This window comes from Salinibacterium sp. AL4.1, from assembly GCF_059767305.1.
Map to the genome: position 1 here is coordinate 1 of NZ_JBSOQK010000002.1, position 665,243 is coordinate 665,243.

A 665,243-nucleotide genomic window follows, 5' to 3' on the forward strand; every position below is an offset into this window, starting at 1 on the left:
TCGAATAGGGGCCGGTCTCGGGCTGTGTTTTTGCCGGCGACTTCCCCGCTGTGCACCAAGATAGTTGGGTGCCCAGTTTCACCACCAGAGCCGCGCGACTCGACGACGCCGCCGAGCTCGCCGCCGTGCATACACAGTCATGGCAAGAGACCTATACCGGCTTGTTCCCGGCTCAAGCGTGGGGCGCCGAGTCGCGTACTCGCCGCGAGGCGATGTGGAACGTATTGCTCACCGACCACGACACCACCTCCGTCGTGGCTGAAGTTGACGGTGTCATCGTGGGCTTGGCGCACGCAGAACACAATCGCGACGAGCCGGACCTCCCCGCCGAAGAACTCAAGATGATTTATGTCTTGGCCAGTGCTCACGGCACTGGCGCCGGCCAAGCCCTGATCGACGCGGCGCTCGGCGGCGCCCCAGCTAGCGTGTGGGTACTCGAGCACAACCCTCGCGCGCGTGCCTTCTATGCCAAGAACCGCTTCATGCGCGACGGCATAGTGCGGGAGATGGACTTCAATCCGAACATCCGGGAACTTCGGCTTATTCGTCGCTAGAGATCCGGGGCGCGTGGCGACCTGGAGCCACGACACGTAACCCGTGGCTCAGCCATTCAGAGTAGACGCGCACACCCAATAATCATATTATTGGACAATCACAGGGTGTAGAGCTGCAGTCGCCGCTCCACCGCTGCTTCGACACAAGGGACGACGATGACTTGGATGGTGACCGGCGGTGCCGGCTATATCGGCGCACACGTGGTGCGCGCCCTGATCAGCGCGGGAATAGACACCGTAATCGTGGACGACCTTTCGAGCGGATTCCAGAAGTTCGTTCCCGAGGGCGTGCCCCTCGTGCGGGCGAGCATCCTCGACAAAGCCGCACTCGTGGATGCGATGAAGACACACCACGTCACGGGAGTCATCCACGTAGCGGGCTTCAAATACGCTGGCGTCTCCGTGAACCGCCCCCTTCACACCTACGCCCAGAACGTGACCGGAACCCTCGCACTGCTCGAGGCGATGGCCGGGTGCGACGTCGAACAGATCGTCTTCTCGTCGAGCGCCGCCGTGTTCGGAACCCCGGATGTCGACCAGGTCACCGAGGCGACCGTGAAGGCCCCTCTCTCCCCCTACGGAGAATCGAAGCTCATCGGTGAGTGGCTGCTGCGCGACCAGGAACTCGCCACCGGTCTTCGCCACACCTCGCTTCGCTACTTCAACGTTGTCGGTTCCGGAGATGCCGCGGTTTATGACACGAGCCCCCACAATCTGTTCCCGCTCGTATTCGAAGCGCTCGTTGCCGGAAACACGCCCCGGATCAACGGTAACGATTACCCCACGCCGGATGGCACCAACGTGCGCGACTACGTTCACGTCGCGGACATCGCTGCAGCCCACGTGGCCGCAGCACAACGTCTCGAAGCCCACGACAGCATCGAACCGGCCTACAACTTGGGAAGCGGAGACGGACTCTCCGTTGCCGAAATCATGACGGCCGTGGCATCCGTGACCGGCATCCCTTTCACCCCAGAAATTGCCGATCGCCGTGCCGGCGATCCGCCGCGCATCGTCGCGAACGGCGACCTGGCCGCCCGCGACCTGGACTGGAAGATGCGTCACACTGCCGAAGAGATGGTCCGCAGCGCCTGGGAAGCCCGCCTGCGCGCAGAAGAAGGAAGTGCGGAATGACCGCAAAAATCACTAAGCGCCCGACGACCTTGAATGACGGTCGCGAACTCATTTACTTCGATGATGCGGACACGACGCTCGGCGACGAGCGCTCGGTCGACAGCCGCACGCTCGACCCTCGCCCCGCCACGGCGACCATGCGCCAAGACATCCTCACCGGCGAATGGGTATCGATCGCGGCAGCGCGCCAGAACCGTGTGTTTTTGCCGCCCGCCGATCAAGATCCCCTCGCGCCGCAAACTGCGAGCAACCCTTCCGAAGTTCCCGCGGTTTATGACGTTGCCGTGTTCGAGAACCGCTCGCCCTCGTTTGGGCCCGCTCTTGCCGGGAGCGAGAACGCTCCCGCCGGCCTTGACGATCTAGCAGAGCTCGGACTGGGTCGCACACGCAGTTCCATCGGACGCTGCGAGGTCGTATGTTTCAGCCCCGATCATGAAGGATCATTCGGCACACAAACCGAAAGCCGCGCCCGGACAGTGATCGAAGCGTGGGCCGACCGCACCGGAGCGCTCTCCGCGCTCGACGGCGTGCAGCAGGTCTTCCCCTTTGAGAACCGAGGTGAAGCGATCGGCGTGACGCTGCTTCACCCTCACGGCCAGATCTACTCGTACCCCTACATTACTCCGAAAACTCAGCGGACCCTCGACTCCATCGAGCGCACGTCGCCCACGATGTTTCAGGACATTCTCGACTTCGAACGGGCGGGTGATCGTGTGGTCTTGAGCGGAGAACACTGGACCGCATTCGTGCCCTTCGCCGCGCGCTGGCCCATCGAAATTCACATGATGCCGCACCGTCATGTTCCCGACTTCGCGGCGACGTCTGAAGCCGAACGTGATGAACTCGCGAGTCTTTACTTGAAACTGCTGCGCGGAGTCGATGCCATTTACGACTCCCCCACGCCATATATCGCGGCCTGGCATCAAGCTCCCGTCAATCGAGCGCGCGATACCTTCCGCTTGCACCTTCAACTGACGTCGCCGCGACGTTCGGCAGACAAACTGAAGTACCTCGCCGGCTCAGAATCGGCAATGGGCGCTTGGATTGGCGATGTCACGCCCGAAGCCGCAGCCGCCACCATCCGAGAGGCCATCGAACGCGCATGAGCACCACCGAACACGACCTCATTACGAACTTCACTGAACTGACCGGCCACGCACCGGAAGGAATCTGGTCGGCGCCCGGCCGCGTGAATCTCATCGGGGAACACACCGACTACAACGAAGGCTTCGTGCTTCCGTTCGCGATCGACCGCCGCACCCGCGCCGCTGTCGGTCTGCGCACTGACGGAACTATTCGAGTGACGAGCAGCTTCGACCACACCTCGGTTCAGTTCGAGCTCGCCGCTCTCGATGCGGCCCGTGCTGCGGGTGAGATCACCGGCTGGAGCGCATACCCGCTCGGGGTCGCTTGGGCGCTCGGCCAGCACGGCGCTGACCTGAGCCGCGTAAGCGGCGTGGACATTCTTATCGACTCGACCGTTCCGGTCGGGGCAGGGTTGTCGTCATCCGCCGCCATCGAAAGTTCGGTTGCGCTGGCGCTCAACGACCTCTGGAGCCTCGGCTTTACGCGCGAGAAACTCGCCAAGGTCGGACAGCTTGCCGAAAATGAGGTCGTTGGTGCTCCCACCGGCATTATGGATCAATCGGCATCACTCCTCGGCGCCACCGATTCGGCGGTCTTTCTCGACTGCCGCTCGCTCGACGCCGAAGTAGTGCCACTTGGCCTGGCGAAAGCCGAGTTGAGCATCCTCGTCATGGACACGCGCGTATCGCACTCGCATGCCACCGGCGGCTACTCCGAACGTCGCGCCGCGTGCGAAGCGGGAGCTGCCGCAATGGGTGCTTCCTCGCTGCGCGACGTGAACGTCACCGACCTCGATCGCGCGAAAGAGTTGCTCGACGACGTTACCTATCGCCGGGTGCGCCACGTCGTCACCGAAAACCAGCGAGTGCTTGACACCGTTCGGGCTCTGAGCAACGAAGGCCCGCTCGCCATTGGGGCGCTGCTCGATGCCTCGCACGTCTCGATGCGCGATGACTTCGAAATCTCGATTCCCGAACTTGACCTCGCCGTGGAAACGGCACGCGACAACGGAGCCATCGGCGCCCGGATGACCGGCGGTGGCTTTGGCGGAGCAGCGATTGCCCTCGTGCCGCACGCTCTCGTTACGGCCGTGGAATCTGCGGTTCATGCAGCATTTGCCGCGGCTGGTTACACGGAACCCGTCACCTTCACGGTGACTCCGTCGCACGGTGCCGAGCGCACCAGCGGAACAGCCACGAAAAAGTAGCGGCCACAGAACGATTCGTGGAAAAGATCTTTCGCCAGCAGAGTTGCTCTGCTGGCGAAAGAACTCTCACAACGCGACAACGACCGGTGGTGGAGATGGGGGGAATTGAACCCCCGTCCACTGCTGTAATTCCATGCCTTCTACGGGTGTAGCTTGTGCAGACGTTCTACTCGGCTCTGACCTTTGCCACAAGCACCTAGGTCAACGAGCCCAGCCAGAGTGCAAGTCCCACGTAGCCCTCAGGCGTAACTACGCAGCAATCTCTCTAAATTGCGCCAGAATCCGAGTAGAGAGCATTCCCGGTCTGACGGACTTCTTTAGTGCGCTCGCTTAGGCAGCGAGGGCGAAGTCAGTGCGCTTTGAATTGGCACTTATAGTTTGCAGTCATCGTTAACGAGATAAGGCTGCATTCTCGACCCGCTTCTCACAGTTTTGCAGGCAATGTCGAAACCGATCATCCCCCTGTGTGGGTCGTTGTCGCGCTGTGGAGTTATCAATAGTGCTCACGAATGGGCAGCCCTCAATGATAGGTCACATTCCTGAGACAAACCAGCCCGTTGAGCAAGCACACAGCGAAGAGCGCGGGTGGAACCTGCCGCACCGCCTCAGCGCACGCTGCCAGCGAACGCACCGCCCACATGCAGTCGACGAGAAGTAGGTTGGGGTTATGAGTGAAACAACTACAGCTAACCCCGCAAAAGTGACGATGTACGGAGCAGACTGGTGCCGTGATTGCCGCCGCTCCGAAGCACTCCTCAACTCCCTCGACATCGAGTGGGAGAAGGTCGATGTCGAGAAGGACCCGACAGCTGCCGATCGCGCACACGCCATCAGCGGTCGCCTCAACATTCCCGTTGTTCATTTCACGGACGGAACCTTCCAGGTCGAGCCCAGCGATAACGACCTCAAGACGAAACTGGCAGAGCTCGGCGCTATCTAGCGATGCCTCTTGTCATCACCGTTCGAGGTGAGCACGAGTCGTGGCACGCTGCTGAACGCGGCATCGTGAACCTATCGGTAGCCATTGATGGCCCCGATCGGAGCGAAGTATTCGATGCTGCCATGCAGTCATCGGGCCGGGTTCATGCCCTCCTCACTCAGCTCGCCTCGAACGATGGTGCAATCACGCGGTGGTCGTCTGACACCGTTCGCGTGACATCACAACGGCCGTGGAACAACGCCGGGGAGCAACTCCCCCTGGTCTACTCCGCCGCCATCGGCTACATCGCTCGCTTTCGAGATTTCGACGCTCTGGCGCTATTCATTGAATACGTGAGCGCCGTCGACCACACGACCGTCACGCTTGTCGAATGGGAACTCACCGAGGAAGCCACTCGGGCGGCCCTCGCTGACGCCCGGCACCTTGCCGTGATCGATGCCTATACCAAGGCTCGCGAGTATGCCGAAAGCGTCGGGCTCTCTGAAGTCACCACAACAGCAATCGCCGATCCGGGAATGCTCGCTGACGTCGGCCCCGGTTCTCTCTCCGCCGGCAGCGGAACCCGGGCATCCCTGCGGATGACGGGCGCCCCCGGTGACGGAGGCCAGCTGGCACTTAAGCCGGAGAAGATCTCCGTCGCCGCAAGCGTCGAGGCTCGCTTTCACGCCAGCTAGGCGAGAACGCGTTGTCGCGAGACAGCGCGATAGACATGCAGCGAGCCAGCGAGAAAGACCAAGCTACTCGCCCATATTCTTGCGAGCCGCCATGGCACGATCGGACTCGCGCTTATCTTGGCGTTCACGCAGCGTCTGGCGCTTGTCGTACTCTCGCTTGCCCTTGGCAACAGCAAGCTCGACCTTGGCCCGGCCATCCAAGAAGTAGATGGATAGCGGCACGAGCGTGTAACCACCCTGCTTGATCTTGTTGTGGATCTTCAGAATCTGCTCTTTGTGCAGCAGCATTTTGCGCTTGCGACGTGGAGGATGGTTGGTCCACGATGCTTGAAAGAACTCCGGAATGTGCACGGCATCCAGCCAGGCTTCGGAGTGATCATCGATAAAGCCATAGCCATCGATGAGACTGGCGCGCCCTAGCCGAAGAGACTTGACCTCCGTGCCCGACAGCACAAGACCAGCCTCATAGGTGTCTTCGATGCTGTAATCGTGGCGGGCCTTGCGGTTGCTGGCAACAACCTTCCGCTCACTTTCCTTGGGCATGGTTCACTTCTCTCTCAAATACGGATGCCACGCGACTGCGGCGAGTGCCGACAGTGCAGCAGACCAGTTTAGCGCGAGACTGCCCCCGCGGCTACACCTAGAGGCAGCGACCTATACCTTCAAGTACCGGCTGATGGCGACGCCCGCCGAAATGGCAGCCAGCCCGGCGCCCACCGCGATGAGAATCGGCACGACGAGAAGCGCCTCTTCCATTCCCAACAAGCTCGTATTGAGCGGCAATGTTGAGGCCAAATAGCCGCGAACGAAGAACTGAACGATCGCCACGATCGCACCACCGGCGAGCACAGAACCGATCAATGATGCGAACACTCCCTCGAGAATGAACGGCGTTTGAATGAACCGGTTTGATGCCCCCACCAGCCTCATGATGCCGAGTTCTCGCCTTCGCGAGAAGGCACTGAGTCGAATTGTGGTCGCAATCAACAAGACCGCGGCGATGAGCATCAGCCCGGCGACCCCAATTGCGGTGTAGCTGGCGGCGTTCAGGATCGCGAAGATCGGCTCCAAATAGGCTCGTTGATCTTCAACGCTTTCGACTCCCGCAAGCCCCGACAGGCTCTCGATGAGAACATCGGACTGCTCCGGATCGACGAGGTTCACCCGAAAACTCTCGTTGAGAGACTCCGGCGTGATGATGCCTTCAAAGGTGGTGTCGGCAAACTGCTCTTTGAAGTTCTCGTACGCCTGCTCATGCGTCTCGAACTCGACCTCATTGATATACGGGGCGAGTGTCGGTGAATCGAGCTGTTGCTGCACTGCCGCGATTTGATCTTCCGTCGCCTCAGCCAGGGTGCAATTGCCGGTCGTGTCGATTTCAGTGCACATGTAGACCGCCACTTGCGCGCGGTCGTACCAGTAGCCCTTCATCTGCCCGATTTGCATCTGCAGAAGAATGGATGCACCCACGAACGTGAGTGAGATAAAGGTCACCAGAACGACGGAAACCACCATCGAGAGGTTGCGGCGCAGTCCGCTGCCGACCTCTCCTAAGATCAGTCCGAGCCTCATGCGTCGAGCCCCTCACCCTGCGAAGACGACTGCACGGTAGGACGCTGCGGCGGAGCCTGCGTGGTCGTGGCGGAAGCCGGCTTGCTTGCGGCGGGATGCGGAACTCGCCCCTGAGTAGGAACAGCCTGCGTTTGGTACCCGCCCTGCAGCTCGTCACGCACAATCTGGCCGCCGATGAGCTCGATAACGCGGCGCTTCATTTGGTCGACGATGCCAGCATCGTGGGTAGCCATCAAGACGGTAGTGCCGCCGAGGTTGATCCGCTCGAGGAGTGTCATGATTCCCGCAGCGGTCGCCGGGTCAAGGTTTCCGGTCGGCTCATCCGCGAGCATGATGGCGGGCTTGTTCACCACAGCACGAGCGATGGCCACACGCTGCTGCTCACCACCCGAAAGTTCATGAGGAAAACGATTCGACTTGCCAGCGAGGCCGACCATCTTGAGAGCATCCGGAACAGCTTCTTGGATGAAGCCCCGGCTCTTGCCGATGACCTGCAGCGTGAACGCCACATTGTCGAAGACCGTCTTGTTGGGCAGCAGACGGAAGTCTTGGAAGACCACGCCAAGGTTGCGACGGAAATAGGGCACCTTGCGGCTTGACAGCGTATTCAGGTGCTGACCGAGCACGTGAATGGAACCCTTCGTGGGGTTCTCCTCTTTGAGGATCAGCCGCAAAAAGCTCGACTTGCCCGAGCCGGATGCGCCAACCAAAAACACGAACTCGCCCTTGAGGATCTCAAGGTCAACAGAGTTCAGCGCCGGTCGTGTCGTGCCCGGATACGACTTCGAAACAGAATCAAAACGAATCATTTGGAGCCAGCCTAAAGAGCCGCACCTGAGAACTCGGCAGCGACGCACCGCAGGCACATACTCACAGGGTGGCCCAGTTCAGGGCACACCGGCAGCGAACGACTGACCAGCGGAGCCCTAGCTAGACCGAACGGTCGTGGTTATTCGATGACGCGTTTGCGCCACTTGATTCCTGCCGAGATGAAGCCGTCGAGATCGCCATCGAACACGTTTGAAGGATTGTTGACCTCGTACTCGGTGCGGAGGTCTTTCACCATTTGGTACGGCGCCAAAACGTAGCTGCGCATCTGGTCGCCCCAGCTCGCCGTGATTACTCCCGCGATTTCCTTTTTCGTGGCAGCCTCTTGCTCGCGCTGCAGGAGCAGCAAACGCGACTGAAGCACACGCATAGCGGCCGCACGGTTCTGAATCTGACTCTTCTCGTTCTGACAGCTCACCACGATTCCGGTCGGTAAGTGAGTGATGCGCACCGCGGAGTCCGTCGTGTTCACCGACTGGCCACCCGGACCGGAAGAACGGAAGACATCGACGCGGATGTCGTTCTCGGGAACTTCGACAACATCCGTCGTCTCAATCAGCGGAACAACCTCAACCGCAGCAAAGCTGGTCTGGCGCTTGCCCGCTGAGTTGAAGGGGCTCATGCGCACGAGGCGATGCGTGCCGGCTTCGACGCTGAGCGTTCCGAAAGCAAACGGAGCGTCGACCTCAAAGGTTGCCGACTTGATGCCCGCTTCTTCGGCATAGCTCGTGTCGAGCACGCGCGTCGGGTAAGAGTGCTGCTCGGCGTAGCGCAGGTACATGCGGAAGAGCATGTCGGCAAAGTCGGCGGCGTCGACGCCTCCGGCCCCTGCACGAATTGTGATGACGGCGGGCCGCTGGTCAAACTCGCCGTTCAAGAGAGTTTGTACCTCGAGGTCGCCGAGAGTCTTACGGATGCCAGCGAGCTCAGTGCGAGCATCCGCTGCAGCCTGCTCGTCATTTTCTTCATTCGCGAGCTCGACCATGATCTCGAGGTCGTCAAGACGGTTGGAAATGGAGTTGATTTTGGCGAGCTCGGCCTGACGATGGCTGAGGTCGCTCGTCACCTTCTGCGCCTTGTCGGTGTCATCCCACAGATCGGGGGCACCGGCTGCTTCGCTGAGGCGCGCGATCTCCGACTCGAGGCGGTCAGGGTCGACTACCTGGCTAATGTCCGCAAAAGTGGAACGCAGCGCCGCGATGTCGTCAGAAAAGTCCAGTTCATCCATGTCGCTCACCAGACTACCCGCGAAGGCTGACTGGCACGTGGTTCTGCACCAGCGAGCGATGCTCGGAGATGAACGCTCACGCCCTACGATTGAGGGCGATGAGCACAACAGAACAACCCTTTAGCTGGCGTTCGATCGGACTGCCCGTTCTTTTGCCGACGCTGCTGTTTTCCATCGGTGAGGGCGCGATTATTCCGCTGATTCCGATTGCCGCTGACAGCTTGGGAGCCACGCTGGCGATTGCTGGTCTAGTGGCGGCGGTGCTGACCATTGGCGAACTCTTCGGCAACATCCCGAGTGGATGGCTCATCTCCCGCATCGGCGAACGACCGGCCATGATTGGCGCGAGCGCGCTTTCGATCATCGGAGTCGTGATTGCGATTCTTGCGCCCAACCCTGTGGCACTCGGCTTTGGCGTGCTGCTGCTCGGCCTGGCCGCCGCCGTATTCGCCCTCGCGCGGCATGCTTTTTTGACCAGCTTTGTTCCAGTGGCCTACCGTGCCCGCGCGCTCTCGACGCTGGGCGGAACCTTCCGCCTCGGCGTCTTCATCGGACCGTTCATTTCGGCGGGCGTCATCCATCTCACCGGCACAGTTTTCGCCGCCTTCTGGATTCACGTGGTGGCCGCTATCGCCGCCGCCGCCGTGCTGCTCTTACTGCCCGACCCCGCGACGACCTTTGGCGCCGTGCACACCTCGCGAGTCAACAACCGTGTACCGCGGGATGGCGAGGCGCTTGTGGAGAAGGAATCACACGGTCTCTTCGCAACGGTTCGCCGTAACCGCGCTCTGCTTTCGCGCCTCGGCCTCGGTGCCGCTGTGATCGGCGCCATGCGCGCGAGCCGCCAAGTGATCTTGCCGCTCTGGGCCGTGAGCATCGGCCTGGCCGACACCAACACGGCGATCATCATCGGTATCGCCGGCGCCGTGGACTTCGCCCTCTTCTATACCGGTGGCCAAATCATGGATCGCTTCGGCCGCCTCTGGACAGCAGTGCCCTCACTCGTTGGCCTCGGGCTCGGCCACCTCGTACTCTCGGTCACCCACGACGTGAGCGCGAACACCGCGTGGTTCATTTTCGCCGCGATGTTCCTGTCGCTCGCGAACGGCCTTGGCAGTGGAATTCTGATGACGCTCGGCGCGGATCTCGCTCCCCCGGCCAACCCCGCTCCCTTCCTTGGTGCATGGCGCTTCACCGGTGGCGTTGGGCAGGCAGCCTCACCGCTGCTTATTGCGGGGATTACCGCAGTCGCGTCGATCTCGGTCGCGGCCGGAGCGATTGGAATTCTTGGCCTCGTCGGCGCCGGCATTATGCTGCGCTACGTGCCCCGCTACATCCAGAAACCTCAGCGGTAGCCGCCGTGACCGCTATCCCCACCAGCAACCTCATCGCGTTCGTGCTGGTGGCACTCCCGATCATTCTGATCCCCGGCCCGAGTGTACTTTTTCTCATCGGCCGATCGCTTTCGCTCGGCAAGATGGGCGGCATCATCAGTTCGCTCGGCAACGCTACGGGCGGCGTCGTGCTGGTTTTCGCTGTCGCCTTCGGCGTGGGAACCGTTATTGCTCAGTCGGTGGTCGCCTTCACGATCGTCAAATACCTAGGCGCCGCGTACCTGATCTATTTGGGCGTGCAGGCCATTCGACACCGTAACGACCACACCGCGACGGATGCCGCAGCTCCCCGAGTGCAATCACGCTGGCGAATCTTCAGCCAGGGTTTCGTCGTGGGCATCACGAACCCAAAAGCCACCGTGTTCTTCGTGGCGGTACTGCCGCAGTTCGTGAGCTTCGGAGCCGGCAATGTGCAGCTTCAACTGCTGGTACTGGGACTACTGTTCATGGCTATTGCTGTCGTGTCGGATACATCATGGGCAGTTGCCGCGGGGTTTGCGCGCGATTGGTTCGCACGCTCCCCTCAGCGAATCACCACCCTCAGCGCGATCGGCGGCATAGCCCTGATCGCGCTGGGAGTGGGTTCACTGTTCATTCCGCACGCTAGTGAATAGCGGCGATCGCATCCGAAATCTGCGTTGAGCCATCGGTGAACTCGATCGTCTGACCGATGGTGTTGTCAGCATCGATCACCTCAGCGAGCACGCGGGCAACGTTGTCACGACTCGTGTGCTCATCGGTGGCGTCGTCTCCGAGGCCGATCGCTCCCGAAGCGGGTTCGCTGGAGAGGGAACCCGGGCCGACGATTGTGTGATGCAACGGCCCCTTGCGGAGGTGGTCATCCGCTTCAGCTTTCGCCTGGGCATACGCGAAGAAATCGTTGTCTTCGGGAACACCATGGTCGAAACCGGCACCCTTGTACGAGACCATGACGTAACGCATGACACCGGCGTGGGCCGCAGCATCCATGGTTCGGATGGCCGCATCGCGGTCGACAGAGTAGGTACGTTCGGGGCTGCCCCCGCCAGCACCCGCGGAGAAAACAACCGCGTCATGGCCGGTGAAAATCTCGGACAGCTCTTCGGCACTCAACTGCTCGATGTCGGCGATGACCGGCATAGCTCCGGTGGCGCTGATGTCAGCTTCTTGTTCCGGTTTGCGGATGAGCGAATGCACAGCATGACCGCGTGAGGTGAGAAGCTCGGCCAAGCTCAGGGCAATCTTGCCGTGGCCTCCGACGATAGCGATACGTTTCATGGCTAACTCCTTTGCTTCGGTGGCGCACCCGCGTGGGATGCACGCTCAACGGTACGGAGCCAAGCTCACTGTTGGCTGGACAGAACTCGACCGTCACTCATGCGGTTTCCGTACGCCACCCTCACGCGACCCCTACGTTGGCCGAGTGCGCGCTGAGCGGAGTTACGAAAAGATTGACCGGGCGCTCGCCGTCACTTCAATGCGCACGCCCTCCGGAACGAGCAGCGATACGAAGGGAGGCCGCCAATACGCCGACAAGGAAACTGTCGCGCTTGAGGCGTCGAGACTCGTCGCCTGCTCCACACTGAGGCCTTCGAACTCGGCAGTGGGCGCCGCGGCCAAATACTCCCCCACCGCACTCGCTACCTTCGCTGGCTCGAGCTGCGGCCGGAAGCCCTGCGGTGTGCGCACCACGTCGTCGAGATCGTAGGATTCCGCGCCCACGAGAGCCGCGCCATCCGCGAGGCTGAACAGCCGTTTGCGTTCGAGATACAGCGACGTTGCCGCGACAACGAGAAAAATGAGAACGAGGGAAAGGAAACCGTAGAAGATCGTGAGTACGAGCGCCGATCCATCGTCGTCGCGCATCCTTGGCGAAGTATTCATTAGCGAGACCCCGCGAATTGAGACACCTGCTGAGTCGCGGCGGCGTCCAACGGAACCTGGAGCGGGAAGTTGCCGGTGAGCACGGGTGGGGCCAGCGGGAGATCCACCGCGATCGCGACCTGCACGGTGACGAAGCTCTTACGCGCGAGACAGTCACCGGGATCGGGCGCGCACGTGATCGTGACCGCAGCATCAGCGGCATCAACACCGTGATTGTCGAGGGCGAACTGCACCGCGCTCGATGCCGCCGCATTCGCTTGCTCTAGAGTCTGCGCCTGCACGAAGACTCGGGCAGCTTGCCGGGCGGCTCCCTCTGCCGCCAGAGCTCCCGCCTGAATCGAGGACATCGTGAGCACGAGATAGACGAGCGGCACCAGCATTACGAGGCCCACCGTGATGAACTCGAGCGATGCCGAGCCGCGCTCGCTAGCGAACCTGTTCGAGAGCTGCATGAGCTGACACCTCCAACCCGTTCTCGATACCGACCAAGCCGATGAGTGGCAACGGAGTGTTGACGGTGATAATGACGGCGGGCTGCCCGAGGTGAGTGGTCGTGGCGGCGCTGACATCCGACGCATAGCCGGGAGACAGCGCCGTAGAGATGAGGTCACGAGTGCGAGTCACGCCATCGGCCAACGACGTGTCGGCAAGGGAGGCATAACGCGCACCCTCTGCCGCGGCATCCAGAACCGTATTGCGGATGTGGAGGGCCAGCGCCAGCTGAATAACGCTGAGCGTCAATACGGTTAGCAGCGCTGAGACGAGCACGAACTCGACGACCGCCGAACCGGACTGATCAGCGTGCAGCCGGCGCACTCTCTGGCGCCACCGCTCTGGCATTAGAAGCCGGTGACGCGATCAATGGCCTGTTGGAAAACCGAGCTGAGTGCGGGGCCAGCGAGGCCCCAAATGATGATGACCAGACCTGCGGTCATCAGCGTGATCAGCACCCAGCCCGGCACGTCTCCTCGTTCTGAGGTGAGCGATCGGGTGCCTCGGGTAAGCCCGCTCTTCAGAAGCAATTGAGATGATTTCACTCTGCAATCATTGAGCGAAACACAAATGTGCGTGAAGACTTTCCACAACGAGAAAGCGAGCGGCCAGAATCTGCTCCGGCCGCTCGCCACCCACTATTCGGAAGAGGTGTCTCGCGGGAGTTTGGACCGCAGCTCCGATTGCAAAGCCTGAAGCCTCGCCACTTCGTCTTCGACGATCGCGTCTGCCTGGGCGATGTTGTCGGGCGATACCAAGCCGGTGTCAGCCAGAATCGCATCTTCGGTGACCTGCGAGATTCCGCCGCCCGACTTCGCGGCCTTCTTGCGAAGACGATCAAGCGCAGCGCGAAGCGGGTGCACAGTGTCTCGCAACAGTGGCTCTTCGACCTCGAGGCCGTAGAACGTTCCGATGTGATCCACGAACTGAGCCCGCTGAGCCCGCTCGTACGCTCGCCGCTCTCGGCTGAACGCCGTTACGGTCGCCGCACACATCATCAGCATCACCACGCTGAAGGGCAGCGCCGAGAGAATTGCTGCGGTCTGCAAGGTTTGAAGCCCACCCGTGACCAACAGTGCGATAGCCAAGAGCGACGCCAATAGAGCGAAGAAGACGCGGATGCGCTTGAGCGGTTCCGCAGAGCCACCGGTGGCGATCATCGACATCACGAGCGCGCCGGAATCGGCTGAGGTGACGAAGAAAATTCCGATCAGCAGGATGGCTCCGAATGTGAGAGCGGTGCCTGCCGGGAGACCGGCGAGCAGATCGAAGAGAGCGGAATCGGCATCCACCGATCCGTCGGCAGCAACGAGCCCACCCTGACCGTAGAGCTCACGGTAGATCGCGTTGCCGCCAAGAACACTGAACCAGAGGAACGTGAGCACGGTGGGAACGAGCATGACGCCGCCCACAAACTCGCGCACGGTGCGGCCCTTGGAGACACGCGCAATAAAGACACCGACGAACGGGGCCCACGACATCCACCAACCCCAGTAGAAGGTTGTCCACCCGGCCTGCCACTGTTCGCCAGCATCGCCCTGGTAGGCACTGACGTTGAAAGCGAGGCCGATGAAGTCTTGGAGATAGTTACCCATCGACTGCACGAACTCACGGAACAAGAATGCTGTCGGACCCACGATGAGAAGGAACACGAGGAGCACAGCGGCCAACAGAAGGTTGGTGGTCGACAACCACTTCATGCCGCGGCCGATGCCGGACACCAACGACAGAATCGTGAAGGCAACGATAACGACGATCACGGCGATCTGAGTCGTGAGATTTGACTCGGCGATCCCCGTCTTTTCGAGACCGGCGGAAATCTGAAGAACACCAAGACCGAGCGAAGTCGCAACTCCGAATACCGTACCGACGAGCGCGATGACGTCGATGAGGTTGCCCCAGCCACCGCGAACGCGCTTGCCGAGTAGCGGCTCCAGAGTCCAGCGGATCGAGATGGGGCGCCCGCGACGATGGATGGCGTAGGCGAGCGCGAGGCCAACAACGACGTAGATAGCCCAGGCGTGTACTCCCCAGTGCAGGAAGGTTTGACTCATCGCCTGCTGCGCAAGCTGGATCTCGGTGCCGCTCACCCCGGGGCGCGGGTTCGCGAAATGACTGAGGGGCTCGGCGACGCCGTAGAAGACGAGACCGATTCCCATGCCCGCGGCGAACAGGAAGGAGATCCAGGCGATCATCGAAAATTCGGGCTCGTCATCATCTTTGCCGAGTTTGATGTCGCCGTAGCGGCTGAAGCCCAGCCACAGCGCGAACGCAACGAAGAACGCCGCAATAAGCACGTAGTACCAGCTGAATGAGTTGATAACGCTGGACTGCAGTGTGTTAAACACTGCATTCGCGAGGTTCGGAGCAATGATCGAGAACGCCGTGATCGCAATGATGAGCCCCGCTGCGGGCCAGAAAACCCACGGTGCGAGCATGCGTGTAGCGGTTGGACGGTCCGGAACCTCGGGCTCTGCGGGGATGGTCGATTCTGCGGTCATGAGATCTCCGATCGCGTGGGGTCACTGCTCGATGGGCTACGAGCGTAGACATCGAGTTCTAGTAGCGTAATCGCAGTCTGCAATACATGGTTAGCGGGCGCAGCATTGGCCGCGCCCATCGCTTTACTGTTCGGAGCCGAAGCGGTACCCGAGTTGCCAGCGAGCTGAATCGATCGTGTCGAGGATGGCGACGGTTTCGTCAAGCGAGTGCACCGGCGACTCAGTGAAACCCTGCGCCACAAAACCGGCGAGCGCCGTGGCTTGGTAGCTGAGCCCGCGGTGGCCAACCACACCGGTCTCGTCTTTCCAGTGAATTGATTCTCCGTTGAAGCCGGGCTTCGAGAGGGTCAGCGAGGTGGGCGTGAAGAAGCCATTGCCCACCTGCAGCAGCGCCTCGGTGCCCGCGACGGATGCCGTGATCGGTGTGCGCGCGAGCAGCGTGGTGTTGAGCTGGGCCTGAGCCGCGCCCGCGTAGCTGAGAGTAAGAAGGGATTGGGCATCCACCCCACTCTCGATGAGCGAGCCGACATTGTGCACGGCAGAAGGCGCGCCCAGAATCTGTGACGCGAAGGCGATGGGATAGATGCCGAGGTCGAGCAGGGCTCCTCCCCCGCTCTCGAGCGAGCGAACTCGGTGCCCCTCAGGAATGTGCTGACCGTGGTCGGCGGTGACGAGGTGAATATCGCCCAAGGTTCCGTCGGCAACAAGTTGGTTGATGATTGAGGTTTGGGGCAGGTAGCGAGTCCACATCGCTTCCATCGCGAACACCCCGGCGGCCCGGGCTGCGGCCACAATCTCGCGCGCTTCGGCACCGGTCATGGCGAACGGTTTCTCCACCAGAATGTGCTTGCCCGCAGCGATCGACTGCAGCGCTAGATCGCGGTGAACGTGCTGCTGCGCGGCGATGTAAATCACGTCGACGTCGGGGTTGGCCAGCAGCTCGGCGTAGTCGCCGTAGGCCTTCTCGATACCCCAGGTGTTCGCAAAGTCTTGGGCACGATCAAGGCTGCGGGATGCCACGGCCACGAGCTGCTGCTCAGTGTGCGCGTGCACCGCCTCTGCGAATGTCGCGGCGATTCCACCGGGAGCCATGATGCCCCAGCGCAGCGCTGGAACGGAGTCTGCTGCAGGAATGATCGGGGCCGGGAAAGTGGTGGGGAACACAAGCATCCTTCTCGTCGGGGAGGGCTGCGGCGGCGCAGGCCTCGACCAGTCTAGGAGCCGCACCCACTGGTATCGCGTTGCCTGTGGAAAACCTGAGACATGATTCAGGTTTCACTGTACGGTGATTCCGACGGTCCGTCGCTTGACTGCGGCTGCCGTCAGCGTCGCGGTTTCGTCGCGGCGCGCAATGCGGCCGGGACATCCGCGCAATGACGCACGGAGCGAAGACCGCATTGCGACGTGCGGAGGTATTCCGAATGTCCACTGTTAAGCGCCGGCTCGCCATCCCGGCAGTACTCGCCTCTCTCGCCCTCGTTAGCGCCACGCTGGCGGGAGCCCCACTCGCGGCCCAAGCGATCACGTGTCCACCCGGCTTCGAGATGCTGCCGGGGTGCAGCAACTCGTCCGACCCCGGCGGCTCCGGCACCGTTCCGGGCACGTGGAGCACCGAAACAGTCGCCGGGATGAGCACCCGCATCTACACGCCATCCACTGCCGCCGAACTGCCGGCCGGACGCGCCCTCATGATCAGCCTCCACGGCTGCGCGCAGAAAGCGAGCGACTTTCAAGCGAACGCCAACTGGGTAGCGGCTGCCGAAGACTACGGAATGATCGTCGCGCTCCCCGATGCCCCGAACGGCGGCGTTGTGTTCGGCTGCTGGGATTACTACGACTCGAATCATTCGCGCAGCAACCCCGCACGGCATGACGACAATCTGCTGAACCTCGCCACAACGCTGAGCGCGCGCGTCTCTCTCGGGATCGATGCCGATCAGGTCTACATTTCTGGGCTGTCATCCGGCGGTGGAGAAACGATGGTGATGGGATGCCTCGCCCCCGACATCTTTGCGGGAATGGGCATCAACGCTGGCCCTACGGTGGGCACCACGTCTGGCCAAATCTCGAGCGTCGCCGTATCGAAGACACAGGGTACGACCACGTGCACCAGTTTCGGTAGCGCGAACTCTGCCGCCTTCTCGACCCAACTCACCTCGGTGATCTACGGCAGCAACGACTCCACCGTCTCCACTGGCTACAACACCCTGAATGGCCAGATCATGGCCGGCATCTACGGGGCCTCCAGCACGTCAACGTTTAGTTTGAGCGGCTTGGCAGGCAACAACACCGCCGGCTCGGGCACGCTCTATTCGGATGCCGCGGGGCCACGGGTGTCGGTGATTCAGAACTCGAACCTCGGCCACAACTGGCCGGCGGGCGCAGGCACGGGAGGAACGTATATCAACGCGAACAGCGTTGACTACCCGGCGTACGTGACGGGGTTCTTCTTTGACAACAACCGTCGCGTTGACCGGACCGGAACGCCAGGGCCGACGCCCACCCCCACGCCGACTCCCACTTCGACGCCAACGCCCACGCCAACGCCCACGCCGGATCCTGAACCTGTCACGTGCTTCACTGCGACCAATGCCCAGCATGCGGCGGCGGGGCGAGCCTTCGCCTACGGGGTCAATCCTTACAACCCGTATTACGCGAAGGGATCGCTGAGCTACCTCGGTCAGGGAGATGCGACGATTACGAGCCTCTCGCAGATCTCTGCAACGAGTTGGGTGAAGACGGCGAGCTGCAGCTAGCGGAATTTACCGCTCAACAAGTGAGGTTAGCGGTAGCCGGCGAGCACCGGCTACCGCTAACTCGCGACCGCAGTGGATTCAACATCTTCATCGCAGGAAGACAGGTGCGGGCCTCTTAGCGGCACACCTGCGTGACGCGACCTGAGTCGCGGTGTGCTCGACTCAGTAGCCCGCTTCGGTAACGCCGTATTCAGCTTGTGCTTGAGAAAACCCCTCATAGAGCAACTGGTCGATGAGTCCCTGACGCGAGAACGAAGAATAATCGAGGTACGACTCCGCTGTGACCGCTGCTTGATGGTTCCAGTCGGGGGCGATGTAGTCGACCGCGAATGTCGCGTCAGCGGTGCTGTACCCCTCATATTCGAGCTGGCCGATGAGACCGGAGCGTGAGAATCCCGTGTAGTCCAGATAAGACTCACCTGACCGCACCGCATTAGATTGCGAGGTAGTGAGCGTCGGCTCTTCAGGCTCAGCGACTGGTTCCGGCGTTTGCTCCGGCTCAGCTTCGGCCGTCGGCGTCGAAGTGGGCAAAACCGACGGTGTGGCAACGGGCTCCAACTCGTACTCAGAACTCAGCGAAGCAGGACTCGACGCGAGCCCTGCGATCAGCACGATAGTGGTGATGAATGAAGTCAGAGCAGCAATGCCACCAAGCGCAATAGCGATGATAGATAGGACCTTATTCTGCTTTTTGCGTAGGGCCAATATTGCGAGCACTATCGCTGCGGCGCCCAGAAGAAATCCCATGACCGGGACCCACCCGGAGAAAAAAGCAACAGCTCCGACTACGAGCCCTGCGATCGCAAGCCCAGCAGCGGGCTTCGGTGAAACCTGAGATGCCTGCGGCACGAATGGTGGCGGTGGTGGCGTCGAGTCGGGCATCGAAGTATTCGTCATGAAGTCAGTATGGTGGGGACCTCCTAGCACTGTCTCCCCCACGAACGGGGCTACCCCTCGATCGAATCAGTTGACGCCAGCGCTACCCAAGCGGCTCTGTGCAACAAAAGTTAGCGAACTGGCCCGGCACCCGGCATGCTTAAGCAGTGACCGACAACAGTGCGCCCGCGATCCTCTCGCTTGAGCGCCTGCGGGCGTCTCTCGCAGATGCCGGGCTGACCCTCGACCTCGACGGTGTTGTAACGCAGCGCGAAGCTGCCGCAGCCGCCGTTCGCCAGATTGACGACTACATCCGCCCCCGCTTGGCTGATCTCGATGCACCGCTGCTGGCGGTGGTGGGTGGTTCCACTGGCTCGGGCAAGTCGACAATCGTCAATGCGCTTGTGGGCGTTGCGACGACTCGGGCCGGCGTTATTCGCCCCACGACCCGGCAGCCGATTCTGGTGCACGCTCCCGTGGACGCGGGATGGTTCGCGAGCGACCGCATCCTTCCCGGGCTGGCGCGTGTGCGCGGCCGCATCAGCGCTCCCGGAACGCCCGCGTCGAGCGCGGGCGATACGCCTGAAGAATCACGCATCGGTGAACTCATGCTTCTTGAGCACGACAGCGTTCCTCGTTCGCTCGCGATCATTGATGCCCCAGATATTGACTCGGTCGCCGACGAAAACCGCGCCCTCGCCACCCAACTTCTCGCAGCTGCCGACCTGTGGTTGTTCGTCACGACAGCGAATCGCTACGCGGATGCGGTGCCGTGGCGCCTTCTCGAAAGCGCAGCCGCCCGCTCCATCACCGTGGGCATTGTGCTTAACCGGGTGCCACCCGGCGCTCTCGACGAGATCCTTCCCGACCTCCAGACCATGCTCGCGGAGCGCGGCCTCAGCGACGCTCCCGTCTTCTCCATCGAAGAACAGCGTCTTGACGACCTGGGCATGCTGCCCGCCAGCGCCGTCGAACAGCCGCGTGAGTGGCTCTCCGGCATCGCGGGCGACCGAGCCGAACGTTCCCGCATCGCAGCGCGCACTCTCAGCGGCGCCATCAGCGAACTCGACCGCCAAGTGGTCGTGATTGCGGATGCTCGGCAGGAGCAACTCGACTGGCTCGACGCCGCGCGCGCAGCCGCCGCTGCGCAGTACGACGCCGCGCTCGACGCGGTGGATGCCGCCACCCAGAACGGCGCTCTAATGCGCGGCGAAGTTCTTGCCCGCTGGCAAGACTTCGTCGGCACCTCCGACTTCTTCAGGAAAGTCGACTCGTGGTTTTCAGCGGCGCGCGACCGTGCGACGGCGTGGATCACCGGCAAACCCAACCCCGTGGTTGAAGTCGAAACCCAGATCGAAACCGGGCTGCAGACCGTAATCGTTGATCAGTCGGGGCGCGCTGCTGCGGCAGCGTGGGCCGGGCTGGAACGAAGCGTGGCCGGCAAGGCCATCGCTGAACGGCATCCAGAACTGGCCAGCGAAAGCCCAGAACTGCCTCAGGCCACGACCGCGATGATTCGCGAGTGGCAGGGCGCACTCATGCAGCTCATTCACGACAATGCGGGAGACAAGCGCATCCGGGCCCGCATTCTGTCGCTTGGTTTGAACGTTGTAACGGTGGCCCTGATGGTGGTCGTTTTTGCCTCGACCGGTGGCCTCACCGGCGGTGAGATTGCGATTGCCGGTGGCTCGGCGGTGCTCGGACAGAAACTGCTCGAGACGATCTTTGGTGAGGATGCCGTGCGTCAGCTGGCGAGTGAGGCGCGCGAAGATCTGCACGCGCGCGTTCGCGTTCTGTTTGACGCGGAGCTCGCGCGCTTGAGTGTCGCGTTGGAGCCGCTCCGATTCGGTGCCACGCCTGATTCACTGCGGCGCGAATCGCAGGCGCTACTCGCTGATGTCGCGCGTGCGGCGGGAGACAACTCGTGAGCGCCGCCAAGCCCAGCCTTGACGAGCGAATTGTCGCGCTGCGCACCGTCACTGATGCGGGCACCGGACGTATTCCCGCCGACGTACTCGACGATGCCCGGGCGCTACTGACGCAGACCAAAGCGCGGCGTTCCCGTTCCCCCGAGCACACGGTCGTTGGCGTCTTTGGCGCTACCGGGTCAGGCAAGTCGAGTCTCGTGAATGCCCTCGTGGGTGACGAGGTTGCGGTGGCGCACGTTCGCCGCCCGACTACCTCGCAGGCTCTCGCTGTGACGTGGGAGGCGGCCGGCGCGAGCGAACTACTCGACTGGCTTGAGGTTCGCGAACGGGTCGAGAGGTCGACGCCCTTTGATTCTCGCGCCAGCAAGCTCGTGCTCGTCGACCTGCCCGACGTTGATTCCGTTGAGGCCAGCAATCGTGCTGTTGCCGAGCGTCTTGCCGGGCAAGTGGATGCTCTGATCTGGGTCGTTGACCCGCAAAAGTATGCCGACGATGTGTTGCACGCGCAGTTCATCGCGCCGCACGCCAAGCACGCCGCCGTGACTCTGGTCGTGCTCAACCAGGTCGATCTGTTGAGCGCGGATGATCGTGCCGCGGTCGTGAAGTCGCTCCAGGCGATCGTTGAACGCGATGGCATTCCCCGCGCCCGAGTGCTGCCCGTGAGTGCCCGCACGGGCGACGGTATCGACGCGTTGCGCAAGGCGATTGGCGATCTTGCGGCGTCGAAGGCGGTGCGGGATGCGCGGCTCAGCGCTGACGTGCAGACCCTTGCCGCCCGCATCGACGATCCGGGTTCGCCTCAGAAGGTGAGCGCGAAGAGCGCCGCCCGGCTGCGCGATGAGGTCGGGACGGCTGCGGGCGTCGACATTGTGGCATCCGCTGTTGCTCGTTCGTATCGCAAGCGATCCGGACAGGCCACCGGCTGGCCGCTCGTGTCGTGGGTCGGTCGCTTGCGCGCTGACCCGCTCACTCGCTTGGGCCTCGGGCCGAAGCGTCGTGGCGATGACCCGGATGTGCACCGCACGAGCATGCCGCTCTTGAGCGCCGGCGCACAGGCTCGGATGTCGATGGCCGTTCGCACGTTCACCGACGACGCCGGTGCCGGAGTTTCGGCCCCATGGCGGGCTGCCGCGCGCACTACAGCGGAGCAGGCTCTCGACACCCTGCCGGCCACTCTCGATCTCGCCATCGCCCGCACGCCTTTGCCCGCGAAGGGTTCGTGGTGGTGGGTGCTCGTGGGCATCGTGCAGTGGATCGCCACGATCGCCGGATTGGGCGGAGCACTCTGGTTGGTGGGTACCGCGCTGCTACCGACGTTTGGACTGCCGGCGTTCCCGCTCCCCACTGTGGAGGAAGGTCCGCTCACCGGTTGGGCGATACCGACGCTGCTGCTGATTGCTGCAGTGCTGATCGGAATCCCGCTCGGCCTGATCTCGGCTGTTCTCAGCGCCCTGACTGCTGGCGGTCGCCGGCGTCGCACCCGCCGCCGCCTTCTCGCCGCGGTCGACGAGGTCGTGCAGCGGGATGTCGTGACTCCCGTCGCGACGGCGCTCGAGCAGGCGCGGGCGGTGTCAGCCGCGCTGCAGATTGCGCGGCGCTAGCGCGCAGCGAACTCTTTCGTTCCGATCGCCCCGAGCCGTAGAAAGATTGCCGTCAACGGCGCGAGGTAAGCACCACGAGTGAAACTAGCTGGCCGGTCCGCCGGGGAGCGTTTCACAGGCGTAGCCATCGTTGTCGTAATCTAACCGGGCGATGTCCCCGTACTTGGGGTAATACTTTTTGTACCAGGCCTGAGCGCTAGCGAACGTAGAAAAGTCACTACAGTTCTTCGAGTCGCCCGGATTCGATATCGTGGAAGGCTTCGGACAGACGGTGAGTTTGCCTACCGCGCTAGCGAGAACCGCGCTTCCTCCCAGCAACACTCGATGGTTCACACCCAGTGCGTTCACGTCATCCTTCACCGCGGACGAGACGCACGTCTTCGCAACGACGTACAGCGGTGAACCGGTCTTCCCGGCTAACGCTGCGCCGGCCAGGGCGTCTGCAAAGTCCGTTCCGACCGCAAAGTAGGCCGAGGAAGCTGAGGAGAAGGCATGACGATTAATCGCCGCTGAAGTGGAATACCGATCGGAGCCCGACAAGCGCTTGACCGTGAGTGTAGACCTTAGTGAGGATTCGATCCCGGAAGAAATGACGCCCGTTCCTCCAGCAATGTTTATTTTGGTTATGCCGAGGCTGCGAATCAGAGCGGTAGTCGCCTTATCGACGCTATTTTGCTTGCCATCGACCAGAATGACGGGAGCACCTATACTGCCCGCTGCGGCAGAGGCAGATAGCGCATCCGGGAAGTTTCGACCCGTCGCGAGGTAGGCAGTAGAAGTGTTGTCAAAGGCATCCGCGATAAGGAGGCGACTTGTTTCGTAGCGATCGCCACCACCAATCCGTTGAACGGAGGGCGCGAGCTTTTTCAACTCAGTGAGCACGCTGCCGGAAACGGCACCTGTGCCACCTGCCACCACGATCTTCTGTGGTTTGAGTCGTTTGATCTCTGCGGCGACAACTTTAGGAAGTGAGCTACGCGCGGTCGTCAAGAGAGGCCCGCCCTGAGCCGCCGCTGCGGGAGCCGCGGAAAGCGCATCAGCGTAGCCTGCTCCAGTGGCGATATAGACCACGGAGACACCAGCGGCAAACTGGCGCGAAATGGCAACCGCCGTGTCATACCGGTCACCGCCTGACAGCCGACTCACTGACGCTGAAGCCGCCTGAAATTTTACCGTCGAGTTCAAACTTTTAGTGAGACCACTGTTGTTCTCCGGCACCGGTGCCGCGGCACTAGCGGGTAGACCGCCGGTCAAAGAGAGCAGAAGAGCAGCAACAGCTGCAGTTGACACGAGCGCTTTCATAGCGTCCTCACGGTAAAAGTACAGATAAGTTACAACTTAGCCGTGAGGATGAGTTCGGCATGAGCCCCCGAACGGGGCAAGTTGACTGGCGTCTCCCGGGTCGCTAAAACCCCACCTGCAGCACGAAGATGCCGGGGAAGATCGCGAACGCGATGGTGATCGGCAGGATGAGGAACACGAGCGGGAAGAGCATGGCGACCTCCTTCTTGCCCGCGACCTCGAGCAGTTCGCGCTTGGACTCTTCGCGCGCATCTTGAGCTTGGGCTTGCAGCACCTCCGAGAGCGGGGTTCCGCGATCGAGCGCACCGAGAATCTGGTCGACGCAGCGGGTGAACGGGGCCAATTCCAGTTCGCGGGCGAGCACACCCAGCGTCTCGCCGAACGGCAGCCCCGTGTTGACCGCGGAGACGACGCGAGCGAGTTCGCGGGAAAGCTCCCCGCGACTCACCTGCGAGACGCGGCGTACGGCATCCAAGATTCCTTCGCCCGCAGAAAGGCTGAGCGCCAGGAACTCGAGCACGACCGGCAGCTCGGCAGTGAGACGACGGATGCGCGCGGCAGCGGCGCGCTGCAGCAGGTAATCGCGAGCGGTGATGCCCACAACGCCGCCGACAATGACGAGTACGGCCTGCGCGATCAGCGGGACCTGCTGCTGGTTGGCGACCGCGATATCAAAAACGACGCCGAGCATGGCACCGGCCAGAACTGCCAGCAGTTGTTGTGAACGATAAGCCTCAATGGTGAGTTCGGAGCCAGCCTGCCGAAGTCGGCGCGCGATGAGGTCTCCCCCACCAACCACTGACGCGAGGGTCTCGCGCAACCAGCGCACAGCGGGGACCAGCAACACCCCGAGCACGGGAAGCGGGCCGACTGAGCGCGGAGCAAGATGTTCCCGAGCACCCGATGAGACATCGATCACATACGGGGCAACGCGAGTAGCCAAGGTCGGGCGGCTGAGACGTGGGATGAGGCTGAGAATCGACCAGAGCCCAAGACCACCCGCAATGCCGGCGACGATCGCCAACGCGAGCGCATCACTCATGCAAACCACCTCGGCTGCTCGGGAAGGCGGCCGATGCCCGCCATGATGCGATACGCGACAACCGAGAGAACGAGCCCAGCAACGATGAGCGCGACGCCGCCCGCCGAGTTGTAAGCGAGAGCTGCTTCGGGGCGAGTCGTCAAGAGGAACAGCACGACCCACGGCGCGGCCAGTCCCAGCCGGGCGGCGTTCATTACCCAGCCCTGCCGAGCCTCTATCTCTGAGCGGATAGCTGCCTCTTGGCGCAGGTAGATGCTGAGGCTGCGAAGCACGTTGGTGAGTTCGCTTCCGCCGACTTCGCGAGACATCCGCAAGGTTTCAAGGATGCGGTCAGCAACGGGGTCGGCGAGCGCGACCTTCAATTCATCGACGGCAATAGCGAAGTTGCCCGTGGCCCGATACCGGGCAGCGAACGCAGCAAAAGCGCTCCTTGTGACGAGGGGCCCGGTGTGCGCGAGCGTCATGAGGCTATCGGGGAGGGCAAGCCCGGAGCGCACAGCAGACACGAGCTGGTCGACGACGTCGGGCCAGACAACCTGTGTTGCCTTGCGGCGAGCGCGAGCCCGCCAGCTGATCGCGAGCGCCGGTAGCACGAGTGCAGCGGCAGCAGCACAGATGACCACAGCGATCACCGAGGTGAGGACGAACGTGATGGCGGCGACGGCGATGCTGAAAACCAGAGACACGATCACGACAAGGGATGGGCTGGTCGTGGGGAGCCCCGCTTGCACAAGACGCTCCCGCAGGCGCAGCGACCACGCTGAGCGGCCGCGCACGCGACGCTCGCCCTGCGCCGGCCAGAGAAAGGGCGCGCTGATAAGGGTGACGCCCACCGCAAGGATGATGCCCAAAATCAGACTCATGCGACAGCCTTGAGCAAGTGCGAAACCGGGTCGATGCCCGCTGCGTGGAACTTGGCTAGTCGCGCAGGTACGGCGCCGGTGTGGAGGAGCGTGCCCTCCGACAGCCGGAAGAGAACACTGCTGTCGATAACGCCGTCACCAACCTCGCCGGTGAGCGACAGAATCTCGACCACGCGTCTCGTGCCGTTGGCGGTCAATTCGCAGTGGACGACGACATCCACAGAACTGGCGACGGTCGGCACAACAAAACTGGAGTCAATATTGCGACCGGCCAACAGCGGCAGGGTGCACAGCTTCACGAGCGCTTCGCGGGCGCTATTGGCGTGGATGCTCGACATGCCGGGCAAGCCAGAGTTGAGGGCGATGAGCAGGTCGAGCGACTCGGCATCGCGCACTTCGCCGACCACGAGGCGGTCGGGGCGCATCCGGAGTGCTTCCTTGATGAGGCGGCGGAGGCTGATCTCTCCGGTGCCCTCCAAGCTGGGCTGGCGGCACTGCATACCGACGTGGTCGTGACCAGCAACGCTGAGCTCAAATGTCTCTTCAACGGTGACGACGCGCTCGGTCGGTTTGCCCGCCGCGAGCAGGGCGTTCAGCATCGTGGTTTTGCCGCTCTGGGTCGCGCCCGACACCACAATATTTTGGCCCGAAAGTACGCACAGCCGCAGGTAGTCGGCGGCATGCTGAGGCAGGCTTCCCAGCTCGACCAAACGATCGAGATCGCGGATGCGCTGGCTGAACTTGCGCACGTTCACCGCCCAGTGGCGCCGCGTGACATCCGGAATCACGACGTGCAGTCGCGAACCATCCGGCAGGGACGCGTCAACAAACGGGGAACTTAGATCGACGCGACGACCCGAGGTTTGCAGCATCCGTTCGACAAGATCGCGAACCTGACCATCAGTGAGGCGGATGCCCGTGAATTCAGGCACCCCGTTGCGGGCGACGAACACATGCTCGGGCCCGTTGATCCAGAGCTCCTCAACGGTGTCGTCATCGAAGAACGGTTGGAGCGGGCCGTATCCGGTCAACGCGGCCACGACCTCGCGGGCGGCCTGGGCTTCATCCGTGAGAAGTGGCACTGAACCACCCAGCGCACGCTCGCTGTAGCGACGCACCTCGTCGCGCACATACCTCGACGCCAACTCGCTGTCGCGCGACAGGTCAACCCCGTCGCGGCGAACCCTCTGGCGAACCTGGTCAGCGATGGTCGTCAGAGCGTTAGACATGCTCATAGTGTGCGGAGTGGGCGCCCGGTGCCGCGATGGTTGTCCACAGCCGCTGCACTCGCTCGAGAGCGAATCGTCCCGCCAAAGCGCATTTCGCACGCTTTCACTGCTGATATGATGATTCCATCAATTCAGCAAGCGGGCGAAAACTCGTTGCTGCAACCGCACCGATCAGGAGCACAGCAATGGTCGTTCTCGATGAGCGCAGGCCGCTCTACGAAATCAAAGCGAACCTCTTCAAGGGGCTGGCGCATCCGTACCGCATTCGGGTGCTCGAGATTTTGTCGGCCGCGGAGGAAGCATCCGTCGCCGACATGCTTGCCGAGACCGGGCTCGAACCATCCCACCTCTCGCAACATCTTTCAGTGCTGCGCCGCTACGGCCTCGTCGTTTCTGACCGCCGCGCGAGCGTCGTCTACTACCGCCTCGCCATCCCCCAGATCGCCGAGCTGCTGCGCGTAGCGCGCGTGTTGCTCGGCGAAATTCTTACCGACGCCGACAGCCAACGTGAGCTTGTGAACAGTCTTCCTGCGATTCCGGATGCTCGATGAAACGCTCCTGGCGCACGCTGCTCCCCAGCTTCGGCGACTACCGCGAACTGCGCACCAGCTGGCGCGGAGACCTGCTCGCGGGCGTCACCGTCGGCATAGTCGCTCTCCCCCTCGCGCTCGCCTTTGGCGTGAGCTCCGGAGTCGGCGCTGAAGCCGGGCTCATCACCGCCATCGTCGCGGGCATCGTTGCGGCAGTCTTCGGCGGCTCCAACGTGCAGGTCTCCGGCCCCACCGGCGCGATGGTCGTGGTGCTCGCTCCCATCGCCGTCAGTCACGGCGTCGAGGCCGTCGCGATCGTCACCCTGCTCGCGGGCATCATCGTCGTCGTCGCGGGCGTACTGCGCCTCGGCCGCACCGTCAGCTACATCCCGTGGCCCGTGATCGAAGGGTTCACCGTCGGCATCGGCATCATCATCTTTCTGCAACAAGTGCCGTCAGCGCTCGGCACCGAAGGTACCGAGCACCCCACCAACTCCGTGCTCGCGGCGGGCGCCTTCATCGCTGCCGCCCAGTGGCCGGCTGCGCTACTCCCCCTCGGCGTCACTGCGGCTGTGATCGCGATCATGCTGCTGCTCACCCGCATTAGCGGTCGACTACCCGCCTCCTTCATCGCCATCGTCGTTGTCACGATTGCAGCTCAAGCCCTCAACTTGCCGCTGGCGACCATCGGCGAACTCCCCGCTTCCCTGCCCACGCCCGCCGTTCCCTCGTTTGACTTCGACCTCACCGCGCTCATCGGGCCCGCCTTCGCCGTCGCCGCCCTCGCCGCGATCGAATCTCTGCTTTCCGCCCGCGTCGCCGCCGGCATGGCAGTCACAGGGCCCTACAACGCCGACCGCGAACTCGTCGGCCAGGGATTGGCATCCGTCGCTTCCAGCTTCTTTGGTGGGATGCCGGCCACCGGCGCCATCGCCCGCACCGCCGTCAACGTACGGTCAGGCGGTCGCACCCGTGTCTCTGCGGTCGTGCATGCTCTCGCCCTGCTCACCGTCGTATACCTCGCAGCGCAGGTGGTCGCGGTCATCCCGCTGGCAGCGCTCTCGGGCGTTCTCATGGCGACCGCCGCCCGCATGGTCTCCCCTACCCTCATCAGAACCATGCTGCGTACCGGCAAGGCAGAAGCCGCCGTATTCGTGATCACCGGCATCATCACCGTAAGTTTCGACCTCATCATTGCCGTCGGCATCGGCATCGCCGTCGCCGCCTTTTTCGCCCTTCGCGCCCTCAGCAAAGCCAGTGGCGTTCACCGCGAAGAGCTCCCCGGCTCCCCCGAGCCCGGTGACGAACGCATCGCACTCTTCCGCATCGACGGATCCCTGTTCTTCGGAGCAGCCGAGCGCCTCATCGACCGCATCAACGAGCATCAGGGCATCGAAGTCGTGATCGTGCGGCTGTCGCAACTGCACCTCATCGACGCGACTGGCGCGCACACGCTCACCGAACTCATCACCGCCCTCGAACGCCGCGGCGTGACGGTGATCATCAAGGGCATCCGCCCCGAACACCGGGATGTGCTGCAGCGGCTCGGCGTGATTCATTCGCTGCGGCATCCGAACCACCTGTTCGAAGAGCTCGCGCCCGCGATCGAGCACGCCCGCTCACACATTCGGCGCGCAGAGCTGGCTCGCTAACTCAGCGTCTCGCTACGCCGCTCGCCAGTTCGCGCGCTAGCTCAGCGCCGGCGTCGTCTTGTTCTTGGCGACCTCAGAAACCCACAGCCCGCTGTCTTTCACGATGCGCTCTTGAGTGTCGTAGTCGACCCGCACGATGCCGAAGCGCTTTGAGTAGCCGTAGCCCCACTCGAAGTTGTCGAGCAACGACCACACGAGATACCCCTGCAGATTCACCCCGCGCTGCATCGCTCGGTGCGCGGCCGTGAAGTGCCGGTTGAGATAGTCGACCCGGTCGGCATCGTGCACCCGACCATCCGTCACCTCATCGTCAAATGCGGCGCCGTTCTCGGTAATCATCAACGGCAGGTCAGGAAACCGCTCGCCCAAATCGACCAACAGCTCTTCGAGACCATCGGGCGCGATGTTCCAGTTCATGGCCGTGTACGGGCCCGCCTGCGGCAAGAACTCGACATTGCGGCTGCCCGGCCACGCGGAACCGCCCATGTCTTTGTGACCGTCGTTCATCGCCCGCTCGCTCACGCCATCCCACATCTTCACCGTGACGGTGGAGTAGTAGTTGACTCCCAAGAAATCGAGTGGCTGATGGATGGTCGCCAGATCGCCTGCGTGAACGAACGACCAATCGGTGACCTCGCTCGTATCGGCAATGAAGTCGTCGTCGTAGCGACCGAGCAGCATCGGGCTCGTGAAGGCGCGATTCGCGAGCGCATCAATGCGACGCTTGGCCTCGGCATCCTCACCCCGGATCACGTGAAAGTTCAGTGTGGCCGACACCTCCGGCGAATTCGTCGCGGCGGCCCGGATGCGCGGCACGGCCATTCCGTGAGCCAGATTGAGGTGGTGCACGGCGGCCAGCGCGTCAGCATCACTCGTGCGACCGGGCGCGTGCGAGGCCGAACCGTAGCCCAAGTAGGCGGAGCACCAGGGCTCGTTGAGGGTCGTCCACGTGTGCACGCGATCGCCGAGCGCGGTAGCCGCGAGCTCGGCATATTCGGCGAACCACATGGCGGTATCGCGCTCAGGCCAGCCGCCCTCATCCTCAAGTTCTTGCGGCAGATCCCAGTGATACAGAGTGGCGATAGGGCGGATGCCGCGGCTCAACAACCCGTCGACAAGACGCGAGTAGAACGACACTCCCTCCGGGTTGATCGGGCCCTGCCCGCCCGGCTGAAAGCGCGGCCACGAGATGGAGAAACGGTAGGCGTCGAGCCCGAGCTCGGCCATGAGATCGAGGTCGGATTCGAGCCGGTAGTAATGGTCGTCGGCGACATCGCCGGTGTCACCATTCCAGGTCTTGCCCGGGGTATGACTGAAGGTATCCCAGATGGATTCGGTGCGCCCGCCATCACGCGCAGCGCCCTCCACTTGATAGGCCGCCGTCGCGGAGCCGACGATGAAGTTCGGCGGAAATACGAGACCAGAATCGCGGTAATCGGAGTTCATCTTGCAACCCTAAGACCGGGAGCTTCGATTTGACCGAAACTATCCCGAGGTTACGTCGAGAAACAACTAGAGCGCCGCGGGGTCTTCGAGGAGCGCAGCGAAAGCAAGCTCGGCCGCGCCGATCATGAGCAGGTCTGCACCGAGTTGAGCCGGCACAATCTGCACGCCCTCGAACGATGCTTCGAGCGACTGGCTGCGCACCCGCTCGACTAAAAAGTCGGGATCAAACGCGAAGATGGATGCCAAGAATCCACCCAGAACAACCACTTCAGGATTCAACACATTCACTGCGTTGCGCAGCGACGTGCCGAGGGAGAGCAACTGTCGGTGTACGAGCTCGCTCACCGCAGGATCCGTGGATTCGCGGAGCGCCGCATCCAGCGTCTCGGCATCAACGTTGGTGAGGCCGAGGGCCTGCAGCAGGTCGGCGCGGTTCACCTCGGTCTCGAGGCTGCCCTCTTCGCGCGTGCCTTTCTCGGCAGCACCGTTCTCGACGCGAACGTGGCCGAACTCCCCCGCATAGCCGGCACGACCGGTGAGGGGCCGCCCACCACTGATGATGCCGCCACCGATACCGCTGGCACCACCATTGAGGTAGATGAGGTCATCGATGTCGCGGCCAGCGCCATAGATGTGCTCGCCGAGCGCACCTACACTCGCGTCGTTGGCCGTGGAGACCGGATAACCGGTTGCGTCAGCAAGCAGTTCACTCACGGGTTCATCGCGCCAGTGAAGGTGAGGCGCCCAGCGCACGAGGCCGTCTTCGACGCGCACAAGACCGGGAGCAGCAACGCCGATTCCCACGATGCGTCCCGTCGTTTCGTACTCGCCCCGCAAGCTTTCGATGATCACGCTCGAGATCTTGACAAACTGCGAGACGGTCGGCGGCTCCTCCGTCTCATAACGGATGCGCTTCAAGAGCGAACCGTCGAGCCCCACGACCCCGACGGTGATGGCGTCGATCTCGGGGTTGACCGCAATGGCCACCGTGCGAGCATCCGCGTTCACCATCGGCGACGGGCGGCCTACCTGCCGAGTGGGATCTGGCTCACTCTCGTACGCTAGGCCCAACTCGGTGAGTTCGGCCACGAGCGCCGCAATCGTCGAGCGGTTGAGCCCCGTCTGAGCGGTCAACTGTGAGCGGCGCTGAGCCCCACGATGAAGCAGGGTCAGCACGCGCGACAGATTGTGCCGCCGCGTGCGATCGCCGCGACCACCCGTACTGCCCGCGCCCATCGGCGACGTCAGCGACGACGAGGGCGGGGTGTTCTGGTTCACGGGCGGTTCCACTCGGTTGGCAATAAAACGTTGATGCTAAGACTAGCGACGTCCGGCGCGACGCTTGCTCATGACATCGAATGCCACGGCGAGCAACAGCACGAGCCCCTTGATCGTTTGCTGCCAGGCGGCATCCACCGACAGGATCGACAAGCCCATGTTGAGCACACCCATGATGAGCGCACCGATCACGGCACCGATGACCGTACCGACACCACCAGTGACAGCCGCGCCACCAATGAAGACGGCAGCAATAGCATCCAGTTCAAAGCTCTGACCGGCGGATGCCACGGCACCACCAGCACGCGCCGTCGTGACGACCCCGGCGAGCCCCGCCAGCACGCCCATGTTCACGAAGACGAAGAAGTTGATCCACGAGGTCTTCACACCACTCATCTGCGCGGCGAAGAGGTTGCCACCGATCGCATAAACGTGACGACCGAAGACGGTCTGGTTTAGCACGAACGTGAAGAGCAGAATCAGCACGGCCAAGATGATCAGGATGATCGGGGTTCCGCGGTAGGCGGAGAGCTGGAAGGTAAGCGCCAGGATGGCAATCGCGGCGACGCCGTTCTTGATCCAGAACGACGCGCTGCGTTCCACAGGAAGGTCGAGCTTGCGCTGCTTGGCGCGAGTACGGATCTGCTGAGTGAGCAGCATTGCCACCGCTAAAACTCCCAAGACGATTGTGAGGATGTCGCGGCTGCCGCTACCTTCACCAATCGTGCCGAAAAGCTCGGGCAGCCACCCGCCACCGATCGCGTTGAACTCGCCGGGAAGAGCGTTGATCGTGCCGCCCGTGAGGAACACGAGCGTGAGACCGCGGAACAACAGCATGCCCGCGAGCGTGACGATGAAGGCCGGGATACCAACAAAGGCCACCCAGAACCCTTGCCACGCTCCGACCGCTGCACCGAGCAGAATCGAGATGATGACGGCGGCCCACCAGGGCAGTCCCCACTGGCTCATCGATATTGCGGCCACCGCGCCCACCATGGCCACGACGGAACCCACCGAGAGGTCAATGTGTCCCGCAATAATTACGATGACCATGCCCACGGCGAGAATCAGCACATAGGCGTTCTGCTGGATGAGGTTGTTGAGGTTTCCGGGCAGCAGGAGCCGGCCATCCGTCAACACTTGAAACAGGATGACGATGACGGCGAGCGCAGCGAGGATGCCGTACTGACGCAGATCGACCCGCATCTTGGGCAGTGTACGAGTGGGGGTGGTGGTGCTCATCGGGTTAGTCCTTTCCCGCGGTCATCAAGTGCATGAGTCGTTCTTGGGTAGCGTCGGCGCGATCAATCTCGCCGGTGATGGTGCCTTCGGAGATCGCATAGATGCGGTCGCAGAGTCCGAGAAGCTCCGGTAGCTCTGAGGAGATCACGACGACCGCTTTGCCCTGGCGGGCGAGGTCGTTGATGATTCCGTAGATTTCGTATTTGGCACCGACATCGATGCCGCGGGTGGGTTCGTCGAGAATCAGGATGTCGGGGCCCGAGAACATCCACTTGCTCAAGACAACCTTCTGCTGGTTGCCGCCCGAGAGGTTGCCCGAGAGCACCGATACGTTCGGGGTTTTGATGTTCATTTGGCCGCGGTAGCCCTCGGCGACCTTGTTCTCCGCGAAACGATCGACGATGCCGAAACGCGAGAGCTTCGAGAGCGCTGCCGCTGAAATGTTGACGGCGATGCTGCCGATCAGGTTGAGGCCGAAGTGCTTACGGTCTTCGGTGGCGTACGCAATACCGTGGCCAATCGCCTCGCTGACAGTCTTGACCGAGATTTCCTTGCCCGCTTTGAACGCGGTGCCGCTGATGTGGCTGCCATAGGAGCGACCGAAGATACTCATCGCGAGCTCGGTGCGCCCTGCGCCCATCAGTCCGGCGAAGCCGACGATCTCGCCTGCCCGCACCGAGAACGACGCGTTTTCGACAACCTTGCGGGTCGTATCCACCGGATGATGCACCGTCCAGTTTTCCACCCGGAACAGCTCATCGCCGATCTCGGGCGTGTGCGGCGGGAACATGCTGTCGAGGTCGCGACCGACCATCGCGCGAATGATGCGCGCTTCGGTGGCATCCGCTTCCTTCATTTCGAAGGTTTCGATGGTTTGGCCATCGCGGATGATCGTGACGGTATCGGCAATACGGCGAATCTCTTTGAGCTTGTGCGAAATGATGATGCACGTGATGCCCTGACCGCGAAGACTGCTGATGAGGTCGAGCAAGTGTGCCGAGTCTTCATCGTTGAGGGCCGCGGTTGGCTCATCCAGAATCAACAACTTCACTTGCTTAGAGAGGGCCTTGGCAATCTCTACAAGCTGTTGCTTACCGACACCGAGTTCGAGAACCGGCGTGCTGGGCAGTTCATCGAGACCGACGCGCGCGAGCAACATCGTTGCTTCGCGATTGGTCTTGGGCCAGTCGACAACACCGCGCGTAGCGATCTCGTTGCCGAGGAAGATGTTCTCTGCAATAGAGAGGTAGGGGCTCAACGCGAGCTCCTGGTGAATGATGACGATACCGTCAGCCTCGGAATCATTGATCGACCGGTACGCGGTCTCATGATTCTCAAAGGTGATGCTGCCGCCATAGCTGCCGACGGGATAGACCCCGCTCAGCACTTTCATGAGGGTTGATTTGCCGGCGCCGTTTTCGCCGCAAATGGCGTGCACGTGTCCGCGCTCGACCTCGAGGCTCACGCCATCGAGGGCGCGAACACCGCCGCTGAAGTCTTTTGTGATCTGGTTCATGCTGAGGATGGCAGTCATGAGTGTGCTCCGCTCGCAGTGACTTTCGGGGAACGGCTACTGTGCCGTCCCCCGATCGTCGAATCGTATTTCTGGGATCTAGCCGGGGCTAGAGCCCTACGTCTGAGGCCTTCAGGAATTCAGAGTCGATGAGCTTCGACTGCACGTCATCCTTCACAACAACCTCGGGCGCGATGAGGAACGCGGGAACAACCTTTTCACCGTTGTCGTACGTCTCGGTGTCATTGATCTCCGGCTCCTCGCCGTTCATGATCGCCTCGATGAAACCGAAGACGACGTTGCCCAACTCGCGGGTGTCCTTCCAGACCGTCATCGACTGTTCGCCAGCGAGGATGTTGACGACGCTAGCCTTGTCGGCATCCTGACCGGTCAAGAGCGGCCAGTCGGTGCCTGCGGTGTAGCCGGCGCTGCGAAGCGAAGCGGCAATACCCTGAGCGAGGCTGTCGTTGGGAGAAAGAACGACGTCGATCTTCTCGCCACCGGTGTAGAACGAACCCAGGCGGTTGTCGAGTTCGGACTGAGCCGAGTCAGACTTCCAGCCGAGGATTCCGATGCTTGCCCAGTCATCGTTGCTCGCCGGAGCCTTACCCGAGGGAACAACCAGCTGGCCGTTCTCTACATAAGGAAGCAAGACATCCCAGGCGCCAGAGAAGAAAAACTTGGCGTTGTTGTCGTCGGGGCTGCCGGCGAAAGGCTCAAGGTTGAACGGGCCGGCGCCATCGGCGAGTCCGAGCTGTTCTTCGATGAACTCGCCCTGAAGCTGGCCAACCTTGTAGTTGTCGAACGTCGCGTAGTAGTCGACGTCGGGGGTGCCGTTGATGAGACGGTCGTAAGCAATGACCGTGATGTCCTGTGCTTTCGCGTCGGCGAGCACGGGAGCAAGGAGCTCTCCATCGATTGCCGCGATGACGATAACGTCGACGCCGGAAGCGATCTGGTTCTGAATCTGGCTGATCTGAGTGTCGGCCTTGTCATCCGCGTACTGCAGGTCGGCCGAGTAGCCAGCGTCTTCGAGCTGAGCCTTGAGGCCTTCGCCATCGTTGATCCAGCGTTCAAGGCTGCGGGTAGGCATCGAGATACCGACGCTGCCGAGGCTGTCCCCTCCGCCTGCTGCTCCGCTGCTGCAGGCGGCGAGCCCGAGGGTCATCACGGTCGCTGCTGCGGCCGCAATTATCTTCTTCATTGACATCGTGTTGTCCCTTTCAAGTGTGATTGCCGGGCAACAAGCCGGCCACACGGGGGTTTGACCGGCCGAGGCGTGGCTGCGGTCCTCACGAGAGAGACGAAGAGCACGGGCCGGATTACCAGCGCCGTGGAGCGCTACTTCGTTGTATCGCGAGGGGCAGCGTTAGGCGCCCCGTTTTGTTGATAGAGCGAACTTATATTGCTTCATACGTTGAATGCAACAACTTTCGCAAAGTTTCGCCACATTGACGCCTCAAGTCCGTAAATACGGGGATTTCGTTGTGCAGGCGGAGATTGACGTCTCGGCGTTACCGAAGTATGTTGTTCTCAATAACTTATTGCCAATGCTGTCAACGGAGCGCCTCAATGCCTACACAACCCACCCCCGCCGACAAGTTCTCCTTCGGGCTCTGGACTATCGGCTACAACGGAGCCGACCCCTTCGGTGGCCCCACTCGCGCCCCCCTCGATGTCGTTCACGGCGTCGAAAAGCTCGCCGAACTGGGCGCCTACGGTCTCACCTTCCACGACGACGACCTCTTCGCTTTTGGGTCCACGGATGCCGAACGCCAGAAGCAGATCGACCGCCTGAAGCAAGCGCTGAGCGACACCGGCCTCGTTGTTCCGATGGTCACCACCAACCTGTTCAGTGCGCCCGTGTTTAAAGACGGCGGATTCACCTCGAATGACCGCGGTGTTCGCCGCTTCGCCATGCGGAAGGCAATGCGTCAGCTCGAACTCGGCGTAGAGCTGGGAGCCAAGACCTTCGTGATGTGGGGCGGCCGCGAGGGCGCAGAGTACGACTCCGCAAAAGACGTGCGCTCCGCCCTGGAGCGCTACCGCGAAGCTCTCAACCTGTTTGGTGACTATGTCACCGAAAAGGGCTACGACATCCGCTTCGCTATTGAACCCAAGCCCAACGAGCCCCGCGGCGACATCTTGCTGCCGACCGTTGGCCACGCCATTGCGTTCATCGAAACTCTTGAACGCCCCGAACTGTTCGGCGTGAACCCCGAAGTTGGCCACGAGCAGATGGCTGGCTTGAACTTCACTTCGGGAATCGCTCAGGCGCTGTACCAAGGCAAGCTGTTTCACATTGACCTCAACGGCCAGCGCGGAATCAAGTACGACCAGGACCTCGTCTTCGGTCACGGTGACCTGCACAACGCGTTCTCACTCGTCGACCTGCTCGAAAATGGTGGCCCCGACGGCGGCCAGAGCTACACGGGCCCGCGTCACTTCGATTACAAGCCGAGCCGCACCGAAGACGAGACCGGCGTCTGGGATTCCGCTGCCGCCAACATGCGCACCTACCTGCTGCTCAAGGAGCGCGCCGCGGCGTTCCGCGCCGACCCCGAAGTGCAAGAAGCTCTTGAAGCAGCGCGCGTCTTCGAACTGGCCGAGAACACTCTCGGCGAGAATGAAAGCTATGACGACCTGCTGGCAGACCGCGCTTCGTACGAAGACTTCGACTACGAGGCCTACTTCAACGGCAAGGGCTTCGGCTTTGTTCGCCTGCAGCAGCTCGCAACCGAGCACCTCATGGGCGCTCGCTAAATGACCCTCGTCGCGGGGATCGACTCCTCAACCCAGTCCTGCAAGATCGTGATCGTGGATGCCGCGACTGGTGCGCTCGTGCGCACCGGCCGCGCCTCCCATCCGGCCGGCACCGAGGTTGATCCGAACGCCTGGTGGGTGGCCCTTAGCGAGGCCATCACCGAAGCGGGTGGCTTGGATGACGTCTCCGCGATCTCGGTCGGCGGCCAACAGCACGGCATGGTCGTGTTGGATGCCGCCAGCCGGGTCATCCGCCCAGCCTTGCTGTGGAACGACACCCGCTCTGCGGCCGCGGCCGATGCCCTCAGCGCGGAGTTTCCCGACCTCGCGGAGCGCACTGGCTCGAAGCCGGTTGCATCGTTCACCTCAACGAAGCTGCGCTGGTTGCGCGATGCCGAGCCCGAGAACGCCGCGCTTATTGCCGCAGTGTGCTTGCCGCACGATTGGCTGACGTGGCGTTTGCGTGGGTTCGGCCCCGAGAATCCTGAACTGACGGAGCTCGTGACCGACCGTTCGGATGCGAGCGGCACCGGCTATTTCAACTCGGTAACCAATGAGTACGATCTCGAAGTTCTCGGCGCAGCCCTAGGCCGTGACGCCGCGGTGATCACACTCCCCCGCATCGTCGCGCCCGGCGAATCTGCGGGAACGGTTACCGACTCGCTCGCGGCGGCGACCGCCATTTCTGTGGCTTGTGGCGCTGGCGATAACGCCGGAGCGGCGCTGGGCCTCGGAGCCCGCGCTGGCGACGTCGTGGTGTCGATCGGCACGAGTGGCACCGTTTTCGCTGTCGCAACCACGCAGATCCCCGACGCTACGGGCACCGTCGCCGGCTTTGCGGATGCCAGCGGCAACTTTCTCCCGCTCGTTGCCACCATGAATGCGGCCCGCGTGCTCGACAGCACGGCCGCGCTCCTCGGCGTGGACCACACCGAACTTGGCGCCCTCGCGCTCGAGTCCGAGCCCGGGGCCCACGGCCTCGTTCTTCAGCCTTACTTCGAAGGCGAACGAACCCCCAACTTGCCGGATGCCACGGCCACCCTGTTCGGCATGACACTCGCCTCCACGACCCGGCCGTCACTTGCGCGCGCCGCCATCGAGGGACTGTTGTGCGGTCTCGCGGATGGCCTCGACGCTCTCGTGCGCCAGGGAGTCACCGCCGAGCGCATCCTCCTCATCGGTGGAGCGGCGCACAATCCGGCGGTCTCAACGATCGCGTCGCAGGTCTTCGGCGTGCCGGTTGTGGTTCCCGAGCCCGGAGAATACGTCGCCCTCGGTGCCGCAGCTCAGGCGGCGTGGGTGCTCGACGGCATACGCCCCGACTGGACTATCGCCACCGTCGCGGAGCCCGCATCCGACCACCGCCCCGTCATTCGCGAACAATACGCACGCTACGCGGTCTAGCCAGCATCGCTTTCGTGCGCGCTCAGCAACCCGCTGAGTAGCGTCGCGAGTTGGTCGCGCTCATCGCCACCGAGCGACTCCAGTAGCCGCTCTTCGTTCTCGACGTGGGCGGCGAGCGCGCCTTCGACTACTTCGGCGCCCTGAAGCGTGAGAGCAACGCGAATAGTGCGACGGTTCTCGGGGTCAGTTTCGCGCGAGATGAGTCCCTTGGTCACGAGGCGGTCGAGTCGATTGGTGATCGCGCCCGAGGTGACCATCGCGCTGTCGGTGAGCGCCCCAGCAGTGAGCCCGCGTGGGCCGGCATCCGTTCGCAGCAGAGTGGCGAGGATATCGAACTCCCCCGGTTGCAAACCGTGTGCTTCGAAGACATCGCTTTGCGCTCGCTCGAGCAGCCGCGTGAGGCGCGAGAGCCTGCCGAGCACGCCCATGGCGCTCACATCGAGCTCGGGGCGCACACTGGCCCACTGGGCAAGGATGCGGTCGACGCTGTCTGTCATGGTTTCTCGATCTTTCAACGTTGAACTATTTGACGGCTCCAGCATAACCCTCTAGATTGTTTAACGTTAAACTGTTGAACATTGAGGACTTCTAATGCACGTACGCGACACCCTCATCACCGCGATAGCACCCATCGCGTGGGGCACGACCTACATCGTCACAACCGAACTGCTGCCCGACGGGCATCCACTGTTCGCCTCCCTCGTGCGCGCCCTCCCGGCCGGCCTGATCGCCCTCTCTCTCACGCGACAACTCCCGCAGGGCGCCTGGTGGTGGAAGTCACTGGTGCTTGGCGTACTCAACATCGGGGCGTTCTTCCCGCTGCTCTTCATCGCCGCCTATCGACTGCCGGGCGGAGTTGCCGCCACTCTGGGCGCCGCCCAGCCCCTCATTGTTGCGCTATTGATCGTCGTCATCCTGCGCCAGAGCACCCCATGGCGGCTCGTCGCGTGGGGCCTCGTCGGAGCCCTCGGCGTGGCCCTCGTCGTGCTGCGAGCGAGTGCCCAGCTCGACACCATCGGCTTAATCGCCGGACTCGGCGGCACCGCATCCATGGCTCTCGGCGTGATCCTCTCCAAGCACTGGGGTAAGCCGCCGGAAGTTTCTGCGCTCAGTTACGCAGGCTGGCTCCTCACTGCGGGCGGGCTCTTCTTGCTGCCCATAACCCTGCTCGCCGAAGGCATTCCCGGCAGCATCACCGGCCCCGCGATTGCCGGCTATGTCTGGCTCGGAATCGTCGGCGGCATCGTGGCGTACACGCTCTGGTTCCGCGGCATTCGTATCGTGCCGATTGCATCTCTCGCCGTGCTTGGCCTGCTCTCACCGCTCACCGCGGCGCTGCTCGGCGCCCTGCTTTTAGGTGAGCGTTTCAGCCTGCTGCAACTGCTTGGATTTGCCCTCGCGCTCGCCGCCATAGTCGGGGCACAAATCGCTCCCCGAAATCGCTTCGTGGCGCCCGCCGGCCACCCCCGCGACGCTCGAGACCAGTAAACAATTGGTATAGAAAAACGCCCGAAACCCCCGAGAACACGGCACGTTTTGAGGGGACAGACAGAACGTTCTGGTCAGCATTTATGCGGACTATTTCGAACGACACCCAAACGGGGGTCTACTACCCCGCTTCGGGGGCTTGCATGCTTCAGTAAGCAAGAACCGAAAAACTAGCTCCTGGGGGGAGGATCAGATGTCAGAACACGTCATACTATTTGCCGGCCCGATGGGCGCTGGAAAGACGACTGCCATCCGCGCCCTCAGCGAGATCGAAGTCGTGAGCACCGAGGCCGCTAATAGCGACCAAGCAGCAGCGGCGAAAGCCACCACCACCGTCGCTCTCGACTACGGCGAGATCAGCGTCAACGAAGCTGAGAAGGTTCGCCTCTACGGCGTTCCTGGCCAGAAGCGTTTCGACTTCATGTGGAAGATCCTGGCCGAACGCGCCGAAGGCGTCATTCTGCTCGTCAATGCGGATGCCGAGAACCCGGTCGAGACCGCCATCGAGTACGTCAAAGAGTTCTTCGCTCTCTACGAGCGTGGCGGAATCGTCATCGGCCTCACCCGCGCCGATCTCGTGCCTAACGCCCTCATTGAGGAATACGCGAACGCGCTAGCCGACGAAATGCCCGACGTCATGATCCCCGTGTTCACAGTGGATGGCCGCTCTAATGCCGACATGACCGTGCTGCTGATGACTCTCGTTGCCAACGTCGAGCTCAAGCAAGCGATCGCGCCAACACTTTCTAGGAGGGCACGATGAGCATCGTCACCCACCTTGACCCCAAGTACGTCTCCCGAGGCGAACTCGCTCTCGGTGGACTCCGCAGTCTTGCCCCGTCTCTTCGCTATGCCTCGCTCCTCACGGAGGATGGATTCAGCGTCGTGAACGTAGAGGGAAAAGAATTCGATAGCAATCGTTTCGCGAGCATGGCCAGTTCGACCCAGGCTCTCGCCGATGCTGTCGCTCGAGAATTGCGACTCGGAGACAACGAGTTTGTGATCGTCGCGGCCGTACAGGGCCACGTCGTGCAGGTGCGAGTCGAAGATCACCCGCTGGTACTCGCAGCCCTGTTTACCGACAAAGCAACCATCGGCACGTCATTGACCGCCGCGCGGCGTACCGCGCGAAGGCTCACCACTTTGCTGATGGCGAAGTAAAACCAAACCCGACACCCGTTCACCCCGAATAACCAGAGCACGCACCACCCGAACAACCAGAGCACGCACCACCCGAACAACCCGCAGTAGGACCAGGAACTACGAACAGGTGTGATCGCCGCCTAACCCGCAGATCACATCCTGCCTCGAGGATTTTTACCCGAAAAAGCTTGACCGCAGTGCACCCTCGGCATTGCAGCAGAATTCACGCAGGAGGCGTGAAGATGACTACTTACACAACAAATATTCCCGCCGGCTGGTACCCCGACCCGCTTGGCCTCCCTCAGCTGCGCTGGTGGGACAACCACACCTGGACCGACGAGATCTCAGGCGCCCGCGCTCCGCTCGTGCACCAATTGGTCGACGTCGACTTTGCCGACCCCGCCGAAGTCGAGTTCGACGAAGAACCTCAACGCGTCGCAGCATCCGCGACAACCGCCCGCGAGACAGCTCCCGAGCTCAACCTCGCCAGCACCCTGCGTGAGCTTGAAGCACCTTTGGCAGAGACCGCCGTCGATTCCGCGAGCGCCGGAGACCCCACCGTGGGTTACCGCGATAGCGACGACGACACTGATCTCACGGCCATCACCTCGGAGTGGGCCCAGGTTGCTGAAGCCATCAAGATGGCCGCAAGCAGCGCTCAGCCGACGGTTCTTGCCATCACCTCGCCCAGCTTCCCAATGCTCGTTATCGACGTTTCGGAGCGCGCGTACTGGTGGAAGGCCGAACTGGTCGACTTCCCGATGTTCCCCACCGACATCAGCATCCGCACCCACGTTCGCGAAGAAGTCATCATGCCCACCGGCGCAGGCTTCGACCTGAACCCTCTGCTCTGGATGATCGGCACCACCGCCTACGCTCACGCTGCAGCTCCGTGGCTCACCGATGGCGCTCGCTACCGCCTGCGCCGCTGGCCGAACATGACGAGCCTCCCGCACGATGCTGACCAACTGCGGATGACATCCATCCTCAGCCACGCACCGTTATCGGCAAAGGAACTCTCCGCCATCGCCGAGACCGAGCAGGTCGCAGCGAACTCGCTGCTCGCCGCGCTCAGCCTCATGAACATCCTGCGGGTGCTCCCGGGCGCCACCAGCGACGAAATGGGCGCTCCGGCCCCCGCACCCGCCCCGCGCGGCTTCTTCGCTCGCTTGCGCGGCCGCCACACCAAGTAGTTCGCACCGTCGTTACGATTTGCAACCGAGCGGGCGGGTGAGTTACCCGACTCGCCCTCTCGGCTGAATAATCCTTGACTTCGGATGCTTCGCGCTTAGGCTGTGCGAATGATTGCGTTGCCGTCGACCTCCGCCCAGTTCGCACGCTGGGCCATCGCTGCTTTTCTGAGCTCTGCCCTCCTCGGAGCCAATCAATACCTTTTCGGCGGACTGAGCGTCTTCGACAACGGCCCGACAGACCTTCCCGCCGCCGTAGCGGCCGCAGACGCAGCAGTCGAAGTGCTTGCGCTTGTGCTCCTGCTGCTCGCAGCGGTGCTGGCGGGATTCTCGATCCGGGCTTGCTGGATGGCTCGCGCGGCGCACTCCCGGGACATGCCAGCAGGTGAGGCGACCAACAACCTGCACCAACTCAATCCTCCGAGCACCGCGCCGCTCTCACGGCGGACGCGGCTCCTCATGGGCGTCGGGTTTGTCGCCGCAATGTTCGCGGTCATCGCCATCGGCATCGTTAGTATTTACGTCTGGAGCCCTCTCAACAAGGCACCCGGGCTGACGCTCGATGAGATCTATGCTGCGATGGACGCGGCGGGCGAGCTACCTCTCGACGTGTTTGCGTGGGCGTGGGCTGTTTTCTGGCCGTTGGCAACGATCGCTTTCGCATTGCTTCTCGTCTCGCCGACCTTCGCCAACGTGATCACCGTGCGGGGCACGCTTGCGGTCGGGTTCGCAATGCTCAGCGTGGCCATTGGACTCCATTGGCTCGCCGGCTTTTCAATGGGCATGGGACTTGCCGACACCTTCTTCGTCAGCGGTGCGGATGCGGCAGGCCCCGGCATGCTTCTCAACATCGCCGGGCAACTCTTTGCGGTGGCCGCACTCTTCCTCGCTATTGCCCCGAAGCGCACAAACGCGGGCCGCCTGCCGGAGCAGACGACCCGCGTCGTAACGAACTAGCTAGCTTTCTTTCGCTGAGCCTCTTAGCTGTGAACCGCAGCAAGGGTGCGGCGGTCGTCGAGCAGCTGAGGCCAGAGCTTGCGGCGGTCGCGCACAACGAAGCCACGAGCGATGAAGCGGTCCTTGCCGTCAAAGCGGGGCTCGTACATCGAACGACCGTGCATGGCGCGCAGGTTGTCGAGCATAAGCAGATCGCCCGGCTGAAGCACGTGAGCATCGCGGTGCTCGATGTAGGTGTCGACGACCTTGGCGAGCAGTCGCTGAGCTTCTGCCGTGATGCCGTGCATGAGGTCCTGGTCAACCAGAATGTACGGGTCGTCTTCTGGCCCACGCAAGATCGGGAACGGCCCGCGTACGTCATCCGGGTTCGGAATGTACGGCTGGAACGACTCGTCGATCGTGGTGGCCCACAGCGGCTGGCGCAGCTTTGCAACCTCTTCGGGAGTCATGTTTGCCACCAGCTTGCGACCCGAGAAAGCGTAAGTCTTGGCGTTCTCGTCGCCGCGAAGGGCACCGAGGATGACATAGTCAGGCTTGAAGTCAGAGAAGCACTGCTCGGTGTGAGCTTCGAGCTCCACCTTCGAGCCCTGTGACTGCTGGGTTACAGCAAGCTTGGGGTTGGGGACCATGTCTTGGATGAGGTGGCCGTTGCCCTCTGCCTCGTAAGCAACCATGCTTCCAAGAAGGTGGGCAAGCATTCCCATTTCTTTCGCAAAAATGGTGCCAGCGCCGAGGCCGCTCTTGTTGTTCAGCGGGGTGTCTGTGAGGTCTTCATCGACGTACAGGCCACGCACGACCATGATGCCGGCGTCAGAGCCAACCTCAGCAAAATTCAGAACAGCGGCACGGACCTCTTCAGGCAGGCTGAAAGCCGCAGCGAGCGCCTGGCGACCGAAGTCATCCGGGTTCTCGTTGGGGTGCGCGGTAATGCGCTCAGCAGCGGTACGAATCTCGGCAGCCATAGCTGCGTCGACAGTGAAAAGGCTCGATTGGAGCTCGTGAACGGTAATGTCGCTCTCCTTGCTTCGTGCGCTGCGCAAGCTGTTGCTCTTGGTGGCCCTGGGAAGGCGCAGTCGCGGACGTTGTCTCCATAGGGAAGACACTTCATAAATTACACCCTCCGCCCCCTAAAACACGAGGATTGCGGGGTCGGCGGGGCCGTGCACAGCAAAAATGAAGCTACGTCATAGGTGATTCGCGGTTGCCCAATCTCGCGCTAAGATTGACCGGCCAGCGGGAGTGGTGAAATTGGTATACACGCAGGATTTAGGTTCCTGTGCTTTCGAGCGTGCGGGTTCAAGTCCCGCCTTCCGCACAACACACGACGTCTAGCGCCCTGCGGCTGCGTGGTCAGCTTCCTGCCGAGATCCGGGGGTATCCCCCACAGCGAAGCCCCCTCAGCACCCGTTACTCTGTGAGGTACATAGCTACTGTCGCCGACTACGCGCACCTAGCCGACGATTCTGGAGAACCTCTTGGTAGGCACAGCCCTCATACCGTGGCTCGATCCCCAAAACCTGATCAACGGTTTCGGGGCCTTCGCGCTGCTGGGCGTTGCCCTCATTGTGTTCTCCGAAACAGGTTTGTTGGTCGGCTTCTTTCTGCCCGGCGACACCCTCTTGCTCATCACTGGCGTTCTCACCTTTGCCGGCGTCATCGAGTTCGACATCTGGTGGGTCTGTTTGGCCATCAGCCTTGCGGCGTTCCTCGGCGGAGAAGTCGGCTATCTCATTGGCCACAAACTCGGGCCTAAGGTTTTTGAACGCAAAGAGACGGGGCTATTTAGCGTCGAGAACGTCAAACGCACTAACGCTTTCTTTGCCCGATTTGGGGGCTTTGCAGTAATTCTGGCTCGCTTCGTGCCGATTGTTCGCACGTTCGCCCCTGTCGCCGCCGGCGTCGGGCATATGGACTATCGCAAATACTCGCTCTACAACGCGATCGGTGCTCTCGTGTGGGGTTCCGGCCTCACTTTCGGGGGCTACCTCTTGGGCTACATCCCTTGGCTGAGCGACTTTATCGTCGAGTACATCGATCTGATTCTGCTGGCGGCAGTCACCCTCACCGTGATCCCCACCGCATTCCACTACTTCCGCTCGTCTCAGAAAGCGAAACAGGCGCGTGAAGCTGGCGAAGACGTCACTACAGATCACGACGAAGCTGAAGCACTCGCGCTCAAACGCAAAGACTTCGACCAGAACCTCGACGACTAACGACGAGGTCGGATGGTCGGCGCAGGTTACGGCTTCGGCGAACGCTTGCGAATAGCGGTAACGGCCTGCTGAGCTGCGCGACGCACCTCAATGTCTTCATCCTTGACGAGGGCCGAAATCACTTCAACGTCATCGAGAGATCCGACGGTACCGAGGGCGCGAGCCGCGGACGCACGAACACGAGCAGTGTCGTCCTCGAGGAGCGCCACAAGTTCGTCGTGAGCGTCGACGCGACGAGTAGCAACAACACGCGTTGCCATTTCGCGTACACGCCACGCTTGGTTAGTGAGAGCGGCACGTACGGCATCCGCAGCACTATCGTTCCAAGCGTGCAAGAGCGCACGCGTGCCCCACAGTTCGGGCCAGTACAGCACGGGAGCGCCATCGAGGATGCCCTGAGCATGCTCGCCACCGACGACGAGCAAGAACTCCTTGCCCTCATTGTTGCCCTCGATGAGGGAGACGGCGCGTTCGACTACGGTGTCTTCGCCGTGCCGCTCGCTGGCAGCCGCAATACGGGCTGCAATAGGGAGAGCAAGGTCAACGGCGTGGGGATCATCATGTTCAGACACGCCTCAACCCTACGTTGTTGTGTCGCTCCGCTCGACCGCTGGCCTTTTACTGCTTGTCGCCAAGCAGTTGCGTGCGCACCACCGGCATGATCGCCGCGAATGCTTGCGCTCGGTGGCTGAGAGCATCCTTCTGATCAGAAGTGAGATCTGCCGAGGTGCCGGGCTGGCCGTCGGGGCAGAAAATCGGGTCGTAACCGAAGCCTTCTGAGCCGCTGCGTTCGCGCGCCACAGTTCCCGGCCAGAGTGCGAGTTCCACGAACTCGTGCGGCTCGTCGCCGGGCACCACAAAGGCGGCAGCGCACGCGAACTGGGCGGCGCGGTCATCCACACCCTCCATGTTCGTCAGCAGCAACTCGAGGTTGTCGACGTCGTTGCGCGTTCCTGCATACCGAGCCGAGTGGATGCCGGGGGCGCCGCCCAGCGCATCAACGCAAATTCCGGAGTCGTCTGCCAGCGCGGGCAACCCCGTGTGGGCAGCTGCCGCCCGCGCTTTGATGAGCGCGTTGGCCTGGAAAGTGTCGCCGTCTTCGACCGGCTCGGGACCGTCGTAGGTAACGAGTTCGAGCCCGTCGAGAGCGGGGCCGAGAATACGGCGCAGCTCGGCGACTTTGTGAGCGTTATGGGTGGCGAGAACGATGCGCATTGGCTAGTTGCCTGCTGCAGCGGAGCCGGGGGCGCCCTCGGCGAGTGAGGCAACCTGGAGGGCGGTGAGGTCGGCAGCTCCCCCGACGGCGAGGTCGAGTAGCGAGTCGAGTTCGCGGCGGTCGAAGGGTGCGCCTTCGGCGGTGCCCTGAACCTCCACGAAGAGACCGCGGCCCGTGACGACAACATTCATGTCGGTCTCGGCACGAACGTCTTCGACATAGGCGAGGTCGAGCATGGGCTCACCATCGATGATTCCGACGCTCACGGCAGCCAACGAGTCGAAGAGAGCCTTCGAATTCTTGCCGATGAACTTCTTCTCACGACCCCACTCGATGGCATCGGCGAGAGCTACGTACGCGCCCGTGATCGCTGCCGTGCGGGTTCCGCCGTCGGCCTGAAGTACGTCACAGTCGATCACGATCGTGTTTTCGCCCAGAGCCTTCATGTCGACGACAGCGCGCAGGCTGCGACCGATAAGGCGCGAAATCTCGTGGGTGCGACCGCCGACCTTGCCCTTGACAGCTTCACGGTCCATGCGGCTGTTCGTGCTGCGGGGAAGCATCGAGTACTCGGCGGTGACCCAGCCTTTGCCCTTGCCTGCCATCCAGCGCGGAACGCCGTTCGTGAAGGATGCCGTGCACAGCACCTTGGTTTTACCGAACGAGATCAGTGCGGAGCCTTCAGCCTGGTCGCTCCATCCGCGCTCGATCGTGACCTTGCGCAGTTCGTTGTTTTCGCGGCCGTCGTGACGTGACATCTGTCTTCTCTCTCTCGGTGAAATCTGGGGTGTGGGGTGGGCGCGAAGGCCGAGTGCTCGCCACCGGGGCAGCGGAGCATCCGATTCGCTAATCGAAGGTGGGCAGGCTAATCACGCCAGTGTCAAAAGTTTCGACGCGCACAATGTTGGGACCCATGAATCGCGAGGCGAGGCGCGTGAAGCCGAGCTTGTCTGACCCGGTGGCCTCGAAGGTGTGGCGGGCAGGCTCAGTGGAATCGCGCAGCAGGTTGTGCGCCACGAGCGTGCTGTAGACGTCGTAGGCGGTTTCTTCGGCGCTCGAGACGAGGGTTACTTCGCGACCCATCACGTACTGAATGGCCGCGGAAATGTGGGGGTAGTGCGTGCACCCGAGCACGAGAGTGTCGATCTCGGCGGCCTTGAGCGGTGCAAGATATTCCTCCGCCACGGCGAGCACTTCTGGCCCGGTCGTGACTCCCGCTTCAACGAACTCGACAAAGCGAGGGCAGGCCTGGGTGAATAATTCGATGTCGGATGCCGCAGCAAAGGCATCTTCATAGGCACGCGACTTGACGGTGCCTGTGGTGCCGATCACTCCGACACGGCGATTGCGGGTCTGACGCACTGCCGCCCTCGTGGCGGGCTGGATCACTTCGACCACTTCGATGCCGTAGGCCTCCGTGTAGCGCTCCCGGGCGTCCCGCAGCATCGCTGCCGAGGCGGTATTGCACGCGATCACGAGCAGCTTCACGCCGTCATCAACCAAGCGATCCATGACCTCGAGGGCGTAGCGGCGAATATCCGCAATCGGCTTGGGGCCGTACGGTGAGTGAAGGGTGTCACCGACATAAACGATGGACTCGTGCGGCAACTGGTCGATGATGGCGCGGGCTACGGTGAGGCCGCCGACTCCGGAATCGAAAACGCCAATGGGTGCATCAGTCACGCCTTCAATCGTAGTGGTGGATGCCCGAAGACTCCCCGCCAACGGTGAGAGACTGTCGCGTACGCTGGTCGGGTGAGTACCGCTCTGCTAACAGACCAATACGAACTGACCATGCTCGACGCCGCTATCGGTAGTGGCCGCCACGAACGCCAGTGTGTGTTCGAAGTGTTCGCCCGCCGCCTGCCCGACAGCCGCCGTTACGGCATTGTGGCTGGCACTGGCCGCCTTCTCGAACTGATCGAAGAGTTCCGCTTCGGCGACGAAGAACTCAGCTTTCTGGCACGCAATTCGATCGTGAGCCCCACGACCATCGACTGGCTTGCCAACTACCGCTTCACCGGGGACATCAGCGGGTATCGCGAGGGCGAGGCCTACTTCCCCGGCTCCCCCGTGCTCACCGTCGAAGGCACCTTCGCCGAGGCAGTGCTGCTCGAAACTCTCGCACTCAGCGTGCTGAACTACGACTCGGCCGTGGCATCCGCTGCTGCGCGCATGGTGTCTGCCGCCGGCGCGCGGCCCATCGCCGAGATGGGATCGCGGCGCACGGGCGAACGGTCGGCCGTGGCATCCGCTCGCGCTGCGTACATCGCGGGCTTCAGCGCGACCAGCAACCTCGAAGCAGGGCGCAGTTGGGGCGTACCAACGATGGGCACTGCCGCCCACTCGTTCACGCTGTTGCACGACTCCGAAGAAGAAGCTTTTCGGGCCCAGGTGGATGCGCTCGGCCCCTCGACCACGCTGCTCGTCGACACCTACGATGTCGAGAACGCCGTCGAGCTCGCGGTGAAGGTGGCCGGCACCGGGCTTGGCGCTGTGCGGATCGACTCCGGCGACCTCGCCACTCAGGTTGCGTCGGTTCGCGCTCAGCTCGATTCGCTCGGCGCCACAAAAACTCGCATCACCGTCACGAACGATCTCGATGAGCACGCTATTGCTGCGTTGCGCGCTGCACCCGTTGACTCGTTCGGCGTCGGCACCTCGGTCGTCACCGGTTCGGGATACCCGGCCGCCGGCATGGTCTACAAGCTTGTTGCCCACCACAACGACGCGGGCGAATGGGTTTCGGTTGCTAAGAAGTCCACCGCCAAGGCGACCGTAGGCGGCCACAAGGCGGCGATTCGCACGATGGAAAACGGTGTTGCGACATCCGAACTGATCTATCAGACCGAGGATGCCCGGCCCGAGGTAGAGGGGCGCGAACTCATCGTGCCGCTCATGACGGCAGGAACGGCAGATGCTCAGTGGCTCGGTGATGGCGGAACGCTTGCTGCGCGTGATCACCGCGAGGATGCCATGGCCGAGCTGCCGCAGACTGCCTTCCGGCTTTCTCGCGGCGAGCCCGTGCTGCCCACGCTGTATCGCTAGGGTTTCATCTTTTCGTAGACCTCTTTGCAGGTCGGGCAGACGGGGAACTTCTCGGGGTCGCGACCGGGCGTCCACAGCTTGCCGCAGAGCGCACGGATTGGCTTGCCCGATAGCGCCGATTCCATGATCTTGTTCTTGGGGGCGTAGTGCGAGAAGCGCTCGTGGTCGCCCTCTTCAACCTGCTCTTGGTTGAGCAGTTCTTCGAGTTCGCGGTCGAGAGTGTCGGTTCCGCCGCCTGTGATATCGGTGTCAGCCATGGGCCAATTCTACTTCCGTCGCGGTGAGCCGGTGTCTGTGATTCTGCTGACACGGCTCAGTGGGGGTTGATCAGTTTTGTGAGGAGAGCGCCAGCAGCTCTGGGCCACGGCGCACCATGATGCGACCGCCCCAGTACACGCCGATCACGAGCACGAGCAGACCGAGCGGCACCCCGACGATGAACGCGGCCCAGTGTGGCTGCAGTTCGGTGAAGGGGTTGAAGAGCACCACGGCGAGCACGGGAAGCGCGAACAGGAGCGAGAGCGCGAAGGTGAAGGATTGCACGGTGGCCGCGTTCGAGACGAGGGCCTGGGGCTGGATGAAGGCACCGTGCCCGGGCAGCGGCGCTGCGTAGGGGAAGGCGGCGGAGCTGACACTCGAGATGCCAAGCCCAGCGAAGAGCACGCAGAGGCTGAGCCCGATCAAACCAGGAAGTGCTTCGTCGTTGCCGACGATGACGACCGTAATGATGCTTCCGACCACAGCGAGCGGGATGCCGACCAGGAGGTTGGGGACGATGCGCCCCCACCGGTCGTCAGCACCACGCGTGTGGGCCGAGACGTGAGTCCAGAGTGCCGTGTTGTCGTGGGCGACGTCGTTGTGTGCGCTCCAGCCGAGGAACAGACACATGACGGGCACGGGAATCCAAGCGATTACGTCGGCGCCGATGCCGCCGACGAGGAGCGCTGCCACCATTCCGATGGGGATGATGGGGATTGCAGAGAGAGCAACGAAGTAGCGTGCATCCCGAGCCCAGTAGCTGAGGCTGCGGGCGGCGATTGCGCCGAGGGGCGTTGCCGGCATGAGACGGAACCAGCCCAAGCCGGAACGGTACGTTTCGACGGCGCTGCGTTCGGGGCGAGCCAGAACGTAGCCCATGAGGAAGTACCAGCAAGCCGCGAGAATCGCGAGGAACCCGAGGGCGATCGCGAGCTTGGCGACGACGTCACCGCTGTCACCGGTTGCCGCCGCTGCTGGCGCGCTGAAGGCGACGCCGAGGGGTGTCCATTCCAGAACCGCGGCGACTCGTCGAATCACGGGCAGCACTTGCGATTGGTAGTCGGCGAGCGCCAGCATCACCGCGATCGGTAGCGAGGCCACCACGAGAGTGATCGCTACGATGCCGAAGCTTTCGCGCAGGCGGCGGGTGCTCAGGTAGCGGGCGGCGATGAGGCTCGCGAGGCGAGCTCCGACTACCGCCGTGGCGATCACGATGAGCCCGGAAAGCACCGAGACGAGGGCGGATGCCACGGTTCCCGACCAGGCGACGATTTGGGCGATGGTGAGGCCCACCAGCATGACGGTGGGGATGCTGATCGCGCCGACGAGCAGCAGCAGGGCTGCGAGCTTGATACGAGTCAGCGGCAGGTACGAGAAGCGGCGCGGGTCGAGCGGGTCATCCGCGTTCCAGCCGAGTGGCATCACTAGGAACCCGATAAGCACCGCTGAGCCGAAGACCACAAGGGTCGCTCCGGCTACTTCTACGGTGGTGCTGCGCAGGTTTGCTACGGCAGAAATGGCGATCAGGAAGAGTACGGCGCTGTAGATCAGCACCAGTCCCATGGCGGATGCTACGAGCGGCCCTCGGCGAAAAGCATTCGCGAGGAGGGTGAGTTTCAGTCGGAGAAACTGCTTAACCACTCGAGCCCTCCCCCGCTGGAATTCTTACCGGTCAGCTGTACGAAGCGGTCTTCGAGCGACATTCCGTTGCGCACTTCGTCGATGGTGCCGTCGGCAAGAAGCTTGCCTTCAACGATGACGGCGACGTGGCTGCAGACTCGTTGCACGAGTTCCATGCGGTGGCTCGAGAGCAGCACGGTGCCGCCGGCGTTGACGTACTGCTTGAGGATGCGCGTGACGGTTGCTGCCGAAACCGGGTCGACGGATTCGAACGGTTCATCGAGCACGAGCAGTCGCGGCGAGTGAATCATGGCGGCGGCGAGCGCAACCTTCTTGAGCATTCCCGACGAGTAGTCGCTGACGAGACGCCCCATGACGTCGTCGAGTCCGAAGGCCGTCGCGAGGTCGGCGGAACGCTTGCGCACCTCGGTCGAGTTGAGACCGCGCAGCACTCCCGAGTAGTAGAGCAGTTGCGAGCCGGTAAGGCGGTCGAAGATGCGCAGACGGTCGGGCAGTACACCGATGGAGCGCTTGGCTACCTCGGGCGATTCCCACACGTCGACACCATTGACGGTCGCGTTGCCCGAGTCGGGGCGCAGCAAACCGGTGATCATGGAGAGGGTCGTGGTCTTACCAGCGCCGTTGGGGCCAACAATTCCGTAGAACACTCCCGCGCGCACGCTGAGGCGAATGTCGTCGACAGCAACTGTGTCGCCGAAGTCCTTCGAGAGTCCATTCACCTGCAAGACAACGTCTTCGGATGTCGCTTCGAGTCCATGAGAAACGGTGGCGTCCACGGCAACCAGAGCTGCGCTCGCGTCATCCGTTTCGGAAGCTGCAACGTCATCGCTCTCGAGCTCGACCACAATCGTTGGAGCGTCAGAGCCGAGCACCTCGTCCTCGGGCGCAGCAGTCTCGGGCTTTGCCTCTACCGGCGCGGCCGTCGTTGACTCCGCGGCGTCCGTTTGGGTGGCGTCTTGTTCCGCGGCTGGCACCTCATCGGCTTCGTCGGGCTGGTCTGCCTCGTCGGCGCTGTCGGTTTCGTCAGCCTTGGATTCGGTTACATCAGCATCAGCCGTCTCAGCCGCAAGACGCTCAGCCTCAACGCGCTCTGCTTCTGCTTCTGCTTCTGCTTCTGCTTCAGCCTTTTCAGCTTCAGCTCGTTCCGCTTCAAACTTGTCAGTCTCGGCTTTGTCGGCGGCGGCCTTTTCGTCTGCGAGCTTCTGAGCGGCAGCCTTCTGGGCTGCAGCTTCGGCGGCCGGGGCCGCAAACTGCGAGGCGAGTGCGCGCAAGCGCGCCAGGCCGGCAAGTACAGCATCCGGCTTGCCTTCGGCGGCAGGCGCCTCGTCGGTGTCTTTCACGTCTGCCGCAGCATCCGCGGTGTCGTCGGCAGAACTTTCGGTGTCGTCTGCGTTATCGGCATCGACGCCGACCTTTGAGGCATCAGTGTCGGCATCAGGCGCATCGACGTGCGCGGTCTCGACCTCAGTCTCGGGCTCCCCGTCAGTGGTGATGTCGACGGCGGCGGTTCCTACGACTTCAACGTCGTCAGCAGCGCGGTCGGCGATGTCAGAGTCCACAGCGGGGGCAGTGGGCTTCGGCGACGTGGAGCGGGGGCTCGTGGGCTTCGGGGCGCTCGGTTTGGGAGCCTGCGGCTTCGGGGCCCCGGGCTTGGGCGCGGCAACGCCAGCAGCGGTAGCGGCACCCTCATTCGGCGACTCAACTACGACATCCACCGACTCGCTCGTGCTGGTATCGCTGCTGGTGAGGGCGCGCTCGGCATCCTCGGCTGCGGTAACAACGGTCTCCGGCTGCGCGCCAGCAGCCCGCGAGGCGGGCTTCTTGGCTGCGGCTGGCTTGGAGGTTCTGGAGTTCTTCGTGGCCGAAGTCTTTGCACCAGTGCTGGCAGCAGTCGATGACTTCGCCGCGGGGCGTTTTGCCGCCGCACTTGGCTTGGCCGCACTCGGCTTCGCGGTAGCGCTCTTCGCCGCTAGGGATGACGGCTTTGGAACCGTCGACGCTTCGGGAGCAGGCGTCACGTTGGTCGCGGCGGCGCTCGTCGAGCGGGCAGGCGCCTTTCGAGCTGCAGGCTTCTTGGCGGCAGGCTTACGAGTAGCAGAAGCTGAGGGCTTGGCGGCAGACGTTTTCGCTTGAGAACCACGGGCCGCTGCCGGCTTTCGGGTGCTGCTCGCGGGCTTCGTTACCGGCGTTTCAACAGTCTTCTTGCCCTCGTCGGGTGTCTGGGCATTTTCCACTGTCCAAACCTACCAAGCAGTTGCCGTGAGAATGAGCGTGTATCACAAATAGGCAACAACCCAGTTAAATCTATGGAGTTCTCGGGCAGCACCGTTAGCCTGACTATCGCACAAAGGTGTGTCGATTTTGCCAATCTCGGGTTAACAGCAGGTTAACCATGCGCTGTTCCCGAGCCCCAGAACATTGAGGAGACCACCATGACTACACAGGTAGTAATTTTAGCTGCCGGTATGGGCAGCCGTTTGGGCCGCTCGCTTCCGAAGCCCCTGACTGAGCTCAGCGATGGCCGCACCATCATGAAGCAGCAGTTCGACAACATCCACCACGCCTTCGGCAACAACGTCAAGGTCACGATCGTTGTCGGCTACAAGCTCGAGCACATCATCGAGGCATTCCCCGAGGCGTCGTTCGTTTACAACGAGCAGTACGACCAAACCAACACGTCGAAGAGCCTCATGCGTGCGCTTCAGGCGTCCACTCCTGGTGGAGTGCTCTGGATGAACGGCGACGTCGTCTTCGACCCCACCGCTCTCGAGCGCGCCGCAGCCATGGTTGCGCGCGATCAGTCATTCGTCAGCGTCAACACCGCGAAGGTATCTGACGAAGAGGTCAAGTACACGACCGACGCTGAGGGCTTCATCAAGGAGCTCTCCAAGACCGTCAAGGGCGGACTGGGCGAGGCCGTGGGAATCAACTACATCTCGCGCGACGCCAAGGCGACGCTGCTGCGCCACCTCAAGAAGGTCGGCGACCAGGACTACTTCGAACGCGGCATTGAGCTCGCCATCGAAGAAGACAACCTCCTCATCGAGCCCATCGACATCTCAGACCTCTACGCCATTGAGGTTGACTTCGCCGAAGACCTCGAGCGCGCCAACCTCTTCGTCTAAGCACGAAAGCTGCGCTGTAGCGCCGATCACTAATGCCCGTCCGCACCTCGTGCGCGGCGGGCATTAGTGCATTCAACGAGGAAAAATCCGCCCCAGATCGGTCACGTGCAGGCGATTCGCAAATTGCCACCTAATATAGGGGCGTGGCGAACACAGCATTGGAACGACCTTCGTGGTCCCCCCTTACCCGATACCGTCGCACTCTCTGGTTGCTCACTGTGCGCGACCTGCGCGTGCGTTATTCAACGTCCGCCCTGGGCTACGTGTGGTCGATCCTCGACCCTCTAGTTATGGCCGGCATCTATTGGTTTGTCTTCACGGAAATCTTTGAGCGCACGGTAGGCGAGAAGCCCTACATTGTGTTCTTGCTCTCCGCGATGTTGCCGTGGATGTGGTTCAACGGAGCCGTGGCAGACTCTACGCGCGCGTATCTGCGTGAGGCCAAACTGATCCGGTCGACTAACATCCCTCGCACCATCTGGGTTGCGCGTCTCGTGCTTTCCAAGGGCATCGAATTTCTTGCCAGCATCCCGGTGATTGCGTTCTTCGCCATCGTCAACGGTGCAGTACTGCATTGGGAAGCCGTGTACTTCCTGCTCGCCATCGCGATTCAGGCAATTCTAACGATGGGCGTTGGCCTAATCGTCGCCCCTCTCGTCGTGTTCTTCCGAGATCTTGAGCGGGCCACGAAGCTAGCGCTGAGATTCCTTTTTTACGCCTCTCCGATTATCTACGGCCTTCCTGATCTCGCTAAGTTGGGGCTCGAAGGAGTGGCGGCGTTCAATCCGCTCGCCGGAATCTTCTCTCTCTACCGAGCAGCGTTCTTCCCGGACCAACTTAATTGGTACGCCGTGCTAATCTCCGCGCTCATGAGCAGCATCATCATGGTCGTCGGAATCCTCGTCTTTGCGCGCACCGAACGCGCCGTGCTGAAGGAAATTTAATGAGTGACAAACACGTCATTCGGGTTGAAGATGCCGGCATCCGGTTTCGACTCCACCGACGTTCACGCCGCAACTTCAAGGATCTCTTTGCCGGTCGCAAACGCAGAGCTCGGTCAGACGAATTCTGGGCGCTACGAAATGTCAGCTTCAATGTAAAAGCGGGCGAAGCTATCGGCGTTGTTGGCCGCAACGGCCAAGGTAAGTCGACACTCTTGAAGCTGGTTGCGCAAGTCGTCCTTCCCGATGAAGGCAGCGTCTCGGTCGATGACGGGGTCGCGCCGCTCATCGAGATCACCGGCGGGTTCGTAGACGATCTCACTGTGCGCGAGAACGTCTATCTCACTGCCGGTCTGCACGGAATGACCAAACAAGAGATCAACGACCGCTTTGACGAGATCATCGACTTTGCCGAGATCGAACGTTTTCTCGACACCCCTTATAAGCACCTCTCGAGCGGCATGAAGGTACGTATCGCATTCGCGGTGATTTCACGCCTCGAGGAACCGATCCTTCTTGTCGATGAGGTACTCGCAGTAGGCGATAAAGCATTCCGAGAAAAGTGCTACCGCCGCATTGAAGACCTGCTCGACGGTGGGCGGACACTCTTCTTCGTCTCGCACAATGAACGCGACCTGCGTCGCTTCTGTACTCGAGGTCTATACCTCGACAAAGGTGAGTTGCTTATAGACGGCCCCATCGACGATGTGCTCGCGCAGTACAACGCCGACTACGGCATCAAGCGCAGAGAACGCTAGCGGACGACGTCACGGTTGGCCAACGGCTGGCCTACTCCCGGGGTGCCGTCAGACACCTCCGCTACGGTTTAACCCATGGCATCCAGTGATATGAGCACTTCACACCCGATGGTGGTGCGCGGCATCGACCGCGTGCTCACGGTGCAGCGTCCCGTTGTGTTGGCGCACATCCGTAGCATCCGTCGCAGCAAACCTCAGGCCACTCCGGATGAGATCATCGCCGTCCTTGAGCGTCGTTATTTGGCTGCGGTCACGACCGGTGGCGCCCTCGTGGGGGTGAGCGCTGCGATCCCCGCCGTGGGCACAGGGGCATCCCTCGCCCTTTCCGGCGTCGAAACTGCAGGCTTTCTTGAGGCGAGTGCTCTGTTTGCTCAGTCCGTCACCGAGGTACACGGCATTGTCGTTGACGACCCCGACCGCGCCCGCGCTCTCGTCATGACGATGGTGCTAGGTGGTGCCGGCAGCGATCTCGTGAAGCAGCTCGCCGCCCAAGCCACGGGCACCGGCGCCGCTCGCTCCGCGTTCTGGGGCGAGACTCTGGCCAAGAACTTGCCCAGCACGCTGGTGGGTCCCATCGCCGACCGCCTCAAGCGCACCTTCCTCAAGCGTTACGCTGCCGCGCAGGGCACCAACGTCGTTGGTCGTCTCATGCCGTTCGGTATCGGCGCGGTCATCGGTGGTGGCGGTAACAACATTCTCGGCCGTCAGATCATCCGCACTGCTCGACAAGGGTTCGGGCCTGCTCCCGCAACGCTGCCGTCGTGGCTCGAGCCGGTAATCGCGCTGCCCAAGGCAGCCAAGACACCTCGGGTACGAGGCGAACGTAAGCGCCTCCCCGCACTGCCCGCACTGCCCGCACTGCCGGGACTACCCCACCGACGCAAGAGCCGCGGCTGGGTTGAGCTCGAAACACTCGCCGATCTCGAACAGCACTTGGACTCCGATCAATTGACGGCAATCGAGGCCGGAGACGCTAGCGCAGCCGAGCCCACGCCCGAGCACGAGCACGAGCCGACGCTGGACTCGGCGTCGGAGACCGAAGCTCCCCGCTAAGCAGGGCGTTTCGTCTTAGACGGACTACTCTGCGTCGGGCGACTCGTCGTCGTCATCTTCGAACGGGTCGACCTCGGTGACGTGACGGTCGCCGATGTGAATCTGCGCGTGACGGTGCCAGAGCGCCACGAGCGACTCTACGGCCTCGTGGAAGCGAGCGGTAGCCGCGCCTGGCGTCGTGTCACCAAAGTGACGTTCTGCCCAATAACCCAAGCGTTCTCGTGCTTCGGTATCGACCTGCACTCGCTCGGCGATAGCGAGAATGTCGCCGGCCTGATCGGCGCGCAGCCATTCGCACGAACCGAGGTAGCCACCCTCGTCGATCTCCGCATGCTCCGAAATCGGGCGCGTAACGATGAGAGGTTTACCGGTGGCGAGACGGTCGTAAACCATTGCCGAAACGTCAGTGATCGCGACATCCGCTGCCACTAACTGCCAGCCCATTTCTTTGCCGTCGTCGTAAATGTGCTGCACCGAAGGATCGGACTCATTTGCCTCGGCAATCGCCGCAATGATGTCGATGTTGGCGCGCTTGTACTCGGCATTGACCACACCGCTGCGCGGATGCGGACGGTAAATAAGGCGGTGCTTGTCGCTGGCGAGAACGGCCTTGGCCAGAGCGACCCCGTGACTCTCGATCGAACCGTAGGCAGCCGCATCCCGGTCGCCCTCCCAGGTGGGCGCATAGAGCACGACCGTGCGGTCATCCGGAGTGTAAGGAAGGTCACCGGCGAAGTGATCGGCCTGGGGGCGCCCGATGGGGATCGCCTTTTTCTTGAGATCGAAATCCCAAAGCTTGTAGCTCAGTCGATCGAGCGCAGCATCCCCGGCCACGAAGCTGTAGTCGTAGGCCTTGAACTGGTTCGTTGTCATGTACATCTTGTCGCTCTCACCGTGGTTGATGAAAACGTGCCACATACGGCCGTAGCGGAACATCTGAAAGTTCTTGGCGTTCTGGTTGACGTAGAAAATGATCTTCAACGGCTGCTCAGCAACGAATTGCTCAAGCTCAGAAACGCGACGCAAGTAGATGGTGGGCACGGGAGCCTCATCCCAGAGGGCAAGCACCGAGCTGGGCGAACGCGCAATGATCGCCACCGGAAAGCGCTTCGACAGCTCGGCGAGGGGCGCGTACCACTGACGCATCTGGTAGAGGTTCACCTTGGTATCAGCGAAATAAACGGCAATGCTCACCGATCCGGGAACGGGCAGCGGATGCTCATCAATCAGCCCGGCAACGCGTCGCCGATTGCGGCGCGAGCGCAACATCGTGCGCACCACCTTGCGTGCGGTCTTGATGTCCTTCAGTAGAGCCATGGTCACAATCAAATCACTGGAAGTATGGTGCGCTAGCTCCCGCGCCACACCGTTATCGAGCCGATGCTGATCCTTGAGCAGGAGGCTGAGCAGCGCTTTCGATAGTACTAGCCCCACATTCGCGGCAGATTACTGGGGAAGAGCCCTTAAAACCGCATGTTACTAGGGGTTAAGCAGGTACTGTTGACACAATGACCGATTCTGATTCAACCGCACCGTCTGAACCCACCGAGACCGCGATCACTTTCTCCGACCTCGCTCTCAGCGATGCGGTATTGAAAGCGGTCCGCGACATTGGCTACGAGACGCCTTCGGCTATCCAAGCAGCCACTATTCCTACTCTTCTGGAAGGGCGCGACGTAGTCGGCCTGGCCCAGACCGGCACGGGAAAGACCGCAGCTTTCGCGCTGCCGATTCTCTCGCGCCTCGATGTATCCCAGAGCAAGCCTCAAGCGCTCGTGCTCTCCCCCACCCGCGAACTCGCGTTGCAGGTGTGTGAGGCATTCGAGAAGTACGCGACCCACATGCGTGGTGTGCACGTGCTCCCCGTCTATGGCGGACAAGCCTATGGCGTTCAGCTGTCGGCATTGCGCCGAGGCGTTCACGTTGTTGTCGGTACCCCCGGCCGCATCATGGACCACCTTGCCAAGGGCACCCTCGACCTCTCCGAGCTCAAGTACCTCGTTCTCGATGAGGCCGACGAAATGCTCAAGATGGGCTTCGCCGAAGACGTTGAGACGATCCTCGCCGACACCCCCGATGACAAGCAGGTCGCTCTCTTCTCTGCAACGATGCCGGCTCAGATTCGCCGCATCTCCAAGAAGTACCTCAACGACGCTGAAGAGATCACGGTCAAGGCCAAGACCACGACGTCGGCCAACACCACTCAGCGCTACCTGATCGTCTCCTACCCGCAAAAGGTGGATGCTCTCACCCGCATCCTCGAAGTGGAAAACTTCGAAGGCATGATCATCTTCGTTCGCACGAAGAGCGAAACCGAGAACCTCGCCGAGAAGCTGCGCGCCCGCGGTTACTCCGCCGCCGCGATCAGCGGTGACGTTGCTCAGGCCCAGCGCGAGCGCACTGTCAACCAGCTCAAGTCGGGCAAGCTCGACATCCTGGTAGCAACCGACGTTGCTGCTCGTGGACTCGACGTTGACCGCATCAGCCACGTGGTGAACTTCGACATCCCCGTTGACACCGAGTCGTACGTGCACCGCATTGGTCGCACGGGTCGCGCCGGTCGCAGCGGTTCGGCCATCAGCTTCGTCACTCCTCGCGAGCGTCGCCTGCTGACCGCCATCGAAAAGGCCACGCGCCAGCCGCTCACGCAAATGCAGCTCCCTTCGGTTGAAGACGTCAACTCCACGCGCCTCACGCGCTTCGACGACGCCATCACCGAAGCCCTCAACCAGCAGGCGCGCATCACTGCATTCCGCGAGATCATCGGTCACTACGTCGAACACCACGACGTACCCGAGATGGATGTTGCTGCCGCTCTTGCCGTCGTGGCTCAGGGCGAGACCCCCCTGCTGCTCTCGGCTGAAGAAGAGCGCGCCCAGCGTTTCGCTGAGCGTGACGAGCGCAAGGCACGCACCGATCGCCCCGAGCGTGGTGGCGACCGCGGAGATCGTGGCGACCGCCCCGAGCGCCGTCCGCGTTCCACCAAGCCCATGGCGGCGTACCGTATCGAAGTGGGCAAGCGCCAGCGCGTCGAGCCCCGCCAGATCGTTGGCGCACTCGCCAACGAGGGTGGTCTCAGCCGTGACGACTTCGGACACATTCAGATTCGTCCGGACTTCTCGCTCGTCGAGTTGCCTGCCGACATGTCTAAAGACGTTCTCGAGCGCCTGCGCGACACTCGCATCAGCGGCAAGCTGATTGAGATCGCACCGGACCGCAAGGCGAACGGCGGCGGCGCACGCTCCGGTGGAGGCCAGTACCCCAGCCGCGACCGCTCCTTCGAAGGTGGCGCTCGCGCTAACCGCGAACGTGAAGCATCACGCGGCTACAACAACCGTGACGGCGACCGCAGTGGCGGCGGTTACGCCGGTGGTCGCGAAGGCGGCGGCAGCTACGACGATCGCCCCAAGCGCAAGCCTCGCTCCTAGAGCATGAACTAACGAAAGCGCGGTACTTCACTTCGGTGAGGTGCCGCGCTTTTGCGTGGGCGGTGCGGTGCGTGGGCGTGGCGTTCGCGCGGGCGGTGCGGTGCGTGGGCGTGGCGTTCGCGTGGGCGGTGCGGCGCGCGGGGCGGCGGGCGCGGCGGGCGCGGCGGATGACGCATGCCGCGAGCGAAGCCGGTGTGGTGGTGGCTAGATCACGGGAGGGCGACCGGCCCGCGCCATCCGCCCCACTGTCGCCCAGCTGATGCTGCGACGTCCGCCGGGGTTTTCGCGCCAGCCGGCGAACCAGCCGCCCCACCAAGCACGCATGCCCACGGGGTTCTTTGCGGAACGCAGCACGTGGATGGCCGTCCAGCTGGCCACGTAGATGGGTACGAGTGGCACGGGCAGGTTGCGCTTAGCCAACCAGATGCGGTTGCGCGCGTTGAGGCGGTAGTAGTAGCTATGACGGGCGGGGTCGATGGCAGGATGATTCGCCACGAGATTTCCGGCGTACCAGGCCCTTTTGCCGGCGCCCCATACGCGCCAGGCGAGCTCTATGCCTTCGTGAGCATAGAAGTACGGGTCGCCCCAGCCGCCGATCTCGTCGAAGAGCGGGCGCGGCATCAGAACGGCACCCTCCCAGACGGAAAAAACGTCGCTGGGGTGCGCCGGATCGCCCTTGCGAATGCGCGGGATCCAGCGGCGCGGGTTCTCTTTGCCCTCAGCGTCTTCGACGCGCGGCTGCAGGAGCCCGATGCTGGAGTCAGCCTGCATGATCGCGATCGCATCGCTGAGAAACGTCGGTGACGGGATGCTGGCATCGTCGTCGAGGAAGAAGATCCAGTCCCCCTGCACATGCTCGACTCCGCGATTGCGGCCTGCCGGAATGCCCAGGTTGGATTCGAGGTGAAGCCCGCGGACGCCATCCGGGAGCCCGCTGGGCTGCCAGCCGTTGCCAACGACGATCACATCGAGTTCGACGCCTTGCTGTGCCTGCAGCGAGGCGAGACCGCGCGCCAGATCGTCGGGGCGCTTGCCCTGACTGAGCGAGACAACGCCAACGCGGTGGGTCATGAGCGAACGCGCTTGGAAGCCATGATGGCGACGAAATGCCCGCCGAGCGCGAGGAGTGCCAGCGGAAGCAGAATGAGCAGCACAGTGCGTTCTGCGGCCATTGCGGGCACGAAGATCGCGATGATGGCGGTGGCGAAGGCGATCATCGTGAGTTCGACCGAGTGATACAGGCGGTGGAACGGTACGAAGCGGGCGAAGCGGCGTAGCCTGGCGACGAGGCTGTGGCTTGGCTCGGCCTCGCCCTTGCGGTCGCTGAGCTTCTCGAGGCCAGCGTTAGCGCGAGCGACGTGGACCATGTCGTTGAGCGCTTTGTTGAGAACGATGATGAGCGCGAGCGCGAACCCGGCCGTTGTCCAAGCGAAGTCTGCCGGGAAGTCGAGGGGCCAGCCCGCGGCTCGGATGCCCAAGGCGATCGGGATGAGGGCTTCGGTGCTGTAGTGCCCCACTTTGTCGAGGAAGACGCCGGCGGGTGAGCGAGTGTTGCGCCAGCGCGCGACTTCGCCATCGCTGCAGTCAACGAGCATCTGCATTTGGCCGAGGATGAGCGCGAGCGCAGCGCCCGTGAAACCGGGGATGAGGAGTGCCGCGGCAGTGAGCCAGCCGGTGAGGATCATGAGCCCGGTGACACCGTTGGCGCTGATGGACGTCTTGAGGAGCATCCAGGTCAGGTACGGAGAGAGGTCGCGCAGGTACAGCGACGCCGTCCAGTGCTCGGCGTTTGCGCGGAGTCGAACCTCGGGAGGTTGCGTGACTTCGCGCAGCTGAGCGATGGAGGTGGGGCGCGCAGAGGGCTGCGAGGGTGTGTGGGGGGACACGGTGTTACCTTCCCGTTTGCGCAGTGATATTTTTCGTGAGCTTCAGGAATCCGAGAATGAACCCGCTGCCCCATCCGAAGTGGATGCACGGCAACACGATCAGATACCAAAGACCTGAGCGTAACCCCTCTTGTGCAGTAGCAACAGCGGTTGCTGCCACGACGAAGAGGCCATACACGGCGGGGGCCGCGTAGGCGATAGCGAGCCAGTTGATACCGGTGACACTACCGATAATGCCGAGGATGAGCCCGATGGCGGTTCCGAGCACTGCGAGTGGCGGCACGAAGTAGCGCAGCGAGTTAGCGGTGCCGAAGCGGCGCGCCAGTTCACCGCGCCAGATTCCCGTCGCGACGAACTGACGGATGAGCGTGCGCAGGTTCGAGCGCGGGCGATAAACAACTTCGAGTTCGGGGGTGAACCACACGGTGCCGCCGGTGGCACGAAGTCGTCGGTTGAGTTCCCAGTCTTGGCCGCGCTTGATGTCTTCGTCAAAGAGCCCAACCTCAACGAGTCGGTCGCGCTGAAAGACACCGAGGTAGGCGGTGTCGGCGGGGCCTTCGTCGCCGCCCGTGTGGTGTTGCGTGCCACCGAGACCCTCGGGTGATCCGTAGGCGTGGGCGACGGCGCGTTCAAAGGGCGTGCGACCTTGCGCTTTCATCACGCCACCGACGTTGTCAGCTGCGGTGCGTTCGAGGGTTTCAACGGCGATGCGCGTGTAATTGGTGGGCAACACGGAGTGGGCGTCTACTCGAACCACGATGGGGTGAGTGGAGGCGCGGATGGCAGCATTGAGCCCGCCGGGAGTGGAGCCAAGTTCGTTCGGGATGTGACGGATGCGCGGGTCGAGTCGCGCCATTTCATCGATGATGGCGTTAGTGCCGTCAACGCTTGGCCCGAGCGCGAGCACGATTTCGAAGGGTCCTTCGTAGTCCTGCGCTGTGAGGCTGTCGACGGCTGCCTCGATGTGTTCAACTTCGTTGAGTACGGGCATCACGTACGACACACCAGTGAGGGCTTGAGCCTTCTTTGCCATGGGTTCCAATACGTAGGACTGGGTTGTCCGATAGAGCTTATCGCGTTGCGTGCGATCAGCGGCGGATACACACGTATGCGGCGTACACGAGCTTTGGGGCCCGTGCACGCCGCATGCGTGGTTAGTTCGGTTACTGGAGTGAACCGAGGGTCACGTCGACGGTGTATCCCTTACCGTCCCGGACGTACGTCAAGGGAACGCTTTCACCGGCTGCATATGCTCGCACCTGGGCGGTGAGGTCGGTCTTGTTGGTAATGGGCAGTCCGTCGAAGCCGGTGACGATGTCGCCGATCTGGAGTCCGGCATCCGCTGCTGCTCCGCCGTCAGAGATGCCGACGATGCTCGCGCCGACTACTTCAGCGTCGCTCTGGGCGGGGTCGTCGGTGACGTCAGCGACGGATGCTCCGAGGAGGCCGTGCGTTGCCGTTCCGGTTTCGAGGATCTCGTTAGCGACACGGCTAGCCGTGTTGGACGGGATCGCGAAGCCAACACCGATGCTGCCTTCGTTACCGCCGGAGGATGCGATGGCCACGTTGATGCCGATGAGTTCTCCATCGGAGTTCAACAGTGCACCACCGGAGTTGCCGGGGTTGATAGCGGCGTCAGTTTGGATGACGGCGAGAGCAACGCTGGCTTGAGTGGCAGAGCTTTGGCCGTTACCTTGACCGTTTTCTCCGAACAGGTCGAAGTTCCACAGGTCGGGCGCTTCGCTGTCATCAGGCGCGTCGGGGCTGATTTCGGGATCTTCGGGGAGAGCCGAAGATGCGATCGTGATGCTGCGGTTGAGTGCGCTCACGATTCCGCTGGTGACAGTGCCGGAGAGGCCGAGGGGCGCGCCGATTGCCACAGTGCTGTCTCCCACGTTGAGTTCACTGGAGTCGGCGATGTTGATGAAGGGCATGTCGCTTGCGTCGTCGATGTTGATGACGGCGATGTCGGATATCGGGTCGAAGCCGACCACGGTTGCGGAGAGCAGGCGACCGTCGGCGGTGGTGACGGTGACCTTGGGGTCGGCGACTTCACCGTCGAGGGTAACGACGTGGGCGTTGGTGATGACGTTGCCGTCTGCGCTGATGATGACGCCTGAGCCGCTACCGCCGCTGCTCTGGCCGGTCACGTTAATGGTGACGATGGCAGGGGCTGCTTTGGCGACGACGGAGGTGACGAGGGTGGCGTTACCGGGGTCGTTGACGGTGATGGATGCGGGGCTCGCTGTTCCGCTCACTGCCGACGTCGCTTGGTTGCCGACAGCCCACAGCGCGACGCCGGCGCCGGAGGCTCCGCCCAGGAGGGCGACGATCGCGAAGCCGGCGACGAGACCGAGGGTGAGGCGAGGCTTTTTGGCTGGCGCTGCAGGTCCAGCGGGCGCTGCTGTTGCTGCGGCGCCGAAGGCTGCTCCGGGAGCACTGGGAGCTGCTGTGGCGTGATCGTGAGTCACCGCTTCGGCGTGCACCGTGGGGCTGGTTGCTTCGGCGGGGGCGACTGCTGCAGCGACGGGCGCTTCAGCCGGAGCTTGAGCCGAGGCTGGCGGGGTTTCTGGGGTGATGGCGCTGTCGGCGGTGGGCGGGGTCTCGACCGGGGCAGCGTCTGCTGCGTCGGTGGAGGAAACGTGTGGGGGCGCATTGTTGGCGCCGGCGGCATTTTCTGCCGTGTTTGCTGCGGTGGGTGCGGCAGCGGGTGTTTCGGGTGTGCTGGGTGCGGTGCTGTTGTCGGGTGTGTTGTTGGCGGTGGGTTCTTCGGGGACCTCGGTCATGGTGTGCTCCTTTCAGCGGTGCTAGCCTCCACCGCGAACCTGTGCATTCTATTTAGTTCGCCTGTGGGCTGGCTGCGCGCTTGACCAGAGGATTTGTGGAGATGGTGGCGGGACTCCCGGCTTTGTGCGGTTTTTGTGTTGGGCGGCGTTCAGGTTGGGTTCAGCAGCCGATGCCGGTGGGGTTTGCGTTGCAGTCTTGATCGACGAGCACGGTGGTGGCGTGGCCGGCTGTGGCGGTGAGTGGCGGGGCGACGATGGTGAGGGTTCCGACGACGTTTTGCCAACTGCTGCCGGCTACCCGGAACTCGGCGGCGTAGGTGACGGCGAGGGTGATGGTGTACTCGCCGGGCTGATCGTAGATGTGGCTGGTGGGCGTCGCATCGAATTCTGCGATCTTGTATTTAGCCCAGGTGGTTCCCGCGTTGCTGAGGTTTGCTGTGGTGCCGTCGCCGTAGTCCCAGTTGTAGCCAACGGGCGTGAACCGCACTTGGGCGGTGCCACCGAAGAGGGTGCCGTCAACAACATGGGTGGATGCGGTGGCATAGAAATTGGTGTCGAGGCCGACAACCATCCACTGGTTCGGCTGCATCGCTGCGGTCGGAGGCTGCGGGCGGAATGTGGCGATGTCTGAAATTGAGATGGGCCCCGCGGCGGCCACCTCAGCAGGCTCAGGCATCAAGCACGGAACACGCGGGATGATGCACCAGTTCTCGTCTTCGGTCTGTGCTTCGCCGCCGCCGAAGCCAACGCCGAAGACAGGGGAACCCCCGGACCCGACGTTGGAGCCGGGGTAACTGTTTGAAGACTCGAGCTTCACCTCCCCGTTCCCCACCTGCGCGTTTGCGGGTGGATCCGTGTAGGCGTCAAGTTCAGTCGCGCCCGCGAGGACCCCTAGCCCGATCGCTGCTGGCAACAGCGAACGCGCGAGTGTTCCTCGCTTGAACATCCCTGTCAGCATTCAGGATCCGGCCAGTTCTCACGGCTCGAAATTTTCAGGCTGTTCGAAAGCCGGTCAAAGTCGAAGGTCGCCTCCATACGACTGCGGTCAAGGCGGTCATCGGGTACCACCGAGACTCCAGCTGAGTCCAAGACATCGACTGCCGAGACATCGTGGCATACATAGATTGTGATGATTTCCTTGTCGCCGCCGGTTGCCGAATATCGCTGCAATTCGACCTGATCAAAGGTCGCGACACCGGTGCTGTAGCCACCTCGTTCTTCAAGGCTCTCCATTCCATCAAAGTTCTCTTGCGCGAAATCGCCCACAGCGATCTCGAAAATCCGCTCGGCGTCTTTCCCACCGTCACGAAGGATCTCGCCAGAAATCCGGGTGTACTCCGCATAGGCCGCTTCAGCCGCGGCGAGCGCCTCTTCGTCAGTCGCGTAGGGCGCAACGAAGGTTGCAGTGGGTTCGGGTGAGGTTATGGCATCGGAGGGCGTGCATCCGCTCAGTACAACTAAGAGGAGCACGCCAACCGAGGCGCGTACGAGGTTCGGTAGCCGCATACAACGACGCTAAACACCCGGCAGGGTTCAGGCCCTCAACTTTCCACAACCAGACGCGGCATCCGGCCCCGCAAGTAGTTAGGCTTGGCGCACGATGACAGTCACCGGATCTTGGGAACGCGCCGCCAATGGCGCCATGCTGCTCGGCGCCGATGGGCAGCTGAGCCAAACAATCTTTGCCGAAATGTCGGCCCTCGCCGTCACCAGCGGCGCTATTAACCTGGGTCAGGGTTTCCCCGATGAAGACGGCCCCATCGAAGTGCTGGATGCCGCCCGCAAGGCCATTAGCGACGGCACCAACCAGTACCCGCCCGGCAACGGGCTCCCTGTATTGCGCAACGCGATCGCCGAGCATCAGCAGCGGTTCTACGGCATCGACGTTGACCCCGACACCGAAGTGCTCGCAACCGCCGGAGCCACCGAAGCCCTCGCCGCCACGATCCTCGCCCTCACGAGCGAAGGCGATGAGGTCATCACCCTCGAGCCGTTCTACGACGCCTACGGGGCCATGATCAACTATGCGCGCGCTACCCATGTGACGGTGCCGCTGCGCTCCCCCGACTTTCAGCCCGACCATGACGACATCCGGGCCGCTTTCAGCGGGCGAACTCGCCTCATCATTCTTAACAGTCCGCACAACCCCACGGGAAGCGTGCTCGACCGGGCGACGCTCGAACTAGTCGTCGAACTCGCCCACAAACACGACGCGCTCATCGTGACCGACGAAGTGTACGAACACATCACCTTCGGCAACGAACACATTCCTGTCGCGAGCCTGCCCGGCGCATTCGAGCGAACGATCAGCATCTCCAGCGGCGGCAAGACGTTCAACACCACCGGGTGGAAGATTGGGTGGATTACCGCGCCCCAACCACTGCTCAAAGCCATCATGGCCGTGAAGCAGTACCTCACCTACGTCAACGGTGCACCGCTGCAAGTGGGCATTGCGACCGGACTCGGGCTGCCCGACAACTACTTCACCGACCTTGCTAGCGGCCTCGCCCGCAAACGCGACACCCTCGGCGCCGGGCTGCGCAGCGCAGGTTTCGACGTCACCACGCCTCAAGCCGGCTACTTCATCATTGCGGATGCCGCACCACTGGGTGTCACGGACGCTGCAGACTTCTGCCGCGTCCTCCCCGAGATCAGCGGAGTCGTCGGAATCCCCGTGACTGCATTCGTGCATCCGGCGAACCACGGCGACTACAACACGCTCATCCGCTTCGCCTACTGCAAGAAGCCCGACGTACTCGATCGTGCAGCGGCTCAGCTTTCTGGGATGAAGCTGCGCAACTAGCGAACGACGGTCAAGATTTCTGCACCATCGTCGGTGATGGCGATCGTGTGCTCGCTATGAGCCGTGAGGCAACCGGTCACACTGCGCAAAGTCCAGCCATCGGCATCCGTCACGAGTTCGTCAGTGTCGGCCATCACCCATGGCTCGAGCGCCAGCAGCATTCCTGCGCGAAGCGGGAAGCCCCGACCTGGCCGGCCATTGTTGGCAACGTGAGGATCCTGATGCATCGTGGAGCCGATGCCGTGACCGCCGAACTCCATGTTGATGGGGTACCCGGCCTCGCTCAGCACCGTACCGATAGCGTGGGAAATATCGCCAATGCGATTGCCCGGTCGTGCCGCTGCGATGCCTTCGACGAGCGCCCGCTGCGTGACATCGATCAGTGCGAGGCTCTCGGCGGGCTGTGACTCCCCCACCACAAAACTGATCGCCGAGTCTGCCGCGACGCCGTCGAGAATCACCGCAAGGTCAAGAGTGAGAAGGTCACCCTCTGCGAGCGCATAGTCGTGGGGCAGCCCATGAAGCACCGCGTCGTTCACCCCTGTGCAGATGTAGTGCCCGAACGGGCCGCGCCCGAACGACGGTGCGTAATCGACGTAGCACGAGGTGGCCCCCGCCTCCAAGATCATCGACTGAGCCCAACGGTCAATCTCGAGCAGGTTAGTGCCGACCTTCGCTCGACCCTTCAACGTCTGCAAAATGTGGGCGACCAGAGCCCCCGTCTCCCGCGCACGAAGCAGCTCTCCGGGGCTAAGAATTTCGATCATTGACGCCTCCACACCAGAATATTTCAGATAACTATACCGGCCATACTATCCCGGTATAGAATCGACGCATGGTCCGATTGCCGCTCTCCCCCTCTGAAGTCGACCGCGGAAAACGCCTCGGTATGGCGCTGCGGCGCGGGCGCGGCACACGGTCGATCCTCGACACCGCTCTTGCCGCGGGCATCTCGCCCGAAACACTGCGCAAAATCGAGACGGGGCGCATCGCGACCCCGGCATTCCCCACCATCGCGGCCGTCGCCGACGTTATTGGGCTTTCTCTCGATGAGGTCTGGGCCGAAGTTCGAGAACCGGAACAGCGGCGCTCGGCCTAACGCTCCTCGAGCGGATGAACTCCATAGCGACGCAACGATAGCGCCGGGTTGGTCGCCCGCACCTCGTCCAGGCGAGCGTGCTCGATGTGAGCGACAGCGACATCCGTGCGCTCCCCAATCGTCACAAGCTCAACACCCATCGGGTCGACGACCATGCTGTTGCCGACACCAATCGGTGGGGCGTGGTCGGCAGCGGCGACAAAGACGGTGTTCTCGATCGCCCGTGCCGTGAGCAACGTGCGCCAGTGGTACTCCTTGAGCGGACCACGCACCCACTCGGCGGGCACCACGATGAGGTTGGCCCCGGCATCCACCAACCGGCGTGACACCTCGGGAAAACGGATGTCGTAGCAGGTCTGCAAACCGACCGTGAAACCCTCCCAGGCGAAGGTCTGCGGCGCGCCAATCGACCCGGGAATGACCCAGTCGGATTCGCGCTGCCCGAACGCGTCGTAGAGATGTTGTTTGCTATAGGTCGCGACAATGGCGCCGGTGGGAGCAATCGCGACGAGGGTATTCCAGAAGCGGTTATCTTCCTCGCTCGACTGCAACATGCCCGCAGCGACATGAATCCGCAAGCGCTGCGCGAGCGAGGTCAGCGCCTGCACAAAGGGGCCGTCAAGCGGCTCGGCGGCGGCGACCCAGTCTTCGCCCATCGTGGCGGTGAAGTACGACGAGTACTCCGGAAAGATCACAAAACTCGCGCCACGCTCAACGGCTCGCTCAGCGAGCTCAGTGATCCGCGCGATGTTCTCATCGCGATCATGGCCAGGAACGAACTGGGCAACGGCGATGGTCGAAGCGGGAGTCATAAGCCCAGCCTACGACCCCGCTTCCTCACTGCCCAGAGACAACGGTGCGAATACGGCTACGCGCCGCCCTCCGCAATCTGCTTGCGGTACGGCAGCAGCGCGGCCTTCATGCCAATTCCGAGTACACCGACAAGACGGCCGTCGCGGTAGTAACCAACGGCAGCCTGGTCGGTGAGGTCTCCCTCAAGCACACGGATGTCGTCATCCGACACCAAGCCCAGCAGACCGTAAGCCTGCAGTTTGATCTCGAACTGATTCGACCAGAACGACGGCATCGGAGCGAAAGGCTTAGCCACCACATCGGCGAATGATCCGTCGTCGGCGAGGTGCGCTGCGAGCACGGCGCCCGCACGCTTGCCGGTGTCGGTCGGGATGTTCCAGTGCTCGATTCGACGGGCAACGTCATCGAACATGGGGTTCGGGAAGCGAGCGATATCGCCCACAACGTAAACGTCATCGAGAGCACGACCGTCAGTCGTGACAGCGCGCATCGCATTGTCGGCGAGCATTCCGTCAGAGACGTCGAGGTTCGTTCCTTCGAGCCACTCGATGTTGCAGTGCGAGCCGACCGACTCGATCACGACATCGGCCTCGATAACGCGGCCATCGCTCAGCTCAACAGACTCAACTGCCGTCTCGCCGTGGATAGCAGCAACGTTCACGCCGGAGAAAATCTCCACGCCCTCGTCGGTAAGACGACGGCGCATTTCCTTCGCCACGAGGTCGCCCAGCGGACGCATCATCGGCTCGGCGCTCGGCGTCACAATAGTGACTTCGCAGCCGAGTTTGCGAGCGGTGGCGCTCAGTTCGCAGCCCAAGAAGCCCGAGCCGACGACAACAACGCGCGCGCCCTCGGTGAGTTCGGCGCGCAGAGCCATCGCGTCATCCAGCGACCGGACAACGTGACGACCGGCGATCGGAGCAAAATCCAAGCGGCGAGCTCGCAGGCCCGTCGCGATAACCAGAGCACGCCACTCCTGCACAGACCCATCGTCGGTGGTGAGAGTGTGCGCATCGAGGTCGACCGCGGTTGCCCGCACTCCGAGCATCCACTCGACGTCGCCCATTTCGGCACGCGACGGAAACGCCACAGCCTCGTGGGTGACCTCGCTGGCCAACACCTCTTTAGAGAGGGGCGGACGGTTATAGGGCGCGTGAAGTTCTTCACCAACCACGCGGATAGCACCGGTGTAGCCCGAACGGCGAAGAGACTCCGCCGCGCGCAGCCCACCCATCGCCGCACCGACAATAACGACCGGTGCGGCGGGGTTAGCCTCAGCCACTATTCGACGATTCGAATGGCCTGCATCGGGCACACATCAACAGCGGCTTCAATGTTGTCGCGCTCCGAGTCGGGCGCTTCGGCCACGTACTCGAGCTTGTCGTCATCGTTGAGCTTGAAGTTGTCGGGAGCCTCAAACACGCACTGGCCATAGTGCTGGCACTGGTTCATGTCGACTTCGATTTTGATCATCGCTTTTCCTCAATCTTCGACGGGTAGAGATCCTTCGACGGGGTCCGAATTCCTCGGAACTCCCAGTCGCCACCCATTGCCGTCGACATTACCTCTTCGGACTCTGTGGGCTGTGCCCCCACGTCGGTGCGGATGGCAGTCGGGCCAGTAACGATACGGTTCGTCAGCTTGCCTAGGCCTTCAACCTCGACCTCAACAACGTCGCCAGGCTGAACTGGGCGAGAGAACGCGGGTGTTCCCGAGAACAGCATGTCGCCGGGACTCAGCGTGATCGTGCGTGCAATATCGGCGACCAGGTAGTTCATGTCCCACTCCATGTTGTCGGTGTTGTCGTCTTGCTTGACCTCACCGTTCACGATGGTGCGCAATTGCTTGCCGCGGAAGTCCCAGTCCGTCACGAGACCGGGGCCAACGGGCGCGAGCGTGTCGCTGCCCTTCACTCGAAGCATGGAACCGGCATCCGTGTCGCGGAAATCGTGCAGACCATAGTCGTTACCGATCGAGTAGCCGGCGATGTAGTCGCTGGCCTGGTCGGGCGACACGTTGCGGCAGGTACGGCCGATCACGATGACGATCTCACCCTCAAAGTTCAACCACTTGCAGCCCTCGGGGCGCACGACATCACCCTTGTGAGTGTTGAGGGCGGTGACCGGCTTCTGAAAGTAGGTCGGCGCTGCGGGCAGCTTGGTCATGAACTCTTCGGTGCGGCTGGCGTAGTTCAAGTGCACGGCAATGATCTTGCTCGGCTCGGTCGGTGGCAAGTGAATTGCCTCGTCAACTCCGACCTCGCGGCCATCGCCGGCGACGAGAACATCGCCGTGACGCGTAACCTGCGTCGGGTATCCATCAAGAAGTACTCTGCGGAACTCAGTCACGAGAAAGGACCACATCCTTAGCTTTCGGGAAGCCACCTTCGGGCTTCGGGAACCAGACGTGCACCTGACCGGTGCCGATCGAATTTTCATACTCGCTGTACATGACGCCGGGAGCGGTGCAGCTCTCTTCACCAATCGCACCCGCGGTCATGAGCCAGTGGCCGAACATGGCCTCGGGGCGCACCTTCTGGAACGCGGGCATGGTTTCTAGCACCTGAGCGTGGTCGCCAGCCTTGAACCAGTCGAGACGTTCGTAGTCTGCCTCGCGGGCGGCATCCGAGAAAATGTGGGCCGGATCGGCCATCTCGTGCTTGCGCAAATCGCGCAGCTTGAAGAACGTGTGCGACAAAGCACCCGATGCGAGCAGGATGACTCGACGATCGCTCTTGGCAATCGCTTCGCCGATAGCGCGCCCCGCCCGAAGGAAGTCCTCGTCAGTCGCGGTCTGGCAGATCGAGACACTAACCCACTTCTTGTCGGGAAGGCCCTTGCCGAGGTACTCCCACAGGTTGATCGTGGCGTACATGATCGGCAGGTACTCGTCGTCGATCGGAGTGATCCAGGTGCCGTTCTTTTCGGCCTGCTCCCCCATGAGCTTCGCGAGCTCGGGGTCACCGATGAAGTCGTACGGAACACCGCTCATGCCGCGCGGCAGCTCTTCTGACGTGAACTTGCCGTGACGACGCTCGTGCGCCGTGACGACAAACTCAACCGTGGTCGCCCAGTGGCTGTCGAGCACGACAACAGTGTCGTAGTCGTCGTTCTCGAAGTAGTCCTTGCGGAGTCGTTCGAGGCCTTCAACGAGCGTTGAGTCCTTACCCTCATTAAGCTCCATACGGATCTCTTTGGGCAACATGATTGTAGGTACGTGGGCGATCAGCCCAGCGCCAACTACTTCTCCCATGACTATTCCTTCCATCCATTCGGTGAAACCACCGTGTTCTTAACATCTGCATAGAAATCAAACGACCAGGTGCCGCCCTCACGGCCAACACCTGACTTCTTGGAACCACCGAAAGGTGCGCGCAAGTCGCGCACAAAGAAGCAGTTGACCCAGATCGTTCCGGCGACGAGCTGCTTGGCGATAACGTCGGCGTGCTCGCGGTTGCCCGAGACGAGAATGGCGGCGAGACCGAATTCGGTGCCGTTCGCCATGGCGACGAGTTCGTCATCCGTCGTGAAGGTCTGCATCGTCAGCACCGGCCCGAAGACCTCCTGCGTGACGATTTCGCTGTCGACCTCGGGGTTCTTGACGAGAGTCGGCGAGAAGTAGAGCCCGCCCAGCTCTGCGTTGGGCTCACCGCCGAAGACGATGTTGGCTCCGCCGTCTTTCGCGCGGTCTACAAACCCCTTGATGCGTTCGAAGTGCACGCGGTGAACCTGCGGCCCAATGTCAGTCTCGAGATCGCGAGGGTCACCCTGGCGCAGGCTCGCGACCTTGGCCTTGAACGCTTCGGCAAAGGCATCCGCAATGTTCTCGTGAACGAGGATGCGCGTGCCAGAGAGACAGACCTGACCAGCGTTGTCGTACTGCTCAACCGCCAGGGTCGCCGCCAACTCGAGGTCGGCGTCTTCCATAACGATGCAGGGGCTTTTGCCGCCGAGTTCGAAGCTGCAGGGGGTGAGATTGTCCGCTGCTGCACGAGCGATCGACTTAGCCGTCGGTACCGAACCGGTGAACGAAATACGGCTGAGGTCGGGGTGGGCAACGAGCGAAGCGCCCGCTTCTTTGCCGTAGCCCTGAACAACGTTGAAGACTCCGGCGGGAAGGCCCGCCTCAGCGGTGATGTCCGCGAAGAGGGATGCCGTGAGCGGCGTCCATTCGGCCGGCTTGAGTACAGCCGTGTCGCCCGCGGCGAGCGCCGGGGCGATCTTCCACGTCGCGAGCATGAGCGGCGCGTTCCACGGCGTGATGAGCGCGGCGACCCCCGAAGGGTCCCACGAGACGTGGTTGTTGTGGCCGCGAGTGTCGAAGTCCGGATGCCCGAGGTCGTTCACGAGATAGTCAGCGAAGAACCGGAAGTTGTGGGCCACGCGCGGCATCACACCGCGCAGGTGGCTGCGGAGGAGCGCACCGTTGTCCATCGTCTCAACGTTGGCGAGTTCAGAGACGCGCTCTTCAACGAGGTCGGCGATCTTGTGCATGATGGCTGCACGATCCTTCGGGCTGGTGGCAGCCCATCCGGGGAATGCTGCACGAGCGGCAGCAACAGCCATGTCGACTTCGCGCTGGCCGCCGCGGGAGATTTCTCCGAGGGGGCTGGCGTCGATCGGTGACGTGTTGGTGAACGTCTCGTCTGAGGCGACGCGTTCTCCATTGATGAAGTGCCGCGTATCGACGGTCACTCCGGCTACTTGAACGTTGGTCATAGTTGTCCCGTCTCGAATCGCTCGCCGTTAAGTCATTCGGATGCTAATGACTTACCTTAGCGAGTGATTCGACCCCAAACAAGCGTTGGAGACGACAGAACTCTAAAAAAAGCTGAATTACCTAGGGCTTGGGCTCAACGCCTGCCGTCATGAGGCGCAGCATGTCGGCAAGTTCCTCGCGGCGCTCCGGCGCGACCGGGCCCGTCACTGCCTGCTCTTGCAGGTTGAAGGCCGGGAACAACTCAGTCATGAGTTCGCGACCACGGTCGGTGAGCTTCACAACGACAAGACGCCCATCGGCATCGCTACGCTCGCGCGTCAACCAGCCGCGGCGCTCGAGCGTCGTGAGCACTCCCGTGAGAGTGGCCTTAGAGAATCCGCCCTCGAGTGCAATTTGGCGAGTTTCGATGGGCTCCCAGATCCATGTAACCCACAACACCACGAATGCCGTCCACGACAGGTTGTGCTCTGAGAGCACGGTGCGCTCGAAGTGGTTGCGCACGGCGTTCGCAGCACGAAATAGGTTCGACGCAACAGCCATCGCGGAGTAGTCGAGCGGCAGGCCGCCGACTCTCGCCTGCACCTGGCGTTCGGTTTCAGTCAGTGTGTGTGGTCCGGCCACGGAGGGTCCCCTCGCTCGCGTTTAGCTGCGGTTACTCTATCGAACCCCTGCCACCCAGAAAGATTTGACGCGAATACTCGCGGAAACTTGATCGGGTACCGTATTGTTTGTATCCAAACAACCCACGGAGGATTGAGTTGACTTCAATGGCGAACGTCACCCTGGCAGACCTAGATCTGTTCGAAAATGGCACACCCTGGAACGTGTTCGACAAGCTTCGGGCAGAGGCTCCGGTGCACTGGTCAGAGGAACCGGCACCCAACCACGGCTTTTGGTCGCTCACCCGGTACCACGACATCGTGTCCGTGCTCCGTGACACCGAAACCTTCTCCAGCGAGCGCGGTACGGTCAACCTCGAAGAGCTCGACGACGAACAAATTGAAGCCCGCAAGTCGATGCTCGAGACCGACGGTGTTCGTCACCGCGCGCTTCGCCGCCTCATGCAGGGCGAGTTCACTCCCCGCGCAGTCGCCGGCTACGAAACCTTCCTCCGCGGCCTCACCGCCAGCACCCTCGATGCCGCTTTCGCGAACCCTGAGTTCGAGTTCGTCGACCAAGTGGCCGCCGACTTCCCGATCCGTGTTCTCGCCAAAATGCTCGACGTGCCTGACACCGACATTTACAAGCTGATCGACTGGGGCAACCGGATGATCGGAAACGACGATCCGGAACACGCTGACGTACTCGCAAGCTCCGCCGCGAGTGAAGAGTTCCGTCTTCTGCCCTTCCGCTCTCCCGCTGCTCGAGAGGTCTTCGAGTACGGTAACGACCTCGCCAACCAGCGTCGCGGCAAAGACGGCAACGACCTCGTGTCTCGCCTCGTCAACCAGACCCCGATGGACGGCCAAGAGCTCAGCGAGCGCGACTTCAACAGCTACTTCTTGCTGCTCGTCGTTGCCGGCAACGAAACCACACGCCACACCATTACGCACTCCATGAACTACCTCATGGACAACCCCGACCAGATGGCACTTCTGCAAGAGAAGCCCGAGCTCATTCCATGGGCTGTTGAGGAGTTCCTGCGCATGGCCAGCCCGGTTTACCACTTCCGTCGCACTGCGACGAAGGACACCGAAATCAATGGTCAGGCCATCAAGGAAGGCCAAAAGGTTGTCACGTGGTTCGCCGCCGGAAACCGTGACCCCGAGATCTTCGAAGATCCTTACAAGATGGATGTCACCCGTAACCCGAACGAGCACATGGCATTCGGTCGCGGTGGCCCGCACATGTGTCTCGGAAACTCACTGGCGCGCCTTGAGATCCGTATTATGTTCGAGAACCTGTTGCCCCGAATCTCGGGAATGACGAAGCTCAGTGAACCTGACCGTCTGCGCAGCAACTTCGTCAACGGAATCAAACGACTCCCGGTACGCGTCGAATTAGCAAAGTAGGCACATGAGCGAGGTAGTTGCATGAGTGAGGTACGCCCACAAGGCAGACCCCACGCGGTATGGGGCGACGAGACTGAAGTAGTGCAGCTCGCCCTCGACTGGACCTCCAAAAGAATGGTCCGCGAAACCGATCCGTTCTCGACAGCACGGCCTGCGGCCGATCTGGCGGCAGCGGTTGGTCAAGCGATCCGCCCGGAGGGTATCGGCGGCGCAGAAGCGCTCCGGATTTTCGACGAGATTCTCGAGCCAGCAACGCGGGCTCAAGATGACCCGCTGAACCTCGCTTACATCGCCGCCGCGCCCACTCGGGCGGCCGTCGCCTTCGACCTCGTCACCAGTTCTGCCAACATTTTTGGTGGGCTCTGGGAGTCCGGTGCTGGCGCCGTCTTTGCCGAGAACCAAGCACTGCAGTGGATCATCGGCCTGCTCGATTGGCCTGAGACCGCTGGCGGCACATTCGTCTCCGGCGGCACCTCGGGCAACCTCTCGGCGCTCATGACAGCCCGCGAAACCGCCAAGACACGTCGGGGCGGTCGCCCTGCTGGCGGCTGGCAACTGGCGTACACCTCCAACGCTCACTCGTCGATCAACTCGGCCGCGAAAGCGCTCGACGTTGACCGGGTTGACGTGCCCATCGATGACCGCGGACACATGACCGGGGCAGCGCTGCGCACCGTTCTCGAACAGCACCCGAACGTGTTTGCGGTGGTCGCATCCGCCGGAACAACTAACGAGGGCCTCGTCGACGATCTGGCCGACATTGCCGACGTCTGCGAAGAGTTCGGTGTCTGGATGCACGTTGACGGCGCCTACGGTGGTGCGGGGCTCGCCGCCCCGAGTATCCGCCACGTCTTCGATGGCATCGAACGAGCGGACAGCTTCATCGTTGACCCGCACAAATGGCTCTTTGCCCCCTATGACTGCTGCGCGCTAATTTATCGTGAGCCCGAGCTTGCCCGGGCCGTGCATTCTCAGCACGCCAGCTATTTGGATGCCATCGACCGCAACGAGTGGAACCCCAGCGAGCTCGCTCTGCACCTCTCGCGGCGCGTGCGCGGGCTCCCGCTGTGGTTCAGCCTTGCGACCCACGGCACCGACAAGTATCGGGACGCGATCGAAGCCTCGGTGTCGACCGCTCGCGAAGTCGCCCGCGCAATCGACGCGACGGACTACCTTGAACTCGTGCGTGAGCCCGAGCTCTCAGTGCTGCTGTTTGTGCGTACCGGGTGGACGGCAGAACAATATTCCGCCTGGTCGAAGCAGGTAGCGCACGATGGCGTAATTCTCTGCGTGCCGACGAAATGGCGCGGCCAGACTGTGCTGCGGCTAGCATTCGTGAACCCTGACACCGAAGCATCCAAGGTGATGGCGGCGTTGGAGACCCTGCGCTAGGGCACACTGCGGTAGCTTTGCCCCACGGCGATGACGCCGACCGTGCACGAAGGGCGTGACGAGATGAACACCACTGTTTCTTTGACCGAGCTTGCCGCAATGGAACTGGCGAGCGCTCTCGCCTCGAACAACGGTCGAAGCGCCGTGACGGTATGTGGTGGGCGCGATGCCCAGCTCAGGCAGACAGTGATGGCTTTGCGGGCCGGTGAAGGCCTCTCGGAGCACTCAAGCCCCGGCGAAGCGACCCTTCAGGTTCTTACGGGCAGCATTACGCTGCGCACCACCGATGAGTCGTGGCACGGCACAGCCGGAGATCTCATGCCGATTCCCGCTGAAGTTCATGCGGTGGATGCGCTCGAAGACTGCGCTTTTCTGCTGACAGTGGTGAAAGCTCAATAGGCTGCACGCCTGCACGCCTGCACGGCTGCTCGCCTACTCGACTGCTCCTACTCGGCTGCACGCCGGCACGTAGCTCGCTAGCCGAGCTTGGCGACGCGGTCGAGGAAGGCATCCACGAGTGCCGCGGTCCGCTCGGCGGCACGGCCTTCTTCGTCACGGGTTTGAGCGATCATGATCGCCGGATTCTGCCCGCTCGCGATCACTTCATCGATGCCGCCCTGATCGAGCCAGCCCTCCAAAATGTCCGAGTTGAGTTCGGGATGAAACTGCACAGCCAAGCTGCGGCCGTAAGTGAATGCCTGCGGCGCTATCGGGTTGCGGGCGATTTCAACGGCGCCTTCGGGCATCGTCCACTGGTCATAGTGAAACTGAAACCAGGGTCCGTTCGAGACGAGCGAGGTGTCGTCGCTGTAAATCGTTTTCCAACCGATTTCTGATTGAGCGCCGCGGGCAACCGTGCCTCCGAGCGCTCGCGCGATGAGCTGGCCACCGAAACAGATGCCCAACACCGGGATGTCCGCCTCGATGGTGGAGCGCACCCACTCCAATTCTGGAGTCAGCCAGTTGCCAATGCAGCCGTCATCCCAGGCGCCCCACGGAGCTCCCATCGGGACGACGAGGTCGTAGCCCGAGACATCCGGAAATTCAAAATTAACGTTCGGGTTCTCAAAATTCTCTTCCGTGACAACCATGATCTCGTCGATTTCAAAGCCACGTTCCCGCAGGCGATCGCCCACTAGACCGCTGGCGGTGACGTGATCGTGTTGCACCAAGAGGGCTCTCATCTGTGTACCTTTCCGGTAAATTTCTCGCGATGAGTGGACAGCCACACCGCTATGTGGCTTAGTATCTCACTAATCGTTCAGTGCCGAACGATTTATTTTTCGGAGGAAGAATGACTCTCGACATAGCAGCACTCCAGACAGACCTGCAGGCAAAAGGGATTGATGTTCTGCGCCTGATCTTTCCGGATGTGCTGGGAATTACCCGCTCCAAAGATCTTCTCGTCAGCCAATTGCACCGCGCGAAGTCTCCCCTGTTTTGCCAGGGCGTCTGGGTAACCACCACCGGCGGTGGCGTACTCGACGGAAACGACATCATGTCGTCTGGACTGCCCGACCTTCTCACTCAGATCGACCCGAACACCCTCACGATGATGCCGTGGGAGCCCGGAGTTGCCCTCGTCATCGGCGACGCCTTCAACCCCGACCACAGCGTCAGCCAGATCGCACCCCGCTCGGTACTGCAGAAGGTCATCGCCGAATACGCCGCCCTCGGCCTCACCCCCACCGTGGGCCCCGAACTTGAGTTCTACATCGCCAACTACGACGAAGAGAACGGCTGGAGCCGCAGCCTCAGCCGCACCGGTCGCGTCTACACCACGGGTGAACACGTCGACCCCGGCGGAGAATTCTTGAACCTCATGCGCATGCTCGACGGCATGGACATCGGCGTCTTCGCTGGCAACCACGAATTCAGCCCCGCGCAGTACGAGATCAACCTCTGGCACAGCGAGGCACTGGATGCCGCCGACCGCACTTTCCTCTTCAAGACTGCGGTGCGCGACATCGTCGCTCGCACCGGCAAGCACGCCCTCTTCGTGGGCAAGCCCTGGGACGACGAGGGTGGCAGCGGATTCCACCTGCACTTCTCGGTCGTCGACAAAGATGGCAACAACATCATGTCGGATGGCGGCTCTGGGCTCTCAGAGATGGCCAGCCACATGATCGGCGGCATCCTCGAACACGCTGGCTCACTCGCGGCGCTCTCGAACCCCACCGTCAACGCCTACAAGCGCCTCGGCCCCGACACTCTGGCGCCGTACCGCGCCAACTGGGGCCACGACAATCGCAGCGCGATGCTGCGGGTTCCGCCCGAGCGCGGCGCGGGCACGCGACTGGAAGTTCGCCTCGGCGACCCGGCGGCGAACCCGTACCTGCTCATCGCCTCCACTCTGGCTGCCGGCCTCGATGGCATCAAGCGCAAGCTCACGGCCCCTGCAGCGGTCGCGGGTTGGGCTTACGAAGACGAGTCGGCACCGATCTTGCCGATGACCCTCGACACCGCCCTCGACGCTCTCGACGCCGACACGGTGATGCGCGAGACCATGGGCAGCACCGTCATCGACGTATTTACCGTGCTCAAGCGTGACGAAGTGATGCGCTACGAAGATGCCGTCTCAGATAAGGCAACTCGCGACGTGAGCCAGTGGGAGATCGACGAGTACTTCGCCGACTACTAAGCCGGTAACGGTCTACGACACAGAAAAGCCCCGCCGAACGAATCGGCGGGGCTTTTCTGTGTGCCGCTGTGAGCGGCAGTGTCGACTGCAGCAGCGAGCGGATGCCGGCTGCCGCAGTCGGGCGCTTAGATCGCCTGTGAGCGGTCTTCTACGAGTTCGCCACCGTTGAAGGTGACTCCGATCTCGCGGTAGTACCCGCCGAGAATCTCTTGCACGGGAAGGATCGAGTGCAACTCATCCCACTGCGAGTCACCGAGGTGGAGTTCAGCGTCGCCCTTCCAGGTCTCACCGATTTCGACATCCGTGCCGCCCATGGTGATGAGCTGGTCGAGCGACATGCCGCCGTCCTTGCTGATGGAGGGCATGAAGCGGCTGTGCAGCATCTTGTGGCCATTGACGAAGCCATTGCTTTCGGCGGGCTCGCGCAACGTGACCACGGCAGAAGCGAGGCGGTGGTCGTAGGCCGCGATGGAGGCACCGAACTGGCCGCCGTTCTCGAGCTTGGGAGTGGCCTTTCCCTTGTTGAAGACTCGCGTAACGGCAATGTTGCCGAGCTTCTTGGGGTAGCCCTGGAACCAACCGCGACCGATAGCGAAGTCTTTGTTGACCCAGATGGCGACGCAGCGGCTGTAGACGATGCCCTTGTGGGAGCAGCGCACCACCATGAACGCTTCGAGGTACTGGGCGCGCACGGGGTCGAGCAGTTCGAGGCCGCCTGTGCTGCAGGACTGCCAGTCGGCCCAGACAATGGCTACGGCGCCAGGTTGCTCGGGAGCGAGGTCAATATCGTCAGGAAGGATCGCACGTACGTTGGCTGGATCGGTCAAGTACTCGACAGTGAGTAGCGTTCCCGAGTAGTACCAGGGCATCTTCGGCACGAGCGAACTCGACCCTTGCGGAGTGAGTGGAGGAAGGAATCCATTGAGTTCGGTCATGCGCCAGAGTGTAGCCCAAAACGGTTCGTATCCGAATGAATTTCTCAAAACGCTTGACTAAGAGACCCTGTCTTCGCCATTGTTGAACGCAACTCGTTCGGATACGGACGAACTGATTTAGAACTCAACGAGGAGTTTCACTATGGCGCTTGACCAAAAATCCCAGGAAAGCCCCGATCGCACCCTGCGCAAAGGGCGACTCGGCGTAATCGGAATCGTCTTCTTTGTCGTGGCTGCAGCAGCGCCGCTTCTCGGAATGACCGGTGCCGTGCCCGTGGCGATCGTTCTCGGCAACGGCGCAGCCGCCCCCGGCGCTTACCTCTTCGCCGGTATCGTCTTGCTTCTGTTCAGCGTGGGCTACGCGGCGATGAGCCAGCGGGTCACCAATACCGGTGCCTTCTTTGCCTACATCGGGCGCGGACTCGGACGTAACGCGGGAATCGCTTCCTCGTTCGTTTCGGTTCTTGCCTACCTCACCATCCAACTCGCCATTTATGGCTTCTTCGGCGGCCTTATGGCCGTACAGGTTGGTCTTCTCCCCTGGTGGGCCTGGACTCTCCTCGCTTGGATCGCGGTCACCGCACTTTCGTTGCTGCGCGTCGATATCGGAGCCAAGGTGCTCGGTGTGCTGATGCTCTCCGAGCTCATCGTGCTTGTGATCGCCGCTGTCGCGATTCTCGCCGACGGTGGCCCCGAAGGCCTCAACTGGGGCGCTTCGTTCTCCCCTGACCTGATCCTCGCCGGTGGCCTTGCCGGTTCTGCTGGAATCGCCTTCGCGTTTGCGTTTGCGTCCTTCATCGGTTTCGAAGCAACCGCCATCTACGGCGAAGAAAGCATCAACCCCAAGCGCGCCGTACCGCGCGCCACCTACCTCGCTGTTGGCCTCATCACCGTGCTGTTCGCCTTCACCGCTTTCGCCCTTGTCACCGGCATGGGCGCCTCGAACGTGATCGACCAGACACTCGAACGCTCAGCCGGTCTCGAAGACCCGGCCGCGGTGCTCTTCACTCTCGCCAGCGAATACGTCGGACCGTGGCTTGCAACGCTCATGAGCATCCTCGTGCTCACGAGCATGTTCGCCGGGCTCCTCGCGTTCCAGAACGCCGCAAGTCGCTACCTCTTCGCCCTCGGCCGCGGTGGCGTGCTGGCGAGTTCGGTGGGAACCGTGAATGGTCGCGGAGCCCCCGGTCGCGCATCCATCATCGTGTCGATCATTAGCGGTGTGGTGATTGTGCTTTTCGCTGCATTCCAGCTCGATCCCATCGGCAACATGTTCTTCTGGTTCAGCGGCCTCGCCGTGGTGGCGATCGTGCTGATCGAAGCGCTCGTCTGTGTTGCGATCATCCGCTTCTTCCTGCAGAACAAGGGAACCGAGAACATCTTCGTCACCATGATTGCGCCGATTCTGGCCTTCATTGGTCTCGTTCTCGCCGAGTACCTGCTGATGTCACGCTTTGGCCTGCTCGCCGGTGACCTCACTCTCGCTGCTGGAGTCGACCCCACAGTGACCGCCTTCGGCCTCAACGCCTTCGGCTGGTTCCTCGTGCTGTCGCCGTTCATCGCGTTTGTGATCGGCTACGTCGTCTCGCTCGTTCGCAAGAGCCTCAACGAAGAACTGCTGCAAGACGTCATCTCCTAAAGTGCCAAGCGAAGGGCCCCAACACTGTCGTGGTGTTGGGGCCCTTCGTTGTTAAGAGATGTAAAGCAGGTACTTCGAGTGGATGCCGCGGCTAGGGCGTTGCGCCAGTAGCAACAGGGCGCTTCGGCTGGTTCGACCAGGCCGACCACGAGCCGGGGAAAAGTGCCGGAAGAAAACCGGCAACAGTGAGCGCAAGCGCATCGTGCGCAGCGGTCACGCCCGAACCGCAGTACACGCCGACGGCGCGATCGACGCTCACGCCGAGGTTTTCGTAGCGCTCCCGCAGCGTCTCGGCGTCTAAGAACTGGCCATCGTCGGTGAGGTTGCCTGAGGTCGGCGCGCTAATCGCCCCGGGAATGTGACCGGCGCGCGGATCGATCGGCTCGGTCTCGCCGCGGTAGCGCTCCCCCGCGCGCGCATCGAGCAGCACGCCGGTTTCGGCTAGAGCGGCAGCGTCATCCGCATTCAGAACGGGCTCGTTGCCGGCGCTGAGGGTTGCGGTGCCGGGAACAATTGCCGCCAGGTCGTCGGTGCCGGCGGAGAGTGGATGCCCGGCCGCCGTCCACGCGGAGAGCGCGCCGTCGAGCACCTGAACATTCTCGATACCCATGTAGCGCAGCAGCCACCAAGCGCGGCACGCGGCGAGGCTGTTCCAGTCGTCATAAACGACGACGGTGTCGCCATCGTTGATTCCCCAGCGGCGCACGGCGGCCTGAAACTCCTCGACCGTGGGGAGCGGATGACGCCCCTCATGAGGTTCACCGTGACGCGCGAGCTCGGTGTCGAGGTCAACGTAGACAGCCCCGCGGATGTGTCCGGCTTCGTAGAGCGGCAGGCCGGCGGGTCCGCCAAGGCTCCACCGCACGTCGAGAACGCGCACGGGAGCTCCGCCCAACTCGGCGGCGGTGAGCAGCGCGTCTAGTTCGTTCGCGGTGACGAGGGGGTGAGGCATCCGAGGCTCCGATCGTGGGGAACTTCAATGATGACATTCGCAGCCGCACAACGTCGCCGACGCCTAGCTGCGCCTACCTGCGCCAGTTCCTGGGGCCCGCGACAAGCCGGCGAAGACGATTCGTTTCAGCAGACGCGTCACCACTCAGTCGCGTAATCGCGCGTGCCGCTCCCGTTCCTTCTCGTTTTCCTTCCTGCTCTGCAGAAATCGGGCATACGCTGAAGGCATGCTCACCCCACCTGAAGCCGCGAAGATTCCCACGGAACGCCTCCAGCATGGCGACCACTACGTCGACAATTACGAGTGGATGCGCGACAAAGAGAGCCCCGAGACCCTCGCGCATCTCCATGCCGAGAATGCCTTCACCGCGGCGCGCACGAGTCACCTCAGTGTGTTGCAAGAGCAAATTTTCGAAGAGATCAAAGGCCGAACGCAGGAGACCGACCTAAGCGTTCCGGTTCGCCGCGGCCAGTGGTGGTACTTCAGCCGCACCGAAGAGGGAAAGCAGTATCCGATCCATTGCCGCGCACCGATTGCAGGTGACGATGACTGGACTCCCCCGACGATTGCCGAGCCTGTTGCTGCTGACACTGGCGCGGATGCTGCCGCGGTTCCCACGACTCTCCCCGGCGAGCAGATCCTTCTCGACGACAACGTCGAAGCTGAGGGTCACGACTTCTTCAGCCTGGGCTCATTCTCGCTGAGCGACGATGGCACGTTGCTGCTCTACGGCGTCGACATCGAGGGCGACGAGCGTTACACGTTGCGCGTGCGCCAGCTCGGTGAGGCTGCTGCGGCGAGCGCGGGTTCGGCGAATGCTTCCGACGCTGATCCTGTCACCCGCTTCAGCACCGCCGATGACCTTCCGGACGAGATTCCGGGCACCGCGGGCGGCGCGCTCTTGGATGCCACAGGCAAGTACGTCTTCTATACGACGGTGGATGATGCCTGGCGCCCCGATACCGTCTGGCGCTACGAGCTCGGCACTGCTGCGGCATCCGCGGTGCAGGTATTTCATGAGCCCGACGAAAGCTTCTGGGTGGGCGTTGGTCGCTCACGCAGTGGCAAGTATCTGGCGATCGAGGCCGGTTCACGCCTGACGAGTGAGACGCGACTGCTCGACACGAGCGATCCGACCGGCGAGTTCGAGGTTGTCTGGCCGCGCGAAGTGGGCGTCGAGTACGACGTTGAGCACGTGGTGGTGGGCACGCAAGACCGTCTGCTGATTGTGCACAACAAGGATGCGATCAATTTCGAGCTCGTGAGCGTCGCTGCGGCCGACCCTCTCGGCGAGCGCCGCGTGATCCTCCCCCACAACGAAGCCGTGCGCCTCGAGGGTGTAGATGCCTTCAAGGACTTCGTGGCGATCGAGTACCGCCGCGAGGGACTCACACGAGTGGCAGTTGCGATCGTTCCGAAGCATGGTGGGCGCTACGAAGACATTCCCCACGAGCTCAAGTTCGACGACGAACTCTTCACCGTGGGCCTCAGCTCCAACCCCGAATGGAATCAGCCGAGCATCCGTCTCAGCTACGGCAGTTTCGTGACCCCGACGATCGTCTACGACTACCTCGTGGATGACAACGAACTGGTCGTTCGTAAACAGCAGCCGGTGCTTGGTCACTTTGAGCCCGCGCTGTACACGCAGCGTCGGGAGTGGGCCACCGCGTCCGACGGCACGCGCGTGCCTATCTCGCTCGTCTACCGCAACGACCTTGTGGCACCTGGAACCCCGGCGCCGACGGTGCTCTACGGCTATGGCTCGTACGAGATCAGCATCGACCCGGGCTTCACCGTTGGCCGCCTGAGCCTGCTCGACCGCGGCATGGTGTTCGCTGTCGCGCACGTGCGCGGCGGTGGTGAGCTGGGCCGCACTTGGTACGAGGGCGGCAAGAAACTCCACAAGCGCAACACGTTCACCGACTTTGTCGCGTGCGCCCGTCACCTCATCGACATCGATGTTACGTCGAGTGATCGTCTCGTTGCCGAGGGCGGAAGCGCCGGCGGCCTGCTCATGGGTGCCGTCGCAAACCTGGCCCCACAACTGTTCTCGGGTATCCTCGCGGTCGTTCCGTTTGTTGACCCGCTCACGTCGATCCTCGACCCCTCGCTACCGCTGACGGTCATCGAGTGGGACGAGTGGGGCGACCCCCTCCACAACGAGGAGGTGTACCACTACATGAAGTCGTACTCCCCGCTCGAAAACGTTCACGACACCCACTACCCGCGCATTCTCGCGGTGACCTCGCTCAATGACACCCGGGTGCTCTACGTCGAGCCCGCCAAATGGGTTGCTCGCCTCCGCGAGGTGGGAGCGGATGCGCTGCTCAAGACCGAGATGGCGGCAGGCCACGGCGGCGTCTCCGGCCGCTACGACGCCTGGCGCGAGCGTGCTTTCAACTACGCGTGGATGGTGGATGCGACGCGCCCCTCAGCGCACTGATCGAGGGCGTGCATGCAGCGCCTCAGCGAGCGTTCGCAAGATTGTGTCTCGCAATCGCAAGCACGATTATCGCTGCCACAGGGATCACCGCGAGCAGCACCGGAGTACTGAGCCAACTGGTCGTCAACGCTAGGCTCAGCACGCCAGTGAGCAGCAGTGCATCCGCCTGCCACATCATGACGAGGGCGCCCGACAAGTCGCCCGCTGGAGTCGGAATCGGCGCGAGCAGTTCGAGAGGCATCTGACCCTTGGTGGCGTTCATGATGCGAATGGTCACAATGAACAGCGCAAACGCCAGCGCCACGACGACGCTCGCCGGTGACCCGCCGACGGCGAGAGCGGTGAGCGCTCCGGCGCCCACGAACACGAGCACACTCACCACCGGCAGCGCTGCGTGCAATGCGATCTCTCTCGCAACGCCAAAGCCATAGAGCGGCAGTGCCACAGCAGTGTCAGCGGAATGGTGAAAGCCGTCGCTCCAGACTCCAAGCGCAAGGAACGCGATGACACCGCCGAGGAGCGCCGGCGCCCACGCCACCGTTGCGGGAACAGCGCTGATGCTGGCAAGCAAGAACCCTGCAACGGTCAGGGACAACGCGGCCAGGATCGCACGTTCGGGAGTGCGCAGAGAGCCGACGACATCACGAACAAGCATCAGAATGGGCGTTGGTACGACTTGCACCGATCGCCACTGGCGCCCCAGCGTGGGCAACGCGCGGAATTGCTCAAATGCTCCCGCAAGGTCAGCGGATGCAGTGAACGTAGCGGCACTCGTCCAGCGCTGCGCTTGAGCGCTCAGCTCGGAACCACGGATGCCGTCCAAGAGTTTCGGCACCGCCAACGATGCTGCGAGCACCGCGCTCGCAAGCGCGGCGAGCATCGGCCACGGCGCAGGCCCGGAGCTCGGGTAGAGCAGCGCGAACCATCCCCACGGCGTCACGAGCAACCCGCCCGGAATGACCGCGGCAATGAGCGAGACCACTGCAAGCGCGGCAGCAATCCGTTGCGACGAGCGCGGCGGAAGACTTTGCCCGCCCAGCCACGCGATCCCGGCGAGAATGCCCACGAGCACCGTCGCCGCCACGAACACGGCTACGGACAGAGCTGACGCCGCTCCCGCCACCGCGAGCGCGGCGGAGAGAACAAGGGCAAGCGCAACGAGAACACCCACGAGTTGAGTTGTCGAGGCGAGAAACGGTCGCCGCAGCGTCTGACGACGAGGCAGATGATTGCTCGCGACGACGGCACTCCGAAACGGATCCACAAGCGCGGGGCCGCGAATGCGCCCGAGCACGACGAGTGCAGCAATTAGCAGCCCCATCGCGGCCGAAAGGACGGCGGGTGCGGCTGCGCTCCCCAAGAAGGCCACGATCTCGGGCGATGCGAGGCCGAGAATCGCCATTCGGATCACGGGCACGCCAACGATCAGCAGCACCATCAGCGCCACGTAAATCGTGTATTTGAGGTCGCTCTCGCTCTGGGCCTGCTGGTCGCGACGCAGTTGTCGCAAGCGCCGAAGAGTGGGGTCGGATGCCACTACGAACGCTTCAGAGCCACAGTGCGGTCGCTCACCGCAGCGATCAATTTCGCATTGTGCGAGGCGAATAGCAGTGTCGTGCCATTAGCAACAAGCCCCCTCAGGATGCTGGCTACTTGTGCTCGGCGTTCTTTGTCGAGTCGCTGTTCCGGCTCATCGAGCAAGAGCACGTCGAAGGGCCGCGCCACTGCGAGCGCCAACGAGAACATCTGTGTCTGCCCCGAGGAGAGCTCGTGGGCGAAACGTGTGCGCAAGCGAGTAAGGCCGAAATCGTCGAGCAGTGCGGTCGATCGCTCACGTGACGCTGCGACCTCCGCGCCCCACGAGACGCCGACCATCGTGAGTTGTTCGTCAAGCGTGAGGTCCCGGGCGAAAGAGGTGTGGCCGATATGACCAGCCACCATACGGCGAAAAGCCGGGCTTCGCTCATCCACTGGCAGCTCACCAACGTGCGCACTGCCCGCAGTCGGCGGCACCAGGCCAGCGAGAACCCGCAGCAGCGTTGTCTTACCAGCACCGTTCGCGCCAGTGATTGCGACCGCAGTTCCGGCGAGGATATCGAACGAGACAGGTTCGAGCAGAGCAACATCGTCGATGCTCACCGTGAGGGAATCCACACGAACCGCGGATGACCGCTCGAGCCCGAGCGCTGCATCCGCGTCATGAGAATTCCCCATGAAACCTATTCTAGGCAGACCACCACTCGTCGTACATCGAAACGGGTACCGTGCGCTTGTGGCGAGTGTTGAGGTACTTCTTCTCAATATCAGCAGCGGCCTCGGCGGGTACGTCGAGGCCCTCGAGGTAGTCGTCGATGTGATCGTAGGTGACACCGAGGTTGGCTTCGTCAGCTTGGCCCGGTGTGTGGTCGAGCAGGTCTGCCGTCGGCACCTTTTCGTACAGTCGCTCGGGAGCGTCGAGGTGGATGAGGAGCTGCTTGCCTTGACGCTTGGTGAGGCCGGTAAGGGGCAGCACGTCAGCGCCACCGTCGCCGAACTTGGTGAAGAAGCCCGTGACCGCTTCGGCCGCGTGGTCAGTGCCGACCACAAGGTAGCCGAGCTGCCCGGCGATGGCGTACTGCGCCACCATGCGCTCGCGTGCCTTCACGTTGCCCTTGTTGAAGTCTGTAATCGGCTCGCCCATCGCATCCGCGAACTCGGCGGCAATACCGTCGACGGCACGCTGGATGTTGAAGGTCACTTCGCGGTCGGCCTCAATGAAGTCGAGCGCCAGTTGCGCATCGTCTTCGTCGCGCTGAACCCCGTGCGGCAGTCGCACGGCCACGAACTGTGCTTCGACACCGTCCGCACGCAACTCAGTAACCGCGAGCTGGCAAATGCGGCCAGCTAGCGACGAATCTTGCCCACCGCTGATGCCCAACACGAACCCCTTGGCATGTGAGGCTTCCAGGTACTCCTTGAGAAACTCGATGCGCCGCCGAATTTGCCCAGCGGGGTCAATCGTGGGCTGAGTGTTCAACTCGGAGATGATGCGGGCCTGCAACGATGTCATGCATCAAACCTAACCCTGCCCGGTGTCATTAGGATTGTTCATTTCTGCCGCGCCGCAGACTCTCGGCGGGTTAGCCTGAAACTGTTACGCCCACGAAACACAGGAGCCCCGGATGATCGATCAACTACTTCGCCCCAAGATTGCGTTCTGGACCGGGCTCGGTCTTCTCATCGTCGGGTTCGTTCTGGGTAACTTCGTGATTCCCAACCTCTACTGGGCCGCGCAATCGATCGGCTTCCCGCTCGCCTCGCAATTCGCGAGCGGCCTTGCCGGCGGTGTTGAATTTCTCGCCCAGATCGCACGCCTTGTCGGCCCGGTGCTGATCGTCGGCGCCCTCGTCATGTTGAAGATTGAGCGCACTTCTGTGGGAACGCGCGAGAGCTAACTCAGCTCCTGCGCGATCTCCCACGGCAGTCCTGACGGATCAAGAAACACCGCAGTGCGGCGGCCCCACGGACGATCAACGGGGCCGTTGACGAGTTCGACGCCACGCTCGCGCACGGCAGCGCACGCGGCATCCGCATCGGGCACATTGACGGTGAGCATGACGGATGCTGCAGCTCCCGGCGGCGCGACGGCGGCCGGTCCGATCAGCTCAACAGCCTCACTGCGCGCGAGCACGTTCACCACCAGCGCGCCCACCTTAAACATGCACGAAACCTCGTCTTCGAAGATCACCGAGGCGGAGAACACGGCCGCATAGAAGTCTCGCGACAGCGCCACGTCATCCGAAAAAACTGTGATTGCTTCAACGTTGTTGAGTGCGTCGATCATGCCGTTCTCCCTAGATTCGCGCCGCCTGAACTCGGTCACCCTAACGGGGTCCTGAGCCACAGCGCCGATGGCGATAGCCTAGAGGGAGTTGGGCCGCACCCGAAGCGCCTCGACAGTCAAGGATTTACGCGTGAAAAACCCGATCAAGGCTGCCCTCGTTGCCGTCATTACCGCCTCCATGGTGGCGGTGATAGCGACCCCGGCGTCCGCAGCGACCTCTTCATACATCTCCGCTGAAGCCTCCGGCAACAACGTCGCCGGGCGCGCTGCCGCGTCCCTTCTTCGTGATGCCTGGGGCGCTGCGATCGTCGCCCGCGGTGAAATGGTTCCAGCACCGCTCGTGATCAACGGCACCCAAAACGCTGCACTCTCGGGAGTTATTGCCACGTCACCCGGCGGCACCACAGTATCGGTGCAACGCACGATGTACACCCCGGGAGCCACCACCACCTACGTTGGCGTGAGCGCCAATCCCGGACTCGCCCAGTGCACAGGCAGTGGCAACACGCTGCAGAGCAGCTCACCCCGGCCTTCGCTGCTGGACGGCAATAGCGGCTGCACTAATGGTGCGGGCTTCAGCTATGGCGCCTCGGGAGGCGCCGCCCCAGATTCAGAAACGCGCGACGCGTTCGAGTTCACATTCTCCACCGACGTTCTCGCGTTCGGCGGCTGGTTTGGAGACCTCGAGACACGAACCGATGGCTTAGGAGTGCCCGCTCTCGTGCGGCTCTACGACGCCGACGATATTCTGCTCTCTGAGGAAGAAGTCGTACCCAGTGGAGATCAGAGTCTTTGCGCCACAGACCCCGGCGGTTGCGGCAACCTCAGCACACGCTGGATCGGCTTCGTTGCCGACCTCGCCACCCCGGTATCCCGCATGGTGGTCATCGTTGGTGACGATCATGAAGGCGGCACAGCGGTCGCAGAAGGCATGAGCTTCATCGGTCCATCACTCATTGACGGCAGTGCTGAGCTCACCATCGACAAGACCGCGGCGGCGTTACCCACGAGCGCTACAAACGTGGGCGATCTGATCGACTACAGCTTTGTCGTGACCAATAGCGGAACCTTCGCGCAGAGCGACGTCACTGTCAATGACCTCGGCGCCCAGAGTCTGTCGTGCCCCGCGACGACCCTCGCCGCCAGCGCAACAATGACCTGTACCGCCGAGCATGCCGTCACTCAGGCCGACATCGACGCTGGCACGTACACCAACTCGGCCACCGCTTCAGGAAAAGCCTGGGGCGAGACGGCGACGTCTGAGGCTGACACTGCGACGACAACGATCAACCAGGCACCGGCGCTCAACGTCACTCAGGGTGTGAACACCACTACCTACACCGCGGTCGGCGATACCGCCACGTTCTCGATCGCCGCCACGAACACGGGAAACACCACGCTCAGCGCACTGACCGTGACGACCAGTCTCCCCACGCTTTCCCTCGACTGCTCGGGATTCCCGGCTGACCTTGCCCCGGGAGCAACGGGTACCTGCACTGCCACCTTGATAATCACGGATGCCGGAAGCGACTTCTCTACGACAGCAACCGTTGCAAACGAGCAGCTCACCGCCGCGTCGAATGCGGCTACCGTGCGCTTCGCAGCAACCGCCGCCTTCGCGGGAGAACTTCTGCCTGCCACTGGCTCCTCACCGGCAGCCACCGGCTCCGCAGCGACGCTCTTGCTCCTCGCGGGAGCAACCCTGCTCCTCGGCCGCCGCAGCGCGCTGCAACGAGCCGCGAGCGCCCCTACGGCTCGCTAGCTATTCGCTCGGGAGATCGGCGCCTGCAAGGTGGTCTAGTACCTTCCACAGCGCCCGCTGACCCGCGGCGTTGGTGAAGTGGCTCATTGTCATTGAGGTGACGGGGCCGATCATCTTCTTGGGCGGTGACGCAAAGAACTGGCCGCTGACGCCCTCCGGCATATCGATCACGGCAAGATAGCGCGCGGCCGCGGTGGGCACGCTGTGCCACGCACTCGGGATTAGCTTCATGATCGGCAGCATCACGCGGCGCATGATCGCCGGCATTTCTCGAGCCGCCTTCGTATCGGGGGTATTGCCGGGCGATACAACGTTCACGGCCATTCCGGCGGGAAGCTGAGTCGCGAGTTCCTTGGCCCACCACACGGCGAAGGTCTTGGCTGTCGCGTATTGCGTGCCGTTGGCAAACTTCACGGGCTTGTCAGCGCGCAAAACGGCCTCAATGGCACGTTCGAGATCGCCGTCGAAGGATGCCGCCGCCAGCGCGTCTACATCGATGTTCGAGAAGGTGGGAACATCCCCGCGCGCGGCTTCTGATCCGGCGATGATGATGCGTGCGTTGGCGCTCAGCAATTCAGCGCGCAGCAGGTGCGTGGTCACCGCGTGGTGCCCGGTGAGGGTCGCTGCCATGATCTGTTCGATGCCGTCCGCGGTGCGGCGCAACTCACTGGTCGCGGCGACTCCCGCGTTCAGGATGAGCGCGTCGATCGGGTTGCCTGCGGCGACGAGTGCCTGCGCGGCGTTATCGATGGAGGTTGAGTCATCAAGGTCGAGCGCGAGTGGCACAAATTGTGCCCCGGGCACGCGAGCCAGAAGGGCGTCCCGGGCTTCGTCCGCTTTCGCGAGCGTGCGGGCGGCAACGACGATGCGGCCATAGCCCGCCTCGGCGAGCTGAGCGGAGGCTTCCCAGCCGACTCCGGAGCTCGCACCGGTGACGAGAGCGGTTTTTGCGGCGTTGGCGTTCATCGATCGTCCTTTTGCATTGGTTTGAAACCAAACAGTACCATTGCATCCCCTTTTGGTACCACTGGGTTTCAAATGGGGAGGCTCGCGCGTATAGTGAAGGCATGAGCACCCATACCGGCACTACAGCGGGGCGCCCGCGCGCTTTCGATGCCGAAGCCGTGCTCGCGCAACTGACCGATCTGTTTTGGCAGCAGGGCTACCGCCACACCTCGCTCAGCGACATCGTTGAGGCGAGCGGCGTGCACAAGCCCAGCCTCTACCGCACCTTCGGCGACAAAGAGCAGCTCTTCGCGACCGTGCTGCGCCGCTACCTCGCCGAGCGCGAGCAGCACCTCTCCAGCATGCGCGCGATGGCCGGGCCCGGCATCGCCGGCATCCACACGTTCCTCGGTCTCTTCGAAGAGTTTGCGCTCTCTGAAACCGGCAGTCGAGGCTGCCTCGCTGTCACCGCGAGCGATGAACTGCGGGGCACCGCTCCCGGTTTTGAAGACTTCTCGCTCAAATACCGCGAGCTCATGACCTCTCAAATGACAGCTCTTGCTGCTCTCGCACTTCCCGAGGACGCCCCGGATGCTGCGCTCACGAGCCAGCGCGCCGAGCTGCTCTCCACGCTCATCCTCGGCCTTCAAGTCACGATTCGCTCGCAGGCCGACGCCGCCCAGCTGCGCTCCGTGTTCGCAGCGATTCACGCTCTCGTCGATACCTGGAATTAGCGAGGCTCCTGACCCAAGCGGCACAACGATCGCCACCGGCAACGGCAGGAACTGCATCCACTGGGGCAGCGGCCTCGCTGTTGACTACCCCGGTCCGACCACCGGATTAGTACGGGCGTGACAACAGGCAAAAGCCGTCAGCTTCACGAGGTCTACCATGGAGCACGACATCCTTCACGCCCAGAGCCCAAGCCAAATAGAGGAACCGCGATGACCATTCCACTCTCAGTGCCAACAATCAGCATTGACCGTGACCCCACAATTGTTGGGCGCGAATTTGACGAGGTTCTGCGCGAAGTTGGCTTCTTCCAAATAGTCGATCACGGTGTGTCAGAAAGTGTGGCCGACCGTTGTTGGGATGTATCGCGCAGTTTTTTCGATCTACCGCTGGAAGAGAAGTTGGGTTTGGAGCGCGAAACGGGAGGGCTCTATGGATACTTTCCGATGCTTACCGAATCGCTGGCACAATCTCGTGACGAAGCTGCTCCCGGAGACCTCAAAGAGTCGTTCAACATGGGCCCGGGTGTAGCAGCCGGCCACACCCCCATCGACTCCACAGAGGCAAGCCTGTTCTCTGAAAACCGTTGGCCAGCGGCATTGCCCGAATTCCAACCAGCCTGGGAATCCTACTTCGCTGCGATGACAACCCTTTCAAACCGCCTTATGGTGATGTTTGCACACGGCCTTGAACTGCCCGGCGACTACTTCGCCGACAAAATTGATCGCAATCCAAGTGCACTGCGTGCAATCAACTACCCAGAGCAAAATGCCCCCGCTGCCGACGGCCAACTTCGAGCGGGTGCCCACACCGACTACGGCACCCTGACTATCCTCCGGCAAGAGCTGGGCCGCGCCGGACTACAGGTGCGCGACGAAGCCTCCGAGTCTTGGGTAAATATCCCGCCAACTGCCGGCGCACTAGTGATCAACATTGGTGACGTGATGGCCCGGTGGACAAACGACCGATGGACATCCACCCTGCACCGCGTCATCAATACGGATGCTGGCTCGACGATCTCCCCCCGGCGCCAAAGCATGCCGTTCTTCCACAACGCCAACTACTCAGCGCTCATCGAATGCCTGCCCTCATGCCTCGCAGGCGGCGAAAAACCGAAATACGAACCGGTGCTCGCCGGGCCGCACCTTGCCGGCAAGACGCTTAAAGCAGTCGGCTAGCTAGCCTTAAATTTGGCGCGCGCTGGGAACACTTTCGGCCGAAGTCGCCACACCGACAGCATCCGCTTCCCCGGCCGCACAACGCACCGCCATCGGCTTGAACCGCATCAGTCTGGCCTCAGGCAGCGGGTTCACCGCCACAATGTCGTCAAGCGACGACAGTACCTTTGCCGGTGCCGACTGTTGAATTCAGTGCGGCTCCAGATGACTCGTGGCACATGTTTGAGCAGTCATCGCCCAAGCGCGATGCTGCCGAGCTGCGGAGCTGCGCCGCAGCAACGCACGGAGCGGTCAGCTCGGCCTCCCGCAGATTTCGGCCGATCCGCACGCTGCGAACAAGCTGAAGAGCGCTAAGCAGCGTGCGTTCGAGCTGGCTCATCCTGAGCGGTTCGACCAGTCGAGCGATTCCCAGAGCAAAACAAGGCACAGGCCTCCACGCGAACGCCGTTAACGCAAAAGTCCCGGTCTCTTTCGAGACCGGGACTTTTTACGTGGTTGCGGGGACAGGATTTGAACCTGCGACCTCTGGGTTATGAGCCCAGCGAGCTACCGAACTGCTCCACCCCGCGGCGTGCTTAAAGACTAACACAGGGTGAACGGCTCAAAAACCGAACTCAGCGGGCTCACAGTCTGCTGCGGCCCGCTGAGTCAGAATTTGCTATTCGGTTGCGGCGATTGCGCGCTCGATAGCGTCGACCATTGCCTGGTCAGCTTCTGCAGCAGCGACGAGGTCGTTGTCTGCATAGGCCGCGTTACGGTCGGCAAGCGCTGACTTGTAGTCGGCGAGTGCACTGTCGAGTGCCGCATTGTCGCTGGGAGCGACAACCGGTGCATCCGGGTCTACTGGTGCATCCGGGTCAACGGGAACATCCGGCGTTACCGGAACTTCTCCGTCGCCAGCTTCGGCGCCAGAGTCTCCACCAAACAGTGTGTCGAGTGCTTCGTCGAGAGTGTCTTCGAAGGCAATCTCGTCACCAAACGACACCAGCACCTTGCGCAGCAGTGGGTACTGAGTTCCGCTGGTCGACTGAACGTAGACCGGCTGCACGTAGAGCAGCCCACCGCCGACGGGGAGCGTCAGCAAGTTACCGAGCTTCACCTCGGTATCGCCCTGCTGGAGAAGTGCCAGCTGGTTGGCCACGATCGTGTCGGTATTGAAGCTGTTCTGCACCTGTCCGGGACCAGGAACAGTGTCCTGCTTCGGCAGCGTCAGCAACGTGAGCTTGCCATAATCAGGCCCCGCATCGGAGTTCGCCGTCAAATAACCGGTGAGAACACTTCGACTGGCGTCCGCTGTTCCCTTAGGAATGAAGGTCGAGTACAGAGTGAACGCGGGGTCTTCTGTTCCCGGGACCTGCATTGTGAGGTAGTACGGGGGCTGAAGCGAACCGGTTCCCGAAACCGGATCCTCCGGGCTCACCCACTGGTCATCACTTGAGTAGAACGAGCCAGCATCCGTCACGTGGAAGGATCCCAGAATCTCGCGCTGAACCTTGAACAGGTCGGCGGGGTAGCGCACGTGATCCAGCAGTTCGACGCTCATGTCGCTTTGCGGCAACAACGTGTTGGGGAAGATTTTGTCCCACGTTTGCAGAACAGGGTCTTCGTCATCCCACGCGTACAGTTTCACCGAACCGTCATAGGCATCAACGGTCGCCTTGACCGAGTTGCGGATGTAGTTGATGTCGTCGAGCGCAAATTGCGGCGCCGGCGTGTAGGAGTCAGCGATCGCGCTGGAGAGCTGCTCAACCTGCGAGTAAGGGTAGTTAGCGCCCGTGGTGTATCCATCGACGATCCACACAATTCGGTCGTCCACAATGGCCGGGTACACGTCACTATCGAGGGTGAGGTACGGAGCTACGTTCGCTACGCGCTCGAGAGGCTCGCGATCGTAAAGAATCTGCGACTCGTTAGTTACGTCTGAGGAGAGGAAGATCTGCTCGGATTGGAACTTCACTGCGTAGACAAGCTTCTTGAAGATGTTGTCGAGCACAGGCCCGCCGTCACCTTCAAAAGTCGTCGTGGCGTTCTGATCGCTATCTTCTCCACCCGACGGGTAGTCGAGTTCAATGTCCTCGGAGCCTTCCGGGGCACCGACGATCGAATATTCCGGAGAGTCCTCACCGAAGTAAACGCGAGGCTCGTAGTCGCCGAGATCTCCAGAGCTTGGGATGCCCGACTCGAGGAACACTGGCTGGCCATCGGCGGCACGCTGGTTTCCGAATGCTGCAACCACGCCATAGCCGTGGGTATAGACGACAGCATTGTTATACCAGGACTGGGCTTCGCCAAGACCGGACTGGTTGAGTTCACGAACGGCAATCACCGTATCTTGAATCTCGCCGTCAATCTCGTAGCGGTCGACGTCAAGGTAACTAGCGAACTGGTAGTACTGCTTGAACTGCTCGAGCTGGGCAAAGGCCTGTGGCGCAATGGCAGGGTCGAGGATACGGATATTCGCGGTGGTTGTTGCGTCTTCGCGAAGCGCACCGGACTCAGCGTCAGTTGAGGCACTGTAGGGAATCTCCTCAACATCGGCGATGCCATATGCGTCGCGAGTTGCCTCGATACTTCGATCAATATATTCAGCCTCGTAGGTACGCGCGTTGGGGTCCACCTGGAAGCGCTGAACGATCCATGGGTAGAGGTTTCCCACCACAAGGCCGCTGATAAGCAACAGGGCTGTACCGATCATCGGCAAACGCCAGCGGCCAATGATGGCCGTGACGATGAAGAGGATGGCAACGATGGCGGCAATGCCGGCGAGAATCGCCCGGCCAGGAATCGTTGCGTTGGCTTCGGTGTAGCTCGCACCGGTCTGCAGGAAGCCCTGGCTGGTGGAGTACAACGTTGTGTACTGGTCAAGCCAGATGCTCAGAGCCTGCAGAGCGAAGAAGAGCCCCGCAGTGATCGCGAGCTGAATACGAGCGGAACGCGAGATACGAACTTCGCGGCCGTGGACGCTCAAAGCGCCGTAGAGGTAGCTCGTCGCGAGTGCTCCGAGGAACGAGATGATCAGCACTGCCGAAGCAAAGCCGACAACAGCGTGGTACATCGGCAGCTCGTAGAAGTAGAACGAGATGTCCAAGCCGAACTGCGGATCGGTTTCGCCGAACGAGCTGCGGTTCAGCCACTGCAGGGCAACGGGCCAGGCGCTTGCCGACGAAACACCACCGAACACGCCGAGCAGAACCGGGATGCCGACCATAGCGAGCTTGCGCAGCGGTTCAACGACCTGCTGGTAGCCCTCCAATTGCGCATTGAGTTTCGCGTAGATCGGGCGGGCGCGGAATGCGACCAGCAGGCTGACGCCTACGGGAACCGCCATGGCGACAAAGCCAATGGCGAACATTACAGCGGTTGCAATCCACTGAGTGGTGAGAACCTCCAGATAGCCGGTCTGGCTAAACCAGAGAACATCGGCGTAGAGGCTCGAGAACATGAAGAAGGCGATCACGATAACGGCGAGAATTATCGCCGTAATCGTAAATGCAGACCTCGTCTTGCTCGTCGGGGCTTGTTGGGTTTGGCTCGACACAGTACTTCGCTCCTGAAATTGGGGGCCTAGCGGTATCTTAAAGGTCTTTCATGGGCGTAGGGCTGATGATCGCTCTCAGCGTGACTACCTCAGCGAGCGGTTACTGGTCGCTGCACGACGGCAGCCCGGCGCCACCGAGGCCACCGCGGATGCTCGCGAGCGCAACCAGCGCGTCGTTGAGATCGTCAATTGCGTACACCGTGAGCCCCTTAGGGATGTTTCCCACGACTTCGTCGCAGTTCTCGACCGGTGCAAAGAAGAAGTCGGCTCCTGCCGCACTTGCTCCGTACATCTTTTGTTGGATGCCGCCGATCGGGCCGACATCGCCCAGTGCGGTGATCGTTCCGGTGCCCGCAACTTCGTGTCCACCGTTGATGGCGCCGGGGGTGAGCTTGTCGATGATTCCGAGCGCGAACATCATGCCGGCACTGGGGCCGCCCACGTTTTCGAGCTGAATCTTGACATCGACCGGGAAGTTGTATTCGCTACCGACGATCACGCCGATGATGGCGATGGGATCGTCGCCCTCGCTCAGTTCAGGGGTGATCTCTACCGTGAGTTCTTCATCCTCGCGTTCGAAGACAACGTCGGCGGGAGTGCTCGTGCCATTGGCGGCAATGGTGTCGCGGAGCCCCGCAACGTCACCGAAGGTCTCGCCGTTGACGGTGCGGATGATGTCGCCCGCCTGCAGCACGCCATCCGAAGGACCACCATCGGAGGTCTCGGCGACGGTGAGGGTGGCATCGAATTCGTAGTCCAGGTTGGCGAGAGCGGCCGCGATTGCTTCCTGCTGCGACGTCTCCATCTGAACTTGACCGGCCTCGGTCGATTCTTCGACGGTGACGCCGACCGGGTACACGGCTTCAACCGGCACGATGGCGCGGCTGGGGTCGAAGTAGGCTGCGCCGATCTCGAACCAGCTCAAAGGCGACTCAGGGTTTCCGAGAACGTTGACCGTCAACATGTCGAGCGCGCCCTCGGTGGGATACGTCGTCTCCACTGGGATCTGGATGAGCGGCACAAGAGCGCCCTCGATCTCAACGTCGCCCAAGGTGTCGTAGACCGGGCCCGGCTGCTCGATGATGTACGGCGAAGGAACCAGAGTCGCCAATAATGTTCCAACGAGTGCGACGCTCAGAATCAGCCATCCCAGCCAGCCGCTTCGGGCGCGACGTGATGACGGTTCGGGTCGGTTATCAGTAAACAGGGCCACCTAGATCCTTACGGGGTGGGGAGCGGTGTTCGCCACAGGCGCACGGTGAGAGTCACTAGCCTAGGTCAAAACTCAGCCGCGCACGGCATCGAGCGGCTAGCGTTAATACATGGCTGACAATGCTGAGAACAATTCCGAAGACGAGTTCCGCGACATGATGCGGGACTTTCTCTCGGGTGATGGCGAAATCGATCCCGCGAAGCTGGCGGGTGCGGCAGGCTTGCCCAACGATCCAGCGATGATCCAGCAGCTACTGAGCCAACTGCAGAACGCCCTCGGCAAATCAGGCGACGGCGTCAACTGGGATATCGCCCTTGAGCAGGCCAAGAACTTGGCATCTCAGAGCACCGTCGTCTCTCTCCCCGCCGAGCGCAGCAAGCTCGAGCAGGCCATGCACGTCGCTGCCCTCTGGCTCAATGAGGTCACCGACATCTCCGAGCTCACGGTGGAACCCAAGCTGCTCAGTCGCAGCGAGTGGGTCACGATCACGATGCCCATTTGGACTCAGCTTGCGGAGCCCGTCGCCAACTCCATCGCAAACTCGCTCACCGACGTTCTCAAGCAGAACGCTCCCGAGGAGATGACCGACATGCTCTCCGGAGCGAGCAAGATGATGCGCAATATTGGCGGCACTCTCTTCGCCATGCAACTCGGTCAGGTCGTTGGCCAGCTGTCGAGCGAAGTCGTCTCCGGCGGTGACATCGGCATCCCCCTCTTCGACGAGCAGCAAGCCGTGCTCGTTCCGCAAACTGTCTTCGCCTTTGGTAACGGTCTCGACCTTCCCGACAGCGAGATTCACCTCTACCTGTCGGTGCGCGAGCTTGCGCACGCTCGGTTGTTCCGCCACGCAAAGTGGCTGCGCCTGCAGTTCATGACGTCGGTAACGGCGTATGCCCACGACATCCACATTGATTCGGATGCCATTGCCGAGCTCGCGAGCGACTTTGACCCCAACAATCCTGAAGAGCTGCGCGACGCCATGACCAACGGCTCGCTCATCCCGCCGAAGAGTGAAGAACAGCGTGAGGCTCTTGAGCGTCTCGAAACCGTTTTGGCGCTCGTGGAGGGGTGGGTGGATGTCGTGACCGCGGCCGCCACTTCTCGCCTGCCTGCCCGCGAGGCTATCGCCGAGACGGTGCGACGCCGCCGTGCCTCCGGTGGTCCGGCAGAGTCGGCTTTCGCGACGCTCGTTGGTCTCGAACTGCGCCCTCGCCGTCTGCGGGAAGCCGCAGCGATGTGGCAGCACGTGACGGATGAGCTTGGCGCGGAGCAGCGTGATTCGCTGTGGTCCCACCCCGACCTCACGCCCACGGCAGCCGACATCGATGACCCCGCTGCTCTCGTGGCGCGCTTGCGTGATGGTGGCAGCACCCCGGATGACATCGACCAGGCCATCAGCGACCTCTTGAGCGATGAATCAGGCGACCGCCCGCACGAGGGCGACAACTCTTAGAGAATCTTCTCCCGTCGTAGCCCGCGAGCGATCGGGGGTTCTTTGCTGACCGTTCACATTCATGCTGTGGAATCTTCACACTGACCAATCGGACAGTTGTGCACAATGGGCACATGATCCTGCGCGTAGACCCCCGACTACCGCTTGTGTGGCGGTCCCCCACCAGCGCCCAATTTGGCATCGACCCACCCGTTGTCGTGCTGCCCAACGTGACCGAAGCGCAGGAGAAAATTCTCTCGGCGCTGGTAGCCGGCATCAGCCGCAGTGGCCTCGAGATGCTGGCCAGCACTCACCCGCATGAGTGCAACGACCTCATCGATGCCCTATCGAAAGTTCTCGTTGCCACTCCCCCGCAACCGCCGAGTGCCCAAGTTGCCGTTCTGGGCTCTGGCGCCCTCGTCGATTCGATTGCCGAGATCCTTTCCGCGAGCGGAGTGACAGTCGAATCTGCAGCTACGCCTCACGGCCTCAGCCAGCCCGACCCTGACCTCGCGATTCTGGTGGGCCACTTTGTGATCCCGCCGTCGGTGCACTCGCACTGGTTGCGCCGCGACATCCCCCACCTGCCGGTTGTGATCTCAGACTCCGCTGCCGAAGTGGGGCCCGTCGTCACTCCCGGGATCACCGGATGCCTGCTCTGCATCGACATGCACCGCCGCGATGCCGACCCGTCGTGGCCCGCCATCGCGACTCAACTGATGGGGCGCACCTCGCTTGCCGAGACCCCGACGCTCGTGGCTGAGGCTGCGGCTGAAACAGGTCGCATGGCCCTGCACCGTCTCGGGCGCATCGGGTACACCGTCTTCGACCAGACCCCGGCCGATGCCACGTCATCCGTTCGCATCGATCACGCCACAGGCCGCCGCGACGAAAGCTTGCGCTTTCGGCATCCCGACTGCGGCTGCCAGCACGTCACGAACGTTACGAGCGCTGCGAACGTTACGAGCGCTGGGTCCGATCCCGAACGTCGTCGAGGAAGCGACTGGGGGCGCGACGCCCACCCCGGCCTGTTTGTGCACTAGCCGACCACGACATCCCGAGCGAACGACGAGCACGAGTGATGCCGACGTACAGCAGCCGTCGCTCTTCGTCGATTGCTTCCGGCGTGCGCGCGTAGCTGATCGGCAGCAATCCTTCGTTGAGCCCGATGAGGTGAACGCAGTCCCACTCGAGGCCCTTAGCCGAGTGCAAAGTCGCGAGGTTCACGGCTGAACGCAGCGGTTCGTTGTTGCTGCTCTGGCGGTCGACAAGGTCGGCCACGAACTCCCGCAGGGTCACTTCGGGTGCAGCATCCTCGGCCAAGCGCATGATCACATTGAGCGATTCCCAACGTTCGCGAACCGCACCGGCGGTCTCTGGCGGATCCTGCGACCAACCGATCGAACGCAGGATGTCGCTGACCGACTTGAAAAGAGGCTCGGTAGCCGTGCTGATCGACGCTCCGCGCAGCAGCATGATCGCTTCTTTGACTTCGCGCTGATCAAAGAAGCGCGTAGCTCCGCGCACCAAGAATGGAACCCCCGCGGCCGAGAGCGCCGCCTCGATCGGTTGAGACTGGGCGTTGATGCGGTACAGCACGGCGATCTCCTCCGGGCTCGTGCCCGCCGCAATCTGCGCGGAGATAGCTTCAGCGATCGCGGTCGCTTCGGCGTTGTCATCGTCATAGCCGGTGACCTGAGGGGTCGGCGAATGTTCCGTTGTAGCGGCCTGCAGGGTGAGCGCGCCTTTTTGATTCGTCATCAGTCGGTTCGCGGTGTGAACGATTTCGGGCGTGGAGCGGTAGTTGCGCTCGAGACGCAGCACGGCAGCGTTGTCGTGCTGCGAGGCGAAGCGCAGCAAGAACTCCGGGCTTGCTCCAGCAAAGGAATAAATGGTTTGGCTCACATCGCCCACAACGCAAAGGTCGTCGCGGTCACCGACCCACAGCCGCAGCAGTTCGTGCTGCAGGGGCGAAACGTCCTGGTACTCGTCGACAACGAAGAAGCGATACTGCTCGCGCACTTGCTGCGCAATGCGCGGCTCGGCTTCGATCATTCCGGCGGCAGCCAACAACACGTCTTCAAAGTCGATCTGGCGGCGGGCATCCTTGATCGCCTCATACGCCGTCTGCAGCTCGACGAGGCGGTCGATAGTGAGAGCGGCGGGAGGCGTACGACCGGCGTTGCCGTATTGCTCTACCGACATCCGCGAGGTCTTGCGCCACTCAATCTCGGCAGCAACATCGCGCAGCGTTGCGGTATCCAGCTTGAGCTTGAGCGAGTCGGCAGCGTGGGCAATCATGCGTGCTTTGCCCTCAAGCAAGCGCGGCATCGTTCCGCCGATCGTCTGAGGCCAGAATGCGTTCAGTTGTGACAGTGCCGAGGCGTGGAACGTTCGAGCCGCGACGCCATCGGCACCGAGGGAACGGAGCCGCCCGCGCAGCTCGCCAGCGGCCCGATTGGTGAAGGTGAGGGCCATAACTCGGCCGGGAGGGTACACACCTGTCGCTACGCCATACGCAATGCGATGCGTGATAGCTCGGGTCTTACCCGTGCCGGCACCGGCCAGCAGACACACCGGACCGAGCAGCGTTTCAGCGGCTTGGCGCTGGCCTTCATCAAGAGCGTCGAGTAATGCGTTGGCGTCAAGCGTCACGGTTGTTCGTCAATCGGTTGGCCGTACCAGTGCTCGATGATTGCGCGCGCGATCGACGAGTGCCCTGGCAGACGGATGTCGTTCAAGGAGTGCGCGAGTTCATCCCGGCTGAACCAGCGCAGGTCGAGAATTTCGGTGCCATCCGGGGCACCGGCCCCGGTGAACCCGGGAGCGACCGAGGCGGTGAATCCGAGCATGAGCGACGCCGGAAAAGGCCACGGCTGGCTACCCAGATAGACCGGGTCGACAACGGGCACACCCGATTCTTCGAAAATTTCGCGCTGCACGGCTGATTCCAAAGACTCCCCGGGTTCCACAAAACCGGCGAGCAGCGAGTAGCGGTTGGACTCCCACAGCGCGTTGGAACCGAGCAAAAGACGGTCGTCGTTGTCTGTGACACCGACAATGATCGCGGGGTCGGTGCGGGGATAGATTTCCAGCTTGGAGGCCACATCGCGGCGCACCCAGCCCGCCTTCTCTACGACAGTCGGCTCCCCCGTACGCGGCGAGAACAAGTGCGAAGAGTGCCAGTTCAAGATCGCGAGCGCCTCAGTGAAAAGCCCGGCATCGCGATCGCTCAGTTGGGTGGCGATGCTGCGCAGATTGCCCCAGTTTGCCTCGGCAAAGTGACCGGCATCCTCAAGCTCGACAGTCACGATGGGAGTGCCAAGGGGCTCGGGGCTCGTCTCAGATGTCGACCGCCCCAAGTAGACACTCGTGTGGCCGCGCTCGATCGCATCCGGGTGCAGCAAGGCCAGAGAACCATCGGCCGCCAGCAGCGCCGACCCATCAAAAATGGGCAGCACGCGCGTCGCCGAGTCACGCCACAAACGATCAAGAAGACGTGGATCTTCTCGAGCTAAGTGGTCACGATCAATCTCATATCGCGACAGTGGCAGTCGCGAAAGAAAAGATTGTGACATGTATCGACCCCGTCCCAAGTGCGTGGCGTACGGCAAATGCACGCCAGAGCGACCTACCCTGAGTGTTATGGCCAGATCACATCTCACTCTAGCCGCGCTGGCGACCTCCGCTGTCGAGGGACTCGAAGTCGCCGCAGCCGCCCCGTTCGGCACCGGTAACGGCAACGACTTTGACGCGGCGCTCATCACCGACCGCGCCGGTAAGCACTGGATTATTCGAGTGCCCCGAAACGCTGCGGCCGAGAATGTGCAATCCGCCGACCTCGTTGCGTTGCGCGCCCTCAGCGCCGGAGTACGCACCCGCCTCCCCTTCGCTGTCACGAGCTACGCCGGCCAGGTTGCCGTCGGTCAGACCCGCGGCATCGTCTACGAATTCGTTTATGGCAACAAAGTTTCCATGCGCTCCTACACGACCGGGCCCAACTCGCTTGCGGCTTCGATCGGTACCGCAATCGCCGCGATTCACGCTCTGCCGACGAGCTTTGTAGCGGATGCCGGACTCCCCGTTCAGACGGCCGGCGAAGCGCTGCGCTCCTGCATTTCCATTATTGACCGTGCTGCCGCCACCAAGCTCGTGCCTGCCGCGCTGCTGGAACGCTGGCGCGAAGCGACCGAAGACTCCAAGCTGTGGCAGTTTCAGCCAACCGTCGTGAACGGTTCGCTTGTTTCTGATTCCTTCTTGAGCGCCGACAACGCCGTTACCGGTGTACTCGGCTGGCAAGACATCAAGGTGGGAGACCCGGCCACAGACCTGCAGTGGCTGCTCGGACCGCGCGACGAGGCAATTATCGACACCGCCTTTGGTGCGTACGCGGATGCTCGGGGAGCTGGTGACCGCCAGCTCAAGCAGCGCGCCACGTTCTACGCCGAACTCTCAGTCGCGAAGTGGCTGTTGCACGGCACCGAAGTGCGCAGCACCGAAATCGTGGACGACGCCGGCGAGATGCTGACGACGCTTCTCGACGACATCCGTGATGACGTGATGAACCCCATCAGCGCCAACACCATGCCGACCATGGCGGTTGACGAAGTTGAAGCCATGCTGCGCAAGGACAACCGCGCGGTTTAGCGCTGTCGCGCTGCGGGGCGGGGCGGGGCGCTGCGGCGCGCCGCTGTCTCGCTGGACAGGGCGCGAATAGCTCCACGGGGCCCGACGACCTCGACGGCTCACGGCCGCCTTACTGTTGAGCCGAGCATCGCACCTTCGCTACTTTTCGGAGCGCCGTTTCGATGCCGACCGGCGGAGCAGTGACGAGCGCAGCGTGCGAAGCCGGTTGCGCTTGGGCGCTGGATGCTGCACGGATGCCGCCGCAGCGTCGGCATCCACGATTGTGATGGGCTCCGTAATCGCCCGCGACTGATGCTGGGGCACAATCGCGACCCAGCGACCGTTGCGGCGCGGAGCAACCTTCACGGTCAATCGACCGGAGCGCGCGAGAACGATCGCGATACCGATAGCGACCGCGGCGGGAACACCACCGGCGATCACGAAAGCGAGCTTGGCACCCCACAGCTCGGCGATCGTTCCCATGAGCGGGCCACCCACGGCTTGGCCGCCCAGGATGACGATGACCCAAAACGCCATGACACGACCGCGAATCACGAGGTTCGACGAGAGTTGCACCATGGTCTCGGCCGCGGTCATGAGCAGCAGACGGCTCAGCCCGATACCGATGAGCACGCCGAGGAACAGTCCGTAGACGGGCACGATGCCGGCGAGCATCATCATGAGGCCGTAGAGCACTGCGCCGAAGATGATCGTGCGCAGGCGGAGGCTGGCTCGGCGGGCCGAGGCGAGTGCTCCGAGAAGCGCACCGATGGCGGCGAGCGAGTTGTAGAGGCCATAACCACTAGCCCCGGTGTCGTAGACGGTGTTGGCCATCGCGGCGAGAAGCGTCGGCATCGGCATCCCGAAGACAGCGACGACGAAGACCATGATCATGGTCCAGAACAGCGTGGGCTTGGCCTTGATGTAACGGATAGCTTCGCGGATCTGCCCCTTGGCTTCGGGAGCCCGTGGGGCGATGAGCAGCTCGTTCTTGCGCATCGAGGCGAGGATGATGACACCGATCACCACGGCGACAGCGTTGATGCCGATGGCCCAGCCCGAACCGGCAGCCACGATAAGTGCACCGCTGAGCGCGGGGCCGAGGAAGGCGCCGGAGTGGAAAATCGATGCGTTGAGGCTGATCGCGTTGCGCAAGTGGCGCGGGCCGACCAGTTCGTTGACGAACACCGCGCGAGCCGGGTTGTCGAAGACTTGGATGATGCCCATGAGCAGCACGAGAAGGTAGACCAGCCACAGCTGGGCGACGCCCATGATCGTGACGATCGCCAGAGCGAGGCTGAGCAGGCCGATGATCGACTGCGCGACCATGAGGGTGGCGCGCTTGTCGAAGCGGTCAGCGATCACGCCCGCGTAGGCACCGAGCACAATCGTGGGCGTGAACTGAATAGCGATCGTTAAACCCACGAGGGCGACGTTGCCGGTGAGCTCAAGAACAAGCCAGTCCACAGCAATGCGCTGCACCCAGGCCGCGGTGTACGCGATGAACTGCGCAATCACGTAGAGGCGGTAATTGTGCAGTCGCAGCGAGCTAAAAGTGTCGCGCCAGAGGGGGCGCTGCATGACCGCCGAGATAGGAACTGTCGCCGGCGACGTCTCAGATGGCATACTCACGCCCTCAAGAGTATTGTCTCACCACTCATTCCGCGGCATAATCGAGCCTATAAATTCAATTACGTTTTGTAATGGAGAAGTGTGTTCGATCCCGTACTCCTCAAATCGTTCGTCGCTGTCGCTGAGAACCGCAGCTTCACGGATGCCGCTCGCGCGCTCGAGCTCAGCCAGCCGACGATCAGTCAGCATATTCGCAAGCTCGAAGCTGCCGCGGGGCGCATCCTCGTGATGCGCGATACCCGCGCCGTCTCTCTCACCGACAACGGCGAGGCAATGCTCGGCTTCGCCCGAGCGATCTTGGCCGCCGAAGATCAGGCAGTGAAGTACTTCACCGGTTCTGCCATGCGCGGTCGACTTCGTTTCGGTTCCGCCGACGACTTGGCCCTCACTCAGTTGCCGCGCATTCTGCGGGACTTTCGTCAGCTCTATCCACACATCAACCTCGAATTGACGGTGAGCCAGAGCGGCAATCTCGTGCGCCGCCTCCAGGCGGGCCAGCTCGATCTGATTTTTGTGAAACAGGATGCTGGGGCCGAGGGCGGGCGTCTCGTGCGCCGTGACCGGATGGTGTGGTTGGGCCACAAGAGCATGACGCTCGAGGTCGGCTCCCCTGTTCCACTGATCGCCTACCAAGCGCCCAGTCTGGGCCGCGCGTACGCGATGCGTGCGCTTGAAGCGGTGGGGCGAACGTGGCGCATTACCTGCAACGTCAAGGAAGTGAACGGTGCGCTTGCTGCCGTACGGGCCGGAATCGGCATTGCGGTGTTTCCGCAGTCGCTCATCCCCGCCGACCTTGCGCAAGTGCCGGCGTCGTTCGAACTGCCCGAGCTGGGCGACGTCGACTTCGTGCTCCTCGACAACCCGATGGCGGCTCGCGAACCCGTTGAGGCACTCAGCACGGCCATCCTGAGTCGACCAGTTCAGCGCCGGGTTTAGGGTGGTCGGCTCGCGCTAGCCGGGCGCCGGCTTTAGCCGCCGAAGCTTGGCGCGGTGCCGACCGATCCGGCCCACGCCTGCCGCAGTTCGCTCTCACTTGAGATGTGCGTTGGGCGGATGACGGTGTCGTCAGCAACGAAGTAGAACGCGGCATCGATCTTGTCGGGAGCGACGCCCTTCCACTGCGCGTAGGCGAGGCGATACAGCGCGAGCTGCAGTTGCTTCGCTTCGAGGTCAGCCTCATCGCGCGGCGCGCGGCCGGTCTTCCAGTCGACGATTTCGTAGCGGTCGCCATCGGCATACACGGCGTCAATCTTGCAGATGACGACGCGATCGCCAAAGGGAACGTGGATCTCGATTTCGACGTCGACCGGTTGCCGCGTGGCCCATGCTGAGCGCTCGAACGTTGCTTGCAACTCGGCGAGCTTCGCAGCCTCCGCAGCGCTGTCGTCGTCGGTGCCGTCGAGTTCGAGTGCGAAGGCGTCGAGCGTTTCGGTGGATGTCGAGGTACCGAACCGTGATTCGACCCATTCGTGAAATTGGGTTCCCAGTCGCGTTGCCCGGTAGGGCTTCTCGGGCATGGGGCGGCGAAGCGAGAGCGCGACGGCTTCGGGATCAGCGATGTAGTCCTTGAAACGCGACGCGGGGATGCGCTGCGGCAGTGGGGTGCGTCGGGCTTCGCTCGCAGCACGGGCGCGCTCGGCGAGTAGCAGGTCGATCTCGTGTGCCCAGAGTCCATCAGCGCCAGGGTCGGCGGTCGTGACGAGTTGCGCGGCAGCTTCGACCGTCGCTCGACGGTTGCCGAGCGGGTCGAAGGGCCAGAGTGGATCAACGACGTCGTTGAGCGTGGGGTTCTCGTCGTTCACGGGGTCGGTCGGCAGTTCGCCGATCAGTTCGTGTTCCTGAAGTTCTTGCAGGAAGGTGCTCGGGGCTTGCGGTTTGCTGCGGCTCGACCAGAACGATCCGGTAAGTAGCAGATTGTCGCGGGCGCGAGTGATCGCCACATAGCCGAGTCGTCGCTCTTCGGCTTGGTGGCGGTCGGCCAGTGCGGCTTTGAACTCTTTGAGGGAGCCGTCGAAGTCTGATTGGTACTGAGCGTTTTCCCACTCAAGTTCGGGCAGCTCGGCGGCGTCGCCGCGGAAGGCAAACGGCAACTTGCCGAACGAGACCCAGCCCTTGCCCTCTCTCGACGTCGCGGGTACTTCGCCATCGACGAGGCGCGGCACGGCCACGAGATCCCATTCCAAACCCTTAGACGCATGAATGGTGAGCAGTTGCACGGTGCCGGCTTCGGCATCGTCGCTGCGTGGCCCCATCATGTCTTGCTGGGCAGCACGCCGCAGCCACGACAAGAAGCTGCCGAGGTTCGCTTGGTCGTCGCTCGCCAGGAACCCGGCGAGTTCATCGTGGAAGGCATACAGGTTGGCCATGCCCTGCGCTTGAGGCCGGCTCGCGACGACCTCAATGTCGAGCAGCAACTCTTGTTCGAGCAACCGAACGAGGTCGCCGAGTTCGAGCCCGGCCCGCGAGCGGAAGAATGCCAATTGTTTGGCGGCATCTTTGAGCCGTGAGAGCCCCTCGGGGCTGAACTTCTCGAGCTGCGAGTGGGAGGCTGGGGCCTCTCCGACGAAGTCGAGAGCATCAACAATGGATGCCGAATCATCGACGGCAACAGAGTCCCGCATCCGCTGCTTCACGTCGTCACTCAACTCGTGTTGGGAGAGGGAGCGGCTCAGCAGCCAGCGAGACAGATCGGCCAAGGCTTGCAGATCGCGCGTACCGATCGACCAGCGGGCACCCGAAAGAAGGCGGATGAGTTCGGAGCCCGCACTCGGGTCGTGAATGACGGTGAGCGCGCTGACAAGGTCAACGATTTCGGGGGTCGACAGCAGGCCGCCAATTCCGAGCACGTGGTACGGAACGTCTTGGGCACCGAGCGCCGTGGCGAAGCGATCCATGTCGCTGCGGCGCCGGAACAGGATGGCGGCGGTCGGCGGTTCGGGGGCGGCGGCATCCGGGTCAGGGTTGTAGTGGTTCCACGCTGGCGGGGCGAGAGCGCGCGCGAACCACGTGGCGACGCCCGTCGCTTCTTCATCGATGTGTTCGTAGTAGTACGCGTCGACAGAGCCCGCGGGTGCGTTGGGGCGAGCACCGAGGGACTCCACCCGCACAGGCGAACGCGCGCTGAGCGGCTCGACGATCACGTTGGCAGCGTCGAGCACCGAGGTCGCATTGCGCCAGCTCGTGGAGAGAGCAAAGTACTGCGCATCCGCGTTCTCCGTAAAGTCGCGACTGAAGCGGGCGAGGTTGGCCGCACTCGCTCCACGCCAGCCATAGATCGACTGGTGCGGGTCGCCGACAGCCATCACGGAGTGGTTGCCGAAGAGGCGTGCCAGCAGCCTGGTTTGTACAACGCTCGTGTCTTGATACTCGTCGAGCAGCACGACGCGGTAGCGGTCTTGGTAATGGTCGACAACGTCTTGTGAGCGTTGAGCAACTTCAAGCGCGAGCGCCACCTGGTCACTGAATTCGAGCAGGCCCTGTGCGCGCTTCTGCTGGGCATACTGCACGGCCAGCTCGAGCAGGGGCGCGAGGGAGCCGATCTCGGCGACAGCATCGGTCACCGAGGCGTACGGTGTTTTCTTGCGCGCGGTGTCGGCGTACGGAAGTTCTGAGATCTGGGTGAAGCGCTGCGCGTAGGCGGCCACTTCATCCGCATTCGCCACGTTGTCGCTGAGGGCATGGCTGAGGTCGAGCACCGCTTCGGTGAGCGCGTTGATCGACTTTTCGAGGCCCACGAGCCGCTCATCCATGCTCGCCACCACAAGCTTGCGGGCAAGCTGCCATGACGAAGGATCGTTGAGCAGCGTCGACTCCGGCTCGCGCCCGATGAGCAACGCGTTCTCGCTGAAGAGCGCACTCGCAAAGGAGTTGTAGGTAGAGATCGTCGGCTGGTCGAATTCAATCGACGCCGTCTCGGGCGTTGCATCAAAACGCTCGGGATGCCGGTTCTGCACCTCGCGCAAGATTGCGACGCGCTCGCTCACTCGTTTACTCAGCGAGCCCGCTGCCTTGCGCGTGAAGGTGAGGCCCAAGATCTGGTCGGGGCTCACAAAGTTATTGGCGACGAGCCACACCACCCGGCTGGCCATGGTGTCGGTCTTGCCGCTGCCTGCACCCGCCACCACGAGGGCGGGCGACAGGGGCGCTTCGATCACGACTTGCTGCTGCGGTGTGGGCGCATGGATGCCCATGAGGCCGGCGAGGTCAACGGACGAGATCATCGGGCGCTCACCGCCGGCACGACGTGGATGCGGCAATTGCCAAAGCTCCACGGGTCGGTGCAGTGGCTGCTGACTCGAGCCACAAACACGCTGCCGGCCATTCCGCGGGCATTGTCGATCACGCGCTGTCGGAACAGTTCAAGCTGCTCGTCGTTCATCGGTTGCTGCTTGGGGTCGACGTAGTCGCGGGTTTTGGCCGAAGGTGAGAGCACAACGAGCTTGGCACCGCCGTTCTCAAGCCCCTCGGGCACCCCCTCGATCGCTCCCGACGCGAACGCTAGTTGGTAGGCCGCGAGCTGTGGATGATCGGCCACAGCCTTATCGGTCGATGGTTCGTTCTTGCCGGTCTTGAGGTCGACGATCACCGCGGTGGTGCCGCCGTACACCTCAACGCGGTCAATCTTTCCGCTCAGGAGAGCCTGATCGAGGGGCAGCTTGAACTGCATCTCGTTGCTGACGAGTTCTCCCCCCTCGGCCGCGAAGTCGCGCAGGTAGGTAGCGAGATGCTGCGTGAGTTTCTTGGCACGCAGCTTTTCGGCCTCCGACTGCCAGTTGGCTTCGAAGCTCATCTGGCTCCAGCGCTCTTCGACACCCTTGAAGAGAGCGTCGGCGCTAAAGTCGGTCGCTTTCTCCGCAACGTCGTGGATGAGCGTGCCAAGGTTCGAGGCGGTGTTCGACGTCGACCCGCCCAGCTGGTCAATGGCCCAGTGCAAGGGGCAGGTTTCGAAGGACTCCATGCGCGAGGGCGAGACGCGCACTTCGGCGTCCGGTTCGGTGAGGTCAACAAGGGGTTCGGTGGTGCTGGGAGTTCGCAGGCCGTACCACGAGCGCGGATCGGCCCCGGGAACGCCTTCAGCGGCGAGGCGGGCTAGAGAGGATGCCGCGGCATCCGGATTCGCGCCGCTCCTCAGTTCGCGGCGTAGCACTCCCACGAGGCCACGCAAACTGAGGGGCGGGCGCGACCGTACAGGTTCGTCCGGTTCGGGAATGAGGGTCAGGAACGGGGACGGCATGTTGTCGTCGCCAGCCACGGCGGTCACAATTACTTCGCTCGTCGCCCGCGACACCGCCTGCGCAAACATGCGCAGCTCGTCGTGCAACACTTCGCGGCGACGGTCGGTAACCGCAAGCTGCTCCCCCGCGAGCACTCGAGGAAGGTCGTGCGCGCCCAGTAGCGAGCCACGCACGCGAAGGTTGGGCCACACATTCTCTTGCAGCCCGGCGACGACCACGACATCGAACTCTTGACCGATGACGGATGCCGGGGTTCCGACGGTGACGGAATCCATGATCGAGCGAGCAGCGAGCGTGTCTTCGGCGACATCGGCCGAGAGCCATTCGTTGAGGAAGACGTTGGCGGGAGCATCCGGTCGACGTTCCACAAAACGCTTCGCTGACGAGAACAGGGCAACGACGGCATCGAGGTGGCGGTTGGCTTCTTCAGCCACGACACCGGCGCCGAGCGCTTGCTCAAACCAGCGATCGGCGAGCCCACTGCGCTGCCACGCGCCCCAGAGAAGTTCTTCGATCGTGTCACCCGCGGCACCGGCCGCTGCGGTTTCTCGCAGGTTCTTGGCCACTGCAGCCGCCTGGCGAGCAACGCGATTGTCGATCGTGACGAAGCCAGCAGGAGCCGCCATCGCTTGCGCGATCAACTCGTCGGCAGAGTCGAAAATCTCTGCGCCCAATGCCTCGTGCCGCAACGCTGCCTTGAGGCGGCGCAGCGAGACGGCATCGAAACCGCCCACTGAGCTGCACAGCAACTCGACGGCCGCCGCGGCATCCAGCGGACGACGTTCCAAGGCCAGTTCAAGCAGCACGATGAGGCCGTTCACGCTGAACTCGTCGCGCACCGCGCTGCGCGCGCTCGACACACTCGTGACAACTTCGAGCGTGCGCAGCTGACGGGCGAGCGAGGGAATCAATGACCCCGTGCGCACGATCACCGCCATGCGCGACCACGGCACCGACTCAAGCACGTGTTTCTCGCGCAAGTGCCGCGCGATGAACGCCACCTCTTCGGCCGGGGTCGACAGCTGAAAACTGTGGATGCTCGAGGCCGCCGTAGCGACCGCCGGCGACTTGCGCTGCTCAATGAGCCCGGCCACGCCGATGCGTTGCGTGAGCGCCGTGACGGTTTGGCGCAACTCGGCGCTGTGCCGATGAACCGACGACAAGAACAGCGACTCGCAGTTCTCGAGCGCCAACCGCGCTGCCCACTGCGAGAGCACTGCAGGCTGAGCGCCGCGGAATGACCCCGTCGTGAGGTCGGGGTCACCGAAGCCAATGATCGTGATGCCGCGAGACGCGAGCGCGCGCACGAGCGAAATCGTGGCTTCGGTGAGCTCGTGGGCGTCATCTACCACCACGAGCCGCAGGCGATCGATCGCGGCGTAGTGACCGCCCTCGATCAGCGCGGCGGCTTCGGCAAGCAACTCGCTCGCGTCGAAATGCCGGTCGCGATAGCTGCCCTTGACGGCGTCGTAGACCGAGATGAAGGCGGATGCCGCCACCCATTCCGGCCGTTCGGTGCGTTCGCCCAGCGCCGCCAACTGTTCGGGAGTGACCCCAAACTCGACACAGCGCATCATCAGATCTCGCAACTCGGTACGGAACCCTCGAAGGCGGCGAACCTCGGGATCGAGGTGCGCCGGCCAGGGCGCTCCCGTTCCGTCGGCGATCTCACCGGCGAGAAGGTCAGAAATAATCTGGTCTTGCTCGGCGCCGGTCAAGAGCGTGGGTGCGCCATCTCCGGCCACCGCCGCCGCTTCGCGAATAACTTCGAATGCCAAGGAATTTGCTGTGCGCGCCATCGGGCCAAGGGTGGGCGCATCGATGCGCGCAGCGAGACGATCACGCAGAGCCGTTGCGCTCTGACGAGTGGCCGAGAGCACCACGATCTGCTCGGGAGACCAGTCGCGCTCGTGAACACGCTCAGCAACGAGCTCCACCAGAGTGGCCGTTTTACCCGACCCTGCCGCACCGACCACCACTGCGCTCACGCCGTCAGCGAGATCGACAACTGCACGCTGTGAATCGTCGAGATTCAGCGGTACGGGAGCCGTGACATCCGCTGACTCTGGGGGCAAGGTGACCATGAATCAACGTTATCGGGATGCGCTGACAGTGAACGGGACATTCATCGCCCCGCGTTGTGTCGTAATCTGTGTTCGTGGACATAAGCATCGGTATCAATAACAGCCCCCGTGAGATCAACTTCGAGTCGGCACAGTCGGCCAGCGAGGTTGAGACCATCATTGCCGAGGCATTGAACTCGGATGCCAAGTACGTGAGCCTGCGCGACGCCAAAGGCAAGCTGTACATCGTTCCGACCGCGGCTGTTGCCTACGTCGAACTCGGCGAAGAAGAGTCGCGCCGCATCGGATTCGTGGCCTAACAGTGGAACTGCTGTTCGTCACCGTGATCGGGGCATCTCTCGCGACCATCGTGCGCTACCTGCTGCCCTCGCGCGGCATGTACGGCATGGCCCTGCTGCCCGCAGTCGGCGCCGCCGTTACTGCGTCCGTTTGGGTTGCCCTCGTGTGGGCCGGTTTGACCTTTGACGGCGGCTGGATTTGGGTTGCCAGCCTTCTCGCCGGCGTCGCTGCCGCGTTGGCCACGGCCATCATGCTTCCTCGCTACCGCGAAGCCGCCGATGTGCGAGCCTTCGAAGCCCTCACCCGCGGCTAACTAGGCCTTCGGTCGCTCAGCGGCCGAGCTCTAAGCTGTCCGGCGCTAACCCGCCAGGCGCTAGGCAGTCAGGCCGAGCGCATCCATTCGACGGGTGTGCGACGCAACGAGCTCGGTGAAGACCGGCTCAACCTGAGCTTCGGTGTTGCGCGTGTGGTCGGGAAAGACCAGCGCGGAACGTGCCAACAGCATCATGTCGCCCATGAGGCGGCGGCCCCACATTGCCAGTCGCGAGTCGAGACGAGGGTTTTCGTCGATAGCGGCCTGCAAGTATTCCGCCAACACCTTCTCGCCCGATTCGCCGCGGAAGATTTCGACAAGACGAGTGTGGGATTCCGTGGGAAGCCCCGCAGCAAGGCGTGCGTAGAAGTCGTCAAAGAATCCCGCGCTCAAGTAGGCCGAGATCAATGACTCGTACCAGTCGGCGCCGCGAGCGATGCGATCAAACTCGTCGACCTCATCCGTAAAGCTGTCCATGACTTCAGCGGGCGAACCGCCGGCCTTGGTGATCTCGTCAACCAACTTGCGGTGCTTCGCCATCGACAGCTCGGCAGCTTTGCCGATTGCCGTCTTGGCGGCCGTTGTTGGCGCCGTCGAGATCACTCGCGAGAGGTTCTCGAAGATCATGAGTTGCACATACGCTGCACGCCCGAGGAACGCGAGGATGTCGGGAGCGAACTCCGCTAGGGCTATTTTTTCGGTCGCGGAAACATCAGATCGTGACCGAAGGCGAGGTACTTCGATGCGACCTGGCTTGCGCGAAAACCACTTAACCACGCAGCCAGCTTAGAGCGTCTGGGTGCCCTACGTCTCTGCAACAACCCGCCTCGCCGCCGCAATTCACGGCCTCACCGTAGAGAAACCCGCTAAACTGCGGGCATCCCCCCGACTCAGGAGGGGGTCCGGCGCCCCAGGTCAAAAAGGGCGCATCGCACCTAGACGGGCTTCATACGTGACTTTCTCAGAACTCAATATCGATCAGGACATGGTCGATGCACTTGCAACCAAGGGCATCCTCGAACCGTTCCCGATCCAAACCCAAACAATTCCTATGGGCCTCGCAGGCCAGGACATCATCGGCCAGGCCAAGACAGGTACCGGTAAGACGCTCGGCTTCGGGCTCCCCGTACTGCAGTCGCTCGGCACCGATCCTGAGCCCGGCGTCAAGGCCCTCATCGTGGTACCGACTCGCGAGTTGTGTGTTCAGGTAGCCGAAGACCTCGTGCTTGCAGCATCCAACCGCTCCACCAAGATCGCCGCTATTTACGGTGGCAAGGCTTACGAGGGTCAGGTCGAACAGATTAAGGCCGGCGCTCAAGTAATCGTCGGCACGCCGGGTCGTTTGCTCGACCTGGCTAGCCAGCGCATGCTCTCGCTCAAGGACATCAAGGTGATGGTTCTGGATGAGGCAGACAAGATGCTCGACCTCGGCTTCCTTGCCGACATCGAGAAGCTGTTCGCTCAGACTCCTCCTACCCGTCACACGATGCTGTTCTCGGCAACGATGCCCGGCCCGATCGTGGCTCTCGCTCGTCGCTTCATGAACAAGCCGATCCACATCCGCGCCACTGACCCCGACGAGGGCCTGACGCAGAAGAACATCAAGCACGTCGTGTACCGCGCTCACAACCTCGACAAAGACGAAGTCATTGCGCGCATCCTGCAGGCTGAGGGTCGCGGCAAGACCGTCATCTTCACGCGCACCAAGCGTGCTGCCGCCAAGCTCGTAGAAGAGCTGAACGACCGTGGCTTCAACGCCGCCGCCGTGCACGGTGACCTCAACCAGGAGCAGCGCGAGCGCGCCATGGCCGCGTTCAAGGCGGGCAAGAAAGACATTCTCATCGCGACGGATGTTGCGGCACGAGGCATCGACGTCAACGACGTCACGCACGTGATCAACCACACCATCCCGGATGACCACGACACCTACCTGCACCGTGCGGGCCGTACCGGCCGCGCCGGCAAGACCGGTGTTGCAGTCACGTTCGTGGACTGGGCAGACATGCTCAAGTGGACGCACATCAACAAGGCGCTCGAAATGGGCATCCCCGAGCCCGTCGAAACCTACTCGTCGAGCCCGCACCTCTTCACCGACCTCGACATTCCTGAGGGAACCAAGGGCCGCCTGCCCGGCTCGCACGCTCCGGCAGTACGCGCCAGCGGTGCTGCTTCGGGTTCCGGATCGGGATCGGGCGGCGGCCGTGGATCGCAGCGTGGTGGCGACTCCTCGCGTCCGCCTCGCAACCGCACCCGTTCAGGGTCGGGTTCGGCATCCGGTTCAGGATCACGTTCGAGCGATGGCGGATCGGTAGCGAGCGCCCGCGCCGCTGACGACAGCACGCGCCCCGAAGGCGGCGGAACGCACGACGGCGGAGCACCCGCTCGTCGCAAGCGCACGCGTCGTCGTCGTGGTGGCAACGAGGGCGCACCGAGCACGCCTCCCACTGCCTAAGTAGCAACACACTTCACACGAAAGCCCCGCACACTGTGCGGGGCTTTCGCAGTTAAGGCGGAGGGCTCGTGCCGTTGGGCTAGGAGCGCAGCGAATCTGCCGCGGTGCGCAGGGCGGTCGCGGATTCGGTCAGCAGTCGCAGTTCTTTCTCGCTGAACGTGGTCTCCTTGATGGGAGTTGCCCCCGAGGCACTCACAATGCACGGCACCGAAAGAGCGACACCGCTGATGCCGTGAAAGTCGGAGAGCACGGGCGCTACCGGCATGATCGAGTGCTTGTCGCCGAGAATCGCTTCCACGATATGGGCCGTCGAGAGACCGATCGCGTAGTTCGTCGCGCCCTTGCCTTCGATCACCTTGTAGGCGGCGTCGCGCACGCTGATCGCGATCTCGTCGAGCTCTGTCTCTGTCATGCGCGGATGCCCGTCACGCTGCCATTCGAGAACCGGCACACCACCGATGGTCGCGCGCGACCACAGCGGGAACTCGGAGTCGCCGTGCTCGCCGATGATCGAAGCGTGAACGCTCGAGGGCGAAACTCCGGCACGCTCGGCCAGCTTCCAGCGCAGGCGTGAGGTATCGAGAACGGTGCCCGAGGCGAAGAGGCGCTCGGGCGGCAAACCCGACTGCTCCTGCGCGAGCGCGGTGAGCACGTCACACGGGTTCGTGACGATGACGTAAATGGCGTTCGGAGCGACCTCCATCAGCTGCGGGATCATCGAGCCGAGCATCCGCGCATTCACATCAGCAAGCTCCAGCCGCGTCTGGCCGGGGTTTTGCTTGGCTCCCGCCGTGATCACCACGACGTGCGATCCGGCCGCAACGGAGATGTCGCTGCCGCCGATGATCTGACTCGACCCCGTGAACTGTGTGCCGTGGGCGAGGTCGAGCACCTCGGCATCCACCTTCTTGGTCGCAATGTCGTACAGCGCGATCTGGCGGGCAGAGCCGCGAATCAGGGCAGCATAGGCGGCACTGGCGCCGACACTGCCGGCACCCACGATGGTCAGTTTGGAGTTCTCGACAACGCTCATGCGATTAGTGTGCCACGATGCCCGCTAGGAGGTCATCGCCGCGGCGAGCTGCACAATGATCCGTTCGAGAATGGGGCGCGAGGTCGCCAAGTTCATACGAATGTGGCCGGCGCCAACCTCGCCGTAACCCACGCCGCCATTAACCCGGATGCCCGCCTTCTCGGCCAGCATTTCCGCAAGCTCCGGCTCATCCGAGTAGGCACGCAAGTCGAGCCACGCCAAGTAGGTGCCCTGCATCGGAGCCATGCGGGCCTTGGGCAGGTGCTCGGCGAGCGCTGCCCGGGCGAACTCGATGTTGCCCTCGATGTACTCGCGCACTTCGAGCAGCCACGGCTCGCCGCGCAAGTAGGCGGCGGTGTTGAGCTTCATGCCGGGCGTGCTGGCACCGTGCGTGGCAAGCCAGCTCAGCGACTCCCACTGTGCGCGGTCGGCGTCGTTGCTGAGGATGATCTGCGCACACTTGAGCCCGGGCAGATTGAAAGCCTTTGACGTGCTGGTGGCGGTGATCGCGGCACGCGCACCGGCATCCGAGACACTCGCCAGGGGCACGTGCTTGTTGCCAAAGAGGGCGAGGGGCGAGTGAATCTCGTCGCTAAAAATGCGCGCACCGTGAGCGTCAGCCACGTCGGCGAGCGCCACAAGTTCGTCACGCGAGTAGACCTTGCCGGTGGGGTTGCCGGGGTTGGCGAGAATCAGCAGGTTGGCGCCGGCAGCGAAGTGGCGAGCGATGTCGTCGAGGTCGAGCGCGAAGCTGCCATCATCTCCACGCAACATCGGCGACTCGATTACGTCGCGGCCGAAGTCTTTCGGCACCGCCAAGAAGGGCATATAGGCGGGAGTCGGCACGATCACGGCGGCTCCGGGCTTGCTGAACTTCGTGATGGCCAATTCAAGCCCTTTGAGAACGTCGGGCAGCGGGTGCACGTCGGCGGCATCCAGCTCCCAGCCGTACTGCTCGCGGTGCCACTTCGCCGTTGCCGCGTTCACTTCGAGCGCGACCGACTCGTCGGGGTAGCCGAAGCCGAAGCGCTCAGCAATCGCGGCCCACTCCTCGAGCACGGCGGGCGCGGTGCCGTAATCCATTTCGGCAACGCCCGCGCACAGCAGGTCGCCTTCGGGTGCGGTCCACTTGTTGCTTCCGCGACTGCGCAGGAGTTCGGGGGTCAGGGCGTTCCACTGTTCGGCGTTGGTAGTCATGAGGTCTCCTCCTGGGCGGGGTTAGCGCCGGCAATAAAAGGTTGTGATCCGGTGGCGCGCGCGATGAGCTTCTCGAGCACTTCGGGAGCCGTGGTGTTTTCGGCGAGTCGGTTGGGCTTTCCTTCGCCGTGGTAGTCGCTTGAGCCGGTGATTTCGAGCCCGAACTTCTTGACGACCGTCATCAGCCAAGCTTTGCCCTCGTCGGTGTTGTCGCGGTGGTGAACCTCAAGCCCGAAAAGGCCGTGGTCCACCAGCTCGCGGATCACCGCGTCATCCATCGACCGATATTTTCCGTGAGCGGCCGGATGCGCGAGCACGGGCACTCCCCCGGCAGCGACGATCATTTTCACGCCTTCGAGCGGACTCGGAGCGTAGTACTTCTCGTAATACCCACCCTGCCAGTGCAGGATGCTCTCGAACGCAGCGCTGCGATTGGCGACGTGCCCTTTGCGCACGAGCGCGTCGGCAATGTGCGGGCGCCCCAGAGTCGTGCCGTCGGACGACTCAGCGAGCACGTCGTCCCACGTCAGGTCGTAGTCGAGGGCAATTTTTTCAACGATGCGTTCAGCCCGCCGCAGACGGCCATCGCGGATGCGCGCCGTCTCGGTGACAATCGTGCGGTCGAGCGGGTCGAAGAGGTACGCGAGAACGTGAACGCTCGCGGGGCCAAAGTTGGTGCTCAACTCCATGCCCGGAATGACATTGATGCCGGAGGCGGATGCCGCAGAAATGGCCTCCTGCCAGCCAGCGGTGGAGTCGTGGTCGGTGAGCGCTACCGTCGCGAGCCCCGCCCGGGCAGCAGAACGAATCAGCTGGGTGGGGGTTTCGGTACCGTCAGACACGGCACTGTGAGTGTGCAGGTCGATCGGGGTGTTGAGCATTATGCAAGCCTATTGCTCTAGGCTCAGGTCGCTATGATTCAACGCTTTCTTGCGGCGATCTTTATACTCGCCACCGCTGCCGCCCTTATCGTCGCGGCGTGGCCACAGCTGTTCTCTCTGGAACAGACGGCCGGCATTGCCCAGGTGGTGTCGCTGCGCGGCTTGAGCGCTGCCGCAGCCTTCGTTGCTGTGTTGGCGTTGACGCTCATCGCTCTCTTGTCTCCGCGGATGCACCGCTTCGCGGCATCCCTCGCAGTGATCGGTCTCGCGTTCAGCGCGCTCTCTCTCGTGGTGCTGTCGACGCGCGGTTTTGGTAGTCCCGGTTTCGAGACGAAAGCGGACGGCGATGTGACGGTGCTGTCGTGGAACACCCTCGGCGATGCTCCCGGTGCTGCCGCGATCGCCGATCTCGCGCTAGAGAACGATGCCGATGTTGTCGCGTTGCCGGAAACTACCCGCGAGATGGGCTTCGAAGTCGCGCAGTTGATGTCCGCCGCCGGTCGTCCCATGTGGGTGCACACGCTCGCCTACGATCAGGTCTCTAAGTCGCGTTCGACGACCGTCTTGATCAGTGTCGACCTCGGCGAATACGACGTCGATGTGCAGTCACGCACGACCTCCACTCTGCCCAGCCTCGTCGCGACCCCTCAAGATCCCACGATGCCCACGATCGTCGCCGTGCACGCGGTTGCTCCGGTGCAGGGCGAGATGGCCAATTGGCGAACCGACCTCGACTGGCTTGCCGAACAGTGTCGCGGCACCAACGTCATCCTCGCCGGCGACTTCAACTCGACCCTCGATCACTACGCGTCGCTTACCGACGGCGCTGACTTTGCTCTCGGTAGTTGCACGGATGCCGCCTCGGTCACCGACAACGCCGCAATCGGTACGTGGCCGACTCAGTTGCCCTCGCTGCTGGGCGCCCCCATCGACCACGTCATGAGCACGAGCGAGTGGACCACGACCGGGATGCGCGTCATCGAGTCTCACGATGGTTTCGGCAGCGACCACCGCCCGGTGCTCGCCACACTCTCCCCTGCTCAGTAAGCGCCCAGCCGCGCGCGCCACAACCGCGGACTTCTGCGAACAGTGAGGGTCACTCTCGATAGTGCGTTTTACCGCGCGAAGAGAGACACTAGAGGTATGGCAGATTCTTCGGCACCCAGCCCCCGCGCGACCTCTAACCGTTCCACGACACCCCAGTCTTCGGGCTTCTCTGACTTCATCTCTACGGGATGGGCTGAGCGGGTTGACGCTGAGGTCGTTCCCCGCGAGCAGGCCGCCTTCGCTGCTGCCCGCCGCGAGCGCCTCTCGCAGCTTCACCGGGGCCAGCGCCTGATCATTCCGGCCGGTGCCGCCAAGGTGCGCTCGAACGACACCGACTACCCGTTCCGCGCGCACTCCACGTTCGCGCACGTGACCGGGTGGGGTTCGGATGTTGTCGCCGGCAGTGTTCTCGTCATGGAGCCCACGGCTACCGGCCACGACGCCACCCTGTACTTCCGCCCGGCCGCTGGCCGCGACACGAGCGAGTTCTACGCGAACCCTGATGTCGGAGAATTCTGGACCGGCCCGCGCCCATCGCTCGCTAACGTCGCCACTGATCTCGGCGTTGCGACTCTGCCGCTGGCCGAGTTCGACGCTGTGCTCGACCGCGTGGATTCCACGACACTGATCGTGCGCGACGCTGACCGCGATGTCACCGACCAGGTCGATGGCCGCCGCTTGCTTGCCGCTGACTCCGAAGCGCTCGAGCACGATGGCGACGACGAGCTCAGCCGCGACCTGAGCGAGCTGCGACTCGTCAAGGACTCCTACGAGGTCACCGAGATGCGTGCCGCCGTTGACGCCACCCAGATGGGCTTCAACGATGTTGTCTCCGATCTGCCCAACATCATCGAGCACAGCCGCGGTGAGCGCCTCGTGGAGGGCACGTTCAACCGTCGCGCTCGCGCCGAGGGAAACACCGTCGGCTACGACACGATCGCTGCCTCCGGACCCCACGCGTGCGTGCTGCATTGGACTCGCAACGATGGCCCCGTGAAGCCGGGCGACCTCATCCTCATCGATGCCGGTATTGAGCTCGACAGCTACTACACCGCCGACATCACCCGCACCCTGCCCATTAGTGGCACGTTCACCGAGGTGCAGCGTCGCGTCTATAACGCCGTGCTCGAAGCGGCGGATGCTGCCTTCGCCATCGTGCGCCCCGGAATCAAGTTCCGCGACATCCACGCTGAAGCAATGCGCGTCATTGCCGAGAAGACCGCCGAGTGGGGTCTGCTGCCCGTGTCAGCCGAAGAGTCGTTGCAGGCCGACAAGCAGTTCCACCGCCGCTACATGGTGCACGGCACGAGCCACCACTTGGGCATCGACGTTCACGACTGCGCCGCCGCCCGCCGCGACATGTACCTCGACGGAATTCTTGAGCCCGGTATGGTCTTCACGATCGAGCCCGGCCTGTACTTCCAGCCTGACGACATCACCGTGCCCGAGGAATACCGCGGCATCGGCGTACGTATCGAAGACGACATTCTCGTCACCGAAGATGGTGCTGAGAACCTGTCGGTCAACATCCCGCGCACGGCGGATGCCGTAGAAGCGTGGATCGCCCGCTCGTAGGTGTGGAGGCGCGTTAGGCCTTAGGCGCTTCGCCGCCCTCGACCGGCGCTTCCGGTGCGTCCGGTGCGTCCGGCGTGGGCGTCGGCACGTGCGGGGCAGCGTGCACTCCGAGCATCCCGGCCGCTGACGTTCCGAGAACAGAGTGAGCTTTGGCCGTGAGGTTGGGCGAGATGATCACGTCGTAGCGCTCGGCCAACAACTGCGAGGTTGCGGCGTAGTCGCGGCGTTTGCGCATGATCGAGTAGTTCACAACGCCAAAGATCATGCCGATTCCGGCGCCGGCCACGATCGCCGAGAAGAAGATCGCTACCTGCTGCGTGGTGATCGGAGCAATGATCGTGGAGATCAGGCCGAAGAAGAGTCCGAGCCAGGCACCGGTGCTGGCGCCGGCGAGAGCGGCACGGCCGTAGCTTAACCGTGCGGTGACCACTTCGACTGTTGTGAGGTTGCGACCGACGATCGCGATGCCTTTGACATCGAACTCGGCCTTCGCCAACTTGTTGATGGCGTCTTGGGCATCGGTGTAGCTCTCGAAGCTTGCGAGCACGTCACCACGCGGCACACTCGACTGCAGAGGGGCACGGCGGGAGAATCCACTGAAATTACTCATCAGTTCATTGTCCCATGCAGGGGTAGGGTTTTAGTTGTGAGCACCTCAAGAGTATTCGTCGCCCGATTGGTGGGCTGCTCTGTCTTCGACCCCAATGGCGACCGCGTGGGTAAAGTGCGCGATGTGCTCGTCGTTGAGCGGGCCGACGCCAGCCCTCGTGTTGTCGGAATGATCGCTGAAGTCCCCGGTAAGCGGCATGTATTCCTGTCGATCGGCCGCGTTACGAGCATCGGCTCCGGGCAGATCATCACGACGGGTGTACTCAACCTGCGCCGCTTCGAGCAGCGCGGTGGTGAGGTCCGCGTGATGGCCGAGCTTCTGGGTCGTCGCGTCGATATGCGTGACGGTTCGGGCGAAGCTCAAATTGAAGACGTTTCGATCGAAGAAGTTGACCTTGGCGAGTGGGAGATCAGCCAACTGTTCGTGCGCCGCCCTAAGGCCACGGGAGCGCCACTCTTCGCTAAGGGCCCCACCGATTTCGCCAGCTGGGATGAGATCAAGCACAACCAGCACAAGGGCGAAGCGCAATCGGCAACTCAACTTGTCGCCAGCTTCTCCGATCTGCTCCCTGCCGACCTCGCCAACGCGATGCTCGAACTTCCCGAACAGCGCATGATGGAGGTCGCCGGAGAGCTCTCTGACGACCGCCTGGCCGACGTTCTCGAAGAGATGCCGGAGAACGAGCAGGTTGCGCTGCTCAACAAGCTCGACGATGACCGCGCTGCTGACGTGCTTGACGAGATGCAGCCGGATGACGCGGCCGACCTCATCGCCCACCTCTCCGACGAGCGCGGTGAGACCCTGCTCGACCTCATGGAGCCCGAAGAAGCCGAAGATGTGCGCTTCTTGCTCAGCTACGCCCCCGATACGGCGGGTGGACTCATGACCACCGAGCCGATCATTGTGTCGGCCGACGCCACCGTTGCTGAGGGTCTCGCCCTCATCCGTCGCCACGACCTCGCGCCCGCGCTGGGGGCCGCAATCTGTGTGACATTGCCGCCGTACGAACCGCCAACCGGGCGACTGCTCGGCATGGTTCATTTCCAACGAATGCTGCGCTACCCGCCCAATGAACGTCTCGGCGCCCTGATCGATCAGTCGCTTGAGCCGGTACGCTCGTCCACGACGGCAGCCGAAGTCTCGCGCATTCTGGCGAGTTACGACCTCGTTTCAGTACCGGTTGTTGATGACAACCATCGATTGCTCGGGGTGGTGACCATTGACGACGTGCTCGACCATCTTCTTCCCGACGACTGGCGAAGCACCACAGATGAATCGGCCAGCTTTGACGACACATCCACTAGACCGCTGACTATCGTTCAGCAGCAAGACATTCGCGCAGGGAGGTCAGCACGTGGCATTCGCTAAACGACGCACCCCACGGTCTCAGCGCAATGAGGCACGCCTCGACAGCCCGAAGGGGCTGCGTACCGGTTTCGGCATCTTCGAGAGCCGCGACCGCATGGGCCGCTACTCCGAAGCGTTCGCCCGCGGCATGGGAACCCCCTGGTTTCTTGTCGGGCTCTCCGCTTTCGTGGGGGTCTGGCTGATTTACAACACGAGCGCTCCCTTCGACGCGCAGTTTGACCCGCGCGCCACCAACTTCACCCTGTTGACCCTCATTCTTTCGCTGCAGGCCTCCTATGCTGCGCCGATGATCCTGCTGGCGCAGAACCGTCAAGATGACCGCGACCGCGTACAGATCGAGCAAGATCGTCAGCGTGCCGAGCGCAACCTCAACGACACTGAGTACTTGGCGCGCGAAGTGGTTGCGCTTCGCCTTGCGATGACCGATCTGGCGAGCAAAGACTTCATTCGTTCCGAACTGCGCTCGCTGCTCGAAGAACTCGAGAAAGACGACGAGACCAAAGACGCGGAGAAGCGTGAACGCTGAGCTCGAAGCCGCGGTTCTCACCTCCCTCGCTTCGGTGATTGACCCCGAGATTCGTCGTCCCGTCACAGAGCTCGACATGATCTCTGGGGTTACTGTCGACGACGCTGGTGCGGCATCCGTGGGCTTGACCTTGACGATTGTCGGATGCCCGGCCGCGACGTCCATCGAGCGTGACGTGCGTGAGGCTACCGAGCGTGTGGCCGGCATCACGGCGGTCACGGTCGAGGTGTCGGTGATGACGCGCGCGCAACGCGACGCTCTCACCGAGAAGCTGCGCCAGGGCAAGCCCAAGACGATGCAGTTCGGTCCCGATTCACTCACTCAGATTGTGGCTGTGACGAGCGGCAAGGGCGGGGTCGGCAAGTCGACTCTCACCGCGAACTTGGCTGTTTCGCTCGCTCAGAGCGGCCTGCGTGTCGGAGTGATTGACGCCGATGTATTCGGTTTCTCCATTCCCGGCTTGCTGGGCCTGCACGGCGCGAAGCCCACTCAAGTGGGCGAGATGATTTTGCCGCCGGTCGCCTACGACGTGAAGGTCATTTCGATTGGCATGTTCGTCGAAGACAACACGGCGGTCTCGTGGCGCGGGCCCATGCTGCACCGCACGATTCAGCAGTTCTTGACCGACATTTTCTTCGGCGACCTCGATGTGCTGCTGCTCGACCTTCCGCCGGGCACCGGCGATGTCGCTATTTCGCTCGGTCAGTTGCTGCCGCACTCCGATGTCGTAGTCGTCACGACCCCGCAGTCGGCTGCTGCTGACGTTGCGGAACGCAGCGGTCTTGTTGCGCGCCAAACCGGTCAGCGCGTGATCGGCGTCATCGAGAACATGGCGGGGCTCCCCCAGCCTGACGGCAGTGTGCTCGAACTCTTTGGTTCCGGTGGTGGGGCGGATGCCGCAGCCAAGCTCTCCACACCAGAGGAGCCCGTCTCGGTGCTCGCGTCGATTCCGCTCAGCATCGCCCTGCGCGAGGGTGGCGACGCCGGGGTTCCTGTCGTGATCGCGGCTCCCGCGGATCCGGCAGCGCAGGCCATCACGGCTCTCGCCGCGACTCTCCGCTCGCTCAAGCGCAGTGTGGCCGGCCGCAAGCTCGGGCTCAGCCCGCGCTAGCAGCGATCGTCCTTCGCCCAGAGTGTGCGCACCGTAGGCACCCGTTAACGCAAAAACACCACAGCAGAAATGCTGTGGTGTTGCGTAAACCGGCTGGCGGTTGGCTACGGCATGGTGTTGTAGCGACGGGTGGGCACGCGACGGTATCCGTCGGTTGCAACGGCACGCAGGGTTGCGGCGATACCGGTTGCAGCAAGTGCCGCGATGATGATTAGTTCGAAGTTCATGTCTATATTCTGACCCTCGGCAACCTTTTAGAACAAGATGATCTTTCTTATCTAACCTTGTAGGCTAACTACATGGAGATACGGCGCCTCGAACTGCTGCGCGAATTGGCTGACCGCGGCAGCATCACGGCTGTCGCCAAGGCCACGATGCGCACGCCATCCGCGGTCTCTCAGCAGCTCAAGATCTTGGAACGCGAGGCCGGCATCCCCCTCACCGAGCGGGTCGGCCGTGGCATCGTGTTGACCTCGGCCGGGCGCGCCCTCGCCCAGACCGCGGCCGATGTTGCGACGGCAATTGAGAAGGCCGAAGCACTCTGGAACGACTTTCGCGAGTCGCCCCGCGGTGAAGTCACGATGACGATCTTTCCCACGGGCGGTGAGATGTTGCTCCCGGGCCTTTTCCACTCGATCAATCGCCTCGCGGGCCTCAAGCTGCACTGCAACGACCAAGACTCCGTGCTTGAGGATGTTGCCAACCTCACCGCCGATTTCGACATTGTGGTCTCCGACTCTCCGCACGTGCTGCCCTCCTGGACCGAGCGCGGTCTCGCCGTCGTTCCCCTCATGCGCGAGTCGCTCGACGTCGCTTTGCCTGAGGATCATCCCCTTGGCCGCAAAGCCGCCCTCACTCCGGCTGACCTCATCGACGAGACGTGGATCGGCGTGCCGCCCGGGTTGCCGTTCGACCGCATCCTGCGCCGCATCGAAGCCGCCAACGGTGCCCCCGCCAACGTCGCCCAGCGCCTCACAGACAACAGCATCGTCGAAGCGGTGGTGGCGGCTGGCCACGGCATCGCGATCCTGCCGCGCTTCACGACGCGTGACCGTGAGAACGGCCTCATCACACGCCCCCTTAAGGGCGTGCCCTCGTCGCGCCTCATCTCGGCGCTGCTGCGCCCCGATCGCGCCGAACGCCCCTCGGTGCGCGCAGTCGTCAAAGCGCTCGTGGATGAAGCCCAGCGCTTCGAGCGAGAGCACACGGCGTAGGCGCCGCATCCGCCCGTCCACTCACCAGCACGTCGATCCAGTGCGTGCCGCCACCCCACGCATCCGGCTTAGAATCTCGACGTGAACTTTTCTCTTCGCCCGAGCACCGACGCCGACCTCGACTGGTTGCTCGAACTCCGGGCGATCGTGCTGCGCGACGACCTCGACCGCCACGGCCTCTTCGACCCCGTGCGCGTGCGCCAGTGGATGAGCAAGGCCTTCGTCGCGAGCAACACCCAGATCATCCAAGTTGACGGCGCGGATGTCGGCTCCATCACCGTGCGCCACGAACCCGATGCGCGCTGGATCGAGCACTTCTACCTGCCCGCCCGCCTGCACGGCCAAGGAATCGGCACGCAGGTGCTCTCCGACGCCCTCAGCCGGCCGGATGCACGCCCGTTCCGCCTCATGGTGTTGCAGGGCAGCCCGGCCATCCGCCTCTACGAACGCCACGGCTTCGTGCCCTACGACAGCGACGATCACGACGTGTGGATGACGCGGCCCGCCGTTCTCGGCTAGTCGCCCGCCCGCGTGCCCTGAGTAAGAATGAGTGGCTCCTCGGGATTGGTGTTATCGATCACTCGAGTCGCTCGCAGCCACGGTTGAGCACTCGCGAAATAGAGACGTTGCCCGCCGACGTAGCGTTTCATTGATGGATGCTCGGGGTCAGGATTACTCCCGTCTCGCACCGCCATGCGACGGGCTGTTTCTGAGAACGGAACATCGAGGAATATCGAGTAATCCCACTCCTCGACCAATTCGGCACGGTGGAGAAACATTCCCTCCACGAGCACGACGCAGTTCTCGGGCGCGTACTGGAGCGCTGGCCTGACCGCAGTGTCGCGCCGGTGATCGCTGGCGGCCGTTCGGTAGGCGCCGCTGCCGCCGGTGCCGAGCGGCTCCAGAACATCGCGCCGCAGGGCGTCATAGTCATAGCTGTCGAGCCAAAAACCCTCCGCGGAATCGCTGCCTCGACGGTGGCGAGCCTCGCGGAGGTTCAGGAAGTCATCGACATGGATGATGACCACGGGGTTGCCCGAGAGCGCCACGGCGAGCTCGCGGGCGAATGTTGTCTTTCCACTCCCATCGACACCGTCGATGGCGATGAGGCGACGCCCTCCCGCGAGCGCAAGGATGTCGTCCGCCAACGAACCCAGCACTCGGTCCCGAGCATCGGTCGCCCTCGCTTCGCTCACTACGCCTGCGGCTCGACCAAACGCGCCAGCAACTCGATGAGCAAGCGCTCTGTCAGGGGCGCGGGCATTGCCGAGATCAGGGCGAGTAGCGGTGCCATCCGTTCGGGCAGGCCCTGTTCACCCGCACCGATGCCAAGCGCGCCCAGAAGGCCCGCAGCGGTCGCGGAATCGAGCGGAGCGGCATCCGGATTCCCTAAGGCGGCAAGAGCCTCAGCGGGCAGCGTAGCGAGCAGAGCCTCGACGGCGATGGGAGCGACGCCGCGTACCTCGTCGGCTGCCGCCACGAGCGCTGCGCTGAGCTCATCGAGCACGTTGGCGGTCACCGGCGTGATGGTGAGATGGGTGGTTGCCGGCAGCACGCTGCCGTCGCTCTGCACGAGAGACGGCTGAAGCTGCAACAGGAAACCATGCTCGCGCACCTGGTCGGCCCAGTGATGCGCGTCGACGCGGCGCTCGGGCGCGACTGACTCATCCGTTGCGATTGCGAGTAGAGGGCCAACGGGGTTGCCGACAACACGCAAGCCCTCGATGCCATCGATGACATCGCGCAGAGCTTGCGTGGAGCGCGCACACGACTGCGAGAGCTCAGCGAGCCCGCGTGTTCCGAGCGCGTTGATGATCGCCCAAGCAGCGGCCAAAGGGCCCGCCGACTTCGAGCCCAGAATTGTCGGGTTCACAATCGGGTAGCCCGGCCACTGCGTCGTCGCGAAATACTGCGTGCGCTGACGGTCGCGACCGCGCTGCAAAATGACCGAGGCCCCCTTGGGCGAGTAGCCGAACTTGTGCAGGTCGGCGCTGATGCTCGTGACGCCCGGGACCTCGAAGTTCCAGGGCTCAACGCCCTCCCAGAACGGAAGAACCCAACCGCCAATGCAGGCGTCAACATGACAGGCAATTCCGTGCTCTGCAGCCGCAGCCGCGACCTCTACGACAGGGTCCATCGCGGCGTGCGCATAGCTCGGAGCCGACACCACCACGAGAGCGACATCGTCGCCCATCCGCGCGATGAGATCGCTCGCGGCGACATCACCGCCGGGGCCGACCGGCACGAGATCAAGCTCGAGCCCGAAGTAGTGCGCGGCTTTCTGGAACGCCGCATGAACAGTCACGGGAGCCAAGAGTCGAGGCGCGCCCGTGCGCGCCGACGAGCCAGAACCGCGCCACACGTCGCGCGCCGTTTTGACGGCCAGCAGGCAGCTTTCGGTACCGCCGGTCGTGACAGTGCCGACGACATCCTCATCGCCGCCCAGCAGGTCGCGAGCGAAGCCGAGCACTTCGCGTTCCATCACGGCAACCGAAGTGAATGTCGTGGGGTCAAGCCCATTCACGGGCTGCACGGCACGGATGGCACTGGCGGCGAGCTCGTCGAGTTCGGCAAGGCCGGAGTCGTAGACATACGAGAGCACTCGCCCACCGTGGGTGGGAGCATCCGCTTCGCGCAGTGCAGAGAGGCGTTCGAGAATATCGGCGGGCTGATGGTCGAATTTCATCGGGTCTCCTGATCGTTCGCAGTGGCGCTGGGGCCACTGGTCGGGTGCGGGGTGGTGGCGGATGTAGCGGCAGAGTCGATCTCGTCGCTGTCAGCCTCGTCAATGTGGTGGCGACGCAGCGGGTAGCGCCTGAAGCTCAACAGCGAGAGACCGATGATCACGGCGGGCACGATGCTGAAGCTGATGATGATTCCGGCGATAGCCGAATCGGGCTGGGCCACCGTCTGGTTGGCCACTGATTCGAGATAACCGGATGCCGCGAGCACGGTCGTGAGCACCGTGGCGCCGAGGGCCATTCCCGTGGTTTCGCCCGCGGTCCACACTCCACCGAAGGTGCCAGCCGAGGCAATCTTGTGGCGGCGCGAGTCGTGGGAGATCACGTCGGGCAGCATCGACATCGGCAGGGCTTGCATGCCGGCATAGCCCGCTCCGGCGAGCGCGACGGGAGCATAGATCCAGGCACCGGGTGCCCACAGTTGCGGAACGATAAGCAACGCACCCACCCCGTAGCAGGCCGAGGCCCAGACGAAGGCGCGCTCTTTGCCGATGCGGCGGGAGATCGCAGCCCACACGGGCGCGAAGAGCAGTGCTGGACCGATGAGCGACACGAAGAGGATCGCAACCCCGGTGCCGAGCACCCACGTCGCGACATACTGCGCGCCCGCGAGCATAACGCCCGTAGCGAGCCCCTGCAGCAGGAAGGTCAACAACAGCGCCCGGAAGGGTTGGCTGCGCTTGAGCGCAGCAATTCCGGAGCGGTAGGTCTGCGCAATCGACACGGTCGGAGCAACCGACACGAGGCCCCGGGGCGCTGAGAACGAAGAGATCACGAGCGAGACGCCCATGAGCGCGGCCGCAGAGAGTGCCATTACGAGATAGCCGAGCCGTTCATCCGCAAAGGCATCACGAATTTCGGGTGCTCCCGCACCAAACAGCAGAATCGCCACGGTGAGCACGACAACACGAACGGCCAAGAGGCGCGTGCGCTCGTCATAGCTGCGCGTCAGTTCGGCGGGCAGCGCGATGTACGGCACTTGGAACAGGCTGAACGCCGTCGCCGTGGCCACGAAGGCAATGAAGACCCAGATACCCGAGGCAAGGGGGCCAATTCCCGCGGGCACCGCAAAAGTCACGACGAACAAGATGGGCAGAAGGATGGCGCCGAGCAACATCACCGGGCGGCGCGTGCCACGGTGCGCCAGGCTGCGGTCGCTGCGAGCACCGATCACGGGATCGATGATCACGTCCCACACCTTGGCGGCGGTGACCAAAATTCCGGCAGCGAGGGCGGCAATGCCCAGGGTGTCGGTGAGGTAATAGACGAGCACGAGACCCGGCAGGGCACCAAAGCCTCCCGTGCCAAGAGAACCAATGGCGTAGGTGGCGATCGTGGATCGGGTCAGAGCTCGCGGCGCTGCGGTCGTCATCTTTGTGAGCCTAGTGCTTTGTACAGCCGAAATTGTGGTGCTCAGCCGTAGTGTTGAGACATGTCGCCTCACACAGTTGCCTCATTGATCGGGTCGCGTCGTCGCGACACTCTCGTTGCCCAGTTGCGGTGCACCACCTCCGACACCGCCACCGTGATTGCGCCGTTCAGCGGTCAACCCCTGCACGAGTTGCCCCAGAGTTCGGCCCGCGATGTTCGGGATGCCGCAGCATCCGCTCGCACCGCTCAGCGCGCCTGGCGCAACGCCGGCTTCGCCTACCGCCGCCGCGTTCTGCTGCGTGCCCACGACCTGCTGTTGGAGCGTCAAGACGAGTTGCTCGACCTGCTGCAGACGGAGTCAGGAAAGACTCGCGGGCAGGCCTTCGAGGAGATCTTTCAAGCAGCCTCGATCACCCGGTACTACGCCATCTCGGCCGAGCGCGTGTTGGCGACCAAGCGTCGCCGCGCGGGCATTCCGCTGCTCATGTCGACGCGGGTGAGCTACTCCCCCAAGCAACTCATCGGCGTCGTTACACCGTGGAACTACCCGATTGCTCTCGGGGCCATGGATATCGTTCCTGCGTTGGCCGCCGGCAGTGCCGTCATCCAGAAGATCGACAATCAGGGCGCGCTCTCGATGCTCGCCACCCGCGAGGCCTACATCGATGCTGGCGTGCCGGCCGCTGTCTGGCCGATTCTGGCCGGCCCCGGCGATCAAGTCGGCAACGCCGTAGTCGACAACAGCGATTACATCTGCTTTACCGGATCGACGCCGACCGGCACCAAGGTCGGCAAGCGTGCCGCCGGGCGACTCATCGGCGCCTCGCTCGAACTCGGAGGCAAGAACCCGCTGCTCGTTTTGGGCGATGCCGATCCCATCCAAGCCGCAGAGGATGCCGTCTACGCGTGCTTCGCCTCCATGGGCCAGCTGTGTGTATCGATCGAGCGTATTTACGTGCACAAGTCGATCGAGGCTGAATTCACTCGCGCTTTCGCTGAGCGTGTGAAAGCTCTTTCGCAGACATCCGCTCTCGACTACTCGGGTGATGTGGGTTCACTCACCTCGCAGGCTCAGCTTGAGCGCGTTCAAGCCCATGTGGAGGATGCCGTCACGAAGGGCGCAACCGTGGTCGCCGGCGGAATCCCCCGCCCCGATCTCGGCCCCTACTTTTACGCGCCCACCGTTCTCACGGGAGTCACCGCTGAAATGGAGTGCTTCGCCAACGAAACGTTCGGCCCCGTCGTGGCAATCACCTCCGTCGAGAGCGACACGGATGCCATCAACCGCGCCAACGACACGGAGTTCGGCCTCAACGCCTCGATCTTCAGCGGCTCCATCGCCCACGCTCGCCGTCTAGCCGACCGCTTGAATGCCGGCAGCGTCAACATCAACGAGGGCTACCGAGGCAGTTTCTCCAGCGTCGATGCGCCGATGGGCGGAATGAAGCACTCTGGTTTGGGACGACGCAATGGGCCCGAAGGCATCCTGCGCTTCGTGCAATCGCGCACGGTGTCGCAGTCGAACGGCATTCTGCAGCTGCCACGGTCCGGCGCTGAGTTCGCCGCGATGGCCGGTCTCATGGTCACGCTGTTGACCGTGTTGAAGGTGCTGCGCCGCCGCTAGGACTGGTCGCCGGGGCCCGCGGTGCCGCCAAGGTTTGCGGTGCCGCTAAGGTTTGCGGTGCCGCCGAGGTTTGCGGTGCCGCCGAGGTTCGCAGCGCCGCCGATCGCGAAGGCGCGCTAGGTAGCTTCGTTATCGAAGGGGGCGCGTTCGCCCGCCTTCAGTTCTGCTTTGAGCTGCGATTGCCGTTCGGCGAGCGCCGCCTGACGTTCGGCATACGCGGCAGACCGCGGAGGACGCACCTTCACGGGAGGCGTGTCGTCTTCGAGAAGGGCGTCGCGGATGATGCGACGCGGGTCGTACTGGCGCGGGTCAAGCTGCTTCCAGTCGATGTCGTCGAAGTCGGGGCCCATCTCTTCGCGCATGCGATCTTTGGCGCCGTTGGCCATGTCGCGCAGCGAGCGGACGAGGCGCGCAAGCTGCGATGCGTAGTAGGGCAGACGGTCGGGGCCCAGCAAAAAGACAGCGATGATCCCGATGATCAGCAGTTTGTCGAATGTGAGACCGAAGGACACCCGTTTAGCTTACCTGCGCCAGCGGCTACGGCGTCTACAGTTGTCACAGCGATAGGAGCAATGTGTCAGACAAGCAGTTGAGTTGGAAGTACGCCGAGGAGTTCGTTGTCGAACGCCCAGAGATCGCTGCGGCGCGCGTGCATTCCAGCGAGTTGGGAATCGAAGCGGTCAGCCCCGCTGTCGGCGCTCAGCTGGCCTTGCTCGCTGCGGCTACGGGCGCTAAGAGCATCATCGAGGTCGGCACCGGTGTCGGCATCAGTGGGCTCTGGATGCTCGCTGGCAGTCCCGGCGCGCTGCTCACCACGATCGACTCCGAGATTGACCACCAGCAGGTTGCTCGCGCGGTGTTCGCGGATGCCGGCATCCAGTCGAATCGCGTACGCCAGATCGGTGGCAAGGCTGCCGAAGTTCTGCCGCGCATGAACGAGTCGAGCTACGACCTCGTCTTTATCGATGCCGATCCTCAGTCGGTCATTGAATACGTCGAACACGGTCTGCGCCTCGTTCGCCCCGGTGGTGTGGTGGCGGTTGCTCACGCTCTGTGGCGCGACCGCGTTGCTGATCCCGCTCAGCGCGACTCCACGGTCAGCAATTTCCGCACGCTCTTGAAGGAGATCGCGCAGTCGGAGGCAGTGATCAGTTCGCTCATCCCCGTCGGCGACGGGCTTCTACAGCTCACCAAGCTCAGCGACTAACGCGCTCAGCGAACGCTCACCGAGCGTTCAGCGTTCTGTCCGTAGGGTGGATGAACCGCCATCCCTCGACGAACACGACTGAGCGCGCGCTGCTGAGGAGCTTGGGTCTCCGCACGCCGTGAGAACGGAGCATCCATGACTGGCAACGATCGTGACGGCTGGGTTCGCGTTCGAAGGGCCCGCGAGAATAACCTCGCCAACATCGATCTCGATGTGCCCCGGGATTGCATGGTCGCGTTCACTGGCATCTCCGGTTCGGGAAAGTCGTCGCTCGCTTTCGGCACCCTCTACGCCGAGGCTCAGCGCCGCTACTTCGAGTCGGTTGCACCCTACGCTCGCCGCTTGCTCAATCAGGTAGGTGCTCCGGATGTCACCGACATCACTGGTCTTCCACCCGCCGTTGCGCTTCAGCAGCGCCGCGGCGCGCCCAGTTCGCGGTCAAGCGTCGGCACGATCACGACGCTCTCGAACCTGCTGCGCATGTTGTATTCCCGTGCGGGCACATATCCCGCCGGTGTTCCTCACCTCTCCGCGGAAGCCTTCTCGCCTAACACGGCGACCGGGGCGTGCCCGCGCTGTCACGGTCTCGGCGTTGTTCACGATGTCACTGAAGACCTCCTTGTGCCCGACGCATCGCTCTCGATTCGCGATGGCGCAATCGCCGCATGGCCGGGAGCGTGGCAGGGCGCGAACCTCAAGAGCATCGTCAACGGGCTCGGCATCGACACCCGCGCGCCCTGGCACACCCTCAGTCGAAAAGATCGCGACTGGCTCCTTTACACCGAAGAGCAGCCCTCGGTCTTCATTCAGCCCGAAGAGGGCCGCGTCGACCACGGCTACAACGGCAAGTTCTGGAGCGCCCGCAAGCACATCATGAACGTGCTCTCACAGTCTCAGAGCGAGCGGATGCGCGAGCGCGCGCTTCGCTTTGTGCAGAGCATGACGTGCCCCGAGTGTGGCGGCAGCGGCCTGCAGGCGAACGCCCTCTCGGTGACCTTCGCGGGTCTCAGCGTCGCGGAGCTCAACGCCGTTCCACTGACCGATCTCGCCGATCGACTGCGCGAGGGCATGGCGCGCGCCGACTCCGAAAGCGAAGGGTCCGAAGGCAACGAGGTAGCCCACCGCATCGGCGACGATGTGATTGCGCGCGTTGACGTTCTTCTCGACCTCGGGCTCGGCTATCTCAGCCTCGGCCGCAACTCCACCACGCTCTCCCCCGGTGAAGCGCAACGCCTGCGCATCGCGACCCAACTGCGCTCCGGCCTCTTCGGGGTCGTCTACGTGCTCGACGAGCCCTCGGCGGGATTGCACCCGGCGGATGCCGCACCACTGTTGAAGGTTCTTGACCGGTTGACAGCATCCGGCAACTCTCTCTTCGTGGTGGAACACGACCTCGACGTCATTCGGCGCGCTGACTGGATCGTCGACATCGGTCCCGGAGCGGGCGAGGGCGGAGGGCAGCTCGTGTACTCCGGCCCCGTCGACGGCCTCAAGGATGTTCCCGAGTCGGTTACTGGCCGCTATCTCTTTCCGCAGGAGGCGCGACCGACGCGCGAGGTTCGTTCCCCGGAATCGTGGGTGCGGCTAAAGAAAGCCTCGCTGCACAATATCCGCGATCTCACGGTCGATTTCCCGCTCGGCGTCATGACCGCGGTCACGGGAGTTTCAGGCTCCGGCAAGTCGACCCTCGTCACCCACGTGCTCGCAGAAGCTGTGCGCGCTCAGCTCGGTGCTGCTCCGGATGACACTGCCGACGCCGCAGACGTGGATGGCCCGCGCCATGACCTCACGCTCGAAGACACCGCCGGCCTCGACTCCTTCGATCGTCTGGTGCTCGTCGATCAGCGCCCGATCGGCCGCACTCCGCGCTCGAACCTGGCTACCTACACCGGCATGTTCGACATCGTGCGCAAGCTCTTTGCCGCCACCGACGAGGCCCACAAACGCGGCTACTCGGCCAGTCGGTTCTCGTTCAACGTGGCCGGCGGACGCTGCGAAACCTGTCAAGGCGAGGGTTTCGTTTCGGTCGAGCTTCTGTTCCTGCCGGGCACGTATGCACCCTGCCACGCCTGCCACGGTGCGCGCTATAACGACGAAACACTCGAGGTCACCTACTTGGGCAAGACCATCGCCGACGTCTTGGGTATGACCGTCAATACCGCCGCCGAGTTCTTCGCCGAATCCACTTCGGCGTTGCGCAGCCTCGATACGCTGCGGGATGTCGGCCTCGGTTACTTGAGGCTCGGCCAGCCCGCAACAGAGTTGAGCGGCGGTGAAGCGCAGCGCATCAAACTCGCGACCGAACTGCAGCGCGCGCGTCGCGGCCATGCGCTGTACCTGCTCGATGAACCCACGGCGGGGCTGCATCCCTCGGACACCGAGCTTTTGCTCACCCAACTGCAGCGCCTCGTGGATGCCGGAAATACCGTTGTGCTTGTCGAACACGATTTGGCCACCATTGCCGCCAGCGACTGGGTCATCGACCTCGGCCCGAGCGGTGGAGACCAGGGCGGCACGATCGTAGCCACGGGCACTCCTCGCGACGTGGCTGCTGGCCCCGGCGCAACCGCAAAATACCTCAGCGAGTGGCTCGAGACCCGCACCGTTGGCTAGTCACGGCAATCGCACTGCCTCCGAAACGGCGGGTTAAACACAAGCACCGAACACGAGTGATCGTGTTCGGTGCTTTGTTTCGACAAGCCCCGCACAGAGGCGTGAGCTGCCGATAAAGGCTGAGAAGGCTCTAGGCGGAAGCGACTACACCCGCGAGAGCGTCGTGCAGTTCTTTTGCTTCGTCATCGTTTACAGATACGACGAGACGGCCGCCACCTTCGAGAGGCACACGGACGACGATGAGTCGACCCTCTTTGACAGCCTCCATTGGTCCGTCACCGGTCCTCGGCTTCATTGCTGCCATCGATAGTCCCCTTTCATCGGTACTGGTTTCTATTATCCAGCAAAAACCGTCGATACTGAAACTCTGTCGAATCATTCACCCGCTGTGCACCTCTTTAGGGCGGAGTCCAGTCGTACCCGTCAACCCACCATGCCAAGTGGATCCACGCCCACTGCCCGGCGATACACGCCGCGAGCAGGGCGGCGCGATACCACCGCGATTGCGGTAGCGCGAGCACTCCAGCGAGCGGAAATAGCGGCATGAGCAGGCGAAACGTGCTCGACTGGGGAAAGAACACCGCTAAGAGGTAGAGCGCGTAGCTCGCCACCCACAGACGCAGGTCGACGCCGAGCCGCCGCGCAGGTTTGGCGAGCAGGAACCCGAAGAAGGCAAGCACCCCCAGAATCAGGATTCCCGTCAGCAGCCACTGCGGCAACTGCCACCACCCGGCCCAAAAGGCTGCCCCTTGGAACCACGCCGCGAAGGGGATCAGCTCGCCGTACCCGACGTAACCGGCCCGCCACGCGAGCTCGGTGTCGGTGTAGGCGGTGAGCGATCCGGTGACGGCGGCCGCGATCAGCAGCCAGGCGAACCCCATGACAAGACTAAAGAGAGTCGCGGTGACGGCCGCCACTCTCTCGTGCATCGGGAACTCCTCACGCCGGCGAATCCACCAGCGATAGACAACGTGCAGTCCGAGCGCGAGAGCGAAGGCGAGCCCGCTTGGCCGGGTGACAGACATAATCGCGATCACCGGCAAGAGCATCCAATACTGACGCTTCATGAGCCAGAACAGCGCGAGTATCAGCAAGAACAGGTACATGGATTCGGCGTACGAGACCTGCAGGATGGCAGAGAGCGGCGCGAAACAGAAAATGGCCACCGCAAAGAGCGACGTGCCCGCGGGCAGCACGAGATGCATCACTCGGTAGAGCATGAGGGCGGCGCCGAGCGAGAAGGCGACTGAAACAAACACACTCGCAACCGCGAAGTCGAGAGTCGTCAGAGTCATCACGACGCGCACCAGAGCCGGATACGCCGGCATAAAGGCCCACGCGTTCTCGCCAACGTGGCCCGATTCTGTCATCGGTAGTTCGCTCGGATAGCCGGCGAGCGAGATGATGAAATACCAGTGGCCATCCCAGATCTTGGCGAACGAGAAGTAGTCGGGGTGCGGGCCCGTCCACGCGTTTTGGCCTTGAATCGAGGCGAACCACAGCAACAGCGACGTCGTCACGAGGCGCGACGCCACGAAGATGGCAATGACCGCAAGCCACCAGCGCTCCGGCGCGAGAATGGCCGCAGTCGCGCGGCGCACTCCCGAAACTAGCGAGCTGTCAGCCACGCCCTCAGCCCCTGCTCGCAGGCCACAATCTCACTCGTCGCAACACGCTCATCGTCGGCGTGAGCCCGCAGCGGGTTGCCCGGGCCGTAGTTCACGGCGGGCACTCCGAGCTCGGCGAAGCGAGCAACGTCGGTCCAGCCATACTTGGGGGCCGCGGTGCCGCCCACGGCATCGAGGAAGTTCTTGGCGAGCGGTGCATCAAGCCCAGGGCGTGCACCACCGGCGAGGTCGGTCACCTCAAAGTCGAAGCCAGCGAAGACCTCACGCAGATGCTGGATGGCCTGCTCAGTGCTGCGATCCGGAGCGAACCTAAAGTTCACGGTCACGGTCGCGGCATCCGGAATCACGTTGCCGGCAACTCCACCCGTGATGCCCACGGCGTTGAGGCCCTCGCGGTAAACGAGGCCATCGACCTCGTGCTGCTCGGGCTCGTACGCCGCCAGAATCGCCAACACGGGCGCTGCAGCGTGAATCGCGTTCTCGCCCATCCAGGCGCGCGCGGAGTGAGCACGCAGCCCCGCAAGCGAGATGTCGATGCGGGCGGTGCCGTTGCAGCCGCCCTCCACCGTGGCGTTCGACGGCTCACCAATGATGGCGAAGTCTCCCGCCATCAGGTCGGGGCGGTTGCGCGCGATGCGACCGAGGCCGTTGAGCTCAGCAGCAACCTCTTCGTGGTCGTAGAAAATCCAGGTCACGTCGACGGCGGGGTCGGTGAGTTCTGCCGCGAGCTTGAGCGCGATTGCTACGCCGCCCTTCATATCGACAGTGCCGCGGCCCACGAGGTGCTCTTCGCCGTCGATCACCTCGAGCGTCGTTGGCAGGTTGTTATTCACCGGGACCGTGTCGAGGTGCCCCGCGATCACGACGCGCTGCGCCTTGCCGCCGTTCGTGCGAGCGACGACGGCATCCGCATCCCGAATCACCTCAAGGTGGCTAAACGCGCTCAGAGCGGTTTCTACGGCATCCGCGATGCGCTTCTCATTGCCGGAGACCGACTCGATATCGCAGATCTGGCGGGTGAGATCGGGGCTCGAAGCCGTCAGATCAAGCACGGGAAGAGTGGGATCGGTCGCAGGCATGCACCCAGTGTAAGTAATCTGGATGCATGACTTCGCGCACAGCATGGGGATACGGACTCGCAACAATCGCCAGCGACGGAACAACACTTGACGTGTGGTTCCCCGCTCCGCACCTGGGATCAATCCCCGAGGGCACCGACCCGCACTACACACCCGCCGACCTCGAAGAGCACTTGGGGGCAGACGAACGCCGCCGCGTGCGCACCGAATTCGTGACCGTTGAGATCGATTTGGATGCCGCACCGCAGAACGTCGCCGACGCCTACCTGCGCCTGCACCTGCTCAGCCACTTGCTCGTGAAGCCCAACAGCATCAACCTCGACGGCCTCTTCGGCGCGCTGCCGATCGTCGTCTGGACCAACGCTGGCGCCGTGCACCCCGACGATTACCGCGAACTGCGCATCTCGCTCAAGCGTCACGGCATCATCGTGACCGGCATCGACAAATTCCCGCGGATGCTCGACTACGTCGTGCCCGAACGCGTCCGCATCGCCGACGCCTCGCGCGTTCGCCTCGGCGCGTACCTCTCCCCCGGAACCACCGTCATGCACGAGGGCTTCGTCAACTTCAACGCCGGCACGCTCGGCAGCTCGATGGTCGAGGGCCGCATCTCTCAGGGCGTGGTCGTGGGTGACGGCGCCGATATCGGTGGCGGAGCATCCATCATGGGAACGCTCAGCGGTGGTGGCACCGAACGTGTCTCCATCGGCGAGCGCGCGCTGCTCGGGGCCAACTCGGGAATCGGCATTGCGATCGGTGACGACACCGTTGTTGAAGCCGGGCTCTATGTCACGGCAGGAACCAAGGTCACCATCGTTGATGGTTCGGCTACCCCGCGCAGCGTCAAGGCTGTTGAGCTCAGTGGCGTGAACGGCCTGCTGTTCCGCCGCAACTCGGTCACGGGCGCTGTCGAGGTTCTGCCTCGCAGCGGCACCGGCGTCGAACTCAACGCGGCGCTGCACGCCTAAGGTCCACATCCATCGGGGGAAACGAAGGAAGTTCAGCATGAACACTTTCCCTGTCCCTCGCGCGGCACTGCGGCTGCGCCTCTATCGCGCCGCCGCAGTGTTCGCCGCAGCAACGCTCGCTCTCACGGCGTGCACCGGAGCCGATTCGGCGCTCTCCCCTGCTCCCGCGCTCTCGTCAGCGTCCCCGGTCAACGATGCCTCCCTCGTCTGGGGAATGGACGCCACCGCCCCTGACGCCACGTGGCAGAAGCCGGCGCTAGGCGAACTGCGCCCCGACCCGATCTACGGCACCGCAGTGCAACGGGTCACCTCCGCTGAGGGCACCCGCTTCGATCGCAACAGCTATAGCCGTCGCCAGGCCGAGAACGCCGACGGTTCGCTCTTCTTCACCTACCACGGCGACGCGGAATACCACCTCTATTCGACCAGTGACGAGGCCTTCGTCACCGCCCTCGACATTCACCCGGATGCCGAACCCCAGTGGCATCCGACCGATCCCCACCTTCTGCGCTATCTTGCCGGGCCCAATTCCTCCGAGGGCGATCTGAAGCTTTTCGAGCTCGACGTAAGGACGGGCAAGTCAGCTGTCATCGCCGACCTCACTACCGCGATCACTGCGGCATTCCCCGGCGCGGACTACATGAAGGACCGAAGCGAGGGATCTCCCAGCAGCGACGGCAACCGGTACGCGTGGATCGTTTATAGCGGTGATGAGGAGCCCCTGGGGATGGTCAGTTACGACCTCGCCTCCGACGCCGTACTGGGCACCAGCGCACTGCCCGCCGCTACCGACTGGGTGAGCGCGTCGCCCACGGGTAAATACGTGGTGGCCTCCGCGGAGTCGGGCACTTACGTCTACGACGCCGACCTCAGCAACCAACGCCTCCTGACCGAAGCGAGCGAGCACAGTGACATCGCGCTCTCTGCTGACGGCCGCGATGCCTATGTCTACATTGATTTCAACTCAACGAGCGAGACGGCAGGCTTTTTGACCTCGGTCGATATGGATACGTTGGAGCGCACGACGCTCTTCGACGCCTACGACGATGCCAACACCTCGATGCACATCTCTGGCAAAGGCTACGACAAGCCGGGGTGGGTAATCGTGTCCACCTACAACTGCAACGCTGAGGGCGCGTGGACGTGCGAAAAGGTGATGGCGATCGAGCTCGATGGCGGCCGCATCCTCAACCTCGCCCACACCTACAACTGCGGTGAGGACTATTGGACCGAAACCCACGCCGTCGTCAACCGCTCCTTCACCCACGTCTATTTCAACTCGGATGGCGGCTCTTGTGGCATGGACGCCGAGGTTTACCGCCTCGACGTTCCCGCCTTCGACTAGTCGGCACACGCACGGCACGCGAAACGGCCGGCTTCCCCGAAGGGATGCCGGCCGTTCGCCTTAACGATGGTGCGGTCTAGCGCTGAGGCCAGTCCCGAGGCGCAGGGCCCGTGTACAGCTGCTGCGGGCGACCGATTTTGGTCTTGGGGTCTTGGTTCATCTCGCGCCAGTTGGCGATCCAGCCCGGCAGGCGGCCGATAGCGAAGAGCACCGTAAACATGCGTGGCGGGAAGCCCATTGCCTTGTAGATGACGCCGGTGTAGAAGTCAACGTTGGGGTACAGCTTGCGCTCGATGAAATAGTCATCGGCCAAAGCGACCTCTTCGAGTTCACGAGCGATGTCGAGCAAGGGGTCGCTGATTCCGAGATCGGCAAGCACCTCATCCGCGCTCTCCTTCACCAGACGTGCACGAGGGTCGAAGCTCTTGTAGACGCGGTGGCCAAAGCCCATCAGGCGCACGCCGTCTTCTTTGCGCTTCACGCGGTCAACAAACTTCTGAACGCCCTCGCCCGACTCCTGGATCTCGCCCAGCATCTTGAGTACGGCTTCGTTAGCACCACCGTGAAGCGGGCCGTAGAGAGCGTTGATTCCGGCGGAGATCGAAGCGAAGATGTTCGCTTCGGTCGAGCCGACGAGACGCACCGTAGAGGTGGAGGCATTCTGCTCGTGGTCTTCGTGCAAGATGAGGAGGCGGTCGAGTGCCTTACTCAGCACGGGGTTGACCTGGTATTCCTCGGCCATGTTGCCGAAGTTAAGCTTCAAGAAGTTGTCGACGAAACTCATCGAGTTGTCGGGGTAAAGCAGGGCCTGGCCGAGCGACTTCTTGTGAGCGTACGCCGCAATAACCGGCAGCTTTGCCAGCAAGCGGATGGTCGAGATCTCGACCTGCTCGGGGTCGCGCACGTCGTGCGAGTCTTCGTAGTAAGTGGAGAGCGCCGACACTGCGCTCGAGAGCACGGACATCGGGTGCGCGCTGTGCGGGAGAGCGTCGAAGAAACGACGGAGGTCTTCGTGCAGCAGAGTGTGGCGACGAATCTTCTCGTCGAACTCTTCCAACTGCGACTTCGACGGCAGCTCACCGTAGATCAGCAACCAGGCAACCTCGAGGTACGTCGAGTTTGCCGCAACGTCTTCGATCGCATAGCCGCGATAGCGCAGGATGCCGCGGTCTCCATCGATATAGGTGATCTCACTGCGCGTGGAGGCAGTGTTCACAAATCCTTGATCAAGCGCCGTGTAGCCGGTCTGCTTCATAAAGGTGGAGATATCGATGCTGTTGTGACCATCGACCCCACGGATAATGGGAAATTCAGCAGCACCGCCCGGAAAGTGGAGGGTGGCCTTCTCTGGGTCTTGAGGGGCTTCATTCACCGCTACAGCCTACAAGGCTTGGATAGCCACTGTCACACCCACTAATCGAATGCCCTCACTTTTGGAGGTCAAACACAAGGCCTCGGCCCGTTAGTGCACTTAAGCGAGTAAATCGAGGCGGGCTACGGCATCCGCAATCGTTGCGTCGCTCGCCGTGAGCGCAATACGCACGTGGCGGGCCGGCGATTCACCGTAAAACGAGCCCGGAACGACGAGGATGCCGGCCTGAGCCAGATCACCAACCGTCTGCCAGGAGTCTTCGTTCTTTGTCGCCCAGAGATAGAGCCCGGCGACGCTGTCGTCTATGCGGAATCCCGCGCGCTCCAAAGCCGGAAGCAACTTCGCCCGGCGGGCGCGATACAGCTCGCGCTGTTCGGCGACGTGCGCGTCATCCTGCAGAGCTGTAGCCATCGCTGCTTGCACCGGGCCGGGAACAATGAGTCCGACATGCTTGCGCACAGCGAGAAGCTCGGAAATTAGTTGCGAGCATCCCGCCACAAACGCAGCGCGGTATCCGGCAAGGTTGGATTGCTTGCTGAGCGAATACACTGCGAGCACCGAAGAGCGATCGTCGCCGATCACCTCGGGGTCGAGAATTGAGGGCGTGGGGTCAACGCCGTTCCAGTTGAGTTCGGCGTAGCACTCGTCTGAAGCGATCACGGCACCCAGTTCGCGGGCGCGAGCCACAGCGGCACGCAACTGGTCAGTGTCGAGAACACGCCCATCGGGGTTGCCCGGGCTATTGAGCCACACGAGCGCAGTGTTGTCGGGCCACTCGGCAGGGTTGTCAGAAGCGACGGCCGTTGCGCCCACCAGGGCAGCGCCGATGGCGTAGGTGGGGTAGGCGACCGTGGGAAAAACCACCACGTCGCCTTCACCGAGGCCGAGCATCTGCGGCAGGAGCGCCACCAATTCCTTGGAGCCGACAGTCGGCAGAACGTGGTCGACGGTGAGCCCCGTAACGCCTCGACGGCGCTCAAACCACTCGACGATGGCCTCACGCAGCTGAACGGTGCCCGTGACTGTGGGGTAGGCGTGAGCATCCGTTGCCGTCGCGAGACTCTCGCGAATGATGGCAGGAGTCGGGTCTACCGGTGACCCTACAGAGAGGTCGACCATCCCATCGGGATGCGTACGCGCAATGGTGCCGAACGGCACAAGGGAATCCCACGGAAAGTCGGGGAGTGCCAGCGGCGTGCGCGTCATTAGTCGGAGGACCCGCCACCCTCGGGCAAAGCCGAGATGAGCGCGTGGTCCTTGTGAATCACACCAACCTTCGCGGCACCACCGGGTGATGTGTCGTCAAGGAGGTCGAAGAATTCGACGTTGGCCTTGTAGTAATCGGCCCACTTGTCGGGCAGATCGTCTTCGTAGTAGATGGCCTCAACAGGACACACCGGCTCGCACGCACCACAGTCAACGCACTCATCCGGGTGGATGTAGAGCATGCGGTCGCCCTCATAGATGCAGTCGACTGGGCATTCGTCTACACACGCGCGATCCTTCAGATCGACACAGGGCTGAGCGATGACATACGTCACGAGATATCCGCACCTTTCACGGGAGAGTTCAATTCAATGTTAGCGCGGCTCGCCGACGAAACCTGACGATTCACTCGCGGCCACCCCACAATGATGAGCACTACGAGCACGGGCGCGAAAGTCCAGACATATCCGGCCGTATTCGCCGGAATCAAGATCGTTCCTCCGGGCATTACATTGGCCAGCAGCGCGGACATCAAGAGAACACCGAGCGACGCGAAGCCGGCAGCGACGCGAGTGTCGTAGATGAGGCGCAAACCGAGAATCAACGCGGTCACGAGAGTGATCGACGCCACGATCCCCCACGGAATTCGTGCGTCACCAATCGAGAACGATGACTGGTGTACCGCCGTAAGCACAACGCCCACTAGCGCACCGAGCACGAGAGACAGGACCGCCAAGGCCACACGCTCGGCGCGGCTGCGTTCACCTATCACCAGCTCGCGACGACGCAAACGGCGCAAATACTCAACGGGCGTCGACACGCTCTCGCCCACCGGAATCTCATTGCGATAAATCTCGGTTGCCCGACGCTTGAATGCAAGCGCCGTGGCAGACGACACCGCAACGCCACGATCAACAGGAACAGCGGATGCCGTATAGAAGGGCACGCCAGCAAGTTCGGTAGCGAGGGCTGTGGCTTCGTGCACGAGCAGCGCCTCGGAGCCGCGCGCCGTGCCGCTGTGCTCTCTGGCGTAGCTGACGACGACATCCGGCTTCAGAGCGGTAATCGCCGCCGCAATGTCAGAGGCGAGATCGCGAGCGTTGAGTTTCGTGAACTGGCGCCCGTTGTCTTCGCGAAGAATGTGGTGGGCAGTTATGCCGAGAATATCGCGCACGACCTCGTCGACGGATTCGGGCGAGGCCGCCGCTGGCGATTCCTTGCTGTCGCTCACCGTGGTGGCATTCGCCGTGGTGGCATTCGCCGTGGAGGCGTCTGCTGCGTCAGCCGTGCCAGCCGCTCCAGACCCGACAGGGGCAAAATTGGTCTCGGCGGCCACCAGAGGAACATCGCCCGTTGCCGGGGTTGCCCCGATTGCGGCGGTGGCGTTGTTGCTGCAACTGAGCACGATGAGTTCAGTGCCGCGCTGAACGAGAGTGGCGATGGTGGCCCCGAATACGTAGGCCTCATCTTCTGGGCGCGCGGCGATAACCAGCACGCGTTGTGCACGATCCTTCACGACGGTACCTCCACCCTTGTTGTGCAGTAGACAGAATAAGCACAGGTAGTCCAATTACGGTTGCTTAGGTTAGGCTTACCAATCCACCGACAACCACGAGTGACAAGAGAGTTCAGTGCTCGCAAACTTCCTGATTGGCCTGCGCGAAGGCCTTGAGGCCGCGCTCGTTGTCGGCATCCTGATTGCCTACGTTCATAAAATTGATCGTCGCGACGTTCTGCCCCGCATCTGGCTCGGTGTCGGCATTGCCATTGCACTCTCCCTCGGCCTCGGCGCCAGTCTGACCTTTGGCGCCTACGGCCTCTCTTTTCAGGCGCAAGAGCTGATCGGCGGCATTCTCTCGATCATCGCAACGGCCTTTGTCACGTGGATGATCTTCTGGATGCTGCGCGCTGCCCGCGGCCTTGGTCGCGAACTGCGCAGCGAAGTCGACTCGCATCTCACCGGTGCTGGCTGGGGCCTCGTGCTCGTGGCGTTCCTCGCCGTGGGGCGCGAAGGAATCGAAACCGCCCTCTTTATCTGGGCCGCCGTTCAGGCCAGCGGTTCCACGACTCTCCCCCTTACCGGCGCAGCTCTTGGCATCGCGGCCGCGATCGTTCTTGGCTACCTCATCTATCGCGGTGTGGTCAGCATCAACCTCACTCGCTTCTTTACTTGGACCGGCGCCATTCTGATCATCGTGGCCGCTGGCGTGCTCTCGTACGGAGTTCACGATCTGCAAGAGGCCGGCGTGCTGCCGGGGCTTCACGCCCTCGCCTTCGACGTGAGCGCGGTCATCCCACCCGATAGCTGGTACGGAACGCTGCTCAAGGGTGTCTTCAATTTCTCCCCCGCCACCACGTGGTTCGAGGCGGGCGTTTGGTCGGCGTACGTCGGCATCGTTATGACGATCTTTATCCGCACTGTTCGTGGCAACGCGCGCGCAGATAAGTCCTTCGTTCCCGCTTCACCTCTCAGCACTCAAGGAGCCTAATGACCGCCCTTTCGACCCGCTTTGGCTATGCCGCAGTCGCTACCGTTGCAGCGCTCGCGCTCACCGGTTGCGTGCCCAACAACGTCGGCACCACCGCGGCCAGCAACACGATCACCGTCGACAGCAGCGCTACCGATTGCGCAGTGAGCTCGGCCGAAGCGCCCAGCGGTAACCTCGTTTTCTCGGTCACCAACTCGGGCGACCAAGTCACGGAGTTCTATTTGCTCGCGGATGACGGCCTGCGCATCGTCGGTGAGGTCGAGAACATCGGCCCCGGCATCAGTCGCGACCTCGTCGTTCTGGCGCAGCCCGGCGAATACTTCACGGTGTGCAAGCCCGGCATGGTCGGCAAAGGTATCGGTTCAACCCCGTTCACTGTTACCGACTCCGGCACCGATCTTTCTTTCAGCGGAGACATCGCCGCTCAGGTTGAAACGGCCAACGCCAACTACAAGAGCTATGTGAAAGACCAGATCGAGAACCTCGTGGTCGGCACCGAAGACTTCGCTGCCGCCTACATTGCGGGCGACGATGACGCTGCTCGTGCGCTTTACGCCCCCACTCGCGTCTTCTGGGAGCGCGTCGAAACTGTCGCCGAGTCGTTCGGTGACCTCGACCCCCGCATGGATCTGCGTGAAGCAGACCTCGAAGACGGCCAGGAGTGGACCGGCTGGCACGCCATCGAAAAAGACCTGTGGCCCGAGGATGCCGAAGCCGGCTTCGAGGCCTACGATCAGTCCAAGCGTGAAGCGCTTGCCTCGCAGCTCGTTGCCGACACCAACACGCTCTACGCCAACGTGCAGGAGCTCGAGTTCACTCTCGACCAGCAGACCAACGGCGCTATTGGCCTCCTCGATGAGGTCGCCAGCGGCAAGGTCACAGGAGAAGAAGAATTCTGGTCGCACACCGACCTCTGGGATTTCCAAGCCAACATCGATGGCGCGCGCGTTCTTTATGACGGTGTTCGCGACATCCTGCTGGAGAAGGATGCCGACCTCGCCGACACTCTCGATGAGGAATTCGAGCAACTGCAGGTCTTGCTCGACGCCCAGCGGGAAGGCGACGGATTCCGCCTTTACACTGAACTGTCCACGAGTGAGATTCGTGCGTTCTCCGATCAGGTGAATGCCCTCGCGGAACCACTCTCGCGACTAACCGCAGTTCTCGTTCTCTAATCGCAGTCGCAACCACGCACTAATTACCCCGAAAGCACCGCCATGCCACACGATGACACCAAGGGCCTCTCCCGCCGCGGCCTGCTCGGCCTCGCCGGAGCAGGAGTCGTGGGTGCCGGTCTCGGCGTCGGCGGTGCTTTCGCGGTCAGCGGCGGCGTCTCGGCATCCACTGGCAATGATGTGGCGTCGACCTACCCATTCTTTGGCGAACACCAGGCGGGCATCATCACGCCGGCACAGGATCGACTGCACTTCGCCGCGTTCGACGTCAATGACATCAGCCGCGACGAACTCATCGAGTTGCTGCGCGACTGGAGCTACGCTGCAGCACGGATGACGGCAGGCCAAGCCGCTGGGGAATACGGGCCCGCGGGTGGCCCCTATGACGCTCCGCCGGACGACACCGGCGAGGCGCTCGACCTTCCGCCGGGCGGACTCACCATCACATTTGGCTTCGGCCCCAGCCTGTTCGACGACCGTTTCGGCCTCGCCAGCAAGCGACCAACCGCCCTCATCGACCTCCCCAAGTTCCCCAGTGACGCTCTGCTGCCCGAACTCGTCGGCGGCGACCTCTGTATCCAAGCGTGCAGCGACGACCCTCAGGTCGCCGTTCACGCCATCCGCAACCTGTCCCGCATCGCCTTTGGGCGCGCAACGCTCCGCTGGTCCCAGCTCGGCTTTGGCCGCACGTCGTCCACGACGCAGGCGCAAACCACGCCGCGCAATCTTTTCGGTTTCAAAGACGGCACGGCCAACCTGCGTGCCGAAGACACCGACGGCGTCAACGAACACGTCTGGGCCGCCTCCGAAGACGGAACAGCGTGGATGACCGGCGGCTCGTACCTCGTGAGCCGCAAGATTCGCATGACGATCGAAACCTGGGACCGCACCTCACTGCGTGAGCAGGAGACAATCTTCGGCCGCACAAAGGGCGAGGGTGCTCCACTCAGCGGCGGCAGCGAGTTCACCGATCCCGACTTCGAGCAGACCGGTCGCGATGACGCTCCCCTGATCGACGACGCATCGCACGTGAAGCTCGCCCACCCCGACACTCATGGCGGCGCCCAGATTCTGCGTCGCGGGTACAACTTCGTCGATGGCAACGACGAACTCGGCCGGCTCAATGCCGGATTGTTCTTCATCAGCTTCCAGCGCGATCCAGAGACACAGTTTGTGCCCATTCAGCTCGCGCTCTCCCGCAACGACCTCATGAACGAGTACGTGCGCTACGTCGGTTCGGCGATTTTCGCTGTACCGCCCGGGGCATCATCCTCGAGCTTCATTGGCGCAGGGATGTTCGACCTCGCCTAAGTGACGGGGCTAGTTCGTGCGCCGGGGCTAGTTCGAGGCGCTCACTGGCGCGACCGTGTAGTTGGCGGTGTACCCGTCGTCGGTGCTCGCAACGATAACGGCGACATTCCACGCGTCGCTCGAGAAAATGACGGTACCTGCGCCGCTTGCTCCACTCGCTTGCACCTGTGACTCAAAGCCGGCATCCGCAAAGGCGGCCTCGATGGCGTCGAGCGGCGACTGCGCTCCCGTGAGGATCGTGATGTTATAGCCACGGCTATCGCCTTCACCTGCCGCGATACCGAACTGCACCTCACCGTCGTGCAGCGGCACGGCGCTAGGGAAGCCTTCGGGGATCTCAGTGCCACCCAAGCTCACGTTGCCGCCAGTGGCCTGCTCCACGATGCCGCCGATGGGGTTCTCCGCCGAGCAGCCGGCGAGCGCCGGCGTGGCCGCGAGAGCCAGAACGAGGGCTACGGATGCGCTGACACTGTGGCGTGCGCTCAACATGACAACTCCAGAAAACGAGGGTCTACGGCTGGACGGGTCGTTAACCAACAATGCAGCCACGGTCAGATGACCGTGGCTGCATCGTACTATCTGCAGCTTGCTGGCTCATGTGAGCCCGCTGCGAGACTAAGGGTTAGGCGTTCTGCTTCTTCAAGCGCGAGGTAAGACGTGCACGCGCGTTGCTGTCGAGCTCCACCTTGCGGATACGCACGAACTCAGGAGTAACCTCAACACACTCGTCTTCACGAGCGAATTCGAGGCACTCTTCCAAGGTGAGCTTGCGCGACGGAGTCATACGCTCGAACGAGTCCGAGGTCGACTGGCGCATGTTGGTGAGCTGCTTTTCCTTGGTGATGTTGACGTCCATGTCGTCAGCGCGCGAGTTCTCGCCGACAACCATGCCTTCGTACACCTCCTGCGTGGGCTCTACGAAGAACGACATGCGCTCCTGCAGGGCAACCATGGCGAACGGAGTCGCAACACCGGAACGGTCGGCAACGATAGAACCGTTGACGCGCGTAACGATCTCGCCAGCCCACGGCTCGTAACCGTGCGACACCGCGTTAGCGATACCGGCACCACGAGTGATGGTCATGAACTCGGTACGGAAACCGATGAGTCCACGCGACGGAACAACGAACTCCATGCGAACCCAGCCGGTGCCGTGGTTGCTCATGCCGTCCATGCGTCCCTTACGAGAAGCGAGAAGCTGAGTGATGGCGCCGAGGTATTCCTCAGGAGCATCGATCGTGAGGTGCTCGAAGGGCTCGTGAACCTTGCCGTCGATCTTCTTGATAACTACCTGCGGCTTGCCGACAGTCAGCTCAAAGCCTTCACGACGCATCTGCTCGACGAGGATGGCGAGAGCAAGCTCTCCACGACCCTGAACTTCCCATGCGTCGGGGCGTCCGATGTCAACGAGCTTGAGCGAAACGTTACCGACGAGCTCGCGGTCGAGACGGTCCTTGACCATACGCGCGGTGAGCTTGTGGCCCTTGACCTTGCCGATGATCGGCGAAGTGTTGGTTCCGATGGTCATCGAGATAGCCGGATCGTCAACCGTGATGGTCGGCAACGGGCGAACGTCGTTGGGGTCACAGAGAGTTTCACCGATGAAGATGTCTTCGAAGCCAGCAACGGCGACGATGTCACCGGGGCCTGCGCTTTCGGCCGGGTAACGGTCGAGAGCCTTCGTGATCATCAGCTCGGTCACGCGAACGTTAGCCTGCGTGCCATCGTGCTTGACCCAGGCAACGGTCTGGCCCTTCTTGATCGTGCCGTTGAAGACGCGAAGAAGAGCAAGGCGGCCGAGGAACGGCGAGGAGTCGAGGTTGGTGACCCACGCCTGAAGGGGGTGCTCATCGTCGTACGAGGGAGCAGGAACGTGCTTGAGGATGGCGTCGAACAGCGGCTCGAGGTCTTCGTTGTCGGGAAGCGAACCGTTTTCCGGCTTGTTCCAGCTAGCGGCACCGGCACGACCGGAGGCGTAGACAACGGGAACGTCAAGAATGGCGTCCAAGTCGAGGTCGGGAACATCGTCTGCCATGTCGCTGGCCAGACCGAGCAGGAGGTCCTGGCTCTCAGCAACGACCTCGTCGATGCGAGCGTCAGGACGGTCGGTCTTGTTGACGAGGAGGATTACGGGCAGCTTGGCTTCTAGAGCCTTACGGAGCACGAAGCGGGTCTGCGGAAGCGGGCCCTCGCTGGCGTCGACGAGCAATACAACGCCGTCAACCATGCTGAGTCCGCGCTCAACCTCGCCACCGAAGTCGGCGTGGCCAGGGGTGTCGATCACGTTGATGGTGATGGCCCCGTCAGTGGCGTACTTTCCGTTGTAAGACACCGCAGTGTTCTTCGCAAGGATCGTGATGCCCTTTTCACGCTCGAGCTCGTTCGAGTCCATCGCGCGCTCTTCGAGGTGCGCGTGCGCTTCGAAGGAGTTCGTCTGGCGAAGCATCGCGTCAACGAGAGTCGTCTTTCCGTGGTCAACGTGGGCAACGATTGCTACGTTGCGCAAGTCGCTGCGAGTGGCCATAGCCATAGCAATATTCCTTAATTCATTGGAGGCTGTGCGGACTTTCACCGCAGTCGCTGCACAGAAAGTCTCGGCAGCAGATCGGCGGCCGAATGCCACCGGGTTAAGATCTTGGGAGGGTGCAGAAGATCATTCAGAGTATCCTGCTCCACCAGTTTACCCTGTTTGGCAAGAAATATCGCAGCCGCCCGTTCAGGGGCCCGTTCTCACAGGCATGCAGGCCGTTTTAAGGCTTCCACTCCCACACGTTCCACCACACACCCGGGCTGAGCGACGAGAGCGACACGTTCTCCACTTCGTCTTGATCAAAAGCGATGGTGGTCGGATGCTGAAAGAGCGGCATTCCATACGCCGATGCCCAGAGTGCGGCATCCGCTTCTTTCAACAACTCGATCTGTTCGTCACTCTCCACCGTCACGGAACTCGCGTCAGCCAGCAGCGAATCGACCGTGGCGTCAGAGAAGTAGTTGAGATTGGCATAACCGTCAGTGCCGAACACAGCCGGTGCAACGCCCACGCCGGGCCGCGCGCTTTGCCAGCTAAACAGCGCGGCGTCATAGGCCTCGGGAGTGCCGAGAGTCTCTTGCCAGTCTTCGCTCGAGCAATCGCTGACGACAAAACCCGCTGATCCAGCGGACTCAGCAATGAGCGCGTACTCGGCCGCGCGCATGGCGTCATCGGCGTCGAACAGGATGCAGACGCTGGGTTTAGAGACGCCAGCCTCTGCCAGCAATTCTTTCGCTCCGGCGATGTCAGGATCGGCGTAGTCAGCGGAACCGTTCACCGAACGGGCACCGGTGTATCCCGGGTCGCCAGGGGCAAAGAGGAAGGAATCACGCGTACTGGCTCGAGGTTGCACGTCGACAAGAGCGGTGCGCACAATCTCGGCCCGTGGCACAGTCTTCAAAAACGCTTGGCGCACGAGAACATCGTCGAAAACGCCGCTCTTTGACTGAGCGACCTGCAGGTCGAGGTGTTCGAAGCTGTCGGTGAAGCCGTCCCGGATGGTGGCATCCATTGTGGCAAGCGCATCTCGAACATCGCCATCCATCGACGGGACCGCGATCTGCACAGCTCCCACGAGAAGGGCTTGGGCCTGAGCGAGCGGATCGCTCATAAAGCGCACGCGAATCTCCTGGAATGTTGCTTCCCGCATGCCGCTGTAGTTTTCGTTGGCGCGCAGCGTGACGTATTGATTCGCCACGAACTCGGAGATTACGTAGGGACCGCTCGAGACCACCAGGCTCTTGTTTGCTGGCATCCCGTCGAAGTTGAAGACCGTACTCCACGTTCGAGCGATTGCCGCGAGATCGACCTCGTTGTCCCCGCTGATAGCGGAGTACACGCGCTCCTTAGCGGTGATCGCATCGTCGCTGGCAAACGCCATCATTCCCACGACGTGGGCGGGCTTAGCGAACGAGCCAGGTCCAAAGAACGCCGTCTGCCAGTCTGCCGTCGGCTCATCGAAAACCAGCGTGAGCGACATCCGGTCGTCGCTCATCTGGGGAAGTTCTGTGACCAGTGAGATCCCCGTGTCTTCACCGGCAGTCGCATCAAAGACGACGCGCTGGTCGGAACGGTCGAGCGGGGCACCCGTCTCGGGATCGATCGTGCTCGCGGCATCCGCATCGTCAGCGTTGAGAGCACCGGATGTCGCCGCCCACTCGAGCAGCAAGTCCACGGCGTCGACAGCCGAACCATCCGACCAGCGCACACCGTCAGCCACGGTGTAGGTCACGGCTAGCGGGTCGTCAGACACTTTTTCGAAGCGCCCGAAGGACTCGTCGCGCACGAGTTCTGAATCGGAGTTGAAGTAGGTAAAGCCGGTGCCCGTGGCGTAGGCGATGCTCGTGTTTGTCTCGCCCGCACCGAACGCCGTAACGGGGTTACCCGAGGTGAACGGCTCGGTAACGGCAACCGTCAGTTCAGAACCCTCGATCGTTGGCGACGCCTGCGGAACACAACCGGCAAGCGCGATCGCGGTGACCGCGGCCATAGCCAGGGTCGCCATGATTCTTGTGGCGCTCACTGAACCTCCTGCACACGGACTCGCAGCGCACGGTGGCACGCTAGAAACGAGTCTAAGTCAGAAGGGCCGCTCCCCGAGGGGGAACGGCCCTTCTGACTCAATAAACTAGGCGCCGAGTTGGATGTTGGCGCCGGGAATAGCTTCGAGCAGTTCCCTCGTGTACGGGTTGCTCGAGTTCTCGAAGACCTCGTCTGTCGACGCGGCTTCCACAATGCGTCCACCCTGCATTACGCACACGTTGTCAGCGACAAGGCGCACAACCGCGAGGTCGTGGGTAATGAAGAGGTACGTCAGGTCAAGCTCGGTCTGAAGCTCCGTGAGCAAGTTGAGAACCTGCCCCTGCACGAGCACGTCGAGCGCAGAAACTGCTTCGTCGAGCACGAGAACTTCGGGCTTGAGCGCCAAAGCACGAGCGATTGCTACGCGCTGACGCTGACCGCCGGAGAGCTCACCGGGGTAACGGTGGCGTGCAGCCTGCGGAAGCGACACCTGATCGAGCAATTCGCTCACTCGGTTATAGCGCTCCTTCGAGGTGCCGAGCTTGTGAGCAAGCAGCGGTTCCGCGATCGTGTTGCCCACGCTGTACTGCGGGTCGAGCGAACCGTAAGGGTCCTGGAAGACGGGCTGAACCCGGCGACGGAACTCCAAGAGTTCCTGTCCCTTGATTCCAGCCAAGTTCTTGCCATCGAACTCGATGGTTCCGCTCGTGAGTGACTCCAGCTGCAGAATGAGCTTGGCCACCGTCGACTTGCCCGATCCGGACTCCCCCACCAGAGCGGTAGTGGTGCCCTTCTTCACGCCAAACGAGATGTCGTTGACGGCAAGGAGCTTGTCTTTACGGAAGCCCTGCTTGCGAATTTCGTAGACCTTGGTGATGTTACTCACCTTGATCAGGTCTTCGTCAGCGCCAGCTCCCCGGCTTTCCGCGCGAGCGATGAGCGCGTCATCGAGTGAGCCCTCACCGAAGATGCGCACGCTGTCATCCGACGGCGCCGATGACTTGATCGACTGAATACGACGCGAGGCAAGGCTCGGTGCCGCGGCGACAAGACGCTGAGTGTACGGATGCTGCGGGTTTTCGAGGATCGCACGAGACGGTCCCGACTCCACAACCTTGCCCTTGTACATCACAACGAGCTGTTCAGCACGTTCCGCGGCGAGGCCAAGGTCGTGAGTAATGAAGAGCACCGAGGTTCCGTAATCACGCGTGAGCGTCTGCAAGTGATCGAGGATCTGGCGTTGTACCGTAACGTCAAGGGCAGAGGTGGGCTCGTCGGCGATCAGGAGCTTCGGGCGAGCCGAGAGACCGATACCAATGAGCACGCGCTGGCGCATTCCGCCCGAGAACTGATGGGGGTACTGCTTGAGGCGCTCGCTCGCGTCGCTCAGGCCTGCCTCTTGCAGAACCTCAATGGTGCGCTGACGTGCTTCCTTGCCCTGAGCGATTCCGTTAGCCCTAATCGCCTCTTCAACCTGGAAGCCAATGCTCCACACCGGGTTGAGGTTCGACATTGGGTCTTGGGGAACATAACCGATCTGGCTACCGCGAACCTCAGCAAACTGAGAGTTCGAGAACGTGGTCAGGTCGTGACCTTCGAACTCGATCGATCCGCCCGAGACCTTGCCGGCACCCGGCAGGAGGCCAATTACTGCTTGCGCCGTAGTGGACTTACCCGATCCGGATTCCCCCACGATGGCGAGCGACTGCCCCTGGTACAGAGTCAGATCGACACCACGCACGGCGGGAACCAGACCTCGTTGAGTCTCGAAGCCAACCTCGAGGTTGCGGATCTTGAGTAGCGGCGTTTCCTCGTTCGAGGAGTCGGATGCCACGGGAACTGTTTCTGGATTGGTCATCGGCGTGCTCTCGCTTCCGGGTCAAGGGCATCGCGAACTACGTCGCCGAACATCAAGAACGCAAGAACCGTAATCGACAGCGCGGCCGAAGGCAGCAGCAGCGTCTGGGGGTTCGTGCGGATCGATACTCGAGCCTGGTTGATGTCATTTCCCCACGACATAACTGTCGGAGGAAGCCCGATTCCTAGGAATCCCAGCGTGGCTTCAGCCACGATGAAGATTCCGAGCGAGACCGTGGCGATAACGATTACCGGAGCGATCGCATTCGGGACGACGTGACGCACGAGGGTCTTGAAACGCGAGACGCCCAGTGCGGCCGAGGCCGTTACATAATCAGAGTTGCGCGCCGAAAGCACAGCACCACGCATGATGCGGGCGATCTGCGGCCAGGCAAACAGCGCCAAGATCAGCGAGACCGAGAGTGCGTCGCGAACGGGGATAACCGAGATAACGACGATAGCGCCGAGAACGGTGGGGATCGCAAAGAAGATGTCACCGATACGTGAGACAAACGCGTCGAGAATTCCTCCGTAGAAGCCTGCAAGAGCCCCAACGATTCCGCCGAACAGGGTCACCATGATCGTAGTCAGGAGGCCGATAGTTACCGACGCCTGAGTTCCGAAGATAATTCGCGAGTAGACGTCGCAACCTTGGCGAGTGAAGCCGAGCGGATGCCCAGCTTCAGGGCCGCCATCGCTGAACTTGAGGTAGCACTCTGTGGGGCTGTAGGTAGCGAAGAGACTCGGGAACATGGCAACAACCACGATCACGAAAATCAATACCGACGAGATCCAGAACATTGGACGACGACGCATAGCTTCCCACGCGTCAGTCCAGGTGCTGCGAGCCTTACCCGTCTCATCCACCTGGTCGACTTCAGCGACAGGGGTTTCAGCAAGCGAAGCGATGAAGTGTTCTTGGCCGGGCCGTTCCCGGCCAGTGTTGTTACTTGGCATAACGAATCCTTGGGTCGAGCGCGGCGTACAGAAGGTCGACGAGCAAGTTGGCGAGCACGAAGATGACGACCATCACCGCGACAAATGAGACGACCGTGGGGCCCTCTCCCAAAGTGATTGCTCGGTAGACCGTTCCGCCGACGCCGTTGATGTTAAAGATTCCCTCGGTCACGATGGCACCGACCATGAGCGAACCAATGTCGACACCGAGATAGGTAACGACAGGAACGAGCGAGTTTCGAAGCACGTGCACCGTGACCACTCGACGACGGGAAAGTCCCTTAGCAGTTGCTGTGCGCACGAAGTCAGCACCAAGGTTGTCTGCAACGCTGGCGCGAGTCAAACGCACGATGTATGCGAACGATACGGAAGCGAGCACGAGAGCCGGCATGATCAACTCATCCCACGGTGCTTCACCACTCACGGTGGTTCTCGCCCAGCCGAGCTGAATACCGAAGATGAACTGAAGAATAAATCCGACCACGAAGGTAGGAACCGAGATCAGCAGAAGGCTAATCACGAGAGCAGAGGCGTCGAAGATCTTGCCTTTGCGAAGACCGGCAATGAGTCCAACGACGATGCCGAAGACAGCTTCAAACGCGAGAGCCAGAATGGCGAGTCGAGCGGTGATGGGAAAGGCCTGAGCCATGACATCGGAAACCGCGCGGCCTGAGAAGGTCGTGCCGAAATCACCCTGGAATAGCCCACCGATGTACAGCAAATATTGAACGATGAATGGCTTGTCGAGGTTGTACTCAGCACGGACGAGTTCGATGACTCCGGGAGCTGGGGGTCGATCACCGTATAGAGCGGCAATCGGATCACCGGGAACCGCGAACACCATGAAATAAATCAGGAATGTCGCGCCGAAAAACACGGGGATCATCTGGAGGAAACGCTTGCCTGCGTACCAGAACATCAGATGGTTCCCTCGAAGGAACGGATAAGCATAAGAGTCACAATCACTGAATGAGGGTACTCAGTGTAATGCCCGGGGCCTAAAGCAAGCCCCGGGCACTACACATTGAGAGTGGAAACTGGGTAAAGCTACGAGCTAATTAGCCCTTTGTTACCTCGTTGTACAGCGGTACGGAGTCCCAACCGAATACAACGTTGTCAACGCTGTCTGAGTAGACACCGGTGACGTTCGAGTACCACAGCGGGATCGAGGGCAGGTCGGCCAGGAGGACTTCCTGAGCTTCCTGGTACTTCGCCGTTGCCTCTTCTACCGAAGTCGCGCTAGCGCCTTCAGCGAGGATGGATTCGAACTCGGGGCTCGAGTAACCTTCCTTGTTCGAGCCAGCGCCATCAACGTAGAGCGGGCCGAGGAAGTTGTACAGCGACGGGTAGTCAGCCTGCCATCCAGCACGCGTTCCACCGGTGAGCGCGTTAGCGTCACGGTCGTTGAGTGCGTCAGCAAACGTGGGGTATGCCTTGCCTACAGCTTCGATACCCAGCGTGTTGCTGATGCTGTTGGCTACAGCGTCAACCCAAGCTTGGTGTCCGCCATCAGCGTTGTATGCGAGGTCGAAGACGGTGTCTCCGTACGGCGCGATCGCGTCAGCTTCTGCCCAGAGCTTCTGAGCTTCTTCAGGGTAGAAGTCGAGAACTTCAGCACCCGCGAGGTTGTCCGAGTGACCAGCGATCACAGGCGATGTGAAGTCGGTAGCCGGCGTACGGGTGCCCTGAAAGATGACATCCGTGATTTCCGCGCGGTCGATTGACATCGAGATCGCTGCACGACGCAGTTCTCCCTCTTCGCCTGACCAGTGCTCAAGGTAGTAAGGAAGGTTGAACGCCTGGAAAATAGCTGCAGGCTGGTTCACCGAACGACCCGGGAAGTCCGCCTCGTAGGTTGCGAATGCCGAGTCCGGGACAGCGTCGAGGATATCGAGGTTGCCACCGAGAGCGTCAGCGTATGCAGCGTCCTGGCTCGTGTAGAAGATGATCGAAACGCCGCCGTTGACAGCCTTACGAACACCGTCGTAGTCAGGGTTCGCTACGAGGTCGATCTGTACGTCATGCGTCCAAGCGTCTTCGCCATCGAGCATGTACGGACCGTTACCGATCGGGTTCTCACCGAAAGCGTCCAGATCTTCCCAAGCGACCTCGGGCAGCGGCATGAATGCCGAGTAGCCGAGACGCAGCGGGAAGTCAGCCTCAGGGTTAATCAGGGCGACGGTGAACTCGGTGTCGCTAATGACCTCGAGGCCGGTGAGCTCTGAGTTCTCGTCGTAGCTGAAGCCCTCGATGTTGTCGAAGAAGTACGAGGAGCTCTGCGCGTTGTCGAGAAGAGCGCCGTACTGCCATGCCTTGACGAACGATTCTGATGTGACAGCTTCACCGTTGGTGAAGGTCCAGCCATCGTTCAGCGTGACGGTCCAGTTCTGGCCGTCCTCGGACTCGATGGACTGAGCAACTTCGTTTTCTACATCGCCGTCAGCGGTGTAAGAAACGAGGCCAGCGAAGATGGACGTGATTACCTTGCCGCCACCAGTTTCGGTGGTGTTGGTCGGAATGAGCGACTGCTGTGGCTCGCTACCGTTTGTGGTGATGATCGCGGCGCTGTCACCTTCGGCAGGCGCCTCGCTGGCCGAGCAACCCGCGAGCGCGAGTGCTGAGGCTGACAGCAGTGCGACTGCACTGATGCCTATGCGTGATCTCTTCAATGTTTCCTCCTGTGCAGAATTGCGCTAACGACACGGAATTTTTGACGCCGCGCCGCGCTTGATAGTTCACACCCTAAAACGGGGGGATACCCCAATCAAAACTGTAAAGCCAAACGTTACACAGCGGTAACGCTCGTGAAGATTATGTGCAGACTTTGCACATTACCCGCGCACATCGGGTGACTTTCACAGAAATAATGCGCAATCTCCTCGCGACTCGCACTCAGCGTGGTGAGTTAACATCGAGGCATGTCGCAATCGAGCTCGACTTTAAGCCCCTCAGACACTGTTCTCATCTTCGATGGTGACTGTGCTTTTTGCACGCTCTGGGTCAATCGCCTTGAGGCATTGCTCCCCACGTTTCCCGCCACAACTCCGTGGCAGTGGATCGATCTTGACGACTACGCACTCACTCAAGACGATGTCGATAAAGCGGCGTGGTTCGTGACTCCCACTCGACAATTTGCGGGCCACCTGGCCTTTTCGTTGATCTTGAGAAGCCAACCGAACTTCGGATGGCGCTTCCTCGGGCATCTGATTGCGACCGAGCCGTTCAACACCATCGCCGCACTCGGCTACCGCTTCGTTGCGCGATTCCGCCACCGCCTCCCCGGCGGCACTCCGGCATGCGCCATGCGCCCGACCGCGTGAGCTCAGCATCAGCGGTTCTACCCTCACGAGGCAGAATCTGGAGCGAAATTTCGATCGTTCTTGCGCTCTCGCTCGGAGCATCCGCCATTTATTCGATTGTGTCGATCACCAATCGACTTACTCGCACCGAGTCGCTTTCGCAGCAAACAGCGACCCTGAATTCCTCCCTGAGCACTCGGCCCAACTTTGACCTGATCTACCAAGTGCTCGGAATCACCTTCGATCTGGCCCCGGTCGTTCTCGTGGCATTTCTACTGTGGAACGCACAGAAGCCGCGGCTGTCTCGCTTAGGAATCGACTTCACTCGGCCCGCACGTGACGGGCTGAGCGGTCTCGCGCTCGCCCTGATCATTGGCATTCCCGGCATCGCCGTCTACCTCGGCGGCCGGGCACTCGGGCTCACCGTGAACGTGGTTCCCGCCGCTCTCGATCAGTACTGGTGGACGGTACCGGTGTTGTTACTTTCCGCGTTGCGTGCGGGCATCACCGAAGAAGTGATCGTGATCGGGTATCTCTACGCACGGCTCGGCGATCTCGGCTGGGGTCGCTGGCAGATCATCGTGTCAACCGCGATCCTCCGCGGCACCTATCACCTGTACCAGGGCATCGGTGCGTTTATCGGCAATGTCGCCATGGGGCTCCTCTTCGGCTGGCTCTACACCCGCTACCGTCGCGTGCTGCCCCTCGTGATCGCGCACACGATCATCGATGCCGCGATCTTTGTCGGTTATGGCTGGGCAGTGGGAGCGTTTCCTGCAGTGTTTGGCGTGAGCGGCGAGAGCAACTAGAACCGCGGAAACCGTGAGCCGGGAGTTTCTACACCCCCTACCTTCAGCCGTGCGCCAGGCGTAAAGTGTGTCGCATGGCTCTGGAAATCACAGTCGAAACGGTCGCATCGAAGCTCGTAGCCGGTGTGGACTTCTCCACCACGCTCGCACACCTGCCGCAGGACATGAGCGCCGCGATTGGCACCCTCCAACGCGAGACGGCGAAAGCAGCCATTAACATTTCAGGGCCCGTGATGGCTGTTTACACAGACGAGATGCATCATGATCGACCGTGGAACTGCGAGGTGTGTGTGGGTATCGCCGATGCTTTCACCGAGCACCCTGTTCTGCGGTCTCACGAACTGCCAGGCGGCACGGTAGCCACGCTCACCCACCACGGTGCTTACAGCGGGCTCAAGGGATCGTACGATGCTGTGTTTGAGTGGTTCTCAGCGAATGGACACACCTACGCTGGACCGCCCCGCGAGATTTACCTCAACAGCCCTGAAGAGGTTGCGCCAGACGAACTGCTCACCAGACTTGAATTTCCCGTCGTGCTCGCCAGCACGGAACGCCGCGCGGACTGACTCGCCCGCGCTCCCTCACCCTAAGGAAAGACGATGAAGTCCAATCCGTATCTCAGCTTCAGAGACAATGCGCGGGAAGCGCTTGGCTACTACCAATCAGTGTTTGGCGGCACCACCGCAATCAACACTTTTGCGGAGTTCAACGCCAGCGAAGATCCTGACGAACAGAACCTCGTGATGCACGGGCAGCTGGACTCCCCCGCTGGCATTACCCTCATGGTGTCAGACACCCCGAAGTCGATGGAGTACACGCCCGGCGGCTCGATGTCGATTTCTATCGGGGGCTATCTCAGCGAGAAAGCCGAAATGGAAGGCTTCTGGGAGAAGCTGTGCGACGGTGGCACCGCCATCATGCCACTCGAGACCGCCGAGTGGGGTGGTCTTTTCGGCATGGTTGTCGACCGCTACTCCGTGACCTGGATGGTCAGCATCAGCGACGACGACGAAACGCGGTAACACGGTTCTGCTCTACCAACCGCCGGCCTAAGTGCAGTTCGGACGGCAGGAACGCTGACTCAGAGCATCCACAAGCACCTTGCCCAGGTCTTCGGGAACGGTTGCCGAGTAAGCAGCCCCACCCGTTGACTGCGCGATTTCGGTCATTGACTCGAGGTCGGTGTCAGGACCGAACCCGATGAGGATGACAGGAACGGGCTGCGTCGGATCTTCGAGCGCCTTCAGGTTTTTCAAGAGTTCGTCGAGGCTAATGCCGTTGTCGTCTTCGTTATAGCCATCGGTGATCAGGAGCACCGAGTTGATCTTCGACGGGTCGTAGTCCTCCTTGACTCGCTGTACCGCGGCCAGAATCGTGTCGTAGAGGCCTGTGTAGCCATAAATCCGATCGGGCAATGACGCCACAACACCGTTGATCTGGGCAACGTGCGCCGGGTCAGAGAGAGGTGCGATGGGCGAAAGGTCTTCCCAGTCCTGAGTCCCCACGCGGTTTTGCGAGAAAGCCCAGACGCCGAGCTCGGCTTCGCCCGAGAACTTCGACAACGCCTCGCTCGCGGCGAGCTGGAACACATCGATACGGCGCAAGCCATTGTTGGCGGGCTCGAGCATCGATCCCGACACGTCAATCACGACGAGAAGGCGCGAACGAAGCGTGAGCACACTCCATGACCGCAGGATCTCAATCTGCACGGCGGCATCCGCCGTAGGCTTCGCTTCCGTCGCAGTCTCGGGAACGCCGGCGACGCGCAAGGCGCCACCGCCATCGGCATCGCGGAAACCTTCACCGGCGAGCAGCTCGCCCGACGAACGGGTGGCGGCGGCAAGAGCTGCCAGCACCGAACTCGGGGCATCGGCCGCGGTGTTCTCGCTTGCGGTTGCTGCTGCGGCACCAGTGCTGCTGGCGCCGGTCGCGTCAGCACCAGTCTCGCTGTCGCTGCCGCTGCCACCAACTTCGACGAACGGATAGGTCAGTTCGACGGTTCCATCAGAGGGGTAGATTGCAATCACTGGCGAGGACGGCGTTGACGTGTTGTAGGCGGCCACCTCGCGCTCGGTAGTAATCACAACAGTCGGAAGCGTTGCCTCCGAGGCGAGCGTGAAGGCCTCTTCTGTCGACTGCGGAATCGTGTTACCGATCGCGATCATTGCGCCAGCAAATTGACGCGGGTCTTCTGCCGACGACACCGACTGAATTTGAGCCAGACCGGCGAGGCTTGCCGTTGACGCTTCCGGGTCGGGCAACAGAGTCGACACTGTGCCGGAGAGCAGCGACGACCACGACAGCGGTTCGTCGCCGAGCTTGGAGACTTGCGACGCAGTGGTGGCAAGAACCACGGGAGTGCTGGCGACGTAATCAGTGATTTCTAGCTGCGGCGCGGTGCGGCCAAGCGAGGAGGCCATCGATTCCACGCGGTCGAGCCAGGCGGCGGAATCAGGAACCCAAGCATCGACATCTCCTGAGGCACCCGAGGCAAAGAGAGCGGCGGTATCGGCCGAGAGCAACGAGCGCACCTCGGTTTTGGTGCAGTTGCCGTCGGCCTCATCGAAGTCAGCAGCGACAGCGGCAAGGGTAGGAGCGATCGACGGGTCGGCGGCGATAACGACGGGGCGGATGTCGGAGCAGCCCCCGGCGAGTGGCGTAACCGCGTTCGTGATCCAACCAATGGCACCGAATTGGATACCGGCAAGGGCGAGCGATGCGATGGAAACGAGGGCAATCGGCACAAGCCACCAGCGCTTCTTCCACCGTTGCCAGAAGGACTTACGGTGTCGATGCCGTCGAGTCGTCACGAAGGTCTCCAGTCGGTGCAGTAGCGATTTGGGGTCGTCGGGTCGACCACTCGCCTTACACCAGACGCACATTACAACAACTGGCACAGCAATATCCAGCGATAATAGTGAAAAGTTGAGCAATCAAACAGAGAACTCAGTAGAACACTGGTGTCCCACATTCGGGGGACAGAGAAATGGCGCGTGCAGAGTCGAACTGGATCGACTCCGCACGCGCCATTTTCCGCCAGAAAGCTAGCGGGCTCGACTTCCTGCGTTACTGAGCAAAAGCTTCAATAGGCGGGCACGAGCAGACCAAGTTGCGGTCGCCATACGCGTTGTCGACGCGTCTAACCGGTGGCCAGTACTTGCCCGAAACGAGCGTCGATAACGGGTATACCGCTTGCTCGCGGGAGTACGCGTGATCCCAGTCGCCCGCGATCACCGAATGTGCCGTGTGCGGAGCATTGATGAGCGGGTTGTCGTCGGCAGGCCACGTTCCGGCGGCCACGGCATCCGCCTCTTTCTTGATGGCAATCATCGCGTCGATGAAGCGATCAAGCTCGGCGAGGTCTTCGCTCTCCGTGGGCTCAACCATGAGTGTGCCCGAGACCGGGAACGACATCGTCGGCGCGTGGAAACCGTAGTCAATGAGGCGCTTGGCGACATCATTGTTGTCGATGCCGGTCGCCTCCTTGAGCGGACGCAGATCGAGAATGCACTCGTGAGCAACCAGACCGTTGTCTCCCGCGTAGAGCACCGGGAAGTGCTCACGCAGTCGAACCGCGATGTAGTTGGCCGAGAGCACAGCGGCACCGGTTGCCGCCTTGAGGCCGGCCGAGCCCATCATGCGCACGTACGCCCACGTGATGGGCAGAATGCTCGGGCTACCGTACGGTGCAGCACTAACGGCTCCCCCGGCGTGAACATACGGACCGGCAGCACCGGTCTGCATGTCGAATGCGGGATGATGCTGGCTCTGAGCCATGGGATGCCCGGGCAAGAACTTAGCCAAGTGCGCTTTCGCAACAACCGGACCAACACCGGGGCCGCCACCACCGTGAGGGATGCAGAAGGTCTTGTGCAGGTTGAGGTGACTGACGTCGCCGCCAAAGTCACCGAACCGCGCGTAACCGAGCAGGGCGTTGAGGTTGGCGCCGTCAACGTAGACCTGACCGCCCGCATCGTGCACGGCCTGCGTGATTTCACGCACTTCGTGCTCGTAGACGCCGTGGGTCGAGGGGTAGGTGATCATCAGGGCCGCGATTTCGCTCGCGTGCTCGGCGATTTTGGCGCGCAAGTCATCGAGGTCAACGTTGCCAAGATCATCACAGGCAACCACAACAACGCGCATTCCGGCGAGCATGGCGCTGGCGGCGTTCGTGCCGTGTGCGCTCGACGGGATGAGGCAGATAGTGCGTTCCGGGTTGCCATTGGCGCGGTGGTAGCCGCGAATAGCGAGCAGCCCGGCAAGTTCACCCTGGCTGCCAGCGTTCGGCTGCAATGACGCGGTGTCGTACCCGGTAACTTCGGTGAGCCACGATTCGAGGTGCGAAATCATGACGAGGTAACCCGCAACGTCTTCGGCAGGCGCGAACGGGTGGATGCCCGCAAATTCCGGCCAGCTCACCGCTTCCATCTCGGTCGCAGCGTTCAACTTCATCGTGCACGAGCCCAGCGGAATCATGCCGCGGTCGAGCGCGTAGTCCTTGTCGGCGAGGTACTTGAGGTACCGCATCATGCTCGTCTCCGAGCGGTGCGTGTTGAAGACCGGGTGCGTGAGGTATTCACTCGTGCGGTTAAGCGCCTCCGGAATGCTGGAGTCGTCAAGCGGCGTCGTGTAGTCACCCTCAAGCCCAAAGGCCTCGGCGAGATCGTCTTCTTGCGCGGCGAGCATTCCGCCATAGGGCTGCGTCGATACTTCGTCGAAGCTCAAACGCACGGTGTCAGCATCCACTACATAGAGCAGGATGTCGCTCTCGAGCGCCTTAGCCGCAATCGCCTGAGCTTGGCCCTTTTTCGTTACCGACAGGGTGTCAAAGAAGGTCTCGTTCTCGACCGTAAAGCCGGCAGCGGTCAAGCGCGCAGCGAACTTGGCGGTGTCGTGGTGGATGCGCTGAGCGATGCGCTTGAGCCCCTGCGGTCCGTGATACACGGCGTACATGGAGGCCATGACAGCCAACAGCACCTGAGCAGTACATATGTTGGAGGTCGCCTTCTCGCGGCGGATGTGCTGCTCACGTGCCTGCAACGACAGACGATAGGCGGGGTTGCCAGCGGCATCCTGAGAGACCCCAACGAGACGACCAGGCAACTGGCGCTCGAGTCCCTTGCGCACCGACATGTAGCCGGCGTGCGGGCCGCCGAAGCCCATCGGCACGCCGAAGCGCTGCGTGGTGCCCACCGCAACGTCTGCGCCGAGCTCGCCCGGAGACTTGAGAATCGTGAGGGCGAGCAGGTCGGCGGCGACAACGGCGAGTCCGCCATGTGCCTTCACCGCAGCAATAACCTCGCTGGAATCCCACACGCGACCGGTTGCACCCGGGTACTGGATGAGCGCGCCGAAGCACTCCGGCAACTCAGGGTTCGCCCCCAACGTGGCCAGGTCGAGCTCGACAAGCTCAATCCCGAGAGCCTCCGCACGGTTCACCAGCAGAGCCTTGGTCTGCGGAAGAGTGTCGGCATCCACGATGAAGACGGGCGACTCGACGCGAGCTGCGCGGCGAGCAAGGAGCATGCCCTCAACGGCCGCGGTGCCCTCGTCGAGCATCGACGCGTTCGTGGTGGTCATACCCGCAAGGTCGGCCACCATCGTCTGGAAGTTGATGAGCGCCTCAAGGCGACCCTGCGAGATCTCCGGCTGGTACGGCGTGTACGCCGTGTACCAGCTCGGGTTCTCGAGCACGTTGCGCTTGATTACCGCCGGGGTGATCGTGTCGTAGTAGCCGAGACCGATCATGCTGCGGCGAACTTTGTTCGCGCCAGCGAGCGCGCGCAGTTCGGCGAGCGCTTCACGCTCAGACGCGGGAGCCGGGATGGACGAGTTCTCGACCGGAGTCTGGTGAATGGCCGGCGGAACCGCGGCATCCACGAGCGCTTCAAGGCTGTCGTAGCCCACCGCAGCGAGCATGCTGGCCTGGGCGGCGTCATCCGTACCGATGTGACGGTCGGCGAAGGTGCCGCTGATGAAAGGGTTGGGCATTATTCGCCTGTCAGTGCGGTGTACTCGTCGAGGCTGAGCATCGACGAGAGTTCGGAGAATTCGATCTTCACGAGCCAGCCTTCACCGAAGGGGTCGCTGTTGACGAGTTCGGGGCTGTCGGCAACGGCGTCGTTGGACTCAACGACGGTTCCGGCAACGGGAGCGAAGAGTTCGCCCACGGACTTGGTCGACTCGATCTCGCCGACAATCTTGCCCTCGGTGACGGTGTCGCCCACCTTGGGAAGGTCAACGAAGACGATGTCGCCGAGCTTGCCCGCGGCGAAATCGGTGATTCCCACGGTCGCGACGTTTCCGTCAACCAGCACCCACTCGTGCTCGGCGGTGTACTGCAGTTCGCTCTTCTCAGCCATGATCAGGCCTCTCTCTTGTAAAAGGGTAGGGAAACAACGGATGCAGCAATGCGACTGCCCCGCACATCGATGTGAAGCTCAGTGCCGACCTCGCTCACGTCGGGGTCGACGTACGCCATAGCGATCGGGTGGCCCAGGGTCGGCGAGAGCGCGCCCGAGGTAATGACGCCGACTTCTTTGTCACCGTGGAAGAGCAGGTAGTCGGCGCGACCGGCGCGACGGCCTTCAGCAGCAAGGCCGACGAGCAAGCGGGCGCCGGCATCCGGGCCTTCTTCGATTGCAGTGCGGCCCACGAAGTCGCCCTCTTTGCTGAGCGCGACGACGCGGCCAAGACCGGCCTGCACCGGGAAAGTCGTGAGGATGAGCTCGTGACCGTACAGGGGCATGCCCGCTTCGAGGCGAAGAGTGTCGCGGCAGGCGAGACCGGCGGGGACGAGACCGAGCGGGGAGCCGGCAACCGTGAGCGCAGCCCAGAGGGCGGCTGCGGCATCCACGTGAATGTACAGTTCGAAACCGTCTTCGCCGGTGTAGCCGGTGCGAGCGATGATGAGGTCGGTGCCGTTGAAGGTTGCTGCGGTTTCGCGGTAATACTTGAGTTCGTCGAGGGGCGTTGCGAAGTCGCTAAGCCCGGCAGTCGCTTCGAGGACGGCGCGGGAAACGGGACCCTGAACGGCGATGAGCGCGTAGTCGTCGCTCTCGTCGGTGACGGCAACGTCGAAGCCTTCGGCGCGTTCGGCGAGCGCCGTCGCTGCGGCGAAACGGTTACCGGCATTAGCCACAACCAAGAAGTGATCGTCGGCGAGGCGGTAGGTGACGAGGTCATCAATGATGCCGCCGGCCTCGTTGAGCAGCAGGCTGTACTTGGCCTGCGCGAGGGCGATACCCGAAAGCTTTCCCGCCAAAGCGAAGTCGAGATACGCGCCGGCGTCAGCGCCGCGAACGTGAATCTCGGCCATGTGCGAGATGTCGAAGATTCCAGCAGCGGTGCGCACGGCATGGTGCTCGGCGAGGTCGGAGCTGTACCGTACCGGCATCATCCAACCGGCAAAGTCGGTGAAAGCGGCACCCAGTTGTTCGTGGATGCTGTGCAGCGGCGAGTACCTCACCGAGGCAGGCGAAGAGTCAGCGGGTGACGCTAACGAGGGTGATTCATCGGACACGGAGTTCTCCTGGCGCGTGGGCTAGTGAATAGAACTCCCCCTCTGTGATGAGCCTGAGAGCTTCACACGCTAAACGCTAGCGAGCTTTCACCGTCGGCGGAACCTCAGGGTGATGCGAGGTTCTCTTTCCAGAGTGGCCAGTGCGGTGCGGTACGTGAACCTGAGAGATTGGCGGGGAGGCTTGCTCCTTCGGTGCCGGTCTCGCGCCTGCCAACTTCTGTTGACGAACGCGGGGTGACCGGCTCTCCCGCATCGTGTTGCGGCCCGATGTTCAGTTGTGAGCCCAGCATAGCAACGCGGGGCGGATGCGCGCGCTACAGCAGCGCCGAGCTCAGCAGCAAACTCGTCTCGCTGTTCACCACGCCCTCGACATTACGCATGCGGGCGAGCACGCGGTCGAAGTTGCTGAGGCTGTCGGTACGGATGTCTGCCACCAGATCCCAGGCGCCATTGGTGGTGTGGAGCTCGTGGATCTCCGGCAGGCCACGCAACTGGCTGATTACAGAGTCGGTCGATCGCCCTTCTACCTCGACAAAGGCAATCGCCCGGATAAAGGAAGGGTCGCGATCCTCTCTAATACGAATCGAGAAACCAAGCACTGTGCCGTTGCTCACGAGCCGATCAATACGGCTCGTAACGGTCGCGCGCGTGACGTTGAGGCGACGCGAGAGGCTCGCCACTGACTCGCGCGCATCGGCTCGAAGGGCGGCCAAGAGGCGACGATCGAGGTCATCTAAGTCAGACATATGCAAAGTGTATATTCGGGCCTCGCATTATGCCTAGTTATTGCCCGGAAATAGCGTTGACTGGGAGTTGTAGCTACATACTGCACATTCGTAACGTAGGAAGCACGATTACCGCAACGAAAGGAGTGACCATGGTTCACTACGTAGACGTCAACAACATGCGCCGCTGGATCGCCGACACCGGCATCGAGCCAATCATCATGGGCATCGTGGGCTACCTCGAACAGGACTACGCCAAGTGGCCGCAGTTCGACAAGTCACCTCGCGTTGCCGCCCACTCCCCCGAAGGCGTCATCGAATTGATGCCGACGAGCGATGGCGAAACGTACGCCTTTAAGTACGTCAACGGCCACCCTTCGAACCCCGCGCTGGGGTTCCAGACCGTCACCGCGCTTGGCATGCTTGCCCGCGTCGACAACGGCTACCCCACCTTCTTCTCAGAGATGACCTTGCTTACGGCGCTGCGCACCTCTGCGACCTCCGTCATGGCGGCGCGTGCCTTGGCTCGCCCCGACTCCAGCGTTCTCGCGCTCATCGGCACCGGTACACAGTCTGAATTCCAGGCTCTCGGCTTCCGCGCCGGCCTCGGCATCACGAGCCTGCGCGTGTGGGACACCGACCCTGCTGCGATGGACAAGTTCATCCGCAACGTTGAGCCGCTGGGTTTCGACATCGTGCGCGCCACCTCAGCAGCAGATGCTGTTGCCGGCGCTGACATCGTCACCACCTGCACCGCTGACAAGAAGAACGCGACGATTCTCACGGCCGACATGATCGAACCCGGTATGCACCTCAACGCCATTGGCGGCGACTGCCCGGGCAAGACAGAACTCGAAGAGGCCATCGTGCGCAACTCGACGGTGTTCGTGGAGTTCCCCGAACAGACTCGCATCGAAGGCGAAATTCAGCAGCTCGAAGCCGACTCCCCCATCACCGAACTGTGGGAAGTTCTCGCGGGCACGGCGGCAGGCCGCACCGCCAATGACGAGGTAACCCTCTTCGACTCGGTCGGCTTCGCGATCGAAGACTTCTCTGCCCTGCGGTACGTTTTCGACGCTGTCCGCGGCACCGAATACGCAACGGACCTCGATCTGATTGCAGACCCGGCTGACCCCAAGGACCTGTTCTCGCTCGTCTCGCGCGTTCCCGCGCTCACTGCGTAACCGTCAATGAGCGTTCAGGCGCCTTCGGCCGCAGTACTGATTCGCCCGCACCTGTTCACTCCGAACAGCCAGACCGCTGGTGACAACGCGTTCCAGTCCACCGACCCCACGCGAACACCGGATGAGATTGCTCGCGCTGCGTACGACGAGTCCACCCACGTGGCCGAGACTTTGCGTAACGTCGGCGTGAACATCCACGTGTTCGAGGACACGGAGAGCTCACGCCCCGACAGCGTGTTCCCGAATAACTGGTTCTCGACGCACAGTGGCGGCCGTGTTGCGGTGTACCCGATGTACGCGCCAAACCGTCGCACGGAGCGTCGCCCCGATGTGATCGAGATGCTGAAGCACGACTTTCGCGTGCAGGATGTCGTCGACTACTCCGGCTTGGAGCACGACGGCATCTACCTCGAGGGCACCGGTGCGATGGTCATTGACCACACCAACCGCGTTGCCTATGCGGCCGAGTCACACCGGGCAAACCCGCTCGCGCTTGAGCGATTCTGTGCATCGTTTGGCTACGAGCCGATGATGTTCGAAGCGCGCGATACCCAAGGGGTACCGATCTATCACACCAACGTCATGATGTGCATCGCCACCGATTTCGCGATGATCGGGCTCGACCTGATCTCCTCGGGCGACCGCCGGATGGAAATGGCTGAACGACTAACAGCACCAGGACGCACTCTCATCGACCTCACGGCTGATCAGATTGCGAACTTCGCTGGCAACGCTCTCGAACTCAAGGGTGCCAACGGACGCATTCTGGCCCTCTCAAGCCGAGCGCTTAAGAGCCTGACGCTCGCCCAGCGCTCGGTCATCGAGGCGAGTTGCGAGATTGTGCCGCTCGACATTCCGACCATCGAGTTGGCTGGTGGCTCTGTTCGCTGCATGGTGGCGGGCATCCACTTGGATCGTCGCTCACGCATGGCGGCTGATGTAGCCGCAGGCGTTCCTGCTGCCGATTCTGCCGAGACAGCTCCGGCAGCAGGCGCCTGACCAGTCTGCTCTATCGGCGGGTCCCGCCGCCGTCAGAGCAGACCGCAGCACCCTGAGTCGCCACCGGTGGCGACTCAGGGGCTGGGCGTATCGCTAACTGCAGTTCGGGCGGCAGTCGCGCTGGGACAACGCCTCGAGCATCACATTGCTGAGCTCGGTGGGGTTGTTTGCTTGGTAGGCCGTTCCACCGGTCGCTTGGGCGATCTTGCGCATCGCTTCTACGTCGGTGTCGGGGCCGATTCCGACGAGCACTACGGGTACGGGCTCGTCACGGTTCGCCTCGACCATGGCCGTGAGTTCTTCCAACAGCACCTCAAGAGAGATGCCGTTGTCATCTTCGTTACGGCCATCAGTGATGAGCATCACTGAGTTGACCTTGTCAGGGTTGTAGTCCTCGCGGACGTGAGTCACCGCGGCAAGCACCGTGTCGTTGAGGCCCGTGTAGCCATTGATGCGCGACGGGAGCGAGTCGATGATCGCTTGAAGGTTCTCGACATGCTCGGGGTCGTTCATCGAACGGATGCCGGCGACGTCTTCCCAGTCCTCGGTACCAACGCGCTCCTTTGAGAAAAGCCACATGCCGAGTTCGTCATCCTCAGAGAGCGTGCTGAACGCGTCTTCTGCCGAGTTCTGGAACATCTCAATACGACGCTGACCATCCCAGGCACGCTCAAGCATCGAACCGGAAACATCAACGACGGCGAGGATGCGCGAACGCAGGTTGAGAGCGTTCCAGTTGCGCAGAATGCCCACAAGTTCGTCGGTGTCTCCGACGCTCTGAGTCTCGACCGGAGCCGCGATAACACCGGAGGCAAGGATCTCTCCCTCGCCCGCATTGTCACGGAAGCCCTCGGCGTTAAGCACCTGCGAAGAGCCACGAATGAGGTCTGCAAACTCTTCGAGCAGCGCCAGGCGTGCGGTTTCGGCATCCGCCAGTTCGGCGCGCTCTTCTTCCGTCATTCGCGAGGCTTCGAGCTCGGAGACGGTGGAGTTGTCGACGACCACGAACGGGTACGTGAGTGCGACCGTTCCCTCGGCGGGGTAGAGCGCCACGAGCGGCTCATCGGGGTTCGAGGCGTTGTGCTCAACAATCTCGCGTTCCGTTGCCAACGCGACCATGCGGGAATCCGAAATCTGAAGCTCGGTGAACGCCGCTTTAGTGGAGTCGGGAATGGAACGGCCGAGGTTGGTGAGCACCTGGTCGAAATCTGAAGAGTCTCCTTCTGCAGACAGATCGTTGAGGGTCGCTAGCGCGATCATGCTCGATGCAGACGACTCAGGGTCGGGGAGCAAAGTGCGGTAGCGACCAGCAAGGATCGCACCCCAGCCGACCTCGGCCGCTTCGAACTCAGCGACTTTGACCGCGGGTGTTGCGAGCACGAGGGGGCTGGACGCGATTGAATCCCACTCTTGCGTTGCGGGAACTTCTCGGCCCAACGCGGTTGCCGTGCTTTCTACGCGGTTGAGCCAGACGGGCGAATCAGGGATCCATGCATCTGCGCCAGTCGACGTTCCAGAGGCGAGAAGAGCAGCAGTGTCAGCAGACTTCTGCGTGACGACTGTGACAGACAGACACTGCCCAACATGCTCAGAATTGAAAGCATTGGCGACCGTTTGCACGGTCGAAGAGATCGTAGGGTCGGTGACGACAGCGAGTTCGGTCGCATTCGGACAACCGAACGTTTGCGCGACAAAATCGTCGAGTTTGTTTTGAGCTGCGAGCGCTACGAGCGCTCCACCGCCCGCGAGAGACAGCGTCAAGAGGGTTGCTAGGACAGGGGTACTTGCGCGGATGAGCCAGGATTTGAGCGTTCTGGAACGGTGGCGAGGTCGGGACACGGGGACTCCATCGATCACGGGTGCACTCGGTTTCGGGGGAACCAAGAGTTGACCCCCTTTCGGGGGCATACACAATAGTGACACAATTTCGCATCAACGAAACGGTTGCGCACAGGTATTTCTCACTTGTGAGATCGAAATTTGCCGATGTCGCCAAAATAGCGCTCGCAATCCACCACGTACGCAATAATCTTCCGTCGCCTTGAGAGGCTCACGGAGTGTTTGTGGATGCCGCCAGCAGAGCGCGCGTCGCCTCCGACTCTAGAGTCGAATCTCGAGCGCCACGGATTGCGCCGCAGCACCTCGGACCTTTTGCGCGAGCCGAATAGCCGTGTACTTGGCACCGTACTTTTTCTTCAGAGCGGCATCCATGGCATCCAGCGTCGCTTTGTCGTCGCAGATGGCGGCAGTCGCGGGCACCGCAACGGCGCCGTCGGAAATATTGCCGCGCATGTCGCACGGCGTGACTTCGACGCGCGAAGTGTGACGCACGCGCTTCACCTTGCCCGACGAGGGCGCTGTAGTGACGAGCAAACGATCGCCGTCGGCCACGATCCACACCGGGGTCGACACCGGCTCCCCTGACTTGCGAAAGGTAGTGACGGAGACATAAGTCTCGGTGGCGAGCGTGGAAAAGTCGGCGGTGGGCATGCGCCCATTATCCCGTGGCGCTAGGCCTTGAAGTTGATGAGCTTGTGGGTGCCATCGCAGAATGGCTTGATCGCTGATACGCCGCACCGGCAGAGGGCCACGGTTTTGCGCGACTGCTCGATCGGTTCGCCATCAGCGGAGCGCAGGTCGATCTGCCCCCGCACAAGAAGAGGGCCATTGGTGCACGCCGTTACCTCGACATCATCGTGGTTCTCTGAGGTTGTCATCGGCCTGCCCCCACCTCAGCATCAGCTGGGCTCGCCGCGCCCTCGTCGCGGCCAGCCAGCGCCGCCTCGAAAGGAAACGGCTTACGCAGGGACGACTTCTCGGCCACCCACGATTCGAGGATGTGGTCGCCCACCCACTCGTCGATCAACAGGCACGCACGTGCTCCGAAGAAGATCTCGCTCAGCAGGGCTGGCTCGCTTTCGGCAAGCCCACCAGCGAGATCGCGGGCAGCAATTTGTTCGTGCACGGCATCCGCTTCAACATGCTCGTCGAAGTATTCGGTGACGTTCTCGTCGAAACCTAAGCGGCGAAAACCTCGCGCGTAGAGCCCATTGGGAATCGATGACGTCATCTCAAACGCAGCCAGGTGCCCCGCGATCGCACCGCGCAGTCGACGGTTCATTCCGAAGAGCGAGATCATGTTGAACGAGGCAAGCGTGATGGCTGGCGCAAAGTTGACGTAGGTGCCGTACCGAGAGTCCAGACCGATGCCGCGCATCGAGCGCGCAAACAGTTCGGAGTGCATCCGCTCCCGGCGACCATTGCCGTACTCGTCAGCTTGGATCTCGACGAGCGCCGCTTTAGCGCGTCCCGTCAGCCGCGGGATCGCCCACGAGTGTGGGTCTGCTTCCTTCAGGGTGTAGATGGAACGCTGCACCATGAACTCGATCGCTTGCTCGTGAGTGAGACTTTTCGCGACGTGGCGCGAGAGGCTTGGCCCGGCATCCGGATCAAGAGCAGTGAGAGCGAAAAGCGCTTGCGCGACATCTTCTGCCGCTGCGTTGGGAAGCTCAGTCGTCGGAACCAACTCGCGCAGCTGAGCCTCGAAAGCGCGCTCGAGATCGAGTCGAGAGGCAACAGTGTCGAGGTGCCACTCCCATTGGTCGCTGTTGTCAACGACGCGACCATACGAGAGACCGTAAAGAAGATAGAGGGCGAGTTGTACATCGTCATCGCGAACCAGGTCGCGCCCGCTCGCAACAGCGCTCACCACCGCGTCAGCGAGGCCGTCAATCGTAAGCGGCACGGCTTGGCTCGCGAAGGCAGCGAGCAGGAGTTCGCTGATGGGACCACGGGGCTCGATCTCTTCGTCGTGCCAGTTCTCGCACAGTCGTGAGCCGTCGCTGGACTTCGCAGTAACCATGGTGGTGTTTGCCTCGGTAACCGAGCCGTTGTGGGGCGTGGTCTCGAGGGCGGGAGAGTTCTCCGTGGGGTTCATCATGACCTCTCCGATCGTGACGAAGACTTCAGACAGGGCACCCGAATTGCCCCGCCAGCTTCGTTAGTGAACTTATGTTGCCAACCGGATCGAGCGCGGTCAACGCAATTGCCGTACTCTCAATTTTTTCTCAGTAAGCTCACTGACAACGCCCAAGAGCGGCCGCTACACGGGTCGGATGCTATGTTGTTGCTCGTCCCCACGGGAGTCCGAAAGCACGGGCTGAGAGGAAGCTGACGCCGCTTCGACCGTTGAACCTACCGGGTAATGCCGGCGAAGGAAGAACGACCTATGTCTCCATCTCGCCCCCTCCTTGCGGCGTCGAACTCCGCTGCCGCATCCAGGCCGCCACTCGGCACTCGACGTGCCGTGCGCGGCGGCATCTTCGGCAACTATGTCGACCAGTTCGACATTTTCTTGCCGGTCATCGCTCTGGCTCCGGCATCCGCTCAACTATTTGGCTCGGATAACCTCGTCGGCAACGCCGGGCTGATCTTCGTGGCCACACTGCTGGGGCGCCCGATCGGCGCTGCCATTTTCGGATCGATCTCTGATCGCATTGGGCGAACGGCAACCACCAAAGTTGCCCTGCTGGGCGTTGCCCTCACGACGCTGCTGATCGCGCTCGTCCCGGACCACACTGTGCTCGGAGGTGGAACTCTGGCCGCAATTCTGCTGCTGCGGTTTGTCGGCGGCATCTTCCTCGGCGGCGAATACACCTCCGCGATCCCGCTCGCTATGGAATGGTCACGGCCCGAACGGCGCGGCCTCGTCAGCGGTCTCATCATGTGGATGTCACCCTGGGCCAACGCGTCGATCGCGGGCATGGTCTTTGTGCTGCAGAGCGTGCTCGACGCCGCCGCCTATAACCAGTGGGGGTGGCGAACACTCTTCGTTCTGGGCTCGCTGCTCGCGTTCACAATGCTGTTCTACTACCGTGCGCGCGTCGAGGAATCGCCGCAGTGGCAACGACCGGCCCAACGCGCGAACCCGCTGAAAGAGATTCTCGTCGGCCGTCACCGCCGCGCCCTCTGGCAAGTGTTCATCATGATGAGCGGGCTGTGGCTGCTGACCAACATGGCGATTCCGGTGCTGGCCGGGCAGCTTGGCTCCGGCGCGGGGGCGTTGGGTGCGACCGGGACTCTGGATGGTCGAACCCTGTCATTCGCGATGATGATCGGCACCGCGGCATCCGCTCTCACTATGGCGGCGTGCGGTCATCTCTCGACGTTCACCGGACGGCGGCGGTTCTTTATGGGATTCGGGGTGCTGACGGCGGCTGCCGGGCCACTCGCCTTTGTCGCGGTCTTCGCGGCACCCGGCCTGGACCAGCTCGTGCTCGGAGTGGTCGTGCTGCAAGTCGTGACCGTCTCGGCCTACGGACCGGTTGGAGCGTACTTGGTTGAGCGTTTCCCCACCTCCGTGCGAGCGAGCGGGTACGGGGTCGGGTACAGCCTGTCGATCGTGATTCCGGCGCTCTACCCGTACTACCTGCCGTCGCTGCAGAGCGTGCTCGGGCAGCAGGGCGCGGTGGCCGCGTTGCTCGCGCTCGGCGGGGTGCTGATTGCCGTCGGGGCGTTCCTCGGGCCCGAGACGGCGCGGGTTGACCTCGACGCTGACAGTTCGGCGCTCACCTAGACGTTTGCCTCGTGCAGTGCGGAAATAAGCAAAGACCGCCCAGACCCCGGTCGCGCGACGAGTAGTACTCGCGCGACGGGCATCCGGACGATCCCGAGTTAGTTGCGGTTACTTGCTGCTCTCGGCAACCGGAGCGGGCTCGTTCATGGCGAGGAGCACAGCAAAGCCGGCCCAGAGCGTACTGATGCCCATTGCGGTGTCCTTACCGTTCCAGATCGACGACTGCCACATGGCGAACCACTCAGACCCGACGATGATGAAACCGACGAACCAGATGAGGAAACCGAGGCCGTAGGCGGCATAACCCCAAATTCGCGCCCTGTCGTACGCAGCAACGGATGCGTCGCGAAGGCGGAACAGCTTCACGCCGCCGATCATGCCGAGGGCCGCAAAGAGGCCTTCAGCGATGATGATGCCGATATAGGCGATGTGGTGAATTACCGGGTTTTCAATTGCCCGCCACATGAGCTCGTTGCCTTCGAAAGTGGTGTCCATTGAGAGCACGTGACGAACGAACTGGAAGTTGGAGTCGTAGTCCATCACGTTGCCCGCAAAAACGAACAGCCCGAAGGTGCCTGCTAAGAACAGAGTGAGAGACTGAAGAAGGCGAAGAGGGTGCTTCATTAAATTTAGTCTTTTCGTGTAAATACGAGGTCGATGCGAGGATCGACGTGGTGTTCGAACGAGATCGCCTGGACGAATTTCCAACCGTCCGCTGCGTGAGTGCGGATGATCTCCTGATAGTCCTCAGCTTGTGAGTGGCCCTCTCGGCGGCGGCTAGTAGGCACGCTGACAAATGTGTATTTACGCATAAATTACCTTCACAGTTCGCTCACGTTGGTTAGCGGATCTCGCCGTCACTCTAGCGGCAGCTATGCGAGGGAGAGGGCGACGCCGTCGAGGATGTCGTGCTCGCTGGTCGTGACCCACTCGAGCGGGTGACCGGCTTCAGCCGCGGCATCCGCCACTCGCTGAAGAACCGTGGCCCAGATGATGGCACCCGAGGCGATCACGTCGACGCGACCGGGGTGCATATACGGCAGCGCTTCGCGTTCGGCGCGGGGCATGAGGGTGAGCGCTTCGCACGATCGGAGCACCACTGCGAGAGGCAATCGGCTACCGCTGATCGCGACTGGGTCGTAGCTGGTGAGGCCGAGGGCGTGCGCGGTGATGGTGGTGACGGTGCCCGCGACTCCGATGACCTCGGTTGCCTGCGAGAGGTCGACAGTCGCGGTTGCGATGTCGAGCGCCGCGCCAACGTCGCTACGGATGGCGGCGAGCTCAGATTCGGAAGGCGGGTCGCTCATGATGTTGCGTTCGGCCAGTCGCACGCAGCCGACATCCATCGAATATGCCGCTTCGGGGATGTTGCCACCGATCACGAGTTCTGTGGAGCCACCGCCGAGGTCGACGACGAGGTGTTGGGGTTTTGGCGCGGTGTTTGTTGCGGGGTCGGCTGTGTCGTCGGGGTCGGGCGCCGGCAACGCCGTGAGCGCTCCGCGGAATGACAGCGCGGCTTCTTGTGTTCCGGGAATTACTTCGACCGGCACGCCAAGAATCGCGAGGACCGCGTCGGTGAACTCGGCACGGTTGGCGGCATCCCGCGTGGCGGAGGTGGCAACGAAGCGGATGCGCTCGGCGCCGTGCTCGCGGCACAGTTCGGCATAGCGACGCACGGCCTCGAGGGTGCGATCGAGAGCGCCCTGACTGAACTGGCCGGTGCGGTCGACGCCCTCCCCCAAGCGCACGACTTCGAGCGTGCGCACCACATCGGTGAGGCCGCCGTGCCCGTCGAAGTCGGCGATGAGCAAGCGGATCGAGTTGGTTCCGCAATCGATGGCGGCGACGCGAGTCATGGGTTCTCCTGAAGTGCGGTGGGCGGGGCTGGTGGGTGGAGAGCGCGCGCGAACTGGCGGGTGGGCGGCGCGGCTAGCGAACGACGACGAGGGCTTCGTTGCGCTTCAAGAACCCCGGCTTCCACGGCGGGTCATAGCGGGCGAAGTACACGGCACTTTGGGGCGCGACGCAGTCGCGGTTGAGAGCGGCGAGCAGAGCATCCGCATTCTGTTGGTACTTCGCTTCGTTGGAACCGCCGCTGAATCTGCGCGCTGCTACCCGCTGCTCGGGAACATCTGTAGTGCGCACGGTGGCGTCGCGCGGCGCGGGAACGCTCGTCGCACCAGCTGGCATGACGAAGCTCACGGTGTACTTCTTTGACTGCCCCGGTGCCTGAATAACCGGCGCTGTCATCGAAATGTTGGAGGCGCTGATGTAGCGGATGAGCGGACGAAAGCCCTGGTTGCCGGCCTCGAAGAACGACCCGTCCGCCTCGACCTGCGCCAGAATGTGCGCCGGATACAGCCGCACTTCGTAACCGTCATGCTCGGAAATCACGGTGTACGGCTGCTTTTCGGTCATGCCGTCACCCTACGCCTGTGCGCTTTGAGCGCGCCTGAAATTTCTCTGCGCCGCCGCTAGAACGAGAGCTTCTCAAATACCATCGTTGCCTGAATTCGGTCGCCACCGCCGAGGCCCTTACTGCCGGATGAGGCGGTGGTGATGGTGTGCAGGCGGTAGCCGAGCGACGCTTGGGCGTTTACGGCTCGCTCGAGTTCGGTAAGGTTGCCCGAACCGGTGCCCCACAGCTTCTCCTTCAGGATGACCTGCAGCACTACGTAGCTTGCGCCTGTAGCGGCTGGTCGAGGCTGTGCACCGGCAACAGCTTCTGCTTCGATTCGGTTGATGACGCCGCCAAGCCCGCCTTCTTGCGGCTGCGGGTCCTGGAACTTGTCTGTCCACAGTTGGCCATCCCACCAACGTTGCCGACCGGATCCATCGTCGTACCAACCTGCTTTTGCTTGCGCCACGGGTTCCTCATTCCGTCTCGACCTTGGGACGTCGCCATACTATGCCGCTGCCGGGTGCAGGCGAGGGAGGTTGAGAAACCTTCGTGTTGCTTAGGCCTTTTTGACGACGCTCGACTTGAGCTGCATCTGGCCGAAGCCATCGACCTTGCAGTCGATGTCGTGGTCGCCAACGCCGTCGACGAGGCGGATGTTGCGCACCTTCGTTCCGACCTTGATCGACGTGGGGCTGCCCTTGACCTTGAGGTCCTTGATGATGCTGACCGTGTCGCCATCCGCGAGCGGTGTGCCGAACGCGTCCTTAACGACGGCTGCGTTCTGCTCGGCTTCGGCGGCGGCATCCGCTTCACTCGGCGACCACTCGTGCGCGCACATCGGGCACACCAACAGCGAGCCCATTTCATAGGCGAGGTCGCTGGAGCAGTTCGGGCAGAGAGGCAGGGCGTCAGACATAAGGCACTTTCGGCTAGGGGAACGCGGTTCGGCATTCGACCAACTTGATCGGGCTAGGCGCTCGCGTTAGGTGTCGAGAGGCGTCCCACGAAAGACTATTACGTTATCCGAGACTGGAATTTTAACAGCGCCACGTTTCACGAAGCCGTTCAAGATAGCGGCAATCTCACGCATCTGTTCAGGCTTGGATTCTCGGAACACGCCAAAAATTCGATTCACAAGCTCGACAGCATTAGTCTGCTGGGCCGCCTTCGCGATATCTCTCACTGATTTCAGCCTCCGAGAAAAGGACACGTCCGCTAATAGAAACTGAAGCCCGTAGATAGCAATGACATACTCAAGATCCTCGCGACCGAGTAAAGATACTCCACCTGACGTAGATTCCATGCGCAAGAGCAAAAGTTCGGGCAGTGCATCCTCGAGCCCAGACTCCGAGAGCGATGATGCAAACATCGCGTACCGTTCGAGGGGTATTGCGAGCGCTAAGTCCTTTGATCCATGCCGGACGATTCGCACCTCCCCGACCTGAGTTGCGAGTGAAGCGGCAAGGCCTAAGGCGATAGTGCTCGCGGCTTCATCTCCGCTCGAGAACTCGAATTCCCATCGACCCGCCGCTCTCACGGCGGACATTACTGTCTCTCCACTTTGTTCCAACGAGAGCTTCGCTAACGTAAAAGAGTCGAAACCTGCATACTCGGCATCGGCCTCAGACATAGGGACATCAATACCGGCTTGCTCTAGTGCATTCCGAAGTGACCAACTCACTGCCGCCAGCGATTCCAAGAATGCGAAAACCGTATCCAGAATCTCCTCTGTGGGGACTGTTTCTCTGAAAGAAGCGAGCGAGAACTCGACGTTTGCGCCCGACACTATGTAACTCGACTTTCCGTGAGATGCAGCGTTTCGTAAATACGCTGCAGAACCTAGGAACCAGTCAGTCGTCAATTCAGAATTTAGTAGCGCCTTCGCCAGCTCGGTAGCGCTTAGAGTTCGCAACTTCTCATACGGCATCAGCTTCAATCCTGCAAGCTTGCAATACCAAGCGAATATCGGCGCGCCTCCATCCTCGAAAATCTCGCCGTATAGTGCGATGATGCGCTTCATCAACGAATTCGGGTTCGACTCGGCTTGCAAGACCGCTTCGAAAGCCCGTAAGGATTCCAACAAGTGCCTTTGAACGTTAGCGAGACCTTCAAGCGCGCCAGGAGATCGAGCCACCGACGTTAGGTTCACGTTGTCATGGCAAAAATTCGCGGTCTCCTTCAGTACACGAGCGAAACGCATAGTGTCGAAATGGGCGCCAGCAATCAACTTCAACGACAGAAAATCGGCGCCAAATGATAGAGAGACAGGAATACCTAGTCGTTGGGCCTCAGCCGCGCCTTTACTCCCGATTTCGAGTAGCGAGAGACCAGGGTGGGCTGAATATAGTGCATTTAGTGCGCGGTTTAGCTCGCTGGGTTCTGAGTAGTCTTCGTACGCCTCCGCCGCAGCACGCGCAGCTACATATTCCCCGACTAGAAGACCAGCATCATCTACTTGGCGCTGGGCGGCGCTCATCAAGCGTTGCGCCTCGAGGATCGTCGGCGCTGCGAGTGCACTTTCCCAAGCCGGCCAGAGTTTCCCGATGCGATCAAGGGTCGCAACCATTGCCTTGGTCATTGACCCATGCGGCCGCAAGACTCGGCTTCCTATAGCTCTTAACTCTAATTGTCGTCGATCAACGAGGACGCCTACTAAAACCTCCGCTGCTTCGTCGGACCCGTCCGTTCTCGCGAATAGCTTCACGCCACGCATCATTCGCTCCACAATTTCTACGATCTCATCCACGCTTGGGAGGGTATCGAGCCGTGGCTGCAGATCTGGAGCCCATATGGTGGCCGCTCTTGAGTTGATCTCGCGCAAAACGCTTCGGCGCCGGACTACGTTGCTATTCACTTCTCCGATTGGCCCGCGGTATCCACAATCAGGGCATGAAGTCGAAAGGATTCTCGTGCTTCCACACCGCTCGCAAGGCATTTGTTGAAATCGAAGTGCGCTCTTTTGCCTCACGAAACTCTTCCATCCCACGATAGTCAGTGATCAGTCGGGGCCATCGCTTTGCTGGTCGCATCCCACCCTTGAGACCCAAGTGTTTCGCTGCGTGCACAGAAAGCAACTGCCCTAGTTGCTGATAATACGCAGACAAGGACAAGGACAGGGAGTACAGGACAGTATCTAGAGCATGTAAGCCCACGCGTGACCATCTCACTTAAGGAACTGTTAGCAGCGCAGCGGAATAGGCCCAGCCCCTGCACTGTTGCACCCACCGACACAGCAGGTTCGCACTGCCCAGTATTCGAAAGGCCCTCTCCATGACCATGCTTGCCGACCGCCTCGCCGCGACCGACTCTCCCATCCTTGATGTGCTTGCCGAGCGGTGGAGCCCCCGCCACTTCGACGCCACCGCACCTCTTGATGAGGCGGCGCTGCAGAACGCTCTCGAAGCTGCTCGTTGGGCCCCCTCGGCCTACAACAGCCAGCCGTGGCGAGTAGTTATCGCCCGTCGTGGCACTGCTCAGCACGATGCGATTGTTTCTTCGCTCATCGAGTTCAACCAGACCTGGGCCCCCTCCGCATCCGCGCTGATTGTGTTCGTTGCTGAGCACCACAACTCAGAGGGCCGAGAGCAGGCTATGGCGTCGTACGACCTCGGCCAGGCCGTTGCCTACTTCACGATCCAGGCTCAGAGCCACGGACTGTTCAGCCACCAGATGTCAGGATTCGACCCGGATGCCGCGGCCGCAGCCCTCGAGATCGACCCCCGCTTCACCCCCACCACCGTCATGGCTGTGGGCACACTGGGCGACCCCGCCGAGATGACGGATGTCATCCGCGAGCGCGAAACCGCACCGCGCGCTCGTCGTGCCGCCGCCGAATCGGTGCTGGTTAACGCCTAGCGTGTGCTGTTCCGCGGCCACCGGAGTTCGGCGGCCGCGCGCTATTCGCGGCCGTCTTCGAGCGGGATAAGCATGGTGCGGAATTCGCCTTCTGCGGCGTGGATGTCCCAGATGCGTGATGCGACATCGTCGATGCCGTTGGGCAGCTGAAGCTTCGGGATACCGCCGGGGATGACCAGCTGACGAACGCGAATCCCCCCGCTTTCGAGCGCCTCGTGCAGCATCTCGCCGTACGCACTTTCGGCAGGGAAGGCGAGCGATGTTCCCGCGAAGCCGGCACGCGACTTCACCGAGGTGCCGCCGTTGATCAGGATGATGCTGCCGTGACCTGCCTCGCGCATCGCGGGCAGTACCGTGCGTACGGTGTGGATGAGGCCGAGGGCAGAGAACTGGAGCGCTTCTTGTGCCAGTTCGGGAGTCAGGTCGAGCACTGGCTTCAGGTACTCGCGCGAGGGAAGCGGGCTGTACTGCACGGCCGTGATCGGCCCGAGCTCGGTCGCGGCACTGCTGAGAGCAGCTTCCAGCTGGGCAGGCTCGCGCACGTCGGCGGCAAAACCACGGGCGGTCACGCCATCGGCCTCGAGCTCAGCGGCGAGAGCGTCGAGCTTCGACTGATCCCTAGAAATCAGGACGACAGCGAAGCCTTCGCGTCCGAACCTGCGGGCGACTGCCGCGCCGAGTCCTGGGCCTGCTCCGATGATGGCGATAACGGGCATGAGGTTCCTTCGGTTGAAGCGTTCGGCGGGCCGTGCTGTGTGAAAAGCCTAGTGGCGATTATTGAGAGCGATCCGAACCCGTTGACGGCTGCTTCGGGAATCGGAGGCTAACCACATTGGGTGGGATAAGTCGGCCTCGGCGCTTAGCGTTGGTAGCTGCGCCACTGCTCATCGACCGTGAATCCCATCGATCGAACTAAACCTAAACTTGCGTCGTTCGCACCCGCTCCACCCGCGGTGAAAGTTCGCACTCCGTCACTCACGAACGCGATGATTGAGGCAGCCGCTATCGCTGCCCCGACTCCGCTTCCGCGATAGTCAGCGAGCACTGACGCGAAGTCGTTGTCACCGACTCCGTCGTTGACCTTCCCCACCACCGCCCCGACCAACCGACCGTCATCCAGCGCACCGAAAACCCGCTTGCCGTGCAGCCACAGTCCTTCAAGTTCGGTCCTTACCGGTAGTTTCTGGTGCGTCGCTGGCGTGAACGGGTAGTCAGCGTTGTTGGCTAATTCCAACTCGAATACGGCATTCGCAAAACTGGCGTCGAGTTCCTGAATCGCGATCCCGGTCGCTCGCACCTTGGCCACTACTTGCTCGAGTCTTGTCAGGTCGGGTGACTCCGCGAAGCGCAGACGTGCGCCCCATGATCGACCTACGATGCGGTAGCCGTCTGCCTCAAGCGCAGAACACCTCGGGTCGTCCTCCCGAACGATAACGACATCATCCATAAGCGGAGTCTAGGCGCGAGCGCATTCGGGCTGGAGGCCGCTATCCGAAACGGCTCGTCGCCCCGTTCAGGCTCACACGACTTCTCGGTCAGAAGTCGGCACGCCTACACATGCCGCGTCGGATCCATCCGCTGGTGGAGGATGCGGATCACGTCCACGCTGTCGAATCCTTGGATATAGAAAATCAGGTGACTACCGATGCTGTAGCGACGGTAGCCCTCGCGAATGTCATCGCATGTGCGTCCGCGCTGAGGGTCAGCGGCAATTCGCTCGATCGCCGCCCTCACCTCGAATACATAGGTCTCCGCCTGAGTCGCGTCCCAGCGCTCCTGCGTGTAGTCCCAGATCGCGGACAGGTCTCGCTGGGCGGCCGGGGTGAGGCGATAGCCCGTCACTGCTTCTTCGAGGCAACGAAGGCGTCGAAGTCGAATTCCTGCGGCTCGCCACTGTCTTCACCCGCAACGAGCGCTGACCTCAACGCGGCCATCTGGGCCTCTTGGTCTTCCAGTAACCGGAGAGCGGCACGAACGACTTCGCTGGCGGAGCGGTACCGTCCGGTTTCGACCTCGCGGGACAGAAAGTCCGCGAAGTGGTCATCCAAGCTAATTGAAGTGTTCTGAGCCATGCGCTCAGAGTACCAAGGATTGGTAATTCTGCGCGATGCGATGCGATTGGTCGCCACGGAACGTCATTAGTTTCCGCAGCTATGATCGCGGGATGAGCACCACGTACCGTGTCGACGCGCCACTCGATCGCGACGCGATCATCGATTTGTACGCCGCAGTGCAGTGGACGGCCTACACCCGAGACCCCGAACGGCTCGTGGCCGCCATCGCCGCATCGCTAAGAGTCGTGACCGCTTGGGATGGCGTCCGGTTAGTCGGGCTCGCACGTGTCGTCGGCGACGGGCGGACGATTGTCTACCTGCAAGACATTCTGGTCGTGCCGGAGTACCACCGCAGCGGAATCGGTCGCGAGCTCTTCCTTCGAGTCTTCCAGCCATTTGAAGATGTGCGGCAAAAACTTCTTCTCACGGATGACGAGCCGGGACAGATCGCCTTCTACCGCGCGATGGGGTTTACCGAGGTGCGTGACCTTGAGCAGCGAACCTCGGTTTTCACGAAGTTCGCGTGACCCTGCAGCGACCGCGAGACCGCGGGATCAAAGGCTGAGACGCGGCTAGTTGTTGGAACGGACCGCCACTGCTACCAGCTCCGACTCAGTGCAACGACAATAGAATTGCCGGAGCCCAACGAAGGAGATATATGTGCCGCGTCCTCGCCTACCTCGGTCCTGAGACACCACTCGAGAACCTCCTCCTCAAGCCAGAGAACAGCCTGATCAACCAGGCACTCGACCCCGAACGGCACCCCGAGCTGCAGTTGGCCGGATGGGGATTCGGGATCTGGGGCGAGCACCTGCTGAAGCCCGAAGAACCCTTCATCTACCGCCGCCCCATGGCGGCCTTCTACGACGACAACGCCAGCCGGATGATCCCCAGCCTCCAGGCCAGCACGATGTTGGCGCATGTGCGAGCCGCGGCGTACGACTCGAAGGTCGTGATGGTCGACGAGAACTGCCACCCGTTCTCCTTCGAGGAGACCCCGTGGATCGTCGCCCAAAATGGCTACCTGCCCAACTGGCAGCTTCTGCAGCGCGAGCTTCTGCAGCACTGCGAGGATCGGTATCTCACACAGTTGCGCGGGAACACGGACACCGAGTTCATCTACGTGCTGCTCCTGTCGCTGCTCGAGGGTGACCGCAACGAGGACGTCCAACGAGCGATCGAGAAGCTCATTGAGCTGATCGCCCAGGCAATGAAGAGCCTCGACCTCGGCGCTCTGACCAAGCTGAAGATGGCCCTCGTGTCGGACGGCCGCATCATCGGTGTCAACGTCGGCCTCGGTCACCACGGTGAGACCAACCCCGCTGGTGACTGGAAGAAGCTGCGAAAGTCAGCCCCCGACAGCGACGACTTCGCTCTCTCGATGCTCCTCGAACCGATGTACCTGCTGATGGGGCGCAACTTCGAGGACGACGCAACGACCTACGACTTTGAGGAGTGCAGCGAGGATGACGCGACCGGTGTCGTATTCGCCTCCGAGCCCTTGACCGAGGGCGACGACTGGTCGCAGCTCAAGTTCGGCGAGATCGTCTTCCTCGAGAAAGACGGTGAGCGCATCACCAAAACTGTCAACACGCTGAAGGTCTGAGCGCGCTAGGGGTTCGTCTCACGAAGGTTCTGATCAGCCCGGTGTGCCGGAAGACGAACACACCTGCGCCCGGATCAGAAACCCTAGTTGTTGAAGCGGAACTCCACGACGTCGCCATCCTGCATGACGTATTCCTTGCCCTCAACGCGGGCCTTGCCCTTAGAGCGAGCCTCTGCGATGGAGCCCGTCTCGACGAGGTCGTCGAAGCCGATGACCTCGGCCTTGATGAAGCCCTTTTCGAAGTCAGTGTGGATGACGCCGGCAGCCTGAGGCGCCTTGGCACCCTTCGGGATCGTCCACGCGCGAGTCTCCTTTGGACCAGCCGTGAGGTAGGTCTGCAGGCCGAGAGTGTCGAAACCGATGCGGGCGAGCTGGTCGAGGCCGCTCTCGTCTTGACCGGTGCTCGCGAGAAGCTCTGCGGCATCCTCTTCGTCGAGGTCGATGAGTTCGGCCTCCAACTTAGCGTCGAGGAAGATCGCCTTCGCAGGGGCAACCAGAGCCGCCAATTCGGCGAGCTTGCCTGAGTCACCGAGCACCGCTTCATCCACGTTAAAAACGTAAATGAACGGCTTGGAGGTGAGCAGACCGAGTTCTTGGATCAGCTCCAGTTCAATCTTGGTCGCCTCAGAGAGGGGCTTGCCCTCGTTGAGGAACGCCTGCGCGGCGAGCGCGGCCTCGAGAACGGCGGGCTCAACACGCTTGGTTTTGAGTTCCTTCTCGTAGCGAGCGACAGCCTTTTCGAGGGTTTGCAAGTCGGCGAGGATCAGCTCGGTGTTGATGGTCTCCATGTCGGATGCCGCATCAACCTTGCCGTCGACGTGAATAACATCCGGGTCGCTAAAGCCGCGCACGACCTGAGCGATAGCGTCAGCCTCGCGGATGTTCGCCAAGAACTTGTTACCCAGGCCTTCGCCCTCGCTGGCGCCCTGCACAATGCCGGCGATGTCAACGAAGGAGACCGGAGCGGGCAAGATGCGCTCACTGCCGAAGATGCCGGCCAGCACCTTGAGGCGCGGGTCGGGCAGGTTAACGATGCCCACGTTCGGCTCGATGGTCGCGAACGGATAGTTCGCGGCGAGCACCGAGTTCTTGGTCAGAGCGTTGAAGAGGGTGGACTTGCCGACATTCGGGAGTCCAACGATTGCAATAGTGAGAGCCACGGGAGTCAATCCTACCGGCGATGGCGGCCCCGAGGAACGGGACCGCCATCGCGAAGGTAAAGCAGGCTAGTTGTTAGCCGTTGTTCTGCGGGAAGCCGAGGTTGATTCCACCGTGGCTGGGGTCGAGCCAGCGGCTGGTGACAGCCTTCTGACGAGTGAAGAAACGGATGGCGTCGGGGCCATACGCCTTCGTGTCACCAAACGCGGAGTCTTTCCAACCACCGAAGGAGAAGTACGCCACGGGAACGGGGATCGGAACGTTGATGCCGACCATGCCGACCTCAACTTCGCGCTGGAAGCGACGAGCCGCTCCCCCATCGTTAGTGAAGATCGCGGTGCCGTTTCCGTACTGCGAGGAGTTGATCAGTTCGAGACCCTCTTCGTAGGTGGCGACGCGAATGACGCTGAGCACCGGTCCGAAGATCTCGTGCTTGTAGACGTCGGAGTCGGTGGAGACGTTGTCGATCAACGTCGGGCCGAGCCAGAAGCCGTTAGCGTCGCCATCAATCTCGATGCCGCGACCGTCAACAACAACCTTCGCGCCGTCAGTCTCCGCAATCTCGATGTAGCTGGCGACCTTGTCGCGGTGCTGGGCCGTGATGAGCGGGCCCATGTCGCAGCCGCGAGTGCCGTCACCGGTACGCAGCGTCGCCATGCGCTCGCTGACCTTGGCGATGAGTTCGTCAGCAACAGGCTCGACGGCTACGACAACCGAGACGGCCATGCAACGCTCGCCAGCGGAACCGAAACCGGCGTTGACGGCAGAGTCGGCAACGAGGTCGAGGTCGGCATCCGGAAGCACCAGCATGTGGTTCTTGGCGCCACCGAGAGCCTGGACGCGCTTGCCGTGGTGGGCAGCGGTTTCGTAGATGTACTTAGCGATCGGGGTGGAACCAACGAAGGAGACGCTGGCAACATCCGGGTGCTCAAGAAGCGTGTCAACGGCGACCTTGTCACCGTGAACGACGTTGAAGACACCGTCGGGGAGGCCGGCCTCGGTGAAGAGTTCTGCCATCCAGAGCGATGCGGACGGGTCCTTCTCGCTGGGCTTCAACACCACGGTGTTACCCGCGGCGACAGCCATCGGGAAGAACCACATCGGCACCATGGCCGGGAAGTTGAACGGGCTGATGATCGAGACAACACCGAGTGGCTGCTGCAGCGAGTACACGTCAACGCCGGTCGAGACGTTCTCGCTGTACTCACCCTTGCTGAGCTGGGCGATGCCACAGGCGTAGTCGAGAACTTCGAGGCCACGAGCGATCTCGCCCGCAGCATCCGAAAGAACCTTGCCGTGCTCGGCGGTGATGATGGCAGCGAGCTCGTCCTTGCGAGCGTTGAAAAGCTCACGGAAGGCGAACATCACGGCGGTGCGCTTAGCAATCGATGTGGCGCCCCAGGCGGGGAACGCAGCCTTGGCTGCGGCAACACCAGTGTTGACGTCAGCGACGGATGCGAGAGGAACGGTGCGTGCGACGGCGCCGGTTGCGGGGTTGAAGACATCGCCACGGTTGGGCGAGTCGCCCTCGGTAGCGGCGCCGTTGATCCAGTGCGGAATCGTGGAGTACATGGGCCTACTTTCGTCGGAAGTATGCCCAGTCTGCGACCTTTACGATCTGCGATCAAGGCCTATTCGCGCACGGTCAATCTGCAAAAACGCACACTGCGTGCGGGGGTGCCGCAGACCGACTCAGCGCCGCATTATTCGAGCGGCAATAGCTCCGAACCCCGACGGGCGACTTCGCGATGTAAAGCGGCTCTGACCAGCTGAACAGCCTCAATATCCGCGGCTTCTTTGCGCACTGAGAGCGCGAATTCGAGGCGAAAACTAACCTCGTCGGGCAACACCGCCACGAGGCCCGGTTCCGGTTCAGCCATGAAGGCGTGCAGCAGGCCGATGCCGGCTCCCTGCCGGGTGGCCTCGAGCTGCGCAAACACACTCGTAGAACCGAAGCCCACACGCATGCCGCCGAGCACCGGGGCGAGGTCGAGCTCGCGAACGGTGAGCAGAGCATCCACATAGAAGACCAGCGGATGGGCGTCAAGGTCGGCCACCGAGCGGATCGGCGTATGCGAAGCCACGTACCCCGGCGACGCGTAGAGGCGCAGCGCGTACGCAGCGAGCGGTTCGGAGGCGAGACGAGAGGTAGCCGTCGTGCCGATCGTGATCGCCAAGTCGAAGCCAGCCCCGCGCAAGCTCAGCGGCCGAGTGGACGTGACCAGTTCAACTCTGATCGCGGGATGCTCCGCCTGCACCGCCGCGAGCGCTGCGGTCACAAAGGTGGCCCCGAAGCCGTCGGGCGCCACGATGCGCACGGTGCCGCGCACTTCGTCGGCTCCCCCACTGGTCGCCCCCACAACGTTTTCGACGATGTTCTCGAGGCCAGCGGCACGAGTGGCTACCTCTTTACCGATGGCGGTGAGTTCCCAGCCATCGGCGCCGCGGTCGAGCAGGCGCACGCCGAGCGCGGCCTCGAGGCGATCGATGCGGCGGCGCACAGTGGTGTGGTCGACGCCGAGCAACGTGGCGGCAGACACCATCCGGCCAGCCCGCGCCACGGCAATGAGGTAGCGCAGATCGTCGGTGCTCACATCGAGCGGATGCACGGAATCGCTGGCCATGTCCTTAACTGTAGGGGCGGTTGGGGATGAGCGCTGCGAGCGTGGCTCGCGCGCGTAGATCGTTCCCCTCGGTGCTGCGCGAGCAATCCGCTGAGCCCCGCTCGCGCTGTCCTCCCGACAATGTCGTTGCTGGCTGGCACACTGACGGCATGGATCCTGTCGTTGCTCTCGTCGTTGGCCTGCTTGTCGGGGCGGTTCTCGGTGTCGTCATCGGCCTGCTGATTGCACGTGTGCGCTCGACCGCCCCCACCGGCCAGGTGCCGCCCGAGGTTCTCGAAGCCCGGCACCAGGCCGCGATTGCGAACGTGACGGCGACCGAGCGGGAGCAGCAGTCGCGTCTTGCCGCCCAGCTTGCGTCTACCACTGCCCGAGCGGATGCCCTGAGCGAGCAGGTTGCGTCGCTGCAGCATCAGTACCGCGAGACCCTCGACCGCCAGCGCGACGAGGCTGCGGCTCTTGCCGAACGCGAGCGCCGCGAGTCGAAGGTGCTGCAGGCTCTCACGCCGGTGCAGGAGACGCTTCGCACGATGCAGAACAAGGTCACCGAGTTGGAGTCGCAGCGTAGCTTGCAGCACGGCGAACTGAGCCAGCAACTCAAGTCGGCCACAGAATCCGAAGAGCGTTTGCGCAGCACCGCAGAGTCGTTGGCTTCGGCACTGCGCAATAACTCCACCCGTGGCATCTGGGGCGAAACCCAGTTGCGCAACGTCGTGCAGGCTGCGGGCCTCATCGAGCGCGTCGACTTTGACGTGCAATCGAGCATCACCTCGGATGCTGGTGCCGGCCGCCCCGACATGGTCGTGCACCTCCCCGGCGGCAAGAACATTGCCGTCGATGCCAAGGTGCCGTTCGCCGCCTTCCTGGAGGCGAGCCAGATCTCCGTCACGGCAACGGGAGAAGAGGGTGCCCGCCGCGCGGCCCTCATCAAGCAACACGTCAAGGTCATGCGCGGCCACATCGACACCCTCGCGAGCAAGGCCTACTGGGCAGGGCTCGACGCCTCCCCCGAGCTCGTGATCGCGTTCATCCCCAGCGAATCGCTCGTGTCATCGGCGATGGAGGCTGACCCCTCGATCATGGATTACGCCTTCAACAAGCGCGTCGCTCTCGCCTCGCCCGTCACCCTGTGGTCAGTGCTCAAGACAGTCGCGTTCTCGTGGCAACAAGACGTACTCACCGACCAGGCCAAAACCCTGTTCGACCTCAGCAAGGAGCTTTACCAGCGCCTCGCGACGCTCGCCGAACACGCCGACAAACTGCGCCGTTCGATCGACACCACCGTGAACAGTTACAACCAGTTCGCCAACTCGCTCGAAAGCCGCGTTCTCGTCACGGCCCGCAAACTCAACGCGCTCGACGAGTCCAAAGTGATCGGCGACACCCAGCTGGTCGAGGGCGCGCCGAAACACATCACGGCCCCCGAACTAGAGCTTTAGTGGTCGAGCCACTTCTCCGCGAGGTGGTCGGCCGAGATGCGGCGGATCGTTCCCGAGTGGGAACGCAAGACGATCGACTCGGTGCGGATGATGGGGCCGTAACGACGCACACCCTTCACGAGTCCACCATCGGTAACGCCGGTCGCGACGAAGAACGTGTTGTCGCTGGCGACCATCTCATCGGCGGTGTAGACGTGATCGAACTTGAGGCCCGCATCCAGACCGCGCTGGCGCTCGTCGTCAGACTGCGGGTACAGGATCGTTTGGATCTCGCCGCCGAGAGCCTTGATGGCACAGGCCGTGGCGACGCCCTCGGGGCTGCCGCCGATGCCGACACACATATCGATCCGCGTGCCGTACAGCGCCGCGTTGATACCGCCGGCAACATCACCGTCGAGCATGAGGCGCGTTCCGGCACCCGCCTCGCGGATGTCTTCGATGAGCTGCGCGTGACGCGGACGGTCGAGCACCGCAACAACGATGTCTTCCGGGGCCTTGCCCTTGGCCTTCGCGAGCGCACGAATGTTCTCGCCAATGGGCTTGTGGATGTCGACGACGCCAACACCCTCAGCGCCGGTGACGATCTTGTCCATGTAGAACACGGTCGAAGCATCAAGCATCGTGCCACGGTCAGACACTGCAATCATCGAGATCGCATTCTGGCGACCAGCAGCCGTCAGTGACGTGCCATCAATCGGGTCAACGGCGATATCGCAGGCGGGGCCACGGCCCGTGCCCACGTGCTCACCGTTGAAGAGCATGGGGGCGTTGTCTTTCTCGCCCTCACCAATAACAACGAGACCGTCGAAGTCGACGGTGCCCAAGAACTTGCGCATGGCGTCAACCGCAGCACCATCGGCGGCAAGCTTGTCGCCCTTACCGATGAAGGGAACGGCACGAATGGCAGCCGCTTCGGTGGCCCGCACAAGCTCGAGAGCGAGGTTGCGATCGGGGTGGAGGAATAGCGTGCCGTTTTCTGTACTCACCTGAGAGCATCCTTCGTTGAGAGTTGGTCGACTGGGGACGCGCCGGTGGTGGACAGCGCGTCCCCAGTCTATCCGGATCGTGCTTCTGCGCGAATGAAACCAGAGCTCCTGCGCCAGTCTGAGGTCACCTGTTAGGCTTCCAACCGGCCTTCCGCGATGTGGCTACCCCTGTGGTTCGTCGCTGACTGAGCCCTTTCGTCCGGCATCGCCCCGAGGTAAAGGTCCGTAGCAATGACAAGACGACTCCGCATCATGATCGTGTCGTACGTCGACGACAACTTTGGCGACAATCTGATCCGCATCAGCTTCCAGGGCCTACTCGAAGTTGCCCTTGCAAATCACGGACTCGCCCCCGACGACTACGAAATTCAGCCGATGGCTCTCAAACAGGTCGACGAAGAACTGGTTGGCAATGCGGACGCAATCTTCTTCGCCGGCGGTGGACTCTTCGGCCTCTCCTATCTGAATTTCTTCGAACACGTGGATCAGATCACTGCAATCGCAGAGCGCGGCGATATCCCCGTGGTGTTCTCGTCCATGGGCGTGAACAACATGAGCGCGAAACCCGGCGAAGTAGACGCCATCTCGAAAGTCGTCAGACGAGGTTGCGTCAAGGCCGTCTCAGTGCGAGAAAATCTGGGCCTGTTCCAAGAGCTCGTCACGGATCTTCCGTTCGACGTTCAGCAGGTCGCCGACCCCGCGGTGTGGACGAAGTACGTGTACGGCATGACCGACGTGGTCCCCGACGGCACGCTGGGTATCAATGTTGTGCGCGGCGGTCTGTTCGCAGCGAACCAGCGCAAGTGGGGCGTCACAGCAGAGATGGATTACTTGGCAGGCTTGCGCGAACTTGCTCGGACTGCGGGCTTGGAGTCACAGCTTTATACCAACGGCAGTTTGGACGACAACAACACCCTGCGTTTCTTCGCACGCGAGCACTCAGTGCCGGCAGAACAGATCGTGCTGCCCCAGACAACCCGCGAAGTTGTGAATGCAATCGCTTCGCGTTCCGCTATTGCGTCGATTCGCATGCACTCCTCGATCATCGCGTACTCATTTGGCATCCCGACAGTCGCTCTGGAGTGGAACGACAAGCTTCCTCACTTCTATGAGGCAATCGGACATCCGGAGCGCGTGATCCCGTTCGGAAAGTGGTCCGCAGAAACCTCGTTCGAAACTCTTCGTAGTGCGGGCGTTGCTCCAGAGCGCGACCTCGGCTACCAGAAATACTTGATGTCGACGTACGCCTATATTCATTCAGCAGTCGGCGCGCACGTGCTCAAAAACCGCGCTGGGAACACGCCAGCCCATGATTTCTCCGCCGTCGCCGATGCGCTCGTAAAGCGGGCTCACCTCGTAGATGAAGACGATTTCGACCTTCGCGTGAAAATCGGCAAGGCGGAGCGTGCCTACTTCCGGCGGTTCATCACCATTCGAGACCAAAAAGAATCAATCGGCGCGCAGAAGAAGCAGATCGGTGCCTTGTCGAAAGAGGTCCGCGCGCTCAAGAAGCAAGTTCGCGAGCAAAAACACGAGTTTGATCTTCGTTTCAGCACCCGCTTGGCTCGGTTGGTGAAAAGGATGTATCGCACGGTGCTCAAGCGAGACCCCGCGTCATAACTTGCCCGGTCCGATTCGTAGAAAATCGTGGCGAGCCTAGGAGCTCTGTCGGTCGGCGTGGGTGACCCTTCCGATTGCACGCGGAAGACAATGGTTCTCCGATGACACGATGCAGTTCGCGCGCGCACAGATGTGATCGGTAGAATCGACGCGAGCCGGACCAGAGCGGTAGTCGGTACCGCATGAGGAGAGACAACAATGCCCGTCGCAACCCCAGACCAGTACGCAGAAATGCTCGACAAGGCGAAGAAGAATTCTTTCGCCTACCCCGCCATCAACGTTTCGTCGTCGTCCACCATCAACGGCGTGCTCCAGGGCCTCAGTGATGCTGGCTCTGACGGCATCATCCAGGTCACCACGGGCGGCGCAGACTACTTCGCTGGCCAGTCGGTCAAGGCACGCGCATCCGGAGCACTCGCTTTCGCTGCGTTCGTCACCGAAGCCGCCAAGAACTACCCCGTCACGGTTGCTCTGCACACCGACCACTGCCCCAAGAATGCTCTCGATGACTTCGTGTACCCGCTCATCGCGGCATCCGAAGCTGAGGTCAAGGCCGGTCGCAACCCCATCTTCCAGTCGCACATGTGGGATGGCTCGGCTGTTCCTCTCGCCGAGAACCTCGAGATCGCGCGCGAAATCCTCCCCCGCATGAAGGCCATCAACTCGATTCTCGAAGTTGAAATCGGCGTCGTCGGTGGAGAAGAAGACGGTGTGAGCCACGACATCAACGACAGCCTCTACACGACGCTGGATGATGTCATCGCTACCGTCGAAGCGCTCGGCCTCGGCGAGCAGGGCCGCTACATCGCCGCCCTCACCTTCGGCAACGTGCACGGCGTGTACAAGCCCGGCAATGTGAAGCTGCGCCCCGAACTGCTCGGTGAAATTCAGGCTGGCATCGCCGCGAAGTACGGCACCGACGCCAACCCCCTCGACCTCGTATTCCACGGTGGATCGGGATCGACCGATGAAGAAATCGCGACCGCCGTTGCTAACGGTGTCATCAAGATGAACATCGACACCGACACCCAGTACGCCTACAGCCGCTCCATCGCTGACAGCGTTCTGAAGAACTACGACGGCTTCCTCAAGGTTGACGGCGAAGTCGGAAACAAGAAGATCTACGACCCCCGCGCCTGGGGCAAGACAGCAGAGTCGGCTCTCGCCCTCCGCGTTGTTGAAGCCACCAAGCAGCTCGGTTCGGCTGGATTCTCCAGCAAGTAGTACTGCGCACAGATGGGGGTTGGCCTTCGGGCCGGCCCCCATCTGTCTTTAAGGTGACGACCCGCTGCTGCCGCCGTTGCGGCGATGCTCGGGGGCTGCGCTACTGCTGCTGAATGTTGTCGACGTAGGTCATGAAGCCGGGATCGCTGAGCACGGCAACGAAGATCGCAACGAGCATCGCGATCGTAGCGATCGTGGCGCCCACGAGCGGAATCCAGAACGCGATCCGCTTACGCTGCACTTGAATGAGCGCAAACACGATCGTGAGCACGAGGGCGACAACGCGCACAATGTTGGCGACCGCTCCTGCTTCGGCGGCAGCCTCATCCGCAGCAAAGCCGTCGAAGCCTTGAGCCGCGAGACCTTCGCGCAAAATCGGCCCGAGGTTGGCGATCGTTCCGAAGCTGTTTATGACATCCACTACTCCAAAGAGGAGCAGCGTGGCCGTGAGGAAGACATCCCACATGCGCTGTTTGCGCTCGGGCGGAGCCGTTGGCTCGGATGCCGGAATCACGTTCGGCACTGCGGTCTGCAGCGTGGGGGCTGGATGCTGTGCACCAGTGGTGGGCTCAGTGCCACCTTCGGGTGCAGCGGGTGGCAGCGGTGCGTATTCGCCATATTTCGGGCGAGGGCGGGGATCAGTCATTAACCCTGTTGCCAATCAAGTTTGCGATTGCGGCCACCGAGGCCACGCTCGTCGGGGTTGCCGTCAGCGTCGGTGCGCAGTTCTTTCGGCAGCGAGAACATGAGGTCTTCCTCGGCCGTGATCACGGTGGAGACATCGCCGTAGCCTGCCTCGGCGAGGTCGGCGAGAACTTCTTGAACGAGAACTTCGGGAACGGATGCTCCGCTAGTGACGCCGATCGTCGCGACGCCCTCAAGCCACTCCTGCTTGATTTCACTCGCGTAGTCGACGCGGTAGGCGGCCTTGGCGCCGTTCTCGAGCGCGACATCCACGAGGCGCACGGTGTTGGAGCTGTTGGCACTGCCGACCACGATCACGAGTTCTGCCTCTTCGGCAACCTTCTTGATAGCGACCTGGCGGTTCTGCGTGGCGTAACAAATGTCGTCACTCGGCGGGTCTTGAAGGGTGGGGAACCGTTCGCGCAGCAGGCGAACCGTTTCCATCGTTTCGTCGACGCTCAGCGTGGTCTGCGAGAGCCACACGAGGTTGTCGGTGTTCTCGACGACGATGTTGGGCACATCGGCGGGGCTATTGACGAGGATGGTGCGCTCGGGCGCGTGGCCCATCGTGCCTTCAACCTCTTCGTGGCCATCGTGGCCGATCAGCAAGATTTGGTAGTTGTCGCGGGCGAAGCGCGTTGCTTCGCGGTGCACCTTAGTGACAAGGGGGCAGGTCGCGTCGATCGCGTGCAGCTCGCGGTCGGCGGCTCCCTTGACGACAGCAGGCGAGACACCGTGGGCGGAGAAGACGACAGTTGATCCTTCGGGAACTTCTTCAACCTCATCCACAAAAATGGCACCCTGCGCTTCTAGCGTGGTGACGACGTGAATGTTGTGCACAATTTGCTTGCGCACATAGACGGGAGCACCGTAGTTGGCGAGCGCTTTCTCGACCGCAATGACGGCGCGATCAACGCCGGCGCAGTAGCCGCGGGGGGCTGCCAACACGACGCGCTTGGCGCCCGCGACCGGCAAATTCTTCAATTGCTCTCGGCGGGCGGGCATCGGGGGCATCGCTAGCGCTTGGGCGCTTCCGTTAGAAATGGTGCTCACAGAAAAGATTCTACCGAAGACTGCTGCACGGAAGCCGAACGGAGGGCAGTATCAGCGGCATCCTCTACCCTGTAATCATAAGCTTGAGGAGGCTAGGTGACGATCACAGAGGGCCCGCCCACCGTCGATACGCCGTGGCCGGTATCGGTTTTGTCGCAGAAGATTCGTGGCTGGATCGAACGACTCGGCACCGCGTGGGTCGAAGGCGAAATCACTCAGTGGGGTGGCTCGGGCGGCAACATCTACGGCAAGCTCAAAGACCTTGAAGTGGATGCCACCATCTCGTTCACCATTTGGTCGTCGGTGCGCGCCAAGCTGCCCAAAGATCTCAAGCAGGGCGATCGCGTTGTTGCCCTCGTCAAACCCAACTACTGGGTTAAGGGCGGCACTCTCACTATGCAGGTGCTCGAAATGCGCCATGTTGGCCTCGGCGACCTGCTCGAGAAGCTCGAACTGCTGCGCCAAAAACTACGTGCCGAGGGTCTCTTCGAGCACAAGAAGCCTCTCCCCTTCTTGCCCAACTGCATCGGGCTCGTTACCGCTAAAGACAGCGACGCCGAAAAAGACGTCATTCGTAACGCGCAGTTGCGCTGGCCCGCGGTAAAGTTCCGCACCGCGCACGCTGCCGTGCAGGGCGAGCGTGCTGTCACCGAGGTATCGCAGGGCATCCGCGAATTGGATGCCGACCCCGAGGTTGACGTCATCATCGTCGCCCGCGGCGGCGGCGATTTTCAGAACCTGCTCGTGTTCAGCGACGAAGCGCTAGTGCGTACGGCCGCGGCGTGCGTTACTCCGCTGGTGTCGGCGATCGGGCATGAGAACGATCGACCGTTGCTCGACGAGGTGGCTGACCTGCGGGCATCCACTCCCACTGATGCGGCGAAACGGGTCGTACCCGACGTTGCCGAAGAGCTGAGCCGCGTGCAGCAAGCGCGTGCCGGAATGCGATTGCGCATCACGCAACGCTTGGGCCACGAGGGTGACCGTCTGGAGTCGTTGCGCACGCGCCCGGTGCTGGCGAACCCGGTATCGCTCGTTGATGCGCACGCCGATGAACTCTCGCGCTACGTGTCGCGCAGCAATGAGCTCATGGAGCGGGCTATTGAGAAGGCACACTCGGGCGTCACCGAGCTCACTGGCCAGTTGCGCGCGCTCTCGCCGCAGCGCACTTTGCAGCGCGGCTACGCGATTGCCCAGCTGCCCGACGGCACCGCGGTGCGCTCCACCGCCGACGCCCCCGATGGCACTGAGCTACTGCTCACCGTTGCCGACGGCAAGATTTCCACCACCGTCTCCGGCCAGCCGGCAGATCACTAGAGAACAGTAGAATTACATCGTGGCTACCCCCAATGAAACCCCCGTCAGCGAGCTCAGCTATGAAGAGGCTCGGGATGAGCTCATCTCTGTAGTGAGCGAGCTTGAGCAGGGTTCGGCAACGCTCGAACAGTCGCTCTCGTTCTGGGAACGCGGCGAGGCTCTCGCTCAGCGCTGCGAAGAGTGGCTCGTGGGTGCCCGCGCTCGTCTTGATGCCGCTCGCACCGCTGGCCTGGGCAACGACGCCGATTCGGACGACAACCAGTAATGGCTAAGAGCACCGAACCGCGCGAAGTCGCTGGATTAGGCCGCCCCGAAACCCCCGAGGAGACCTTTGCCCGCAAGGCCGAAACCTCCCGCAAGCACCGCGCTAACCAAACGCTACTCAACCTTGTCGGTGCCACCCTCGCTTCGCTCGTTATCGTGCTGTTCTTGGTGCTCGTTGTCGTGCGCCCCAGCACCGAGACTCCCGTCACAGCCGACTACGAACAGATCGCCGCTGACGCGCAAACCAATGCCAGCGAACCGCTGCTCGCGCCCGCAACTCCCGACGAGTGGTACTCAAACTCGGCACGACTCGGCACCACGTCATCCGTTCAGACCTGGTACATCGGCTTCATCACGGCGGCCACTGACTCCGCTTCGGCTCAGTTCATTGCCCTCGAGCAGGGCATTGAAGCTAACCCGACGTGGCTCGGCATCGTGACGGATGGCGCGCTCGCCACCGACACCACCACCATCGGCGGCATCCAGTGGACCATTTACGACCGTCGCTCTTCCGCTGACACCGGAAACTACGCATACTCGATGTCGGCGGAGATTGCCGGCAGCACGGTCGTGCTTCACGGCACGGCAGCCGATGCAGAATTCGAACTACTCGCTGCAGCGATTGCTGCCGACTCGGAGGCGCAATGACGAATCCCACTAGAACCCCCGCCCAGGTCTGGCAAGAAATGTCGCGCGGCAATGATCGCTTCGTCGCTGGCGAGCCCGCGCACCCCCGTCAAGACGTCGAACGCCGCACCGAACTCGCCAACGCTCAAGCCCCGCATGCGGCACTGTTCGGCTGCAGCGACTCTCGTCTCGCCGCCGAGATCATCTTCGACAAGGGCCTCGGCGACCTCTTTGTCGTGCGCAACGCCGGCCAGGTCATCTCCAGCTCCGTGGTCGGTTCGCTCGAATATGCCGTGAGCGTGCTCAACGTGCCGCTCATTCTCGTACTGGGTCATGACGAGTGCGGTGCGGTTGCTGCTGCCATCGAATCGCAGACGGAAGACGCTCCGGCACTGCCCCCACACATCCAGTCGCTCATCTCCAAGATCGTGCCTGCCGTGCGCCGCGTCGCCGGGAGCGATGAGGGCAACGTCGAGGTCGCGAACATCAACGCCTACGACGTCGGGCGCATTCACTTGCGCGCTACCATCCTCGAACTGATGAACGCTTCTGAACTCATCAGCGACGCTGTGGCCGACGGTACGCTTGCCGTAGTGGGCGCGAACTACCGTTTGCTTGAGGGCCGGGCAGTCCCCGACCTCGTTATCGGAACGGTCTAACGCTTCCACCACGTTCACACACCACATCGCTCGCAAACAAAGGATTACAACGCTGTGACGAGTTCCACCGAATACCGCATCGAACACGACACCATGGGCGAGGTACGCGTGCCCAAGGATGCCCTCTACGGCGCTCAGACGCAGCGTGCTGTGGAGAACTTCCCCATCTCGGGCACTGGCCTCGAGCCGGCTCAGATCGTCGCTCTGGCTCGCGTTAAGCGCGCCGCCGCGATCGCCAACAGTGAACTCGGCAAGCTCGATTCTGGAATTGCGGATGCCATCGTGGGCGCCGCCGACCAGATCATCGACGGTCAGCACCACAGCCACTTCCCCGTCGACACCTACCAGACCGGTAGCGGCACCTCGTCGAACATGAACATGAACGAAGTTCTTGCGCGCTTGGCCACCGACTCGCTCGGCAGCGCCGTTCACCCCAACGACCACGTCAACGCGTCGCAGTCGTCGAACGATGTGTTCCCCACTTCGGTGCACTTGGCCGTCACGGGCGCCCTTATCGGCGACCTCATCCCCTCGCTTGAGCACCTCGCTGCAGCCCTCGACGTGAAGGCCGAACTGTGGAAGGGCGCTGTCAAGGCTGGCCGCACCCACCTCATGGATGCCACGCCCGTCACGCTCGGTCAAGAGTTCGCCGGTTACGCTCGCCAGATTCGTCTCGGCATCGCCCGCATTCAGTCGGCCATCCCCCGCGTTGCCGAGGTGCCCCTCGGCGGCACGGCCGTCGGCACCGGAATCAACACTCCGCTCGGCTTCCCGCAGCGCGTTATCGAAATCCTCGCCGAGAACTCCGGCCTGCCAATCACCGAGGCCGAAGATCACTTCGAGGCTCAGGGCGCTCGCGACTCCCTCGTTGAGGCGTCCGGTGCTCTTCGTGTGATCGCTGTCTCTGTCACCAAGATTTGCAACGACCTCCGCTGGATGGGCTCAGGCCCCAACACCGGTCTCGGCGAACTGCAGATTCCCGACCTTCAGCCCGGCTCGTCGATCATGCCCGGCAAGGTCAACCCCGTCATCCCCGAGGCCGTGCTCATGGTCTGTGCTCGCGTTATCGGCAACGATGCCACGATCGCCTGGGGCGGAGCATCCGGAGCCTTCGAACTGAACGTGGCGATCCCCGTCATGGGAACCTCGCTGCTCGAGTCGAGCCGCCTGCTCTCCAACTCGCTGCGCGCCCTCGCCGACAAGACCGTCGATGGTCTCGAGGCAAACCTCGAGCGTGCGCTGGCTCTCGCCGAGTCGTCGCCCTCGATCGTGACGCCGCTCAACAAGATCATCGGTTACGAAGCAGCCGCCAAGATTGCCAAGCACTCCGTCGCGCAATCGATGACCGTGCGTGAAGCCGTGATTGACCTCGGCTTCGTCGAGCGTGGTGAAGTCACCCTCGAACAGCTGGATGCCGCCCTCGACGTTCTGTCGATGACGACGCCTGGCTAACCTTCCGAATCCGCCATCGTGAGGGGCGTTCCGTCGAGAGCTTCGACGGAACGCTCTCCGATGGGCTCGTTGAGTCGCACCGGAATCAGAACTGACCCGGTCAAGTCCTCCCCGAGAGGGCAGGCAGCGACGTTGTCTGGCTTTGAGCCGTCGCTTGGCGTGGGCAGCCCGTATTGCACGGCCAGCTGCACAACGTCTTGCGTTTCCACGGCCACCACGCGACGCGGAATGCAGAGGAGCGGACCACGAACGTGAATGACGACATCCGCTCGGGTGATCGTCGAGTCATTTTCGGCCGGTTCACTGCCGATGTAGCCCGGAATTCCGGTCGTGCCCAAGCGTGAAAACGGCTCGAGATCGAGTAGGTACAGCGGCGGGTACGCATTGTCGTTGACCGGAAGGTAGCTTTCGATCGGCACTTCCAGCAGCGTGGCATCGAGTGACTTTGCCGTCTGGATCGAGCGATACACAAGCAGGGGCGCTGGCGACCCCCACATGCTCTCTACATCGCTCGGAGTACTTGGTTCTTGAGGTTCATCGACCTTGGTCGCGACCATGGCGATCACGATCATTGTCAGGGCCGAGCCCAGAGCAAGCGCGGCCAGAATTTGACGCAACGCGTACGCTGCACCACCCGGTTCGGCAGTGTGAGCGTTAGCAACCGACCAGGAAAAGAGGCTGCGCCACTGATTGCGGGGCGCGAAAATCGCCCACACGGCAGCAACCCCAAGGGGAACCGCAAGAAACCACCAAACCCAGCCCACGAGAAAACCTTACGTTGCCTGAGCGCACCGCGTTGACACTTTCGCGGCGCGCTCAGACTTTGAGAGCTAATTGTTAGGCGAGTTCGTTGCCCTCCAACAGGTCGGTGACGAGAGCTGCAATGGCCGATCGCTCCGACCGAGTGAGTGTGATGTGCCCAAACAGGGAGTGTCCCTTGAGAGTTTCGATGACGGAGGCAACCCCGTCATGACGACCCACTCGAAGGTTGTCGCGCTGGGCCACATCGTGGGTCAGAACGACTCGTGAGTTCTGCCCGATGCGACTGAGCACCGTCAACAACACGTTGCGTTCGAGCGATTGGGCCTCATCCACGATCACAAACGCATCGTGCAGCGAACGCCCACGAATGTGGGTGAGCGGCAAGACTTCGAGCAGGCCTCGCTCGAGCACCTCTTCGAGAACGTTCTCGGAGACGACCGAACCGAGAGTGTCAAACACGGCCTGAGCCCACGGGTTCATCTTCTCTGCAGCATCGCCCGGCAAATACCCCAACTCTTGGCCGCCCACGGCGTAGAGCGGGCGGAAGACCATGATCTTGCGGTGCTGTTGCTTCTCGAGAACCGCCTCGAGGCCGGCACACAGCGCGAGCGCCGATTTACCGGTACCCGCGCGCCCGCCGAGAGACACAATGCCCAGCTCCGGGTCGAGCAGCATCTCGATGGCGAGCCGCTGCTCAGCACTGCGACCGTGCAATCCGAAGATGTCGCGGTCTCCGCGCACGAGTGCCATCTTGCCCCGCGCAGTTACCTTGGCCAGCGCAGAGCCACGTTCTGAGTGCACCACGAGACCGGTATTAACCGGCAGCTCGGCGATCGCTCGCGTGTGCAACTCCTCTTTGTCGTAGAGCGTCGCAACCTGATCGCCACTGAGTTCGATCTCAGCTTGGCCCGTCCAGCCGGAGTCCACGGCCAGTTCAGCCCGGTACTCCTCGGCGGCGAGACCGATGGATGCTGCCTTCACTCGAAGCGGAAGATCCTTGGAGACGACAGTGACATCCAGCCCCTCATTGGCGAGGTTGAGCGCAACGGCAAGGATTCGCGAGTCGTTATCGCCGAGCTGCAGCCCGGAGGGCAGAACCGACATATTGGAGTGGTTGAGTTCAACGCGCAGGGTGCCGCCGTCATCCCCGACCGCAATCGGAAAGTCGAGGCGCTCATGCTTGACGCGCATCTCGTCGAGGCTGCGCAGCGCTTGCCTGGCGAAGTAGCCGATCTCCGGGTCGTTGCGTTTAGCTTCGAGTTCGGTAATCACCACCACGGGCAAAACAACATTGTGTTCGGCGAACCGCTTGATCGAGCTCGGGTCGGAGAGCAGAACTGACGTATCCAGAACGTAGGTACGTTCGGCTTGCCGCTGAGCTCGACCTCCCGCCTTCGACGTGGTGTTCGTGGTCTTGGGGGTTGCTAGGTCGGCCAACGTGCACTCCATCCCCGAGTGCGAGCACTCGGATCCAGTCTGCGAAGACGGCCAGTACTTTACGAAAACGAACTTACGTGGCCGTCTCGATCAGGCGCCATACCTGATGTCTTGAACGCTAAACCTGCGGTGCGTTCTGAGCGCAACGACACGCCACGAGACACCATTGCGTCACTTTCGCGACACTCTGGCGGTGAGCGGTGAGCGGCGCTTACGGCGCCGAAGCGGCGACTAAGCGCCGAAGCGACGATTACGGCGTGAGAAATCGCGCAGGGCGCGCAAGAAGTCGACCTCGCGCAGATCGGGCCCGAGGGCTTCCATGAAATACAGCTCGCTGTGGGCAGACTGCCACAGCATGAAGTCGCTAATTCGCTGTTCACCCGACGTACGGATGACCAGGTCGGGGTCAGGCTGACCCTTCGTGTAGAGGTGCTCGCCGATCAATTCCGGCGTGAGCAGTTCGGCAAGCGCGTCGAGGCTGTGCCCCTCATCGCTGTGGTTGCGCACGATTCGGCGCATGGCCTCGGCAATTTCGTGGCGCCCGCCGTAGCCAATCGCGAGATTGACGTGCAAGCCGGTGTTCGTGGCCGTGCGCTCGTGAGCCGCTGTGAGTTGGGCTTTGAGCTGATCCGGGAGTCCGGCATCCGAACCCACATGCTGAACGCGCCAGTCTCGAAAGTGCGAGAGGTCTTCGGCAAGGTCACCAATGATGGTGAAGAGCTCGGTGAGTTCCTCGGGCGAACGCCCCGTGAGGTTGTCGGTTGAAAGCAGGTAGAGGGTCGCCACCGAGATGTCGAGGTCGTCGCACCAGACGAGAAACTCGCGGTATTTAGCGGCACCGGCGCGGTGGCCGTGCGCTGCGGTTTCGAGATCTTTCAGCTTGGCCCAACGCCTGTTGCCATCAATAATCATGGCTACGTGGCGCGGCAATTGCTGGCCCTCTAGTTGGCGACGCAGTTTCTTTTGGTAGAGACCGTAGAGAAAACCGCGACCTAATGGAGACTGTCGCTTACTCACGGGACTACGTTAGACCACTGCGGCGCTCAGCAAGTCAAACTCACCCGAGCGTAAACTGAGAGCATGAACCAGAATGCTGCCGATTCAGCTGCCGCAGCGGCCGTCGAGCAGGAAGACGCCTCGCGTCTTCCCGAGATTCCGCTCGTCGATGATGTGATGCTGCGCAACCCTGCAGACCAGAAGCCGACGTGGCGTGGCTGGATTCATGCGGGCACGTTCCCGCTCGCTATTGCGCTAGGCGTCATCCTGATCGTGATGGCCGACGGCACCGCCGCCAAGGTGAGCTCAGCCGTGTTTGTGGCGTCGTCGCTCATGCTGTTCGGCATCTCTGCGCTGTATCACCGCTTCAACTGGAGCGAGAAGACGCGGATGCTGCTGAAGCGCTTTGATCACTCCAACATTTTCTTACTTATTGCCGGTTCCTACACGCCCATTACGGTGTTGGCACTACCGCCCGAGAAGGCAACCCTGTTGCTCTGGCTCGTGTGGAGCGGTGCCGCTCTCGGCATTGGCTTCCGCATTTTCTGGGTGGGTGCCCCGCGCTGGCTTTACGTACCGCTTTACGTACTACTGGGCTGGGCCGCGATGATGTTCGTCGTCGACTTCTTCCAAGCCAACTGGATCATGATGACGTTGATCTTGGCTGGTGGACTCTTCTACACCGTGGGTGCCGTGGTCTACGGCATGAAGCGCCCTAACCCCATCCCCGGGGTCTTTGGCTTCCACGAGATCTTTCACACGCTGACGCTACTGGCGTTCCTCTGCCACTGGGTCGGCATCTTTCTCGTCGCGACTAATCCGCCCGTTGTGTAGGTGTGTCGTCGTCGGGAGCGTCCGAGTTGAGATCAGCGTCGGCGTTCAGGTCGGGATCGGTGTCTACCGCAGTGCCCAATTCTGTGGCGCTTTCGGCAGCAGCGGCATCCTGCTCGGCACGGATCGTGTCTTGAGCAAGCTCGCGGTATCGCACCCGGCGAACGCGGCGATTCATGTCAACGACGATCAGCACCGTGACGATCGCGACGAACGCGGTCGCGATGAAGCCAACGACGCCCGGCGTCACCAAGTTCGGGTCGCCCTCGTACGCCGGGTACAGCGTCGGTTCCGGGCTCGGAGTAGCCGTCCAGAGAATCGCGCTGGTGGCGAGCGAAGTGAAAGAAATCAACTGTTGTCCTCTGGGGTGTTCACTCGATGATTTCATCACGCGAGTTTGCGAATAGCCTTGTAGTAACCAGAATACCGTCGCATGAAGGAGCCCCGCGTGCCCGAAGCATCCAGTAACCCCACTGGCACCGCTGACAGCGCCGCAACCGCCAGCGCCGCATCCACTGATTTGGATGCTCGTTACGGTCGCAGCCCCAAGGCCAAACGTAACAATCGCATCATCGTGATCGGCGCTGCGGTCGGTTTCGTCGTGGTCTTCACCGCGTGGCTCGTGTGGGGAGGGCTACTTGAAGCCCCCGCCCAGTTCGAAGCAAAAGATACCGGCTACGACATCATCGACGAGACCGCGGTCGAAGTTCGATGGCAGTTCAACGTGCCCGAAAACACGGATGCTCGCTGCGCCGTTCAGGCGCTCAACTCCACTTTTGCAATTATCGGCTGGAAGGTAGTGGATGTTCCGGCCAGCGATCAGCGTAACCGTGACTTGAGCACCACCGTTCGCACGACAGAACAAGCAGTGTCAGGCTTGATCTACCGGTGCTGGCTCACCTAGGCTGTAGCAAATCATCTCGAAACCGGTCGTCTTCGGCCGGTTTCTCTTTTGTGTAGGGAGAAACACAGTGGCTGCAGAAAACGACGTCACATGGTTGACCCAGGAGGCGTTCGATCGTCGCACCGCCGAACTGGAACAACTCACCGGCGAAGCGCGGTACGAAATTGCCAAGAAGATCGAAGCTGCGCGCGAAGAGGGCGACCTCAAGGAGAACGGTGGGTACCACGCTGCCAAGGAAGAGCAGGGCAAGATTGAGGCCCGCATCCGCGTTCTCACCCAGCTTCTGCGTCACGCCGTAGTCGGCGATGTGCAAGACGACGATGGTGTCGTTGAGCCCGGAATTCTGGTCACGGCCGAGATCATGGGCGAAGAAAGTGTCTTCTTGCTCGGCAGCCGCGAAATCGTTGCCGAAGATAGCGATCTCGATGTGTACAGCGAGAAGAGCCCGCTCGGTCTCGCCATCAACGGCCTTAAGGTCGGGCAGTCGAAGAAGTACACCGCTCCTAACGGCAAAGAAATTACCGTCAAGATTCTGAAGATCGCGACCTACTCCGGCTAACTATTCAGCCTGACTAGAAGTCGACCTGAGGGTCAAACCCTTCGTCCCTGAGCCGCGCGAGCACTGACTCCGCGTGCTCGGGGCCTCGGGTCTCAATGTGCAGTTCGAGCTGAACCTGGCTGAACTGCACTTTGTTGTTGTGCCTACTGTGCAGTACCTCGACGACGTTCGCGCTTGCCTCCGCCACGAGGGCCGAGATGCGGGCGAGCTGGCCGGGGCGGTCAGGCAGTGGGATGCGCAGACGCAGGTAGCGTTCGGATGCCGAAAGACCGTGACTGATGATGCGTTCCATCATCATGGGGTCGATGTTTCCTCCGCTCAGCAGCACAACGGTGTTGCCACTCGGGGCAATCGCGCCCGCGAGGATTGCCGCAACACCCACGGCACCAGCAGGCTCCACAACCTGCTTGGCGCGCTCGAGAAGAACGAGCACCGCGTAGGCGATCTGGTCGTCGGAGACGGTGATCACTTCATCCACGAGATCGCGGACCATGCCGAAGTTGAGAACGCCCGGGCGACTGACGGCAATACCGTCGGCAATCGTGGGCGTGGTGCGCACTTCGACGATTTCGCCCTTGTCGAGCGAAGGTCGATAGGCGGACGCGTTGGCCGCTTGCACGCCGATGACGCGCACGTTGCGGCCTTCGAGGCGGGCACGCTGCTTGATGGCACCAGCGACGCCCGACACAAGGCCACCACCGCCGATGGGCACGATGATCGTGTCGACCTGTGGCACCTGATCAAAGACTTCGAGCGCGAGAGTGCCTTGGCCCGCCACAACATCTTCGTGGTCGAAGGGGTGGATGAGTACTGCACCGGTTTCTTCGGCGAAGCGGGCGGCGGCGCGCAAAGGCTCGTCTACCGTATGACCGCGCAACACGACTTCGGCGCCGTAGTCACGTGTGGCCTGCAGCTTGGGCAGGGGTACGCCTACGGGCATGAAGATGGTCGACTTGATACCCAACTCGCGAGCGGCAAAAGCGACGCCCTGAGCGTGGTTTCCCGCCGAGGCCGCCACCACTCCCCGAGCCTTCTCTTCGTCGGTCAAACCCGCAAGACGGTTGTAGGCACCGCGCAACTTGAACGAGCCCGTGCGCTGAAGGTTTTCGCACTTCAAGAAGACGGGCGAGCCCAAAACCTCCGCGAGAAAACGAGACGTCTGCATGGGGGTGACGTCGGCAACTTCTGCGACCCGAACGCGTGCTGCTTCGTACTCAGCAAGCGTGGGGCCGGGCGTGCGGTTATTTACCATTTCCCAGTACATCCGTGATCGTGGGGCGGCCGTGGATTCGCCAATCGCCGCTGGCTATGTATTTGGTCATGACATTGACGACGGCCACGAGCGGCACTGCGAACAGTGCACCGGGGATGCCAGCGACAAATGATCCCGCAGCCACGGCGAATACGACGGCGAGCGGGTGAACCTTGACTGCTGTGCCCATCACGAGCGGCTGCAGGATGTGACCCTCGAGTTGCTGCACGAGCAAGACGATCCCGAGCATAATGACCGCGGGAATCGGCCCGAGGAAGACAAGGGCGATGAAGACGGCGAGCGCGCCTGTCACGAGCGCACCGATCACCGGGATGAACGAACCGAGGAACACCGCCACGGCGATCGGAATGACGAGCGGGAAGCCGCCATAGAAGAGCCCGAGGATCCACGCCCCGACGCCGATACCGATAGCGTCGACGGCGGCCACGAAGATCTGCACCTTGACGAAGGTCGTGAGTGTGAGCCATCCGGCTACCCCCGCACCGTCAACCGCGTTACGAGCCCGGCGTGGGAACAGTCGAACCGTCCATGACCAAATTCGCTTGCCGTCGATGAGGACAAAGATCGTGGCGAATACGCTCAGGAGCGCGCCCGTAAGAACGTGGCCGGCTGTTGACCCTACCGAGAGGATGCCGGAGACGAGTGCTTCGGAGTCACGCTGAATGACGTCGAAGATTTCGGTGAGGTAGCCGTCGAGGTCGGCGTCGCTGAGTTGTAGTGGCGAGTTGCGCAAGAATTCGCGCAGATTCTCGTAGGCCGCTGCGGACTGAATTTGCAGTGCCGGGAGCCCGGAACGCACTTGAGTGACGACGACGACGATGAGTCCGCTGACGACAGCGAGAAAGCCGGCGAGCACGACGGTGACGGCCGCCCAGCGCGGCCACTTCATCCGCACACAGAAGTTGACGACGGGCACGAGCAAGGCCGCGATCAGAATGGCAATCAGGAACGGAATGACAATGTACTTGAGAGTAATCACCAAGTAAATGAGAACGGCAACCATGCCCAATACGACAAGCATGCGCCATGAGTAGGCAGCAGCTATCGAAAGCCCGGCGGGAACCTCAGCGGCGTCTGTAGTGCTGGCGCGTGACTGGACCCGACTGTCTGTTTTAGTTCGTCGACCGAATACCACGTGCCTATCTTAGTTGTGCTGGAGTGAGCGCTTGATGCGCTAGGAATGGCACGGCAACTCGCCCTATTTCTTCGTCTTAGGCGGCAACGCGCTCACCGGCGCACCCTTGAGCCGCACTGTGACAGCTTCACCGGGCAGCGGATGCCGCTCCACTTCATGCTGGATCGCGACAACGGTGCCGTCGTCGAGTCGCACACGCGTGCGGCGCAGCGACCCCAAGAAACTCGACGAGATGACGGTGCCGGCGATGCCTTCGGCGGAGAGGGCGATGTCCTCCGGGCGAACGAGCGCAAGTACGGGGCCGTCAGGCATGGGGTCGCCGAGGAGGTTGAGGGTGCAGCCGTGAAGGTGAACTTGGCCGTCGACCAGTTCGGCGGGCATCCGGTTGCTGAGGCCAACGAAGTCGGCAACGAAAGCGTTGGTGGGCGTCGCGTAAAGCTCTTCAGGAGTGCCGATCTGTTCGATGCGACCGTCGCGCATGACGGCAACCCGGTCGGCGACGGCGAGCGCCTCTTCTTGGTCGTGCGTGACGAAGACGGTCGTGATGCCGAGCTCGGTTTGCAGGCGACGGATCTCTTCGCGCAGTTGCACGCGCACCTTGGCGTCGAGGGCACTGAGCGGCTCATCGAGCAGAAGTACGCGAGGGCGTGTGACGAGGGCGCGGGCGAGAGCTACGCGTTGCTGTTGACCGCCCGAGAGCTGGTGAGCGAAGCGTTCGCTGTGCTTTGTGAGGCCGACCATGTCCAAGGTTTCGAGAGCGCGTTCGCGACGACGAGCGGCAGCGACCTTGCGCATCTTGAGCCCGAACTCCACGTTCTCGAGCACCGTCATGTGCGGGAACAGCGAGTAGGCCTGAAAGACCATTCCGATGTCGCGCTTGTTCGTGGGAGTGTCGGCGACATCCACGCCATCGATCAGGATGCGACCGCTGTCGATGCTCTCGAGCCCCGAGATACTGCGCAGCGCGGTGGTCTTTCCGCAGCCCGAGGGCCCGAGGAGTGCAACGAGTTCGCCCGGCGCCACTTCGAGGTCGATGCTGTTGAGCGCAGTGTGCCCGGCGAAGGCTTTGACGACGGAGCTGAGCTGAACCGTGGCGCCCGTGGGCGGAGCGGCGCTGGCGGGGTCGGCGGTCGGGGTGGGGCCCGTCAGGGTGAACGTGGCGGTCATGATTTTCTCCTAGAGGGCGTTGCCGATCCGAGGCGGCCGATAATCAGCAGCAAGATAAAAGCGAGGGCAAGGGCCGCGAGCGCGAAGATCACAGCGACCCACGGGTCTGACTGAGACACCTGCAGCAGCGCGGTTTGCAGGTTACGGCGGTTGAGCAGGCTTGCAATGGTGAATTCGCCCAGCACGACCGCAATCGAGATGAAGGATGCCGCGAGCACTCCCCGGCGCAGGTTCGGCAGCAGAATCTTCCACAGCACGGTTATCCAACCAGCACCGAGCGTGCTCGCTGCTTCGCTCAGGGTCTTGACGGGGATCGCGTCGAGATTGCCTTGGATTGCGCGGTAGGCATACGGCAGCACCGTGATGCCGTAGGCAAAGGCGAGAGTCCAGGTGGAGCCGCCGAGCACTTGCACGACCACCGAGTAGACGGGGGCAAGACCGACGACGAGCACGATGGCCGGCACCGTGATGGGGATGATGCAGATGAATTCGAGGGTGCGCTTGAGTCTCGGGAACTGCATGTGCACAAGCACCATTGTGGGCAGCAGGAGCAGGAGCACGATGCCGACGGTCACGGCGGCGAGCACGAGCGAGTTCCCGATCGCCTGATAGAGCGCGCGGTACGTGCGGGCACTGTCTTCGCTGAAGAGGCCCGTCCAGTGACTCGTCGTGTAATCGCCCGCGAGACCGTTACGGAAGGTGAACTCGATCATCGCGATCACCGGGATCAGGAAGATCGCGCCGATAATGCCGAGAATGAGGCGGCGAGCCAAGGCGCTCGGTTCGGCCCCGATGCGCACGGCCTGGTTCGCGCTCACTTTTGCCACCGCGAGGTGCGGGACTGCAGCGCGGAGTACGCCCACATGACGACGATCATGACCACGATCATCCCGAGCGCAAGCGCCCCCGCCATGTTCTCGCGGCCCAGTACTGTTTCGCTGACGAGTGCTGCCCGAATCTGCAGGGGCACGATTTGCGAACCCTGACTGATGAGCGCGGCGGCCGTAGCGAACGACGAGAAGGCGTTGGCGAAGAGCAGCAGCAACGAACCGAGGAACGCCGGGGCGAGCACGGGAGCCGCGATGTGGCGCCAGTACGCGAAGCGAGTGCCGCCGAGCGTGGCACTGGCTTCTGCCCATTGCGGGCGTAGCGCGGTGAGGGCGGGCAAGAAGGTGATCACCATAAGGGGAACCTGAAAGTAGACGTAAGGAAGGATGAGGCCGGGCACCTGATAGAGCCACACGCCATTGGCGAAAATGTCGACGCCGAAGGTGTCCCGCAGAATGACGGTGACGAGCCCCTGCACTCCGATCGTCGCGATGAACGCGAAGGCGAGCATCACGCCACCGAACTGGGCAAGCACGCTGGCCGCCGACTCGATAATCGTGCGGAGCAGCCCACCGACCTTCGTGCCGAGCATGGCGTAGCAAATGAGAGCACCGACCACGGCACCGATCACGGCGGTGACGCCCGAGAGCCAGAACGAACTACCGAAGGTGGCAAGGATGGTCGGGGTGAACAACCCGGTGATGTTGTCGAACGTCAGCGAACCGTCATCGGAGAAGAAGCCCGTGACCACGGCAAGCACCGTAGGCAAGGCGAGAAAAATCAGAACGTAGGCCGCGAACGGCGTGAGCCCCGCATAGGCGAGGCGACGACGCCGGTTCGACGGCTTCTTGGCCGGGGCCACGCGAGGATGGTGCCGAGCGGTGAGCTCGACACCATCCTGAGCGGGCGCTGGCGCGGTGGCTAGCGACACGATGTATTAGCTAAGAGTGCGTGAGGGAATCAGCGTTAGCCGATTGCCACAGTCCACTTTTCAGCCAGAATTTCTGCGTTCTTCTCGGCCTGCTCCGGGGTGGGAGTGACGAGTTCACCCTCGAGAGCGCCGAGGGCGTCGAGTGCTGCGGTGTCGACGGTTCCGGCATCCTGCAGTGCCTGAATCGTCACGGGGTAGGCGCCACCGACGATGAAGAGGTTTTGTGCTTCGGGGCTGTAGAGGAATTCCTGCCAGAGTCGAGCAGCGGCCGGGTGCGGGGCATCCTTGTTGATGGCCTGGTTGTAGAAGCTCGTGTAGACGGCACCGGGAAGGGTTGTGACCTTCCAACCGTCTACCGTTGCTGCGGCAGCCAAGTTGTTGTAGCTCCAGTCGAAGGCAACCTTGGTCTCGCCGGCAGCAATAGTTGCTCCCGTGACGTTGACCGGGATGAAGTTGCCAGCGGCGTTGAGCTCGTTGAAGAACTCGATGCCAGGAGTGAAGTCATCGAGCGTTCCGCCCTGGTGAACCGTGGCGAGGCCGAGAGCTGCAAACGCGGCTCCAGCCTGCGTGGGGTCACCGTTCAGCGCAACAGCACCGCGGTAGTCGTCCTTGAGCAGGTCGTCGAGGCTCGTGGGCTCGGGAACCGAGTTGGAGTCATACCCAATCGACATGCTGCCGGTGTAGTCATTGACCCAGAGGCCGGTTGCTTCCTTGTTGCCCTCGGGAATCTCATCCCAGTTGGCGACCATGTACGGAGCGAAGTAGTCAAGGCTGTCGAGCGCAACAGCGGTGCCGAGGTCGAAGACGTCGGGAGCGGTGTCTTGGCCGCGAAGGTTGTCAGCAGCAGCGATTTCTTCGGCGCTGGAAACATCGGGGTCAGCCGAGTTGACGATGATGTCGTACTTCTCTTCAAAGAGAGCCTTGATTTCGCCGTAGTTTGCCCAGTTGTCGGGCAACGCGATGACGTTGAGTTCGCCCTCAGCCTGCGCGGCTGCGATAAGAGCGTCCATTCCGCCAAAGTCTTCGGCGGTGGTTGCGGTCGATGCGTCAACATCGCCCGCTGCGGTCTCAGTGGTGCTGCAGGCACTGAGTGAAATCGCCGATGCTGCAACGAGTGCAACGGCGGCGAGGGTGCGCTTAGTGAACAAGACTTCCTCCAACGACCGCCACGGCCGCCCGCGCTGTGAGCGGGCAGAGGGTACCGAAACGATCCGAGGATGACCGTACGCAGCAGGGTGCTTCGCTCGCTGTCATCCGGGTAAACGAACGATGAACGACACAAACACAATTGCTCGCTTGCTCTGCGCGCGACAATACAGAATGGATGTCGCCGCTGCTCGGTAGAGTCGAGCCGTGGCCGATTCCCTCTCTGCAGCGCAAGCACGCCGAGTGCTGCTCGCTGCCCAGGGCTTCGGGGGCGGGGTCGCGAGTGCGGCCAATCCCGCGGGAACGCGCCAGCTCAACCTGCTGTTCGACCGCATCCGGCTGTTGCAACTCGACTCGGTCAATGTATTCGAGCGCAGCCACTACCAGCCAGTGTTCGCCCGTCTGGGGCACTACGACAAAGCGGCGCTCGATGCCCTGACGTTCCGCAGGCCAACGCCGCGTAACCCCGGCCGCTACGTCGAATACTGGGCGCACGAAGCCGCCCTCATCCCCCTCGAATCGTGGCCGCTGTGGCGCTGGAAGATGGACTCGCTGCGCGAACGCGACGCCCAGCGCTACGAATGGGTGCGCGACAACCAGCCCATGCTGCAGTGGCTCCGCGAAGAACTTGCGACCACCGGCCCCGTCACGGCGCGCGCGATCGAGCACGACGCCAACCGCCGCACCGGACCGTGGTGGGGATGGTCCGACGTGAAGCAGGGACTCGAGATGCTGTTCCGCTGGGGCGAAGTCGTGAGCGCCGGCCGCACCCGCTTCGAACGCACCTACGCGCTGACCGAGCAGCTGATTCCGGCCGCGCTGCGTGAGCGCGAGGTGAGCCGCGCCGACGCGCATCGAGCTCTGGTCGCTGAGTCAGCACGGGCGCTGGGAGTCGGCACGGCATCCGACCTCGCCGACTACTTTCGACTCAAAGGTGCCGATGTGCGCCCGGCCATCGACGAACTCGTGGATGCCGGAGAGCTCGTTCCCGTGACCGTGCGCGGCTGGGATCAGCCCGCGTGGCTGCACCGGGACGCCCGCATCCCCCGCCGCATCGAGCACGTCGCCCTGCTTTCGCCCTTCGATCCCGTGGTGTGGGATCGCAAGCGCGCCGAGCGCATGTTCGGCTTCCGCTACCGCATCGAGATATACACCCCCGAGCCGCAGCGCCAGTTTGGCTACTACTCGCTACCTGTGCTCGTGGATGACGCGCTCGTCGGCCGCATCGACCTCAAGACCGATCGGCAAGCGGGTGTGCTGCGCGTGCAATCCGCCTGGCACGAAGAGGGGCTCGACGCCGCCCCCGGCGGCACTGGAGCCCTCGCCGAACGGATCGTGCCCACCCTGCGCGAAATCGCGCACTGGCAAGGCATGGGCGAGATCAGCGTGACCGGCCGCGGCACCCTCTCCCCCGCTATCGAGGCAGAGTTACAGCGCTAGCTAGAAACCGCCACCGATTTTGCTCAACCGCTCAACGCGAGACGCGATCGGCGGGTGGGTGCTGAACAGACGATCCATGATGCCCGGCTTCGTCGGGTCAGAGATCCACATGTGCGCCATCGTGGAGTTCTGCTTCACCATCGGGCGACCGTAGTCGCCCAGCTTCTGCAAAGCACTGGCCAGAGCATCCGGATGACGCGTCGTCAGCGCACCGGTTGCGTCGGCAAGATACTCACGCTGACGTGAAATCGACGCTTGCACCGCCGCTGCAACGAGCGGCGAGATGAGCAGTGCGGCCAGTCCAACCACGATCATGACCGGGTTGCTGTTCTGGTTGTTGCCGCGACCGCCAAAGAGCGTGAAGCGCAGTGCGATGTCCGAAATGAAACCAACAGCAACAACGAGACCGAATACGATCATCGAGACGCGGATGTCGTAGTTGCGCACGTGACCCAGCTCGTGGGCCATCACGCCCTCAAGCTCGGCATCGGTCATCAGGTCAAGCAGACCGGTCGTGGCCGCCACAATCGCGTGCTCGGGGTCACGACCCGTTGCGAACGCATTCGGTGCGGGGTCATGCACGATGTAGACCTTCGGCATCGGCATCCCCGTCGTAATCGACAGGTTTTCGACGATGCGATAAAGGCGCGGGTTATCGGCCTTCTGAATCTCGACCGCACCACTCAAAGCCACTGCTTGGCCGCTCGCCGCAAAGTACTGAATCAGTGTGAACGCACCGGCACCAATGATCGTGCCAATCGTGATCGTCATCGGATCGCCCCCCATCAGGAAGCTCAGCGCGAAGCCGAGAAACCCAATAAGGACGACGAACAGAATGATGATCAGAACAGTGTTGCGCTTGTTTTTCGCTATCGCGCGATACATCTAGACATCCTGGTCATGCCGTTAGAAAGAAGAAGAATTAGAACTGAACGCGAGGCGGCTCTGCGATGGACGCAGCATCCGCAACCTCGAAGAAGTCGCGCTCGGTGAAACCAAGGTTGCGCACGAACAGGGTGTTCGGGAAGACCTTGATCTTGGTGTTGAGCTCGCGCACACCACCGTTGTAGAAGCGACGGCTGGCCTGAATCTTGTCTTCAGTGTCAACAAGTTCGCCCTGAAGTTGAAGGAAGTTCTGACTAGCCTGCAGCTGCGGGTACGCCTCAGCGACCGCAAAAATGCTCTTGAGGGCAGACTGCATGTGGTTTTCTGCCTCAGCAGCATCCACGGGGCCCTGCGCGCTCAGCGTCTCAGCGCGAGCCTTCGTCACTGCCTCAAAGACGCCCTTTTCGTGAGCGGCGTAGCCCTTGACGGCCTCGATGAGGTTCGGCAGCAAGTCAGCACGACGCTTGAGCTGCACCGTGATGTCGCTCCACGCCTCGTCAACGCGAACATTGAGAGTCACTAGAGCGTTGTATGTGGTCCACAGGTAGATACCTACGATCACGACGAGCAGAACAATGACGCCAAGTACGATCAGGAATTCCATGCTTCAACTATAGAACGCGCTGCTGTGCCTCTACCGAGAAAACGAGCCGCTCGCGGCCCCCAACCACGGGTCGACAACCGCCGCGCAACACAGGCACGAGAGAGCGAATCGCTCACTGATTCAGTGCTTTTGTCCCCGTAACACTTGAGGTGACGAACTTGCCGATCACCGGCGCCGTGAGCAACGCGAGCCCCACGCGACGCTTCCACAACTGGAACGTGGTGTGCGGCAGAAAGCCGTTCGCGGCACGACGGCCAGCGGCCTGCTTGTCGGCGACTACCGGCATCCACTCTTCTTCGTACTCGGCGAAGGCGGCGCTGGGCTCGAGATCGCCCGAGAGCTTTTCGGCGAGCAGCACGCCGCCGGCGATCGCCAAGGATGCCCCCTGCCCGGCCAATAACGACGCCGCTTGGCAAGCGTCTCCGGCGAAGGCCACGCGACCGCGGCTCCACACCGGCAACTCGATCTGCGCAACCTGGTCGTAGTAAATCTTGGACGGCTCCGGGCACTTCGCCAGTGCTTCGGCCACGTCGTCGCCCATGCCCGCATAGGCCGCCTGAATGGCCTCGCGGGGGTTAGCAGGCAGCACGGTGTCATCGACGCGATGCGCGGCAAACAGAGCCACCTGACCATTGTGGAGGCCATACAGGCCGACCATGCGATCCAGTTCGTCGGTCGACACAAGAGCCTCTCCGAGCTTGGCGTGCAGCTTCGGCGAATCGAATGTGTAAGCGCACGTGTGCATACCGAGTTGACGATCGAACGCCGCCGAATCGCCAAAGATGCTGTGACGAACCGCCGAATGGATGCCGTCGGCCGCCACCACAATGTCGCCCGAAATGCGCGTGCCATCGGCCAGCACCGCCGTGACGTAATCCGTGCGATCTTCCACCGCGACGACAGCGCTGCTGAAGCGCACATCGACGGACGCAGGCAACGCCTCAAAGAGCGTCAATTCAAGATCTTGGCGCATGATACTCATGAGCTTGCCGCCCTCATTGGCCGCAACCACGCCGTAGTCGAGCGACTGACTGCGACCATTCGGCCGCACAAACCGCGCCTCGGTGATCGAATAGCTCAGCTCGCGCAAGCGCCCCAGAATGCCCATCTTCTCGGCGGCGTCATAGCCGGGCCCGAAGAAGTCGATCATGTAACCCTGCGTGCGACGTTCTGGCGCAGCCTCCAGCAGAGTGACCTCCCAGCCGCGCTCAGCCAACTGACCGGCGACCGTGAGCCCCGAAATTCCTGCTCCACACACAATGGCTTTAATAATCGTGCCCTCTCGCTACATGTATTGAGCCTGACTTCGGCCCCAGGCAGCTACTGCCCCAACACTCGGCGCAGATAATCGTTCGCGAACACGCGACCCGGATCGAGCCGGTCACGAATGCTCAAGAACTCATTGAAACCCGAATACGCGGCCGCGAGTGATTCGGCTGGCCGGTTATGCAACTTTCCCCAGTGAGGTCTGCCGTCGTGCGCCATCATGATCGCCTCGACTTCACGAAAATACTCGGTCGGGTCTTCGCGCCAATACCGGTGTACAGCGACATATCCGGTGGCCCGCCCCGACGCGGTAGAGAGCAGCAATGAGTCCGCAGCCGCCGAACGCACCTCGATCGGGAACGAAACTCTCCAGCGTTTGTCTGCAATCAGCTTCTGGATGGCGCGTACGGCATCCGGCACGGCCTCGATGGGGAGGGCATATTCCATTTCGCGAAAGCGTACGGTGCGATCGGTGACGAAAACCTTCGTAGAGATGTCGGTGAACTCACGATTGCCCGAGAGCTTCACGGCGAGCCGATTGACGGGCGGGATGATTAAGGGCGCGGTCTTGCCCGCGGCGCAGATCGCGCGAAAAACCCCGTTGGCCATGAACTCGTCATCGAACCAGCGCGAGAACGTTGTGAGCGGATGCCGCGGCGCATCGCTCGGCAGGCGCGTGTTGCTCTTGGTCAGGGCCGTGGTGGTGTGCGGCCACACGTAGAACTCGAAGTGGTCGGTTTCGGCACTGCGCTGCAGCCACTCGTCGAGCACGACGGCGGCCGGTTCGGGGCGCTCGACCGCGTGCAGCAGGAACGTCGGTACGCACTCGATCGTCACGTCAACGAGGATGCCGAGGGCACCCAGGCTGAGCGCTGCGGCCGACAACAGTTGCGGGTTTTCGGTCGCGTTCACCCGCAGCAGCTCGCCCGCCGCCGTCACGAGGGTGACGCCGCGTACTTGGGTGGCGATGCCACCGAAGCGCGCGCCGGTGCCGTGGGTGCCAGTCGAGATGGCGCCGGCAATTGTTTGGCGGTCGATGTCGCCCATGTTCGCGAGCGCGAGCCCGAGGGGTTCGAGTAGGGCGGGCAGTTCATAGAGGTTGGTGCCGGCGCCGAGCGTGACCAGCGGGCCGTCGACAGCAATAACTCCCGCTAGCGCGCCCACGTCGAGGTGCAGACCGTCGGTTGCCGCGATCGAGGTGAAGCTGTGGCCGGCACCCCAGGCCTTGACCGTCGCGCCTGTGTCGCGCGCGAAGTTCACCGCCGCGATAACCTCGTCAACGCTTTGCGGGCGAGCCGCGAATTCGGGGTGCGCACGCTCAGATCGGCCCCAGTTGCGCCACACGGCACCGGGGCGGAGAGATGCCGGGGCTGCGCTCGATGCGCGGTGCTCCGAGCGCGGCATCCACTCCGGAGTCGTCATAGGAAGGCTTTACCCTCGCCGCGGTAGGTGGGCACGGTATCGACGATGCGACCGTCAGCGACGACCGCGAACTCGTTGAGGTGCTCGGAGAGCTCGCCCGCCTTGGTGTGACGGAACCAGACGCGGTCGCCCACCTCAAGCTGCTCGGCGGCGGGGCCGGTGAGCGGTGACTGTACTTCGCCGGCGCCCTCGCGCGGCACATACTTGAGCCCTTCGGGCCACGTGGGCTGGGGCATCCGGTCGACGCCCGCTTCACCCGAGGCGATCCAACCGCCACCATGTACTGTCGCGATATCGAGCGAGTATTTGCGGTCGACGGCTAGCGCGAAGGCCGCCGCTGGGGCCGGGGTGAAGTGGCTGTAGTTGTCGAAAAGGTGCGGGCCGAACAGGCCGCTACCGGCGGCAATCTCGGTGACTGATGTGTCTTCGGCGGTGGATTCGAGAGACCCCGTTCCCCCGCCGTTCACAAATTCGAGTTCGGCGATTTCGCTCACCGAAGCGACGATGTGACCCCGACGCTCGCGAAGTTCTTTGGCGGAAGCGGTCTGCATGACATCGAGCAGACGACCAAACGCGGCCTTGTTCGGCGGGCGGTTGCCCACCCCCGCGATCTGCGCTTCGTACGCCATGATTCCGACGAGAGTGAATCCGGCGCGATCCAGCACCGTGCTGGCCAGGGTGCGCGCTTGCGCCGCCGACCGCACCGGAGAGCGATGCGCGCCCACGTGACCGAGCAGCGGGGAGTGGAAGGAGGCATCCACGTCGATGCAGACGCGGATGGTTTCGCGGTGCTGCGGCGAGAGCACCGAGTCGACGAAGTCGAGGTGTTCAACGGAGTCGATCATGAGCGTGACGCGTTGGGCGAGCGCCGGGCTCGTGCCGAGCGCTGCGATGGCCGCGCGATCGACGGAGGGGTAGCCGACGACGACATCGTGTATGGTTTCGGCTAGCCAGAGCGCCTCGGTGAGGGTGTACGCCAGAACGCCCCGGAACTCGTTGAGCTCAAGCACGGCATCCATGACTTCCCGAACACGAATCGACTTGCTCGCCACCCGAATCGGCACCCCGGATGCCCGGCGGATCATATCGGCGGCATTGTGCGAGAGCGCCTCAAGCGAGAGCACCCCGTAGGGAGCGTCGAGGGCGTGTGTGGCGTCGGAGAGCGTCTGCCAATAGTCCTCGGGCGTGTGCCAAGGCGTTGCGGGGGTGCTGAGCAGCTTCACGGGTTCCTTCGGGCCACGGCGGCGAGTGATCACGGTACGACGCGACCGGGTGAGGCATCGGCGCCGTCGTTGCTCAACTTTCCCAGAACGCGCGACGCAACACAACGGGCGCCCCCTACCGCTTGACCCTCGACGTTCGGTGGCGTTGAGTAGAGCCATGACTTTCGCAAACGTAGGCACCATCGGAGTGCAGCCCGGCCACCGCGATGAGGTTGTCGCAATTCTCACGCGTCGCAGCACCGACTTGGACAGCGCCGGATGCCTCAGCTACGAGGTCGGCGTGAGCGACGAGCATCCTGACACCGTGTTCGTCTCGGAGCTGTGGGAGTCGGCAGAAGCCCACCAGCTCTCGTTGCAACTGGCAAGCGTGCAGGCTGCGATCAAGGAAGCGATGCCCCTGTTGAGCGGCAAGATGGGCGGCCACCGCTTCGAGGTCGTCGGGTCGCCGCTGCGCGACTAAGAACTGCGGTTTGCGCGACGACGCTTTCCGGCGTTCCACCAGAACACCCAGGCAATGAGCCCAAAGTACGGGATTGCGAGCAGCACGACTGCCCACAGGAGCAGAAAGAACATGGACAGGGTCGTCTCGCGTGCGGTGACGATAATGGCCCAGACGCTCGCAGCGTAGGGCAGGATCAGCGTCGCAACGATGACGAGGTGCCAAACATTGAAGTTGTCGATCATCGTGTCCCCATCACCATAAATTGAGAATCTATCTGCTTGAGGTTACGCGATTCGACGTTCGGGGAACACCCACCGCACAAGGCCGAAGCCGATCGCGGCGCCGATGAGTTGCGCTGCGATGAAGCCGGGGGCCGAGCCCGGTGCGATTCCGGCGAACGTGTCGCTGAACATCCGACCGATGGTGATGGCGGGGTTAGCGAAGCTCGTGGAGCTCGTGAAGAAGTACGCGCCGCCGATGTACGCGCCGACGGCGATCGGCGCGAAGTTTGCGCGCCCGGTGCGCACGAGAGCGAAGATCACGACGATGAGTCCGGCGGTGGCGACGACCTCGCTGAGAAAGTGGCTTGGCGTGAGGCGCACAGTGGTGCTGAACGTGACGGCGGTCTGCGCAAACATGAGGTTGGCAAGGATCGCGCCGGCGACACATCCGACAATCTGGGTCGGGATGTAGAACGCCGTGTCGAGCCACGACCGCAGCCCGCTGAGCGAATCCACGATCGAGACGACGGGGTTGAAGTGCGCTCCGCTGACCGACATAAAGACGAGGATGAGCACGCCGAGCCCGAAGGCAGTCGCGAGCGCGTTCTCGAGAAGTTGCAGCCCGACGTCGCCCGGCGACAGTTGCTGCGCCGCGATGCCGGAGCCGATGACGACGGCGGAGAGCCCCGCACTACCCACGAATTCGGCGGTCAGGCGACGGGCGAGAGCGAAGGTGCGAGGCGTGGTCATGCGGAGATCATACCCAAACATTGATAACTGTCTATGAATCGCGCCTCGTCGTTTAGACTGCTTGCTATGTCAGCGATCGAGTCACCCGCCTCCGAACGCGCCGTGGCCGAACGCATCGCCCAGAGCATGCGCGCGATCGCCGACCCCACGCGAGTGCAGATCCTGCGTTTGTTGATGGATGCCCCCGAAGGTCGCCGCGGAGTCACCGACCTTGCTGCTCGCCTCGGCCTCACGCAACCCACCGTGAGCCACCACGTGCGCATCATGGCCGACGATGGAATCTTGCAGAGCGCTCAAGAGGGGCGCCAGGTCTGGTACTCCCTCGTTCCGTCACGACTGGCCGACGTCTTCGGCTTCGTGCAGCACTCCCCCGCGGATGCCGCCGCCGATATTGACCCCACAATTCTCGACCGCATCACCGACGATCTTGCCCTCCGCTTTGCCGGAGTATTTTCGCGTGAAACCGTCGCCGAGTACGTCGCCAGCAGCTATGACCTATTGCGAGCGGGTGCACCCAAGGATCGCCACTTGTCGTCACACACGTCTCGCTTCGCCGCCGATCGGCTCGGCGCTCTCCCCGAAGCGGATGCCGCAGCCACCACGGCACCGACCGACGTACTCTTCGTCTGCGTGCAGAATGCGGGCCGCTCGCAACTCGCCGCCGCCATCCTGCGATCCCTCGCGGGAGACCGCGTGCGCGTACTGACCGCGGGCTCGCAGCCGACCGAGTCGATCAACCCGAAGATCGTCGCCGCCCTCGACGAAATCGGCGTTTCCGTCGATGGCGAATACCCCAAGCCGTTGACCGACGAAGTCGTGCGCGGTGCGGATGTCGTCATCACGATGGGCTGCGGCGACGCCTGCCCGATTTACCCCGGCCGCCGCTACCTCGACTGGGAACTCCCCGATCCCGCCGCCATGGCAATGGATGGCGTGCGAGCAGTGCGCGATGACATCGACGCCCGCGTGCGAGAGCTGCTTCGCTCGCTGCCGCCGGTGAACGCTGAGTGAACTAGTCGCGCCGCGCTCCACAACCCTCGCGTAACGCATAGACATTCATCTATGCTTTACGCATGACCACCGAAACTACTGCCACCACCGAAGCCCGCAAGCCCGTCGTTCTGTTTGTCTGCATCCACAATGCTGGACGCTCCCAGATGGCCGCCGGCTACATGACGGCGCTCTCGAACGGTGCCGTCGAGGTTCGCTCGGGCGGCTCCGAGCCCGGCAACGAGATCAACCCCACCGCCATCGCCGCGATGGCAGAAGAGGGCATCGATATCTCTCAGGCAGTCCCCCAGCTCATGACCACCGACCAGGTGCAGGCATCGGATGTTGTCATCACGATGGGCTGCGGCGACGTCTGCCCCATCTTCCCCGGCAAGCGCTACGAAGACTGGGAGCTCGTCGACCCTCGCGGCAAGGGAATCGACGAGGTCCGCCCGATCCGCGACGACATCAAGGCGCGCATCCACAAGCTACTGACGGAAATTCTTCCCGCCTAACAGTGCCCCGACAGGGACTCGAACCCTGACTTGGATGATTTTAAGTCATCTGCCTCTGCCAATTGGGCTATCGGGGCACGCATGCTCCACGCTTGCGCGTGGAGCATGCAATCACACTACTTGGGGCGTGACGCGAACTCTTCGAATGCGCGGCGCGGTTCTACGCGAGCCTCGATCGAAATGGTGTCGCGACCCCAGAAGAAGTTCGTGATCCAGTTGCTGAAGACGCGAGCCTTGCGCTCGAACATCGGCATCGCCATGCCGTGGTAACCACGGTGCATGAACCAGGCCGGGAAGCCCTTGATCGCGATCTTGCCGGACTGGAAGACACCGTGGTACAGGCCGAGACCGGCAACCGCACCCTGGTTCTTGTGGAAGTAGTCCTTCGTCTCTTCGCCACGAAGCGAAGCCACAATGTTCTTGGCCATGAGCTTGGCCTGGCGAACAGCGTGCTGCGCGTTCGGAACGCAGAAGCCGCCAACGCCACCACCGGTGAGGTCAGGAACAGCACAGACGTCGCCAGCGCCCCAGGCACCCTCGACGACACCGTCATCGTTGATGACACGGAGGTCAGCCTGCACACGGATGCGTCCACGCTCTTCGATGGGAAGGTCAGTGCTGCGCACAACAGGGTTAGCCATAACGCCTGCGGTCCACACGATGGTGTCGGACTCGAAGCTTTCACCGGTCGACAACTCAACCACGCCATCCACAGCAGACTTGAGCTGGGTATCGAGGTGGATCTGGGCGCCACGGTCAGCGAGGTTCTTGATAACCCACTTGCTCGTCTCGAGCGAAACCTCGGGCATGATGCGACCCATGGCTTCGATGAGGTGGAAGTGCGTGTCTTCGAACTTGAGGTTCGGGTAGAGCGGCAGCAGCGACGAGGCCAGACTGCGCATTTCGCCGAAGGCTTCAATACCGGCGAAACCGCCACCGACAACAACGAACGTCAGAAGACGGTCGCGCTCGGGGCCAGCAGGCAAATTGGATGCCTTGTCGAAGTTGGTGAGAAGACGGTCACGAACGGCAACAGCCTCTTCGATCGTCTTCATGCCGATAGCTTCGTCAGCAACACCGGGGATGGGGAAGGTACGCGAAACGGCACCGGCGGTCACGACAACGAGGTCGTAATCCATCTCCCACGAGTCGCCCACCTCGGGCTGAATCGTCGCGGTCTTTGCCGCGTGGTTGATACCGGTGACCTTCGCCGTGACGACCTTGGTGGTCTTCAAGTGACGACGGTGAGGAACGACCGCGTGACGAGGCTCAATCGAGCCCGCAGCAACCTCGGGCAGGAAAGGCTGGTACGTCATGTAGGGAAGAGGGTCAACCATGGTGACCTCAGCTTCGCCGCGGCGTAGCCACTTTTCGAGCTTACGAGCAGTGTAAAAACCGGCGTAACCGCCGCCGACAATCAAGATTTTTGGCACGAGTTAGAGTCTCCTAAAAGGGAAGTTCGCCACCAAACTTACTCTCTCTCGCGCATACTCCTAAACCGACGCCATGCGAGAACGCCGGAACCGGCCAAAATGAGAAGAAAAATCCCGTAAATGGCGAGCGGAACGCCCACATTCCGAAGCATGCTCACTGTTGGCAGCAGCGTTCCGAGGGGGCTTACGGGGCCCGCGATGGTCGAGTTATCGCCCTCGGGCACCGGTTCAGGCGACGGGCTGAACGTCGGAACCGGGGCGGGAGTTGACTCCGCGCGACGGTAGATCGTGATCCACTCCGCGAGACTCCCCATGGGGTTTTCTTCGACCAAGGGCACGTTCGCGTTCACGGCATCCTCGGCGTCGATCAGCCCGAAACCGTAAATGGCGTCGGCGCCGGGAGCGCCCGTGTCATGCGCGGTCGCAACGATGCGGTTGATCACGTTGGCGGCATCCAGCTCCGGATGCGCGGCACGCACAAGCGCGACGATGCCAGCGACGATCGGCGTTGCGCCACTCGTACCGTTCCACAGCACGTGCGATCCGCCGGGAGCAACACCCACGAGGTCTTCGCTGGGAGCCGCGACACCAATCGTGATGCCCTGAGTAGAAGCGTTGAAGCTGGCGACGCCGTTGACATCCACACCGGCAACAGTGAGCACACCTGGCATCGTGGCGGGGGCACCAACCGAGGTCGTGCCACTCCCCCGGTTACCCGCGGCAGCAACGACAACCACGTCGTTATCCATGGCATAGAGGAAGGCACTATCCCAGCTGACGGGCCAGTCGAGCGTTTCTCGAGTGAGTGAAAGGTTGATGACGTCGGCACCCTGGTCGACGGCATAGCGCACAGCCTGAGCGATCTGGTCATCCGAGCTAATGGGGCCACCCGTGAAGCCGATGGAGATCGCCAAAATGTTGGCTTCGGGGGCGGCGCCGATTACACCATCGCCCGCTCCCGTTCCGCGACCGGCTGCAAGAGAAGCGACGAGCGTGCCGTGGGCAGGATTGTCATCACCAACGGGCGTCTGCCCGTTTGCTGACCCCTGGCCTGAGAAGTCTGTTCCGCCGGTGACCGCACCGACGAGTTCTTCCACCGTGCCATCGACACCGGTATCGATCACAGCAATCGTGACGCCAGCGCCCTTCGTGGTTTCCCACGCGGCTTCGATGCCGTACTCCTGAAGCCAATACTGCTGATCGCGCACCTCGTCGGCGTGCGCCGGGGTTGCCACCAGCACGGAAGCGAGGCTCGCCATCACGACGAGGCCAGCGGCCCGGCGCTTCACTGGCCGCTCTCCGCCGCCTTGCCCGCTGCGGCATCCTGTTCAGCGGCCTCCGAGTAATCGGGGCACTGGCACACAGTAGGGCTCCACGAGGCGCGCTCGAGAGCAATGTCGCCAATCGGGTTAACGCCGGGCCCCGCAGCGAGTGAGTGCCCTACGAGAGCGTGCAGGCACTTGACGCGCGTGGGCATGCCGCCGGCCGAAACACCAGCGAGCTCCGGAACCACCTCGATACCATCGCGGTCGGCAATGTACGCCTCATGAGCGGCCTGGTACTGCGCGCCGATCTCACCCTCGAGCATTGCGGCGAGTTCAGGCATCTGGCCTTCAGCCTCAAGCGTCGACACGGATGCCGTAGCCGCCGGGTGGCACAGGTAATAGATAGTGGGGAACGGCGTTCCATCGCTCAGACGCGGCTTGGTTGACACGACAGTTGGAGCACCGCACACGCAGCGCGCGGCGATTCCAATCACGTCGCGGGCGGGGCGCCCGAGTTGAAGCGACACAATGCGCACATCTTCATCGCTGACGGCGTCAAACGGTGGGGTGGTCATTGCTGAGGTCCTTCAATTACGGGGGCGATGAGCTCGTCGGGGGCGTCTTCTGTGAGACCAGCAGTGTAGATGGACGACACGAGAGTTTGCACCCAATCAATCTGGGTAGTTTGGATGCTCGTGCTGACCGGTACCCCATCGTTCGTGGTGACATCGGCAGCGTCACCCGTAACCAGATAGCTCACTTCGCCCGGGTACACGTAGTACAGGCGATCGCGGGCCTGGGACTCGATGTACGCACGGTCATCCCAGCGGGCAAGGTTCTCGTTGAGATCGTCGACCGACACTTGAGCTTCTTCAACTTGCGATTGCAATTGCGCAATCGTCTGCTGCTGCTCGATAAAAATGCGCAGGTTTGGCGCAAGAACGATGACGGCGAGTATGAGCAAACTAAGCATGAGCACGGTGAAGCCCGAGAAGCGGATCGTGCGCAGCCAGTGTTCGGGCGCGCTCTCCTCGGGCAGCGTCACCGCTACCTTTTTTGCTCGTACTCGCCTAGCCATGCGTTCGATGCTAGACGACGCTAGTGAGTGCTAGCCGTTGAACCGCGGGAAGGCGGAACGGCCAGCGTAAACTGCGGCATCCCCGAGCTCTTCTTCGATACGCAGCAGCTGGTTGTACTTCGCTACGCGCTCGGAGCGAGCCGGTGCACCGGTCTTGATCTGGCCGGTGTTGAGCGCTACCGCAAGGTCAGCAATCGTGGTGTCTTCGGTCTCACCGGAACGGTGGGACATGACGGCCGTGTAGCCGCTGCGCTGAGCCAGCGAAACAGCGTCGAGGGTCTCGGTGAGCGAACCGATCTGGTTGACCTTGACGAGGATCGAGTTCGCCGTTGCGAGCTCGATGCCCTTGGCGAGACGCTTGGGGTTGGTGACGAACAGGTCGTCTCCGACGATCTGAGTCTTCGAACCGATTTCGGCGGTGAGCTGAGCCCAGCCTTCCCAGTCATCTTCGTCGAGCGGGTCTTCGATCGAGACGAGGGGGTACGCAGCAACGAGCTCGGCGTAGTACGCGCTCATGTCACCAGCGGACTTAGAGACACCTTCGAACGTGTACGAACCGTCCTTGTAGAACTCGGTGGCAGCAACGTCAAGGCCAACGGCGATGTCCTTACCCGGCGTGAAGCCAGCCTTCTCGATTGCCTCCATGAGGAGGTCGAGTGCTGCACGGTTGCTGGAGAGGTCGGGGGCGAAGCCACCCTCGTCGCCGAGGCCCGTGCTGAGGCCCTTGCTCTTGAGCAGTCCCTTGAGCACGTGGTAGGTCTCAACGCCCCAACGGAGGCCTTCGCTGAAGGTCTCTGCGCCGTGCGGGAGGATCATGAACTCTTGGATGTCCACGTTGCTGTCGGCGTGCGATCCACCGTTGATGACGTTCATCATCGGCACGGGGAGCACGTGAGCGTTCGGTCCGCCGAGGTAGCGGAAGAGGGGCAGGTCTGCCGAGTCAGCAGCAGCCTTTGCCACGGCAAGCGACACACCGAGGATCGAGTTTGCGCCGAGGTTCTTCTTGTTCTCGGAACCGTCAACCGCGATGAGCTCAGCGTCAACGAGGCGCTGGTCGGAGGCGTCGAGGCCTTCGATTGCGGGGCCGAGGTCGTCGATAACCGCGTCAACGGCCTTCTGAACGCCCTTGCCGAGGTAACGGTCTTTGTCACCATCGCGAAGCTCGTAAGCCTCGAATGCACCGGTGGATGCTCCCGAAGGAACTGCGGCGCGGGAAACTACGCCGTCGTCGAGCAAAACCTCAACCTCGACCGTGGGGTTTCCCCGGGAATCAAGAATTTCGCGGGCGCCAACTGCTTCGATCAAAGCCACAGGGGGTCTCCTTAAAGAAAGTTTGTTTGGACTGGAAGTGGTGGATGTCCGTGGGAAAGCCTACTCCGCGCCAGCGACAGGCGCTGACTCGTTACGAGCGACCACCGGCTGCGGCGGTGCCGGGCGGAACTGCCCGGTGGCCAGCAGCACGATCACGAGAACCAGCGGAACGAGCCATCCGGTCCATCCCAGAATGCTGGCCTGAAGCGGGTCGAAGCTCTCGCCGACCATGATGAAAATCAAGGAGAAACCGGCAGCCGCGTTGAACGAACCATGGGCGAGCGCGGCCGGCCACACCGACGCTGAACGGATGCGCAACCACGAGAACACGCCGCCGACCACGATGGTCATGCCCACCATTGCCGTAAGAGCGAGCCAGCCGGGAGCGCCGGGATAGTTGTAGCCGAGCAGGATGAGCGGCGCGTGCCAGAGGCCCCACATCACGCCCGAAATGAGAATGGCGGGAACGATGCCGAGGGGCAGCAGCTTGGGGAGCAGCCAACCGCGCCAGCCGAGCTCTTCGCCCAGAGCGGGAACGGTGTTGATAAGCGCACCGATCGCCACGTTGAGGAACTGCGCAGCCACGAGCACCCCAATCGGAATGGGCAGCGGCGCTTGGCCGAGCGCCTCAAGCTGGCTGTCGAGCATCGCCTCGAAGCCGGAGAAATTCACGAAGTCGGCCGGATAGACGCCCACGAGCGCTCCGACGACGAGCGCCGCCAGAATAAGGGCGGGCGGAATGACGAGCGCCAAAGCCAGGTAGCGCACAAAGCGGCCAACGGGGCGCACCGAACCGAGCCCGAGCGCCGCACGGCGGGAGCGAGCATCTGGATGCTTCTCAACAAAGAAGACGACGATGAGTGCTGCGATCGCCGGCGTGAACATCATGGCCAAAGCGAACACGGTGAAGAACGGATTCGTGAGGCCGCCCGTGAACCACAGAGGAAGAGCGAACAACCACGCGAGCCCGAAGCTCAGGGCTGTAAAAATAAGAACCGGCTTTGCTCGGACGTTCACGCTTTCTCCCTCGAAAAGTGGGCGCTAGCTAACCACCCAGTGGCTTGAACTCAAGGCTATCAATGCTCACGTTTTCTGCACGGACCGTCGCGAAACTGGTGAAACCGGAATCCCGAAGCTGGTCGAGAAGCTGCGGCAGCTTCTTAGGCCGCGCCTCGAGCCGAACCCGCTTGCCGTCTTTGATCAGGGCGGCCTGCAAACGCACCAGAGTTGCCGCCTCAACACCGGCGTCATAGACGAGCGCAACTTGGTCGTCTTCTGTTGCCGCACCGAGGTCAACCAGATCAACCAAACGCTCGAAGCCGAGCGAGAAGCCAACAGCCGGAACATCACTGCCCAAGAAGCGACCGATCATTCCGTCGTAGCGACCGCCACCACCGAGTGAATAGCCGAGCGACGGATGCGCAACCTCAAAGATCGCGCCCGTGTAATAGCCCATCCCCCGCACCAACCACGGGTCGAACTCGATAAGCGATCCGGAATCGCCTCGGCCCGCTTCAACCGCGTAACCGATCGCCGCGAGTTCAAGGATGACCTCTTCGGTGACGCCAGCGGGCAGCGCGGCACGGATGGCATCCGCACTGAATTCGGGAGTCGTTTCGGGCGTCGGGCGCTGAAGAAATTCAGCGAGCGCCGCCACCGGAGCGTCCGGAAAAGCACGCTCGCGCAACTCAGCGATGACTCCATCGGCGCCGAGCTTGTCGAGCTTGTCGACGGTTATCAGCACGGCTTCATGCTCTTTGGCCGGGAAGCCGAGGATGCTGAGCGAACTCGTCAGCAAGCGACGGTCGTTCACGCGAATGGTGCAGCCCTGCACTCCGAGAGCATCAAGCGTCGCCGCCGTAGCGGTGATGAGTTCGATTTCAGCGCTCGGGCCGGCCTCGCCCATGATGTCAATGTCACACTGCACGAACTGGCGGTATCGGCCCTTCTGCGGGCGTTCGGCACGCCAGACGGGCGCCATCTGAATCGAGCGGAAAACCTTGGGCAGTTCAGCACGGTGGGTCGCATAGAAACGAGCAAGCGGAACCGTGAGGTCGAACCGCATCCCCAGGTCAGCAAGATCGAGAGCATCGGATGCCACCTGCAGTTTCTCTGGCGTGAGCCCGCGCTTCATCACCGCGAAGGCGAGCTTCTCGTTGTCGCCGCCCAAGCCGGCATGCAGGCGTGAGCTATCTTCCATCACGGGAGTTTCGATCTCGTCGAACCCGTGCGCGCGATAGCTGCCCCGGATCACGCCGAGTACGCGCTCGCGCTGAGCCTTTTCTGCCGGGAGGAAGTCCCGCATACCGCGGGGAGGATTAACCGTTGACGCCATGCTTCCTATTCTCTCGCACGCGACAGGGTTTCGCTGTTACCGGGCGGCCTCAACGATCAGTTGCTCGATCCGCTGACGGTGGTGCGTGACCGCCGCTTCAAAGACCGCAGCTGATGCTTCACGGTTCTGGTTGAGCACGAGATCGAATTGCACGCCATGAAACATGTTCACGAGCAGCCGCGCTTCGATCTGAGCTTGCTCCTCGGTAAGGCCAAACGAGACGAGGGCTGCGGCGCCCATGGCGATCCACTGCTTGAACAGCGGGCGAGTCACGCTGACCTCGTCGCGTTCAACGGCTTCGAGCAGCCCCGCTTCGAGCTCGAGACGTTGGCGATGCAGGTTCTCGGGCAGCTGCGTCCACTGCCATGACAGGTACAAGCTGTCGAAGTAATCGTCGAGGGTAGTGATGGGAAGCTTGGAGGCCTCATCGGTGCTCGCCCCACGCGCATTGGCGTGCACGACTTCGCAGATGAGCTCGGCGCGTGATCCGAAATGGTAGACGAGCGTGAAGGAACTAACGTCGAGCGCTTTCGCGAGTGAACGGAATGTGAGGCTAGACAGCGGTTTATCAGCAAGATAGGCAATAGTTTGCTGAATGAGAGCTGGCTTGCGCGTCGGGTCGGGTCTGCGGGCCATAGTTATTAACATAACGGTTGTTTGCTAATGAACGATTCAGCAGTTATGATTGATCCTTGTGCCGGAAACTCGTTACCGGCGCCACAACTACTTGAAACCCCCTCACCAGGGGCTTCTCCAACGCTGGATCGGTAGGCCGGGTAATCCCACCGATCCATCAACGCGCGATGCCATTCTGTAAACGATCGACGTGCGATCACATGTCTCGTTTACCGGCATTGCGCCGGTGCCCTCCTTATTCGGGTTAAGGGGGGCACCACCCACCCGGGTCTTCTCTCACGACCCGCTACCGCTCGACGCTAGAGCGACGCCTCGTGTTCCTTGATCTCATCGGTCAACTGCCGAAGCGCCGTGCGCAACGCCCGCTCTGAGTCCAAGCCATTAGCTTTCGCGGATGCCACAATCGCCAACAAGAGCGGGCCCAGTTCGTCTTCTTCCGTGACATTGATCGCCCCGGGAGCCGTGGCATCCAGCAGCCCCACTTTGTGGGCGCGACCCAGCAGCTTGTCCGCAAGAGCGAGTGCAGGCATCTTCGCAGGGATGCCGTCGGTGACGCTGGTGCGGTGAGGTTTCTCAGTTTTCTTGAGCTCATCCCAGGCGGCGATCACGTCATCCGCAGTATCAGCAGTGGTGTCGGCAAAGACGTGCGGGTGGCGACTAACCATTTTTGCCGTCATGTTTGCGGCAACATCTTCGAGCGTGAAGCGCCCGGCTTCGGTCGCAATGTCGGCGTGAAAGAGCACTTGATAGAGCACGTCGCCCAGCTCTTCGACCATGTCGGTCGAGTCACCGCTCTCAATCGCATCCACCAACTCGTAGGTCTCTTCCACCAGATGCTGCACGAGCGACTCGTGGGTCTGGTCACGATCCCAGGCGCAACCGCCCGGAGCCCGCAATCGCTCGAGGGTGGCAATCAGGGTGTCGAGTTCAGGATGGGGTGCAACAGGCTCGGTCATGAACCAATCCTCCCACTCCTAAAAGTAAGCCGAAGTCACGTCCAATAAAGCGGTATGTCGCGCTCTTCCCTACTCGCGGCATCGGTCACTATATGAACCGTGGACCCGAAGAATTTGTCTCCTGAGCGCGCCGACGGCATCCCGTCCCACACCCCGTTCATGCGACGCCTAGTCGCCGGACTCATCCACCTTCTTCGACCGCTGCTCAAGGTGAACCTTCTCGCTTTCCGCGTCGATGCGGCGAACACACTCTTTCCGCCCGACAAGCCTGAGGGCGAAGTAGTCGCTCCCGATCCAGCTCGACTGTTGTTTATCGGAGACGCAGCGGCATCCAGCTACGGCTTGCTCCATCATGGGCTTGGTGTCGTCTCGCAAACGTCGCGCTATGTGGCGCGTGAGTTGGCATCCGGATGCTCGTGGACCAGCATCGCGGACGTCGAGCTAACCATGGCGCGCGCCGCCAAGGAGCTCGAGAACGTGAACCACGACTTGGATGCTGTCATCATCGTGCTCGGACCGCCCGACGTGCTCTTCGGAACGACCGCGACCGAATGGACCACCAACCTCCACAACATCATTCACGCCGTGCGCCAAGGCCCCAACCCTCAATGCCCGGTAATTGTTGCCGCCGTGCCGCCGATGTACCGCTTTCGAGCAATGCCGCGCTTCATTCAGCGACTCCTCGCGTTGCAAATTACGAGGCTCAATCGGGCATCACTCGCCGTCGCCGACACCGTCCCCGGTGTGAGCTACGTTGCTTTCCCCTCCTTGGACATGTGCAACACCTTCATTCAAGACAGCCTCAATTGGAAGTCAATTCATTCGCTCTGGGGCAAGCAACTGGGGGCCGTGACGTCACAAACACTCGCCGCCCAGCGCAGTGCCCGCGACAGCATCTGAGGCGACCACAACTCGGTAACGTTACGCGGCTGAGCCTCCGCTGCTCGCGATACTGACGCGCGCGCATGCGAGAATCGGGGCGTGTCTGCTCCCCACAAACGTTCTCGCCTCGTCAGCGTCATCATCGTGCTCGCCCTCGTGGGCGGCGCCGCTATTGCCGCATACTCGAGTGCTACTTCGCCCGGATCAAACAGCGATGGCGCCACCCTGGTGGGCAGCGCGGAGGGCTCGGGTTCGGCATCCGAATCGTCGTCGACAGCCCCCGGCATTGATGTCGAAAACGAGACGGAAGGCACGAGCGGCAACGACATCCCTTCTGGCGCTTTCGCAGCGACCGTCACCTATGTGCACGATGGCGACACCCTCTACCTCGACAATGGGAGCGCCGAGGAACTGAAGGTACGTCTCATCGGACTCGACACCCCCGAACTCGCCAGTCAACAGCAGCCGGATGCCGAAGAATGCTACGGCGTTGAAGCCCGCGAACTACTCCGCGACTTTCTCCCCGAAGGCACCGACGTGTGGGCGCTCGAAGACCGCGAGCCCGAGGACAGCTACGGTCGCTCGTTGCTGTACGTCTACCTCCAGGACGGCACGCTCGTGAACCTAGCCATGGTCGAACTGGGCGCCGCCGAGGCCCTCAAAGTTGGGCTCAACGACCGCTTCTGGCCCGAGCTGCGCAACGCCGAAGACGACGCGTACGCGGCGAAACTCGGCATGTGGGGTTCCTGCTAACCTCCGAGTGCACCACTAGATTGGTCTGACCACAGACCGACGGGAAGAGTACTCGTGATTCGCATAGACGCAATCAACCTGCACGTGACAGCCATCCACACGCGAATTCCGTTTCGCTACGGAATCGCCGAAATGACCGCTGCGCCGCACGTCGTGGTGGAGCTACAAGTGAGTGACGGCGTCACCACCGCTCGGGGCTTCGCCTCCGAACACCTCCCACCCAAGTGGTTCACGAAAGACCCCGACTCGCTCTTCGTCGACGACGTCGAAGACCTCGTGGCAGGCATCCAGAATGCTGCTGCGCTCGCCCGCAACGCAGAAGCCGACACGGTGTTCGACCTCTGGTGGTCACTGGAACAACGCCATGCCGCCTGGGCGAAAGCCAACTCAGTGCCCGGCCTCGTCGCGGGTCTCGGAACAAGCCTCATCGAACGCGCTCTCATCGACGCAACCTGCCGCCTCTTGGGCACGCCGTTCGTGCGCGCCGTTCACAGCGAAACCTTCGGGATTGAGCTGGGGCGCATCCATCCGGAACTTGCAGGTCGCCCGCTGGCAGAGTTCACCGCTCAGGATGCCGCGCCCACGATGGCCATTCGCCACACGGTGGGTCTCTCCGATCCACTCACCGACGACGAGGTGCGTGACGACCCCAACGACGGACTCCCCGTGAGCCTCGCGGCAGTGCTCGCGCGCTACGGAGCAAAGTATTTGAAGATCAAAACAGCGGGAAACGCGAAGAACGACATCGGCCGCCTGAAGCGCATCGACGAGGTCTGCCGCGCCAGCGGATCATCGCCCCTGTGGACCATCGATGGCAATGAATCGATGACCACCGCTGCAGCATTGAAAGGGTGGCTGGATGCCCTCAGCGCCGACCCCGAAGTCGATACGCTGCTACACGAGAAGCTCATCGCGATTGAGCAGCCCATTCACCGCAGCCATGCACTTGATGAGTCGAGTCGCGCGGATCTGCACGCTGTCAGTCAACGTTTTTCGGTGATTATCGACGAGTCAGACGAGGCGATCGACACCGTGCGCGCCGCGATGGATCTAGGCTACGCCGGCGGAACATACAAGGGCTGCAAGGGCGTCATCCGCGGGCTGGCCAACGCCGCACTTGTTGCCGCACGTCGCGTCGATGACGGAAGCGCCGCGGCAACGATCCTGACCGCGGAAGATCTCTCAACCGTCGCCCCGCTCACAATCAATCAAGACCTTGTCGTCGCCGCAACCATGGGCCTCACCCACATCGAACGCAATGGCCACCACTACTGGGGAACGCCTGCTCCTCTCGCCAGCACCGTGAACGACCTGCTGGTGGATGCTCACCCCGATGCCTTCGTGCGCGACGGTGATGGCCCGGCCCGACTGCACGTTGTTGACGGCGCTGTCTCGTTGGCATCCATCATGGCGGCGCCATTCGGGACTGCATTCGAGCTCGACCTCAGCGGGCTCGAACCGCTGAGCATCGCGAGTGCCCGGAGGATCGCGCATGGCTAACCGTGAAGCAGAACGCGCACGCTTCACGGTGCTTCCACTGGCGAACGGGGCCGTCTACAACCTCGTGCTGCAGCAACTCTTGAGCTTCATCGAAGGCCTTGAACCTGGCGACCGGCTGCCCTCCGAACGAGCGCTCTCGGAGAAGTTCTCCGTGAGCCGAGTCTCGCTGCGCGAGGCGCTACGCTCCCTCGAAAGCATGGGACGCATCGATATTCGTCGCAATTCGGGCAGCTTCGTACGCGAACCGCTAGCGAACCCCATGACGGACTACATTCGCCGGGTCGTTCCCGGGGGCGAAGCATCGCTCAACCAATTGGTCTCGGTACGCGCGGCTCTCGAAGACCGCGTACTCCTGGTCCTTGGCGACGCCGAGCACGACTACTCTCACGTGCACGCGCACTTGCTCGAGGTGGAAGACGAGGTCGCTGAGGCCTCCCCCGCCGGCAGCCTCGATGTGCGCTTCGAAGCACTGCTCGCTCGCCTCACGAACAACCGTCTATTGATCGAATTCCAGCGAACTACCCACGAGTTGTGGATTGACACGTGGGGCGGCTGCGGCCGGGCACCCGGGGATCGTCGGGCATTGCTGGCCGAGCACTGGGGCATCCTCGACGCCCTCCGTGCCGGCGATACCGCTCTGGCCCGCGAGCGTATGGCGGCCCACGTTGACCGCACAGCGGTGTAGCGACTAACGCCGGCTTCTTCCCCGGCTCTTCACGTGGTCTACCCATTCTGCATTCGTTTCTGGAAACGATTGCGAATCCCCGATGTTCTGTGGTTTGATCGTGAACGACAAACGGAAGGTGACGATGAAGTCTTCGTCTGGAATCGATTCTGAGCAGGCTGCTTACGACGTGCTGCACGCCGGCACCGTGATCCCTGCCCACCTGCTCGCTCTCACCGCCCAGCGCACCCTCGATGAACGTCGGCAGCGAGCGCTCACCCGCTACTACCTTGATGCAGGCGTGGGCGGGCTGGCCGTTGGAGTCCACACGACGCAGTTCGCCATCCGGGAACGAGGCATGTTCGAGCGCGTTCTCGAACTTGCCGCCGAAGAGTCCCGCACCTGGACCACCCGCCCAATCGCACTCGTCGCGGGGCTCATCGGCGACACCGAGCAAGCCCGCGCCGAAGCGCAAACCGCACGCAGGCTCGGCTATCACGCCGGGCTGCTCAACTTGGCTGCGCTCAAATCGTGGAGCGAAGACCAACTACTCGCGCATTGCCGCGCCATCGCCGAAGAGATCCCCCTCATCGGCTTCGCCCTCTTGCCCGAGGTGGGTGGCTTTCACCTTTCGTTCGACTTTTGGCGCCAGTTCGCCGAGATCGAGAATGTCATCGCCATCAAGATGGCTCCGTTCAATCGCTACCGCACCCTCGACATCGTTCGCGCTGTCGTTGCGGCCCGAGCCGAAGACCGAGTAACCCTCTACACCGGCAACGACGACCACATCGTGCTCGACCTGCTCCAGCCCTTCGCCATCCCCCGCGACGGTGCCACCGTCACCGTGCGCATTCGCGGCGGCCTACTGGGGCACTGGAGTGTCTGGACGCACGCCGCAGTGCAGCAATTCGCCGACCTCACCCTCGAGCGGAGCGAGATACCGCACCATCTGCTCGCCCTCGACTCCGTCGTCACCGACTGCAACAGCGCCATTTACGACGCCGCCCACGACTTCGCCGGATGCATTCCCGGCTGCCACGAGATCCTGCGACGGCAGGGGCTGTTCGAGGGCACGTGGTGTCTCGACGAGAACGAAACGCTCTCGCCCGGCCAACTCACCGAGATCGAGCGCGTCTACGCCGAGCATCCGCGCATGAACGATGACTCGTTTGTGCGAGAGAACCTTGACCGCTGGTTGAGTAGCGATCCTGCCCAGCCCTTGACCACTACCGACTGAGGAGCATCACTATGACTGAACGCACCGTCGCGTCCACTCTCGATACCGCAGAACTGCCCAGCCATTTCGAGGATGCCGCCCACCTCGAAGAGTTCATGTCACTGCCGACACAAGCGACCATCGATGAACTCGCTACCCTCGACGGCGACATCGTCATTTTGGGTGTGGCCGGCAAAATGGGCATAACCCTTGCGCGCATGATCAAGCGCGCAGCGCCCACGAAGCGTGTGATTGGCGTCGCGCGCTTCAGCGAAGAGGGCTCTCAAGAACACCTCAACAGCTTCGGCGTCGAGACCATCGTCTGCGATCTTCTCGATCCGGATGCCGTGGCAGCACTCCCCCGAGTAGCGAACGTCATTTACATGGCCGGCCTCAAGTTCGACTTCCGCGGTCGCGAGGGCTTTCTGTGGGCAATGAATACCTACGTTCCCTCGCTCGTGGCCGAGCACTATCGTGAGTCGCGCATCGTCGCCCTCTCGACCATCCACGTCTACCCGTGGAGTGATTCCCGACGCGGCGGCGTTACCGAAGATAACCTGCCGCTTGCCCGCCCCGGCGAGTACGCGAACTCGGTAGTCGGCCGCGAGCGCATGTTCCAGTACTTCTCCGAGATCAACAACACCCCTGGTCGACTGGTGCGCTTCGTCTACGCGATCGATATGCGCTACGGCGTCTTCCAAGAGATCGCGGACTGGGTCTACAACGGCGTTCCGATTCCGCTAGAGACCGGCAACGTCAACGTGATGTGGCAGGGCGATGCAATCAACCACTTTGCGCGACTGCTCACGCGCTGCGAAACCCCCTCGACACCAATCAACATCGGTGGCCCCGAAACCGTCAGCGTGCGCTACCTGGCCGAGGCTTTTGGGCGCGAGTTCAACAAAGAGCCCGTCTTCGAGGGCAGCGAAAGCGAATCGAGCCTGACGGTGAACTGCGACCGAGCGGCGGCGGAACTGGGCAACCCCCTCATCCCGATCAGCGTGATGGTGCGCTGGGTCGCCCACTGGGTACGATCCGGCGGCGACACCTACGGCAAGCCGAGCAAATTCCAGGTGCGAACCGGCGTCTTCTAAATCACTCATGTCGACAACGATGGGCAACAGCATGCTTTCCGGAATCCGGGTTCTCAGTTTTACGCACTTTCTTCAGGGGCCCTCGGCCAGCCAAATACTCGCTGACCTCGGGGCCGACGTGATCAAGGTGGAGCCGCCCCGCGGCGCTTTCGAGCGCTCGTGGACCGGCCCTGGCCGCATGATCAATGGGGTGAGCCCGTTCTTCACGCTCGCCAATCGCAATGTGCGCAGCTTGGCTGTCGATCTGAAGAATCCGGATGCCCTTGAGCCCCTGGTTGAGCTCGTGCGTTCGAGCGACGTGCTCATCGAGAGTTTTCGGCCCGGAGCACTCGACCGCCTCGGACTCGGCTACGACGCCCTGAAAGAGATCAACCCGCGGCTGATCTACTGCTCACTCTCGGGTTATGGCTCCGACGGCCCTTACGTTGATCGCCCCGGCCAAGATGTCCTAGTGCAGGCCATCTCCGGTTTGGCCGCGGCTACCGGTCGCGCCGACGACGACCCCACTCCCGTCGGCGCCTGCGTTGTCGACCAGCATGCGGCCGTGATCGGAGCAATGGGCATTCTGGCGGCGCTTCACGGTCGCGAGCGCACCGGCGAAGGCACGCGCGTTGAAAGCAACTTGCTCAACGCTGCCCTCGATCTGCAGATTGAGCCGCTGAACTACGCCCTCAACGGCTGGGATGACTCGCGCTCGGCTGCGGGGGTCTCCTCCTCCTACTACAAGGCTCCGTACGGAGTCTTCGCGGCATCCGATGGTCACTTGTGTATCTCGTTGACCAGCCTCGACGCTCTTACTACCCTGCTCAACGATGACTGGTTTGCGGCTATCGGCGAGGAGAACTCCTTCGAGCATCGCGATGAGATCAACGAGCGTGTAGCCAGCTACATCGTTCAGCGCCCCCTTGCCGAGTGGTTCGAAGTCTTTGACGAACACAAGATCTGGTCTGCTCCCGTGCAGAACTACCAGCAGGTTATTGACGACCCGCAGGTGAACCACAACAACAGTTTCGACTCCTTCGAGCATGAGACCGCGGGCGAAATTCGGGTACTTCGTCACCCCGTCACCTACGGCGGCGAACGGCCGGGCATCCGCACGCCACCGCCCGAGCTCGGTGACCACACTGCGGAGGTGCTGGCCGAGGCTGGCTATTCGCCCGAAGACATTGAGAAACTGACGACGAGTAAGGCATTCCGATGACGGCCGACACCAAGGTGACCGACGCGCGCTCGAGGGCGACGTCGGGCGCGACCCCGCTCGAGGGCGAAGAGCTGATCAGGCTCGAACGCGCCGAGTCGATTCTTCTCGTGCGGCTCAACCGGCCGGCAAAGCGCAACAGCCTCAACCGCGCCATGATCGACTCGTTGATCGACGTGTTCACTGCGCTCGCCACTGGCGCCGACGGCACGGACACCATCGACGCGGTGGTGCTCGCCGGGGCACCCGGAGCATTCTGTGCCGGTGCCGACATTGCCGGTTACCACAACGCTGCTGCAGCGGACCTTGCGGAGTTCACTCAGCGGGCGCTCACGCTCGTGAATCTCGTGCGTTCCGCTCCCGTGCCTGTCATTGCGAGCGTCGACGGGATGGCGCTCGGTGGTGGCCTCGAACTTGCTCTCGCCGCAGACTTTATGGTCGCGAGCGAGCGCGCCACACTGGGCCTGCCCGAGACACGCATCGGGCTCATTCCCGGCTGGGGCGGCACCGCTAGCCTGACCGAAGCCATCGGCGTCAGGCGAGCCAAAGAGCTGATCTTCTCGGGTGCACCGCTGAGCGCCAAACAGGCAGAACAGTGGGGACTCGTGAACCACGTGACCCCGACCGGAGAAGCAGATGCCGCAGCGCTCGCTCTCGCTAGTCAAATATCCGCTCAGGCTCCGCTCGCGGTTCGCGCCGCCAAGCGCTCGGTGCATGCGGCGAGCACTGCAGCCATCGGTACGACAACAGAGACTCAGGAGTTATTGACGTTGTTTGCCACCGCCGATGGCATCGAAGGCGTCGCCGCTTTCGTCGATAAACGCCCGCCGCTTTTTCGCGGCCTCTAACGATTCACCCTTCAGCGCAGAAAGGTCAGCTCATGGCAAGCATCCCCGTCGAGACCGAGTTTGAACTGTGGCAGTTGCCTCAACGGCACGCGTTGTCGCATGCGCTCCCAGTGCTTGCCGAAGTAGATGTTGTTGTGGTCGGCGCGGGCCCAGCCGGCGTTGCTGCCGCCACCGTCGCCGCCGAGGCGGGCCTTTCGGTGATCATCGTCGAGGGTTACGGCTTCGCTGGCGGCTCCGCTGTCGCAGGGCTCTCGGCAACGATTTGCGGTCTCTATCTCGCCTCAGAAACAGAAGCTCCCCCGGTGCAGGTAGTTCACGGCTTTACCGAACGATTCCGCGCTGCGCTCGAGGCACGAGGTGGGGTGACGCCGCCGCAAAAGTATGGTCTGACGTACACCGTGGCTCACGACCCCCTGGTCTGGCGCGAGGTAGCCGACTCCCTGCTGTTCAACGCTGGGGTGCGCGTCCTGTTCCACACTCAGGTCACGGGCGTCGTTATGGATGCTGACCGCTACGCCGGAGTCGCCATACATTCCAAAGCGGGCATGAGTGCGATCCACGCGCGCCGAGTCATCGACGCCTCGGGAGATGCGGCGGTAGTCGCCCGCGGTGGTGGCCACTATTTCTTCGGAGATGAAGGCCGCATCCAGAACCCCACGATGTTCTTTCGACTGGGCGGAGTCGACACCGACGCTTTCTGGAAAGAGTGGGGCGGCGACACCATTAGCCCGAAGGCAATCACCGCCGCGATCGTGAGTCACCGTGAAGCCGGCGCCGACCTCCCGCGCGAGAAGATTTGGGTGTTCCGCTCGACGCGCCCAGGCGAACTTTTGGTCAACGCCACCCGACTTAGCGACAGCGATGGCCGGATGCTCAACGTCGTCGATCCGGAAGACTTCACGATCGCCGAGATGTTGGGTCGCAAGCAAGTGCGCGCCTACGCGCAGTTCTTTGCGGATGCGGTAGCCGGCTGCCACGACGCCTATGTCGTTGACACTGGTGTTGAGGCGGGAATTCGCCAAACACGCAGCATCGTTGGCGTTGAGACGCTGAGCAACGAGCACGTCGTGGAATGCCGCAAGAGCGAGCACGGAGTGGTGCGCTCCCCCTGGCCGATCGAGCTGCACAGCGGCAACCGTCCCAAGCTTCACTGGCTGCTCGACGACTATTACGAGGTGCCGTACAACACGCTCGTTCCCGCGGTTGGCGAGAACATCATCGTGGCTGGTCGCTGCTTGAGCGCCGAGCATGAAGCACTCGCGTCAGCACGGGTAACGGCACAGTGCTTCGAACTGGGCCATGCGGCCGCCGTTGCAACCGTGCTGTCGCTCGAGACTGACACCGACTATCGCGACCTTCAGGGATCTCAGATCCGTACTGTGATGGCAACCAATGGGAGCTCGATCTAGAGTTTCCCGCTCGACCACGGAGCCCTCGGCATCCCCGCTCGTCGACAACACAAGAAAAACCTCGTCGCGCGAGGGGTACCCACTCACGCGACGAGGATCGTGACCCGAAGGCCCTTGTTCTAGAGCGCCAGATCGGCGCTCACAGCATCGACGTCGACAATGCCGTCGTAGATGGCGAGACGGTGACGAAGCTCGAGCGAACCTGCTGCGGGAATGGTGAAGGCATTCTCGTAGGCCCCGGCCCAGCCGATCGCCGGAAAATCCTCGAAACGGTAGAGCCAGGCCTGGTCGCCGACAGGCTCAGTGTCAGCGAAGGCGAGCCCCAGCGTGACGCTATCGCCGGCACCAGTGGTCCCCGAGAGAATCATCGTGCGCGACCGTGCTCCGGATGCCGTAATCTCGCCCGAATCGCCCGTGAGCGTGCCGGGCACGAAACCCTCAGCCAGCCGCAAGAACAGCCCGCCGTAGCCGCCGTCAGCGCGACCGCGTTGGGCGGGAGTCGCCAAAGTGAGCTCTTCCGAAGTCGAGTTGCTGAGTTCCGCGGTGAGGTCGAGAACCCACCCGGCGCTCGAAGAGCCACTGGCGCTCACGGCAATCGTTCGGCTTTCGGTCAACAGCGGTTCACCGTTGTGGCCGATCCAGTCGAGTTGCTCCGTCCAGCCCACATCCGCGCCCTCGTTGGCGCGCTGCTCCCAGCGCTGGTGAGCGATGCGCCCTTGGTCCTCGACGATCTTGTAGCCCTCGTCGGGACCGAAGTACGTGCCACCGCCCCACAGGTTGTGGTCTCCCACACGGGGGAAGGCAAACTGGAGGCCCTGATGCCAGGGGTGATCTTCAGGAGCAAAATCGGTCACTTGCGCGCCACTCAGCGTGCGGAGCGGGTGAAAATGCGGCTTGGGCGTATTGACGGCGTCAATCTCGCCACCGAGGCGATACTCCGCAATCGCGACGTCGTTTGCCGTGACCGTGAGCCCGTCAGCGTGATCGGTGATCCGCATACTATTTCTTACCTTCCGCACGAGCCGGTCCGCCCGCATCGATTGCGTCATAGAACGGATCTCCGGCCACAATCTCGCCCCGCTGAACCAACGTTCCGGTCGCTGCAGACTTGTAGAGCGCCGTCAGGAACTCGATCGTTGCTCGAGCCTCGGCGACCATAAGTTCGGGCCGTTCGCCCTCGCGCCAGTGCGCCAAGATATTGGCGAGCTGCTCGCGATGAGCCTGCTTCTCCCCTTCGGGCTGAGCCCAGTCCTCGACAACCTTCGACTGACCTTCGCCATCGATCTGGCGAACAGTCCACTCATCCATCAACGGCATATACAGAGTCTCGAGATCCACAGTGGCCTTCTGTGCGGTGACTTGGATGCGGGTCTCCTGCTGGTGGCTCAGCACTTGCGAGAGCAACGTGGCCATTCCACCGCCGGCGAAGCGCACGACTGCGGTGCTGGCATCCTCGACTTCAATCGGACGGTCGAGCGTGTCGGCAAAACCGGCAACGCTTGACCAGTCACCCATCAACCAGAGCAACAGGTCGATGGCGTGGTGCGCTTGAGTTGTGGTGGCCCCGGCGAACTCGGTCGCAAACTTGCCCCGCCAGCTGGTCTCCCAGTATTCGGGGCCGCGGTACCACGACGTGTTCGCGTAGCCGGTGAGCACCGAACCCCACTCGCCGCTGCGCAGTTTGTCGCGAACCTGACGGGCACCCCCGGAATACCGGAACTGGGATACCGTCACGCAGGCCTGGCCAGTCTCGGCTTCCACCGCGGCAATGCGATCGACCGACGCGAGCGACCCCGTCATGGGCTTCTCACAAAAGACCCACGCCCCGGCCCGCATCACTTGAATCGCGAGCGGCTCGTGAGTGTGGGGTGGAGTAGCGAGAACAACAATGTCCGGATGCTGCTCCTCCATCATCACCGCAAGGTCACTGTAGAGCTTGTCGGTTGCGAAGCGCTCGCCAGCCTCCGTTCGGCGTACGTCGTCGAGATCGACGATGCCGACGAGTTCTGCTTGCTCAGGAAGAGCGGTGATCGCGGGCAAATGGGCTGCTGCCCCAATGCCCCCTGCGCCTACAACCGCTATGCGTGCTTTCTTCATAAAACTGGGCTATCCCTTCAAGCCTGTAGTGGCAATACCGCTCGTCAGGTACTTCTGACCTGCGAGGAAGAATCCGAACAATGGTCCAAGCGAGAGGACGGCCATGGCGAACATCGGCCCCCACGATGACTCCCCCGTTGAATCGAGGAAGGAGTTCAATCCGAGCGGCACCGTATAGAGCCGCGGGTCGCTGAGGTAGATCATCGGAGTGAAGAAGTCGTTCCACGTCCAGATGAACGTAAAGATGGCGGTGGTCGCGAGCGCCGGCACTGTCAGCGGAAGAATGATTCTCCAGTAGATCTGAAAAGGCCCCGCGCCATCCACTCTCGCCGCTTGGTCAAGCTCCACAGGAAGCCCCCGCATGAACTGCACCATGAGGAAGATGAAGAACGAATCCACCGCCAAGAACTTGGGGGCAACCAACGGCAGAAAGGTGTTGACCCAATCGAGCTGCGCGAACAGGATGTACTGCGGCACAATCACCACGTGATACGGCAACATAATGGTGGCGAGCATCGCCCCGAAGAGCACTCGTCGAAGTCGAAAGTCCAGCCGCGCGAAAGCATAGGCGGCCAGCGAGCAGGCGATGAGGTTTCCGATTACGGCGAGTGCCGCCACGATCGTGGAGTTCAAGAAATAGGTGCCAAACCCAATGCCCGCACCTTCCCATCCTCGTTCGTAGTTATCGGTCACTAGGGGATCCGGGATCAGCGACACTTCACTGAAAATCTGAGCCGTGTCTTTGAACGAGCTCCCGATCATCCAGAGCACGGGGTACAGCATGAGCATGCCGAACCCGATAATAAGGAAATGGGCAAGCGCCTTGCGCGTCTTACTCTTCTTCGCGCCGACGATTCCGGTCATGTTAGTCGTCATAATGCACCCAATACTTTGAAAGCCAGAAGTTGATTCCGGTGATCGCGGCGATCACGAGCAGTAGTGCCCACGCCATCGCACTGGCGTAGCCCATCTCTAGGCCGGTGAATCCGCGCTGATAGAGATAGAGGGTGTAGAACAGCGTCGAGTTTGCTGGACCACCCGTTCCCCCTGAGACCACGTAAGCGGGAGTGAACGCCTGCATCGCCCCGATGAGCTGCAAGATCATGTTGAAGAGAACGATTGGGGTCAACATCGGGAAAGTGATGTGCCGAAAGCGTCCCCAGGGGCCAACGCCATCGACCGCGGCGGCCTCATAGAGATAAACCGGGACTTGGCGAAGCGCGGCGAGAAAGATCACCATGGGCGATCCAAAAGTCCAGACGTTCAGGATGATGAGGGTTCCGAGCGCAGTATCGGGATGACCTATCCACGATTGCCCTTCGATGCCCACGAGCGCGAGCACTTGGTTGATAAGCCCCGTTTGCCCGAACATTTGACGCCACAGGATCGCGATAGCAACGCTGCCACCGATCAGCGACGGAATGTAGTAGATCGAACGGTAGATCGGCAAGCCCTTGATGCCTCGGTTGAGCGCGAGAGCAACAAGAAGCGCGAAGGCCAGTTGCAACGGCACCGAGACGAAGACGTAGATCGCCGTGACCCGCACGGACTCAAGGTACTTAGGGTCTGCAGTAAACATGCGCTCGTAGTTCTCGAAGCCTACCCATTCAGGCGGGCTGAGCAAGCTGTAGTCAGTGAATGACAGGTACAGCGAGACGAGCATGGGCCCAAAGGTGATGGCGACGAAGCCGATAAGCCACGGGGCGAGAAAAATGTAGGGCGCAGCGCGGTCGAGCATCATTCTGCGACGCAACGAGCGCGTACCCCCGGACCGGGGAGCCTTAGCGGCTCCCCGACCCGGACGCGACTCGGACCGTCCGCGCGCGTCAGCCGGAGCTGATGCGTCGTTAGAGGTCTGAGGCAGTGACATTGTGTACTAGCTCAGTTCCTGTTCGGCACGCTCGATGAAGCTGGCAACAGCATCCTCGATACTCATGCGATCGAACTGAACCTCTTGAGCGATTTCAGCGAACAGGGCGTTCACATTACCGGCGCCCGGCTGCGGCGGTACGGGCGGAGCCGCACCATCAACACGAACGCTGTCAATAACCGTCAGGCCCTTAGCAGTAACGTCGTCAACGCTTGCCGAAGCAGCGTCGCCGACAGCAGGGTTGGCGGGAACGCCGCGGTCGATGCCGAGAATCTCGTAAGCCTCGGGATCGTTGAGCAGGAAGTCGACCAGCATGGCTGCTTCCTCGGGGTGTTCGGTCTCCGCGCCGATGGCAATGTTCATTGCGGTACGCAGGTACGAACCAGCGGTGGGCGTTTCGCCAGGCATACGGTCAACAGCGATCTCAGCCTCAATGCTCGACTGAACGGCTTCCATCTGGTTAGCAAAGATGAAGCCAGAGGCTGCCTTGCTCGCGATGATGGCGTCGAACGGCGTCGGGTACTCCGAGGTCAGCGACCCCGGGGTCGCTGCACCAGAGTCACGCAGGTCGGCCCAGTACTTCCAGAAGTCCTCCAACGTCTCGGCCGAGAAGCCAAGTCCGTCGTCGGTGAGGTACGCCTCACCGTTCTGGTTGGCCCATACCTCGAAGACTTGGTAGCCGGTTGAGAGGTCGGTTACACCGAAGGTTCCGGAGTCCGTGCCATCGCTGACCTTCTTGGCTGCGGTTGCGAGGTCATCCCAGCTCCATCCCTCGGTGGGAATCGAGACGCCAGCTTGGTCGAACAACTCGGTGTTGAAGATGAAGGCTTGGGTGGTGAGCCCAAATTGGAGGGCAGACAGTTCGCCGTCGATCGTGCTCGTGTCGAGAAGACCCTGATCCCAGCCGTCAAGGTTCAGGCCCTGGCTAGTTGCCTCGTTGAGGTCGTAGAGCTGGCCGCGCGATGCGAACTCGCGCAGCACCTCTTCGTACAACTGGAAAACGTCGGGTGAGTTGTTGCCGGCAGCCTGAGTAAGCAGCTTGTCGATGTAGCCGTCGAAACCACCGAAGTCACGAACAACCGTGATCCCCGGGTTCTTTTCCTCGAACAGGTCGAGCGCCTCGTTGGTGAGTTCGTGACGTGAGTCCGTTCCCCACCAGGAGAAACGAATTTCAACTTCGCCCTGTTCAGTGTCGGATGCTGGCGCGCAGCCCACCATCGCAATGCTGACTGCAACAGCTGCAGCCGCGGCGAGTGCTGCTCGCCGGATTCGGTTCTGTACCACTGTGTTGTCCCATCTCTTCGTTGAGAATTGCTGAGCCGATTGACTGATCTGTGGACTGACCAATTCTGCAATCGGCGGCGAGCCGTCGGTGACCCGGCCCTGCACGAAGCGACCAGGTCGGCCGCGTTGCACTGTGGCGATACTAACCACCTAGAACCGATCCCGTCAACGATTCTGGAAAGGATTCCGGAAACTGCTCTGAGTGGTCTCTTTATGGCTAGACAACTGAGCGCGGGCAGCACGAAACGAGACGAACCGTTCTGTCTTTGCCCGCAATTAGGCCGACGGCGCGGCTACGCAACCGCCCGCACGATACTCAGTGGGGAGCAGAACTTCACGGGGGGATGCCCCTTGCAGACCTTCGAGCATGAGACCAGCCGCCTCTGCCCCCAGTTGCTGCCGATCCCGCCAGATCGTGTCGAGCGCTGGCGTCATGAACTCAGCGAGCGGAACTGGATCACACGTCACCAAGCTCAGGTCTGCTGGCGCACGCAAGCCGGCATCACGCAAAGCCGCCAGCACACCAATCAGAATCTGGTTGCTTCCCGCCACAATGGCCGTGGGCCGTTGCGCGTTCGCCACCAGGGCACGAGTTGCTTCCTCGCCGTGCTCGGAGGAGAAAGCTCCCGAGAGCACTTCGATCGTGACGTCGGGATGCGCCTGGGCCGCGGCACGCGCTGCGGCCGCTCGCTCCATCGCAGGCAGAACGTTCGGAATACCGTTGATCAACGCAATTCGTCGGTGGCCTAAGCCGATCAGCTTCTGAATCACTTCAGTCATTCCTGCACGGTGGTCGCTCAGCACTCGAGAGGCTCCCGCTGTTCCCAGATGCCGATCGATGAGAACCGTCGGCAGTCCCGAGTGCGCGATGGCGTCAACGATTGGGCCGCCGTCTTCTTCACCCACAGAAATCAGCAACCCGTCGACTCGACGCTTGATCAGCATCCGAAGCTGCTTCACTGCAATTTCTGGATCATTAAGCGAGTTCGCCACGAAGGTTGAATAGCCTTGAGCACGCAGCACCGTTTCGGCTCCATGAGAGATTTCGGCAAAGAGCTGGTTCGAAATGTCAGCCACGAGAACACCAATGGTTCGCGTGGCTCCCGTGCGCAGACTCTGCGCCAAGACGTCGGGTTCATAGCCGAGCTCCTCAACGGCGGCGAGTACTTTTTCGCGCATCCGGTCGCTCACATCCGGGTGGTCAGAAAGCACGCGCGAGACGGACGACATTGCCACCCCTGCGCGGTCGGCAACATCTTTCATGCCCGCAAGTTTGAACTCGCGATTTGGCTCCTGTGCCACAGTTTCTGCTCTCTTCTGCGCTTTCTCCAGCGCACCACCCGATTATCGGCTGAAGTGCGTGCCTGCATCGCTCCAGCCCTTGGGCAGACTATTGCGAATCGTCGCTCTGGTCAACGATTCTGGAATGGGTTCCAGATTTTGTGCATGTTCCCATGGCACGATTGGTGCATGCTCGACCCCGCCAACCCGCTCATGCTCGCCCTGCTGTGGGTGGTACTCGTCGGCGTGCTGACGGCATTAGCCCTCAGAACCTTTCGTCGCGACCAGCGCGAGTACCGCCGCTTCAAGCGTTTTCGCACCACTAAGCGCCGCCAGCTGATGCTGCGCCGGTGGCTGCTGATCTCATTCTCACTGTTTGGTGGCCTCGCTCTGGCAACGCTGCTGGCCAGTGGAGCATTCGCCGCTCCCCTGTTGACCGAGGTGCGGGCCTGGCCGTGGGTGTCGTGGCTACTCGGCGTGCTTGCCGCTCGCCCCACGGTGACCGCCGGAGTGCTCATAGGGCTCGCGATCGGATTCATCGCCGTCACTGCTCTTGCCATCATCTCCGTGCGCAAAGAGGGCGAAGAGGTGGTGAGCGTCGGCGACGTTCAAGCCATCCTCCCCCGCAACCGTCAAGAACTCGTGCTGGGCGGGCTGCTCTCGATCAACGCCGGAGTCGTCGAAGAGTTGCTGTTCAGGCTCGCGCTGCCAGCGCTGCTCTTCGCTACGACCGGCAACGCCGTGGTCGCTATCGTCGTGAGCCTGGTGTTGTTCGGCCTCATGCACTCATACCAAGGCCTGACCGGCATTATCGTCACGACCGTGCTCGGCGCCATTTTCATGGCCGTCTACGTTCTTACTGGCAGCATTCTTGTGACGATCATTGCCCACGCGCTGATCGATCTACGATCGCTCGTTCTCATTCCGATGGCAATCGGGGGCGTTCACCGCATCGACGGTCGCCGCAACCCGCTCGCGTTCACGCCGAAGCCGAAGCCTGTGAGTGTCGAACCGGATGCCGCCGCAGCCGCGCCAGAGGCGCCGGTTCCTGATGCCCCGGCGCCCGTCTCCGTGGAGGCCGCACCGGCGGAGGCTACCTCCGAAGATTCACGCCCCGGCTGACGCCACACCTGATCAGCTACTTCGTGGCGGTGGATGCTGAGCCAGCGTCCTTGCCCGCCTTCGATCGTTCAGCCGCTTTCGCCGCTGCCTTGTCGACCGCAAGTTTCTCGGCAGCTTCGGCCGCGAGCGCGACTTCTTTGAGCTCTTCGACGGTGTCCTGAGCACCGAACACCGACACGAGGATGTCTTTCGTCCACTCGATGAGGGCGCCATCATCGGCACCGGTCGGCAGCGGGATGATCGCGGTCGACGCCGCCGAGTGGTACTTGGAGCCCGGGTACATGCGCTGCAATCGCACTTGCTTGGAGTCGAGAAGATCAGCGGGCGCGATGCGCAGCTTGTCGCCCATCACGACCACTTCGCTCAGCTTCAAACGCTGAGACATCCGGCGCAGTCGTGACACCGCAATGAGGTGCTTCACTTCCTCGGGCGGCTCGCCGTAACGGTCAGTGAGCTCTTCGAGCACGCGATCGATGCTGTCCGCTGCCGCCGACGGCGAGCTCGCCGTCGAGAGCTTCTGGTACGCCTCGAGCCGCAGGCGCTCGCTCTCGACGTAGTCTTCGGGAATGCTCGCATCGACCGGCAGTTCGAGGCGCAGCTCGGTCTGACCTTCGGCAACATCGCCACGGAAAGTGGAGACGGCCTCGCCGATCATCCGCAAGTACAGGTCGAACCCCACCCCGGCAATGTGGCCAGACTGTTCGCCACCGAGCAGGTTTCCGGCACCACGAATCTCGAGATCCTTCATCGCGATCTGCATACCGGCGCCCAACTCGTTGTTGGCGGCGATGGTGTCGAGACGCTCGTGGGCGGTCTCGCTGAGCGGCTTCTCTTCGTCGTACAAGAAGTACGCGTAGGCGCGCTCACGGCCACGACCCACTCGACCGCGCAACTGGTGCAGTTGGCTGAGGCCGTACTTATCGGCACGGTCAATAATGAGCGTGTTGGCGTTCGGGATATCGAGCCCGGTTTCCACAATCGTCGTCGAGACGAGCACGTCAAACTTGCGATCCCAGAAGTCGACCATCACTTGCTCGAGGGCCGCTTCGGGCATCTGGCCGTGGGCGATCGCGATGCGAGCATCCGGAACCAGTTCGGCAATCTTCGCCGCCACACGGTTGATCGAGCTCACGCGATTGTGCACGTAAAAGACTTGGCCCTCGCGCAGCAGCTCGCGGCGGATTGCGGCGCCAACCTGACGCTCAGAGTATGGGCCGACGAAACTAAGAATCGGATGCCGGTCCTCGGGCGGAGTCGCCAGCGTCGACATTTCGCGGATGCCGGTGACGGCCATCTCGAGCGTGCGCGGAATCGGGGTTGCCGTCATCGCCAGGATGTCGACGTTGGTCTTGAGCTTCTTGAGAGCATCTTTGTGCTCAACGCCGAAGCGCTGCTCTTCGTCGATGATGACGAGCCCAAGGTCTTTGAACGCGACGCTCTTGGAAAGTAGACGGTGGGTGCCAATGACGACATCCACGGTGCCGTCGGCGAGGCCCGCTACCGTTTCGCGGGACTCCTTCTCGGTTTGGAAGCGGCTGAGCGCGCGCAAGTGCACGGGGAAGCCGGCGAAGCGGTCGGCGAAGGTCTCCATGTGCTGGCGCACCAACAGGGTCGTCGGCACGATCATCGCCACCTGCTTGCCATCTTGAACGGCTTTGAACGCGGCGCGAACGGCGACCTCGGTCTTGCCGTAACCGACGTCTCCGCTGAGCAGGCGGTCCATCGGAACCGGGCTCTGCATGTCGGCTTTGACTTCGTCGATCGTTGTCAGCTGGTCGGGAGTTTCGGCGTAGGCGAAGGCCTCTTCAAGCTCGCGCTGCCACGGGGTATCCGGCCCGAACGCATGGCCCTTGCTGGCCATGCGCGCGCTGTAAAGCTTGACGAGTTCGACCGCGATGTCGCGAACAGCTCGCCGTGCTTTGGTCTTAGCAGCCGACCAGTCGCTGCCGCCCATCTTGTTGAGCGAGGGAGCCTCACCGCCGACATAGCGCGACAGCAGATCGAGCTGATCGGTCGGTACGTACAGCTTGTCGCCGGGGTAACCGCGCTTGTTGGGCGCGTACTCCAGCACCAAGAATTCGCGCTGCGTCTTGACCGCGTTGCGACCGCCCGTGCTGACCTGCCGCGTGACGAGTTCGATGAACTTGCCGATGCCGTGGGTCTGGTGAACAACGTGATCGCCGCTCTTGAGCTGCAGCGGGTCAACGACATTCTTGCGGCGGGTGGCGAGCTTGCGGGCCGGGCGCGAGGCGTAGCCGACCGACCGGCCGAAGAATTCGCTCTCGCTCAGCACCGCCAGCTTGGCTTCGGGCATGGCGAAACCATGATCGACGGATGCGCGAAGCAAGTACGCGACGCCGGGTTCCGTGGTCTCGGGGAATGCGTCAACCGCGCGCCCGGAGAGCTCGCGCTCCCCCAGCAGATCGGCGGTGCGCTCCACGAGTCCGGCGCCTTCGGCCACGATCGCCACCGTCCAACCGTCGGCGAGTAAAGTGCCGACGTGATCGAGGGCTCCGTCAAGGGTTCCCGCGAACGAGGGCGTGGCGGTGGCATCGATACGCACGTATTCGGAGGCTTCTTCGGCGGCATCGATCAGGTTCGCGGCATCCGCCTCGCCCGAATCAAACGTGCTGAGGGTCCACCAGGGGCGATCCCCGGCGGACGCGCGAAGCTTGTTCAAAGTGACAAAGTCACCGGCATCCAAGTCGATGGGCGCTTCGGCGCCAGCAGTCGCGGCATTCCACGCCGCACTCAAGAATTCTTGATTGGTTTCGGCGAGGTTCACGGCGCGCGACGACACCTTCTCGGGCGAGAGAACCGCAATGGCGGCATCCGCGGGAAGGTAATGCGTCAGCGGCACGAGTTTGTCGACGAGAGCGGGCGCGAGAGACTCCATGCCATCGACGGGAATGCCCTCGGCGATCTTGGCGAGCATCATGGAGAGGCTCGGAAACTCGTGTTGCATTTCGCGGGCACGTTGGCGCACCGAATCGCTGAGCAGCAGCTCCCGGCTCGGTACCAGTTCGGCATAGTCAATGTCGCCATCAATTGACCGCTGGTCGGCGACCGAGAACTCGCGCATCTGCTCGAGCTCGTCGCCGAAGAATTCGAGACGAAGCGGATGCTCATGGTTGGGCGCAAAGACGTCGAGGATGCCACCGCGCACCGCGAATTCACCGCGTCGGGTCACCATGTCGACACGGGAATATGCCAGCGCCACGAGTCGCTCCGAGAGCGCGGAGAGGTCGTAGTTGCGACCGCCCTTGGTGAGCATGACCGGCTCGATTGTGATGAGGTTGTCGGCGATGGGCTGCAACGCTGCCCGCACGGATGCCACCAGCACAAACTGGCCAACCGGATTCGCTTGCCACTTGGCCAGGTCGCGCAGCGCCTGCATGCGCTTGCCGACTGTTTCGGCGCTGGGGCTCAAGCGTTCGTGCGGCAGAGTTTCCCACGCCGGGAACTCCACAATCTGGGCGTCGGGAAGGTAGCTCGCGAGCGAGCGGCGCAGAGATTCAGACTCGCGTCCGGTAGCGGTCACCGCGAGCATCGAGCGCGGTGCATCAGAAGCCGTGAGCAGGCCGCCGATAAGGGGCGCCCGCAACCCTTCGACGAGGGAGAAGTCGGCGCTACGCTGCGAATACCGCAGGGCGCTCTCTACGGTTTGGGCGCGCGAAAGTGCTGAGATAATTCCGTCGAGAGTCACCGGATTACTCTACTCGCGGCCACCGACGTTGCGATGAGAGTTCACCCACAGCGCAGCCGGATCACGCGGGTTGCGCAGCAACGCCGCAGTAGGCGCGGCGCAGCGCCCAGCGCACAACTAGCGCGGGCTGTGGAAACGCTGCTGGGCTGCTTCGAGACCCTCTTTGGCGACCATCGCTACGGCATCCGCAGCGTCACCCAGGAGGTTCGGCAGCACCTTGCGCTCATCGCCCGAGAAGTCTCGGAGAACGAAATCAGCGGCAGGCTGGCGGCCAGGAGGGCGACCAATACCGACGCGAACGCGGGTGAAGTCGGGAGAGCCGACGGCGGCAGCAATATCGCGGATGCCGTTGTGTCCTCCGTGACCGCCACCGGTCTTGAGCTTAACGGTGTCGAAGTCGATGTCGAGTTCATCGTGCACGACGATAAGACGCTCGACAGGAATCTTGTAGAACCGCATGAGCGCGGCGGTGGGCCCGCCCGACAGGTTCATGAAGGAATTGGGCTTAGCCAGAATCAGCTTGGGTCCATCCCCAAAGCTGCGACCTTCGGCCACGGCAGCGTTCGCTTTGTGGTTTTTGAAAGTGGCCGACAGTTCGTCGGCCAGGTGGGCCAGCACCATGTGGCCCACGTTGTGGCGATTACCGGCGTAGCCGGGCCCGGGGTTACCGAGCCCGACTACTAACCATTGGTCATCCACGATTTCTCGCTTGCGGAAGAATCTGATTATTCAGCAGACTCTTCAGCGGCCTCTGCTGCAACAGCAGCGGCTTCTTCTTCAGCAGCTTCGGCTTCGACCGAGGCACGCGGCATGCTGACGGCGACCACGAGCAGCTCGGGGTCGGAGAGCAGGTTCGAGCCCTCGATGAGCTCAACGTCGGCGGCGTAGATGTGAGCGCCTTCTTCGCGGCCCTCGATGTCAACGGTGAAGTACTCAGGAATGTGAGTTGCTTCAGCCTCAACCGAGATGGTCGGTGCGTCGAGGTTGGCAAGGGTGCCAGGAGCCGACTCGCCGGTGACGTGGATCGGCACGTCAACGATGACCTTTTCACCCTTGCGGATGACAACGAGGTCAATGTGCTCGATGATCTGGCGAACGGGGTCCTTCTGAACGTCCTTTACGAGGGCGAGCTGGCTCTTGCCGTTGATGTCGAGGTCCAAGATCTGGTTCGACTTACGCAGGATCAGAGCGATCTCGTGGCCCGGAAGAGCAACGTGGATGGGGTCGGTGCCGTGACCGTAGATGACGGCAGGAATCTTACCCAGGGCGCGGAGCTTACGAGCAGCACCCTTACCGAAGGATTCACGAGCATCTGTAACAACGTGGTTTACGCCTGGCTTAGCCATAGTTTTCTCCTGTGAGACCGAAGTCTATTGTGGGCTCAGCGCCTGCAACGAACGGAGTGCTCGTGGCGGGCTCAGTGCCCAGATCATTATCTGTAGTTCAACTCGAACGCCGACAAACCAGTGGTCTGCCGCGTGAGGAAAAGCCCTGTCAGGAAATAAGCCTGAGACTTGCCCGCCGCGTCGATAACGGAACCAGATGGTTCCCTCGCCGAAGTTCAACTGCTGAGTTTACACGGTTAATTGCTGCTGTCAGCCACGAATCCCGCGCGCTGGGGACCACTCAATGAGCGCTACAGAACCACTACTCTTGAAGCATGCCCGGAAGTCTCCACGCACGCGTGCTCAACGATCTAGGGCTCAGCATCGTTTCGGGCGACATCTCCCCTGAATCCACGATCCTCGCCGAGCAACTCGAAGAGCGTTATAGCGTCTCGCGTTCGGTCGTTCGTGAAGCCGTGCGTGTGCTGCAATCGCTCGGCATGGTGGCCTCCGTCAAGCGGGTCGGGATGCGCGTGCTGCCGATGTCGGAGTGGAGTCTCTACGACCCCCTCGTAATCCGGTGGCGCCTCGAGCAGGCCGAGAATGGGCGCCAGCTGCGCTCCCTCACTGAGCTGCGCAGCGCCATTGAACCGCAGGCCGCGAAACTCGCCGCCCTGCACTCCTCCGACGATGCAGCCGGCGAGCTACTGGCGTTGGCCGCGCGAATGCGGGCCGTGGGGCGCTCCGGCGACCTGGAGCTATTTCTTGAGCTCGACATCCGCTTTCATTCGCTGGTTCTTGCCGCGAGCGGCAACGAGATGTTCGCACGCCTCGACCGCGTGATCGCCGAAGTGCTGACGGGCCGCACCCACCGTGGGCTCATGCCGTCGACCCCGCACGAAGAAGCGCTGCAACTGCACGTGGATGTTGCGGATGCCATCCAGGGCAAGCGCCCGGCCGACGCGTTCGCCTCCATGGAGCGCATCATGAGCCGCACGATCGAAGAAGTCGAGCCCATCTGGGCTGGCGAACCGCGCATCTTCCTCGACTAGAAGCGCAGCACCCTAGAAGCGCAGCAGCACCTTGCCGCTGTTCTCCGAGTCCTTGGCAACGGCGAAGGCTTCGTGAGCATCGGATGCCGCGAACTCGTGCGTCACGATTGGCGCGACGACCAGGCTGCCGTCGGCGAGCGCCGCGATCACTTCGTCGATCTCGTCGTTGAAGCGGAATGATCCGACGAGTTCGAGCTCGCGGGTGATGGCGAGCGAGATGAGTGCGGGCTGCTGGCCGGAAGGCAAGAGCCCCACCATGACCACGCGGCCGCCACGAGTTGCGCCACGAACGGCAGACTCGAGACCGCGGTAGCTGCCCGACGATTCGAAGACGATGTCAGCGTCGACAGCGGCGATGGCATCCACGTCGGTGGCGTGAAGAGTGTCAGTTGCGCCGACCTGGCGGGCGATGGCGAGGGGCCCGGCGAACATGTCGACGGCCACAATCTCGCTGGCACCAGCGCGCTTGAGCACAGCGACGATGAGGGCGCCGATGGGGCCAGCACCAATCACGAGAGCCCGTTTTCCGCGAACGTCACCGGCACGCGAGACGGCGTGCCAGGCCACGCTGGCGGGTTCGACGAGCGCGGCATCGCGCAAAGTCAGCGAGCTGGGGAGTGCTCGCAGCATCCGACTGGGCAAAGTAACGAACTCGGCGAAGGCACCTTCGGTGTGCGGAAAGCGTGCCGCGCTGCCCAGGTAGGTGCAGCCGGGCGAAAGATTGGGGCGGTCTTCGGGCCAGCGAGGCTCTGTGCCGCCGGGGGTTGCGGGATGCACGGCGACGGCCGTTCCCGCGGCAGGTCCCGTGCCATCAGCGGCCTGCTGAATGACGGTGCCGACGACCTCATGGCCGAGGATCATGGGCGCCTTGAGAATCGACTCCCCCGCCGCACCGTGCGACCAGTAGTGCAGGTCAGACCCGCAGACCCCGCCGAACGCAATCTGGATCACGGCTTCGTCGGCGGCCGGAGCGGCCAACGGAATGCTCTCCACGCGCAAGTCATCTTGGGCGTGAATCGTGACCGCGAGAGTTTCGGCGGGGGCTGCACTTGTCATGACAATCTTTTCTGTAGAACGGTGCCGGCAGCGACGCTCGGCGGTAAAGCAGGAGGTTAGACGACGACCGTCATGCCGCCATCGATGAAGATGACCTGGCCGTTGACGTAGTCAGATCCACTTGAGGCCAGCCAGACTGCGGGGCCGCCCAGGTCGGCGGGAGTACCCCAGCGACCGGCAGGCGTGCGCCCGAGAATCCAGCTGTTAAAGGTGTCGTCGTCGACGAGCGCCTGCGTCATCTCGGTGTGGATGTAGCCGGGAGCGATTGCATTGATCTGCAGCCCGCCGTTGGCCCACTCCGCCGTCATGGCGCGAGTGAGGTTGCGGATGCCGCCCTTCGAGACCGTGTACGGCCCGATGGTCGGTCGCGCAAGGTCGGTCTGCACCGACGCGATGTTGATGATCTTGCCCTCGCCGCGCTCCAGCATGTGGCGCGCAACTTCGCGCCCGACGAGGAACGCGCTGGTGAGGTTGGTGGAGATGACCCGGTTCCAGTCCTCCACGTCGAGGTCGAGCATCGGTTCGCGATGCTGGATACCCGCGTTGTTCACGAGCACCCCGATCGCACCAATGGATGTCTCGATCTCGGCGATTGCGGTGGCGACAGCCGTGGCATCCGCAACGTCAAACGCACGAGCGTAGACGCGTTCTGCCCCAAATTCGGTGCTGAAGTCGGAGTGAGTAGCGGCGAGGCGCTCTTCATCGCGACCGTTCAGCACGATCGTTGCACCGGCTTCGGCGAGGGCTTGCGCAATGACGCGCCCGATTCCTCGGCTCGATCCGGTGATGAGGGCGATGCGCCCAGTGAGGTCAAACAGAGTGGATGCCACGGCTATCTCCTAGAACATTCCGGCGATGATGAAAATGACGAACGCAATCGCGAAGCCCATGACACCGATGAGTGCCTGGCCGACGGTCCACGTACGCAGGGTGGTCTGGGTATCCATTCCGAAGAAACGGCTGACCAACCAGAAGCCCGAGTCGTTGACGTGACCAGCAAACACGGAACCGGCGGCGAGCGCGAGCACGATGGCGGCGAGCTGAACCGGGTTGAGCGATGTGTCGGCGAGAACAACGGGCTGGATGAGGGCTGCCGCAGTGGTCAGAGCTACGGTGGCCGAACCTTGAGCAACACGGATGATGGCAGCGATAACGAAGCCGGCCACGATGAGCGGCATGCCGATCGACTCGAGGGAGGTCGCGATGCTGGCACCGATTCCGCTGGCGCGCAGCACGCCACCGAACATTCCACCGGCACCGGTGATGAGGATGATCGAGCTAACCGGGCCGAGCGCGCTGTCGACGATGGTCTCGATGAGCGTGCGCTCCTTGTTGCGCTTCCATCCCAGCAGCCACATGGCGAAGACCACGGTGATGAGCAGGGCGATGGGCGTTTCACCGAGCAGACGAAGTACCTGAACGACGGGGTTCTCTAGTTCGACGACGCCCGCGGTAGCGAGCGCATTGAGACCGGTGTTCATGAAGATCAGCACGAGAGGCAGCAGCAAGAGGAACAGAATCGTGCCGAGCTTGGGGTTCGACTTGAACTGAGCAGCCTTCTCGTCGTCCTGGCTGCCGAAGAGAATGTTGGGGATAGCAACGTCGAAGCGCTTACCGGTCCACGTACCGAACTTGTAGCCGACGACGTACCAGGTGGGCAGTGCCACGATGAGACCGAAGATAAGGACGAGCCCCACGTCGGCACCGAGCAGGCCGGTGGCGGCAACGGGGCCGGGGTGCGGCGGCACGAAGATGTGCATGACCGAGAAGGCCACAGCCGATGGGAACGCGTAGAAGAGCAGCGATCCACCGAGGCGACGAGCCACCGTGAAGATGATCGGCAGCATGACGACAAGACCAGCGTCGAAGAAGATGGGGAAACCCATCATGAGCGAGGCAACAGCAAGAGCGAGCGGCGCACGCTTCTCACCAAAGCGGCGGATCAGCGAGTCGGCGAGCACCTGTGCTCCACCACTCATTTCGAGCATCCGCCCGAGCATCGCACCCAAACCGACCAGCAGGGCAACGCTGGCAAGCGTGCCACCGAAGCCCGATGTGAGTGTCGGGATTATCTGGTTCGTCGGAATACCTGCAGCCACGGCGGTCACGAGGCTGACAATGATCAGGGAGAGGAACGCGTGAACGCGGCCCACGATGATCAGCAGCAGCAAGAGCGCAATCGCGCCTGCGGCCAGCAGGAGAAGGCCCCACGTGGGCAACTCCCACAGCAGTTGGAGGTCGGTCATCATTGTCCTAACTTCTTTTGTGCAGCTCAGTCGACGAAGGTGTCGGTGAGGTCTTTTTTGATGGACCGGACGATCTCGTCCGGAGTCTGGGTGAGGTCGACGAGCACACCGCGCTCGTCGACCTGGAGCGGTTCGAGAGTGTCGAACTGAGAATCGAGCAGGCTGTTGGGCATGTACTCGTGGTTGCGGTGCGACTGGCGTTCGGCGATGACTTCGCGTTCGCCACGCAAATGCACAAACACAGTGGTGGGCGCGTAGGCCGTGAGCATCCGGCGATAAGAACGCTTGAGGGATGAGCAGGCGACGATGATGGGGGTGCCGTCAGCGAGTTCGGCGCCGATGCGTTCGGCGATGATCTCCAGCCACGGGGCGCGGTCTTCGTCGTTGAGGGCGTGACCGGCCGCCATCTTTTCTTTGTTGGCACGAGGGTGAAGGTCGTCACCGTCGATGAACTGCATGCCCAGTTCGGTGCCGAGGGCTGCGCCAACGGTCGACTTACCTGATCCAGAGACACCCATCACGATGAGGGGTGGAAATTGTGAAGCCACGGTCTTCCTAACATTCGACGCATCGTTACGTCTGATATCAATCTGACCAGTGTGCCTTAAAGCAGACTTAATGCAAACTTGTTGAGCAAATATCTCCGAAGCTTGCTTTCGGATGCTCCGCTCATGCCCTAGCGCCGAGACCACCGCGGTGGGAGGATGAGGCAAGGGAAGGAATTGCTATGAGCGAGAACCTGAACGATCCGGTCGAAGAACTGACACCGGAGACCTGCTGGGAATTGCTGCGAACGGCCACCCTCGGCAGAATCGCGGTCAGCTTTCAAGGAGAGCCTGAGATCACCCCGGTGAACTTCATCGCCGTGAAGAATCGGCTCCTTCTGCGTACAGCGCAGGGCACCAAATTGCTCAAGCTCACGATCAACGATCGAGTGGCTTTCGAAACGGACTACGTTGGGCCGCACTCCGCCTGGAGCGTTGTCGCTAAAGGCACGGCGCGCATCATCGAATCTCAAGACGAGATTTACGAAGCCGACCAACTGCCACTCACGCCGCTGATCCCGACGCTCAAATACGTCTGGGTAGAAATCAAGCCGACAGACGTGACCGGGCGCCGGTTCACGCTCGGGCCAGAGCCCGAACGTTACTAGGTGCCAGCCGGTCGTTGCGCGCTGCTAGCCGCTCACGACTAGCGAATCTCGACTTTCTAGAGCGCGCCCTTGCCTGGTGAGCCCATGGGCAGCGCCGTCATGCGCAGCACCGAGACCTCGGCGGTCAGGTGGTCTTTGATCTCGCCCACGAGAGCGGCCACAGCGGGGCTCGACCCATGAGCGTCGAGCAGTGCTTCTGATTCCCACTTCTCGATCATCACAAAGGAGCCGTCGGCTGCCTCGTGCATCGCGTACAGCTCACACCCCGGCTCGTCATGCACGGCGGTCAACGCGGGCGCGAAGGCGGCAACGACCGCATCCCGGCTTTCGGGGCGGATGCGGAAAACGGCGGTAACAATCACAGGTTCAGTCATGCGCCTCACGCTACTCCTCGCTTCCTGAGCGCCCTCGGCGAAGCGAGACTGAATGGATGCCGCGAGCCCGTTGCGCGGTGTGCCCTAGGCTTGATGATTGGGCCAACCAGCCGCGCTGCATCGGCCCGCCACTTTGTCCCAGAGTCAAGGAGTGAACGATATGACCGCTGCTGAGCAAGCATCCGCAAACATTGGCGTAGTAGGGCTCGCAGTTATGGGCTCCAACCTCGCCCGCAACCTCGCGAGCCGTGAGGGCAACACCGTTGCCATCTACAACCGCTCCTACTCGAAGACCGAGACGCTGCTCACCGAGCACCCCGAAGCCAACTTCGTTCCGGCATCCACCTATGAAGAATTTGCGGCGTCGCTGTCGAAGCCACGCACCGCCATCATCATGGTGCAGGCCGGCAAGGGCACGGATGCCGTGATCGACGCTCTGACCGAAGCTTTCGAACCCGGCGACATCATCGTCGATGGCGGCAACGCGCTCTTCACCGACACCATTCGTCGCGAGAAGGCAGTACGCGAGACCGGCATCAACTTCGTTGGCGCTGGCATCTCCGGCGGCGAAGAGGGCGCGCTGCTCGGCCCGTCGATCATGCCCGGCGGTTCCGCTGAAGCGTGGGAGACCCTCGGCCCGATCCTCAAGTCGATCGCCGCTGTTGCTGAAGGCGAGCCCTGCGTGACCCACGTGGGCACCGACGGTGCAGGTCACTTCGTCAAGATGATTCACAACGGCATCGAATACGCCGACATGCAGCTCATCGCTGAGGCGTACGACCTCATCCGCCAGGGCACCGGCGCTACCCCCGCCGAAATCGCTGACATCTTCGCCGAGTGGAACAAGGGCGAGCTCGAGAGCTACCTCATCGAGATCACCGCCGAGGTTCTGCGCCAGGTCGACGCGAAGACTGACAAGCCCCTCGTGGACATCATTCTCGACCAGGCCGGATCCAAGGGAACCGGCGTGTGGACCGTGCAAACTGCGCTCAACCTCGGAGTCCCCGTGTCGGGCATCGCCGAAGCCGTGTTCGCTCGCGCCGTCTCGTCGAAGCCTGCTCAGCGTGCGGCATCCGCAGCACTGCCCGGCCCGAGCTCGGTACCCGCGGTCGAAGACAAGGCAGCCTTCATTGAGGATGTTCGCCAGGCTCTCTACGCTTCGAAGATCATCGCGTACAGCCAGGGCTTCGACGCGATCGTCGCCGGCGCTGAAGAGTACAACTGGGACATCAAGAAGGGCGAGATCGCGAAGATCTGGCGCGGTGGTTGCATCATCCGTGCGCGCTTCTTGAACCGCATCACTGAGGCCTACGCCGAGAACCCCGGTCTCGTGGCCCTGGTGACCGCTCCATACTTCACCGACGCGATGGCCGGCACGCAGGACTCATGGCGTCGTGTTGTGGGTGGCGCTGCCGCCGCCGGCATCCCGACCCCCGCGTTCTCGTCGTCGCTCGCATACTACGACAGCCTGCGCGCACCGCGCCTGCCTGCCGCCCTCGTTCAGGGACAGCGCGACTTCTTCGGCGCTCACACCTACAAGCGCGTCGACATGGATGGCACCTTCCACACTCTGTGGTCGGGCGATCGCAGCGAGATCGAAGCGACTGACTCGCACTAAGCACGTGCACTAATGGAGATGGCGGCGGACCTCGGTTCGCCGCCATTTCTGTCTGTGGGCGCCCGCGCGAGGCGATCCCCAGCGGTCAGTGACAGAATGGCATCACGATGAGCTTGTCTGACGAAAACCCCGAACTCGACGGCTATGTACCGCACGGGGAACGCCCCTTACGCTCACGCGCTTTTAAAGCCGTGATGCGAGTCGTTGTTGTTCTCGGCCTCATCGGCCTCGTGGTGCCCGGTATCGTTTCGGCGGCGGGCACGGCCAACAGCACAGCTCATCGCACCTGCGCCATTTACACCGAATACCTCGCGCCTCAAGCAGTGTCGTACGACGTGCGCTTCGAGCTCTCGGGCGACGGCGACCCCGGCTGGAAGTGTTACGCGATCTCGTTCAATGGTGGCGAAACGCTCTTGCGTTCGCTCGGGCTCATTCCCGGACCCGCCCTTCTTCCGACGAGCCCGGCAGACAACACCTAGTCTTTTTCGAGTAGCTGCTCGCGTACCTGGCGACGCAGAATCTTGCCGATGAGCGACCGCGGAAGCTCGTCAACCACCACCACACGCTTGGGCACCTTGTAGGCCGCGAGGTTGCGGCGCAGCGACTCGCGAGTGGCACTTTCGTCGAGGGATGCTCCCGGTGCGAGCACGACGGCGGCAACGACATCCTCGCCGCTGTGGTCGCTCGGTAGACCGACAACCGCAGCATCAGCGATGCCATGCTGCTGCCGGAGGGCCTCCTCGACCTCGCTCGGTGCCACGTTGAAACCACCCGTGATGATGAGCTCCTTGATGCGGTCAACCACGGTCACAAAACCGTTCGCGTCGACCGTGACGATGTCGCCCGTGCGGAACCAGTTTTTGCCAGAATCAGTCGCCTTCACAAAGACTTCAGCAGTCTCCTCTGGCTTATCCCAGTAGCCGGAGAACACCTGCGGACCACGAACGATGAGTTCGCCTTCCTCCCCCGCGGCTCGATCGACCGTGGGATTCTCAGGGTCTACTACCCGAATCTCGGTGCTCGGGAGAGGCAAACCGATGGTGCCGGGACGCCGCGTTGGCCCCACCGGATTGCAGATGAGAAGGGGGCTGGTTTCAGAGAGGCCATACCCCTCAACTAGGGTGCCACCCGTGCGCGCTTCCCACGGTTGCACGACGGAAGGGGACAACGGCATTGCCCCCGAAATCGCAATTTCGATACCTTTCAGCGACACCCCAGCGGCATCCGCTGCCGCCGTCAGCCGTTCGAAGATCGGCGGCACTGCAGGCAGGAAAGTCGCGGGTCGCTTCTTGATAACGGCCAGCACAAGGTCAGGATCGAACTTGGGGAAGAGCACAAGGCGTGCGCCCATGCTCATTGCAAAGGTGAGGCAGAGTGTGAGCCCATACGCGTGGAACATCGGCAGTACGGCGTAAACGACCGCGCTGCCCCGAGGAACGGCCGGCACCCATGCTCGCGCTTGAGCGGCATTCACAGAAAGGTTCAGGTGACTGAGCATTGCTCCCTTGGGGTGCCCCGTCGTGCCGCTCGTGTACTGGATGAGCGCCAAATCATTCGCGTCGGGGCGAACGATGCGTTCGTCGATACGCTCAGACTTGAGCAGGTCTTCCCACACAATCGTTCCGCGCACAGCGGTCGTGAGAGCAGCACGCGATTCCCGAGCCTTGGCGATGGGCAAGCGCAGCAGCGCACGCGTCTTCAGCGGCATTGCGCGCGTGACGTCGACGGAGATAATTGTTTCGGCCGCGGCATCCGCTGGCATCGCCTGAAGAGTGTCAACGACGTTGTTCCAGGCGATAACCACGCGGGCACCGTGGTCTTCGAACTGGTGGCGCAGCTCGCGCGGCGTGTAGAGCGGGTTGTGCTCGACCACGATGGCGCCAAGGCGCAGCACGGCATAGAACGCAACGATGTGCTGCGGGCAGTTCGGTAGCACGAGAGCAACGGTGTCGCCCTTTTGCACGCCCAGCAAACGCAGGCCTTCTGCCGCCCGCTCGATCTGCTCGCCGAGTTGCGCATACGTGGTCTCGTTACCGAAAAATTCGAGCGCGACAGCACGCGGATACTCCGCGACGGTCGCTGCCACGAGATCGTACAGCGACCCTTCGGGCAGCGGGATTTCGTGGGCAACGCCCTCGGCGTAGTGAGAGATCCATGGTTGATCGGACAACACAGTCATGGCTTAACTGTATGCCGCGTACCGCGCAGCCAACTACACCACGGGCACCAAAAAACCGCGAGAGATTTAGGCGGCACCGTCGAACATCGAGGTGACCGATCCGTCGTCGAATACTTCGTGGATGGCGCGAGCCAGCAGCGGAGCGATCGGCAAGATGGTCAGCGTCGGGAACCGCTTGTGTTCCGGCACGGGCAGGGTGTCGGTAACAACTACGGAGTCGATGAAGTCGCTCTGCAGAATCGTGGGAGCGGGGTCGGAGAAGATCGCGTGGGTTGCCGCAACAACGACCTTGAGGGCGCCAGCTTTCTTGAGCGCCTCTGCAGCCTTGACGATCGTTCCACCGGTGTCGATCATGTCGTCGACGAGCAGGCACACGCGGCCATCGACGTCACCCACGATGTCGTGAACGGTGACCTGGTTGGGAACCAGCGGGTCGCGACGCTTGTGAATAATGGCGAGCGGAGCGCCGAGCTTGTCGCTCCAGATGTCGGCGACGCGAACGCGGCCCATGTCGGGGCTGACCACGGTGAGAGTTTCGGGGTCAAGCTGCTTCTGGAAGTGCTCAAGAAGAACGGGCATGGCGAAGAGGTGGTCAACGGGGCCGTCGAAGAAGCCCTGAATCTGAGCAGCGTGCAGGTCGACGCTCATGATGCGGTCGGCGCCGGCAGCCTTGTACAGGTCAGCGATGAGACGGGCGCTGATCGGCTCGCGGCCACGGCCCTTCTTGTCTTGACGGGCGTAGGGGTAGAAGGGCGAGACAACGGTGATGCGCTTGGCGGAGGCACGCTTGAGGGCATCTACCATGATCAGTTGTTCCATGAGCCACTCGTTGATGGGCTCAGTGTGCGACTGGATGACGAAGGCGTCACAACCGCGAACGCTTTCGTCGTAGCGAGCGTAGATTTCACCGTTCGCGAAGGTACGCGCGTCAGTGGGAACGAGCTCGCTGCCCAGCTCCGTCGCGATGTCGATCGCGAGTTGCGGGTGTGCACGCCCGGAAACAAGCACGAGTCGCTTTTGACCGGAGATCTTGATGCTGGCCACGGGGGGACTCGCTCTCTGCCGCGGTTACGGCGTACTTCGGTCAGGCGTCGTTATCGTCGTTTGCTGCGGCAGCTGCTTGAGCCGCTGCAGTGCCCGCGCGATTGGTTTCAACCCAGCCACTGATATTGCGCTGTGGAGCGACGTTGATACCCAAGGAGCCTGCCGGTACATCTTTTCGGATGACCGAACCGGCTCCGGTGTACGCTCCGTCACCAATCCTAACCGGAGCGACGAAGACGTTGTGCGACCCCGTGCGTACGTGGGCGCCCACAACCGTTCGGTTTTTGTTCACACCGTCGTAGTTTGCCGTGATGGTGCCGGCACCTACATTGGACTGCTCGCCCACTTCGGTGTCGCCAATGTAGCTGAGGTGAGGCACCTTGCTGCCCTCACCAATGCTGGAGTTCTTGGTCTCGACGAACGTACCGATCTTGCCGTTGACGCCCAACTTTGTGTTGGGGCGAAGGTAGGCGAATGGGCCAACGGAGGCGTTGGCGCCGATCACGCTGAGCGTGGCATCGGTGCGCTTCACGACGGCATTCTCGCCAATTTCACAGTCAACCAGAGTGGTGTCTGGGCCGATGATGGCGCCGGACTGCACGAGCGTTGCGCCCTTCAGCTGGGTACCGGGGAGAATTTCAACGTCGGCGTGAAGGGTGACGTCGGCGTCGATCCACGTGGTGGCGGGGTCTTCGATGGTGACGCCCGCGCGCTGCCACTTCTGCACGATGAGCTCGTTCATGCGGCGAGCAGCTTCGGCCAGCTGAACGCGGTCGTTGACTCCGGCGACCATCCAGCCGGCGGTCACGGGCATCGCAGCAACCGTGGCACCGACTCCGCGAAGGAGGCCGACAACGTCGGTGATGTACTTCTCCGACTGAGCGTTGTCGGTCGTGATGCGCACGAGTTGCTCGCGCAGCGGGCCAACTTGGAACACGTAGGTGCCTGAGTTGATTTCGGTGATGGCGATCTCGTCGGCGCTGGCATCCTTTTGCTCAACGATGCGGTCAAGGCCGCCGCTAGCATCGCGAACGACGCGGCCGTAGCCGGTGGCGTCGTCGAGGATGGCTGAGAGCACGGTGGCCGCCGCTGACTGAGTGCGGTGCTGCGCGAGCAGCGATGCAAGAGTGGCCGAGTCGAGGAGCGGCACATCGCCGCTGACGACAACAACGTCGCCGTTGAAGTCGGCGGGCAGGGAGTCGACAGCGACCTCTACCGCGCGGCCGGTTCCGGGGGTGTCATCCTGGTCGACGATAAGAATGTCGGGCATGAGTTCGGTGAGCGTTGCCACCACTTCGTCACGCTGGTGACGCACAACCGCGATTACGTGGTCGGGGTTCAGCTCGCGCGCGGAAGCAACAACGTGCCCAATGAGCTCGCGGCCGGCAAGGCGGTGCAGCACCTTAGGCTTGGCAGACTTCATGCGAGTGCCTTGGCCTGCGGCGAGAACAATGACGGCGAGTTTGTGTTCGGTCATAGTTCTATTCTGCCCTGAATGAGCGGCACTCAGAACGCGCTCACCAAAGCAGCAAACGACACGGAGAGAGCGGGGAACTCCGAAGATTAATGATCGCCTTGATAATCGCAGCGTTCTGAGCACGATCCCCGAGCGGTTCTAAGAACTCAAATGAATGCAGCTTCCACCGTTCGCCTCGTCGAGATCGACTGAGGGTCGCCAAGCCGGACGCTCGCCCGATCAACGTTGCCTCATTCGATAGCCATCGCTGGTCGACAGTCGGCTGTCTCTGAGGCCATTCCACTGAGGTCGGGCACCCGCGAACGTGGGGTGGGCTGCATTTACACCAGCCGATAGAGTTGCGCCCGTGAGCACTGAACCCCGCCCGGCAGAATCTGCCCCACATAGACGCCCCTTCGCCGCCAAGTACGAATACCGTTGGTGGGGAATGGCTCTCGCTGTACTGGGTGGCTTGACCTTAATAGGCGGGTTCGGAGCAATCGTCCCCGCGATCGCAGGCACCTCAACCACGAACCCCGTAGGTTCGATAATAGTGGGAATGGGTCTTTCCGTCTGGTCGGTTTACCTGCTTCGCGGCCAAGGGACCAACCCCGCGATCGCTCAAAGGAAAGCCGCTGCGGCCGAGCGCGCTAAGGCAGCAAGCGAACGGCAGGCCGAGGTCGCTGCTGCGAGTATGAACGAAGCTACTTCAGCACTGATCAAAGCCGGTTCAGGCGGAGCCGCTGCGGTCGCTCTCCGGAACTTTTGGGAAACAGCAAAGAAAAACTACCCTACCGATGTGGCAGGAGCAGCAAATCACTATCTCTCACATGCTGGCCTTTCAGCTGCCTCGTTCGAGTCGCCAAGCATCGGCTCTGTGGATGCCGTGCAGGGCGGGCAAGTGGAGTTCTTCAGGGACTGGGTAATTTACGGCCAGACTGCCTACGACATCGACAGTTCGACGAGAGGGCAGGTCTTTGTGGACGGCTCAATCCAAGTAACCTCCGCAACTGTCACAGACAAAAAGGGACGCTCCAAGATCGTCAACACCCAGCACGACATGCGAACTGCCCAGCTACAACTCTCTGGTGCGGGATGGTCAGTCGGTATACCAATAAAGCCAGCCGCAGCCAACGAAGGCCGGAGGCTCGTGGACCAACTCGCGACCCACGTGGAGACGCTTAGACCGCAGAACGCTACAGCAGCAGACATTCGTGCAATGGTCGACACGATTCTCACCAATACAGGCCAGCCGGTCGCAGAGAAACTTAAGCAGATCTCCAACCTGCGCTTCGACCGATTGCTCACTGACGCGGAGTTCGAATCCGCCAAGAAACGCATTTTGGACATCTAACGATCGGATTACTCAAAGCGGCAATCGACGCAATCAGAGCGACCTCTCTGCCCAGCAGAAAGACTTCTGCATTGACCCGCACGGCCTCGCACCCTCCGCGGTACTGGTCTCAGCCGCTAAACAAAAAGCCGACGCCGATCATGGTGCGAATATAAGCGACTCGGGCAAAAGCATACGAGACTAAGTCAACCAATGGGGAAGCTGTCAGCCCAACCTTTGTGGCTAGTGCGGTTAGTCGTTCAAGTTGTCCTCGTAGGCAGCAGCCGCGGCTTCCATCTCCCACGACTCCACGAACGAATCTTCGGGAATCAGGTAGGGACGATCGATGGCTGTGCCATTCGAGCAGACGTAGTCGTCGTGCCAGTCGTCGTTGTAAGTCGGGTCCCAGATGCAGCGCCATCCGCCACTCGCTTCGCTTTCGACGGGTTGTTGATCTGCAGAGTTTTCGCCTTCAGTGTGAAGGGGCTCTTGAAGCGGTTGATTGTCATCGTGGATGTCGAAATAGGACGAGCATCCCGCGAGCGCCAGCACAGCCGCGACTAGGACAACAACAGAGCGGCGATACATCGGCGGCAAAGCCTCTCGGTTTTAAGCGGATAGCGAGTCAGGAATCATCCAGAGAGTACAGCGGCAGTCAGACGTCAACTAGCCCCCAACTCAGGGTTCAGCCGAAGTCGCACAACCCTCCACATGCAACCCTTCCGCAAGGGTTTCGACAATAAGAGCGCTTGGGTTTCCAGAATCTCTCACAGCTCCGCCTCTAGGATTCGAACCTAGACTGGACAGCTCCAAAGGCTGCCGTGCTGCCGTTACACCAAAGCGGACCGCACCCGAAGGCGCGCATCAATTCTGCCAGATCATTCGCCGTCTGTCGTGCACGTAGCCCGATTCGGAGCCTTAACACACGTTTCTTCGGGGTTCTGGGGTGCGTTTGTGGCACACATCCGGGGATCGAAGCTGAGATAATAACCGGATGCCCCAACGCGACGAAGTCGACCGAATTGTCGAAGCGTGGTCGCGCGAGCGCCCCGATCTCGACTTTGCGCCGTTGCATGTTCTCAGCCGTGTCGGCCGCCTTGCGAAGCACCTCGAACGTGCCCGTAAGGCCGCTTTTGCTGTCGCTGGCGTCGAACCGTGGGAGTTCGATGTGCTGTCTGCTCTGCGCAAGGCCGGCGCCCCGTACCAGTTGAGCCCGACGGCTCTCGTGCAGCAAACAATGGTTTCGAGCGGCACGATGACGAACCGCATCGACCGCATGGTGGCCCGCAAGCTGGTCGAGCGTCGCACCGACCCCAATGATGGTCGCGGCGTAATTGTGATCATGACGGCCAGTGGGCGCGAACGCGTCGATGAAGCCATCACTTCGCTCGTGCACGACGAGACAGCCCTGCTGGCGCGCATGTCTCCGCTGGAACAAGAACGATTGAGCTCGCTGCTCAGAAAGTTGAGCCTCGACGGTGAATAACCTGCAAGTCCCGACCGCTTTTCGCCGCAACTCCCCCGGGCTCGGTCTGGCACTTGCCGCTTTCGCTCTCGCTGTACTCATCAGTTTTCTGGTGCCGGCAATCCCGACGCTGACCGCGTGTGTGGTGCTGGGCATCCTATTCGCCGCCCTGCCGTGGCGCGGTTCGGTTCGTGCCGCGGTGAAGCCGGGGCTCGCGATTGCCGCTCGTCGTTTGCTGCGCATCGGTGTTGTCTTGCTCGGCTTCAAGCTGAGTCTCGTGAACATTGCCGAACTGGGCTGGCTCGTACTCGGCATGATCGTCGCCATCGTCGTCATCACATTCTTCTTCACCTGGGGCATCGGCCGGATGCTGCGCCTGCCCGGTCAGCAGTCCGTGTTGATTGCCGCCGGATTCTCAATCTGTGGCGCCTCGGCCATCGGCGCGATGGCGGGTGTCACGCGCGCGAAGGACTCCGACACCGCCACCCCGATCGCGCTAGTCACGCTGTGTGGCACTCTCGCCATTGCCTTACTCCCCGCGCTTCGCCCGCTCCTCGGTCTCGACACCGCTGAGTTCGGGATGTGGGTGGGGGCGAGCGTGCACGATGTCGGCCAGGTCGTCGCTACGGCTCAAATCGCGGGGGCAACTGCTCTTGCTGTTGCCGTTGTGGTGAAGCTCACCCGGGTCGCGATGCTCGCGCCTATGGTGGCGCTGGCGGGCGTGGTCGCCGCGCGGGCCGACCGCGTGCAGGCTGCTGCCGCGACTGCCGCTGGCGAGCCTGCTGCTGATCGCGGCGAGGTGAAGCGCCCCGCCATCCTGCCCCTGTTTGTCGTTGGTTTCTTGGCGGCGGTTCTCGTGCGTACCTTCGTTCCGCTCTCCGACGGCTTTCTTGAGGCAACAGCCTACGGCCAAGAACTCGTACTCGGCATGGCCCTCTTCGGGCTCGGAGCCTCGATCAGCATTGGCAACCTCGTTCGCACCGGTGGGCGCGCTCTCGTGGTCGCACTCATCTCGTGGGCCGTTATTGCTCTGCTCTCCTACGGCGCGGTGGAAATCGCCCGCGCCGCAGGAGTCGCTGCCCTGGGCTAGCGCCAGAGCCGTTAGCTGATGCCAGACCCCGCGGCTGACATCAGTAAAGGTGCTAAAGCCAGCGCCGGACCGGAGCCGAGAACCAGCGGGTTTCCGGCTTCGTACGTTGCACGAGCTTCTCGACAATTGTCGTGACCGACAGTCGTGACGCGCTGACCACGAAGACTGCGGTGACGATCGAGAGCGCCAGCATGATCGGGTACTCGTCAATCAGTTGGTCGGCGGCCCAGTAGGTGAGCAGCGTAAAGGCGCTCATCAAGGCTGCCGGAAGGGTGAACACTCCGACGATGAGGGCGATACCGAGGCCGACCTCAAGGGTGGGAATAGCCCAGCCGAAGAAGCCGGGGGCTCCCCCGAGGAAGGTGGTGGTGAATGCCTCGAAAAAGTCGGGCACGCGATTGTTGGAGACGGTGCTGTCTACAACGAGTCCGATGTCGGCCCCGTCGAATCCTGCCTTCAGCTTGAACAGACCTTCGTTAAGCCACAGGATGCCGAGGCCCACCCTCGCCGCTCCCGTGATGACGGAAGCGACAAGGGAAAGCGCACGGTTCATCATGAGAGGAGTGCGGATCCGAAGATTGCCTTGACCTTGTCGCAGTAGATGACGACGGTGTCGTAACCGGAGACATCCATGGCATCGAAGGTGAAGGTTTGGGTCTCTTCATCGAAGACAACAGAGTCGATCTGCATGCCGGCGGCAATGGCATCCTCATCGTCACCATTGGTGAGGTAGACGTGCAGGTCGGGGCCCTCGTCGGAGGAGTACCCGGAAAGCACGATTTCTGAGTCGCTGACCGTGACGGTACCGGCGACCGACTTGTCGCCCTGGCCAGCGAACTCACCCGTGCGCGTTACTTCGTCAACGGGAGCCACCGTCTCGGACTGCGACGACTCGGGGGCGGTGGATTCGCTGCTCGTGGTGTCGGTTGCTGCACCGCTGCAGGCACTGAGCATGAGCGAGAGAGCGAGGATTGCTGCGCCGGAGATAACTGATTTTCTCATGAGGGAGTTCCTAAGTTCGTGTGTTGTTGGAGGACGCCAACGAGTCAATGACGCGGTGACGGTTACGAACCTAAGCCGGGGGTTCAGCGAAAATGACGGATGTTTCAAGAGCGTAAGAATTGAAACCGGCATTCCCTCGGGCAGCCAATCTAGGCTGGGGCTATGGAAAATCAGCCGAGCGTCATGATCGTCGAAGACGACGCCACTGTGCTCTCGGTGGTCACCGAATACCTGCGCGGGCGGGGATATTCCGTTACGGGCATTAGCGACGGGATCCAAGCGCGCGATGCCCTGCGCGGCCCGCTACCCGACGTGCTCATTCTCGATCGAATGCTGCCCGGCGTCGGCGGCGACGAACTGTGCCGACAGGCGCGCGCGGCATCCCCGCAGCTACCGATCATCATGCTGACCGCTCTGGATGCCGTAGAAGAACGCATCGATGGTCTCGAACACGGCGCCGATGACTACATCGCCAAGCCATTCTCGTTGCGCGAATTGCAACTGCGAGTCGACGCGATGGTGCGCCGCACGCGCAGCTCGCATGTGTCATCCGAACCGTTTACGCTCGGTCAGTTTCGCGTTGACCCGGCGCACCGCACGATCTTCCTCGACGGCAACGAGATGACATTGACCACCCGCGAATACGAGCTCTTTCTCTTTCTGCTGCAAAACCCCGAACGCGTGCTGAGTCGCGACGACATTCTGCGTGAGGTGTGGGGGTGGAGCTTTGGCGAGGCCTCTACCGTCACCGTGCACGTGCGCCGACTGCGCGAAAAGATTGAACCCGAACCGCGCTACCCCCGCTTTCTCCTCACGGAGTGGGGCAAGGGATACCGCTTCACCGTGAAGGATGCCGCATGATCCTCAACTCGAGCGAGGTGCTGTTCATTCTCGCCACCGCCGCCGTCTGCACGACCGCCGTGATGCTGGTCGCGCTGCTCGTTTTGCGGTGGGGCCGTCGGCGTTCGATTGCGTTCCAGTTCACGGTCGTCGTGATTGCGGCGATCGTCTCGATCGCTGTGACTACCGTCGTCGCGACCGCGCAAATGTATCTCTCGGCCCACGACCTGCAGGTCGTACTGTGGGTCGTCGGCATCTCGACGGTGATGAGTCTCATCGCCGCCCTCGTGAGTGGGCGGGCGGTTCGCCGGGCCTTTGCCACGCTGCGCGAAAGCGTGGCGCAGGTCGGAGCAGGCGATGTTGTCGCCCCCAATTCCGACACGTGGAAAGAGGTCGCCGAAGTCTCGGTGCAGCTCTCCGAAGCCTCCGAACGCCTCGCCGCCGCGCGTGACGAAATTGCTCGCCTCGATGCTTCGCGCCGCCAGTTCTTCGCCTGGATCTCGCACGACCTCCGCACTCCCCTGACCGGCATCAGCGCCCTCGCCGAAGCCCTTGACGCTGGCGTAGTGGAAGACCCGAGCGACTACCTGCGCCAGATTCGCGCCCAGGTCGGCACCATGAATCGTCTCGTCGACGATCTCTTTGAGCTGTCGCTCATCCAAAGCGGCACCCTCACGCTGCGGCCCGAGAACGTGGAGCTGCTCGATATTGTGTCGGATGCCGTTGCCGACGTCAGCCAGCTGGCGGCGGCTCGCGGCATCCAGATCAGCCATGCCGGCGTGGAGGGGCGGATGCTCTGGGCCGACCCGCACGAGCTCACGCGCGTGGTCGTGAATCTGCTCACCAACAGCATCCGCTACGCGCCAGCGAACTCGCAGATTCTCGTGAGCGCCGACCAGCGCGATGAGTCAAGTCTGGTGCTGTCGGTGCTCGATCAAGGCAGCGGGGTCGCCAGCGAAGACCTCAGTCACATGTTCGAGATCGGTTGGCGCGCCACCGAAGCGCGCACTCCCGAGCAGGAGTCGAGTGGTTCGGCCGGCGCCGGACTCGGCCTCGCGATCGTGCGCGGCATCGTCGAAGCCCACGGCGGCGGTGTGAACGCCGAGCAGCTCCCCGAGGGGTTCCGACTCAACGTCGCGCTACCGACCGTCGCGGCCTAGCACGCTAGCTAGCGTTCTAAGAGAGCAGTTCGTCGAGTTCGAGCCAGCGGGTCTCGACGGTGTCGAGAGCCTCTTGCAGCGCCTGCTGTTCGCCAACGAGAGCACCCAAACCAGCGAAGTCTGACTGGTCGTGCGTGGCCATGCGCTGGTGAAGTTCAGCGATCTGCCCCTGCAGCTTGGCAATCTTGCGACCGGCAGCAGCGTGCTCCTTCTGCGAGTTGCGCAGCTCGGCACCACCCAGCTTGGGCTTGGCCTTCGCGGCCGTGGCATCCGGCGCACCAGCGGCAGCACCAGAAGCATTGCCCGAGGAGCCCTTGAGCTGCTGGTTACGAAGCTCGAGGTACTGGTCAACACCACGCGGCAGGTGACGGAAGTTGCCCTCCATCACGGCGTACTGCTGGTCAGTCACGCGCTCGAGCAAGTACCGGTCGTGGCTCACGACGAGCAGCGTGCCGGGGAACGTGTCGAGGAGGTCTTCGATCGCGGCCAACATGTCGGTGTCGAGGTCGTTAGTCGGCTCATCGAGAATCAGAACGTTCGGCTCCGAGAGCAAAATGAGCAGCAATTGCAGTCGACGCTTCTGCCCACCCGAGAGGTCTTTCACCGGGGTGGAGAGCTGCGTGCTCGTGAATCCAACGCGCTCCAACATCTGGGTCGGCGTCATCTCTTTGCCGCCCGTGACATAGGTGCTCTTGTGGCGGCCGATAACGGTGCTGACGCGCTCTTCCCACACGTCATCGAGCTCGGCGAGCTGCTGAGTGAGGGTCGCGACCTTGATGGTCTTGCCACGCTTGACGCGACCAGCCGTCGGCAGCAGGGTGCCCGAGACGAGCGAGAGCAGCGTCGACTTTCCGGCACCATTGACACCGAGGATGCCCGTGCGCTCGCCGGGAGCGATGCGCCACGTGACGTCCTTGAGTACGGTCTTTTCGCCCTGCGCTCCGGATGCCGGGTCAGTGACCTGGTAGGTGACGGTCACGTCTTCGAGGTCAACAACATCCTTGCCGAGGCGCTGCATCGCCATCGACGACAGCGACACGCTGTCGCGGGCGGGAGGTTCGTTTTCGATGAGCTCGTTGGCAGCATCGATGCGGAACTTCGGCTTCGTTGTGCGCGCGGGCGCACCGCGGCGCAACCAGGCCAACTCTTTGCGCATGAGGTTCTGGCGCTTCGCTTCGGAGGCAGCAGCCATGCGGTCACGCTCCACGCGCTGCAGAATGTAGGCCGCGTAGCCGCCTTCGAAGGGCTCAATCAGACGATCGTGAACCTCCCACGTGGCGGTACAGATCTCATCGAGGAACCACCGGTCGTGAGTGACGACCAGCAGCCCGCCGGCGTTAGTTCCCCAGCGGCGCTTGAGGTGGCCGGCAAGCCACGAAATGCCTTCGACGTCGAGGTGGTTAGTGGGCTCATCCAAGAAGATGACGTCCCAGTCGCCAATCAGCAGAGCCGCAAGAGCAACACGACGACGCTGGCCACCAGAGAGGTCGCCAATTTTGGCTTCCCACGGGATATCTGCTGCGAGGCCCGCAATAACGTCGCGAACCTTGGGGTCGCCCGCCCACACGTGCTCGTCGATATCGCCAATGACGGTCTCGTGCACCGTCTTGGTTCCATCGAGCTCGTCGGCCTGATCGAGCATTCCGAGGCGCACGCCATTGCGGCGCGTAACGCGACCCTCGTCGGGCTCGAGTCGGCCCGAAAGCATCCGCATAAGGGTAGTTTTGCCGTCACCGTTGCGACCGACGATGCCGATACGGTCGCCCTCGTCGAGGCCGATCGTGACATTATCAAAGATTACGCGGGTCGGAAATTCGAGATGAAGGGACTCAGCGCCAAGAAGGTGTGCCATTCGGGCAAGCCTAGCCGGGTTAGTCGCTAATAATTCGCGCGCCGTGAACCGGACCGGTCGCCCGCACCACGTTCATTTGCGCTGCGCTCAACGCGATCTGCAATTCGAGGGCCGAATCGAGGTCAGCGGTGAGGAAGGCAACCGTCGGGCCCGAGCCAGAAACGACACCCGCGAGGGCGCCGTTCTTCTCGCCGAGTTCGATCACGCCAGCAAGCGACGGTGCCATTTTGAGCGCGGGGGCCTGCAGGTCATTGTGGAGGCACTCGGCAAGCATGTGCGGGTCGCCGGCACGCAGTGCCTGCAGAACATCAGCGTCAACCGACGGGGCAACCTCGGCCGGGAAGATGTCTTGAGAGTACTGCTGGCGGTGCTCATCAAGCGCCGTGTACACCTCGGGAGTCGAGAGGCCCGCATCGGAGAGAGCGAGAACCCATTGAAACTGGCCTTTGGCAAGAGCAGGGCTGAGCTGGTCGCCACGGCCTGTTCCGATAGCGGTTCCGCCGGTGAGCGCGAAGGGCACGTCGGCACCCAATTCGCTGGCGAGGCCGAGCATTTCTTCGCGAGAGATGTTGGTGCCCCAGAGCGCATCGCAGGCCAAGAGAGTTGCTGCGGCATCCGCCGAGCCGCCGCCCATACCGCCCGTGACAGGAACGTGCTTGTCGATTTCGAGCCGAACACCGCCACGGTAGCCAGTGCGGCGAGCGAGAAGGCGAGCCGCCATGATGGCGATGTTGGAGCCGTCGGTGGGCACACGAGAAAGATCGACGGTGCCGGTAACCGACACCGAGAAGTCGTCGGCGTGAAAAGCGCGCACATCTTCACACAGTGAAACAGCCTGATAGGCAATGGCAACGTCGTGATATCCATCGTCGAGCAGCGAGCCGACTTTGAGGAAGACATTGATCTTGCCGGGGGCACGAGCGTGAACCATTGTGGAGGCTGCCGGGACGGTAGTCATGATCCAAACTTACCTTGTGGAACGTACCGGTCTGTGCGCAGGGTGGGGATAACGGGCCTCGACAAAAAATCGTGAAGCTCTCGTTACCCTGGTGAAACTACTTCGAAATATTGAGCCCGCGAACTGCCGCGTAGCGGGCCGTTACTGACTCCGCCCACTCGGCGCTCACATGAGCAGCGTTGGCCTTGAACCAGCTCAGAAATTCTGCGTGCTGCCACTTTCCGGCGCCCGCCATATCGAGAAACGCGAACCACTCATCGGGATGCCGCCCCGTTCCTTCCAGAACGTCGCGGTCACTGGGGGTGTTGTTCGTTGCTTCCGACATGAGGCCAACCTACCGTCGTTCGGCACCAAACGGAATGGCTGATCTGACGCAGCCTGCAGCGGGCGAAGGCATCTCGCTAGTTACGCAGCGCGCGCAATAGCAAGGAAATCGAGCACCGTGAGTTCCTCGCCGCGGGCGGTGGGGGCGATACCCGCCGCCACAAGCCGCTCGGAGGCGGCCGTTGAGCTGCCCAGCACGCTGGAGAGCGATTGACGCAACATTTTGCGACGCTGCTGGAAGGCGGCATCCACGAGAGCGAACGTTGCTTTACGCTCCTCAACGGTTCCGGGTTGTTCGCGACGCTCGAAGCGCACGAGCACCGAGTCGACGTTGGGAACAGGCCAGAAGACCTGACGGCTAACGAGACCGGCGGTGGAGAACTCTCCGTACCACGCAGCCTTGATGCTCGGCGAACCGTAAACCTTGCTGCCTGGGCCGGCGGCGACACGATTGCCCACTTCGGCCTGCACCATCACGAGACCGCGGTCGAGCGAATCGAAGTGCTCCAAGAAATGGAGCAGCACGGGAACCGACACGTTGTACGGCAGGTTCGCGACAAAGACGCGGGGCTCGTTGGGCAACTCGGTGACGCGCAAAGCGTCTTCGGTGATGACCGTGAGCTGAGCATCCGGCTGCATCTGGCTCACCGTAATGGGCAACTGGGCAGCCAGACGCTTGTCGATTTCGACGGCGACGACGGATGCCCCGGTCTCCAGAATGCCGAGCGTCAAGGAGCCAAGCCCTGGTCCAACCTCGACCACTGTTTCGCCCGAGACGACGTGCGCGGCCTTCACGATGCGGCGCACCGTGTTGGGATCAATGACAAAGTTTTGGCCCAGCTTCTTGGTGGGCTGGATGCCGAGCAGATCCGCGAGATCGCGGATCTCGGCGGGACCGAGCAGGGTGTTCATCGCGTGCCTACATTCTGTGCGCTCGAGACGGATGCAGCGGTCGTCTCGCCGCGTGCCGGCGCCGGTTCGATGCCCGTGGGGAGTTCGGTGTCCCACGAACCATAGACGGCCTCGGTGGTGGCCGCGAGTTGCGCCGAGAGTTCGAGCTCGCTGATTTCGAGGTGGGCTGCCATCGCGCGCACCGTGTGCGGCATCAGGTACGGCGCATTCGGACGGCCGCGCAGCGGATGCGGCGTGAGATAGGGAGCATCAGTCTCGATCATGATGCGATCGAGATCGATCACGGAAAGCGCTTCGCGCAGGTTCGCGGCATTCTTGAACGTCACTGTTCCGGCGAACGACAAGAACCAGCCGTTGTCGGCGGCGATGCGGGCCATTGCAGCATCACCCGAGAAGCAGTGGAAGACCGTGCGCTCGGGAGCACCGACGCGCAACAGCGTCTCGATGACCTCGTCATGAGCGTCGCGATCGTGAATCTGCAGCGCTAGGCCGTGCCGCTTGGCAATCGCAATGTGCTCTTCAAAAGAGCGGAATTGCGCGGGGCGACCCTCGTCATCCGTGCGGAAGAAGTCGAGACCCGTTTCGCCGATAGCGCGCACTCGCGGAAGCGCGGCGAGTTCGTCGATGGCGGCGAGCGCAGCATCCAACTCCCCCGCAGCAGCGAGCTCGGGAGCATCGTTTGGGTGGATTGCTACCGCAGCGAGAACACGCGGGTTGGTGGCGGCGAGTTCAGCCGACCAACGACTCGTGGCGACATCCGTGCCGACCTGCACGACACCGCGAACGCCGACCGAAGCGGCGCGGGCGAGGTGTTCGGTGAAGTCGAGTGCGCCGTCGGGCCCGCCGTCAGCGATCTCGAGGTGCGTGTGATTGTCGTAGACAACGCCCTCGAGAGGTTCGGGCAGCGGCGGATATTGCAGCTTCTCGGAGGCTTTCTCGTCGGCGCTGCGGTGACGCTGCCTGATGAACGGTTCGGTCACGCCGTGCCGCTCTCGGCATCCACTTCGATGCGCGGGAACAGCGACGATTCAAGAGCCGTGACGCGACCGGAGTGCGACCAGTTCTGAGCGTCGTCGATGCGCTGCTCGCGCAGTTCACCGACACCACCGATGGCGGTCCAGAGCTTTTCAGTTGCCTTAGGCAGCACCGGCGACAGCAAGATCGCGAGGGTGCCCAGTCCGTTGACGGTCGTGGCCAGCACGGTACCGAGGCGTTCGCGGTTGGCGGGGTCTTTCGACAGCGCCCAGGGCTCTTGCTCCGTGATGTACCCGTTGAGTTCATCCACGAGTTGCCACACTGACGAGAGTGCTTCGTTGATCGCGAACGTGTCGATGAGCGCGTTCGACTTCTCGGTGGCACGCTTCTGTGTCGCGATGATCGCTTCGTCGGATGCCGTGAGCTCACCGAGCGTCGGAATCTCACCATCGAAGTACTTATTCACCATCGCGATGACGCGCGAGGCAAGGTTGCCGAAGCCGTTAGCCAGCTCTGCTTGGTAGCGCGCGCTCAGGTCTTCCCAGCTGAAGGAGCCGTCTTGACCGAAAGTGATGGCGCTCATGAAGTAGTAGCGGAAGGCGTCGGAACCGAAGGTGTCGGTGATCTGGCTCGGAGCAATACCGGTGAGCTTCGACTTGGACATCTTTTCGCCACCCACGAGCAACCAGCCGTGGCCGAAGACAGCGCGAGGCACGGGCAGTCCGGCAGCCATGAGCATGGCGGGCCAGATCACCGCGTGGAAGCGGGCAATGTCTTTACCGACGAGCTGCACGGCAGGCCAGCGCTTGGCGAACTGTTCGTCGTCGACGCCGTAGCCGATGGCGCTGACGTAGTTGAGTAGGGCGTCGAACCAGACGTACACGACGTGGGTTTCATCCCAGGGAACCTTGACACCCCAGTCGAAGCTGGAACGCGAAATGGAGAGGTCGTCGAGACCCTGCTTGACGAACTGCACGATTTCGTTGCGCACGCTCGCGGGCTGCACGAAGTCGGGCTGGCTTTCGTAGAGGTCGAGCAGCTTCTGCCCGAAGTCGCTCATGCGGAAGAAGTAGTTCTTCTCCTTGAGAATCTCGACGGGGCGCGAGTGAATCGCGCACACGAGCTGGCCCTTGTACTCACCGTCGGGGGCGGTGACGAGGTCATCGAGCTGCTTGTACTCTTCGCAACCGACGCAGTAGTAGCCCTCGTATTCACCGGCGTAAATATGGCCGTCGTCGTAGAGGCGCTGCAAGAACGTGGCAACGGCTTTCTCGTGACGCTCATCGGTCGTGCGAATGAAGTCGTCGTTGGCGATGTCGATGGTCTCGAGCAGCGGCTGCCAGGAGTCGGCAACGAGGCGGTCGGCCCACTCTTGGGGTGTCGTGTTGTTGGCGACAGCGGTGCGCAGAATCTTCTGGCCGTGCTCGTCGGTGCCCGTGAGCAACCAGGCGTCTTCACCCCGCTGACGGTGCCAGCGCGCAAGAACGTCGGCGGCCACCTCCGTATACGCGTGCCCAATGTGGGGAACGTCGTTCACATAGAAGATGGGCGTCGCAATGTAGAAGGAGTCGCCGGCAGACATGCCTTCATTCTATTCGCCTGTGCCGATTGATTACGCCGGGGGTGCCCGCGTTCGCTGGGAGCACCGGATGCCGCACTCTCGAATGTGGGAGTTTGTGGCTTTTTCTGTATTTGCGTTGCATTGCCACAGGAAGCCGCGTAGTCTCACAGAAACGCAGTCGGGTGCGTTGACAATCAAAGGAGATTACGGATGTACGCAGAAGAGCGGCAACAGCACATAGAGGGACAACTTGCTGAAGCTGGCCGCGTCGCTGTAATCGACCTCGCTCGCACGTTCGACGTGTCGAGCGAAACGGTCCGTCGAGACCTCGATCAGCTTGAAGCACGAGGCGTATTGCGCCGCGTGCACGGGGGCGCGGTCTCGGCGGCTCGGATTAGTCGCGTTGAAGAAAGCGTCGCCGCCCGCACCGACCGCAACTCCGATGCTAAAGAGCGCATTGCGCTGGCAGCGATGGCTCTCATTCCGTCCACCTTCACGGGCGCGATCAGCATCGACTCGGGCACCACGACCAGCCGCCTGGCTCAGCACTTGCGCGACTGGCAGCCCGCGGCATCCGCCGGTTCGCTGACGGTCGTCACTAACTCGATCTCCATCGCGGCGATCGTGAGCGAGAACCCGCACATTGAGGTTCAGCTCATCGGCGGTCGCCTGCGCGGTATCACGGGGGCTGCGGTTGGTTCCGCCACGCTCACGCAACTCTCGGGCATCCGCCCCGACATTGCTTTCCTCGGTGCCAACGGCGTTCATGCCGACTTCGGCTTCAGCACGCCCGACCCTGACGAAGCGGCCGTGAAGAGCGCGCTCACTCGAGGTTCGCGTCGCGCCATCGCCCTGGTCGACGCCTCGAAGCTCGGCATCGAAACCCTCATGAGTTTCGCCTCACTCTCGGAGGTCGACACGATCATCACTGACCACTCTCCCGACGAGGACCTCACCCTTGCCCTTGAGCGCGCGGATGTCGAAACGGTGATCGCATGATCGTCACCGTCACCGCCAACCCCAGCCTCGATCGCACGATCGAGCTCGACTCCGCTCTCGACCGCGGCGAAGTTCAGCGTTCGATTGCCAGCAGTGAACAGCCCGGCGGCAAGGGCGTCAACGTGTCGCGAGCACTCATCGCGTCGGGACTCGACACGATTGCGGTGCTTCCCGGCGATACTTCTGACCCGATGCTCGTCGCCCTGCGCGCCGAGCACACTCCGACCGCTGGGCTGCCGATCGCGGGTCGCGTGCGCTCTAACGTGACGATCACCGAGCCCGATGGCACGACCACCAAGATCAACGAGCCCGGTCCGCAGCTCTCCGCCGACGACGATGCCGCACTGATTGATCTCGTGGTCTCGCACGCGCGCCGAGCCGAGTGGGTTGTTCTTGCCGGCTCGCTTCCTCCCGGGCTGAGCAGCGACTTCTACGTTCGCGTGGTTCACGCTATTCGCGCCGCCACCAACGGGCACGGACCGCGCATCGCCGTTGATTCTTCAGGTGCCCCGATGCAGGCCCTCATCGAATCAGGCATTGGCGTTGACCTCATCAAGCCCAACTCTGAAGAGCTCGCCGAAATGACCGGCCTGGCCGACACCTTTGAAGACGACCCGGATGCCGCCGCTGCCGCCGCTCTCAGCCTTGTCGCTCGCGGCTGCCGTGCCGTACTCGCCACTCTCGGATCACGCGGAGCGCTCCTCGTGACCGCCGACGAAACCTGGCGAGCCACCATGCCTCCCGTCGCGGCCAAAAGCACCGTCGGCGCCGGCGATGCCTCCCTCGCTGGGTACCTTCTCGCCGACCAACGCGGTGCTGCCCCCGAACGACGACTGGCCCAGGCCGTCGCCCACGGAGCAGCCGCCGCTGCCCTCCCCGGCAGCACGATGCCGAGCCCAGAAAATACCACCCCCGACGCCGCTGACGTGCACCTGCTCAGCCGCCCCACCGCACCATGAACCTCAGCACGCCAACTGCTGCCTACAAGGAGAAAGCAATGTCGCAACTCATCACCCCCGACCTCGTATTGTTGGATGCCGATCTCGGCACCGACCGCGAAAGTGTCATTCGCGCGCTGACGAATCTCGTCGCCGAACAGGGTCGGGCCACCGCTGCAGAATCACTTTTTGACGACGCCTGGGCTCGCGAACAACTCACCGACACGGGAGTTCCCGGCGGTATCGCGATTCCTCACTGCCGTTCCGAAGCCGTCACCGAAGCAACCCTCGTAATGGCACGCCTCGCGCCTGCCGTTGACTTTGGTGCCACGGATGCTCCCGCCGACCTCATTTTCTTGATTGCGGCCCCGGCCGGTGCCGACCAAGAACACCTCACGGTGCTCTCCGCTCTCGCCCGCTCGCTCGTGAACCCCGAATTCGTTGACAGCCTGCGCGCTGCGGCGACTCGCGAAGAAATCGTGGCCCTCGTGGAGCAGGCAACCGCTCCCGAAGAGAAGGCTGCGCCCGCCGCCGCGACTGCTTCTGCAACTTCTTCCCCGGATGCGAGTGCAGACGCGGACGCCGCCGCTCGCCCCGTGCTGATTGCCGTCACCGCGTGCCCCACCGGCATCGCCCACACGTACATGGCGGCCGATTCACTCGCCGCTGCCGCTGAGCGTGCTGGCGTAGAACTCCACGTCGAGACTCAGGGCTCGTCGGGGTCGACGCCGCTTGATCCTGCGGTGATTGCTGCGGCATCCGCTGTCATCTTTGCTGTCGATGTGGATGTTCGCGACAAGGCTCGCTTCGCCGGCAAGGCTGTTGTGCAGTCGCCCGTGAAGCGCGGCATTGACGCCCCCGATGCGATGATCGCGGAAGCCCTTGCCGCCGGCGGCGACCCCAACGCCCCGCGCGTTGCCGGGGGCGGAGCAGCCAGCGAAGCCACCAGCAGCACGAGCGACGAGCACTTCGGCCAGACCGTCAAGCGCGCTCTGCTCACCGGTGTGAGCTACATGATTCCGTTCGTAGCCGGTGGCGGTCTGTTGATCGCGCTCGGCTTCCTGCTCGGCGGCTACCTCATCACCGAAACCGCGGGAAGCATCATCGTGGAGAACAGTCTGTGGAACCTGCCTGAGGGCGGCATTGCTGCCTACCTCGGCGCCGCGGCCTTCCAGATCGGTGCCGCCTCGATGGGCTTCCTCGTTCCCGCTCTTGCCGGTTACATCGCCTATGCGATCGCTGACCGCCCCGGTATCGCTCCCGGTTTCACCGCCGGTGCGGTAGCTGGCCTCATGGGTGCCGGCTTCCTCGGCGGTATCGTCGGTGGTCTCCTCGCGGGTGTTGCCGCTCACTGGCTCGCTCAGCGCAAGACCGCCGCGTGGTTCCGTGGCCTCATGCCTGTTGTTGTGATTCCGCTGCTCGCGTCGATCTTCGCCTCCGGCCTCATGGTGCTGATTCTCGGCGGACCGATCGCTTCGCTTACCGTGGCTCTCAATGACTTCCTCAACGGCCTGAACGGGGCATCCGCCATCGTTCTCGGTCTCATCCTGGGAGCCATGATGGGCTTCGACCTCGGTGGTCCCGTCAACAAGGTTGCGTACTCGTTCGCCGTCGCCGGCCTCGGTGCGGGTGCGATCGACAATCAGGGACCGTGGATGATCATGGCCGCTGTCATGGCATCCGGAATGGTTGCTCCGCTCGCGATGGCTCTCGCCTCCACCGTTCTCGCTCGTCGCCTGTTCTCGCCCGTTGAGAAGGAAAACGGCAAGGCTGCATGGTTGCTCGGTGCTTCGTTTATCTCCGAGGGCGCCATCCCGTTCGCTGCTGCTGACCCGCTGCGCGTGATCCCCGCCAGCGCGATCGGTAGTGCGGTTACAGGTGCCATGATCATGGCGTTCGGTGTCACCTCGCAGGCACCTCACGGTGGTGTGTTCGTGTTCTTCGCGATCAACCCGTTCCCGATGTTCCTGGTCGCGATTGTCGCAGGAACCATCGTTGCGGCACTGATGGTGGTCGCCCTCAAGCGCTTCGTGCGCAAGAGCGAGCCCGTGGCATCCACCGCCGCTCAGGTACCGGTGGCCGCCTAAAGTCGTAGGCTGGGGTCCGGGCGCACTGCGACTCAGTCGCAGAGTGCCCGGTCTCGACACTGCGCAAGGAGCATCAATGAAGATCACCGACAACGTCTATATCGATGCGCCAGTGGAGAGAGTGTTCGAGACATTCTGCGATCTCGACAACGCCCCGACCAACGTCAGCGGCATCATCGCACTAGACGTGCTCGAGGGCCCCGCGCAGCTAGAGGTGGGCACCAAGTGGCGCGAGACCCGTGTTTTTGCTGGCAAGGAGGCCACCGAAACGATGTGGGTCACCGCGTACGAAGAGGATGTGTCGTACACCGTCGACGCCGAGTCACACGGCATGCACTACCAAAGCGTGTACCTCTTCATGCCGAGTCATGGCGGAACGCGCCTCGATTACCGCTTCACGATGACGCCCCTGAACTTCGGCGCACGTCTCATGAGCATCGTCGGCCTCGTGTTTTTGGGAGCGACCAAAAAGGCGCTCACGAAGGACCACCACGAGTTGAAAGTTGCCTGCGAGGCGCAGGCGTAGTCGCTCCGGACCCTAGGGCTACTTTTTCTTAGCCTGCAACGCCGCTTCGTACAGTTCACGCTTGCTCAGCCCGGTCTGCTCGGCCACTTCGGTTGCCGCTTCTTTCAAGCGAGCACCGTCGGCTACGAGCGAGAGCACGTAGGTGACCGCGGTTGGCAGGTCGGATGTCGCGGGGGCTGCACCTTCGACGACGAGACAGATCTCGCCCCGGGCTCCGTCTTTGAACTTCTCAGCGAGCTCAGCGGCGGTGCCGCGAGCGACCTCTTCGTACATCTTGGTGAGTTCGCGGCACACGACAGCGCGACGGCCATCGCCCAGGGCGGTGGCGAGGTCGGCGAGCGCCGCCGGCAGCCGATTGGGGCTCTCGAAGAACACCATCGTACGTTCTTCGCGAGCAAGCCCACGGAAGTACGCGACCCGTCCCTTGCGGGGCAAGAAACCTTCGAAGCTGAAGCGGTCGGTGGGCAAGCCCGACACCGCGAGGGCGGTGAGCACGGCACTCGGTCCGGGCAGAGCGGTAACGGTGACCCCGGCGGCGGCCGCCGCCGCAACGAGCGGGAATCCCGGGTCGCTGATGGCGGGCATTCCAGCATCGCTCAGGACCACGACGTCAGCGTCGCGCGCGAGCTCAACAATCTCTGTCGCCTTCTCCGACTCGTTGTGCTCGTGCAGCGGAATCAGTCGCGGGCGGTTCTCAATGCCCAAAGCCCGCATGAGATGGATGGTCGTTCTCGTGTCTTCGCTCGCGATCACCTCGGCGTTCGTCAGTGCCTCGATGAGACGCTGAGAAGCGTCGCCCAGATTGCCGATGGGAGTCGCCGCAAGAATGATCACTCCCCCATTCTCCCACCCGCTCTCGCTGTGTGCGGCGCGGGTACATTCCGACGAAATCTGACGTGCGCAAAGCACCCCTGCCGAGGTCGTAGTGTTGCACTATGTCGACTCCCCCGCCCTTGAGAGGAACCCCTCTCGGCGCCGCCATGCTCGTGGTCTTTGGGCTGATCTTTCAAGACGTGGGTGCCTCGGTCGCCGTGTTGCTGTTTCCCGAGGTGGGGCCTGCCGGAATGGTCTCCCTGCGGCTGGTTTTCTCGGCGGCAATCTTGCTCGCCATAGCCCGCCCCAACCTGCGGGCTATCTCGAAGCGCGCGTGGATCATGGCCGTCATTTTTGGTATTTCGCTCGGCGGCATGAACCTGCTGTTCTACGAAGCCCTCTCGCGCGTTGACCTTGGCGCGACCGTCACGATCGAGGTGCTTGGTCCGCTCGTTCTTTCCGTCATTGTGGCTCGTCGTGCCAGCGCCTGGCTCTGGGCAGTGCTCGCCTTCGCCGGCGTTGCCCTGCTGAGCCTCGGCAGCATCGGAGCTCTTGACCCCGTCGGTGTCGCCTTCGCGCTAGCCGCCGCCGTCTCGTGGGCAGGCTACATTCTGGCGTCACGCAAGACTGGGCAAGTCTTTGCTGGATTGGATGGCCTCGCCATCGCCATGGCGATCGGCGCGATCATCAGCCTTCCCTTCGGCATCATCCAAGCGGGTAGCACTCTGCTCGAGCCGTCAATTCTGGTGCGCGGCCTCGCGGTGGCTATTTGCTCTTCGGCAATCCCTTACGCCCTCGAACTCATTGCGTTGCGACGCATCTCCGCTGCCGCTTTCTCGGTGCTCATGGCACTGGCTCCGGCCATTGCGACGGGTGCGGGATTCTTCGTGCTCGGCCAGAGCATCACGCTCATCCAGGGCGTCGGAATAGTGCTCGTGATCGCAGCCTCTATTGGGGCGGTGCGGGCGGCATCCCGCGTCCCCGGAGCACCCGGAGCGGGGCCGAACGCACTACTGCCCGAAGAGACTCCGCTGTAGAGCGAAGCTTCTCCGGGCAGGCACGCTGGGCGTGCGATTGCTAGCAAGCAGCCGCTAGCGAGCGGTCGGTGCCGCCTCCGAGGAAGTGCTCGCGTCATCCGGTTCAACGGCGTGGATGGGGTGGCTGCGCTCGAGCGCGGCTCCCTCGACATCCACGCTCGGCAGGATGCGGTCGAGCCAGCGAGGCAACCACCACACCGACTTGCCGAACAGGTGCATCAGGGCGGGGACGAACATCATCCGCACGACGAAGGCGTCGAAGAGCACGCCGATGGCGAGGCCGAAGCCGAGCGGGCGAACGATCGCCAAGTGCGAGAAGACGAAGCCTCCGAAGACGGCGATCATGATGATGGCGGCGGCGGTGACGACGGCACGACCACTGCGCAGCCCGCTCACGACGGCAGCCCTGGCGGGCACCCCGTGAATGTACGCTTCGCGCATCCCCGAGACGAGGAAGAGCTGGTAGTCCATCGCGAGGCCGAACAGCACGCCCATGATGATGATCGGGGCGAAGTTCAGCAACGGGCCCGGATCAGTGACGCCGAAGAGCGCGCCCAACCAACCCCACTGGTACACGGCAACCATCGCGCCGAAGGCCGCCAGCAGCGACAGCACGTAGCCCGCGGTCGCGATAACCGGCACGAGAAGCGAGCGGAACACCAGAATCAGGATGATCAGCGACAGGCCGACGACGACCGCGAGGTACAGCGGCAGCACGTTAGCGAGGTTCTCGGAGATGTCGATGTTTCCGCTGGCCGAGCCAGCAACTCCGAGCTCGATGTCTCCCGCTAGCGGAGAGCTATCGCGCAACTCGTGAACGAGCTCGCCCGTCGACACGCTCGTGGGCCCTTCCACAGGAACGAGCTGGAACGCGAAGTAATCCCGATCAGCAGAGACGCCGATGGGTGCGACAGCTTCGACGTCATCGAAGGCGAGTAGCTGGTCAACGAGATCGGCTTGGGTTTCGAGCTCGTCGTCTTCGGAGACGCCAGTGGGGAGCGTCGCCGTGACAAGGAGGGTGCCATTTTGGCCCGCCCCGAACTCTTCGGCGATCGTCGTATAGGTGCGGTATTGCGTGGAATCTGCGGGTTCTGACGAGCCGTCGGGAAGCCCCAACCGCATCGACAGCGCCGGAATCGCGACGATTAGCAGCCCGAGCGTTGCCACAATGAGCATGACAACCGCGCGGCTGGTGCGCATCGCGCGGGCCGGAGGAAGTACGTGCGACTCGTGACCAATGTTGGCGCGGGCCTTGCGAGAAAGCACGCGCTTGCCGAGCAGCGCCAACAGGGCCGGAGTGAGGCTCACAGCGATCAGCACCGAGATGAGAACGCAGACAGCGCCGACCGTACCCATGACGCCGAGGAACGGGATGCCGCTCACATTGAGTGCGAGCAGCGCGACGAGAACCGTCGACCCGGCGAACAGCACCGCGTTACCCGAGGTTCCGTTGGCGAGACCGATCGACTCGTGGAGTTCCATGCCCGCCGCGAGTTGGCGACGGTGACGCTGCACGATGAAGAGCGTGTAGTCGATACCGACAGCGAGGCCGAGCATCACACCCAGAATCGGCGTCACGGAGGTCATCTCGACTACCCCGGAGAAGGCGAGCGAGCCTGCGACACCGACGCCGACACCGATGATTGACGACACGATCGGCAGCGTTGCCGGTAAGAAGGAGCGGAACAGCACGAGCAAAACGACGCCAGCCAGCAGCACGCCGATAATCTCACCGATGCCCAACAAGCCATCGGTGGAGAGCGTCAGCGTCGACGAATAATCGACCGTCACGCCCTCGATGTCGACACTGTCCAGTTTTTCGGTGATCTCGCTCTTGGTCTCCGCCGAGAGGTCGAGAAGTTCGCTGTCGAAGGTGATGAGACCGAGAGCCGTCGCGCCATCGTCGGAGACGAAGCTGATGTTGGCGGCTGCATCCATGAGGCGCTCGCCAAAGCCGAGCTCACGCTCTTGCTTGCCGAGCTCGATGACACCTTCTTCCCACGCGTCTTCTTGCACGCCCAGTTCGTCGAATACCGCGTCGAGCTGTGCCTGCTGAGCATCGAACTCGGCCTGCGAGAGCTCGTAGTAACCACCAGCCTCAGCTTCGGCGATCGCGGCATCCAGCTGGATCTGCCCGTTCTCGTATTGCTCGAAGGCGGCGTCAAGCTGGTCGCGAGCCTCGACGAGTTGCGCGTTGGCAGCGTCGATCTGTTCGCGCCCGTCCACGAGCTGTTGCGATTGCTCTTCACGCTGAGCGTCGGTCTCGAAGGGGTCGATGACCGCGCTGACATCGCTCTGCGAGGTGAGGTCGGCGAGAGCATCCGAGATCTCACTTTGCTGGGAGTCGCTCAGCGCGCTGCCGTCTTCTGAGCTGAACACAACCGTGGCAGAGATTCCGCCCACGTTGCCGAGTTGTTCGGTGAGTTCATCGGCGACGCGTTCGGTTTCGGTACCAGGAATCGTCATGGTTGACGACAGGGTGCCGCCGAAGAGCGCGAAAGCTCCGCCAGCAAGGCCAAGCACGGCGATCCAGCTCACGATAAAGAGCCAAGCGCGGCGGGCCGATAGACGGCCAAGGCGGTACAGGAGTTCAGCCATGCTGAAGAAAACCTCTCGTCGGGAACACAAAAACGAGCACGTCTTCGGGCCAGACTCCAGCCTAAGTCCCCAACACTGAGTTTTCCAACACTTGTCGGAAAACTCACCCCTTTGCGGGGTATCTCTGCAATGATCGACGGATGGATGCTCGCGTAGAACGAACCCGGCGAAGCCTGCAACAGGCTCTCTTTTCGCTCGCCCAAGAGCAACCACTCGATGAAGTGACGGTCGCCGAGATCGTAGAACGTGCCGGCGTCAACCGCAGCAGCTTCTACCAACACTTCGCCGACAAAGAGACGCTGCTCGCTTTTGCCATCGAGGCCGCCGCCGAGGATGCGGGAGTGCAACTCGTTGACCTCGATCCCCTCAGCGCCGATCCGCCGCCAGCGCTCCTGAACTACCTCTCGCACCTCGACGACAACGCTGCCATCTACGCCAGCGCTCTCGGCCCGCGCGGCTCCGCTCTCGTGGGATCGCGACTGCGAGCACGCCTGAACCTCATCGTGCGTCAAGGGATTCTCGACCACGACCCCGCTGCCCCCGACGGGGTCGCCCTCGACATCGCGAGCGCCAGCGTCACCGGCGCCACCTTCGGAATTATCGATGTCTGGCTCGCTATGACTCCGCGACCGCCGGCTCGTGCCGCGGCCGACTGGATCTGGCAGACCTTCACCGCGCCCCACGAACGTTCAACGCTGAGTACGATTGCCGAGTGAGCCAGAGCAACCCGCACGACTTCGACGCCATTCTGGCAAGCGATTCGCCGGGGAGTTCAGCTGAGACCACCGCTGCTTCCGGCGCAGATTCTGCCGCGATCCCTTCTACCGCTGGCCACCACTACGCCACCGCCGGGGGTTCCCGCGTCGATGACTGGTGGGCGGCGAGAAGTCCACTGACCCGACGTTGGCTCGGGTGGGCCGGGCCGGCGATCGTGCTGGCGATCGCCGCGTTCACGCGACTGGTCGGCCTCGCGCATCCGTCATCGCTGGTTTTTGATGAGACCTTCTATGTGAAGGATTCGTGGACGCTCGTGAACCTCGGCTACGAGGCGCAGTGGCCGGCCGAAGCGGATGCCTTATTCAACAGCGGCAAGGTCAACATCTTTCTGAATGACCCATCCTTTGTGGTGCATCCTCCGCTCGGCAAGTGGTTGATTGGTTTGGGCATGCTGCCGGGCGGCGGCGAAGACCCGTTCGGCTGGCGCATCGCCACGGCCCTCGTCGGCATTCTCGCGGTCGTTGTGCTCATGCTGATCGCCAAGAAACTCTTCGGCTCCACGCTGCTCGCAACCCTGGCCGGGTTGCTGATGGCGATCGATGGCAACGCGATTGTCATGAGCCGCGTCGCCTTGCTCGACAATTTCGTCATGATCTTCGCTCTGCTCGGGGTCGGCGCGATGCTGCTCGATCGCGAGCATTCGGCCACCCGACTGGCGCTGTGGATTAGTCGCCGTGGGCTTCGCGGTGCGAGCACCGAATGGGGCCCGGCGCTGTGGTGGCGGCCGTGGCTCATGCTCGCCGCCGTTGCCTTCGGACTCGCTGCCGCCGTCAAATGGAACGGTCTCTACTTCTTGGCGGCCTTCGCCGTCTACAGCCTGGTGGTGGATGCCCTCGCTCGTCGCCAAGCTGGCATCAGCTTCTGGGGCTCCGGCACTCTCTTCAAGCAAGCCCCCGTGAGCTTCCTGCTGACCGTGCCGGTTGCGCTGCTCGTGTACCTCAGTACGTGGACGGGCTGGTTTCTCAGCGACGACGGCTACGACCGATCGTGGGCCGAAAGTGACGGCAACGCCTGGACCGGTGCTCTCAGCTGGGTGCCTCTCGACCTGCAAAGCCTGTGGCACTTTCAGTCGAGCGTGTACAGCTATCACGTGGGCGAAACCCGACCGCACCCCTACCAAGCGAACCCTCTGACGTGGCTGCTGCTCATCCGCCCCACGAGCATGTTCTACGAGAATCTCTCCCGCGGCGACGACGGCTGTTTCGCGGATGCCTGCGGCGCCTCCATCTCTGGAATCGCCAACCCGATCATCTGGTGGGCTGCGACCGCCGCCATGCTGTACCTCGTGTATCGCTTGGTTCGGTACCGCCAGTGGCAGACCGGCTTCATTCTGATGGGCGTCGCCGCCGGCTACTTGCCGTGGTTGTTGTACCTGAACCGCACCGTTTTTCAGTTCTACACGATCGTGTTCGAGCCGTACCTGATTTTGGCGCTCGTGGCGGCGCTCGGGGTGATCCTCGGCAGCCGCGACGACGACCGTTATCGACGAACGAGCGGCCTCGGGGTCGTCGCAGTGTTCGTGGTCGTCGTGATCGCGGTCAGCGTGTTCTTCTGGCCGCTCTGGACCGGTCAGGTCATTGACTACGACCTGCTGCGCCTGCGCTGGTGGTTGCCGACCTGGATCTAGGCCAGCCGTTTCGTGGCGTTCTGTTACGTCACAAATCTGTAGGCGGCATCCGCTTGGGTAGCCTGTGGCTATGGCTGATCAGAGTGGTTCCGACCGCAACTATGGTTTTCGCACGCGCGCAATTCACGCGGGCAACATCCCCGATGCGACAACGGGCTCTCGCGCCCTGCCGATTTACCAGACGAGCGCGTACGTCTTTGATGACACCGCGGATGCCGCGGCCCGCTTTGCGCTGCAGAAGTACGGCAACATCTATTCCCGGCTTGCCAACCCGACGGTCGCGAGTTTCGAGGAACGAGTTGCGTCGCTCGAGGGCGGACTCGGCGCCGTTGCTACCGGCAGTGGGCTGAGCGCGCAGTTCATTACCTTCGCGTCGCTCGCCGGTGCCGGCGATCACATTGTGTCGAGCGCAAATCTCTATGGCGGGTCCATCACTCAGTTGGATGTCACGCTGCGTCGTTTTGGGGTGGAGACCACGTTCGTGCGCTCCGCCGACCCCGAGGACTATGCGGCGGCCATCACTGACAAGACCAAGCTGATTTTCGCGGAGACCATCGCGAACCCGTCGGGCGAGATTGCCGATATTGAGGGTTTGGCGGAGGTTGCTCATGCTCACAATCTGCCGCTCATCATCGACTCGACGGTCGCGACACCGTACCTGAACCGCCCGATTGAGTGGGGCGCCGATGTCGTCACGCACTCGGCTACGAAGTTCTTGGGTGGCGCGGGCACGACCCTCGGCGGCGTAGTGGTGGAGAGCGGTCGCTTCGACTGGGCCACCGACCGCTTCCCCCTTTTCGATGAGCCTGTGCCAAGCTATGGCGGCCTCAACTGGAGCGGCAACTTTGGCGAGTACGCCTTCCTCACTCGCTTGCGCGCTGAGCAGCTACGCGACATCGGGCCCGCCCTGTCGCCGCACTCGGCCTGGTTGCTCGCGACCGGAGTCGAAACCCTTCCCTTCCGGATGCAAGCCCACGTCGACAACGCGCGCACCGTCGCCGAGTGGCTCGAAGCCGATTCGCGAGTCGAGACCGTGTACTGGGCGGGGCTGCCGGGGCATCCGCACTTCGAGCGTGCGCAGAAGTACCTGCCGAAGGGCGCCGGCTCGGTGTTCTCGTTCGAGGTTCGCGGATCAGCAACCCAGAACAGCCGGGCTGTCGGGCAAAAGTTCATCGAGAGCGTGGAGCTAGCCAGCCACCTCGCCAACATTGGTGACGCGAAAACGCTCGTGATTCATCCCGCATCGACAACGCACGCGCAGCTCACCGAGCAGCAGCTCACCGATGCAGGCGTACTGCCCGGTGTCGTTCGCATCAGCGTGGGAATTGAAGACCCCGAAGACATCATCGCCGACCTCGACCAGGCGCTGACCGCAGCGACGAAGGGCTAACGATGTCGACCGAAGAACTCCAGACCACCCAGCTCAGCAACGGGCTCACGTGCGACCTGCCCGCCAGCTCGCCGCTCGCCAAACTGCTCAAGTCGCAGCGAACCTGGGTCGGGCCGGATGCCAAGAAGCGTGCCGCAATCCTGCGCGGTGCGAAGTCAATTGCGATCGTCGGCGCCTCGCCGAATCCCTCGCGGTCGAGCTATTTCGTGGGCACCTACCTGCTGCAGTCGACCAACTACACGGTGTATTTCGTGAACCCCAACGCCGATACGATCCTCGGCGAGAAGGCGTATCCCGATCTGGCATCGTTGCCCGAAGTGCCCGACATTGTGGATGTCTTTCGCAAAGCCAGCGACATCCCGAGCGTGATCGACGATGTGCTCGCCATCGGTGCGAAGGCTGTGTGGGTGCAGCTCGGCATCTGGAACGAAGAAGCCGCCGTCTACGGCGAATCGCAGGGGCTCACGGTGGTCATGGACCGCTGCCTCAAGGTGGAGCACGCCCGCTTCAACGGCGGGCTCAACCTCATGGGCTTCGACACCGGGGTTATCTCCTCGCGTCGCGCGGGGCGCTAGGCGAGCGGGGCGTTACTCACTCGGTACTCCCAGCAGGGCAAGGCCGTTGCGATCGCCGTGCTCGATCATTTCGCCGTAATACTCAATAACGAAGGTGCGGGCGAGTTGCCCAGCCCGAGCGCCGTCCTGGGCTTCGATGGCGTTGAAGATTTCGTAGTCGTGGGCGAGCGAGAGCTTCATCTGCGCACCGGAGTCAGGAGCGCTGTCGATGCGGTCATTGACCAAGTCAACGAGTGCGCCGCGAGCCGCATCACCGCAAATCTGCATGAGTTGGTTGTGGCTTGCCTCCCACACGGTGGCGTGAAAATCAACGTCTGCTTGGCTAAATGCCGCTGACCCGCCGGCGATGCTCGATTCCATTGCTTCGACGGCAGCGCGCATTTCTTCGAGCTGCTCGGGCGTTCGATGTTCGGCGGCAAGGGTGCAGGACGCCCCTTCGAGCATGACGCGGAATTCGACCAGCTCAGAGAGCTTGATCGTGCCACTGCGAACCAGCCGGTTCATCGCTTTGTGCAACGTTGCCGGCGACGCTTGAAGAATTTCGGGTCCACGCGGATCTCCGGGGCGCGAGCGAACAAGCCCGCCACTTTCGAGCACGCGGAGGGCTTCGCGCACGGTCGCACGGCTTACTGCAAAGGTACCCATGAGGTCCCGCTCACTCGGCAAACGGTCCCCGGGATTGAGCTGACGCGTCGCAATCGCTTGTTCGATCTGCTCCACGATTGCTTCGTAGGCGCGCACAGGCTTGACGGCGACGAACTCAGTTTTGTCAGTCATCTACTTTCCTTTTGCACATCATTGTTGCCGGTTTTCGATCATTTCGCGCCCCACGTTGACGACCTTCAACGACCGTGCCACACTATCGGACACGTCCTAAGTGTACTGGTCAGACCAGTTGTTTCAGGTCGTTATCCAGCACATTTCACCCCCGTTTCGCACCGCTTCATTCCCGCAATAATTCGGAAACAAACCAAGGAGATTGTCTAGACATGAGGTCCTTTACCCGGCGGAAATCCCTCGCCATCACCGCAACCGCAATGGTTGCTTCTCTCGCACTCGTCGGATGTTCAGCCGCTGACGATTCCAGCGATGCCGCCGCCAGCACCGAACTCGTCGTCGGTCTGCTCGCATCCCCGGCAAGCCTCGACTTCTCCACCACCGGTGGTGCCGCGATCCCGCAGGCGCTGCTCTACAACGTCTACGAAGGTCTCGTCAAAATCGACAACGCCGGCGACATCCAACCGCTGCTCGCCGAGTCCTACACGGTCAGTGATGATGGACTCGTCTACACGTTCCTGTTGCACGAGGGCGTGACCTTCTCCAACGGCTCACCCTTCACCGCCGAGAGCGTCAAATTCAGCCTCGAACGCGTTGCCGACAACTGGACCGCCAACGGCCCCGGCTACCTCGATCCCATCGCCTCCGTTGACGTGGTGTCAGACACCGAAGTGACCATCACGCTCAGCACCCCGAGCAATAGCTGGCTCTTCAACATGGCCGGCCCGGTTGGAACGATGTTCAGCCCCGACGGCATCGATGATCTCGCCACCGATCCAGTCGGAACCGGCCCATACGACGTGAGCGAGTTCACCTCCGGTACCAGCCTCGAGCTGACCGAACGTGAAGACTACTGGGGCGACGCTCCCTTCATGACCGATGTCACGTTCAACTACTACGCCGACGCCACCGCCCAGACGAATGCTCTCCTGGGTGGAGACATCGACCTCATCTCCGCGCTCACTGCTTACCAGCTCATCGGTCAGTTCGAATCGGATGACGACTTCACCGTCTACGAAGGAACCTCCACTGGCGAGACCACCATGACGCTAAACAACCAGAGCGACGCGTTCAGCGACGTTCGCGTTCGTCAAGCCGTCATGTATGCCGTTGACCGCCAAGCCGTGCTGGACACGGTGAACAGCGGTTACGGTTCACTCATCGGTTCGATGGTTCCGCCGACCGACCCGTGGTTCGACGACTCGCTTGTGGAGCTCTACCCCTACGACCCGGCCAAGGCCGAAGCTCTTCTGGCCGAAGCAGGCGTCAGCGACCTCACCGTCTCGATGAAGTTGCCCAACCTGCCGTACGCCATGGATGCCGGCCAGGTCGTCAAGGATCAGCTCGCTCAGGTCGGCATCACCGCCGACGTCACCACGCTGGAGTTCCCCGCAGTCTGGCTCGATGAGGTCTTCACCAACCACGATTACGACATCTCGATCATCGCCCACACGGAACCGCGTGACATCAGCGCGTTTGCAGCGCCGACCTACTACGCGGGTTACGACAACCCCGAAGTAATGGCCCTGTTCGCTGAAGCAGATGCAAGCGATGAAGCAACCTTCGTCGAGTTGATGAAAGAAGCTAGCGCGACCATGGCCGAAGAAGCCGCGGCCGACTGGCTCTTCCTCAACCCGAACGTGACGGCAGCAGACGCTGACCTCACCGGGGTTCCGCTGAACGCGCCGACGTTGTCATTCGACCTGACGACGATCGCACGCTAACAACCGCTTCACCAGCACTACTCCCCTGACGGGCGGAGTCGGGCGTCGCCATCTTCGGCGCACCGGCTCCGTCCGACAGGCCCCAGTCCCATCACTGCGAGAAGGCCCTAACATGCTGTTGACCATCGCCCGCCGGATCGGCATCTTTGCCGCGACACTGGTGGCGGCATCCATCATCACGTTCTTGATGTTGTCGATCCTTCCCGGCAACGCTGCCCGAGTCGCTCTCGGCATCGAAGCAACCGAAGCCCAAGTCGCCGCTCAAGAGCAGCTCATGGGCCTCGACCGCCCCCTCTACATCCAGTTCTTCGACTGGTTCGGCCACCTCGTGATCGGCGACTTCGGCACCTCTACCGTGTCGGGTCAAGAAATCGGGCCGCAGATCGGTGACGCTCTGGCCATCACCGGAGTGCTCGTGATCTCGAGCGTGCTGCTCGCCCTCCTCTTCGCCATTCCCATGGGCATCCTCTCGGCCGTGCGCCAGAACAAGGCCGATGGCGTGATCATCTCCGGCATCAGTCAGGTCGGCATCTCGATCCCCGGCTTCCTCTTCGGAATCCTTCTCGTGGCGCTCTTCGCCGTGAAACTCAAATGGCTGCCCGCGGGAGGCTGGGATGACCCCGGCGAAGACTTCGTCGGATTTCTCGAACACCTCATCCTCCCGGCCATCGCGCTCGGCTCGGTGCAGGGCGCCGTACTCAGCCGCTATGTACGCTCCTCGGTTCTCGAAGTAATGCGCGAAGACTTTCTCCGCACCGCTCGCGCCAAAGGCCTCACCCCCAACCGCGCGCTCATGCGCCACGGTCTTCGCAACGCCGCGATCCCCGTCATGACCGTGCTCGGCCTTCAAATTGCCTCGCTGTTGATCGGAGCCGTTGTTATCGAACGCGTCTTTGCCATCCCCGGCCTCGGCAGCCTGCTCCTCGACAAGGTGGCCCTGCGCGACCTGCCCAGCATCCAAGGAATCGTGATGGTTCTTGTCGCCCTGGTCTTGCTGCTCAATCTCCTCATCGACATCGCTTACACCATTGTTGACCCCCGACTTCGGAGCGCATCATGACGACAACAACTCCTTCTGCCGCGGCTTCGCGCGTGCGTCGAAATGCCACCCCTTCGGGCAAGCGCCGCAATGGCAACCTGATCGTCGGGCTAGTTCTCATCGGACTCATTGTCTTCGCCGCGGTGCTCTCCGCGTTCTGGACACCGTTCGACCCGGAAGGGGTCTTTCCCAGCGAGTTGCTGCTTCCCCCCGGAGGCGAGCACCTTCTCGGCACCGACAACTTCGGTCGTGACGTTCTCAGCTCCATCCTGCGCGGCGCTCAGATCTCCTTGATCGTCGGAGTGGTCGCTGTCGGCATCGCCGCCGTACTGGGAGTTCCCTTCGGAATCGTCGCCGGCATGAACCCCGGGCGACTCGACCAATTCATGATGCGTGGCAACGACATCCTTCTCGCCTTCCCCGCCCTGCTGCTCGCGATCATCTTCGGTGCCGTCTTCGGAGCCAACACCACGACCGCGATGATCGCCCTCGGCATTGGTTCAGCACCTTCCTTCGCCTCCATCGCCCGCAGCGGCACCCAGCAGGTAATGAGCCGCGAATACGTGCAGGCGTCAAAAGCATCCGGAAAGAACGGCTGGTTCGTTGGCGTGCGACACGTGCTGCCCAACATCTCCGGAATTCTGATCGTGCAAGCATCCGTCTCCTTCGGTATCGCCGTGCTGGCCGAAGCTGCCCTCTCGTACCTCGGCCTCGGAACCACACCACCAACACCGTCGTGGGGGCGCATGCTGCAAGACGCCCAGGGCTACCTCTACGTTCAACCGCTCCTCGTGGTCTGGCCCGGCATCGCGATCGCCATTGCCGTGCTCGGCTTCAACCTCCTTGGCGACGGATTACGCGACCGGCTCGACCCCAGAATGCAGGTAAAACGATGACTACGACCGACTCCCCCATCGAGCCGACGCTCAGCGTTCGCAACCTCACCGTCAACTCGGCCTACGCCGAGCTACTGCACGGCATCAGCTTTGACATTGCCCCCGGCGAGCGCGTCGGGCTCATCGGAGAATCCGGTTCCGGCAAATCCTTGACGGCAACCTCCGTCATGGGACTCTTGCCCGAAACGCTTGCGGCCAACGGTGAAATTCACCTTGCTGGCGGACACGGCGACCTCGTGCACGCCTCGGAGACGAAGCTCAGTGAATTGCGCGGCAACACGATGGCCATGGTCTTTCAGGAGCCCATGACCGCGCTGAACCCGCTCATGAAGGTCGGTGCGCAGGTTGCCGAAATCATGACCCAACACCGCACCGTTCCCGCCGGCAAAGCGGCCGCCGCTCGCGCCGTTGAGTTGCTCGCTCAGGTAAAACTGCCGAACCCTGCCGAAGCGGCCCTCGCGTTCCCTCACCAGCTCTCTGGCGGCCAGCGCCAACGCGTCATGCTCGCCATGGCGATGGCTAACGACCCCCAGCTTCTGCTCTGCGACGAACCCACAACCGCTCTGGATGTCACCGTGCAGGCCGAAGTGCTGCGCCTGATTGAAGGTCTGGTGACCGAACGCGGCACCTCGCTACTCTTCATCACCCACGACATCGGCGTTGTCGCAGAGGTCTGCGAGCGCGTGCTCGTCATGTACAAGGGCGACATCGTCGAAGATGGCACGGTCGAGCAGGTCATCACCAACCCACAGCATCCGTATACGAAAGCACTCATCGCGGCCTCGAACCTCTCTGTCGTGGATGAGCGGGGTCGCCTGCACACGATTGCTACGAGCGCGATCACGCTTCCCACCGCGGCCGAGCTTGCGGCGGCAGTGGCGGAACCTGCCGCAACGAAGGCCCCGGCGGAACCTGTGCCGGCTGCTGCCCAGTCCGCCCGCAGCCTCGACTTCGTTATCCCGCACCAGCGCCGCACCGATCCCGACGAACGGATCATCTTCAACGAGATCGCGGGTGAGCCGCTCATTCGGGTGCGAGACCTCACGCGCCAGTACAAGCGCCGGGGCGGAAGCAAACTCTTTGGCAAGGCGCCCGTCGTTCACGGTTTGCGTGGGCTCGACTTCGATGTGGCTAAGGGTCAACGTTTCGGCATCGTCGGCGAATCGGGGTCGGGAAAGTCGACTCTGATGCGACTGATGTGTGCGCTCGATGAGCCAACCGGGGGCAGCATCACGGTCTCCGGTCAGGAGCTGGCGGGTGCGAAAGAGCGCGACCTGCGCGACTTCCGCAGCCAGGTGCAGATCGTGTTCCAAGACCCCATGGGATCGCTTGATCCACGCATGAAGGTTGAGCAGATCGTGGCCGAGCCGCTGCGTGGTGTCAGCCGCGATGAGGCGCGCGAGCGAGTGATTGCTCAGCTCGAATCTGTCGGTCTTGAAGAGGATGTCATGCACCGTCATCCGCACCAGTTCTCGGGTGGTCAACGCCAGCGCATTTCCATCGCGCGGGCTCTCATCACTCGCCCTCGCGTGTTGGTGGCAGACGAGGCCGTGAGCGCTCTGGACGTCTCGGTGCGCGCGCAGGTGCTCAACTTGCTCTCCGATCTGGTCGATGAGTACGCCCTCACGTTGCTGTTCGTCTCGCACGACCTCGGCGTGATCCGGCACTCGTGCGACACCGTGGCAGTGCTGTCGGATGGCCGCATCGTCGAGTGCGGACCGACCGATGACGTCTACGACAACCCTCTCCACCCGTACACCCAGAAGCTCGTGAGCGCGACGCCGTCGATCGCTGAGCTCGCCGGAAAGGCCCGCGCATGAGCGAGAAAGAGACGACCTCGCGTCGCGACGTTGGCTCCATTACTGATGTCGACGGCATCCGCGTTGGGCAGGTCAACCGCGTAGGCGATGGCTGGCTCAGTGGGGTGACCGTCGTGCTACCCGACGCCGACACGATCGGTGGCGTTGATGTGCGCGGCGGCGGCCCGGGAACCCACGAGACCGATGCCCTCGACCCGCGCACTCTCGTGCCTACGGTCGACGCTGTGGTACTGACTGGCGGAAGCGCTTTTGGGCTGGCGACGGCCCAGGGTGCTCAGCGCTGGTGTGAAGAAGATGAGCGCGGCATCCTCGTCGGCACGCTGCCGCACGAGGTAGTGCCGATTGTTCCGGCTGCCGCGATTTTTGACCTCGGGCGCGGTGGCGAGTTCGGCAATCGCCCCACCGAGCAAATGGGCTACGACGCCACCGCGGCGGCCGCGGCAAGCATTCCGTTTAGCGCTGTCGAGCGTGGCAACGTGGGCGCGGGAACCGGCGGCGCACTTGGCGGACTCTACAAGGGTGGCGTGGGCACTGCCTCGGTCACCCTCACGGGAGATAACGCCGGAATTGTCGTGGGCGCCATCGTGGTTGTGAATGCGGTCGGGATGCCGTGGCTTCCTCAGACGACAGCGTCAACGACCGCAGGTGGTAAGGCTGCTGCCGCGGCGGCCGGGGTCGATCCGGTGCGATCGGCATCGCCGCCGCAGGGACTCAACACGACGATCGCGGTCGTCGCGACGAACGCGATTCTTGATCCGGCGGAAGCATCGCGCACGGCGACAACCGCCCATGACGGGTTTGCCCGAGTACTCAATCCCGTGCACACCCTCACCGATGGCGACACTATTTTTATGCTCGCCACAGCGAAGCAGGAACTGGCCGGCGATGATCGTAGCGGTCGCGTTGCTTCGCTCTTCGCGCTGCAGACCGCAGCAGCGGAAGCCACGCGTCTCGCCATTCTGGATGCCATTGACTCGGCTCGTACCGTGACTACTTCGGTCGTCACCCTCGAACGTTTCCCCCTCCCCACTGACCTCGACTGGAGCGTCCTCGCATGACCGTCACCCCCACTGGCAGCACCGCGTCGTTGGCAACGCTGACGGCTACCGAACTCGGTTCTCTTTTCGCTACCCGGGCGATCTCGCCCGTCGAGGTCACCCGTGCCGTTCTTGAGCGCGCCGAGGCCAAGCAGGCGCAGCTGAATTGTTTTTATGCCATCGACACCGCGGGGGCGACTGCTGCAGCGGAGGCTAGCGAGAAGCGCTGGGCTGCCGGCGAAGCTCTCGGTCCCCTTGATGGCGTTCCGGCGACGATCAAAGAGAACGTGGCTTTGGCCGGTTTCAGCCAGCCTTCGGGCACGGCGGCCAAGTTCGACGCACCTCCGGCCACTGCTGACGGCCCTCTTGCCGCTCGCCTCAAAGAAGCAGGGAGCGTTATTTTCGGCATCACCGTGATGCCCGACTACGGGATGCTCTCCTCGGGTGTCTCGTCCTTGCATGGCATCACCCGCAGCCCCTGGAACCCCGCGTGGACGGTCGGCGGCTCCAGTGGTGGAGCCGGTGCTGCCGCAGCAGCGAGCGTCGGTCCGCTGCACTCCGGTTCCGATATCGGCGGATCACTGCGCCTTCCGGCGACCTGGCTCGGGCTTGTCACGCTCAAGCCGAGTGCTGGCCGCGTGGCCGTTGACCCTCCTTACATGGGTCGCGTCGCCGGCCCCCTCACCCGCACCGTCGATGATGCCGCGCTCATGATGAGCGTCATGACGCGACCGGATATTCGTGACTACACGAGCCTCGGCCAGCAAGATTTGGACTGGAACGACATCCACTATTCCGATCTCGATTCTGCGATGCGCGGCAAGAAAGTCGCCTTCCACCTTGAGGGTGGCGCAGGCTTGCCCACGGACCCCGAGGTCGCTGCGGCGATTCAGGATGCCGTCAGCCACTTTGCTGCCGCCGGTGCCGAGATCACCGAGATCGCTGCGCCGATGACCGAGGAGTATCTCGATGACCTCGACATGTTCTTGCGGGTGCGTTCGCTTGGAGACTTTGAAGCGCTGAGCCCCGAGCGCCAAGCGATGGTGCTGCCGTTCATCCAAGATTGGGTGCTCGCCGGTCAGGGAGTCACGGGCGTCGAGTCGCTGCGGCACTACCAAACCATCCAGTCGATGCGCGACAGCACGGTGCGTTCCACCGCGCCCTACGATCTGGTGCTCTCGGCGGCGTCCCCTGTTGCGGCGTTCCCTGCTGAGTGGCCGATGCCCAGCAACGACGCCGCGACTTCGCTGCATCACATCGCATACACGGCGCCATATAACTTCTCCGAGCAACCCGCATCGACGCTCAACTGCGGCTTCACCGCCGACGGTCGCCCGATCGGATTGCAGATTGCTGGGCGTCGCTACGACGACCTCGAAGTGATGCGCGCCAGCCACTGGTACGAGCAGACCCGCCCGAACAGTGCCAGCCCAGCTTGGCCGCTGTGAATAAACGCTGGGGTGGCCCCATTGCCCTGGCTGGCATCCTGCTTGTTGCCCTGAATCTTCGCCCCGCGGTTGCCTCCCTGTCGCCCATCGTTGTCGCGGTGCAGAGAGACATCTCACTGGACAGCGTTGCTCTCGGCATCCTAGGCATGCTCGCTCCGGCATGTTTCGCTGTCGCGGGTCTCACAATGCATGTAGTCAGTCGGCGCCTCCATGCCGAATGGGTCTTGCTCGGAGCGCTCGTGGCGATTGTCGGCGGTCAGCTCGTGCGCGCCGGCAGCTTTTCATTCGCGGGGCTGCTCGTGGGCGGTATCTTCGCCTTTCTCGGCATGGGGGTCGCAAACGTACTGCTGCCGCCGCTCGTCAAGAAGTACTTTCCGCGCCGCATCGGGCTCGTCACGTCGCTGTACGTGACGCTGATCTCCGTTGGCGCGCTCGTACCGCCGCTGCTGGCGGTGCCTCTCGAGCAGGCGATGGGATGGCGTGAGTCGCTCGGCTCGTGGGCAGTCATTGGAATGCTGGCGATCATCCCCTGGGTGGCGATGGTCATCGCTCGCCGCAGCCGCGGCACCGGCAATGCCGTCTCCACCATTCCGACACCACACATCGGCGGTCTCTGGAAATCGCGGATCGCGTGGGGTGTTTCACTCATCTTCGCTATCTCCAGCTTCAACGGCTACGCCATGTTCGCGTGGATGCCGCCGATGCTGGTCTCCACCGCGGGAAGCACCGAGACCGAAGCGGGGCAACTTCTCTCACTGTTCGCGACCATCGGCATCCCTGCCGCGATCTTTGTGCCCATCATTGCAAATCGGATGCGCGAGCCCCTGCACCTCGTCTACCCGGGAATCGCTGCCTTCGTTGTCGGTTATCTCGGTCTCATCGTCGCACCGGCGACCCTGACGTGGCTGTGGGTATCCATCCTCGGAATCGGCACGCTGATCTTTCCGCTAAGCCTGCTGCTCGTCAACCTGCGCACCCTCACCTACGAGGGCTCAATCGCTCTCAGCGGCTTCGTGCAGGGAGTCGGCTACGTGCTGGGTGCCCTCGGACCGCTATCGGTCGGCGTCGTGCACGCCATCTCAGACAACTGGACGCTGCCCCTGATCGTGCTGCTCGTCGCCTCCGCCGTGGTCGGTGGCGTGGCACTGCTGCTAATGACTCCGGGAACTCTCGAGAATCCGGGTGGCGAAGCACGGCGGTCGCGAGCAGTGGATACGCGTGCAGTAACTTAGCCGTATGGCTGTGGCTCAGACTCGACGCGCGCGTGCTGCCCGACGCCGCAAACGTCGCGTGGATGCCGCCGACAACGACCTCACCGCCCCGCAGTGGGAAGAGCTCAAGCGCGAGTGGGGCGGCTGCGCGTACTGCACCGCTGCTGACTCCACCCTGCAGAAAGACTGCGTTCAACCCATTTCCCGTGGCGGCAGCTATACCGTCGGCAACGTCGTTCCCGCCTGCGGCTCCTGCAACGCAAGCAAAAGCAACAGCGAAGTGACGTCGTGGATGCGCCGCAAGCGCCTCGACGAACGTGCCTTCCTCACGCAATACGTGCACGTGCGGCAGGCGCTCGGGATTCTGTAGCTCGCCAGCGCGGTTGCCCTCGCGGTTGCGCAGAACGCACTTATGTACACTTCAAGGCCCTAAACGTACAATCGACAAATGTCGACCACCAGCATCGCGGATGCCCGCAAGAACTTCTCCGAGGTCATCGCCACGTCAGAGCGCGAAGCAGTTTTCATCGAGCGCCGTGGGCAGCGCGCGGCCGTTGTCGTAAGCCCAGAGCAGTATGAGCGCATGATGGATGCGCTAGAAGATGCTGAAGACGTTGCTGCCTTTGACGAAGCGATGGCCGATGAAGGCCCGAACATTCCCTGGGATCAAGTCAAGGCAGATCTGGGCTGGTAGTGGCTTATCGCATTGAGATCACGCCCGCCGCGGCGCGCGCTCTCAAACGAGTCGATCACCAGCATCGCGACAGAATTCGTGGGGCCATAGCGCTGCTCGGCCACGACCCGCGGCCTCCCGGCGCTAAGGCACTTCAGGGGCGACCCGGTTTTCGCGTGCGCATCGGCGACTACCGAATCGTCTACACAATTCAGGATGCGGTGCTGCTCGTCGTTGTCGTCACCCTCCGGCATCGGCGCGACGTCTACGAACGCTAGTTCGCGCCCAGCAATGCTCGCAGCGCAGGCGCATCAGTAAGCGGAAGCCGGCACACAAACTCTTCACACAGATACGCCGTTGCTTCGCCGCCGGTTGCGGTGCGGGCAGCAAACAGCTCGAAACCGGATTTCGCAAAAGCGTCGGCCTGAGCCTGCGAGACCGCAACACCAATGCCGCCAGCGCGGTGCAGCGTGCGGGCCAGACTCGTGAGCTCGCCGCCCGTTGCGGCGCTTCCGGCGGAGGTGCCGCCAGCCGCACCGGCAGCATCACCGGAGGTAGCCGCGCCTGCCCCATCGCCGGTCACCACGACGAGCTGGCGCAGCGGCGCACCGAGCTCCGACATGAGGGTGAGGGCGGTTCCGAACGAGATCGGTTGCTGGGCTGCGAGTTGGCCGACCAGTTTCATGGACGCCTCGGCGGCATCCCGGTACTGGGCGTCGCCGGTGAGGGCGAAGAGAGTGTGCGCTGCGGCGGCCATGGCGCTGAGGCCGCTCGGGTGGGCTCCGTCGCTGATGTCAGCTTCGGTCGAGAGACCCTGCGCGGCGAGCACGGAGTCACTGCCGCCGGGGAGGCCGAAGGGTGAGCTTCCCGAACCTGCGGCTCCGGCGGCGAGCGCCCCGTCGACGAGGTCGCGGGCGGCGAGCGCGTAGCGAACCTCGCCGGTGGCGATCGAGAGTTCGAGCAGGCCTTGGGCGAGCATTCCGCTGTCTTCGAGGGTTGCGGCCGCATCGGAGAGGATGCCGTCGATCGAGGTGCGCACGAGCCGCTCCCCCGCACCGCCACCACGCACATGCTCAGCGAGCAGAAAGTCAGCGGCACCGCGAGCCAGCGCGATCCACTCGGCGTTGCCATGACGAGCGCCGGCGAGAGCGAGAGCCTCGATGGCGAGACCATTCCAGCCGGTGAGGATCTTGTCGTCGCGGGGCGGGGCTTCGACGCGGGCGCGGCTCGCGGCATCCAGCGAATAGTAGAAGCCTTCGACGCGTTTGCCGTCGACGGTGCTTTCGGAATCGAGGCCTGAAGCGAAAGCTCCCGAGGGCAGCAGCAGCTTGTCGCGCAAGAACTCGGCGACGCCCGTGGCGATCTCAGCCGAATCGGCGAGCGCGTAGGCGGCAAGCAGTTGGGCGTTGTCATAGAGCATGCGTTCGTAGTGCGGGTCGGTCCAGTCGGCCTGAGTGGAGTAGCGGAAGAAGCCGCCATCGACCGGGTCACGCAGCGCGGATGCCGCCATCGCCTTCAGCGTGCGGTCAGCGAGGCCGGCTGCCTCGGGCGAGTGTTCGGCGGAGCGGGCACCGCGATCGAGAAGGAACCGCAGCACCGGCGTGACCGGAAATTTGGGGGCGTCACCGAATCCGCCATGCTCGAGATCTTCGGCAGCAGCGAGCGCATCGATTACGGGCGCGAAGTCGGCGACGAGCTCACTCTCGACAGCACGGCTCTGGGCGAGCGCCTGGGCAATCGCAGCCCCGCTGGTCTCCACTTGCTCACGCCGCACGGTCCACGCATCCGTCACCGATTCGAGCACTTGCCGAAATGCCGGATGCTGCCCCACCGCGGTCGGCGGCCAGTAGGTGCCGGCAAAGAACGCTCGCCCCGCGGGCGTGACGAACACGTTGAGGGGCCAACCTAGATTGGGCGTGAAGGCGGATGCCGCCGCCAGGTAGGTGGAGTCCACTTCGGCGTGTTCTTCGCGGTCGACTTTGATCGCGACAAAGTTTTCGTTGAGGTAGGCGGCCAGCACGGGGTCGCTGAACGATTCGCGCGCCATCACGTGACACCAGTGACAGGTGGAGTAGCCGATGGAGACGAGCACGGGCACATCTCGGCGTTCCGCTTCGGCAAAAGCTTCGGCAGACCACTCCCACCAGTCCACCGGATTGGTGGCGTGTGATCTCAGGTACGGGCTCGCAGCAGTTTCCAGACGATTGGGCATAGTCTCAGAGTATGTCGAAGTTGACCGTGACCTACATTGGCGGCCCCACCGCGTTGCTCGAGTATGCGGGATTGCGCATCGTGACTGATCCCACATTTGATGCCCCGCAGCTCTACCCCGACGAGGGCGGCGTGCCGCTCACCAAGACGGCGGGTCCGGCTCTGAGCCGAGCGGATGTCGGCGCTGTCGATCTCGTGTTGCTGTCGCATCACGAGCATCAAGACAACCTCGACTACGAGGGACTCGAACTTCTCGCCACGGGCGTGCTGACGATCAGCACCATGAAGGCGGGCTCAGACCTCTTCGGCGGCGGCGTTGTCGGCCTCGACTCGTGGGAATCCCGCGAAGTCGGTGCCGTGACCGTCACCGCCGTGCCGGCCCTTCATGGCCCTCCCGGTTCCGAGGCCCGGCTCGGCCCGGTCACCGGTTTTGTGTTGCAGGCCGAGGGCGAACCCACCATCTACGTCAGTGGCGATAACGCCTCCCTGCCACTCGTGCAGCAAATCGCCGACCGCTTCCCCGACATCAACATCGCGGTGCTCTTCGCGGGTGCTGCCCGCATCTCCGCCGTCAACGGCCCTCTCACTTTGACATCAGCGGATGCCACAGAAGCCGCCCGCATCTTGGGCGTTCACCATGTGGTCGGCCTCCACACCGAGGGCTGGGAACACTTCACCGAAACCCGCGCGGACCTCGATGCTGCGTTCGCGGGGACGGGGTTGCTCGTGGAGACGCCGCCGGGTGTTGCGGTGGGGATAGAGCTTTCGCCGGTCGAATAGCGACGTCCTGCTTAACTCGTCGCGGTAGCCCTCGCTAGATGCCCAAGAAGACAAACACCACGCCGACCATGAGCGACAGGATCCCCAACGCGCCCCCGACCACCGCGAAGACAACGGATATCCGGTGCCACCTACGGTCGGGCATCCGGCGCGCGAACCACGTCCAACCCAATTTCTCGAAACGCTCGCGACTCTTGCGCGCGTAAGTTTTTCGCTGGGTCCAAGTGTATGTGGCGACGATCAGAAGTATCACACCAAGAAAGAGAAACCCTTGGGCATTGGTTGCCGGTATGGGAGCCCCAGCAGCTAGCGTTAGTCGGTCCATGACCATCCCACTCCTATAGAACATCCTACGCCGCCACCTACCGCTCCGCCGCCTTCACCATATAGGGAAGGCGAGCACGCCCAGCTGGTGTCGCGGCGTTCTTGCGTGGCGTGACACGTTCGAGAGCGTGTAGTCGTGGCAACCACTCTTGGCGATGAAACTGCGCGCCAACCGCCCCGGTCGCGACACCCGCGACATCCGACTGCTTCTGAGCTTGTGCGAGATCAGCTCGCTCGAGGACGCTGACGAGTTGTATGAGGATTTCTACCCGGGTGACAGCCTCGACCCCCGAGCGATATCAATGGTGACCGCGATACTTGCCGACCGAAAAAGCGATACCCCCGTGCAACCAAAGCCGATCAACTTCTAGAGCTACTCCAGCGTTGTCTCCGTTAATCTGAACGCTCGCTCGACACCTTCGAACCTTGTGACACTAAGCGTCCCGGATGGCCTCTCACCGAAACGTTTGGGGGATTTCTCGCAGTGGCGAAAAATCCCCTTTGAACACGTCGAGCTCAAACAGCTCACCGAACTGATCGACGTTCAGCGTGGCGGAAACACACATGCCGTCAACATCAAAGAAAGTTACCTCCGCTACTTGATCCTCGAAACGTCGTTCGAGCGAAGGAGGACCGATTGCCAAGCTGCCCATACCGCCATCGTTCATTGCGGCAACGGTCAGTTCTGTGAAGACGGCAGGCGAACCCGAGAACCGCGGGGCTCGTTCGATCAAAACACGCAAAAGCCGTAGCTCTGCCTCGGTCGGGGATCGATAGCTTTCCGGCGAAGGTCTGACAAACTTTGGTTGAGTTGCGGTGGCTTGTGAGGACCGCATCCGCGACCAGAAGCCGAACCACACGACACCAACAATTGCTGAGGTGATCGGCAGCCACACTAAGGATGTAAGAGCAAGTGGCGCGCTCGCAATCCAAATCAGCAGTAGCGCGACCGCTAGAAGAACTGCTCCAGACACGACGGCTACAGGAGAACCTCCCAGACGTCCACCACCAATTGCAACGGCAAGAGCCCGGCAGCCAAGCCCCGAGCCGACCGACACAAGTCCAACGACGCCGCCACCGATTGGGGCGGCGATCAATAAAATCAGTCCGAAGATTCCGAACATCTCTGAGCCCCAGCTTGGGACGATCATCGCGAACCCAAGAAGAAGGCCGGCTGCTGCCCCGAACAGCGCTCCGTAGAGCGCAACGACCCACGGGCCTACGTTGAGCGTTCGTCGGATTCCGCGGATCATTCACTCAATGTAGCGGCAGCAGCGTCCAGCGCGAAGTATCCGGAGGCGTGAATCACCGCCACCCTCTCTGGTGTGCTTATGCGGGCTGCTCAAGACGAGCCCACGGGCCGTCCGCGGCAACGCGCGAGGCAATGTGGGGTTGGCCGCCATCGCTCTCCCACCCCGAGGGATGCTGAATGGGTACATCAATCCTGAGCCTGTGGAACAACTTGCGGCGGGCAACATTCTGCGGGTGCGGCGGAGCCCACTCGATGTCGAAGTCGCGAACGGTTGCGACTCCGAAGGCGTCTTGGGCTACAAAAACTTTGTCTTCGCCATCAGGGCCTCCACCCGCAATGCCGATCTCCCACATGCGCTCAGCGCGGGGAAAGAGCTTGACCAGATTGGAAAAAACGTACTGCCCTCGATACTTGCCGGCGCGACAGACGCCCACCGTGAGAAGCAATGGAATAGGGAACCTCATTCGATCGCCGTCGCTCACAGGAAGGAACGTCGACGTGCCGGCGTCGGCCGCCGGAACCGCCCGACGCCGGAACACCCGCCTCCACGATTCATCGACCGAGAGCGAGAGAGGGAGCGGTATCGAGCCATCGCCAGTGTCGATGACAACAGACGGCAGCCCGAACAGTCGCGATGCTCGAGCACTCCAGTGGCCAGAAAAGTACGCCAACGCAGCGCCGACATACTTCTCCAGATACTCGCCAGCAGCATCATTAGTGGCCAAGTCATCCGCTACAACATGCGCCAGCCTGCCCGGGATCTCCAACTGGAACCAACCGCCCGTCCCCACGGAAACAATCGCGTACTCATCGCGGTTCGACAGCGAGGTGAGCTGCAGAAAAGTCTCGTCGCGCGGGTGCACTCCCCCAATACCGACCTCGGCGTGGACGCCGTCAGTCGATGCCGCCAGCTCTTAGAGGAGCGTGAGGAGAAAGGTCCGGTCCATGCTGCCTCTTTCGTGAAGGCGCTATTGAGCCGGCAGTTCCGGAGCCTGGTGCAGTTCGACATCGCCGTTCGCAGACACGACTTCAAGAAGCACACGCCAGTCGCCACCATTGCGTTTTATAACGACGGGCCGCCCCTGAGCCATGTCGAGCACATCATCTTCAGTGAGGGTGACACCGTATTCGTCAGCAGCCCAGCTCTGCACTGCGGTGCTGTATTCCGCGAACGCCGCTGAATGACGCTCCTCGAAGCTTTCCGCAGAGGCCACTAGGCCAAGCGCACTTGCCGTGCCGGCGACAATCGCCAGCACCGTGAGCCCCAACGCCCGGAGCCGAAACTTGCGGCCGGGGCCGGCAAACCAGTACAGCACCGCGATCACAGCGACGCCAAAAGTCGCTATCGCACCCAGAAACGGAACAAACGCCCACCCCTCAGTGGGGGCCTGATAGAGACCGGGGTTTGTCATGACTCTGGTCCTCGCCGCTCGATGTGTTTTGTAGCACCCGGATGAAATAGGCCGAGCAACACTCTGTGAGCGTCTAGCGTACCAGCGCCTCAACGACAGAGGCCGGCATCCACACATCGAAGTGAGTAGGGATGCCGGCCCCTGTACGAAGCGCGAAGCGAGTCTTAGAAAGTAGCCTCATCGGGGTTGGAACCGACGCGCTGGTCGCGGTCGATCGCATCGATAGAAGCCATCTCATCCGCCGACAGTTCAAACCCGAAGACGTCGAAGTTTTCAGCCATACGCTCACGCGAGTTCGACTTCGGGAACACGATGATGCCACTCTGCAGGTGCCAACGGATCGCAACCTGAGCCGGTGAAACGCCGTGTGCTGCGGCGGCAGTCTGCAGTGCTGTCTCGCTGAACAGGTCGTACTTGCCCTGCCCCAGCGGGCCCCACGCCTCAGTGTGGATACCAAGCTCGGCACCATAGGCGCGCAGCTCGCGCTGAGCGAAAGCGGGGTGAAGTTCGATCTGGTTCACTGCGGGAACCGTTTCACTGCCCGCAAGAATCTTCTCGAGGTGCGGGCGGTGGAAGTTGCTGACACCAATCGAGCGCGTCTTACCTTCAGCCTTGATGCCTTCCATCGCGAGCCATGTCTCGAGGTAGCGGTCGAGGTCGGGGCGAGGCCAGTGGATGAGGTAGAGATCCACGTAGTCAAGGCCCAGCTTTTCGAGGCTGAGATCCATGGCATCGCGAGCAGAGTCTGTGCCCTGGTCGCTGTTCCACAGCTTCGTCGTGATGAAGAGTTCGTCACGCGGGATGCCCGAGGCCCTGATGGCGTTGCCAACGCCCTGCTCGTTGCCGTAAATCATGGCGGTGTCGAGGTGGCGGTAGCCAACCTCGAGCGCGTCGGTGACGATGCGCTCGGTTTCTGCGGGGTCAACCTTGAAGACTCCGAACCCGAGCTGCGGGATGGAATTGCCGTCGTTGAGTTCAATCTGGGGAACAGTCATTTCCCCATCTTGCCACTCACGACTGACGATTCCACCCCCGCGGCTCAAGCTCCTAGCGAACGTGCAAACTTCTAGCCGATGTGGCGCTCGTCCACTCCCGAGTAGGCAGCGAGCGGACGGATGAGCGCGTTAGCCGCAGCCTGTTCCATCACGTGCGCGGTCCAGCCGGTGATTCGCGCTGCGACGAACAGCGGCGTGAACATGTCGGTGTCGAAGCCCATGAGGTTGTACGCCGGGCCACTCGGGTAGTCGAGGTTCGGCTTGATGTTCTTGCGGCTCGTCATGGCCGTTTCGAGGGTTTCGTAGAGTTCCATCATGTCGGGGCGGTCGTACTCCGCAATGAGAGTTTCGAGCGCTGCCTTCATGGTGGGCACTCGCGAGTCACCGTTCTTGTACACGCGGTGACCGAAGCCCATGATCTTGCGCTTCTCGGCGAGCGCCGTCTCGAGCCACTGCTCGGCATTAGCAGCAGAGCCGATCTCATCGAAGACGTGCATGACGGCCTCGTTCGCGCCACCGTGGAGCTGTCCCTTGAGCGCACCGATTGCCGCAGTGACCGCACTGTAGAGATCGCTCATCGTGCTCGTGACAACGCGAGCGGTGAAGGTCGAGGCATTGAAGGAGTGCTCGGCGTACAGAATCATCGACACATCGAACGCATTCACAACAACGAGGTCAGGAACCTCGCCGAAGGTCATGTGCAAGAAGTTGGCCGAATAGCTCAGATCATCGCGCGGCTCCACGAGCTCCTGGTCGCGACGGCGACGCTGGTCGTACGCGATGATCGCCGGCAACTTTGCCAAGAGAGTCAGCGAGCGCTGCTGGTTGAGTTCTTCGTCAACCATGCTGGCGGGGTCGGTGAGGGTGTCATCCATGGCACCGATCACGCTGACAGCGCTGCGAACGACATCCATCGGATGCGCGGTGAGCGGCAACTCGTCGATGACACGCTTGGTGTGCGCGTCGAGGTGACGCTGCGCCCGTTCGGAGGCTTGGAATGCCTCAAGCTGCTCACCGTTCGGCAGCTCGCCGTGCCACAGCAGGTAAGCAACTTCTTCGAACGTGCACTTCTCGGCCAGTTCTTGCACGGGGTAACCGCGGTAGAGCAGCGAGTTGGTTTCGGGATTGACCTTGGAGATCGCGGTGGTGTCGGCAACAACGCCGGCGAGTCCCTTGCGAATTTCGGCGGCGGGCGTTGCGGGTGAGTCAGTCATGTCGCTCCTCGGTTGTGTCTATCGAGTCAAGAATGGTGAAAACAGTCGACTAAAAGTGGTTGTCGAGAGTGAAGTTGAACACCGACGAATCGAAAGAGTTGTAGCTCTCGTAGTCGAGGAGTTCATAGAGCCGGGCCCTCGTCTGCATCTCACCGACAACAGACTGCTGAGTGCCGTCGGCGTTGATTGCATCGAGAGTGCGCTCTGCAGCACCCATGGCACTACGCAACAGGGTTACGGGATAAATAACAATGTTTACGCCGATATTGCTCAATTGCGTTGTCGTGAAGAGTTCGCTTTTTCCGAACTCTGTCATGTTCGCAAGGATCGGAACATCCACGGCATTACGCATCGCCTCGAATTCGCCAAGGTCTTTCATCGCCTCGGGGAAGATCGCATCGGCGCCCGCATCAACGAGCTGCTTGGCGCGGTCCATCGCCACATCCATGCCATCAACGGCGCGGATGTCGGTGCGAGCCATAATCAACAGGTTCGGGTCGCGGCGTGCATCGACGGCCGCGCGGATGCGCTTGAGGGCAGTGTCGGTGTCAACAACCGCCTTGCCGTCGAGGTGTCCGCAGCGCTTCGGGTTGACCTGGTCTTCGATGTGCAGCCCGGAGACTCCCGCGTCTTCGAGAGTTTGCACGGTGCGAGCCACGTTCATGGGCTCGCCGAATCCGGTGTCGGCGTCAACGAGAGACGGGAGGTCGGTCATCCGCGAAATCTGCTGCGAACGACCAGCCACCTCGGTGAGGGTTGTCAGACCGATATCGGGCAGCCCTAGGTCGGCGCTGATGACAGCCCCCGAAATGTAGACGCCGTCGAAGCCTTTGTCTTGAATGAGGCGAGCGCTCAGCGGGTTGAACGCGCCGGGTACGCGCAACAGTTCACCGCTCGCGAGGCGCTCGCGAAACTGGGCACGCTTGGTTGCTGGATCTGTTTGGGCGTACAACATCAGAAGATTCCTTTAGCAGTGGTGGCGGGGAAGTTGCCGCGTACGGTCAGCTCGCCCAGTTCGGATGCCGTCAGCTGCGGCAAGCGCTGAGCGACGTCCAAGAAACGCTCGATTTCATCACTCGCGAGCACGCCATCCGCCAGAATGCGGAACTTGTTCACGTACTGATCGCGGGCGAAGGGGCGAGCACCGAGCGGGTGAGCATCCGCAACCGCGATTTCTTCAACGATGCGGCTGCCGTCGGTCATTTCGATCTCAACACGACCACCGAAGGCCTTCTCGGCAGGGTCGATCGAGTGGTAGCGACGCGTCCATTCGGCATCTTCGGCCGTGGTGACGCGCTTCCACAGAGCAACCGTGTCTGCACGGTTGGCACGCTCGGGCGCGTAGCTGTCAACGTGGTGCCATGCCTGATCCTGCAGGGCAACCGTGAAGATGTACGGGATGGAGTGGTCGAGCGTTTCGCGGCTCGCATTGGGGTCGTACTTCTGCGGGTCGTTGGCGCCCGAGCCGATCACGTAGTGCGTGTGGTGGCTCGTGTGCAGCACGATGCGATTGATATTCTCTTCGACCAGTTCAGGATGCTCACGCCCCAGCTTGCGGGCGAGGTCGATCCACGCCTGCGCTTGGTACTCGGCCGAGTGCTCCTTCGTGTACGAGTCGAGAATCGCGGTGCGCGGCTCCCCCAGCTCGGGCAGCGGAACCTCGTAGTGCGCGTCGGGACCATCGAGCATCCACGCAATAACGCCGTCTTCGCCTTCGTAAATCGGGGTGGGGCTGGTCTGCCCGCGCATGGCACGGTCAACTGCTTCAACGGCCATCTTGCCGGCGAAGGCGGGAGCGTGTGCCTTCCACGTGGAGATCTCACCCTTGCGCGACTGGCGCGTGGCGGTGGTCGTGTGGAGCGCTTGGCCGACAGCCTGGAAGATGGTTTCGGTGTCGAGTCCGAGGAGGGTTCCGATGCCGGCGGCGGCGCTCGGGCCGAGGTGGGCAACGTGGTCGATCTTGTGCTTGTGCAGGCAGATTGCCTTCACAAGATCGATCTGAATTTCGTAACCGGTGACGATGCCTCGCAGCAGGTCAGCGCCGGTGCGGCCCGTGTGCTGAGCAACCGCCAAGATCGGCGGGATGTTGTCGCCGGGGTGCGAGTAGTCGGCCGCCAAGAAGGTGTCGTGGTAGTCGAGTTCACGAACGGCAACACCGTTGGCCCATGCAGCCCACTCCGGGCTGACGCGCTCGTCGGAACCGAAAACCGTGGCTCCGGGGGTAAAGGGATGGCGCTCGGCCTGCGCGCGAGCGGAGACCACCGGCGCGCGGGTGAGGGATGCGGTGGCAACAGCAGCGTTGTCAATCACCCGGTTGATGACCATGTCGGTCACGGCATCCGTGGGTTCGAGCTGTTCTGCAGCGATGGCCGCAATCTTGTGGGCGAGCTGATCTTCGCGAGCAAGGTTCTCGTCGCTGCGGTAAACGCGGAGGGCATGGTCTTTCACAGTGGAGCCTTTCAATTGGCGGCGCGCAGCGGAGATTCTGCGGCCATGGCTAATGCGCTCGTGAGCGCATTATGGAGGTGAACATGAGTGGCGTGAGCGGCAAGCTCAGCGTCGCGAGCGACGATGGCGTGCACGATAAGAAGGTGTTCGCGAGCGGCAGCAGCCAGCCGCTCGGGGTTGTCTTTGGCGAGGCGACGCACGCGCACCAGATGGGTGCGTAGTGAGTTCAGCGCGCCCGTGAGGTAGTCGTTAGCCACCGCATCGTCCACGGCGCTATCGAAACGGCGCACGAGATCGAAGTATGCGCTGCGGTCGCTATCGTCGCGCGCCAACATCTGGGGCACGGCCTCGAACTCGCGCTCGAGGTCAGCAAAGGTTCTGCCGGTGTGGTGCTCAGCAGCTAAGCGCACGGCCTTCACTTCCAGCGCCCTGCGCACATCGAAAAGTTCGCGGATGTTGTTGACCGACACGTCGGTGACCACAAGTCCCCGACCGGATTGGCTTGCCACCAGCCCATCCGCCATAAGCCGCGACAGCGCTTCGCGCAGCGGGGTGCGAGACACCCCAAGCCGCGCCGCTTGCTCGACTTCGCCCAGGATCGTGCCGGGAGCGAGTCGCCATTCAACGATGTCGTCGCGCAACGCTTGGTAGGCGCGCTCGCTAGCTCTGAGTGGTGTTGCCATGCGCACCTCCTGAGCCAGCGAACTCAGCGCAGGGCAAGAGCCCCAAAACGCGAGTTTGTATACAAGAACTTCAGTCTAGGCCTGATTCAAGAGAAATCAAGCGAAATTCTCGGTGAACTGTATACAGATCAGCGCAGTGCGCGAGCCTCGAGGTAGGCGGCGAATGCTTCCCGACTCGTTTTACTCGGGGTGAAGCCGAAGGTGCTCTTGAGCGCAGCGTTGTCGAGCACAGGCCGATACAACAGAAAGTTGACCTGAGCAGGCTTGTGGGGCGTGAGTTTGAGGGCGTGGCCAACACCCAACGCCACAGTGAACAACCACGGCGGAATCACAAACATCTTCTTGCCGAGCGCGCTCGCGATCTCCGCGACCGTCATCTTGCCGTTTCCCGCGACATTGAAAATTCCGGCCGGGCCACCACTGGCGGCACGCACCATGACCTCGACGACGTCATCCACCCAGACGAACACAAACGGGCTGTCTGAGCCAGCGAGCTTCAGCAGCCGCTTTCCCTCCCAGAGCGCAGTGATCTGATTGTCGACCGCCGGGCCCAAGATCGTGCCGATACGAAACACGGTCTGCGTCAGTTGCGGGGCCGTTTCGCGCAACTCGGCCAGCATCTCTTCGACCATCCGCTTGTGACGGCTATACGGAAAATCATCGTTGCCACGAATGGGGTCGCTCTCAACAATCCACTCGGCATTATTCGGGTGGTAACCGTAAGCCGCACCACTCGACGACACGACCACGCGCTCAACCCCGGCCGCGACGCAGGCGTCGAACACGGCGCGCGAACCCTCAACGTCGACCGCAAATTCTTGAGTGACTGTGGTGCTCTTGCCCGGGTTGACGATGGAAGCCAGGTGAACGACCGTGTCGATCTCGTGGCGACGCAGCAGCTCGGGCAGATTGGGGGCATCCGTCACATCAACGCGCTCGTACAGCACACCCGGCAGTCGCACGCCGGGGCTGGGAGTTCGAATATCGGCGCTGACCACGCATTCAATGGCGTCGGATGCAGCCAACCCTGCCACTACCGAGGTGCCCAAGAATCCGGTGCCACCCGTCACAAGAACTCGACTCACGCGTGTGCCTCCGCTTCGTTTGCTGAGCTACCGGAATTCGGCCCCGAGCTGTCTGTGGCACCCCGTGCCTTGCGGCGGCCCCACCAGGTCGCCAGTGCGAGCCCGGCGATGATGTCCCAGATACCCCACCATCCCGCAACAACGGCCATTCCGCCAAGTCCCCCAAAGAAGGTGAACACCAATCCCAACCCGAGACCCGCGTTGCGAATTCCCACTTCGAACGTCACCGCTTTAGCTTCGTAGAGCGCCAGCCCGCCGAGGCGCGCGCTGGCATAGCCGAGGCCGAGCGCGACCGCATCGTGCAAGAACACGGCAAGAAGAACAACGCCGACATAGGCAATGAAGAACTGGAAGTTGCCGGCGAGCGCCGCAATAATGAACCCCAGCAGCGCCAGCAGGCTGATCCATTTCACGGTGGGCTGAACCTTCTTGGCGAATGCTGGCCAGCGGTTCTTGATTGCAAAACCGAGCACGAACGGCAGCCCAATAATCAGTACGATCTCCAGCAGCATCTGCCCACCGTTGAGACTGACATTTTCAAGAATCGCGGATGCTGTGGGGTGCCAGCCTCCCCACAACGACAGGTTCACCGGCAACATGACGATGTAAATCACGTTGGTGACCGCCGTCATCGAGACCGAGAGAGCAACGTTGCCCCGCGCTCGATAGGTGAGAACCTGGGAAATATTTCCCGGTGGACAACACGCGACCAGAATCATCCCGAGCGCAATAGATGGCCCGACCTGCAGCAGTAGCGTGAGCCCGAAAGTGACGGCGGGTAAGAGCACGAGTTGAGCAACGAGGGAGATCGCGAAGGCGCGGGGAGCTTTCAGTACCGCTCGAAAGTCGTCGATGCGCGTATCGAGGGCGATACCGAACATGATGAGGCCGAGCACAATGCTCAGCGCGATGAGCGAGCCCGGACTGAAGTTGAGCAGCGCATCATCGATGGTCATGACTGTTCCTTAATATCGCGCGCCTTACGGGTGAGGGCCTCACGAGCGCGCCGCACTGCGCGCCGGTAGGCATCCTTATTGACGTAGTACGACATGCGTTCCAGCGCCAAGTACTTGTAGCCGCCGGTGAGATCGGGCCACGGTTGTTCAACCTGCGCGCGAAAGTGGGCCGCGGCCCGGGGAGCGTCGTCTTGAGCGGCGAGGTAGGCCGCGAGCAGTTCTGCTTGTTCGTACCGGCCCTGCCACCCGATGCCGCTGGCCTCAATCATTCCCATGACATAAAGACCATTGAAGCTTGGCGGGAAGATATTGAGATAGAGCTCGGGGGCGAGGGAAGACCAATTAAGGTGTTCGCGATCAACGAAGGGGTAGTCCAAGGAGTAACCGGTAGCCAAGACAATGAGGTCATAATCGGCTTCCGTGCCATCCGTAAAGTGCACGGTATTACCGTCAAAGCGCTCCGGCGCGGGCACCACTCGCAGGTCGCCCTGACCGAGGTGCCCCAGCACCAGCGTGTTCACAATGGGGTGCGACTCATAGATCTTGTAGTCCGCGGGCGGAAAGCCGAATTTCACGGGGTCGCCAGTGAAGGCCTTCAACACTCGCGTGTCGACGAACTGCTTAATCTTCGCCGGCAGCGGTCGGCCCTGGTTCAAGGTGTCCGCTGGTTTGCCGAACAGGTACCGCGGCACAAAGTAGTAGCCCCGCCGCACGCTCAGATCGATGCTGTCGGCGTGGTGCACAGCATCCACCGCGATATCGCAGCCACTGTTGCCCGCGCCCACGACCAGCACGCGCTTGCCTTCGAAAATGCGTGCCTTCTTGTACTCACTCGAATGAATAATCTGACCAGCAAATTCACCCTCGAACTGCGGGATGCTGGCATGGGCGAGCGTGCCGTTGGCCAGGATGACGCCATCGAAACGTTTCGTTCGCGGCACATAGCCTCGGGTAACGCTCGTGACATCCCAGCCGCCATCGTCGGTGGGCTCGAGGCGCTCTACCGTGGTGTTGAAGAGAAACTTCTCACCGAGGTCGAAGCGATCGCTGTACGCCCGAAAGTACTTTCGCAGCTCTCGATGGCTGGGGTAGTCGGCTGTCGACTGCATCGGCAACTCACGAAACTCCGTCGTCGTGCGTGACGAAATTAGATGCGCCGATTCGTACATGGTGCTGCGCGGGTTATCGATGTTCCAGAGGCCTCCGACGTCGGCGGCAGATTCGAAGCCGACATACGCGATGCCTGCCTTGTCGAGAGCGCGGGCAGTAGCAAGTCCCGAAGGACCAGCGCCAATAATGGCGATGGTTCGAGGCATCCATTCCTCCCGGGTGAACAACGTTATTCAAGGCGTTTCCGCAGCTTACTAGACCGCATCTGGCGAGTAGACCAATTAGTCGGGGCGTAGGCTTTTTGTTGCACGAACCGAACCCAGTGCTAATACTGGGCGTGCAAGATACCCGACGGCGATGACCCGAAAATCGCCGATCTTGCACAAGGGGACCTAACCATCATGCCCAAAAATCCTACGGTTGCGCCTGCCCGGCGTCGCCAATGGGGTGCTGAATCGCGCCTCGAACCGCTGCCCACTGTTCATCCCGCGCCGAGCGATCGCACCATCGCGCTCGCTCGCCTCGCCATAGTCGCCACTGTGCTGTTCTGGTTGACGTACGTGATCTATACGATCCTGCGCCAGTTCATCAACAACGGCACCGAGAGCTTCCGCTTCACCGCCGAAGCAGTGTCGTACCTGATCGTGGTGACGTTCTTGACGTTCTCCGCGCTCATGTATTTGATTGCGCGCCACGGCGCCTACCAGCGCTTCCGGGCGCACGCTCGAGTGCCGCGCGCCGAGCTCGACCGCCACTTCGCCGACAACCAGGGCTCGATCACCGTGCTGGTTCCCAGCTACAGCGAAGAGCCGGATGTCGTTCGCGCCACCCTTTGGTCGGCCTGTCTCCAGGAGTACCCGAGCCTCAGCGTGGTGCTCTTGCTCGACGACCCGCCCTTCCCCAGCGATCCGGATGCCGCAGCACAGTTGTCGAAGTCACGGTTGCTGACAGAACAGATCCAGTCGGAGCTCGCAGTACCGCGTGCACGTTTTATCGGGGCGCTCTCGGCCTTCGAGCAGCGTCTCGAACAGAAGCGGCCCCTGGGCCTCTCCGAGGTCGACGATCTTGCTGACGAGTATCGCTGGGCCGCCACCTGGCTCCAGACCAAGGCCGCGAACGAGCAGCGCATCGACCACGTCGATGAGTTCTTCGTATCGCAGGTTCTGTTGGGGCTTGCGGACGAGCTGCAGCTCACCGCGGATGCTCTGGGTGCAGCACTCGACGAGCGCATGGTTCCGCCGGCAGCGCGATTGCACGAGCTGTACCGCCGCCTCGCACGCACCTTCGACGCCACGCTCTCGACATTCGAGCGCAAGCTTTACGCCTCGGTCTCGCACGAAGCGAATAAGGCGATGAACCTCAACGCCTACATCGGGCTCATGGGCGGCAACTACCGCCCCGAAGAAACTCCCGATGGAACGGTGCTGCGCCCCGTCGCACGCGCCGAAGCTGGCGACCTCTCTATTCCCGATTCGGAATACCTCCTCACGCTCGACGCCGACTCGTTGTTGCTCCGCGACTACTGCCTGCGTCTCGTCTACCTGCTCGAGCAGAAGGACAACGCTCGCGTTGCCGTCACCCAGACCCCGTACTCCTCCTTCCGAGGCGCAAGCACACGAATCGAACGTCTTGCCGGGGCAACGACAGACCTGCAGCACATCCTGCATCAGGGCAAGTCGTACTACGGCGCTACCTTCTGGGTGGGCGCTAACGCCGTCATCCGCAAGGCTGCTCTGGATGACATTGTCGAGACCGAAACCGAGGGCGGCTTCACCGTCAAGCGCTTCGTTCAAGACCGCACGGTCATCGAAGACACCGAATCGAGCATCGACCTCGGAGCTCACGGATGGACGCTCGTGAACTACCCCGAGCGCCTCAGCTACAGCGCGACTCCGCCCGACTTCGGCTCGCTCGTCGTGCAACGTCGTCGCTGGGCGAACGGTGGATTGCTGATCATGCCGAAGCTCCTGCGCCAAATGCGCGAGCGTCGCGCTCGGGGCGAAACCGTGCAGTGGACCGAATTCTTCCTCCGCGTGAACTACATGACCTCGATCGCGTGGGCCAGCTTCGGCCTCGTGTTCCTGCTCGCGTACCCCTACGACAGCCGTCTGCTCAGCCCGGTCGTGCTGCTTGCCGCTGTTCCCTATTTCTTGTCAATGGGAGCAGACCTTCGCTACTGCGGGTACAAGTTCACTGACATCTTCCGCATCTATGGCTTCAACCTGATTCTGTTGCCCGTGAACCTGGCCGGTGTCATCAAGTCCATTGAGCAAGCGATCACGAGCAAGAAGATTCCCTTCGCCCGCACCCCGAAGGTGCGTAACCGCACCGCGACGCCCCTGCTCTACGTGATCTCGCCCCTCATCATCATCGGCTTCTCGGCCTTCACGTTTTGGCGTGACCTCAATGCCGAGAACTGGGGCAACGCCGCGTTCGCCGCCTTCAACACGATTCTCGCCGGCCTCGCACTCGTCTCCTACATCGGCATCTGGAACACCGTGGTCGACATCTGGCTGGGTGTCACACGCCCGCTGTTCGTCGAGCGCGGCCCCAAGAAGTCGAAGAAGAACGAGAGCGCTGTCCCCGAGCCGACAACGCTCGACTGGCGCTCGATCCTGTACTACGGCGATGACAGCGGAGTGCACTCCAAGGTGCGCGACTCGATTGTTTTCGCCGAAATGCTCCCGCCCGTTGACGAAGCAAGAGAGGTGCGATCATGAGTTCCGCAACCCACCGACTCTCCTTCTGGCGACTAGTTATCGCTGCGATCGTAGCGATCGCTGTCGCCTCCGGAGGCTTGTTTGCCTACCAAGCGTGGGCATCCACGCAGGCTGCTCCGGCGCCCGACCCGTGGTTCGCTGCGTACGTGGACGTCACGGCCACGCCCACCTATGAATTCGAAGCCGCGACCAAGGAAAGCGGTCAAGAGGTCATGCTCTCGTTCATCGTCGCCGCTACCGACGATGCCTGCACCCCCACGTGGGGCACCGCCTACACGATGGATGAGGCGGCCGTTTCGCTCGACCTCGACCGTCGCATCGCTCGCCTACAGCAACAGGGTGGCGACGTTGCGGTCTCCTTCGGCGGGCTTCTCAACGATGAACTGGCGACCGGATGCACCGATCACGACGCCCTCGTCGCTGCCTATAGTTCCGTGCTTGACCGCTACGCGTCCACGACGATCGACCTCGATATCGAGGGTGAGAACCTCAGCGATACCGCAGCCGGTGAGCGCCGCGCAGCAGCCATCGCGAGCCTTCAGCAGTCGCGTCGTGCCGCTGGCGACGACCTCGCGGTCTGGCTCACGCTCCCCGCTGCCACCTTCGGCCTTACCGAGGAAGGCACGACCGCCGTCGCCCAGATGCTCGAGGCCGGCGTAGACATATCGGGCGTCAACATCATGACGATGAACTTCGGTCAGAGCCTTGCCGATGGAGAAACGAGCGGAGAAGCATCCATTCGTTCGCTTCAGGAGACGCACCGCCAGCTCGGTGTGCTCTACGAACAAGCCGGGATCGAACTGACGGATGCCACCCCGTGGACGAAGCTCGGCGCTACCCCGATGATCGGCCAGAACGACAACGAGGCTGAAGTCTTCACGATGGACGACGCCGCGACCCTCAACGAGTTTGCTCTCGAACAGGGTCTCGGTCGCATGTCGATGTGGTCTCTCAACCGCGACACCACGTGTGGCCCCAACTACGCCGACGTCACGCGCGTCTCCGACTCGTGCAGTGGCGTTGCGCAGGGCGATCTGTTCTTCGCCGATGTTCTTGCTGAGGGCTTCGACGGCCACGTCGCGAGTTCAGCCAAGACCATCACCACCGAAGAACCCTCCGATCCTTCGGACCTGATCGACGACCCGGCGACGAGCCCCTATGCGATCTGGGCAGAAGAAGCCACCTACCTCGAGGGCACCAAAGTCGTTTGGCACCACAACGTTTACCAAGCCAAGTGGTGGACGCGCGGCGACCTTCCCGACAACCCCGTGCTGAACGCGTGGGAGACTCCGTGGACCCTCGTCGGGCCCGTGCTTGAGGGGGAAACCCCGGTGGAAGTGCCCACACTGCCCGAAGGAACCTACCCCGCCTGGGATGGAACCTTGGTCTACGAAGAGGGCGACCGCGTGCTGTTCGACGGAGTCCCCTACGAATCCAAGTGGTGGAATCAGGGCGACAGCCCGGCAGCGTTCTCGTCAGATCCCGACGGCACCCCGTGGATTCCGCTCACCACTGAGGAGATCAAAGCGGTCTCCGATCCGGATGCTGCAGAACCAGCATCCGCTTTAGCTCCAGCCAGCACAGAACGATGAATTTCTCGTTCTCAGCTCGGTTGGGTACGGGAGGCAGGGCGGCGAGACTCGGGTTCGTCGCCGCCCTGTTGCCTCCGCAATACGCTTCGACCGGCAGCCGCTAGAGGCTAGCCGCTTCGCGTTCTGTTCGACGTCGGCGCTGCTCTTCGGGATCGGGCAGCGGTACCGCGGCGATGAGGCGTTGCGTGTATGCCTCTTGAGGGTTGCGCAATACTTGGTCGCGCGTGCCCTGCTCGACGATCTTCCCGCGATGCATCACAGCAATGCGGTCGGCAAGAATGTCGATGACGGCCAGGTCGTGGGTCACGAATAGGCAGGCGAAGCCCAACTCCTTCTGCAGCTCTTGAAAGAGCTCGAGAACCTTCGCCTGCACCGACACGTCGAGTGCGGATGTCGGCTCGTCGGCCACGAGCAGCTTGGGGCTGAGCGCGAGCGCACGGGCGATGCCGACGCGCTGACGCTGACCGCCCGAAAGCTCGTGCGGGTAACGGTTACGCATGTGGGCCGAGAGCTGCACACGATCGAGCAGCATGCTCACGCGAGCTTCTTCATCTTTACGACTGAAGCCGCCGCCGAGGCGCAGCGGTTCTCCGATGCTCTCGCCGATCGGCATCCGAGGGTTCAAAGAAGACCCCGGGTCTTGAAAGACGATGCCGATGTCGCGTCGAACAGCGCGCAAGTCGTTCTTATTAATCCCGACCATGTTGGTGCCGACGATGTCGAGGGTGCCCTCCACAGCAGGAAGTAGTCCCACGACGGCACGCCCAATGGTCGTCTTGCCTGAGCCAGACTCCCCCACCAGACCAAGAACTTCGCCCTGGCGAATGGTGAGGTTGATGTCATCCGCAGCGCGGAACGCTGGCACCCGCCCACGCTTGGGGTATTCGATCGCGACGTTGGTCATCGTCACGACCACTTCGCGATCATCCTTTGAGACCGATGCTTCGCCGGCTTCACCGAGGTGAGGAACCGCTGCGAGCAGGGCCTGAGTGTACGGATGCGTGGCTCCGGCGAACAGCGAGTCTGCTGTTCCCGTCTCCACAACTTCGCCGTCCTTCATCACCATCACGCGGTCGGCGAGGTCGGCGACGACCCCCATGTCGTGGGTGATGAGGATGATCGCGCTGTCGAGTTTGGAGCGCAAGTGGTGCAGTAGCTCCAAGATCTCGGCCTGCACGGTCACGTCGAGCGCCGTCGTTGGCTCGTCAGCGATGAGCACGCGGGGATCGCACGAGATCGACTGAGCGATCATGGCACGTTGGCGCTGACCTCCCGACAACTGGTGCGGGTACGAGTCGAACGCCTTTTGCGGGTCGGGAAGCTCCACCATCGCGAGCAGTTCAAGGGCGCGCTTCTTGGCATCCACCCGCAGCATGCCGGGGTTGTGCACTTGAAGCGCCTCCACGATCTGGAACCCGATCGTGTACACGGGGTTCAGAGCGGTCATGGGCTCTTGGAAGATCACGGCGATACCGGCACCGCGCAATTGGCGCAGACGGTGCAGAGATGCCCCGACCAGTTCTTCACCGGCCAACTTCACGCTGCCCGAGATGCGGCCGTTTTCTGGCAGAAGTCCGAGCAGACCCATGGCGCTCGTGCTCTTGCCCGAGCCAGATTCGCCCACGATGGCGAGCACTTCGCCACCCTGCAGCGTGTAGCTCACGTTTTTGGCGGCGGTGACCCATTCGCCCTCGACCCAAAAGTCGACACCGAGGTCAGTGACCTGGATCGCGGGAACCTTCGCGGTTGCCTCGGTAGTAGCTGATTCAGTCATCAGGAGTCTCGCCTTTCACCCTGGATGCGTGGCTCTCGTGGGAACATGGTTCCGTGTCGCCAAACTTCACCCTGCACTCGCGATTCGGGCGCGTACTTTCGATTGTTGTCATTGCTGCCTTCGCAGCGGGACTTCTTGTTACAGCTTTTCAAGGCCGGTGGCTGGATGCTCTGCAGGTCGCGCCCGTCTTCGGACTGCTCAGCCTGCTCACGTGGGGCATGTTCTGGCGCCCCAATGTGCGCGTCACGGCGTCGGGTGTCACCCTGCGCAACGTGCTGCGCACCATCGAGGTCGCGTGGCCCGAAATTCGCCGCATCGACACCAAATACGCTCTCACCCTCGAGACCGCGCACGGCACCGTCACGGCGTGGGCTGCGCCCGCTCCTGGCCGCCATGCCGTGTTCAGCGCTGTGCGCCAAGACGGCAAGAACCTGCCCGAATCGAGCTACCTTGCGGGCACGGTGCGACCCGGCGACCTCATCACGTCGGATTCCGGTCAGGCTGCATACGTCATCCGCAAGCACTGGGAGCAGTTGCGCGATGCTGGACATCTGGATGACGCCACGAGCGAGTTCACGAAGCTGCGAGTCGCGTGGCACTGGCGCACCATCGCGGCTCTCGTGGCGCTGATTCTGCTCAGCATGCTCACGACGTTCGGCTAGCTGCACCGCGATCACTTGTTCGACGTTCCATCGCCGGGACGCGCACCGGGGCGTGCTCCAGGAACGTAGGCCTTGAAGAAGGTACCGATCTCGGAGCCCAGGCTACGCTGACGCGGTACGCGCTTCTGGCGCGGGTCGAAGGCGTCGCGCAGACCATCACCGATGAAGTTGATGCACAGCGCGATAATCACGATGAAGAGTCCTGGCCACCAGAACAGCCACGGTCGTGTCTTGAACGCCTCGTTGTATTGGCTAATGATCTGGCCGAGGGAAATATCGGGATCGGTGATGCCGAAGCCGAGGAAGCTCAGCGAGGTCTCGAGCAGAATGACGGCGCTCATCAGCAGCGTCGCACTGACCACGATAACGCCCACCGTGTTGGGCAGGATGTGGCGGAAGATGATGCGGAAGTCGCTCGCTCCAGCCACTCGGGCCGCATCCACGAACTCGCGCTCGCGCAGGCTCAAGAACTCGGCGCGCACGAGTCGTGCCATTCCCGTCCACGCGATGAGGCCGATCATGACGGCCAACAGGAACGCGTCGCCACCGATCGTCTGGCCGAGAACGGCACCGAGGATGAGCAGCGGCACGATGATGATCACGTCGGTGATACGCATGATGACCTGGTCAACCCAGCCGCGGTAGTACCCCGCGAGGGCTCCGAGAACAACGCCAATGACGGTCGAGATGACTCCGACGATGAAGACAACGTTGAGCGATTGCTGCATGCCGCGCATCACGCGAGCGAAGACATCCTTACCGGTGTTGTCTTGCCCGAAAGGGTGCTCGCCGAAGCTGAACGGCCACCACGTAAAGGTCGGCGCACCGCCGGGGAGCACGATGTCGTAGCGTTCCCACCAGGTGAACCCCCACCATCCGGGGATGCGGAAACCGTCGACGATGAGGCGAGTACCGGTGGGGTCTGGCGTGAGTTTTCCGGTTCCGCCGATGACGGTGCCCACCGAGGTGAACGCGAGCAGCACGAGGAAGAGCAACACGAACACGGAGACAACAGCACCGCGGTGCTGCAGGAAGCGGCGGCGCACGATCGCGCCCTGACTGAGACCTACCGTGGCGCGCTGTTCAATGCTGAGTTCTTGGCCCACCGACTGTTCGTCGACTACGGGCTTCTTGTCGGTCATGATCAGCTCACCCGAATTCTGGGGTCGAGTGCCGAGTACAAGAGGTCGGCAATAACGTTGAAGATTACGGCGAGGATGCCCGTGACGAGGAAGAAGCCCATCACCAGGTTCACGTCGATGCGCTGAAGTCCCTCGTTGAAGAGGGAGCCCATCGCCTGCCAGGCGAAGACTCTTTCTGTGATGACGGCACCACCGATCACCGCCCCGAAGTCGAGCGCAATGATGGTCGCGATCGGGATCATGGCGTTGCGGAAGGCGTGACGCATCACGACGGTTCGTTCGCCGAGTCCCTTGGCGCGAGCAGTGCGCACGTAGTCCTGGTTCATCACGTCGAGCAGGCTGGCGCGAGCGTAGCGCGTGTAGGCCGCCAGCGAGATGATCATGAGCGCGATCGTGGGCAGCAGCATGTGGGTCAGCGAGTCGAGCATGTTCAGCCACGTGTCATCCACGCGGCGGATGGCGGGAGTCGAGGCACCGATCGTCGCAATCACACCGTTGCTGAGCGGGATACGCGCAACGTACTCATCCCAGCGGATGAACATCTGGTCGAGCACGAGTGGAAGCACGCCCAAGCCACCGACGATGGCGGCGGTACGAGCGACGACAGCCTTGCCATCACCTCCGACGAAGAACCCGACGAGCAGACCGAGCCCCACCAAGATGGCGAGCACGAGCAGCACCGTCCACGGGCTATTGACGTAGTAGAAGAGGAACTGGAATGGCCAGCTCAAGATGACAGTGAGAACAACGATGATTCCGACCGCGAGCAGAGCACGACGGTTCTGGAAGCCGGTGGAAGTGAAGAGCACGACCGCGCCCGTCGCTACCGACATCAGCGCAATTCCGACGAAGCCGATGGAGGGGCTTTCGAACCAGCGCGTGACATCGAGAAGGATGAGCAACGCGGCAACGCCGCCGCCGACGCTCACGAAAGAAATGACTCGTGTTCGCAGCTCGCCGCCAACGACGGACGAGGCGATGAAGCCCATCACGATGCCAATGATGAGGATCGACCACCACGGTATGACGGGGTCGCCGAGGAACGAATTGAACTGAATGGCGCCGAACTCTTTGAGGAGCACCGCGACCCAGAAGATGGGCAGCGAGTAAAAGACGAAGGTGAGGAACGTGACGACGTAGTCGTAACCGCTGTACTGACGAAGCGCGGTTGTCATTCCGATGGCGACACCGATAACGATCGCGAGAATCGTTGCGGCGAGTACCAGTTGAAGCGTGGAGCCGAGTGCTCCACCAATGGCTTCGATGACGGGTTGTTGGCCGCGGGCCACCGAAATACCGAGGTCACACTGACCAATGAAACAGGCCCCGACTCCTCCTAGCCAGGAGAAATAGCGAAGCACGGGTGGCTGGTCAAGATTGAGCAGCCCACTCAAGTACGCAATTTGATCTTGAGCGCTGGGATCTCGACTGCCACGAAGATCTCGAAGCGGATCACCGGAATTGGCGGTTAGTACATAGACGATGAATGAGGCCACAAGCAGAACTAAGAGAGTGGCCACAAGGCGCCTGGCGACAAAGGTCAGCACCGGAGATCCTCATTTCGGGGGCATGCAAAACGGAACAAAAACAGCGCCGCGGGCGCGGCAAGAACGTGCGCAAGTGGGCCGGACGTATAGCCCGACCCACTCGTGAGCGCTACCGAGTGATTACTCGGAGTCGGTCGGTGCCCACTCCCAGAAGTTCCAGAAGTAGGTCGGCGACAGCGGACTCGGGTCCACGTTCGTTACTGAGTTGTTCCAGACGGTGATTCCGGGGAACTGGAAGATGGTGACGCCGTAGGCGTCTTCCCATACCAGCTTCTCGACCTCAACCTGGATCTCGGTCTGGACGGCGGGGTCCAGCTCGGTCTCGAGGTCCTTGAGGAGTCCGTCTACCTCGGTGTTGGAGTATCCACCGAAGTTGCTGGGCTGGCCGGTACCGAGGTACTGGTCAGAGCCGGTGAGCGCGAGGCTCGTCGACTGCCAGGCGAAAATAACCGCATCGTGCGGGTTGATCGGCAGTGCTTCCTTGTCGGTGAAGGCCCAGGTGGGCTCCGAGTCGTCAACAACCGTGAAGCCGGCAAGAGCAGCCGACTGCTGGATGAACTCGAACTCTGATGCACGACGGACGTTGCCCTCGGGGTACCAGAACTTGACCTCAACGGGAGTAGTTACTCCGGCGTCAGCAAGCAGCTGCTTAGCGCCTTCGATGTCGACCTCGGCGTAGTCAGCCGAACCGTTGGTGGAAGCGATCTCGTCATAGCCGGGAGCACCAGGAATCTGGAGTACCGAGTCACGCAGACTGGCGTTTTCGTTCAACGGCACGATCAGCTTGTCGAGGATCTCCTGACGAGGAATGACCTTCAGGAATGCCTGGCGAACTGCCTTGGCCGTGTCTTCGTCTCCGCCGTAGGTGGCGGGGTCGAAGGGACCACCGTTGTTGAACGTGAGGTCAACGTGCTCGTACGTCGCTTCATCCGCGGTTACATAGTCAGCGTTGTCGAGTCCCTTGACGAGCTCAAGCACGTCGGGAGTCGGCTGGCCGGCTGCAATCTGAACGTCACCGTTCTCGATGGCCTGAACCTGAGCGGTCGAGTCCTCGATCTGACGAACAATGATGCGTTCGTACTTGGGCGAGGGACCCCACGTGTAGAGCTCGTTGGCCTTGAGCGCGACGTACTCGTTTTCTACGAGCTCGTCGAGAACGTAGGCACCGCTCGAGAGAGCGACGAGGGGGTTGTCCGGAGTGCTCGGCGCTTGGTAAGCGTCGTTCCACGCCTTCGCTACCGGGGTCAGCCATTCAACGTCGTCGTTCTGAACTGCCTCGACGAACATTTCCTTTGCCTCCTCGGGATCGGTGATCTCGGGGTAAGCAAGCGACACGACACCGTGAGCGGCAACACCGAGGTCATACTGGATCTCCCAGTCAACGTAGGCCTTGTCGTACACGATCGTGATGCTCTTGTCGTCGATCTCCGGCAGAGCCGAAGCGAGGTCACCACGCGGGTTGGCGTGGGTGAAGAGCGGAGCGCCCTCAGCATCCTCAACACCGGCGAAGATGGTGGTCCACGCGAGCAGCAAGTCAGCGGAGTCGATGGGGGTTCCATCGGACCAGGTGACGTTGTCGTTGAGCGTGTACTTGACCGTCAGCGGGTCATCGCTCGTCTTTTCGAACGAACCGAAGTCGGTGTTACGCACGAGAGCAGGCTCGCTGTTGTAGTAGAGGAACGACGAGTTCATCATGTACAACACAACGGCGTTAGCGGTGTTGTTGCCCGCTGCGCTGCTTCCGTTGAAGTTATCGATCAGGTCATTCCACGCCACCGTGATTTCGGTGTCGGCAATAACTTCTGATTCATACGGCGGAGTACACCCTGTTAGGGCGAGGGCTCCAGCCGCGAGCACAGCTATGGCAGCTGAGACGCGCTTCTTCTTCATCTTTCCTCCAGTAGAAAGGTGGTCGAAGGGACGGTGTAGACCAATCCCATGGCGGCCATTACACCGTATTGCTGAACGTCAAGGCAATAGAAACTGACGATTCGCACAATTCGCAACAAGAACGACACAATCCTGCGCGGATTACTGTGTCTACCCCACAGCGGGGGTGATGCGCGGATGAGCGAAGGGTGAGAGGCCACAGCATATGTGGCCTCCGCGGGGGTGCCCCGCAATGTGGCCGCGCGGCCCTTGCGCGCGAAATCGCCGACTCGGCGAATGAAAGTGGTGACACAAGAAATTTACACATCAGAGCAGTGTGGGCTCGCGGCATCCAACTTAGACTTGAAGCCAGCGAAGCCCACACCGGCCGTCACTGTTGCCGCTGGACAACAGAGAAGGAGTGCGCTCATGTCGCCCGAAAATGCCCCGATCACGATCTCGATCGAACGCACCGTCGACCCGGCCCGCATCGCCGAAGCCACCGCCTGGATGCAAACCGGTATCAACCTTGCCACCAGTTATCCCGGCTTCCTTGGCTCAGGTTGGGTGCGAGCCGGCACCACCAGCACCACATGGCACATGCTGTACCGATTTGCGGATGACGCAGCACTCTTGCACTGGGAGCAATCCCCCGAACGTGCGTGGTGGCTGCAGAGCGGCAGCGGTTTTGTGCACGATCAACGCACCGAACGCCGCACCGGGATCGAAGGCTGGTTCGACGAGCCCACCGAGATCACGGTGGAGCACGCCGGGCTCGTCTCGCCCGTGCCCGCCGCTCCCCCGCGCTGGAAGCAAGCCGTCACCATCTGGCTGGGTTTCTTCCCGCTCAACCTTCTCTTCACAGTGCTCGTCACGATGCTGGTGCCCGGCTGGGATGCTCTGCCCGTCGTGTTGCGCGTGCTGCTCATGACCCTCTGTCTGACGCCGATCATGACGTACCTGCTGCTGCCCGGAGTGACACGGATGCTGCGGCGCTGGCTGACGCCGACTAGCTAAGCGAGCGCCCTACCCCAGCAATTTTTTGAGACTCGCGGTGTAGTTGTCGAACGCCGCACGGCCAGGCGACGTGAGGTTGAGATAGGTGACCGGGCTTCGGCCCTGATGGGCTTTGGTGACCTCGACATAGCCGGCATCCTCCAGTTTTCTGAGGTGAGTGGAGAGGTTGCCCGGCGTCATTTCGAGCAGTTGCTGCAGCCGAGAGAAGGCGAGGCGATCACCGGAGGCGAGAGTGGCGAGCGCCGCGGTGATGCGCAAACGCGCGGAAGCGTGGATAACGGGATCAAGTTCATCCATTGTTTTAGGCCAGTCTGCGGAGTTGCAACGCGAACACAACGGCAGCCATCAGCAGGCCTCCACCGCCCACGAATGCCATTAAGAGGTTATTAGTTGGTGCTCCGAAGAAGGGAGAGATCGCCCCAGCCACCAGCAAGATGCTACCCAACACCAGTTGGCTTTTCTCTTGCCAGAGGGCGGCGCCCAAGAAATAGATCATTCCCGCCATGATTCCGAACACCGCGGGAAAATAGAGGGAAGCAAGCTCTGGGGACAACCCGTTCTGAATGAGCCCAGCACCAACGGTGCTGAATCCAGTGCTTGCCACCAGCCACGAGACTCCGTAAACGGTGCCCGCAAACGTGGAGTTGCCCTGCACTCCTGTGCTGATCCGGATGCCGAGAATCGTTGAGATCACGATGGCGCCGCCGATGAGCACAGCGAACGTGACGCGAGCGGGAACCAAGGGCACCGAGATCCATGAGCTGCCGCTCTGCGCCGCTGCCCACAGCAATCCGAAACCGATCAGCCACGCGATTCCCCACACGCCCAGCATCCACGGAATAGGCGAAAGCTGTTGGCGCACCATCACACTTTGTTGGTCGTCGACCAGCTTGAGCATCTGCTCCGGTGAGAGCGCCGACTCATCGTGGTCGACACCAGCCACTTCTACAGAAATCGGAGTGCCGTCATTGTTCGCCATAGTGAACTCCTTTGTGTTGCGACCAAGAAGCCCCGGTTCGGTGTCTCGTTTCGCTATCTACTTTGTAACACAAAGTACTTTGCAAAACAATGATCAATGCTCTGATTCTCACGGCATGGTCGACGGCCTTAAGCTGGACTGTTATGTCTGCCTCCGAAGTTCACTCCGCCAGCAAGGCAGCCACGCTGCCCGCTGACGTGGTCGTGACGTACCCGCCCGAGCTGCCCGTCAGCCAGCGCAAAGATGACATTCTGGCGGCCATCCGTGACAACCAGGTCGTGATCATCGCCGGAGCGACCGGTAGCGGAAAAACCACCCAGCTGCCCAAGATTTTGCTGGAACTGGGTAAGACATCCATTGGGCACACACAGCCGCGACGGATTGCCGCGCGCACGGTAGCGGAGCGCATCGCCGAAGAGCTCGGCACCGAGATGGGTGACCTCGTCGGTTACCAAGTGCGTTTCACCGACCGCGTGGGCAAAAACACGCGCGTGAAGCTCATGACCGACGGCATCCTGCTCAACGAAATCCACCGCGACCGCGACCTCAAAAAGTACGACGCGATCATCATCGACGAGGCGCACGAACGCAGCCTCACCGTCGACTTCCTGCTCGGCTACCTCAAGCAGCTGCGCGCCCGGCGCCCCGATCTCAGCATCATCATCACGAGTGCCACGATCGACCCCGAGAGCTTTTCCAAGCACTTCGATAACGCTCCGATCATTGAGGTGTCTGGTCGCACCTATCCCGTCGAGATTCGCTACCGTCCCCTCGTCGCCGAAGAGCTGGAGGCGGAGGATGCGGAAGAAGAGGCAGCCAACCGTGCCGACCGCGACTACCTACAGGGCATCAATGACGCGCTCGACGAGCTCGCCCGCGAGAGCGACGGCGACGTGCTTGTGTTCCTCTCGGGCGAAACCGAGATTCGGGATGCCGAAGAGGCCATCCGCGGCCGCATCAGCGGCGGCGGGCTGCACGAAGGCACCGAGGTACTCCCCCTCTACGGCCGTCTGAGCGCTGCCGAGCAACACCGCGTCTTCGAGTCACGCCGCACTCCCGGCACGCGGCGGCGTATCGTGCTGGCCACCAACGTGGCCGAAACCAGCCTGACCGTGCCCGGCATCCGCTATGTGATTGATGCGGGAACCGCGCGCATCAGCCGCTACAGCACCCGCGCCAAAATTCAGCGCCTGCCAATCGAAGCGATCAGCCAGGCCAGCGCCAACCAGCGCTCCGGACGTTCCGGGCGAACGAGCAACGGTATTGCGATTCGCCTGTACTCCGAAGAGGACTTCAATTCGCGGCCCGAGTTCATGGAACCCGAGATTCTGCGCACCAACCTCGCGGCGGTCATTCTGCAGATGGTGTCGCTCGGGCTCGGCAACATCGCTGAGTTCCCCTTCTTGCAGCCACCTGATTCGCGCGGCATCAAAGACGGTCTCGACCTGCTGACCGAGCTTGGCGCAGTCGAGAACACCGCCGGCATCCGCACCACGAAAACGTCGTCGAGCGTGAACGGTCCGCGCGCGGGCGGCAGTGCCGGTAGCGCTGCCGCCCCGCGCATCACCCGCATCGGCAAGCAGCTCACGCAGTTGCCCATCGACCCTCGCCTCGCCCGCATGGTGATCGAATCGAAGCAGCACGGCACCACGCGCGAGGTCATGGCGATCGTCGCCGCGCTCAGCATTCAAGACCCCCGCGAGCGCCCCCTCGATAAGCGCCCGCAAGCCGACCAGCAGCACGCTCGCTTCATCGACCCCACGAGCGACTTTCTCACCCTGCTGAATCTCTGGAACTATCTCGAAGAGAAGCAGAAAGAACTCTCGGGCAACCAGTTCCGGCGCCTGTGCAAGAACGAATACCTCAACTATTTGCGGGTGCGCGAATGGCACGATGTTTACCGCCAGCTGAGCCGCATGGCGAAGCCGCTTGGGCTGGTTATTGGCGACGCGCACTCAAACCCCGACGGCATCCACCGCTCGCTGCTGGCCGGTCTGCTCAGCCACATTGGTCTCAAGGATGTCGCGAAGCGCGACTACATTGGCGCCCGTCAGACGCGCTTTGTCATCTTCCCCGGCTCGGCCCTCGCCAAGAAACAACCCAACGCGATCATGAGCGCCGAGCTCGTGGAAACGAGCAGGCTCTTCGCGCGCACCAACGCCGCGATTGACCCCGTCTGGGCCGAAAAGCTCGCGGGCGACCTCGTGAAGCGCAGCTATTCCGAACCGCACTGGGAAAAGAAGCAGGGCGCTGCGGTCGCGTTCGAACGCGTGACGCTCTACGGCGTAACGCTTGCCGCTCGTCGGCGCATCCAATTCTCGCGCGTGGATTTGCCCGCCGCTCGCGAGCTGTTCATTCGTCACGCTCTCGTGGAGGGCGAAGACGACCTCACCAAGCGTGACAAGCGGGTGTGGGGTTTCGACGCCTCCAACCGCGCGCTGCGCCGCGACCTCGAACAGCTCGAAGAACGCAGCCGTCGTCGCGACATTCTGCACGACGATGAAACCATCTTCGAGTTCTACGACAAGCGCATCCCCGCCACCGTCGCCTCGGTTCGCGACTTTGAGGGCTGGTGGAAAAAGGCACGCCACGACTCCCCCGACCTGCTCACGCTCACCACCAACGACCTCCTCGAGAATGCGGATGACGCTGAAGTCGACGAGACCGCCTTCCCCACGACCTGGGTGCGCGGCGATCAGACGCTGAGCCTCACCTACCGCTTCGAACCCGGAACCGACGATGACGGTGTCACCGTCGCCGTGCCGCTCCCGCTACTCGCCGGCCTGCGCCCCGAAGGCTTCGACTGGCAGGTTCCCGGCCTGCGCGAAGAACTTGTCACCGCACTCATCAAGTCACTGCCGAAACCGATTCGCCGCAACGTCGTGCCCGCCGCCGACTGGGCTCGCCGCCTGCTCGAGGAGGCGCCGGCTGATCCCGCTGCTGCCGCCCTCGACGATGGCCCCGGCATCACTGACTATCTCGCCAAAGAGATCGCTCGCCTGACCTATGTGAAAGTGGCGGCATCCGATTTCGATCTCGACAGAGTGCCTGCGCATCTCAAGGTCACCTTCGCGGTGATTAACGAGCGCGGCAAGAAGGTCGGCGCCAACAAGTCACTGCGCAGCCTGCAGGCAAGCTTGAAGCCCGCCGCCCGCGAAAGTGTGGCACGTGCTGTTGAAGGCGCCGCTGGGCGATCGCCCGAGCGTTCGGTAAACACCCTCGAACGTTCCGGCATCACCGCCTGGGATTTCGGCACGCTCGATCGCTCGCGCGACACCAAGCATGGCGGGAACACGATTCGCGCCTACCCCGCGCTCGTGGATGACGGCGACTCGGTCTCTCTTCGCCTTATGTCGACCCCGCACGATCAGGCCATCGCCCACCAGGGTGGAGTGCGTCGCCTGCTGCTGTTGGCGATTCCGTCGCCGCTCGGGTACATCAATGAACATCTCACGGGCAATGAAAAGCTCGTGCTCGCGCAGAGCCCGTACCGGTCAACGAATGCCCTGTTTGACGACTGCTTGCGCGCCTGTGTTGACTCCGTAATGGGAGACCGCGAGGTGTTCGAGCAGACCGAGTTCGAGGCGCTGCGCAACGAAATTTCGGCAGGGCTGGTCGACTCGCTCTTTGCGACTGTCTCGCTCGTGGCATCCATTGTCTCGGGCGTTCGCTTAGCCGATAAGGCAATTCGTGCCGCAACAAGCATGCACTTGATTGCGCCGCTCGGCGATGCGCGCGAACAGCTCGATGCGCTCGTCTACCCCGGCTTCGTTTCGGCTACCGGGCTCACTCAGCTGCGCCGCCTCCCCGTCTATCTCAAGGGCATCGAGCACCGCGTCACGAAACTCACCGAGAACCCCGGTCGTGACCGCGGGTGGATGTCTGAAGTCGAGTTGGCAACCCGCCGCTACAAGGACGCGGGCGGCACGCTACCGCTGGAGCAGCATCCCGAACCGCAGATCGTGCGGGCCCGGTGGATGCTCGAAGAACTGCGCTTGAGCCTCTTCGCTCAGCACTTGGGAACTGCCGAATCGGTGAGCCTCCAGCGCATCGCGAAGGTGCTCGCTTCCTAACCCCTCATTTTCAGCCGCAGGCCTCCCCCACCGGCTACTCTTGAGGCTGCGAGTGGCACGAAAACGTGGCCTCTCTTCTGAAAGAAAGCAGTGCACGCGTGTCCGAAAGCACCACCGACCACCCGACCACCCCCGAGGTTTCCGCCGAGATTGCGCGGTCGTGGCTTCTGGTTGCGGCGACCCGCCCCGAAGACTTCGATGCCGCAGAGCGTTCGCGCGCCGACCAGATCATCCTCGACGTTGAAGACGCTGTTGACCCGCGCCTCAAGCCGAGCGCCCGCGACGCGGTTGTCGAGTGGCTGAGCAATGGCGGCAGCGGTTGGGTTCGCATCAACGACCGCGCCTCTGACTTCTGGTCAGACGACGTGGATGCCCTCGCTGGCCTTCCCGGCTTGCGCGGCGTCATGCTGGCCAAGGCTGAAGCCGCGGCTCACGTCTCCGAAACCTTCGACCGCCTCAAGGGCGTGACCCCGGTGATTGCTCTCGTCGAGTCCGCTCTCGGAATTGAAGAGGCCGTCTCGATCGCCCGCGCCCGCGGCGCGTACCGCCTCGCTTTCGGCAGTGGCGACTACCGTCGCGACACGGGCGCCAGCGCTGACGACCTCGCTATGGCCTACCCTCGCTCACGCTTGGTCATCGCGAGCCGCGTCGGCAACCTGCCCGGCCCGATCGATGGCCCGACCGTCGGCACGAGCCACCCCGTTCTGCGCGAGCAGGGCGACATGGCCGTCTCGCTCGGGATGACCGGCAAGCTCTGCCTCGACATCGAGCAACTCCCGATCATCAATGAGGTCATCAGCCCCACCCGTTCCGACGTGGCGTGGGCTCGCGATTTCTTGGAAGACTTCGAAGCTCGTGGCCGCGTCATCCGCGACGGCAGCGACCTACCCCGCCTCGGTCGTGCCCAAAAGATCGACAAGCTGGCTCGCGCGTTTGGTGTCGAACCCGCCTAAAGCTGTCACTGTCGTGGCTCTTCCCCGCACCCGCACCCGCGGTTAGGGTTGAGCCATGACAACGGCAGTCATTGTTGACGCAATTCGAACGCCTTCGGGCCGGGGAAAACCCGGTGGGGCGCTCTCGAGCGAGCATCCGGTCGATCTTCTGGCCGTGGTCTTGCGCAGTTTGGTCGATCGCCATGATCTCGACCCGGCCATGATCGACGATGTGATGGGTGGCTGCGTCACGCAATCCGGCCGGCAAGCCGCCAACGTCACACGCAGTGCGGTTCTCGCTGCAGGATTCCCCGAGTCGGTGCCCGCCACCACGATCGACCGTCAGTGTGGCTCGAGCCAGCAGGCAGCGCACTTTGCCGCGCAGTCGATCATGGCCGGCGTCAACGACATCGTGATCGCCTGCGGAGTCGAACTCATGAGTACGCATCCCATCGGTCAGGCAACGCTGGGGCAGGGCGGCATGAGTCGCTTGATCCGCAATCGGTACCCCGAAGGTTTCGTTACTCAGGGCATCTCGGCTGAGCTGATTGCTGCACGCTGGGGTCTCGAACGCGACGACCTCGACGTTTATGCTGCCCTCTCGCACGCTCGCGCTGGCGCCGCCGATTTCAGCTCGGAGATTCTGTCGCTCGCAGGGCTCGATCGCGACGAAACCGTGCGCCCCGACACCACCGCCGAGAAGCTTTCGGGGCTCTCCCCCGTCTTCTACGACGCCAAGATCGCCGGTCGTTTTCCCGAAATCCAGTGGCGCGTGACCGCCGGCAACTCCTCGCCGCTCACCGATGGTGCCTCGGCGGCGCTCATCATGAGCGAAGAGCGGGCTGCCGCCCTCGGGCTCACGCCGCGCGCGCGCTTCCATTCCTTTGCGGTGGTCGGCTCCGACCCCATCGAGATGCTGACCGGCATCATCCCCGCCACGCATCGCATTCTCGACCGCAGCGGCATCCGTCTCGACCAACTCGACAGCATCGAGGTCAACGAAGCCTTCGCCTCGGTCGCCCTCGCGTGGCTGCAAGAGTTTCCCGTCGATCCCACCATCGTGAACCCCCGCGGCGGCGCGATCGCCCTTGGCCACGCCCTCGGTTCCTCCGGCACGCGCCTGCTCACCACCCTCGTCAACAATCTCGACGCCAGCGGCGGCCGCTTCGGACTCCAAGTCATGTGCGAAGGCGGCGGCATGGCCAACGCAACCCTCATCGAAAGGCTTTAATGAAAATTCAGGATGCCGCAGCCCTCATCACCGGCGGCGCCAGTGGCCTCGGCTTGGCCACCGCTCGCGCCCTCGCCGCGCAGGGTGCACAGGTCACCATCGCCGACCTGCCCAGCTCCCGCGGAGTCGACATCGCCGCCGAACACGGCTTCCGGTTCGCTCACACCGATGTGCGCTCCGAGGCGGATGTCCAGGCTGCCGTCGATCTGGCAAGTTCCGTTGCTCCCCTGCGCATCGTCGTGAACTGCGCTGGCGTCGCGACGCCGGGCAAGACCCTCGGCCGCAAGGGCGTGCTGCCTTTGGAAACCTTCGAGACCGTGATCGGCATCAACCTTGTGGGCACGTTCAACGTCATCCGGCTCGCTGCGGCCGCGATGGTCGAAACCGAGCCCATCGATGGCGAACGTGGCGTGATCGTGAACACGGCATCCGTCGCCGCCTTTGATGGCCAGATCGGCCAACCCGCGTACGCCGCCTCCAAGGCGGGCGTTGCTGGGATGACCCTGCCGCTCGCCCGCGAGTTCGCGGCGAGCTTGCTGCGCGTGATGACGATCGCTCCGGGAATCTTTGAGACGCCGATGATGGCGGGCCTGCCGCAAGAAGCGCAAGATTCTCTCGGTGCGCAAGTGCCGCATCCGTCCCGCCTCGGACGACCGGCGGAGTATGCCGCGCTCGTGCAGCACATCGTTGAGAACCCCATGCTCAACGGCGAAGTGATTCGGCTCGACGGTGCGATCCGGATGCAACCGCGCTAGCAGCAGCACCCAGATCGGCCGCAGCGAGAACACTAGTCAGAACTAACGTTCTCGCTGCCGCGGAGAACCGCTGGAAGGTTAGAGAACCTTCGAGAGGAACGCTTTCGTACGTTCGTGCTGGGGATTGCCCAGCACCTGGTCGGGGTCACCCGACTCCACGACAACGCCGCCATCCATAAACACGAGTTGGTCGGCGACTTCGCGCGCGAACCCCATCTCGTGAGTGACAACAATCATGGTCATGCCCGATTCGGCGAGACCCTTCATGACATCGAGCACTTCGCCCACGAGCTCCGGGTCGAGCGCCGACGTCGGCTCATCGAACAGCATGAGCTTGGGCTCCATGGCGAGAGCGCGCGCGATAGCCACACGCTGCTGCTGACCACCCGACAAGTGAGCCGGGTAGGCATCCGCCTTGCCCGCAAGACCAACCCGAGCAAGCAGCTCTTGAGCATGCGCGACCGCGGCCTCTTTCTTGACCTTGTTTACTCGGATGGGCGCCTCAATGATGTTTTCGAGGGCCGTCATGTGCGGGAACAGATTGAAGCGCTGAAACACCATGCCGATATCCCGACGCTGGCGAGCAGCTTCGCGCGGCTTGAGCTCATAGAGCTTGTCGCCTCGCTCTTCGTATCCGACCAGAACGCCTTCGACACTGAGTCGACCGGCATCCACTCGTTCAAGGTGGTTGATGCAGCGCAAGAAGGTTGACTTGCCCGAACCACTCGGTCCGACCAAACACATCACTTCGCCCTGCGGCACCGACAGCGAAATGCTCTTGAGTACTTCATTAGAACCGAAGCTCTTCGAGACACGATCGGCGTGCACCATGGGCACGCTGCTGTTAGCCGCGTTCATCATTGGTGCTCCTTTCCGGAAGGGTCGGTACTGGCATCAGAACCGGCGTCGCCGTCGGCAGCGGATGCCGCACCCGGCGTCGAGATGACACCCGTCTTCAGCGTGATTGTTCCTGTCTCGGTGCCTGTCTTATCGGGGCGAGCCTGACCGACACCGCGCGAGAAGCGCTTCTCCAAGAAGTACTGGCCCACCATCAGGATCGAGGTGAACAGCAGGTACCACGCGGAAGCGACGAGCAACAGCGGAATCGGGTCGAAGATCACGACGGAGATGTCGCGCGAACGACCGTAGAGCTCCAAGCTGAACGGGATGGCTGTGACCAGCGAGGTGGTCTTGAGCATCGAGATAACTTCGTTGCCCGTGGGCGGAATGATGATGCGCATGGCCTGCGGAATCACGACGCGAGTCATGGTCTGCATCCACGACATTCCGAGCGCGGTGGCAGCTTCGTCCTGGCCTTTGTCGACCGAAAGGATGCCGGCACGCACAATCTCTGCCATGTACGCAGATTCGTTGAGCGCGAGGCCGATGACGGCCAACCAGAACACGCTGATCAGGTCGTTGGTCTCGAACGAAAGCCACGGCTCCGTGAACGGAATGCCGATGTCGATCGTGGAGTAGATCGTGGCGAAGAGACCCCAAAACACGAGCTGCACATACACGGGAGTGCCGCGGAAGACCCAGAGGTACAGCCAAGCGATGCCCTTGACAACCGGGTTGTCCGAGAGCCGCATAACTGCGAGAGTGACGCCCAAGATGATAGCGATGACCATCGAGTAGACCGTCAACAGCAGCGTGTAGCCCGCTGCCTGTGAAATGCGCTGATCGAAGATGTATTTGGCGAAGTTCTCCCAGCTGTAGGCATCACGCTGCGCGGCATCCAGCACAAAGAGCACGAGCATCGCGACGAGAACGACGGCGACAACATTGCGCCAGGGGTGGCGAAGGCGAATTGCCTTGATAGCTTCCGCTTGATCGGCGCCGTTCGGCGACACCATGTCAGGTGTCGCCGAACGGTTAGAGCCTGATGCAGCCATCTACTTAGCTAGCGGTCGCCGCGTTGATGGTGATGGCGTCGACAGCACCGCTGAAGACTCCCCAGTCATCGAGGATCGACTTGTAGGTTCCGTCGTCGATCATCGACTGCAGTGCAGCCTGAAGAGCGGCAGGAAGCTCCGAGTCCTTAGCGACGGCGATTCCGTAGGGCGCGGTGTCGAAGGAGTCGCCCGCGAGCTCAATCTTGTCGTCGACCTGGCTCACGGCGTACTGCGTGATGGGCGAGTCGGCGCTCATGGCGTCGGCTCGGCCCAGCGCGAGAGCGTTCGTTGCTTCGTCTTGCGTGTCGAACTTGAGGATGTTGATGGGCTCGTTGCCGGCATCCACGCACTCTTGCGACTTCGCAGGAAGCTCGTCGGTCTCTTCGTAAGTTCCGGTCTGAACGGTGACGGTCAGGCCACACGCGTTGGCGGGATCAACGTCGCCGCCGAGTACTTGTGCCCACTGGATGCCCGCTTCGTAGTAGTTCACGAAGTCGACGACCTTCTCGCGCTCAGCGTTGTCGGTGAACGAGGAGAAACCGATGTCGTAGCTTCCGCCAGTGACGCTGGGGATGATCTTGTCGAAGCTGGAGGGCTCGTACTGGGTCTCGAGGCCAAGAGTGGCAGCCATCGCGTTGGCGAGGTCAACCTCCCACCCGATAGGGTTTCCGGCGTCGTCCTTGTACTCGTTAGGAGCGTAGGTCGGGTCGATACCGATCACAAGCACGCCGGCTTCCTTGATGTCATCAGGCAGCAGAGCGGCAGCAGCTTCGTTGACTCCTACGTCAGGAGTGTTGCCCCCGGTGGTGGTTTCGGTGCCCGTGCTGTTGTCGACACAACCCGACAGCATGAGCGCTGCGGCAACAACCAGTGCCGGAGTCACGTACTTGATTCTCATGGTTCAACCTTCTCTATTTCCCGATGAATAGCGGCGTCGGTTACGAGGACCGGATCCAGAACGGATGCGCCTCGCTTCAACGCCGACCAAGGAAGCCTACCCCCGGCTGCTCAGAGTTCATCGTTTGGTGAGAAACGATCCGGTATCCATTGCGACCTTGTCGCGAGGATCGTGCGAGAGGCAAAGAAAAGGTGTGGCGGCGGCGCGCTCGTCGAGCTTTCGAGCGCGACGGTTAGGCAGCAGTTAGTACTCGGCTTCGTTCGCCGCTTGTAGCTCGGCAAAGTTGATGTTGCGCAGCTCCCGCAGCCGGATTTCGCGGTTCTTTTCATACTGCGGGTCGGCCTCGGGCATGTAGGCATCGCGCAGCTTCGCGATGATCGCCGTGCCGATCTCGCTCCAGGCGAGTTCGCGTGCTTCGTCGATGATGTTCGAGATCAACTCGCCATCCATGGATGCCTGCCGAAGTCCCTCGGTGAGGCCCTCTTGGACGGCGCGGTTGCGATCGGTGCGCGTGACCTTGAGCAGGCGCTCGGCTTGGTCGGCCAGGTGGTCGAACTCCACGTGAACGAGGCCCGCAAGCGCACCGTCGTCGTAGTCGAGGTGGTCGCGCGCGGCGTCGACAATGATGCGATTTTTGACCGCCATGCGCACCGCATTGCGCGCGATAAGAACACCCTCTTCGACGACGCGTTCGATGGGTGCTTCTTCTACCGGCTCGGGCGCCGTAAATTTGCCCAAGTTAAGGCGCGGGCGCCGCCGGAAAAGTCTCACAGTGCAATTGTTTCGAGTTAAGTGGACGAAGGGTATCCCCCATCCGGTGAAGCTTAGAGTCCGTAGCTGAATGAACTACAGGGTTTTCTCGTAGCAAATGCCGTACGGGATGTTGGCGTACTCGCCAAAAGCCTCGATGTGGGCGTAGCCGAGGCTTTCGTAGAGGGCCATTGCGGGCAACTGAGCGTGACCCGTCTGAAGAACAAGCGAGTGAGCGGATGCCTCACGCGCGACCGCTTCGAGTTCGTTCATGAGGCGGCGGGCAGCGCCCTTGCCTCGATGACGCGAATCGACGAAGACCTTCTTCACTTCGAGCGATTGCCCGAAGGGACGAAGCGCGGCGTGACCGATGACGGTCTCGCCGTCGAGCACCAACAGCGTGTGACTGATGTCCTCGGGCGCGACCGTCAACGCAGCATTCACTGCGTTGCGGCCTGCCTCGTCGAGGGCGGCCTGACGATCGGCATACATCGCCGTCGTCTCGACCGTCATCAGTTCGCGCTGGTTTACCGCTCGTGGGTCGAGCCAGTCGACCCACTCAACGGTCAGGCTCACTCCGCTTTTACTTTGGTGGTTGCCGACGCGTTGGCCTCGTACGAGGTGTTGGTCGACTCAAAGAAGTTGACGAGCTCGAGAGTGTCGTTGGCTGTTGCCATCCACTTGGCCGGGTTCGAGACCTTGTAGTGCGGCTCGAAGCCGAGCTCTTCAAGGCGACGGTCAGCCAGGTACTTCACGTACTGGTTGATGTAGTTGGCGTTGAGGCCGAGGATGCCACCGGGGAGCAGGTCGTGGTTGTAAGCCTCTTCCATCTCCACAGCATCCAAGATCATCTGGCGAATTTCGTCAGCGAACTCTTCGGTCTGAATCTCGGGGTTCTCTTCGAGCACCGTGAGGATCAGGTTGATGCCAAACTTGAGGTGCAGGCTCTCGTCGCGAACAACCCAGTCCATGAGCGAACCGAAGTTGCGCAGCAGGTTGCGCTGGCGGAACGACAGGGCAACCATGAAGCCCGAGTAGAACCAGATGCCTTCGAGCACCACGTTGTAGGCCACGAGGTTGCGGATGAAGTCTTGCTTGCCTTCGATGGTGTTGATGTCGAGGGTTTGCTCCGTCATGCGACGGATGTACTTCATTTCGAACTCTTCCTTGCGCGCCATGGACGGCACATCAACGTGAGAGTTGTAGGCCGCTTCACGGTCGATGGGGAAGGTTTCGAGAACGTACTCGAAGCTCATGCAGTGGTTGGCTTCTTCCCACATTTGCTTCGCGAGGTACAGCGAGCACTCTGCGGCAGAAACGTAGGGGTATACGCCGAAGGCGAGTGCCTTGTTGACGAGCAGCTCATTCGGGTTGAAGTAGCTCATGAGGAAGGTCACCGCGTGACGCTCTTCATCAGTCATCTTCTTGAAGTCGGCGATGTCTTCGCCCAGCTGGATCTCGTTAGGGAACCAGGTGTTGGCAACGGCCTGGTCGTACAGGTCCATCGCCCATTGGTACTTAATTGGCTTCAGCAGGAGGCCGTCTTGCAGGCCTGTACCTAGAATTCCCATTCCGGTGACTTCTTCTTTCTCGATTGGTGCTCGATGTGTGTGATGGGGAACACGACGGTGTGGTGTCGTGTTCCCCGGGGGAGGTTAGTGAGTAGCTGCTCTTACTGGCAGCTGTCGCACTGCAGGTCGTCCATCGGGTCGACCGGTACGAAGTAGTCCTCAACGGTGTTTTCGCGGTTCATAATTACTCTGCCTTCTTTGCGAATCCGCCGAAACCTCGGCGTGCGGGAGCTGCGCCCGCTGTTGATGTGGATGTCGAGGCCGTTGCAGCCTTGGTCGACGAAATTTCTTCTGCCTTGTTGACCTTCACCGTGGACTGCTCCGCCTGGTGGCGAGGCTTCATGTGCAGGTAGTAGGTGGTCTTGACGCCGCGAGACCACGCGTCATGGTAGATGTCCATCATGTCGCCGAGGTCACGCGTCTCGAGGTACATGTTGCGGCTGATGGCCTGGTCGATCCACTTCTGGGCACGAGCGGCAACTTCAAGGAACGCATACGGCGAGAGCTGGAAGCTCGTCTTGAATACGGCCTTGATGTCGTCGGGGATGCCAGCAACGTTCTGCACGTCACCCTGGCTGCGCAAAATCGCTTCACGGTTCTGTTCCCAGAGTCCCTTTTCTTGAAGAGTCGCAACGAGGTTGCGGTTCACTTCGAGGAACTTACCGTTCGAGGTCGAGCGGCTGAAGATCTGCGAGAACTGCGGGTCGAGACCGGGCGTGGTGCCGGCGACGAGACCAATGGATGCGGTGGGAGCGATCGCCATGAGGGTTGCGTTACGCATACCGCCCTTGACCTTCTCGCGCATGGCATCCCAGTCGAGACGCGTCTTGCGGTTGACCTTGATCTCCATGCCACGGTCGGCTTCGGTGAGCGCGATGGAGTCGAGCGGCACGAGGCCCTCTGACCAACGGCTGCCTTCGAAGTTCGTGTACGAGCCACGCTCTTTGGCAAGCTCGGTGCTGGCGTCGATCGCGGCGTACGACACGTGCTCCATGATTTCGTCGATGAGGTCGTAGGCCTCTTCGCTCTCGTAGCTATAGCCGAGCTTCTCGATGATGTCGGTGAAGCCCATGACGCCCAGACCGACGGCGCGGTTCTGTTCGTTGGAGAAGTCCGCTTCTTTCACGCTGGAGCGCGTGATGTCGATGAGGTTGTCGAGCTGGCGAACGGCCAGTCGAGCGCTCTCGGCGATCTTCACGAAGTCAACGCCGCCTTCGGGCAGAAGGTGACGCGAGAGGTTGATCGACGCAAGGTTGCAGACGGAGACGTTGTCTTCATCCTGCGGCAGCGTGATTTCGGTGCAGAGGTTGGAGAGGTGGATCGTGCCCGTGTTGTTGTTGAGCGCACGGTTATTGATCGTGTCTTTGAAGGTCAACCACGGGTGGCTGGTGGTCTGCAACGAGATGAGGATCGACTTGAACTGCTCGCGAGCACCGATCTTCTTGAACATGTGCATTTCGCCGGCTTCGGCCATGGCGACATATTCGTTGTAGCGCGTGGAGAAAGCCTGGCCGTAGAGCTCGTTGAGGTCAGCGACTTCGAGCGGGTCGAAGAGGTACCACGGCTCGTCGTTCTGAACGCGCTTCATGAACTCGTCGCTGATCCACACGGCCGTGTTGGCGGTGCGGGTGCGGCGGTAAGGGTCACCGGAGTTGCTGCGGAGTTCGAGGAACTCCGGGAAGTCCATGTGCCAGTTCTCCATGTAGAAGCACAGCGCGCCGAACTTCTTGCCACCACGGCTCACGGCACGAAGGATCGAGTCGATCGTGTGCATGAACGGGATGGGGCCGGTGGACGTCGTGTTGTTCGAGCGGATGGGCGAACCCTGGGCGCGCAGCTTGGTGACCGAGAGGCCAATTCCACCGGTGCCCTTGGTGAGCCACATGACATCGCGCGTGGTCTTAGCGATGTGCTCCATGTCGTCTTGCATTTCCATGACGAAGCAGTTGGCGAGCTGGGGGTAGATCGTTCCCGCGTTCACGAGAGTGGAGCCAGCAGCCAGGTACTCGAGGCTGGACATCTTCTCGTAGAACTTGAGTGCTGCCTCGTTGGGGTTCGCTTCGTTGAGCGAGAGGCCCATGGCGATACGCATCCAGAAGTACTGCGGAACCTCGAGGGCATCGCCGTTGCGACCCTTGATGCCGTAGCGGTTGTTGAGCGTGACAACACCGATGTACTTGAGCAGCTCGTCGTGAGCGGGCTCAAGGTGCTCGGCGAGAGCATCCAAGTCGAACATGCTCGTGAGGCGAGGGTCGAGGAGTCCCTCTTCTACGCCACGGCTGACGTTGGTGGCGAAGTGTTCTTTGTGCAGGCGCTTGAGGTCAGCAGCGTCGGTGTAGTCACCGAGAACGCGCTTGTAAATCGTCTTGAGGAGAAGACGGGCGGCGACAGTGTCGAAGGCCGGGTCATCTTTCACATTTTGGAGGGCGACCTGAATAACAGCTTCGTCGAGCTGCTGCGTGGTGATGCCGTCAAACAGCGTCAATTCGAGCTCAGAAGCGATCTGAGTGACCCACGTGATGTTCTCGTCGAGGCCGGCTGCGGCTTCTTCAATTGCGATGTTGATCTTGTTCGCATCGTACGGCTCTCGCTGACCGTTGCGCTTGACGACTGTGATTGCCACAAATACTCCCTAAAATCCCCATAAAACACTCAAAACCGCGACCCCCGGTCAAGCGGTTCCACCACTATATATCGTGGGTGCCACCGGCCGCCAACCCTAGATGTAGTGGGCGTGTCCTCCACAGGTGTGGATAACTTCGCGGGGTTTTCCACAGCCTATGGATAACCACTGACACCCGGAAAACCCGCAGAGAACCGGCCTCTGAGCGCCGAAAACTGGCCCAATTCGGCAGCTAAGCTGGAGTCCTTGTGAACGCATACATCGACCTGTTGAAAACTCCGGGCATCGCCAGGATTATCGCCGCGCAGCTCACTGCCCGGCTTCCGAGCGGAATGCTCTCATTGGCGATCCTTCTGCACGTCGAGCAGATTCACGATTCCTACGGCGCTGCTGGCCTGGTGCTCGCTGCCACGAGTGTCGGTCAAGCTGTTGCCGGCCCGCTGACGAGCCGGTGGATGGGCGTGTGGGGAATGCGCAAAGTTCTCATTCTCACCCTCGTGGTTTCTGCCGCCGCCATCTTTACAATCGCGCTCGCGCCACTCAGCGTCGGCATGTTCATGGTCGTCGGCTTGGTTGCTGGCCTGAGCAACCCTCCAGTCCAGCCCGCGGTTCGCACGATCTACCCGAAGATGGTCAACTCCAAGCAGTTGACGCCGCTGTTCTCGCTGGATGCTTCCGCTCAAGAAATCATCTGGGTTGCCGGCCCCGTCGCCGCGACGTTCATTGCGGTACAGATCTCCACAACGCTCGCGATCGTCGTCGCCGGCACCTTCCTCATCTTGGGCGGCATCTGGTTCATCGCTAGTCCCGAAGTTGGCCAAGTGCGCATCCCGCGCAGCAAGCGCTCCTTCGGAACCGTGCTGCGCCGCCCGCCCGTCTTGCTCGCGACCATCACGGGCTTCCTGCTCGTGGGTGCCGCTTCGGCAGTCGAAGCATCCGTCGTCGCGGTCTTCGGTCACGGCGGCCCGCAAGCCGGTATCGTGCTCGGCATCTGGGCCATCGGGTCACTCTTCGGCGGATTGCTCTTGGGCCACCTCCCCATCGGGCCGTGGGCTCTCGCACGCCGCATGTTCATCGTGTTCGTGGGCATGGCGTTGGCGATGATCTACCTCGACTTCTGGTGGCTGGCCATCATGCTGCTCATCGCCGGTATCGGTATCGCTCCTGCGTTCGCCGTAATTTTTGCGATCGTATCGGCCAGCGTGAAGTTCAGCGACACCGCTGAGGCTTACGGCTGGGTCGGCACCGGCCAGCTCATCGGTGCCGCACTTGGCTCGGCCGTCGCCGGATTCCTCATCGACGCCTATGGCCCCATCGGCGGCTTCTGGGCAGCGACCATTATTGCCGCGCTCGGAGTTCTCGTGCCCACGCTGCTGCGCGGCTGGCACCCCGACCTGCGCGGCAAAGACGCCAGCCCCATCCCCGACACTGAACCGATCAGCACCCTGCGCCAGTAGCGTCCACAAACAGCTACCCTGCAGGCAAGTCCTGCACCAGCAAGTTCTGCGCCTGCAGCGATCGCGAAAGACGCCCGCGTCTCGCCCTCAGAGGTATGACGCGATCGCTCTACCCGTGTGTGATTACCAGCGTGGATGCACGGCAGCGCGAAAGTGGCGATCGTAAATGTCGCGCACCCCGGCCATGAAGCCGTCGCTCAGGGCAGGTACCTCGCCGGCACCGGCGTTGGACTGAGCCTGCGCCACGTTGCGTGCTCCCGGAATCGCCGCAGTTACCCCCGGTTGCTGGGTAATCCACGCGAGCGCGACCTGCGAAGTTGAGAAGTCCGCCACCGCAGGCTCGGCCGCCAGCAGTGCCGCGAACTCCTGAGCAGCGGCTACACCAGTTTCAAAGTCGACCCCCGAAAACGTCTCCCCGATATCCATGACTGCGCCGTCGCGGTTGTACGTGCGGTGGTCGTTCTCGGCGAACGTGGTGTCAAGGCGGTACTTGCCGCTGAGCAGACCGGAGGCCAGCGGAACACGAGCGATGATCCCAACGCCGGCGTCGAGAGCGGCCGGAAGCACGGCCTCGAGGGGCTTGAGACGGAAGGCGTTGAAGATGATCTGCACGCTGGCAACGTTCGGGCGAGCAATAGCGGTGAGCGCCTCGGCCGTCGTCTGCACACTCACTCCGTAGGCGGCCATAGCGCCCTCAGCGACGAGAGTGTCGAGGTCATCGTAGACGGCATCCATACTGTAAACCGCGGTGGGAGGGCAGTGCAGCTGCACGAGATCGAGGGTGTCTGTGCCGAGGTTGTGGCGTGAGCGGTCGGTCCATTCGCGAAACTTAGCCAGAGTGAAGTTGGCGGGGTCTTGCTCTTCACGGCGCCCCATCTTGGTAGCGACAGTGATGTCGAGCTCTGGGTTGTCGGCGAGAAAGCTGCCGATAAATTTCTCGCTGCGACCATCGCCATACACATCAGCGGTGTCAAAGAAGGTTATTCCGCCCTCAACCGCGGCGACCAAGACGCTACGCGCATCCGCCTCGCTCACATCGCCCCAATTGGCGCCCAACTGCCACGTGCCAAGACCGATTGTGGAAACAGAACGGCCGGTGCGGCCCAGAGTGCGAATGTCCATGCCCTAACGCTACGCCTCCGCGGCGACAAAGTTCGACCACGCAACAAACGTCGCCCGTCCGTGAGGGCGGTCACGAACGGGCGACGTACTTGTGGTGGTTAGGCGGCGACGCCCTCGAGCGCCGGAGCGAAGTGTTGACGAAGCACCCGCGACCACCGGTTGTGCGGCAGTTCGGGGCGAAGGGCGGCAAGGCCGGTCGCGAACTTGGAGATGCGATCGGGACGGTGCCCCCTCTTCCAGAGAAGGCGGTCGACCTCGCAGGCCTGGCCCGACGACTTGGTTTCGACGATGACAGTGTCTTCGAAACGAAGCGCGTCGTCGTCACACTCCCAGGCGAGAGCACTGTCGATCGTGCACCGACTGCCGCTGCCCGGCAAGAACAGAGTCGTGCGGGTGTAGCGCGTCGTGAGTACCGGCTCCATGGTGTCGGAGTTGATACCGACCACCGAGGCATCGTGCAGCAGTTCGTCGATGTATTCGCGACCCTCGGCCGTGAGACGGTCGCGCTCATCGAAGCTGTACGGCAGACGCTGCTTGGCGGTCGTGCCGCGCGAGCCCTTCGTCTTCACTTCGAGGTAGCAATCCCCCGTGTCCATATAGCTGCGAGTGCGGGCCTTGAAGCGACGGCGTCGCGGATGCGCGGCCAACAGGTAACTCGCCGCCTCCGGAGTATCGAAGTACACCGACTCGTAGTCGAAGTGCTGTTGCCCGTTGATCTCGAGCACTCGAGCCTGAGACTCCAGCTCAGCGAGCAACGCTTCCAGGTCGGATGCCGGCACCAAGTACTTACGGTCAACCCGCGTCAGCAGCGAGGCGCGTTCGGCCAGCTCCTCGAGCGAGTTGGATGCGAAGCGGGTGGTGTTTGGCGTGTTCATCGCTGTGCTGCCTCAAGGTTGTCGTGCGCACCGTTGACGGCGGCGGTGGGCGTAGCGGTTGCGGCGTTGCGGGCCGAGCGAGCGCCCTCAACGAGGCGGTAGCGAACATCCACCACCGTCGTGTCGTTGACGAGGTCGAGCTTGACGACCGTAAGCGAGTGAACGCGAGCGCCCAGCAAGTTTTCGAGACGCCCACGTAGGGTGGGCTCGTCGGCGATCGCGGCATCCAAAGTCACCGTCTGCTGACGGTAGGCGCGGAACAGTCGCGGGTGGTCGCCGAAGGTCATCACGAGCAAGATCATGGCCATGAGGGCCGGGGCCACGTAGACCGAGACCACCGAGGTGTTCTCGCTGGCGACACCGGCAGCGCCAAGGCCCGCGATGAGGCCGAGGGCGAGTGAGGCGAAGTAGTACGCCACTTCGTGCTGCGCGATCTCCGAGGAACGGAGACGAATGATCGAGAGAACTCCGAACAGGCCGAGACCAAGGCCAACGCCGACGGCACTATCGGCCAACATGACCGTGACGGCCATGACGCCGACGTTCACGATGAGGTAGGCGACGAGGAGGTCGCGGCGGCGGTGGCGCGCAAAGTACAGAGCAAAAGTGAGAAGACCGACGGCGACAAGGTCGAGGGCGATCATGGTGAGTTGGCTCATTGCGGGGCTCCAAAGTTGTTACGAAGTGTGGTCGTGCTTTCACGCTGGTCCCCATTGAGCCCGAGAACTCTATGGACTTTCTATGAACGATCCCGACGCGGCGTGGGAGTACCCAAAAGACGTCACTCGCGGCTTCGAGGTGAGACAATTCCCGAATGGATGCCCTTCTCGACTCGCTCGCCCGCACGACCCCGGTCGACATCTCGCCGACCCTGCTGATCGTGATCGTGGCTGCAGCGGCCGTGCTGAGCATCCCGCAACCGATCTGGAAATGGTTCGGACTCTTCACGACCCTCGTGCACGAACTCGGCCATGCTGTGGGCGCGATTCTCACCGGTCGCTTCGTGCACGGAATGAAGATTCGGATGAACCACTCGGGCGAGGCCGTCAGTAGCGGCCGCGGCAAACTCGGCTCTGTGATCAGCGGATCGCTCGGCTACCCCGCGCCGGCTATCGTCGGAGCCGTGCAACTCTGGTGCGTTACCCAGGGCTACACCGCCATGGCACTGTTCATCGGCGGCATCATTCTCGTGCTCACGCTGCTCGTGATTCGCAATCTCTTCGGCTTTCTTGTCGTCGCTGTCTCCGCCGCCGCGAGCGCCGCCCTCTGGGTATGGGCAACGCCCGAGCAGCAGAGCTACGTGCTCCTCGTCATCGCGATCGCCCTGCTTGTGGGAAGCGTGCGCGGCCTCGCCACCGTGATCGGCGTGCACACTCGCCGCCGCGACCAGCTGAGCACCTCCGACGCCTATCTCCTCTTCAAGCGCACCGGAATTCCCTCGGTGTTCTGGCTCCTCGTCTTCGCCGCCCTCATCGGCGCGAGCGTCGTCTGGGCCGTCACGATGGTGCTCGAGACGTACTAAGCGCGGCGGGCTGGTGAGGCTTTCGGTTCTCGCAGCGGGCTGGCTAGGGTGAACTGTTCGGCCTAGGCGCGCGGCTTCAGGATGCCCGGAGCGATGCGTTCCGGCCGGAAGCCGTATCCCACAATCCGCGCCAGAATCGGTCGCACGCGCGGCAACACCACCGCGATCACGAAGCGCTCGCGCAGGCGCGGTGGGTTGTGCAGAACGACTCCACTTGTGGCGCGATTGATGAGCCGGTGCGCCACTCGTTGCATGCGCTGCATGAGCACCGTGGGCAGGGTGCGGCGACGCTGCACCGCGGCGCACGCGGCATCGATTGCTGCGGCATCCGTCCCCTTCTTTCTCAGTACGGGAACGAGAGTATTCGCGAGGGCAACGGCGTCTTGAATCGCGTAGTTGATGCCCACGCCGAACGCTGGCGACATCGCGTGGGCGGCATCGCCAATGCAGATCGCGCCGGGAACCGACCATTCGTGAAGGCGATTAATCTGCACCGACAGGAGCTTCACGTCGTCGAAGCTCGCGATCTCGTGAGTTACTTCGCTCAGGCGCGGTGCGGTTCTCGCAATCGTGTCGCGGAACGCTTCGATGCCCGCCATCTGAAATTCAGGAAAACTGCCTTTTCGAATGAGAAGCCCGCACTGAAAATAGCCGGGTCGAGGGATGGTGACGAGAGCGGAACCGCCACGAATGTTGGCAAGAGTGTCGCGCATCGGTTTCGTGGGGCGCGGCACCCGAAACCACAGCACATCAATGGGAACGCCATAGTCTGCCGGCACTAAGCCGAGGGCATCGCGAACAGCTGAAGCGCGTCCATCGGCGGCCACCGAGAGCGCCGCGTTCACGCGAAGCGGCCCGTCGGGCGTCGTCGCTTCAATTCCGACAACGCGTCCGTTTTCCTGAATTTCCGAATGGGCAGTCGCCTCGAGCACCAAGCGAAATGTGGGTTGCCGCTGGGCTTCTTCCACCAGCATGTTCAACAGATCCCACTGCGGCATGAGCGTCACGTAGCGGTGCGGCGGTGGCAGTGTCGTGAAGTCGACAGCATGCAGACGGATGCCGTCAATCACCGCATCAAGAACAGAAAGCTCGCTGTGGTCGATCGTCGCCGCTGCCTTGCCCAAGCCAAGCTGGTCAAGCAGATTCAGCGTGGACGGGTGAACCGTGTCACCCCGAAAGTCGCGCAAGAAGTCAGCATGCTTTTCGAGGACGATGACATCGATGCCGGCGCGAGCCAGAATAAGGCCAGCCACGATTCCGGCCGGGCCTCCCCCTGCAATGCAGACGGTGGTGTCGAGTTGCTGGGCCATGAGAGTTCCCTCCGTTGGCTCCACGCTACTCCTGCCGCACGCTGCGGTTGCCGCTCGCGGGGGCTAACGCTCGCGGCTAGCGGGTCTTCTGCGCCAGTTCGGCGCCGCTATCGATCACGGAGACCAGTCGCTTGGCCAGGCGCTTGCGCACGAGGTGGTCGTTCGCTTCGACGCGATGCATCGTCACTTGCCGCATCTGCCCGACGATGCGCATCGTTCCCGGTGCGATGAACTGGTCGAGAGAGCCGTACACCACGTCTATCGGCACCCGCACGGAGGCGATGTCACTCACCGTGGTTTGGGTTTCGATGCAGTTTTTGAGGCTCATCACGAAGGCCTGCCAGTTGTGTTCGGATACGTCGAGAATGTCTTCGAGTTGGAACAGGCGGCGCAGGGTGTCAACGGTCGCCATCGTGAAGTCTTTGTTGTCACGCAAGAACTCATAGGCGCGCATGTACGCACCGACTCGAGCACGCACGAGCGGATCACCGATCTGGTTTGGCGGTACGTAAATGGGCGGGCTCACCAACACAAGACGGCTGACCTTGCTGGGATGCATTGCCGTGTAGCGCGCAGCGAGAAGGCTGCCCAGAGAGTGGCCCACAAGAATGAACGGGGCGTCGAGCTTCAGTGAATTGATCGTGGCACGGATGGAATCGACGTGCTCTTCGATTGTAAAAGTGGCATCCGCGGGGCTGGGTGATTCGCCAAAGCCCAGCAGATCAAACGAGATGCAGCGGTAGTGATCTGAGAGCTGCGGGATGACATGGGAGAACGTCGCCGCAGATGAGGCGATTCCGTGAAGAAAAATAATCACGGGGCCTTCGCCGTCATCTGCAGCGATATTCAGCAGCGGCGCTTTCGACGGGGTAACCCACCGTCGAAGCGCCGTCCATAAACCCATGTACTCAGTATCCCAGTCCCAGACGGGTGGATGCTGAGTTAGCGAACCAATTTAGCGAAGGTTCTCTTTGTACTCGTTCTTCGCCTCGGTGGCTTCGCTCTCCGCCTTTGCTCGCTCGAGGTCGGCTTCTGCCTTCGCCACCTCGGCGTCAGCTTCGGCCTGATCGGCCGCGTCGCTGACGCGCTCCTTCGTGTCGTCGACGAACTCTCCGACCTTCTTCGCGGTCGCTTCGCCGGCATCCTTTGCGTTATCGATGAGACCCATGATTCCTCCTTGTGTAAGTAATCCGTGTCTTGCAGCGCCTCGTATCGAGGCACCATTTCACGATATCCGTGGGGCGGTAACCACATCGAATTTTCCATGGAACGCCAAGAGGGCTTTCAGAAAACATCAAGCTCACCCCCACCGCGCGGGGAGCCTACGAACGATAACGATCAGGCGGTGACGCCCGAATCGTGACAAACGTTGGGTAGTTTTCCTGAACCACACAGCCCACGATTGACAACATGAGGCGCACACTAAAGATCACCACAGCACTGGCTCTTTCCGCTCTGGCACTCGCCGGATGCTCAGCGGGAACGAGCGACACGTCCACAAGCGAATCGGCGGAATACGTGATCGGCGACTCCGTGGAAGGTGGCAGCGGCGACGTTCAAGAACTTGGCGCCCCCGCAGCCGACGGCGCTCTCGCGAATGAGTCCGACATCAGCCGCGACGTCATCACGACGGGCTACATGGCCGTGACGGTAGTGAGCCCTGATGAGTCCACCGCTGAGGCCATCCGCATCACCGAGTCTGTGGGCGGTCGCGTCGACGGCCGCAACGAGTATGCGCCGTCGGAAGGCAACCGGGGCAGCTCCACCCTTACGCTGCGCATTCCGGCATCCGACCTCACCGCCACGCTCGACAAGTTCAAAGGACTGGGAGAACTGCAAGAGGTCTCGATCTCGGCGCAAGACGTCACGATGCAGTCGCGCGACCTTGAGGCTCGCATTACCGCCCTCGACGCCTCCGTCGATCGCTTGCTCGCTCTGCTCACGAAGGCAAGCGACACCGAAACTTTGATCCAACTGGAGACCGCAATCTCTAGCCGCCAGGGTGAACTCGAGAGCTTGAAGTCGCAAAAGCGTTACTTCGATGATCAGGTTGCGATGTCAACGCTCACGCTCAGCCTCGTCTCCGAAGCGGATGCCCCCACCACCGAACCCGACACGTTCCTTGACGGACTCGCTGCCGGGTGGGCCGGGCTCGTTGCGTTCTTCTCCGGCCTTCTCGTGCTGCTCGGAGTGCTGCTGCCGTGGCTCGTTCTTCTCGCGATCGTCGGCGGTGTCATCGTACTGATCGTGCGAACGGCACTGCGCTCAGGCCGACGTTCGGCCTCCGCAGCTTCGGCCGCGACATCCGCCCCGGTTGAGACAGCGACGACACACGTCGACGCAGCCACCACCACTACCCCCGAGGAGCCGAAGGCCGACTAGGCCTTCTCAGCCAGCAACTCTCGCACCCGAGGAATGACCTCGGTGGCGTACAACTCAATACTGCGCATCATGCGTTCGTGAGGCAGGGTTCCTGCGCTGTACTTCATGTCGAATCGCTGGATGCCGAGGGCAGAAATAGTGTTTGCGATCTTCTGCGCCACGGTCTCCGGCGATCCGGCGTACATGGAGCCATGCTTCACTTCGCCGATGAACTCGTCAACGCTCGACTCGGGCCAGCCACGGTCGCGCCCGATGCGGTCACGCATGGTCTTGTAGTGCGGCCACATCTCCTCGACTACCTTGTCGTCGGAGTCGGTGATGTAGCCGGGCGAGTGAACAGCGATGGGCAGGTCGGGCTGCCCCAATTCGGCCAAGGCGTTGTGGAAGAGCTGCGCGTAGGGCGCAAACCGTTCAGGCTGGCCGCCGATGATGGCCAGTACCAACGGCATGCCGTAGCGAGCGGCGCGCACGACAGATTCGGGGCTTCCGCCGACGCCGATCCAGGTCTTGAGTGAGCCAGATTCGGTGCGCGGGAAGACTTCTTGGTTCTTCAGGCCGGCGCGAAGAGTGCCTGACCAGGTCACCGGTTCCTCTTTGATGAGCTCGGAGAACAGGTCGAGCTTCTCCGAGAATAGCGTTTCGTAATCGGCAAGGTTGTAGCCAAAGAGCGGGAACGACTCGGTGAAAGAGCCGCGACCGAGGATAATCTCCGCGCGGCCGTTCGACAGAGCATCCACGGTGGCAAAGCGTTCGTAGACGCGCACGGGGTCATCCGAGCTCAAGACCGTGACGGCCGAGCCCAGCTGGATGTTCGTGGTCGCAGCAGCGAGCGCCCCCAAGACTGTCTCGGGAGCAGTGATCGCGAAGTCGTCGCGGTGGTGCTCGCCCACACCGAAGTAGTCAACGCCGAGCTTGTCGGCCAGCACTCCCTCGGCCACGACATTGCGGATGACCTGCGCTTGGCTAAGCGGCGCACCATTCTCGTCTACCGTGACGTCGCCAAATGTGCCGAGTCCAAACTGAACCTGCTGATTCACGAGCTCCCTTTCGCTGAGACGCCGATCGCGTCTGTAGGCCAAACCGTAGCCGGGCATCCGCTATTCCACGATTCCGGGGCAGGCACCCGCCAGATGGCGGTGGGGCGGATGCGGGGCTCGCGGCCGCGGTGAGCTAGACCGAGTCGCTCCACACACAACAGCGCCCCGGTCTGGGTGTAGACCGGGGCGCTGCTGGAGCCGATCAGTTGATCGGAGAGGGCGTACTTACGCTGCGGTGAGCGTGTTCGTTACCGAGATGAGGGTAACGATTGCCGCGTTGATGAAGCCGGCGATGTACGGGTTGTTCGTCTCACGGTAGATCTTGCGCGAGATGACTGCAGTTACGGCCAAGATCACGATGACCGGGTAGAGCCAGATGCTGAAGATTCCGCCGAAGCCGTCGATCGTGTACCCCGTGGTGAAGAAGTTGGTGTACTGAGCAACGACGAGAACGATGGGTGCCAGAGCGTTGAAGAACGCGAGCAGTGCCGTGTTGATCCACTCCTTGCCGCGGATGGAGAAGCGGTTGAAGGCGTTGACCGCGACCGAGTTGGCCACAAAGTAGATCGCGAAGAGCGGCAGGTACATGAGCGCAATGCCGACCTTGTCAGGCGTGAACGCCTTCACAGCGACAACCCACCAGCGGAAGTCTGTCTTCAAGAAGTAGTCGAGCACGAAGACGATCGCGTAGGCCGACACAACGACGACGAACGACAGACCGAGGCCGTGGAAGAACTTCTTCCAGCCAGGCAGCACTCCGGATGCGCGAAGGTCGAGACCGTTCTTGCGTCCGAAGAGGAGGTACGAGATCACCATGATGATGATCGCGGCAATCGCGTTGACCGCGGCCCAGAAGGCTACGAAGAACACAGCACCCTGAGGCATGAAGAACGACACAGCGTTGAACGCGATCGCGCCCATCCACGGGGTGTTAGCGAGGATCAACCAGCTCCAACCGGAGATGATTGCCGAAACAACCAGTCCACCCCAGAACCAGGCGAGTCCCTTACGGGTGGCGGGTACTACTGCTGCGGCAGGAGCGCGCAGTCCAGCGAAGGCGCGGGTCGAGAGCAGTGCACGCGTGAAGGCGACGAGGAAGATTCCGAAGCCGATCAGTCCGAAGAGCGTGAAGGTCTCCTTGACCTGCCACACCTGCGAACCTGAAGCGATCTCATTGGGAGCGCCGAACGCTTCTTCAAAGAACTCGATCTGGCTAGCAACCGTCGTCATGGAGATGGTTCCCCACGGGTGGTTCTCTGCTGGCGTGTACACGATGCGGAGAGCATCCTCACCATCGACAGAGTCGGTGTAGAACTCGCTCGCTTCGCGAACGTCAGAGGAAACCTCTTCCGGGTTTGCACCGAAGTGGAGGAACGACTGTGCGTTCGGGGTTCCAATGTAGTCGCGCGGCGGGGTGAGAACTTCACCCTCGGGGCTGTAGCTGCGGAAGAAGAACTCGTCGTACTGGTCAGCAACGATTCCGACATCGCGGGCACCGTAGAGGTTGAAGTACGCGTTCTCAGCTTCGGCATCCGTGTAGACAGCGTCGTTGTCGACGAGCAGGATGGCCGAGATGAGCTGTTCGTCAGCGGCGTTGTCGAGCACGGTCGAGAAGTTTGCTGCGCGCGCACCGTTCGAGTGTCCGCTCACACCAATCTTGTCGGTGTCAACGTACGGGAAGTCAGCGACGAGCTTTACAGCGTCGTACATGCCGGTTCCACCGAGGGTGACATCGGTGGTCAACGGCGAGGAGTTACCGTGACCGTACATGTCGATCGACACAACAACGTAGCCGCGACGTGCAAGCTCAACGTAGTTAGCGTCTTGCATTTCGCGGTTGTTCCACCAACCGTGGCTCACCACGATGACCGGAGCCTTGTTGTCGACGGTTGCACTGTCAGGCTTGAAGAGCAGCGCGCTCATCATCTGGCCCGACGAGGTCTCCCAGTTCATGTCCTTGACGCTGATTGAGCCTGCACCGGTTTGAACGATGGACGCACCGATGGATGTGACCAACATCATGACTAGCGAGAGAACGAGCCAGAAGCTGTTCCTCTTAACTAACGAGGTTTTCATTGATTCCCTACCCCTTCGTGGGTATCGATTGCTGTGTGGTTATGGACGTGACTGACAGCACGTCCGTCATGGGTAAATCAGGCAGATCAGGTCTCCACGTCCTCATCAACCCAGCCCATGGTCTTGGTTACCGCTTTTTTCCAGTTGCGGTAAAGCTGATCTCTCTCGAGGCGAGCCATTTGCGGCTTCCACCTCTTGTCTTCGTTCCAGGTTGAGAGCACGTCGTGCTCGCTGCCCCAAAACTCGACCGCGATGCCGGCTGCGAATGCTGCGCCGAGAGCGGTGGTTTCGGTGATGCGGGGGCGGATGACATCCACGCCCAACTGATCAGCCTGAAACTGCATGAGAAGTTCGTTGGCCACCATGCCGCCGTCGACGCGGAGTTCCGCGAGGTCGACTCCGGCATCCGCATTCATGGCGTCCATGACCTCGCGCGTTTGGTACGCGGTGGCTTCGAGCGCTGCACGAGCGATGTGGTTCTTGGTGACGTAACGGGTGAGTCCGAGGAGAGCTCCCCGAGCATCCGGTCGCCAGTAGGGGGCGAAAAGCCCGGAAAAGGCGGGCACAAAGTAGGCACCACCGTTGTCTTCGACTTCGAGAGCGAGGCGCTCAACGTCGGGAGCATCGGAGAACATGCCGAGGTTGTCCCGCAGCCACTGAATGAGCGAGCCTGTGACAGCGATCGATCCCTCGAGGGCGTAAACGGGCGCGGCGTCACCAATCTTGTAGCAGACAGTGGTGAGCAGGCCGTTGTTGCTGTGAACGCGCTTGTTGCCGGTGTTCAACAGCAAGAAGTTGCCGGTGCCGTAGGTGTTCTTAGCCATTCCCTCGCTAAAGCAGGCCTGGCCGAACGTCGCCGCCTGCTGGTCGCCGAGGATGCCCGCGATGGGCACTCCGGGCAGCGAACCGTGGTCGCGGCAGTGGCCGAAGATCTCGCTGGAGGAGCGAATCTCGGGCAGCATCGACATGGGGATGCCCATGTCTGCTGCGATGTCTTCGCGCCACTGGAGAGTGTCGAGATCCATGAGCATCGTGCGGGAGGCGTTAGTCACGTCAGTCGCGTGCACTCCCCCGTCGACACCGCCGGTGAGGTTCCAGAGCAGCCAGGTATCAATCGTGCCGAAGAGCAGCTCGCCGCGGTCAGCGGCTTCTTGAGCACCGTCGATGTAGCGCAGAATCCAGGTCACCTTGGGGCCAGCAAAGTACGGAGCAAGCGGCAGGCCCGTGATGGCCTTGTACTTTTCGAGACCCTCGGAGCCCGCAAGCTCGGTAATGATGTGCTGGGTACGCGTGTCTTGCCAGACGATCGCGTTCGTGACCGGGATACCGGTGGTCTTGTTCCAGACGACCGTCGTTTCGCGCTGGTTGGTAATGCCTACGGCAGCGATGTCTTGGTACGTCAGGTTGGCCCGCGAGAGCGACAGCCCGACGGTCTCTCGAACGTTGTCCCAGATCTCCATCGGGTCGTGTTCGACCCAGCCAGCACGAGGGAAAATCTGTTCGTGCTCAAGCTGACCGCTGGAAACGATACGCGCGTCGTGATCAAAGATGATCGAGCGTGAGCTCGTCGTTCCTTGGTCAATCGACAGTATGTACTGTGTCATCGTCGGCGTATCTCCATTGATCGTCTGTATTTCGTGAGGCGCTTGCGCACCCAAATCCAGTAGTTCGGTTATTTTGCTTCGAGTGCTGCGGGGGTAACAAGCGGCACGATCTGCGGTGCTGCTTCGCGCACGTCAGATGCGCTTTCGTCATCGCGGGTGAGCGCAGCAGCTGCTACGGCCTCCGCCATCTGGGTGTAGACAGCGACTTCGTGAGCGGTGGTCTGCTCATCCCAGCCGAGAAGCTTCGCGGCAATTTCTGCCACTTCGGGTACAGCGGCCATTGCCTCGTTGAGGTACTCGTAGTTCATGCGGGTACGACGAACCATGAGGTCTTCGAGGTGCAGGGCACCCTCGTGGGTGATCGCGTAGGCGATTTCGGCACGGAGGTAAGCGGAGGCCTGGGCCAGCGGCTTGGCCATCTCAGGCTCGGCCTCAGCAATGGCGGCGATTTCGGAGATCTTCGCCCCGTAACGGTGCAGCAGGTGGTCGATCATCTGATCGCTCCAGCCGAACTTCGCGCCGAGAGCCGCGGCACCGGCGGTTGCTTCCGCGAGTCCTTCAGCGCCCAACAGCGCGACGGTTTCGGTGGTGGAAGGGTTGGCCTTCGCTGCGTCCTTACCGATCGCGAAGTCAACAGCATCCTTCGCCATCACGCGGTATGTGGTGAACTTTCCGCCAGCGATAACCGTGAGGCCCGGAATGGGCGACGCAACAGTGTGCTCACGCGACACCTTGGCCGAGTTTGTGCCCTCCATCGTGCCCGGCTGCAGCAAGGGGCGAAGTCCCGCCCAGGTGCCGATGACGTCGGTGCGGTCGATGGGGTTTGCGAGCACTGCGTTGGCTTCTGCAATGACGTAGTCAATGTCATCGGCGGTTGCCGCAGGGTTGAGAAGGTTCTCTTTCCACGGGGTGTCAGTAGTGCCGATGACCCAATAGCGTGACCAGGGAATCACGAAGAGCACGCTCTTGGAAGTTTGCAGGATCAAGCCAGCTTCACCCTTGATGCGTTCGCGAGGAACAACAATGTGGATGCCCTTGGAGGCCAGAACCTTGAGCCCGCCGCTTTCGTTGGCGAGAGCTTGAGTCTCGCCGGTCCAGACGCCGGTGGAGTTGATAACGGCTTTGGCACGCACGGGGAAGGTCTTTCCCGTTTCGAGGTCGACCATGACGGCGCCGTTGACGACACCCTCATCGTTCTTCGTGATCTCGACGACCTGCATGCGGGTAGCAGCGCCAGCGCCGTGAGCCGAAGCGGTGCGGATGACGCTCACGACGTAGCGAGCATCATCGACGTTGGCGTCCCAGTATTCGATCGCGCCGACAGCGGCGTCGTGAGCGAGGCCGGGGAAGCGAGCAGCGAGCTGCTTGCGCGACATGTGGCGGTGCCACGGAACACTGCGCTTGCCCGAGGTGCTCTTGACGGTGACCGAAGCGAGGAAGTCGTAGAGAGCAATTCCGGCGCCAACGAAGGCGCGCTCCCACACGTGGTGACGCAGCGGGTACAGGAACGGCAGCGGACGCACGAGGTGCGGTGCCACGTTGTTCAGCAGCAGGTCGCGCTCGGTAAGCGCTTCGTGCACGAGCTTGAAGTCGAGCATCTGCAGGTAGCGGAGTCCGCCGTGAATGAGCTTGCTGGCGCGGCTGGAAGAGCCGGCGGCCCAGTCTTGGGATTCGACAACGACGGTGTCGAGTCCACGCGTGGCGGCATCCAGAGCAATTCCTGCTCCGGTGATTCCACCACCGATAACGAGAACGTCGAGTTCACGCCCCGGCTCTGCGCTCTCCATAAGACGCTGGATGGCGCTGTCGCGGGTTTCGCGGGTGAGGGACTGGTCAGCCATGAACACTGCTCTTCTATCGTGTGGTGGTGGTTACCGCCGAAGCGGCTGTGAATCTTCTGGGATGATCCACTGCTCAGCAGCGTATTACGCTAGCCGGGGTCAATGACAAACTGAGCAGCACATCTGCACGAACGTGCAAGGATGGACGTTATGGAACGCGAAGAGGCAATGCTGGCCGCATCGTCGATGTACTACCTGCAAGACATCAAGATGGACACCATTGCGAACCACCTGCACATGTCCCGCTCGAGCGTGTCTCGATTGCTGCGGGATGCCCGCGATAGCGGCCTCGTGGAAATCACTCTTCGCCCCACTCCCACCCGGGGCCCGGGTCTGGCCAAAAAGATCGAAACGTGTTTCGGAATCGCCACCCATGTCGTGCCCGTCGCTGACCTTGCCGACGAGGCAGAACGGCTCGAGCAGGTAGCGAAAGCCACCGCTCGAATGGTCACCGGCTGGTTCGATTCCGACATGATCATGGGCGTGGCCTGGGGCACCACGTTGGCCGCAATCTCGCGCCATTTGGGCAAGAAACCCACTCGCGGAAGTGCCGTCGTGCAGCTCAATGGAGCGGCCAACGTGCGCACCTCGGGCGTGGAATATGCCGGCAACCTGATCGCCAACTTCGGCGATGCTTTCGATGCCCAAGTGCACTTATTCCCAGTGCCCGCGTTCTTCGATTACGCAGAAACACGCAACGCCATGTGGTCGGAGCGGTCAATTGTGCGCGTGCTTGAGTACCAACGTCGCGCCGATATTGCGCTCTTCTCGATCGGTGCGATCGCCGGTGAAGTGCCCAGCCACGTCTACTCCGCCGGCTATTTGGAGGCGGGCGACATCGAAACGCTCGACAGCGAGGGCATCGTGGGCGACGTGTGCACCATCTTCCTTCGCGAAGATGGCAGCTACGAAGACCTCTCAATGAACGCACGTGCAACCGGCCCCACCCCGGCAGAACTGCGCGCGATCCCCCGCCGCATCTGTGGTGTGGCCGGCGACAACAAGGTCGTTCCGCTGCTCGCAGCGCTGCGGGCGGGCGTCATCACCGACCTCGTGATCGACGAACAGACCGCCACGAAGCTCGTCGAACACGTCATGGAGCTCAAAGAGGGAGCGGCGTCAGCGGAGGAGTTGGCCTTCCAAGACCGCCAGAATGACGCCGAGGAGATTAACGTCGAGCGGAGCGATGCTGGACAGAGCGCGACAGCGCCTGCAGCAGCGCCTGCGACTGTTGGCTAGTGACTGCGGTCTAGTGGACGACGTGCATGGCGCGTGCGGCATCCGTAATGCTGCCCGTCAGTGACGGGTACACCGAGAAAGCACGAGCGATCTGGTCGACCGTGAGGCGGTGTTCTACCGCGAGCGCCATCGAGATGATGAGCTCTGAAGCATTCGGTGCCACGACCACGCCACCAATAACCGTGCCGGAGCCGGTGCGGGCGAACAGCTTCACGAAGCCATCCTTGATGCCCATCATCTTGGCGCGCGGGTTAGAAGCCAGCGGCAACTTGTAGATAGTGCCCTGGGCAAGGCCGTCTTCGATCTGCTTTTGCGACCAGCCGACGGTGGCGATCTCGGGCTGAGTGAAGATGTTGGATGCCACATTGCGCAGTTCGATCGGCGTGACGCCGTCGCCCATCGCGTGGAACACCGCGGTACGCCCCTGCATCGAGGCGACGGAGGCGAGCGGGAAGAAATCAGAGCAGTCACCGGCCGCATAGATCGACGGCATCGAGGTGCGCGCAACGCGGTTGACGCGGATGTGGCCAGACTCGGTCAGTTGTACGCCTGCCTCTTCGAGCCCAAGACCTTCGGTGTTCGGCAGTGAGCCGACGGCCATGAGGCAGTGCGAGCCTTCCACGGTGCGTCCGTCGCTGAGCGTGGCGATGACGCCATCTTTGGTGGTCTTCACGGATTCGGCGCGCGACTTGGAAAGAACGGTCATACCGTTGCGCTTGAAGACGTCTTCAATCACGCGGGCGGCGTCTTCGTCTTCTCCTGGGAGTACGCGATCACGCGAGGAGATCAGAGTGACTTTGGCACCGAGCGCGGTGTAGGCCGAAGCGAACTCCGCACCGGTGACGCCCGAACCCACCACGATGAGGTGCTTGGGGGTTTCGTCGAGTGTGTAAAGCTGCGTCCAGGTGAGGATGCGCTTGCCATCAGGCATAGCGGAGTCGAGCACGCGCGGGCGGGCACCCACGGAGACGATGACGGTGTCAGCATCCACTTCGTCGAAGTCGGTGCCGGACTTACCCTTGCCGGTCGAGACAACGAGGCGCTGGGGGCCATCGAGACGCCCCTCACCCTCAATGATGCGGACGCCGGCCTTGATCAGTTGCGACTTCATGTCGTCTGACTGCTGCTGGGCAAGGCGCATGAGGCGCGCGTTGACCGCCGCAAGGTTGACGGTGATGTCGGGGCGAACGGCCCGGCCGGAGTCGGAGCGTGAGTAGAACTGCACGCCCAGGTCGGCCGCATCCCGAATCGCGTTCGTCGCTTCTGCCGTTGCGATCAGCGTTTTGGAGGGCACAACATCGGTGAGCACTGCTGAGCCGCCGACGCCGGCGCGCTCAACAAGAGTTACTTCGGCTCCCAACTGGGCACCCGCAAGGGCTGCTTCGTAGCCACCGGGGCCACCACCGAGTACTGCAATTCGTTGGGTGCGCTCAAACTCATAGGCCATGCCCTTATTCTCGCGCGGTTCTGCCCCAGCAACAAACCGCCGACGCACCGATGTGCGTACGGTGATACTTGGCGCTTCAGCAGCAGCGACACGCGCGCTTGGCTGCTCACATTCGCGCCCCATCGCTCGGCGAGTTAACTGCCCCAGCACTTAGAGTGGATGCCATGTCACAGTCGCCCCTCACAAACCCCCTCGACGACCCCACTGCAGACCCGTTTGAGGTCGCTCAGGAAGCCGCGGCCGCAATCGCAGCCGCGACCGGAGTCGAGAAGCACGACATTGCCCTCACGCTCGGTAGCGGCTGGGGCAAAGCCGCCGATCTGATCGGTGAAACCACCGCGACGATCCCCGCCTCCGACATCCCCGGCTTCTCCAAGCCGGCGCTTGAAGGCCACGTCGGCACTCTGCGCTCGATCCTGTTGCCGAGCGGCAAGCGCGCCCTCGTCATCGGCGCACGCACCCACTACTACGAAAACCACGGCGTTCGCCGCGTCGTTCACTCGGTGCGCACCGCTGCTGCTACCGGCGCCACGACCATGATTCTCACCAACGGTGCCGGCGGCATCAAGGAGACGTGGAAGCCCGGAACCCCCGTGCTCATCAGCGATCACCTCAACCTCACGGCCGACTCACCCCTTGAAGGCGCAACCTTCATCGACCTCACCGACCTGTACAGCAAGCGCCTGCGAGAGATCGCGAAGTCGATCGACTCGAGCCTCGACGAGGGTGTGTACACGCAGTTCCGCGGCCCGCACTACGAGACTCCCGCCGAAGTTCAGATGGCTAAGACCATGGGCGGCCACATCGTGGGAATGTCCACGGCGCTCGAAGCGATCGCTGCGCGCCAGGCAGGCATGGAAATCTTGGGGATGTCGCTCATCACCAACCTGGCCGCCGGCATCCAAACCACTCCCCTCAGCCACGAAGAAGTGATTCAGGCAGGCAAAGATGCTGAAGTGCAGATCAGCAGCCTTCTCGCCCAGATTGTGAGCGCCCTATGAGTTCAGAGCCCCTCGGCACCGATGAGCTGATCGCCGCCGCTAACGCCTGGCTGGAGCAAGACCCTGACGCGGTCACGCACACCGAGCTCGAAGCGTTGATTACGGATGCCACCCAGGGTGACGAGGCCGCTATCGCTGGCCTCCATGACCGCTTTGATGCGCGGCTCGCCTTCGGCACGGCCGGGTTGCGCGGCGAATTGGGTGCCGGCCCGAACCGCATGAACCGGGTGCTGGTCACTCAGGCGGCTGCGGGACTTGCCGCCTACCTACTCACCCACGAGCTGAGCCCCAGCATCGTGATCGGCTACGACGGTCGCGTGAACTCCGAGGTTTTTGCCCGCGATACCGCCACGATCATGGCGGGCGCCGGCGTGCGCGCGATTCTGTTGCCGCGCTTGCTTCCGACGCCCGTGCTGGCGTTCGCTGTTCGCCACCTCAACGTGAGCGCTGGCGTGATGGTCACGGCTAGCCACAACCCGGCGATCGACAACGGGTACAAGGTCTATCTGGGTGGCGACAACCACGGCTCGCAGATTGTGACTCCCGCCGACGCCGACATCGCTCACGCGATTGATGTTGTGGCCAAGGGATCGATTGCCGACCTGCCGCGCTCGACCGATTTCGTCACGACCGACGACGGCGTTGTCGATGAGTACATCGCGCGCACGGCAGCTCTCGCAGGCCCGGTCAAAGACATCACTTACACCTACACCGCCATGCACGGTGTCGGGTGGGAGACCACTCAGGCTGTGTACGCCAAGGCCGGCCTGCCCGCTCCCGCGCTCGTGGAGGAACAGGCTCAGCCCGACGCCGCGTTCCCCACCGTCGCCTTCCCCAACCCTGAAGAGCCGGGAGCCATGGATCTCAGCTTCGCGAAGGCTCGCGAAGTTGGTGCCGATTTGGCCATCGCTCACGACCCGGATGCCGACCGCCTTGCCGTCGCCGTTCCCGGTCGCGACGGCGAGTGGCGTCGGTTGAGCGGAAACGAAGTGGGCATGCTGCTCGGCTGGCGCGCCGCGGAGCGCTCGAACGGAACGGGAAAGCTCGCCGCGTCCATCGTCTCGTCTCCTGCCCTGCGCGCCATTGCCGCCGATTACGGCCTCGACTACTCCGACACCCTCACCGGTTTCAAGTGGATCTCTCGCATCGATGGGCTGATCTTCGGCTACGAAGAAGCCCTCGGCTACCTCGTCGACCCCGACAAGGTTCGCGACAAAGACGGCATTTCGGCCTCGGTCGACTTCCTCTCGATGGCGGCAGAGCTCAAGGCCTCAGGCTCGACGATCCTCGATCGCCTCGACGCCTTCACCGCACGCTTCGGAGCTTTCGCCTCACGCCAAGTCTCGCTGCGCTTCACGCAGATCTCAGAGATTGGCGACACCATGACCCGCTTACGTGCCGCGGCACCCAGCAGTGTTGGCGGCCTCGCGGTCGAGTCGTTCGATGACTTCGAGAATGGCGTCGACGGGTTCGCCCCCAGCAACATCATCCGCTTGCAGATTGAAGGCGGTGCTCGCGTCATTGTGCGCCCCAGCGGCACCGAGCCCAAGCTCAAGTTCTATGTGGATGCCTCCAGCACGGCAGGCGATGGTGCCGAGCGGCAGGCTGCCGCAGAGGCCGTCGCGAGCCAGCTTGAGGCAGGTATGCGCGAGCTTCTCAGCTAGCGCTAGCGCAAGCGCAAGAGCGAGCGCTTACGCACAATCAGACACTCTCAGAGGGCGTCCTTGGTCTAACCGAGGGCGTCCTCGAGTTTTTGTGCCAGCTCAGACGTGTCGAAGAGATTCACGATCACGATGACGTCGGCGTTTGTCTTGCCGATCGCCTCAACGAATTCTTGGCTGGTGAGGATGATCTGGGCATCAGCGGCAACAGTGCGCACGGTGCTGACGTCGGCGGCGACCACGGTCGCTTCGAGGTCAAGAGCCTTGAGGGCACGTTCCGCGTTGATCTTGAGAACACCGGAACTGCCGATACCAGCACCACAGATGGTCACGATCTTCATTCGGGGGTCACTCCCATGATGCGCTGAACTTCGGCGGGGGATGTTGCGGCAGCCAACTGGTCGATTGCCGAGGAGTCGTTGAAGATGTTCGCTACGGCGGCCACAGCGGCCAGATGAGCACCGGCTTCAGTGATCGCCAGGCCGAGAACGACACGAACCGGGTCGTTGTGTGCGTGCCCGAAGCGTACGGGCTCCTTGAGCGTGATGATCGACAGACCATTCGTAATTACTTGCGGGCCGGGGCGCGCGTGCGCCAAGGCCAGGCCCGGTGCGATCACAACGTAGGGGCCGTGGTCCTCGATCATGCGGATCATCTCGTGGGCGTACCCGGGATGAGCCGCTCCGGAACGCGTCAGTGCTTCGCCAGACAGCGCAACGGCAGCGCGCCAGTCCTTGGCACTCACACCAATTTCAATCGCTGATTCGGGCAGCGGGGGAAGTGACATAACTATGCTCTCTCGAAACCGACGCTGATTGCCTCGGAAAGCTCTTCGCGTTCCTCGATGGGCAGGAACGCTGCCGCAGCGGCGTTGATCTGGAAGACCTCAAGGTCGGTGAGGTCGTACCCGAAGGCTTCGGTGAGCAACGCGAGTTCGCGGCTGAGGGTTGTGGCGCTCATGAGGCGGTTGTCGGTGTTGACCGTCACGCGGAATCCGAGCTGGTACAACAGGTCGAAGGGGTGGTCGACCATTTCGTCGCCCCACTGCTCAATGGACCCGGTCTGCAGGTTCGACGACGGGCTCAATTCGAGCGCGATCTCGCGATCCTTGACCCACTGCGCCAAATCGCCGAGCGTGACGTAGGTGTTCTCGTCGTCTTCGTTGGCGATCGTGATGTCTTCGGCCAAGCGAACACCGTGGCCGAGGCGAAGCGCGCGACCGTCAAAGAGGGCGCTGCGGATGCTGTCAAGGCCATCCGCTTCACCCGCGTGCACGGTGGCGGGCATGTAGTTGTGCGCGAGCAGGTCGAAAGCTCCACGCATGCGGCTGGGCGGGAATCCCGCTTCGGGGCCGGCGATGTCGAAGCCGATGACGCCGCGGTCGCGGTGACGAATCGCGAGCTCGGCGATATCGGTGCCACGCTCGGTCTGGCGCATAGAACTGAGAAGCTGACCAACGCGGATGCTGCGGCCGCTTGAGCGCACGGCATCCACTCCCTCTTCGAGGCCCTGCTGCACGGCGCTGACGACCTGATCGAGGTCGAGCCCCTTCTGCAGGTGCTGCTCGGGTGCCCAACGGATTTCACCGTAGATGACGCCGTCGGCGGCGAGGTCGTGAACGAACTCGCTCGCAACGCGCTTGAGGCCCTCAGTTGTTTGCATGACGGCGATGGTGACGTCGAACGTTTTGAGGTAGTCGACGAGAGAACCGGAGTCGGCCTGACTCGAGAACCACGAGGTGAGTTTCGCAGCGTCATTCTCGGGCAGCTGGTAACCGATTTCGTCGGCCAGCTCCACGATTGTCTGGGGACGCAGCCCGCCATCAAGGTGATCATGCAGGGAGATCTTGGGTAGCGCAGTGATGCTGGCGCCGCCTCCGGGCATTACGAAATTCTCAACAGCGGCGTTCATACCTACAAATCTACCGTGCCGATCGCTGAAAGCGCCCTGTGGCTTCGCTGGATGACGTTACGATTCCGTGAAAGCTTCTTCGCTGAGCAAATTCGAGATCTCTTTTACCGCCGCTGTGGTCAGCTCGCGCACGCTTTCCGGATCGACCTCGCTGAAGGTCGTTGCGACGTACGGCACCGTGAGAGCTGCGACGACGAGCCCGTTGGCTCCAATGATCGGCGCGACGACATCCGTAATTCCTGGCTGCAAACTGTCGGCGTGCACGGAGGCTTCGGGGCGTTGGCCGGCGGGTGCCGAGAGCACCCCACCTGTAGCGGTCGTCGCGATACCGAAGCCGGCTCCGACGCGCACCCGGAACCCAAAGTCTGCCGGCGATTCAACCTGAGCGATGACCCGCACTTCGGTGCCATCGATGACCGACAGGTTGCACGACTGGCGCGCGGCTTCAGCCAGCCCCTGCATGATCGGCAGCGCAACGCTAATGAGACCGCGCAACGGCGGATGCCGGTGAGCCAGCTCAAAGAGCTTCATCGCCAGCACATAGAGCCCCGACTGCTTGTCGCGAAACACGTAGCCGCGTCGCTCGAGCGTCGCGAGCACGCGGAAGATCTGGCCGGTGCTACGACCGGTAGCTTCGGCGATTTCAGACTGGCTCAGCGAGCCGGAGGTCGCGGCGAGAAGTTCCAGGATGTCCAACCCCTTGTCGAGGGCGGGAGCGGTGTATTCGGGCGCCTTTGACACTAGCGATCCGCCTTCATCGTGGCGAGCATCCGCCGGGCAATCTCACGGTTGATCGAGTCGGGCACGGGCTGCGCGCCGGCGACCAACGTGTCAGTGGCGATGGCAACCTGCTCGAGCGAGAGCACTTGCAGCAGGAAGCCAAGATCCATCGATTCGATCGAGTTGCCCTTGGGCTCGCGGCCAGCAAGGTTCATCATGCGCCCGTCGGCAATGAGCGTGACGTGACGCTCACCCGGCAGATCGATGCGCTCAATAGCAGTGTCGATTTCGGTGCTGCCGGTAGCCAGCGCCCGCAGAGCGGGAACGTCGATCTCCCACGGGAAGTGACCGCAGTTCACGAGCATGGCTCCGTCGGCGACCCGGTTAAAGAACTCGGCGCCCAGAATTTGCGGATGCCCTGTCGCCGTGATGAACACCTCGCCCCAGTCGGCAAGGTCGAGCATGTTTGCCACGCGGTAGCCGTCAAGCGCGGCCTCGAAGGCCTTGATCTCATCGACTTCGACGATCGCAACTTTGCCGCCGAGTGCCCGCAGGTAGTGGGCGACTCCGCGACCGCACCAGCCGTAACCGGCGACCACGAAGCGGCGACCGGGCACCATGAGGTTGGTGATGCGCATGAAGCTTTCCACCACCGATTGACCGACGGCGTGCTTGTTCTCGCCAATTGCTTTCAGAGGGCTGTCGTTGATCACAATGACGGGATAGGGAACCTGATCAGCAAGTTCGTCGCGCAGGCGGTAACCGCCCGAGGTGGTTTCTTCGGTACCACCCACGATTTGCGCGCCGCGGCCGGCAGCAACAATGCCCGCGACGAGGTCAGCGCCGTTGTCGAGCAGGATGTCCGGCTCAGCGGCCACAACGCTGGCAACGTTGGCGTGGTGCTGCTCAAGGGTGTCATCGCGCGCACCAAAGATGGTCATCCCCTGGTCGCGCAAGAAGGCGACGATGTCGTCTTGGGTTGAACCGTGGTTGCCGGTGGCCACGATCTCGGCTCCCCCGGCGGCGAGGGTTTCGAGCAGTACGGCTGTCTTGGGCTCCAAGTGAAGCGACATTCCGATGCGGTGGCCGGCGAAGGGCTGGCTCGCGGCGAACCGTTCGCGCACGTCGGCGAGCAGGGCCATGCGAGAGCGAATCCACGTCAAGCGGGCAGCGGCGCGAGCGATCAGTTCGTCAGTCATATCGTCACTCTACATATATGAAGACACTTTTCATATATGCTTTTTGCTATGGCTGAAAAAATTATTCTCGACTGCGACCCCGGGCACGACGACGCGATTGCGATCCTGCTCGCCCACGGCAGCCCCAACATCGAACTGCTCGGCGTGACCACCGTGGTGGGCAACCAGACCATCGAGAAAGTCACCCGCAACGCCCTTGCTGTTGCGCGCGTCATCGGCATGACCGATGTTCCTTTCGCTCGTGGTGCCCACCGCCCGCTCGTTCGCGAGGTAGAGGTCGCGGAGTCGATCCACGGCGAGTCCGGCCTCGACGGCCCCGTACTGCCCGAGCCCGCGATTGAACTCGACTCTCGTCACGCGGTCGACTTCATCATCGACACGGTGATGTCGAACGAGCCGGGAACCATCTCGCTCGTTCCCACCGGCGCTCTCACCAACCTCGCCCTCGCCGTGCGCAAAGAACCCCGCATCGCTCAACGCGTCAAGCAAGTCGTCATGATGGGTGGTGGAGTCAACGTCGGCAACTGGAACGCGACGAGCGAGTTCAACATCGTCATTGACCCCGAAGCTGCGCACATCGTGATCAACGAGAGCTGGCCGCTCACCATGGTCGGCATCGACGTCACCCACGATGCTCTCGCTACCGAAGAAGTAGCCGCAAGCATCGCCGCTGTCGGCACCGGCCCCGCCCGTTTCGTGGGTGAGCTGCTCGAATTCTTCGGCGCCACCTACCTTGAAGCTCAAGGTTTCGAACACCCTCCCGTGCACGACCCCTGCGCCGTGGCCTACCTTATCGACCCCACCGTCATGGAAACCGCCAAGGTGCCGCTGGATGTCGAACTCACCGGTTCCATCACCCTCGGTATGACTGTGGCTGATTTCCGCGCGCCGGCTCCCGCCGACTGCACGACGCAGGTTGCACGCAGCATCGACGTTCCCAAGTTCTGGGGAATGATCGTGGACGCCCTCGAGCGCATCGGCGACCCGAAGCTCTAATTCGCGTGAGCGTAACGGATGCGGCGACCGACTTCGGTTCGCCGCATTCGTCGTTTCAGACGTGCTCTACGCGGTTGCGAGCGTTCGTTTGCGCCGCTTGCGGGCGCCGAGGTCAACGACTCCAATGAGCATAGCGATGGCAAAGAACACCGTCGTCGCGATCATGCCCATGCCGTACGCGTGGTGGTAAAGCTCAACGGTGCTTTCGCCGCTGTTGCGCTCGTTATAGAGCGTTGAGTAAAACAGTGAGAGCGCTACGGCGGTGCCGATCGCGGTGCCGATGCGTTGCCCTAGTTGGCCTACGGATCCCGCCAAGCCGCCTTCGAGCGGCGGAATGTCGTGCAGCGTTAGCGTCTGGTTGGGCGAGATCACAAGGCCGCCACCCGCGCCGCCAATGAACATCGCCGCCGCCATCACGAACGGTGTGAGCGCCGGTGGAGTAAGAATCGCCGCCGCCATGAGAACGCCGATCCCAATCATCAGAATCGCGAGCCCCACGACCACGAGTGAGCGACCGTAGCGCTCGACGAGGATGCCGCCGCGCCACGAGGAGAACGCGCTCGTCAAGGCAAAGCCAATCGTCACCATGCCAGCGAAGACAGGCTCAAGCCCCAAGCCCAGTTGCAGGTACAGCGTGGTCAAGAGGAACATTGCGGGCATCGCCGCGAAGTACACGGTCGCGAGCAGGGTGCCGTTGCGGAACGAGCTGATGCGAAAAAGTGTGAGCGGCACGAGAGGCGCGCGTCCGCCGGCCGCGTAGCGGCGCTCCCACCAGATGAAAGCCGCAGCAGAAAGCACAAACAGCACCAGCAGCCACCAGCGGTTGGGGTCATCCGTCGGCGCACCGGTTGTGAAAAGGAAGGGCCACATGAGCGCCAACACCGTGACGCCGAAGATAACAATCCCCGCCGGGTCGAGGTCGAGACGAGCGTAGGTGGTCTTGGCGGTCGAGGGCAGGATGCGCCAGGCCAACACGAGAGCGATGATGCCGAGCGGAACGTTCATCCAGAAGATGTAGCGCCAGCCGTCTTGGGCACCGCCGAGAGCGATCATGAGACCGCCGAGCGTAGGTCCGAAGGCGGTTGAGATGCCGATCATGGCACCGAACAGACCAAAGGCTCGCCCGCGTTCCGGACCTTGGAACAGCTGCTGGATCAAACCAATCACCTGAGGCATCTGGATGCCGGCCGCGACCCCCTGCAGCAAACGGAAGACCAGCAACATGGCCGCATTCGGCGCGAGGGCACACGCGATACTGGCGACGGTAAACACCGTCAGCCCGATCAGGAACAGGGTTTTGCGCGAACGCTGGTCGCCGAAACGCCCAGCCGGCACGAGAATCAAACCGAAGGTCAGCACATAGCCCGAGACGATCAGTTGCAGTTGGGTTGAGGATGCGCCGAGGGCGTCTTCAATCGAGGGCAGCGCCACGTTGACCTTCGACAGGTCGAGAATCGTGATGGCTGCGACCACAACGCATACCCAGAAGGCGCGCCATTTAGTGGAGTGGTCGATGTCTGTGTCGCCGGGGGCAGGGGTGGTGCGCCCGGCAGCGTTCCGCGCTGGGTCAGCGCTGGGAACGGTCTCATCCGCTGTCGTCATTTCAACAACTGTACGTCAGCGGATGAGACCCCTCGTTCAGACGCAGAGTCGCGTCGTCAGTAGAGCTGTTAGTCGATGCGTCCGGCGATCAGCGGACCACCATCGTGCACCGTTTCGCCCGCATCACCGATGCGGTAAGCGCCCTCGAGAGACTCGAGTGCGCGCTCAAAACGAGCAGGTTCGTCAGCGTGCATCGTGAAGAGCGGCTCACCCTTGCGTACGGTGTCACCGGGCTTCGCGTGCAGGTCGATACCGGCAGCGTGCTGCACGGGGTCCTGCTTGCGAGCACGACCGGCACCCAGACGCCACGCGGCGATGCCGAACGGCAGCGCTTCTTGTTCAACGAGAACGCCGTCGCGGTCAGCCAGAACGACCTGGCTTTCCTTCGGCTGCGGCAGGGCAGCATCCGGGTCTCCGCCTTGCGCGCTGATCATGCCGCGCCAGGCATCCATTGCCTGTCCGTTGTCGAGAGCAGCCGCAACATCGGCATCTTCGTGACCGACCTGAGCCAGCATTTCGCGGGCGAGAGCAATCGTCAGCTCGCGCACATCGGCGGGGCCGCCGCCAGCCAGGACCTCTACAGATTCGCGCACTTCGTTGGCGTTACCGATGGCAAGTCCGAGCGGCACATTCATGTTCGTGAGCAGGGCAACTGTCTTGACGCCGGCATCCTTACCCAAGCGAACCATGGTCTCGGCAAGCTCGCGGCTACGGTCCGCGTCCTTCATAAACGCGCCCGAACCAAACTTCACATCGAGCACGAGAGCCGAAGTGCCTTCCGCGATCTTCTTGCTCATGATCGAGGATGCGATCAGCGGGATCGCTTCAACGGTTCCGGTGATGTCGCGAAGGGCATACAACTTCTTATCGGCCGGAGCGAGACCTGAGCCGGCGGCACAGATAACGCCACCAACGCCACGCAACTGCGCGTAGAACTCTTCGTTGGTGAGATCGGCACGCCAGCCGGGGATGCTCTCGAGCTTGTCGAGCGTTCCGCCGGTGTGGCCGAGGCCACGGCCCGAAAGCTGCGGAACGGCAACGCCAAAGGACGCCACGAGAGGGGCGAGCGGCAGGGTGATCTTGTCACCGACGCCACCCGTGGAGTGCTTGTCGGTCGTCGGCTTGCCGAGGCCCTCAAAGCTCAGGGTCTCGCCGCTGGCGATCATCGCGAGCGTGAGGTCGCGGATCTCTTCGCGCTCCATGCCGTTGATGAAGATGGCCATTGTCATGGCAGCCATCTGCTCGTCGCCGACGTAACCGCGAGTGTACGCATCCACCAGCCAGTTGATCTGGTCGGTGCTCAGCACGCCCCTGTCACGCTTGGTGTGGATAAGGTCGACGGCGTCGAAACGCTCGATGCCGGATTCTGCTGCGCTGTTATTCACCGCGGTACTCCTCGAGGGTGCGTGGCCCGAACGCGTCGGGAATTACTTCGTCAATTGTTTTGATTCCCGACACCGTGTCGAGGAGCATGCCGTCAGCGGAGTGCTCAAAGAGCAGCTGGCGACAGCGGCCGCACGGCATGAGGGCGTTGCCCTTGCCATCGACGCACGTGAAAGCAACGAGCTTTCCGCCACCGGTCATGTGCAGGGCAGAGACCAGAGTGCACTCACCACAGAGAGTGAGGCCATAGGAGGCGTTCTCCACGTTCGCGCCCGAAATTACCCGGCCGTCGTCGACGATTGCGGCGACGCCGACCGGGAACTTCGAATAGGGAACGTAGGCGTGAGCGAGGGCTTCTTTGGCGACGAGCCTCAGCGCATCCCAGTCAATTGATTGCGGCTCGATCGTCATAGCGTTACCCCTTGATGTACGGTGTTCCGGATGCTGCTGGCGGCCGAGACTTTCCGACCAGACCGGCAACGGCGATGATTGTCACGACGTACGGCAGCATGAGCATGAACTCGCTCGGCACCGGCGAACCAACAACGCTGAGCGCGTTCTGCAGGTTGCTGGCAAAGCCGAAGAGCAGTGCAGCGAGCGTGGCCTTGATCGGGTCCCAGCGACCGAAGATCACCGCGGCGAGGGCGATGAAGCCGGCGCCCGCCGTGACGTCCTTGCCGAACTGACCCGTCTGGCTCAGCGTGATGAAGGCTCCACCCAGTCCGGCGATCGCACCGGCAAGGGCGACGTTCCAGAAACGGGTAAGCGTCACGTTGATGCCGACAGTGTCTGCAGCCTTGGGGTGCTCGCCGACGGCGCGCAGGCGCAGCCCCCAGCGAGTACGGTACAGCGCGAAGGCCACAGCCGCAACGATGATGTACAGCAGGTACACGATCAGGGTCTGCTTGAACAAAACCGGTCCGATGATCGGGATGCCGCTCAAGATCGGAATCGCCAGCGTCGAGAACCCTTCGGGGTTGTTCAGCTGCTCGGGGTTGTCGGTTAGCCAGGTCGAGTACAGGAAGCCAGTAAGACCCGAGACCAGAACGTTGATGACAACACCGACGATGATCTGGTTGACGAGGTACTTGATCGCAAATACCGAGAGCAAGAACGACACGAGCATTCCGGCAACGGCGGCGGCGAACAAGCCTGCGAATGCAGAACCGGTCAGCGTTCCTACGACCGCAGAAACGAACGCACCGGCAAGCAGCTGGGCTTCGATCGCGATGTTCACAACACCAACGCGCTCGGAGATGACGCCACCGAGGGCACCGAATACGAGCGGAACAGCCAGCACGAGTGAACCAGCCAGCAGTTCAGGAACGCGGAGGGTCTCGTCAGCAGCAGCCCAAGTGAGGAAGCCGGTGAGAGCGAGAATCGCACCCACGATCGGAATCCACTTGGGAACCGTGCGGTCCTGAGAAATCATGAACGCCGAACCGAGCGCAATAAGGGCGGTCAGGATTGTAACGACGATTCCGGTGGCGAGTGCCGGCAGGTGAACGACCGGCAGCTGGATGAGGTCGGTACCCGTGGAGAGGTTGAATCCCGTGGGAGCATCCTCAGCAAAGCCGACGAAGAGAACACCAGAGATGACCGACACAATCGCGAACGCAATCGGAAGCTTCCAACTACGACGATCGATCTTCGTTCCTGTCAGGCTCTTGCCTTCAGAAGTTTTGGTGAGAGTCATTAGCTGACCACCTTCTTTGCGCGTGCGCCGGGTTGCGGCAAGCGGAATACAGCACGCACGAGTGGCGGCGCTGCAATAAACAGAACGATGAGGGACTGCACAACGAGAACGATGTCAATCGGGATGCCCTGCGACGCCTGCATGGTGAAGCCACCAGCCTTGAAGGCTCCAAAGAGGAGGCCTGCTGCGAAGGTTCCCCACGGCGTCGAACGGCCGAGGAGAGCAACGGTGATGGCGTCGAAGCCGATACCGGCGTCTACTCCAGAAGTGAATCCGCTCGTGGTCGTTCCGAGAACCTCGGTGCTTGCCGCGAGACCGGCGTAGCCACCGGCGATCAGCATGACGTAAATGTAGATGCGCTCTACCTTGACACCCGCAACGCGAGCCGCGTGCGGGTTGAGGCCGACGGCGCGGAACTTGAAGCCCAGACTCGAGCGGTCAATCAACCACCAAGCCAAGACTGTCGCAGCGACCACGAGCACGAAGCCCCAGTGGAGCTTAAAGCCGTCGCCGAAGATCGGCTGCAGAATTGCGGTCTCCGATGCCGGCGGCGTCTTCGGGTTGTTCGATCCCGGGTTCTTCAACAGGTCAGTGCGCAGCAAGAAGCTGATCAGGTAGTAGGCAACGTAGTTGAGCATGATCGTCACGATCACCTCGTGCGCACCGGTGCGGGCCTTCAGAAGTCCGGCGATAGCACCCCACAGGGCACCGCCGAGGATTCCCATGAGAACTGCAACGACAACGTGGATGACGATGGGAAGGTCCCAAGCGAAGCTGGCGTATCCAGCGAATGCGGCACCGACGATGATCTGACCGCGGCCACCAATGTTGAACAGGCCAACGCGGAAAGCGATTGCTACGCCGAGACCAGCCGCGATAAGCGGTGTCGCGAAGACGAGCGTCTGGGTCAGCGGCTTAATGGCCGAGAGAAAGTCATCACGACGGAAGTCGTAAATGGAGCCTTGAAAGAGCGCGAGGTAGGCGCCACCCACAGCGGAGCCAATCGCGGCGAAGAAGTCGCCAGGACGCGCGAAGAAGTATCCGGCCGTTTCCTGCACATCAGAATCGGTGAACGCAATGAGCACTCCACCGATCAGGATGGCCAAAACAACGGCGAGCAGTGACAAGACTGCGTTACCCGAGGTGATCTCGCGGAACGCGTTTGTCCACCGAACAGTGTCTTGGTTCGTCTCAGAGTTCTTGGCAGTCTCAGCTACAACAGCCTCGTCAGAGTTCTGATCTTCGGGTTTCTGGGGTGTTGGCTCGCTCATGCTGCCGCCTCCGTAATGCGTTCGCCAGCCATCATGAGGCCGAGTTTTTCGCGGGGGGTATCCGCAGGCACAATTCCTACAATTTGGCCCTTGTACATGACCGCAATGCGGTCAGCCAAGGACACGACTTCATCAAGCTCGGTAGAGACGACGATCACGGGAACACCACGATCACGTACACCCACGATTTGCTCGTGCACGAACTCGATCGAGCCGACGTCGAGTCCACGAGTCGGCTGCGAGACCACGAGCAGTGAAAGTTCGCGGCTCATTTCGCGGGCCAGCACAACCTTCTGCTGGTTACCACCCGAAAGCTTCGAAACGTGCTCGTGGATGCTCTGCGAACGAATGTCGTACGACTCGAGCTTCTCGGTCGCGAACTCGTTGAGCACGTCAGTCTGCAGAGTGCCGAACTTCACGAACGGTTCCCCGTCGCTGCGGTCGAGCATGAGGTTCTCGGCAACGCTGAAGCCACCGACCAGGCCGTCGACCGTGCGGTCTTCCGGAACATAGCCGACACCGGCGTCGAGAATCTGGCGGGCGTTGAGCCCGAGCAGTTCGGTGCCGTTGAGCGTGATCGAGCCGGATGCGCGCTCTTGCATTCCGAGCAGTGCTTCGGCGAGCTCGGTCTGACCGTTGCCCTGTACACCGGCGATGGCGAGAATCTCGCCGCCCTGAACGGTAACGCTGAGCTCTCGTACGGAACGGTGGCCCGTCTCATCCGCGATCGACAGCGTGTCGATAACGAGGGAGTTGTCGGTGAGCTGCGCTGGCGCCTTGTCGATCGTCAAGTCAACAGCGCGGCCGACCATGAGCGATGCCAGTTCTTCCTTGCCCGCATTGGGGTCGGCTTCGCCGACAACCTTGCCGAGGCGAATAACGGTGATGCGGTCGGCGACTTCGCGGACCTCACGCAGCTTGTGCGTGATGAAGACGATGGAGGTTCCCTCGCTCTTGAGCTGACGCATGATTGCCATGAACTCGTCAGTCTCTTGCGGGGTCAGTACCGCGGTGGGCTCATCGAACACAAGCACCTTGGCTTCGCGAGAGAGCGCCTTGACGATCTCGACGCGCTGCTGCACACCAACGGGAAGGTCCTCGACGAGAGCATCGGGATCGATGTCGAAGCCGAATCGTGCGGAAATATCACGCACGAGGGTGCGGGCGGCATCCAAGTTCAGTAGTCCAGGTCCGTAAACCTGTTCGTGGCCGAGCGCCACGTTCTCAGCGACGGTGAAGACAGGGATCAGCATGAAATGCTGGTGGACCATGCCGATTCCGGAGCGCATAGCGTCACCGGGGCCCGCGAAGTGGCGGACTTCATCGTCGATGAGAATATCGCCCTCTTCAGCCTGATACAGGCCGTAGAGCACATTCATCAACGTTGACTTGCCCGCGCCGTTCTCGCCGAGGAGGCAGTGGATTTCGCCCTCTTCGACAGTGAGATCAATATGATCATTCGCGATCAGGTCACCGAAGCGCTTGGTTATACCTCGCAGCTCGAGCTTCACAATCTCTCCTCATTACTGTGACGGCGTCCTCGCCATCGTGGGGTTCACAAGATTAGCCTCAGAAGACTAATCCAAAACGAAGGGGGCTGACCCTCTCGAGCCAGCCCCCCTCAGTGCTATCTAACTAGTTGAGGTACGACGTCACGGCGATGTCGCCGGAGATGATGCCGTCCTTGACTGCGATGAGCTCAGCTTCGAGCTCTCCGTCAACCTTCGACTCGAACTCGTGGAACGGCGCGATGCCAACTCCACCGTTCTCGAGCGTTCCGATGTACGGGGTGTAGTCGAGCGATCCAGTCGATGCCTCAGTCACGACGTCTTCAACAGCGACACCGATCTGCTTGAGGATCGAGGTGAGGAACAAGTCCGCAGCTGCGGTCTCGGTCTGGGTGAGGTCAGCGTCGACGCCGATCATTGCGATGTCCTTGCCGGAGTCGCGGATTGCCTCAACCGCGCTCTGGAAGATGGGTCCACCGGCGGGAAGCAGAACGTCTGCACCCTGGTCGATCAGGTTCTGAGCTGCTGCACGCGAGTCGGTTCCGGGAGCGAAGGTACCGATGAAGGTTCCGTCCTGCGCTGCGATGTCCCAACCACGAACCGTAACGTCGGTTCCCTTTTCGGAGTTGTAGTACTCGATGCCCTGAGCGGTTCCGTCGAGGAAGATCGAAACGGTGGGGAAGTTCATTCCGCCGTACATTCCGACAACGCCGGTCTCCGAGTAGCTTGCTGCGGCGTAACCGGCGAGGAATGCAGCACCGGCGGTGTCGAAGAGGATCGGCTTGATGTTCGGAGCGTCAATCTCTCCGTCGAAGTCGTTGTCAGCTGCGTCATCGACGATGGCGAAGTTGATGTCGGGGTTGGCGAGGGCAAACTCGACGGTTGCTGCGGAGAGGTTGAATCCGACAGTAACGATCAGGTCGCAGCCTTCGGCTACGAGGCTCTCGATGTTGGGTGCGTAGTCGGCGTCGCTGGTCGACTCAACAGCGTTGAACTCGACACCGAGTGCGTCTGCTGCGGCTTCGATACCTTCGTAACCAAGCTGGTTGAACGACTTGTCGTCGAATCCGCCCGAGTCAGAAACCATGCAGGGAAGGTAGTCAAGCGCTTCGCCTGATCCGGCGTCGGTCTCTTCGGGTGCTGCTGCGCAACCGGCAAGTACGAGTGCGCTGGTGGCAACGAGCGCCATGCCGCTGAGTGCGCGGCCGTGAGTGCTGATTCTCAAGGTGTCCTCCAAGATGCTGTTCGACAGAATTTGTCGAAACATAGTGAACCTACGCTACCGAAGAATCAGGAGTTCCATTGTGCGAATATGAGCGCCGAAGCCGAATGGTTACAAACGCGAAATACGGTTGTCACAACACATCATTACGTCCGGAGACTTTTAGAGCATCCACCACAGATTTCACGCGCTGAGCGTTTGCAGTTGTTGTAACCAGCAAAGCGTCGGGGGTGTCGACCACGACAATGTTGTTTACCCCAATTAGGGAAATAAGCCGGTCAGTCTGGCTAATGACTACTCCGGTCGACTTGTCGGCCAAGACTCGAGCGTTCTCACCCAAGATCGCGAGGTCGGATTTGCGACCGCCCGAGTGCAGTTTGGCGATGGACGCGAAGTCTCCGACATCGTCCCAATCGAAGTCGCCGGGCACGACGACGAGCTTGCCCTCCGCCGCTGCGGGCTCTGCCACGGTGTAGTCGATGGCGATCTTGGTGAGGTGGGGCCAGACGGCGTCCACTACGGCACCACGCTGTGGGGTATCCCACGCTTCGGCGAGTTCAGTCAGGCCCGCGAGCAGTTCGGGCTCGGCCTTGCCTAATTGCTCGAGCAGTACATCCGCTCGGGAAATGAACATGCCGCCGTTCCACAGGTAATCGCCGCTGGCAACATACGACTGCGCGGTTGCGAAGTTGGGCTTCTCTACGAACGATTTGGCGCCGATCGCGCTCGGAGCACCCTCGATGTCGAGTGCGGCGCCGCAGTGAATGTAGCCAAAGCCGATCGCCGGCTCGGTGGGCGTGATACCGATGGCCGCGATGAATCCGGCGTTGGCGACGGCGATTGATTCCCGCACGCTGCGCCTAAACCCACGGATGTCGCGAATTACATGGTCAGCAGCAAACGATCCAATAATGACGTTGGGGTCGCGCTTGAGCAGGATCGCGGCCGCAAGCCCGATGGCAGCCGAAGAGTCTTTGGGTTCACTTTCGAGCACGACGTTGGGGTCGCTGAGTTCGGGAAGCTGCTTTTCAACCGCAGCGCGATGCGCTCGCCCGGTGACGACCATGATGCGGTCAGGCCCAGAGAGCGGTGCGAGCCGATCCCACGTATCGCGCAGCAGTGTTTGCCCCGACCCGGTGAGGTCGTGCAGAAACTTGGGAGCATCCGCACGCGAAAGCGGCCAGAGCCGTGATCCAATGCCACCGGCAGGGATCACGCTGTAGAAGTTGTCGAACGATGCCTCATGTTGGCTCATGCCTCCACCTTAGACTTCAGCACCCGTTAACTCGCCGGTTATCCGCGCCTCGTACCGTCAGCAGTACGAGACCGATTGAGGTGCTGATTGTGCGAGTCGTCATTGTGAGCGAAAGCTTTCTTCCCACTGTCAACGGAGTCACGAACAGTGTGCTCAAAGTGCTCGACTATTTGAGTGCCGAAGGCCACGATGCGATTGTGATTTGTCCTTCGGCGGGCGCGCCGAAAACCTACGCAGGGTTTCCGGTTCACGCGGTACCTGCTCTGGCTTATCGCCAATTCCCTGTCGGGCTCCCCAATCCGCAGGTACACAAGCTGATCGCCGACTTTCGGCCCGATGTTGTTCACGTAGCCGCCCCGTTCCTTCTCGGCGCACAGGCGATCTCCTCGGCCAACCGACTCGGCATTCCCACTGTTGCCATTTTTCAGACGGATGTCGCCGGCTACGCGCGCCGCCACCACCTCGGTCAGGCCACGAAGCTGGCCTGGCGCATCGTGCGCTGGATCCACGATGGCGCGCAACTAACTCTCGCTCCCTCGAGCACAGCCATGGCCGACCTGCAGGCCATCGGCCTGACGAAGCTCGAGCGCTGGGGTCGCGGCGTTGATCTGGCGATGTATCACCCCGCCAAGAAGCTCTCCCCCGCTACCGCTCGGCTGCGCAAACGGCTCGCCCCTCGCGGCGAAGTGGTTGTCGGCTACGTCGGACGCATCGCTCCCGAGAAACAAGTGGAACGCCTGCGAGCGCTTCGCGGCCTCACCGGAGTGCGCGTGGCGATCGTGGGAGACGGCTCATCGGTACCTCTCGTTAAGAAGGAGCTTGCCGGCATCCCGGTCACTTGGCTTGGCAAGCTGGGCGGCGAAGAGTTGGCCACGGCGTATGCGGCTTTCGACGTGTTCGCTCACACGGGCACGGAGGAGACCTTCGGCCAAACGCTTCAGGAAGCTCATGCAGCCGGATTGCCGGTAGTGGCTCCCCGCGCGGGCGGGCCAATCGACCTGATCACGCACGGCACGAATGGTTTTCTTTTCGAACCGGATAACGAGGATGAGTTGCGTGCCTATATAGAGGCGCTCTGCCTTGACCCGGCGCTTCGTGCACGCATGGGCGAGGCCGGCCGGCGAACAGTGCTGAACAAGTCGTGGAGCGGCATTTGCGCTGAACTCGTCGCGCACTACAACGACGCCATCGCGGCGGTGCCAGCGCAGCTCACGCGCTAGGCATCGCGCAGCTCGCGACGAGACGGAGTCCTCGGCAGGCGCGTTGCTCGAAAAACTCTTCACCTGCTGCCGCCACAGGGTAATTTTTGGGGCGACCGCTCATTGGTGCTCCTTAAGTTCAGCAATATTCACGAAAACCTTCGCGATTTCTTGCTATTTAGGGTCGACTGGGAAGCGGCCGTCTCTCAGCGGGAATAGAATGAATAGGTCCGCTGTGCGGACACTCATCGGTCGCGGTGGACGCGACCCAAGACCGCAAGGAGGGTCCTCGTGCCAGAGAAGTCGGCGAGCAACCTAGTGGCGGAGCCGCAGTCGCCGCCCAAGATTCGCTCACCCAAGAGACCTGCTGGCACCCTGTACCGGGGTAACGAGGGAATGTGGTCGTGGGTGTTGCACCGTATTACCGGTGTGTCCATCTACTTCTTCCTGCTCGTGCACATCTTGGACACAGCACTCGTTCGCGTAAGCCCTGAGGCATACAACATCGTCATCGAGTCCTACAAGACACCGCTCATGGGTCTTGCTGAGATCGGTCTTGTTGCGGCAATCGGGTTCCATGCCATCAACGGGCTGCGCATCATCCTGATCGACTTCTGGGCCTTCGGCGCCAAGCACCAGCGCACCCTCTTCTGGGTCGTCATCGGTATCTGGCTGGTGCTGCTTGCCGGATTCATCCCCCGCCAGCTAATGCACGTCTTCGGAGGTTGAGCATGAGTCTCATCGAAGCCCCCCGCACTCCTACCCGTGGTCGCCGCACTGGCGGCATCAACTGGGAAAAATGGGGATGGATCTACATGCGCGCCTCCGGCGTAGTTCTTGTCGTTCTCATCTTCGGCCACCTTCTCGTCAACATGTTCCTGGGCGAGGGCGTTAAGGCAATCGACTTCGCGTTCGTCGGCGGAAAGCTCTCCGACCCGTTCTGGCAAGTCTGGGACGGCCTGATGCTGTGGCTCGCCCTCATCCACGGTGCCAACGGTATGCGCACAATCGTGAATGACTACGCGACCAACCCGAAGGTGCGCACGGTTCTGCTTGCCGGAATCGCCGTATCGACCATCATCCTGATCGCGCTGGGAACCCTCGTGATCACCACCTTCGACCCCTGCCCAGCCGGTGCTGACCCAGCCCTGCTTGCAAGCTTCTGTGAGGCGCTTTAATTGTCTACGATCAACACCGGCGACATCGCCGACGGAACCGTTATTGACGGAGTCCACTACCACCAGTTCGACATCGTGATCGTGGGCGCCGGCGGCGCCGGTATGCGTGCCGCTATTGAAGCCGGCCCGCACGCCAAGACCGCGGTGATCTCCAAGCTCTACCCCACGCGCTCGCACACCGGTGCGGCGCAGGGCGGTATGGCTGCGGCCCTCGCCAACGTCGAGGACGACAACTGGGAATGGCACACCTACGACACCGTCAAGGGTGGCGACTACCTCGTCGACCAAGACGCTGCCGAGATCCTCGCTAAAGAGGCCATTGACGCGGTCATCGACCTCGAAAACATGGGCCTGCCCTTCAACCGCACCGAAGACGGCAAGATCGACCAGCGCCGCTTCGGCGGTCACACTCGCGAGCACGGCAAGGCTCCGGTTCGCCGCGCCTGCTACGCCGCCGACCGCACGGGTCACATGATCCTTCAGACGCTGTACCAAAACTGCGTCAAGCTCGGTATCAACTTCTTCAACGAGTTCTATGTTCTCGACCTGGTCATGACCGAGGTCGACGGCGTCGAAGAACCCTCCGGCGTTGTTGCCTACGAACTCGCTACCGGCGAGCTGCACGTGTTCCAGTCGAAGGCGATCATCTTCGCCACCGGTGGATTCGGCAAGATCTTCAAGACGACATCCAACGCTCACACCCTCACCGGTGATGGCGTCGGAATCATCTGGCGCAAGGGTCTTCCGCTCGAAGACATGGAGTTCTTCCAGTTCCACCCCACCGGGTTGGCTGGGCTGGGCATCCTGCTCTCTGAGGCTGCTCGAGGCGAAGGCGCGATCCTGCGTAACGCCGAGGGTGAGCGCTTCATGGAGCGCTACACGCCGACGCTCAAGGACCTCGCCCCGCGAGACATCGTTGCGCGCTCGATGGCCACCGAGATTCGTGAAGGCCGTGGAGCTGGTCCCGACAAGGACTACCTGTTCCTCGACATCACTCACCTTGAGCCTGCGGTTATCGACGAGAAGCTGCCAGACATCACGGAGTTCGCCCGCACCTACCTTGGTGTTGAGCCGTACACCGAGCCGGTTCCCGTACTGCCCACCGCGCACTACGCCATGGGTGGCATCCCGACCAACGTTGAAGCTGAAGTTCTGCGCAACAACACGGATGTCGTCAAGGGCCTCTACGCCGCTGGCGAGTGCGCATGTGTTTCCGTTCACGGCTCTAACCGTCTGGGCACCAACTCGCTGCTCGACATCAACGTCTTCGGAAAGCGCGCCGGAAAGTCGGCCGTTGAGTACGTGAAGACTGCGGACTTCGTTCCGCTGCCGAAGGACCCTGCCGGAGGCGTCAAGCGCATCCTCGACATGGTTCGCTCTGGTGATGGCACCGAGCGCATCGCTGTGATCCGTAAAGAGTTGCAAGACTCGATGGACCGCAACGCACAGATCTTCCGTACGGATGAAAGCCTCGAAGAGGTTACCCAGCTCATCCAGAAGCTGCGTGCACGCTACAAGAACATTCAGCTCCACGACAAGGGCAAGCGGTTCAACACCGACCTGCTCGAAGCCGTTGAGCTTGGCTTCTTGCTTGACCTTGCTGAAGTACTCGTATTCTCAGCTCGGTCGCGCAAGGAAAGCCGTGGAGGCCACATGCGTGAGGACTACCCCAACCGTGACGACGAGAACTTCCTCGTGCACACGATGGCGTACCTCACCGGCGACCCAGAATCAGAGGAGGCGGGTGAGCACATCCGTCTCGACTGGAAGCCGGTAGTGATCACTAACTACCCGCCGATGGAGAGAAAATACTAATGAGCACTGCCGTCGCTGACAAGAAGCCTGCCGCAGCCGAAGAGATTCCTACCTTCACTGCAACGCTCATCATCCGTCGTTTTGACCCGGATGTTGACGAAGAGCCGCGTTGGGAAGACTTTGACGTCGAACTGTACGCCACTGACCGCGTGCTCGACGCCCTGCACAAGATCAAGTGGGAGCAGGATGGGTCACTGACCTTCCGCCGCTCGTGCGCGCACGGTATTTGTGGTTCGGATGCCATGCGCATCAACGGCCGCAACCGCCTGGCCTGCAAGACCCTGATCAAGGATCTCGACATCACCAAGCCCATCTACGTGGAAGCCATCAAGGGCCTGCCGCTAGAGAAGGACTTGATCGTCGACATGGAGCCGTTCTTCGACTCCTACAAGGAGATCAACCCGTTCCTGATGGCTGGCGCCACCAAGGGCGGCAAGGAACGCAAGCAGAGCCCCGTAGAACGCGCTCGCTTCGACGACACAACCAAGTGCATCCTGTGCGCTGCGTGCACGTCGAGCTGCCCCGTGTTCTGGACCGACGGCCAGTACTTCGGCCCGGCCGCCATCGTGAACGCTCACCGCTTCATCTTCGACTCCCGCGATGAGGGCTCGCAGGTTCGCCTCGACATCCTCAACGACAAAGAAGGCGTGTGGCGTTGCCGCACCACCTTCAACTGCACCGACGCCTGCCCCCGTGGCATCCAGGTCACGCAGGCGATCGCCGAAGTGAAGCAAGCCATCATTAAGGGCAAGCCGTAACGGCTCACCCGCGTTAAACAAGATCACCCCTGTCACTACCTCGGTAGCGACAGGGGCGATTTGTTTGTGAGCGGCCGTCACCCACGGCGACCGCCCACACTGAGTATTCGGGTTACTCACTCAAAGAGACTGGTTTACCGGCACGTTATGACGGCAAAACGGGCCGAACACCCCCGAACTGGGGTTTAACTCAAGAGACGAATGTTGACGCCCTGGTTGTTGCCCGACGACAAGTTGAGTGGCTTGATGAGGTCGTTGATGAGCCCATCAACTGCTCCCAGAAGGTTTCCGAGCAGCCCACCATTGCCCACGAGGCCGCCGAGGTAGTCGCGATCGACCGTCTGCACGAGATCGAGTGACGAGAGACCTCCGGGAATACCCGTGACGTTGAGAACGAAGGTTCCGTTGCTCGACACGGTAGTTGTCGCGTAGACGAGTCCACCGGCTTGAAGAGATAGGTGGGCACCGGGTGTCGCAGTGCCTACGAGGTTGAGGTCGATATCAGCGGCGACGACTCCGCCGGGAGCGGTGTGCCCTTCCGGGGGTGCTCCCCCGGTGACCGTGCCGACGACAGCATCCACGAGTCCGCCCACTGCCCCGCCAACGCCGTCTACGACACCGCCAACGCCGTCTACGACGCCGCCCAGGCTAGTTCCGAGACCGCCGTCAGCTGATTCTCCTGCGACCGTCGCAGAGTCAATCGAGGGCACTGTAGGAATCGTAAGGTTGCTGGGGTCTGTGCGGTCGCCACCGAGGTTGTCGTTGACACTTGCCGCGGCTGAAGTGGAGCTGTCGGAGGAATCGATCAATTGGCTTGATGAGGTGCCGTCGGCCGTTGTGGATTCCGGACCCACTGGTGCCAGCGCAATAAACGATCCGGTGATCGCGATGGCGGCGGCAACGGTACCCGCGATCGTGACGGGAATCGCGCCTGCACTCGCGCCGCCCACAGCAGTAACAGCGGTTGCTCCGGCCAAGTGGGATGACGCGACGACGGCTGCTGGCATGGCCGGCGCTGCTGCAGCTGTGAGCGACGCGGCGCCACCCTGCCCGAAAGCACTCAGGAAGCCTCCGCCAGCAACGCCGCCCAGCAGCATCGGGATCATCACGAGTGCTAGGCGTGAACCAACTTCATCGACTTCTTCACATACGATCGCGCAGCGCGCGCATGACTCGAGGTGAGCCTCAATCTTCTTGGCGTCTCGCCCGCTGAGACTCTTGCGAGCATGCTCGCCAAATTTAGACATCGCCCATTGGCAATCACCGGATGCCGTTGCATCGTTGATGTGAGCCTGCAACCACGCTTTACGAAGGCCTTCACGCGCACGGTACGACAGCGCAGCGACACTGTTGGCGCTCATCCCTAACAGCGGAGCCACTTCGTGAGGATCCATGCCCTCTACTTCGGTGTACCAGAGCACCGACTGCCAGCGTTCCGGCAGTTCGCGGAAGGCCTTGGCGGTAAGGGTGTGGTCGAGGGCGATCGCAATCGGATCGTCAAGAGTGCTGGGGTCTTCGAAGTCGGCGATCTCATCCACTTGCACTTCGCGCGACGCAGCACCCCAGGTCGAAGCGAGGTTGCGAATGGTCGTATAGAGGTAAGGGCGAAAGGCTCCCTGCGGGCCGCCACCCGCCAGCACACGCTGGTAAATACGCGCGAACGACTCAGACACGAGATCGTCCGCGTCTATCGACGTGTACTGACGGGCAACACATATACCCGAGCGGTAGTGGCGACTCCAGAGCTCGGCAAAGGCGTTTTGTACCCCCGTACGCGCCTGTGCCAGCAGCTGCTCGTCCGAAGTGGTTAGCTTCGAAGCCACGATTCCGCTCATCCCCCTGATCCATTTCCCGGGCCTCTCTTTGTCCCTTTGGAGTGAAGGCTATAGAGAAATAACCTTCTTACCCAAAGAGACCGAGTAACCCGTTCTCTATGACGCAGACTATCGACTTTTCTGAAAAATTTGTGCCCCCACTAGGGGGGAACAGATCGTTCTGACCCGAACAGTGCCGCGTTTTAGCGGTTTTCAGACTAGCGGCGCACGCCGACGCATTGCCTCCCGAACTAGACCACCTGAACTCGGTGAGAGCGCTCTCCCCCGCCGGCACGGGGCGACGACAGAGAGGTATCACGCACGAATTGCGCACTCTTTAGCCACGACCACTTTTGCCGGTCAGGGCCGGATTGCGGGAAGACGGGAAGAACCATTCTGCAGACCTCCTTGTACCCCGCTTTGCTTATGCGGGTTGCCGAGAAGGCGTCAACTCCGAGACCGCATGCAGGATTTTGCCCCCGGAATACGCCTTCAGGCTGGACCACTTCACGGCACTAGGCCCATGACAGCGCGCCCGTAGCGCCAGCGTGAACTCCGTTAACGACGAAGTGCCGCCACCCGTTTTGGGGTGGCGGCACTTCGTGTGTTCTAGGTCTTAGGCAGCCTGTGCAGCAGCTTCACGAGCAGTTGGGCCGGTCGTCGCGTTGATGGCAGCAGCAGCGCGAGCCTTAGCCTGCTCGAGCGTGACCGTCAGGAGCTCGGCGCGCACGTCGGCGAGCGCCGCGGGCGTCATCGAGAGGCTCGTGACTCCGAGGCCGACAAGAACGATGGCGAGCTGCGGATCTGCAGCAGCTTCACCACAGACCCCAACGGGTTTGCCCGCAGCAGCACCAGCGTCTCCGAGCATCTTCACCATGCGAAGCACGGCAGGGTGCCACGGGTCTTGGAACTTGGCGAGGGTGCCGAGCATCCGGTCTGCCGCCAGCGTGTACTGGGTGAGGTCGTTGGAGCCGATCGAGACAAAGTCACTGCGCTCGGCAACCTGGTCGGCGAGAACGGCGAGCGAGGGAACCTCGGCCATGACACCCACGGTGTTGAGGCCAAGTTCGCGGCCCAGGGCGACGAAGTATTCGGTCTCTTCGGCATCCGACACCATCGGGGCCATGACCCAAAGGTCGGCGTCGGTCGCGTTCTGAGCGTTCACGAGCGCGGTGAGCTGGTCGCGCAGGATGTTCTCGTTGACACGAAGCGAGCGGAGGCCACGCTGGCCGAGGGCGGGGTTTACTTCTTCGCCCATGTCCATGAAGCTCAGCGGTTTGTCGGCACCGGCGTCGAGGGCGCGAACGACAACCTTCTTGCCGGGGAAGTGTTGCAGCATCGCGGTGTACTCCTTGGTCTGCTCTTCGACCGTGGGGGCCGACGTGGCATCGAGGAACATGAGCTCGGTGCGGAACAGGCCAACACCTTCCGCGCCGAGCTCGACTGCCTGCGCAGCCTCCGAGGGAGTGCCCAAGTTGGCGAGGAGCGGAACGAGGGTTCCGTCTGCGAGAGCTCCATCAGTGATGGGAGCGTTTGCTGCGGCGGCCAGCTCAGCGATGCGGGCTTCTGCTGCGGAGACTTGCTCAGCGGTGGGCTCCGTCGTGATGGTGCCGGCACCGGCATCCACAATCACGAGCGTCTCGTCGGCAAGCTCAAGCGCTTCGGCAACGCCCATGATGGCGGGGATCGCCTTCGAGCGAGCAAGAATTGCGGTGTGGCTGGTTGGTCCACCCTGGCGGGTGACGAGAGCGAGAACCTTGTCGAGCTCGAGCAGGGCGGTATCTGCTGGCGCGAGGTCGTCGGCAACGAGCACAAACGGCTCATCGCGCTGCGGAACGCCAGGCGCTTCAACGCCGCGTAGACGAGCAACAACGCGCTGGCTCACGTCACTGAGGTCGGTGGCACGTTCGGCCATCATGCCGCCCAGCGAAATCAACATCTCACGGAACGAAGCGAAAGCCTCAAATACTGCGCGCTCGGCTGCCTTACCGCCATCGATCAGTTCGTTCACGCTGTCGAGAATCGAGGGGTCTTCAGCCATTAGGGCTGTAGCGGTGAGAACCTCGTTGGCTTCAGCGTCCGCTTTCTCGGCGCGTGCGCGCAGATCGGCAGCCACAAATGTCAACGCTGATGCTGCGGCTTCTTTCTCTGCTGCGGCATCGCCGGAATGACGAGTATCCTTCGGTTCCGGAAGGGGGTCGGGCATTCGCACGACTTTCCCGACGGCGACCGATCGTCCGACTCCAACACCCTGAAGTTCCATGTGAAAAGACCTCTCCTCTGAGTTACGCACAGACAGCCTAGCTACTCTGGGAGGATGCAACTTGCGCAACGACTGAAACCAGCCATTGAGTGGGTACTCCAGCTACGGCCAGTGCGCGTCTTCATGCACTACGCGGACAAATTAGGACCACTCCTCTCATCGGGACTTTCCTACCAAGCGATCTTCGCCGTCTTCGCCGCAATCTGGGTTGGTTTCGCTGTCGCGGGCTTCATTGTGCAAGGCGATCCCGTTTTGCTCGATGCGGTCTACAACTTCATCTCTACCAACATCCCGGGGCTCATCGGTGACGGCAGCGGCAATGGGGCAATCAGCCGCGAGACCCTCGCCGACACCAGCGTTCTGGGTATCACCGGTGTCATCGCTGCATTCGGTTTGGCATTTACGGCTCTGGGCTGGATTGCGTCGGGTCGTGACGCTGTGCGCTCAATGTTTGGGCTGGAAAGCTCCGAAACAAACTTTCTTATTCTGAAGCTCAAGGATGCCGGGCTTGCAATCGGCTTCGGCCTCGCCGTGCTCATCTCGGCCGGCGTATCGGTGCTCAGTTCCGCCGCGCTCAACTGGATTCTCGGCCTCGTGTCGATCGGTGAAAACTCGACCGCCGGGGTGATCGCGACTCGCGGAGTCGCCCTCGTTATCGTCCTTGTTCTCGACACGGCAACACTCGGCATCTTCTACCGCGTCGTTTCTGGCATCAAGATCCCGTTCCGGATGCTCGCTCAGGGCACCATCATCGCCGCCGTCGCCCTGGGTGCGCTCAAATTTGGTGGTGGCTTCTTGCTTGAAGGCGCAACCCGCAACCCTCTCCTCGCTTCCTTCGCGGTCATCATCGGTCTGTTGATTTGGTTCAACTTCATTTGCCAGATCATCCTGATTGGCGCTGCTTGGATCGCCGTGGCTGCCGATGACGCGGATCTCGACATCAGCGGTGCTAAGCGTGATGAAGATGCTCCGCGTGCGGTCACATCAACGAAAGCCACCGAAGATGCAAAGGCGAACAAGGCGCAAAAAGCCGAAGGGCGACCGCAGCGCGATTCCGCCCGCTCATCTCAGTCGACGACAGCAACAGTGACGGATGACGATGCCCGCGAGCGCGGCCGAGCCAATGAAAAGAAGTTCAAGCGCACCTTCTCTCGAATGATGAAGCGCAACAAGAAGAAGTAGCACCCGCTGCAGTGCGCTCCGCAATCAGTTCGGGGTGCCGCGCAGTCGGTGCGCGTCGGTAGTCTTGAGGCATGGCAACACGTCTTCGCATCGCATCCGTCAATGTCAATGGTGTTCGCGCCGCCTACCGCAAGGGCATGGGCGACTGGCTGGATGCCCGGGACATCGACATTCTGGCGCTGCAAGAGGTTCGCGCCGCCGACGCCGATATCGAAGGGTTGCTCGGCGACGGCTGGAGCATCCTGCACGACGCTGCGACAGCAAAGGGTCGCGCGGGAGTCGCGCTGGCCTCGCGCAAGGGGTCTGCGGCATCCGCCCCTCTTGCTCACCGCGTAGCGCTCGGCGCCGACGATTTCGACAGCGCCGGTCGCTGGCTCGAAGCCGACTTTGACGTCAACGGTACGACCGTCACGGTTGTCAGCACCTACGTTCACTCGGGCGTCGTTGACACTCCCAAGCAAGTAGAGAAGTACAAGTTCTTAGAGGCCATGCTCGTGCGCCTGCCCGAGCTTGCCGCCCACAGCGACCACGCCCTGATCGTCGGCGACCTCAACGTTGGTCACCGCGAACTCGACATCAAGAACTGGCGCGGCAACCGCAAGAAAGCCGGCTTCTTGCTCGAGGAGCGCGCCTACTTCGACCGCTTCTTCGGCACCGCTGGCGAAACCATCGAATGTGTCGATGGCACGACCGCACCCGGCCTCGGTTGGGTGGATGTCGGCCGCCAGTTCGCCGGTGACGTCGACGGTCCGTACACCTGGTGGTCGCAGCGCGGCCAAGCTTTCGACACCGACACTGGTTGGCGTATCGACTACCACGTCGCCACCCCCGCGCTTGCAGCCACCGTTGCGGATTACCGCATCGACAAGGCCGGCGCCTGGGATGAGCGCTGGAGCGATCACGCTCCCGTCGTTGTTGACTATTCGATCTGAAAGAATTAGCCCATGAGCACCACACCTCGCCTGTTTTCAGGCATGCAGCCGTCTGCCGATTCGCTCCACGTGGGCAACTACATTGGCGCGCTCATGCAGTGGCGCGAGATGCAGCAGAACTACGACGCCGTCTTCTGCGTTGTTGACATGCACGCCATCACTGTTCCGCAGGAGCCAGAGCTGCTGCGCGCTCAGACCCGTCGCACCGCAGCGCAGTACATTGCCGGCGGTATCGACCCCGAGCACTCAGTGCTCTTTGTTCAGTCGCAGGTTCCGGCGCACGCCGAACTCGCCTGGGTGTTGAACACCATCACCGGCTTCGGTGAAGCGTCGCGCATGACCCAGTTCAAAGACAAGTCAGCCAAGCAGGGATCGGATGCCGCCTCCGTTGGCCTCTTCACCTACCCCGTGCTGATGGCCGCCGACATCCTGCTCTACGACACCGCGATTGTGCCGGTGGGCGAGGATCAGCGTCAGCACATCGAGCTCACGCGCGACCTCGCCACCCGCTTCAATTCGCGGTTTGGCGACACCTTTGTGATGCCGGAGCCGCAGATTCAGAAGGCCACGGCCAAGATTTACGACCTGCAGAACCCCGAGTCGAAGATGAGCAAGTCAGCGACGACGGATGCTGGCGTGCTGTGGTTGCTCGACGAGCCGAACAAGACGGCTAAGAAGATCAAATCGGCCGTGACAGATGCTGACCGCGAGATCCGTTTCGACCGCGGCGAGAAGCCGGGCGTCTCGAACCTGCTCACGCTGCACTCGACGTTTAGTGGAACATCCGTTGCCGACCTCGAAGCGCAGTTCGAGGGCAAAGGCTACGGCGATCTCAAGAAGGAAGTTGCCGAGGTTGTGGTGTCAGAGTTCGCGCCCGTGCGTGAGCGCACCCTTGAGCTGCTTGCCGACCCGGCCGAGCTCGACCGCATGCTCAGCAAGAACGCCGAGCGCGCCAACGAGATGGCTCAGAAGACGCTCGACCGCGTTTATGACCGCATCGGCTTCTTGCCGCGGGTGCGCTAATGCAGGTCTTTAATCTCTCGAGCGAGCGCCTCACTCTCGACGCCCTCACCGGCGACGATGTCGAGCTGATGACCGCCTACTGCCAAGACCCGATCTTCGAGCACACGCTCACGATCCCGTGGCCGTACGTGAAGTCAGACGCCGAATTCTTCATCAACAACCTGGTGGCGCAGTGGTGGGAAGATGACGACGAATACACCTGGGCGATCCGCGAAACCGGCAAGCCTGAACTGCTCGGCGTCATCAGCTTTCGCCTCTACAACGACACCATCGGCTACTGGATGGGCGAACCGCACCGCGGCAAGGGCTTCATGAAAGAAGCCGTCGCTGAGGTCAGCCGCTGGGTGTTCTCCACCGGCCGCCCCGAAGTGCGCTGGGAAGCCCTCGTGGGCAACAAAGCCTCCGCCGCCATCGCCAAGAGCCTCGGCTTCATCTACACCGGCATCGAGCCCGCGTCGAGCGAATACCGCGGCGGCACGCATCCGCCCTCGTGGTGGGCAACGCTCACTGCTCCGGATGAGAACCCCACCTATGAGGTCGAGTCCGGCCAGCAGTGGCCGGTCTAGCGAGCACCACATGCAGCCCGTTGTCCTGACGACCGAACGACTCACTCTCGACGCGCTCACAGACGCCGATGTCGACGTGATGACCTCGTATTGCCAAGACACCGTGCTCAAAGATGCGGTTCCCATCCCGTGGCCCTACGAGCGTGAGCACGCGGATGGGTTCATCAATGAACTTGCACCTCAGTGGTGGACGGAGGGCTCCGAATTCACGTGGGCTATTCGTCGCGCGGGCGACCCGCTGCTGCTCGGTGTCGTTGGATTCAACGTAAAGAGCGCCGCGATCGGATATTGGCTGGGCGCTACCCACCGCGGTAAAGGTTTTATGCCCGAAGCAGTCGCCGCTGCCGCGAAATGGCTTCACTCCGTGGGGCACGCTGAGTTGCATTGGGAGGCGGTCGTGGGAAATGTTGCGTCGGCGCGCGTTGCTCAGAAGGTCGGCTTCGAGTACACCGGCACGGCGCCCGCCCTGGGGCGATTCCGCGACGACACTCGCCCGCTGTGCTGGCACGCTCGCCGCAGCACCGACCGCGCTGCGACTAGCACTGCGGCCACGGAACCGGCAGCCACAGCGCTGCCGTGGCCGGCCTAGCGCTCTGATCAAACTGAGGCGATATCGTAATCCCATGACCGGCATCGACTCCGAGCCCCCTGAACCCACCGGGTACTTCCCGATGGCAGGATTCGTCGAACCAGAGCAACTCATGACGAGCACTCCTGTGCCTCTGGTTGCCAACACTTCCGCTGTGCGACTGATCGTGTTGATGCCGATTGCGCAGGCTCTGATCGTGACAGCGCACGTGATCGGAATGCGCGGAACGACAACCTGGCTGTTCTTGGGCTTCACCATGGGTGTCGGAGCGGTACTGTCTTGCGTTCTGGCGTGGGCAGATCGTACCGAACTCGAGCATCGCGGGTTTTCGCGAATACCGTCACCACTCTGGGCTCTCCCGCTGCCGCTTATCTACCTTGCGCTTCGCGGGTATGCCGCTGAGAAGAACGATTGGACAGCGCATCGCCCGACTTGGGTTCACCTAGGCCTCTTCGCGGCGCTGATCGCAATCGGATGCGTCGTGATGATCTTTGACACACTCTTTTAGAAGTCTCTTCCTGCCTGGACCGAACCCACCAACGCCGAAACGGACGTGCATTGACCATTACCGTCGCCCTCTTTGACCTTGACGACACCCTGTTTGCCCATCGGGCATCCGTCGACCTTGGTATTCGCAATCACCGACGTTCGTTGGGCGCCGCGTTTGCTGCCGGACCCAGCGCCGACGGCAGCACGGTGTGGCCCGACGATGCGGCGGAGAGTGTGCGCTGGACCGCGCTCGAAGAACACCACTACCACCGCTACCTCGGCGGCGAACTGACATTCGAAGGTCAACGCCAAGCGCGCGCCCGCGGTTTCGTCGAGCCCTACGGCGTGATGCTCAACGATGCCGAATCCAGCCAGTGGTTCGACACCTACTTCGAGGCGTACCGCGCAGCATGGCACCTGCACGACGACGCCCTCGCCTGCCTCGACGCACTCGAGGCTCGCTCCCCCGCCACCCGCATCGGCATCATCACCAACGGCGAACTCGACTTTCAGACGCGCAAAGTTGAGAGAGTCGGCCTCACCAACCGGGTTGAGCATCTCGTCGCGAGCGGCGAATTCGGGCACACCAAACCCGACCCACGGATCTTTCACCACACCTGCGAACTCTTCGGCGTCGAGCCCGCCAACGCGGTCTACATCGGCGACCGGCTAGCGACGGATGCGCTGGGAGCCGCGAATGCCGGACTCACCGGAGTGTGGCTCGACCGCGAGCGCAGCGCAACCACCGACCAACTCGACGAAGCTCGGGCGGCCGGCGTCAGCGTCATCCACTCGCTTGATGAATTGGTGGCGCTGCTCGACTGAGACAGTACTGCGCGCACGCCCGAATGCACCGCGTAACAAACTGAGAAGTTGGGGCGGGAATAGTTTGCGGCGAAACGCGTTGAGTAGACTAAGCAAAGCAAAACGTGCTCCGGGGCTCGGTGAGAATCCGAACCGGCGGTTATAGTCCGCGACCCGCGCCGAAGTGAAAACTTCGAAACGGTTGACCTGGTGAAACTCCGGGACCGACGGTAATGAAGTCGCAAGACTTCTCAGTCCGGATAAGAGGAAGCACGAGCCGAAGCATCTGTAGTGCCCGAAATATGGGCGCCCAGAATGGACCGGCGGGTTTTTCGAACCCACATTCCCGGAGCGCGTCCCACGAGACGAGAGCCCGGATGACCACCCCAGAACAGCAGGCACAGCTGGAGAAGCTGATGCGCCATGCGCTGTCGTTGGCGAGCCACGGGCCGATCACCGGCGGCAACCCTCAAGTGGGTTGCGTGCTCGTGGATGCCGACGGCCAGATAGTGGCTGAGGGTTGGCACCACGGCGCGGGCACTCCGCACGCTGAGGTGGATGCTCTCGCCAAACTTGGTGGCAACGCCGCCGGCCTCACCGCCATCGTCACCCTCGAGCCCTGCAACCACCACGGCCGTACCGGCCCCTGCGCTCAAGCCCTGCTCGATGCTGGCGTGAGCCGCGTCGTCTACGCGGTGTCTGATCCTGGGCCGCATTCCGCTGGCGGAGCCGAACGCCTCCGCACTGGTGGCGTCGAAGTGATCGCCGGCATCGCTCAGGCCGAGGCCGAAGAATTTTTGCACTCGTGGCTGACCGCTGCTCGACTGCAGCGTCCCCACGTCACCGTGAAGTGGGCATCCACCCTCGACGGGCGTGCTGCAGCCGCCGATGGCACGAGCCAGTGGATCACCGGCACCGCCGCCCGCCAGCACGTGCACGAGCAACGAGCGCGCGCCGATGCGATCGTTGTCGGCACAGGCACAGTGCTCGCCGATGACCCGAGCCTGACCGCGCGGGGCGACGCCGGCGAACTACTCGAGTCGCAACCGCAGCCGGTGGTGCTCGGTCGGCGCGAGATTCCGGCGGATGCCCAACTGCGCCAGCACCCCGAGCAACTGCGTCAGTTTGACGGGCGCGACCTCGACGCCGCACTGAGCGAACTGTTTGAGGCGGGCATCCGTCGCGTCTTCGTTGAAGGCGGCCCGACTATCGCGAGCGCCTTCATCGCTGCGGGGCTTGCGGATGAACTGCTCATCTACCTGGCTCCGAAGCTGTTGGGCGGCCCCAAGGTAGCGCTCGGCGAGCTCGGGGTATCGACCATGGCTGAGGCGAAAGACCTCAGCATCACTGAACTTCGCCCGCTGGGCAACGACGTACTGATTGTCGCCCGCCCGGCGACAGAAACGAGAGCGTAACCATGTTTACCGGAATCATTGAAGAGCTCGGCGATGTCGTCGAGCTGGCCGCGACCGATGATGGCGCTCGCCTCACGGTTCGCGCCCCGCAAGCGGTGTCGGATGCCGGCCACGGTGACTCGATCAGCGTGAGCGGTGTGTGCCTCACCGTTGTCGATCAGGGCCCCGACTGGTTCACGGCCGACGTCATGGGCGTCACCCTCGACATGAGCACGCTCGGGTCGCTCGCTGCCGGCGCCCGGGTGAACATCGAACGCGCCATGCAGGTTGGCGATCGTCTCGGCGGTCACATCGTGCAGGGTCACATCGACGGCACGAGCACGGTTCTGAGCGTCACCGATGAGGGCAGCTGGAGCATCCTGCGTTTCAGCCTCACCGCAGAACTCGCACCGCTCGTCGCCCGCAAGGGTTCGATCGCGGTGCACGGCGTCTCGCTCACGGTGAGTGCTGTCGGCCGCGACTGGTTTGAGGTTTCGCTGATTCCCGAAACCCTCACCGCTACAACGTTGGGAGCGCTCGCTGTGGGCGACTCCGTCAACATCGAAACCGACATCCTCGCCCGCCATGTGGCCCGGATGGCCGAGTTCACCGACGCTGATCAGCGTCACGAAAGGAGCGGGTCATGAGCCTCGCCACCATCCCCCAGGCCGTTGAAGCGTTGCGCGCTGGCCGCCCCGTGATTGTTGCCGACGATGAGGGCCGCGAGAACGAAGGCGACGTCATCATTTCCGCCGAGCTCGCCAGCCAAGAGTGGATTGCGTGGATGGTGCGCCACTCGTCCGGCTTCATCTGCGCCCCGATGACCAACGAGATCGCTGACGCCCTCGCGCTGCCGCCGATGGTTACTCACAACGAAGACCCTCGCGGCACGGCGTACACCGTGTCGGTGGATGCCGCCAACCGTCTCAGCACCGGCATCAGCGCCTCCGATCGGGCCCACACTCTGCGGGTGCTCGCCGATCCCCTCTCGATGCCAGCGAGTCTGCACCGTCCGGGTCACATCATGCCGCTGCGCGCGGTCGATGGTGGAGTGCGTGAGCGCGACGGTCACACCGAAGCATCTGTCGATCTGATGAAGCTCGCCGGGTTGCACCCCGTTGCGGCGATCTCGGAGATCGTGCTCGACTCGGGCGAGATGATGCGCCTCCCCGAGCTGATCGAATTCGGTGCTCGCGAAGACGTTCTCGTGATCACGATTCTGGACCTCATGCACTGGCTCGAAGAGAACCGCTGCGACACCATCCCGGCACCGATTGAGCCGATTCCCGAGATGAGTCGCGTGCAGTTCGAGGTTGAAACCACGATCCCGACCGTGCACGGATCCTTCACCGTGCGGGCTTACCGCGACAACGCGACGGGCGCCGATCACGTGGCGTTCATCGCGCCGGGAACGCTTGACCACACCGCCGAGGGCCCTACTCTGGTGCGCGTGCACTCGGAGTGCCTCACGGGAGAAGCGTTTGGTTCGCTGAAGTGCGAGTGCGGCCCTCAACTCGATGCTGCGCTCGAGACGGTGCACCGCGATGGTGGCGCCGTGATTTACCTCCGCGGCCACGAAGGTCGTGGTATCGGGCTTATCAACAAGCTGCGCGCGTACCGTCTGCAAGAAGACGGGCTCGACACCCTCGACGCGAATCTGGCTCTCGGCCTGCCTGCTGACTCCCGCGACTACGGGGCTGCCGTCGGCATCCTCAAGGATCTCGGAATCTCGTCGGTCAGCCTGCTCAGCAACAACCCTGAAAAGAAGCGTCAGCTCGAAGAGCGTGGCGTGATCGTCGGCGAACTCGTGCCGCTCGTTGTGGGCGTTGGCGCCAGCAACGAGGGTTACCTCGAAACCAAGCGTGACCGCATGGGTCACCAACTCCCCACCACCGCCGTGCTTGATGAAGCACGACTTACCGCGAAAGGCCTCTGATGAGTGGCGCAGGATCCCCCGAAATTGTTACCGACGCAACCGGCCTCAAGGTCACGATCATCGCCGGGCAGTGGCACGAGGTCATCACCAACGGGCTTCTCGCCGGCGCCCACCGCGCCCTCAAGGCGGCGAATGCCGAGGTGACTGAGGTGCGGGTTCCCGGCAGCTTCGAGCTGCCCGTCGCGAGCAAGGCAGCCCTCGATGCTGGGGCGGATGCCGTTGTTGCTCTCGGCGTCATCATCCGTGGCGGAACACCCCACTTTGAATACGTGTCGGATGCCGCCACCAGCGGTCTCACGCAGGTGTCGATCCTGACCGGCAAACCGGTGGGCTTCGGCGTGCTCACGCTCGACGATGAACAGCAGGGCCTCGATCGAGCCGGGCTAGAGGGCTCGAAAGAGGACAAGGGTGAAGAAGCCGCCAACGCTGCTATCGCGACCGCGGTGCTGTTGCGGCAGCTTCGCGGGGAGTAACGGCGGAGCCAGCCCCGATAGGATCGGGGCATGAAGGATCGCTCGTGACCGAACCAGTACAGCCGCCTCCTCGCCGCTTTCCGCGCCGCGTCTATGGCGTCGGCACTGAGCCGGATGCCCGCTTCAGCCTGGCGAACGAGCGCACGTTCTTGGCGTGGATCCGCACCGCCCTCGCACTGATCGCTGCGGGTGTCGCGCTGGAGGCATTCGTGTTGCCGATCGCTCCCGGGTTCAGACTCGGGGCATCCGTTCTGCTGATTCTGTTGGGCGTGCTCGCCCCGATTCAGGCGTGGTTGGGCTGGATGAAGGCCGAGCAGTCGTTGCGGCTCGGACGCCCGCTGCCCTCCCCTAACCTTGCAGGCCCCATTGGTGGCGGCGTTGTTGTGGCCGGGCTGCTGCTCGCGGTCGGTATCCTCCTCCAGTGACGCGCGACTTCGACCGCCCTTTCGATGCCGGCCTACAAGCGGAACGCACCGCCCTCGCCTGGCAGCGCACCGTGCTGTCGTTTGCCATTGCAGCGCTGGTCTCTGCCCGGCTCCTACTCAACACCGTCAGCATCGGCAGCTACGCCGTTGCCGCTCTCGGCCTCATCATGACCGCCGTGCTGTTCTGGGTCGGGCACCGCCGATACCGCACCGTGCATACGAAACTGGTGCAGGCGTCCACCGATCGCATTCGACTGACAAGTGCGGCGCCACTGTTCCTGTGGGCGCTTGCCGTCTTCGTGCTCGCCGTCGTTGGCGCGGTATTCGCTGCACTCGGTATCGTCGCGACGCTTCAGCCGTAGCGGGCTCGACCTACCGCGCATTGCGCATCGCGCATCGCGCATCGCGCATCGCGCTCCGCACGCACCCGCGCACAGAGAACTTGCCCGACGAAGCGTGCCCCCTCCGCCCAACGGCGTAGCAGCGTCCGCACACAGATACACCGGATGTTGTACGCAGCATCCAGACAGAAGGCTTAGTGTTTTAGAGGCTGATTGCTGATGCCGATGCCGCTGAACACTCGCGGCACCTTCGCCCTCCAGTTTTGGGACAACGAGAAACTTCATGAGCTCGACTTCACACACCGCTGCACCTCGTCGCGGGCGTTCCGGATCACGCGACAACCCCGACGACGGCCCCCGCGCTAAGTTCAGCGAGCTGCTCCCCTACCTCTTCGAGCACCGCAAGGTCATGATCTTCGTGATCATCCTCAGCATCCTCGGCGCGGGCGCTTCTCTCGCCCAGCCGCTGCTCGTCAGTCAGGTCATTACGATCGTCGAGGCCGGAGATTCGCTCGGCACCCTCGTGTGGCTGCTCATCGGCCTCGTCGTTATCTCGGGCCTCATCAGCGGCTACCAGCACTACCTCCTGCAGCGCACCGGTGAGGGCGTTGTGCTCTCCAGCCGTCGTCGTCTGGTAAGCCGGATGCTCAACCTCCCCATCTCGGAGTTCGACCGTCGTCGCACCGGCGACCTCGTCTCCCGTGTCGGCAGCGACACCACCCTGCTGCGCGCGGTGCTGACGCAGGGCCTCGTCGAAGCAATCGGTGGCTCGATCACCTTCATCGGTGCGCTCATCGCGATGCTCATTATCGACCCTGTGCTGCTCGGTCTCACGGTGCTCGTGATCGCCATCGCGGTCGTCACCGTCACGACGCTCTCGAAGCGCATCCGTGTGGCCAGCCAACGCGCTCAGCGCAAGGTCGGCGACCTAGCCGCCGCCGTGGAACGGGCGATCTCCGCCGTGCGCACGCTGCGAGCATCCAACGCCACCGAGCGTGAAATCGAGGCCGTGAACGAAGACGCTCTCGGTGCCTGGAAGATGGGCATCAGCGTCGCCAAGATCTCGGCGCTGGTTGTTCCGATTGCCGGAATCGCCCTGCAGGTCTCGTTCCTCGTCGTGCTCGGCGTCGGCGGCTACCGCGTCGCTAGTGGCGCCATCGAGATCGCCGACCTCGTCGCGTTCATCCTCTTCCTGTTCCTCATGATCATGCCGCTCGGCCAAGCCTTCGGTGCGGTCACCGCGGTCAATCAGGCACTCGGTGCACTCGGCCGCATCCAAGAGATCATCAAGCTGCCCAGCGAGCTCGAATCGGACGTCAACGTCGTTGCCGTTCCGAGCATCGAATCGGATGCCGCGATCACGTTCGACAACGTCGAGTTCTCCTACCCCGACGATTCCGTTCTCGTGAAGGTCGAAACCGAATTGGCCGAACTCAAGCACGGCGGCGCAGAAGCTGCCGCAGACGAAATCGACCTCACTGTGCTTCGCGGCGTCAGCTTCACCGTGAAGCGCGGCGAGCGCACCGCCATCGTCGGACCCTCCGGTGCCGGCAAGAGCACCATTCTCGCCCTCATCGAGCGCTTCTATGACCCGACGGCGGGCGTGCTGCGCTTGGGCGGCGACGACCTTCGCGCCCTCAATCGTGAAGAACTCCGAGCCCAGATCGGCTACGTCGAGCAAGACGCTCCCGTGCTCGCCGGCACGCTGCGCCAAAACCTCCTCATCGGCGCCCCCACCGCGACCGATGACGAGTGCATCGCGGTGCTTGCGTCGGTGAACCTCACGGGTGTACTCGAACGCAACCCTGCCGGTTTGGATGCCGCCGTCGGCGAAGACGGCGTGATGCTCTCCGGTGGTGAGCGTCAGCGTCTCGCGATCGCCCGCACCCTGCTCGCGGCTCCCCCGATTCTGCTGCTCGACGAATCGACCTCCAGCCTCGATGGCCTCAACGAGCAAATGCTCCGCGAAGCCATCGACGCCGTGGCTGAGAACCGCACGCTCATCGTGATCGCGCACCGGCTCTCGACCGTCGTCGACTCCGACCAGATCGTGGTGCTCGACAAGGGCAAGGTCGTGGGCGTTGGAACCCACTCCGAGCTCGTGAATTCGACCCCGCTCTACAAGGACCTCGCCAAGCACCAGCTGCTCGTCTAGCGGGTCGCGGGTGCGCTGCAGCGGCAGTGCGCCCGTGCACCCGTGCGCGGGCCGCTACCGCTGCTGTGCAGCACTGATGCATCCCTTATGCAGCCCTGCAGCTACTGCGGGGCTCTGTGCCGCTCCTGCCGCGCTGCGCTGGCGCCGTTACTCGACCGCGAGCGCGAACATCGCGACCGCAGCCGTCGCCGCAACGTTGAGCGAGTCGATGCCGTGCCGCATCGGAATCTGCACAATCGTGTCGGCAGCGTCGATAGCCTCGCGGGTGAGGCCGTGGCCCTCGGTGCCAAGCACGAGCGCAACCTTCTCGGGCGCATCCGCCGCATAGTCGCGCAGCGACACCGCACCATCCTCGAGGGCGAGTGCCGCGATCTGAAAGCCGGATGCCGTGAGCAGTTCACGCGTGTCTGTCCAGTTGCCGATGCGAGTCCACGGCACCTGCAGCACCGTTCCCATCGAGACGCGGATAGCGCGCCGGTAAAACGGGTCGGAGCACTGCTCGGTGACGAGCACGGTATCTGCCCCGATCCCGGCGACGGAGCGGAAGATCGCGCCCACGTTGGTGGGATCAACGACGTTTTCGAGGATGACGATGCGGCGAGCATCCGCCAACAGAGTTTCGGGCGTCGGCAGCGGCGGGCGGTGCATCGACGCGATCACGCCGCGGTGCAGCACGTAGCCGGTGAGCTCCGCGAGCAGTGAGCCGTCGCCCGTGAAGATGGGAACGTCGTCGCCGACGAGCTCGACAATCTCGTCAACCGAGGTGCCGAGCGCGAGAACCGAACGCACGCGGTGACCGGAGCGTAGGGCGCGCTGCAGTACGAGCGTCGATTCGGCAAGGTAGAGACCGTGCTCGGTACCCTGCGCTTTGCGCAGCGCCACATCGGTCTGGTGCGAATAGTCAGCGAGCCGCGGATCGCTGAGCTCGGTGACAGGGATGACGGGCACGCTACAGCTCCCGGCTCACGCGAATGAGGATCACGGTGCGGCCGTCTGCACGCTGACCGCTTGCAGCCTCGAAGCCGGGACCGGTGACAGACTCGATGCCCTGAAAGAGCACGAGGTTGTCGAGCCCAAGCGCATCCGCTTCGGCTGCCCAGGACAGTGTCGGCACCACCCGGTAGTCGCCCGAACGCAACGGGTCGACAGCACTCTCCGGCAACACTGCGGTGGCATACAGCAGCCCGAAGGAGCCTTCGACCGTGGCATATTGCACGCTCTCAACTTCGGTTTCTGCGGGAAGGACGATCTTCGAGAACTCGGCGATCTGTTCGAGAGACACATCGCTGCAGGTTCCGTCGGAGGTGTCGGAGGCATCGGAGGATACATCGCACAGGGTTGCTGTCGTGGGCCAGATAGCAGTGAACAGGGCGGCACCACCGGCCACGGCGATCCCGATGACGAGCCCGAGACCGACGAGCAGGGCCAGCAACCGCCAACCTAAACCTTTGCCGGGCGGGAGAACTTCAGACTCGGCGATGAAGCCGGGAAGGTGAAGCTCTTCGGGAGAATCTGTCATCCCAGGATCACGCTTCGGGAGAGACGAGCGTGATGCCCGACTCCGCCATCGTCGCGAGCGCGGCCGTGCTCGACTCCGGGGCGACACCAGCCACCAGCTCTGTCAGCACCGACACTTCGCGCCCACTGCCGGCGGCATCCAGTGCAGAGGCAAGCACGCAGTAGTCGGTGGCGATGCCAGCGACATCAATCGCGTCAACGCCGAGTCGCGCCAGCAGAGCCGGGAGCGTCTCATCGTCGTCGGTCGTGCCCTCAAAGATGGAATAGGCCGGAACGCCTTGGCCCTTGCGTACGTGCACGTTCAGGAGCGAGGTATCGAGGGCGGGGTGGTACTCCGCGCCGGGCGTGCCGGCCACACAGTGAACCGGCCACGTGTCGACGAAGTTGGGGGCGGCATCCGTCGCAAAGTGGCCACCGTTGCTGTTGTCAGCATCGTGCCAGTCGCGAGAAGCAATCACGACGTCGTAGCGGTCGGGGTTCGCTCGCAGATAGTCGGTGATTCCGGCCGCCACAGCGGCACCGCCGTCGACGCCTAAAGCGCCACCTTCGGTGAAATCATTCTGGACATCGATGATGAAGAGTGCAGCAACCACGCTGCCAGTCTAAGTCGCGGCAGCATCCACCCACAGCGCCGGCGTCACAACGTCAGTAGTTAGAGAGGTTACTTCCACAGGAATACACGCCCGCGACAAGGTTGTCGATCGCGGTGCGGGCATCGGTCGAGATGCCTTCCCCGATCGAGTAGAACGCGAACGCTAGCTGAGTGCCGTCCTCGGCATTGACCACGCCAGCGAGTGAATGTTCCTGGTCGGTCCAGCCCGACTTCGCTGCCACGTTTCCGGATGCCGCAGCGGCATCCCCTTCAAATCGGCTGTACAGGTCGCCGCTTTTGCCCCCGACCGGAAGCATCCCGTAGACGGTGCCCACGGCACCACTGCCCGCGGCACCCAGAGCCATGAACTGGGCAGCGAAGAGCGGGGACACCTGGTTCTTGGGGCTGAGGCCCGAGCCATCGGTGATGGTGATGGATGCGGCGTCGTCGAGGCCGGCATCCGACAAAGCACTCTGCATTGCTTGAGTGAGGGTACTCGCTGCGCCGCTGAGGCCCAGTTTCTTGGAGACGAGGCGAGCCAACGACTCGGCGAGAGAATCATCGCCGCTGTTGAGCATCTGCTCGACCAGCACGCTGACCGGCTGCGATTTCACCTCAGCAAGCACGGTGGTGCCGACTGCGGCACCGTTCGAGAACGTGACACCGGGCAGACCAGCCGCTTGGGCAAAGGCTTCCCCTGCCGACTTCACGGGATCGGTACCACGAGGGCTGATGGCAGTCGTGGGATCAGCGCGGTCGCCGTTCACCATCAGAGCAGTGACATAGGAGTGGTAGCCGCCGGTACGTTCGCGCTCGGGCCAGTTGGGATCCCACGCGTCAGCAGTGGTCCACAAGGTGGAGTCGAGCACGATTTCGGTGATCGGAACCCCGGGGTGAAGTTCTTCGTACCGCGTCATGGCCTGCGACGCGAGCTCAGAGATCTGCGGTGCATCCCGGTAGTACGAGGCATTTGTGGTCGCCAGCGTCGGGTCTCCCCCGCCGACCAAGACGATCACTCCCGGCTGCGAGCCATCAATGACTTTCGTACTGATGCGAGTATCGGCGCCCAACGTTTGCAGTGCGGCGGCCGCCGTGAACGCGGTCACAATGTGGGCGGGGCTCGAGGCGTCTTCTGCCGAACGGTCCCAGAGAACATCGCCGCTAGCGACATCCGTCACAACACCAACGAGCGACGGGAAGGCCGCGACAGTTGCTAACGGATCTACAGAACACGTGCGCACAGAGACCGAACCGGGGGTAACATCCGGTTGGCTCCGCTGTTCAACAGTGACTTCGTCTGGGGTGACATCAACTGCCGAACTAGCGGAGCCAACCGAAATTCCGGCGAATACTGCTACTCCTGCGAGTAGTGCGAAGAGAACCGCTGCGACCGTCACCGTGGATGCGGTGGGGTGCTTGGCAATAAACGCGCGTATTCCTCCCGGCGCTTTCGGCTCGCTGCTGGCTGAATCAGTCACCCGGTTATAGTACCCGGATGCCTCGACTCAGTGCCCGCATGCGGCCTAGCAGTACGTCCAACGTGCTGCAGCGCGGGTAAAGCTATAGGGCTCATCGATTCCGCCGTGGGTCATGGCGAAGGCGATGCACACGCCGCCGGTGCTGGCACCGGGCTGGTAGAGCGATGCGCGATGTGCACTGGATTCCCACCACTTGGATGCCACGGTGGCTCCGCTATTTCCTGAACCACCAGCGAGGTTTCCGTCGCAGCCGCGAGCGGCAACGCCATCGGAGCGAGTGGTGCCGTTGTGGCCCCAACCGTCGAGAGGATTTGAGCTGGGCGATTCTGCCATCCAGAAGAGGCGTTCTTCCATGCAGGAGTCGTAGCGGAAGTTCGAGAGGGGAATCGGCTGCAGGCAGTTGGCGACGCGAATCGCGTTGTACGCGTAGGCGAACGATGAGAGGTCAGCCGAGGTGGTTCCGGCAACGCCCTGCGAAGAGCTGCGGCTCGGTGCGCCGGGAACTGCACCGCCGACGTTGCTGGGGCACGCTTGCCCGGCAGACGCATACGCAGCGCGAATCTGCTCGACGGATGCCGATCCACCGGTCACCGATTCAACAACAATCGGCTTCGGCTTGGGCACGGCCTTCTGAGCCAAGTGCTCGGAGTCAGTCGTGAGCGCTTTCGCTTGAGCCTTCAACTCGGCCGCAAGCGATTCTTCTGTGATGCGTTCGACGCTGGCGACAGCCACCACGTCGGGCTCTTCTTCGATCGGGCCTGTGGCCGTCGATGCGAATAATGGTGAACGTGCGGCCGCGTTAGCGGTTGCGCTCTCGGTGAGCCCTGGTCCGCCTCCCCCGACGAACGGTACTACTCCGACTATTACAACGGTTACTAAGGCCGTTAAAAACGGAACTCTCCCCATGAAAAAATCGCCCCCCAGACGAATGAATAGGATGCAGACCCCTCTGCTTCCTGCTGCCAAAACTAAGGGCGAAATCACAGTTATACAAGGGAAAAACCCCGGAAACATGCGGAAATACCCGTTAATGGGGGGTCTGGGTGACGGGTCTATCCTCTGTTTGGGGGACACCCCTGTGGCCCGAAAGTGAGATTTTCGAACCTTCGAGAGGATCGCATCCACGGACCCCAATGACCCCCGCTGCAGGGCGTTTGCATATCCCCATCAAGAGGTCGATACTTGAGAAAATCTAACTCTTTGGGGGTCGTGGTGCCGGAGCTTACAACCGATCAGTACAGCACTATCTTCGTGCTGTCGATCGCCGCCGGCACCGTCGCCCACGTCATCGGCGCAGACCTATTGCTCGTAATTGGCATCGCTCTCGGGTCATTCACTGTCGGCCTGATCGTCACGATGATTGCCAACAAGCGCACCGTTGACCCTGGCGAGTAACTAGACCGGAGTCTGCGAAGAAGGCGTTGGCGAGACGCATGCGGAGAACGGAGCCGCCTATCAGAATCGAACTGATGACCTTCTCATTACGAGTGAGATGCTCTACCGACTGAGCTAAGGCGGCCGGCCACATTTTCATGAGGCACAGCATGAAAGCTTAGCCGAAGTTTTGGGGTTCTATGACCCACTCGACGAACTCAGGCTTATGCGCCGCAATTCGGGTCGTCATTGGGCACCACTCCATTGATGAAATACGCGTCAACCGCGCCATCCACACAGCCCACACCACCGTTGTAGGCAGTGTGGCCCTCACCGTTGTAAGTGATTAGCTGGGCGCTCTGCAGCTGTTCGCTGAGCGCGACGCCCCACTCGTAGGGTGTTGCCGGGTCACCGGTCGTGGAGATGATGAGAACAGGCGGAGCGCCCTCTCCCGTGAGCTCAGTGATCTCCGGCCCAATGTATTGGTACGGCCAATTGATGCACGTGAGGTCACCGGTCGGCGGGAAGTCACGGTAGGTCGCCGGCGAGGCCGCCTGCATCAGCTTCTGCTGCTCGATGAGCACTGCTGGATCAGTCTCTACGGGGTAGTCAACGCAATAGATAGCGATAAACGCCTCGAGCGAGTTGTCGGCATAAGTTCCGTCGACATCCCGGCTGTAGTAGAAGTCAGCAAGGAAGAACGCGGTGTCGGTCTCGCCGCGTGCCGCTTCGGAATAAAGGTCGTTGAGGAACGGCCACGAATCCTGAGAGTAGAGAGCCGTGCTCATGGCGATGTCGAGCACGCCAGCATCCATCATGCGACCGTCGGCGCCCGGGATGGGGTTGGCGTCATAAAAGTCGTACAGTTCTCGAATAGTCGCGAGAGCAGCATCCACCCCACCAGTGAACGGGCAATTGTCGAAAATCTCGGGGCACGCCGCGAGGTAGTTCTCCAGAGCGCGCTGGAATCCCGCCGACTGAACCAGCCCTACCTCGAATACTGAGATAGAAGAATCGGTCGCACCGTCGAGCACAATGCGGCCCACATTCTGGGGAAAGTTTTCGATGTAATACGAACCGATGTCGCTGCCATAGGAGTAACCCAGATACTGCAGCTTTTCATCGCCGACGATCGCACGCAGCATGTCAAGGTCGTGCACAGTGCTCTGCGTATCGATGAACTGCAGCACCGGTCCAGTGTTCTCAAGGCACGCCTGGCCGAAGTCTATGGCCGCCTGCTCGCTCGTGGCGAGCCACTCATCGCTACCAACGGCGGCTTCCGGAATGCCGAAGATGAACTCATCGAGACCATCATCATCGAGGCACGTGACGGGAGTCGAACGACCAACACCGCGAGGGTCCCACCCGATCACGTCGTAGTTCTCGCGGAGATTCGAGCTCACCGCAAAATCGACATCATCGTGGATGAGATCGAAGCCAGAGGCACCCGGCCCACCGGGGTTCACAAACAACGACCCCAGGCTCTCTCCGGTGGCCTCATGTCGAGCCATGACGATTTCGATATCGGTCTCCGATGACGGGTTCGCCCAGTCCATCGGAGCGATCGCCGTGGCGCACTGAGCGCCATTGCCGCAGTCAACCCACGTCAGAATCTGCTCATAGTAGGGCGCGAGTTCGGCCGCAACGGTCTCCCCCGTCGGCTCTGAACGCTCGCCTAGAAAGTTGTTCAGCAGGTTCACACAGCCGCTGAGCAGGAGAGTGAGAGCGAGAGCCGGCACCACGAGGGCGAGCCTGCGAGCGCGAGAAGCGGGGGCAGCAACGATGGAGTTCACGGCCCGAGCCTAGCGGTTAGCAGTTCGGGTCGTTGGCCGGAACCTCCCCCTTGAGGAGAAAGTCCTCCACCGCGCTATTCACGCACTCGTTGGACTTGTTGTACGCCGTGTGACCCTCACCGTTGTAGGTGATGAGGTGGCCAGTATCGAGGTTGTCAGCCACCGTCACCGCCCATTCGTACGGCGTTGCGGGGTCGTTTGTGGTGCCGATCACGAGCATGTCTGCGGCACCCGGAGCCGCGATCGCGGTGCGGTCACGCTTCGCCTCCACCGGCCAGTTGGCGCAACCGGGGTCGCCATACGACATCTGCGGGCCAAAGATGGGAGCCGCGAGCGCCAGCTCGGCAGCCTGCTCACGCATGCGCTCGTTGTCGGCGGGCTCGCGGGCATCCAGACAGTTGATGGCAATGAACGCTTCGGTTTGGTTCTCGGCATACGTGCCATCGGCAGTACGGCCGTTGTAATTGTCGGCAAGGTCGAACGCGATCGACGCATCACCTTGCATCACGGTCGTGAAGAGCTGGCGCAGGTACGCCCAATTGGATTGGCTGTAGAGCGGCAGGATGATCGCCGTGAACATGGTGCTGCTGCCGAGCTTGCGGCCGTCAGCGTTTGTGAGCGGGCTCTTGTCGAGCCGGTCGAGCAGAGTGCGGATTGTGGTGCGCGATTCATCGACAGACCCGGTGAAGGGGCAATCGCTGGCGCCAGCGCAATCCTCGAGGAACGCATCCAGTGCACCTTCAAAGCCTTGAGCCTGCGCCTTTGTTGCTTCAAATTCGGATGCCGCGGGGTCGACCGCTCCATCGAGAACGAGTCGTCCCGTCTTCTCGGGGAACAATTCGGCGTAGACCTGGCCGAGCAGGGTGCCGTAGGAGTAGCCCAAATAGTTGAGCGTCGCATCGCCGAGAACGGCACGCAGCATGTCGAGGTCACGAGCGGCGCTCGGGGTATCAACAAAGCCCAGGAGCGGGCCCGTCTCTTCGCTGCAGCGTTGGGCGAACTGAGCGGAGGCTTCGGTGGCGGCGGCGATCCACTCGTCGCTGCCCTTCTCCCCCGGCGTGATGCCGTAAATGTACTCATCAAGTTCAGCAGGGTCGGAGTAACACGACACCGGCGTTGAACGGTTGACCCCACGAGGGTCGAAACCGACCACGTCGAATTGCGCCTGCAGCGCCTCACTCGTGGCGTAATCCACGCTGTCCGCGATGAAGTCGAAACCGGACCCGCCAGGGCCACCGGGGTTTACCAGCAATGAGCCGATGCGATCGTTGCCTCGCGCGGTCTGACGCACCAGGGCTAGGTCGATCGTGTCGCCCTCGGGAGCATCCCAATCAACGGGCGCAATCGCGGTGGCGCACTGCAGGTTGTCACCGCAGCTGTTCCACTCCAACACCTGCTGATAGAACTTCTCAAGGTTCGGCGCAACGGCCTCTTCCGTTGGCGTCGATGTGGTCGATGACTCGGGCGGGAAGAACCATGACACACAGCCGCTCAGCAGCAGCGAGGTTGCCAGCGCCGTGGCAATTACCGCGGTAGTGCGAGTGCGAGTGCGGCGCCGGTTCATGCGCCACGCCCCGACACAGCCACCTTGACGAGCATCGCTTCGAGCGCGAGTGCCGGGGCGACATTGCTCTCGATGCGGCGACGCGCCTCGGCGATACCATCCATGATGGCCAGCGTCGCTGGGGCCGTCGTGCGGTTCGCGACCGCTGTGAGATTGTTGACAATGCTGAGGTTAATGAGCTCTCCCGGGGCGCCAATCTGGGTCAACAAAATGTCGCGATACAGCGACAACAGGTCGACCATGATGCGGTCAATGCCATCACGCAGGCTTCGCGTAGCGCGGCGCTTCTGGTCTTCTTCGAGGTTCTTGAGCTGCACGCGCAGAGCGGGAGGAACTGTTCCGCCGGGCGCGACACCGAGCGAGCGAAGGGCGCTTTCGCGTTCCTGCGCATCTTTCTCTTCGGTGATGGCTGCGGCATCCGCCTTCGACAGTTCAAGCAGCGACGTCGCTGCGATCACGGCGTCAGAAACCGTGCGGATGTTGAGCACGGTCGTGAGGGCCCGTTCGCGTCGTTCGCGGGCCTCCGCATTGGTGGCAAGACGGTGCGCCATGCCGATGTGGCTTTGCGCTTCTCGCGCGGCACGCAAGGCAATATCGGGGGCAACTCCATCGCGGTCCTGCAGCAACTGGGCCACGTCTTCGATGGCGGGGGTGCGCAGGCGAACGCTGCGCACGCGCGAGCGGATCGTGGGGATGAGGTCTGCTTCACTGGGCGCGCAAAGAATCCACACGGTGCGCGGCGGCGGCTCTTCGAGCGCTTTCAAGAGAACGTTGGAGGTGCGCTCGACCATGCGATCGGCATCCTCAATAATCATGACGCGGTAGTGGCCGACCGAGGGCGAGAACTGTGACGACGCGACGAGCTTACGCACTTCGTCGATCGAGATGATGACGCGTTCGGTGCTGAGCACGCTGAGGTCGGGATGCGTGCGAGCAACGACCTGCTTGTAGACCGACTCCTCGGTCTCGTCACCACGCGTGCCGAGCAGTGCAGCGGCGAAGGCATAGGCGATGTTGGAGCGGCCCGAACCAGGAGGCCCCGTGATCAACCACGAGTGCGTCATGGACGATTGTTCTGAGCTGCCCAACGCCGACGAGGAGGCCGCAGCCTCAAGAACGGCGATCGCTTCAGCTTGGCCCGTCAGGCCTTCCCACAACGACATGCGCTCAGTCTAGGCGGGTTGCGGGAGGTGGTTTTGGATGCGCTCACGGATCGCCGTAGCTATCTCGCTAATCTCGCGGGCGGCATCCACCACCAAGATACGTTCGGGCTCTTTGGCGGCACGTCCGAGGAACGCGTCGCGCACTCGAACGTGGAATTCTTGCTTCTCCGCTTCGAGGCGATCGTAGCGAGTGCGAGCGCTGTCGAGCCGCTTGCGGGAGTCGGTGGGATCAAGGTCGAGCAACACCGTTACGTCGGGAAGAAGCCCTTCGGTTGCCCAGAGGGACAGCTCGCGCACTTCGTCGGAGCCAAGAACTCGCCCGGCACCCTGATACGCCTCCGAGGAGTCGATGTAGCGATCCTGCACGACGATCTCGCCGCGTTCGAGCGCGGGGCGCACGACGGTGGCGATGTGATGCGCGCGGTCGGCCGCGTAGATGAGGGCCTCTGCGCGCGGGTCCATATCGCCCCGGCGATGCAACACGATCTCGCGAAGTTCGAGCCCGAGATCGGAGCCACCCGGTTCACGGGTCACCACAACGGTGTGCCCCGCTTCGGTAAGCCAATCGACAAGAAGCTGCGACTGCGTGGTCTTACCCACGCCGTCGCCGCCCTCGAGAGTAATGAAGAGCCCGGGCACGCTACTCCGCTTCGGGAGCGGCAGACGCAGCAGCCTTTGCCGCAGGCTTGGCTGCTGCCGGCTTCTTTGCTGCGGGCTTCTTGGCTGCCGTGGCCTTAGTTGCCGTCGTCTTGGCTGCCGTGGTCTTGGCGGCTGGCTTCTTGGCAGCTGGCTTCTTGGCAGCTGGCTTCTTGGCAGCAGGCTTCTTGGCTGCGGGTTTCTTGGCTGCCGGCTTCTTGGCAGCAGGCTTCTTCGCTGCCGTCTTGCGCTTGACCGGTCCCTTGGCGCGCTTGTCAGCGAGCAGTTGAACGGCGCGCTCGAAGTCCACGTCTTCCACGGTCTCGCCGCGCGGGATGGTGGCGTTGGTGGTGCCGTCGGTTACGTACGCACCGAAGCGGCCATCCTTGATCTTGATCGGCTTTTCGCTCACCGGGTCAGCGTCGAACTCTTTCAGAGCACTGGATGCTGCGCGGTTGCCGTACTTGGGCTGGGCGTAGAGCTCGACGGCTCCGGCTACATCGATGTCGAAGATAAGGTCTTCGCTCGTGAGCGACCGGGTGTCGGTGCCCTTCTTCAAGTAGGGGCCGTAGCGACCGTTTTGGGCCGTGATTTCAGCGCCAGACTCGGGGTCAACGCCCACCACGCGCGGCAAGCTGAGCAGCTTGAGGGCGGTGTCGAGGTCGACAGTGTCGAGGTCCATCGTTTTGAAAATGGATGCCGTACGCGGCTTGACCGCGGCAACCTTCTTCGGCTTCTTGGCCTTCTTCACTTCGCCGGTCTTGGGGTCGATCTCTTCGACGGGCTCCGGAACGGGCTCGGGTTCTGGTTCGAGCTCGGTCACGTAGGGGCCGAAGCGGCCGTCCTTCGCGACGATCTCTTTACCGTTTTCCGGGTTTACTCCGATGACGCGGTCGCCGATAACGGGCGCTTCGATGAGTTCGATCGCCTTGGCGAGGGTGAGTTCGTCGGGCGCAAGCGCTTCGGGAATGTTGACGCGGCGCGGCTTCTCCGGGTCGTCGCTGGGGGTCTCTAGGTACGGGCCGTACTTTCCGATGCGCAGGGTTACGTCATCCGACAGCTTCATCGAGTTAATTTCCTTGGCATCGATCTCGCCGAGGTTGTCGATGACGGTGCGCAGGCCCCTGTACTTGTCGTCGCCGAAGTAGAACGACTGCAGCCACTCCACGCGGTTCTGGGTTCCTCCCGCGATGCGGTCGAGGTCGTCTTCCATACCGGCAGTGAAGTCGTACTGCACGAGGTCGCCGAAGTACTCTTCGAGCAAACGGATCACGGAGAATGCAATCCAGTTGGGCGCGAGTGCCTGGCCGCGTGGCGTGATGTACCCGCGGTCGATGATCGTCGAGATAATCGAGGCGTAGGTCGACGGGCGACCGATGCCGAGCTCTTCAAGCTTCTTGACGAGGCTGGCTTCGGTGTAGCGCGGAGGCGGGCTGGTCTCGTGGCCCTTGGCTTCGATGTCGAGAAGCGTGAGGGTCTGGCCTTCCTTGAGCGGAGGCAGTTTCGCTTCCTTGGGCTCAGCGGTGGCGTTGCGCTCTTCGTCTTGGCCCTCTTCGTAGGCCTGCATGAAGCCGCGGAAGGTGATGATGGTTCCGCTGGCCGAGAATTCGGCAACGGGAGCTTCGCCGGCAGCGATCGTGATCGATGCCGTTGAACCCTTAGCGTCAGCCATCTGCGAGGCGACGGTGCGCTTCCAGATGAGTTCGTAGAGCTTGAAGTCGTTTCCGCGCAGTGTCGACTGAAGTTCGCTCGGCGTACGGAAGGTGTCACCCGAGGGACGGATAGCTTCGTGGGCCTCTTGAGCGTTCTTGCTCTTGCTGGCGTAGACGCGGGCCTTGTCGGGCACAGCGTCAGCACCGTAGAGCGCAACGGCTTGGGTGCGGGCGGCGGAGATGGCCTGCTGCGAAAGCGACGAGGAGTCGGTTCGCATATAGGTGATGTAACCGTTTTCGTACAGCGACTGCGCAACGCTCATCGTCTGCCGAGCGGAGTAGCGCAGCTTGCGGCCGGCCTCCTGCTGCAGCGTCGAGGTGGTGAAGGGTGCTGCGGGGCGGCGCGTGTAGGGCTTGGTCTCGACCGTTTTTACGGTGATGGTGGTGCTCGGCATCCGCAGGGCGTCTGCGAGTGTTTGAGCGGCTTTCTCATCGAGGGCTACTGCTTCGCCCTTGAGGTTTCCGCGGTCGTCAAAGTCGCGACCGGCAGCAACGCGCTTGCCGTCGAGGCGTACGAGCTTGGATTCGAATCCGTTGGTTTCGCTGTCGGGCGAAAGCTGGGCAATGAGGTCCCAGTAGTTGGCGGTGATGAAGGCGAGACGTTCGCGTTCACGCTCGACAACAAGGCGAGTCGCGGCGGACTGCACGCGGCCAGCGGAGAGCCCGGGGCCGACCTTGCGCCAGAGCACTGGCGAGATTTCGTAACCGTAGAGACGGTCGAGGATGCGGCGGGTTTCCTGGGCGTCAACGAGCGCGGTGTCGACGTCGCGGGTGTTGTTGATGGCCGCTTCGATGGCGTCTTCGGTGATCTCGTGGAACACCATGCGCTTGACGGGAACCTTGGGCTTCAGCACTTGAAGCAGGTGCCACGCGATGGCCTCACCCTCGCGGTCCTCATCAGTTGCGAGAAAGAGTTCGTTCGCGCCGCTGAGCGCTTTCTTCAGTTCGCTGACGGTTTTCTTCTTGGCGTCAGAGACGACGTAGTAGGGCTCGAAGCCGTTGTCGACGTCAACTGAGAACTTGCCGAGCGAACCCTTTTTGAGCTCGGCCGGCAGATTGCGCGGCTCGACGAGGTCGCGGATGTGGCCGACCGAGGAGAGCACGTCGTAGTCGTCACCGAGGTACTTTGAGATCGTTTTGGCCTTGGTGGGCGACTCAACGATGACAAGTTTTTTGGTGCCAGACACGGGACTCCTTGGATGATGACGCACTAGACCGGTGGCAGCGCCACCGTCAGCGACACAATACACACACCGACCGCTCACTTGCCTAATTCGCCCCGGTTGGGGGTGGGCCTGCTGTGGCGCTCGTTGTGACCAGTATGCCGAGGATGTGGCGACTGGCGGTAACTGTCACGATACGCCCATCTACAGTGCACTCCTTTATATGGGCGTCATTTACGCCTGCGAGCAATTCAGCGTTGTCGCAGGGGTAGCCTGCCACGAGCCCGCTCGCGGTATCGGCGGCGGCGAGCGCTGCAGCATCCGTTGCCGCGGCGAGGGCGTGACGAACGCTGAGTGCCCAATAGAGGGGACCGACAAGTGCGGTGATCGCGATGACGGTCGCGACGAGAACGACCATCAGCAGGGTTCCTGCGCCTTCGTCGTTGCGCAGGCGGAGCCCCAGCGACCGTCCCGAGCCGGTCGCCCGGTGGTGCACGGTATCCACTATTTGCCTCCCGCGAGCGCACAGCTGCTGGCACTGAGGCTGATGGGCAAGAGCCCCAGCAGCGCGTTGCGCGCGGGAGCCGTGACGGTGGCGCACACGAGGTTATCCCGCTGGTGGGAGCTGAGCCGTGCTGAGGAGACCAGGGCGGATGCGGTGGCGGCGACCGTGCCGGAGCTTTCGTCTCGTGCCAGGCTGCGCGCCGACGCGGCTGCCGCATCTTGCAATCGAATTTGCAGCCCAGCGAGCTGCACCCCGCTGAGGCAGCAGACCAGCACCAAAGCCACGGCGGGCATCGCCAACGCGAATTCTGCGGTGACGCTGCCTCGCTCCGCGTGCAGCGCGGGCGTCGACCACAAAGACAACCCTCGCTCCGCCGCTCGCTGTCGCGTGTGGCGGTGCCCGCGCTCAGGCAGGGATAGAAAGCGCACTGCGCACGATGTCGGTAAGCATGCCGCGCACTTCTCCTGAGCGCAGCACGACCACGAGCAAGCCAGCAAACCCGACCGCGGCGAGCGTAGTGATGGCATATTCGGCGGTGGCGGCACCGCGCTCAGACCGGAGACGAAGGCGGAGTCGCCGTGAGAGCGCGGTTGTAGTGCCAAGTCGCGAGGGACGGGTGCGCCCCGGTTCGAGGGCAGAAAAGCTAATGAGATGTGGGTCGTTCATGAGGTACTCCTTCGTGCGCTGTGCGCCGTCTGCGGCCGAGTGATTCAAGCCTGCCGACAACGGCGCCCGCGCGACGCGGAGGTACCCGATGTGTGCAACTTCTGGAGAACCTAGGAGCGGTGGACAAGATGACGGATACTATGCAGGCCGAAGCTCGACACTCTCGCTGCCGAAAAGTCTCGCCTGCGTATACTCGAACGCATGTCGAACAGTAATGAGAAAGAATCACTAGCGACAGCATGGGGAAGCCTCTTGTTTGGGCTCGCAGCGGCCGGACTAACGGCCACTCTTCTTGCCGACGCCGCGACATGGTGGCAGTTCGCCACCACGGCGATTGCGGGGGTGCTGAGCACTACCTTGATCGCTGTCGGAATACGCGCCTTCCTGCTGCACCAGCGTCGACGACGTGCTGCTCTCGACGCGATCGAAGCTGAATTGTTGGGGCGACGCTAGAACCCCTCCACGGTGGACGAGATAACCGCCACCATGAGCGGCAGCACCCCGAGCACCATGAACGCGGGAAGCACGCATAGCCCGAGCGGGAGCATGAGCTGCACTGAGAGCGCAGCGGCGGCGGTACGGGCATCCGCATCTGCCGTCAGGCGCAGCTCGTCAGCTTCGGCACGCAGCAGTTCGGCCGCGGGCACGCCCGCCTCGTGGGAAAGCTGCAGCACCTCGTCTAGGTGATCGCCATCGCCGGGCAATGAGAAGCGCTCGAGCGCCTCCGTTACGATGGCGCGCGCCGGAACAAGCGAGCCCCCGCCAGAGACCGCGACAGCCATCAGCTCGCACTCGAGCCCCGGAGCCGCGCGCTCCGGTGTCGCCGATCGAACGAGCCTGCGGTTCCATCGCACGGCCACAAGAATCAGTCCGCCGCCTACGACGAGACAGCCCCAGCCGATAGGCGTCGTAAACAGCACGCCCAGAGTGTCGAACCCCAGTAACGCTCCAAACACGAGCCCCACAGCGGGCAACGCGAGAACCATTCGTGCGGTCGAAACCGGAGCAGCCAGCGCAGTGGCCACTTCGCGCTGGCTGTGCACGAGCATCCGCAATGCCCTCGCCTGAGTACGCAGCGCGCCAGCCAACGGCGCTCCCACTTGCGCAGCCACAAACCACGCTGCAGCGAGAGAATTCCACGCTTGCCGATCAAGCGCTGCAAGCCCCGCGGATGCCCGAAAGATGCGTTCTGGCGCCCCTCCCGGTTCGCCGCTTTCCACCGCTACCGCCGCGGCTACGTTGCTCTCGGCGCGGCCGCGCGCAACGTGCTGCCATGCCGAAGTGGGAGTCAAGCCTGCGTGCAGCAGTACAGCCAGGCGCTGGGTGGTGCTGGCAACGTCCGGCAGCTGCGAGAGTGGGGCTTTCATTCGATTTCGGCGATCGTGAGGCGGTCGTTGGCATCGAGTTGGAGGCGGCCGAGGTGGGTGAGTCTGCGGCGACCGTCTACGCGGTCGATGTGCAGTACGGCGCCGATGGCGCTCACGGCTTGGCGGGCGATGGCGTTCGCGTCGAGTCCGGCGAGCGCCCCGAGCGCTTCGAGGCGGCTGGGCACATCACGCAGCGAGTTCGCGTGCAGCGTTCCCGCGCCGCCGTCGTGGCCGGTGTTGAGGGCGCTGAGAAGTTCGCGAATTTCGGCGCCCCGACATTCGCCGACGACGAGGCGGTCGGGACGCATTCGGAGGGCTTCGCGCACGAGGGTGGGGAGCCCATAGCCGCCGGCGCCTTCGAGGTTGGCTTGGCGCGCTTCGAGGGAGACAAAGTGGGGATGGTCGACCCGAAGCTCGGCGACGTCTTCGATGGCGACGATGCGTTCGGTGAGGGACGCCGCAGCGAGGAAGGCTCCGAGGAAGGTTGTTTTTCCTGCCCCTGAAGCACCGGAGATAAGCACGTTCTCGCGCCGGTCGATGAGCGATTGAATGCGTTCGCGAGGCACGTCGTTGAAGAACCCGGCGAAATCCAACTCAGCAAGCCCGAACGGTTCGCGACTGGGAACTCGGATCGAGAGCAAGGTGCCGTTTGCGGAGATGGGAGGCAGCACGGCGTGCACCCGCACCCCACCGGTGAGCCGAACATCCACACACGGGGTCGCTTCGTCGATGTGTCGGCCACCGAGGCTGATGAGACGGACGGCGAGCGCGCGCAGGTCGGCCTCGGTCATGCCGACGTCCCCGACGGGTTCAAGCCCACCGCCGCGGTCGATCCAGACATTGTGAGCGCCGTTGACGAAGACGTCGGTGGTGTTGGGGCGGCCCACGTAGGGCGCTAGTGGCCCGAAGTCGTGCAGTGCACTGGCAGACACGGCGGCTGCGCCCGACGCCGCTGCAGACCGCAGCACCGCCGCCCCCGCCCCAACGCCGCTGCGGTGTCGCGCGCTTTCAACGCTGTCGGGTTCAGCGGTAAGTAATCGACGGGCGACGAAAGGAACAGGGGCAGGTACAGGGGTAGGCAAGCGCGAAGTGTCAGTCACCCCGCCACGCTAGAGACTCCTCCGCGCCGGGATCGAGGAAGCTGCGATGCCTACAACAAAGCACTCCCCCTCGCCGTTGGGGAGGAGGAGTGCTGGGTTAACGCGAGACCCCCGCGACCGCCGAGCGATCACACGGGGGCCACCGCACGCTAGTCCTGAGCGACCGTGATTTTTACCTCGATGTTGCCGCGCGTGGCGTTGGAGTACGGGCACACCTGGTGGGCTGCATCCGCGAGCGCCTGAGCCTGCTCGGCGGCGAGGTCGGGGATGATCACTTCGAGATCAACGGCGAGCTTGAAACCGCCGTCCTCGGTGGGAAGCAAGTGAACTGCGCTGCCCACGGAGGAGTGCTCGATGGCCACCTTCTGGTTGCGGGCGACGAGCTGAAGTGCCGAGTGGAAGCACGCAGCGTAACCGGCGGCGAACAGTTCCTCGGGGTTCGAGCCGTTGCCCGATCCACCCATCGCGGTGGGCATGGCGAGGTCGAGGTCGACGTTGCCGGATGTTGTCTTCACGTGTCCGTTACGGCCTGCGCCGGTCGAGAGTGCTTCTGCGGTGTAGAGAGCTTCCATTAGTTCTGCCTTTCAATGACATCGGCTCCAGCCGCGGATGCGGTGGAGAGGTGTGAGGTGACGCTGTGCAGCGTCGATAACGTCGAAGTAAATTCGGGAAAAGTGATGTTCGTGGCGTCAGCGATGCACGCGGGAATGTGCGCCAGTTGCTCGCGCATGGCGAGGCCCTGTTCCGTGGCGCGGACGACTACACGGCGCTCGTCTGAAATGGACCGCTCTCGGGAAAGAAAGCCGCGCTCGTCGAGTCGTTTGACGAGAGGCGACGTGGTGCCGAGGTCGAGCATCAGCCGGTCCGCAATGTCACTGATCGTCGCCGAGCGCTGTTCCCACAGCACGATGAGAACCAGATACTGCGGATATGTGAGACCCCACGGCGCTAGCAGCGTTGTGTACCGACGATTCATGGCGCGGGCCGCTGCGTAGAGCCCGAAGCAGAGCATGCTGTCGAGAGCGGAGGGGCCTTGCTCGTCCGCGCTCTGATCGTCATCCATTCTTCAAGCTTTGCACACAAAGACTTTGTGCACAAAGCAATGCGAAAAGAGCTGGTCGACAGAACCGGCAACAGAAGAAGAGCACACGCCGAAGCGTGCCCCGGGAAGGTCCCGCCACAGGAGAAGGTCCCGTTAAAGAGAGAGGGGCGGCGCCCAGTGGGGGGAAAGGGCGCCGCCACAGCGGCCGACGATTGGGGGGGAATCGTATTGGCCACTTGCTGAACTTGCGCCCAGCGACTTTCAGTGTAACGCAACGGTATGGGCGCGCAACGGAGGTTTTAGAATCGGTGGAATACTTTCAGAAAGCACGTGGTCAAGAAATGCAATCACACGATCGAAGAGGATCAAATGCCCAGTAATTCCATTGACAGTCTTCTGCACGAATCACGACGTTTTGCCCCGTCAGAGGCCTTTTCTTCCCGCTCCGAAGCGAGCGCAGACCTCTACTCCTCGGCTAAAGCAGACCGAGTTGAGTTCTGGGCCGATAAAGCGCGCGAGTATGTTCACTGGCACAAGCCGTTCACAGAAACACTCGATTGGTCTACCCCTCCCTTTGCGAAGTGGTTTGCCGACGGTGAACTCAACGTGGCGTACAACTGCCTCGACCGCCACGTGCTCGCTGGCAACGGTGACCGCGTCGCTATCCACTGGGAGGGTGAGCCCGGCGATAGCCGCAGCATCACCTACGCCGAATTGACCGCAGAGGTCAAGCGCGCGGCCAACGCCATGGCTGCCCTCGGAGTCGGCCAGGGTGACGTCGTCGCCATTTACATGCCGCTCGTTCCCGAGGCTGTCATTGCGATGCTCGCGACGGTACGCCTCGGTGCAGCGCACTCCGTCGTCTTCGGCGGCTTCAGCGCCGAAAGCCTCCGCAGCCGCATCGACGACGCCAGCGCCAAACTCGTTGTCACCGCTGATGGCGGTTGGCGCAAGGGCAAAGTCTTCCCCCTCAAAGCAGCAGTGGATGCCGCACTCGCCACCGGGGAATCCACCGTTACGAATGTGTTGGTCGTCAAGCGCGGCGAGAACGATGTGGAGTGGACCGAGGGTCGCGACCTGTGGTGGCACGATCAGATCGAGGCAGCGGAGCCTGAGCACGAGGCGCAAGCGTTCCCCGCCGAGAACCCGCTCTTTGTGCTCTACACCTCGGGCACGACGGGCAAGCCGAAGGGGATCCTCCACACCAGCGGTGGCTACCTCACGCAAGCGGCGTTCACCCACAAGAACGTCTTCGACCTCAAGCCGGAAACCGACGTGTACTGGTGCACGGCAGACGTCGGCTGGATCACCGGCCACACCTACGTGACCTACGGTCCTCTCGCGAATGGTGCCACTCAGGTGCTGTACGAGGGAACTCCTGACGCCCCGAACCCGGGCCGCTGGTGGGAGATCATCCAGAAGTTTGGGGTGAGCATTTTCTACACGGCACCCACCGCCATCCGTTCGTTTATGAAGGCAGGGCGTCAGATTCCGGAGCAGTACGACCTCAGTTCGATTCGCGTGCTGGGTTCGGTGGGCGAGCCCATCAACCCCGAAGCGTGGATTTGGTACCGCGATGTGATCGGCGGCGGCTCAGCTCCCATCGTTGACACGTGGTGGCAGACCGAAACCGGCGCCATCATGGTTGCGGCGCTGCCCGGACTCACGACGTTGAAGCCGGGTTCGGCACAAGTTCCTATCCCGGGAATCAAGATCGACATCCTGGGCGAAGATGGCACGCGCGTTGACCCTCCTAACGGTGGACTGCTGGTTGTTTCCGAGCCATGGCCTGCCATGCTGCGCGGCATCTGGGGTGACCCAGAGCGCTTCAAGGAGACGTACTGGTCGAAATTTCCGCAGCTCGATGGCGAACAGTACTTCGCCGGCGACGGCGCCCATGTTGACGAGGATGGCGACATCTGGCTGCTCGGCCGGGTCGATGACGTCATGAATGTCTCCGGCCACCGCTTGTCGACCACCGAAATCGAGTCGGCTCTCGTCTCGAACCCCATCGTGGCAGAAGCTGCCGTGGTGGGAGCGGCGGATGAGGCGACCGGTCAAGCGGTCGTGGCGTTCGTCATCATAAAGTCGAACCAGGAGCATGCTCAGACTGCAGCGGAGGCTAGTTCGCTGCTGCGTCAGCACGTCGCGAAAGAGATCGGCGCGATCGCACGCCCCCGGGAAATCTTCATCGTCTCGGAGCTGCCCAAGACGCGGTCGGGCAAGATCATGCGCCGCTTGCTTCAGGATGTCGCGGAGGGCCGCGAGATCGGTGACACCACCACGCTCGCCGACACCACGGTGATGCAGATCATCTCCGACAAGCTCAACTAGGCCTCGCAGAAACGCTGAAGGCCGGGCCCCCACGGGGACCCGGCCTTCGACGTTGGTACGCAGTAGTGCTGCGTTCCACTAGTTCGCGCGCTCCTTGAGCAAGCGAATGGCGGTGTCGATGTCGCTGAACGGCACGCGCTCGTTGCCGACAATTTGGTACGGTTCGTGACCCTTGCCCTGCAAGAGCACCACGTCATCCGGATTCGCGGCGTCAATCGCGTAGGCAATAGCGGTTGCCCGATCGCGGATCTCCACCACTCGCTCCGGATGCTCGAACCCCGCCCGAATGTGCGCCACGATCTGGTCGCCGTCTTCGTTGTGCACGTCGTCGTCCGTGACCACGATCACGTCGGAGGCTTCTTCCACGATGCGTGCCATGACCGGACGCTTGCCCGGATCGCGGTCGCCCGTAGCACCGAAAACGGTCACGATACGGGCGTGACCCGATTCGCGCAGAGCGGTGACGGCCTGTTGCACGGCATCAGGGGTGTGGCCAGCATCCACAACCACCAACGGCAGTTGGTCGTTTTCGCGGATGCGGGTCATGCGACCCAGCACCGGCTGCAGTGGAACCAACACCTCGGCTATCTCTCGCGGCTCGACACCTTGCGCCCACAGCACCGTCGCGCACGTCAGCAGGTTGTCTACGTTGAATCGCCCGATGAGGCCGCTCGCGACGTGGTGACTCTCGCCCTCAATCACGAGATCGAACTCGAGTCCCTCGGTCGTGAGCTGCACGTTGTCAGCGCGAACACTTGCTTCGGAGTGGCCCCGCGAGGTCATTCCGATTGCACGCACTCCGGCCGGAACCGTGTGGTGAAAGTGGTTGAGCGCAGCGTCGTCGTCAAGGTTCAACAGCGCCGTCTGGATGCCCGGCAGTGCGAAAATCTTGGCCTTCTGTGCCGCGTACTCCTCCATCGACCCGTGATAGTCGAGGTGATCGCGCGTGAAGTTCGTGAACGCCACGATGTCGAAGGCAACCCCGTCGACCCGGCGCTGTTCGAGCGCGTGAGAGCTGACCTCCATGGCAACGTTCTTCACGCCGGCACGGTTGAAGTCATCCAAGAACTGGTGAACAGCGGTCACTTGCGGCGTCGTCATACCCATGTTGATGCGACGCTCACCCGTGATGCCAGCACCGAGCGTGCCGATCGTGGCCGAGCTCATGCCGAGCTCAGCCCAGGCCTGCGTGAGCAAGTGCGCGGTCGAGGTTTTGCCGTTGGTGCCGGTGATGCCCACCATCGCCATGGCGGCGGATGGATGTTCCACAAAGGCATCCGATTGAACCCCGACAACGTCGCGCAGGCCCTCAATCGCATACACCCGCTCATCGAGCTCAACGCCCTCGGCGGCCTTCGCGTCCACGAGTACCGCAACGGCACCCTGGGCGAGGGCGGCGTCAATGTACGGCAGAGCCGACGACGCACTCGTACCAATGGCGACGAATACGTCATCCGCTCCCGCCTCTCGGCTGTCTTGCACAAGGCGACGAGCCTGAAGAGTTACTCCGCTGTGCGCCGCGTCCCACAGACCGAGGTCGACCGGGCGCAGCGGCGCGTTCTCTCCGGCTTGACCGGAGGACCACACTTCGATCACGCGAACTCGAATACGAACTCGACTTCAACTGGAGCGTCGAGGGGCAAAACAGCAACGCCAACAGCGCTGCGAGCGTGCTTACCGATCTCTCCGAAGATCTCAACAAGAAGCTCAGACGCTCCGTTGATGACCCCGGGCTGGCCGGTGAAACTCGGGTCGGAAGCAACGAAACCGACAACCTTCACGACGCGCGTGATGCGGTCGAGAGACCCGATAGCGCCCTTGGCCGCAGCGAGGCCGTTCAAGACACAGGTCTTGGCGTATTCGTGGGCATCAGCAGCATCCACTTCAGCGCCGACTTTGCCGGTGGCAGGAAGAGCGCCGTCGACCATGGGCAGTTGGCCGGCCGTGTAGACCAAGTTTCCCGAAACCATAGCTGGCAAGTAGGCGGCAAGAGGCTTTGAGGTTTCTGGGACGCTCAAGCCGAGTTCTGCGAGCCGTTCATCGAGCTGCGACATTTAGTTATTCTCTTCCTTGATCCGTTTGAAATAAGCGACCGGGCCCCCTTCGGGGCCGGTACCGACCTGCACAAGTTCCCAACCCTCTGAACCCCAGTTATTGAGGATCGCGGTGGAATTGTGCACCATCAGCGGTGTTGTCAGGTACTCCCATTTAGGCATATTTGCGGCTCCCGTTCAGCATGGCGTTATCAATAATCCCCTACTGTTGATCATATGTCTGCCCTAAAAACTCCGCGTCGCGGCATCGTCTCGGCTATCGCCGGACTGATCGGCTTCAGCGCACTCTCCGGCGTGCTCGTTACCGCCATGATTGCGCCCGCGCTCGCCGTCACTGGCATCACCGCTTCTAGCACCATCGGAATCTTCGATGGGCTCCCCGATTACCTCGAAATCGACCAACAGCCCGAACGAAACACGATCTACGCCCAGTTCACCGGCTCGGGCAACGTCGATGGCTATTACCCCATCGCCACGATCTATGACCAAAACCGTCAAGAGGTCAGCTACGACGAGATCTCGCAGTACGCAATCGACGCAGTTGTTGCCGGGGAAGACCGCCGCTTCTTCGAGCACGGAGGCGTCGACCTCACATCGCTAGTGCGTGCTGCCATCGGCAACGTTGTTTCGTCAGGCATCGAGAGTGGTGCATCAACCCTCACAATGCAGCTCGTTAAAAACACGTTCATCTCAGAAGCAGAATCTCTGCCAACCGAAGATGAGCGCTCGGCCGCGTATCTTGCCGCCACGAGTCAGTCCTTCGACCGCAAGCTCAAGGAAATGAAGCTGGCAATCGGTCTTGAGAAGCGGTACACGAAGAAGGAAATCCTGACCGCGTACCTCAATATCGCCAACTTTGGCAATGCTACTTACGGCATCCAGGCCGCCGCGCAGCGCTATTACAGCGTTGATGCGAAGGATCTCACCCTCGAGCAATCAGCAAGCCTGATCGCCATCGTTCAAGAGCCCAGCGTCCGAAACCTGTCGGATCCTGAAAACTATGCAGCCAACCAAGATCGTCGCGACGTTATCTTGACCGCGATGCTCGATGTTGGCTCAATCGACCGCGAACAGTACGACGAAGCTCGTGCCATTCAGGTTGACGAAGAATCCGTCAACCTCTCTGCGCCAAATAATGGTTGCACCTCGGCCTACGAGTACGCGAAGTGGTTCTGCGACTACGTGGTTAAGAGCGTGCCCGACTTCGAATTCTTGGGAGCCACGGTAGAAGAGCGCGAAGATAACTGGAAGCAGGGCGGTTACGACCTTTACACGACCCTCGACCTCGACGCTCAAATTCCCGCCCAGAGAGCCACTTGGACGTACGCGCCCAATGACGAGACTGGACTCAATCTGGGAAGCGCCACCTCCACCGTCGAGGCAGGCACCGGGCGAGTGCTCGTGATGGCCGAAAATAAAATCTTCAACGACACACTCGACGGTGGCGGCATCGAGAGTACCGCTGTGAACTACAACACAAGCTACGACTACGGCGGATCTAGCGGCTTCCAGCCCGGATCGACGTACAAGGTCTTCACGCTCATCGAGTGGCTGATTCAGGGCAAGGGAATCTACGAGCGACTTGAGGGTACCGCTCGCGACATCCCCGGCTCTGAGTTCCTCGACAGTTGCAACGGCCCCTACGGCGGAACGGTGGAATTCGGCAACAACGCGAACGAATCCGGAATCTTCACGGTTGCCGAGGGCACCGCCGAGTCGATCAACGGCATTTTCTTCTCGATGGCGACCCAGCTTGACCTCTGCAACATCCGCGACGTTGCCGCGAGCATGGGCGTCGAGCGCGCCGATGGTGACGAGCTGCAGAGCTTCCCGTCGTCGATCATCGGTACTAACGATGTGACGCCGCTCAGCATCGCTTCCGCCTACGCCGCAATCGGCGCTGGCGGACTCTGGTGTGAGCCGATCATCATCGACAAGGCAATCAGCGCGAACAACACCGATCTTGGTGGTCAGGAGCAGAACTGCCGCCAGGCAATCTCCCCCGAGGTCGCTGCGACCACCGCATTTGTACTCACTGAAGTACTGAACCGCGGCAACGCTGCCTACTCCGACCCCAACGATGGCATCCCGATCTTTGGTAAGACGGGAACCACCGACGGCGCTGTCCACACGTGGATGGCCAGCGGAACGACTCGCTACGGCACGGCGACCTGGGTCGGAAATATTTCCGGGTTCCAAAACATCAGCCAGCTCTACTACGAAGGTGTCGATGGGTACAAATTGCGCCATTACATCACCAAAGCAACGGACACTGCGCTGAACATCAAGTATCCGGGTGGAGCTCTTCCCGAGCCCGCCTCCGACCTCCTTGTCGGTTCCGGTACCGAAGTCCCCGATCTTGCCCAGCAGAGCTTGGAGCAAGCCAAATCTGTTCTTGCAAGCCTTGGGTTCACGTTCAAAGATGGTGGCGAAGTCGATTCCGAACTTCCCGCGGGACAGGTTGTGAAGACGGAACCTGCAGCGGGAGTCCAATCCGCAGCCGGCGCGACCGTGACGGTGTACACCAGCAAGGGAAACAAGATTGCAATCCCGGACGCAGTCGCTGATGGTCAGTCGAATGACTTTGCGACAGCTCAGGGAATCTTGAACGGTGCAGGTTTCTCCAATATTGATCAAGCCTGCGAGTTGGTGCCCCCCGGTGATCCGAGCGAGGGCAAGGTAACCGCCTCGAGCCCGTCGGCAGGAACCGCGGCCAAGACGAGTTCGACAATCACCCTCACCGTGGCACAGTCAACGCCGTGCCCGTAAGTAAACGCGTCTCCCCCGCAGCTACTGCACTCGGTGCGGTAGCTGCGGCAGGGGTCGCCGCGTTCGCGTGGGGCGCCCTCGTCGAGCGCAATGCGTTCACCGTGCGGCACGAGACTCTGCCGATTCTTGATCCCAGCGCACGCGACATCACTGTGCTGCACATCTCGGATCTGCACATGGCCCCGTGGCAAACACGCAAGCAAGACTGGGTTCGCACGCTCGCTATGTACGAACCTGACCTCGTGATCAACACGGGAGACAACCTTGGTCACACCGACGGCATCCTCGGAATCAAGCGTGCCTTCGAGCCATTCGAAGGCACTCCCGGTGTCTTTGTGCACGGGTCGAACGACTACTTCGGTCCGCAGTTCAAGAACCCCTTTACGTACTTCACCGGCCCGTCGTCGGGGCACCGCCCCGTGGAACACCTCGACGCGGATGCCCTCAATGCGTTCTTCGAAGACGAACTCGGCTGGCTGTCGCTCAACAACCAAGCACGCGCGATCGAACTTCGTGGTTCGCGACTAGAACTCTTTGGCACCGCTGACGCTCACCGCGGCTGGGAACGGCTCGACCGTCTCCCCGCCAATGTCGAAGAGATGCGCGAGAATGTGGGTTGGGCGGATGACCCGCACGGCCCCGAGACGGTAGCCCTCGGCGTGACGCACGCCCCTTACCGTCGCGTGCTCGATGCTCTCGTCACGAACGGAGCAGACGCAATCTTCGCGGGCCACACCCACGGAGGCCAAGTTCGGGTTCCTGGCATGCCAGCGCTCGTCACGAATTGCGACATTCCTCGCGAGCAGGCAAGCGGTCTGAGCATCTGGCATCACTTGCGTCGGGCGGCGTTCTTGAACGTCAGTGCGGGCCTCGGAACATCGATTTATGCGCCTGTTCGCTTCGCCTGCAAGCCTGAAGCTGTCGTAGTGACGCTCACTGCCGGAGATATCGGCTATTCTTGATCTATTCGTCGCGTCAGTGACGGATGATCGGGGTGTGGCGCAGCTTGGTAGCGCGCTTCGTTCGGGACGAAGAGGTCGTGGGTTCAAATCCCGCTACCCCGACAAACCACTGGCTCTGAGCTGCAGAAGTGCGAGTCTCAGACAGTTCACTAATCGCTCTCCTTCGGGAGGGCGATTTGTGTTTGGTCATGGTGCACGGCCGGCTGGCGCCGCAGAGCTCCAGCGGCGTTCGATTCACCCCCGAGCGGTGCCCTACTCTTGACAAGTGGCCGACGTAACACTTACAGCCGAACGAATCATTCGCCGCTTCGCCCGCGACACCAACCTTTTGGTCGCCGGCCGCAGCGTGCACATCAGCGCAGCTCAGCCCGAAACCGCTGAACTCACCGCCACTTCTCGCGAACTAACGCGAATGTTGCGCGCGCTGGGTGCTCACGTTGTCACCGCTCGCCATCACGACGACGGCGCCACCGCATCCGCTCATCTCCTCGACGTCCAGTTGGATGCCGCTGGCCCCGATTCAGAGATCACCGCCACGTTCTTCCTGGGTGGCGCTCCCCTGCCGTCGCGCGGAGACGCCGACGGACGTATCGACTTCGCGGGCGAACACATGCCCGTCTCGCGACTCGTAGCGAAGGGCCTCGGCGAGCGCGGTTCGGTACAGGGCTTACGCATCGGCATCGCCATGGTGCTCGAACCTAAAACTGCCCAATTGGCGCTGTTGCTTGCGGCCGCGGGGGCCGAGGTCGCGGTGTACGCGCACCCGGATGAGATCGATGCGTCTGTTGCGAAAGCACTGCGGGCGCGCGGTATTGCTGTCGACGGCTCCGAAACGCTGAGCGGCCAGGCCGAGCGCGCTGCTGCGCTGGCGTTCCTCGAACGCGGTTTCGACATCCTTCTCGACGATGGTTCGCACCTCATCCGTCTTGCACATGACGATGCTCCGCATCTCGTGAAGCAGTGGATCGGCACGAATGAGGAGACGACGAGTGGCTTGACGCCGCTTCGCCAGATGAGCGCTCTGGGCATCCTCGACACTGCTGTGTTTGCGGTCAATGACGCTCAGATGAAGACGCGTTTCGACAACCGTTACGGCACCGGCCAGTCGTGTGTGTTCGCGATTGCGGATGCTCTCGACCGAGTGGGCGTGACCGTGCGCGATCAGCCCGCACTCGTGATCGGCTATGGCCCGGTGGGTGAGGGCGTCGCCGCTCACCTCGCGGCGCTCGGAGCCGAGGTGCGCGTGGCCGAGGTCGACCCTGTAGTGGCGCTTCGTGCTGCCCATGATGGTTACGCCATCGGCGAGGCTGCCGAGCTCGGTGCCGGCGCCCTCGTCGTCTCGAGCACCGGCGTTGCGCACACGATCAGCGCCGACCTCGCCCGCACAGCGCGGGCCGTTGCTGTGGCCGGCGGAGTTCCCGGAGAACTCGATCTCGACGACTTGCTCATGGGCGATCCCGCCGAACAACTCACGCCGCTCGCCGCCCACGTTGAACGCGCTGACCCGGCGGGCACCCTCGTGCTCGACCGTGGAGGCTGCATCAACATCACGGCAGCCGAAGGCAACCCGATCGAGATCATGGATCTCTCGTTCGCCGTTCAGCTCGCCGCCGTCGAAGAACTCGTCGTCACGCGACCGGCCGTCGGAGTGCACGCACTCCCCTCCAGCATCGACGACACTGTCGCGCGCGCCGCCGTGGCCGCCCGCGGTGAATCCATCGACACCCCCGCCGACGCCCAAGTGGCTGCGGCCCACGACTGGCGCTCCCGCCGCTACCTCAGCTCTTCACCGAATCAGGAAACCCGATGAGTAACCTCCATCCCGAGGCAACCGCAAGCACCACTGCGGATGCCGACCACCAGGTCGTGCTGTACACTGCCGGCCTCGTGATCCCCATCACTGCTCCCCCGCTGCTGAACGGCGCCATTGCCGTGCGTGACGGTCGCATTCTGCACGTCGGCGAGCGCGACTGGGTTCGCCGTTCCCTCGCCGATCGCGGTATCGGTGCGCGCGAAATTCACTGGCCCGGCGTCCTCCTACCCGGGCTCGTCAACGCGCACTCACACTTGCAGTACACCGGTATGGCCGAAGTCGGCCGCGGGCAGTACAACGGTTTCGATGACTGGTCTACCGCGTTCAACCCCGTGTACGACCAACCCCACGACTGGGCTGCGGATGCCGCGGCGGGTGCTCAGCTCATGATCGAAGCGGGCACCACCGCCGTGGCCGACATCGTGACCGATGGCGAGGCATCCGCTGCGCTGCACGACGCCGGGTTGCACGGCATCACGTATTGGGAAGTCATGAGCTGGACCAACGACGACTGGGCTCGCACCGGCCGTCAGCAGGTCGAGGCGGCTCTGGATGCTCTGCCCTCGCCGCCCGGAACCGGGCTCTCGCCGCACGCCCCGTATTCGCTCGAGGTCGTGCCACTGCTCGAAATCCCCGACATCGTTCGCGAGCGCGGAAGCCGCCTGCATTTACACCTAGGCGAAGCGGCATTCGAGCGTGAGTTCCACCACGAGCTCGGTGACCCGTGGCATGGCCGCGAGCTCGGCAGCTTTCGTGAGCTGCGCGCCGCAGGCTTCGGCACCGGTGCCACAGAGTTCGTTGACCAGCTCGGCGTGCTCGGTCCCGACTGCCACATCGCGCACGGCATCTACATGACCGCGCGCGACCGTGCCCTTCTGCGGGCTCGCGGCACGAGCGTGGCACTCTGCCCCCGCTCCAACGCTGTAATCGGCCTCGACGAGCCTCCCGTGGCCGCCTATCTGGCCGAGGGCAACGCGCTGGCCATCGGCACCGACTCCCTCTCGTCGAGCCCTTCACTCGACCTGATGGCGGATGTCGCGGAGCTTTCCCGCATCGCGCACTCCCAAGGACACACAATGCGCGATCTGCCCGAACGCCTACTGCGGGCAGCGACCCTCGGCGGCGCTCACGCCATGGGCATCGACGTCGGTCCCGATCGCACCGGTCACCTCGCTGTGGGCGCGCTCGCCGACCTCGCGTTCTTCGACATCCCTGTCACCGGAATCGAAGACACCATCGTTGCCCTCGTCGAGTCCGGTACCGGCCGCGCCGCTGCCACGCTCGTCTCCGGCCGCGTACGTTTTGCCAGCACCTCCTTCATGAACCAGACCGGAGTAACCGCCCATGACTGATCCCACTGCTGCCTCCGGCGCCGCTCATGCTGACGATGACACCCGCCCGGCAACCGCGCAGCTACTCAACCTCGAATCGCACCCCGAGGGCGGCTGGTTCCGTCGCACCTGGGCCGGCACTAGCCCCGTCGAGACTCCGAACGGCGCACGGCCCTCGGCCACGTGCATCCACTACCTACTCGTTCCTGGCGAGCACAGTGACTGGCACGTCGTAGCCAATGATGAAATTTGGATGTGGCACGGCCCCGGAACGCTTGAGCTCTCACTCGGCGGAAGCGGTGACCTGCCCGACGAAGAGAACGTTCAGCGCTTCGTTTTGGGCCCCGATCTCGCCAACGGGCACGTCGCTCAAGTCGTTGTTCCGGCCGGCGTCTGGCAAGCCGGCCGCCTGACCGCCGACAGCGAGGTGCTCGTGAGTTGTTTTGTGTCGCCCGGTTTCGACTTCGCTGACTGGCGACTTGTAAAGTAGCAAGTCTGTAATCCTTTTCTCCGCCCGAGCACAGCACCGCTCGGGTGACGTTCGTTCAACCACCTCACGCACCGCAACTGGAGAACTCCATGACCTCAACACGGCATTTCCGTCGGGCCCTCGTCGCCACCGCAGCAGCAGCTGTTTTGGCATTGACCGCTTGCACCGCAGACACCACCGCCGACACGAGCTCGACCGTTGACGACGGATCGCTGCCCACCCTGACCGAGGGCAAGCTCACCATCGCTACCGGCGAGCCCGCCTACGCTCCGTGGATGGTCGACAACGACCCCACGAACGGTGAAGGCTTCGAAGCTGCCGTGGCGTACGCTCTCGCCGACGAACTCGGCTTCACCGCCGATGACGTGGTCTGGGTTCGCTCGAGCTTCGACAGCGCCATCGCACCGGGCCCCAAAGACTGGGACCTCAACCTGCAGCAGTTCTCGATCACCGAAGACCGCAAGCAAGCCGTTGACTTCTCCAGCCCGTACTACACGACCACTCAGGCGATCATCGCGACGGAGAGCTCGGCGGCAGCCGGCGCCACATCGCTCGCCGACCTCAAGGACGTCATCGTCGGTGTCGCTAGCGGCAGCACCAGCTACACGATCGCCGCTGAAGCTCTGGGAGACGACCTCTCGGTCTTCAACTCCAACGAAGACGGCGTTCTTGCGCTCACCAGCGGTCAGATCGATGCTTTCGTCATCGACCTGCCCAGCGCGTTCTACCTCGCCAACGTTGAAATCGACGGTGGCGTTATTCTCGGCCAGTTCGAGTCCTCCGCCGGCGGCGATGAGTTCGCTTTCGTGCTGCCGAAGGACTCCGAGCTCACCTCCGCTGTGAGCGAGGCTCTCGACGCTCTGGCTGCTGATGGAACTCTTCAAGCCATCCAAGACGAATGGCTCAGCGCTGCCGTCGACGTTCCTGTACTGAAGTAAGACCACGCCGATGAGCACCTCCACGAGCACGCCGTCGTGGCGCCCAAGCGAGCTCGAGCTGTCACGACGGAGCGTGCGCCGGCGCGCCACCGGTCGTTCGGTGCTCATCGGCATTGTGAGCACGATCGCATTTGCGGCGATTGTCGGATTACTCGTCGTCAACACCCCCGGGTGGGAGAGCGTCAAAGCGTCGTTCTTCGACTTTGAGGTGGGGGCGGCAAGCGTGCCGTCGATCCTGGTCGGGCTGTGGCTCAACATTCAGGTGCTCTTTATCTCAGCGATCGGCGTTGCCATTTTTGGCACTCTGCTCGCTGTAACGCGATCGCTGCGCGGACCGGTTTTCTTTCCGCTCCGCGCAGCGGCAACGATCTACACCGACCTCTTTCGCGGGATGCCGCTGCTGATCGTTCTCTACCTGGTCGGCTTCGGGCTGCCGGCGCTCGATATCTTCCCGCGCATGCCGGCCATGTTCTGGGGAACGATCGCCCTCATCCTCACCTATTCGGCTTATGTGGCTGAGGTACTGCGCGCGGGCATGGAAGCCGTACACCCATCGCAGCGCATGGCAGCCCGCTCGCTGGGTCTGAGCCACGCCAAGACCCTGCGCATCGTCGTGATCCCGCAGGGCATTCGCAAGGTCGTTCCCGCCCTGATGAACGACTTTGTCTCTATGCAAAAAGACGTGGGGCTCATCTCGATTCTGGGTGCCGTGGATGCCGTACGCGCTGCTCAGATTCAGGTCGCCCAGAGCTACAACTTCACGCCCTACGTGATCGCCGCCCTGCTCTTCGTCGCCCTGAGTTGGCCGATGATCAGGCTCACCGATTGGCTCACCGCACGACTCGCTAAGCGCGAGCAGATCGGAGGCGTCGTATGAGTGTTCTCGACGTGCGCGGAGTGCGCAAGCAATTCGATGACCACGAGGTTCTGCGCGGGGTCGACCTCTCAATCAGCAAGCACGAAGTCGTCGTGCTCATAGGAGCCTCGGGCTCGGGCAAGTCGACGCTGCTGCGAACAATCAACCTCATCGAGCGTGTGGATGACGGCCAGATCTTGCTCAATGGCGACGACATCACCGACCCCGGCATGAATGCCGACTCAGCTCGCAGCCGCATCGGTGTGGTGTTCCAGCACTTCAACCTTTTCCCGCACTTGCGCGTAATCGACAACATCACGTTGGCCGCGCGCGAGGTGCACGGAATGACGAAGACGGATGCCACAGAGCGAGCGATGAAGCTGCTCGTCTCGCTGGGCCTCGGCGACAAAGCGCGTGACTACCCCGATCGTCTCTCCGGCGGCCAGCAACAGCGTGTGGCCATCATTCGTGCGGTGCTCACCGACCCTGAGCTGCTTCTTCTCGACGAGATTACGAGTGCTCTGGACCCTCAGCTCGTTGGTGAAGTTCTCGACCTCGTACGGCGCCTGAAAACTGACGGCTCGACGATTCTCATGGCAACACACGAGATGTCTTTCGCGCGCGAAGTTGCCGACCGCATCGTGTTCATGCAGGGTGGCCGCATCGTTGAGCAAGGAACTCCTGCCCAGATCTTCGACTCACCTCAAGAACCTGAGACCGTGCAGTTTCTCTCGCGCGTTCGCCACTAAGACGCGAGCAGCGGCAGCGGCAGCGAGACAGGAACGCGCGCGGGCACCGGCACTGGCACTGGCGAACAGCGCTTAGGAGAAGTCGGCGTCGGGCGCGCTTCCGTAGCTGAACTCGATCTTCGGGCGCCATCCACTGTTGAGAACGCCACCACTCTCTTCGAGATAGCAGGCTCCACACAGCGACTGGTAGCCGACATCCACACCATCGATAGCGACCTGGTCGCCATCGAAGATGAACTGATCGCCGACAGTGCGCGCGTTGAAGACAGCCTTGCGGCCGCACCGGCAAATGGTCTTGAGTTCTTCGAGCGAGTGCGCGATTTCGAGCAAGCGACGGCTGCCGGGGAAGGCCACCGTCTGAAAATCGGTGCGGATGCCGTACGCCAGCACCGGAACCTTCTCGACGATAGCGATGCGCAGCAAGTCATCGACCTGCGCCTCGGTAAAGAACTGTGCTTCATCCACGAGTAGGCAGCTCACCGGTAAGCCGGTGTTCTCGAACACCTTCGCACGCTCGCGGGCAAAGACGTCGTAGACCTCGTCGGTTGGTGAGATGATGAAATCTACTTGGCGAGTAACGCCCAAGCGGGAAACGATCGAGCTGTCGCCCTTGGTGTCGATGTGCGGCTTGGCAAGCAATACCTGTTGGCCGCGCTCTTCATAGTTGTAAGCCGCTTGCAGCAATGCGGTGCTCTTGCCACTGTTCATTGCTCCATAGCGAAAATACAGTTTGCTCATCAGCGTAGAAATCCATCCTCAGCGGCCCGACGAATCAGGTCAGCCTTTTTGCTAGCCGGCCGGTTGGCCTTTGCGTACTTTTCCCGCACTCGCCGCAAGTACGTTTTCGCGGTCTCGTACTGAACATTCATGCGCTCAGCGACCTGCGGTGTGCTTAGTCCAGAAGCGTACAGGGTGAGAGCATCCGCCTCACCGGCACTCAGCTTCGGCTTGGACTGGTCGGCAGAACCCGAGGGCAGCGGGCGCCAGTCGTGCTGCTGCGCACCCTCGGCTTCGACGCCCATGATCTGGCGGGCGGCATCCATCACTTCATGCATCGGGAGCGACTTGGAGAGGAAGGTTGCCGCGCCCGCTGCGAGCGCCCGGTCGCGTGCTTCGCGGCTGTCGAGGCTGGAGAGCACGATCACTTTCGCGCCGGCTGCGCGGCACGTGCGCACACGCGCTTCGATCGAAACCGACTCTTTGAGCTGGAAGTCGAGAAAGACGAGTTCCGTCGGAAACTTGTCACTGTGAACGAGCTCGAGCCACGTGCTCGCGGTGAGCACGACGTCGAAGTCGGGAGCGTTATTGGTGATCCAGCTGTTGAGGCTGTCAAGCAGCACTTCGTGATCGTCGAGTATGGCGAGACGAATCGGCGGACGGTCACCCAGGTGGGCGCTGAGGTTGGTCTCAGGGGGTGTCATACGTGAACCTAACGGTGAGGGAGGGCGAGCGATAGGAAATGCGCAGTCCAGTAAAAACTACGCGCAAAACGGCGAGGTAGGGTGCCAGCGAGGAACGCCAGGAGGCTTCGTTCGAACCCACGCTGCCCGTCACGGTAATCGCGGCACCCGTGGGAGTCTTTTCGATTCGCAAACGCACCGTTTCGGCGATCAAATCGGTGCCTGAAGCGACCGCGAGAACGGCAGCTCTGAGCGCCGTGCGCTGGTGGGGCGTCATTGCCGTTGCGAGACGATGCGGGTCGTACACCCGCCGTCCGTCGTCGAGCGCGCCAAAGGACGCGGCAACTACTGATTCGAGCCAGCTGCGATTGACTTCACTCACCATCAGGCTGCGTATGGATTCTGAGTATTGAGCGGCGCGAGCGCGATCTTCAGGGGAGACGATTCCTCGCTGAGCAAGTTCCGTAAACAGGGGAACGACATCGCGATTGAGAATCGTGACGCGATCTTGCTGCACCGAACGGGCGACGCTGTCGTGTTCACGATCCAATTGACGACGCGCTGCCCGCCGAGCACGCATCTCCCACCGTTTGTGAGTGCTTGCCAAGGAGCGCGCAAAGGCGGCCCCACCGAGCGACATCGTCAGCACTGGGGTCATGGTGTAGAGCACCACAATCATCGGCGGTGCTGCGACGTCGGCCACCGACGATTGCACTAGCCCAATAAACCCGGTGAAGATCGACGCCACAATTCCGAGCGTCACCAGTTCGGCAATGGGACGAAAGGGCGCGAGCGCCATGCACATCACCCCAATGACGAGCGGGCCCCAGAAGTCAGTGAGCAGTGCTCCACCTGAACCGATGGATGCCGAGCTCAGTGCGAAGGCAATGATCAGAAATCCGACGATGAGGGCGTGCAGTCCGCCGCTGAGCGGCGGACGAATAGGGCTCGTCGTCGCGATATAGAGCACGGCGGATACGGCGATGAAGAACAAGGCAGCGTTCGCTAGGAACGGATCCTCAATTTGTCCCGCCCGGCTAGCAGTCACCACGACGCTAAAGACCAGGGTGCCGACGACGGCAACGATTCCCGCGGGACGCCCATCGAGAGTTCCGAGCGGATCTAGCTGTTGAACGGTGGTCGTGTCGACGATTGATCTCATTCGCTCACCACCCCGGTAAGCGCCGGCTGATTCTCCGACGTGGGCACTCGGATCATTACGGAGGTACCCAGGCCCGGCGTGGACCACACCTGAACGGTGCCCGAAACCAGTTCAATTCGGCGGCGCACCGACTGACGAAGACCTAGGCGGTCCTCCCCGGTCTCTGCTTCATGAAAACCTTTGCCACCATCGACAACGAGCACGCTAACCTCGTCGGGAGAACCAAAAACCGCAACCTCAGCTTGCATCACACCCGAGTGCTTGATCACGTTCACGAGGCACTGCTTCACGGCCGGTCCAAGCGCGGCAGCGCCTCGAGCGTCCAACCGCGACAGGGCGGCGAGGTCGCCCGTGACCTCGACTGCTAGTTCAAGGGCGCGAGCTTCACTGATGGCGGTGTACAGCGGGCTGCCCTGCCAGTCAAAACGCGGATCGTCGACCGCGTCCGACGCCGCAGTGGAGAGCCATTCCTCACCGATGAGCACTTCAAGGTCACGCTTGATCTCGCGCTGAAGTTGCTCGCTCATCGCGCCGAAGGGGGCGTTCGCGATGGCCGCGAGATGGCTAAGCACCGTGTCGTGCATCACCGCAGCAGAGGTGGCCTCAATTCCATAGCGCAAGCTCGCGAATTCATCGTCGCGAGCCGCCCGATGCAAATGAGACTGCACTCGACGCACACCGCGTTGGCTCGACCGCAAGATGAAGAGAACCACGACTACGGCGGTAAAAACGATGTACCCCGTCGGTTGCACGAGAGGGTCGCCGATGAGCTGCCAGGCAGCCAGAGCAGAAGCAGCTTGCGACGCGATGAGCCCGAGTGAGACCCAGAGCACGCTCCAGGCAACGCTGCTCGCTGCACCGCCCACCAGCATGAGGCCGATAACGGGCAAGTTGATCAGATAGTCACCGATAGATCCCAGCGGGCTGAGCTGAGAGACCACGGTCAGGGTGTACCAGTAGATCGCCGGGGCCCCGATGACGAGATGCGCGACGGTGAAAAACATCGTGCGGTAGCGATTGACGAGAGCGACCGTGACGAGCATCGGAACGAGCGCGAGCGCGGCCGACCAGATGGCAAGACTCACATCGCTGGCTTGCAGGCTCGTGACGCCGAGAAAGGCGACGCTGAAACAGACGAAGGCCACAGTGTTCATCGTTCGCGCGAACGCTCGACTCACACTTTCTTTGCGCAGGTGGGCAGGCAGGCCGATAGACATGCGTGCTCCCCTTCGCCGTGTCGCGGATACAACTGCTCCAGTATGCCAGCATTCGGGGTACGCGGTGTACCCCACAGATGGGGTACGTTTACTCGAATATCCGGTAAATCAGGGTACAAAAATACCCTTATTGCCGCGATTACGGATTAATGTGAAGCGTCTTAGCCGTGCGCTCGAGCGTGGCCCGGGCAAGCTCGGGCGAATCAGAGAGCTGCTGACCGAAGCTCGGGACCATCTTTTCGATCTTCGGACGCCAGTCATTCATACGCTCGGGGAAGCACTTCTCGACCAGCCCGAGCATGATCGGCACCGCCGTGGATGCTCCGGGCGATGCGCCAAGAAGACCCGCGATGGTGCCGTCAGCCGACGAGACAACCTCGGTACCGAACTGCAAGACACCGATCTTCTTCGGGTCTTTCTTCATGACCTGCACACGCTGTCCGGCGGTAATGCGGTACCAATCTTCTGGCTTCGCGTTCGGCACGAACTGCTTGAGCTCTTCGAACTTGGTCTCGGGGCTCGCCAAGAGCTGGCTCACCAAGTATTTGACGAGCGAGAGGTTGCTGATACCGGCCGCGACCATCGGCAGCAGGTTGTGCCAGCGGATGGAGGCGAACAGATCGAGAACAGAACCGGTCTTCAAAAACTTGGGGCTGAATCCCGCATACGGACCAAACATGAGGCTGCCCGTGCCGTCAACGACGCGAAGGTCGAGGTGAGGAACAGACATGGGCGGCGAACCCACGGCCGCCTTGCCGTAGACCTTAGCGCTGTGCGCGGCAACAATCTCGGGGTTGTCGGTGCGCAGGAACTCGCCGCTGACAGGGAAGCCGCCGAAGCCGCGGATCTCTTTGATGCCCGACTTCTGCAACAGGTTGAGGGCGTAGCCGCCGGCACCCACGAACACGAAACGAGCGTTGATCGGGTCAACCGGAGTGCCACCGATGTCGTGGCGAAGTACGAGATCCCACGAGCCATCACGCTGGCGCTTGAGGTTCTTGACCACGATGCCGGTGTTGAGCTGAGAGCCCGACGCAACAAGATTGTCGATCAGATAGTTCGAGAGCGCACCGAAGTCGACGTCGGTGCCCGACGGGATGTGGGTAGCAGCAACCGGCTCCGACTTAAGGCGGCCCGGCATCATCAGCGGTGCCCACCCGTGAATCACGGCGGGGTCTTCGCTGTATTGCATTCCCGCGAAGAGCGGGTGGTCTTTGAGAGCGTCGAATCGCTTGCGCAGATACTCGACGTTGGTTTCGCCCCACACGAAGCTCATGTGCGGGGTGGGGTTGATGAACGAGCGGGGCTCGGGCAGCGCGCCTTCGTCGACGAGGTACGACCAGAACTGGCGCGATACCTGGAACTGCTCATTGACCTTCACCGCGCTCGAAATTTCGATAGAGCCATCGCTCTTTTGCGGGGTGTAGTTCAGCTCGCACAGCGCGGAATGTCCGGTGCCAGCGTTGTTCCACGGGTTCGAACTCTCTTGGGCCAAGTCGCCCAAGCGTTCGAAGATCTGGATCTCCCAGTCAGGCTGCAGTTGCTTCAACAGCGTTCCGAGGGTGGCACTCATGATTCCGCCGCCGATAAGCGCGACGTCGACGGTTTTCTTCACACCACCACTTTAGCCGCCTGTTAGAGCCCTAACGTGCGAAGAGCCTGATCCATCTGTGTTGCCATCTCGGCGTAACCGTCATCGTTGGGGTGCAGCCCGTCGCTGGCCATCCACTCGGGGTGCCCTTCGATCCAGTGCGAGGCTCCCGGAATGTAGTCGGCACCGCTGGCCGCGGCCGCAGCTTCAACCCACGAAATGATGGTCTCGACCGAGTCGGGTCGCTCATCCGTGTACCAAAATGGCTCAACAACAATGAAGCGGGCATCCGGCAGCGCCGTCGTCAAACGATCGAAGTCGTCAGTAATTTGAGTTTGGATGTCGCTTGCTCGCGCACCGAAGCTGAAGTTGTCGTTCAGGCCCATCGTCACAAACACGATGTCGGGGTCATCCGCGATTATTTGGCTAGGCAGGTCGCCATCACCCAACGTCGTGCGGTTGTTGATGAACCCCAAGCCGTTGACGCTCGGATTGAACTCGCTCCAGTCGCGCTGCTCGCTCACGACCGTCGACCAGCGGTTGTCGGCATCCGCTGCTCCCGTACCGAGCGTGTAAGAATCGCCGTAGAAGGCGACGCGCACGTCGTTCGGATCGCGCTCATCCACGGGTTCGGGCGTGCTGCAGGCCGCGAGGCCAAACGACGCCGCCACGACGACGGTTGCGGCAATGGTGCGGGTTACAGAATCGAACTTCATGCCTAGGGTTCGGTGCGGGTGCCCCGATCGGTAGGGAGAATTCCCCCACCAGCTGCCTTACAACCCCACAACGCGCAGCGCTCGATTCATCTGCCCCGCGATAGCAGCGTGGCCTTCGTCGTTGGGATGAAGCTCATCACTGGCCATCCACTCGGGATGACCCTCAAGCCAGTACGAAGCGTGGGCGATGTATTCCGCGTCGACCGCCTCGGCAGATTCGCGCACCCAAGAGATGATCGTTTCGACCGACTCGGGGCGCTCATCCTTGAACCAGAATGGTTCGACCACGATGAGGCGCGCCTCCGGAAGCTCTGTCGCCAACCGAGTGAGATCGGTCGCAATGTTCGCGCGGATCTCAGCGGCTTGAGAGTCGAACGTGAAATTGTCGTTCAAGCCCATCGTCACAATCACCACATCGGGATTGTCGGCAATAATGAGGCTCGGCAGGTCTCCGTCGCCCACGATCGTGCGGTTGCGGGCGTAACCGAGACCACTCACGCTCGGATTGAACTCGCTCCATTCGCGCTGCTCGCTGAGCAGCGTCGACCAGCGCAGTTCTTGCACGCTGGCGCCGGAACCGCGAGTGTAGGAGTCACCATAGAACGCGACGCGCACGGCGTCAGGGTCACGATCATCCACCGCAACGGCCGTCGATACGCACGCCGAAAGTCCGAGCGTCACGGCAACCATCATGGTTGTCAGGAACGCGCGCACTATCGAAGAGAAGCGCATCGCGGTGAAAGCGGAGTGCGGGGAGAACGCTCCCGCTACACCGCTGCCTTCGCAATGATCTTCGCTGCGACGAGTTCTGCAATCTGCACCGCGTTGAGAGCGGCGCCCTTGCGCAAGTTGTCGTTGCTGATGAACAGCGCGAGACCGCGACCGTTCGGCACACCCTCATCCGTGCGGATACGGCCCACAAAGCTGGGGTCGGCACCGGCGGCTTCGAGAGGCGTCGGGACGTCGCTGAGGCTAACCCCTGGAGCATCCGCCAGCAGTTCCGTGGCACGCTCGGGGCTCAAGGGCTTGCTGAACTCCACGTTGATCGACAGCGAGTGGCCGGTGAAGACAGGGACGCGAACGCACGTGCCGCTCACCAAAAGGTTCGGCAGTTCGAGAATCTTGCGGCTTTCGTTGCGCAGCTTCTTCTCTTCGTCGGTCTCGTTGAGGCCGTCGTCGACGATGCTGCCGGCGAGCGGAACCACGTTGAAGGCAATGTTCTTGGGGAACTTGTTGGGGGCGGGCATCGAGACGGCAGCGCCATCTTCAACGAGCCCCATCGTGTTCTGCGACACCGCGGCCGCAGCCTGCTCGAGCAACTCTTCGCCACCGGCAAGGCCAGCGCCCGATACGGCTTGGTAGGTGCTGACGATCAGGCGCTCAAGGCCCGCTTCGGCATGCAGAACCTTCAGCACGGGCATCGCTGCCATCGTGGTGCAGTTCGGGTTTGCGATGATGCCCTTGACGGCCTGGTCGATCGCGTGCGGGTTGACCTCGCTGACCACCAAGGGAACCTCGGGATCCATGCGCCAGCCCGACGAGTTGTCGATAACCGTGACACCGGCAGCAGCGAAGCGCGGTGACTGAGCCTTCGAGGTCGTCGCTCCCGCAGAGAAAATCGCAACGTCAAGGCCCGCGGGGTCGGCAATAGCGGCATCTTCAACGGTGATCTGCTCGCCCTTGAACGGCAGAGTCGTGCCAGCGCTGCGCGATGACGCGAAGTAGCGAATCTCCGCTACCGGAAAATCGCGCTCTTCGAGCAGACGGCGCACAACAGCACCGACCTGACCGGTCGCCCCAACAACACCAATACGGATGCCTGCATTACCCATGAAAACCTCTACCTACAGTCTGCGTTCGGCAACACTAGCGCCGAACGACCCAATCTACGACAAGCGGTGGCCGTGAGACCAACGGGAAACTAGCGGCCCGTGCCCGCGTGAACAACGGCTTCTACGTCACCATCAAGCCCGAACGCGGTGTGCACAACGCGAACAGCTTCAGCAATAGTGTCGGCACGCGTCACTACAGAAATACGAATCTCACTCGTGGAGATCATTTCCATGTTGATGCCGGCCTCGAAGAGCGCCGTGAAGAGACGAGCGGACACTCCCGCGTTGGTGCGCATACCGCCACCGACAACCGACAACTTGCCGATCTGGTCGTCGTGCTGCAGCGATTCAAAGCCAACTTCTTCTTGGCGGAAGGTGAGTGCACGCAGGACGTCTTCGGCATCCGACTTCTTCAGGGTGAAGGAGATGTCGGTGCGACCCGTGGATGCCAGAGAAACGTTCTGAACGATCATGTCGATGTTGGCATTGGCCGAGGCCACGATCGTGAAGATCTGCGCAGCCTTACCGGGAACGTCAGGAACTCCCACCACCGTGATCTTCGCTTCGCTCAGATCGGAGGCAACACCTGTGATGATTGCTTCTTCCACGCTCTCTCCATCCTTCGGATTGACCACTAACGTGCCCGTGTTGTTGTTGAACGACGACCGCACGTGAATTGTGACGCCGTGACGGCGTGCATATTCCACCGCACGCACGTCAAGAACCTTGGCGCCCGCCGCAGCAAGCTCCAACATCTCTTCGCTGGTGACGACATCGACCTTGCCGGCCGACTTCACGATGCGAGGATCCGCCGTGAAGATTCCGTCAACATCGGTGTAAATCTCGCAGGTCTCAGCGCTGAGGGCAGCAGCCAAGGCTACGGCGGTGGTGTCTGAGCCTCCACGACCAAGCGTGGTGATATCGCCCGTTACGCGGTTGAAACCTTGGAAACCAGCGACGATGGCGATAGCGCCGTCGTCGAGGGCCTCTTTGACACGGCGAGGAGTAACTTCAACAATGCGCGCGGACCCGTGTTGAGCGTCAGTGACCATTCCGGCTTGGCTACCCGTGTAGCTGCGGGCATCCACGCCCAAACTTTTGATCGCCATCGCGAGCAGCGCCATCGAGATTCGCTCGCCAGCCGTCAGCAGCATGTCAAGCTCGCGGCCCGTGGGTACAGGTACAACCTGTTCGGCGAGGTCGAAGAGCTCATCGGTGGTGTCGCCCATGGCAGAGACCACTACTACGACGTCGTTTCCCGCTTTGCGGGTCTCGACGATTCGCTTTGCGACGCGCTTAATACTCTCAGCGTCGGCAACGGATGAGCCACCGAACTTCTGAACGATGAGGCTCATTGTTCTCCTGAAGCTTGCGTTTGCGGGCAATGACTGCCCAAAGTGCGAGTCTAACGGTGCACGCACACCCGGCGAACTTCGTTACGGGAGTGCTAGTTGTCGATCGTGCGACGACCCTCGAATGCGCGACCCAGAGTTACCTCATCGGCATATTCCAGATCTCCACCCACCGGGAGACCGGAGGCGAGGCGCGAGATTCGAAGGTTCGGTTGAACGAGAAGCCGCGTGAGGTAAGTCGCGGTTGCTTCACCTTCGAGATTGGGGTCGGTCGCGATGATGACTTCTGTGACGACACCGTCAGCCAACCGGCCCAGCAGTTGTTTGATCCGCAACTGGTCAGGGCCGATTCCGTCGATAGGGCTGATGGCCCCACCAAGTACATGATACAGGCCGTGGAATTCGCGGGTGCGCTCGATGGCGACCACGTCTTTCGCCTCCTCTACGACACAGATTGTGGCCGGTGAACGGCGAGCATCACGACAGATAGAGCATGTCTCCTGCTCAGTCACGTTGCCGCAGATCGCACAAAAGTGAACCTTGTCGCGGATGTCGTTGAGCAGTTCTGCAAGGCGTCGAACGTCAAAGCTCTCGGTCTGCAAAATGTGGAACGCAATACGTTGTGCCGATTTGGGCCCGATGCCGGGGAGTCGACCGAGTTCGTCGATCAGTTCTTGAACAATTCCGTCGTACACGGGTTACTCGTCTCTCGGCTGTGGAACCACGCGGGGCTCCACTTGCTGTTCTTCAATAAAAGTGGCGTTCAACAATTCGCGCACGACCGCTTCGCCGTAGCGCGAGCGATCCATGCGGGCGGCTGTTGCCGACATCGCGACCCGTGCTTGCGACTCGGGCGGCGCGGGCGGTGCTGCGGCAGCGGCTGCGGCGAGGCGATCGACGGCGGGGCCATCACTGTTCTGCTGAGCGCGCTGCGCTTGCTGCTTCACGGTTTCGTGAGCCGCTGCGGCACCGCGCGGTGCTGACGGGTCGGTCTCTGGTTCTGGCTCGGATTCCGGGATGGCTGCTACAGCCCATCCCCCGGGCTCACGATCTTCGGCCGGCGCAGGTTCCTCAGGCTCGGGGCCTTCGTCAACGGCCGGAGCAGTCTGCTGCGGAGCACGCGAGGGAGCTGAGGGCTCGGTCGGTGCCGCTGTCGGCTGCGAGTCGTGACTCGGCGCTGCGGGAGCAGCGGCTGCGGGCGGGGCGGCGGGAGGCGCAGACGGCGCTCCCTCGACCTTGGCGATGAATGCGGGCTCGAAACCGAGCACGTGCACAAACGCCTTCTTGAGGTAGTCACCGACACCTTCACCGGGCGCGCTGCGCTGCTTGAGGGCTTCGACATCCCGTTCGCTCGGGAACGAGAGCACCAAAATCTTGTCATCGCGCAGCTCGAGCGGCTTAGCGGTGAAGACGACCATCCACGCGGTGCGCTTGAGCGTCTCGACGACTTCGAGAATCTCCGGCCAGGCATCTTTTACCTGCTGGATGGACACGGGAGTCGTGCGAGGCGCAGCCGGTGCCGAGAGGCCCGGGTTGGCGGGCGGAACCGGAGCGGATGCCGAGGCTGGCTCTGTCGCCGGAGCCGCAGCTGGCGTCGCACCAGCGTCGCGCTCGCTCGCCAGCACCGGGGCCGGCGCAGCGCTAGAAGCCGAGGCAACAGGTGCAGGCGCAACAGCAGGAGCCGCCGCACGCGCGGCCGGGGCGGCAGCACGAGGCGCTGCAGGCGGCGTCGAGGCAGCAGCACCCGATCCGTCGCCTTCGATGCCGATACGGCGCTCAAGGCGCTCCACACGAGCAAGAGCACCACGCTGGGTGTCGTCGCTGGCGGGCACCATGATGCGCGCCACCATGAGTTCGAGGTGCAATCGCGGCGACGTTGCACCGGTCATGTCAGAGAGAGCCGCGTTGATCACGTCGGCTGCTCGCGAGAGTTCCGCAGCGCCTAGAGTGTGCGCTTGCTGCCCCATACGTTCGAGCTGGTCGTGCGGGATGCCGCGAAGAACTTCGGCAGCACTGCCTGCGGTGGCGGCCACGACGATGAGGTCGCGCATCCGCTCGAGCAAGTCTTCGACGAAACGACGAGGGTCTTGACCGGTCTGGATCACGCGGTCGACCGACGAGAACGCGGCACCGGCGTCACCCGAACCGAGCGCATCGATAACTTCGTCGAGCAGTTCAGCGTGGGTGTACCCGAGCAGCGCAACGGCGCGTTCGTAGCCAACGGTTGCGGTGTCGGAGCCTGCGATGAGTTGATCGAGCAGCGACAACGTATCGCGCACAGAACCACCACCGGCGCGCACGACGAGCGGCAGCACTCCTGGCTCGACCGTCACGCTTTCGCTCTCACACAGTTGCTGAACGTAGTCGAGCATTTGGGCGGGCGGAACCAAACGGAAAGGGTAGTGATGGGTGCGCGAACGAATCGTGCCAATCACCTTGTCGGGCTCGGTCGTCGCGAAGATGAACTTCACGTGCTCCGGCGGCTCTTCGACAATCTTGAGCATCGCGTTGAAGCCCTGCGGCGTCACCATGTGCGCCTCGTCGAGAATGAAGATCTTGAAACGGTCGCGCGCCGGGGCGAATACGGCGCGCTCACGCAGGTCTCGGGCATCCTCAACACCGTTGTGGCTTGCCGCGTCAATCTCGACAACATCGAGCGAACCGCCACCATCACGCGACAGCTCAACACACGACGCACACACACCACAGGGAGTGTCGGTGGGGCCCTCGGCACAGTTGAGACAGCGCGCCAAAATACGGGCGGATGTCGTCTTGCCACACCCACGCGGACCACTAAACAGGTACGCATGATTGACCCGATCGGTGCGCAACGCTGTGCGCAGCGGATCGGTCACTTGAGACTGGCCGATGAGTTCAGCAAAAGTCTCGGGCCGGTATCGGCGATATAAGGCAGCAACCACGCCCCTAGCGTAGTCGTGCCCGCTGACGATCCCAACGTGCGGTGAGCGAACAGGCGCAGCCCACACTTATCTCAAAGTTGTGTGAAATCGACCAAACCGAAGGGGCGCCCGCCCCGAATCATCTCTGGTCGGCTGGTTACCGACCACAGCCACACCTGATCCGTGGCAAGCGTTACCCGAATAGACGTGCAGGGCTCACCCGGGGGGTGGGGAAACCCTGCACGCACTTAGCTCTCGAGGCGAGTGATTGGGTGGCAGCGCTCCAGTACGCTGCCACCCCTATTCACGCCCGGTGGCGACCGGTAGGGCGTCGAGAAATCATGAGCAGTCCGCCAGCCGCGATGAGAGCGACAGCGAGCCAAGCAGCTTGGTAGCCCGACGAACCAGTGAAGGCGAGGCCATCATCCGCTGCAGCCAGTGTGGTGAGTTCGAAGGTGAAGCCAGGGGTGTTGACCTCTAGTGCGCCCGAGGCGACCATCGCAGGAACCCACATCGCTTCGTGTTCCGGTGTGACCACGGTGGCAACTGTGTCACTCAGCACTGTGAAGTTGGAGCCCCACACAGCACCGAAGCGAGCTCCGGTAGCGGCCGAGAATCCAGTTCCACGAAGGGTCACTAGAGTGCCACCATCATCGGGCCCCACGAGCGGTGTCATTGACATGACTACCGGGGCTACGACGTAGGTGAACTCGCCAGCGGCGGCATCCACGATGGGATGCTCGACCACCACGGCTGCTGCGCCTGCCGACCCTGCGGGCGTCGTGACCGTGATCTCGGTGTCGCTCACGACGGTGAACGAGGTTCCATCTTCCCCGTCGAAAGTCACCCCCGTCGCTCCAGTAAAGCCACTACCCGTGATCGTCACCTCCGTGCCGCCCGTCAACGGACCGGTATCGGGCGCCAAGCCGGTCACACTCGGATTCGCGAGGTAGGTGAAGGTTGCCGAGGTCGAATCGTCCGCGGCGTGGGTCACCACAACGTCAACGGCTCCCGCAGCGTGCGCGGGGCTCGAGACAGTGATTTCGGTATCGCTGACCACGGTGAACCACGTTCCGTCATCCCCGTCGAAGGTCACCCCGGTGGCGCCGGTAAAGCCGGTACCGGTGATGGTCACTACGGTTCCTCCCGCGACGGGGCCGATGACCGGACTGAGCGACGCAGTCGCGGGCCCGTCAGTGTAGGTGAAGTCTCCCGCCGCTGCATCGGCGATCGGATGCACGACCACGACGGCCGCGTCTCCCGCCGCATGGGCAGGACTCGTGACGGTGATCTCGGTGTCGCTCACGACAGTGAACGACGTTCCGTCATCCCCATCGAACGTCACGCCGGTTGCACCGGTAAAGCCCGTGCCCGTGATCGTGACCTCAGTGCCGCCAGCAAGCGGGCCAGAAGTCGGGCTGAGGTCGGTCACGCTCGGAGTTGCTAGGTAGGTGAAGTCGCCAGCGCTCACATCGCCACCGGCATGCTCGACGACAACGTCAACGGCGCCAGGCGCATGAGCCGGGTTGGAGACAGTGATTTCGGTATCGCTAACTACGGAGAACGACGTTCCCGCATCCCCATCAAAGGTCACCCCGGTAGCGCCGGTAAAGCCGGTGCCGGTGATGGTGACTTCCGTTCCTCCCGCGATTGGTCCCAGGTCGGGGTCCATCGTGGAGACGGTCGGCGCAGCGAGGTACGTGAAGTCTCCTGCCTCAGCGTCGCCAGCAGGGTGCTCGACCACTACCGCGGCAGCGCCCTCGGCGCCTGCGGGTGTGGTGACGGTGATTTCGGTATCGCTCACCACGGTGAATGACGTTCCATCTTCACCGTCGAAGGTGACGCCCGTTGCGCCGGTGAAGCCGGTGCCGGTAATCGTGACAGCCGTTCCGCCGGCAAGCGGGCCCACATCGGGAGCGATCGACGAGACCGTGGGTGCGGCCTGGTAGCTAAATTCGCCCGGAGCCGAATTGGCTGGCGTGTTCAGCACGATCACATCGACGACGGCAATGACGTGGGCTGGGGTAGAGACAGTGATCTCGGTGTCGCTCACGACGGTGAACGACGTTCCGGCATCCCCGTCGAACGTCACACCAGTCGCATCAGTGAAGCCGGTACCGGTGATGGTGACCGCGGTTCCGCCAGCGACCGGGCCGATGTTCGGCGACAGCGACGAAATGATGGGAGCTTCGGTGTACGTGAAGTCACCGGCAGCGACATTCCCGAGCGGATGCTGCACCACCACGCCGATGGTTTCCGCGGCGTGCGCGGGGCTCGAGACGGTGATTTCAGTGTCACTCACGATGGTGAACGACGTTCCGGCATCTCCGTCGAAGGTGACTCCCGTGGATCCGGTGAAACCGGCACCCGTGATCGTCACTTCAGTGCCGCCCGCGAGCGGCCCCTCGGTAGGAGCCAGGTCGGAGACGGTCGGTGCTCCGCGGTACGTGAACGTGCCGGGAGCCGAGTCACCAGAGGCGCGCTCGATGATGACGTCGACAGCGCCCAAGGCGTGTGCCGGGCTCGTCACGGTGATCTGAGTGTCACTGTCGACGGTGAATGACGTGCCATCGGTTCCATCGAACGTGACACCGGTGGCATCCGTGAACTCAGAACCGGTGATCGTCACTACAGTGCCGCCCGCGATCGGTCCGAAGTCCGGGGTGAGAGACGAAATGAGCGGCACCGGCGTGTAAGTGAACTCGGCAGCATCCGAAGCACCCGCAGGATGCTGGATGATCACATCAACGTCGCCCGCAGCATGAGCGGGACTCGTCACGGTGATTTCGGTGTCGCTCACAACGACGAAGTCTGTGGCAGCAACGCCATCGAAAGTGACGCCCGTGGAGCCGCCGAAGTCGGTTCCCGTGATCGTCACCGCTGTGCCGCCGGTTGCCGGCCCGCTTCCGGGATCGATGTCGGTGATCGCCGGGCGAACTCCAACGCTGTTGGGGCCCACGGCCGAGCGCGCGATGTCCAACTCAAGAAGACTGGCTACCGGACCTTGAGCAAGCAGCCCCACGCGCAATGCCGTTTCGACAAATTGCTGTTCGGGTGCCGTACCGATGAACTCTTGGTTGTTGATAGTGATCGCTAGAACGGATTCGAGAGCAGTGAAAACCGGCGACAAAGCAGCAATGAGAGGGGTAACGACGCTCGACTGCAGACCGGCGACAAATGTCTGTAGTGCCGCGGTGCTCGGGTCGAGGAGGTCACTGACGAGAGGCGCGACAACTCCGCCGACGATAGCCGTCGTTAGGGCAGAGATATCGAGAACGCCAAGCGCCGCGATACCGATCGTCCCCGACGAACTCGCGAGTTCAGCCAGAGTGCCTTCAACGGTTACGCTAGCGAGAGGGATGACACCGAGCCCGAGATTGACGCCCAAGGTCACCTCGATGTCGACTTCTGCGGCGTCGAGTGCCGCGGTGACCGCATCTTCGACGTTGTCAGCGAACTGGCCGACCAGCGTCGTTACTGACGCGGTGATTGCCGTGAGCTCCGCGGACGTCAACACTGAAGTGTTTGCGGGTTGCCCCGAGAGCGAACCACCCTTCAACTCTGCGAGGTCGACCGTGATCTCTCCCGTGCCGAAGTCAATCGTTACGGCGTCAGATGTCATCGGAGTGTAGAGCGGCGCGATAGCGCCAGGAAGGTCGAGCGTGACGCTCGCCGACGTGCCCGTGGTCGATACGAGACCAAGCCCTCCCAGAGCGCTCACAGCGACACTGGAGACAGCTCCCACAAGAGAGCCGCTGGGGCCGGCAACCGCATCCACAGCACCGGAAAGAGTGCCTGCAAGCCCGTCAACGGTCGAGCTCACTCCGGCAACAGTGTCGCTCGTAAGTTTGAGCTCAGCGCCGACGATTTCATAGCTCCCGGTCGCCGCCGCTGGCGCAGCCACCGCAGCACGCGAGCTCGTCGCTCCGACCTCAAGTGACAGAGCAGTAAGTTCGCTCGCCAACCCCGCGTCGAGAACTTCGGCTAAATCAAGAGAAAGCGGCGAGGGGCGGTCGCCCAAGCCAAAGAGAGCCACTCCGACATCGCCGTTTACATCAACAAGACCCGTCGCAGCAATCGAGCTGCCGTCGTTGGCCGCTTGCGAGAACGCGCTCAACACGCCTGCATCGGCGAGCGCGATTGGTACGCCGACACCGCCCACTGTTGCGGTCACGCCCGCGAGGACACCAACGCCCGCCGTCTCTGTTTGAAGCGCCTGGGTGCCGTCGTTGCTGGCATCCGATTCTCCGAGAAGAGCCAGTTCGCCAGCGAGCAGTCCGGAGAGCAAGCTCCCCGAAAGGTAGGCAGACTCCGCAATAGAGTCATCGCCCGCTGTGGCCTGTGCTGGCACACCCGCAGAAAACAGTGAAAGCGAAACGAGCCCAGCGGTAGCGAGCGTTGCGACACCCGCCCGCACGACTCGCTCCGAGACCTTTGTCTGGTCGCCTGTACTAAAAATTGGTTCGCTGAAAAACATGACGCCCCCTGATCGCGAGACCGAAATGCACACTGCACACAGTCTCAACTCGAGTAGTGGTGAGCTACTCGCAGGGTGGTGAGCCCAACGCTGAGGCCGCCTGAATTCGGTCTCAACTCCACCCTAAAACTTGAGGATGCTGCAAATCAAGGGGCCAGAACGGGGGACAAGGGAATTGGTCTAACGGGTTACAGCCTCAACCGACTCTCGCGCTATTTGCAACTCCTCGTTAGTGGGGATCACGAGAACCTTTACGGGTGACGCGGATGCCGACACCACACGTTCGTCGCGTCGCGCTTCAGAGTTGGCGGCGGCATCCATCACGATGCCGAACGACTCGAGCCCTTCGACGGTGGCCATGCGGGTATTCGCGTTGTTCTCGCCGACACCGGCGGTGAAGACGATTGCGTCTGCTCCGCCCAACGCCACGAGGTACGCCCCGAGGTAGTGACGAAGCCGGTGATAGTAGACGGCGAGCGCCGCCTGCGCGCGCTCATCGCCCGCATCCGCCTTCGATTGCACGTCGCGCATGTCACCCGTGCCGGTCATACCGAGCAGACCGCTTTTGCGATTGAGCAGGTGGTCGAGCCCGGCGAGATCCATGCCCGACCGGCCCAAGTGAAAGAGTGCGCCGGGGTCGATGTCGCCCGAGCGCGTGCCCATCACGAGGCCTTCCAGCGGAGTCATCCCCATTGACGTTTCGACACTGCGCCCGCCGTCGATGGCACAGACCGAAGCACCATTGCCGAGGTGGAACACGATCAGTTTGAGATCAGCCAGATCGTTGCCCAGAACGGCAGCGGCCCGTTCCGCGACGTAGCGGTACGAGGTGCCGTGAAAGCCATAGCGTCGCACGCCGTGCGTGCGCGCCAGTTCGGTGTCAATTGCATAGGTGTAGGCCGCAGCCGGCAACGTGCCGTGGAAGGCGGTATCGAAGATCGCGACGTGAGGAACGTCGGAGAAGGCGGCACGCGCAGCCCGGATTCCTTTGAGATTGGCCGGGTTGTGCAGCGGCGCCAGCACCGACATCTCCTCGAGGCGATCCTCGATCGCGTCGGTGATGACAGTGGCGGCAGTGAACTCCGCACCCCCGTGAACCACACGGTGGCCGACGACGGCCGGATGCTCATCGCCGAGTTCCGCCAAAATCTGGCGCATTCCTTCGTCGTGGTCAGCGGCTCCCCCGCCGGGCTCGCCCAGGCGTTCCACGATGCCGCCGCTATAGACAGCGCCGGACTCGGCATCCAGCAGCTCCCATTTGATGGATGACGAACCAGAGTTCACCACGAAGACAGTGGTCATGCGTTCTCCTACTTCTTTGTAGTCTGAGCTTCGGCCGCGACGGCCTGCGCCTGGATAGCGGTGATCGCCACGGTGTTCACGATGTCTTGCACGAGCGCTCCTCGCGAGAGGTCGTTGATGGGCTTGCGCAGGCCCTGAAGCACGGGCCCGATCGCGACGGCGCCCGCACTGCGCTGCACAGCCTTGTACGTGTTGTTTCCGGTATTGAGATCGGGGAACACGAAGACCGTGGCACGGCCAGCCACCTCAGAATCGGGCATCTTCGACTTGCCGACCGCAGCATCCACGGCGGCGTCGTACTGGATGGGGCCGTCGACTGCGAGGTCGGGGCGACGTTCGCTCACCAGAGCGGTCGCAGCGCGCACCTTGTCGACATCCGCTCCGCTGCCCGAGGTTCCGGTGGAGTACGAGAGCATCGCGATGCGCTGGTCGATTCCGAACTGGGCTGCAGTGGCCGCGGACGAGATTGCGATGTCGGCGAGCTGGGCGGCATCCGGATCGGGGTTCACCGCACAGTCGCCGTAAACAAGCACCCGGTCTTCGAGACACATGAGGAACACGCTCGACACGATCGACACATCGGGTTTCGTCTTGATGATCTCGAAGCTGGGGCGAATCGTATGCGCCGTGGTGTGCGCAGCGCCCGAAACCATGCCGTCGGCGAGACCCAAGTGCACCATCATCGTGCCGAAGTACGACACATCGGTCACGGTCTCGCGGGCGACATCCATCGTCATTCCCTTGTGAGCTCGCAGTTTCACGTACTCGGTAGCGAAACGGTCGCGTAGCTCTTCATCAAAGGGGCTCAGGATGCTCGCGCCGGAGATATCGAGACCGAGCTCAGCCGCACGCCCCCGCACCTCGCCCTCGTCCCCGAGAATCGTGAGCTTGGCGACGCCTCGACGCAGCAGCGTGCTCGAGGCGCGAAGGATGCGGTCGTCGCTGCCCTCGGGCAACACAATGTGCTGCGGGCGCTGGCGGGCACGATCAAGCAGGCCGTACTCAAACATGAGCGGCGTCACGACCGTGGGCGGATGCAAGTCGAGGCGGCGCATGAGCTCGGCGGCATCCACGTGCTGCTCGAAGAGCGCGAGCGCGGTGTCGAACTTTCGCGGCGACTCCGCAGCCAACCGACCGCGGGTCTTCGTGATGATGCGGGCCGTGTCGTATGTACCGAAGGAGGTGCGGATAACCGGCAGCGCCACATCCAAACCATCCATGAGGCGCTCGATCTGAGGCAACAGATCGAAACCACCGTTCAGGATGATGCCCGCCAATGACGGGAACGTCTCCGAGGCGTGCGCCATCAGTGTCGCGAGCAACACATCCGAGCGGTCTCCGGCAACCACCACGACCGAGCCCTCGATGAGACGCAGCAGCACGTTCTCCATCGTCATCCCAGCCACAACAACGCCGAGCGCCTCGCGCTGCAGCAGGTCAGCGTCACCGCGCAGCAATTCGCCATCGACAGCGGCCAGTAGCGAGCCAAGGCTCGGAGCAATAAGGAAGGGATCTTCGGGGATAGCCCAGACCGGCGTATCGTCGCCGACCGCAGCGCTCACTCCCCCGATGATGTCGTCGAGATGATCGGGGTCTGACCTATTAACTACAACGCCGACCAATTGGGCGTGAGCGGCATCCAACTCTTGATGAGCGATCGAATAGACCTGAGCCATGTCGGCGGGGCTGCGGCTCTCGCCATCCTCCGACTGACCGCCCAAGACCAGCAGCACCGGCGCACCGAGGTTCGCTGCGACGCGCGCGTTGTACGACAACTCGGTGGGGCTGCCGACATCCGTGTAGTCAGAGCCAACGATGACAACAACATCGCACTGCGCCTCGACAGCCTTGAAGCGTTCAATGATGCGACTGAGCGCGAGATCGGGATCAGCGTGAACATCGTCGTAGCCAACACCAACGGCGTCGTCATAGCTGAGGTTGACGGCTTCGTGACCGAGCAACATCTCTAAGACATAGTCGCGCTCATCACTGGTGCGAGCAACCGGGCGGAACACCCCCAACCGTTTTGCTTCACGGCTGAGCGTGTCGAGCAGACCGAGGGCGATCGTGGACTTGCCAGCGTGACCCTCGATGGAAGTGATGTAAATGTTCCGCGTCACAGCTTCAGCCTACGCGTCGAACATGCTGATCAGCACAAAAGAAAAGACCCCTCGCGCACCCGCCAGAGCCCGGTTACCCTTGCTACGTTTCCGTCCTGGGGGAGTTGGCCTGGATGGCGCCACGCGAGGAGCCGCCTCCAGTCTACCCAAAATTAGAACACTGTTGCGCGCCCTCGTTGCTCCCCTAATTCACAGCGATTGCCGCGTCGATTACCGCTGAACCCCTGACCCCGTTATGATCACTTGAGGTTGTTTGCGCTAAGGCGTGTTCAACTTGCCAGGAGAATTCGCCTAGTGGCCTATGGCGCACGCTTGGAAAGCGTGTTGGGTGCAAGCCCTCGGGGGTTCGAATCCCCCATTCTCCGCATTTGAAGGCTGATGTCGCACGGCGCGAACCGACGAAAGGGACTGCCGTTGTCACGGAACAGCGATCCTTACAATTTGTCGCCGAGCGATCCTCGCCAGCGAATTACGCCCCCGCGCAGCTTGTTTCATCGCGGACTGCTCGCTGGCCTCGCTTTTCTTGGTCCTGTTTTCGGCGTGCTCTACATCACCGTTCTTCCCGACGGGCCATGGCTCGCGGTAGTAATTACCCAGATCGTGGCCACTCTCGTGGCGGTCGGCGCGATCATCGCCTACTTTCGCATTGGCATCTGGTTCTCCCCCGACGCCCCCGTCGTCAGTGAACGCGGTTTCTTCGGCCGCACCGTGCATTTCGCCAAAGCGGATGCCGAATACATGCTTCGTGCCGAGGTCTACACGAGCGACGGCCTAGAGTCGCGTCCCACGCTCGCCGTCATGGGAGCCGACGATCGCCGCCTGCTCCGCATGCGTGGCCAGTACTGGTCCCCCGAACACCTCGATCAAGTCGCGGCCGTGTTTTCCGTGCCCACTACGCGGCTTCCTTGCACCGTCTCGACGGGCGAAGTTCGCGAAGATTACCCTGCCTCATTGTATTTCTTTGAACGGCATCCGACCGCCTTTATCGTGGTCGCAATTGGCGCCACCGCAGCCACCGCAGCGATCTTGATGGTCGCTTTGGCGTACCTGCGCTCGCTCGGCGCTTAGTTTTCGTCGCGCGGCCCTTTGGCGTCGGCGACAACGACAAAAGCCGCGCCACCCCACCCGCCGAAGCGGATCAGGATGACACGGCTTGTGCCGTACTTGGTATTAGCTCTTGACCGAGCCGCTCATCAGTCCGCCAATGAAGTACTTGCCGAGCACGATGTACACGACCAGCGTCGGCAGCGAGGCCAGCAATGCTCCCGCCATCGCGGCACCGTAGTTGGCCAATTGCGCGCCCTGAGCGAGGTTGTTGAGCGCGAGCGATACCGGCCCCTCGTTCTGGTTCGACAAGAACAGCGCGAACAGAAAGTCGTTCCAGGCCGACGTGAACTGCCAGATGATCGTGACCACGAAGCCGGGAAGAGACAGTGGCAAGACGATGCTGCGGAACGTACGCAGCATCCCCGAACCATCCATGCGAGCAGCTTCCATGAGCTCATGAGGGATGCCCGCGTAGTAGTTGCGAAAAATCAACGTACAGATCGGCAAACCGTAGATCACGTGCACGACCAGCAGGGTTGAGACATCGCTCGGCAACCCGAGGCTCGTCTTCATCTGCACGAGCGGCGTCATGATCGCCTGGTACGGAATGAACATTCCGAACAGGATGAACGTGAACACGACATCGGCGTAGGGGAAGCGCCAGCGGGCGAGAACGAAACCGTTCATTGCTCCGAGGAACGACGCGATCAGTGCGGCGGGAATCGCGAGCAAGAACGTGCGACCGATGGATGCCGACAGTGCGTTCCACGCAAGTGCCCAGTTGTCGAAGCCGGTGGGTCCACCCTCAAAGGCGGGTTCCCACGGCCAGCGAACCGGCAGCCCCCACGAGGTGGCGGGGTTAACGTCCTGCGGCGGCTTGAGGCTCGTGACGATAAGCACGTACACGGGCATCAACACGATGATCAAGAACAGTACGAGGAAGACGTACTTGGCGGTGCGACTCAATCCAGCGCGCACGCGGATAGTCGACTGCTGCGGCATCCCCGATGTGCGCGAGGTAGCAGCCGAGCCGGGCTTCTTTTCGAGTCCAGTGCTGACACTCATCCTTGCCTCTTCTCTGCGCGAGCGGTGTAGATCAGGTAGGGAACGATCACGACGGCGACGAAGAGCAACAGGATTGTCGCGATCGTGGCCGACTTGGCGTAGTCGTTGGAGGTCAAGGCAACCCACAGGTAGGTTGCGGGCACCTCGGTCTGGTAGATCGACTTCGTGATCGCCATGATGAGGTCGAAGACCTTGAGCGACATGTGGCCCACGATGATGAGGGCGGAAAGTGCGACGGGGCTCAGCTGGGGGAAGATCACGTAGCGGTAGAGCTTCCACTCGGTAGCGCCATCCATGCGTGCTGCTTCACGCAGCTCTTCAGGGATGCCACGAAAGCCCGAGAGGAACAGCGCCATAACGTAACCGGCGAGCTGCCAAATAGCGGGCAGCGCGATGGCGGCCATACCCCAGCCGGGTTCGTTCCACCACGAGTTCTGGAGAAAATCGAGGCCGAGGTTCTCGAAGACTCGGTTGAGTCCGGATGCTCGATCGCCCTCAGCGCTGTTGAGCAACCAGCGCCACACGACACCGGAGGCCACGAACGAGATCGCCATGGGGAAAAGGAACACCGAGCGAAAGACGCCCTCTGCGGTGACGCCCTTGTCGAGCATCCAAGCCCACAAGAATCCGAAAATCATGGTTCCACCGATGAAGAAGACGGTGAAGACACCGAGGTTCTGCAGTGAGTGGATGAAGCGCTCTTCAGCGAAGAGCGCGAAGTAGTTATCGAGTCCAACGAACTCGGTTGCCGGAACCAGGCTGTTCCGGTTGCTGAGCGACACCGAGATGTTGGCGCCGATCAGGCCGTACACAAAGATGCCGAGAACGACGATCGTCGGGGCAATCAGTAGGAGCGGCGGCCCCCAGTTTTTGTATCCTTTTTTCACGCGCGAGCTCCTCGGTTGGCACGGTAGTGGGTGGGGGCGCGTGCCCCCACCCACCGTTATCTCGTGGTGCTAGTTAGCCCTGAGCCTTGTCAGCGGCGGCAACGAGGCCGGAGAGCAACGAGGCTGCATCGCGGTCAGCGCCGAACTTGCCGATAGCCGAGGAGATGTCTCCCGACCAGGCAATGCTGGCTGCTGCACCGTGAGCGAGCGAGCTCACTACGGTGTCTTCACCGAAGGAGGTGATGGCGGTCTGCTGGTACGCGGGGTAGTCAGCGGCAACCGTGTCGGTGCGAGCCGGGATTGAACCCTTGGCGAGGTTGAATGCCTTCTGGCCTTCAGCCGAGCTGATGGTCGTCAGCCAGTCAATGGCAGCTGCTTCGTGAGGAGCGCCTACCGAGAGAGTGAACGAGTCAGCGAGGAAGTCGAAGACTCCGTCGGTGCCGGGGGTTGCCCACGTGGTGTACTCGTTGTCGTAGGTCCACCCAGCCTGCTGGAATGCAGACTCGGCCCAGTCACCCATGACGTTGTACGCAGCGTTGCCATCGAGAACGATCTGCGTTGCAGCATCCCAATCGAGGCCAGCGAAGTCGCTGTTGGTGTATTCGAGCAGGTCGCCGTAGTGGCCGATTGCGGTCTCTACGCCCGCGTCGTCCCACGAGGTGTCGCCGGTCCAGAGGCCCGAGTAGCCCTCAGCGCCAAGGTCAGCGATGAGCACGTTTTCGAAGAGCTGCATCTGAGTCCACTCGGTGCCGAGCGCGAGAGGAGTCTCGACTCCGGCGTCCTTGAGCTTCTTCAGGTCAACGAGCCAAGCATCGATGTCAGCGGGAGCGGCCATCGGGTCGATTCCGGCATCCTCGAGCACCTGGGTGTTGGCCCAGACGACGTTGGCACGGTGGATGTTGCTGGGCACGGAGTAGATGGCGCCATCAACGGTGATGCGCTCGATCAGGCTCTCGGGGAAGACGTCGGTGAGGCCGTTGTCTTGGTAGAACGAGCTGAGGTCCTGCAGCTGACCGGCGTTGATGTAGTCAGTGAGTTCTGCTCCGGCGTGAGCCTGGAACGTGTCCGGCGGGTCATTCGACTCGAGGCGTGACGCAAGAGCTGCCTTGGCGTTCGAGCCGGCGCCGCCAGCTACCGAAGCGTTGATGAACTCGATGTCGGGGTTCTGCTCGCTGAAAACGCCGACGAGAGCGTCGAGGCCGACCTTCTCGGATCCTGAGGCCCACCAGGTGAATACCTCAACCTGGTCAGCGTTGTCGGGGTCTGAGCTAGGGGTGCTCGAGCAGCCTGCAAGAACGAGGCCTAAGGCCACCGCCCCTGCGATCATGGAAAGTGGCTTACGCATTCTGTGTTCCTCCATTGGAAAGTGAGTGCTGTTCCGTTCAAGAAGTGAATCGGACGTACATCAGTAAAGCGCCTCACCCTTGGGTTTGACAAGTGAACGCAGCAGATTTCCTCAGAATGTGTTGATTACGGTTTGGCAACAGCGGCGCTATAGCGGTGCTGTCCCCGATGCCTCTCCCCGAGGCGAGGCGCACAAGAAGCCTATGAATACTGGGAAGCAGCGGCCTGCGGCGTAGATTCTCTCGCGCCTAGGCCACCTGAAACAGCCGCCCTGTTAGCGCCGTTTGAGCGTAGAGAACACTCCGCGCAGCACTTCACGAACGACAGTTTGTCCAGTTCGTGAACCCAACACGTCGCCCAGAACGTTCGTATCCTTGCGCGTCGAGGTACGCGTAGTGGTGCGGCCAGAGCTCGACGAGGGCGACTTTTTGTTCATGTCTTTCAGCGCCCGTTCGTACTCGGCCTGCACTTTCGCTTGCTCTTTTGCCTTGGCCTTGGCGAGCTTCTCGGCTTCCTTCGCCGCGTCTTCCGCTGCCGCCGCATTCATCTTCACGGCCAGAATCTCCCGGGCCGACTCGCGATCAACAGCGGTGCCGTACGTCGCCATGAGCGGGGATGCCGCAACCGCCGCTTCCATGACGGCGGCATCCGTGGGAGACATCGAACCCTGAGGCGCGCGAAGTCGAGTCCACGCCACTGGCGTTGGCGCACCCTTCTCGTTCATCACCGTAATGATCGCTTCACCGGTCGCGAGCGTCGTCAGCACTTCGCCGAGGTCGTAGCCCGAGGTGGGATAGGTCGAGACTGTCGCTTTGAGCGCCTTGGCAGAATCCGGGGTGTGGGCCCGCAGCTGGTGCTGGAATCGTGAGCCGATCTGCGCCAGAACATCACTGGGAACGTCCTTGGGAGTCTGCGTGACGAAGACCACACCAACACCCTTCGAACGGATCAAGCGCACCGTCTGCGTAATCGAGGCGATGAAGTCCTTTGACGCATCCTTGAACAGCAAGTGGGCTTCGTCAAAGAAGAACACGAGCTTGGGCTTATCGATGTCGCCGACCTCGGGCAGGTCATTGAAGAGGTCGGCCAGCAACCACATGAGGAACGTCGAGAACAGCGCCGGCTTATCGCTGACCCCCGGGATCTCGAGCAGGCTCACGATTCCCGCGCCATCAGCGTTCGTGCGCAAGAACAACGAGGTGTCGATCTCGGGCTCACCGAAGAAGTCATCGGCGCCCTCATTGGCGAACCCGATTAGCTCTCGCAGGATGACGCCCGCAGTTGCCGACGAAAGCCCACCGAGGTTCTTCAGCTCGGCCTTGCCCTCGTCACTGAGCAGCCACTGCACTACGGCACGCAGATCGCTCAAGTCAACGAGCGGCAGCCCGGCCTGATCGGCGTAATGGAAGATCAGGCCCAGGCTCGATTCTTGAGTGTCATTAAGCCCCAACACCTTCGATAACAACAATGGCCCAAAGCTCGACACGGTCGCCCTAATCGGAACCCCTGTACCCATCCCACCCAGCGTGAAGTACTCAGTGGGGGATGCTGCGGGTTGCCAGTCTTGACCGATCGAGTCGGTGCGCTCCAGAAGCTTCTCACTGGAGGTTCCTGCGGTAGCAATGCCCGAAAGGTCACCCTTGATGTCGGCCGCAAACACTGGAACCCCCGCAGCGGAGAGCTGCTCGGCGAGCACCTGCAAAGTCTTTGTCTTACCGGTTCCCGTCGCACCGGCCACCAGACCGTGACGGTTGAGCATCGCGACAGGGATGCGGACGGGCACACCGGCGAGGGCAACGCCGTTCACGAGTGCGCCCATCTCGAGAACCTCGCCCTCAAAGGCGTAGCCGTCGCGAACCGCTGTGACTTCATCGGCGGACAGCGGGCCGTCACCAGTCGCGGTTAGTGAGGCCGTGGGGGCGGATGCCGGAGAGGCTTTCGGCTTGCTCGTTGTGGTCTCGGAGTTCGCGCTCGTCTCGGCAGCAGGCTCGGTCTCAGCAGCGGCCTCCGAGTCTTCGGCAGCGGCTGCCTGCTCGGCGGCTAGCGCCGCTTCCGCCGAAGCGAGTTCGGCAGCCGCGAGCGCGGCCTGAGCCTCGGCTAAGGCCTTCTTGGCTGCTTCTACTTGGGCTGCGGCATCCGTCATGCTTCTAGCCTACGGAGTGGCGCCGGTCACGACCATCGATTCGCCGAACTGCGCGCGAACTACGGTGTTGCTTCTGCCCTGAGCTTGCGTGCGAGCGGGGCCCACAAGATGACGGCAACCCCGATGCCCACCAGTACTCCACCGATGGTGTCGCTGAGCCAGTGCGCGCCAAGATAGGTGCGGCTGAGGATCATGAAGATCGTGTAGATGACGCCGACGATAATGACCCACCAACGCTGCAACAGAAGAATAAGCACCACCGTGAGAGTGGCGGCGTTTGCTACATGCCCCGAGGGGAATGAACCGAAATCTGCGGTAACAAGAATCTCGTCGGGGCGCGCTCGGCTAAAGAGCGATTTCAGAAGCTGAACGACTCCCGCGCTCACGGCAGAAGCCAACAGAAAGTACAGTGCAGCCCAGCGCCGCTTCAGCAAGAAGAACGCGAGCGCTCCGCCCAGCGGCACGACGAAGACTCCGAACCAGCCACCTCCCAAGAAGTTCATGGCGAGTGCAGGCACCGTAAACATGTCGGCACGGATGCTGAGGAAGTCGTCGAGAACGAGTTGGTCGAGGCTGAACGGCGTGCTGCGCGTACCGATGAGTAGTCCGAGCGCTACCGCTAAAACAACTGCGCCGATCCCGCTAAAGAGGGGCCAGCGGGTAGTGATGTGGCGCGCCTCCGCCTGCGAGATCTCAGTTTTCACAGCATCACGTTAGTCGCTCGACCTCAGCGACTGCCGAGAACGCGTTGAGGCGACCACTCTCGGGCACTGCTTGTCCACTCGCCCGACACTGCGCGCCCGCGCGACGCCACTAGCGCGAGAGCGCCGGCACGGTGCGCGGACGCACCACGGTCCACATGACGATGATGGAGACAATCGCTGTAGAGCCCATCACGATGCCCATGGGAATCGCATTAGTGATTCCGAACGCACCGACGATCGGCGAGGTGAGGCCGGCAAGACCGAAGTTCACGGCGCCCAAGACAGAGGCAGCCGTAGCAGCCTCTCCCCCGTGATTGGCAAGCGCGAGCACCTGAGTGCAGGGGAACGAGAAACCACACGACATCACGAAGACGAAGAGCGGAATAAGCACGGTGATCAGATCGCCGTTCACAATATCGAGGAAGACGATGGTGGATGCCGAGAGAAGCAACATCACGCCCGAGCCGGCAAGGATCCACTGCGGCCCGATAAAGCGCATAAGGAACGCCGCTGTTTGTACACCGATCACCACGCCGACCGAGTTGACCGCAAAGACCAACCCGAACGCCTGCGGGTCAAGGCCGTAGACGTTTTGCAGCAGGAACGGGGACGACGCGAGGTAGGCGAAGAGGCCCGAGAAAGTCATACCGGCAATCACTGCGGTACCCACAAACACCCGGTCCGTAAAGAGGGCTTTGTAGCGCTGGCGCGCGGTGGCGTGGCCCAGGTCACGACGGCGAGCGGGCGGCAGCGTCTCAACAATGAAGAACCAAGCGGCGAGCAGTACGAGGCCGCCATAGATAGCGAGGAAGACGAACATTCCGCGCCACGGGGTGATGAGGAGGAGCTGCGAACCAATCAGAGGCGCGAGGATCGGGGCGAGCCCCTGCACGAGCGCGAGCCTCGAGAGCATCCGCACCAGAGGAAGACCGCCGAAGAGGTCACGCACAACGGCCATCGCGACCACAGCACCGGCCGCGGCGCCCATGCCCTGAATCAAGCGGAAGACAAAGAGCAGTTCGATGTTGGCGGCGACAGCTACGCCGAGGCTTGCGACGAGGTGTACCGAGGTGGCGACAATAAGCGGCAGTCGACGACCGAGGCGGTCGCTGAGGGGGCCGACGATGAGCTGGCCCAGCGCGAAGCCCAGCGTGGTCGCGGTGAGCGTGAGCTGAACGATGGCCGCCGTCGTATCGAGATCAGCTTCGATTAGCGGGAACGCCGGCAGATACAGGTCAACGGTGAACGGCCCGAGCGCGGTCAGCGCTCCGAGCACCAGAACGTAGACGAGACGCTGGCGCGCAGAAAGAGAGTCACCCGGATGAACAACGGTAGTCAAGCGATTCCTAGCTATAAGAGAGGCCCTGTGCGGGCGCGATAAAGAGAGTGCCCGCAACGCCGAGGACTCCCCCAGCCTAAGCCCCCGCACGACCTGCGCTGTCGCGTGCGCCACGAGCAATCTCGGCGGGCTAGGCGGCGAACTGTCTGGTCAGCAGAAGCCCCGTGACTGCGTTAGTCGGAGCGGTTCTGCTCCGCATACAGCCGCGAATACACGCCGCCGCTCACGATGAGCTCGCTGTGGGTTCCCCGCTCCACGATGGAGCCGCCCTCCACCACGAAGATCACATCAGCTGATCGCACTGTCGACAACCGGTGCGCCACCGCGATGGTCGTGCGGCCGCGGGATGCCGTGTCGAGCGCACCCTGAACCGTGCGTTCCGAAATGGAATCCAACGCGCTCGTCGCCTCGTCAAGGATCAGAACGCTGGGGTCTTTGAGCAGCACGCGCGCGATTGCGATGCGCTGCTTTTCGCCGCCCGAGAGCCGGTAGCCGCGCTCTCCCACGACGGTGTCGTAGCCCGCGGGGAACGACATGATGGTGTCGTGGATGTTGGCGGCACGGGCCGCGGTTTCCACTTGCTCTGCCGTGGCATCCGGTCGCGCATACGACAGGTTCTCAGCGATGGTGGCGTGAAAGAGGTAGGTCTCTTGACTCACGATGCCGATGTTGCGAATCAGCGAATCCTGCGTAAGATCCCGCACGTCATCGCCGGCGAACAAGACTCGACCACCGCTCGCGTCATGCAACCTCGGGATCAGGTAGGAGACCGTAGTCTTGCCAGCCCCCGACGGCCCCACAAACGCGGCGTACTGTCCTGGCTCAATGCGGAAGCTCACGGAGTCCAACGTCGCCTTGGTGGATGTGTCGGCATCCGGATAACGGAAGGTGACGTTGTCGAACTCGACTGCCCCCAGCGCATCCTCCCGCACCGTGTGCGCGTCGGGCTTATCGGTGATCGTGGGTGTGAGGTCGAGGTACTCGAAAATGCGCGCAAAGAGCGCCGACGAAGTCTGAAGGTCGAGTGCCACGCGCATCAGGCCGAGCAGCGGGAACATCAGCCGCGCTTGAACGGTGGTGAACGCCACAATCGTTCCGGCGGTCACATCAACACCCCCAGTAATAAGGTACGCAGCGACCATGTACACGATCGCGGGAATGACCGAAAGGAAGATGTTGACGGTGGCGAAGAACCACTGGCCACTCATTTGCTGGCGAACCTGCAGATCGACCTGCTGTTCGTTCTCGTCGGAGTATCGCTGTGTCTCGACCTCTTGTTGGTTGAAGCTCTTCGACAGCAAGATGCCCGACACACTCAGTGATTCTTGGGTGATGGCGGTCATGTTGCTCAGCGACTCTTGCGTCTTCGTCGCAATGCGAGCGCGGATCTGGCCTACGCGACGCTGAGCGATCACGATGCCGGGCAGCACGATGATTGCCACGATCGTGAGCTGCCAGCTCAACACGAGCATGCTGATGAAGGCTGCGATAACGGTCACTGTGTTGCCGATGACGCTCGACACCGTGTTGTTGAGAACACCGGCTACGCCACCGACGTCGTTCTGCAAGCGGGATTGGATGACGCCCGTCTTAGTTCGCGTGAAGAAGGCGAGTTCCATGCGCTGCAGTTGGTCAAAGAGCCGAACGCGCAGCGCTCCCATGACCTTATTGCCGACCGTCGCTGTGAGGTAGGTCTGCCAGACGCCGAGAGCCGCCGACGCAACCCACAGCGCGACCATGATGAGCACAAGTTGCGTGAGAACCGGGATGTTGGGGGTTCCGGATGCGGGGAACAGACCTTCGTCGAACGCTTGCTTCGTCAGCAGGGGCGGAAGAACGCTGATTGCGGCACCGATAAGTACGAGCGTGATGGTGAGAATCAGCGTCGCTCGATGCGGGTCGAAGAGCGTCGCGATACGACGAAGGAGATTGGGGATCTTGGGAGCGGCTGCGTTCTCCGCCTTTTGTGCGGAGTAGTCTCCGCCACTCACTCGGCCACCGCGTCGGGGGCCGCCACCTGCTGTGCTCATTCTTCGAGACTAGTTTGCCGAACCGCCCTTAACGGCCAATCGCACAGCGCCCGAGTGCGCTGTGCGAGAAACCTTAGAAGGGAGTTCGGTGGGCAACTAGGGTTACCCACCGAACAGTCAGGATCAGCTGCCGCGAACTACCGAACGTCGTCGCGCAACGCTGAACCCTACGAGCACCAATCCGAGCTGCAGGAACCCGAGTCCAGCGATTGTCGGAGCGATTGTGCTCGAGCCTGTGTAAGCCAGGGTGGGAAGGTCAACCGTGGAAGGAGTCGTTGCGGGCGGCTCCTCCGGAGGCAACGGAAGCGTGGGCAGGTCGCACACTTCGAGCGTTACTTCACTCTGGCTGACGAGCTCCATCTCTGAGCTCTGCACGGTCACCGTGTAGGTTTCACCGTTCGGAACATTCTCGATGGTGATTGTGCGGTTGGGCATATCAGCGACGAACGTAACGGGGTCAACTCCGGCAACAGCGTCACCGGTAGACGTGGTTACAACAGTCACCGTGTAGGTCTCCCCAACGAAGAGACTGTCAGTGGTTACCTCGATGCCAGAGTCTCCATCAACGCTGCACTGCACCTGCGAGCCAAGAACATCGGGAACCTCGGGACACGCGGCGAGGTACATGTCCGCGGCGGCGGTCACTGAGGGGTTGGACTTCGTGTCTGAGACGACAACGCGGTACGTGTTCTCGGTCTCGAGCGCATCGAAGGTAAACGTCTGCGCAGCACCGGTGCTCGAGTCGAGCTGCTGAGCGTCGCCGACAGCAACGTTGTCGAGCATCAATGTGACGGTGTAGTCGCGACCAACGGCGAAGTTGGAGACAGTTGCCGTGATCGAAGCTGTTCCACCAGGAACGGTGCACTGCTCGGCGACCAGTTCAACAGTGGTTTCGTTTGTTGCACAGGGCAAGAGCGTGACCGAAGCGCTGTTCGTGTAGCTGGGCTGAGCCGAGTCAGTGACCGTTGCGGTGTACGTACCCTCGGGCATGTCAGTCAGCTTCGCGTCGAAGCGGTCTGCGGTAGCGAGATATGCGTTCTGCGTGAGCACAGCGTTGTGAGCTGCGTCGGTAACAACGATGTTGTACGTGCGGCCAGGAACGAGTCCCTCAACAGCAACGGTGATTTCGCCTTCAGCGTCTGTTGACACTGCGTCACACTGGGTGGCGCTGAGCACGGGCGCCGGAATGACTCCGGGGCACGGGAGGAAGGTGTGCACGCTGCTCTTCAACGGAGTGGCGTTCGCTGCGCTCGTGTCAACGACCGAGGCGTAGTAGCTCGCAGACGGAGTTGCCGGCGAATTGTACGATCCGGAGGTTGCTTCAGCAGTGAAGGTGTGGCTGTCAACTACAGCGTTCGACGATGCATTGACGATGTCGATGCGGTATTCGCGTCCAACAACCAAGTCGCTGACCTTCACCTTGAGCGATGCGCCTTCACCAGGAACGGTGCATTCGGTAGGAACGATGGCGATACCGGAAATCTCAGGGCACGCTACGGAGTGAACCGTGGTGGTTGCCGTGAGCGATCGATTAGTCGTGTCGGTGATGGTCACCGTGTACGTGGGGCCAGCGGCAGTGCCTTCCCAGGTGTAGCTACCGGTGGTCTGCTTCGGCGTAAACATCGAAGTCGTCATTCCGCCCGATGCGCTGGCCAGAGTTACTTCGTACTTACGGTCGGCAACCAGGTCTTTGAACTCGGCCGTGATGTCGGTCGATCCGCCGGGAACTTCACAGCGAGGAGCGGTGACACTCACGATGCTCTGTACGGCACAGGGGTTGGACGTCTTGGTCCAGCTGCGGTTCCAGTTGGGGTTCGTGGGGTTGTTCCATGCAGTCACCGATGCGGTGAAGGTGTGGGCCTCAGTGGAGTTGGGGAACGCGAAGTAGTGCGAACCGTTCTTGCTGAACGGGACTACCTGCTCTTCGCCGCCTTCAAGCTGGAACTTGATGAGGTTCTGCTGGCCCTCGCCCGAACCGCTCGCCTCGTAGTAGAGGCCGGTGACGGTGACGCCTTCACACGTGACGTCGATGCTCGGCGTGTGTGCCTCGGCTGCGGAGGACACCGAAACAACGGCGAGTCCGGAGCCGACGACCAGCGCGAGTGCGACCATGGCGGAAACACCGCGCAGGTTCTTTAGCGACCAACGCTTATTCTGCTGGCCAGTGGACTTATCGAATCGGGGGCTTCGATTTGCGGCGCGCAAACGCACCAAAAAGTTATTCACTTCGGGTTTCGCTCTCGGGTAACGAGCAACCTAGAAATTTTCGAACTAAAACGCTGGGGGGCGCGTTAGACCGGCGGGGGATTCCGGGTAGCTCTATCGGGTGTTGTCACACGTTCGGGGGTCAAGAATGCGACGTGCCTATTATGGGGGGTCTCGACAAATGAACGCAAGCCCGACGCGCGGAGGGAGTAGTCTATTGACTCTCGCGTCACCCACCCGACTAGGCGAGAACTTCGAACTCATCGAAACATTCGTTTCGAAGGGGGGAATCCAACAATGGCGATAGCCGACGTGAGCACGCTGCAACGCGCCTTTGACGCTGCCCGCTCATCCGGAGACTTCACTCTCGCCGTCGACGAACTTCGCGAAGGCTGGCCCCTTCTCGTCAGCACCTCTGGCGTGCCTCTTCGCGCAATGCTCGACTCCACCCCCGCCGAGCTCTGGCACAGCGACCCTTGGCTGATTACGTGCTACGCCGCGAGTTTTCGCTCGGCAGACACCGAGAGCCGCACTGCCGCACTCCCTTATTTCGAGGCCGCCCTCGCGCTCATCACCCCCGAAACGCCTGCCTTTGTGCGCGCCACTCTGTACGTTCGCTATGCCGCAGCACTGCGCTCACTCGGTCGCCTCAACGATGCTCTCGCCGCCATTTCAGTGGCGAGTTCCATCGCTGACAGTCGCGACGTCATCCCGCTCGCACGCCGCATTCCCCTCACTGCAGAAATCGCGCTTCATCGTGGCGCCATCGCACTTCATGGCGGAGACTTCGATCGCGCCAAGGCCGACTTCCGCCTTGCGGGCTCGTTAGCCGAAACGAACCTCAGCGTCGCCAACCAGCTTGAGGTCTTCGGATGTCTCGCGCTCATCCAACTGCTTATGGGTGACTTCGAACACGCGCTGAGTTACGTAGCACGCGCAGAGTCAACCGGGGCCAGCCCCGCCCTGCGCAACAGTCGCTTCAACAGCCCGGCGCTCATCACCGAACTCCTCGTCACCATCATGCAACGCGGTGGTGAAGGACTTGGGCCCCTCGTTTCCCGAATGCGTGAAGCGACGGCAAACAGCGACTGGGAGCCCCTTGGCCTCTATGCCCATGCTTTCGTGGAGCTCTTTGACGCCCGTCCCCACGAAGGGCTCGAGCACTTGCGGCACGCATTGCTTGCCCTGGATGGCTGGCAGCCCGCCGGATTCGTGGATGCCGAGATTCGCGGCCTCAGAGCTGCCGCCTTCCTGCAACTGGGAGACAGCGGTGCCGCTTGGGACATCCTCGCCGACTTCACCCCAACCCAGCATCACACCGTGTGCCCCGGCCGGCTGGTTGCCCACCTGCGTTTTGTCACAGGGGATGCCCGCGGAGCTCTCGATGCCATCCGCGAGTGCGAAGTATTGGGCGACGCCCACTCGAGCCGCAACTTGGCTGATATTTTCCTCATCAAGGGTGCGGCCCATCTTTCGCTCGGCAGCGAAGAGCAATCCGACGTCGCTTTCGACCGCGCACTGCGCTTGGCCGCGCGTAATCGGATGCACAGCCCGTTCCGGTTGGTACCCAGCGAGGTCGTTCAAGACATGCTCACACGCGCATCCGGTCGCAGCCAGCCGCTCGAAGTCGGGGCGCTCATTAAACGGCTCGACGGCCTCACCGTTCTACTTCCCACGCGGGATGCGCAAGCGCTTAGCGACCGTGAGCGTGCAATCGCTCGCGAACTCGTGCGCGGCAGTAATTCCGCAGAGATTGCAGAATCGCTATTTATCTCGGTGAACACGGTGAAGTCTCACCTCAAGAGCATTTATCGCAAGCTGGGGGTGACTTCGCGAGTGGAAGCTATCCATAAATCCCGCGAATTAGGGCTTCAAGTGGATATCACCCACGACTAACCCTCCATTCACCCTCGAGGCTGTTGCTGCGCCGGTGTCGCCTCGATACATTAGTTGGACTACTTCCGCTAGCCCCGCATTCTTGCGCGCCTAGCGGTCTCGTGCCGAAATATCCGCCTCCGGAACCTGATCCCTGGTGTCAACGGATTCGGCACGCTGGTGGGGCGCTCGGCTGGTTACCAAGCGCCCCACCCCCTCTCCCTCGAGACGCTTCGCGCGGTGTGCACAGCGGTCTCCGTACGCGGGCTCTGTTCGCGGGCTCTTACGCATCCCACTGCGCAAATCCATGCGCCAGTCGCTTCTCTCGCGCCTCACACCGCCCGTGAGCGCTCCCAGAGCACCTTCCCCGCGATGGACACCACCGCGAGCTAGCGTGGGGCAGAGCGCACGCACTACCGCCCGCCGAGCACGTACGGCAGTTAACGCAGAAAGGCGCCACCCCGAAGGGTGACGCCTTTCTGGCTAAGCATGCCTCCGGAGAGGCGTGATCCTCGTGAGAGGAATCGACTACTTAAGGGTTACGGTTGCGCCGGCTTCTTCGAGAGCAGCCTTTGCCTTCTCCGCGGTCTCCTTGTTTGCGCCCTCGAGCACAGCCTTGGGAGCGCCATCAACGACTGCCTTCGCCTCTCCGAGACCGAGGCTCGTGAGTGCGCGCACCTCCTTGATGACCTGGATCTTCTTGTCGCCAGCAGCTTCGAGGATGACGTCGAAGGAGTCCTTCTCTTCAACTTCCTCAGCGGCACCAGCAGGTGCACCAGCAGCTGCAACAGCAACCGGGGCAGCAGCGGTAACTTCGAAGACCTCTTCGAACTTCTTAACGAAGTCGCTGAGCTCGATAAGGGTCAGTTCCTTGAACGCCTCGATGAGGTCGTCGCTTGACATTTTCGCCATGATTTTCTCCTAATATTTCTTGAACTAGCTAGCCCGCGCGTTACTGCGCGGAATCCTGCTTCTCGCGCAGCGCGTCGACCGTGCGAACGGCCTGAGCGAGCGGTGCGTTGAACAGATACGCGGCGCCGAACAGTGAAGCCTTGGCTGCTCCTGCAAACTTCGCAAGGAGCACCTCCCGGCTTTCCAGATCGGCCAGCTTCTTGACCTCGTCTGCAGTGAGCGCGTTACCGTCGAAGTAACCGCCCTTCACTACGAGAAGAGGGTTTGCCTTGGCAAAGTCACGCATAGCCTTCGCAACGGTGACAGGGTCTCCGTGTACGAATGCGATTGCAGACGGACCAACGAGCTCTTCGTCGAACGACGAAATGCCAGCGGCGTTAGCTGCAATCTTTGTCAGCGTGTTCTTCACCACGGCGTATGTTGCGTGCTCACTGATTGACTTGCGCAGCGTCTTGAGCTGGGCAACAGTGAGTCCGCGATACTCGGTTAGCAGAACGGCGGTCGAGTTGCGGAAAAGATCCGTAAGCTCGGCGACCGATGCTTCCTTGTTCGCCATGGTGCTCCCTAATGATTGATGTGTGTCTGCCTCAGAACCGCATAAAAATATCGGAGGAGTTCGGAGCTCTTAAACGAAAAAGCTCCGGCCCTTCTGCACTAACGCAGAGGCACGGAGCTGAGTTGCGGCCAGAGCTGGCCGGAAAACTACTTCATACACCTGCGCTGGCCTTCGTTTTCACGAACTTCGATCGCATACATTTTCATGCACGCTAACGACCTGCGGTCTTTGGCTTCCGTAACAGTACGTGATTGAGGGCCTCGCTGCAACTCGGCTGCCGGGAGTTCCTGCGACAGCCCCGCTGCATCCAGTTAGGTTGTCGCTGATATCGGAAGCTCGACGCGGAACACGGTACTACCTGGCTCGCTCGAGACTGAACTCGTTCCCCCCAACGACTCGACAACCGCCGAGACGATGGCCAGACCGAGCCCTGTGCTGCCGGCGGCGCGCGAGCGAGAACTATCGCCTCGCACAAAACGCTCAAAGACCTTCGCTTGCAACTCATCTGCAATACCGGGGCCCGTGTCACGAACCTCAATGATGGCGCGCTCGCCCTCCGTAGAGAGGCTCGCGATTACGCTCGTGCCTGCCGGAGTGTGGATTCGCGCATTGGCGAGAAGGTTGGCGACGACCTGGTGCAGTCGGGCGCTATCGCCGTTGACGACGACCGCGTCATCCGGAAGTTGGAGTTCCCACTCATGATCGGGCCCGGCGACGGCAGCATCCCCCACGGCCGCAATGAGGAGCTGGGAGACATCTACGGCACGGTGTTCGACCGGAGCTGACTCGTCGAGTCGCGCTAGAAGAAGAAGGCTCTCAACCAGCGCCGTCATCCGCACCGATTCAGCTTCGATGCGCCCAATAGCGTGCGCGACGTCGGCAGGAATTTCATGCCCGCCGCGCCTTGTCAGCTCGGCATAACCACGAATCGACGCGAGGGGCGTTCGGAGTTCATGGCTAGCATCGGCAACGAAGGAGCGCACTTTGTCTTCACTTGCTTGACGAGCGGTGAGAGCGGATGCCACGTGCTCGAGCAAACGGTTGAGGGCCGAGCCCATCTGACCGACCTCCGTGCGCGGGTCGGCGTCATCGAGCGAGACTCTCTCGGCGAGCGCCACGGCTCCCCGATCGAGTTGGAGCTCAGACACCCGGGTTGCGGTGCTCGCCACGCGCTCAAGGGGTCGCAGGGCGAAGCGGACGGCGATCGCCCCGGCAATAGCCGCTACAGCGATCGCGAGCACGCCAATTCCCACGACGAGAATCGTCAGTTGGAGAACAGTCGCTTGAACATCCGAAAGCGGCAGGCCCACGATGAGAGAATCGCCCGTCACGGGATCGCTCGACACGATCATTCGGTAGTCCCCGAGGTCGCCGCCCAGAGAGACGGTGATGGGTTCGTTGATCTGGTCGAGGCTGGCAAGGGTGTCGATCTGTTCACTGGTGAGCGACGATGCGCCACCCGTGTCGCCCAGTACTCCCGCGATTATCTCCCCCGAACTGGTCGCCAGCCCGGCAATAGTTCCTGCACTCTGGCCAGGGAGGGCCAAGAAGTCGCGGGCGGGCGGGCGCTGGCCATTGTCGGATTGGCTACCTTCGAGGGCGCCTTGTGAGCGACTCGATGCCGACAAGAGCAGATTATCGAGGCGACCAACAAGAAAGCCCTGCAACGAGAGCACACTCACGACACCAATAAGAATTGCGGCGAGCGCAATGAGCGCAGCGCTGCCCAGAACGAGTCGTTTTCGCAGGCTCAGAGGAGGCCGCCCGGTGCCGGGCGCTTTCACTTCGCGCGGGCGAATCATTCGGGCGCGCGCAACATGTAACCCACACCGCGCACGGTTTGGATCATGGGCGGGCCAAGAACATCCACCTTTTTACGCAGGTAGGAGATGTAAATCTCTACAACACTGGCCTTGCCGCCGAAGTCGTAGCTCCACACGCGGTCAAGAATTTGGGCGCGACTGAGCACGCGGCGCGGGTTACGCATGAGGTACCGCAGGAGTTCAAACTCGGTAGCGGTGAGCTCAACAGGAGTGCCGGCACGGCTCACTTCGTAGGTGCTCTCGTCGAGCATGAGGTCGCCGACCTCGATGATCGGGTTCGTCTCCCCCGCGACGGTGAGCGCTGAGCGACGCAACAGCGCCCGCAGTCGCGCCACCAGCTCTTCCAAACTGAAAGGCTTCGTGACGTAGTCGTCGCCGCCCACGGTGAGGCCCGCGATCCGGTCGTCAACTGAGTCTTTAGCGGTCAAGAAAAGAATGGGGGTTTGGATGCCGTCCGCCCGCAATCGCGACAGCACTGATAACCCGTCAAGCCCAGGCAACATGATGTCGAGCACGACGATGTCTGGCTTGAACTCGCGGATGGTCGAGAGAGCCGAGGGTCCGTCGGACGCGAGCCGCACATCCCACCCTTCGTAGCGCAGAGCCATGGAGAGAAGGTCGGTGAGCGAATCCTCATCATCGACCACGACCGCACGAATAGCGGTTCCATCGGCACGGCTAAGTCGCGGTTGCGCCTGAACCGCGGGGAGGTGGTGTGACTGGGTCATGGGTCTAGTTATTCGGAGTTTCCTATGAAATTTCTGAAGGCGGATGCTCGGTGCACTGCTTTTCAAGAATATTGGAGTCTCTGGGAGGACTCACAGGATCGCCATAGTGCGCTGATAGACGCCGTTCCTATCTTTACCTCGACCACCTGAATCACCGCGCATCACCCGAGGAGACCCATGTTCGGAACGTATCTGTATCGAGAACTCAGCAATCGACGCAAACAAACAGCAATCATCGCCGCTGGAATGGCATTGGCGATTGCGCTCGTCATGATTGTTAACGGCGTCGCAGCAGGAGTGCGCGACGCCCAAGCGACCGTACTTGCCTCGGTATACGGCGTCGGCACCGACATCACCATCACACAAGAACCCATTCAGCCCGGCGGGGGCGAAGAGGGTGCGCCGCAAGAAGGTCCACGCTTTGAGTTCGGAGCCGAAGACGGCGATACCGCCAATGGCACGACGGCGCTCAGCCAGTCCAGCCTCACCAGCGGCATTGGCAGCTCCACTTTCGACGCGGATGCTCTCACCACAGCCCTCAGCCTCGACTCCGTTGCCGCAGCTACCGCCACCCTGGCGCTCTCCAACGTGAGTTTCAGCGGTGAAGTTGCTGCGCCCACCACAACGGACACCGGCGAAACCGCACCCGGCGAAGGAGCCCAACAGGGTGGCCGCGGCGGTCCCGATGGAGCTGGCGGAAGCGCCTTCAACGTCGACACCTTCACCGTGACCGGCATCGATGTAGCGGGCGAAAGCGTCGGCCCACTCACCTCCGTCGAGCTAGTAGACGGCCGCGCCTTCGAGTCGAGCGACAGCGACGCCAACGTCGTGATCCTTGACACGAGCTACGCCACCACGAGCTCACTCACCGTCGGCGACAGCGTGGAGATCGGTGGCGAAGAATTCGAAGTAATTGGAACCGTCACTTCGACCTCCGCTGACGCGACTACAGCATCCAACACCTACATTCCGCTCGACACCGCCCAGCGCGTTGCCGACTTGGAGAACCAGATTTCGACCGTGTACGTTCAGGCAGCAAGCTCCACTGACATCGCCGCCGTTCAGACGGCACTGCAAACCGAACTGCCGGATGCTTCGGTGAAGACCCAGGAAGATCTCGCCTCGAGCGTTTCGGGTTCACTGTCTACCGCGTCTGACCTTGTCGTAAAGCTCGGTACGTGGCTCTCGATCATCGTGTTGGCTGCCGCCTTCCTCATCTCGGTACTGCTCACCACCTCTGGTGTTGCTCGCCGCACCCGCGAATTCGGAACGCTGAAGGCCATCGGTTGGAGTAACGGCGCTGTCGTACGTCAGGTCGCCGGCGAGTCGCTCGTGCAAGGCGCCATCGGCGGTGTGGTCGGTGTCGCGATCGGACTGCTCGGCATCCTCGCCATCAATATCGCTGCACCGGTGCTCAGCGCGAGTGCGACTGCCACAGCGGTTACTAGCCAAGGCGCCGGCAACGCGCCGGGCGGCGGAGGCAGCCGCTTTGGCGATGCTGCCACCACCACCGCTGCAGCGACGACCGACATCGCGCTCCAGATTCCCGTGACCTTCGGCATCATCGGCATCGCCGTTGCTCTCGCCATTCTCGGCGGACTCATTGCCGGTGCGTTCGGCGGATGGCGTGCAGCACGACTGCGCCCCGCTGAAGCTCTCCGCAGCGTCGCCTAACCCCTGAACCCCATAGACCTCAAGGAGACTTTTAATGTATGAACTCAGCGAACTCACCAAAAAGTACGAAACAAAACGCGGCCCGATTAGTGCTCTGAACAAGGTGAGCTTGAGCATCCCCACCGGGCAGATGGTCGCCATTCAGGGCCCAACTGGAGGCGGCAAGTCGACCCTGCTGCAAATGCTCGGAGCTCTCGAGCGCCCGACGAGCGGCACCGTCACCCTTGGCGGCGAAGAGCTCTCCGCGATGCCAGACTCACGACTGGCAGAAATTCGCGCCCGCACTATTGGGTTTGTATTCCAGGGCTTCAACCTCATCCCCACACTCACAGCGCAGGAGAATGTGGAGACTGCGCTCGCGCCTCTCGGACTGTCGAATTCCGACCGTCGCCTTCGTGCTCGCGCTGCTCTAGAAAAGGTGGGATTGGGCGAACGCCTAACTCACCACCCCTCCGAGCTTTCGGGCGGACAACAGCAGCGTGTCGCGATCGCGCGAGCACTCGTGAAGGAACCCAAGGTTCTGTTGGCAGACGAGCCGACCGGAAACCTTGACGAGCAAACTCGCGACGAGATCATGGAGCTTCTCGAAGGACTGTGGCGGGACGAGGGGTTGACGCTCATCATCGTGACCCACGATTCAGCGGTCGCGAAGCGTGCCGAGCGTCGGTTGCACTTGAAGCACGGTTCCGTCACCGAAAAGAAGTAGCGCAACGGCACCCCGCTGCGGGCGGCGCGTGAGGGTTAGCGCGTCGCCCCCGGGACGAGCCACTGGTCACCGCGGGCACGAATACCCAGCGTGACCGCCCGGGCTCCGATGTAGCCGAGGCCGAAAGCGAACCACAGGGCAACTATGGCGGCGGTGCCGGTGAGGTTCGAGGAATATACCCACCACAACAGCGGCGCGTACACCGCGAGGTTAATCAGCCCGGTCAACGCGAGGTAGCGCGCATCCCCCGCGCCAATCAAGACACCGTCGAGAACGAAAACGAACCCAGCGATCGGGATGCCGAGGGCCAGTACCGGCAGCAGTGCGGCCAAGCCGCTGCGAACGACCGGGTCGGAGCTGAACACGATCCCGGCCCACGGGGACACCACGAGCATGAGTAGGCCGAGCACCACTCCGCTGCCGATACCGAGTTCGACAAGTCGGCGAGTGATCGCGCGGGCCTTGACGAGGTCGCTCGCGCCCAGTTCTTTACCGATCATGGCCTGACCGGCGATCGCCAACGCATCCAAGACGAAAGCGAGCGTCGCAAAGATGGTCAAGGTGACCTGCACGGTCGCGAGCTCGGGAACACCGATGCTGGTGGCGACCGCGATCGTCGCGAGCATCGCCGCGCGCAACGAAGCCGTACGCAGCAGCAGCCACGCGCCGGCATGCCCGGCGAGCAGCATCCCGCTGCCGTGTGGTCGCAAGCGTGCACCTTCACGGCGCGCGAGGGTGACGAGCATCACGAGGTAGGCGGCGGCCATCCCCCAGCTCGCGACGACCGTGCCGATGGCGGAACCCGCGACACCCCAACCGAATCCGTAGATGAACAGGGTGTTGAGGAGCGCGTTGGAGATGAACCCAGCGACGGCGACGATCAGCGGAGTTCTTGTGTCTTGCAGTCCGCGCAGGAGGCCCGAGGCGGCGAAGGTGATGAGCATTGCCGGCAGGCCCAGCATCGAAATCGCGAGGTACTCGGTGGCGTAACCGACAATGCTGGCGTCGGGATTGAACAGACTGACCAACCAGGGCGTAGCCGGAATGCCCACGGCGACAAGGATGATGCCGAGCGCCACGGCGAGCCAGACTCCGTCGACGCCGGCGGCGACAGCACGCGCGCGATTGCCCACGCCCAACCATCGCGCCACGGCTGGCGTGGTGGAGTAGGCCAAAAAGATAAGCAGCCCCACTGCGGTTTGCAGCACGGCGCTCGCGACGCTCAGCCCGCCCAGTTGTGCACTACCGAGGTGGCCGACGAGAGCGGTATCGGTGAGGAGAAAGATCGGCTCGGCGACGAGCGCACCGAGTGCGGGAACAGCGAGGCGGCGGATGTCGCGATCGAGCAGTGAACGGAAGAGTGCCACAGCCTACTGGGTTGCCGAATCATCGGTGGCGCCAGCTGCCGGCGATGAAAGCGACTTGGTCGCGGGTTTCTTCGCGGCGGGTTTCTTCGCTACCGGTTTCTTGGTCGCGGTTTTCTTGGTGGCAGGTGCCTTAGTCGCGGGCTTCGCGGTCGCGGGCTTCGCGGTCGCAGGCTTCGCGGTCCCAGGCTTCGCGGTCCCAGGCTTCGCGGTCCCAGGCTTCGCGGTCCCAGGCTTCTTTGTCGCCGTTGTCTTAGTTGCTGTTGTCTTGGCAGCTGGTTTTTTGGCGATGGGTTTCTCGGCGGCTGGGCTCTTTGCCGTCGTTGCTTTAGCCGTTGCTGTCTTGGCGGCTGGCTTCGTGGCCGTTGCTGTCTTAACGGCTGGCTTCTCGGCGGCTGGTGACTTGGCGGCCGGTTTTCTCGCTGCGGTCGACGTTGACGCACTCGACCGAGAGGCCGACGCGGCGGGGGAAGACTTCTTGGCTGCCGCCGCGCTTGTCGTGCCAACCGGAGCTTTTCGTGCTGGGGTCTTCGCTGCGGTTGATTGTGCCGCCCTCGACTTCGATGCTGACTTCTTCGCCGGTGCAGCCTTCGTCGGTGCGGCCTTCGTCGGTGCAGCCTTCGCGGGCGCTGCCTTCGCCGGTGCAGCCTTGTGAGAAGTGCCTGTCTTCGCGGCCGCAGCTTTCGAGGTCTTCGCGCTAGACGAGCTGCTGCGCGATGTACTGCGCGACGGGCGCTTGGCAGCGGTCGGCACCGGCGGCACAGCCGCGGGCGATTCCTCGGCATCGGTACCCGCGTCCGCATCCGCATCCGCATCCGCGAGCTTCGTGTCATTCGATGGCGAAAGTGGGTCACCGGCATCCGCAGTCAACGGTGCCAGCGCACCAGCAGCAGCAGCAGTGCCAGCGTGCGCCTCGCCGTCGATCGGCTCGATGCTGTCGTCGGCATCGGCATCGGCATCGGTATCGGTGTCAATGTCGGTATCGGTATCGGTATCGGCCACATCGCTGTCGGCAGCAGCCGCGTCCTCTGCACGACGTTCGCGACGCTCGCGCACCTTGCCCAGAACCGTGGGGATAAGGAGCGCAAGCAACACGACACCGATCGTCGTGACGATCAGCACAACCGACTGCACTGAGCCTTGATCGGGTTGCGGGGTCTCTTCAACGACTTCAATCAATCGCGTCGACACAATCGGCTGGTAGGCCGCCAGCGTGGTGTCCCCCGCAACGTCACTCGAGCCGCGGACGAGTGGGGTAAGTTCATCGTCAATCAGGGCAAACCACGCACCGGTCTCAGGCTCGTGCACCAGAATCGCCTCGTTGTCGACATCGTCAAGCGCCAGTGCCGTGCCGGGGCTGCGGATAAAGTCGATCATCTCAGGCTCAACGGTTGCGGGGTCAAACCCGATGAGCGCTACGCCGACGGGCTCTTCGCCGATGAGAACAGGCACTTTCCACCAGTTCACGTACTGCACGGGGGTGTCTGTCGGAACTCCGGAGTGGAAGTCGTTCGACCAGAGGAATACCCGGTCGATTTCACCGAGTTCAATACCGTCGCTGAAGTCGAGCCCGGTGCCGCGCTGGTCGACACCGAAGAATTCTTCAAGCTCCGACAGCAGCCCGTCATCGTCGGCCGCAAACGCACTGACGTCGGGAGGGACGGAGCCCGTGGACGCGACCGCAGCTGCGGACGGTACGAGCGTCATCAACGCCACAATCATCGCGGCCGCCACTCCGGCCGCTCGGCGGCGGAGACGGAGAGAAGACGCTGATGAGGAGGGCAGGGCTCGCATGAGCCTAGTCTGCCAGTTCGCACCGGCAATTCCCGCCGCCGGAGTCACGCACAGTCTCTTAGCCGCTGCCAATCGCCGACGCGGCGCACAGGGCAACCGCACTCCCGCCGTAAAGAGGGAGAATAGAGGCGTGATTATGCAACCCGAACTCGATCTTTGGGAACCGGTCGCGCCCAATCATCGCGATCGCATCGTCGCTCACTCTGAAGATCGCGTCGCTTGGTTGCGCGCCCGCAGCCGCGGAGTCACCGCTACGGATGCCGCCCGACTTGCCACCGCGCAATCGTTGCGTGCCGTCGTGGAGAGCAAGCTTCTCGGCTCCGGTTTCTCGGGCAACGCGTTCACCGACCATGGTCGCGCGCGGGAACCGGAAATCGCTCGCTGGGTACTGGGTGAGCACGGCATCCAGTCGAGTTCAGCGCTCTATCACGCGCACGACCAGCCACTTCATTTGGCGACGCCCGATGGGGTATCGATGATCGACGGCTCGCTCGTGCTGTCGGAGATCAAGACCACGGCGAAGGCCTGGCGGAGCATCCCACGTTCCTATTTACGTCAGGTCTGGTGGCAGCAGTACGTACTCGGCGCTGACCGCACCCTCGTGGTCTGGGAGCAGCACACCGATTTCGTGCCCACTCATACGGTACCGAAGTGCCAATGGGTCGAGCGCGATGAAGATCAGATACATGCACTGGTGGGATTAGCGGATCGGCTACTCGACCTCATGCGTGCTCCCCACGCACAGCACTACAACTAACCAGCACCCCAACTGACGTTGCCCGTTCTCGGCTACGCGGGCAGCGGCCGCCGCAGTGCACGCACAGCGATCACGGTGCCGAGGATCATCAGCCACGCAATGGCGATCGTCGTCGCCACGAATTCAAGCCGGCTTCCCAGCACAACCTGAAAGCGGAAGAGCGAGAAGAGCCCGCCGGTTCCCGCAATGACTGCCACAGCGATCGCGGTCACGATCGACATACGCGCGAGTACACGGTGCTCTCGAGCGAAGGAGGTCTGGATCATTGCCCAGCACGCAGCGGCAAACGCGAGCACTGCCGCAAGCGTGTGCGTGAAGTCTTGCCATGTGAAGCTCGGGCCGTACGGCAACGGGCATCCGGAGGTGCAGGTCACTTGCGACGCGATCAAAAAGAATCCGCAGCCCACCCAGAGCGAGATCGAGGGTGATCCCCACGACAACACTCGAGGCCACGCACGCACGCGTCGGGCCGCCCAGGCGACAGCTGAGCCACCAGCAACGATGAGCAGAAGAGCGATTTCGAAAGCTGCGGCCGTCGGTTCGCCCTCCGCGCCCAACTCGCTCACGTAGAGCTCGCGCGGAACCATCAAGCGTGAACCCCAGATCAGGATCAGCGCGATCCCCACCGCCACACTGCCGCCTACTGCGGCGATGCCCTCTGCGGCCTGTGTCGATACGCGCGGCGGCGCAATAGCCGTCATCACGCGATCGTCGAGAAATACGAGGGCAATGGTGCGGGCATCCCCACAGTTTAGATCACAGGTCTCGCGCCGAGGCTAGGCCGTTGCGGCTTCTCGGCTGAGCGAAAGTTCGCGGACGAAGTCGTCTTCCCATTTCTGCCCCACGAGGAACTTCTTGGTTCCCCGAAACTCGAAACCCATCTTCTCGTAGAAGCGATTGGCGCGCGCATTTTCTTCGTTCACGCCGAGCCACACAGAGGCAAAGTTCTGAGTGCGCGCCCACTGGATGCCCGCGCTCACGAGCGCGGACGCAGCACCGGCTCCGTGGAACTTGCCGAGAACGTAACACTTGCTGAGCTCGACCGTAGGGCGCTCGATTACCGCGGCGGCAACATCCGGATCAGCAGGGTCCTCTGCGCAGAACATCACGTAGCCAGCCGGCTCGCCACCGACTTCGGCGATGAGGATCTCGCGAGTCGAATCGGCAAGGTATCGCTCGAAGGACTCGACCGATAGGTGCTCCCCGATGAAGGCGGCGATTGCCTCCTGCGTTGTCGCTGGTGGACACGCGAGCGGAAAAGTGTGACGAGCAAGATCGTGAAGAAGGGCGGCATCCGTCTCAACAGCACGGCGAACGGTGGTGGACACGGAATCTCCTTCGGCGGGATGCAACAGTGGTGCGCGTCTCACGTTACCCCGACCTCCGAACCGTCAGGGTAGGCAAAAACGGGGGCCGGCAATAGCCGACCCCCGTTTTATGAAGCAGTATTAGATCGAGTTTACGTCGACCGGAATGCCGGGACCGAAGGTGGTCGAAACCGTAGCCTTCGTGATGTAGCGACCCTTCGAGGAGCTGGGCTTGGCACGAAGAACCTCTTCGAGCGCTGCCTTGATGTTCTCGTCGAGCTGCTCAGCGGTGAAGCCAGCCTTGCCCACAATGAAGTGAACGTTGGAGTGCTTGTCAACGCGGAATTCAATCTTTCCGCCCTTGATCTCCGAGACAGCCTTAGCGGTGTCAGGAGTAACCGTTCCGGTCTTCGGGTTAGGCATGAGGCCACGGGGACCAAGAACCTTACCCAAACGACCAACCTGGCCCATGAGCTCGGGGGTCGAAACTGCAGCGTCGAAGTTGGTGTAACCAGCGGCTACCTTCTCGATGAGCTCCGAGCCACCAACCTCGTCAGCGCCAGCAGCGATAGCTGCTTCTGCTGCGGGACCGGTTGCGAAAACGATAACGCGAGCAGTCTTACCCGTACCGTGAGGCAGGATAACGGTGCCACGAACCATCTGGTCAGCCTTGCGAGGGTCTACACCCAAGCGAAGTGCAACCTCGACGGTGGAGTCGAACTTCTTGGAAGCCGTCTCGCGAGCAACTGATACAGCCTCGGTGGGCGTGTAGAACTTGCCCTCTTCGATCTTTTCAGCGGCGGCCTTGTATGCCTTGGAATTCTTGGACATTATGCCTCCACCGTGATTCCCATCGAGCGAGCGGTGCCCGCGATGATCTTCATTGCGCCGTCGATGTCGTTGGCGTTGAGGTCAGCCATCTTCTGCTCGGCGATCGTACGAACCTGGTCTTTAGTGAGCTGCGCAACCTTGACGGTGTGCGGCGTGCCCGAACCCTTTGCAACTCCAGCAGCCTTCTTGATGAGCTCTGCTGCAGGCGGGGTCTTGAGGATGAACGTGAACGAACGGTCCTCGTACACGGTGATCTCAACCGGGATAACGTTTCCACGCTGTGCCTCGGTTGCGGCGTTGTACGCCTTGCAGAACTCCATGATGTTAACGCCGTGCTGTCCCAGCGCAGGCCCGATGGGCGGTGCGGGGTTAGCGGCGCCGGCTTGGATCTGAAGCTTGATCAGACCTGTAACCTTCTTTTTCGGTGCCATTGTGTTTCCTTTTCGGTACGAACTGACCCGTGTGGCCAGCTCTCCCGCACCCCAACGGGGCGCGGTGGTTTTTTAGGGGCGCGTGAGCCCTTAAAGCTTGGTGACCTGGTCGAAGCTGAGCTCGACCGGGGTCTCGCGCTCGAAGAGCGAAACCAGAACGATGAGCTTGCCGCTCTCGGGCTTGATCTCGCTGATCGAACCGGGAAGACCCGCGAACGAGCCCTCCTTGATGGTGATCGTCTCGCCGATTTCGAAGTCGATCTCTGCGGGAATGGCGCGTGCAGCGGTCTTGCTCTTCTGCGATGCACCCTTAGCAACAGGAGCTTCAACGATTTCTACGAGGCTCTTGAGCATGTTGAATGCTTCTTCGAACCGCAGGGGTACCGGGTTGTGAGCGTTGCCCACGAAGCCAGTAACACCGGGAGTGTGACGAACGACCGACCAGCTGTCTTCGTTGAGGTCCATGCGAACCAAAACGTAGCCAGGGATACGAACGCGGTTGACGAGCTTGCGCTGGCCGTTCTTGATCTCGACAACATCTTCCATCGGAACCTCGACCTGGAAGACGTAATCTTCCATCGCCATGGAAACCTTGCGGTTTTCGATGTTGTGCTTGACGCGTTTTTCGAAGCCGGCGTAGGAGTGGATGACGTACCACTTGCCAGGCTGAAGACGAAGGTCCATGCGGAACTCGGCGTAGGGGTCAACCTCTGCCTCATCTTCGGATGCGGAAGCAGCGTCAGTTGTTTCGGCGCTTTCAGCCGTGTCAGCAGCTTCGTCATCCGTTGCAGCTACAGAAGCGTCAGCCTCCGCAGCGTTATCGATGTCGAGAGCGTCGTTCACTTCAGCATCGGCTTCGGGGTCAACAGCAGCATCCAGAGCTTCAAGAAGCCCAGCAAGATCGGCGTCAACATCAGTCGAACCATCTTCGACGTGCATTGCCTGGTGCTCGGCGGAGTCTTCTGAACGCTCTGCCTCAGCCAGGGTGTTACCCGTCTGCGCCTCATCCTCCTCGGAGGACTGCTCTGCTGCCGTAGCGAGCTCGGAGTCTTCGCGGTGGTTCTCGGACACTAAATCTCTTTTCGTTACTCTGCAATGCGGCCGTAGCCGCTGCGGTTTGTGAAGGGCCTAGACCACGAGGTTGGGATCGCCGAACAAGAAGTTCACCAAGGCGCTGAACCCAAAGTCGAGGCCAGAAACGATACCCATCATGATGATCACGAAGACAAGAACGACGAGAGTGAAGCTGACCAGCTCGCGGCGGGTCGGGGTCACAACCTTCTTGAGTTCGTTGATTACTTGGCGGATGAAGAGTGCCATGCGACCGAAGGGTCCACGACGTTGCGCGCTTTCCTTCTTCGCTTTGGCGACGACGTCCTCGCTGGGCTCGTCTACGACTTTCTTGGCCACTCTTAGATACCTTCCGATACTTCGGCTTGCTCGACCCACTCCGCGTTAGACGGACCGGGACTTGCAGGGCGGACAGGACTCGAACCTGCAACCTGCGGTTTTGGAGACCGCTGCTCTACCAATTGAGCCACCACCCTCTGCAAGAGACCTAAATCTCTTACTCACACCTTCGCACAAACACACCGCGACATCCACATTGAGAAGTGAGGAGCAGGCGCGCGAAAGTATGGCAGTTATCAACTACCTGAACAAGTGTACGTCATCCTGAGCCGTCGCGCAGTTCGCGCTCCCCTGTAGAGCGATCAATACAGAAAACCCGCAGAAAACGGCGGCTCGTCGACCCGCCCAAAAAAGATTTCAAGAAAGTTTGAAAACCCGCGTCATAACCGAAGGGGGTTGCAGTCTCTCTATGCAAGCAGGGCAAACCAACCCTTCTTATTTCGGGCAACACCAGCAACACCCGGGCACAACCAGCCCAACCAAACGAGAGCTAACCATCTCGTTGCACAACTCAAAAAGCACAACCACCATATGGGCAAGCGAAGCTGAGATCAGGCAGTAGTTCGTGGCACAACCCTCACGTTGGCCTCATTGTCGAACCAGCTTCCTTATCCACACAGGATCAGGAAGGTACCAGTCGTGTTCATTCAACACATCCCGCGCACTGGGAAGCCAGTCGGGAAAAGCAACCACACCGCAGGAGTCCGTTTCGGAGCGGCCCTCGGAACCATGGCCCTCGTATCGGGCTTCACATTCATTGCACCCGCTGCTGCTAACGCAGAAGAGACCAACGGAGCCTCGTACGCCTACGCAGAATTCCTTTCAGGAGATGTGCTCGGAACCGACCTCGGCAACGTCGCCGGCCTCGGCCAAGTAGTCGCCAGCAACAACGGCAACCAGGCACGACAGGTTCACCGCGATCCGCTCACCGTTGAAGTTCTTGGCGCGACCGTACTCAACCAACCGGGCGGCTTGCAGCTTCCCCTCCTCGATGTGGTGGATGCCGGCGCAATCAGCCAGTACGCAGAAGCCGACAAGAACGGCGTTTCGTTCGCCTCCACCGGAGCAATCCAGGACGATGGCGCGATCGGCGTAGGCAACACCTCGTCTGGACGGGCGGGCGACCTCACCGTTGACTTGGACAGCCTCCTCAGCAACGAGTTCGCTTCGGTACTCACTGACCTCAAGCTCGACCTCGATGCAGTCTCGGCTCGCGCCGACGGAAACATGACATCGGCATCCGGCGACTACACGCTCGCTGACGCCACACTGAGCTTCTCCAGCCCCGCCATCAGCAAGCTGACGAGCAAGGTCACGAAGGCGCTCGACGGTGTCGACGGCCAGCTCATCAGCCTGGGCGGCGACAACGGTGCTCTCGGCAACTCGATCGACGGCATCCTCGATCCCGTTCTCGGTGTCGTCGGTTCTTCGGCCGACGTGAAGGTCATCGTTGACGCCGACCTGCAAAAGGCAGTGAGCGCCCTGCTCGTCGGCAAGTATGGCAACGGTGCCGTGAGCTTCAACCTCGAAACGGGCGCCGTAGTGGTTGACCTCGAGGCTCTCTTAGGCGGCGAACTCAACAATCTGGCTCCGAACACCGAACTGCTCACGGATGCGGTCGTCAACCAGATCCTCAACGGCATCACCGAAACAGTGGCCGACCTCGCTGACGACATCGTCGAACGCGTCGAGCTGTCGCTGCGGGATGCTCGGGTCGAGGTATCCGCCAAGCTCAACCTGCTGACTGCTCAGAAGTCCACCCAGAAGACGGTGTGCCGCGACATCCAAGTTCCGATCATCGGCGACATCCTCAACGGTGAAGTTCTCGGCGGTGGCTCGTCCAGCGGTGGCCTCGTTGGTGGCCTGCTCGGCGGCCTGACCGGCGGTCTCACTGAAGGAGTTACTCAGGGCGTAACGCAGGGCATCATCGGCTACACGACAGACACCGTGTGTGAAGTGGTTGGTGCGGTTCTCCCCGACCTGCGCAGCACCGTTGACGTCAGCATCGTGGGAAACGTGGATGACCTGATCAACGGAACTGCGATCTCGGCAAAGGCGAACATCTCGCTTCTTGGCGGAACCGTCACAACCGGCCTCAATGTCGACACCCTGATCGGCAGCCTCGGCAAGAGCCTCAACAGCTCGCTCTTCTCCAACGACGGCGTGGTCACCTCGCTCGTCAAGAGCCTGAACACCGGCCTTGTGAACCCGGCAGTAACCGGCCTCCTCGGAGACTCCAGCGTGGCGACAGTGCTCCACGACCTGGTCTCGATCAAGGTCAACGTGCAAGAACAGTTGACTTCCACCGGCACCGTCAAGGGTGACATGTTCAGCGAAACGGCAGTGCGGGTGGCCGTCGGCAGCGGAGACGTCGCGACCCTCAACGTGGCTCGTGCCGTAGTCGGCCCCAACGTTCAGACCGTGATTGACCCCGGATGCACGGAGAACTGCGGCCCGACGGATCCTGAAGATCCCAACTGCACCGAAAACTGTGGCCCAGTCACTGACCCTTGTGTCGGAATCTGCCTCCTAGATCTTCCGACCTATGCCCTCGATGGGCAGCTCGCATACACCGGTGCCGGTGTTGCGACTCTCATCGCCCTCATCGTCGCGTTGTTGGCAGCGGGTGCCTACTTCGCGCGTCAGGGTTACCTACGTACACACCCCAAGTCCGAGCTCTAGGACTGCGTAAGTAACCTTTAGCGGCCGGAGCTTATCGTCCCCCCAGGATCACAGCTCCGGCCGCTTCTCTCTGGCCCTATCGCGTTCTCGCGGTAGGGCCAGTCTTCTGTGTGCGTGCCTGTGCACCGCCAGCAATCTCTGGGCATCCACGCATCCGAAGCCATAGACTTATGGCGTGACCTCACCTCGCCTCTCCGCCAGAATTTCCGCCATCGCCGAGTCAGCCACCCTCAAGGTGGATGCCAAAGCCAAGTCGCTTCTTGCGGCCGGGCGACCCATCATCAGCTATGCGGCGGGCGAGCCCGATTTCGCGACTCCCGCGAACATCGTGGAGGCGGCATCCAAGGCTGTGCTCGACCCCAAGAACCACCGCTACACGCCTGCAGCCGGACTCCCCGAGCTGCGCGAAGCTATCGCCGCCAAGACGCTGCGCGACAGCGGCCTCGAAGTGGGTATCAACCAGGTCGTCGTCACTAATGGTGGCAAGCAAGCCGTTTACCAAGCCTTCGCGACTCTCGTTGACGAGGGCGACGACGTCATCGTTCCCACCCCGTACTGGACCACCTACCCCGAAGCCATCAAGCTTGCGGGCGGCAACACCGTTGAGGTCTTCGCCGGCGCCGACCAGGGGTACCTCGTCACGGTCGAGCAGCTTGAAGCCGCCCGCACCGAGAACACCAAGGTGCTGCTCTTCGTTTCGCCGTCGAACCCCACCGGTGCCGTCTACTCGCCCGAGCAGACCAAGGCCATCGGCGAGTGGGCTCTCGAGCACGGCATCTGGGTGATCAGCGATGACATCTACCAGAACTTGGTCTACGACGGAGTGCGTGCCGTCTCGATCGTGGAGGCTGTTCCGGCGCTCGCCGACACCACCATCCTCGTGAACGGTGTCGCTAAGAGCTACTCGATGACCGGCTGGCGCCTCGGCTGGATGGTCGGCCCGGTCGACGCCATGAAGGGCGCTGCGAACCTGCAGTCGCACCTCACGAGCAACGTCTCCAACATCTCGCAGCGTGCCGCGATCGAAGCGCTCACCGGCCCGCAGGATGCCGTGGAAGAAATGCGCCTGGCCTTCGACCGTCGCCGCAAGCTCATCGTCTCGGAACTCAACAAGATCGAGGGCCTCAACTGTCCGACTCCGCAGGGCGCGTTCTACGTCTACCCGGATGTCACGGGCCTGCTGAACCGCGAATGGGGCGGAGTCACTCCGACTACGAGCCTCGAGCTCGCCGATCTCATTCTCGATCAGGCCGAAGTTGCCGTCGTGCCCGGAGAAGCATTCGGACCCAGCGGCTACCTGCGCCTCTCGTACGCCCTCGGCGACGACGCTCTTCTCGAAGGCGTGCAGCGCCTACAGAAGCTCTTTAGCTAAGACAACAAACGCCACCCGTGCGGTGAAGGAATTATGGATGCCGCTGACCGACTGAGCACGGCACTTACCGCTGCCCTGCCGTCACAGCGCCTGCAAGCTGCGATGTCGGCCGGTACCCACCCGCGTGACGAATTCGTGCGCGTGCTGCTTGAGCGGTGCGCGATCGAGCCTGACCTCAACGTTCGTGAGACTCTCACGTGGGCGTTGATGCGGCATCCGGCGGCGGTAACCGTACCGCTGCTGGTGGCCGAGACGCGCTCGGGAACCGCGCAGGCACGAAGCCAAGCGCTGCACACGCTGTCGAAGATTGGCGACCCTGCCGGCTGGCAAGCGATCACGCCCGAGGTTCTCAACGACTCTGACGAGACCGTGGCGCGCACCGCCTGGCGAGTGGCAACAGTACTCGTTCCCGAGGGACGCGAATCCGAATTGGCCGCACTGCTCGTGCCCCATCTCGGCCATGGCGAGCGCGATGCCAAGATGAGCCTCAGCCGGTCACTCGTGACGCTCGGCGATCACGCCGCGACGCTGCTCGACGAGATTGTTGAGAACGGCAGCGCGAATGCACGGCTGCACGCTATGACAACGGTGCTGCTGCGCGAATCCCCCGACGACGGCTACGAAGCCGCGCTCTTCGATGCAGAGCTACGCCTTCTGCTTGCGGATGATGCAGCAGGTGAAAGCGGAGAGTCCGACGACAGCGAGCAGGCCTAGCGCCCGGGCAACTCGACAGATACCGTCGTTCCACCGTAACCATTGGCCTGATCACGGCCCTCGATGGTGACCTCAGTAATGCCCTCAGGGATTTCGACGCCCGACTGCGTGCGCGTGAACGGCTGCTCGCTCGCGTGATCATGTGTGAGCGTGTGCTCGCCGAGTACCGTTCCATCGGGCGCTACTACGCGCCAGCCATCGGCGTACTGCTCGGGGGTGTCGTAGGGAGAGCTAATGGTGACCGCGAAGTCGAAGACGTTGGCGCCAGAGGGGGTGACCTCCACCTCTTCCACATCGGGGAAGAACGTGGTCGCGTCAGGGCTTGAGCTGGCTGGCGGTGTTGTGCTGAGCTCAGACGTGTTGTTGGAGGTGCCCGGCGACGAGCATCCGGTGACCGCACAGGCAACGGCGAGCGCGAGCGCGGCAAGAGCGGTGGTTCGAGTGCGGGCCGGCGAGATCATGGTTTGACCGTAGCGGCGCTGGCTGAATACTCGCGCAACAGCGCCGCATCAACCGATCGGTTGATGGACCTCTAACCGACTGCACCTGTCGCGCCCGGCCCAGACAAGCGACGATAGAAGCATGAACACCACCGCTCCCGTCGTGCAGGTCGAGAATCTGCGCAAAACCTACGGCTCTTTTGCCGCTGTCGACTCGGTCAGTTTCGAGATTCAGCGCGGCGAGACCTTCGCTTTGCTCGGCCCGAATGGCGCCGGCAAATCGACCACGATCGAGATCCTTGAGGGATACCGTGACCGAACCGGTGGCTCGGTGAAGGTGCTGGGCGTCGATCCGGGTAAAGGCGGCCTCAACTGGAAGGCCCGTCTCGGAATCGTGTTGCAGTCGTCGGGCGAGAGCGGCAATGTGTCCGTGCGCGAACAGCTGACCCACTTTGCTGGTTACTACCCCAACCCGCGCAATGTCGACGAAGTGATCGCATCCGTAGGGCTCGAGGCGAAAGCGGGCACCTTGATCCGCAAACTTTCGGGCGGCCAACGCCGGCGAGTGGATGTCGCGCTCGGCATCATCGGAAGCCCCGAGCTGCTCTTTCTCGACGAGCCCACTACGGGCTTCGACCCCGAGGCACGTCAACAGTTCTGGCAACTGATTCGCTCGCTCAAGGCGGACGGCACGAGCATCCTTCTCACTACCCACTACCTCGATGAGGCTGCGCAATTGGGCGACCGTGCCGGTGTGATTGCGGGCGGCAAAATGATCGATATCGGTGCCATCGATGAGATTGGCGGAGAAGAAGCGCGCATCCCACGCGTACGGTGGCGCGATGCCAACGGCAAGCACGAAGAGCGCACCCACACTCCTGGCGCTGTCGTGGCATCCCTCATGGCTGCCGGTGCAGAACCGGCCGGACTCGAGATCGTTCGCCCCAGCCTCGAAGACATTTACCTGCAGTTGGTCTCCGACCATGCACACGCACACGCACACGAAGTGGAGAACGCCCGATGAGCGCCGCACCGACCACTACCGAAACTGCCCCCAGCTTCGGCCTCGGAATCGGCCGCAGTATGCGACTTGGTTTCAGCCGCATCACGCTCGAAGTGCGCAGTTACTTTCGCCAGGGCGACTCGGTCTTCTTCACCTTCCTCTTTCCTGTCGTCATGCTCACGATCTTCGCGGTTGCCTTCAGCGAGCAGAACTTCGGCACCGAAGAAGAGCCGCTCACCGCAGCCGCCTTCTACCTGCCCGGGATGATCGCCGCGGGACTGCTGCTGAGCGGTCTGCAGAACATGGCCATCGACATTGCGATGGAACGCAGCGACGGAACGCTCAAACGGCTGGCCGGAACACCCCTGCCGGTGATGAGCTATTTCATTGGCAAGATCGGGCAAGTCTTTACGACCGGTGTGCTGCAAGCTACGCTCGTGATTCTGGTCGCGAGCCTCGCCTTCGACGTGGAGCTACCGAGTGAACCCAGCAAATGGGTGACGTTCGCGTGGGTCTTTGTGCTCGGGGTCACGACATCCGCCGTGCTCGGAATTGCACTGAGCGGCCTCCCCCGCAGCGGCAAGAGTGCCACTGCCGTCGTGATCCCTGTCGCCCTCATACTGCAGTTCATCTCGGGCGTTTACCTCGGCTTCTCGATGTTGCCCGAGTGGTTGCAGAACTTTGCCAGCATCTTCCCGCTCAAGTGGATGGCGCAGGGAATGCGCGAAGTGTTCCTCCCCGCCAGCTTCGAAGTGATGGAGCAATCCGAAAGCTGGAACCTTCCCGGAGTGGCCATCGCCACCGGCCTCTGGTTGGTTATCGGCCTGATCGTGACGCGCCTGACCTTCCGCTGGATCCGCAAGGATAGCTAAATGGGTTTTGTTCGGTGGATGAGCATTGCGGTGACCGTCACAACGGCGGTCATGGCAGTGCTCATCGTCGGCTCCGGCGGCTATAGCTCGGGGACCAAGACGGGCGCCGGAATCGCGTTGGCAGCTTTCGCGCTCGCCTGGTTCACGCTCGGTATTCGTTCGCAGGCTAGCCGCCTAGCCGCCTTCGCTTTCGTGACCGCGCTCGTCGTCACCGTGGGCGTGGCCGTAGCCTTCATGCCCGTGATGGCCACGCTGCAAGCCCTCGCGTATCCCCTCGTGTGGGTGATCTCCGAACGCACCCGCAACGCGATTATCAGCAACGTTGCGCTCGCCCTCTCCGTGGGAGTCGGCTCGATCATCAACATGGGGCTGAGCGTTGAAGCCGTGCTGTACAGCAGCACCGTCACTGCGCTCTCCCTCATCTTCAGCCTCGCCCTCGGCCTCTGGATCACCCAGATCTCAAAACTCAGCAACCAACGCCACGACCTCGTACTTGAGCTGCAATCCACGCGCGACGAACTCGCCGCCATCAGCCGGGATGCCGGCGTCTCCAGCGAACGAGAGCGGCTCGCCCGCGAAATCCACGACACCATCGCGCAAGACCTCACCGGGCTAGTGCTCGTTGCCCAACGAGCGAAGCGCGAACTGGATAACAACAACGCTGCCGCCGCAGCCGAACAGCTTGAGCTGATTGAAGACAGCGCCCGCGCAGCACTCGCGGAGGCGCGCGCACTGGTTACGGCATCCGCTCCCGTGGGGCTCACAGGCGACGGAATCACGAGCGCTCTGACCCGACTGGCCGAGCGGTACAGCCGCGAAACCCAACTGACGGTAACGGTGGATGCCGAGCACCTTCCCGCAATCGCCCGCGAAACTGAGGTGGTGGTTCTGCGCTGCGCTCAAGAAGCCCTCGCCAATGTGCGCAAGCACGCGAACGCGACTCGCGCCACGATTACGGTGAGCGTCGACGACGCCGGGCTCACTGTTGCCGTGACCGACGATGGCACCGGCTTCGACCCGACCACCACTCATACCGGCTTCGGGCTCGAAGGAATGAGCGAACGTCTGGCCCTCGTGAACGGCCGCCTCGATGTTGATAGTTCGACCGCGGGCACCACGGTGCGCGCCACCATCCCGAAAGAAGTTTTCGCATGATTCGTGTTGTCGTTGCTGACGATCATCCGATCGTCCGCAGTGGAATCGTTGGCCTACTGAGTTCGGCGGATGACATCGAAGTCGTCGGCGAAGCCAGCGACGGCAGCGAGGCGGTCGCCCTGGCCACCCAGCTCTCCCCCGACGTTGTGCTCATGGATTTGCGCATGCCCGGCCTCGGAGGCGCCGAGGCAACCGCGCAGCTCGTGGCTGCGCGCCCGGACGTGCGCGTGCTCATTCTGACGACCTACGAGTCCGACGAAAACATTCTGACCGCCATCGAAGCCGGAGCGAGTGGCTACCTGCTGAAGGCTGCTCCCCAGGAGGAGATCTTGGCTGGGCTCCGCTCGGTCGCCCGCGGCGAGGTCGCGCTGGCTCCGTCTATTGCAGCACTGCTCGTGAATCGGATGCGCGAACCCGCAAAGGTGACACTGAGCGAACGTGAAACTCAAGTACTCGCTCTCGTCGCAGCGGGCAATAGCAACCGAAAGATTGCCGCCGCCCTGTTCGTGAGTGAGGCGACGGTGAAGACCCACCTCATCCACGTCTTCGAGAAGCTCGACGTGAAGGATCGCACTCGCGCGGTGACGAAGGCGATGGAGCTGGGGCTGCTGCCCCGAACCAGCTAGGCCGCTCCTACTAGGCCAGTTCGACTCCGACAGCTACAGGCTCGGGCTGCAAGTGGATGCCATACCGGCTGAGCACGCACGCCCCGATGTAGCGGGCGAGTTCTGCAATCTCTGCGGCATCGGCGCCAGTGCGGTTGACGATTGCCAGGCTGTGTTTGGTGGAGACGGCAGCGCGCGACCCCGGGAGGCGAAAGCCCTTCTTGACGCCCGAATTCTCGATGAGCCAGGCGGCGCTGAGCTTCACCAGTCGAGGCTTGGGCGGCGGTGGCGGTGCGGGAGTTTCGCCGAGCGGAACCACAACATCGGCAACCGGCTCATCGTCGATGACCCAGCGTGGGGCATCCGCGGGAAGGGCCCGGGCGATGTGTTCGGGCACGATCGGGTTCGTGAAGAACGAGCCGCAGCTGGCCGAGTCAGGTTCGTTGGGGTCGAGCACCATCGCTTTGGAGGCCCGCAGCGCGAGTACGGTGTCGCGCACCTGCTGCACGGGTACGCCGTCTCCGATGTTTACGCCGAGCGCGGTCGCGAGTTGTTGGTACTGAACGGTGCTCTCGGGCGAGGCAGTGAGTGTGATGTACACGGCGAGAACAACGCCGGCGCGAGCCTCTTTGATCACTGAGTTGCGGTAGCCCAGTTCGAGTTCGGCGGTCGTCAGGTGCACGAATTCGCTGGTGTCGTAGTCGAGAAAGTCAATGCCGTCGAGCACGCTGGCAACTTCTTGCCCGTACGCTCCGATGTTCTGGATGGGGGCTGCTCCCACGGAGCCGGGGATACCGCTGAGCGCTTCGAGCCCAGCCCAGCCGCGTGAAACCAGTTTCGCTACGAGTCCATCCCACGATTCACCGGCTTGCACACGCAGGCTGAGGGTGGTGTCGGTTTGGGAGACGAGTTGAATGCCTCGGGTCGCGATGTGGATGACAGTTCCGTCGAATCCTTCATCGCTGATGACCATGTTGGAGCCGCCCCCAATGAGCAGCCATTCGTCGCCTCGTTGCCACACGTCTCGCATGGTTGCGAGAAGTTCTTGCTCGGTAGCGGGACGCAGCAGCGTGTGTGCTGGTCCTCCTACTCGAATGGTGGTGAGGTCGGCAAGCATCGCGTTGTGTTGCGGCGCTGTGCTTTCGCTGGGGGCGGTGTCGGTCATTTGTTGAGTTTGACCCTCACTTGTGATTTACCGAGCACGGTCTGGTTCGCGGCGCTGACCGTGAGGTCGATGCGCGTCACATCGTCTTCGATCGCGCCAACTTTGGCGCTGACGTTGACGGTGATTCCACCGTTGCCATCAACGACGACGGGGCGCGTGAAGCGTACGCCGTATTCGACGACTTCGCCGCGACCATCCATCCAGTCAATGACGGGCTGAACGGCGAGGCCCATCGTGAGCATGCCGTGGGCGAGGACGCCGGGCAGGCCTACTGACTTGGCGACGTCGTCGCGGTAGTGAATGGGGTTGAAGTCTCCGGATGCTCCGGCGTAACGCACGAGGGAGAAGCGGGTGAGGGTGACTTTGCCGGTGATGAGTTCTTGCCCGACGGTGAGGTCGCTCATTCTGTGCCTCTCATGACGAGTACGGAGGTTGCGGTGACGACGTGATTACCGCCGGCATCGCTGATCGCGGTTTCGGCGGTAATCATGTCGTTGCCACCGAGGGACTTGATGCTCGTGACGGTGAGGATGGCGGTGAGTTCGTCGCCGGCGACGATGGGTCGCGTGTAGCGGAACTTTTGTTCTCCGTGCACGATGCGGGAGAAGTCGATGCCGGTGTCGGGGGCGGCCAGGAGAAGGGCGAGGCCTGCTTCTTGGATGACGACGGCGAAGGTGGGCGGTGCTACGACATCCGCATAGCCTGCTGCTTTCGCTGCTTCAGCGTCGTGGTTGAGGGGGCTTTGGGCGAAGACGGCGCGAGCAAACTCGCGTACTTTTTCGCGCCCGACAAGATACGGGGTGGTGGGCGGGAAGACCCGGCCTTCTAGTTCTGGATTCACTGGCACGGTTACCAGTTTAGGCAGTGTTGAGGGTTCTGCACGTTAAAGAGTGAAGCCCCGGGAGACCGTGAGGTCTGCCGGGGCTTCAGGAATCTTGTGAGGCGTTAGCTCAGTAAATTTTTACTGGCAGCTGTCGCACTGCAGAAGATCCATTGGGTCGACGGGAATTGCGTATCCGCCAACAGTGTCGTTTTCGTTATCCATTCGATCCTCCTTAAAGTCTTCTCGAAGTTTGCCGACGGTTTGTCGGAGATTTCACTATATATGGGTAATGACACCCCTGTCATTACCCTAGATGTAGTGTCACGGCGTGTCGGCCAACTTTCTTTAAAACTACCCGCAGCCACCGACATTTCTCGGGTGAAGCACCTCGATGGAACATCGCAAGCACGGTGAAAAATCCAGTCGCGTAGTGCACAATGGGTCAACCAATCGCGGAAAGGCACCTCATGGATTCGACCAACACCCTTCCCCCCATTGAGCGCTGGTGGCCCGAACTGAGCATCGAGGCCAAGCATTCGCTGAAAGAAGATCTCCACGGCGAGATCAACGACTCGGTACTCCAAGAGATCGCGACGCTGACAAACAGCGATGCCGCGACCGCACCCCAACGCCTCGGTGACGACGAGCGGGATTACATCGCGACTCAAACTGAGATCGTTGACTAGGGCACAAGATACCGCTCCGGCAATGTGATGGATTCGTTCACCGCGTCCGCCGCTGCGCCGCAGAGCGAACCCCACCTCCGGCCATGGCAGCCCACTGATGCTGGCGCGCTGCTCGACGCCTACCGGTCGACGCCTGATTTAGGCATCCAATTGGGTTCGCCCACTTTGTTCTCAGAAGCGCGTGCTCGAGACTTCATCGCTGCCGATCTCGGACGCGGTAATACGCACCTCAATTGGGCGATCGTGGATGGCGCTTGTGCTGTCGGCAACATGGGGATTTCGAGCATCGACCGACGACACGACACTGCGTGGCTGTACTACTGGCTCGCTGCTTCTGGTCGCGGGAGAGGGTTGGCCACTCGCGCTCTCGCTACGGCCGCCGAGTGGGCTTTCGATGAGGGGTTATTCCGCCTCGAGTTAGGTCACCGAGTCAACAACCCTGCGTCGTGCGTCGTCGCCACTCGAGCAGGCTTCGCCCCAGAGGGCGTCCAACGACAGAAGCTGCGCTACGGCGGTGAGCGCTTCGACGTGGAAATACACGCTCGGTTGCGCACCGACGATGAGGTGCCTGTGCTCTTGTTGCCGCTCACGACATAGTTCACAGGAATCGTGCTCCGCCTGTGGATCGCACGTCTCTAGACTGATGCCATGCTGGCCCCCGACGACCTCGTGTGGCTCGATCTGCCGTTCTTTCGAACTACACTTCCGCGCGTCATCCGCCGCACGATTCGTCGCGCTGTACGACGCGAAGAACTCTGGAACGGCAATGTCGAAGCGCCGCTGCACACTTTCTTCACCGATCGCGAGCACGTAGTGAAATAGGCGATAGCAACCCGCGACAAGTACGCCGTCGAGGTTCCATCGCTTGAGGCGCGGCATCCGAATCTCGTAATTGTGCGATTGCGATCGCAGCGAGAAGTCGGCCGCTGGCTAGCGGGCGCCCTCGCGACATCCACGCACTAGGTCAGCTAGGCCTTGCCCTCGACCTCGCGGGTGACGGCAAGGTATTGCTGGTCATACAGCTGAGCGGGGTGGGCTCCCGCAGGGTATTCGCCTGCCCAACGATAGGACAGCGGGTCGTCATAAATCGTGTACCAGCCGCAACTACATACGTAGAGTCCCTGATTCTTGGCGACATTGAACTGTTCGTAGTGTTCCGGCGTTCCTACATCGATGTGGTGCTCTGCGTACACACGTCTGAGCGCTTCGAACCCGGACGTGAGCTGGGGGCGTTGCGCGAGCGCATCCACTCCACTCGGGGTAATCACGAGTTCCTGACCGTGCTTCTCGGCGAAACCTTTATCGAGCAGCGCGACGATGCCTTCGCGACACTTACTCTCATCACCCCACCACCCTCTTCCTTCTAACAGCCCGTCTGGTGTGAATCTGACGGGCGCTCGGAGTTGCAGCAGCCACAGCGCCCGCAGGTCTTGGTCTTCCCTGTCGAGATCGTTTCTCAGCCCTTGCAGTTCGGTGCGAGTCGTGGGCTTGAAAGCGGCCGCTTCGGGCGACCTGAGCGCGCGCCATCCGGTGCGCGACGGCGAGAGAATCTTTCCCAAAGGAAGGTGCTGATCCACGAACCGTCCTGTTGGCGTGCCCGGGGATGTTACAAGAAAGCCCTCTGCGATCAGCCTGATTGCGGCACTGTGGTTGCCGGTTCCCAAAGGGGTATCGACGAAAGAAAGGGAGTGCCCCTCGTCATTCTCCCGCAACACCGCGCGATTGATTGAGCACTGCCAGAGCGTCTTCCACTCCAGACTGCTCAGGTCGTCGGTGTTGAGGCGGCTCGAAAGAAAAGGAAACGTCACACTCAATTATTGCTGTGCGAGTGATCCTCATCCAGAGCACGTGCGCCCCCCAAAAGGGCTGGGCTCACCGGCGAGTCAGCGGTTCAGCGCTTCAGAGCTCCAGCCGTTCAACGCCACAGAGCCTGTGCGACTACTCCCCGCGCCAGGTTGCCGGCACGATTGTCCAGATCACTTCAGCACCGAGTTCGGCATCCGCTTCCCAGTTGTGAGGTTCGCGGCCGGGGAACGTGAGCGAGTCACCCGCGGCGAGGGGAATCTCGCGGTCTACGAATCGCGCGGTGACCGCGCCCGAGATCACGTGCAGCACCTCGACTTCGCAACTGATTGTGTAGAAGGCGTCACCACCGTTGGCACCGGGCTGCATGTGCGTGCGAATGACTTGAACACGAGATTCATTGCGCGGGGAGATGAGCCGCTCATCCACTCCTTGGCCGCCGAGATTGATGTGCGGGGCATCCGCTAAAGAAATTTTTACCGCTTCGGGCTCAGCGAAAAGTGACCCGATTTCGAGCGACAGAACTTGGCAGAGCTGCACGAGAGTGGCGACGCTGGGCGAGGTCTCGTCGCGCTCTAGGCGGCTCAGAAAACCCTTAGTTAGCCCCGCAGAAGTCGCGATCTGCTCGAGAGTGAAGCCCTGCGCTTTGCGGGCACTGCGGATGCGCGCTCCGATGGCGAGCGCTTCGGCACTGGGTGAGGGCGACAACGGTCTCATGGCTCTACTCCATCACTAATCAGGGTTGACGACGCGCACCTCGGGGTTTACTGTGAGTTCACGTTTACTGCTGATTATCGAAAGTTTACTATGACGAAACCTATTGTTGGCCCGGTCGATGCAAGTATTGTCCCTCGCTTTGCCGGTATCGCCACATTCGCTCGTCTGCCGCGCATCGAAGATGTTGAGCACACCGACATCGCGATCGTCGGAATCCCTTTCGATAGCGGAGTGAGCTACCGCCCCGGCGCCCGCTTCGGCCCGGCCCACGTGCGTGAAGCATCACGCCTGCTGCGCCCGTACAACCCCGCGCAAGACGTGTCGCCCTTCGCCGTTCAGCAAGTGTCGGATGCCGGCGACATTGCCGCGAACCCCTTCAGCATCGACGACGCCATTCTCGAAATCGAGGCGGCCGCCCTCGACCTCGCAACCCGCGCCGACCGCATCCTCACGATCGGCGGCGACCACACCATCGCACTCCCCCTTCTGCGCGCCGTCACCAAGAAGCACGGCCCCGTCGCGGTGCTGCACTTCGACGCTCACCTTGACACGTGGGACACCTACTTCGGGGCGCCCGTCACTCACGGCACTCCCTTCCGCCGCGCATCCGAAGAGGGTCTCATCGACCTGACCGCGAGCATGCACGTCGGCACCCGCGGCCCGCTCTACAGCGCCGAAGACCTCACCGACGATAGCCGCCTCGGCTTCGCGGTCGTCACGAGTGAGAACATCGAAGAAGACGGAGTGGCCGTCGCGATCGAACGCATCCGCGACCGCATCGGCGACAAGCCTCTCTACATCTCAATTGACATCGACGTGCTCGACCCAGCCCACGCGCCCGGCACCGGAACCCCCGAAGCCGGCGGACTCACAAGCCGCGAACTGCTGCGCATTCTTCGCGCCCTCGCCGACAAGAACATTGTGGGCGCCGACGTCGTCGAAGTCGCCCCCGCCTACGACCACGCGCAACTCACGGCTGTGGCCGCGAGCCACGTCGCCTACGAGCTGCTGAGCGCGATGGCTCCCCGCGACACCAAGAACTCGACCGAACAGCCCGAGAGCTAGAGGAGCACACCATGAGCACGACAACACCGCACGAGGACGACGTGCTCAGCGCAGCATCCGCCATCGTCGATGCCTTCGCAGCCACCGACGCCGACCGCTACTTTCGCGGCTTCGCGCCCGAAGCGACCTTCATCTTTCACACCGAACCCGCTCGCCTGAACGACCGCGCCGAATACGAGCGCCTGTGGGCCAGCTGGGTTGAGGGCGGCTGGAAAGTACTCGAGTGCGAATCATCGGATGCCGCAGTGCAGTCGTTCCCCGGCGGCGCGGTGTTCAGCCACAACGTTTTCACTCGCGTCAACACCGGCGATGGCGAAGATGCGTACCGCGAGCGCGAAACCATCGTGTTCCGCCTCGACAACGACCAGCTAGTGGCCGTGCACGAGCACTTGTCGCCCGTGCCCGACGACGCCGCCTCTGCCGCGGAATAGCTCACTGACTACCCGAACACTCACCCCAAACCGCACCCTACTGAGGAGACTGCAGCAATGTCGCTCTATTCCCGTCTAAGCAAACACACCCAAGATCAATCCGATGGCGGCAAGCCCGTCAAGGGCACCTACTCACTGCTGCGTATCGGAATGATCTGGCTCGCAGCCAACCTCGTCGTCACGACGCTACTTACGGGAACTCTCTTCGTTCCTGGCGTCGACTTCGCGACCGCGTTCCTCATGATCGTGCTGGGAACCCTCGGCGGAGCCATCGTGCTCACCGCCATCGGCGCTATCGGAACTCGCACCGGGCTACCGACCATGGCCATCACCCGCGGTGCATTCGGTACTCGCGGAAGCCTGCTGCCAGTCGCCGCCAACGTGATAGTGCTAATGGGCTGGAGCTGGGTGCAGGCGATGCTCGCGGGCGTTACCGTCAACTTCTTGGTTCAGAGCGCCACGGGCTACTCCAACCCCATCTTGTTCTCCGTGCTCTGCCAGAGCATCGTCGTAATTCTCGCGATTCTGGGCCACGAAGGTATCTCCAAGATTGAACCGTGGCTTGCGGTTCTCATTCTCGGCATCATCGCGTGGGTCTTCATCACCGCATTCACCGCATTTGACCTCGGTGATTTTCAGGCCGTTGCCCCGGATGCCAGCCTCGGCTTCACGCCGATTATCGTTCTCGACATCGTGATCGCCACTGCCGTTTCGTGGACAGTGCTATCGGCAGACTTCAATCGTTTTGCTCGCACCACCAAGGCTGGCGTGATTGGCTCGGGCATTGGCTACACCGTCTCGACGGTGACCGCGATGACGCTCGGCCTGACCGCTTTCGTTTACGTCATCCTCAACGGTGACGAGGCAGCAGCCTTCGACCCCACCACGCTCGTCGCGGCCTTCGGCGCTCCCCTCGCGATTGTGATCTTCCTCTCGGTGATGGCCACCAACACAATGGTGGTGTACGGGATGGTGACCTCGGTCGTCAACGCCAAGGTTGGCGGGCGGGCGAAGTTCTTGCCGACCGCGCTCATCCTCGGCGGTATTTCGATCATCGGTTCAACGTGGTTGCAGTTGCTCAACCAGTTCACCGACTTCCTTGTCGTGATCGGCGCCTTCTTCGTGCCGGTGTTCGCGATCATGATCGTGGATTACTACATCGTGAAGCGCGGTGCTTACACCAAGGACATCCTCGAGGCTCGGGGAGGTCGCTACTGGTACAAGGCCGGCGTCAACTGGTTCGCCGTTGCCATCTGGGTCATCGGAGCCACCATGTCGTACTTGTGGGCTTACGTGTGGTTCCTGCCGATCGGCGCCACCATCCCGGCGTTCGTTCTCACCTTCGTGCTCTATCTTGCCGTCATGCTTCCCGAACGAAAGCGCCACGATGCCGTTCGTAGCCAGCACCTCGCTGAGGCTGCGAACTCCGACGCTGCGGAGGCTGACGCCACGGCCAACCCCGTTGCCTAACTGGCACTAAGCCTCACCAGGAATCAGGTACCCCATGCGCGAGCTGAGCCACCCCATCACCAGCGGAATGCAGGTTTACCCCGGTGACCCTGCAGTCTCAGTCACTAGCGCACTCAGCGTGGAGCAGGATGGCGTCGACGTCAGCCTGCTCCACCTGGGATCACACACCGGCACTCACCTCGACGCCCCATCCCACACCGTTGCTGGCGGCCGAACGACCGCCGCGATTAGTCTCAACGAACTTGTCGGCGATGCGCTCGTCGTGCACCTCTCGCGGCAAAGCGCCAACGCCCAGTACGGCCTCGCCGAGATCACGGCCGCGCTCGGCGAGATCCCCGCCGCCGTGCCCGCCATTGTCATGATCGACACAGGGTGGGCTCAGCACTTTGGCTCAGACGAGGCGCTGCGTCACCCCGCGATTGCTCCGGATGCCGCAGCCGAACTGTGGGAGCGTGGCATGCGATTGCTCGCCGTCGACACTCTCAGCCCGGACCCCACCGGTGGGGGGTCTACCGATTTTCCGGTGCACGAGATCGTATTGGGCAACGACGGCCTTATCGTCGAAAACATCACCGGGCTCGAGGGACTGCCCGAGCGCGTGCGCGTTGGTTTCTTCCCCTTGGCGATCGATGCCGACGGTGCCCCGGTGCGCGCGATCGTTCTCGACGACTAGCTCCTGAACTGCCAGGCGCGACTGAATTGTCAGGCGAGGCTGCTTCACTACCCTCATGGATGACGCAGCGCTCGACACTGACGGCTACGATTCGAACTTTCTCGACGTCGCTGTTCCGTTTCCTTCACCCTCTACGGCAATCGATAGTGGCACCCGTGAACTGAGCTACACCCACTTCTCGGTGAGCCTGAATCCCACGCGCGGCCTCGCCGCGGTGACCGGCGTCAATATCGATGGCGCAGCGCTCGTGAACGTCGGCCGCGGCAATGATTGGCATCTTGATCCGCGCATCCCTGAGCACGAACAGACGGGTGAAGCCGTGTACGCCCGCAATGACCTCGACCGTGGGCACTTGGTGCGCCGCCGCGACCCGGTGTGGGGCGATGGGGCAACAGCGGCTCGCGCCAACTACGACACCTTCGCCTTTACGAACGCTGCACCCCAGGCCGCTGCATTCAACCAATCGAAGGAACTGTGGTTGGGGCTCGAGGATCACGTGCTGGAGTACGCTCGAGCGAACCGGAACCGCATAAGCGTGTTCACGGCACCGGTGCTGGGCGACGACGATCCGCTTTATCGCGGCGTCGGCATCCCGCAGCTGTTCTGGAAGATCGCGGCGTGGGTCGCGGCGAGCGACGATGGCACTGGGTCCGTTCTGCGGGCAGCTGGTTTTCTTCTCGACCAGCGACCGCAGCTCGCTGGTGTCGAGCTCGAAGAGGCACGCGCGCTGGCCCGAGCCGCCGACGCTCCCCCGCCGCTGGGGCCCTTCCGCACTTTCCAAGTACCCATCTCTGACGTTGCTGCGGCCACAGCACTCGACTTCGAGGTTCTGATCGGGGCGGATGCTCTTGCTCCCGTTGGGGCTGTTGCAGACGCCTCGCGGCCTGAGGCTAGTTGGGTCGAGCTGCTCGATCACTCGTCGATTCGGCTCTAGCATTGCCGCACTCGGACGTGACCGACCGCGACGATATCGCGTGGCGGAGTATCACCGTGGGCTACGAGGTCCGCGAAGCCCATCAACTTAGCGGAAGATGAGCGGTGCCGGAGATGTGCGCGACCCTCGGCGACACCGGATGCGGCGAGAATCCGAACCGGTCCACATCGTCGATTTCGAAGCCCGCGGTCTCGATCTCGGCGAGTGTGTCGCGGTTGGGGCGGCATCCACCCGCTATCGCGGCCCACGCCGGAGTGAGCAGATCTTCGATCGTCGCGACAACACGATTGCTCGAGCGCACATGCTCATAGAACGCGAGGTGGCCGCCCGGCTTCAGCACGCGCGTGAATTCGGCGAGCGCGGCCCGTTGATCAGGGACCGTGCAGAGCACCAGGCTGCACACGACCCAATCGCAGCTGTTGGTAGCGACGGGGATTTCTTCGGCGGTGCCGTCGCTGACGGTGATCGGAACGCTCGCCTTCAGCGCCGCCGCTTCGGCGAGTGACCGCAGTTCGGCATCCGGTTCGACCGCGTGAACAGACCGCACCGTCGCACCGTAGTGCTGAAATGTGGTGCCGGTTCCGGCGCCGACCTCGACCACGGTGCCGGAGATGGCGCGAAACAGAGCGGCACGATGAGCGTCGCCGCCCCGGGCATCCATCGTCGGCGACAAGGAAACAAAGCCACGGCGAAAGAACTGTTCGCGCCAGCCGCCCTCACGCACAGGTGCGGCCTGTGCGTGAAGGTATCCGGAAAGGGAGCACGTGACTAGATGAACAGCGTCGTCGTGGATTCAGCGGCCTCGCCCAAGAACGTGGCGACACCACCGAGTTCGACACCCTCGATGAGGTCAGATTCGGCAATGCCAAGCAGATCCATCGTCATGGTGCAGCCGATGATGCGAGCGCCACCCGCCATCGCCGATTCCATCAGCTCGGGCAGCGAGTGCACGCCGTTCTTCTTCATCGTCTTCTTGATCATCGCGGTGCCCGCCCCCATCATGTGCATCTGGGAGAGCGTGAGCTTATCGGCACCGGCGGGCATCATGCCGGCGAAGAGCTTGTCCATCGCCTTCCGCTGACGTTTCGGTGGCTTTTGCTGGCGAAGCGCGTTCAGACCCCAGAAGGTGAAGAACATGGAGACGTCTTCGCCCATCGAGACTGCGCCGTTGGCGATGATGAACGCGGCGATCACCTTGTCGAGGTCTCCCGAGAACACCACAAACGACACCTTGGGTTTTGCGGAGGCAGCAACCATCGCGCCCCCACCCACGAGTGCCAGTGCTTCCGGGCCAGCCTTGCGGATGGTGGCGACGTAGCCGGGCCCCTCCGGTTCGATAGCCACCAATTCGTGACCGTTGCGGCGCACCCACGCGGGGGCATCGCTCGCGAAGCCGGGATCGGAGACGTGGACCACAATCTCGTCGCCGACGTTGAGCCCCTTCATCTCAGTGGCGAGCTTCATGATGGGCCCCGGGCAGGCGAGACCCGTGCAGTCGAGGTTTACCGAGACGCCGGTGCCGTTGGCGACGTGCGCTGCTACCTGCGCCGAGTTGAGCGCTTCGGCTGCTTCGGCGTACGACGTTTCTGGTTCGATCGGGCCATCCGCATCCGGCTCGACCTCATGCCACGCACGGAACGTTTCGGAGCCGCCCGACAGCGTGGCGACATCCGTAAATCCCAGCTGCACGAGGATTCGGTACGCGAGGTAACTACGAAAACCGACCGAGCAGTAGAGGCGCAAGCCTCGCGAGCGGTCCCAGTCGCCCGTGTTAGTGCGAAGGGTCGCCAGCGGCACATTCTCCGCGCCGGGCAGATGGAAGATCGAGAACTCTTCGGGCGTGCGCACATCAATAATGCGAGCACCCTCGGTGGCACCGGGGTAATCCTGCGCGTACCAGAGGTTCAGATCGCCGAGCAGTACGTTGCTGGCGACGAAGCCGGCCATGTTGACCGGGTCCTTGGCTGAGCCGAACGGCGGAGCGTAGGCGAGCTCGAGTTCTTCAAGATCCCAGACGCTGAGGCCAGCACGCAGCGCGGTGGCGAATACATCGAGGCGCTTATCGACGCCATCAAAACCAGTGACTTGAGCGCCGAGCACCTTTCCCGAGTCGGGCGTGAAGAGCAGCTTGATATGCATCATCGCGGTGCCGGGATAGTAACCAGCATGGCCAGAGGGATGCACGTGCACGGCGCGATGGGTGACGCCCGCCGCCAGCAACTGACGTTCCGTCGCGCCGGTGCCACCCGCGACCATCTCGAACACCTTCACGATCGAGGTGCCCTGTGTGGACTTGTACTCGGTGTCGCGCCCGCAGATGTTTTCCGCAGCAACGCGCGCTTGACGATTGGCGGGACCAGCCAGAGGAGCCAGACCCGACCCGGGAAGCACCGTATCGGAAGTCTCCACCGAATCTCCCGCCGCCCAGATGTGGGGATCCGACGTGCGCATGTGGGTGTCGACCGCCAACCCGCCATGCTCGCCCAAGTCGAGACCGGCATCCCGGGCAAGGCCCACACTCGGGCGGACTCCGACCGAGAGGATGACGACATCCGCTTCGAGAGTCGTCGAGTTCGTGAGCTCCACCGTCACCCCGCCGCCGGTGCGCGGCGCGAAGGCGGCAGCCCCCGTCAGTAAATGAAGAGTGATGCCGCGGCTGCGCAAGTGGTGCTCAACGGGAACGGACATTTCGTGATCGAGTGGCGGCAAGATTTGATCGCTCAGTTCGACGACGTCTACAAGGGCACCACGGTGCTTGAGGTTCTCGGCCATTTCTAGGCCGATGTACCCGGCACCAATGACGACACAGCGCACTGGCCCGCGAGCGCCACTTGCCGCAGCTTCCAGCGCGCTATCGAGCTCGGCCTTGATGGCATCCATGTCGCCGATGCGACGCAAGACGTGCACTTCGGGCAGGTCGACGCCCTGCAGCGGCGGGCGGATGGCTTCGGCGCCGGTGCACAGGGCAAGGTTGTCGTAGCTTTCGACGTATTCACGCCCCGTGTCGACCTCGCGCACGGCAACAGTCTTCGCCTGGCGGTCGATCGAAACGACTTCATGGGCGATCCGCACTTCGATATTGAGGGACTCGCGCAGGCTCTCGGGAGTCTGCAGGAGGAGCCGGTCTCGCTCGGTGATCACCTCACCGATGTGGTACGGCAAACCGCAGTTGGCAAAGGAGACGTGATGGCCGCGCTCCAGCACGATAATCTCGGCACTTTCATCGAGCCTGCGCGCTCGGGCTGCGACCGATGCGCCTCCTGCCACTCCTCCAACAACGACCAACTTCATGGGATGCCATGCCTTCTGCGGCGACCTCTGAGCTGTGCTTTTCACAGTCCATCACTGCACCGCTATATAGCTCACGCTACTCCTGTCGCGGGCGCTCTGCGGGAGTGTTGTGGCCTGTCGCGATGCCCTGCTGAGAGCGGATACTGCTCGATTGAGGGCGGCTGGGCTGCGGCATCCAGAGACCAGTTTGCTAGTCTGCAACTCTGCCATTCGGGCAGTGCTGCAGTTTCCCTGTGGCATCCGAGAGGGGTCGAATGTATTCACCGATCGTGTTCGACTACTGGTTGCCGACGTACGAACGCGAGCCCGCTTTCGACGCCCTGTACGTGGTGCGCGTCGCCGAATCGCTGCCCACCAACACTGCCGTCACGCTGCTCGATGTAGCAGTGGGGCCGAGCATCGTGAGCCTCGTGACGTCATTCGCTGAGCGTCTCGATTTCACCGATGGGCAACGGATCACTAGCGATCAGCTCCGCTCCGAATTGGATGCTGCCGGCGTAGCCCTCAACGGAGCCGATCGGCTCTACTACCTTCCGCGGCACGCGCAAGAGACGCTGCGCGCCGAGGTCACGCCCGACTCCACTCGTCCTCTGACAGAAGCGGACGCTGCCGCCTTCGAGCAGTTCACCGCAGCGATTCCCGAAAACGAACTCGACGAAGCGTTCGTGGAACTCGATCACTGGCTCGTCTACGGAACCTTTGCGGATGATCGGCTCGTGGCCGCCTCGAGCATGTATCCGTGGCGCGGCTCGCAGCTGGCCGACCTCGGCATCATCACGCTGCCCGAGTATCGCGGCCAGGGGTTCGCGACTCGCACCGTTCGCGCTATCAGTGCGCGCGCTCTCGCCGACGGCTACGAGCCACAGTATCGCTGCCAGCCCGGCAACGACGGGTCGTCGGCCGTCGCTCTCGCGGCAGGCTTCACCCTGTTCGGCGAGTGGGATGTCGTGCCGCTCAACGACTGAGCCCTAGCGGCCGGAGATATCCGCGATGGCGTCGGCGAGATCGGGATGCTCGAACGCGAAGCCCGCCGCGGTGAGAGTGCTGGGCACAACCCAACGGCTCTTGAGGATGAGTTCAGGCTCGGTTCTGAGCACCCACATCGCGGGCTCGAGCATCCAACGCCACGCGGGCAAGCCGAACGGGGCACCTACCGCTTTACGCAGGATGCCCATGAGCGTGCGGTTGTCGGAGGGGTGCGGGCTCGCGAGGTTGACCGGGCCTGTAATCGCGTCAGCGTCGCGGATGAAGCGGATCGCGCTGACCACATCGTCGAGGTGAATCCAGCTGAATTTTTGGCGCCCGCCGGTCTTATGACCTTCGGCGCGACCACTGCCTGTCGGCGTCGGGCCGATGCCGCGGTACCGGTTGTGGCTGAACCACCAGCCGTCGATTTGGGGGCCGCCGAGGCCGACGCGCGCAAGCCGCAGCAAGAGGTTGGTGGCGGGGCCATCACCGAGCACGATCGCCATGCGGAGGGCAACGCGGCGCGTGTGCGGCAGGTCGCCTTCGAAGAATTCGTTCTCCCAGTTGCGGGCAACATCCACCGAAAATCCTTTGCCCAGTTCGCCGTTGTCGTCGCTATTGGGGCGGTCGGTTGAGTGGCGGTAGATCGTTGCGGTGGAGGCGTTCATCCAGATCGCCGGTGGGGCGGATGCCGCGGCAATCGCCACACGCAAGGCCCGAGTTGTTTCCACTCGCGAGCGCAGAATTTCGGTGCGGTTCGCGACGGTGTAACGGCAGTTGACGGATTTGCCAGCGAGGTTCACGACGATCGCTGAGCCGTCGATGAGCTGGGCAATCGCAGCGGGATCATCCCACGTGACAGCAGCTCTGCGGCCGATGAACCGCACGTCGTAACCGTCGTCTCGGAAGGCTTCGGCAATCGCTGGCCCGACGAAGCCGCCGGCCCCGGCGATAACCGCGATTGGCTGCGCTGCCTGAGGTTCTGTCGCTGGCTGTGCCGCTGGTTGTGCCGCGCCCGGTTCCGCTGCCGCTTGCTCTGCTGCCATGACGCCCCCATCAGCCTGAAAATTTCTCAGTCCAGCCTATCTAGTTTGCGTGCCGCACTCCCGCAGCTAAGACTGCACTGGCACCGCAGCCCGCACGAGCCCGCGCGCCAAGTCGATGCTCGCCGAGAGGGTGTCGAGCGAGAGCTGTTGCGTGACGAGAGCGCCCTCGTGCAGCACCAAGAGTTGAGTGGCAAGAGTGTCGGGAGCCGAGCATCCGGCCGCCGTGGCGAGCTCGCGGAACAGGTCGATCAGCCACTGCTTTTCTTGCGTGGCGACGACGTGAGCGGGATGAGTCGGGTCGGGCAGTTCGGCGAGGGCATTGATGAAGGCGCAGCCGCGCGGGTTGTTCTGGTTCCAGGTGCGCTGGGCTTCGAGAGGGGCGAGCACTGCCTCGATCGGTGACGAGGCGGCGGCAATCGTTTCGCGAACCAGCAATTGCCAGCGCTGCTCACGCTCGTCGAGGTACGCGACCACAAGCTGATCTTTCGAGCCGAACTGGTTGTAGAGGGTGCGTTTGGTCACGCCCGAGTGCTCGGCGATGAGATCGACACCGACCGCCGTAATGCCGCGGCTATAGAAGAGGTCGCCTGCGGCATCCAGAATGCGGTGCCCTGCGGCCGTCATCGGTTTTGTCTCCGACATTCGACACTCCTTTACCGATCGGTGTACTGTGGGCTTAGTTCACCGATCAGTATACCCACGAGGAGACCCCCATGGACGTTCCCACCACCATGCGCGCCGTACAGCTCACCCAGCACGGAGGGCCCGAGGTTCTGCGCGTGACCGAGGTGGCAACTCCCACTCCGGGGGCTAACGAAGTTCTCGTGAAAGTGAGCGCCGCGGCCCTCAACAACACCGATCTCTGGACTCGCGAAGGCGAGTATGGCCTGCCGGGCCCGCGCGCTGGCTGGCGTGGACCGCTCGAATTCCCTCGCATCCAGGGAGGGGATGTTTCCGGGCACGTCGTCGCGGTGGGCGAAGACGTCGACGCGAGCATCCTTGGTTCTCGGGTGGTCATCGACCCCGCCGTCTATGACGTTGACGAACCCGACGCGAACATCACGGGGCTCATGGGCAGCGAACGCGACGGCGGGTACGCCGAGTACGTGATCGCGCCCGCCGACCGCATCCACGATGTGACCAAGTCACCCCTCAGCGACGACCAGCTCGCCGCTCTGCCCATCTCCTACGGAACCGCGGTCGGCATGATCGAGCGCGGCCGGTTGCAGTCGGGCGAAACGGTGTTGGTTTCCGGAGCATCCGGTGGCGTCGGCGTTGCGCTCGTGCAGTTGGCGCGTGCTCGCGGTGCGCGTGTGATCGCGATCAGCAGCGGTTCCAAGATTCAGGCGGTTCGGGATGCCGGCGCCGACGTCGTTGTCGACCGCGCGACCGACGTGGCCGAGCAGGTGCGCGCCGCCGCCCCCAACGGCGTCGATGTGGTTCTCGATGTTGTTGCCGGAGACCTCGTTCACGACGGACTCCCCCTGTTGCGCAAGGCCGGCCGCTGGGTCGTTGCCGGAGCCCTTGGCGGGCACACGATCGGCTTCGACGTGCGCGACCTCTACCTGCACAACCTGCAACTCATCGGCTCCACGATGCACACCCCCGAGCACTTCGAGCTGCTCATGGACATGGCGCGACAGGGCGAGATCGAGCCCCTCGTCGCGGCGACGTTCCCGCTCGAGCAGGCCGCCGAAGCCCAAGAAGAGCTCGCTCGCCGGGCGCACGTCGGCAAAATTGTGTTGCGCCCTTAGCCTCACGCAGCGCGACCGACGGCCTTATTGCCGTCACGGTGCTCGACGGCAATAAAGCCGTCAGCGGCCACCGTGCTCGCCCTGCTGCGGTCGCGTTGCTCCCCACAGGCCGCCACCTCATTTAGGCTGAACCCAGCGGTCTGAGCGACCGGATGCAGGCAAGAGGATTCCGCCCATGACGACCATCCCTGAGTACGTTCCCACCATCGTTTTGTCGAAAGCCTCGGCAGGTGGCGATCACGAGAAGCCCGAGCTCACGGCGCTCATTCATGGGCTCGAAGCATCCATGAAATCGGCGATCGAAGCCACCGGTGCCCGCGTGATTAGCGTCGAGGGTTTCACCGAAGCTGACGTCGATGCTGCGCTTAGCCAAGCGGACGGTGTCGTGCTGCTCGGCGGTGGCGATGTTGATCCCGACGAGTACGGGGCAACGGAGCGGCATCCGAAGCTCTACAACATCGATCGCACGACCGACCGCGTCGACATTGAACTCGTGAATCAGGCCACCGAACGTCGTCTGCCCGTGCTCGCGATCTGCCGCGGGATGCACATCGTGAACGTCGCGCGCGGGGGCACGCTCATCCAGCACCTTGAGCCGAGCGCTGTCGTTCACAGCGGCGGCGGAGTCGACGCGATGGTCAACCACGACGTGACGCTCGAGCCCGCCTCGCAACTCTCCGAGCTCTATGGCGACGGCACGATGACCATTCGTTCCGGTCATCACCAAGCGGTGGATGTCGTGGGCGCCGGTCTCACCGCTACCGGTCGCGCGGCGGACGGCGTGGTCGAAGCGGTGGAAAGCACCGACCCCACCTCTCCCCTGATCGCCGTGCAGTGGCATCCCGAAGACGACAAGGCGAGCGAACGCGACCGCGAGCTGCTCTTCGGCTGGCTCACCACGCAGGCGCGAGAGTTTCACGCACGCCAGAGCGAAGTCGCGGTTTAGCGCTCAGTTGTCGACGCCCGGGGCGCGTCCCCACGCAAAGATGAAGCATCCTTGCGATTGGATGCTCGAGGTGCGAACCTGAGAGCATGCGGAAACCAGCTCTCACCCTTCTTGCCGCTGGCACCGCGCTTACTCTCGCGGGCTGCACCGCCCCCGTGAACCCTGAGTTCGCGCCCAGCAGTGCGACACCGGCCGAATTTCCGGCGTGGGTGAGCGAGGACTTCGCCGACGGATACTCCGACCTCACGCTTGTCAGCGAGGGGATCGAAGAAGCCGATGATGATCTCATCTATTCCGGTCGTGACCGTGAAGACAAGGTGTGCGTGATCGTGGCGACTCCGCCCAGTGGAGGCGGAGATGGCGACGACTGGTTTATCTCAGCGGGATGCGCGCCGACAGACCGCTTCGCAGAGAATGGCGCGATGGTTTCGTACAGCGGCGGTGGCCGCAGCGGCGGAGCTCACTTGCTCCCACCTGGCTTCGACGAACCTCTCGAAGCCGGCTGGGTGCGCGTGAGTCCACAGCTAGCGATTCGCTACTAGCGAACCGCCATTGCGGCGCGAACGCCCTCGTTGACGATTTCGCCGTTGGCGACGTTGAGTCCGCGAGCAAGTGCAGGCGAGGCGGCAGCGGCTGCGTCCCAACCGTGGTTCGCGATGGCGACAACGAACGGCAGCGTGGCATTGCTGAGCGCGCGGGTCGAGGTGCGAGGAACAGCGCCAGGCATGTTGGCAACGCAGTAGTAGAGCGAGTTGTGCACGGTGAAGGTTGGGTCGTCGTAGGTTGTGGCGTGGGTGCCTTCGAAGCATCCGCCCTGGTCGACCGCAATGTCGACGAGCACCGAACCGGGCTTCATCGACGCGACCATTTCGTCGGTGACGAGCTTGGGTGCTGCAGCGCCGGGGATCAGCACCGAACCGATCACCAAGTCGGCCTCGAGCAGTTGCTCGGCAATTTCGTAGCGCGTCGAAACGCGGGTCTGAACTTCGCCGTTGAACCGCACTTCGAGCGCGCGCAGACGCGGGAGCGAGATGTCGATGATCGTGACGTCAGCACCCAAGCCGAGAGCGTTCGCTGCGGCGTGCTCACCGGCAACACCGCCGCCGATGACAACAACCTTGGCCTTGGGGGTTCCGGCAACTCCACCGAGCAGCTGGCCGCTGCCACCCTCGGCCTTGAGCAGCGCGTGCGCGCCAGCGACGATGGAGAGTCGACCAGCGACCTCACTCATCGGGGCGAGAAGAGGAAGCGAACGGTCATCGCCCTGAACAGTCTCGTAGGCGATCGCGGTGGTTCCCGAAGCAACGAGGGCTTCAGTCAGCGCGCGGTCGGCAGCGAGGTGCAAGTAGGTGAAAAGAACGAGGTCTTTGCGAAAGTAGCCGTACTCCGAAGCGATCGGCTCTTTGACCTTCACAACGAGGTCAGCGGATGCCCATACCTCGGCTGCGTCAGCAACAATCTGTGCGCCTGCTGCCGCGTACAGTTCATCGGTGAAACCACTACCGATGCCGGCGCCAGCCTGAATGGTGACGGCGTGCCCGCCAGCCACCAAGGTGTCCACACCCGCCGGGGTTATCGCAACACGATTTTCGTTGTTCTTGATTTCAGCAGGTACAGAAATGCGCATCGACTTACCTTTCGCAGCGGAGTGGAGTTGCTCAACCCTGTCAGAAATTCTGTCTTTTGTGGAAAAGTCAGAATTTTGATCGGAAATTAGTTTGCTGGACCCTAAATCCGTGCCAAAATTGCGCTGAATCCGCTTTCCAACCGAAGGATCTTCGCATGGCTGACGAGCTCGACCCGATCGACACCAAGATCCTCACGCTTCTCTCGCGGGACGCCCGAATGAGCAACGCGGCGATCGCGAGCACCGTCGGCATTGCGGCATCCACCGCTCACACTCGAATCAAGTCGCTTTTCGACCGCGGCCTCATCACGGGGTATCACGCCGCGCTCAACCAAGAAAAGCTCGGGCGCGGGCTGCAAGCAATCATCGGAGTCTCGCTGCGCCCAGGTGCCCGCCAAGAAAGCATCCAAGCTTTTACGGAAGAAATCCGTCGGCTGCCCGAAGTAATTCAGATGTTCTTCGTGGGTGGCGGTGACGACTTTCTCGTGCACATTGCCGTCGAAAACTCGTCAAAGGTTCGGCTATTCGTGGTCGATCACTTGTCGGCCCGCCACAGCGTTGCCTCCACCAACACAAGCATGATCTTTGAGTACCATCGCAACGCGGTCGCTACCGACTTTGCCTAGAACAGCCTTGCCCTCCAGAGCACGCCCTCATAGGCTCGCTAAATGGCAGATAATCTCAATTTCACGGGGCACATCATTAACCCCGAGTGGATGCCGAGCTGGTCGGTGATCGAAGTACCCGGCTCGAAGAATTTCTTCGGAACCGGAAAATCGGTCAAGGCAAACGCCACGGTCGACGGTATTGCCGTGACTTCGGCACTCATGCCATCCGGTCAGGGCGATCATTTCATCTCCCTGAGCGCGGCACTACGCAAGAAACTGAAGAAAGACGTCGGCGACGAAGTGCAGGTTCACGTCGAGCTGTAGCGAGCTTTCCTTCTCCCCTTCATTCCTAACGGAGCAACGCTGTGACATCGATTCCTGAAGCACCCCGCCAACAGACCCCACCCCCGACCGCCGCCAACACCGCCGGCCTGGTATCTCTGTTCGCTGGCGTTGCGACGATCCTCGCTGGCGCCGTCTTCTATCTGGTGCAGACGAACCTCAGCCTCAATTCGGGCTACGAAGCGTTGACTTCGCTGCAACTGATCAGCAATGTCGTTCTCGTGACCCTCTCCCTGATCGGCCTCGGTTTCGGAATCGCTGGCGCAGTGCAGCGCCACAAACCACAGCTCGCCGCCGGGGTCGGCTTGGGAATTTCCGTTTTAGCTCTCGTTCAAGTGGTCGGCTCAACTGTGGTGTTTGCTGCAGCCGCGATGTTCCTCTAATCCCCCTGCTCGCCACCCCACGCGGCGAGCGCCGTCACGACGCTCTCCACGAGAGCACTGAAGCTGCGTTCGCGGTCGACGGGCAACTCGAAGGCTCCGCCCGTTTCGAGCGACACAAAGCCGTGCAGTGCTGAGCGGAGAAAACGAGTGGCATCAACAGCGTCGTCATCGCGCAGGCTGTAGCCCGCCAACACCGCGAAGATGACGGTGACACTGGCGTCCGAAACCGCCACGTCGTCCAGATCATCGGTGACCGGCGCACGCACCGTCAATGGATATTGCCCCGGATGCCGCAGCGCCCAGTCACGGTAAGCGACCGCGATGCCGCGGATGGCATCGTCGCGCGAGCGCCCCACTGCGGCCTGTTCCATTGCCGCAGTGAGCTCTGCCTTGGCGGCGAGCATGATTCCGCGCCGCAGCCCGGGCACTCCATCGACATGCTTATAAAGGGACGGGATTTTCACGCCGAAGCTGGTGGCGACCGCAGCCAGATTGAGGCTTTCGGAGCCGTGTTCGTCGAGAAGCTGGGCGGCACGCTCGATGACGGCGGCAGAGCTGAGTCCGACCCTAGGCACGGTGTCCTTCCGGGTCGAACCCCGAAGCACTGAGGAACTCGAGAATGGCAGCGGCCGTTTGCTCAGGTTGTTGCGACTGCGGGTAGTGGCCGGCATCCTCGATCATCAGGGTCGTGCCGCTGAGCGCGGAGCTGATCCAGCCCGCCTCCGCGTGCGGGTCGGGAAAGTCGGGATCGTTGGTGCCCATAACCACCAGCGTAGGGGCCGCGATAGATGCCAAGCTCTCCCCCGCCTTCCCGTGATCGGTGCGCGTGGTCTCGCTGAACGCGCGCGCATAACCGGGCCGGTGGAGCGCCGCGATCACCATATCCCGATACTCGGCAAAGTCGACGGGCTTTGCTCCCGCGTAAAGCTTGGGCAGGTAGCCCCTCCACACCGCAGCAGCCCAGGGACGCGCCATGAGGATGCGCATCACGAGCTTCAGGAGCGAGTTCGCGGATGCCGGCTCCCGCACGAATGGCCCCACCAGCACGAGACCGGCTACGAGTTCGGGCTCTTCGGCCGCGGCAATCACCGCAGCGCCAGCACCCATCGAATTGCCCACGACGACGGCCGGGGCATCCAGCTGCCGCAGCAGTGCTGCGATGTCGGATGCCGTTGCCTCATCACCATAGGAGTCGAAGCCCACGCTGCTATCGCCATGGCCACGGAGGTCGGTGGTGACGACCCGATAGCCGGCCGCCGCGAGCGTCGGAGCCAGAAAGCGGTAGGTGGAGCGCAGGTCGCCCATGCCAGGGACAAGGAGGAGAAGGGGGCCGCTGCCGCGCTCGTCGAAAGCGATCGTGCCGCCCGGCACCGAGAGGTACTGGGTGGCTGCATCGGTTGAGTGTCGGTTCGTCATCTGGCTAATGTAGTTAGCCAGATGGCTAGTGTCAATAGCCAACTTCAGCGCGAGTTCTCACCTGAGTTGCCAGAGTCACGCCCGAGTGACCGCCGCTAGTCGCGTCGTAAGTGATAGGTCAGTGCCTGCCGCACACACTCACGCAACTCCTCGACCGGAATTTTGTCGCCGACGTTGAATAGCACCGCGCGCTCCCCCTCGTAATCAAACGTGTCGCCGAACTGCGCGCGAAAATCGTTCACCAGATTCGTGCTGCAGATGAAGAACATTGCGTAGTCGTGCGCTGATTTCGCGTTCGTCGGCGCAATGCGAATCGTGCTGCCGCTGCGCGTCTGGCTCGTGAGGTAGGCCGGCTCGCCCCACTTGAGCGTTTGGGTGATCGCACCAACACCCTCGGTCTCGGAGGCCGTGCTGAGGATCAGCTCGCGAAGCGTGAGCAGTTCGGTGCGTATCTCCTCCGGGTAGTCGGCGAAGGTCGCGGCAACCTCGGGCGGCATCATGGCGTCTCCTGACGGCGCACCATCTCCGCAATCCACAGAGGCGCGTAGGGCGACGTGCATCCCGGCGAGGTCGGGTAGTCCTTCAGCACCTCGAGTCGTTCGCCGATTTCGAGTGCCCGCTCCCGAAGATCCGCGTGCTCGATACCGATATAGGCGAGCGTGTTGTTCATCTCCCACTGCAGCCGATCCGGGGCATCCTTCATCTCGGTCTCGACCACATCAAGCAAGCCGGGCAAGTTGAGCCCGTCAGCGTTCTTGCGCACCCGCTCGGCCGTCAGCGCCCAACCGGCACTGCGCACGCCGGCATCCGGGTCAGCCGTCCACGCCACACGCAACTCTTCGGCGTGCGGGCTCTTCTTGACGACATAGTTGATCAACCAGTCGCGCACCTTCGATGCTCGCGCCTGGCGCACCATGGCATCCAGTTCATCGCGAGTGAATTCCTTGGGCTTGCAGATCAGCAGGGCCACGAGTTGTGCGGGAGTCTCATCCGTCGCCCACAATTCCACGGCGAGTGGATGCTGCGTCTTGAGCCGCTTGGCGATGGCCCGCAACTTGCTCAGGTTCACCCCGTGGTCATCGCCGTGCCGTTCGTTCACGACGCGAACCTTCGGGTCCTCGAGCGAAGCCAACTCGGCCAATACTTCTTCTGCTGCAGCGCTCATCACCCCTCCGACGCTACTCCCCCATAGTGCTGCGGGCGAGTGATTATGTCTCCCAAAAATGTATCCACTCAGTTAGTTGCTTAAGGTAAACAATTTAGTTACCCTCGCTAAGTACTTAAAGGAGATGAGACTTGCTAGACAAAACGGATGCCACGGCTATCCTCAGCGGAATGGTGACGATTAGCCGCACCTTCCGCAAGGCCGCCCAGCGCAGCCGCGAGCGCAGTCTCGCTGGCACCAAATACGGCTTTCTGCGCCATCTGCTCGAGGGCGATGCGCGCCTCGGCGAACTCGCCCACCAGCTCGTTGTCTCCGCTCCGGTTGCTTCGCGCGCTGTCGAAGCGCTCGAAGCAGAAGCGCTCGTCGAACGCCGCACCGACCCTCTCGACGCCCGCGCGATCCTCATCTCCATCACCGAGCAGGGACGCGCAGCACTCGCCGAGGGCGACAGCCGCATCATCCGCAAGTTTGCTGCAGCTCTTGACGACTGGACCCCCGAAGAAGCCGACCGCGCCGTCGCCCTGCTCGCGGTCCTGAACGAGCGACTGGCTGAGGTTCTTCAGCCCTCCGAGACTCCGGCCGACGCCGAATCGGGCACCGCGCCCACCAAGGCGCCTGCCGCTACTCCCCTCACTGACACCCGCACCACTCACGACGAAGACGAGATCACTGAATGACCGCTCCCGCACGCGCCACGACACCATCCCCCGATGATTCCGGCGCCCCCGCGACCTACACTCACCGCGAGATTCTGCAGGTGATGACCGGCCTTCTCGCCGCGCTCTTCACCGCCATGATTTCCACCACGATCGTCTCGACCGCGCTACCGACGATCATTGCCGAGCTCGACGGAACCCAGCGTCAGTACACCTGGGTCATCACCTCGAGCCTGCTGGCGATGACCATCACCACGCCCATCTGGGGCAAGCTCTCTGACCTGTACGACAAGAAGCTGCTGACCCAGCTCTCGATCATCTTCTTCCTCGTCGGTTCGATCGCCGCCGGCTTTGCGGGTTCGATCGGCGTTCTCATGGTCGCCCGCGCCCTTCAAGGAATCGCGATGGGTGGCCTCACGGCCCTTGTGCAATCGATCATGGGCTCGATCATCGCTCCGCGTGAGCGCGGCCGCTACGCCGGCTACATGGGTGCCGTTATGGCGGTGGCCACCGTCTCCGGCCCGCTGCTGGGTGGCATCATCACCGATTCGCTCGGATGGCGTTGGTGCTTCTTCGTCAGCCTGCCGCTGGCCGTGATCGCCCTGATCGTTCTCCAGCTGAAGCTGCACCTGCCTAGGAACGCTCGCGCCAAGACGCGCCTCGACTACCTCGGCGCCGTTCTCGTTTCCATCACCGCAGCCCTGCCGATGCTCTGGGTCACCTTCGCCGGCAACGACTACGACTGGATCTCGTGGCAATCAGGGGTCTTCCTCGCCGCCTTCCTGGTCGTCGGCTTCTTCGCAGTCGTAGTTGAACTGCGCGCGCCCATCCCCATGATTCCGCTGCGCCTGCTCGGCAACTCGACCACCATCTGGATGATCGTCGCCAGCATCGGCATCGGTGTCGGCATGTTCGGCTCCGGCATCTTCCTCACCCAGTACTTCCAACTCGGTACGGGAGCGAGCCCCACGCAGGCTGGCCTGATGACCATCCCAATGATCATTTCGCAGCTGCTCTCCGCCACCATCGGTGGTCTCATCGTCAGCCGCATCGGTCGCTGGAAGCCCGTCATGATGGTCGGCAGCGTCTTGCTGCTCGCCGGCCTCACGGGCCTCGGCACCGTGACCCACGACACCGCGTACTGGACCGTGGCGGTTTACATGGTGCTCATGGGCGTCGGCATCGGTGGCCTCGTGCAGAACGTCGTGCTCGCCGTACAGAACACTGTCGATGTGAAAGATGTCGGCTCTGTCTCCGCAGCGGTTGCCTTCTTCCGCTCGCTCGGCGGCGCCATTGGCGTGACAATCCTCGGAGCCGTCTTGACCAACCACGTCAGCAGCAATATCGTCGATGAGCTTGCCGATATCAACGTTGACCCGAGCGCGCTCTCGAACGGCTCGGGCGAAACCAGTCTCGACATCACGGGCCTGCCCGACGTCATTCAGACCGCGTTCCACCACGCCTATGCGGATGCTTTTGGGTCCGTCTTCATGATCGCCGCCTTCGTGACAGCAACGTCGGTTATCGCGATCGCGGTAGCGCGCGGCTCGATGCTGCGCACCACGATTGGGATGTCGCCCACCGCAGAAGCCGAAGCGACCGGCGAGACTTCGACCGCGTCTGCAACGCAGCCTGCGACCTCGGCGGAGAATGCGGCCGACGAAACCGAACCCCACGACTGGACCGACTCGACCAACGGCCCAGCGAAGGGCTAGGCGCTAAGCGAGCTCGCGGATGGCAGCGACGAACTCGTCGATGTCGGCCGCCTGGTGCGCGAACGACACCACGATGCGCACGACACCGGCCTCCCAGCGATTGGCGTAGAAACCAAAACCGCGCTCATGGAGAGCATCGGTCAATTCATCAGAGAAGATCGCAAAGATGATGTTGCTGCCGGGCTCGCTCGTGACGGTCACGCCCGCGACATCCGCGATTCCGGCACGCAACCGTGCAGCCATAGCGTTGGCCTGACGTGCGTTGTCGAACCAGAGATCATCGGTTAGGTAGGCATCGAGCTGGGCGGCTTGAAAACGCATCTTCGAGGTCAGCTGCCCACCGCGCTTGTGACGAAACGACAACTCGGTGGCCAACGTCGGATCAAAGCAGACAATCGCATCCGCCGTCAGCGCGCCATTCTTGGTCGCACCGAACGAGAGCATGTCGACGCCCAATTTCCAGGTCATCTCGGCCGGGCTCACATCGAGGGCAACGAGAGCGTTCGCAAAGCGGGCACCGTCCATGTGGATGCGCAGGCCGGCCTCGCGCGCGATGCTCGTCAGAACGCGCAACTCATCAATCGTGTAAACACTGCCCGTCTCGGTGACCTGAGTGATGCTGAGCACGGAGGCCTGAACACTGTGCACGTCGCCCACCCCCACCTTCACTGCCGCACGCAGTTCATCGGGGTCGATCTTGGAGTGCTCGCCGCCGAGCAACACGATCTTTGAACCGTCGGTAAAGAACTCAGGAGCGCCAGCCTCATCGTTCTGGATGTGGCTGTCGCGGTGAGCAAGAATGCTGCCCCACGGGCGCGTGAGAGCCGCCAGCCCGATACCGTTCGCCGCGGAGCCCGTGCCCACCACGAAAACGTCGAGCTCGCACTCGAACGCGGCCGCCATCTTGGCTCGCATCTGAGCCGTGAGCGCATCGTTTCCGTAGGGGGCCGCAGGGCCAGCGGATGCCGCGACAACGGCATCCAGAATCTGCGGTGAAGCACCAGCAGCATTGTCACTCAAGTAGCCACGCAGAATGGAGTCGATCGGGGTCATGGCAGCTTTCTGAAACGAGAAATAGGGAATGCCAATCGGATGCGCCTCGGGCCCTAGGCCTCGAGCGCTACTAGACCGAATCGCCACCGCAGAAAGCGATCCAGTCGAGTGTTCGGCAACGATCAGCACTGCTCCGACCCACTCTTAGTCGATGATAACTCCCGGCGAGCGGCGCCGGATAGACGTCAGGGCGCCTCACCACCTTCGTGCAGGTTTTTTGCGCCTCACGCAACGACACGACGCCCTTTCTAGGGCTATGGTTCACCGCCTGTGCCGGGGTACCCTTAAAACATGAGCATTCTTGCAGCAGTCAGCAACGGCGGGCCCGATGCATCGGCAGCGATCGCCGTCATCGTCATGATGGTCTTTTGGGTGGCGTACATCGGATTCTTCGTAGTCCTCGGTCTCGTCTCGCTCGCCGCCTCAGTGCTCGCTCTCATTTCCCTGTATCGCAACCGCGACAAGCTGCGAGCGATTGAACTTGCCGTGTGGGTCGGCATTTCGTTGGTCGTCACCATCGTTGGCCCTCTCTGCTGGTTCATCATTGGTCGCCGAAAGATGCTCGACGACGTGCGCGCACACGAGCAGCCAACGCCCGCCTGAGCAGCGAATGTTACGAACAGTGAAAATGCTCTAATGAAGGCTCGACAGATCACCTCGTGAGGGGTTGAATCTAAGAAGAGCACAACCGCACCGCCGTGGAATCTATCCCCGCAGTGTCTGAGGTCTTCAATAGTGTGAACTCGAAGGAGTAGAAAACTATGACGATTGCCGCGCCCCGGCCGACCGAAGGTTCAGCAGACCGTGCACGCCCCACCGTCGCTTGGACGATCATCCAAGCAGGCCTCTGGGTGGGCAACGCCGCCGGCGAATTCGCCGGCATGATCGAGCGCAGCGCCGCCGGTGAGTTTTTCATTACCGACCACCGCGCTCGCCCGCTTGGAACGTGCGCCACTCTTGACGAGGCCAAAGCCCGCCACCAGCGGCAGTTTCAACTAAGCCAGCCCACCATCAAGCCCAAGATTTAGGGCTCGCCCTGTCATGGTCGTCACCGGCCATGGCATCCGCAGATCGGCCACTAGAATCGCCGCATGAGCAGATTCAATGACGCGTCCTTGGCGGGCGCTCCGGCGCTGAATCTGCCGACCAACTCTGTCATCGGAGCCCGCTAGTGGGCGCCGGGCACGACCACGGAGCGGGCACCAACAACCGCACGCGACTGCTAATCGCCTTCATCATCACGGTGGGCGTCGTCATCGCCCAGGCCATCGGCGCCATCGTCACCGGCAGCCTTGCGCTACTCGTCGACACCGCGCACATGCTCACCGACTCTGCGGGCCTCTTCATGGCGCTGATCGCAGCCGGCCTCATGCAGCGCCCCGCCACGAACACGCATTCGTGGGGCCTCAAGCGCACCGAAGTTCTCAGCGCCATGGCGCAGTCGAGCCTTTTGTTCGCCGTCGGTATCTATGCCCTCATCGAAGGTGCGCGTCGTCTCTTCGATCCTCCCGAGATTCAAGCCAGCAGCCTCGTGATCTTCGGAATCATCGGCTTACTCGCCAACCTTGCTGCCATGATCGTGCTCACGAGCGGGCGCAACTCGAACCTCAACATGAAGGCTGCGTTTCTCGAAGTCGTCAACGATGCGCTGGGCTCCGTCGGTGTGATCCTCAGCGCCATCGTGATCGCGCTCTTCGGCTGGTACCAGGCGGATGCCGTGGTCGGCATCCTGATCGCCCTTCTGATCGTGCCCCGCACCATCATCCTGCTTAAGGCCAGCCTGGGCGTGCTCTTGGAGTCCACGCCGCAGGGCATCGACCCTGAAGCAGTGCGCGCCCACATCATGGAAATGGATCACGTCACCGACGTGCATGATCTGCACATCACGCGCATCTCATCCGATCTGCCGGTGCTCACCGCGCACGTCATCGTCGATGACTCGTGCTTTCGTGACGGTCACGCCGCCGAGATGCTGCCCGCGCTACAAAAGTGCGTTGCCGAACACTTTGAGCTCAGCATCGAGCACTCCACCTTCCAGATTGAGCCTGAAAGCAATATCGGCGAAGAGCACGTTCACCACCACTGAGCAGTACGCCGCCCCTGAGCAGTGCCGCCCCACGCCTACTGAGCGCGCTGCCCGGGAATCGCCGCGAGCAGCTCGCGCGTGTACTCGTTCTGCGGGTTCGACATCACGTCGCCGGCGGTGCCCGCTTCGAGCACCTTTCCGAAGCGCATCACGGCAATGTGGTCCGAAATCTGGCGGATCACACCGAGGTCGTGCGAGATAAAGAGGTAGCTGAGCCCGAACTGCACCTGAAGGTCGACCAGCAGTTGCAGAATTTGCTCTTGAACCGAGACATCCAGGGCTGAGACGGGTTCATCGAGAACGATCAACTCGGGGCCGATCGCAAGCGAACGTGCGATAGCAACGCGCTGGCGCTGACCGCCCGAGAGCTCGGTGGGGCGACGCTGGGCAAGCGAGGGGCTGAGGCTCACGTGCTCGAGCAGTTCGTGTGCCACTTCGGCGCGGTGGGTGCGGTCACCCACCCGGAAGGCGCGCAGCGGCTCAGCAATAATCTTCTCGATCGACATTTTGGGGTCGAGCGAACCGAACGGGTTTTGGTAGACGACCTGCACGCGGCGGCGCAGTTGGCGCAAAGCTTCGCCTGAGAGCGAGGTGACATCGGTGCCGTCGAAAGTCACGGTGCCCGAATCGGCCGAGGCGATACGAGCCGCAATGCGCGCGGTCGTCGTCTTACCCGAGCCCGACTCCCCCACGATCGAGAACGTCGATCCGCGCGGAACCACGAACGAGACATCGTCCACGGCGCGCAACACTTGCGAGCCACCACCCTGGCGGCGCAGAGCGAACGTCTTCACCAGGTTCGAGACTTCAAGAATGTTGTCAGCGGGTGCGGCGTCCGCCCCGCTGTTGGCGGCGACAAAGGCCGTTCCGGATGCCGTGGCCAGGCCCGCAGGCTGCGCTGGGCGGGTGTGGGTGAATAGCTTTCCCGCGCTTGATTGTTGTTGTTCGCCGAGAGCCGTCAATGACGGGGTAAGGCGTCTGCTCGCCAGCCCCGGAGCGGATTCCACGAGTTTCTTCGTGTACTCGTGGGTGGGCGACGAGAGAACGTGCTCGGTGGTGCCCTGTTCGACAATTTCGCCATTGCTCATGACGGCGACGTAGTCAGCACGGTCGGCGGCGACGGCAAGGTCGTGGGTGACGAGAACGACGGAGGTGTTGTGGCGGCGCACGAGTTCATCGATGTTGTCGAGAACGTGGCGTTGCACGGTCACGTCGAGGGCACTCGTCGGCTCGTCCGCAATGACGAGTTGGGGGTTGCAGGCCCACGCGATTCCGATGAGCACGCGTTGGCGCATGCCGCCCGAGAGTTCGTGCGGAAACTGGGTGGCGCGAGCATCCGGATCGGGCAGCCCCACCTCGTCAAGAATGCGCACGGCTTCGGCAGCGGCGGCAGCCTTGTCGAGCTTGAGGTGCAGGCGTAGGGCTTCGGCGATCTGGTCGCCGACGCGCATGAGCGGGTTGAGTGACTTGCTGGGGTCTTGCGGCACGAAGCCGATGCGACCGCCGCGAATGGAGCGCAGCTCGCGCTCCGACATCGGGCCGAGGTCGCGCCCTTCGAACTCGATGGAGCCGCTGTCGATACGACCACCGGATGCCAGTCGCCGAATCAGCGCTTGCGAGGTCGTGCTTTTGCCCGAGCCCGATTCGCCGACGATCGCGACGATCTTGCCGCGCGGAACGACGAAGCTGATGCCGCGCACCGCCGCCACGGGCCCCGAGCGGGTCGCGTAGGAGACGTGCAGGTCGCGCACGACGAGGATGTTGTCGTCAGAAGTCTGTTGCTCGATCATTCGTCGCCTCCGATCGCTCGCGCTACCCGGTTTACGGCAAGCACGACCACAAGAATTACGGCACCCGGAATGATGCTGAGGCCGGGGTTGGTCGCCACGTAGTCGCGGCCCGCCGAGACGAGGGCACCCCACTCGGGAGCGGGGGGCGGGGCGCCGAAGCCCAAGAAGGTCAGAGCCGAGACGGAGAGAATCGCGGTACCCATCTCGAGCGCCGCCATCGCGATCACGGGGCGTGCTGCGTTGGGCAGCACGTGCTGCACGAGAATCGCGGGCGAGCGAACACCGAGCGTCCGAGCCGCTTCCACATACTCTTCGCTGCGGATGCGCAGCACTTGCGATCGCATCACGCGAGCGAAGCTACCGGCGGCTCCGAGGCCAACACCGAGAGCGAGCGAGACGGGGCCGAAGCCGAGACTGGCCACGACGATCAGCGCGAGGAGAACTCCGGGAACGGCAATCAGCACATCCACGAAGCGCATGATGATGAAGTCGGTGCGACCGCCAACGAAACCCGAGATGAGACCGACGACGGCGCCCACGACTACACCGACGACAACAGCGAGGGATGCCGAGAGAAGCGAGAGGGCGGCTCCGTAAATAACGCGAGAGTAGAGGTCGCGGCCCAAGTTGTCGGTGCCGAAAAGGTACTGAGCGCTCGGCGGCAGCAGGCGGTCGGTCGCGACCGACTCGAAGGGATCATGAGTCGCGAGCAGCTGGGGAGCCAGAGAAGCCACGATTGCCACGGCGATAACAATGAGGCCCAGAACAAAACCGGGCTTGCGCAGATTGGTCACTTCTTGGCCCCCAGTCGAGCGCGCGAGGGAACCCCGCCACCGATGCGCGTTCGCGGGTCGATGAAGCCATAGGCAACATCCACGAGCAGGTTGACGAGCGCATAGATCGCGCCCACCACCAGCACGACGCCTTGGATGACATTGATGTCGCGAGCGAGCACGGCATTAACGGTCATGCGACCGATTCCGTCGCGCGAGAAGACGGTTTCGACGACGGCGGTTCCGCCGGCCAAGTACCCGATGAGCAAGCCGAGAATGGTGATGGAGGGCAGCAGTGCGTTGCGCAACAAGTGCTTCGTGAAGATGCGGCGCGGCGGCACGCCCTTGGCGACGGCCGTAAAAACGTAGGGGCTGTTCTGGGCTTCGAGCACGGCAGACGAGAAGACTTGGAAGAAGAGAGCGCCAACGGGCAGGGCGAGCGTGATCGCGGGCAGGATGGCCGCGTCGAAGCTGCGAGCGCCGGCCGAGGGCAGCCAGCCGAGAGTGAAAGCGAAGACGCTGATCAGCAGCAGGCCGCTCAGGAAGGCGGGCACCGCGATCCCGAATGGTGGAATCTGCAACAGCAGTTGGCGCAGCCACGGCCACGGTGCGGCGTAGGCCAAGAAGGTGATGAGAACGGCGGTGGTGACGCCGAAGAGCAGAGCGAGCGAGGCAATCTGCACGCTGAAGGGGAAGGCCCGGGCGATCATCTCTGTCACGGGAACACCGGTGGAGATGGAGATACCCAGGTCACCCTGTGCCGCCGCGATGAGGTGGCCGAAGTACTGCTGCCAGAGTGTTCCGTCGAGCCCGTACTGCACGCGCAAGGCGTCGAGCTCAGCCGGATCGATGACCGTTGATGCGCCGCCCTTTGCTGCAAGGGCGGCGATCAACGGGTCACCGGGCAGGAAATGGACCAGCACGAAAACGAGCGTGTAGGTAGCCACAACAACGAACAGGAACTGTCCGAGTTTGGGCAGCAAGTAGCCTGCCCAGGCTTTCACCTGTGTCACGACTGACGCTCTTTCATGCTGGTCACATCACCTAGTGAGAGTTATTCCGAGACGCTGACGTCGTACATGATCAGTCGCGACGACGAGTCGAAGGTCAGACCAGAAACGTTGGCGGTTGAGGCGTGCACCTGAGCTACTTCGAGAAGTGGGATCAGGTACGCACGGTCAATAATCATCTCCTGAATTTCGGCGATGAGTGCCGTGCGCTCGGTGGTGTCTGCCGTGCTGGCCTGCTCGTTGAGCAGGGATTCCAGTTCGGCGTCGTCGATGATGGCCCACTTAGAGACGGCATCCTTCGAGAACGTGACCCGCAAAACGTCGGGGTCAGTGCGCGTAAGGCTGGCGCTCAAGAAGTCGTAGTCACCGGTCGCGATGGCTCCGAAGAAGTCTCCGGCGGTCACGATGTCGAGCTGCAGGTCAATGCCAGCCTTAGCGAGCTGAATCTGAGTTGCCTCAAGAACGTCCTGGCCGTAGAAGGCAGTAACGCTCATGGTGAGACGCTGGCCGTCCTTCTCGCGGATGCCGTCAGAGCCGACTACCCAACCGTTGTCGTCGAGCAACGCGTTGGCTGCGTCGAGGTCGTAGGCCATGGCGTCTTCCTGGCTGCTGTAGCCAGGAGTAGCGGAGCTCAGCGCGCTCGACGCGGGCTGCGACTGCGACGAACCGGTGAGGGCGGTGATTTCTGCACGGTCGGTAGCGAGCAGCATTGCCTTGCGCACAATCTCGTCGCTGACGACGGGACGCGTGGTGTTGGGCACGAGGCTCGTGGGCATTCCGGGGTTTCCGCGGGCGTAGATGTTGTAGTCCGCGGTGTCGAAGCGGCTCTCGTCTACAGCAGGAAGATCCTGAATGATGTCGAATTCGCCAGTCTGCAGTCCACCGGTGCGCACGCCTGCCTCAGGCGTGATGGGGAACGTGACGGTGTCAACGAGTGCTTCACCGCTGTGGCCGCGAAGCTCGGATGCCCAGTCGTAACCGACACGCTTGGCGATCACGACGGAGTCGTTAGCCACGTAGGAGTCGATCGTGAAGGGACCAGTGCCGACGACAGTCTGGCAACGGTCTTCGGGGCTGAGCTCGGTGGTCGCGTCAGAGACGAGGCCGAGCGTGATGGTGCTGGCACCCTGCAAGAACTGAGCGTTCGACGACTCGAAGTTCACAGTCACCGTGTTCTCGTCAACAGCGGTGCTGCCTTCGTAGCCGGCGAGGTACTGCGAGGCGAGGGATGCGGTGGAACCCATCTCGAAGAGAGCGTCGAGGTTCTTGACCACGGTGTCTGCCGTCAGCGCAGTCTCATCGCTGAAGGTAACGTCATCGCGCAGCACGAAGGTGAACTCGGTGAGGTCATCGTTGGTTTCCCAGCTCTCAGCGAGCCACGGCACCAGTTCGCCGGTTTCGGCATCCTGATCAATGAGCGAGTCAACAACCTGGCGGCCAATGTTGAGCGCGGTGGTGAGGGTGACCTGCTGAGGGTCGAGGCACACGGGGTCGTCCGTGACAGCCATCGTGATATCCGTTTTGGGCGAAGCGGCTGGCCCTGCCGCGCAAGAGGCCAATAGGCCCAGTGCGGCAAGCGCTCCGATGGGCGCAATGCCCCAGCGAAGTACTCGGTTTTTCGGGGAGTTCATACTCGGTCCTTTCAGTGCTGTCTACGCAACGTGGTGAGCGTTGCGGTGGTACTGCGGAATGTGATGCGAATGCTGGTGGAGCTGGTCATGCCGGTGATGCGGTTACTACTGGAGGTAGTCGATCTGGTGACGCTGGTAACGCTGGTGACGCGATTACTGCGGGAGTTCTCCGAACACGACGACACCGCGCGAGACAACCGCGACGATGTTCTCGGTACGAAGCTGAGCGATGTCTTCCCACGGGCGACCCTTGAGCACGACAAAGTCTGCACCCATTCCGGTCGCGAGGGTTCCCACCTTGGCGGCCAGACCGATTGCATCGGCGGCATCCGAGGTCGCGGACTGCAGCGCACGTTCTGCGCTCCAGCCGAACATCTCGGCCATCAGACGTACTTCTTCCATCTGATCGCCGAATTTTACGAAGATGCCATTGGCATCGGTGCCGAGCACGAAGCGCACCCCGGCGCGACCTGCGGCAGCAAAGTTGGTGTTGCGCTCGATCACGACGGCTTGCGCCTTTTCTTGCGCTTCGGCCGAGACCGGGATGCGGGCTTCGGCGATCACGTCGTTGATCATGAGCGTGGGAGCCACCGAGATGTTGCGCTCGAGCAGTGTTGGCCACTGCTCTTCGGTGATGCCGGTGCCGTGTTCGAGGGAGTCGACTCCGGCATCCAAAGCAATCTGGTTGCCTTCGGTGGAGTGACTGTGCGCGGCGACCTTGAGGCCGAGCGCGTGAGCTTCGTCGAGGGTTGTCTCAATTTCGGCGATGGTCTGATTGCGCCAGCCGACCTTGTCGCCGGTCGAGAGAACGCCACCACTGGTGAAGATCTTGATGCCGTCAACACCGGCGCGAGCGTATTCGCGCACGAGCTTGCGGCACTCGTCTGGACTATCGGCGGTGGGCGTGCGGTGCGGGTAGTGCGGCGGGATGAAGAGATCGCCGTGGCCCGCCGTCATGCCGACGGGGCCGTGCACGAGAATGCGCGGGCCCTGTTGAATGCCCTGTTCGAAAGCGCGCTTGACGGCCAGTTGACGACCGTCGCCGGCGAGATCGCGCAGCGTCGTGACGCCGTTACGGGCCGCCTGATGGGCGTTCGCCGCGATGTGGAAAACCTGTTCTTCCCACGGCGTCATGAGCGGCCACGAAACCCAGTCGACCTTGTCTGGTCCGGCATAGCCGCCGAGGTGAACGTGGGTGTCAATGAGGCCTGGAATCACGCTGTATTCGGATGCCGTGGTTGCGGCATCCGAGTCGGTGGCGTTGGCGTCGTTCACGGTTTCTACCGCGTCGATCCGGTCACCTGTCCAGCTGAGGGAACCAATGCCGTGCGCGACCGTGCCATCCCATAGCGATATTCCCTCGATGCGCTGGGATATTTCGGTCACGAATGGCTCCTTCAACTTATGATTTGTATGACGCTAGCAGAAGAGTCGCACTTGTAAACAAGTGACGGTACCCTGAAACACAGCAGCGGACACGTCGAATGAGGTGCGCCACAAGCGCACACCACGCGCCATGTCGCGCCGCCTGAGAGGAATCAACGATGAAAGCCCTCTACAAGGACAAGGCCGGACCGGGCCTCATATTGGCCGAACGCCCCGAACCAACGCCCGGTCGCGGCGAGGTAAAAATCAGAGTCGCCCGCACCGGAATTTGTGGCACTGACCTGCATATTGAATCGTGGGATGCGTGGGCCGCCGGCGCTATTAATGCTCCCCTCATCCCCGGCCACGAGTTCTCGGGCCACGTTGTTGAGCTGGGCGAAGGAGTGACTTCGGTCGACGTCGGCGCCCTCGTCTCTGGTGAAGGCCACGTCGTCTGCGGTCACTGCCGCAACTGCCGCGCCGGCCGCCGCCACCTCTGCAAATTCACTTCAAGCATTGGTGTAAACCGCGACGGCGCCTTCGCCGAGTTCGTCGTGATTCCCGAACAGAACGTCTGGGCGCATCCGCTCGACATCGACCCCGAGCTTGCCGCCATCTTCGACCCCCTCGGCAATGCTGTGCACACCGCACTCTCGTTTCCGATGGTCGGCGAAGACGTGCTCATCACGGGTGCCGGACCGATCGGGCTCATGGCCGCGAAGGTTGCTCGCCACATCGGTGCGCGCCACATCGTGATGACCGACGTGAATGAAGAACGCCTGCAGCTCGCCCGCGACATGGGCGTCGACCTCGCGATCAACGTGTCGACGACCCGCATCGCTGAAGCTCAAGAACAGCTCGGCATGAAAGAGGGCTTCGACATCGGGCTCGAAATGAGCGGTCACCCCACCGCGCTTCCCGAGATGATCAGCAACATGAATCAGGGCGGCCGCATTGCGATGCTCGGCCTGCCCGCCGAACCCATCGGCATCGACTGGGCCACCGTCGTGACCCACATGATCACCATCAAGGGCATCTACGGCCGCGAAATGTTCGAGACCTGGTACGCCATGAACGCCATGGTGCACACCGGTTTGGATGTCTCTGCCGTGGTCACCGACCGCTTCCCCGCCGAACAGTGGGAAGAAGCCTTCGCGACCGCTCGCCGCGGAAACGGCGGCAAGGTCATCATCGACTGGTCGTAGTCGACCACCCCGCTGAAGCCATCCCGGCCCGCCACCCCACAACTTTCAGGAGCACATCATGTATGGAACAGTTCGCGACCAACTCAACGACACCCTGAGCGAGATCCGCTCGGCTGGCCTCTACAAGACTGAGCGCCAGCTCGACACCGCGCAGGCAGCGCATGTGGAAGCGGGCGGCAAGCCCGTTCTCAACTTCTGCGCCAACAACTATCTCGGCCTCGCCAACCACCCGCGCCTCGTGGCCGCCGCCAAGAACGCCCTCGACGACTGGGGCTTCGGCATGGCGAGTGTGCGCTTCATCTGCGGCACCCAGACCCAGCACGTTGAGCTCGAAAACCGGCTTTCGGCGCTGCTGAGCATGGAGGCGACCATCCTGTTCCCCTCGTGCTTCGACGCCAATGGCGGCATCTTCGAGGTGCTGCTCGGTGCCGAGGATGCGGTGATTTCGGACGAGCTGAATCACGCCTCGATCATCGACGGCGTTCGCCTCTCGAAGGCCGCCCGTTACCGCTACAAGAACCGCGACATGGCTGATCTTGAAGCTCAGTTGATTGCTGCGAAGGATGCCCGCCGCCGCCTCATCGTCACCGATGGCGTCTTCTCGATGGACGGCTACCTCGCGCCGCTCGAAGCGATCTGCGACCTCGCCGAGCAGTACGACGCGATGGTTATGGTCGATGACTCGCACGCCGTCGGGTTCGTCGGCGAGACCGGAGCCGGAACCCCCGAGCACTGCGGCGTCTCCGACCGCGTCGACATCATCTCGGGCACGCTCGGCAAGGCCCTGGGCGGAGCATCCGGTGGCTACATCAGCGCCCACGCCGAGATTGTGGAATTGCTGCGCCAGCGTGCGCGCCCGTACCTGTTCTCGAACGCCGTTGCCCCCTCGGTGGTCGCCGGCTCGATCGAAGCGCTCAACCTTGTGGCCGCAGGGGCCGAGAGCCGCGCCAAGCTCAAGGCGAATGCGGAACAGTTCCGCAGCGGAATGGCCGAGGCCGGGTTCACGCTACTGCCGGGCGAGCATCCGATCATTCCGGTCATGTTTGCCGACGAGCACGAAGCAGGGGCCATGGCGGATGCCCTGCTCACGCTCGGCGTCTACGTGATCGCGTTCTCGTTCCCGGTCGTGCCGTTGGGCAAAGCTCGTATTCGCGTACAGTTGTCGGCTGGACACTCAAGCGAGGACATCAGCCGCTGCGTTGAGGCTTTTGTGGCCGCCCGAGAGTCGATCGCCGCATAGGAGCGCACATGGAAATTACGGTCCCCGAAGGCCGCATCGTTACTGGATCGCTCACCGAAGACGAGCGAATTCTCAGTGGCGTGCTTCGCCATGTGCGTGAGGCTGCTCGCGACTCCAACTTTCTGCTTCCCGGCGAGCTCAAGCTTGCCGAGTGGTTGAACTGCAGCCGCCCGCAGGTTCGGGTGGCGCTCGCACAGTTGGAGCGTCAAGGGATTGTGATTCGCAGCCAGGGCGCCGCTACGGTGGTCGACCCGGTTGCCCTGCGATTGAGCGCACGCTTCGAAGCGAGTGTGTCCTATGGCGAAGTGCTCGCCCGCATGGGCTACACACCCTCGGTCGAAATTTTGACCGCCGAAACGATCGAGCTGCCCGCCGATCTCGCTCCCCTCCTGTCACCGCTCAGCACCACCCGCGCCGTGAAGATCGTGTTGCGCTGGTACGCCGACGACCAGGCCGCGATGGTCGCCGAGTACACGATCCCGTTGCCCGCTGGCGAGCACGACCCGATCAACCCCACCGACCCGGTCTATGAGTCGGCCAAGAACCTGTGGGGTGAAGGCATCGCGTGGGAAATCGTGACCGCCGGTGTTGCGCTGCTCGACGACAAATACGCGGATCTGCTGCAGCTCGAGAAGGGCACCGAGGCCAAAATGTGGGAGACCATCGGCGTCACCCTCAGCGGCGAGCGCATCTTCTACGCCCTCGAACACCACCACCCCACGCTCGTCATGTACTCCTTTGTGCGCACCATGCGGGCACCGTGGAGTGCGATCCCCGGGCACTAGATTTACTCGCGCGCCGCGACCAACGGCCGCCTGAATTCGGATGCTGTTCTTCTGAGTTTCGGAATTCTGCGGGGGCGCCGCCCTGTTGACCTAGGCATGAGAGCAATTGTTTACCGCGAGACCGGCGACCCCTCCGTACTTCAGTTGGTGGAGCGGCCCACGCTCGAACCAGCTACCGGCGAAGTGCGTGTGCGCATTGTCGTGAGCGGGGTGAACCCGACCGACTGGAAGTCGCGGCGCGGGGCGGCATCCGGTCAGGCATTGCCCTTTGATGAGGTTGTTCCCGGCCAAGATGGTGCCGGCATCGTTGAAGCAGTTGGCGATGACGTGCAGCATGTCAGCGTCGGCGACCGAGTGTGGCTCGCCCTTGCGGCCTACCAGCGCTCGAACAGCGGTTCGAGCCAAGAGCAGGCTCTGCTGCCCGCCGAACGTGTTTTCGCGCTGCCGGCGAGCGCAAGCTTTGACCAGGGCGCCAGCATGGGCGTACCCGCGATCACCGCATACCGCGCGCTGACGGTAGCCGAAGACGGGCCCAACGAACTGCATCCGACGGCGCTCAGCGGCAAGATCGTCCTCGTTGCGGGCGGAGCCGGTGCCGTGGGTCATGCCGCGATTCAGCTTGCTCGCTGGGCCGGCGCGACCGTGATCACGACCGTGAGCGGACCGACCAAAGCGGCGCTCGCTACCGCCGCTGGCGCTCACCATGTGCTCACGTACACCGACGCCGACATCGTTGAGCAGATCCGCGCGATTGCGCCCGAAGGCGTCGATCAGATCGTTGAAGTCGCCCCCGCCCAGAACGCGGAGCTCGACCTCGCGGTCATCCGCAACCGAGGCTCGATCTCTGTCTACGCCAATAATGGTGGCGACGAAGTGACCCTCGATGTACGCCGCCACTTCGCGCTCAACGTTCGCTACCAATTCGTGCTGCTCTACACCGTCGGCATTGACGCCATTCGAGCCGCCGGCGACACCATCAACATCGCCCTCGCGGATGGTGCGCTCGGCATCGGCGAAGAGACCGGCTTGCCGCTGCACCGCTTCTCACTGGAGCAGACCGCGGATGCCCATGCTCTCGTCGAAAGCGGAGCCGTCGGCAAGGTGCTGATCGACGTTACGGCCGCGTAAAGCTCGCCGGGCTGTAGTCGATGATCTGAAAACGGCCGCAATCGATCGTGGCTGCTGGCAGGTTTTCGGCGGCAGCCGGAAGCGTGAACGGTGTGCTCTGCTCATCCACGATCAAAAACGAGACCTCACGCTCGGTGAAGTCTGCACGATCGACGAGCCACGCGTAATCGGCGAGGGCAGAGTCGGTTTGGATGAGCTGACGCGGATCATCCACCTGAGTCTTGACAGCTCGAACACTCCAGAATTGGCCGGCACCCACCTCGCCTGATGCGTTCACCCAGTCGGCTGCACAGCGCAGCGAAATGTCTTGCTCGGTTGCCCGGAGGACGGCCGCTGGGAACGCTACGACAAACAGGGCGCCGCCGAGTAACGCCGGCACGGCAGCAATAGCGAGCAGCCGCCTGAGCGATTGCGGCACGCGACTCGTGAGCCGTGCATCCGCGATCCACACGATGAGAGCAAGCGGCGGCGCGAAGGCCCAGAGCTGCAAATAGCGGGAGGCTTCGGTGCCCATCAGTACGAAACCGACTGTCGTGGCGAGCGGCGCAAACCACGAATAGGTGGCAACGACGACGGATGCTGGTGCTCCGTCGCGCAGAGAGCGCAGCGTGAGCCAGACTCCAAGCAGAGTGAGTGCCGTGACGAGTGCGACGGCGACGACACCACCCGGCGTGGAGAGTCGGTCGATGAGCAGCGCCCAGTGATAGCCGAAGGATGCCCGCGAGCGCCCCGGCTGAAAATAGTTGTCCGGGTCGGCGACGATCCACGGCGCCAGCGGAAGCCGCAGCAGGTACCCGAGCGCGGAGCCCGCTATGAGGGCGGTGACTGCCCACGGCACTGAACGCGTCCAGCCCACGCGGGAGTCTTGGACACCGTGACTACCGGCTGTCGCGCGGGTGCCGATACCGACGACAGCAATGATCACGACAAGCGGTGCGGTGGCCCAGGCCAGATAGAGCGGGTTCGAAAAGACCGAGAGTGTCGCGACCGCGACAACGGCAACAAGGAGTGAGCGTTGGTGCGTCGAGCCTCCCATAATCCGCCGTACTAGGCCGACCGTGAGCAGCGCGCCCAGAATGGTGGCGGCGTAGTAGGTGGTCATCGCCAGCAGCGACGCGAGCTCGGGGCTCTCGCCGCCGCCACCTCCCTCGGTCATCGCTAACGCGCACACGACGGCGAAACCTGCGATCGCGCTGAGCGCTGCCCGTGAACCTCGAACGATGGTGACCGCCGCGAGACGAAAAACGAGGTAGAGCCCGACAAAGTTCAGGATGCCTGCCAAAAATTGCGACTCGTGAATGCTCCACCCCAACCACGAGAGAACCAGAAACGCCACCGTCTCGGGCACGAAGAGCACAGCCGACATTGCCCAATTGCTCGCGGTGCCTTCGAGGATTGATCGCGCAAGCAGCGGAACAATCATCGAGTCGCCATCGAGGAAGAGCAGCTCACCGCGCCCGGAAGTACCGGCGAGGTACGTGACGACGAGCAGCGCGAGCCCTAGTGCTCCCAGAAGCCACAGCCCCTCCAACGCACAGCCGCGCAGAAGGCGTCGGAACGCAGGCGCGGTGGTGGCGAAACGCATCCGGCCCGCTTTCTCCATCGAGGTCTCGTCGGCGTGCGGCCAAACCCACGCAGCGCTCACCTTTACTCCAGAATGTAACACCGGTAGCGCCGGACGGTGCGCTGCGTGCTGTTGTATAGAGCCATGCGACGAGTATTAATTCTTGGCGGAACAGGATGGCTGGGGCGAGCAATCGCGCGGGCCGCAATGCAGAGCGGCGCCGATGTCACGTGCCTGGCTCGCGGAGAAACTGGCGCGGTGCCCGAAGGCGCCCATTTCGTCCGCGCCGATCGCTCTCAGCCCGACGCCTACGACGATCTGGCGGGCGACTGGGATGCTGTTATCGAGGTCTCGCGGGATCCCAAGCAGGTGGAGTCAGCGCTGCAGACGCTGAGCTCACGCGCTGAGCATTGGACGTTCGTCTCCACGGTGTCCGTCTACGAACGCAACGATGAACCGGATGCCGACGAGCGCGCTCGAGTCGTCGAGCCCACCGACATGAGCGACTATGCCCATGCGAAGGTCGCCGCGGAGAGGGCGAGCCGCCGCCACCGCGGCGAGCGCCTTCTCATCGCGCGCCCTGGACTCATCGTGGGCCCCGGTGACCCCACCGACCGCTTCGGCTACTGGCCAGCACGACTGCACCGCGGTGGTCGCGTTCTCACCCCGACTTTTGCAGACCGCTGGGTGCAAGTGATCGACGTCGATGACCTTGCGGCGTGGATCGTGCACGCGGGGCTTACGGGGACCACCGGAACGATTAACGCCGTCGGCACTTCGGTCCCCTTCGACGAGTTCGTGAAGCTAACCGCTGACGTTGCGGGCTTCACCGAGGGTTTCGAGCAGCGCGATGACGAGTGGCTCATCGAGCACGAGATCAACTATTGGGCGGGACCACGTTCACTCCCCCTCTGGATTCCCGCAACCGATGCCGGCTTCCTGCAGCGGAACAACGCCCGCTACCGCGCCACGGGCGGCACGCTTCGGCCGCTTCGCGAAACCATTACGCGCACTCTGAACGATGAACTCGCGCGAGGCCGAGATCGCCCCCGCACCTCAGGGTTGAACGCGCACGAGGAAGCACTAATGCTCAACGCTGACCACTAGTTTCAGAACGCCTCTCGCCTTCGCTAGACAACTGGGTACTCGACGCCGGGCAGAGTCCAGATAGCGCAGGTGCGGGCGGCCGCCGAGATCGTGAGCCCGGCGGCGGAGGATGCTAGAGTCGCGTCGCCGGAGAGGAACGCGGGGCTCGCAGCATCCGCCCCCAGCTCAACGCCGAGCGCGTTGGCCTGCAGCGTTACCGTCAGCGGCGAGCGCGCAACAATTACGAGAACGGTCGCGTCGGCGTCTTCGCGCACAAAGACGAGTGCATCATCGGCGACGTGCAGCCAGCGCAAGCCACCGTGCGACAGCGTGGACAGCTCGCGTCGCAGGGCGATGAGCTGGCGGTAGACGTCAAGAGTCGGCGCGACGCTCGGGTCAGTTTCGGAGCCCCACGGGAGGGGAGTGCGTGACATTTCGCCGTCGTCGCCACTGAGGCCGAACTCGTCGCCCGCAAAGACGACGGGCACTCCCGGCAGCGTTACCGAGAGGGCGAGAGCGAGCGGAACGTTGTCGGCGGGCGCGTGCGTGCGGAACCGCGCGGTGTCGTGAGTGTCGAGCGCGTTCATGTTACCGAGTCGGATGCGCCACGGAATGCTCGCCGTGAACCGCACCGTCATCTCCGCGAAGTCGCGCGCGCTGTAGTTCGGAATGCCGCCAATGGGCTGCCCGAAGAACCACGCCTCGGGGTCGATCGAACCGTCGGCCGTCACGTGGGAGGTGTCACCGGGTTCAGTGAGCCAGCCCCACACTGGGCGGGTGAACGACGGATAGGTCATCGCGCCGTACCAGGCATCGCCCTGCAGATCGCTGGCGGCATCGTTCGTTGACTCGGCCAGCAGCACCGTGTCGGGGTTCACGTCTTCCATGGTGCGACGGATGATCTGCCGCACCTCCTCGTTGAGGTCCTCGGCCCCCATCCGGCCGGTCATGTTCGCGACATCCACTCGCCAACCGTCGAAGTTGTAGGGCTCTTTCAGCCAGTGCGCGACCACCGAATCATCGCCCTCGATGAAGCGCCGACGCAGCTCGGCCGAGTTCCAGTTGAACTTCGGCAGGCTTGGCGTGCCCAACCAGCCGACATACTCGGTGTGCTCATCATTCGTGAAGTAGTAGAAGTCGCCCTCGGGCGCGTCCGGCTTTCCGAGCGCGGCCTGAAACCACTCGTGCGCATCGCCCGAGTGATTGGTCGTGAGATCGCCGATGACCTTGAGGCCGCGAGCGTGGGCCTCGCCCACCAAACGGATCAGCGCCTCGCGCCCGCCCAACAGTTCATCGACATCCACAAAGCTCGACGCGTCGTAACGATGGTTCGAACGGGCAGGGAAGATCGGCGTGAGATACAACATCGTCACGCCGAGCGAGGTCAGGTGATCAAGGTGTTCAGTGATGCCGTCAAGGTCTCCCCCGTAGAACTGTTTCGAGCGTCCGGGCAGAACTGGGTCAACTGGCTCATCCCAGCGCGCGGCGATGGCCCACTCGGGCTTGGCGTGAGCATCGGCGGCGGATGACCGGGCAAAACGATCAGGGAACACCTGGTACATCACCGTCTCCGCCAACCACTCCGGGGCAGCGGGAGTCGCGAGCAGTGCAAAGTCTTCGGCGTCGAGCGTTTCGAGCGAGTGCAGTCCGCTCTGGTTGAGCCACTCGATGCGGCCGGCCTTGCCGTGACCTGCTGGCGTTCCAGCATCGTGCACAAGCAACCACCGATACCCGTGGCGCGTGTTTTCGACAACCACCTCGGCCTGCCACCAGTCCCAGCCGGCGGCAGTTCCGGTGAGGCGAGCATCCGTCCAGCGTGGTTCGTGGTCGGGGTTCTCGCGCACCCGCACAGCCTTCAGTGGGCCGTAGCCGACCGGCACGCGAAGGCGCAGCGTGACCGTGTCGCCCAGCGCGGGCGCCTGAGTGGAGACATGCAATACCGAACCGTCGTGGTGCGGGCGAAGGGCATCCACTACTTCACGCTTCCTGCCGTGAGGCCACCGACGATGTACTTCTGCAGGAACAAGAACAGGGTCATCACGGGGATGGCCGCGAGCACGGCGCCGGCCGCGAAGATACTCCAGTTGCGCGAGAACTCCTGCGAGACGAACTGGTAGAGACCCACCGCGAGGGTTTGCTTGTCGGGATCGATGAGCACGATGCTCGCGATCACGAACTCGCTCGTCGTGCCCACAAACGAGAGCAGACCAACGACCGCGAGAATCGGCGCGACGAGGCGCAGGATGATCGTGAAGAAGATGCGCGCATGGCCCGCACCGTCGATCTTCGCCGCTTCGTCGATGGAGGACGGAACCGTGTTGAAGAACCCGTACATCAGGTAGGTATTCACTCCGAGCGCGCCACCGAGGTAGACCATGATGAGCCCGATCTGGCTGTTGAGGCCGATCGCCGGGAAGATCTCGGAGATGCCGGAGAGTAGCAAGAAGATCGCGACAACCGCGAGAAGCTGCGGAAACATCTGTACGAGCAGCAGAGTGAGCAACCCGACGCGTCGGCCAATGAAGCGCATGCGCGAAAAGGCATATGCCGCGAGGGCACCGAGGAAGACAGTGCCGAGCGACGAGATTCCGCCGATCAACAGGGTGTTACCGAACCACGCCGCATAGGGCTGCTGGGGGCGGTTGAACAGATCGACGTAACTTTGAAAGCTGAAGTTTGAGAACAGTGAGTTGGCCGTCACGAGCGTGCCGCCCGGGTTGAGCGAAGCGCTGAAGACGTAGAGCAGCGGGAACGCCGCGAAGATTGACATGGCGATACCCACGAGGTGACGCCAGCCGGTCTCGCGGAAGTAGCGCTTGAAGGGCCGCTTCGGGTGACCCACGACAGCGGCATCCGGGTCGATCACGGCATCCGGATTGTGGTGCTGAGTTGCTGTAGTCATCTCAGTTCAACTCCTCAAGCGACTTGGTGCGACGGAAACTGATGATCGAAATACCCGCGACGAGAATGAAGATGATGATCGCGAAGGCACTCGCCAAGCCGTAATCTCGGTTGGCTCCCACGAAGGCAACCTTGTAGACCATCGAAATCAGGATGTCCGTGGCGCCCACATTCACCCCCGCGGAGACATCGCGCGGCCCACCATTGGTGAGCATGTAGATGAGGTTGAAGTTGTTGAAGTTAAACGCAAACGAGGAGATCAACAGCGGTGCGACGGAGACCAGAAGCAGCGGCAACTTCACGAACCTGAAGATCGCCCACGGCTTCGCGCCATCCACTGTCGCGGCTTCTGTGAGCTCTTCGGGAATCGCCTGCAGCGCGCCTGTCGTCACCAAGAACATGTAGGGGAAGCCCAGCCACAGGTTCACGAACAGCACCGAGCCTTTGGCGAGCCACTCGTTCGTGAGCCAGGGAACTTCGGCCCCGCCCAGGAGCACCGTGTTGATGAAGCCGAACTCTTGGTTCATCATTCCGGCCCAGACGAGCGCCGAGAGAAAGCCCGGGAAGGCGTACGGCAGGATCATGATGATCCGGTAGTACTTGCGGCTCTTCATCCGCTTGTCGTTAAACACGATCGCTAAGAACAGGCCGAGCGCGAAGGTCGTGAACACCGAAAGGAAGGCGAACGCGAACGTCCAGATCGTCACGCTGATCAGCGGGCCACGGATGGATTCCTCACTGAACGCGCGAATGAAGTTGTCGAAGCCGACATCAATTTTCCATCCCGGCAGCAGCTCTTGGCCGGCGTCCGAGGTGAAGGCACCCGTGCCGATATCGGAGTAGACAGTGCCGGAGTTCGTGTCACGCATCGTGCCCGCGGCCTCGTCGTACTCGAGCGAGGAGGTGTAGAGGAAGGCGCTCGACCCGTCGGGGGTGCGCAGCATTCCGTCGTTAGGGTCGTCGGTGAGGGGAACGCTAATCGCGGCGATCTCGGTTTGCTTGCCGAGGATGTCGGAGAAGCCGAGCGAGGTGTAACCGTCGAGCCCTACGGCGACGCCGCTTTCAACGCGGGCGTTCGACACGTCTTCGAGCGGGCGCTCGTTGCCACCGATACTCACGCTGCCATCGGGCTCGGTGACGAGGAAGGAGAGCTCGCCGAGTTGCTCAAGCACTGTGAGCGTGTAGCTAGGCGAATCCTCGACACGGTTCTGAGACGAGAGCAACAGCGCGTTGACCGCATCGTCCTTGGTGGAGTTGTGGCCCGTGCCGTAGTTCGTGAAGGCGATGTAGCCCGAATAGAGGAGCACAAAGATCTGGAAGATCGCGAGAAAGATTAGGCCGGGTGCCAGGTACTTGGCGGGCAGCTTGCCGCGGGAGAAGTAGATCCAGTTGACGAGCAACGTCACAGCGACGACAAGACCGGCAACGAGCCACGATTCACTGCGCACGAGCACAAAGAGGGCGTAAATCGCGATGGCGTCGACGACACCGAGACCCAGGATCTTCGCGGCGACGACTTTCCAGCCACCGGAGGCGGCATCCGCAATTCTGGTTGCTCGCTTGGAGCGGGCTGACTGCCGAAGGGGTCCGGGGTCAGTCTGGGGGGAAGTCGTCACGAGGGTTCTCCGTTGAAGACGTGGGGTTCGCTTGTACGGCGAGAAAGTAAAGGGGGAGGAAGTGGCCGCCCGCTTGCAGACGGACGGCCACCGTGCGCTATCCAGCGATAGCGGTTTGAATGTCGCCCGACATCTTCTGCCAGAGCGAAGTGGGGTCACCACCGTTGATGATGGCGGCTTCGGTTACGCCCCAGAACTCCCACACTGCTCCCATGGCGGGAATCGAGGGCATGGGTACGGCGTTCTCTCCGACGGTGCCGAAGCCGGCAACGATCGGGTCAGCGCTAGCCGCTTCGAAGGATGCCGTGAGTGCCGGTGCGCGACCGCCGACTTCGAAGAGCGCGGTCTGCACTTCTTCGCTGCCCATGTAGTTCACGATGAATTCGTTCGCGGCGAGCGCGTTCTCGCTCTTGGCGCTGACGAAGAAGCCCTGCACACCCACGAAGGGCTGAGCGTCTTCTCCACCGGCGGAGGGGATCGGGTCGATCGCGACGTCGATGCCTGCTTCGACGGCGGCGGGAACGTTCCACGGTCCGGTCAGGTAGAAGGGTGCCTCGCCTGCGACGAACTTCTCCTTGGCGAGATCGCCGGTGATGTTCGTGTTAAGTACTCCTGCTGCCCCCTGTTCAGCGAGCCAGGCTGCGAACTCGTCGCCGCCTGCGTTGCCGATTTCGAGCGCTTCAGCGTCGTAGCTTCCGTCAGCATCGGTGCCGAATACGGGAGCACCGAACGAGGTCTGGAAGGGGTAGAGGTGGTACGGGTCAGCCGCTTCAGGGTCGAGGCCGACCAAGAAGGGGTACTCGGTTCCGGCAGCTTCGCCCATCGTGACCATCTCGTCGAAGGTCGCAGGGGTGCTGGGAGCGAGGGCAGTGTTGCGCACCAGCGCAATGTTCTCGATCGAGTACGGGACGCCGTAGACCTGGCCTTCGTAGCTCATCGCGGTGATTCCCACCTCTTGGAAGTCGGCCGCGGTGTCGCCAAGCTCAACGGGAGCGACGACACCATTCGTTACGAATGTTCCTAACCAGTCGTGGGCACCGATCACAATGTCGGGGCCCTCACCGGTCGGTACCTGGGCAACGAACTGATCGCGGATGTCGCCAAACTCTTTTTGAACGAGGTTGACGTCAACCCCGGTTTCGGCGGTGAAGTCGGCTGCGGCGTCCTTCAGCACGGCGGCACGGTCGGCATCGACCCAGACGGTGAGTGCTTCGCCGGTTCCGGCGGCGTTGTCTGCGTCATCGGATGCTGCTGCGCATCCGGTCAGAACGAGGGATGCAGTGACAGTGAGCGCGCCTACGGCCCACAGTCCTCTCTTGGTCACCTTCATTGGTGGCTGCCTTTCGTCAGTGAAAGCATTGCAAACTGCAAGCGCTTCCATGTATACCTTGTAAAGGCAGCATCCGGCAAGCAACATTTCCAAGAATCGCAGGATTTTCGGAGGAAGAGCAGGAGAGAAGAATGTGGAAGCGCTTAGATTCTGACGCTGAAAGCGATAGTGTGGCGGGCATGACTTCCGTGCTTCAGACCACCGAATGGTGGCGCTCCGCAGTGATTTACCAGATCTACCCGCGGTCGTTCGCCGACGCGAACGGTGATGGGATGGGCGATTTGCTCGGCATCCGCGACCGCCTCTCGGAGCTCGCTGAACTGGGCATCGACGCCGTCTGGCTCTCGCCGTTCTACACCTCTCCCCAGAAAGATGCCGGCTACGACGTCGCGGATTACTGCGACGTTGATCCCCTCTTCGGCACGCTCGACGACTTCGACTCGATGACGAGTCGCGCCCACGAGCTGGGACTGCGCGTGATCGTTGACCTCGTGCCCAATCACTCCTCAAGCGAGCATCCGTGGTTCCACGAAGCACTCGCCGCTGGCCCCGGCAGCCCCGAGCGCGATCGCTACATGTTCCGCGATGGTCTCGGCGAAAATGGCGAGCTGCCGCCCAACAACTGGCAGTCGGTGTTCGGCGGCGACGCCTGGACCCGCACTACGAACCCCGACGGCACGCCCGGCCAGTGGTACCTGCACCTCTTCGATAGCACCCAGCCCGACTTCAACTGGGAGAACCGCTGGGTTCGCGATCAGTTCGGCGACGTGCTGCGCTTCTGGCTCGATCGCGGCGTTGACGGTTTTCGGGTGGATGTCGCCCACGGCATGATCAAGGCGGACGGCCTTCCCGACTGGACCGCCCCGCTCGCTGGCGGCAGCATGGGCGGCGCCGGCACCACGGATGCCGAGATTGCCGCAGCCCGCGCACCGTTCTGGGCGCAAGACGGCGTTCACGAGATTTACCGCGAGTGGCGCGAGATTCTCAATAGCTACGAGGGTGAGCGCATCCTTGCCGCTGAAGCGTGGGTCGACCCGCTCACTGACATGGCCAAGTGGGTGCGCCCCGACGAAATGCACCAGGCGTTCAACTTCCCTTACCTCGAGACTCCGTGGGCTGCCGGCCCGCTGCGCTCCGTGATCGACGCGTCGATCAGCGCGTTCTCCGCGGTCGAAGCCCCGAGCACGTGGGTGCTCTCGAACCACGATGTTGTGCGCCACGCGTCACGTCTCGCGCTGACCGCCGAAAACCCGCAGGGCCACGGCATCGGGCCTCGTTCTGCCGGGCTACCGATTCCTGAGCTCGGCCTTCGCCGTGCTCGTGCCGCGAGCGCGCTCATGCTTGCCCTTCCGGGCAGCGCGTATATCTATCAGGGAGAAGAACTCGGGCTGCCCGAGGTCATTGATCTCCCCGATGAGGCCCGCCAAGACCCCACTTGGTTCCGCACCAACGGCGAGCGGTACGGCCGCGACGGGTGCCGCGTACCCATCCCGTGGGAAGCAGATGCCCCCTCGTACGGCTTCGGCCCCTCGGATGCCGCGTGGTTGCCGCAACCCGCCGAATGGGCAACTCTCGCCCGCGATGTTCAACGCCACGACGACACCTCGACGCTCTCGCTGTACCGTCACGCTCTCGCTCTTCGCCGCGCTCACGAACTGGCCAGCGGTGAGCTCGAATGGCTCGAATCCGGCTCCGAAGCAGTACTCGCTTTCCGCAGCAGCGATGTGGCCGTCTACGCCAATACCGGCGACACGGCAGTGCCGCTGCCCGCCGGTGACGTGCTGCTGGCAAGCAGTCCCCTCACCGATTCCGAGCTGCCCGCCGACACCACCGTGTGGCTGAGGGCGTAAACCAGTCGAGTACCGAATAGCCGCGAATGGATGCCGGTCGCTAGAATCAGCAGCGGCGAGACCGCTCTGAGCGGCATCCGATCTCGTTCGCATCCGATGGAGGGCAACTGATGGCAAGCATCGAAGACGTTGCCCAGCGCGCGGGCGTCTCCACGGCGACGGTGTCGCGAGCACTCAGCGGGAATGGTCCGGTCTCGGCGGCATCCCGCCTGAAGGTCGCCGAAGCCGCGGCGGCACTTGATTACGTTGTCTCGTCGAGTGCGTCGAGCCTCGCATCCGGGCGCACGAAAAATGTCGGCCTCATGGTGCCGTATCTCACGCGTTGGTTCTTCACCTCTGTGGTGGAAGGCGCCCAGCAGGCGCTTATGCGTCATGGCTATGACGTGACGCTCTACAACCTCTCGGGCAGCGTTGCCGAGCGCGAAACAGTGTTCGATGAGTTCTTGCAGCGCAAGCGCATCGACGGCATCATCACGGTGTCGCTGAAGCTCTCCCCCGGCGAGGTCGAGCGGCTGCACGCACTCGACAGGCCCGCCGTCGGAGTCGGTGGACCGATTGATGGCGTGCGAACCCTCACGCTGGATGACGACGCAGTATCGAGCCTCGCCACCGCCCACTTGCTGGCCCTCGGTCACACCAAGATCGCCCACATCGGTGGTTCAGAAGACTTCGACCTTGAGTTTCACATCCCGACGAATCGTCGCCGCGGCTACGAAGCGGCGTTACGCGAAGCGGGAATCGAGCCCCAGCCCGAGTTCTTCGCCTCCGCAGACTTCACGATTCAGGGCGGTTATCACGCCGCGAAGCAGCTGCTCGGCAACCCTCGACACCGACCGACCGCGATCTTTGCATCTTCCGACGAGATGGCTATCGGCTGCATTCTGGCCGCGCGGGATCTCGGTCTCGTCGTACCCCGCGACATCTCGATCATGGGGATCGACGGACACGAACTTTCCGAATTCTTCGGGCTCACGACGGTTTCACAATCGCCGCAAGCCCAGGGCGAGCACGCGGTCGACATTCTGATGAGCCTTCTCGTGCCGGGCAAGCATCCGGAGATTCCCGAGAACTCCCCGATCGACTACGAACTCATCGTGCGGTCGAGCACGAGCCGCCCTCCGGAGTAACGGTCGCTCCCCGCACCAAGCGGGGTGCCGCAGGATGCTCGCGCTCTAGCCGCGCGGCTCCACGAGTCGTTGCGCTGCCTGACGCACCGAAGCACACCGAGCCTCGTCGCTTTCTGCATACTCGGAGCATCCGATGGAGCGCAATTCTGCCGGCGCGCGCTCCCAGTTGCTAGCGACCGCGAGCAAGAGAGCAAGTAGCTCTTCAGGCTTCCACGAGGAATCAACAACGCCGCGCTCTTGAGCGTCAGCGATTACCTCGAGTTTGTGACGGTAGCCCTCGACGCGCCCTTCAGAGAAGGAGCCGAGGGTGGCCGCGTCGTGCAGCCAGGCCCACATGGCGACGCGTTCGGCCGACGGGTCGTTCACGAAGTAGTTGTGCAGTCGCACGGTGTATTCCACGAGATCGGCGTCGATCGGCACCGCGTGGGCGAGGCGGTCGAGACCCGTTTGCATGACGTGGTCGAAGAGCGCGTCTTTGTCGCCGAACCAGGCGTAGATGCGTTCCTTGCTGGCTTTTGCCGTTTCTGCGATGCGGTTGATGCGCGCACCGGCAACGCCGTACTCGGCAAATTCAGCCGCAGCTGCCTCCAGTACGCGCTGTTTTGTTTCACGGCCGCGGAGTTGATCACGCGGCATTTCTGTTGAAACCACCAAACACCTCCAAATCGAACCTGTTGGTTTGACTTAGCCTACACGCCGACATAGTGTCGAACCAATTGGTTCGGTAACGAACCCGATTGGTTCGATAAGAACCGACATCTTCGGTAAGGAGCTTTTATGACAAACGTACTTATGGTCCTCTCGGCCGCATCACACTGGACGCTCGCCGATGGAACCCAACACCCCACCGGTGTCTGGGCAGAAGAATTCCTCGAGCCGTACCGCATCTTCACCGAGGCCGGCTGGAAGGTTCAACTTGCGAGCCCCGCCGGTGTCGCCCCCACTTTTGACGCCGTCAGCCTCAGCGAGGGTGGCGTCGGTTCCGCCGAGCGCGTCGCAGAATTCGAATCACGCATCGCCGACCTGCAGCCTGTGCTGCAGCATCCGCTTCGCTTGGATGCCGTCAATGCTGGCGACTTCGACGTGATCTTCTACCCGGGTGGCCACGGCCCCATGGAAGACCTTGCGGTCGACGATGACTCCGGCCAGCTGATCGTGGAGGCCGTGAAGTCCAACACGACTCTCGGTGTGCTCTGCCACGCCCCCGCCGCTTTGCTTGCCGCCAACGACAAGAAGACCGGCGACTGGGTACTCAAGGGTCGCAAGATGACCGGCTTCGCCAACAGCGAAGAAGAGATCGGTGGCCTTGCCGACAAGGCCAAGTGGCTCGTCGAGACCCGTCTGGTCGAACTCGGTGCGGAATATTCGAAGGCTCCTGAGCCGTTCGCCTCCTACGTGGTGGTTGATGGCCAGCTCTACACCGGCCAGAACCCCGCATCGTCTGTCGCGGTAGCGGAGCGCATCGTCGCCGACAAGTCGTAACGACCCCCACTCTTTTCACTTTCACCACTTTCACAATTTCAAGGAGCATCACATGACCACCAGCATCCAATGGCAGCTCGCCTCTCGCCCCACCGGTGAGCCCACCACCGAGAACGTCGTCAAGGTTTCGGTTGAGCTTCCCGCGCTTGCCGCTGGCGAAGTTCGCGTTCAGAACTCGTTCCTCTCGGTCGACCCGTACATGCGTGGTCGCATGAACGAGGGCCGCTCGTACGTCGCGCCCTACAACCTCGGCGAGACCATGACCGGTGCCGCTGTTGGTGAAGTCATCGAGTCCACCGTTGAGGCTCTGCCCGTCGGTACGCTCGTTCAGCACCAACTCGGATGGCGCGACATCTCGCAGGGCCCCGCCGAGCAGTTCACGGCTCTCCCCAACGTTCCCGGCGTCTCGCCCTCGCTCTTTCTGAGCGTTCTCGGCCTCACCGGAATCACCGCCTGGACCGGCCTCACGCAGATCGCCCAGATCAAGGAAGGCGACACCGTCTTCGTTTCCGGTGCCGCCGGCGGAGTCGGAACCATGGTTGGTCAGATTGCTCGCCAGCTCGGCGCCGCCCGCGTCGTTGGTAGCGCAGGAACCGCCGAAAAGGTTGAACTTCTCACGAGCAAGTACGGTTACGACGCCGCCTTCAACTACAAGGACGGCGACATCGACGGCCAGCTCGCGGCAGCAGCACCCGACGGAATCGATGTCTACTTCGACAACGTCGGCGGCGACCACCTCTCCGCAGCCCTCGGTGCCTTCAACGACGGTGGCCGCGCCGCAATCTGCGGTGTCATGTCACTGATCAACGCCAAGGACAACGGCATCAAGAACAGCGCCAACATCGTCACCCGCGGTCTCACCATCAAGGGCTTCACGATGGGCGCCTACTTCCACCTCGCACCTCAGTTCGCTGAGGCAATGCAGGGATGGCTCGGCTCCGGCAAGATCGCTTACGACGAGACCATCACCGACGGTATCGACAACGCTCTGGATGCCTTCAACGGCCTCATGAAGGGTGCCAACGTCGGCAAGGCACTCGTTCGCATTTAGTCCCGTGTGACTGCCGACCCGAACGGCGCACACTCTCCGCACTTCGGTGCGGATAAGAAATGCCCCGCAGCATCAGCTGCGGGGCATTTCTGTTGTTGCACGGTGGTGCCGCGGGCGGCCAGCTCAGCGGCTCACCTACCCGGCAATCGACGCGCCCCTTTTCATCGCAACGGTTCCTGCGGCGCTGGCGGCGTTGGGCCTACAGCGCCTTTCGCGCAGCCGCAAGCCGCTTGGGCACCTCGCGGTAGGCCCCGGGAAGAAACCGGTGATCGTTCGGGAGCTCAAGCCGCAGATCGTCAACGCCGCCAATAGTGAGACGAAAATCGCGACTCCCTCGATGCACCCGAATCCGCTCGAGCCTGATGAGAGGCCAGGTCGCCAACAGCTCTCGTGGAAGCCCTGTCAGTCGCGATCGACGAATGAGCACTAATCGGCGATCCGTAAGTACGAAGTACATTCGTAGCGTTCGCTGCGCAAGCGCTGGGTCGATGCCGAGTTCAGCTGCATGATTCAACCATTCGTTGGTCTTCGGGTCTTTCGCTCCGCCCGAGACAAATGACGAGTTGCCCACGGCGCCCGCAACCGCACCGTTCAGGCCGCCTATTAGTTCCGCGGCAAAAGTGCCGGGCCGCTGCACGTGGAGCCCCGCGAGAACAGTCTCGTCGGGCGCCAAGAATCGGCGAACTCTTCGCGCGACCTTCGCCGTGGGATCACTGCGTCTGCTGAAAAATGGCACTATCCGCCTCTCGATCCTTGGCCACTACCTCTAGTTACGGTCGCTCAACACGCAGTGTCTATTCTCCCGCCATGCGCCGAGCGCTGTGACTTCTGACGATTCAGCCCGCGGCATCATCCAATTCTTGGATAAGCGAGCCTCGGTGGGAAACAGTTAGCGCTCGTCTCAGTCAGTGAGCGCCGGGATGATCGCTCCCGAAAACACTTGCCACGCGAGCGCCGTCTTCGCGACCAGGCTGAGCGTGACGTAGGTTCGCTCCCCCTGCAGGTAGCTCTTCCACTTACCCACTTGCTTGTATTGCAGCCACTGGTTGAGGGCGAAGGTATTGAAGAACACGAAGAGCGAGATCACGATGCCGACGACAAAGCCGGGGGCGGCAACCTCGTTCGCGCTTCCCGGCCGCAAGAAGTAGATGAGGATGAGAATCCACGGCACGACGCCGACCATCGATCCGAAGATGAAGGGCAGCATCCCACCCGATCCGGGCTTCTCATACTTCTCTTGCAGCGCACCGAACAGAATCATGGCGGCGTTCACGGTGAATACTGCGAACAGTGCCGCGATATCCGTCACTCCATTGATCGCGAGAATCAGCCAGATCATGATCGAAGAACTGAGCGAGTATTCGGTCCAACGAAAGTAGTTGCGGCTCTCGAGCAGCCCATTCTTGTAGCGCCCGAAGAACCACGGGCTCGACACCAGAAAGTGGAACAACGCACTGAGTGCGAGAAACGCCACAACACCGACGCCGATATTAACTTCGAAAACGGTCACCCGCTCGGGAGGAATGGGCGCTCCGGGAGGGCCCGCGAGGTAGTCCGCCGTGACGGCGAAGAGAACTTGAGTGCTGAGCATCGTGAGCACGATCGCGAATCCGATCGCCTGCAGCAGGTGCAGACTGCCCGCCACGACGTTGTAGATCCGTAGCCGATCTACGTGCTGTTCTGGAGAATAGGTCTTCTTGGACACGGGATATTCCCTTCGGCGATGAGTGCCACGTTAGCACCGGGCTGTCGCGCCGACGCCCCCGCGAGACACTGGTCTACGGCGCCACTACTGCCAGCGGCCCATTCCTGCCGACGAAGACTGTTCGATCGGCTGTGCCCGGCAGCGGATGCAACTTGAGCTTGTGAGCGAGCGCCACCGAGGCTGCGTTGGCCGGGTGCACTACCGCCACCAGCAGCAGAGCGTGGATGTGGGCGCGCGCGTAGGCGAGGAGAGGGCGCATCGCCTCGTACCCGATTCCTTGGCCTTGATGCGCGGGGTGAACAATCCAGCTCACCTCAAGACATCGTGTCATTGCCGTGAGCGAGCGCAATTGCAGGCTCACCTCGCCGACCAGTTCACCGTCACGTTCGATAGCCACGGCGAGTACGTCATCCACCCGGTTCAGTTGAGTCTGCCGCGTTCGTCGCTTCAGTTGCCGCAGCGCTGAGCGGCGATTGCGTTGTGGCCACGCGGTGTATTGGCTCACTTGGGGGTTCGATTGCATCTCATGCCACCGCTCGGCGTCCGCCATGCGGTGCGGGCGAAGCAGGAGGCGCTCGGTATGCATGATCGGCACGCGCAACGACAGTTCCAGGGTGGGCTGAGCGTCGTCTCTGGGCATGAATTTACCGAACCGCTGTATCCGTCGAGTACGTGTTTCTTCGTATTCACTGAATACTGACACAGCGACTGACACGAACTTGTCGCGGGGATTCCGGTTCTGTAAACAGGACGTAAATTACGGCGGATGCCGTGGGAACGATTCGTCTGAGACTCGCGAAGGCGAGATTATTCTCGAAGGTTGCCCGCTACGAATGACAGTTCGTCGCCATCGCGCGACATCTCGCGGAACCCGAGGCGCTTCGCGAGAGCGATGGACGCTTGGTTGCTCTGGTCGATCACGGCAACGAGCCACTGAATCTTTGCCTCAGTAAAGGCGAACTCCATCATGGCGTCCGCTGCTTCGCGAGCGTAGCCCTGGCCGTAGGCATCCGGATGCAAGATCCAGCTGATCTCTGCGGTACGGCTCGAGAGTGAGACGGAGCGAAGGTGGAGCGATACATCGCCAAGAAGTTGACCGTCCCGCTCGATTGCGAGCGCAAGGAAGTCGTTGGCCTGCAACAGTTTCACGTGCTTGGTGCGGTGACGCAGGTGGGCATGGGACTCGGAGCGTGACCGTTCGGGCCACGAAGTGAACTTGTGAACGTCGGGCGACGACTGGATTTCGTACCAGCGTGCAGCGTCCTCGATGCGATGCGGGCGCAGAGTAAGACGGTCGGTGACCAGCGTGGGCGCGTTGACAGCGCGGTCCATTGAGGGACCGCGCACGAAGCGTGGGCGAAGGCTCAGCTTCATCAAGCGTTTTCCTCATTCAGTCGAAGGACAGGAGATCGTGGCGGGACCTGCGGTATACCAATCGCGAGTCCATTTCGAAAGAAAACCACAGTTTTCTATGAAACGACCACGAGAACGCACGACTTTTGCTGGCACGTCAGATTCGTCGCTCGAACGTGGCCGGTCGGCCAGAAGCGCCGCGCGATTCAGCGGCGCGCATCGCGCGAGCGAGGGCGGCAGCCACGACACACACTCACTGGCGTTGGCGGCAAACAAAGGACATCAGAATCCCGGAACAACAAACTGTGGCCCTTTCATTCAATCGAAGTGGCCTTGCGATCATTGGGCACTTCTCGAATTTGCTAGAGATTGTTCCACGCTAGGACAGGTTTTGTTCCACAGCCGCCCAGCAATCCCCCGTTATGACTCTCGCTTGATAACGCTGTCGGCGCATTTCTCTCTGCAGTTGTGGGTACGAAGCCGCAACAGCGACCCGATCATTAGGTCCGTGCCGACAAGAACTTGAGATGTTGTCGGCGGATTCAAGCACAATGTAAGAGTGAAGATTTTTATAAGCAGCGTCCGCAACGGACTCGAAGCCGAACGCGACGCACTTCCTGGCCTAATCATGGCCATGGGCCACGAGCCAGTGCGGTTCGAAGATTTCACCGCGCAGCCCATTCCGAGTCGTGAGGCATGCATTCGAGCGGTCGAGTCCAGCGATGCCTATCTTCTTCTTCTGGGCCCGCACTACGGCACCGTCTTTCCTGAGACAGGACGCTCCGCTACTCACGACGAATGGACTACTGCCGAACGCTTAGGGAAACCTCGCTTTGTTCTTCGGAAAACAGGTGTCGAGCTCGACCAACCGCAGCAAGTGTTTGAGAGAGCGCTCGGCGACTACGGATCGGGTCGATTCTTCAAGTTCTTTGAGACAGTCGCTGAGGTGCAGCAAGCTGCGGCTGGAGCAATCAGAAGCTTGGAGCAGTCTCCGGGGCTACTAGAGTTCGAACCACTCGACGGAATCGTGGATGTCGCTTGGCTAGAGGGCAATAACGCAAACAGGGGTTTAAGCTCATCAGGCGTCCCCCTCTTGGAAGTGCACGTCGTTCCCTTAGACGGTCAGCTCTTGTCCTCGCGCATGCTGGAGCAGGTTTTCACCGGGGCCCCATCCCACGTACGTTCCGCAGGGTTAGTGAGTGCCACTGAAGCGCTCGATATCGACCAAGCGAGTGACGCAGTTCGGCTTAACGTCCCCCCGACTGCGACGGGAGGTTGGAACAGCGTACGGAGCGGGGCACTCGCGACCGTCAGAGTGTCAACGGACGGACAGACAGCCGTAGCATTTCGCCTCCCCAGCGACCAGATGGGCCAGATTTTGGACTCAGCGGACGCGACCGCTCGCGTAGCGTCAGCGCTTCGCCTTGTGGGCCAGCTCGACATGACAAGAGCGACCAAAATTGCAATCGGCATCGGGCTGAGCTCGAAATCGATGGTGACGATCGGGGTGGCTGGGCAACCCCCACGTAACAGTGCGTCAATGACTATGGAGAGCGGGCCCGTACATGTGTTGCCTGACGAGTCTGTGTCCCGCGCTGCGCTAGACCGAGGAGCGGACGAAGTAGCTGCGACTTTAGTTCGCTCACTAATTCGGAACTTCACGGAATCGCGTCGAAACTAGCCTCTAGACTTCGAACAGAAACCTGAAGGGCTCTCAATGCCAGCTACCGACCATGCCACTACGTGGAAAGCGCTCGAAGCGATCAGCGAAGCGATTTCTGGCTCCAACGAGTCCGCGAATTTGCGAATTTTGCTATGGGGCAGAGATGAATGGCCTTACTGGTACCGTGTGCTTCTGACCCAGATTCACGCCCTCACGGCGGAGGCTCCCATTGAATACATCACCAGCAGCGTCAAAGATTCCCGCATCGAAAGCGACGACATTTACGCTTTCACCGCTAATCTCGCAATTCACGTGCAGGTTTCGGGTCTAACTGATGCCGATCATCACCAAGGTGCCACCGTACGGACGACGGCATGGCCACGAACCGATCTCACCGCGCTGACCGTCGTCGACCTGAAGCCCTTCCCGCTTGAGGACAGTGGAATGGAAGCGGCGGCGCGGCGCGGCTTAACTCTTGAATTGCACTATGGGGAGCGCGAGGCTCTCCGATTGCCGCTTCCGAGGTTAACCAGCAATCACGCGCTTGAGAGTCTTTACCCTTCCTTCCTGGCCGACCTCACCAGAGAAACTGTGTGACTATTGGCAGACGCAATCAAGTGACGTAAAGCGCCACCCCTCTCACTCCGCAACGCTTAATAAGGGCCGCGTCGACACAACTCTTTTCAAGGGGGCGCCACACGCCGGGAATGCTCCCCGTTGCACCGAATCGCAGAGCCCTACTGCACAGCCTAAAAAATCCGGCTCGAATGATGATCAGCTCACCGAAGATCAGGCGTCTAAAGACTCAGAGAACTCGATGCCCTTAGGTAGCCGAACAAGTTGCTCACGTCGCACGTCATTGTGGGTTGCCGATTCTTCGCACGGGCGACTGGCTCGACGATCGTCTCCCTGGCCGCCCGCGCCACGTACACTGCTAAACGATCCCAACGGTCTTTGGGACAAGATCGAGCGCTTAGCGCCTGAATCGAGTGCTCCGTGACGGCTGGCCACTTCATGGGACCGCTCTAGCGCTCGGTCGGGCGAACTGGCCCTGCGAGTAAGGAATTCCTAATAGGCGAAGGCCAACAACTCCTGGCAATCTTGATCAGCGTCAGGTGCACTCCCTGCAAATACGTTGAAGCTAATGAGACGGATGGGGCTCGTCAACGAACAGCGTTGCAAGATTCCTGCCTCGTCATTCGCTTCAGCGACGCCAACACGAAAGAGCTGACCCCGAAAGCAGGCCACGGGCTACACCGCGCCGTTCTGAAGGCTAAATAGTCGGAAATTTCAACATTGCATTCGCCTACAAGTTCTCCTCGAAAACTTGCGGATGAGCACAGACGCAAGCGAGCGGAATGTGGAAAGTCTCACGCAGGAAGAGCGGCGATCCCCACATCCATTTCGCGTGCAGCACCAGGCTGTCCTGAAGCGGGATGATGCAAGGAAGCGTGCTCGTGCCCCGTGGGCCTCACGCCGCCCTAGCCGGCTGTGTCGGGAATGGGTTGAAATCGCGCTCAAAGAGTACGATTAGGGCCTCTCCGTGAGATCCTTCAAATAGCAATGATCACGCCCCTGCGACTCCAGCGCCCAGTGACAGCAAGCCAACGAACTAGCAACCCACCGGAATCTCGTCTTCTACGAATCTCAGCGACTGACACTTGTATAACACCTGTATGGCATCGGCTTACAATGCGTCTCTGGATCGGAAAGAGTCAATATCATAAGCGGCAATAGTTTGCACTCAGTTCGTGTATAACTAGACCCATGAACAAACTACCCGCATTCAGCGAAGCGCGAGTCCAGCCCAAGCTGGAGGAGCGCCCTACGGGACTTCCAGCGCGCGAAGATCTCGTGCGAAGCATGCTCTCCAAGACGCGACGTCACGGAACTCCAATCCGACGCGTGTTCGTTCAACTAGATCGTGCTCCTGGGCTAGCTAATCGCAGCAGCATCCTCGCGAAATTCCGCAGCTCTTCGCATCTCGATGCGTTTCTTCTTATTCATGCACTGGCATCAGCCAAAGACCCGTACGAAGCGGTGTACCCAGCAGCCTCGTGGGCGCGCGCGCTCGGTCTGGATGAGAACACCGGCTCAAGTGCAGAGGATCTTACAACCGCGAAAACGCAGTGGTCCAAGAACGCAAGCAAACTTGTATCGCTGAACCTCATCGACAGGCAGCGCGCAGGCAACAGAGCTCGTTGGGTTCTTCTCAATGAATCTGGAGACGGCACGGATTACGTGCGGCCAAAGACAATCCGAGACGGTCATTGGTTCGTGCTGCCTGAAGCCTACTGGCTAGATGAGCACTACCGGACTCTATCGTTCCCTGCAAAGGTGATGCTCCTCATCGCACTTTCCAGCAAACCAGGATTTACCCTTCCTCTTGAAAGAGTAAAGGACTGGTACGGAGTATCTCGCAGCACCGCACAGCGCGGATTCGCCGAGCTCCAGAAGGTCGGCATACTCACATATACGCAGACTTGGCGGATCGACCCTAGTGACCCAAGCCAGTGGTCCGAGGTACGTGAGTACGACCTCCTCGGCCCCTACTCGCCACTATCGATCAACAAATCAATGCAGACGCGAAGAGCAAGCAGCCCCTCTGCGGGCATCGCTGGCGTCGACAATCCTGTCCAAAACGAGCTCCTTACCGCCTCACCGCGGCCAAGGAAACCCAAATCAAAGAAAGGAGGTGGTAAGCAGTGAGCAAATACAAACACCGCCCACTCGGTCCCGGTGGGACCTGGAAAACTGGGCAACGCGTTCCCAACGCTGGCCAGTGGGTCGATCAGTTCGGCGAAGTTGACAACTTCTTCGCCGGCACGACGTTCCCGCCGTGCATCGGCCGCAAGGGCGAATGCGCATACCGCAACCCGGTGATCTAGGCCGCTGTAACGGCTTCACCAATCTGCATATCAGTAGACGGGGCGTGGGTCCATGGACTCGCGCCCCTGTTGCAACAAAACTCTTGCGTCTGGTGCGACATGACCCACCCTCGCACGTTTCATACAGCGCGGCAAGCTCACCTAATAAACCAAACTTGCTTCGATGGTGGTTCCTAAACATCAAACCACCACCAGCGGCCCCCTTAACGCGATTTGAACTTTCTGATCAAGACGTTCGTGTTGGCAATCTACTCGTCACAATCCCTTGGCACACCGGCCAATTGCAGTGGCCCCAACGCCAACGTTGAAGGAAGCCCCCTTACGCAACAAGAGAAGCCGTGGTCGCAAGGGCACAGGAAACTGGAAAACTTGAGCGGATCCGAGAACATCTTGCCGCCACCGTGAGCAAGTCCATAGAGTGGCCTCATCCCTCGGTCATCTTCGATCTCGAAGATCGACGCGGCAATTTTCTCCGAATCTTTATAGCGACAGCCCAAAACACGCAACTCCACTCGGAGCGCTTCAGTGCCGCTACGCAATGGTCACACCTCCCCATTCTCGACGCTTACTTAAAGGCAGCGTCTCGTCGCGAACTGATCGTCGCTCAAAACATGGCCCGCGCAATGCAAGAAACTAGCGGTCTGCTCCATGAAGTCCAGTCGCGGCTGAACGGGACCACTTTTCGAGTCGACGAGTCAAATCAGCAATCATTCGGCTAGGCATTCTGGAGCGAGATCGTTCGCGCCCGTCTCGGAACATCCGATCTGTCGCTCCGGGAGCCGCTTTTGGCTGCGGATGTCGCTGAAACTTCACTCAAGCCTCCGGGGGCTCTGCGTGCATTCGCGGCCTTGCTGTCGAAACTGGCTTCGAAGATATCAGTTCGTGGTTCGCGATATTCCGCGGTTCGGTCCGCCAAAACGCAGGAAGTCGAAGCGGCGCCGTGGCAGGATTCGCGAGGGCAATCGAGGAAGAGCAGGCGCTGGCGAGTGGGCGATTCCCTCTGGAACTATCCCCATCTTGAGATACGAGTACCTAGGCTTCGGATCGGCTTCGCTCGAACATCGCTCCCGCTGCACCTGGGATGGTCCTCGACACAAAAGCCTGCGTGAAATGGGTGAATCAGACCCCAACATCACCAGATTCAATGGAGTTGAGCGAGCTCATCATTGGAAACCTCTAGGCGGTGGAGAGAGCGAGCAAAATAGAGCAAACCAGCTCGATGCGTCTTCAGAAAATTCCTCCTCGACGCGATGCGCCTCAGCAAGGGTGAGCCGTCAGGTTGCTGCCTATTCAATGCGGGCATGGCTGACGTCGACAATCGCCGGAGACTAGTCGTGCTTATCCGCAAGTTCTAAGGGAGCGAAAGGGATACATCCGGAACCGGACGCTAGCGTTCGTCGGCTGTACTCTCGCTACCGGGCGAGCTGTCAAAATAGATCTGTTCGGCTAATGGCGTCGGTCGATATACTCGTTTGTTCCCGTCAAGCTCCCTGTCTACGAGGCCTCGTTCGTCTAGGTTCTTTGCACGCCTTCCCACGAGTTGGTAAGAACAGTCCAGCTCGCCGGCGACTTCAGAGGGACTCAATTCGCGCTTCTCGGTCGCTAGCGCCTGAAGAATTCCAAGTTCGACCTGAGGCAGCAGGGCCGAATCCTCGACCGCCCGAAGAGTTGGTTCGTATTTTCGCGAAAGATTGATCACGTTGCAATGGCCGCTACGGCACTCTGGGCACAACATTCCGTAGGCGCGCAGCGCGGGAAGCGCCTCAAGCTCTTGGTGGTGGCCGCAAGAGTCGCAGATAATCTCTTGGTTGTTCCGAATATAGCTTTGAAATATCGGCGTAAAGTCGAACGGCCGCCCCACAAAGTACTGTCGAAAGCGCTGTTCGCGCTTGCCTGTCGGCCGCCCGAACTCAATCACTTGCTGCTGACATAGCCCGTAGTTCAGAGCGTAAACGGCTACCTTCTTACCGTCTCGATTTCTCATCTCACAGTACTTCGTGACGAAAAAGTTAAGTTCTAAGCTACGAAGCAATGGCTCATGGTCCGGCCCTAGGTGGAAATGGCTTGTTGGGGCGGCCCCATCAACTTCCTTGATTGGATTTGCATCTGATTTCTTCAACGCACGAGCCCGCTCTACGATCACGTCCAAAAGGTCTTTGAGACTGAAGATCGATGAGCGCTCGGCAAAGCTCTCTTGAAGGAAGCGGTTCATTTCGAAACCCGCCTCGATTTTTTCTTCGTAGTAACGCTGAGCGGCGCTTCTTATCGCCCCAGAGCCAATTTTCTTGTCATAGAGAAGGGAATTCTCGTACGCGAAGTACAAGAGGTATCCGACGTTTCGGGGATTTGCCATTGTGGCGTAGAAGATTTGACGCCACACGTCATTACTTGCCGAGTCAAAAAGTTCGGGTATTGGCTCTGCTCGGTAGTGAGTGAGCCGCCGTGTTACTAATCTCCGAGTAAAATCAATTGCTTTCTCCTCCATGGCCCCCACGTCCGACCCCCCGTACAGATCGAAGAGATCTAGGTTCACTTCGTCGATCTTCGTCGGATCGATGGCCCCGTAGTAGATGCGAGTGGGGTAGGCAGCCACCTTGAACTTGATCAGCTCATCAGACCAATTATTGAGGGGCGCCAACAGGACGTCGACAACAAGACGCATCGCTGGTTCCGGCATTTCGGAAAAGTCGTCTATAAACACGTATAACTGATCTATCCCACATTTCTGGAGAATGTCTCGGAGTCGAGAAATGAACTCCTTAAGGTCAAACACACGCATCAAGACATCGGCTTGGTCGGTTTCTTCGGATCGCGATGTGGATTGAGTCACGTTCGCCGAGAATGACAATTCGGGACCCGTCGCCCCAAGCGCGGCTCCCCCACCTGCTGAACTCCCCGAGGTATCGCTAAGTCCAGTGCGTTTAGATTCGATAATCGTCCCAAGTACGCTCTCAAACCGGTTCGACATTGCCTCGTCAAGGAGCGCTTCGAGACCGATGAACAGGTCTGGAACGCCGCCGCCCACGCTTGCTTTCACCCGCTCCCAAAAGCTCGACTCGATTCGATTGGTCAGCTCATCTTTAATCGAATGTATGACTGCACTTACGAATTGACGATTTAGAAGTAGCTGTTCAAGCGAGGCTTTGGGCAGTGTGCTTGCGGCTTGGGAAGTAGCCAAAACACCTGGATCGACCCTCGACGACTCATACACACTCTTTATGTCGATATAGGCAGTAGTGATCCTATTTCTCTTTCTGAGGTCGCTCTGAGCCCGCTGGAAGATAGTAGACTTCCCTGTCCCCTTTCGCCCAATTAAGAACGTAGTGTTCGGCTTCAGCAGCGTCTGCAAAACGTGATCATTAGGAAGTGGGTCCACGTAGAGGTCTTCGATGACCCTTTCCCCATTGGTGTCTTTTAGCTCCGCCCGCCGATAAAGCTTCAGCGACTGCGCAGCATCGCGGAAGCCTGCGTGTCCTGTGGCTGTAGACCGCACCATGGATCCTCATTCCCGAAGCAAAGTTTCCACCATGCTCGCATAGTCCTCGCCGATCCGTTCGGATTACGCGCTTCGACTTTCAAAGCTCTAAACGAGATCCGCCATTCGGCGCGAGGTCGGTGAAGTCGACGACAAGACCCAACCGAACCTTGGCGCCGCCGCGGCAGCTCCTCAAGCTCATTGAGATCGACTATAAATGCAGACGCGACAGCGGCAGGCCGATATGGTTTGAACTTGACCACAGATGGAACTGGTCAGCGATACTTACGTTGGGGGTGGCACAAGTGACGCGCCACCGCAAGATGCGATTACCGAACGCCGACGTCAGTGCATCGGGTCGTCTATCAGATGGATGGTGCGCCTTTAGTCATTCAGCACCACACTCATATACATAACGCGGCCTGCATCTGAATTTGACGAATCGAGTCCCGTCGGACGGCGGCTTATGATGAGTCGCTCACTAGACCTTGAGGAATGCGACTGGAGTGACCAGTTCGACTCGGCCATTGTCGAGTTGGCCCCCGATGCACAGCGCGTCGGTGGAGCGCGGGACGTGCGACTGACACCGTTAGCGCTCAGGCCAGAGCGACCCCAGTTCTTGCTCTAGCTTTGCCAACGTGACGATGTCCGGCCATGACTTCCCCTGAAGCAATGCCCCGATCGTGGCGCGGTCTACGGCTGCCGCCGCCGCGATCTCGCGGATGCTGCGCTCTCCGATGGCGTCTCGGAGATTCAAGACGAGCTGTCTGGCCCTTTCTGCGACCGGGTCAGCGCACGGCACCTCGGGCCAGTCCTCACAGATTTCTGCCGGAAGGGCGCGCGAGGGGCGAGGACTCATGCATTGAGCGTAGCGGCAATGTCGGTGGCCCTCACCATAGTTAGTGGCTGTAGTTATAGCCATCAATTGAGGGGAGCGCGGCCGCATGAGTTGTTGTCACGCGATGCCGTATCGGCCCCTAGTCGACGAGCGAGCTTTCGGCTCTGAACGCGACAACTCCCACCCGGTGAAAAACTCGCCGCATAGGGATGGGTATGAAGACATCATCCTCAACCCCATCGACAAAACAAGCAGCCAAAACCGAAGCGCCGGGCGCCGGGGTGGCGCTCTCTGCCGCGGAGGTCATCGCTCAGTTGACTAAACGCTATAAGCCGAAACAGCATCGGCTCGCGTGGGACGAAGCGCGCTCTTTCGTCATGGAGGCCGTCACCACGACGGCGTTGGCCGGCAACCGCGACGCCAGCAGGCTCATGAGCGTGGCCGCGCCTTTTGTGATGTGGTGTGTCGAAGAGCACGGGCTTGAGCTTCGGGCTGAGCTTATCTTCGCGCCAACCCTTATCGACCGATATTGCCGTACTGCTTTCAACCGCGAGGGGACTGGCAGTTCGTACCGCTCAGTTCTTCTGGCAATATCCTCTGCCGTGCTCCCCAACTCTGCGCCGAAGATGACGCCAATGCACAAACGCTCAATCCACGCGCCGTACACGGATTCCGAGTTGAAATCCTACGCACTATGGGCTTCAGGGCAAAAGACCGAACTAGCACGCCATCGGTGCATGCTGCTCGTCGCGCTCACAGCCGGAGCCGGCCTCCACTCAGGCGAGATACGCACGTTGCGCCGCACCGACGTAAGCGTCGACAGCGCCGGAGTGCTCGTTCAAGTTCGAGGCGGAAGCCCGCGTCAAGTTCCTGTTCTGCACGAGTGGGAAAAGTGGATGGAAGAGACCGTCGCCCAATATCCGGGCGTCGACCTGCTTTGGGGCGGTCCGCGACCAAGCGGCGGCAAGAATATGGTGAACCATTACTTGGCGCGCACCATGGGCTCCGCACCGGCGCCTGCACGGCTACGCGCCAATTGGATCACTAGTCACCTCAAACGTGGCACACCGGTTAAGGAAATACTTCGCGCTGGAGGCATGGCGAAGTTTGTAAACCTCGACCAGTATCTGGCCTACGTGGAGGCAGTGCCGATGGCCAAATACCGCGTGATGCTGCGAGGTGAGGAACGCCCTTGACAGCAAACATTGATGCCACCGAAGTTGCTAGCGCGCTGTGCGAGCAGCGGATGATGGACACGTTCGGCATGGGGTCTGAGGAACGTGACGATGAACACGCACTCGGACCAGTGTCTCTGGCATACCTTCGCAATTCCATCGCGCTCATCGAGAAGTCCGGCATCAACGACAAGATTATGCAGTGGGAGAGCGAAACTCGCACCTCAGCGGCAGGACGTAAGCGGGTCGTGCCGCTGACCGCCATTCTTCCCATCATGCTGCTTCACATCCAAATGGGGCGCGGCGTCGTCTATCTAGACATCGCAAACACACTCCACCGAAGGTTTGGCGCTAAGCACTTCGAATTGCTGGGGATTCCCAACCAGCCGTCAGACAAGATGGATTGGTACCACCGTTTTTGGCGCGGATTGAAGCGAATTATCAGCCACATCGATCCCTATCCTTTCCCTCTCGACGGAAGGATGAAGGCCGATGAGTACGCGGAACGGCTCAAGGCCATAACGCAGGGTGAAAGCAAGGACGAGCACGAGCGGAATCTCGACCGCATCGACTGGCTCTGCAACCAACTAGTGCTCGCCTCGGCGCGAACCATGCCCCGGGAATTCTTACGCGACTATCGAGGCAACTGCGCCATCGATGCGAGCCTCATTGCGGTGCAAGGACGGCAAAACCCAACCAAACTAGAACTAAACCGAAGCAACCCTGACCCCTTCTCCGGTCGATACCGTCGCGGCGGAAAGCACGACGGCAAGGGCGCGAAAACCGATATTGCGGGGTACGAAGTCGAAACGGCAACAACAGTCTGGAATCGCCCTTCTGAAAGCGAGCTGTTCCCATCCGTCGTCACCGCCATTAGCTTCCACAAGCCTGGCAAACTTGTCGGCCACGGAATGAAACTCATCGAGCGACACAAGGCTGCTTTCGACCTCGACCGCTTTCTCGTCATGGCCGACCGCGCCTACAACAACGGTCGAGTCGAAACTTTCCATATCCCGGCCCGTAAAGCGGGGGTCGAGCTCGTCATCGACTACAAAACTGCCGACCTCGGATTGCAAGGCCCTTACAAAGACCTCATTCTGGTCGACGGAAACTGGCACGTGCGCAGCATGCCCCAAAAGCTCATCGACGCGACGAAGGACCTTGTCCATCTGGAAAAGGCTAAGTCCGAGCTAGGGCGAGTCGACTACGACCAGAAGCGCGCTACGCTCCTTGCTCGCCTACACAACCGCGGTGCCTACCGCATGGTTGCCAAGGGTCTCCCCGACCGCGACGGCTACCAACGATTCACCTACCCAACCGGGTCCCCCGTGCCGCACGCTCCGCTCAATGGCAAGAACAGCATCATGGTTCCGTTGATGATTCCGGAGACAACCGTCGAGTCGAAGGAGCCTGGAGTAAAGAGCCGTCGCCTCCAGCCCCTCAAGCACTTGCAACGGTTCGCCTACAAGAGTGACTTGTGGGCAAGCTACTACGGCATGCGCAACCTCGTCGAAGCTTCCAACTCGCGCTTTAAAGATTCCAACCAAGAAGACCTGGGAAACCCCAAGAAACGTTCCGGCCGAGGATTCAGCTCGAACTACCTCGTCACGGCCCTCTCCATCAGCTCATTCAACCTGCGCTCAATAGCCACATTCATCCTGAAGCTTAGAGATAGGACCGTCGAGAAGCCGGTCCGCACGCGCCGTCGAAAAGACGAGAACGAGCGCCCTCTGGCCCGCCTAGTCACCGCCCAGGCCGCCGCACCGCCAAGGTAGCCAAAAACCTAAGCCCAGACACCGCTAGCGCTACCGCTTTACCGAGACGATTCAACCTGCCCAAAAGCAGGCCTATTCGTCTTTAACGAGAACGCCGGCAGTATCCGCGGCCTGAACGGCCGCCAGGATCGACCGCGAACGGAACGATCTCATCGAGATCTGCGCGCCAAATCAATTGAATGAAGAATTCGGTTTCAAAGAATGAAACCGCCAACTGTAGCTGAGGCGGGATTCGAACCCGCGACCTCACGATTATGAGTCGTGCGCTCTCACCAACTGAGCTACTCAGCCACGTCATCCAAGTGGATGAACGAGCCCCCTATGGGAATCGGACCCATTACCTCTTCCTTACCAAGGAAGTGCTCTACCAATGAGCTAAGGGGGCACACAAAAGCGCAGAACGCGCGATTGGCACCGTAAGAGACTAGCACCCGTTAGGGGCCTCTAAGTACGCTTTTGGCCTAAAAGTGGCCGCGAATGAAGATTAGTTGACCGCATTCGCCGTAAGCCACGCGTAGGGGTCAACAGGAACATCATCCAGGTGGATTTCGAAGTGCAAATGAGCACCATAAGCGATGCCAGTTTCACCGACGAGTCCGATGAAATCGCCGGCCTTGATTTCTTGACCGACAACGATCGGGCTTGAGTCAGTGATCATGTGCGCATAGAGGCTTGTCACTTGCTGGCCGTTGATGGTGTGCGAGATAACGGCATGGTAGCCATAGCCCGACCAGTCGGCCTGGATGAGCTCAACTGTGCCATCTGCGACCGCATAGATCGGCGTTCCGGATGCTGCCGCGAAGTCGGTTCCCTTGTGGAAGCCGCCAACACGCTCACCAAAGCCATCAGTGATCGGCACCGAGTAAGGGAAGGGCCAGCGCACAGCTCCCGTGGTGGCGTTGTACTCGTAGCTCACACCCGCGTACTTGAGGGCGAGCACTTCGGCGGTCGAGATGACCTTGATGTCGTCGTGGGCGGCAACTTCGCTCTCAACCTCATCCGAGACAGCAAGTGACTGCGCGGTGCCTGGTGTGGCACTGAGCGCGGCCAAATCTGCTGCTGGCGCTCCTGCGGCGATCACGGCCGAGTCCGCATTCACAAACACGTTTGAAGGAACAGAGACGCCAACCAGAATCGGGAAGGCAAACAGCATCGCCACCAACGAGAGGGCTTTGGATGCCGGACGCTTGCTGCTTGAGCCCGACGAGCTGCTCGGGGCGAGTGCCTTGCGCGACACCCACACACGCTTCGACTTGACCGTGGAACCGCTCTTCTTGCGAGAACGCGGAGCCGTTGTCGCCGCGGCTTGCTTTGGAGTTCGAGCGGCCTTGGCAGCCTTGCCAGGCTTTGAGCGCTTCCGCGAAGCGGGCGTCGCCACTGAAGCTTCGGCTGTCGCTGCGGCGGCGTCGTACGAGGACGCCACGAGAGTGGTGGGGGTGATTCCGAGAAGATCGAGGGGCTCGTCAGCTCGAATACTCGTGGGCGCTGTATCGGGCGCGGGTTCCTCGGTTGGCGCGTTCACTGTTGCGATCGGAGCGGTGAAGAGTCGCTCAGAAACCGTGGGAGCACCTGAGGTGGGCGGAACAACGGAAGCCGGGGCGGGAGTCGCTGCCACCGGAATAGCCGGCACCTCTACGGCGGCCTGCTTGTTACGCATCGAGCGACGACTCGGCAGCGCGGCCGCGGGCTCAACGGAGCCGCTCGCGATTACTGCTGGTTCGACAACGGCGCGTTCAACGACCTCAGCTTCAACAACCGCAGTTTCAACGACCAGCGCCGGGATGACGGTCGGTGCAACCTCGACCGCTACGGCCTCGGCAATTTCGGGCTCAGGGCTCGAAGGCGACGGGCTCGAGTGCGACGTGAACAGATCGGCGAGAACGGGAGCAGCCGGCGCCTCCACCGGATGCTTCGAGCTCGACTTCTTGCGACTGCCTTGCTGCGCTTGACGCTCACGCTCGCGCATCTCTTTACGCGTGAGGGGAGGGTTCTCCCCTGTTCCCGGGTGCTGTGGAAACTGGGTGTCGCGGCTCATATACCGAGCCCTGGGTGGCGGGAGGAGAACGTCACTGCGGCGTAAGCGCTCGTCAGCAACATTCTTCTCCTCCACGCGATTCACCTGCTAGGTGTGAATGCATAATTCGGGTGATTGACCCACGCAGGTCGGGTTGCGCGGGTAACAGATTCATAAAGGCTAGCGTGCAAGTGGTCTAGTTGCCAGACCTTTTTTAAGTGGTCTACTTACGCGTTTAGCTGCTTCAATACTGCCTCAAGTTTCTGAGCAACGGCTGGTTCCGCAGCGAGAATAAAGTCCTTGCCTTCTGCCTCTGTTCCGCGTCCCTTCACTGTTGCCCCAGCCTCGCGGGCAATGAGTGCACCGGCCGCGTGATCCCAAGGGTTCAGGCTTCGCTCGAAGTACGCGTTGACTCGCCCCGAGGCCACCATGCAGAGGTCCAAGGATGCCGTTCCCATGCGGCGAATGTCGCGCACCTGTGGGAGAAGGTCTGCAATTACTCGCCCCTGCTCCACACGCAATTCCTGCAGGTAAGCAAATCCCGTTGCGATGAGCGCTTCGGAGAGGTCTACTTCGTCAGCCACGTGCAGCGGTTGTCCGTTGAGGTGGGAACCACCGCCGAGCGTGCCCGTGTAGGTCTCCCCCGCGCCCAAGTTGACGACGGCACCGGCGAGCGCCTTCCACGACGAGGGTTCAGGTTCACCCTCAACTACGGCAATGCTGATCGCATAATGCGGGATGCCGTAGAGATAGTTCACAGTGCCATCGATCGGATCAACGACCCAGGTCAGGCCACTCGTGCCACGTTCTGCCCCGCTCTCCTCGCCCAGAAAGCCGTCTTCGGGGCGAGCGTCGGCAAGGAGGGTGCGGATGAGCTGTTCGCTCTCGCGGTCGGCGTGGGTTACGACATCCACCGAGGAAGTTTTGCGGTCGGCGACCGCGACTCCTTCGATGCGCCGTTGAGCAACCAGCTCGGCGGCTTGCGTTGCAACGCGGCGGGCGAGATCCAAGAGTTCGTCGTGAGGCATTACTCCAGCCTAGGCCGCACTCGTTGCGTACTCATGCGCTTCGAGCCGGGCGCGAAGCGCACGTGACAGCGTGAGCGCCGCCTCGTCTGCGGCGGCCCGCTCCTCGGGCGCGGTCTTCTGAGGCGTTCCGGCCACGAGAGCGAGGTCGGCGGCGAACAGTGTTTTCGCCCAGTCCGCGTGAGAAAGCTCGTGGCTGCCGGCGAGCGCGCCCTGCAACCGCAGCACGTCTTCCCGCAGGGCATCAGCATTGTCGACTCCCCACATCCGCAGCACTTCTGGTCGGCTGTCAGCGGATGACGCCAGTCGCCCCAGGCTGCGAATCACGTGAGCGAGCTCGTCGTTGTCGAGGTCGAGCGCCACGGGCGGGTCGACACGGTCAGCCTCGGCACGATCTGCCTCTTCGCGCTCAACACGCAGCGATGACATCGTGTCCACGATCACGGCAATAAACAAGTTGAGCGTGATGAACGCGGCGATCAGGATGAACGGCACAAAGAACAGCCACGCCAATGGCATCACTTCCATGATCGGGCGCACGATCCCCATCGACCAGCTTTCGAGGGTCATGATCTGGAAGAGCGAATACGTCGACTTTCCGATACTGCCGAACCACTCCGGAAACTGATCGCCGAACAGTTCCGTGGACATCACCGAGGCAACGAAGAAGACAAGAGACATGAGGAGGGCGATTGCGCCGATGCCCGGAAACGAACGGATGAGGGCTTCAACGACCATCCGCACCTTCGGCATAAACTTAATAACTCGCAAAATACGGAGCACTCGGAGCGCACGAAGAACCGAAAGTGGTCCAGCACTGGGCACAAGGGCGATGCCCACAACAATGAAATCGAAGACCGACCAGCCGTCAGTGAAGAAACGCTTCGGTCCGTAGGCAACAAGCTTGAGAATCAACTCAATGACGAAGACTACGAGAGCGATTGAGTCGAGGGCGTGCAAGACGTCGTAAGCCGCTGTTCCCTGTTCTGCTGCCGTCATCAGCGCGATAATGACGGCGTTGATCACGATGACCGCGAGAACGAAATTTTGGACGAGGGCTGAGTCGACAAACTGAGCGAGCCGGGTACGAAACGATGGACTCTCGGGTGGAGTAGATAGATTCACGCGCCCATTATTCACGAAAGGCCCCGCACTGTGCGCGCGGGGCCTTTCGAATAAGTGGTGGCGAGTGAGGGATTCGAACCCCCGAATGCGAAGCAGTCTGATTTACAGTCAGATCCCTTTGGCCACTTGGGTAACTCGCCAAGACGCCTCCGGCCACATGTATTCATCTGACCGAACGCGCTGGACAAGGATACAAGGAATCTGAGCGCCGTGTGACCACTTCGGCAAAACTGGCCTGCGGGAGTTCTGGGCGTTGCCCGGGTAGCATGGGGATATGGCTGATTCTTCGTTTGACATTGTGAGCAAAGTTGACCAAATGGAGGCGGAAAACGCCGTCAACCAGGCGCAAAAGGAGCTTGCTCAGCGCTACGACTTCAAAGGCGTAGGCGCTTCGGTGGAGTGGACCGGCGAAAGCCTCCTCCTCAAGGCGAGCGCGGAGGAGCGCGTTAAGGCTGTTCTCGAGGTGCTCGAGGCTAAGTTCATCAAGCGCGGCATTTCGCTGCGCAGCCTCGACGCGGGTGAACCTTTCCCCAGCGGCAAGGAATACCGCATCGAGATCAGCCTCAAGAACGGCATCTCGTCTGAAGATGCCAAGAAGATTTCCAAGATCATCCGTGACGAAGCCCCTAAGAGCGTCAAGTCACAGATTCAGGGCGACGAGCTGCGCGTGCAGTCGAAAAGCCGCGATGACCTGCAGTCCACGATGGCGCTGCTGAAGGGCAAAGACATCGAAGTTGCTCTCCAGTTTGTGAACTTCCGCTAGCAAGCCCCAGCGTGAATGTTTCCCCGCTGAAACGCGGGGGAACTCGTTAGACTTCGCCCATGGACTTGGGCAGCATCGACTTCAGCTTTACGGCGATTCTCGCCGCGGCTCTTGTCGTCATCGACTTCGCGATTCGCGTGCTGTCGATCATTTACGTTCCGCGCAATCGGCGACCGCAGACGGCCATGGCCTGGCTGCTCGCCATCTTCTTCATTCCGTACGTCGGTATCCTGCTGTTCCTGATTTTCGGCAGCCGCAGGCTCCCCAAGAGCCGCCGCGATAAGCAGTCGGAGATCAACCAGTTCATCGTCGAGTCGACGGAGGGCATGGATCAGGTCAAACAAGACCAGCCCTGGCCCTCATGGCTTGAGCCCGTCGTCGAACTCAACCGCACTCTTGGCGCAATGCCGCTCGTCGGCGGCAACTCGGCAACGCTGCACTCTCGCTACGAAGAATCACTCGCAGCGATGACCGCCGAGGTCGACACGGCGTCCCGCTTTGTGCACGTCGAGTTCTACATTTTGAGTCTCGACGACACCACCAGGCCGTTCTTCGACGCGCTTGAACGTGCGGTGGAGCGCGGCGTTCGGGTGCGGGTGCTTCTCGACCACATCGCCTCGCTGCGGTCTCCGGGCTATCTCGCTACGATCCGTCACCTCAAGAAGATCGGCGTCGACTGGCACGTCATGCTGCCGGTTCAACCGCTCAAGTGGAAGTTTCAGCGCCCCGACCTGCGCAACCACCGCAAACTCCTCATTATCGACGGCAACGTCGCGTTCACCGGTTCGCAGAACATGGTCGGTTCGTCGTACAACAAGCGCTCCAACCTCAAGCGCGGCCTCGAATGGAAAGACCTCATGGTGCGCTTCGAGGGCCCCATCGTCTCGGGAATCAACGCGCTCTTCATCACCGACTGGTACAGCGAGACGGATGAACTGCTCGTGCGAGAGGGAAGCCTTGCCCTCGCCGCAGAATCCCCCGCCAGCCTTGACGCGCAGGTGGTGCCGAGCGGGCCGGGATTTGAGGGTGAGAACAACCTTCGACTGTTCAACTCCTTGCTCTACGCAGCCCAGAAGCGGGTCATCATTACGAGCCCCTACTTCGTGCCGGACGACTCCATGCTCTACGCCATCACGACGGCAGCCCAGAGCGGGCTCGACGTGCAGCTATTCGTCTCCGAAGTCGGCGACCAAGCCCTCGTTTATCACGCACAGCGCAGCTACTACGAGACGCTGTTGAAGGCGGGGGTGAGGATCTGGCTGTTCCCGAAGCCGACCGTGTTGCACGCCAAGCACTTCACGATCGACGACCAAGTCGCGGTGATCGGTTCGAGCAACATGGACATGCGCTCGTTCAGCCTCAATCTCGAAATCTCCGTGATGGTGCGCGGTGCCGAATTTATCGCCGAGATGCGCCAGCTCGAAGCCGAATACCGCAGCGTCAGCCGAGAACTCACTCTCGAAGAGTGGATGAAGCGCCCTCGGCGGTCAAAGGTTCTCGACAACCTTGCGCGCCTCACCGCCGCGGTTCAGTAGCCGTTCACTAGCGGTGCGGCAGAAGCCGTTGCACGGCGAGTGTTGCGATAGCCCCGTTCGGAGCCTCCGCCCTACTCCGTGTCAGTGACCTTGGATGCGGCAAGCATGTCGTCGCGGTCAACCAGCTTGATGCGCGCACGGCCCTCAGCCTCGCCCAGAGCGATCTCGTGGGCATCCAGCGACTGCCACCCCTGCAGATTCGTGTACTCAACGTCACGGCTCTTCAGAAGGTCAACGATGGCCTGCTCATCGGGGTTCTCGGGGGCCCACCAGTTGGCCTGGTCGTTCATGACGTGCTTGATGGTTTCCATCGCATCAGACTTGGTATGACCGATGAGGCCAACAGGGCCACGCTTGATCCAGCCCGTTGCGTACACGCCGTGAACCTGCTCGTCGTTGTCGTCAATGACCTGACCTTCACGGTTAGGAATGACTCCGCGGTTCTCATCGAACGGGATGCCGTCGAGCGGCGAGCCGAAGTAGCCAACAGCGCGGTACAGGCTCTGCACCGCAACCTCGCGGAACTCGCCGGTGCCGACAACTCCGCCCTGGCCGTCGGGCTTGGTGCGCTCATACCGGAAGCCTTCTACGCGGTCGGTACCGAGCACTTCGACGGGGCCAGCGTAGAAGTGCAAGTGCAGGCGACGCGAAGCGTTGCCCTTTTCCTCGCCGCGCCACTTCGTAAAGATGCGGTCGAGAACCATGATCTGCTTGTTCGACTCGATCGCAGCTTTCGATGCGTCGTCGTAGTCGAAGTCCTCTTCGTAAACGACCATGTCGACATCGTTGAGTTCGCCGAGTTCGCGCAGCTCGAGCGGCGTGAACTTCACTTGCATGGGTCCGCGGCGGCCGAAGACGTGCACGTCGGTCACAGGGCTCGCTTTGAGGCCCTCGTAGACGTTGGCCGGAATCTCGGTCGGCAGCAGATCATCGGCGTGCTTAGCGAGCATTCTGGCGACGTCGAGCGCGACGTTTCCATTGCCGATAACGGCGGTCTCTTTTGCGTCGAGGGTCCACTCGCGCGGAAAGTCGGGGTGGCCGTCGTACCAGCTGACGAAGTCGGCGGCACCGTGGCTGCCCGGCAGATCGATTCCGGGGATCGGCAGCGGAGCATCCCGCACTGAACCGGTCGAGAAGATAACCGCGTTGTAGTGCTTCTTGAGGTCGTCAAGCGTGATGTCACGCCCATAAGTGACGTTGCCGAACAGGCGGATGTTGCCGGTGTCGAGCACGTCGCGCAGGGCGTTGACGATGCCCTTGATGCGCGGATGATCGGGGGCAACGCCATAGCGCACGAGACCATACGGCGCAGGAAGCCGCTCGAAGAGGTCGATCGATACGTCGAACTGGCGCTCTGCCTTCAGCAGGATGTCAGCGGCGTAGATTCCGGCGGGGCCAGCACCAACAATGGCGAGTCGTAGCTTGCTCATCAGTTGTCGTTTCCGTTCATCTCGGTGCGCCCGGGGCGCGGGCGAGTGGGCGTACTAGTTGGAGCGTTCGACGATGCTTTCGGCAAAACGCGTCAGGGCTTTTTTGACCGAACCATCGGGCAGCGGCGCGAGGGCTTCAACAGCTTCGCGACCCCAGCGACGGGCTTCGTCCAAAGTTTTCTTCGTCACGGCATGCTCGCGCAGGTCGGTGACAGCGGCATCAATTGCCGCTTCGTCGCCTTCGCCATAGAAGTTGGCGTTCACGTCGCGCTCAATGCGGGTAAGCAGTTCGGCGGCATCACTGTCGGTGAGGGCACGCTCGCGCAGATACAACAGAGGCAAGGTCGCGACGCCGCTACGCAAATCGGTTCCGGCCTTCTTGCCGGTCTTCCCCGTCTCGGCCGAGAGGTCAATGACGTCGTCGATGAGCTGGAACGCAACACCGATCTTCTCGCCAAAGTCGCGCACGGGAACCGTGTACTCCTTAGGCGCGTTCGAGAACATGACTCCGACCTCGGCCGCCGTCGCGATCAACGAACCGGTCTTGTCAGCCAACACCTGCAGGTAGTGCTCCACGGGGTTCTCGTCGGGCTTCGGGCCCAGAGTTTCGTGCAGTTGACCGAGGCACAAGCGTTCGAATGTATTGGCCTGCAAAAGCAGAGCCTCTTCTCCGAGCCCCGCGACCAGCTTGCTGGCCCGGGCAAACAATAGGTCTCCCGTGAGAATCGCGACCGAGTTGCCCCACACATTCTGAGCACTCGGAACACCACGGCGCAGTTGTGCTTCATCCATCACGTCGTCGTGGTAGAGCGAGGCAAGGTGAGTGATCTCTACGGCCTGAGCGGCCTTGATGACATCGGCGTTGTTGCCGTCGCCGAGCTGAGCGGTGAGCAGCGCAAGCACGGGGCGAACGCGCTTGCCGCCCGCTTCGAGCAGGTAGCGGCTCGTGGCATCCGCAATCTCGTCGGCAAAGGTCATGTGCGAGAGCAAACCCGCTTCAACCTCGTCGAGGCCCTTTTCAATTGCCGTCGCGAAACGGCGCTCATCGCTCGAGGCGAAGAGTTTCTCTCCCAGCCCCAGCGAGGAGCTCAGAGTGTTGCTGCGACGAGCAGGCGGAACGCTCGGGTTCACTAATCAACCGGTTTCTTTTGCGAAGCGCTAAGGCTTCGATTTGATGTCTGAGTTGGTCTTTGCCGACTTGATCGTCTTGATCGGACGAGTGGCATTTCCCTTGCGCTTGGCAACCGAAGCAAGCACAGTGGCGTCAGCGGGCTTGTGCCCACGATGCATTGCCACGATGCCGGCGGTGAGGTTGCGGTACGCAACACGAGTGAAACCGGCAGCCCGGATCCACTGACTGAGCTCGCCCTGATCAGGCCACTCACGAATTGATTCTGCGAGGTAGGTGTACGCCTCGGGGTTGGAGCTTGAGCGATCGGCAATGATCGGCATCACGCGATTGAGGTAGGTGAAGTAGCCGGCGCGAACAATCGCGACGGGAGGCTTCGAGAACTCGGTGATCACCAGACGGCCACCGGGCTTCAGCACGCGGTACATCTCAGAGAGCGCTGCACGAGGATCGTTGATGTTGCGCAGCCCGAAGCTGATCGTGACCGCGTCGAACTCGTTATCGCCGAACGGCAACTGCTGAGCGTCGCCCTGGATGAACTCGATCTTCTTGTGGCGCTTGCGAGCCTGCTCGACCATGCCTGTGGAAAAGTCGAGGCCGACCACGCGAGCACCGTTACGGTGAAGAGCAGCAGAACTAGTGCCCGTTCCCGCCGCAATATCGAGGATGCGCTCCCCCGCCGCCGGAGCAACAGCACGCACCGTGGCGGCCCGCCACAGCACGGCGTTTCCGGCCGAGAGCACGTTGTTCGTACGGTCGTAATGTTTTGCGACACCGTCGAACATTCCGGCTACGTCTTCCGGTCGCTTGTTCATGTCAGCCTTACCCACCCCTTTAGTCTAGGGCGCTCAGAGCCGATGCTCACTTTCTTGGTAGCAACTGACAGGTACTCTGATACTTGTGGGGCACAAAGGGGCTATAGAGCGGTCCATACACGGGCAGAATCGGAGACAGAGCGATGGCTAGCACCCCCGACATCCTCAGCATTGTCACTCGGCCTACTGCAGCAGTGGATCGCCTCCTCGACTGGATCACTCCCCAGCAGCCGATCGCCTTCGTGCGCGACGGCGAAGGTGTTGTGGGCATCGGTGAATTGCTGCGCCTCGAATTCCGTGGTGCCGACCGCTTCACCGCCGCAGCAGCCGCGTGGAGCGAGCTCGCGCGCACCGCGATCGTGCACGACAGCGTCAAACGTCCGGGAACCGGACTCGTCGCCCTCGGCAGCTTTGCCTTCGCGGACTCCTCCGATTCCGTCAGCGTTCTCATCGTTCCCCGCATCGTCGTAGGCAGCCGCGACGGCATCCAATGGGTCACGACCATCAATCTCGGCGAGACGAGCGGCCTGCCCGGCGCCTCAGATGGCCTGCCCGACGAGCCGCACGAACCCGCCGGCGATCTCATACACGTCGACTTCGTGCCCGGCGAGATGAGCACCAAGAACTTCACCAAGACAGTGAAAGCTGCGCTGCGCGAAATCTCTCGGGGAGCCGCCGCCAAAATCGTGATCGCTCGCGACCAAACCGGCGAACTGCCCACCGACGCCGACCTGCGCTTGCCCATCACGTCGCTCGCCAATCGCTATCCCGACACCTTCACTTTCGCGGTCGACGGCCTCATCGGCTCAAGCCCCGAAACTCTCGTGCGCGTGCAGAACGGGGCTGTCAGTGCCCGCGTGCTCGCCGGCAGCGCCGCGCGCGGCGACGACCGCATCTCCGACGGGCGCGCCGCCGGAACCCTCATGAGCTCACCCAAAGATCAGAAGGAACATGCGCTCGCGCTGGCCAGTGTGATGGATGCCCTCGCCCCACTCAGCAGTGAACTGCACGCGGCATCCGAACCCTTCGCCTTGCAATTGCCCAATCTGTGGCACCTCGCGACTGACATTGAGGGGCAACTCAGTCAGCGCTCCAGTGGGCTCGACCTCATCGGAATCCTGCACCCCACGGCTGCCGTCGCTGGCACGCCGACGCCCGACGCCATCCGGCTGATCGACGAACTCGAAGGCTTCGATCGCGGCCGCTACGCCGGCCCGGTCGGCTGGGTGGATGCCAACGGCAACGGCGAGTGGGCCGTTGCGTTGCGCTGTGCCCAAGTTAGCGGCGCGCGCATCACCGCGTATGCCGGCGCCGGAATAGTCGCCGGCTCCGACGCCAAGAAGGAGCTCGCCGAGACGGAACTCAAGTTCCGCCCCATCGTGGAAGCGTTCGGCTAGCGCAGCAGAAACCAGCGTGTGGGGTTACGGGGCGATTTCCCGCAGCAGCTCCTCCACGTGGGCGCGGATCTCATCACGCACGCGGCGCACACCACCGGCATCCAACTCGGCCGGATCGGTGAGTCGCCAATCGAGATAACGCTTGCCGGGATAGATCGGGCACGCGTCGCCACACCCCATGGTGATGACTACGTCGGCAGCGCGCACGACGTCGTCGGTGAGGGGCTTCGGAAAGTCCTCCCCGAGGTCGAGGTCGACCTCGGCCATAGCTTCGACGACGCTCGCGAGAATCGCCCCTCCGGGCTCAGACCCTGCCGAGCGCACATGCACTCGATCCTTGCCGAGTTGCCGCAACCAGGCTGCAGCCATCTGCGAGCGCCCGGAGTTCTGCACGCACACGAAGAGCACTTCGGGAACCGGCTTCGGAATGACCCCCTTGGCCTGCGCGAGAGCGGCAAGTCGATCATGAGCAAAGCGGTAGGCCAAGCTCGGGAGGTGGGTGGAGACCTTCGCCGTGCGCGCGAGCGAGGCGTACGACTCAAAGAGGGTGCGCTCGATGGTCTCTTCGCTCACCAATCCGGCGTACTGAGCGGCTAGTCGCTCCGCGCTGCGGCGAAGCACGTTGTCGGGATCGTTGAGGGGCAGTTGGCCCTCGGATGGTGGTCGCATGGTTCCTCGTTTCGCTCGAACATCAAAAGCATAGATGGTTGTCTATGCTTTTACGTTGTTCGATAACGAGATTTACCCGCTGTTCATCGAGCGTCGCCGCAACGCACCGCGCTCAACTGCCGGCGAGACGCACTTTCTCGGCCTCAACGTCGTAGTCGGCACTCGGCCACTGCGGGTCGATGCCCTCGAGAGCGTCGAGCAGGAGCTGCTGAACCGCCCAGCGGGCGTACCACTTGTGGTTGGCCGGAATCACGTACCACGGCGCGCTTTCGGTCGTCGTGCGGCGCAGCGCGATCTCGTACGCCTCTTGGTATTCCTCCCAGAGCAGGCGCTCATCCACGTCCCCCGGGTTGTACTTCCAGTGCTTCTCGGGGCGGTCGAGTCGCTCGTGGAGCCGCTCTTTCTGCTCGTCCGCACTGATGTGCAGCATCACCTTGATGATGACCGTTCCGTTAGCCACAAGCTCTTCTTCGAACTTCTGGATGATGCCGTAGCGCTCTTCGATGGTCTCGGGTGTGGAGAATTCCCGTACTCGGTGAATCAGAACATCTTCGTAGTGCGAACGGTCGAAGACACCGATGAATCCTGCCTCGGGCAGCTCCTTGCGAATGCGCCACAGAAAGTCGTGCGACTTCTCTTCATCCGAGGGTGCCTTGAACGCGTGAATCTGCACGCCCTGCGGGTCAACTCCGCCGATAACGTGACGAAGGATGCCGCCCTTGCCCGCGGTATCCATGGCCTGCAGCACGAGCAGAACCCGGCGCTCGCCACCGAACTTGCTCTCAGCGAAGAGTCGTTCCTGAAGGGCTGCAAGCTTTTCGCCGTTCTTGGCTAGAGCCTTTTCGGCATCTTTCTTGTCGCCATCGAACTCGGGAGTTGATGACGGGTCGATGCGTGCAAGCTCGAAGTCGGCGGTGACTGGCGTGAGTGTGCTCATAGCTCAAGGCTACTCGCAGGCATTTAGCCCCACCCGTTGCCGAGGTTACTGCCGCGCAAGTGGAACCTCGATGATCGTCGGTTCGGGGTGAGCCGACAGCGCCTGATCGAGTTCGCCGCGGGTCGCCGCGAAGATGTAGCGCCAGCCATAGGCCGCCGCGAGGGCTTCGATTGACGCGTTCTGCTGAGTGAGCAGCACGCGGTCAAAGCTCTCGCCCGCCTGGCTCGCGACCTCGAGAACGTCGAAGATGGTGCCGCCACCGTCGTTGCCGACGATCGCTTGGATGCGCGGGCGCGGTTCTCCCGCACCGAACATGAGAGCGCCCACATCGTGGAAGATCGCGAGGTCGCCGAGGAGCACGCGAGTGACTCCCTCGTTGCCCTTTTCGGCCTGACTTGCAAGCGCAATTCCTAGGCCGGTGGAAATCGTGCCGTCGATGCCGGCGAGCCCGCGGTTAGCGTGCACGGATATCTTCTTGCCAGGAACGACGCGGTCCACTTCGCGAATCAACCGTGAGGCACCGAGAACGAGGCGGTCGTGCGGCCACGTTGCACGCCACACGGCTTCGGCGAGCATCCGTCGGTCGACGGGAGTGCGCACAATCGCGAGTTCAGACTTGGCGTGGGTTCCCGCATCCGCATCAATATCGGGCGCGATGCTCTCGGTTTCGAGTAGCTGGCGGCTCGTTGTTACCCAGCGACCCAACCATGCACGATCAGTGGCTTCGCCCGAGACGGCAACCTCATCTACGAAGAGTCGCACGCAGCGGCCGGGGTTGTAGTCGTCTGCCGAGGGATGCCGCACCACGACAGTCTCGACGCCGCGACGCTGAATAAGCGCCGGAATTTCACGGCTCAGAGTCGGATGCCCGAACACGATCACGCGAGCGACGCGGTCACCGAAGTTGGCCGTGTTCAACAGCTCGCGATAGGCGACGACGAGGTTGGGGCCAAAGTGGGCACCACTCGAGACCTCGGCGATGAGCGGTGCGCCCAGCTCGCGAGCAACTTGCTCCGCCCGCGGGCCAGCGCCGGTTCCGGCCACCACCACGGTTGCGGGAGACGGGCTCAGCGCGAGCGTCGTGGGAGCGCCAGGCGACTGGTGCGTGGTGTTCTCCACCACCGGGTCGAGGTCGCTAAAAAGATCGGGGAACACGGGCTCGCGGTGAGCAGCGGGTTCGGGGGCTACCTCGTTCTCGGTGGGATGCCACACGAACGGCGCAGACAGCGGCTCGTCGAAAGACAGATTGAGATGAACGGGGCCGTTGACCGCGGCGACAGCATCGCGCGCGAGTTGGGCCGCGGCATCCATCTCGCCGGCGGCGCCGGTTGGTGCCTCGACATCCCACGTCTGGTGCACAGCGGTGCCGAAAATGCCCGGCTGCTGAGTGGTCTGGTTCGAGCCAATGCCGCGCAGGGAATCTGGTCGATCGGCGCTAATGATGATGAGCGGAACGGCTGAGTGATGCGCTTCGAGCACCGCTGGGTGCAGGTTGGCTACCGCGGTGCCGGAGGTCGTGACAACCAAGACCGGCGCTTGCGTTTCGACCGCGAGGCCGAGAGCCAGAAAGGCTCCCACCCGCTCGTCAATGCGCACGCGAAGTCGCAACAACCCGTGCTTTTCGAATTCGGCGGCGGCGAGCGCAATAGCCTGCGAGCGCGAGCCGGGGCTCACCACGATGTCTCGAACGCCGAGACGAACGAACTCTTCGAGAAGGGCTACCGAGAAATTGGTGGCCGGAGAGTTAGTTGGTCTTATCGTCATCGTCGAGATCTGCTAGTTCCTGTTCGAGGCGGCGAATGCGCTCATCTTGTTCTTCTTTGGCGCGCATGTTGCGCAAAAAATCGGGATCGTCGTCAGGCGCAACGGTGCGCGGACGACCGGAACTAGAACTACGTGCCTTACCGAGCATGAACCAGAGCACTACGCCGATGACGGGCAAGAGCAGGATCACGAGAATCCAGAGCGCTTTAGGTAATGCGCGCACGCGGCTGCGATCAGTCAGAGCCACATCCACGATGGAGAACACGTCGATCGCAACTAGTGCGAAGGCGAGAACGACCAATAGACGAGTCATGCCACCATTCTACGCTCGCAGGCTGCACGCGGGATGCGAGCCTAGACTGATGCCGTGAAACCTTGGATTGCCTACACGCTGCTCCGCCTCGGAGTGTTCGCTGCTGCGTTCACTCTTCTCATGATTGCGGACACTGAGCCGTGGCTCGCCGCCGTCATTGCGACAGTGCTCGGGTTCGCCGTTTCGTATGTCTTTTTTGGCAAGCTTCGGGATGCTGTTGCTCTCGACTTTGCCGCTCGTCGCGAAGGCCCGAGCCACGATCCCGATCGCGATGCTGAGGATGCCGAGGCCGGCTTCGACTCTGCCGCCGACGCCACAACCACCAGCGAGGGCCCCATCCGCCCCGACGCTTATCCGCGCGCTGCCTCGCTAGAAAGCGATAGCCAGAGCGAGGCCGATGCCGAACAGCAGCGCGGTGAGCCCCGTCAGCTTTAGCGCCAGGATCATTTCGGCCGGTGTCTTGCCGGTGAGCACGATCACGCAGGCCGGGAGTGCTGCCAGCAGTACGAAGTACACGAGGTAGGCGTTGAAGTAGAGCAGCGTGTAGACGCCCAGAATGCCGAACGGTACGAGCATCGCTACGACGTAGAAGATGCGCGACGGCAGATTACCCATCCGCACAGCCAGCGTGCGCTTACCCGCAATCTTGTCTTGAGCGATGTCCCGGATGTTGTTGACCATGAGCGTCGCGACCGCGAACAGCCCCACGGCGACAGCGGCCAGCCACGACTCTAGGTTCACGGAATCCGCGAGCACGTAGGTGGTTCCCGCCGTGGCGACGAGGCCGAAGAAGATGAAGACGAAGATTTCGCCGAGGCCCATGTAGCCATAGGGGCGCTTGCCGCCGGTGTAGAAGTAGGCGGCGACGATCGCGGCCGCTCCCACCGCGAGCAGCCACCAGTGCTCACTGCGCACGACAATGATGAGCCCTGCAACAGCGGCAATGCCGAACCAGACGAACGCGACCGTGATGACGGTGCGCGGGCGAGCGGCACCCGACGCGGTCAGCCGACGAGGACCAACGCGGTGATCATCCGTTCCCCGCACTCCGTCGGAGTAGTCGTTGGCGAAGTTCACACCGATCTGCAGCGAGACCGCGACCACGAGGCAGAGCAGGGCGCGCAGCCAGTGCCAACCAGCACCGTCTTCTTCATGCGGCAGCACGTAAGCGGCAGCGGTACCGAGCGCCACGGGAGCAAAAGCGAGAGGCAGCGTCTGGATGCGAGCGCCACTGATCCAGTCGCGTGCCGTTGCCTTGGCAATCTTGGGTGCTTTCGGCGGGCGCCCACCGGGGCGGCCACTTTTGTTCTTTCCGGAGTTTTTCGGCGAGACGGTCTTCGGATCGATGCGTTGCTGTTTGGGAGAGGCCACGGAGGGATTCTACTTAAGCACGACTGACGCTAAGGCGAGTTTGTCGGGTTTTCCCGTCGAAAGCATAGGAATCTCATCGATAAGGATGACGCGAGCGGGAGCCGCTGCCGCTGCTGATAGTTGTGCCGCAACCGACTGGCGCAGCACATCCAGCTCGATGGCCGTCGTCGTGATGACGACGGGAGCTTCGCCCCACTCTGGATGCGGAGCCGCCACCACTACCGCGGCACTCTGCCCGGGAAGCGCGCGAACGGCGGTCTCCACCTCGGCGAGGGAAACCTTCACCCCGCCCGAAATGATCATGTCGTCGGCGCGGCCGCGAACCCTCAGCACGCCGTCCACGACCTCCCCGACATCGTCGGTGCGGTACCAGCGCACGCCCTCGTGCAAACGGAATGAGAAGGCACTGCGGCGCGGGTCGTCGAGGTAGCCCTCAGCGAGCATCGGCCCCGAGAGTTCGATGCGGTCATCCACGAGTCGTAGGCCCACACCGGGCAGCGGTGCACCGTCCCAGACGGCACCCCCGCTGGTCTCGCTTGACCCATACGTCGTCGAGACGGCGAGGCCGCGAGCGCGAGCCGCAGCGAGCAGAGCGATCGGTGTCGACTGACCGCCGACCAAAATCCGAGTGAAACGAGAGAGGGCCGCGACAGCCTCATCCGACTCGAGCAGCCGCGAGAGTTGCACGGGTACGAGCGAGACAAAGCGACGCTCGGCAGTGAGTTCGGCAGCCGCAGCCACGAAAGTCTCCGCCGTGAAACCCTTCGGAGGCATGAGCACGGGCTCGGTGCCGGCAAAGTACGAGCGAGCCAGCACGTTGATGCCCGCGATGTAGTGCGCCGGAACGGCCAGCAGCCATTGGCCAGGCCCACCCAGAAGTTCGTCGGATGCCGCAGCACTCGCCTTCAACGCTGCGGTGCTGAGCATCACGCGCTTGGGGCGGCCGGTCGATCCGCTGGTTTCCACAATGACCGCTACGTTCGCGGGCACGGTCTCGGGCAAGCCAGAGGGGGAGGTCGGGTGCGGCAGAATCGCGGCTCCGGATCCATCGAGTGCTGGCTTCAGCGCCGCCCACACTTTGCGGGGATCGCGGGCGTCGACAGACCAGAGTTCTCGGGTCGGAGTGTTTTCAGCGGTCACGGGTAAACCTCTCTGCGTTGAGTTGTCGGCGCGTTAGTACTGCCAGGGGAAGGGCGACCAGTCGGGTTCGCGCTTCTGCAGGAACGAGTCGCGACCTTCCACGGCTTCATCGGTGCCGTACGCCAGGCGCGTGGCTTCGCCGGCAAAAACCTGCTGGCCCACGAGACCGTCATCGACGGCGTTGAGGGCAAACTTGACCATGCGGATGGCGGTCGGCGACTTGGTCATGATCGTGGTCGCCCAGTCGTAGGCAGTGGCCTCGAGCTCGGCGTGCGGCACTGAGGCGTTGATCGCTCCCGCGTCGAGGGCGCGCTGCGCGTCGTACTCGCGCGCAAGGAAGAACACCTCGCGGGCAAACTTTTGGCCGACCTGGCGGGCGAAGTAGGCGCTGCCGTAACCGGCGTCGAACGACCCGACGTCGACATCCGTCTGCTTGAAGCGGGCGTGCTCGGCGCTGGCAATCGTGAGGTCACAGACCACGTGAAGCGAATGACCTCCCCCGGCAGCCCAGCCGGGAACGACAGCGATAACGACCTTGGGCATAAAGCGGATGAGGCGCTGCACTTCAAGAATATGCAGGCGGCCGGCGGCGGCACGGCGCTTGCCCGCGGCGGCAGCAGCTTCAGCCTCAGCTTCCGCTTCGGAGAGTCCGGCAGCAGCGGTGGGGTTTGTGGCGCCCTCTTGGCCTTCGTACTCATAGCCGGCACGACCACGGATGCGCTGGTCACCGCCGGAGCAGAACGCCCAGCCGCCATCCTTCTCGCTCGGACCATTGCCGGTGAGCAGAACGACACCGATGCGCGGATTCTGGCGCACGTCATCCAGGGTTTGGTAGAGCTCGTCGACGGTGTGCGGCCGGAAGGCGTTGCGCACTTCGGGGCGATCGAACGCGATGCGGGCAATCGTGCCCGTTACATCGTGGTGATAGGTGATGTCGGTGAGGTCATCAAACCCGGCGACTGATCGCCACAACTTCTCGTCAAAGATTTCAGAAACAGGCGCCATGGCTCCACCATATCCACCCGCGTGCAGAGCGGGCTGATGCCGAACCGAGGATGCGGCGCTTCGGCTCGTCCCGACCGACTTTCGGCTCCCGAAAAGCCGAGGTTTAGTTCTCGAAGAACCGGAAGACGTTCAGCACAACCAGCGGGTTGGCGAGAATCGCGACCGCAAGGCCGAATGCCGCCCACCGACGTTGCAGGCCGAAGACAAGGCAGAGCGCAGCAGTGACGGCCGCCGAAATCGAAACCACGATGGTGACTTGAGCGAGGAGTGTGCCCGTGGGGTAATCGCCTTCTGCCGAGACGATCATGGCGACGATGAAGAGCACGAGTGTTGCAAAACCCAGCGCCGCGGCGATGAATCCAACCCAGCGTGGTCGCGGGCGTCGCGCTACCGCAGCCTCTTCGGGTTCGCCGGTCTCTTCTGACTCGCCATCAACGGGCACATCAGTTTCTTCGTCATCGACAACGCCGACGACGTAATACGGCACGACTTTGGTCGCAACGCGCTCGATATCACCCGGATTAGTCACGCAATTACCCTAACTGACAGCGGAACTTGTCAGACTGGGAACATGTTCCCTTCAGTGAACGAAATTCTTGAGACCGCTCACGTGGTGTCGCTGCCCATGACGTCGCGCTTTCGCGGGATTGATCAGCGCGAAGCTTTACTGTTCCGCGGCCCGCAGGGGTGGAGTGAGTTCTCCCCCTTCGTCGAGTACGACGATGTCGAAGCGACCCCGTGGCTCGTGGCCGCGATCGACTATGCCTACAACGAGCAACCGCCCCTCGTGCGCGATCATGTCTGGGTTAATGCCACTGTGCCTGCGGTACCCGCCGACCTCGTCGAGGCGGTGCTCGAGCGCTTTCACGGCTGTCGCACCGCCAAAGTAAAGGTGGCCGAACCTGGCCAGACGTTGGCGGATGACATTGCTCGCGTCGCCGAAGTGCGTCGCGTGATGGGCCCGGCGGGTCGCATTCGCGTCGATGCCAACGGCGCGTGGACGGTCGATGAGGCGGAGCGCGCTGTGCACGCCTTCGCCGAGTACGACCTCGAGTACGTCGAACAGCCCTGTGCCACCGTGGAGGAACTCGGCGAGCTGCGCACCCGCATCAAGTACATGGGCATCCCGGTCGCCGCAGACGAAAGCGTGCGTAAAGCTGCCGACCCACTCGCGGTGGCGAGAGCGGGCGCCGCCGATCTGCTGGTCATCAAGGCTCAGCCACTGGGTGGCGTCTCTCGCGCATTGGCGATCGTCAACGATGCCGGGCTGCCCGTCATCGTTTCCAGCGCCTTAGAGACCTCGGTGGGCCTTGCCATGGGCGCGCACCTCGCCGCCGCCATCGAGCCCCTCGACTATGACTGCGGGCTTGCCACGGCATCCCTGCTCGCCGCTGACGTGACGGCTTCTCCCCTGCGGGCCCGCGACGGCCAACTCGAAGCGCGCCGCGTTGATGCCGACGAAGCGCTGCTCACTCGGTGGGCCGCCAATCCCGAACGAACGCAGTGGTGGCTCGACCGCCTGACGCGCTGCCACGAACTAGGTAAAAACTACTCACGGCAGTAGCGAGGCCACTCAGTAGGCTGGCTCCGTTGGTCGCCACCGCGGGCGGTCTGGTTTCGAGGAGTACAGATGTCTACTGAGTTGCGCCGCCTGCGTGCACTAGCCGCCGTCAGCGTTCTCAGCGTGGGCGCGTTGACCGCGTGCGGTGCGCCCACGGATCCTGAAGAGCCCGTGGCTTCGGAGTCGGATGCCTCGGCTCCCGCTGAGCCCGAAGAGGAGATGGTGAGCGGCCCCGAGTGCCTTATCGGCGATTGGTACATCGCCGAAGACCAAATGCAGGGCTTCTACAGCGCCGTCAGCGGCACCACCGAGGGACTCAACATCAGCGTGGAGGGCGGAACGGGGCTCTCGTTCACCGACACGACCTACACCTACACTCCTGACTTCACGATCCTTCTGGAGGTCGCTGGCAGCGAAGGCGTTGGCTCGATCACTGGCGCTATAAGCGGCGACTACGACGCCACCGAAAGCGTCATCACGACTTCTCACGAAGAGAGCGATATCGCCGTGTCGGTCTCCGTAGGAGGCGTGAGCGTTGATGGCACCGATCTCACGCAGGGCTTCATCAACAGCGCCCCGATCAACTCCGCGCCCTACGAATGCGGCACCGATGGCCCGATCATCCAATTCGCTACGGGCGACGACAGCCCGACCGTGGCCATGCAGCTGACTCCCGCCAGCTAAGCTCGACAACCCTGAGCCGTTTGCGGCTCTCCCAAGCAAACGCTGGGGTGCTGCTCGGTGCGGCCCCAGCGTTTTTCTTTGCCTCGGCGACGTGGGTAGCGGCGGCGGCGGCGGTGGCTGCGGTTGCGGCGGTTGCGGCGGTTGCGGCGGCGCAGCTCTAGCCGAAGCCGTTGCCAAGGTCGCGACTACTGCTTACAGGCCTGAGTAGGAGTGAAGTCCCTTGAAGAAGAGATTCACGATCGTGAAGTTGAAGACGATCGCGAGGAAGCCGACAATGGCGAGCCACGCTGAACGCGAGCCGCGCCAGCCGCGGGTTGCCCGGGCGTGGATGTAACCGGCGTAGAGGGTCCAGATGATGAAGGTCCAGACCTCCTTGGTGTCCCAGCCCCAGTAGCGACCCCACGCACGCTCAGCCCAGACAGCGCCGGCGATGAGAGTGAAGGTCCACATGACAAAGCCAACAACCGTGAGGCGGTACGCCAAGGTTTCGAGGCGGTCAGCAGGGGGCAAGGTGTCGAGGAAGCGCAGCTTGAGCGCCTTGCCCGCTTCTCGGCGTGCCTGCATGAGCTGCACGATCGAGAGGCTGGCGGCGAGGGCGAAGAACCCCGTGCTGAGACTGGCGACGAACACGTGGATAACCAGCCAGGCCGACTGCAGCGCAGGCGGCAGGGGTACGACATCCACGTAGAAGCTGGAGGTGCCAACGCCCAAGGCGATCAGCACGAAGCCCGTGATGAACGAACCGAGGAAGCGCAGGTCTTGCCAGAACTGAACGATGAGAAAGACACCGACGATAAGCGCGGTGGCGGTGAGCGTGAACTCGAACATGTTGGCCCACGGCACGCGGTTTGCGGCAACGCCGCGGAAGATGACCGCACCGACGTGCAGCACCCAGGCGAGCACCGTCATCGCCATCGCGAGCTTGAGTGTCTTGGGCGAGTGCGCAACGGTCGTCGACTCGGATGCCCCCGCGGCCGTCAGGGTGTCGGTGCCGCCCACACTGGAGCCGTTCACCATCACGCTGGCCTGCTGGGCGGATGCCGAAGTAAGACCGGTCGCACGCGCTGCGGAAGCGTCGCTCGACTCTGCCGAACGGCGCGCCAAGTCGATAGCAAACATCACGAAGGCAAGGGTGTAGATCGCCATCGCTGAATAGACCGCAATCAGCGAATACGACACGAAGGTCTCAGTCACGAATCCACCCTAACCCCGAGTTGCTGGGAATGTTTCTCGGCAAAGTCTGTGACCGCAGCTTCGAGGTTGGGGTCATCGCCGCGAGCCAGTGCGGCGTACTCGATTGTTGTGGTTCCCGAAGCGTCGGTGCGGGCTGAAACCCACATGCGGCGACGCGGTACAAAGAGGCTGGTGATGAGACCCGCGAATAGCAAGACGGAGGACAAGAGCACGGGCAGTTGCGAGGGGTCGTGGTGAACATCGAGCGACACGAAGCGCGGGATGCTCGTCAACTCGACACTGCCGAGGTCGTTGGGCAACTCGAGCCGATCGCCGGGAGTCAACTGCAGTGTTTCTGCCTCGGAGGTACGCCCCGCTATTTGCTCGAGGGAGTCGGTGTTGAGCGCATAGGCGTTGGAGCCTTGGCCGTTGTCGAGGCCGAGGTCGCCTTCGTACACCTCCAACGTGAGCACGGGTGAGATGAGGTCGGGATAGACAGACGCGAGTGCTCCCGAGCTGAGGGTGCCGGTGGTCGGGTAGAGAAAACCGAGCATTCCGATTTGCTGGTCGAGACCATCCGGAATTTTAATGACGCACGTGCTGCCGAGGTTGGCATCGAACGGAAGGCACGGCGTTGGCTGCGACCAGATGACCTTCTCATCGGCGTCACGCACGGTGAGCACGGGCGCGTAGCCGTTACCGAGGAGGTACAGGTTTGTTCCGCTGAGGCTGAGCGGCTCATTGACCTTAATCTGCGACTGCTGCGGTTCTTCGCCACGCACGGTGGTCGTGACGTTGGCCGTGAAGTCGATCGCTTGACCGATCGCCTGGCGGTTGTTCTGCTCGTACACGGGCTCGAACGAGTCCAGCGCGACGGTGTACGGATCGAGCGCCTCATCAGTGAAGAAGCGGCCCGGGTTGAACGAGTCGTAGCTGGCGAGCGAATTGCTAAAGGCGTTTCCCTCGACAACAACGCGCTGGCCGGTGTAACCGAAGCCACCACCGATTCCGACCGTGACCAGAACGCCTACGAGCGCGGCGTGGAACACGAGGTTTCCGGTTTCGCGCAGGTAGCCGCGTTCGGCGCTGACCGAGTCACCGTAGAGCTCGGTGCGGTAGCGCTGCGAGCGCAGCAGACGGCGGGCGGAGGCAATGGTCGTGTCGACATCCGCTTCGGTGGTGCGCGTCGTGAAGCCCTGCAGGCGCGAGAGTCGAGCGGGGGTCTTGGGTGGGCTGGCACGCAGAGCATCGAAGTGGTGCTTGGTGCGCGGCAGCACACAGCCGATCAACGAGATGAAGAGCAACAGGTAGATCGAGGAGAACCACACCGAGGTGTAGGTGTTGAAAACTTGGAAGAAATCGAGGACCGCGGCGGTATCGGGGTAGTTGGTGCGGTACGCGATAACACCGTTGGGGTCTGACGTCACCTGCGGAACGAGCGAGCCGGGGATCGCCGCGACGGCCAGCAGCAACAGCAAGAACAGCGCGGTACGCATGCTCGTGAGCTGACGCCAGAAGAACCGCGCGTAGCCCGCGAGAGTCAGTCGCGGTTGCTGAACTTTGCTCTGCGGCGCGGGTGCCGGAGCATCCATGTGGTCGCTCGGACGCGTTGCATCGCCCTCAGCCAGCGAGTTATCCGAGGCCGAGTCGCCGTTCGTTGGATCAGAGGAGTGTGTCGAAGCCACCGATTACCGCTCCCAAACTTGTCACTATTGCACGCCACACGCCGGTGACCATGAGGAGACCGATCAGCACGAGCAGTGCTCCACCAATCAGGTTAATAAGACGAATGTGGCGGCGCATCCACGCCACCGATCCGGTCGCCCAATTGAGGCCAAGGGCCACCAAGAGGAACGGGATGCCGAGACCGAGACTGTAGGCAACGCCGACGATAGCGGCCCGGCCGGGGTCGCCACCGTCCAAGACCATGCTGCCGACAGCGATGAGAGTGGGGCCAACGCACGGAGTCCAGCCGAGGGCGAAGACAACGCCCAGCAGGGGTGCGCCAGCGAGGCCGGTTGCGACCTTGAACTTCGGCTTGATCGTGCGCTGCGCAAAAGTGACCTGCCCGATGAACACGACACCCATCACGATCACGAGAGCACCAGCGATGCGGGTGATCAGGTCAAGCCAGGGCCGCAGCAGAAGACCGGCCGTGCCGAACAGCACGGTGAACGCCACGAACACCACGGTGAAGCCCAGAATGAACAGGCCGACACCAAGAACAAGGCGCTTGGTGCTGCCCTTCTCCTCCGCGCTCGTGAACCCACCAATGTAGCCGAGGTAACCCGGAACGAGGGGAAGAACGCAGGGCGACGCGAACGAGACGAGGCCCGCGAGTAAAGCGATCGGAATCGCGATAAGAAGGTTGCCGCCGAGAATGAGCTCGCCGACGGGATTAGACACTTACTGTTCCTCGGCGATGACAGAGTCGATCATCGCTGCGAGGATGCTCGGATCACGCACGAGGCCGCTGATGCGAGCGGCGACGCGACCCTCGCGGTCCACCACGAGGGTGGTCGGCACCGCGTTGGGAGGTACGGAGCCTGCAAACGCGAGCTGCACGCCTGCGGTCGTGGCATCCACGACCGAGGCGTAGGGCACGCCGAACTCTTCGGCGAAAGTGAGAGAGGTCTGCGCGGTGTCTAAGACGTTGACGCCCAAGAACGGAACCTCGGTGTACTCCTCACTGAGCTGAGCGAGATCGGGAGCTTCGAGGCGGCAGGGTGGGCAGCTGGAGTACCAAAAATTGACCACGTACACCGAGCCAGCGAAGTCGCTGCTGGAGACCGTATCGCCGGTGTCGAGAGTGGCGTCGTACGTGATGGGTTCGTCGCGGTCGTCGGCGGGGATCTCCACGGTCGAGCCGTCGCCCGAAATGTAGCCCTCCTCCGAACCGTTCTGGTATTGCTCGGCAAGGGACTCGTTCGCGCTAGAACACGAGACCGTCGTGAGTGCGGCGAACGCCACAACAACGGCGATGAGACGGCGGTTCACACTGCTCCTAGATCGATGGATGCTGCGAGCAATTCTCCCGCAGGTTCCTGATAGTCAACCTCTACGAAATGGTCGCCCTCGCGAGCGAGCGTCGTGATGCTCGACAGCGTGCAGCGACGGTTGCGGGGGTCGTGCGCCAAGCGCATCTTTTTGACGGATCGTGCGACCATCACGATGGGCAACTGGTGGCTGACCATGACCACTTCGCCGCCCTCGGCAGCCGACCACGCGTCATCGATAGCGGCGAGCATGCGCGCTTCGATGCTCACGTAAGCCTCGCCCCAACTGGGCTTGAGCGGGTTCACGAGGTGCGGCCAGGCCCGTGGCTGCGTGAGAACCTTCGGAAATTGCAGGCGACCGCCCTCGAACCAGTTAGCCGGCTCGATGATGCGTTCTTCGGTCGCGATGGGCAGCCCGTAGCGTTCCGACCAGGGTTGCGCCGACTCTTGCGCGCGCTGCAGAGGGCTCGCGTAGAGCGCCGCAGGAGGCCGATCGGCAAAGCTTGCGGCGGCGACATCCGCCATCTGGTGACCGAGTTCGCTGAGGTGATACCCGGGAAGCCGGCCATAGAGAATGCGGTCTGGATTGTGCACTTCACCATGGCGGACGAGATGGATGAGGTCTGCTGGCACGGTATTCAGTCTACGTTGGCAGGCCTGCCGCACTTTCTCGCGCGTTATCCCTTGTAAACTCGGGGCCGTGACTACACGCACCCTTATTAAGAACTTGGCCGCCGCTAACGATGGAGAGACCTCCGTTTCGGGTTGGGTCGACACTGTTCGAGATCAAAAGAAGGTGCAGTTCGTCGTACTGCGCGACGAGTCGGGTGCGGTGCAGCTTGTTCACCCCCGCTCGTTCAACGAAGACGGTACCCCGGCCGAGGATCCCCTCGCCGAGATCATCTCGGGGCTCGCGCAGGGCACCTTCCTCACCGCAAGTGGAGAGTTGAAGCACGACGAGCGTGTGAAGCTCGGCGGCGTTGAGATCAAGCTTGCCGCTATCGAGATCGCCGCTGAGGCCATCCCCGAGACGCCGATTGCCGAAGACACCAGCGTCGACAAGCGCATGGACTGGCGCTTCCTCGACCTCCGCGTGCCGCGCAACAACCTGATCTTCCGCATCCAGACCACGCTCGAGCACGCTTGGCGCACCTACTGGGTCGAGAACGACTTCATCGAGGTTCACACCCCCAAGCTCATGGCCAGCGCGAGCGAATCGAAGGCTGAGCTGTTCGAGGTCGACTACTTCGACACCAAGGCTTACTTGGCGCAGAGCCCCCAGTTCTTCAAGCAGATGGCACAGTCCGCTGGCTTCGGCAAGATCTTCGAGATCGCCCCCAGCTTCCGTGCCGATCCCAGCTTCACCTCGCGTCACGCCACCGAGTTCACGATGGTTGACAGCGAGATCAGCTGGATCTCCAGCCACGAAGACGTCATGAACTTGCACGAAGAGCTCATGGTTGCCGGCTTCCAGGCTGTCAAGGACAAGCACGGCGACGAGATCGAGAAGCTGTTCGGCATCGAGATGACGGTGCCGACGCGCCCGTTCCCCCGTATTCCGCTGGCTGAGGCTAAGCAAATCGTCAGCGACCGGGGCTACACCGTGCCGCGCGCCGACGCCGACATGGACCCGGAGGGTGAGCGCCAGATCGCCGCCTACGTGAAAGAAACTTTCGATCACGACTTCGTATTCTTGACCGACTACGCCGCCAGCATCCGTCCGTTCTACCACATGCGTCACGCGGATGATGCAGGCCTCACGAACAGCTACGACCTCGTGTTCAACGGCGTCGAGATCTCTACTGGCGCCCAGCGCGAGCACCGCGTTGACGTGTTGGAGGCGCAGATTCGCGACAAGGGCATGGACCCGGAGGAGCTCGACTTTTACCTCGACTTCTTCCGCTACGGCGTACCGCCGCACGGTGGATTCGGAATGGGCCTCGGTCGCGTGCTGATGCTGCTTCTGGGACTACCGAACCTGCGCGAAGCGACGTACCTGTTCCGCGGACCAACCCGCCTCACTCCGTAGCCGCCCTGTGGGGCTCGCGAGGGCCTCACAGTTCGACACACCGAACCCATAGCCAGCGCATAGCTCACTAAGGCAGGATGACGTCATGTCAAAGAAAATTGATGCTGCACTCAAGGATCTCAAGAAGGCGCTCAACAAGCACGCCGAGGTAGTGGGCAGTTCTGCTGTCTCGCTCAAGAAGGCACAGCGAGCAAGTGCGAAAGTGGCTGCGGCCGCAACCGCTTACGCCGAGGTTGTGCACTCCAAGAGCGGCATGGGAAACCCATTCGACGACATGCTCCAGCCGGGTCTCGACAGCGGAACGCTCGCGTCGCTAGCCGCTGAGCGGGACTCGATCAAGAATCACATGACCGGCCCGATCAGCGTCAGCAAGTAGTTTCTAGAATTCGAAGTCGACGCACACGCGGTCGCGAGTGTGCGCTCCCACGATCGCCGCTGGACCGTCGTGCAGCGGATGCGTTCCGTACGCAACGAGCGCTTCAGGCGACGTGTGCTCAGAGATGAGTACGACGTCCCAGTTCTTCTCAACGTTGCCGGCATCGTGACGCACGATTAGGCTCTCGAGACCCGCGATCTGACCGGCTAGGGGTTCAAGAGCAGCGGCGATGGCATCCACAGCAGCCTTCTGGCCCTCGGGGTCTTCAGCGATGAGCTTCCACATAACAACGTGACGGATCATTCAGTTTCCTCCAGTAATGCGGCGCTCAAGCGCTGCGATTCGACACGCCAGATGGTGTGTACGCGGTCGTCGATAAGCACCACAGGAATCTCGTCCCAATACTGGGCGTGAAGAGCTTCGTCATCCAAAATCGATTGCTCAATAAGCTCGACCGAGCACTCTGCGGGCAGATCCGCGATGACAGCATTAATCGTTTCGCGGGCGTCATCGCAGAGATGACAACCCGGTTTTCCAATTAATGTGAGACGTTTCGTGGGCACGGTCTTAGAATAATGCGAATGCACGAGGTAACGGCGCCCCCATCGAGCCATAACGCGGTTGTGGCTTTCTTTGACGTGGACAACACGCTGATGCGCGGCGCGAGTGCCTATTACCTCAGCAAGGAAGCGTGGCGACGAGGGATCGTGGGCTGGCGAGACATCGCGCGCTTCGCCTGGCACCAGTTCCGCTTCGTGGCGGTCGGCGAAAACCACAAGCACATGATGAACGCCCGCGAGCGCGCTCTTGAAATTGTGGGCGGCCACTCGATGCAGACGCTCATTGAGCTTGCCGAGACAATCTACGAGCGCGACATTCTGCCGAACCTGTGGCCAGAAACTGTCGATCTGGCCAAGGAGCACCTCGCGAAGGGCCACGAAGTGTGGCTCATCACCGCAACACCTCAGTTCGTTGCACAAGTAATTGCCGAGCGCCTAGGCCTCACCGGCGCGCTGGGAACGCGCGTGCGCGCCGAAGACGGCGTTCTCACGGGAGAACTCGAGGGCCACGTGCTTCATGGCCCCGAAAAAGCCACCGTTGCCACAGAGCTCGCTGAGCGCGTGGGAGCCGACCTGGCAGAGTGCTGGGCTTATTCAGACTCCAGCAACGACATCCCGCTACTGAGCGCCGTCGGCAATCGTGTTGCCGTGAATGCGGATGTCAAGCTCACCCACCATGCACAAACGATGGGGTGGCAAATCATGCCCCTCAACCGCGCCGGCCTCAAAGAGGCGCGCAAACGCGTGAAGCGGCAAGCCAAGAGCGTTCGAAAAAGCTCCCGTTAACCTCAAACACCCGATCGCTCAGATGAACGCTCGGGTGTTCGAGTTGTGACCGTCTAGAAAGACGGTCACCTAGTCATTGGGACTAGTTACTTCTTGTTGCGACGCTGGTGGCGAGTCTTACGAAGCAGCTTGCGGTGCTTCTTCTTTGCCATACGCTTGCGACGCTTTTTGATGACTGAACCCATAGGAACCTCACTGATTTCTGAACGAACCGACCCGGTCCGATTCAGAACCGCGGAAAGACATACCGGAAGAGTTTACCGCACCGGGCGGGTTTTAAAGTCTCGGTGAACTGGGAACCAACCCAGAGCGAACGTTTGCCGCTAACCGACCTCAGAAATTGGGGGTGCAACAGCAGTTGCCACAGCCGATTCCGGGATGCGGAACGAGCGACCGAAGCGAACGGCAGGCAGCTCACCGGAGTGAACGAGTCGATACACGGTCATGTTCGAAACACGCATCATGTCCGCCACCTCAGCGACGGTGAGAAAGCGCATCTCAGAAAGATCCCGCGACATCGGACCAGCCCCTTTGGTTTGGCTACCGCGCGATTTTCACCAACTGCGCAGCGCCCTCAATAACTAAACGACGCACCCAGCATGTGACTGGAGTGCTAATCGGTAAGAATAGAGGCTGGTGTGACTCGCTGTCCACCCCTAATAACGCCTACGCGGCGCGCCTGAGGGCTAATCCTTGCCGAAGATGCGAAAGCGCACGTTGCTTGGAAGCTGCTTAGCGGCCTCTGTGACATCGTGCAGCGCGGAGCGAGCCTGGTGCGTGCGCTCAGCAACACGACGACCGAAGTTGTCTCCGACATCCGCCCCCGACCAGGCAGCGAACGCGCCGGTCGATTCGCGAAGCTCGTCGTCGAAGTCGTCGTGGAAGTCCGCGCTCAAGAACGGGATCAACCAGTCTTCGACCTCTTCTAGAGGAGACGAGTCGAGGCGGTAATAGCGGTGTTGGCCGTCTTCACGCACCGACACCAACCCATGGTCGCGCAGCACCTTCAGGTGCTTGGATACGGTCGGTTGGCTCAAATCGAGCTTCTCGACAATCTCACTTACGCTGAGCTCGCCACTCGGAGATTCCGAGGCGATGTACTGCTCAAGCAGTACCGTCAAAAGGCTACGCCGGGTTGAATCGGCTACTACGTCAAAGATGTCGGCCATGAGAGACAGGGTACCGGGGCTTGCTGAGGAGTACCATTGCCTCCTGTGCGTGGGGAGATAATTAGATGAGTTCTTGGGCACCCATGCGTGCGCACCCGCGTGAACGCAGCCTTCTTGCTCGCATTCGCGATGTGATCGATCGATTCGCCGCTGCCACTCCCGCGCGTTTCGCGATCGCCATCTTCTCCGCACTCGTTGTCGTTCTGACCACGCTGCTCGTACTTCCTATCTCTGCTCGCGACGGTCAAGCCACTCCCCTAGTCGACGCTTTGTTCACCGCCGTCTCCGCGATTTGTGTCACCGGCCTTACGACCGTCGACATGGCAACCCACTGGTCCGCCTTCGGAAATACAGCGATCCTGATCGGCCTGCAGGTGGGCGGTATCGGCGTCCTCACCCTCGCGAGCATGCTGGGCCTTGTGGTCTCACGCCGGCTCGGCTTGCGCCAGCGCCTCATCGCCGCCAGCGACACCAACCCCTCGCGCATCCACGTCGGCCCCGTCTCCGAGTCTCAAGCCATTCGCCTCGGTGAAATCGGCGGACTGCTCGCGACCGTCGCCATCAGCGCTCTCGCGATCGAGTTCGTTCTCGCCCTCGTGATCATCCCCCGCTTGCTGGTCGAAGGGTTCGACGTGTGGCCCGCCATCTGGCAGGGCTTCTACTTCGCAGCATCCGCCTTCACCAACACCGGCTTCGTTCCGGCAGCAAGCGGCATGGAAGCATTCGCCCAAGACCCGTGGATGCTCGGCGCGATCGGAACTGGCGTGTTTCTCGGTAGCCTCGGCTTTCCGGTGATCTTTGCGGTAGTTCGTAACCTCAAGGACGGCGCGCGTCTCTCGGTTCACGCTCGCCTCACCCTCTTCACCACGGTGCTACTGATCTTCATCGGAGCGCTGGCCGTGCTGGTGCTCGAGTGGAACAACACCAACACCATCGGTGGGCAGAGTCTGATTTCGAGACCATTGACATCCACCTTCCTGTCGACCATGACACGCTCGGGTGGCTTCTCGACCATCGATATCGACCAGCTCAACGGGTCGACTCTGCTCGTTTTCGACATGCTGATGTTTGTCGGTGGCGGCTCTGCCTCCACGGCGGGCGGCATCAAAGTCACAACCCTGGCCGTGCTGTTCTTGGCCGCGCTGGCTGAAGCGCGCGGCGACAATGACATGCACGCCTTCGAGCGCCGCATCCCGACCGACGTGCTTCGCTTGGCCGTCAGCGTGACGCTGTGGGGAGCGACGATTGTCGCCATCTCGACGATCGCTCTTCTGCAGATCACGAAAGAACCGCTCGACAGGGTGCTCTTTGACGTCATATCGGCCTTTGCCACCTGTGGGCTCTCTACCGGGCTCACCGAGTCGCTGCCCGATAGCGGCAAGTACATCCTCGCCGCCACAATGTGGGCCGGGCGAGTGGGAACAGTTACGCTGGCGGCAGCCCTTGCGGCCAGTCAGCGCCGTCAATTGTTCACAAGAGCAGAAGAGAGGCCCATCGTTGGTTGACAAGATTCCGCATAATGCGCCGGTCCTAGTGATCGGACTCGGCCGCTTCGGAGCGGCAACCGCCGGTCAACTTCAGCGCCTCGACCGCGAAGTTCTCGCCGTCGATGCCGACCTCAGCCTCGTGCAGAAGTGGTCGGAGCGCGTCACTCACGCCGTGCAGACCGACGCCCGCAGCCTGGATGCTCTTCAGCAGATCGGTGCGCAAGACTTCTCGATCGCAGTGGTCGCGGTCGGCTCCTCGATCGAAGCAAGCGTGCTCATCACCGCGAACCTCGTTGACCTCAAGATTCCCCAGATCTGGGCCAAGGCCATCAGCCGCTCGCACGGCAAGATCTTGAACCGCATCGGCGCCAACCACGTGATTTACCCCGAAGCCGAAGCCGGCGAGCGCGTAGCTCACTTGGTGTCGGGCCGGATGATCGACTTCATCGAGTTCGATGATGACTTCGCCATCGTGAAGATGTATCCCCCGAAGCCCATCCGCGGCCTGCCGTTGAGTGAGTCACAAGTGCGCCGTAAGTACGGCATCACTGTGGTCGGCGTGAAGTCTCCGGGCAAGGAGTTCACCTACGCGACACCCGAGACCGTGATCTCCAACCACGACCTCGTGATCGTCAGCGGCAATTCTGAAGACATCGAAAAGTTTGCAACTCTCGCAACGTAGCCCCGTTCGTGGACTGATCGGCGGCCGCCCGCTACCTGTATCTTGATTCCGTGAGCAAAAAACGGGCGACTCCGGGGTCGCAGACTTCGCTCCGCGAAGCTAACCGCGCTCGCATCATCGACGCGGTGAAGCACCATGGTGGCCTCACGCAGATCGAACTGGCCGGTGTCACAGGGCTCTCCCCCGCCACCGTCTCCAACATCGTGAAAGAGCTCGTCACGGCGGGAGTGCTCGCCACGACCATGAGCACGCGCAGCGGTCGACGCGCCCACCAAGTCACTCTCGCTCGTGCGCTCGGCCTTGTGGTTGGCGTGCATTTCTCCGAGCGCCACATGCGAGTAGCGCTGTCGGATGTCGCCCACACGGTTGTCGCCGAGCATCACATGCCGCTCGCGAAAGACCACCGCGCCGACAACGAACTCAACCGCGCTGCCCAGCTCATCACCGACATGCTCGAGTCTGTCGAGGCCACCCACGATGAGATTTTGGCGGTGGGACTCGCGATGCCTGCTCCCATGGACGCCGCGACGGGAATCATTTCGCGCACGGGAATCATGCGCGGCTGGGACGGTGTTCCGGTCGCGGAATCTCTCGGCATCCGCCTGAACAGCCCCGTATACGTCGACAACAACGCGAATCTCGGCGCGCTGGCCGAGTTCCGCTCGGGCGCCCTGCGCGGCAAACCCAACTCGCTTTACGTGAGCATCGACGACGGTATCGGTGCCGGTCTCATCCTCAACGGCGCAGTGTTCCGAGGCCATCACGGTGCAGCCGGTGAATTTGGGCACATGGTGCTCGATGAAGACGGCGCTCTGTGCCGCTGCGGCAACCGCGGGTGCCTCGAAACCCTCGCCGGCGGTCAAGCCATCGTTGAGTCGGTGCGCACGGGCCGTCGCGGTCTCAAGCTGCACGATGTCGTGGTGCGGGCAATCGCCGGGGATAGCGCGTGCATCCGGGCCATCGCCGATGCGGGACGCCACCTCGGCATCGCCGCCGGCAACCTCAGCAATGTCTTCGACCCCGAACGCATTGCGGTCGGCGGCGAACTCTCGCAGGCGGGCGAGCTTCTACTCGGCCCCATGCGCCACGCGATGGAACGCTCGGTGATCGTGGGTTCGGGGCAAGCCGCCGACCTCGTTCAGAGCCAACTCGGGCCGCGCAGCGAACTGCTGGGGTCGATTGCGTTTGCCATTGACCAGCTCTCCATCGGATCCGGAGCCACTCTCTCGGCGGATACCTCGGACTCGGACGACTCATGATCCGCACCCGTTCGCGCTTACTACGCGTCATTGCCTCTGCCGTGCTCGTGATGCTCGCCCTGAGCGGCTGCGGGCTCGTGGTGCCGAACACTGGCTCAGATGGGTCGCGCACGATTGCCCTGCTGCTGCCCGAATCGAAGACGGCGCGCTACGAGGCGTACGATCGCCCGTTCTTTGAGGCGAAGGTGGCCGAACTGTGCCCGGAGTGCGACGTGATTTATGCCAACGCCGACCAAGACCCGGCCAAGCAACAGCAGCAGGCCGAATCAGCTTTTGCTCAAGGTATTAGCGTGCTCGTGCTCGACCCCGTCGACTCCTCGGCAGCAGTGACAATCGTGGCCACCGCTCAGTCGTACAAGGTTCCCGTGATCTCGTACGACCGCCTGATCGGCAGCCCCGAGCTTGCCTTTTGGGTGTCCTTCGATAATGAAAAGGTCGGCGCGCTGCAGGCCAAAGCCCTCGTCGAACGCCTCGCCGACCAGGGCCTGTCGTCGGGCAACATCGTGATGATCAACGGCTCCCCCACCGACAACAACTCACGACTTTTCAAGCGCGGCGCACACAACGTGATCGATGGCAGCGCCTTCACCGTCGTCGCCGAGTTCGACACCCCCGACTGGAGCCCTGACAAAGCCCAAGAGTGGATGGCGAGCCAAGTCACGCAGTACGGCGACAGCGTGGTGGGGGTCTACGCCGCCAACGACGCCATGGCCGGCGGAGCGATCGCCGCGCTCAAAGCGGGCGGAGTGACCCCGCTGCCTCCCGTCACGGGTCAGGATGCCGAACTCACCGCGATTCAGCGCATCGTGAGCGGCGACCAGTACATGACTATCTACAAGGACTTCAAGCGTGAGGCCGAGATTGCGGCCACCCACGCGGTTGCTCTACTCAACGGCGAACAGCTGATCGGGCAGAGCCCCGAGACCAACGGCATCCCGACTACGTTGCTGACGCCCGTGATCGTGACAATCGACAACATCATGGAGACCGTCGTTGCCGACGGCTTCTACACGGTCGAGCAAATTTGCACGGCGGAGTATGCCGCTGCGTGTGCGGCGGCGGGGATTCAATAATGATCCACGGCAGCGCCGCTCAACACTCGCCCGCACGCCCACACCCACACCCACACCCACACATGAACTCAAGGAAGAGAGCATCTTATGACCGAGGTCACCCCGGCCAGTTCAGACGATGAACCGATCCTGTCGCTGCGCGGAATCAGCAAGCAATTCGGTGCCATCAACGCCCTGAACGATGTGTCGCTCGACATCTACCCCGGCGAGGTTGTTGCGATCGTGGGCGACAACGGTGCGGGAAAGTCGACACTCGTGAAGGTGCTGGCGGGCGTGCATCCGGCCAGCTCGGGAACGATTACGTACCGCGGCGACGACGTGTCGCTCGCGAACCCCACCGACGCCCGCGACCTCGGTATCGCCACGGTATTTCAAGACTTAGCTCTCTGCGACAACCTCGACGTTGTCTCCAACCTGTTCTTGGGGCGCGAGTTGGGCCGCAGTGCTCTCGATGAAGTTGAGATGGAACAGCAGACCTGGGCGCTGCTCCGTCAGTTGTCCGCCAAGATTCCATCGGTGCGCACTCCGGTCGCGGGCCTCTCGGGCGGGCAGCGGCAAACCGTTGCCATTGCGCGCTCGCTCATCGGCAATCCGTCGATTGTGGTGTTGGATGAGCCCACCGCCGCCCTCGGCGTAGCGCAGACTGCCGAGGTGCTGAACCTTATTGAGCACCTCCGCGAGCGCGGTCACGGCGTGGTTCTCGTGAGCCACAACATGGCGGATGTGCAGGCCGTCGCCGACCGGGTGGTCGTGCTGCGGCTCGGTCGCAACAATGGCGACTTCGCGGTTGCCGATGTCACCTACGAAGACATCATCGCGGCGATCACGGGCGCCACCGACAACGCTGTGAGTCGCCGAGATGGGATGACCGGAGCAACCTTTACGCGCGCGAAGGAGGGACTCAGCTCATGAGCGCTTCAGAGAATCGGCCGACGACCAACAGCACGCCCGCTGTGGATCTCCCACCCGCCTCAGGCATTGCGGAATCGTGGGCAGCATTTCGCTCGCGGGTGCGCGGTGGCGACCTCGGAGCTATTCCCGTCGTGGTCGGCCTCGCCCTCATCTGGACGATCTTCCAGATTCTGAACCCAACCTTCTTGTCGAGCGCTAACCTCGTGAACCTCGCGATGCAGTCAGCCGCCTTGGGCACGATCGCCCTCGGCGTCGTGCTCGTTCTCCTGCTCGCCCAGATCGACCTCTCGGTGGGCTCACTCTCCGGCCTCGCCGCCGCGATTCTCGCCGTCACCTTCACCCAACTGGGCTGGCCCCTCATCGCTGCCATCGCCGCGGCGCTAGCCGCTGGCGCGATCTTCGGATGGTTTTATGGCTTCTTACTGACGCGCTTCGGCGTTCCGAGTTTCGTCATCACTCTCGCGGGCCTTCTCGGCGTTCTCGGCCTGCAGCTCTGGGTACTGGGCAAGCTCGGCTCGATCAACATCCCGTTCGACTCGTGGATCGTGCAATTCGCCCAGCTCATGTTCTTGCCCGCCTGGCTCTCGTACGTGCTCGCCGGCGTCGCGACGCTCGCCTATGTGGTAGCCCACCTCTCCCTCGCGAACCGTCGCAGCCGCGCGGGGCTGTTGCCCGAGTCTCGAACCGCGATTCTGCTCCGCGGCGTCCTGATGATCGTCGCCTTGCTCTTCGGGGCCTGGTATCTCAATACCGACCGCGGCATCGGGCTCATGTTCTTGCTCTTCATCGTGCTCGTGATCGCGATGGACTTCGCGCTCAAGCGCACGCGCTGGGGGCGCTCCATCTACGCGGTCGGCGGCAACGTCGAAGCAGCCCGGCGTGCCGGCATCCGGGTCGATCGGGTCTACATTTCGGTCTTCATGGTCAGCGCGACGCTCGCCGCACTCGGTGGCATCTTGGCGGCATCACGCTTGGCTGCCGCCAACCAGAGCAGTGGTGGTGGCGACACGAACCTCACCGCCATTGCGGCAGCCGTCATCGGCGGGGCCAGCCTGTTCGGCGGTCGCGGAAGTGCGTGGTCGGCCCTGCTCGGAATCGTCGTCATTCAATCGATCTCAAGCGGCCTCACGCTACTCAGCCTCGACTCCTCGGTGCGCTACATGGTCACGGGAGCAGTGCTGCTGCTCGCCGTGATCATCGACTCGATGTCACGACGCTCGCGCGCGCTGCACGGTCGCTTCTAAACGCACCCGTGCCCGCTCGCGGCCGCGGTCGCGGTCGCGGTCGCCTCTAGCCGTAGTTGCGCTAGCCCGCAGCGAGCTCCTTGGCGCGAGCCAGAGCCGCAGCGGTAGCACGGTCAAAGATCGCCTTGAGGTCGGCGGCCTGCAACTGCTCCACGGCGCGCTCGGTTGTTCCCTTGGGGCTCGTAACCTGCTTACGCAGTTGCGCCGGAGAGCTGTCGGATGACGCCAGCAGAGCAAGAGAACCCTCGAACGTTCCCGCCACCAGGGTGAGGGCCTGCTCGGGCGTGAACCCCATGTCTTCGGCGGTGCGAGCAAACTCTTCGAGAATCAAGAACACGTAGGCGGGGCCGGATCCCGAGATGGTGCTGAGCGCATCAATCTGAGATTCGGGAGTTTCGATGACAGTGCCGACTGTCTCGAACACGGCGCGGCCAATCGCGAGGTCGTCTTCGGTGGCGCGCGATCCGGCACTCACCCCCGTCACGGCCTTTCCGACGATGGCGGGAGTGTTGGGCATAGCCCGCAACACGACGTTGTCGACGATGGCTTCCATCCGCGCCGTCGTGACACCAGCGGCAACGCTGATGACAATCGCATCGGGTTCCAAGAACGGCTTGAGGTCGACGAGAGTGTCGGGAATCATCGCGGGCTTCACGCCCAGCATGACGACCTTGGCGCCCTTCACTGCGCGAGCATTGCCATCCGCAGTATTCTCCAAGGCAAATGATTCGACACCGTCAGAGCGCACCGCGGCAGCCTTCGCTTCCGTGCGGTTTGTGACGCGGATGCCCCCGCTCACGGTCACTGAAGGGTCAAGTAAACCCGACAGGATGGCACCTCCCATTGATCCGGCGCCGACGATTGCAATACTCGGAAGGGAAGTAGTCACGTGAACATCCTAGGATTGATCGCATGAGCGCGTCAGGCGGAACTAAAGCAATCCTCGCGGCGATGGCGGCGAACGCCGGAATCGCCGTGACCAAATTCATTGCCTTCTTGATTTCGGGGTCGAGTTCCATGCTCGCGGAGAGCGTGCACTCCGTTGCAGACACAAGCAATCAGGCCCTCCTGCTGCTCGGTGGCAAGCAAGCGAAGAAGCATGCGGATGCCGAGCATCCGTTCGGTTACGGCCGCGAGCGCTACGTCTACGCGTTTGTCGTGTCGATCATCCTGTTCTCGGTCGGTGGCGTGTTCTCGCTGTACGAGGGCATTCACAAGCTGCAAGATCCCCACCCGCTTGAGCAAGCCTGGCTGCCCATCACCGTGCTGCTCATCGCGATTGTGCTTGAGGGCTTCTCGCTGCGCACTGCCGTCAAGGAATCGAACCTCGTGCGCGGCAAGCAGGGCTGGATCGCGTTTGTGCGCCACGCCAAAGCACCCGAGCTTCCCGTAGTGCTGCTTGAAGACGTCGCAGCTGAAATCGGTCTCGTACTCGCCCTCTTCGGCGTCGGCCTCACGGTCATCACGGGCGACTCGACCTGGGATGCCATCGGCACGATCGCCATCGGTATTCTGCTGATCATCGTCGCGATCATTCTGGGCATCGAGACCAAGAGTTTGCTCGTGGGTGAAGGCGCCACGGTGAAGCAGCGCAACACCATCCGCGACGCCATCAACGCGCACCCCGACGTTCGCTCGCTCATCCACATGAAGACGCTCTACCTGGGCCCCGAAGAGCTCATGGTCGCCGCCAAAGTCGACTTCGGCGCTCAGACCCGACTGGTGGATGTTGCGGCCAGCATCGATAGCGTGGAGAAAGAGATCCGCGAAGCCGAGCCCATGGCGCGCGTTATCTACATCGAACCTGACGTCTACCGTCGCCCACCCGAAGCCGCTCCGCCCACGGACTCCATCGTCATCGTGGGCAACGACTAAGAAAGATCACTTCATGGAAACCCTCGACCTCGTTCGTTCCCTGCTGCTCATTACCCACATCCTCGGACTCTCGCTGATTCTGGGATCGTTCTTCTTGCAGCTGCGTCGCAAGAAGAGCTTCGAATTCGGCACCATGCTGATCGGTGCGGTTACGCAGCTTGTCACCGGACTCGCCCTCGTTGGTGTTCTTCAGATGGGCGATGGTGATGTCAACAACGCCAAGATCGGTGTCAAGACGGCGTTTGCCGTTCTCGTGCTCATCGCTGTGTTGGTCGCCCGCGCGCGGCAAGCCAAGGCTCTCGCCAGCGGCGGCAATGAGAAGGCGGCGCTACCGTTCCTGCACCTTGCGGGCATGGGCGCGCTCATCAACGTGTTCGTTGCGGTGCTCTGGCACTAGGCCCGCTCGCTCAACAATTACGGCGAGCTAATTCCCCGCGTTACGGCAGTCGCGGGAGTCGCTCCATCACGCAGGCGTTAGCGTCGGGCTTCGAAAAAGTCCGTCAACAGCGCAGCGCATTCAGCCTCTTGGATGCCCGCCACAACTTCGACCTTGTGCGGAAGCCGGCGGTCACGCAGCAAATCATTAACGCTGCCTGATGCGCCGGCTTTTTCGTCCCACGCGCCAAACACCACGCGCGGGATGCGGGCCTGCAGAATCGCGCCAGCACACATCGTGCACGGCTCCAGAGTGACCACGAGAGTCATCTCGTCGAGACGCCACGAACCGGTGGCCGCGGCAGCTGCCCGGATTGCCACGACCTCGGCGTGCGCCGTGGGGTCGCCCGTGAGCTCCCGCTCATTGCGCCCGATGGAGACGAGATTGTCGTTCTGATCAAAGACCAGAGCAGCAACCGGAACGTCGGCAGAATCGGCCGTGAGCGTGGCCTCAGCGATGGCCCGCGTCATCCAATGATCGAACTTTGTCACGATCGGTTCTCCAAGTGGTCCGTACCTCAAGTAGATTTAGCCTATGCGAGTTCACGTTGCCGACCACCCGCTCATCACGCACAAGCTCACCGTGCTGCGCGACAAGAACACCGCCGCCCCCACTTTTCGGGCGCTAACGGAAGAGCTCGTCACGCTTTTGGCGTACGAAGCCACCCGTTCGGTGCGCGTTGAAGAGGTCGACATTGAGACCCCCGTCACGGCGACTAAGGGTGTGGCGATCAGCTCGCCCAAGCCGCTCGTCGTGCCGATTCTTCGTGCCGGGCTCGGAATGCTCGAAGGAATGGTCAAGCTCGTTCCCACCGCCGAAGTTGGATTCTTGGGCATGGTGCGCAACGAAGAGACTCTGCAGCCTGACACCTACGCCGAGCGTCTGCCCGACGACCTCTCGAACCGCCAGTGCTTCGTACTCGACCCCATGCTCGCTACCGGTGGCTCGCTCATCGCGGCTATTCAGTACCTGCTTGACCGCGGTGCTACCGACGTCACGGCTGTCTGCATCCTCGGCGCCCCTGAAGGCCTTGCTGCGCTCGAGAAGGCCATGGGCGACCAAGACGTCACGATCGTGCTCGGAGCACTTGATGAGCGCCTCAACGAGAACGGCTACATCGTGCCCGGTCTCGGCGACGCCGGCGACCGCCTGTACGGCCTCGTCTAGCCGCACATTTTTCGCGCGCGTAACTTGACAGACGCGCGCTGCATGAAACATAGTTGCAGTCATGACCGTACACACTCGCGACCTGACCGCCCCCGTGGCTTCCAGGACCGCTGGCGCACTGCTTTCGAGCACCGTGCCGGCAAGCGCGATGCTGTGTTGTCGAATGTGTGCCTAGTAGGCCAACCTTGAGCCGGGCGTTTTCACCAGAATGAACGCCCCCAGATTTTCGTCCTCATAACGGCGACTCTCTGACTTGACACACCTGTTTTATTTCGAAGGATCACACCCTCATCATCAGAGGCCCTTCACCCTTATCCAAGGATTTCTGGACCCATGTCACTTGCAACAATCGAACGCACCACTCGCTCCTCTTTCGCCGCAGCGGCTCCCGCACGCCGGGCACCGCACGCCGCACCCCACACTGCTCGAGAGCTTTCGCTCGCCGTGCAGCCGGCTCGGGATACTCGTCCGGCCGCTCCGGTCGCGGCACCGGCTGCCCCTGCTGACGCGCCGCACTTGCGCGCGGTTCCGCAGGGAACCGAGGCTCGTGGCTTCGTGCTCTACGTCGGCATCGACGAACTCAAGGCCGCCGCCGCTGGCACCGATCTGAGCGCGATTGTGGAACAGCTCAAGCAGCTCACGCAGCAGCTCGTGCCGAACTCCGAAACCCACGCCGCCGTGGCGCTCGCCCCCGTCGGCGCTGGTGGGCGCGATGTTGACGTCGTGCGCCTTGCTCTGCAAGACCCTTCTGCTCTCGCCAAGCACCGCCAGGTCGAAGAGCCCGAAGAGAAGCCCGCGAGCGGCGTAGTCGTAGACCTCTCCCGCAAGCGCGTACTCATCGATGACTCCCCCGCAGCCCTCACCTACAAAGAGTTCGAGTTGCTGCAGTTCCTCATCCTGCGCGAATCGCAGACCATCGACCGCGCCCAGCTCATCGCAACGCTATGGTCAGCCGAAGATGACGAAGCTCCCAACGAGCGCACCATCGACGTTCACATTCGTCGCCTGCGCTCCAAGCTCGGAGCGTACGAAGATGTCGTTCGTACCGTTCGCGGCATCGGGTACCGCTACGACCGTCATCCGGATGTCTCGGTACGCTTCGCTTCGACGCCCAGCCCGGACTTCATCTAGGCGCTGCACCACACCTGTGTGGCGTAGGGCCTCGGCACGGGCTCGTGCCACACTGACGGGATGACAACGACTGATGCCACCCGGATGCCAGAGAAGATGTCGCGCGATCGCGCCGCCCTCGACGCTCTTCTCGACTCGGAGATCGTCGGGAACGTCGCTTATGTCCATGACGACGGCACCCCCGGCGTTCTGCCGACCGCCATTGCTCGCCTCGGCGATGAGCTGATCGTGCACGGTTCCAGTGGCTCACGATGGATGCGGCTCGTTTCTGGTGCGCCCGTCGCGATCTCGGTCACAGCAGTCGGCGGCGTTGTGGTCGCACGCTCCGCCTTCGAATCGTCGTTGGTCTACAGCAGCGCCGTGTTGTTTGGAACGTTCCGCGTGCTGGAGGGCGAGGAGAAGGCCGCCGCGGTCAATGCCATCACCGAGAAGCTGATCCCTGGTCGGCTCAGCGAGGTGCGCCCCAACACCAAGAAAGAACTCGCAGCAACCCTCGTGCTGGCGCTGCCGATCGCGCAATGGTCGTTGCGCACCTCCGACGACTGGCCCGATGACACCGACGCGGATATCGCGGGCGACGCGTGGGGCGGGCAGGTGAGGTTCGGAGCCCGCGCCGTGGAGGTTGTTGCCACACCCGACCTGCGCTCCGGCATCCGCGTGCCTGATTCTGTGCGGGCGTTCGAGTAAGCCGTTTCACTGGCTCGCCGACTAACAGAAAGGGCGCCATCCCCCGTGGGATGACGCCCGACCAAGGCACCCGATGCCTGGTTCTGTGAGCTAGACCTTTGCTGCGGCCTTCTCAGCATCAGCCTTCTCGGTCTCGCTGGCGAGCCATGCGTCCCTCTTCGCACCCGGCAGCCAGCCCTTGTTCACGACTCGAATCTGGAAGATGGATGCCGCCACGACGAGTACGACGGCGATAAGAATCGTGAGCACGACTCCCACTGCCGGTACTCCGCTGAGCAGGCTGACACCGATCAGGGTTCCGAACCAGCCGAAGTCTGCATCGCCGAACGTGCTGTTGGCGAAGCCGAGCTCGCCGAGAACGAGGAGCAGGATGGCGGGAAGGATCGTGATGAGAACGCCGTTGACGAATCCACCGACGACGGCACCCATGCGACCACCGGTTGCGTTGCCGTAGACACCGGCGCCACCACCCGTGAAGAAGTGGGGAACCATGCCGGGCAGGATGAGCGCGAGGCCGAAGACCGGCCCGAGCCACGTTGCCAGCAGTGCGAGCGAGATGAGTCCGCCGAGGAACGATGCGAGGAATCCGATCAACACAGCGTTGGCTGCGAAGGGGAAGACCAGCGGGATGTCGAGCGCCGGCTTGGCTCCGGGAACAACCTTTTCGGCGATGCCCTGGAAGGCGGGAACGAGTTCACCCAGGATGGTGCGCACACCATAGAGGATGATCGCGACACCGACACCGAACTGCAGAGCCTGAGCGAACGCAGCCATGATGTAAGCACCATTGTCAGCAGCGCCGAAGACGTCGAGCGCTTCCTGCTGCGGCAGAGCGATGAGGCCCCAGACGGCGAACACGAGGTAGATGAGCACCATCGAGATGGCGGTAGCAACCATGGAGTCGCGCAGGAACTTGAGGCCCTGCGGGAAGTTGATCTTCTCCGTGGAGTGGCTCTTCTGACCGGTGGCCTGACCAGCGGCACCAGCGGCGATGTAGCCGAGGGTTCCAAAGTGACCGATCGCGATCGTGTCGTCGCCCGTGATCTTCTTTGTCCACGGGTGAGCGAACGCCGGCATGACGACCATGATGACACCGAGCAGCAGTGCACCGATGAGAACGACGAGCCAGTTGAGGTCGGGGCCGAAGCCAACCGACAGCACGACGCTGAGCAGCAGCGCCATGAACACCATGTGGTGGCCGGTGAGGAACACGTACTTGAGCGGCGTGAACCGAGCGAGCGCGAGCATCACGATGAAGCCGAGGGTGAGCACGTAGGCGCTGGTGGCGCCGTACTCCACCGAGGCGAGCGCCGTGATGACCTCGTTGGTGGGGATAACGCCCTGCGCGCCCGTGACCAGGAGGATGAGGTTGCCGAGCGGGGTGAGCGATCCGACGACGACCCCGGCGCCAGCGCCGAGGATCAGAAAGCCGAGTGCCGCTTTAAGGCCGCCACCGATAACGGCTCCGGCTGGCCGCTTGAGGGCGATGAGCCCGACTGCGGTGATGATGCCGACAAGATATGCCGGCACGTTAAGGATCTGTTGTCCGATGAAATTCAGGACTACAACAAGCCACTCCATTGTGTTCTCCCTTGTATTAGTTAGTTAGTTGAGAAGGCGGTGCACTATTCGGGCAGCGCGGCCTTGAGCTTGGTGGTGATCTCTTCGAGATCAAAGAAGTTGTCGATGATGATGACCTCCGCGGAGACATCGCCGATCTCGGGGGCGAGCTCTTCGGACGTCAAGACGATTTGCGCGTCTCGCGCCATTCCGCGCGCGACCCCGATGTCGGCAGCTTCCACATCGGCGTCGACTCCGAGCGTGCGAAGAACTTTCTCCGCGTTCATCTTGAGGAGAACGGACGTACCAATTCCCATTCCACAGACCGCAACGATCTTCATGAGTGTGCCTTTCGCTCGCGCAGTGGGCTACTGCGAGTTCTCTCGAATGAGTGCCCGGAGTTCTTCTGGATCGGAGGCGCCAAGTAGGCGGTCGAGGTCGCCGCTGAGGACGCCGGCGAGATTCGACATGGTGGTGAGGTGCGAGTCGTGGTCGACAGCAGCGAGTCCGACGACGAGTCGAACAGGATCGTTAGCCGAGTGACCGAATTCGACAGGGCTCGCGAGGGCGACCCAGCTCAGCCCGGTGTTGAGCACAGCGGGTGACGGACGCGAGTGCGCGAGCGCGATCCCTGGGGCAATGACAATGTAGGGCCCCAGTTCTTCTACCGCTCGAATCATCTCGGCGGTGTACTCCTCGGTCGTGGAGCCAGTAGCCGTGAGGGCAGTACCAGCGAGCCGAACAGCATCGCGCCAGTCGGCGGCGTTCGCGCTCAGAACGATCGCGTCATCGCTGAGTTCGTCAGCTAAGGATCCGCTCACCATGTCCCACTTTCTCGCGTTGTCGCACGGGAAGTCGCCACTGACCGCTCCCGATGACTGCGAGCCTAGTCCCCCGAGCGGACTTATGTCTACTAGTGAACCGAAGTGGCTACTGGCGCCCGGACGCAGCGAGCGAAGCGCCGTGTTCCCGCGTCAAACGGCTGATTCTGTCTGCTTCAAAAAGAGCATCCTGAGCAATGAGCGAAGCGCCGATCACTCCCGCCTGATGCCCGAGCGCGGCAGGGATGACCACGAGGTCTCGTCGTGAAAATTCTGTCGATTCGCGAAGCAACCGCTCGCGAATCGGATCCAAGAAAACAGGGCCCGCTTGAGCAATGTTGCCGCCGACCACGACTACGGACGGGTTCAACAGCGCTACCGGGTCGAGCAGGGCACGACCGATGTGGTCCCCCGCCTGGGCTAGGAGCCGCGCAACACCCTCATGCCCCGACTCAGCCAAGGCGACGATGTCCGCACTCGTGCGCACTGAGGCATCGAGGGCGCGGAGATCGCGCTCGATTGCACTGCCGCTCGCGACGGTATCCAGACATCCGGTTCGCCCACACAAGCATTGCTCGCTGCCGCCCGCGGGCGAGTGGGCCACATCCCCCGCACCACCGCGGCCACCGTGATAGACGCGACCGTTGAGCACGAGGCTGCAGCCGATCCCCATGCCCACCTTGAGAACGATGGCATCGTCGTATTCGGGCCAGCCCAAGCGATGCTCGCTCACCGCGAGAATGTTGACGTCGCGATCGACGGCGAACACCGCGTGGTAGTCGGCGGGAAAGTAGTCCTTGACTACGACATCCGCCCACTGGGCATTGAGCTGCGGCGATGCAATGCGCCCGCTCGCGGGGTCGACAGGCCCAGGAACGCCGACGCCGATGCCGCGCACGTCGGCGCGAGACTTGCCGAGTTGCGCAAGCATGTGGTCGAAGACCTGACAGCTCCAGTCGAAGATATCGTCAGGGCCGTGACCGAGCCCAATGTCCGCTTCGTCTTCGAGCAGGATCGTGGAAACGAGGTCGGTGATGGCGAGCCGAGAGTGCGAACCACCGATATCCATCGCGAGCAACAGGCCCGCGTCTTTGTTGACGACGAACTCTTCGGGCGGTCGCCCGCCACGCGAGTCAGACTGGCCAGCGCTGACGATGATGGCGGCATTCAGCAGCTCATCGAGACGACGAGCGAGAGTAATGCGCGACCAGCCGAGCTGGGAGATGAGATCGGTGCGCGTTGTGGCCTGACCCGAGCGGATGAGGTCAAGCACGACACCAGAACCGGTAGAGATCACGTGCGCCATAGCTTTGTCCTCCGCATTGTGACCTGCCGTCAGGGAAGTCTACTTCGTGACTGAGCGGATCTTTCCGCACACATTGACTTTAGTACACAAGTAGACCAAAGTGTCAGGTATGTCAGACACAGGCCTCCCTTTCTCAGGAAACGTCACTCCCGCTGAAGCAGATTCGTTGCGCGCCGCCATCGCCATTCCGGCCCATGTGGTGCAGGCGAAAGGCCACGGCCACGGCGGAACAGCCATGGCGCTGGCCCCGCTCGCCCACGTGCTTTACCAGCGGATTTTGCGCCACAATCCGGGCAATCCTGACTGGCTGGGTCGCGACCGCCTCGTGCTCTCCGCCGGCCACGCGAGCCTGCTGCTGTACGTACAGCTGTTCCTGACGGGCTACGGGCTCGAGCTCGACGAATTGGCCAAGAGCCGCACCCTCGATAGCCGCACTCCCGGGCACCCGGAACTCGGGCACACCCCCGGCGTTGAAATGAGCACCGGCCCCCTCGGGCAGGGCGTCGCCTCGGCCGTGGGCATGGCTCTGGCCGCCCGCCGCGAGCGCGCACTGTTCGCCCCCGACAATGAGATTCTGAACCCCACCATCTGGGCCATCGCTGGTGATGGCTGCCTGCAAGAGGGCGTGAGCGGCGAAGCATCGAGCTTGGCCGGCACCCTCGGTCTCGACAACCTGGTCGTGATCTGGGACGACAACAACGTCACCATTGACTCCACCGGAGAGGCCGCCTTCAGCGAAGACGTTCGCGCTCGCTACGCCGCCTACGGCTGGCGCGTTCTGGAGATCACCGACGCCAGCAACCTCGACGAGATCGAAGAGGTACTCGCTGAGGCGCAGTCTCGCGATGGCCGCCCCACTTTCGTTGCCGTGCGCAGTGTGATTGGTGCCCCTTCGGCTGCGTTTTCGGGAAAGCCCGCCGCCCACTCTGGTGGCTTCGGCGATGACGAAGTTGCCGCCATCAAGGGGGCTCTGGGGTTCGCTCCGGATGCACCGCTCAACGATCTCGTGACCGACGACGCCCTCGGCTTCAGCCGCGGCGCTCTCGCCCGAGGCCAGGCCCTCGAAGAAGAGTGGAACGGCGCTGTCGCGTGCTGGAAGGCGGCGCACCCAGACGCGGCAAGCGCCTGGCACGCCTTCCGCAACCCGGATGCCGCCGCGGCCCTCAGCGCGCTCGACGCCATCGAGATTCCCGCCGCCGGCACCCCGTCGGCCACTCGCAAGCTCAACAGCGTCGCCATCAAAGCGCTGCAGAACGTCTCCTCCCTGTGGGGCGGTTCAGCCGACCTTGCCGGGTCTACCGGGGTGGAGGTGCCCGGCTCCGCCGTGACCGCGAGTAACCCCGGTGGCGGATTCATCCGCTTTGGGATTCGTGAGCACGCCATGGCGGCGATACTCAACGGCATCGCGATTCAGGGGCCATGGCGACCGTTTGCGTCGACCTACCTCGTGTTCAGCGATTACATGCGACCGAGCATCCGCCTCGCTGCTCTGATGAGGTTGCCTGTCGTTTATGTCTTCACGCACGACAGCGTTGCGGTGGGCGAAGATGGGCCCACGCATCAGCCAGTCGAGCAAGTCGCGTCGTTGCGCACTGTGCCCGGGCTGGATGTCGTGCGCCCCGCGGATGCCGCGGAAGTGGTGGCGGTGTGGAAGCGCCTGATCACGCAGCCCGCAGCCCCCGCCGCGCTCGTGTTCTCACGCCAGGACGTTCCCGTTCTTGCCGCTCGCGATGACTTGGATGCGAAGGTCGCCCACGGCGGTTATGTTGCGTGGCAGCACGGCGAAGGACTCGATCTCGCGCTCATTGCTACCGGCAGCGAGGTTGCTCTTGCCATTGAGGCTGCGGAGGCACTGGCCGCGGATGGTGTTGCTGCCCGCGTGATTTCGATGCCGAGCGTGGAGTGGTTTGCGGCGAGCGATGCCGCGTACCGCGAGTCGGTGCTGCCGGCGGCGGTCACCGCCCGTGTTGCCGTTGAGGCAGGACGCGGAGATGGCTGGTACCGCTGGGTCGGTCTCGGCGGCGAAGTGGTGAGCGTGGAAGAGTTCGGCGAATCCGGATCGGGCGCAGAGGTCATGGCCCGCCGCGGGATCACGCTCGATGCGGTGCTCGGCGCTGCGCGGCGCACGCTCGGGCGCTAGAAGTGGCGAGGGCGCTAGAGAGCGAGGGCGCTGAGGCAGGAGTGTGGGGACGAACCCCGCAGCTGAGCAACCACCCACAGCTCTGCCAAGCCGCGCCCGCTTTGCTACGCTGACTGTGTAGCCGCAATAGTCGGCTCCCGACGACGGATCAGTACCGGGTACGCGACAAGACTGGCCAAGGAGACTGTTGTGTACTGGCTTATTCTGATTCTTTCTGGCGTACTCGAAGCCGTGTGGGCCACCGCCCTCGGCAAGTCGGAGGGCTTCACCAAGCTCTGGCCGACCGTCGTCTTCGGCGTCGCGATTCTCGCAAGCATGGGCGGCCTCGGCTACGCCATGCGTGAGATCCCCATCGGCACCGCCTACGCCATCTGGGTAGGAATCGGCGCCGCACTGACCGTGGCCTACGCCATGATCTTCGGCGGCGAACCTGTCTCGTGGGTCAAGATTCTGCTGCTCATGGGGCTCGTCGGCTGCATCGTCGGGCTCAAGCTCGTCGACTCGGCGCACTAGGGGCTGCGAGCGGCGCGCGAGCCCTCACTCGCTTCGCCGCTTCGCGCATCCATTTGTTGTTCTGATTGCCAGTCTGCGATGTCAGGTGAAAGGCGTGGCACGGCTCACACCAGTAGAGCGCTTTCTCTCGGCGGCGTGGATCGCCTGAGGCAGCGATAGCGCGTAGAGCGAGAGAAGCCTGAACGATAGTGAGATAGCGCAGTTTTGCGCAGGAAGAGCGGGGCAAGGAGATACCTGTCGGTCGTCGCGAAAAGATTGCGACGCGCTTCGCCTAAATGACGACCGACGTCTGAAAACGCGACTTGAAAGTCCACTTCCAGGGCCCCGAAATAGCGGGGAATCTGCCGCGTTCATAGTGTCAGAAGCAAGGCAGCCAACGCAACCCAAAGACCTCTCCACCCCTTCTGGGGTAGCCGCCGGGGTGCGTCCGGCTGCAAGAATTGAGTGTTGCTCGCGCGGGGGTGCGAGTCGAGGGGAATTGATGAAGCAAGCTGGACCACGGGATTGGTCGCCGCCCGAAAACAACAACTATCGTCCGGCAGATAGCTACCGTTACTCGTCGAATCAATCGACGACCACTTTCACCCCGCGGAAGCTGGTGCGCAATGGGCCCGGACGGCTCTCGCTGCTCTTTGGCCTCATCGCTGCTGGGCTAGCCCTCTTCCCGATCGCTTCGGCGGGAGCAGGGAACGGATACATTGCATCCACGGTGGGGATCACGGCGATCGCCTACGGCTTCTACGCCCTCAAACTTCACCGATATCGGGAGGCTACCGCCCGACTAAGTCCGATCATTGGCATGCTTCTGGGCGCTTTTGGAACGCTCCTCATGGCCGCACTCGTGGCCAACTTCTACCTCAACGGTGCCGCCCTCAACTCCCCGATCACCTTCCAGGTCGCGCAGACAGAATTCACGTTTGATTCGGAAGGCTTAGCCCTGTCGACGCCCGCCGATAGCGCGACTACGGGAGCGACAGGCGAGACCACCGAGATCATCACGCCAGCGCCGGTCGCCGCGCCTGCGTCGTTCGCATCCGCTGACGAAGAACGGATGGCGCTCATTCAACATCTCGGCACCGTGGATTTTCTTTTGAACCAAATCGCGCCGCAGAACAGGCCCGCAAGCCTCAGCTTGGCGACTCCGGGCGGCGCCCTCTCGATACCGAATGGACAGACACTCACGATCCTGCCAGCCGGCACGGCAGTCAACTATGCGACATCCGCTGATCGAACGAGCTACATCCTCACACTTCAGGGCGCGCAGTTCGGCACCATAGTGCAGTTCGACAGCTCGCTCGGCTACGTGGTCGCACCGCAATGATAGGGGCACTGCGAGCGGGTTTCGGATTAACCATTTACTGAATTTGACGCGGCCATCAGCCCCGCACTCAACCCCAGCTGGACCACAAGCACGACAGCGGCCCACACCACAATGGGGCGAGTGCGAACTCCGTCGACGATCCAGACCAGCAAGCCGGTTAGCGCCACAAGAAGACCGACCAGCCACGCGGCCGCCGCAAGCACGATGACTCCAGCCCCCTGAGAGGGATCGTTTTCGCGAGCGCTTCCTACGATCAAAGCGACCGACCCCGATGCCACACACAGTGCGACGAACGCGAAGCCAGCGGTGACGAAGAGCACGGCGGCGATCGCACGACTACGGAGACGAGCTTGTTGGTATCGCTCAGGTTCCCCCAGCCGCTTGGCGAGCGTCGGGAGACCGACGAAAGCAATGAGAAGGTTCACCGCGGCGAGAGCAGTGGTGACGGCAAAAACGCTGGCGACCAGAGCCACGCTGACCTCGTCGAAAGCCGTGTTGATCGCGAACGAGAGAATCATCATGAGGCCGAAGGCCAGAGGCCCAAGCAGGGCCAAGAGAAAAGTCGCACTCGCACCGGCAAGAACGGGAGACAGGAAGATCGCAAAATAGGCCGCGGTTGCCAGGATTCCCACCCCGGCGATGTACTCCACCGCAACCGTCATCGAATCTCTGAGCGTGCGCCGGGTCATAGGTTGATCATTGCCGAACGCGAGGCGCATCGCCAGCACCCTAAGGTGATTCACCCCACGCGGCGTGACCATGCTCATCTGCGCAAAAAGCATCCGATTTCGGCCTGTTCTGCCCAGAAAAGCAGGGGGTAGACAGACTTTTCTGGAAATTTCCCAAAAATAACGGAACGGTAACTAGACAGCGTTATCTTTCCGTTATACATTCATAGAGCAGAAGTTGTTTGCTGTGGCAGCTACTGCGGAATGTGATTGCAGGACACTCTTGGTGCAAAGGGAGAGGGTCGGTTTCATGCCTCTGAAACCGACCCTCGAACTTATTTAACGGGTGCCCGAATCTCCAAGAGGGCACGACTCCAGTGGGCAGGATCTAGGCTGGCACGACCATCGAATCGAACGGACACCGTGACCGCCGCCCCACTGCATCCGGATGTCGCCCACGCCATCCACAGCCTCGGCGACGCACTGCCCCAGCACGGTCAACTCGTGGTCGAGCCCGACAACGCCGAATACGGCGCCGTCACCACGCTCCCCGCCGCAACCCGGTTTCGGGTCGCAAAACTCACCCCCACCAAACCTGGCTTCTTCGTCACTGGCTGGCGCCGCGATACCGACGGCACAACGCAACCGCTTCGCAGCGACGATGGCACGCAACGGCTCGTCGTTGTCGCCCGCGACGACAACGGGTTCGGTGCCTTCGTCTTTCCGCTCAGCGTGCTGATCGCCCGCGGCATTGTCTCGGTCGACGGCCACGGCGGCAAACGTGGGTTTCGCGTCTACCCGCCCTGGGGCGACACCCGCAATCGTCAAGCACAGAGCACCCAGCGCTGGCAGTGCGAGCACTTTCACCCGCTCAACTAACTCTGAGAACTCCGGATGCGCCGACCGTAACGAACCAGAGCCGCCCGCCGCCCCGCGATCTACTCCGCGTCGCTCTCGCGAGTGCGCGCCGACCCGTCTTCGATCTTGAGCTGCTGAATGGGGAACGGAATCTCGATGTTCGCATCGCCAAGCGCCTTCTTGATCGCCTCAAGCACCTGATCCTGAGCCTCGACGGCTTCGCGGCGGTGGGGCGGGTTGATCCAGAACCGCACCTCAAGGTTCACGCTGAAGTCACCGAGCGACGTCACCAGAACGGTCGGGGCAGGGTCATCGACGATGCCGGGCAGCGCAGAGACGGCGTCGATGATCGCGGCACGAGCATCCGCAATGCTGTCGTCATAGCCGATGCCGACGGCCACACTCAGTCGCCGGGTGTCGAAGGCCGTGTTGACGACGACGCGCTCGGTATAGAGCTGGCTATTCGGGATCACCACTACCCGATTGTCGTAGGTGCGCACCCGCGTAGCCCGCACCTGAATGTCGATAACTTCACCCTCGTGATCGCTCGACACGATTTGATCGCCGATGCGGAACGGACGTGTGAACAGAATCAGGATGCCGGACAGCAGATTCTGAAAAATGTCCCGAAACGCGAACCCAATCACCACACCGCTCACCCCGAGGGTGCCGAAGAGCGACGCCGGCGTGATCGTCGGAAAGATGATCGTCAGCGCCACCAGCAGCCCGAACGCGAGAATCGACCACGCGACCAACCGGCTCAGCACAACCTGTAAGCCGCGCGGCTGCCCTGCTCGACGCGCCGCCGACCGCACGAGCTTCGCCACCAGCCACGAAATTGCCCAGAAAGCCACAAAGGCCAGCACGCCGAGAATGACGTTGGGCAGCGCCAAAAAGAGGTCCGTGAAAATGCCCTGCACCCGGTCGAGCACATCGCCGAAGTCGGCCGTCTCGTAGTGAACACCGAAGAAAGTCATAGCCGGTCACCCCTCTCGCGCATCGCCACCATCGGCAACGCGACCTGTGAGGCGCGATTCTACGCCTGCTCTTTTCAGGCGCGAAACGTAGAGTGGCGGGGTGAGCGCAAACCAGAATCAGCCCTCCGTCGTGTGGTTGCGAAACGACCTGCGACTAGCCGACAACCCAGCCCTGACGGCGGCCGCGAGTGAAGGCCGACCACTCGTGGTTGTGTACATTCATGACGAAACCGGCGACGGCATCCGCCCGCTGGGTTCGGCGAGCAAGTGGTGGCTGCATCACAGCCTCACTGCTCTGGATGCCGCCCTGCAGAATCTAGGCGGCCAACTGACCCTGCGCCACGGCCCTGCCGCGCAGATGCTGCCGGCGCTCGTGGACGAGCTCGGCGCCGCCTCGGTGCACTGGAACCGCCGCTACACGGCAGCCCGCGATATTGACGCTGGCCTCAAAACGAGTCTGCGCGAGCAGGGGCTCACGGTCGAAAGCCATCAGGGCAATCTGTTGAACGAGCCGTGGCAGATTCGCAACGGGCAGGGCGAGCCGTACAAGGTTTTCACCCCGTATTGGCGTGCGGCACAGGAGCGCCCGGTGCGCGAGTTGTTGCCTACGCCCGAAGCGAGTGCGCTGAGTTGGCCTGCCGACTCCCCCGTGAGCGACGACCTCGCCGAGTGGTCGCTGCTGCCGACGCGTCCGGACTGGGCCGAGGGGCTGCGCGAGACGTGGACTCCCGGCGAGACCGGCGCGCTCGATCGCCTCGAAAGCTTCGTTGCCGACCGCCTTGCCGACTACCACCGCCGTGACGAACCCTCCGTGGATGCCACGAGTGGCCTCAGCCCGCACCTGCGGTTTGGCGAGATCAGCTCTGTGCAGATCTGGCACCGGCTGCGCGGCTCAGGCTCGGGCTCGGGCTCGGGCTCGGGCTCGGGCTCGGGCTCGGGCTCGGGTAGCATCCCCACTGCCGCCCGCAAGAACGTCGCCAAGTTTCTCAGCGAGATCGGCTGGCGCGAATTCTCGACCGCGCTTCTCTTCGATAACCCGCGCCTCGCGACCGACAGCTATCGCCCCGCCTACAACGCCTTCCCTTGGGGCTACACCGTCGACCAACTCGGCGCCGTGGACGAACCCGCGGGAGTCAGCGAAGTCGAGGCGTGGCGTCGTGGCCGCACCGGCATCCCCCTCGTCGACGCCGGGATGCGCGAACTGTGGCACACCGGCACGATGCACAACCGCGTGCGCATGGTCGTCGCAAGCTTTCTGATCAAGAACCTGCTCATCGACTGGCGAGCCGGCGAACAGTGGTTCTGGGACACCCTCGTTGACGCCGACGAGGCAAGCAACCCCGCCAACTGGCAGTGGGTTGCCGGATCCGGTGCGGATGCCGCCCCCTACTTCCGCGTGTTCAACCCGGTCTTGCAGCAGAAGAAGTTCGACCCCACGGGCGCCTACGTCTCGTACTGGATTCCCGAGCTCGGCACCGACGCGTATCCCGAACCCATCGTGGATCTCGCCGAAACCCGCCGCGAAGCCCTCGAGGCGTACACGGCCGTGAAGGCCGCCGCGGCAGAATAGGCCGCTGGATGCACCACTCGGCACTTCACCAGATTCCACTCAGTTGACTGCCAGCTTGCTCTCACAGCCCCGGAATCATGCGGATCTGGGGGCGAGAGTTGCCCGCATCCGCATGCCAGATTGCTCGAATTTCGCGTTTTTTGAAATGACCCCCAAACCGGTCACAGCCTCGCTCCGGAGTACTCATTGCGGCTCGGGAAAGCCTCGAGACGCAGGGCCTCTACGGAGGCTGACGACGTAAGAAGGAGTTCAGTCATGAACGCATTCACGAAGAAGACCACGATCGGCGCAACCGCTACCGCAGTAGCCCTCATCGCAGTTGGAGCAGCAGCTCCCGCCATGGCAGCAACCGGTGACAGCTACACCTCGACGAAGTCCTACTCCTACTCCTCCCCCAAGCAGACCGACATCCCCGTCGTCGTAGCACCCGAGGTTGGCGACGTTGACCTCCTGGGTGGCGACCTTCTCGGTGGCGGCATCCTCAACGGTGACCTCCTCAACGGCAACGCTGTTGCGTCCGGCAACGAGGTCAACGCTCCCGTAGCTTCGGGCAACGACACCGCCGTCGGCAACGTGAGCGACTCCGCGAACGTTTCTGACGTAGCCAACGACGCTAACGTCTCCGACGTCGTGGACAACGCCACTCAGGTGACTGACGTGGTCGACAACGCGACTGACGTCGTCACCGACGTGACCGACATCGTTGACGTTGACGACATCCTCAACGACGTTGTCGACGTAGACGACCTGATCGGTGACATCACCGGTGACCTCGGCTTGAACGGTATCTTCAACTAACTTTCTTCACCCGCTTGCCCCCGCCTGATGTTCTCCGGGCGGGGGCAAGCTTCTTTAACTACGTCTGGCCGTACTTCAATCTTCGGCTCTAGACTGGGCGCATGTCGGTTACAGAGCTCTCGGTCAGCACCCAGAACTACCTGAAGACCGTGTGGAGTCTTTCTGAATGGTCAGATGCCCCCGTCACCGCCACCGTGATCGCTGAACGCACCGGCTACACGCTCTCGAGTGTGTCGGATGCCGTGCGTCGCCTCACCGATCAAGGCTTCCTCGATCATGCCCGCTACGGTTCCATTGCCCTCACCGCGGTGGGCAGCGCTCACGCCGTGGCCATGGTTCGCCGCCACCGCCTCATCGAATCGTTTCTCGTGAGCGTGCTCGGCTACAGCTGGGACCAAGTGCACGACGAAGCCGAGAACCTTGAGCACGCCGTCTCCGACTTCATGGTCGAACGCATCGACGAGTTTCTCGAACACCCCACCCGCGACCCGCACGGCGACCCCATCCCCAGCGCCGACGGCGTGATCACGATTCCGGATGCTGTGCAGCTGAGCCGCGTGGCCCCCGGCAGCACCGTGGTCGTGGAACGTATCTCTGACGACGACCCCGAGCTGCTCAAGTTCTTCGAAGAGCGCGGCATTGTGTTCGAAGCGACCCTCAGCGTGAACGCCGGGGCACCGTATTCGGATGCGCTCGAGGTTGTGGTGGCGGGCGAATCCGCTGTGCCGATCAGCCTTGGCCGGAGCGCGACCGACGCACTCTACGTATCGGGTGGCACCCTCACCGAATAGCGTGAGGCGCACCGCGCGGGTTCTGCCCGCAGGCGGTGTTTTTGCCTTTATTGCGCGGCGAGCATCCGCTGCCGCTTCATGGCACCGAGTCGCTTGCCGATCACGCCCTGCGTGGGGCTGAACAGGTAAACGAGCGCGAAGATGCAGCCTTCGACGAGCACGATCATGCCGCCGGATGCCGTGTCGAGGTAGTAGCTGAAGTACAGCCCGGTGATTGCCGCGAGCGCCGACATCGCCGGAGCGATCACGAGCATGTGCGAGAAGCGATCGGTGAGTAGGTAGGCGGTGGCGCCGGGGATGATGAGCAGTGCCACGACGAGAACCACGCCGACGGCCTGAAGCGCGACGACCGCGGTGAGGGCAAGAAGCCCGAGGAGGGCCGCGCCGAGCACCTTGGGGTTGAAGCCGATCGCGTGGGCGTGGGTGGCGTCGAAGGCGTAGAGCGTGAAGTCGCGGCGCTTCACGAGAAGGATCGTGAGCGTGATCGCACCGAGGATGAGCACTTGGGCGAGGTCGGCCCACGAGACTCCGAGAAGGTTGCCGAAGATGATGTGGTTCAGGTCGGTCTGCGACGGGGTTACCGAGATGAGCACGATGCCGAGGGCGAACAGGGTGGTGAAGACGATACCGATCGCGGCATCCTCTTTGATGCGGCTCGTGTTTCGCACGATGCCGATGAGGGCGACGGCAAGGAAGCCGAAGATGACCGCGCCCACAGCAAACGGGGCACCGACAACGTAGGCGAGCACGACGCCGGGCAGTACGGCATGCGAAACAGCGTCACCCATGAGCGACCAGCCCACGAGCACGAGCCAACACGAGAGCACCGCGCACACAATCGCGGCGGTCACGCTCGTGGCAAGGGCCCGCACCATGAAGTCGTAGCTGAAGGGTTCGAGGAGAAAGTCGATGGGGTTCACGCGGCATCCCCCGCCGTGACGTCGAGGCCAAAGGCCCGTGCAAGGTTTTCGGGTTTCAGCACTTCGGCGGGAGTGGATTGCAGCAGCACGGTGCGCATTAGCAAGATCGCTTCGTCGGCGAGCTTCGGTAGGGCATTGAGGTCGTGGGTGGAGACGAGCACGGTGGCTCCCTCGGCAGCGAGCTCGCGCAGGAGTGTCGTGATTGTTCCCTCGGAGCGTTTGTCAACGCCGGCGAATGGCTCATCAAGCAACAGGATCGTCGCGCCCTGGGCAATGCCGCGCGCTACGAATGCCCGCTTCTTTTGACCGCCCGAGAGCTGGCCAATTTGGCGGTCGGCGAGATCGGTCAGTTCAACGCGGGCAAGCGCCTCGGCAACGGCAGCTTTGTCTGCAGCCTTGGGGCGGCGGGAGATGCCCATGTGCCCATAGCGGCCCATCATCACCACATCGCGCACCGAGATCGGGAACGCCCAGTCGACGTCTTCGCTCTGCGGAACGTAGCCGACCGCTCCGGCCTTGCGCGCGAGTGCAGGCTGCTGACCGGCCAACGCGACCGTTCCGCGGTCGGGGCGCAGCATCCCGGTTATGGTCTTGAAGAGCGTGGACTTGCCCGAGCCATTCATGCCGATGAGGCCGTAGATACGGCCGGGCGCGAGACTGAGGCTCACGTTGTCGAGCGCGAGCACGTCGCCGTAGTGAACGGTGACATTGCGCACGTCGATGGCGGGCACGATCATTGGGACGCCCCGGTCAGACCGGCGATGATGGTCTCGGCGTCGTGGCGCAGCAGCTCGAGGTACGTGGGCACTGGGCCACCTTCCTCCGACAGGGAGTCAACGTAGAGGGTTCCGCCGAAGCTTGTGTCGGTTGCTTCGACAACCTGCTGCATGGCGCTATCGGAGACGGTGGATTCGCAGAAGACGGCGGGCACATCGTTATCTCTCACGAATTCGATCACCGACGCAATCTGGAGCGGGGTCGACTGCTGCTCAGCATTGACCGCCCAGAGGTAATGCTCGCTCAGCCCAGCGTCGCGTGCCATGTAGGAGAACGCTCCTTCGCACGAGACGAGAGCGCGCTGTGAGGCCGGCAACTCGGCGAGCTCGGCCGTGAGCTCATCGTTCACGAGCTGCAGTTCGGCTTTGTAAGCCTCAGCATTGGCGGCGTAGTCGGCGGCATTATCGGGGTCGAGTTCGGCGAACGCGGCCTCCATATTGTCGACGTAAATCTGTGCGTTGAGGGGGCTCATCCACGCGTGCGGGTTGGGTAAACCAGCGTAGGCATCCTCGGTGATATCGATCGGCTCCACCCCGTCAGAAACCACAACGTGGGGAACGTCGAGACCGTCGACGAACTGCTCGAACCACACCTCAAGATTGAGCCCGTTATCGAGAATCAGGTCAGCTTCGGCCGCTTTGGCGATGTCGCCGGGCGTCGGTTCGTAGCCGTGAATCTCAGCACCTACCTTGGTGATGGATTCCACCCGTAGGTTGTCGCCGGCTACGTTCTCGGCGATATCGGCGAGCACCGTAAAGGTCGTGAGCACGACGGGGCGGTCGTCGTTTGGGTCGGTCGTGGCGCCAGCACCCAACACCGCAGTGCAGCCAGCGAGACCGAGAAGAAGGGCGGATGCCGCAGCAGCAATCGTCGTCGCGCGTGCTGAATTCTGACGGTGTGATCGGGTTCGCGGAGCCATGTTCTGATCCTATAGTTAGGCAAGCCTCTTTAAGAAACTACGTCTAGACGTAGTTTGTAGAAAGTTTGCCGAACAGCAAAAGTCGCGGTTCTTTCGTGGCCCCAGAATTGGCGCACTGTCACTCTCAACACTCGACGCCGCGATCAGGGAATCTCGGCGTCAAACGAAGCACGCAGCGCTGGCCAACGGGCAACCAATGCGAGTGCACGCACAATCCTCCACTGCATGAGCTCGCCATCAGGGTTGCCGCGAAGCTTCTCGGTGAGCGCGTGAAGCGCCGCCAGCCGATCCGTCGTTGTCGCCGCCGAATAGAAACACAGGAAGGCAACGGCGTCTTGTGGTGAGCGGCCGAAGCGTGTGATGACATCAGCGCATTCGGCGCTCCGCTTGTGACACCGTTCGAACTCCGGGATGCGAAGGAGAGTATTGAAGTCGAACTGCGGTGCTGAATATAGTTGAGCCAACCGAGAAGGGACCAACGATGCTCAGACGGTTTCTCAATGTGATGGGTCGGGTCGCTAAACGCCTGGCATTCGTGTTTACCCAGTTAGGCGGAGCGGCCAACGGTGGCCGAAGCGCGGATCCCAGCGCTCGCACACTCTACGAAGACCGCGACGACTACCGTCCGTAATAGGTCCCCCTTGCGGACGGTCGCGGTTGCAAACCGCCCACGTGGGGTACACCCGAAATAAACGTCAGGGCGAGCAGAGACCAGCACCGCGTTACATTGCTACTGTGACCTCATGACCGACTTCGCTAGCGCGCCCACCGTCGACCCCGCCGCAGCACTCTTCGACACGATCGTGGTCGGCGCCGGAGTCTCCGGCCTCACAGCGGCACGCTTTCTGACCCAGTCCGGCCAACGAGTGCTCGTGCTCGAAGCCCGCGACCGCACCGGTGGCCGCACCCACACCGAACGTTCCGGCGACCTTGCCACCGACCGCGGAGCATCCTGGATTCACGGCGTCGACGACAACCCACTCACCGACATCGTCAACGCCTTCGGCATGCGCACGGTCGAGTTCACGGTCGGCAGCTACCAGCCCACCGGCCGCCCCATCGCGTATTACAGCCCCACCGGCGAGCGTCTCAGCGACGACGCTGTCGCCCAGTTCGCGGATGACGTACGCACCTTCGACGCCCATCTTGCGACGGCGGTGCAGGCTTCCACTCTCGGCTCGTCGTATGAGCAGGCGGCCGACGCCGCGCTTTCCACCCTCGGCTGGAACCCCGACCGGGCGGAGCGCGTGCGCGAGTTCGTGCTGCACCGCTCCGAGGAGCAGTATGGCGTGCACGCCGGGTTGCTCGATGCGCACGGCCTCGACGATGACACGGTCGAGGGCGACGAGGTTGTTTTCCCTCACGGCTATGACGAGCTGGCAACGAATCTCGCGGCAGGACTCGACGTGCGTCTCGAGCATGTGGTTACCGGCATCCGCTGGTCGCAGACTGGCGCCACGGTTGCCACCGCGCAGGGCGATTTCGCTGCGGATCGCGTTGTCGTAACGGTGCCGATTGGGGTGCTCAAGAGCGGCGATCTCGCGTTCGAGCCAGCGTTGCCCGAGTGGCTCACCCACGCCATCGATGGCTTTGAGATGAACAATTTCGAGAAGGTGTTTCTGCGCTTTCCCACTCGCTTCTGGGATGAGAGCGTCTATGCGATTCGCCAGCAGGGTGAGGCCGGAAAGTGGTGGCACTCTTGGTACGACCTCACTGACCTGCACGGTGTTCCCACGCTGCTCACGTTCGCGGCCGGCCCCAGCGCGATCGAAGCGCGCGACTGGAGCGATGAACAGATCAGCTCGTCCGTTCTCGATGCGCTGCGCGGGCTCTACGGCGAGAGCGTCGAGCAACCCGACGACGTGCTCGTGACGCGTTGGCAAGACGACCCCTACTCGTACGGGTCGTACGCGTACCTGACTCCGGGATCCACGCCCGACGACCACGACCTGATGGCCACACCGGTGGAGAACGTGCTGCACTTTGCGGGAGAAGCAACGTGGACGGATGACCCCGCCACCGTCACCGCGGCGCTGCGCTCCGGTCACCGCGCCGCCGAGAACATTCTCGGCGCTGAGCTCTCGTTCGACGGATTAGTCGCGCCGCTCTGAGCGCGCCGCGATCGAGCACTAACGCCTCGAAGCGAACAAGGTCACGACGACGAGCCCCGCTGCACTAACCCCGCTGCGTCGACGCCCGCTCGCGAATCTCATACTCGATCTCGGGCGGCGACGGCTGGTCGTCTTCGGCGGCTTCGAGCAACGCTACGAGGTACGCGACGGCAGCCTTGGCCGTGACTTCGGGCGCGAGATCGACAGACGTAATCGGCGGGGCGCTGTTGCGGGTCTGCTCCGAGTCAGAGCCGGCGACGATCATCACGTCCTCCGGGATGCGATACCCCGCGGCTTGCAGCCCGGCCTGAATACCAGCCGCATGCCGCCCGGTGAGGCAGTAAATCGCGTCCGGTAGTGGCGCATCCGAAGCCAGCAGCTGCTCAGCAATCTCACGCCCGCCCGCTTCACCCAGTCGCTCGTCTTGGTTGTAGACGATGGGCGCCTGCTTACGGATAGCCGCCCACTCGCGATACGAACTCTCGCTGTCGGCGTTCCACGAGTTGGGGTCTGTTCCCGTGACGAGCGCGACACGTTTCGCCCCGCGCTCGCTCAGGTACGCAATGACGCTGTCGACGTTGTGCAGTGTGCCGCCACCGAGCCAGGCCGTGAAGTCTGGCCGCTCAACATCGCGCCCCACCGCAACGAGAGGGATCGCGTTTCGGGTCAGCAAATCAATCACCGGGTCGCCCGCGAGCGGGTCCGAAATGATGAAGCCGTCGGCCGCAAGCGCGATGCCCGGAGCATTACCGGCAGTGGGGTCGCGCATCAGCACAAGCCCGTAGCCGCAGTCCAGCGCTTCGACCGCGGCAGCCCCGGCGAAGCGCAGAAAGTAGTCCACACCTTCGGGTTGATACGAGCCGAGAGTGTCGAGCGGGCGGATGACGAGGCCGAGCAATCCGAGCCGGTTGCTGCGCAGCCCGCGAGCGATGGCATCCGCGCTATAGCCGAGCTCGGCGGCGACCTCGATGACCCGCTGGCGCGTGGCTTTGGCGACCACGCCTTTGCCGTTGAGGGAGTGTGACACCGTGGTGATGGAGACCCCGGCGTGCCGCGCTACATCGTGGATGGTTGATCGTCGTCGCCCTCGCGCAGTACTCACTCTGGCAGGGTAGCGCGCATTTCCGGAATGTAAAACGTTTTGGCAATATCTCCCCCAAAACGTTTTGGTCAACTAGGTTTTCACACACATCAAGCGTCTTAGCGTTCAGGTTCTATCTACCTAGGAGCAATTCAATGAAGAAACAAGCAATCGCGATCGGCAGCATTCTTGCCATCGCACTGACCGGCTGTGCCGCTGGCAGCAGCAGCGACACCTCATCCAGCATCGACACCGACGACCTTCTCACCACTACTCCTGCAGCGACGGGCGAGCTCGACCTGGTGACCTGGAACCTCCCGTTCGGAGAGCCAGCGTCGATCGACCCGATCAAGTCGTTCAACTATCCCGAGAACACCGTCGTCGCGAACCTGTGTGAAGGTCTCATGCAGTTGCAGCCCGACTTCTCGATTGAGCCCGGGCTCGCCGAAAAGGTCGAGACCCCCGACGACCTCACTTACATCTACACAATCCGCCAGGGCGTTGAGTTCTGGGACGGCGCCGAAATGACCGCCGACGACGTCGTGTTCAGCCTCGGTCGCCACGCGGATCCCAACGAAGGCAGCTACTGGGCCGGCGGCCTGATCAGCAACATCGCTTCGATCGAGAAGACGGATGACTGGGAAGTCACCGTCACCCTCACCGAACCTGACGCCACTTTCAACTCCTACATGGTCACTCCCGCGGGAACCATCGTGCAGCAAGCGCACCGCGAAGCTGCCGGCGATAGCTACGGAAACCCCACCGGGCAGGTCATGTGCACCGGCCCCTACTCGGTAGGCGAATGGGATCAGGGTCAGTCGATCTCGCTCATCAAGAACGAGAACTACTGGAACACCGCCAAGCAGGCCAAGACCACTCAGGTCGACATCAACTTCATCGTTGACTCCGCCTCGATCGCTACCGCGCTCGACACCGGCGCCATCGACGGTTCGTACGATGTGCCGCTCGGAGCACTGCCGACACTGGAGAACTCCGAAGCCGGAACGCTCTACCTTGGCAATTCGCTTCAGCTCGTTGCCATCATCGGCACCGGAAACGGCGCCTTTGCTGACCCCGCTGTTCGCCAGGCTCTCATGATGGCCACCGACCGGGATGCCATCGCCGCGACGGTCTTCGAGGGCACGGCTACCGCCTCTCAATCACTCGTCCCCAACAATGGCTGGGCTTACGGCGACAGCGAGTTCACGGCAGGTCGCGATGACCTCGCCGAAACCACGATCGACATCGAAGGAGCCAAGAAGGTTCTCGAGAGCGCCACGGTTGACATCACTCAGCCAATCTCGATCGTCTACCCCTCGGAGCGCACCTACTACGCCGACATCATTTCGGAAATCGCCAATGGTGCCCGCGAAATCGGGCTCACGGTTGAACCCGAAGGTGTTCCCAGCGCGCAGTTCGGCGCGTTCTTCTCCGACCCCGCCGCACGTGAAGGTCACGATGCTTTCGTCACGTACAACTACATGGATGTGCCTGACCCGCTCTCGTTCCTCCGTGCCATTGTCGGCAGCGACGGTTCGCAGAACTACAGCGAATACAGCAACCCCGAGATCGACTCGCTCCTGAGCGAAGCCGCAGCAGCCACCGACGAGAGCGAGCGCGCACTGCTCGTCAACGAGGTTCAGGAAGCTGCCATGGAAGACCTTCCGTGGATCCCGATTGTTGACCCCGCCGTTCGACTCTTCATGAAGGACGGCATCACGGGCGCTCCGGCATCCTTCGTCTACCTGTACTACCCCTGGGCTGCCGACCTCGGCGCTTCGGGCGAATAGTTCATCCCCGAGGGCTGCCGCTTCGGCTGGCAGCCCTCGGGTTTCATCCCCACGGAAGTAGACACCGCAGTGACTTTCATCCTTCGACGACTGGCGGCCCTCATCGGGGTCCTCATCGCCTCTAGCTTTCTTGTTTTTGCCGCCATGTATGCGGCTCCGGGCAGCCCCGAGAACTTTCTGGTTCAAGGGCGAACCGTCAGTCCCGAGGTGCTCGCCGCGATTCGCGCCCAGTACTCCCTCGACGATCCCTTCCTCGTGCGTTTCTGGAACTGGTTCATCAACGTTCTTCAGGGTGACTTCGGTCGCTCGCTCGCTAACCAGCAGGATGTCGGCGACCTCCTCGCCGGACGCCTCCCGACCACCTTCATGCTGGTCTCCCTTGCCGCCATCATCATCATCGTGTTGGGTATCGGTCTCGGCATCCTCGCGGGCACCAAGGGCGGAATCGTCGACAAGGTAGTGCTGCTCGGCTCCAACCTCGGCTTCGCCATCCCCACCTTCTTCGCCGCTCTCATCCTGATGAGTATCTTCAGCGTCGGCCTCGGCTGGTTCCCGGTCTTTGGTTCGGGCGACGGTTTCTTCGACCGCATCTGGCACCTCTCCCTCCCCGCTCTCGCGCTCGCCCTGCCATCGGCGGCAGTCGTGGCGCGCATCACGCGCACCTCTATTCGCGAAGAGCGCGACTCCGAACACTCGGTGATGGCTCGGGCTCGCGGCGTTGCCGAGGGCCTCGTCATGCGCCGCCACGTCATCCGTAACTCGATGCTGCCGGTCAGCACGATCGTTGGCGTTCACATTGCGGGCCTCATCGCTGGTTCGTTCGTCGTGGAGTACGCCTTCACGCTCGACGGAATCGGCACCCTGCTCGTCGACGCCGTGCAGCGCAAAGACTTCGCGGTCGTTCAAGCGATCGCGATTGTGCTCGTCGCTGCTTTCGGTGTGATCAACCTTCTCGTTGACCTCCTCTATGCCTCCATCGATCCGCGAGTGAAAGTGCAGCAGACCCGATGAAACAATTCGCTGAACGAATGGGAACGCTGGGGCTCGTTGCCTGCGGCATCATCCTCGTAGTGGTTCTCGGCGCGCTCCTCGCCCCGATTATTGCCCCCTACGATCCGACCATCGGATCTGTCACCCAGCGCTATCAGGGCATGTCTGCCGAGCACTGGTTCGGCACCGACCAGGCCGGCCGCGACATCTTCTCGCGACTGGTGTGGGGAGCTCGCTCCAGCTTGACCGGGCCACTCATCGTCGTCGTGATCACCGCTATCTTCGGTACCACCATCGCGCTCACCGCGGTCTGGTTTGGCGGCTTCGTCGACTCGGCGCTCAGCCGCCTTCTCGACCTGCTCTTCGCCTTCCCGAACCTGCTGCTCGCGATGCTCGCTATTGCAGTCTTCGGCCCGAGCCTCACCACGGCGGCACTCGCACTGGCGGTTGCTTATATTCCGTATTCGGCACGTGTGGTGCGCAGCATGGCAATGCGCGAACGCAACCTGCCGTACATCCGCTCCCCTGAACTGCAGGGAATCCCCGGCGCTGTCATTACCGTGCGCCATCTCTTGCCCAACGTTGCCCCGCTCATCGTCACGGGCGCCACGATCAACTTTGGGTTCGCCATGATCGAGCTCGCCGCACTGTCGTTCCTCGGCTTGGGCGTTCAACCACCCGAAGCTGACTGGGGACTCATGGTGTCGAACGGTCAACAATCGCTGCTCAACGGCTACCCCGCCGAGAGCGTGCTCGCGGGCCTCAGTATCGTGATTACCGTGGCAGCAGTCGGCTATGTCGGCGAACGACTCGGCGGCCGTGCCGCTGCAGGGAGGAAAGCCTGATGCTCGATATCACCAGCCTCTCACTCACGATCGGCGCCGATCGCCAGATTCTGCGCGACGTCTCCCTTTCGGTCGCCACCGGAGAAGCCGTCGGACTCGTCGGCGAATCGGGTAGCGGCAAGTCGATGACCCTGCGCTCAATTCTGCAGATTGAGCCCACCGGCTCCGAAGTCACCGGTTCCATCACCCTCGACGACGTCGACGTTCGCGCCCTCCGTGGCGAAGAGCTGCGGCGGATGCGGGCCAACGATGTGTCGATGATCGCCCAGAATCCGCACGCGGTTCTCAATCCCGTGCTGCCCGTCGAGCGCTACCTCATCGAGGGAATGCACGACGCTCAAGGCCAGCCGACTCGCACCGCTCGGCTGCGGGCCGGCGAACTGCTCGAGCAGGTCGGCATCGATGCCGTGGAGCGCGTACTGCGTTCCTACCCGCACCAGTTGTCGGGCGGCATGCTGCAGCGCGTCGTCATCGCCGGAGCGATCGCGGGCAAGCCGCGGCTCATGCTCGCCGATGAACCCACCACCGCGCTCGACGTCACTACCCAAGCCGAAGTGATGGCGATCCTCGACGAATGCCGCCACGAGCTCGGCATGGCAATGCTCTTCGTCACCCACGACCTCGACCTCGCTGCCGCCGTGTGCGACCGCATCGCGGTCATGAAGGATGGCGAAATCGTGGAAATCGGATTGCCGGAACAGCTTCGCGACAACCCCCAGCATCCGTACACGCGCTCCCTGATGGAATCGCGCCCCGCGGGAATCACTTGGACTCTGGAAGGCGACACCACACCATGACCACACCAGGAATCATCGTCACCAACCTGACCAAGACGTTCCCCACCGGGCCCAAGAAGCGGATGACGGCACTCGATGCCGTCTCTCTCACGATCGACCAAGGCTCGTGCCTAGCCGTCGTGGGCGAATCCGGTTCGGGCAAAACGACCCTCGCGCGCATTATCGTCGGGCTCGAAACTCCCGACTCCGGCGAGGTGGCCGTCAACGGTGAACCCGTCGCGCCGCGCGCGAACCGCAAGGAACTTCGGCGCCGAGCCCGCGACATCCAAATGGTGTTTCAGGATCCGCAAAGCTCATTGAACCGTCGCCTGCCTGTTCGCGTTGCCGTTGACGAAGTTCTGCGAGCGCACTCCCGCCTCAGCGCAGCCGCCCGCCGCGAACGCTGCGCCGAACTGTTCACTCTGGTCGGCCTCGAGACACGGTTCTTGGATGCCCTTCCGAGTGAACTCTCCGGTGGTCAGAAACAGCGCGTTGCTATCGCTCGCGCGCTGGCCGCGAACCCCGCCGTCATCGTGCTCGATGAATCGGTCGCGGCTCTCGACGTGACAGTGCAGGCGCAAATCTTGGAGCTCCTAGCCGAGCTGCGCGTCTCGCAAGGGCTCACGTACCTCTTCATCACTCACGACCTCTCTGTCGTACAAATGATCGCCGACCAAGTGGTGGTGATGCGCAAGGGAGCCATCGTCGAACGCGGAACGACCACCGACGTGCTCACCGCACCCCAGCATCCGTACACCCGCCTGCTGCTTGCCTGCGCTCCGCGCCCAGGCTGGAAGCCGCAACGCGGAATGATCGCCAAGCTTCGAGAAGAGATCGCTTCATGACCGGCACGACACCCACCATCATCCGCATCAACTCGGCGGATGCTTTTCACCGCGGGCTTTCGCGCGGGCTAGACACTGCCGACGCTCTGCGTCAGGGAATCGAGATCTACCTCGACCTGTTCGAGACCTCTGGCATCCCGCGCGCCGAGGTGCAGAAGCATGGCGAGCAGGCTGTTGTTGCGACCGCCGAGTGGAGCACCGATCTCGCGAACGAGATGCGCGGCGTCGCCGAAGGCAGCAAGATTCCGCTCTGGAAGATCGCAGCGCTCAATGCGCGCACCGAGATCTTGTCGCGCTCGGTCGGCGCGAAGCCGGGCGAATGCTCCACAGTCGTGAACGCGGCCGGCAACCCGGTGAGCGCTCAAACGTGGGATTGGCACGAAGAGCTCTCCGAGTTCTGGCACCTACACGAGGTCTCGGGCACCCCGCGTAACTTTGTGGGGCTCACGGAGCACGGCATCCTCAGCAAAATCGGCATCAACGATGCCGGCGTCGGGATCATGCTCAACATCCTCGGTCACACCTCTGATCGCCCGGATGGCGTGCCCGTTCATCTGGTTGGCGCCCGCGTGCTTGCCGAAGCATCCACTCTCGCTGAGGCCGTGGAGATTCTGCGCACCGCCCCGGTGAGCACCTCAAGCGCAATCACGGTCGTGAGCCCCGAGGGTGCCGTGATCGTGGAGCTGAACCCCGAAGGCGCTGCCGTGCTGCAGCCCATCGATGGCGTACTTCTGCACACCAACCACTTCTTGGATCCCGTGCTCAGCACTGGCGAAAAGCTTGGCCTCTACGATCCCGACACTCAAGCGCGCTACGACGTGCTCGTCGAACGGGTTGCCGCGAAGCCCTTGCCTTCGGTGGCGCTCGACCTTATCCCCTACATGCTGTCGGAGCCCGGCGATGCCGCTCAACTGTGCTGCGTGCCCGCTCCCGGTTCCGTTTTCGGCGACCGCTGGGCCACGCTCGCCACCGTGACGCTGGATGCCGTTGCCCGCACCATGACCGTCTCTGCCGGTTCGCCCCAGGATGTCGGCACCGCAACGACCGTGCGATTGGTGGCGGCGAGCGCCTAACTTTCAGACTGCTGGCCCACCACTATTCGCGCAGACGCCGCTTTCCTGCCGCCGTCACATGTCGCCATCTGGCACCCCACGGTGTTAACGTGAGAACACTCCTTAGGGGGTAGCGGGTCGCTATTTCGGGGCGGCCCCAGCGACGGTCATTCGGGTGACCATCACGCAGAGGAGCAACTGTGTCAGCGCAACAGCATTCGGGAGCACACGGAACGGTCGCCTCACGGCCTCGCGAACAGTGGTCGGGCCAGCTTGGGTTCATCCTGTCGGCCATCGGCTCCGCCGTGGGTCTCGGCAACATTTGGCGCTTCCCCGGTGTCGCTTACGAGAACGGTGGCGGGGCATTCCTGATTCCGTACCTGATCGCACTGGTCACGGCCGGCATCCCGATTCTGTTTCTCGACTACGCGATCGGGCACCGCTTTCGCGGGTCAGCACCGACCGCATTCCGTCGCCTCGGCGGCAAGGCGGGCAAGTGGCTCGAGTCGCTTGGTTGGTTCCAGGTCTGGATCTGCATCGTCATCGCCGTCTATTACGCGGTCGTCGTCGCGTGGGCGGCCAGCTATTTCACCTTCAGCTTTGACCTGCGCTGGGGTGACGACACCGCTGGCTTCTTCTTCGGAGAATTCCTTCAGACCTCGGACCCCGGCTTCAGCTCGCAGTTCGTACCGGCCGTGCTCATCCCCCTCGTGCTCGTGTGGGTTGCGGTTCTCGCCGTTCTCGGTTCCGGTATTGCCAAGGGCGTGCAGCGCGCCAACGTAATTTTCTTGCCGCTCCTCGTTGTGGCCTTCCTTATCCTTGTGGTGCGCGCGCTGTTCCTCGACGGCGCCATGACCGGTTTGGATGCTCTCTTCACGCCTGACTTCTCCGCCCTGAGCGACCCCGGCGTCTGGATTGCGGCCTACAGCCAAATCTTCTTCTCACTGTCGATCGCCTTCGGCATCATGATCACTTATTCCTCGTACCGCAGCCGCAAAGCGAACGTCACAGCACCCGCTCTTGTTGTGGCTTTCGCCAACTCGTCGTTTGAAATCATCGCCGGCATCGGAGTCTTTGCGACGCTCGGCTACTTCGCCTTCCAACGGGGAGTCGGTATCGATGAGCTTGAGAACATCACAGGAGTAAGCCTCTCGTTCGTCACGTTCCCTGCCATCGTCTCGCAAATGCCCGGCGGCCCCCTCTTCGGTGCTCTGTTCTTCGGCTCACTCGTGATGGCCGGGTTCACCTCGCTGTTGTCAGTGCTGCAGGTCGTGTCATCCGCGTTCCAAGACAAGTTCGGGATTACCGCCCGCCAAGCATCACTGCGGGTCGGGCTACCTCTAGCCATCGTCTCCGTGCTGTTGTTCTCCACCACCACCGGCGTCATCACTCTCGACACCGTCGATCAGTGGGCCAACAACATCGGAATCGTTGGTGCCGCGATCGCGGCGACAATCTTGGTGATCTGGGTCTTCCGAAAGGGACCAGAGTTAGCAGGGCACCTCAACGCTGTCTCCACATTCAAGGTCGGGCGAATCTGGCAGCTTCTCGTCGGAATTCTGGCGCCCGCCGTTCTGCTCTACATGCTCATCCAGCGCATCATCGTGCTCGTCACGGAAGGCTACGAGGGCTACCCGCTCTGGTACCTCGCGGTAGCGGGCTGGGGCACGATCGCGGTAATTCTCATCGGCGCGATCACCATGACGGCTCTGCGCTGGAAACACGATCCGGATGACTTCACCCCGTGGCCCAGCCCCCAAGCGCTAAAGGAGCTCAAGAAATGAGCGGCATCGCCATCACGTTCTTCATCATCGCCGCCGTGCTCGTGTGGGGCGGCCTCGTGGCGAGCATCGTCTTTCTCGCCCGCAAGCCTCAGCTCGACGTGTATCCCGAGGGCGCCGACGAGGTCAGCGACAACGACTAGCTTTTAGAGCGATAGGAGTTATCAACGACGAGGTTGCTGATAGAACCGATGCGTTCGATATCAACCTCAACCACATCTCCGGGTTGCAACAGCCAGGCAGGGTCTCGGGAGTAACCGACCCCCGAGGGCGTTCCCGTGCAAATGATGTCTCCCGGGTTGAGGGTGAAGCTGTGGGAAATCAACGAGAGAACCTCGCCGAGCTCGTAGATCATGTTCTTGGTGTTTCCATCTTGCACTCGCTCGCCATTGACACGAGTTTGCACGCGCAGCCCGTCGCGCAAGTCTCCAACTTCATCGGCCGTCACGAGCGCCCCCAGCGGGCCGCTGTTGTCGCCGTTCTTGCCCAAGATCCACTGAGAGGTGAGCTTTTGGGCCCGTCGTGAAGTGACATCATTAAAGGCGGCATAGCCCATCACGGCGGCGCGAGCAGTATCAGCATCCGCATCGACCAGTGGAACACCAATGTAGGCAGCGATCTCGCCCTCCCAATCGACTCCGTCCTCGTTGGAAGGCACAGGAATGGGAGCCCCATTGACGCTCAGAGATGAAGTCCACCGCGCGAAAATGGTGGGGTATTCCGGCAACCCTGCATCGGAGTAGCTCCCCTCAAGTACGTGGTCGAGGTAGTTCAGCCCGATACAGAGCACGCGTGCCCCCGGCAGCACTGGTGGCACCAGCTGGAGTTGGTTCAGAGGAACTACGGTTCCCCCGGCAGCCGAGTGGCTCGCAAGTGCGGCAGCAGGTGAGGCCCAGAAAGTTTCGAGGTCGGCAAGGATTCGCGCGGATTCCACGCCATCCTGCGTCGTCAATGCTGCGACGAACGTGTCGCTCCCCTGAGAGAGTCGCGCTCCCACTAGCTTCATGCCGCGCCTTTCCGTAGCGTCGAAGTGCAGGATTAGCGCTCAGCAACCCTGCCTGAGATCGATCCTGAGCCCAGCCCTGACCACGGTCAACTGCCTGTCTCGATTCACGGGACACCTCCTACGAGGGTGGCCAACTGCTGTGCTTCAATGGCGACGTGATGAGCGACGACGCTGGTTTCCGGCACTACCTATACCCTTCGGACGATGAACGGATCGTGGGCCTCCGGGGCCTCGACGCGTACTCCTACCGAGAAGCGGCCAAGCACGACGACTTCACGGGCGGGTTGATCCGGGGGTGGCAACCGCTCTACCCCGCAGACTTCGTCGGCGTCACGTCTGATGGCACGATCATCCCGGATCTCTTCGCGGCAGCCCCCAACGGCGCCCCCGTCGCCGCGATGGTGAATGCCGCCACAGCAGCACTCGAAGCGCTCACTCCCGCCGAGCGTGAAACGCTGCAGTATCCGGTGGATGCTGTGCAGTGGCAATCGTGGGCGAACCCCGAATTCATGCAGCACGACACCGGTCTGCGGTTGGAGTTTCTTACCCCTGATGCTCGCGAGGCACTCCTGGGGCTAATCGACGCAACGCTGAGCCCCCAGGGCGCCACGCTCGCCCGCAAGCTCATGCACATCAATGGATACTTGGGCGGGCTCACCGGCCTTGAGCCGATCATGAACGATCTCAGCTACAACGTTTCCTTCTACGGAACCCCCTCGCTCACCGAGCCGTGGGGGTGGCAAATCTTCGGGCACCACCTCGCCCTGAATTGCGCAGTCGTCGCCGACCAACTGGTGATCTCACCGATCTTCTTTGGCGCAGAACCCGACAAGCTTCATGATGACGACGACCCTGCGCTGACCCCGCGCGTGACGAAAGCCCGCGCGGTTCTGGCTGCCCTGACTCCGGCCCAGAAGAACACGGCCGTGCTCTTTGATTCGATGGTGGATCCCGCGATGCCGGCGGGCCGCATCCATCCCGGTGACGAACGCCACCTCGCTGGCGCCTTTCAAGACAACCGCGTCATCCCCTACGAGGGCGTATGCGTTTCAGAACTCGAAGCGGCAGCGCGAGAGCGGCTCAGCGAACTAGTACGCGAGTTTATCGACTACCTGCCCGAAGGCCCCGCTCGAGCTCGACAGCTCGAAATCGAGGCGCACTTCGACGAGACCTGGATCTCGTGGATCGGCGGCACTGGCCCCGAGGATGTGTTCTACATCCGCGTGCAGAGCCCCGTCGTGATTCTCGAACTCGACCACCACTGCGGTGTCTTCCTGAGCAACGACGAACCCGCTGGATTCCATATCCACACGATCGTGCGCACCCCCAACGGCAACGATTACGGCCGAGCCCTGCTTCGCCAGCACGAGGCGACTCATGAGTAACGATGCGCTGGCGGCAGCCCAACAACTCTTTTATAGCTACGGGGCGATCGCCGACGCCAAAGATATCCCCGCGGCGTTGGAGCTGTTTCGCGGCGCAACGGTGACGTTTCCGCAGCGCTCCGTGACCGGCGAAGATCAGCTCACCGAGCTCTACTCGCAGCTGTGGGGCAAGCCCAACCAGCACCGGCACATCATCACTAATGCTCGCCTTGTGGAGTCAGAACTGGGATACTCAGCCGTAGCTTTATACAGCCGGTGGGAGTTCACTCCCGCGCCACTCTTGACGACGATGGGAGAGTACGCGATGTCATTTTCGCGCGCGGACGACGGGCACACCTGGGCCATCGATTCCCTCGTCGTCACTCGCACTTGGCAGGCAAGCTGATGTCTATCTTCGGCCGCGCAACGACCATCCTCAACATCGTTGCCGAGGGCCGCGGACAACTCTCTCTCACTGATCTCTCCCAACGAAGCGGCTTGCCCCGGTCGAGCGTGCACCGCATCATTCAAGAACTCGAACGTGAGTGCTTCGTCATCCGTGCCTCCTCGGCGGGCGGTTATGCCCTCGGCCCCGGCGTCTTGAAGTTCGGGATGAACAGCCACTTGCAGCTCGTTGCTGGCATGCGCCCGGTGCTCACCTCGTTAGCGCGGGCAGTGAACGAGAACGTTGAGCTTGCGATTTTCAGCGGTCGAGAGGTCGTTGTCGTTGACCAGGTCGCTTCAACCGCGCGCCTTCACGCCGTAACCCAGGTCGGCAAGAGCTTTTCGCTGCACGGAAGCTGCATCGGCAAAGTGCTTCTAGCTCAGCTACCGAACGAAAAAGTGCGCGAAGTGTTGCCGACCGTGCTCGTCGGCCACACCAACAAAACGATCACTGACGTCGACGAATTCATCGCGGAGCTTGATGAGGTGCGCGCCAACAACTTGGCGTTTGACCACGAAGAACGCGACGTCGGCATCTCGGCCGTCGCCACGTGCATCCAGAATTCAGCGGGTGTCAATCAAGCTGTTGCCATCGTGGCGCCCACCGAACGATTTGACGTGTTGAAAGCTCTCTTCGTTGAGCGCCTCACGAAGCTGCAGGGCAGTGTCGACACCCGCAATCTGCTGTTCGACTCTCGCAACATCGCCTCGGCTAGCTAGCCTTCCCCGCCCGCAGGTCGTCGGACTCACTGCTGAGCCAGTCAGACGCATAGCTGCTCAGCGAAGCCGGCGCTCAGCCGAGGTAGCTCGACAACAGCCGAGCATCCGCGAGCAACTCCGCCGGCTTGCCCTCGAGCGTAATCTCGCCCTGCCCGAGCACCATGGCACGGTCGGCCAATTCCAGCGCACGATCTACGCTCTGCTCGACGACGATCATGGAGACGCCCGAATCTCGAATCGCTCCGAGCGCTTCGTACACTTCGTCGACCGCAATGGGCGAAAGCCCGAGGGAGATCTCGTCGAAAACGAGCAGCGTGGGCGCAGACATGAGCGCTCGCCCAATGGCCAACATTTGCTGCTGCCCGCCAGACAAGGCCGTTCCTGAATTCTTGCGGCGCTGCTTGAGGATGGGAAAGATCGAGTAGACCGCCTCGAGGCGCTCCGCTTTGACCTGCTTGCGCGCATCCAGGCCGCCAGCGATGAGGTTCTCCTCGATTGAGAGGGTGCCAAAAATTTTGCGGCCCTCCATGCACTGAGCAATTCCGAGCGCCGTGACTTCATCCGGGCGCAGGCCGGCAATGGACTTGCCAGCGAACGAGATTGTTCCCGACGTCAGCGGAACAGCACCGGCCAGCGAACGCGCCATCGTTGTTTTACCCGCACCGTTCGCGCCCAACAGCGCGACACATTCTCCGGCGCTGACCGAGAGCGAGACGCCCTTAAGGGCGTTCAGCCCGCCGTAACGCACCCAGATATCGTCAACAGTGAGCAGCGGCGTTCCCGGCGCAACCTTCGCAACGCTCACGAGTGACGTGAGCGAAGCGCGGATGTCTGCCCGTTTGCCCTCGTCAACCACCGCCGTATCGGCGCTTTCTGCAACCGAGCCAAGATAGAGCGACGCGACCACCGGGTCGGCGAGCACCGTGGGGGTCTGGTCCACCGTGACAAGCTTGCCGAAGTCGAGAACCGCCGTGCGGTCGCAGCATCGTGAGATGACATCCATGACGTGCTCGATGAGCACCATCGACTCGACCTCGGTGCGCAGGCTCTGGATGATCTCGATGAGTTCTTCCGTCTCCGAGCGCACGAGTCCAGCACCAATCTCGTCGAGAAGAAGCACCCGCGGTTTCAAGGCCAGCGCTCGCGCCAGTTCGAGGCGCTTGCGGCGCAGCAGGGGCAGTTTGCCCGCGACCTCCTCCGCAAACGGAGTGAGCCCCAAGCGTTCCAGGATGCCCGCCACGAAGGGCTCGAGCTCGCGGTGCGAAATGTGGTGGCCCGAGTTTGTCGCGGCCAGACGCACATTGTCGGCCACGGTCATCCGAGTGAATGGTCGGGGGATTTGGTAGGTGCGACCGATTCCCAGACGTGCACGATCAGCGGAACTGAGTTTGCTGATGTCGCGGCCATCGAAGGTGACCGTTCCGGAGTTCGGGGTGAGTGCACCACCGATTACTCCGATGAGAGTGCTCTTGCCGGCCCCGTTCGGGCCGATAACGCCCAGCACTTCGCCGGGGGCAACGTGCAACGACAGGCTATCGAGCGCCCGAACGCCGCCATACGACTTAGTAATCGACTCGAGTTGCAATACGGCGGTCATGAGAAGTTCCTCTTCTTCTGCAGAGCGAGCGTCAGCGTGCCCCAGATTCCATTGGGCATAAAGCGGATGACCAGCACGAGAACTACGCCAACGACGGCCAAATGAATCTCGGGGAACTGGATGAGGAACTCACCGAGCAGAACGATGAACACTGCGCCGACCCACGGGCCGACTTTGGTACCCATGCCGCCGATGATGGCGACAGAAACGATGTCGATCGTCCAACTAATTCCGAACCCACCGTTGGGCTGAACGATGCCCTGATTGAGCGCTTGGATCGATCCGATGATGGCGATGAATGCGCCCGACAGCCCAAACGCCCAGAGCTTTATGCGGTAGGTGCGCACCCCCAGCTGACTAGCGACATCCTCGTCGTCACGCACGGCCTGCATCCGGTACGACCATCGGCTTCGGAGCAACAGCAGAACCCCGACCACTACAATCACCGCCACAAGAAGCGCGATCCAGTACAGGTCGTAGGCCTTCGGCGCTTTAGCCGTCAGGAAGATACCTGCTTGGCCACCGAACCACGGGCTGTTCACGACGAAGATGCGCATCGCTTCGGCGAGCGCGAGGGTTCCCACCGTGAAATACAGGCCGCGAAGACGGAACAGCGCGGGGCTCACCATGAGGGCGAACAGCCCCGCTGCTACTGCAGCGAGTACAACGCAGAGTACGAGCGGGAGGCCGGCATTGCTTGCCATTGCCATCGTGTACACGCCGATTCCGAAGAATGCTGCCGAGCCAAGTGAGACGAGGCCGGTATAGCCAGCAGCAATGTTCCATGCTGCAGCGAGCGCGCCCAGCTGCAGGATGCGAAAACCAACTTCCTGTTGGTACGTGCCGGCGAAGTAGGGCACCGCAAAGGCGACCGCGGCTATCACGGCAACGATGATGAAGTCTCGTGGACCCACACGGGTGGGGGTCGCAATGCGACTGAGCAGGATTGAGATGCCATTCTTCACAGTGAACGCCTCCGTTTTAGGATTCCGTTAGGCGCGATGGCCAGAAGAATAATGAGCATGACCAGGCCGACGAAGGTGCGATAGCCGTCGCCGAAGAAGTAAGCGCCGAGCGACTGGATGACCCCCAGGGCTATTCCGCCCACGAAGGTGCCCATGATGTTGCCGAGACCGCCGAGCACGATGATCGCGAATGCGGTGAGCAGGTACTCGGAGCCGGATGACGGGGTGAACGAGAAGCACAGTGCGATGAGCACCCCACCCATCGATGCCAACCCGCCGTTGAGGGCGAAAGTGCCCCAGCGCACCCGGCTCACGTGAATCCCTACGATGGCCGCCGAGATCGGGTCTTCTGAACTGGCCCGCAACGATCGGCCGAACGAGGTGCGAGTGACGAGCATCCACACAGCGAGACAGACAGTCAGTGAGATGGCGAACCCGATGAGGTAAATCGTGGGGAGGTTGATGGGGCCGATGGCGATCGTCTCGCGGCTGAATGCGGTGTCGAGCGATCGGCTGTCGCCAGAGAAGAACCGAATGAACAGGTTCTCAAGAATGATCGCGAGGGCGAACGTGGTCAGCAGGCCAGCTTCTTCGCCGTGTTTGGCTACCGGAGCAAGAATGAATTTCTCAACAGGTGCCATGAAGGCGAACCCCAGTACGAAGACGATGGGTAAGGCCAGCAGGGGGCTGATGCCCCAGAACGCTGCAAGGTAGAAGGCGGCGTAGGCGCCGAGCACGACGATCTGGCCGTGCATAAGGTTGACGAGCTTCATCACGCCCAGCACGAGGGAGAGCCCTACCGCGCTGAGGGCGATGAGCCCACCAAGAAGGGCTCCGCCGAGGACTGTATTCGCCAGTCCTACAGGGTCGATCGAATTCATTCGAGGATCATCCACATCGTTGTAGGGGCGGTGAGGTGAGGGGCCGGCACTTCAGTGCCGACCCCCGAAGTCACCGGATTAGGGAACGGGAAAGAGGAAGTCCCCTGTTGCCTGGTCGGTGGGCCACACGATGATCGGCACGCCGTCTTGCCACTGCGATGAGACGACGGGAATCTTCGCTGCGTGCTCATCGTCGAACTTCACCGGTCCGACCGCGTAGATGTCGTCGGTCTCGCCGATGGCTGTGTTGATCTCATCCTTGTCGAGCGAGCCTGCCGCTGCGATGGCATCCATCAACACCATGGCTGCCGTGTAGCTGTCGGCGATGTGCTGGCTCGACGTTAGGCCGGTCTCAGACTCGAATGCATCCTTCAACTCCTCCGCACCGGGGTAACCGAACGACGGGTCCCAGTAGGCTCCGACGATGATGCCGTCGGCGAGATCTCCGAGCGCTTCAGCGAACTGCACTGGCTCGGCGCCCTTCTCCGCGACGATCACCTTCGGGGTCCACCCGATAGCCGCCATTTGCTTGCGGATCGAAATCGCTGCGGGGGTGATCGACGAGATGAGCACGATGTCAGCGCCCGACTCTTTAGCCTTTTGAATCGCAGCAGAGAAGTCGGTGTTGTCGGCGGGGAATTCGATGTTTCCCGCGACCGTGTAGCCCTGCTCTTCGGCAACGACCGGCCAGATCTCGTTTCCGATTGCCTGCCCGTCGGGACCGTTGTCGTGAAGGATGAAAACCTGCTTGTTGGTTTCGATCCCGTTTGCCTCGAGCGCTTCAAACGGTGCGACAGCCTGGTCGGCTACCGAGAAGAAGATGTCCCAGGCGTAGGTCCATTCCTTAACAGACTTGAACACTTCGATGGGGGTGCACTCTGCCACGAACGGTACGCCCTGCGCGTCAGCAACAACCGCTCCCGGGTTCACGAGGTCGGGGGTGCAGGAGCCAAGCAACGCATCAACCTTGGTCGAAGAGATGAGCGTCTTGATCGACGACGTGACCTCGTTGGGGTCAGACTTGTCGTCGACGAGCGTCAGTTCAACCTCGCGGGCTGTGCCATCGATCATGATGCCGCCAGCGGCATTCACTTCATCGACAGCGTGTTGGTAGCCCCATTGAAGGAAGCTGCCGAAACCGGCGAGAGTGCCGCTCAGGGGAATTGTGGCCCCGATCCGGATGGGCTCTGAAGAATCAGAAGATCCGCCATCCGCCCCGATGGGGGAACAACCGGTCAGGGCAATTGCTGTTGCCGTAATGAACGCGAAGCCGCCAGCCAGGCGCTTACGTCGGGTACTCAGGTGCATCGCGAATCTCCTTTGATTGCGGTCCGTGTGGCACGGGATACCCCATACTCAAACCCCGTCGACGAGCAAACAACTTTCCATCCCGTATTTCGGGACAGAACTTCGGCGCCCGCTTTCGTGACTTCTAGGCTCGGCGACGTGAGCAATGAAGCTACGCCGCCAACAGCGGCAACCGATACTTATGACGTCATGATCGTGGGACTTGGGCCCGTGGGAAAGCTGCTGGCGATCCAGTTGGGGCGCGCGGGTCATCGCGTGCTCATCGCTGATCGCAAGACAGAGGGCTATCCCCTGCCTCGCGCGGTTACTCACGATTTTGAGTTCGCGCGCATCCTGCAATCTATCGGCCTCGCGCCCGATACGATCCCGGAGATCACCGAGCCCTACGACGATATGTACGTCTGGCGAAATGCCGATCGCGAGAGCCTCGTCGAAGTCGACTGGAGCGGAATCGGGTCATCCGGTTGGTACAACACCTACTTCTTCAGCCAACCGGCGCTCGAAGACCGGATGGAGGCGGTGCTCCTGGCGCTGCCCACAGTGACAGTGCTTCGCGGATGGTCGGCTCAGGTCATTTCCGACGACGACGTTGTCTCGACCAGACTCAGCAGCCTCGCTACGGCAGAGGAACTCCTCGTGACGTCCCGCTACCTGGTGGGTGCCGACGGAGCGAACAGCACCGTTCGCCGGTGGGCCGGCATCGACTGGCACGACATGGGCTTCTTCTACGACTGGCTTGTCGTCGACGTCATCCCCGATCCCTCTCTCGAGTTTCCACACGTCGCGATCCAAACCTGCGACATCGCTCGCCCCGCCACGATGGTTCCTGGCGGGCCCGGTCGTCGCCGTTGGGAGTTCATGCGGCTTCCGCACGAGACCATCGAGTCGCTCAACAAGACCGAACGGGCGTGGGAGCTGCTCGAGCCGTTTGGTATCCGCCCCGAAAACTCGGAGCTCGAACGCCACTCGGTCTATACCTTCCAAGCGGGCTGGGCCACCAGTTGGCGCAAACGTCACGTCTTGTTAGCGGGAGATGCCGCCCACCTCATGCCTCCGTTTGCCGGGCAGGGGCTGGGCGCGGGCCTGCGCGATGTCATGAATTTGTTCTGGAAGCTCGCGGCGGTGCTCGACGGCGACGCAGCCGAGAGCGTTCTCGATACTTACGAGACCGAGCGCCTCACCCACATTCGTGAGTTCATCGACTTCTCCATCTCGCTGGGACGCGTCATTTGCATCACCGACCCCGACGAAGCGGCAGAACGAGACGAACGGATGATCGCCGAACTCGCCAAGGGCAACACTCCGCCCGCACCTCCCGCTCCGCTGCTGGGGCCAGGGCTTCACCTGCCCGACGGCGGACAGTTGTCACCGCAAGGCGTCATCCGCTTCGATGACTCCACCTCGCGTTTCGACGATCTGTATTCAGGGTCGGTGTTGATGCTGGCGCACGCCGAGTTGTTCGAGGCGCTTACCGCCGAGGCGACTGCCGCCATCTGTGATCTCGCAATCACTGTTGTTGCTCTTGCTGGTTCGCATCCCCTAGTCATTACGATCGACGAGGCCGATGGCACTTACGCGGCCTGGCTTCGCGAGCTCACGGCAGAGAGCGCACTCATCCGCCCTGACTTCTACACTTTTGGTGCCGTTGCTGGAGCCGACACGAGCGCCATGATTCTCGCCCTGCGGGACCAACTCGGCGTTGACGCTCTGGAGCCACAAGCATGAGCGACACCGGTTCGCTCAGCGGCTACCTCGTGCTCGACCTCACTCGCGCCCTCGCTGGTCCCCACGCGGGGATGATGCTGGGCGACTTAGGTGCCCGAGTGATCAAGGTCGAAACCCCGGGTACCGGCGACGACACTCGCGGATGGGGCCCACCGTTTGTTGGCGAGGAGGGCGCCCGTGAGTCGACCTACTTTCTCTCCACAAACCGCAACAAAGAATCGATCACCCTCAATCTCAAGGATGCCGCCGACTCCGCGCTGTTGGCTGACCTCATCAGGCGGGCCGATGTGCTTCTCGAAAATTTCCGGCCAGGAACACTCGATCGTTTGGGCTTCCCTCCCGAACGATTGGACGAGCTCAACCCGCGCCTCGTGCTGTTGTCGATCAGCGGCTTCGGGCACGATGGCCCAGAAGGCGGACGGGCAGGCTACGACCAGATCGCACAGGGTGAAGCGGGACTCATGTCGATCACCGGCAGCAAGCCAGACGACCCCCAGCGCGTTGGCGTGCCGATCGGAGACTTGCTCGCCGGAATGTACGGCGCCTATGGTGTGCTCGCAGCATTGCTCGAGCGCGAGCGCACGGGGCGGGGGCAAGTTGTTCGCACCTCGCTTCTCGCCTCCGTCGTGGGAGTGCACGCCTTCCAAGGCACGCGCTGGACTGTCGCCAAAGAGGTCGGGCTCGCGAACGGAAATCATCATCCGTCCATCGCTCCTTACGGGCTCTTTAACACGGGATCCGGAGCGGTACAGATTGCTGTCGGGTCCGAGAGCCTGTGGGCGCGGTTGTGCGCCATGACGGGCCTCGCCGTTGATGACGAGCGCTGGGCATCCAATGGTCAGCGCGTCGATAATCGCGACTCTCTCATCACCGCCTTAGAGCAAGTATTCTCCGATTGGAATGCGGATGATCTACTCGTCGCTCTCGAAGATGCGGGCATCCCCGCGGGGCGCGTGCGCAACCTGCAGCAGGTCTACGAATGGGACCAGACGCAGTCGCAGGGACTCATCGTGGATGTCGACCACGCGACGCTCGGCGAGATCAGCCTGCCTGGCCCGCCGCTGCGCTTCTTCAGCGCAGACGGCGAAGAGCACACGCGCACGGCACACTCGGCGCCGCCCACCCTCGGTCAACACAACGACGCGGTGCGCGACTGGTTGAAGCAATGAGCACCCTCCCCAGCGCCCGCGAGCTCATCGAGATGACGCTCGATAACGGCACCTTCGTCAGCTGGAATTCCCCGCTCGTTCCGCTGCCCATCGAGGACAATTACCGCGCCGAGCTCGAGGCCGCCCGTGCCAAAACAGGTGAAGACGAGTCGCTCGTCACCGGCGAAGGCCTACTCAACGGTGCCCGCGTTGCTGTCGTCGTAGGAGAGTTCCGTTTTCTTGGGGGCTCGATCGGTGTGAACGCGGCGACCCGGATGGTCGAAACGATTCGGCGCGCGACAGCAGAAGGTCTGCCCGTACTCGCGGCCCCCGTCTCGGGAGGAACGCGCATGCAGGAGGGCACGCGCGCGTTCCTGCAGATGGTCAAGATCACCGAGGCTGTGGTGGCGCACAAGGCGGCGAAACTGCCCTACCTTGTTTACCTCCGGCATCCCACGACCGGTGGAGTGTTCGCTTCGTGGGGCTCACTCGGCCACATCACGGTTGCTCAAACGGGCGCTCTCGTCGGCTTTCTCGGCCCGAAAGTCTACAAGGCGCTCTACGGTGCCGACTTTCCCCAAGGTGTTCAGACCGCCGAGAACCTCTTCGCCCACGGCATCGTCGATGCCGTGCTCGACGCCAAACACTTGCGCACGATGGCGGGTGAGGCACTCGCGATTATTGCCGCGTCGGGGGGTTCCTCTCCCCCACCGGCGGAGGAACCCGCAACGCAGATTCCGACGTCGTGGGAGTCGATTCAGATTTCGCGCCGCAGCGGACGCCCCGGCTTGCGTTCGCTTCTACGCTACGCCGCCACCTCCATCGTTCCGCTGAGCGGAACCGGTCAAGGCGAATCGAACAAATCAGCCGTGGTGTCCTTGGCCACCATCGGCGGACGAGGAACTGTCGTGGTGGGGCTCGACCGTCGCGCTCAGGGCGAAGCAGAGTTGGGGCCGGATGCGCTGCGCCAAGCTCGACGCGGAATGGCTCTCGCCGCTGAGCTCGGGCTGCCACTCATTACCGTCGTCGACACTCCCGGAGCAGCGCTTTCTCGCGAAGCAGAGGAGGGCGGTCTCGGCGGAGAGATCGCGCGCTGTCTAGCCGAGATGTTGGACCTTTCCGTACCGACCATCGCCGTGATTCTGGGCGAAGGAACCGGCGGCGGTGCACTCGCGCTCATGCCCGCCGACCGGGTGATTGCGGCCAGAAACGGGTGGCTCGCTCCGCTGCCGCCCGAGGGAGCCAGCGTGATCATGTTCGGCGACACGACGCACGCTGCGAGCATGACCGTCGACCAACGCGTGCGTTCGCAGGATCTGCTCGACGACGGAATAGTGCACGAAATCGTCGAAGAGTGGCCCTCCGCCGACGTTGAACCCGCTGACTTTTGCCGCAGAGTCGGGCACGCCATCGTGCGCCAACTGGCCGAGTTAGAGCAGCTTGGCGACGACGAACGCCGTACCGCGCGCACGGAGAACTACTTGGGGCTCGGCATCTCCCCGCACGCCTAGTGTTCGCTCCACAGCACGCGAAAGGGCGGGCATCCCACAGGATGCCCGCCCGTCACAGATTCTGGCTACCGCTGAAGGCGACGGCCGTTCACCATTGTGTTACTCGGCAGTGTCGCCTTCGGTAGCGGCCGGAGCCGACTGCGGTGCGGCATCCGCCACGGTGTTAGCGGCGTGAGCGAGCGTGGCAGCAAGGGTGCTGTCGCCTGACTCACCGCGAGCGCCTTCGCCAACAGCCTGACCAACAGTGCGGCCCTGGATGATCGAGGCGAGGTCGAGGCCGGTTGCCGACTTGATCGACTCGAACGTTCCGCGCAGCGCCACAGCACTTTCGGTGCCGACGGTGTCTCCACCGCTGGCTCCGCTGCCACCGATGACGGTGACGGAACCGATCTGACCGTAGCCCTTGGCCCACTGCTCCATAACCTGCGGCAGGGTTTCGAGGGCGCGCTGAGCGAGGAGCGCGTCTTGGTGCTTGGCGAGAGCCGCGGCTTCAGCTTCGATGCTGGCAGCTTTTGCTTCACCGGCAAGGCGGGTGGCATCCGCGTCGGCGGCGGCGCGAACGCGCACCGCTTCGGCTTCAACGGCAGCGATCTGAGCCTGAGCTTCGGCACCCTTCACGAGGCGGTAGGCGTCGGAGTCAGCATCCTTCTGCGCCTTGTACAGGTTGGCATCGGCAACGCGCTTGACGTCAGCGTCGAGCTCGGCCTGACGGTTCTCAGCACGCTGCTGCAGAACGCCTTGCTCGGCGCGGGCGCGGGCGAGAGCTTCGGCCTGCTCGGCTTCAGCGTTTGCCTTACCGACCTCGGCCTTGGAGTCTGCGGTGTTCTTGTCGAGCGCGGTCTGCTCGATCAGGTTTGCCTCAGCAACGGTGATGTTGCGCTTCGAGATTTCGCGGTTCGCGTCGGCCGTGGCGAGTTCTGCTTCACGACGCTTCGACTCGATCTGCGGGGTTCCGAGCGACTGGATGTAGCCCACTCTGTCGCCGATGCCCTTGATCTGGAACGAGTCAAGAATGAGGCCCTGCTCGGCGAGCTCGGTGGAGACATCCGTTGCGATCTGGTCAGAGAACTTCTTGCGCTCACGCATGAGTTCAACAACAGACAGCGTGGCAACAACACCACGAAGAGCACCTTCGAGCTGCTCTGTTGTGAACTGCTCGATCGCCTGGTCTTGCGAGGCGAAACGCTCAGCAGCGCGACGCACGAGGTTCGCATCGGAACCGATCTTCACGATGGCAACAGCCTCGACCTGAAGGGTCACATTGTCAGCCGACTGCGCTTCTGCCGTCATCGAGACCTGACGCGAACGCAGCGAAATCGTTTCGTGGCGCTGCGTGATCGGGTTGACGAGTGCCTTGCCGTTGACGATAACGGTGACAGCGGAGTCGTTGCCCGCGCCGTCCTTTTGCGAACGTCCCGAAACAACGAGGGCCTCGTCGGCGCGAGCGACCTTGAACCAGGCGCGAGCGATCAGCAACATGACCAAGAAAAGTACAACAAGGATGACCACCCCGATTCCGATGAGGAGAACGAGTCCGCCAGTGGCGAAGATTTCCATGTATGCACCTTTCACACGTGAGTTAGCTACTTCTATTGTGACGGCTTTACCGTCGGCGTGCCGGGGTCGTGTCAGTTATTTTGCCCCTTACGCACGAAAGCACCCCGTGTTATCCCACGGAGTGCTTTCGAGCGTGATCGCCTGACTAGCTACGACGCTGCTGTCGTTGACGCACCATCATGAGGAAGCCGCCGCCGAGAAGCAGTGCCAAACCAATGACAAGCGAATAGCCGATGGCCTGACCGGTGTACGCCAAGCGCAGCTCTTCAGATTCTGCCGCCGTCAGCGCTCGCGCGTTGAAAGGATCGGTCGCCGTCACGGTGAAGGCGGAGCCGTTGTTGAATACTGCCAGCTGGAGAACACCGTTGAGGCTGCTGGGGCTACCCGTGGGCAGTCCGGCATCGGTAACTTCCGGAATGATGACGCGGCCAGTGACCGTGACGTCATTCGAGTGAGTCTCTCCCGCTGCGAGCGTGAGGCTGCCGGAGGCGTAGAACGACTGCCCGGGCAATAGCACTCCGGTCCACGGACCACTGCTTGCGAAGTTGTAGTCTTCCGGGCCTCCAAGATCAGAGAAATCGGCTGTCCATCCCTCGGCGACGGCGACACCGCTGCTGAGCGCATTGACCAGCGTGATATTCGTCATCGCTGTGGTTCCAGTGTTGGTGACCACCCAACGCACAGCTTGGGCAACTCCCGCCTCGAAGACGACGGCGGAGTCTGCAGTGTCGGCGTCGATCCCCGGCTTGACGTCAGACTTGCTCGGGATAATCCAGTTGCCCAGCCAATCCTTTACGGCGGGGTCGCTCGTTGCGCCGTCGTACTCGATCACCTGAATCGCTCCGGTGAACGCGTTGTACGGATCAGTTGCACGCACGGCAATTTCTGAGACGTTGCCGATGGCGTTCACAACGACGTTGCTGACGTGTGGTTGGTCACTCGCGTTGAGCGTCAGCGAGGAAACACCGGTGATGACGTCACCCGGGGCCCAGGTGCTCGTGCCATCGAAGGTGTTAGGCCAGGTGACGACATGCTTTCCGTCAACCAGCGTGGATGTCGCAGTCGATCCGTCCGGGAACGTCCACACAATGGGGGCGTCAAATTCCGGCCCCGAGAATACTTCGCCGTCGATGGTTACTTCGCGGAGGGGCTCGGTGCCCGTGTTCGTCACCGAGAAGACGATCGGGCGAGTTTCGCCCGCGAGGTACACCTCAGCAGCGGCCATGGTGTTGGCGTCGTTCGTAATGGTTCCCTTAGCGGCATCGCCGTCACCGAGTTGGATGCCAATCGTCGGTCCGACGCCGGTCTTCGCGTTGAAGGGATCGTCATCGGTCACCGTCGCGGCTGCGCCGTCGCGCAGCGCGACGACGGGTGCATCCGCGCTGTCGTAGGTCGGTTCTCCATTGGGAGTTCCGTCGTCGCCGAGCTCCGGCACCACGATGCTGGCAACCACGGTTACTTCACCGGCGTGGGTGTCCTCGGCGGGAAGAGTCAAGCTCGATTCGGCAAAGAAGGATTGACCTGGCTTGAGAACACCGGGCCAGACTGCGCCATCAGCGAAGTCGAACTCTGCTGGTCCACCGAGAGCACTGAGATCAGCGATCCACGAGCCGTTAAGCGCTGGCCCATCGGTGGTGAGGTCGGCGAGCGAGATATTTGTCAGGGTTGTGGTGCCCGTGTTCGAGGCCACCAAGCGCACTTTCTGCGCGGTATTGACGGGGTAGTCGACCGCATTTTCAGTCGTGTCGGCATCCTGAGCAGCCGCGACATCAGCCTTCACGGGAACGATCCAGTTTCCATCACCGTCGCGAGTCACCGGGTCGGCGCTGTTCGCGTCGTACTTAATGATCTGGATGCCGCCAGTGAAGGCGTTGTAGTCGTTGGCATCGTTCACTGCTGTGTCAGACACAACTCCGACGGCGTCCACTGTTGCCGTCGCAATGTGAGCTTGGTCGCCCAACCCAATCGTCAACGATGCAGTTCCGGTGATGACTGCGCCTGGAGCCCAGGTGCTCACACCGTCGAACGAGTTCTTCCACTCCACGTCGGTTCCGGCAGGAGCGGTGACTGTGGAGCCGTCAGGGAAGGTCCATGTGATGGCTCCCACGGCAGTGCCGGATGCGGTGCTGTCACCGAGTACGACGTCTTTCAGTTCTTCCGTGCCTGAGTTGGTCGCGGTAAAGACAATCGTGCGAGTCTCGCCCGGGGTGTACACCTCAGCGTCGCCGATGGTGTCGGCTGCGTGGTAGTCAGCCTCGACTTGGTCGCCCCGCAGGATTGTTACCTTCGGTGAGACGGTCGTGGGGTTACTCAGTTGAAGCGCGAAGGTCGCTGCGTCGTCAATGGTGATGGTGCTTGAGCCATCGCCGTTGTCGGTCAGCGCACCGTTGTCGGAGCTGGTTGACCACACCGGAGTATCCCAGCCAACGCCCTCAGGGTTACCCGATGGCGCGCTCTCTGTGATCGTCACCTCGGTGCCGTAGGGGATTGCGTCGGACTGTGCCGAGGTCTGGCCATTGATGACTACCAAAGTTTTCGGGGTGTCGAGGCCGTCGTAGGTGTAGCTCACGGTGAACGACTGGTCGTCCGCGATCAGTGATGCGCCTGGTCCAGTCACAGCCTTAGTCACGGTGAAGTAGCCAGCGTCGAACAGGTCGTTCGTGACCGTGAACTCAGTAACTTCTTCGCCGGAGACCAGAGTTGCGGTGCTCGGTGACACAACGGCGCCGCGGTACTTTCCGTCGTTCGCTTCTGTAATTGTCACGCGCGTACCGACTGGAACAGCGACGGCGTCGCTGGTCGTTCCGGCGCTGACAACGAGAGGTGAATCATCAACGACATAGGGGTTGCCACGGAAGTCAACAGCCGTCGCGGTGATCGAGAAGGTCTCCTCGTCGCCGGCTGGGCCGCTGTCGTCCGCGAGCGCCTTAGCCACAGTGAACGTTGCATTGGCGATAAAGCCGGCATCGAGCGAGTGGTCGCTGACTCCGGCGGCGCCGGCGGTGTACGTAATGACGCCTGAGGAATCGGCATCCGAGTCGATAAGGTCACTACCCTGATCGGCGTTCGTCAGTGCGAGCTTGCTCCACGGCACAGTGCCAAAGAGCGTTGCATCGGCCTCAGAGAATGGAACGTTTCCCGAATCGGGGGTGCTGAACGCGATGGTGTAGTCGCCGCCGTGTGCGACGAGTCCCGCTGCGTAGAATTCTGAATCGGCATCTGACGAGAAGAAGTAGCTGCCGTCAGCGCCGGTGGTGACTTCTGCCAGCAGGGCCTCGCCCGAGAACAGCTGTACAGTGACGCCCGAGAGAGCGGATTCGTCAGCATCTTGGATGCCGTCTTGGTCAGCATCGAACCACACCCTGTTTCCGATTTCCAGCGGTGCGACTTCGCTCAGAACTTGGATTCCGCCGAGCCCGCCACCCTTCTGGAAGGTGCCGGCGGTACCGGTGGTCGATGTGCTTCCCCCGGGGTCAACGACGTGGTTATAGCCAGCGATTGCCGATCCGTCGTCAGTCGATAGCCACGCCAACCCCGAGACGCGGATGGCGGAGAGTGGGTCGTACTCAGTCGCCAACACTTCATTCGTGCCGGGCATGATCGCTACGGCGCCGAGCGCGACTTCGTTGTGAGAGGTAGAGCGGCCGAGGTTGTTTCGGTCGGCGTAGAACTCGCCGCCGCCAGGGCCCTCGTTGTTTGTTGCCCGGTCTGCCGGAGTGCCGCCAGCGGTGCGCGTGCCAGCCGTGCCTGCGGATTCAATGGTCCACGATGTGCCGTCGGCACTGGGAGAAGCGAGAAGCAGGTCGCCGCTGGCGCCGGTCTCATAGTGCTGGTTACCGGTGGTGACAGCGCCCCAGTTTCGGTTACCGCCCTGGATTGATGAGCGGTCACCGAATCCGAGAGTGAGGTAATTGTCTGCGTCGAACGAGATGCTCTGCAGAATCGCGGAGGGGTAGATGTGCCACTGGCTCGCGTTGCTGGTGGTCTGAGCTACCGAGCCGGCGGGCGTGGTTCCGTCAGCGGGCCAAGTCCAGGTGTCTGCCCAGGTGTTCCAGCGGTCGCTCTGCGGCGCGAGGTTGCTCTTGTAGACGGTGCCCTTTGCGTAATCGAGCGGGATGTCGAGCACACTCGTGAACGTTGAGGTCGCGGTTACCGGGAGGCTGGTCGAGATGACGCTTGCCGAAAGTCCGGCGTCAGCACCGGACACTCCCGGCGTTGCCGTTTCGATTCCATTTACGAGCGTTTCACCGGTCTCGACGTAGCCCACGTAGAGAGCGCTGCCTTGCACGGAAAGCGCCCACGGGCGTTCACCGACGCCCAACGCCAGAGAAGTTTCGGAGACAAGTGCGGGTGTATCGAGATCTGAAATATCGAGCGTGACCAGTGTTTTTTCGTAAAGATTGACGAAGTACAAGAGGTTTCCATCGGCGCTCGTCGCCATGCCACCGATGCCGATTTTCCCCGCCTGCTCGAAAGCGTCGATATCGCGAGCTTCTTCGTTGCCGTTGCCGAGGCCGCGAGCGGCGTTCGACTGGGCAGTCCCTACGTCGACGCCCAGTGATGCGACGTCGAGCCAGTTGCTGACGGTCGAGCCGCTTGTTGCGATTTCACCGTTGGATACGGCATCCGAGATTAAGTAGATGCCGCCGAGGCCGAGGGCGCCCAACCCTGAGTGACGCTTGTAGGTAGCGGCGACGAAAACTTCTTCTTGGGGCGCGTTCCACGCCACTCCCCAGACGGCGCCGACCTGGCTAAAGTTCGCGAGCGTCGTGCGGTCTGCAAAACCGGTGACCTGCGTCGTCGAGTTGTCGGAGTATGGCTGCACGACAACTGCCGGCTGATTCCCCGAGTTGCCCGAGGGAATTCCGGCGTACTGAATCGCGGTGACTACCGGTGGTTCATCCTGCGAATAGTCGTTGGCTGCACTGGCGCCAAAATTTACGTTCTCAGTTCCCGTTGATACGAACTGGACGCTCGTTCCGGAGCGATCGCCACTTGAGCTGTATACCGGCGTCTCGCTGTACCCGTCAGGGAGACCCGTGAATTCGACCCGAAGCGTCTGAGAAGTGCTTTCGCTGCCCGCCAGCGTGTAAGCACCGTCTGCCGCCGAAACAACCGTGCTTCCATACACTGCTCCGTCGGCGGTGTAGGCCGTCACAACGACGCCCGGGATGCCGACATCAACCGCAACTCCATCTGTTGCCGACGCTACGGTGTCTTGAATTCCATTGGAATTGAAGTCGCGAAAGACGTAGCCGTCGATGGAACTCGTGTCTGCAGCGGAGGCTGGCAGCGCTGGCACAACAGCGACTGCGCCTGTAAGGCCGAGTGCGGCAGCGGTGAGCAGGGCAAAAGAGGGCGCCAGAAGGCGCTTTGTGCGTCGGGTACGCATAAGGGTAAAGCCATTTCAGTAGACGGGTAAACCTGCAGATTCGGGTGTGCAGGCTGGTGTCGACGTTCGGGAATGCACGCAAACGAGACCACTTTCCACCGTATACCAAGGAAAGAGTGCATGCTCACCCCCCAAGTGGGCTAGACGGTTTAGTCCATTCTTGGTGACAGGCTCAGAGCCCACTCAGCAACGCCGTACGCATAAACTCGATTCGTGTACACAAACCGGAAGGCCCGCCCGAAGTCGACATCTGCAGTGCAAACTGCAGTGCTGGCCTTTCTTATCGTCGCGGCTCTCAGCGGCTGTGGGGCTACCGTCACCACGGAGCCCACTACCGATAATCTCCTCGTTGAAGTGCCGCAAGACGCAGCCACCATTGAGGATGCCGTCGAGAAAGTGGCGCCAGGCGGAATGGTGCTCATTTCGGCCGGCACCTACTTCGAGTCAGTGACCGTCGACAAAGAGAACGTCACGATTCGTGGGGTAGACCGCAACTCGGTCATCATCGACGGTGAAGGGCTGCGCGCGAACGGCGTACAAGTGATTGCCGACGGGGTGCGCGTTCAGAACCTCACCGTGGTCAATCACACGTTCAACGGAGTGCTCGTGACCGGACTCCATGATGCCAATGGCGCACAAGCCCATAATCTCGACGGCTACTCGACACTCGATCCCGAAGAGTTTCCCCCGCTTCAGCGTTTTGAAGTCAGTCATGTCACAGCCAGCAACAACGGCCTCTACGGCATCTATGCCTTCAACTCCCAGCACGGCGTCATCAGCGATAACTACGCGTCGGGATCTGCCGATTCCGGTTTTTATGTCGGGCAGTGCGAAGAGTGCGACATTCTCGTCAGCGGCAATATCGCCGAACACAACGCCATTGGCTACGAAAACGCGAATGCTTCCGATTCTGTTGTGGTGACTGAGAACCGTTTCACCAACAACCGCGTGGGGCTCACCCTCCTCTCGTGGTACCAAGAGGCCTACCTCCCTCAAAAGTCAGCGGCGGTTGTCGGCAATGTCATTTCTGACAATGCTTCAGCCGACTCCCCCGCTCAAGCCAATGGGGCCTTCGGCATCGGCATCGGCCTCTCCGGCGCCAACACGAATGTCATCGCTCGCAATCTCGTGAGCAATAATCCCGCCGCGGGCGTGCAGATCACCAACACTGAAGACTTGTCGACCAGCGGGAATCGACTCACCGATAATGTCTTTGACGCCAACGGAGTGGATGTCACTGACCTGTCGGCACAGCGAGCTGCCGCCTTCGACAACTGCGTCGTCGGCGACGACACCACCACGTTCTTGCCTGAATCGCTCGGCGATGCCTGCGGTGAGTCCTCTACCGCCACGGATACCGATGGCGTGCTGAGCCTCACTGTCCCCCCGGGAGTTTCCTTTCTCCAAATCGAACGCGGCCCCGACCAGCCAACGATGGCAGGAGACCTGAGCGAGGTCCCCCCGCTCTTGGCAACAGCGACAGAAATGCCCGATCTTGAGTCGATCGATGTGCCCGACTACTCTCTGCTCGACGAGTGGACACGCGGATGACGCGCGCCCTTGCCGCCATCCTGTTCCTTGTCTTAGCGGTGAGCGGATGCGCGCAGGGATCGACCGACACATCCCCCAGCCCTGCGGCGAGCGCCGGCCCCACTGCGCTCAGCAGCGAGCAAGCCGAACGGCTGGCAGTCGTGCGGTTCCGCAATTTTGATGCCGGCGTGAGAGCGTTCCAACTCACCGTTCCCGGCACCGAAGCGGGAGATGTTGAGCTCACTGGCTGGTTCGATTTCACCAACAACGTGGGATACGGCACGATCGCCAACGGTGGCACGCTGTGGTGGTCAGAAACGACCGTCGCGGTGCGCGAGGTTCTCACGGATGATGCAGAGTTCCCACTTCCGACCGACCAGTGGATCAGCTACCCGCTCGATCCTGAATCGAATTCTTTGGCTACAGCGCTCACCCTCATCGGAAATCTGGGTTCCGATCGTCCAGAGAATCCGCAACTGCTGGCTCAAACTGACGCACTGTGGTTGCGCTCCGATAGCGTCGACGGCACTGCCGTTGATGTCTTCGTCGGTCCGTCATCCGACGATCCGAGCGTGTCGGTTCCCAGCGACGAGCGTGCCCGCTACTGGGTAGATTCGTCCGGCACGCTTCTCACGTTTGAGGCCCTACTCGGTGCTAATTGGATAACGCTGCAACTGAGCGACGGCACGGCGGACATCCCCACGACGACTCCGGGTGTGCAATGAGCAGCGAACCTGAGCAGCCCGGCATTGCTGCGCAGTCGCAGCCAGCGCCCGCGTTGCAGCCCACCCGTCGCGGCCTACTGCACGGCGCGATCGGTGGGGCTCTAGGGCTCGCCGCGGGCATTGCCTCGACAACCGCCGTCGTCACTGCATCCGATAACAGCGGACAGGAACAGCCTCTCTCCCCCACGACTCCCAGTGGTCTCGAGCGAGTCGAAGCAACCGGGCAGCATCAGGCAGGAATCCACACGCCGGCGACCCCGCAAAAGTTCGGGAAGATCTCGGTGTGGGATATCGAGGGCACTGAGCTGGGCTTTCTCACGGAACTTGGTGACCGAATTCTGCAGCTCACCGCCGACGACCCGGATGCCTCAATTCTGCCGGATGGCCCTGGCGACCTTTCCATCACGGTCGGTCTCGGCCCACGTCTCATCGCGTCGGTCGACGCCTCGCTGGCGGGCTCCGAGGAGCTCCCCACTTTTGTGGGTGATGAGAACATCGCTTCTGACGCTCGCGGCGGCGATGTTGTTCTTGCCGTTCACTCCAGCGATCCCACCGTGTTTGACGGCGTGCTCGATTCACTCGCGACCACGCTGCCGTCACCGCGGCGGCGATGGGAGCAGACTGTTTTTCGAGGCACCGGAATTGGTTCAAAAGCTCGCAATCCCCTTGGATTCATGGACGGCATCGTCGTTCCCGAGGACGCGGAAGAGTTCGATGCTGGCGTGTGGATTGCGGATGGCATACTCCAGAACGCCACGGTGTGCGTGCTGCGACGGCTCGTTCTCGATACCGCTGGCTTCCGCGCCCTCGCGGTAGACAAACGGGAGCGGGTGATTGGGCGCACCCTCAGCGACGGCGCGCCGTTGTCGGGTGGAGGCCCTGATGACCAGATCAACCTCACTGCCAAGACACCAGAGGGCGAATTTTTGGTGCCGGCGAATTCTCATGCGCGCGCAGCTCACCCCTCGTTTACCGGCTCAGAGTTAATGCTGCGTCGAAGCTATTCCTTCGACAACGGCGCAGAGGCCGGCCTGCTGTTCATCTCGTTTCAGAACGAGTTGCGCGCTTTTGTCGCGACTCAGCAGCGGATGGATGAGGTCGACGCGATGATGAAGTTTGCGCGCCCCACCGCTAGTGGCACTTTTCTTATGCTTCCTGGATTCGACTCTGAGACGCCGCTCGCAGCTTCATTGATCGCTGCTGCGGAGGCTGCGGCCGAAGCGGCGGCCGAAACCGAAGCTGATTCCTAACCGCGTCACGGTCATCGCCACCGAGATCGCGATCGCCCAAGGTTAGAGGCCGCGCATCCATTCTTCGATGCCGGTCGCGGTGATGGGCAGTGCTTCGGAGAGAACTTCGTGGCCTGTCGGGGTGACCAGCACGTTGTCTTCAATGCGCACGCCGAGGCCGCGCAGCTCGGGCGGCACGGTCAGGTCCCACTCGTGAAAGTACAGTCCGGGCTCCACGGCCATAATCATTCCGGGCTGAAGTTCGCCGCTTTGGTAAGCGGAATAGCTCGACTGCGCGCAGTCGTGAACGTCGAGGCCCAGGTGATGCCCGATGCCACAGACGATGTAGCGACGGTGGTGCTGGCCCTGAGCGCTCAGCGCCTCGTCAACCGACACGGGGAGCATGCCCCAGTCGTGCAGACCGGTCGCGATCACTTCGAGCGCCGCAAGGTGAAAGTCGCTGAAGATTTTGCCGGGGCCGACCGCCGCGAGCCCCGCGCGGTGCGCCTTCTCCACGAGGTCGTGCGCTTGGCGCTGGGCGGCCGAGAACGTTCCGGATGCCGGAAGCGTGCGCGTGACATCCGCCGTATATAAGGAGCGAGCTTCCACTCCCATGTCGAGCAGCACGGCGGCGTCGGGATTCACGGGGCCGTCGCAGCGCACCCAGTGCAGCACGGGTGCATTCTTTCCGCTGCCGACGATCGTCGTGTACCCGGTGCCATTGCCGACGGTGCGCGCGTAGCGGTCGAAGGTGCCTTGCAACCAGCGTTCGCCACCGAACTTGATGGCCTGCGGAATCTCACGGGCGACTGCCTTGAAGCCTTCAATCGTGTGATTCACGGCACCGCGCAGTTCGGCGATTTCCCACTCGTCTTTGATCATGCGGATCTCCGAGAGCACCCGGCCAAGATCCTGCGACACCGGGATGTCGCGCAACAGCCGATGGGCTCCGTGCAGCGAGCCGGTGAGCAGAATATCGCTCGCGCGGTTCAACGCTGTTTCGAGTTCCGAGAGTGGACGCGTCTCAATCTGCAGCGCGGCCGTCCACTCGGGCATCCCGGGGGCGGAACCGACCCAGAGTTCACCGTGGGCGGCATCCGCAAAGAAGTCCGTTTCGCCGGGATATGCCGGTGCGGGAATGAAGAGCGTAGCGCCGTGGCCGCCACTCGTCGGACTCATGACGAGCACGGCGTCTTCGGCCGAGCATCCGCTCAACCAGAAGAAGCTGCTGTCGGGGCGAAAGCCGTAGTAGTTGTCGTTCACACGCACGGGAGCAATGCCGCCCGCCACGACGATTGTGCGGCCGGGAAACGCCGGGCTCAGGCGTGCACGATGTGCTGCCGTCGCCGCCGCAATGCCGGGAACCGTGTCGGGTGTGCGGTCAGGGGTAGCCCACCCCGACTTCATATACTCAACAAAGCCGGTGGCATTACGCAAGTGCGGTAGGCGCGGGTCACCCCGATCAGGGTGCGGAACTGACGACACTGGCGGCGCCGCGGAAGCCGCCGGCGCTGTGTGCTGGTGAGAATCAGAAGTCGAGTGCATGGTGCTGTCTTTCGTTATGGCGTGCGAAGGTAAAACCTGAGGGGGCCGCGGGAGTCGTGGGGCCAGCTAGTGCGACTGCGGCGCGTCGATACTGCGCTCGGTGCTGTGTGCGGTGCTGTGCGCGATGGCGGCCGCGATGGCCAAGTCTTCCCAGCTCATCCCCGAACTCTTAAAGAGCACTGGGCGAGCGTCATCGAGCACCACCACGCCCCGGATAACGTCCGCCAGCGGAATGAGCTCGTTCGCGGTGAGAGCGCCGTCCGCGATCGCCATGACCACGTCTCCCGATTCGCGCAACGCTGTGGGAATATCTTCGACAACGACCTGAGATCGCCCCATCAGCGCACTATCGAGTTCACGAGCATCCGGTTCGTGCGAGCCCACCGCAATGATCACGGCGTCCGAGCGCACGGCAGCAGAGTCGAATAAGGGAGTTCGCGCGGTCGTGGCGCACATGATGACCCCGGCCGCAGCGACGGCAGCCTCAGCCTCGGCGCTTCCGGTCTGCACGACCCGCGCATCGGGCAGCTCCACCGAACGCAGCGTGCGCACCACCACGGTGACCGAGGCGAGAGGCCGACGCTCTCCAAGAACAGCACGCAGGGTCGCGAGGTGGTCGACCGCTTGGGGTCCCGCCCCAAAGATGACAACGTCGAGCGGATCCGACGAGCGCAGCAGCGCCCCCGCCGTGGCAGCTAGCGACACCGCCGGCGTGCGGATGCTCGTCAACGCAGCGCCATCGAGCAACAGTCTCGGAGTAAGAGTGTCGGAGTCGAAGAGAATGTAGAGACCTTGGATGCGGGGCAACCCGACTCCCGGATTATCCGGAGCAGCGGTGAGCACCTTGATTCCCGCATACGGGCCAACTTCTGAGGGCATCAGCAGAAAGTCGCCGCGCGTCAGTTTCTCAAAAACGCGCGCATGGTCTGTGCCGGGTTCGAAGCCTGCCTTCAGCGCATCCTGAACGGCAGCAACGGCCGCGCCGGGGCTAATCGCTGCCCGTACGGCCGCGTCGTCGAGGTACGGGGGCGCGATTGCTTTCGATGCCTGTTCATAGCGGGAAGCTCGGCCGACCGCCGCTCTCTGTTCTGACATTGTTGCCCCGCTCGTGCCTCGGTAATCGCCGTGGCTCCAGTCTATTCACGCGCGTCGCGAGCTACAGCCCGAAGACCCGCGTCACTGTCCAGAACAGTCCCATCGCGCCGATGGCAACGCAGATGATGATGCGGATGATTTCGAATCCCTTGGGCAGCAGTCGTGTCAGCAGAGCGGCGACCGCGAGCACCAGTAGCACAACGGCGGTCTGCGCGAGATCGATACCTAGGTTGAAGGCGATGAGCGCGACAGCGTGCTCCGACGTCACGAGCCCCAGACTGGAGAGACTCGAGGCGAAACCAAGACCGTGCACGAGCCCGACGAGGCCCGCGATCCACCAGCGGAAGTCGCCGCCCTTTCGCCTCAACGCAAGCCCAGCGGCCGCGACGATAGAAAGCGCGATCAGCGGTTCAACGATCTCCGCGGGCACCGAGACCAGGTTGAAGTACGCCAGGCTGAAGCTGATAGCGTGACCGACGGTGAAGGCGGTGACAAGTTTCACAGCGGGCCAGATCGCAGCCCGACCCGACTTCACTCCGAGCACACCGAGCCCGAGGGCGATGAGAAAGAGAATGTGGTCGGGCCCGAGCTGAATATGCTCAAACCCCTGCACGAGAAAGCTGGTTGCGGTTGCCCAGGTTCCGAGAGAGAACAAGACCTCGCCGTCATCGCTGAGGTGTCCGAGTACGGCGCTGTCGGAATCCGACAGCAGGGTGGCGTTGCTCGGCGAGCTAAAAGACCATGAGATTGCGATCTCGCTGATGTCACCTTCGAATGCAGACGTCGCAAAGGCAACGCCGACATATTCGGATGCGTCGACCGCGGCATCCGCGTCCGTTTCGGTCTCCGCGGTGGTTTCTGTCGTCGCGCTGGTGCTCTGGAATGAGAGCCCCGCCCCGATGATCGACAGCTCCTCGCCGTTGACCGCGATCGTTACATTGTCGCGGATAGTGTCAACGAGAGTAGTCGCCACGGTTGCTTCTTGCTCGCTGACTTCGGTGGCGTCAATGAGGCCGTCACCCGAGGTGTCTTCGAGCCCAAGCGCAGAGAATTCGACCAACCCGGTGCCGACAACACGGCCTTCGTCGATCGAGAAGATCAGTGCCTCACTCGTTCCGTCGTGGGCCCATGCTGCGGTGGGTACGGCGAGGCCGAGTGTGGCGAGAACAATGCCCGCTACCGCGATGAACTTCGCCAGGGGCGACAGTCCACCGCGGTGCGCAGTGATAGGGATTCGAGAGGCGTGCACTAATTAATTCCCGGGAGCTGGTGCGTCACCAGCGGGAGGGCCGCCAGCGGGTGGACCACCGTCGCCGCCGACAGAACCGTTAGGGAGGTTGACGCCCTCGCCATCCGGGCTCGTCAGGTTTCCCACCGCTGATGCGCCTACGCGGCACTCCGGCAAGTTCGGCGACTCGGTGCTGTAGTGGTAGTGGTAAACCTCACCGAACTCTTCCGTGTCAGAAACGTGGCCGCCGCACTCATCGAGATCAGTCGGCACCGCTCCATTTTCTTCCGGTCCGTAGATGAGGTAACCGTCGTAGGCAAACGCAATCACTGGCTCGTTGTCTTGCTCGATGTCGCACGTGACGCCAGCTCCTGCAGCGTCAAGGTTCGACTGGATCGATTCGGCACCGAAGTGCCAGTGGTAATACCCCGAGGGGTCGATGTGTCCGCCACAGGCGTCAAGTGCGGGCAGTCCACCGGTGTCGAGAACAGAGGGCGCGTCGCCGAAGATCGTGACGCCGTCGAGCGCGAGCCCGACCTGAGAGATCGTGGAAAGATCCGTCACTTCGTCCAGCATTTCGGGGCTCGTGGGAATCAGCACCTGCAGGTGGTAGTCACCGTCGGGCGTTGCTTCGAGGCACGAGTTCTCGGTGCCGGATGAGTCCGGTTGCCCACCAGCGGGGTCGACGATAGTGATGTCGCCATCGTCATTCGCGAACTCGAAGCCCTGGGCCTCCATGAGCGCCCAGAAGTCCTCATCGAGGGCGTAAAGCCCCGGCTCATCGCCGTCCCACACCCAGATGCCGCCAGTGTCGGTCGTGGTCGCCGGGCAGAACGGCCCTTCCGTATTGACGGCCGTCGAGAGGCTGTCGACTTCGAACTGGTAGCAGGTGGTCTCGCTACCGTTTTCGAGGGTGCAGTCCACGATGACCGCTTCTTCGGTCAGTGCGCCGTCGGCAAACATTGCTGCGACCGTACTCAGGCTCGTGTCGCCCGAGTCAGAGCTCGAACTCTCCGTCGTTGCCTCACCAGTCGCGCAGGCACTCGCGAAGAGCACGATACAGGTGAGGGGAACCAGCGCGGTCCGTAGGGATGTCTTCATGATCAGGCTATTCGTTTGGTTCTTCACCGGGGACCTCGCCGGCGGGGGGTCCCCCAGCGGGCGCATCGGCAGGCGGTCCACCAGCGGGTGCTCCGCCAGCGGGGGCTCCGCCAGCGGGGGCTCCGCCAGCGGCGTCATCGCCCGCAACGGTTTCACCGATAAGGCACTCGATTACCTGGTTTTTCTCCGCCGAGTTGGCGTGGTAGTGGTAGCCCTCTTCTTCGGTGGTGTGGCCATTGCACTCGTCGAGTTCTACGTTGGCCAGTTGTTCTTCGGTATACGGGCTGTGCACGGCAAAGCCGTCCATGGCATAACCGAAAATCGCTGTTTCATCGTCGGCAGCATCGCCGTTTTCTCCACATCCCAGCGCGCCGTGCAGGTGGTAGCCCTCGAAGGGGTTGAAGTGCCCACCGCAGTCGTCGAACGAGGCAATCGTGTACGCGCCGAGGATGGCGTCAACGGGAGCTGGCTCGGCGATAACGACGCCGTCCAGAGTGATGCCTGAATTGCCGGATGTCGCTGACGCCGAGTCTGCGACAACAGGCGTGGTCGGGATCAGCACGGTCGACTCAATCGGCTCGCCACCATCGAGGAAGTCAAGGCTGCCTTCGATGCAGTAGTTCTGATATTCGGGATCAACGTCGGGCCGAGCTGCCGCTTCGAATGCTTCGACGGTGTCAGTGACGTAGACGTTGCCGTCTTCGTCATACATCTTCCAACCGTCGTCGCCGTAGGTCTCAGCGAGGTTCGCGATGAACTCTCCATCGAGGTCGTAGACAGCATCCCCATCGAACCAAATCCCCGCGTCCTCGGCCGAGCTCTCGGTGGTGGCGGGGCAGAAAGGCCCGACTTCGTAGGTCGAGGGGTAGCCCGAGATGGTGATCTCGTAGCACGTGGTTTCCGTTCCACCGCTGAGGGTGCAGTCGACTATCTCTGGGTCACCGACGATGGCATCGTCAGCGAAGAGGGCGAGGTCGATACCGGCTGTGGCAGCGGCGGTCTCGGTTGACGAAGAATCTGTAGCGTCAACGGCGCTACACGCAGCGGTGGCAAGAACTGCCATGACCACTGCGCCCACGAGAAGCGGGGATCGTTTGTGGCGGAGTGCACGCCCAAGGATGTTGTTCATAGTTACAGGGTCAGCGGCTTTACTGTGGTGGCGCTGTGGAAATCGGCACAACATTGAAACAGTTTTTGTTGCTAGATTCGGGCCGTGTCGAACCCTGCTCAGGCCCCCGCCCATCGCATTCTTGTTGCTGAAGATAGCGAGGCCATTAGCGATGTCGTCACGACGGCCCTTTCTTTTCAGGGTCACGCGGTTTCCCACGTCGCCAACGGCCACGAGGCGCTCTCGTCTGCGCTCGCGCAGCCGGCAGATCTCATCGTTCTCGATGTCATGCTTCCCGGCATCGATGGTCTCGAAGTGTGTCGGCGTTTGCGCGCTACCGGTTCGACGACACCCATCCTCTTCTTGACCGCTCTCGCAGAACCCGAGGACCGCATCCGGGGCTTTGCTATCGGAGGTGACGACTACCTCACCAAGCCTTTTACCGTGGACGAGCTCGTGTTTCGGGTTGCAGCCATCTTGCGCAGAACCGCCCCACGATCGGGTCCGGCTGTGCTGCAACTCGGTTCCCTCACCCTCGACCCGGCTGGCCACGAGGTGCGCCGCGCTGGCACCCTCATCGACCTTTCAGCGACCGAGTACCGCCTCATTCACTACCTGTTGGCTAACCGCGGTGTTGTGCTCTCGAAAGCCCAAATCCTGGTCGAGGTCTGGCAAGACGATTTCACCGGTAGCGAGAACGTGGTCGAGCTCTACATCGGGTACCTGCGCCGCAAGCTCGACGCCGGTCATCCGCCCCTCATTCATACCCGTCGCGGCGTAGGTTACGTTCTGCGCGAGGCGTCCGAATGAGGCGTCTTCCGCTGCGGTGGATGCTGCTGATCCCCGTGCTCGCAACGATCGTCATTGGCTTCCTTGCCTTCGCCATCGCCGTCGATGTGAGCGAACGCTCGCTACGCCTCGCCGAAGTGGATGCCGAACTTGCTCGCGCCGAAGTGACCACCGTTCCCCCGCCCGCGACCGACGCTCCCGAACTCCCCGCACCGCGGCCGAGCGCTACGCCGAGTGACGACAGCTCCAGCCTCCCCGTTCAGTTCGCTGTCGCCCCCGACGGCACCCTTCTCGAGAATCAGGGAGTTGCGCACCCCTTCTCAGTAGAAGACCTCGCGAGTTTCGGAGCCGCAACCTCGACCGCGACCGTCACGGTCGACAACTACCGCGTGCTGCTCTCTCCGACCCCGGATGGTGTCGTACAGATCACCGCACTCTCACTCGACACCTACAACGCCGCCCTCGCCAGCTTGCGCGGCACCCTCGTTGCTGGCGGCGTCACGATTGCGTTGCTTGAAGCGGCGATGGCCTGGATCCTGGCCCGTCAGATCGCTCGCCCCATCGCCGGTGTCGCTCGAAGTGTCACTCGCATTGCCGACGGCGAGCTCGAAACCCCGATCGAGCCCGCGGGCGGATCCCAAGAGATCGCCGACCTCACGACAGACATCGACCGCATGGTGAACCGTCTGCGCGATGCGCTAGCCGAACGTGAGCAGTCCGCCGCTGATGCCACCCGCGCCCGCGATGATATGCGTCGCCTCTTGGCAGACGTCGCGCACGAGATCCGCACGCCGCTAACGGCCGTGAAGGGTTACAGCGACCTGTATGCACAAAACATGCTCACCACGCCCGAGGCGCTTGACCGTGCAATGGCGCGGGTCGGCGATGAGAGCATCCGTCTCAACGTTCTCGTCAGTTCAATGCTCCAGCTCGTACGCGACGGTAAGCCACTTGAGGTTGCCCACGAGCAGGTGGACCTTGTCACAGTTGCCCGCAACGTCATCGACGATCTGCGGGTTGCCTTCCCCGCGCGCGACATTGCCGCCGACCTCAGCGCCATCGCCGACATCCCCTTGGCAGGCAACCCGGCGCAGCTTCATCAAGCGTTACTCAACCTCGGAGCGAACGCCTGCCGGCATACCCCGGATGACGTCGCCGTCTCGTTCCTGACCAGCATCACCGAGCGCGAAGCCGTGATCAGCGTCGTGGATCACGGCCCCGGCATCCTCGCAGACGAGCGGGACAAAATCTTCCAGCCCTTCTACCGCTCAGACCCCTCTCGCGTACGGAGCCGTCACGACGGCGCCGGTCTCGGCCTCGCCGTCACTCTGGAAATCGCGATCCAGCATCACGGCTCGGTGCAACTGCGGCCAACCCCCGGAGGCGGTGCAACCTTCGAGCTGCACCTCCCCCGCGCTAACGAGCCGACCGTTCACGATTGAATGATCAGCTTGTCACCCGCGCCTTGGGGCCAACTGGAAACCGAGCTCAGGGGTTAGCGACGCGAGTTAAACCGACTGAACGCTTGTTGCCGCCGCTACGGTTTCGATGTTCAACTCGCCTTTAAGGCCTGCGACGCGGTGAACCGCGGCGGCCTTCCACTCGTCCGTGCGCACCATGTCGACAAGATCGGACCGCTGCCCGTAGCGCGCGATCATGATCTCGTCCCACAGCTCCTCAACCTCGCCCGTGTTCAAAAAAGTGACGTCACCGTCGAAAGTAACTTCTCCGCCGATTTCTCGAATGAGCTGCTGGGCCACATTCGCGCACAGGTGGTAGGCCTCTCGGCCAGTGAGATCAGTCTCCCTGCCGTCGGCATACTCGGCGCGATCCTTAAACTTCAGCATGTTGACCATAAATATGGGACCTGCTGGGCCCGGCTGACCAATTTCTTCGAGCCGTTCCTTGCTGGTGGGCAGAACTTCGTTCTCAACGTCCATCTTTGACCTATTCTCTCTGCACTGGCCGTCTTTCAGTCAGAGTTGAAACGTTACACCCGACGTCGACGCGGCCGAGGACAGAGTCGCCGAGCTCCGACTGAATGCCGGAGAGCTCGCTCAGCAAGTCGCTCGCTACAGACCGCGCTGAACCGTGGCCTAGAGCGGAACACGCGCGAGTCGCGCAACAAGATGTCCTCAACGCAAGAAAACCATCTCGAAACGCCTGAGCGTACTAGAGAAGGATCACAATC

The 665,243-nt window shown here is 62.2% G+C and carries 618 protein-coding genes, 11 tRNA genes, 2 other RNA genes and 4 riboswitches; of the genes, 268 read left to right on the forward strand and 363 right to left on the reverse strand.

Features of this window, described 5'->3' with window-relative positions; translation table 11 throughout:
* Positions 1-68 precede the first annotated feature (68 nt).
* From ACWTV3_RS09390 to galK, 4 genes are all read left to right on the forward strand, one after another.
* On the forward strand, positions 69-554 hold the full coding sequence (locus tag ACWTV3_RS09390) for a GNAT family N-acetyltransferase (protein WP_498477960.1): 486 nt from the start codon (positions 69-71) through the stop codon (positions 552-554).
* A gap of 156 nt (positions 555-710) precedes the next feature.
* Complete coding sequence (gene galE / locus ACWTV3_RS09395) at positions 711-1,688, forward strand: UDP-glucose 4-epimerase GalE (protein ID WP_498477961.1); 978 nt, start codon at positions 711-713, stop codon at positions 1,686-1,688.
* A complete protein-coding gene (gene galT, locus ACWTV3_RS09400) occupies positions 1,685-2,794 on the forward strand; it encodes a galactose-1-phosphate uridylyltransferase (RefSeq protein WP_498477962.1) in 1,110 nt (369 codons plus the stop codon). Before galE ends, galT begins: the two co-directional genes overlap by 4 nt.
* Complete coding sequence (gene galK, locus ACWTV3_RS09405; protein ID WP_498477963.1) at positions 2,791-3,981, forward strand: galactokinase; 1,191 nt, start codon at positions 2,791-2,793, stop codon at positions 3,979-3,981. Before galT ends, galK begins: the two co-directional genes overlap by 4 nt.
* Positions 3,982-4,068: 87 nt before the next feature.
* On the opposite strand, the gene ssrA is transcribed toward galK, so the two are convergent.
* Positions 4,069-4,443: a transfer-messenger RNA gene (ssrA, locus tag ACWTV3_RS09410) on the reverse strand.
* 205 nt (positions 4,444-4,648) lie between these two features.
* Here ssrA and ACWTV3_RS09415 point away from each other — a divergent pair.
* On the forward strand, positions 4,649-4,921 hold the full coding sequence (locus tag ACWTV3_RS09415) for a glutaredoxin domain-containing protein (protein ID WP_498477964.1): 273 nt from the start codon (positions 4,649-4,651) through the stop codon (positions 4,919-4,921).
* A 2-nt stretch (positions 4,922-4,923) separates the two neighbouring features.
* Entirely contained in the window at positions 4,924-5,595 is a 672-nt protein-coding gene (locus ACWTV3_RS09420; RefSeq protein WP_498477965.1) for an SIMPL domain-containing protein, read from the forward strand.
* Between the two features lie 63 nt (positions 5,596-5,658).
* Here the strand turns inward: ACWTV3_RS09420 and smpB are convergent, their stop codons facing one another.
* The 4 genes from smpB to prfB all read right to left on the reverse strand — a co-directional run bounded on the left by smpB (position 5,659) and on the right by prfB (position 9,223).
* Positions 5,659-6,138 (reverse strand): SsrA-binding protein SmpB, encoded by a 480-nt coding sequence (smpB, locus tag ACWTV3_RS09425; RefSeq protein WP_100389855.1) that lies wholly within the window; start codon positions 6,136-6,138, stop codon positions 5,659-5,661.
* A 111-nt stretch (positions 6,139-6,249) separates the two neighbouring features.
* Entirely contained in the window at positions 6,250-7,167 is a 918-nt protein-coding gene (ftsX, locus tag ACWTV3_RS09430) for a permease-like cell division protein FtsX (protein WP_498477966.1), read from the reverse strand.
* Positions 7,164-7,976, reverse strand: coding sequence for a cell division ATP-binding protein FtsE (gene ftsE / locus ACWTV3_RS09435; RefSeq protein ID WP_498477967.1), 813 nt, complete (start codon positions 7,974-7,976; stop codon positions 7,164-7,166). Before ftsE ends, ftsX begins: the two co-directional genes overlap by 4 nt.
* 140 nt (positions 7,977-8,116) lie before the next feature.
* On the reverse strand, positions 8,117-9,223 hold the full coding sequence (gene prfB / locus ACWTV3_RS09440) for a peptide chain release factor 2 (RefSeq protein ID WP_498477968.1): 1,107 nt from the start codon (positions 9,221-9,223) through the stop codon (positions 8,117-8,119).
* Positions 9,224-9,321: 98 nt separating this feature from the next.
* On the opposite strand from prfB, the gene ACWTV3_RS09445 reads away from it, so the two are divergent.
* Positions 9,322-10,578 carry an MFS transporter gene (locus ACWTV3_RS09445; protein ID WP_498477969.1) on the forward strand — a complete coding sequence of 419 codons (1,257 nt, stop codon included), beginning with the start codon at positions 9,322-9,324 and terminating at the stop codon, positions 10,576-10,578.
* Positions 10,579-10,583: 5 nt separating this feature from the next.
* Positions 10,584-11,231 (forward strand): LysE family translocator, encoded by a 648-nt coding sequence (locus ACWTV3_RS09450; protein WP_498477970.1) that lies wholly within the window; start codon positions 10,584-10,586, stop codon positions 11,229-11,231.
* On the opposite strand, the gene ACWTV3_RS09455 is transcribed toward ACWTV3_RS09450, so the two are convergent.
* The 7 genes from ACWTV3_RS09455 to ACWTV3_RS09485 form a co-directional block, all read right to left on the reverse strand.
* The gene (locus tag ACWTV3_RS09455; RefSeq protein WP_498477971.1) at positions 11,221-11,874 is read right to left on the reverse strand and encodes an SDR family oxidoreductase; all 654 of its coding nucleotides are present in this window, start codon (positions 11,872-11,874) and stop codon (positions 11,221-11,223) included. The two genes, ACWTV3_RS09450 and ACWTV3_RS09455, sit on opposite strands and share 11 nt — an antisense overlap.
* Positions 11,875-12,036: 162 nt before the next feature.
* On the reverse strand, positions 12,037-12,480 hold the full coding sequence (locus ACWTV3_RS09460) for a Tad domain-containing protein (protein ID WP_341620215.1): 444 nt from the start codon (positions 12,478-12,480) through the stop codon (positions 12,037-12,039).
* Positions 12,480-12,932, reverse strand: a complete 453-nt coding sequence (locus tag ACWTV3_RS09465) for a hypothetical protein (protein WP_498477972.1) — start codon at positions 12,930-12,932, stop codon at positions 12,480-12,482. The genes ACWTV3_RS09460 and ACWTV3_RS09465 overlap by 1 nt, the downstream gene beginning before the upstream one ends.
* A complete protein-coding gene (locus ACWTV3_RS09470) occupies positions 12,907-13,320 on the reverse strand; it encodes a TadE/TadG family type IV pilus assembly protein (RefSeq protein ID WP_498477973.1) in 414 nt (137 codons plus the stop codon). The genes ACWTV3_RS09465 and ACWTV3_RS09470 overlap by 26 nt, the downstream gene beginning before the upstream one ends.
* Positions 13,320-13,502 (reverse strand): hypothetical protein, encoded by a 183-nt coding sequence (locus ACWTV3_RS09475; protein ID WP_205030391.1) that lies wholly within the window; start codon positions 13,500-13,502, stop codon positions 13,320-13,322. The genes ACWTV3_RS09470 and ACWTV3_RS09475 overlap by 1 nt, the downstream gene beginning before the upstream one ends.
* 108 nt (positions 13,503-13,610) lie before the next feature.
* Positions 13,611-15,473, reverse strand: a complete 1,863-nt coding sequence (locus ACWTV3_RS09480) for a BCCT family transporter (protein ID WP_498477974.1) — start codon at positions 15,471-15,473, stop codon at positions 13,611-13,613.
* Positions 15,474-15,596: 123 nt separating this feature from the next.
* On the reverse strand, positions 15,597-16,643 hold the full coding sequence (locus tag ACWTV3_RS09485) for a Gfo/Idh/MocA family protein (RefSeq protein WP_498477975.1): 1,047 nt from the start codon (positions 16,641-16,643) through the stop codon (positions 15,597-15,599).
* A 251-nt stretch (positions 16,644-16,894) separates the two neighbouring features.
* Here ACWTV3_RS09485 and ACWTV3_RS09490 point away from each other — a divergent pair, with 251 nt between their 5' ends.
* Positions 16,895-18,229, forward strand: a complete 1,335-nt coding sequence (locus ACWTV3_RS09490; RefSeq protein WP_498477976.1) for an extracellular catalytic domain type 1 short-chain-length polyhydroxyalkanoate depolymerase — start codon at positions 16,895-16,897, stop codon at positions 18,227-18,229.
* A 162-nt stretch (positions 18,230-18,391) separates the two neighbouring features.
* Here the strand turns inward: ACWTV3_RS09490 and ACWTV3_RS09495 are convergent, their stop codons facing one another.
* Complete coding sequence (locus ACWTV3_RS09495; RefSeq protein ID WP_498477977.1) at positions 18,392-19,126, reverse strand: Ltp family lipoprotein; 735 nt, start codon at positions 19,124-19,126, stop codon at positions 18,392-18,394.
* Positions 19,127-19,272: 146 nt separating this feature from the next.
* Between ACWTV3_RS09495 and ACWTV3_RS09500 the strand changes: the two genes are divergently transcribed.
* Positions 19,273-21,033 (forward strand): dynamin family protein, encoded by a 1,761-nt coding sequence (locus ACWTV3_RS09500; RefSeq protein WP_498477978.1) that lies wholly within the window; start codon positions 19,273-19,275, stop codon positions 21,031-21,033.
* The gene (locus ACWTV3_RS09505) at positions 21,030-22,634 is read left to right on the forward strand and encodes a GTPase family protein (RefSeq protein WP_498477979.1); all 1,605 of its coding nucleotides are present in this window, start codon (positions 21,030-21,032) and stop codon (positions 22,632-22,634) included. The genes ACWTV3_RS09500 and ACWTV3_RS09505 overlap by 4 nt, the downstream gene beginning before the upstream one ends.
* An 84-nt stretch (positions 22,635-22,718) precedes the next feature.
* On the opposite strand, the gene ACWTV3_RS09510 is transcribed toward ACWTV3_RS09505, so the two are convergent.
* The 4 genes from ACWTV3_RS09510 to ACWTV3_RS09525 all read right to left on the reverse strand — a co-directional run bounded on the left by ACWTV3_RS09510 (position 22,719) and on the right by ACWTV3_RS09525 (position 27,070).
* Positions 22,719-23,780 carry a cell wall-binding repeat-containing protein gene (locus tag ACWTV3_RS09510; RefSeq protein ID WP_498477980.1) on the reverse strand — a complete coding sequence of 354 codons (1,062 nt, stop codon included), beginning with the start codon at positions 23,778-23,780 and terminating at the stop codon, positions 22,719-22,721.
* Positions 23,781-24,039: 259 nt separating this feature from the next.
* Positions 24,040-24,978, reverse strand: coding sequence for a type II secretion system F family protein (locus tag ACWTV3_RS09515; RefSeq protein ID WP_498477981.1), 939 nt, complete (start codon positions 24,976-24,978; stop codon positions 24,040-24,042).
* Positions 24,975-25,841 (reverse strand): type II secretion system F family protein, encoded by an 867-nt coding sequence (locus tag ACWTV3_RS09520; protein WP_498477982.1) that lies wholly within the window; start codon positions 25,839-25,841, stop codon positions 24,975-24,977. Before ACWTV3_RS09520 ends, ACWTV3_RS09515 begins: the two co-directional genes overlap by 4 nt.
* The gene (locus tag ACWTV3_RS09525; RefSeq protein WP_498477983.1) at positions 25,838-27,070 is read right to left on the reverse strand and encodes a TadA family conjugal transfer-associated ATPase; all 1,233 of its coding nucleotides are present in this window, start codon (positions 27,068-27,070) and stop codon (positions 25,838-25,840) included. The genes ACWTV3_RS09520 and ACWTV3_RS09525 overlap by 4 nt, the downstream gene beginning before the upstream one ends.
* 185 nt (positions 27,071-27,255) lie before the next feature.
* Here ACWTV3_RS09525 and ACWTV3_RS09530 point away from each other — a divergent pair, with 185 nt between their 5' ends.
* Together ACWTV3_RS09530 and ACWTV3_RS09535 are read left to right on the forward strand one after the other, a co-directional pair.
* Positions 27,256-27,621 (forward strand): ArsR/SmtB family transcription factor, encoded by a 366-nt coding sequence (locus tag ACWTV3_RS09530; protein WP_498477984.1) that lies wholly within the window; start codon positions 27,256-27,258, stop codon positions 27,619-27,621.
* On the forward strand, positions 27,618-29,252 hold the full coding sequence (locus ACWTV3_RS09535; protein WP_498477985.1) for a SulP family inorganic anion transporter: 1,635 nt from the start codon (positions 27,618-27,620) through the stop codon (positions 29,250-29,252). The genes ACWTV3_RS09530 and ACWTV3_RS09535 overlap by 4 nt, the downstream gene beginning before the upstream one ends.
* Before the next feature lie 36 nt (positions 29,253-29,288).
* Here ACWTV3_RS09535 and ACWTV3_RS09540 read toward each other — a convergent pair whose 3' ends face one another.
* The 5 genes from ACWTV3_RS09540 to chvE form a co-directional block, all read right to left on the reverse strand.
* On the reverse strand, positions 29,289-30,698 hold the full coding sequence (locus ACWTV3_RS09540) for a GH1 family beta-glucosidase (protein WP_498477986.1): 1,410 nt from the start codon (positions 30,696-30,698) through the stop codon (positions 29,289-29,291).
* A gap of 66 nt (positions 30,699-30,764) precedes the next feature.
* Positions 30,765-31,976 carry an ROK family protein gene (locus tag ACWTV3_RS09545; protein ID WP_498477987.1) on the reverse strand — a complete coding sequence of 404 codons (1,212 nt, stop codon included), beginning with the start codon at positions 31,974-31,976 and terminating at the stop codon, positions 30,765-30,767.
* A gap of 42 nt (positions 31,977-32,018) precedes the next feature.
* Positions 32,019-33,218 (reverse strand): multiple monosaccharide ABC transporter permease, encoded by a 1,200-nt coding sequence (gene mmsB, locus ACWTV3_RS09550; protein WP_498477988.1) that lies wholly within the window; start codon positions 33,216-33,218, stop codon positions 32,019-32,021.
* A 4-nt stretch (positions 33,219-33,222) separates the two neighbouring features.
* Positions 33,223-34,752 (reverse strand): multiple monosaccharide ABC transporter ATP-binding protein, encoded by a 1,530-nt coding sequence (gene mmsA / locus ACWTV3_RS09555; protein WP_498477989.1) that lies wholly within the window; start codon positions 34,750-34,752, stop codon positions 33,223-33,225.
* 88 nt (positions 34,753-34,840) lie between these two features.
* Entirely contained in the window at positions 34,841-35,941 is a 1,101-nt protein-coding gene (gene chvE, locus ACWTV3_RS09560) for a multiple monosaccharide ABC transporter substrate-binding protein (protein ID WP_100389830.1), read from the reverse strand.
* Between the two features lie 362 nt (positions 35,942-36,303).
* Between chvE and xylA the strand changes: the two genes are divergently transcribed.
* Complete coding sequence (gene xylA / locus ACWTV3_RS09565; protein WP_498477990.1) at positions 36,304-37,494, forward strand: xylose isomerase; 1,191 nt, start codon at positions 36,304-36,306, stop codon at positions 37,492-37,494.
* Positions 37,495-38,898 (forward strand): xylulokinase, encoded by a 1,404-nt coding sequence (gene xylB / locus ACWTV3_RS09570; RefSeq protein WP_498477991.1) that lies wholly within the window; start codon positions 37,495-37,497, stop codon positions 38,896-38,898.
* Here the strand turns inward: xylB and ACWTV3_RS09575 are convergent.
* Positions 38,895-39,395, reverse strand: coding sequence for a MarR family winged helix-turn-helix transcriptional regulator (locus ACWTV3_RS09575; protein ID WP_498477992.1), 501 nt, complete (start codon positions 39,393-39,395; stop codon positions 38,895-38,897). The genes xylB and ACWTV3_RS09575 overlap by 4 nt on opposite strands.
* 94 nt (positions 39,396-39,489) lie before the next feature.
* On the opposite strand from ACWTV3_RS09575, the gene ACWTV3_RS09580 reads away from it, so the two are divergent.
* The 5 genes from ACWTV3_RS09580 (at position 39,490) to ACWTV3_RS09600 (ending at position 43,676) form a co-directional block, all read left to right on the forward strand.
* Positions 39,490-40,386, forward strand: a complete 897-nt coding sequence (locus tag ACWTV3_RS09580; RefSeq protein ID WP_498477993.1) for an EamA family transporter — start codon at positions 39,490-39,492, stop codon at positions 40,384-40,386.
* A gap of 193 nt (positions 40,387-40,579) precedes the next feature.
* A complete protein-coding gene (locus ACWTV3_RS09585) occupies positions 40,580-41,149 on the forward strand; it encodes a GTP-binding protein (protein WP_498477994.1) in 570 nt (189 codons plus the stop codon).
* Positions 41,146-41,547, forward strand: a complete 402-nt coding sequence (locus tag ACWTV3_RS09590; RefSeq protein WP_498477995.1) for a roadblock/LC7 domain-containing protein — start codon at positions 41,146-41,148, stop codon at positions 41,545-41,547. Before ACWTV3_RS09585 ends, ACWTV3_RS09590 begins: the two co-directional genes overlap by 4 nt.
* 224 nt (positions 41,548-41,771) lie before the next feature.
* Positions 41,772-42,722, forward strand: coding sequence for a DUF2510 domain-containing protein (locus tag ACWTV3_RS09595; RefSeq protein ID WP_498477996.1), 951 nt, complete (start codon positions 41,772-41,774; stop codon positions 42,720-42,722).
* 108 nt (positions 42,723-42,830) lie between these two features.
* A complete protein-coding gene (locus ACWTV3_RS09600; RefSeq protein ID WP_498477997.1) occupies positions 42,831-43,676 on the forward strand; it encodes a hypothetical protein in 846 nt (281 codons plus the stop codon).
* A 23-nt stretch (positions 43,677-43,699) separates the two neighbouring features.
* On the opposite strand, the gene ACWTV3_RS09605 is transcribed toward ACWTV3_RS09600, so the two are convergent.
* On the reverse strand, positions 43,700-44,716 hold the full coding sequence (locus ACWTV3_RS09605) for a TauD/TfdA family dioxygenase (protein WP_498477998.1): 1,017 nt from the start codon (positions 44,714-44,716) through the stop codon (positions 43,700-43,702).
* Positions 44,717-44,909: 193 nt separating this feature from the next.
* Here ACWTV3_RS09605 and ACWTV3_RS09610 point away from each other — a divergent pair.
* Positions 44,910-44,991, forward strand: a tRNA-Leu gene (locus ACWTV3_RS09610).
* Positions 44,992-45,151: 160 nt separating this feature from the next.
* Positions 45,152-45,889 (forward strand): DedA family protein, encoded by a 738-nt coding sequence (locus tag ACWTV3_RS09615; protein WP_498477999.1) that lies wholly within the window; start codon positions 45,152-45,154, stop codon positions 45,887-45,889.
* Positions 45,890-45,915: 26 nt separating this feature from the next.
* Here ACWTV3_RS09615 and ACWTV3_RS09620 read toward each other — a convergent pair whose 3' ends face one another.
* The 4 genes from ACWTV3_RS09620 to murI all read right to left on the reverse strand — a co-directional run bounded on the left by ACWTV3_RS09620 (position 45,916) and on the right by murI (position 48,788).
* On the reverse strand, positions 45,916-46,461 hold the full coding sequence (locus ACWTV3_RS09620; protein WP_498478000.1) for a HEAT repeat domain-containing protein: 546 nt from the start codon (positions 46,459-46,461) through the stop codon (positions 45,916-45,918).
* A gap of 46 nt (positions 46,462-46,507) precedes the next feature.
* Entirely contained in the window at positions 46,508-47,104 is a 597-nt protein-coding gene (rdgB, locus tag ACWTV3_RS09625) for an RdgB/HAM1 family non-canonical purine NTP pyrophosphatase (RefSeq protein WP_498478001.1), read from the reverse strand.
* A 3-nt stretch (positions 47,105-47,107) separates the two neighbouring features.
* Complete coding sequence (rph, locus tag ACWTV3_RS09630) at positions 47,108-47,863, reverse strand: ribonuclease PH (protein ID WP_486175492.1); 756 nt, start codon at positions 47,861-47,863, stop codon at positions 47,108-47,110.
* Between the two features lie 88 nt (positions 47,864-47,951).
* Complete coding sequence (murI, locus tag ACWTV3_RS09635; RefSeq protein ID WP_498478002.1) at positions 47,952-48,788, reverse strand: glutamate racemase; 837 nt, start codon at positions 48,786-48,788, stop codon at positions 47,952-47,954.
* A gap of 111 nt (positions 48,789-48,899) precedes the next feature.
* On the opposite strand from murI, the gene ACWTV3_RS09640 reads away from it, so the two are divergent.
* A complete protein-coding gene (locus ACWTV3_RS09640) occupies positions 48,900-50,153 on the forward strand; it encodes a nicotinate phosphoribosyltransferase (protein WP_498478538.1) in 1,254 nt (417 codons plus the stop codon).
* Here the strand turns inward: ACWTV3_RS09640 and ACWTV3_RS09645 are convergent.
* The 3 genes from ACWTV3_RS09645 to ACWTV3_RS09655 form a co-directional block, all read right to left on the reverse strand.
* On the reverse strand, positions 50,150-50,410 hold the full coding sequence (locus tag ACWTV3_RS09645; RefSeq protein WP_498478003.1) for a DUF3039 domain-containing protein: 261 nt from the start codon (positions 50,408-50,410) through the stop codon (positions 50,150-50,152). The two genes, ACWTV3_RS09640 and ACWTV3_RS09645, sit on opposite strands and share 4 nt — an antisense overlap.
* A gap of 70 nt (positions 50,411-50,480) precedes the next feature.
* A complete protein-coding gene (locus ACWTV3_RS09650; protein WP_498478004.1) occupies positions 50,481-52,052 on the reverse strand; it encodes a hypothetical protein in 1,572 nt (523 codons plus the stop codon).
* Positions 52,028-54,286, reverse strand: coding sequence for an ABC transporter ATP-binding protein (locus ACWTV3_RS09655; RefSeq protein ID WP_498478005.1), 2,259 nt, complete (start codon positions 54,284-54,286; stop codon positions 52,028-52,030). Before ACWTV3_RS09655 ends, ACWTV3_RS09650 begins: the two co-directional genes overlap by 25 nt.
* A 198-nt stretch (positions 54,287-54,484) precedes the next feature.
* On the opposite strand from ACWTV3_RS09655, the gene ACWTV3_RS09660 reads away from it, so the two are divergent.
* The 4 genes from ACWTV3_RS09660 to ACWTV3_RS09675 all read left to right on the forward strand — a co-directional run bounded on the left by ACWTV3_RS09660 (position 54,485) and on the right by ACWTV3_RS09675 (position 57,929).
* Positions 54,485-55,177 carry a phosphocholine cytidylyltransferase family protein gene (locus ACWTV3_RS09660; protein WP_498478006.1) on the forward strand — a complete coding sequence of 231 codons (693 nt, stop codon included), beginning with the start codon at positions 54,485-54,487 and terminating at the stop codon, positions 55,175-55,177.
* 143 nt (positions 55,178-55,320) lie between these two features.
* Positions 55,321-56,121 (forward strand): ABC transporter permease, encoded by an 801-nt coding sequence (locus tag ACWTV3_RS09665; protein ID WP_498478007.1) that lies wholly within the window; start codon positions 55,321-55,323, stop codon positions 56,119-56,121.
* Positions 56,121-56,876, forward strand: a complete 756-nt coding sequence (locus ACWTV3_RS09670) for an ABC transporter ATP-binding protein (RefSeq protein WP_498478008.1) — start codon at positions 56,121-56,123, stop codon at positions 56,874-56,876. The genes ACWTV3_RS09665 and ACWTV3_RS09670 overlap by 1 nt, the downstream gene beginning before the upstream one ends.
* 75 nt (positions 56,877-56,951) lie before the next feature.
* Positions 56,952-57,929 carry a hypothetical protein gene (locus ACWTV3_RS09675; protein ID WP_498478009.1) on the forward strand — a complete coding sequence of 326 codons (978 nt, stop codon included), beginning with the start codon at positions 56,952-56,954 and terminating at the stop codon, positions 57,927-57,929.
* Between the two features lie 24 nt (positions 57,930-57,953).
* Here ACWTV3_RS09675 and ACWTV3_RS09680 read toward each other — a convergent pair whose 3' ends face one another.
* Entirely contained in the window at positions 57,954-59,246 is a 1,293-nt protein-coding gene (locus tag ACWTV3_RS09680; protein ID WP_498478010.1) for a CDP-glycerol glycerophosphotransferase family protein, read from the reverse strand.
* Between the two features lie 191 nt (positions 59,247-59,437).
* On the opposite strand from ACWTV3_RS09680, the gene ACWTV3_RS09685 reads away from it, so the two are divergent.
* A complete protein-coding gene (locus tag ACWTV3_RS09685; RefSeq protein ID WP_498478011.1) occupies positions 59,438-61,357 on the forward strand; it encodes a DEAD/DEAH box helicase in 1,920 nt (639 codons plus the stop codon).
* A gap of 204 nt (positions 61,358-61,561) precedes the next feature.
* Here ACWTV3_RS09685 and ACWTV3_RS09690 read toward each other — a convergent pair whose 3' ends face one another.
* The 6 genes from ACWTV3_RS09690 to ACWTV3_RS09715 form a co-directional block, all read right to left on the reverse strand.
* Complete coding sequence (locus ACWTV3_RS09690; protein ID WP_498478012.1) at positions 61,562-62,428, reverse strand: glycosyltransferase family 2 protein; 867 nt, start codon at positions 62,426-62,428, stop codon at positions 61,562-61,564.
* Positions 62,425-63,243, reverse strand: a complete 819-nt coding sequence (locus ACWTV3_RS09695; RefSeq protein WP_498478013.1) for a CDP-alcohol phosphatidyltransferase family protein — start codon at positions 63,241-63,243, stop codon at positions 62,425-62,427. Before ACWTV3_RS09695 ends, ACWTV3_RS09690 begins: the two co-directional genes overlap by 4 nt.
* 4 nt (positions 63,244-63,247) lie before the next feature.
* The gene (locus tag ACWTV3_RS09700) at positions 63,248-64,276 is read right to left on the reverse strand and encodes a glycosyltransferase family 2 protein (RefSeq protein WP_498478014.1); all 1,029 of its coding nucleotides are present in this window, start codon (positions 64,274-64,276) and stop codon (positions 63,248-63,250) included.
* 130 nt (positions 64,277-64,406) lie between these two features.
* Positions 64,407-66,029 (reverse strand): S1C family serine protease, encoded by a 1,623-nt coding sequence (locus tag ACWTV3_RS09705; RefSeq protein ID WP_498478015.1) that lies wholly within the window; start codon positions 66,027-66,029, stop codon positions 64,407-64,409.
* Positions 66,030-66,189: 160 nt separating this feature from the next.
* On the reverse strand, positions 66,190-66,846 hold the full coding sequence (locus ACWTV3_RS09710; protein WP_498478016.1) for a PKD domain-containing protein: 657 nt from the start codon (positions 66,844-66,846) through the stop codon (positions 66,190-66,192).
* Positions 66,847-66,980: 134 nt separating this feature from the next.
* Positions 66,981-67,535 carry a hypothetical protein gene (locus tag ACWTV3_RS09715; protein WP_498478017.1) on the reverse strand — a complete coding sequence of 185 codons (555 nt, stop codon included), beginning with the start codon at positions 67,533-67,535 and terminating at the stop codon, positions 66,981-66,983.
* A 94-nt stretch (positions 67,536-67,629) separates the two neighbouring features.
* On the opposite strand from ACWTV3_RS09715, the gene ACWTV3_RS09720 reads away from it, so the two are divergent.
* Positions 67,630-68,832 (forward strand): aminotransferase class I/II-fold pyridoxal phosphate-dependent enzyme, encoded by a 1,203-nt coding sequence (locus tag ACWTV3_RS09720; RefSeq protein WP_498478018.1) that lies wholly within the window; start codon positions 67,630-67,632, stop codon positions 68,830-68,832.
* On the opposite strand, the gene map is transcribed toward ACWTV3_RS09720, so the two are convergent.
* The gene (gene map, locus ACWTV3_RS09725) at positions 68,829-69,599 is read right to left on the reverse strand and encodes a type I methionyl aminopeptidase (RefSeq protein WP_498478019.1); all 771 of its coding nucleotides are present in this window, start codon (positions 69,597-69,599) and stop codon (positions 68,829-68,831) included. The genes ACWTV3_RS09720 and map overlap by 4 nt on opposite strands.
* Positions 69,600-69,667: 68 nt before the next feature.
* Between map and ACWTV3_RS09730 the strand changes: the two genes are divergently transcribed.
* Positions 69,668-69,931 (forward strand): helix-turn-helix domain-containing protein, encoded by a 264-nt coding sequence (locus tag ACWTV3_RS09730; RefSeq protein WP_498478020.1) that lies wholly within the window; start codon positions 69,668-69,670, stop codon positions 69,929-69,931.
* On the opposite strand, the gene ACWTV3_RS09735 is transcribed toward ACWTV3_RS09730, so the two are convergent.
* From ACWTV3_RS09735 to ACWTV3_RS09765, 7 genes are all read right to left on the reverse strand, one after another.
* On the reverse strand, positions 69,928-70,743 hold the full coding sequence (locus ACWTV3_RS09735) for a carbon-nitrogen hydrolase family protein (protein WP_498478021.1): 816 nt from the start codon (positions 70,741-70,743) through the stop codon (positions 69,928-69,930). The two genes, ACWTV3_RS09730 and ACWTV3_RS09735, sit on opposite strands and share 4 nt — an antisense overlap.
* Positions 70,744-70,799: 56 nt before the next feature.
* Positions 70,800-72,026 (reverse strand): NAD(P)/FAD-dependent oxidoreductase, encoded by a 1,227-nt coding sequence (locus ACWTV3_RS09740; RefSeq protein ID WP_498478022.1) that lies wholly within the window; start codon positions 72,024-72,026, stop codon positions 70,800-70,802.
* A complete protein-coding gene (locus tag ACWTV3_RS09745; protein WP_009774276.1) occupies positions 72,026-72,217 on the reverse strand; it encodes a ferredoxin in 192 nt (63 codons plus the stop codon). The genes ACWTV3_RS09740 and ACWTV3_RS09745 overlap by 1 nt, the downstream gene beginning before the upstream one ends.
* Positions 72,214-73,092, reverse strand: a complete 879-nt coding sequence (locus ACWTV3_RS09750) for a fumarylacetoacetate hydrolase family protein (RefSeq protein ID WP_100389798.1) — start codon at positions 73,090-73,092, stop codon at positions 72,214-72,216. Before ACWTV3_RS09750 ends, ACWTV3_RS09745 begins: the two co-directional genes overlap by 4 nt.
* Positions 73,085-73,996 (reverse strand): DODA-type extradiol aromatic ring-opening family dioxygenase, encoded by a 912-nt coding sequence (locus ACWTV3_RS09755; RefSeq protein ID WP_498478023.1) that lies wholly within the window; start codon positions 73,994-73,996, stop codon positions 73,085-73,087. The genes ACWTV3_RS09750 and ACWTV3_RS09755 overlap by 8 nt, the downstream gene beginning before the upstream one ends.
* A gap of 2 nt (positions 73,997-73,998) precedes the next feature.
* Positions 73,999-75,462, reverse strand: a complete 1,464-nt coding sequence (locus ACWTV3_RS09760; RefSeq protein ID WP_498478024.1) for an aldehyde dehydrogenase — start codon at positions 75,460-75,462, stop codon at positions 73,999-74,001.
* A 121-nt stretch (positions 75,463-75,583) separates the two neighbouring features.
* Entirely contained in the window at positions 75,584-76,084 is a 501-nt protein-coding gene (locus tag ACWTV3_RS09765; RefSeq protein ID WP_498478025.1) for a MarR family winged helix-turn-helix transcriptional regulator, read from the reverse strand.
* 146 nt (positions 76,085-76,230) lie between these two features.
* Here ACWTV3_RS09765 and ACWTV3_RS09770 point away from each other — a divergent pair, with 146 nt between their 5' ends.
* The 3 genes from ACWTV3_RS09770 (at position 76,231) to ACWTV3_RS09780 (ending at position 79,266) form a co-directional block, all read left to right on the forward strand.
* Positions 76,231-77,475: a cytochrome P450 gene (locus ACWTV3_RS09770; RefSeq protein WP_498478026.1), complete on the forward strand. Its 1,245-nt coding sequence runs from the start codon at positions 76,231-76,233 to the stop codon at positions 77,473-77,475.
* 81 nt (positions 77,476-77,556) lie between these two features.
* The gene (locus ACWTV3_RS09775; protein ID WP_498478027.1) at positions 77,557-78,867 is read left to right on the forward strand and encodes a pyridoxal phosphate-dependent decarboxylase family protein; all 1,311 of its coding nucleotides are present in this window, start codon (positions 77,557-77,559) and stop codon (positions 78,865-78,867) included.
* A gap of 63 nt (positions 78,868-78,930) precedes the next feature.
* The gene (locus ACWTV3_RS09780) at positions 78,931-79,266 is read left to right on the forward strand and encodes a cupin domain-containing protein (protein WP_498478028.1); all 336 of its coding nucleotides are present in this window, start codon (positions 78,931-78,933) and stop codon (positions 79,264-79,266) included.
* Positions 79,267-79,343: 77 nt separating this feature from the next.
* Here ACWTV3_RS09780 and ACWTV3_RS09785 read toward each other — a convergent pair whose 3' ends face one another.
* Positions 79,344-80,051 carry a type 1 glutamine amidotransferase gene (locus ACWTV3_RS09785; protein ID WP_498478029.1) on the reverse strand — a complete coding sequence of 236 codons (708 nt, stop codon included), beginning with the start codon at positions 80,049-80,051 and terminating at the stop codon, positions 79,344-79,346.
* Between the two features lie 110 nt (positions 80,052-80,161).
* On the opposite strand from ACWTV3_RS09785, the gene ACWTV3_RS09790 reads away from it, so the two are divergent.
* Positions 80,162-81,508, forward strand: a complete 1,347-nt coding sequence (locus ACWTV3_RS09790) for a glutamine synthetase family protein (RefSeq protein WP_498478030.1) — start codon at positions 80,162-80,164, stop codon at positions 81,506-81,508.
* A 125-nt stretch (positions 81,509-81,633) separates the two neighbouring features.
* Here the strand turns inward: ACWTV3_RS09790 and ACWTV3_RS09795 are convergent, their stop codons facing one another.
* Positions 81,634-82,443 (reverse strand): acetoacetate decarboxylase family protein, encoded by an 810-nt coding sequence (locus tag ACWTV3_RS09795; protein ID WP_498478031.1) that lies wholly within the window; start codon positions 82,441-82,443, stop codon positions 81,634-81,636.
* Positions 82,444-82,585: 142 nt separating this feature from the next.
* On the opposite strand from ACWTV3_RS09795, the gene ACWTV3_RS09800 reads away from it, so the two are divergent.
* Positions 82,586-84,082, forward strand: a complete 1,497-nt coding sequence (locus tag ACWTV3_RS09800) for an APC family permease (RefSeq protein ID WP_498478032.1) — start codon at positions 82,586-82,588, stop codon at positions 84,080-84,082.
* Between the two features lie 91 nt (positions 84,083-84,173).
* Here the strand turns inward: ACWTV3_RS09800 and ACWTV3_RS09805 are convergent, their stop codons facing one another.
* Positions 84,174-85,034, reverse strand: coding sequence for a sulfurtransferase (locus ACWTV3_RS09805; protein WP_498478033.1), 861 nt, complete (start codon positions 85,032-85,034; stop codon positions 84,174-84,176).
* A 226-nt stretch (positions 85,035-85,260) separates the two neighbouring features.
* On the opposite strand from ACWTV3_RS09805, the gene ACWTV3_RS09810 reads away from it, so the two are divergent.
* On the forward strand, positions 85,261-87,477 hold the full coding sequence (locus tag ACWTV3_RS09810) for a S9 family peptidase (protein ID WP_498478034.1): 2,217 nt from the start codon (positions 85,261-85,263) through the stop codon (positions 87,475-87,477).
* 22 nt (positions 87,478-87,499) lie between these two features.
* Here the strand turns inward: ACWTV3_RS09810 and ACWTV3_RS09815 are convergent, their stop codons facing one another.
* From ACWTV3_RS09815 to nadE, 3 genes are read right to left on the reverse strand one after another with little or no spacing between them, the layout of a single operon-like run.
* A complete protein-coding gene (locus ACWTV3_RS09815; protein ID WP_498478035.1) occupies positions 87,500-89,014 on the reverse strand; it encodes a hypothetical protein in 1,515 nt (504 codons plus the stop codon).
* Positions 89,014-89,691 carry an ABC transporter ATP-binding protein gene (locus ACWTV3_RS09820; protein WP_498478036.1) on the reverse strand — a complete coding sequence of 226 codons (678 nt, stop codon included), beginning with the start codon at positions 89,689-89,691 and terminating at the stop codon, positions 89,014-89,016. The genes ACWTV3_RS09815 and ACWTV3_RS09820 overlap by 1 nt, the downstream gene beginning before the upstream one ends.
* 10 nt (positions 89,692-89,701) lie before the next feature.
* A complete protein-coding gene (gene nadE / locus ACWTV3_RS09825) occupies positions 89,702-90,526 on the reverse strand; it encodes an NAD(+) synthase (protein WP_498478037.1) in 825 nt (274 codons plus the stop codon).
* 112 nt (positions 90,527-90,638) lie between these two features.
* Between nadE and ACWTV3_RS09830 the strand changes: the two genes are divergently transcribed.
* A complete protein-coding gene (locus ACWTV3_RS09830; RefSeq protein ID WP_498478038.1) occupies positions 90,639-90,911 on the forward strand; it encodes a hypothetical protein in 273 nt (90 codons plus the stop codon).
* On the opposite strand, the gene ACWTV3_RS09835 is transcribed toward ACWTV3_RS09830, so the two are convergent.
* Positions 90,908-91,300 (reverse strand): VOC family protein, encoded by a 393-nt coding sequence (locus ACWTV3_RS09835; protein ID WP_498478039.1) that lies wholly within the window; start codon positions 91,298-91,300, stop codon positions 90,908-90,910. The two genes, ACWTV3_RS09830 and ACWTV3_RS09835, sit on opposite strands and share 4 nt — an antisense overlap.
* Before the next feature lie 130 nt (positions 91,301-91,430).
* Between ACWTV3_RS09835 and ACWTV3_RS09840 the strand changes: the two genes are divergently transcribed.
* The gene (locus ACWTV3_RS09840; RefSeq protein ID WP_498478040.1) at positions 91,431-93,062 is read left to right on the forward strand and encodes a CLIPPER-2 domain-containing protein; all 1,632 of its coding nucleotides are present in this window, start codon (positions 91,431-91,433) and stop codon (positions 93,060-93,062) included.
* Here ACWTV3_RS09840 and ACWTV3_RS09845 read toward each other — a convergent pair whose 3' ends face one another.
* Entirely contained in the window at positions 93,063-94,028 is a 966-nt protein-coding gene (locus tag ACWTV3_RS09845; protein ID WP_498478041.1) for an SDR family NAD(P)-dependent oxidoreductase, read from the reverse strand.
* 101 nt (positions 94,029-94,129) lie between these two features.
* Here ACWTV3_RS09845 and ACWTV3_RS09850 point away from each other — a divergent pair, with 101 nt between their 5' ends.
* A complete protein-coding gene (locus ACWTV3_RS09850) occupies positions 94,130-94,741 on the forward strand; it encodes a TetR/AcrR family transcriptional regulator (protein WP_498478042.1) in 612 nt (203 codons plus the stop codon).
* 210 nt (positions 94,742-94,951) lie between these two features.
* Entirely contained in the window at positions 94,952-95,917 is a 966-nt protein-coding gene (locus ACWTV3_RS09855) for an isopenicillin N synthase family dioxygenase (protein ID WP_498478043.1), read from the forward strand.
* Positions 95,918-96,409: 492 nt separating this feature from the next.
* Here the strand turns inward: ACWTV3_RS09855 and ACWTV3_RS09860 are convergent.
* The 3 genes from ACWTV3_RS09860 to ACWTV3_RS09870 form a co-directional block, all read right to left on the reverse strand.
* Positions 96,410-96,486 (reverse strand) — tRNA-Met (locus tag ACWTV3_RS09860).
* 89 nt (positions 96,487-96,575) lie between these two features.
* Positions 96,576-99,455, reverse strand: coding sequence for a UPF0182 family membrane protein (locus ACWTV3_RS09865; RefSeq protein ID WP_498478044.1), 2,880 nt, complete (start codon positions 99,453-99,455; stop codon positions 96,576-96,578).
* A gap of 100 nt (positions 99,456-99,555) precedes the next feature.
* Positions 99,556-100,668, reverse strand: coding sequence for a YlbL family protein (locus ACWTV3_RS09870; RefSeq protein ID WP_498478045.1), 1,113 nt, complete (start codon positions 100,666-100,668; stop codon positions 99,556-99,558).
* A gap of 109 nt (positions 100,669-100,777) precedes the next feature.
* Here ACWTV3_RS09870 and ACWTV3_RS09875 point away from each other — a divergent pair, with 109 nt between their 5' ends.
* Positions 100,778-102,121 carry a zinc-dependent metalloprotease gene (locus tag ACWTV3_RS09875; protein ID WP_498478046.1) on the forward strand — a complete coding sequence of 448 codons (1,344 nt, stop codon included), beginning with the start codon at positions 100,778-100,780 and terminating at the stop codon, positions 102,119-102,121.
* A gap of 113 nt (positions 102,122-102,234) precedes the next feature.
* On the forward strand, positions 102,235-103,143 hold the full coding sequence (locus tag ACWTV3_RS09880; RefSeq protein ID WP_498478047.1) for a TOMM precursor leader peptide-binding protein: 909 nt from the start codon (positions 102,235-102,237) through the stop codon (positions 103,141-103,143).
* Here ACWTV3_RS09880 and ACWTV3_RS09885 read toward each other — a convergent pair.
* Together ACWTV3_RS09885 and nudC are read right to left on the reverse strand one after the other, a co-directional pair.
* Positions 103,061-104,755, reverse strand: coding sequence for an ATP-dependent helicase (locus tag ACWTV3_RS09885; protein ID WP_498478048.1), 1,695 nt, complete (start codon positions 104,753-104,755; stop codon positions 103,061-103,063). The genes ACWTV3_RS09880 and ACWTV3_RS09885 overlap by 83 nt on opposite strands.
* Entirely contained in the window at positions 104,752-105,678 is a 927-nt protein-coding gene (gene nudC, locus ACWTV3_RS09890; protein ID WP_341620287.1) for an NAD(+) diphosphatase, read from the reverse strand. The genes ACWTV3_RS09885 and nudC overlap by 4 nt, the downstream gene beginning before the upstream one ends.
* A gap of 67 nt (positions 105,679-105,745) precedes the next feature.
* On the opposite strand from nudC, the gene ACWTV3_RS09895 reads away from it, so the two are divergent.
* Positions 105,746-106,747 (forward strand): phosphotransferase, encoded by a 1,002-nt coding sequence (locus ACWTV3_RS09895; RefSeq protein ID WP_498478049.1) that lies wholly within the window; start codon positions 105,746-105,748, stop codon positions 106,745-106,747.
* 138 nt (positions 106,748-106,885) lie between these two features.
* Here ACWTV3_RS09895 and ACWTV3_RS09900 read toward each other — a convergent pair whose 3' ends face one another.
* Positions 106,886-108,352 carry an MFS transporter gene (locus ACWTV3_RS09900; RefSeq protein ID WP_498478539.1) on the reverse strand — a complete coding sequence of 489 codons (1,467 nt, stop codon included), beginning with the start codon at positions 108,350-108,352 and terminating at the stop codon, positions 106,886-106,888.
* A gap of 87 nt (positions 108,353-108,439) precedes the next feature.
* Between ACWTV3_RS09900 and ACWTV3_RS09905 the strand changes: the two genes are divergently transcribed.
* Entirely contained in the window at positions 108,440-109,294 is an 855-nt protein-coding gene (locus ACWTV3_RS09905) for a LysR family transcriptional regulator (RefSeq protein ID WP_498478050.1), read from the forward strand.
* A gap of 32 nt (positions 109,295-109,326) precedes the next feature.
* On the opposite strand, the gene ACWTV3_RS09910 is transcribed toward ACWTV3_RS09905, so the two are convergent.
* Entirely contained in the window at positions 109,327-112,614 is a 3,288-nt protein-coding gene (locus tag ACWTV3_RS09910) for an ATP-dependent helicase (RefSeq protein WP_498478051.1), read from the reverse strand.
* Positions 112,575-115,676 (reverse strand): ATP-dependent helicase, encoded by a 3,102-nt coding sequence (locus ACWTV3_RS09915; protein ID WP_498478052.1) that lies wholly within the window; start codon positions 115,674-115,676, stop codon positions 112,575-112,577. Before ACWTV3_RS09915 ends, ACWTV3_RS09910 begins: the two co-directional genes overlap by 40 nt.
* Before the next feature lie 74 nt (positions 115,677-115,750).
* On the opposite strand from ACWTV3_RS09915, the gene ACWTV3_RS09920 reads away from it, so the two are divergent.
* Positions 115,751-115,975 carry a DUF3107 domain-containing protein gene (locus ACWTV3_RS09920; RefSeq protein WP_498478053.1) on the forward strand — a complete coding sequence of 75 codons (225 nt, stop codon included), beginning with the start codon at positions 115,751-115,753 and terminating at the stop codon, positions 115,973-115,975.
* A gap of 2 nt (positions 115,976-115,977) precedes the next feature.
* The gene (locus ACWTV3_RS09925; RefSeq protein WP_498478054.1) at positions 115,978-116,268 is read left to right on the forward strand and encodes a hypothetical protein; all 291 of its coding nucleotides are present in this window, start codon (positions 115,978-115,980) and stop codon (positions 116,266-116,268) included.
* A gap of 60 nt (positions 116,269-116,328) precedes the next feature.
* Here the strand turns inward: ACWTV3_RS09925 and ACWTV3_RS09930 are convergent, their stop codons facing one another.
* Positions 116,329-117,045: a ferritin-like fold-containing protein gene (locus ACWTV3_RS09930; protein WP_498478055.1), complete on the reverse strand. Its 717-nt coding sequence runs from the start codon at positions 117,043-117,045 to the stop codon at positions 116,329-116,331.
* Positions 117,046-117,220: 175 nt separating this feature from the next.
* On the opposite strand from ACWTV3_RS09930, the gene ACWTV3_RS09935 reads away from it, so the two are divergent.
* The gene (locus tag ACWTV3_RS09935; protein ID WP_498478056.1) at positions 117,221-118,720 is read left to right on the forward strand and encodes a DEAD/DEAH box helicase; all 1,500 of its coding nucleotides are present in this window, start codon (positions 117,221-117,223) and stop codon (positions 118,718-118,720) included.
* 79 nt (positions 118,721-118,799) lie between these two features.
* Here ACWTV3_RS09935 and ACWTV3_RS09940 read toward each other — a convergent pair whose 3' ends face one another.
* The 3 genes from ACWTV3_RS09940 to ACWTV3_RS09950 are packed head-to-tail and all read right to left on the reverse strand — an operon-like array spanning position 118,800 to position 121,831.
* Positions 118,800-119,753, reverse strand: coding sequence for an L-lactate dehydrogenase (locus tag ACWTV3_RS09940; protein ID WP_498478057.1), 954 nt, complete (start codon positions 119,751-119,753; stop codon positions 118,800-118,802).
* A gap of 24 nt (positions 119,754-119,777) precedes the next feature.
* Positions 119,778-120,950: a MalY/PatB family protein gene (locus ACWTV3_RS09945; protein ID WP_498478058.1), complete on the reverse strand. Its 1,173-nt coding sequence runs from the start codon at positions 120,948-120,950 to the stop codon at positions 119,778-119,780.
* Positions 120,947-121,831 carry a PHP domain-containing protein gene (locus ACWTV3_RS09950; RefSeq protein ID WP_498478059.1) on the reverse strand — a complete coding sequence of 295 codons (885 nt, stop codon included), beginning with the start codon at positions 121,829-121,831 and terminating at the stop codon, positions 120,947-120,949. The genes ACWTV3_RS09945 and ACWTV3_RS09950 overlap by 4 nt, the downstream gene beginning before the upstream one ends.
* A 33-nt stretch (positions 121,832-121,864) precedes the next feature.
* On the opposite strand from ACWTV3_RS09950, the gene ACWTV3_RS09955 reads away from it, so the two are divergent.
* Positions 121,865-122,878, forward strand: coding sequence for an endonuclease/exonuclease/phosphatase family protein (locus ACWTV3_RS09955; protein ID WP_498478060.1), 1,014 nt, complete (start codon positions 121,865-121,867; stop codon positions 122,876-122,878).
* Between the two features lie 96 nt (positions 122,879-122,974).
* A complete protein-coding gene (locus ACWTV3_RS09960; protein ID WP_498478061.1) occupies positions 122,975-124,453 on the forward strand; it encodes an aminopeptidase P family protein in 1,479 nt (492 codons plus the stop codon).
* Between the two features lie 13 nt (positions 124,454-124,466).
* Here the strand turns inward: ACWTV3_RS09960 and ACWTV3_RS09965 are convergent, their stop codons facing one another.
* Complete coding sequence (locus tag ACWTV3_RS09965; RefSeq protein WP_498478062.1) at positions 124,467-125,063, reverse strand: YflT domain-containing protein; 597 nt, start codon at positions 125,061-125,063, stop codon at positions 124,467-124,469.
* Positions 125,064-125,099: 36 nt separating this feature from the next.
* Here ACWTV3_RS09965 and ACWTV3_RS09970 point away from each other — a divergent pair, with 36 nt between their 5' ends.
* The 3 genes from ACWTV3_RS09970 to ACWTV3_RS09980 are packed head-to-tail and all read left to right on the forward strand — an operon-like array spanning position 125,100 to position 128,068.
* On the forward strand, positions 125,100-126,431 hold the full coding sequence (locus tag ACWTV3_RS09970) for a magnesium transporter MgtE N-terminal domain-containing protein (protein ID WP_498478063.1): 1,332 nt from the start codon (positions 125,100-125,102) through the stop codon (positions 126,429-126,431).
* Positions 126,418-126,957, forward strand: a complete 540-nt coding sequence (locus ACWTV3_RS09975) for a DUF1003 domain-containing protein (RefSeq protein ID WP_498478064.1) — start codon at positions 126,418-126,420, stop codon at positions 126,955-126,957. Before ACWTV3_RS09970 ends, ACWTV3_RS09975 begins: the two co-directional genes overlap by 14 nt.
* Positions 126,947-128,068 carry a P-loop NTPase gene (locus tag ACWTV3_RS09980; protein WP_498478065.1) on the forward strand — a complete coding sequence of 374 codons (1,122 nt, stop codon included), beginning with the start codon at positions 126,947-126,949 and terminating at the stop codon, positions 128,066-128,068. Before ACWTV3_RS09975 ends, ACWTV3_RS09980 begins: the two co-directional genes overlap by 11 nt.
* A gap of 104 nt (positions 128,069-128,172) precedes the next feature.
* On the opposite strand, the gene ACWTV3_RS09985 is transcribed toward ACWTV3_RS09980, so the two are convergent.
* Positions 128,173-128,295, reverse strand: coding sequence for a hypothetical protein (locus ACWTV3_RS09985; protein WP_255529165.1), 123 nt, complete (start codon positions 128,293-128,295; stop codon positions 128,173-128,175).
* Between the two features lie 72 nt (positions 128,296-128,367).
* On the opposite strand from ACWTV3_RS09985, the gene ACWTV3_RS09990 reads away from it, so the two are divergent.
* Positions 128,368-129,282, forward strand: a complete 915-nt coding sequence (locus ACWTV3_RS09990; protein ID WP_486175556.1) for a LysR family transcriptional regulator — start codon at positions 128,368-128,370, stop codon at positions 129,280-129,282.
* An 81-nt stretch (positions 129,283-129,363) separates the two neighbouring features.
* Positions 129,364-129,801 (forward strand): GNAT family N-acetyltransferase, encoded by a 438-nt coding sequence (locus ACWTV3_RS09995; protein ID WP_498478066.1) that lies wholly within the window; start codon positions 129,364-129,366, stop codon positions 129,799-129,801.
* Here the strand turns inward: ACWTV3_RS09995 and ACWTV3_RS10000 are convergent.
* The 3 genes from ACWTV3_RS10000 to ACWTV3_RS10010 are packed head-to-tail and all read right to left on the reverse strand — an operon-like array spanning position 129,798 to position 133,395.
* Positions 129,798-130,478, reverse strand: a complete 681-nt coding sequence (locus ACWTV3_RS10000; RefSeq protein WP_498478067.1) for an AAA family ATPase — start codon at positions 130,476-130,478, stop codon at positions 129,798-129,800. The two genes, ACWTV3_RS09995 and ACWTV3_RS10000, sit on opposite strands and share 4 nt — an antisense overlap.
* Positions 130,478-131,968 carry a pyridoxal phosphate-dependent decarboxylase family protein gene (locus ACWTV3_RS10005; protein ID WP_498478068.1) on the reverse strand — a complete coding sequence of 497 codons (1,491 nt, stop codon included), beginning with the start codon at positions 131,966-131,968 and terminating at the stop codon, positions 130,478-130,480. The genes ACWTV3_RS10000 and ACWTV3_RS10005 overlap by 1 nt, the downstream gene beginning before the upstream one ends.
* Positions 131,965-133,395 carry an MFS transporter gene (locus ACWTV3_RS10010; RefSeq protein ID WP_498478069.1) on the reverse strand — a complete coding sequence of 477 codons (1,431 nt, stop codon included), beginning with the start codon at positions 133,393-133,395 and terminating at the stop codon, positions 131,965-131,967. The genes ACWTV3_RS10005 and ACWTV3_RS10010 overlap by 4 nt, the downstream gene beginning before the upstream one ends.
* Before the next feature lie 60 nt (positions 133,396-133,455).
* On the opposite strand from ACWTV3_RS10010, the gene ACWTV3_RS10015 reads away from it, so the two are divergent.
* On the forward strand, positions 133,456-135,018 hold the full coding sequence (locus tag ACWTV3_RS10015) for a succinic semialdehyde dehydrogenase (protein WP_498478070.1): 1,563 nt from the start codon (positions 133,456-133,458) through the stop codon (positions 135,016-135,018).
* Positions 135,019-135,134: 116 nt separating this feature from the next.
* Here ACWTV3_RS10015 and ACWTV3_RS10020 read toward each other — a convergent pair whose 3' ends face one another.
* Positions 135,135-135,530 (reverse strand): sec-independent translocase, encoded by a 396-nt coding sequence (locus ACWTV3_RS10020; RefSeq protein ID WP_498478071.1) that lies wholly within the window; start codon positions 135,528-135,530, stop codon positions 135,135-135,137.
* Between the two features lie 62 nt (positions 135,531-135,592).
* Here ACWTV3_RS10020 and ACWTV3_RS10025 point away from each other — a divergent pair, with 62 nt between their 5' ends.
* Positions 135,593-136,225, forward strand: coding sequence for an O-methyltransferase (locus ACWTV3_RS10025; protein ID WP_100389752.1), 633 nt, complete (start codon positions 135,593-135,595; stop codon positions 136,223-136,225).
* 135 nt (positions 136,226-136,360) lie between these two features.
* On the forward strand, positions 136,361-138,838 hold the full coding sequence (uvrA, locus tag ACWTV3_RS10030; protein WP_498478072.1) for an excinuclease ABC subunit UvrA: 2,478 nt from the start codon (positions 136,361-136,363) through the stop codon (positions 138,836-138,838).
* Between the two features lie 130 nt (positions 138,839-138,968).
* On the opposite strand, the gene ACWTV3_RS10035 is transcribed toward uvrA, so the two are convergent.
* The 3 genes from ACWTV3_RS10035 to dapE all read right to left on the reverse strand — a co-directional run bounded on the left by ACWTV3_RS10035 (position 138,969) and on the right by dapE (position 141,545).
* The gene (locus tag ACWTV3_RS10035; protein WP_341620311.1) at positions 138,969-139,142 is read right to left on the reverse strand and encodes a DUF3117 domain-containing protein; all 174 of its coding nucleotides are present in this window, start codon (positions 139,140-139,142) and stop codon (positions 138,969-138,971) included.
* Between the two features lie 94 nt (positions 139,143-139,236).
* On the reverse strand, positions 139,237-140,466 hold the full coding sequence (locus ACWTV3_RS10040) for a hypothetical protein (RefSeq protein WP_498478073.1): 1,230 nt from the start codon (positions 140,464-140,466) through the stop codon (positions 139,237-139,239).
* On the reverse strand, positions 140,448-141,545 hold the full coding sequence (gene dapE, locus ACWTV3_RS10045) for a succinyl-diaminopimelate desuccinylase (RefSeq protein ID WP_498478074.1): 1,098 nt from the start codon (positions 141,543-141,545) through the stop codon (positions 140,448-140,450). The genes ACWTV3_RS10040 and dapE overlap by 19 nt, the downstream gene beginning before the upstream one ends.
* A gap of 26 nt (positions 141,546-141,571) precedes the next feature.
* Between dapE and dapD the strand changes: the two genes are divergently transcribed.
* A complete protein-coding gene (gene dapD / locus ACWTV3_RS10050) occupies positions 141,572-142,513 on the forward strand; it encodes a 2,3,4,5-tetrahydropyridine-2,6-dicarboxylate N-succinyltransferase (protein WP_498478075.1) in 942 nt (313 codons plus the stop codon).
* 37 nt (positions 142,514-142,550) lie between these two features.
* A complete protein-coding gene (locus tag ACWTV3_RS10055; protein ID WP_498478076.1) occupies positions 142,551-143,858 on the forward strand; it encodes a YncE family protein in 1,308 nt (435 codons plus the stop codon).
* Positions 143,859-143,934: 76 nt separating this feature from the next.
* Here ACWTV3_RS10055 and ACWTV3_RS10060 read toward each other — a convergent pair whose 3' ends face one another.
* The 4 genes from ACWTV3_RS10060 to ACWTV3_RS10075 all read right to left on the reverse strand — a co-directional run bounded on the left by ACWTV3_RS10060 (position 143,935) and on the right by ACWTV3_RS10075 (position 147,952).
* Positions 143,935-145,230, reverse strand: coding sequence for a citrate synthase (locus ACWTV3_RS10060; RefSeq protein WP_498478077.1), 1,296 nt, complete (start codon positions 145,228-145,230; stop codon positions 143,935-143,937).
* Positions 145,231-145,329: 99 nt separating this feature from the next.
* Positions 145,330-146,436: a succinyldiaminopimelate transaminase gene (gene dapC / locus ACWTV3_RS10065; protein WP_498478078.1), complete on the reverse strand. Its 1,107-nt coding sequence runs from the start codon at positions 146,434-146,436 to the stop codon at positions 145,330-145,332.
* Positions 146,436-146,771: a ferredoxin gene (gene fdxA, locus ACWTV3_RS10070; protein ID WP_100389744.1), complete on the reverse strand. Its 336-nt coding sequence runs from the start codon at positions 146,769-146,771 to the stop codon at positions 146,436-146,438. The genes dapC and fdxA overlap by 1 nt, the downstream gene beginning before the upstream one ends.
* Positions 146,768-147,952 (reverse strand): PIG-L deacetylase family protein, encoded by a 1,185-nt coding sequence (locus ACWTV3_RS10075; protein WP_498478079.1) that lies wholly within the window; start codon positions 147,950-147,952, stop codon positions 146,768-146,770. Before ACWTV3_RS10075 ends, fdxA begins: the two co-directional genes overlap by 4 nt.
* 115 nt (positions 147,953-148,067) lie before the next feature.
* Here ACWTV3_RS10075 and efeU point away from each other — a divergent pair, with 115 nt between their 5' ends.
* Genes efeU through efeB form a run of 3 tightly spaced genes read left to right on the forward strand, consistent with a single transcriptional unit; the run spans position 148,068 to position 151,411 of the window.
* A complete protein-coding gene (gene efeU / locus ACWTV3_RS10080) occupies positions 148,068-148,925 on the forward strand; it encodes an iron uptake transporter permease EfeU (RefSeq protein ID WP_498478080.1) in 858 nt (285 codons plus the stop codon).
* Positions 148,925-150,100: an iron uptake system protein EfeO gene (gene efeO / locus ACWTV3_RS10085; protein WP_498478081.1), complete on the forward strand. Its 1,176-nt coding sequence runs from the start codon at positions 148,925-148,927 to the stop codon at positions 150,098-150,100. Before efeU ends, efeO begins: the two co-directional genes overlap by 1 nt.
* A gap of 42 nt (positions 150,101-150,142) precedes the next feature.
* Positions 150,143-151,411 (forward strand): iron uptake transporter deferrochelatase/peroxidase subunit, encoded by a 1,269-nt coding sequence (gene efeB, locus ACWTV3_RS10090; RefSeq protein WP_498478082.1) that lies wholly within the window; start codon positions 150,143-150,145, stop codon positions 151,409-151,411.
* Positions 151,412-151,438: 27 nt separating this feature from the next.
* Here efeB and ACWTV3_RS10095 read toward each other — a convergent pair whose 3' ends face one another.
* The 7 genes from ACWTV3_RS10095 to ACWTV3_RS10125 all read right to left on the reverse strand — a co-directional run bounded on the left by ACWTV3_RS10095 (position 151,439) and on the right by ACWTV3_RS10125 (position 161,446).
* Complete coding sequence (locus ACWTV3_RS10095) at positions 151,439-151,900, reverse strand: hypothetical protein (RefSeq protein WP_498478083.1); 462 nt, start codon at positions 151,898-151,900, stop codon at positions 151,439-151,441.
* Positions 151,901-152,033: 133 nt separating this feature from the next.
* Positions 152,034-153,941, reverse strand: coding sequence for a translational GTPase TypA (gene typA, locus ACWTV3_RS10100; protein WP_498478084.1), 1,908 nt, complete (start codon positions 153,939-153,941; stop codon positions 152,034-152,036).
* 220 nt (positions 153,942-154,161) lie between these two features.
* Positions 154,162-155,964: an ABC transporter family substrate-binding protein gene (locus tag ACWTV3_RS10105; RefSeq protein ID WP_498478085.1), complete on the reverse strand. Its 1,803-nt coding sequence runs from the start codon at positions 155,962-155,964 to the stop codon at positions 154,162-154,164.
* A 105-nt stretch (positions 155,965-156,069) separates the two neighbouring features.
* Positions 156,070-157,821 (reverse strand): dipeptide ABC transporter ATP-binding protein, encoded by a 1,752-nt coding sequence (locus ACWTV3_RS10110; protein WP_498478086.1) that lies wholly within the window; start codon positions 157,819-157,821, stop codon positions 156,070-156,072.
* Positions 157,818-158,777 (reverse strand): ABC transporter permease, encoded by a 960-nt coding sequence (locus ACWTV3_RS10115; RefSeq protein WP_498478087.1) that lies wholly within the window; start codon positions 158,775-158,777, stop codon positions 157,818-157,820. Before ACWTV3_RS10115 ends, ACWTV3_RS10110 begins: the two co-directional genes overlap by 4 nt.
* Complete coding sequence (locus tag ACWTV3_RS10120; protein WP_498478088.1) at positions 158,767-159,696, reverse strand: ABC transporter permease; 930 nt, start codon at positions 159,694-159,696, stop codon at positions 158,767-158,769. Before ACWTV3_RS10120 ends, ACWTV3_RS10115 begins: the two co-directional genes overlap by 11 nt.
* Positions 159,697-159,835: 139 nt before the next feature.
* The gene (locus ACWTV3_RS10125) at positions 159,836-161,446 is read right to left on the reverse strand and encodes a peptide ABC transporter substrate-binding protein (RefSeq protein ID WP_498478089.1); all 1,611 of its coding nucleotides are present in this window, start codon (positions 161,444-161,446) and stop codon (positions 159,836-159,838) included.
* A gap of 249 nt (positions 161,447-161,695) precedes the next feature.
* On the opposite strand from ACWTV3_RS10125, the gene ACWTV3_RS10130 reads away from it, so the two are divergent.
* From ACWTV3_RS10130 to ACWTV3_RS10145, 4 genes are all read left to right on the forward strand, one after another.
* Positions 161,696-162,097: a thiol-disulfide oxidoreductase DCC family protein gene (locus ACWTV3_RS10130; protein WP_498478090.1), complete on the forward strand. Its 402-nt coding sequence runs from the start codon at positions 161,696-161,698 to the stop codon at positions 162,095-162,097.
* Complete coding sequence (locus ACWTV3_RS10135; protein ID WP_498478091.1) at positions 162,073-162,885, forward strand: CPBP family intramembrane glutamic endopeptidase; 813 nt, start codon at positions 162,073-162,075, stop codon at positions 162,883-162,885. Before ACWTV3_RS10130 ends, ACWTV3_RS10135 begins: the two co-directional genes overlap by 25 nt.
* A gap of 74 nt (positions 162,886-162,959) precedes the next feature.
* Positions 162,960-163,451 carry a GyrI-like domain-containing protein gene (locus ACWTV3_RS10140; protein ID WP_498478092.1) on the forward strand — a complete coding sequence of 164 codons (492 nt, stop codon included), beginning with the start codon at positions 162,960-162,962 and terminating at the stop codon, positions 163,449-163,451.
* Positions 163,452-163,484: 33 nt separating this feature from the next.
* On the forward strand, positions 163,485-163,907 hold the full coding sequence (locus ACWTV3_RS10145; RefSeq protein ID WP_498478093.1) for a VOC family protein: 423 nt from the start codon (positions 163,485-163,487) through the stop codon (positions 163,905-163,907).
* 27 nt (positions 163,908-163,934) lie between these two features.
* Here ACWTV3_RS10145 and ACWTV3_RS10150 read toward each other — a convergent pair whose 3' ends face one another.
* The 5 genes from ACWTV3_RS10150 to ACWTV3_RS10170 form a co-directional block, all read right to left on the reverse strand.
* Positions 163,935-165,695 (reverse strand): VWA domain-containing protein, encoded by a 1,761-nt coding sequence (locus ACWTV3_RS10150; RefSeq protein WP_498478094.1) that lies wholly within the window; start codon positions 165,693-165,695, stop codon positions 163,935-163,937.
* A gap of 256 nt (positions 165,696-165,951) precedes the next feature.
* Positions 165,952-168,876 carry an aminomethyl-transferring glycine dehydrogenase gene (gene gcvP / locus ACWTV3_RS10155; RefSeq protein WP_498478095.1) on the reverse strand — a complete coding sequence of 975 codons (2,925 nt, stop codon included), beginning with the start codon at positions 168,874-168,876 and terminating at the stop codon, positions 165,952-165,954.
* Positions 168,876-169,247 carry a glycine cleavage system protein GcvH gene (gene gcvH / locus ACWTV3_RS10160; protein ID WP_498478096.1) on the reverse strand — a complete coding sequence of 124 codons (372 nt, stop codon included), beginning with the start codon at positions 169,245-169,247 and terminating at the stop codon, positions 168,876-168,878. The genes gcvP and gcvH overlap by 1 nt, the downstream gene beginning before the upstream one ends.
* Positions 169,248-169,249: 2 nt before the next feature.
* The gene (gene gcvT / locus ACWTV3_RS10165) at positions 169,250-170,407 is read right to left on the reverse strand and encodes a glycine cleavage system aminomethyltransferase GcvT (RefSeq protein ID WP_498478097.1); all 1,158 of its coding nucleotides are present in this window, start codon (positions 170,405-170,407) and stop codon (positions 169,250-169,252) included.
* Between the two features lie 35 nt (positions 170,408-170,442).
* A riboswitch (glycine riboswitch) is annotated at positions 170,443-170,544 on the reverse strand.
* A gap of 1 nt (position 170,545) precedes the next feature.
* A riboswitch (glycine riboswitch) is annotated at positions 170,546-170,667 on the reverse strand.
* A gap of 54 nt (positions 170,668-170,721) precedes the next feature.
* A complete protein-coding gene (locus ACWTV3_RS10170; RefSeq protein WP_197107398.1) occupies positions 170,722-171,153 on the reverse strand; it encodes an Lrp/AsnC family transcriptional regulator in 432 nt (143 codons plus the stop codon).
* 131 nt (positions 171,154-171,284) lie between these two features.
* Between ACWTV3_RS10170 and ocd the strand changes: the two genes are divergently transcribed.
* Positions 171,285-172,316, forward strand: coding sequence for an ornithine cyclodeaminase (gene ocd, locus ACWTV3_RS10175; RefSeq protein ID WP_498478098.1), 1,032 nt, complete (start codon positions 171,285-171,287; stop codon positions 172,314-172,316).
* Between the two features lie 6 nt (positions 172,317-172,322).
* Positions 172,323-173,315 carry a citrulline utilization hydrolase CtlX gene (gene ctlX / locus ACWTV3_RS10180; RefSeq protein WP_498478099.1) on the forward strand — a complete coding sequence of 331 codons (993 nt, stop codon included), beginning with the start codon at positions 172,323-172,325 and terminating at the stop codon, positions 173,313-173,315.
* A 93-nt stretch (positions 173,316-173,408) separates the two neighbouring features.
* Here the strand turns inward: ctlX and ACWTV3_RS10185 are convergent, their stop codons facing one another.
* The 4 genes from ACWTV3_RS10185 to ACWTV3_RS10200 form a co-directional block, all read right to left on the reverse strand.
* The gene (locus ACWTV3_RS10185) at positions 173,409-175,076 is read right to left on the reverse strand and encodes a VWA domain-containing protein (protein ID WP_498478100.1); all 1,668 of its coding nucleotides are present in this window, start codon (positions 175,074-175,076) and stop codon (positions 173,409-173,411) included.
* Between the two features lie 339 nt (positions 175,077-175,415).
* A complete protein-coding gene (locus ACWTV3_RS10190; RefSeq protein ID WP_498478101.1) occupies positions 175,416-175,805 on the reverse strand; it encodes a PPOX class F420-dependent oxidoreductase in 390 nt (129 codons plus the stop codon).
* Positions 175,806-175,825: 20 nt separating this feature from the next.
* Positions 175,826-176,032 carry a CDGSH iron-sulfur domain-containing protein gene (locus tag ACWTV3_RS10195; protein ID WP_498478102.1) on the reverse strand — a complete coding sequence of 69 codons (207 nt, stop codon included), beginning with the start codon at positions 176,030-176,032 and terminating at the stop codon, positions 175,826-175,828.
* Positions 176,029-177,255, reverse strand: coding sequence for an iron-containing redox enzyme family protein (locus ACWTV3_RS10200; RefSeq protein ID WP_498478103.1), 1,227 nt, complete (start codon positions 177,253-177,255; stop codon positions 176,029-176,031). The genes ACWTV3_RS10195 and ACWTV3_RS10200 overlap by 4 nt, the downstream gene beginning before the upstream one ends.
* A gap of 288 nt (positions 177,256-177,543) precedes the next feature.
* Here ACWTV3_RS10200 and ACWTV3_RS10205 point away from each other — a divergent pair, with 288 nt between their 5' ends.
* Positions 177,544-178,890 (forward strand): MFS transporter, encoded by a 1,347-nt coding sequence (locus ACWTV3_RS10205; RefSeq protein ID WP_498478104.1) that lies wholly within the window; start codon positions 177,544-177,546, stop codon positions 178,888-178,890.
* A gap of 108 nt (positions 178,891-178,998) precedes the next feature.
* Here ACWTV3_RS10205 and ACWTV3_RS10210 read toward each other — a convergent pair whose 3' ends face one another.
* The 7 genes from ACWTV3_RS10210 to ACWTV3_RS10240 form a co-directional block, all read right to left on the reverse strand.
* The gene (locus ACWTV3_RS10210; RefSeq protein ID WP_498478105.1) at positions 178,999-179,514 is read right to left on the reverse strand and encodes a DUF2165 family protein; all 516 of its coding nucleotides are present in this window, start codon (positions 179,512-179,514) and stop codon (positions 178,999-179,001) included.
* Between the two features lie 5 nt (positions 179,515-179,519).
* Complete coding sequence (locus ACWTV3_RS10215) at positions 179,520-179,702, reverse strand: DUF4177 domain-containing protein (RefSeq protein ID WP_498478106.1); 183 nt, start codon at positions 179,700-179,702, stop codon at positions 179,520-179,522.
* 60 nt (positions 179,703-179,762) lie between these two features.
* Positions 179,763-180,746: a Ppx/GppA phosphatase family protein gene (locus tag ACWTV3_RS10220; RefSeq protein WP_498478107.1), complete on the reverse strand. Its 984-nt coding sequence runs from the start codon at positions 180,744-180,746 to the stop codon at positions 179,763-179,765.
* A gap of 73 nt (positions 180,747-180,819) precedes the next feature.
* Positions 180,820-181,308, reverse strand: a complete 489-nt coding sequence (locus ACWTV3_RS10225; RefSeq protein WP_498478108.1) for an SOUL family heme-binding protein — start codon at positions 181,306-181,308, stop codon at positions 180,820-180,822.
* Positions 181,309-181,364: 56 nt separating this feature from the next.
* Positions 181,365-181,757 carry a DUF2510 domain-containing protein gene (locus ACWTV3_RS10230; RefSeq protein WP_498478109.1) on the reverse strand — a complete coding sequence of 131 codons (393 nt, stop codon included), beginning with the start codon at positions 181,755-181,757 and terminating at the stop codon, positions 181,365-181,367.
* 90 nt (positions 181,758-181,847) lie between these two features.
* On the reverse strand, positions 181,848-182,207 hold the full coding sequence (locus ACWTV3_RS10235) for a zinc ribbon domain-containing protein YjdM (RefSeq protein ID WP_498478110.1): 360 nt from the start codon (positions 182,205-182,207) through the stop codon (positions 181,848-181,850).
* A gap of 66 nt (positions 182,208-182,273) precedes the next feature.
* The gene (locus ACWTV3_RS10240) at positions 182,274-184,037 is read right to left on the reverse strand and encodes a hypothetical protein (protein ID WP_498478111.1); all 1,764 of its coding nucleotides are present in this window, start codon (positions 184,035-184,037) and stop codon (positions 182,274-182,276) included.
* 524 nt (positions 184,038-184,561) lie between these two features.
* Here ACWTV3_RS10240 and ACWTV3_RS10245 point away from each other — a divergent pair.
* Complete coding sequence (locus ACWTV3_RS10245) at positions 184,562-185,146, forward strand: nitroreductase family protein (RefSeq protein WP_498478112.1); 585 nt, start codon at positions 184,562-184,564, stop codon at positions 185,144-185,146.
* A gap of 41 nt (positions 185,147-185,187) precedes the next feature.
* Here ACWTV3_RS10245 and ACWTV3_RS10250 read toward each other — a convergent pair whose 3' ends face one another.
* The 4 genes from ACWTV3_RS10250 to ACWTV3_RS10265 form a co-directional block, all read right to left on the reverse strand.
* Positions 185,188-185,862, reverse strand: a complete 675-nt coding sequence (locus ACWTV3_RS10250) for an SDR family NAD(P)-dependent oxidoreductase (protein WP_498478113.1) — start codon at positions 185,860-185,862, stop codon at positions 185,188-185,190.
* A gap of 143 nt (positions 185,863-186,005) precedes the next feature.
* A complete protein-coding gene (locus tag ACWTV3_RS10255; RefSeq protein WP_498478114.1) occupies positions 186,006-186,593 on the reverse strand; it encodes a GNAT family N-acetyltransferase in 588 nt (195 codons plus the stop codon).
* A 104-nt stretch (positions 186,594-186,697) separates the two neighbouring features.
* A complete protein-coding gene (locus ACWTV3_RS10260; RefSeq protein ID WP_498478115.1) occupies positions 186,698-186,988 on the reverse strand; it encodes a type II toxin-antitoxin system RelE/ParE family toxin in 291 nt (96 codons plus the stop codon).
* Positions 186,985-187,218 carry a type II toxin-antitoxin system ParD family antitoxin gene (locus ACWTV3_RS10265; protein WP_498478116.1) on the reverse strand — a complete coding sequence of 78 codons (234 nt, stop codon included), beginning with the start codon at positions 187,216-187,218 and terminating at the stop codon, positions 186,985-186,987. Before ACWTV3_RS10265 ends, ACWTV3_RS10260 begins: the two co-directional genes overlap by 4 nt.
* Positions 187,219-187,310: 92 nt before the next feature.
* Between ACWTV3_RS10265 and ACWTV3_RS10270 the strand changes: the two genes are divergently transcribed.
* Together ACWTV3_RS10270 and ACWTV3_RS10275 are read left to right on the forward strand one after the other, a co-directional pair.
* Positions 187,311-187,727: a GNAT family N-acetyltransferase gene (locus tag ACWTV3_RS10270; protein ID WP_498478117.1), complete on the forward strand. Its 417-nt coding sequence runs from the start codon at positions 187,311-187,313 to the stop codon at positions 187,725-187,727.
* A 131-nt stretch (positions 187,728-187,858) separates the two neighbouring features.
* The gene (locus ACWTV3_RS10275; protein WP_498478118.1) at positions 187,859-188,806 is read left to right on the forward strand and encodes a class II glutamine amidotransferase; all 948 of its coding nucleotides are present in this window, start codon (positions 187,859-187,861) and stop codon (positions 188,804-188,806) included.
* An 83-nt stretch (positions 188,807-188,889) separates the two neighbouring features.
* On the opposite strand, the gene ychF is transcribed toward ACWTV3_RS10275, so the two are convergent.
* From ychF to ACWTV3_RS10290, 3 genes are all read right to left on the reverse strand, one after another.
* Positions 188,890-189,966 carry a redox-regulated ATPase YchF gene (ychF, locus tag ACWTV3_RS10280; RefSeq protein ID WP_498478119.1) on the reverse strand — a complete coding sequence of 359 codons (1,077 nt, stop codon included), beginning with the start codon at positions 189,964-189,966 and terminating at the stop codon, positions 188,890-188,892.
* Positions 189,967-190,039: 73 nt separating this feature from the next.
* On the reverse strand, positions 190,040-191,536 hold the full coding sequence (locus tag ACWTV3_RS10285) for a CoA-acylating methylmalonate-semialdehyde dehydrogenase (RefSeq protein ID WP_498478120.1): 1,497 nt from the start codon (positions 191,534-191,536) through the stop codon (positions 190,040-190,042).
* A 131-nt stretch (positions 191,537-191,667) separates the two neighbouring features.
* A complete protein-coding gene (locus ACWTV3_RS10290; RefSeq protein ID WP_498478121.1) occupies positions 191,668-192,588 on the reverse strand; it encodes a LysR family transcriptional regulator in 921 nt (306 codons plus the stop codon).
* Between the two features lie 26 nt (positions 192,589-192,614).
* On the opposite strand from ACWTV3_RS10290, the gene ACWTV3_RS10295 reads away from it, so the two are divergent.
* Positions 192,615-194,024, forward strand: coding sequence for a DNA recombination protein RmuC (locus ACWTV3_RS10295; RefSeq protein WP_498478122.1), 1,410 nt, complete (start codon positions 192,615-192,617; stop codon positions 194,022-194,024).
* On the opposite strand, the gene glpX is transcribed toward ACWTV3_RS10295, so the two are convergent.
* On the reverse strand, positions 194,021-195,010 hold the full coding sequence (gene glpX, locus ACWTV3_RS10300) for a class II fructose-bisphosphatase (protein ID WP_498478123.1): 990 nt from the start codon (positions 195,008-195,010) through the stop codon (positions 194,021-194,023). The two genes, ACWTV3_RS10295 and glpX, sit on opposite strands and share 4 nt — an antisense overlap.
* A 231-nt stretch (positions 195,011-195,241) precedes the next feature.
* Between glpX and ACWTV3_RS10305 the strand changes: the two genes are divergently transcribed.
* The gene (locus ACWTV3_RS10305) at positions 195,242-196,630 is read left to right on the forward strand and encodes a polysaccharide pyruvyl transferase family protein (protein WP_498478124.1); all 1,389 of its coding nucleotides are present in this window, start codon (positions 195,242-195,244) and stop codon (positions 196,628-196,630) included.
* A 198-nt stretch (positions 196,631-196,828) separates the two neighbouring features.
* Positions 196,829-197,854 (forward strand): class II fructose-bisphosphate aldolase, encoded by a 1,026-nt coding sequence (gene fbaA / locus ACWTV3_RS10310; protein ID WP_498478125.1) that lies wholly within the window; start codon positions 196,829-196,831, stop codon positions 197,852-197,854.
* A gap of 100 nt (positions 197,855-197,954) precedes the next feature.
* On the opposite strand, the gene ACWTV3_RS10315 is transcribed toward fbaA, so the two are convergent.
* Both ACWTV3_RS10315 and ACWTV3_RS10320 read right to left on the reverse strand, forming a co-directional pair.
* The gene (locus tag ACWTV3_RS10315; protein ID WP_498478126.1) at positions 197,955-198,500 is read right to left on the reverse strand and encodes a DUF6264 family protein; all 546 of its coding nucleotides are present in this window, start codon (positions 198,498-198,500) and stop codon (positions 197,955-197,957) included.
* A complete protein-coding gene (locus tag ACWTV3_RS10320; RefSeq protein WP_498478540.1) occupies positions 198,500-199,552 on the reverse strand; it encodes a 4-hydroxy-3-methylbut-2-enyl diphosphate reductase in 1,053 nt (350 codons plus the stop codon). The genes ACWTV3_RS10315 and ACWTV3_RS10320 overlap by 1 nt, the downstream gene beginning before the upstream one ends.
* Before the next feature lie 135 nt (positions 199,553-199,687).
* Here ACWTV3_RS10320 and xseA point away from each other — a divergent pair, with 135 nt between their 5' ends.
* From xseA to ACWTV3_RS10345, 5 genes are read left to right on the forward strand one after another with little or no spacing between them, the layout of a single operon-like run.
* The gene (gene xseA, locus ACWTV3_RS10325) at positions 199,688-200,908 is read left to right on the forward strand and encodes an exodeoxyribonuclease VII large subunit (protein ID WP_498478127.1); all 1,221 of its coding nucleotides are present in this window, start codon (positions 199,688-199,690) and stop codon (positions 200,906-200,908) included.
* A 19-nt stretch (positions 200,909-200,927) separates the two neighbouring features.
* On the forward strand, positions 200,928-201,173 hold the full coding sequence (locus ACWTV3_RS10330; RefSeq protein ID WP_498478128.1) for an exodeoxyribonuclease VII small subunit: 246 nt from the start codon (positions 200,928-200,930) through the stop codon (positions 201,171-201,173).
* Complete coding sequence (locus ACWTV3_RS10335) at positions 201,173-201,820, forward strand: DUF4245 domain-containing protein (protein ID WP_498478129.1); 648 nt, start codon at positions 201,173-201,175, stop codon at positions 201,818-201,820. Before ACWTV3_RS10330 ends, ACWTV3_RS10335 begins: the two co-directional genes overlap by 1 nt.
* Positions 201,817-202,458, forward strand: a complete 642-nt coding sequence (locus tag ACWTV3_RS10340; protein WP_498478130.1) for a carbonic anhydrase — start codon at positions 201,817-201,819, stop codon at positions 202,456-202,458. Before ACWTV3_RS10335 ends, ACWTV3_RS10340 begins: the two co-directional genes overlap by 4 nt.
* 54 nt (positions 202,459-202,512) lie before the next feature.
* The gene (locus ACWTV3_RS10345; RefSeq protein ID WP_498478131.1) at positions 202,513-203,910 is read left to right on the forward strand and encodes a class II fumarate hydratase; all 1,398 of its coding nucleotides are present in this window, start codon (positions 202,513-202,515) and stop codon (positions 203,908-203,910) included.
* On the opposite strand, the gene ACWTV3_RS10350 is transcribed toward ACWTV3_RS10345, so the two are convergent.
* The 3 genes from ACWTV3_RS10350 to ACWTV3_RS10360 form a co-directional block, all read right to left on the reverse strand.
* Positions 203,907-204,674 carry a fumarate hydratase gene (locus ACWTV3_RS10350; RefSeq protein ID WP_498478132.1) on the reverse strand — a complete coding sequence of 256 codons (768 nt, stop codon included), beginning with the start codon at positions 204,672-204,674 and terminating at the stop codon, positions 203,907-203,909. The two genes, ACWTV3_RS10345 and ACWTV3_RS10350, sit on opposite strands and share 4 nt — an antisense overlap.
* Positions 204,675-204,747: 73 nt before the next feature.
* On the reverse strand, positions 204,748-206,109 hold the full coding sequence (phoH2, locus tag ACWTV3_RS10355) for an RNA 5'-3' helicase PhoH2 (RefSeq protein ID WP_498478133.1): 1,362 nt from the start codon (positions 206,107-206,109) through the stop codon (positions 204,748-204,750).
* A 231-nt stretch (positions 206,110-206,340) separates the two neighbouring features.
* Positions 206,341-207,126: an isoprenyl transferase gene (locus ACWTV3_RS10360; RefSeq protein ID WP_498478134.1), complete on the reverse strand. Its 786-nt coding sequence runs from the start codon at positions 207,124-207,126 to the stop codon at positions 206,341-206,343.
* Between the two features lie 63 nt (positions 207,127-207,189).
* Here ACWTV3_RS10360 and trhA point away from each other — a divergent pair, with 63 nt between their 5' ends.
* Positions 207,190-207,939 carry a PAQR family membrane homeostasis protein TrhA gene (gene trhA / locus ACWTV3_RS10365; protein WP_498478135.1) on the forward strand — a complete coding sequence of 250 codons (750 nt, stop codon included), beginning with the start codon at positions 207,190-207,192 and terminating at the stop codon, positions 207,937-207,939.
* On the opposite strand, the gene ACWTV3_RS10370 is transcribed toward trhA, so the two are convergent.
* Positions 207,920-208,288, reverse strand: a complete 369-nt coding sequence (locus ACWTV3_RS10370) for a hypothetical protein (RefSeq protein ID WP_498478136.1) — start codon at positions 208,286-208,288, stop codon at positions 207,920-207,922. The genes trhA and ACWTV3_RS10370 overlap by 20 nt on opposite strands.
* An 81-nt stretch (positions 208,289-208,369) precedes the next feature.
* Between ACWTV3_RS10370 and ACWTV3_RS10375 the strand changes: the two genes are divergently transcribed.
* Both ACWTV3_RS10375 and greA read left to right on the forward strand, forming a co-directional pair.
* Positions 208,370-208,840 carry a DUF4307 domain-containing protein gene (locus ACWTV3_RS10375; RefSeq protein WP_498478137.1) on the forward strand — a complete coding sequence of 157 codons (471 nt, stop codon included), beginning with the start codon at positions 208,370-208,372 and terminating at the stop codon, positions 208,838-208,840.
* A 67-nt stretch (positions 208,841-208,907) separates the two neighbouring features.
* Positions 208,908-209,399, forward strand: a complete 492-nt coding sequence (gene greA, locus ACWTV3_RS10380; RefSeq protein ID WP_498478138.1) for a transcription elongation factor GreA — start codon at positions 208,908-208,910, stop codon at positions 209,397-209,399.
* 13 nt (positions 209,400-209,412) lie between these two features.
* Here greA and ilvA read toward each other — a convergent pair whose 3' ends face one another.
* The 6 genes from ilvA to ACWTV3_RS10410 form a co-directional block, all read right to left on the reverse strand.
* Complete coding sequence (ilvA, locus tag ACWTV3_RS10385) at positions 209,413-210,651, reverse strand: threonine ammonia-lyase (RefSeq protein ID WP_498478139.1); 1,239 nt, start codon at positions 210,649-210,651, stop codon at positions 209,413-209,415.
* Positions 210,641-211,693 (reverse strand): AI-2E family transporter, encoded by a 1,053-nt coding sequence (locus tag ACWTV3_RS10390; protein ID WP_498478140.1) that lies wholly within the window; start codon positions 211,691-211,693, stop codon positions 210,641-210,643. The genes ilvA and ACWTV3_RS10390 overlap by 11 nt, the downstream gene beginning before the upstream one ends.
* 177 nt (positions 211,694-211,870) lie before the next feature.
* Positions 211,871-212,974, reverse strand: a complete 1,104-nt coding sequence (locus ACWTV3_RS10395) for an ABC transporter ATP-binding protein (RefSeq protein WP_498478141.1) — start codon at positions 212,972-212,974, stop codon at positions 211,871-211,873.
* Positions 212,971-213,792, reverse strand: coding sequence for an ABC transporter permease (locus ACWTV3_RS10400; protein WP_498478142.1), 822 nt, complete (start codon positions 213,790-213,792; stop codon positions 212,971-212,973). Before ACWTV3_RS10400 ends, ACWTV3_RS10395 begins: the two co-directional genes overlap by 4 nt.
* Entirely contained in the window at positions 213,789-214,733 is a 945-nt protein-coding gene (locus ACWTV3_RS10405) for an ABC transporter permease (RefSeq protein ID WP_498478143.1), read from the reverse strand. The genes ACWTV3_RS10400 and ACWTV3_RS10405 overlap by 4 nt, the downstream gene beginning before the upstream one ends.
* A 35-nt stretch (positions 214,734-214,768) precedes the next feature.
* Entirely contained in the window at positions 214,769-215,881 is a 1,113-nt protein-coding gene (locus ACWTV3_RS10410) for an ABC transporter substrate-binding protein (protein ID WP_498478144.1), read from the reverse strand.
* A gap of 205 nt (positions 215,882-216,086) precedes the next feature.
* On the opposite strand from ACWTV3_RS10410, the gene ACWTV3_RS10415 reads away from it, so the two are divergent.
* Positions 216,087-217,319 (forward strand): winged helix-turn-helix domain-containing protein, encoded by a 1,233-nt coding sequence (locus ACWTV3_RS10415; RefSeq protein WP_498478145.1) that lies wholly within the window; start codon positions 216,087-216,089, stop codon positions 217,317-217,319.
* Here the strand turns inward: ACWTV3_RS10415 and ACWTV3_RS10420 are convergent, their stop codons facing one another.
* From ACWTV3_RS10420 to ACWTV3_RS10440, 5 genes are all read right to left on the reverse strand, one after another.
* The gene (locus ACWTV3_RS10420; protein WP_498478146.1) at positions 217,320-218,204 is read right to left on the reverse strand and encodes a M48 family metalloprotease; all 885 of its coding nucleotides are present in this window, start codon (positions 218,202-218,204) and stop codon (positions 217,320-217,322) included.
* 37 nt (positions 218,205-218,241) lie between these two features.
* On the reverse strand, positions 218,242-218,808 hold the full coding sequence (locus ACWTV3_RS10425) for a LemA family protein (RefSeq protein ID WP_100389685.1): 567 nt from the start codon (positions 218,806-218,808) through the stop codon (positions 218,242-218,244).
* Positions 218,809-218,920: 112 nt separating this feature from the next.
* Entirely contained in the window at positions 218,921-220,066 is a 1,146-nt protein-coding gene (locus tag ACWTV3_RS10430) for an FAD-dependent monooxygenase (protein ID WP_498478147.1), read from the reverse strand.
* A gap of 62 nt (positions 220,067-220,128) precedes the next feature.
* The gene (locus ACWTV3_RS10435; RefSeq protein WP_498478541.1) at positions 220,129-221,478 is read right to left on the reverse strand and encodes a D-arabinono-1,4-lactone oxidase; all 1,350 of its coding nucleotides are present in this window, start codon (positions 221,476-221,478) and stop codon (positions 220,129-220,131) included.
* A gap of 14 nt (positions 221,479-221,492) precedes the next feature.
* Entirely contained in the window at positions 221,493-222,719 is a 1,227-nt protein-coding gene (locus ACWTV3_RS10440; protein ID WP_498478542.1) for an amino acid deaminase/aldolase, read from the reverse strand.
* A 157-nt stretch (positions 222,720-222,876) separates the two neighbouring features.
* Here ACWTV3_RS10440 and ACWTV3_RS10445 point away from each other — a divergent pair, with 157 nt between their 5' ends.
* On the forward strand, positions 222,877-223,179 hold the full coding sequence (locus ACWTV3_RS10445; RefSeq protein WP_498478148.1) for a putative quinol monooxygenase: 303 nt from the start codon (positions 222,877-222,879) through the stop codon (positions 223,177-223,179).
* Here ACWTV3_RS10445 and ACWTV3_RS10450 read toward each other — a convergent pair.
* Together ACWTV3_RS10450 and ACWTV3_RS10455 are read right to left on the reverse strand one after the other, a co-directional pair.
* Positions 223,176-223,403, reverse strand: coding sequence for a hypothetical protein (locus ACWTV3_RS10450; RefSeq protein WP_498478149.1), 228 nt, complete (start codon positions 223,401-223,403; stop codon positions 223,176-223,178). The genes ACWTV3_RS10445 and ACWTV3_RS10450 overlap by 4 nt on opposite strands.
* 42 nt (positions 223,404-223,445) lie before the next feature.
* Positions 223,446-224,132, reverse strand: coding sequence for an aquaporin (locus ACWTV3_RS10455; protein ID WP_498478150.1), 687 nt, complete (start codon positions 224,130-224,132; stop codon positions 223,446-223,448).
* 66 nt (positions 224,133-224,198) lie between these two features.
* On the opposite strand from ACWTV3_RS10455, the gene ACWTV3_RS10460 reads away from it, so the two are divergent.
* On the forward strand, positions 224,199-225,143 hold the full coding sequence (locus tag ACWTV3_RS10460; RefSeq protein ID WP_498478151.1) for a metalloregulator ArsR/SmtB family transcription factor: 945 nt from the start codon (positions 224,199-224,201) through the stop codon (positions 225,141-225,143).
* 62 nt (positions 225,144-225,205) lie between these two features.
* Positions 225,206-225,637, forward strand: a complete 432-nt coding sequence (locus tag ACWTV3_RS10465; RefSeq protein ID WP_498478152.1) for an arsenate reductase ArsC — start codon at positions 225,206-225,208, stop codon at positions 225,635-225,637.
* 3 nt (positions 225,638-225,640) lie between these two features.
* Here the strand turns inward: ACWTV3_RS10465 and ACWTV3_RS10470 are convergent.
* The 10 genes from ACWTV3_RS10470 to ACWTV3_RS10515 all read right to left on the reverse strand — a co-directional run bounded on the left by ACWTV3_RS10470 (position 225,641) and on the right by ACWTV3_RS10515 (position 234,651).
* A tRNA-Leu gene (locus ACWTV3_RS10470) sits at positions 225,641-225,714 on the reverse strand.
* Between the two features lie 39 nt (positions 225,715-225,753).
* Positions 225,754-227,070, reverse strand: coding sequence for an NAD(P)/FAD-dependent oxidoreductase (locus tag ACWTV3_RS10475; RefSeq protein ID WP_100389676.1), 1,317 nt, complete (start codon positions 227,068-227,070; stop codon positions 225,754-225,756).
* A 38-nt stretch (positions 227,071-227,108) separates the two neighbouring features.
* A complete protein-coding gene (locus tag ACWTV3_RS10480; RefSeq protein WP_498478153.1) occupies positions 227,109-228,359 on the reverse strand; it encodes a S8 family serine peptidase in 1,251 nt (416 codons plus the stop codon).
* Positions 228,356-228,910: a DUF501 domain-containing protein gene (locus tag ACWTV3_RS10485; RefSeq protein WP_498478154.1), complete on the reverse strand. Its 555-nt coding sequence runs from the start codon at positions 228,908-228,910 to the stop codon at positions 228,356-228,358. The genes ACWTV3_RS10480 and ACWTV3_RS10485 overlap by 4 nt, the downstream gene beginning before the upstream one ends.
* Entirely contained in the window at positions 228,907-229,413 is a 507-nt protein-coding gene (locus ACWTV3_RS10490; protein WP_498478155.1) for an FtsB family cell division protein, read from the reverse strand. Before ACWTV3_RS10490 ends, ACWTV3_RS10485 begins: the two co-directional genes overlap by 4 nt.
* Positions 229,414-229,443: 30 nt before the next feature.
* Positions 229,444-230,724, reverse strand: coding sequence for a phosphopyruvate hydratase (gene eno / locus ACWTV3_RS10495; RefSeq protein WP_341620378.1), 1,281 nt, complete (start codon positions 230,722-230,724; stop codon positions 229,444-229,446).
* 60 nt (positions 230,725-230,784) lie between these two features.
* On the reverse strand, positions 230,785-231,741 hold the full coding sequence (locus tag ACWTV3_RS10500) for a CPBP family intramembrane glutamic endopeptidase (protein WP_498478156.1): 957 nt from the start codon (positions 231,739-231,741) through the stop codon (positions 230,785-230,787).
* A gap of 28 nt (positions 231,742-231,769) precedes the next feature.
* Positions 231,770-233,059: a histidine--tRNA ligase gene (gene hisS / locus ACWTV3_RS10505; protein ID WP_498478157.1), complete on the reverse strand. Its 1,290-nt coding sequence runs from the start codon at positions 233,057-233,059 to the stop codon at positions 231,770-231,772.
* Positions 233,060-233,095: 36 nt separating this feature from the next.
* Complete coding sequence (locus ACWTV3_RS10510; RefSeq protein WP_498478158.1) at positions 233,096-233,695, reverse strand: TetR family transcriptional regulator; 600 nt, start codon at positions 233,693-233,695, stop codon at positions 233,096-233,098.
* 299 nt (positions 233,696-233,994) lie between these two features.
* Positions 233,995-234,651, reverse strand: coding sequence for a nucleoside triphosphate pyrophosphohydrolase (locus tag ACWTV3_RS10515; RefSeq protein ID WP_498478159.1), 657 nt, complete (start codon positions 234,649-234,651; stop codon positions 233,995-233,997).
* Between the two features lie 99 nt (positions 234,652-234,750).
* Between ACWTV3_RS10515 and ACWTV3_RS10520 the strand changes: the two genes are divergently transcribed.
* The 9 genes from ACWTV3_RS10520 (at position 234,751) to ACWTV3_RS10560 (ending at position 244,215) form a co-directional block, all read left to right on the forward strand.
* On the forward strand, positions 234,751-235,551 hold the full coding sequence (locus tag ACWTV3_RS10520; RefSeq protein WP_498478160.1) for an SGNH/GDSL hydrolase family protein: 801 nt from the start codon (positions 234,751-234,753) through the stop codon (positions 235,549-235,551).
* Positions 235,552-235,632: 81 nt separating this feature from the next.
* Positions 235,633-236,286, forward strand: coding sequence for a thermonuclease family protein (locus tag ACWTV3_RS10525; RefSeq protein WP_498478161.1), 654 nt, complete (start codon positions 235,633-235,635; stop codon positions 236,284-236,286).
* Between the two features lie 54 nt (positions 236,287-236,340).
* Positions 236,341-237,786 (forward strand): hypothetical protein, encoded by a 1,446-nt coding sequence (locus ACWTV3_RS10530; protein WP_498478162.1) that lies wholly within the window; start codon positions 236,341-236,343, stop codon positions 237,784-237,786.
* Positions 237,779-238,471, forward strand: coding sequence for a FadR/GntR family transcriptional regulator (locus ACWTV3_RS10535; protein WP_498478163.1), 693 nt, complete (start codon positions 237,779-237,781; stop codon positions 238,469-238,471). The genes ACWTV3_RS10530 and ACWTV3_RS10535 overlap by 8 nt, the downstream gene beginning before the upstream one ends.
* Before the next feature lie 124 nt (positions 238,472-238,595).
* Complete coding sequence (locus ACWTV3_RS10540) at positions 238,596-239,687, forward strand: dihydrodipicolinate synthase family protein (RefSeq protein ID WP_498478164.1); 1,092 nt, start codon at positions 238,596-238,598, stop codon at positions 239,685-239,687.
* A gap of 11 nt (positions 239,688-239,698) precedes the next feature.
* A complete protein-coding gene (locus tag ACWTV3_RS10545) occupies positions 239,699-240,760 on the forward strand; it encodes an NAD-dependent epimerase/dehydratase family protein (RefSeq protein ID WP_498478165.1) in 1,062 nt (353 codons plus the stop codon).
* A gap of 7 nt (positions 240,761-240,767) precedes the next feature.
* Positions 240,768-241,961 (forward strand): CaiB/BaiF CoA transferase family protein, encoded by a 1,194-nt coding sequence (locus ACWTV3_RS10550; protein WP_498478166.1) that lies wholly within the window; start codon positions 240,768-240,770, stop codon positions 241,959-241,961.
* A complete protein-coding gene (locus ACWTV3_RS10555; protein WP_498478167.1) occupies positions 241,958-242,806 on the forward strand; it encodes an enoyl-CoA hydratase/isomerase family protein in 849 nt (282 codons plus the stop codon). Before ACWTV3_RS10550 ends, ACWTV3_RS10555 begins: the two co-directional genes overlap by 4 nt.
* A gap of 32 nt (positions 242,807-242,838) precedes the next feature.
* Positions 242,839-244,215, forward strand: a complete 1,377-nt coding sequence (locus tag ACWTV3_RS10560) for an FAD-dependent oxidoreductase (protein ID WP_498478168.1) — start codon at positions 242,839-242,841, stop codon at positions 244,213-244,215.
* A gap of 119 nt (positions 244,216-244,334) precedes the next feature.
* Here ACWTV3_RS10560 and ACWTV3_RS10565 read toward each other — a convergent pair whose 3' ends face one another.
* The 6 genes from ACWTV3_RS10565 to ACWTV3_RS10590 form a co-directional block, all read right to left on the reverse strand.
* Complete coding sequence (locus tag ACWTV3_RS10565; protein ID WP_498478169.1) at positions 244,335-245,213, reverse strand: DUF6807 domain-containing protein; 879 nt, start codon at positions 245,211-245,213, stop codon at positions 244,335-244,337.
* A 1-nt stretch (position 245,214) separates the two neighbouring features.
* A complete protein-coding gene (locus ACWTV3_RS10570; protein ID WP_498478170.1) occupies positions 245,215-246,312 on the reverse strand; it encodes a Gfo/Idh/MocA family protein in 1,098 nt (365 codons plus the stop codon).
* 9 nt (positions 246,313-246,321) lie between these two features.
* Complete coding sequence (locus ACWTV3_RS10575; RefSeq protein WP_498478171.1) at positions 246,322-247,188, reverse strand: carbohydrate ABC transporter permease; 867 nt, start codon at positions 247,186-247,188, stop codon at positions 246,322-246,324.
* On the reverse strand, positions 247,178-248,053 hold the full coding sequence (locus ACWTV3_RS10580; RefSeq protein WP_498478172.1) for a carbohydrate ABC transporter permease: 876 nt from the start codon (positions 248,051-248,053) through the stop codon (positions 247,178-247,180). The genes ACWTV3_RS10575 and ACWTV3_RS10580 overlap by 11 nt, the downstream gene beginning before the upstream one ends.
* Before the next feature lie 135 nt (positions 248,054-248,188).
* Positions 248,189-249,466 carry an ABC transporter substrate-binding protein gene (locus ACWTV3_RS10585; protein WP_498478173.1) on the reverse strand — a complete coding sequence of 426 codons (1,278 nt, stop codon included), beginning with the start codon at positions 249,464-249,466 and terminating at the stop codon, positions 248,189-248,191.
* 276 nt (positions 249,467-249,742) lie between these two features.
* Positions 249,743-250,729, reverse strand: coding sequence for a LacI family DNA-binding transcriptional regulator (locus ACWTV3_RS10590; protein WP_498478174.1), 987 nt, complete (start codon positions 250,727-250,729; stop codon positions 249,743-249,745).
* Between the two features lie 183 nt (positions 250,730-250,912).
* Here ACWTV3_RS10590 and ACWTV3_RS10595 point away from each other — a divergent pair, with 183 nt between their 5' ends.
* Positions 250,913-251,869 (forward strand): CPBP family intramembrane glutamic endopeptidase, encoded by a 957-nt coding sequence (locus ACWTV3_RS10595; RefSeq protein ID WP_498478175.1) that lies wholly within the window; start codon positions 250,913-250,915, stop codon positions 251,867-251,869.
* 16 nt (positions 251,870-251,885) lie between these two features.
* On the opposite strand, the gene mfd is transcribed toward ACWTV3_RS10595, so the two are convergent.
* From mfd to ACWTV3_RS10610, 3 genes are all read right to left on the reverse strand, one after another.
* Positions 251,886-255,575 carry a transcription-repair coupling factor gene (gene mfd, locus ACWTV3_RS10600; protein ID WP_498478176.1) on the reverse strand — a complete coding sequence of 1,230 codons (3,690 nt, stop codon included), beginning with the start codon at positions 255,573-255,575 and terminating at the stop codon, positions 251,886-251,888.
* Positions 255,576-255,692: 117 nt separating this feature from the next.
* Positions 255,693-256,274 carry an aminoacyl-tRNA hydrolase gene (gene pth / locus ACWTV3_RS10605; RefSeq protein ID WP_100389665.1) on the reverse strand — a complete coding sequence of 194 codons (582 nt, stop codon included), beginning with the start codon at positions 256,272-256,274 and terminating at the stop codon, positions 255,693-255,695.
* Positions 256,275-256,300: 26 nt separating this feature from the next.
* Positions 256,301-256,921, reverse strand: coding sequence for a 50S ribosomal protein L25/general stress protein Ctc (locus tag ACWTV3_RS10610; protein WP_498478177.1), 621 nt, complete (start codon positions 256,919-256,921; stop codon positions 256,301-256,303).
* Between the two features lie 314 nt (positions 256,922-257,235).
* On the opposite strand from ACWTV3_RS10610, the gene ACWTV3_RS10615 reads away from it, so the two are divergent.
* Positions 257,236-257,952 (forward strand): FadR/GntR family transcriptional regulator, encoded by a 717-nt coding sequence (locus ACWTV3_RS10615; protein ID WP_498478178.1) that lies wholly within the window; start codon positions 257,236-257,238, stop codon positions 257,950-257,952.
* A gap of 12 nt (positions 257,953-257,964) precedes the next feature.
* Here ACWTV3_RS10615 and ACWTV3_RS10620 read toward each other — a convergent pair whose 3' ends face one another.
* The 4 genes from ACWTV3_RS10620 to ACWTV3_RS10635 are packed head-to-tail and all read right to left on the reverse strand — an operon-like array spanning position 257,965 to position 261,802.
* Positions 257,965-259,008 (reverse strand): L-idonate 5-dehydrogenase, encoded by a 1,044-nt coding sequence (locus ACWTV3_RS10620; protein ID WP_498478179.1) that lies wholly within the window; start codon positions 259,006-259,008, stop codon positions 257,965-257,967.
* A gap of 56 nt (positions 259,009-259,064) precedes the next feature.
* Positions 259,065-259,838 carry an SDR family oxidoreductase gene (locus ACWTV3_RS10625; RefSeq protein ID WP_498478180.1) on the reverse strand — a complete coding sequence of 258 codons (774 nt, stop codon included), beginning with the start codon at positions 259,836-259,838 and terminating at the stop codon, positions 259,065-259,067.
* 9 nt (positions 259,839-259,847) lie between these two features.
* Positions 259,848-261,257: a GntP family permease gene (locus ACWTV3_RS10630; RefSeq protein WP_498478181.1), complete on the reverse strand. Its 1,410-nt coding sequence runs from the start codon at positions 261,255-261,257 to the stop codon at positions 259,848-259,850.
* A 23-nt stretch (positions 261,258-261,280) separates the two neighbouring features.
* Positions 261,281-261,802 (reverse strand): gluconokinase, encoded by a 522-nt coding sequence (locus ACWTV3_RS10635; RefSeq protein WP_498478182.1) that lies wholly within the window; start codon positions 261,800-261,802, stop codon positions 261,281-261,283.
* 179 nt (positions 261,803-261,981) lie between these two features.
* On the opposite strand from ACWTV3_RS10635, the gene ACWTV3_RS10640 reads away from it, so the two are divergent.
* Entirely contained in the window at positions 261,982-262,407 is a 426-nt protein-coding gene (locus ACWTV3_RS10640; RefSeq protein WP_498478183.1) for a pyridoxamine 5'-phosphate oxidase family protein, read from the forward strand.
* A 56-nt stretch (positions 262,408-262,463) separates the two neighbouring features.
* Here ACWTV3_RS10640 and ACWTV3_RS10645 read toward each other — a convergent pair whose 3' ends face one another.
* On the reverse strand, positions 262,464-262,781 hold the full coding sequence (locus tag ACWTV3_RS10645; protein ID WP_498478184.1) for a putative quinol monooxygenase: 318 nt from the start codon (positions 262,779-262,781) through the stop codon (positions 262,464-262,466).
* 160 nt (positions 262,782-262,941) lie between these two features.
* Here ACWTV3_RS10645 and gnd point away from each other — a divergent pair, with 160 nt between their 5' ends.
* A complete protein-coding gene (gene gnd / locus ACWTV3_RS10650) occupies positions 262,942-264,399 on the forward strand; it encodes an NADP-dependent phosphogluconate dehydrogenase (protein ID WP_498478185.1) in 1,458 nt (485 codons plus the stop codon).
* A gap of 107 nt (positions 264,400-264,506) precedes the next feature.
* The gene (locus ACWTV3_RS10655; protein WP_498478186.1) at positions 264,507-264,878 is read left to right on the forward strand and encodes a hypothetical protein; all 372 of its coding nucleotides are present in this window, start codon (positions 264,507-264,509) and stop codon (positions 264,876-264,878) included.
* On the opposite strand, the gene ACWTV3_RS10660 is transcribed toward ACWTV3_RS10655, so the two are convergent.
* The 3 genes from ACWTV3_RS10660 to glmU all read right to left on the reverse strand — a co-directional run bounded on the left by ACWTV3_RS10660 (position 264,875) and on the right by glmU (position 269,099).
* Positions 264,875-266,578, reverse strand: coding sequence for a long-chain-fatty-acid--CoA ligase (locus tag ACWTV3_RS10660; RefSeq protein ID WP_498478187.1), 1,704 nt, complete (start codon positions 266,576-266,578; stop codon positions 264,875-264,877). The two genes, ACWTV3_RS10655 and ACWTV3_RS10660, sit on opposite strands and share 4 nt — an antisense overlap.
* A gap of 66 nt (positions 266,579-266,644) precedes the next feature.
* Positions 266,645-267,622 carry a ribose-phosphate diphosphokinase gene (locus ACWTV3_RS10665; RefSeq protein WP_498478188.1) on the reverse strand — a complete coding sequence of 326 codons (978 nt, stop codon included), beginning with the start codon at positions 267,620-267,622 and terminating at the stop codon, positions 266,645-266,647.
* Between the two features lie 40 nt (positions 267,623-267,662).
* On the reverse strand, positions 267,663-269,099 hold the full coding sequence (gene glmU, locus ACWTV3_RS10670) for a bifunctional UDP-N-acetylglucosamine diphosphorylase/glucosamine-1-phosphate N-acetyltransferase GlmU (RefSeq protein WP_498478189.1): 1,437 nt from the start codon (positions 269,097-269,099) through the stop codon (positions 267,663-267,665).
* Positions 269,100-269,445: 346 nt separating this feature from the next.
* Between glmU and ACWTV3_RS10675 the strand changes: the two genes are divergently transcribed.
* On the forward strand, positions 269,446-270,432 hold the full coding sequence (locus tag ACWTV3_RS10675; protein WP_498478190.1) for an SHOCT domain-containing protein: 987 nt from the start codon (positions 269,446-269,448) through the stop codon (positions 270,430-270,432).
* Between the two features lie 231 nt (positions 270,433-270,663).
* Here ACWTV3_RS10675 and ACWTV3_RS10680 read toward each other — a convergent pair whose 3' ends face one another.
* Together ACWTV3_RS10680 and ACWTV3_RS10685 are read right to left on the reverse strand one after the other, a co-directional pair.
* Entirely contained in the window at positions 270,664-270,999 is a 336-nt protein-coding gene (locus ACWTV3_RS10680) for a hypothetical protein (RefSeq protein WP_498478191.1), read from the reverse strand.
* Between the two features lie 185 nt (positions 271,000-271,184).
* Positions 271,185-271,256 (reverse strand) — tRNA-Gln (locus tag ACWTV3_RS10685).
* 149 nt (positions 271,257-271,405) lie between these two features.
* Between ACWTV3_RS10685 and ACWTV3_RS10690 the strand changes: the two genes are divergently transcribed.
* Positions 271,406-271,897, forward strand: coding sequence for a MarR family winged helix-turn-helix transcriptional regulator (locus tag ACWTV3_RS10690; protein ID WP_100389650.1), 492 nt, complete (start codon positions 271,406-271,408; stop codon positions 271,895-271,897).
* A complete protein-coding gene (locus ACWTV3_RS10695; RefSeq protein WP_498478192.1) occupies positions 271,890-272,966 on the forward strand; it encodes a YeiH family protein in 1,077 nt (358 codons plus the stop codon). The genes ACWTV3_RS10690 and ACWTV3_RS10695 overlap by 8 nt, the downstream gene beginning before the upstream one ends.
* A gap of 52 nt (positions 272,967-273,018) precedes the next feature.
* Here the strand turns inward: ACWTV3_RS10695 and ACWTV3_RS10700 are convergent, their stop codons facing one another.
* Positions 273,019-273,522: a DoxX family membrane protein gene (locus tag ACWTV3_RS10700; protein WP_498478193.1), complete on the reverse strand. Its 504-nt coding sequence runs from the start codon at positions 273,520-273,522 to the stop codon at positions 273,019-273,021.
* Positions 273,519-273,968, reverse strand: coding sequence for a DM13 domain-containing protein (locus ACWTV3_RS10705; RefSeq protein ID WP_498478194.1), 450 nt, complete (start codon positions 273,966-273,968; stop codon positions 273,519-273,521). The genes ACWTV3_RS10700 and ACWTV3_RS10705 overlap by 4 nt, the downstream gene beginning before the upstream one ends.
* Before the next feature lie 162 nt (positions 273,969-274,130).
* On the opposite strand from ACWTV3_RS10705, the gene ACWTV3_RS10710 reads away from it, so the two are divergent.
* Together ACWTV3_RS10710 and ACWTV3_RS10715 are read left to right on the forward strand one after the other, a co-directional pair.
* A complete protein-coding gene (locus ACWTV3_RS10710; RefSeq protein WP_498478195.1) occupies positions 274,131-274,829 on the forward strand; it encodes a response regulator transcription factor in 699 nt (232 codons plus the stop codon).
* Positions 274,826-275,968 carry a sensor histidine kinase gene (locus ACWTV3_RS10715; RefSeq protein WP_498478196.1) on the forward strand — a complete coding sequence of 381 codons (1,143 nt, stop codon included), beginning with the start codon at positions 274,826-274,828 and terminating at the stop codon, positions 275,966-275,968. The genes ACWTV3_RS10710 and ACWTV3_RS10715 overlap by 4 nt, the downstream gene beginning before the upstream one ends.
* Before the next feature lie 16 nt (positions 275,969-275,984).
* On the opposite strand, the gene ACWTV3_RS10720 is transcribed toward ACWTV3_RS10715, so the two are convergent.
* The 6 genes from ACWTV3_RS10720 to metG form a co-directional block, all read right to left on the reverse strand.
* Positions 275,985-277,820 (reverse strand): ABC-F family ATP-binding cassette domain-containing protein, encoded by a 1,836-nt coding sequence (locus ACWTV3_RS10720; protein ID WP_498478197.1) that lies wholly within the window; start codon positions 277,818-277,820, stop codon positions 275,985-275,987.
* A 19-nt stretch (positions 277,821-277,839) separates the two neighbouring features.
* The gene (locus ACWTV3_RS10725; protein WP_498478198.1) at positions 277,840-278,778 is read right to left on the reverse strand and encodes a 4-(cytidine 5'-diphospho)-2-C-methyl-D-erythritol kinase; all 939 of its coding nucleotides are present in this window, start codon (positions 278,776-278,778) and stop codon (positions 277,840-277,842) included.
* 97 nt (positions 278,779-278,875) lie between these two features.
* Positions 278,876-279,103 (reverse strand): 4-diphosphocytidyl-2C-methyl-D-erythritol kinase, encoded by a 228-nt coding sequence (locus ACWTV3_RS10730; protein ID WP_498478199.1) that lies wholly within the window; start codon positions 279,101-279,103, stop codon positions 278,876-278,878.
* An 80-nt stretch (positions 279,104-279,183) separates the two neighbouring features.
* Positions 279,184-280,014 (reverse strand): 16S rRNA (adenine(1518)-N(6)/adenine(1519)-N(6))-dimethyltransferase RsmA, encoded by an 831-nt coding sequence (gene rsmA, locus ACWTV3_RS10735; RefSeq protein ID WP_498478200.1) that lies wholly within the window; start codon positions 280,012-280,014, stop codon positions 279,184-279,186.
* Positions 280,011-280,994: a TatD family hydrolase gene (locus ACWTV3_RS10740; protein WP_498478201.1), complete on the reverse strand. Its 984-nt coding sequence runs from the start codon at positions 280,992-280,994 to the stop codon at positions 280,011-280,013. The genes rsmA and ACWTV3_RS10740 overlap by 4 nt, the downstream gene beginning before the upstream one ends.
* Positions 280,991-282,571 (reverse strand): methionine--tRNA ligase, encoded by a 1,581-nt coding sequence (gene metG, locus ACWTV3_RS10745; protein WP_498478202.1) that lies wholly within the window; start codon positions 282,569-282,571, stop codon positions 280,991-280,993. The genes ACWTV3_RS10740 and metG overlap by 4 nt, the downstream gene beginning before the upstream one ends.
* A gap of 189 nt (positions 282,572-282,760) precedes the next feature.
* On the opposite strand from metG, the gene ACWTV3_RS10750 reads away from it, so the two are divergent.
* The 4 genes from ACWTV3_RS10750 (at position 282,761) to ACWTV3_RS10765 (ending at position 287,100) form a co-directional block, all read left to right on the forward strand.
* Complete coding sequence (locus tag ACWTV3_RS10750; RefSeq protein WP_498478203.1) at positions 282,761-283,549, forward strand: DeoR/GlpR family DNA-binding transcription regulator; 789 nt, start codon at positions 282,761-282,763, stop codon at positions 283,547-283,549.
* Positions 283,546-284,508 (forward strand): 1-phosphofructokinase family hexose kinase, encoded by a 963-nt coding sequence (locus ACWTV3_RS10755; protein ID WP_498478204.1) that lies wholly within the window; start codon positions 283,546-283,548, stop codon positions 284,506-284,508. The genes ACWTV3_RS10750 and ACWTV3_RS10755 overlap by 4 nt, the downstream gene beginning before the upstream one ends.
* Before the next feature lie 38 nt (positions 284,509-284,546).
* Entirely contained in the window at positions 284,547-286,574 is a 2,028-nt protein-coding gene (locus ACWTV3_RS10760; RefSeq protein WP_498478205.1) for a PTS fructose transporter subunit IIABC, read from the forward strand.
* A 76-nt stretch (positions 286,575-286,650) separates the two neighbouring features.
* Positions 286,651-287,100 (forward strand): SRPBCC family protein, encoded by a 450-nt coding sequence (locus ACWTV3_RS10765; RefSeq protein ID WP_498478206.1) that lies wholly within the window; start codon positions 286,651-286,653, stop codon positions 287,098-287,100.
* 18 nt (positions 287,101-287,118) lie between these two features.
* On the opposite strand, the gene rsmI is transcribed toward ACWTV3_RS10765, so the two are convergent.
* Positions 287,119-287,934, reverse strand: a complete 816-nt coding sequence (gene rsmI / locus ACWTV3_RS10770; protein ID WP_498478207.1) for a 16S rRNA (cytidine(1402)-2'-O)-methyltransferase — start codon at positions 287,932-287,934, stop codon at positions 287,119-287,121.
* A gap of 146 nt (positions 287,935-288,080) precedes the next feature.
* Here rsmI and ACWTV3_RS10775 point away from each other — a divergent pair, with 146 nt between their 5' ends.
* Complete coding sequence (locus tag ACWTV3_RS10775; RefSeq protein ID WP_498478543.1) at positions 288,081-288,950, forward strand: EamA family transporter; 870 nt, start codon at positions 288,081-288,083, stop codon at positions 288,948-288,950.
* A 54-nt stretch (positions 288,951-289,004) separates the two neighbouring features.
* Here ACWTV3_RS10775 and ACWTV3_RS10780 read toward each other — a convergent pair whose 3' ends face one another.
* Positions 289,005-291,548, reverse strand: coding sequence for an MMPL family transporter (locus tag ACWTV3_RS10780; RefSeq protein WP_498478208.1), 2,544 nt, complete (start codon positions 291,546-291,548; stop codon positions 289,005-289,007).
* A 140-nt stretch (positions 291,549-291,688) separates the two neighbouring features.
* Between ACWTV3_RS10780 and ACWTV3_RS10785 the strand changes: the two genes are divergently transcribed.
* From ACWTV3_RS10785 to ACWTV3_RS10800, 4 genes are all read left to right on the forward strand, one after another.
* Positions 291,689-292,264 carry a TetR/AcrR family transcriptional regulator gene (locus ACWTV3_RS10785; RefSeq protein ID WP_498478209.1) on the forward strand — a complete coding sequence of 192 codons (576 nt, stop codon included), beginning with the start codon at positions 291,689-291,691 and terminating at the stop codon, positions 292,262-292,264.
* Positions 292,261-293,952, forward strand: coding sequence for a dolichyl-phosphate-mannose--protein mannosyltransferase (locus ACWTV3_RS10790; protein WP_498478210.1), 1,692 nt, complete (start codon positions 292,261-292,263; stop codon positions 293,950-293,952). The genes ACWTV3_RS10785 and ACWTV3_RS10790 overlap by 4 nt, the downstream gene beginning before the upstream one ends.
* Positions 293,953-294,022: 70 nt before the next feature.
* Positions 294,023-295,342: an O-acetylhomoserine aminocarboxypropyltransferase/cysteine synthase family protein gene (locus tag ACWTV3_RS10795; RefSeq protein WP_498478211.1), complete on the forward strand. Its 1,320-nt coding sequence runs from the start codon at positions 294,023-294,025 to the stop codon at positions 295,340-295,342.
* Positions 295,343-295,344: 2 nt separating this feature from the next.
* The gene (locus ACWTV3_RS10800; protein ID WP_498478212.1) at positions 295,345-295,917 is read left to right on the forward strand and encodes a CoA-binding protein; all 573 of its coding nucleotides are present in this window, start codon (positions 295,345-295,347) and stop codon (positions 295,915-295,917) included.
* Between the two features lie 12 nt (positions 295,918-295,929).
* On the opposite strand, the gene ACWTV3_RS10805 is transcribed toward ACWTV3_RS10800, so the two are convergent.
* On the reverse strand, positions 295,930-296,694 hold the full coding sequence (locus ACWTV3_RS10805; RefSeq protein ID WP_498478213.1) for a FadR/GntR family transcriptional regulator: 765 nt from the start codon (positions 296,692-296,694) through the stop codon (positions 295,930-295,932).
* Positions 296,695-296,906: 212 nt separating this feature from the next.
* On the opposite strand from ACWTV3_RS10805, the gene ACWTV3_RS10810 reads away from it, so the two are divergent.
* From ACWTV3_RS10810 to ACWTV3_RS10855, 10 genes are all read left to right on the forward strand, one after another.
* Positions 296,907-298,418 (forward strand): ABC transporter substrate-binding protein, encoded by a 1,512-nt coding sequence (locus ACWTV3_RS10810; protein WP_498478214.1) that lies wholly within the window; start codon positions 296,907-296,909, stop codon positions 298,416-298,418.
* 112 nt (positions 298,419-298,530) lie between these two features.
* The gene (locus ACWTV3_RS10815) at positions 298,531-299,478 is read left to right on the forward strand and encodes an ABC transporter permease (RefSeq protein WP_498478215.1); all 948 of its coding nucleotides are present in this window, start codon (positions 298,531-298,533) and stop codon (positions 299,476-299,478) included.
* Complete coding sequence (locus ACWTV3_RS10820; RefSeq protein WP_498478216.1) at positions 299,475-300,353, forward strand: ABC transporter permease; 879 nt, start codon at positions 299,475-299,477, stop codon at positions 300,351-300,353. Before ACWTV3_RS10815 ends, ACWTV3_RS10820 begins: the two co-directional genes overlap by 4 nt.
* Positions 300,350-302,173: a dipeptide ABC transporter ATP-binding protein gene (locus ACWTV3_RS10825; RefSeq protein WP_498478217.1), complete on the forward strand. Its 1,824-nt coding sequence runs from the start codon at positions 300,350-300,352 to the stop codon at positions 302,171-302,173. The genes ACWTV3_RS10820 and ACWTV3_RS10825 overlap by 4 nt, the downstream gene beginning before the upstream one ends.
* Positions 302,170-303,231, forward strand: coding sequence for a P1 family peptidase (locus ACWTV3_RS10830; RefSeq protein WP_498478218.1), 1,062 nt, complete (start codon positions 302,170-302,172; stop codon positions 303,229-303,231). The genes ACWTV3_RS10825 and ACWTV3_RS10830 overlap by 4 nt, the downstream gene beginning before the upstream one ends.
* Positions 303,228-304,658 (forward strand): amidase, encoded by a 1,431-nt coding sequence (locus ACWTV3_RS10835; RefSeq protein WP_498478219.1) that lies wholly within the window; start codon positions 303,228-303,230, stop codon positions 304,656-304,658. Before ACWTV3_RS10830 ends, ACWTV3_RS10835 begins: the two co-directional genes overlap by 4 nt.
* Positions 304,655-305,890, forward strand: a complete 1,236-nt coding sequence (locus tag ACWTV3_RS10840) for an MFS transporter (protein WP_498478220.1) — start codon at positions 304,655-304,657, stop codon at positions 305,888-305,890. Before ACWTV3_RS10835 ends, ACWTV3_RS10840 begins: the two co-directional genes overlap by 4 nt.
* A 4-nt stretch (positions 305,891-305,894) precedes the next feature.
* Positions 305,895-306,239 carry an HNH endonuclease gene (locus ACWTV3_RS10845; RefSeq protein WP_498478221.1) on the forward strand — a complete coding sequence of 115 codons (345 nt, stop codon included), beginning with the start codon at positions 305,895-305,897 and terminating at the stop codon, positions 306,237-306,239.
* Between the two features lie 78 nt (positions 306,240-306,317).
* On the forward strand, positions 306,318-306,563 hold the full coding sequence (locus ACWTV3_RS10850) for a type II toxin-antitoxin system Phd/YefM family antitoxin (protein ID WP_197134372.1): 246 nt from the start codon (positions 306,318-306,320) through the stop codon (positions 306,561-306,563).
* Complete coding sequence (locus tag ACWTV3_RS10855) at positions 306,563-306,820, forward strand: type II toxin-antitoxin system RelE family toxin (RefSeq protein ID WP_498478222.1); 258 nt, start codon at positions 306,563-306,565, stop codon at positions 306,818-306,820. Before ACWTV3_RS10850 ends, ACWTV3_RS10855 begins: the two co-directional genes overlap by 1 nt.
* Here ACWTV3_RS10855 and ACWTV3_RS10860 read toward each other — a convergent pair.
* A complete protein-coding gene (locus ACWTV3_RS10860) occupies positions 306,817-308,754 on the reverse strand; it encodes a thioredoxin domain-containing protein (RefSeq protein WP_498478223.1) in 1,938 nt (645 codons plus the stop codon). The two genes, ACWTV3_RS10855 and ACWTV3_RS10860, sit on opposite strands and share 4 nt — an antisense overlap.
* Before the next feature lie 11 nt (positions 308,755-308,765).
* Here ACWTV3_RS10860 and ACWTV3_RS10865 point away from each other — a divergent pair, with 11 nt between their 5' ends.
* Together ACWTV3_RS10865 and ACWTV3_RS10870 are read left to right on the forward strand one after the other, a co-directional pair.
* Positions 308,766-309,533 carry an MBL fold metallo-hydrolase gene (locus ACWTV3_RS10865; RefSeq protein WP_498478224.1) on the forward strand — a complete coding sequence of 256 codons (768 nt, stop codon included), beginning with the start codon at positions 308,766-308,768 and terminating at the stop codon, positions 309,531-309,533.
* Positions 309,534-310,012: 479 nt separating this feature from the next.
* Positions 310,013-310,228, forward strand: coding sequence for a hypothetical protein (locus ACWTV3_RS10870; RefSeq protein ID WP_498478225.1), 216 nt, complete (start codon positions 310,013-310,015; stop codon positions 310,226-310,228).
* An 84-nt stretch (positions 310,229-310,312) separates the two neighbouring features.
* Here the strand turns inward: ACWTV3_RS10870 and ACWTV3_RS10875 are convergent, their stop codons facing one another.
* The 11 genes from ACWTV3_RS10875 to ACWTV3_RS10925 all read right to left on the reverse strand — a co-directional run bounded on the left by ACWTV3_RS10875 (position 310,313) and on the right by ACWTV3_RS10925 (position 321,218).
* Entirely contained in the window at positions 310,313-311,008 is a 696-nt protein-coding gene (locus ACWTV3_RS10875; protein WP_498478226.1) for a DUF6984 family protein, read from the reverse strand.
* Positions 311,009-311,186: 178 nt separating this feature from the next.
* Positions 311,187-311,972 carry a hypothetical protein gene (locus ACWTV3_RS10880; protein ID WP_498478227.1) on the reverse strand — a complete coding sequence of 262 codons (786 nt, stop codon included), beginning with the start codon at positions 311,970-311,972 and terminating at the stop codon, positions 311,187-311,189.
* Positions 311,973-312,077: 105 nt separating this feature from the next.
* Entirely contained in the window at positions 312,078-312,521 is a 444-nt protein-coding gene (locus ACWTV3_RS10885; RefSeq protein WP_498478228.1) for a hypothetical protein, read from the reverse strand.
* Positions 312,522-312,685: 164 nt separating this feature from the next.
* Positions 312,686-313,516 (reverse strand): aldo/keto reductase, encoded by an 831-nt coding sequence (locus ACWTV3_RS10890; RefSeq protein ID WP_498478229.1) that lies wholly within the window; start codon positions 313,514-313,516, stop codon positions 312,686-312,688.
* 71 nt (positions 313,517-313,587) lie between these two features.
* A complete protein-coding gene (locus tag ACWTV3_RS10895; protein WP_498478230.1) occupies positions 313,588-314,730 on the reverse strand; it encodes a bifunctional 2-methylcitrate synthase/citrate synthase in 1,143 nt (380 codons plus the stop codon).
* 49 nt (positions 314,731-314,779) lie between these two features.
* A complete protein-coding gene (gene prpB / locus ACWTV3_RS10900; RefSeq protein ID WP_498478231.1) occupies positions 314,780-315,685 on the reverse strand; it encodes a methylisocitrate lyase in 906 nt (301 codons plus the stop codon).
* On the reverse strand, positions 315,685-317,178 hold the full coding sequence (locus tag ACWTV3_RS10905; protein WP_498478232.1) for an MmgE/PrpD family protein: 1,494 nt from the start codon (positions 317,176-317,178) through the stop codon (positions 315,685-315,687). The genes prpB and ACWTV3_RS10905 overlap by 1 nt, the downstream gene beginning before the upstream one ends.
* 11 nt (positions 317,179-317,189) lie before the next feature.
* A complete protein-coding gene (locus ACWTV3_RS10910) occupies positions 317,190-317,861 on the reverse strand; it encodes a GntR family transcriptional regulator (protein WP_498478233.1) in 672 nt (223 codons plus the stop codon).
* A gap of 128 nt (positions 317,862-317,989) precedes the next feature.
* Complete coding sequence (locus tag ACWTV3_RS10915; RefSeq protein WP_498478234.1) at positions 317,990-318,946, reverse strand: NAD-dependent epimerase/dehydratase family protein; 957 nt, start codon at positions 318,944-318,946, stop codon at positions 317,990-317,992.
* Positions 318,943-319,902, reverse strand: coding sequence for a bile acid:sodium symporter family protein (locus ACWTV3_RS10920; RefSeq protein WP_498478235.1), 960 nt, complete (start codon positions 319,900-319,902; stop codon positions 318,943-318,945). The genes ACWTV3_RS10915 and ACWTV3_RS10920 overlap by 4 nt, the downstream gene beginning before the upstream one ends.
* Positions 319,899-321,218, reverse strand: a complete 1,320-nt coding sequence (locus ACWTV3_RS10925) for a flavin-containing monooxygenase (protein ID WP_498478236.1) — start codon at positions 321,216-321,218, stop codon at positions 319,899-319,901. Before ACWTV3_RS10925 ends, ACWTV3_RS10920 begins: the two co-directional genes overlap by 4 nt.
* 195 nt (positions 321,219-321,413) lie before the next feature.
* On the opposite strand from ACWTV3_RS10925, the gene ACWTV3_RS10930 reads away from it, so the two are divergent.
* Positions 321,414-323,732 (forward strand): glycosyltransferase family 2 protein, encoded by a 2,319-nt coding sequence (locus ACWTV3_RS10930; protein ID WP_498478237.1) that lies wholly within the window; start codon positions 321,414-321,416, stop codon positions 323,730-323,732.
* The gene (locus tag ACWTV3_RS10935) at positions 323,729-325,324 is read left to right on the forward strand and encodes a chitinase (RefSeq protein ID WP_498478238.1); all 1,596 of its coding nucleotides are present in this window, start codon (positions 323,729-323,731) and stop codon (positions 325,322-325,324) included. Before ACWTV3_RS10930 ends, ACWTV3_RS10935 begins: the two co-directional genes overlap by 4 nt.
* Before the next feature lie 100 nt (positions 325,325-325,424).
* Here ACWTV3_RS10935 and ACWTV3_RS10940 read toward each other — a convergent pair whose 3' ends face one another.
* Positions 325,425-327,098 (reverse strand): ABC transporter ATP-binding protein, encoded by a 1,674-nt coding sequence (locus ACWTV3_RS10940; protein ID WP_498478239.1) that lies wholly within the window; start codon positions 327,096-327,098, stop codon positions 325,425-325,427.
* 53 nt (positions 327,099-327,151) lie between these two features.
* Between ACWTV3_RS10940 and ACWTV3_RS10945 the strand changes: the two genes are divergently transcribed.
* On the forward strand, positions 327,152-327,760 hold the full coding sequence (locus ACWTV3_RS10945) for a PH domain-containing protein (RefSeq protein WP_498478240.1): 609 nt from the start codon (positions 327,152-327,154) through the stop codon (positions 327,758-327,760).
* An 11-nt stretch (positions 327,761-327,771) separates the two neighbouring features.
* Here ACWTV3_RS10945 and ACWTV3_RS10950 read toward each other — a convergent pair whose 3' ends face one another.
* From ACWTV3_RS10950 to ACWTV3_RS10960, 3 genes are all read right to left on the reverse strand, one after another.
* Positions 327,772-328,902, reverse strand: coding sequence for an ABC transporter permease (locus ACWTV3_RS10950; protein ID WP_498478241.1), 1,131 nt, complete (start codon positions 328,900-328,902; stop codon positions 327,772-327,774).
* 2 nt (positions 328,903-328,904) lie between these two features.
* Positions 328,905-330,422, reverse strand: coding sequence for an ABC transporter permease (locus ACWTV3_RS10955; protein ID WP_498478242.1), 1,518 nt, complete (start codon positions 330,420-330,422; stop codon positions 328,905-328,907).
* Positions 330,423-330,569: 147 nt separating this feature from the next.
* A complete protein-coding gene (locus ACWTV3_RS10960) occupies positions 330,570-332,339 on the reverse strand; it encodes an ABC transporter family substrate-binding protein (RefSeq protein ID WP_498478243.1) in 1,770 nt (589 codons plus the stop codon).
* A gap of 408 nt (positions 332,340-332,747) precedes the next feature.
* Between ACWTV3_RS10960 and ACWTV3_RS10965 the strand changes: the two genes are divergently transcribed.
* On the forward strand, positions 332,748-333,335 hold the full coding sequence (locus ACWTV3_RS10965; protein ID WP_498478244.1) for an antibiotic biosynthesis monooxygenase: 588 nt from the start codon (positions 332,748-332,750) through the stop codon (positions 333,333-333,335).
* Positions 333,336-333,344: 9 nt separating this feature from the next.
* Here the strand turns inward: ACWTV3_RS10965 and ACWTV3_RS10970 are convergent, their stop codons facing one another.
* Both ACWTV3_RS10970 and ACWTV3_RS10975 read right to left on the reverse strand, forming a co-directional pair.
* On the reverse strand, positions 333,345-333,632 hold the full coding sequence (locus tag ACWTV3_RS10970) for a winged helix-turn-helix domain-containing protein (protein WP_498478246.1): 288 nt from the start codon (positions 333,630-333,632) through the stop codon (positions 333,345-333,347).
* A gap of 4 nt (positions 333,633-333,636) precedes the next feature.
* The gene (locus ACWTV3_RS10975) at positions 333,637-334,314 is read right to left on the reverse strand and encodes a hypothetical protein (RefSeq protein ID WP_498478247.1); all 678 of its coding nucleotides are present in this window, start codon (positions 334,312-334,314) and stop codon (positions 333,637-333,639) included.
* 143 nt (positions 334,315-334,457) lie between these two features.
* On the opposite strand from ACWTV3_RS10975, the gene hrpA reads away from it, so the two are divergent.
* The 4 genes from hrpA to ACWTV3_RS10995 all read left to right on the forward strand — a co-directional run bounded on the left by hrpA (position 334,458) and on the right by ACWTV3_RS10995 (position 341,305).
* Positions 334,458-338,387 (forward strand): ATP-dependent RNA helicase HrpA, encoded by a 3,930-nt coding sequence (gene hrpA, locus ACWTV3_RS10980; protein ID WP_498478544.1) that lies wholly within the window; start codon positions 334,458-334,460, stop codon positions 338,385-338,387.
* 98 nt (positions 338,388-338,485) lie between these two features.
* Complete coding sequence (locus tag ACWTV3_RS10985) at positions 338,486-339,340, forward strand: HpcH/HpaI aldolase/citrate lyase family protein (RefSeq protein ID WP_498478248.1); 855 nt, start codon at positions 338,486-338,488, stop codon at positions 339,338-339,340.
* Between the two features lie 55 nt (positions 339,341-339,395).
* Entirely contained in the window at positions 339,396-340,550 is a 1,155-nt protein-coding gene (locus tag ACWTV3_RS10990; RefSeq protein WP_498478249.1) for a thiolase family protein, read from the forward strand.
* On the forward strand, positions 340,550-341,305 hold the full coding sequence (locus tag ACWTV3_RS10995) for a 3-hydroxyacyl-CoA dehydrogenase (protein WP_498478250.1): 756 nt from the start codon (positions 340,550-340,552) through the stop codon (positions 341,303-341,305). The genes ACWTV3_RS10990 and ACWTV3_RS10995 overlap by 1 nt, the downstream gene beginning before the upstream one ends.
* Before the next feature lie 78 nt (positions 341,306-341,383).
* Here the strand turns inward: ACWTV3_RS10995 and ACWTV3_RS11000 are convergent, their stop codons facing one another.
* The 7 genes from ACWTV3_RS11000 to ACWTV3_RS11030 form a co-directional block, all read right to left on the reverse strand.
* On the reverse strand, positions 341,384-342,163 hold the full coding sequence (locus ACWTV3_RS11000) for an amino acid ABC transporter ATP-binding protein (RefSeq protein WP_498478545.1): 780 nt from the start codon (positions 342,161-342,163) through the stop codon (positions 341,384-341,386).
* Positions 342,163-343,200 (reverse strand): amino acid ABC transporter permease, encoded by a 1,038-nt coding sequence (locus ACWTV3_RS11005; RefSeq protein WP_498478251.1) that lies wholly within the window; start codon positions 343,198-343,200, stop codon positions 342,163-342,165. The genes ACWTV3_RS11000 and ACWTV3_RS11005 overlap by 1 nt, the downstream gene beginning before the upstream one ends.
* A gap of 4 nt (positions 343,201-343,204) precedes the next feature.
* On the reverse strand, positions 343,205-344,098 hold the full coding sequence (locus tag ACWTV3_RS11010; RefSeq protein WP_498478252.1) for an ABC transporter substrate-binding protein: 894 nt from the start codon (positions 344,096-344,098) through the stop codon (positions 343,205-343,207).
* A 243-nt stretch (positions 344,099-344,341) separates the two neighbouring features.
* Positions 344,342-344,869, reverse strand: coding sequence for a hypothetical protein (locus ACWTV3_RS11015; protein ID WP_498478253.1), 528 nt, complete (start codon positions 344,867-344,869; stop codon positions 344,342-344,344).
* Between the two features lie 75 nt (positions 344,870-344,944).
* Positions 344,945-345,424 (reverse strand): GNAT family N-acetyltransferase, encoded by a 480-nt coding sequence (locus tag ACWTV3_RS11020; protein ID WP_498478254.1) that lies wholly within the window; start codon positions 345,422-345,424, stop codon positions 344,945-344,947.
* Positions 345,421-346,419, reverse strand: coding sequence for a ribonucleotide-diphosphate reductase subunit beta (locus tag ACWTV3_RS11025; protein ID WP_498478255.1), 999 nt, complete (start codon positions 346,417-346,419; stop codon positions 345,421-345,423). Before ACWTV3_RS11025 ends, ACWTV3_RS11020 begins: the two co-directional genes overlap by 4 nt.
* 184 nt (positions 346,420-346,603) lie before the next feature.
* Positions 346,604-349,042 carry a ribonucleoside-diphosphate reductase subunit alpha gene (locus ACWTV3_RS11030; protein WP_498478256.1) on the reverse strand — a complete coding sequence of 813 codons (2,439 nt, stop codon included), beginning with the start codon at positions 349,040-349,042 and terminating at the stop codon, positions 346,604-346,606.
* 248 nt (positions 349,043-349,290) lie between these two features.
* Here ACWTV3_RS11030 and ACWTV3_RS11035 point away from each other — a divergent pair, with 248 nt between their 5' ends.
* Entirely contained in the window at positions 349,291-350,499 is a 1,209-nt protein-coding gene (locus tag ACWTV3_RS11035) for an MFS transporter (RefSeq protein WP_498478257.1), read from the forward strand.
* A 123-nt stretch (positions 350,500-350,622) separates the two neighbouring features.
* Here the strand turns inward: ACWTV3_RS11035 and ACWTV3_RS11040 are convergent, their stop codons facing one another.
* From ACWTV3_RS11040 to ACWTV3_RS11050, 3 genes are all read right to left on the reverse strand, one after another.
* Positions 350,623-351,621 carry an aldo/keto reductase gene (locus ACWTV3_RS11040; RefSeq protein ID WP_498478258.1) on the reverse strand — a complete coding sequence of 333 codons (999 nt, stop codon included), beginning with the start codon at positions 351,619-351,621 and terminating at the stop codon, positions 350,623-350,625.
* Between the two features lie 98 nt (positions 351,622-351,719).
* The gene (locus ACWTV3_RS11045) at positions 351,720-352,496 is read right to left on the reverse strand and encodes a VTC domain-containing protein (protein ID WP_498478259.1); all 777 of its coding nucleotides are present in this window, start codon (positions 352,494-352,496) and stop codon (positions 351,720-351,722) included.
* Positions 352,493-353,155, reverse strand: a complete 663-nt coding sequence (locus tag ACWTV3_RS11050) for a DUF4956 domain-containing protein (RefSeq protein ID WP_498478260.1) — start codon at positions 353,153-353,155, stop codon at positions 352,493-352,495. Before ACWTV3_RS11050 ends, ACWTV3_RS11045 begins: the two co-directional genes overlap by 4 nt.
* Positions 353,156-353,310: 155 nt before the next feature.
* Here ACWTV3_RS11050 and ACWTV3_RS11055 point away from each other — a divergent pair, with 155 nt between their 5' ends.
* A complete protein-coding gene (locus ACWTV3_RS11055) occupies positions 353,311-354,018 on the forward strand; it encodes a M50 family metallopeptidase (protein WP_341620483.1) in 708 nt (235 codons plus the stop codon).
* 62 nt (positions 354,019-354,080) lie between these two features.
* Here the strand turns inward: ACWTV3_RS11055 and ACWTV3_RS11060 are convergent, their stop codons facing one another.
* The 3 genes from ACWTV3_RS11060 to ACWTV3_RS11070 form a co-directional block, all read right to left on the reverse strand.
* Positions 354,081-355,328, reverse strand: coding sequence for an FAD-dependent oxidoreductase (locus ACWTV3_RS11060; protein WP_498478261.1), 1,248 nt, complete (start codon positions 355,326-355,328; stop codon positions 354,081-354,083).
* Positions 355,329-355,404: 76 nt separating this feature from the next.
* Positions 355,405-356,232 (reverse strand): alpha/beta fold hydrolase, encoded by an 828-nt coding sequence (locus ACWTV3_RS11065; protein ID WP_498478262.1) that lies wholly within the window; start codon positions 356,230-356,232, stop codon positions 355,405-355,407.
* A gap of 51 nt (positions 356,233-356,283) precedes the next feature.
* Complete coding sequence (locus ACWTV3_RS11070; protein ID WP_498478263.1) at positions 356,284-356,496, reverse strand: hypothetical protein; 213 nt, start codon at positions 356,494-356,496, stop codon at positions 356,284-356,286.
* A 242-nt stretch (positions 356,497-356,738) separates the two neighbouring features.
* Here ACWTV3_RS11070 and ACWTV3_RS11075 point away from each other — a divergent pair, with 242 nt between their 5' ends.
* Positions 356,739-357,710: a DUF4349 domain-containing protein gene (locus ACWTV3_RS11075; protein ID WP_498478264.1), complete on the forward strand. Its 972-nt coding sequence runs from the start codon at positions 356,739-356,741 to the stop codon at positions 357,708-357,710.
* Here ACWTV3_RS11075 and ACWTV3_RS11080 read toward each other — a convergent pair.
* The 4 genes from ACWTV3_RS11080 to ACWTV3_RS11095 all read right to left on the reverse strand — a co-directional run bounded on the left by ACWTV3_RS11080 (position 357,707) and on the right by ACWTV3_RS11095 (position 364,268).
* Positions 357,707-358,747, reverse strand: a complete 1,041-nt coding sequence (locus ACWTV3_RS11080; protein ID WP_197125849.1) for an LLM class flavin-dependent oxidoreductase — start codon at positions 358,745-358,747, stop codon at positions 357,707-357,709. The two genes, ACWTV3_RS11075 and ACWTV3_RS11080, sit on opposite strands and share 4 nt — an antisense overlap.
* Positions 358,748-358,972: 225 nt before the next feature.
* On the reverse strand, positions 358,973-360,823 hold the full coding sequence (locus ACWTV3_RS11085) for an alpha/beta hydrolase family protein (protein WP_498478265.1): 1,851 nt from the start codon (positions 360,821-360,823) through the stop codon (positions 358,973-358,975).
* An 86-nt stretch (positions 360,824-360,909) separates the two neighbouring features.
* Positions 360,910-362,427, reverse strand: a complete 1,518-nt coding sequence (glpK, locus tag ACWTV3_RS11090; RefSeq protein WP_498478266.1) for a glycerol kinase GlpK — start codon at positions 362,425-362,427, stop codon at positions 360,910-360,912.
* Between the two features lie 68 nt (positions 362,428-362,495).
* A complete protein-coding gene (locus tag ACWTV3_RS11095) occupies positions 362,496-364,268 on the reverse strand; it encodes a glycerol-3-phosphate dehydrogenase/oxidase (RefSeq protein ID WP_498478267.1) in 1,773 nt (590 codons plus the stop codon).
* A gap of 150 nt (positions 364,269-364,418) precedes the next feature.
* Here ACWTV3_RS11095 and ACWTV3_RS11100 point away from each other — a divergent pair, with 150 nt between their 5' ends.
* Positions 364,419-365,507, forward strand: coding sequence for a sugar-binding transcriptional regulator (locus tag ACWTV3_RS11100; RefSeq protein WP_498478268.1), 1,089 nt, complete (start codon positions 364,419-364,421; stop codon positions 365,505-365,507).
* Between the two features lie 10 nt (positions 365,508-365,517).
* On the opposite strand, the gene ACWTV3_RS11105 is transcribed toward ACWTV3_RS11100, so the two are convergent.
* A complete protein-coding gene (locus ACWTV3_RS11105) occupies positions 365,518-366,954 on the reverse strand; it encodes an NAD(P)H-quinone dehydrogenase (RefSeq protein WP_498478269.1) in 1,437 nt (478 codons plus the stop codon).
* Positions 366,955-367,118: 164 nt separating this feature from the next.
* Here ACWTV3_RS11105 and ACWTV3_RS11110 point away from each other — a divergent pair, with 164 nt between their 5' ends.
* Positions 367,119-367,955, forward strand: coding sequence for a purine-nucleoside phosphorylase (locus ACWTV3_RS11110; RefSeq protein ID WP_498478270.1), 837 nt, complete (start codon positions 367,119-367,121; stop codon positions 367,953-367,955).
* Complete coding sequence (locus tag ACWTV3_RS11115) at positions 367,952-369,619, forward strand: phospho-sugar mutase (RefSeq protein WP_498478271.1); 1,668 nt, start codon at positions 367,952-367,954, stop codon at positions 369,617-369,619. The genes ACWTV3_RS11110 and ACWTV3_RS11115 overlap by 4 nt, the downstream gene beginning before the upstream one ends.
* Before the next feature lie 65 nt (positions 369,620-369,684).
* Here ACWTV3_RS11115 and ACWTV3_RS11120 read toward each other — a convergent pair whose 3' ends face one another.
* Genes ACWTV3_RS11120 through ACWTV3_RS11140 form a run of 5 tightly spaced genes read right to left on the reverse strand, consistent with a single transcriptional unit; the run spans position 369,685 to position 373,446 of the window.
* Positions 369,685-369,957: a PTS sugar transporter subunit IIB gene (locus tag ACWTV3_RS11120; protein WP_100389574.1), complete on the reverse strand. Its 273-nt coding sequence runs from the start codon at positions 369,955-369,957 to the stop codon at positions 369,685-369,687.
* Complete coding sequence (locus ACWTV3_RS11125; RefSeq protein WP_498478273.1) at positions 369,954-370,403, reverse strand: PTS sugar transporter subunit IIA; 450 nt, start codon at positions 370,401-370,403, stop codon at positions 369,954-369,956. Before ACWTV3_RS11125 ends, ACWTV3_RS11120 begins: the two co-directional genes overlap by 4 nt.
* Before the next feature lie 2 nt (positions 370,404-370,405).
* Positions 370,406-371,527 (reverse strand): adenosine deaminase, encoded by a 1,122-nt coding sequence (locus ACWTV3_RS11130; protein ID WP_498478274.1) that lies wholly within the window; start codon positions 371,525-371,527, stop codon positions 370,406-370,408.
* 57 nt (positions 371,528-371,584) lie between these two features.
* On the reverse strand, positions 371,585-372,268 hold the full coding sequence (locus ACWTV3_RS11135) for an IclR family transcriptional regulator (RefSeq protein ID WP_498478275.1): 684 nt from the start codon (positions 372,266-372,268) through the stop codon (positions 371,585-371,587).
* Positions 372,268-373,446, reverse strand: a complete 1,179-nt coding sequence (locus tag ACWTV3_RS11140; RefSeq protein WP_498478276.1) for an adenosylhomocysteinase — start codon at positions 373,444-373,446, stop codon at positions 372,268-372,270. Before ACWTV3_RS11140 ends, ACWTV3_RS11135 begins: the two co-directional genes overlap by 1 nt.
* A gap of 48 nt (positions 373,447-373,494) precedes the next feature.
* Between ACWTV3_RS11140 and uriH the strand changes: the two genes are divergently transcribed.
* Positions 373,495-374,442 (forward strand): uridine-preferring nucleoside hydrolase UriH, encoded by a 948-nt coding sequence (gene uriH, locus ACWTV3_RS11145; RefSeq protein ID WP_498478277.1) that lies wholly within the window; start codon positions 373,495-373,497, stop codon positions 374,440-374,442.
* Positions 374,443-374,508: 66 nt separating this feature from the next.
* On the opposite strand, the gene ACWTV3_RS11150 is transcribed toward uriH, so the two are convergent.
* From ACWTV3_RS11150 to ACWTV3_RS11185, 8 genes are all read right to left on the reverse strand, one after another.
* Positions 374,509-376,044, reverse strand: a complete 1,536-nt coding sequence (locus tag ACWTV3_RS11150; RefSeq protein ID WP_498478278.1) for an MFS transporter — start codon at positions 376,042-376,044, stop codon at positions 374,509-374,511.
* A gap of 68 nt (positions 376,045-376,112) precedes the next feature.
* Positions 376,113-377,429, reverse strand: a complete 1,317-nt coding sequence (locus ACWTV3_RS11155) for a thymidine phosphorylase (protein WP_498478279.1) — start codon at positions 377,427-377,429, stop codon at positions 376,113-376,115.
* On the reverse strand, positions 377,422-377,838 hold the full coding sequence (locus tag ACWTV3_RS11160) for a cytidine deaminase (protein ID WP_498478280.1): 417 nt from the start codon (positions 377,836-377,838) through the stop codon (positions 377,422-377,424). Before ACWTV3_RS11160 ends, ACWTV3_RS11155 begins: the two co-directional genes overlap by 8 nt.
* A 4-nt stretch (positions 377,839-377,842) precedes the next feature.
* Positions 377,843-379,123 carry an ABC transporter permease gene (locus ACWTV3_RS11165; protein ID WP_498478281.1) on the reverse strand — a complete coding sequence of 427 codons (1,281 nt, stop codon included), beginning with the start codon at positions 379,121-379,123 and terminating at the stop codon, positions 377,843-377,845.
* On the reverse strand, positions 379,123-380,394 hold the full coding sequence (locus ACWTV3_RS11170; protein ID WP_189621922.1) for an ABC transporter permease: 1,272 nt from the start codon (positions 380,392-380,394) through the stop codon (positions 379,123-379,125). The genes ACWTV3_RS11165 and ACWTV3_RS11170 overlap by 1 nt, the downstream gene beginning before the upstream one ends.
* The gene (locus ACWTV3_RS11175; protein ID WP_498478282.1) at positions 380,391-381,905 is read right to left on the reverse strand and encodes an ABC transporter ATP-binding protein; all 1,515 of its coding nucleotides are present in this window, start codon (positions 381,903-381,905) and stop codon (positions 380,391-380,393) included. Before ACWTV3_RS11175 ends, ACWTV3_RS11170 begins: the two co-directional genes overlap by 4 nt.
* A 124-nt stretch (positions 381,906-382,029) precedes the next feature.
* Entirely contained in the window at positions 382,030-383,169 is a 1,140-nt protein-coding gene (locus ACWTV3_RS11180; RefSeq protein ID WP_498478283.1) for a BMP family lipoprotein, read from the reverse strand.
* Between the two features lie 88 nt (positions 383,170-383,257).
* Positions 383,258-384,379: a mannose-1-phosphate guanylyltransferase gene (locus ACWTV3_RS11185; protein ID WP_498478284.1), complete on the reverse strand. Its 1,122-nt coding sequence runs from the start codon at positions 384,377-384,379 to the stop codon at positions 383,258-383,260.
* A gap of 89 nt (positions 384,380-384,468) precedes the next feature.
* On the opposite strand from ACWTV3_RS11185, the gene ACWTV3_RS11190 reads away from it, so the two are divergent.
* The 5 genes from ACWTV3_RS11190 (at position 384,469) to ACWTV3_RS11210 (ending at position 389,329) form a co-directional block, all read left to right on the forward strand.
* The gene (locus ACWTV3_RS11190) at positions 384,469-385,599 is read left to right on the forward strand and encodes a glycosyltransferase family 4 protein (RefSeq protein ID WP_498478285.1); all 1,131 of its coding nucleotides are present in this window, start codon (positions 384,469-384,471) and stop codon (positions 385,597-385,599) included.
* A gap of 297 nt (positions 385,600-385,896) precedes the next feature.
* On the forward strand, positions 385,897-386,307 hold the full coding sequence (gene sdhC, locus ACWTV3_RS11195) for a succinate dehydrogenase, cytochrome b556 subunit (RefSeq protein ID WP_498478546.1): 411 nt from the start codon (positions 385,897-385,899) through the stop codon (positions 386,305-386,307).
* A 2-nt stretch (positions 386,308-386,309) separates the two neighbouring features.
* The gene (sdhD, locus tag ACWTV3_RS11200) at positions 386,310-386,756 is read left to right on the forward strand and encodes a succinate dehydrogenase, hydrophobic membrane anchor protein (RefSeq protein ID WP_100389560.1); all 447 of its coding nucleotides are present in this window, start codon (positions 386,310-386,312) and stop codon (positions 386,754-386,756) included.
* Positions 386,757-388,571 (forward strand): succinate dehydrogenase flavoprotein subunit, encoded by a 1,815-nt coding sequence (sdhA, locus tag ACWTV3_RS11205; protein WP_498478286.1) that lies wholly within the window; start codon positions 386,757-386,759, stop codon positions 388,569-388,571.
* Positions 388,571-389,329 (forward strand): succinate dehydrogenase iron-sulfur subunit, encoded by a 759-nt coding sequence (locus ACWTV3_RS11210; RefSeq protein WP_100389559.1) that lies wholly within the window; start codon positions 388,571-388,573, stop codon positions 389,327-389,329. The genes sdhA and ACWTV3_RS11210 overlap by 1 nt, the downstream gene beginning before the upstream one ends.
* A gap of 185 nt (positions 389,330-389,514) precedes the next feature.
* On the opposite strand, the gene ACWTV3_RS11215 is transcribed toward ACWTV3_RS11210, so the two are convergent.
* Together ACWTV3_RS11215 and ptsP are read right to left on the reverse strand one after the other, a co-directional pair.
* Complete coding sequence (locus ACWTV3_RS11215; protein WP_498478287.1) at positions 389,515-391,164, reverse strand: sigma-70 family RNA polymerase sigma factor; 1,650 nt, start codon at positions 391,162-391,164, stop codon at positions 389,515-389,517.
* Between the two features lie 595 nt (positions 391,165-391,759).
* Positions 391,760-393,349: a phosphoenolpyruvate--protein phosphotransferase gene (gene ptsP, locus ACWTV3_RS11220; protein ID WP_498478288.1), complete on the reverse strand. Its 1,590-nt coding sequence runs from the start codon at positions 393,347-393,349 to the stop codon at positions 391,760-391,762.
* Between the two features lie 111 nt (positions 393,350-393,460).
* Here ptsP and ACWTV3_RS11225 point away from each other — a divergent pair, with 111 nt between their 5' ends.
* The 14 genes from ACWTV3_RS11225 to ACWTV3_RS11290 all read left to right on the forward strand — a co-directional run bounded on the left by ACWTV3_RS11225 (position 393,461) and on the right by ACWTV3_RS11290 (position 405,715).
* Complete coding sequence (locus ACWTV3_RS11225; RefSeq protein WP_498478289.1) at positions 393,461-394,588, forward strand: YihY/virulence factor BrkB family protein; 1,128 nt, start codon at positions 393,461-393,463, stop codon at positions 394,586-394,588.
* Between the two features lie 71 nt (positions 394,589-394,659).
* Positions 394,660-395,520: an exodeoxyribonuclease III gene (locus ACWTV3_RS11230; protein ID WP_498478290.1), complete on the forward strand. Its 861-nt coding sequence runs from the start codon at positions 394,660-394,662 to the stop codon at positions 395,518-395,520.
* 12 nt (positions 395,521-395,532) lie between these two features.
* Complete coding sequence (trpS, locus tag ACWTV3_RS11235; protein WP_498478291.1) at positions 395,533-396,543, forward strand: tryptophan--tRNA ligase; 1,011 nt, start codon at positions 395,533-395,535, stop codon at positions 396,541-396,543.
* Positions 396,543-397,109: a GNAT family N-acetyltransferase gene (locus tag ACWTV3_RS11240; protein WP_498478292.1), complete on the forward strand. Its 567-nt coding sequence runs from the start codon at positions 396,543-396,545 to the stop codon at positions 397,107-397,109. The genes trpS and ACWTV3_RS11240 overlap by 1 nt, the downstream gene beginning before the upstream one ends.
* Before the next feature lie 10 nt (positions 397,110-397,119).
* Complete coding sequence (locus tag ACWTV3_RS11245; RefSeq protein WP_498478293.1) at positions 397,120-397,698, forward strand: GNAT family N-acetyltransferase; 579 nt, start codon at positions 397,120-397,122, stop codon at positions 397,696-397,698.
* A 34-nt stretch (positions 397,699-397,732) separates the two neighbouring features.
* Positions 397,733-398,206 carry a hypothetical protein gene (locus ACWTV3_RS11250; protein ID WP_498478294.1) on the forward strand — a complete coding sequence of 158 codons (474 nt, stop codon included), beginning with the start codon at positions 397,733-397,735 and terminating at the stop codon, positions 398,204-398,206.
* A gap of 50 nt (positions 398,207-398,256) precedes the next feature.
* Positions 398,257-399,012 (forward strand): HAD family hydrolase, encoded by a 756-nt coding sequence (locus ACWTV3_RS11255; RefSeq protein WP_498478295.1) that lies wholly within the window; start codon positions 398,257-398,259, stop codon positions 399,010-399,012.
* Positions 399,013-399,113: 101 nt separating this feature from the next.
* Positions 399,114-399,268, forward strand: a riboswitch (FMN riboswitch).
* A 100-nt stretch (positions 399,269-399,368) separates the two neighbouring features.
* Positions 399,369-400,406, forward strand: coding sequence for a bifunctional diaminohydroxyphosphoribosylaminopyrimidine deaminase/5-amino-6-(5-phosphoribosylamino)uracil reductase RibD (gene ribD, locus ACWTV3_RS11260; RefSeq protein ID WP_498478296.1), 1,038 nt, complete (start codon positions 399,369-399,371; stop codon positions 400,404-400,406).
* 2 nt (positions 400,407-400,408) lie between these two features.
* The gene (locus ACWTV3_RS11265; RefSeq protein ID WP_498478297.1) at positions 400,409-401,032 is read left to right on the forward strand and encodes a riboflavin synthase; all 624 of its coding nucleotides are present in this window, start codon (positions 400,409-400,411) and stop codon (positions 401,030-401,032) included.
* Positions 401,029-402,321 (forward strand): 3,4-dihydroxy-2-butanone-4-phosphate synthase, encoded by a 1,293-nt coding sequence (gene ribB, locus ACWTV3_RS11270; protein WP_498478298.1) that lies wholly within the window; start codon positions 401,029-401,031, stop codon positions 402,319-402,321. Before ACWTV3_RS11265 ends, ribB begins: the two co-directional genes overlap by 4 nt.
* Positions 402,321-402,794, forward strand: a complete 474-nt coding sequence (gene ribH / locus ACWTV3_RS11275) for a 6,7-dimethyl-8-ribityllumazine synthase (protein WP_100389547.1) — start codon at positions 402,321-402,323, stop codon at positions 402,792-402,794. Before ribB ends, ribH begins: the two co-directional genes overlap by 1 nt.
* A gap of 44 nt (positions 402,795-402,838) precedes the next feature.
* Positions 402,839-403,219, forward strand: coding sequence for a YidH family protein (locus tag ACWTV3_RS11280; RefSeq protein WP_498478299.1), 381 nt, complete (start codon positions 402,839-402,841; stop codon positions 403,217-403,219).
* On the forward strand, positions 403,216-403,581 hold the full coding sequence (locus tag ACWTV3_RS11285) for a DUF202 domain-containing protein (RefSeq protein ID WP_498478300.1): 366 nt from the start codon (positions 403,216-403,218) through the stop codon (positions 403,579-403,581). Before ACWTV3_RS11280 ends, ACWTV3_RS11285 begins: the two co-directional genes overlap by 4 nt.
* Before the next feature lie 262 nt (positions 403,582-403,843).
* Positions 403,844-405,715, forward strand: a complete 1,872-nt coding sequence (locus ACWTV3_RS11290) for an ABC transporter ATP-binding protein (RefSeq protein WP_498478301.1) — start codon at positions 403,844-403,846, stop codon at positions 405,713-405,715.
* 147 nt (positions 405,716-405,862) lie between these two features.
* Here the strand turns inward: ACWTV3_RS11290 and ACWTV3_RS11295 are convergent, their stop codons facing one another.
* Genes ACWTV3_RS11295 through ACWTV3_RS11315 form a run of 5 tightly spaced genes read right to left on the reverse strand, consistent with a single transcriptional unit; the run spans position 405,863 to position 410,035 of the window.
* Positions 405,863-406,663, reverse strand: coding sequence for a TrmH family RNA methyltransferase (locus tag ACWTV3_RS11295; protein WP_498478302.1), 801 nt, complete (start codon positions 406,661-406,663; stop codon positions 405,863-405,865).
* A 1-nt stretch (position 406,664) separates the two neighbouring features.
* Complete coding sequence (locus ACWTV3_RS11300; protein WP_498478303.1) at positions 406,665-407,234, reverse strand: hypothetical protein; 570 nt, start codon at positions 407,232-407,234, stop codon at positions 406,665-406,667.
* Positions 407,235-407,241: 7 nt separating this feature from the next.
* Positions 407,242-407,826, reverse strand: coding sequence for an isochorismatase family protein (locus ACWTV3_RS11305; protein WP_498478304.1), 585 nt, complete (start codon positions 407,824-407,826; stop codon positions 407,242-407,244).
* Positions 407,827-407,878: 52 nt separating this feature from the next.
* Positions 407,879-409,303 carry a D-alanyl-D-alanine carboxypeptidase/D-alanyl-D-alanine-endopeptidase gene (locus tag ACWTV3_RS11310; RefSeq protein WP_498478305.1) on the reverse strand — a complete coding sequence of 475 codons (1,425 nt, stop codon included), beginning with the start codon at positions 409,301-409,303 and terminating at the stop codon, positions 407,879-407,881.
* A gap of 45 nt (positions 409,304-409,348) precedes the next feature.
* A complete protein-coding gene (locus ACWTV3_RS11315; RefSeq protein WP_498478306.1) occupies positions 409,349-410,035 on the reverse strand; it encodes a hypothetical protein in 687 nt (228 codons plus the stop codon).
* A gap of 480 nt (positions 410,036-410,515) precedes the next feature.
* Here ACWTV3_RS11315 and ACWTV3_RS11320 point away from each other — a divergent pair, with 480 nt between their 5' ends.
* Positions 410,516-410,698, forward strand: coding sequence for a hypothetical protein (locus ACWTV3_RS11320; protein ID WP_498478307.1), 183 nt, complete (start codon positions 410,516-410,518; stop codon positions 410,696-410,698).
* 51 nt (positions 410,699-410,749) lie between these two features.
* Here ACWTV3_RS11320 and ACWTV3_RS11325 read toward each other — a convergent pair.
* From ACWTV3_RS11325 to ACWTV3_RS11365, 9 genes are all read right to left on the reverse strand, one after another.
* Positions 410,750-410,822: transfer RNA gene (locus ACWTV3_RS11325), tRNA-Thr, on the reverse strand.
* A gap of 79 nt (positions 410,823-410,901) precedes the next feature.
* Positions 410,902-412,470 carry an alpha/beta hydrolase gene (locus ACWTV3_RS11330; RefSeq protein WP_498478308.1) on the reverse strand — a complete coding sequence of 523 codons (1,569 nt, stop codon included), beginning with the start codon at positions 412,468-412,470 and terminating at the stop codon, positions 410,902-410,904.
* 16 nt (positions 412,471-412,486) lie between these two features.
* Positions 412,487-414,034, reverse strand: a complete 1,548-nt coding sequence (locus ACWTV3_RS11335; protein ID WP_498478309.1) for an alpha/beta hydrolase — start codon at positions 414,032-414,034, stop codon at positions 412,487-412,489.
* Positions 414,031-415,197 (reverse strand): DNA polymerase III subunit delta', encoded by a 1,167-nt coding sequence (locus ACWTV3_RS11340; RefSeq protein ID WP_498478310.1) that lies wholly within the window; start codon positions 415,195-415,197, stop codon positions 414,031-414,033. The genes ACWTV3_RS11335 and ACWTV3_RS11340 overlap by 4 nt, the downstream gene beginning before the upstream one ends.
* Before the next feature lie 9 nt (positions 415,198-415,206).
* Positions 415,207-415,836, reverse strand: a complete 630-nt coding sequence (gene tmk / locus ACWTV3_RS11345) for a dTMP kinase (protein ID WP_498478311.1) — start codon at positions 415,834-415,836, stop codon at positions 415,207-415,209.
* Between the two features lies 1 nt (position 415,837).
* Positions 415,838-418,732, reverse strand: a complete 2,895-nt coding sequence (gene topA / locus ACWTV3_RS11350; RefSeq protein ID WP_498478312.1) for a type I DNA topoisomerase — start codon at positions 418,730-418,732, stop codon at positions 415,838-415,840.
* Positions 418,733-418,814: 82 nt separating this feature from the next.
* On the reverse strand, positions 418,815-419,213 hold the full coding sequence (locus ACWTV3_RS11355) for an Rv3654c family TadE-like protein (RefSeq protein ID WP_498478313.1): 399 nt from the start codon (positions 419,211-419,213) through the stop codon (positions 418,815-418,817).
* A complete protein-coding gene (locus ACWTV3_RS11360) occupies positions 419,213-419,575 on the reverse strand; it encodes a TadE family type IV pilus minor pilin (protein WP_498478314.1) in 363 nt (120 codons plus the stop codon). The genes ACWTV3_RS11355 and ACWTV3_RS11360 overlap by 1 nt, the downstream gene beginning before the upstream one ends.
* Before the next feature lie 43 nt (positions 419,576-419,618).
* Positions 419,619-419,879, reverse strand: coding sequence for a DUF4244 domain-containing protein (locus ACWTV3_RS11365; RefSeq protein ID WP_498478315.1), 261 nt, complete (start codon positions 419,877-419,879; stop codon positions 419,619-419,621).
* Positions 419,880-420,080: 201 nt separating this feature from the next.
* On the opposite strand from ACWTV3_RS11365, the gene ACWTV3_RS11370 reads away from it, so the two are divergent.
* Positions 420,081-420,332 carry a hypothetical protein gene (locus ACWTV3_RS11370; protein ID WP_498478316.1) on the forward strand — a complete coding sequence of 84 codons (252 nt, stop codon included), beginning with the start codon at positions 420,081-420,083 and terminating at the stop codon, positions 420,330-420,332.
* Here ACWTV3_RS11370 and ACWTV3_RS11375 read toward each other — a convergent pair.
* The 4 genes from ACWTV3_RS11375 to ACWTV3_RS11390 form a co-directional block, all read right to left on the reverse strand.
* On the reverse strand, positions 420,329-421,246 hold the full coding sequence (locus ACWTV3_RS11375; protein ID WP_498478317.1) for a type II secretion system F family protein: 918 nt from the start codon (positions 421,244-421,246) through the stop codon (positions 420,329-420,331). The genes ACWTV3_RS11370 and ACWTV3_RS11375 overlap by 4 nt on opposite strands.
* Positions 421,243-422,346 (reverse strand): TadA family conjugal transfer-associated ATPase, encoded by a 1,104-nt coding sequence (locus ACWTV3_RS11380; protein ID WP_498478318.1) that lies wholly within the window; start codon positions 422,344-422,346, stop codon positions 421,243-421,245. Before ACWTV3_RS11380 ends, ACWTV3_RS11375 begins: the two co-directional genes overlap by 4 nt.
* A gap of 149 nt (positions 422,347-422,495) precedes the next feature.
* The gene (locus ACWTV3_RS11385; RefSeq protein ID WP_498478319.1) at positions 422,496-422,918 is read right to left on the reverse strand and encodes an organic hydroperoxide resistance protein; all 423 of its coding nucleotides are present in this window, start codon (positions 422,916-422,918) and stop codon (positions 422,496-422,498) included.
* Positions 422,918-423,409 (reverse strand): MarR family winged helix-turn-helix transcriptional regulator, encoded by a 492-nt coding sequence (locus ACWTV3_RS11390; protein WP_498478320.1) that lies wholly within the window; start codon positions 423,407-423,409, stop codon positions 422,918-422,920. The genes ACWTV3_RS11385 and ACWTV3_RS11390 overlap by 1 nt, the downstream gene beginning before the upstream one ends.
* 348 nt (positions 423,410-423,757) lie before the next feature.
* Here ACWTV3_RS11390 and acs point away from each other — a divergent pair, with 348 nt between their 5' ends.
* Positions 423,758-425,722: an acetate--CoA ligase gene (acs, locus tag ACWTV3_RS11395; RefSeq protein ID WP_498478321.1), complete on the forward strand. Its 1,965-nt coding sequence runs from the start codon at positions 423,758-423,760 to the stop codon at positions 425,720-425,722.
* A 78-nt stretch (positions 425,723-425,800) separates the two neighbouring features.
* Here the strand turns inward: acs and ACWTV3_RS11400 are convergent, their stop codons facing one another.
* The 3 genes from ACWTV3_RS11400 to sp36 are packed head-to-tail and all read right to left on the reverse strand — an operon-like array spanning position 425,801 to position 427,938.
* On the reverse strand, positions 425,801-427,318 hold the full coding sequence (locus ACWTV3_RS11400) for a UDP-N-acetylmuramoyl-L-alanyl-D-glutamate--2,6-diaminopimelate ligase (protein WP_498478322.1): 1,518 nt from the start codon (positions 427,316-427,318) through the stop codon (positions 425,801-425,803).
* The gene (locus ACWTV3_RS11405) at positions 427,315-427,776 is read right to left on the reverse strand and encodes a RidA family protein (protein WP_498478323.1); all 462 of its coding nucleotides are present in this window, start codon (positions 427,774-427,776) and stop codon (positions 427,315-427,317) included. Before ACWTV3_RS11405 ends, ACWTV3_RS11400 begins: the two co-directional genes overlap by 4 nt.
* On the reverse strand, positions 427,777-427,938 hold the full coding sequence (gene sp36, locus ACWTV3_RS11410) for a Sp36 family protein (RefSeq protein ID WP_192893583.1): 162 nt from the start codon (positions 427,936-427,938) through the stop codon (positions 427,777-427,779).
* 54 nt (positions 427,939-427,992) lie between these two features.
* Here sp36 and ACWTV3_RS11415 point away from each other — a divergent pair, with 54 nt between their 5' ends.
* The 9 genes from ACWTV3_RS11415 (at position 427,993) to ACWTV3_RS11455 (ending at position 437,684) form a co-directional block, all read left to right on the forward strand.
* Entirely contained in the window at positions 427,993-430,545 is a 2,553-nt protein-coding gene (locus ACWTV3_RS11415) for a transglycosylase domain-containing protein (protein WP_498478324.1), read from the forward strand.
* Complete coding sequence (locus ACWTV3_RS11420; protein ID WP_498478325.1) at positions 430,536-431,507, forward strand: metallophosphoesterase; 972 nt, start codon at positions 430,536-430,538, stop codon at positions 431,505-431,507. Before ACWTV3_RS11415 ends, ACWTV3_RS11420 begins: the two co-directional genes overlap by 10 nt.
* Before the next feature lie 28 nt (positions 431,508-431,535).
* Positions 431,536-431,609: transfer RNA gene (locus ACWTV3_RS11425), tRNA-Pro, on the forward strand.
* A 163-nt stretch (positions 431,610-431,772) separates the two neighbouring features.
* Positions 431,773-433,317 (forward strand): adenosylhomocysteinase, encoded by a 1,545-nt coding sequence (locus ACWTV3_RS11430; protein ID WP_498478326.1) that lies wholly within the window; start codon positions 431,773-431,775, stop codon positions 433,315-433,317.
* Complete coding sequence (locus tag ACWTV3_RS11435) at positions 433,314-434,672, forward strand: amidohydrolase family protein (protein ID WP_498478328.1); 1,359 nt, start codon at positions 433,314-433,316, stop codon at positions 434,670-434,672. The genes ACWTV3_RS11430 and ACWTV3_RS11435 overlap by 4 nt, the downstream gene beginning before the upstream one ends.
* The gene (locus tag ACWTV3_RS11440; protein ID WP_498478329.1) at positions 434,665-435,141 is read left to right on the forward strand and encodes a cupin domain-containing protein; all 477 of its coding nucleotides are present in this window, start codon (positions 434,665-434,667) and stop codon (positions 435,139-435,141) included. The genes ACWTV3_RS11435 and ACWTV3_RS11440 overlap by 8 nt, the downstream gene beginning before the upstream one ends.
* An 89-nt stretch (positions 435,142-435,230) precedes the next feature.
* A complete protein-coding gene (locus ACWTV3_RS11445) occupies positions 435,231-436,079 on the forward strand; it encodes an ABC transporter substrate-binding protein (protein WP_498478330.1) in 849 nt (282 codons plus the stop codon).
* A gap of 10 nt (positions 436,080-436,089) precedes the next feature.
* On the forward strand, positions 436,090-436,956 hold the full coding sequence (locus ACWTV3_RS11450) for an amino acid ABC transporter permease (protein WP_498478331.1): 867 nt from the start codon (positions 436,090-436,092) through the stop codon (positions 436,954-436,956).
* Positions 436,953-437,684: an amino acid ABC transporter ATP-binding protein gene (locus ACWTV3_RS11455; protein ID WP_498478332.1), complete on the forward strand. Its 732-nt coding sequence runs from the start codon at positions 436,953-436,955 to the stop codon at positions 437,682-437,684. The genes ACWTV3_RS11450 and ACWTV3_RS11455 overlap by 4 nt, the downstream gene beginning before the upstream one ends.
* 72 nt (positions 437,685-437,756) lie before the next feature.
* Here ACWTV3_RS11455 and ACWTV3_RS11460 read toward each other — a convergent pair whose 3' ends face one another.
* From ACWTV3_RS11460 to ffs, 15 genes are all read right to left on the reverse strand, one after another.
* Positions 437,757-438,422: a thymidine kinase gene (locus tag ACWTV3_RS11460; protein ID WP_498478333.1), complete on the reverse strand. Its 666-nt coding sequence runs from the start codon at positions 438,420-438,422 to the stop codon at positions 437,757-437,759.
* Positions 438,422-439,105 carry a response regulator transcription factor gene (locus tag ACWTV3_RS11465; RefSeq protein ID WP_498478334.1) on the reverse strand — a complete coding sequence of 228 codons (684 nt, stop codon included), beginning with the start codon at positions 439,103-439,105 and terminating at the stop codon, positions 438,422-438,424. The genes ACWTV3_RS11460 and ACWTV3_RS11465 overlap by 1 nt, the downstream gene beginning before the upstream one ends.
* On the reverse strand, positions 439,092-440,246 hold the full coding sequence (locus ACWTV3_RS11470) for a hypothetical protein (protein ID WP_498478335.1): 1,155 nt from the start codon (positions 440,244-440,246) through the stop codon (positions 439,092-439,094). The genes ACWTV3_RS11465 and ACWTV3_RS11470 overlap by 14 nt, the downstream gene beginning before the upstream one ends.
* Entirely contained in the window at positions 440,243-441,463 is a 1,221-nt protein-coding gene (locus tag ACWTV3_RS11475; RefSeq protein WP_498478336.1) for a sensor histidine kinase, read from the reverse strand. The genes ACWTV3_RS11470 and ACWTV3_RS11475 overlap by 4 nt, the downstream gene beginning before the upstream one ends.
* Positions 441,464-441,602: 139 nt before the next feature.
* Positions 441,603-443,078 carry a malate:quinone oxidoreductase gene (locus ACWTV3_RS11480; protein ID WP_498478337.1) on the reverse strand — a complete coding sequence of 492 codons (1,476 nt, stop codon included), beginning with the start codon at positions 443,076-443,078 and terminating at the stop codon, positions 441,603-441,605.
* 20 nt (positions 443,079-443,098) lie between these two features.
* Positions 443,099-443,770, reverse strand: a complete 672-nt coding sequence (locus ACWTV3_RS11485) for an SGNH/GDSL hydrolase family protein (protein WP_498478338.1) — start codon at positions 443,768-443,770, stop codon at positions 443,099-443,101.
* A gap of 57 nt (positions 443,771-443,827) precedes the next feature.
* Positions 443,828-444,484 (reverse strand): SGNH/GDSL hydrolase family protein, encoded by a 657-nt coding sequence (locus ACWTV3_RS11490; RefSeq protein ID WP_498478340.1) that lies wholly within the window; start codon positions 444,482-444,484, stop codon positions 443,828-443,830.
* A 53-nt stretch (positions 444,485-444,537) separates the two neighbouring features.
* Positions 444,538-445,602, reverse strand: a complete 1,065-nt coding sequence (locus tag ACWTV3_RS11495) for an aspartate-semialdehyde dehydrogenase (protein ID WP_498478341.1) — start codon at positions 445,600-445,602, stop codon at positions 444,538-444,540.
* An 89-nt stretch (positions 445,603-445,691) separates the two neighbouring features.
* Positions 445,692-446,957 carry an aspartate kinase gene (locus ACWTV3_RS11500; RefSeq protein ID WP_498478342.1) on the reverse strand — a complete coding sequence of 422 codons (1,266 nt, stop codon included), beginning with the start codon at positions 446,955-446,957 and terminating at the stop codon, positions 445,692-445,694.
* 92 nt (positions 446,958-447,049) lie between these two features.
* Complete coding sequence (recR, locus tag ACWTV3_RS11505) at positions 447,050-447,649, reverse strand: recombination mediator RecR (protein WP_100389502.1); 600 nt, start codon at positions 447,647-447,649, stop codon at positions 447,050-447,052.
* A 3-nt stretch (positions 447,650-447,652) separates the two neighbouring features.
* The gene (locus tag ACWTV3_RS11510; protein ID WP_498478343.1) at positions 447,653-449,875 is read right to left on the reverse strand and encodes a DNA polymerase III subunit gamma and tau; all 2,223 of its coding nucleotides are present in this window, start codon (positions 449,873-449,875) and stop codon (positions 447,653-447,655) included.
* A gap of 283 nt (positions 449,876-450,158) precedes the next feature.
* A complete protein-coding gene (locus ACWTV3_RS11515) occupies positions 450,159-454,331 on the reverse strand; it encodes an IPT/TIG domain-containing protein (RefSeq protein WP_498478344.1) in 4,173 nt (1,390 codons plus the stop codon).
* A 180-nt stretch (positions 454,332-454,511) separates the two neighbouring features.
* The gene (locus ACWTV3_RS11520) at positions 454,512-455,633 is read right to left on the reverse strand and encodes an acetate/propionate family kinase (protein ID WP_498478345.1); all 1,122 of its coding nucleotides are present in this window, start codon (positions 455,631-455,633) and stop codon (positions 454,512-454,514) included.
* 8 nt (positions 455,634-455,641) lie between these two features.
* Complete coding sequence (gene pta, locus ACWTV3_RS11525; RefSeq protein WP_498478346.1) at positions 455,642-457,753, reverse strand: phosphate acetyltransferase; 2,112 nt, start codon at positions 457,751-457,753, stop codon at positions 455,642-455,644.
* Between the two features lie 39 nt (positions 457,754-457,792).
* Positions 457,793-457,889, reverse strand: an RNA gene (ffs, locus tag ACWTV3_RS11530) — signal recognition particle sRNA small type.
* Positions 457,890-458,033: 144 nt separating this feature from the next.
* On the opposite strand from ffs, the gene ACWTV3_RS11535 reads away from it, so the two are divergent.
* Positions 458,034-458,118 (forward strand) — tRNA-Ser (locus ACWTV3_RS11535).
* Between the two features lie 76 nt (positions 458,119-458,194).
* On the forward strand, positions 458,195-458,821 hold the full coding sequence (locus tag ACWTV3_RS11540) for a hypothetical protein (RefSeq protein WP_498478347.1): 627 nt from the start codon (positions 458,195-458,197) through the stop codon (positions 458,819-458,821).
* A 102-nt stretch (positions 458,822-458,923) separates the two neighbouring features.
* On the opposite strand, the gene ACWTV3_RS11545 is transcribed toward ACWTV3_RS11540, so the two are convergent.
* From ACWTV3_RS11545 to ACWTV3_RS11580, 8 genes are all read right to left on the reverse strand, one after another.
* Positions 458,924-459,865, reverse strand: coding sequence for a carbohydrate ABC transporter permease (locus ACWTV3_RS11545; protein WP_498478348.1), 942 nt, complete (start codon positions 459,863-459,865; stop codon positions 458,924-458,926).
* A complete protein-coding gene (locus tag ACWTV3_RS11550) occupies positions 459,862-460,752 on the reverse strand; it encodes a carbohydrate ABC transporter permease (RefSeq protein ID WP_100389494.1) in 891 nt (296 codons plus the stop codon). Before ACWTV3_RS11550 ends, ACWTV3_RS11545 begins: the two co-directional genes overlap by 4 nt.
* A gap of 73 nt (positions 460,753-460,825) precedes the next feature.
* Entirely contained in the window at positions 460,826-462,097 is a 1,272-nt protein-coding gene (locus ACWTV3_RS11555) for an ABC transporter substrate-binding protein (RefSeq protein ID WP_498478349.1), read from the reverse strand.
* A gap of 273 nt (positions 462,098-462,370) precedes the next feature.
* Positions 462,371-464,239, reverse strand: coding sequence for a helicase HerA-like domain-containing protein (locus ACWTV3_RS11560; protein ID WP_498478350.1), 1,869 nt, complete (start codon positions 464,237-464,239; stop codon positions 462,371-462,373).
* A gap of 59 nt (positions 464,240-464,298) precedes the next feature.
* The gene (locus ACWTV3_RS11565) at positions 464,299-464,943 is read right to left on the reverse strand and encodes a phosphatase PAP2 family protein (RefSeq protein WP_498478351.1); all 645 of its coding nucleotides are present in this window, start codon (positions 464,941-464,943) and stop codon (positions 464,299-464,301) included.
* 109 nt (positions 464,944-465,052) lie between these two features.
* The gene (locus ACWTV3_RS11570) at positions 465,053-466,282 is read right to left on the reverse strand and encodes a multidrug effflux MFS transporter (protein WP_498478352.1); all 1,230 of its coding nucleotides are present in this window, start codon (positions 466,280-466,282) and stop codon (positions 465,053-465,055) included.
* A 173-nt stretch (positions 466,283-466,455) separates the two neighbouring features.
* A complete protein-coding gene (locus ACWTV3_RS11575; RefSeq protein ID WP_498478353.1) occupies positions 466,456-468,312 on the reverse strand; it encodes an ABC transporter ATP-binding protein in 1,857 nt (618 codons plus the stop codon).
* 123 nt (positions 468,313-468,435) lie between these two features.
* On the reverse strand, positions 468,436-470,538 hold the full coding sequence (locus tag ACWTV3_RS11580; protein ID WP_498478354.1) for an RTX toxin: 2,103 nt from the start codon (positions 470,536-470,538) through the stop codon (positions 468,436-468,438).
* Positions 470,539-470,814: 276 nt separating this feature from the next.
* Here ACWTV3_RS11580 and ACWTV3_RS11585 point away from each other — a divergent pair, with 276 nt between their 5' ends.
* On the forward strand, positions 470,815-472,413 hold the full coding sequence (locus ACWTV3_RS11585) for a helix-turn-helix transcriptional regulator (protein ID WP_498478355.1): 1,599 nt from the start codon (positions 470,815-470,817) through the stop codon (positions 472,411-472,413).
* 507 nt (positions 472,414-472,920) lie between these two features.
* Here the strand turns inward: ACWTV3_RS11585 and rplL are convergent.
* The 4 genes from rplL to ACWTV3_RS11605 all read right to left on the reverse strand — a co-directional run bounded on the left by rplL (position 472,921) and on the right by ACWTV3_RS11605 (position 476,411).
* Positions 472,921-473,304, reverse strand: a complete 384-nt coding sequence (rplL, locus tag ACWTV3_RS11590; RefSeq protein WP_100389486.1) for a 50S ribosomal protein L7/L12 — start codon at positions 473,302-473,304, stop codon at positions 472,921-472,923.
* Positions 473,305-473,344: 40 nt separating this feature from the next.
* Entirely contained in the window at positions 473,345-473,860 is a 516-nt protein-coding gene (gene rplJ / locus ACWTV3_RS11595; protein ID WP_100389485.1) for a 50S ribosomal protein L10, read from the reverse strand.
* Between the two features lie 311 nt (positions 473,861-474,171).
* Positions 474,172-475,662, reverse strand: a complete 1,491-nt coding sequence (locus ACWTV3_RS11600; protein WP_498478356.1) for a sensor histidine kinase — start codon at positions 475,660-475,662, stop codon at positions 474,172-474,174.
* A complete protein-coding gene (locus ACWTV3_RS11605) occupies positions 475,659-476,411 on the reverse strand; it encodes a response regulator transcription factor (protein ID WP_498478357.1) in 753 nt (250 codons plus the stop codon). Before ACWTV3_RS11605 ends, ACWTV3_RS11600 begins: the two co-directional genes overlap by 4 nt.
* Before the next feature lie 177 nt (positions 476,412-476,588).
* Between ACWTV3_RS11605 and ACWTV3_RS11610 the strand changes: the two genes are divergently transcribed.
* Together ACWTV3_RS11610 and ACWTV3_RS11615 are read left to right on the forward strand one after the other, a co-directional pair.
* Complete coding sequence (locus ACWTV3_RS11610; RefSeq protein ID WP_498478358.1) at positions 476,589-478,085, forward strand: ABC transporter permease; 1,497 nt, start codon at positions 476,589-476,591, stop codon at positions 478,083-478,085.
* Positions 478,086-478,119: 34 nt separating this feature from the next.
* Positions 478,120-478,791 carry an ABC transporter ATP-binding protein gene (locus tag ACWTV3_RS11615; protein WP_498478360.1) on the forward strand — a complete coding sequence of 224 codons (672 nt, stop codon included), beginning with the start codon at positions 478,120-478,122 and terminating at the stop codon, positions 478,789-478,791.
* Positions 478,792-478,826: 35 nt separating this feature from the next.
* Here ACWTV3_RS11615 and ACWTV3_RS11620 read toward each other — a convergent pair whose 3' ends face one another.
* On the reverse strand, positions 478,827-480,158 hold the full coding sequence (locus ACWTV3_RS11620) for an MATE family efflux transporter (RefSeq protein WP_498478361.1): 1,332 nt from the start codon (positions 480,156-480,158) through the stop codon (positions 478,827-478,829).
* 3 nt (positions 480,159-480,161) lie between these two features.
* Positions 480,162-481,949 carry a hypothetical protein gene (locus ACWTV3_RS11625; protein ID WP_498478362.1) on the reverse strand — a complete coding sequence of 596 codons (1,788 nt, stop codon included), beginning with the start codon at positions 481,947-481,949 and terminating at the stop codon, positions 480,162-480,164.
* A gap of 136 nt (positions 481,950-482,085) precedes the next feature.
* On the opposite strand from ACWTV3_RS11625, the gene ACWTV3_RS11630 reads away from it, so the two are divergent.
* A complete protein-coding gene (locus ACWTV3_RS11630) occupies positions 482,086-482,706 on the forward strand; it encodes a YqaJ viral recombinase family protein (protein ID WP_498478547.1) in 621 nt (206 codons plus the stop codon).
* Between the two features lie 32 nt (positions 482,707-482,738).
* Here the strand turns inward: ACWTV3_RS11630 and ACWTV3_RS11635 are convergent, their stop codons facing one another.
* From ACWTV3_RS11635 to ACWTV3_RS11665, 7 genes are all read right to left on the reverse strand, one after another.
* Positions 482,739-483,407, reverse strand: a complete 669-nt coding sequence (locus ACWTV3_RS11635) for a DUF998 domain-containing protein (protein WP_498478363.1) — start codon at positions 483,405-483,407, stop codon at positions 482,739-482,741.
* 75 nt (positions 483,408-483,482) lie between these two features.
* Positions 483,483-484,034, reverse strand: a complete 552-nt coding sequence (locus tag ACWTV3_RS11640) for a GNAT family N-acetyltransferase (RefSeq protein WP_498478364.1) — start codon at positions 484,032-484,034, stop codon at positions 483,483-483,485.
* Between the two features lie 120 nt (positions 484,035-484,154).
* On the reverse strand, positions 484,155-484,844 hold the full coding sequence (rplA, locus tag ACWTV3_RS11645; RefSeq protein WP_498478365.1) for a 50S ribosomal protein L1: 690 nt from the start codon (positions 484,842-484,844) through the stop codon (positions 484,155-484,157).
* Positions 484,844-485,275 (reverse strand): 50S ribosomal protein L11, encoded by a 432-nt coding sequence (gene rplK, locus ACWTV3_RS11650; protein ID WP_100389473.1) that lies wholly within the window; start codon positions 485,273-485,275, stop codon positions 484,844-484,846. Before rplK ends, rplA begins: the two co-directional genes overlap by 1 nt.
* Positions 485,276-485,365: 90 nt before the next feature.
* Positions 485,366-486,346, reverse strand: a complete 981-nt coding sequence (gene nusG / locus ACWTV3_RS11655; RefSeq protein ID WP_498478366.1) for a transcription termination/antitermination protein NusG — start codon at positions 486,344-486,346, stop codon at positions 485,366-485,368.
* Between the two features lie 57 nt (positions 486,347-486,403).
* Positions 486,404-486,685 (reverse strand): preprotein translocase subunit SecE, encoded by a 282-nt coding sequence (gene secE / locus ACWTV3_RS11660; protein ID WP_100389471.1) that lies wholly within the window; start codon positions 486,683-486,685, stop codon positions 486,404-486,406.
* 64 nt (positions 486,686-486,749) lie between these two features.
* Positions 486,750-486,822, reverse strand: a tRNA-Trp gene (locus ACWTV3_RS11665).
* 592 nt (positions 486,823-487,414) lie between these two features.
* On the opposite strand from ACWTV3_RS11665, the gene ACWTV3_RS11670 reads away from it, so the two are divergent.
* The 3 genes from ACWTV3_RS11670 (at position 487,415) to ACWTV3_RS11680 (ending at position 491,453) form a co-directional block, all read left to right on the forward strand.
* Positions 487,415-489,367: a choice-of-anchor G family protein gene (locus ACWTV3_RS11670; protein ID WP_498478367.1), complete on the forward strand. Its 1,953-nt coding sequence runs from the start codon at positions 487,415-487,417 to the stop codon at positions 489,365-489,367.
* A 175-nt stretch (positions 489,368-489,542) separates the two neighbouring features.
* Positions 489,543-490,739 (forward strand): pyridoxal phosphate-dependent aminotransferase, encoded by a 1,197-nt coding sequence (locus ACWTV3_RS11675; protein ID WP_100389469.1) that lies wholly within the window; start codon positions 489,543-489,545, stop codon positions 490,737-490,739.
* A gap of 33 nt (positions 490,740-490,772) precedes the next feature.
* On the forward strand, positions 490,773-491,453 hold the full coding sequence (locus ACWTV3_RS11680) for a HEAT repeat domain-containing protein (RefSeq protein WP_498478368.1): 681 nt from the start codon (positions 490,773-490,775) through the stop codon (positions 491,451-491,453).
* Here the strand turns inward: ACWTV3_RS11680 and ACWTV3_RS11685 are convergent.
* Positions 491,450-491,914 (reverse strand): hypothetical protein, encoded by a 465-nt coding sequence (locus ACWTV3_RS11685; protein WP_498478369.1) that lies wholly within the window; start codon positions 491,912-491,914, stop codon positions 491,450-491,452. The two genes, ACWTV3_RS11680 and ACWTV3_RS11685, sit on opposite strands and share 4 nt — an antisense overlap.
* A 121-nt stretch (positions 491,915-492,035) precedes the next feature.
* On the opposite strand from ACWTV3_RS11685, the gene ACWTV3_RS11690 reads away from it, so the two are divergent.
* The 4 genes from ACWTV3_RS11690 to ACWTV3_RS11705 are packed head-to-tail and all read left to right on the forward strand — an operon-like array spanning position 492,036 to position 495,549.
* Positions 492,036-492,917 (forward strand): ABC transporter ATP-binding protein, encoded by an 882-nt coding sequence (locus ACWTV3_RS11690; protein ID WP_498478370.1) that lies wholly within the window; start codon positions 492,036-492,038, stop codon positions 492,915-492,917.
* A gap of 59 nt (positions 492,918-492,976) precedes the next feature.
* A complete protein-coding gene (locus tag ACWTV3_RS11695; protein ID WP_498478548.1) occupies positions 492,977-493,768 on the forward strand; it encodes an ABC transporter permease in 792 nt (263 codons plus the stop codon).
* Positions 493,769-494,923 carry a sensor histidine kinase gene (locus ACWTV3_RS11700; protein ID WP_498478371.1) on the forward strand — a complete coding sequence of 385 codons (1,155 nt, stop codon included), beginning with the start codon at positions 493,769-493,771 and terminating at the stop codon, positions 494,921-494,923.
* Entirely contained in the window at positions 494,920-495,549 is a 630-nt protein-coding gene (locus ACWTV3_RS11705; RefSeq protein ID WP_498478372.1) for a response regulator, read from the forward strand. The genes ACWTV3_RS11700 and ACWTV3_RS11705 overlap by 4 nt, the downstream gene beginning before the upstream one ends.
* Before the next feature lie 10 nt (positions 495,550-495,559).
* Here ACWTV3_RS11705 and ACWTV3_RS11710 read toward each other — a convergent pair whose 3' ends face one another.
* From ACWTV3_RS11710 to ACWTV3_RS11720, 3 genes are read right to left on the reverse strand one after another with little or no spacing between them, the layout of a single operon-like run.
* Positions 495,560-496,693 carry a UDP-N-acetylmuramate dehydrogenase gene (locus tag ACWTV3_RS11710; RefSeq protein WP_498478373.1) on the reverse strand — a complete coding sequence of 378 codons (1,134 nt, stop codon included), beginning with the start codon at positions 496,691-496,693 and terminating at the stop codon, positions 495,560-495,562.
* Positions 496,690-497,097 carry a MaoC/PaaZ C-terminal domain-containing protein gene (locus tag ACWTV3_RS11715; RefSeq protein ID WP_498478374.1) on the reverse strand — a complete coding sequence of 136 codons (408 nt, stop codon included), beginning with the start codon at positions 497,095-497,097 and terminating at the stop codon, positions 496,690-496,692. Before ACWTV3_RS11715 ends, ACWTV3_RS11710 begins: the two co-directional genes overlap by 4 nt.
* Positions 497,094-497,540 (reverse strand): FAS1-like dehydratase domain-containing protein, encoded by a 447-nt coding sequence (locus tag ACWTV3_RS11720; RefSeq protein WP_341620594.1) that lies wholly within the window; start codon positions 497,538-497,540, stop codon positions 497,094-497,096. Before ACWTV3_RS11720 ends, ACWTV3_RS11715 begins: the two co-directional genes overlap by 4 nt.
* A gap of 443 nt (positions 497,541-497,983) precedes the next feature.
* Here ACWTV3_RS11720 and ACWTV3_RS11725 point away from each other — a divergent pair, with 443 nt between their 5' ends.
* From ACWTV3_RS11725 to ACWTV3_RS11735, 3 genes are read left to right on the forward strand one after another with little or no spacing between them, the layout of a single operon-like run.
* The gene (locus ACWTV3_RS11725) at positions 497,984-498,202 is read left to right on the forward strand and encodes a hypothetical protein (RefSeq protein ID WP_498478375.1); all 219 of its coding nucleotides are present in this window, start codon (positions 497,984-497,986) and stop codon (positions 498,200-498,202) included.
* A gap of 27 nt (positions 498,203-498,229) precedes the next feature.
* Positions 498,230-498,799, forward strand: coding sequence for a GNAT family N-acetyltransferase (locus tag ACWTV3_RS11730; protein ID WP_341620597.1), 570 nt, complete (start codon positions 498,230-498,232; stop codon positions 498,797-498,799).
* A gap of 51 nt (positions 498,800-498,850) precedes the next feature.
* Positions 498,851-499,024, forward strand: coding sequence for a hypothetical protein (locus ACWTV3_RS11735; protein ID WP_205030370.1), 174 nt, complete (start codon positions 498,851-498,853; stop codon positions 499,022-499,024).
* A gap of 146 nt (positions 499,025-499,170) precedes the next feature.
* On the opposite strand, the gene ACWTV3_RS11740 is transcribed toward ACWTV3_RS11735, so the two are convergent.
* A complete protein-coding gene (locus ACWTV3_RS11740; RefSeq protein WP_498478376.1) occupies positions 499,171-500,010 on the reverse strand; it encodes a hypothetical protein in 840 nt (279 codons plus the stop codon).
* A 130-nt stretch (positions 500,011-500,140) separates the two neighbouring features.
* The gene (locus ACWTV3_RS11745) at positions 500,141-500,722 is read right to left on the reverse strand and encodes a helix-turn-helix domain-containing protein (protein ID WP_100389457.1); all 582 of its coding nucleotides are present in this window, start codon (positions 500,720-500,722) and stop codon (positions 500,141-500,143) included.
* A gap of 90 nt (positions 500,723-500,812) precedes the next feature.
* Here ACWTV3_RS11745 and speB point away from each other — a divergent pair, with 90 nt between their 5' ends.
* From speB to ACWTV3_RS11770, 5 genes are read left to right on the forward strand one after another with little or no spacing between them, the layout of a single operon-like run.
* Entirely contained in the window at positions 500,813-501,787 is a 975-nt protein-coding gene (gene speB / locus ACWTV3_RS11750; protein WP_498478377.1) for an agmatinase, read from the forward strand.
* Between the two features lie 11 nt (positions 501,788-501,798).
* Positions 501,799-502,218 (forward strand): YybH family protein, encoded by a 420-nt coding sequence (locus ACWTV3_RS11755; RefSeq protein WP_498478378.1) that lies wholly within the window; start codon positions 501,799-501,801, stop codon positions 502,216-502,218.
* Positions 502,219-502,275: 57 nt separating this feature from the next.
* Positions 502,276-503,688 carry a purine-cytosine permease family protein gene (locus ACWTV3_RS11760; RefSeq protein ID WP_498478379.1) on the forward strand — a complete coding sequence of 471 codons (1,413 nt, stop codon included), beginning with the start codon at positions 502,276-502,278 and terminating at the stop codon, positions 503,686-503,688.
* A 34-nt stretch (positions 503,689-503,722) separates the two neighbouring features.
* Positions 503,723-504,361 carry a cyclase family protein gene (locus tag ACWTV3_RS11765; protein WP_498478380.1) on the forward strand — a complete coding sequence of 213 codons (639 nt, stop codon included), beginning with the start codon at positions 503,723-503,725 and terminating at the stop codon, positions 504,359-504,361.
* A gap of 55 nt (positions 504,362-504,416) precedes the next feature.
* Positions 504,417-505,295: a DNA/RNA non-specific endonuclease gene (locus ACWTV3_RS11770; protein WP_498478381.1), complete on the forward strand. Its 879-nt coding sequence runs from the start codon at positions 504,417-504,419 to the stop codon at positions 505,293-505,295.
* An 82-nt stretch (positions 505,296-505,377) separates the two neighbouring features.
* Here ACWTV3_RS11770 and ACWTV3_RS11775 read toward each other — a convergent pair whose 3' ends face one another.
* Complete coding sequence (locus tag ACWTV3_RS11775) at positions 505,378-506,019, reverse strand: class I SAM-dependent methyltransferase (protein WP_498478382.1); 642 nt, start codon at positions 506,017-506,019, stop codon at positions 505,378-505,380.
* 44 nt (positions 506,020-506,063) lie between these two features.
* Complete coding sequence (locus ACWTV3_RS11780; protein ID WP_498478383.1) at positions 506,064-508,586, reverse strand: FAD-dependent oxidoreductase; 2,523 nt, start codon at positions 508,584-508,586, stop codon at positions 506,064-506,066.
* Between the two features lie 254 nt (positions 508,587-508,840).
* On the opposite strand from ACWTV3_RS11780, the gene ACWTV3_RS11785 reads away from it, so the two are divergent.
* Positions 508,841-509,551 carry a GNAT family N-acetyltransferase gene (locus tag ACWTV3_RS11785; protein ID WP_498478384.1) on the forward strand — a complete coding sequence of 237 codons (711 nt, stop codon included), beginning with the start codon at positions 508,841-508,843 and terminating at the stop codon, positions 509,549-509,551.
* A gap of 3 nt (positions 509,552-509,554) precedes the next feature.
* On the opposite strand, the gene ACWTV3_RS11790 is transcribed toward ACWTV3_RS11785, so the two are convergent.
* Both ACWTV3_RS11790 and ACWTV3_RS11795 read right to left on the reverse strand, forming a co-directional pair.
* Positions 509,555-510,598, reverse strand: a complete 1,044-nt coding sequence (locus ACWTV3_RS11790) for an epimerase (protein ID WP_498478385.1) — start codon at positions 510,596-510,598, stop codon at positions 509,555-509,557.
* 66 nt (positions 510,599-510,664) lie between these two features.
* On the reverse strand, positions 510,665-511,240 hold the full coding sequence (locus tag ACWTV3_RS11795) for a TetR/AcrR family transcriptional regulator (protein ID WP_498478386.1): 576 nt from the start codon (positions 511,238-511,240) through the stop codon (positions 510,665-510,667).
* 71 nt (positions 511,241-511,311) lie between these two features.
* On the opposite strand from ACWTV3_RS11795, the gene ACWTV3_RS11800 reads away from it, so the two are divergent.
* The 3 genes from ACWTV3_RS11800 to ACWTV3_RS11810 all read left to right on the forward strand — a co-directional run bounded on the left by ACWTV3_RS11800 (position 511,312) and on the right by ACWTV3_RS11810 (position 513,840).
* Positions 511,312-512,352 carry a zinc-binding dehydrogenase gene (locus ACWTV3_RS11800; RefSeq protein WP_498478387.1) on the forward strand — a complete coding sequence of 347 codons (1,041 nt, stop codon included), beginning with the start codon at positions 511,312-511,314 and terminating at the stop codon, positions 512,350-512,352.
* Between the two features lie 175 nt (positions 512,353-512,527).
* A complete protein-coding gene (locus ACWTV3_RS11805) occupies positions 512,528-513,298 on the forward strand; it encodes a gamma-glutamyl-gamma-aminobutyrate hydrolase family protein (RefSeq protein WP_498478388.1) in 771 nt (256 codons plus the stop codon).
* 86 nt (positions 513,299-513,384) lie between these two features.
* Positions 513,385-513,840 (forward strand): hypothetical protein, encoded by a 456-nt coding sequence (locus tag ACWTV3_RS11810; protein ID WP_498478389.1) that lies wholly within the window; start codon positions 513,385-513,387, stop codon positions 513,838-513,840.
* Here ACWTV3_RS11810 and ald read toward each other — a convergent pair.
* Positions 513,837-514,925: an alanine dehydrogenase gene (gene ald, locus ACWTV3_RS11815; RefSeq protein WP_498478390.1), complete on the reverse strand. Its 1,089-nt coding sequence runs from the start codon at positions 514,923-514,925 to the stop codon at positions 513,837-513,839. The genes ACWTV3_RS11810 and ald overlap by 4 nt on opposite strands.
* A 155-nt stretch (positions 514,926-515,080) precedes the next feature.
* Between ald and ACWTV3_RS11820 the strand changes: the two genes are divergently transcribed.
* From ACWTV3_RS11820 to ACWTV3_RS11830, 3 genes are read left to right on the forward strand one after another with little or no spacing between them, the layout of a single operon-like run.
* On the forward strand, positions 515,081-515,551 hold the full coding sequence (locus ACWTV3_RS11820; RefSeq protein ID WP_498478391.1) for an Lrp/AsnC family transcriptional regulator: 471 nt from the start codon (positions 515,081-515,083) through the stop codon (positions 515,549-515,551).
* A gap of 42 nt (positions 515,552-515,593) precedes the next feature.
* Complete coding sequence (locus ACWTV3_RS11825) at positions 515,594-515,857, forward strand: DUF1905 domain-containing protein (protein ID WP_498478392.1); 264 nt, start codon at positions 515,594-515,596, stop codon at positions 515,855-515,857.
* Between the two features lie 41 nt (positions 515,858-515,898).
* Positions 515,899-516,258, forward strand: a complete 360-nt coding sequence (locus ACWTV3_RS11830) for a hypothetical protein (protein ID WP_498478393.1) — start codon at positions 515,899-515,901, stop codon at positions 516,256-516,258.
* Here ACWTV3_RS11830 and ACWTV3_RS11835 read toward each other — a convergent pair.
* The 4 genes from ACWTV3_RS11835 to ACWTV3_RS11850 all read right to left on the reverse strand — a co-directional run bounded on the left by ACWTV3_RS11835 (position 516,255) and on the right by ACWTV3_RS11850 (position 518,839).
* Positions 516,255-516,833 (reverse strand): TetR/AcrR family transcriptional regulator, encoded by a 579-nt coding sequence (locus ACWTV3_RS11835; protein ID WP_498478394.1) that lies wholly within the window; start codon positions 516,831-516,833, stop codon positions 516,255-516,257. The genes ACWTV3_RS11830 and ACWTV3_RS11835 overlap by 4 nt on opposite strands.
* The gene (locus tag ACWTV3_RS11840) at positions 516,826-517,674 is read right to left on the reverse strand and encodes an alpha/beta fold hydrolase (protein WP_498478396.1); all 849 of its coding nucleotides are present in this window, start codon (positions 517,672-517,674) and stop codon (positions 516,826-516,828) included. The genes ACWTV3_RS11835 and ACWTV3_RS11840 overlap by 8 nt, the downstream gene beginning before the upstream one ends.
* A 95-nt stretch (positions 517,675-517,769) precedes the next feature.
* A complete protein-coding gene (locus ACWTV3_RS11845) occupies positions 517,770-518,171 on the reverse strand; it encodes a DUF1801 domain-containing protein (RefSeq protein WP_498478397.1) in 402 nt (133 codons plus the stop codon).
* Positions 518,171-518,839, reverse strand: coding sequence for a DNA alkylation repair protein (locus tag ACWTV3_RS11850; RefSeq protein WP_498478398.1), 669 nt, complete (start codon positions 518,837-518,839; stop codon positions 518,171-518,173). The genes ACWTV3_RS11845 and ACWTV3_RS11850 overlap by 1 nt, the downstream gene beginning before the upstream one ends.
* A gap of 131 nt (positions 518,840-518,970) precedes the next feature.
* On the opposite strand from ACWTV3_RS11850, the gene ACWTV3_RS11855 reads away from it, so the two are divergent.
* Positions 518,971-519,516: a MarR family winged helix-turn-helix transcriptional regulator gene (locus ACWTV3_RS11855; RefSeq protein WP_498478399.1), complete on the forward strand. Its 546-nt coding sequence runs from the start codon at positions 518,971-518,973 to the stop codon at positions 519,514-519,516.
* Positions 519,513-521,210, forward strand: a complete 1,698-nt coding sequence (locus ACWTV3_RS11860) for an MDR family MFS transporter (RefSeq protein WP_498478400.1) — start codon at positions 519,513-519,515, stop codon at positions 521,208-521,210. Before ACWTV3_RS11855 ends, ACWTV3_RS11860 begins: the two co-directional genes overlap by 4 nt.
* Positions 521,211-521,213: 3 nt before the next feature.
* On the opposite strand, the gene ACWTV3_RS11865 is transcribed toward ACWTV3_RS11860, so the two are convergent.
* The gene (locus tag ACWTV3_RS11865) at positions 521,214-522,263 is read right to left on the reverse strand and encodes a threonine aldolase family protein (protein ID WP_498478401.1); all 1,050 of its coding nucleotides are present in this window, start codon (positions 522,261-522,263) and stop codon (positions 521,214-521,216) included.
* Positions 522,264-522,554: 291 nt separating this feature from the next.
* Here ACWTV3_RS11865 and ACWTV3_RS11870 point away from each other — a divergent pair, with 291 nt between their 5' ends.
* The 3 genes from ACWTV3_RS11870 (at position 522,555) to ACWTV3_RS11880 (ending at position 524,349) form a co-directional block, all read left to right on the forward strand.
* A complete protein-coding gene (locus ACWTV3_RS11870) occupies positions 522,555-522,866 on the forward strand; it encodes a PLDc N-terminal domain-containing protein (RefSeq protein ID WP_498478402.1) in 312 nt (103 codons plus the stop codon).
* Between the two features lie 158 nt (positions 522,867-523,024).
* Positions 523,025-523,291, forward strand: a complete 267-nt coding sequence (locus ACWTV3_RS11875; protein WP_498478403.1) for a hypothetical protein — start codon at positions 523,025-523,027, stop codon at positions 523,289-523,291.
* A 143-nt stretch (positions 523,292-523,434) separates the two neighbouring features.
* Positions 523,435-524,349: a cation diffusion facilitator family transporter gene (locus ACWTV3_RS11880; protein WP_498478404.1), complete on the forward strand. Its 915-nt coding sequence runs from the start codon at positions 523,435-523,437 to the stop codon at positions 524,347-524,349.
* 35 nt (positions 524,350-524,384) lie between these two features.
* On the opposite strand, the gene ACWTV3_RS11885 is transcribed toward ACWTV3_RS11880, so the two are convergent.
* The 5 genes from ACWTV3_RS11885 to ACWTV3_RS11905 form a co-directional block, all read right to left on the reverse strand.
* Complete coding sequence (locus ACWTV3_RS11885; protein WP_498478405.1) at positions 524,385-526,139, reverse strand: dipeptide ABC transporter ATP-binding protein; 1,755 nt, start codon at positions 526,137-526,139, stop codon at positions 524,385-524,387.
* Positions 526,136-526,933, reverse strand: a complete 798-nt coding sequence (locus ACWTV3_RS11890; RefSeq protein ID WP_498478406.1) for an ABC transporter permease — start codon at positions 526,931-526,933, stop codon at positions 526,136-526,138. Before ACWTV3_RS11890 ends, ACWTV3_RS11885 begins: the two co-directional genes overlap by 4 nt.
* On the reverse strand, positions 526,930-527,925 hold the full coding sequence (locus ACWTV3_RS11895; protein ID WP_498478407.1) for an ABC transporter permease: 996 nt from the start codon (positions 527,923-527,925) through the stop codon (positions 526,930-526,932). Before ACWTV3_RS11895 ends, ACWTV3_RS11890 begins: the two co-directional genes overlap by 4 nt.
* Positions 527,926-527,966: 41 nt before the next feature.
* Positions 527,967-529,430 (reverse strand): ABC transporter substrate-binding protein, encoded by a 1,464-nt coding sequence (locus tag ACWTV3_RS11900; RefSeq protein ID WP_498478408.1) that lies wholly within the window; start codon positions 529,428-529,430, stop codon positions 527,967-527,969.
* 276 nt (positions 529,431-529,706) lie between these two features.
* Complete coding sequence (locus ACWTV3_RS11905; RefSeq protein WP_498478409.1) at positions 529,707-530,939, reverse strand: metal-dependent hydrolase family protein; 1,233 nt, start codon at positions 530,937-530,939, stop codon at positions 529,707-529,709.
* A 158-nt stretch (positions 530,940-531,097) separates the two neighbouring features.
* On the opposite strand from ACWTV3_RS11905, the gene tdh reads away from it, so the two are divergent.
* From tdh to ACWTV3_RS11925, 4 genes are all read left to right on the forward strand, one after another.
* A complete protein-coding gene (tdh, locus tag ACWTV3_RS11910) occupies positions 531,098-532,123 on the forward strand; it encodes an L-threonine 3-dehydrogenase (RefSeq protein WP_498478410.1) in 1,026 nt (341 codons plus the stop codon).
* Between the two features lie 58 nt (positions 532,124-532,181).
* Entirely contained in the window at positions 532,182-533,363 is a 1,182-nt protein-coding gene (locus tag ACWTV3_RS11915) for a glycine C-acetyltransferase (RefSeq protein WP_498478411.1), read from the forward strand.
* Between the two features lie 8 nt (positions 533,364-533,371).
* Positions 533,372-534,148 (forward strand): GntR family transcriptional regulator, encoded by a 777-nt coding sequence (locus ACWTV3_RS11920; RefSeq protein WP_498478412.1) that lies wholly within the window; start codon positions 533,372-533,374, stop codon positions 534,146-534,148.
* Between the two features lie 96 nt (positions 534,149-534,244).
* On the forward strand, positions 534,245-535,276 hold the full coding sequence (locus tag ACWTV3_RS11925) for an NADPH:quinone reductase (RefSeq protein WP_498478413.1): 1,032 nt from the start codon (positions 534,245-534,247) through the stop codon (positions 535,274-535,276).
* Here the strand turns inward: ACWTV3_RS11925 and ACWTV3_RS11930 are convergent.
* A complete protein-coding gene (locus tag ACWTV3_RS11930) occupies positions 535,263-536,921 on the reverse strand; it encodes a hypothetical protein (protein WP_498478414.1) in 1,659 nt (552 codons plus the stop codon). The genes ACWTV3_RS11925 and ACWTV3_RS11930 overlap by 14 nt on opposite strands.
* Positions 536,922-536,984: 63 nt before the next feature.
* Here ACWTV3_RS11930 and ACWTV3_RS11935 point away from each other — a divergent pair, with 63 nt between their 5' ends.
* Positions 536,985-537,947 carry an NAD-dependent epimerase/dehydratase family protein gene (locus tag ACWTV3_RS11935; protein ID WP_498478415.1) on the forward strand — a complete coding sequence of 321 codons (963 nt, stop codon included), beginning with the start codon at positions 536,985-536,987 and terminating at the stop codon, positions 537,945-537,947.
* A gap of 23 nt (positions 537,948-537,970) precedes the next feature.
* Here the strand turns inward: ACWTV3_RS11935 and ACWTV3_RS11940 are convergent, their stop codons facing one another.
* The 4 genes from ACWTV3_RS11940 to ACWTV3_RS11955 all read right to left on the reverse strand — a co-directional run bounded on the left by ACWTV3_RS11940 (position 537,971) and on the right by ACWTV3_RS11955 (position 543,773).
* Positions 537,971-539,899, reverse strand: a complete 1,929-nt coding sequence (locus ACWTV3_RS11940; RefSeq protein WP_498478416.1) for a glycoside hydrolase family 13 protein — start codon at positions 539,897-539,899, stop codon at positions 537,971-537,973.
* On the reverse strand, positions 539,899-540,828 hold the full coding sequence (locus ACWTV3_RS11945; protein WP_498478417.1) for a sugar ABC transporter permease: 930 nt from the start codon (positions 540,826-540,828) through the stop codon (positions 539,899-539,901). The genes ACWTV3_RS11940 and ACWTV3_RS11945 overlap by 1 nt, the downstream gene beginning before the upstream one ends.
* Position 540,829: 1 nt before the next feature.
* Positions 540,830-542,443 (reverse strand): ABC transporter permease subunit, encoded by a 1,614-nt coding sequence (locus ACWTV3_RS11950; protein ID WP_498478418.1) that lies wholly within the window; start codon positions 542,441-542,443, stop codon positions 540,830-540,832.
* A 97-nt stretch (positions 542,444-542,540) separates the two neighbouring features.
* Positions 542,541-543,773: a sugar ABC transporter substrate-binding protein gene (locus tag ACWTV3_RS11955; protein ID WP_498478419.1), complete on the reverse strand. Its 1,233-nt coding sequence runs from the start codon at positions 543,771-543,773 to the stop codon at positions 542,541-542,543.
* Between the two features lie 179 nt (positions 543,774-543,952).
* Between ACWTV3_RS11955 and ACWTV3_RS11960 the strand changes: the two genes are divergently transcribed.
* Complete coding sequence (locus ACWTV3_RS11960; protein ID WP_498478420.1) at positions 543,953-545,623, forward strand: glycoside hydrolase family 13 protein; 1,671 nt, start codon at positions 543,953-543,955, stop codon at positions 545,621-545,623.
* 110 nt (positions 545,624-545,733) lie between these two features.
* Complete coding sequence (locus tag ACWTV3_RS11965) at positions 545,734-546,750, forward strand: LacI family DNA-binding transcriptional regulator (protein WP_498478421.1); 1,017 nt, start codon at positions 545,734-545,736, stop codon at positions 546,748-546,750.
* Between the two features lie 45 nt (positions 546,751-546,795).
* On the opposite strand, the gene ACWTV3_RS11970 is transcribed toward ACWTV3_RS11965, so the two are convergent.
* Entirely contained in the window at positions 546,796-547,401 is a 606-nt protein-coding gene (locus ACWTV3_RS11970) for a TetR/AcrR family transcriptional regulator (RefSeq protein ID WP_498478422.1), read from the reverse strand.
* A 126-nt stretch (positions 547,402-547,527) separates the two neighbouring features.
* On the opposite strand from ACWTV3_RS11970, the gene ACWTV3_RS11975 reads away from it, so the two are divergent.
* Together ACWTV3_RS11975 and ACWTV3_RS11980 are read left to right on the forward strand one after the other, a co-directional pair.
* Positions 547,528-548,232: a type 1 glutamine amidotransferase domain-containing protein gene (locus tag ACWTV3_RS11975; protein WP_498478423.1), complete on the forward strand. Its 705-nt coding sequence runs from the start codon at positions 547,528-547,530 to the stop codon at positions 548,230-548,232.
* Between the two features lie 52 nt (positions 548,233-548,284).
* Positions 548,285-549,283, forward strand: coding sequence for an NADP-dependent oxidoreductase (locus ACWTV3_RS11980; protein ID WP_498478425.1), 999 nt, complete (start codon positions 548,285-548,287; stop codon positions 549,281-549,283).
* A 199-nt stretch (positions 549,284-549,482) separates the two neighbouring features.
* On the opposite strand, the gene ACWTV3_RS11985 is transcribed toward ACWTV3_RS11980, so the two are convergent.
* From ACWTV3_RS11985 to ACWTV3_RS12000, 4 genes are all read right to left on the reverse strand, one after another.
* Positions 549,483-550,019 carry a hypothetical protein gene (locus tag ACWTV3_RS11985; protein WP_498478426.1) on the reverse strand — a complete coding sequence of 179 codons (537 nt, stop codon included), beginning with the start codon at positions 550,017-550,019 and terminating at the stop codon, positions 549,483-549,485.
* A gap of 165 nt (positions 550,020-550,184) precedes the next feature.
* Positions 550,185-550,988, reverse strand: a complete 804-nt coding sequence (heR, locus tag ACWTV3_RS11990) for a heliorhodopsin HeR (protein WP_498478427.1) — start codon at positions 550,986-550,988, stop codon at positions 550,185-550,187.
* 73 nt (positions 550,989-551,061) lie between these two features.
* Positions 551,062-551,628, reverse strand: coding sequence for a GNAT family N-acetyltransferase (locus ACWTV3_RS11995; protein ID WP_498478428.1), 567 nt, complete (start codon positions 551,626-551,628; stop codon positions 551,062-551,064).
* 167 nt (positions 551,629-551,795) lie between these two features.
* Positions 551,796-552,362 carry a GNAT family N-acetyltransferase gene (locus ACWTV3_RS12000; protein WP_498478430.1) on the reverse strand — a complete coding sequence of 189 codons (567 nt, stop codon included), beginning with the start codon at positions 552,360-552,362 and terminating at the stop codon, positions 551,796-551,798.
* Between the two features lie 538 nt (positions 552,363-552,900).
* On the opposite strand from ACWTV3_RS12000, the gene ACWTV3_RS12005 reads away from it, so the two are divergent.
* The 4 genes from ACWTV3_RS12005 (at position 552,901) to ACWTV3_RS12020 (ending at position 556,892) form a co-directional block, all read left to right on the forward strand.
* A complete protein-coding gene (locus ACWTV3_RS12005; protein ID WP_498478432.1) occupies positions 552,901-554,022 on the forward strand; it encodes a DUF4062 domain-containing protein in 1,122 nt (373 codons plus the stop codon).
* 36 nt (positions 554,023-554,058) lie between these two features.
* Positions 554,059-554,601, forward strand: a complete 543-nt coding sequence (locus tag ACWTV3_RS12010; RefSeq protein WP_498478434.1) for a hypothetical protein — start codon at positions 554,059-554,061, stop codon at positions 554,599-554,601.
* 1,170 nt (positions 554,602-555,771) lie between these two features.
* The gene (locus ACWTV3_RS12015; RefSeq protein WP_498478436.1) at positions 555,772-556,713 is read left to right on the forward strand and encodes a hypothetical protein; all 942 of its coding nucleotides are present in this window, start codon (positions 555,772-555,774) and stop codon (positions 556,711-556,713) included.
* Positions 556,710-556,892, forward strand: coding sequence for a hypothetical protein (locus tag ACWTV3_RS12020; RefSeq protein WP_498478438.1), 183 nt, complete (start codon positions 556,710-556,712; stop codon positions 556,890-556,892). The genes ACWTV3_RS12015 and ACWTV3_RS12020 overlap by 4 nt, the downstream gene beginning before the upstream one ends.
* Before the next feature lie 1,387 nt (positions 556,893-558,279).
* On the opposite strand, the gene ACWTV3_RS12025 is transcribed toward ACWTV3_RS12020, so the two are convergent.
* Complete coding sequence (locus ACWTV3_RS12025) at positions 558,280-560,388, reverse strand: winged helix-turn-helix domain-containing protein (protein ID WP_498478440.1); 2,109 nt, start codon at positions 560,386-560,388, stop codon at positions 558,280-558,282.
* Positions 560,389-560,956: 568 nt separating this feature from the next.
* Complete coding sequence (locus ACWTV3_RS12030; RefSeq protein ID WP_498478442.1) at positions 560,957-561,226, reverse strand: hypothetical protein; 270 nt, start codon at positions 561,224-561,226, stop codon at positions 560,957-560,959.
* Between the two features lie 194 nt (positions 561,227-561,420).
* Here ACWTV3_RS12030 and ACWTV3_RS12035 point away from each other — a divergent pair, with 194 nt between their 5' ends.
* Positions 561,421-562,401, forward strand: a complete 981-nt coding sequence (locus ACWTV3_RS12035; RefSeq protein ID WP_498478444.1) for a site-specific integrase — start codon at positions 561,421-561,423, stop codon at positions 562,399-562,401.
* Positions 562,398-564,155 carry a hypothetical protein gene (locus ACWTV3_RS12040; protein WP_498478445.1) on the forward strand — a complete coding sequence of 586 codons (1,758 nt, stop codon included), beginning with the start codon at positions 562,398-562,400 and terminating at the stop codon, positions 564,153-564,155. Before ACWTV3_RS12035 ends, ACWTV3_RS12040 begins: the two co-directional genes overlap by 4 nt.
* A 217-nt stretch (positions 564,156-564,372) precedes the next feature.
* Here ACWTV3_RS12040 and ACWTV3_RS12045 read toward each other — a convergent pair.
* The 6 genes from ACWTV3_RS12045 to ACWTV3_RS12070 form a co-directional block, all read right to left on the reverse strand.
* A tRNA-Met gene (locus tag ACWTV3_RS12045) sits at positions 564,373-564,446 on the reverse strand.
* Positions 564,447-564,468: 22 nt separating this feature from the next.
* Positions 564,469-564,540, reverse strand: a tRNA-Thr gene (locus ACWTV3_RS12050).
* Positions 564,541-564,639: 99 nt separating this feature from the next.
* Positions 564,640-566,190 carry a M23 family metallopeptidase gene (locus ACWTV3_RS12055; RefSeq protein ID WP_498478447.1) on the reverse strand — a complete coding sequence of 517 codons (1,551 nt, stop codon included), beginning with the start codon at positions 566,188-566,190 and terminating at the stop codon, positions 564,640-564,642.
* 206 nt (positions 566,191-566,396) lie between these two features.
* Positions 566,397-567,197 carry an inositol monophosphatase family protein gene (locus tag ACWTV3_RS12060; protein WP_498478448.1) on the reverse strand — a complete coding sequence of 267 codons (801 nt, stop codon included), beginning with the start codon at positions 567,195-567,197 and terminating at the stop codon, positions 566,397-566,399.
* A 9-nt stretch (positions 567,198-567,206) separates the two neighbouring features.
* Positions 567,207-568,319: an ion transporter gene (locus ACWTV3_RS12065; protein WP_498478449.1), complete on the reverse strand. Its 1,113-nt coding sequence runs from the start codon at positions 568,317-568,319 to the stop codon at positions 567,207-567,209.
* Between the two features lie 55 nt (positions 568,320-568,374).
* Positions 568,375-568,459, reverse strand: a tRNA-Tyr gene (locus ACWTV3_RS12070).
* Positions 568,460-568,593: 134 nt separating this feature from the next.
* Here ACWTV3_RS12070 and ACWTV3_RS12075 point away from each other — a divergent pair.
* Entirely contained in the window at positions 568,594-569,082 is a 489-nt protein-coding gene (locus tag ACWTV3_RS12075; RefSeq protein WP_498478451.1) for a YajQ family cyclic di-GMP-binding protein, read from the forward strand.
* Between the two features lie 59 nt (positions 569,083-569,141).
* Positions 569,142-570,617 carry a cardiolipin synthase gene (gene cls / locus ACWTV3_RS12080; RefSeq protein ID WP_498478453.1) on the forward strand — a complete coding sequence of 492 codons (1,476 nt, stop codon included), beginning with the start codon at positions 569,142-569,144 and terminating at the stop codon, positions 570,615-570,617.
* Between the two features lie 71 nt (positions 570,618-570,688).
* Here cls and ACWTV3_RS12085 read toward each other — a convergent pair whose 3' ends face one another.
* Genes ACWTV3_RS12085 through ubiE form a run of 3 tightly spaced genes read right to left on the reverse strand, consistent with a single transcriptional unit; the run spans position 570,689 to position 574,006 of the window.
* On the reverse strand, positions 570,689-572,047 hold the full coding sequence (locus tag ACWTV3_RS12085) for an FAD-dependent oxidoreductase (RefSeq protein WP_498478455.1): 1,359 nt from the start codon (positions 572,045-572,047) through the stop codon (positions 570,689-570,691).
* 54 nt (positions 572,048-572,101) lie between these two features.
* The gene (locus ACWTV3_RS12090) at positions 572,102-573,178 is read right to left on the reverse strand and encodes a polyprenyl synthetase family protein (RefSeq protein ID WP_498478456.1); all 1,077 of its coding nucleotides are present in this window, start codon (positions 573,176-573,178) and stop codon (positions 572,102-572,104) included.
* A 27-nt stretch (positions 573,179-573,205) separates the two neighbouring features.
* Entirely contained in the window at positions 573,206-574,006 is an 801-nt protein-coding gene (ubiE, locus tag ACWTV3_RS12095; protein ID WP_498478457.1) for a bifunctional demethylmenaquinone methyltransferase/2-methoxy-6-polyprenyl-1,4-benzoquinol methylase UbiE, read from the reverse strand.
* Positions 574,007-574,134: 128 nt separating this feature from the next.
* On the opposite strand from ubiE, the gene ACWTV3_RS12100 reads away from it, so the two are divergent.
* A complete protein-coding gene (locus ACWTV3_RS12100) occupies positions 574,135-575,388 on the forward strand; it encodes an isochorismate synthase (protein WP_498478458.1) in 1,254 nt (417 codons plus the stop codon).
* Between the two features lie 24 nt (positions 575,389-575,412).
* Here ACWTV3_RS12100 and ACWTV3_RS12105 read toward each other — a convergent pair whose 3' ends face one another.
* The 4 genes from ACWTV3_RS12105 to ACWTV3_RS12120 form a co-directional block, all read right to left on the reverse strand.
* Positions 575,413-576,057 (reverse strand): arsenate reductase ArsC, encoded by a 645-nt coding sequence (locus ACWTV3_RS12105; protein ID WP_498478459.1) that lies wholly within the window; start codon positions 576,055-576,057, stop codon positions 575,413-575,415.
* 112 nt (positions 576,058-576,169) lie between these two features.
* Positions 576,170-576,994 carry a polyphosphate kinase 2 family protein gene (locus ACWTV3_RS12110; protein WP_498478460.1) on the reverse strand — a complete coding sequence of 275 codons (825 nt, stop codon included), beginning with the start codon at positions 576,992-576,994 and terminating at the stop codon, positions 576,170-576,172.
* Positions 576,995-577,039: 45 nt separating this feature from the next.
* On the reverse strand, positions 577,040-578,758 hold the full coding sequence (menD, locus tag ACWTV3_RS12115; protein ID WP_498478461.1) for a 2-succinyl-5-enolpyruvyl-6-hydroxy-3-cyclohexene-1-carboxylic-acid synthase: 1,719 nt from the start codon (positions 578,756-578,758) through the stop codon (positions 577,040-577,042).
* Entirely contained in the window at positions 578,739-579,071 is a 333-nt protein-coding gene (locus ACWTV3_RS12120) for a PLD nuclease N-terminal domain-containing protein (RefSeq protein WP_498478462.1), read from the reverse strand. Before ACWTV3_RS12120 ends, menD begins: the two co-directional genes overlap by 20 nt.
* 54 nt (positions 579,072-579,125) lie before the next feature.
* Here ACWTV3_RS12120 and ACWTV3_RS12125 point away from each other — a divergent pair, with 54 nt between their 5' ends.
* Positions 579,126-579,506, forward strand: a complete 381-nt coding sequence (locus ACWTV3_RS12125) for a DUF4229 domain-containing protein (protein ID WP_498478463.1) — start codon at positions 579,126-579,128, stop codon at positions 579,504-579,506.
* Here the strand turns inward: ACWTV3_RS12125 and ACWTV3_RS12130 are convergent.
* The 4 genes from ACWTV3_RS12130 to ACWTV3_RS12145 form a co-directional block, all read right to left on the reverse strand.
* Positions 579,441-580,442 carry a 1,4-dihydroxy-2-naphthoate polyprenyltransferase gene (locus tag ACWTV3_RS12130; protein ID WP_498478464.1) on the reverse strand — a complete coding sequence of 334 codons (1,002 nt, stop codon included), beginning with the start codon at positions 580,440-580,442 and terminating at the stop codon, positions 579,441-579,443. The two genes, ACWTV3_RS12125 and ACWTV3_RS12130, sit on opposite strands and share 66 nt — an antisense overlap.
* Positions 580,443-580,451: 9 nt before the next feature.
* On the reverse strand, positions 580,452-581,582 hold the full coding sequence (locus tag ACWTV3_RS12135; RefSeq protein ID WP_498478465.1) for an AMP-binding protein: 1,131 nt from the start codon (positions 581,580-581,582) through the stop codon (positions 580,452-580,454).
* Positions 581,583-581,615: 33 nt separating this feature from the next.
* Positions 581,616-582,587, reverse strand: a complete 972-nt coding sequence (locus ACWTV3_RS12140; protein ID WP_498478466.1) for a 1,4-dihydroxy-2-naphthoyl-CoA synthase — start codon at positions 582,585-582,587, stop codon at positions 581,616-581,618.
* 103 nt (positions 582,588-582,690) lie between these two features.
* Positions 582,691-583,116 carry a 1,4-dihydroxy-6-naphthoate synthase gene (locus tag ACWTV3_RS12145; RefSeq protein WP_498478467.1) on the reverse strand — a complete coding sequence of 142 codons (426 nt, stop codon included), beginning with the start codon at positions 583,114-583,116 and terminating at the stop codon, positions 582,691-582,693.
* A gap of 42 nt (positions 583,117-583,158) precedes the next feature.
* Here ACWTV3_RS12145 and ACWTV3_RS12150 point away from each other — a divergent pair, with 42 nt between their 5' ends.
* Positions 583,159-584,151, forward strand: a complete 993-nt coding sequence (locus ACWTV3_RS12150; RefSeq protein ID WP_498478468.1) for an o-succinylbenzoate synthase — start codon at positions 583,159-583,161, stop codon at positions 584,149-584,151.
* A gap of 66 nt (positions 584,152-584,217) precedes the next feature.
* Entirely contained in the window at positions 584,218-584,832 is a 615-nt protein-coding gene (locus ACWTV3_RS12155; protein ID WP_498478469.1) for a hypothetical protein, read from the forward strand.
* Positions 584,833-585,024: 192 nt separating this feature from the next.
* On the opposite strand, the gene ccsB is transcribed toward ACWTV3_RS12155, so the two are convergent.
* The 5 genes from ccsB to ACWTV3_RS12180 all read right to left on the reverse strand — a co-directional run bounded on the left by ccsB (position 585,025) and on the right by ACWTV3_RS12180 (position 589,634).
* On the reverse strand, positions 585,025-586,026 hold the full coding sequence (ccsB, locus tag ACWTV3_RS12160; protein ID WP_498478470.1) for a c-type cytochrome biogenesis protein CcsB: 1,002 nt from the start codon (positions 586,024-586,026) through the stop codon (positions 585,025-585,027).
* On the reverse strand, positions 586,023-587,597 hold the full coding sequence (resB, locus tag ACWTV3_RS12165; RefSeq protein WP_498478550.1) for a cytochrome c biogenesis protein ResB: 1,575 nt from the start codon (positions 587,595-587,597) through the stop codon (positions 586,023-586,025). Before resB ends, ccsB begins: the two co-directional genes overlap by 4 nt.
* A 70-nt stretch (positions 587,598-587,667) precedes the next feature.
* A complete protein-coding gene (locus tag ACWTV3_RS12170) occupies positions 587,668-588,411 on the reverse strand; it encodes a cytochrome c biogenesis CcdA family protein (RefSeq protein WP_498478471.1) in 744 nt (247 codons plus the stop codon).
* Positions 588,412-589,002 (reverse strand): TlpA family protein disulfide reductase, encoded by a 591-nt coding sequence (locus ACWTV3_RS12175; protein WP_498478472.1) that lies wholly within the window; start codon positions 589,000-589,002, stop codon positions 588,412-588,414.
* Positions 588,999-589,634 carry a histidine phosphatase family protein gene (locus ACWTV3_RS12180; RefSeq protein WP_498478473.1) on the reverse strand — a complete coding sequence of 212 codons (636 nt, stop codon included), beginning with the start codon at positions 589,632-589,634 and terminating at the stop codon, positions 588,999-589,001. Before ACWTV3_RS12180 ends, ACWTV3_RS12175 begins: the two co-directional genes overlap by 4 nt.
* 67 nt (positions 589,635-589,701) lie before the next feature.
* Between ACWTV3_RS12180 and aspS the strand changes: the two genes are divergently transcribed.
* Together aspS and ACWTV3_RS12190 are read left to right on the forward strand one after the other, a co-directional pair.
* Entirely contained in the window at positions 589,702-591,030 is a 1,329-nt protein-coding gene (gene aspS / locus ACWTV3_RS12185; RefSeq protein WP_498478474.1) for an aspartate--tRNA(Asn) ligase, read from the forward strand.
* Positions 591,031-591,115: 85 nt separating this feature from the next.
* The gene (locus tag ACWTV3_RS12190; RefSeq protein ID WP_341620682.1) at positions 591,116-591,406 is read left to right on the forward strand and encodes a hypothetical protein; all 291 of its coding nucleotides are present in this window, start codon (positions 591,116-591,118) and stop codon (positions 591,404-591,406) included.
* 3 nt (positions 591,407-591,409) lie between these two features.
* Here the strand turns inward: ACWTV3_RS12190 and ACWTV3_RS12195 are convergent, their stop codons facing one another.
* Together ACWTV3_RS12195 and ACWTV3_RS12200 are read right to left on the reverse strand one after the other, a co-directional pair.
* Entirely contained in the window at positions 591,410-591,709 is a 300-nt protein-coding gene (locus tag ACWTV3_RS12195; RefSeq protein WP_498478475.1) for a Dabb family protein, read from the reverse strand.
* Entirely contained in the window at positions 591,706-591,969 is a 264-nt protein-coding gene (locus ACWTV3_RS12200) for a glutaredoxin family protein (protein ID WP_498478476.1), read from the reverse strand. Before ACWTV3_RS12200 ends, ACWTV3_RS12195 begins: the two co-directional genes overlap by 4 nt.
* 18 nt (positions 591,970-591,987) lie before the next feature.
* On the opposite strand from ACWTV3_RS12200, the gene ACWTV3_RS12205 reads away from it, so the two are divergent.
* Complete coding sequence (locus tag ACWTV3_RS12205; RefSeq protein ID WP_498478477.1) at positions 591,988-592,752, forward strand: HAD family hydrolase; 765 nt, start codon at positions 591,988-591,990, stop codon at positions 592,750-592,752.
* Positions 592,753-592,838: 86 nt separating this feature from the next.
* Here the strand turns inward: ACWTV3_RS12205 and ACWTV3_RS12210 are convergent, their stop codons facing one another.
* The 3 genes from ACWTV3_RS12210 to ACWTV3_RS12220 all read right to left on the reverse strand — a co-directional run bounded on the left by ACWTV3_RS12210 (position 592,839) and on the right by ACWTV3_RS12220 (position 593,921).
* The gene (locus ACWTV3_RS12210; protein ID WP_003792170.1) at positions 592,839-592,937 is read right to left on the reverse strand and encodes a 30S ribosomal protein bS22; all 99 of its coding nucleotides are present in this window, start codon (positions 592,935-592,937) and stop codon (positions 592,839-592,841) included.
* A gap of 138 nt (positions 592,938-593,075) precedes the next feature.
* Complete coding sequence (locus tag ACWTV3_RS12215) at positions 593,076-593,270, reverse strand: helix-turn-helix domain-containing protein (RefSeq protein WP_100389376.1); 195 nt, start codon at positions 593,268-593,270, stop codon at positions 593,076-593,078.
* A gap of 168 nt (positions 593,271-593,438) precedes the next feature.
* Positions 593,439-593,921 carry an ArsR/SmtB family transcription factor gene (locus tag ACWTV3_RS12220; protein WP_498478478.1) on the reverse strand — a complete coding sequence of 161 codons (483 nt, stop codon included), beginning with the start codon at positions 593,919-593,921 and terminating at the stop codon, positions 593,439-593,441.
* A 65-nt stretch (positions 593,922-593,986) separates the two neighbouring features.
* Between ACWTV3_RS12220 and ACWTV3_RS12225 the strand changes: the two genes are divergently transcribed.
* The 6 genes from ACWTV3_RS12225 to ACWTV3_RS12250 all read left to right on the forward strand — a co-directional run bounded on the left by ACWTV3_RS12225 (position 593,987) and on the right by ACWTV3_RS12250 (position 600,578).
* Complete coding sequence (locus ACWTV3_RS12225; RefSeq protein ID WP_498478479.1) at positions 593,987-595,426, forward strand: TrkH family potassium uptake protein; 1,440 nt, start codon at positions 593,987-593,989, stop codon at positions 595,424-595,426.
* Positions 595,419-596,090, forward strand: a complete 672-nt coding sequence (locus tag ACWTV3_RS12230; RefSeq protein ID WP_100389373.1) for a potassium channel family protein — start codon at positions 595,419-595,421, stop codon at positions 596,088-596,090. Before ACWTV3_RS12225 ends, ACWTV3_RS12230 begins: the two co-directional genes overlap by 8 nt.
* Before the next feature lie 50 nt (positions 596,091-596,140).
* Entirely contained in the window at positions 596,141-597,349 is a 1,209-nt protein-coding gene (locus tag ACWTV3_RS12235; protein WP_498478480.1) for an ROK family transcriptional regulator, read from the forward strand.
* Positions 597,346-598,422 (forward strand): ABC transporter substrate-binding protein, encoded by a 1,077-nt coding sequence (locus ACWTV3_RS12240; RefSeq protein WP_498478481.1) that lies wholly within the window; start codon positions 597,346-597,348, stop codon positions 598,420-598,422. Before ACWTV3_RS12235 ends, ACWTV3_RS12240 begins: the two co-directional genes overlap by 4 nt.
* Positions 598,423-598,509: 87 nt before the next feature.
* Positions 598,510-599,334: an ATP-binding cassette domain-containing protein gene (locus tag ACWTV3_RS12245; RefSeq protein WP_498478482.1), complete on the forward strand. Its 825-nt coding sequence runs from the start codon at positions 598,510-598,512 to the stop codon at positions 599,332-599,334.
* Positions 599,331-600,578: a sugar ABC transporter permease gene (locus tag ACWTV3_RS12250; RefSeq protein ID WP_498478483.1), complete on the forward strand. Its 1,248-nt coding sequence runs from the start codon at positions 599,331-599,333 to the stop codon at positions 600,576-600,578. The genes ACWTV3_RS12245 and ACWTV3_RS12250 overlap by 4 nt, the downstream gene beginning before the upstream one ends.
* 61 nt (positions 600,579-600,639) lie before the next feature.
* Here ACWTV3_RS12250 and proC read toward each other — a convergent pair whose 3' ends face one another.
* On the reverse strand, positions 600,640-601,467 hold the full coding sequence (proC, locus tag ACWTV3_RS12255) for a pyrroline-5-carboxylate reductase (RefSeq protein WP_498478484.1): 828 nt from the start codon (positions 601,465-601,467) through the stop codon (positions 600,640-600,642).
* Between the two features lie 23 nt (positions 601,468-601,490).
* Between proC and ACWTV3_RS12260 the strand changes: the two genes are divergently transcribed.
* Both ACWTV3_RS12260 and ACWTV3_RS12265 read left to right on the forward strand, forming a co-directional pair.
* The gene (locus tag ACWTV3_RS12260; protein ID WP_498478485.1) at positions 601,491-602,453 is read left to right on the forward strand and encodes a cation diffusion facilitator family transporter; all 963 of its coding nucleotides are present in this window, start codon (positions 601,491-601,493) and stop codon (positions 602,451-602,453) included.
* 13 nt (positions 602,454-602,466) lie between these two features.
* Positions 602,467-602,850, forward strand: a complete 384-nt coding sequence (locus tag ACWTV3_RS12265) for a hypothetical protein (RefSeq protein WP_498478486.1) — start codon at positions 602,467-602,469, stop codon at positions 602,848-602,850.
* 77 nt (positions 602,851-602,927) lie between these two features.
* On the opposite strand, the gene ACWTV3_RS12270 is transcribed toward ACWTV3_RS12265, so the two are convergent.
* Positions 602,928-603,359, reverse strand: a complete 432-nt coding sequence (locus tag ACWTV3_RS12270) for a nucleoside deaminase (RefSeq protein WP_498478551.1) — start codon at positions 603,357-603,359, stop codon at positions 602,928-602,930.
* A gap of 64 nt (positions 603,360-603,423) precedes the next feature.
* Between ACWTV3_RS12270 and upp the strand changes: the two genes are divergently transcribed.
* The 3 genes from upp to ACWTV3_RS12285 all read left to right on the forward strand — a co-directional run bounded on the left by upp (position 603,424) and on the right by ACWTV3_RS12285 (position 605,874).
* The gene (upp, locus tag ACWTV3_RS12275) at positions 603,424-604,056 is read left to right on the forward strand and encodes a uracil phosphoribosyltransferase (RefSeq protein WP_100389364.1); all 633 of its coding nucleotides are present in this window, start codon (positions 603,424-603,426) and stop codon (positions 604,054-604,056) included.
* 333 nt (positions 604,057-604,389) lie between these two features.
* The gene (locus tag ACWTV3_RS12280; protein ID WP_498478487.1) at positions 604,390-605,187 is read left to right on the forward strand and encodes a winged helix-turn-helix domain-containing protein; all 798 of its coding nucleotides are present in this window, start codon (positions 604,390-604,392) and stop codon (positions 605,185-605,187) included.
* A 60-nt stretch (positions 605,188-605,247) separates the two neighbouring features.
* Complete coding sequence (locus ACWTV3_RS12285) at positions 605,248-605,874, forward strand: pyridoxamine 5'-phosphate oxidase family protein (RefSeq protein ID WP_498478488.1); 627 nt, start codon at positions 605,248-605,250, stop codon at positions 605,872-605,874.
* 90 nt (positions 605,875-605,964) lie between these two features.
* On the opposite strand, the gene ulaA is transcribed toward ACWTV3_RS12285, so the two are convergent.
* The 4 genes from ulaA to ACWTV3_RS12305 all read right to left on the reverse strand — a co-directional run bounded on the left by ulaA (position 605,965) and on the right by ACWTV3_RS12305 (position 609,561).
* Entirely contained in the window at positions 605,965-607,455 is a 1,491-nt protein-coding gene (gene ulaA / locus ACWTV3_RS12290; protein WP_100389358.1) for a PTS ascorbate transporter subunit IIC, read from the reverse strand.
* A gap of 44 nt (positions 607,456-607,499) precedes the next feature.
* Positions 607,500-607,775: a PTS sugar transporter subunit IIB gene (locus tag ACWTV3_RS12295; protein ID WP_197133125.1), complete on the reverse strand. Its 276-nt coding sequence runs from the start codon at positions 607,773-607,775 to the stop codon at positions 607,500-607,502.
* A 27-nt stretch (positions 607,776-607,802) separates the two neighbouring features.
* Positions 607,803-608,258 (reverse strand): PTS sugar transporter subunit IIA, encoded by a 456-nt coding sequence (locus ACWTV3_RS12300; RefSeq protein ID WP_498478489.1) that lies wholly within the window; start codon positions 608,256-608,258, stop codon positions 607,803-607,805.
* A gap of 106 nt (positions 608,259-608,364) precedes the next feature.
* On the reverse strand, positions 608,365-609,561 hold the full coding sequence (locus ACWTV3_RS12305) for an ROK family protein (protein ID WP_498478490.1): 1,197 nt from the start codon (positions 609,559-609,561) through the stop codon (positions 608,365-608,367).
* A gap of 109 nt (positions 609,562-609,670) precedes the next feature.
* On the opposite strand from ACWTV3_RS12305, the gene ACWTV3_RS12310 reads away from it, so the two are divergent.
* The 3 genes from ACWTV3_RS12310 (at position 609,671) to ACWTV3_RS12320 (ending at position 613,535) form a co-directional block, all read left to right on the forward strand.
* Positions 609,671-611,701 carry a transketolase family protein gene (locus tag ACWTV3_RS12310; protein WP_498478491.1) on the forward strand — a complete coding sequence of 677 codons (2,031 nt, stop codon included), beginning with the start codon at positions 609,671-609,673 and terminating at the stop codon, positions 611,699-611,701.
* A gap of 115 nt (positions 611,702-611,816) precedes the next feature.
* A riboswitch (guanidine-III (ykkC-III) riboswitch) is annotated at positions 611,817-611,881 on the forward strand.
* A 9-nt stretch (positions 611,882-611,890) separates the two neighbouring features.
* Complete coding sequence (locus ACWTV3_RS12315; RefSeq protein ID WP_100389353.1) at positions 611,891-612,214, forward strand: DMT family transporter; 324 nt, start codon at positions 611,891-611,893, stop codon at positions 612,212-612,214.
* A 481-nt stretch (positions 612,215-612,695) separates the two neighbouring features.
* Complete coding sequence (locus ACWTV3_RS12320) at positions 612,696-613,535, forward strand: hypothetical protein (protein WP_498478492.1); 840 nt, start codon at positions 612,696-612,698, stop codon at positions 613,533-613,535.
* Between the two features lie 26 nt (positions 613,536-613,561).
* Here the strand turns inward: ACWTV3_RS12320 and ACWTV3_RS12325 are convergent, their stop codons facing one another.
* Positions 613,562-614,224: a hypothetical protein gene (locus tag ACWTV3_RS12325; protein WP_498478493.1), complete on the reverse strand. Its 663-nt coding sequence runs from the start codon at positions 614,222-614,224 to the stop codon at positions 613,562-613,564.
* 402 nt (positions 614,225-614,626) lie between these two features.
* On the opposite strand from ACWTV3_RS12325, the gene ACWTV3_RS12330 reads away from it, so the two are divergent.
* Positions 614,627-615,082 carry a MepB family protein gene (locus ACWTV3_RS12330; protein WP_498478494.1) on the forward strand — a complete coding sequence of 152 codons (456 nt, stop codon included), beginning with the start codon at positions 614,627-614,629 and terminating at the stop codon, positions 615,080-615,082.
* Between the two features lie 59 nt (positions 615,083-615,141).
* On the opposite strand, the gene ACWTV3_RS12335 is transcribed toward ACWTV3_RS12330, so the two are convergent.
* Entirely contained in the window at positions 615,142-616,038 is an 897-nt protein-coding gene (locus ACWTV3_RS12335; RefSeq protein WP_498478495.1) for a mechanosensitive ion channel family protein, read from the reverse strand.
* Between the two features lie 100 nt (positions 616,039-616,138).
* Here ACWTV3_RS12335 and ACWTV3_RS12340 point away from each other — a divergent pair, with 100 nt between their 5' ends.
* From ACWTV3_RS12340 to ACWTV3_RS12350, 3 genes are all read left to right on the forward strand, one after another.
* Positions 616,139-617,608: a cryptochrome/photolyase family protein gene (locus ACWTV3_RS12340; RefSeq protein WP_498478496.1), complete on the forward strand. Its 1,470-nt coding sequence runs from the start codon at positions 616,139-616,141 to the stop codon at positions 617,606-617,608.
* Positions 617,609-617,863: 255 nt separating this feature from the next.
* Positions 617,864-618,406 (forward strand): hypothetical protein, encoded by a 543-nt coding sequence (locus ACWTV3_RS12345; RefSeq protein WP_498478497.1) that lies wholly within the window; start codon positions 617,864-617,866, stop codon positions 618,404-618,406.
* Positions 618,407-618,507: 101 nt separating this feature from the next.
* On the forward strand, positions 618,508-619,197 hold the full coding sequence (locus ACWTV3_RS12350; RefSeq protein WP_498478498.1) for a metal-dependent transcriptional regulator: 690 nt from the start codon (positions 618,508-618,510) through the stop codon (positions 619,195-619,197).
* A 47-nt stretch (positions 619,198-619,244) separates the two neighbouring features.
* Here ACWTV3_RS12350 and ACWTV3_RS12355 read toward each other — a convergent pair whose 3' ends face one another.
* The 4 genes from ACWTV3_RS12355 to ACWTV3_RS12370 form a co-directional block, all read right to left on the reverse strand.
* On the reverse strand, positions 619,245-620,117 hold the full coding sequence (locus ACWTV3_RS12355; protein ID WP_498478499.1) for a metal ABC transporter permease: 873 nt from the start codon (positions 620,115-620,117) through the stop codon (positions 619,245-619,247).
* Positions 620,114-620,854, reverse strand: coding sequence for a metal ABC transporter ATP-binding protein (locus tag ACWTV3_RS12360; RefSeq protein ID WP_498478501.1), 741 nt, complete (start codon positions 620,852-620,854; stop codon positions 620,114-620,116). Before ACWTV3_RS12360 ends, ACWTV3_RS12355 begins: the two co-directional genes overlap by 4 nt.
* Positions 620,851-621,813: a metal ABC transporter substrate-binding protein gene (locus tag ACWTV3_RS12365; protein WP_498478502.1), complete on the reverse strand. Its 963-nt coding sequence runs from the start codon at positions 621,811-621,813 to the stop codon at positions 620,851-620,853. The genes ACWTV3_RS12360 and ACWTV3_RS12365 overlap by 4 nt, the downstream gene beginning before the upstream one ends.
* A gap of 143 nt (positions 621,814-621,956) precedes the next feature.
* Positions 621,957-622,277, reverse strand: coding sequence for a hypothetical protein (locus tag ACWTV3_RS12370; RefSeq protein ID WP_498478503.1), 321 nt, complete (start codon positions 622,275-622,277; stop codon positions 621,957-621,959).
* 279 nt (positions 622,278-622,556) lie between these two features.
* Here ACWTV3_RS12370 and ACWTV3_RS12375 point away from each other — a divergent pair, with 279 nt between their 5' ends.
* Positions 622,557-623,924: a flavin monoamine oxidase family protein gene (locus ACWTV3_RS12375; RefSeq protein ID WP_498478504.1), complete on the forward strand. Its 1,368-nt coding sequence runs from the start codon at positions 622,557-622,559 to the stop codon at positions 623,922-623,924.
* A 64-nt stretch (positions 623,925-623,988) separates the two neighbouring features.
* Here the strand turns inward: ACWTV3_RS12375 and ACWTV3_RS12380 are convergent, their stop codons facing one another.
* Entirely contained in the window at positions 623,989-625,026 is a 1,038-nt protein-coding gene (locus ACWTV3_RS12380; protein ID WP_498478505.1) for a LacI family DNA-binding transcriptional regulator, read from the reverse strand.
* Positions 625,027-625,160: 134 nt separating this feature from the next.
* On the opposite strand from ACWTV3_RS12380, the gene ACWTV3_RS12385 reads away from it, so the two are divergent.
* The 8 genes from ACWTV3_RS12385 to ACWTV3_RS12420 all read left to right on the forward strand — a co-directional run bounded on the left by ACWTV3_RS12385 (position 625,161) and on the right by ACWTV3_RS12420 (position 633,227).
* Complete coding sequence (locus ACWTV3_RS12385; protein ID WP_498478506.1) at positions 625,161-626,795, forward strand: ABC transporter substrate-binding protein; 1,635 nt, start codon at positions 625,161-625,163, stop codon at positions 626,793-626,795.
* A 69-nt stretch (positions 626,796-626,864) separates the two neighbouring features.
* Complete coding sequence (locus tag ACWTV3_RS12390) at positions 626,865-627,806, forward strand: ABC transporter permease (protein ID WP_498478507.1); 942 nt, start codon at positions 626,865-626,867, stop codon at positions 627,804-627,806.
* A complete protein-coding gene (locus ACWTV3_RS12395) occupies positions 627,803-628,630 on the forward strand; it encodes an ABC transporter permease (RefSeq protein ID WP_498478508.1) in 828 nt (275 codons plus the stop codon). Before ACWTV3_RS12390 ends, ACWTV3_RS12395 begins: the two co-directional genes overlap by 4 nt.
* Positions 628,630-629,427, forward strand: coding sequence for an ABC transporter ATP-binding protein (locus ACWTV3_RS12400; protein WP_197133085.1), 798 nt, complete (start codon positions 628,630-628,632; stop codon positions 629,425-629,427). Before ACWTV3_RS12395 ends, ACWTV3_RS12400 begins: the two co-directional genes overlap by 1 nt.
* Entirely contained in the window at positions 629,424-630,251 is an 828-nt protein-coding gene (locus tag ACWTV3_RS12405; RefSeq protein ID WP_498478509.1) for an ABC transporter ATP-binding protein, read from the forward strand. Before ACWTV3_RS12400 ends, ACWTV3_RS12405 begins: the two co-directional genes overlap by 4 nt.
* Positions 630,248-631,324, forward strand: coding sequence for a C45 family autoproteolytic acyltransferase/hydrolase (locus tag ACWTV3_RS12410; protein WP_498478510.1), 1,077 nt, complete (start codon positions 630,248-630,250; stop codon positions 631,322-631,324). The genes ACWTV3_RS12405 and ACWTV3_RS12410 overlap by 4 nt, the downstream gene beginning before the upstream one ends.
* A 179-nt stretch (positions 631,325-631,503) precedes the next feature.
* Complete coding sequence (locus tag ACWTV3_RS12415) at positions 631,504-633,087, forward strand: sodium-dependent transporter (RefSeq protein WP_498478511.1); 1,584 nt, start codon at positions 631,504-631,506, stop codon at positions 633,085-633,087.
* Positions 633,084-633,227: a MetS family NSS transporter small subunit gene (locus tag ACWTV3_RS12420; protein WP_498478512.1), complete on the forward strand. Its 144-nt coding sequence runs from the start codon at positions 633,084-633,086 to the stop codon at positions 633,225-633,227. Before ACWTV3_RS12415 ends, ACWTV3_RS12420 begins: the two co-directional genes overlap by 4 nt.
* Here ACWTV3_RS12420 and ACWTV3_RS12425 read toward each other — a convergent pair.
* Positions 633,224-634,090: a fumarylacetoacetate hydrolase family protein gene (locus ACWTV3_RS12425; protein ID WP_498478513.1), complete on the reverse strand. Its 867-nt coding sequence runs from the start codon at positions 634,088-634,090 to the stop codon at positions 633,224-633,226. The two genes, ACWTV3_RS12420 and ACWTV3_RS12425, sit on opposite strands and share 4 nt — an antisense overlap.
* Positions 634,091-634,248: 158 nt before the next feature.
* Between ACWTV3_RS12425 and ACWTV3_RS12430 the strand changes: the two genes are divergently transcribed.
* The 3 genes from ACWTV3_RS12430 to ACWTV3_RS12440 are packed head-to-tail and all read left to right on the forward strand — an operon-like array spanning position 634,249 to position 636,618.
* Complete coding sequence (locus tag ACWTV3_RS12430; RefSeq protein ID WP_498478514.1) at positions 634,249-635,475, forward strand: DUF3500 domain-containing protein; 1,227 nt, start codon at positions 634,249-634,251, stop codon at positions 635,473-635,475.
* A complete protein-coding gene (locus tag ACWTV3_RS12435) occupies positions 635,468-635,860 on the forward strand; it encodes a nuclear transport factor 2 family protein (protein ID WP_498478515.1) in 393 nt (130 codons plus the stop codon). Before ACWTV3_RS12430 ends, ACWTV3_RS12435 begins: the two co-directional genes overlap by 8 nt.
* Positions 635,860-636,618, forward strand: coding sequence for an IclR family transcriptional regulator (locus ACWTV3_RS12440; protein WP_498478516.1), 759 nt, complete (start codon positions 635,860-635,862; stop codon positions 636,616-636,618). The genes ACWTV3_RS12435 and ACWTV3_RS12440 overlap by 1 nt, the downstream gene beginning before the upstream one ends.
* Positions 636,619-636,691: 73 nt before the next feature.
* On the opposite strand, the gene ACWTV3_RS12445 is transcribed toward ACWTV3_RS12440, so the two are convergent.
* The 4 genes from ACWTV3_RS12445 to ACWTV3_RS12460 form a co-directional block, all read right to left on the reverse strand.
* On the reverse strand, positions 636,692-638,215 hold the full coding sequence (locus ACWTV3_RS12445; RefSeq protein WP_498478517.1) for an ATP-binding cassette domain-containing protein: 1,524 nt from the start codon (positions 638,213-638,215) through the stop codon (positions 636,692-636,694).
* The gene (locus ACWTV3_RS12450) at positions 638,212-639,180 is read right to left on the reverse strand and encodes a branched-chain amino acid ABC transporter permease (RefSeq protein WP_498478518.1); all 969 of its coding nucleotides are present in this window, start codon (positions 639,178-639,180) and stop codon (positions 638,212-638,214) included. Before ACWTV3_RS12450 ends, ACWTV3_RS12445 begins: the two co-directional genes overlap by 4 nt.
* Positions 639,177-640,061, reverse strand: coding sequence for a branched-chain amino acid ABC transporter permease (locus ACWTV3_RS12455; protein WP_498478519.1), 885 nt, complete (start codon positions 640,059-640,061; stop codon positions 639,177-639,179). Before ACWTV3_RS12455 ends, ACWTV3_RS12450 begins: the two co-directional genes overlap by 4 nt.
* Positions 640,062-640,139: 78 nt before the next feature.
* Positions 640,140-641,369 carry an amino acid ABC transporter substrate-binding protein gene (locus tag ACWTV3_RS12460; protein WP_498478520.1) on the reverse strand — a complete coding sequence of 410 codons (1,230 nt, stop codon included), beginning with the start codon at positions 641,367-641,369 and terminating at the stop codon, positions 640,140-640,142.
* Between the two features lie 138 nt (positions 641,370-641,507).
* Here ACWTV3_RS12460 and mhpA point away from each other — a divergent pair, with 138 nt between their 5' ends.
* From mhpA to ACWTV3_RS12475, 3 genes are read left to right on the forward strand one after another with little or no spacing between them, the layout of a single operon-like run.
* Positions 641,508-643,094: a bifunctional 3-(3-hydroxy-phenyl)propionate/3-hydroxycinnamic acid hydroxylase MhpA gene (gene mhpA / locus ACWTV3_RS12465; protein ID WP_498478521.1), complete on the forward strand. Its 1,587-nt coding sequence runs from the start codon at positions 641,508-641,510 to the stop codon at positions 643,092-643,094.
* A complete protein-coding gene (locus ACWTV3_RS12470) occupies positions 643,091-644,263 on the forward strand; it encodes a CaiB/BaiF CoA transferase family protein (RefSeq protein WP_498478522.1) in 1,173 nt (390 codons plus the stop codon). Before mhpA ends, ACWTV3_RS12470 begins: the two co-directional genes overlap by 4 nt.
* Complete coding sequence (locus ACWTV3_RS12475) at positions 644,260-645,753, forward strand: carboxyl transferase domain-containing protein (protein WP_498478523.1); 1,494 nt, start codon at positions 644,260-644,262, stop codon at positions 645,751-645,753. The genes ACWTV3_RS12470 and ACWTV3_RS12475 overlap by 4 nt, the downstream gene beginning before the upstream one ends.
* 99 nt (positions 645,754-645,852) lie before the next feature.
* Here ACWTV3_RS12475 and ACWTV3_RS12480 read toward each other — a convergent pair whose 3' ends face one another.
* The gene (locus tag ACWTV3_RS12480) at positions 645,853-647,310 is read right to left on the reverse strand and encodes an SPFH domain-containing protein (RefSeq protein WP_498478524.1); all 1,458 of its coding nucleotides are present in this window, start codon (positions 647,308-647,310) and stop codon (positions 645,853-645,855) included.
* Positions 647,311-647,455: 145 nt separating this feature from the next.
* A complete protein-coding gene (locus ACWTV3_RS12485; RefSeq protein ID WP_498478525.1) occupies positions 647,456-652,702 on the reverse strand; it encodes an SdrD B-like domain-containing protein in 5,247 nt (1,748 codons plus the stop codon).
* A 213-nt stretch (positions 652,703-652,915) separates the two neighbouring features.
* On the opposite strand from ACWTV3_RS12485, the gene ACWTV3_RS12490 reads away from it, so the two are divergent.
* The 3 genes from ACWTV3_RS12490 to ACWTV3_RS12500 are packed head-to-tail and all read left to right on the forward strand — an operon-like array spanning position 652,916 to position 656,207.
* A complete protein-coding gene (locus ACWTV3_RS12490) occupies positions 652,916-654,253 on the forward strand; it encodes a right-handed parallel beta-helix repeat-containing protein (RefSeq protein WP_498478526.1) in 1,338 nt (445 codons plus the stop codon).
* Positions 654,250-654,957 (forward strand): hypothetical protein, encoded by a 708-nt coding sequence (locus ACWTV3_RS12495; RefSeq protein WP_498478527.1) that lies wholly within the window; start codon positions 654,250-654,252, stop codon positions 654,955-654,957. Before ACWTV3_RS12490 ends, ACWTV3_RS12495 begins: the two co-directional genes overlap by 4 nt.
* On the forward strand, positions 654,954-656,207 hold the full coding sequence (locus tag ACWTV3_RS12500) for a Dyp-type peroxidase (protein ID WP_498478528.1): 1,254 nt from the start codon (positions 654,954-654,956) through the stop codon (positions 656,205-656,207). Before ACWTV3_RS12495 ends, ACWTV3_RS12500 begins: the two co-directional genes overlap by 4 nt.
* 42 nt (positions 656,208-656,249) lie before the next feature.
* Here the strand turns inward: ACWTV3_RS12500 and ACWTV3_RS12505 are convergent, their stop codons facing one another.
* From ACWTV3_RS12505 to ACWTV3_RS12525, 5 genes are all read right to left on the reverse strand, one after another.
* A complete protein-coding gene (locus tag ACWTV3_RS12505; protein WP_498478529.1) occupies positions 656,250-657,593 on the reverse strand; it encodes an aminopeptidase P family protein in 1,344 nt (447 codons plus the stop codon).
* Positions 657,594-657,797: 204 nt separating this feature from the next.
* Entirely contained in the window at positions 657,798-658,826 is a 1,029-nt protein-coding gene (locus ACWTV3_RS12510; protein ID WP_498478530.1) for an ornithine cyclodeaminase family protein, read from the reverse strand.
* A gap of 61 nt (positions 658,827-658,887) precedes the next feature.
* Entirely contained in the window at positions 658,888-660,075 is a 1,188-nt protein-coding gene (locus tag ACWTV3_RS12515) for a HupE/UreJ family protein (RefSeq protein WP_498478531.1), read from the reverse strand.
* Positions 660,076-660,078: 3 nt separating this feature from the next.
* Complete coding sequence (locus ACWTV3_RS12520) at positions 660,079-661,155, reverse strand: YHYH protein (protein ID WP_498478533.1); 1,077 nt, start codon at positions 661,153-661,155, stop codon at positions 660,079-660,081.
* Positions 661,156-661,162: 7 nt separating this feature from the next.
* Positions 661,163-662,284: a YHYH protein gene (locus ACWTV3_RS12525; protein ID WP_498478534.1), complete on the reverse strand. Its 1,122-nt coding sequence runs from the start codon at positions 662,282-662,284 to the stop codon at positions 661,163-661,165.
* A gap of 84 nt (positions 662,285-662,368) precedes the next feature.
* Between ACWTV3_RS12525 and ACWTV3_RS12530 the strand changes: the two genes are divergently transcribed.
* Both ACWTV3_RS12530 and ACWTV3_RS12535 read left to right on the forward strand, forming a co-directional pair.
* The gene (locus ACWTV3_RS12530) at positions 662,369-663,073 is read left to right on the forward strand and encodes a response regulator transcription factor (protein WP_498478535.1); all 705 of its coding nucleotides are present in this window, start codon (positions 662,369-662,371) and stop codon (positions 663,071-663,073) included.
* Complete coding sequence (locus ACWTV3_RS12535; RefSeq protein WP_498478536.1) at positions 663,070-664,494, forward strand: sensor histidine kinase; 1,425 nt, start codon at positions 663,070-663,072, stop codon at positions 664,492-664,494. The genes ACWTV3_RS12530 and ACWTV3_RS12535 overlap by 4 nt, the downstream gene beginning before the upstream one ends.
* A gap of 66 nt (positions 664,495-664,560) precedes the next feature.
* Here ACWTV3_RS12535 and ACWTV3_RS12540 read toward each other — a convergent pair whose 3' ends face one another.
* Positions 664,561-664,992 carry a hypothetical protein gene (locus tag ACWTV3_RS12540; RefSeq protein WP_498478537.1) on the reverse strand — a complete coding sequence of 144 codons (432 nt, stop codon included), beginning with the start codon at positions 664,990-664,992 and terminating at the stop codon, positions 664,561-664,563.
* Between the last annotated feature and the right edge of the window lie 251 nt (positions 664,993-665,243).

Coding starts and splice junctions, on each gene's coding strand:
- galE (WP_498477961.1), top strand. CDS start 711: ATGACTTGGATGGTGACCGGCGGTGCCGGCTATATCGGCGCACACGTG.
- galT (WP_498477962.1), top strand. CDS start 1,685: ATGACCGCAAAAATCACTAAGCGCCCGACGACCTTGAATGACGGTCGC.
- galK (WP_498477963.1), top strand. CDS start 2,791: ATGAGCACCACCGAACACGACCTCATTACGAACTTCACTGAACTGACC.
- ACWTV3_RS09415 (WP_498477964.1), top strand. CDS start 4,649: ATGAGTGAAACAACTACAGCTAACCCCGCAAAAGTGACGATGTACGGA.
- ACWTV3_RS09420 (WP_498477965.1), top strand. CDS start 4,924: ATGCCTCTTGTCATCACCGTTCGAGGTGAGCACGAGTCGTGGCACGCT.
- smpB (WP_100389855.1), bottom strand. CDS start 6,138: ATGCCCAAGGAAAGTGAGCGGAAGGTTGTTGCCAGCAACCGCAAGGCC.
- ftsX (WP_498477966.1), bottom strand. CDS start 7,167: ATGAGGCTCGGACTGATCTTAGGAGAGGTCGGCAGCGGACTGCGCCGC.
- ftsE (WP_498477967.1), bottom strand. CDS start 7,976: ATGATTCGTTTTGATTCTGTTTCGAAGTCGTATCCGGGCACGACACGA.
- prfB (WP_498477968.1), bottom strand. CDS start 9,223: ATGGATGAACTGGACTTTTCTGACGACATCGCGGCGCTGCGTTCCACT.
- ACWTV3_RS09445 (WP_498477969.1), top strand. CDS start 9,322: ATGAGCACAACAGAACAACCCTTTAGCTGGCGTTCGATCGGACTGCCC.
- ACWTV3_RS09455 (WP_498477971.1), bottom strand. CDS start 11,874: ATGAAACGTATCGCTATCGTCGGAGGCCACGGCAAGATTGCCCTGAGC.
- ACWTV3_RS09460 (WP_341620215.1), bottom strand. CDS start 12,480: ATGAATACTTCGCCAAGGATGCGCGACGACGATGGATCGGCGCTCGTA.
- ACWTV3_RS09465 (WP_498477972.1), bottom strand. CDS start 12,932: ATGCAGCTCTCGAACAGGTTCGCTAGCGAGCGCGGCTCGGCATCGCTC.
- ACWTV3_RS09470 (WP_498477973.1), bottom strand. CDS start 13,320: ATGCCAGAGCGGTGGCGCCAGAGAGTGCGCCGGCTGCACGCTGATCAG.
- ACWTV3_RS09480 (WP_498477974.1), bottom strand. CDS start 15,473: ATGACCGCAGAATCGACCATCCCCGCAGAGCCCGAGGTTCCGGACCGT.
- ACWTV3_RS09485 (WP_498477975.1), bottom strand. CDS start 16,643: ATGCTTGTGTTCCCCACCACTTTCCCGGCCCCGATCATTCCTGCAGCA.
- ACWTV3_RS09490 (WP_498477976.1), top strand. CDS start 16,895: ATGTCCACTGTTAAGCGCCGGCTCGCCATCCCGGCAGTACTCGCCTCT.
- ACWTV3_RS09495 (WP_498477977.1), bottom strand. CDS start 19,126: ATGACGAATACTTCGATGCCCGACTCGACGCCACCACCGCCACCATTC.
- ACWTV3_RS09515 (WP_498477981.1), bottom strand. CDS start 24,978: ATGAGTGATGCGCTCGCGTTGGCGATCGTCGCCGGCATTGCGGGTGGT.
- ACWTV3_RS09520 (WP_498477982.1), bottom strand. CDS start 25,841: ATGAGTCTGATTTTGGGCATCATCCTTGCGGTGGGCGTCACCCTTATC.
- ACWTV3_RS09525 (WP_498477983.1), bottom strand. CDS start 27,070: ATGTCTAACGCTCTGACGACCATCGCTGACCAGGTTCGCCAGAGGGTT.
- ACWTV3_RS09530 (WP_498477984.1), top strand. CDS start 27,256: ATGGTCGTTCTCGATGAGCGCAGGCCGCTCTACGAAATCAAAGCGAAC.
- ACWTV3_RS09535 (WP_498477985.1), top strand. CDS start 27,618: ATGAAACGCTCCTGGCGCACGCTGCTCCCCAGCTTCGGCGACTACCGC.
- ACWTV3_RS09540 (WP_498477986.1), bottom strand. CDS start 30,698: ATGAACTCCGATTACCGCGATTCTGGTCTCGTATTTCCGCCGAACTTC.
- mmsB (WP_498477988.1), bottom strand. CDS start 33,218: ATGAGCACCACCACCCCCACTCGTACACTGCCCAAGATGCGGGTCGAT.
- mmsA (WP_498477989.1), bottom strand. CDS start 34,752: ATGACTGCCATCCTCAGCATGAACCAGATCACAAAAGACTTCAGCGGC.
- chvE (WP_100389830.1), bottom strand. CDS start 35,941: ATGTCAATGAAGAAGATAATTGCGGCCGCAGCAGCGACCGTGATGACC.
- xylA (WP_498477990.1), top strand. CDS start 36,304: ATGCCTACACAACCCACCCCCGCCGACAAGTTCTCCTTCGGGCTCTGG.
- xylB (WP_498477991.1), top strand. CDS start 37,495: ATGACCCTCGTCGCGGGGATCGACTCCTCAACCCAGTCCTGCAAGATC.
- ACWTV3_RS09575 (WP_498477992.1), bottom strand. CDS start 39,395: ATGACAGACAGCGTCGACCGCATCCTTGCCCAGTGGGCCAGTGTGCGC.
- ACWTV3_RS09580 (WP_498477993.1), top strand. CDS start 39,490: ATGCACGTACGCGACACCCTCATCACCGCGATAGCACCCATCGCGTGG.
- ACWTV3_RS09585 (WP_498477994.1), top strand. CDS start 40,580: ATGTCAGAACACGTCATACTATTTGCCGGCCCGATGGGCGCTGGAAAG.
- ACWTV3_RS09590 (WP_498477995.1), top strand. CDS start 41,146: ATGAGCATCGTCACCCACCTTGACCCCAAGTACGTCTCCCGAGGCGAA.
- ACWTV3_RS09595 (WP_498477996.1), top strand. CDS start 41,772: ATGACTACTTACACAACAAATATTCCCGCCGGCTGGTACCCCGACCCG.
- ACWTV3_RS09600 (WP_498477997.1), top strand. CDS start 42,831: ATGATTGCGTTGCCGTCGACCTCCGCCCAGTTCGCACGCTGGGCCATC.
- rdgB (WP_498478001.1), bottom strand. CDS start 47,104: ATGCGCATCGTTCTCGCCACCCATAACGCTCACAAAGTCGCCGAGCTG.
- rph (WP_486175492.1), bottom strand. CDS start 47,863: ATGTCACGTCACGACGGCCGCGAAAACAACGAACTGCGCAAGGTCACG.
- ACWTV3_RS09640 (WP_498478538.1), top strand. CDS start 48,900: ATGCTCGACGCCGCTATCGGTAGTGGCCGCCACGAACGCCAGTGTGTG.
- ACWTV3_RS09645 (WP_498478003.1), bottom strand. CDS start 50,410: ATGGCTGACACCGATATCACAGGCGGCGGAACCGACACTCTCGACCGC.
- ACWTV3_RS09660 (WP_498478006.1), top strand. CDS start 54,485: ATGACTACACAGGTAGTAATTTTAGCTGCCGGTATGGGCAGCCGTTTG.
- ACWTV3_RS09670 (WP_498478008.1), top strand. CDS start 56,121: ATGAGTGACAAACACGTCATTCGGGTTGAAGATGCCGGCATCCGGTTT.
- ACWTV3_RS09675 (WP_498478009.1), top strand. CDS start 56,952: ATGGCATCCAGTGATATGAGCACTTCACACCCGATGGTGGTGCGCGGC.
- ACWTV3_RS09680 (WP_498478010.1), bottom strand. CDS start 59,246: ATGGCTCTACTGAAGGACATCAAGACCGCACGCAAGGTGGTGCGCACG.
- ACWTV3_RS09685 (WP_498478011.1), top strand. CDS start 59,438: ATGACCGATTCTGATTCAACCGCACCGTCTGAACCCACCGAGACCGCG.
- ACWTV3_RS09690 (WP_498478012.1), bottom strand. CDS start 62,428: ATGACCCACCGCGTTGGCGTTGTCTCGCTCAGTCAGGGCAAGCGCCCC.
- ACWTV3_RS09700 (WP_498478014.1), bottom strand. CDS start 64,276: ATGGCAAAGAAGGCTCAAGCCCTCACTGGTGTGTCGTACGTGATGCCC.
- ACWTV3_RS09705 (WP_498478015.1), bottom strand. CDS start 66,029: ATGACCGAGGTCCCCGAAGAACCCACCGCCAACAACACACCCGACAAC.
- ACWTV3_RS09715 (WP_498478017.1), bottom strand. CDS start 67,535: ATGCGGCTACCGAACCTCGTACGCGCCTCGGTTGGCGTGCTCCTCTTA.
- ACWTV3_RS09720 (WP_498478018.1), top strand. CDS start 67,630: ATGACAGTCACCGGATCTTGGGAACGCGCCGCCAATGGCGCCATGCTG.
- map (WP_498478019.1), bottom strand. CDS start 69,599: ATGATCGAAATTCTTAGCCCCGGAGAGCTGCTTCGTGCGCGGGAGACG.
- ACWTV3_RS09730 (WP_498478020.1), top strand. CDS start 69,668: ATGGTCCGATTGCCGCTCTCCCCCTCTGAAGTCGACCGCGGAAAACGC.
- ACWTV3_RS09735 (WP_498478021.1), bottom strand. CDS start 70,743: ATGACTCCCGCTTCGACCATCGCCGTTGCCCAGTTCGTTCCTGGCCAT.
- ACWTV3_RS09745 (WP_009774276.1), bottom strand. CDS start 72,217: ATGATCAAAATCGAAGTCGACATGAACCAGTGCCAGCACTATGGCCAG.
- ACWTV3_RS09755 (WP_498478023.1), bottom strand. CDS start 73,996: ATGGGAGAAGTAGTTGGCGCTGGGCTGATCGCCCACGTACCTACAATC.
- ACWTV3_RS09760 (WP_498478024.1), bottom strand. CDS start 75,462: ATGACCAACGTTCAAGTAGCCGGAGTGACCGTCGATACGCGGCACTTC.
- ACWTV3_RS09770 (WP_498478026.1), top strand. CDS start 76,231: ATGGCGAACGTCACCCTGGCAGACCTAGATCTGTTCGAAAATGGCACA.
- ACWTV3_RS09780 (WP_498478028.1), top strand. CDS start 78,931: ATGAACACCACTGTTTCTTTGACCGAGCTTGCCGCAATGGAACTGGCG.
- ACWTV3_RS09785 (WP_498478029.1), bottom strand. CDS start 80,051: ATGAGAGCCCTCTTGGTGCAACACGATCACGTCACCGCCAGCGGTCTA.
- ACWTV3_RS09790 (WP_498478030.1), top strand. CDS start 80,162: ATGACTCTCGACATAGCAGCACTCCAGACAGACCTGCAGGCAAAAGGG.
- ACWTV3_RS09795 (WP_498478031.1), bottom strand. CDS start 82,443: ATGACCGAACTCAATGGATTCCTTCCTCCACTCACTCCGCAAGGGTCG.
- ACWTV3_RS09800 (WP_498478032.1), top strand. CDS start 82,586: ATGGCGCTTGACCAAAAATCCCAGGAAAGCCCCGATCGCACCCTGCGC.
- ACWTV3_RS09805 (WP_498478033.1), bottom strand. CDS start 85,034: ATGCCTCACCCCCTCGTCACCGCGAACGAACTAGACGCGCTGCTCACC.
- ACWTV3_RS09810 (WP_498478034.1), top strand. CDS start 85,261: ATGCTCACCCCACCTGAAGCCGCGAAGATTCCCACGGAACGCCTCCAG.
- ACWTV3_RS09820 (WP_498478036.1), bottom strand. CDS start 89,691: ATGGGGAATTCTCATGACGCGGATGCAGCGCTCGGGCTCGAGCGGTCA.
- nadE (WP_498478037.1), bottom strand. CDS start 90,526: ATGACATCGTTGCAGGCCCGCATCATCTCCGAGTTGAACACTCAGCCC.
- ACWTV3_RS09830 (WP_498478038.1), top strand. CDS start 90,639: ATGATCGATCAACTACTTCGCCCCAAGATTGCGTTCTGGACCGGGCTC.
- ACWTV3_RS09835 (WP_498478039.1), bottom strand. CDS start 91,300: ATGATCGACGCACTCAACAACGTTGAAGCAATCACAGTTTTTTCGGAT.
- ACWTV3_RS09845 (WP_498478041.1), bottom strand. CDS start 94,028: ATGAACGCCAACGCCGCAAAAACCGCTCTCGTCACCGGTGCGAGCTCC.
- ACWTV3_RS09850 (WP_498478042.1), top strand. CDS start 94,130: ATGAGCACCCATACCGGCACTACAGCGGGGCGCCCGCGCGCTTTCGAT.
- ACWTV3_RS09855 (WP_498478043.1), top strand. CDS start 94,952: ATGACCATTCCACTCTCAGTGCCAACAATCAGCATTGACCGTGACCCC.
- ACWTV3_RS09875 (WP_498478046.1), top strand. CDS start 100,778: ATGGCTGACAATGCTGAGAACAATTCCGAAGACGAGTTCCGCGACATG.
- ACWTV3_RS09880 (WP_498478047.1), top strand. CDS start 102,235: ATGATCCTGCGCGTAGACCCCCGACTACCGCTTGTGTGGCGGTCCCCC.
- nudC (WP_341620287.1), bottom strand. CDS start 105,678: ATGTCACAATCTTTTCTTTCGCGACTGCCACTGTCGCGATATGAGATT.
- ACWTV3_RS09895 (WP_498478049.1), top strand. CDS start 105,746: ATGGCCAGATCACATCTCACTCTAGCCGCGCTGGCGACCTCCGCTGTC.
- ACWTV3_RS09900 (WP_498478539.1), bottom strand. CDS start 108,352: ATGCCATCTGAGACGTCGCCGGCGACAGTTCCTATCTCGGCGGTCATG.
- ACWTV3_RS09915 (WP_498478052.1), bottom strand. CDS start 115,676: ATGGTCACCTTGCCCCCAGAGTCAGCGGATGTCACGGCTCCCGTACCG.
- ACWTV3_RS09940 (WP_498478057.1), bottom strand. CDS start 119,753: ATGAGCGTTGTCGAGAACTCCAAACTGACCATCGTGGGTGCCGGCAGT.
- ACWTV3_RS09945 (WP_498478058.1), bottom strand. CDS start 120,950: ATGACTACCAACGCCGAACAGTGGAACGCCCTGACCCCCGAACTCCTG.
- ACWTV3_RS09950 (WP_498478059.1), bottom strand. CDS start 121,831: ATGCTCAACACCCCGATCGACCTGCACACTCACAGTGCCGTGTCTGAC.
- ACWTV3_RS09955 (WP_498478060.1), top strand. CDS start 121,865: ATGATTCAACGCTTTCTTGCGGCGATCTTTATACTCGCCACCGCTGCC.
- ACWTV3_RS09960 (WP_498478061.1), top strand. CDS start 122,975: ATGGCAGATTCTTCGGCACCCAGCCCCCGCGCGACCTCTAACCGTTCC.
- ACWTV3_RS09965 (WP_498478062.1), bottom strand. CDS start 125,063: ATGAGTAATTTCAGTGGATTCTCCCGCCGTGCCCCTCTGCAGTCGAGT.
- ACWTV3_RS09985 (WP_255529165.1), bottom strand. CDS start 128,295: ATGAACTTCGAACTAATCATCATCGCGGCACTTGCTGCAACCGGTATC.
- ACWTV3_RS09990 (WP_486175556.1), top strand. CDS start 128,368: ATGGAGATACGGCGCCTCGAACTGCTGCGCGAATTGGCTGACCGCGGC.
- ACWTV3_RS10005 (WP_498478068.1), bottom strand. CDS start 131,968: ATGAAATTCGACCATCAGCCCGCCGATATTCTCGAACGCCTCTCTGCA.
- ACWTV3_RS10010 (WP_498478069.1), bottom strand. CDS start 133,395: ATGACGACCGCAGCGCCGCGAGCTCTGACCCGATCCACGATCGCCACC.
- ACWTV3_RS10015 (WP_498478070.1), top strand. CDS start 133,456: ATGTCGCCTCACACAGTTGCCTCATTGATCGGGTCGCGTCGTCGCGAC.
- uvrA (WP_498478072.1), top strand. CDS start 136,361: ATGACTGGCAACGATCGTGACGGCTGGGTTCGCGTTCGAAGGGCCCGC.
- ACWTV3_RS10035 (WP_341620311.1), bottom strand. CDS start 139,142: ATGGCAGCAATGAAGCCGAGGACCGGTGACGGACCAATGGAGGCTGTC.
- dapE (WP_498478074.1), bottom strand. CDS start 141,545: ATGCCTGCGACCGATCCCACTCTTCCCGTGCTTGATCTGACGGCTTCG.
- dapD (WP_498478075.1), top strand. CDS start 141,572: ATGACTTCGCGCACAGCATGGGGATACGGACTCGCAACAATCGCCAGC.
- ACWTV3_RS10055 (WP_498478076.1), top strand. CDS start 142,551: ATGAACACTTTCCCTGTCCCTCGCGCGGCACTGCGGCTGCGCCTCTAT.
- dapC (WP_498478078.1), bottom strand. CDS start 146,436: ATGACGCGCACGCCGCTGGCACTCCCCGACTTTCCGTGGGATTCCCTT.
- efeO (WP_498478081.1), top strand. CDS start 148,925: ATGACCGCCCTTTCGACCCGCTTTGGCTATGCCGCAGTCGCTACCGTT.
- efeB (WP_498478082.1), top strand. CDS start 150,143: ATGCCACACGATGACACCAAGGGCCTCTCCCGCCGCGGCCTGCTCGGC.
- ACWTV3_RS10095 (WP_498478083.1), bottom strand. CDS start 151,900: ATGTTGAGCGCACGCCACAGTGTCAGCGCATCCGTAGCCCTCGTTCTG.
- typA (WP_498478084.1), bottom strand. CDS start 153,941: ATGGCTATGGCCACTCGCAGCGACTTGCGCAACGTAGCAATCGTTGCC.
- ACWTV3_RS10110 (WP_498478086.1), bottom strand. CDS start 157,821: ATGACCAATCCAGAAACAGTTCCCGTGGCATCCGACTCCTCGAACGAG.
- ACWTV3_RS10115 (WP_498478087.1), bottom strand. CDS start 158,777: ATGCCAAGTAACAACACTGGCCGGGAACGGCCCGGCCAAGAACACTTC.
- ACWTV3_RS10120 (WP_498478088.1), bottom strand. CDS start 159,696: ATGTTCTGGTACGCAGGCAAGCGTTTCCTCCAGATGATCCCCGTGTTT.
- ACWTV3_RS10130 (WP_498478090.1), top strand. CDS start 161,696: ATGTCGCAATCGAGCTCGACTTTAAGCCCCTCAGACACTGTTCTCATC.
- ACWTV3_RS10135 (WP_498478091.1), top strand. CDS start 162,073: ATGCGCCATGCGCCCGACCGCGTGAGCTCAGCATCAGCGGTTCTACCC.
- ACWTV3_RS10140 (WP_498478092.1), top strand. CDS start 162,960: ATGGCTCTGGAAATCACAGTCGAAACGGTCGCATCGAAGCTCGTAGCC.
- ACWTV3_RS10145 (WP_498478093.1), top strand. CDS start 163,485: ATGAAGTCCAATCCGTATCTCAGCTTCAGAGACAATGCGCGGGAAGCG.
- gcvP (WP_498478095.1), bottom strand. CDS start 168,876: ATGCCCAACCCTTTCATCAGCGGCACCTTCGCCGACCGTCACATCGGT.
- gcvH (WP_498478096.1), bottom strand. CDS start 169,247: ATGGCTGAGAAGAGCGAACTGCAGTACACCGCCGAGCACGAGTGGGTG.
- ACWTV3_RS10170 (WP_197107398.1), bottom strand. CDS start 171,153: ATGTCTGACTTAGATGACCTCGATCGTCGCCTCTTGGCCGCCCTTCGA.
- ocd (WP_498478098.1), top strand. CDS start 171,285: ATGGTTCACTACGTAGACGTCAACAACATGCGCCGCTGGATCGCCGAC.
- ctlX (WP_498478099.1), top strand. CDS start 172,323: ATGAGCGTTCAGGCGCCTTCGGCCGCAGTACTGATTCGCCCGCACCTG.
- ACWTV3_RS10190 (WP_498478101.1), bottom strand. CDS start 175,805: ATGCCCACCGCCGACTTTTCCACGCTCGCCACCGAGACTTATGTCTCC.
- ACWTV3_RS10195 (WP_498478102.1), bottom strand. CDS start 176,032: ATGACAACCTCAGAGAACCACGATGATGTCGAGGTAACGGCGTGCACC.
- ACWTV3_RS10200 (WP_498478103.1), bottom strand. CDS start 177,255: ATGATGAACCCCACGGAGAACTCTCCCGCCCTCGAGACCACGCCCCAC.
- ACWTV3_RS10205 (WP_498478104.1), top strand. CDS start 177,544: ATGTCTCCATCTCGCCCCCTCCTTGCGGCGTCGAACTCCGCTGCCGCA.
- ACWTV3_RS10210 (WP_498478105.1), bottom strand. CDS start 179,514: ATGAAGCACCCTCTTCGCCTTCTTCAGTCTCTCACTCTGTTCTTAGCA.
- ACWTV3_RS10215 (WP_498478106.1), bottom strand. CDS start 179,702: ATGCGTAAATACACATTTGTCAGCGTGCCTACTAGCCGCCGCCGAGAG.
- ACWTV3_RS10220 (WP_498478107.1), bottom strand. CDS start 180,746: ATGACTCGCGTCGCCGCCATCGATTGCGGAACCAACTCGATCCGCTTG.
- ACWTV3_RS10225 (WP_498478108.1), bottom strand. CDS start 181,308: ATGACCGAAAAGCAGCCGTACACCGTGATTTCCGAGCATGACGGTTAC.
- ACWTV3_RS10235 (WP_498478110.1), bottom strand. CDS start 182,207: ATGTCTGACGCCCTGCCTCTCTGCCCGAACTGCTCCAGCGACCTCGCC.
- ACWTV3_RS10245 (WP_498478112.1), top strand. CDS start 184,562: ATGACCATGCTTGCCGACCGCCTCGCCGCGACCGACTCTCCCATCCTT.
- ACWTV3_RS10250 (WP_498478113.1), bottom strand. CDS start 185,862: ATGCCCGTTATCGCCATCATCGGAGCAGGCCCAGGACTCGGCGCGGCA.
- ACWTV3_RS10255 (WP_498478114.1), bottom strand. CDS start 186,593: ATGGATGATGTCGTTATCGTTCGGGAGGACGACCCGAGGTGTTCTGCG.
- ACWTV3_RS10265 (WP_498478116.1), bottom strand. CDS start 187,218: ATGGCTCAGAACACTTCAATTAGCTTGGATGACCACTTCGCGGACTTT.
- ACWTV3_RS10270 (WP_498478117.1), top strand. CDS start 187,311: ATGAGCACCACGTACCGTGTCGACGCGCCACTCGATCGCGACGCGATC.
- ACWTV3_RS10275 (WP_498478118.1), top strand. CDS start 187,859: ATGTGCCGCGTCCTCGCCTACCTCGGTCCTGAGACACCACTCGAGAAC.
- ACWTV3_RS10285 (WP_498478120.1), bottom strand. CDS start 191,536: ATGTACTCCACGATTCCGCACTGGATCAACGGCGCCGCTACCGAGGGC.
- ACWTV3_RS10290 (WP_498478121.1), bottom strand. CDS start 192,588: ATGGCCAGCGATTCCGTGCATCCGCTCGATGTGAGCACCGACGATCTG.
- ACWTV3_RS10295 (WP_498478122.1), top strand. CDS start 192,615: ATGAGCGCTGCGAGCGTGGCTCGCGCGCGTAGATCGTTCCCCTCGGTG.
- ACWTV3_RS10305 (WP_498478124.1), top strand. CDS start 195,242: ATGACAAGACGACTCCGCATCATGATCGTGTCGTACGTCGACGACAAC.
- fbaA (WP_498478125.1), top strand. CDS start 196,829: ATGCCCGTCGCAACCCCAGACCAGTACGCAGAAATGCTCGACAAGGCG.
- ACWTV3_RS10315 (WP_498478126.1), bottom strand. CDS start 198,500: ATGACTGATCCCCGCCCTCGCCCGAAATATGGCGAATACGCACCGCTG.
- ACWTV3_RS10320 (WP_498478540.1), bottom strand. CDS start 199,552: ATGCCCCCGATGCCCGCCCGCCGAGAGCAATTGAAGAATTTGCCGGTC.
- ACWTV3_RS10335 (WP_498478129.1), top strand. CDS start 201,173: ATGGCTAAGAGCACCGAACCGCGCGAAGTCGCTGGATTAGGCCGCCCC.
- ACWTV3_RS10340 (WP_498478130.1), top strand. CDS start 201,817: ATGACGAATCCCACTAGAACCCCCGCCCAGGTCTGGCAAGAAATGTCG.
- trhA (WP_498478135.1), top strand. CDS start 207,190: ATGAACCAGAATGCTGCCGATTCAGCTGCCGCAGCGGCCGTCGAGCAG.
- ACWTV3_RS10375 (WP_498478137.1), top strand. CDS start 208,370: ATGAAGGAGCCCCGCGTGCCCGAAGCATCCAGTAACCCCACTGGCACC.
- ilvA (WP_498478139.1), bottom strand. CDS start 210,651: ATGGTAAATAACCGCACGCCCGGCCCCACGCTTGCTGAGTACGAAGCA.
- ACWTV3_RS10390 (WP_498478140.1), bottom strand. CDS start 211,693: ATGCTTGTCGTATTGGGCATGGTTGCCGTTCTCATTTACTTGGTGATT.
- ACWTV3_RS10395 (WP_498478141.1), bottom strand. CDS start 212,974: ATGACCGCCACGTTCACCCTGACGGGCCCCACCCCGACCGCCGACCCC.
- ACWTV3_RS10420 (WP_498478146.1), bottom strand. CDS start 218,204: ATGTATCGCGCGATAGCGAAAAACAAGCGCAACACTGTTCTGATCATC.
- ACWTV3_RS10425 (WP_100389685.1), bottom strand. CDS start 218,808: ATGGAATTCCTGATCGTACTTGGCGTCATTGTTCTGCTCGTCGTGATC.
- ACWTV3_RS10435 (WP_498478541.1), bottom strand. CDS start 221,478: ATGCCGCGCTCGGAGCACCGCGCATCGAGCGCAGCCCCGGCATCTCTC.
- ACWTV3_RS10445 (WP_498478148.1), top strand. CDS start 222,877: ATGACTTTCGCAAACGTAGGCACCATCGGAGTGCAGCCCGGCCACCGC.
- ACWTV3_RS10450 (WP_498478149.1), bottom strand. CDS start 223,403: ATGATCGACAACTTCAATGTTTGGCACCTCGTCATCGTTGCGACGCTG.
- ACWTV3_RS10455 (WP_498478150.1), bottom strand. CDS start 224,132: ATGACCACGCCTCGCACCTTCGCTCTCGCCCGTCGCCTGACCGCCGAA.
- ACWTV3_RS10460 (WP_498478151.1), top strand. CDS start 224,199: ATGTCAGCGATCGAGTCACCCGCCTCCGAACGCGCCGTGGCCGAACGC.
- ACWTV3_RS10465 (WP_498478152.1), top strand. CDS start 225,206: ATGACCACCGAAACTACTGCCACCACCGAAGCCCGCAAGCCCGTCGTT.
- ACWTV3_RS10485 (WP_498478154.1), bottom strand. CDS start 228,910: ATGACCACCCCACCGTTTGACGCCGTCAGCGATGAAGATGTGCGCATT.
- ACWTV3_RS10490 (WP_498478155.1), bottom strand. CDS start 229,413: ATGGCTAGGCGAGTACGAGCAAAAAAGGTAGCGGTGACGCTGCCCGAG.
- hisS (WP_498478157.1), bottom strand. CDS start 233,059: ATGGCGTCAACGGTTAATCCTCCCCGCGGTATGCGGGACTTCCTCCCG.
- ACWTV3_RS10510 (WP_498478158.1), bottom strand. CDS start 233,695: ATGGCCCGCAGACCCGACCCGACGCGCAAGCCAGCTCTCATTCAGCAA.
- ACWTV3_RS10515 (WP_498478159.1), bottom strand. CDS start 234,651: ATGACCGAGCCTGTTGCACCCCATCCTGAACTCGACACCCTGATTGCC.
- ACWTV3_RS10535 (WP_498478163.1), top strand. CDS start 237,779: ATGGCTAACCGTGAAGCAGAACGCGCACGCTTCACGGTGCTTCCACTG.
- ACWTV3_RS10540 (WP_498478164.1), top strand. CDS start 238,596: ATGAAGTCTTCGTCTGGAATCGATTCTGAGCAGGCTGCTTACGACGTG.
- ACWTV3_RS10545 (WP_498478165.1), top strand. CDS start 239,699: ATGACTGAACGCACCGTCGCGTCCACTCTCGATACCGCAGAACTGCCC.
- ACWTV3_RS10550 (WP_498478166.1), top strand. CDS start 240,768: ATGTCGACAACGATGGGCAACAGCATGCTTTCCGGAATCCGGGTTCTC.
- ACWTV3_RS10555 (WP_498478167.1), top strand. CDS start 241,958: ATGACGGCCGACACCAAGGTGACCGACGCGCGCTCGAGGGCGACGTCG.
- ACWTV3_RS10560 (WP_498478168.1), top strand. CDS start 242,839: ATGGCAAGCATCCCCGTCGAGACCGAGTTTGAACTGTGGCAGTTGCCT.
- ACWTV3_RS10565 (WP_498478169.1), bottom strand. CDS start 245,213: ATGCGGATCACCGATCACGCTGACGGGCTCACGGTCACGGCAAACGAC.
- ACWTV3_RS10570 (WP_498478170.1), bottom strand. CDS start 246,312: ATGAAGAAAGCACGCATAGCGGTTGTAGGCGCAGGGGGCATTGGGGCA.
- ACWTV3_RS10575 (WP_498478171.1), bottom strand. CDS start 247,188: ATGACGACTAACATGACCGGAATCGTCGGCGCGAAGAAGAGTAAGACG.
- ACWTV3_RS10580 (WP_498478172.1), bottom strand. CDS start 248,053: ATGATGCTCGACCGCGCTGCGCCCTACATTTTTCTCGCCCCGTGGCTT.
- ACWTV3_RS10590 (WP_498478174.1), bottom strand. CDS start 250,729: ATGAAAGATGTTGCCGACCGCGCAGGGGTGGCAATGTCGTCCGTCTCG.
- ACWTV3_RS10595 (WP_498478175.1), top strand. CDS start 250,913: ATGTTCCCATGGCACGATTGGTGCATGCTCGACCCCGCCAACCCGCTC.
- ACWTV3_RS10610 (WP_498478177.1), bottom strand. CDS start 256,921: ATGGCTAAGCCAGGCGTAAACCACGTTGTTACAGATGCTCGTGAATCC.
- ACWTV3_RS10615 (WP_498478178.1), top strand. CDS start 257,236: ATGCCCGGAAGTCTCCACGCACGCGTGCTCAACGATCTAGGGCTCAGC.
- ACWTV3_RS10620 (WP_498478179.1), bottom strand. CDS start 259,008: ATGACAAGTGCAGCCCCCGCCGAAACTCTCGCGGTCACGATTCACGCC.
- ACWTV3_RS10630 (WP_498478181.1), bottom strand. CDS start 261,257: ATGATGACCGACCTCCAACTGCTGTGGGAGTTGCCCACGTGGGGCCTT.
- ACWTV3_RS10640 (WP_498478183.1), top strand. CDS start 261,982: ATGAGCGAGAACCTGAACGATCCGGTCGAAGAACTGACACCGGAGACC.
- ACWTV3_RS10645 (WP_498478184.1), bottom strand. CDS start 262,781: ATGACTGAACCTGTGATTGTTACCGCCGTTTTCCGCATCCGCCCCGAA.
- gnd (WP_498478185.1), top strand. CDS start 262,942: ATGACCGCTGCTGAGCAAGCATCCGCAAACATTGGCGTAGTAGGGCTC.
- ACWTV3_RS10655 (WP_498478186.1), top strand. CDS start 264,507: ATGAGCTTGTCTGACGAAAACCCCGAACTCGACGGCTATGTACCGCAC.
- ACWTV3_RS10660 (WP_498478187.1), bottom strand. CDS start 266,578: ATGACTGTGTTGTCCGATCAACCATGGATCTCTCACTACGCCGAGGGC.
- glmU (WP_498478189.1), bottom strand. CDS start 269,099: ATGACCGAACACAAACTCGCCGTCATTGTTCTCGCCGCAGGCCAAGGC.
- ACWTV3_RS10680 (WP_498478191.1), bottom strand. CDS start 270,999: ATGTATCGCCGCTCTGTTGTTGTCCTAGTCGCGGCTGTGCTGGCGCTC.
- ACWTV3_RS10690 (WP_100389650.1), top strand. CDS start 271,406: ATGCCCCAACGCGACGAAGTCGACCGAATTGTCGAAGCGTGGTCGCGC.
- ACWTV3_RS10700 (WP_498478193.1), bottom strand. CDS start 273,522: ATGATGAACCGTGCGCTTTCCCTTGTCGCTTCCGTCATCACGGGAGCG.
- ACWTV3_RS10705 (WP_498478194.1), bottom strand. CDS start 273,968: ATGAGAAAATCAGTTATCTCCGGCGCAGCAATCCTCGCTCTCTCGCTC.
- ACWTV3_RS10710 (WP_498478195.1), top strand. CDS start 274,131: ATGGAAAATCAGCCGAGCGTCATGATCGTCGAAGACGACGCCACTGTG.
- ACWTV3_RS10715 (WP_498478196.1), top strand. CDS start 274,826: ATGATCCTCAACTCGAGCGAGGTGCTGTTCATTCTCGCCACCGCCGCC.
- ACWTV3_RS10720 (WP_498478197.1), bottom strand. CDS start 277,820: ATGGCACACCTTCTTGGCGCTGAGTCCCTTCATCTCGAATTTCCGACC.
- ACWTV3_RS10725 (WP_498478198.1), bottom strand. CDS start 278,778: ATGACTACCGTCCCGGCAGCCTCCACAATGGTTCACGCTCGTGCCCCC.
- ACWTV3_RS10730 (WP_498478199.1), bottom strand. CDS start 279,103: ATGTCGGAAGCAACGAACAACACCCCCAGTGACCGCGACGTTCTGGAA.
- rsmA (WP_498478200.1), bottom strand. CDS start 280,014: ATGAACACCCTGCTCGGTCCCGCCGAGATCCGCGATCTCGCGGATCTG.
- metG (WP_498478202.1), bottom strand. CDS start 282,571: ATGTCTGCCGGCGACTCCTTCTACATTGCGACGCCCATCTTCTATGTG.
- ACWTV3_RS10750 (WP_498478203.1), top strand. CDS start 282,761: ATGTACGCAGAAGAGCGGCAACAGCACATAGAGGGACAACTTGCTGAA.
- ACWTV3_RS10755 (WP_498478204.1), top strand. CDS start 283,546: ATGATCGTCACCGTCACCGCCAACCCCAGCCTCGATCGCACGATCGAG.
- ACWTV3_RS10760 (WP_498478205.1), top strand. CDS start 284,547: ATGTCGCAACTCATCACCCCCGACCTCGTATTGTTGGATGCCGATCTC.
- ACWTV3_RS10765 (WP_498478206.1), top strand. CDS start 286,651: ATGAAGATCACCGACAACGTCTATATCGATGCGCCAGTGGAGAGAGTG.
- ACWTV3_RS10775 (WP_498478543.1), top strand. CDS start 288,081: ATGCTCGTGGTCTTTGGGCTGATCTTTCAAGACGTGGGTGCCTCGGTC.
- ACWTV3_RS10780 (WP_498478208.1), bottom strand. CDS start 291,548: ATGGCTGAACTCCTGTACCGCCTTGGCCGTCTATCGGCCCGCCGCGCT.
- ACWTV3_RS10785 (WP_498478209.1), top strand. CDS start 291,689: ATGGATGCTCGCGTAGAACGAACCCGGCGAAGCCTGCAACAGGCTCTC.
- ACWTV3_RS10795 (WP_498478211.1), top strand. CDS start 294,023: ATGGCTGATCAGAGTGGTTCCGACCGCAACTATGGTTTTCGCACGCGC.
- ACWTV3_RS10800 (WP_498478212.1), top strand. CDS start 295,345: ATGTCGACCGAAGAACTCCAGACCACCCAGCTCAGCAACGGGCTCACG.
- ACWTV3_RS10805 (WP_498478213.1), bottom strand. CDS start 296,694: ATGACTGACAAAACTGAGTTCGTCGCCGTCAAGCCTGTGCGCGCCTAC.
- ACWTV3_RS10810 (WP_498478214.1), top strand. CDS start 296,907: ATGAGGTCCTTTACCCGGCGGAAATCCCTCGCCATCACCGCAACCGCA.
- ACWTV3_RS10815 (WP_498478215.1), top strand. CDS start 298,531: ATGCTGTTGACCATCGCCCGCCGGATCGGCATCTTTGCCGCGACACTG.
- ACWTV3_RS10820 (WP_498478216.1), top strand. CDS start 299,475: ATGACGACAACAACTCCTTCTGCCGCGGCTTCGCGCGTGCGTCGAAAT.
- ACWTV3_RS10825 (WP_498478217.1), top strand. CDS start 300,350: ATGACTACGACCGACTCCCCCATCGAGCCGACGCTCAGCGTTCGCAAC.
- ACWTV3_RS10830 (WP_498478218.1), top strand. CDS start 302,170: ATGAGCGAGAAAGAGACGACCTCGCGTCGCGACGTTGGCTCCATTACT.
- ACWTV3_RS10835 (WP_498478219.1), top strand. CDS start 303,228: ATGACCGTCACCCCCACTGGCAGCACCGCGTCGTTGGCAACGCTGACG.
- ACWTV3_RS10845 (WP_498478221.1), top strand. CDS start 305,895: ATGGCTGTGGCTCAGACTCGACGCGCGCGTGCTGCCCGACGCCGCAAA.
- ACWTV3_RS10850 (WP_197134372.1), top strand. CDS start 306,318: ATGTCGACCACCAGCATCGCGGATGCCCGCAAGAACTTCTCCGAGGTC.
- ACWTV3_RS10860 (WP_498478223.1), bottom strand. CDS start 308,754: ATGCCCAATCGTCTGGAAACTGCTGCGAGCCCGTACCTGAGATCACAC.
- ACWTV3_RS10865 (WP_498478224.1), top strand. CDS start 308,766: ATGTCGAAGTTGACCGTGACCTACATTGGCGGCCCCACCGCGTTGCTC.
- ACWTV3_RS10870 (WP_498478225.1), top strand. CDS start 310,013: ATGAAACTGCGCGCCAACCGCCCCGGTCGCGACACCCGCGACATCCGA.
- ACWTV3_RS10875 (WP_498478226.1), bottom strand. CDS start 311,008: ATGATCGTCCCAAGCTGGGGCTCAGAGATGTTCGGAATCTTCGGACTG.
- ACWTV3_RS10885 (WP_498478228.1), bottom strand. CDS start 312,521: ATGACAAACCCCGGTCTCTATCAGGCCCCCACTGAGGGGTGGGCGTTT.
- ACWTV3_RS10890 (WP_498478229.1), bottom strand. CDS start 313,516: ATGACTGTTCCCCAGATTGAACTCAACGACGGCAATTCCATCCCGCAG.
- ACWTV3_RS10895 (WP_498478230.1), bottom strand. CDS start 314,730: ATGACTGACTCACCCGCAACGCCCGCCGCCGAAATTCGCAAGGGACTC.
- prpB (WP_498478231.1), bottom strand. CDS start 315,685: ATGTTGTACGCCCAAACAGATCCAGCAACCAAGCGTGCCCAGTTTCGC.
- ACWTV3_RS10910 (WP_498478233.1), bottom strand. CDS start 317,861: ATGGCAACACCACTCAGAGCTAGCGAGCGCGCCTACCAAGCGTTGCGC.
- ACWTV3_RS10920 (WP_498478235.1), bottom strand. CDS start 319,902: ATGACCATCGATGATGCGCTGCTCAACTTCAGTCCGGGCTCGCTCATC.
- ACWTV3_RS10925 (WP_498478236.1), bottom strand. CDS start 321,218: ATGCCTCGAACCATCGCCATTATTGGCGCTGGTCCTTCGGGACTTGCT.
- ACWTV3_RS10930 (WP_498478237.1), top strand. CDS start 321,414: ATGCCCAAAAATCCTACGGTTGCGCCTGCCCGGCGTCGCCAATGGGGT.
- ACWTV3_RS10935 (WP_498478238.1), top strand. CDS start 323,729: ATGAGTTCCGCAACCCACCGACTCTCCTTCTGGCGACTAGTTATCGCT.
- ACWTV3_RS10940 (WP_498478239.1), bottom strand. CDS start 327,098: ATGACTGAATCAGCTACTACCGAGGCAACCGCGAAGGTTCCCGCGATC.
- ACWTV3_RS10950 (WP_498478241.1), bottom strand. CDS start 328,902: ATGACCGACAAGAAGCCCGTAGTCGACGAACAGTCGGTGGGCCAAGAA.
- ACWTV3_RS10960 (WP_498478243.1), bottom strand. CDS start 332,339: ATGAAGAAGAAGCGCGTCTCAGCTGCCATAGCTGTGCTCGCGGCTGGA.
- ACWTV3_RS10965 (WP_498478244.1), top strand. CDS start 332,748: ATGTCGCCCGAAAATGCCCCGATCACGATCTCGATCGAACGCACCGTC.
- ACWTV3_RS10970 (WP_498478246.1), bottom strand. CDS start 333,632: ATGGATGAACTTGATCCCGTTATCCACGCTTCCGCGCGTTTGCGCATC.
- ACWTV3_RS10975 (WP_498478247.1), bottom strand. CDS start 334,314: ATGGCGAACAATGACGGCACTCCGATTTCTGTAGAAGTGGCTGGTGTC.
- hrpA (WP_498478544.1), top strand. CDS start 334,458: ATGTCTGCCTCCGAAGTTCACTCCGCCAGCAAGGCAGCCACGCTGCCC.
- ACWTV3_RS10990 (WP_498478249.1), top strand. CDS start 339,396: ATGACAACGGCAGTCATTGTTGACGCAATTCGAACGCCTTCGGGCCGG.
- ACWTV3_RS10995 (WP_498478250.1), top strand. CDS start 340,550: ATGAAAATTCAGGATGCCGCAGCCCTCATCACCGGCGGCGCCAGTGGC.
- ACWTV3_RS11000 (WP_498478545.1), bottom strand. CDS start 342,163: ATGAACGCGGCTAACAGCAGCGTGCCCATGGTGCACGCCGATCGTGTC.
- ACWTV3_RS11005 (WP_498478251.1), bottom strand. CDS start 343,200: ATGGCTGCATCAGGCTCTAACCGTTCGGCGACACCTGACATGGTGTCG.
- ACWTV3_RS11010 (WP_498478252.1), bottom strand. CDS start 344,098: ATGAGAATCAAGTACGTGACTCCGGCACTGGTTGTTGCCGCAGCGCTC.
- ACWTV3_RS11025 (WP_498478255.1), bottom strand. CDS start 346,419: ATGGGAATTCTAGGTACAGGCCTGCAAGACGGCCTCCTGCTGAAGCCA.
- ACWTV3_RS11040 (WP_498478258.1), bottom strand. CDS start 351,621: ATGGACATTCGCACTCTGGGCCGCACCGGCCGTTCTGTTTCCACAATC.
- ACWTV3_RS11045 (WP_498478259.1), bottom strand. CDS start 352,496: ATGAACACGCCAAACACCACCCGCTTCGCATCCAACTCGCTCGAGGAG.
- ACWTV3_RS11050 (WP_498478260.1), bottom strand. CDS start 353,155: ATGAGCCAACTCACCATGATCGCCCTCGACCTTGTCGCCGTCGGTCTT.
- ACWTV3_RS11055 (WP_341620483.1), top strand. CDS start 353,311: ATGGATGCCCTTCTCGACTCGCTCGCCCGCACGACCCCGGTCGACATC.
- ACWTV3_RS11060 (WP_498478261.1), bottom strand. CDS start 355,328: ATGGCCCAGCAACTCGACACCACCGTCTGCATTGCAGGGGGAGGCCCG.
- ACWTV3_RS11065 (WP_498478262.1), bottom strand. CDS start 356,232: ATGGGTTTATGGACGGCGCTTCGACGGTGGGTTACCCCGTCGAAAGCG.
- ACWTV3_RS11070 (WP_498478263.1), bottom strand. CDS start 356,496: ATGGGTCTCATCGATAACGCAAAGGATGCCGGCGAAGCGACCGCGAAG.
- ACWTV3_RS11075 (WP_498478264.1), top strand. CDS start 356,739: ATGAGGCGCACACTAAAGATCACCACAGCACTGGCTCTTTCCGCTCTG.
- ACWTV3_RS11085 (WP_498478265.1), bottom strand. CDS start 360,823: ATGAAAACCTCGTTAGTTAAGAGGAACAGCTTCTGGCTCGTTCTCTCG.
- glpK (WP_498478266.1), bottom strand. CDS start 362,427: ATGACACAGTACATACTGTCGATTGACCAAGGAACGACGAGCTCACGC.
- ACWTV3_RS11095 (WP_498478267.1), bottom strand. CDS start 364,268: ATGGCTGACCAGTCCCTCACCCGCGAAACCCGCGACAGCGCCATCCAG.
- ACWTV3_RS11100 (WP_498478268.1), top strand. CDS start 364,419: ATGGAACGCGAAGAGGCAATGCTGGCCGCATCGTCGATGTACTACCTG.
- ACWTV3_RS11105 (WP_498478269.1), bottom strand. CDS start 366,954: ATGGCCTATGAGTTTGAGCGCACCCAACGAATTGCAGTACTCGGTGGT.
- ACWTV3_RS11110 (WP_498478270.1), top strand. CDS start 367,119: ATGTCACAGTCGCCCCTCACAAACCCCCTCGACGACCCCACTGCAGAC.
- ACWTV3_RS11115 (WP_498478271.1), top strand. CDS start 367,952: ATGAGTTCAGAGCCCCTCGGCACCGATGAGCTGATCGCCGCCGCTAAC.
- ACWTV3_RS11120 (WP_100389574.1), bottom strand. CDS start 369,957: ATGAAGATCGTGACCATCTGTGGTGCTGGTATCGGCAGTTCCGGTGTT.
- ACWTV3_RS11125 (WP_498478273.1), bottom strand. CDS start 370,403: ATGTCACTTCCCCCGCTGCCCGAATCAGCGATTGAAATTGGTGTGAGT.
- ACWTV3_RS11130 (WP_498478274.1), bottom strand. CDS start 371,527: ATGAACGCCGCTGTTGAGAATTTCGTAATGCCCGGAGGCGGCGCCAGC.
- ACWTV3_RS11140 (WP_498478276.1), bottom strand. CDS start 373,446: ATGACTGACGAACTGATCGCTCGCGCCGCTGCCCGCTTGACGTGGATT.
- uriH (WP_498478277.1), top strand. CDS start 373,495: ATGGCTGAAAAAATTATTCTCGACTGCGACCCCGGGCACGACGACGCG.
- ACWTV3_RS11150 (WP_498478278.1), bottom strand. CDS start 376,044: ATGACGACAGCGGATGAGACCGTTCCCAGCGCTGACCCAGCGCGGAAC.
- ACWTV3_RS11160 (WP_498478280.1), bottom strand. CDS start 377,838: ATGACGATCGAGCCGCAATCAATTGACTGGGATGCGCTGAGGCTCGTC.
- ACWTV3_RS11165 (WP_498478281.1), bottom strand. CDS start 379,123: ATGACTCTCACCAAAACTTCTGAAGGCAAGAGCCTGACAGGAACGAAG.
- ACWTV3_RS11170 (WP_189621922.1), bottom strand. CDS start 380,394: ATGAGCGAGCCAACACCCCAGAAACCCGAAGATCAGAACTCTGACGAG.
- ACWTV3_RS11180 (WP_498478283.1), bottom strand. CDS start 383,169: ATGTTTCGACAAATTCTGTCGAACAGCATCTTGGAGGACACCTTGAGA.
- ACWTV3_RS11185 (WP_498478284.1), bottom strand. CDS start 384,379: ATGAGCCAACATGAGGCATCGTTCGACAACTTCTACAGCGTGATCCCT.
- sdhD (WP_100389560.1), top strand. CDS start 386,310: ATGAGTCTCATCGAAGCCCCCCGCACTCCTACCCGTGGTCGCCGCACT.
- ACWTV3_RS11210 (WP_100389559.1), top strand. CDS start 388,571: ATGAGCACTGCCGTCGCTGACAAGAAGCCTGCCGCAGCCGAAGAGATT.
- ACWTV3_RS11215 (WP_498478287.1), bottom strand. CDS start 391,164: ATGAGCGGAATCGTGGCTTCGAAGCTAACCACTTCGGACGAGCAGCTG.
- ptsP (WP_498478288.1), bottom strand. CDS start 393,349: ATGCCCGACCCCCTTCCGGAACCGAAGGATACTCGTCATTCCGGCGAT.
- ACWTV3_RS11225 (WP_498478289.1), top strand. CDS start 393,461: ATGCAACTTGCGCAACGACTGAAACCAGCCATTGAGTGGGTACTCCAG.
- ACWTV3_RS11230 (WP_498478290.1), top strand. CDS start 394,660: ATGGCAACACGTCTTCGCATCGCATCCGTCAATGTCAATGGTGTTCGC.
- trpS (WP_498478291.1), top strand. CDS start 395,533: ATGAGCACCACACCTCGCCTGTTTTCAGGCATGCAGCCGTCTGCCGAT.
- ACWTV3_RS11240 (WP_498478292.1), top strand. CDS start 396,543: ATGCAGGTCTTTAATCTCTCGAGCGAGCGCCTCACTCTCGACGCCCTC.
- ACWTV3_RS11245 (WP_498478293.1), top strand. CDS start 397,120: ATGCAGCCCGTTGTCCTGACGACCGAACGACTCACTCTCGACGCGCTC.
- ACWTV3_RS11250 (WP_498478294.1), top strand. CDS start 397,733: ATGACCGGCATCGACTCCGAGCCCCCTGAACCCACCGGGTACTTCCCG.
- ribD (WP_498478296.1), top strand. CDS start 399,369: ATGACCACCCCAGAACAGCAGGCACAGCTGGAGAAGCTGATGCGCCAT.
- ACWTV3_RS11265 (WP_498478297.1), top strand. CDS start 400,409: ATGTTTACCGGAATCATTGAAGAGCTCGGCGATGTCGTCGAGCTGGCC.
- ribB (WP_498478298.1), top strand. CDS start 401,029: ATGAGCCTCGCCACCATCCCCCAGGCCGTTGAAGCGTTGCGCGCTGGC.
- ribH (WP_100389547.1), top strand. CDS start 402,321: ATGAGTGGCGCAGGATCCCCCGAAATTGTTACCGACGCAACCGGCCTC.
- ACWTV3_RS11290 (WP_498478301.1), top strand. CDS start 403,844: ATGAGCTCGACTTCACACACCGCTGCACCTCGTCGCGGGCGTTCCGGA.
- ACWTV3_RS11300 (WP_498478303.1), bottom strand. CDS start 407,234: ATGACAGATTCTCCCGAAGAGCTTCACCTTCCCGGCTTCATCGCCGAG.
- ACWTV3_RS11335 (WP_498478309.1), bottom strand. CDS start 414,034: ATGAACCGGCGCCGCACTCGCACTCGCACTACCGCGGTAATTGCCACG.
- ACWTV3_RS11340 (WP_498478310.1), bottom strand. CDS start 415,197: ATGTCGTTGTGGGAAGGCCTGACGGGCCAAGCTGAAGCGATCGCCGTT.
- ACWTV3_RS11365 (WP_498478315.1), bottom strand. CDS start 419,879: ATGAACGACCCACATCTCATTAGCTTTTCTGCCCTCGAACCGGGGCGC.
- ACWTV3_RS11370 (WP_498478316.1), top strand. CDS start 420,081: ATGTCGAACAGTAATGAGAAAGAATCACTAGCGACAGCATGGGGAAGC.
- ACWTV3_RS11375 (WP_498478317.1), bottom strand. CDS start 421,246: ATGAAAGCCCCACTCTCGCAGCTGCCGGACGTTGCCAGCACCACCCAG.
- ACWTV3_RS11385 (WP_498478319.1), bottom strand. CDS start 422,918: ATGGAAGCTCTCTACACCGCAGAAGCACTCTCGACCGGCGCAGGCCGT.
- ACWTV3_RS11390 (WP_498478320.1), bottom strand. CDS start 423,409: ATGGATGACGATCAGAGCGCGGACGAGCAAGGCCCCTCCGCTCTCGAC.
- acs (WP_498478321.1), top strand. CDS start 423,758: ATGCCCAGTAATTCCATTGACAGTCTTCTGCACGAATCACGACGTTTT.
- ACWTV3_RS11405 (WP_498478323.1), bottom strand. CDS start 427,776: ATGTCGCAGCTCGATGAACGGCTCGCAGAACTCGGCTTGAGCGTCCCA.
- sp36 (WP_192893583.1), bottom strand. CDS start 427,938: ATGCCTAAATGGGAGTACCTGACAACACCGCTGATGGTGCACAATTCC.
- ACWTV3_RS11415 (WP_498478324.1), top strand. CDS start 427,993: ATGTCTGCCCTAAAAACTCCGCGTCGCGGCATCGTCTCGGCTATCGCC.
- ACWTV3_RS11435 (WP_498478328.1), top strand. CDS start 433,314: ATGAGTAACCTCCATCCCGAGGCAACCGCAAGCACCACTGCGGATGCC.
- ACWTV3_RS11440 (WP_498478329.1), top strand. CDS start 434,665: ATGACTGATCCCACTGCTGCCTCCGGCGCCGCTCATGCTGACGATGAC.
- ACWTV3_RS11445 (WP_498478330.1), top strand. CDS start 435,231: ATGACCTCAACACGGCATTTCCGTCGGGCCCTCGTCGCCACCGCAGCA.
- ACWTV3_RS11450 (WP_498478331.1), top strand. CDS start 436,090: ATGAGCACCTCCACGAGCACGCCGTCGTGGCGCCCAAGCGAGCTCGAG.
- ACWTV3_RS11455 (WP_498478332.1), top strand. CDS start 436,953: ATGAGTGTTCTCGACGTGCGCGGAGTGCGCAAGCAATTCGATGACCAC.
- ACWTV3_RS11460 (WP_498478333.1), bottom strand. CDS start 438,422: ATGAGCAAACTGTATTTTCGCTATGGAGCAATGAACAGTGGCAAGAGC.
- ACWTV3_RS11465 (WP_498478334.1), bottom strand. CDS start 439,105: ATGACACCCCCTGAGACCAACCTCAGCGCCCACCTGGGTGACCGTCCG.
- ACWTV3_RS11470 (WP_498478335.1), bottom strand. CDS start 440,246: ATGAGATCAATCGTCGACACGACCACCGTTCAACAGCTAGATCCGCTC.
- ACWTV3_RS11475 (WP_498478336.1), bottom strand. CDS start 441,463: ATGTCTATCGGCCTGCCTGCCCACCTGCGCAAAGAAAGTGTGAGTCGA.
- ACWTV3_RS11485 (WP_498478338.1), bottom strand. CDS start 443,770: ATGAAGTTCGATTCTGTAACCCGCACCATTGCCGCAACCGTCGTCGTG.
- ACWTV3_RS11495 (WP_498478341.1), bottom strand. CDS start 445,602: ATGGGTAATGCAGGCATCCGTATTGGTGTTGTTGGGGCGACCGGTCAG.
- ACWTV3_RS11500 (WP_498478342.1), bottom strand. CDS start 446,957: ATGAGCCTCATCGTTCAGAAGTTCGGTGGCTCATCCGTTGCCGACGCT.
- ACWTV3_RS11515 (WP_498478344.1), bottom strand. CDS start 454,331: ATGTTTTTCAGCGAACCAATTTTTAGTACAGGCGACCAGACAAAGGTC.
- ACWTV3_RS11520 (WP_498478345.1), bottom strand. CDS start 455,633: ATGACCACTGTCTTCGTGGTGAACTCTGGTTCGTCATCCATCAAATGG.
- ACWTV3_RS11545 (WP_498478348.1), bottom strand. CDS start 459,865: ATGAGTGTCAGCACTGGACTCGAAAAGAAGCCCGGCTCGGCTGCTACC.
- ACWTV3_RS11555 (WP_498478349.1), bottom strand. CDS start 462,097: ATGCGTAAGCCACTTTCCATGATCGCAGGGGCGGTGGCCTTAGGCCTC.
- ACWTV3_RS11560 (WP_498478350.1), bottom strand. CDS start 464,239: ATGACGGATGCCGCAGCCCAAGTAGAAGCAGCCAAGAAGGCCTTAGCC.
- ACWTV3_RS11575 (WP_498478353.1), bottom strand. CDS start 468,312: ATGAGCACAGCAGGTGGCGGCCCCCGACGCGGTGGCCGAGTGAGTGGC.
- ACWTV3_RS11585 (WP_498478355.1), top strand. CDS start 470,815: ATGGCGATAGCCGACGTGAGCACGCTGCAACGCGCCTTTGACGCTGCC.
- rplL (WP_100389486.1), bottom strand. CDS start 473,304: ATGGCGAAAATGTCAAGCGACGACCTCATCGAGGCGTTCAAGGAACTG.
- rplJ (WP_100389485.1), bottom strand. CDS start 473,860: ATGGCGAACAAGGAAGCATCGGTCGCCGAGCTTACGGATCTTTTCCGC.
- ACWTV3_RS11600 (WP_498478356.1), bottom strand. CDS start 475,662: ATGATTCGCCCGCGCGAAGTGAAAGCGCCCGGCACCGGGCGGCCTCCT.
- ACWTV3_RS11605 (WP_498478357.1), bottom strand. CDS start 476,411: ATGACCCAGTCACACCACCTCCCCGCGGTTCAGGCGCAACCGCGACTT.
- ACWTV3_RS11610 (WP_498478358.1), top strand. CDS start 476,589: ATGTTCGGAACGTATCTGTATCGAGAACTCAGCAATCGACGCAAACAA.
- ACWTV3_RS11615 (WP_498478360.1), top strand. CDS start 478,120: ATGTATGAACTCAGCGAACTCACCAAAAAGTACGAAACAAAACGCGGC.
- ACWTV3_RS11625 (WP_498478362.1), bottom strand. CDS start 481,949: ATGCGAGCCCTGCCCTCCTCATCAGCGTCTTCTCTCCGTCTCCGCCGC.
- ACWTV3_RS11630 (WP_498478547.1), top strand. CDS start 482,086: ATGCAACCCGAACTCGATCTTTGGGAACCGGTCGCGCCCAATCATCGC.
- ACWTV3_RS11635 (WP_498478363.1), bottom strand. CDS start 483,407: ATGACGGCTATTGCGCCGCCGCGCGTATCGACACAGGCCGCAGAGGGC.
- rplA (WP_498478365.1), bottom strand. CDS start 484,844: ATGTCCAAGAATTCCAAGGCATACAAGGCCGCCGCTGAAAAGATCGAA.
- rplK (WP_100389473.1), bottom strand. CDS start 485,275: ATGGCACCGAAAAAGAAGGTTACAGGTCTGATCAAGCTTCAGATCCAA.
- ACWTV3_RS11670 (WP_498478367.1), top strand. CDS start 487,415: ATGGCCCTCGTATCGGGCTTCACATTCATTGCACCCGCTGCTGCTAAC.
- ACWTV3_RS11680 (WP_498478368.1), top strand. CDS start 490,773: ATGGATGCCGCTGACCGACTGAGCACGGCACTTACCGCTGCCCTGCCG.
- ACWTV3_RS11685 (WP_498478369.1), bottom strand. CDS start 491,914: ATGATCTCGCCGGCCCGCACTCGAACCACCGCTCTTGCCGCGCTCGCG.
- ACWTV3_RS11690 (WP_498478370.1), top strand. CDS start 492,036: ATGAACACCACCGCTCCCGTCGTGCAGGTCGAGAATCTGCGCAAAACC.
- ACWTV3_RS11695 (WP_498478548.1), top strand. CDS start 492,977: ATGCGACTTGGTTTCAGCCGCATCACGCTCGAAGTGCGCAGTTACTTT.
- ACWTV3_RS11700 (WP_498478371.1), top strand. CDS start 493,769: ATGGGTTTTGTTCGGTGGATGAGCATTGCGGTGACCGTCACAACGGCG.
- ACWTV3_RS11705 (WP_498478372.1), top strand. CDS start 494,920: ATGATTCGTGTTGTCGTTGCTGACGATCATCCGATCGTCCGCAGTGGA.
- ACWTV3_RS11710 (WP_498478373.1), bottom strand. CDS start 496,693: ATGACCGACACCGCCCCCAGCGAAAGCACAGCGCCGCAACACAACGCG.
- ACWTV3_RS11715 (WP_498478374.1), bottom strand. CDS start 497,097: ATGAGCGACCTCACCGTCGGGCAAGAACTCATCACCGGCAAAGTCACC.
- ACWTV3_RS11725 (WP_498478375.1), top strand. CDS start 497,984: ATGGATTCGACCAACACCCTTCCCCCCATTGAGCGCTGGTGGCCCGAA.
- ACWTV3_RS11730 (WP_341620597.1), top strand. CDS start 498,230: ATGGATTCGTTCACCGCGTCCGCCGCTGCGCCGCAGAGCGAACCCCAC.
- ACWTV3_RS11735 (WP_205030370.1), top strand. CDS start 498,851: ATGCTGGCCCCCGACGACCTCGTGTGGCTCGATCTGCCGTTCTTTCGA.
- ACWTV3_RS11745 (WP_100389457.1), bottom strand. CDS start 500,722: ATGAGACCGTTGTCGCCCTCACCCAGTGCCGAAGCGCTCGCCATCGGA.
- speB (WP_498478377.1), top strand. CDS start 500,813: ATGACGAAACCTATTGTTGGCCCGGTCGATGCAAGTATTGTCCCTCGC.
- ACWTV3_RS11755 (WP_498478378.1), top strand. CDS start 501,799: ATGAGCACGACAACACCGCACGAGGACGACGTGCTCAGCGCAGCATCC.
- ACWTV3_RS11760 (WP_498478379.1), top strand. CDS start 502,276: ATGTCGCTCTATTCCCGTCTAAGCAAACACACCCAAGATCAATCCGAT.
- ACWTV3_RS11765 (WP_498478380.1), top strand. CDS start 503,723: ATGCGCGAGCTGAGCCACCCCATCACCAGCGGAATGCAGGTTTACCCC.
- ACWTV3_RS11770 (WP_498478381.1), top strand. CDS start 504,417: ATGGATGACGCAGCGCTCGACACTGACGGCTACGATTCGAACTTTCTC.
- ACWTV3_RS11780 (WP_498478383.1), bottom strand. CDS start 508,586: ATGAAGTTGGTCGTTGTTGGAGGAGTGGCAGGAGGCGCATCGGTCGCA.
- ACWTV3_RS11785 (WP_498478384.1), top strand. CDS start 508,841: ATGTATTCACCGATCGTGTTCGACTACTGGTTGCCGACGTACGAACGC.
- ACWTV3_RS11790 (WP_498478385.1), bottom strand. CDS start 510,598: ATGGCAGCAGAGCAAGCGGCAGCGGAACCGGGCGCGGCACAACCAGCG.
- ACWTV3_RS11795 (WP_498478386.1), bottom strand. CDS start 511,240: ATGTCGGAGACAAAACCGATGACGGCCGCAGGGCACCGCATTCTGGAT.
- ACWTV3_RS11800 (WP_498478387.1), top strand. CDS start 511,312: ATGGACGTTCCCACCACCATGCGCGCCGTACAGCTCACCCAGCACGGA.
- ACWTV3_RS11805 (WP_498478388.1), top strand. CDS start 512,528: ATGACGACCATCCCTGAGTACGTTCCCACCATCGTTTTGTCGAAAGCC.
- ACWTV3_RS11810 (WP_498478389.1), top strand. CDS start 513,385: ATGCGGAAACCAGCTCTCACCCTTCTTGCCGCTGGCACCGCGCTTACT.
- ald (WP_498478390.1), bottom strand. CDS start 514,925: ATGCGCATTTCTGTACCTGCTGAAATCAAGAACAACGAAAATCGTGTT.
- ACWTV3_RS11820 (WP_498478391.1), top strand. CDS start 515,081: ATGGCTGACGAGCTCGACCCGATCGACACCAAGATCCTCACGCTTCTC.
- ACWTV3_RS11825 (WP_498478392.1), top strand. CDS start 515,594: ATGGCAGATAATCTCAATTTCACGGGGCACATCATTAACCCCGAGTGG.
- ACWTV3_RS11840 (WP_498478396.1), bottom strand. CDS start 517,674: ATGACGAACCGACACTCAACCGATGCAGCCACCCAGTACCTCTCGGTG.
- ACWTV3_RS11845 (WP_498478397.1), bottom strand. CDS start 518,171: ATGCCGCCCGAGGTTGCCGCGACCTTCGCCGACTACCCGGAGGAGATA.
- ACWTV3_RS11850 (WP_498478398.1), bottom strand. CDS start 518,839: ATGAGCGCTGCAGCAGAAGAAGTATTGGCCGAGTTGGCTTCGCTCGAG.
- ACWTV3_RS11860 (WP_498478400.1), top strand. CDS start 519,513: ATGACCGCTCCCGCACGCGCCACGACACCATCCCCCGATGATTCCGGC.
- ACWTV3_RS11865 (WP_498478401.1), bottom strand. CDS start 522,263: ATGACCCCGATCGACTCCATTCTGCGTGGCTACTTGAGTGACAATGCT.
- ACWTV3_RS11870 (WP_498478402.1), top strand. CDS start 522,555: ATGAGCATTCTTGCAGCAGTCAGCAACGGCGGGCCCGATGCATCGGCA.
- ACWTV3_RS11875 (WP_498478403.1), top strand. CDS start 523,025: ATGACGATTGCCGCGCCCCGGCCGACCGAAGGTTCAGCAGACCGTGCA.
- ACWTV3_RS11885 (WP_498478405.1), bottom strand. CDS start 526,139: ATGATCGAGCAACAGACTTCTGACGACAACATCCTCGTCGTGCGCGAC.
- ACWTV3_RS11900 (WP_498478408.1), bottom strand. CDS start 529,430: ATGGCTGTCACGGACGACCCCGTGTGCCTCGACCCTCAGCAGGTCACC.
- tdh (WP_498478410.1), top strand. CDS start 531,098: ATGAAAGCCCTCTACAAGGACAAGGCCGGACCGGGCCTCATATTGGCC.
- ACWTV3_RS11915 (WP_498478411.1), top strand. CDS start 532,182: ATGTATGGAACAGTTCGCGACCAACTCAACGACACCCTGAGCGAGATC.
- ACWTV3_RS11920 (WP_498478412.1), top strand. CDS start 533,372: ATGGAAATTACGGTCCCCGAAGGCCGCATCGTTACTGGATCGCTCACC.
- ACWTV3_RS11925 (WP_498478413.1), top strand. CDS start 534,245: ATGAGAGCAATTGTTTACCGCGAGACCGGCGACCCCTCCGTACTTCAG.
- ACWTV3_RS11935 (WP_498478415.1), top strand. CDS start 536,985: ATGCGACGAGTATTAATTCTTGGCGGAACAGGATGGCTGGGGCGAGCA.
- ACWTV3_RS11945 (WP_498478417.1), bottom strand. CDS start 540,828: ATGACTACAGCAACTCAGCACCACAATCCGGATGCCGTGATCGACCCG.
- ACWTV3_RS11955 (WP_498478419.1), bottom strand. CDS start 543,773: ATGAAGGTGACCAAGAGAGGACTGTGGGCCGTAGGCGCGCTCACTGTC.
- ACWTV3_RS11960 (WP_498478420.1), top strand. CDS start 543,953: ATGACTTCCGTGCTTCAGACCACCGAATGGTGGCGCTCCGCAGTGATT.
- ACWTV3_RS11965 (WP_498478421.1), top strand. CDS start 545,734: ATGGCAAGCATCGAAGACGTTGCCCAGCGCGCGGGCGTCTCCACGGCG.
- ACWTV3_RS11975 (WP_498478423.1), top strand. CDS start 547,528: ATGACAAACGTACTTATGGTCCTCTCGGCCGCATCACACTGGACGCTC.
- ACWTV3_RS11980 (WP_498478425.1), top strand. CDS start 548,285: ATGACCACCAGCATCCAATGGCAGCTCGCCTCTCGCCCCACCGGTGAG.
- ACWTV3_RS11995 (WP_498478428.1), bottom strand. CDS start 551,628: ATGCCCAGAGACGACGCTCAGCCCACCCTGGAACTGTCGTTGCGCGTG.
- ACWTV3_RS12000 (WP_498478430.1), bottom strand. CDS start 552,362: ATGAAGCTGAGCCTTCGCCCACGCTTCGTGCGCGGTCCCTCAATGGAC.
- ACWTV3_RS12010 (WP_498478434.1), top strand. CDS start 554,059: ATGCCAGCTACCGACCATGCCACTACGTGGAAAGCGCTCGAAGCGATC.
- ACWTV3_RS12015 (WP_498478436.1), top strand. CDS start 555,772: ATGAACAAACTACCCGCATTCAGCGAAGCGCGAGTCCAGCCCAAGCTG.
- ACWTV3_RS12025 (WP_498478440.1), bottom strand. CDS start 560,388: ATGGTGCGGTCTACAGCCACAGGACACGCAGGCTTCCGCGATGCTGCG.
- ACWTV3_RS12030 (WP_498478442.1), bottom strand. CDS start 561,226: ATGAGTCCTCGCCCCTCGCGCGCCCTTCCGGCAGAAATCTGTGAGGAC.
- ACWTV3_RS12035 (WP_498478444.1), top strand. CDS start 561,421: ATGAAGACATCATCCTCAACCCCATCGACAAAACAAGCAGCCAAAACC.
- ACWTV3_RS12055 (WP_498478447.1), bottom strand. CDS start 566,190: ATGAGCCGCGACACCCAGTTTCCACAGCACCCGGGAACAGGGGAGAAC.
- ACWTV3_RS12060 (WP_498478448.1), bottom strand. CDS start 567,197: ATGCCTCACGACGAACTCTTGGATCTCGCCCGCCGCGTTGCAACGCAA.
- ACWTV3_RS12075 (WP_498478451.1), top strand. CDS start 568,594: ATGGCTGATTCTTCGTTTGACATTGTGAGCAAAGTTGACCAAATGGAG.
- cls (WP_498478453.1), top strand. CDS start 569,142: ATGGACTTGGGCAGCATCGACTTCAGCTTTACGGCGATTCTCGCCGCG.
- ACWTV3_RS12085 (WP_498478455.1), bottom strand. CDS start 572,047: ATGAGCAAGCTACGACTCGCCATTGTTGGTGCTGGCCCCGCCGGAATC.
- ACWTV3_RS12100 (WP_498478458.1), top strand. CDS start 574,135: ATGGCTAGCACCCCCGACATCCTCAGCATTGTCACTCGGCCTACTGCA.
- ACWTV3_RS12105 (WP_498478459.1), bottom strand. CDS start 576,057: ATGCGACCACCATCCGAGGGCCAACTGCCCCTCAACGATCCCGACAAC.
- ACWTV3_RS12110 (WP_498478460.1), bottom strand. CDS start 576,994: ATGAGCACACTCACGCCAGTCACCGCCGACTTCGAGCTTGCACGCATC.
- menD (WP_498478461.1), bottom strand. CDS start 578,758: ATGACGATAAGACCAACTAACTCTCCGGCCACCAATTTCTCGGTAGCC.
- ACWTV3_RS12120 (WP_498478462.1), bottom strand. CDS start 579,071: ATGACTCGTCTATTGGTCGTTCTCGCCTTCGCACTAGTTGCGATCGAC.
- ACWTV3_RS12140 (WP_498478466.1), bottom strand. CDS start 582,587: ATGGCGCCTGTTTCTGAAATCTTTGACGAGAAGTTGTGGCGATCAGTC.
- ACWTV3_RS12150 (WP_498478468.1), top strand. CDS start 583,159: ATGTTCCCTTCAGTGAACGAAATTCTTGAGACCGCTCACGTGGTGTCG.
- ACWTV3_RS12155 (WP_498478469.1), top strand. CDS start 584,218: ATGTCTACTGAGTTGCGCCGCCTGCGTGCACTAGCCGCCGTCAGCGTT.
- resB (WP_498478550.1), bottom strand. CDS start 587,597: ATGGATGCTCCGGCACCCGCGCCGCAGAGCAAAGTTCAGCAACCGCGA.
- ACWTV3_RS12190 (WP_341620682.1), top strand. CDS start 591,116: ATGTCAAAGAAAATTGATGCTGCACTCAAGGATCTCAAGAAGGCGCTC.
- ACWTV3_RS12195 (WP_498478475.1), bottom strand. CDS start 591,709: ATGATCCGTCACGTTGTTATGTGGAAGCTCATCGCTGAAGACCCCGAG.
- ACWTV3_RS12205 (WP_498478477.1), top strand. CDS start 591,988: ATGCACGAGGTAACGGCGCCCCCATCGAGCCATAACGCGGTTGTGGCT.
- ACWTV3_RS12210 (WP_003792170.1), bottom strand. CDS start 592,937: ATGGGTTCAGTCATCAAAAAGCGTCGCAAGCGTATGGCAAAGAAGAAG.
- ACWTV3_RS12215 (WP_100389376.1), bottom strand. CDS start 593,270: ATGTCGCGGGATCTTTCTGAGATGCGCTTTCTCACCGTCGCTGAGGTG.
- ACWTV3_RS12220 (WP_498478478.1), bottom strand. CDS start 593,921: ATGGCCGACATCTTTGACGTAGTAGCCGATTCAACCCGGCGTAGCCTT.
- ACWTV3_RS12225 (WP_498478479.1), top strand. CDS start 593,987: ATGAGTTCTTGGGCACCCATGCGTGCGCACCCGCGTGAACGCAGCCTT.
- ACWTV3_RS12240 (WP_498478481.1), top strand. CDS start 597,346: ATGATCCGCACCCGTTCGCGCTTACTACGCGTCATTGCCTCTGCCGTG.
- ACWTV3_RS12245 (WP_498478482.1), top strand. CDS start 598,510: ATGACCGAGGTCACCCCGGCCAGTTCAGACGATGAACCGATCCTGTCG.
- ACWTV3_RS12250 (WP_498478483.1), top strand. CDS start 599,331: ATGAGCGCTTCAGAGAATCGGCCGACGACCAACAGCACGCCCGCTGTG.
- ACWTV3_RS12260 (WP_498478485.1), top strand. CDS start 601,491: ATGAGCGCGTCAGGCGGAACTAAAGCAATCCTCGCGGCGATGGCGGCG.
- ACWTV3_RS12265 (WP_498478486.1), top strand. CDS start 602,467: ATGGAAACCCTCGACCTCGTTCGTTCCCTGCTGCTCATTACCCACATC.
- ACWTV3_RS12270 (WP_498478551.1), bottom strand. CDS start 603,359: ATGACGCGGGCCATCGCTGAGGCCACGCTCACGGCCGATTCTGCCGAC.
- upp (WP_100389364.1), top strand. CDS start 603,424: ATGCGAGTTCACGTTGCCGACCACCCGCTCATCACGCACAAGCTCACC.
- ACWTV3_RS12280 (WP_498478487.1), top strand. CDS start 604,390: ATGTCACTTGCAACAATCGAACGCACCACTCGCTCCTCTTTCGCCGCA.
- ACWTV3_RS12285 (WP_498478488.1), top strand. CDS start 605,248: ATGACAACGACTGATGCCACCCGGATGCCAGAGAAGATGTCGCGCGAT.
- ulaA (WP_100389358.1), bottom strand. CDS start 607,455: ATGGAGTGGCTTGTTGTAGTCCTGAATTTCATCGGACAACAGATCCTT.
- ACWTV3_RS12295 (WP_197133125.1), bottom strand. CDS start 607,775: ATGAAGATCGTTGCGGTCTGTGGAATGGGAATTGGTACGTCCGTTCTC.
- ACWTV3_RS12300 (WP_498478489.1), bottom strand. CDS start 608,258: ATGGTGAGCGGATCCTTAGCTGACGAACTCAGCGATGACGCGATCGTT.
- ACWTV3_RS12305 (WP_498478490.1), bottom strand. CDS start 609,561: ATGGCGCACGTGATCTCTACCGGTTCTGGTGTCGTGCTTGACCTCATC.
- ACWTV3_RS12310 (WP_498478491.1), top strand. CDS start 609,671: ATGTCAGACACAGGCCTCCCTTTCTCAGGAAACGTCACTCCCGCTGAA.
- ACWTV3_RS12320 (WP_498478492.1), top strand. CDS start 612,696: ATGAAGCAAGCTGGACCACGGGATTGGTCGCCGCCCGAAAACAACAAC.
- ACWTV3_RS12325 (WP_498478493.1), bottom strand. CDS start 614,224: ATGACCCGGCGCACGCTCAGAGATTCGATGACGGTTGCGGTGGAGTAC.
- ACWTV3_RS12335 (WP_498478495.1), bottom strand. CDS start 616,038: ATGACTTTCTTCGGTGTTCACTACGAGACGGCCGACTTCGGCGATGTG.
- ACWTV3_RS12345 (WP_498478497.1), top strand. CDS start 617,864: ATGAACGCATTCACGAAGAAGACCACGATCGGCGCAACCGCTACCGCA.
- ACWTV3_RS12350 (WP_498478498.1), top strand. CDS start 618,508: ATGTCGGTTACAGAGCTCTCGGTCAGCACCCAGAACTACCTGAAGACC.
- ACWTV3_RS12360 (WP_498478501.1), bottom strand. CDS start 620,854: ATGATCGTGCCCGCCATCGACGTGCGCAATGTCACCGTTCACTACGGC.
- ACWTV3_RS12365 (WP_498478502.1), bottom strand. CDS start 621,813: ATGGCTCCGCGAACCCGATCACACCGTCAGAATTCAGCACGCGCGACG.
- ACWTV3_RS12375 (WP_498478504.1), top strand. CDS start 622,557: ATGACCGACTTCGCTAGCGCGCCCACCGTCGACCCCGCCGCAGCACTC.
- ACWTV3_RS12385 (WP_498478506.1), top strand. CDS start 625,161: ATGAAGAAACAAGCAATCGCGATCGGCAGCATTCTTGCCATCGCACTG.
- ACWTV3_RS12395 (WP_498478508.1), top strand. CDS start 627,803: ATGAAACAATTCGCTGAACGAATGGGAACGCTGGGGCTCGTTGCCTGC.
- ACWTV3_RS12400 (WP_197133085.1), top strand. CDS start 628,630: ATGCTCGATATCACCAGCCTCTCACTCACGATCGGCGCCGATCGCCAG.
- ACWTV3_RS12405 (WP_498478509.1), top strand. CDS start 629,424: ATGACCACACCAGGAATCATCGTCACCAACCTGACCAAGACGTTCCCC.
- ACWTV3_RS12410 (WP_498478510.1), top strand. CDS start 630,248: ATGACCGGCACGACACCCACCATCATCCGCATCAACTCGGCGGATGCT.
- ACWTV3_RS12420 (WP_498478512.1), top strand. CDS start 633,084: ATGAGCGGCATCGCCATCACGTTCTTCATCATCGCCGCCGTGCTCGTG.
- ACWTV3_RS12425 (WP_498478513.1), bottom strand. CDS start 634,090: ATGAAGCTAGTGGGAGCGCGACTCTCTCAGGGGAGCGACACGTTCGTC.
- ACWTV3_RS12430 (WP_498478514.1), top strand. CDS start 634,249: ATGAGCGACGACGCTGGTTTCCGGCACTACCTATACCCTTCGGACGAT.
- ACWTV3_RS12435 (WP_498478515.1), top strand. CDS start 635,468: ATGAGTAACGATGCGCTGGCGGCAGCCCAACAACTCTTTTATAGCTAC.
- ACWTV3_RS12440 (WP_498478516.1), top strand. CDS start 635,860: ATGTCTATCTTCGGCCGCGCAACGACCATCCTCAACATCGTTGCCGAG.
- ACWTV3_RS12445 (WP_498478517.1), bottom strand. CDS start 638,215: ATGACCGCCGTATTGCAACTCGAGTCGATTACTAAGTCGTATGGCGGC.
- ACWTV3_RS12455 (WP_498478519.1), bottom strand. CDS start 640,061: ATGAATTCGATCGACCCTGTAGGACTGGCGAATACAGTCCTCGGCGGA.
- ACWTV3_RS12460 (WP_498478520.1), bottom strand. CDS start 641,369: ATGCACCTGAGTACCCGACGTAAGCGCCTGGCTGGCGGCTTCGCGTTC.
- ACWTV3_RS12470 (WP_498478522.1), top strand. CDS start 643,091: ATGAGCGACACCGGTTCGCTCAGCGGCTACCTCGTGCTCGACCTCACT.
- ACWTV3_RS12475 (WP_498478523.1), top strand. CDS start 644,260: ATGAGCACCCTCCCCAGCGCCCGCGAGCTCATCGAGATGACGCTCGAT.
- ACWTV3_RS12480 (WP_498478524.1), bottom strand. CDS start 647,310: ATGGAAATCTTCGCCACTGGCGGACTCGTTCTCCTCATCGGAATCGGG.
- ACWTV3_RS12485 (WP_498478525.1), bottom strand. CDS start 652,702: ATGCGTACCCGACGCACAAAGCGCCTTCTGGCGCCCTCTTTTGCCCTG.
- ACWTV3_RS12495 (WP_498478527.1), top strand. CDS start 654,250: ATGACGCGCGCCCTTGCCGCCATCCTGTTCCTTGTCTTAGCGGTGAGC.
- ACWTV3_RS12500 (WP_498478528.1), top strand. CDS start 654,954: ATGAGCAGCGAACCTGAGCAGCCCGGCATTGCTGCGCAGTCGCAGCCA.
- ACWTV3_RS12505 (WP_498478529.1), bottom strand. CDS start 657,593: ATGAAGTCGGGGTGGGCTACCCCTGACCGCACACCCGACACGGTTCCC.
- ACWTV3_RS12510 (WP_498478530.1), bottom strand. CDS start 658,826: ATGTCAGAACAGAGAGCGGCGGTCGGCCGAGCTTCCCGCTATGAACAG.
- ACWTV3_RS12520 (WP_498478533.1), bottom strand. CDS start 661,155: ATGAAGACATCCCTACGGACCGCGCTGGTTCCCCTCACCTGTATCGTG.
- ACWTV3_RS12525 (WP_498478534.1), bottom strand. CDS start 662,284: ATGAACAACATCCTTGGGCGTGCACTCCGCCACAAACGATCCCCGCTT.
- ACWTV3_RS12535 (WP_498478536.1), top strand. CDS start 663,070: ATGAGGCGTCTTCCGCTGCGGTGGATGCTGCTGATCCCCGTGCTCGCA.
- ACWTV3_RS12540 (WP_498478537.1), bottom strand. CDS start 664,992: ATGGACGTTGAGAACGAAGTTCTGCCCACCAGCAAGGAACGGCTCGAA.